This is a genomic window from Streptococcus periodonticum (assembly GCF_003963555.1).
Classification (GTDB): domain Bacteria; phylum Bacillota; class Bacilli; order Lactobacillales; family Streptococcaceae; genus Streptococcus; species Streptococcus anginosus.
Genome location: NZ_CP034543.1, coordinates 127501 through 1050246, shown reverse-complemented (window position 1 = coordinate 1050246; position 922746 = coordinate 127501). Strand labels below are relative to the sequence as shown.

Here is a 922746-nt window from a genome sequence, read left to right as displayed (position 1 = left end):
TTTTTAAGAAAAATAGCAGCCTTGCAATTGATTGGAAATTTATCCATCAGGCTTGGGAGAACCCCTATCGTGAAATGCAATATGTGGTGCTGGATTATTTGCAATTGAAACAAAAAGCTTTGACACCAAGCGATTTGTCAAAGATAAAGAAATTAGCGCAGACAAAACCTTGGTGGGACACAATTGACTTTTTGTGTCGCTCGGTAGGCTATATTAGTTTGCATTATCCTGAGACAAAGAAATTTGTGTTGGAGTGGAGCAGGGATGAAGATTTTTGGCTGCGGCGCCTTGCCATTGAACACCAATTGCTTCAAAAAGAAGAAACGGATGTCCAGCTGCTGGAGCAAATCTTGGTTAATAATCTTGACCAGACCGAGTTTTTCATCAATAAGGCTATTGGCTGGGCTCTGCGAGATTACTCCAAGACCAATCCCGACTGGGTGCTGGAGTTTATTGAAAAATACAAAGACAGGCTGAGCAAACTCAGCATTAAAGAAGGAAGCAAGTACTTGTTAGAACGATAGACGATTGGGTTTTCTCGTTTATCTTTTCCCTCCGCATCCATTAACAATTGAAATCATTTTTGAGTCAAAAGATAAAACATATCAGACAAATATCAATCAATAAACAAAAAAACTGAACCAATCCTTGAACTGCACCCCAAAAGTTAGACAAGAAAACTCTAACTTTTGGGATGTTATTTTTATGAAATTAAGTTATGAAGACAAGGTTCAAATCTATTACTTGCGAAAAAGCGGCGCAACTCTCAAGTCATTATCAAAACAGTTTAACCTCAATCAGTCAGGGATCGAATATCTGATTCGACTAATTGATAGGCATGGAGTAGACATTGTCAAGAGAGGTAAGAAGACTTATTATTCTCCTGAACTAAAGCAAAAAATCCTTCATCAAGTTCTTCTTGAAGGGCGTTCTCAATTGTCAGTCTCTCTCGATTTTGCCCTTCCTAACAGGGGGACTCTCCCAAATTGGCTGGCACAATATAAGAAAAACGGCTATACTATTGTTGAGAAACAAAGAGGGAGACCACCAAAGATGGGACGTAAGAAAAAGAAAACTTGGGAAGAAATGACGGAACTAGAGCGACTTCAAGAAGAGAACGAGCGTCTTAGAACGGAGAATGCCTATCTAAAAAAGTTGAGGGAGTTACGCTTAAGGGACGAAGCCTTACAGCGCGAAAAGCAGAGACAATTAGAGAGATGGTCAAGGAAGGATTCCGATTAAGTTTCCTACTAGCTACCGCTAAACTCTCTCGTGCAACTTACTATTACCAGCTAAAACAGCTAGATAAACCAGACAAGGATCAAGAGTTAAAAGCTGAAATTCAATTGATTTATGATGAGCACAAGGGAAACTATGGTTATCGTCGAATTCATCTTGAACTGAAAAATCGTGGTTTTCATATCAATCACAAGAAAGTTCAGCGATTGATGCAAGTGATGGGGCTACAAGCTCGAATTCGCCGTCAACGGAAATATTCTTCTTACAAGGGGGAGATTGGTAAGAAAGCAGAGAATCTCATTCAGCGTCAGTTTGAAGGCTCTAGGCCTTACGAAAAGTGCTATACAGATGTAACCGAATTTGCCTTACCAAACGTCAATGGAAAGCTCTACCTGTCTCCTATTTTAGATGGGTATAATAGTGAAATCATTGCCTTTACCTTGTCACGTTCACCTGACTTGAACCAGGTCAGAACAATGTTAGCCAAGGCTTTTCCTGCTGGAACCTACAAGGGAACCATTCTCCACAGTGACCAAGGCTGGCAGTATCAGCACCAGTCTTATCATCAATTCTTAGAAGCGAAAGGAATTGTCCCATCTATGTCTCGCAAGGGCAATAGTCCAGACAATGGGATGATGGAGTCCTTCTTTGGCATCCTCAAATCGGAGATGTTCTACGGTTATGAGAAGAGTTATCAATCGCTTGATGAGCTGGAGAAAGCTATTGCAACTTATATTGTTTATTACAACAATAAACGGATTAAAACAAAACTAAAAGGACTTAGTCCTGTGCAGTACAGAACTAAATCCTTTCACTAATATTTTTTGTCTAACTTTTTGGGGGCAGTACATCCTCTAGGATAACTCTCCTAAGGGGAATTGATTCAGTTTTTTTATTTTTCATCAAGAAGATTGGTGGTATAGTCAAAGAAGTTGAGAACGTCCTCATTTAAAATCGTTGATTTTAGGCTGGCAAGATAGACGTAAAATATGATCTTATCCCCCTTAGACAGAGGAATTTTAACCAATTTTTCCTCATCATTTGGAAAAGCAAAATCAGCCAAGAGACTGATGCCGATATTTTTTCTCAACATTTGCTTCAGCAAATCAACATCATCCGTCTGAAAAAAGATTTCAGCTTTATTATGATGCTTTTGGTTTAACTCACGAAAAGCTTTCAGGTGAATGAAGTGCTGGTCCAAGACGATAAAAGATTCATCAATCAATTCTGAAAAAGAGAGAATTTCTTTATCAGCTAACGGATGGGATTTAGACATGACGACAAATACTTCACTTGAAAACAACCTCTGCAAGTTTAAGCCATTGTGTGAGAGAGGGCCAAGCGTTGCAACAAAGCTGACATCTAAATCTCCATTTTCCAAAAGGCGAAGCAGTTCGACAGAGCCTCCGCGAATAGGGCGGATTTTTTGGAAAAGGGCAGCCTTGTCATCATTTTCAGGAATAAATGACAGTAAATAATTCATAATCATCGGCGGAAAGCCAACAGTCGAATAATGCGCTAAGGAACGATTGATTTCTTTATGGGCAGAAGAAAGCTCTGGCAGGATCCGCTTGAGATGGCTTAGGAGAATCTCTCCTTGCTCGGTCAAAGAAAAAGTACGATGAGAAGGATCTGCTGCAATGAGCTTACAATTAAATTCCTCCTCTAAGCGCTTGACAGCGTAAGAAACAGACGGCTGACTAATATCAAATTTATTGGCAACAGCAGTATAAGACTGGAGCTGCGTGAGAGAATAAAAATACTCAAAATCTTTTATGTTCATGCTTCAAGTGTAACACAAAGAGGTGAAATAAGGGCAAAAGAAAATTGATATAAGTAAATTTTATCCGTACTGTCGCTTTTGACTATACGCAAAGCAAAAGATTAAAATGAAATACTGAAGCGACTACCGGTCAAGGTTATCAAGAATGTCTTCAAAAATGCCAACGAATACTTCTTGTTTTTCCTTTGGTAGTTGTTTTATTTTCATATTTAAGCGTTTAAGGGAGAAAGGATGGTTTGAATCTCTCTTTCCTTCCAAACTTCTAAAGTCAAAAAATTCTTCCGGTGTCATATCTAAAGCTAAGATGACTTTTTCCAGAGTTTGAATGCTGAGATTGCTGCTTAGGTTTTCTAGTTGATTGATATATTTCAAGCCTAAACCAGCTTTTTCAGATAATTCTTCTTGACTTAAATCCTTTGCTTTTCTATGAAAGCGGACCTTATTAGCAATAAAACGCTGTAAAAAAGTTGTTTTGTTCATATACCTATCATACAAGTTTCACATCATCTTTTTAACCTTATGTATAAAACTTTGTATGATTTATGGCACAATTTGTGCTATAATAAATATAAAAGGAGGCGAATTTTTTATAGTTGGCTATGTTGATTTTAAAAATCAATTGTCATTATAGTCATTTAGTTTATCTTTTATTACTGTGTTAACTCGCTTTGTCTAACTTCAGTTATGCCTGCAGCTCGTTGCCTTGTACTAAAAGCAAACTAAACGACTATATTCTTAAAATGCAAGGAGAAAGCTCATGAAAGCACATGACATTTTAAATAACCCTTTTTTGAATAAAGGAACGGCCTTTACAAATGAAGAACGTCAAGAATTGGGATTGGTAGGACTTTTGCCTCCGTATGTCCAAACTTTGGAAGAGCAGGCTGCTCAAACCTATCACCACTATCAGCAAAAGCCAAGCAACCTTGAAAAGCGTTTGTTTTTAATGGAAATTTTTAATACCAATCGGACTTTATTTTACTATCTGTTCAGCCAACATATTAAAGAGTTCAATCCTATCGTGTACGATCCGACAATTGCAGATACGATTGAAGGATACAGCGATCTTTTTGTAGACCCTCAATATGCTGGTTATCTTGATATTAACCACCCTGAAAATATTGAAGCAACTTTGAAAAATGCAGCAGGAGACCGTGAGATTCGCTTGATTGTGGTGACGGATGCAGAAGGAATCCTAGGAATTGGTGACTGGGGAACCAACGGAGTAGATATCTCAGTCGGCAAGCTTATGGTCTATACTGCAGCAGCAGGAATTGATCCAAAATCTGTTTTACCTCTGGTTATTGACGCAGGAACCAATCGCAAGGAATTATTAGACAATCCAAATTATCTTGGAAATCGGCATGAAAGAGTTCGCGGAGAGCGTTATTATGATTTTGTTGATCAATTTGTCCAAACAGCTGAACGTCTTTTCCCTAAGCTCTATCTGCACTGGGAAGATTTTGGCCGCTTAAATGCTGCAACGATTTTAAACGAATACAAGGATAGAATCCCAACATTTAATGATGATATTCAGGGAACAGGGATTGTGACCTTAGGCGGAATTTTTGCTTCACTTGACATCACCGGAGAAAAACTAACGGATCAAGTCTATCTCTGCTATGGCGGGGGCACAGCAGGTGCAGGAATTGCAGCACGTGTCTATAGAGAAATGGTTGTAGATGGTTTATCTGAAGAGGAAGCCTATAAACGCTTTTTCATGGTGGATAAGCAAGGTCTCCTCTTTGATGATATGGATGACTTAACTCCTGAGCAAAAACCGTTTGCGAAGAAGCGCTCTGATTACCCAAATGCAGATAAGCTGACTGATTTGCTTGAAGTTGTGAAAACCGTCAAACCGACGATTTTAGTTGGAACTTCTACACAGCCAAATACCTTCACAAAGGAAATCGTAGAAGCGATGTGTGAAAACACGGCCTGTCCGATTATTTTCCCACTTAGCAATCCTACAAAGCTAGCAGAAGCAACTGCGGAAGATTTGATTAAATGGTCAGACGGGAAAGCATTTGTCGCAACAGGAATCCCAGCAGATGATGTAGAGTATAAAGGTGTTACTTATCAAATCGGCCAAGCAAACAATGCCCTTATTTATCCTGGCTTGGGACTTGGGGTCATGGGAGCTGAGGCTAAACTATTGACAGATGAAATGATTGGCGCTGCGGCTCACTCCTTGAGCGGTATTGTGGACATTACCCAGCCCGGAGCTCCCGTTCTTCCACCTTTCAAATATGTGACAGAAGTGTCTATCAAGGTAGCAGAAGCTGTTGCTAAAAAAGCCCAAAAGCAAGGTCTTGCTCAAGCAGACGAAAAAGACATGGCTAAAGCAGTACGTGATTTGAAATGGTATCCAAAATACTAGATAGAAGGTTTTTATGAATATCTTTTTAACCTCTATTCAAAGTATCATCCCGATTATTGCAATCATTGTACTTGGCTATATCTTGCAAGTAAGGGGCTGGTTCGGAGAAGACTTCGGTCCCAATCTGTCCCGCCTCATCATGAATGTAGCGTTGCCGGTTTCAATCTTTGTCTCTGTCTTGAAGTACCTGACTTTGAGCAAGTTGATTTCATTATCAAGTTCTCTTGTCTGGGTTTTGGTAGCTTTTGTCATTGGATACATTTTTGCTTTTGTTGCCGTTAAGGTTTTTAAAGTGCGGCCAGGTCGTCGGGCAACCATGATTAATACCTTTGTCAATGCCAATACAATCTTTATAGGGCTTCCTTTGAATGTTGCTCTCTTTGGAGACGAGGCACTTCCATATTTCTTGGTTTACTATATTGCGAATACCATTTCGACATGGACAATCGGGGTCTATCTCATGACAACCGATAGCAAGTCTGGCGAGAAGAAAGCAGGAAAATTTGACTGGAAGAAACTCCTGCCTGCTCCTTTGATTGGTTTTCTCGTTGCCTTAGTCTTTCTTATTTTAGGTTGGGAGGTGCCTAGTTTTGCCAGCAGCACCCTTATCTATATCGGGAACTTAGTAACTCCTCTGTCTCTTATTTACATTGGTATCATTTTAGCTAAAGCAGGTTTGAGCACTATTCGGTTCGATAAGGACTCTGTTGTGACCTTGGTCGGTAAATTTATTTTAGCGCCATTAACAATGGTTGTTCTTTTGAATTTAGTAGCAAGCGGATTGCCTGCAATGGAATACAAAACCTTCGTCGTTCAATCTGCTGCACCAGCCCTTGCAGTTCTTCCAATCCTTGCAAGCCAAGGAGACGGCGATGTGGAATTTACCACAAATGTTGTGACACTAAGCACGGTCTTATTTGTAGTCGTTGTTCCAGTTGTTGTGACACTACTTGGATAAACTATTCTTAAAAATAATAGCAAAATGCCCTGATTGCTTCTGTCAGGGCGTTTATTGATGTTAGATATTTTTTTGCTCTAAGTGATGTATATGATTGTATCTAGTATAATGAATGATAATAATCGTCAAAATAGTAGTGACTGTCCAGATAGCATATTGATGAATGAAACGTGTGAGAAATCCGGTAAAAATAGCACCGCCGATGAAACTAGCGACAATCATAGAGTAATTAGCCGCTTGCCTTCTAATAATATGTCTGCGGTCTTTAAAACGAATATACTCATACCAAGCAGTGACCATTCTCCGATAGTTTCCTGAAGTCATCATAATCATGTAGGGATAAGACTCGATTTTTGAGCCTGTATAAGTTAGCATGACCATGCCTGTAGAGGTTGCAAGCAATATCACCCAGATAAAATAATGAGAATGAAAAAAAGGAAAGAGGAAAGTCGTGAGAGTCAATGGTAAGACTCCCCAAGTACGCCAATGTGAGCTTTGCGCCCGTTCCTTAAGTAGAATACCAAGGATAAAGCCACAGGTAAAGAAGACAAGCGAAAGGATACGGTAAGCGGTCTTTACGGTTGGTCCATCCCAATCGGCTACGATTAAAATAATATTCCCTGTCTGAGTGGCGATTAGTGTACTAAATTGTATATGCGAAAAAACGTCTAGGCAACCACCCACAGCTCCTAGCAAGATAGCCATTGTTCGTCTATCTTGAGGCATGGGGACAGGCTGTTTCGTAGTATCCATAACTTTATCCTCCTAAAGACTATTTTACTCTTTTAAGGCACCAATTTCAAATATGGATAAGCTAGAAAATCTCTCATAAAAAATAGTTTGACTTTTAGGATTCTCTATAGTAGAATGCTAGATATGCGATGAGTCGATAGGTGGCGCAAACCACATATTGAGCATGGGAGGTCATATACGCAGGAGCGGACCTTGATGAGTTGTGTGAACCTGCTCATCACACGTAAGTGCCCTCAATCCCTACTTTTTAGTGGGGATTTTTTTCTTATAAGTCTTTTCAATTCTTTAGAAAAGTAGTATAATACCAGCAATACACAAATTTTTTGAAAATTCAGAGAGGTATGTTATGGGATACACAGTTGCTGTGGTAGGTGCTACAGGTGCCGTTGGAGCTCAAATGATTAAAATGCTGGAAGAATCAACTCTTCCGATTGAGAAAGTACGCTACTTGGCTTCAGCTCGTTCAGCGGGGAAAGTTTTGAAATTTAAGGACCAAGACATCACAATTGAAGAAACAACGGAAACTGCCTTTGAAGGTGTAGATATCGCTCTCTTTTCAGCAGGTGGCTCAACATCTGCCAAATATGCACCTTATGCTGTAAAAGCAGGTGCAGTTGTAGTGGATAACACCTCTTATTTTCGACAAAATCCTGATGTTCCTTTGGTTGTACCAGAGGTCAATGCACATGCACTTGATGCTCATAACGGAATTATTGCCTGCCCAAACTGTTCAACTATCCAGATGATGGTGGCGCTGGAGCCTGTTCGTCAGAAATGGGGCTTAGAGCGCATCATCGTATCGACCTATCAGGCCGTGTCTGGAGCTGGTATGGGAGCTATTCTTGAAACTCAGCGTGAACTGCGTGGGGTCTTAAATGACGGTGTCAATCCGCGTGATGTTAAGGCTGAGATTTTGCCTTCCGGCGGTGACAAGAAACACTATCCGATTGCTTTTAATGCTCTTCCTCAAATTGATGTCTTTACGGACAATGACTACACCTACGAAGAGATGAAGATGACCAATGAAACCAAGAAGATCATGGAAGATGACACGATTGCGGTTTCTGCTACTTGTGTTCGTATCCCTGTTCTTTCAGCGCACTCAGAGTCTGTCTACATCGAGACAAAAGAAGTAGCGCCTATCGCAGAGGTCAAAGTAGCTATTGCCAATTTTCCTGGAGCAGTATTAGAGGATGATGTTGCTCATCAAATCTACCCTCAAGCTGTCAATGCTGTCGGCAAAAAAGAAACATTTGTTGGTCGTATCCGCAAAGATTTGGATGCTGAAAAAGGGATTCATATGTGGGTGGTTTCAGACAACCTGCTCAAAGGTGCGGCTTGGAATTCTGTTCAAATTGCTGAGACCTTGCATGAACGTGGCTTGGTGCATCCAACAGCAGAGGTCATTTTCGAATTGAAGTAAAATGTGAGATAATATTTGTATAGTTGTATTTTGCAAGCTAGGAGGACGAGATTTATGTCTATAGAAGATTTAAAAAAAGCAAGAATTATAACAGCACTTGTAACACCGTTTAAAGAGGACGGTAGCATTAACTTTGAAGCTCTTCCTAAGCTAATTGAACACCTTCTAGCGCATCATACAGAAGGACTGATTATCGCAGGAACGACAGGTGAAAGCCCAACTCTGACGCATGAAGAGGAGCTAGAATTATTTGCAGCGGTTCAAAAGATTGTAAAAGGGCGAGTTCCGTTGATAGCCGGAATTGGTACGAACGATACTCGAGATTCTGTTGAATTCGCGCGTGAAGTTGACAAATTTGGTGGTTTTGCTGCCGGACTTGCAGTGACACCTTATTACAACAAACCGACTCAAGAAGGTCTATATCAGCATTATAAAGCGATTGCGGAAGCTTCAAATCTGCCAGTCATCGTTTATAATGTTCCTAGCCGAACGGTTGCTGGTTTGACAGTAGAAACTTCCTTGCGCTTAGCACAATTGCCAAATATTATTGCAATCAAGGATTGTACAGGCATAGATGCTCTTACTCATTTGGTTGAAAACGCTCCACAGGACTTTCTAATTTATACTGGGGAAGACGGACAAGCTTTTCATGCAAAAGCAATCGGAGCACAGGGGGTTATATCTGTTGCGGCTCATACCAATGGAGATGACTTTTATAAAATGTTCGCAGCCTTAGACGAAGGTAAGTTGAAAAAAGCTGCTCAGATTCAACGTCAGCTGTTACCAAAAATAGAAGCTCTCTTTTCTGTGACAAGCCCAGCACCACTTAAAGCTGTGCTAAATTCTCAAGGGTTTGAAGTCGGACCACTCCGCCTCCCATTGGTTGCTTGTACAGAGCAAGAAAAAGCCGTTATTCTTTCATTTTTTGAAGATTGAAGGAAGCATTTTAGGTTTGTAAAATGTTGGGAACATTTACGATGAACTAGTGAATTTTTTATTACGTAGGACTTTAGCATTTAAATCTGCAAGAAGAAATGTTTGAAAAGACAAAACTAAGCTGAATGGAAAGACTGATATTACTAGATTGTCATATTTTCTGTTATGATAAGATAAGAGTGGGATATTTAGTATAATAGAAATGGATAAATTGAAAGTTGATGAGAAGTTGGAGCATATGAAGAAAAGAAAATTGAGAATCAGTTCCATTGAAATTATGGCGATTTTAGGATTATTAATTTGGCTACTCACAATATTTTTAAGAAAATATTATTCAATTAATTCAGTTGTTCCTATATTTTATGTCACACCCTAGTTTTGGAGGAGCATGGATTGGAACAGCTATGCTAAAACAACCTTTTAGTCCAACATTCAGTGTAAATAAAGTCTCAACTATTGAATTTTCTAAAAAGACACTTATGTATATATGTATACTGGTTGTACTGATGTCTTTTATTAATGAGTTATTACCATTGGGTAATACTAGTGTAGTATTTGACGTATACGATGCGCTTGCTACTGTACTAGCGGAAATCATAGCTTTTAACATACCTGTCATTCTAAAAGAAAAGACTTTAATAGATTACCGTTGATTTTGGGAAGATTAAAAAACCAGTGTCGAACTGAACAAGGAATAAAAACACATTAGACGGTAGAATGAAACATTCTATCGTCTTTTCGTATTAGTTCTTACCATTTTCTCTTTTTCCGACAATTTAATAAATCTACGAATCAAAAGGGATAGCTTTTCACTCCAATTATAAAAAATGATCAAAAAGTCTTGTAATTTTTTTCTTATGTTACGATTGTTAATAGTTAGAAAAAATTGTAAAATTAGTGCAGTAAAAGCTTAGCCTTTGATGTTTTTAGACAATAGTTTCATTTTTTAATAGCTTTTTGATTTACAATAAAACATGTGAAATTTCTTTCTTCTGCGCAAACCTATAAATTCCGTACAAATTTGATGGGGGATAAATTTTCCTATCGTTTATACTATAGGCAAGGAGGTAGGAAGATGAATTTATACTTTGGTGATATTCCGATTTGTTATTCTCATTCGACGGCTATGGCCTTACAGGCTGCGGGCTATGATTTTCGCTCGGACTACCTAGAAGCGATCATGGTCATGGGTAATGGAGCTACCCTTGTGAAAAAAGACGACAGACATCCTTTGGTTTTCTTTGATAATGGCATGCCAGATGAGTCCATTAGTCATTGTTTACAAATTCTTGGATTTGACTATGAGGAGTTTTTCTGTGATTCTTCAGAGCCAGTCAATGTGATAGAACTAAAAGAAAAACTCAAGACATATCTAGACCATGGATCTGTTATTGTAGGTCCTTTGGATATGGGATATCTGACTTATAATCTCAATCATAGCCATCTACGAGGTGTGGATCATTTTGTTTCAGTTTATGACATGGATGAGCATTGGATTTATTTCCATGATCCGGCAGGCTATCCTTGTGTGAAAATGGATTTTCGTGATTTTTGTAAAGCGTGGAAAGCAGAAGCGATTGACTATAAAAGAGGAGCTTATTCCATGTGGGGAAATTTGCAAAGAAATAAGCTTCCAACAAGTCAGGAGATTTATCACAGTGTCTCTATTATCATGAAACAACGATATGAAAATGGTGAGGTTGGTATAATTGAGGACTATGCTAAAACTATTCGAGCAAACGGCTTAAATGCGGAACAAAAACAACTCCATCAATTTTTTTCATTTCGTTTGGCAGCCGTTAGAAGTCTTTACTTGAGTCAATTTTTGAAAGATTATGATCCTGTAAAAGCAGACTTGAAGGAAAAAATTGCTATGCTTTTTAGCCAAGCCTATCTGGACAGCAGGCAGGAAGCCTATAATTCTTTAGCAGATACCCTGATGGAGATTGCCCAATTGGATGTACAGTTTAGGGATTTGTGCCTTCAATGTATCAAGGGATAAAACTCTGAAAGATTATTGTACTAAAGGTAAAGAAGTTAGAGATTTTGGTATCTTTACATAGGATAGAAAAATGAATAGAGGTAAAATATGCAGATAATTCAATTTTTTAATGAAACAATTAACTACATTGAAAGTGTGCTGGATAGCGAAATAGATGAAGATAAAATTACCCATTTATCCACTTATTCTTATCCTATGTTTAGCAGACTCTTTTCTATATTAACAGATACAACATTGTCAGAGTATATTAGAAGTCGAAGGTTGACAGAAGCGGCTGTTTTACTGAGAGATACCAATATTAAAGTTATTGATATAGCGATGAAGTATGGATATGAATCATCTGATTCATTTGGGACTGCATTCAAAAAATTTCATGGATTTACACCTTCAGAGGTAAGAAATGGAAAACCATTCAAAATAGTTTCACGAGTGCAGCTAGCACTAAGTGTAAGAGGAGGAAGAAGTATGAACATCACAATTCAAAAGAAAAATTCATTTACAGTTGCAGGTAGGAATGAACAAAATATCAATTCATCATTATGTCCGAGTGTTTGGAATAAACTATATGGAGAATATCGTCATGATGAATTAGCAAGATTGGGAGAAGGTCAAAGTGTCGGTGTTTGTTACAATGTAGAACAACCAAGTACTATTAATTACATAGCAGGGTATATCGTTACAGATGTAGATAAAGCAAAAAGTATGGGCTTAGATGTTTTGAAAGTTGAAGAAGCAGAATATGCCATTGTAGAGTTAACAGGAAGTGTTCCGGAATGTATTCATAATGGTTGGAAATATGCAATGGAAGTATTTTTTCCAGAACATGGTTATGTTCATTCAGGAAAACCTGACTTTGAATATTATTATGAAGGGGATATGGATAGCAAAGACTACAAAATGGAACTTTGGATTCCAATTGTAAAAGCATAATAAATATAAGATAGTTAGAGCAGATCTTTATGGTCTGCTTTTTTATCTTTCCAATAATTTAATAAATCTGCTAACTAAAAAGAATAGATTTTCGTTCTAATTATAAAAATTATTAAAAACTCTTGCAATCTTTTTTTTCTTATGTTACAATAATCATTGGTTTGAAAAAACTGCCTAAGACAGTAGGGGAGCTCGACTCATAAAGATCCTACCGAGGACAAAACGGATCATGTAAAAGAAACGTATTGTACTTTCGTGTCTAGGTTTGGGCGCGTTTTTCTTTTGGAAAAATTTCCCAAGCAAAATAATTACGGAGGTGAAACACTAAATGAGTGAAGCAAGTATTGCTAAAAAAGCGGAACTAGTTGATGTAGTTGCTGAAAAAATGAAAGCAGCTGCAAGTATCGTTGTTGTGGATGCTCGTGGTCTTACAGTTGAACAAGACACAGTTCTTCGTCGTAATCTTCGTGGAAGCGAAGTTGAGTATAAAGTTATTAAAAACTCAATTTTACGTCGTGCATCTGAAAAAGCTGGACTTGAAGGTCTTGCTGATGCATTTGTTGGACCATCTGCTGTTGCATTTTCAAATGAAGATGTTGTAGCACCAGCAAAAATCATCAATGATTTTACTAAAGAAGCTGATGCACTTGAAATTAAAGGTGGAGCTATTGAAGGTGCTGTTGCATCTAAAGAAGAAATCGTTGCTCTTGCAACTCTTCCAAATCGCGAAGGACTTCTATCTATGCTACTATCTGTGCTTCAAGCACCAGTTCGCAATGTTGCTCTTGCAGTCAAAGCGGTTGCAGACAACAAAGAAGAAGCAGCTTAATTTTAAGTTGCGCGTAGCCTATGCTACAAACTAATAATAAATAACGAAAACATATTTGGAGGAAATAACAATGGCATTGAACATTGAAAATATTATTGCTGAAATTAAAGAAGCTTCAATCCTTGAATTGAACGACCTTGTAAAAGCTATCGAAGAAGAATTTGGTGTAACTGCAGCTGCTCCTGTAGCTGTAGCTGCTGCTGGTGCTGGTGAAGCTGCCGCTGCAAAAGATTCATTTGACGTTGAATTGACTGCAGCAGGCGACAAGAAAGTCGGCGTTATCAAAGCTGTTCGTGAAATCACAGGTCTTGGTCTTAAAGAAGCTAAAGAACTTGTTGACGGAGCACCAACTGTTGTTAAAGAAGGTGTTGCAACTGCAGAAGCAGAAGAAATCAAAACTAAATTGGAAGAAGCTGGAGCTTCAGTTACTCTTAAATAATCGTTCATTGATTGTTTAAGGGGGAAAGCCGAGTTTAAAAGCCTTTAGTTAATAGTAAAGGCGATAGAATAGGAAATGTTTCTTTAGAAACTTCCCCACAAACACCCCCACAATTTTTTGTGGGGGTGTTTTCTAAATTTTATTAAGGATTTAAACTTATGATTGATGTATTATTTTATAATACTGTTAATAATTATATTGGTAAGAAAGTTAATATAAAAAAAACAATTCCTCTTTCAAAAAAGGATTTTATAAGATATCTTATAAATACTGGTGGTTTTAGGAATAAAGGTGTATCCTTTAGTGGACAAAGATTTTATTTTCATTTAGTTAATATGGCTTTAACAGAGAGTAATCAGAAGTTTTATATAACAGGTGATTATTCTAATTCGGAAACATCTATTAAATCAGCTATCTCCTATTTTATTGGCATACTATCAGCATATGCAATTGCAGAAAAAGAATATAAAATTCCTTATTTATATCATCTAAAGGATCCTGCTATCTCCAGGGTAGTAAACACCACTAAATATTTTCCTGATTTCTTTGGTTTAGGATATGGTAGTATAAATAATGCTTATTTAATTGAAGCTAAAGGTAGTGTGAAGAATAGTATAGATAAGCGTACTATTACCAAAGCAAAAAAACAGGTTAACTCAATTGGTCAATTGACATTTAAGGAGTCTTCCGGTAATTACCATTATATAACTCGCTTTGAGAGACATATAACAGGTTCATATTTCCAAGATGATGAATTAAAATTTTGTGATGTTGATCCTGAATATGATGGGGAATTAGAATACTCTTTAGACGCTAATGTTGCAATTTTACGCTATTATAAAAATATTATCGAATTATTGTCGTCTAATAATAAAAAAATAGAAATCAAAAATTTAAATGGAATAGAATATACTTTAGTAGAATTTGAAGGTTATCAGATTGGAATTAATAAAGAAATATTCTATCTGTTAGAAGAATACTCAAATTATAATTATGAATTACCAGATGATTGTGACCTTTATAATTCAATATCCAAAATTTCAATGAACAGTTATGAGGAAACTTTTTTACTAAATAAAGAAGATTCAATTTCCCTTGGAAGAGATGGTATAATTGTTATCTAGTTAGTATTTTAGAGTGGTAGGAGGGTTATGACAGATTTTCTGATTCTTCCTCTTATCCTCATGGTGGTGGGCATGATTGCCTTGATTCTCTGGAAGCTCTTAATCCTAGACAGTGGTGTGTTTTTTATAGGACTGGCTTGTGCTATTCTTTTTACAGAGGTTTATGGATTCTATCTTCTCTTTACAGAACCTGAACTTTATACAGCAGACCTGACACAAAATGGATTTCTGAGTTTTACTTGAATTATTATTTTAATAGATGTATAATGCATTTAAAGAAAAACAAAGAACTTCCTAAGAGATCGGAAACTATAACCAATCAATGCAATATTTGCAGTTAATAGATTAGAAATGATAATATGGAGAGGAGTGCTAGCCTCTCTATTTTTCCAGGAGGACATTATGAATAAAATTTTTCACTATCTGGATAAGAAAACGAAATTTTATACTGTCATCGGGGCACTGGCAAATGGAGGATTGGCTCTTGCTCAACCTTTAGTAGTATCTCGAGCTTTGTCCTTAAACCAAGGAGAACTAACCTATTTTAAGATAGTGCAATTTGCTCTTTTTGGTTTTACAGTCTACTTTGTCTTGTATAGCTTGATGCTCTTTTGCAATCACACGCATAACGTATTTCGACGTGAGATTCAGATGAATATGAGAGCAGATTTATTTGGTAAGTTAATGACAAATAAGGATTATAGTGAAGATGAAAAAATCACCATGCTCACACAGGATATGGAGTATTTGGGGGATAATTATTTAGAAAAGTACATTAACATAATTTGCTGGGGATTTGTTGCTTTACTAACAGCAATTTATATTATTACGCAAAATCTGTTACTGGGGAGTATTTTTGTCTTCTTTACTATCTTACGCCCTATTCCTCAATATTTAATGAACAAAAGGCTCAAACATACTGGTGACGATATGGCTCAAGGCAGAGTGGAGGTTCATAATCAGGTATCTGACAGCATCCGAGGGGCGCAGACTCTGCTCATGAATCAAGCGATTCTGGAAAATAGACAAAAATTATGGAATGTGAATTGGAAATATCAACGAGCCATCCAAAACTTTTGCTTCACCCATAATATCGTCTTCTTTTGTAATGGCTTTATGGTATTTCTGAGTCAGGTTTTACCGCTTGTGTTAGGTTTCTTCTTTGCCATGAATGGTCATAGGGTATCTGTCGCTAGTCTTGTCGCCATGTATATCGCAGCTGGTCAGTTGGTGAGTCCTATCCAGACAATCATGTATGATACAGTAGATATCCAAGGGGCAAAAACGACTGCGGACAAGATTTATGGAGTATTAGACAGTAAAGATGATAAACAACTGGCGAAAGATGATATGCAAGAACTTCGTGCCCTGCACATCCAAAATTTAAGTAAATCTTATGGTAGCAGACAGCTTTTTACCCATCTGAATTTGGACATCCAAACTGGTCAGAAAGTTTTAATCAAGGGACCGAGTGGCTGTGGGAAATCGACCTTGTTTCGGATAACTATTGGTGAGGAGCAGGCTGATGAAGGTCAGATTACTGGTGTGACAACAACTAATAACTATACATCTCATTTTGTATCTAGTGTTGGTATTATTAGCCAGCATCCATTCCTTTTTAATGACACAGTTCGATATAATTTGACTTTGGGACAAGTCTTTTCTGATGAAGATTTGTGGTTTGTTTTAAAACAAGTCAAGCTCGACAATGAATTAACAGAAGGGTTGGACTTTATTGTCAGTAACAATGGTGACAATATTTCGGGTGGTCAGAGGGTTCGGATAGAACTGGCAAGATTTCTTCTGCGTAAAAAGGATGTTTTAATAGTAGATGAGGTAACTGCTGCCTTGGACGAGGAAAACAGCCAGATGGTGCGTGAGCTACTGTTTTCTCTACCTGTTATGATGCTAGAAATTGCTCACCATATTGAGGATGAAAGTAGATATAATCAAATTTTAGACTTAGGAAAATATTGAGCTATTTTTGATAGCTCTTTTTTGTGATAGAAGCTCCAAGCTATATATAATACGCTTGAGCTAATTTATAGAAAGTATAGAAAAACTCCCCTTATAGTTTTAGTGAATTTTTGTTTTTTCATTGTCCACTATAAGGGGAGTATATCACATCATGGCGTGGGTGGGTCTTTGTTTTCTTGAGAATTCCCTTTATTCATGATAAAATAAATAGGATAATGCTAGTATTTGGAGAGAAAATGAACTATTATAATGTTGGAAAAATTGTGAATACGCAAGGTTTGCAGGGTGAAATGCGTGTTATGTCTGTGACGGATTTTGCAGAGGAGCGTTTCAAAAAAGGAAGTGTTTTAGCTCTTTTTGACAAGAAGGATAATTTTGTCATGAATGTGGAAATTGCCAGTCATCGCAAGATGAAAAATTTTGATATTGTCAAATTCAAAGGAATGTATCATATCAATGACATTGAAAAATATCGTGATTTTACCTTGAAAGTGGCTGAGGAAGACTTATCGGATTTAGATGAGGGCGAATTTTACTATCATGAAATCATCGGCATGAATGTTTATGAACAGGATGTTTTGATTGGAGCTATTAAAGAAATTTTGCAACCGGGTGCCAACGATGTTTGGGTGGTAAAGCGTAAAGGCAAGCGTGATTTACTGTTACCTTATATTCCGCCTGTTGTGTTGAATATTGATCTTGAAAATAGTCGAGTAGATGTGGAAATTCCGGAAGGACTGGATGATGAAGATTGATATTTTAACATTATTTCCGGAGATGTTTGCCCCGCTGGAGCATTCAATAGTTGGCAAGGCGCGTGAAAAAGGATTGTTAGAGATTCACTATCATAACTTTCGGGAAAATGCAGAGAAATCACGACATGTTGATGATGAGCCTTATGGAGGCGGTCAAGGAATGTTGCTCAGAGCGCAACCAATTTTTGATGCTTATGATGCGATTGAGAAAAAACAGCCACGGGTTATTTTGTTAGATCCCGCTGGTCGAACGTTTGATCAAGCCTATGCGGAAGAGCTTTCCCAAGAAGAAGAATTGATTTTTATTTGTGGACATTATGAAGGTTATGATGAGCGGATTAAAAGTTTGGTGACAGACGAAATCTCGCTTGGAGACTATGTTTTGACCGGTGGAGAATTGGCTGCCATGACGATGATCGATGCGACGGTACGGCTGATTCCTGAAGTTCTTGGTAAGGAAGCCAGTCATACTGATGATAGTTTTTCATCAGGGCTTTTAGAATATCCTCAATATACTCGCCCGTATGATTTTCGTGGAATGGTTGTGCCAGATATTTTGATGAGTGGTCATCATGAAAATATCCGAAAATGGCGTCTGTATGAGAGTTTGAAAAAGACTTACGAGCGTCGTCCAGATTTGCTAGAAAAATATGAGTTCACAGCAGAAGAAGCTGAAATGCTGGAAGAGATTCGTAAAGAAAAAAGCGATTGGTAAGAGTAAAAGTTTTCTAATGCTATTTAGAAAGCTTTTTTATTATTGTTAAAAAAACAGATAAAAAATTCTTGACAGCTAATTTCTATCATGGTATCATATTAACCAGTTAATAAACTGGTTAAACACTAGTTAAGGAGTGATATATGAAATTAAGGAAATATTTATTTTCTATTTTTGTGGCAGGACTGGTTTTGATTTTGACGGCGTGCGGTGCAGGTAGCAAAAAGCAGAGCAAGGGAATGAAAATTGTAACAAGTTTTTATCCGATTTATGCTATGGTCAAAGAAGTATCAGGCGATTTAAATGATGTTCGGATGATTCAATCAAGTAGCGGTATTCATTCCTTTGAACCATCAGCCAACGATGTAGCAGCTATCTATGATGCAGATGTCTTTGTTTATCATTCTCATACGTTAGAATCTTGGGCTGGAAGTTTAGATCCGAGTTTGAAAAAATCTAAAGTGAAGGTGCTTGAAGCTTCAGAAGGGATGAAGCTGGAGCGTGTGCCGGGATTAGAAGATGTAGCTGCTGGTGAGGGAGTGGATGAAAAGACTCTTTACGATCCACATACGTGGTTAGACCCAGAAAAAGTGGCAGAAGAAGCGCAAATCATCGCTGATAAACTTTCGAAGATTGATAGTAAAAATAAAGAAACCTATCAAAAAAACGCGAAAGAGCTGGCAGGTAAGGCAAAAGAATTGACTAAAAAATATCAACCGATTTTCAAAGCTGCAAGGCAAAAAACATTTGTGACGCAGCATACTGCCTTTTCTTATTTGGCGAAGCGATTTGGATTGAAGCAGTTGGGGATTGCCGGGATTTCTCCAGAGCAGGAACCAAGTCCGCGCCAATTGACAGAAATTGAAGAATTTGTCAAAACTTATAAAGTTAAAACCATTTTTGTGGAAAGTAATGCTTCATCAAAAGTTGCGAAAACTTTGGTCAAGTCTACAGGCGTTAAACTAAAACAATTAAACCCTTTGGAAGCTGATCCGCAAAATAATCATACTTATCTTGAAAATCTAGAAGCCAATCTAGCGACATTGGCAAAAGAATTGAAAAAATGAGGAGAAAAATGAAGAAAAAATATATTGTTGGATCTATTGCAGTTCTTGCATTGAGCATTTGTGCGTATGAGCTAGGACGTTATCAAAGTGTTTCTAGCAAAGCAGACAATCGTGTAGCTTATGTTGATAGCAAGTCGAAAGCGAAAGCCAAAAAGGCTGAGAATTTGACTCCTGATGAAGTGAGTGCGAAAGAAGGAATCAACGCAGAACAAATTGTTGTGAAGATTACGGATCAAGGTTATGTGACTTCCCATGGAGATCATTATCATTATTACAATGGGAAAGTTCCTTACGATGCGATTATCAGTGAAGAACTGATCATGCGCGATCCAAACTACACTTTGCAGCAGTCTGATATTGTCAACGAAGTAAAAGACGGCTACATTATCAAGGTGAATGGCAAGTATTATCTTTATCTGAAAGATCCGAATCATACAAGCAATGTTCGGACAAAAGAAGAAATCGCTCGTCAAAGGGCAGAATATAGCGGCAAAGGGCATAAAGGATCGAAAAGTAGTACTGTAACAACAGCTGTCAAAGAGGCTCGTGCGCAAGGTCGTTATACGACAGACGATGGCTATGTCTTCAATCCAACTGATGTCATTGAGGATACAGGTGATGCTTTTATCGTTCCGCATGGCAATCATTTCCACTACATTCCAAAGAGCGATTTGTCTCCTAGCGAGTTAGCAGCTGCTCAAAACTATTGGGACAATAAAACAGGCAAAAGTCGTCCACAATATCCGTCCAATTCAGGTCAAATTCCTCAGTCAAACGGAGGAATGAATCATCCATCGTTGGACTATCGCCCTGCTAATCCGGGAACGTCTAATCATACAGGAAATCAGCAAACTCAGCCTTCTCAACCAGCTCCAAAACAAACTGAACCGAATCGCGGAAATAAAGCTGAAATCATTAAATTGCTGCGGCAATTGTATGCGACTTCTTTGAGTCAACGGCATGTAGAATCAGACGGTCTGGTATTTGACCCAGCACAGATTACAAAGCGGACTTCTAATGGAGTGGCTGTTCCGCACGGCAATCATTATCATTTTATTTATTACAATGAAATGTCTAATCTGGAACGAAAGATTGCGCAGATGATTACACCGGGTGAGGATTATTCTGAAGCTAAGCAGTCGGATCAAGCGCAACAAGATTATCAAGCAACACCAGATAAAAATCAGCAAGATACTGGCAAAACTTCTGATAAAAACGAGAAGAAAGAAGAACCTGCTGAAACAGAAGTTAGTGATGAGCAAATCAAAACTTTCCTTGCTAAAGCAGAAGCTTTGTTAGAGAAGGTTTCAGATGCACATCAAAAAGCAAACTTTGAAGAACAAATAAATGGTCTCAACTCAAATCTGTTATTAGGTATAGAGGAGAAAGAGAGCCTGCTTGCGAAAGCAAAAGCCTTGTTAGCCGAAATGGTGAAGGCAACTGGTTCAGATAATGATTCTGCTAGTCAAAACACAGAATTTGCAAAGAAAGCGAAAGTTGTGTTGATGTCTATCCGAAAAGCATTGGAAACAAAAGGAAATGCAAGCGATAAACTGGCTCAAGTGAATGATTTGCTCCAAAAAGTGGCAGACAAGAATGCGGATAAATTGGCTTTGCTAGACCAAGTCTTGAAACTCTCCGCCGAAGTGCACCATGATCGTGCAGGCAAAGCAAATTCGCAAATTGCTTATACGGCTGATGAAGTAGCATTAGCTAAAGCTGCAGGTCGTTATGCAACATCGGACGGTTATATCTTTGATCCACATGATGTGATTAAAGATGAAGGAGATGGCTATACTGCTCCACACATGACACACAGCCATTATATTCCTAAGAAAGATTTGTCAGAATCTGAGCGTAAGGCGACAGAAGAATATCTGAAAACCAAAGCGCCGAATGAAAAGAAAGAAGACAAGCCTAAAACTGATCCAAAGCAACCTCAAAAAGAAAGTGCGCAATCAATCTATGAACGCGTGACACCAGCTAAAAAAGTGCCGGTTGAGGCAATGCCATATCATACAGCTTATGTTGTGGATTACAAGAATGGGCAATTGATTATTCCGCACCATGATCACTATCACAATATTTCTCTCTCTTGGTTTGACGAAGGTCTTTACAACGCGCCAGAGGGTTATAGCATGGAAGATTTCCTTGCTACGGTGAAATATTATGTGCAAAATCCAAACGATCGTCCTCACTCTGATGATGGTTTTGGTAATGACAGCGACCATGGCAAGCAAAACCAATTAGATGATGGCAAGAATTATGCACCAAATGAAGAGCCAGAGGATAAGAAAGACGACTCTGCAAGTAAAGAGGTAGATGATGAAAAGGAAAATTCAGAAGGGACTGAAAAACCAACAGTTAATGCTGAAGAAGAAGCTGAAAAGGCACGCGCAGCAAGCTATGGATTGTCTCTGCAAGATTTCCGAGCAAAAATGATTAAAATTGCTTTTAAATATGGTTTGAGCTTAGAAAAGTTTACCTATCATCCTGCAAACAAGACGGTCAGCTATACTGATTCGATAGGAACTGTCAAGTCTATCAATGTACTCACAGGAGAATTGGTTTCTTAACAACGCACCCCTCAAGAGTTGGAAATTTATTTTCCAGCTCTTTTGTTATTCTATGTTTATAGAGGGAGATTTTATCTTGTCCGCCTGACGGACAAGATAAATTAAAAGAGATTCACACCGTCCGCCGGGCGGATAAAACAAACCAAAATGATTTCACTTCGTCCGCCGGGCGGATAAGATAAACTAAAAGAGATTCACACCGTCCGCCGAGCGGACAAGACAAACCAAAAGGAATTCATTCTGTCCGTCGAGCGGATAGAACAAACCAAAACTAATTTATCCTGTCCGAGGGTCGGATTACTTCAACAAAAAGAGATTTGCTCCGTCTGAGGGTCAGATTACTTCAACCAAAAGAGATTCACTCCATCCGAGGGTCGGATTGTCTCAATTAAAACTAATTCACTTCGCCCGACCCTCGGACGCCCCTTTATAAACTGACAAATCTACCATTTTTGAGGAATGACTTGCCCACTTGCGAAAAAACAGTCACGAGGCTGTTTTTTTGATATAATAGAAAGTATGAATCAATCAGAAAAAATTTCAAATTATCAATTACTTTTAGCGCAGCTTGAAGCATTACTTGAGGGCGAAAGCAATGCGTTGGCGAATCTCTCTAACAGCTCTGCTCTGCTAAACCAAGCCTTGCCTCATTCTGTCTTTACTGGCTTTTATCTTTATGACGGAAACGAGTTGGTGTTAGGTCCTTTTCAAGGGGGCGTTTCCTGCGTGCACATTGCTTTAGGAAAAGGGGTCTGCGGTGAAGCAGCAGCCAAACGGCAGACGATGATTGTAGAAGATGTGACCCAACATGGCAATTACATTTCCTGTGATAGCAGAGCTCGCAGCGAGATTGTAGTACCAATGGTCAAAAACGACCGCTTAGTAGGAGTGCTGGATTTGGATTCTCATCTGGTAGCAGATTATGATGAGATTGACCGAGAATATCTGGAAAATTTTGTGGCTCTCTTGCTAGAGAAAACAAGTTGGAATTTTGAAATGTTTGGAGACAGAGCCTAATGTATCAAGCTTTATATCGAAAATATAGAAGCCAAACCTTTGGTCAGCTAGTCGGGCAGGAGGTTGTGGCGACAACCTTGCGGCAGGCAGTTGAACAAGATAAGATCAGTCATGCCTATCTCTTTTCAGGTCCCAGAGGGACAGGAAAGACCAGCGTAGCCAAGATTTTTGCTAAGGCAATGAATTGCCCCAACCAAAAGGATGGAGAGCCTTGCAATGACTGTTATATTTGCCAAGCCATTACCGAAGGAAGCCTAGAAGATGTCATTGAGATTGACGCGGCTTCTAATAATGGTGTGGATGAAATCCGAGATATTCGTGACAAATCTACTTATGCTCCCAGTCTAGCGAAGCACAAGGTTTATATTATTGATGAGGTTCACATGCTCTCAACAGGCGCTTTTAATGCGCTTCTTAAGACTTTGGAAGAGCCGACAGAGAATGTTGTCTTTATTTTAGCAACGACAGAGCTGCATAAAATACCAGCAACCATTCTCTCGCGCGTTCAACGCTTTGAGTTCAAGTCGATTAAAACCAAAGATATTGTAGAGCACATTGAGTGGATTTTGCAGCAAGAAGATATTGACTTTGAAAATGAAGCGGTGCAGATTATCGCAAGACGAGCAGAAGGCGGTATGCGAGACGCTCTATCTATCTTAGATCAAGCTCTCAGCCTAACCCAAGACAATCAGCTGACAACGGCTATTTCTGAAGAAATCACGGGTTCTATCAGTCTAGGGGCGCTAGACGCTTATGTAGCAGCTGTATTAGCACATGATACGTCAGTGGCATTAAGAAATCTTGATGTCATATTCGACAGCGGCAAAAATATGGCTCGCTTTGTCACAGACCTGCTGCAATATTTCAGAGATTTGCTCATCGTTAAAATGGGTGGAGAAAATACGCATACGAGCGAAATCTTTTTGGAGAATCTTAATACACCACAAGAAAAGTTGTTTGAGTTGATTGAGATTGCAACGAAGAGCCTTGCGGAAATCAAGAACAGCTTGCAACCCAAGATTTATACAGAAATGATGACCATTCGACTGGCAGAAGGGCAAGATAAAGCAGAATTACCCTCCAATATAGCAGGCGAGATAGAAACGCTCAAAGAAGAAATCAACCAGCTTAAGAATCAATTGGCAAGTTTGCAGTCAAGTTCTGCACCTAGTAAGCCAGTACAGACAACACACCCAGCCAAAACAAGCAAGGGGTATCGAGTAGACCGCCATAAAGTGAATGCCATTCTGCAAGAAGCAGTTGAAAATCCTAGTCTAGCTCGCAGTAATTTAACCAAGTTGCAGAATGCTTGGGGAGAAATTATTGAAAGCTTAGCCGGCGCAGACAAGGCACTTTTAGTCGGCTCACAACCCGTCGCGGCTAACGAAAACCACGCTATTCTTGCATTTGAGTCAAGCTTTAATGCAGAACAGACCATGAAACGGGAAAATCTCAACACCATGTTTGGGAATTTATTAAGCAATGCTGCTGGATTTTCACCAGACATCTTGGCGGTTTCTATGACAGATTGGACAGAGATTCGGGCTGAATTTTCGGCTAAAGCGCGTGGAGAAAATGCACCACAAGCTGAAGAAAAAGAGAATACGGTCATTCCAGAAGGATTTGATTTCTTAGCGGAAAAAATTACCGTTCAAGAGGACTGAATTTAGATTTTTCTGCTGTTTCGTGCTATAATAGAATCATGACAAGACAACAATTTCTTACAACAGCTTTTTTCACAGCAATTGAAACGTATTTTTTTAACGAAGCAATGATGTCAGGACACTATTTATTTGCCGTTTTCTGGGCGCTTCTAGTGATTCGCAATTTACAGGTGAGCTATGTCATGGGTAAAATAGTGGACGAAATTGACAAACATATCAAACGTAAAAAATAACAAGAAAGGTTGGGGCGAAAATCCTCAACCTTTTCTTTTCAATTTGAAAAAATATTCTGCTTGCTGTAAAATAAAAGTGCAAAGATAAAAACACAGTTTCGGTTGGTAGTCCGAACATATTCGTGACAGGCTAGATTTGTTTTTCTAATGACAATTGAAGTAGGTCACGACTATCAGTAACCCTCCTCCTTGGTTGTCCCTTCTTTGTAATGTATTTAAGGAGGATGCTGTATGGAACATGTTTCATTAGAATTGACCATATACTTTGAAAATGGCTTTTATTATGGCCTATTTGAGCAAGAAAATGCTCAAGGTTTGTCCGTTTGTCGGGTGACATTTGGAGTTGAGCCCCAAATGAACGAGGTTTTGGAATTTGTTAATCAGAAGTTTTCACAACTACAATTTAGCCCGGCTGTTGCACTAAAGAAAAAAAGACATTGTGCAAATCCCAAACGCTTGCAGCGATTAGCAAAAAAAGAAATGAAGCGTGAAAAACGCTCAACGAAATCACAAGATGCACTAAAACTGCAACAAGAGTTAGATAAACAAGCTAAACGTTCCAGATTGAAAGCTCAAAAAGAATATATGCAAAATAGAAAATTCCAATTAAAACAGCAAAAACGCAAAGAAAAGCACAAAGGTCATTGATTTTGTGCCGAAAAAAGAAGGAGACAAGTTGATGTTTATTCAATTTATCTCCTTCTTTTATTTACCAACTTGTTAAAGAAACTTCACCGCTATTTAGCCACATTTCTTGTCCAGTATCTAATTGAACCAATAGCTGACCGCTATCTGATATTTCCTTGGCAATTCCTTTGTAGTCTTTGTCATTTTGGCAAAAAGTGACCGTCCGACCTAAGACAAGGGAGTGTTGTTTGTAAAGATAGATCAGCTCGTCCGGATCACATTCATAAAAATCTTTCCAAATTTCAGCAATGAGTTCATTGCGTGTGATAGGTTGCTTTTCGTGGAAGAGAGAGGCAGCTTTATTTTTTAACTCTTTCGGAAAATTAGAGATTGCGAAATTGATACCCACTCCAATAATCACATCAGTGACTAAGCCGGTTTCGACAGAAGTAATAGCTTCGGTTAAAATGCCGGCTATTTTCTTGCCCTTGTAGTAAATGTCATTGACCCATTTAATGTCCATTTCCATTAAAGTGAGGTCTTTAATAGCCTTATAAATGGCTCCAGCAGTCAGGATAGTATAGGCGGGAATTTGTTGAAAAGGGAGATTGGGTTTCAGATGAAGGGACATATAAATCCCGCCTTGATCTGGAGCAAAATAATTTCTGCCAAAGCGTCCACGACCAGCTGATTGATAGGAAGCAAGATAGAGCGTATTGGCAGGCTTACCAGCTTCAATACCAGCTTTGGCATCTAACTGAGTGGATTGGCAGTTTGGATTGAAGGAAACGTGGATGGGAGCAGCTTCTTCTATTTTCTCAGCAATCAATAAATCACCTGAAAGGAGCTTATAGCCTTTATTTTTAACGGATTCAATGTGAACGCCTTCTTTTTCCAAATGTTGAATAGCTTTCCAGATAGAAGTGCGTGAAATTCCTAACTCCTGTGCTAATTTTTCACCGCTGATATAGTCAGATTCTCGACTTAAAATGTCGAATAAAATTTCGTATGTTTTCATTTCTATAAGCTGCTCTTTCTAAGGGTCAGTTTGGTGGCAAGTGTTACCATACGTGGAATGGTCGAGCCAGGATGTTGAAATTCCTCGTGCAGCAGTTGCAAGCCTTGTCGCCCCATTTCTTCTGTAAAGACAGTAACCGTGCTGAGTGGTGGATAGACGTACTTGGCGATAGATGTATCATTAAAAGCAATCAAACTAACACGAACTGGTACAGAGATGTCCGCTTCTTGAAGCGCTCGAAGGGCGCCAACAGCTAAGGCATCACTTGCCATGAAAAATGCAGTTGGAAGTTGTTCACCTAAATTTTCAATCAATTCTTTCATCATGGAATAACCTGATTCAGATGAAAAGTTTCCTATTTTGACGTATTTTTCCTGATAAAGTTGTTTTTCAGTTAGAAAATTTTTAAAGGTTACCAAGCGTGGATCAGATAGGATAGTGGTTTTGTCAGAAGTCTGTTCTTGCCCCACTAGCAGTCCAATTTGTCGGTGTCCATTTTCTAAAAAGTGGCTCAGAACAGCTGTAACAGAATTTTCAAAGTCTGTCGTGACGCAGCTATGACCATAGGAAAGCGTATTGCTATCAATAAAAACAAGCTGCTCTGTGTGGAGTTCCAGCTCCCTTATCTTTTGAGGGCTGAATTTTCCAATCGCAACGATACCGTCAACTTGAACGAGCTGTTCTAATTCTTCATTATTGAAAAAACGCATAATATCATAGCCCAATTCTTGGGCCTTTTTCTCTACCCCAAGACGAATGGCATAGTAGTAGAGGTCGTCTAGTTCCTCCTCTTCTGTGTACCATTCTACAATCGCAATTCTGCGGTTTTGGGAATTTCGCTTGCTTCCTCTTTTTGTTTTTTTATATTCTAATTTCTCTGCAATATCAAATATCTTTTGGCGTGTCTCATCACTCACAGACATGGATTGGTCATGATTTAAAACGCGTGATACAGTTGCCGGAGAGACACCAGCACTTTTTGCAATATCTTTAATCGTTGCCATGATTGTTTCCTAATTTCTTTAAAGAATATGTCTATTATATCTTAAAAATTAGTAAAATACAAAAATATTTAGTAAATTTTCTAAAGTTTAGTATGAAAGATTGACGAGTATTATTTTTTACAACTTGATTGATAAAATTTTGGTAAAATTTTACTAAAATACTTGAAGTTTTACTAATGATGTTTTATAATAAAGATAATAAAACGGTTACAATACCAAATAAAAAGGAGACTTTTTATGTCAACGACTCTTTCTATTCAACAATTACGTTCAGATTTTGCAACAGTTTTTGGAACAGAAGCAGATCATACATTCTTTTCACCGGGACGCATTAACCTGATTGGTGAGCATACAGACTACAATGGTGGTCACGTTTTTCCTGCGGCTATTTCGCTCGGAACTTACGGAGCGGCGCGCAAGCGTGACGATAATTTACTTCGTTTTTACTCAGCAAATTTTGAAGACAAAGGGATTATTGAGGTGCCGCTAGAAGATCTTCGTTTTGAAAAAGAGCATAATTGGACGAATTATCCAAAAGGGGTGCTTCATTTCTTGCAAAAAGCAGGACATGTCATTGATAAAGGGATGGATGTCTATGTTTTTGGAAATATCCCAAATGGTTCAGGTCTCTCTTCATCGGCTTCTTTAGAGCTACTAACAGGAATAATTGCAGAGAGACTATTTGATTTAAAATTAGAGCGTTTAGATTTAGTAAAAATTGGTAAACAAACAGAGAATGAATTTATCGGTGTTAATTCTGGTATCATGGATCAGTTTGCCATTGGTATGGGAGCGGATCAACGGGCAATTTACTTAGACACGAACACGCTCGAATACGACTTGGTACCGCTTGATCTCAAAGACAATGTGGTTGTCATCATGAATACAAACAAGCGTCGTGAACTAGCAGACTCCAAATACAATGAACGCCGTGCAGAGTGTGAAAAGGCAGTAGAGGAATTAAAGCAAAAACTCTCTATTGCAACCTTGGGTGAATTAAATGAGTGGGATTTTGATGAATACAGCTACTTAATTCAAGATGAAAATCGACTCAAACGTGCTCGTCACGCTGTATTGGAAAATCAACGGACACTTCAAGCTCAAGCTGCTTTGCAAGCTGGCAATCTGGAAAAATTCGGTCGCTTAATGAATGCATCTCATGTCTCACTTGAACATGATTATGAAGTCACAGGATTAGAATTGGATACATTGGTTCATAGTGCATGGGAACAAGAAGGAGTGCTGGGTGCTCGTATGACAGGAGCAGGATTTGGCGGTTGTGCCATTGCTTTGGTTCGCAAAGACGCGGTGGAAGCTTTTCAAAAAAATGTTGGTCAAAAATATGAAGAAGTCGTAGGTTATGCACCGAGCTTCTATATTGCTGAAATCGCTGGTGGCAGCCGTGTGTTGGATTAAGCGAGCGTTTTACATAATAGTAATAAGGGCTGACGAGGATTTCAGCCCTTTCTATAAAAGAAAGGAAAATCAATGGCACGAAATTTACTGAATGCCTTTGTAACAGAGGTCATAGCAAATAGCTCTTTTACAGAAATTGACCGAATTTATTTGACAAATTGCGTCATGAGTCTGGTTGGAGAAGAAGCTGCAAAGCAAGAGACAGCAGTAACCAGCTTAATTGATCTCAAAGATGATTTACTAGAAGTTGCTTTAGCAGTTGGAAAAATCGGCTCAACTCTTGCAGAACAGGATATTCTTGGGGCAGAGTTGATGAATTTAGTCACGCCAGCACCTAGTCAACTCAATCAGCAATTTTGGCAAACTTATGAACAAGATCCTGAACGAGCTATTGCTGATTTTTATGAGCTTAGCAAACGTAATGATTATATTAAATTGAAAGCCATTGCTAAGAATATTGCCTATCAAACACCGACTGAATATGGTGATTTGGAGATTACGATCAACCTTTCTAAACCAGAAAAAGATCCCAAGGAAATTGCAGCAGCTAAGAAAGCCAAGACGAGCCACTATCCAGCTTGCCAGCTTTGTTTTGAAAATGAAGGGTATCAAGGGCGACTAGATCATCCAGCGCGAGCGAATCATCGAATTATCCGCTTTGATTTAGCCGGACGAGAATGGGGCTTTCAGTATTCTCCCTATGCTTATTTTAATGAGCATTGTATCTTTTTAGATAGCAAACATACTCCTATGGCTATCAGCCGTGGTACATTTGCGCGTCTTTTGGATATTGTAGAGACTTTTCCGGGTTATTTTGCGGGCTCCAATGCTGACCTTCCTATCGTAGGAGGCTCCATTCTCACTCATGACCATTATCAAGGTGGACGACATACTTTTCCTATGGAAAAGGCAGAGCTGGACAACACTTTCACCTTTGCAGGTTTTGAAAATGTAGAAGCTGGTATTGTCAACTGGCCCATGTCGGTTTTAAGGTTGCAATCAACTGATAAATCCGTATTGATAGATTTGGCGGATAAGATTTTACAGAAATGGCGCAGTTACTCCGATCCGACTGTTCAGATTTTAGCTGAGTCAAATGGTGAACTACATCATACGGTTACTCCAATAGCACGTCAAAAAAATGGTAAGTTTGAGTTAGATTTGGTTCTTCGGGACAATCAAACGTCAAAAGAATATCCAGATGGTATTTATCATCCGCATAAAGATGTTCAACACATCAAGAAAGAAAATATCGGCTTGATTGAGGTCATGGGCTTGGCAATTCTCCCACCTCGTTTGAAAAATGAGATAAAAGAAGTTGAAGAATTTCTTTTGGGACAAAGAAAAGAAGTGGCTCCTTATCATCAAGCGTGGGCTGAGCAGTTAAAAACTAGCCATTCAGATATAACAGCAGAATCAGTCCAGACAATCGTGCGTGCTTCGGTTGGTCAGATTTTCAAACGTGTCTTGGAAGATGCAGGTGTTTACAAGTACACAAAAGAAGGTCAAATCGCCTTTATGCGTTTCGTTGAATCAGTTGGTCTTAAGAAATAGCGCCCTTTTTATGATATAATATAAAAAATAGGAAGGAATGGTTATGGCAATTTTAGTATTAGGAGGAGCTGGTTATATCGGCTCCCACATGGTTGATCGATTGGTTGAAGCAGGACAGGAAGAAGTCGTCGTTGTAGATAGTTTGGTCACAGGGCACCGAGCTGCGGTTCACCCAGCTGCTGTTTTTTATAAAGGGGATTTGGCAGATAAGGATTTCATGAGAAGTGTCTTTTCAAAACATCCTGATATTGATGCAGTGATTCATTTTGCAGCTTTCTCGCTGGTAGCAGAGTCTATGACAGATCCGCTTAAATATTTTGATAACAATACGGCTGGTATGATTGCGCTTCTGGAAGTCATGAATGAAGTTGGTGTTAAGAAAATTGTCTTTTCATCAACTGCTGCAACATATGGTATCCCTGAAGAAATCCCTATTTTGGAAACGACACCGCAAAAACCAATCAATCCTTATGGTGAAAGCAAACTGATGATGGAAACGATTATGAAGTGGGCAGATCAGGCTTATGGTATCAAGTTTGTGGCTTTGCTTTACTTTAATGTAGCTGGTGCCAAACCAGACGGTTCTATTGGTGAGGACCACGGACCGGAAACACATCTTTTACCAATTGTTCTTCAAGTTGCTCAAGGAAAACGAGAAAAGATTGCTATTTTCGGAGATGATTACAATACACCAGACGGTACAAATGTTCGAGATTATGTACATCCGTTCGATTTAGCAGATGCTCATAGTTTGGCAGTTGATTACCTCCGAAAGGGCAATGAGTCTTCAGCTTTTAATCTAGGCTCGTCGAATGGGTTTTCTAATCTGGCAATCGTTGAAGCAGCACGAAAGGTGACGGGACACCCCATTCCACTTGAAATCGCAGGTCGTCGTCCAGGGGATCCGGATACACTTGTTGCATCGTCTGACAAGGCACGTCAGGTCTTGGGTTGGCAACCGAAATTTGACAATATTGAGATGATTATCGAGACAGCTTGGAAATGGCATTCGACACATCCAAACGGTTACGCTGATTGACATTGAAATCCAGCGGGAATCCTGTTGGATTTTTACTTTGTGGGGATTTTCAGTTGTAATCTTTTTATTTCAGCTATCATTTGAAAAACTATCTTCTTCATGTTACAATTAAAAGAGTAAATTAAATACATAGAGGTAATATCGTGGCTTTTGGTGATAATGGACAACGGAAAAAAACAGGATTTGAAAAATTGACTTTGATTGTAGTTGTTATCATGTTATTGGTAACGGTTGGAGCAATCTTTGCAAGTGCACTTGGTGCTTTGAGCAATTTCTAATCCTCAAACGCTTGAAAGAGCGTTTTTTTAGAGTGAAAAACGAGAGAAGAGAAAAATATGAGTATGTTTTTGGATACAGCTAAGATAAAAGTCAAGGCTGGCAATGGCGGTGATGGCATGGTAGCTTTCCGCCGTGAAAAGTATGTCCCAAATGGTGGACCTTGGGGCGGTGACGGTGGTCGTGGCGGCAATGTTGTTTTTGTCGTAGATGAAGGGCTTCGCACTTTGATGGATTTTCGTTACAATCGTCATTTTAAGGCTCAGTCTGGTGAAAAGGGAATGACCAAGGGAATGCACGGTCGTGGAGCAGAAGATTTGATTGTTCACGTACCGCAAGGGACAACGGTTCGTGATGCTGAAACTGGAAAAGTCCTAACAGATTTGATTGAAAATGGGCAAAAGTTCGTCGTAGCTCACGGCGGTCGTGGCGGTCGTGGCAATATTCGCTTTGCGACGCCTAAAAATCCAGCACCAGAAATTTCTGAAAATGGTGAACCAGGTCAAGAACGTGAACTCCAGTTGGAATTGAAAATTTTAGCAGATGTCGGTTTAGTCGGATTTCCGTCTGTTGGGAAATCAACTCTTTTGAGTGTGATTACTTCTGCTAAGCCGAAAATTGGCGCTTATCATTTCACAACTATTGTACCTAATCTTGGAATGGTTCGGACGCAGTCCGGTGAATCCTTTGCTGTGGCAGACCTGCCTGGCTTGATTGAAGGAGCCAGCCAAGGTGTAGGACTTGGAACACAATTTCTTCGCCATATTGAGCGAACTCGTGTCATCTTGCATGTCATTGATATGTCAGCTAGCGAAGGACGTGATCCTTACGAAGATTATCTTGCTATCAATAAGGAATTGGAATCCTACAATCTTCGCTTAATGGAACGTCCACAGATTATTGTTGCTAATAAAATGGACATGCCTAAAAGTGCAGAGAATCTAAAAGTCTTTAAAGAAAAATTAGTAGCAAATTATGATGAATTTGATGAACTGCCACAGATTTTTCCAATTTCAAGTTTGACGAAACAAGGCTTGTCAACGCTTTTGGATGCAACTGCAGAATTGCTTGATAAAACACCTGAATTTCTGCTTTATGATGAGTCTGAAATGGAAGAGGAAGCCTATTATGGCTTTGATGAAGATGCTCCAGCCTTTGAAATTTCACGCGATGATGACGCTGCCTGGGTTTTATCTGGTGATAAGTTGGAAAAACTCTTTACCATGACAAACTTTGACCGTGAGGAAGCTGTCATGAAATTTGCACGGCAACTACGTGGTATGGGGGTAGACGAAGCATTGCGGGCGCGTGGTGCTAAGGATGGTGACTTAGTTCGCATCGGCAAGTTTGAATTTGAATTTGTAGACTAAAAAGGAGTGATATCATGGGTGATAAACCAATATCCTTTCGCGATGAAAATGGCAATTTCGTTTCTGCAGCTGACGTTTGGAATGAAAAAAAGCTTGAAAAACTTTTTAACAAACTCAATCCGAACCGAAAGCTTCGCTTGGAACGTGAAAAATTAGCACAAAAGAAAAAAGAATAGGACTTGCTCATTTTTGAGCTAAGTCCTATTCTTTAATTTGTCGCAATTTCATTTAATAAGTCTTGGGCAGTTGTGGTTGGATTGACACGGACACGGTTGAGGGTTAGAAGTCCGTCATTAAGAGAAGCTAGTCCATTGTTGGTTGTTAACCCCATTTTATAGCCGAGGCTTTCAGCAATCTGTGTCGTTGTTTCACTATAACGTCCAGAAGGATAAGCAACCGTCGTTGTATTTTGGGAGAGGTTGCTATCTAGATATTGCTTAGAAACTTGCAATTCTGTCGTTTGTGTTTCAGCATTTGCAAGGGATAAATCTGGATGATTAACGGTATGATCTTCAAAAGACATTCCCTTTTGCTTCATTTCCTTGATTTGCTCAAGCGTCAGCATATCCTCGCGTCCATTTTCGACAAAACCAGTAATGACATTATTGGTTGCCCGCATTTGGTATTTTTGAAGAAGTGGGAAAGCATTGGTGTAAAAATCTCTCAAACTATCATCAAAGGTCAACCAAACGACTTTTTTATTTTTCGGAAGGACATTTTCAGTCAAAACTTTATAGGCTTCCTTTGGCGTGAGAGTATAATAGCCAGCGTCTTTTAGAGCTTTCAAATGACTTTCAAACGTTTCAGGCGAGACAATCAAACCAGCATTTGCTGCTTCAGAAGGATCCATATTGTGAATCGCATGGTACATCAAAATAGGGAATTTAACAGGCTGATCTTGCTTTATCCATTTCACTTTGCTTACTTTTTCACTAGATCCAGATGTTTCTTTAGTAGTTGCTTGAGAAGTAGAAGATTTGCTCACTTGTGAAGTGGCAGTTCTTGTATGGTTATTAGCCAGATTTGTTCCAGAGCGTTTCCACATAAATGTTCCTGCAATCACTAGAACAACCAATAAGATGAAGCTTATAATAGCACGCCGTTGTCTCCTCTTACGAATACGATTTCGTACAGAACGATTACCAGAATGTTTTCCCATTATGTGGAACTCCTTTTACTTTTAAATCACTATGTATATTTTACCATATTTCTGACTAACCGTTCACAATTTTTTTAAAATAGATTTCTATTATTTTTATAAAAATCCTGAAGTCTGCTTACTAGAAAAAAACAAGTTTATTTGCTATAATAAAAAGCATAAAATCTCAAGGAGTAGTCATGTCTATTAAAATTGCTTTACTTGGTTTTGGGACAGTTGCTAGTGGTGTTCCATTTTTATTGAAAGAAAATAGTGAAAAGATTGTGCAAGCAGCTCATTCAGAAATTGAAATTGCGAAAGTATTGGTAAAAGATGATGCTGAAAAAGAACGCTTGTTAGCTGCAGGAAATCATTTTAATTTTGTCACGACGATTGATGAAATTGTAAATGATAAAGAAGTAACGATTGTTGTTGAGTTGATGGGGCGTATTGAACCAGCAAAAACTTTCATCACTCAAGCGCTAGAGTCAGGTAAGCATGTTGTCACTGCAAATAAAGACTTGCTGGCAGTTCATGGCGCTGAGTTGCTTGAGATTGCTGCAAAACATAAGGTGGCTCTTTACTATGAAGCGGCAGTAGCGGGAGGAATTCCGATTTTACGCACGCTTGTTAATTCCCTAGCTTCTGATAAAATTACACGTATTCTCGGTGTGGTCAACGGGACATCCAACTTCATGATGACCAAAATGGTAGAAGAGGGCTGGTCTTATGAGGCGGCACTTGCTGAAGCACAACGACTTGGATTTGCAGAAAGTGACCCAACCAATGATGTGGACGGAATTGATGCTGCATATAAAATGGTTATTTTAAGTCAATTTGCCTTTGGAATGACGGTTAAATTTGAAGATGTCGCCCACCAAGGCATTCGCAATATTACACCAGAAGATGTAGCAGTTGCGCAGCAATTAGGCTATGTTGTCAAATTAGTTGGTTCCATTGAAGAAACGGAATCAGGTCTCGCTGCAGAAGTCACACCGACCTTTTTACCAAAAACTCATCCTCTTGCTAGTGTGAATGGCGTGATGAATGCAATCTTTGTAGACTCTATCGGTATTGGTGAGTCGATGTATTACGGTCCAGGTGCGGGACAAAAACCCACTGCAACAAGTGTTGTCGCAGATATTATTCGGATTGTTCGACGGATTAACGAAGGAACTGTTGGAAAAGCCTTTAATGAGTTTCAGCGTGAATTAGTTCTGGCTAAACCAGAAGATCGTAAGAGCCCGTATTACTTTTCGATATTAGCACCTGATGCGAAAGGACAAGTTTTACGCTTAGCAGAAATTTTTAATGCTGAAAATGTCTCCTTTAAGCAAATTCTGCAACAAGGAACAGACGGAAATACTGCACGTGTTGTGATTATTACCCATGCTGTCAACAAAACGCAGCTAGAAAATGTCACTCGAAAATTGCAGGCAACTTCTGATTTTAAATTATTGAACACCTTCAAAGTATTAGGAGAATAAAATGAAAATTATTGTACCTGCAACGAGCGCGAATATTGGTCCGGGATTTGACTCGGTTGGTGTAGCTGTCAGTAAATATCTAACCATTGAAGTTTTGGGAGAAAGCGACCGTTGGCTGATTGAGCATGATTTGGAGCGGCGTATTCCTTCAAATGAACGCAATTTATTGATTAAAGTGGCGCGCAGAATTGCTCCAGCTATTCAACCTCATCATTTAAAAATGACAAGTGATATTCCTTTAGCGCGTGGTCTGGGTTCTTCTAGTTCCGTTATTGTTGCAGGAATTGAACTTGCAAATCAATTGGCAAATTTGCAGTTGTCAAATGCTGAAAAATTGAATCTTGCGACGAAAATTGAAGGACATCCAGATAATGTAGCACCTGCTATTTATGGTAATTTGACGATTTCTAGTTATTTAAACGAGAAAGTTTCAACTGTAGTGACGGAATTTCCAGAAGTAAGCTTTATTGCCTATGTTCCAAATTATGAATTGCGTACTAAAGACAGCCGTGGCGTTCTTCCAAAAGGTTTATCTTATCGTGAAGCTGTCACTGCAAGTTCCGTCGCGAATGTGGCTATTGCCGCTTTAATGAAGGGCGATATGGTAACAGCGGGGCGTGCTATTGAGTCCGACCGTTTTCATGAGCATTTTCGCCAAGGTTTGATTAAGGAATTTCCAAAAATCAAGATGCTGGCAAAGAAAAACGGTGCGTATGCGACTTATCTATCAGGAGCAGGACCTACTGTGATGGTTCTAGCACCAAAAGACCAGTCGAAAATGATAAAAGAGAAAATAGAAGAGCAACAATTTAAAGGACAAGTTTTTGAGCTTCAGGTTGATTGCCGAGGCGTTCGAGTAGAAAAATGAGAAGAGTGAAGAGGGTGGAACAGAACTAAATGAAATAAAAATTTAGTTCGTAATCTTACCCTCACAAGGTTGCTCAATAGTCTGAGCACCTATTGAGGTGGCAGATAAGGAAAACGAAGTTTTCGCTAAAAGTGTCATTCCAAGCTTGAAAAAGTGAACCGCTTGGAAAGCTCTATCTGCCACCTCAAGGCAGTACTTTGAGCAATCAGTCGCTGCATCGTTGATTTATTACATAGTATGCTTTTAGGTTGGGAATTTTTGTCCTAACCTCTTTTAATATTCTTACAAAAAATTCCCTCTTGTCTATTTATTCAAATGTATGCTATAATAAATAAAGAATATATAAAGGAGTTCGGCTATGAATAAACTTGATTTGCAGGCACTTGCGGATGAGTTAGGGTTGCAATTTGATGAGACTTCATCTGTTATTTTTGGTCAAAAAGATGGTTATACTTTCTATATTGAACAAACGAATCAAAAAAATCAATACTGTATTTGTTGTTCGGTAAAAAATGGTGAAGCATTACCGTCTTTGGAAGAATTTAAAGAATTGACGAAATCTTCTAAGGCTTTGAAAACTTATCAGGTTAATTTATATAAAGCAACTTTTTATATTAAAACTGGTATGACTAAAGGAAAAACACGTGAACATATTCGTCAGGGATTACAAGATATTATCGCGTTCTTGAAAGAAAGAAATCTGACGAATGTTTGCGAGCAGACCGGAAAAGCAGGGCAAGTAGATCTTTATCAAGTCGGAGGAAATCTTTTACTGCTTTCACCAGAAGCATTTCAAGAATTAAGCTCAAACTTGTCAATTGAAAACCAAGTTTATAACCACCAAAAGGAAAGTATCTTAGCAGGAACGGTAGGAGCCTTTCTAGGGAGCTTGATAGGGGGAATTGTTACCTTGGTGATTGCTCAACTTGGTTATGTAGCTGTTGTCTCAGGAATTGTCATGGGAGTTTGTACAGTAAAAGGGTACGAATTGTTAGGTAAAAAGTTGTCTAAAGTTGGTATCGCGATTAGTGTTGTTTTTATGCTTATCATGATGTTGGTTGCGCACCAATTTGACTATGCAATTCAGCTTGCAAAAGCAGAAAGAGCAGATGTTTTTACCGCTTTTACTTATCTGACAAATTATATCTTAAATGGCAATGAAGTACATATTTCTTATTGGACAAATCTTGGTTTGCTATTATTATTCACAGGTGCCGGTGCTGTGGGAACGATTATTAGCGTTTTGTCTGCACAGTCACAAAAATACATTACAAGAAAATTAGGGTAAAAGAATTCAAAGGTTTAGATTTTTATCTGAGCCTTTTTAGGTCTGATTAAAAAACATTGAATAATAAATATTCAAACATGTAGCATTTAATTTTAAAGAAGCTAATTGAATTGTCATCTCAACTATGCTACAATCAAGCTATGATGTTCAATAAATTAACCAGAAAAAGTCGTATAGATCAATACTTAATAAAAAAAATGATTGCCTTTCGGCAAATGAGTTTCATTAAAATTACACAAGAAACATTGGTATCGCTCTTTCCTTTTTTCTTGCTAACAACGACAACAATGGTTTTGTCAGAGTCGGTTTTTTCAGTAAATGGTTATATTAACAACCTATTCAGCGTTCGCTCTTGGTTTCCTCATTTTTCAACTATTAGCTTAGTTACGACAAATTTCACCTATCTGATAGGGGGATTGGCAGGACCATTAGCGACTTATTTTAGTGCAAAATACACAGCTGGTTATTATGGTCGTAGTACGGGGACAGCTGGGATTACAGCCTTTATTTTTAGCTTATTAGTTAATTCGCGCGAATTATTTTCGGTGGTTTTAAATGACGGCGCTTTGACGAAAATCAATCTTCCTGTCAATATCAATCTAATTGTTGCGATATTGATTGGTTATGTGGTGGGACAAATTTTTCGATTTTCAAGTCCGAATGATGACCACATTGTAGATGAGCATTTTATTTATTACCCTAAAACGTTGCGCCCTATCTTTTGCTCGTTTGCTCTGGCTGTCTTGGTTAGTTTTCTCATTAATCTGGGCAATCGACACAATGTTTTTTCAACAATTGCAAATTTTTTGTCAGGCTTAATTGTCAATAGAAACAATATCTTTGTCATTGAAATGAATACTGCCTTACGGACTTTTAGTGCTTGGATTGGAAATAGTAATTCATTTAATGACCTGCCGTTTGTCAATGACTCCTCTGCCTTGGATAATCTCAATTATGCTTTGAAACATCATACTACAACAGGGGTACCTTATCTCTTTTCAACGACCAATCTGTATGATGCTTATGGAACGTTTTCAGGTCTGGGCGGAGTTTTAGCTCTTCTCGTAGCTATTCTCTGGAAATCTCGAAGTGACAAAGACCGAGATGTGAGTTTGAAAAGTATTTTTCCTTCACTTTTCAACCATGGTGTAGCCTTTATGGTTGGGATTCCTATATTTTTCAATTTTCTATTTTTAATCCCTTTTATCCTCGTACCAATGCTGAATGTCTTTGTAGCTAGTATTTTTCTATATTTTAGAATAATGCCTCCGGCTGTTTATCCAGTTCCTAGCGGAGCGCCAAGTGTACTCTATGCTTTTATTGGGACAGGCGGAAGTTTGCGAGCATTAGCAGTAGGAATTTTCATTTTTATTATCGATGTTCTTATTTATATCCCCTTTGTGAGATTTAATGACCGGATTCATGAGGAACTCAGACAAATGGATCAGAAAGGAGGCGAACATGACTAAAAAGATAAAAATAGTGCTGCTGACTGTTCTAATTTTTTTGATAGGACTAGCAGTTCCCTCTTATAGTTGGACGAGAAAAAACATTGATCAAATTGCTAAATTTTATAATGCTCGGATGTCGCCAATCATTATGATACCAGGTAGTTCTGCTACGGAAAACCGCTTTGATGGCTTGGTTCAAAAGCTCAATCAAAGACGTCGCGGCGTGAAGCATAGCTTGCTCAAAGTTAAGGTCTGGAATGACGGACGAATTACATATAGCGGATCTATCGCAGCGAATGATAATGAGCCAATTATTGTGATTGGTTTTGAAAATAATAAAGATGGCTATAGTAACATCAAAAAACAAGCCAAAATGGTTGACACTGCCTTTGAAAATCTCCAAGGAAAATACAATTTCAATAATTTTAAGGGCTTGGGTCACTCAAACGGTGGTTTAATTTACACAGCTTTTATTGAAAATTACCTCGGCAGCTATGATGTGGAATTGAAGAAGTTGATGACAATCGGGACGCCTTATAACTTTACTGAAACCAATATCAACAATAAAACTGAGATGTTAGCTGATTTCATTAAAAATCGTGAAAATATTCCGACCACTTTAGCTATGTATTCTGTTGCAGGAACCATTACTTATGATTCAGACGAATTGGTACCAGATACGAGCGTGAGTGCAGGGAAATATATTTATCAAGGACAAGCGGCGCACTATACTGAAACCACAGTCACAGGTGCGGATGCCCAGCACTCGGACTTGCCAACCAATGATGAGGTTGTCTTCTTAGTTCAAGAGCGCCTTGTAGATAGACAAAACCAGCGAAATCAAAGAAATTGAGAAGGAGTAGGACAGACGCCTAGGGCTGCTGACACAATCATGGTCATCTATCCTAATCTCCTCTTTTTGTTGTTATAAATTATGAATCGGACGATAATTGCTATTCATTTTTTGCATACCACTCTGCAATTTTGCTATTGTACTTTTTCTGAAAAGAGCGTTATACTTATGATAAAAATTGCGAAAAGAGGAAATCACATGCAAAATATAATCTTAAACAACGGTGTCGAAATTCCAATTTTAGGTTTTGAAGTGTACTAAATTGCTCCCAAAGATACCAAGAGTGCTGTGCTAAATGCTATCAAGGCAGGTTATCGTCATTTTGATACTGCTCAAGCCTATGCCAATGAAAAGGAAGTAGGCGAGGCGATTCGAGAGTCTGGGATTGACCGCAAAGAGTTTTTCATCACTAGTAAAGTCTGGCTATCCAACTATGGCTGCGACAAGGCTTATGCCTCGGTTTTAGAATCTCTTGACAGAATTGAGTTAGATTATCTGGATCTTATGTTGCTCCACCAACCTTTTGGTGACTATTATGGTGCCTACCGTGCTTTGGAAAAACTTTACAAAGAAGGAAAACTTCGAGCGATTGGTGTGTCTAATTTTTATCCAGATCGTCTCAGCGACATTGTAGCTTTCAATGAGATTACACCACAAGTCAATCAAGTGGAAACTCACCCACTGAATCAACAGATATTCGCACAAGAAAATATGATAAAAAATAAGGTGCAAATTGAATCTTGGGCTACTTTTGCAGAAGGTCGTGGTGACATTTTCAACAATCCAATTCTCAAAAGTATTGCTGATAAACATGGTAAATCCACTGCACAAGTCATGGTTCGCTGGCAAGTTCAACGGGGAATTGTTTGCTTGACTAAGTCTTCACGTTTTGAGCGAATGAAGGAAAATATTGATGTTTTTGACTTTGAACTCAGTGCAGAAGATATGGCAAAGATTGCAAGTATGGATACCCAAACCAGCCTTTTCTTTAATCATCAAGAAGCCAGCACAGTAGATCTCTTTTTAGGATTTCTGGGGAGAAAATGAAAACAGGATTTTCGTTTGATTTCAGAAAATAACTATGTTGGTTTTCATTCAGATAACATTTTAATAACAATTGGGTATAATTGCTTGATTTTCGCTTGAGGAAGATTATTATATATGTAAGTAATCTGATGTAAAGAATGCTTTATTATAATTTTTGAAAGGTTATCTAATGTTAACTCCAAAATTTAGTCTATTTGTTCTTGCTAGCTATTTTATCTTACCAATTATTGCATTGTTATTTCCAAACAAATATGTTAAATTAATCATATTTGATATTTCTATTAGAAAATATTTTGGTGATAGGTCTGTATATAAAGGGCAAGTATTTTAACTGATAGCCTTATCTTACAATACAATAGTAACAATAGTACCAAGAAAAAAGCCTAACTTTTTATTTTGATTGAGTTGGGCTTTTTCATCTTATTCAGTTTTAATATTAGAACGATATTGAGTTGATTAATAATCTTATTTTATAGTGAATATATCTTGTTTTTTTCATGAGCATGGACTATTTAGTTTTCACCAACTCCTGTAAAATAGCTTTGTTCTTCTTCAAAACGGAAATGTAGAAAGTCTTGGTAGCTTCTTTGTCCGAGATAGGAATCTGGATACGTTGGCTATTCACAGTGGATTCTTCAGTGTTTTGTTGAGTAATATTGGTAGAAAAAGTTGGTAATGCAGAAGCATTTACTAAATCAACAAAGGCTGCCCGATCTTTTTGAACAATAAACTTTGTTTGCGTCAGTTGATTGACTAATGGCTGCCAAATGCCTAGATCCGAGCGCAGCAGCATAGTCAAATTAGCCAATTCTGCAAGCTTTATCTCTTTTCGTGTGGCATACGGGTGAGTCAAGGGAACGGATAAGTAAAGTTGCTCCATGAAAAGCCCCATAGAAAGAATATGCTCTTTTTTGATAGGATAGTCTGTTACAATGAAGTGAACGTTTTCGTCATCCAGAGATTTTTCCAATTCGTCATTCGTCTTTTGCTCAATTTGAATGTGTTGCTCCAAGCCTTTTTCTTTTATACGACTTTCCAGTTCAAAGATGGCTCCCGGCGCATTAACACCACCAAAAATAATACTTTCTTTTAATGCAAAATGTTGTACATCATCGAGAAATTTTTGTTTCAGGAATTTTTTGGCTAGTTTAACAGTTTGATGACCAGTTTCCGTGAAACTTAATTTATTTTTTCTTCGCTCAAAAAGAATAACCCCCAATTCATCTTCCAGCATTTGCATATTTCGAGTTAAGGATGGCTGAGAGATGAGTAGGACTTTGGCTGCTTTAGACAAGGTTCCCTCCTATGAGAAAACAATGAGTTGCTCCAAGTGTTATAAATTCAGCACGATGTCTCCTTTTTGATCAATGAGTTGGACAGCTTTGACTATAGGTAAAAAGAATACTAGTATCATCTATCGTTATTGTACAATTTTTCATTTATCTTGTAAAATGAGAGCAGAGAGCAGCACAAGTCGTTCAAACCCATTCAAGTTCTATGCAAACCTTTTCAATTCGTAAAAAATCTGATATAATAAGAATGAAAAAAATTATTAGAGGAGAGTAGTATGTCTAAAAAAATTATTGGGATTGATTTAGGTGGTACATCTGTGAAGTTTGCGATTCTGACCCAAGAGGGAGAAGTTCAAGAAAAATGGTCTATTAAGACAAACATTTTAGATGAAGGTAGTCATATTGTTGATGATATGATTGAATCTATCAATCATCGCTTGCGACTATTGGGACTTGGGGCAGAAGATTTCATCGGAATCGGCATGGGCTCACCTGGTGTTGTGGATCGTGAAAAAGGAACGGTTGTCGGAGCTTACAATCTCAACTGGAAAACTCTGCAACCTGTAAAGGAAAAAATTGAGAAAGCGACTGGCATTCCTTTCTTTATTGATAATGACGCAAATGTAGCTGCTCTTGGTGAACGTTGGAAAGGTGCTGGTGAAAACCAACCAGATGTTGTCTTTATGACACTTGGAACAGGTGTCGGTGGTGGTATTGTTGCGGAAGGAAAATTACTGCATGGGGTAGCTGGAGCAGCCGGAGAATTGGGGCATATCACAGTTGATTTTGATCAGCCGATTCTCTGTACTTGTGGTAAAAAAGGTTGCTTAGAAACCGTAGCTTCTGCAACAGGTATTGTTAATTTAACGCGTCGCTACGCTGATGAATATGCTGGTGATGCAGAGCTGAAAAAACTGATTGATAATGGCGAAGACGTTAATGCAAAAATTGTCTTTGATTTGGCTAAAGCTGGTGATGAATTAGCTCTCATTGTTTATCGCAATTTTGCACGTTATCTTGGTATTGCTTGTGCCAACATTGGATCTATCTTAAATCCGTCAACGATTGTCATCGGTGGTGGCGTCTCTGCAGCAGGTGAATTTTTACTAGACGGTGTTCGTAAGGTCTATGAAGAAAATTCTTTCCCTCAAGTGCGTACATCCACAAAACTTGCACTTGCAACGCTTGGAAATGATGCAGGTGTCATAGGAGCAGCTTCATTGGTTCTTCAATAATTCTACTAAAATGGAAAAAATAATCCAAATAAGGCATTTACAATTATTATAAAATTTGTTATGATATTAGATAGTGCGTAATGGAAGCACTAAAAAACGACTAATCCGCTGTGGTCTTGAACTGCAAGATTAGTAAGATAGGAGAAGAAAAATGAATCCATTAATCCAAAGTTTGACTGAAGGTCAACTTCGTACTGATATTCCTGCATTCCGTCCAGGTGATACTGTTCGTGTTCATGCGAAAGTTGTCGAAGGAAACCGCGAACGTATCCAAATTTTCGAGGGTGTGGTTATCGCTCGTAAGGGTGCAGGTATTTCAGAAAACTATACTGTTCGTAAAATCTCTAACGGTGTAGGTGTTGAACGTATCTTCCCACTTCACACACCACGTGTTGAAAAGATTGAAGTAGTGCGTTACGGTAAAGTACGTCGTGCGAAATTGTATTACCTTCGTGCATTGCAAGGTAAAGCAGCGCGTATCAAAGAAATTCGCCGTTAATGTGGAATTAACTCTGTCACTTGGCAGAGTTTTTCTCTAGTCCCCTTAGTTCAATGGATATAACAACTCCCTCCTAAGGAGTAGTTGCTGGTTCGATTCCGGCAGGGGACATAATGTGCCCTCAAAAGTCCTTATTGTTGAAGGGCTTTTGTGTTTTTTGAGTTCAATATTTGCTTGTTATTCTCAATAAAATATAAAAGTAAAGTTTGTTTTGGAAACATCTGACTGAAAGGATAAGAATATGAAGGCTTATTTTATTGGAGGACTAGGCTGCAATTGCTATTATCCCCAGGACTTTTTTAATGCACTGTCTTTTCCAGTTACTTATCTAGATATTTATGATTCTAGGTTGGAAGAGCAACTGATTTCATTACAGGCGTTGAAAGATTGGTTTATGGCACAAGTTGATATGGATGACGATATTCTGTTAATAGCCCATTCTTTGGGAGCAGATTTAGCAGTTTATCTAACAAGTGTCTATGATAAAATTACGCATCTCGTCTTATTAGATGGTGGATACATTAATATGGATAAAATTTGCCCTTTGAATGTAGAAATTGAAGATTCTCTGAATTATTTTCAAACGAATGTTTATGAGAGCCTAAAGAAAGCTGTTATAACTGAAAAACAAAGCTCTGCTGTATGGTCAGAAAATTTGGAGGGGGCGGTAAAAGAAAGTTTTGTTTTTGATAAAGTTCAAAAACATTGGTATTTAAGCTTATCTGAAAAGTTAATGACTCATTTATTGACAATAAGACGGCAAGCTTTTAGAAATTTGTCCTTTTTGAAAAATAAAAATGTAATTTTGTTCATTCCAGAAATAAACAAGGAAACACCAATTTGGAAAAAGAGGGCTATACAGACCATCCCGAACTTTCTAAACCTCATAGAAATGACTAGCTGTAGTCATTCATTGTATATGGAAAAACCGAAAGAAATAGCAGCATTGCTTGAAGATAAAATGGAAATTAGGTCACTCTTTTGAGAAAAGAAACTTTTTCTAGGACAAATTTTATGAGATAATCTTCTAAACTAAATTGGAACAATCTGATTTAGTTTTTTTATATTTTGTGTGTCATTTTACTATCTTCTGTCTTTATTTTTAGTTTTTTTTAAGAAAAAATTCAGTCACTTTTAAGAAAAAGTAGATATGATAGTTCCATTCAAAAGAAAGGACGTGATGAGATGAGAAAGTCAAAGTTAAATTTGTTTGTCTGATAAATCTTGGCATCAAGGGAGGTATTGTGGCAATACTCTTTGGAATGCAATCTCTGATCGCTTAAAAATAGAAAGAAGGAATTTGACAAAAATGAAACAAGAGAACACAAGTAAGAAAGAGAAGATGATCATGGTTGAAAAAAGTACCAAATGGTGGATGACTGTTGTAGCAAGCGGGTCACTTGCTGTTGGTCTTCTCGGTGGGCTAGGTATTGGTTCTTTGGCGACAAATGCATTCAATAAGCAGGCAAAAGTACAGACAAGTACGACAACTCAGGCACAGAATAACCAGCAACAGGGAAACCAAAATCAAGGTGGTCCGGGAATGCCCCCAGGTGGACAAAATGGAAATAATCAAGGCGGTCCAAACGGAATGCCACCCCAACAAAATGACGATCAAAGTGACAATAGTAACAGCCAAAATGGCTCAGGAAACAGTAATAACTCAAAGAAAAAAGCTCCATCAAATGCTGACGGTTCAACCAAATCAGATAAGAATAGTAGCACGACAGAAAATAATGATTCAAATACAACAAATTCTTAATATTTCAGAGGAAGTCATGATATAATAGAATCAGAATAATAGAAAGTCAGTAGATTGATTTTTGGCAAGACAATGCTAGTTCACGATGAAGGGAGCGGGCAGAACTGAACATTCAAAATGTTTTTTAGTTCGTGGCCTTATCCCCTTAAGCCTCAAAGTACTGTTTTGAGCAATCAGCTACTGCATCGTTAGTTTAGTGCATAACGAATTTTGAAACTGGAGACTTTTGTCCCAAACTCGTATTTTAGAAGGAAAAGCATATGATTAAGATTCTATTAGTGGAAGACGACCTCGGTCTATCTAATTCAGTATTTGATTTTTTGGATGATTTTGCAGATGTCATGCAAGTTTTTGACGGTGAGGAAGGATTGTACGAGGCTGAGAGTGGCGTGTACGACCTTATCTTGCTTGATTTGATGTTGCCAGAAAAAGACGGTTTCCAAGTATTGAAAGAATTGCGTGAAAAAGGCGTTACCACACCTGTTTTGATTATGACAGCCAAAGAAAGTTTGAATGATAAAGGACATGGTTTTGAGTTGGGTGCTGATGATTATTTGACCAAGCCATTTTATCTGGAAGAATTAAAAATGCGGATTCAAGCTCTCTTGAAGCGTTCTGGCAAGTTCAATGAAAACACCCTTTCTTATGGCGATGTCACTGTTAATTTATCAACAAACACTACACTTGTAGACGGAAATGAAGTAGAATTGCTCGGAAAAGAATTTGACTTGCTGGTGTATTTCTTGCAAAATCAAAATGTTATTTTGCCTAAGACACAGATTTTCGATCGCTTGTGGGGATTTGATAGTGATACAACGATTTCAGTTGTAGAAGTTTATGTCTCAAAAATCCGGAAAAAATTGAAAGGGACGACCTTTGCGAACAATCTTCAAACGCTTCGTAGTGTCGGATATATTTTAAAAGATGCTGAATAAACTAAAAAAAACATGGTATGCGGATGATTTTTCTTATTTCATTCGCAATTTTGGTATTTTTACTCTCATTTTCTCAGCCATGACTTTGATTATCATTCAGGTGATGCGCTCAAGCCTTTATACAACGGTCGATAATAACTTGAAAAGTCTCAGTCAGGATTCCGCTTCTGTCATCAATTTGGCGCTCGCTCGGAGAGTGGGGCTGGAACAGAAGTCAGACAACGGAGAGCCTAAAGCCGATACGGGTGACAAAGAACTTACTGATAAACCAAATGTCAGTGCCAATACGGAAGTTATCTTATTTGATAAGAATTACAAGCCTATTATTACCAGCAATAATTTTCTGGGACTTAATAAACTTTCCTTTAATAGCAAACAATTGGATCGCATTCGGCAAGTCCAGGTTAAAAGCAATTATGGTCGACAAGAAACCTATCGGATGATTTTATTTGAAGTGAAAATCCCAAATTTGGAAACCAATGTCAAATATGCAGCGGTCTTTATCAATATCAGTCAGTTGGAACAAACTAGTCAAAATCATGAGCAGCTGATTGTAGTTGTGATGATTAGTTTCTGGGGAATTTCCTTGATTGCCAGTGTCTATCTTGCACGGGTCAGCGTTAAACCTCTTTTAGAAAGCATTCAAAAGCAAAAGAGTTTTGTCGAAAATGCCAGTCATGAGTTGCGCACGCCTCTAGCCGTTTTGCAAAATCGTTTGGAGACTTTGTTTAGAAAACCAGAAGCTACCATTATGGAATCAAGCGAAAGCATTGCTTCTAGTTTGGATGAAGTCCGGAACATGAAAATGTTGACGACAAATCTGCTCAATCTAGCACGGCGTGACGATGGGATTAAACCAGAAATTGGTGATGTTGAGCCAAATTTCTTTAATACGACCTTTACCAACTATGAAATGGTTGCCGCAGAAAATGGGAAAACTTTCCGATTTGACAATAGGATTCACCGTGTGATTAAAACAGACAAGACCTTGCTGAAGCAATTGATGACTATCTTGTTTGATAATGCCCTGAAATATACAGACGAAGACGGTGTGATTGAATTGACAATCTCTGCAAATGATCGAAATTTGTTTTTGAAGGTTTCGGATAATGGTCCAGGGATTAGTACAGCAGATAAGAAAAAGATTTTTGATCGTTTTTATCGTGTTGATAAAGCACGGACTCGACAGACAGGTGGTTTTGGTTTAGGCTTGTCGCTTGCAAAGCAAATCACAGAAGCCCTTAAAGGGACCATTACGGTGAAAGATAATAAGCCGAAAGGAACCATTTTTGAGGTGAAGATTGCCATTAGAACGGACAATAGAAAGAAAAAATAAGTCAGGAATAACCTGTATTCATAGGGAAGGTTGTTTCGGAAGATGAGAAAAAACACGAACAAAGTCAGGATTAGTTGTTGGCTATCTTGATCTGTTCGTGTTTTTATCTTGTTTAAAAGCAGAGTTGAATGGTTGAGGCTGGGATGTCATTATTTTCGTCAGCCTAGCGGAAGAACTGTCTAAGTTTTAGTTTATGCTGTCAGCTGAGCGGACGGATTGCCTGGGTTTTATTTAGTTTGTGCTGTCAGCTGAGCGGACGGATTGCCTGAGTTTCAGTTTATTCCGTCAGCTGGGCGGACGAGCTGCCTGAGTTTTAGTTTGTGCTGTCAGCCGAGCGGACAAGGACCCTCAACTTTCTGTTTGCTTCGTCGCCCCGATCAACAAAGAGAATGAGTTTAAGTCTCTAGCAAGAGTAGGAAGTGATTTGTGGTTTAGATCTCACTGTGTTCTTTATTTTATTGCGCAGACCAGACACTAACCGATTTTTCTGCAACTGGGAAATCTGCCCAGCCGTCTTTTTTGATTGTCACGCTTTCTGAGCAATTTCCCAAGTAATCTTTGAATTTCTTACCAGCCCAATTTTTACCGACATACATGCGTTTTGAACTGGCTTGATCGTTTGTTAAGATGACAGCAATCGGCTGTCCGTTGTCTTTGCCTGAACGGGTCCAAGCAATGCAATGCTCGTCGTCAAAATAATCCGTCTGTTCACCATAGGCTAAGTTGAGCCGAATGTCTAACAGTTTATCTAGGACTTCTTGGAAACTTTGTTGAGCGAATTCGCCGTTGATGCCATAGTAATCTCCGTAGAACACACAAGGAAGCCCAGCTTCACGCAACAAAATGAGAGCGTAAGCAGCTGGTTTAAACCATTCTTCAACAGTTGATTCCAGCGCTTGTCCACGTTGTGTGTCATGATTATCGACAAAAGTAACAGCCGATTTAGGGTGGTTTTTGACAAGCGTTTGTTCAAAAATATTTCTCAAATCATAGTCCGCCCCAGCGCGGCTAGCATCAAATAAGTTGTGGTGCAGTTTGACATCTACTAGATCAAAACGATAGTCAATACTTCCTAAATAATCGTTATTTGCAGTTTCATCACCATTCCAAAACTCTCCAAAGACATAGAAATCTTCTCCATACTTTGCCATAATATCGCGGATAAAATTTCCCATAAAGAAAGAGTCAATATGCTTAATAGCGTCCAACCTAAAGCCATGAATGCCGGTTATTTCGATAAACCAATCTGCCCAATCATAAAGGTTTTGAATGACTTCTGGGTGCTTAAAATCAAGGTCAGCGTACATGAGATAGTCGAAATTTCCATTTTCATTGTCCACTAAATCATCGTCAGCCCAACCTTTGTTGTCCCCTTGAATGAGGTAAATCCCTGATTTATTTCGCTTAGCATCATAATCCGTCCCTGTAAAGTGGTACCAATGCCATTCAAAATCATTGTATTTTTTATGGCGGCCGGGGAATGTGAACTTGGTCCAGCCTTTTATTTCAAAAGGCTCAGAGAGGGCGACTGTACGATCATTTGGGTCAACTTCAATAACAGTAAATCTCTCTTTGTAATCCGCTGCCGCCTTGTGATTTAAAACGACATCTGCAATGGGTTCAATTCCATTTTCTTTGAGTGCCTTGATTGCGTTCAAATAGTCTTCCTTAAAGCCATACTTTGTCCGAACCGTTCCTTTTTGGTCAAATTCGCCCAAGTCAAATAAATCATAAATGCCGTAGCCGACATCGTTGGAACTAGTGGCTTTAAAAGCAGGTGGCATCCAAACCTTGCGAATGCCTTTAGAAGCTAGATGTGGAGCGTCTGTTGCCAAGCGATTCCAATGTTGTCCGTCATTTGGTAGATACCATTCAAAATATTGCATCAATGTTTGATTTTTCATACGAGATACCTCTTTCTTGTCTTGATGGCTACTATTTTAGCAAAATAATCTCCACAGCGCAAACGTTTGCGTAAATTTTATAGAGTCAAAGGATGAAAAATAGATTGAAACGATGATTGTTGAGGTATATAATAAGGCTAGCAAGCTATTTTTATAAAAAGTTGAAGGAGCCATTGATGAAAAATAGGATTCAAGATATTTTTGACAAGAGCATGGCGATTGAGAGTTTCACGCATACGAGTTCAGAAAGAAATATTGAAAATTTTCTCAATCACTATATTGGCGGTTTGCCGTATTTTCAGGAGCATTCAGATTATTTTGGCACCTATCAGATTCCGGATGATATTTACCAGCGTAGTGTTAATTGGGCTTTGGTAAAAGGTCATTGTGCAGATACAGTGATTTTGTTTCATCATCATGATACGGTGGATATTGAGGATTTTGGAAATTTAAAGGAATTTGCTTTTGATAATGTTGCTTTGAAAAAGGCTTTAGCAAGTGCTTCACTGGGTAAAGATGTGTTAGACGATATAGCTGCTAACGAATGGCAGTTTGGCCGTGGGTCATGTGATATGAAAGCTGCATTGGCTTTGCAATTGGGAGTGGTAGCAGAATATGCGAGCAAGGCAGAAGGAGAAGTGAATCTTCTTTATTTATCAGTTGGAGATGAGGAATCTTATTCTCAGGGAATGCGAGCTGCGGTAGGTTTGCTTGCTGATCTGAAAAAGAAATTTCATCTGAATTATATCTTGGCGATTGATTCAGAACCATTTGAAAGTCCTTCAGCTCAAGAAAAAGTATTGCATGTTGGAACAGTTGGAAAGATGATGCCTGTCGTGGTTACGCAGGGTATTCTTTCCCACATGAAAGAGCCTCTCAAAGGTATCAATGCCGTCTCGCTTCTAGCAAAAGTAGTGGAAAAAATTGATCTCAATCCCCTTTTGTCGGATTCGATTTATGGAGAGCAGGCTCCTTTGCCTTCGTGGTCTTACATGCGTGATTTGAAGGAAAATTATGATGTGTCAACCGTTCTCAGAGCAGCAGGCTATTTTAGTGTTCTTTATTTAGATAAAAGTCCAAAAGAGCTGATGACGACGATTCAACAACTCTGCCAAGAAGCCATTGATGAGTTTTATGAGCGTTATCAGGCTTTGCAGGTAACTTATAAAGAGGATAAAAAAGTCACAAAACCTCATGTATTGACTTATGAAGAATTAATCCAGTTATGTCAAAAGAAGGCTGGATTTGAAGAATTTATGCACAAGGCAAACCAATCTGCTCATGAAGCATTTCAAGCGGGTTCAAGCTATCAAGAAATAACCATTGCAACTGTTCAAAAGATGTTAGATTTCTATGATAAAAAGGAAGCAGTTGTTGTGCTGGCTATTGCGCCGCCTTATTATCCTTCTATGAATTGTCGACATCTGAAAAATAGCGTGGTTGATATAGAAAAACTCATTGCACTTTATAGTGGATACTTATCTGACACAGAGACTGGTCGTCTCGCAGTAGAAGAGTTCTTTATGGGAATCTGTGACATTAGTTACTGTGCTTTAGAAAAATCTGTTGAAGAGTATCAAAAAATTATCGAGAGTATGGCTGTTCCTGAACATTTATATTCGATTGATTTTGAGAAAATTCAGGACATCAATGTTCTTGGCATCAATCTAGGACCCTGGGGAAAAGATTTACATCAGTTAACAGAACGCGTCTATGAAAAGGATATGTTGGAGACGATTCCTCAATTTCTGTTATATTTGTTAGAACATATTGACAACATTAAAAAATAAAAAACAAGAGCTATATTCATAACTGAGCTGAATATAGCTTTTGATGTTTATGAAAATTGCGCTAAAAAGTTATCTAGTTCTTTTTGGTTATGAAGAACTATAAATTTGTAGGGATACATTTTTTGAAGTTTCTCATATCGTTTCCGAATGTTAGCAGTTCGTCCGTCATGTAAGATCCAGCGGATAAATTCCCAGTCAAACTTTTCAGGACAGCCCTGTGCCATACTGTCTCTGACCTTACCTCTGTTCTTGGAATAACGCTTTGCAGCCCGTAAAAGACAATTCCAACGCGAGAAATTTAAAAAAATAATTTGGTCTGCATGCTCTATTCTCTCTTCATAGCAGCAGGAGCTGTAGTTTCCGTCTATTACCCAGCTTTCTTTGGCTTCTAAAAAAAACTTAACTTGCTCTTGCATCCAGCTGCGGTCACTCATTTCCCAATTGGGTAGAAATTGTAGCGTGTCCAAATGAAGCAGTGAGATGTCATAATGTTTTGCTAAATATTTAGCAAGTGTAGACTTTCCAGAGCCGGAGTAGCCGATAATTGCGATTTTCATATAGAGCCTTTCTTACCGATGCAACAAAAAAAGCTCCTTTGAGCTCTTTTTACGTTATGCAGATTATTTTGCAAGTTTGCTAGCAAGGCGTGCTTTATCGCGGCTCGCTTTGTTTTTGTGAATCAAACCTTTAGTTTCTGCTTTATCAATAGCTGAGCTTGCAGCACGGAAAAGTTCTTCAGAAGGATTTGCTTCAAATGCTTTAATTGCAGAACGCATAGCTGATTTTTGAGCTGAGTTTTTTTCGTTTTGTTTAACGTTTAATTCAGCGCGTTTGATAGCTGATTTAATATTTGCCAATGTTTTCACCTCCAATGATATACTAACTATCTAATTATATATGAAAAGTTGAGATTTGACAAGCCTTTTTATTTTTTTAAGTAAATTTCATCAATTTCATGATTTTCTGTTTTATGAAGAATAATTTCAGCTCGGTTGCGTGTGGGTTCGATATAATCCTGTAAATTGACAAGATTAATAGATTTCCAGACATTTTGAGCAAATTCCATAACTTTGTTTTCTGGCTGAGAAGTGAAAGGATGATAATAGTTATTTGGATCTTCTTTTGCTAAAGTGAGCAATTTTTTAAAGCGGTCCAGATACCAAGTTTCGATATTTTCAACTTCCGCATCCACGTAAATCGAAAAATCAAAGAAATCCGTCATATAAAGGCGTTCATTTTGTGGATTTTGGAAAACGTTGATACCTTCAACAATGACAAAATCTGCAGCTGTAACAGACTGCTTTTCGTCTGGAACAATATCATAAATTTCATGTGAATAAACAGGGATTTGGTAGTTTTGTCCATTTTTGATATTGTCAAGAAAATCAAGCAGCAGCTCCATATTATAACTTTCTGGGAAACCTTTGCGCTTGAGAAGACTTTTCTCCTGCAAGTGAGCATTTGGATAAAGAAATCCGTCCGTCGTCACCAATTCAACCGTAGCATTTGAAAATGTTCTAGATAAAAGGATTTGCAAGAGCCGACTGGTAGTAGATTTTCCAACAGCAACGCTGCCAGAGACACCGATAATAAACGGTTGGCGTTTGATAGCTTTCTGTAAAAAAATACCTTTTGAAAATGCTAAATCTTCTTTTGAGCGCTTATAAATTTGGATGAGATTGGTCAAGGGAAGATAAACATCTGTCACATCTTGAAGGCTAATCTTATCATTGAAACTTTTGATGGAATTTAGCTCTTTTTGCGTTAAAGGTGGAGTTGTTTTGCGATGTAAGTTTTGCCAAGTTTTTCGACTAATTTTTTCAAAATGGATAAATTCGTTCGTCATATTTACTCCTATAGTTGAGAAATAGTATAACATAATTTTAAACAAATTGTAAACGGTTTACAAATAAAAGGTCTTTATGTTAAAATAGTTTTATGGCTAAAATGTATTTCGCAGAAAATCCAGATGCAGAACATGATATTCACAAATTGAAGGTTCAGCTTCTGGGTCAAAAGATGACTTTCTTGACTGATGCAGGAGTCTTTAGTAAGAAAATGATTGATTATGGCAGCCAAGCTCTTTTAAAGTGTCTTGATTTTCATAAGCAAGAAAGCGTATTAGATGTTGGTTGTGGCTACGGAACGTTGGGACTGACTTTGGTCAAAGCTAAAGAAGTCGAAGCAACGCTTGTTGATATAAATCAGCGCGCTCTTGATTTGGCGCGTCAAAATGCTGAGCGCAATCAAGTCCTAGCTACGATTTTTCAATCTAATCTTTATCAAAATGTAGAAGGGAGATTTCATCATATTATCAGTAATCCACCGATTCGAGCAGGGAAACAGGTCGTTCATGAGGTGATTACAGGAAGTTATACGCACTTACTAGACGGGGGCGACTTGACGATTGTGATTCAAAAAAAACAAGGGGCACCAAGTGCCAAAGCCAAGATGGAAGAAGTTTTTGGAAACTGCGAAATTCTAAAAAAAGATAAGGGATATTATATCCTTAGAAGTAGGAAGGAAATATGAGAGCAGTTGATGTTATTCAGAAAAAGCGAGATGGCTTAGAATTAACTAGTGATGAAATCAAGTGGTTAATTGAAGGTTATGTTGCCGGAACTGTGCCAGATTATCAAATGTCAGCTTTTGCAATGGCAGTATATTTTAAAGGCATGACCACTCGTGAAATATCTGATTTAACCGTGACCATGGTAGAGACAGGTCAGCAAATTGATTTGTCAGCTATATCTGGAGTTAAGGTTGATAAGCATTCAACCGGAGGCGTAGGAGACAAAGTGACACTGGTGTTAGTACCATTGGTGGCTAGTTTTGGCGTGCCTGTTGCTAAAATGAGTGGTCGTGGACTCGGTCATACAGGAGGAACACTTGATAAACTAGAATCCATTAAAGGATTTCAAATTGAGCGCAGCCAAGAAGAATTTATTAAGCAAGTACAGGATATTGGACTATCCGTCATTGGTCAGTCTGATCAGTTGGTGAAGGCAGACAAGTTGTTGTACGCTTTGCGTGATGTGACGGCGACAGTTGATACCATTCCTTTAATTGCAAGTTCTGTTATGAGTAAGAAAATCGCAGCTGGTGCAGATAGTATTTTGCTAGATGTGACAGTTGGTGAAGGCGCATTTATGAAGAACTTGGATGATGCGCGTGCTCTAGCTCGCACTATGGTTGATTTAGGAAAGGCAGTTGGGCGTAGAACAACAGCTGTTATCACCGATATGAGCCAACCTTTAGGAACCAGCATTGGTAATCGTTTGGAAATCCTTGAAGCTTTGGATATCCTGCAAGGAAAAGGACGAGAAGATGTAACAGAATTTATTTGTGAATTAGGCCAAATCATGCTTGGCTTAGCAAATGTTGAAAAAACTGTAAAAGAAGTGCGGGAACATCTATTTGATGGATCGGCACTGCAAAAATTTGAAGCCATGGTTGTTGCACAAGGTGGCGATTTAGAAGATTTGTACCGCCCTTCATCAGCAAAATACGTTGTAGAAGTGACTGCAGATGAAGCGGGTTATATTTCTGAATTGCCAGCTATGGAATTTGGTTTATTTGCCATGCGGCTAGGTGCAGGCCGAGCGGTGAAAACGGATACCTTAGACTTTGAAACAGGAATTGTTTTTGAAAAGAAAGTCGGAGAATCAATCAAAATTGGTGAAATTGTCGCAAAAGTTTATGCAAATGAAAAAATTTCACAAGAACTAGTTACAGAATTCAAAAAAAATGTTAAAATAAGTGATGAGCCGAAAAAAGTTCAAGAGATTATTGAAGTAATCGCTTAACTTACAGGAGAACCGAAAATGAAGTTAAATAAATACATCGATCATACGCTTTTGAAACCAGATGCTCAACAAGAGCAAATTGAAAAACTGATTGAAGAAGCAAGAGAATATGATTTTGCAAGTGTCTGTGTCAATCCAACTTGGGTCAGCTTTGCAGCAGAAGGATTACGAGATACAGATATTAAAGTTTGTACCGTTATTGGATTCCCACTGGGAGCAAATACGCCTGCTGTGAAAGCATTTGAAGCAAGAGATGCTATCAAGAATGGTGCAGACGAAGTGGATATGGTGATCAACATTGGTGCTTTGAAATCACAAAATCTTGTTTTGGTAGAAGAAGATATTGCAGCAGTAGTAGAAGCAAGTGGTGATACACTTGTAAAAGTAATTATTGAAGCGTGCTTATTGACAGATGAAGAAAAAGTTGTAGCGTGTCAATTGGCTAAAGCAGCTGGTGCAGACTTTGTGAAAACCTCAACTGGATTTTCAACTGGAGGCGCTACTGTTCATGATGTGGCGTTGATGAGAAAAACAGTTGGTCCAGATATGGGAGTCAAAGCTTCAGGTGGAGCCCGTTCGTATGAAGATGTAGTTGCGTTTATTGAAGCTGGCGCAACGCGTATCGGAGCTTCTTCTGGTGTAGCCATTATGAAAGGAGAAAAAGCTAGTGGCGACTACTGAGTTGATTGATCTAGCGATTGAGACAAGTAAAAAAGCTTACGTTCCTTATTCTCATTTTCCAATTGGAGCCGTACTAGTAGCTAAAAATGGTCAGATTTTTACAGGCGTAAACATTGAAAATGCTAGTTTTGGTTTGACAAATTGTGGAGAACGTACAGCTATTTTTAAAGCTATTTCAGAAGGCGTTACGGAGTTTGAGGAACTAATCGTTTATGGTGAAACCCAAAAACCCGTTTCTCCGTGTGGAGCTTGTCGTCAAGTAATGGCAGAATTTTTTTCTCAGGATTTAAAGGTGACACTTGTTGCCAAAGATAAATCGACGGTCGTGATGACGGTCAAGGAATTACTTCCGTATTCTTTTACTAACTTGGATTAGTTGGTAAAAACGGTCAGTTGACCAAAGTTAATTTTGCAACCTTGTTGCACATCTTATTTAGGAGGTTCAGAGATGAACAAGAAACAATGGCTAGGCCTTGGTCTAGTAGCTGTCGCAGCAATTGGACTTGCTGCATGTGGTAATCGTGCATCTAAATCAGATAATAAAGATGCAAAGACGGATTTGAAAGCTGCAATTGTTACAGATACAGGTGGTGTAGATGATAAATCATTTAACCAATCTGCTTGGGAAGGTTTGCAAGCTTGGGGTAAAGAAAATGGATTGACAAAAGACCATGGCTTTACTTACTTCCAATCTACAAACGAATCTGAATACGCTACAAACCTTGAGCAAGCTGCTTCTAGCAATTACAAATTAGTATTTGGTATTGGATTTGCTCTTCGTAATGCAGTAGAATCTGCTGCAAAGGATCACTCTGATATTAACTATGTTATTATTGATGATGAAATTAAAGGTCAAAAGAATGTAGCTTCTGCACTCTTTGCAGATAACGAAGCTGCTTACCTTGCTGGTGTGGCTGCAGCCAAAACAACTAAAACAAAAATGATTGGTTTTGTTGGTGGTATCAAAGGTGCTGTATTAACTCGTTTTGAAAAAGGTTTTGAAGCAGGTGTGAAATCTGTTGATCCTTCTATTAAGATTGATGTGAAATACGCTGAAAGCTTTGGAGATGCTTCTAAAGGGAAGACAATCGCAGCAGCTCAATATGCAGCTGGTGCAGACGTTGTTTATCAAGTAGCCGGTGGTACTGGTGCTGGTGTATTCAACGAAGCAAAATCTATCAACGAAACTAGAAATGAATCTGACAAAGTTTGGGTTATCGGTGTTGACCGCGACCAAAACGATGAAGGTAAATACAAATCTAAAGACGGCAAAGAATCTAACTTTGTTTTAGCATCTAGCTTGAAAAAAGTTGGTGGTACTGTAAAAGATATTGCTAACAAAACAGCAAAAGATAAATTCCCAGGAGGAAAAACTACAACTTACGGTCTGAAAGACGGTGGAGTAGATTTGACAACTAAGAACTTATCAGATGATGCTAAAAAAGCTGTTGAAGATGCAAAAGCAAAAATCCTTGACGGAAGTATTAAAGTTCCTACAGAATAAAGAATAACCTGACACTCAAGAAGCGACCTTCGTGGGTCGCTTTTTTGAGATTGAGACAGCTTTTGTCTCAGTAAAGCTGGCTAATCTTTTAGTGAGTTTTACTGAAATAAAATAATTTCTGAAAGGAATCAATCATATGGCACATGAGAATGTCATTGAAATGCATGAAATAACCAAGATTTTCGGTGAATTTGTCGCAAATGATAAAATCAACTTAAATCTAAGACGCGGTGAAATTCATGCACTTTTAGGAGAAAACGGAGCGGGCAAGTCCACTCTGATGAATATGTTAGCTGGCTTGCTTGAGCCAACAAGTGGTGAGATTACTGTGAATGGAAAATCAGTGACAATTGATTCTCCATCGAAATCAGCATCTTTAGGAATCGGAATGGTTCACCAGCATTTCATGTTGGTAGAGGCTTTCACGGTTGCTGAAAATATCATTTTGGGTAGTGAAACGACCAAAAATGGTGTTTTAGATATTCGAAAGGCAATCAAAGACATCAAGGAACTATCCGAAAAATATGGTTTAGTTGTGGATCCGACTGCAAAAGTTGAAGATATTTCAGTTGGTGCGCAACAACGTGTTGAAATCTTGAAAACATTGTATCGTGGCGCAGATATCTTGATTTTTGACGAACCAACAGCAGTATTAACTCCTTCAGAAATTGAAGAACTAGAACATATCATGAAAAATCTAGTCAAAGAAGGAAAATCCATTATTTTGATTACACATAAATTGGATGAAATCCGTGCTGTTTCTGATCGTGTAACTGTCATCCGTCGCGGTAAGAGTATTCAAACCGTTGAAATTGGTGGCGCAACGAATAAAGATCTTGCTGAAATGATGGTGGGACGTTCAGTATCCTTTACAACGGAAAAAGAAGCTTCAAATCCAAAAGAAGTTGTTCTATCTATTAAGGATTTGGTTGTGAATGAGAATCGTGGTGTGCCTGCTGTTAAAAATTTATCTTTGGATGTACGAGCTGGTGAAATTGTTGGGATTGCCGGGATTGATGGCAATGGACAAAGCGAGCTAGTTCAAGCAATCACAGGTCTTCGGAAGGTGAAATCAGGTAGCATTACCATTAAGGGGAAAGAAGTCGTTGGCTTATCTCCGCGGAAAATTACCGAAATGCAAGTTAGTCATGTGCCGGAAGACCGTCATCGTGATGGCTTGGTTTTAGATATGATGTTGTCTGAGAATATGGCTCTGCAAACTTATTACAAGGAGCCATTAAGCAAAAATGGAATTTTGAATTACAATAATATCACTTCTTATGCACGAAAGTTAATGGATGAATTTGATGTTCGGGCTGCAAGTGAAAGTGTTCCAGCAGCTGCTCTTTCAGGAGGAAATCAACAAAAAGCCATTATTGCTCGTGAAATAGACCGCAATCCTGACCTTCTAATCGTTAGTCAGCCAACTCGTGGATTAGACGTTGGAGCGATTGAATACATTCATAAACGTTTGATTGAAGAACGTGACAAGGGTAAAGCAGTGCTTGTGGTCAGCTTTGAATTAGATGAAATCCTGAATGTTTCAGACCGTATTGCTGTTATTCATGATGGTAAGATTCAAGGTATTGTAACTCCAGCAGAAACTAATAAACAAGAGTTGGGTATCTTGATGGCTGGTGGTGAAATTAAGAAGGGAGATTCAAATGACTAAGAAAACACAGCAAATTGCGGTGCCTTTGATTTCCGTTGTTCTTGGAATTTTACTTGGTGCCATTATCATGTGGATTTTTGGCTATGATGCTATCTGGGGTTATGAAGAGCTGTTCAAAGCTGCTTTTGGTACTATCCGTAGTATTGGTGAAATTTTCCGTGCAATGGGTCCACTTATTTTAATTGCTCTTGGGTTTGCAGTAGCAAGTCGGGCTGGATTCTTTAATGTCGGTTTGCCAGGGCAAGCTTTAGCTGGTTGGATTTTGAGTGGCTGGTTTGCACTTTCGTTTCCTAATCTTCCTCGTCCAATTATGATTCTTGCTACAGTTGTCATTGCAGCAGTAGCTGGTGGGATTATCGGTGCTATTCCTGGTATTCTTCGTGCTTATTTGGGAACAAGTGAAGTTATCGTTACGATTATGATGAACTACATCGTTCTCTATGTTGGAAATGCAATGATTCATAGTTTCCCAAAAAGTGTTATGCAAAGTATTGACTCAAGTGTTAAGGTTGGAGCTAATGCAACCTATCAAACAGAATGGCTGCGGGCATTGACCAATAATTCACGGATGAATATCGGAATCTTCTTTGCGGTCATTGCAGTTGTCCTTATCTGGTTTATGCTGAAAAAAACAACGCTTGGATTTGAAATCCGTTCTGTCGGGCTAAATCCAAATGCGAGTGAATATGCAGGGATGTCTGCTAAACGGACGATTATTCTTTCAATGATTATCTCAGGTGCCCTTGCCGGTGTCGGAGGTGTTGTTGAAGGACTTGGAACTTTCCAAAATGTCTATGTACAAGGAAGTTCCCTAGCTGTCGGCTTTAATGGTATGGCCGTTAGCTTGCTGGCAAATAATTCACCAATTGGTATTCTCTTTGCAGCATTCTTATTTGCCGTGCTTCAAGTCGGAGCTCCAGGTATGAACACCGCAACGATTCCAGCGGAACTGGTAAATATTGTAACAGCATCAATTATTTTCTTTGTAAGTATTCATTACATCATTGAACACTTTATCAAACCAAGAAAACAAGCGAAAGTAAAGGGAGGAAAATAAGATGAATTTTGTAACAATGTTAAGTCTGTTAGTTTCCTCTATGCTGATTTATGCAGCACCTTTAATCTTTACTAGTATCGGTGGTGCCTTCTCAGAGCATGCTGGGATTGTTAATGTCGGACTTGAAGGTATTATGGTTATGGGCGCATTCTCAGGAGTTGTCTTTAACCTTACTTTTGTGAATACCTTTGGAAGTTTAACACCTTGGTTAGCACTTTTAGTCGGTGGTATTGTGGGACTAATTTTCTCACTCATTCATGCTGTAGCAACTATCAATTTCCGTGCGGACCATGTTGTTAGTGGTACAGTGCTCAATTTGATGGCACCTGCATTAGCGATTTTCTTGGTAAAAGCTTTCTATAATAAAGGGCAAACAGATAATATTCAAGTATCATTTGGTAAATTTAATTTTCCACTATTATCAGATATTCCTGTCATTGGAGATATCTTCTTTAAACACACCAGTCTAATGGGGTATATTGCAGTTGCATTTGCTTTCCTAGCATGGTTCATTATGTTTAAGACGAAATTTGGGCTTCGTTTGCGCTCCGTAGGTGAACACCCACAAGCGGCAGACACCCTCGGTATCAATGTTTATCTCATGCGTTATTACGGTGTGATGATTTCAGGTTTTCTTGGCGGTGTTGGTGGAGCGATTTATGCACAATCTATTTCCGTAAATTTCGCTGCGACAACCATTATCGGGCCAGGATTCATTTCACTGGCTGCTATGATTTTTGGTAAATGGAATCCAATTGGCGCTATGCTTTCTAGTCTATTCTTTGGACTATCTCAAAGTTTAGCCGTTATCGGAAGTCAATTACCATTCCTATCACATGTACCAGCTGTGTACCTACAAATTGCACCTTATGTATTGACTATTGTTGTGTTGGCAGCATTCTTCGGAAAAGCTGTTGCACCAAAAGCAGACGGTGTCAATTATATTAAATCAAAATAAACTATTGCAAAAAGCCAAGTTACTTTTCAAAGTAGCCTGGCTTTTTTGATAAAAAAACAATCATTCTGCTAAGAAGAGTGACTTAGAGAATGATTGTTTTTAAAATGTTTTACATAAAATAGACAATAGCAAGATATTGAAGTGCAGAAGCAGCTAGGATAAAGAGGTGCCAAATCATGTGGAAATATGGTTTTTTCTTAGCATAAAATCCTGCACCAACAGTATAACAGAGTCCTCCAGCTAACATCAATCCCCAGAAAATAGGTCCCGTTTGACCAATGATTTGCGGAATGATCAGAATCACTAACCAGCCCATAATAAGATAAAGTGCCAAGCTAAATTTTTCATTAACTTTTTTAGCAAATATTTTATACAAAATACCAAAAATGGTCGTTCCCCATTGAATTGTGATAATAAGATAACCCAACCAATTGTTCATAAGGGATAGTACGACTGGCGTATAACTTCCCGCAATAGCAATGTAAATCATTGAATGGTCAATGATTCGTAGGATATACTTATGCGTAGAACCATAGCTCATTGAATGGTAAATCGTTGAAGAAAGAAACATCAGAAATAAACTGATGACAAAAATTGAAACTCCGACAGCGGCAAGCATAGCATGTTCTTCATAGCTATAAATGGCTGAGATAGGAAGCAGTACTAACATAACCACAGCCCCGACAGCGTGAGTGACAGCATTGGCTATTTCTTCCCCGAAGCTAAGTTGTTTGCTGAGTTTAAGCGTTTGATTCATTTGTTTTACCTCCTTCTAAGGCTAGAGCTAATTTTTTTGTTTGATGAAATAATTTCACCGTTTGGCAAGCTGCTTCAATAGCAGGTGCGACTGTGTCAGCTTTTTCTTCTTGCATGCAATTAACGAATTCATTATAAAGAGTGGCCGAATCTTTTCCGTCTACCAGAAGTTGAATCGTCTTGATAATATCTGGTATTGGAAAGACAGGTTTTAACGTCGTCAGTACAATCAGACGAGCAATCTGTACACGATTGTATTTTTTCTTAATTGGCTTTGGAATGTGGGCGTGTTTCACATAATTATTGACCATAGCAGCCGTTAAAGGCTTATCCGTGCTATGAAATGCTTGTTCGTTGACACCATTCACATAGAGGAGAACCTGGTCAAGATAAAGATCTAACTCTGGTAGTTCTTCCCAAGTTGGGAATTTTGTGATTTCCAAAATATCCACCTCTTCCTTATCTAGTCTTGATAACTAGATTATATGATAATGATTGTCTGTTGTCAAGAGAAAAATCATTTGTTCTGCAAAATAACTTTTGATACAATAAGATTATGAAAATTTTAATTCCAACTGCAAAGGAAATGAATCTTAGCCTTAAACCTCATGGCAAGTGTTTCCTTTCAGAGCAAACAAAAATAATTGTAGCTAGTCTGTCACAGTATTCTATTGAAGAATTAGCCGATTTCTATCATATTAGTCTGGAACGTGCAGAAGAAGAGTATATTCATCTTCAACAATTAAAAAATGGGCAAGCCTTGACTTACCCAGCTTTGCATTTATTTGATGGTCTTATGTATCGAAATATCAAAAGAAGTCACTTAACGGAGCAAGAGTTGAGGTATGTAGACAAGCATTTGTTCATCACTTCTAGTCTATATGGTGTTATACCAGTTATGGCGTTGATTTCACCTCATCGCTTGGATTTTTTAGTAAAATGTACTATTTCTGGCAAAAGCTTGAAAAATTATTGGCGCAATGATTATGACGCAGCTATTTCAGATGAGGAAATGATTTTATCTCTGCTATCAAGTGAGTTTGAGACAGTGTTTTCCAAATCTGTGCGTGATAAGATGCTTCGGTTTAAATTTTTAGAAGATAGAGAAGGAAGTTTGAAAGTTCACTCAACTATTTCTAAGAAGGCGCGGGGGCAATTTTTAACTGCTTTAATTGAAAATCAAATAACAACGAAAGAGGAAATCAAACAATTGCAATTTGCAGGCTTTGCTTTCCGAGAGGATTTGTCTACGATAAATACCTATGTCTTTGTTAAGGAGTAAAATAAAAATGGAATGATGTAAAAGTGTCATTCCATTTTTTGCTTATTTTAATAGATAGCTGCCAATAATGCTTCAGCTTGAGCTGCGAGTTCAGCTTGTTTTTCTTCGGAAACTGTCAGTTGACCTGTTCCCCAGGCTTCCGGGTTAACAGTAACACCAGTAAATGGTTCAACAACTTTCATACGAATAAATGGAAGAAGGCTGCGATAATGTTTGAAAACTTCATCTGGAGAAGTTCCATTGGCTACAGAGGAAACTGTTACAAGTTTTTCATTAAGAGCAGAAGGTCCTGATGGATCTGAAAGGTCAAGAGCACGTGATAGCCAATCTAAGAGATTTTTAACAACTCCTGGAATTGCCCAGTTATAGGTTGGTGAGAAGAGCCAGATAGCATCAGCAGCGAGAATTTCTTCACGAGCTTTGGCAACAGCCGCAGGAGCTGGGCTTTCAATATCTTGATTGAAAAATGGAACATCTTTGAAATCAAGATAAGAAACTTCAGCTTTGTCAGCAAGAATGTTTTCAGCTTGAGAAGCTAACTGATGGTTGAATGAGCCTTGGCGAAGGGACCCGACGATAAATAGCACTTTTTTAGACATATAAGTCACTCTCCTTTTCTTTTGTACCTGTTTATATTACAACAAATATCACTAATTAGCAAGAAATTAGCTCAAACTTTTGAATTTTTTTAAAATCCGAATCAAATCTTCTTTATCTTGCTCTGTTAAAATGCTAAATACTTGTTGAATATTTTGAATATGATCTGGAAGTACCGCTTCAATTTTACTACGTCCTTCTGGAGTCAATCCGACTAAAAAAGAACGTCGATCAGATGGGTCACAGGTACGAAAAATCCAACCGTCTCGTATCATATTTTTAATGACAACGGTCATATTTCCAGATGTAGCAAGCATTTTATCAATTAAGTCTTGAATGCGTAAGTTCCCTTTGCTATAAAGGGTTTCTAAAACTGAAAATTGAGTTGGAGTCAGATTGTGTTGTTTTGCCGCCTGATTTTCAAAAGGTCGAATCGTGCGAATAGCTTTATTTAAAATAATCATGGTTTTTAAATCTAAATGATTTTCTTGAAAAAGTTTTGTTAGTTTGTCCATAACTGTATTTTATCAATAAGTAGTAATAAAATCAAATTTTAGAAAAAGATAGAAAAAAATCCTTATTTATAGTATAATGGACGAGTGAAAAATAGAAGAAAAAATGATAGAAATTTTATTATTTGGCAATATATTATTGGAAGTGTGATAGTTTTGGTCGTTCTCACTTTTTCTTTTCTTTACATTTTAAATCTATCTATGGATCCTTACCAATCGGCTAAGGTAACGGCTAGTAAAATTGCTCGTCAATATGCGGATTTGGATAAAGTGGATCGCTTTGCTATTTATAACGGTGAAAAAAGTTATTATAGTCTTTTGGGGAAAAATCGTAAAAAGACGCAGCTTGCTGTTTTAATAGAAGCAGATAGTGATAAAATCTATACTTATGAGTTGTCCAAAGGGATTAGTCAAGAAAAAGCAAAACAAATCGCTAAAGAGAGTGGTGCCAAACAAATTGATAAAGTGACATTTGGCTATGTAAAAGAGCAACCAATCTGGGAAGTCAAGTCTGGAACAATTTATTATAATGTTGGATTTGAAACAGGAACATTGCTCAGCAAGGAGGGGCTATGATATTATCAAATCGTGTTTTAAATATGGAAGAAAGTGTAACCTTAGCAGCAGCAGCGCGCGCAAAAGCTTTAAAAGCACAAGGACGGGACATTCTATCTCTGACTTTGGGAGAGCCAGATTTTCCAACTCCGAAGAATATTCAAGATGCTGCTATCTCTGCAATAAAAGACGGTAGAGCTAGCTTTTATACTGTTACCAGTGGTCTGGCTGAATTAAAGGAAGCAATTGTAGCATATTTTGCAAAATACTATGGTTATACGATTAAACCAAATCAAGTGACCATTGCGACGGGGGCAAAGTTTTCCCTTTATACCTTTTTTATGAGTGTCATCAATCCAGGTGATGAAGCGATTATTCCGGCACCATGTTGGGTTAGTTATGGCGACCAGATTAAGATGGCAGAAGGGATACCAGTTTTTGTTCAAGCGACGGAAGCAAATCATTTCAAAGTGACCGTTGAGCAATTAGAGGCTGCTCGGACAGAGAAAACGAAAGTTTTGGTGCTCAATTCTCCTTCCAATCCAACGGGAATGATTTATACTGCTGAGGAGTTATTAGCGATAGGTAATTGGGCTGTAGAGCATGACATTCTCATTTTGGCAGATGATATTTATGGCCGCTTGGTTTACAATGGAAATGAATTTACACCGATTTCGAGCTTATCTGAAGCGATCCGCAAGCAAACAATTGTTATCAATGGTGTATCTAAGTCGTATTCGATGACTGGTTGGCGGCTGGGTTATGCTGTTGGAGAGCCTGAAATCATTGCAGCGATGAGTAAAGTGGCTGGACAAACGACTTCTAATCCAACCACTGCTTCTCAATATGCGGCGATTGAAGCTCTAAAGGGTCCTCAAGATACTGTTGAAACCATGCGTCAGGCTTTTGAAGAACGTCTCAATACCATTTATCCTTTGCTTGCAGAGGTTCCTGGCTTTGAAGTGGTGAAACCGCAAGGAGCGTTTTACCTCTTTCCAAATGTTAAAAAAGCAATGGAAATGAAGGGCTATTCAGATGTGACAGAGTTTACAACAGCAATCCTAGAAGAAGTAGGTGTCGCTCTTGTAACGGGTGCTGGCTTCGGTGCGCCAGAGAATGTTCGCCTGAGTTATGCGACGGATATGGATACCTTGAAAGAGGCCGTTCATCGTATCAAGGCGTTTATGGAGGATTAAAAAATGATCGATCATTTTAGCCTTAAGGTAAAGAATTTAGAAGTTTCTAAAGCTTTCTATCAAGCCACTTTAACTCCTTTAAATTATCACCTTCAATTTGATACGGGGCAGGTCGTTAGTTTCACAGAACCGCGAGATGTGGATCCAGGTGGTGATTTTTGGCTAAATGTTGGTCAACAAGAGCCGATGCATTTTGCCTTTAGTGCTCAAACTTGTCAAGAAGTAGATGCTTTCTATCAAGCAGCTTTGGCTGCTGGAGGAAAGGATAATGGTGCACCTGGCGAACGTAAAAATTACCATGTGGGATACTATGCGGCCTTTGTGATAGACCCAGACGGGAACAACATTGAGGCTGTTTATCATAAAAAATAAAATAGAAAAGAGAAAAAACGTGTCAACAAAATATACTTCAATTATGGATGTTAAAAATCATGTCGGAGAAGAAGTGACGATTGGTGCTTGGGTTGCCAATAAATCAGGAAAAGGAAAGATTGCTTTTTTGCAATTACGCGATGGAACAGCCTTTTTTCAAGCTGTGGCTTTCAAGCCAAATTTCCTTGAAAAATTTGGTGAAGAAGAGGGTTTGAATAAATTTAATATCATCAAACACTTGAACCAAGAAACAGCTGTTTTAGTAAAAGGAATCGTCAAAGAAGATGAACGCTCAAAATTTGGATATGAATTAGACGTGACGGATATTGAAATCGTTGGAGAGTCCAATGATTATCCTATCACACCAAAAGAGCACGGAACAGACTTTTTGATGGATCATCGTCATTTATGGTTGCGTTCACGCAAGCAAATGGCAATTATGCAGATTCGCAACGCGATTATCTATGCTTCCTATGAATTTTTTGACCGCAATGGCTTTATCAAATTTGATAGTCCGATTTTATCGGGAAATGCAGCAGAAGATTCCACAGAGCTTTTTGAAACAGATTATTTTGGAACTCCTGCCTTTCTAAGTCAATCTGGGCAACTTTACTTAGAAGCAGGTGCCATGGCACTTGGTCGTGTATTTGACTTTGGCCCTGTTTTCCGTGCCGAAAAATCCAAAACACGCCGCCATTTGACAGAATTCTGGATGATGGATGCAGAATATCCATTTGTTACACATGAAGAATCGCTTGATCTTCAAGAGGCTTATGTGAAGGCTCTGATTCAAGGGGTTTTGGATCGTGCACCACATGCACTTGAAATGTTGGAACGCGATACAGATTTGCTTAAAAAATATGCAACTGAACCATTCAAACGCATTTCTTACGATGAAGTAATTGACCTTTTGCAAGAACATGAAAATGATGAAGATGCAGAGTATGAACACATCGAACGTGGAGATGATTTTGGGTCACCACATGAAACTTGGATTTCAAACTATTTTGGTGTGCCAACTTTCGTTGTGAACTACCCTGCTAGCTTTAAGGCTTTCTATATGAAACCTGTTCCTGGTAACGAAGAACGTGTGCTTTGTGCAGACCTTTTAGCACCAGAGGGCTATGGAGAAATCATAGGTGGTTCTGCTCGTGAAGAAAGCTATGAAAAATTATTAGCGAAGATTGAAAAAAATGGTCTGAACCCTGATGACTATGCTTTCTATCTAGATCTTCGTAAATATGGTTCAGTTCCTCATGCTGGATTTGGACTTGGTTTGGAACGTATGGTGACATTTGTTGCAGGAACGAAACACATCCGTGAAGCCATTCCATTCCCACGTATGCTTCACAGAATTGAACCTTAGGAAATGTGAGAGTGGGATAGAAATCAATCATTCGAAGAATTTGATTTTTCAGCAAGTTCTAGTTTCTAGTTGCTGACCTAAAACAGTCCACTGGACTGTTTTACTTCCACCTCCGCACAAGTTGGTTAGGATAGCCGTTATCACCGGTATAACAAGGGAGAAGGATATCCAACCAACCACTGCGTTTTGCAAGCCAAACTATAAAATGCATGAGGTTGGGAGCTTATGTCCCAACCTCTTTAAAATTGAAATATTATGAAAAATGAATAAGTTAGAAAACTGAACGGGAAGTTCGGTTTCTTCTTAGTAAAGGAAAAAGTATGTTTAGGAGAAGTTACAAAAGAAATATTCCTCTTATGACAGGAGTGGAATTCTTAGGATTTCTAGGTATTACGAGTTTTTGGATTTTATTCCTCAGTCAAAATGGTATGTCTTTACTGCAAATTGGGCTGTTAGAGAGTATTTTTCATGCAACAGGCATTGTTTTTGAAATTCCGTCAGGCATGTTGGCAGATCGATTTTCTTATAAGACCAATCTGTACGTAAGCCGCTTGACTAGCATTTTATCATCTATTTTAATGTTGACAGGGCAAGGGAATTTTTGGATATATGCAATGGCAATGATAATCAATGCTTTGTCTTATAACTTTGATTCAGGAACGAGCTCTGCACTGCTATATGACTCTGCTGTAGAAGCTGGTTTAAAAGACCGTTATTTGAAAATATCAAGTTTGATGTCAGGTGTTTCTGAGGCAGCAATCTCTTTAGGAACGGTACTAGCGGGGTTATTTGTACATGGATATTTGTATATTACCTATTATATCATGATTGCAGTTTCTATTATTGTTTTAATTCTGATTTGGTTGATAAAAGAACCGACAATGAAAAAGAAAAATGACGAAGTGGTCACGATGAAGAAAATAATCCTGACGGTAAAAGAAGAAATGAAAAGTAATCCCAGTCTTTTTACATGGATGATGATTTTTCAATTCGTTGGAACAATAATGTGCATGTTTTACTTTTACTATCAAAAACAATTGCCAGACTTGGCAGGATGGCAGATTTCAACAGTTATGTTGATTGGTAGCGTCTTAAATATTTTGGCAGTTTCTCTTGCCAGTAAGATTGGAAAAACATGGCATTCTTTTCGGATTTTTCCAGTAGTTGTCAGTTTAACAGGAGCAGTTTATGCACTGTCATTTTTGGGAACGCCATTTATGTATATCCTTGTTTATTTGGCGACAAATGCTTTGTATGCCATGTATCAACCAATATTTTACAATGATTTGCAACAGTATTTACCAAGTTCAGCCAGAGCGACCATGTTAAGTGTTGCTTCAATGATGTTCAGTTTAAGCATGATTATCATTTTTCCGATTGTTGGTTGGCTGATTGACAGTTTTGGCTTTGATCAGACTTTTATTGGATTAGGGCTAGTTCTTATCTTGCTAACGCCACTTTTAGTGATTGTTTTTCAAATGATTCGTAAACAATTGAAATCAATCAAAAATTAGCTCATTATTTATTATCTGCAATAGTGATTTGTATCTAATTCTTAATGAATGCAACCAGTTGTTGCTGCTTATGATAAAAACAGTAAATATAAGGAAAATTATATACTTATTTTTTACACAACTACAAAATATAATTATCAAATTTAGGAAACTCTTGTTTAAAAATACTATATATTGTAGTTAGTATAAACTGCTATATAATTCCTTAGTGTTATAGAGATGATAGGAGGAAAACTTATGCGCGATAATCATCTTCATACTTACTTTTCTTATGATTCAGATGCTGATTTCAGAGATTATTTGGAACATTACGATGGTGAAATCGTGACGACTGAACATCTGGATTTATCTAATCCCTATCCGTATGATGCAGGCTCTCCTCACGATGATATTCCTGATTATGAGTCTTATTCTAGAAAAATAGCTGCTCTCAATCGGAAATATGGAAATCGAATCAAAAAAGGAATTGAGATTGGCTATTACAGACCACGAAAGAAAGATATTTTAGCTTTCTTAGAAAATAAAAATTATGATTTAAAACTGTTGTCTGTTCACCATAATGGGAAGTTCGATTACTTAGAAGAACCTGCTTTACAATCTGATAAAATGAAGGTGATTCCAACTTATTTTAAAGAAATGGAAGAAGCTATTGAAAGTATTCCAGCTGATGTTTTGGCTCATTTTGACTATGGTTTTCGCAAATTTAATGTGACGGTTGAAGAACTGAAAAACTTTGAACCCCAACTTCGTACCCTCTTTCAGAAAATGATAGAGTACAACTTGGCTTTTGAACTAAATTGCAAGTCTATGTATCTCTATAATCACGAAGATATTTATATCTATGCTCTATCTTTGGTGAAAGAATTGGGCGGGACAAAGTATTCTGTTGGCTCTGATGCCCATACGTTAGAACATTTTCGCTTGAATTTCGACCAAATCCAGCAAATCCTAACAGAATTTGACATAGACGAAGGAATGTTGCTATAAAAAAGGGGTTAGAACAAAAAGTTCTTAACCTCCCATTATATTTGTTTTAGATTACAAGGTGTAGTAGTTGTCGGACATGGAAACATCATAATAAATATTCATATTCTCTGATAATTAAACCATTTTCAAACTCAAAAATATCACAGGATAGTTGACCAAAATCGTTTTTGAGAATAGTAACAATCCGATTTTCATTAGTTGAAAAAGTATGCAAGCAGGAAAATTGAACGTTGCTCTGATGATAGGCTTGCTGAATCTTCAGAAGATAGTCATCTATTCCATAAATGACTGAAACTTCTTGCCCGTGCAATTCCCAGATAATTTCAGAATGTAAAAAATTTTGGTAAGTTTTCCAATCTCTTTGATTTTCTGCTTGAAAGAACAAGGTTAGTTTTTCTAAATTTGTCATTAGCGACCTCCTTAATGAAACAACCTTTTCCAAAAAGAAAGTTTCTTTTCTGCTTGTTGGGATAAATCTGATTGGAAAAGTTCAGAAAATTGGATAAGGATTTCTTTTTCGGTAATCTCTACTGGATGATCACTATGAATGACCAAGCCAAATGGAGAATTTTTGCAGTTACTAGACACGATTGTTGCTTTGCAGCCAAGATCTTTTGCTATTTTTAAGTAAAAAATTTGATACTGACTGGTGACCTCGGGGGATATTTTCACAGTTACAGGTTGATAGTCCAAGATAATCTTTTGCAACATTTCTTTAAAGTGGTCGTGGATGGGAGCGCTGTTAGCTTCATCAATACTACATTCTGCAATGACCCGCTCTTCAAATGTTTCTAAAAATTTTCTTTGCTCATCGGGATTTAATTTTAATCCCCCTTGAGATTTTTCCATTATTGTTTTATTTATATCTGTCATAAAGTTAGTATAGCATACTTTTTTTGAAATTTATCCAAGAAACATTCGGGAATATAAAACGCTTACATAGAAAATTATCGTAAATTTCATAGAAAGGCACGATTTTTCCTTGAAAAAAACTGATTTTTAAGGTATGATAGGAATGTAAATAAAATAACTCAAAGGAGAGTAAAAAATGTCAATTATTACTGATGTTTACGCTCGCGAAGTCCTAGACTCACGCGGTAACCCAACACTTGAAGTAGAAGTTTATACTGAATCAGGTGCTTTCGGACGTGGTATGGTTCCATCTGGAGCTTCTACTGGTGAACACGAAGCAGTTGAACTTCGTGATGGTGACAAATCTCGTTACGGTGGTCTTGGTACACAAAAAGCTGTTGACAACGTAAACAATATCATTGCTGAAGCAGTTATTGGTTATGACGTTCGCGATCAACAAGCTATTGACCGTGCAATGATTGCACTTGACGGTACTCCAAATAAAGGTAAATTGGGTGCAAACGCAATCCTTGGTGTATCTATTGCTGTAGCACGTGCTGCTGCTGATTACCTTGAAATTCCACTTTACAGCTACCTTGGTGGATTCAATACTAAAGTTCTTCCAACTCCAATGATGAACATCGTTAACGGTGGTTCTCACTCAGATGCTCCAATCGCTTTCCAAGAATTTATGATTGTTCCTGCTGGTGCACCTACATTCAAAGAAGCTCTTCGTTGGGGTGCTGAAATTTTCCACGCTCTTAAGAAAATCCTTAAATCTCGTGGTCTTGAAACAGCTGTTGGTGACGAAGGCGGATTTGCTCCTCGTTTTGACGGAACTGAAGATGGTGTAGAAACTATCCTTGCTGCTATCGAAGCTGCTGGTTATGTTCCTGGTAAAGATGTATTCCTTGGATTTGACTGTGCATCATCAGAATTCTACGACAAAGAACGCAAAGTTTATGATTACACTAAATTCGAAGGTGAAGGAGCTGCAGTTCGTACAGCTGACGAACAAATCGAATACCTTGAACAATTGGTTGATAAATACCCAATCATCACTATCGAAGATGGTATGGATGAAAATGACTGGGAAGGTTGGAAGAAACTTACTGAACGCCTTGGTAAGAAAGTACAACTTGTTGGTGATGACTTCTTCGTAACAAACACTTCTTATCTTGAAAGAGGTATTAACGAAGGATGTGCTAACTCAATCCTTATTAAAGTTAACCAAATCGGTACTCTTACTGAAACATTTGATGCTATCGAAATGGCAAAAGAAGCTGGTTACACTGCTGTTGTATCACACCGTTCAGGTGAAACTGAAGATTCAACAATTGCTGACATCGCAGTTGCAACTAACGCTGGACAAATTAAGACTGGTTCATTGTCACGTACTGACCGTATTGCTAAATACAACCAATTACTTCGCATCGAAGATCAACTTGGTGAAGTAGCTGAATACCGTGGTTTGAAATCTTTCTATAACTTGTCAAAATAATTCAGTTATAATATGAATCGGCTAGTTCTGCTAGTCGATTTTTTCTTTAATAATATTGGTAACTTTTAGGAGGGCGATATGGACAAGATTGAAGAACTGGCTCAGATCATTCAAAGTAGCCAAAATATTGTATTCTTCGGTGGTGCAGGTGTTTCAACTGAATCTGGTATTCCGGATTTTCGCAGCTCAAATGGTATTTACAATATTGAGTTAAACCAGCATTTTTCAGCAGAGCAACTAGTTTCACATACGATGTTTGAACGTTATCCGGAACAGTTTTTTGACTTTTACAAGAAATATCTTATTTATCCTAACGCTAAGCCAAATGTAGCCCATGAATATTTAGCTTATCTAGAAAAGCTAGGGAAATTAAAAGCAATTGTTACCCAGAATATTGATAGTTTACACGAGATGGCAGGAAGCAGGAACGTATTAAAAATTCATGGTAGTGTGGACCGAAATTTTTGTACCAATTGTCATCGTTTTTATGACTTAGAGGATTTTTTGAAATTGCCAGGAATCATTCCTTATTGCGAGACTTGTGGTTGTGTAGTTAAGCCAGATGTGACTCTTTATGAGGAACCGTTAAATATGGAAGTTTTTTCTCAAGCTATTCAGGTTATCAGTCAAGCTGACCTACTCATCATTGGCGGAACATCGCTAGTTGTTTATCCAGCTGCTAATTTGGTTCATTATTTTCAAGGACGGCACTTAGTTGTTATCAATAAAAACAATGTACTACAAGATAGTCAAGCTGACTTAGTCATCAAGGGCAAGATTGGAGAAGTGCTGGGTAAGGCATGGAAAGTAATGGGGTAGTCATTTTCAAATCAAATGATGGTTTCAATCATGTGCTTAGCTGTATTTTTTAGAGATAGTAGATTAAAAAATGTCCTCCATGACGGAAATTTTGGAAAATGTCCTTTATAATGGAAATTTTTTTAAATTTCCATTATAATAGACAAAAAGAGGTGAGAAGATGATGTACGTTGCTCTTATTGGAGACATTATTGAATCAAAAAAAATACAAGATCGAGCGCAGGCGCAACAGAAATTGTTGAAATTAATGAAAGAGTTGAATCAGCAATATCAGAAATATTTAGTTTCTCCCTTTACAGTCACAGCTGGCGATGAATTTCAAGCTTTGTTTTTACCAAATTCGGATATGTTTCAAATCATGGATCAGCTTTCTATGGCATTTGCTCCTTATGAAATTCGATTTGGGATTGGTGCTGGAGACATGATTACAGAAATTAACAAAGAACAAAGCATTGGTTCTGACGGTCCGGCGTATTGGCTGGCTAGAGAAGCGATTAACTATGTTCATGACAAGAATGACTATGGCATCAATCACATTTCGGTTTCTTTGGCAGACGAAGAAGTCGGTCAGACAATCAATGCTATTTTAGCTGCATGCTCTTTTATTCAGTCCAAGTGGACAGATATCCAATATGATGTCCTCAAACAATTACTAGCTGAAAATATATATGATGAAACATTTTCGCATAAAGAAATGGCAAAACTACTTGGTATCACTCCGAGCGCCTTCAACAAACGTATCAAGGCGAGTGGGTTAAAAATTTATCTCAGAAATAAACGAGTTGCGATGAACTTGATGTTAAATGCGATAGAGAAGGAGGCGAAACATGTCTAATTTGTGGGGATTTTCAGACTATTTTGTACAACATCCAATCTTGTTGTTAACCTTATTAGCGCATGTTTTAGCTGATTTTCAATGGCAAAGTCAAAAAATGGCAGATTTAAAATGTTTAAAATTGCCTTATTTATTGCTGCATTTAGCCATTGTTTTTCTTCCGTTGCTGATTTTGAGTATCTTTTTCCCGAAAGATATTATTTACTTTGTCGCTGTTTGGCTTAGTCATGTAGTTATTGATTTCTTGAAATACAGGCTCAACACGTTTATAGAAATAAAGAAACTCACAAAGCAAGTTTTCATCATTGACCAAGTCCTTCATTTGATTTGTATTTTTCTATTTTATGCTTTATTAGCTAATAAAATCAACCCACAATGGCTGAAAAATGGAGCGTCAGTTACTCAAACCCTTCTTTTCTTGGCAATCGTTGGCAAGCCTGTTAATATTTTATTTAAGCTTTTCTTCAATAGGTATCAGTCAAAGGGAGATAACCAAGACACTATAGCAGGTGCAGGGGCGATGATTGGGATTTTAGAGCGTTTTATTATGGCTTTGTCTCTTATATTTGGGCAGTTCGCTTCCGTTGGCTTAGTCTTTACTGCTAAGTCAATCGCACGGTATAACAAAATTTCTGAAAGTCAGTCCTTTGCAGAATACTATCTCATTGGCTCACTTTTTAGCATGATTAGTGTGTTAATTGTTTTTGGTTTGCTTTATTTGTAATATAAAAACTGTAGTTTAGTGATTGACTACAGTTTCGTTATATTATTGAATTTCATAGCCCATGAGGAGACCATTTTCTTCAGCATAAAAGCTACAAAGTCCAGAAGTCGGGATGACTTCAATAACAGCTTGTGGGAATCTTTCACGAACCATTTCGGAAAATTGCTGGCAAAACTTGGGATTATTTCGATGAGCAATAATGATTTGTCCACCGGCATAGCCTGCTTTGATGAGTTCATCAAAAGCTGCTATTAGTGATTTTTTAGCACCACGCGCCTTTTGAAGCAACTCTAGTTTACCGTCTTGACTGGCTTCGCCGACCATACGGATATTCAATAATCCTACAACAGCTCCAAGTAATTTGCTCAGTCGTCCATTTTTAACTAGGTTGTCAACTTTGGCAAGAACGAAAAGCAATTTTGTCTTGGTTTGATAGGTTGTAATTTCTGTTACGATTTCTTCATAACTTAGACCTTGACCGATAAGAAGATTAAGCTTTTTGATAATCAAATCATTTTCACCGCCAGCAGAAAGAGTATCAATAACATGAATATTCACGTTAGGATGTTCTTCGAGATAGAGTTTTTTAGCCACTTGTGCGCTATTATGGCTTCCTGATAAGGTTCCTGTAATAGTGACCACAAAAATATTTGAAGCTCCATCAAAAGCTTTCATATAGTCATCTGGACTAGGGCAAGCAGACTTTGAAGCCGAAGAAGTGGCATACATTTTTTCCATCATTTCATCAATATTGAGCTGATTATTATCTATAAAGATTTCATCGCCTACTTGAATAGTCAAAGGAACACTTTCAAATAAGGTGTCAACAGCAAGGTTTTCGATAGTTCTATAATCACAGCCTGAATCAGCTACAATTTTCCAAGTCATTCAATTTCTCCTTTAGTGGGATGATCCCTTAATTAGACATTGACAAAAGGTTTGCCTTTTTTTACAATTATATCATGAAAACACCGCTTTAGAAAGCCTTTACAGTCGGTTGTTACATGTAGAAAGAAAATGTTATGTCGGAACGTAAAATATCGAAAAAATCTTTAGAAAATCTAAAAATATCAAATCAGGAATCTAACCGAATTACAAAAGAATCATTGGAAATTTCTTTGTTGCAATTGTTGGAAAAGAAGGAGTTGGCAAAAATTACCATTTCTGAATTAGTAGAGAGAGCTGGTGTCTCGCGCGCAGCTTTTTATCGAAATTATGATTCAAAAGAAGAAATTTTACAAGAGATTTTCCAACGAACAGTACAAAAGATTACCGATAAATTGGAACAATTCAATATGAGAACCGAGCTTTATCAAGTGTGGCTGTTCTTGTTTAAAGAAGTCAAAAAAGAAGCACGAATCCTTAGCTTAGCAGTGGATTATAATTTAGAAAAACTGTTGACAAGTGCTGTGTTTGATTTCTTGGAAAAACAAAATAGTTCCAGAAAAGAAGCTTCAACTTACATGAATTCATTTTGGAGTTCAGCGGTGGTTTCTGTTTTAATCAAATGGACAAAAGACGGCATGAAAGTTCCAGCAGAAAAGATTGCATCGCTCGGACTTCCGCTTTTTCCACATCGAAAAAATGATAAACTGAGTGATAAGTAAGAAAAGAAGGTGACAATATGGCGACAAAAAGATTGGCTTGGGACGAATATTTTGCAGCACAAGCGCTCTTGATTGCAAATCGCTCAACCTGCAAACGAGCAAGCGTTGGTGCAGTTATTGTAAAGGATAATAAAGTTATTTCAACAGGATATAATGGATCTGTTTCAGGAACGGAGCACTGCATCGATCATGAATGCCTGATAGTTGACGGGCATTGTGTGAGGACTTTGCATGCAGAAGTAAATGCAATTTTGCAAGGTGCAGAGCGTGGAATCCCAAAAGGATTTACTGTTTATGTCACTCATTTCCCTTGTCTCAATTGTACGAAACAGCTTTTACAAGTTGGTTGCAAGCGAGTGGTTTATATCAATCAATACCGTATGGATGATTATGCGCGGTATTTATATAGCGAAAAGAAAGTTGAGCTAGTACATCTGCCAATCGAAAAAGTGAAAGAGGCGATCTCGGAGACTGATTTGATATAACTTTTAGAGTGGGACATTTTGTTTTCTATGAATAAAAGGAAAGAAAATATGACACAAGAACAACTTCAAAAAGCCTGGCAAGCATTGTTTGATGGGCAATATCAGCTTGCCAAGCAATTCGTTTATCAAATAGACCAAGATAGTTATAGTACACTGAATTTAAAAGCTTATATTGCTTTAGAAGAAAAGGATTTTCAGTTGGCTCGTCAGTTTTTAAAAGACTACTATGCTCAGGCTATGTCTCAAAAGAATCTAGAAGAACAGCATATAGGCTTACATCAATTAGCGATGGTCGAACGAGAAGAAGAGCATTTTCAAAAGGCTTATGACTTGATAATGGCAGAAGCTGCAATTATTACAGAGCATTTCCCCGATGATGTCCTAAAGGCATCGGTCAATTTGTACGAACAGGGGTATTTACAATTCAAACTTGGAAATATTCACCTTGCAGAAGAACTTTTGCAAGAAACACTAAATTTAGCGTTGCAGACAGATGACTTTGTCAATCATGCTTGTGCTTATCGGGGCTTGGCTGAGGTAATGTTAGCTAAGGGAGATATAAAAATGGCTAAATTTGATGCTCAAAAAGCACTGGCGTGTTTTGAAAAAGCAGGTGATACCGTTGGAGCAGCAGGGCTGAAGGACATAATGGCACAGATAAACTCACAAGGTAGAAGTTTGTAAATAATGTTTGTGAAATAAGATATTCTAATGTAAAAGTTAGAGTATTTTTCTTTTTAGAATAATTTTAGCGAACGATAAGATAAAGATTGCTCAATAAGGTTTTATTTTAACAGAAAATCTTGTATAATAGAATCAATAAAGAATAAAAGAGGATTGATTATGAAAAAGAAAAAATTCATTATCCCCATTTTGTCAACATTGCTAATTGCTCCAGCAATTTTAGCACATCAGGTTTCTGCTGATGCTGTAGATCCAGCTGCTTCAACAGCACCTGTAGAGCAAGTAGAAGTTCCTAAAGAAAATCAGTCAGTTGCCCCTACGACTGCTCAAGGAGCTTCAGCGGTTTCGCCTGCTACTGAAGCTTCCACGGAGAAAGTAACAGAAAAGAGCGAGAACAAACAAGTTGAAAATTCTGTAACCCCAGCAGATTCTGAAACTCCAGCCGCTCAAGCGGTTGCTGCACCTACAACTCAATCTGAAAAAGATACGGTTATTCTTCATACAAATGATGTACACGGTCGTATTGTAGAAGAAAAAGGTGTCATTGGCGATGCTAAATTAGCAGCAGTCATTGAGCAAGAACGTGCAAAGACCAATCAAACAACACTTGTTGTGGATGCAGGCGATGCTTTTCAAGGGCTTCCGATTTCCAATAGCTCAAAAGGAGAAGAGCGCGCGAATATTTTAAATAAGATTGGCTATGACGCAATGGCGGTCGGAAATCATGAATTTGACTTTGGTTTGGATGAGGTGAAAAAATACAAAGAAATTTTGAAATTCCCTCTTCTTAGTGCCAACACTTATGTCAATGGAGCACGTCTTTTCCAAGCTTCTACGATTGTTGATAAAGACAAGAATGTTGTGGGAGATGAATTTGTGGTTATTGGGGTGACAACGCCAGAAACTGCAACAAAAACACACCCACGCAATGTTCAAGGGGTTACGTTTACAGATCCAATTTCAGAAGTCAATAAAGTCATTGAAGAAGTGGAATCTCGTGCGAAAGCGGAAGGTAAAACTTACAAACATTATGTCGTTTTGGCGCATTTGGGTGTAGATACGACGACACCAGTTGAATGGCGTGGTTCTACCTTGGCAGAAGCATTATCAAAAAATCCTTTGCTAAAAGGAAAACGTGTGACGGTGATTGACGGGCATTCACATACTGTAGAATCAGTAACCTATGGCGACAATGTTACTTATAATCAAACAGGTAGTTACTTGCATAATATCGGAAAAGTAACGTATAAATCTGGTCAAATCCTAGGAAATCCTCAACAAATCTCAGCTGATTCAGTAAAAGGCGTTACTCCAGATCCAGCTATTCAGCAATTAGTAAACAAAATCAAAGAGAAATATGACCAAGAAAACGCAAAAGTGGTCGTTGCTAATAGCCCAGTTGAGTTAAATGGCAATCGAGAAAATGTCCGTGTGCGGGAAACCAATCTTGGAAATGTCGTAGCAGATGCGCTCTATGAGTACGGGCAAACAGGATTCAGTCATAAGACAGACCTTGCTGTAACTAACGGCGGCGGACTTCGTGAAACAATTGCGAAAGGAAAACCAATCACCAAAGGAGATATCATTGCTGTTCTACCATTTGGTAATACCATTACTCAAATAAAAGTAACTGGGCAAAACATCGCAGACATGTTTGCTAAGTCTTTAGGCTCTATTTTACAAGAAAAAGACGTCAAACCAGTCCTAGATGAAAATGGGCAACCGCTACTTGAACCAAGCGGCGGTTTCCTACAAGTTTCTGGAGCAAAAGTTTATTATGACACCACCTTGCCAGCCGATAAGCGTATTCTTGGCATTGAAATCAAAAATCCTGAAACAGGAAAATACGAAAAATTAAATCTCGCAAAAACTTACTATCTTACAACCAACGATTTCTTGGCTGCAGGTGGTGATGGTTATAGTATGTTGGGTGGGGCTCGCGAAGAAGGTCCTTCAATGGATGTGGCTTTTGCGGACTATTTAGCAAAAACAGACTTGACAGCTTATGCAGTTGTCAATCCTAACTCACGGACTATTTCAATTTCGGCTGCACAATACAAGAAACTTCAGGATCAAGCTGCTAACCAAGTGAAGCCAAATGAAACTGGAGAAAAAGAACTTGTGCCAGCAGTTCAAACAAATACAGCTCAAAGAACGGCAACGATTCCAGTCAATGTACATAAACAATTTATGCCTTCAAGTCAAAAGAGCTTGCCAGAAACAGGTACAACAGATACTACCTTTATCAGTTTATTTGGCTTTGTTGTTGGACTTTTAGGATTATCCAGATTTAAAAAAGCTCACAAAGAATAGAATAAAAGGAAGCTAAGATTTTTTATCCTAGCTTCTTTTATTTCTGTTTAGGTTGTTGTTTTGTGATATTCAATCCGAAGGGAATGAGGTTTTCTTGTTTCATCCGAATTCGCTGGATATTATCTTTGTGTCGAACGATAATGATAAGCGCTAGTGCGAGCACAATCACGGTAAAGAGTACATCATAACGTGGCAAAAGATAGCCAAATAGTGGGAAAATTAAGACTCCCAGAATAGCAGAGGCAGCAGCTGTCACACTCGAAAAGGAAATCATACTAGTCAAATACAAGCAGCTGAAAAAGATGACAGCTAAATAAGTGAAGAAAGTCGGTGAAAAGCCAAGAATGACACCTGCGCTGGTTGCCACGGCTTTACCGCCTTTAAATTCAGCAAAAATGGGGAAGGTATGCCCAAGAACGGCTAAAAGTCCAAAAACGAGAGGAGAAATACCGTTGATATGAAGGAAAAATGGCAGTAAAGTCGCAAATGTTCCTTTAAAAAAGTCGAAAATAAAGGTGATCATGCCTGCTTTTTTTCCAAGGACACGAAAGGTATTGGTCGTTCCTGTATTTCCGCTACCATATTCGCGGAGATTTTTCTTGTAAAATACTTGTCCAATCCAAAGCCCGGCAGGGATTGAACCAATCAAATAAGCTGCTATCAATGTAAAAACTATCTTTATCATGTTTTTATTATACCATGAATTTTGATTTTGATAGTTGAACGACCAGAAATATTTTATAAAATTTGTCTAGGCTGAAAAAATAGTGGTGAGAAGCAGAAAGAATACACTATTTTCTAAAAATCTTTGCAAAATTTGCTAAAAACTTGTAAGATAGAAAGGATGAATGATTCAGGAGGTTCCTTGTGGCAAAAAAGGAAATCAATATTAACAATTACAATGATGATGCCATTCAAGTATTAGAAGGATTGGACGCGGTTCGTAAACGTCCTGGTATGTATATCGGCTCAACAGATGCAACTGGGCTTCACCATTTGGTCTGGGAAATTGTGGACAATGCAGTTGACGAGGCTCTGTCTGGCTTTGGTGATAAGATTGACGTGACGATTAACAAAGACGGGAGTTTGACTGTGGCAGACCACGGTCGGGGAATGCCGGTTGGTATGCACGCTATGGGAATCCCGACAGTAGAAGTTATCTTTACGGTGCTCCACGCCGGAGGTAAATTCGGTCAGGGTGGTTACAAGACCTCTGGGGGGCTGCACGGTGTGGGTTCTTCTGTGGTCAATGCGCTGTCTAGCTGGCTGGAAGTTGAAATCACACGTGACGGAACGGTTTATCGGCAACGATTTGAGCAAGGTGGAAAACCTGTTACCAGTCTGGAAAAGATTGGCAAGGCTCCCAAGTCAAAAACGGGCACAAAAGTGACCTTTATGCCAGATGACACGATCTTCTCAACGATTGATTTTAAATATAATACAATCGCAGAGCGGCTTAATGAATCGGCCTTTTTGCTCAAAAACGTTCACCTTTCTCTGACAGATGAGCGAACGGGCGAGTCTGTTGATTTTCATTATGAAAATGGGGTGCAAGATTTTGTCAGTTATCTGAATGAAGATAAGGAAACATTGACACCAGTTCTTTATTTCGAAGGAGAAGAGGGCGGTTTTCAGGTAGAGGTGGCTCTCCAGTACAATGATGGTTATTCTGATAATATCCTTTCTTTTGTCAATAACGTCCGCACCAAGGACGGCGGAACGCACGAGACGGGGCTCAAGTCAGCCATTACCAAGGTCATGAATGACTATGCGAGAAAGACCGGTTTGCTGAAAGAAAAGGATAAAAATCTGGAAGGTTCTGACTATCGTGAGGGTCTAGCAGCTGTCCTTTCGATCTTAGTGCCGGAAGAGCATTTGCAGTTTGAGGGACAGACTAAGGACAAGCTGGGCAGTCCGCTTGCTCGTCCTGCGGTGGATTCGATTGTGTCAGACAAGTTGACTTTCTTCCTCTTGGAAAATGGAGAATTGGCATCTAATCTCATCCGCAAGGCGATTAAGGCGAGAGATGCGCGCGAGGCAGCCCGCAAGGCGAGAGATGAAAGCAGAAATGGCAAGAAAAGCAAGAAAGATAAGGGATTACTTTCTGGCAAATTGACCCCAGCTCAGTCTAAAAATCCAGCAAAGAATGAGCTCTATCTGGTCGAAGGAGATTCTGCAGGCGGATCTGCCAAGCAGGGCCGTGACCGCAAGTTTCAGGCAATTCTGCCTCTGCGCGGCAAGGTCATCAATACCGCAAAAGCTAAAATGGCAGATATTCTCAAAAACGAAGAAATTAACACCATGATTTACACTATTGGTGCGGGTGTTGGATCAGAATTTACGCTCGAGGATGCAAACTATGACAAGATTATCATCATGACTGATGCAGATACGGACGGCGCCCATATCCAGACGCTCTTGCTGACCTTCTTTTACCGCTACATGCGCCCACTCGTAGAAGCGGGGCATGTCTATATCGCCCTGCCTCCTCTTTATAAAATGTCCAAAGGCAAAGGAAAGAATGAGGTTGTCGAGTATGCTTGGACAGATGGCGAGCTAGAAGACCTGCGCAAGAAATTTGGCAAAGGTGCCATGCTGCAGCGCTACAAAGGTCTGGGAGAAATGAACGCCGACCAGCTCTGGGAAACCACCATGAATCCTGAAAATCGCACCCTTATCCGTGTCACTATCGAAGACCTTGCCCGTGCCGAACGCCGCGTCAATGTCCTCATGGGAGACAAAGTCCCACCCCGCCGTAAATGGATTGAAGATAATGTCAAGTTTACGCTGGAGGAGAGTGGAGAGATGGTGCTTTAGGAGGAGAATTATTATGTGGGAACTTTTAGGAAAAATAATTGAATATTTATATAACTTTTTTATCAAAATAAAATTCAATGGTTCAAAGTTGCTATATTCTGATAGTTTATATCAGATGATGTATAGCGAGGAATTATCTTCTGGATATGGGCGAGCAGAACTTAATATTGACTTTTCAAATCCTGCATCAATTCCAAAACAGATTAATATTGGTGAATTAAAATATAGAGTATCTGGATACCAAGAGATTGAGTTTGAACATATGGTATTAGATTATATTTTGGTAGATAAGAGCAACAGGCCGATTGCTGGAATAAATTTCACACCTATTACTTTTTTTCTGTATGCTATCAATAATGGCAACTGCATAAGTAGTAAGTGTTGTGAGATACGTTTTCTAGGAGATAGTGATTTACTAGATGAACAGAATATACAATTTGAGTTACAACCTGGAGAAGTAAGAAATATTTACAAATTTGAACTTAATTCTGAGTCACTTGTTAAACTTTTCAGACAAAACAAATATTCAAGATTATATATAGTACTGTCATTCGAAAACAACTCAAAAAAAGTAAGTATTCAATTTATAAATGGACGATTTGATTTCTATATTGGTTCTAGAGGAGCTGTATCTCCTATGAATGGTAATATCATTGATTTAATTGTTGATAAAAATTTCACTGCTCATAACGACAAATCAATTGATTTTGAACCACATTCATCTAAAACAATAACTTTTAAAATGTTTCCTTTAGTCTCATCGGAATTTACTTTAGAATTATCATATAAAAAAAAGAAATTGTGTGAGAAGCAAATAAAAGTTTTTGTTCCACAATATTGTATTTCGTCGCTAAAATGTAAGATTTTAGAATGTGATTTTGCTGCTATATTTATGTCTAAAAATGGTCTAACTAATTATTTACTGACTGATTATGTTGATAATAAAGATGAATTATGCCAATATAAATCTGAACTGTTTTTGACTCACCAAATTGACGAATAAATAAATCCTTCTCACCAGATTTTCGGACAAGCTCGTTAGAGCAAAAGTAAAGTCGTTCAACTTTCGGACAAGCGACTTTTTAGCAAATCCCGATTGTTCTTTTTTCGGACAAGAGTTTTTAGAACAAAAGACGGACGTTCTAATTTCGGACGAACGGTTTTTGAGTAAAAAGCCTTTTCCGAAACTGAATAATGTAAAAATGACATGAAATAGATTAGAATTTAAAAGAATTAGGAGAAAATAATGAAATTGACATACGGAATCACTACATTGGACACGAAAACTCTGGATAAAAGTGAATTTTCCCAGCTCATGACCGAGTCGAAAGAGGCGATTGCTGCTTTTAACAAGGCGCACAAGGTTGAAAGTATTTATACGAGTAAGCTGGAAGAGATGAGCCAGCATTTGGCTAAGTTTCAGGAGGGGCTTCATCAGACGAAAGCTAGTCGCTTGGTGACCAGTTTAGACCAAGCCGACCGCGAGCGGGACGATGCTTTGGGGACGCTGACTGCTTTGGTGCGGGCATTTTCACGGGTCAAGGAGACTGCGACCAAAGAAGCCTACGACACCTTGACGGGCTTGCTGAAAAATTATGCAGGGATTGCGGCTGCCAACTATGAAAAAGAGACAGAGGGTATCAATCACCTGCTCCAAGAGTTGAAGAAATCAACCTATCAAACGGCGCTGGAAAAACTGCACTTGGAAGCTCATGTGGAAAGCTTGGTAACTGCGCAAAAGCGGTTTGAAGAAGCCTATAAGGAGCGCTTGACTGAATTAAAAGGCAAAGTGCCTAGCCAAAGCAAGCAACTTCGCATTCAGCTACAAGAAATTTACGATTTCTTGCTGGATTTCACCGCTATCATGACCTATGCCTACCCAGAAAGAAGCCACTATGCGGATCTTCGCGACCACCTCAATACCATTCGCAGCCGCTACAAAAAACGCAAAGCGGTTAAGAAAGTGAAAGAAGCGATCTAGCAAAAAGGTAGGTACTGCCATGAGAACTGAAAGTGAAATGTTGGATTTGATTTTACGAACTGCAAAAGTCATACAAGCGGATGCAGTCGCTCTGTCTGGCTCGCGGACAAATCCGAATGCTCCCAAGGACGAGTTTCAAGACTATGATGTGGTCTACGTTGTAGATGATTTGGCTGCTCTGGTAACTGACCTTGCTTGGTTAGAAGCGTTTGGCAAGCGCATCATCGAGCAACATAATATACTTGACCATCGCCGTCTTTATCTCATGCTCTTTGAAGATGGCAATCGGATAGATCTGACCCTTTGCCCCAAGGAACACATCAAAGAATGGGTGGATAGCGAAGCAGATTTCACAGTGCTGGATGACCCCCAGGGACTCTTTCAGCCCTATACACCTAGTTCCAAACGTTATTGGACAAAACCAGCGAGTGCAGATGATTTTGCAAAATCGTGCAATGAATTCTGGTGGGTTTCAGCCTATGTTGTCAAGGGGATTCAGCGTCAGCAATTTGTGTATGCGGTGGATCATCTCTATGGTATCTGTCAGAAAGAATTGTTGAAATTATTGGCTTGGCAAGTGGCAGCAGACAGAGGAGTCATTGATGTCGGCAAAAACTACAAGTATCTGTTTCAGTATTTGCCCGCTGAGAAGGAAGAAGAATTTGCCACTTTGCTTGATTTTTCTGATAAAGAAAGCCTCATCCAGTCTTTACTGTCTACGCAGCAATTTTTTCACAAAGAAGCTCAGGTTTTCTCTCTCAAGACTGGTTTTCCTTATGATAAAGTAACTGCAGAAAAAATGATTCAGTACACTAAAGAAAAACTGAATCTAAGAAAGTGATAATCCACTTTGCTCATTCATAAGAGATGCCTCTTACATCAGGAAGCATTAAAAAAGAAAATTACAGAAAGGATAGTTTGGTTGTATAGCAACTGAACACGGGACTAAGACTTAGAAAAAAAGATAAATCGATTGGAGTTCATCGAACCTTGCATCGATTTCCTATTTTTCTACAGAAATTTTCGGCAAGCCGAAACGTCCCTTTGTATCTTATGAGTAACATTCAAAACATGTCCTTAGAGGACATCATGGGAGAGCGTTTTGGGCGCTACTCCAAATACATCATTCAAGAGCGGGCCTTGCCCGACATTCGTGACGGACTGAAGCCCGTGCAGCGTCGGATTCTTTATTCGATGAACAAGGACGGCAATACCTTTGACAAGGGTTACCGCAAGTCTGCCAAGTCTGTTGGAAATATCATGGGGAATTTTCACCCGCATGGTGACAGCTCCATTTACGACGCTATGGTCCGTATGTCTCAGGACTGGAAGAACCGTGAGATTTTAGTGGAGATGCACGGAAATAACGGTTCTATGGACGGCGATCCGCCAGCCGCTATGCGGTACACAGAGGCTCGTTTGTCTGAGATTGCGGGCTACTTGCTCCAAGATATCGAAAAGGACACCGTGCCCTTTGCTTGGAACTTTGACGATACGGAGAAAGAACCGACCGTATTGCCTGCTGCCTTTCCCAATCTTTTGGTGAATGGGGCGACGGGGATTTCTGCTGGGTATGCGACGGACATTCCGCCTCACAATCTGGCAGAAGTCATCGATGCGGTGGTGTATATGATTGACCACCCCAAAGCCAAGGTTGACAAACTCATGGAGTTTCTGCCGGGGCCTGACTTCCCAACGGGGGCCATTGTGCAAGGGCGAGATGAGATTAAGAAAGCCTATGAAACTGGGAAAGGTCGCGTTGTCGTGCGTTCTCGGACGGAGATTGAAAAGCTCAAAGGTGGTAAAGAGCAGATCGTTGTCACCGAGATTCCTTACGAGATTAACAAGGCTGTTTTGGTCAAGAAAATTGATGACGTTCGGGTCAATAATAAGGTAGCTGGCATTGCAGAAGTGCGGGATGAGTCTGACCGTGACGGGCTTCGTATTGCCATTGAGCTGAAAAAGGATGCCAATACCGAGCTGATTTTGAATTATCTCTTTAAATATACGGATTTGCAGGTCAATTACAATTTTAACATGGTGGCGATTGATCATTTTACACCGCGTTTGGTAGGGATCGTGCCGATTCTGACTAGTTACATCGCCCACCGAAAAGAGATTATTCTGGCGCGTAGTCGATTTGACAAGGCCAAAGCAGAGAAGCGCCTGCATATCGTGGAAGGCTTGATTCGAGTGATTTCTATCTTGGATGAAGTGATTGCGCTCATTCGTGCATCGGAAAATAAAGCTGACGCCAAGGAAAATCTCAAAGTCAGTTATGATTTCACCGAAGAGCAGGCAGAGGCCATTGTCACTCTCCAACTTTATCGTTTGACCAATACAGACGTGGTAATTCTGGAGGAAGAGCAGGCGGAATTACGCGAAAAAATTGCCATGCTTTCTGCCATTATCGGCGATGAGCGGACCATGTACAATTTGATGAAGCGTGAACTGCGTGAGGTCAAAAAGAAATTTGGCAATCCTCGTCTTAGTGAATTGCAAGATACGGCGAATGCCATTGAGATTGATACGGCTAGTCTGATTGTGGAAGAAGAAACCTTTGTCAGCGTCACTCGTGGCGGCTACATCAAACGCACCAGTCCACGTTCTTTCAATTCATCAACGGTTGACGAGGTCGGCAAGCGCGAGGACGACCGTCTGATTTTTGTCAGCTCGGCGAAAACCACTCAGCACCTTTTGATTTTTACCAATCTTGGAAATGTCATCTATCGACCGGTCCACGAGCTGGCAGACATTCGCTGGAAAGAAATCGGGGAACACCTCAGCCAGACTATTACCAATTTTGAGACCAACGAAGAAGTCATCTACACTGAGTTAGTAGATAATTTTGACGAAGGCACTTATTTTGCGGTAACAAAACTAGGGCAAATCAAGCGTGTAGAGCGAAAACAATTCAGTCCTTGGCGCACCTATAAGTCCAAGTCTGTTAAATTTGCTAAATTAAAAAATGAAGACGACCAAATTATCACACTTTCTCCAATCAAGCTAGACGATGTTATGCTAGTGACCCAGAACGGCTATGCCTTGCGGTTCAATATCGAAGAAGTACCAGTTGTGGGCGCTAAGGCAGCAGGTGTCAAAGCTATCAATCTCAAAAAAGATGATGTCTTAGCAGCAGCTTTTATTGCCAATACTGATTCATTTTATATCTTGACCCAGCGCGGAGCGCTCAAGCGAATGGCAGTTGCAGATATTCCTGTGACGAGCCGAGCAAATCGTGGTTTGCAAGTGTTGCGCGAGCTGAAGTCCAAGCCACATCGTATTTTCCAAGCAGGTCCTGTCTTTGGAGAGCAACCTGCAGAACTAGACCTCTTTAGTTCAGATTATCCAACAGCAGAAGAAGAGCAGATTCTTTCTATTGTTTCTAACAAAGGAACGACTTACCAAGTGAATCTTGCTGACCTCGGTCTGTCTGAAAGAACCAGCAACGGTAGCTTTATCTCTGATACTATTTCTGATGAAGAAGTGTTCTCTGCGAATATTAAATAATTGAAAATCAGTCCAAGCGGCTGATTTTTTATTGTCTTTATAAACTGAAATTAAAAAATTTTCAGAATTTTGCAAAAAACTATTGAAAATATCTAAAAATAGTGTAAAATAAAAATCATAAAATTAAAAAGGAGAATGTTATGTCAGTAAATCTTGATTGGGAAAATCTTGGCTTTTCCTATATGAAATTGCCTTATCGCTATCTTGCCTATTATAAAAATGGTCAATGGGAAAAAGGAGAATTGACCGAAGATGCTACTTTGCATATGTCCGAATCTTCTCCTTGTCTTCATTATGGGCAACAAGCTTTTGAGGGAATGAAAGCCTATCGCACGAAAGACGGAAGTGTACAACTATTTCGTCCAGATCAAAACGCGAAACGTCTGCAACGCACCTCAGACCGTCTCTTGATGCCGCAAGTTCCGACTGATATGTTTGTAGATGCTGTGAAGCAAGTGGTTCGTGCAAATGAAGAATACGTTCCGCCGTACGGAACGGGAGGAACCCTTTATATTCGTCCGCTATTGTTAGGTGTTGGTGACATCATCGGTGTTAAACCAGCAGATGAATACATTTTCACCGTGTTTGCCATGCCTGTTGGAAATTACTTTAAAGGGGGCTTGATTCCAACAAACTTTATCGTTTCTGACAAGTATGACCGTGCTGCTCCTTATGGAACAGGTGCTGCTAAAGTCGGCGGTAACTACGCAGCAAGCTTGCTTCCAGGACAAATGGCGCATGAAAGGAAATTCTCTGATGTCATTTATCTAGACCCAGCTACTCACACGAAGATTGAAGAAGTGGGATCTGCAAACTTCTTTGGAATTACCAAAGACAACGAATTTGTAACGCCGTACAGCCCATCTATCCTTCCTTCTATCACAAAATATTCTCTTCTATACCTAGCAGAACATCGTTTGGGCTTGAAAGCTATCGAAGGAGATGTGCCAATTGATGATTTGGATCGTTTTGCTGAAGCAGGGGCTTGCGGTACAGCAGCGGTCATCTCTCCAATTGGTGGTATTCAGCACGGTGACGATTTCCATGTCTTTTATAGTGAAACAGAAGTTGGACCTGTCACTCGAAAACTCTATAATGAATTAACCGGCATCCAATTTGGCGATGTTGAAGCACCAGAAGGTTGGATTGTAAAAGTTTAAAAATTTTTGAAGCTATCTCTCGATTGAGGTAGCTTTTATTTTCACGTAGCACTTGCTAGTTTTCCTATTTTTTTGTAAAATAGAGACTTGAAAGAGGTATATGATGAGTAAAAAAGATAAAAAGATTGAAATCCAATTGGCAGATAGCAAAGTTAAAATAGGAACTGACCAGTACGAAGGTTATGTTTTATCTATTGGTAAAAAAGTCATTGGTCAAATTGCTGAGTTAGACGGGCAATTTGCTATCATAAAAAATGAAAATGTTGATAGTTTTTATAAAAAACTTGAAAATGCCGTGGAAAAATTGATTGAAACCTATAATTTGGGGAAATAAATGCTTGTGTTTTCTTTTCATCAATGGTATAATAAATACTGTTGATTATACAGGAGAGGTAGCGAAGAGGCTAAACGCGGCGGACTGTAAATCCGCTCCTTCGGGTTCGGGGGTTCGAATCCCTCCCTCTCCATGAGCGTACTTAGTTTTTAATGGTATGATCACGTTCTTTTTGGGGTATAGCCAAGCGGTAAGGCAAGGGACTTTGACTCCCTCATGCGTTGGTTCGAATCCAGCTACCCCAGTTCTTAGGTAATATATCAGATAAATGGTAAAATATCTTAGGGTATTTTATTTCTTTATAGGGTGAGAAACGTTAAAGATAGTTCAATGTCATTGCGGTGCTTAGGAAAAATATTATAAGTATGTCAAGCGAGAAATGCTTGATTGTTGGAGGATTTTTTTAGATGAATGAATTTGAAGATTTGCTAAATAGTGTTAGCCAAGTTGAGCCAGGCGATGTCGTTACTGCTGAAGTATTGACTGTTGATGCGAACCAAGCTAATGTTGCAATCGCTGGAACTGGTGTAGAAGGTGTGTTGACCCTTCGTGAATTGACAAATGATCGTGAAGCTGACATTAACGATCTTGTAAAACCAGGTGAAACACTTGAATTGCTTGTTCTTCGTCAAGTAGTTGGTAAAGATACTGATACAGTTACTTACCTTGTATCTAAAAAACGTTTAGAAGCTCGCAAGGCATGGGACAAGTTGGTTGGACGTGAAGAAGAAGTTGTTACTGTAAAAGGTACTCGTGCTGTTAAAGGCGGTCTTTCAGTAGAATTTGAAGGACTTCGTGGATTTATCCCTGCTTCAATGCTAGATACTCGTTTCGTTCGTAACACTGAACGTTTTGTTGGCCAAGAATTTGAAGCAAAAATTAAAGAAGTGGATCCAAAAGAAAATCGTTTCATTCTTTCACGCCGTGAAGTAGTAGAAGAAAAAGCTGCAGCAGCACGTGCTGAAGTATTTAGCAAATTAGCTGTTGGTGACATCGTGACTGGTAAAGTTGCACGTATCACAAGCTTTGGTGCTTTTATTGACCTTGGTGGTGTTGACGGACTTGTTCACTTAACTGAATTGTCACACGAACGCAACGTTTCACCAAAATCTGTTGTATCAGTTGGCGATGAAATTGAAGTAAAAGTTCTTGATTTGAACGAAGAAGAAGGACGCGTATCACTTTCTCTTAAAGCTACAACACCTGGACCATGGGACGGTGTTGAACAAAAATTAGCTGCTGGTGATGTGATTGAAGGTACAGTTAAACGTTTGACAGATTTCGGTGCTTTTGTTGAAGTATTGCCAGGTATTGACGGACTTGTCCATATTTCACAAATTTCACACAAGCGTGTTGAAAATCCAAAAGATGTGCTTAAAGTTGGTCAAGAAGTAACCGTAAAAGTTCTTGATGTAAATGCTGATGCAGAACGCGTATCACTTTCTATCAAAGCTCTTGAAGAACGTCCGGCTCAAGAAGACAGCCAAAAAGAAAAACGTCAATCACGTCCTCGTCGTCAAAAACGCCAAGAAAAACGTGACTTTGAACTTCCAGAAACTCAAACTGGATTCTCAATGGCTGACTTGTTTGGTGACATTGAATTATAAGCAAAATAAAGGGATTGGAATTATGTTTTCAGTCCTTTTTTACTTGTTATTTTTTCATTTTTTGTGTATACTATAATAGTTGCCACCCTTAGTGTAATGGATATCACGTAAGATTCCGGTTCTTGAGATGGGGGTTCGATTCCCTCAGGGTGGATAATTGTTATCTGCTTATAAATCTTGTTATATGCAAGATTTTTTTATTTTTACAAGGGAGATTACCAATGCCTGTGAAATTGATTGTTCATGCTCTAATTGAAAAAGATGGAAAATATCTGCTCATCAAACGAAGTAAAATAAAACGTGGTTTGCCAAATATGTACCCAGAATATTGGGACATTCCAGGAGGTAGCGTGGAAGAAGACGAATTACCACGAGAAGGAGCTGTGCGTGAAACAATGGAAGAAGTTAATCAAAAGATACAATTAAGTTCGATTCTTCATGAGGATAGCTGTTATGATGATACAAAGGGCATCGTTTTTACGCGTCTAGTGTACAAGGCAAAATTGCTGGAATATAGAGAGATTAAACTTGATTTGGAAGAGCATACAGCGTTTCGCTGGATTCGGGCGCTGCCAGATATGAAGGATGAAAAGATTGTTCCTTATTTAAAAGATATATTGAAATAAATTGATAAATATGTTTGATAAAGTAAGATTATATAAAATAAATGGATACGATAAAGCTGATTTGCACGGCATTATGACTTTATCGTATCCATTTTAGATATGAAAAAACTCCTTGATAAAACAAGGAGTAAGAAAGGAAATTCTTTAGTTTTTAGCTGCTGAAGCAAATTCTTCTTTGGAGAAGGCATCATTGATGATGTCTTTTAATTGTTTAGCAGAAGCTTGCATTTTTTGTTTTTCAGCGTCATTCAACGGGATATTTACTGGACGTACGATACCATGTGCGCCAACAATAGCTGGTTGTCCAATGTAACAATCTGTAACGCCAGGATATTGACCTTCTTGGAATACTGAAAGTGGAAGAACTGAATTTTCGTCATCAAGGATAGCTTTTGTGATACGAGCTAAGGCAACTGCGATACCATAGAAAGTTGCACCTTTTTTATTGATGATTGAGTATGCAGCATCACGGACACCTTCAAACAAGTCAACTAATTCAGCAGCATTGAAGTTTTCTACGTCTTGAAGATAATTTTCAAGGTTGACACCTGCAACGTTGGCGTGTGACCAAACAGCGAATTCTGAATCACCATGTTCTCCCATGATGTAAGCATGGACAGAACGAGCATCTACATCTAATTTTTCAGCAAGTGCTTGACGGAAACGTGCTGAATCAAGAGAAGTACCTGAACCAATGACACGTTCTTTAGGGAATCCAGAGAATTTCCAAGTTGAGTAAGTCAAGATATCAACTGGGTTAGCAGCCACAAGGAAAATACCGTTAAATCCTGACTCAACAATTTTGGTAACAACATCTTTATTGATGCGGAGGTTTTTTTCAACTAATTGAAGACGAGTTTCACCTGGTTTTTGTGGTGCACCAGCAGTCAAAACGACAAGATCTGCATCGTGCGCATCAGCATATTCTGCTGAATAGATTTTCTTAGGTGAAGTGAAAGCAAGAGCATGGCTAAGGTCTTCAGCATCCCCTTCCGTCTTTTCTTTGAAAATATCAACAATACCAAGTTCTTGAGCGATACCTTGGTTGACAAGAGCAAATGCGTAAGAAGAACCTACAGCACCGTCACCAACAAGGATGACTTTTTTATGTTGTTTAGTAAGAGTCATTTTGCTAAACATCTCCTTTATTTTATTGGGGAACGTTTTCCCTTTACACATCTATTCTATCACTTTTGTAACATTTTGTCACGAATATAATACATATCATCTTATGTAAACGTTTTTACAATAGAAGGTGTTTACTGAAAAAAATCCCAATTTATGTTATAATGATATGGTCATATAAATTGAAGAGAGGCATTTTTTAATGCAGGATAATAATTTAGTAAATGTGAATTTAACGAGCGAAATGAAGACGAGTTTCATCGATTATGCCATGAGTGTCATTGTTGCTCGTGCTCTTCCGGATGTTCGAGACGGTTTAAAGCCTGTTCATCGTAGAATATTGTATGGGATGAATGAGCTGGGGGTGACTCCTGACAAACCACATAAGAAATCTGCTCGTATCACGGGTGATGTTATGGGTAAATATCACCCGCACGGAGATTCCTCTATCTATGAAGCTATGGTGCGGATGGCGCAATGGTGGTCTTACCGCCACATGTTAGTAGATGGTCACGGAAACTTTGGTTCTATGGACGGAGACGGTCCTGCGGCACAACGGTATACAGAAGCTCGGATGAGCAAAATATCGCTTGAAATGTTACGCGATATCAACAAAAATACAGTTGATTTTGCAGATAACTATGATAGCAGTGAGCGTGAGCCATTAGTTTTACCGTCACGTTTTCCTAATTTGCTGGTCAATGGGGCGACAGGTATTGCTGTGGGAATGGCAACAAACATTCCTCCTCACAATCTTGGTGAGACCATTGATGCTGTAAAATTAGTCATGGATAATCCAGATGTGACCACACATGACCTTATGGAAGTGTTGCCTGGTCCAGACTTCCCGACAGGCGCTTTGGTTATGGGGAAATCAGGCATTCATCGCGCTTATGAAACTGGGAAAGGTTCCATTGTTCTACGTGCTCGGACGGAAATCGAAGAAACAAAATCTGGTCGTGAACGAATTGTGGTTACTGAATTTCCGTATATGGTCAATAAAACCAAAGTTCACGAACATATTGTGCGGTTAGTCCAAGAAAAACGTATTGACGGAATTACAGCGGTTCGTGACGAATCTAACCGTGAAGGGGTTCGTTTTATCATTGAAGTGAAGCGGGATGCAAGTGCGCATGTTATCTTGAACAATTTATTCAAATTAACGCAAATGCAGACGAATTTTAGCTTCAATATGCTGGCGATTCAAAATGGAGTGCCAAAGATTCTGTCTTTACGCGAGATTTTGCTTGCTTATATTGAACACCAAAAAGAAGTGGTGACACGCCGGACAGTTTTTGATAAGGAAAAGGCGGAAGCTCGTGCACATATTTTAGCTGGTTTGCTGATTGCACTAGATCACATTGATGAAGTGATTCGCATCATCCGAAACAGCGAGACAGATGCAGAAGCGCAAGCAGAATTGATGGCACGCTATAAATTGTCCGAACGTCAAAGTCAGGCGATTCTGGATATGCGTTTGCGTCGTTTAACGGGATTGGAACGGGATAAGATTCAATCTGAATATGACGACTTGATGAAATTGATAGCTGATTTAGCAGATATTTTGGCAAAACCGGAACGAGTTGTTGCGATTATCAAGGAAGAATTAGAAGAGATTAAACGTAAGTTTTCTGATGAACGTCGTACTGAACTAATGATTGGTGAAGTACTGTCTCTGGAAGATGAGGATCTCATTGAGGAAGCAGATGTTTTGATTACACTTTCCAATAAAGGTTACATCAAACGGTTGAACCAAGATGAATTCACTGCGCAAAGACGTGGTGGTCGTGGTATTCAAGGAACAGGTGTAAAAGATGACGATTTTGTCCGTGAACTAGTTTCTACCAGCACACATGATCATTTGCTCTTCTTTACCAATAAAGGTCGCGTTTATCGTTTGAAAGGCTATGAAATTCCTGAATACGGTCGTACGGCGAAAGGTTTGCCGATTGTTAATTTATTGAAATTGGACGAAGGCGAAACAATCCAAACGATTATCAATGTTCAAGCCGAGCATGATGATAATTCCTACCTTTTCTTTACAACGCGCTATGGTGTTGTGAAACGGACAAGCGTAACAGAGTTCGCTAATATTCGTCAAAACGGTCTGAAAGCTCTGAATTTAAAAGATGAGGATGAACTCATCAATGTCTTTTTGACAAATGGTCAAGCAGATATCATCATTGGAACAAAAATGGGTTATGCTGTACGTTTTAACGAAAACCAAGTCCGAAACATGGGACGGGCTGCGACCGGCGTGCGCGGAGTGAATTTGCGTGCGGGTGACCATGTTGTAGGAGCAAGTGTCATTTCAGACGATCAAGAAGTGTTAGTCATTACTGAAAAAGGCTATGGTAAGCGTACTTTAGCTAGTGAATACGCTACGAAAAGTCGTGGTGGAAAAGGAATGAAAACAGCTAATATTACTGAAAAAAATGGTCCATTAGCAGGTTTGATGGCTGTGAATGGTGATGAAGATTTGATGATTATCACAAATACAGGGGTCATTATTCGGACAAATGTTGCCAATATTTCTCAAACAGGGCGCGCAACTTTGGGTGTTAAAGTGATGCGGCTAGATAAGGGAGCACAGATTGTTACTTTTACAAGCGTTGTAGCAGAGAATGAAAAAGAAGTGGATGAAGAATAAACTAAATAAAAGGAAATGTTATGTCATCAACAAGAAAAAAACATAATAAAAGAAAAAATATTCTGATTAACATTATTGCGACATTGTTAATCATTGTTGCACTTGCACTTATTTTCAACTCTTCTATTCGGAATATGATCATGGTTTGGCATACCAATCGATATCAAGTGAGCAATGTTTCAAAAGATAAAATCACTCAAAATAAAAAAGCCAAAACTAGCTTTAATTTCGATAAAGTTAAATCGCTGTCTACCGAAGATGTGATTAACGCGCAATGGAAAGCACAGCAATTACCAGTTATTGGTGGAATTGCTATTCCTGAACTTTCGATGAATTTGCCGATTTTCAAGGGCTTAGACAATGTGGGTCTTTATTATGGCGCAGGTACGATGAAAGAAACGCAGCAAATGGGGAAAGGGAATTACGCATTGGCTAGCCACCATGTATTTGGGATTACAGGTGCAAGCAATATGCTCTTTTCTCCTTTAGATCGTGCTAAAACCGGAATGAAAATTTATCTGACAGATAAGGAAAAAATTTACACTTACTCCATTACTTCAGTTGAGAATGTAGCACCTGATAGAGTAGATGTGATTAATGACCGCGAAGGTGTCAATGAAGTGACTTTGGTGACTTGTGAAGATGCTGCAGCTACGTCACGAACGATTGTTAAAGGAACGCTAGAAGGAGAGACTTCTTATAAAGACGCACCAAAAGAAATTTTGAATGCATTTAGTAAAACGTATAATCAAATGCAGCTATAATAAAAACGAGGTGGGGACGATAATATCCCAGCCTCGTTTTTATGATGGAAATAAATAGTCACGCGATACTTGAGCAAGCTTTGCAAGAGTGAGAGAACGGGCTAAAAATTTTTAGTTTTCAGTCCTATCCCACTTTTATTTTTTGCTGAATGAAATTAAAATGGTTTATGACAATATTTTTGTCAAAGTGCAGAAGTCGTGATTAAATCGCAAATAAATCATTAAGATTTTCAGCCAAAGTTGGATGAGTAAAGATTTGTTTTGTGAAATAAGTATAAGGAATCTTATTGTCCATAGCTACAGTTAGAATGTTAATGATTTCTTGAGCACCTTGCGAGAAGATAGTAGCACCTAGAATTTCTTTGGTTTCTGTATTAACAACAGCTTTAAACGCTCCTCTAAGATCCGCATTGACATGTCCACGTGGCATGGCTGCAACTGGAATTTCTTTGGTTGCATAAGGCAGGCCTTGTTCTTTAGCTTGAGCTTCTGTCAAACCAATTTGTGCCAGTGGAGGAGTGATGAACATAGTAGTCGGTACATGTTTGCGATTTTCAAGTGTGTAGGAGCCATCACCAGCTAAGTAATTGAAAACGACACGAAAATCATCTAGCGAAACATAAGTAAATTGTAGTCCACCATTGACATCGCCAACAGCAAAAACGCCAGGAACAGTTGTTTGGCAATGCTTATCTACTTGGATAGCACCGCGGTCTGTAACTTGGATATCTGTATTTTCAAGTTTTAATGGTTCGATATTTGGTTTACGACCGATAGCATAAAGCAAAGCGTCAAAGCGAAATGTTTCGTTTTTAGCAATGACAAGCACCTCTTCACCATCATTTTTCACTTCTTGAGTGTAAATATTTTGAAGAATTTCAATACCGTCTTCCGTCATATATTGTTTAGCCAAAGTGGCAATTGAGGGCTCTACACGTGGCAAAAAAGTATCAGCAGCGTCAAGGACAGTAACCTTACTTCCTAGCTTATTGAAAAGTCCTGCAAATTCAAGACCGATATTTCCACCACCAAGGATACCAAGACGTTTAGGTAATGTAGCAAGATTTTGAATGCCTGTTGAGTCATAAACATTTTTTGTTGTAGTAAGTCCTGGAATTGGTAAAACATTTGAGATAGCGCCCGTATTGATGACAATATTTTCAGCTGTTAGCTCTTGCTTTTCGTCGCCTGCTACAATTTCAATTACCTTATTGGATAGAAAATGAGCTTCTGCATCAATAATATCCACTCCAGCACTACTAATGGTTGCGTAATTTTTCCCATTAAGTCTGCTAGTAACCGCATTTTTCTCAGCCATTACTTCTTCAAATGATAGTTCTTTTTCTGCGGCGACTAATAAAGTTTTGGTTGGAATACAAGCAATATTGATACAAGTTCCACCGTACATAGCTTTGCTACGTTCAATTAAGGCAACCTTTTTGCCTTGGGTTGCTATTTTTGCTGCCAATGTTTTACCAGCTTTACCAAAACCAATAACAATTAAATCGTATGTTAACATGATTTTTCCTCCGTTTTTATAAGCATTGTAACATATTCATTTTGCAAATGCTTGCATTTTGCTCTGGAGGATTGGTAAAGGATTGGGGAAAAGGATTTCTTTGAAATTAGAGAAAATATTTTTAGAAATTCAATCATTTTACAAATAAATTTTTAGATTTTGCAAAAATTTTATTTGTAAAATCTTGTCTTTATCCTTTGAAAAGTCAGTAAAATCAATATGTATAATAGAAACTTATGGGACGATTAATTTTTCTTAAGTAGACACAAGATCATATCTGATATAAAATGTAAGCGTCAACAAATACTGAGCCCTGAAATGAAAGCGCTCTTATAACATTATTATAAAGGAGTCCATACTATGGCAACTAAAGAAGAAATTTTACGTGAATTATATCCTGAAGATCTTTTTCACTATGCAGACGGTTTGACACTAGGAGAAGCAGAAGTCTTACAAGAAACTCGTCGTTTGATTGAAAAACATCTTCGTCCTGTGATCAATGAACATTGGGAAAAACCTGATTTTCCATTTGAACAATTTTACGCAGTTGCCAAAGGCGCTCAAATTATGAACAATCCTAAATTGTTTGAGGGACGTGAAGGCAGCTACAAACCATCAGAACTTTATATCGCATTCCTTTACTTGGAATTGGCTCGCTTTGATACATCAATGGCTACATTCTATACTGTGCATGGTGGACTTTGCTATAACACAATTTTACTCGGTGGTGATGAACGCCAACAAAAGGAATTTCTTCCTAAATTAGCAGCATTTGATTGGCAAGGATGTTTTGCTTTGACAGAACCACTTTCTGGTTCAGACATTGCAGGTGGGCTTGCAACAACTGCTGAACGTGTAGGAGACAAGTGGATTATTAACGGTGAAAAACGTTGGATTGGTGGTTCAGATACAGCTGATGTTATTCCAGTATTTGCTCGTGACGTTGCAGATGGCAAAATTAAATGCTTTATCGTTCGCAAAGGAGCTCCTGGTTACGATGTAGAAGTTATTCAACATAAAATTGCACTTCGTTGTGTTCGAAATGGTCATATCACAATGACAAATGTTGAAGTTCCAGACTCAGACCGTTTGGTAAACATCAATGGTTTTGAAGATGTAGCTCGTATTCTTACATTTACTCGCGCAGATGTTGCTCATATTGCCATGGGTATAACTTGCGGTTCGTTTGTTGCAGCATTGAAATATACTACAAACCGTCAACAATTTAAACGTCCAGTTGCTAAATTCCAAATCATTCAAGAAAAATTGGCTAGAATGCAAGCGAACGCTGTGGCAGCTATTGCTTACTCAGTTCGTCTTGCTGAAATGCAAGAAGCTGGCAATGAATTAATGTTAAATTCTGCCCTTGCTAAAATGCATAATTCACTCGTTATGCGCGAAACTGTTGCCCTTGCTCGTGAAGTAGGCGGAGGGGATGGAATTACTCTTGAAACCGATGTTGCACGTTTCTTTGCAGACGCTGAGGCTGTTTACACTTATGAAGGTTCTCATGAAGTCAACGCTTTGATTGTTGGTCGTGAAATTACTGGCTTAGGTGCATTTGTATAATGACAAAGCAGGAACGGTTGAAGAGTATTCATCATTCAATCGTTCCTATTCTTTCATTTTAAACTTTATAATGTTAATATTAGATAGGAGAGAAAATTGAATATTTCAAAAGTGATGATCATTGGATCAGGTCAGATGGGAAGCGGTATTGCACAAGTCTTTGCCCAATCAGGCTTTACGGTGTATTTGAATGATATTAAAGACGAATTTGTTGAAAGAGGGATTGGAAATATCACCAAGCAATTAACACGTTCTGTAGAGAAAAGGCGTCTGTCAGAAGCTGATAAAAATAGTATTTTGAGTAAGTTGATTCCCTCAACCTCATACGAAGATGCAAAAAATGTTCAGTTAGTTATTGAAGCAGCTACTGAAAACCGAGACATTAAGTTGAGTATTTTTAAACAATTAGATGAATTAACAACACCAGAAACAATTTTAGCGTCAAATACATCATCTTTGTCCATTACAGATATTGCAGCTGCAACTGTACATCAAGAACGAGTTATTGGTATGCATTTCTTTAATCCTGCTCCCGTTATGAAATTGGTCGAAGTGATCAAAGCACTTCAAACATCAGAAGAAGTAGTCAAAACTGTTCGTGAATTGACTGAAAAAATCGGTAAAACAGCAGTTGATGTTAGAGATTCTTATGGTTTTGTTGTAAATCGAGTGTTGATTCCGATGATTAATGAAGCGATTTTCATTCTTGGAGAAGGAGTAGCATCGGCTGAAGAAATTGATGAAGCGATGAAGCTAGGAGCTAATCATCCTATTGGACCATTAGCATTAGCTGATCTGATTGGTTTGGATATTTGCTTAGCTATTATGGGAGTGCTGAATAATGGATTTGGTGATCCGAAATATCGTCCTGCTCCATTGTTGAAAAAAATGGTTGAAGCTAATAAACTTGGACGTAAGACCAAGGAAGGTTTCTTTAAATACTAAGATGAGGAGCAAGAAATGAAAGAAGCAGTTATTGTATCAGCAGTTCGTACACCATTAGGTTCTTTTGGTGGAAGTTTGAAAAATATTTCAGCTGTTGATTTGGGAAGTTTGGTTATCAAAAGCGCGCTGGAACGAGCAAATTTGAAGGCTGAACAAGTTGATGAAGTGATTATGGGAAATGTTTTAGGGGCAGGACTTGGTCAGAATGTGGCACGTCAAATGAGTGTCAATGCAGGTATCCCTGTATCTTCTCCAGCATTCACAGTCAATAAAGTATGTGGTTCAGGGCTTAAAACTGTTCAGTTGGCTGCACAAGCTATCCTTTGTGGAGATGCTGATATCATCGTAGCGGGTGGTGCTGAAAATATGAGCCAAGCACCATATGTGCTGCAAAATCAACGTTGGGGCTCTCGTATGGGAGACTCTAAAGTTGTTGATACTATGTTGCGCGACGGTCTGACTGACGCCTTTAATGATTTCCACATGGGAATCACAGCTGAAAATGTTGCTGCACAGTATGATATTTCTCGTGAAGTTCAAGATGCTTTTGCTGTGCAATCTCAACAACGTGCTGTGGCAGCTATTGAAGCTGGACGTTTCAAAGAAGAAATTGTTCCAGTGGTTATTCCACAAAGAAAAGGTGAGCCAATTATTTTTGATACGGATGAATTTCCAAGAAAAGATGCCTCGTTAGAAGGTTTGGCTAAATTGCGTTCTGTCTTTAAAGAAGGTGGAACTGTCACGGCTGGTAATGCTTCTGGTATCAATGACGGAGCAGCAGCAGTTGTTGTCATGAGTTCAGAAAAAGCAAAAGAATTAGGCATCCCCGTTTTAGCAACTATTAAATCATATGCTAGTGCGGGCTTAGATCCAAAAATCATGGGTTGCGGACCAATTTATGCTTCTCGTAAGGCACTTGAAAAAGGTGGTTTTACAGTTGAAGACCTTGATTTGATTGAATCCAATGAAGCCTTTGCAGCTCAAGCGTGTGCTGTCGGAAAAGAGCTGAATTTTGACCCAGAAAAAGTAAACGTCAATGGCGGAGCCATTGCACTTGGTCATCCAATTGGAGCATCAGGCTGCCGTATTCTGGTTACTTTGTTGCATGAAATGGAAAAACGCGATGCTAAACGTGGTCTTGCAACTCTTTGTATCGGAGGAGGAATGGGCACAGCAGTCATTGTAGAACGTTAAAAATAATTACCTACTAAATTTAATTTACCATTTGATTTTTTTACTCTGTCAAACAAATTCTATCTAAGACGTTTATCTTAAATGATTCTTAGTAGAATTTGTTTTTTTATTTTGAAAATCAAAAAGTCTTAGTATTTTTTATAACTCTATAAGTTAAACTTATAGAGTTATAAATTAAGATTAAGTAGACGAGAGTAGAAAAATGAGATATCATAGCATTGTAAGCTCTTACATTTTGGGTTCAAGTATTTGTTGACACTGTACTTAATATTTCAAATTTTATAAGTAGGAGCATTAAAATGAGTAAAACTGTTTTACTAGAAGTAAAAAACAGCATCGGCTACATTACGATTAATCGTCCTGAAGCATTAAATGCTTTGAGTTCTCAAGTATTAACTGATCTGAATGATGTTCTTGATCAAGTTGAACAAAGTGAAGAAATCCGTGTTGTGATTGTAACAGGGGCAGGAGAAAAGGCATTTGTAGCTGGAGCTGATATTAAAGAAATGGACGTGATGTCGCCAATTCAAGCTTTTGAATATATGACATTTGCAAACAATACTTTTACTCGACTTTCTGACTTACGTCAACCAACAATTGCAGTGCTCAATGGGTATGCACTTGGCGGAGGAATGGAATTAGCACTTTCGACAGATATCCGTATTGGATTTGAAAAGACAGTTGTTGGCTTTCCAGAAGTTGGCTTGGGCATTATTCCGGGATTCGCTGGTACTCAACGTATGTCTCGTTTGATTGGAACAAGCCGTACGAAAGAATTGATTTTCACTGCTCGTACAGTGAAAGGTCAAGAAGCCTACGAACTGGGAATTCTTAACAAGTTGGTTTCAGCTGAAGAACTGTTAACTTCAGCTGAAGAATTGGCTGCTGCAATTATGAAAAATGCACCGTTAGCAGTAGAGAAAGCTAAACATGTTATTCAGGTTGGTTCTGAACTTCCACTTAAAAATGCTATCAGGCTCGAAACTGAAGCAGAAGCATTATTATTCTCTACAGAGGACAAAGTAGAAGGGATGCGTGCTTTTGTAGAAAAGCGCAAGCCTGTTTTCAATCGTAAGTAAATAAGTGGAGATATTGGTATGCAAATTGTAACATTATCAGAAGCAATTTCTAACATTAAATCTGAAGATATTGTAGGTATCTCAGGTTTTCTTGGAGTGGGTGAGCCGTTTGAACTCATTGAAGAATTGGTTCGACAAAATCAACAGAACTTAACAATAGTATCTGTTGTTACCTCACAACCGGGTAAAGAGATTGGCGTTGGTCGCTTGTGTGAAAATCACCAAGTTAAAAAATATATCGCAGCTCATGTGGGAACTTCCGCTGCCGTACAACATGAATATTTTAGTGGCGATATGGAAGTTGAATTCACACCAATGGGAACCGTGGTTGAACGACTTCATGCTGCGGGTGCTGGTTTGGGAGCTGTTTTGACTCCGACTGGCGTTGGGACTATTTTGGAAAAAGATTATGAAAAAGTAGCTCGCAACGGCAGAGAATATCTTGTTTATGACCCTTTGAAAATTGATGTTGCTTTGATTAAGGCTACCAAGTCAGATAAATATGGCAATTTATACATTGATGGGACAACTAAAAATATTTCATTGCAGCTGGCTCTTGCAGCAGATACAGTGATTGTTGAAGCTAATGAAATTGTTGAAGTTGGGGAAATTGATCCTAACGATGTATATATTCCCGGAATTCTTGTAGACTATGTTGTTAAAAGCTTGACTTCTAAAGAACATCATAAAATGATGGGCGACCTCTGGATAGAGACTAAAAAATTGGCAGGGGTAAATTAATATGAAATCAAAAGAAATTATTGCAAGACGTGTAGCTCTTGAATTTAAAGATGGAGATGTCATCAACCTTGGTTTTGGGATTCCGAACGCTTCTGCTGATTACATTCCTGAAGGCGTGAATGTTATCCTTCAAGCAGAAAATGGTGCTCTTCGTTTTGGTGAGACACCAACAAAAGAAAACTACAATGCGAATCTGGCCAACTCTGGTGGAGCCCCCATTACTCTTTTACCGGGAGCATCTTTATTTGACCTTCAAACGTCGTTTGCCATTATTCGTGGAGGCCACGTTGATGCTACGGTTTTAGGAGCGTTAGAAGTTAGTCAAGATGGCAGTATTGCGAATTGGATTATCCCAGACAAGTTTGCTCCAGGGATGGGAGGCGCTATGGACCTTCTGGTTGGTGCTAAAAGGGTTATCGCGGCCATTCAACATACTACCGTTGACGGCAAATCAAAACTGCTGAAAGAATGCACACTGCCCTTATCAGCTAAAGAAGTTTTGGATTTGGTCATTACAGAATTAGCAGTATTTGGTTTTCAAGATGGGAAATTCCTTTTGAAAGAATTAGCTCCCGGTGTCTCTTTGGAAGAAGTTCTTGAAAAGACAGAGGGCGAAGTAATCGTATCAGATGACTTAAAAACAATGTCTATCTAGTTAAATTATCAAGCAAATATAGCTACTGTTTGCCATAAAGTGTGTTACTATATGCTTATAACGAACTTTATTGATGATAAGTTTTTAATCAACCTATTAGCAACTGATCATCTATATTAAAAAGATCAGTTGCTATTTTATTCCTGACAAATTATATTACAAATATTGAAAGATAGGAGACGATGAACATGGATATTATTCAAATGACTTACTTTATCAATATCGTCGAATGCGGATGTAATCTTTCGATTGCTGCTAAAAAAATTCATATTAGTCAATCTGCTTTGAGTCAATTTGTCACAAATTTTGAAGCGACTGAAGGACTGCAGCTTTTTAATCGTAGAAATGGAAGATTAGAAAGTCTGACAGAAGCTGGTGGGAAAATTTATCGTTTTGCTACGGAAATTGTCAATCGTCATGAAGAAATGCAATCCATGATTCATATGGAAGCGCAAAAACAAAAAGGAACTATTAATTTAGGCATTCCTTCTCTGATTTTGCGTGTTTATTTTGCTAGTGCTCTTCCTAAATTTTTCAAGGATAATCCGCACATTAATATTCAAGTCGTAGAGGGAGGCAGTAAGGATTTACGCCAAAAATTTCTTGAAGGTGATTTAAATTTTGTTTTATTGATTGAGCCGACTAATTTAGATGCTAAAAAGTACGAGCAATATATTATACAAGCCGATGAATATGCAGCTTATATGGATAAAAATCATCCTTTAGCAGATAAAGAATTTCTTGAATGGAAAGACATCGCTGCTTATGATTTAGCAACATTTAATAAATCATTTACTACTTATGAATTAGTAGCTGAAAAATTAAAAAATAAAAAGATAGAGACAAATTTTACATATTTATCATCAGCATGGGATTTTTTAACAGAGTCTACGTATAAGAATGATATGATTGCTATTTTACCTCGTCCAGTAGAATATTTTGTGGATAAAAATAAGTTTAAAGCTGTTCGTTTTAAAGATCCGATTCCATTTAATATCTGGTTCTGTAGGTCGTATAAAGCAAATTATAATGAAGTTGAAGCATACGTTTATGAAGAACTTTTGAAAGGTTACTATCAGCCTATTTCGAGCCTTGATACCTAACAAAGGAGCAAATCGATGTCAAAAATTAGCACTATAGCAGCTATGATTGATTCATATACGAATACAGCAATCAAAAACTATGTAAAATCACATGATGAATCAACTTATTTTCCAAAGGAAATATGGGATGAGTTGACGAACGAAATGGATATATTTTTGCCCATTTTATCTGAAGAGAATCACACTTTAAGTTCTGATTTCATCACATTTATCCGAAAAATTGCTAATGAATTTGCTGCTCTTTCAGCTATTTTATTAACACAAGGTTGCTATGGAATTTATTCTATTTTGAATTTTGGGACAGCAGAGCAAAAGGAATTATATCTTGAAAAGTTACTAAAAGGTCAGTACATGGCTGGATTAGGATTTTGCGAGTATAAGCATCTAAAGGGGCTAGAAGATCTTGAAACGTATGCAACAAAGACTGAGCAGGGATGGTGTCTCTCAGGGAAAAAGGCGATGATTTCCAATAGTAGCGTTGCAGATATACTACTGGTTTTGGCAAAAGTAAAAGAACAAGGTAAGGTGGAGAAGTACGGACTCTTTATTGTTGATCCAAAAGATTCGGATGTGCTAATTGGTGAACAGATTGAAAAACCGGGCTTGATAGGTCTTCCTTTGAGTTCAGTCACGCTGAAAAATGTCTTGCTTCCGGAAAACGCCTTATTGGGAGACGAATTAGCTGGGGATGTCCAATTTGCGAACATCATTAAAAATATGCAACTTGGCTTAAGTGCTATTGCATTAGGTGTTGCTGAGGGGGCTTTCAATAAAGGTATTGAATTTGCAAAGGTGAAGAGAGGATTTGGAAAGCGTTTGATTGATGTGGAAATTCATCAAAATAAATTTGCTGATTTATACAATAAATTATGCTCTGCAGAAGCTTATTTTGATTCTTATCCTAGTCAAATTGAAGAAGATGCAAAATTTGTTTCTCGAATAAAACTGTACACGACGAAAGTTGCCATTGAGATATCCGATGAAATCCTTCGACTAATTGGTCCTTTACAAAAATTCGACAAGGTTAATATCAAACGTTATTTAAAGGATGCAGAAACTATTGAAAACTATGGAAGATCTGGAAATTCTATCAGAAGAGAAATTGCCGAAAGGTGGCTAAAGGAGTAAGAAATGGCAGAACTCGCTCTACAAGAGTATCAATTTGGAGACATGAAATTAACTTGGTTACGTGGAGTTGACAAAATGACAGATGCAGGCACTTTATTTGGTCCTGTACCAAAAGTTGTTTGGTCACGCTATTATCCAACAACTGAAGAAAATATGATGGTTGAATTAACCGATCCAATATTGATTCAATACAAAAATAAAAATTATTTAATTGATGCAAGTTTTAACACTGCGAAACTATCTGATAAACAAAGACGAAATTTAGGGATTTTATCTGAAAGCAGAATTGAAGAGAGCTTGGAACTTTTAGGTTTGACTCCTGAAGATATTTCTTATGTGTTGATGACTCACATGCATCACGATCACTCTGGTGGATTGACAAAATTAAATGAAAATCATCAGTTGGTTTCAACTTTTCCCAATGCTAAGATTTTTGTAAATGATATTGAATGGTACGAGATGATGAACCCAAATAATCGGACTAAAGGGACTTATCTCAGAGAAAATTGGGAACCTATTCAACATCAAGTGGAGACATTTACGGAATACTTAAATGTCATACCGGAAATTCAAATGGTTCATACTGGTGGTCATAGCAATGGTCATAGTATCATTTTGTTGAAACAAGGAAATGAAACCATGATTCATATGGCGGACTTGCTTTTAACTCACGCGCATCGCAAGCCTGTATGGGTCGCTGCTGTAGATGATTACCCCATGCGTTCCATTATTGCAAAAGAAAAATGGCTCAAGGAAGCATTTGAAAATCATTATAAATTTTTCTTTTACCATGATCAATTTTTTGCTGTTGTAGAATTTGACCATGAAGGGAAAGAAATTGTTGACTATGTGAAACGGATTCGCGAACCAAGACTTCCGTTTACCGATAAACAGGATAGAAAGCCTGCTTTGTATCATTAAAATTCAAAAATTCGAAAATTGCCTTTTGTTTTTGAAAGGTGATTTTTTGTTGCATGATTTATCAATGCGGATTATTTAAAATTCTGATATAATGAAAATGTTAGAATACTGTAAGAAAGAGGTTTTCATGGCAACAATTCAATGGTTTCCAGGACACATGTCAAAAGCTAGGAGACAAGTACAAGAAAATATCAAATTTGTGGATTTTGTGACAATTTTAGTAGATGCGCGTTTGCCATTATCTAGTCAAAATCCTATGCTAACTAAAATCGTGGGAGAGAAACCCAAGCTTCTTATTTTAAATAAGGGGGATTTAGCTGATTCTGATCTGACGAAAGAGTGGCGAAGATATTTTGAAAGTCAAGGTATCAAGACCTTGGCAATCAATTCTAAAGAACAATCAACTGTTAAAAAAGTCACAGAAGCAGCTAAGTCATTGATGAAAGAAAAAATTGCTCGGCAAAAAGAACGTGGGATCCAAATTGAAACATTGCGAACCATGATTATCGGGATTCCTAATGCCGGAAAATCCACACTGATGAACCGTTTAGCTGGGAAAAAAATCGCTGTGACTGGAAATAAACCAGGTGTTACCAAAGGGCAGCAGTGGCTCAAATCTAATAGGGACTTGGAAATTTTAGATACTCCAGGGATTCTCTGGCCTAAGTTTGAAGATGAAAAAGTTGCTTTGAAACTCGCTTTAACAGGAGCGATTAAAGACGATTTGCTTCCAATGGATGAGGTTACTATTTTTGGAATCAATTATTTCAAAGAACATTATCCAAAGGAACTTCAAGAACGATTCAAGCAAATGGACTTGGAAGAAGAAGCACCGGAAATCATTATGGATATGACACAAAAATTGGGCTTTCGAGATGATTATGATCGTTTTTATCGTCTTTTTATCAAAGACATTCGTGACGGTAAATTGGGACGTTATACTTTGGATACTTTAGGTGAGATACATGGCAACAATTAAAGAGATTCAAGAAATCTTATCTGAAATAACAGACATAGAGAGTCCTGTTTTTGAGCAATTTCGAGATGATAGTCGGGCTGGTGTCCACAAGCTCATTGTGAAACGTAAAAAACAAATTCAAGCTGAATTGAACGAATACCGTCGTTTGGAGCAAATGTTACGATATGAAAAGGAGCTTTATGCTACTGGTTGCCAATATATCGCTGGGATTGATGAGGTTGGGCGTGGCCCCTTAGCAGGTCCTGTTGTGGCAGCGGCAGTTATTTTACCTAAAAACTGTAAAATCAAAGGTCTCAACGATAGCAAGAAAGTTCCCAAGAAAAAGCACAAAGAAATCTATCAAGAAGTGCTCAAACAAGCAATTTCAGTTGGTATTGGTATCAAGGATAATCAAGTTATTGATGAAGTGAATATCTATGAAGCGACGAAATTAGCTATGCTAGAGGCGGTGGGAAATCTTGAAGTTGCTCCGCAACATCTCTTGATTGATGCTATGCAGTTAGATGTTCAAGTTCCGCAAACGTCTATTATCAAAGGAGACGCCAATTCGCTGTCTATTGCGGCCGCTTCAATCGTAGCCAAGGTGACTAGAGATCGCATGATGACAAATTATGAGCTAACTTATCCAGGTTATGACTTTGCACACAATGTTGGTTATGGAACCCAGCATCATTTAGAAGGATTGAAACGAAAGGGAATCACTCCTATTCATCGGACAACCTTTGAACCAATTAAATCCATGCTTGAAGAAGTCGAGGACAAGAGATGATTATTACTAAAATTTTAAATAATAATGTGGTCATTTCTGAAGAAAACCACCAAGAAGTAGTGTTGATGGGACGTGGACTGGCTTTTGGATGTAAAGCAGGAGAGGATATTCGGGATAATCTGATTGAGAAAAAATATGTTTTGTCAGAAAACAAGCGTGAATTATTGTTAGAATTACCTGCTGACATCATAGAAATGGCTGATAAAATTATCACTTACGCACATGCAAAAATAAATAAAAAATTGCAAGATGGTGCTTTTTTAGCGATGGCTGACCACCTGTATGGTGTGGTTTTACGTATCCAAGATCATTTCTTTATGAAAAATTTCCTCATGTGGGACATTAAGCGATTTTTTCCTGACGAATTTGAAGTTGGCAAGTATGCCAATCAATTGTTGGGTGACTATTTAGGGCAAGATTTACCTTTGGACGAAGCAGGTTTTATGGCTTTGACCATTGTCAATGCTGAATTAGATAATGGCAATGTAGCCGCTCAAGATTTGACGCAACTAATGGAAGAAATCATGACAATCGTCAAATACAGCTTAAAGATCTCATTAGATGACGAGGATATTTATGTTTAACGCTTTATTACGCATCTGAAATTTTTTTGCGAACGTGTTTTAACGGACACCGGACATCAGGAGTTAGATGACAACGATATGTTTGATTTACTGAAAATTAAGTATCCATCAGCTTATGAAACAGCAACAAAGATTACCCAATATCTCAAGCAGACGCGAAATTATCAGACGTCTGATGATGAACAAATATATCTAACCATTCACTTATCAAGAATGAAAAGGAACGTCAATGAAAACTGAATATGAAAAAATGATTGCAGGAGAATTATACAATCCGCAGGATTCCGAATTACGAAAATTGGTAACACGTTCTCGTCAATTTCAATACGCATTTAATGCAGAACAGGACGGTAAAAAAAGAAGTAAACTCGTAAAAGAATGGTTCGGCTCAACTGGTGAGAACATTTCGATGAAACCAAACTTTGTCTGCGATTATGGTATCAACATTCATTTAGGAGAAAATTTCTATTCTAATTGGAATTTGACCATGCTTGATGTTTGTCCGATTATTATTGGAAAAAATGCATTGTTTGGACCAAATTGTCAACTTCTGACTTTTAGATGCACAAGAGCGCATATCAGGCGTAGAGTACGGTGCACCAATTACCATTGGCAATAATTTCTGGGCGGGTGGCGGTGTAACGATTTTGCCTGGAGTAACATTGGGAGACAATGTCGTCGTTGGAGCAGGCTCGGTTGTTACCAAATCTTATGGTGATAATGTTGTTTTGGCTGGAAACCCGGCTCGAATTATTAAAGAATTAGATAAAATGTGAAAAGCGAGAAATTCTCGTTTTTTTAATTCCTTTTACGAATAATATAAGTGAAGTGTAATTAAAAAGTAAAAGGAATGATAAAATGGATAATTTTGATATTTATAAATTAAAAGAAGCTGGCTTGACCAATCAGCAGGTCATCAATGTTCTCTCGTATGCTGAGATACAAGAAAAAGAATTATCGGTAAAAGATATGGCAGTTGTTTCGGAATGCCGTAATCCTGCTCTTTTCATTGAAAAATATCTGCAGCTAGATGATGATTTATTACGTCAAGAATTTGAAAAGTTCTCATCCTTTTCTATCTTGGATGATGTGTATCCTTGGGATTTGAGCGAAATTTACAATCCGCCCGTTCTTCTTTTTTATAAAGGTAATTTGGATTTGCTAAAATTACCTAAAGTAGCTGTTGTAGGAAGTCGGAATAGTAGCCGAGTAGGCAGTCAATCCGTTCAAAAGATTATTAAAGAGCTAAGCAATGAATTGGTTATCGTGAGTGGTTTAGCACGCGGAATTGATACCTCGGCTCACATGGCAGCATTGCAAAATGGTGGTCGAACAATTGCAGTTATCGGAACGGGTCTAGACGTTTTTTATCCAAGGGCGAATAAAAAACTCCAATCGTATTTGGGAGAACATCATCTAGTACTTAGTGAATATAGTTCTGAAGCAGAGCCATTAAAATTTCATTTTCCAGAGCGTAATCGGATTATAGCAGGATTGTGCAGAGGGGTTATTGTTGCTGAAGCCAAAATGCGCTCAGGAAGTTTAATTACTTGTGAGCGCGCAATGGAAGAAGGACGAGATGTGTTTGCTATTCCAGGGTCAATTTTAGACGGCAGAAGTGATGGCTGTCATCATTTGATTCAAGAGGGTGCAAAGTGTGTCACATCAGGCGCTGACGTACTTTCTGAATTCCAATTTTAAAACAAGTTCTCCTATAAGAGAATGTTACTAGTTGACATCTTAAAAAAAATAGTTTAAACTCTATGAGGTTTATTACTTTTAGAAGGTGTTTACATTGGTAACAAAAACAAAGAAAAAAACAGCAATGAAAAAAAATCTGGTGATTGTAGAGTCGCCAGCTAAAGCAAAAACAATTGAAAAATATTTAGGGCGGAACTACAAAGTTTTAGCCAGCGTTGGACATATTCGCGATTTGAAAAAGTCTACCATGTCCATCGATTTTGAAAACAACTATGAGCCAGAATATATCAATATTCGCGGGAAAGGTCCTCTTATCAATGATTTGAAAAAAGAAGCTAAAAAAGCGAAACAAGTCTATCTTGCAAGTGACCCGGACCGTGAAGGAGAAGCTATTTCTTGGCATTTGGCTCATATCTTAAATCTGGACGAGACAGATAAAAATCGTGTTGTTTTCAACGAAATCACGAAAGATGCAGTAAAAAATGCTTTTAAAGAACCGCGCCAGATTGACATGGATTTGGTAGATGCTCAACAAGCGCGTCGTGTCCTTGACCGTATTGTGGGGTACTCTATCTCTCCAATTCTCTGGAAAAAGGTCAAAAAAGGATTGTCAGCTGGACGTGTGCAATCTGTTGCCTTGAAACTCATCATTGACCGTGAAAATGAAATCAATGCTTTTAAGCCGGAAGAGTATTGGACGATTGACGGAACTTTCAAAAAAGGAACTCGTCAATTTCAAGCCAGCTTTTATGGCATGAATGGCAAGAAGATGAAGCTTGCTACCAACGATGATGTAAAAAATGTTCTTTCTCATATTGAAGGCGATGAATTTACTGTCGAAAGCGTTGAGAAAAAGGAACGCAAGCGCAATGCTCCGCTGCCTTATACCACATCATCTATGCAGCAGGACGCTGCCAATAAAATTAATTTCCGAACTCGTAAGACCATGATGGTTGCTCAGCAACTTTATGAAGGAATTAATATCGGATCTGGTGTGCAAGGTTTGATTACCTATATGCGTACAGACTCCACTCGTATTAGTCCGGTAGCTCAAAACGAAGCTGCAACCTTTATTACAGACCGTTTTGGTGAGAAATATTCTAAACACGGGAGTAGAGTCCGAAATGCTTCTGGCGCACAAGACGCCCATGAAGCGATTCGTCCGTCAAGTGTGTTCAACACACCTGAAAATATCGCGAAATATCTAGATAAAGATCAATTGAAGCTATACACGCTGATTTGGAATCGTTTTGTGGCTAGTCAAATGACTGCAGCAGTATTTGACACTATGAGTGTGAAGTTGGAGCGAAACGGTGTTCAATTTGCTGCAAATGGTAGTCAAGTTAAATTCGACGGTTATCTAGCTATTTACAATGATTCTGATAAGAATAAAATGTTGCCTGATATGGAAAAGGGTGATACAGTGAAACGGGTCAACACCAATCCTGAACAGCATTTCACACAACCACCTGCTCGTTATTCTGAAGCGACCTTGATTAAGACATTGGAAGAAAATGGTGTCGGTCGTCCGTCAACTTATGCACCAACAATCGAAACTATTCAAAAGCGCTACTATGTCAAATTAGTTTCTAAGCGCTTTGAGCCAACTGAATTGGGAGAAATCGTGAATTCTCTGATTGTTGAATTTTTCCCCGATATTGTCAACGTGAAATTTACCGCTGATATGGAAGCTAAGCTAGATGATGTAGAAGTAGGAAAAGAGCAATGGCAAAAGGTCATTGATGAATTTTATAAGCCATTTGAAAAAGAAGTTGCAAAAGCAGAAACTGAAATGGAAAAAATTCAAATCAAAGATGAACCTGCTGGATTTGACTGTGAAGTCTGTGGAAGTCCTATGGTTATCAAATTGGGCCGTTATGGTAAATTCTATGCATGTAGCAATTTTCCTGACTGTCGTCATACTCAAGCGATTGTCAAAGAAATCGGTGTAGAGTGTCCTAAGTGTCACAAAGGGCAAATCATTGAGCGCAAAACCAAACGCAATCGCCTTTTCTATGGCTGCAATCGCTACCCAGATTGTGACTTTACTTCTTGGGATAAACCGATTGGTCGCTCTTGTCCGAAATGCGGTCAGTATCTTGTAGAAAAGAAAGTTCGTGGTGGAGGCAAGCAAGTTGTCTGCAGCAATGGGGATTACGAAGAAGAAAAAGTAAAATAAGTTAAAGATGTTTACGTAATTTATTTTATGTAAACTTTCTTTATATATAGCAAAGGAAACTGTATGAAAGAGAAATTTGATGAATTTTTAAAGATTGCAAAGGAATTGAACGGAATTGGAATCACTCCTTTGCTTATGGGTTCACTAGGGCTTGAACAGGTAACTGGTCGAGATTGGCAAGCGCGAGATATTGATATCCATGTTTCAGGAGATCCTAGGGGATGGGACGCACCTGATGAGGTACGAATTTATGATTTTAAAAAGATTGAAACGATTATGAACCGGCTTGGCTACCAATTAGTAGATTTGCACGAGCACGAATTTCAAAAAGGAAATCTATCGGTTGAATTTGGTAGCATGAATACTTTGGAAAACTTTGCTGGGATTCCTTTAGATGAATTGGTAAAACATGAAACAGCAGGGGTAATTTATTTTCTTCCTGATGCTGAACAATATCTTAAGATTTACACAGCATCTTCGCAAGATTCCTATCGAAATGACCAAAATAATGATAAGGATTTTGTTAAAATTGCTTATCTGGAAAAAATGTTAAAGAAATAGATACATGACCAATCATTATATTCTTTACACCAATGTTTGAGGATGGATACTAATAAGTTAGTGTATTTGCATTCTAGAAAGTCTCACTCGTCAGTAGGGGCTTTTTCTGTTATAATGGTTAAGAATAATTAGAAAGATTTGTGGGAGTCTCCTCCCAAAGAGGTATTTGTTTCATGTCTCAATCTTACATCAATGTCATAGGAGCTGGTCTTGCAGGTAGCGAAGCAGCTTATCAAATTGCTAAACGCGGTATTCCTGTTAAGCTGTATGAAATGCGAGGAGTGAAATCTACTCCGCAACATAAGACTAGTGATTTTGCAGAGCTAGTCTGTTCTAACTCTCTACGGGGGGATTCGCTAACGAATGCGGTTGGTTTGTTAAAAGAAGAAATGCGCCGTTTGGATTCAATCATTATGCGAGCAGCAGAAGCTACGCGTGTACCGGCCGGAGGAGCGTTAGCAGTTGACCGTGACGGTTTTTCACAAATGGTGACTGATGAGGTGACAAACCATCCTTTAATCGAAGTTATTCGTGAGGAAATCACCAAAATTCCTGATGATACGATTACTGTTATTGCGACGGGGCCTTTGACAAGTGATACACTTGCTGAAAAGATTCACGCGCTAAATGGTGGAGCTGGATTTTACTTTTATGATGCAGCAGCACCGATTGTAGATGTCAATACAATTGACATGGAGAAAGTTTACCTCAAATCTCGCTATGACAAGGGAGAGGCTGCTTATCTCAATGCTCCTATGACTAAGAATGAGTTTATGGCTTTTCATGACGCTTTGGTAAATGCCGAGGAAGCAACGTTAAATAGCTTTGAAAAAGAAAAATACTTTGAAGGCTGTATGCCGATTGAGGTGATGGCAAAAAGAGGAATAAAAACCATGCTCTACGGTCCTATGAAGCCAGTTGGTTTGGAATACCCGGATGACTATAAAGGACCCCGTGACGGTGAATTTAAGACACCCTATGCAGTTGTGCAGCTTCGTCAGGACAATGCAGCTGGAAGCCTTTATAATATTGTTGGTTTCCAAACACACCTAAAATGGGGTGAACAGAAGCGCGTTTTTCGGATGATTCCGGGATTAGAAAATGCAGAATTTGTTCGCTATGGAGTTATGCACCGCAATTCTTACATGGATTCACCAAATCTCCTGACACAGACGTTCCAGTCTAAAAAACAAGAGAATATCTTTTTTGCAGGTCAGATGACCGGTGTAGAAGGGTATGTGGAATCCGCTGCATCTGGGCTGGTAGCCGGTATCAATGCAACTAGACTTTTCAATGGAGAAGAAGCTCTGGTCTTTCCAGAAACAACTGCTATTGGAAGCTTACCTCATTATATCACGCATGCTGATAGCAAACATTTCCAGCCAATGAATGTCAATTTTGGAATTATCAAGGAGTTGGACGGTTCACGCATTCGAGACAAAAAAGAACGCTATGAAAAAATAGCAAAACGAGCGCTACAAGCTATCAAAAATTATCAAAATCTCTAGTTTTCTTTTGGAAAAGATAGAAATAATGATGATTTGTTATAAAAGTATTAAAAAAGTTAGGAATTCCCTAACTTTTTTGCATATTTTATGATATAATAGATAAAAATTTTGAAAATAGAAAGTTTTCTGACAATGAATCAATCCTATTTTTACCTTGAAGTAAGGGAACATGCATTAGAAGTGCCTTATAGCAAACAAAAGCGCCGTGTTCGAGTGCTACTTCCTAGAAATTATGAGCAAGATACTCAGAAATCCTATCCTGTAGTTTATTTTCATGACGGTCAAAATGTCCTTTATAGTAAAGAGTCTTTTAGTGGACATTCTTGGAAAATCATTCCAACGATTAAGAGAAATCCCGACATTGAAAAAATGATTGTGGTGGCGATTGACAATGATGGTTTTAATCGAATGAATGAGTATTCTGCATGGAAATATCAAGAATCAACTATTCCAGGTATGCAATTTGGCGGCAAGGGAACAGAGTATGCGGAGTTTGTCATGGAAGTTGTTAAACCCTTTGTTGACGAGTATTATCGTACCAAGTCAGACCGAGCGCACACGGCTATGGTTGGTTCTTCTTTAGGCGGAAACATTACGCAGTTTATGGGAATTGAATACCAAGAGCAAATTGGATGCTTGGGTATTTTCTCATCTGCAAACTGGCTGCATCAGGAAGCGTTCAATCGTTATATAGAACGCCATAACTTATTAGCAGATCAGCGTATTTATATTTATGTTGGAACAGAAGAAGCAGATGACACCGATAAAACCTTAATGGCTGGCAATATCAAACAAGCTTATATTGATTCGTCATTAACTTACTTCCGTCAGTTAATAGCGGGCGGTTTGGATTTGGAAAATCTGTTGTTTCATATCCAAGCTGGGGCAGAACACAATGAAGTAGCCTGGGCTGAGCATTTACCTGATTGTCTTCGCTTCTTTAGCGAAAAATGGTAAATAAATTAATTAAGAATATGAGGAGAGAATTTATATGCATGTTGAATTTTTAAGCCATTGGAGTGGTCATTTAAATCGTGAAATGTATGTGAATCGTTACGGGCACGCTGGAATGCCTGTAGTCGTTTTTGCTTCATCAGGAGGCAGTCACAATGAATATGCAGATTTTGGTATGATTGAGGCTTGTTCATGGTTTATCGAAACAGGAAAAATTCAATTCTTCACTTTGAGTAGTGTAGATAGTGAAAGCTGGCTGGCTGATTGGAAAGCTCCTCACGACCGCGCGGAAATGCACCGAGCTTATGAGCGCTATGTCATTGAGGAAGCCATTCCTTTTATCAAGCATAAAACAGGTTGGTTTGATCCAATGATGACGACAGGTTGTTCTATGGGAGCCTATCACGCTGTTAATTTCTTTCTCCAGCACCCCGATGTCTTTAACAAGGTCATCGCCCTCAGCGGAGTTTACGATGCCCGCTTCTTTGTCGGTGATTGTTTAGATGATGAAGCAATTTATCAAAATTCACCAGCAGATTACATTTGGAATCAAAACGATGGTTGGTTTATTGACCGCTATCGCAATGCTGATATCATTGTCTGTACAGGACTTGGTGCATGGGAACAGGACGGACTACCTTCTTTCTACACCTTAAAAGAAGCCTTTGAACATAAGAACATTCCAGCATGGTTTGCTGAATGGGGATATGATGTTTCGCATGACTGGATTTGGTGGCGCAAGCAAATGCCTTATTTTCTCAATCAATTAAACCTATGATTAGAAAGGAAACACTATTATGAACTATATCGTTATTTCACCTTATTATCCGCAAAATTTTCAACAATTTACTGTTGAACTTGCAAATAAAGGAATTACTGTTTTGGGCATCGGGCAAGAACCTTATGATCAACTAGATCAACCGTTGAAAAATGCTTTAACAGAATATTTTCGTGTGGAAAATTTAGAAAATCTTGATGAAGTGAAACGTGCTGTAGCCTTCCTTTTTTACAAGCACGGACCAATTGACCGCATTGAGTCACACAATGAATATTGGTTGGACCAAGACGCAAAATTGCGTGAACAATTTAATGTTGTAGGACCAAAGCCAAAAGACTTGAAAAAGACAAAATTTAAGTCTGAAATGAAGAAACTCTTTAAAAAGGCTGGAGTTCCTGTCGTTCCTGGTCAAATTGTAAAAACCTTGCAGGCAGTTGACATGGCTGTCAGTAAAATTGGACTTCCGATGATTGCGAAGCCAGACAATGGAGTTGGCGCAGCAGGAACTTATAAACTTGAAACTACTGAAGATGTTGAACAATTTAAACAAGAGTGGGATAAGCAAACCGTTTATTTCTTTGAAAAATTCGTTGACTCTGGACAAATTTGTACGTTTGACGGATTACTGGATTCAAAGGGAAATATTGTGTTTTCAACAACTTTCGACTATGCTTATACTCCTTTAGACTTAGTTTTGAATCATTATGAAAACTCATACTATATTATAAAAGACATGGATCCCAAGTTACGTCAATATGGGGAAGCTATCATTAAAGCGTTTGGCATGAAAGAACGCTTCTTTCATATTGAATTTTTCCGTGACGGAGATGATTATATTGCCATAGAATACAATAATCGTCCAGCAGGTGCTTTTACGATTGATTTGTATAACTTTGCTCACTCCATTGACCTTTATCGTGGATATGCAGATATTGTGAATGGCGAACCTTTCCCACAACCTCAAGTCGAAGCACAATATGGCTTGGTTACTTCACGCCGTTCAACCTCAAATTATGTGTATTCAGAAGAAGAATTGCGTGCAAAGTACGGCGATAAATTAAAAGCAGTCAAAATCATGCCAAAGGCATTTGCAGACTTACAAGGAGATGTTCATTATATTTTGACAACACCAAGTCGTTCGGAAATCGATCAAATGATAGAGGATTTTGGAAAAAAGTAGAAAAATCTATTTGTGAAATTTTCATTTAGTCAATTCAAATCAGCTTGCCAGTAAGGTTAGCTGATTTTTCTTTGTGAAATTGTTCAAGCATAAATTTTGACAGTATTTTTTAGTTTGGATAGAATGAAATTATAGAATTACACTCATAGAAAGGCTCGACTATGTCAACTTTAGATAAAAATCTTTTGCTAGAGATGTTTCGTAAGATGGAAGAGATCCGTCGGATGGACTTAAAAATTGCCCAACTCGTAAAAAAGGGGAAAGTTCCAGGAATGACTCACTTTTCTGTTGGAGAAGAAGCAGCTAGCGTTGGAGCTATGCTGGCCCTCAATCCTGATGATTTGATTACTTCTAACCACCGTGGTCATGGTCAGGCGATTGCCAAAGGAATTGATCTGAACGGCATGATGGCAGAAATCATGGGCAAATATAACGGAACCTGCAAAGGAAAAGGTGGCTCCATGCACATTGCTGATTTGGATGCCGGAAACTTAGGAGCAAATGGTATCGTTGGCGGAGGCATGGGAATTGCAGTCGGTGCCGCCCTCACTCAGCAAATGCACCAAACAGATAAAATCGTGGTTTGCTTCTTTGGTGACGGAGCAACGAACGAAGGTGTCTTCCACGAAGCAGTCAACATGGCTTCTATCTGGAATCTACCAGTAATTTTCTATTGTATCAATAACGGCTATGGTATTTCTGCAGACATTAAGAAAATGACCAATGTAGAACACATCCACGAGCGCAGCGCAGCTTATGGTATTCCAGGTATGTTCATTGAAGATGGCAATAATGTTTTGGATGTCTATGAAGGTTTCCAAAAAGCTGTAGAGCATGTTCGCAGTGGTAAAGGACCTGTCTTAATCGAGAGTGTGACCTATCGTTGGTTGGGACATTCATCTTCTGACCCAGGTAAATACCGTACTCGTGAAGAAGTAGAAGAATGGAAGAAAAAAGATCCAATCGAAAATCTTCGTAAATATTTACTCGCAAATCAGATTGCAAGCAATGAAGAATTAGAAGCTATCCAAGCGGAGGTTAAAGAAGCAATAGAAGCATCTGTAAAATTCGCAGAGGAAAGTCCATTCCCACCGCTTGAGTCAGCTTTTGAAGATATTTACGCGGACTAAGAGAGGAGATAAAATGGAAACAAAAACAATGTCCTTCCGTGATACCATTATCCTTGCTATGTCTGAGGAAATGCGTCACGATGAAAATGTGTTGTTAATGGGAGAAGATGTCGGTATTTTCGGAGGAGATTTCGGAACATCTGTCGGAATGTTAGAAGAATTCGGTCCAGAACGAGTACGTGATTGTCCAATTTCTGAAGCAGCTATTTCAGGAGCTGCAGCAGGATCGGCCATGACTGGACTACGCCCAATTGTAGATATGACTTTTATGGATTTTTCTGTCATTGCCATGGATGCAATTGTCAACCAAGCCGCTAAGACTCGCTATATGTTTGGTGGTAAAGGTCAGGTTCCGATGACAATTCGCTGCGCAGCTGGAAATGGTGTCGGCTCAGCTGCTCAACACTCGCAATCTTTGGAATCTTGGTTTACCCACATTCCAGGTTTAAAGGTCGTGGCACCTGGCACTCCTGCGGATATGAAAGGGTTGCTAAAATCTTCTATCCGCGACAACAATCCTGTTATTATTCTTGAGTACAAGTCAGAATTCAACCAAAAAGGCGAAGTTCCGCTTGATCCTGATTATACAATCCCTCTCGGTGTTGGTGACATCAAAAAAGAGGGAACGGACGTGACAGTTGTGACCTATGGAAAAATGCTCCGTAGGGTTATGCAAGCAGCTGAAGAATTGGTAGAAGAAGGCATTTCAGTAGAAGTGGTTGATCCTCGTACCTTGGTGCCTCTGGACAAGGATATCATTATCAACTCAGTCAAAAAAACAGGAAAAGTCGTTCTAGTCAATGATGCCCACAAAACTAGTGGTTATATCGGTGAAATTTCTGCTATCATTTCCGAATCAGAAGCATTTGACTATTTGGATGCACCAATTCGCCGTTGTGCTGGCGAAGATGTTCCTATGCCCTATGCTCAGAATCTTGAAAATGCTATGATTCCGACAGTTGAAAGTATCAAAGAGGCTATCCGTAAGACTTATCATAAAGAGTAAACTGGAAATAAACGGCAAATTTATGTTTACATAACTTTAATTATGTAAAGCAATTTAAAGTTTATCCCCGATTTTTGCTAATATTAACAGTAGAAACTTTGTGAAAACAAAGAAATAGGGCAAATATTGCCTCAACCAATGAATTATTTAAGGATGAGAGAGAACATGGATGACAAAAAATTAAGAGCGACCCCTGCTGCTAGAAAATTAGCAGATGACTTGGGTATCAATCTCTATGACGTATCTGGTACTGGTGCAAAGGGACGCGTTCACAAAGAAGATATTGAAAGTTATCGAGAATCCAATATTATGAAAATTACGCCCCTTGCAAAACGTATTGCAGAAGAAAATAACATCGCTTGGCAGGAAATCCAAGGGACAGGCGTGCACGGCAAGATTATGAAAAAGGATATTCTGGCTTTGCTGCCTGAAAATGTTGAGTCAGACAGCATCAAGTCTCCGGCTCAAATTGAGAAAGCGGAAGAAATACCTGACAACACCACTCCTTATGGAGAAATTAAGCGCCTTCCAATGACGCCAATGCGGAAGGTCATTGCTAAACGAATGGTGGATTCTTATCTGACAGCACCAACTTTCACTCTCAATTATGATGTAGATATGACAGAGTTGCTGGCGCTGCGCAAGAGGGTTTTAGAGACAATTATGGAAGCGACAGGAAAGAAAATCACGGTCACAGACTTGCTTTCTATGGCAGTTGTTAAAATCTTAATGAAGCACCCTTATCTTAATTCGTCTCTGACAGAGGACGGGCAAACCATTATCATGCACAATTATGTCAATCTGGCTATGGCTGTTGGGATGGACAATGGGCTTATGACACCAGTGGTTTACAATGCCGAAAAAATGAGTCTGTCTGAGTTAGTCGTTGCCTTTAAGGATGTGATTGAACGGACTTTAAATGGAAAATTAGCACCAAGCGAATTGCAAAACTCAACTTTTACGATTAGTAATCTAGGAATGTTTGGTGTTCAATCGTTCGGCCCAATTATCAATCAACCCAATTCAGCGATTTTGGGCGTTAGCTCAACCGTTGAAAAACCAGTCGTAGTGAACGGAGAGATTGTTATTCGACCAATCATGAGTCTTGGATTAACTATTGACCACCGAGTTGTGGACGGTATGGCAGGTGCTAAATTCATGAAAGACCTAAAAGCACTGATTGAAGACCCAATTTCAATGTTGGTGTAAAAAAAGTTTAAATGAGAGGAAAATAAAAACATGGCCTTAGAAGTAATTATGCCAAAAGCCGGCGTTGATATGACAGAAGGACAGATTGTTCAATGGAATAAAAAAGTTGGCGAATTTGTAAAAGAAGGAGAAATCCTTCTAGAAATCATGACAGATAAAGTCAGCATGGAGTTAGAAGCAGAAGAAGACGGCTACTTGATTGCTATCTTGAAAGGAGACGGTGAGATTGTTCCTGTAACGGAAGTTATCGGTTATCTGGGCGAAGAAGGAGAAAATATTCCGACTACTGTGGCTGTTTCAGATGCTAGTTCAACACCAACTGCAACCACAACTTCTAACGACGATAATAAGAGTGATGACGCTTATGATATTGTGGTTATTGGTGGCGGACCAGCTGGCTATGTGGCAGCGATTAAAGCAGCTCAATTAGGAGGCAAGATTGCCCTTGTTGAAAAATCTGAACTAGGTGGAACCTGCCTCAACCGTGGCTGTATCCCGACTAAGACCTATCTTCACAATGCAGAAATTATTGAAAGCCTAGCCCATGCAGCAAACCGCGGTATTATCATTGAAAATCCAAACTTTACTGTCAATATGGATAAAGTTCTGGAAACTAAAAATAAGGTTGTCAACACACTTGTCGGAGGTGTTGCAGGTCTGCTTCGCAGCTATGATGTTGATGTTTACAAAGGAATTGGTACCATTACCAAAGATAAGAATGTCTTAGTGAACGGTTCTGAACTTCTTGAAACCAAGAAAATTATCTTAGCTGGTGGATCAAAAGTCAGCAAGATTAACGTTCCAGGTATGGAATTACCACTTGTCATGACTAGCGATGATATCCTGGATATGAAGGAAGTTCCAGAAAGTTTAATAATCATTGGTGGTGGCGTTGTTGGTATTGAGCTAGGACAGGCTTTCATGACCTTTGGTAGCAAGGTGACGGTTGTCGAAATGATGAATCGGATTGTTCCAGCTATGGATGCAGAAGTCTCTAAAAACCTTCGGCTCATCCTTGAGCGCAAGGGCATGACCATTTTGACAGAGACCAAGTTGGAAGAAATTGTCGAAGAAAATGGCAAGCTCCGCATCAAAGTTGCAGGAAAAGAAGATATCATAGCTGATAAAGCTTTGCTTTCTATTGGACGCGTACCTGATTTGGAGGGAATTGGCGAGGTTGACTTTGAACTAGACCGTGGTCGCATCAAGGTCAATGAATATATGGAAACTTCTTTTTCAGGAATTTACGCACCAGGAGACATTAACGGTACCAAGATGTTGGCGCATGCAGCCTTTCGTATGGGAGAAATAGCTGCAGAGAATGCTCTCAAAGGCAATCACGTAGTTGCTAAATTAAATCTAACTCCAGCAGCCATCTACACTTTGCCAGAAGTTGCGGCAGTCGGTCTGACAGAAGAACAAGCTCGCGAAAAATACGATGTAGCTATCGGCAAATTCAACTTCGCAGCAAACGGACGAGCAATTGCATCTGATGCTGCTCAAGGATTTGTCAAAGTGATTGCTGATAAGAAATACGGAGAAGTTCTCGGTGTTCACATTATCGGCCCTGCAGCAGCTGAGTTAATCAATGAAGCTTCTACTATCATCGAAATGGAAATCACGGTGGAAGAAATGCTCAAAACCATTCACGGTCATCCGACATTCTCAGAAGTTATGTACGAAGCATTTGCAGACGTACTCGGCATGGCTATTCATGCTCCAAAGAAAAGATAAGAGGCACGATTGAGATGAAATACATTATTAACAACAGTAATGATACAGCTTTTAATATCGCTCTTGAGGAGTATGCCTTCAAGCATCTTCTTGACGAAGATATGATTTTCTTGCTTTGGATCAATAAACCCTCTATCATTGTCGGACGTCATCAGAATACTATTGAAGAAATCAATCGTGACTATGTCCGAGAGCATGGCATTGAGGTTGTTCGTCGTATCAGTGGAGGTGGAGCCGTCTATCACGACTATAACAATCTCAACTACACCATCATTTCCAAAGAATCTGAGAACAAAGCCTTTGATTTTAAGAACTTCTCTATTCCGGTCATCAAGACCTTGGAAGTATTAGGTGTAAAAGCCGAATTTACAGGGCGCAACGATTTGGAAATTGACAGTAAAAAGTTCTGTGGCAATGCTCAGGCCTACATCAATGGCCGAATCATGCATCACGGTTGCTTGCTGTTTGACGTAGAATTATCCGTCTTAGCGAATGCCTTAAAAGTTTCCAAGGACAAGTTCGAGTCCAAAGGTGTTAAGTCTGTTCGAGCTCGTGTAACCAATATCGTTGATGAATTGCCTGAAAAAATTACTGTCGAGCAATTTCGCGACCTCCTGCTAGACTATATGAAGAAAGAACATCCAGAAATGACAGAATATGCCTTTTCTAATGATGAACTAGCTGAAATCAACCATATCAAGGAAACTAAATTTGCTACTTGGGATTGGAACTATGGCAAATCGCCAGCATACAATGTTCGTCGTGGTACCAAGTTTACTAGTGGTAAAGTCGAAATCTTTGCCAATGTTGTTCAGTCAAAAATCGAAAACATCAAAATTTACGGAGATTTCTTTGGAATCGAAGATGTAGCAGCAGTAGAAGAAGTCCTCAAGGGTGTTAAATATGAAAGAGAAGATGTTTTAAATGCTCTTGAAAACCTGGATATTTCTCGCTATTTCGCTGGAATTAGCCAAGAAGAAATTGCAGAAGCAGTGGTTGGCTAAATCACAAGACTATAACAAAATAAAAACATTCTTACATTTATTTAACTAAGGATGTTTTTTCTATAGTTTGAAGAAGTTGGTTATCAGAATGTTCAGATGCTTCTGGGATACACCACAGCCAATAATCGCTTGGAGAATATCCGCTTTGGAGCAAGTTCCTTATTATCGAACCCTACAGAAATTATTGGATAGATTTTTTATAAAGAGGACGAAACATCATAGCAAATGCGAGGTTTTCCTTCATTATTATATTGACAAGCAACTAGAAAAGTACTAGACTAAAGTTAGAAATACATCATAAAATGTCACAAAAATCTGTCAAACTTCTTCGTTTTAGAAAGGATGGTTACTATGGCTAAATTAGATGGAAAAGTTGCTTTGATTACTGGAGCTGCTGTCGGTCTGGGTCAGGGCATTGCCTCAGTCTATGCTAAATATGGCGCCAAGCTCTGCCTTTTCGATCGAGACCCTCAAGTAGAAGCAACTGCTCAAGAACTTCGTGACAGCTACCAAATAGATACTATCAGCTATATCGGTGATGTCAGTCGTCTAGAAGATTTGGAAGCGGCTGTCTCTCAGACTATCCAAGCCTTTGGGCATCTTGATATTGCCTGCTGTAATGCTGGTATCTGCAAGCTGGCGCCCTTTGAAGAAATGACAGACCAGATACGGGATCAACATATTAATGTCAATATCAAGGGCGTTTGGAACACTTGTCAGGCAACCATCAAGCCCATGTTGAAACAGAGAGCAGGCGCTATCGTCATCGCATCATCTGTGACAGGCGATTTGGTTGCTGATGCTGGAGAAGCAGCTTACGCGATGACCAAGGCAGCTCTGGTCGGCTTAACCAAGGCCTTGGCAGTAGAATATGCCGATCGCAATATCCGGGTTAACTGCAGCCAGCTAGGCTATGCTCGGACACCGATGGTCGAAAAAATGGCCCTGGAATCCAACCCAGAACATCCAGAAGTTCCTATTCAAGATATTGCAGCCGCTGTCCCAATGAAAAGATTAGCTAAACCGCAAGAAGTAGGGGAACTCTTTGCCTTTTTAGGTAGTGACGAATCCTCCTATCTTACAGGATCTCAAATTGTCATTGACGGCGGTAGTACCCTACCAGAAACTATAAGCATGGGCACAAACTAGTAGCATTTAGCTCAATTCAAATAAAAAGTTTGCATACCTTAAATTATGCAAACTTTTTATTTTATAAATTATCCAATGCATTTTTTTGTTCGTCATTAACAATATGGGTGTAGAGGTCTGTAACTTGAGTACTGGCATGTCCTAGCTGATGACTGACCAAAACTTGAGATTTAGTAGCATCATAAAGTCGAGTAGCCAGCGTATGGCGGAGTTTGTGAGGTGTCACTCGAACTTTGAAATCTTGCGAGTATTTTCCAACCATTTTTTCAACACTGGAGGCATCGATACGGTTGGGAATGCCGCGGTATTCTGTCAAAAAGAGGGCGGTGTCTGATTTTTCGGCTTTATAACGTTTAGAGCGAACCTCCAGGTACCTTTCCAAATAAGCTTTGGCAAAAGCTGCAACATTGACAGAATCTCTTTTCCCGCCCTTACGAGTAACTTCAATGACCATCATTTTGAGATTTAGGTCTTTCAAATCAAGATTTAGTGCCTCGGATAGACGAACACCAGATGCAAGAAGCAGTGCTATGATGGCTAAATCTCGCTCTTTATTTTTTTCAAAAGAGGAGAGAGCCCGATTTGATAAATTTTTAGGGTATTCTTCATCAATATAATTCAAAAATTGTTCAGTTTCTTCGCCCAAAAAGAGTTTTTGTTTGATGTTTTCAGCGCGCGCAGCTAAAGTTTCTCTCTTTTTCTTAGTAGACACTTTTTTCATGACATTACGATAGAAATAAGGCTCCCCATTCTCATTTTCCACCTCTTCAGTTAAATATTTATAAAGGCTAGAGAGAGCAGAAAGAGTGCGATTAATGGTGGTTTGCGATACTCCGTTCTGTGTAGTATTAGCATTCAGCAATGGACGCTCCCGTAAGTAAAGAATAAACGCTTCCATATCTTTTTTAGTCATATTTTCCAATACTGACAGAGGAATTTCTGCAATCTGCGGCCCATCAGCAATTCCAGAGTCTAAAATCCAATGAAAAAAGCGATCATATTCTTTGAGATATTCATATAAGGTTGTAAAACTGTATGGAACAGTCAATTTAGACTGATAGTATTCCAAAACGTACCAAGGCATGATGGCCTTTAGTTTTTCAATTCTTTCTAACAATATTTCGCGTTTCATTAAGATATTCTCCATCATTTTCTATAAATAGAAGTATAGCACACTCCTGTATTTTTTTCAAGAAAATTATAGTTTTTCGGAAAGACGTATGTAAGAGTCTATTGAAAGATTCGTTTCTTTACTTTGTAATAGATAATACACAATACAAAATAAGATCGGTGTTGGAATCACTGAATTTTATACAACTGATCTTATTATATTATCAATATCGTTATATCGTTATCGTTTTGAATATCTTGGTTTTGTTTTTTTATATGTTCTAGTTCAGTAAGTATTTTGCCATATTTCATAAAAACAATTCGGTTGGCGTAAGCCGCTACCTTGCTATCATGAGTGACTAAAACAATAGTCACACCTTTTTTGTTGATTTCTTTAAAACTTTCCATCACTTTCTGGCTGATTTTTGAGTTTAAAGCACCTGTAGGTTCATCAGCAAATAAAAGTTCTGGTTGATTTATCATAGCACGACGCACGACAGATACCTGCGCGTTGTAATTGTCCTCCTGAAATTTCTCGAATACACGTTTATCATCAAATGTCAATAGTTTTTCAAAAAAAATAAAACAGCCCACCAAATTGAACTGCTTTATTCCAATCATCATTTACTACAAAATATGTTTATTTTCGTTTTTTCTTAGCCTTTTTCATTTTATTTGCCATACGTTTCATGGCTTGTTTGGTTGCAAATTCGCCGATTTTTCCTTTAAGTCCGCCACCAAACATCTGGCTCATATCAGGATTACCAGCTCCCCCTAAAGCGGACATGTCCATATTTTGAAGGGCTGACATATCCATACCGTTCATATTTGGTATATTTTTCGGTAAATTGTTAGGATTGAGCCCCATTTGCTTCATCACCTTATTCATATCGCCAGACATGACACCTTGCATGACGGATTTTGCTTGGTTAAAGTCCTTAATAAACTTATTCACTTCGACAAAGCTATTACCAGAACCTGCAGCAATCCGACGGCGACGACTTGGATTAAGAAGGTCGGGATTTTCCCGTTCGACAGGTGTCATAGATGATACAATGGCACGTTTGCGGGCGATTTCGTTTTCATCTACCTTAAAATTCTTCATCGCAGGGTTGTTAGCCATGCCAGGAATCATCTTTAACAAATCTTCCATTGGCCCCATATTTTGTACTTGATCTAGCTGATCAATGAAATCGTTGAAATCAAAGGTATTTTCTCTCATTTTTTCAGCCATCTCAAGTGTTTTTTGCTCATCATACTCCTGAGAAGCTTTTTCAATCAAGGTCAGCATATCTCCCATGCCCAAAATGCGGCTAGACATCCGATCTGGGTGGAAAGTTTCAATATCGGTAATCTTTTCTCCAGTACCAGTGAACTTAATTGGCTTGCCAGTGATTTGCCGGACAGATAAGGCTGCACCGCCACGTGTATCGCCATCAATCTTAGTCAGAATAACCCCAGTTACTTCCAACTGAGCATTGAATTCGCGAGCTACATTCGCGGCTTCTTGACCAATCATTGCATCTACGACCAGGAGGATTTCATTTGGTTGAGCCAGTGCTTTAACATCGCACAGCTCATTCATGAGTTTTTCGTCAATTTGCAAACGACCTGCCGTATCAATCAAGACATAGTCATTGTGATTAGCCTTGGCTTGCTCCAGACCTTGATGAACAATCTCTACTGCTGGTACTTCTGTGCCTAGTGAAAAGACTGGTACATCGATTTGCTGACCAAGAGTTCTAAGCTGGTCAATGGCCGCCGGACGATAAATATCAGCAGCTATCATCAAAGGACGAGCGCCTTCTTCCTTCTTGAGTTTATTGGCCAACTTTCCGGCAAACGTAGTCTTACCAGCACCTTGAAGACCGACCATCATGATAATAGTCGGGATTTTTGGAGATTTGATAATTTCTGCCGTATCAGAGCCTAATACAGCGGTCAATTCTTCATCAACGATCTTGATGATTTGTTGAGCAGGATTTAGTGTATCAATGACTTCGTGTCCGACAGCGCGCTCACGAACTTTCTTGATAAAGTCTTTAACAACTGGCAAAGCCACATCGGCTTCCAAGAGTGCCAAGCGAATCTCTTTGGTCGCTTCTTGAACATCACTCTCTGAAATTTTTCCTTTTCTGCGTAGATTTTTAAAAACATTCTGTAAACGTTCAGTTAAACTTTCAAATGCCATAAAATATATTTCTCCTAGTTAATTTCTATGTTATTGGTTATTGAATTTTGCGTTTTTTTGAGTCAACAATTCACTATTCTCGATTGTCAATACTAGATAAAATTGCGATTTGCTCTTGTAAATAGGCATCATTAGCATATTTTTCCGTTATTTGATCGAAAATCTGACTTCTGACGATATAGTCTGAATACATGTGGAGCTTCTTTTCATAGTCTTCGAGAATCTTTTCTGTTCGTTTGATATTGTCATAAACAGCCTGACGACTAACTTGAAATTCCTCAGCAATCTCAGCCAAACTGTAATCATCCGCATAGTAAAGCTCGATATAATTCATTTGTTTATCTGTTAAAAGCGCTGCATAAAACTCAAAAAGAGCATTCATTCGGTTGGTTTTTTCAATTTCCATAAAGATTATTATATCAAAAAATACAGATAAACTCTACTAGTGAAGAGCTTTACTCACTAAAAAACACTCTTAAATCACTAAGGGTGTTTACGTATATTAAATTATGTAGTTTAAATCAGTTATTTTCCAGATAAAATTCAAATCGTTCGCCGACATACTGACTTTTAACATATTCAAAAGCGGTGCAGTCGTCAAAATAAGAAATCTGTGTCAAAGCAAGAATGGCATGTCCTTTAGGAATTTCTAGATGATGTGCAATCTTTTCTTTGGCAAGACGAGCATAAATGGTCTGTTGAGATTTTCCGATTTTATAGCCATGTTCTTGTAAGGTTTGAAAAAAATGTTTCGTAATTTCTTCTTTATTAAAATTTTTGATGAATTTCTCTGGAATGGAAGCGACTTCGTAAACTACGGGGATATTATCCGCATACCGCACCCGCTCCATTCGGACAACGTTTTCCGTCTTCTCAATTCCTAATTTTTCGACCTCTTCTTTACTTGGCAGTGTTCGACGGTAAGAAATCAATTGACTTGAAGGTGTCTTGCCTTGGGATTTGATGATTTCTGTAAAGCTGGTTGTGCCGCGCATCTTTTCCTGAACTCGCGTACTGGCTACAAATGTACCGCTACCCATACGGCGCTCTAGCACTCCTTCTTCGACTAAAAGAGTGATTGCCTGACGAAGTGTCATGCGGCTAACCTCAAATTGTTCAGCTAAATCGCGCTCACTTGGCAGACGTTGCCCGATTTTCCAGATTTCCTCGTCAATTTCTTTTTTTATTTGATCGTGAATTTTAATATAAGCTGGAAGCATAGTAACCCCTTTCAAGAATGGTTTCCTCTCTTCATTGTATTATCAATTGAAATAAAAGTCAATCGCTACTTAATGTTATTGGAAAAAGTCTTTATTTTGTGTTAGAATAAACAAAGAAAAGTCTTTTAAGAAAGGGAAGAAATGACAACTACAACTGAATTGCAAGATGTCGAAAGAATTATTGTACTGGATTATGGGAGCCAATACAATCAGCTTATTTCACGCAGAATCCGCGAGATTGGTGTTTTTTCTGAGCTGAAAAGCAATAAAATCACAGCTGCTGAGGTTCGTGAGATAAATCCAGTCGGAATCATTTTGTCAGGTGGACCAAAGTCTGTATATGAAGCAGGAGCATTTGACATTGATCCTGAAATTTTAGAATTGGGTATTCCAATTTTGGGAATTTGCTATGGAATGCAGCTTTTGACTCACAAATTAGGTGGGAAAGTTGTACCTGCTGAAAATGCCGGAAACCGTGAGTACGGTCAATCCGAGCTCACTCATACTGTCTCTAAACTGTTTGCAGGAACTCCTGAAAAACAAATCGTTCTTATGAGCCACGGAGATGCTGTCACCGAAATTCCTCAAGGATTTGTACGTACTGGTACTTCTGCCGACTGTCCATTTGCAGCTATTGAGCAACCTGAAAAGCAGATTTATGGCATTCAATTTCACCCTGAAGTACGCCACTCTGTTTATGGGTATGACATTCTACGCAACTTTGCTTTGAATATTTGTGGCGCCAAAGGCGACTGGTCAATGGATAACTTTATTGAAATGCAAATCAAGCAAATTCGAGAAACGGTTGGCGATAAACGTGTTCTTCTCGGGCTTTCAGGCGGTGTTGATTCATCAGTTGTTGGTGTTCTCCTTCAAAAAGCTATTGGAGACCAGCTTATCTGTATCTTTGTAGATCATGGATTGCTCCGAAAGGGCGAAGCAGATCAAGTTATGGATTCCCTTGGTGGGAAATTCGGTCTGAATATTATCAAAGCAGACGCTGCCAAACGTTTCCTTGATAAATTAGCTGGTGTTTCTGATCCAGAGCAAAAACGTAAAATCATCGGCAATGAATTTGTCTACGTCTTTGATGATGAAGCAAGTAAGCTGAAAGATGTAAAATTCCTCGCACAAGGAACACTTTACACAGATGTCATTGAGTCTGGTACAGATACTGCCCAAACAATCAAATCACACCATAATGTTGGTGGTCTGCCAGAAGACATGCAGTTTGAGCTGATTGAGCCTCTCAATACACTTTATAAAGACGAAGTTCGTTCGCTTGGTACAGAACTTGGTATGCCAGATGAAATTGTTTGGCGTCAGCCATTCCCGGGTCCAGGACTTGCCATTCGTATTATGGGCGAGATTACCGAAGAAAAACTCACAACTGTACGTGAATCCGACGCCATTCTCCGTGAAGAAATTGTGAAAGCTGGACTCGATCGTGATATCTGGCAATACTTCACTGTAAATACTGGTGTTCGTTCAGTAGGTGTTATGGGTGATGGTCGAACTTATGATTATACCATTGCCATTCGTGCTATTACTTCTATCGATGGAATGACAGCAGATTTTGCTAAAATTCCTTGGGAAGTATTGCAAAAAATCTCTGTTCGTATCGTCAATGAAGTAGATCACGTCAACCGTATTGTCTACGATATCACCAGCAAACCACCAGCAACGGTTGAATGGGAGTAAGTCAACCTCTATTCCAATCTTTTTTCAATTGATTTTATAAGAATTTAACGTTAAGTTATTCTACTTATCGCAACTTTTAGTTAACTTATTCCCTGCCTCTATCCCTGCTTTTAACCCCCAACGCTAACCTTTATGCGTTGGGGGTTATTTGTTTATTTTTTCTTTATGCTTTGGTTTCCTTTAAACTTCACCTTACTTTCTATACTATGCTTAATAATAATGTCGTCCTCTATAGCCTGTGCTACGCTTTCGTCATTCCTAGACCATAGGTGGGCGTAATGTTTTAGCGTTATCTCAGGACTTGAGTGTCCCAATCTTCTCGAAATCACTAGGACATCAATGTTATGCTCATTAATGAGATAGCTTGCATGACTATGCCTTAGCCCCTTTGCCTGTATTGGGTGGACACCGCTAATATCGGCATGGCGTTTGATAATTCTATTGATTGTCGAACGGTAGAGGGGTGTTTTAGAATAACTGAGGATAAAAGGAGCTATGTGTTGTTTTTCCTGTCTTTGCTTCCATTTCGTCAACAGTTGAACCGTTGTATCATCTAAAGAGATAATACGTTGACTACTTACGGTCTTCGTATAGTTCTTTACTTCATATTCTGCTCTTCCTCTTCTCTCCAAAGTCCCATGTATCCGTAACTTTTTATTCTCTAAGTCTACATCTGTCCACTTTAGCGCTAACCCCTCAGACACTCTAATTCCAGTCATATAGTATAACCAAACTGCAATAAAGGACATGTGTTCATAAAGGTCATCAATATAGAAGCTTGTCAGTACCTTTTCAAACTCTTCTTTAGTCCAATAAGCTACAGTTGCTCGTCCTTTAGAAATTGCATCCGTTTGTTTGGATACATTCACTTCTAGGTACTGTATTTTGACTGCATAGTCTAAAGTTTTTCTAAACGCTCCATAAATCATGGAAGCATAGTTTTGAGAATATTGGTCATGGGTCAAGAGATAGACTCTAAATTTCTCACAGTTTGTTAGCGTGATGTCCCGTAGCCTAATTTTTCCAAACCTCTGAACTAACAATTTTAATGCAGGTTGTTTAGAAATCCATGTCCCTTTTTCAACACTTTTCTCATACATTGGCAAATAGTGTTCTTTCATAAACCGTTCATAGGTTATATCATAATCGCTGTAACTTTTCACTTTATGATATTCTAATTTAATTTTGGTAACTTCCTCGTAAGCTTCTTTAGCTGTACGAAACGGATTTCCTTTTGTCGATTTAGAAGATTTTTTCTGAATTCGTTTCCCTGTAATTCTATCTACTCCCAGTTCTACACTATAGTAATAGAACCCAGTCTTATCATTTTTAAATACACAAGGATACTTTGTTTTACTCATCTGACTTCCCCCTCAAATTGTACTCCTATTACTTTTTCTACAGCATACGCAGGTACAACACCACAACGTTTATTGAGGTAAAATTCATACCCATTTTCCACAAGCCAAGCTTTAGCTTGTTTAATAATGCCTTTGGCTGTATGTTGTTTATAACCCAGTTTCATTAATACTGTGTAATCTATCATTTGCATTTTAATACTCCCTTAATATCCCAAATTCCAAGGCAGTTCTTTTCCATCCTGCTGGTAATTCTATGCAGTACATAGGAAATCGGTTACTTTCAATGATGAGATATTTTGTCAATCGTCGTTTATCGGTAACTAATTTATCTTGACTTTTCAATAACTGAACTGCTTTTTCTATGTTAGATATAGAAAAATCTTTTTTCAGTACTTTTTCCATCTCATCTCTAAAGAAGAAAGCTCGGTACGTCCCTTTGTTCTGCTTAATAACTCCTACCTTATTTCCCACTCTACTATAACTGTCCTTAATATGGAACAAGTTAGGATGTGACAAGGTATAGGTCACTAATTTATCATACAAATCATTTGGGATTTCTCCTCGTTTATCTAGTGCTACTTTTTCCGTCTCCACTAAAAAGTCACGTACTTTTTCTACAGTGATGTCTATGTTCAGCAATTCTTTAATTAAAATTGCTGAAGTATAGATTATCGCATAGGAAGCACCGATACGAGTTTTAAATTCAGTATCTGGAAGTTTTTCCAATAATTCAGTATATGCTGAACTATAAACTTCACTTATGTAATGAGCTCCTTTCTCATGTTTAAAAAGTTTTGTCATGAATGTATAGCTAGCCACTCCATAACACTGTGAGCATTTTAATTTAATTGCATCAGCAACTTCTCCGTTTTTAGTCCATCCTCTATCTGATGTTAATTCTAAGTACCTCATATGTAAACCTTGGTTTGAGTTAAGATAGTTTGCCATAGGGATTTCTGAGGTAGTAGCGATGACTGTATTAAACCTAAACTGCTGATGTAAAGTAGAGGCTGAATTTAATCTTAGACGGCTTTGACCTTGTCCTATCTGGTACAGTAATTCTGATAGGTCAGAGCTTTTTGAAGCTGATAATTCATCTATTGTTGTTACAACTCCTTTATTTTCATTTAATATAGCTAATAAAGCATTTTGAGTAGCACTAAAAGAATACATAGTTTCTGTCGGTTTAGCATAGATACTATTTATTAAGTGTAGAGCTGTTGTCTTACCGCTCGTAGACTGACCATAAAAATTGATGATTAGACTACCAATGTCTGGTTTGTCTGTAACTGAAAGATATCCTAGAATGATTGAACTGAACCCCACGCATAGAGCAATCTCCATATTGGTTTCTAATACATTATCTATGACCATTTGTTTCCAGTCCTTAAATGTTCCCTGTGATGATATTTTAAATAATGAGTCATCGGCTAATAGACTTACTTCGCTATCCCCATAATTTTTATTCAACCTAAACGTTAGTTGGTCTAAGTTATTTTTCTTCCATCCCACATAGGAATGGGTATTTTGGATAGGAGCAAGATTTATCTGATAATCCAAATACTCCAGTACTTTTTGAGGTGCTGACCCTAAAATAATTCCATAATTAGTCAAATCAGATAGTTTGTAAGGCGATAGAATACTAGCTGATATTTTCTGAGTACCTTTCCTATCTTGAATGAGATACTGTAACTCATATTGAAATTGGTTTGTATCAACATTAAGAAAGCTTTGAGATATAAAGAAAGGTGTAGATGAAAGAGTTTCAATCTTTTTATCACTGAATTTCTTAATCCCTGATTTACTAATCTCATAGTCCCCGTAAGTATATTTTTCTCCTGCAAGTAAACCATCTAAAGTTGGAACTTCTTTACTTGAAGGTTTTACTCCTAATAGGAATTCTTTAGGATACGGGTATTTAGTCATGAAATCATTAATTGTTTTACTGGAACAACTTTCATGAAGACACTTAAACCGACATCTTCCATATTTAGTAATAGTAAAACTTGCTCCATTTTTGTTATTAGAGTGATTTTTTAATGGACAACATTTGAATGGGTACAGTTCATTACCATATTCGTCTTTTTTAGGTGTAGAGAACTCAAAATTATAATGCTCTAACCACTCCTTTCCTCTTGCTACTATGTAGGGAATTTCTTCATAGACTTCTGGATTGTTAACTACTACTTCTTTCTCCTCAAGAGAGTCTCTTAATAGTTTAAGTAATAAATTTAAGTCCTCATTATTTAAACCATCTGGTATCTCGCTAGGTATTTTTAGTAATTTACTTTGGCGATATGGCCTTTCAGAAATATTCTCCCCTTTACAATTGACAGTTCCATACAGACGTGTAATACGACTAGGATTATATACTGTAGTATCAATTTTAGATTCTTTGTTTGAGAATTTCTTAGAAAGCAAGTTCAAAAACGCCTTTACCGTAACTTTTGCACTGTTTGCTGGTATAAAGTTTAATGGAACTAATAAGTGCATACCATTTCCTGAATCTGCAACAATGATATTCTTTTGTGCGAAGCCATTAGTCTCAAACCATTCTAAAATATTATTAGTCATCGTAATAGCTGATTGCTTTTCTGATTCTGTAGCGCAGGTGCCACTTGGTCGTTCTGGGTCTACATCAATCAACATAAAACGATAGGAGGAAATATTGCTATCTTTGATTGCTATGCTTCCTGTTTCACAGTCATCATTAATCTCATTGAATGTTGTATAGTAAGCAGTCTTTATATCATTTGACACAACTGTAGGCACATCAATATCATCAATTTGACACACTTGATTCTCAGCTTTTCTCCCACCTAATAAGCGTAAATTAACTCTACGAATACCATAAGCGCTTAGTACATCTATAGTTTTTTGAACTTCTGATATAACCATATCTTTCGATATTTCATTTTGACGCACTTGGCGCACGTAATTGGTAGCAATCTTATTATCTATCATGTTAAGATACCTCTTATAAATTTATTTCTTTTTTTCAAAAGATACATAGATTATAAGACATATTTATCATAAAAAAAGCCCTCTTCCAAGGGTGGGGAAGAGGGTTGACAATATCTGATTTTTATGCTAAGGAAAGAATGGTATTAGTTTACAAGAAATATCTTTATTTGCAAATAAGACTGCGATATCCTGATCTATATATCGATAGGCTCGCTCTAAAGGTTGAATCCATTGATATTCCTCGAGGTCTTTTCTTAAATGTGTTTTTTGAATAGCTTCTTCTAATGAAAGTGATTTGCTTGAGATTTGACTACTTAGGTAGGATTTCTCCTCAATTTCCTGTCGTAGCTTTGGTGAAATGTTAAATACAAATAAACTTAAAATGAGTTCCTCGGTCTGTGCCCTTTCCTCTCGTGTCATATTCTTTAGATTTTCAAATACTTCATTTTCCCTTAGGCGGATTTTATCGTCATCTTCAATAAGAAATTCTTTTATATTAACTGATTTTTTAAAAGATTCAGATACTATAAGTTCTTTCTCTTGAATTACTTTTTGGTAAAAATTACTTTTTTCTATATATTTTGCTTGAAGTGATTCAAAGTATTCGGAAGAATCCTCATGTAATCCCAGTTCATCAAGTCCGAAAATAAGCATTGATAATAAAAAATCATCTTTTAACAAGCTATCCAAGTTTTGAATGACTAGTTGTTCCTTTTCATAAGCAAAGGTGCGATTAAACATTAGGTAAAAATCATTTAATAGTCCATTTAAATTATAGAATGAAATGAGCATAAATAAAAGATAGGCTACTGGTTTAGAAACTTCTATATTGTCAATGCGATTTTTCTTATATTTTATATAATCATCTATTTTCGTTAAATCTTCTAATGAATCGGGATAGTTAGCAAAATCGTCTTTTCTTTCAATAATATCATCAAATAGATTTGGATAATCCTCTTGAAACTTTTTAGAATTTTTCAAGATAATCATACATGCTAATAATCTTTTATAAAAATACTGATGTAATTTAGTATCAAAACACCCTACTGTTACTTTCCTTACTAATATATTTTCTGCATCCTTTATTTTTTGTAGATTGTTAATACGAACATAAAATATATTTTCTTTTATACAACTTATTGCTATCATAATATTACTTCTTTCTATTCATAGTATACCACTTTTTCCTTACTTGACTAGCCAATGGATGAAAACATAATTCTTCCTGGTCATCTGTTAAGTATGTTATTTTATCATCTAATTGATTATTTAAAAGCAAGTGATATAATTCATTAAGACGGTGTGCCACTTGTTTATTTTTTAGAGGCAATGAACCATAAGCAAATATTATTTTACATGATTTTTTCGCGCATTCCAATATGTGGTCATCATTGTCAACATTGGTTGCTTTCAAATAGTTTTTCCTATCAATCTTATATTTAGAAAACAAATTAACACTATAGAAACCACCGTACCCTAATTTATAGACATTGTTTGTAATCAACATCATAGTCATATCATCCTCTACTAAATTACTAGAACTGGGGTACAGAGTTAGAACTGTTACCATAGGTTTATTACTCCATTGTTTGGAGAGCACATAGCGATGGTGTCGATTACTAGATTCTATAATCTCTATTTTGATGCTAACATTTGACTGTTTTTTGACCATTGAATTCCTCCACTTTTTAGCTTAATTTTAAGAATTTGAGATATTGATAGGTTATCGATATAACGCTATCTCTGCTAATCTTCATCTACCTCAATTACATAATATATTAATACAGTAGATTTTACTATATCTTGCCATGGCACAAAATTTTTATGTCTATTATGACAACATATCACTTACAGAGCAACTTATTATAAAAAGACACAGCACCTTTTCAAAAAAGAGTACCGTGTCTTTTTATTGTTAGAATTATGTTCTACTATTTCTGATTAATAAAATCGAAGAATATACTCCAATCTTTCGGTAATTGCTCTCCATATTTCTCTTTTCTATAGTATAGATAGTTCGCCTTGCGTCCAATTAAGAAACAAAAAATTAGAGCAACCAGAACTCCAACAAGGGGAAAGAAATAAATGACAGAAACTATTAACGCTAGTTGCCACATACCTTTTGTAAGTAACCAAATTGGTGTGAACAAAAATGCCAACCAATTAAACTTTCCTTGATATTCTTCATTACTTCTTTCTATAGCAGAAAATTCATTTTGATAGTATTCGGAGTATGATCCATATGAGAAACTTCCCATAGTAGAGCCAAATGATTCTCTACCTCTTGCTCTACTATTAATCTTCATACCGCTAACTCTTACACCACATGAAGTACAAATTTCTTGCTCAGCTTTGGTTGGAGCTCCACAATTTTGACAATAATTATGACCATTTAATGGATTAATACCACAAGTCATACATATCTCAGCTTTCTCATTAACTTTACTTCCACAACTTTTGCAGAAAGCTTTAGAGCTTTCTGCACTGTTGTAACCATTTGATGCATTCCTTTGTTCAAGATTGACTCCGCATGCTACACAAACAACTTGTTCTGGATTTGTATTTACTCCACAGTTATGACAGTGAGCATTTCCGCTCTGTGGATTTACTCCACAGTTTAAACAAAATTCAGCATTTTGATTTACTTCTTTTCCGCATGTTTTACAAAACATATATAACATCCTCCATTTACTTACTACTACTTTTTTCTTGTACTACTCTATTAATATGCCTAACAGAATACCCGTATTTTTTTGCAATATCTCTTGAATTATTTCCATTAAATTCGGAATAAACTATTCTTTGTAATCCCTCCTTTGATAACAATCTCATGGGAAAATTAATATAAGCTCCTTTATAATGAGTGTATAACAGAATAGTATTTTCTTTTCCTATCAATGAAGCCAACTCCATATAAATTTTATTCCAATCACTAGGGTGTGTTTGTTCTAATGCCATTTTTAAATAATCCCCCCTACAATAAATTTAACTACCCTTTCTAAGACAAATCAACTGCTAAATGACCTAGACAAAATCAACAAAAAGACCATTGATTGCAATTAAGAACTACTCTTTATCTAATTCTTTTCTGAATAATATACACTGTCTGTCTTGATATACCATTTTCCTTAGCTATTTGGGTAACAGGAATTTGTTCATCAAGCATTCGTTTAACGTTTTGGTATATTAATCTATCTGTAGCATTTTTAGCATGTTCATGATATTGGATAGGGCGGCCTTTATAAACACCACGCTGTTTAGCTAACTGGATGCCTTGGCGTTGTCTTTCTAAGATTTTTTCACGTTCGTTTTGCGCTATGTAGCCTAATAAGGATAGGAACATATCAAACATAGCTGTATCTAGTGTATTGTTTCCTGTATTGAAATTTAAAAAAGGCGCATCAACTATAGTTAATTTAATGCACCTTTGTTGTAATTGTCTGACAATCTCTTTTATGTCTTGATAGTCTCTACCTAATCTATCAAGAGAAGCTACTATAATTTCATCACCTTCTCTTGCAAATTCCAATAAATTTTTTAATTCTTTACGGTTCATATCTTTACCGCTAACTTTTTCACTGAATAACTTTTCAACGCACTCTTGTTTCATCATTTCAATCTGTCTAGCTAAGTTTTGGTCTTTAGTTGATGCCCTAATATATCCTATTTTCATTGCTTATCCCCTTTTTTGTCATGTATTTTTTATAACTCAGATAAATAACTTATATCGCTTGTCATTGTCAATTATAGATACACCTATTTTAGACAGATTACTTTTTTCTCTTTAACTCATTCGAAACAGATTTAGCTACTAAAGCTATTACTTCTAAAACTAAGATTAAACCAAACATCTTACTTACCTTTCTTTAAGAAATTTATATTCTAACAACTGGCGTTCCTTTGCCACTCCCAGTAAACTTCCTATTTGAGGAGAATCTAGTAAACTTATGAAGTAAATATATACTGCATCATACATGTAGATATCTACTTTGACTATGTTTCCTTCAAAGACTTTTTGATACTCACTAGGAAGTAGTTTTTCATCTAATTCTATATAGTCAAAAACATTGCTCTCGTAACTGATATTGTCAAATTCAATGTTCTCTTCAACATGCTTAGATAGATAATCTATCGCTATTAATTTTTGATTCATGAAGCACTTGTCCTCTTTTAAAATTCCCTGCTAAATTCCCTGCTAGAATCTGTATTACTTATTAGTAAATCAACACACGGAACGTCTTTATAATTATCGAATGGGAATAATATATAAGAGTAACTTTGGCTAAGAATCCTTGATTTAACAGCATTTTACCTATTATAAAAAGTGTTAAAATGAGATAAATACATTTGGATTGTCTCCAAAGTGTCTCCAAAAAAAGAGGTCCTAAATAAAAATTAGGACTTCTTTTTTGTAAATTGGCTATTTTTTAGAATTCAACTTGTGATTATCAATTTCTTTTTTTACTTCTGATACTGCTGTCTGTGTAACCTTAGTAGCTACTTTAGCTGTTGTTTTTCCAAAAGCTATACTTTTTTTCGCTACTTTTTTTAAATCTTCCTGATTGATACGAAATCCTTCCTCTTTGAATAGCATCACTCCAGCAAAGAAACTTGCAGCAGCACAAAGATAATACAGAATCCCTCCAAAACCAAGGCTTCCTGAATGTCCTAACAGCTCACCAGTGATAGATAGCTGAATGAAAATCGCATAGACATTTAGTAGGAGGATAAGGCCAAATTGAATTTTGCTAAACACAATGGACTTACTCGTCACTAAGGATAGGAGGAAAGTTGCAACAAATGCTCCATACCAAAGAACAAATAATAGCAGTGTTGATGGGGCACCTAAGTAATTTGCTACTGCTGAACTCATCGGTGTCAGCGAGTATCCTCCTCCTGAAACAACAGGTAACAAAAAAGTAATTAATCCTAACAAACTTGCTCCAGTTACAATTTTTTGATATTTCATAGTATGTTTCCTTTCTTAACATCACTTAATCTTTAATCAGTATCAACTGTACTTTTTATAAACTCCATATTTTTTCCTTCTCTTATTATCTATTCTTCTACTAAATTTTTCGTACCTAATATATCCAAATATGGATATGACTTTTCAGGCATATCTCGTGTGATTAATGGACTCTTTCCAAAAGCAGCATACTTTGAATCATAGATATCACCAATGTTAAACGATGAGGTATCAATTTTTAAAGTACGACTTTCTCTATCTACTTCTAATGATTTTGAATCCAAGAAGTCCGCTGTATATTTTACAAAAGTAGGTAATTCAATCTCTTCATTGACAATTGTATTTCCAGTATCATCAGTCGCAACTTTTGCCGAAAGTTTTTGTTCAGTAACACGTTTGCGATAAGCTTTATAGCCCGAATCTCCCTGTAAACTTGACAAACTACTTTTAATATTTTCAAGGGCTGGAACATAAAGATGATTTTCACTATCACTTGGCCATTTTATAAGTGCTGTATCCACTATATCTGAAAATGATTGAAAATAAGAATCGTATGCTTCTCTATCAATTTTTTTAGCCTTTTCAGTGATTTCTTTATTTGATAAATTTTTGATATCTGATAACGTTAATAGTTCATCAGACCAACGTGGACCATTTTCAACACCACTTTTTGATGTATAAGTAACTAAATGATAGTATGTTGCTTTACCATTTTTTATAACATATAAACCAGTTATATTCGCATCTTTAGATATTTTATACGTATCAAACCAAATACGCTCAGTATCTTCATTAGCTAATTTCATAAACCCAATTGGTTTGACTTCTTCTGCACTCTGTACATTCGCTTTTGCGTTTTGTGTCTGTGAATTGGTAGACTGATTGGCTGAACAAGCAGTCAGAGCTGCACTTGCAAATAATACTCCACAAGCGAGAATGAATAAACTTCTTTTTTTCATTGTTATACTCCTAAAAGTTATTATTGGAAATAATTCTTTCCAAATCTTATTTTAACATATTGTGGATATATACACAATATGAAATAATACACATTCTATTTATAATAGTAATGAAAGGAGTTGATTACTATTATAAGTTTTGAACCATTATGGCAAACAATGAAAGACAAAGATATTTCACAGTATCGACTCCTAAAATCAGGTATAGATAATAAAACACTTGATAGCCTTAAAAAGAATAAGAATATTACGCTTTTAACACTTGAAAAACTCTGTAATATTTTAGATTGTAAACCCAACGACATTATAGAATTTATCCCAGATACATAAAACAACGATTCCTACTAATAAAAGTAAGAATCGTTTTAAATTTGTCAAATTTCACTCTTTGTCCTTATAAAATTCTAGATTTTCTTTTTGTATCCTATAAGCAAAATACTTTTGATTAGATTCAATAATCTTTTGTTGAACCTCTACAGGTACGGATGATTGTTCATCAATCTCTAACTGGATAATGTCATCATTATTTAAATCATTTTTTATCAAATATTTACAACAGTCTTCAATCGCTTTGATATCTATATGAACACTCAACTTTTCTTGAATAATCTTTAAAATGACATCAATTTTTGTATCAATAGTGCTTAATCGTATGTCAGTTGCAAAATTATTGCTATCGTCGCCTGATTTATAGATTTCTAATATTTCATCTTGTAAATCTCCGAATCTGCTATAACCATTCTCATCTTTGGTATACAATTTTTCCAAATCTGCGTTATATTGCTTGATAACTTCACTTTCCGAAACATACTGCTCCTTAATTTTCGACTCAATCTTTTCTATTACCTCTTTAACTTTTGATGGCCTTGAACGATAAAGAACATCTTTAAGTTCTCCGATCATATAATCTTTCATGCAATGTAGAATAAAATAATTTTGCTCATTTAAAGTTAATGCATCCCAATTTCTATTACCAAATTCTTTTTTATAAATACGATTCGCTTGCGTTCTAATTCGATTTTTCATATCAGTTGCTAAACTTTCGTAGTTAATTTGATATGACTTGTATAAAGCTATAAGCATAGGGTTAGTTAATTTTTTCATATTATTTTCTCCCAAGTGTTCGTTTTAAATAAAATTGTTCGTTTAATTTTTGCTTTATTTTATACTATTATTCAAATAATTTCAAGGTTTTATTAAGGATTTAATTTTTCTTTTTATGTTCGTTTTGATTCGATATAATGTATTCATAAAAAAGAAAGGAGCTTAGCGAGATGACTGAGAATGAAAATTTTATAAGTGATTGGTTGAAACAGTATTTGCTGAAGAAAAATGCAAATTTTACTGACAAGCGATATGAAACCAGAACCAAAAGACTTATGAATGAATTACTTGAAAAACCACCTGATATATATTTAAGGCAACAAGTATTGATTTCAAATATCCCTTTTCATAAGCAAACTCCAGGGTCGAATATGGCTCTACTGTATCAAGTGCTTATTGATTTTATTGATTACTTACTTAAATAGAGGAGAACATACTATGGCAAAAATTACATATCAATCATTTTCAAAAAATTTACAAGAAGTTACTTTACAAAAAACTGAAAAGACTCTTAAGACCAGTGAAAAGACTGGTGCGGAATACACAGTTGAATACATTCCTACATTGCAGGTGCTAGCAATTACAGCACCTGAAGAACACAATGGAAAGTACCGCTATTCAATTATTGATACTAACAATGATTTGGAATATACAGTTACAGCGCCTACTAAAGTTGATGCTAAGTTTGGTACACCATTAGTTTTCAAAAATGTTCGTGGCGGATTCATGGATAAGACAGTTTGGTTTGCTGCTGAATCGGTATCTGTAGTAACTCGTAGCAACAATGGTTAAGCGCAAATATAGAAGGGTCAAACCAACTCCAAATTGTAAACCTCAGGGCTATCAACTTTCTCTGATAGCCCTAGTGGTTACTACTATTCTAACTGCTTTGATTATCTTCATAAGCCAAACGGTAACTATATTAACAAAATACTTTTTTACACATCTATTATACATGATTATAATAGATTTAATCAACTTACTACTGCTACTATACTTTTGGTATCAACGTGAAGAGGTATCAACTATTTCAATACCAAGCATGTCTAGCGATGCCGATAGATTATCCAAAAGATTGAAGCGACTATTTAATTCTAAGCAAATCATTGATGTTCTCAAGCTATCAAACAATACTCGATATGGCAACGAAATGCCTGAAATCCATGTTTGGATTGATGATAATTTATCAGAAGGATATATTGCCATTGAAAACATTGCCAACTGGGAGCGTGCCGACCGTGAAAAGTTTGAACAAAGAGTATCAGGGATACTTGCTGGAAAGCATCAACGTTTTGCCATTGTAAACTCAGAACTAACAGCTGGTGATAGCTATATCCTTTTCTATTTCGAGGATACGCTGACTTCCCAAAGGTTGCATGTAAAAGACAATACAGAATCCTTAAAAGAGTTTATCAGTGATAATAAACATGCCATTCGCCTGTCTAAAGACCTCATTTGGTATTCTGATATAACCCCTATGATGAGTATAATTGCTCGTACTAGAGCAGGAAAATCAGTTTTAGCTGGTCGGTACATGGCTAACTTAATGTTGCTACAGGATTGGATGGTAGAATACAATTCTGCCAAATATGACCGGTATGTAAAAGAGTTTAACGGACAATCTGACCCTACTAAGATTGTAGAACGTGCTGAATATTGGTGCTCCGTGATGGATGAACGATTAGCTGAAATCAATGAAGCAGGTAAGGAAAAATATCTCGAAATGGATAACATGCCAGATATTGGTCTATTCTTTGATGAGTTGGGGAATCTTAACGCTTCTCTTGAATCATTAGATAAGGTTGATAAAAAGCTCAAAATCACTTCACGGTGGACTACTGCTATTAACCGTTTATCAGCCACTGGTGGAGCTGCTGGTATTCATATCATTGCTATATCACAGTTTGCGACAAAAGAAGGTTTTTTGCCTTCGTTAGCTCGTGTCAATTGTTCAGATGCTGTAATCATGCTTGGGGGTGCAGCAGATTCAGCAGATGAACGTAAGTATCTTATGAGTGGATTTGCCGACATGCCTAAACGTAGCTATGGAAAAGGTCAGGGAATCGCTCGTATTATTGGCTCTGGTAAAAAGTGGGAAGTTCCACACTTTTATGAAACACCTTGGTTTGATGAGAGTTAAAATTATTTGATTTAACTGACTAGCGACATCTGTCAGTTGAATCAAATGATTCATGACGAAACCGACGAGTCACAGGGGCGGTCATCTTGAAAAGAGGAGACAAAACTAATTCTAACTATGTCTAACGCCTGCAGAGCGCTGGGCTTGTCAAGCCGCTCTGCCATATAAAAAGGATTGATAGGACAAGGCTTTGAAGTAAATTATCAAATTTCAAATCCTTGATTTATCAAGAGAAAAATTAATAGAATAATTAAAAAGGAGAAATTCTTATTATGGCTAAAAAAGAAGCTAATCTTACAGCAATTATGCTTGTTCAACAACTTGAAGAAGAATACTGGTTATCTGATGACTACAAATCAGTAATTCAAAAAGCAAAGGATGGCAACTGTCGCCCATTATTAGAAATGATTATTCAAAAATTAGAAGAACATGATATCATTGCCAAAGAAGCATATATAATCAAACACGATAAAGACAAAGTAACTATTTGGAATCCTGACAAGATGAAAAATGAAATTAACGATAAAGAAGAACACGTACATGCTCTTCTAAAATTTGAAAAAGGGGCATCATTAAAGAAAATCGCTCTTGCTATTGGTGTTGAACCACAGTATCTTGAAAGATTAAAATCTGGTCGATATGGTTATGATAATTGTTTGGCATATATGGTACATGCCAAGGATTTTCCTGAAAAATATCAGTATTCTCCAGATGAAGTTATTACTGTTCTTGGCGAAAGCTATAAAAGTATATATCAACGGAAAATTGAAACGTGGGTCAGAGGTAGAGCAACCAAAAAAGCTAAAGAGACTGACCTCGGTGTAGATTGGTTAATAGAAAAAATTCTAGCGGGAGAAATCAGTAAAAGTAATATTCTTCTTACAGATGAGTATTACGCTATCTATGGTCAGCATAAGAGGAGAATTAATGAAGCATTAGATACAGTCGGAGAACGCAAAAGTTATCAGGCTATTATAGATTTAGAAACAGGAAACTATAAAAAATCTGCTCTATTTATTATGGCGGATAGTGGAGTTGGAAAAACTAAATTTAGTATGGAATTGATTCATCATTTGCAAAATATTGCTAAAGAAAACTATGACTATAATCTATCCTATTGTCTCACCGCTTCAAGGAACGCATTCGATGAATACAATGGACAAGAGCTATTATTGCTCGATGACGTAAGAGGAGAAACTTTAACCGTTTCTGACTGGTTAAAACTACTAGACCCTTACATGATTAGTCCTATATCAGCAAGGTATCACAATAAAATGGGTTCTGCTAAGCTAATTATTATCACAAGTACATTGCTACCAAGTGTTTTTTTCTCTCAAGCTGTAGGTAATAAAAATGAGGACAATGGGCAATTTATTAGGCGATTTGATTATCAAGTCTATATTCCAGAATCGGATAAATTTCTACTCTCAGTTCCAGAAAAGAATGAACAAGTTGAAGGACAAAACGCTTTCCCAGTTTTTCATTCGTATTCATTTTCTACTGCTACCGAGGTATTAGATAAAGATACAGCAATGGAACATATTATCAATACAATTTTTGATAATATGAACCTAAAAAATAAAAAGGTTATCAATGCCAGCGACCAAACTAACAACGATAACCCAAACACTCAACAAAAATAGTCAACAACTACTTCTGTTGTTGCTATTGTCTCATATTTAAGAAAAAATAACAAGAGGATAGCAAGATGAACATTAAAACAATTGATTATATATATTTAGTTGAACTAGGTTTCCCAAAAGCTACCGCTCAACAAATTATTAGACAAACCAAGAATAATTTGGTAAAACAAGGTTATACACTTTATAGCAATAGACGACTGGGTACAGTTCCAGTTAGTGCTGTTGAAAAAGTTCTTGGCTTTAGGTTACTAGAGTAGAAAGAGGTAACTTATGGCAAAGACAAATTTTCAAGATGTTTATATTGACGAGAAAGGACAATACTACTATGAGGTTAGTTTAGGAACTGATAATATTACAGGTAAACGTATTAAGAAAAAAGCACGAAAAGATGCTAACAAGAAGAAATTTTCATCTGCTAAGGAAGCATACACAGAAGCTATTAGAGTGAAAAATGACTACCTACAATCACACGGCTATTCAAATTATGATATGACTTACGAGCAGTTCATGAATACGACCTATTTACCATATTATCAATCAGAAGTTAGTGAGCATACATATTCTACGCGCCAACCTACATTAAATTTAGTTATAAAGCGATTTGGGAAAAAGAAACTCAAAGATATTTCTATTAGGGATGTACAGAGTTTCAGAACATGGCTCCTCTCAAAAAATGGTGGGAATTACTCTCAATCATACGCTAGTTTAACTTTTGGAATATTTCGTAAAACTTTAGAGTTTGCTGTGAGTATGCAATTTCTTGATACGAATGTTTCAATGAAAGTTAAAGCAATCCCAAAAGGTAAAACACATTCTCAATATTGGACAAAACAAGATTTTGAAGAAGTTATCAGTCATATCTATATTGATGATTTCTATGAACATCTATGCTTCGTTTTATTATGGCTCTATTTTTGTACAGGATTGCGTGTAAACGAAGGTACTGCTTTGTGGTGGAATAACATTGACTTTGATAAAAAACAGCTTACGGTTAATCATATGTTGATTATGAAGAACAAATCAAACTGGCTTCGACAAAATCACACCAAGACAGATTCTGGCTTGCGAACCATCTCATTAGATGATGATACGATTGCTGTACTCAAAAATTGGAAAGAACGCCAAGCAAGTTTGGGAAAAATAAATTTCGTTCTTAGTTATGATGGAAATCCCATGCTGAAATCAACCATATCAAGAATAATCAAGCGATATGCAAAATTAGCAAATGTTCCAGAAATACAAGCTAAAGAATTAAGACATTCTCACGCTTCTTATCTTATCAATGAATTAAACGCTTCTGTTCTTATAGTCTCTAAACGTTTAGGGCATTCTTCCCCTGAAATTACATTGAAACACTACGCTCACTTATGGTCAGGTGTTGATAAAGAACTAGCTGACGAAATGACTGGCTTAATTTCAATTAAGCACGCAAACAAAACAATGATACAATTTAATGGCAACCAAGCATTATCTAAAAGGTCGCCAAAATTGTCGCCAAAATAAATCAAAATAGCTAAAAATACTGAAAAATCAACGATAATTAGAATTTATTTTATCGTTGAATGGGAATAGAAACAGAAAAGCTAAACTTCTTATTTCTTAAAGTTTAGCTTTTTTAATTTGTTAGTTTATTTTCCCCACAAAAATTGAATCAGTATTTTATCTACTTCTTGGTTTTCATGTAATTGGCTATGTTGTGCTAGTTTGCCGGTAATTTTCTTTTCTTGATAAGATTTGGCATTATCAGCAACCAAATATTTCAAGCTGCGAGATGAAGCATTTAAAACAGAACCGTCTGAGCCATTTTTGTAATCTCCATAGATATTTAGCACATCAATTTGATTTTGTGGGAATACTTCACGTAATGGTAATAATCTTTGGAAAGTTTGCGTAATTTGATTAGGCTGACCAGTTGTTTTGTCAACTTTCACATCAGATGATAAGCCCATAGCTTCTAAACCGGCAACGAAATTTGCGATATTCACTTGTTTTTGCAGCTGTGGCAAGTTCTCATCTTGAGCATGTTCTAAAAGATAATACAAAATCGACATATTCCCTAAAGAATGACCTACCATATTCATTTTTGTAAAGCCATACTTTTCCTGTAGCTTGCTGACGACAGCTTTTGCATATCGTCCAACATCAATGGGATTGCGATTGTCTTCGTAATTCACTTCTACGATTGGATTGATAGCACCTTTGGGAATGTCTCCCCTTAACGTAACTGCACCATTTCTATCAACATTTGCTCGAATAACTGTTTTTGTTACCCCTGCTTTTTTTGCTGCATTCGTCATATGCCGCTCCGCATTGGCACTACTTCCATAACCATGAAAGAAAAGGGTTGGCGTAGTGGATTGTACATAATTCTTTTTGTCTAATTTACCGTCCGCTTTAACGTTGTAAAATAAAAAAGCAGAAATAGCAATCAGAACTGTTAAAACTCCTGTAGTTAGGACCGCTTTTTTCGTCATTTTTATCGCTTCTTTCTGTGAGATATATTTTTAAGTATAACATGTAACGATATAAATGACAATTGAATTGTTTGAAATGACGTTTTGGATTTAAGGCGATTTGTTGAATAGTAAAAAAGGAAAGTCCCAAAAACTCCCCTTTAGTAAACTATTAAACGTTATCATCAAACAACAAGTGAACTTTTAAAATCAATTCATTGTTTTCGCTTGTTTTGTAGTATCTACACGTTTAGCTACCCAAGCTGTCAAAATTGGTGTTAAAATCGCTGTTACAATAACGGATGCTGTTATTTGGGTGGTAGCTGTAGCTTCAACAGCTTTAAAGGAAGCATCTACAGCCGATAAAGCTGCTGGAGTAGCTATGGCACTAGCTGCTGTACTTGAAATAGCTGCACCAGCAATTCCTGATCCACCTGTAGCTTTATCTGCAAAAATAGCAAAGAAGCCTCCAACTAAGGTTGTAATGATTCCGAGTATAATACCTGGTAAACCACCTTGAATAATTTGCATAAAGCTCATGTTGGCTCCTAAACAGAATCCAACAATGATAATAATTGCTGTCACACCATTTGATAGAACTTTTTTCATATATGGAAAAGCATTTCCTAATGCAATCCCTAAAACAAGTGGTAAAATAGTTCCTACTAAACTCCAAATAGAAATGTTAGCAAGACCAGCACTACTGAGAGCTGCCATTGTCACCATTGGTCCAACACTTAAGGTAGTAATACCAACAGCACCTGCATCAATTTCATTTCCGTAAACTTCTACAATTCCAGCATACATAGCGTTATTAGCGACAGACATAGCTCCAATAATCGCCAAAGCACTTAAACCTAAAAAATTATCATTGAAGACTTTTGCTACCAACAGACCTAAAACAACTGAAACGACAATCTTAGATGTGATAATAGCCGCTCCACGCCCAACAGCTTTTGGAGTGTTCTTTAACGAGATTGTTCCTCCTATAAAGAATAGAAAAGCTCCAACGAGCGGACCAGCTCCCTGAACTATAGCGGTTGTAAAACCTCCAATTTTCAACACTTGAGGGAAAAATGTATTTATCACACAGCCGATAAACATGGGAACAATAATTGTATCACCAGGAATCTTAATTTTCTTATTAAAAATTTTCATAATCATATTTCCTCTATATATTCAAGCCTTGTTAAATAAAAACAAGGCTTGAATGCCATACATCTTTTCGATAAAAAATTAGCCATCCAGCGTGATACCGCCATCACAATCACCGATTTCTCCAGACACGAAGCTGGCTAAGTCACTAGCAAAGAAAAGAATCATTTGAGCAATTTCAACAGGTTCTGCACGACGTCCAAGTGGAATCATGTTGATGACACGCTGACTCTTTTCAGGGTCTTCTGACAATACAGTAGTCATATCCGTTCGTGTAAAAGAAGGACAAACCGCATTACATGCAATACCATATTTGCCTCCTTCTTTTGCTACTGCTTTTGTAAGACCGTTCAAACCAGCTTTAGAAGACGCATAAGCAGCTGTTCCAAGCAAACCACCGCCTAATTTTGCAGCTACTGAGGAAACATTAACAATTCTTCCCCCCTTTTGTTCAATAAAATGTGGGAAAATAGTACTAATAGTTGAAAAACAACCAGAGAGGTTAATACGAATGGTGCGTTCCCATTCATCGTAAGTTAATTGTTCAAATGGTTTCGCACTAATAACACCAGCACAATTGACTAAGATATCAATTTTACCAGCTGTTGCGATTATTTTGTTCATTGCTTCTACAATAGATTCATGATTTCCTAAATCCATATAAGTAAAGCTCGTGTGTTCTGCTCCAAATTCGGCAATCACTCGTTCAGCTGCTCCTTGATTGATGTCGGCAATAATGACATTACCACCACCTTCAACAATACCGCGAACAACTTCTTTGCCAATTCCGTTTGCACCACCGGTAACAATTGCTGTTTTACCTGAAAAATTCATATTTTCAAATCCTTCCGTTTTGATTATTATAGAATTCTACGTGATTATTATAGCACTCTCGTTTTAAAAATAAAAGTAGAAATATGAAATATTTTAAATATTTAGAAAAAACAATCTTTTTGCTGTTTTCTATTACTAATCTAAAAAGGTTAGAAAACAAAGCTCTCTAACCTTTTGATTTATTAAAACCAATTCATCACTTTCATGATATACATATTCATCCGAACTTGTCGGGAGTAATAATAATTCCCACCATTAATATAGAGTTTAGAACCATATAGGAGGGCGATGGGGTGGTAATAAGAATAGGTTTTGCCGGTCACATTTCCTAAACTTGGTGCGACAACATTTTTGGAGTATTTTTTTGCCAAATCAAGGGTATTTTCACCACCGTGTTTTGCAATATAATCGATGTAAGCTCGACCAAAGTTATAGGCTTGTACAGCGGTCCAAACATCTACTTTCTTTTCTTGAGCTACATTTAGATTTGCAGATAAAGTCTGAACACCTTGACGAATGCTTTCTTTATTATCTAAAATAGAGTTTTTCTGACCCGTCGCACTTTCACTAGATTGCATGACATCAGAAACTTTTCCTTTTGTTTCTGTGTAAATCATAGCAAGGACTAGTTCCTCATTGGCCGCAGTATCTTGCTCGTCTAGCACTTCTCTTACTAAGCTACGGTAGTTCATCACTTGCTTGACATCATGATGAACTTGAACAAGCTTGTAACCAACAAAGATTAAAAGAATGAGAAGGATCAATTTTCTAAGAATTTTAAACATTATTTACTTTGGATATCTTCTATGTTTTTGATGAGAATGGAATAGGTTCCATTCTCGTTTTGTATGAATTCTACGGATTCCGCATCTTGATAGATGTTATTGGGGACAATAAGCTCAATTCCATTTGAAAGGGAGAGTTTTTGGTTTTCAAATTTTTTCTTCTGACGACTACTATCAATTTCATCAAATTTAACAGTTTCTGGAATTGTTTCCTTAACCTGATCAATAAAAGTCAAACGAGCTGTCAGATTGTTATCGAACAAGTCATCTGCTAATTTTTCTGGAGACAATTCATCATTTTCTTTTAAATTTTTGAAAATAGACGATTTAATCTTGGATTGAAATTGAAAATCATCTTGATGAAAGCTCTCTGCAACTTTTTGAGCCGTTTTTTCTAAGGCTTTAATAGATTTCTTGGGAGAAATTTCAGGATGGACTTGTAATAAATTATCAGAAAAATAATTGAGAAAAGCACCATTATATTTAATCCGTTTTTCAATCAAATGGTATTTACGCGATTGAAGATTGATGACCAAGGCTTCATCAGCGCCTGTACCAAATCCCGGCAAGTTGTTCTGGGTAATCTTGATAGGATTGTCTACTTCTCCACCTAAATGGGTGAGGGTTTCCCGCAGAGCGATACGCAAAAAAGCAAAATGCTCTACTCCTTCCTTGTCAAATTGAACAAAAATCAAATCGTTGGTTTTCTGATTTTCGCTCACCGAAAACTCCTCTTTCCAGAGGTTGGCAATACTGATAGAGGTTTCTAAAAGGTCTTTTGTTATATGTGATAAAAAGACATTATCTTCGGTAAAAATGCCCGTTTTGGCCTCATCTGAATAGACACGTTCAATCTTCTTGCGAAGATATTCTTCAATTTTTGGAGTAATATTAAGATATTTATCTGCTAAAAGAAGGTCGGTGTCTGATGGACTAAATTGATGAATAATAGCTTTTTTTACGTAAATGTCCATTTCAGTCCTCATATAGTGGAAAGGCATCGGTCAATTCTTTAACTTCTGCACGGACTTGCTCTAAAACAGCTTCGTTGTTTGCATTCTCTAAAGTTTTGATGATCAATTCTGCTACTTTAGTACTTTCAGCTACCCCAAAGCCACGAGCTGCAATAGCTGCAGTTCCGATACGAATGCCACTTGTTTTAAATGGAGATAAGGTTTCATAAGGGATAGAGTTTTTGTTGAGAGTGATATGGACATCATCCAAAAGGTTTTGAGCGATTTTTCCATTTTCAACGACTTTGGTCACATCCACAAGGAAAAGGTGATTCTCCGTACCGCCTGAAATAACACGGAAATTACCATGTTGTTGGAATACTTGAACCATTGCCTTAGCGTTATCCAAAATTTGCTGAGCATAAACTTTGAAATCTGGATCCAATACTTCTTTGAAAGCAGCTGCTTTAGCTGCCACGACATGCTCTAGCGGTCCTCCTTGAATTCCTGGGAAGATTGCGGAATTAATCTTTTTCGCCAACTCTTCATCATTGGTCAAAATTAAGCCGCCACGAGGTCCTCGAAGGGTTTTATGAGTGGTAGTTGTCGTAATATGTGCATACGGTACTGGACTTGGATGCAAACCAGCAGCAACTAAACCGGCAATATGAGCCATGTCTACCATGAATTTGGCTCCGACAGTATCTGCAATTTCACGGAATTTAGCAAAATCAATAATATGTGAATAGGCAGAAGCACCTGCAACAATCAATTTAGGTTTGACTTCTTTAGCCTGCGCCAAAATAGCATCAAAATCTAAAAGTTCCGTTTCAGGATCGACATTATAAGGCACAAAGTTATAGGTTTTCCCAGAGAAGCTAACAGCTGCGCCATGTGTCAAATGTCCGCCTGCTGCAAGATCCATTCCCATTACTGTATCACCTGGCTCAATTAAGGCCATATAAGCCGCACAATTCGCCTGACTGCCTGAGTGGGGTTGAACATTGGCAAATTTTGCTCCAAAAATTTCTTTAGCACGTTCAATTGCTAATGTCTCAATCACATCCACAACGTCCGTACCACCATAATAGCGACGACCTGGATAACCTTCGGCATATTTATTGGTTAAAATAGAACCTTGTGCTGCCATAACAGCTTTTGAAACAACGTTTTCTGAAGCAATCAATTCAATATTGTTTTGCTGACGTTTTTCTTCTGCAGCAATGGCTTCCCAAAGCTCAGCGTCATATTCTTTATAGTCTTTATGGTCAAAAATCATAAGAGTCTCCCTTCTCTTAAAGCGGGGCTAAAACCTATTTAGTCAAGGTTTAGAAGTGAATTTCTGGAATTTTAGCGAGAATTTCTTCGCAAGTGACAGCACCTTGGCGTAGAATATATGCTGTTTCACCAGATAAATCCAAAATAGTTGAATCCTGTCCTGTTAGAAAAGCATCATCTTCTATACCAAGAACTTCGTGATTGAAATCGGTCATAATTTGCTGGAAATGTACTCCGCTACTCTTTCCAGATAAATTTGCGGACGGACCAATGAGAGGTCCAAATTTTCTAATCAAGTCCAATGTTTTAGGATGACTAGGGACACGAAAACCAATTGTTTTCATACCTGAATTTACCCAAATCGGAACTTGTTCATTAGCTTGTAAAATAATGGTCAAAGGACCGGGTAAAAAGGCTTGATAGAGCTTTTTTAAATACTGAGGCTGATGTTTGGAAAATTGATAAATTTCTTCTAAGCTTGAAACATTTAAATTCAAGGCCTTTTCGCGAGGTCTACCTTTTAAGTCATAGACATGACTGACGGACTGCTCATCCATTGCCTTACAAAATAAACCATATACAGTCTCAGTTGGCAGCACGACTGCTCCTCCGCTGCTCAGTACTTCCTCGATTTTATCCATTATCTACCACTACCATTCTATCTTTTCCGAATTGATCTTGCAAGACGCGAATTCTCATTTTTGGAAATGCAGACTCAAATAATTTTTTTACATGTTCCCCTTGCTTGTAGCCAATTTCGAGATAGATTTTACCTTTTTCTGTCAAATGTTTTTGGGCGTTCTCAGCAATTTTTCGATAAACAGCATACCCGTCTTCTTCAGCAAAAAGAGCAAGATGAGGTTCTGAAGCAAGGACATTTAGTCCTACTTCTTCTCTGTCCGTCTCTGAAATATAGGGCGGATTGGATACAATAATATCATACTTTCCTGTAATCGCCTGAAAGCAATCAGACTGAACAAAATCAATCGCTACATCAATTGCTTCCGCATTTTCTTGCGCCAAATCCAGAGCATCTTGGGAAATGTCGGAAGCCGTGACCTGCCAATTCGCACGCTCAGCAGCCAAAGATAGAGCAATTGCTCCACTTCCAGTGCCAATATCCAAAACTTTCAGACTGCTATTTTGATTTTCAGACAAGATAAGGTTGACCAATTCTTCGGTTTCTGGTCGGGGAATTAGCACTCGTTCATCTACTTTGAACGAATGTCCATGAAATGCTGCGTTCCCAATAATGTATTGGGCAGGTTTATGAACCAATAATTGAGATTGAATCTTTTTCAGTAATTCTATATCATCTGCTGTTGCTTCTGCTTGCATTTTCAGCACAAATTGGGTGAAGGATAAGTTTCTCAAAGACCGAAAGGTAAAGGAGAGGCTTTCAGCTTCTTCGCCAACTGCTTCAAGCTGTTTTTCCATTTCAGCAAGAATTTGAGCTAATTTCATTATTTATTCAATTCTTCTAGTTTTTGTGTTTGGTCATACAATACCAAGGCGTCTACGATTTCATCTAATTTCCCAGCTAAAATCGTATCTAGCTTTTGCAGCGTTAAACCGATACGGTGATCTGTCACACGATTTTGTGGAAAATTATAGGTACGAATCCGCTCCGATCGGTCTCCAGTACCAATAGTTGATTTCCGCTCGGCATCTTGCTCGTCTTGCGCAATTTGCGCAAAATGATCCGCTACACGCGCACGGATGATCTTCATAGCTTTATCACGATTCTTTTGTTGGGTTCGTTCTTCCTGCATTTCAACCTTGATATTTGTCGGCAAGTGAACAATCCGAACGGCTGTTGCAACTTTGTTGACATTCTGACCTCCAGCACCAGAAGCATGATAAATATCAATCCGAAGATCTTTTGGATCAATATCATATTCCACTTCTTCGATTTCAGGCATGACTAAAACTGTTGCTGTCGAAGTGTGAACTCGTCCTTGACTTTCTGTTACTGGGACACGTTGTACACGGTGAGCACCTGATTCGTATTTTAGTTTGGAATAAACGGATTGACCAGAAACCATCGCTACTACTTCTTTGAAGCCACCGACTCCATTCATGGAGGCTTCCATAACCTCAAATTTCCATCCTTGCGATTCGGCGTATTTTTGATACATTGTCAGAAGATCACCGGCAAAGAGCGAGGCTTCATCACCTCCTGCTGCACCACGAATTTCTAAGATGATGTTTTTATCATCGTTTGGATCTTTTGGTAAAAGAAGAATTTTCAATTTTTCCTCGTATTCTTCTTTTTCAGCTTTTGCATCTTTGAGCTCTTGCTTTGCCATTTCTTCCAAATCAGCATCGCCAGAAGCGTCTTTGATCATTTCTTCGGCATCTGTGATGTTTTGGAGCACCCTTTTATAGTCACGATAAGTTGCTACCGTATCGCGTGTACTCGCTTCTTCTTTGGACAATTCCATAAAACGCTTGGTGTCACTAACAACATCTGGGTCACTCAGAAGTTCCCCCAACTCTTCATAGCGATCTTCAACGGCTTGTAGTTGTTCATAAATATTCATCGTTTGCTACACCTCTCCTTAACTCTTCATTTCGTCAATTTCTGGCTTAAAATAATGCTTCCGACAGACAGGAATATATGTTTCATTCCCACCGATTTGAATTTGCTCACCTTCATAGACCGGCTTACCATTCGTTGTTCTTAATACCATGGTTGCTTTTTTGGAGCAAAATTGACAAATTGTTTTAATCTCATCAATTTTATCTGCTAGAAGCAAGAGATATTTCGAGCCTTCAAATAACTCATTGCGAAAATCATTTTTCAAACCAAAAGCCATAACTGGTACGTTTAATTCGTCAACTACCCTCGCTAAGTCATAGACATGACGACGAGATAGAAACTGCGCTTCATCAATCAATACACAATAAGGCTTTTCGGGCATTTCCTGAATAAAGTGGAAAATATCAGTATCTTCTGCTATTGCAATTGCTTTTCGCTTCATTCCAATACGACTAGAAACAACGCCAAAACCGTCACGTGTATCAAGTGCGCTCGTCATAATGACAACACCTTTGCCTTGTTCTTCATAGTTGTGTGCTACTTTTAAAATTTCGATTGTTTTGCCCGAATTCATCGTGCCATATTTATAATACAACTGAGCCATTTTCTTTAATTCGTTCCAAATTCTCCAATTTTTAATACTTCTTATTTTACCACATTCTGACACGCTTTAAAACCTAATTTGTGATAAAATAAAAATATCAAAAATAAAAAGGAGAAATGAAATGCCATTTGTCAGAATTGATTTATTTGAAGGACGCACGTTAGAACAAAAGAAAGCTCTTGCAAAAGAAGTTACTGCCGCTGTCGTGAAAAATACTGGCGCGCCACAATCTGCTGTTCATGTCATCATCAACGATATGCCAGAAGGGACTTATTTCCCACAAGGTGAAATGCGTACAAAATAACAAAAAAAGAATCTTGGATAAAAATCTGAGATTCTTTTTTGATTCAGAATGATAAATCATGTATAAATCTAATTTCTTTTTTGAATATGATTGAGACGAAGTTGGTATAAAATGCCACTAACAACCAGACTAGAAATTAAACCAATCCAATAAGCAAAGGGACCTAAATTTGTCATGTAATCCAATAGTAAGCCAACTGGTAACGACACACCCCAATAGCCAATTAAGCCTAAATAAAATGGAACTTTTGTATCTTTATAGCCACGTAAAATCCCTTGAAGTGGTGCTGCGAAAGTATCTGCTAATTGAAAAAATAAACTGTAAGTTAAGAAAATGGACGTCAAACGTATAAATTCCTTGTTGGTTCCATACAATGAAGCGACTTGATAACGGAAAAGATATAAAAATGTCAGCGTGAAAACAGCGAACCCAAGTGCAGTTAATCTTCCCAAAACACAATATTTTCTGACATAGTCTAGACGCTTTGCGCCAATTTCGTAAGAAACGATAATCGCCATAGCATTAGAAATGCTCATAGGAAAAGCATACATAAGATTGGAAAAACTAATAGCAGATTGGTGGCTGGCAATGATTAACGAAGAAAACTTAGCCATAAGCAAACCTACGACTGAAAATATCACAACTTCTGCAAAGACAGTTCCGCCAATAGGAAAACCGAGACGAATCCCTTCCAGCAACTCTTTTTTGTCTAAAGGACGAATTTTCCATAATTGATATTTTTTTATTCTAGGATGTCTTTTGGCAACTACCACCGAAAGGACTAACAGCACCCAGTAAGCCAACGAAGTCCCTAGCCCCGCTCCTGCTCCACCCATTTCTGGGAAGCCAAATGCTCCATAAATTAAAATGTAGTTAAAACTGGCATTCAACGGTAGCAAGAGCAACATAAGATACATGGATAATCTTGTCAATCCTAATGCGTCTAATAAAGAGCGTACAACACTAAATAAAAGCAAAGGGATAATACCAAATGCCAAATACCAGAGGTAGTGTATAGAGACTTCTGCTACTAATGGTTCTAATCCAATATTGGACAAAACAAGCGGTGCACCTAGAAAAACGAGCCCAAACAAGAGAAGAGACAAGCCGAGAGATAAATAAATAAACTGATAAAAATCAGAAGCGATTTTTTCTTCCTGTTTTTGTCCTAGATGATGTCCAATAATCGGAACCAAGGCTGAGACAATACCAGTCAAAAAAGTAAAAAACGGACTCCATAAGCTAGTCGCCATTGAAACTCCCGCCAAATGCAACGTATGGTATTGCCCTGTCATGGTTGTATCCACAAACGAGGCTGAAAAATTGGCCAGTTGATAAATCAAAATTGGCAAAAAAATCGAGATAAATAAGGTCATTCTTTCTTTTAAATTGCGCGCTTGGTACATACAATCTCCTCAAACAATGCTTTCTCTCTTAACTATACTATAAGCGCTCAAAATAGTCAAAAAAGCTAGGAGAAAATCCTCCCAGCCTCTTGTCGAGTTTTATTTTTTCTCACGATTTAAAATAAGGTTCAATACAATCGCAATGACGCTCGCCATAACAATTCCATTTGAGAAAAACATTTGCAAGCCGGTTGGCAAACTGTTAAAAAGATTGCTTCCATTTAGACCGACTCCTGCGGAAATAGATACAGCGGCAATCAAGAAATGGTGTTCATTGTGTTCAAAATCAACTCGCGCTAGCATTTGCATTCCCTGAACAGAAACAAAACCAAACATGACAAGCATAGCACCACCGAGTACAGGACTTGGAATGATTTGTGCCAAAGCTCCGAATTTCGGTACCAATCCTAACAAGACTAAGAATCCTGCTGCATAATAGATTGGGAGCCGTATTTTAATTCCAGAAAGTTTGACCAAACCAACATTTTGTGAAAATCCTGTATAAGGGAAAGTGTTAAAAATACCGCCAAGAAGCACTGCAAGTCCTTCTGCACGATAACCATTTCGCAGACGAATGCTGTCTAACTTTTCGTTTGTAATATCTGAAAGTGCAAAATAAACACCTGTTGATTCTACCAAAGAAACTGTTGCGATAATACACATCATGACGATGGATGAAAGTTCAAACTTAGGTATTCCAAAATAAAACGGTGTCGGAACATGTACAAGAGGAGCTTGAGTTACTGGCGCAAAATCTACTAAGCCCATAAAGCTGGCAATAATCGTTCCAATAATTAAGCCAATCAGAATGGAAATGGATTTTAGAAAGCCTTTCGCAAAGATATTTACTAACAGTATAATTAAAATCGTGACAGCAGCCAACAGCAAACTTTGTGCAGTTGGTTTTTCACTATTATTTCCCATATTGCCAATCGCAACAGGAATAAGTGTCAAACCAATAGTTGTAATCACTGAGCCCGTCACAATTGGTGGAAAGAAATTAGCAATTTTAGAAAAAATGCCTGCAATCAAAAGAACGTAGACACCGGAAACGATGAGCGCTCCAAACATAGCTCCGCCTCCATGTTTTTGACCAATCATAATCAGAGGTGCAACCGATTGAAAAGCAACTCCAAGTACGACTGGCAAGCCAATGCCAAAATATTTATTGAGTTGCAATTGCAAAAACGTTGCCACACCACACATAAAAATATCTGTGGAGATGAGATAGGTCAACTGTTGGCTCGAATAACCTAGCGCACCAGCAATCATAATGGGTACAAGGATTGACCCTGAGTACATTGCCAATAAGTGCTGCAAACCTAAGACAGCCGCCTGTGAGTGTTTTTCTTCTTTCAGTTCCATTATGCATCAGCCTCCATAAATACAACTTTTCCATTTTCAAATTTTTGAATACGAGCCAAAGAAACGACTTTTCGCTTATCTTCTTCTAGCAACTTTCTTCCTTCTTGGAATGATTTTTCAATCACAATGCCAATCGCTTCCACATGGGCACCTGATTGTTCAATGATATCAACTAGCCCCTTAGCTGCTTGTCCATTTGCTAAGAAATCATCGACAATAAGCACTTTATCATAATGATTTAAAAATTTCCCTGCAATTGAGACCGTATTTGTCACTTGTTTGGTAAAAGAATAGACCTCGGTCGTTAAAATTCCTTCCGTCATAGTAATGTTTTTTGACTTTTTCGCAAAAATCATTGGAACGCCCAATGCTTCTGCTGTATAAATAGCAGGTGCGATGCCAGATGCTTCAATTGTTACAACTTTTGTAATACCAGCTGAGCGAAAATAGGTTGCAAACACTTTACCAATTTCTTTCATCAAGTTGAAATCAACTTGGTGAGTCAGAAATGAATCCACTTTTAAAATATTTTCTCCTAAAACATTTCCATCTTTTAGGATACGTTCTTCTAATAATTTCATAAAATCTCCTTTTAGAAAAAACAAAAGGCTTGCCAAAAGCAAGCCTAAAACAATTGGTTAACCAACTGAATACAAAATTCCTTGCTAAAAACATAGCAGGAAAGTTAAAGACTTACTTATTGTTAGACATTAGGTGCCTTGTAGAAACATTACGCCAAATTCGTAATATAAATAAGTAATTATTTTATTGTTAATGCGCATCACCGTTCCAAATGGAATTTTTCACAATGACATAATCTACGTGCTTAAGACCAGCTAAGTCTCTTCCGCCAGCATAGGAAATGGCACTTTGCAAATCTTGCTCCATTTCAACCAAAGTGTCAGCTAAATGTCCTTTAACTGGTAAAAGAATTTTCTTTCCTTCCACATTCTTATACGTGCCCTTTTGGTACTCTGAAGCCGAACCATAATACTCTTTGAATTGTTCACCGTCTACTTCGACCGTTTGACCTGGGCTTTCGATATGACCTGCGAATAGGGAACCAATCATCACCATGGTAGCACCAAAGCGAATAGATTTGGCAATGTCGCCATGCGTACGAATACCACCGTCCGCAATAATTGGTTTGCGAGCAGCTTTTGCACACCAACGAAGAGCCGCTAATTGCCAGCCACCTGTACCAAAACCAGTTTTTACTTTTGTGATACAAACTTTCCCTGGCCCAATACCAACTTTGGTTGCATCTGCTCCAGCATTTTCCAGCTCACGAACAGCTTCTGGTGTCCCGACATTTCCTGCAATCACGAAAGTATCAGGGAGTTCTTTTTTGATGTGCTGAATCATATCAATCACACTATCTGAATGCCCATGCGCAATATCAATCGTGATGTATTCTGGAGCATCTTCTTTCAACTGGCTAACAAAATCATATTCATAATTTTTCACACCAACTGAAATAGACGCAATCAGTCCTTGCTCATGCATGCGCTTGATGAAAGGAATGCGGCCAGCTTCGTCAAAACGGTGCATGATGTAGAAATAGCCACTTTTCGCCAATTTTTCTGCTACATCTTCATCCAGAATTGTTTGCATATTAGCTGGAACAACAGGAAGTTTGAAGGCGTGTTTCCCAAAAGTAACGGTCGTATCTGCTTCTGAGCGACTTTTGATGATACATTTATTCGGAATCAATTGGATATCTTCATAGTCAAAAATAGGAAATTCGTTCAGCATGTCATTCTCCTTTAATTTTATGCTAAAAATGACCTACCTATGCTTTCGCATCGCTACGCCTTTCCTGACGTTTCCTTTAGTATTATAACACAAAGTACAGAAATTACAATATAATGACTTATAATGTTTTTTATCGTTCGGAAATTGCGAGTTGTTCTTTCAGATTCTAAAAAAAGAGGTCTCCCTCTTTTACAAGAGTAAATCTTTAATGCGTCCAATATCTGATTTTTTCAATACCACATAAATCATATCTCCTAGATACAGGCGCGTGCTGCCATTCACTGTTTGGTTCTTTCCGTTGTGGTGTTGCATGGTAATTAGAATATCTCTTGGTAATTCCAACTCATGAACTTGCTTACCCGCTATTTTTTCAGAGACTGGAATTTCGATAAGGGTTGTTTCGCCCTCATCTACCACGTTATCTGGTAACATTCGCTCTAGCATAGCTTCATACACGGGTGCTCCGCCCAATAAATCCATTACAACGTATGCCACTAAAGTCACTAAACCAAGAGGCATGAGGTTTCGTATATCACCAACCATCTCAGTCACCAAGATAATTGCTGTCAATGGAGCTTTAGAAATTGCACCAAAGTAGCCGCTCATACCTAAAATAATAAAAATAGGAAATTGCTCTTGTGTTGCAAAGCCTAATTGCACACAAACGACACCAACAATTGCTCCCAAAAGAGAGCCGAGAGCTAAAATGGGGAGAAAAATACCACCAGGAAGCCCGCTACCATAGCTGATCATACTCCAGATAAAGCGAATAACGAAAAACATCACTAATGTTAATAACAGATAGTGTTGACTGGTTAAAGAGAGAACCAGTTGATTGCCACCACCTAAAAGTTGTGGAAGGAAATATCCTACTGGCAAAATGAAAATAAAAGCTATAATAGGATAATATTGCGGAGAAAGGTGCAAAACTTCTCCAATCATATCATAAATGCGAGGCATAGCTAGAACAACTTTTTCATATAAAAATCCTGAAAAACCAAGAAAAATTCCTAACAACAAATAAAGCCAGTATTGCCCTAGTCCCATCAGAGGAATATTATCTGGCATATTTAATACAGGGGTCATTCCAAAAATCATAAGTGAAACAAAATTCGCCGTTAAACTTGCCGCCAAAGACGAGACCCAAAAGAAACGCGAAAAATGATGATAGACTTCCTCAATAACAAACAGTAAACCCGCAATCGGAGCATTAAAAGCCGCTGCCAGCCCTGCTGCTGCTCCGCTAGCAATCAGAGAACGCTCTTCCACAGGGCTTAAATGAAGATATTGGGCAATTCCCTTTCCACCCATTGCTCCAAGTTGAATACTGGGTCCCTCACGTCCTAGCATCAAGCCGCTTGCAATGGCTAAAACACCAAGAATGTACTTTTTCCAGAGGACACTCCACCATGACAAGCTCATCAGTCCTTTCAGCTCTGCTTCCACTTGCGGAATTCCAGAACCTTTAATATTCTTTTCTGAAAGCGTTAATTTTGCACTAATCCAAATGACACAAGCATAAAATAACAGAATAAAAGCAACCCAAATCATACTATCATGCACTTGCTGATAGAAATATTGAACAATATGAAATCCCTTTTCAATCAAAAAACGAAAAGAACCAACAATTGCACCCACGATAATCCCAACTAAAATTCCTCTTGAAACTTGCAGAATGATTGAACTAGATGTAAATGCGAATTCTTTCTTAGTATTTGATACTCCTTTTTCTGTCTGAACAGACATCGTTGCCTCCCCAATATATTCTCTTTCTATTTTAGCATAATTTTTCATTTTTTTTGCTTGCGGAAATTGTTTTAGAGAATGAAATCCAGATAAAAAAGTAAACCAGTCTCATACGAAACTGGTTTGTTAACTCAATAGCCTATCTTTATTTTTCAGCCGTCAATGCTGCCATTGTAATGTAGTTATAAGGTTTATTAAAGTGTGGCAGGAAGAAAATATCTGTCAAAGCTAATTTATCAATGGTCACTTTTTCTTGGATTGCAAGTGAGAAGAGATGAATGCCCATTGAAATATCTTCGTGTGAAGCCAGTTGTGCTCCAAGGATGACACGTGTATCTTTATCAAATACGATACGAATAGCTACTTCATGATTATCGTGTTTGATAAATTCTGGCTTTTGAAGGTCGTTGAAGCCTGTTTCAACTGCGTTATAACCCGCAGCTTTTGCTTTTTCCAATGTCAAACCAGTTGAAACCATTTTAAGGTCGTAGATGTTGATACCGTTTGAGCCTTGCACACCAATGCCTTCTAATTCATGACCAGTTGCGTTGTAAGCTCCGACGATACCTGAACGAACAGCGTTTGAAGCAAGTGCAATGTAGCTCATTTTACCAAGAGAATTGTCATAAATCGTTGCACAGTCACCAACTGCATAAACTCCTGGAATGCTTGTTTCTTGTTTTTTATCAACAAGGAATGCACCATTACGGAAAAGTTCAATCTTGCCAGCGCCGAGAGCTGTGTTTGGTCGGAAGCCAACAGCCATAATGACCATATCTACGTCAAATGTTTCTTTATCTGTTACAATGCGTTCAACTTTGCCTTCACCTTCAACTGCTTGCACAGTTTGACCATAGGCAAGTGTAATGCCATGATCTGCCAAGTTTTTACTCATCAAGTCAGACAATTCACGATCGTAGTAACCAGCAAGACAAGTGTCTGCCACATCAATCAAGGTTACTTCTTTTCCGAGACGTTCAAAGGCTTCTGCCAGTTCAACACCAATGTAGCCGGCTCCAACAACAGCGACCCGATTGATGCCTTCGTTGTTTTTCAGCTTTTCAATCACTTCAGCAGAGTTTTGATACAATTTTACAAACTGAACGTTTTCTAGGGTCGCTTTAAATTCACGATTCCCTTCTACAAGTTCAACACCTTTGATTGGCGGGATAATTGGTTGTGAACCAGTCGCAAAAATCAATTTGTCATAAGATTCAAGATGTTCCTGACCATTTACAAGTGCGATCACTTCTTTTTTGTCATAATCAACTGACAAAACAGGACTTTCCATATAAACTTTTGCACCTTTTGCTTCAAGTTTTTCTTTATCTGAATAGAACAATCCTTCTGGGCCGTCAATTTGCTTACCAATCCAAAGTGCCATTCCACATCCTAAAAATGAAATATTTGAATTTTGGTCAAACACCACAACTTCGTTTTCATTTCCGAAGTTGTCTAACATCGTATTGATACAAGCTGTACCAGCATGGTTGGCACCGATAACAATGATTTTACTCATAGAGCAATTCCTACCTTAATTTTTAATTTACTAAAACATTATAACATTACGTGTTAGCGTTTACAATATATTTGCTCATAAAACTGAAAAATATTACATTTTCTATCAATTTAAAAGAACTTTTCATGAATGATTTCATTTCTAATCTCAATGCATTCAAATTTTAAGTTTCTAGTTAAGACCATTCTATATGAAAATGATATGAAATTGTCGGAAAATTTTCTACAAAAAAGTTTGTGAAAACGTTATCTATCTGTTATAATAGATGTGTGTATTTAATCTATAGAAGGGAGGTAATGTGATGGATTTCATCTCTCGTTCCATTCAGCTAATGGGCACGACGATTACAATTTCGATTCTTCATCATCAGGCAGACTTGTTACTTGACGAGGTCGTTCAGCTCCTTTTTCTTTATGAAAAACGCTTTAGTGCAAATGATGATACTTCGGAGTTGATGAAAATTAACCATCAAGCTGGAAAGCAATGGATTCAGGTGCATCCTGATTTGTTTGAGCTAATTGAGCTAGGAAAACAGCATAGTTTAGCTCAAAATAGTCACTTAAATATTACTATCGGACCACTTGTACAAACATGGCGAATTGGTTTTTCAGACGCTAAAGTGCCTCAGCCGGAAGAAATCAAATATTGCCTTTCTTTAATAGAACCTACTTTTATTAAACTCGATTCTGCTTCTTCTAGTGTTTTTTTGGCAAAAGAAGGAATGAAAATTGACCTTGGAGCACTTGCAAAAGGCTATATTGCTGATAAAGTGATGGAGTTCTTAAAAAATAAAGGCGTGACTTCTGCTCTCATCAATCTAGGCGGGAATGTATTAACCCTAGGAATCAACCAAGTTTCTAAGCGTCCTTGGCGGATTGGAATCCAGCATCCCAAATTAACCCGCGGGAATAATCTGGCTCTTCTTCCTATCGTAAATCAATCCGTTGTGACTTCGGGAATTTATGAGCGAACCTTTGAAAAACAAGGGCAAACCTATCACCATATTCTTGATGGTAAGACAGGTTATCCTGTGGAGACAGATGTCGCTAGTTTAACGATTGTGTCTAATCGCTCTGTAGACGGTGAAATTTGGACAACCCGATTATTTGGCGAAAGCCCATCGTCCATTCTAGAACAAGTCGAAAAAGAAGAACAGATTGAAGCGTTAGGGATTACAAAAGAAGATCAATTATTCTATTCTTCTGGTTTAAAACCAGAATTGCTATTTTAATATCGGAAAGGAAATAATTATGTTAAAACTCATCGGTTTAGTTGGCACAAATTCAAAACGTTCCACCAATCGCCAACTATTACAATATATGCAAAAACATTTTGCGGATAAAGCAGAAATTGAACTAGTGGAAATCAAAGATATTCCCATTTTCAATAAACCCGCAGACAAAAATCTTCCAGCTATTGTAACGGAAATTGCTGAAAAGATCGAAGCGGCTGACGGGGTCATTATCGGAACGCCTGAATACGACCACTCTATCCCAGCTTCGCTCATGAGTGCTCTGGCTTGGTTGTCTTACGGCATTTACCCATTGCTCAATAAACCCGTGATGATTACAGGTGCTTCCTTTGGAACCTTGGGTTCGTCTCGTGCACAGTTACAGCTTCGCCAGATTTTGGATGCCCCTGAGTTGAAATCTTCCGTCATGCCTGGCTCTGAATTTTTGCTGTCGCACTCTCTGCAAGCATTTGATAAAGATGGCAATCTCATTGACCTTGAAACCATTCAGAAATTGGACGCACTCTTTGATGATTTCCGCCTTTTTGTGAAAATTACCGAGAAGCTATCTAGTGCGCAGGAATTATTGCACAAAGAAGCTGAAAACTTCGACTGGGAAAACTTGTAAGCAAAGGAGAATGACGTAATGAAATTTGTAGGAATTGTAGGCTCAAATGCAGAGCAATCGTATAATCGTAAATTACTGGAATTTATCAGAAGACATTTTAAACTAAAATTTGAATTGGAAGTCTTGGAAATTGATGAAGTTCCGATGTTTAATCAAGACGAAAAATGGGACGAATCTTTCCAGCTTCGCCTCCTATACAACAAAATTACCCGTGCAGACGGAGTCATTATCGCAACACCTGAGCACAACCATACCATTACCGCTGCTCTGAAAAGCGTGCTTGAGTGGCTGTCATTTGAAGTTCATCCATTTGAAAACAAGCCTGTCATGATTGTGGGCGCTTCTTACTACGATCAAGGAACTTCACGCGCACAGGTCCATTTACGCAAAATTCTTGACGCACCAGGTGTCAATGCTTATACTCTTCCCGGAAATGAATTTCTGCTTGGAAAAGCCAAAGAAGCCTTTGACGATGAGGGAAATATTACCAACGAAGGAACCGTCAAATTCCTTGAAACCTGCTTGGATAATTTTATGAAATATGTAGAGGTCGTTTCAAAATTGAAAAAACCAAAACCAATTGAACCAGAAGATTTAGATGTTACCAAACCTATCGCAACAACGATTCAAGGCATTGACCCAGATGATCCTGAATGGGTTGAAAAGGCTGCTGTTATGGTAGGTGCCGTCTCAGGAGATACCTATGTAAAACTAGACCACGGTATTTTAACGGTGGATCAGATCAATATGTTCTTGAAATCCATGCCTTTTGAACTGACTTACGCCGATGACAACAACCAATTCCTCTACTACAACGATGCACATCAAGACCCTGATACCATGCTGGCAAAACGTGTACCATCTCAGTCAGGAAACCGCCTATCAACGGTTCACAATTCACTTCCGGCTGGCAGAATGAAAAATGTAGAGTGGGTAGTCGGAACCTTGCGTAACGGCAATCAAGAATATGTCCGCACCCTGATTCCAAATCCACATTCACCAGTTTTAAATACACACAACTATCAGGCTATGTACTATCCAGACGGCTCTTACGCTGGTATCAATGAAATTGTCTTTAATTTCAGACCATGGCTGGAATGGTACTTGGAAACAACTGGTCAGCAGCTAGTTGGCGGAAGCGGTCCATTCGCTCCTACAGGAGGACAGGCTAAAGCTGATGCTACTTCCGGTGCTTCGGATACAGGTAGTCACAGCGAGAGTACGGGTGAGGCAGATGCTACTTCTGCTGCTTCCAGTCATTGATCTAAAGAAATCAAAGAAAAGGTTGAGCAATTTTGTCTCATCCTTTTTTCTGTGTAAAAGATCATTCCATAAGATTCACTTGCACAGATTTCGTGAACTTGTTATAATAATGAATATACGCAAACGTTTTCTGCCACAAGGAGATAATGATGATTGAAGCAAATCAATTATATAAGACATATAGTATTGTCGAGAAAGAATTAGGCCTTAAAGGTTCTATCAAAGCCTTTTTTCACCCCAAGAAAAAACAAATTCACGCTGTACAGAATATTTCATTAACGGTTCAAAAAGGTGAAATTATTGGTTATATTGGTTCGAATGGAAGCGGAAAATCCACGACTATAAAAATGCTGACTGGTGTTCTTTATCCAGATCGAGGCAGTGTTAAAATTAATGGACTTACCCCACAGAAACATCGCACAGCAGTCAATAAGCAAATTGGCGTTTTGTTCGGACAAAAATCACATTTACGTTGGGATATTCCTGTGCTGGAATCTTTTATTTTGCATGCGAAAATCTATGACGTTCCTGATAAAGTTTTTGAGGAACGCTTGGAGCAATTAATTGACCTGTTGCAGCTAGGAGATTTTATTCACCAGCCTGTTCGTAATCTTTCGCTCGGGCAACGAGTTCGCTGCGAATTTGCTGCTATATTCATTCATCAACCTGCCGTTGTTTTCTTGGATGAACCTACAATCGGTCTTGATGCCAGTGTAAAAGAAACCATCCGCTCTTTCATTCGCTTTATGAATAAAGAGTATCAGACAACTTTCCTCATTACGTCTCATGATATGCAGGATATTGAGTCGCTCTGCGAACGAATTTTCATTATTGATAAGGGCAAAAAGGTTTATGATGGAAGTCTGACGAAATTAAGAGAAAAGTTTTCAACAGTTAAAACCATTTCTTTCAAAACGCAAACGCCAATAGAAGAGCTATTCCAAATCAATGGGTTTCGTTTTGAGAAAATTGACTCTTATCATTTCAATATTCATTATCAAACAGATATTTATACTAATGCCCAAGTTATTAATCAGATTTTTGATCATTATTCAATCGAAGACCTAGCTATCAAAGAATTGACAATTGAAAATATCGTCAAACAAATTTATGAGGAGGGGCTTGATGAGTAAATATATTCATATCACACGATTAGCTCTTATTACGCAACTTCAATATAAATCTTTCTTTGTCGCGACCCTGATTCGTACTTTCATACAAGTGCTAGTCTCTATTTTCGTTTGGAAAACCATTTTTTTCACCCAATCTCAAGTCAATGGTTATACTTTAGAAACGTTCACAACCTATATTATCTTTGCAAATCTACTGGGAAATCTAAATAGTTTCAGCATTGGACGGGATTTGTCTATAATGATTGTTGATGGGAATATTACTGGCGAGCTACTCTATCCTTATTCCCTCATTACTTCTCTCTTTTTCCAAGACTTTGCTGTCAAAATCGTTGAAATTGTCAAATTCATTCCAATTTTATTAGTTATCCCTTTGCTTCAAGGACAGCTTTATCTTCCAAATTGGCAGACAGGATTGCTTTTCCTATTTTCTAGTTTATTAGGAATGTTTATCATCCTCCTGTTAGATTTAGGATTTAGCTTAACAGCCTTCTTCACGGCAAATACTTGGGGAATTTTGATTCTCAGAAACGGGCTTTTTTCACTCGCTTCAGGAGCGCTTTTGCCACTAAGTTTTTATCCAGAAAATATTGCAAACATTTTGAAACTATTACCTTATAGCTTTGCTGTTAATTTTCCAGTCAATATCCTTTTGAAAAGACAGGTTAATTTTGAGCTCTTCTGGATTCAATTGGCTTGGATTCCGATACTTTCAGCTTTCATTGCTTTTCTTTGGTATCAAGCTAAACGTCGTTTAGTCATTTTAGGAGGTTGAAGATGAAATACATCAATATTTATTTTTATAATCTCAAAGCTTACTTGATTGCTAGCATGTCTTACCGAATGGACTTCTTCATCGGACTTGTTTCTTCCTTGATTGAACAGATTGTTTATTTAATTTTTTTAAATGTATTATTTGCAAATATCAAGGAAATTGCCGGATTCAACTATGGACAAATGCTATTTATTTATGGAATGGCAACTATCGGACGTTCAGTTCACCTGATTTTCTTTGACAATCTTTGGATGTTTGGAAGCCGCTATATTCGCAAAGGTGAGTTTGAACGCCTGCTTATCATGCCCATCAATCCTCTTTTTCAGCTAATTTGTGAACGCGTGCAGCTACAAGGATTTGGCACAACACTAATGGGAGCTATTGCAACTTATCAAGCCTATCATTTACTCGGACTGCATTGGAACATTTTTCATCTACTTCTCTTTGTCTTTATCTGTATTTGTATTGGTTTACTCTATGCCGCTATTCAATTAGGACCTACTGCTCTTGCTTTTTGGATTGTCGAATCTTTCCCTATCACAATGGGGATTTTCTCCCTCAATCAAATGGCACAATACCCTATCAAAATTTACCCAACCTTTATCCAATTGATACTAATTTTTGTATTTCCTTATGCTTTTACTTCTTTTTTTCCAGCTCTTTATTTTTTAAATCTAAGCTGGATTGGTTTGCTACTTCCTTTAGTCCTACTTGTTATTTTTACTATCAACTACGCTCTATTCAAATACGGCATGAAAAAATTCTCCAGTGTTGGGAATTAAATATTAAAAAACCAACTGAAATCTTTCATCAGTTGGTTTTATTTGCCCTTGGAAAATAGAGACGAATCTCCGTATAAGTATTTTCTTCAGATTTAATTTCCATGTGATAGGATTTACCAAATTGTAATTGCAAACGCTGATTAACATTCTTCAAACCGACACCACCCAAGCGAACGAGTGTAGCATTTGTAGTTTCGCTGGCGACAAAGCCACGACCATTGTCATAAATTGAAACGATGAGCTGCGTGTCATTTTCAGAGACGCTAACTCGAATCCTCCCTTGACGATTCATTTCTTTGATACCATGGTAAATGGCGTTCTCAACCAAAGGCTGCAAAATCAACTTTGGAATTTTGTAGCCATCATATTGCTTCAACTCTTTAATCTCATATTGCAATTTCTCACCATAGCGCTGTTTTTGAATAAAGAGATACTGACGCACGTGGTCAATTTCATCTTTAAGAGAAATTTGTTCATGACCTTGATTAAGTGCCAAACGGAAATACTTAGCCAGTGATTTTGTGACTTCTACTACACGCTTGCTGTCATTAAATTCTGCCATCCATACAATTGTATCCAACGTATTGTAAAGAAAATGCGGGTTGATTTGGCTGGAAAGCGCCTGCAATTCATATCTTCTGACATTTTGTTCCTCTTCTTTGACTGCAATCATCAATTGATCAATCCGGTCTAACATAATATTAAATTGTCTTGCCAAATCAACTAATTCAGGAGAGCCGGTTTCATTAGCCCTCAAATCTGAATGCCCACTTCCAACCTTTAAAATGGTTGCTTGCAAATCTCGCAAAGGCTTAATCCAAAGCCGAAGCACAAACCAGATCCCTATTAGACAAACCCCCAAAGCAAACAGACCTGTTCCAATAAAAGACCACAAAATCTGCGTTTGAACTGCATGCAATTGTTCCATTGAAGAAACCCCAATCAATGTCCAACCACTATTTGGAATTTGATATCGAGATACATAAGCTTGTTTTGATTTGACATATCCATTTTTTACAGAAAGATAAGGCGCCATCGCTTTCATTTCAGCGTGAGAAGAATAAACTGCTTTTTTAGGATGATAGACAAAGTCATGATTGGCATCGACGATAAAGGTAAATCCTTCTTTTCCTAACTGTAGTTGATCTAAATAAGCTTCCAACGTCTTGTATCCAATATCTAAGCGAACAACCCCTAGATTTTTACCATCTTTATCTACAACTTCCTGCATGATTGAAATCACCCATTTTTCACCAGTTGTATGACTGACGGTTCTTCGTGCTGGTGTCAAAATCGGCATAGCACCTTTATGGATAGCATCCTGATACCATTTTTCTTTCATCATATCAGCGGATGTCTTCATGGTTAATTCAGGATCTGTTGATATGAGATTCCCGTCTTTTGTTACCAAAATAGCAGATACCAAATCCGAATCTGTTTTTAAAATCGTTGCGAATAATTGCCGAAGTTGTTCAGCGTTTTCTTGGCTTGGTGTTTGTGCGTATGTCTTTATTTTCTCATTTTCAGCCAAACTACTTGTTGTCTGTTTAACTTTTTGTAAATAAGAAGTGATAAACTGACCACTTTGCTGAATGGTCTTGCGTGTATTTTGCTCAGTTGTCTGGCGAATAGCAACCGAACTAGTCTGATAATAAATCCCACCGACAATTCCCAAAAGAGCTAATATCATAATAAAAACATAAATCACTAACTGAATCAGGAGAGAATATCGTTTCATTGCCCTTCTCCTCGTTTAAATTGCCGCGGTGTTACTCCAACGACTTGCTTGAAGCGTTGAGAAAAATAGTTCATATCTTCAAAGCCTACCTGCTCTGCAATTTCATAAACCTTCAAGTCAGTTGTCAAAAGCAGTAATTTTGCTTTCTTCATCCGTTCTTGAATTAAGTAATCCTGAAATGGCAAGCCCAGCTCTTTTTTGATGAGAACACTCAAATAAGACGAACTAAACCCGAGTTGAAAAGCGAGTGATTTAAGAGATAATTCTGTATCGGTTAAACGATCATGAATTGCTTGTTCTAAATCAGAAAATTCTGCTTGCCCAACCAGTTCATGAACTTGCTGCTGCTTTCGCTCCTTGTCCAATTTCTCTTTGACTTTAAACAACATCGTTTCCACATCTTCCCGCGAAAACGGCTTTAGTAAATAATCATCAGCACCTAATTTTACTGCTGATAAAGCGTAGTCGAAGTCGTCATAACCCGTTAAAAAGATAATATGAACAGAAGGATATTGTTCTTTGACTAATTGAGCTAGTTTAATCCCGTTTATATGTGGCATATTGATGTCTGTCAAGACAATATCGGGCTGTGCAAGCTGTATCTTTTCCCAAGCATCCAAGCCGTTTTCAGCCTCGCCCATGACTTCCATATCAAATGTTTCAAAATCTACTAAAGACGAAATACCTTGCCGAACAAGGTATTCATCTTCTACAATCATAATTGAATACACTAGCGCACCCCTATTATTTATTAAACTCATTATAGCAAATTTCTGTGAAAATTGCTGTTACACATAGTTTAATAAATAACCGTAGCCTTTACTTTCCATTTGGTCTTTCGGAATGAAATGAATGGCTAAACTGTTGATACAGTAGCGAAGTCCACCCTTATCTTTTGGTCCGTCCGTAAAGACATGACCAAGATGTGAATTTCCAATACGGCTTCTAACTTCCGTCCGTGTCATATTAAAACTATGATCTTCCTTATAAGTTGCGACATCTGGGCTGATTGGACGGGTGAAGCTAGGCCAGCCACAACCAGACTCAAATTTATCTTTGGAAGAGAAAAGTGGCTCACCTGTTACAACATCTACATAAATACCTGCATCAAACTTATCCCAATAGCGATTAGAAAAAGCACGCTCAGTATCATTTTTTTGTGTTACAGCATATTCTTCATCAGATAATTTCTTTTTAATCTCTGCATCACTAGGTTTTTTATATTTGGAAGCATCAATGACTGGATAAGAAGCTTGCTTAACATTGATATGGCAATAGCCATTTGGATTTTTCTTTAAATAATCTTGGTGGTACTCTTCAGCCTTAATAAAATGTTTTAATGGTTGTTTTTCGACCGCCAATGGCTCTTTAAATTTTTCTTTCTGCTCGTCAAAGACTTTGTTAATCGTTTCTACATCAGCCTGATCTTTATAATACACGCCTGTACGATATTGCACTCCACGATCATTGCCTTGCTTATTTTTGCTGGTTGGATCGATAATTCTAAAGTAATGTAGCAAGACTTCTCTTAAAGAGATTTTATTGGCATCATAGGTTACATGAACCGTTTCTGCATGTTTTGTCTGCGAGATTAGTTCGTATTTCGTGGTTTCGCTAGTGCCATTAGCATAACCAGAGACTGCGTCAACCACTCCATCTACACGCGAAAAATATTCTTCTACACCCCAGAAACAACCTCCTGCCAAATAGATATGCTTTAAATTTGCATTTTTCAGGTCCGCTTTCTTTTGCTTGACCGGTTCAGCCTGGCTAACAGCTGCTTCTTTAATCTGATTAATAGCAGATTGATTTTTAAGGGTTGGCATCATGCGACTTCCTAGCACAAATAAACCTAAAACCAGCAGGACTGCTCCACCAAATAATAACCATTTCATTTTATGATCCATCATCCTCCCCTCCTATTTAATGCTTTTAAGAGTTGATTCAATTTCTGCTTTTTTAATAAGTCCAGGACGAGTTTTTACCAATTTTCCATCGCTTCCAATAAATGCAGCTGTCGGATAGGAACGAACACCATATTGTTCCAATAGTTTACCACTAGGATCTAGTAAAACAGGTAAATGTTTATAATTTAATTTCTCATACCAGTTTTTAAAATCTGCTTCAGATTTTTCACCAACATGCCCCGGTGAAACAACCGTCAAAACTACATAGTCTTTCCCAGCATTTTTAGCTAACTCATCAGTATCCTTTAATGTAGATAAGCAGATAGAACACCAAGATGCCCAAAATTTGAGATAAACTTTCTTTCCTTTGAAATCTGACAATTTATAAGTTTTCCCGTCAACTCCTTTTAGTTCAAAATCAGGAGCTGCTTCGCCTTGATTCAACTTTGTAGCTGTCGTTTTATTTGTAAATTGTCCGTGTCCAGACTTAGTTCCACTAGCTGATTTTTGATTTCCACAGGCACCCAACAGAGCAACACAAACAAGACCTGTGATGACTAACATTGTTTTTTTCATGAGATTCCTCCTTTTATCCACCAAATATTGAAGCTAGAACATTAAGATTTCCCAGCATAAGTAAAATTCCCATCAAGATGATAAGTAACCCGCCAATTTTCTTTAGTAGTCCCATATAAGGTTTTATTTTCCCAAAATGGCGTAAAACAATAGAAGAGGCAAGCGCCAAAATGAGAAATGGGATAGCAAGACCAAGGGTATAAACTAACATGAGGAAGCCACCTTGTACTGCTCCATTACCACCAGAAGCTGCAATTGCGAGAACAGAACTCAAAACAGGACCTACACAAGGTGTCCAACCAAAGCTAAAGGTCACACCTAGCAAGAAAGCATTGTAAAAATCATTTCTATTTTTATCTTTTTTTAATTGAACACTTTTCTGTCGTTGTAGTAGCTTAAAATTGATCAGTTCCATTTGATGAACACCGAGCAAAATAACAATTGCTCCTAATACATAGCGGAACCACTCTGTATAGAGAACTTTTCCCAAAAAGCCAGCGCCATATCCAAGAATTAAAAAGACTACGGATAATCCTGCAATGAAAAATAGTGTTTTTATAATTCCGTACCAAGCAATCTTCTTTCCAAAAATAGTGATTGTTCTTGGTTCATCTGTATCCAATAAAATACCAACATATACAGGAAGCAATGGCAATATACAAGGCGAGAAAAATGATAAAATTCCCGCTAAAAATACAGAAATCAAAAACACAATAGATATCATTATCTTTTCCTCCTCATTTTCTTTCTAAGAAAAGTATACACTGGTTCACTATCTAAAAATAGAGGATACGATTTGTAAAAACTTGAATTTGATATGGTCATAAAAAAACTACCACTTCCGTGATAGTTTTTTTATCATTCCATTTCAAATGTGTCACTCTTTTGTTTATTTGGCAAAAACAAAGACAACACAATCCCAACAATCGTCGGTACCAGCCAAGGAATTGAAGCTTGCGCAAATGGCAAAGCATTGATTAAATTGCTCACACTAGTCAATTTAAATTGCGAGCCAATGATATTCGCAAAGGCAATAATTGTTACAACTGCGACCGTTAGCTGCATTCCAATCTTAGATAAGGCAACAAACTTATTGACAATCACAATCATTACAATCGCAATGGTAATCGGGTACAAAATTTGCAAGACAGGAACTGAATACTGAATGATCGCTCCCAAACCAAGATTTGCAATTGCAAATCCAATCAAGGTAAAGGCTGTTGCATAAGTTTTGTAGCTGATTTTAGGAAAGGTTTTATTGAAAAATTCTGATGTTGAAACAATCAAACCAACCGTAGTCGTGAAACAAGTCACTGTTACCATGGCTGCAAGGAAAATCTGTGCTGTCGGACCAAAAATAGCTTGTGTAGCTTGAGATAAGACATAAACTCCTTTATTGGCATTAGACGCCATTACATCAGCCGGAATTGGGAAATGATTTCCAAGAAATCCTAATCCAATATAAAGTGCACTAAATCCCAATGCAACAACAATTCCAACAATCCAAATCGTTGATATATATTCCTTTTTGTTGGCAAAGCCGAGTTGGTTCAATGTTTGCACAGCGATAACGCTAAAAGCAACAGAGGCAAGTGCATCAAGCGTATTATACCCTTCAAGAAAGCCAGTTCCAAAAGCTGCTTTTGCGTATTCCGCACTAGCAGCTTGCGGTGCAGCCGCTCCGTATTTTATTGCCCCTAAAATGACTAGAATGACAATCAAAATGGCAAACACAGGAGTCAAAATCCGACCAATCCGATTCAAAATTTTGGAAGGATTTAATGAAATCAAGTAGGCAGCCACAAAATACAAGATTGTAAAAATAATAAGTCCTAATCCTGTCATATTACTCGAAAGCAATGGTGCAATCCCAACTTCATAAGAAGTCGTTGCCGTCCGAGGAATGGCAAAAAATGGACCAATCGCTAGATACAGAACTACCAAGTAACTGGTCGCAAACCAAGGAGAAACCTTTTTAGAAATTTCGTAAACATAGCCTTTGGGATTTAAAGTACCGATAATCAATGTTAAAATAGCAATTCCAACTCCTGAAAGCACAAATCCTGCAATCGCTGACCAGAAGTGTTCGCCAGACAAAGCTCCTAAAGTTGGCGGAAAAATTAAATTTCCTGCGCCGAAAAATATTCCAAACAAGAGTAATCCTGTCAGTGCTCCTTTTTTAACCATCTTCTCTCCCTTTTCTAAAATTCAGTATGTTCAACTATTATAACAGATTCTTACAATACTTCAAGTGATATAAAGTTAAAATATTGCACAAATTCTGAATGTTTGAGCAAAACAAAAGCAGCATAATCAAGTCATGCTGCCATATTCTTATTTAATCCCTAGGGCGATGCGTGCGTAGCGACTCATTTTATCCACAGTCCATGCTGGATACCACACCAGTCTCACTTCTACTTTGCTCACTTCAGGTACATCTGACATCGCATCATGAATCTGATCAGTTAATAAGTCAGCCAGCGGGCATCCCATTGTTGTTAAGGTCATATCAATCTGCGTCTCACCATTTTCACCATTGAACCGAATTTCATAAATCAAACCAAGATTTACAATATCAATTCCTAATTCAGGGTCAATAACTTGTTCCAAACTTTCCAAGATACGATTTTTAATATCATCAATTTGTTCGTTTGTGTATGCCATGGTGCCTCCTTTTATTTACTAGTCCTCAATAAAATCGCGAAGTGGCTTGCTGCGACTTGGATGACGCAATTTGCGTAGGGCTTTGGCCTCAATTTGTCGAATCCGTTCACGAGTTACGTTAAAGACTTTTCCAACATCTTCCAGCGTACGCATTTTCCCATCATCTAGACCGAAACGCAAACGTAGTACATTTTCTTCACGATCTGTTAATGTGTCAAGAACCTCGTCTAATTGCTCGCGCAGGACGATACGTGTTGTATAATCAACTGGATTTTCAATCACTTCATCCTCAATGAAATCGCCAAGATGACTATCATCTTCTTCTCCAATTGGGGTTTCAAGAGAGACCGGCTCTTGGGCAATCTTCAAAATCTCACGAACTTTATCTGGTGTCATATCCATGCGCTCAGCAATTTGTTCTGGCGTTGGATCTTGTCCCAATTCTTGCAAAAGATTTCGTTGCTCCCGCACTAATTTATTGATTGTCTCAACCATGTGAACCGGAATCCGAATCGTACGCGCTTGGTCAGCAATCGCACGAGTAATCGCTTGACGAATCCACCAAGTGGCATAGGTCGAAAATTTGAAACCTTTGGTATAGTCAAACTTGTCAACGGCTTTCATCAATCCCATATTGCCTTCTTGAATCAAGTCAAGAAACTGCATGCCGCGTCCAACATAGCGCTTAGCAATAGAGACAACCAACCGCAAATTAGCTTCTGCCAAACGTTGTTTCGCTTCTAAGTCGCCTTGCTCCACAAGAACAGCTAATTCTTGCTCTTCTTCATTGGTCAATAACGGAACAACACCAATTTCCTTTAAATACATACGGACAGGGTCGTTCACTTTAGCAGAATTGCTACCAAGCAACTCCTCATCTGTTAATTCAGCTTCTTCTTCCTCTGTATTTAAAACCCGTTCACTTGGGTTGCCCTCTTTATCCGTAATAGCAATCCCTGCGTCCTGAATCCGTTGAAGAAGATCTTCAATGCCATCAGCTTCCAAAGTAAATGGAATGACTAGCCGATCATTGATTTCATCATCGGTTGCTGTACCAGTTTTTTTATGGTTGCGAATAAATTCTGCAACTTGAACATCAAAAGTTGTTACTTCTTTTTGTTTTGTAGCCATTCCTACTCCATTCTCCTTTTTTGAGCAATAAATCGCTCTAGCTCTTCTAATGCCGTATCTGCATCCCCACTATGAGATGCTTCACGGACTTTTTTACCAATCAATTGATTTTCTTTGCGAAGCAATTCCTTATCTCGCGTTTGCTCCACTTCAATCAGTTCCTGCTCAGAAACTTCCTCTGGTAGATTTTCTTCTAAGACCCGATACCAAGCTTGCTGTACCGAATCATTTTGCTCAGACAAATCTTGTGGCGTTACCTCGCCATTTGTTTTTAAAATATCGTACAAAGTCTGCAATTCTACTGTTGCGAAATGAAAATCTTTCCTCAAACGATAATCATTTAAAATCACAGGATTATCAATCATCCGCTGCAGAAGATGACTCTCTGCCTTAATTAGCCGCGATACTTGCTGTGTTATCGGAATGTCAAGTCTTGACACTTGTTGATGCGATTGCTGTTGTTGCTCTCTTCTATTTACTAAACGATGATTATTAACAGCTTGCTCCACCTGCTGGTAGTCAAAATCAGGTAACAATTCAGCTAACATATAAATATAGGAATTTTGTGCAGTGATTGATTGAACCTGTGCAATCAGCTGAGACATTTGTTCAACAAATTCAATTTGAGCTTGCAAGTTTTCGATATTATCTGGCTTCAGATAGTTCAAAAGAAACTCTATATCACTAATTCGTGTTTTAGTCAGTAAATTTTGTAAATCATCAGCAGAATTTTTTTTGATAAATTCATCCGGATCCATATTATCAGGAATCCTGACAATTTCAACTGATAAATTATGCAATTCATTCAGAGCTTTTGCTGTCGCTGCTTGTCCTGCTTTGTCACCATCGTACGTTAAAATAATTTTCTTTGCGAATTTACGAAGATGCTCCACATGCTCATGCGTCAAAGCAGTCCCCATAGAGGCCACAGCATTTTCAATTCCAGCACGATAAGCGGCTATAACATCCATAAAGCCTTCCATTAAGTAAATTTCGTGACTTTTCTTGATAGTCGCTTTGGCCTTGTCCAGATGATACAACTCATAGCTTTTATTGAAAATCGGTGTACTGCGACTATTTTTATACTTCGCGACTTTCTGCTCTATATCGCTTGCTTGCCAAATACGACCTGAAAAAGCAATGACTTGTCCTTTATCATTTGCCAATGGAAACATAATCCGATTTTGAAAAGCATCATAAACCAGATTATTATCAGCTAAGTTAAATAAGCCTGAATTCAGAATGGCTGGTTCGTCAAATTTCCCACTAACACTTCTATATAGATAGTTGCTTTCATTAGGTGCTAAACCAATTTGAAAATGCTTGATAACCTCATCTGTTAAGCCACGTTCATAAAGATAAGAACGTGCTTCTTCTCCTATCTTTGTTGTCATCAATACTGCATGGTAAAACCTTGCAGCTTCCGCATGAATGTCATAAAGTGCTTGATGAGGATGTGTATGTGTTGACTGCTCTTTTCTACTATGCTCTATTTCTAATGGAATCCCTGCACGATCTGCAACAATTTGTACAGCGTCCATAAAAGAAACACCACGATAATCCTCAATAAATTTAAAGACATCACCTGACTTTCCACAGCCAAAACAGTGATAAAATTGCTTTTCTTCTACCACGTTAAATGACGGAGTTTTTTCCCCATGAAAAGGACAAAGCCCCAGATAATTCCTTCCGGCCTTTGTTAGAGCAACGACTTCTCCTATGATTTCGACGATATTGACGCTATTTTTAATATCAGAAATGATTTCTTTATCAATCAATAGACAACACCCCCAATTTATCATAGAATAACAACTTACATTTTATAATAAATTTATCAAAAAGTAAAATATTCACTATATTTTTTAGACATTTTATTGACTTTCCCCTTTTTTTAGATATAATATAGTTTAGTATTTTGAAAGGAAAAAGAAAATGTTAAAGGACCTTAAAGAGTTTTTGCTTCGCGGCAATGTAATTGATTTGGCAGTCGGTGTTATTATTGCCAATGCTTTTGGAGCTATTGTGACTTCGCTTATTGGAGATGTTATTACTCCACTCTTTCTCAATCCAGCTTTAAAAGCTGCTGGTGTAGAACAAATTGCTGGTTTAAAATGGAATGGGATTGCATACGGTAGTTTCTTAAGCGCTGTTATCAATTTCCTCGTCATCGGAACAGTTCTCTTCTTCATCGTCAAGTCTGTTGAAAAAGCGCAAAGTCTTACAAAAAAAGAAGAAGACACTGCTGAAGAAGCTGCAGGACCAACTGAATTAGAAGTTCTTCAAGAAATCAAAGCATTGCTCGAAAGCAAATAATTATGAAAAAAATTCACTGATGAAAATCAGTGTTTTTGTTTACTCTCACGGTTTCTTGATATTCTGTTTGCCTTAACCTGCCCCTCTAGCTGCTACTTCTATTAAACTTGCGGTGGAGTTTTGAGATGACAGATAACGTCCATACGGTAAAACTGCTAAAGCTATTGATTTTTATTGAGTACGAGTTCGATTTTATCTAAATAGAAACAAAAAACAGACCGAAGTCTGTCATTTTGCTCAATTAGAATTTTTTACGTTTACGAGCTGCTTCTGATTTACGTTTCCGTTTTACAGAAGGTTTTTCATAGAATTCACGTTTACGTGTTTCTTGAAGAGTACCAGCTTTAGTAACCGCACGTTTGAAACGACGAAGAGCATCGTCAAGGGATTCATTTTTACGTACTACTGTTTTTGACATTTTTTTCACTCCCTTCAAGCTTAAAATCTTTTAAATTTTATCATATTAAAATACACTTGTCAAGTCCCAGAAATTAAGGGAATGTGGTAAACTTTTCTAGAACAAGCATTATTGTTAACTTAAAAGAAAGTTGATTTTTAGCAAATTTTTCAAAAAAATCTGCCAACTACTTCATTCTGTGATCTAAGCTGTAAATTTATTATCGAATTTGTTCAAAATGTAAATGGACTGCAATATGATCGCCATAACCATTGCGATCCAAATCTCGTTGCAAGCGGTAGGAGATATAATGCTCGGCAATGGTGATATAACCAGCACCTAACAGGCGATTTTCTACCATAGATTGGATCATACTGATAGTAGCTCGTTCAACACCAGCTTCCTCTAGATCTAACACTACTTTTTTAGTTACAAGCGCTAAATTTTGACGTAGATCATCTGTCAAGACATAAACCGTTTGTGCTGCTTTCAAAATAGCTTGATAAATTTTATCTGGATTAAAATCAGTAACTTCTCCATTACGTTTGATGACTTGCATAGAAAACTCCTTTAGTTTTATTCGTTTCATTAAGAGAATACAGTTTATTATACTATTTTTGTGCTGATTCTCAAAATGATAGATACTGTGGGAGAGTTGGTAGACAAAAGCTACGGTTTTCAATGCTTGCTTTTGATTGTATTGATTAAAAAAAAAGACAAACACTCAAAAACAGAGTTGTTTGTCTTTGGGAAGAAAGATTAGATTTTTTCTAAAATCTTCAATTATTTAATCTTCGTTATTTCTTTTACGACGGCGAGCACTAGCTAGAGTTCCCAAACCAAGTAGCAGGCCTAATGTAGCAACCTGATCTGCTTTAGTACCTGTAGCAGGCAGAACTTTTTGACCAGTATTTTGTTGTCTAACTAACAATGGTTTTGGTTGGTAAGTTCTGGATAAGTGTAAGTTTGGTACTTTTCCACCTGTTTCTTTTTGAGCCTTCGGAGGAAGTTGACTTCTCAATTGCTCATAGTTTTCTTGTAACTTGGTATAAATTGAACGAGAAATCTCTAGTTTTGCTTCTTCATCTTTTAACGTTTTAACCTTAGAGGCATAGTCAGCTTGTGCAGCTTGAAGAGCCTTTTGAGCTGCTTCCAGTGCTTGTGGTGCATTTTGTAATTTTTCCAAGTTATCTTGTGCTTCTTTTAGCTTGGTTTGACTAGTTTGCAAAGCGTCTTTTGCCTTGGCAACATTTAATTCTGCTGTAATTAAGACTTTCTTGAGTTCTGCTAATTTATTTTTAGCAGTTTCTAGTAATCCTTGTTCTTTTGCTAACGCTGCTTGTTTTGGTGCCAACTTGGATGCAATAGTTGCAGTTGCGCGCTTCAAAGCAGCTTCTTTTGTTACAACATTTTGCTTCGCTTTTGTCAAGGCCGCTTCAGCTGTAATCACTCCAGCATTCGCAGTAGCAAGAGCAGCTGAACGATTCGCAGTCAACTTTTGAAGGTCTGCTAATTTTGCTTTTTGAATATTTAAAGTAGACACATAACCCGTTCTTTGAGCTCGCAACACGCCTAATTGACTCTTCGCTGCTGTTGCTTGTGCATTTGCAGCTCTTGCAGCACCAGCAAAATTACGGATTGCTTGCTCATACGCGTCTGCGCTAAGAAGAGTACCGTTGTTAACACGTGCATTAAAATTAGGTTCTCTATGAAATCCAACTTCAGACGTTCCATATACATTACTGTATTGATTTGGAACTTTATCATATGCAGCTGAAATGGTATTAAAGTTTTTATCCATCATTTGAAGATAGTGACCAACTCTATAGAAGAAAGCAAGTTGACCACGATTACGTAAGGTGGTATAAATTTGATTGGAATCAATGTCTCGCTCATTGGTTGTTAAGCCATACTTAGCTGCCTCAGCCATATAGATAGATTTTTCCTTATACCAAAAATCAACGGCTCCTTTCGGAGTAAAACTAATCGCTACATTTTCATTTCTCAAATATTTGCCCATATGCCAATCTGCTCTTTCAAAATAAAGAGTTTGGACTTGGCTGGCTGGATTCTTGTAAGGATCAATCAATAATTCTTTTAATCCAGCTTGTCTACGATAAGCATTGATAGCTCTAACCAATTCAATCGCTTTTAAGTTATTTGCTAAAGTTGCTGGACTTGTTGCGTCAGAACCAACTGTAATACCGTCTTCACGTTTAGCTCTTTCATAAGTTGCTAGAGCTTCAGTAGCTGCATTACGAATCGCTTCGTTGGCTCCATTTGTTTTAGCGTGTTGTAAAAATTCACCATAGGTTGCCTTGTTTAAATCAACATTTCTTCTATTGGTAGCTGACTGTTCAGCACGGGCTACTTCAGCGGCTTTTTGATCAATAGCCGCTTGATTTTCTGCAACTTTTTGCTCACTTTGCTTGACTTGCTCAGTCGCTGAATCGATTTCTTTAGGAAGATTAGCGATTTCTTCTTTCACTTTAGCAAGATCTTTTTGCTTTTCTGCCAAATTCTTTTCAGCTTGTTTTTCTTCTTCCTTTGCGCGGTTAAGATCTTGTTCTTCATTGGCAACTGGAGCTTTAGCTGTGTCTAATTCGCGTTGTGCAACGTCAACAAGTGATTGTTGCCCTGCAACAACATTTTCTTGATTTTTAACAGCTTCTTTTGCCTTTGTTTCAGACTGTTCTGCTGCTTGAACTTTATTTTCCTCTGTTGTAACCGTCTTCTCTGATGTCGCCACTTCTTCTTTTGCGGTTTCAATAACTTCTGGAGTTGCTTCTTTCTTTTCTGCCTCAGCATTTGCAACAGCTTTTTCGCTATCTGCCACCGCGTCCTTTGAAGTATTTACATCTCCTTTGACTTGCTCTACAACTTTTTGCTGAGTATCTGTTTGAACCTTTGCAGCATCGGCTTGCAGCTTTGCTGATTGAACATCTGTTTCTGTAACTGGTTTGGTGATTTTTTCAGATGTCTTTGGCTCAGTAGATTGTGTTTTTACTTCTTCGGCATTTACTTGATGTGATAAACTGCCTGAAATAATAGTGGTTGCAGCTAAACCGGTCGCAACTACTGATTTTTTAATTTTTCTCTCCATTAGACGGCCTCCTAATATACTTGCTACCTTTCATTATAAACCATTTCAGCCTAAATTACAATTCCGCTAATGTATTACTCAGATAACTATTTCATTAAATTTCTTTTACATTAATTATTGGTAGGGAGAAATCTATGGGGGAATCCTACACAATCCAAACTATCATTTCCTGATTGTAAAAGATTTCAAAATACGCTACAATAGAGAAAAATTCTTCTGTATGGGGACAGTTAAGATGATAAAACCTAAGTATCAATGTATTGTAGATCAGATTAGCCAAGATATTAAAAGTGGGAAATTGTCCAAGGGACAAAAGATTCCTTCTGTCCGTCAGCTGGCAGAATACTATCGCTGTAGCAAGGATACAGCTCAAAAGGCGCTAATGGAATTGAAATATCAAAAGTATATCTATGCGGTTCCTAAAAGTGGCTACTATGTGTTGGAAAATAGTCTGGAGGATCAGCAGGACATGGAGCTAACCGTCAGAGATGACCACTACCAAATTTATGAAGACTTTCGACTTTGTCTCAATGAAACGCTGATTGGACGTGAGAATTATCTTTTTAACTACTACTCGCAACAAGAGGGGCTAGAGGATTTGCGACAATCTGTCCAGCAGCTGCTTCTAGATTCAGCTATCTACACCTCTGCTGACAGGCTTGTTCTGACGTCTGGTACCCAGCAGGCTCTTTATATTCTTTCGCAAATTGCCTTTCCAAATGAAAAATATGAAATTCTAGTTGAACAGCCTACCTATCATCGGATAAATGATTTGCTAACTGCCCAAAAACTTCCTTATCAAACAATTGAGCGAACTCCAGAAGGAATTGATTTAGGAGAATTGGAGAGGATTTTTCAATCTGGTCGTATCAAATTCTTCTATACTATCCCACGCTTTCATTATCCCTTGGGGCATTCTTACAGTCGAAAGGAGAAGGAAGAAATCATTCGTCTTGCTCGGCTTTATGATGTTTATATCATAGAAGATGATTATTTGGCTGACTTTGACAGCAAACGCGAACTAACCTTTCATTACTTGGACGACAGCCAGCATGTCATCTATATCAAATCTTTTTCTACTAGCCTCTTCCCTGCCCTTCGGATAACAGCTCTGCTATTTCCTCCAGCTATTCAGCCCACTTTTATAGCCTACAAAAAAGCAGTAGACTACGACAGCAATCTCATCATGCAGAAAGCTCTATCCCTTTATATTGACAATCTCATGTTTGAAAAAAATCGTCTTTCTCTGCTCAATCAACAAGAAAAAGAATTGACGAGAGCTAGAAAACTTTTAAGCCAAAATCAGCTCAAACTTTCCTACTTTATCAATAGAGATGGTATCTTACTAGATCTACGTGGACTTAAATCTGTCAGCTCCCTCAAACATAGCAATCTGCCATTGGATTTTTTTGAAGCAAGTTATATACAGGATTGTCCTTATCAATACGCAAAAATTAAATACGAGGATCTAGAAAAAGTCTTACAACATTTAAATGAATATTTATAAGGGAGTGTGACAGAACTAAAAATCGAAAATTTTTAGTTCGTAGTCCAATCACCTACTGCGTTATTTGTTTATTACTAAATCTGATAGAAGCTGGGACACTTTTTGCCCAGCCTCCTTCTTTAACATATCACTCTTCTTTCATCATTCCAGCCTGCAATTGATACATTTTATAATAAGTCCCCTTAAGCGCTAGAAGCTCTTCGTGTGTGCCAGATTCAATGATACGTCCCTGCTCCATGACATAAATGCAGTTAGCGTCCTGAATGGTAGACAGACGGTGAGCAATGGCAATCGTTGTTCGTCCTTGGCGCATTTTTTTCAGCGAAGTTTGGATAAGTTCTTCGGTATCTGAGTCAATATTAGCAGTTGCTTCGTCCAAAATCAAGATTTTGGGCTTGCTAGCAATTGTTCTCGCAAAAGCCAATAGTTGTCTTTGTCCGCTTGAAAAAGTCGCACCTCGCTCGGTTACTGGACTGTCATAACCTGCAGGAAGCTGAGTGATAAAGTCGTGAGCATCCACAAACTTAGCAGCTTCTACAATATCTTCTCGACTCATATTTTCCTGATACATTTGGATATTAGAAGCAATGGTACCGTGATAGAGGAAAGGATCTTGAAGAACTAAACCAATATTGCGGCGTAATTCAGCTTGACTGTAATCCTTAATGTTTTGATTATCAATTAAAATTTCTCCTCTTTCAAATTCATAAAAACGCAGAAAGAGATTGATGATCGAAGACTTGCCTGAGCCAGTCGCACCGACAAAGGCGATTGTTTCCCCCTGCTTGACTGAAAATGAAATATCTTTCAGAACATCACGCTTGCCGTCGTATGAAAAGGAAACATGACGAAATTCAATATTCCCAGCTGTAATTTCCAATGGAAGATTAGCTTGATTGGGCTCATAGTCTCTGCGGTCTATGATTGCAAAAACACGGTCTGCAGCCACCATAGATGTCTGTAAAACAGAGTAATTCTGCATCAAATCAATCAGAGGATTAAAAAGTTGATTGACATATTGGATAAAAGCATACATGACTCCTGCTGTCACTCCTGCTGTCACTCCTGCAACCTGCCAAGTAAAGCCAAAGTAAGCTAAAATAACTGCATAAGCTAAAATTTTTAGCAAAGACATAGCTGGACGCAGAAAAAGACTATTGATATTGAGGTAGCGAACTGTATACTCCAAATGCTCGCCGTTAATTGTTTCAAATTCATTTATTAGACGTTTTTCCTGACTAAATGCCTGAATAATTCGCATTCCCTCAATACTTTCAGAAAGTTTAACATTCAAATCACTCAGTTTGCTTCGGACGAGTTTGAGGAGACGATTAGATAAGCGTTGATAAAGTAAAATGGAACCCAGCATGACTGGTAAAAAGAGTACAATAAGTCCTGTCAAGCGCCAATTCAAGGTAAACATCGTCACCACTGTTACAACAAGAATAAAAATGGAACTTAAAAAACTTGAAAATATGCTACTAAACATATCTGCTACCGCTTGTGTATCATTCGTTAAACGGGAAACAATCGCTCCAGCAGCCGTTTGATCAAAATAAGCCATACGTAGTCGCTCAATATTTTCAAAACTCTCCTGACGCAGATCGCGAACAATGCTATATGCCACACGGGCAAAAGAATACTGTCCTAAGAAAGTAAATAGTACCCTCAAAAGAAAGAGAGCATAATAAAGAATCAAAATATAAAAACCAGCCATAATCTGACGACGACTGATAAAATGGTCAATAAAATACCGGGCCAAAAGTGGCAAAGCTGTCGTCACCAAAGTTGTCGCAAAGATAAAAGCAAGTGCCAAAATGCTCACCCATTTATAACGCCACATATAAGTCAGAAGGCGATGAAAAGTTGTTTGTTTTTTCATGATTACTCCTCCTTCAGACTTTCTGCCAGTTGCTGGTTGTGATAAGTATGCGCATACCAACCGTTTTGAGCCAGCAATTCTTGGTGAGTGCCACGCTCTTTAATGCGTCCATTCTCCATCACCAAAATCAAATCTGCATGAACAACTGCTGATAATCGGTGAGCAGTAATAATCGTCGTCTTGCCGTCTCGTTCTTCCTTGAGATTTTCCAAAATCAAATGCTCTGTTTTAGCATCAACAGCAGACAAAGAATCATCCAATATTAAAATATCTGGTTTCAGAACGAGCGCTCGACTCATCGCTAATCGTTGCTTTTGACCTCCTGAAAGCGATACCCCTCGTTCACCGACAATCGTTTGAAAGCCTTCTGGCATGGCAATAATATCCTCATAAAGACCACAAAGTTTACTAGCTTGAATCACTTCGTCATCTGACAAGTCTGGATTTGCAAAACGAATATTGTCCGCAATCGACATTGCAAAAAGAATCTGTTCTTGCGGCACGTAACCAATCAAACTCCGCAAATCATTTAAGCTATAATCTCGAATATCATGATCATTCAGATAAATAGCACCTTCTTGAATATCCCGTTCTCGCATGAGCAGGCGTAATAGTGTTGTTTTGCCAGAACCTGTTTGTCCAACAATTCCTAGCGTCTGCCCTTTTTCTAATGCAAAATGAATATTGGATAAAGTGGCTGCTTTCTCATAAGAAAAATGCTGAATATCATAGACCAAACGACCATTTTGTATAGGGAAAACGGGATTTTTGGTCTCTTTGACATCAGATTTTTCTGCCAATAGTCGCTCAATCCGTTCATAAGAAACCATTCCTCTTTGGCTGATGTTGAAGAGATAGCCCATCGCCTGCAAAGGCCATACCAGCATATCTAGATAAGTAATAAATGTCACTAACTCTCCAACTGTAAATTGTCCTCTAGAGATGAACATTCCCCCAAAAATCAAGGTTAATGCATAAGATAAGCCGATGAAAATCAGAACCATAGGGTCGAAGAGGGAATTATATTTAGCAGCTAAAATATTCTTCTCATAGACATCCTGATTTGTCTTAGCAAAAGAGTGACTTTCTGCTTTTTGATAGCCAAAAGATTTCGTTACTTTAATCCCTGAAATGCTTTCCTGTACCTTGTTATTCAAGTCAGAAAAGGCCTCCTGAGCCGCTTTAAAGCTCTCATGATTTTTTCGTCCAATTAAACTGGTTCCCCAGGAAAGAAATGGCAATGGCAGAATAGCAATCAAAGTCAAGCGCCAGTCTAAAACAAAAAACATGGTCAGCAGAGTTACCAGTGCTGTGATAGAGGCATCTACCGCCGACATGACACCCCCACCTGCCACACTTACAACTGCATTAATGTCATTCGTTGCATGCGCCATCAAATCTCCTGTTCGATATTTTTGGTAAAAAGATGGTGCCATTTGGGTAAAGTGCTCAAAGAGTTGAGAACGTAAAAGTCGTCCCAAATGATTTGCTGTGCCAAAGATATATAGCCGCCAAAGATAACGCAGACCATACATAATAAAGGCCGAAGCAACCAAAAGTGAAAGATTTAAAAGTAATTGCTCTGATGTTAGATTTCGACTAGCAATACGGTCAATGACCACACCAATTACTCTAGGAGGAATTAAATTAAAAACACTAACCAAAGACAAGGCTAGAATTCCGATAATATAACGTTTTTTCTCCAGTTTGAAAAACCAGCCCAATTTTCTGATAAGATTCATATTTTCTCCTCTGCTATTACTAATTACCATTATACATTATTTTGTTGCATTATCTGTAAAAATAAAACGCAGCTAGCGCAACCTAACTGTGTTCCTCATTTCTTTTGGGTCAATTCAAAACTCTTATCTAAAAGGGAAAAAAGTTCTGTATCCGTCAAAGTATCATCCAAGGGCAGGCTCAGCCAATATTTTTTATTCATGTGAAATGCTGGGTAAATTCCTGCTTTCTTAAGCAAATTAGCTACTTGATTGTTTTTGACATTCAGCACTTCTATTTGACCAGTTTTGCCATTTTCAAACTTCGACCAGTCTATCGTCATAAAAATGCCATACCATTTTTTAGTATCCTGATGTCGAAAAACACCAGCATGAAGATTGCTATGTTTTGAAGAATTCCCCCAGAGATATTCCAGTCTTCCGTCATAGATTCTTGCTACGTACTCCTGCAAGCGGCTACTCTGTTCATAAAGAAAGCCAACTTCCTCAAAACAATTAGCTCGAATCGTCAAAAAAATCTCCTGACAGGCTTCACGGACTTGACCGACAAATTCACCCGTCATAGTCTCCATTTTGACTTGTACGTATTCATCACCAGTCTCTTGGTCAAACACTTGATAGTCCAGCTTCTCACCCTGCAGTTTTAGCTGTAACAGAAAATCACCATTCATTATTTCCTGAGAATAAACAAACTCTTCTCCTCTTTTTTCAAAACCAAATACCTGTAATTTTTCTGGATTTGCTTGATATTTCTCAAATAAGTCTAACATGATCTTCACTTTCTAAAATACAATTTTGGTACCATGAAGTTGATTGACGCCGAGCTTTGCAACAATTTCATCACGATTATCAACCGTAATACCGCCTCCTGGTAAAATATCAATCCGACCAGCTGCATGATTTATCAATTCATATAACCAAGAAAAATGCTCTTGAATAGGCCCTTCTGCCAGTCCACCGTGAGTTAGAATCCGTTTCACGCTATGTTCCATTAGCCAGTCCATTTCACTAAATTGATGTTCTCTTGGAATGGCGTCAAAAGCCATGTGAAAGACGACTTCCAGCTCTTGCGAGGCTTTTAATAATTTTTCCATTTTTGGATAATCAATTTTATTAGCACTTGTCAAAACACCAAAAACAAGTCCGTGTGTCCCAGCGCTGCGCGCCATTTGAATGTCTTCTAGCATGATTTCCATTTCCAAGTCATTGTATACAAAGTCTCCCCCGCGTGGACGAATCATCGTCATAACGGTCACATTGTAAGGTTTTGCTAGCTCAACAGCCGCTTTTATGACACCGTAACTAGGCGTTGTTCCGCCAACTGCTAGATTATCGCAAAGTTCAATTCGTCGAGCACCAGCCTGCATGGCTTTTTCCAAATTAGTCACATTTTCTGCACAAAATTCATAAATCATTTTTGACCTCTTCTATGTGAAAGTGTTTTCTTGATTATTATAACATAATCACTATTTATTCTTCAAAATCTTTCGCGACTCGCTGGCACCAATCCAACCATTTTTTCCTATAATCCGACTCAGGCAAGATACGATTTTCTAAATCTTTTATCGTAAAAATTCCCATTTTTTCACAAGTTTGAAGGCAATAGTAATAGAAATCCCAATTCAAATCGTCCTCTTCTGCATAAACTGGAATCTATTCAAAACCAGCTTGATAAGCTATAAATGCTCTGCTATGTCCATCAGTGAAAAAGATTTTATCTTTCCATCGCTTAATTGGTAAAGGCTTTAAAGCATTTATGTCCTTTGTATCAAACCATGCCTGTACCTGCTCTAATTTCTTCTCAGAAAGATAAAATTGACTTGGTTGAATAGCTGACAAAGGAAGCGTCAAATCCAAAGCATAGCGATGCCCATTTTCAGTCTTTTCCAAAGGATAAAACCCTACTGACTCAAACATCTTCTTAGAAGCTTCATTGTCATCATAGATTTCTTGAACATACAAGCGCTTATAACCCAACTTGCGTCCGCGTTCAACCAATGCCTGAACAACTGTCCTCCCGATTCCCTGACCACGATAAGCTGAATTGCCAATAACAATCGGCATGTCCTCTTGCCAAAAACTCACATCACCAATCGGCTGCCAACCTGCATTTGTCAAAACTTCAATAAAATACACTTCTCCACGCTGAGTAAGATAATCATACATTTTCTTGATTCGTTGAAGCGTGTAAAGCTCTCGACTACCATCTATCAAATGAATCACCTCAGGGTCTTGATACCAAGAAAAGGCGAGATGAGCTTGTCCATCATACTTTCGCAAACGTAAGGAAGAATCAATGGAAATATACTCTGGTTGTTTCTTTACATCTATCATAATATTCTCCTCTTACTGACATTCTAACAGAAATGACACAGATTGTTTAGGAATTCTGTCCTATTCTATCAAAATTTTCTCTTGACATTATCTGAAAAAACAGTATACTATACTTGTGTATATACAGTAAAAAGGAGAAAATTATGAAACCTAAAACAAAAAATCAATTTATAACTCTTACAGCTCTCTTGACTGCACTAGCTATTGTTATTCCGATGGTTATGCCTGCAAAAATTATTATTCCACCTGCATCCTACACTTTGGCAAGCCATGTTCCCATCTTTTTAGCCATGTTTATCTCGCCGTTAATGGCTTTGATCGTTATTCTAGGATCTACTTTTGGTTTTTTAGTAGCTGGTTATCCCATTGTTATCGTTCTTCGCGCCCTGTCGCACATATTCTTCGGCTTGGTAGGCGCTCTTTATCTAAAAAAATATCCTAAAGCTTTAGATAAACCAATCCAGACTTGGATTCTTAATATTGTCCTTGCCTTTATTCATGCAATTGCTGAAGTCCTTGCTTGCCTCATCTTTTACGCCTCAACTTCTTTTCCAGCAAATATGTTTTATCTGCTTTTCATCCTCGTAGGAGTTGGAACTATTATTCATAGTATCGTTGATTTTATCATTGCACAATTTATCTATAAAGCTCTACAAAAAATCCGCTAAATCTTGAATATTTAACAGATTTATTCTACAATGAATTTATGATAAAACAAAGAAGAACAGATTTATTACAGCTTTTAAAAACTGCGGAAACTCCCTTAAATGGACAAATTTTAGCAGAGAAATTCCATGTTACTCGACAAATCATTGTACAAGACATTGCCGTTTTACGAGCAGATGGCGCCCCTATTATTAGTACAAATCGAGGCTATATTTACAAAACGAATGATACTGCTAAATATTATCACCAGCTTTTTAAAGTTAAGCATACGATTGAAGATATTGAAGTGGAATTACTGGCAATTGTAGATAACGGTGGACGAGTTCAAAATATTATGGTAGAGCATCCCGTTTATGGGGAAATTCAAACCTATCTGAAATTAACTTGTCGCAGAGATGTTCAGCATTTCATTCAACAAATTCACGAGACCAATTTCCGCGGTTTATCTGAATTGACAGACGGTGTCCATTATCATCTAGTAGAAGCTGATTCGCAACAAGATTTAGACTATGTCGAAAAAGCATTAGAAGAATTGGGATTTTTAATATAAAATTCAAACATGCTTTCTATATAGATTTTAAAAAAATAGAGCCTGAATGGCTCCATTTTTATTTCTCATCAATAACAATTCTGACTTTTTTATCTTCGGTTGGGACAGAATAAACAATCGTTCTTATCGCAGAGATCGTGCGACCTTTACGACCGATTACACGTCCAACATCACTAGGGTCAAGATCTAAATGATATTCCAAAAATTCTGGTGTATCTTCAATCTTGATAGTTAAAGCATCTGGTTGTGAAATCAAAGGTTTCACTATCGCAATAATAAGATTTTCAATCGTATCCATAGTCAACCTGCACTTCTATTATTTAGAGTATTTAGAATCGTGGAATTTCTTCATCACACCAGCTTTTGAAAGAATGTTACGAACAGTATCAGAAGGTTGAGCACCTTTTGACAACCAGTCAAGAATACGATCTTCTTTTAAAGTTACTTGGTTTTCAGCAACAAGTGGATTGTATGTTCCAACTGTTTCGATAAAACGTCCGTCACGAGGTGAACGTGAGTCTGCTACGTTGATACGGTAGAAAGGTTTTTTCTTAGAACCCATACGAGTTAAACGGATTTTAACTGCCATTTTAAAAATTTCTCTTTTCTTTTTTTATTTTTAGGGATAGCAGAGCTATTCCCAACATACTCTATTTTATCACAAGAAAGAAAAGGTGTCAAGAAAAAATCTTGACACCTTTTGATATTACCATTCTACGACTTCAAAGACTGTAGCTGTCAGATCCTCAACAAAAGAATCGCTAACTTGACGACTATTTCCAGCTACAAGTTTCAAATTTCCAATATCTTCAATATTGTATCTATCACCACTTGCATTAAAAATTACGAGGTAATAATTATCATCTTTCACTTCAAAAATGACAATTCCACTTCCGGAATGCGCTGAATGTACAAAGGCATGCTGGTAAATGTCATCATAATGCTGGTAAGAAAATTCTTTTGTTGTCGTTTTTAAACGAATCATCTGTTTGATATAGTTGATACTTTCTTGATGATGAGCTAATAAATCCCAGTCTACTTGATTGACAACGTCGGGAGCGTTATAACTGTTCATAGCGCGCTTATGATCTGCCTGAATGGTATTTCCATTTGCTCCAGTTGCCACTAGTTTGCTACGTGAAAATTCCTGTCCCAACTCCATAAAACTCATGCCTTGCAAGAGGAGATTCATCGCAGTTGCTAATTCAATCCGCTTAGTACGAGTCAATTCATCATCATCTGGGTGCAGTTCAGCTAACAAATCGTGCAAATTGTAATTATCATGCGCTTCTACATAATTAACAACTTGTTTTGGCTCCAGATAGGTTCCTAGTTCACTACTTCCTAGAATTGCCTTGGCAACAATTGATTCTGTCGCTTGACCACTTACAAAGCCAGCTTTCAAACCACCATAAACCTCTGCGCCTTTGATAGCATCACGTTCAGTATCGTTGAAAAATCCGATATTAGGTAATTCAAAGGCATTATCTTTTTTGGCTTTGTCAAGCGGAAGCAATCCTGTCCCCATATCCCAACCTTCACCGTATGTGAGAATTCTCGGGTCAATTTTATCTAACGCTTCCCGAATTTGACGCATCGTTTCAATATCATGAATGCCCATTAAATCAAAACGAAAACCATCAATATTATACTCTTTTACCCAATAAAGGATAGAATCAATCATATATTTACGAAACATTTCATGCTCGCTGGCTGTCTCGCTCCCCACACCTGTTCCATTTTGGAAAGATCCGTCTGGATTCATTCGATAGTAATAATCAGGCACTGCTTGTTGAAACGGTGAATCATGAGTCGAATAAATATGGTTGTATACAACATCTATCACTACGGAAATGCCCGCATCATGATAGGCTTGAATCATCGTTTTTAAATCCCGCATTCCTTGAGATGGATTTGCTGGATCTGTTGAAAAACTCGTTTCAGGAGCATTGTAATTTTGAGGGTCATAGCCCCAATTATACATTACATTTCCGTCTTGATCATACTCTTTATGTCGATCAGAGATGGGCTGCAATTGTACAACATTGATACCTAAAGATTGGATATAATCAAATCCCGTCGCCTGGCCAGATCGATTTTTGGTTCCTTTTTGACAAGCCCCTAAAAAGGTTCCTCGGTGTTTTTTAGACACGCCAGAACTGCTAGACTTCGTCAAATCTCGTACATGCATCTCATAAATAACAGCTTGACAAGGATTCTTTAGACGCCAAATTGCCTGTTGCCCTTGTTTCACTTGGAAATGTTTTGGATTTCGCTCCGCAGGCGATAAAATGACAGAACGCTTTCCATCTTCCGTTACGGCTTCCGCATACGGATCGCGTGTTACTGTTTTGTGATGTTCAAACTCTAGCTGGTACTGATAGGCTTTATTTGCCAAGTCATCTGAAATCACTCGAGACCAAATTCCGATTGTATTTTTAGCATGATCTTTGGAAAAATCTTCTCCTCTTTGTAAGTCGTAGACCTTCCAGATTTTCGCTTTGTTAGTGCTATTCTTGTAGACTACTAGCTGAACTTTTTTTGCAGTCGGTGCCCAGAGTTTAAATTCAGCTTTTTTACCATCATACCGACAACCTAGCCAACCTTGATACCCCCAATGCTGATCAAAATGTTTGCTGTCTAATGCCATATCAAAAGCATGAGGATCTTGCTTTGCATAATATGGACTAGTCATAGCAGCCTGCCTAGAATAATAAACTTGACTGTCTCCTTCTATAATCCAAACCTCAGTCACTAAATGAGATGGTAACAACTGAATGGAATAGTCAACCGACTGGTGAGACCAATCGGTTGTTTTTACAATGACATGGACATTACTCAAAGCTTGTTCGCTTTTATAGGACAAGGTTCCTTGAATCCCGAAATCATCATACTGGGAAAAAGTACTCTCTTCTCCCCATTTATTCATTTGCCATTTCCACATATTATAGGCTGCATAATTTCCTAATTGATTATGGTAATGGATTAAGACACGATAGTCTAACATCATATTCTCCTGATTATTCTTTATTCTCCAATGACAAAGCACTATCGCTAATCTCATCAATATTTGCAAAAAATTCTAAATGGTTATGAAGAACTTCCAATTCAACAGGAGTATCTCCACCATATTCGCCATCCAAATTTAACATGAATGGGGCTTTTTTGTCTAAAACTTCTAACTTTAACTTACTTGTTTTTAAATATTCTACATTCACATCTGTCACATGTTGACCACCATTGATTGCTTGAATCATCAACGCCAACATATCAAACAACCGAGCAGTTTTCACCAAAATCAAGGTAAAATTACCATCATCTAGCACTGTATCTGGCGCTAATTTTTCAAAACCGCCGATTGAATTTGTCAAGGCAACAAAAATCAAAGAGACCTTACCTTCAAACACACCGTGGTCATGTTCAATGTGTACCTTGCGTAATTTAGATTTTGGCAGCATTTCTGCTCCTTTTGCGACATAGGCAAGGTAGCCTAGACGTGACTTGACTTCACTTGGAACACTATAGGTCAATTCTGTCAAAGTTCCCGCTGCAGCAATGTTAATAAAATATTTTTTCCCATAAGCCTGACCAATATCCATTTTTATGGTTTGATTTTTTTCAATAATCCGCGCAGCTGCCACTGGATCCCCCATTGGAATCTTGAGGGCGCGTGCATAATCATTGGTCGTACCAGTTGGAATAAACGCCAACTTTGGACGATTTTCCAACGGTGCCACTCCGTTGACCACTTCATTGATCGTTCCATCTCCACCAGCCGCAACAATTAAATCAAATCCTGCTTTAGCCGCTCTCTCAGCTTCATTTTGAGCTGATAAAGGAGCTGGGGTTGTCTGATAAGCACTTGTTTCATAGCCCACATCTTCTAAAACGTCTAAAACTTCTGCGATATTTTTTTTAATAATTTCCTGACCAGAGGTCGGATTATAAATCAATCGTGCTCTTTTTCTAGCTGTTTCCATACAAACCTCTATAAACTCTCAAGCCAAGCTTCATCACGAATGGTTATGCCCAACTCTTGAGCTTTTGTTAATTTACTTCCTGCATCTGCTCCGGCAACGACTAGACTTGTTTTCTTAGATACCGAGCTCGTCACCTTTGCACCTAAACTTTCTAATTTCGCTTTTGCTTCTGAACGATTCAGTCGTTCCAATTTTCCTGTTAAAACAACGGTCAATCCAGAAAGCGCTGCATCTGCTGCCACTTTTTCGCCAAGGTAAGTGAAATTTAACCCCGCTTCTTTTAATTCCGATAATAAAATATGAGTTCCTTCTTGTGCGAAATAGCTGGAAAGACTCTCAGCAATCACCATTCCTAGACTATCCAGCGCAGCAATTTCTTCTTTTTCTGCTTTTGCTAATTGCTCCAAATCATGAAAATGCTCTAGCAAAATCTGACTGGCTTTACTTCCAACATGGCGAATGCCCAAACCAAATAATAATTTCTCGGCAGAATTTTCCTTGGAAGCCTGAATAGCAGTATACAACTTATTAGCTGATTTTTCCTTAAAATTTTCCAATTGCAGCAAATCTTCGACAGTCAAGCGATAAATGCCAGCCACATCATTTACCAACTGCTGATCAAATAACTTTTCTACAACAGCAGGACCAAGACCTGTGATATTCATGGCATCGCGACTAGCAAAATGAATCAAGCCTTCTTTGATTTGTGCAGGACAACGTGGATTGATACAGCGCAAAGCAACCTCATCTTCAAAGTGAATCAACTCGCTGTTGCAACTTGGACAATTCTTTGGAATCTCCAATTTCTCTTTTGATTGGCGCTTGCTTTCAACCACTCGCAAAACAGCCGGAATAATGTCGCCCGCCTTATAAACGATAACTGTATCGTCTTTGCGAATATCTTTTTCAGCAATGTAATCTACATTGTGCAAAGTGGCTCGGCTGACCGTTGTCCCTGCTAATTGCACAGGCGTCAAGTTGGCGGTCGGCGTAACAACTCCAGTCCGCCCAACCGTCCAGTCAACTGATAAAAGCTGCGCTTCTTTTTCCTCGGCTGGAAATTTGTAAGCAATCGCCCATTTAGGTGCTTTTACGGTAAAACCAAGCTCTTCTTGTACCGCCAAATCATTTACCTTGATTACAACACCGTCAATATCATACGGTAACTGGTCGCGTTCTTGAGCGATTTGTCCAATAAACTGCCACACTTCATCCATCGAATGTGCCAAAATATGCCGCTCATTCACACTGAATCCATTTTTAGATAACTGATTTAAAACAGCTTCTTGGCTCGTCGCACTTGTCGGACTGGCTTCTTGATAGAGAAAGGTTGCAAGATTTCGCTTGGCAACAATCGCCGTATCCAACTGACGCAATGTTCCTGCCGCTGCATTTCTCGGATTAGCAAATTCTGGTTCTCCGTTTTCCTGGCGTAGCTGATTCACCGCGTCAAAAGAGCTGCGTGGCATGTAACATTCCCCACGAACAGTCATATCAACTTCGCTTGGCAACTTTAAAGGAATATCTTTCACTCTTTTCAGATTTTCTGTGATATTTTCCCCAACAGAACCGTCTCCGCGAGTCGCTCCTGCAACTAAAATCCCCTTTTCATACATGAGAGAAACAGAGAGGCCGTCAATTTTTAGTTCACATAGATAGCTAACATCTGGAAAATCTTTCCGAATCCGTGCATCAAATACATCTAACTCTTCACGTGAAAAAGCATCCTGCAAACTATAGAGCGGATACTGGTGTTGGTATTTTTCAAAACCTTCTAAAACCTTACCTCCCACACGATGAGTTGGGCTATCAGGCTGAACGAACTCTGGATACTGCTTTTCTAAATCTAATAATTCATGATACAACTTATCATATTCACTATCTGATACGCTTGGATTATCAGTCGTATAATATTCATGAGCATACTGATTGAGCAACTTCACCAGTTCTAACATTCTGTCTTTCATAGTTCTATTTTATCATAATTCATGCGTTTCTACAGCATTCTTACCTATATTCTTTACAAAAAATTAGACAAAAATGTAAAATAGCAGAAAAATAATCATCATCACATCAAATATGATAAATTTCCAAAATTTAATTGATTAAAATACATAAAAGAAGTAAAATATACTATAAATAAAAAAGCTAGGAGAATTGTTAGTATGAATATTACAATTGCAGGTGTCGGTGCCATGGGTAGCCGCTTTGCTCTGATGTTGCATCGAGCAGGGCATAAAGTGACTTTAGTAGATGGTTGGAAAGAACATGTCACAGCTATCCAAAAGGATGGCTTACAAGCTAACTTAAACGGCGAAGAAGTTGTTGCCAAGTTGCCCATCTATTTGCAAAGCGAAGTAGATCCAACCTTATCTAATGACTTAATTATTCTGTTTACAAAAGCCATGCAGCTAGAAGCGATGTTAGCAGATATTCAACCTTTGATACATGATAATACAGCTGTTCTCTGTCTATTAAATGGGATTGGTCACGAAGAAGTCATTGAAAAATATGTCCCAAGAAATCAAATTATGATTGGAAATACCATGTGGACTGCTGGTATGGAAGAACCTGGACGTGCAAAATTATTTGGAAATGGCTCAATCGCTTTGAAGAATTTAGTCGCAGATCCAAAAGCCGAACAAGCAGCTTATAAAGTCATTGAAACCTTGAATTCTGCCGGATTAAATGCGCAATACACAGAAAATATCTTATATGCCATTTATAAAAAAGCTTGTGTCAACGGAACGATGAATAGTTTGTGTACCCTTTTGCTTGCTAATATGGCAGACTTTGGAGACACTACTCCTGCACATAATATTGTTGTGAAAATTGTTAGCGAGTTTGCAGAAGTTGCAAAACACGAAAATGTAGACTTGAATGTCACAGAAACCGTGGACTACATTGAAAAGAATTGTTATAATCGCGATACAATTGGCTTGCATTATCCGTCAATGTATCAAGATTTGAACGAGCACAATCGTTTGACAGAAATTGATTATATCAACGGAGCTATTGCACGAAAGGGACAACAATATGGTGTAGACACGCCATACTGTGCCCTTATAACTGAACTCGTCCATTGTAAAGAACAATTATTAGGTGCAAAATAAACTTAGCTAGAAAATTCATTGTTTTTACAAAAATCATAAAACGATATGGTCTTATATTTTTTAATTTCTAGATAAACAAAAATATGCCGAAGAATTTTTGGGCATATTTTTTATTGAATCTAATATTAACGAAAATTATTTTCCTAAATCAATCCGCTTATTTAGCTTGTCCATTAAAATTCCACCAATGATGAGTGAAGCAAACTCTCCTACTGCTGTCGTAAACCAAGTCAAAAAGAACGGTGCTTTAGCGACAAGATACAATTCAGCTGCAATGGTAACCATAGAAAGTGGAAAGAAAATCGCAAAATAAAAGAAAGCTTTATTGATCAGTCCATTAAACAAGTATTCATGCATGTATTTTCTAAAGAAATACACACCTAAGCTCAAAAAGACCAAAGTTGAGCCACCACCGACAAAGACATCGATGATTCCAAAACTAAATAAATTTGCAATCATACACCCCAACGTGACTCCGATGATGTACTTTGGTTTATAAAAAGCCATAAAGTTCATCATTTCAGAAATCCGAAATTGGTAGGCACCGTAGCTAATAGCATTCAGAGGCGGTGTCATTGTTAGTGCGACATAAATCGCAGCAACAAGAGCAATCTGAGCCATATCACGAACAGTAATTTTTTCCATGTTTTCTCCTTTAGCGGCTAAACCGCGTGTAATATGCTTGACGAAAGGGAACTAAGCGCCAAGGGCTGTATTGACAAAACGAATACAGCTTTTCAAGTATAGCACATTTTTTGCAAATATGATAGACTAAATCTATGAAAAAATATGTTAAACACTTTTTTGACAACGAAATTTTATCTTATTTGTTTTTCGGTGTTGCTACAACTGTTGTCGCCGTCCTTACTCGTATGCTTTGTTACGCTTTGACGAGCAATGAATTACTTGCTACAGCTTTAGGAAATATCGCTGGTATTCTTTTTGCTTTTGCGACAAATGACACGATTGTTTTTAAGCAACAAAGAAAGGGCTGGGGCGCTCGTTTTGTCAAATTTGCTCTTGCGCGACTTTCCACTTTTCTGCTGGACATGGGACTCACATTCATTTTTGTCACAACATTTCCTAACATTATTGGTCAATTTGTCCACAATGACATCAAAGCAGTTAATACCATTGAAACTTTATTTGCTCAAATCGTTATTATTGTGCTCAATTATGTTTTTAGTAAAGTCTTTGTATTTAAAAATAAATCAACTAATTAAAAAGACAAACCTACCTCAAATGGTGGTTTGCCCGCAATCTGAAAGAGCTTTAATGCTCTTTTTTCTTAAATGTCTACACTTGGATTGTCAATTGTTAGATGAGTGATTTCTCCTTTGACTCCAAAATAATCTTCAACTAAACTTTGCAATTCCTGCATAGCTGCTTGCGCGCGTTTAGCTTGGTCTTCATTGATTGCTTCAATGACTAATACTGCATCCGTTGTGTCTTCAGTCAGCATTGTCCGTTGCGCTTCCCTCCAGTTAAAACAACGACAAACAGCTCCTTCATCATCATAATAAATAATTTCCTCTGGAAGAGCTGGTGCGTCTGTCTCTGCACCAAGTGGAAAGAAGGGTTCGCCTCCTTGCGCTTTTCCAAGATGCAAGCCTCCTTGAATCTTAGCTATATCTTCACCACCACAAGGAACAGCATAGGAAAGTGACACACTGTTATAAATATCCACCAATGGATTGATTGGATTGAACTCACGACCTTGACTTACCCTTTTTAAAAGAGCTTCAATAGAAGAACGCGCACCTTTTTTAGTTTTAAACTTACTGAAAGCACCGCGCCATTCTTGAATCACGTCATTTTGCGTAAAGGTTTCATCTACGATAAAATCTTCTGCTCGCTTGCTTCCCTTGTCCAACAAAGATTTAAAATAAGGGTCTTTGCTTTCGTCAACGCTATTATCCAAGCCTTTAACAACCATAATGCTAATTTGTGCTTGAGGGAATAATTCCCAAAATTCATTTTCAACTGTGACTTTCATTTTACACATCTCCATAATTTCTTTTTTGTCCTTTTTTAACCAATTCCCAATCATCAGTAATATTCTGTCGCACCTTTGCTAACATGTCTTCTAACAATTGAGAATCTTCTTTTGAAAATCCTGTCAAAGCCTGCTGCTCAGAATAAGTGTGCTCTGCTAAGATAAACGGATAAAGTTTTTTTCCTGTGTCTGTCGCAAAAAGCTCTTTATTTTTTAAATTTCCAGCTGCACTTCTTCTTTCAATCAAACCTTTACTCTCTAATTTTTTGACGGAGCGAGCAACAGTTGAACGATCAACTTTCAGCAAATCAGAAAGCTCTTCTTGAATAATACCGGGACTTTCTACGATACGAACCAAATAAAGGTACTGCCCTTTGGCCAAATCAACATGGCGAAATTCAATATTCGCCATTGAATCCAACGCTCGAGCGATGATACCAATCTCTCGCAAAATCGTCATATTGCCTCCTTAAGCAATATTATACCACATTTTATTGCAAATGCAACAAAAAACACCACAAAAAAAGAAATTTTATTTGAACTTCTCTTTATTTTTTATAAGTCTCGTTGTCAGTTGTTTATGTCTCGTTTCAAATTCTTTTTCGTGACAACCTTGGTAACTTGCATTTAAGATTGCCCCAATAATCATAATTTGGGCAATGAGGGTAAACCAAATCATGACGACGACAACAAAAATGGAACTAAAAAATCGGACATCCATTAAGTGATTTACATAAGTGTCCAAATAAACGGAAAATAAATTTAACAATACTCCAATCGTAAAAACTACAAAAATCGTTCCCGGCAGAACATAGCGAATTTTCCTGATTTTTACATTGGGTAAAAAGTAATAAAGCATCAGTAAAGAAAGAAACAGCAAGGTGTAAATAGTCGGCTGGGTCATTCTTTGCAAACTGGCATATAGTTGATCATCAAACTCCCAAAAGCTATGAAGCAAGCGAAGCGACATTCTCCCAAACATTGTCAGTAAAAGAGACAAGGCAAAGAGGAATTGCAATCCCAAGCTAATGACTAAACTAAATAATCTATGTGATATCAGACCTCTATCTTTTGCAACACCATAAGCTTTATTAAATGCTTTTTGCAAAAATGACATTGATTGTGAAAATGCCCATAAAGCCGAAAGGATAGAAAAACTCAACAAGCCAGAAGAAGGCTGAGTTAGCAAATTTCGGGTAACCTTTGCAACGACTTCATACAGCGATTCAGGCAGAACATCTTCCATTGCTTCCAAAAATTCTGCTATCGGAATTTGAAAATAAGGCAATATATTCACAACAATCAATAGCAACGGAAAAATCGAAATCAGCAAATAATAAGCCACTGCAATGCTTGTCAAATCAATCTCGGATGCTTGATAAAATTTAAAAAAGGATTGTAAAAACGGATTCTGTCCAATCTTAGAAACAAACTTTTTCATCTCGTCTCCTACTAGAATACAGAGCAAAAAGCCCCTTTCCATTCTTATTTTTAATAAGTTCCTTCTTCTCCTTGGCTGGTTAAGATAACAGGACCATCTTTGGTAATCACAAATTGATGTTCGTATTGACAAGAAAGTCCACCGTCCAGCGTTTTGTGAGCCCAACCCGTTTCAAAATCTGTGTCAATCTCCCAAGTACCTGTTGAAATCATTGGCTCAATTGTCAAAACCATGCCTTCACGAAGACGCAATCCGCGTCCAGCGCATCCGTAATGAGGCACCATTGGCTCTTCGTGCATGGTTGGTCCAACACCGTGTCCTACCAAGTCACGAACGACACCATAGCCATGACTTTCCGCATACTCTTGAATCGCTGCACCAATGTCACCAATTCGATTGCCAACTTGAGCAGCTTCAATTCCACGATAAAGGCATTCTTTTGTCACGTCCATCAGTTGGTGCACTTCTTCACTCACTTGACCAACTGCATAAGCCCAGCAAGAATCCGCAACACCTCCACGGAAATTTTCTGTATAGTGTTTCATCTGCTCTACATTGTTGAAATCGAGTTTAGAAACATCCAATTCTGCTTTATCAACCAAGCCAACAACCATATCTACTTTAATTAAGTCACCCTCAACCAATTTTTGATGACGTGGAAAAGCATGTGCCACTTCATCATTCAATGAGCAGCAAGTGGCATAAGGGTAGTCCATGATGCTCCCTTCTACGCCAATTTGAAGAGGAAGCGCATTATCTTCTTTGCAGCGTCTGCGGACATATTCTTCAATTTCCCACATGTCAATACCTGGCTTAATCAAATCCCTTAAACCTATATGAATACTGGCGAGAAATGCGCCGCTTTTTTCCATTAAATCAATTTCACGTTGTGATTTTAAAGTTATCATTCTTTCTCCTTAATATCTGAGGTATTAGTTTATCTTTACTGTAATGGTCGCTTTTGCAACCAATTGAAGTTTTAAATAAATATCGTAATCCAAAATAGCAGAGTGCCTTGTTTGTCGAACAATTCTTGGTCGAAGTGTCAAACTTTCATCAATCTGAACAGCTTGCAAGAAATAAATCATCATCTGCTCAATAATAATATTTTTCTTGCCAGATGTCATGAATTGATGCGTTGCTGTCGTTAAAATCTCTGTTAGAATCCCGTTAGACAAAACACCGTTACTTTCTAACATAAAAGGTTCCACAACAAAAGAAAATTCATTGTTGATATGACGAAGTTTTTGAGAGACTTGGTCACTAAAAGTCGGTAGGCTGGAGATTTGTTCCCGACTCATTTTTTCCATGACATCACGACGCGTAATGACTCCAAGAAGAGTTTGATTGCTCCGAATAACTGGTACCATTTCAAAATCTTCTGTAATCATACGCTGGCTAACATTGGCAATACTGGTGTTTAAAGTGACGGCATAGATATTTTTCGTCATGACTTTGTCCAAAATAGTGTGAGGAGACTTGTCACCAGTATCACGCATAGTCACCACGCCAACGACCATATTATGCTGATTAACAACAGGAAAACGACTGCTACGGTTTTTTCGAACCAAATCCATAAAATCACGAACGGTATCTGTATCTTTTAAGAAACCATACTCATGACTACCACGATAAACCTGTTCCACGGTTAAAATATCTGTTTTGATCTGCATGTTGGACAGAGCACGATTGATAATCGTTGCAACTGTAAAGGTATCATGTTGGGATCTTAGAACAGGAATGCTTAGGCGGTTCGCTAATTTTAAAACATCAGAACTCACTTCTAAGCCACCTGTCACTAAAACAGCATTTTCATGCTTCAAAGCCAATAACTGAATACGGGTGCGGTCTCCAATAATCAAGAGGCCTCCTTCCGTTAAGTAACGTAAGAGATTCTTCTCGGTCATTGCCCCGATTGTGAATTTACTGAATTCCTTTTCAAGTCCGTCTTGACCAGCTAATACTTCTGATTTCGTAATTTCAGCAATTTCTTTAAATGTTAAGTGCTCCAGCTCTACTTTGGGAGATTTTACGCGAATCGTTCCGCTACGAGGACGTGTTTCTACCAATCCACGATTTTCAGCTTCTTTAATTGCACGATAAGCAGTCCCCTCGCTTACTCCTAAATAATTGGAAATACTGCGTACACTAACACGCTTTCCTACTGGTAATTCTTCCAAATAAGCGATAATTTCTTGATGTTTACTCATGAAAGTCTCCTTTTTCATAGCAAAACTCTAAATAATCCCGCATTTTACGTGTATAACGGTCGCTCCCCTTGAACTGCCGCCTACAAGAAAATCCTGTCTTCTCGGCAACTCTTTGGCTGGCTTTGTTTTCCAGATGAGTTATAATATAAAGTCGCTTCAAATCAAACTGTGTAAATGCCAAATAAACAATATTTTTGACGCACTCAGTCATCAGACCATGTCCCCAATAATCCTGCCGAAGAAAATAACCAAGCTCTGCTTCGCCCTTGATTTCGTCTATCTTTTCAAATTTGACAGAACCAATCATCTGCCCAGAATCTTTATCGCAAATCGCCCAAATTCCAAGAGGATGTTTCATAAAATAATTAGCCAATACATGTTGGCTTTCTTGTAAATTAGCCTGCACAGGAAAAATGAAGCGTAGATTTTCAGGATTGGAGGCAATTTTATAAAAATCTTCACTATCCATAAAGGAAAATGGACGTAATACTAAATGTTCTGTTTCTATAAAGGCGAATTCCGCCAATTTTGTCCACAAATTCATATCTTACCTCTAAAGATAAGACCCAGTTGGTACGCCAACCGGGCTATTTCACCTCATCATGTCAACGCTGTTTCGAATCTATTCTTCGACAAGCTGAATGTCTGCTCCTAAACTCGTCAACTTTTCAATAATATTTGAATAACCTCGTAAAATAAATTCTACATTTGTAATTTCGGTTTTTCCATGAGCTAGCAAGCCTGCAATTACAAGTGCTGCTCCTGCCCGCAAATCAGTCGCTTTGACCGCTGCACCTTGCAATTGATTAGAGCCTTCATAAGCAATATGATTGGCACTCGTTGAAATCTTTCCTGCCATTTTTGCTAACTCAGGGACATGATTTACTCGCTTTTCATAAATCGTATCAATAATTAAGCCACGTCCTTTAGCAGTTAACAAAAGTGGCGTAATAGGCTGTTGCAAGTCTGTAGCAAAGCCTGGATAAGGAGCCGTCTTAATATTAATTGCTTTCAAATCATGTTGCTTTTCGACATACACACTATCTTCAGAAACGGTCATGCGAACTCCCATTTCTTCTAATTTCGCAATAAAGCCTTCTAAGTGTTCATAAAGGACATTGTTGATTTGCACACCTTCACCAATTGCAGCAGCCATTGAGATATAAGTTCCTGCTTCAATTCGATCTGGAATGACTTGATGACGAGTACCATGAAGTTTGTCAACACCTTCAATGACAATAATATCCGTACCCGCTCCTCGAATGTGTGCTCCCATATTATTCAAAAGTGTCGCTACATCAATGATTTCAGGCTCACGAGCTGCATTTTCAATAACGGTGCGCCCTTTTGCTTTTACTGCCGCAAGCATGGTGTTAATGGTCGCCCCAACACTTACCGTATCCATGTATATACTAGCTCCGTGGAGATGTTTACCACCTGTCGAAAGGTTCATGAAATTCCCCTCGTAAGACATAGTAGCCCCCATGGCTTCAAATGCTTTCAAATGCAAGTCAATAGGTCGCGGACCCAAATCACAGCCACCAGGTAAACCAACTGTTGCTTCGCCATAGCGGCCCAGCAAGCTACCATAAAAGTAATAAGAAGCACGCAAGCTATTGATTTTACCATAAGGCATTGGCACATTTTTTATACCACGAGGATCAATTCTTAGCGTATCATCTTGGCGCTCAACAGTAGCTCCCATAGCTTCCATAATGTCAATCAAACTCACAACATCGGAAATATCTGGCACACAGTCCAATGTCACGATTTCATCAGATAAAATTGTCGCCGGAATTAAAGCGACTACGCTATTTTTAGCACCACTAATAGTCACCTCTCCTTTTAAGGGGCGACCACCATTAATTACAATTTTTTTCATTTTCAGCTCTTTCAAAGAATTTCTAATCAAATATACTGCACTTTATTATAACACAGTTTCTGGGAAAATCCTATCCTTTTAAAGAAATCTCTTTTGACTTGTCATTCTTGTTATATAACGATTACAGAGCAATTTTATTTTTGTAACATTAAAAAAGGAGTGAGATCGAACTAAAATTTGAAAATTTTTAGTTCGTAATCTCATCCCCGAAAGGTTGCTCAACAATTTCCTAGACTGTTGAGAGGTAAAAGTTTTTTATCAAAAGTACTCTTTTCTGAGCTTGAAAAACGAATAGTCTTGAGACTTGCTTAGCACAAGCTCTGTTCGCTATATCCAAGTCCTGCTTTGAGTAATCAGCCAACTGCGCTACTGGTTTATTTTGAAACTAAAGATTTTTAGTCTAAGCGACCTACTTGTTATTTCACAGCTGCTTTCAAAGCATCTACTTTATCAAGTTTTTCCCACGGCAGGTCAATATCCGTACGTCCCATGTGCCCATAGGCAGCAGTCTGACGGTAAATTGGTCGTTTCAAATCAAGCATTTGAATAATACCAGCTGGACGAAGGTCAAAGATTTGTCGAACTGCTTCTTGAATCTTACTTTCTGAAACTACACCTGTACCAAAAGTATCAATGCGGACTGATACTGGATGTGCGACTCCGATAGCATAGGCTAGCTGAACTTCTACTTTCTTAGCTAATCCTGCTGCAACAATATTCTTGGCAATATAACGCGCTGCATAAGAAGCGGAACGATCGACTTTTGTGGCATCTTTTCCAGAGAAAGCCCCACCTCCGTGGCGTGCATAACCACCGTATGTATCAACGATAATCTTACGTCCAGTTAAACCAGAATCTCCTTGAGGTCCACCAATAACAAAGCGACCAGTTGGATTGATGAAAAACTTACTTTTTTCATCCAAATACTCTGCTGGAACTACTTCTTTAATGACCTTTTCAATCACATCTTGATGAATCTGCTCATTGCTTACTTCTGGGTCATGTTGAGTGGAAATAACAACAGTATCCACGCGCACTGGTTGGTCATTTTCATCGTATTCAACCGTTACTTGAGATTTTGCATCCGGACGAAGATAGGAAATTTCTCCAGACTTGCGAAGCTCTGCTAAACGACGGACTAATTTGTGACTGAGAGAAATGGGCAACGGCATTAGTTCAGGTGTTTCATCTACAGCAAAACCAAACATCAGCCCCTGATCACCGGCACCAATCAAATCAAGTGGATCTTGTTCAGTATTTCCACGAATTTCAAGGGCTTCATTCACCCCTTGAGCGATATCTGGTGATTGCTCAACAAGCGACGGATGCACCCCCACTGTTTCTGCTGAAAAACCATATTCAGCTTTTGTATAACCAATCTCTGCAATTGTATCGCGAACTATGCGGTTAATATCCACATAAGCATTGGTAGAGATTTCCCCAAAAACATGGACAGAGCCTGTGTAGACAGCTGTCTCAGCAGCCACATGAGCTTCTGGATCCTGCTCCAAGATAGCATCTAAAATAGCATCTGAAATTTGGTCTGCAATCTTATCTGGATGTCCTTCAGATACAGATTCAGACGTGAAAAGTTTACGTTCTGACATATTCATGTCCCCCTTTTAATGAAATATTCCCTCCTAAAAATTCTATTATTGCTAGGAAGTTACTTGAAAATCTGTAAACAGACTTACGTTAAAAAGTTACAAAGCACTAGTCTCTATGGTTAATATTTAACCTTTGACTACCTTTTCGGGACTATTTTAACTTCTCTATTGTATCATTTTTTATCCTAATAAACAGAAAATTTTCTAAAAATTATAAGAAATTTAAAATACAATAAGGTTGAAAAACACTTCCAACCTTATGCTTGTTATGATGATTTGCTTCCATAGACAATTTGCCCATCACAGATCGTATAGTGAACAACACCTTTTAATTTTTCACCGATAAATGGTGAATTAGCTGCTTTTGAGACAAAATCTTCTGTTATCATGCGTTCAGCATCTGCATCGAAAATGGTGAGATCTGCTGGTCCATTCTCAGCAAGGTAGCCCGCTTCAAAATCATAGAGTTGCGCTGGGTTAATTGTCATTTTTTCCAGCAACTGCATGAGTGTCAAATGACCTGCTTCCACCAAATAAGTCAAACCAAGCGAAAGTGACGTTTCTAGACCTGTCATACCAGACGGTGCTTTGGTGATGTCTTTTACATTCTTTTCATCAGAGTGATGAGGTGCATGGTCTGTCGCAATGACTGAAATAACTCCAGACTTAAGCCCTTCAATGACAGCTAAACGATCTGATTCCAAACGAAGTGGCGGGTTCATCTTGGCATTGCTACCTTTTAACAACAATAGCTCTTCTGTCTTAGAAAAATGCTGGGGCGCTGCTTCTGCTGTTACGTGAGTGCCCAATCGCTGAGCGAATTCCACGACTTTCACACTTTCTGCTTTTGATAAATGCTGGATATGAATATGAGTATTGGTTGCATGAGCAATCATCACGTCACGCGCAATCATACTATATTCAGCAACACCTGTGGCACCGCAAAATCCAAAATGTTCTTTGGCAATCTGCTCATTAAACCCAAGGATACCATTGAGTTCTGGGTCTTCTTCGTGAAGGCAGATAAATGTACCATTTTGGTCAGCTTCTTCCAAAGCTTCGCGTACTATTTTTGTACTTTTTAATGGAATTCCGTCATCTGAAAAACCAATAGCTCCCGCTTCCAAAAGCGCTTTGAAATCTGTCAAATGCTGTCCATCAAAATTCTTTGTAATGGTCGCGATAGACTTAATATGAATGTTTTCACGATTGGCAGATTCTAATACTTCTTTCAACGTCTCTACTGTTGAAATCGTTGGAGTGGTATTTGCCATCATGACAACCGTTGTAAATCCGCCCGCTGCCGCAGCTAAAGCACCCGTATGAATGTCTTCTTTATGCGTCTGACCAGGTTCACGAAAATGAACATGAATATCAATCAGCCCTGGCGCCACCACCAATCCAGTCGCATCAATCGCCTGAGCGTTTTCTGCCTTCAAATCCTGACCAATTTTAAGAATTTTTTTATCCTTAACCAAAACATCGCAAATCTGATCTAAACCAGACTTAGGGTCCATGACACGACCATTTTTAATTAACAACATGTACTTTTCTCCTTATTCTCCATAAAAATCAACATGACTCTCCACCAACTTCTCTCCTTTGTAAGAAAATTTAGCCGAGAAGAATGGTTTATCTTCTAAAATCCAAGATAGAAACGTATGATCTCCCTCCCAAGTTGGTTTGGACAAAACTTGTTCATAAGGCACCCATTCCAAAGTCCCCTCATCGCAGTCAATCAAGTCTCCCTCAAACTCCGTCACTTTAAATACATAGGTATACCAATCATGGTTAGGTGTAAAATCTGGAAACGTGATAATACCTTTTAATACTGGCTTATTGACCCGCAAACCTGTTTCTTCAAAGATTTCTCTTACAGCGCACTCCTGCGGCGTTTCACCTTTCTCTAATTTACCCCCAACACCAATCCACTTACCAGCATGAACATCATTAGGCTTTTTATTTCGATGTAGCAATAAAAATTCTTTGCCGTTGTCAATATAGCAAATCGTTGCTAACTTAACCATTTTTCTCCTTTCGAAAATACCACTATATAAAACTACTTATAATAACCAATTTATCGGCTCTATCCCTTGAGATGTTAGAAAGGCATTTGTTTTAGAAAAAGGTTTGCTGCCAAAAAATCCACGATGAGCGGATAAGGGACTCGGATGAGGAGATTCTAAAATGAGATGTCTAGGATTAGTTATCAAGGCTTTTTTCTTGCGTGCATAAGAGCCCCAGAGTATAAAGACAACAGGTGTATCTTTTTCATTGACAACCTTAATCACAGCATCCGTAAACGGTTCCCAGATTTGACCGGCATGTCCATTTGCTTGCCCAGCAGGAACAGTCAAACTGGCATTCAGCAGCAAGACTCCTTGCCGTGCCCATGGTGTCAAATCATGAGATTCTTTGATGCCAATGTCATCTGCTAACTCTTTCAAAATATTTTGAAGAGAAGGCGGCGCTGGAATATCATCTGGTACTGAAAAGCTCAGCCCCTGCGCTTGACGCGGACCATGATAAGGGTCTTGTCCCAAAATCACTACTTTTACATCTGCTAAATCCGTCGTTTGTATCGCATTAAATACTTTTTCACGCGGCGGATAGATTGTGCCTGATGAATAAACCTGATTTAAAAAATAATTAATTTTACCAAAATAACCATCAGGTAATTGTTGCTTAATCAAACTATGCCAAGCTGAGTGTTCCATTGTTTCTCCTGTTCTATATCGTTATTTTTCTTCCTCTGGATAAGTCATGCCCCACTCTTTTCGCAAATCCGTCATGATTTTCATGACATCACGACTATAATCCAAATACATCTCATTTTTGTCACCAGCTACTGCTTCTTCCATATCAAGAATTTCATACATTAAAGCATCACTCGTCTTTCCAACTTCAATGATTTCTTGATGCCCGTCCCCCGTATAGGTAATAACCGCCTTTTGTCCTCGAGGATATTCATATATTTCAATATAGCCTTTATCATAAGCAATTGTTCCACGCTTGGGCTGTTTAGCATGGAGGCTCAAGGTCAAAGTCGCCATTTCTCCTTCGGCATTCGTTAGAAGAATCCCTGCTTGCTCATCGACACCCGTTGGTGCAAATTTCACTTGCGAAAGGACTTGGTTAGGGCTAGATGTCATAAACCACCGAACAAATGACAAGGCATACACGCCAATATCTAACAGTGCACCGCCAGCAAGCTGACGATTAAAGAAACGATTTGTCATATCATATTCTTTGTAGCTACCAAAGTTCATTTGAATCATTTTTAAATCACCTAATTGACCACTGGAGATGATGTTGTTCAATTTTCGATAGATTGGCATGTGGTAAATCGTCATCGCTTCTGCCAAAACGACATGTTCTTGTTCGGCTAATAAAACTGCTTCTTCCAATTCTTCTGAATTGAGCGTAATGGACTTCTCACATAAAACGTGTTTCCCGTTTTTTAATGCTTTTCGTAAAAAATCAATATGCGTATTATGTGGTGTGGAAATATAGATAATGTCCACATTTTCGTCCTTAAATACATCATCAATCTGATCATAAACTTTTTCAATACCATATTTCTGTGCAAAATCCACACCTTTTGCATACGTTCGATTGGCAACAGAATAGAGTTTTCCACCCAATTTCTCCAAGGCCTGTGCCAATTCATTAGCAATCACACCTGTACCTAAAGTTGCCCAATTATAGCGTACCTTATTTTCCATGGTCATTCTCCTAGCTACATAATTATCTTTATCATACCAAATTTTCCTTCATTTAGCTGACTTTTTGTGTAGAGACATCCCTTTTGACAAAATCCTATGAAATCAAACTATGCTTTTCTATCTAAACAATCGAATAAAATCAAGGATTACAATTATTCAGAATATTCCTTTATGTTATAATAAATTGAGAAGGGAGCAATTTTATGTGGTCTTGGTTTATTGTATTTTTACTTTTGGTTATTGCTTTATTTTACTTTTCAAATATCATAATAAAAACTATTATCGGATTTGGATTATTTATTTTTGCGATTGCTATCATTTGCTTTTTCATTGATTATCACAACGATCCAAATAAAGACTAAAAATTGGCTTAAATAGGTCATTTCTCTAATGGGATAAAAGAGATATAAGATTGGCTTATTCATGAATAAATTCCTAAAAATGATATTAAAAAAATCGTCATTTCTAAAAAACACCCCAATGCATTATTGGAGCATTTCTAGTTTAGTTATCTTCAGAGATAGCTGAGTCCAACTCTTTCTCATCTGATTGAACAACTTGTTCTGGAGTTTCAATGGTAATCGCAGATTCTTGTTGAGATTGAGTTGGTGTTGTTTCAGGTTCAACTGCTTATTCTTGTGGTTAAGTAAATTGTTATGCTTGAACAGGTTGTTGCTGAGATTGTGCTTGTTGTGTCGTAAATTGTCCTTGGTGAACCGTAGATGTTTTCACTTCTTTAGTTGGCATACAAAGTAGGACAATTAGAGCGATAGAACATAGTAACATAGCAACGGCAGCTAAAATATTTAAAATTGGAACCCACATCAAAAGTATAGGACCTGCATATAAAAAGATAAATGCCCAATGATAGCCAGCATCCCGCAAACGACGCACATAATCGCCAAATTTGGGACTAAAGTTGCTATCCCAAAAACACTCAATAAAATAATGATAAAAAATTCGGAACCTAAACTACTTATAAAAATACTTGGATCAAATTCTCCTTCATAATCATAATAAGTCGCTTGCTGTACAACATTGAAGATTGCAACCAAAATTGACCCAAAAGCCATAATACCAAATGGAAGTGTAATCAAAACATTGCACAAAACAGACCACCAATAGTCAGATCTAGTTGATTTTCCTTCAAAATCAGCATAGTGAGTCCAAAACTTTTTATAAGCTGTAAATATCATAAATCTCCTAACATTTTAATTTCTAATAGGAATATCATACTTTCCCTAATAAATCAACGGAAATTAATTTTTAGAGAACAATTACTTGACCGTTTCTAATCGCCAGTTTGTCCACCCTGAAAATTTAACTGCCCCTTGTTCATCTGTCCGATAGAGTTTAGCAGGCAATTGTGCAAATCGCTCTATTGTATCTTGACTAGGTTGCTTAGATTGATTATTTTTCCCGACAGAAATGAGCGCAACCGTTGGTTCTATTTGTTGCAAAAACTTTGAACTTGATGAACTTTTAGCTCCATGTTGCCCGACTTTCAAGACATCTGTTTTCAACTTTGGATAATGTTGCATCAACTTTGCTTCCTCTTCTTCTTTCAAATCGCTTGCAAATAAAAATCTTGTACGGAAAAACTGACCATATAAAACAATCGAATGGTCGTTCTTGCTAGCACCCGAAAGAACTTGCAAATGATGATCAAAAATAGGAAGTTTGTCACCTTGTTTTACGACATGAATGAATGTATTTGTCTCCCTTAATTTCTTTAGGAAATCTGCATTGCTTAGACTACTTCTGGAAATATAAATTTTCTTTATTGCAAACTTTTTAGCAACTTCTAATACATCTCCTGCATAATCTGGATTAGGATTTGTTAAGACTAAAGTATCAATCGTATCTACGCCACGACTTTTTAGATAAGGAATCAAAATTTTTTCTGCATTTGAGCTAATTGCTCGTTTTTGCCAAACTTCTTTTGTTCTAATTTCCTCACGTCCGCCAACATCAATCAATACATTTTTTCCTTTCCAGTCTCTCAGAAAAATACTATCTGCTTGCCCGACATCCACCATTGTGATCTCGTTTTGCAAAGGAAATTTAGTTACAAAAAAGAGTAATGAAAGAAACAGACTAAGAAATATTACCCATTTTTTATTTTTTCTAACATCATACAAAATAGCCAATACAAGCAGCATAATAATCAGCAAAAGCGGGCTGGGCTGCCCAAAAACGATTGGTTTACCAAAGGCACTTGCTATCCAACGAATACTATTTTCTAACCCTTCAAATAGAAAATTGACTTGAGTCAGCTTTATCAAAGGCGAAAAAAGAAAAATAAACATCAAGCCTGGTAGCATCATTGCATCAAAAATCAGTGAAAAAACAAATATCAACAAAATAGACCAAGGTTGAAATTCACCAAAGTAAAAGATTAGAATTGGTAAAACACCAAGTGAAATAACGCTACTCTCTACAACAACTTTTCGCCAAGAAGCCAGACCTTCAAAATCTATCACACTAATGACAAAAGCATAAGCACAGGAGAGAACTCCTCCTGCCGACAAAAGAAAGGACGGCATAATCAAGGACAATATCATCATCGTTAAAGCAAAATTATCTAACTTAGTGATACCATGTTGCGATAATAATTTCTGAATTAAGCTCCGTACAACGGATACTGAAAATCCAGTCATTCCCGCATAAAAGAAAGAAAATGGATATTGGCATTTACGAACCATTTCTTGTGTGAACCCCAGCCTTAACAGTAACTTGCGAAATCCCTCCATAAAAAAGCCAACTTGCATGCCAGACAGCGCAAATAAATGAATAATTCCCAAGCTAGAATAAAGATTGCTCATTTCGTCAAAGGCTGTATCCAAGGCGCCAAATAAGAGCCCCGTCATGTAATTACTCATCGGATTTGGAAAATGGTTCTTGATAAATACCAGTGCCTTTCTTCGCCAGCTAGAGAGCCACTCCAAAGGGTGCAAGCTGATTCTATCTTGGCTCGATAAAATGGTATCTACTTTTAAAATTCGATAAATCCCTTGCGTTTTTAAATAAGATTGGTAATCAAAACCATCAAAATTACGCTTCTTCTCAGGGATTTCAAATTCTCCCTCAACTGTCAATGTAACCAAACTAGAGAGATTTTGAAAAGCCAATTGTTCTTCCTTTGATTTCAATTTGTAGTAAACTTGATAAGTCTGCCCATTTGTTTTACCACGGAAAGAAAGCGAATCTCCATTTACCTTAATCGTGTCAGGTAGAACTGCCACTTGTCTTATAGGAGAAGGTTCTACTTTCGTCTTCTGCTCTGCTATCTCCCTACGAACAAAGAAAAAACCAGCAAAACAAGAGAGGATCATGAAGGTCATGAAACATTCTTTCGGTGAATAAAATCGAAAAAGACGAATCCCTAGAAAGATAAAACCAAGCCATGCTAACCAGCTACTTTGATAGATTGCAAAATATAACCAGACAAGCAAAAAAGCTATGTAAATTGGCTTAATCGGAAATCTTTTAATCCACTGTGACATATTCTTTCAATTTTTCTAGTGTTTTGGCACCAACTCCTGATACATTTTTCAGGTCATCAACTGAATTAAATTTCCCGTTTGCCTCACGATAATCTAAAATATCTTGCGCACGTTTTTGACCAATACCAGAAACAGTTTGCAATTCCGATAAATTGGCAGTATTTAAGTTGACCTTATTTCCTTTTTGCGATGCGACTTCACTAGTTCCTAACGTTGAAGATTGTCCTGTTCCACTTGCAACACTTGCCGCATTCTCACCCACAGTTGCCACATAAACAACAGCTTCATCCGTTAGTTTTTGCGCCAAATTGATAGATTTGCTGTCAGCGTCTGTCGTTAAACCACCTGCTTTTTGAATCGCATCATTGATACGGCTAGTCTTTTTCAGTTGATAAATACCTGGATTTTTGACTGCACCCTTGACATCTACAGTTAAAAATTCTGATTCTGCACTTGAACTCGTTTGAGGCTCTGCTTTTTCTTTCTGTGAGTTTTTCTTCGTTCCAGTTGAAATTTCTTCTAATTCTGCCTCCGAACTCGTAACCGTTTCCTGTGCGAGCTCTGCTACATTTGATCGTCTACTAGATTGACCATTTATCATAAAAAATCCTGCTATTATCAAACCAATCAAACTTAAACCAATCAAAATTTTATACTCTTTCATCTTTTCAATGATTGTCTCTAACATCTTTCCTCCTAAGTTGAATGAAAATTTGCTTTATCTATTTATTCGTAAAACAAATAAAAAGCTGAAAAAATTTCTCAGCTTTTGCCATGTTAGAAAAGGGTTTTTGATAAAGATTGACCAATCAACTACCTCGAACTACTAAAAAATCGGAAACAACTTCCGATTTTTACATCTTGTATATTATCTCACATTATAAGCCTTCATCGTCCGAGCAATGTCTCTATTTTGCTCACGAAGTTTAATGGATTCACGCTTGTCATAGTCGTGTTTCCCTTTAGCCAATCCTAAAAGTAACTTGGCATAACCGTCCTTAAGATAAACTTTGAGGGGAACCAAAGTCATTCCAGTTCCTTTGGTTTCCTGCTCTAATTTCTGGATTTGCTTTTTATGCAATAGCAATTTTCTCCTACGTTCAGGATCTTGATTCCAGATATTGCCCTCCTCATAGGGAGCGATGTGAACATTACTGAGCCAGACCTCTCCGTTTTTGACTTGAGCAAAGCCGTCTTTCAGGTTAATTCGTGCAGCCCGCACACTTTTGATTTCAGTTCCGGTCAGAACCATGCCCGTTTCAATCGTATCAACAATCGTATAGTCGTGTCGTGCTTTTTTATTTTGCGCTACGACCTTTCCTTCTCCCTTTGCCATTCTTGCTTCCTTTCTTTACCACTTCTTTATAAAAGGGGTTCTTGCCCTTGTTTTTCTTTAATTTCTTATCCCTAGGAACTTTTCCTTTCGGAGATTTGTCTCTTCGTTCTCTGTTATCTTGATGCGACTGTTGACGCCTATCACGATTGGATTGCTTTCTCTTTTCAATCACGTCATATTCACTAGGTAGGTATTCAAAGTCAATCTCTCCCGTAGCCTTATCAGCCCGAACTAGCTTAATGTGAATCTGTTGACCGACACGGAAAACAACACCTGACTTTTCACCCTGTAAAGTTAGATTGCGTTCATTGTAGTGGAAAAATTCTGGCAGCTTGGTTACATGAATCAAACCTTCAACTGTGTTTGGAAGTTCAACAAAAAGACCGAATTTAACAACGCTTGACACAATACCATCAAATTCTTCTCCCACAAATTCTTCCATAAACTCAGCCTTTTTCATAGCTTCTACTTCTCGCTCTGCTTCAATAGCTCGCCGTTCCCTGCTGGAAGACTGACTGGCAATGTCTGGAATGACTTGCTCAAAATGCTCTGCTATTTTCTTAGAACGCCCGTAATCGCGCACCATACGGTGAACCAAAAGGTCTGGATAACGGCGAATCGGACTAGTAAAGTGAGTATAAAACTCGGCTGCCAAACCATAATGACCGTGGTTGTGCTCTGAGTAACGAGCCTGCTGCATGGAGCGCAAAAGCATCATAGACAGCACTTCCTCATAAGGCTGACCGTGGACTGCTTTCATAATATCCTGAAGGGCAGATTGGCTCATAGAATTAGCAGTTCCGTAAACCCGAACGCCAAAAGTAGAAGCATAGTCAATAAACTTTTGTACTTTTTCAGCCTTAGGTTCTTCGTGAATCCGATAAATAAAGGGCAGGTTTAACGTAGCAAAATGCTCCGCCACTGTTTCATTGGCGACTAGCATAAAGGACTCAATCATACGCTCCGCAAGTCCACGCTGGCGCAAAACAATATCTACTGGACGCCCGGTCTTATTGACCAAAATTTTAGCTTCTTTCGTATCAAAATTAAGAGCTCCACGTTTGTATCGCATCCGCTCAAGAATTGTATGAAGTTCCACCATTGCTTCAACACTCGGTAAAATCGCTTTAAAAGCTGCTCGTTTTTCCTCATCTCCTGCAATCATGTCATTCACATCGCTATAGGTCATACGAAAAGTAGTTTTAATGATTGTTTGAGTAATAGTATGCTTGATAACTTGACCTTTTTGATTAATCTCCATGATAGCCGATTGCGTCAGTCGATCTACATTAGGATTGAGCGAGCAAATGCCATTTGACAAACGCTCAGGTAGCATCGGTATTACACGGTCAGTCACATAAACCGATGTCGCTCGGTTGAGGGCTTCCTTGTCCAATTCAGAACCTTCTTGAACATAGTAAGAAACATCTGCAATATGAACTCCCAGTTCAAAATGTCCATTTGATAGCTTCTTGATATGAACTGCATCATCCAAATCTTTCGCATCCGCCCCGTCAATGGTAAAGGTAATTTCATTACGCAGATCTAAACGTCCTTCAAAATCTTTTTCAGACAGCGCCTCTGGAATCGTTGATGCTTCCTTCAAAACTCTTTCTGGAAACTCAGACACAATATCCATGGACTCCAAAACTTCCAGAACATCAATTCCTGGATCATCCTTATGACCGACCACATCTAAAACATTAGCTACAAAAAAGTCATGCTTTTTAGTTGGATATTTATCAATCTCTACTTTTAAAATCTCTGTTCCATCCAAAATCAAAGCAGGCTTCTTAATATAAATAGGTTGACTGATTTTCTGATTTTTTGACCGAATATAGCCAGCATACTTAGGCTTCTCTTCGTCTAAGATAAGCTGACCCACTGCTGTTTTCAAGCTGTGTTCCAAAACATCAATAACCTTGGCTTCAGCAGATGTTCCCTTGCTGCGATCTGCAACCTTAGTGATTGCAACTTCTACCGTATCACCATCAATCGCATAGTTGACATCATTGCGACCAATAAAAAGATCATCCTCTTCTTCATTTAAGGTAACAAAACCAAAGCCATTTTTATGGGCGTGAAAGATTCCTTTCAAGGTAAGCATTTGCTTTTCTTTGCGAAGCTGGATTTTCCCTGCATCGCTAAAGGCCAGCTGACGTTTTCGCTCCATTTCAGAAATCGTTTTGACTAGGTTTCTAAAGTCTTTCGCCTTTTCTTTCCCTAATCCCTGCGCCAGTTCATCCATACTAGCTTCTTTTTTTTCTCTTAAATAGCTTAAAATTTCTTCTTTCATTCTTTCCTTTTTTCTTATGTTTTCTAAACTTTAAGTCGCCTTTACTCATCTACTACAGAAAAAATAGGCAAAGACAAAGTCAGAGCCCATTTTATTTACTAGATAAGATTGTCAGCATTAATGCAATCAACAACCAAAAGAAAACCATCACTCCCGTCAAACGCTGCATAACTGCTTCAAATCCTCTGGCTTTTGGTCGTTCAAACAAATCACCCGCACTTGCGTCAAATACATTACTTGATTGATTTTTGGTTGGTTGCATAAAAATTGCAATTAAAATAAATACTGATAAAATCAATAAAATGGTTAATAATAAATTATACATATCAAACTCCTTAAAATCTCATCTATTCTACCATAAAATTTATTTTGATTCAAGATGTAGGGTCACTTTTCTTTCTTTGGGACAGTATTTTAATACCTCAACCTTTTCTGGATGTGTTTTCATATTTTTACTCGTTAAATAATTCTGACTGCCGCAAGAAGAACACTTTAAATTAATTTTTACTCGCACTGATTTCCTTTGCTCCTAAATATTTTCTAAAACTAAACAATAAAAAGAAGAAGTTCAATAAAGCTAAACCTGCTGTGCTATAGAAAACCCAATGATAGCCAAAATGAACAGAAATAGCTGACCCCATTAACGGTCCAATAACGCCACCAATATAAAAGAAGGTTTGATTGTAACTGAAAATCCGTGAAATACCTTCTTGGGGAGTAATTTTATTGAGCAGAGAGCTAACTCCAGGCAAAAGCGCACCCGTCCCCAGACCAAACAGAAAACGATAAATTCCCAATTCAAGTGGCGTACCAGCCCTCGCACAGAAAATATAAATTACAAAACTATACAAAAGAGCCAGCAGAAGCAAACGGTGATTTCCCATTTTATCTCCTAATTTTCCCAGCCAACTAGATGAAAATATGCTTGAAATGCCCATTGCTGAAACGATTGCACCAGATACCAATAACAAATTTTCTTTTTGTCCTAAAGAGCGGATATAAAGTGTCAAAATAGGGGAAATGGACTGTCCAATCATCTGAATCACCATGCTAGTAATGAACAAACCAAAAAGGATTGATTTTTGAGGAATTCGCTGAAATAGTTGCTTGGTCGAAACTTCTTTTCCTTTAGAGACAGGATGAAAATCTTCTTTTATCCCAAAAATGGTCCACAAAGTAACAACAAACAAGAAAAATCCAACCAAAAGGAAAACATTTCTCATTCCCAAACTTTGAGCTACCATTCCTCCTAAGAGTGGTCCCATCAGAGTCCCCGCTACGACACCTGTTGACAATGTTCCCAAGGCATATCCAGAATGTTTTTTGGGTGCTTGGCTGGCAATCAAAGCCGTGCTATTCGGTACATAACCAGAAAACACTCCATTTAACAGTCTCAATACAATGAGCCAAAATACATTCGGTACAAAAGCCAAGCCTCCCATCGTAAAGGTCATTGCAAAAGCTGCCCGAATCATCATTGGTTTGCGACCGTACCTATCAGCTAAACTTCCCCAGACAGGCGACAAAAGTGCGGCTGTCAAAGCTGTACTCGAAACCGCCAAGCCTGAATAAAATTCAACCATAGAGCCTCTGGCGCCTAATTCTTCCACGTACAAAGACATAAAGGGAACAACTAGTGACAGGCTAGCACCTATAAAAAAGTTCCCCAGCCAAGCAATCCATAAATTCCGTTTCCAATTCACTTGATTCTTAATAAAATCATCTTCTTTCCAACTTGTTTATAACACAGAATAATAAACATCACTCTGCCTTTTTAATTCTTCTGAAGATCCTAGTTGTGCATTTTTAATAATGATTTTCCCAGCCAGTCTTTAAAAATTTTTTATAATCAATGTTCAATTGACACAATTCTTATCCTTTGTCATTAACCAATAATCAATCTATTAGACTACTTTGAGCATCATCTGAATGATAGCCTATCTAATATAGGCTTGTCTATACTAAAAATGCATTCTTAAAGCAATCTTTCCTTGGGGGTGTTCGTTCATCACATATTGGATAGCTTGTGAAACCTGAGTAATGGGATAGACCTTATCAATGAAAGGTTTGATTTCTTTCTTCATCACTAACATCTGCATTTCATTATAATAAGCTGCTCTTGGTTTTAGAAAGTAACTAAAATAGCGAACCCTTTTTGAAAAGAAAGATTGCAAGAATGAAGCAGGCAGATAGCTCGCTCCTACACCTACTAGAATACCATCTTTCTTCAAATGTGCCTTTAGTATCTTCAAATCAACATGTCCATTAACGGCTAAAATGAGATCATCCTTTCCTGCTGCTTTCTCAAAGTCATCATGTTGATAATCAATGACTCTATCACATCCCAAATCAGTTGCCATCTTCAAATTGCGCTGGCTGCATACACCGGTTATAGATGCTCCTAAAGCTTTGGCGTAACACACTAAAAGGTGCCCTACACCGCCCGAAGCACCATAAATTAAGACACTCTGACCAGACTGCAATTGCCCTGTACATAAAGCGCCTATGGCTGTCTTAGAGGCACTAGCTAAAACAGCTGCTTCTTCATATGAGAGGTAGCTTGGTTTAAGTACAGTCTGCTTTTTTTCCAGTAAAGCATGTTCAGCCCAAGCTCCGAAAGCCATGAAACCTAATGTTTGACCAAAGACCTCATCTCCTTTTTTAAAGTTTTGAACTTGTTCTCCAACTGCTTCGACCTGCCCTGAAACTTCACCTCCCAAAATTTTTCCTTTACCTCCAAAAAGAAGGGTTGCTCGAGCAAACAAAGACAGTTTTTTCCCTTTAAAGCGCTCATAGTCAACATTATTTAGAGAAGAATAGTTTACTTTCACTAGAATCTGGTGTTCCTTAGGAATTGGGCGTTTTATCTCTTTTACTTCAAAAGCATTCCCCAAATCGCCTCCTCTATAAACCATTGCTTTCATCATTTCTTAATCTCCTAAGCTTCTTATCAATCTGTTCTATCAGCTCTTCTAAATTGCCATCATTCTTGATTACAAAATCTGCATAAGGAACTTTATCCTCCAGCTTCATCTGACTGGCAAGGCGTTGCTGCGCTTCTTCTTGTGAATAGCCATTTCGTGCCTTCAGCCGCTTGATTTGTGTCTCTGGATTCACGTAAACCAGCCAAACCTCATCAAACCAGTCTGCATAATCCTGCTCAAATAAGAGCGGAATATCCATAAAGAAAGTCTCCTCAGTCTTAGCCAGTTGGTCGCGTCGATTGGCTAACTCTTGCCGAATGATATCATTTTGTAGCTGGGAAGATTTCGCTAAATTTTCTTGGCTAGAAAAAATGAGCTGAGATAGTTTAGGACGCTCAAGCTCACCTGCTTCGTTCAAGATAGCAGACCCTAGCCAGCTGATCAATGCTTGATAGAGTTTACCGCCTTTCGCCTGCAATTCATGAACCACCTGATCCGCATCAATGACCTGATAGCCCTTTTGCCTGAGATAATTTGTGACTGTCGATTTGCCAGAAGCAATACCGCCTGTAATTCCGATTATTTTTGCCATGTCCTACCTCATTTTTTGACAATATGGACAAAGGTGAGTTACACGACCAGCTAGTTTGATTTTTTCAATTTCGTGACCGCATCTAGTACAAGGTTGGCCTGTTTTTCCATAGACTTGCAGGAAATCCTGCATGGTTCCGTCTTCTCCCAAAGCATTGCGGTAGGTGCGAATGGTTGAACCGCCTTTTTTGATAGCAAACTGCAAGACTGCAATAATCTGCTTGCGTAATTCCTCTGCTTCTCCAGCAGTCAGACTTTGAGCTGCTCTTGCCGGATGAATCTGCGCTCGCCATAATACCTCATCCACATAGATATTACCAAGACCTGCGACTAAGGTTTGACCCAGCAGGTAAGGTTTAATCAATTTCTTAGATTTTTTCAGAGCGGCTTCAAATGGCAGTAAATGAAAATCTGATTCAGTCGGTTCTGGTCCTAGCTTTCGCTCAGTAAAATAGGATGTTATTTGTTCTTTTCTCAACAACTCCATCGTGCCAAATTTCCGAACATCCTGATAAACGAGGCTGCTGCCATCTGTAAAATGAAAAATTACATGAGAATGCTTCGTCAACTGGACCTCTTCAGGATAGAAAAGATACTTTCCTTCCATACGCAAATGCGAAATCAGCACCCAATTCGTCAAATAAAAAATCAGATACTTGCCCCGACGCCCAACAGCATCAATGCTTTGCCCCGGTAATTCTAAGACAAAAGAATCTGCCCCCGTTCCAATCATCTTGGCATAACGGACATCTACCTTTTCAATCTTTTTTCCTTTAACCAGCCGCTCTAAACCACGGCGTACCGTTTCTACTTCTGGTAGTTCGGGCATGTAATCTTTATCCTTTCTTATCCAAATGTAATATGTAATGAACAGTTCGACTTATTTCTTCAAATCTCGCACTCTTGTGAAAAGCTTGACTGACTGCATTGTCCATATCACAATCTGAAGCTAGCTGGTACACTCCTTTTTCTTTCGCCCACGACTGTGCAAACTCTAGAAGTTGATGAGCGATGCCATTTCTTTGAAAAGCAGGTGCTACCGCTATGCCTTCAATATATGCGATAGGAAGTTGCTCTGCTCCTTCCACATACTCCGAACGCATAGATAAGCTGATCCAAGCAACGGCTTCTCCCTCTAAGTAGTATAAAAATTCATTAGGAAATTTGCCTTCAAAAAATGCTGCTAGTAATTTCTTTTTCTCTATCTTCCAAGCTAAATGAGCAAAGTAAGCCCAGTCAGCTAGATGAGATTTTTCAACCGCTCGAATTTCCCCTACCATTCCCTTTTTCAATCTTCTCTTCCTAGCAGGCGGCGAGCATAGATTGCCTGACCTGAATGCATAGCAGCATCGTCAATGATCGATACTAAACGATTCCCACGTTTAATAGCTGGAGTCCAATTCTCATCAACAACATCGTCCAAACTGTCTTCATTCACCTCTGATAAATAAGCAATTGTTGCCGCAACCGCTTCAGACAGATAGTCTTTGAGCAACTCAATATCTGTCACCACAACTTTATGCGCTTCTTGAGGAGTATGGTGCCAATCTTCCGTATCATCTGGCAAATCCAAGGCAAACTTTTTCTTCCAACCTTTAGAGAACCAGACTGGTTCGGTCTTAGCTAAATCAGCAATCTGAAAATCCAGCTCCCGCGCCGTATGCCAAGTCAACCAAGTCACAGACTTAATGGACGGAACTGTATCCGCAACCGGAAAATCATTCGCTTCTTCCACAGATAAATTAGTCAGCACCGACAAAAAACGCTCCTCGGCTCGTTCCACATTTTCCACTAAAAGATTTACAAATTCCATTGCCCTACCTCCTTAAAAAATAAATTAATCACGGATTATATGTCAATCTCAACTCAATGTCCCATCGCAAAGTTGTCATCAAAATACTCAGCTAACATCAGGCGATGCTTACTACTCACAGATTCTAAGTTCTCAATTTCTTCCTTAGAAAAGAAACGCAGGCGTAGAGTTTCTTCATTGTGAAAATCTGCAATATTCACTGGTGAAACAGCCGCCAGCTCATAGATGAAGACAACCGTCTGCACCGCATCACCATTCGGATAAACTTCCTCGAAATTACTGTAAACATTGAGAAAACGAGTAGCTTCTACTTCAATGCCAGTTTCTTCAAAAAATTCACGCTTAGCAGTATCAAGAGTGGATTCGCCAAGCTCCATTGCACCGCCTGGAATAGCCCATGTTTTCTTATCCCCGCGTAGTTGCAACAGCACGCGTCCCTCGTCATCTGCTAAAATACCGCCAGCAAAGGTCAGAATAACCTTGTCATGCCCAACCTTTGAGCGAATGTAGGAAATGTAGTCCATATTTAGAAACCTTTTAATTTATCTGGAAATGCTTCGTCTTGAAAAAAGTAGCGGAGTAATTGTATATGCGTGTCAATATCACTAAACAGCCACGCATGCCCTTTATTTGGATAATAGGCACGATCACTCAGTCTGTTTTTTCTTACCAATTCTTTATGAGATTCATGAATTGACTTCGATTCTTTACCGCCCGAAACAAAGAAAACAGGATTGTCGAAATTTGCAGTAATCCTCAGCAGATTTGCCTGTAACATTGCTCGGCGAAAAGACTTAGCAGAAGCCCTTTGCAAATCCATTATGAACTAACGATAGCTCTCTTCAGGTACACCATCTTTCTGCATCATTTTTGCCATAAGGTTGCCCATTAGCTTAGTGTTTTTTAATAACGACATGATGTAAACACCGGCAATGACTTTGCGGTAGCCTTTTATAGGGTGGTGACAGGCACCGTCAACAATCGCTCTATCAAATAAATCAGCATGTTTTTCCAACAATTTAAGAACGAGACTGCCTCCCAACGATAGTCCAACAAGGTGCGGCTTGCCGTGAGCCCTGTTTTTGATGATATCAGCAATCATTTCTGTAACATCATTAAAATTTGTCCGCCCAATGTCGCGGCTAGAACCATGTCCAGGCAAATCAACAGCTATACAGTGAAAATCATTTTTTAACTCAGCGATATGATGTGCCCACATCTAACTGCTAGAACCAGACGCATGCAAAAGGACAATACTTTTATCATTTTGGTGACCTTTTTCTGCAACAAATAACGACCTCATCTTCCTCAGCCTCTAATACTCCTTTTTGTTATATCCAAAATCTGCCAAGTCTAGCCTTTTGTCCCGCCAGTTTTTCTTGACTTTAACCCAAGTTTCAAGAAAGACTTTATCACCCAGCATGAGTTCAATGTCGCGGCGTGCCAAAGAGCCGATTTTCTTAAGCATAGAGCCGCCTTTGCCGATGATAATGCCCTTTTGACTGTCTCTTTCCACCATAATGGTAGCACGGATATGCACTTTATCAGTCTCCTCATCCCGCTTCATACTGTCAATGACTACCGCTACTGAATGCGGAATTTCTTCACGTGTCAGCAATAAAACCTTTTCCCGAATCATCTCAGAAACCAAAAAACGCTCAGGGTGGTCGGTAATCTGGTCAGCTGGGAAATATTGGAAACCTTCCTCTAAGTTTTCACTTAAAATATCAACTAGATGCGAAACATTATTGCCTTGAAGAGCAGAAATTGGCACAACTTCCTTAAAGTCCATCTGCTTGCGGTAATCATCAATCTGACTCAGCAGCTGATCCGGGTGTACTTTATCAATTTTATTGATGACCAAAATAACAGGAACTTTAGCCACTTTTAAACGCTCCATAATCATATCATCACCCTTACCGCATTTTTCATCGGCAGAAACCATAAAAAGAACTGTATCCACTTCACGCAAGGTACTGTAAGCGGATTCCACCATAAAGTCGCCCAAGGCAGTCTTAGGCTTATGAATCCCCGGCGTATCAATAAAAACAATCTGCTCCTGATCTGTCGTGTAAATTCCCATAATCTTGTTACGAGTCGTCTGAGCCTTATCACTCATGATAGCAATCTTTTGCCCCATAACATGATTTAAAAAAGTAGACTTTCCAACATTTGGACGTCCTAAAATAGCAACAAATCCTGATTTAAAGGTCATTTTTTACCTCGTTTATTCCTTATTAGTCTAATATAAGAAAATCGGAAAGGATTCTCCGATTTTCATGTTAAAAAAGTAAATTCCAAATTTTCGGAACGAAAATAATCAATCCTGTTATAACCGCAAAACCGGAAACAACCAAAACAGCTCCTGCTGCCATATCCTTGGCGTTTTTAGCTCGCATGGAGAAGTGATAATCACTAGCTAAGTCTACCACATTTTCAATAGCAGAGTTCATAATCTCAAAAGAAATGACTAGAAAAATACTCAAAAAGAGAAAGAGCCACTCTATCGCAGATACCCGAAAAAGCAATCCTGCAAGCACGACCGCAACTGCTGAAACGGCATGATTACGCATATTACGTTCTTCTTTGATTGCCGTAAAAATCCCTGTCAGAGCAAATTCTAAACTCGAAATGACATCCCGATTCTTCCATTTGCGCTTGTTTTTTTTATTGTCTTGTAAGTCCATAAGCAGTCAAAATTTCTTCCTGTAAACCAAACATTTCCGCCTCTTCTTCTGGCGTATAGTGATCGTATCCATTGATATGCAAAAAACCATGCACTGCAAGAAACCCCATCTCTCGCTCAAAACTGTGACCATATTCTTCTGCTTGTTCACGCGCCTTATCTATGGAAATAAAGAGCTCTCCGATATAGGCATCAAAATCCTCTAACATTTCCGCCAGCTCAGGATTTTCTAGTAAATCCTCCTCGTCAATGGCAATGTCCAGCTCAGGCTTGTACTCCAAGCTGATAACATCTGTCGGACGATCTGTATTTCGATATTCCAAATTCAGCTCATGGCTGCGCTCGTTGGTAACAAATGTCACCGCCATTTCTTTTTCTTCTTTGCCAATCTTTTTAGCAGCAAATTCCAGTATATCATGCGTTTGCTTGATGATTTCTTCTGAAACTTGCCCTGTCTCGTCGACCATTTCTATATACATATTACACCCACTTTATTAGTATCACTTCATTATACCATATTTCAGATAGGGATGGCTGATTTATAAATCATTTACTATTTCGTTCTGCTCTTTATTTCATATTTTTTCTTTCAAAACTTATACTTGTTGCTGGAGACGGCTCATTTGAGCATAGATTCCATTTTGTTTTACCAATGTATCATGTTGCCCTCTCTCCACAATCTTTCCTTCAGAAATAACCAAAATTTGGTCTGCATCTTGAATGGTGGATAAACGGTGAGCAATGATAAAAGTCGTTCTCCCCTCCTTGACCACCGCCATTGCTTTTTGAATCAGCTCTTCGGTTTCTGTATCAATATGGGAAGTTGCTTCGTCCAATATTAAAATTTTGGGATTAGCGTAGAGAGTTCGTGCAAATGAAATCAGTTGCCGTTCACCGCTCGAAAATGCTGTCCCTTTATCCTTTACAGGTTCATCAATTCCTTTTTTACAACGAGCCAGCAAGTCCCCTGCACCAACCTTTTCTAAAGCTTCCAGGACTTTTTCACGATTGATGCCTGAATGGCTCATCGCTACATTGCTTGCTAGTGTTCCTGTGAATAGATAAGGATCTTGCAAAACAATCCCCATGTGACTACGAAGACTTTCACGAGAATATTGTTGAATATCTTGTTGATCAATATATATTTTCCCTTTTTGGGGATCGTAGAAACGATAAAGTAGGTTCATGATAGAAGATTTTCCAGAGCCGGTATGTCCCACCAAAGCAATCGTCTCTCCTTGCTTTGCCTTAAAGCTAATATCGTGCAGGATAGTTTTTCCTTTCTCATATGCAAAGCTCACATGTTCAAACACAACCTCACCTTTATTGACTATTAACTGCGTTTTCTCATCCGCTTCCTGAGGTTGATCTAGCAATTCTAAAACTCGTTTTCCTGTTTCCAATGATCGTTGTACATTCGGGAAAAGTCGAACCAGAAAACCCATCATCTCAAATAAATCAATAATATAATCGAGATAGACAAACAGTACACCTGCGGTAATAACGCTATGACCGCCTAGAAATTGCTGACCAACTATTGTCAAAATAACAGCAAGCACTGCATTTTTCAAAAATTCCGTTAACGGCCAAGACGAAAGAGCGCTTACCCATACAATTTGTTTATCAGCTTGGCTCATTTTTCGGGCAGTAGCATCAAATTCTGAAAGAACTATTTTTTCCTGATGATATAGCTGTATCAGACTAGCTCCATGCATCAATTCATTCACTTGATTATTGATGTCACTACGTGCATCGTAGAAATCTTTCATCGGCTTGTCCGTTAGTTTTTTATAAAATACTTGTATCCCATAAAAAGTAGGAAGCAACAGCAACAGCACTGAGGCAGCAAGCGGATTAAGATAAAACAACAGAACGTAGGTAAAAACAATCCGAAGAACTTGAATCAAAACACTAACCAAACTGGCATAAAATTGTCTTCGTAAGGTTTCCGTGTCATTTACAATTCTGGTCGCAATCTTCCCTGCCGGCTTATCATCAAAGTAAGAAATCGGCAAATTTTGCATAACCTGATAAGCTTCATTTCTCAGATGTTCGGCGACTTTGTTGCCACAATGCGCTAAAAGTCGGTCGCCTAAGTAAGTCAAGGCACTCCCCAAAACTACAGCAATTACGTATAATCCAGCTAATTGCAAAAGCTGAACCTGACGATCTTTTCCGTTTCCAATCTGTGTAAGCGGTCCGTCTATCATATTTCTCAAAAAGAGGGGGGACAGTTGACTAGTCACCGTTGCTAAGACAGCAATTCCAACCGCAAGAAAAAATGCAATTCGAACAACTTTTAGTTCTTTTAATAAACGACTAATGATACTCATTCGCTCCCTCCTTTCTGATGTTGCTGCCGCTGATATTGTTCGGCGTACCAACCTCCTTTATTAAGCAACTGGTTCGGAGTCCCTTCTTCTATAATTTGTCCGTCTTCTAAGACAAGAACCCAGTCTGCCTGCTGGATAGCTGACAAACGGTGCGTCACAATGATTGTTGTCTGATTCGCTCGTACCTTCTGGATATTTTGGATAATTCGGCGTTCTGTCTGAGCGTCAACTGCCGACAAAGAATCATCCAAAACGAGGACTTCTGGCTGGCTAATAAAAGCGCGTGCCAAAGAAATTCTTTGTTTTTGACCGCCAGATATTGACACTCCCCTCTCACCAATAAGCGTTTCCACTCCGTCTGGCATTCGTTTTAAATCTTCTGAAAATACCGCTGTTTCAATAGCTTTCTCAATATCACTTAATGTCGCATTTTTCTTGCCAAAGGCAATATTGTCTTTGACAGATTTTGAAAACAAAATATGCTCCTGAGGGACATAGCCAATCATTGCTTCAATCGATGGACGTGAATAGTGACTGACAGATTTTCCATTTATCTGAAATGTACCTCGTCCAACAGGATATTGCTGAAGAAGCTGACGAACTAAGGTTGTTTTACCAGATCCTGTTTTTCCAACAATACCATACGTCTTTCCTGCTTCAATTTGCCAAGCTATGTTACGCAAGCTAGGTCTTTTTGTTTGTGGATAAGTGAAATGATAATTCTGAAAATGAATAGAGATAAGATGTTTTAACTCCTCTTTGCCACTCATTTTCATATCATCTGTCGTTTCAATCAATTCTGTGACCTTTTTAAAAGACGTTTTCCCTGTTTGATAGACCAAGATAAAGTCCGACAACATCCAAAAAGGTTCAATAAGGCTAATCATATACAATTGAAGAGCGATCACTTGCCCAATTGTTAACTGTCCCATTTTTATAAAAATAGCCCCAATAAGAAGAACAATAATCGTTGATAAAGCGATAAAGACAGAGGAGAGAGGCGCGTAAAGATATTGAATGCTGGCAATTTGATCACCAACCTTAGATAAAGCTTTTGTGCGCAATTGGAACTGTTCTTTCTGAGTTGTCTTCTTGCTATAAGCACGCGCAACTCGGACTCCCTCTATTGTTTCCAGCACCTCATCATTCAAAGATGCCACTGCTTCACGATTATTTTCGACTAGTTTATCTTGTTTTTTACCAAGAAAATAAATCCAGATCATCAATGTCATAAGCGGAATCATAGCCAGTAAGCTAATTTCCCATGAGATAAAAAACATGGTCGGAATGACAAAGGCAATCATGCCTCCAGCATATAAGATAATGACAATCCCATAACCAACCATCTCCATCATTCCCTCAACATCCGTTGAAAAACGCGTTAGAATATCACCAGAACGAAACTTTTCGTAGAAAGGCGTTCTCATAGCTACCAATTGCTCAAAAGCCCTTCTTTGCATGAGAAACTTATAGTCAATGGACGACTGAAATATCTTTAAATGCCAATAGTAAGCCGACAGATAGTTGCAAATTGTCACCAAAGCTAACAAACCAACATCTCTAATTAAATTCTGCTGTGTTAAAGTATGATGCGACAGATGATCTACCAAACGCTGAATCACCTGTGTTGGAATCAACATGGTAAAATCATACAATAGTAAAACCAGAGCAATGGATAAATATAACCATTTGTGTTCTTTTATATATCCAAATAAACTTTTAATCATCCTAATCCTTCCCGAAACGCACAAAAAAGCCCAAGACAGAATAAACCTGTCCTGAGCTTACTTGTTTTATTTATTTTTTCATCAAAAATAAACTACAATGGTTTGCTAGAAAGGAGTTCTGTCATACGATATATCTGAGTGTTATTTTGTTTTACATCATTCATGATACATTCTCCTTTCTACTTTTAATTAGTTAATACTTTAACATTAAAAGAAATGCTTGTCAAGAATATTTACAAAAAATCCTCCCAAAACTGAGAGGATTTCTACCTAAAAATCAAAATTAACATTTCTCTGCAATAGCAGTTTCGGCCGCGATACGTCCAAAAGTGAAAATATCAGTAAGAGAATTTCCGCCTAAACGGTTTCCGTCATGCAATCCGCCAGCTACTTCTCCAGCTGCATAGAGACCTTGGATAACTTGTCCTTGTTTATTGATAACATGTGTTTCCGTATCAATCTTAAGCCCACCCATAGTATGATGAACGGCTGGTTTTCGAGGAGTGGCATAAAACGGTGCTTTTTCAACCTTGAGGTCGAAAGCTCCCTTTTCAAATTCAGGATCATAGCCCGCATCAACATAAGAATTGTAATCCTTAATAGTTTGAACAAAGACTGCTGGATCCACACCAATTTGCTCTGCCAATTCTTCCAAACTATCTGATTGGTAAATCATTCCATGTGCTACCTGTGCATCAATCTTTTCTTGACTAGCTATTTCTTTGATATTTTCGTCTGCAATCAGATAGAAAAGACCGCCATTGTAAATCGCTGCTTGGGCCAATTTATCTCGACTACCGTACTCATCTACAAAATGTTTTCCTTAAGTATTGACCATGATGAAGTTAGCCGGAGGCGCCTGTAATCGGGTCAGATACCAGCATTATTTGATAGAAGTCCAAACCGACTAGGTCTGTACCAACGCTTTGACCTAAGCGAATACCATCACCTATAATAGCTGGTGAATTTGATGTCTTAATATCGTCACCAATGCAAAAAAGCCCATTAAAATTGGGCTTTTTCCTGTTCTTCATGCTAATTGCCGGGATCGAACCGGCGACCTCATCCTTACCATGGATGCGCTCTGCCAACTGAGCTAAATCAGCAGTCCCTATCTACTATATCATGCAGAGAGGTACTTGTCAATAGATTTGAAAAATGTTTTCATTAAAAGAGAAAAATTTTGCTAGAAGGTTCCAGAAAAGAACCTAGTCACCATTAAAATTTCCTATAAATCTCACATTCACATCAGTATTTTTCAAAATAATCTTTCTTTGTCAAACGATAATAAGCTCTCTGAGAAATTCGACCTTCTTTATGTAAATCCAAGGCAGCATACGGATCTATGTGAGAAAAGTTCATACCAGCCTTTTCCATAACTCGTCCTGAAGCTGGATTTTTCACATCATGGAGAGCCACCAACATATTCATATTCAAACTTTCAAAAGCCAGCTGGATTATTTCTTTCAAAGCTTCCGTTGCCAAGCCCTGATTCCAGTAATTCTTATGAATCACATAGCCGATAGCCGCCTTTTTGAGGACCGGATCTAGCTTGTGCAGGTCAATGCTACCAATCAGTTTGCCACTCTTCTTCAGTTCAATTCCCCAATTCCCAAGTGGTCTCCCCATAAATAAACGAGCAATAATATTTTTAGTTTCTTCCAAATCTTTATTAGGTAAAAAAGTGTAGCGAGTATTTTCTTCATCAGAGGAATATTCAAACATATCCTCAGCGTCATCTAAGGTCACAGGCCGCAAAAGCAGGCGCTCTGTTTCCAAAGTTCGGTTTTCAGCTAGCTTTAGATAAATACTTTCCATTTTGCACGAACCTCCTATTTTGCCTCATAGCATAACACAAATACTCACTGAAATCAATGTTCTTTGATTTCGCCTTGATTTTTAAAACGTTTTCATATACAATAAAAACATCTCAAAAAAAGGAGTAAATCTATGTTAATCGGTATTCCAAAAGAAATTAAAAACAATGAGAATCGTGTTGCTTTAACACCAGCTGGCGTTTACAGTCTCGTCCAAAAAGGTCATCAGGTTTTGGTTGAAACCAAAGCTGGTCTTGGTTCTGGATTTACAGACGCCGACTACAAAGCACAGGGAGCGACAATTGTTACAACTGCAGCCAAAGTTTGGGCAGCTGATCTAGTTGTCAAAGTCAAAGAGCCCTTAGCTACTGAATACGGTTTCTTACGTGATGACCTCTTGCTTTTCACGTATCTACACATGGCTGCTGCGCCTAAATTGGCCGATGCGATGATTGTGGGCAAGACAACAGGGATTGCTTACGAAACCGTTCGTGACCAAGAAGGAAAACTTCCTCTGCTCGTTCCTATGAGTGAGGTTGCAGGGAGAATGGCTGTGCAGATTGGGGCTCACTTTCTAACCAAACAAGAAGGCGGTTCCGGCGTGCTACTAGGCGGCGTTCCTGGTGTTCCTAAAGGAAAAGTCACTATCATCGGAGGTGGAGTTGTTGGGACACACGCAGCTCGCATCGCTTTAGGACTGGGAGCGCATGTTACTATTCTTGATATCAGCGCTAAACGACTGTCAGAACTAGAAGACCTTTTTGGTCACCAAATCCAGACCCTTATGTCTAATTCTTTCAATATTGCTGAAAGCGTCAAAGATGCTGATGTAGTGATTGGAGCCGTGCTAATCCCTGGTGCCAAAGCACCTAAACTCGTTACGGATGATATGGTCAGCCAAATGCGTCCAGGTTCTGTCATCGTTGACGTAGCAGTTGACCAAGGTGGGGTCGTTGAGACTGCTGACCGTGTAACTACTCATGATGAGCCTGTTTATGAAAAACACGGAGTGCTTCACTATGCCGTTGCCAACATCCCAGGTGCTGTTGCCCGTACATCAACTCTTGCCCTGACAAATGTAACACTTCCTTACATTGAAGCTTTGGCTGACAAAGGTTTTGAACAAGCTATAGCAGATGATTTGGGGCTACAACAAGGAGTGACTACTTATAAAGGATATATTACTAACCGACCAGTTGCAGAAGGGCTCAATCGCGACTACACTGATATCGCTGATTTAGTATAAATTTTGAAAAGAAAAGGGTGACTTCGCAAGTCCTACCCACTATGCTTTGTGTCATCAGCTACTACATCGTTGGTTTATTGTACTGTATACTTTGCAACTGGAGACTTTCGTTCCAGACTCAATTGTGCATAAGAAACTCTAAATTGAATAAAGTCAACAGAGTTTCTCCCAACCACTGCGTCTTGTAATGACAACTATATAAACCAAAGGAAGCTGAGCTCTTTCGTCCCAGCTTCTTTTTATATATAAAGTCTTGCCCGTGCAAAGACAGGGCCTTAGCAGGCTTCTTTTTTGCTTCGTTCACCTTTGCTTTTTCTTTTTAGGTTTGGGTGTTGGCAGTTGATCATACATAGCTAAAATCAGGTCTTCTAGAAACATCTTATTATCAAGGTCTTCCACTAAAATCATTTCTTTGGCACCTTCGTATGGAAACTCAAAAGAAGGTTGGTCAATCTTATCTAAGACTGCTTGCACGGGTTTAACTAAAAAGCGATCGTCATAAATGCCACCAATAATCTTGCCACGGAAGTAAAGAATATACTCCCCCATCATGGAACGGTAAGTCACATCATCTAATCCTGATAATTGCTCCAAAACAAATTCCAAATAGTTCTTACTTGATGCCATTTCTAATCTCCTAAGCTCTGTTCAACGATAACAACCGTATAGAGTTCTTGCTTAACCTTGCATCCAATTGGTTTAAAGCCCTGCTTTTCCCAAAAATGCCGAGATTGAGGATTTCCCTTAACATAAGCCAAACGTGCTTTTCGAAAGTTCTTAGTAAAATAAGCTAGTGCTTCTGTCACAATCTGACTGCCAATCCCTTTCCTCTGATAGGCTTGATCAACCATAAACAAACCAATAAAAACAGTCTCCTCATCAGGATATGCATAGACAAAATCCATAACAGCCACAAGCTTAGAATTATTCCAAAAGCCAACATAAAACTTATCAGCCTTAGCTTTCCCCTCAGGTAGACGAAGCATATCCTCTTTTACACTTGCCAAATTCGGCTCTGGTGGACAATGCTGAAAATACAGAGGATTGCTTTCATATAAAGATAAAATACTTGGGATATCCTTTTCGATTAGTATCCTACATCTGTAATGCTTAGATAGTTGGTCAATCATTTTTTAATTCTTACTTTCTGTGTCCTGTGATCATGACATAGGAAGATGCATTGATAGTCATCAGTCACGTAGCAGATTCTTTTGCAAGCGTACTTCCTCAAAATCAGTCGTGTGCAACTTGTCCAGATTAGTCAAGAGATATTCCTTCATCATCTTCCAACTCCTTGACTGGCTCGCTGACGATTTTGGAATTGGTCAAACTTGATTTTTCTTCTTTAGAAAAATGATGATGCGCCATTTCAGTAGAATGTTCATAAGCTTGGATAATCTCTGCAACCACAGGATGACGCACAACGTCCTTGGCTGATAAGTAAACGAAATCAATTTGCTTGATATTTTTCAATTTCTCTGTCGCATCAATGAGACCTGATTTATTATTCTTTGGCAAGTCAATCTGGCTAATATCCCCATTGACAATCATCTTGGAATTAAAACCAAGTCGTGTTAGAAACATCTTCATCTGCATAATGGTTGTATTTTGCGCTTCATCTAAGATGACAAAGGCGTCATCCAATGTTCGTCCACGCATATAAGCCAAAGGAGCTATCTCAATGATTTCTCGCTCCATAAGACGCGTTGTTTGATCCTTACCTAAAATCTGATACAATGCATCATAAACTGGTCGCAGATAAGGATCCACCTTTTCCTTTAAATCCCCTGGTAGAAATCCTAGGCTCTCGCCCGCTTCTACTGCCGGACGAGTCAAAATAATTCGCTTGACCTGACCGCGTTTGAGTGCTGTCACTGCCAAGGTCACCGCTAAGAAGGTTTTTCCTGTCCCTGCCGGTCCAATCCCAAAGACAACATCATGATTCTTAATGCTATCAACATAGATTTTTTGCCCTAAGGTCTTGACACGAATGGGCTTGCCATAAGAATCTTTGATAATTTCTTCCTCATACAGAGCCACAAACTTATCAATTTCACCATTTTTGACCATTGTAATAGCCGTCACTACATCTGGTGTCCCAATCGTCATCCCGCGATTCACCAAAACTAGCAGAGCTTGAAGCACCTGGCGAGTCTCCTCACAAGCTGCTTCGCTACCGATAATCTGGACAACCTCCGTCCTTGCATGAATGGTTACCTGTAACTCCTGTTCCATTAAACGCAAGTGACGTTCATTGGAACCAAAAAGATGAAAAGCATCATCCGGATGCTGTAAGGTAATTTCTACTGAATGTTCTTGCAAATAAAGAACCTCTTTCTTCACATTATTTACTATTATTATAGCAAAGTAACTCGGAAAATTCTATCATTTCTCCGAACTAATGAGCCTGATATTCTTCCCAAATCGCATCAAAATCGCTAAGATTAAAGGAAAAGTCAGCATGTTCTTCCAAATAACGGCTAACTTCATCAAAATCAGCCGTGTGCTTAGGGAAATTTGTTTCATGAAACACCAAGTCTGCTAAAATCGCCTTCGGTGCTTTGCTTTTGGGATTGCGCTCCGTCATCAACCAAGTGTAAAACGATTTTCTCATTTTATCTTTTCTCCTTTCTTACTTTTTAACCAATCCGGTAAATATTTAGTCAATCCTAATGCAGACAATATGATGATTTGCGGTAAAAATTGTATTAAATACCGCGTCTTTCCACCTTCAAAAATGAGCAAAAACAACAAACCACCAAAGACTGCAAGACTGAGCATATTGAGTTTATCATCTGCACGATATTTCCACAAGGCAAAAACAAGACCCAGACTCATCACAATCCAAATAACCTGCTTCACAATCTCATAATACCGATACTCATTCTTATCGACACTCAGAAAATAAGTTCTGATAAACTGCGCCACAGTATTCTTTTTTGTATAAGGATAGAGAGGGGAAATATAGGGCGTTTTTTCATATTCCACATCTCGATACAACCAACCCAGAGTCCCTTCTGAAACAGTTAATGAATGCTTATAGTAAAGATGACTGAGAAATCCTAAAAATGAATAATCTTTTAAACGTCGCCTGATTTCTTTTTTGACATTTTCTTGCTTGAACATTCCATTATTGTACCGATCTCGCTCATCAACATCAATATATTGAAGCAAGCCCTCTTTCACGTCTTCTTGATCGTGTCCAATAAAAGTCAACCCTAAGTCGATAAAGAGCAATGGACTTTTAGCCAAGCCTTTCCCTTGTATCAATGTCACTTCTGTTTGCGTCGCTTTCAGATAGTTTCCGCCGAGAGAAATCATGCCAAACGATAAGAGAAAGGTGAAAAAAATTAGAATAAATTTCTTCCATTCCTTTTTGAAAAACAGCAACATAAAACCTGCCATAATGACAATCAACGCAGTTGGTCGAATCAGAACTGCAAGCCCACTTATCAAACCTAATCCGATTGTCTTTATGAAGAGTCCTCTCTTATCCTGCCATTGAAGTCCAAATAAATCAAAAAGTAAGAATATTTGTAAAGCAATGAGCGGAAGAGGCCATATATCCGTGTACATCGAATAAAAATAAGGTGAAAATCCAACTAGCAAGACATACAAACTAAATGTCATATCAGCAGCAGGCTTGCTCACATGTTTTTTCATTCCCTTGTACAAAATGAGAGCCGTTATATCGGCATAAAATATATTTAACCCTTGCAAAATCCATAAAGCTGAACTTCCAAAGATATTATTAAAAAAGCGCTCATACAAAAAGAGAAACAGATTATTCGGATTGCGTGTCAAATAGCTAGAAATAGAAGATTCTTTTAAGTATTTGAAAGCACCGTTGAAAACAACTGCTGCATCTCGCCGAATCAGCAACTGAGCAGACAAAAGCATTGCTAACTGAAATACAATCACCGCTATCATAATAGCAACTTTGTGCTTCATCAGGTAGTGGTAGCATTTTTTAACATTTTCTAAATAACGATAAGCCAGAAACGCTAGTATCGCCACTCCAATCAAAGCCAGACTAGAAATTGTCCCTAGATGAATAATCGCAGTAAAAAACCAATGCAAGCCCACAATTAACATGATTTTTTGCAAGATTCCAAAGAAAAAAAGAGTACGTTTTTAGCATAGGGATATTATAACAAAATCTACAGTGTTTCGCTATTTAAAAAAACAACAATCGTCAGATTGCTGCTTAACGTCTAATTACTTGCTACGTCCGTTTTCTTCATTGTCTAAAAGATAATCTTCTAAGACAGTAAAAATTTCTGTAACAACCAAACCAGACTCTGAAAATTCTAATCCTTCTTCTGGCAAGGTTTTACGCCAATAATCACCAAAAATAGTCTGCCAATCTCTTAAACTGCGATTGCCTTCTCCTTCTAAAAAAGCTTCTTCTGCTGTCACTTGATGAAAGGGACGGACAAGAACTTCTTTAGTCACCATGACCAAGGCTCGACTAGGATTCTCCATTCTATCTAGCATGATGGAGACTTCTCCAACTTTAGGTAACGATTCCTTGTCTTTTTCATACTCTTCAAACCAAGAACTTGTCGCTTGCTTGACTCCTCTCAATGTTAAATCATATAAGTTTGGAAACTCATCTGGATGTGCCCAAACTTCTGCCCGAGGATACTTCCTACTTAGTTCTATTAGATTCATCTTTCTTATCCCTGCCAATTTTCTTGATCATGCTTAAATTTCTCAAGTAGAGCCAAACCTTCTGCTGAAACATAACCTTCTTGTTCTGCCAGATTGATCAATTCAGTGTAGTTAGATAAGGTTACTAATTTCACACCTGCATCTGAAAAATTCTTTTCTGCTCTAGGTAATTCATAAGTGAAAATAGCCACCACTCCAATGACATCTGCACCTTCTCGCTTTGCTGCAGCAACGGCATCCAAAACAGAACCACCAGTTGAAATCAAATCCTCAACCACGACCATTTTTTGACCTGATTTTACCCGACCTTCAATCTGATTTCCAGCCCCATGATCTTTTGGTTTACTACGAATATAGGCAAAGGGCAAATTCATCTTGTCTGCAATAATAGCACCATGAGGAATACCCGCTGTCGCTGTTCCAGCAATCACTTCTACTTCTGGAAATTCAGCCTTGATTTTCTCTACAAAGCCATTTTCAATCAACGTCCGCGTTTCTGGATAGGCTAAGGTCACACGATTGTCTGTATAAATTGGAGACTTAATACCGCTCGCCCAAGTGAAAGGCTCTTCCGGTTTCAAGTAAACAGCCTCAATGTTCAGTAAGTCACGGGCAATATCTTTTGCTAAAGTCATGATTTCTCCTTTACAATAATTCAATAGTGGAAGCAAAATATTGTTCCAAAAAATATGTCTTTTCTTTAATATCTTCTATGGTAATATTCTCATTTGTAGAGGTCAGTACCCACTTATCCTCCACATCATTTTGTCGGTGAATAACAGCAATCAATTCTCCTTCAAAAGATTCCAAAGGTTCTCGTATTTTTTCCGAAATGATATAAACATCTTGTTCTTCGCCGTCTCCAGCAAATAAATCCGGAATATAACCATAGTTGATAGGATAACGATTTCCAAAACTATCTTGATAACCGATGGGTCTATCAATGATTGCTCGATAAATTTTTCTAACCATTCACCCATTCCGCCTTTATAGCTCGGTAAGCAGCTACTGGATCAGTTGCTCGTGTGATTGGACGCCCAACCACAATGTAATCACTACCAATTTGATGAGCTTCTTGCGGCGTCATAACCCGTTTTTGATCCCCGATTTCAGAACCAGCTGGTCGAATACCTGGAGTGACGCACAGAAAATCTTCTGATGTTGCGGCTTTAATCAGCTTAACCTCCTGAGCCGAACAAACAACTCCGTCCAGTCCAGCTTCCTTAGCTTTGCAGGCATAGTTGACAACAGATTCTGAAACAGTTGTTTGGATATTTTGGCAATCCCTCATATCTTCCTCACTGGTAGAAGTCAGCTGGGTCACTGCTACGAGCTTTGCTTGATCACCTAAAACCTTCTTGGCTTCTCGCATCATTTCCACGCCACCTGCCGCATGAACCGTCACCATATCAATCCCAAAGGTTCTCAAAACTGACATGGCAGAGCGTACTGTATTTGGAATGTCGTGCAATTTCAAATCTAGGAAAATGCTATGTCCCAAACCTTTCAGATAATGCACAATTTCCGGCCCAATGGCATAGAAAAATTCCATACCGATTTTGACATATAACTTTTCGTCTTCTGGAAAATGCTCTAAAAACTCCTTGACATCATCAAATGACGGAAAATCAAGGGCAATAATAGGACGTTCTTCACGCATGGATTCTTCTCCTTTTTTATAGGCTTTTCGCCATTTTTAACCTTTTGACAGAATCTCTAGCTCTGTCACCTTTCAATACTGACTATACTACATCAAACGATGAAGTTGCTTAGTAGCACTAGCTAATCATCAATAGCTCTAAATTTGCCTTATTACGAGCTATAGAAAAACCTTGCCCGAGGCAAGGTTACACGAAAATTGGCAGCAACTGCCATTTTAACCGTATCTTCCTTAGTAGCCTCTCTGGACTTCTTTAAAGGTTTTATTTCAATTATTTTATAATTTACTTTATCTCTTGTCAAGTAAAACATCAATTAAGCAAGAAAATTTTCTCTAACTTCTGCTCGCAGACTTTCCAAACTTTCAATGCCATACTTATCCATAACTTTAGGTAGGTTCTCAATGATATTAGGACAAGCATAAGGGTCAGTGAAATTTGCCGTGCCAACACCAATAGCTGATGCTCCCGCAATAAACATTTCAATGGCTGCTTCTGCTGAATCTACTCCACCCATACCAATGATTGGCAAACTGCTAGATTGGGCTACCTGACGAATTAACTTCAAGGCGACTGGAAAAACAGCTGGTCCTGACATCCCACCCGTTCCATTTGCAATAATGGGTTTTCTGCTTTTTAAGTCAAACCGCATGCCAACCAAAGTGTTAATCATAGTAAAGCCTGTTGCTCCTGCAGCTTCAACTGCCATAGCTATCTGCGTAATATCTGCTACACTAGGTGTCAATTTCACATAGACCGGCACTTCCGATACATCTACTGCTGCCTTCGCAGCCTCGTACGCCAAATCCGGCACCTGCCCAATCAATAATCCTCCATTGCCATGATCCACATTAGGGCAAGAAATATTGAGTTCGATTGCTTTAACGTTTGGTGCTTGAGAAATTTTTCCCGCAACAAAAGCATATTCTTCATTAGAAAATCCAGCAACATTAGCAATAATCGGCAGATTAGGATAATGTTGAGCCAGCCAAGGAAGCTTTTCTGCTAACACCACATCTACACCAGGATTTTGCAAACCAATAGCATTGAGCATACCAGCTGGTGTTTCCGCCACGCGCGGTGTCGGATTGCCAAAACGAGGCTTCTGCGTGCTTGCTTTAATCATGATCGAGCCAAGCACATCCAGATCATAATATTTGGCATATTCCTGACCAAAACCAAAACAGCCCGAAGCTGGAATAATTGGATTTTTCAGTTCCAATCCCGGAAGAGAAACTGCTAAACGATTTTTCGACATGTTCACCTCCTACACCAAGACTGTGCCAGTCTCAAAAACTGGACCGTCTTCACAGACACGCTTATTAACTGATTGATCCTCACCAGCCACATGAAGTACGCAAGCATAGCAAGCCCCCATTCCACAAGCCATTCGTGACTCCATAGAAATGTAAGCTCGCGGATGACTACGAAATGTTTCATCAACATATTTGAGCATACCAGGGGCACCGCAAGCATAAACCGCTGTAAAACTTTCTGGCAACTCATTCACAACAGAGGAAACATAGCCTTTGCGACCATAAGAACCGTCATCTGTTGTTACGATGACACGACCGTATTTTTTCATCTCTTCTTCCAAAATAACGGCGGCTTTTGTTGCAAATCCAAGAACTGAAGTGACCTTGACCCCTTTGCTATGTAATTCTTTTGCTACCTGCAGCAAGGGCGGAACACCAATACCGCCTCCTATGATTAAGGCTGTATCTTCAATGTCCAAACCAGATAAATCAAACCCATTTCCTTGAGGACCCATGACATCCAACTGAAAACCCTTCTGCAATTTAGAAAAAATTTCTGTGCCTGCCCCTTCTATCCTGTAAATAATCCGACAAATTTTTCTCTCTTTATCAATCTCTGAAATTGAAATAGGTCGCCGTAGAAGCTTTGTATCATCTGGGACTCGAATATGTAGAAACTGCCCAGCCTTCATCTGGCTAACCATTTCCCCTTGTAAATCCATAGCAAAAATTCGCGGAGCAATTTCCTCTTGATGCACAATGTTCATCTTCTCCAACATGATTTTTCCAAATCTTTTCTTACACGAACTACTTACCATTTCTACCTCATTTCTTTACCAAAAAAGACCTCGCATACACACGCAAGGTCTCACGAAAATAGAGAGCAGACTTGTTCCCACTCTTCCTTCACCTGAAACCTTGGAAGCCTCGCTGGACTTTCTTAAAGGTTAAATTTAACATATTTTACAACTTAACAAGTGTTTTGTCAATGCTAATGTGATAAAATAGGCTTATGAGAATTCAGCAATTACATTATATTATCAAAATCGTCGAAACGGGCAGTATGAACGAAGCTGCCAAACAATTATTCATCACCCAGCCAAGTCTGTCTAATGCTGTGCGTGATTTGGAAAATGAAATGGGTATTGAGATTTTCATCCGCAATCCCAAAGGCATTACCTTGACTAAGGACGGCATGGAATTTCTTTCCTATGCTCGTCAGGTAGCAGAGCAAACCCAGCTGCTGGAAGAACGTTATAAAAATCCCGTTGCTAACCGAGAACTTTTCAGCGTTTCCTCACAACACTACGCCTTTGTGGTCAATGCTTTCGTATCTCTGCTCAAAAAGAGTGACATGGAAAAGTACGAGCTCTTCCTGCGGGAAACCCGAACTTGGGAAATCATTGATGACGTCAAAAATTTCCGTAGTGAAATTGGTGTTCTGTTTCTCAACAGCTACAACCGCGATGTCCTCTCCAAAATGCTAGATGACAATCACTTGATTGCCACTCATCTCTTTACCGCACAGCCCCATATCTTTGTCAGCAAGAGCAATCCTCTAGCAAAGAAAAAACTGGTGCAACTAGCTGATCTAGAAGATTTTCCTTATCTGAGCTATGACCAAGGAACTCACAACTCTTTCTACTTTTCAGAAGAAATCCTATCCCAAGAACACCATAAAAAATCGATCGTCGTCAGCGACCGAGCAACCCTTTTCAATCTTTTGATTGGTCTTGACGGTTACACTATCGCAACTGGTATTCTCAACAGCAACCTCAACGGTGACAATATTGTTTCCATTCCGCTAGATATTGATGACCCTATTGAGCTGGTTTATATCAAACACGAAAAAGCTAGCTTATCTAAAATGGGTGATAAATTCATTGAGTACCTGTTAGAAGAAGTTCAATTTGATAAGTAAACCATAATCATCTGTTCCACTCTTATATGTGATAAACAATGAAATTTTTATGCTATATTTTCTCCTGTCGCTTTACAATAGGCTTGAACACCTTTATTGTATCGCGTTGGGAGTTTTTCTATCATTTTCATTTCTCTGTGTAGCGATAAACTGTTATCCTATCATTTAAAATGAAATAAAATCACGCAATTAAAAACAGCACAAACTTTCTTACCATAGGTTTGTGCTGTTTTCTTTAATACATAGCTCTGTCGCCGTCTGTTCCTGGCTTTGAAATACCTAGACTTGCGTAGTTATGTAAAGACGGTTCTTTTATGGTACGAACAATCAAATCTGCAATACTTGCTCTTGAAATGATTGTTCCCTTATAAGGCTCCCCTTTTTCTGTTAATTCATAGTCAATGTCAGGGTTGTTTGTCATATAAGCGGCGCGTAAAATCGTATAATTAACAGTAGACTCTTCAATGATTTTCGCTGCGCGACGAGTATCGTCCATAATATCCGAACAAATACTTTCTTCCACCCAACGACCAAACTCTCCTGGCACCTCATGATACAAACCAAGGCCTGTTACATAAATCAAACGAGAAACTTGATTTTCTTCCATTGCTTTAACAATATTTGCTGCCATAGGCTCAAACTGTCCACCAAGATTGGCGTAAACAATATCTTGACCTCTCATAGCTTTTGTCAAGGCTGCAAAATCATTGACATCCCCTTCAAGAACATCCACTCGTTCACCTGCAAGTGACTGTAAACGAGCACTTTTTCGCAAATAAAGCGTCAAATGTACATCTGTTTCCTGTAATAATCTTGGAATCACCAAACGAGCAATTTGCCCATTGGCTCCTAAAATAAGAACTTTTTTCATGCTAATAGTAACTTTCTAATCTTTTAATTGATTATATTCTTCGTCTGAAACGGCTTCACACCATTTATTTGACAAATCTTCCCCATGAACACCAAGCGCTATATGACTGAACCAAGAATCTTTTTTCGCACCATGCCAATGTTTTACATTAGCTGGAATAACAACCACAGAGCCTTCAGATAAACTAACGGCTTCTTTTCCTTCTTCTTGGTACCAACCTTCACCAGCCGTACAAATCAAAATTTGTCCACCACCCTTGCTAGCATGGTGAATATGCCAATTATTTCGACAGCCAGGCTCAAAAGTAACATTATGAAGGGCGATTACACCATCTTTTGTTGCACCGAGGGCATTTAGATACGATTGACCGATAAAGTATTGAGCATAAGCATCATTTGATGCACCAAGTCCGAAATGATTTGCCTTATCAAAGGCTTCTTTTGTTTGATATTTCATTTTTCTACTTCCTTTGTGATAAATTTACTGTTGTGCATTTGCAACTTCGTTGATACAGCTAAGTGCATTGAGAGTACGCGGATAACCGATATAAGGGATACAGGCAGAGATGACTGCAATTAACAACGTTTTATCATTTCCCAAGCAAAGATTGGCTGCAATATGTCCCTTCAACTGCGGTTCACAGCCCCCTTGAGAATAAAGATAACAGAATGTCAATAATTCACGCTCAGCATAATCAAGGCTAGAGCGAGTATAGTAATCACCGAAACAATTATCGACTAACCATTTGTTGATATGGCGTACATCCGGCTCTCCCTTTGTCGCAAAACCCTTCATCTGGTCGCCAAAAATTGCAATCTGAGCTTCTTCACCAGCTTCTAAGCGAGTTTGATTTTTCGTATTTTTTTGACTAGCCAAAGGAAGAGAAGTTCCTTGATTGGTAAAAATCGTATTCGTAGGTGCGAAAAAGGCATAAACCCGACTAAGACCTAGATAAGCAACCGCTTGATACAGCAATTCTTTGACTTCCACGGCTTTCACCCCATTGTCCAAAGCAACGGGAAGAATCTCTTTATAGGCTTCAAGCCCTTGACTGCCAACTAAAACAGCTAAAGTGGCTAAGTAATATCTTCTTTCATCTAATGAGAAGGGGAGGTCTTTCGGCACTTCCTGAAAAGCGAATTGCTTAAAAAGTGCAACAAATTCTGGATCCGTTTCAGATAAGCCTAGCAAATCCGGAAAAGAGACTTTATTATCAATATCCATGATATTTCCTCACTTTCTTCTTTACATTTCTTATTGTACGGCTTTGCTTTTGACAAATCAATTTGAATTACAAGAAAAATCAGATAAGAAAAACTTATCTGAAATAACGTTTAGCAATTTCTAAAAAATCTTCTGTGTAAGGATGAGCGTGCTCCAAACGATAAAAAAGAAAATAGTCTCGCTCTATCGGTTGCTGATTCTGCAAAAGAGGAAATTCGCAATAAAGGTTTGAAGTTGCCTTAGTAGTCATTTTTTCAAAAGGAAAATAAGCAGTAGAAACCATGAGTTGCAATGTTGCTTCTTCTGGAGAATAAGCAAAATTAAATTCTGACTGAAAACCAAGATTGTCACGATAATAATCAGATTCTATCTTTTCCTGTCCTTTCACAGCTAATAACAAAGCCGAATAAGCCTGCAAGTCTTTCATCTGAACAGATTTTGATTGGGATAAGGGATGAGCATGTCCAACTCTGATATAAAGAGGGAAAGAAGTTAAGCAAATATTCGCATAATTGCCAGAAAATGCTTTTCGTTGGTCGCTAATGGTCATATCCAACTTTTGCTGGCGCAGTGCCGTGCCAATCTCTTCATGACTTCCTACCATGATCTCCAACTGAACACTTGGAAAACGCTCTTTGAATTCAGCTAAAATCTGGGGCAGTACGCTTTCTGTCATTCCCCACAATAGACCTATCCGCATGGAAACTGGCTGTGTTCCTGTCAAAACTTGTGTATCAGCTACCAAGCCATTATAATCTTCTAGCAACCGTTGACTTTTTTTGATAAAAAATTTCTCAGCTCTCGTTAAATGAAATCCGCGATTTTTGCGTTCAAAAAGGATCACACCAAGCTCCTCTTCCAGCGACTTCATCTGTTGGGACATGACCGATTGCGAAATAAAATTTTCTTCTGCTGCTTCTGTAAAACTCCCTGTACGAACAATATCCTGAAAATACGACAGCTGTTTAAAATTCATCCCATTTCCTCCTATACTTGCCTGATTTCATTATATCATGAAATGTAAAAAGCCTGTCATTCAAATGAACAGACTTTCATTAAAACTTGGTATATTACGCTTCTTTTACGACTAATTCTTCTCCTAATTGTGAGTAACGTTCTGCTTTTAAGTTCTTAATCGTCCACAAGGCAGCAAAGCTAATCAAATAAAGGCTTGCTAGGAAAATCATGACCATTGAGACACTTGAAACATCTAAAATTTTCCCAATAATCACAGATGAAAAGCCTCCAATTGCTCGTCCGACATTTAAGATGACATTATTAGCTGTGGAGCGAATGTGAGCTGGATACAATCTCGTAATCATCGCGCCATAGCCCGCAAACATTCCATTTACAAAGAAACCGACAATCGCACCGCCGATAATCATGGCTGGCATTGAATTGGCAAATTGGAAGAGGTAAACACACATAGAAGAAGCTAAAAGAAAGATTGAATAAACAAATCTTGGTCCCCATTTATCAAGGATTTGACCGAAAGTGAGCATTCCCAGACACATTCCCAAAATCGTTGAGACCATCCAAAGTGAGGAATCTTTTACAGAAATATGCAGGCTTGTTTGAATAATGGTCGGAAGCCAGTTCATCATCCCAAAATACCCAGCAATTTGTACCGTTGTCATGACCATCAGTGCTACCGTCTGAGCTGTTAGAGCTGGTGTTTTAAACAATTCGCTCATTTTAACTGACTGGCGTTCTTTTGCCGTTGCTTTCGCATTGCCATTATCTCGGATATGGTCATCATCAATCGCTAATATCATCCACAAAACCAAAGCAATAGGCGCAAGTCCGAAGAGGAAAAGACCTTTCCACCCAAGTGCCGGTGCCAACCAACCTGCTAAAAGCGCTGAAGTAATGGAACCGATTTGACCTGCGATTCCGTTCAGAGAGGAAATGCGTCCCATTTTTCCAATAGGAACAATTCCTGCCATAATCGCAATGGCAACTCCATACTCTCCGCCAACGCCTATCCCAGCAATGAAACGCATGAGGTAGAGATAATAAATATTTTGTGTAAAGTAAATCAGCCCTGTCGCCAATGAAAAAATAACAATCGTCCATTTAAAGACTTTGAACTTGTGATAACGGTCAGCCAGTATGCCAAAGAGCAAACCTCCAACCAACATTCCTAGATTGGTAATTGTTGCAATCCAGCCTCCTTGCGCTCCAGTAACACCTAATTCTGAAATAATAGATGACATCGAAAAAGCTAAGAACATGACGTTTAAGTCGTCCGTTCCTGATGCAACAATCGCAGCAACCAGTGCTCGCTTATTATTTTTGTCTAAAGACATGCACATTCTCCTTAATTGTAGCTCACAGACTACATTTATTAATTGAATACAGCCTATAAATCAAAAAGCTCAGGAAATCCCGAGCCAAAAGTTTACAGTAAAATAGCAGATTAGCGCACTAATCCATTTTAATGATTACTTTTATGCCTCACGGGACATGATTAAAGTTGTATTAATTGTATTAAGTATAAGATAGATAAATAGATTTGTCAAGAGATTTTAAAAAAAGAACTTAATATCATGACAAAAAGAATACCGCTCTAAATTGCTTCTGTCATAAAGCTACGACTTTCTAAGACCTTTAGCATTGCATTAGCTGTATCAAGTGCTGTAAATAGCGGCACTCCATGCTCAATGGCTGATTGACGGATAGCCTGACCGTGTTCATCTGCTGTTCGTTTTGTTCCGACTGTATTGATAATCGCCTGAACCTTACCTTTGCGAATAAAGGCTGGAATATCATTATGATCATCTGTACCAATTTTTTCAACCAATTGCGTCAAAACACCATTTTCTTCAAAGAATTTCGCTGTGCCTTGTGTTGCTAGAATGCTATATCCGATCGCTGCAAAACGCTTCGCTAATGTGAGGGCTTCTTCCTTATTTTCATCTGCAATCGTAAAGACAACATTGCCAAAGTTTGGAAGATGTAGATAAGAAGCTTCAAAAGCCTTGTATAAAGCTTTTTCAAGAGTTGCATCTGTTCCCATAACCTCACCTGTCGATTTCATTTCAGGACCAAGAAGGCTATCTACCTTGGCTAACTTGGTAAAGGAAAAAACTGGCGCTTTTACATGTACTTGTTTGCTTTCTGGATAAAGACCGTCTTCATACCCTAGCTCCGCCAAAGTTTGACCTAAAATCAGTTGAGTTGCCACCTGTGCCATAGGAATATTTGTCACTTTCGACAAGAATGGCACCGTCCGGCTAGCACGAGGATTGACCTCAATGACATAAACCTTCTCATCTTTGATGACAAACTGAATGTTCATCATACCGATACAGTGAAGTCCGATAGCCAATTTCTTAGTATAATCGGCGATAGTCTGCTGCACTTGAGCAGATAAGGTTTGCGGAGGATAAACAGCCATAGAATCACCTGAGTGAACTCCAGCCCGTTCAATATGCTCCATAATCCCTGGAATCAAGACCTGACGACCGTCTGAAATAGCATCTACCTCACATTCCTTACCGACAATGTAAGAGTCCACCAACACCGGATGATCAGGGCTAGCCTTGACAGCAGTTCGCATATAAGAACGAAGATCTGCTTCATTCTCGACAATCTCCATAGCCCGACCACCCAGAACGTAGGACGGACGAACCAAAACAGGAAAACCAATCTTACGAGCAGCTGCTACCGCTTCTTCTTCATTCGTCGCTGTCTGACCTGGTGGCTGCGGAATATTCAAATCCTTAAGAGCCTGTTCAAATAAATCACGATCTTCTGCACGGTCAAGATCAGCCACTTGAGTACCTAAAATTTTCACACCAGCTTTTGACAATGGTTCAGCTAGATTGATAGCGGTTTGTCCACCAAATTGAACGATAACTCCCTTAGGTTTTTCCAGTTCAATGACATTCATGACATCTTCAAAAGTCAAGGGTTCAAAGTAAAGCTTATCAGAAACCGAAAAATCTGTTGAGACCGTTTCAGGATTACTATTCATAATGATTGCTTCATAGCCAGTTGCTTGAATAGCCTTGACCGAGTGCACGGTCGCATAGTCAAATTCTACTCCTTGACCAATCCGAATAGGTCCAGAGCCTAGCACCAGAACAGATTCTTTGTCTGACTTGATTGATTCATTTTCCAAAGCATAAGTGGAATAAAAATATGGTGTGCTTGATTCAAACTCAGCTGCACAGGTGTCAACCATTTTATAGACTGGAAGAATCCGCTCTTCTTTACGAAATTGACGTATTTCTTCTGCTGTCATTTTCCAAAGCCGAGCTAATTTAGTATCTGCAAAGCCGTTTTGCTTAGCCTGTCTAAGCAGATTTGCATCTCCAATATGAGTCATTAACTCCTGCTCTAATTCATGGATGTGAAGCAATTTATCCAGAAAGAACAAATCAATCTTGGTTAGTTTTGCAATTTCTTCGATATCATAGCCACGGCGGATTGCTTCAGATATATAGAAAAGACGATCATCCTGAGCTTTGACGACCTTTTCCAGTAAATCATCATCTGCCACTAGATTTAGTTCTGGCATTTCATTATGATCAACACCAATTTCCAGAGAACGACAGGCTTTGAGCAAACCTTCTTCGATATTACGTCCAATAGCCATGACTTCTCCTGTTGCTTTCATTTGTGTTCCCAGATGACGTTCTCCATGTTCAAATTTATCAAAAGGAAAACGTGGAATTTTAGCCACCACATAATCCAGAGCCGGTTCAAACATGGCATAAGTTGTGCCTGTGACCGGATTGATAACTTCATCTAGCGTCAAGCCAATGGCGATTTTTGCAGCCAATTTAGCAATAGGGTAGCCTGTAGCTTTAGAAGCTAAGGCAGACGAACGAGACACGCGCGGATTGACTTCAATGACATAGTAATTAAAGCTATGTGGATCCAATGCCAACTGCACATTACAGCCGCCTTCAATTTTTAGAGCGCGAATAATTTTCAAGCTAGCATCCCGCAACATTTGATTTTCATAATCCGAAATAGTTTGCGTTGGTGCAAAGACAATGGAATCGCCTGTGTGTACACCGACTGGATCAAAGTTTTCCATATTGCAGACCACCAAAGCATTGTCAGCTGCATCGCGCATAACTTCGTACTCAATTTCTTTGAAACCAGCAATAGAGCGCTCAATCAAACACTGAGTCACCGGAGATAATTTCAGCCCATTCTCTGCAATCTCTCGCAATTCCTCCTCATTGGCACACATTCCGCCACCTGTCCCTCCTAAGGTAAAGGCTGGGCGAACAATGACTGGGTAGCCTATTTTCGCTGCAAAGTCCACTGCTTCTTCAACTGTATTTACAATTTCAGATTCCGGAATAGGCTGTTTCAGCTCTTCCATGAGCTGCTTGAACAAATCACGATCCTCAGCCTGGTCAATAGCCGACAGCTTGGTTCCCAAAAGTTCGACACCCAGTTCATCCAAGATGCCTTCTTTAGATAATTCCATTGCCATATTGAGACCTGTTTGCCCACCCAAAGTCGGTAGAAGTGCATCTGGTCGCTCTTTCCGTAAAATTCTGGTGACAAATTCCAGCGTGATTGGCTCAATATAAACCTTATCAGCAATTTCCTTGTCTGTCATAATGGTTGCAGGATTGGAATTAACTAAAACGACCGTGTAGCCCTCTTCTTTCAAAGACAAGCAAGCCTGCGTTCCTGCATAATCAAACTCAGCAGCCTGTCCAATGACAATGGGACCAGAGCCAATCACCATAATTTTCTGAATATCTGTACGTTTTGGCATGTTTTTCTCCTATTTCCTAATCCATTGATTACAATGAACTATGCTGTTGTTTAAAAGCATCAATCATTTCCATAAACTCATCAAAGAGATAACTGGCATCATGCGGCCCTGGTGCAGCATCAGGGTGAAACTGCACTGAAAAAGCAGGGAAAAACCGATGTCGCACACCTTCAATAGACTTGTCGTTGATTTCCTCATGTGTAATCAACAACTCGCTCGGAAAATTTTCCCGACTAACAGCATAACCATGATTTTGGCTGGTAAAATCAATCCGCCCTGTCGCAATCTCTCTGACAGCATGATTGAAACCACGGTGACCGAATTTCATTTTATAGGTCTGCGCTCCATTTGCCTTACTAAAAAGTTGATGTCCCATGCAGATACCAAAAAGAGGAATTTTACCTTGAATCCCTCGAATCATGTCTAGCACTTGCGGTACATCATCTGGATTACCTGGACCGTTGGATAACATGACACCGTCAGGGTGAAGGTGGAGAATATCTGCTGCACTTGTGTCATAAGGCACAACCGTCACATTACAATTGCGTGCCGCCAATTCACGAAGAATCGAATGTTTCAATCCAAAATCAACTAACACAATACTAGGACCTGAACCCGGTGCTGGATATGGCGTTTTCGTTGAGACTTGTTTGATATTGTCAGTCGGTAAAACGGTCGCCTTCAACTGATCTTGCAGATGCACCATTTGGTCGCCTACATTGGCTATCGTTGCTTTCATCGTTCCATGCTGCCGAATGATTTTCGTCAATGCCCGTGTATCAATACCAGCAATTCCTGGAATTTTCTTGACCTTTAGAAATTCATCTAGCGTCATCTGATTGCGCCAATTGCTCGCTCGGCGTGCCCACTCATAAACGACCACTCCCTTGCAAGTGGGAGTGATCGATTCATAGTCGTCGCGGTTGATTCCATAATTTCCGATTAACGGATAAGTGAAAGTCAAGATTTGCCCATTGTAAGACTGATCCGTAATGGATTCTTGGTAGCCAGTCATACCTGTATTAAAGACGATTTCTCCAGTCACATCTATATCAGCCCCGAATGCCTCTCCTTCAAATACTGTACCATCTTCCAGAATTAACAAGCGTTTTTCCATTTTCCCCTCCGTTTGTTCTTACAGCAATACCTTAGCGTCTATTGCTCTTTTCGTCCATTTAAAACAGACTCAATAATTGCCATACGGACAAATACACCATTGGTCATTTGCTCTACAATTCGCGATTTTGGAGCTTCTACCAGATGATCTGCAATTTCAACATCACGATTGACTGGAGCTGGATGCATGATGATGGCTGTATCTTTCAGTCTGTCATATCGTTCCTGAGTTAAGCCGTGCAATCTATGATAATTTTCTTTTGAAAAGAGTGAATCGTCATCATGACGTTCGTGCTGCACGCGTAGAAGCATTAAGACATCCACTTGGTCAACGACTTCATCAAGTGTGACAAATTGCCCATAATCTGCAAATTCTTCACTTCTCCATACTTCTGGACCTGCAAAATAAAGTTCTGCACCCAGACGCTTCAAGATTTGCATATTTGACTTCGCCACTCGTGAATGATCTAAGTCGCCTGCAATCGCAATCTTCAAGCCGTCAAAATGCCCAAACTCTTGATAAATGGTCATCAAATCTAGCAAACTTTGACTCGGATGTTGTCCAGAGCCATCACCACCATTCACAATTGAAGTTGTAATCGTTGGACTTTCGACTAATTCCTTGTAATAGTCCACTTCTGGATGACGAATGACACAGACATCCACTCCGAGCGCTGACATGGTTAAAATCGTATCATATAAGGTCTCTCCTTTGTTGATAGAGCTGGTCTTTGAATCAAAATCCAACAGGTCACAACCTAGCTTTAATTCCGCTACTTCAAAGGCTTTATGTGTTCGCGTAGAGGGCTCAAAGAAGAGATTAGCGATAATATGCTGTTCATCATAATGAGCTTTTGCTCCATTTTTAAATTCAATGCCACGTTTGATTAAACTTAAGACTTCCTCATTGGTAAGAGTTTCCATAGAGACAACGTTTTTAAGAGCGATTTGATTAGATGACATGGTGTATTTCTCCTTTTATTAGATACAGCGTTTCTTTCAATAAAATTAAGAATTCAAACTAATTTTTAGGTTCAGGCAAGATAAGATAGAGTACAATACCAAGAACGGTTGACAAGGCAACCCCTGAAATTTGCAGACCTGAAAGTTGAAGCGTTAATCCTCCAATCCCAGCGACTAAGATCACACTAGCAATCAACAGATTTTTCTTATTGTCAAAGTCCGTTTGCTTTTCAATTAAAATTTTCAAACCACTAGAAGCGATGACTCCAAAGAGCGCAATAGAAATACCGCCTAGAACTGGAGTTGGAATGGATTGTAAGAGTGCCGATACTTTTCCGACAAAACTCATCACAATCGCAAGTACTGCTGCACCTGCAATAACATAAACGCTATAGATTTTATTGAGAGCCATCACACCGATATTTTCACCGTAACTCGTTACTGGTGGCGCACCGAAAATCCCAGCGATAACTTGTGCAAGACCATCTCCGGCAAGAGTTTTATCCAATCCTGGGTCTTTAAAGAAATCTTTTCCGGTCAAGCTATTCAATACCATAACATGACCAAAGTGCTCTGTCATAGTTACAAATGCAATTGGAGCCATTGTTAAAATTGCACTTGGATAAAATTTTACATTATAGTCTAAGAAAGGAAGGTGCATAGGTGGGACATGGAACCATGAAGCTTGAGAGACTTTTGCAAAGGAAATAATTTCTTCTCCTGTTACCACTCCAAGAATGAGCGCGAAGACATATCCGACAATCAAGCCTAACAGCACTGGAATAATTCCAACAATCTTTTTACCATAGATATTAAAGAGGATGACTGCAAAGAGAGTGACAATTCCAATGATGAAATAAGTTAAATTGTATTTACCGTCTTTTAGCATGACATCATTTACAGCTGTGCTTGCTAGGCTTAGTCCGATGACCATAATGATTGGTCCTACCACAACTGGCGGCAAAATCTTATCAATCCAAGCATTCCCAGCGAACTTCACAATAAGAGCTACAATGAAGTAAACCAAACCACCTGTAATGGCACCTTGAGCGACTGCTGCGATACCGTCTGTTTTCATCAACATTTGCATAGCTGCAATATAAGCGAAACTAGACCCCATATAAGCTGGCACTTTGTACTTGGTAACTGTTAAATGCGCTAAGGTTCCTAGACCGCTTGAAAACAAGGCAACTGCTGGGTCAATTCCAACCAGAATTGGAACAAGAACCGTTGCCCCAAACATGGCAAACAAATGCTGAAAGGATAATCCTACAAGCAAACCAGGTTTTGGCATATCGTGTACATCATATTTCACATCTTGACTCATTTTCTTATAACTCCTCCGCAATCAAGACACGGTCTTGACCATCCTGTTCTACCATTTCCACAATAATCTCTTCTGTTCGGCTTGTCGGAATATTTTTTCCAACATAATCTGCTCGAATCGGCAACTCACGATGCCCACGATCTACTAAAACAGCCAAGCTCACGCGTGATGGACGTCCCAAGCTAACTAGGTTATCAATAGCAGCACGAATGGTGCGTCCTGTATAGAGCACATCATCCACCAAGATAACTTCACGGTCTGTAATATCAACTGGAACATGTGTCGTATCTTCTTCCACTTTAAAGTCATCGCGGAATGGCTTGGTATCCAACTCACCGATAGGCACATCAATCTTTTCGATCTGTGCCAATCGTTCTTGAATCCGCTGTGCAATGTATACACCCCGTGTTTTGATACCAATTAAGACAATCTTGTCTAGTTCTTTGTTGCGCTCAATGATTTCATAAGTGATCCGTGTAATGGCACGTTTCATTGTCAAACCATCGACAACTTCTTTTGTTTTCATGGAAAACCTCCTGCATAAAAAAGATAAAAGAAAAAGTCTCCTTCACAAGGAGACTTCAGAAAATCTAGGTAAGCACAGAGAAACTACTAACAGCCTCACTGTGCTACACCATCTTATACTTTGACTCCTTGTCTGCCTCACAGGACAGATTTAAAGGATTATTTAATTTTTATAACTATATCACATTTTTTGAAAATATTCAAGAGAAAACTGTAAAGTTTTCACGGAAATTCTCAAATTGATTCCACCTATAATATATAAGTCACATTTCTTTGCATTTTCTACAACTCATTTGCGATTTTATTGATTTTCCTCAAGCGATGATTGACACCACTTTTCGTCAAAGGCTTACTAAGACTTTCTGCCAACTGCTGGATAGAATAATCCGGATGATTGACACGCAGATAAGCTACCTCTTGCAAATCAACTGGCAAACTTTCTAAACCAACTGTATCAATAATCTTGCCAATATTGTGAATGGTCCTCATACTAGCCGTCACCGTTCGAGCAATATTCGCCGTTTCTGCATTGTTTGTCCGATTCAGATCATTTCTAGCCTCCCGCAAAAGTTTGACCGATTCAAACTCAGTCATTGCTTTCATAGCCCCAATCACAATCAAAAAGTCCATAATGTCCTCAGCTCGTTGCAAATAGGTCACCGAGCCTTTTTTGCGCTCAATTGTCTTGGCATCCAGTAAAAACTTTCGCATCAAAGCCGCTAAATCTTCCGCATGGTCAGAATAGACCGACAAGATTTCCAGTTGATATTTCCCAGAATCTGGATCACGCATACTGCCCGTGGATAAAAATGCTCCTCGTAAATACGATCGGCTCGCCTCATCGTCTGATAAAATAGCTTGGTCAATGCCTGCTTCAATTCCAAAAAAGGAGTCTGCCAAATGTAAATCAGCTAAAATTTGTTCCACACCTTCATCTAAAAAAACAGTATAAACACGGTTTTTCCGAAGATTCGCTTTTTGATGATGACGAATATCCGATTTGACTTGATAAAAAGCTGCCAACAATTCATAAATGTGACGAGCGATTTTTGCATTTCCTGTCGTAACAGATAATGTTAAGCCTTGACTAGAAATTCCTAAACTGCCTGACATCTTAATGATAGCAGATAATTCCGTTTTATCTTTTTTGACTAGACCAAGCAATTCTTCTTTCACTTTAATGGTAAAACTCATTTGCGCACCTGTATAATCTGCATAAGTTCATCAACGACTGATTCACCATCATGAAAAGCTCCGCCATTTTCCAAGCGAAGAAAATTAGACGAAATGACACGAGGTACTTGCTCTTTCAAACCTTTAAAATCATGCTCAACCTGCACCAAATACTCATCAAATTTATTAGAATTCATATACTCTTGAGGAACTTCCTCAATATTCACCAAAACAGTATCAATAAATCGTTTTCCTAAATGTCGGTGCAAAACAGCCACGTGGTCACTATCTGTGAAATGCTCCGTTTCACCACGCTGGGTCATAATATTGCAGACATAGGCAATCTCCGCCTTGGTTTCTAAAAGAGCCTGTCCAATTTCTTCAATCATCATATTGGGTAAGATAGAGGTAAACAATGACCCTGGTCCCAAAACGACCATATCACTTTCTAAAATCGTCTCTACCACTTTTCGACTAGCAGTTGGTTTTTGGTCATTATAGGTATTGGTCACATAAACCCGCTCAATCATACCTTGGTGTTCTGCAAGATGACTTTCTCCAGCGACCTCACTTCCGTCTGCAAAAACAGCATGAAGCGTTAAAGGTGTATCACAAGACGGATAAATTTTGCCAGTCGTGTGGAAAAACTTAGTCAGTAGCTGCATAGCATTGTAAGTCGACCCTTGCATTTCTGAAATACCTGCAATAATCAAGTTCCCAAGTGGATGTCCAGCTAAAGCACCATCTTCTTCCGCAAAGCGATATTGAAAAACTTTTTCATAAAAGCGCGGCATGTCCGATAAAGCTACCAAAACATTTCGCAAATCACCAGGTGGTGTTAATTGTTGAATGTTTTTTCGCAATTCCCCCGAACTTCCTCCGTCATCAGCGACCGTCACAATAGCAGCAATGTCTACATCTTTCTTACGTAAACTGTCCAAAATGACCGAAATTCCGGTTCCACCACCAATAACAGCAATCTTCGGTCTCCTCATGAACGATTCACCGTTTCCTTTCTGCGGTCTTTGTCTCGATGTGATGAATGAACGGTCCATTCGCTTGCCAAATCATCTGCTAGACGTTGTGCAAAAGCCACACTTCTGTGTTGACCGCCTGTACAACCAACCGCAATTGTTAAAACAGATTTCCCCTCTTTTTTATAGCCGGGTAAAATCGGTTTGATAAGAGCCACTAAGTGCTGATAAAATTCTTCTGACTCCGTATGATTCATCACATAATCATAAACTGGTTTATCAAGTCCTGTTTGATTGCGAAGTTCTGGTTGGTAATATGGATTTGGTAAAAAACGTACATCAAAAACAAGGTCGGCATCTAGCGGAATACCATATTTAAAGCCAAAACTCACCACTTCAATGCGAAACGATTGGAGTTTCGTTGGATCTGAAAAATGTTCAGAAATGGTTTTACGCAACCCGCGCGGTGTTAATTCGGTCGTGTCTACTACATTTTGACTCATATTTTTCAGCGGTGCAAGTAATTCCCGCTCCAACTTAATCCCGTCTAAAATACGACCGTCTGCTGCTAAGGGGTGGCTACGCCGCGTTTCCTTGTAACGTGCAACTAATTCTGTATCTGCCGCATCTAAAAACAAAATCTTAAAATCAAGTCCAGCGTTACTTTCAATCTCATCCAGAACTTTCTGAATCTCAGAAAAGAAGGAACGACTACGCATATCTACAACCATAGCAATCTTGTCGTTGTCTTGCGTTGTTTCGATTAACTGCAAAAATTTAGGAACCAGCGTGGGGGGCATATTATCAATCGTAAAATAGCCCAAATCTTCAAAAGACTGGATGGCCACGGTCTTTCCCGCTCCACTCATTCCCGTCACGATAACCAAATGAATTTGTTTGTCTGACATATCTCCTCCTTGATAAAACAATCAATTTCCAGCATATTAAAACATTTCCAATTCCTTTTTATTATAACACACCCAGTACAATTCGGATAGTAAAAAAGAGAGAACAAAAGCAATCGCTATCTGTACTCTCTCGAATTTATACTACTATGTTTTAATGATTACCAAACCAAAGCGCAATTTCCCGTTTGGCAGACTCTTCAGAATCTGAACCATGAACAACATTTCGAATCGTTTCACCAGCTTCAGCTGCTTGTGCAAAATCTCCGCGAATAGTTCCCGGTAGAGCTTCTTCCGGACGAGTAGCGCCCATCATGTGACGCCAACCTGAAATCACTTGGCTTCCCGATAAAACACCGATAATCACAGGTCCGCTTGTCATATAATCACGGATTGAAGGATAAAAATCTTTCGTTAATAGGGCTTCATAATGCTGATCAATTAACTCATTTGAAACATTGGTTCTCATTTCCAAACGTTCGATTTTGTAACCACGTTGTTCTACGCGCTTCAGTACTTCTCCAACCAAGCCACGTTTTACGCCGTCTGGTTTTATAATAAAAAATGTTTGTTCCATGATTGACACGCTCCTCTTTTATTACCTTTATTTTATCATAAATGAAAGAAAGTTGAAAGTCCTTTCAAAAATCTTCTTTCACAAATGACTTATCAAGGTCAAAGATGTTAAAAACATGAAGATTGTAAAAATCCAGAACCAAACAGAACGAAAAGCTTGCCTATAGGCCCCTGGAAATGAACGATTTTCTTGTACATACATTTTTATGTCTGCTTTGTTTTTAATCAGGAAAATTACTGCGACACTTGCACCGACTAGCAGGATAAATAAGTGTAAGAGACCACCTATATCGTCCGGCAAAAACGAATACAAATAAGTTAAACCATCTCCGATGACCAAGTTATTAAAAACGTGGAAAACCATTGCCCAGAGAATTGAATACTCCAAGGTCACATAAGAGAAGATAATTCCAACAAAAGCTGCAAAAAAGAACTGCGGGATATTTCCATGAAATAAACCAAATATGAGGGAAGACATCAAAATCGCAAAGACTTTTCCATATTTTTCAAATGTTCGTAAGCCTGCCCCGCGAAAAATCAATTCTTCTGAAACAGGACCGAAAAAACCTGCATACAAAAACATCGTTACACTATCTGAGCCCGCGGAAGCTGATTCAATGGCTTTAAATAAGCTAAATCCAAAGATATTCAATACTGCCTCAAATATTTGATTAAAGAGTACAAAACCTAATTGACCCAGAAGTAAGAATGATAAAACTATTCCAAACGTTTTGGGAGTCATGACCCTTTTCTGCGTTCGTAAATCAGACTTAAATAATTTTCCGTCCCGATACAACCAAAAGATAAATACTCCTGCACAAACAGCAATTAGATAATAGCTACCATCGCGTGACATAAAACTTTCCGTTGCTTTTTGGATTCTCTCAAGATTTCCGGGATAACGAATCGCTTGAAACAAGGTTACAATCGTCTGATAGATTAAGCTAACCATTGTCATGACGAAGACATAAATCAGACACAAAGCAGAAAATAAACTAACATCTTTTCGCACTTGCTGATTGGCTGACATCATTTTTCCTCCTTCTTCAAATAGATTTTTCGACTCCACAAGTATAACCCCACAGCAAAGCCTTCATAAAGAACAAAAAACAAAAGAAAGGCGTGGAGGAAAAATTCTTCTGGTAATATCCAAATGACAGGATCTTTAGCAGGGTCAAATAACCAAGTATTATCCCCAACAAATAAAATATGATGAAAGAGAGTAAAAAACGCATCAAAGCCAATCCCCAGCGCCACACCAGCAATTACAATAGGCAGCCAAATAATAGCTAAAATCGCTTTGGAAAAGACAGATAGGTATCTTTTTTTTATAATGTTTTTTACAAACAAACAAACCGCTGGTAAGGTTGCTAGAAAAGCGACTTGCGCCAGATGAAAAAGATATTTCACGACTTGAAAATGGTGCAGACCTGCTGCTGATGAGCGAAAATCAGGCATGAAGAGCTTTTGCTGAAATGGATTGGTTAAGTAATTCATCAAAACATTGAAATTATGCTGAATGGTTGCAGATTTGAGGTAAACTTGATTTTCTAAATGCAACCAAGAAATTTCCAAAGGATAAAACAGCCAAGTCAGATAAATGGTCAACAAAATGGCTGTTGCTAAAAAGCAGAGCATACTCAGCCAAAAGGTCAGTTTAGTGCGCATCAAAATCCCACTCCGCTAGGCTAGAAAGTACATAATCTGGTTGGATTGGCAAGCCTGGCACTTCTTCTGGTTTCGTAAAGCCAGTTGTCACCAGAAGCGTAGGGATACCATTGTCAATCCCAGCCCGAATGTCCGTCAGGTAATTATCCCCAACCATTATCACCTCTTGCCGCGGTAGTCCTAGATGCTCAACCGCCTTTTCCATGATAATTGCATTTGGCTTCCCGATATAAACAGGTTTCACACGAGTTGCTACTTCAATGAGAGTAATAATCGATCCTGCTCCAGGCATGAGACCGCGCTCCGTTGGAATATTAAGATCTGGATTGGTTCCTACGAAATGAGCCCCCTTTTGAATAGCTAACGTAGCAATTGACAATTTTTCATAGTCCACTTCCCAATCCAATCCCACGACTACATAATCTGGATTATCCGTATCTTCAACATAACCAGCTTCTGCAATGGCTTGCTTAAGTCCTACATCACCGATAACGTAGACTTTCTTGCCTAAATTTTTATCATTTAAGTAGTCAACTGTTGCTAAGGTTGCTGTATAAATCGTTTCAATCGGCGTTTCAACATTAAATTGTTCAGCCAACATAGCTTGAACAGTCTCAGGAGTACGTGTCGTATTATTTGTCACAAATAAATATGGAAGGTTGCGACGCTGTAATTCATGGACAAAAGCTTCTCCCGCTGGGATTCGGTCTTTTCCTTTATAAATCGTTCCGTCTAAATCAATTAAATATCCTTTGTAGGTCATACTTCTCTTTCTATTGTTTCTCTTATGAGATTTCTTGCCAAGTTACCATAGCTTGTGCATTGGTATCACCATCGCTGGAAATCTGATGATTGCTCTCTAATCCATTCAAATCATAGCTAGAGGTAATCTGCCCACCAGGTCGCACTTCCTTGACATACTTGAGGTGAACTTTTTTGGGAACGTGTTTCATGAGAAAATCAGCACCCATAACTTCAAAAATCCAGTCCAGATACTTGCTGTTGTTGACATGACCATTCATGTCTAAATCATAAAACCGAACATGATAATCTTTACTGGTCGAATCTTTCAGTTCTGGATATTTTGGTCCACGAATCAACTTTTTAGAAAATTCTGCCTCGTAAGGCGCAACAATCTTTGGCTCTACAGCGTGCACTTTTCGACTGTCTCTATCCATAAGGACAAAGGTAGCCATCATTTCAATCACAGCAACATCATTTTCATCAAAAACGGTAAAACGACGATAACAAAAGAGACGATTATAGGAAAGTGCTTCTGTTTCAATCGTCATTTCTTCACCAAATTTAGGCAGCCGTACCACATCGATATCATAGTCAGTAATAATCCAGACCAGATTGTATTTCTCCAGCATATCCTTGTCGCTAATCCCCAAATCAATGGATTGCAAACCTGATACTTGTAAGGACAGCAAAATAACATCAGGCAGCTTGATATGACCGTTCATATCTGCCATGTCAAACGGAATTTTCATTTTCATTTGATAAGTTAAACCCATAATTTACTCCAATATAAATTTCTCTGCGACCGTATCACCTAAAAAAAGACCCTTTTTAGTCATACGGACGATTTCTTTATCAGGAACTAAGAGTCCTTGCTCAGTCAATTCTGTTACTATATGACCATACTGCTGCTCAAAAGAAATACCAAACTTTTCCTCAAAACGCTTTTTAGAAACACCTGACTTTTTGCGCAAGCCCAGAAACATTTCTTCTTCCATCATCTCTTGCTTACTCAGATGTTCCTCACTCACACGAGCATTGCCCTTTTCAACTGCCTCTAAGTAATGACGAATCGGACCATGATTTTTGTAGCGAACCCCATTGACATAGCCGGAAGCTCCAGCCCCAATACCAAAGTATTCTGCATTGTCCCAGTACATGAGATTGTGTTGACTCTCAAAGCCTGGCTTAGAAAAGTTGGAAATCTCATAGTGTTCAAAACCAGCCTTTTCCAACTCCTCAATGATATACTCAAACATCTCCGCTTCCAAGTCTTCTTTAGGCAAAGGCAGCTTTCCTCGCCTCATCCGATTCATAAAAACCGTGTGATTTTCTAGAATTAAGCTGTAAAGACTCATATGAGGGATGTCCAATGCAATAGCCTTGGCTACGTTTTCCCGCACGTTGTCCATGGTCTGCTTGGGCAGTGCATAAATCAAATCAATAGAGATATTGTCAAAACCAGCCAATTTGAGATTAGTGATATTTTCATAAATATCTTTCTCTAAATGGCTACGCCCAATTTGCTTGAGCATACGATTATCAAAAGTTTGCACACCTAGAGATACTCGATTAACAGCCGAATCTTTTAAAACAGCAATCTTATCTGGATCCAAATCACCGGGATTGGCTTCAATAGTCAGTTCTTCTAACAATGACAAATCCAGCTTTTTCGTCAGCTCTGCTAACAAAAACTCCAGCTGCTTCGCTGAAAGAGCTGTCGGTGTCCCACCGCCGATATAAAGTGTCTGTAAATGCTTTATATTATAAGAAGTATATTCTTGAAGCAAGTGCTCTAAGTAGGCGTCAACTGGCTGATTTTTGATAAAAACCTTAGAAAAGTCACAATAATAACAAATTTGAGTACAAAATGGAATGTGTACATAGGCAGAAGTTGGTTTGGTATACATAGCATTTATTATAGCATAATTTTAGTATATAGATGTTTCAAAGTTCACAACAAAAAGCATAGATCTCTTATCGATATATTCTTGCTCTACAACGAAAATACCATAAGTGTTAAAAACGTTCAACTTAATTCGCTACTTCAACTTGAACTTTTTCCAAATAATAAATTTGTTAGCAAAAAGGAGACCAAAATCTATCAATTATTCATTTTTGAATTGTACCTACCAACTCCACTATCTTCTGGAAAGTCTTGCCGTTTCGGATGGTTAGTTGCTTGTAAAAATTGGATTTGAGCAGTTTTTTATGATAGTTGGACTTGAGATAGTCCGCTTGGTCAGCATTGCTATAAAAGAAAGCCATCTGCCCAAAATGCAGCTGTTCCTTATCATTTGCCCAACTGCCTGCCAGCTCTTGAACACTCTCCCTGTCTGTCTCCGGCAGATAAAAGAGAACATCTCGCCGAAAGGCTGTTTCATCCTGCCACCAAGCAGGAAGATTGCTGTTTCTTTTTGAAGCATGTCAGAGCTGACAAGGACAAAAGGCAGAGGAAAATCGTAAGACCGACTGAAATAAGCCGACAAGATCTCCCGAATCCTCTCCTCCTGCTCCTCGCTATCAAAGAAAAGATTGCCACTGTTAGTGTAGGAAACTGGATTTTCAAAACCCAACCCAGGCAAATCCTTCTTCAAATCAGCCATGACGACCTTGTTTTTCCCGCCGACACTGATGCCGCGAAGCAAAAGTGCATAACGCATATGGTACTCCTTACAAATATATCTATTATTTCCAAACTAACTCTTAGAATTTCTCGAGTAGATCATTCGTTTTTCTCTCACGGCTTTTCCTAGGTTAATGACCTTTTCCTGACCGTCAAAAACAAAACCCATTTTTTCATAAAAGGCGATGGCACGTTTGTTATCTTCTAAAACCCATAATATAATCTCTTGATAACCATCCAAGGCAGCAAAAGCAGCCTGCATCAACTGTTGTCCTACACCCTTGCCATAATAATCTTTTAAGACATACAAGGCGAAAATTTCACCCGCTATCGTAGCTGAATCTTGAAAATCTCCGTAGCTGACAAAGCCGACCACTTTAGCATCATCCAAAGCGATCAAGGTATTTTCAGGATACTTTTGACTATAAAACTGGCACTTATCCAAAGTCATCTGCTCTTGAAATTCCGCAGGCAAAATCTCATCATAAGCTTCACGCCATGTCTGCCAATGAACTCGGGATTTCCCTTCTATCTCCTCAGCTGTTTCCATTGGTTTGATAGTGATGACCATTTGTTTCCTCCTTGATATCCTTCAATCCATCGCCTTTATTTCCAGAATCATATCGCGAATCTGTGCAGCCAGTTCGAAGTCGAGAAGTCCTGCAGCTTCTTGCATTTGTCCCTCTAGTTTCTTAATCATATCTTTACGTTCCTGTTTGTTAAGACTTTCAATTTCAACGACTTCTTCTTTATCTGGCAGGACAGATTTGGTTACACTGATCAGGTCACGAATTTCTTTCTGGATTGTTTGCGGTACAATACCATGTTCTTCATTATAAGCCATCTGAATTTGACGGCGGCGAGCGGTCTCGTCCATAGCCTTCTGCATGGAGTCAGTCACCGTGTCAGCATACATGATGACATGACCCTCACTGTTGCGGGCAGCCCGACCAATGGTTTGGATCAAACCACGCTCATTTCGTAAGAAACCTTCTTTGTCTGCATCAAGGATAGCAACCAGACTGACCTCTGGTACATCAATTCCCTCGCGCAGCAGATTGATCCCGACCAGGACATCAAAGACACCCAGGCGCAAGTCACGGATAATCTCAGTCCGCTCCAATGTCTTGATATCCGAGTGCATGTACTTGACTTTAACTCCCATTTCTTTAAAGTAATCTGTCAAATCTTCTGCCATCTTTTTAGTCAACGTTGTGATAAACGTTCGCTCATTCTTTTCAACACGCGCATTGATTTCACCTAAAAGATCATCTATTTGTCCCATAGTCGGACGCACTTCGACTGCTGGATCCAGAAGTCCAGTTGGTCGAATAATCTGCTCAATTACTGTATCCGTTTGTTCTCGCTCATAGTCACCCGGTGTCGCAGATACATAGACAATCTGATGAACATGACTTTCAAACTCCTCCCGACGCAGCGGACGATTGTCCAAGGCAGACGGCAGGCGGAAACCATAATTGACCAGCATTTCCTTCCGCGAGCGGTCACCATTGTACATCCCTTTAATCTGCCCCATCGTCATATGACTTTCATCAATCATGATGAGAAAATCATCTGGGAAGAAATCAAGCAAGGTATAAGGTGGCTCACCTTCGCTGCGCCCATCCATGTGACGAGAATAGTTCTCAACACCGTTGGTATAGCCCATCTCACGGAGCATCTCAATATCATACTCCGTACGCTGTTTCAATCGTTGGGCTTCCAAGAGCTTTCCTTCCTTTTCAAAGATAGCCAGCTGTTGCTCCAGCTCGGCCTGAATCTTGGCAATGGCAATCTCCATATTTTCGTCATTTGTCATAAAGTGAGTAGCTGGGAAAATTGCTAAATGATCCACTTCACCCAAAACTTGTCCTGTCAACGCTTCCACTTCTCGAATACGGTCAATTTCATCACCAAAAAATTCTACTCGAAAGGCATGCTCATCACGAGAAGCCGGAAAAATTTCTACTACATCACCACGCACCCGGAATTTCCCCCGCTGAAAATCAATATCATTGCGCTCAAATTGAATATCAACCAAATCATTGAGAAGTTTATCCCGTGAAATCTCTAAACCCGGGCGCAGACTGACAACACTATCAGAATATTCCTTAGGCGAACCCAAACCATAAATGCAGCTGACTGACGCCACAACAATCACATCGTTGCGCTCCAAGAGAGCCGAGGTTGCTGAGTGACGAAGTTTGTCAATCTCATCATTGACCGAGCTGTCCTTCTCAATATAGGTATCACTGGAAGGCACATAGGCTTCTGGTTGGTAATAGTCATAGTAAGACACAAAATACTCTACCGCATTGTCAGGAAAAAACTCCTTAAATTCACCATAGAGCTGACCAGCCAGAGTTTTATTATGAGCGATAACTAGGGTCGGTTTATTGACCTTTTGGATGACCTGACTCATAGTGTAGGTCTTCCCAGTTCCTGTCGCTCCCATGAGAATCTGAGCTTTCTCACCACCCTCTATATTATCCACTAATTGCTCAATCGCCTGTGGTTGATCTCCTGAAGGCTCATACTTGGAAACTAATTTAAATTTATTGTCCGTAATTCTATTTATCATTATTCTTTTCCTCTATACAATCTTCTCTTATTTTATCACAATTCTTAAAATATCACTGACTTAGGATATAAAGAATCTCACCTAGTAAAACTAAGTGAGATTTGATTTTCTAAATTGCAATGCTGTAGGCAATTTTTCTTCTTTTTTAAGAGACCAATACAGATAGGCAATACTGAGAATTAACACCAGACTGGTAAAAATAGAACCTTCTGCTCCAAAAGCCCCACCCGAAAGCCAATCAACACTAGATTTCGTATTGTAGGCAAAGACAGAAGCTTCTGCTCCCTGACCACTGACCTGAATACCATAGATATTCCCCTGAACAAAATTCCAAGCCCCATGGATACCAGCCAGACCCCACATATTGTCCGTTTTTAGCATGTAAAAACAAGCAAAAATACCATCAAGAATAATGTTGACAATTGAAAGAAGCGTTACACCGGGATTTAATAAATGGAGAGCACCAAATAGACCAGCAGAAATTAAGATACCGACCAAAATATTTGACTTGGCAGTAACCGTAGGAAATAGCCAACCACGCGTCACCAATTCTTCTGTTCCGCCTTGTAAAATCCAAAACGGAATCAAGGCGATGATAAAGAGCAAGGGTTCCAAACTAAGATGGTTGAGTTCTAACCTACCTAGACCTGTCAGCAAAAGCAAGACAACTATGAGAGAAAACTGTGCCGCTCCAATCAAAAATCCTTGTCCTAATTCTTTAAACCAATTTTCCTTAAAAAAACCAAGACTTGAAAGAGGTCTTTTTTCAACGCATTTCACCCAAAGAAAGAGAGCTAAAGAAATAAAGGAAAAGAGGAAGAGTTGGATGAAAATCATATAATGTGATATCAGTTCTTGTATCATTACAAAGCCCGCCCCAGAATGAACAAGGCCAAGCACAAGACCCAGTAGTATCGAAATTGGAACCAATGCAAGCCCACCGACAATTTCACCTCCATAAACAAAAACAATCGAGAGGATAACGGCCAACCAAATAGGCGGAATGTAACGGGACTGTTTCACATTATCAAGCATACGAGATTTAAACATAAAATTCCCTTTCTATTTTTTATTATTATATCATATTTATTTTACGCAAATCAAAAAAGAAATTTTCGTTCATGTTATAAAATCTAACATAAAAATGCGAAATATTTGCCTTTCGAAGATATTTCTGGTATAATTTAAAAATATTCTTTAAAGGAGAGACTCATGAAGAAAAAAATTATAACTTTTTTGTTAGCTTTACTACCACTCTTTGCAGTAACAGCCATTCATGCCGATACAATCAAAGTGGTATCTGATACAGCTTACGCACCTTTTGAATTTAAAGATTCCGATCAAACTTATAAAGGTATTGATGTAGATATCATCAATAAAGTTGCTGAACTAAAAGGTTGGGACATCAATATGACTTTCCCTGGCTTCGATGCAGCGGTCAATGCTGTTCAATCTGGTCAGGCAGATGCTATCATGGCTGGAATGACAAAAACCAAAGACCGTGAAAAAGTCTTCACCATGTCTGATACTTATTATGATACAAAAGTTGTCATCGCAACGACTAAAGCCAATACAATCAGTAGTTATTCACAATTAAAAGGAAAAACTGTTGGGGTTAAAAACGGAACTGCCTCTCAACGTTTTCTGGAAAAAATCAAAGACAAATATAAATTTACTATCAAAACTTTTGATACAACCGATTTGACTTACAACAGCTTGAATTCTGGTTCAATTGACGCCATGATGGACGATCAACCGGTTATCGAATATGCTATCAAGCAGGGGCAAAACTTAAAAATCTCTATGAAAGGAGAAGCTGTTGGTAGTTTTGCTTTTGGTGTCAAAAAGGGAAGCAAATATGAATATCTAGTAACGGAATTCAATGAAGCGCTTGCTCAAATGAAAAAAGATGGTTCTCTTGACAAAATCATCACAAAATGGACAAGTTCTACAACCACGAAAACAACTAGTTCTACTCCAGAAACCACTACTCCTGCTGGTCAAAAAGCTACTCCCGTAAAATCAACATATACCATTGCGAGTGACTCTTCCTTTGCACCATTCGTTTTTCAGGATAGTAATAACAAATATACTGGGATTGACATGGATTTGATAAAAGCCATTGCCAAAGACCAAGGTTTCACGATTGAAATTACAAATCCCGGATTTGACGCTGCTTTAAATGCTGTACAATCTGGACAAGCTGATGGAATGATTGCAGGAATGTCCGTGACAGACGCTCGTAAAGAGACCTTTGATTTCTCAGAACCATATTATACTGCAAACGCTATCCTTGCTGTCAAAGAATCCAGCATAATTGCTTCTTATAAAGACTTGAAAGGCAAAACAGTCGGCGTTAAAAATGGTACTGCTTCGCAAACCTTTTTAACAGAAAATCAAAGCAAGTATGGCTATAAAATCAAGACATTTGCTGACGCTTCTTCTATGTATGACAGTTTAAACTCTGGCTCTTTGGACGCCGTTATGGACGACGAACCCGTTGTAAAATACTCCATTAGCCAAGGTCAAAAACTAAAAACTCCAATCAAGGGAACCCCTATCGGAGATACTGCTTTTGCAGTGAAAAAAGGTAGTAATCCTGAATTGATCCAAATGTTTAACAATGGTTTGGCAAATATTAAAAAGAACGGTCAATATCAAAAAATTCTTGATAAATATTTGAAAAAAACCAGCTCTGCTTCTAGCTCTTCAGACAGTACAGTTGATGAAACAACCATTTGGGGGCTTCTCCAAAACAACTATAAACAATTGTTAAGCGGACTTGGTATCACCATTGCTCTTGCGCTTCTGTCATTTGCTATTGCTATGGTAATTGGAGTTATCTTTGGAATGTTTAGCGTGAGTCCCGTCAAAGCCCTCCGCGTCATCTCAGAAATCTTCGTGGATGTCATTCGTGGAATCCCACTTATGATTCTCGCAGCCTTTATCTTCTGGGGCATCCCAAACCTTATTGAATCAATGACAGGTCATCAAAGTCCGATTAACGATTTTGTGGCTGGTACAATTGCTCTTTCTCTCAATGCTGGCGCTTATATTGCAGAAATCGTCCGTGGTGGGATTCAAGCTGTTCCAGTTGGACAAATGGAAGCCAGCCGAAGTCTTGGTATTTCTTACTCAAAAACCATGAGAAAGATTATTTTGCCGCAAGCAACAAAAATCATGTTACCAAACTTCGTCAATCAGTTTGTTATCGCTTTGAAAGATACTACAATCGTCTCTGCTATCGGTCTCGTCGAACTTTTCCAAACGGGTAAAATCATCATTGCTCGTAACTATCAAAGCTTCAAAATGTATGCTATCCTAGCAGTCTTTTACTTGATTATCATCACTCTTTTAACGAGACTTGCAAAACGCTTAGAAAAGAGGATTAAATAATGGCTAAATTAAAAATTGATGTCAATGATTTACATAAATACTACGGGGAAAATGAAGTCCTAAAAGGAATCACAACCAAATTCTATGAAGGGGATGTCGTTTGTATCATCGGACCTTCAGGTTCGGGAAAATCAACCTTTCTTCGCAGTCTCAACCTGCTGGAAGAAGTTACAAGTGGATCTATTACCGTGGACGGCTTCGACTTAACCGACAAAAAAACAGATGTCGACTTGGTTCGTGAAAATATTGGTATGGTTTTCCAGCACTTCAATCTTTTCCCTCACATGACAGTTTTGGAAAATATCACCTTTGCTCCTGTCGAGCACAAGCGAATGACACAAGCCGAAGCAGAAAAACTTGGTATGGAGCTATTAGAAAAAGTCGGGCTCTCTGATAAAGCTGATGCCATGCCAGACAGTCTCTCAGGTGGACAAAAACAACGTGTGGCGATTGCACGTGGACTTGCTATGAATCCTGATATTATGCTCTTTGACGAACCTACTTCCGCTCTTGACCCCGAAATGGTCGGAGACGTTCTCAATGTTATGAAAGAATTGGCCAAGCAAGGCATGACCATGATTATCGTGACTCATGAAATGGGATTTGCTCGTCAAGTAGCCAACCGTGTCATCTTTACGGCTGACGGAGAATTCTTAGAAGACGGCAAACCCGACCAAATCTTTGACAATCCACAGCACCCACGCCTCAAAGACTTCCTAGATAAAGTCTTGAATGTGTAATACTACTTTATGTTGGTGACAAACTTTTGCCTCGGCACTCTTTTGACATTTTACATCTTTTTTGCTACACTAAAATCAGTAAAATTCGGAGGTAAGGAGTCTATGTACAAGAAATCTATTGCTTAAAGGAAACTTTATCTAGTAGATTTTTTGTTATGCTCTTGCTCATTTTCAAAGAAGACAGTTTTACTTCTCAAGGCTAAATATATCCATCGCAAACTACTTGCTTTGCAATATTTGTTAGCAACTCAAAAGCAAAAACAGCTCTACTAGGTAAATAGGGCTGTTTTTCTTAGCTCTAAAATGACAATGAACATCATAAGGAGACATATATGCTACAAATTCGACATTTAACCATTACCCATTTAAAAGACTTCAAAAACATGGTCAATGATTTATCACTTACAGTCAATACAAGTGATAAAATTGCCATTATCGGAGAAGAAGGAAATGGAAAATCTACTCTTCTTAAGCTACTCATGAACGACACACTTGTTTCAGACTATGTTAGTTATAGGGGAGAAATTCAGAAAAACTATCATCGTTACGCTTATTTGCCGCAAACTTTGCCTGAAAATGAAAGAAGGCTCTCCCTCAACGACTATTTCTTTGGTGATTTGGACGTAGACTTAGATTACAGCAAACTTTACCGCTTTGCTCAAGAATTACATTTTGATAGCGAACGTTTTACTAGTCAGCAAACATTAGCGACTCTATCTGGCGGTGAAACATTAAAAGTACAGCTTTTAAAAATCCTCTCTACAAATTGGGACATTCTCTTTTTAGATGAACCTTCCAATGATTTAGATATAGACACTCTGATTTGGCTGGAAAATTTTCTTCAAAATACACCTCAAACAGTTATGTTTGTTTCACATGATGAAAGTCTTTTAGGTCATACAGCAACAAAAATCGTACATTTGGAATTGGTTAAGAAAAAGCAAGAAGCTCGGACGACTGTACAGAATCTTGATTATGAAAATTACAGCCAGCAACGACAAGCTGCATTTGAAAAGCAAACTAAAGATGCAAAAAAAGAACGAGAAGAATATCAAAAAACAATGGAAAAACATCGCCGCGTCAAACAAAGTGTGGAGCACGTGCTGCGCAATACTCACGATAGCACGGCTGGGAGATTAGTGGCTAAAAAAATGAAAAATGTCCTCTCGCAAGGCAAACGATTTGAAAGAGAAGCGGCTGAAATGACAGAATTGCCAACACAGGCAGATGCTATCAATCTACAATTTTCTACTATCACTCCCCTGCCATCTGCAAAAAGAATAATCATTCTCGAACAGATGTGTTTGAAGACAGAGGAACGTACCTTAGCCCAAAATATAAATTTTGAACTCTTAGGGCAGGAAAAGATTGGGATTATTGGTGAAAATGGTGCCGGAAAATCTACTTTTATCAAAGAACTGCGAAATCTATTGCAAAAGAAAAAAGGCATTACGCTAGGGTATATGCCTCAAATCTATCCTGATAGTTTAAACGAAGTCGATTCTCCAATAGATTTTCTAACATCTACAGGAGAGGCTATTGAGCGAGAAAAAATCCTCACCCACCTAGCCAGTCTGCAATTCACGCGTAATGAAGTGCAACATTCTATTTCCCAGCTATCTGGTGGACAAAAAGCTAAATTACTGCTTCTAAAAATGGTATTAGATCAGGCAAATGTCTTGTTGCTAGACGAGCCGACACGCAACTTTTCCCCCACTTCTCAGCCACAAGTACGAAAGCTTTTTACAGACTATAGCGGTGCTATCATTACCGTTTCACACGACCGCACCTTTCTCAAAGAAGTTTGTCAGAAAATCTACCGCTTGACTGAAACAGGACTAGAGCCAGTCAGAAATGAACAGCCATAAATTTGTTCTCCTAGTTAATCTTAAACCGCCAAGCTCCCTTGAGCTATTTGCATTTGGTAATAAACGCCTTTTGCTTGCATCAGCTCTTGATGACTGCCATATTCCACAATATCTCCGTCAACCAGCACTAAAATGATATCTGCATTCTGAATGGTAGACAAGCGATGAGCAATGATAAAACTGGTTCGCCCTACCATGAGCTTATTAAAAGCCTCTTGAATGAGTACTTCAGTCCGCGTATCAATAGAGGAGGTTGCTTCATCCAAAATCAGGATTTTAGGAACCGCTAGAAAAACACGCGCAATGGTCAATAGCTGGCGTTGTCCTTGTGACAAAGAATCTCCTGCATCTGCTAGATAAGTATCATAGCCATGCGGCAATTGCTGGATAAAGAAATGAGCATTAGCAGCTTTAGCTGCTGCAATTACTTCTTCTCGGCTAGCCTCTGGTCGCCCAAAAGCAATATTTTCATGAATCGTCGCTGTCTTCAGCCATGTTTCTTGTAAAACCATACCAAACTGTTGGCGAAATGAGACTCTGGTGTAATCTGTAATATCTCTGTCGTCTAACTTAATCTTACCCGCATCTACATTATAAAAACGCATGAGGAGATTGATTAAAGTCGATTTTCCAGCACCAGTTGGTCCAACAATAGCAACTTTGCTTCCTGCTGGAACGGTCATGTTTAAATCGTGAATCAAAGGTTTATCTTTTTCATAACCAAAACGGACATGTTCAAAACGAATCGCTCCCCGTACTGCCTCACTCGTAAGTTCTTCTTTCCCCGTTTCCACAACTTCTTTTTCATCTAAAATCATGTACAAGCGCTCTGCACAGGCAAGGGCGCTTTGCAATTCAGCCATAACAGACGAAATATCGTTGAAGGGCTTAGTGTATTGGTTGACATAATTTAAGAATGTCACCAATTGTCCAACTGTGAAACTAGAGCCGTTAATAATACGAACCGCACCAAATCCAACAACAATGGCATAGATAAGAGCATTAACGAAGCGAGTCGCTGGATTGACAGTAGAGGAATAAAAGATAGCATCCTGAGAATAGTCCGCATAGCTCTCATTGCCCTTTGTAAAATCCGTAATGAATTGCTCTTGAGCATTAAAACTTTGAATCAAACTTTCTTGAGAGAGACTTTCTTCAATGAGCTGTGTCTGAAGCCCTCGAGCTGTGGTTTGTTTTTGAAACAACTTGTAACTTTTACGGGCAATAAAACGCGCAATCAGCATAGATAAGGGAGTTAAAAGCAAGACTAACACCATCATGAAAAAGTCAATCTTTGCCATTGTCACAATCGTTACAAGAATAGTCAACACGCCTACAAAAAACTGATTGAAGACCATAAGCAAACCATTATTTAGCTGCTCCACATCCGTCGTCAAGCGACTCACTAAATCACCGCTCCCTTGACGATCAAGATAAGCCAAGGGAAGTCGATGAATTTTTTGAATAACTGCGTCCCGAAGTTTCTGACTATAACTATAAATCAACTGATTATAGACTAAAGGATTGAGCCATTGAATCGCTGTATTGGCAACAATCACCATACCCATTTTCGAGAGAATTGGAAGCAAATGCTGACTTGCATCGGGAAGTAGAACACTATCCACTGCATTCCCAATCAAAATCGGCAAATAAATGGTCAAAGCAACCTGAACAATCGTTCCAATTGTAGCTAGTAGGAAAAACCAGCGCTGCTGCAATAAATCAATTGCAAGGCGTTTCAGACCACTTTTAGGATACCTCATTTTCATGCTTTTCCTCCTTGCTATGTTGTGAGAGATGAATTTCTCGATAAATAGCGCTCGTTTGAAGCAAATCTTCATGTGCGCCAAGAGCTACCTGATGGCCTTTATCCAAGACAAGTATCTGATCAGCTGCACGCAAGCTATTGGTTCGCTGTGAAATTAAAATCAAACTCGTGTTCTTTAACTGCTCTTTAATCGCTTGCAATAGTTTAGCCTCTGTTAAATAATCAAGTGCCGAAGTAGAATCATCCAGCACCAGAAAAGGTGCTTTTTGTAAAATAGCGCGCGCAATCGTCAACCGTTGTCGTTGACCACCGGAAAAATTCCGACCAAAAGCTTCTACTACTGCATCTAGCTGACCTTCTTTTTCCTGTACAAAGTCACTAGCTTGCGCAATATCAAGAGCCCACCAAAGTTGTTCATCCGTCACCTCGTCTTCCAGTCCCAGCGACAAATTTGAGCGAATCGTTCCACAGAACAATTCTGCTTTTTGCGGTACCAAGCTCATCCAAGTGCGCCATTCTTTCAGATTTCGAGGACTTCGATTATTTTTAAAAATAGCCAACTGACCAGTATCAATCGTATACAAATGCGCTAAGAGCTGCACCAAGGTTGATTTTCCTGAGCCTGTTCCGCCAATCACTCCCAAAGTCTGACCAGATAGTACGTCAAACGAAATATTTTCCAAGGCTGGACTAGCAGCTTGTGGATAGGTAAAAGTAACATTTTGAGCAGAAATAGATCGAGCACCAACAGAATGCCGTATTGGCAGTTCTGATAACACATCTTCCTCTTCCTGTTCAAAAACCTCTTGGATTCGTCCAGCGCTGATGTAACTTTGATTCAAAGAGGTGACGAGCATAGCTAATTTCAACAATTCTATTAAAATTTGCAAAAGGTAATTGACTAAAGCAACTAATTTCCCTTGCGTCAGCAAATCCTGTCCAATCGCTAGATTCCCATGCCAAATAACCATGACCAATGTGCTATTTACCACTAAAAAAGTCAACGGGCTAATCAAGCTCGACCAAACTCCTGTTTTTATCTGCCAGGTCTTATAAATTTCATTGGTATCTCTAAACTCATGAATTTCTTTATTTGTTTGCCCAAAGGCACGGATAACGCGCATACCTTGCAGTTGTTGGCGTGTCATATTGACAATTTTATCTGTAATCTGGCGAATTTTAGCGTACAGCGGATTTACCAAGCGTGACATGATATAGATAATACCCGTTAGGATGACAACCATGAGTAAGAACCACAGTGTAATACTTGGACTAATCAAAAATGCCATAACAATCGAGCCAAAAACAATAATCGGCGCGCGCAAAAAAAGACGAAGAAATTGGTTGATACCGGTCTGAATTTGATAAGTATCACTTGTTAAACGAGTGACCAGACTAGATGTCGTCAAGTTATCTCGACTAGCTTTTGGCAAACGCATTATTTTTTGATATAAATCTTTAGTTAATTGACGTGTAAATCCTACCGCTGCTTTTGAGGAATAATATTGAGCAATAATCGCCACAACAACACCAAACGATGCTAGGACAACTAGTAAAAAGACCATGGTATAAAGATGCGCACTATCTTTTTTAGGGATTGTTTGGTCTACAATTGTTGCAACCAAAATTGGCACCAATAGTTCAAAACTAGCTTCTAATAATTTAAAAAGTGGCCCCAACAAGGATTCTTTGATATAACCCTTAAAATATTTCAATAAATCTTTCATGAAATCTCTTTTCTTATACAAAACTAGTTCTATTTTATCATAATCTAGCCTTCTCTGTAATTTGTTAGCGGATACAATTATTTTTATAGGAGAATTTTTGTTAAATGAATTCCAGATAAAAAGGAGAAGAACGATGTCGTTCTCTCCTACTAAATTTCTTTCAAATAAAATATTATTGATGACGATTTGCCCAAGCAACATCCAAATCTAACACTTCTTGTGTTGTGTATTGTTGACGATAAGGATTGTAGACTTTGTTAGTTGTTGCAACATTGGTTGCTTGCACATTTGGTACATCGTATTGTGTCAAATTATATTGTTGAATCAAATTATTCAACTTAACATTATAGCTTGTATCCGTTGCATAGACACCTGTTAAAGCAGCAGTCGCATTCATATAGCTGGTCGTATTACTCTTCCAAGCATAAGTGTAGCGGCTATGTTTTAAAATCGCCACATAGTCTTGTAAAGATTCAACATAACTTGGATAGGATCTAAATTCTGCATTGACATTATAAGTATTTCCTTGCCCATCATCTTCTAGTGTAGCCATTGTTGCTGATTGCCCAGCATACTGTCCTTTGATGCCAAATAAATTATGATGAGGAGCGGCTGATAAAGCAGAACGTCCAGAATGGCTTTCCAGAATGGCTTGTGCAATCATAACTGAAGCATACAAATCATTCTCTTGTCCTAATTGACGAGCCGTTTCACCAATTTGTGAAATGAACATTTCTGTTTGAGTTAACGGACGTTGATAAGCCTCATCATTGGCACTAGCTGGGTGAACTTGCTTGGACAAAACTGCACTAACCAATAAAGCGGCGACCGCCAAAGCTAGAACTGTTAAAATTCTTTTTTTCAATTTTTTCTTTCTCATAGCTTATTCTCCAGTATAATATATTTTGATTATAACATAAAATTCCCAGCCCTTAGTTACAATTTGGTGACAGATTCATTATAAAAAACCGAGAAAATGATTCTCAGTCTTTCTTCAACTCTAAATTTTTTCCAAAATCGCATCCCAAGCTGCATCTAAACCATCTTTATTGACAGATGAAAAAACAATAAAATCATCATTTTTATCAAAATCTAACTTTTTCTTAATGATTGATTCATGCTTGTTCCATTTACCGCGTGGAATTTTGTCAGCTTTCGTGGCTACGACAATGACTGGTATTTCATAATATTTGAGAAATTCGTACATTTGTACATCGTCTGCACTTGGCTCATGCCGAAAATCCACTAGACTGACAACTGCTCTGAGATTTTCCCTGCTCGTCAGATATTCCTCGATCATCTTGCCCCACTTCGCTCGTTCTGTCTTAGAAACTTTAGCATAGCCATATCCTGGGACATCCACAAAACGAAGTTTGTCATCAATATTGAAGAAATTCAGCAATTGCGTTTTTCCTGGCTTGCCAGAAGTTCGAGCTAGATTTTTTCGATTTAACAATGTATTGATAAAGGAAGATTTACCAACATTTGATCGTCCAGCAAGGGCAATTTCAGGAATCTCGTCTTGCGGATAATGAGATTTATTTGCTGCACTTAGCAAAATTTCTGCATTGTGTGTGTTAATTTCCATTGCACACCTCTTTATGCTGTTTCTAAAATCGGCTTATCCGTTCCGTCAACTGCTTCCTTGGTAATCCGTACCAGCTTCACATTTTCTTGACTTGGAACTTCAAACATGACATCTATCATAGTTTCCTCGATGATTGAACGTAATCCACGCGCACCTGTCTTACGTTCAATGGCTTTGTTGGCAATCTCTTGGAGAGCATCATCATCAAACTCCAATTTGACATCATCATAAGAAAGAAGAGTCTGATATTGCTTCACTAAAGCATTCTTTGGTTCGCGAAGGATTCGCACCAAATCATCAACTGTTAAAGGCTCAAGCGCTGCAAACACAGGCAAACGACCAATCAATTCAGGAATCAAGCCAAATTTTTGAATATCTTCAGAGATGATTTCTTGCATATAAGAACCAGTTTCATCAATGGCCTTGTTGTTTTGACCAAAACCGATAATTTTTTCGCCTAGACGTTGTTTGACAATTTCTTCAATACCGTCAAATGCACCACCAACGATAAAGAGAATATTTTTCGTATCTACTTGAATCATCTCTTGTTGAGGGTGCTTGCGGCCGCCTTGCGGAGGTACGCTGGCTACAGTTCCTTCAATAATTTTGAGGAGCGCTTGCTGAACACCTTCACCAGACACATCACGAGTAATAGAGACATTTTCGCTTTTCTTCGCAATTTTATCAATCTCATCTACATAGATGATACCACGTTCAGCACGCTCAATATTGAAATCTGCTGCTTGCAAGAGTTTCAAGAGAATATTTTCAACATCTTCTCCGACATACCCAGCTTCTGTCAAAGCTGTCGCATCTGCAATCGCAAAAGGAACATTCAGACTTTTTGCCAAAGTTTGAGCGAGAAAGGTCTTGCCAGAACCAGTTGGTCCAATCATGAGGATATTGGATTTCTGCAATTCGACATCTTCCTCATCTTCACGATTATCATGAAAATTGATGCGTTTATAGTGATTGTAAACAGCAACGGCCAATGCTCGCTTAGCACGGTCTTGTCCAATCACATAATGATTCAAAATATTGAGTAGTTCTTGCGGTTTTGGTACTTCTGACAAGTCTGCCAGCACTTCTTCTGCTAATTCTTCTCTAATAATTTCTTGTGCTAATTCCACACATTCATTACAAATAAAGGCATTATTTCCTGCGATAATTTTTTGAACTTCTTCTTGGCTTTTACCACAAAAAGAACAATAAACCATCATTTCGTTCGTACGATTTGTAGGCATTTTTCACTCCAATTCTATTCGTTGTTTATTCTTTTTCTTATTTAAATAAGGTCATATAAAAAGCATGAATACTATTCACTAAATTTGTAAAAGCATTCAGCCAAAAGAGCACTGACAATCCATACCGTTTTTTACGAAAAGCTTGCGTTGCCGCCATAACACAAACGGCACACAAAAGAGCCGTAAAAAATCCGAAAATACTACGTTCCATTACGACTCCCTTCTCTGAAAGGTTGTGACAGTAAAGTCATACTCATTCTTTTCATCTTTGGCATGAAACTGATGAGACAGCTCCTGAAATTTCGTCATATCAAACTCTTTTGGGAAATAAGTATCACCTTGTAAACGAGCATGAATACGGGTAATAACTAATTCATCCATTAAAGGCTCAAATGCAGAAAAAATCTGACCACCACCAATAATATAAAGAGTTTTTTTCTGAGTCTCATACCATTTCATAACAGAATCAACATCATGAAACACCAGAACTCGCTCATTCTCTGCTTGATATGATTTGTCTCTCGTCAAAATAATTGTCGTGCGATTGGGCAATACTCTGCGGTTCATCCCATCAAATGTCACTCGCCCCATTAAAATAGCCTGTCCAGTTGTCATTTCTTTAAAATGCTTGAGATCAGCTGGTAAATGCCAGGGCAATGTGTTGTCTCGCCCAATCAAGCCATTCTCATCTTGCGCCCAAATAGCTACAATTTTCTTTGTCATTTCCTCATCCTTTGAATTGATATTTCTATTTTATCAAATTTCACAAAAAAAGGCTGACTTTAACTATCAAATCAAAGCGCCAATTTATATTGCACAAGAAATCCGTTCTTTTATGATGTCTTGTGAAAATAGTTAGATACAGCCCTTTATTTTTTAGATTTTGAAAATCTGAAAATCATTTCATTCTCAAATGGCTAAATCAAATTTCAACTGTGGCTTAACAGAGATATAATCAACTAATTCAAAATTTTCTGCTTTAATGTCAAAAAAGTTGGTTCCGTCTGGGACATTCAATACTAATCGTGGCAGGCAATCCGTCGGTTCACGTCGAAGTAATTCTTCAGCTTGTTCAAATTGATTATCATAAATATGCAAGTTGTTGACAAAATAAAAGAATTTGCCAACTTTCCAGCCAAAATGCTTGGCAATCATCATTTGCAATGCAACATACTGCATGGCATTGATGTGATGAGCTACCAGCATATCATTTGAGCGTTGTGTCAGAGTTACATCCAGATAAATGTCACCGTCTACACGGCGTACGTCAAACATGGTCTGAAAAGCACAAGGCAATAGACCTTCTGTTTCCTCAAATGCTTCGTAATCCCAAAGCGAGATAATATTTCGTCGATTCCAAGGATTGATTTCTAGCTGTTTCAAGATTTTATTGATAATATCATGTTTCTTAACAACAGCGCCATAGCGTAAGCCAATCGTGCGAGTATCTCCCACTTCCCAATCATTCCAATAATGAACATTGTACTTTTCTTCTAAAATATCTAAGCTATTGGATTGGTCTTGGTAAATCCAGAGCACCTCTTTGATAGCTGATTTGATAGCAATCGGCCGAAGCGTTGTAATAGGAAATTCTCCCTTGCTCAAGTCGTATTCAGCAAAAGAACCTGTAATATACTTAGAGTTAGCCACTTTCCCGTTTTTATAACGAGGGCGTGCATTTTCAGAAAAAACACCTTCATATAAAATTTTTCGAATATTTTCTTTAAAAATAGTATCTGCTTTTGTCATGATTTCCCTTTTCTAATATTGCTTTTTCTAGTATAACACAAAATAAAAATCTCCTACAAGTCAAAACCTCGCAGGAGAACATGCTTTAATATCTAATTTTTTGAGCTCCATAAATCGAATGCTGACGATGTAGAGAAAACGCCACCGCACACACTATGAAAAAATAGGGGAAATTAGTAAAGCCAAATACTTCACAGCCAATTAAAATCGGACCTAAGAAAGTAGAGGTCGCACTTCCAAAAACAGCAGCATAACCTAGTGCAGCAACCAAACCAACTGGAAGTCCAAATAAACCCGCTAGCAACACACCTAAGCTTGCACCAATTGCAAAAAGCGGTGTCACTTCTCCGCCTTGAAAGCCAGCAGCTAATGTCAAAACTGTCAGAAGTAATTTGAAGAGCCAATCATATACATAGACGGGCTGACCAGCAAAACTGGCTGCAATCAAATTTGTTCCAAGCCCTGAGTATCGTCCTTTATCCAACAGTAAAAAAACAATGCTCAAGACAACTCCCATCACCACAATCCGTTTGTAGGGATTTGGAAAAATAATTGCTGCTTTCTTTTTGCTCCATGAGAGAGCATAAGCAAATAAATTGCCGCAAAGTCCAAATAGAACTCCAAGAAACACTAATTTGATAAGAAGCGTCGGTGACAATACCAGATGCACAGAAATTGGCTGTACAAACTTTTCAAGCCCTAACGCATGCGATGTCCAAGAAGCAACAAAGGAAGCAATCATCGCAGGATACAGAGCTGTCAGTTGCATGGTTCCTACAACCAAGACTTCCATTGCAAACAAAATTGCCGCCAGCGGTGTTTGAAACAGACCAGCAAAACCAGCAGCCATTCCTGTGACTAAAAAGATTTTTGAAGTGTTGGGGATAGAAAATTTCTTGCCAAACCAATGAGAAACCGTTGCCCCTAACTGTACCGCTACTCCTTCTCGACCAGCTGAGCCACCAAAAAGGTGCGTCATCCAAGTTGTAAATATAACCAAAGGAATCAAGCGCTTTGGGATATGTTCCTCTACACCATGTCCTACATCAAAAATCAAGGTCATCCCTTTGCTACTGCTTCCACCATACTTTTGATAAAGAAATACAATCCCTAATCCCGCAACAGCTAAAAAAGGAATCAAATAGAGTGGATACATAGAACGAATATCGCTTAAAAAGATAAGGGTTCGCCCAAATATCGCATCAATAATCCCAACTACTAGACCTATAAAAATGGATAACACTGTAATAGCCACTGCTCGCTTTCCAATATCAAGCCATTCTATATCACGCGCATTTTTCATTTAAACTCCTTTATTATTTGACGTGTTGGTCTTGATAAGCACGCGAATGTTTCAAAATATCAGAAAAAGTCTGAACAATGCTTTCTTCGTACTGTTTTTCATGTACACTATTTGCAACTTTCTCTAGAATTACTTGTTCACGCCGGGTATCTAATACAGCTTTTCCAGTCTGACGTTTATAGAGAGCAACTTGACTCACCAAAGCCATTCTTTTTTCTAATAAAGCAATCAAATCTGCATCTATTTGATCAATTTCTTTTCTAATTTCTACTAAATCCATGATGTCCTCCTAATCGCTTTCTATCTTAACAAAATTTTTCACAATATGCTAGTAATCGTCAGGTTTTGAATCTCAAGTCCTAATTTTCTCAATTTTAGCAGAAAAATAACACTCAAATTGAGACAAGTTCAAATAAAGCCTATTCTTTCAGCTCTAAGCAGCTTCTAATCTTCTACTTTGTTTCTACTCGCCCTAAAATCCGGCTTGACAATCCCTTTCCTTCTGTGGTAATTTTGAAAAATAAGAGGGAACGATGTTAGATTACTATTTGGAAGAAGCTATTTTAAACAAGGCAGAAGTGTTACAAATTTTGCTGGAATTTCAAACTTTAGAGATTGAGCAGATAACACAAATTACCAGTTTTAGTGAGAAAAACATTTATCAATGCTTGGCAGAGCTGAAGGAAGAATTTCAAGATTTGTTCTGTTTGCGAGTCATGAAACGCACGGTTCATTTGGATATTTATACAAAGCTCAATCCGCTAGTCTGTTTTCATCGGATTTATCAAGGTTCTACTTTTCTTCGTCTTTTGTGCTATTTCTTGCGGGAAGAAAAAGAAAGTTTTGCCTGTTTTCTCCAAAAAGAATACCTCTCACGTTTCAATATAACCACAGAGGTCTGTGCGACCCGCTTTATCGGATTTTAAAGGTGCTTGTGAGAGAATGGATGCAAGAGATGGGCTTAACAGGCGAGATTTACAAGTACCACATTTATCATGTGAGCATTCAGCTGCGAGAGCTGATTTATTCCCGCATGGCTCCTATTCCGCTTTACATTTTTGCGAGTAGCAATGCGGATTTGACAACTTTAAAGAATGCTTCTCCATGAATATTCCACCTACTATTGCACGAATATCTGGTGTTGACTTTTTGAATATCTCCTTGGATTTGCAGACGCACGAGGAAACAAGCATTATCGTAGCCGACCAATACCTTTCGACTTATCTCGAAACCTTATTTCCAGAGGCAGAACACATTCTCATCAACTTTTCTATGAACTTTTATGACATTCATTACCAGCATATCTATGAAGCTATTTATAAGCTGATAGAGCAGCGGTATCGGGAGTATGTCAAGGGCTTGGAGAAGTTGATGTAGAACAAATCAAAATCGTTAAAATCCGGAAAATGGTTATCTGTACAGTGCCTGAAAGTCAAAAAATACTTTTCTTCAGTTAAAAGCAATAAAGCCTGAAAAAGTTCCTTTAGGTAACAATTTTCAGGCTATTTTTTATCTAAAAATCTAAATTGAACAGCCTTCTCAGGAAATTCAAAATAAAATTTCATTATTGTTTTGAGACAGATTCCTGCTCATTAGACGAAGTTGTCTTTTCAGCCGTTGATTTTGATTCATTTTTAGCCTCTTTCAAGTCTGACGGAGTCTGTTCTTTCTCAGAATTGTTTACCTTATTGGCTTCTTCATCTGATCCTTTCCTCGAATCCGGCTGCGCTTTTTCTTCTTTTTTAGTTTCAGAACCCTTGTCTGTTGAGTCAGCAGTTTGTTCCTCTACTGGAGACGATTTAGCTTCATTGGTATCTACTTTCTTTGCAGTACCTTCTTTTTTAGAAGCCTCTTTTTCTTCTTTCTTTTCCTCGCTCAATGGATTGTTTTCGATGCTTCCTCCCTTAACGGCTGGGAAATGCTAAGCCAATGCTTTTGGAATTCGATTTTCATTTAACTCCAGTTCTGACTTTGGAATAAAATTATGACTAAGATCAATATAGGTAATGGTATTGTTAGGGGTACTAATCGCCACGCTTGTGATCTTATTCTTAGATACATCTAAATTTTCAAGTGTTTTAAATTGATTCACACCTTCCAAATTCTTCAAGGCATTGCCACTTAAACTCAATTCCTTCAAAGATGATTGAGTTCCAGAGATATTTAAGCTCTGAATTTGATTTTGAGCTGCTGTAAAGCTGGTCAGATTCTTTGCTGCTTCAATCCCTGCCAACGAAGTCAGGCGATTACCACTCATTGTAATACTTGTCAAAGCAGGATTGTTTTTCAAGAAATTCAAATTTTGAATATTTGACTCATTCACTGTCAATTCTGCAAGCGCTGAGGTTTTCAAACTATTGAGATCTAAGTTAGGATTATTTGACAAGAATAGACGTGTTAGGTGCGCTTTTTGAGCCAATGCTGATACATCTTGGAGTTGATTGTGCTCCAGATTAACCGCTTGTAAATTTGAAAGATTTGATAGAGCTGAAATATATGAAATTTCATTATAGTCCAAATTCAAGGATTCTAAATTCTTCAACTGAGCCAGCGGACGAATGTCACGAATATTATTACCAGCCGCCGCTACCGTTTTCAGATTTGGATAGTTCTTTAAGAAAGATAAATCTGAAACGCCATTTTGTGAAATATCCAAACCCTCCAGAGTTGGAAACTCTTTCAAAAAGTCATAATTCGTAATCTCTGTCTTAGTCATCCAAAGCTGTTTCAAATGCTTAAACTGTAACACCGGACGGATATCTTTAATTTTGGTAAAACCAATTCCTAGCACTTCAATATTTGGCATCAAGTTAAGACCTTTACGCTCCAGCGGATCTTTTCTTTGCCCAATATTTAGGTATTTCACCGTTGCCAACCAGGCTTTCATCTTTTCCAAGTCTGTTTCATTTGACGGAAATTCTGTATTCGCAGTTGCATGTAAAATATCTTCGATAATCTCATCATCAAATCCTAAGGCTTTCAATGTTGCCATGCCTACCTTATCATGAGCATGCGGATCACCGTGTGGATCGAATGGTTTGGTCGTATCAATGTCGCTAATTAAAGTTGAATGTTTGTGATCGCCGTGTGGATAAACAAAAGCCTTCCCTTTTTCAGTGTCAATCACTTGGATCAAACTTTCATCAATTTCCAACTGCTGTGCCAGATAGGTCTTTTTCTTAGCGATTTCTTTATTTTCTTTTGAAGAATCTTGTGCTGGCGTGGACGGTGTTTGATCTTTTCGACCATAGTAAGCGTCCTCAACAGCCTTTTATACTCTGCTGGGATTAAATATTCCCATTTGGACTGAATGAGTTGTTCATAAGGGATAACGTGCGTATGACCGTTATGGTTCACTAATAAGCTATAGGATTTCTTTTCTTTAATCCCTGTTCCATCAAATAAAAATCCATCACTTGTCGGATAATCTATACCAGCAAACTGACGTTTGTTTGAACCCGGATGCTGTGGATTTGCAGGTGGGTTTGTGTAATTTGGCTGCGCATGCGGAAGAGATTGCTCACCTGAAGCATTGCCAAACGATACCGTTTGAGGCTGATAGGCTTGACTGCCATTACCTCTTAATGAATGTTTCCAGATATAGTGATAGTGATCACCGTGTCGAACAACATAGCCATTTTCATCTTCTGAAACAATATCTTTTGGATTAAACACATAGCCATCATCAACGTCACTCGCTTGACCGAGATTCTGCGCAACGGCGGTTGACGGAGCTTGACCTTTTTTCAGAATCAAGTAAGCCCATTTGCTGTTTTTTAAATCGGAATAAAAAATAAAGTGTGTGTGACCATCATGGTCTAAAATCAAGCCGTCATTTGTTCTAGCCTTAATCTGTGATTCACTTGTGAATAGAAAACCGTCATCTGTCGGCTTATCTACACCTGGTACTTGACCTTTTTTAGCGTTAGAATGTTTCTTTTTCACTCCTTGTTTAGCCGTCACCTTATCCCTGCTTTTTGACGACGAGTTAGAATGGCAAGCAGTCAGTAAAAGATTGCAAGATAAAGCAATTCCTGCCAATGCCCAAAGCTTCTTATATTTCATATAGCTCTCCCTTTTGTTTAACCAGTTAATATTTAACTAGTTAAACAAAACACAGAAAACACATCTTGACAAGAAAAAATAAGTCAAATAGAGAGTTTTTAGCAAAATACAGAAAAAAACAGACAACATCTGTTTTTTGTAAACTTTAAGAGGGCTGTTTTCGTTTCTGACGTCTTGAAAAAGACATCACTCCATAAAAACTATAACCGGCAAGCAAATAGCCGATAAAGATTTTGAGTGACCATTGCAACACATACGGCCAACCGTACTTTGGAATATTTAAGAAAAAATAAGCAAAAGGACTATCTTTTGCGCCTGGAATAGGCCATTTGATGACTAAACCATTAAACAAGGCAAAAGCCAAATAAATCAAAGGCACACTTGTCCAAACAATCGGGTCAAACCAACGATATTGTGAGCGTTTATCAAACAACAAGGTATCCGCTAAAAACCATAGTGGTACAATGTAATGACAGAGGAAATTTTCCAGTCGATAAAAATCAGTCGCGAGCGGTGCCAACATAAAATGATAAATGGCGCATGTAATCATGATACACATGGTCACTCCGCCTTTTAGCCGAAACAGCGACTGTGTTTGCCAACGATGTTCAGAACGCGCCATTAGATAAAGCAAATAGGCCGTAAAAGCTGTGACAATCATGTTAGATAAAACCGTGTAGTACATCAGCATTCCTAAGCCACCATGCTTTGTGATTTCAAGGTAAACTCCTGTAAATCCTAACATAAACAATACCATGCGGCTATAAAAAATCACATTTCGCTTCATCATCAACCTCAGATTTTCTTGACAAACTCTGATTTGAGCTTCATCGCACCAAAACCATCAATCTTGCAGTCAATATTGTGGTCTCCTTCTACAATCCGAATATTTTTCACACGCGTCCCTTGTTTCAAATCCTTTGGAGCACCTTTGACCTTTAAATCTTTGATGAGAGTGACGGTATCTCCGTCCGCAAGCTGATTCCCATTTGCATCAATTGCTCTGATACGCTCTTCTTCAACGACTTCTGTCGGATTCCATTCGTAGGCACATTCAGGGCAAACTAACAGCAAACCGTCTTCGTAAACATATTCTGAGTTGCATTGTGGACAATTTGGTAATTGATTCATACTTCTCCTTCACTAACCTCTATATATCACACCTAGAATTTATCATGTTTTTCTATTTTACTATAAAATAAAAAATTTGACAAATGAGATAAAATGACTAATTTTTAAAAGACTTTTTGGCTCAATACTTAATGAAAATTACAAGATTTAACGACCTTCACTTCTATCTGCTAGTACCTTGAGCAATCAACTACCATGTTGTTGATTTATTGCGCCATACACTTTGAAGTTGGAGATTTTTACAAAGTATAAAGAATCATTTGATTTTCTCTTATAGATTTTTTTGATGTTATAAAATGCTTCAAGCATTGGAAACCATCTATGTCATTTGCCAAGTTCCTGAGTGCGTTTATAAGATGCAGCAACGGCTTTGATAATATTTCCTCTGAAAGCATCTGCTTCAAGACTTGCCACTCCTGCAATCGTTGAGCCTGCTGGGCTGCAAACCTGCTCTTTGAGAACAGCAGGGTGTTGACCACTTTCTTTGGCTAATGCTGCTGCTCCTAAAAGGGTCTGATTTGCTAATTGCAGAGCTAAGTCTCGTGGTAAGCCAGCTTGCACCCCTGCATCAGCTAATGCTTCTAAAAAAAGATACACAAAAGCAGGACTACATCCAGCCACAGCAGTTGCCGCATCTAACTGCTGCTCCTTTAAATGAACCAGCAAACCGGCAGGATCCAATAGTTCACACAACAAGTCTTCATCCTGCTCTGTTGCTTTATCTGATACAGCATAGCTGATAACACCAGCACCAACTGCAACAGGCATATTGGGCATTATCCGGATCAACCGATGTTGTGTAGGAACAAGAGCTTCTAACTGCTGCAAGGTCAAGCCAGCAGCCATAGAAATGAGTAAAACAGAGCTGCGCTTTTCTAAAATAGCATGGTATTCTTGCAACAAATCCGCAAATTGAGTGGGTTTCACACCCAAGAAAATCACATTTGCTTGCTCAAAGACGACTTCATTCGTGACAGGTTCGCCACCCACTTCATTCGCAATCTGCTTTGCTTTTTCTGGGCTTCGATTTGCGAGCAGGATTTGATGTTTTTTTTGCCTAGCCACTACACGTGCTAAACTGCCACCCATATTTCCTAAGCCAATAAATCCAATTTTCATGTTTTTACTCCCTAATCTGTCCTGAACCTTGCACAACATATTTATAACTCGTTAATTCTTTTAAGCCCATCGGACCGCGTGCGTGTAATTTCTGAGTAGAAATCCCCATTTCACAGCCCAAACCAAATTCTCCACCGTCTGTGAAACGTGTGGAAGTATTGACATAGACTGCTGCACTATCAACCTGCTCTGTAAAAGTCGCTGCGCTGGTGGCATTGTTGGTAATAATGGCATCTGAATGATGTGTGCTGTGTTGCTCAATATGTGTGATAGCTTCTTCCAAAGAATCCACTACCTTTACAGCCATGATGTAATCTGAAAATTCGCTATCAAAGTCGATAGGCTCTGCTATTTCCCCTGAGATGAAAGAGCGAGCTGTTTCATCCAATCGAAGTTGAACAGGTACTACCCCACGCGCTTTACGAACAGTTACTAAGCGTTCTTCTAATGTTGGGAGAAACTGAGAAGCAATTTTTTTATGAACTAGACAAACTTCCATTGCATTACAGACCGAAGGACGACTGGTTTTGGCATTGTTGATAATCTCTAGTGCCATTTCTTGGTCAGCGTCCTTATCAACATAGATATGAACAATCCCCGTACCAGTCTCAATCACAGGAACCGTCGCATTTTCAACGACCGCTTGAATCAGCCCCGCACCCCCACGAGGAATTAGCAAGTCCAAATAGCCTTTTGCTTTCATCAAGATTTGAGCACTTTCACGACTGGTATCTGACACCAACTGCAAGCAATCATCTGAAATCGCGGTCTGACGAAGTGCCGCCTTTAGCGCGGAAACAATGGCAGCTGCTGTTTTATGCGCTTCTTTTCCGCTGCGAAGAACAACTGCATTTCCACTCTTAATGGCTAAAGCAGCTGCATCAGATGTCACATTTGGACGACTTTCATAGATAATTCCAATCACCCCAAGAGCTACCCGCTTCTTAATGATTTCTAGTCCATTTTCCAAATGAGAGACTTCTAAGATGTCTCCAACGGGATCTGGCAACGCAACCACTTGACGAATGCCAGTTGCCATGTCTTTGATGCGATTGACATCTAAATACAGACGATCCAACATGACATCTGAAATATGACCTTTTGCCGCTGTCATGTCTTCCGCATTGGCTGTCAAAATTGCGTCCGTAGCTGCTTCTAAATAATCAGCCATCAAAGACAGAGCTTTATTTTTCTCAGTCGTTGAAGCTGTGTTAATTGATTTTTTTGCTTGCTTGATTTTCTCTAGTAAGCCTTGTGTACTATTCATATCCTACTTCCTCTTAAAATTCTGACAATAATAATTCCAATTCAGGCGTTAGTGAAATCCAATGGTCTCGGTGAATTACCACTCCCTTTGGTTTATTGGCTTTCAGCATATCTTGCAAAGCTGATTGCCCAAAACGAACACGTCCTTTTCCTAAAATGCGCTCTGTGTCCTTTTCATAGACGGTCACAATATCATCATAAGAAAAGTGTCCTGACATTTTTGAAATTCCTGAAACAAGTAAGCTCTTGCCTTGCTCACTCAATGCTGTGCTTGCTCCTCTATCCACCCAGATAGAACCTTGACTGGTAGCGTAAAAAGCCAACCATTGTTTTTGCGTTTTCATATTTTTGGCTGAAGCAGTAAAAAATGTGCCATTTCCCTGATTTTCTGCGGCTTCGATGAGGGGTTGCTCTTTCAAAGAAGAGCAAATGTAAACAGGAACCCCTGCCATAGTGGCAATCGTTGCCGCTTTTAGCTTGGTCAGCATACCACCTGTTCCATTAGAAGAGCCTGCTCCACCTGCCATTTCAAGCAAATCTGTCGTAATCTCCTCTACCAAATCAAGGCGCTTGGCATCAGGATGATTGACTGGATTTGCCGTATAAAGTCCGTCAACATCCGTTAATAAAACTAACAAATCTGCTTGCACCATAGACGCAACCTGAGCACTCAACGTATCATTGTCACCGACTTTCAACTCAGCAATGGAAACCGTATCATTTTCATTGATAATCGGAATGGCTCCTCGGTTGAGCAAGACAGAAATCGCCTGATGTGCATTTTTATAGCGCCGTTTATCCGCAAAATCATCTTGTGTTAATAAAATCTGAGCCGAGACAATCTTTTTCAATAGCAGATTCGTCGTGTATTCTTCTAACAGCAAGCCCTGACCTACCGCTGCGGATGCTTGCTTGTCTGCAATTTTTGTCGGGCGTTTCTTAAAGCCCAAAGATGAGAAACCTGCTGCTATTGCTCCTGATGAGACTAAAATCACCTCGTGCCCTGCTTCATGTAGCATGGCTAACTGCTGGGTAATCACTCTCACTTTCGCTCTCGATAAACTTCCATCCTCATTTGTTAAAGAACTGGTACCGACTTTACATACAATTCGTTTATATTTCATAACCTTCTCCAAAGCTGATATATTGCATTATTATACCAAAATTTCGAGCAAAATAAAAAAGAAATGAAGCAGAAAGAGATATTCTCTCACTCCATTCCTTTTCTCAATTTCTCTAGTGTTTCTTGGAAAATAGCTGGCGCTTCTGCTGTAAATTCCATGACTTCTCCCGTCTTAGGATGAGTAAATCCAAGCGTTCTGGCATGTAAAAATTGACCGTGCCCTTTTAGCGTTTTCCGTGGTCCATATACTTCATCACCTGCCACTGGATGACCAATATAAGCCATGTGCACACGGATTTGATGCGTACGCCCTGTTTCCAGCTGCAATTCTACCAGCGTATAATTGCCAAAACGTTCTAAAACATGGAAACGTGTAACAGCTGGCTTTCCTTTTACCGTTACAGCTTGTTTTTTTCTATCTTTTTCACTGCGTCCAATCGGTGCTTCAATAACGCCTCTGTCATTCGGCAGATTACCATGCACAATAGCCCAATACTTCCGCAGGGATTTTTTATCTTTCAACTCCTCAGCGAGCTTGATATGCGCATCATCGTTTTTGGCAATCATCAACAATCCGGATGTATCCTTATCAATCCGATGAACAATTCCAGGGCGCAAAACACCATTGATACCGGACAAATCCTTGATGTGGTACATCAGCGCATTGACCAGCGTTCCGCTCGTATGCCCTGCACTGGGATGCACCACCATACCTTGAGCCTTGTTCACCACTGCAACATCTTCATCCTGATAAACAATATCTAGTGGCAGATTTTCTGCAACATATTCTAGTGCTTCTGGTTCGGGCAATTCATAAGTAATCACGTCGCCTGCCTTGACAGCATACTTGGCTTTCTTCACTTGTCCGTTGACTAAGATTTGTCCATTTTTGATTTGTTCATTGGCAAGGCTGCGGGATAATGGTGTCAAATCAGCAACCGCCTTGTCCAACCGTACACCGCCAATCTCTACTTTAACTTGCATTGTCCTCTTCCTTTAACATCATCACTATCAGCACAAGCACGCCAATCGTCAGATAACTATCCGCAACATTAAAAATTGCAAAATTGATAAAATCAAGCTGAAACATATCCACGACAAAACCTTGGCGCATGCGGTCAATAAAATTTCCAATTCCCCCTGCAATAATCAAGCACAAAGCAGACAGCAGCCAGACAGAACCTTTGATGTGCTTGCTCAAATACCAAATAGCAGCTCCAATCACCACTAAAGTAATTACCGCAAACAACCATTGCTGGTTCTCCAGAATTGAAAATGCCGCTCCTGTATTTCGCAAATAAGTCAAACTCACAATCTTTGGAATGAAGGGCTTTACTTCACCTAATTGAATGTTTTTAACAATTTCAAACTTGACCCATTGATCCAGCGCAATCAAAGCCACAATCATAATCGGCACGGTCACTTTTCGTTTCATTTTTTACCTCTTTTTGCAAAATATTCTTCCATCACAGCAACAAAAGCAGCGCCGACTGGAGACAATTCTACATCTTCGCGTTTGACATATACCATGCGGTTTTCCAAATTGTCTTTTAACCGAATCACCGTAATGCCGTTTACACTATTGCTATCCAAAAATCCAGAACCTGTCGCATAAGCATCTGTCCGCTCTAAAATACCATTTAAAGTGGCACGGTCCGTCACATTAAACATCTGCGAACTAGCACTAGTGTCCACGAAATTCTCTGAATAATAGAGATATTCGTCCTTTTCCTGTGTAAAACGAACTGTCGGCAAATCTGCCAAATCGTCCATAACCAGCTCATCTTTTTCAGCTAAAGGGTGGTCTGCTCGCAGATAAATGTGTGTCTGAAAAGGAATCAAATCTACCACTTCCAGCCCCAATTTATCCATCCGCTGCATCATTCCCTTGGTATTTTGATTGTTCAGATAGATAATGCCAATCTCGCTGTGTCCTTGTGCTACTTCGTTTAAAATCTGCACCGTTGTGGATTCAAAAATTCGGAAATTCTTATCTTTTGGATAGCGTTTGGCAAATTCCGTTATCAGAGGCGGCAAGAAATCATAGTGCTGGCTGGCAATGGAAAATTCTGCTTTTTCTTCCTCTGGATTGGCGTATTGATTTTGAAAGACATCAAATCCTTTAACCAATTCTTGAGCTTTTTCGTAAAATTCCATCCCTCGACGTGTCAGAAATGTACCGCTACTCGTTCTGCGAAATACTTTAAAACCCAGTTCTTTTTCTAATTCTCGAACCGCAATGGATAAACTAGGCTGGCTGACATACATTTTCTCAGCGGCTTCACGAAAGGTGCCACTATTGGCAATGGCTACAACATAGCGCAGTTGTTGAATATTCATCCTTTTACCCTCTTTCAAGTGTTTTATCATTATACCATAAATCAAGGCATAACTGAACCTTCATACACCCATGAAATCCAGTCGTCGCTTCTTTCATATCTTCCTAATAAAGCAGATAAAACAAGTTGTTTTTGGCTGCTACAAGTGACATTCAAGTTCTTTCACTCATGTAGTGGCCTATCTCATCAGCTGTCAATTTTCGCACTTCTGTATTTGGGTACTCTTTGTATTCATGAACGGTAAAAACAGGTGCCAGCAATGGGCATGTTTTATCCTTATTCTTTTTTAAAAATACTTGTAAATCTTCTTTTGCCGCAAAAATTTTATAAGACAGCCTTCCCTTGCTATTTTCTATTTCATAAATACCGCATGGCTTTTTCATCGTATAATCAGCGGTTCGCAAGTATAGCTTTGCGATTTCTAATGACTTAAAGGGAAAATGCCACCTTTGCAATCCTCTCTTTGGGTCTTTTTCAATGCAGATACACCGCCCACATGTTCCGCAAATATACTGCCTATGGTGTTGCAAACAATCCAAAGGATTCAGTAAAGGCGTTCTTCTACTTTTCCTAGAATAACATTCTTGACACATGTTTCCCTCCTGTTACTGACCGACATAGATGGATTCTATCATGGTGAACATCCAAGTTTGACACAAACCGTTCACATCATCCCCCCTCATTATATCATAAAGAAAGAGCGAGAACTTTGACAAAGAGGTCTATTCAAGATATAATGTAAAAAAATAAACTGAGGACAAGGACATGGCAAATTCAAAGCTTATTACGCGGCTGAAACGCTCCGAAGGACAACTGCGCGGCATTCAAAAAATGATAGAGGAAGAGCGCGACTGTGCGGACATTATCACCCAATTAACCGCTGTTCGCTCTAGTGTCGAGCGGGTCATTGAGTTGATGATTACTGAAAATCTCACTGAATGTCTCAATCACCCTTTGGACGACCCCCAAGCACAAAAAGAGCGACTGGAAAAAGCCGTCCAATACCTTATCAAACGAAAATAACCTCAGCGGGTGATGAAAACTGCTGAGGTTTGTTTATTTACGGTACACAATATAAGGGATGATTCTAACTATCACTTTTTTAGAAAAATAGAACTGCACAATGGGCAAAAGTAGTTCTTAAAGGAGTGTGTCCGCCCGGCGGACGAAGTGAACCTGTTTCTAGGCAAGTCGTCAGCCCGGCGGACAGAGCAAACTTGTTTCTAGGCAAGCTGTCAGCCCGGCGGACGGAGTGAACTTATTTCTAGGCAAGTCGTCAGCCCAGCGTACAGAGCAAACTTGTTTCTAGGCAAGCTGTCAGCCCGGCGGACGGAGTGAATTACTTTTAGGACAGATTATCGACCCGGTCGACGAGGTGAACTGCTTTTAGGACAGACTAGCGACCCGGTCGACGGAGTGGACTGCTTTTGGGACAGACTAGCGACCCAGTCGACGGAGTGAACTGCTTTTGGGACAGACTAGCGACCCAGTCGACGGAGTGAACTACTTTTGGGACAGACTAGCGACCCAGTCGACGGAGTGAACTACTTTTAGGACAAGCGGTCGAACCCGGTCAACGAGGTGAACTGCTTTTAGGACAGACTAGTGACCCGATCGACGGAATGGACTGCTTTTGGGGGCAGGTTGCCAACCATTGAAAGAAAAGTCCTCCTCAATATGGTATAATAAGAGTAATAAAACAAATCAAAGGAGGCAAGTAAAATGGACTTATACGCAAAAGTAGAAGAAACCTTAAACAAGTTAAACATTCCATTTGAAATCGTGGAACACGAACCGGCACTTACGACTGAGCAGGCAGACAGCTTTATCGAAGGCATTGAAGGCATCCGCACCAAAACGATGTTTCTCACTAACAAGAAGAAAACCGCCTACTACTTGCTCATCATGGACGACAAAAAGCGCTTGGACATGGACTTATTTAAAGAACTGGTAAAAGCCAATAAAATCCGCATGGCATCATCTGATAGTCTATTTGAAAAAATGATGTTGCCAGCAGGTGTTGTTTCTCCATTTGGATTGTTAAACAATGCCGATAAAGACATTCAAGTTTATTTTGACAAAGAAATCATGTCGGAAAAACGAATGAGTTTTCACCCCAATACCAATGAGAAAACACTCTTTTTAAACACAACAGACCTACTCAAATTCCTAGAAGCCATTGGCTACGAAGCTCATATTGTTGAATTGTAATACGAATAAACCCGATTAAGACAGCACTTAATCGGATTTTCTTTTATTTTACTCCACCTCTCCGGGCCAGATATTCATGCCCCCAGCCACATTGGTCACATGCAAACCTTGCGCACTTAAAAACTGACACGCAGCCGCAGAACGTGCGCCAGATTGGCAGATGACATAGTATTTCTCCTGCTGGCTGAGTTGTTTGTAGCTCGTCTCAAAAGTGCTTAATGGCAGATTTTTTGCCGTCGGCACGTGTCCCATTTGAAACTCATAATCTTCTCGCACATCAAGAATGGATAAGGTTTCTGTCTGATATTTTTTATAAAATTCAGGCATACTGATGCTAGTTTCCATATTCTACTCCCTCTGGTTTCACCATTTTATACAAGGCAAAAGCGCCGTCTAGGTTCTTAACAGAAAATCCTGCTTGTTTGAGAATGCGCTCGGCAATATAGCTACGAAGTCCACTATGACAGCTCACGATATAATCTTGCGACTTGTCTAACTCTCCTAAACGCTCACGCAATTCATTTAAAGGAATGTGAACCGTATCCACTTTCAAACGACCTTGTTGAAGCTCACTGGCCGTCCGCACATCTAGGAACTTCTTACCAGCAGCTAGTTCATCTTCCAATTCATACCACTGGATATTGTCGCTCAAACCTTCTACTAAGTTTAAGGCTGCATATCCCAGCATATTGACCGGATCTTTAGCAGAGCCAAACGGTGGCGCATAGGTAAATTCCAACTCTGGCAAGTCAAAAATGGTTAGATTACCTTTGATAGCCGTTGCCAAAATATCAATCCGCTTATCAACGCCTTTTTTCCCAACACCTTGTGCACCATAAATTTTGCCACTTGTTGGCTCAAAGAGGAGTTTCAAGGTCACATCAGTCGCACCCGGATAGTAGCCAGCATGATCCTTACCACTGACATGAATAACTTGATAAGGCAGGCCATTCATACGAAGAATGCGCTCGCTCAACCCTGTCGAAGCTGCCGTCATGTCAAATGCCCGAACGATAGCTGTACCAATGCTACCTTTATTCTTGCGAGCTACCCCAGCAATCACGTCCGCCACTTGGCGACCTTGACGATTGGCAGGCGAAGCCAATGAAATCAGCGCGTCTTCTCCTGTAATCTCTTGCTTAACCACAATCGCATCACCGACTGCATAAATATCAGGTTGACTGGTTTCGTAACGCTCATTGACTAAGATACCGCCACGCAGTCCCAGTTCAATACCTGCCGCCTGTGCCAAAGCATTCTCCGGTTGCACCCCGACAGATAAAATGGTCACATCAGAAACAATTTTTTGCCCATTCTCCAGTACAATGACCTTTCCCTTGTCCTCAAACCGCGTAGCAGACTGAGAAGTAATTACTTGAATACCGTTTTTCAACAATTCAGCTTGAACAAAAGCAGCCATTTCTTCATCAAGCGGTGGCAAAACATGCGGTGCTTTTTCAACAATCGTCACCTTCAAACCGCGCCTCCGAAGATTTTCTGCCATTTCAAGACCAATGAATCCGGCCCCAATCACCACAGCTTCTTTTGGTTGTTTTTCTAAAGCTAACATAATCTTATCTAGATCAGGAACATTGCGTAAAGTATAGGTATTTTCAGCTGTTTCCAAACCTTCAATTGGAGGCACAAAAGGCTTTGCCCCCGGAGATAAAATCAACTTATCATAACTCTCTGTAAATTCCTTTCCATCATGCCGAACCGTCACTATATGTTGATCTGGTGAGATAGCCGTCACTTCATGGAAAGGTCGCACATCTAAACGAAAGCGTGCCTTTAAACTCTCAGGCGTTTGCACTAACAAGTCTTCCCGCTCAGCAATTTCTCCAGAAACATAGTAAGGCAGACCACAGTTCGCAAAGGAAACGAATGGCCCCTTTTCAAAAATAATAATCTCAGCGTCTTCTTTTAGCCGTCTTAAACGCGTCGCTGCAGACATTCCACCTGCAACTCCACCAACAATGATAATTTTCATTCAACTTCCTCCTTTATCACTTTTAAACAACTTTTCCGGTCCAAGCACTCATACCGCCTTGAACATTGACAACATCGTAGCCTTTTTTCTTTAGCTTTTTGGCTGCCATTTTGCTCCGCACACCGGAATGGCAAATGACATACAGTGTTTCATTTGTTGCTGGCGTGTATCTTGCGATTTCATTGAGTGGGACATTCTTTGCGCCTTTGATATGACCACGCCGATATTCAGACGGTGTTCGTACATCTAGCAGTTGAATCTTCTCTTTTAATTTTTGTTCCAATTCACTTGTAGAAATACTATCTATTTTCGTAAATAAGTGAAACATAAGCACCTCCGTTTATACCCTTATGGGGTATATTAAACCATGAAGCATAATTTTTGTCAAGAATGTTGTTTCTAGATTAAAAATATGAGTTACTTCAGCCTGTTCATAAAAAAGTAAGCCTCACAGATCAACCAAATGAGGTCAATCTGTGAAGCTCATCTTTCTTTTAAACGATTTCCCATCAGCCACTGCATCACTCTGACTTAAAATGACTGGTTACTGCTAGACTTTAAAGAATTCGTTTTAATCCTCTTTTTTACGATGACCAGCTAAACCTAAAGCCGATAGAAGTAAACCAACACCAGTCAGCGTTGCAAGCGTTGGACCAACTTGAGAATCACCTGTGCTTGGCAAGATTTCTGTTTTCGTTGGAGTTGCTTTTGTAGGAGTCGTTGGTACAACTGTCGGAGTCGTTGGCTTGTCCGGCGTTGACGGAACTACTGGAGGAGTTGGTTTATCTGGAGTTACTGGGATCGCAGTATAATAAACATCCTTAACCATATCCTCTTGAGTGACTGTTTCTGCCGAAACAGTTGCCACATCTACTGTGTAGCCTGGAATGACTGGAGATGGAACAGCGTCATAGGTTGCCTTGTCAGCTACCCAATCCGTAGTCTTCACAACATCTCCCGTTACCTTATCTTTCGTCACCGTCCGTGTCCAAGTTACTGTTTGCACATTATCGGCTGGCGTCTGGCTACCTGCTCCATGATAACGAACCGTCAAACTCACTTTCTTGCTTTCTTGACTTTCTGCTGTGCCATGTTTCAAGTGAACCGTCACGTTTTGATCATGACTGCTATCAAGGTCGAACTTAGCTGGTAATTCGTCTTTAGAAACCAATTCATAGCCTTTATCTGTGTACCCTTTGACAACTTGACCATACTTCGTTTTAGCAGCTGCTGGAAGAGCTGAATCTGACTCTCCCGTCGTCAACTCTACTTGGTTTTCCAGAGTGGTGCCTGTCGTATCATCAATAACTGTATAAGTTACTTTTTGAGTTTGAATACCATAATGAACATCTTTAACAATATCTTCTTGCGTGACTTTTTCTTGCGGAACTGTTGCCACATCTACTGTATATCCTGGAATTACTGGCGATGGAATAGCATTATAATTTGCTTTATCTGCTGTCCAATCCGTTGCCTTCACAACATCGCCCGTCACCTTGTCTTTTGTCACCGTCCGTGTCCAAGTTGCTGTTTGCACATTATCGGCTGGCGTCTGGCTACCTGCTCCATGATAGCGAACCGTCAAGCTCACTTTCTTGCTTTCTTGACTTTCTGCTGTGCCATGTTTCAAGTGAACTTCAAATTTTTGATAAGTTTCATTATAAATTACACCCGTACTTGGATAATTATCTGAAACAAGCTCATAGCCTTGACTTGTATAATGAGAGATCGTGTCCGCTGTTCTGTAAGAATCCGTTGTATTATAATCACCAGTTAATTCTTTCGTTTCAAGAGTTGCACCCGTTGTATCATCAATATAGCGAACTTGGGCCCTTTCTTGATTAGCTTTATAAACAACTGTTTCAACGATATCCTCACTATCACCTGTGATACCATCAACAGCTGCAACAATTGGTTTATCAGCTGTATAACCTGTAATCATTGGGGAAGTGACCGCTGCGAAAGTTCCTGTAACGGGTGACCAAGAGCCTTTAGTGGAACGTTTTGTCACTTCATCTGTTTTCACTTCTCTAGTAAAACTCAATGAAGTACTACGACTTGGGCTTGCTTGGCTACCATTCTTATAAACATAATGAATGGTTTCTTTAACGGTTTTAATCTCACTAGATGTTGTTACCTTGTGTTTTAAGTGAACCGTCACGTTTTGATCATGACTGCTATCAAGGTCGAACTTAGCTGGAAGTGGGTCTTTTGAAACCAATTCATAGCCTTGGGCCAGATAAGCTGATACAACCGTATCGTATTTCCTTTGCGCTGCTGCTGGAAGAGCTGCATCCGACTCACCAGTCGTTAATTCCACTTGGTGTTCTAGAGTCGTACCTGTCGTATCATCAACAACCGTGTAAGTCACTCGTTGCGTTTGGATAGTGTAATGCACATCCTTGACAATATCCTCTTGAGTGACTGTTTCTGATGGAACAGTCGCAACATCTACCCTATAACCTGGAATCACTGGGGATGGCACAGCGTCATAATTAGCTTTGTCACTGATCCAAGCTGTAGCCGAAACTTCAGTACCTGTGATCTTATCTTTCGTTACTGTGCGTGTCCACGTTGCTGTTTGTACATTATTAGCTGGCGTTTGACTACCCGCTCCATGATAACGAACTGTCAAGCTCACTTTCTTGGTTTCTTTGCTATCTGTTGTACCATGTTTCAGACGAATGACAACGTTTTGATCTTTCGTGCTATCCTTGTCAAACTTGGCTGGTAAATCATCTTTAGAGATTAACTCATAGCCTTTATCTGTATATCCTTTGACAATTTGATCATACTTCGTTTTAGCAGTTGTTGGAAGGGCAGAATCCGAATCACCAGTTGTTAATTCTACTTGGTTTTCCAAAGTTTTTTGTGTCGTTTCATCAATGACTGTATAAGTGACTTTTTGCTTATCAGCTGTATATGTGACTTTTACAACAACATCTTTACTATCACCTATGATACCATCAACAGCTTCAACAACTGGTTTGTCAGCTGTGTAACCTGCAATTATTGGAGAAGTGACTGCCACAAAAGTACTTGTACTTGGAGACCATGCACCTTTTGTAACAGCTTTTGTTACTTCATCAGTCCTCACTTCTCTAGCAAAGTCTAGTGTAGCTTTATGACTTTCTGCTGCTTGGCTACCATCCTTATAAACATAATGAATTGTTTCAGTAACAGTTGTATTTTCCGTAGATGCTGTCACTTTATGTTTCAAGTGAACAACGACATTTTGGTCTACGCTACTATCTGTGTCAAACTGAGTAGGAAGATTGTCCTTAGATACCAATTCATAACCTTTAGCAAGATAATCATCAACGGCTTTATCATACTTCGTCTGCGCATCATCAGGAAGATTTGCACCAGAATCACCTGTTGTCAACTCTACCTTGTTCTTTAAAGTAGTGTGGGTTGTATCATCAATAATAGTGTAAGTGACTTTTTGCTTGTCGGCCTTGTATTTAACCGTAACCTTGATATCCGCCTGATCAGCAGTTACGGTTTCTGCGTCAACTTTAGCCTTATCTGGCGTGTAGCCATCAACAGTTGGAGAGACTACCTCTGGGAAGGTGCCAGTAGATGGTCCCCATGCCCCTGTTGTAACATCCTTCGTCACTTCATCTGTTTTCACTTCTCTAGTGAAAGTCAAGGTCGTTTTCTTCTCTGGAGCTGCTGGTGTATTGTCATCCTCGTAGAGGTAGTTGATGGTTTGGGTAACGGTTTTGGTTTCTGTAGAAGTTGACACTCTATGTTTCAAGCGAATCACCACGTTTTGGTCCACACTGCTGTCGGTGTCAAACTGAGCTGGCAATTCATCCTTGGCAACCACTTCGTAACCTTGTGCTAAATAACCTGCGACTACGGTGTCGTATTTCGTTTTCGCAGCAGCTGGAAGAGCAGTACCAGACTCGCCTGTTGTCAATTCAACCTGATTTTCCAGAGTCTGACCTGTTGTCTCATCTACGACTGTGTAAGTAACCTTTTGGTTTTGAGCAGTATAATGCACATCCTTAACAATATTCTCTTGAGTAACTGCTTCAGACGGCACTGTCTCGACATCCACGCTATAACCAGGAATCACTGGTGATGGCACAGCATCATAGTTTACTTTGTCGCTTGTCCAAGGTGTTGTTGAAACCTCTGTACCTGTGATTTTATCTTTTGTTACTGTACGAGTCCAAGTCGCTGTTTGCACCTTATCTTCTGGTGTTTGTTCCCCAGCACCGTGGTAACGAACAGTCAAATTTACATTCTTGCTTTCTTGGATATCAGTGGTACCATGCTTCAAGTGAACAACTACATTTTGATCGTGGCTACTGTCAAGGTCAAACTTAGCTGGAAGCTGGTCTTTCGAAACCAATTCATAACCTTGAGCTAGATAAGCATTCACCATTAAATCATATTTTTCTCGGGCACTGTCTGGAAGAGGAGTATCAGAGCCTCCGCTGGTAAGTACTTCCTTATCTTTCAGCGTTTTTTGAGCAGTGTCGTCAATGATGGTATAGGTTACTTTTTGCTTATCTGCTTTATAGGTAACCGTTTCTTCAATATCTGCGCTATCTCCCGTAATCTGTTCAACGGCTGCTACAGTTGCCTTATCTGGTGTATAACCATCAACCTTTGGAGAAACTACCTCTGGGAAGGTTCTGGTAGACGGAGCCCAAGGACCCTTATAGACAATCTTATTAGTCACCAGATCCTTTTTGATAAGCCGGTTAAAGTCCAGAATCTGAACCTTCGTATCCGCTGCCTCTGTGTTATCTTCGTAAACATAATTGATGGTCTCAAAGACAGTCCTAGTGTCTTCAACTAAATCCATCTTATGACGTAGATGAACTTCAAAGGTTTGAAGAGTTTCATTATAGGTTACACCAGTTGCTGGATAACCATCTGAAACGAGTTCATAATTTCGATCAGTATACGTCTTAATGGTTTCAGCTGTTCGATAAGGATCAGTCTGACCATAAAGTCCATTCAAATCCTTAGTTTCAAGCGTTTCGCCTGTTGTGTCATCAATGTAAGTGACCTTTGCACTAGCTGGATTAGCTTTGTAAACAACTGTCTTTTCGATATTGGCACTGTTAGCCGTAATATTGTCAACTGCTGGAACCTCCGCTAAGTCTGGAGTGTAACCTTTGATTGCTGGTGATGTTACGGCTGCAAAACTTGTTCCATTTTCTGCTGTCCAATCACCAGTTGTAACATTTGTAACAAGGTCTGTTGTTGCTGTTCTGGTGAAATCTAATGTAGCAACATAGGTTGGTTTTGCTTCTGTACCATTTTCATAGACATATCTGATAGTCTCTTTGACAGTTCTCTTTTGAGTTTCAGTTTTTGTCTTATGTTTTAAATGAACCTCAAATGTTTGAAGTTTATCATTATATTTCACACCTGTTGGTGGATACTCATCTTTAACCAGTTCATAATTTTGATCTGTATACTTTTTAATAGTTTCGGTTGTTCTGTATGAATCAGTAGTATTGTAATCACCAGTCAATTCTTTTGTTTCAAGAACTTTATTTCCATCAGTATCATCAATATACGTTACTTTTGCATTAGATTTATTTACAGCGTATACATAGTAAAAATCTTGATCGTTATTTTCAAAAGCTATGGACTGACTAGTAGTAAGCTGTTTTCCTGATATTGAAGTAATAGGATTCTGTGTCGTTACAAGAGTATATCCTGCAATCGTTTTCGGAGTAGCCTTATAATCTGGTGATTTAGGAACACTCCCCCCTGCTGGGAAACCAAATTGATAATCTTGTGTTTCTATTTCTTTACCTGTAGTATCTACATAGTGTATTGTAATCTTTTTTTGACCTTCTGCACGCGCATTTGATGGAGTTGTTGTGGCAGAAATCGTTTCTTCTTTAAGCTTAGTTACATTACCATTGTCATCAACGTTATAACTATAACTTCTTGACTCATTCGTTATAGTATTCTTAATTGAGGAATCTGCAAAAGTAATTCGTGTTGAATGTCCAGTTCCTTGAATGACACTAGCATCCTTTAAAATAGCACTAACTTTTTTATTGACTTCTTCTGTTCTGTTGATTTCCTGATACTTATCTCCCATTTGAGCATAATCATCAGTTGGCCAAATTTCATGATAGGTAGTAGCACCATTTCCTGTCATTTTTCCTAAATTAATAGCAACTGTGTAGGTCCCATCTCCATTATCAATAACAACCGAAGAGTTTTTACCCGCTTGTTTTAATGCCTTAACAATCTCTTCATCAGTTGAATTTGCTGGCAGTTCAATTAATTTGTTATCTGGATCTGAATTGATGCTAATAGAAGTTGAAGTATCTCCTTTAACAAGATACTTCCCATCTTCGCTAATAGCTAAGGTAGAAGTATATCTTTTCGGATCAGGTTTGATACTAATAATTTTCGATCCATTACCTGGTTTTATACGGTAAATAGAAATGATATCTCCTTGAGGAATCCCTGTTTGTCCAGGATTTTTGCCATCGCTAGATAATAGATTATTATAATAGTTAGCATCACCAGTTGAAGTACCTAATTTTATTGAATCAGCTTTATCACTACTAGCGCTATTATAAACTGCAAAAGGAGCCTGTGCTTTTTCAAACGTCCTAGGCTGAGGTTTAAACGTAAATGTATTCCCATTTATTTCTAAAACAATATTTTCATAACTTGATTTTGCTGTAAATTTTCCAATAGTTGCTGCTTTCTGAGTAATTTCAACAATTTTTTGTCCTTCAAATTGATTATTTAAAGTAATCACATAAGCAAGATTATTTGGATCAGAATGTTCAAATTTAATTGTTCCAACACCGTTTATTGGTTCCTCTGTTCCTGAACCAAGATTAGAGTAGTACGCTCCATAAGCATTGTTTACCAATTTAACTGGAATGCGAATCTTTGTACCAGCCTTTAGAGTCCCATCTTGAGTCAGAGTAAATTTCATATGAATTTGCTCAAATGCTATTTCTTGATTGGATAAAGTTTTTTCATCCCCAGAATTCATAGTTGTTCCATCTTTTGTTGTAACAGTCACTTTGAAATCTGAAATCTGAGAAAGAGCTTCTGTCACACTTCTGCGACTGCGTGCTGCTCTTGTTTGAGGTGCTGTATTCGTTTCTTCCGTCTTCGGAGTTGTTTCTGATTGAGACGGAGTTGGAGATGGTTTAGAAGATTCTTCTTCCGTTGATGAGCTATTGCTGCTTGATGGAGATGAATCTTCTGATGACGTACTTTCTGTACTTGAGCTTTGAAGTCCTGAAACAGATTGAGCCGCATCCATTATTTCATTTTCTGATACTGAAGAACTACTGACTGAAGAAGCATCTTCTGATATTGGAGTTGGAACAACAGCTTTTTCAGTTTCCGTTTTCTCTGATGAATCTGAAACACTAGTAACTTGACTGTTCATACTACTCTGCTCATCAGCTTGAACCGTCTGACTTCCTCCCACAATTCCATACATTGCTAAAGTGGCTATCGCAACGGAAACAAGACCCACGCTTTTCTTCCGTAAAGAAAATTTATCACGTTTTCCATTATAAAGTTTAAAACTTTTCACTTAGTATATTCCTTTCATGATAAAATATCTATATAATTTTTATCTGATGGGTAAAGTTGAGAATAAAAACCTATTACCCATTCCTAAAAAATTGAATAAAGCTACTTTATATATTATACTTTGATAATTGGAATAATTCAACTAATATGATACTAAAATACATGAAAAACACATGTAAAATGTACTTAAAATAAAGATAGCTGCAAAGTTGTTCACAGCTATCTTATAATGAGATGAAGATTGTTCGTTTTATCTACATTTCTTTTGTTGTTTTCAAATTATCATTTCCAAAAGAAAGACCCGTACCATGAGGTAGGGACTTTCAATTCTTATTTCGCAATTGGGTAAACAGAAACTTGTTTTTTATCGCGACCTTTGCGTTCAAAGCGTACAACGCCTTCAACTTTTGCAAACAAAGTGTCATCTCCACCGCGTCCAACGTTGACACCTGGATAGATGTGAGTACCGCGTTGACGGTAAAGAATAGATCCACCAGTTACAGTTTGTCCGTCAGCTGCTTTAGCTCCAAGACGTTTTGCTTGTGAATCACGTCCGTTAGATGTAGAACCTCCACCTTTTTTATGAGCGAAAAGTTGCAGGTTCGCAAGATTCATTTTCAACATAATGTTTTTCCTCCGTGTTAGTTTTCTGTGATAACTCTTGTCTGGACGAACTCAGCTGAGTCCTCCGATAAGTTTGCCATACCCAAGAAGAATGATTCAAAGAAAAGCTGAGTCATTTCTCTTTGGTGAGATGGAATATCTGTAGGAATCTCTACCCGTAAGAATCCACCTTCTTCTTCGTTTAATTCTAAGATTGGTTCATAGCCTGCGAATTTTTCAATCGAATTGATGAAATTTATGGCAAGCGTAGAAACCGACGCACACACGACATCAAAGCCGTATTCGCCACTTTCGGCGTGTCCAGTAATTTCTGCACTCCTCAGCTCACCATCCTCGGCTCGTTCAAAGACTGCTTGTATCATGTGCTCTCCTTAAAAATTAAGCGTTGATTGCATTGATGACAACCTTAGTATATGGTTGTCGGTGACCTTGTTTACGATGGCTACCTTTTTTAGGTTTGTACTTGTAAGTAACAACTTTCTTTTGTTTTCCTTGCTTTTCAACAGTTCCAACAACAGTAGCTCCAGAAACAAGCGGAGTTCCGACAACAGTGTTTTCACCACCAACAAGAACAACTTCATCAAATGTTACATCTTGACCAGCTTCAACGTCTAATTTTTCAACGTAGATTGCTTGACCAACTTCAACTTTAACTTGTTTGCCGCCAGTTTTAATGATTGCGTATGTGCTCATTATGCACCTCCTATGAATTTTACGGGTTTCCCCTAATTTTGTGAAGACTCGCCTAGCATCGTGGGACGAACCACTTATGACGATGTTCGAGCGGTTGCACAGGCTGTGCATAGTCAACTCTCTAAGTATAGCATTTCTAGAATTATTTGACAAGTATTTTTTATCAAAAGACTAATTGAGTAGCTTTTAGTAATTTCCCAGAATAACTTCCAATCTCAAAATCCGTTCTTATTACAACAATCCCTCAATCATTTCATCCACTTCGTCTGTTTCTGCTTCTGGTGTGATTTCAGTAATGATGATACCAGCAACAGCACGTTCCACTAATTCTTCCACATTCATACGTGCTTCGTATTGCTCTGCATTTTTTATCTTTGGATTGGTTTTCGGACGATCTGGGGCAAAAATGGTACAGCAATCTTCAAAGGGCTGAATTGAGATATTAAAGGTATCAATCTTTTCAGCAATATCAATGATTTCCAGCTTATCCATGGTCACAACTGGGCGAATAATTGGAGTGTTAGTGACAGCATTGATCGCTTGCATACTCTCTAGCGTTTGGCTAGCAACTTGACCAAGACTTTCTCCGTTGATGATAACGAGCCCACCGCGTTCTTCACGAATGCGATCTGTAATGCGCATCATAAAGCGTCGAGTTAGGGTCATCAGATAAGCTTCTGGTGCTTTAGCTTTAATTTCTTCTTGGATTTCCGTGAATGGCACTTCAATAAATTGAATACTGCCACCAAATTTGGTTAATTTGCGCGTCAAATCTTGCGCCTTTTTGAGAGCACCGGGACTTGTATAAGGAGGGCTAGCAAAGTGCACCGCTTCAATATCCACTCCACGTTTTAGAGCTAAATAGCCTGCAACGGGTGAATCAATCCCGCCTGACAACATCAGCATGCCTTTTCCAGATGTTCCGACAGGAAGACCGCCTGCTCCACGAATCGTTTCATAGGACAGATAGGCTGCTTCTTCGCGGATTTCTACTTGCAGTGTAATATCTGGCGTTTTCATCTTGACTTGAATATGTGGAATCGCATCAAAGACTGCATTTCCCAAGGTCTGGTTCAATTCACGACTATCCAATTCAAAATTGTGGTCACTGCGTTTGCTGGCAATCTTGAAAGTCATCCCCTCTTTATAAATTTCTTTCATAATTGTCTGCACCGCTTCAACCAAAGCAGGAACTGATTTTTCAATCTTATAAGACGGAGAGAAATTTTGAATCCCAAAAATTTGTTTAAGCGATTCTGCAACAGGTTGATAGTCCGTTCCGTGAAGATAGACATGTGCACGATCTCGGTCTGCTTTCACATGCACATCTGGGTAAACAGAGAGGACTGCTTGCATATTGCGTTTCAATTTGTTAATAAAACGCATGCGATTTTTTCCTTTGGTTGAAAGCTCGCCGTAACGAACCATAATTTCTGAATATTGCATTGTTTACCTTACTTTTCTAGTTTTTTCATAAATGAGTTTAAACGTTGTCAGGAATTGCTCAATCTGACTCATGTCATTATCGGCATCCAGACTAATTCGCACAGCCGTTTGAGCTAGGGATTTTTCAACACCCATAGCTATTAATGTTCCAGCTGGTTTGCCAGCTTTAGAGGAACAAGCACTCGTAGTAGATATATAAATGTCATACTCTTCAAAAACATGAACCACTACTTCACCTCGTACGCCTTTAATTCCAAAAGTCAGGATATGGGGCGCAAACTCATCTATTCCTGAAAAAATCGTCACATCAGGGTATTTCGCTAGCTCTTCTAGGATAATCTCTTTCATTTTTGCGGTTCGTGTGGTGAAAGTTTCCAAATTTTCCATAGATATGCGCAAGGCTTTTGCGGTTGCTGCAATACCCGCCAAATTTTCAGTCGTAGAACGCTTGTCTGATTCTTGACCGCCACCATTCAATAGCGGACTGATTTTCTTACCAGACTTGATATAGACAAAACCAACACCCCGTAAACCATGAAATTTATGACTGGAAAATGTTGCAAAGTCTACGCGATCAGTTAAATAATTTTCCGTTGGAATCTTGGCCATGGCTTGAACCGCATCCACATGAAAAGAAATAGTTGGCTTGTCCGCTAAAAGTTCTGAAATAGCTGCAATTGGTTGAACAGAGCCGATTTCATTGTTGACCGCCATAACTGAAATTAAAGTCGTATCCGATCGGATAAGGGTAGCTAATTTTTCAACATCTACAAAACCTTTTTTATCAACAGACGCAAAATCCACTTCAAAACCTTGCTGCGTCAGCCAGAGAGCGGATTCTTTCACTGCTGGATGCTCAATAGCAGACACAATGATATGCTTGCCATAACGCGCTTTTTCAAAAGCCACACCCTTGATAACCCAATTATCGCCTTCCGTCCCTCCAGACGTAAAGAAAATCTCTTGAGAGGATTTACCGAGAAGCTCCGCAATTTGCCTGCGAGATGCATCTAACAAGCGGGTCGCCTGATTGCCCAAACTGTGGAGACTAGAAGGATTTCCCCAAATTTTAGAAGCAACTTCTGTATAGGTAGCCAAAGCCTCTGGGTAAGGCTTGGTTGTTGCTGAATTGTCAAAATAAATCATCTTAAACCTCTCCATTTCAATACTCCTATTGTAACACGAAAAAGAAATGGGGACAACAGCAAAACTTGAAATGAAAAGGCCCTCCAAGTTTTGGCTTGGAGAGCCGTAAAGGTTAATCATAAAATTCATGCAAGAGAGCAGATAGTTCCTGTTGTTGTTCGATGAGGCTTTGCCCGATTGTCGTTGATTTTATCAAAGTTCGCTCACGGACATGCTCAATCACTTTCTTCAAGGATGAGAGATCCACAGCCTTCTCAATCATTTTTTGCACATTTTGAAAAGGTTGGTGTGTGACAATTTGAAAACCATATGAATTATTGAGCAAGGAATAACCAGCAATACCCGTTTTCTTTTGGTAGGCTTCACACAACCCACCGTCAATGACAAATAACATGCCTTCTCCTCGGATTGGAGATTCGCCTTTCAATGTTTTTACAGGTGTATGCCCATTTACAATCCTAGAATCTTCAGAAAAGAGCCCGAATTCTTCCAAAATCAACTTGCAAATCTTAGCAGAATTCCGATAGGAGAAATAGGGATTTTCCTTTTCAACGTGCGTTTCCTTATCCTCGATAAAATAACGTTCTAGGGTGGTCATCTTGTCCTTGCCAAACAAGGGAGATAGTTTTCCATTCCAACAGTACCAGATAAGATCCGTTGAGAAATCGTTCTGAATCTCTGGATTTTTAGAACTTTCTCGAATGTGGTATTCAAAAAAGTCGAGCAATTCTTTACCAGCATAGCGAATTTCATTGATCTGCAAAGGTTGAAAATCTCCAGACTCTTCCAAAGGAATGCAACCATGAAAAAGGAGATGACTGTTATAAATTTTATACATGGAGCCCTTGTTCATCAAAAAAGAAATGTGGTTCTTGAGCTGAATAGAATGCTGGAATGAATCCAGCAAAGTAGCAACCACTTCTTCTTCCTCATCTGTCAGCTGATCTGGCTGTTGAGGATTGATTGTTTGGAAGCAAGTATTAGCTAAAAAATGCTTCTTTTCTTCAACTAGAATACTCTCTTCCCAGTAATCAATCTTATCAAGAGTAAGATGTTGAGCCATATCAAACTCCGGTCGCCTTTTAATCAGTTGATTTTCCAATTTAAACTGAATGATTGCTAGTGCTTGGTGAACCTTTTCCAGCTGGAGGATTTCTTTAGGAGAATAGCTATCGCTTCTTTTTCCTAATTTTGGTTTGAACTTTGCATTTTCCGAATAAGTCTTTTCAGCAAAGAGGACGAGTGGTCTTAGATTAAAACCATAAGCTCGCTCAATATCGTAAAGATACCCGTACCTAGCAGCTATTCGTAAGAGAATGAGTAGACATTCTTTTGAGCCGAAGAAAGCCCCCATCCAGATAATGTCGTGGTTGCCCCACTGAATATCAACAGAATGATAAGCCATGATTTCATTCATTACTTTATCTGCGGCTGCCCCACGGTCAAAAATATCACCAACTATGTGAAGATGATCAATGATTAACTGCCGAATTACTTTTGCTAATGCCGAAATAAACTGACTTGCCTCGCCTAGATCAATCAAATAGTTCTGAATCGTTTCAAAATAAATATTACTATCCGGCAGATTGCGATCTGTATAGAGCAATTCTTCAATCACATAAGCATATTGTGGCGGCAAGGCTTTCCTTACTTTAGAGCGTGTGTATTTGGCTGCTACAAAAGCTAGCAAAGTCAACAAGTTTTGAATAATTTCTCCATACCATCTTTTATCTTTCAAAGGATAAAGAAAACCATCGCTCAAAACTTCCTGAGGGTAAGCAATCAGCAAGGTCAGCTTGTCTTTTTCCGCTTTTGATAAATCCTCTCCAAAGCAGTCATTGATTTTTTCATTCAGATTCCCCGCACAGGTTCTTAAGATGTAGTCAAAAGCCTCAAACTCACCGTGAATATCGCTAAGATACAATTCTGTCCCTTTTGGCAAATTTAAAATAGCTTCCAGATTGATTAACTCTGTAATGACCTTTTGCTTGGAATCAAACTCTTTTAATAAAATTCGTTTGTATTGCTCCATTCGTTCACCTCGTTTAAATACAGCACCTTAGGGCTTTAATTCTTATTTTGAAGCTAGAGATTTTAAATGTTCTTCAATGATGCAAGCCGTTTCTTCAATAGATTTATCTGTCATATTGATAACATGTGCTTGATATTTTTGAAATACTTTTTTAGAATAATCCAATTCTTCATAAATTTTTTCTACATCTGTATAGCTTGTAGCTTGTGTCAAACCGAGCGCATCCAAACGGTTACTTCTTACTTTGACCAATTTATCCGGTTCACAAACCAGCCCAATCATTCTTCTTCTATCTACTTTATCCAAGATTTGCGGTAGCGGAACCTCTGGAATCAAGGGAAGATTGGACACTTTGTAACCTTTATTAGCTAAATAGATACTGAGCGGAGTCTTGGAAGTCCTAGAAACTCCTAGAATCACAAGGTCTGACTCCAAAAATCCTTGCGGATTCTTGCCGTCGTCATATTTAACAGCAAATTCAATAGCTGAAATTTTATTGAAATATTCCGTGTCCAAACGGTGCAGGACTCCCGGAACTTCAATCGGTTGCGTGCCTGTTTTTTCTTTGATGATTTCAAAAAATGGATTCATCAAATCCAGATAAGACAAATGATTGACTCTGCTAAATTCCCTCGCAGTTGCTGCCAAATGACTGTCTACTAAGGTACTAATCACAACTGCGTCATCTTTGATAGCGTCCTGCAAAATATCCAACAATTCAGACTCCTTATTTATAAAAGGAAAACGATAGCTATTATTAAAAATCAAATCTGGGTATTGAGCCATAACGGCTGACAGTAATTTTTGGGATGTTCCTCCCAAAGAATCAGAAATAGCGTAAATGGTAATCTCTTGTTTCATGAAAACTCCTTTTTTATCTATTCACTTCTGCATTTCTAGCTTCTTGGATAATAAAGTCCAACAAGGCTGACTTCGTAATTGTTCCGATAATATGACCTTCATTTTGCTCCTCCACAACAGGCAAGGAATCAATGGCAAAATCCTGCAAAAGTGCCGCAGCTTCAAGGATATTCAAATCTTTATGGCAGGTTTTTATATGCGGCATTCTGGTCATGCAAACGGCTACCGGTGTCACATCAATATTGGCATTGAGCGCCGCTCTTAACAAATCCTTTCGCGACAAAATGCCCAGCAATTGCTTTTTTTCATCTATCACATAGAGAACATCTGCATCATACATAAATAAAGTAATAATGGCATCTTGAATAAACGAATCGTGCGCCACCAATACTGGTGATGTCATGACATCTTCAACTTTCTTCTGAAAAGTATCAAAGAAAAAGAGCATTTCCAAATCCGAACCAGCATAAGTGTAGCCAACTTTCGGACTTGCTTTTAAAATCCCTACTAAGGTTAGAAAGGATAAATCTGAGCGCAAAGTTGCCCTAGACACATCTAGCAGTTCTGAGATTTTTTCACCGCTGACTGGTTGATCTTTCTTTACAATCTCAACGATCTCTTTTTGTCGTTTCGTTAATTTCAACTGTTACTCCTTTTCCAATATCAATTTCAAATCATCATTATGTGTCATATTATAACAAATATAACTCGTTTGTCAACGATTTATGATTGGTTTTTTCAGTTGACAAACATATATGATGTATATTACAATGTATTTGTCTTTTATTATGACACATATTTAATAAATTGGAGGCAAAAATGGATAAATGGATTTATTCTTTTGAAGAAGGACGCGCTGAAGACAAGGCGCTACTAGGTGGTAAGGGTGCCAATTTGGCAGAAATGACCCATTTGGGGCTACCTGTACCTGAGGGATTTACGATTACAACTCAAAGTTGTCTACGTTATTTAGAAACTCCTTCCTTTTTCGAATCTATTTTAAAAGAGGAAGTTTTGAAAGCGGTTACTAAACTAGAAACCAAAACAAATAAATTTTTCATGGGGAATGAACCCTCACTACTACTGGTTTCTGTCCGTAGCGGAGCTAAAATTTCTATGCCTGGTATGATGGACACGATTCTCAATCTTGGACTAAATGACTTGCGTGTTCAGACTTTAGCAGATGCGACAAATGCCAATTTCGCTTACAATTGTTATCGGCGTTTATTGCAGATGTTTGCTGATGTCGTTTACGGCATCCCCAAAGAAGAATTCGACCAATGTTTAGAAAAAACCGAAAAACAATTGAATAAGAAGGTCAATGACTTTTCAAAAGAAGAACACCAATCACTTATTCAACAATATAAAGAAGTCTATCAGGAACACTATCAAAATTTCCCACAAAGCCCTAAAGAGCAACTTTACGCTGCTATCAAAGCGGTATTCAAATCATGGAACAACCCACGCGCTAAAGTTTACCGCGAATTGAACCAAATTCCCCACGACTTAGGAACGGCTGTCAATGTTCAGAGTATGGTGTTTGGCAATAGCGATCAAAAAAGTGGCACAGGCGTTGTTTTCACCAGAAATCCTGCTACTGGTGAACCTCATCTGTTTGGGGAATTTCTCCTCAATGCCCAAGGAGAAGATGTCGTAGCTGGTATTCGGACTCCAGAACCGATTGACTCTCTTAAACGAATCTTACCACAGGCCTATGAAGATTTTTGCAACTACGCCAAGATTCTTGAAAAACACTACAAAGATATGCAGGATATTGAATTTACCATTGAAAAAGAAAAGCTTTATATTCTGCAAACGCGAAACGGAAAACGGACGGCTAAAGCAAGCTTAAAAATTGCTTTGGATTTAGTGAACGAAAAAATGATTTCAAAGCAAGAAGCTCTCCTACGAGTCAGTCCTTCTACCATTGACCAACTGATTCACCCTGTTTTTGAAGAAAAAGCTTTAACATCAGCTCATCACTTAACTCAGGGACTTCCTGCTAGTCCAGGTGCCGCAACAGGAGAAATTGTCTTTACTGCCGAGCGCGCCAAAGAATTTCATGCACTTGGAAAGAAAGTGATTTTGGTTCGCCAAGAAACTTCTCCCGAAGACATTGAAGGAATGGTAGTTAGTCAAGCAATCGTGACCAGTCACGGTGGCATGACTTCTCATGCAGCTGTTGTAGCTCGTGGCATGGGCACTTGTTGTGTCGCAGGATGCGGAGAATTATCTATCAATGAAGACGGAAAAACACTTGTATGCGGTAAGGTAACCTTAAAAGAGGGAGACATCCTTTCTGTAGATGGCACTTCCGGCAAACTCTACATTGGAAGCATTCCAACCACTATGATTGATAATAATGACGAATTACAGATGTTCCTTTCTTGGGCAGATGAAATGGCTCAACTGAGCGTTCGTGCAAATGCAGAAACGATTCAAGACTTAAAAACAGCTATTCAATTTGGTGCCAAGGGAATTGGTCTGGCTCGTACAGAGCACATGTTCTTTGGTGAGGAACGGATTTTAGAAATGCGCAGATTGATTTTATCAACGAATGAAATCGAAACTAAGTCTGCTTTAATGACACTTTTAGCTTTCCAAGAAGAAGATTTCTATCAGATGTATCAAACCATTCAAGATAAACCGATGATTGTCCGTTTACTAGATCCTCCTATGCACGAATTTTTGCCAAAAACACAACAGGAAATTGAGCAATTATCCGGGAAATTGCAAGTACCTCTTGATACACTAACGCGGAAAATCACTTCTCTACAAGAAACGAACCCAATGCTAGGACATCGTGGTTGCCGCTTGGGAATTACACAGCCTGAAATTTATAAAATGCAGGTAGAAGCCATTTTTAATAGTGCTATAAGACTAGCAAAAGAAGGCATGATCATTAAACCAGAAATCATGATTCCTTTAATCGCAGAAAAGGCGGAGTTGGTTTCAATCAAAACATCTCTTTGTCAGCATATTGATAACATTTTCAAGAAACATCACATGCAGCCATTCCCTTATGAAATCGGTACAATGATTGAACTGCCACGCGCTTGTTTCATCGCAGATCAATTAGCCGAGGAAGCAGACTTCTTTAGTTTTGGTACCAATGACTTGACACAAATGACCTATGGTTTTTCTCGTGATGATATTGGAAAATTTATCCAGCATTACAAAGAGGAAGAAATCATGTCATTCGATCCATTCCAAACCATTGACCGAGCTGGAGTGGGCGAGCTCATGAAAATAGCTATTTCTAAAGCTCGTCAAGTGAAGCCAGAACTTCCAATTGGCATTTGCGGTGAAGTCGGAGGAGATCCTGCTTCTATTCCTTTCTTCCAAGAGATTGGCATTACTTATGTTTCTTGCTCACCTTATCGCGTTCCTGCTGCACGATTAGCTGTTGCGCAAGCACATCTTTCCTAGTTCCTTCCTTATAAGTGAATCAGCTCTTTCTATCTGCTAACAGGACAGACAAGGATGGAGCTGATTTTTTGTAAAAGGTAATTTTTTCAATCAATTTTCAATCGCTTTATATGAAATTTTCAACATTTTGAATTTTTTTAAGACAATTTTAAATAAAGAGGGTATAATGAAGATGAGAAAGGAGATTATCAACTCACAATGGAAAATTATTCTCGGAAAAACAAAACGGCAAATGCAAAAGAAGAAAAAACGCCTACTCGTCATCATATCAAAAAAGGACTTTCTGCTTTTCAGAAGACCCTTGCTACGATTGGGAGTATTCTTGGGATTATCACTGCAACAATTACAATCTTGACTTTCATGAACAATAATAAATCTGATACCAAGACAAAAAGTAGCCAGACGACACAAACAACTATTATCAAAGAAATTCAGAAAGAAACAACAACAGACGGGGCTAAATCTAGCGACACAACAGCTGCAAGTCAAGGCGAGACAGAAACGAGTAGCGCTAGTTCTGACACCACGCAGTCTAGTAATACATCAAGCGATACTAGCTCTAGTCAGACAAGCAGCACAACGACTGACAACGACACAAATACAACTACTTCAAGCTCTAGCAATTAAAAAAGCGGAAGCGAGACAACCAATCAGACAATGTCTGGGAGTTGCTCAACTTCCGTTATTTTTTATATTTAATTTTATACTCTCAATGAAAATCAAAAAGTCTGAATAAGATTCACTGCGTGAATCCTGTCCTACGACTCCAACTGGCTTCCAGAAGGTTTTTGATGGAAACCTCGGTTTCTTTATCCGCAGCCTTTAACAGTCCGGTGGCTAACAAGGCTCGAAACAATTTTCACGGAGCATTATTTCCGATACATTTTCACTTGAAGATACAAGTCATTATAAATTCCTAGCCACTTAGCACCGAGTTGTTGATAAACTTCTAAGTGCTTCAGAGTTTCCTCATCTGGGTAAAAGGCTTTGTCTTCTTGGATTTCTTTTGGCAGCATCGCCTTAGCAGGCATGTTAGGCGTTGAGTAGCCAACATACAAAGCATTTTTATAGGCATTTTCAGGTCTTAACATAAAGTTAATAAATTGATAAGCAGCTTTTTTATTTTTGACGGTTTTTGGAATAACGATATTGTCAAACCAAAGATTGCTGGCTTCTGTTGGGACAACATAGCGAAGCTTGTCATTCTTTTCCAACATTTGCCGTGCTTCACCTGAAAAACTAACGCCAATCGCCGCATTGTTTTGAATCATATAGCCTTTCATTTCGTCTGCTACAATTGCTTTGATATTCGGTGTCAACGTATAAAGCTTATCAACTGCTTCTTGTAATTGCTTAGTATTTTTAGAATTGAGGCTATAACCTAAAGCATTTAACCCAACACCCATTACCTCGCGCGCTCCATCAATCATCATGATAGAGTTTTTATATTCAGGTCGCCACAAATCACTCCAATGCTTAGGAGCTGTTTTGACTAATTCTGTGTTGTAGACAATCCCAAGCGTTCCCCAAAAGTAAGGAATAGAGTATTGATTTTTAGGATCAAATGATTGATTTAAAAATCGTTTTCCAATATTTTCTAGCCCTTTAATCTGAGAATGATCCAATTTTTCAAGCAAGTGTTCCGATATCATTTTAGAAATCATGTATTCACTAGGAATGGCAATATCGTAAGTTGTCCCGCCTTGCTTAATCTTGGTGTACATGGATTCGTTGGAATCAAAAGTTTCATATTGGACTTGGACGCCCGTTTCCTTGGTGAACTTCGTCAGCAACTCTGGATCAATATAGTCTCCCCAATTGTAGATGACCAATTTGTCACCAGAGCCACTTTTTGTCCGACTTTCAATGTGATAACTCACTCCCCAGAGAACAAGGATAATGGCAACAATGCCCATTAAAAATGAATAGAGCTTTTTCATACCGCATCCTCCTTCTCACGAGAAATAAAATAATAGCCAATCACTAAAAGAATACTAAACAGAAATACCAAAGCAGAAAGAGCATTGATTTCTAGCGAAATTCCTTGCCGAGCCCGCGAGTAAATTTCAACAGATAAGGTTGAGAAGCCATTTCCTGTCACAAAGAAAGTCACTGCAAAATCATCCAAGGAATAGGTAAAAGCCATAAAATACCCTGCAATAATGGCTGGTGTCAAATAGGGCAACATGATTTCTTTTAACATCTGAACTTGGCTTGCCCCTAAATCATAGGCTGCCTTAATCATGTCATCATTCATCTCTTTTAGCCGTGGCAATATCATCAAGACGACGATAGGAATTGAAAAGGCAATATGACTCGCCAGAACAGATAGAAAACCTAATTGAAATTTGATAGTTGTAAAAAGAATTAAGAAACTAGCCCCAATCATGACATCTGGCGCTACCATAAGGATATTATTAACCGATAAAAAGGCATCTTGGTATTTCTTTTTGGCTTGATAAATATAAATGGCACCAAACGTTCCGATTGCTGTTGCAATCAAAGAAGATAGAAAAGCTAGAAAAAAAGTTTGTGCCAAAATGAGCATCAGGCGAGTATCACTGAACATATTTTGAAAATGCATCAGACTAAAGCCTGTAAACTTGCTCATATCATCGCCAGCATTAAACGCATAGCCAATCAAATAAAAAATCGGCAAATAAAGAATTAAGAAGACGACTGTTAAATAAATACTAGCAGTTTTTTTCATCGTTCTCCCCTTTCTTTCGTTGCCCACATGATAACGAGCATGGCTACAATCAAGACAACACCAATGGTTGAGCCCATTCCCCAATTTTGTGTAGTCAGAAAATGCTGCTCAATGGCTGTACCTAGCGTAATAACGCGATTGCCACCGATCAAACGCGTCAGCATAAAAAGACTGAGACTGGGAATAAAGACAGACTGCACACCACTTCTCACGCCATTCATAGATAAAGGAAAAACGACACGACGGAAGGTTTCCCAACGATTGGCACCAAGGTCATAGCTGGCATTGATCAGATTTTGATCCATATCCTCTAAAACATTAAAAATCGGCAATATCATAAAGGGCAGCTCAATATAGCTAGCTACAAAAATAAAAGAGAAATCTGTAAACAGGATTTGCTGAGCACCTATCCCAATAAAACTTAAAAATTGATTGACAGAGCCATTTTGTCCGAAAATCCCAATAAAAGCATAAGCTTTGAGAAGCAGATTGACCCAGGTCGGCAAGATGATGAGCATCAACCAAAGCTGTCTGTGCTTTAGTTGCGTCAATAAAAATGCAGTTGGGTAACTGATTACTAAAGTGACAACTGTGATAATCCCCGCATATAAAACAGAGTTCAAACTCATTTTGAGATAAGTCAGATTTTGCGAAGCGAAGTAAGTCTTGTAGTTTTCAAGGGTGAAATGACCTTCGATATTGAAAAACGACTGCCAAACAATCATGGCAACAGGCGCCAATACAAATAATAAAATCCAAAGAATATAAGGAGCAACAAAAAGATTAGAGGTTGTTTTCTTCATCGCGCTCCTCCTCAATGGCATTGATTAAGCCAGCTTCTTGCTCTTCCATTTCCACATATTCTTCAATTCGAGCATCGAACTCTTCCTCTGTTTCATTAAGCCGCATGATATGAATGTCTTCTGGTTCAAAGTCCAGCCCAATCTCTTCTCCGACAATGGCCTTGCGAGTCGAATGAATCATCCACTCATTGCCCAATTCATCATAAGCGATAATCTCATAATGCACGCCACGGAAAAGCTGCGTATCAACCTTAACTTGCAGTTTTCCTTCTTCCGGAAGTGTAATCCGCAAATCTTCTGGACGAATGACGACTTCCACCTGCTCATTAGGACGCATTCCTCCGTCAACGGCTTCAAATCGTTTGCCATTAAATTCAACCAGATAGTCTTCAATCATCTTTCCTGGAAGAATATTGGATTCGCCGATAAAGGTCGCTACAAAGTGATTGATAGGTTCATCATATATATCAACAGGTGTCCCTGACTGCACAATCTCCCCGTCATTCATCACAAAAATCCAGTCGCTCATGGCCAGTGCTTCTTCTTGGTCATGGGTGACAAAGACAAAAGTAATCCCTAGACGCTGCTGCAATTCACGTAATTCATACTGCATGTCTGTTCGCAACTTCAAATCCAGTGCAGATAAAGGCTCATCCAGCAAAACAACCCGCGGTTCATTGACAATAGCACGCGCAATAGCCACTCGTTGGCGTTGTCCACCGGACAATTTACGAATAGAGCGTTTCTCAAAGCCATCCAAACGCACCATTTTCAGGACTTCTGCAACTCGTCGCTCTATTTCCTGTTTTTCAACTTTACGCAAACGCAACGGAAATGCCACATTTTCAAAAACAGTCATGTGCGGAAAAAGGGCATAGGACTGAAACACCGTATGCACATCACGTTTGTTGGTCGGAATATCGTTGATTCGGACGCCGTCAAGAAAAACATCACCGCTGGACGCATCCAACAAGCCAGCGATGATATTTAGAATGGTTGATTTTCCTGATCCAGAAGCACCTAAAAGTGTGTAAAACTTCCCTTCTTCTAATTCAAAATTGATGTCTTTTAAGACGACTATATTATTATCCTCAAAAACTTTTGATACGTTTTTAAATTCAATGATTGGTTTGTTCAATTGCCATAAATTCCTTCTTTTTCATAGATTGACAGATTAAAGTCTTGTCCTGACTGATTTTTTTAGAGAATAATATGAATGTTGCCGCTAGAGACACTCATTTCTCGCCAATAATGCGGACTTCTCTTTCCAAAGTCACACCAGAATGAACTTTCACTGTCTCAATCACATGTGCAATCAAATTTTCATAATCTGCTGCAGTTCCATTATCAACATTGACCATAAAACCTGCATGTTTTGTCGAAACTTCTACCCCACCAATGCGGTACCCTTTTAAATTTGCTTCACTAATCAATTGCCCTGCGAAATGCCCCACCGGACGTTTAAAAACAGAGCCACAAGAAGGATACTCTAAAGGCTGCTTCAATTGACGAAGGTGGGTCAAACGTTCCATTTCTTGACGAATCACACGGTGCATTCCTGGTGCTAAGGCAAACTTGGCAGAAATCACCACATCACCTGTCTGTTGAACATATGAACGGCGATAACCAAATTTCATATCTTGTGCACTGATATTTTTGATTTCTCCATCACGTGTCAGCACCTTACAAGAAAGTAAAATATGGGCAATTTCGCCACCATAGGCTCCGGCATTCATAAAGACAGCACCGCCAATACTCCCCGGAATCCCACAGGCAAACTCAAAACCTGTCAGACTGTGATAAAGCGCAACATGGGTCGTCTCAATCAGATTAGCACCTGCTTCTGCTTCAATGGTGTAGCCATCCACTGCAACACCATTTAATTTATCAAACATAATCACAAAACCACGAATACCACCATCACGAACGATGATATTGCTAGCATTTCCTAGTACCATCCAAGGAATCTGCTCCCGATTAGCAAATTTTACCACTCGTGCCAATTCATAACGATTTCGCGGAAAAACCAGATAATCGGCAGCTCCACCTACTTTTGTATAAGTGTATTGTTTCAAAGGTTCATCAAAACGGATATCAATTCCGTTCAATTCTGATTTTAACATTTCTAAAGTTGACATTTTTTCTCTCTCTTAAACAAAATTCAATCTATTATACCAAATTTAGCAAATATTTACGATAGAATAAAGAAAAATATTTCCCTTACGAAGCCGAAAAATGCTTGTACGTCCTTATTCGTGATTTTTATGAGCTATGAAAAAAGAGCGGGGAAGCTGTCATTGCATAGAAACCAACTTCTTCTCACTCTTTTCAATTTAAGTTTGAATATCACATTCTCTCAGTTCTTAAAGGTTTCTTTAAACTTTCTATTTACGTAAATTCCATGTCTTTTCAATATAAGGAGGAAGCTTTATTAGGGTTTCTCGATTGCCTTCAAGTGCAATAAGATAAACTTTCTCGTCCTTTTTGAAAATCCAACTAACCAGATACTGCCCTGATTTCATGATGATATTTACTTGATAGGCTTCGTTACCTGCAACTGCTCCTTTTGAGCCCCAAACTCTATTTACATTTTTATTGTTTTGCCAATTATAATAAATACGATTGGCAATTGTCTGAGCTGTAAACTCTTCTCTTTCTTGAATCTTAGCTTTTTCTTTCGTGTAAGCATTCATAGTTACAATATTGTAGCCAGAACCATCCGTATATTGAATACTGTCGCCACCATCAACATCCCTAAATTTCAACCAATTTTTTGGAATGTCAATATAGCCATAATCATCTGAGCCTACACGTTGCATTTCTTCCGTCTTCACATCTTTTTTCATAACATTTGATGAACTTGAGCTACTGCTTTCTTTTGCAGATACTTTACTTGACGAAGATGACTGTTGTGATGATTTTGGTTTATTCCCTCCGCTTGAACTACATGCCTCTAGTGTAAAGATAAGGAGTACTGCTAAAAATAAAATCAGCCAGCTCTTTTTCTTCTTCATAACCAATTCCTTCTATATTTTTATTTCAGCATATTTATTTGAAGTTCACAACTATTTTACGGCACAAGAAAAGCGAGCATTCCACTCTCTTTATAGCTTTGGTACAATATCACTCATCATCCATGCTGAGGACGCTGAGGAACGCTTCTTGTGGCACTTCAACAGATCCGATGGCTTTCATCCGCTTCTTACCAGCCTTTTGTTTTTCCAAGAGCTTACGTTTACGGGAAACATCTCCACCATAACATTTTGCCAAGACATTCTTGCGCAAAGCTTTGATATCTGTCCGTGCCACAATTTTCTGACCAATTGCTGCCTGAATCGGCACTTCAAATTGCTGACGCGGAATAATTTTCTTTAATTTTTCAACAATCAATTTTCCGCGTTCATAGGCAAATTCCTTGTGAACAATGAAGCTAAGAGCATCTACTTTGTCACCATTAAGGAGAATATCCATTTTAACGAGACTCGACTTGCGGTATTCTGAGATTTCATAGTCAAAGCTAGCATAACCACGAGTTGAGGATTTTAGTTTGTCAAAGAAATCAAAGACAATTTCTGCCAACGGGATTTGGTAGATGACATTGACTCGATTTTCATCGATATAGTTCATAGTCACAAAGTCACCGCGTTTACGCTGAGCCAATTCCATCACCGCTCCGACAAATTCCTGCGGCACCATAATCTGTGCTTTGACATAAGGCTCTTCAATGGAATCAATCTTGGTCGGTTCTGGAAATTCGCTCGGATTGGAAACATCAAGGGATTCGCCGTCTGTCATATTAACCTTGTAGATAACCGACGGTGCCGTCATAATCAAGTCAATATTAAACTCTCTCTCCAAACGTTCCTGAATCACATCCATGTGGAGCAAACCGAGGAAACCACAACGGAAGCCAAAACCTAAAGCTTGAGAAGTTTCGGGTTCAAATTGAAGACTAGCATCATTAAGCTGAAGTTTTTCCAAAGCTTCCCGCAAATCATTATATTTATTGGACTCAATCGGATAAAGTCCAGCAAAAACCATCGGGTTCATCTGCTTGTAGCCATGAAGTGGTTCATCTGCTGGATTGTCCGCTAAGGTCACCGTATCTCCGACCCGAGTATCCTGCACCGTCTTGATAGAGGCTGCGATATAGCCAACATCCCCTGTTGCAAGAAAATCTCGTCCAACAGCTTTTGGAGTAAAAATACCCACTTCAGTTACATCAAAAGTCTTGCCATTGCTCATCAGCTGAATGGTATCACCTGGCTTCACAACTCCGTCCATCACGCGCACTTGCAGAATAACTCCACGATAAGCATCATAAACCGAGTCAAAAATAAGGGCTTTGAGTGGTGCAGTCACATCTCCTGTCGGCGCAGGAACTTTCTCCACGATTTGCTCTAGGATCTCTTCAATCCCGATACCAGCTTTAGCCGAAGCCAACACAGCTTCACTTGCGTCCAAACCAATGACATCTTCAATCTCAGTCCGAACTCGCTCTGGGTCAGCAGCAGGCAGATCAATTTTATTGATAACAGGTAGGATTTCTAGATCATTATCCAAAGCCAGATAGACATTGGCTAAAGTTTGTGCCTCAATACCTTGAGCAGCATCAACCACCAAAACAGCCCCTTCACAGGCTGCCAATGATCGCGATACTTCATAAGTAAAGTCCACATGCCCTGGTGTATCAATCAAATGAAAAATATAAGTTTCACCGTTCTTAGCTCTATAATTGAGTTCAATCGCATTGAGCTTAATAGTAATACCCCGCTCCCTTTCCAAATCCATACTATCTAAAAGTTGAGCTTGCATTTCTCGGCTGGATACAGTATCCGTTGCTTCCAAAATTCTATCTGCCAAAGTCGACTTACCGTGGTCAATATGCGCAATAATAGAGAAATTTCGAATCTTCTCCTGCCGTTTTTTTAATTCATCTAAGTTCATTTTTCTCATCCTTTTCGGGTATTCTATTTATTATAACATAAGGCAGGTGACTTTTACCAGTCTTGAAAAAGCATTCCATATCCCGTTTCATTTGTGCTATAATAAAAGCAAATACATTTACAGAAATGAGGGGGCTATGATTAAATTAATCGCATTAGATATGGATGGTACACTTTTAAATAGTCAAAAAGAAATTCCAAAGGCACATATTCAAGCAATTCATCAAGCTGTCGAACATGGAGTAAAGCTGGTTCTTTGTACAGGCCGCCCTCTAGTCGGAGTGAAACCTTACTATGAACAATTAGGACTGAGCGGAGAAAACGAATATGTCATCATTAACAACGGTTGCTCTACTCATCAAACGAAAGATTGGAATCTTGTTGCTTGGAAAGAACTGAGTGTGAAAGACATTCTTTATCTAGATAAAATTGCCAAGCAAACTCCTGCCCAATTGACTCTTTTTGATGAAGAACGTTATTTAGTGGTAGACGAAAAGCCAAGTGAGTTAGTCACTTATGACGCTAGCCTTGTTTTTACAACCCCCACAGAAATTAGCCTCAAAGAAGCTATTAGCGGCAAGAATATCATGTTCCAAGCTATGTTTCTAGCCCAGCCTGATGAATTAGATACCTTTGAAAAACAATTTGCAAGCCAGATTTGCCAGCATTTCAGCGGCGTTCGTTCCCAACCAGTCATTTATGAAGCTATGCCCAAAGGCACTACTAAAGCAACAGCTCTTAAGCAATTAGCTCAACATTTAGAGATTAAACCTCAAGAAATTATGGCTCTTGGTGATGCTAACAACGACATTGAAATGCTAGAGTTTGCAGGTCTTGGTGTGGCTATGGGAAATTCCAGTGATTATGTAAAAAAACTCGCTGATTACGTTACAGATAGCAATGATGAGAACGGTGTCGCTACAGCTATTGAAAAACTCATTTTAAATAACTAATAGGATGAATCATGAGCTTCTTTTCAAGTTCATGATTTTTATTGAGAATATTGTCATTCTTTCACTATTTGTAAATAGCCTTCTCTCTCAAAATATGATACACTAATTACATCTATGCAAAAAGGAGAACTTATGAACTACCCTACTCTTTTAGAACGTTTTTTGACTTATGTAAAAGTAAATACGCGTTCAGATGAACATTCTACGACAACACCAAGCACACAAAGCCAAGTAGATTTCGCCAATAACATCCTCATTCCTGAGATGAAACGCATTGGTTTGGAAAATGTATATTATTTACCAAATGGCTACGCTATCGGTACTCTTCCTGCAAATGACCCAAGTTTCACACGCAAGATTGGTCTCATTTCCCACATGGACACCGCAGATTTCAACGCAGAAGGTGTCAATCCACAAATTATTGAAAATTATGATGGTGAAGTGATTCCGCTTGGGCAGTCTGGTTTTAATCTTGACCCTGCTGATTTTGCTAGTTTGAAAAAATATAAGGGACAAACCTTGATTACAACTGATGGAACAACCCTTCTCGGCTCTGATGATAAATCAGGTATCGCTGAAATCATGACAGCGATTGAGTATCTAACAGCTCATCCTGACATCAAACACTGCGAAATTCGAGTTGGCTTTGGTCCAGATGAAGAAATAGGTGTCGGAGCTGACAAGTTTGATGCAGCAGATTTCGATGTGGATTTTGCTTATACGATTGACGGTGGACCGCTCGGAGAACTTCAATTTGAAACCTTTAGCGCAGCCGCAGCTGACATTACTTTCCAAGGACGCAATGTCCACCCAGGCACTGCCAAAGGACAAATGATTAACGCTCTGCAATTAGCCATTGACTTTCATAATCAATTGCCAAAAGGTGCTCGCCCAGAGCTGACAGACGGCTACGAGGGCTTCTACCACCTTATGAATGTAGAAGGAACTGTTGAAGAAGCAAAAGCAAGTTATATCATTCGTGACTTCGACACAGCAACTTTTGAGCAACGCAAAGAACTGATGCGCTCTATTGCCGATAAAATGAATGCAACGCTTGGAGGCGAACGTGTTCAGTTAGAGCTTAAAGATCAATACTACAATATGCGTCAAGTCATTGAAAAAGACATGACACCTATCAATATTGCAAAGGCTGTTATGGAAAAATTGGACATCAAACCGATTATCGAACCTATTCGTGGCGGAACAGACGGCTCAAAGATTTCCTTTATGGGCATTCCGACACCAAATATCTTTGCCGGCGGTGAAAATATGCATGGACGCTTTGAATATGTCAGTCTGCAAACAATGGAACGCGCTGTTGATACCATTATTGGTATCGTTTCTTACAAAGACTAACATTCCATAACTCTATCAAAAACTGCAACTCTCATCAAAGCTGAGTTGCAGTTTTAATTTATCTTCTGCGAATGTATTGCACCATTCTAAAAGTTAAAAATGCTAGTAAAATAATAGCTACGAGCCAGATTGTTTTCAACAAATAAAATTGTATCAAATAAGTGGAAACAATCGCTCCTGTCACAAAACTTCCTAATAAAGCAACGAAGAAAATGCCTTCTGCTAAGCAAGTTTTTTCTTTTGTCCGCACATAAGTACCAAAAACTACCATTGTTTTTTTGATATTGCCTGTCATAAAAGAATTATTGTAGACAATGCCGTCCACTTCACCAAAAGCTGTTGCCACCAACCCCATACAAAAACCAATCGGCGGAACAATGAAAAGATTGGACACGGTTGCTGGTAGAAATCCTGTAAGCCCACAAACCAAAATCAGTGGAAGAATGCTGGATAAGCGCCATAAAGAATTTTCAAAGTTATTTTTAAAAATGGTTAACACAAAAATGCCTAGCATAAAAGCCAGCATCGTTGCCAACTTCACTTCTATTTCTCCTGTCTCATGATGAATCAATTCAACTGACAAGAAAACAACGTTTCCTGTTTGGCCCGCAACCAATGTCCCGCCTCTTTCAATAAATGTATAAGCATCAATAAATCCCGCACAAAAAGTCAGCAGACAGGCAAAAAATTTCGAGCGTGAATGAAATTCTCCTTTTCTTTTTACATTATTTATCATCATCACCTAAAAAGTCTAGCACTCCCTCACTAGACTTCCTTTCTATTGCTCTCTTGCTTCCTGCAAGATTTTTTCAATTTTCGTTGTAATCAAATCAATCGCTACTGTATTAGAAGCTCCTTCTGGAATAATCACATCCGCATAGCGCTTCGTAGGCTCAATAAATTGATGATACATAGGTTTTACCACACCTAGATATTGCTCAATGACACTGTCTAAACTACGTCCACGCTCATCCATATCTCGCTTAATCCGACGAATGATTCGAACATCATCATCTGTATCAACAAAAATCTTAATGTCCATTAAATCACGTAAGCGTTTGTCCTCTAAAACCAGAATTCCTTCTACAATAAAGACATCCTGTGGGTCTTGACGATAGGTTTTATCACTGCGTGTATGAGCTGTATAGTCATACGTCGGAATATCTACCGGACGTCCTGCCAATAATTCCTTGATTTGCGCAATCATCAAATCTGTATCAAAAGCAAAAGGATGGTCATAGTTGGTCTTAATCCGCTCTTCAAACGTCAAATGTGACTGATCCTTATAATAAGAATCATGCTCAATCATAGAAATCTTTTCATTTGGAAAATTTGACAGAATGGCTCTTGAAACACTCGTCTTACCACCACCAGATCCACCAGTCACGCCAATAATAATCGGTCTATTTTGCATTATTCACTCCATTTTTTATCATCTTATCTATTTTACAACAAATCATGATATAATGAAAGAGGTAAATCAAAATAAATGACAAGATAAAAAATAAGGAGAAAACGATGTTAAAACTCGGAACGATTGGAACTGGAGACATTGTTCACCAATTTGTCAAGGCTGCTCATTCGACAAAAGACTATCAACTGACTGCGGTATATTCACGGACGATACATGCTGCTCAAACATTTGCCAGTCATTATGAAAATGTAGATTGCTACACAGATATGGCTGATTTTTTAACTAGTGATGTAGACATTATTTATATTGCAAGCCCCAACTCTCTGCATTTCCCACAAGCAAAAGCTGCCGTTTTAGCAGGCAAACATGTGATTGTGGAAAAGCCTGCTGTCTCACGCCCAGAAGAATGGGCTGAATTGGTAGCATTAGCTCAAGAACAACATGTGTACATTTTTGAAGCGGCTCGAAACTATCATGAGCAATCATTTGACGTCATTTCAGAGTTTCTCAAAAACAAAACCATTCTTGGAGCGCATTTCACCTATGCGAAGTATTCTTCCAAAATGCCAGACTTGCTAGCTGGAAAAGAACCAAATGTCTTTTCGGCGAAATTTTCAGGCGGTGCTCTAATGGACTTAGGCATTTATCCTGTCTATGCAGCCATACGACTTTTTGGAGCACCAGAAAATGCCTGTTACACCGCTCAGCAATTACCAAATACTGTCGATCTAAATGGAGTAGGAAGCTTAATCTATCCAGAATTTCAAGTGACTATCCAAACCGGAAAAAATATCAATAGCTTTTTCCCTGCTGAAATTTACACAACAGACGGTACACTAACCTTGAATTCAATCGAATTCATCACTTCTGCTGTTTTCCAAAATCTAAACAAGGAGAAAACAACTCTTGAAATTGCGTGCTCTTCTCACACCATGGCTGAAGAAGCCAAACAATTCGCTAAAGCATTAAGTGGTGAAATAAAACAAGAAACCTACCAAAACTGGCTAGACGCTGCTGCTGCCGTGCATAAAACTCTGTTTAGCATGCGACAAGATGCTGGTATTAGATTTGAGGCTGATGATGATAACAACTAAATTTCCCAAAAGTTGGCAAGACCAACTCACTAAACTTGGCTTTGAGCATTTAACTCCCATTCAAGAACAACTCTTTTCTCCCATTACGGAAGGAGAGAATGTCCTTGGGATAAGCCCTACCGGAACTGGAAAAACACTTGCCTATCTTTTCCCAACTCTTCTAAAACTAAAACCTAAGAAATCCCATCAATTACTTATCTTGGCTCCCAATACTGAGCTAGCTGGACAGATTTTTGACGTCACCAAAACATGGGCTGAACTACTTGGCTTAACAGCTCAGCTCTTTCTATCTGGCTCCAGCCAAAAACGACAAATTGAACGGTTAAAAAAAGGCCCTGAAATTCTCATCGGGACGCCAGGACGCATTTTTGAACTCATCAAACTAAAAAAAATCAAAATGATGAATGTCGATACAATCATTCTGGATGAATTTGATCAACTACTTAGCGATTCGCAATATCATTTTGTGCAGCAGATCCTTCACTATGTACCACGTGAACATCAATTGATTTACATGAGTGCGACTGCTAAGTTTGACCAAGACAAGCTTGCTGAAAATACTCTCCAAATCAAACTGGAAGATCAACATCTTGACAATATTCGACATTTTTATATGCAAGTTAAACAGCGCGACAAAGTTGAATATTTGCGAAAGCTCGCTCATGTCTCAGAATTTCGCGCCCTTGTCTTTTTCAATGCCCTCTCAGACTTAGGAAATGCTGAGGAAAAACTACAATATCGTCACATTCAAGCTGTGTCTCTGGCAAGTGATGTCAATGTCAAATTCCGCAAAGTCATCTTGGAGCAATTTAAAAACGACGAACTCACACTCTTACTTGCTACTGACTTGGTAGCTAGAGGAATTGACATTGATTCTCTCGAATGTGTCATCAACTATGACCTGCCTCGCGATTTTGAAACCTATACCCACCGCGCCGGACGGACTGGTCGTATGGGCAAAGAGGGCTATGTCATTACATTCATCAGCCACCCAGAAGAATTAAAAACACTAAAAAAATATGCCCACGTTCAAGAAATTATCTTAAAAAATCGTGAACTCTATGTGAAATAAAAAGAGTATAGAAAAAGGATAGGAAGCAATCATTTCTATCCTTTTTTTCTATCTAATTTGCACCGTAATACAGCCGATGTCCTTCCAATTGATGATTCAGAAGTTCACTAACTGTAACCAAAGTGTACCCATTCTTTTGCAAATATTCAATTACACTCGGCAAAGCATTAATGGTGGTTTGATGAATATCATGCATTAAAATGATTGATCCTGGATAAGTCTGCTTTTTCACTTGCTCCATGATAGACCCAGTATTGCGATTTTTCCAATCCAAGCTATCCACATTCCACATAATGAAAGACATATCAACAGCATTTCGGAGTGTATTGTTGATAGCTCCATAGGGCGGACGCATCATTTTTGGACTCTCTCCGATAACAGCCCGAAGTGCTGCTTGTGTATCCTCAATCTGTTTTTTTGCTTGCTCAAGAGCAAGAGTTGGTAATTGTGGATGACTCCAACTATGATTGCCAATCTCATGCCCCTCATCATGAACACGTTTGACAAGTTGCTCATTTCCAGCTATATTTTTCCCCAACATGAAAAAAGTTCCTTTGACATGGTATTTGGCTAAAATATCCAAAGCCTGCGGTGTCGTTGCTGCATTGGGACCATCGTCAAACGTCAAAGCTACTAATTTTTGCTGTTTTTTAGCTTGATAGGACTGATATGCGGCCAAATCCTCTCCCTTTAAATAATGCTCATCAATTACCTCATATAAGGCTGGTAAGGCGATTTCCACCTTTGAAACTCGCTCATTGTTTTTATAAAATAGATTGAGTTTTCCTTTTTCATAACTGAATGTCCATTGGGAGATATCTCTTGTTTGAAATGCTTGTAGAATCTTCTGTCCTTCTGTTTTATGAAGAGCGGTGATTTTCTGCTGCATTTCTTCTAGCAATAACTTTTTGGCTTGCTCAACATTTTTAAAAAGTCGATTTAAGCTAAACAATTTATTGTCAGACGACATGTAAAGCGAGTCCAAAACCTCTTCTCTAGCCTTTCCAACTTTCGTAGTTAACACTGGATAAGAGATTCGCTTGATTTCAACTTGCTTTACTCCAGAAAAATTTGTCTCTGTAAAATGACTCACATAAAAAATAAGGTTATCGTATTGCGATACTTGACTTTGTTTATCTGAAAATTTCTGAATATCGGCATTGATTTTCTCTTTAATAACACCAATATCTTGCTTGCTCTCTGTTAATGGATAGTAAGACGTAATGAGCTGACTTCCTACACGTCCTGTCTGCTTTCGTACTGAACCATAATGATATTTTGTATCTGCCCTTTTCAGAACTTGTGAAATTTGTCGATTTAATTTTCTTTCTTGTAGCAATTTTCTAATCCGAAAACTCCCAAAAATAATAATCATTAAAAAAGCGACATTTAGGACAATGAGAAGTATTTTTTTCACTACACTACCTTTCTACCTCGTCTCTTTCGTTTAAAAAAGACTTTACCTACTAAAAAAGGCTAAAATAATTTCAAGCCTTTCATTTTCAATTATTTACAAACTTATAAAGTTTTTTCTTGAATCACTTCAACTTTATAACCATCCGGATCCTTAATAAAGTAATAATTCGGCTTTGTTCCAGGAAGTCCATTTGGCTGTGTAACCTCATATCCTTTAGCAGTGTGTTCAGCGTGAAGCTGCAACAAATCAGGCGTACTCAAAGCCACATGAGCAAATCCATCGCCAATCACATAAGGTCCGTGTCCATAATTATAAGTTAATTCCAACTCATAATCATCACCGTCAAGCCCCAAATAAACAATTGTAAATTGATGTTCTGGGAAGTCCTTGCGCCGTAATTCTTTAAATTCAAATGCATCTGCATAAAATGCAATAGATTTTTCTAGATCTTCCACTCGCAAGCACGTATGCAACATTTTAGAAGCCATAGCATCCTCCTTTGCTTTTTTCCATTATATCCTAAATCACGAATTTTCTCCAGTTTTAGCTAAAAAAATAAGGAATGAGATAGCATTTAGTTCCATCCCACTCCTGTAAAGTTGCTGAGTTTGAAAAACGAACAGTCTTGAGACTTGTTTCGCAAATTCTATCTTGCAACTTCAAAGCTATACTTTGAACAATCAACCACTGCATCGTTATTTTATGACACAGTATGATTTAAGGCTGAAAACATTCTCCCAGCCTATTTTCATTATTTACCTAATTTTGCTTTAGCTGCATCTGCAAGAGCTGTGAAAGCTGCTGCATCGTTGACAGCCAAGTCAGCCAGCATTTTACGGTTTACTTCAATTTCAGCCAATTTCAAACCGTGCATCAATTGTGAGTAGGACAAACCATTCATACGAGCCGCCGCATTGATACGTGTAATCCACAATTTGCGGAAATCACGTTTCTTTTGACGACGGTCACGGTATGCATAGTAGTAAGAGTTCATTACTTGTTCTTTTGCAGTACGGAACAAGATATGTTTTGCACCATAGTAACCTTTAGCTAATTTTAAAATACGTTTACGACGTTTGCGTGATACAACGCCACCTTTAACACGTGCCATTTATATTTCCTCCAATATTTCCTAGAATAATCTGCTACAATATCTCTTATTTAAGACCTGTCAGCATTGCTTTGATACGTTTGAAATCTCCTGCAGATACCATTGCTGCTTTACGAAGATGACGACGTTGTTTTTTAGTTTTTCCGTGGAAACGGTGAGAAGTGTAAGCACGGAAACGTTTCAAGCCACCAGAACCTGTACGTTTGAAACGTTTAGCTGATGCGCGGTGTGTTTTTTGTTTTGGCATGATATTTTTCTCCTTTTTCTAACTTCTGACAGATTACTTTTTGTCAGGGATTGGTGCTAATTGCATGAACATTTGACGTCCATCCATTTTAGCTCTTTGTTCAATAATCGCAATGTCTTGCGTTGCTTGAGCAAAGTCGGCTAATACTTTAGCTCCGATTTCTTTGTGAGTAATCATCCGCCCTTTAAAGCGAATAGAAACCTTCACTTTATTTCCTTTTTCAAGGAACTTGCGTGCGTTGCGAAGTTTTGTATCAAAATCACCTTTGTCAATCGTTGGACTGAGACGAACTTCTTTCACGGTAACAACACTTTGCTTTTTGCGTTGTTCTTTTTGTTTTTTCTGATACTCAAATTTGAACTTTCCGTAGTCCATAATTTTCGCAACAGGCGGTTTAGCTTGTGGTTGAATCAGAACAAGGTCCACATTTGCATCGTCAGCAATTGCTTGTGCTTCGCTAAGTGGTTTAATGCCTAATTGCTCACCATCAAGACCGATCAAACGAACTTCACGCACACGAATTTCATCATTGATGAATAAGTCTTGTTTTGCTATGGTTTTCACCTCTTTTTTATTTTTAGAGAAAAACAAGAGCGGACTTGCTAACGCAAGCCCGCACTACATGATAGTATTTCATCTCTGAAACTTAATCCGTAGAGCCAGACAACGTTAGTCGCAAGGCGAGAAGCTCTCACTTCTGCTTTTCTCAACTTTTATATAATATCAAGTTTCAGATTATTTGTCAAGGATTTTTTTAGCTTTTTCTTCGATAAAAGCAACAACTTCAGCAATTCCGATACCCGTTGTATCAAAATGAATGGCATCAACTGCTGGTTTTAAAGGAGAAACCGCTCGATGACTGTCTTTATAGTCCCGATCTGCAATTTCTTTTTTCAGAGTTTCTAAGTTCGTCGGAATACCTTTTTCAAGATTTTCTTTATAACGGCGTTGAGCTCTTTCCTCAACTGAGGCTACAAGAAAAATTTTTAACTCTGCATGAGGCAAAACAACTGTTCCAATGTCACGCCCATCCATAACAATACCACCTTGAGTAGCAATTTCTCGTTGTAAATCAACCAACTTTTCTCGTACTTCTGGAATTGCAGACACCCAAGAAACATTGTTAGTTACTTCATTTTCTCGAATCGGATGCGTCACATCTACATCTCCGACAAAAACAAGCTGCTCCCCATTTTTATCACGCCCAAAACTAACTGGATAAGTGTCTAATAATGCGACAATTTCAGACCACTTTTCTGCAGATAAATCATTTTGTAAAGCTAAGTACGTCGCCGCACGATACATAGCGCCTGTATCCAAGTAAGTGTAGTCGAAATCTTTCGCAATAATCTTAGCAACCGTTGACTTTCCGCTTGAAGCCGGACCATCAATGGCAATTTGAATTTGTTTCATTCTACACTCCTATCGAATTTTCACCACATCACCTGGATTGGCATACCAAGCGCCTGTTGTCATATGAGAAGGATTCAAACGCTCCAATTCAGCAATCGAAATCCCTGCACGCGCAGCAATGGCCGCCTCACCTTCTCCAGCTTGAACAGTAAGCGTTCCTTCAGATGATTGCGTTTGACTGCTATCACTTGTTGCCTTAGAAGACTCTGGAACGCTAGAACTTTCACTTGGTTTGCTGGTAGCCTTAGTATTATAAAAGCCCTGTGTTGCTGCTTTTTTGCTGCTTCCGCCAGTTGATAAATAAATCATCATACCTACAATTGTAATCACCATGATGAAAAAAATAACCGCTAAAATTGTCAACACACGATTGGCCACTACATCGCTCGTTTTTTTACTTCTCGTCAATTCTTTTTCTCCCTTGTCGTAAATATCTTCTTCCCATGGTTCCTTTGCCATGACTTCCTCCTTGTATTTTTTCAAAATTCCGATTACAATATGAGTATGAAAGTTACACTCATTCCTGAACGATGCATTGCCTGCGGGCTTTGCCAAACTTATTCTGAACTATTTGATTATCATGACAATGGCATTGTTAAATTTCATCAAGAAGATGAACTTCTGGAAAAAAAAATTCCTGAAACACCTGATGTTATTGAAGCTATCAAAAACTGTCCTACAAAAGCTCTTAAGAAAGAGTAGTTTTTTTAGGATGAGCATAATAGGTTTCAAAATAGTCTACGTGGGTGAAGTTGTCCATTAGTTCAACTTCACCTTTAAAATGATCATTCAAAGCCAAAGCATTTACAAAATACTTCTTAGGCCACTTACGCATACAAAACGTACGGCCTTTTTCTTTGCCATCAAATAAAAGAGTAATAGAAGTTTTTGTCACTTCTACTTTACGAATTGTTGAAATTTCAATCTTCGAAGGTGTAAATGGATTTGCCGTAGTAATTCTTAAAATCCCGTTGTCATATATCGTAAAATATCTATGTACACCAATCCCCAATAATACCATGAACAAAAAGAAAGAGAAAAGAACTAAAAACGGAACTTCTGAACTCTCAAATAAAAATGCAAAACCTATAAAAATCGGAATGACCGATAAAGACCAATAAATGATTAGAAGAGAAAGATCTGGTTGCCAATGATAGCGCAACTGACCAAATATCTTTATCATGTCTACACCCCCTCTTATATAGTTTATCATAAAAAAAAGAAAAATGGGAGTGAGATTGGACAACAAAAGAAAAAATTAAGGAAGTGAAAGAATACTAGCTCTAATCCCTTATTAAATTAGTCGAAAATGGCAGATGTGATAGAGATAATCGCCTCAACGAAAATGCAAATAGGTCAAATTCCACTTTCTCAAGATTCAGCCGATAGAGTTAAATCTTATATTTTCATTTTTAATAGATTTCCAATATTTTGAGCTGTTCGGATGAGATTTTCTTCTGCCTTGGCTAGAATAATAGCTAGAGGTTCGACTTGAGAAATGATTGGGAAAGCAGCTTGAATGTTTTCTACTGGAAAAGCAGGTAAGTCATCACTTAGGCTCCCACAAATAGCGATAACGGGGACATTCCTTGGTGTTCTTCTTGCCACTCCAATCGGGGCTTTGCCTGCCAAACTTTGTTGATCCATTCGTCCTTCACCCACGATGACTAAATCAGCCCTTTTGACACGATTATCAAAATCAAGCAAGTTAAGACAAGTATCAATTCCTGAAACAATTTTTCCATGCGCAAATGTCACCAGACCAGCCGCCATACCTCCTCCGGCACCTGCACCAGCTAGCGAAAAAATTGTTGGATTAGCCTGTTTATAAAAAGTCACCATTGCCTGATCCACTTGAGAAAATAGCAGAGCGGGCAAACCTTTTTGCCCTCCAAAGACGTACGTGGCGCCATTTTCACCACAGAGAGGATTTGTGACATCTGTCAAAATCTGAATGTCCAGATTTTCCAAAATTGCAGGAACATTATCAGCTGAAATGCGAGCCACACGACCTAAAGACGCACCTTTTGCTTGAAGCAAATGATTGTCTTTATCAAAAAATTCATAACCCAGCCCAGCTGCCATTCCAATTCCACCATCATTGGTAGCAGAGCCCCCTACGCCAATATAAATTTGCCGCACACCTTCCTTGGCTAGATACAAAATTAACTCTCCCAGTCCTCTGGTATCAAGGGTCAGAGGATTTCTTTTTTCTGGCGAAATAGAGGCTAAACCAACCAAATCAGCCATTTCAAAGAGCGCGATATCACCTTTTCGAGCATATTTCATCGAAACAGGTTCTCCGAAAGGTCCAGTTACGATGTGAGTATAAGTGTCTAACTGCAAGGCTGCAATCAAAGCTGCCATTGTTCCCTCACCACCATCTCCAATGGGTAGCAAGTCAAATGTTGCTTCAGGGAGTGCCTTGGAAAATCCTGCTTTTATAGCCCCTGCAACACTTTGGGCTGATAAACTTTCTTTAAAAGAATCTGGTACAATTAAAACATGCATGGCTTAGTCCTCACTTTCTACCCCCTCTAAAAGTTTTACAACCTGATACAAGTCCGTTTGATTGATTTGATACGGCGCTTGTTCTCTCACAAGAGGCTTGGCGTTAAAAGCAATCCCGATTCCTGCCGTCAATATCATCGGGAGGTCATTGGCACCGTCTCCTACAGCAATAGTTTGAGCCAGAGTCAAGTTATTTTCCTCCGCCCATTGTCTTAGTATTGCTTTTTTGACTTCTTTTGTGACAATTGTTCCTAAAACTTTGCCGGTTAGCTTACCATCTTTCACTTCTAAACGATTAGCTTTTACATAATCTACGTTCAATTTCGTGGCTAATTCGTCTACCATTTCATGAAATCCGCCTGATACAATGCCAACCTTGTATCCACGCTGATGCATTTCCTCTATCAACTCTTGAGCACCTTTGCTAAAATGAATTTTCTTAGAAACTCGTTTAAAAATTGTTTCAGGAAGTCCTTTGAGCAAAGTCACACGTTCTATCAGAGCCGTTTCAAAATCATATTCCCCTTGCATAGCCCGTTCTGTAATGGCTGCGACTTGCTCACCAACTCCTGCTGCAGCACCTAGCAAATCGATTCCTTCTTCTCTAATCAAGGTACTGTCTACATCCAGTACCAATAATCCTCTTGTTTTCACATCATCACCTCATATATTGCTTGTATTATATAAAAAATTGATTGACAAAACAAGTTGCAATATAAAGACAAAGAAAAGCCCTGTTTGTTATACAAACAAGAGCTTCTTTGCTTTATTCAATACCGATTTCAGCACGCACAATATCTGCAATTGTATCGACATAGTAATCTACTTTCTCATGGCTTGGTGCTTCTGCCATGACCCGTAAAAGTGGCTCTGTTCCGCTTGGACGAACAAGAATGCGACCATTGCCAGCCATTTCCGCTTCCATTTTTTCAATGACCGCTTTAATAGCAGGTACTTCCATGGCCTTGTCCTTCATGCTGTTTTCAACACGGATATTGACCAATTTTTGTGGATAAATCGTTACTTCCGATGCTAATTCAGACAAAGGCTTACCTGTTTCTTTCATCACTTTTGTCAATTGAACAGCTGTCAGCTGACCGTCACCCGTCGTATTATAATCCATGATAATCACGTGACCGGATTGCTCACCGCCCAGATTGTAACCAGATTTGCGCATTTCTTCTACAACATAGCGGTCACCAACAGCTGTAATCACCTTGTTAATGCCTTCACGATCCAAAGCTTTATGGAAACCAAGATTTGACATAACAGTTGTTACAATTGTATTTTGAGCAAGCAAACCTTTTTCAGAGAGGTATTTCCCAATGATATACATGATTTTATCGCCATCGACAATCTCACCGTTCTCATCAACTGCAATCAAGCGATCGCTATCGCCGTCAAATGCCAGACCAAGTGCCGAACCTGATTCACGGACTGTTTCTTGCAATTTTTCAGGATGTGTAGAGCCAACATTCAAGTTGATATTTAGCCCATCTGGATTTTCCCCGATGACCGTCAATCTAGCTCCCAAATCCGCAAATACCTGACGAGCACTCGTTGAAGCAGCACCATTTGCTGTATCAAGGGCAACTTTCATTCCCTCTAAATCAAGACCAGTGGACACGAGATATTGTTGATATTTGCGCAACCCTTCTGGATAATCCACAAGAGTTCCTAAACCTTCCGCACTTGGACGCGGTAAATCGTCTTCTTTGGCATCAAGAAGAGCTTCAATTTCCAATTCACGCTCATCGTCCAATTTATAGCCATCGCCACCAAAGAATTTAATACCGTTGTCAAGTGCAGGATTGTGGCTAGCTGAAATCATAACACCCGCACTTGCTTTCTCAGATTTCACCAGATAAGCTACACCTGGTGTCGCAATAACCCCAAGCTTATAAACACGAATCCCAACAGACAGAAGTCCAGCTACTAAAGCACTTTCCAGCATTTCTCCTGAAATACGCGTGTCACGTCCTACAAAGACACGGGGTACATCTTTCTCATGCTGGCTTAATACATAACCACCAAAACGCCCTAATTTAAAAGCTAACTCTGGTGTTAACTCCACATTTGCTTCTCCACGAACTCCGTCCGTTCCGAAATATTTTCCCATTTTTATAAAATCCTTTCAATACTTTTATTTGGATGAGCTCGTCGAACTCGAAGACGAACTTGATGATTTAACAGTAATTTTTATGGTTGTCTCATAAGGAGTAATCACACTTGGCAAAACTGTGCCATTTGCATCAACTGCCTGTAGTGGGGCATTTCCTGAATAGTTAGCTGATATTTTTTCACTAGTTGGCACTACCGCTTCTACATGATCGACCTTAGCCAGCGTATCTTCGTCACTTGTAACAGTTACCTTATTGTCACCAACCGTCACGCGATCAACCATCAACCCATCTGCTAACTGGGCTGAACTGATAGTTGTTTTCACTTCAACTGTCTTGCTTGCTTTCTTGCCAACTTTCACTGTAATCTTAGCTGGTGTGACAGTCGCAGTCAACCCACTTGGTAAATTTTTAATCGCCAAAGGTACTTCTCTCGTTCCTTCTGTAGCTTTTGTCAAATCTGCCACAACCTTGAATTTTCGTGTACTTTCTTGCATTTCACTAGCAAGAGTCACACGATTAGAACCAGTTAATACCACTGACACTTCAGATGAAAACCCACTAATAAAATACTTTTCACTATCGTATTTAATGTCAATTGGTACACTAGGCAAGGTGTTGGTATAGGTTTCAGAAGTTGTTTGTCTAGCATTTGAATTATTTTGGTAATTTGTCGTGGTGGCGTAAATAAATAAAACACCCGCAAAAAAGATGGAAGAAATGATGTACCAAATCTGTTTACGATTTTTCATGTTTCCAACCTCCTAGCACACGATTTCTAAATGGTGATTTTGGTTGTTCATCTGAGATCAGCACTTTCCGCAATTCTGCTTCAAATTCCTCTAATGTCAAATTATGCTTGAAAACTCCATTATGTGTAATAGAGATACCTCCAGTTTCCTCCGATACTACAAAAGTAAGGGCATCGGACACTTCTGACAGACCGATTGCCGCGCGGTGACGTGTTCCAAATTCCTTAGAAATCCCTGTGTTTTCTGTGAGCGGAAGATAAGCGCAAGAAACAGCTATTTTATTGTCTCTTACAATGACAGCACCGTCATGCAGCGGTGTATTGGGAATGAAGATATTGATTAACAACTCACCAGATACATCAGCGTCCAACGGAATCCCTGTTGCAATGTATTCTTGCAAGGTTCTGCTACCTTGGATAGCAACGAGAGCCCCAATTTTCCGCGGACTCATATAATCCACTGCTTTGACAAATGCCTGCACCATTCTTTCTTCTGAGCTAATGGGTGCTGTAGAAAACAAATCGGTAGCACGCCCCAGCCTCTCCAGACCTGTACGAATCTCAGGTGTAAAAATCACAACTGCCGCAATAACCCCATAGGTGATAACTTGATTAATCAACCAAGAAACCGTTGTTAAACCAATGGCATTGGCAAGAATCTGAGCCAGCACAAAGATTAAAACCCCTCGAACGAGAATCATAATTTTAGTACCAGCGATTGCTTTTGTAAAATAAAATAAAATCCAAGCAACCAGTGCAATATCTATAATATTGGTAACAATACTCCAAGGGCTAGAAAATAAACTAGACCAATATTGGAGATTGGACAATTGCTGAAAATTCATTTTCAGTGTCCTCTCTTTCTCAACCTAAAAACGTTCTTGACTATTATATCACTTTTCAAGATATTTTTCTGTAACCTTCTTTACTTTTTTATGATAAAATATTTCTTATGAAGATAAATACTATGTTGGGCACTCTTGCAGGGAAATCCTCCCATTTTGTTTTAAGCAAACTGGGACGTGGTTCAACTCTGCCTGGAAAACTTGCCCTGAAATTTGACAATGATATTTTAAATACACTAGCACGTGATTACGAAGTAGTGGTGATTACAGGGACAAACGGGAAAACCTTGACTACTGCTCTGACAGTTGGAATCCTCAAAGAGGCTTTTGACGAAGTAGTGACCAATCCCAGCGGAGCCAATATGATTAGCGGCATTACAACCACTTTCCTAACCGCAAAAAAAGGAAAATCTGGCAAGAATATCGCTGTACTGGAAATTGATGAAGCTAGTCTTTCACGCATTTGCGACTACATTAAACCGAGCCTTTTTGTCTTTACCAATATTTTCCGAGACCAAATGGATCGTTACGGGGAGATTTACACGACCTACCAAATGATTTTGGATGCTGCTCAAAAGGTTCCTACGGCAACCGTCTTGCTAAATGGAGACAGTCCGCTGTTTAACTCTGTTACTCTCAAAAATCCGGTTCAATATTATGGTTTTGATACAGAAAAAGGAGAGCCAAAACTAGCTCACTACAATACGGAGGGTATTCTCTGTCCTAAATGTCAGCACATTCTAAAATACAAGCTCAATACTTATGCCAATCTAGGCAATTATATTTGTGAGCACTGTGGCTTTAGGCGCCCTGAATTAGACTACAAACTGACCCAATTGACCAGTCTTCGTCACAACAGTTCGGATTTTGTCATTGACGGTCAAAGCTATCACATCAATATCGGTGGTCTCTACAATATCTACAACGCTTTAGCTGCCGTTTCCGTTGCTCAATTCTTTGGAGTTGAGCCAACTACTATCAAGACTGGTTTTGACAAGAGCAGAGCTGTTTTCGGACGTCAGGAAACTTTCAAGATTGGCGACAAGGAGTGTACGCTAGTTCTCATTAAAAATCCTGTTGGAGCCACGCAAGCTCTAGAAATGATTAAACTAGCTCCTTATCCATTTAGCTTGTCAGTTCTGCTCAATGCTAATTATGCGGACGGTATCGATACGAGCTGGATCTGGGATGCAGATTTTGAGCAGGTTTTAAACATGGATATCCCGCATATGATTGCTGGCGGGGTTCGTCATTCTGAGATTGCCCGACGCTTGCGGGTGACTGGCTATAATGCTGAACAAATCAGTGAAGTAGCTGATTTAAGCCGGGTCTTTGAAAAAATTAAAAACCAAGAAACCAAGCATGCCTATATCCTAGCTACTTACACCGCCATGCTAGAGTTTCGCGAATTGCTGGCTTCTCATCAAGTCGTCAGAAAGGAGATGAACTAATGGTTTATACATCACTAACTTCTCCTGAAAATCGGGATTATACTTATGATTTGAAGATTGCTCATCTCTATGGCAATCTCATGAATACCTACGGTGACAATGGCAATATTCTCATGCTCAAATATGTAGCTGAAAAGTTAGGCGCTCGCGTTCAAGTTGATATTGTCTCACTTGAAGATGAGTTTGATAAAGATTACTATGATTTGGCGTTTTTCGGCGGAGGGCAAGACTACGAGCAGACCATTGTGGCACGAGATCTGCCTGCAAAAAAAGATAGTTTGGAAGAATTTATCAATCATGACGGCGTGGTGCTAGCTATTTGTGGTGGCTTTCAGCTTCTAGGTCAATATTACATTGAAGCTTCTGGTCGGCGGATTGAGGGACTTGGAATTATGGGACATTACACTCTCAATCAAAAAAATAATCGCTATATCGGCGACATCAAGATTCATAATGATGAATTTGACGAAACCTACTATGGTTTTGAAAATCACCAAGGACGGACATTCCTATCTGAAGATGAAAAACCGCTCGGCAGAATTATTTATGGGAATGGAAACAACAAGGAAGACCAAAGCGAAGGCGTGCACTACAAGAATGTCTTTGGCTCTTACTTCCACGGTCCTATCCTATCCCGCAATGCCAATCTAGCTTACCGCCTAGTGACAACCGCCCTGAAGAATAAATACGGTCAAGAGATTCCACTCGCCAACTACGAGGACATTCTAGCGCAAGAAGTCCCCGAAGAATACGGCGACGTCAAGAGCAAGGCAGAGTTTGAATAGATAATAGGAGAATCACTATGAAAGAAAAATTGCACTATATTTTGCTTTTAATTACCATTCTATTGGTTGCCAGTATTTCCTTGGCCAATATGCAGAGTGTCAATGTTAGCTTTATCCTATTTAGCTTCAAACTTCCCTTAATCATATTGATTTTGGTCTCAGTGCTCCTAGGCTCTGTCACGACCTTTCTCATCAGCATGCTGAAAAACTTCTCGCTGAAAAAAGAGCTTAAGAAAACCAAAGAAGCACTTAAAAATTCCCATACAGAAAACTAGGCTGGAATCACTCCAGCCTAGTTTTTTTGTATTCTCTTTTGACAGATATAGGAAAGAAAAGCCAGTCCCATCACACCCAGACCAATCAAAAGAAAGGAAAGGGTGTGGACACTTGGCAGAAGGGTCATCAGGAAAGTCGCAGGTGGCATGAAAAGAATTGCCAGCGTGTAAATAGTCGAGAAAACACGGCCTAGATACTGCTGCTCCACCTTGGTCTGAACCTGGCTGAAGAAATGAATATTGAAAACAGTCATAAAGAGCTCGCAGATTAGATTACCAGAATAGGAGAAATATGGATGAACCGGTAGCAAGGCAGAGACGCCCATGACTGCTACTCCGACACCTGTCAATAACAGGGCTACAAGAAGATTTCCCATACTAGCCTTAACCTTGCTAGCTAGAATAGCTCCAACGATTGAGCCTACAGCTCCCAAACTCAGAATGCTTGCATAAGAGCCGGTCTTTCCGTAGAGCTGATTAGTAAAAGGCAATAGATAATTAAAGGCTGCAAAGAAAAAGTTGACTGCGGAAGCTACCAAGAGCAAAAAGAAAATTTCTTTTTGCTGACGGATATAAACTAAACCTTCCTTGATATCTCTCAGGATATTTCCAAGATTGATGGGAGACTTCTGCTTGCTTGGCTCATGATTAGGCAGAAAGTAAACCAAGGCAAAAGCCAGAAAGAAGCTAAGGGCATCCAGCTGAAGAGTGATGCGCAGATTTGCATACTGCATCACGATAAAAGACAAAACTGGAGCTGAGACACTGATAACCTGCAAGGCCAGCTCCAGATGAGAATTGTAGGCCACAATGTCTTCCTTGTCCACAATTTCAGTGATGTAGGACTTATTAGCTGGCCGAGAAAAGGCAAAGGCTATAGCCTGAACCACATTGGCAAAAATCAGCGCTCCAATCATCAGCTGATTATTAGAGATAAAAGAAATCAGCAGACAAAGCCCGGCACAAATTAAGTCCGTTGTCATCAGTACCTTACGTCTGGAAAAGCGATCCGTAATAGCCCCACCCAAAGGATTGAATAAGATGGAAGTGACTAGCTCTGATATCTGATAAATGCCCAAGACCGTCTGTCCCAGAGCTCCCAAAGAAGCAAGCCAGATGCTGTTTCCATAGTCATAAAGCATGTTTCCGATTTTATTGATAGCAGCCCGTGTAATCAGCTGCACTGCATGACGATTCATAAAAATACCTCCTTCCATTTCTGAAACTATTGTATCAGGAATAGAGGGAGGTCCTTTATTTTTCCCATATTTGGGAAATCATACTTTTACAAACTTATGGAAATGCTCTTGATAATAGGCGACTTGCTCAGGTAGTCCCAGCACTTCAAAGATATGCATGGCTTCCTGCATTTGCTTGATTCCCTGCTTCTTCTGTCCCTTCTGATAAGCCGAAAAACCCTTGAGATAGAGGAAGACATTGCGTTCATAGAGTTTGATGCCCTTGCCAATAATCTTCTCTACGTAAGCCTCAAAATAACTAGCCTTATCAAAAGAACAACTTTCCAAACAATGCTGGTAACAATTGAGCGCTATAATCAAGACTAATTTCTTATGGCGACCAATTTCTTTGTAATAGTCCTCCCGCTCCATGACTTCCTTGCCCAGACGGTAGACGTAGTCCACATCATAGAAGCTATAGAGATTTCCAAAGAGGATGAACTCGTACATGGTCCAGTCTTCCACTTGGAAGAGATAGTCGGCCACCTTATCCAAATCCTCTTGTCGCATGTAAAACTGACTGTCCCGCTGGCAAATCAAGCCCTGCATCAAAATCCAATTCAGCTCATAGTAGAGAGGAACACTACTAGCTTGGGCTTTTTTCAACTGCTCCGCTTGCAAGTCTTGAAATCCCTTGATGTCATTTGAGTAGTAAAGAGGGATAATCTGACCCATCATGGCCACATGCTCATGCTGCTGGAAATTCCGAGCCTTGTCCATAAAATTTTCAAGGGTCACATGAATATTATCCAATAGATCTAAAAATTTCGAGAGGGTCATGTCCGACTCACCCAGCTCAAAACGAGACAGCTGAGAGGTCGAGCAGACCTGGCCCGCCGCTTCCTTCAAAGAATACTGTCCATTTAAACGAAAATCGCGAAAAACTTTGCCTAAATTTTCCATTTGTTTACCACTTCAATTCCTTTAATTGCTGTTCTGCTCCCTAGTCGCTTCTTTCAAAACTACCTTCCAGCCCCTTTGTTCGGATTCTACTTTCGGAAGAGTCTCATTTCGTCAAAATCTTATCGGCTGAAAATCGGAAAAGGCAAATTCCACAAAAAGAACTCGTCAGAAAATAAAAAGTTCGGGTCTTGCTCTCAGGGAAAAAATCTTTCATGAAGAATCTTCCTTTTTGCCACAAAATCAGAAATTCCACATGTAAAAATTCGGGTTTTGCCCTTTTGGGACTGATTTCACATGTGAAATTAAGTATTTCGAGCTCTGGGAAACTCATTTCCAAAGGAAACCAGGCATTCTTGCACAGGTTCTTTTTCCTTCTCACACCTTATCCGCCAGTTCTTCCCATTCTAGCAGGACTTCTTCTTGGGCGGCTGTCAGCTGGTCGATTTGCTGCTGGCTCTCCATGAGTTCGCCGGCGTCATTAGTGGCCTGCATGGCTTCCTGAAGCTGACTGATCTGGCTGTCCAAGTCTTCGATTTGCGCTTCCAATTGCTCTAAGCGGCGGGCCAGCCGGCGCTGTTCTTTCTGGTTTTCCTTTTGAAGCTGATAGTCATTGGCAGGGGCAGTTTTGTCAGGACTAGCCTGCTCTGTCTCCTCCTGCAAAGCTTCCAGCTCTGCTTTTTTCTCCAGATAATAGTCATAATCGCCCAGATAAAGAGTGGAGCCAGTATCAGAAAGCTCGATAATCTGCGTGGCAACTCGGTTGATAAAGTAGCGGTCATGACTGACAAAGAGCAGAGTGCCGTCAAAATCAATCAAGGCATTCTCCAACACCTCTTTACTATCAATATCTAGGTGGTTGGTTGGCTCATCCAGCACCAGAAAATTCTTGTTTTCCATAGACAGCTTAGCCAGTAAAAGCCGTGCTCGTTCCCCACCTGACAGCATGCTGACAGACTTTTTGACATCATCGCCTGAAAAGAGAAAGGCACCCAGACGATTGCGAATTTCCACTTCTGGCGTTAGTTTAAAATCATTCCAAAGCTCGTCTAAGACTGAATTGCTCGGTGTCAATCGGCTTTGAGTCTGGTCATAGTAGCCCAGCTCCACATTTGCCCCCAGATGCTCCTGACCACGGATAAAAGGAATTTGTCCCACAATGGACTTGATAAGAGTTGTTTTGCCAATACCATTTGGTCCAACAATAGCTACTGCGTTAAATTTGCGAATATCCAGATTGATAGGCTCGGATAACACTTGGTTATCATAACCGATAGCCGCATCTTCTACAGTCAGAACGACATTTCCAGAAGGCTTAGCCGAGCGAAAGGTCATATTAGCAGAACGACTGCCTCTGTCTGGCTTGTCAAGACGCTCCATTTTTTCTAGCTGTTTGCGTCTGGATTGAGCGCGCTTGGTTGTAGATGCCCGAACTAGATTGCGATTAACAAAATCCTCCAAAGCAGCAATTTCCTTCTGCTGCTTTTCATAATTCTTGGCCTCTGTCAAGAGTTTCTGCTCCTTTTGCTGAACAAAACTAGAGTAATTTCCCACATAGCGATCCAGCGAATGCTGGGTCAAGTCCAGCGTCACAGTAGCTACCTTGTCTAGAAAATAACGGTCGTGACTGACGATGATGAGAGCCCCGCTATAGTTGCTCAAGTAGTTCTCTAGCCAAGCAATCGTCTCTATATCTAAGTGGTTAGTCGGCTCATCCAGTACCAATAAATCCGGCTTTTCCAGTAGCATTTTCGCAAGAGCCAGCCGAGTATTCTGCCCGCCCGAAAGCTCCTCTATCTTCATCTGCCACATGGACTCATCAAACTTGAAACCATTAAGAATCGCACGAATATCTGCCTCATAGGTAAAGCCGCCTGCCTGACGTAAATCCTCTGACAAGCGGTCATAATCTGTCATCAGTTTTTCCAGATCCGTCCCAGTCAAATCCCCCATAGACAGCTCCATCTGTCGCAATCGTTGCTCCTGCTGACGTAAATCATCAAAAACATGCAGCATTTCATCGTAAATGGTATTCTCCGACTCAAAGCGGCTGTCCTGAGCCAGATAGGACAGGGAAAGATCTCGTTTTTTATTGATTTGACCAGAAGTAGGCTCTTCCTCACCCACTAAAATCTTGAGCAGGGTTGACTTTCCAGCTCCATTTTTACCGACTAGGGCAATCCGGTCACCCTCATCCACCTGCAGGTTGATATTATCAAAAAGAACCTCTCCTGCAAAAGAGCGTTCAATCTTATTTGCTTGTAAAATAATCATAAACCTATTATAGCAGATTCCTATCCTAACTGCTATCTTAGAAAACAAAAATGCGGTTCATTTTGACCGCATTTTCATTTAAAACTACTTAAAATTTCTTGATTTTGCATCACAAGGTAAACACCTAATAGAATAATCAAAGCAAAAAGCCCTAATTTGATGATTCCTTTTACAAAACGAATCACCCAAAGGATCATCATCGAACCAATCAACCACATCACGGCTGAATGATTGAAAAAGCCTTGAACAGCTTGACTGCTTTGACCAAAGAAATTCTGAATGGGTGTCGGAACATGTTCTTGCCATGCAGCTGTCACACCGATACGATCGGCAATATCAGAACCACTTTGCCAAAGCCAGGCAAAAATGCTGGAATTAAAGACAAACAAGAAAACCTGCTCTGGGAAACGTCTGATGATTTTAAACATATTTCTTATCATTTTATGCTTGATACAACTCCTTTACTGCTTGAACATCTACTGCTTGAATATCATAAAACGAGCCAGCAGATTGCATAACAGATTTTTCTTCATTGTGTTCCAATCCAATCGCATGTCCCAGTTCATGCTCTGCTGTGTTTACGATTCGCTCATAAGAGTAGCTATATTGACTGTTTAATAGATAATAACGATTTAGTCGAACAGTTACATTTGTAAAACGCTTGGTCAGCAAATTGGTTTTGGATTCTGCCTCACCTGCGGCACTAACAGTACTACTATTCATCTCTGTAGCCACAATATTGGCTTGATTTTTATCATTTACAATCTGAAAAGTAAAAGCCCCTGTCTGATTCCAAGTACGAATGGCTTCCTGATAAGCTGAGCGAAATGTCTCGTCTTGTGTATCAATATAAATCGTAGCACTCGCTGTGTCCCAGCGTGCACCAGAAGTTTGGTGAACATGATTGTCCGATAACTGTTTGGTCAGGTCTTTTACATTTTGTCCAAGGCCTAGTTGACTGTCTTGACCACTTACATATCGGTAAATTTGACTGACATCTTGCTGAAGTGTTGTCGAAAAATTGCTTTTAGAAGGACTAATGACATACAATATTCCCACAAAAATGAGTACTGTCAATGCAAGGCTATAAACTAAACGTCATATCAAGCGCAACAGCGCCGAAAATATTCGAAATATAAACCTCATACTTCCCTCCTAATCTCAAATGTAAAGAGTAAGTATAATGAGATTCGCTTAAAAATTTCTTAACATAGAGAACTGTAAAAGAAAGAATAAAATATTGACAAAAAAATGTAAATTTCTGTCAAAAAGGGCATCTCTCAAGCAACTTTAGGATAAGCGCTCTTCTACTTCAAAATCAATCGGCAGCCATTTCAGAAATTCCTCTAATTGTTTTTCCCAGTAATACCACTCGTGCTTTCCCAGATTATGATGATAGGTGATATCTAAGCTACATTCGCGCAATTGTTTAACAGCTACTTCATTTGCTTGATAGAGAAAATCTTGCTCCCCACACCAAGCGTAAAATTTAGTCTTTTTATCTGACTTCTTTGCCATTGTCGTCAAAAAATGTCGCTTAACATCAGCTGCTTTCAAATCGCCAAACACACCTTGCCAATAGTTAAGCGTTCCGCCTGGAAGTTCCTCTATATCCACATCATCCAAACCGAGCCCAATAGCACCTGAAAATGACCCTGCATAAGAGAATCGATCTGTCGTCAAGGCTATTTTATAAGCTCCATAACCTCCCATCGACAGGCCTGCAATAAATGTTTTCTCCCGTTTCCGACTCATATTGGGGAAGAATCGCTGCATAACCTCAGGCAATTCTTTTGCTATGGCATCATAATAATTCAACCCATAAGCAGTGTTGGTGTACCAAGCAAGATCTGTTGATGGCATAATGACAATTAAATTTGTATAGCGCAGTAAACGCTCAATATTCGTCCGTTTGCGCCACGAATTTTCATTGCCGCCCATGCCGTGCAAAAGGTAAAGAACGGGAATATCCGTATCTGCTACCTGACCGGGAGCTACTGCATCCGCATCAGGATATATGACATTGACACGACGCTCCATTTCTAGTACTGCTGAATGATATTCTATTTCAAAAAATGCCATTTTTTCTCCTTTTCATATAAATGTAAGAAAGGGGTTGGAACAAACGTCCTGACCCCACTATTTTTGTTACTATAGGTTAAATGTACTTACTTATTTATTTTCTTAACGCACTTCCATTACAACAGGTAAAATTGCTGGACGACGTTTGGTTTGCTCAAAGAGATATTTCGCAAGATTATCACGCACAGCTCCCTTCAGTTCACCCCAGTCAAAATTATCTTTTGCAAGATAATCTTCCACTGTTTTATTGATTAAGTCAGAACTTTCACGCAAAATATCACGGCTTTTCTTGACATAAACAAATCCACGCGTATGAACCTTAGCTTTGGAAATAATCTTCTTGTCACGACGGTTCACCGTAATGGCGACGATAAAGATACCGTCTTCAGACAGAACTTTACGGTCACGAAGAACGATATTCCCTACATCACCAATCGCATTTCCGTCAATCATGACATCGCCAGCAGGGACTGCACCAGCAAGTAAGAAATCTCCTTTTTCATATTCCATAATGCTACCGCGTTTTGGAATAAAAATGTTTTCTGGCAACATACCAATTGCCATTGCAGCTTTAGCATGCGCTGCTAATTCACGATATTCTCCTTGAATTGGGAACAAGAATTTCGGCTGCAAGAGGTTTAACATCAATTGCAAATCGCGCTCATTTCCATGACCAGACACCCGCAAATCTTGCGTAATCAATTTAACAACACCACCTGCTTGGTAAATCATGTTTTCTACACGTGCCACCAAGGCTTCTTTTGCGATAGACGGTGTTGTAACAATATAAACCAAATCGCCTTCTTTGATTTCTACATAACGGTGACGTCCGATAGACATCTTGCGCAAGCCATTGATTGGCTCACCCATACGCCCAGTTTCCAAAATAATCAACTCATGATCTTCAAACTTGGACATTTCTTTTGGCTTGATTAGCAAACGTTCGTCCACGAGTGATAATTTCTTCAAGCGAATAGCAGTACGAACGATATTTTCAATGTCAAACCCCGTCAGCACAACACGACGACCTGTCCTAGCAGCAGCTTCAAAAACCTGTTGAATACGAGAAAGATTGCTTGCAACCGCCGCAACAATCACGCGCCCTTCCCAATCACCAATCGTATTGCTAATTTCTTTTGCAACTTCGCTCTCACTTGCCACTTGAATCGTACTATCCGCATTTGCAGAATCACTAAGAAGAGCTAGAACGCCTTCACGACCAATTTCCGCCAAGCGAGCAAAATCTGTTGCATAAGACTGACTAGCCGTTTGGTCGAACTTGAAATCACCTGTGTAAACAATATTGCCTTCAGACGTTTTCAAAACAATCCCTAAACTCTCTGGAATAGAGTGCGTTGTTTTAAAGAAAGATACAACCGTACCACCAAAATCAATCTCTGTGTCTTCATCAATCACATGAAAATCATTGAACTTTTTGACCGTATCATTTCCTTTGACAAATAACTTAGCCAACTCAATCGTCAATTCTGAGCCAAATACAGGGACTTTCGTTTCAGCCAATAAATAAGGCAAGGCACCAATTGCATCCGCATGCCCGTGTGTCAAAAAGACCCCTGCAATACGGTCCTTATTTTCAAACAAATAGTCCATATTGGGAATGACAAAATCCACACCAAGCTGTTCATTTTCTGGATATTTTAATCCGACATCCAGGACGAAAATAGATTCATCCACTTCAGCGATGTAAAGATTTTTCCCATTCTCACGTACGCCACCTAAAGCAATCAATTTAATATTGCTCATTGATTCTCCTTTTCAAATTTTTTTACTAACGGTCCTTGGAATCCCAAGTCGAATTACAGTTTTGCAAATCTTTTGCATATCCAATTTATTATACTACTTTTCATGATTTTTTTCAAAGAACAGAGCATACAAAAAACTCCTAGTTACTGTATACCTACAGAAAGCTAGGAGCCGTCTCTATTTGCTAATAAGTGATAGATAGACTTTCAGAAAGTAATTATCTGAAAAGAGATTCTTATGATGATTCCATCGTTATTTTATTAAAGAATGATTTTCTTGTCCACAATATATCAAAAACAAGTTTTTTCATCTAAAACAATAGTGGTTTTATACCAAAGCGTGAAAATCATTAAAAAGCTTCTACCGACTGCATCAAATAACATTCTTATTTATTCTTACTTTGCGTTCTTTATACGCGATGCAATTCTACAAACCACTACATGACATCTTCAGAAATATTTATCAAATACCTCCAATTAAGAAAAACAATTAGCAAATAGAAACTAATACATCATAAACGATTTAAAATATGAACGTTCCGATACCCATTGGAATCAGCCCTTTCTTATCTTTCTTTAATTATATTGTACACCTTCTTTTTTAAAAAAGCAAGCGTTTACATTTATTTTTTTAAAATATTTTGTACAAATGAAAAGAGGTAGAATTAACCATTCAAACCTCTTCTCAATGTGGATTTTTATGCCCGTACTGTGACACTTGTGCCGTCTTCTTTATAAAGATTTATCAAACCTTCTTTACGACTACGTACCATATCACCTGGATAAACTGGATGTGGCAAGGAAATCGTCAACAGTTCCATCGGATTAGGAGCCCGATCAATTTTATTTCCATTTGAATCGTGTAAATCTGTAATGACTGCATCAAAATGACGGAAACCAGGACCATAAAATTCAACTGGGTCGCCCTCATTGATGACATTTCGTTGCCGAATAGTCGCTGTTTGCGTATCAGGGTCATAAGCCACCACTTCTGCCACAAATTTATATTGCGGAATTTTGCGGCGTGCTCCAAAAAGCTGCTCATTTTCAGTCGGTGTATGATAATAAAATCCTGTCGCCAACTCACGTTGCGCAACTTTCCACATTTCATCTACTAAATCTTGCTTGATTGCTTCAAACTTTTCAGGACTTTCAAGATAAGCATCTACTGCCGCCTTGTAACAATTTGAAACAGTAGATACATAGTGAATAGACTTCATGCGTCCTTCAATTTTCAAGCTGTCTACTCCATTTTCAATCATATCTGGAATATGGTCAATCATGGACATATCCACAGCCGACATAGAAAATTCTTCTGGAATTTCGCCTTTTAAGCTCTTGCGCTCTTGTCCAAAGGGCATATCGTAAAGGTCATATTTCCAGCGGCAAGATTGAGAGCAGCCCCCACGATTGGCATCCCGCATGCTCATATGATTAGATAAAGTACAGCGCCCTGAGTAAGAAATGCACATAGCACCATGAACAAAAGCTTCAATCTCCACATCGGTGTGTTTGCGGATTTCTGCTAGTTCTTCCATAGAAACCTCACGCGCCAAAACGACACGTGTCAACCCCAAATCTTTCCAAAATTCCAGGGTTTCATAGTTTGTTGCGCTAGCTTGTGTTGACAAGTGTACTTCCAAACCTGGCGCTTCTGTACAAGCAATGGCAATCAAAGCTGGGTCAGATACGATAACGGCAGAAATGCCAATATCCCGCAAAGTGCGGAACCATTCCCCAGCTCCTTCTTCATTGCCTTCGTGGGTTACCATGTTCGCAGCCACATAGACTTTTGCGCCATGTTCACGAGCAAATTGAACACCCTCTTCCATTTCTTCAAACGTAAAATTTCCAGCACGACTGCGCAAACCATAAGCTTGTCCGCCAATGTAGACAGCATCCGCTCCATAGCGAATGGCGACTTTTAATTTTTCCAACGTTCCAGCAGGCGCCAGAACTTCTGGTCTTTTCAAAGTTTTTGTCATATTCTCGCTCTTTTCCATATTCTAATACTTAGCCTTTTTATTTTATAGCAAAAAGGGCTTGAAAGCAAACTAAAGGTAGCAGATTGTGAATGTTAAACAAGCAGTCACAACTCGCGACCACCTGTATTCCTTATTTCACCTGGTCTGGATCATATTCATAAAATCCAGTATCCAAGAAACGATTTTTGGGATGCAATTGATGAATCTGCTCATCCAAAAGGAAAGCCTGATCATGTGTAAATTGATTGGTCTCAATCAGCTCACGCGCTTGCACAAAGAGTTTGGCAATTTCAACAAAATTGTGTCCTGGCGTGTAAATGCCTTCTAATTTCCAATGTGTAAAGCCATGTTCTACCAACTCTCCAAGTTTCGTCATCATATCCAAATCATTATTTGCAAAAATATGCGTCCCATGATTGTCCTCAAAAATAGAATAATGGCTATCTGGGTCACTCGGCTCTGCAAGGAATAAATCACGCTCACGACTCTTTTCGTCATCAATATGAGTGAAATTATAATAATTTTGCAAAAGTGGACGCTTAGAGTGATGAATGACGCTAGCACCATAAACCAAAATCTCAACAGGAATTTCTAAAATATTTTGCATTTTAAATAGTTCAGCAGATGGGATTTCACGCGCTAGAACTGCCTCAGAAGCGCCAGCTTTTTGCCCCCAGAAGTTCACTTGACGACCGCTAGCAACCATAGTCGAAGCATCATAAATCGTCTTAAACGGATAACCGTCGCGTTTTAACACATAAAAAACACCGGCATCTCCCACAGTAATATAATCCGCCTGAATATCCACTAAAAAATCAAGAAATGGCTTGATTTTATTCATCATTTCCTGATGCATCAAAGCATTGACAGCAACTGTCAACTTTTTGTCTGCCTCATGTACAAGGGCTGCAATCTGCCGCAATTCATCATAAGAAAAAGTATGGGGTAACCGAAGACCATACTCCTTTTCACCAACATAAATGCGATCTACGCCTGCTTCTAAAAGCTCTTTTACTTGTTCAACGCTCTCAGCTGTCGCTGTAATGATAATCTTTTTCATAGCAAAATTATAACATATTTTTGATTTCTCTTCTATTTTTTAATTTGAAAAGCATTTTTAGCCTTTTTGTAACCGTTATGTAATATTTATCTAATTAAAATCATGATAAAATAAGAGAGTACTGTAAGGAGAGAGAACATGACCGCAAGAAAATATCAGTCCTATCAAGAGGACTACACCTATCCAGAACTAGAGCAAGAACAATATCCCCTTTATCAAGATTACATTCCTGAAGCAAAAACGAATCCAAACCTGAAAGAATTACTATTTTTCGTGAATATTGCTACATTTTGTATCTTGACAGCTTTATTTAGCTTTTTATTCCTGTCTATTAAAGTAAACACTTTCTTAGCTTTTACTTTAGCAATTGGTGTTAGTTTAGTCTGCATTAAAATGCAGCAAGCATTTATTCGTCGGAAAAGAAATAAATAGTTTTGGGATTGAAGTGCCTGCTTTTTCAAAGGCACTGTTTTTATTGTGATTCGTTGTGATGTAAAATCGATGTTAAAAAGTTAAAAAAATTGAGGTGCTAGTCCTCAATTTTTTTGTCTTCATTTTCCGATTCTTGGTTTTCTTCTGTCAAATCAATGACAATATCCTCGGAAGTAGGCTCATTTTCTGCTGATTCAGGAGCAGATTTTTTAAATTCTTCTGGTGAAATCCCTTCTGACTCCATTTTTTCTTTCCATTCTTGAAATTTCTCTTGTGAGAAGTCAACTACTTGTTTCGTTGCTTCTTTCACAGAGTCAAGAATTGTTTCACCTGTAATTTCTCCGCTCTCAACCTTTTCTTTGGCTTGGTTGACTGCTTCTGCAGCTTGATTAGAGAAATGATTGGCTTTTTGTACTACTTGATCTTTAAAATCATCTGGATTTTCTTTGACCTCATTCATGAAATCAGAAACCTTAGCTGTCACTTCTTTTCCTTTTTTACTTGTGAGAAATACCGCTGCAGCCGCACCAGAGATTGTTCCTAAAAGGATAGATGAAAATTTACCCATAATAAACCTTCTTTCTTATTTTTTAAATAGTTTAGTAACCATACGTAAAGCCGATAAAGTTGCACCAGCTTTGACACTATTTTTTCCTGCTGCAGCAGCTTTTTTGCTCAAATGACGAGCAGAATCATTCAAATCCGAAACGGACTCAGATAAATCTGCAACTGCAGTGAAAAGCGGGTCAATGGTTGTCATTTTTCCATTAATATCATCTGCTAAAACATTCACTTTCGTTAACAATTCATTGGTTTGATAAAGTGTCACATTGACATCTGTCGTCAACACCTGAATTGTTTTTTCTGTTTCATCAACGACATTTGAGATTTTCCTAACCAAAAAAATCGTATAAACAATCAAAGCAATCAAAGCGAGGGCAACTAGACTATAAGCAATTTCAAGCATTTTTCTTCTCCTAACTTTTTAATAATAAGGGGTATCTTTTTTTCTGCGTTGGTAAATGACGAGAATGATTCCTGCAACCACTAGAACAGCAGACAACCATTGTGACACACGCAAGCCCGCAAACATGAGACTATCTGTTCGCATACCTTCAATCACCATGCGACCTATTCCATACCAAATAAGATAAAATCCAGTCATTTCCCCACGTTTGAGGAAATTTTTCTTTCTTCTCGCAACCATCACTAAAGCAAATCCTAACAAATTCCAAACCGACTCATAAAGAAAAGTTGGTTGTCGGTAATGACCATCAATGTACATTTGGTTGCGCATAAAACTTGGTAAGTAATTTAGACTTTTAACAACCGCTCCGTAAGCCTCTTGATTGAAGAAATTTCCCCAGCGCCCAAGACTTTGGGCAATCATCACTCCTGGAACGGCAATATCTAAAAAGTCTAGCGTATTGATAAGCTTTCTCTGTGAGAAAAAATATAAGACAATCGCTCCGGTAATTAAACCGCCATAGATAGCAATTCCTCCGTGCCAAATGGCAAAAATCTCAGCAGGATTTTTAGCATAATAGCCCCAATCAAAAATGACATAATAAATGCGAGCTCCAACGATTGCTAAGGGAAACGCAATGAGGATAAAATCAAGAATGTCATCTGGAATGATTTTCTTTCGCGGCGCTTCACGCATAGCCAGATAAACAGCTAAAACTAAACCTGTTACAATACAAATCGCATACCAGCGAATACTTAGAGGTCCTATTTTAAATGCAATTGGATTAATCATGAGACACCTCATTCTCACTAATGAGATTGGTCAAGCGTTCCTCAAAAGTCTTCGTGGCATCAAAGCCCATCTCTTTAGCACGGTAATTCATCGCTGCTGCTTCAATCACCACCGAAATGTTGCGACCCGTTTTCACAGGAATACGAATCCTTGGAATGGACACACCTGATACTTCAAACTCTTCACCATTATTTCCCAAACGGTCAAATGTTTTATTGACATCATAATTTTCCAGATAAACAGCCAATTGAACCTGTGATGAATCCTTGACAGCACTAGCTCCATAAAGGCTCATGACATCAATAATCCCAACACCGCGTATTTCAAGTAAATGGCGCAAAATTTCCGCTGGCTCGCCCCAGAGAGTCATTTCATCTTTTGCGTAGATATCTACGCGGTCATCCGCAACTAAACGATGTCCCCGTTTCACCAGTTCTAAACCAGTTTCGCTTTTTCCGATTCCACTATCTCCTTGAATCAAGACACCCATTCCGTAAATATCCATTAAAACCCCATGAATACTGGTTCGCTCAGCCAAACGCGAATCCAAATAACTTGAAATCTCACCGGATAAACGACTCGTTGGGGTGTGACTGCTGAGAACAACAATTTCATTTTCCTTTGCAGCCTTTAACATCTCATCAGGAATTTTCAAATCACGCGCCACAATCATAACAGTGTCTCGTTCAAACATTTTCCGTAAAACCTGATAGCGATTATGGGACGTCATCTTCATCAAGTAAGACCATTCTTTCATGCCCATTAGCTGGATACGCTCTGGGGTGTAATAGTCAAAATAACCTGTCATTTCAAGTCCTGGGCGGGAAATATCAGAGGTCGTAATTTCTCTTTCCAACATTTCCTCGTCGCCATAAACCACATTTAACCTGACTTTTTTTAATAGATCTTTGATCTTTACAGTCATATTCTTCCCCTTTGATAGTTTCTTTTTCTATTATAGCAAATTTTGAGATTAAAGGAGAGTTTCATCCTTGATTTTGCAAAGAAAATGGATGCAACCATATATAATATATAGCATTTACTACTTCTCTGACTGGAGCATTTTTTCTACAATTTGTTTTTGATTTTGAAATAAAGGATAACGATTCATAAAATAACGGAGTTCACTAGGTTTCAGCCAGATGTGGCTATCCGTTTCACCTTCTTGATATTTCACGTCTTTCTCTGTGACGATTGCCTCATAAAAATCAAAATGGCAGTGATCTTTAGGTGAAGTCGTCTGCTCAATCAGTTGTATTTTTCTAGGAATCAGCCCAGTTTCTTCCTGCAATTCACGATAGGCTGCGGTCATGCTATCTTCACCAGCCAACACACTCCCTCCTGCACCAAACTCATAATAATTAGGATGAATTTCTTTTTTTGGACTGCGGTGCATCAGGAGAAATTCTCCATCTATATGGCGAACGAAGACATTGACACAAAGGTGATACTGCCCTTCCGCAATTGGTTGACCTCTCTTTAGAAAATCTCCTTGTCGCTCTCTTTGCTCATTATAAGCATCCCAATATTCCATTTCTCCTCCTCCCAAAATAAAGGAGTCCATTGTCCGAACTCCTTTCTAGCATATATAACCAAACGCTTGCTCCAACACACTCACCAAAACCAGCCGTCATCTTCTTTGATTGCTTCTGCTTCTTTGCGCTTACGAGGTCCTGTTCCATACATTTCTTCTTCTACGTCTTCCTTGTAAGGCATCACAGATGATAAAATGATGTAGATGATAATCCCTAAGCCCAAATTAGAAATGGTAAATAAAACGAATAAAAAGCGAACAAGCCCTACATCTAAACCAAATTTGTCCGACAAACCAGCCAAGACTCCTGATACAGCGCTATTTCGGCGTAATTTATAAAATTTTGTTTTCATAATCATTTAGCCTCTTTCATTGATACTAAATCTAGTGTAGCACATTTCAGTCATCATGCCATCCGTCCCTAGGCGGATTTCTGATTGTTTCGCGAAAATAGTCATTAAGACTGCAACTGTCTGATAAAAATGAGTTTCCCTTGACAACGTCCGCAGCAATACCGCTCAGTATTGATTCGTCTTTTTCTATGATATTGTGCACGACAATGCAAGCATTGATAAACAAGCATTTTTGAAGTTGATTGGCTTGATAAAGTTGGTGCGTAGCGCAAACCGTTCACAGTTTTTAATAATTGCTTAAAATCTCGATCCTTATGTCGATAGCCTTTCTTTTCAAAATAAAGATGATAGTGACAAAGTTCATGACGAACAATTTTTCGGAAGGTTTCTAAGCCAAACTGTTCATAGATTTTAGGGTTAAAATCGAGATGACCGTCTTTTGGAAAAAAGCGTCCGCCCGTTGAGCGGAGACGCTTGTTCCAATCAGCTTCATGATGAAATTCCTTGCCAAAATCTTCCAAAGAGACTTGTCTGACATAGTTAGTTAGATTCACGCGGTGCCACCAAGGAAAGATTGACCTTTTCTCTTTCTATATCCAGCTTATCCACCCACACGGTTACCAAATCACCAACAGAAACTACTTGGCTTGGATGTTTGACATAGCTGTTGCTGAGCTTAGAAATGTGAATCAAGCCATCTTCGTGAATGCCAATATCGACAAAAGCACCAAAATCAACAACATTGCGGACAACGCCTTCTAACTTTTGCCCAATTTGTAAGTCCTTTATATCAAGGACATCTTGACGCAGAACTGGTGCATCAAATGAATCACGCATATCACGTCCTGGCTTGAGCAAGTCTGCAATGATATCCTTGAGGGTAACTTCTCCCAAGTTCAAATCTGCAGCAACTTTTTTGACATCTAAAGACTGCAATTTTTCTTGAGCGGCTTGATCTAAGTCCGTAATTGCAAGCGTTTGGAACAATTTCTCAACAGCTGGATAACTCTCTGGGTGAACACCTGTATTATCCAAAACATTATCACTTTCGGGAATCCGTAAGAACCCTGCCGCCTGTTCAAATGCTTTAGCACCTAGACGAGGAACTTTTTTAATCTCCTCACGCGAGCGAATCACGCCTTCTTCTTCACGATATTTGACAATATTTTCAGAAATCGTTTTGTTTAACCCTGCCACATGCGATAGAAGAGATGGGCTTGCGGTATTGATATTAACGCCGACTTGGTTAACAACGGTATCTACGACAAAATCCAAGCTTTCAGATAATTTCTTCTGGCTCACATCATGTTGGTATTGACCGACACCGATTGATTTTGGGTCAATTTTAACTAGCTCTGCAAGAGGGTCTTGCAGTCGACGTGCGATAGAGATAGCCGAACGTTTCTCAATGGTCAAATCAGGGAACTCATGCCGCGCCAATTCGCTAGCAGAATAAACAGACGCACCGCTTTCATTGACAATAACATAGCTGACGTTTGGATGAGTTTTCAATACTTCAGCGACAAATGCTTCACTTTCACGACTAGCTGTTCCATTCCCAATAGCAATGATTTCAACACCAAATTGGTCAATCAAGTCTGACAAATCTTGCTTAGAAGCCTCAATTTGCGCTGCTTTTGCCGGTGGAACAGGATAGATAACCTGAGTTGTCAGCATTTTTCCAGTTGCATCTACGACTGCTAATTTTGCTCCTGTCCGAAAAGCTGGGTCAAATCCTAGTACCACGCGTCCTTTGAGTGGCGCAATCAAGAGCAGATTTCGCAGATTATCTGAAAAAAGCTGAATCGCTCCGTCTTCTGCAGTTTCGGTCAATTCTGCCCTAATCCGACGTTCCATAGCTGGAATGATTTTCTTTTTCACAGCTTGCTGGATTGCTTCATGAATGTAGTCATTTTTGACCTTAAAGCGCACTTCAAAGAAGCGGATAATCTTATCTACATTGTTCTCAAAACTAACTTTGAGAACACCTAGCTTTTCACCACGATTCAGTGCTAAGGTGCGATACCCCTGCATATCCGCGATTTTTTCGGAAAAGTCATAATAGATTTGAAACACTTGCTTTTCGTCCAAATCTTGATCTTTTAAAGTTGAAACAATGCTTGAATTTGTCAGCATTTCATGATAAGTCCAAGCACGCAGCTGTACATCCTCCGAAATGGCTTCCACTAAAATATCTACAGCTCCAGCTAGAGCCGCTTCTGCCGTCGGAAATGTTTCGTTAGTTAAGGCAGTTGCTTCCTCTTGAAGAGTGGCAGCATTTTGTAATATGAGTCGTGCCAAAGGAAAAAGTCCTGCTTCACGTGCAATCGTAGCTTTTGTCCGACGCTTTTCTTTGTAAGGAAGATAGAGTTCCTCCACATCAGCCAACTTTTCAGCTGCTTCAATAGCCGCACGCAATTTGTCCGTCAGCTTTCCTTGTTCCTCAATCTTTGCCAGCACCGTTGCCTTACGCTCTCTGAGGTTCGTCAGACTTTTATCCAAATCAAGAATAGCCTTAATCTCTACCTCATCCAAATTACCTGTCATTTCTTTCCGATAACGAGCGATAAACGGAATCGTATTGCCCTCTGCTGTCAGTTCCAATACTTTTTCAATTTGCTTCTGACTAATCTTTAAACTTTGCGATAGTTCGATAATATTTGTTTCCATAAAGAACATTATACCACATTCATCTCCTTCTTTCACAAGCTAATTCCTATTCTGCTGACTTTATTTCACCATAATTTTCAAAATGATAGTATAATAGTTAAAAAGGAAAAGGAGGCTGTTATGGCTATTAAATTTACACGTTCAGATGATTTGGACAAAATGTTTGAAGAATTTGCAACGTTACCTAAAATCGAAAAGGTAGAATTTCCTGATGAAAAAGAAAAAAAGACCAAAAAAGAGCAAAAGGCTAAAAAGTCATGAATTTTTTTCATCAACTTCCACCTAGTGTACTGCAAGCTGGTGCGATTTTCCTCTCCATTATTATTGAAGCGCTACCTTTTGTGCTAATTGGGAGTATTATTTCAGGTTTTATAGAGGTTTATATTACACCAGACAAAGTTTATCGCTATCTGCCTAAAAATAAATGGTGTCGAATTTTCTTTGGTACTTTTATTGGCTTCATTTTCCCTTCTTGCGAATGTGGAATTGTCCCTATTATCAATCGCTTTTTGGAAAAGAAAGTACCGAGTTACACAGCTGTACCTTTTATGGTGACAGCGCCGGTTATCAATCCCATTGTTCTTTTTGCGACCTATTCTGCCTTTGGGAATTCCTTTAAAATGGCTTTGCTCAGAGCTCTTGGCTCTATTGTTGTAGCAATTGTTCTAGGAATTTTCTTTGGCTTTCTCAACACAGCAACTATTCAAAAAGAGAATCGAGTCATTCAGCATGAACACGACTTCTCCCATTTAAGTCAGCCAAAGAAAGTATTTCAAGTGTTTGTGCAGTCTATTGACGAATTTTTTGATACAGGTCGTTACTTAGTCTTTGGTTGTCTCTTTGCCAGTATTGTCCAAGTCTATGTGCCTACACGCATCCTGACTTCCATTAGTGCAACACCGCTTATGGCTATTTTGCTATTGATGCTGCTTGCATTTCTTCTCTCACTTTGCAGTGAAGCAGATGCCTTTATCGGCAGTTCGCTCATTTCTAGCTTTGGTTTAGCGCCAGTTCTGGCTTTTCTCGTCATTGGACCAATGCTAGATGTGAAAAATATCCTCATGATGAAAAATTACCTCAAAGGACGATTCATCTGGCAATTCATTGGAATTGTTAGTTTAGTTGTTGTCATTTACTCTTGGCTTGTGGGGGTGGTGCTATGATTCGTTTTCTAATTTTAGCTGGTTACTTTGAAATCACCATGTATTTGCAACTTTCTGGCAAGCTCAATCAATACATTAACATGCATTTTTCTTATTTGGCATATATTTCCATGATACTTTCTTTTGTGCTAGCTATTGTGCAGCTCATCGTCTGGATGAAAAAAATGAAAGTACACAGCCATTTGACGAGCCGCTCAGCAAAATTTGCTAGCATTGCTTTTCTTGTTGTACCACTTATCGTTGCTCTCTTCTTTCCAACGGTCAATTTGGACTCTACAACCGTTTCTGCTAAGGGCTACCATTTTCCTCTAGCTGATGGTAGTTCAAAGAGCATTCAGGCTGATGAAGGTACTACCAATCAATACCTGAAGCCTGATACCAGTACCTATTTTACTAAAAGTGCTTACGAGAAGGAAATGCGGGCAGCTGCAAAAAAATATCTGAAAAAAGATGTCATCTCCGTTACGACGGAAAATTATATGGAAGTCATGGAAGTCCTCTATGATTATCCAGATGAATTTGCAGGGAAACGGTTAGAATTTACTGGCTTTGTCTACAACGACCCAAGTGATAAAAACAGCCAGTTTCTTTTCCGTTTCGGTATTATCCACTGTATCGCAGATTCAGGGGTTTATGGACTTCTGACAACTGGTAATACAGAGCATTTTGACAATAATACTTGGATAAGAGCGAGTGGAAAAATCACTATTCGCTACCATAAGCAACTAGGACAAAGCTTGCCAACGCTTGAAGTGGATAGTTTCAAGAAAGTTGAAAAACCTAGCAATCCTTATGTTTACCGCGTATTTTAAACCACATTAAATAAGCAAAAGAAGACCTGAGAAGTATTTCTCTAGGTCTCCTATTATGCTCTTTTATAAGTAATTATGATAAAATAAGAGAAATTTATATTTTTAGGAGGTATTATGTCACATCAAAACCAACCCGTTTCAAGGAAAACCTTGCTCTCTATTCTCGCTACAGCACTCATTGCTTTTGCTGGAATTCTATCTGAAACCAGTATGAATGTCACCTTTCCGCACCTTATGAAAGTTTTTCATACAGACCTTGGCACATTGCAATGGATTACAACAGGTTATCTGCTAGCTGTCGCTATCACGATTACACTTGGAGCCACTCTAGCACACAATTGGTCTGAGCGTAAAATTCTATTCACCAGTCTAGCTATGTTTACGCTGGGTAATGGCGTTGCGATGATTGCCCCCAATTTTGCCCTACTTATGTTAGGACGCATTTTGCAAGGAGCAGCCACAGGAATTGCTACCCCTCTCATGTTTAACCTTATCGTGGAACGAATCCCACGCAGCCAAATCGGTTTTTACATGGGACTGTCTGGACTCGTTATAAGCCTAGCTCCTGCGATTGGTCCCACTTATGGCGGCTTTATGATTAGTTTGTTTGATTGGCATATGATTTACACATTCATCATGCCAATTCCGATTATCTCCTTCATATTAGGATTTTTATTTTTAGAAAATACCCCCAATAAACAAAAACGTCCTTTTGAGTGGATTTCTTTCTTGCTTCTTACACTTTCACTGACTTTTTCTATCATGATGATTTCTAGCTTAGAAGAAGGTAGCTTTAATTGGACTTTTGTCATCATCTTTTTATTATCACTTGTCCTTTTCGTTTGGCGAAGTTTAACGGTAGAGCATCCTTTTTTAGATATTCGTATTTTGAAAAATCCAGTTATTTTACTAGGAATTATTCCTTTCTTTCTCTACCAATTTTCAAATTTATCAGCCAATTTTCTGATTCCTAATTTCTTAGTTTTAGTAAAACACGAGGCTACTTCTGCCGCTGGTTTTGCACTGCTACCTGGAACAATGTTAGGAGCTTTTTCGGCACCTTTCTTGGGAAAATTATATGATACCAAGGGACCTAAACTTTCTCTATATGGTGGGAACCTCCTCTTTTTCTTAGCTGTTTCTATTTTTGCATTTTTTACAAAAACCTTAACATTACCGCTCATCATCCTTTTTTATATTTTCTTCACGATTGGGCGCAATATGGCGTTCAACAACACGATGGCTTTGTCTGTTTCACAAATTAGTCGTGAAAAGTCACCAGACGCCACTGCTCTCTTTCAAATGGCTCAAACATTTGCCGGTGCTTTGGGAACAGCTATCGCTGCTATAATCGTTAATCAATCTCCTAATACAACGACCGGTGTGCATCTTGTCTTTCTACTCCTTTTCTTCCTTGTTATCCTTATTTTTTATCTCTTTTACTCTTTATTTCGAGCTATCAAAACTCGGAAATTTTAATCAATTTATGATAAAATAAATAAAATATTAGAAAACAGGTGTTCAAAATGTCTTCAAAAGTGATTATTACAATTTTTGGTGCCAGTGGAGATTTGGCAAAAAGAAAACTCTATCCTTCTCTTTTTAGATTGTATAAATCTGGCAATCTGTCTAAGCATTTTGCCGTTATCGGTACAGCTCGCCGACCTTGGAGCAAGGAATATTTTGAATCTGTCGTGGTCGAGTCTATCACAGATCTCGCTGATAGCCCTGAGCAAGCGCAAGAATTTGCTAGCCATTTCTATTACCAAAGTCACGATGTCCAAGATACCGAGCATTATATTGAATTGAGAAAACTACAAAATCATCTCAATGAGCACTATCAAGCAGAACACAATAAACTTTTCTTCCTATCTATGGCTCCTCAGTTTTTTGGGACGATTGCTAAACACCTCAAATCAGAACAAATTGTGGACGGGAAGGGATTTGAACGCTTAATTGTAGAAAAACCTTTTGGCACAGACCTAGCTTCTGCTAGCAAACTGAACAATGATTTGTTGGCAACATTTGACGAAGAGCAGATTTTCCGGATTGACCATTATCTCGGCAAAGAAATGATTCAAAGTATTTTTGCTATTCGCTTTGCCAATCTTCTTTTTGAAAATGTCTGGAATTGCGATTATATTGACAATGTGCAGATTACCTTTGCTGAAAAGTTAGGTGTGGAGGAACGAGGCGGTTATTACGACCATTCAGGTGCACTGCGCGATATGGTGCAAAATCACACACTTCAACTCCTGTCTTTGCTTGCTATGGACAAACCCAAAACTTTTACCAAAGATGATATTCGTGCTGAAAAAATTAAGGTTTTCAAGCACTTGCATAAACCTACTGATAATGATCTGAAAAAACTCTTCATTCGTGGTCAATATACTTCTGGTAAAGTAGACGGGAAAAAGTATATTTCCTATCGCAGCGAACCAAATGTTGACCCAGAATCTACCACAGAAACCTTTGCTTCTGGTGCATTCTTTGTAGATAGTGACCGATTTCGCGGGGTGCCATTTTTCTTCCGTACTGGAAAACGTCTCACTGCCAAGGGAACCCATGTCAACATTGTCTTCAAGCAAATGGAATCCATTTTCGGCTCCTCGCTTCAACCAAATGTGCTGACGATTTACATTCAACCAACTGAAGGATTTTCTCTTAGTATGAATGGCAAAGAAGTGGGCGAGCAATTTAACTTAGCTCCATTGACACTTGATTATCGTACAGATGCAACAGCTTCTGGTGCGTCACCAGAACCTTATGAGAAGCTCATCTACGATGTGCTAAACAATGACTCAACCAATTTTAGCCACTGGGACGAAGTTCGCTCTAGTTGGGAATTGATTGACCGTATTGAAGCTTTATGGGCAAATAACGAAGTTCCCCTTCATTATTACAAATCAGGTACTATGGGACCCGAAGCCAGCTTTGAATTACTCAATCAATTTGAAGCTGATTGGAATTGGCGTCCAGACGAAGCCTATCGCAAAGAAGGACGATTGGGGTAAAGTAAATATATACAAAAGACTTGCAAAATGAATGAATTGCAAGTCTTTTTTCTTATACCAAGCCCTCTAAGAGCCCTTTCATAAAGTTTTCAGAGTTAAATACTCCAATATCGTCAATTTTTTCTCCGAATCCAATCAGTTTAACTGGAATATCCAGCTCTTGACGGATTGCAAGAACAACACCACCACGCGCTGTTCCATCAATTTTCGTCAAGACAATTCCTGTTACTGGCGTAATTTTTGAAAATTCCTTAGCTTGAACAAGGGCGTTTTGACCAGTTGATGCATCCAGTGCCAAGAAAGTTTCATGTGGTGCAGCAGGATCTACCCGTTTGATAATTCGTCCAATTTTTTCCAACTCTGCCATTAGGTTATCTTTGTTTTGCAAGCGTCCGGCCGTATCAATCATGAGAATATCCACATTTTCAGCCTTTGCACGCTCCATACCGTCATAAACAACGCTAGCTGGATCACTCTTTTCTGGACCTGTCACAACCGGAACATCTACTCGACGTCCCCATTCCACCAACTGAGCAACAGCTCCTGCACGGAAAGTATCAGCTGCAACTAACATGACTTTCTTGCCAGCCAGCTTATATTTATAAGCCAATTTCCCAATCGAAGTGGTTTTCCCAACTCCGTTTACACCCACAAAAAGCATGACTGTCAAACCGTCTTGTAAATTGATTTTTTCGTTAAACTGGCCATCTTTCTCATAGATGTCTACTAACTTTTCAATGATGACCCGACGAAGAGCCTCTGGCTTTTTGGCATTTTCAAGGCGAGCTTCTTGGCGTAAGGCTTCTGTTAGATTAGAAGCGACTTGCACTCCCACGTCACTCGTAATCAAGAGTTCTTCTAACTCTTCAAAAAACTCCTCATCTACCGAGCGAAAATTAGCAAAGAAAGCATTAAGCCGCGCTCCAAAACCTGTCCGTGTCTTCTTAAGACTACGGTCATACTTTTCCTGAACCGTTTCTTCTTGAATAAATGAACTTGCTTCAATTGGTTCGCTAATAGTCTTCTCTACCGTAGTTGACTCTGCTGAGCTTGACCATGCGTTCGCTTCGTTCAGCTGCCTCATATTTTCTTGTTCTGCCTGCTGTCTTCTAGCTTCTGCTAGACGTTCCTGTAAATCTGTGGCAGCTGGATGAGTCGTATGTTGCGAAAAAGCTGCTGTCTCGTCAGGTTGTGAAGTTACCGTTTCATTCTGCAATGTATGATTTTCTGGAGCTTGCGAGTCATTTTCAACTGACTCTACATCTGCCACTATATCAGTCGTCCTCGGCTCCATTTCTTCTACTTTTTCTTGAATGGTTTCAAGACGTGCTTCATCCTCAACAAGGCGTTCTTTCAGCTCTGTTTGGAATGTTTGTTCATCTAGATTCTCAGATTGTATATTCTCTACAGGAGCTGTTTCTACTTTTTCTAGATTCTTTCCTTGGTCATCCTCTGATACTGTTTCTACAGCTTCTTCAGGAATATTTTCAACTGTTTTTTCTTCTTTTTGGCGACCAAAAAGGCGATCAAATAACCCCATTCAATTCCTCCTTTATTTTAGTGCATATTTTTCTATAGCCCAAGCAACAGCATCTTCGTCATTCGTCATCGGCGTCACTACATTGGCGACTTCTTTGACTGCTGCTACTGCATTTTGCATAGCTACACCAAGTCCTGCCCATTTTATCATAGACAGGTCATTTGCTTCATCTCCGCAAGTCATGACTTGACTTTGTTCAATTCCTAAATAAGCAATCAATTTTTCTAAGCCATTTGCTTTATGGACATTCTTCGGAGACCATTCTAACAGCATATCGCGCGACTTAAAAATTTCATATTTGTCAAATAAATCGGACGAAAGTTGAGCGATGCCACGATCAAGCGGATCTGGTGCATAAGCTGTTACACATTTATTATAAGTCTGTTGGCTAGATAAGTCTGCAAATGAAACCGACTCAAATGTTAAAGCAGGATTGCAAGTTTGGTAAAGCGATTCATGGTCTGACTGGATTTGGTAGACAGTTCCTTCGCAAATCGCATCTAGTGGCAAGCCTAACTTTTCTGTTTCCTCAAAAATACGAGCCACATCGTCATAGGCAAAAACTGTTTTATCAAGAATTTCACCTGTATTGCGTTGCACCAAACCACCATTAAAAGTAACGGTGTATTCGTCCTCTTGATTGGCTACGCCCAGTTCGTTTAAGAAAAGCTCCATTGCTTTTAGAGGGCGACCGGTCGTCAAAACAATCTTGATTCCCTGCTCTTGAGCCATCTTAAGAGCTGCCAAATTTCGCTCTGAAATGTTTTTCTCAGAAGTCAGTAAAGTTCCGTCTAAATCCAAGGCAATCAATTTTATATCTGCCATTATAAGCCCTCCATATAAGTCATGACTGAATGCGCTGCATGGTGTCCGATGACCTCTTTGGCTACTTCCAAAATCTCTGGACGAGCATTTTCAGGGGCAATGGGATAACCAGAAACTTGCATCATGTGTAGGTCATTCAGATTATCTCCAAATGTCATGACCTGATCCATCTCAAGATTTAGCTTTTTCGCTAATTCAACAATAGCAACTCCTTTATCCACATAGTCTAGAACAATATCAATTGACTTATAGCCTGTTGTCATGGCTTTGACACCAGGAACGTGTTGATTAACCCAAGCTTCACCAGCAGCAACTGTTTCTTCAGAAAAGTTGGTGGTAAATTTGAAAATTTCATCTGTAATATCCTCCAAGCGAGCAACTTTTTGGATATTTTCATTATAATGAGTGCTGAAAGCTAAATAAGCTGGATCAACTGTCTCCAAGACATAACAACCTTTTTTCCCTGTCAGAAGCAATTCATTGATATTGATATATGGAGATGTTTTTAATTTCTCAAAAGCTGATAGATAAAAATCCTTAGACATTGTTGCTTCATAAAGATCTTTTCCACGAAATTCTACCAAACTACCATTCTCAGCAATGAAGATAATCTCATCTTGCACGTCCTCAAATAGCTTTTCTAATGACAGCAAACCACGTCCACTGGCTACTGCAAAATAGATACTTTTTTCTTTAAAACGAAGCAATAAGTTCTTAAGTCGAACCATGTCAAACTGACCTTTGTCATCTAAAAAGGTGCCATCCATATCTGTTGCAACTAATTTTATATTCATTTTACATACTTTCTAAATCTTTTAATTTAACGGAAACAATCTTTGACACACCAGATTCTTGCATGGTCACTCCATAGATAGAATCCGCTGCAGACATTGTTCCCTTACGATGGGTCACCACAATAAACTGGCTGTCCTTATCAAAACGATTGAGATAGTCTCCGAAACGTTTGACATTGGCTTCGTCAAGTGCAGCTTCCACCTCATCCAAAATGACAAATGGAATCGTTTTGACACGGATAATGGAGAAGAGTAATGCCAAAGCTGACAGAGCTTTTTCTCCTCCGCTCATCAGATTGAGCGACTGAATTTTCTTACCAGGTGGTTGTACTGAGATTTCTACCCCAGCGGTCAGAAGATCACCTTCGGTCAAAATCAAATCAGCTGAACCACCGCCAAACATCTGTCTGAAAGTCACCTTGAAACTCTCACGAATTGCTTCAAAAGTTGTTTTGAAGCGTTCTTTTACTTCATCATTCATTTCTTCAATGGTATCCAAAAGCAGATTTTTCGCAGAGAGTACGTCATCTCTCTGAGTATTGAGGAAATGGAGGCGTTGACTGACTTCTTCAAATTGCTCTACCGCATCAAGATTGACTGGGCCCAGTGCCCGAATAGCTTTTTCTAAGTCCTTGACCTTGGTTTCAGAAACAGCTAGATTTTCTAGTGGGTGAGCCTGTTTGCTAGCTTCATCAAAAGACATTTGATAATCATCTGTCAAATTCGTCAGAAGACGACGAAGGACGTCTGCAACCTTATCTTTTTCAGCTTCTGTTTTGGCTTGTTTGCGAATTAAATCTTCATTTTGGTGGCGCACTTGTTCCAAATGACTCGTATTGTCTTCGGTTTGACCTTCCAAATCGTCCAACTCAAACTGATGACGAATGCTTGATTGACTCAAAGCTGTCTTTTCCTGCTCTGCCTGTGTTAATTGCTCTTCTAAAACAGCAATATCCACTTTTGAAGCGGTCTCTTCCTTTTGCTCCATTAAAAATTGCAAAGTTGAAATCTCTTTGTCCAATTCAGATTTTTCATTGGACAAACGCGTGAGATCCGTCTGAACGTAACGCTGATGCCCCGTCAGCTCGGTACGAGCCAAACGAAGCTCAGATAAGCGGGCTGTTAGCTTGTCTAAACGTGCTTGAACAGCATCTTTATCCGACTTAATCTGCTCAATCTCGGCTTCTGTTTCGGATTTCTCTTGCTCAATTTCTGCAAGGCGATTGACTAACTTTTCTTTTTGCTCCGCCATATCAGGAAGAACTTCACGAGATAGCTCTCTTTCTTGTAGCGCTAAGAGCTCGGATAAGTTTTCAACCTGTTTATGCGTTTGCTCATAAGCCATTTGAGCCTTTTGCTCTGCTAATCGTGCTTCCTCACCATTTGCTTTTATTTCTTCTAACAGATTGTTGGCTTGGCTTAGCTGTGTGTGCAAATCCTCCACTTGCCTTTCTTGTTCGGCTAATGTAACATTCTTCTCAGAAAGTTCCTTTTGTAAAGCGTCCAGCTCCGGCTTGATGAAAATCGTATTGTTATTTCGATTAGCGCCACCTGCATAAGAACCGCCTGTCCGCAATTCTGTTCCATCCAGCGTGACAATTCGTACTTGATACCGAACTTTGCGAGCAGCTGCTCGCGCATTTTCTACCGTATCAAAAATGGCTGTTGTACCTAGCAAATTTTGGAAAATATGCTCTAAACTCTTATCATAGCGCACCAAAGACGAAGCTAGACCAAGAAAACCAGTGCTTTTTTCAATGCTTGCTCGATGATGATCTGGTAAATGCCGCTCTTTAATCGTTGTCAGTGGCAAAAAAGTTGCCCGTCCTGTTCGATTGCGTTTCAGAAATTCAATTGCTCGTGTCGCAGCTTGTTCGTCTTCTACGATAATATGCTGGCTACTTGCTCCAAGTGCAATTTCAAGTGCTGTCTGGTAATGCGAATCAAAGCTCAATTTTTCACTAACAGCACCGATAATACCGCCCAGGCGCTCTGCTTCTTGAAGAACGCTTTTCACCCCAGCATAGAAATGACTGTGATTTTTCAGAATAGCTTCTAAACTACCAACACGCGCCTTCTTATTTTTTACATCATCCATTAAATCAAACATTGCCGTTTGGTTCTGCTGATAATTCGTTTTTACAGTTTGAACTTGCTTTAGCTGTGCCTGATAATCTGCCAGTAACTGCTGAACCGACTGCCGAGCTGTTTCTAAATCTTCCAGTTGACTTTGCTCGTTGATTTGAAGATTCTTTAAATTTTCTTTCAACTTAGCAAATTCTGCTTGCTTGCTTTCAGATAATTGTAATTCGTTGGCTAAGCGACTTTCTAAAGCAGTTAAATCATTGGATAAGTCCGCTTCTTCCTGCATCAATTGGACAAATTCAGTACGTAATTTTTCAATCATCTGGTCAGGATCATCCGAAAATGCCTCAATTTCAGCTTCTAATTTATGAATCGCTTGTTGATTTTGTTCCAATTTTACAGCAAAATCAGTCAACTGCTCATCTTTTCCCTGCCATTCTGTTTGAACCGCCTCTAATTTTTCTGTCAATCCTTGCAGGCGTTCTTCATTTTCCTTCCGACTGTTGGCAGCTTGACTAGATTCTAATTTGGAAACTTCGATTTGGCGTTCTAAGTCACTGATGAGACGTGTTAATTCAAGCAAACTCGCTTGGTCATCTGCCATTTGTTTCTGCAAATCATGGCGTTTTTCTTTCAGAAGAGCGTTTTCTTGCTCTAGCTGGTCACGTTTGCTGTAATAAGCAGACAAAGCTTGCTGAATCCCCGTCAGCTGTTCTTCAGTATCATTCAGCTGTGTCTTATTTTCCTTTATTTGAGCAATCAATACATCCAAATAAAGAGCACGGCGTTCTTCATCCAATTTCAAAAACTGCTTAGCTGTCGTAGCCTGCTTTTCAAGAGGCTTCACTTGACTATCGAGCTCATAAATAATGTCTTCCAGCCGATCTAGATTATCTTGTGTTTGGCTGAGCTTGCTTTCAGTCTCCTTGCGCCGCGTCTTGTATTTCAGTACGCCAGCCGCTTCTTCAAAAATGGCACGGCGCTCCTCTGGCTTGCTATTGAAAATTTCTTCCACCTTTCCTTGGGAAATAATGGAAAAACTATCTCGTCCGAGCCCTGTATCCATAAACAAATCATGAATATCTCGTAAACGTACCTTTTTACCGTCTATTTTATACTCGCTATCCCCACTGCGATAAATATGACGCTCCACACGAATCTCATCTGCAGCTTGCTGGATGAAACGGTCTTTATTGTCCAAAACGACAACAACAGAAGCATAATTCAGTGGTTTGCGAGTTTCAGTCCCCGCAAAAATGACATCTGGCATTTTCCCGCCACGAAGACTTTTAACACTGGACTCTCCCAGTGCCCAACGCAGGCTTTCAGTAATGTTACTCTTTCCTGAGCCATTTGGTCCAACGACTGCTGTCACTCCCTGATCAAATATTACCTTGGTCTTATCTGCAAAAGATTTGAAACCTTGAATTTCAATTTCTTTTAAATACATGAATGACTTTCCTTTTCAAATGCATTTTTAGCAGCTTCCTGCTCTGCTAATTTTTTCGAGCGTCCTTGCCCTTGTCCAACCGTTCTGCCATCAACAGATACCGCTACAGCAAATTCTTTGGCATGAGCTGGACCGGACTCAGAGATGACTTGATAGACAATCTCGACATCACCATTGACTTGGAGCAGTTCTTGTAGCTTGGTCTTGTAATCAATCACCTGCTCAAAGTCTCCAACTTCTACCTTTGGAATCATGACTTGATACAAGAAGTTTTTGACTGCTTCCACTCCCTTATCTAGCAACAAAGCTCCTAAAAAGGCTTCAAATAAATCTCCAAGAATGGTATCCCGATTACGCCCACCTGATTTTTCTTCGCCACGACCCAATTTAATAAATTGATCAAACTGACAATCTCGACTAAAACCAGCCAAACTTTCTTCACGTACAATCGTTGAGCGAAGTTTTGACAAGTCCCCTTCTGGTTTTTTCGGATATTTTTTATACAGATATTCCGAAATCAATAATTGCAGAACAGCGTCTCCTAAAAATTCCAAGCGCTCATTGTGTGAAATGTTTAAGAGGCGATGCTCATTGGCATAGCTAGTGTGTGTAAAAGCTGTTTCCAACAACTTCTCATCTTGGAAGATGATTCCAAACTGCTGACTCAAAACCTTATGTAAATCTTTCATTTTTTCTCCTTTCAAGAAGAACTTTTTCTTTTAAGACTCAATGAACATCCAAAATTTAACAATCACCTCCAATTGTCTCCCAGACAATTGGAACTAGAAAGCAAGCTGCGTGTGAGGCAAAAACTCTACTTGAACTTTTGAAGTTGCAGGTGTAATCAACGAAGTCAGCAACAAAGAGTACAGCAAGGTTGGCAAAAGTTTCGCTTTCCTTCTTTGCCACCTCCCACAGTCACCCGAACTGTGAAATCCGACGAAGTTTGAAGAGATCTTCACAGAGTATAAAATGAAAACAAATTCTCTATTATTATATCAAAAAAATCCTTGATACTCCAACGATACCAAGAATTTGATAGGAAAAGTTCACCAGAGATGAAATGAATTTTCATTCTTTATCTGGAATGACTTTGAATAAATAATACGTCATAAAAAGGGTTAAGGCAGCCAAAGCAAACTTCACCTAGATAAGAGGGGCAAAGAAGATAGAAATTCCCATTAGAATATAAATGGAAATAAAAATTTGTCTTTTACGCTCCCGAGCAATGGCACCTGTTTCGCGAAAGTCCGCCACATAGATTTGATACAACTTAGTATGGTATAGCCATTTTTCAAATCGTTTGGAAGAGCGTGAAAAGCATGCAATCCCCAACAGCAAAAAGGGGGTTGTCGGCAATAGCGGTAAAGCAACTCCCAAAAGGACTAATCCTACTGAAATAAAACCAATCATTAAGTAAAAAATTCGCATTCTTTTTCCTAAATATTTGTTAAAGGTGTCGCCGTATCTGGAGATGTATCACAAATATGAAAATCATGCTCAACCGCCAAATCAGCCTGTGCCAATTGATTGACCATTGTGATATGAGCCAATTCTTTGGTATTGTTTTCTTTGCTAAGATGACCTAGATAGATTTTCTTAGTGCGATAACCCAACGTACGAATCATAGTTTCTGCCCCGTCATCATTCGACAAATGTCCTTGGTCAGATAAAATCCGTTGCTTCAGACTCCAAGGATAAGCTCCGCTACGAAGGATTTCAATATCATGGTTAGACTCAATCAAATACCCGTCCGCATTTTCAATAATCCCTGCCATACGATCGCTAACATAGCCAGTATCCGTCAGTAGAACAAAACTCTTATCATCCTTCATCAATCGGTAAAATTGCGGCGCAACCGCATCATGACTGACCCCAAAACTTTCAATGTCAATATCACCAAATGTCTTGGTTTTTCCCATTTCAAAAATGTGCTTCTGACTGACATCAATCTTCCCAAGCGCTACTTCCATAGCATTCCATGTTTCTTGATTGGCATAAATGTCTAAATGATATTTCCGTGCCAAAACGCCCACACCATGGATATGATCCTTATGCTCATGCGTTACCAAAATGGCATCCAAATCCTCTGGTTTACGATCAATTTCACTCAATAAGCTAGTAATTTTCTTCCCAGACAAGCCCGCATCAATCAACAACCTCTTCTTTGGAGTTTCTAAATAAAAACAGTTACCGGTAGAACCCGACGCTAAAATACTATACTTAAATCCTTTCTCGCTCATGCTATCCTTCTAATTCATCTTCTTCCCAATCATCATCTTTGACAGCTTCTTTGTCATATGGCAGAACGATTGTAAACGTCGAGCCTTTGCCATACTCGCTCTTTGCCCAGATAAATCCGTTATGCTGCTTGATAATCTCTTTGGCAATGGCTAAGCCCAGTCCGGATCCACCTTGTGCGCGACTTCTTGCTTTGTCTACACGATAAAATCTATCAAAAATTTTCGGCAAATCTTTTTTAGGAATTCCTAAGCCTTCATCTGAAATCGACAAAATCATTTGGGTATCCGTCGTTTTCATACTGACCGTAATCTTGCCACCGTCAGGAGAATATTTAATGGCATTGTTGATAATATTATCAATCACCTGTGTCATCTTATCTGTATCAATTTCGACCCAAATAGAGTTAATCGGATAATCTCGAATAATTTCGTACTTTTTATCATCATTCTGGCTTCTGATTTTATCAAAACGGTTCAAAATAAAGGTGATAAAAGCTGTAAAATTCGTCAATTCAATATCCAAATGACTGGTTGCATTGTCAATACGTGACAAACTCAGCAAGTCCGAAACCATGCGCATCATCCGATTGGTCTCGTCTAATGAAACCTTGATGAAATCCGGTGCGACTGGTTCTGATAAGGCACCTTCATCTAGTGCTTCCAGATAAGACTTGACACTGGTCAAGGGAGTACGTAATTCGTGACTGACATTCGAAACAAACAGTCTCCGCTCACGCTCTTCTTTTTCCTGCTCCGTTGTATCGTGTAGCACTGCAACCAGCCCTGAAATAAAGCCTGATTCTCGCCGAATCAAGGCAAATCGGACACGTAAACTTAAAAACTCTCCATTTTCATCCTGCGAATCAATGGTCAACTCTGGAACTTTCGTAATCAAGTCTCGTAAGTCATATTCGTCTTCGATATCCAACAGTTTTAAGATATTCATCTTTCGTGCTTCAGACTCTTTGACCCCCAACTGCTTGGTCGCCATATCATTAATCATGATAATCTGCCCACGACGATTGGTCGCAAGAACACCGTCCGTCATATAGGATAAAATACTCGACAGGCGCTTAGTTTCTTGCTCTAAATTTTCATGCGTTAGACGGATTACCTCAGATAAATCATTGATACTATTGGTAATATCCGTAATTTCTGGACCACCTTGTACATCTAAAATTTCTGAGTAATTGCCTGCAATTAAATCTTTTACTTTTTGATTCAATTGGCGAATACGAACGTTGTCACGCCTGTTTTCCAAGGAAAGCAAGGTAATCACCAAGATGAACCCTAAAATAAGTAAAACAAATACAAAGTCTTTTGATACAACAAATTGTCTAATATTATTAATCATTGTTTCTCATGTAATATCCAACGCCGCGCCGCGTTAAAATGTACTCTGGTCGGCTAGGAATATCCTCTATCTTTTCTCTCAAACGACGAATTGTCACATCAACAGTCCGCACATCTCCAAAATAATCATAACCCCACACCGTTTCTAGCAGATGTTCACGCGTCATCACTTGTCCGATATGCGTTGCCAAATGGTGGAGCAATTCAAACTCACGGTGTGTTAAATCCAATTCTTCGCCATGCTTTTTCACGACAAAAGCATCGGTCAAAATCTGCAAATCTCCAATCACAATTTCTGTCGGAGCAGCTTCTGCTTCTTGATTTTCAATTGTCAAATCTGTCCGCCGCAAAATGGCTTTGACACGCGCCTGCAACTCACGATTAGAGAAAGGCTTTGTCATATAGTCATCCGCACCGATTTCAAGACCAATAACTTTGTCAAATTCGCTGTCTTTGGCAGAAAGAACGATGATTGGCACATTACTCGTTTTCCGAATCGTTCGCGCCACCTCTAAGCCGTCCATTTCAGGCAACATCAAGTCCAAAATCAAAATATCTGGACGTTCTGCTTCAAACATCTCTAACGCTTCGCGACCGTCAAAGGCTGTCACTACTTCATAACCTTCTTTTACCATGTTAAACTTTATAATATCTGAGATTGGCTTCTCATCATCTACAACTAATATTTTTTTCATTTTATTCACCTTTTTCTATCTTTTTATTATACCAAATTTTTCTTAAAATTTACCAATTCAACTCATAACACATCATTTCTTTACTTTACAAATTTAAAACAAATATGTTCAAAATATGACACATTTGCTCTGCAAAGACAGTTTTTCATATCAAAAAATAGTCCGGACAAAAGCCTTAGACCATTCATTGAATTTTTAGGAAAAACTATGAAACGCAATACACTTGTCTTAACTTTTCACTGCTACTGTAGTAATTTCCTAAAGAAGCAAATGCTCTGAACTGCTCAATGTTTATTTACTTGTCTTTCTCCAGCGAAATATCCCATAACCTAACAGCGTCCCCAACAATAAACAGATAAAATAGGCTACATGATACAGTAAAATCCATTCACCAAAGATCATAATCGTCACAAAGAACATAAGCGTTGCTAAAAGCAAAAAACGGCAAGAAAAACCATATAGTCCAGCATAGACAGCTCCCACAAGGAATGTTGCTAGCGGTGAATATATCAAAATATTATTCACCACCAATCCCTTTCGTAACAATTCGTCCATCGGTATCATTTGAACAATTCCATAAAATAACAAATAGAAAAAGAGTAGTACGGCTAAAAAAGGAATATCGCGTTTCATTTTCCCACCTCGCTAGTTTTGGAATTTTATTTCAGGTATTTCTGTATATTTTTGATTTGTCGTTTAGATGCTTTAAACATTCGCGCTGATCCATTTACAGGAAGGGCAATCGCTTTTTTGGGAAGATAAATGACAGATTTCGCTAATCGCTTACTAACAGACTCCTCCGGATATAAATCATTGTTGAAATCTTTTGAAATGGTTAAATCCAAATAAAATTCATAGACACGACGGCCGAAGTTTTCAGCAGAGATTTCGTATAATTTTGTAGCAAGACTCTTTTCATCCAAGTCTGGTGTTGCAATAACAGCTTCCAAAATGGCTCCCGCCAAATCACGTTCTTCATAATAAAGCGTTCCAAACATTTTATCATTGATAACATTATCCAGATAAGGATTTCCGTGCGCAATAATCGGAGTGCCACTAGCTAGGCTTTCTAAATACGTCAAGCCCTGCGTCTCACTCGTTGAAGCGGAAATAAAGAAATCCGCTGCTTTATAATACAAGGCTGTCTCACTGGGTGCAATCATTCCTGTGAAAATCACTGCATCCGTAATATTCAACCGTTTGGCTTGCGCTTTTAAGTCAGATAAATACGGTCCATTTCCTGCCACTACTAATTTCACATCTGGATTTTCTTCCAAAACAGCCGGCAGAGCAGCTAAAACTGCCTGAATATTTTTTTCATACGAAACACGTGATAAACTAAGCAACATAGTTTCTTGATTTGAAATGCCTAATTTTTCCCGTAAATCAGCAATATTCTCACTAGTAATTTCTGGACGTTCAAATTTGGCCAACTCAATTCCAGTCGGAATAACACGTTTTTCTACTTTTACTTTGTATTTCATGAGCAAGTCATAAACAATCTCGCTCGGACAAATCACACCGTCTAAATCACTCATAAAACCGCGAACAATGTATTTGACCATGCTAGGACGAATGACCATGCCTTTAGCAATATAACGTACATAATCCTCATACTGTGTATGATAGGTATGAACAACTGGAATCCGCAGTTCTTTCGCAATCCAAACACCCAACAGACCCAAAGAAAATTCAGTCTGGGTGTGGATAATATCCAATTGATATTGGCGAGCAATCTCTAAAGCCGTTGAAAAACCGCGATAAGCAATTCGCCGATCTTTAAAGGCAAAAAACGGCACGCTGGGAATTCGAATAATCTGCCAATCCTCATAACGATTGACATCCTTATCTGTCGTTGTAAAAATAAAAACAGTATGTCCAAGCTTTTCTAATTCTGTTTTTAAAGTACGAATACTCGTTGCCACTCCAGAAACTTGAGGAAAATAGGTATCCGTAAAAAGACCAATTCGCATGCTACATCTCCAATACTTCTTGATAAGCATCCACAAGTTTATAAGCCACATCATCAATTGAACGACTCTGCGCCACCTTATAGCCAGCTTCTCGCTTATCTACTTTACCATCCAAAATCTTTTGGATAGAGTCTACAAATTCATCTACATTATGCCCCAATTCAGCCGATTGCTCATCAATCCAGCCCTCATATACAGGAATATCCCGTAAAACGACATGTTGATGACTAGCCAACGCCTCTAGCACTACAATCCCTTCTGTCTCCTCATAACTTGGGAAAAAGAAAAGACTGCTACCACTCATAGCTCCTTCAAAAACGGCACCTTTAAAATAACCCGGGAATTCAACATTTTTAGGATGATTAAAAAGCACAAGATTTCTGATTTTCCGTGGAATGATCCATTTGTTAATACTGCCCAACCAAATAAAGCGGACATCTGGCATTCTGCGTGCTACTTCTACAAAGTCTTCTATTCCCTTGCGTCTAAAATAAAGTCCCGCACCGACAACAACCTTGTCTCCTTCTTGGATATGAAAATGTTTTCTAAACACTTCTTCTTTATGTAGATCTTTTTGATATTTATGAAGGTCAATCCCATTAGAAACAGCCACAATTGGTGTTGTCACACCATAGCCCTGAATCAACTTTTTGGAGTATTCAGACGGTGTAATGATAAAATCCGCCATTTGGTACATGTGAGCTAGATATTTCCCAAAAGCAGAAGCAAAAAGATTTGACCCAATAAACGAATTGCGAAAATCTTCCTTCGTTGAATGCCCATGCATAATCACTTTTTTTCCTTGCTTTTTTGCTTTGTGCAAAAGTCGCAAACTCCTAGGTCCATAGGTATTGATATGCACTACATCATAATCTCCTGAAGGATCTGTCGTGTATGGAATCCCAGCCAAGTCCAGTGCTTTCATCTGATGCTGCAAAGCTCGTCCAATACCTGACTTTTCCAAAACTGCCTTGCCTTCTAAATAAAGTAATACTTTCATGTCTTCTATTATACCCAAAAGATAGAAAAAATAAAACCACAAAGATATAAAGCCTCTTGAAAACAAAAATGTCTGGGACAATAACATCTCAGACATAAACTACTCTTATAATAAACGAGTAGCAAAACGATTGGACAACGAACTTAAAATTGAAAATTTCAAGTTCTGTCTAACTCTACTTACTTTCTTGTTGAACGGCGCTCAATAAGACCATGAGCTAATACCACTTCGCGTTCTTCTAGCTCTTCCTTGTGCATAATCTTAGTCAACATGCGCATACTAATCGCACCGAGGTCATACAAAGGCTGACCAATAGTTGTCAAATTTGGACGAGTAAAGCGTGCTACCTGCGAATCATCGCTAGTGATGATTTCAAAATCTTCTGGTATATTTACATCCTTATCAGATAAACCATTCAACAGCCCAGCCGCCAGCTCATCACCAGTCACAAAAGCTGCTGTAGCTTTAGAAGCAATGACCCGTTCTGCTAATTGATAACCATCATCATAGCTGTATTTTGACTCAAAAACCAATCCTTCACTATAAGTAAGTTTAGCTTTCTTCAAAGCTTCTTTGTAACCAGCTAAACGAATCTTACCATTGATATCATCCACCAAAGGTCCGCTTACAAAAGCAATTTTTTGATTATTTTTCGTAAGACGTTCAACTGCATCCATGGTCGCTTGCTTATAGTCAATATTCACACTTGGTAATTGATGATCCACATCAACTGTGCCTGCAAGCACAACTGGCGTCCGCGAACGAGAAAACTCGGAGCGAATCTTTTCTGTTAAATGATAGCCCATAAAAATGATACCATCTACTTGTTTTGAGAACAGCGTATTAACAACAGAAACTTCTTTGTCATCATCTTCATCACTATTGGCTAAGACAATATTATATTTGTACATCTCTGCGATATCATCAATTCCTTTTGCAAGCGTTGCAAAATAACTGCTTGTGATATTTGGAATGACAACTCCAACAGTCGTCGTCTTTTTGCTAGCAAGACCACGCGCCACTGCATTTGGACGGTAATCCAAGCGGTCAATCACTTCCAAAACTTTTTTTCTTGTATTTTCCTTTACATTTTTATTTCCATTTACCACACGGCTAACGGTTGCCATTGAAACTCCCGCTTCACGCGCGACATCATAAATGGTTACTGTATCGTCTGTGTTCATGCTTCTTCCTTTCTATATTGAAAATATCGTTTTCACATTCCTACCAAACTCATTTTATCACTTATTGGAAACACTTTCAAGCATTTTGATAACTTTTTGAAAAATCTTGTTCTTTAGGTAAATTTCTAGCAATTTTATCAATGATTTTACAAGAAAAATCTACCCAATCTGTGAAATTTTTGAAGCGACAAAAAAGTTCTTACTGTCCTCTTGATTTTTACTTATTTTTTTGCAAAAATAGAGGAGTAGAAAGAAGGTAATAGAATGACCAAAATAAATCAAATTATTTCTTATCTAGAAACAGAGAAAACAGATGTTGCCGTGGTTTCTGATCCTGTCACGATTAATTATTTAACAGGATTTTATAGCGACCCTCATGAACGCCAGATGTTTCTTTTTATTTTCACAAATCATGAACCACTACTCTTTGTCCCAGCTCTTGAAGTAGATCGCGCTAGTGCGATTGTTGATTTTAAGGTTGTGGGCTATGTTGATTCTGAAAATCCTTGGGAAAAAATCAAAGCAGCCTTGCCAGCGGACAGCGCCCACAAAGTTGCTGTTGAGTTTGATAACTTGATTTTGACCAAATACAATGGATTGCGTACTATTTTTGAACAAGCTGAATTTACAAACTTAACACCTTGTATCAATCGTATGCGTCTCATCAAATCATCCGATGAAATTAAGAAAATGTTTGTTGCTGGAGAATATGCAGATAAGGCTGTTAAGATTGGTTTTGAGACTATTTCTCTCGATAAAACAGAAACAGATATTATTGCTCAAATTGACTTTGGTATCAAACAACTCGGCTATGAGATGAGCTTTGAGACTATGGTTTTGACAGGTGATAATGCTGCTAATCCGCACGGCATTCCGGGTGCAAACAAAGTCGAAAACAATGCCCTGCTTCTATTTGACCTTGGCTGTATGGTCAATGGTTATGCCAGCGATATGACACGGACAGTTGCTGTTGGAAAACCAGATCAGTTTAAAAAAGACATTTACAATCTAACGCTTGAAGCTCAACGGGCAGCTCTTGACTTCATCAAACCCGGAGTAACAGCTCATGAAGTAGACCGCGCAGCACGCGAAGTCATCGAAAAAGCCGGTTATGGTGAATATTTCAATCATCGTCTGGGACATGGTATCGGTATGAGCGTACATGAATTTCCATCTATCATGGAAGGAAACGATATGGTTATCGAAGAAGGTATGTGCTTCTCTGTTGAGCCTGGAATTTATATTCCAGGAAAAGTTGGTGTTCGTATCGAAGACTGCGGTCATGTCACAAAAAATGGCTTTGAAGTCTTTACAAGTACAAGCAAAGATTTACTCTATTTTGATTAAAATACTGAAAAAGATGCTAAAATAGTTGATTTAAGGACTGAAGCCTGTATTGGTTTTGGTTCTTTTTATTTTGAACTCTAACTTTGTTGTAATCATCGAATTAACTAATTAACTCGTTTAGTAATTAAATCTGTTTTCAAATCTATAAAGCATCTTAACTTTTAACATACCAAAGAAAATTTTATTGTTCTTGATGCCAATTTCTTTTCATGTCATAAAAAGATGAAGAATTCTTTTCGACAAAAAATAATGACAAAATCAATTTTACATATTGTTATATTCTATTCATAACTCATTTCATAAGAAAAAACTCCATAGTTGAATTTTTAGCCAACTATAGAGATTTGTAGAGCTACTTATTATAGCTTTTTACTCACTATGTACTTTAAAAAAATCTTTTGACAAATAGCCCTTACCCGCCACCATATCATATTGAACAAGTTTCAGGTCTTCTGCAATGTGCCGCCCCTCCTCATCCAAATCTTTTTTATCAACACTTGCTTTGTGTAAAACTTCTGTTAATAAAGCATAATAAGGTGACACTTTTGAATTGGTTTGTTCTAATAATAGAGCTGTGAAGTCACTTGAATTTACAATCGGATAGTCCAATTTAGGCGTCTCATAATTACTCCACACAAAATAGTCAGTCAAATATTGGCTATCTGGATTATTTTTGAAAGCCGACTGTGGATAAAGCCCTGGTAAATGATCTCCATAAAAAACAACTGTAATTTTTTTATTTATTTTTGAAAGTTGATTAAGAAAATCCTTTGTGGCTACATCTGTGTGATATAACATCCTCACATAGTTGGATAAAGTTTGGTTATCTGCATCTGAAAAAACAGTATAGTCGGCAGAGATATTCACGGGATTCGGCTCTGTCCAAGGCATATGATTTTGCATCGTCATAACCGAAAAGAATTGATTTTGATTTTCCTTCAAATTATTTAAAATCTGGTTATATGTTGTTTTATCACTATAATTCCCACCAATCTGATCACCTTTTAGTCCCTTAGTCCCATAATGAATAAATTTATTAAACCCTAAGTCATTGTAAATAATATTTCTGGAATAATTGCTTGGTGAAGCTAAGTGAATAACGGTACGGTTCTTACGGCTATAAAAATCACTAATTGATGGAAACTTGTTCATTCCCGGCACTACTTCTGTGTAGATGACTGAAATAGAAGGAGAAAGATTATAGAAAGGAAGCCCCGTTAATGTCTGAAATTCCATATTGGCAGTACCACCACCATATCCATCTGATTTCATTAAACCACTTGTTGATTTGTTTTTGATTTCTTGAATATTTGGAATTGGATTTTCTGACATAGTAACTCCTTCTACACGGGCAGGATCAGAAAAGCTTTCACTCAAAAGATAAATAACCGTTTGATTTTCAATTTTTTCCGTTCTGGATTGATTGTAGTTAGCCGCGATACGTTTATATTTATTTTCCAAATTCTTAATGGTTTCCTTGGAATATTTTTTCGGTTGAGTCATAGTCGTATCTGACATCTGTGAAAACCACACAAAAGATACAGAGCGCATCTGTGAATTGACAGTGTTTCCAAACCAAGTTAAATCATGATAATTATTTAAAATGGACATTACTGGAATATTATCAGCAATTTTCCCATCCTTTTTAGAAGAGAACACTTGTAAAATACCAAAGAAAAAGACAGTTGGTAATACAAGCAAAATCATTCGATATTTTATATTTGGAACTGTTTTGTTTGGTAAAATCTTTTTTCTCAAAGACCAATAAAGAGAGGCTATTAGTAAAAAAATTAACAAAATATAAATAATATAATTTCCACCAATAAAATCAAGCAATGTTTTTGGATTTCGCAACCAAACGATATCACTTGGCAAAATGGGTTCTTGACGATATTGAAATTTTAAAGCACTAGCAATGGAACTTCCTATTCCCACTACTAAAATTAGTATAGTTGGTAAGAGGAAACTATTAAAAACTGCATATAGCCAAATGAAAGTTATAAAAAAGATACTAATTTGAAAGAGACTAGCCCCTGCAAATAAACGTAAATCTAAAACTGATATATCTGCTCGAATACTATTTTGGATTGTGTAGTTGAATACTACAGCAAATATTGCACTAAATAAAGTAGCAACCGAAAAACTATTTTTATTCTCACTAAGATCTTTCATTCCTTGGACTACTAAAAGACTTAATACAGAGCCAAACACAAATATTAAAAATACTAGACTAGTGAGAGAAAATACGAACAGTTCATTGATTTGGAGCTTTTTTTCATAAAATCTACTCAAAAATTCTGTTTTTGTTAATACACTTAAAAATTTATTATCAGAAAACACAAGGGATAATAACAATTGTGATAAAAGAAGATTCTCCATTCCACTTGAATCACTTTTATCAATGTGTAATCCTTTAAATAAAGATAGTTTATCCAACTTTGGAATTGTTTTATAAAGAACAACCATGATAGATATCACTAATAAAACTGGTAAAAAATACAGTTGTAAAAAATGATTTTGAAAAATTTTTTCAAATTTAAATGAAGGATTATTGACATTTCTAGTCACCTCAAGTAAATAAGAAAAAATAGTGTATAAACCATATATAATAACATACCATGTTGTAAGCTTTTTATATGATAAGTTAGAAATTAGGAAACTGATACCAAATAAGAAAAAGGTAGATAATAGAATCTCAATCCATAAAAAAGGATAAGTAGTTAAATCAACATGACTATTCAATGCCATACTAAGATTAACAATGGACACATCAAGCATTAAAAAGCTAATTAGAATAAAACTAATTTGCTCATAATTTTTTCGTAAAAATTTCATCATACTTCCTTACCAAAGAATCTTGCAAGTCGTTTTGTAAAACTTTTTTTGTGTATTAACTGTTCTTGCTGTTTCATTAACTGATAATCCAGTCTTTGCAAGTCTAAAAGAGATGGAAAAGACTGTGATAAAGGGATAATTTGAAAATCATAACTCTTGTCCCAAGCTACATAAACAAGTAAATTTTCTAAAATAGTTGATTGCTCTTGAAGAGAATAGCTACTGAAGGTTTTGAAACTAGTTTTAAATAGGGATTCTACAGCCTCATACTTAAACCACATCCACCCACCGTAAACTCTTGTCAGAGTTACTGCATCAGTAAACTTAAAAGATTTTCGACAGGACAATAATTTCCATAGTTTTTCCATATCCTCTTTAAGAGGTTTCTGATAAAATAAACCATTTCTAACCACACTCGGAAGATCAGGTATAACAAGCCCTAAATTAGAACAATGTTCCAAAGCATTGATACTATAGTTCATATTCTCAGTTATCATGTTAACTAAATCATCCCGCATCCATTGGTCTAAACCAGCTACTTCAGGAATCAAAGTATGAGTAGACAAATGTCCAATATATTTGTATGTTTTTAATCTTTCCGCTTGAGCAAACATAGCTAATAATGGATGTTGCTCTTGAGTCAACCGTATCTGATTCTTAATAGAAGAGTCTTTTAAATAAGAATTCAAATACTCAAATATTTTTATATCAGACGTTGTCATCAAATACTCAAATTGAGGAAATTGAACAACTATTTTATTCATCCACTGTTCAAATATTGATAAATTTGTAACATGAATATGCAATACAACATCTTTATGTGCCGAAGTAACTTCATTGTGCTGAGCAAGAATTTTTCCTTGTAAAAGATAGGGCGCATCTGGGGAAAAATATTCAAACATATGCATTTTAATCAAAGAGATGGGATAAGACGACTCTCTTTTAATTATCTCCAAAAGAGAACTAGCTAAAAAGGGATTGCCATCAATAGCTTTTACTTTTAAAAAAGGAACTTTTTTTTCAAGAATAGTTTGTGGCTTATAATAGGAAAAATCAGGATGCAACAACTCTTCTACTTCTTCTTTACAAGTATCATAAAAAGCTTGATAGTTAAAACCTTTCTTTTGAAAATAAGCTGTAAACTGCGTTTCATATTGATTTATAACACTTTGAACATCTGTAAAATCTTTTATTTGCGACCAAAATTTTTGGAAAACTTCTGATTTTAACATGGATTGTTTAAACGATACAAAATAACTTTGTAAATGCTCTTTAAAATATTTTGTTTTACGGAAATTGGTCATTCCCCAAAAATCAACTGCTTTATTTTTTTCAGCATCTTCATAGATTTTTCGCAAATCCCATAATGGTCCAAAACAAGTATCATTCATAATAGTTAGTGAATCATAGTCTTTTATTTTGTCAAAACCAATGTATTGCATTCCATCACGCCAAGCTGCAAAGTCAAAACCTATATTGTTCCGTTCAATCACTATCTCAATATCCAATTCTTTTTGCAGTTTCGTTTTATCATCTTTTTTTAATGGGCTATTTGAAATAAAGATAATTGTAGAAAATAAAGGTTTTAATTGTGTTAATTGATAAAATATATGGTCACTCACTTGATTTAATTTATTAAAATGAGTATAAAGTAGCATTCGTTCCATAGAATCACCCTGCTCTATTGTGAAATTTTCCAAGTTCCATTTCGCTGAATCAAACCTGTTGCAGAATCTTTAGCCGATACATCATCATCCGCTATGTCTTTACGGTTAACCAAAATAATGGGAGTATTCTTGGAATCCGCAAAAGCAACGATTTGATCATGCTGATCCCGAACAGAAACTTGCAATTTAAGCTTGATATCATTAACTTCAGCAAGAGAACATGTATACAAAAATTTCTTTTCACCCATCCCTTCTGTCATATCATCAAAAGAATTATCGTTGTAAATCCAAATATTTCGATCAATATCAGTCAAGGAAAAAGCGATATAAGTTGGAATAGCCTGATTAACTTGATAAGAAATTTCAAATTTGATTTCTTGATGAGGCGTAATCTGTGCAGGACTCAAAAGATTGACTTTTAACTCAGAAACCGCTTCATGTTCTGCAGTAAAATCATCGTTCAAAGCTTTTTTTTGGCTCGCATTATCTAGGCTATATTGATTAGCAACATCATCAGGCGCGCCAACTACTTTGATGAGACCATCTTCTATTAAAACAGCTTTATTGCAATATTTTTTTACTGCATTCATATCATGTGTTACTAGAATTGTTGTTTTTCCAGACTTTTTGCGTTCCATAAAGTAATCGTTACACTTACGTTGAAAAGCTTCATCCCCAACAGCTAACACTTCGTCAAGGATGAGAATATCTCCCTGAGCTTTGATAGCAACTGAAAATGCTAAACGAACTTGCATACCGCTGGAATAATTTTTTAGCTTTTGATTCATAAATTCACTTAATTCTGCAAATTCAACAATTTCTTCATACATAGCATCTACTTCTTCAGTAGAAAATCCAAGCATAGCACCATTCATATAGACATTTTCCCTACCAGTCAGTTCAGGATTGAAGCCTACTCCCAGCTCAATGAAAGAAACTAGTTTTCCATCAATAGTGACAGTTCCTTTCTCAGGAACATAAATCTCTGAAATGATTTTAAGAAGTGTTGACTTACCAGAACCGTTTCGGCCAACAATTCCAAAGAAATCACCCTTTTCAACCTCAAAGGAGATGTCTTTTAATACATGTTGTTCTTTGTAACCTTTAATTCCTTTAAATCGATTGACCAAGCTAGTTCTTAAACTTTGAGTCGCCTCGGTTGGTAAACGAAAAAATTTACTTACATGATCAATTTTTACTGCAATATCATTCGACATTATAAAATCTCCGCAAATCTCTTAGCATTCTTATTAAAAATATACAGTCCAAATCCAAAAATCAAAACGGGTAATAGATAAGGAAAAGATGCAAGCAAGCGATTGTTAATCAAATCCCAGCCTCTCATGCTTCCTGAAAAAACAATATAGTGACGCAAATCTTGAATAATTTGTGCCAAAGGATTAAGCATCATCACTTTAGCGATGGTTATTTGTCCGCGCTGAAGAATAAATGTTAAAGAATAAATAATAGGTGTAGCATACATACCAGCTTGTAAGACAACTTCCCAAATTGGTCCAATGTCACGATACTTAACAAATAAAGCCGACAAAAGCAATGCAACTCCTGTAGCTAGTAAAATCAATTCAATAAATAAAGGAATAATAACCAGCCACCCCACATTAATAGAGACGCCATTAATCAAAGCAAATACAAAAACAACTAAAAGATTAATGGCATAGTTAATAGCTGCACCTGCAATGGCTGAAAAAACAATAATCGACTTTGAAAAATTCAACTTTCTCAGTAAATCTCCACGCGAAACAATGGACATCATTCCCATATTAGTCGCTTCTGTAAAGAAACTCCACGTTACCATTCCCAGCAACAAACCTACCGCATAATGAGGCGTTCCATCATCAAATTTTAAAAAGCGTACAAATACTAGATACATAATAGTAAATAACATAAAGGGCTTTAAAATGGACCATAAATGCCCAATCAAGCTTCCTTGATACCGTAATTTAAAATCTGTTTTAATCATCTCGCGTAAGAGAATCATATTTTTTCGACTAAATAAGTCCATCATTACTCCTTATAAGCAAATTTTGTAAGAATGAGTGTTGTAAAAACAAAAGTGTGGAAGGCGCGATTCTTTCGATAGCCATATTTTTGAAGACGATGCAAGCGCTCCATAAACGGGACTTCCATAATTGTCACAAAATTTTCTATCAGTTCTTTATTTTGAGCAGTCAGAGGCAAGGCCAATAAATTCCTTGCTTGTTCTTGGCTATCTTGAATCAATTTCCAATATTTTGCGAAGAGAATATGCGGGCGAATCCAATTCTGCATTCTTTTTCTGAGGGTTCTTGCACCTAAAACATTATTGGAATGTTGCCGATACAATTCACTTGGTTGGTCTATATAGACTAAATGACCAAAAGTTGCTGCCAACAAAGCCAAATACCAGTCATGCATGAGAAGGTCATGAACTTCTTGACCTGTCCATAAGTCAGCCAGAGCTTGGTTAATCATCGAAACACCGCCTGTAACAGTATTTTCTGTTAATTCTTGGAGCAGTTCCGTGTTTGCATGGTCAGACTGTGTACGAATCATACTTTCATGTACGACATTTAACTCTTGATCTACAACTTTTAAATCCGTGTAAACCAGCAAAGGCTGACTGGTATCGTGTTTAATCGCTTCTTCTAACTGCATTTCTACTTTCTCAGGCAGCCAGACATCATCTTGATCGCTAAAAAAGTAAACATCTGACTCTTGATATTTCAAAAGATAAAAGAAACTTTTGATAACACCAAGATTTTCAACGCTATCAGAACTCACAAAATAAATGCGATTATCTTTTTGACAAAAATCTTGAATAATCTCACGCGTCCTGTCTTTAGAACCATCATCTCGGATTAACAGCTGCCAGTCTGTATAGGTCTGCTGCCGAATACTTTCAATTTGTTCTGCTAAAAACCGTTCACCATTGTAGGTGGACATGAGAATAGTCACTTTCATGATAAAAATAATTCCTCGTATTCACCCACAATTTTTTCCCAAGTGTAGTGTTCTTTCATGTTTTCTTTCGCAGCTTGACCTAGATCTGAAAAGTCGGACTGTTTATCTACCTGATGAATGAAATCAACTAGGCTGTTTTCTTTCTTATCCCAGTAAAGAGCTGTTTCTTTTGCCACTTGTCGGTTAAAGTCCACACCCAAGACCAAATTCAAATCTGTCTGAGCTAAGGCTTCTAAGAGACCAGGATTGGTGCCGCCGACCTCATGACCATGAATATAAGCAAATGCTTGATTGCGAATATACTTCAATAAATCTTGATCATAAACAGTACCGACAAACTTAATCCGCTCATCTCGGTCAAAATTTGTTTTTTGTCGTAGTTCTTCAAAATAAGCATTGCCTTGATGATTGCAGACAATCAGCAAGTCTCGTTGCGTCTGTGACTTCATAAACTCGCGAATGATGATTTCATAGTTATTTTCTGGAACAAAACGCCCAACAATCAAATAATAACCTTTTTCCTTACTTGCCCACGTGCCAAAAAAGTGTCGGACTTTTTCATCCTGAGCAGTTAAAGATGACAAACGCAAATCGGTCCCATAGGCAATAAAAGTGGTTTTAGCCCACGGATAAGCTTTCTGGATATAACTTTCAATTCCTTGATTGTCCGAAATCACCAAATCGGCATGTTTAGTCATCACTTTCTCAGAATATTTGAGGTACTTTTGAACGGGCTTAGACCACTTGGCACGTTTCCACTCAAGTCCATCAGGATTGATATAAAAGATACCACCAACATGGTGAATTTTTCGAGCAAAAGGTGCGATAAAAGCGCCGATTGTATTTCCTAGAATATAGAAAATCGGTTGAGCAATTTTTTGATTGTTCACTAACTTCAAAGCATAGTTAATTGCCATCATATCATAAGCAATAACGCGAGCTGGACCAAGTTTTGGTGCTTTAATCGTAAAACAATCTACGCCTTTGTAATCCAAATGATGATAGGCTTCATCATCTGATAAACAAGCCACATGGTATTGGATTTGAGAAGATACACGGTTCTCCACTAATTTTTCAACAAAGGTTTCAAACCCACCATATTTAGCAGGAAGCCCACGACTTCCGATGATGAATACATGTTTCATGATTTCCCTCAATTCAAGATTTTGCAATCTAACCTATTATATCACTTTATAAACGGTTTGTATAATCTAACAAATAAAAAGACAAACAAACCAGAAAACAGCGTGAGCTAGAATGCTGATTTATCAGTCTTTTTGGTGTGATATATGCCTAATACCAAACAAAATAGATTTATTAACGAATCACCCAACTTTTTATCATTGAGTGTAATTTTCTTTTTATTTTTTTAACAAAAGAGCCTGAATGATGGATAGGAGTATCTGTATCAAGTAAAAACTTCACATGATACAGAGAATTACTATTGGTATCTACAACTGTTTCTATCTTATCTAATACCTCATGATAAACTCCTTGAACAGTATAAAGTTCTCTAATTCGTTTCAAATTAGATAGGGCTTGTGTTTTTAATTGATCAAATGATTCTAAAGCTTGCTTAATCTGTTCAGTTAAAGCAACCACATCTCCTGAAGGATAAAGTCGTCCTTCTTCAAAAATTTCATAAGCAGACAAATGACCCAGATTATCTGAAAGAATGGTTGGAACGCCGTTCATAATAGCCTCAATATAAACTAAACCGAAAGTCTCCATAGCTGACGGGAATATGGCAAGATCTGCTTCTCCAACTTCTGCCCAAGGTTCATCTCGATGACCTAAAAATCGAATGTTTTCAATGCCTTTTTCTACTATATAGGCTTCACATTTTTTCTTATAATCTTCATCCCAAGCACCAATGAAAACCAATTCTGGACGCGGCTGAGGCAACTTAGCATAAGCTTTGATTAATTCTAACTGATTTTTTCTCTCTGTCAATCGACCAACCGATATAATACGTCGCTTCTCTCCGGCTTCTCTTACCTTTTCTACAGGAGTGATTTGCGTAAAAGGAGCAAAGGACAAAATACTTCTTTTCGGAAGTAATTCTTGTAGTTGCTTTTGCAAGGCTCCTCTTACTGCAAAAATTTCTTGTGAATAATCGTCTATAAAGTTTAGTTTTTCTTTATAATAGCCAAATTCCCCAGTTGGAAATTCATGGATTAGCCAAAAATGTGGGGTGTTTTCACAAGCAGCGGCTATTGCTCCCTGAAACATATTAACTGTATTTGTAATAACCAGTTCAATCTGTTTATTTACAATGACTTTCCTAAGTGCAACGATATTTTCTTGGTATGATTTCACTCTTTCTTCATGCGTGCCAGGCAAACCACCTGGCGCATCTTCCCACCACCACTTGACGGACGGCAAGGCAAGAGTTTCGATCCCCTTTTTAGCAAGTTTTGCAATATAATCCTGCTGAATTGTCACATGATAATCTGGAATAGCATTGATGACTGTATTACCAGTTCGAACTAAGTATTCCATCAAATGAACAATAGATATCTCTGCACCATTATCAAGTGTCCCAGTTGGGGAAATGAATAATATATTTTTTTTCATAATCTATCCTAATAAATTCCAATAGAATGGCACCATTAAGTACAAGGAAACCAAGAAGTTAACAATCAAGGTACCGACCATCATTATATTTACTCTTTCTTCCTTTATCTCAACTACACCAAGATTTGCGATTGTAGGCAATAACAAAATGAGAAAAGGTGTAAAATAACGTCCTTGAGCTCCTACCGATATTGATGCATTTTTCCCAAGAACAAGTGGAGTCCATTGTAGATACATAATTGAAATAACCACAATAACCTGTACTAGAAAAAGATATCTAGAGATGACTGTATATCCCTTGCTCATAAAATCTTTTTGGGATTGCAAGAAAATAATCACAAGAACAGCAATATCAATAAAAATCAACCAAAGTGGCAGTTGGATAGTGAAATTACCCAAAAATCCAAACATACCAATTGTCAAAATAGTATTTAAATCACCATTTAAACGTTGTTTAAATAAAGTATTAAGCAGAACCTGACTGTAATGAACTAATCCACCTTGACTACGAAAAGCAAGATGTAGGACTAAGAAAAAGACAAGAAAACCAAATGTATAAAAAGCATAGCGGTAACGACCAATAAAAGCTTTTGTTGCTGCAAAACTCTTATTTAAAGCTGATAAGAAACCTTCAAATTCAAAATCAATAAAAGGCAAGAGACCTAGTAAAAGCAGATTATTTGGTTTAGTGATGCAGAGTCCAATTGAGATGATAAAAAACTCAAGCAGGTTCCTATCCGTGAACTTTTTTCGATAAGCAATATTGGTGAAAAAGCCAATTGCTAACATAATCTCCAAATAATTTATGACATCATAAGACAGAGAAGCTGCCTGCTGAACCATAATGGGTAAAAGAGATAAGAAAAGTAGAGCTTTCTTGCCATATTTAAAATACTTAATAAGGAAGTAAACACCTATAATGTAAGCTAAGGCATTAAAAAGGCGTCCCATCATAATAATCACACCGACAGATGGATAAAGGAAGCGGCCAAGAGTCACACCAATTAACTGAGGCAAAAAGGAAAGCGATTTAAAATTCAGACCAAAAGTGAATTCTTCTTTCGATAAATCAATTTTCTTAGTAAACAATTGTTTGTATTCTCTAGGTGAGACATCTGGTGTAGAATCAAGTCTATCCATCCATTTGTAGGTCCTACTCGTTGGTCTATGAAAAATTTCCCATGTCATACGAGCATGATTGCTTTCATCAGGTACACGATTGATTGGCTGTACAAACATAAACGTTAGAATAAAAATACTTGCTAACACTAAGAAAATTGTTTCAACTTTTATTGTTTTAGTTCTTTTCAAAATAGGTCACCATTTCATCTTTATTATCTAAACTGCAATTTTTTAAAACAAAGTGATAGGCATTTTCTGCCAGTTTCTGCCGTAGTTCAGCTGAAAGAATCAAGTTCTCTAACTTTTCTTTCCATTCATTATCTTTAGCCAAAAGACCAGTCTGACCATCTGTCACCATGTCTGCAAAAGCACCGATATGACTTGCAACTGTCGGAACTTTTACCAGTGCTGCTTCCATCCATTTAATTTCTGATTTTGCACGATTGAATATAGAATCAACCAAAGGAGCCAAATTAATATCCACTTGACTAATCAACTGTGGCAAAGTCTTCCAATCAACATAATCATGAACGATAATCCGCTGCTCATAAGGTTTCATATCTGTCGGAATATCTAAGTGTCCAACGATATGAAGCTCAACAAATGGATATTTTTCAAGCAACTCCTTAACGGCTGATTTTATTAATTCAAAGTTCTCATTATGGCTAATAGATCCTGAAAAATAACCAATCTTAACTTTTTTACTCTGCTGGTTATAATCCTTGATAAAGTGTGAACTGACTTCCATTAATTCACTAGAAGCTAAATTACGATTTAATAAAACTGAATTTTGATAATGCAGTAATTCTTCTTTCAACTGATTAGTTGAAGTAATAGCTCCATCACAAGAAGCTAACATCTTTCCATAGTTTCTGACCCCAGCATCATAGTTGCCTTTATCCTTTTCAGACAAGCCTTGTGTATAGCTCAGCTGATCCGTATAAATTGTATCAAATACTAAGTCGTCAATATCAAAATATACTGGTTTGTTTTCGCTCTTAGCCAAATCGCATAGAAGTTGCAATTGGATAGACCAAGGAGCGCGATAAATAATGATATGACTAGCGTACTGAGCCTGAGAGAGTTTAAATTCGGATGCATTTGCTACCTTAACAGCAAAACCATTTTCCCTAAGCTGCTCAGCCTTGTTCAAGACACGATAACGCGTGCATTGCGGAATAATATTCTCCACTCCGTCAATGATTAAGATATATTGATCACGTGGTATAGCTTTGAATTTTTGAACAATGTTTTCAAGAATACTGATAGGATAATCCGTCTTCTCTTGAATATAGTCTAACAAATCCGGTATTTCAGATTCTCTTTCCAAACCCTGCCATAGAAATTGCTGGTCATCGTAGTTGCGCAAAGCAGTGTATTTAATTAGTGGACAGCCTGCTTCTAACATTCTCAAGGGATGAATATACATAGCAGAATCTCTATTTTCATGAACCAGTGCATCATAACGATAGCCTAAGTCTGCAAAATACTTTGTAAAAATCGTTTCATGCTTACCAATGGCTTCATCACGTGAGTCTGTATCTGTCAGCTGTTCCCAATAGTCATAGAATGCATTTGAATGTAACAACAACGGCTCAATAACAAGAAAATACGACTGCAAATGTTCAGGAATATATCCGTACTTATTAAATCCTGTAATATCTTCTTGAGTTTCTCCGTAAGAAATCCCCCAGAAATCAAGCTCTTTTTTAGTCATAACTTGAAATACTTCTGTAAAATCCCTCGTTGGACCAATATTGGTATCATTCACTAACATTAACCGAGAACATTGCTGCAATTTGGCTTTCCCAAGAGCCAAAATACCTTCACGAAAGGCAGCAGTATCATAACCTACATTATCCCTCACTAACACTTGACCATATTGTTCCAATGTTTTTACATCTTCTGCAGCCAAGTCGCCATTTACTACAATCAAGGCCTCATCAGCTAAAACCGCCAATTTCTTTAAAAAGAGTATTTTATATTGTTGCAGACGTTCTTCAGACTCAAAAACAACGTAAACCAATACATTTTTCCCACTTACATGCGCAATTTGTTTACGTTGAGAATTACGCAAAAGTTGATAGTAATAGGTTTTCGGTGATTTAATCTTTCTTTTTATACGAATAATCTGATGCTTAATCTGACTGAGAATTCCTTTTATTTTTCTAGGATCCCGAATAATTTGCCCCATATATTTTAGCGGAGTGATAATTGCATTTCCTAAACGGTAGGAAACAGAACGACGAATATAGAATTGCTCCTTTATTGCAGCATCTCTTTGTTTTTTGACATCTCGCAACTGAACCTTAAACTGTTGGGTTTCTGACTTCGCCGAATCCAAGTCAGCTTTTAACTCATGAACATAATCTGTCACACCCTCCATATGTTGAATCAAATTATCTAGCCGCTTTTCTAAAGAAAATATATTTTCACCTAAAGCTTGGTAAATTTCATGAGGAAGTTTATCTACATATTTTTTTAAAATTTGTAAATATATCTCATAATGATAGCGAATGGAGTTCCTTTTAGAAATAGAATTTTCTTCAAATACACGGTAATTCAATTTTAAGTTTGGTTCGTAAACAGCTTTCGCATGCTTATTAATAATGAGATTGAGGAAAAAGTCATAATCTTCTAACTTTTGGTGATTTAAATTAACATCGTACTCAGTCTCCGTCGCTGCTGTACGACGAATAAGGGAACAATTATCAATGTAATTAGACGCCAAAAAGCTAACTAACTCGAAATCTCTCGCTTGCAAATAGTAACTATTTTTTTCTGGGTCAAAGAGATTTGTATAAGCAATATCTGCTTGTTTCTCTTGCAAAGTCTTGTACAACTTTTCAATATAATCTTGATCCAGATAATTGTCGCTATCCACAAACAAGAAAAAATCACCCTTGATTTGTTGCAACGCCTTATTTCTCGTATAGACTACTCCCATGTTCTCATGTCTTTCAAACTGCGTTGGAAAAGGAGAATCTACTAGAGTTTCTTGGATAATATGAGCTGACTTATCTGTAGAGCCGTCATCTAATATAAGTAACTCTATATTTTTATAGGTCTGCGCAAAGATACTGCGCAAACACTGCTCTATATAGTTTTCATGGTTGTAACATGTTACAACAACAGATATTAAATCTTTCATATACTTTCCTTGTAAATCACCTATGGTTAGTTTGAGTTAGAATCTTGGCTCTTCATATATGCTTTATTTATCGCATTTGCAATCCACTTAGGCCAAAAAAGCTGATACATGAATAAGTCTTCCTTCGTCCTAGTGTTATCTGAAATGGTCTTCGTTGTTTCAGAATCTTCATGAATCCGGTGGCACATAAGCTTCTCAGATATATAAACAAATCGTCCTTTGTATTCACTAATCTTATACCAAGCATACCAATCCAGACTTACACGCATTTCTTCATCAAATCGAAAACCATGCAAGTTTTCCAAATTATAAGTCACAGCTGGACAAGAGATAGGATTTCCGAAAGCCAGCACTCTATTTCTCCAAAAATGGCTAGTTGGTATTATACGCAACGTTTTAAGCATGAGCGTCTTGATTTTGAGATTTTTATTAGCTGGAATTTTAAGACCATTTTTTTCTTCAAAATAATCTGTATAGGCAATGAGAACATCTTTTGAGTGCTCCATTTTTTGTAAGATAGCTTCCAAATAAGTTGGCTCATAATAGTCATCTTGATGAGCAATGGTCGCAAACTGCGTATCAACAAAAGAGAGGGCATTATTCCAATCTTTCCCAATCCCTCCTCCTTCTTTAGTATAAAAAGGAAGGTCATATTTTTGGCAAAGTAGCTTGATAGACTCAAGAGGGGTTGAACTATAACAGATAATCTTTGATTTTACTGTTTGAGCTTTCAGAGATAAAATACAGGCTTCCAAAAACTCACTTTCACCATAAGCGCAAATGACCCAAGTATGATTATTTTTCATCTTTTTCGCTCTCTAATTCAAAAATTTTTTGATTCGTGATGGACAACTCTTGCACTAGTTGTTTAATCTGCTCCTTCTGCTTAGAAATAGCAATAGTATGGAGAAATACAATGATTAGCAAGAAAAAAATTGCCAGAGAAAGTAGAAAATTTGAAGTCAATTCAAATCCTAAAAGTTGAGCAAAATAAACTGGAATAAAATCAAAAATTGAAATGATAATCAATACAAAGCCAATTACAATCCACATAAAAGCTTGTTCAAATAAGATTTTATTCTGATTTATATTTCTAAATACAAAATATAAAAACAAAACAGAGGCAATAAGCATGGCAATAGATAAAACTGACATTATTCACTCTCTTTCATAAAAGCAGCAATCAAGATAGAAGAACAAACTTCAATCATATATCGAATGGATTTGACAGGTGTAATGGAAGAAACACCGCCAGAACGCTCAAACATATTAGCAGGCATTTCAATCACTTTATATTTTCGTTTCAAAATATGGACAATTGATTCTGGCTCAGGATATTTGGCAGGATAACGAGTAGCAAATTGTCGGATAATCTCTTTATTAGCCAAGCGGTAGCCAGAAGTGGTATCTAATATACGTTTTCCAGTCGTTAGTTTGATAAAAGCGGATATAATTGTAATACCGAAGCGACGCATAAAAGTGGTCTGAAATTCGGAAGCTTTATCTCCAATAAAGCGCGAACCAACAACTAGGTCTGCCTGATCTTGGCGGATAGGCTCCAGTAGCGAAGCTAGTGAAGCAATATCATGCTGACCATCACCATCAAACTGAACTGCGACATCATAATTATTTTCAAACGCATATTTGTAGCCTGTTTGAACAGCTCCACCAATCCCCAGATTCATGACTAAATGAACTGCGTTCAGATGATTGCTCTCTAAGATTTTTTTAGTGGCATCTGTTGAACCGTCATTGATGACTACATAATTTAATTCAAAATCAACTTTTTTTCGATATTCTATAATGCTTAAAACAGTATTTAAAATACTTTCCTCTTCATTATAAGCAGGAATAATCATTAAAACTTTCATTAATTGTTCGATTCTTTCTATATCAAGACATTACACTATTTTTGCTTTTTCTGTAGCTGTTTTTTTCTATACTTCATGAAACTTGGAATCAAGGAATTAATAATCTTGTATCTTAGCATTGGAAATGGTCTCATGATGGTATTAAATATTCTAAAACAAATAAAATACAGTTGCCATCCTTCTTCCATTGGTGTATCTTTCCAAGGAGTCGTTGATAAATAATGAAGATATTCTCCTCTCCATTTATGAGTGTTACCTTTCCGCCAAGGTCTTTCTTCGCCAAGATAATGAATAATGGAAGGAGATTTTTTTATAGACTCAAATTCTGATTTAGAAATAAATTCGGTAGGGAAACTTAATTTTTTAAGTATATAATATGGATACGTATCATAAATGTTAAAATAATTAAAGTTCAAAGACAATGTTTTTATTTCCAATTTTAAAGACCCATTTAGAGCATCTTGATCTGGAGCAAACAAGTTACCATCATGTTGACGATAAAACTCGATCACTTGCTTACCAATTTGCTTCTCTCGCCATTTGTTTAAATCTATAAGTAAGACTCCTGAATTATGGTATGGGTATTCTCCTAGTTTAAGAAATTTCTTTCTTGTTTTGTCAACTGTCGGCTCAGGGCACATTCCCAAAACTTTATCTTCCAAATCCGTACTATAAAATTTTGAAATATCTTTCAAAACAATCGTATCGCCATCTAAATATAATACTCTGTTGACATCATTAGGTAAAAGTTTATCTAAAAATAATCTTGCAAGTACAATTGGTGACCAACCATTCGTATCAAATTCAAAATCAAGTAAGTCCTCTATATTACCTAACTCTATAAAATAAACATTTCGTTTGTATTTATTTGTAAACGCTGATAATTCTTGTTGATTTTTTTCACTAATTTTTTCACCAATAAGATAAATATTGATACTATCAGCAGATTTATTATTTTCAAAAATAGAACACATACAAGTTGCAACTTGTGGTACAAAGGCATCATTTAAGGTAAATAAGATATTCATAAAATCCTACATCTTTCTTTTTTCGTGATTTTTAGTCATTTTATATATAGTCAAACTCGTTACAAAAAATATCATCATAGAGATTAAAAATGAGTTTGTTGCGCCTATGAGATTCTGATTGCGAACAAAGGGAAATGTAATAACTTTTGAAACAATAAAAGTCAACATATAGGCTATCATCAAATAATGCTGTTTTCTAAAAATAGTCATAATAATATCTACTACTAAGGCTAAAACATTTAAAATTCCACCTATTAACAATAAGGTAAAAGGAACTTTATATATTTGTAATTGAATACCATAAACAGCACCCAATATCTCTGTTCCTATCAGATAACCCAAAACAACAATCACAAGTCCCAAAACAACCATAACCAAAAACAGAAGACGCACTTGTTTGAAGAAAAAACTATACTTTTTTTCACCCCAATAGATAGAGAGCTGGGTGGTCAACGGTCTCAGAATGAAGAACAAAAGAGACAAGACGAAGACCGGCATAAAGAGAACATTGAAATCTCTCTGCATACCAGTTGGAAGAATCCCATTTGTTAGCAATCGGTCAATGGCAATTTTAGGCTCATTGTAAATATAAGCTAGCAAAAATCCATTAAAAAACAGAGGAAAACTATTTTTCAAAATAGAGACAACCTTGCTTCTATCCTTAAAAAGGAAGGGTATCATTGGCACATCATGAAAATAGTATCTGTAGTAACCAAAATCTAAAGGAAGAGTTAAAGCGAGGTTGATAAAACAAATCATCAAACTAGCAAGCAATAGAGACTTTGTAAACAGTAAAACAAGAGCAAAAACCAGCATACAAAGCCAGCTTCGATAAAACTGAATTTTCCCTGCTAAGTCAGAACGATTCTTTTGCTGGAAAAATCCCTGAAAAACATCCGAATAGGCATCGAGAGCTCGATACAGGACTAGCAAAAAGATAATGCTGGACTTGTAGATATCGTAACTCTGCCAAATCACATAAAAGAGGGAGGTGACAAGCATTAAGAATACTGTAAAAATCCTGGTGTTGTGATAAGAGGCAAAGCTATACTTCTCCTTTATGTCTGTAGATTGCAGATTTCGAACCTGAAAGTATCCCAAGACAAAAAACTGCTGCCCCAGAGCATAAGCAATGCTAAAAACATCAGAATCCCCTGAACTGAGAAATCTGGAGGCCAAAAGAAGGAGAACAACCGAAATTAATGAGGAAGAAACCGTTCCCAACATATTCCATATATAATTACTTTTGACCGACGGCATTGACATTTCTGATTTCTGGGACATTCTTCCTTCTCCAAGTGTATTCTATTTATTATTATACTATACTTTCATTAAAAGTGAAAATTCTTCCTAAAGAAATCTCAATTAAAAAGGGACGACAACGTCCCTCATTCATAAAATTATTATTTCTTTCCTTGCCTATAAAATTCTTGCAAAGCATCTTGCCAAGTTGGAATGACAAAGCCAGTTGCTTTGGCTTTAGCTAAACTCATTGTCGAATTCAATGGACGTTTCGCTTTCGCTGGAAACTTACTAGAGTCTACTGGCAAAACTTCGGCATCTGTATTCTTTAAGATTTCTACTGCAAAATCATACCAAGTCGTATCCTCTGTAGCATCATTTGACAGATGGTAATAACCAAATTCTTTTTGATTTTCTGCTAAGTAAGTCATGAATTCGGCTAACGTACGTGTCCAAGTTGGACGACCATGCTGATCATTAACAACTGTTAGGGTTTTATGTGTTTTGGCTAAATTCTGCATGGTAAAAACGAAGTTCTTTCCATAATTTCCAAAGACCCAAGCGGTGCGAATAATATAGAAACGACTAGAATATTTCTCAACAAGTTCTTCTCCCATACGCTTCGTGCGACCGTATTCTGTCTGAGGGTCTGGTTGATCATCTACCTCCCACTCCTGACCAACTGGCTTATCTCCAGCAAAAACATAGTCAGTAGATATATAAACAAGTGTTGCACCATGCTTTTCTGCTGCTTTAGTAACATTCTCAGTTCCTGTAACATTGATTGCATAGTCCAATTCTTTTCCTTCATCTTCCGCCGCATCAACTGCTGTATAGGCAGCACAGTGATAGACTAGACTTGGCTTCACTTCGGAAAAGACCTTCTCAACCATTTCGGCATTGGTAATATCCATTTCTGCCACGTCAACTGCCACATACTCTGCGTTGCGTTCATCTAAAAGATAACGAAGTTCTGTCCCAAGTTGTCCATTAGCACCTGTAATTAAAATCATTTGACATTCCTTTCTGAATAATAAACATTCAATAAACTTAATTATACCAAAAAAAGCAGAAAAAATCTGCTTTAAAATATAGATACTTCTCTTTTTATATGTAGAGGCCAGCTACATTTTCTTGCCATTTGTACACTGAATATACACATCATATAATAGCTTACAGGTGATGATAAATAAACTAAACATAAGAGGCAAAAATGTTCTTGTATTCGAGGCATATAGAGTCGGTGATAATGATATAAGCATACGACCTGCAAAACCTATCACAAATAGATAGATGAGCCAAATTCTTTCTTTCATTTCTGGAATAACCAACCACATTGAATAAAGAATCATCAATAACAAAAGTCCATAAAAACCAATCGCACTTAAATAGGTGATGTTAAAAGAAAAGGTTCCAGATTCTCTAGCTGCTTTACTGATGCCCGATAAAGTTCCAAATAAATTATTAAATTCAAATTTTTGTGAAAAAATATTAAACAAGACAAAGCCACTCAAAGAGATTGCTATGATATTTTTCCTTTGAATCGCATAAATAAGCAATACTACTAAAAATAAAATAACAAATGGAAAAGATACAGATAACATCTTATCACCTGTTTCGAGAAAACCCAAGCCTACTTTTTGAAAAATATTTAAATTTGAAAAATTAGGAAACCAAGTAGCAACTTCCTTACCAAACCTAACTCCATTTCCAGGCGACAATTTTGCAGATAAAATTCCTAAAATAGAGAGCAAGAAATAAGCCCCATTGCTTATTTTGTCTTTTTTAGAAGTAATTAGTTCAAAACCAAGCCACAAAAAAGCGTATACTGCTAGCTGTTCTTGCATTACTGCAAAAGCAAAAAATATAAAACAAGGTATTTTTATCCAATTTTTGGGGGAATCTTTTTGCAAAAGTGAAAAAATCAGAAATGAAGCAGGAAATATGTAATTCACGTAAGTCGGGATGGAACCTGCACTTAAAAATTCAGTTGCTGGAAAGAAAATAAAAATAAGCAAAGCGGGAAGCCAAGGTAATTGAGGAGCTAATCTTATAGACGCTATCAACAACAGAATGGTTGCTCCAAAAGCCGCAAAAATAATGAATTTTCCATGAACAGAAAAAAAGAGTGTCGCAGATTCAATCAATAATCTGCTACTCCAAGTGAAATATCGATCCAACCCAAACAGTAGATAATTAAATTTAAACTCCTTAGCATACTTCAAAAAAGCAATTTGATCGCCTACAGGAGCAATCTTGTTATTAATATAAAACTGAATTACATATATAAATGAAGATAAAAATAAAATCAAACTAGTCTTTTTTTCTTTCACAGCGTCTCCTCTTTTAATAAAGTAATAATAGTGAAAAATAGTAATATTTGTTTTTTCTTTAAACACATAAACCTATTGCGTTCTTTCCATGCGACACATGCTAAAAATATTAATATTAGCTGTCCTAAAATTATTATTTCATAATAACAAACAATTTATTATTTTGAAGATAAATATTATAAATTTTTGTTTCTTCAAGCTGTGTATATTCCCCATTTGTAAAATCTATAGTTGAAATATCAACAAGCTTAAAATCAACATTTAGGTTAGTTATACTATTAAATCTCATAGTCATATCCCAAGAAACATTAGTATTCGGCATAATCAAACTATTCAAAATTGGATAAACAGACGAACTGTTGTTAAAAATAGGTGAATTAGAAAGGAATCTATTCACATAAATTACATTTGTATAAGAGTTCACATACTTATTCAACGATGACCCTAGCATAATACTTTGTAATTTGAACATCTCATTCTGCTGCTTTAAACTACTTGTGTAAACAAAAGAAAATGACAAGAAATAAAATACTAATAATCCTGATATGAATGATTTTAAACCTAGCAAAAATTTGCTTTCCTTAAAAAACTCAAGACCAACAACCAAAATAATAGCAAGGAAAATTCCCATACCGTACTCATATCTTGGTCTCAACAAATAATAAGGAACAGGAAAAATTAAGTACGTTCCATAACTAAAGATACTTCCTAATATTAACCAAATAATTATATAAGTTAAAGTTGAAAATAATCTTGTTTTAGCGAAACGGATTATACTGATAATTAATAGAACAATAGCTAATGCAGCTAAAATAATCCAAATGGTAGAACTCTGCAAAAAAATATTTTCCAGATATCCCTTAGCATTCATAATGAATACCTTAAAAATCTCCAAGAGGCTTGGAATTTTAGCTTGATCAGCAAAAATAGGAGGCTTAATTAGAATTTGAAAACGATATAAGACAATTCCGATTGAATAAGAAACTATAGAAATAAATACTTTAAAAAGTTCTTCTCTGAACCGTCTTCCCTGTATTAACTCTAAAAACAACATTGTCAAGGTTAGTATGATATAAATACCGGAAGAAGCTTGATAAGAGTTGCACATTAAAAATATACCAATAATAGATGAAGTAGCAAATAATTTCTTATTATCCCAAAAAACAAAAGGAGTGACTGAGAACAAAATGCTTAGAGACATAAATGGATTGTCAAATCTAAAACTTAGTGGTTCTAGAAACCAAGGATTAATTCCTATAATTGTAGAAACAAAGGCAGTAGTAAGGCTCATTTTGTTTTTCGGGAACAGAACAAATACTAAAATCAGACTAGCAAGAGCCAAGATAAAAGCAGATATGACATGAGTGGTTAGACCTGAATCTGTTAACCGCCATCCTCCACTTATAAAATGGGCAAAGTACTCACTTACATATCTTGAATAGTGTTCAGAAAAGCCAGAATATCCTTGCAATTGCCTTCCTATATCATCAATATAGGGAAACTCTGCTAAACCAATATTCATATTAACAACTAAATAAATGATAAAAATAAAAATAGCAGAAATTTTATTTAACTGAATATAATTTTTAAAATCAGACAAATATCTCCTAAAAATCATTCACTCTTCTCCTTAATCACATAAACTGGTCGCTTCTTTGTTTCCATAAAAATTTTGCCAACATATTTTCCTAAAATACCAATAGTCAATAATTGGAATCCTCCTAAAAAGAGAATAATAGACACCATCGAAGGCCAACCAGACGTTGGGTCTCCAAAAATTAGTGTTCGTACAATCACAATTAACATCAAAACAAATGCTACTATACAAGCCAAAATACCTGCTAAAAAAGCAATAGTCAAAGGGGCATCTGAAAAGTTGATAATCCCTTCTAAAGAATAATTCAATAATTGCCAGAAACTCCAACTGGTTTTTCCTGCAACTCGTTCTACATTCTTATAATCCAAATATTCCGTTCTAAATCCAACCCATGCAAATATTCCCTTGGAAAAACGATTGTACTCAGAAACTTCTAAAATGGCATCTACCATTTGTCGGCGCATGAGACGGAAATCCCGCGCACCGTCCACCATTTCAACTTGACTAATTTTATTGATCAATTTATAAAACATCTTAGCAAAAAAGCTACGAATTGGAGGTTCTCCATCACGCGTTGTCCGTCGTGTCCCCACACAATCCAAATCTGGATTCTTCTCCAGCATGGATTTCATTGTAAGTAAAAGTTCCGGAGGATCTTGCAAATCCGCATCCATGACAGTCACTAAATCACCAGTTGCATGTTTGAGACCCGCATACAGAGCTGCTTCTTTTCCAAAATTTCTCGAAAAAGAAAGATAGTGAACATTTTTATCTGCTTGATTTAAGTCGCGTAGAACTTGTAAAGTTCTATCTTTTGAACCATCATTGACAAAGATGTATTCAAAATTATCATCTATTTGTGATTTAATTTTTTCCATTTCCGCATAAAATAGTGGAATCGTCTCTTCTTCATAATAACAAGGAATAATTACTGATATTGTCATTCTTCTCCCTTTCTTAATATTTACCTTATTAGAATAGCTCTAACTCACAATAACTCATTATACTATATCCACGCGGCATTTTCTACTATTTCCATAAAAGAATCAAGAAATTTACTATAAAGACAAACCAAAATCACTCATCATACAAACGAGTGATTTTGTGCTAATGTCAAGAAAAGCTCCGCATAATTTCCTAAAAAGAGTTTATCTGCACTATAAATAATCTGAGATTGGACTGATGAGAAACCGCTTTGAGACAGTTTTCCTTCCAAATCAGCAAGATGAAAACCATGATGATTTGTATCTGTTTTGACAAAATCAGCAATAAAAAGTTGTCCGTCATCAGCAAGATGATTTCTAAACACATTCAAAGTCTCTTCAATATTTGACATATGATGAAGAACACGACTAACCACGATGATGTCAAATAATTGATTTAATGGGTTTGTCAACAAATCCTGCTGCAACAAATAAACATTATCAATGGCTTGCTTTTCCACTTTTAGGCGAGCTTGATCAAGCATTTTATCTGAAATATCAACAAGCGTGACTGACTTGGATTGAGCTGCCAATGGCAGGCTCACCAATCCGGTACCACCGCCAAAATCCAAAATGCGCTTGTCAGAAAAATCTACTATTTGTTTTTCCACTTCTTTGCAAATGAGATCAGCAATAAATATATTTTTTGGAGAATCGAATGATTCTGCCTTATGATTAAAATGATGTTCCATATTTTTAGTTTAACAGAAAGTAAATCATTCTTCCAGAAAAATGCTTAACTGGTTTTCTAATTTCTTAGTAAACTTATTTTGAAATTACTATCAGTTTATCATTCATACAAGGTTTCTCAGAATAAATGGCTGGAGCTTTTACAAGCCTCAAGAGCGATCAACTACTGTGCGTCAGATTTATCTCTATTAAAAAGCGAGGCTAAGAAACTACCATCCCAGCCTCGTCTACTATTTGACATATTTTTTATTTAGTCATCAAATCCATTTGGGTGTTTGCTTTGCCAATGCCAAGCATCTTGACACATACGCGTAATATCAAATTGTGCTTCCCAACCAAGCTCTTCTTTTGCTTTTGTAGAGTCGGCATAGCAAGTTGCAATGTCACCAGGGCGGCGGTCAACAATCTTGTAAGGAATTGGTTTGCCGACTGCTTTTTCCATATTTTGGATAATTTCTAAAACAGAGTATCCTTTACCGGTACCAAGGTTATAGATATTTAGACCAGCAGTTCCTTCAATTTTTTGCAGAGCAGCCACATGTCCTTTTGCCAAATCCACCACGTGAATATAGTCACGAACGCCGGTACCATCAACTGTTGGATAGTCATTGCCAAATACTTGCACTTCTTTTAATTTTCCAACAGCAACCTGCGTCACATATGGCAAGAGATTATTTGGAATGCCATTTGGATTTTCACCCAAATCACCACTTTCATGAGCACCAATTGGATTAAAATACCGAAGCAAGACAACATTCCAGTTTGCATCAGCTTTGTAAATATCCGTCAGCATTTCTTCAATCATCAGTTTTATACGTCCGTAAGGATTGGTGACTGACAGAGGAAAATCTTCTAAAATTGGAACGGTATGAGGATCGCCATAGACAGTTGCAGAAGAGCTGAAAATGATATTTTTGCAATTGACTTCTTCCATGACGCGTAGCAATGTCAACGTTCCTGTAATGTTGTTTTCGTAATAAGTCAGCGGAATTTGTGTTGATTCACCGACTGCTTTCAACGCAGCAAAATGAATCACACCTGTTGGTTGTTCTGCTTTAAAAATTTCCAGCAAGGCTTTCTTATCACGAATATCCACTTGGTAAAATGGAACTTTCTGACCAACAATTCGTTCTACAACTTCTACACTTTTTTGCTGCTGTTCACTAAATTATCAACAATAACAACTTCGTGTCCAGCATTGACTAACTCAATAACGGTATGCGTTCCGATAAATCCGGCTCCACCTGTTACTAAAATTTTATGTTTCATGATTCTCCTTTTAAGACAAAACTTCAATAGTTACTTTTTATTTTAATACTTTTTGAGTCTTGGCATAGTTGGCTTCGACAGCTTCCTTTTCAGCTTTCCACCAATCTTGGTGATCCGTGTACCACTTGATTGTTTCTTTCAATCCAGCCTCAAAGTTGGTAAATTCTGGTTTCCAGCCTAGTTCATTACGCAACTTGCTAGCGTCAATAGCATAGCGCAGGTCGTGACCCGCACGGTCTGTTACATGGTCGTAAGCGTCAGCTGGTTGTCCCATTTCTTTGAGAATGAGCTCTAGCACTTCTTTGTTATTCTTCTCACCGTCTGCACCAATTAGGTAGGTTTCACCGATTTTCCCTTTTGTGAGAATGGTCCAAACCCCTGATGAATGGTCATTGGTATGAATCCAGTCACGAACATTCTTTCCTTCCCCATAAAGTTTTGGACGAATGCCTGAAAGGATATTGGTAATCTGACGCGGAATGAATTTTTCGATGTGTTGATATGGTCCGTAGTTGTTTGAACAGTTAGAGATGGTGGCTTTAACACCGAAAGAGCGCACCCAAGCCTTGACAATCAAATCAGAAGCTGCTTTAGTTGAAGAATAAGGTGAGCTTGGATTGTATTTGGTTTCTGGGGTGAATTTTTCACCCAGTCCTTCACCGTGACCTGGAAGATCTTCACGAAGAGGAAGGTCTCCGTAAACTTCGTCAGTCGACACATGGTGGAAACGAATGTCGTATTTACGAGCTGCTTCAAGAAGCGTATAAGTTCCAACAAAGTTCGTATCGATAAATGGACGAGGATCATTTAGCGAATTGTCATTATGGCTTTCTGCCGCATAGTGAACAATTGCATCCGCATTCTTAGCTACTTGATCAACAATTGCTGCATCTGCAATATCTCCAACGACTAACTCCACGCGATCACCTAGAATTTCTTCAATGTTAGCTCGGTTACCAGCATAAGTTAGCTTATCCAGAACCGTGATATGCACATCTGGAAAGTTATTGTACACATAATGGACAAAGTTAGAACCGATGAATCCTGCTCCACCTGTCACTACAATATTTTTATATTCAGTCATGAAAAGATTTTCTCCTATTTTTCTGAGGGTATTATAACATATCTTTGGTCAAAGGCTTAACATCCTTAAGCATTGGATGATTCTTATCTGCTTCAGAAACTTCTGCTTGGTCAAGATTTTCCCATTCAATCTCAAGAGCGGGGTCAGCATAGTTGACAAAGGCATACTTAGGTTTCAATTCTAATGCCCAGTAATCATTGACCAAATAGCTATAAGAAACTGTATCTGACAATACTTGGAAGCCATTTGCTACACCGCGAGGAACGAAAATTCCCTTGCTGGCATCAATGACCGTTTGGTAGGTATTTCCGAACGTTTCTCCTTCACGCAAATCAACCCAAGAACCGAGAACTTTTCCGCCATCTGCGACAGAAATGTACTTATCCCAAGGTTCTGCATGAAGTCCACGGAGCACATTTTTGCGAGAAAAGCTTACATTGTTTTGAAGCTTACCTTCTGCAAAAAAGCTTTCTGGAAAACCAAGGGGTACCATTTTTTCTTTTTGAAAGTTTTCCTTGAACCAGCCACGATTGTCTCCATGAACTGGAATATCAAATTCCAGCATGCCAGGAATGGCTTCAATCTTACGGGCTGCTAATTTTTTTTCAAAAAATTGTTCAGACATGTCTTATTCTTCTCCAATCAAGCGCAATAAGTAATGACCGTATTCGTTCTTTTTAAGTGATTGTGCCAAATCATGAACTTGTTCTTTGGTAATATAACCCATACGGTAGGCAATTTCCTCTAAGTTTGCTACTTGCACATTTTGCATACGTTGGACGGTTTCGATGTATTGAGCAGCTTCTAACAAGCTTTCGTGTGTACCAGTATCCAACCAAGCAAAACCACGTCCCATAAGCTCAACAGACAAATCGCCGCGGTCTAAGTAAGCCTTATTGACATCAGTGATTTCCAGCTCTCCACGTGGACTAGGCTTGATATTTTTAGCAATTTCTACTACGTCATTGTCATAGAAATAAAGTCCTGTAACTGCATAGTTAGAACGGGGCTGTTCTGGTTTTTCTTCGATAGAGATTGCATTCATATTTTCATCAAATTCAACCACACCGAAACGCTCTGGGTCTTTTACTTGATAACCAAAGACAGTCGCTCCGTTTTCCTTAGAAGCAGCTTTTTGCAGCATTTTACTAAGGCCTGGACCATGATAAATATTATCACCTAAAATCAAAGCCACATGGTCATCTCCGATAAAGTCAGCACCGATGATAAAGGCTTGGGCCAAACCATCTGGACTTGGTTGCTCAGCGTAAGAAAGTTTGATACCAAACTCCGAGCCATCACCCAACAAATCCTCAAAGCGAGGGAGATCTGTCGGTGTTGAGATAATCAAGATATCCTTGATACCAGCCAGCATGAGGGTTGATAGCGGATAATAAATCATGGGTTTATCATAAACCGGCATGAGTTGTTTAGATGCAGCTCTAGTCAAAGGATATAAACGTGTACCAGAACCACCTGCAAGGATAATACCTTTCATAATGAGTTTCCTCTCTTAAATGTATTCTCCTTATTTTACCATTTTTTAAAGCGGATGTCATCCTTCAAGAAAGAGAGCGCTTTCATTTAAAGTCTCTCATACTTAATGAAAATCCAAAACGAAACAAAAAATCAGTCAAAGTAGAACTGCTGTTATCTAAATAGGCTGATAAAATATACGATTGGTCTCAAAAAAGTATCTGCTATCCTAAAGCCACATCCAATACCATCATCAACACAAAGCCCACCATGAGACCTAAAGTCGCAACATCTGTATTGCCATTAGTTTGAGAGTCTGGTATCAGCTCCTCCACGACGACGAAAATCATGGCTCCCGCCGCAAAAGACAGGGCATAGGGTAGAATAGCCGTCATTGCCATAACCGCATAAGCACCAAAGATAGCTCCGATAGGCTCAACAATAGCCGACATTGAACCCCAGTAAAAAGCTTTAAGACGCGATTCCCCCTCTGTCCGTATAGGAATGGACAAGGCTGCCCCTTCCGGCACATTTTGGAGACCAATTCCCAGAGCCAGACCTACAGCTCCGATAAAAACTTCCAGACTGGAATTGCTGGATAAGGCTCCGAAGGCCACTCCTACTGCCAAGCCTTCTGGAAAATTGTGTATGGTAATAGCCAGAAAAAGCAGGGCCGTTTTGGACAGTTTATTCTGGCTGTGCTCCGGCAGACTTTCTGCCTCAGATACATCCTTCTTGCTAAGGTGTAAATGGGGTACTACCGCATCAATAAAGCGCAAGAAGAAACCACCCAACAGAAAACCAAGGGCGGCTGGCATCCAAGACCACACTCCATAGTTACCTTTTGCATACTCAATTGAAGGCTGCAAGAGCGACCAAAATGAAGCTGCAATCATGACACCAGCTGCAAATCCCATCATAATATCCAGCAGCTTACGACTGACTGTTTTAAAGAAAAAGACAACCGCAGAGCCTACAATGGTACAGCCCCATGTAAAGAGTCCCGCCAAAAAAGCCTGTAGCACCACAGGCTGCTCCTGCAACCAGTTCATAACAACTTCATCTCCTCATTATCTTTCATCATACAATATCGTCTTGGTTTCTTTGATGCAATGGTTCTCTTCATTCCAATAGTGAATCCGCTCAAAGGAGCCTTTTCGCCAGTACAAAGGAAGCCTATCTCTGATGTCGTCCTGCATGTCGAGCTGGTCCAGTTCATCAATTGACCACCATTTGGGCTGACCTTCCCGTGATTCCGTTAGTAGTTCCCCGTCAAATTCCTCGCAGAGAAAATCATAATAGACATAACGCTCTGCTTTTGTTGGATTGGTAAAACCCGAAATACCTTTAAGTTGTAGATTCAAAGCCGTCAGCCCCGTTTCTTCTTTCAACTCACGAGCTGCTGCTTCAAAAAAAGATTCTGGAAACTCAACTTTCCCACCTGGCTGAATCCAGCCTTTAAAATCATCATACTGTCGATTGAGCAAGAGAACTTGATTCCCTTTTTTCACACACACATTGACCCAATTTAAAATTTTTTCTGTCATCTATTTCTCTTTTTTAATATATCTTTCAATAGGATAATCAGCTGAATTTAAACTCCCACTTTTTTCCTGAACCATCTGAGCCAAATGATATCCGATGAGCGGACCTGTCGTCAAACCAGAAGAGCCTAAACCACTGGCTGCAAATACCTGCGGAAGATTTGGCACCTGACCAAAGAAAGGAGAAAAATCACTAGTATAGGCTCGAATTCCGACCCGTTCGCTCACCACTTTTGCCTGAGACAAGCTAGGAAAATAGTAGAGGGCCTCCTGCTCCATTTCATCCAACATAGCCTGATTTACTTTGAGGTCATAGCCCATTTCATTTTCGTGTGTAGCTCCCATACTGATTTTGCCATTTTGAAAAGGAATAATATCTAGCTCTCCTTCTGGCATAACAACTGGATAATCATCTGTCACCAGAGCAGTCTGATAATCTCGCAGCTGACCTTTTTGTGGACGAACATCCACCTGATAACCTAATGGTTTCAGAAGCTCAGGCAACCAAGCTCCTATTGCCAATATAACTTGGTCAAAACAAGAACGATTAACCCAGAAAGCCCCATCTCGAATGTCCAAACTTACTTTCTTTTGAATTACTTCTGCACCGCTAGCCGCAAGCAAAGCCTGAGTCAATAATGAGCCTTCCACGCGTGCTCCTCCAGAAGCATAGAGTAGCCGGTCAAAACCTTTAAGATCTGGAAAGTACTCTGCTGCTTCCGCCCGTGAAAGCAGCCGCAAGTCTCCAATGAGCGGTGACTCTTTTCGCCGTTGGTCTGCCAAGTCATAGAGTGCCTCCAAGCTCTCCTCTTTTTTCTTCAGCAAAAAGACGCCGGTCTGTTGGTAAAACTCCGTTGCAAAACCGTCCTTCTGTAAATCAACTATCAAATCCAGATAAAAATCTGCTCCCAGTCGCGCCATGCGATACCATTCTTTATTGCGCCGCTTAGAAAACCACGGACTAATAATACCAGCCGCTGCCTTGGTTGCCTGACCTTGACCATAGTCAAAAACTGTCACCTGATAAGCAGGATTTTTCGATAGATAATAGGCAGCAGTTGATCCGACAATCCCTGCTCCAATAATCGCTACTTTTTTCATACAATTTCCTACTTAGATATGTTTAAAAGGATTTGTAGAAACCTGACTGGCTAAAAATTCAACTTCCCAACTCTCTTCTACTTTCCAATCTTGAAACTTTTCAACCAATTTTTCTACAAAGAGCACTTCTATATGGTGACCCGGATCCAAAGCTAGAAGTCCCTCGCTCAGCATATCTTGTGCTGTATGGTAGTAAATATCACCTGTAATATAAAACTGAGCGCCCTTTGCTAAAGCCTCCTTATAAAAGGACTGACCACTGCCACCACAGATCGCTACTTTCTCAATCATTCGATTCAGATCCACATCCGAATAAGTCACCAAACGCAAACTATCCAGACCAAAAGTTTCCTTAACCTTGCCTGCAAAGTCTCCAAAAGTCTGAGGCGCAATCTTGCCAATACGACCAATGCCGTGTCCAGGAGCCGTTTCGCTAAGATAATCCGTGTCAGTGATTTCTAGTAGATCACAAAACCAGTCATTAAGACCGTCATCCACAATATCAATATTGGTATGGCTAACATAAACTGCAATATCGTGTTTAATCAAATCGATGTAAATCTGATTCTGAGATCGGTCTGCCACTAAATCTTTAATAGGACGAAAGATTGGTGCGTGCTTGACCAAAATCAAATCTACATCTTTTTCAATCGCCTCCGCAACCGTCTGTTCGCGGATATCCAAAGTCACCAGCACTCGTTTGACTTCTTTATTCAAAGTTCCAATTTGCAGTCCGCAGACATCTCCCGTCATGGACAGCTCCTTAGGACAGTATGCTTCATAATGGTTAATAAAATCACTTGCCAGCATGCAGTACCTCCTTGATTTGCTTGATTTTTTTGGACATAGCAGAGCGTTCCGTTAGATTTTTCTCTGGGATTTTAGCCAGAGCTTTTTCCAGTTTGTCTACTTCCCGCTGCCATCTATCTTGAAAAACAGCTGATTGCTCCCTCATTAGATAAGATCCGAAGCGTTCTTGTTCAGCATTCAACACTTGATGCCCCTGTTCAGCTATCATTATCTCGTAAAATTTCCCATTTTCTTCCACAATAGCTTCTTCTATAATTTGAAAATTATGACTACACAACCACCTGCGAAGTTCATCTTCCCGATTGTTAGGCTGAAGAATCAGGCGCTTAACAGATGCCAATTTTGCACTGCCATTGTCTAAAATATCTGCTATCAATCCTCCTCCCATTCCTGCAATAACGATAACATCAATCTGATCTTCTGCATCAAAAGCTGCCAAACCATTTGCCAAACGAACAGAAATTTTATCGGACATCTGGTTATCGGCTACATTCGTCACCGCAGACTGATAAGGTCCCTCAACAACTTCACCAGCAATGGCTGAGGAAATTCTCCCCTGCTGAATTAGATAAATCGGTAAATAAGCGTGGTCACTTCCTACATCCAAGATTTTGGCATCCTGTGGTACAAAACCAGCCACTTTTCTCAAACGTTTTGAGATATTCTTTACTTGCATGATAACTCATTTCTAAAATAATCGTTTCACTTAGTATATCATTTTTGAGGAACTAAAAAAAGAGTCTATTCCAAGAGAATAAACTCCGATTTCTTAATCTCGCCACAAATCCATAGCCTTCAAAAAATCATCCGAGACAGTGATATTTTGTGGATTTGTCGCCTCACGCTCTTCTCGCTTCGCTTCTACCTGTGCTACTGTTGTAATGCCTTCACGGCGCCAATTCCGTAAAATAGCTTGGATGTATTTCCAGTTTGCCTTTCCATTAAAAACAGCTTCACGAAGAGCAGCAGTAACAAGTTCAGGACTGGTCTTGTCATCTTGAATCGTTTTTGTCAAATCCTCGATTTCAAACGGTGTCAAGAGACGACCTAATTCTTGCTGGAAAGTCTCGACCAAGTCTTTTAAAACATTTTGAGAAACAGCTTGCGCAACGCTTGAGTGATTCTCTACAATTTCATCCAATCGTTCAAGCGCTGGCAGCGCATCAAAAACTGCCTCAATTTCACCATTGAGTGCAATTGTTTTGTACTGCAACAATCCTTTTTCTGTCAAATTTGACATAGAGCGATTGACCTCTGCAACGGATTTCCCGATACTTTCTGCAATCTGAACAGGAGAAATCTCTTCTAGCGATGTTGTATTTTGCAAATAGAAAAATTGCCAGACCAAAAAGTCATCACTATTATCAAATATCTCATGAAAATGAAAAAGAAGCTCAGTTGGCAATACTAAATTGCCCGTCTTATACGCTGATAAATAAGTCATAACACCTCTTATAAATAAGCAAACAAGGACGCGTCATTTGCTGCATTTGCCCAGTCAAATGGCGTTTCTTGATAAACAGCATAATTAATCCAATTGTTGAAAAACAGCGCCGCAGCCAGATTCCATCGCAAACACGGAGTTGAAGTAACGTCATCATTTTTGAAATAATTTTCTGGAATATGCGGATTCAGCCCTTCGTCTACATCACGCAAATATTCTTTTGCCAAGGTCTCGCGGTCATATTCCAAATGACCAAAGCTATACACTTCGCGAAGATCACGACTTGCCGCAACGGAGGTACCGACTTCTTCTCCACAAGCTAAAATTTCCAAATTACTCTTATTTAAAATATCCTCTTTGCGAACTTCTGTATAACGCGAATGAGGAGCTGCATATTCATCATCAAAGCCGCGGAACAGCAAATTTGGTTTTTCTGGTGTGGATTGACTATAAATACCGGACAACTTGCGCTTCATCTGGTGTTTAGCAATGCCATAACGAGCATAAAGAGCTGCTTGCGCTCCCCAACAAATATGCAACGTTGAGTAAACATGCGATTTGGACCAGTCAATAACTTGTCGAAATTCTTCCCAATAATCTACTGCTTCAAAAGGCAAATGCTCGACTGGCGCTCCAGTGACAATCAAACCGTCAAAATAACGACCTTTGATCTCGTCAAAAGTCTTATAAAACGCCTCCATATAGTTCGCATGCATCGTTTTGAAGGTATGAGAAGTCATGTAAAGAAATTCAATCCGAAGTTGCAATGGCGTATTTGCTAAATGACGCAACAACTGTGTTTCCGTCACTGTTTTTTGCGGCATTAAATTCAAAATCAAGATATTCAGAGGACGAATATCTTGGTGTTCTGCACGCTCATCATCCATGACAAAGATATTCTCAGATCTTAAAATGTCAACAGCTGGTAATTTCTTATCAATTTTAATAGGCATGAAAATATCTCCTTTTGCTTTCTGCTTTTATTATACTGAAAGGAGATATAGTTTTCAATTATACTTTTTCTACAACAAGATATAGCTTTTAGTTATACCTTAATAATGCATGAGAACTTTGTAATCGTAGTTACCAATAGCTTCGCGTCCCTTCAATTCATCCAATTCAATAAGGAAAGCGCAACCTGCAACGATACCACCTAAACGTTCAACCATTTCAATTGTTGCTTTAACCGTTCCTCCCGTTGCAAGAAGGTCATCAACAATCAGTACACGCTGTCCAGGCTTGATAGAGTCTGCGTGCATTGTTAAGGTATCTACACCATACTCTTTTTCATAACTAGCTGAGATAACCTCACGAGGCAATTTCCCAGGCTTACGTACTGGAGCAAAACCAACCCCAAGCTCATAAGCTACCGGACATCCAACAATAAATCCACGCGCTTCTGGACCGACAATCATATCAATTTTCTTGTCCGTAGCATATTGGACAATTTCACGAATAGCATAGCTATAGGCATTTCCATCTGCCATCAATGGGCTAATGTCACGAAATAAAATCCCTTCTTGCGGGTAATTTTCAATGGTTGCAATATAATCTTTTAAATCCATAACTGTCTTTCTATCAAAAAGTTTTTACTCTCTATTATATCATGTTTTTTAGGAAATGGGGCAGAAAACATACTTGCTTTCAAAAAATAGTCACAGCACAGTCATTCTCGTCTTTTGCTATTTTAAAATAATACTTGCAACAATTGGACTGACAATCACATACATAATCCCTGTCACGCCAATAGCTAGACCAGCCATAGCTCCTGCGACTTGTCCATATTTAAAAGCTGTCCCTGTCCCAACAGCATGTCCCGTTCCTCCAAAAGCTAAGCCTACTGCAACAGGATCTTTGATTTTTAAGATTTTTAAAACAGTCGGACCGATCACACTTGTCAAGATTCCCGTTGCAACTACAACTACCAACGTCACTGTCGTCAGCCCTTGCATTTTATCTGTAATTCCAACCGCCATAGCTGTTGTTACTGATTTGGGAAAGAGTGAAATTGCTAAGAAAAAATCCATTCCAAAAGCCTTTGCGACCAAAGCTGTAAAACTGGTATTCACTACCACTGCTACAAAAGTACCAATCAAAATGCTTCTGGCATGGTGTTTCATGAGATGAAATGTTTTATACAAAGGAATTCCCAGTGCAACCGTTGACGGCACAATGAGATTATTCAAATACGCCCCGCCTACGTAGTAATTCTTGTAAGAAATTCCTGTCAATTTTAAAAATACAATGACAAATATGGTGGCTAGAAGTAAAGGGGTTGTCAAAGGATGCGGAAATCTGCGAAAAATCAACATTCCTACCAGATAAGCAAAGATTGATAAAGCCAAACCAAATAAAGGATTGCCCCACAAATTAGACATTTCTTGTTTCTCCTTCTCCGTAATCTCCTTCAAAGCGATTTTTGATAAAATGAACAACCACGGCAATGACAACCACATTGATCACAATCGCCCCAACAATAATCAAAACAATCGGCAACAAATAAGGCGCAATGACATGAAATTTATCCATAATTCCAACCGCTGGCGGCAAAAATAAAATGGTCATATTGGCTAATAAAAAATTTCCCACCATACTCACATGCCGCAATCTGAAAATTTTAAATTGCAAAGCCAAAAAAAGAAGAATGAGGCCAATAATGCTTCCTGGAATAGGCAAATGAAAAAGATAGGAAATCCCTTCTCCTATCAAAGAAATCGAAAAAATAATCATCAATTGTACGTATAATTTCACAAGAAACCTCCAAACTTTCTAGTAACAGTCTACTACTTTTCAGAAAAATTTCAATATTTTTCAAAAAAATAAATGAGTGAATCCGTTCTCTTCACTCATTTTATCTTCTAGTAAGAAAAAACGCTACTAACGAGCGTTTTGTAGTAAAACGGAAGACATGGGATTCGAACCCACGCACGCTTTCACACGCCTACTGCGTTTCCAACACAGCCTCTTAAGCCTCTTGAGTAATCTTCCATATTTAACAATGGAGCCGGTGGGAATTGAACCCACGTCCAAACACCTGCCAACACATTTGTCTACAACCATAGGTTATGTATTGGATTTAACTTCGCTTTGACACATAACTCAAGCCCAAGCCAAGCGAGTCTATCAGTCTCTTATCAAGCCCCTAGACAAGGCTTAATCGTATCTCGCTATTATTAAGACCGGTCATCGAACACGAGCGATCCGAATCTGGTCACGCTGGCTGTTTTTTAGGCAGCTAAAGCGTAAGAATTATTATTTTTTGCAGTTATATTTAACTGGCGCTTTACATCCGCTCGATGAGTCGCAAAATGTGCCTCATAATGCCTGTCGAATCCGTAACGACCCCAAGACATAAAAGTATTATACCATATTTTTTAATAATATTTCAATTTTTAAGTCTATTCTTTTTGAATCTATTATTTTTTACAGGAACTTTTATGCTATACTAAAAAGGAATCTGTTTGAAAGGATTGTTATCACATTATGGTATTGCATCTTATTTGGCTTCTTCCTGCTCTTCTTTTTCTTGCCTTGTTTTATATGGAGCCAAGGCGACTCTTCAATGCGTATTTGCTTAGTATCGTTTTAATTTTATTTGCCGCTATCGTTTCTGGTTTATTTGTGATTCATATGGAACAACTTGTCAATAGAAATCTGGCAATGCTTTCTTTGCTCATCTTAGCACTTTTCATTCCTTTGAGTGTTATAATTTCAACCATTTATCTCATTTTTAATGGCAGACAGATGATGACCTTTGAAGGTAGGCGTTTAGCAAACCTTCTCTCCCTCTTTTATGGACTCGCTATTGCTCTTTCCCTAGCGCTTACTTTTTTCTTTCCTCATTTTATCTTTCTTCATAAAATCCTATCTCTTACAAATGGACTTCTAATTTATGGTAGCTATCTTTATGTGACCTATATCCTTTACGGTTTTGTTTATAATACTTTTCCCGTCATAAAACATTTAGACTACATCATCATCTTAGGGTCTGGTTTGATAGGAGACAAGGTTCCGCCTCTTCTCGCTCAACGACTTGAAAAGGGGAAGATGATGTATGAAAAATTTCATAACCATCCCAAAATTGTCGTTTCTGGAGGACAAGGTGTCGATGAACCAATAACTGAAGCAGAAGCAATGGCGCAATATTTAAGGCAAGTAGGTATTCCACAAAAAGATATTATAATTGAACAGCAGTCAACCAATACCTTAGAAAATTTGCAGTTTAGCAAAACTATTTTAGACGAAAAAAGTAAGGAAAATTACTATTGCTTGGTCGTCACCAACTCTTTCCACTCTTTGCGAGCAGGTATTTACATGCGAAAGCTCGGCATAAAGGGGCGAAGTATCGGCTCTAGAACAGCACTTTATTTTCTCCCGTCGGCTTGGATACGTGAAACACTTGGACTAATCATGCTTTATTGGAAATGGCATGCCGTTTTTCTTGGATTGTATTTCATTGTTTGGCTTACTAACCTCTTTCGATAAGGCGTAATTTTACTTAACGGAATGAACAATTCGTAGAAAACGATTGAAGCTGTCGACTGGGGCGACAAAGTAAACTGAAACTCATTCGCCTCGTCCGCTCGGCTGACAATATAAACCAAAACTCATTCGCCTCGTCCGCCGGGCTGACAGTATAAATCAAAACTAATCCACCCCATCCGCCCGGCTGACAATATAAATCAAAACTAATCCACCCCATCCGCCCGGCTGACAATATAAATCAAAACTAATCCACCCCATCCGCCCGGCTGACAATATAAATCAAAACTAGTTCATTTCGTCCGCTGGGCGGACGGAAGAAATGTCATGCAGTTTTGAAGATTTAGCAAAAAATAGTTGTGAGACAGAGCAATTGCATTTTAGCTTTATGTCACCAAAGATAAAAAAACACGAACTCGTCCAGATTAGCTAGCAACTAGTCAAAGACAGAGTTCGTGTTTTTATTGTTTAATTGGAGTTTTCTTTTGCTCCTTTATTCGTTAGGCTTCTTTCTTAGCAAACTGACTTGTATATAAGTCGTAATAGAAACCTTTATCCGCTAAAAGCGATTCGTGAGTTCCTTGCTCAATGATTTGCCCGTCTTTGAGAACCAAAATCTTGTCCGCCTCTTGAATCGTCGATAAGCGGTGAGCAATGACAAAGCTTGTTCGTCCTTGCATGAGGTTCTTCATCGCTTTTTGAATCAAGAGCTCTAGGCGTGTATCAACGGACGAGGTTGCTTCATCCAAAATCAAGATTTTTGGATCGGCTAATAATGCTCGCGCAATGGTCAGCAATTGTTTTTGTCCTAGCGAAATATTGCTGGATTCCTGATTCATTTCCATATTATAACCACCTGGAAGCGTCCGAATGAAATGATCGACATTAGCCGCTTTGGCAGCTTCCACAATCTCTTCATCTGTCGCATTCAGATTTCCAAAACGCAAGTTTTCTTTGACTGTTCCTTCATAAAGCCAAGCATCTTGCAAGACCATTCCAAATTGTTTGTGGTATTCTTGTCGTGATAAGTTACGAATATCGTGACCATCGACAGAAATCGAACCAGCAGTTACATCGTAAAAACGCATGAGCAGATTGATGAGGGTGGTCTTTCCGGCACCCGTTGGACCGACAATCGCTACCATTTCGCCCGGCTTAACTTCTAAGTTAAAGTCTCGAATGAGCGGTTTGTTTTCCACGTATTGAAAGTCAACATGCTTGAAGCTAACCTGACCTGTCAAATCATGCTCCAGCCACTCTTTCACATCTGTTACTTCGTCTGGTTCATCCAAAACTTGGAAGACACGATCCAGCGAAGACTTAGCACTCTGCAATTGCCCAGCCAGTTGCGTTAAGTTTTGGATTGGTTGGTTCACTTGCCACACATATTGTACAAATGCTTGCATGTTCCCAATCGTTAATTGTCCAGAAATGACTTGCAGACCGCCAACAACCGCTACAATCAAATAGGTCAAATCTGAAACGGCGTTCAAAATTGGCATCATCAAACCCGAAATAAAGCTAGCTTTGAAGCCAACTTCTTGGAGATTTTGCGTGATTTCGCGAAAATCTTCTGAAGATGTTTCTTCACGGCCATAGAGTTTCAGCACATTAAAACCGCTCAGATTTTCCTGCACAAATCCGTTCATAGCACCCAGCGCATCTGCTTGCTTTTTAAAATACGGCTGCGATTTCTTTAAGATAAAATTCGCCCCAAAGTAGGTCAAAGGAATGCTAGCAATCACTATCAAAGCCAGTTGAAAATTAAGATACAAGACCATTCCGATAACTAAGGTAATGGTCAAAACCGCATTTACAACTTGTAAGAATGATTGTTGAAGCGCATTTGAAACAGTCTCTACATCACTGGTAAAGCGCCCTAGCAAATCTCCAAATTGATGCTTATCAAAGTAAGAAACTGGAATTTGATTAATTTTAGAACTCAACTCATTGCGCATATCGCGTACCGTATTTTGCACCGCATTGGTCATAAAATAATTAGAATAGTAAGCCCCAATTTCATAGAACAAACCACGCAAAAGGTAAAGTGCCATTACCCAAAAGACATATGTTGTGTTTATACTGGCGCCTTCGACTCCTTTTGCTATGTCCAGCACATTTCGTGTCAATTCTGTAATAGCAAGACCAAGTACAAAAGGCTCTAGCACGCTCATCACAATACTCACCACCTTCAAAAAGATAGCAAGGATTACTGAGAGTTTATAAACTTTTAAATAACTCCACAAGCGCATAAAACTATGTTGTTTCATCTTTCCCTCCTATTCTTCTGTTAGTGATTGACTATTAAGCTGAGAATTAGCAATTTCGCGATAGATATCGTTTTGTTGCAACAATTCTTCATGTGTTCCGCGCCCGACAATTTCTCCCTTATCCAGAACAATAATCTGATCTGCATCCATAATGGTTCCCACACGTTGTGCTACAATCAATACAGTAGCATTTTGCGTAACTTCTTTGAGTCGACTTCGAAGAATGGCATCGGTCTTATAGTCCAACGCAGAAAATGAATCATCAAAAATATAAATATCTGGTTCTTTCACGACCGCCCGCGCAATGGAGAGACGTTGCTTTTGACCACCAGAGAGATTGCTCCCTCCTTCTGCCAAATGCGTTTCAAAACGCTCTTCCTTGCTTTCGATAAAGTCTCTCGCTTGTGCTACATCTGCTGCTTGCACCAATTCCTCACGACTAGCATGTTCTTTCCCATACCGCAGATTTTCTGCGATTGTTCCCGTAAACAGCAAAGCCTTTTGTGGAATGAAACCTATCTTCTGCCGCAACGCTTTTAGGTTATAAGAACGCACGTCCACTCCGTCTACTAAAATCTTTCCAAGTGTCACGTCATAGAAACGCGGAATCAATTGCACCAATGAAGACTTTCCTGAGCCGGTCGAGCCGATAAAAGCAATCGTTTCACCAGGTTTCGCTTTGAATGAAATATCATGTAGCACTGGGCTTTCAGTCTCACCAGGATAAGCAAAAGTAACATTGTCAAACTCTAAATAACCGTGACTGTCTGTCTCCGTAACACCGTCTTCGTTTGGATTGATCGAAATCGGCATTTCCATTACTTCTTTCAAGCGTTCACTTGAAACAGCTGTACGAGGATACATCGTAAACAAACTAGATAGCAACAAGAAAGACAGCAAAGCATGGAAACTGTATTCGATAAAAGCAACCAAATCCCCAACTTGCAAGTCTCCTGTACCAAGTGGTTTTAAAGCAAACCAGACAATGGCAACAATCATGGCAATGATGATTTGAACAAAGAGCGGTTCTGTCAAACCAGTTAATTTAAATAAGCGATTGGAATTATCCGCATAAATTTCATTTTGTGAAGCAAAGCGCTCTTCTTGAAATTCTTCTCGTGCAAAAGCCCGAATGACGCGCAGACCCGTTAAATTTTCACGCGCGTATTGATTGATTTTGTCTAACGTTTTTTGTTGCTTTTCTGATAGAGGACGTGTTTTTGTCGCCACATACCAAACGACAATGCCAAGAAAAGGAACGGAAATTGCGACAATCCAAGCTAAGGAAGGACTAGTGAAAAAAATCATCATCACACTAGACATCATCATCATAGGCGTAATGACACCCAATTTTAAGGATTGCTCTGCAAATTGCATCAAAACAAAAGCATCACTGGTAATCCGTGTCACTAAGGATGAAACACCAATCTGCTCGTATTCATGATGGGAATACTCTTGCAATTTATCATACACATCATTGCGCATGTCCCGTACCATGCTCGTCGTTAATTTCCCAGCAGCATAGGCAAGGACAATCCGTCCAAAGACTCCTAGCAAAATGACAATGAGCATCACAATCGCCCAATAATACAAACGATTGCTGTCTCCTCGATTAATCCCTTCGTCAATCATTCGTGCCAAAACAGTCGGCAAACCGAGATTCACCACGACAAAGAAGACAGCACCAAAGAAATCCAGCATCAACCATTTAGGATATTTTTTCAAATAAGACCAAATATACTTCATGTTTCTCCTTTCTCCTCATAAAATAAATCCACAATAAAAAAGCACCAACGTAATTTTTAGACAAAATGGGAGTGGGACAGAACTTATCTTGAAAAATTTAAGTTCGTAGTCCCACCCCCGCAAGGGTGATTAGGTGCTCTTTCGAGCTTGAAAAGCGAATAAAGATTCCAATCACCTACTGCGTCATTCGCTTATCACTAAATTAGATAGAGGCTGAGATACTTTTTGTCCGACCTCATGTAAAAATAGTATAACAAAAAGATGATATAAATGCAACGTTAGCAATAATCTAGTTGGTAACGGTCACTTCTCCTGTCTGATAATTTAATCGAATTCCTGTCTGTACGTTGGGGACAAAGACATTTATTTCCAGATTGTCGTCATTAGATTTGCCTTCAATATGCGAACCAACCGGCACCAAATCCTGTTCATTGGCATAAATCAAAGTCACCCGATACCGAACTCGTTTATTTTTGTCTAGTGCCTTACGTATCTTTGTTTCATAAAAATTTTGACCCGTAGAATAACTAGTATTGGCTTGATTAGCCCAAGCTGTTTGCACAGCGATGTTTTTCGGGTTGCTGGTCGAAGCATCAAAGCCTTTCAAGTTGCCAATCAAAGCATAACCCAACAAATGCCCACGGTCAACCGCATGATTGTATTCACCTGATAAATGCTTCACCTGATGCCAACCAGCAGGTGTCCAAGTCGTGGATCCATTTCCTGTTTCCTCACGATTCTTATACTGACGAGTGGCTTTGGATAAAAGAGCATTGGCTACAGTCGGAACAGTCTGACCTCGAACAAACTTGGTCTTATTATCCGCGTAAGGAACGCTTGCAACTTTGGCATCCAATGTTGTTTTATTTTCGTTGATTATAAAGGCTCCCGATCCATTCCATTCGATCTTTCCTTTGAGCTGTCGTTTAACAGATTCTGTCAAAATACTCTGTGCTAATTCTTGACTGGGTGCTGCATGATTCATCCGAATACTTCGATTAATAGCAGAGCTATCAGAATGACTCGTACTAGTGCGATGATTGCTAAAAGAATAACCTCCCAGCGCAAGAACGAGTGCAAGAAATACGCCTACTACACTTTGCGCTACTTTCTGGTTGGACTTCTTTCTCGCCATTTCTCCCCCCTTTTTAAATAAATAGGAAGCGGGACTCAAAGCCAACTTCTACGAAATCACGACCTCTGTCTCACTCCCTTTTTCCTATCAATATTATTGTCTATTGTCCTGTGAATTTGCTGATGATTTCCTGCCACTTATCTGGCGATAAAATAGCCCATGGATTTTTTCCACCGTAGCCAACAACTAAGCCAAGTGAAAACAAAATCAAACCAAGCAACAAGACTGCTAGAACAATTCCAACTTGTTTTCCAACGTATTTCAAATCATTATTCATCGTCTTCTTCCTTCACTCGCTTAATAGAAGCACCTAAGTTAGACAACTTTTTATGGAACTGGTAATAGCCTCTGTCCAAGTGAGTTAGTTGTCCTACTTTTGTTTCACCTTCTGCAACTAAGCCTGTTAAAATCAACGCGGCACTCGCACGCAAGTCTGTTGACATCACCTCTGCCCCTTGCAAGGCTTGACCACCGACGATACGAGCTGTGTCCCGCATAATTTCTGAATATAAACCCATCCGACGCATTTCTTCCAGATGTTGGAAACGATTCTCAAAAACAGTTTCAATCATGGTAGACTCACCCTTGGCAACCGTCATCAAAGCTGTAAATTGTGCCTGCATATCTGTTGGGAAACCTGGATGCGGAAGAGTCTTCACATTGACCGCTTTTAGCTTGGATAAATCTGAACGAATCCGAATCCCTTCGTCTTCTTCGGTAACAGACACACCCATTTCCATCAATTTCGCGATAAGCGGACGATTATGCTCCCAGATAGCATCTCGCACAAGAACATTGCCACCTGTCATAGCAGCTGCTACCATAAAAGTTCCGGCTTCGATACGGTCTTGGACCACGCTGTGACTTGTCCCAGATAATTCCTTAACCCCAGTAATAGTTAATGTTTCCGTACCTGCACCACGGACTTTAGCACCCATTTTGTTTAACAAAACAGCTAAATCCACAATTTCAGGCTCCCGAGCTGCATTTTCAATAACAGTCACACCGTCTGCTAACGTTGCTGCCATCATAATATTTTGCGTCGCACCCACACTTGGAAAATCCATGTAAATATGAGCTCCATGCAATCGGTTAGCTTTGGCCTCAATAAATCCAGCCGTCTGCTTAATTTCTGCTCCCATTGCCTCTAACCCTTTCAAATGAAGGTCAATAGGACGGCTTCCAATCGTACAGCCACCTGGCATGGAAACTTTTGCGTGACCATTACGCGCCAAAATAGGTCCTAATACAACAATTGAAGCACGCATTTTACTGACATATTTATAAGGTGCTTCTTCACTCAATGGCTGTGTAGCATCCACCGTAATCTTGTTTTCTTCTTGCTCAAAGGTCACTTTTGTATTCAACCCACGGACTACATTGTTCATTGTAAATACATCGGATAGCACAGGGACATTGGTTAGAGTTGTTTTCCCTGTCGTCGCTAGAATAGTTGCTGCAAGCAAAGGCAAAACAGCATTTTTGGCACCTTCAATTTTAACCGAACCAACTAATGGATTTGAACCACCTTGTATAATAATTTTATCCATATTTTCTCCAAAACACTTATTTTATTACTTTTCTCATCTTATAAATTGCTACTAAACACATCACGTCCCAATGCATAGAGACTGAGGAAGAAAGAGCTGAGCAAAAAGCCTAATGCAATACTAAGCAATAAAATCAAAAAACGAATTCTAAAAGCATTGTCAGCATTCACTTTCAATAGTTTTTCCCAATTCACAACAGTAGAAAGCAAGTGAAATGAAAGAAAAATAAAGATCATATGGCTACTAAGCGTAAAAATTAACTGAATCATATCCCCATTATACCAAAAAAATAGATGAGAGCAAACTATCGGACACGAATCATCTACCAATAACAAAAAAGCCATTATAAAAAAGGCCAATTGGCCTTTACATATTATAATCTTGTTCCAACGTTAATTCGGTTAATGGCACGTTGAAGGGCAATTCTGGCACGACGTTCTTGGTCAATTAAATGCTTTTCCTGTGCTTCTTCAATGGCACGCTCGGCACGCAATTTTGCTCTTTCAGCACGACTGATGTCAATATCACGAGCGCGTTCAGCAGAGTCTGCAACGATGGTGATTACATTATCAGCCACTTCGACAATTCCACCATTCACAGCAATCCAATTGACATGATCTTCATCATCAATCCGCTTCACTTTGACCTCATCGACAGCCAAAACAGCAATCATATTTTCATGATGCGGTAAAATCCCCATTTCTCCATCAAGAGTTTTAACGGAAACAAACGTTGCATGGTGGTCAAAAACTAGACCATCAGGTGTCACGATTTGTACTGTCATTTGAGCCATAGGTCACCTCTTAAAATCCCATTTTTTCAGCTTTAGCAACGACATCTTCGATAGAACCAACACCACGGAAGGCATCTTCAGGAAGATGATCATATTTTCCTTCAAGGATTTCCTTAAAGCCACGAACTGTATCAGCAACTGGTACATAAGAACCTGGTTGCCCAGTAAATTGTTCAGCAACATTAAAGTTTTGTGACAAGAAGAATTGAATTCGACGCGCACGCGCAACCAAAGTCTTTTCTTCGTCTGACAATTCATCCATACCAAGGATTGCAATAATATCTTGCAATTCATGGTAACGTTGAAGGACGCGTTTCACTTCTGCTGCTACAGCATAGTGCTCTTCTCCGACAATTTCAGGAGCAAGGGCACGGGAGCTAGAAGCAAGTGGGTCAACTGCTGGGTAAATCCCTAATTGCACCAATTTCCGCTCCAAGTTGGTTGTAGAATCCAAGTGAGCAAACGCTGTAGCTGGCGCAGGGTCAGTGTAGTCGTCGGCTGGCACATAGATAGCTTGGATAGAGGTTACAGAACCTTTCTTGGTTGACGTAATCCGTTCTTGCAATTGTCCCATTTCTGTCGCAAGTGTTGGTTGGTAACCAACTGCTGAAGGCATGCGTCCAAGAAGGGCAGATACTTCAGAACCTGCTTGCGTGAAACGGAAGATATTGTCAATGAATAACAACACATCTTGACCTTCGACATCACGGAAATATTCGGCAATGGTCAAACCAGTCAAAGCCACACGCATACGTGCTCCAGGTGGTTCATTCATTTGACCGAAGACCATGGCTGTTTTTTCAATAACGCCAGATTCTTTCATTTCCCAGTAAAGGTCGTTCCCTTCACGTGTTCGTTCTCCAACACCAGTAAAGACAGAAATTCCACCGTGTTCTTGGGCAATGTTGTGAATCAATTCTTGAATCAAGACTGTCTTTCCAACTCCGGCACCACCGAAAAGCCCGACTTTCCCACCTTTTAGATAAGGTGCAAGGAGGTCAATAACCTTGATTCCTGTTTCTAAGATTTCTGATGAAGTAGACAACTCATCAAAAGTTGGAGCTTTTTTGTGGATTGGTTGACGTTCTGCATCTTCACCAAAAGGAGCTTCCAAGTCAATGGTATCTCCTAAAACGTTAAAGACGCGACCGAGTGTTTCTTTCCCAACGGGGACAGAAATTGGACGACCAGTATCTAGGACTTCCATGCCACGAGTCAACCCGTCAGTTGATTCCATAGCAATGGTCCGAACCACTCCGTCACCAAGCTCAAGAGCTACTTCAAGGACGATTTTCGATTTATTTTCGTCATTTTTATAGACTACAAGTGCATTATTTATCTCAGGTAATTTATCACCAGCTGCAAACGCAACGTCAACGACTGGTCCGATAACCTGAGCAATTTTGCCTGAGCTCATTCTTTTCTCCTCTTTATATTTATTTTCTGTGACACTATTCTAGTGCACTTGCACCCGCCACAATTTCAGTAATTTCTTGCGTGATAGCTGCTTGTCTAGCACGATTATACTGAATGGTCAAATCATTGATAACTTTTTTCGCGTTATCTGTTGCTGTCTGCATCGCGGTCATTCCAGCTGCATTTTCTGCTGTTTTCGCATCAATAATTGCCCCGTAGATCATACTTTCAGCAAACTGAGGCAACAATTGATCCAAAATGACATCGCGACTAGATTCCAATTCCAAATTCAAAACGTAGTCTTCGTCTGCTTCATTTGGATCCAAATCCACGATTGGAAGCATTTGTTCAACACGCATTTGGCTGGTCAAACTATTGACGTGGTGATTATAACAAACATATAATTCATCAAACAATTCGTTTTGGTACATTTCAACCGTTTTGCCAATGATTTTACGAACCTCATCAAAGCTCGGTTGATCTGCTAAACCACGTAATTCATAAATAGGCTGAAGCCCGCGTGCCCGAAAGAAGTCCGAGCCCATACCACCGATTGAAATGATGACGAAATCATCTTTATCATGGTATTCTGCAAAAAGTTCCATCATGGATTTGAGAATGGTCGCATTGTAACCGCCAACTAAGCCGCGATCCGATGTAATAACGATATAAGCTGTTTTTTTCACCGGACGACTAATCAACATAGGGTGATATTTGGAATTTTGCACTTCATGACCATGAAGCAAATCTGTCAACAACTTTCTGACTTTAGAAGCATAGATTTGGAAATTCTTGGCCGCTTCTTCTGACTTTCCTAGCTTAGCAGCAGATACCATTTGCATAGCATTTGTGATTTGACTGGTGTTTTTTGTGGATGCAATTTTATTTTTTATATCATTTAATGAAACTGCCATCTGACACCTCTATTCTTACTTGAAGCTAGACTGATTGATAAATTCAGTAATTGCAGCATCTAAGACTGCTTCCTCTGGAAGGTCTTTTGTTGTACGAATGATTTCATAGAGGTCTTCATGATGAGCATCAAAGTAATCAAACAGTTCTGCTTGAAAATGAAGAATATCATCAACCGGTACACTATCCAAGAAACCATGTGTCAAGGCGTACAAAATAACGACTTGTTTTTCAACTGGTAATGGTTCATGAACCGGTTGTTTCAAGACTTCTACCGTCCGACGACCACGATTCAATTTAGCTTGTGTCGCAGCATCCAAATCACTACCAAACTTGGTAAATGCTTCCAGTTCACGATAAGAAGCAAGGTCAATACGCAAGGTTCCGGCAACCTTCTTCATCGCTTTTATCTGTGCAGAACCACCTACACGTGATACAGATGAACCGGCATCAATAGCAGGTCGAACACCTGCATTAAAGAGACTGTCGCTTAAGAAGATTTGACCGTCTGTAATTGAAATTACATTGGTTGCGATATAAGCGGAGATGTCTCCTGCTTGCGTTTCGATAAACGGCAGTGCTGTAATAGAACCACCACCTAATTCATCCGAAACTTTGGCAGAACGTTCCAAAAGACGGCTATGAAGATAGAATACGTCTCCTGGGAAAGCTTCACGACCTGGTGGACGACGAAGCAAGAGTGACAGTTCACGATAAGCAACCGCTTGTTTTGATAAATCATCATAGACAATCAAAACGTGTTTGCCACTATACATAAATTCCTCTGCCATTGCTACACCTGCATAAGGTGCTAAAAACAGCAATGGTGAAGGTTGAGAAGCTGACGCTGTGACAACGATTGTGTAATCCAACGCTCCATACTGACGAAGCGTTTCTACTTGCGTACGAACCGTGGATTCTTTCTGACCAATGGCAACATAGATACAAATCATATCTTGTCCCTTTTGGTTCAAAATCGCATCAATCGCAATACTTGTTTTACCCGTTTGACGGTCTCCGATAATCAATTCCCGTTGCCCACGACCGATTGGCACCAAAGCATCAATCGCTTTCAGACCTGTTTGAAGCGGTTCTGATACAGATTTCCGCTGCATAACCCCTGGAGCAGGTGTTTCAACTGGACGCGTCTTATCTGTCTTGATCTCGCCAAGCCCATCAACCGGACGACCGAGCGGATCCACAACCCGACCAATCAAAGCATCTCCGACAGGCACTTCCATGATTTTACCAGTTCGACGAATGGTATCCCCTTCGCGAATATCTGTGAAATCACCTAAAATGATAATCCCTACATCTGTTGATTCTAAGTTTTGTGCCATACCGTATGAGCCATTTTCAAAAATCAACAGCTCACCACTCATTGCATTGTCAAGACCATGAGCACGGGCGATTCCATCACCAATATATGTGACGACCCCTGTTTCTGTGACGTCAAAATTTGGCTGGAAATTTTCAATTTGTTGCTTAATTAAAGCGCTGATTTCTTGTGCGTTAATCGCCAAAATTCACACCACTTTCTATTTCAAATTTTCTTTTACTGTTTGTAATTGACGTTTAATACTTGCATCAATTGTCTTATTATTAGCTGTGATGATAAAGCCACCAATGAGGCTTGCATCCAGTTCTTCTTTTAAAGAACGAACCTGCAATCCAAATTTTCGCTCAATAATCGGAATAATTTTAGATTTTTGCTCCTCCGATAAACCTTGAACTGATTTGATTGTCACTTCAAATTCATTACTAATTTTTTCAAGCTGGTGAAGACTTTCTACTAAAATATCATAAAAAAGATCTTCACGATGATTATGAATAATAACTTCAATGAAATTGTCAATCAAGGATGAATCAGATCCTTGAAAATAGCGAAGGCTTCTTTCTTTTTCTGTATCATCAACACCAATATGTGATAAAAAGGCAGATAAATTTGTATTGTCAAAAATGTCTTTGATTTGCTGAAGCTTTTCAAAAACATCTTTTTGCTGACCTTTTTCAATCACGAGTTGGACAAAAGGTGTGGTATATTTTTCAATTACCGCATATCTTTTTTTGTCCATTAAGCATCTCCTAGCTTGTCAATATAGCGGTCAATGAGCTCTTTGTGAGCTTCTTGATCCAATTTTTGACCTAAAATTTTGCTAGCAAGATTTACAGTCAAATCGGCTACATCACCTTTGATACTGTTCATGGCTTCTGCTTTGGTTTGAGCGATTTCTTGATTAGCCTTTTCTTTTAAACGTCCAGCTTCATCAGCTGCATCTGCCAAGATTCCTGCTTTGTTTTTCTCAGCAGTTTCTTTGGCATTTTCAATAATTGTTGTCGCTTCTTGACGACTACCCGCTAATTCTGTTTCTCTCTTTTGAGCTAAATCTTCTGCTTTTTGACGAGCAGACTCTGCGCCATCAATATCATCTGAAATCTTTTTGGCACGTTGCTCAAAAGTCCTTGTAATATTATCCCAGGCAAATTTCTTAATTAAAACGATTAACAGAAGAAATGAGCCTGCAACAAGGATAAAATCCCCAATAAGACTACCTAAAGTAATATTCATCTCTTTTCTCCCTTCTATTCCTCACCGTTAATTTTCTTACCCAGATACATAGATGTTAACATGGTAAACACGTATGCTTGAATACATGAAATAAAGACTGAAAAAGCAGTCCAAATGAGATTCAAGACAAATGCTATTGGATACCAAGCAGCAGCTTGTTGTGACAAAGTTAATAACAAGCCAGACAGAACTTCCCCTGCATAGATATTACCATAGATCCGCAAAGCCAAAGAAGCAAAATTGGTGAATTCTTCCAAAATATTCATTGGAGTCATTCCAACAGGTGTCGCAAAAGCTTTGAGATACGCTTTCACCCCACGTCGGCGAATCCCTTCAATGTGACAAATCAAGGTAATCAAGAATGAAAATCCTAGGTCAAATGCAAGATTAGCTGTTGGAGATGTCCACAAGTTATATCCCTTGGTTGTCTGCACTTTTGCCATCAAGCCAAGGTTATTAGCTACTGCAACGAAAAGGAATAAGGAAAAGATAAATAGAGAGTAATTCTTCATATACTTATCGCCAATATTGCCCTTTGTAAAGCCAATGACAAAATCATAGAGGTATTCTAAGACGTTTTGCTTACCAGAAGGCTTTAGAGTCATTTTCCGACTAGCCCAATAGACGAAAGCAAATACGATAAGTACGGTTAGAAGAGACATAGCAAGTAGAGTCAAATCAAAGGTCACAGGACCTAAAGTGATGGTTGGATTTACACTTTCTTCCAACGAACTCCACCCCCTTTTCTAAAGAATAACTTTCTTTTCTTATTTAATGATGAATGACATCGCAAGTGTTACGAAGAAAGTACCTTCGATAAAGGCAATCCCCATGATCATAAGCGTTCTCAACTGACCAATGATTTCTGGTTGACGTGATGCTGATTTAAATAGATTTGCCATTAAAAAACCTTCAGCGAGTGAAACACCCATACAGGCAAGACATAATCCAAAAAATGTTAAATTCATGATGAATTCTCCTTATGTTTAAAATTTACTTACTTAGTTTAGTCCTAAAAATTCTTTTTGTCAAATGTTTTTGTCTTTTGGAAACGTTTTATACGGATTTCTTTCAATTTCCAAAAAAGTAGGCTATCCTGCAACAATTATGGTTTTAAAATAGTAGTAAAACGAACTTGATCCCACTATCAGTTTGTTGATGTAGAAATAGCTATTTCCAATTATCGAATTTTGTTTCCCTATATATGTATATTATAGGCAATCTTTATCGATTAAATATAGACAAAAACTACAATTCACTTTTTCAACAAAGAAGCTGGATAAGTCCCAGCCCCTAGCTTATTACTTTTTCAGGTTCCAAATTTCTTTGGCGTATTGTTCAATCGTATCATCTGATGTGAATTTATCAGATGTTGCGATATTAACAAGGCTCATGCGCGCCCATTTTTCTTTGTCACGATAGAGTTGGTCAATCTTTTCTTGAGCCGCTACGTACGAAGTAAAATCTTCCAGAAGGAAGTATTCGTCATTGTGCGTAATCAAAGCTTCATAAATCTCAGAACCTTCATTCCGGACATTTGGAATGGTTCCGTCCACAAAACTATCCACCACACGGCGAACCACAGGATTGCTTTCATAAACACCACGTGAGTAGTAATCATGACGAGCATAATGGTCATAGACTTCATCTTTGTCCATACCGAAAATTACAATATTGTCATCTCCGACTTCATCTTTGATTTCAATATTGGCTCCGTCAAGGGTTGCCAGAGTAATGGCGCCTGTCATCATGAATTTCATATTAGATGTGCCGGAAGCCTCCTTGGAAGCGAGCGAGATTTGCTCTGACACATCTGCAGCAGGAATGATGAGTTCAGCCAAGCTGACCCGATAATTTTCAAGGAAAACAACCTTTAGCTTGCCTTGTAGACTCTCATCATTATTGACAAGATTAGCCACTTCGTTGATCAATTTGATAACAGATTTGGCAAAATGATAACCTGGCGCTGCTTTCGCACCAAAAATGAAGACACGTGGCACCATATCTTTATCAGGATTGTCTTTTAAATCCCAATATAATTTAAGGATATGGAGTAAATTGAGCAATTGACGCTTATAAGCGTGAAGCCGCTTCACTTGTACATCAAAGATAGCTTCCGTTGATACTTCTACTCCCGTAGATTCTTTGATGAAAGCTGCTAAGCGCGCCTTTGCTTCTTGCTTGACATTATAAAATTCACTCAAAACTTGTGGGTCATCTTTGTAGTCTAAGAGCTTACGAAGTTCATGAATGTTTGTCCGCCAGCCGTTACCAATCAAGCGATCAATCTCATTTGACAATGGTTCATCTGCAATTTGCAACCAGCGACGTTGAATGATACCATTTGTTTTATTATTGAATTTTTCAGGATAAATGGCATAAAAGTCACGCAACGTATCTTCTTTGAGAAGTTCTGTGTGAAGTTTTGCCACCCCATTGACCGAATGACCTCCAATAATCGCGAGATGCGCCATGTGAACTTGGTTATCTTTGACAATCCGAGTGTTCTCAATCACTTGCGGGTCAATGCCACGCGCAGCCATTTCAGAAACATAGCGATTGTCAATTTCAAGAATGATCTGGTAAACACGAGGAAGAACATTTTTAAAGAGTTCCGCATCCCATTTTTCTAAGGCTTCTGAAAGAATGGTGTGATTGGTATAACTCATCGTCTTTACTGTTGCATTCCAAGCGTCTGCCCATTCAAGACCGCAGTCATCAAGTAAAAGCCGCATAAACTCTGCTGGTGCAACCGCTGGGTGGGTATCATTGATATGAACCGATACCTTTTCATGAATTTGCTCTAAAGGCAGCCCTTGCTTCCGATAAGATTTGATAATCGTCTGCAAGCCGGCACTGGTCATGAAATATTCTTGAATCAAGCGTAGCTCTTTTCCTTCATAGCTTGAATCATCTGGATACAAAATAGCTGTGATATCTTGTACTTTGCGGCGTGCTTCAATTGTTGGATATTCTAGCTCATATTCTTCAGGAATTTCGATATCCCAAAGACGAAGATTGTTAACAACGTCATTTCCAAAACCAATTTGTGGTACATCGTAAGGTACTGCACGGAGAGTTTGCGAATTTTCATAAACGGGAAGCATTCGCCCTTCTTTGTTGGCTTGCAGATAGACATTTCCAAAGATTTTAACATCTACAACATCATGATCTTTCCGCGTTTCCCAGACGTTTCCTAGACTACCAAACCAATCATCCGGCAATTCGACTTGATATCCATTTACAATTTTTTGTTTGAAAAGTCCGTAGCGATAGCGGATTCCATTGCCAAATCCCGGATAGCCTGTGGTTGCAAGTGAATCCATAAAAGCTGCTGCAAGACGACCAAGACCGCCATTTCCTAACGCCATATCGTGCTCAGCCTGTTTGACAGCCGTAAAATCAACACCTAATTCGTCAAAGCCTTCTTTGACAACATCGAGGATTCCAAGATTTAGTAAATTGGTTTCCAGCATTCGCCCAGGCAGAAATTCAATCGAAAAGTAATAAGCAATTTTTTGCTTGTCTTCTACTAGTTTGTTTCGTCGTTCCAACCACATAGGAGTGATGTATTTGCGAATCGTACGTGCTAAGGTTTGAAACAGCTCTGTCGGAGTGGCATCTTCTACCTTAATTAACTGTTCTTCATGTAAAATATCTTTAAAATCTTGAAGAAACTGTTCTTTTGTTAGTTCCATTTCTGAATAGCAAACTCCCTTCTATGAATAAAGAGATTGGTACAAATGGCTATAGGCCTGACTAGCGGTGTCCCATGAGAAATCACGCTCCATAGCTTGCTTTTGAAGCGACTGCCATGCTTCTTTATCGTTATGATAGAGACTGACAGCCATATCAAACGTCCATTTCAGCCAGTAGCCTGAGAAATTATTAAAGCTAAATCCAGTTCCTGTTCCTTCGTAGGCATTATACGGTTGAACGGTGTCACGCAAGCCACCAACTTCATGTACGAGAGGTAAGGTTCCATAACGCATGGCCATCATTTGGGACAATCCACATGGCTCAAAGCGACTTGGCATTAAGAACATATCACAAGCTGCATAAATTTCTTGCGCTAATTTCACATCAAAAGTGATGTTGGCAGATAATTTTTCTGGATAAGCTTGATCAAACCAAGCAAAGGATTGCTCAAAAGACGGGTCTCCTGTACCTAAAAGAACGATTTGTACATCATCTTGCAATAAATTGTGCAACTGATCCACAACCAAATCAAAGCCTTTTTGCCAAGTTAAACGAGATACAATTCCTACCAAAGGCACATCGTCTCGCACAAGCAAACCAACTTTTTCCTGCAAAGCACGCTTATTTGCCAACTTACCAGATAAGTCATCCTTATTAAAATGGTACTCCAGCAAATTGTCCGTTTCTGGATTATAAATATCTGTATCGATTCCATTGACAATACCTGATACTTTACCAGATTCCATTCGTAAAATTTGATCCAAACCACAGCCAAATTCTGGGGTCATGATTTCATGCGCATAGCTTGGTGATACGGTTGTCACCCGATCTGCATACAAAATCCCTGCTTTCATCCAATTCAAGCAGTTATTCCAACGCAAGGTACCGTCTGCATAACGCTCATAGCCTACTCCAAACAAATCCCAGAGCATGCCATCAGAAAATTGCCCTTGAAATTCTAAATTGTGAATGGTTAACACAGTCCGAATACCATGATAAGCTTGAATCCAATGGTATTTTTCTTTCACCAAAAATGGAATCATCGCTGTATGATAATCATGCACATGGAGAACATCTGGAATAAAATCTACTCTTTCCATCAACTCAACAGCTGCCATTTGGAAATAGGCAAAGCGTTCGCCGTCATCAAAATCGCCATAAACATGTCCGCGGAAGAAATAGTATTGATTGTCTATAAAGTAGAAGGTAACACCGTTTAAAACTGTACGTTTCACGCCTACATATTGACCACGCCAACCGACCTTCACTTCAAAATGGAACAAGTCTTCCATTTGGTCGCCAAACTTTTTATCCACCATATCATAGTATGGAAGAATGACACCCACTTCATGACCAGCTTTCACAAGAGATTTAGGGAGAGCGCCAATGACGTCTCCCAATCCTCCTGTTTTAGAAAAAGGTGCACCTTCTGCTGCTACAAATAAAATTTTCATTGAATTCTATCCTCTGTCACTTTTTCGCCTTTTTTAAGAACAACTGGGTTATCAACTGTTCCTCGAACGGTCACATTCTCAGCAATCTCAACACCCTTATCTAAGATTGCATAGTCTACAACAGCATTTTCGCCAATAAGGACACGTGGGAAAAGAATACTGTTTTTTACACGACTTCCTTTTTTAATACGAGTATTACGAGAAATGACAGAACCACTCACTTCTCCTTCAATAATACTGCCAGAAGCAAATTGAGCATTTGAAACCTTAGAACCGACTGCATAATAAGTTGGCTCTTCGTTTTTTACTTTCGTATAAATCTTTTGATTTGGAGAGAAAAGGGAATAGAATTTTTGTGAATCAAGCATATCAATATTGGCATTGAAGTACGAAGTGACAGAATGAATATTTGCTAAATAACCCGTATATTCATAAGCAAACGCTTTTTCCTGAGCAGCTAAATCACGTAAAACATAACGTAATTTTTGAGGAAATTCTTTTTGTGCTTCTATTTCTAACTTTTCAATCAGCCAAGGTGTATCCACAACAAAGATATCCGTTGACATGTTGTACAAATCCTGATCTTTTTTATCATCAAAAAGATGGTGATTTTTCACATGATCTGTTTCATCAATTTCCAAAACAGCATTGACTTCGGAAATTCCTTTTTTTGGTAATTTTTTATAGACAACTGTGATCGGTTGAGCAGTTGTACCATGTAAGTGGAAGACTTGGTTCAAGTCGATGTTCACCAAAACATCACAGTTCAATGCTACCGTTTGATCGCTGCCTGAACGTTTTAAGTAGGTCAATAATTGCTCGTAGTATTCTTTACCAACAGTAGAACTTTCTACGCGCGTATTATAAATACCAAGATAGTAGTGACTCAAAAGAGTAGACAGCCCCCATTCACGTCCAGAACGGATATGGTCAAAGACAGAACTAATATTATCTCGTTGGAAAATGCCAAAGACGCTCCGAATCCCTGCATTGGCCAGGCTAGACAACGGAAAGTCAATTAAACGATATTTCCCACCAAACGGCAAACTGGCAACTGGACGATGATTTGTCAAAGTAGACATATCATGAAATCCAACTGTATTTCCTAAAATTGCTGAATATTTATCAATCTTCATCTGATGGTACCCCCACTTTCTCATTGTATCCGATAACTTGTACTTCGTCTGTCCCATCAATTTCTACACCATCAGAAATGATAGCTCCTTCACCGATAATAGCACGTTTGATTTTTGCACCTTGACCAATGATAGCACCACTCATAATCACAGAATCTTCTACAACTGCATCTTTACGCACTTGAGCTTCCGTAGAAAGAATCGAATGTTTAACTGTTCCGTCTACCAAACAGCCGTCCACAACCAAAGAATCTTCTACATGAGCATTTTCTCCAAGGAAGTTTGGTGGGGAAATCAAGTTACGTGAATAAATTTTCCATTGACGATCCCGGCTGTCTAAAGCATTGTTTGGGTCAATATACTCCATATTGGCTTCCCAAAGTGACTCAATCGTTCCAACATCTTTCCAATATCCCTTAAATTCATAAGCATAGACACTTTCGCCGGATTCAAGATAATTTGGAATAACATTCTTACCGAAGTCAGACATATCTACATTGCTCTTTTCAGCAGCTACCAGCATATTACGCAGGCGTTTCCAGTCAAAGATATAAATCCCCATAGAAGCCTTAGTAGACTTAGGTTCAGCTGGTTTTTCTTCAAACTCGACAATGCGGTTATTGGCATCTGTATTCATAATACCAAAACGACTCGCTTCTTTTAAAGGAACATCCAGAACAGCTACCGTCAGACTGGCGTTGTTGTCCTTGTGAGATTGAAGCATATCATCGTAGTCCATTTTGTAAATGTGGTCACCAGACAAAATCAAGACATACTCAGGATTGATAGTATCAATATAATCAATGTTTTGATAAATCGCATGACTAGTTCCTTCAAACCAACGATTGCCCTCACTTGCTGAATATGGCTGGAGAATAGAAACTCCTGTGTTAATACCATCCAGTCCCCAACTAGAACCATTTCCAATATGACTATTCAAAGCTAATGGTTGGTATTGAGTAATGACACCAACATTATGAATTCCTGAATTGGCACAATTGGACAAAGCAAAGTCAATGATACGGTAGCGTCCACCAAATTGTACTGCTGGTTTGGCAATACTTTGAGTGAGTTTTCCAAGGCGTGTTCCTTGCCCACCGGCAAGAATCAAAGCTAGCATTTCATTCTTCATCTGTTACTCCTTTTTGGACTTCTTACTTCCATTTGCTGATTTCACACGACGTTTAATTTTCCAAATACTTGCCCCTAATGCTGGCAAAGTAAAGGTCAACGTCTGAGGATAATCCTTCCACAAGCCTTCTTGAGACTGAACTGTTTGATTGTACTCTTTCCATACACCTCCCCATTCTTCTAATTCGGTATTCCAAATTTCTTCATATATGGCTGCTACCGGAACACCAATGGTAAAGTCTTTGCGTTCTACCGGAGCCATATTAAAGACGCAAACTAACATATCTCCCTTATCATTTTTCCGAATAAAGGAAAGTACACTTTGATCTGTATTATCCGCATCAATAATCTCTAAACCGTCCCAACTCAAGTCATTTTCCCACAAAACACGATTTTCTTTATAAAGCTGATTGAGCTGAGAAGTGAAATGCTGCATCTTGGCATTCATATCATCAGCCAAATCACGCCATTCCAAAGATTCTTCACATTTCCACTCTAAGAATTGTCCCCATTCACTACCCATGAAAAGTAATTTTTTACCTGGGTGACACATTTGGTAAGTATAGAGATTTCGCAGACCAGCAAATTGATTATAGCGATCTCCCCACATCTTATGCATGAGACTCTTCTTACCATGTACCACTTCGTCATGAGAGAATGGCAGTAAGAAATTTTCAGAGAAAGCATACATAAAACTAAAGGTTACTAGATTAAAATCATACTTGCGGTAAATTGGGTCTTCTTCGTAGAAGCGCAGAATGTCATTCATCCAGCCCATGTTCCACTTGTAGTCAAATCCAAGACCACCCATTTCTGCCATACCTGTAATTTTTGTATCACTCGTGCTTTCCTCTGCAATCATCATGACATCTGGATGAGCCAGTTTGATAACCGTGTTCAAGCGTTGAAGGAAGTAATAGCCTTCGTAGTTGCGATTGCCCCCGTCAATATTTGGTTGCCATGGACCACTATCATAATCTAGGTAGAGCATGTTGCTAACAGCATCCACACGGATTCCGTCTAAGTGATAAAAGTCAATCCAAAACTTGATACTAGAAATCAAGAAAGACTGCACTTCATTCTTTCCTAAGTCAAAGTTAAGAGCGCCCCAGCCGTAATTATGGGCACGGTCATGATCCTGATATTCAAACGTAGGTGTACCGTCATAATAAGCCAAGGCATCATCATTGATAGTAAAATGACCCGGCACCCAGTCAACGATAACTCCGATATTATTGACATGACATTCTTCAACAAAATCACGAAACTCTTCAGGCGTTCCATACGTGTGCTCAAGTGCAAAATATCCCATTAGCTGATAACCCCAGCTCAATCCAAGTGGATGCGCCATTAGTGGCATGAATTCCACATGAGTATAATTCATTTTAACCAAATAAGGAATCAGTTCATCTTTTAATTGAGCAAATGAATACGGGCTACCATCCTCATTTTTCTTCCAGGAACCTGCATGAGCTTCGTAAATATTCACTGGACGTGAGAAAAATCCCCAACGTTTTCTGCGAGCTAACCATAGACCATCTTTCCATTTCTTTTCTGGAATCGTCCGAATTACTGCACCTGTACCAGGACGTTTTTCAAAATAAACTGCCAGCGGATCAATTTTCAAAATTTCTTGCCCGCTACTTCGTTTGATGTTGTATTTGTAAATGTCTCCTTCCTTAGGTAAATCCGTAAACACTTCCCATACGCCACCTTCATTACGTGCCATAGGGATTTGATTTTCATACCAGTCGGTAAAGTCTCCAATCAGATGCACACTCTGAGCATTCGGTGCCCATACACGAAATGTATAGCCACTTTGCCCATCTACTTCATCTTGATGAGCCCCCAAATAGTGCTGCAAATGGAAATTTTCACCTGTGGTAAAAGTTCTCAATGCTTCTTGTCTATCCATTTTTTCACCTCGTTTTGTAAGCGTTTTCTATGATTCTATTTTACTATTTTTCCTATTGCTTTTCAAGTAAATTTCCATTATTATTACAAAAAATTCTCAAAACCGAACATTTCTTCAAATAATGCCCACTATTAGCAAAAATAACTAGATTTTGTTAAAATTTTAAACTTTTCATTCCATTCCTACTAAATAGTCGATAAAAGAGTAAACTTTTTTAAATGAAAATTTTCATAAAGGTCTAGACAGCTTTACAAAAAAGGCCACACAAAGTCGCCTTTTGATTTAGTTTATAAGATTGAATTGCAACAACAGGATATAATTTCAAATATCATTCCTCCATCGTCTGGTTACATACTAGTTTACCGTATTTTTCTGAAATTTTCAATAACTTTTTCTAAAAAATCAGCTGATTTGTGAACTTTTTTATTTTTTTACAACTCAAATATTCGGAAATAGAGGATTCTATTTTTGTAAAAAAGAATTGGGAGCATTCATCAGCCCAATTCTCTAAAAATCCTATCTAGTCTACTTTTACTACTTGAAGTTGAACTCCACCTAGCAGCACTAGATATTTTTCTATTTTTTCAATACCATACGAACGACAAAGAGCTTCAGCATAAAGTGATAATTGCGCTTGGTAGCGCTCCACTAATTCACTTGGATTTGTATATTGATCTGTCTTATAATCAAAGAGAACGATACGATCAGCCAGTAGGAGATAACCGTCCAAAATTCCACGGACTACAAAATCCTGTCCGCTCGCTTGATCTTGCTTTAACATAGCAAAAGGAGCTTCACGATAAACTTTGTCAGCCTGCTTTAAGAGTAGTTGACCAAGCTCTGTCTCAAAGAAACTAGCTATCTTTTGCAAATCAATCTTCTTTTTGACAGTTTCTTCTGCCTGAACCTGAGCCAATATTTCCTTTAAAATAGCTATTGTAGGCAGTTGATTTAAAGGAATACGCTGCATCAGTTCATGGACAGCACTACCGATTTGCGCTCCTGTAACAGGGGCTTTTTTAGCAAAGTCAGGTAGTTCAAAAGAAGTTTTTCCAATAAAATCTGGAGTTTTTTTCTCCATAATCTCAACACCGTCTGTATCCATGACCGGTTCATAAAATTTCTTGATTTGGCTCGGTGTCCGAACACTTGGCAAATGGATGGCTGCTCGATACTGAGTATTTCGCCTGTCCACATTTTCCAAAATATCCAAAGCCCTGCGAATATCCTCAGACTGGCGATTGTGCGCTAAGTTCTCCTCGACAATCCGTTCCTTCAGCTTTAACTGACCTATTTTCTCACTTGTTAAATCGCTATCCGTCACAAATTGTGTTGAAAAAGCTAAATCGTCTTTCTCAAAGACTGTCTGTAAAGCCCAAATCCAGTCTTGAAAACTTGTCATAGTTTGCCTAATGGAGGCTGCTAAACGACCATTTTCAGGAGCAGGGAAGGTCTTTTTCTCCAGGCTTTCTTGACGACCTTTGCCAACCAGATACAGCTTTCTTTCTGCCCGCGTCATAGCAACATAGAGCAGACGCATTTGCTCAGAAATACTTGCCAAATGAATCTCACGCTCATTTTGCACATAAGGAAGAGTATCAATAGACAAGCGAACATGATTAGGCGCTAACTCATCAGCAGCGTCTACCACTACGTCCGCGACATACTTGATGCCGACGCCATTTTGACGACTGATAATCAAAGCAGAACTACTATCCTTACGATTGAAGACTTTATCCATATTAAGCAAAAAGACATATTTAAATTCCAAACCTTTGCTCTTATGAACTGTCATCAAGCGGACTGCATGCTTCGGAGCCGCAACGACGACACTCGCCAAATCATTTTGAGTTTCTAAGATCTTATCAATCATCCCAATAAAACGCGACAAGCCCTTAAAACTCATCTTTTCGTAGTCATTTGCTCGCAAAGTAAGAGCGTAGAGATTCGCTTGACGCCCTGCTCCATTTGGTAGGGCTCCTACATAGTCATAATAAAAGCGGTCTTGATAAATTTTCCAAAGCAAATCATAGAGCGAATTTATTTTTGCAAACTCTCGCCAATCCAGCAGTATTTCTTGAAACTGCTGGATTTTCTTTAAAAGAGGAGGTGTGATGAGTTCGGGATGTTGACCGTTCCCACTCAGAGAATTTTTCAATTTCTCATAGAGATTTTCCTGATGAGTAACATAAGTAGCTTCTGTCACCTTTTTTTGCAAGGCCAAACGAGCCAATTCATCCTCAGTAAAGGTGAACATTGGTGACTTTAGAAGTGCCACCAAAGCATAATCATTGAGCGGATTGTTAATCGTACGCAGGGTATCCAACATCACCATAACTTCTACAGATTGCAAATAATTATCCTCGCCACCGTCTGAAACGACTGGGATACCGTATTTGGCAAACTCAGATAAAATCACATCGTTGCGCGTCCGCGAAGCCGTTAGCAATGTCATATCTTCAAATGGGACATTTTCCTCATTGTGCAGACGGATAATTTCCTTAATGACCAGCGCTACTTCTCCTGCAGAAACAGAAGAAACATCCTTGTCATTCTCCTCATTATCCGTCTCAAGCGTTCCGTCATAAATGAGAAATTCCGTCTGATATTGTGGATTTGGTGCTTTTTTAGCAGGATTTCCAGCTACCAGATAATGCGTTTCATTATAATCAATTTCTCCCACTTCCTCATCCATGAGACGTTTGAAAACATCATTCGTGGCTTCCAAGACTTCCACATGACTGCGGAAATTTTCCTTCAAAACAATCAATTTCCCTTGCTGGCTATCGTCTTGATAGGTTTTAAATTTCTCATTAAAAATCTGCGGATCAGCCTGACGAAAACGATAAATAGACTGCTTAATATCCCCCACCATAAAGCGATTACCCCCATTTGATAACAGTTCTATCATCCGCTCTTGCGTGTGGTTGGTATCTTGATACTCATCCACCATGACTTCATGGTATTTTGTCCGATAAAAGTGGCGCACATCAGGAAATTCTTCTAAAATCTGAATGGCAAAATGACTGATATCTGCAAATTCAAACGCATTTTCTTCTTTTTTCCGTTGTAGATAGCTTGTCACAAACGATTTCATAAATTGCTGCAAGACAAGCAAGATTTCCTTGGCTTCCTCATGATAGGTCACTTGAAATTCAAAGCGATAAAATTGATCTGCCAAATCTCGTAAAACTTGAATTTTTTCTTTGCGTTTTTCGTTATAGGCGTTAATAATTTCTTTTAATTCTTCTTTTCGTCCGCTGTTCGTCAAGGCTTTTCCATTGCTGGCACGCGATATTTCTACAATGTTATTGAGCGTTGTGAGATAGGCTTCCTCAGAGGAATGCCCTTGTAAACTTGCCAGACAATCAAGCACACGCTGCACATTTTCAAGGTATTTTGCTTTGGGAAATTCCTTGGCTTCATTCGCCAAATGATACTGGAAAAATTCTTCTAGGTCAAAAAGGGCTTCTTTTGTTTGTGCTAAAAGTTGCGCTTTTTCTTCTTGGAAATCCGCATGAGCGTAAGCTTTCAAGAAATCTTGTTCTAAGTATTCGATTGGGCTACTGGTGGATTGCAAAAAAGCATAAATCTTATAAACCTGCTCTCGAAAACCAAGCAAATCTTTCCTCTGACCTGTAAAATTTTTGACTAATTTTTTAAACAAAGTTGCCTGATCAGATTGATAGAAGTCTTCAAAAACTTGCTCAAAAACTTCGTTTTGTAGCAATAACTGCTCACTCGCATTTTGCAAAATGCGAAAATTTGGCGCCAATTCTAGGAGATAACCATATTTATTGAGGACCTTTTGGGTAAAAGAGTCCATGGTTCCAATGTCGGCATTCGGAATATCGGCTAATTGCTGCGCCAAGTGCTGTTTGAGCTCCTCATCATCTGTTGCCTTCAAGACCTTGGATAACTCTTTCTCCAAGCGCTCTTTTAATTCACTGGCTGCTTTAACGGTAAAAGTCGAAATGAAGAGCTGGTCAATGCGAACTCCCCGCAGAATTTGGTCAATAATCCGCTGCACCATAACAAAGGTTTTTCCTGAGCCTGCAGAAGCAGATACAAGGATATTTTGACCGGAGGAGTAAATGGCTTCGATTTGCTCTGGTGTACGTTTTTGAGCTTTGTCAGACTGTGCTTCTTGATCCTGCAAAGCACGAATCTCTGCTTGACTCAAAAATGGAATTTGCTTCATTTTTCTAACTCCTCCTTCATCTTTTCTATCCATGCTTGACGTTTTTTTTCACCTGTCGGGTGGCTATCTAACTTAACCAAACGGCGAGCGCTAGAGAGGTGAAGGTTCGCTTCAAATCCCGTAATGGACTTGTACTGCTCCACAAAAGGTGCAATACTTTTGCCATTCTCCGTATAAGGATTGATGTAAAAATGCCCTGCCAAGATCTGCTCAGCAGCACGGCGATACAAGAGTGCATTATAAGCCAACAATGTCTCCAATTCCTCTTGACTCAACAGATTCACTTTCTTTTTATCATACAAACCATTCAGCTGACGAGCCTGCTCAGACAAGAACAGACCTTTGTATTCTAGGTTCTTCATTGCTTCTTTGACAGCGTCGCCTTGCGACTTCGTCTTGGCTAAAGGCACAAGTGGATTGGTCATCTGCAGATACATAGCACCAAAAGCATGCGCTTCTTCATTCATCCACGACTCTTGTTTCAAAGCTGCTAGATAGGTAGGTAATTGAGAATTTAAGCCATTGAAAAATTTTTGAAAATCAAAATTCGTATCGCTTGATTTATAGTCAACAACGCCTAGACTGCCATCTATCTTCAAACGGTCAATCCGGTCAACTTTCCCTCGAATTTGAAGGTTGCGTCCGTCTGACAAGGTTAGAACATTTGTTTCTTCCTGTCCGAAAACAGCTTCTTCTTGAATGGTTTCTACCAATTTATTTCTCTCTAAAACCTGTCCTGTCGCACGCGCTGTGTCCAGCAAAACTTCGTGAGCAAACAAGGCTTCTGCATTTTCTGTATAAAGAGTTTTAAATTCTGCCTCCTGACTGGTTTCTTGAATGGCTTTTTCTAGGCGATTATCAAATGGCTCACTAGACTGCTCTTGCATGACTTTTTCAAACACACGATGCAGAAAATTTCCATGGCTGCGCGCATCTGGGTGAATCGTCATTTCTTCCTGCAAAGCCAAGACATACTTCAAAAAATAAGCATATTGATTGCGGTAGAATTCTGTCAAAGCTGAAGCCGACAGTAGAAATGCCTGATGAGGCGGATAAAGAGCTTGCAAAGTCTGTTCTGACAAAGTTTCTGTTGTAAGGCTTGACGTTACATTAGGAATCGAGATGCCTTCGCTTTCCAATTTTTTGCGCAGAACCCGCACAGCTACTGACCAAAAAGTCTGCTCTTTCTCCGTCAAAGAACGCTCCCGATCAATATCCCCTTGATTCAACTCAATAACCCTTGCCAGCAGAGCTCGATAAGTTCCAATATCATCACTCGTTGCCTGCGAACGCTTCACTTCAATCGGCAGCCCAATTGGTTGTTCATGCAATTCTAACAAATATGGAGAAATGTTGTTCTCTATTTCATTGACAATCTGAGGAGTAGAAAGCACCAATCTATCCATCGCAGCATTCAGAAGTGACAAAGCGACAAAACGATTTTTCTGGAGATTTTCCTGAGCAGCAATCAGCAATTCCGAGCGCTCATCAGTCGCTTCATTTAATCGTAATCGTTCTTCATCTGACAAGAGACTCTTGTTTTGCACAATTTTTGGAAAATAGTCTTGGGTCAAACCAACAGCATAGACAAAAGGACTTGACAAGGGCTCAATCAAATCATAAGATTGAACGGTCACAACGTCCACCGTTGCTGGAATAGTCCGATAATTGGATAACAGCATTCCTGACTGCACCAGAGTCAGAAAATCATCTAGCTTGACCTTGCTGGCTGAAAAGACACTGGCAAATTGTTCCAAAACATGACAAAAAGCTTTCCAAACTTCTTCTTGCCGTTCTTGATCTTGCGGATTCGTAAAATCTACTAAACCAGCAAAATTCTGAGAAAAAGAAATTGTTGTTAAAAATTGATGAAATTTTTGAAGCAAACCTGTCGCTGTTTGACTGCGAGATTTGAAAAATTCCAAAAGCGGAGTGACTATTTTTTTTCTTAATTGATTGATGTGAATCAGGTCAAATTTTTGATGCTGATTGTGAGTGAAATCCTTGGCAAATTTGCTGGCTCCTTTTACATCTGCAAAGCGAATATATTGCTCAAATAAGTCTAGTTCTTCTTGCTTTAAATGGCCATAAAGACCTGTTTTTACAAGATTGAGCAAATCTTCTGTCCGAAAATTATATCGTTTTAAACGCACTAACGCTTCAATAAACTGCACCAAAGGGTGATGTGCCATGGACTCGCTTCGCCCCAAATAAAAAGGAATCTGATACTGATCAAAAATCGTCTTTAACTGCAAACGATAGGCTTCCACATCTCCCAAAAGTAAGCGAATATCTTTGTAGCGAGCACCATCATGAACTCGCTGGCGAATGCTTTTCGCCACATATTCCAGTTCTTCTTTTTGATTGACAGTCGACCAAATCTGTACATGCGAGCGGTCTTGCTCCGTCAATTCCAACTCAACATCTGAGAAATCATAACGGCTTTCTAGCAGTTTTGAAATGTTCCCAAAAGCATCATCTGGCTGCGTTGCAGGTCTATATTCAGGTTTCACTTCATACTCATTTGCCAAATGGCGCAAGAAATCCACGCTAGCCTGATAGAGATTGCCCTCTCGAAAAGTCGCACGGTATGCCTTCTCACTGGCATAAACACCAATGATGATTTCCGCACCTTTGCTATGCAAAAGCTCGATCAAATAAGCTTCTTCAGCTGAAAAACGTGTAAAACCGTCAATGACCAAAGCCAATCCTTGCAATTCTTTATCTACATCACCTGCTGTAATATGATTGGCAAAGACCATAATATTTGACTCAGAAATAAATTCACTCTGATTTAGCTGATGCGTCACTAGCTGTAAAATCTTGATCAAATCTGCTTTTTTCTCATCCTCATCTAGATAGTCCAAATCCGAAAAGGTCATCTGAGCAGCTTGCAATTCATGATAAAGCTCAACCAATTGTTGAATAAATTGCGCATCCGTACGAATGCCACCGTACACCCGCAAATCGTGCTCATCCATTTCTGATAAGACCTTGTAAAACAGCATTCCCAAACCAATATCGTCTAATGGTCTGCCTTGCTGCACATTATTGAGGACAAAATAACGCGCCATCTGCGCAAAACGTGTCACTGTAATAGCAAACGAAGCGTGGTTTTCTAAAAGACTCAAAACAGCCCTCTCTTTTTCAAATGAAAGAGAGTTAGGTGCAATATAAAATATGCGCTTGCCTGTTTGTGCCAAGCGCTCTGCTTCTTTCACCAAAATCTTCGTTAAGGGATTGCGAATATCAGTATAAAGTAATTTCATGAGCATCCTTTTTGTCAAAATATAGTCCTATTATATCATTTTTAAAGTTTTTCAACAGCGATTGACTACATACCTTTTCAAGAAAAAAATCCCCACAAGAATACTTGTGGAGAACGATTTTTAATGATAAGCTAAAGCTTTTTTGAAGCTCTTCCAAATGCCAATATCATCTGTTTGTAAAATTAAGCTGGAGTAAATCCGACCGATATAAACTGTCATTCCTAAGGTAAAGACAGAGGCAATGACAAACGAAATCCAGGCTTCTAGACTAGTTGCATAACCGTTAATGGCACGGAAAGGCATAAAGAAAGTCGAAATAAACGGAATATAAGAACCAACTTTAAGCAAAATTGTGTCACCAGCATTTCCAAGAGCCGTCACTCCCAAAAATCCCAAAATAATCAGCATCACAACAGGCTGAACAGCTTTCCCAACGTCTTCAATTCTCGTCACCATTGATCCTAAAAAGGCAGATAAGACCACAAACATAAAGACACTCAGGGTGATGAAAGCAATAGTATTAAAGGAAATTGCTTCTCCCAAATGCTTCATCAGATTTGGATTGGCATCTAAGAATTCTTTTACAAAAGAAATCTGGTCTGAAAAAGCAAGTAACAGCACAGCGCCGATTACATAAATGCTGACATGGGTCAAGATAACTGCAAAAATTCCTGCCATTCGACCATAGAAATATTCAGAAGCCTTGATACTGGAGAAAATAACCTCCATAATCTTCGTCCCTTTTTCGCTTGCAATTTCTTGAGCAGTTGAGCTTGTGTAAACAATGAGAATCATATAAAGTACAAGACCAATTGCTGTTGCGACAATCGTTTGAGTGGCCTTCTTCGCTTCTTTCTTCTCATCAATTTCTTCTTTGAAATCAATAGCTCTTGAAAGTAGCTTCACTTGATTAGCTGATAAATTAGCTTGGCTAATATTTGCAACCTGTTGCAACTGCATCAGTTTCTGTGTAATTTCAATTTTTGTAGCACTACTCATGCTCGTATCTGCAAAATAAGTTGCCTTGATTTGCCCGTCTGCTTCTGATACTAGCAAATATCCGCCAACATCGCCATCTTTTACAGCTTTCTTAGCTGCTGCTTTATTTTTATAATCGAAATCCAGATTCTTAGTATCTTTCAGAGCTTCCTTCACTTGAGCATTGTCTGATACAACTGCGACACGGTTAGAACTACTACTTGACATGGAGGAAAGATAACCAACTCCCATACTCAGACCGATAAAAATGAAAGGCGAAATAACCATGAAGACAAAACTCCATGACTTGACATGACGAAGATAGGTTTCTTTGATAACAATTAAAGTCTGTTTCATACTTCCACCCCTGATTCTAACTTAAAGATTTCATCAATTGTTGGAGCTTGTTGGTCAAAAGTTTCAATATATTGTCCTTTAGTCAACAAGTCAAACAATTCCTTACCAGCTGCTTCGTCATCTAATATCAATCGCCATGTGCCTTGGTTGGTCAGATTGGCTTTACTTACGTGAGGAAGTGCTTCTAATTCCGTTTGAGACAGCGAGCTAGACACAAAGAGACGTGTTTTGCCGTATTGATTACGAACTTCCTGCACGCTGCCATCCAAAATGACTTTCCCATCACGAATCATAACAACATCATCACACAATTCTTCCACATTGGTCATCACATGGTCAGAGAAAATAATCGTTGCTCCACGCTCTTTTTCCTCAATAATGACCTGTTTCAAAATCTCGGTATTCACAGGATCCAAACCACTAAATGGCTCGTCTAGGATAATCAAGTTTGGTTCATGCAAGAGTGTGATAATCAGCTGAACCTTTTGTTGATTCCCTTTAGACAAGCTCTTGATTTTATCAGTCACTTTTCCTTTGACTTGCAGGCGCTCCATCCACTGAGGTAATTTTTCTTTCACAACTGCATTTGGTACTCCCTTTAAATTTGCCAAATACCGCACTTGCTCATAAACAGTCATCTTAGGCATCAGACTCCGCTCTTCTGGCAAATAACCAATTTTCCGATAGGTCTCCTGAGAAATCGGTTGCTTATCAAATGTAATGTTTCCGCTGTATTCTAAAAAATGCAGAATACTGTGGAAAATCGTTGTTTTCCCAGCACCGTTCTTTCCAATCAAACCGAGGATTTGTCCTGATTCAGCTTTGAAATCAACACCAAATAGCACTTGTTTTTGCCCAAAACTTTTTTCTAAATTTTGAATTTCAAGCATCCTAAACCTCCTAAAATTCTAATCTCTATATTTAATAGCATAACATTTTGAAAGCGTATTTTCAAGTTTTTGTGTAAAATTTCCTTATTTTCTACAGTAAAAAGAGAGCCCTCAACAGTTGGCCACAGTTCAACTATCTCTCACTCTCTTGCCTTGATTCTATTTGTAATTTTCTAAGCCTTAAAGGCATCTACCAGTACTTGAAATTCTTCATTGGAGAGCGTAATCCCTTTCCCCATTTTTGTATGGTCAGGACTCCAACTACGAATATCGTATTTGGCTGGCGCACCATTGAAGCTCACACGATTCAGCTCTTTCGTCCAGCCTTTATCATTTTCTGATAACACCAATAACTTTTCTTCTATCTCAAATTTGAATTCTGACATTTTTGTCTCCTTTTTCTTCTTTCTTGATTTATTCGTAAAAAATTTACTTTTTTAGCGAGTTTGTTATATAATATATTGTAACAAGTTATGGAGAATTTAGCTATGAAAAAATTTCTCGAAATGATTTTAGAGCGAGCAAGTGAATTTATCAATTACAAAAAGGATACACAAGAGATAGAGGAAGACAACGCCAATATTTTGCAGACGATTGAAACAGCTTTGCAAAAAAAATCAGGTGTGCATGTCATTTTTTCAGATAAAAGTTTTACGGGTGATATTGTCAAATATGACAAAGAGCGTCAGCAATTGATTGTTAAAAACTTCCAGAAAAGTATGTCAACGATTATTCGTATTTCAGATATTAAGCGGATTCGTCTGGTTCCAAATACTATCAGAGAAGCGCAAAAAAGAAATTCCAACCTCAGCTAGGAGATTGGAATTTTTTTATTCAAATAAGCTGTAATAATCCGCAATCGTCATTTTCGCTTTCTCTTCTTGATGTAAATCTTGGATAATTTGTCCGTCTTTCATGACAATCAAGCGATTTCCGTATTTAAGAGCATCCTCCATATGGTGAGTAATCATAAGAGCAGTCAGTTGGTCACGATTCACAAATTCATCTGTCAGACTCATCAATGCCACACTTGTTTTAGGGTCAAGCGCTGCTGTATGTTCATCCAAAAGCAACAGCTCAGGGCGTTTGAGAGTCGCCATTAAAAGACTCAAAGCCTGTCTTTGCCCACCCGAGAGAAATTCAATCGGCGTATCTAAGTGTTTTTCTAAACCATTGCCGATTTTGTCTATCGTCTCCTGAAATTCTTTGCGATAATGGCTCAGACGGCGTGGCACTAGACGGCGTTTTTCACCACGAAATTTAGCAATCAATAGGTTTTCTGCCACCGTCATGCGCGGAGCTGTTCCCATCTTTGGGTCTTGAAAGACGCGTGACAGATACTTAGCCCGTTTTTCTGGTGAATAACTGGTCACATTTTCACCTAGAATATAAATGCTGCCACTCGTCAATGGTAATGTTCCTGCAATGACATTGAAAAGCGTGGATTTCCCTGCCCCATTTCCGCCTAAAATCGTAATGAAGTCATGCTCAAAAATATCCAGTGAAACATCATTTAAAATAACTTTTTCTTCCTCAATACCTGTGTTGACAATTTTTGTCGCGTTTTTTAATTCTACAATTGCTGTCATTTGCTTAACTTGACTCCTTTAAAGAATTTATTTTTGAAAGTCGGAATCATGAGACAAATTGCCAAGATAACCGCACTGTAAAGACGAAGATAGCTGGTATTAAAGCCAAGCGCAATCACGCCCCAAATCAGGAATTGATAGAAAATAGAGCCGACAACAATCGTCAATAGGCGTTCTGCCAATGTCAGGCTGGTAAAAAGCACCTCTCCGATAATGAGACTGGCAAGCCCTACAACAATGACACCAATCCCGCGCGAGACATCCGCATAACCTTCCTGCTGGGCAATAAGGGCACCAGCTAGGGCAATGACACCATTAGACAGCACCAGACCCATTAACTCCATTCGTCCTGTGTGAATGCCAAAACTCCTTGCCATATCAGGATTATCACCCGTGGCAATATAAGCTTGACCCAATTTTGTATCTAAGAAAAAGAGCAATGCTGCAATTACCAAGCTAACAAAAATCAATCCTGTCAGAAGATTGTTTAATTCGCCAGAAAACGGTAGAAAGTCCTGAATTTGCTTCGTTCCAAGAAGTCCAAGATTAGCCCGCCCCATTAACATAAGCATAATAGAATGGCAGGAAGTCATGACCAAAATCCCCGAAAGGAGAGTAGGAATTTTCCCCTTAGTATAGAGAAGCCCTGTTACCATGCCTGCCAGACAGCCAGCTAGAATGGCAGCAGCAGTTGCTAGAAAAGGATTGATTCCCTTACTAATCAGCGTAACTGCTACTGCTCCGCCCAATGGAAAAGAGCCCTCTGTTGTCATATCAGGGAAGTTTAAAATGCGGAAAGTCATAAAAATCCCCAAGCCTAAAATAGCCCAAACAAGTCCTTGTGAGACAATTGAAATAATCATACTGTTGTCCTAACCTTTAAAATATACTAGCTTTACTCAATGACTTGTCCTGCCTTTTTCAGAACATCATCTGGAATCGTTACTCCTAGCTGAGTAGCCACTTTTTTATTCACAACTGATTTGCCAGTAGCAAAAATTTCAACAGCTGTGTCTGCTGGTTTAGCGCCCTTCAAAATTTTCGCTGTCATTTTTCCAGTTGCCACTCCAAGATCTTTTTGATCGACAACAACCGAGCCCAGACCGCCTTCTTCTACCATAGCTGTCGCACTTGGATAGATAGGTTTTTTAGCCGTTTGATTGCTGGAAACGACTGTTGAAAAAGCCGAAGCAATGGTGTTGTCAATTGGAATCCAAATAGCATCTACCTTTCCTGTCATCACATTCATGGTTGAAGCAATCTCATTGGTAGAAGGTACAGAATAAGGAAGCACTTTATAGCCTGCTTTTTCAGCCAAAGCTGTAAATTCTTCTACCTGCGTTTTTGAATTGTCTTCACTGCTTGAATAAAGGACGCCGATTGTTTTCACATTCGGTGTTAATTGTTTGATGAGCTCCAATTGCTGTTGAGCTGGGTTGTGGTCAGACACACCTGTAATGTTGCCTCCCGGCTTTTTCAAATCCTTTACTAAATTCGCCCCAACTGGATCGGTCACTGCTCCCATGACGATTGGCTTGTCTTTCGTTGCACTAGCCAAACCTTGAGCAGCAGGCGTTGCGATTCCAATCAGCACGTCATTGCCATTGGCAACTAATTGCTTGCTCATCGTTGCCACTTTACTTTGGTCACCTTCTGCATTCATAAAGTCAATTTTGATCTTCTTGCCTTTATAACCTTCTTGCGCCAATCCTTCTTGAATCCCTTTATAAATCAAATCAAGTGACGGATGACTGACATATTGCAGCACACCAACTTTTACTGTTTTGGTTGTATTGTTTGTCTTCGGTGCTTTCTCGCCATTTACACTAGAATAAATAATGCCTCCGACAACTAATACCACTAAAAGAGCAATCATTCCCATTAACCGTTTGTTTTTCATATCTGTTCTCCATTTCATATTTTTCTATTTTTTATTCGAGTAAAAGCCAGAGTCGCCATCGTTTAAACATATTTTTCCTCCATTTTAAGGGAAATGAAACAATAAAAGAAAAACCCACACACAGTTCATCCTGTGTGAGGGCGTAAATCGCGGTGCCACCTCAATTATGGGAAAAATAATAGACTTCTCCCACATCTCTATCTTGTCTAACAACAAGTTGCACTGTAAGGTGTGCTCACCGAATTTTTATCGTTTCAAATTCAACTTCTATCCATTAGCCCAATTTCACAAAACGCTGCTACTTGTTTTCACCAACCACAAGCTCTCTGCCAACAACTATTTTATTACTTTTCTAATTTGATATTATTTTAGATGTTTCTGAAACAAATGTCAAGTATTTTGTCAAACTTTTCTGACAATAATTTTCCAACCTTTTCTTGCTATTTTTTGTTATAATTTTCTTTAGTATCATTCAAGGAGAAAAACCATGTCCTTTGACGGATTTTTTTTACATCACATGACAGATGAATTGCGGCAACAGTTACTGTACGGTCGTATTCAAAAAATCAATCAACCGTTTAATCAGGAATTAGTGCTGCAAATCCGCAGCAAGCGGCAAAATCACAAATTACTCTTATCCGCTCACCCTGTTTTTGGTCGCATTCAACTAACCCATACCGCCTTTGAAAATCCAGCAGTGCCTACCACATTTATCATGGTTATGCGGAAATACCTGCAAGGTGCTACGATTGAAAGCATTGAACAGATTGACAATGACCGAATTTTGGAAATCTCTGTCTCCAACAAAAATGAAATTGGAGATAGCGTGGCAGCAACTCTTATCATCGAAATCATGGGAAAGCACAGCAATATCATCCTAATGGATAAGGCAAGCGGCAATATTATTGAAGCTATTAAACATGTCGGCTTTTCTCAAAATAGTTACCGTACGATTCTGCCGGGCTCAACCTATGTCGCTCCACCTCAGACAGGCAACCGCAATCCGTTTACCATTTCTGATGAAAAGCTATTTGAAATTCTGCATACAGAGGATTTGTCGGCCCGTTCTTTACAAAACTTATTTCAAGGCTTGGGGCGCGATACAGCGACCGAGCTCAGTCAGTGCTTAACGAGCGACAAACTAAAAACCTTCCGTGCTTTCTTTGCCAGTCCCACGCAAGCTCATCTGACAACTAAATCCTTTGCGCCCATTCTTTTTGCGGATAGTCAGAAAGAATTTCCGAGCTTATCGCAGCTGCTAGACGACTTCTATCAAGACAAGGCGGAACGCGATCGTGTTAATCAGCAAGCCAGTGAACTGATTCATCGAGTGGAGAATGAATTAGAAAAAAACCGCAAGAAATTAAAAAAACAAGAGCAGGAATTAGTCGCGACTGAAAATGCTGAAGAATTTCGCCAAAAAGGAGAGCTCCTCACTACTTTTTTGCACCAAGTTCCCAACAATCAAGACCAAGTAGAACTGGACAATTACTACACAAGCGAGAAAATTACTATTGTGCTGGATAAAGCTTTGACCCCTAACCAAAATGCTCAGCGCTATTTTAAGAAATATCAAAAACTGAAAGAAGCAGTCAAGCATTTAACGGGACTGATTGAAGAAACTAAAGAAACCATTCAATATTTGGAGAGCGTAGAAACAGCTTTGTCGCAAGCTAATCTCACAGAAATTACAGAAATTCGAGAAGAGTTAATTCAGACCGGTTTTATTCGCCGACGCCAGCGTGAGAAAATTCAAAAACGAAAGAAACCAGAAAAATACTTGGCAACTGACGGTAAGACGATTATTTTGGTTGGTCGAAACAACTTGCAAAATGACGAGTTGACTTTTAAAATGGCTAAAAAAGAGGAACTTTGGTTTCATGCCAAGGATATTCCCGGCAGTCACGTGGTCATCACAGGCAATCTGCAACCAAGTGATGAGGTCAAGACAGATGCTGCGGAATTGGCAGCATACTTTTCTAAGGCGAGATTGTCCAATCTCGTTCAGGTGGATATGATTGAAGTCAAAAAGCTCAATAAGCCAACCGGTGGCAAGCCCGGTTTTGTGACCTATACTGGACAAAAGACCTTGCGGGTCACTCCCGATGAAGCCAAAATCAAATCTATGAAAATGTAAAGGTGTCCGCTAATTGGCACCTTTTTCTGACGACTCTTCGTACGGCCGACCCTCAGACGAAGTGAACCACTTTTCTGGCAAGCTGTCCGACCCTCGGACGAAGCAAACCAGTTTTCAGGCAGGCTGTCCGACCCTCGGATGAAGTGAATCAGTTCTCAGGCAAACTATCTGACCCTCGGACGGAGTGAAGCAGTTCTTAGGCAAACTATCTGACCCTCGGACGGAGTGAAGCACTTTTCTGACAATCTATCCGACCCTCAGACGGAGTGAACCAGTTCTTAGATAGGTCGTCGACGTGGGCGGCAGTTTAAACTAATTCCCATTCTCTCCGTCGACCGGGGCGACAGACTAAAACAAGTCTTATTCTCTCCGTCGACCGAGACGACAGATTAAACCAGTTCTCATTCTCTCCGTCGACCGAGGCGACAGCTTAAACCAATTCCTATCACTCCGTCGACCAGGACGACAGATTAAACCAAGTCTCGTTCACTTCTTCGACCGGGGCGACAGTTTAAACTAATTCCCATTCTCTCCATCGACCGAGGCGACAGGCTAACCCAAGTCTCATTCTCTCCGTCGACCAGAGAGACAGACCTAAACAAGGTTGGAAACTGAATTCCAACCTTTGTATTCTATTCCAAACTATTTAAAGCGTATGTAAGTCTCTTAAACCTACCCCGCCGCCTTTTATTCCGATTCCTCAATATCTTCCTTTAGCTCTGCCACATTCAATTTGGCAGAGAGAAACTCTTGGTCTTGAACAGGAAAACGCTGCTCCAATGCTGCAATCGTTCCGATTTCAACCTCTCCATTTTTCATGACAAAATCCATGACATGTCCGCCGAATTGGTGGTCATCAGATAGAAAATGAAGATGAAAACCAGCTACGCTGACACCGTGAAACAGCTCTGGCGTCCAAAAGCCAACGATTGTTCCCGAAATGTGTTCTACCTGGTACTCAGGCTGATGAGCTGCGATTTCTGCGAACTTCTTTCCCGGAGAGGTTTTTGGAGCCATGCGCACGTGCATGCTGCTAAATTCACCATGAATCTTGATTGAGTGAAAAAGATTTTCCCCGACATAGCTAGCTTCTATGTGCTTCTTCAACGCTTCATCAGTCAGCTCAATGTCCTGACGAAAACGCACTTCTGCTCGGTGGAAAGCCACTGCAGCATAAGGAACCGTCATATCCATTGAAACTTCCATCACTTCAGGACTTTCTCCTATCCCCTTGGCTTGATAGGCCTTGCCGTCAAGCACAATCAGCTCTCCGTCAATAGAGTCTAAAGTACCAATCCCTAAATCGCCATGTTGAAGCAATTCTTCAATCGTCATCGTCCCTTTGTAAAGCCCTGCCATTAAAGCTCCCAAAGTATTGTAGTGAAATAATGTTACAAGCTCTGCCATTTCTCCTCCCAGACAATGTTTACTATCTTTCCTTGAAAAAGCGGGTCTCACATCCAGCCTTTTACTTTCTAATACTGAACTACACATCAACCGTACAAGAAAATGAGAAATTGAACTCTCTTGAAATAGTCTTGAGCCCTTCCCAGTTTCAATTTAATAAAACTCATCTGGCAGAATAGTTTCTCCCAGCATGCTGCTGTCCTTGTAATCAACTGGCACATCAATGATGACCGGTCCACTTTCCTTTAGGGCTTTTTGCAGCAGCTGTGTCAATTCTGCTGGAGAAGTTGCTCGGAATCCTTTCGCCCCAAAACTCTCTGCATATTTGACAAAATCAACAGGTCCGAAGTCCACTCCAGATGAGCGACCATATTTCATTTCTTCTTGGAATTCCACCATATTATAATGACCATCGTTCCAAATGAGATGAACAATTGGCAAGTGCAGGCGAACCGCTGTCTCTAGCTCCTGAGCCGAAAAGAGGAAGCCACCGTCTCCAGACACAGAAATAATCTTGGTGTTAGGACGAACCAAGGCTGCTGAAATTGCCCAAGGCAATGCTACACCTAGCGTTTGCATCCCATTTGAAAAAAGCAGATGCCTTGGTTCATAGCTCTTGAAATAACGTGCCATCCAAATATAATGCGTACCCACATCGACAGTAACTGTCATATCGTCTGTCGTATTTTCCTGCAAGACTTCGACAATATCCAGCGGGTGTAGGCGACCTTTTTCAGTTTGGCTGCGGTCAAATTTCACATCACCGTCCATTTTATCTCGCAGCACTTGCAGATATTCCCGCGAGCCTTCTGGTAATTGATAGCCGTTAATCGCTGGCAGCAATAAATCCAAAGTATTTGCAATATCTCCAATCAGCTCCCGCTCCGGTTGGAAGTAAGTATCAATCTCTGCTGGCTCTACGTCAATCACAATGACGCGGGCAGAAATTTCAGCATTCCAGTTGCGTGCTTCATACTCAATCGGATCATAACCGATGGCGATGACTAGGTCAGATTTTTTCAGAAGCATGTCACCCGGCTGATTGCGAAACAGTCCGACACGCCCAAAGAACGTAGCTTCTTCCAATTCACGAGACACAATCCCAGCCCCTTGGAATGTTTCCACAACAGGCAACTGTACTTGCTCCAATAACTGACGAATAGAAGCCGTCACTTTGGCACTTGAAGCGCCATTTCCCAAGAGAAGAACCGGTAACACAGCATTTTTAATCGCTTGCGCTAGATAGTTAATGTCTGCCACAGAACTAGAACCCAGCTGCGGATCCGTCAGCGGTTTAATTGCTTTCACTTGCACCTGACTATCCACCACATCCTGTGGAATGGAAATGAAACTTGCCCCCGGCATTCCTGACTTGGCATGACGATACGCATTGGCAATGATTTCTGACAGAGTATTGCCGTCTTGCACTTCGACTGAATACTTAGTAATCGGCTTAAATAGTGCAGCATTGTCCATAGACTGGTGAGCGCGTTTGAGAAGGTCAGAGCGTTTGACCTGACCAGCCAAAGCCAGCACTGGGTCGCCCTCTGCGGTCGCCGTAACCAAGCCCGTTGCTAAGTTTGAAGCACCTGGTCCACTCGTTGCAATCACGACACCCGGCTCTCCTGTAATCCGCCCAATTCCTTGCGCCATAAAAGCAGCATTTTGTTCATGACGAGCAACGATAAGTTGTGGGCCTTTGTCCTCTAAGGTATCAAACACACGGTCAATCTTTGCACCGGGAATTCCAAATACATAATCCACCTTGTGATTGATTAAACTATCCACAATCAAATCCGCACCAAATTTTTCAGTCATTTTCTTCGTCCTTCCTGAATATCACGCTCATCATTATATCATAATTCCCATGCGTCTTATAGGATTGTGCTTGTTACTCTTTTTACAAACTATTGTACAATTCCTGCATCTCCACATCATCTGGAACCAAGTGAAGATAATGCTCTGCTTGGTGTTTTGCTTCTTCAAAATCTCCCATTTCACGAAGTAGATAAATATATTGCTCTAAAAATTCTGGATTTTCCTTTAAATCCGAGAGCAACAGTCGATATCGCTCCAAAGCTGCTGTTGTCTGTTCCAAAGCCTGATAGGCACGCGCAATATTCCACTTAGTCAGTACATTGTCTATATCTTGCTCCTCAAATTTCAAAACTTCATCAAAACGCTCTTGCTCTAAGTAAAGATTAGACAAACGCAATGCAATTTCTTCCAAGTCTTCCGCATTATCTTTTGCTTTCAAAAGGTAATCTTCTGCCTTTCGCTCATCGTGCAACTCATAAGAAAGCTGCGAAGCTAGCAACAAAAGACGTGTATCAAATGGATTTTTCGACAAGCCCTGCTGCGTAAGGCGTAATGCTTCTTCTGTCTGATGTTCTGCATGAAGCGACAAAGCATAACCATACTCATAACCTTCAAATTCCGGCGAAATCGTATCAATTTGCTTAAAGTATAGATTAGCTTTTTGATATTCTTTCTGGTCATACAAAATAGTCGCTAATTCAAAGGCTACAGCATCATCGTATTCAATCTCTAAAGATTTTTCCAAAAACTCAATCGCCACTTCAAATTTTCCCAAACTTGCATAGGAAACACCAATCCGCTGATAAGTAGAAACACCCGTCTGCTCATAAATCATGCGATTGTCTAAGCTAGCGTATTCCTTAATGGCTTGATTGAAATTTCCCAATTCAAAATCTATTTCAGCCATGCCAAAAGTCACTAACGGTTCATCAGATAATTGCTTTGCCTCGGCTAATTTTTCCCTTGCAACATCTGGCAAGCCTTCCATTTGATAGAGATCAGCTTTGACTAAGAGTGCTGTCACATACCAGTCACTATCAGAAGTAATTTCTTCCAGATAAGCAAACGCTTCTTCCGCTTGCCCGTCTTCACTAGCAATCTGCGCCAAACTGATGTAAGCTTCTGGATAATGAGGAGCTAATGTTTCATAAATTCGCTTCGCTTGAGGGAAAAAGCCGATACTTTCTAAGTAGTCGGCTAATTCAAGTAATTCTTCCTCTGTATCATTTGTTAGAGCTCTTTCAAAATATTTATTGGCATGCGCCAAATCCTGCTTTTGCAAAGAAGCGACCATTTTCTCACTGTTGTTCAATTTCTTCTCCTGTTTCATCTACCAATTCTTCTTCATACAAGCCGCTGACTTTCTTATACCATTTAAAAATAGCAGCAATCACAACTTTTGCAGACGCATAAACGGGAATTCCCAGTAAAACGCCCCAGATACCAAACATAGATCCCGCTGTCAAAAGGACAAAAAGAACATTGATTGGATGAATGTTCAATTGGCTACCGAGAATTAATGGCGACACAAACCGCCCTTCAATCGTTTGCTCTACAATAAAGACCACAATGACTTTCAAGAGCATAATTGGTCCAGCAATTAAACCCAGAACAAGAGCCGGCAGCATAGCTAGAAAACTTCCCAAATAAGGAATCAAATTTAAAATCCCTGCCGTCACCCCAAGTGTCACTGCATAGCGAAGCCCGATTACTTTAAAGAAAATGATGAACATTATCGCTACGATAATAGCTACAGTTACTTGCCCACGAACGTAATTGGCAAGCTGCGTATTGACATCTGTCAAAATTTGTCCGACTGGTTCACGAAACTTAGTTGGCATGAATTTTGTCAAATAAGATTTTAAGTTTTTTCCATCTCGCAAAAGATAAAAAAGGATAAAAGGCATGATGATAATGGCTACAATCACTTGCGAAGCCGTACTAATCAATGTGCTTACCCAATTCACTGCTTTCGATGAAAAATTACTTGCCCAAGTCGTCACTTGAACTGAAAAATTATTCACAATCTCTTCTAATTGAGGCTTGACATCATCAGAAATTCGATTTTCCAAAAAATCCTGAATTATTTTATTCGACTTTTGCAAATTAGCTGGTAAATTCTTTGCAAAGCTAACTATCTGATGCTGCAAACTTGGAATTGCCACAGCCAATCCCCAAATCAAGAGCAAAGCAATTAAGATAAAGACAATCGTAATCGCGACCAAACGATTGATCTTATGTTTCTCCATAAAATCTACAATTGGATTTAAGAGATAATACAAAAGCCCTGCTAAAATCACCGGCAGCATGATAACTCCGATAAATTCTAGAACAGGAATAAAAATAAAACTAATTTTGCTTAATACAAAAATATTCAACCCCAACAATAAGGTCACCAAAAAAACAGTGATTGCCTTATTGTCTAAAAACCACCGAAAAAACCATGATAGGCTGAAATCCTTCTTTTTGTGTTCCATACAGACATCCTTTTATTTATTTATCTCATTGTAGCATTTTTCACTAAAAAATTCTTGAAGAAAGGGTAGTCCTTTATGAATTTCCTTCTTGCGCCCGAGTCAAACACAAAAAGCGGTCATCCATTCAATTCATGAACGGATTCCCACTTTTAGCTTTCTTTATCTGAGAAAAAAATTGTAAATCGCATTCGTTTGTCATCAACAGCTTCAAAGCGATAGCGCAAATGATGATTTTCCAAAATCTGTTGCACGATAAAGAGTCCCAGACCTGTTCCACCATCTTTGCGGTTACGACTGTAATCCGGACGATAAAATGGCTGAAATATTTGCTGGATTTGCTGTTCATCCAACACATGTTCCGCATCATTTTCAATGATTAACTGATTGTCTTTAATCATTAAAAGAATCTCTCCGCCAGCTACTGTATAATGGAAAGCATTATCTAGTAAATTTTTAATAGCTTTCAGCAAATAAGTCTTGTTGCCATGCACTTGAAGCTCTTCTAACTGTACAGTAAATTGGTAGCCTTTCACATCAGCTAACATTTTATAGCTGCTCAAGTTTTCCTCCAAGAGCTGATTAAGTGAAAATTCTTCCTCTTCCGCTTCTATTCGCATTTCAATTTTCGAAATTGCCAAGATAGACTGTACAAGTTTTGATTGCTCTTCCAAAATTTCACGACATTTATGTAGGTATTTATCTTTATCTTTGAAGTCACCAACACCATAAATCATACCATCCACAATTCCCATCATGCTGGTAATCGGCGTTTTCAGCTCATGAGAAGTCATCCGTAGAAATTCTGCTTTCTCCCGCTCGCTTTCAGCCACTTTTTCATTTTCCAATCGCAAAGCTTCAATACTCATCAACAGATTTTGATAAAGAGTGTTAATATCTTGAGCAAGATTAGAAATTTCATCATGACCTTTGACGGGACAAATTACATCTGGAGAAAGAGTTGCCATCTTACGCGTACTTTCTGAAATTTCTTTAATGCGTTTGGTTGCAAATCGACTATAAAGAAAAGCCACTATACCCCCTAACGTTAACGAAAAGAATAAGATATAAGGATAAAGACTTAACAACACGTAAGTAGCATCCGATATTGGTTGGAGCGAATATTCCCCACGTAAGGTCAATGTGGTCCCTTCTGCCGTTCTTATCTTCTTGCTCATACTTTTAGTTTGATTATTCAAACTCATGTCAGAAGGTAAAATTGTTAATTGGAATTCTCCCTTTTCATTAGCTAAATCAATATGTGGATAAATAAGTTTTCCTTTCGCATCTAATATACTAAACCAGACGCGTGTATTCTTTCGATTGTAGTCACTTAAAAGCTTTCCTATATCATCTGACGGTTTTCCTTGAACTTGCTGAGCAATCTGAAAGAACTCACTTTTAGCTTCTCGATGCTTGACTTGCTCATAATAAACAGGCATCACAAAATAGAGTGTTGTTAAAACCGTTGTCACGACAATAAAAATTATTGTTCCTGTCAAAAGAAAATGCTTTTTAGCAATTCTCACTCTTCTTCTCCTCCAAGTTGATAGCCCATACCAGTAATGGTTTTAAGAGGAATTCCTGGAATTTTTTTGCGAATATTCTTCACATGATTGTCCAATACACGACTATCCAGTTCGCTATAACCCCAAATTGTATTCATCAATTGATCCCGAGTCACCAAATGATTTTTTCTTTTAGCTAAAGCTTGGATAATTTCATATTCTTTTTTAGTAGGAGACATTTTCTCTTCTTGCCAATAAACTGTACAATCGTCAATTGAAACACGTAAGTCTCCAACGACAATCTCTGATTCTGTCACAGTACTCCGGAAAATATTTTCAATGCGTTTCATCAAAATAAGTGGCGAAAATGGTTTGGTAACATAATCACTGATAAGGTGATTAAAGCTGACCAGCTGAGTATATTCATCATCTAGTGCAGTTAACATCATAACTGGTACCTGCGACGTCTTCCGGATTTCCTTCAACACATCCAGACCACTCATAGAGGGCAACATAACGTCCAAAATGATGAGGTCAAACGATTTTTCCTCAAATTCACGTAGGGCTTCTGCCCCGTCAAAAACTGGTGTCACCTCATAATGATTTTCTTTCAAAAATTCACAAATCACTTGATTAATCGTAGTGTCATCTTCTACTACTAAAATCTTATGCATTTCTTACTCCTTAAAATATAGATATAAAATTAAATGACTGCTAATCAATGTAAAGATTACTTTTATTATACAACAAAATAGTGAACTTACAAAGATTGAACCGTGATGTAGGATAAAAACTTTCTTCCAAAAAACTAAACATTTTTCAGAAGTCAAACAGACAACCCTGATTGTTAGCGCCACCACCCGCAAATCTATTTTTATTGTATCAAAGTTATCTGTTCCCATCCTATCTCGAATCTATTTTTTATCTATTTTTTCATCATAAAATTGACAGCGGCTTTCATTTGTGAAAACCATTTCATTTCTTTTTGTGTTATAATAAAAGTATCAAATATTTCGAGGTGAATGATGACACAAACAGTTTATTTTGGAACTTATACACGTCGTAGCTCAGAAGGAATTTACAAAGCTGATTTTGATACTAGCACAGGAGAACTGGCAAATTTAACACTTATTGCAAAAGAGCCAAATCCTACTTATTTAGCTTTTGACAAGCAACAGCACCTATATTCTGTCGGAACTGAACACGGTGAGGGAGGCATTGCAGCCTTTAATAAAGCGGGACAGTTACTCAATCACGTTGTGGCCGAAGGTGCTCCTCTATGCTATGTGAGTGTAGATGAAGCAAGAAACCTTGTCTACGGGGCAAACTACCATAAAGGACAAGTATTAGTTTATAGACGACAAGAAAATGGTAGCCTTAAATTAGTTGATTCTGATGTTCATATCGGCTACGGCCCTCATGAAAACCAAGCTGCTGCTCATGTGCATTTTGCAGATTTAACACCCGATAAGTATCTGGTTACGTGTGATTTAGGAACTGATGAAGTTGTGACATATGAAATTAGTGATTATGGACGCCTAAATCGATTAGAAACTTATCATGCGACACCTGGCGCTGGTCCACGTCATATTGTGTTCCACCCTCACTACAAAATTGCTTATCTTATTTGTGAATTAAACTCTACTATTGAAGTTTTAATTTACGATGGTGACGGTCAGTTTGAACGCCTGCAAACCATCTCCACTTTACCAGAAGACTTTTCAGAATTTAATGGAACAGCTGCTATTCGCTTATCTGCTGACGGTCGCTTCCTTTACGGGTCCAACCGCGGGCATAATTCAATCGCTGTTTACAAAGTAGCAGGAGACGGAACACTTGAACTTGTAGAATTCGTACCAACTAATGGAAAAAATCCACGTGATTTTAATATTACACCAGATCAACAGTATATCATCGCAGCTCATCAAGACTCAGACAATGCGACGGTCTTCAAACGTGATTCAGAAACAGGAAAATTAACAGAATTATCACATGACTTCTTTGTTCCAGAAGGTGTTTGTGTTGCTTTTACTCATTAATCGGCTCTTCTTAAGAGACTAATCCCAATCGCCTATGGTTGGGATTTTTTGTTGTCTTATATGTCATCTTCCCAGATTCTATTCGTTTGCAAGTAATTGTATTAGAGAGCATGACTGTCTGCTTTAGTCTCCAATTTTACACCGAACATCATGATACTGACGAAAAGAACATAATAAAAAGAGGCAAGGGAATGAACCCTTGTCTCTTTATTGTTTTAGTTTAAAAGCGGATATTTTCTCGTGTTTTTTCATACGATGTAACAAAACGATTGGTTACACCGGGTTCTACTACATCCAATGCTTGCGAGATCTCCTCAAACGATGCTTGATAATCAAAGTCATTTTCAAAAATCTCTAGTGCACGGTTGAAAGCAGTTTGAACTCCCTCATCAAATGAACGGTAGCGATTTGAATATTGTAACAATTGCTCTGTCAAAGTAGCATTTTCAACAATCCGATAAGTCTCATTTTCCAGTTCATTCATATCATTTGTCAAAATCTCTAGCATACGGTTTACTGATTCGATATTGACACGATATTGTTCCAATTCTGCTACTAAAGCTTCTGTGTTATCACTTGCAGTAAAGAAAGTGGTCAGGAAGCTCCGTGGAATACCCGGCAAATTGCGTTTTTCCATATAACGCTTAATCGTGTGCAATTTGTTTATATAAATAGTAACTTTTTGTCGAGCATTGGCATCATCTTTTTCAATTTTAGCCAATTTTTCACTCAACACTAACTGCTCATCTTCAATTTCTTTCACACGTTTTTGAATGGTTTCAAGGTTTTCTTGAAGAACAGAATAAGCCTGTTTTCTTTCTGAAGAATCTTCAATTGCTTCTAAAACAACATCATCCAAGCTAGAAAGTTCACTTTGAAGTCGGCGAACATGATTTGTATCGCTTTCTGTCAAGAGATACAATTTTGAAAGGCGAGCAATCTCTGTCAAAAGATTTTGATTGTTTTCTTTTGTATGACCTAAATAACCTGGTAAACTATTGACTAATTTGACAACTACTTTATGTGACTTGATTTCACGGTTAAACATGTCATATAAAGCATCCATTTCTTCTTGGATTTGCGTATTTTCATATTGTGCATTGTCTAATTCCAAACTAGCAATGTTTTCACTGTTACGTTTCAAACTAGTATGCAGCTGTTGGAAGCGAGATTCAATATCAGTTTCAATAAAGTGATAACCGGATTCCAGTAATTTGCGATGACCAGACTCCAAATCTTCCAACTGTTCTGGTAACTTTTGATCTAATTCTGATACAAGATCTGGGATTTTTTCAACAATATGTGTCAAAGCAAGGATGTGATCCTCTGTTTTATCCAAAATTTCCGCTGCTTCAACAGGGTCTCCTGATGAATTCAAGGTCACAAATTGAGAGAATTCAGATTGAATTTTTTCTAATTGCTTTTCAATCTCAGGAAGCGCTGATCCATAACTTTCTGTATCATTTGCCACAGACACTTGCAACTTTTCAAATAAATCCAAAGCATGCAAGACACGACCGCTATTTTTAGACTCTTGCTTTTCTAATTCAGCAAGTGCATTGCGAATAGCAGTAATATCTTCTTCAATCAAGTCAATTTGGCTCTCAATTTTATCAATACCATGCTTTGCTTTTAGAAACCGAAACGAATTATTGTAACTTTCCGTTTCAAAAAGGTTATTTTCAATGTCTGCAAAAGAATTTAAAGAAAGGTCAACCCATTTTTGATTCCATTCACGAAAAGCCACTTGACTTTGTCCAATCAAATGCATGTTTTTAACCGCTTCGACTTCATCATTTACAGGAAGATTATAAAGTTCTTCTTTGCGTTCTTCTAACTTAGCAAGCAAAGCATCATTTCTTTTTCTTAATAAGACAGCAGTTATGTAAGCAACAATCAAGAGAACTGCTATCACTATGATTAGTATGATTAGTCCGTTAGACATGTAAAACTCCTTCAAAATATTACTTGAAAATAATCATGATTATTATATCATAATTTTCTTGGTAAATGTGAATTTTTTCAGATTTTTTTAAACGTCCAATGTACTGTATACGGCGTTCTCTTCGATAAATTCACGACGAGGTTCTACACGGTCCCCCATTAGCATATCAAAAATCTTGTCCGCTTCTGCTGCATCATCGACTGAGACACGCGCCATTAAGCGATGTTTTGGGTTCATCGTTGTTTCCCAAAGTTGGTGGTCGTCCATTTCTCCCAAGCCTTTGTAACGTTGAATACTTGGTTTAGAACGCCCTTCAGAATAACGCTCCAATGCCAACTGTAGCTCTTCTTCTTGATTGGCTCCGGGCTGGATGTATTCTTTCACTTCACTGCCGACTTTCACACCATAAATAGGTGGTTGAGCAATATAGACATACCCCGCTTCTAAAACAGGCTTCATATAACGATAAATCAATGTCAAAAGAAGGGTTCGGATATGCGCACCATCAACATCGGCATCGGTCATAATGACTAATTTTTGATAGCGAGCTTTGCTCACATCAAAATCCGCTCCAAAGCCTGTTCCCATTGCGGTAAAGAGACTACGAATTTCTTCATTGGCTAAAATTTTATCCATGCTGGCTTTTTCAACATTTAAAATCTTACCACGAATTGGCAAAATAGCCTGAAACTCCCGATTTCGACCAGACTTGGCTGAACCACCTGCCGAATCTCCTTCCACGATAAACAATTCTGTTTCATGCGGATCATTAGAAGAGCAATCTGCCAATTTACCAGGTAGATTTGAAATTTCAAGACCTGATTTCTTGCGGGTCACTTCACGTGCACGTTTAGCTGCAATCCGAGCCTTGGACGCCAAAATTCCCTTTTCAACGATTTTCTTAGCAACCGCAGGATTTTCCAAAAGGAAATCTGAGAAAGCTTCGCTAAAGAGACGATTAGTAATTTTAACAACTTCACTATTTCCAAGCTTCGTCTTTGTTTGTCCTTCAAACTGTGGGTTAGGATGTTTTACAGAGATAACAGCTGTTAATCCTTCACGGACATCTTCACCAGTCAGGTTGTCTTCATTTTCTTTCAAAAGTTTATTTTTCTTGGCATAGTCATTAATGACACGTGTGAGCGCTGTACGAAAACCTTGTTCATGCGTCCCGCCTTCATGAGTGTGGATATTATTTGCAAAACTCATGACAGTTTCGTGATAGCCTGTTGTATACTGCATAGCTACTTCAACAGTAATATCATCCATTTCTCCGTCTGTATAAATCGGATTTTCAAAGATAACATCTTTATTTTCATTGATATACTGGACGTAGCTGGCAATCCCACCTTCATAATGGTAATCTTTTGTTTGCTCCAAACCTTCCCGTTTATCGGTAATAGAAATTCGCAGACCACGATTCAAGAATGCTAGTTCTTGCACCCGTTTGTTTAATTTTTCAAAATCAAATTCAACCGTTTCTGTGAAGATTTCTGGGTCTGGTGTGAAATGAACAGTTGTTCCTGTGCGATCAGTCTCGCCGATAATCTCCAGATCCGCTACGACGTGCCCGCGACGGTATTCTTGAAAATGAATCTGACCGTTCTTGTAAACCCGAACATCAAGTTGAGTAGAAAGAGCATTAACCACAGAAGATCCAACACCATGCAATCCTCCAGATACCTTGTACCCGCCACCGCCGAATTTTCCTCCAGCATGAAGAATGGTAAAGACAGTTTCTACCGCAGGACGACCTGTTTTTTCTTGAATATCTACAGGGATTCCACGACCGTCATCAACAACGGTAATCGAATTGTCTTTCTCAATAAACACTTGAATATGTGTTGCAAAACCAGCTAATGCCTCATCAATTGAGTTATCTACAATTTCCCAAACAAGATGATGCAGTCCTTCTTTTGAAGTTGAGCCAATATACATCCCTGGACGCATTCGGACAGCTTCCAAACCTTCTAAAACCTGAATTTGACTGGCATCATAATCCTGTGCTTGCAGTTCTTTATTTTCTTCTGACATACGATTCCTTTTCTATATTTTTATAAATTTCTTGAGATTTTCCATATCATCAAAGAGATAAGTTGCAAAGCCAGCTGATTGACCCGCTTCTGTGTCAATTGAGCGATCTCCGATGACTAACCCATTCTCAATCTGATACTTATCTTTTAAATACAGCATTGACTCAGGATTTGGCTTTCTCTTAAAACCACGATTAGAAGTCACCACTTCTGTAAAGTAGCCTGAAATCCCTGTTTTATCAAGAATCTCTAAAACCTGATCATTCCGATGAGAAATCAGAAAATTACGCCCTCCTTGTACAACGATATTTCTGAGCAAGTCTACAGCACCTTCAAACAATACTGGATGAGCTAACTCTCTCGCTTCATTTTCTTTATAAGTTTGTAAAAAATGAGGGATGTTGGGCGCAAATTGAGCAATTGCATAAGGAGTTGAAATCTTTAGCGCCTTGTAAACATCATCATGGGCAGCTTGAATTCCAAAACTAGCTAACGTTTCTACAAATGCAGCCGTTGACGTCTCGTAATTATTGAGGAGAGTTCCCCCTAAATCCCAAATATAATCTTGATAATCCATACCTTTTATTATAACATATTTTTGTAAAAAATGGCTGTTAAAACAGATAGGAAAGCCTATTTTAGACATGAATTTTCATAAAAAAACTTACTTGGATCATTCCAAATAAGTTTTAGTATCATAGAACATCAATCACTATAGACATCATTGTAAAGCATCGCCGTTGCAAGCTGCTCACTGTCTCCACCTAACTGATGAACCAGCTCATAAGCAAAAGTTAGAGCAGTTGCGGGACCTCGGCTGGTAATCACTTTCCCATCAACAACGACAGTTTGTTTGATGTAAGTTCCAGTTTCAATATCTGACTCGATACCATCATAACAGGTAAATTGTTTGTTCTTTAAAATTCCTGCCCGATTAAGTGCGATTGGTGCTGCGCAAATGGCAGCTATCCATTTGCCTTCTTCTTGCATCTTTTGTAGAGCTGACATCAAACGATCATCATCTCGCAAATTTGTCGCACCAGGCATTCCTCCCGGCAGTACCACCAATTCATAATCATCTAACTTTCCAGCCCAAACTTTATCTGCTTGAACTGCGATACCGTGAGAACCTGTTACCGCTTTTTCAAAGCCAATCATGTCACATAGGATTCCTGCACGGCGAAGAACATCCACAACCGTCAATGCTTCAATTTCTTCAAAGCCATTGGCTAACATAACAGCTACTTTTATCATTTTTCTTCTCCTTTATTTTAATCGTTTTAAAACCACTTTTTTACGTCTTTGAGGATAGCGTATCTTTTTTTCATCTGTGAGATTATTTTGATAGCTTATCGAAAGCAAGAGTCCAACCCCGATTAAATTACTGATGATAGAGGAACCCCCTTGCGAAATAAATGGAAGTGGAATCCCTGTCAAAGGCAAAATTCCCGTCACTGCTCCGATATTTTCAAAAATATGAAAGAGCAACATCATGATGAAACCAGTTGAAATATATGTATAAAATTGATTATTTGATTTCAGCGTAATTTTTAGCATACGATAGATCAAGAGCAAATACAAGGCAATCACAATCGTTGCGCCGACAAAGCCAAAATCTTCTGCAATAACCGTAAAAATCATATCGCTTTCACGCACAGGAACCAATAGATTGGATACATTAAACCCTTGTCCCCAGAGACCACCACTACCAATTGCTATTTGACCTTGTGCCTGTTGATAAGTAGTGGTTTGAGCGTAGTCAAACGGATTCAGCCAAGCCAAAATACGGTTGATCTGATAGGTTGGCATCCCAATTTGGTGCAAAAAAGCTCGCCCGTCTTTTGAAATGAAGATAAGTAAGAAGCCACCGCCTACAACCAGAATGGTCAAAACAACTGGTACAATGATTTTCCAAGACACACCTGATAAGAGGACAATTCCTGAAAAGATTGCGATAAAGACTAATGCAGTCCCTAGGTCGCTCTGCAATGCCAATAAAATCAGAACGGGTAAGGTATAAAGGGCTAACTCAAAAATCAGGAAGAAGTCCAATTTAACCGTTCGCTCTCTATCTTTATAACGCTGTAAAAAATTAACAACAACTCGTGACAACATCAGAATATAAGAAATTTTCATAAATTCAGATGGTTGAAACAAGGTCACATGTCCTATAGTCACCCAGTTTTTTGCTCCTGTTGAAGCGACTAATTCTGAACTATAAAAAATAAGTGGTAGCACCATCAATGCCAATCCGAACACATATAAGTATGGCGTGATTTGCCAAAGAAATTTTGTATTAAATAGCATGATAACCAGACTGATAACTGTCCCTAGAGCAATCCAGGCAATCTGCTGCCCTACAATTGGCCAAACATTTTTTGGATAATCATGACTAACAGCGATATAAATGGCTACAACACCAATAAAAAGCAAACAAAATACCGGTAATATTAAACTATAGTCCACTCGTGAATCAATCGAGCGTTTTTGATAAGGCATATCTCCTCCAACATACGTAATAAATGTCAGTCACTTTTAAAGCACTTTTACGAGAAAAAGTATTGAATAATTAAGCTAGATACAGCAACTGCAAACCAAGCAAATGCTCCTGTCAACAACGGCGCTGCGCCTGCTTTTCTAAATTGCCCAAAGGATACTCTTGCACCAATTCCAGCAAGAGCCATTGCCATGAGCCACTGTGACAAGAACTTCGTTGCAGGAACGAGCGAACTTGGAAAAATCCCAACACTAGTAACAATAGACGCCACAACAAACCACAAAATAAACCAAGGGAAAATTTTCTTTAAATTGACTTTTTGATGACTGCTTTGTGAGCGTACATATCGGACTCCTGCAAAGATGAGACAAGCTGGTACAATCATTAAAGCACGACTTAGTTTTACAATCGTTGCCAAATCTCCAGCAGACTGGCTGTAGGTATAGCCTGCCGCTACAACAGACGACGTATCATTGATAGCTGTTCCTGCCCAAGTTCCAAATGTCGCATCATTCATGTGCATCAAATGTCCCAAAAATGGGAAAATAAAAACTGCTAAAATGTTAAAGAAAAAAATTGTTGAAATAGATAAAGCGATGTCTTCATCTTTTGCTTCTAAAATCGGCGAAGCTGCTGCAATGGCAGAACCACCACAAATAGCCGTTCCAAATCCAATTAAAGTGGTTAGAACTTTGCCCATTCCCAACAGACGTCCTACCACATAAGCTGAAATAAAAGCAATCAGTATAGTTAAAATGCTAATTTTTAAAGAGGAGATGCCTGTAGCAGAAACCCGACCAATGGACATACTAAACCCCAGTAAAATAATGGAATACTGTAGTAATTTCTTACCCGAATAGGCCAATCCAGCATGATACGTCTTCTTTATCTGAAAAAGATTATTAGCTAAAATTCCCAAAAGAATGGCAAAAACACTAGAACCTATCAAGGGGAAGAAATTTCCCAAGACAGTAGCTACTGCTGCTAGTACAAAAGCAAAGCCAATCCCTGAAAGATATTTTTGATACATATCGAACCTTCTTTCTTTGTGTTTCTATTATAACAAAATTTAAAACTAGCAGCGGAGGAAATTCGTACTTTTATCAAAAAAACTCAGTTTACATTTTAACTGAGTCTTCTACTCTGCTGACGTTAAGGAGATTTCTTCCTCAAAAATTGCTCGATTTCTTTTGGAATTTTTTTCATACTTGTGACGGATATTGGAGCAATTTTTTCCAAGGCTGTCTGAATTTGGCGTCCGTAACGTTTGGTTAACATGCGATTGTCTAAAATGACGACTGCTGACTGCTGCTCTTGATGTCGAATTGTACGTCCCAAAGCCTGTTTTAGGCGTAAAATCGCAACAGGTAAACTATAATCATAAAAAGGATTCTTGCCTTCTTGCCGCAATTTGCGATTGAGTTTCTGCGTAAAGAAATCACTCGGATTGTCAAATGGAATCCGTGTAATAACTTCAATCATTTGCTCCTGACTGGAGAAATCCGTTCCCTCCCAAAAACTACCAGCCCCTAGTAAAATACTCGTTTCCCCTCTGTCAAAACGACGTTTAATATTAGCCGCTTCACCATTCTTGTACTGGGCTAAGTGAGGCAGGCGTAAGCGTTCTGAAACAGCTAATAATAACGCTTTCGATGTAAATAAAACGAGAAGTGGAACTTCCTGAGTAGCTAATTTATGAACCCATTTGACAATCAATTCTGCATAAGTGTCCACATCCAAGTCTACAACATTTGGAAAATTCTTATCCAGCCATATTTTCTGCTGATGTTTCTGCTTTTGTGGTAACTGATAAAATGGTGCATGTTCAAAACCAAGTAAATGCGCTAAATGCACTTTTTTACTGATTTCAAGCGTGGCTGAAACGAACAAGACTTGCACTTCTTCAGGTAGCAAGGCTCTAAAATCTAGCACTTCTAGGCAAGCAGCTTCCAACATCGTTACTCGATAGTCATCAAATTGCTCTTCTTTTAACCAGAACTGGTCATATTTTGTGGCAAAAATAGTGCGTAAGTCAGAAAGAGAGCTTTGATCTAACTCTGATAAATCTTGTCGGAGTTTGGAACAGGTTTCTTTCGTTAGCTCATTTTTCTTGTAACGTTGGAATTGTTCCATCGCATGAGTCAATTCAAATTGAATGTCCTCTATTAACCGATGTTGCAAAATGGTATCTGTTGTTTCAAGTTCTGATTGAATCTGCTGCAAGCATTTTGTCATATTGAGCAATTTTCGAGAGAGATTTTCCAAAGCTAAAAACAACTTCTGAGCTTCATCTACAATCAAAAGTCGATTCTCCACTATAGATTTATCATCTTCTAGCCGCGTCAAAAAATAAGCATGATTGGTCACTAATACACGACTGCGTTTGGACTTTTCTTGACCTTTTTGCCAAAAATCTGCACCATAAAAGAGGGATTTTTTGCTCAATTTTCCATCATGAAGCACCTGTTGAAAGTAGGTCTGATAGCGATGTCGTTGACCAATTTCATCCAAATCACCAGATTCTGTTTCTGTGAGCCAAACTAAAAGCAACATCTTGCAACGATTGACCAAACGATTGTCATCTATTTGCTGCAAACTGTCATAAAAGAAGTCAAGCTTCAAATAATTGGCAGGACTTTTTAAGCTATGAACAGAAAGATGAAAGATTTCTTCTAACTTTTGTCCTTCATTTGCTACAATCTGATCCTGCAACACTTTCGTAGGAACCGTTACCAAAATTTGCTTGCTCGTTTGAACCAAAGCCGGAAGCAAGTAACCATAGGTCTTGCCTAAACCTGTCTGAGCTTGTAAAAAACTTGGCTGCTGACTTTTTAAAGCTCGTTCTACATCATGCGCAAACTCATCTTGTTCTTTTCGCTCCTCTAAATCCAGTAAATTGATGTTGTGTTGGAAATTTTTGGATAGTTTTCTCGCTTTTTTAATTTTTTTACTTTTTCTAAGAAAAATCCCCTGCCACTTCATCAAATCGTGGCAAGTTATGTCCGACATTTGGTTAAAAGCATCTTCTATTGCTAAGCGTGATTCGTAAATCAAACTATCCGAAAATTTCAACAAATATTCCACTAATTCTTTCGGAAGTTTTCGGATTTTTTCTTGTATTTTTAAAAATAATGTAGCCGTTGCTGAGGCATCTGCAAGCGCTGTATGCGCATGTTTCAAAGGAATGTCTAACTGTTCACATAATATTCCTAGATTGTATTTTTCAAACGTTGGGAAAAAGACTTGCGCAAGCTCTACTGTATCTACCCTCGGAGTCACTAATTCAAATCCTTCCCAAAAGAGGGCTTCTGCTAATAAATTAGCATCAAATTTCACATTATGAGCCACAAAAATGGCATCCTCAATCAACTCATAAATCTCACGAGCTACTTGAGAAAAGTCTGGCGCCCTTCTCAATCGCTTGTCTGTCAATCCTGTTAATTGGCAAATATGAGAATCCAGCTTCTCATGAGGATTCACATCGGTTTCATAAGTTTTAACAATCTGACCATTTTCAATCAGCACAATCCCGACTTGAATAATCTTTGCGTTGCTGCTGGCACTCGTTGCCTCTAAATCCACCACAGCATATTTTCTTTTTTCTTGTGTCATATTAGAAAAATTATACCATAAATCCAACTATTTCGTATCACGTTTTACGCCTTATTTTCCCTTGATAAATAGCTTGATATTTCTTTTATGTCATTTTTCATATTTTTTGCTAAACTATGAAGTGAAAGGAGTTCTCATGATAACGATTCATAAAACTTTAAACGCTCAAGCATACGAAAATACTTATTATTTAGAAAATGAGCATCACCTCATCGTAGTTGATCCAGGTAGTGACTGGGATAAAATTGCAGCAAAAATCCAAGAAATCAATAAGCCAATTACAGCTATTTTGCTGACCCATACTCATTACGATCATATTATGAGTGTTGATTTAGTTCGTCAATATTTTGGACATCCACCTGTCTATGTCGCTGAAAGTGAAGCAACTTGGCTTTACACTCCGGAGTATAATCTATCTGGACTAGCTCGCCACCAAGATATTGATAACATCATTCTCCAGCCTGCCGATGTCTTTTTTGACTATCATAGTCCTTACAGTCTAGATGATTTTTATTTTTACGTCGTACCAACACCAGGACATTCAATCGGTGGTGTTTCAATCATCTTTCCTAACGAGCACTTTGTTTTAACTGGCGATGCTTTATTTTGCGAATCAATTGGTCGAACGGATCTCTATACTGGAAATATAGAACAACTCATTTCTAGCATCAAAAACGAGTTGCTGACCTTGCCTGATTATGATGTTTACCCTGGTCATGGTCCTCAAACCACCATTGTCCATGAAAAAATGTTTAATCCATTTTTGCATTAAAAAAGCCCTAAATGAACTGCATCTCAAAAGTTAGATTTTTCTGTCTAACTTTCGGATCAAGGTTCAATAGGGTTTTTATTATCACTTCTTTTTTAAATTTTCAAGAATCGTCTCATTGAGAGAACCGAGCCAAATGCTCCGATGATAATTCCTACTACAAAAAGGAAGGAAATCATCAATGGAATAAAGGTTTTTGGTACAATCATTGAAAGATTTTGACTAGCAAGAGATGGATTAAATGACTTGTAGGCCATTTCGTAAATAAAATAGACCAAACCAGCTGGAACAACTGCTCCAAGCAAGCCAATCCAAGCTCCTTCTAACAAGAACGGACCTCGAATGTAACTGTTTTTTGCTCCCACCAGACGCATAATTTGAATTTCACGACTACGTGAAATAATCGTAATCCGAATAGTATTTGAAATCAAGAAAACAGCAATAAAGACTAAGAGGAGCGCTCCTACAATTCCCCATGTACGAATAAAATTAGCTAACGCAAAAATACGTTTTGTATTGGCTCCACCGTATTCTACTTCAGAAACCCCTTCTACTTTCTTCGCATTGTTTGCGACAGAGGTAACGTATTTAGGGTCAGTTGTATCAACAATATAAGCGTCATGTAGGGGATTGGCATCTCCTTCAAAGAGTTTCCAATCTTTACCCATGACTTCTGTTAGTTTTTTTAATTGTTCTTGCTTGCTAGAAAATGTTACTGATTTCACATTTGACATTTTGTTGAGGGCATCATATACCTTATGATAGTCCTCATTTTTGACTGTTTGACCTTCTTTTGTAATAGTCTCTTCATTGTCCGCTGTATCTGGTCGCATATAGACCATAACCCGCACATTATTTTCAATATCTGTTGCTAGCTTCGCCGTGTTTAAAATGACTGACACAAAGATTGCGACTAACCCTAGTGTAATCATCACGGAGCTGACTGCAGCAACTGTCATCCAACCATTTCGCTTCAAACTTTTGAGCGATTCAAGCAGGTGACTTAAAAATCTACTATTCATCGTATCCGTATTCTCCTTTTGCTTCATCACGCACCACACGACCATTTTCGATGGCAATAACGCGGTGACGCAAAGTATTTACAATTTGGCTATTATGAGTGGCCATTAAAACAGTTGTTCCTTGAAGGTTAATTCGCTCCAGTAGATTCATGATTTCCCACGAATTATCTGGGTCCAAATTTCCTGTCGGCTCATCGGCAATCAAAACTTTAGGATTGTTCACAATCGCACGAGCAATGGCAATTCGCTGCTGCTCCCCTCCTGAGAGTTCATTTGGAAATGAACGGACTTTGTGTTTTAAACCAACCAAATCCAACACTTCCATAACGCGCTTTTTGATATTCCGACGGCGTTCTCCAATAACTTCCATAGCGTAGGCGATATTTTCATACACCGTCTTTTTGGGTAGCAATTTATAATCTTGGAAAACGACGCCAACATTCCGACGCAACATTGGAATATCACGTTTTTTAATTTTAGCAAGATTAAAGCCAGCAACTTGCAGACTTCCCTTATCAACTTTCACTTCACGATACAATAATCGAATAAAAGTTGATTTCCCTGCTCCAGAAGGACCTACAATATAGGTGAATTCTCCTGGCTCTACTTCAATGGACACACCACGCAGGGCTGTTGTCCCGTTGTCATATTTTTTGACAACATCTCTCATTTCAATAATTGACATTTATTGTTAAGAGTTCCTTTCGTAAGATAGTTGAGGGAGTGGAATAAACAACCATGATTGCATTGCAATTATAATGTCTGCGCCACTCTCGTAAATTTAATGTTTAGTTTAACCGCCATTTCAAGTAGGCATCGATGAAGCCATCTAAATCGCCATCCATGACTTTATCAACTTGGGCTACTTCATAACCAGTTCGATGATCCTTCACCATGGTATAGGGCGTAAAGACATAAGAGCGGATTTGACTTCCCCAAGAAATTTCTTTTTTGTCTCCCTTTAAGGAATCCACTTCAGCTGCTTTTTTTTCTTGCTCCATTTGGTAGAGTTTCGCTTGAAGCAATTTCATTGCCCGATCACGGTTTCCATATTGTGTGCGGTCAACAGTGGATTGTGTCACAATTCCCGTTGGTATGTGGGTTAAACGAACACCGGTTGAAACTTTGTTGACATTTTGCCCGCCAGCACCACCGGAACGGAAAGTGTCCATCTTGATGTCTTCGTCTCGCACCTCAATTTCAATCGTGTCATCCAACTCCGGCATGACTTCCACTGAAGTAAAAGAAGTGTGACGACGCTTAGCTGAGTCAAATGGCGAAATGCGCACCAAGCGATGAACTCCCATTTCAGACTTCAACAAACCATAGGCATGAGGACCCTCAAAAGACAAGGTAACAGACTTAATTCCCGCTTCATCTCCCGCTTGATAGTCCAATACTTCAACCTTGAAACCATGAGCATTGCCAAAGCGTGTATACATCCGCAGCAACATATCCCCCCAGTCTTGAGCTTCTGTTCCACCAGAGCCTGGATGAATTTCAAGGATAGCATTGTTATTATCATAAGGTTCCGACAAGAGGAGTGTCATTTCATAGCTGGTCATTTTTGTTTCCAACTCTGCTAATTTTTCTTCCAACTCTTCCTGTACAGAATCATCCTCCGGTAGAAAATCAAGCAAAATCTCTGATTCGTCAAATAAATCAGTCATTTGCTGGAAGTTATCATAGGTTTGCTTAAGTTCGTTTAATTCTTGAGATGTTTTTTGTGCTGCAATATTATCATCCCAAAAATCAGGTTCTGTCATCTTATTTTCTAAGATTGCAATTTCTTCTTCCAGACCTTCTAAGTCAAAGAGACCCCCTGAAAGAAGCTAATTTTTCACGATTTGCGTCAATTTTTTGACGAATTTCTGAAATATCCATACTTACCTCTTTTCACATATCGTTTTATTATATCACAAGTCAGTATTTTTTTCTAATTTCTGACAGAGTCCAATAATAGTTATTGTATAAAATTTCTAATTCTGAATCAAGAAATTTCGTTCTTTGTTACATGATTGTTAGATAGATTGCCATCTGGCTAAAAATATTAAGAGGTTAGATACGTCAAAATGATATTCATGATAGTCCCTTCTTTACAACCTTTCGCTCGAGAATTTCTAAAACGCCTGATTCTTGATTGCTTGGTGCTTGATACTTTGCTGTTTTCTTGACCTTTTCAGAAGCATTTGCCATCGCATAGCTGTGACCCACATAAGCTAGCATTTCTAGGTCATTTCCACCGTCCCCAAAAGCCATCATCTCCTGTGGTGCAATACCAAAATGCTGACTAAGTAATTCAAGAGCAGAGCCTTTATGAACACCTCTTTGGATGATATCAATCGAACCATGTCCACTTGAAACTGCCTGAACGAGTTGACCAGTAACTTGATTTAGCTTTTCAAGGAGTTGATCTGTTTTTTCTTCTGGCACCAATAAAGCTAACTTGACAAAATCATCTTCTGGTAAATCCTGAAAATTAGAGATTTCTTTCAAAGCATGGTAATAAATTGCAATTTCTTCTTTGTACTGTTTGGGTGCTGACTTGAGCAAATAAGCAGAATGAAGTCCGCAAAGAGTTGTTGCATTTTCTAAGTTTTCTGACACAAGCACATCTAAAACTTTTTCAATCTCTGTTCTAGCGATTTTTTCTTCTCGTAATAGCTTCTCTCCCTCAAAAATTAGTGCTCCATTTTCTGAAACAATAATTAACTCATCCTGATATTTTGGAAAAAATGAAGCCAGTTGGGCATATTGATTGCCTGAAATGACGACCACTTTTATATCTTTTTCTTGCAATGCTCGATAAATTTTCTCAAAGCGCTCCACATCATAGGTATTGTCTGAGTGCAGAAATGTACCGTCCATGTCAAATGCTACTAATTTTATCATTCGTAGACCTCCTCTTGCTTCTATTTTACACCAAAAGACTTAAACTTTCCTATGATTTTTGACGAAAAATTTATTTCTTTCATTTTACCTCAAATATGCTACACTAGGAGCATGACAAATTTAGCATTTACGAGTGATCTTCATTTGGTTTCAAACCAATTTACTGATTAAGAAATCACTATTTTAATGGAACTATTAGCAGCAAGAAAGGTTGATCATATTCATTTCGCAGGGGATCTGTCTAATGATTTTGAGCACATTAGTTTGCCTTTTTACAAAAGCTCAAAAAGTCCTTCTCCGCTTCTTACAATTTAGGCAATCATGACATGCTAGGAATGACTGAAGATGAGATTCAACAGCACGATTTCAACATACAATCATTTGGGCAGACTCAGTTTATTAGCCTAGCAGGTTGGTATGACTATGGATTTGTTCCTGAAAAAACATTTGAAGAACACAAACGGATCAAGCAATTTTTCTGGTTTGATAGGCGATTGAACCGCGATACAGATGATCCTGCACTTACGCAGCATAGCTTGGAACAACTTGAAAAAATTTTAGCTTCTCTGAATGATCCTATTATCCTAGCTATGCATTTTGTTCCTCACAAAGATTTTCTTTACAATCACCCTTATTTTCAGCGCTTTAATGCTTTTCTGGGTAGTCAATCCTTTCATAATCTCTTTGTCAAATATGGTGTGAAAGATGTTGTCTTTGGTCATCTTCACCACCGCCACTCCGCTCGAATGATTGACGGTGTCTGCTATCATACAAGACCTCTTGGTTACATCCGCGAATGGCAGTTGACTCAGCAATTTTTTGAAGATTATCCTCAATACAAAATCCCTCAAATGTACCGTCTCCACAAACGCTATAATGCAGTAAAAGACTTATCTCTTTTCCAATCATATAAGAAAAAGCACCTCCGAAAAGAACTAGAAGATGCCCTTATCATTTTTGATATTTAGTACGAAAACAACTGAATAGCTTCTCTTAGCTCGTCTGAGAGAGCTTTTTCTTTGTCTAACTGAAGATAAACTTCTAACAAGCACGAACGAGCATTAGAAAATTGTAAGAAGTCTGTTGAGTTTTCTAGTGGAAAGTCAAGTGAAGTTAACCAAGCTGCAACTCTGGTTTGTGAGAGTCTATCATTTAAAACAGCCTGATAGATGACTCGTGCCAAACGCCAGTCCTCATCACTGATAAAGCGCCAATTCACTCTTTTAAAAATCTTTTCTAATACTTGTAGAACTTCATTTACTCGTGTTATAGGAAAATCTGGGTGACAAATAATCTCAACTAAAAGATCTGCACCATGAGCAAAGGCATGCACCCAACCATATTCTTCAGAATAGCCAGTCCTATCATTTTCATACAGCAAATAAGACATTCCTTGTTCAAATAGAGCCATTCTTTGCTGACTAGAAAGTCTTTTAAAATAAAGTGAATTTTTCTTAGCATCCGCATGTAGCAAATTAGCGAATAATAAAGCCGTAAAAGATCGAGTCAGAGTCTCTTGACCAACCTCTTCTTTTTTATACAAGAGTCCCTGTCGTTTTAGAGCCTCAATCACTACAAAATCAAACTGATCCTTTGTAAATAGTTGTTCTTGTATGGCTCTAGCTAGAGAAACAAAAATTAACTCATCTCGTATTTTATAATCAGGATGACCGATATAATCTAACATCCAAAGAATTTCTTCTCTTTCATAATGCACTTGATTATCAAGTAACCTCTGCTGTAACCTATCTTTTATTCTTACCATTTTATTCCTCGGCTAAGATGAAAAACTCACCATCCTGTTTAAGAAACTGTCCACAAATACTATTATTAATATCATCAGGCGCTAAATACTTTTTTGACCATTGACATATCGTTTCAAAAATTGGTATCACAGACTCTGCTTTTTCTATCAACTGATAAGTAACGCGCATAGGGATTTCATTATATTGTCGTCTTTCTACCATATTATTTTGCATCAATTCTTTCAAAGTTCTAGAGAGAACAGTATCTGTAATATCTAGCATTTCTGCTTTTAGCTCATTATAGCGCAATGAGCCTTTGATAAAAAGAATACAAATAATGCGCGAATTCCATTTTCCTCCAAAAATATCTAACCCATATTCTAATGGACAGCGGAGTTCTCTTTCAATTTTTCGTTGATACATATCTGCCTCCTCACAAAATAGTTAGTTACTCACTAATTTGGTAACGTATTGCATTTAAAATAGCACTATTTTATAATAAATTCAAATAAAAGGAAAGGAAAGGAGACTTAATACTATGTCTCAGGTTAAAGCATATTTACAAATCACTCTAGATATTCCGGATGAAAGTCGTCCTGCCGTAGCGAAAGTTTATAATGACTATCGCAAGCCATTTCTAGATACTATCGAAGGGGCTGTGAGCAAGAACTTACTTATTCGCACAGAAGATGTGCAAGTTTTACATGGTTTTGACTCTGTTGAGCACGCTCAAAATTATCTACAAAGTGATATGTTCAAAAATGATGTTTTTGTTGGACTTCAACCACTTTGGAAACAAGATCCAGATGTTCGTATTTATGGCTTGTAATAAGGACTTAAAATTGTCGTATTCACGGCAATTTTTTATTATAGTTTGACAATTAAAAAAGCCACCCAAAGATGACTTTTCTGTCTTAAATGGCATTTTTATCCATTCCTAATTTACGTTGAACAAATTTAACAATTTCCACGATGATAATCATGGAGAAACTTCCAATGAGAACGGCTGCCCATTGTGAGAGGTCTAATTTTGTTACATGGAAAATTCCTTCTAGTGGCTCAACCAAAATGGTAGAAGCCAATAAAATGAATGAAACAAGAATAGACCAGTTGAAAGTTTTAGATTTGAATGGCCCAACTGTTAGAAGTGATTGATAAACAGATTTTACATTAAAGGCATGGAAAAGCTGGATTAGTCCAAGCGTTGCAAAGGACATGGTCAACGCATCCGCATGAATAGCTCTCATGTCACCAACATGAACTGGATTCATCAAAGCATAAGCATAAACACCGAGTACCAAAGCACCTTGCAAAAGCCCTTGATAAATAATCGAACTCATGACACCACCTGAGAAAAAGCTAGACTTACGACCACGCGGTTTATGCGTCATCACACCCGGCTCAGCTGACTCAACCCCTAGTGCAATAGCTGGGAAAGTATCTGTCACAAGGTTAATCCAGAGAAGATGAACCGGCTGCAGCACATCCCAGCCAAAAAGAGTTGCAAGGAAAATCGTCAACACTTCTGCTGTATTGGCTGAAAGCAAATATTGAATGGTCTTTTGAATGTTAGAGAAGACTTTCCGTCCTTCCTCAACAGCCACGATAATCGTTGCAAAATTATCATCAGCCAGAATCATGTCAGAAGCACCTTTCGAAACTTCTGTCCCTGTAATCCCCATTCCGATACCGATGTCGGCTGTCTTCAAGGCTGGTGCATCATTGACACCGTCACCTGTCATAGCAACAACCTTGCCTTGATGTTGCCATGCTTTGACAATTCGCACCTTATGCTCAGGAGATACACGCGCATAGACAGAATATTGACCAACAACTTTTTCAAACTCTTCGTCTGACAATTCGTTAAGCTCAGCACCAGTCATGACATGGTCTTTACTATCATCATTGATAATTCCAAGGCGTTTAGCAATAGCCTCCGCTGTGTCTTGGTGATCCCCCGTAATCATAATCGGACGGATACCCGCTTCTTTAGCCACTCGAACAGCTTCAGCAGCTTCTGGTCGTTCAGGGTCAATCATCCCAATCATACCTGTGAATATTAAATCATTTTCAAGATTTTCAGATGTTAAGTTTTCTGGAATTTCATCAATAATTTTATAGGCACCAGCTAAAACACGCAAGGCCTGATGAGCCATACCTGAATTATTTTCCTTAATTAACTGAGTCGTTGCTTCATCAATCGGCGCAATATCGCCTGCCTTGTCACGAGCCACACAACGTTTTAAAAGTTGATCTGGCGCACCTTTTACAGCCACCAAAAATTTACCATCTGGCAAAGGATGAATGGTTGACATGAGCTTACGTTCAGAATCGAATGGCAATTCTGCGACACGAGGATATTTCTCTAAGAAAGCTTTGACATCATACCCTTTATCAAGTGCATACTGAACAAAAGCTGTTTCCGTTGGATCTCCAATGAGTTTTCCATCTTGATCGATTTTAGTATCATTAGCAAGGACAACCGAGCGTAACAATGGCAAGTCAAGTCCGAGGTCAATATCTTGTTTTGCTTCATGCAAACTGCCGTCATAAAAGACTTTTTCAACCGTCATCTTGTTCATGGTCAAGGTACCCGTCTTATCAGAAGCAATAATTTCAGTAGAGCCAAGCGTTTCAACTGCAGGAAGCTTTCTAACAATAGAATTTCTCTTCGCCAAAACTTGTGTGCCAAGTGCCAAGACAATGGTCACAATAGCAGGAAGTCCTTCTGGAATTGCTGCCACAGCAAGTGCGACTGATGTCATCAATTCGCCCAGCGGGTCTTTTCCTTGAACGAATACACCAACCACAAAAGTGATAGCTGCAATAATTAAAATCGCATAGGTGAGCACTTTTGACAGACCATTTAGATTTTGCTTGAGTGGAGTATCTGTTTCATCAGCGTTTTGGAGCATACCAGCAATATGACCGACTTCTGTAAACATACCTGTATTGACAACGACACCCATTCCACGTCCATACGTAACGTTTGAATTTTGGAATGCCATATTGATACGGTCGCCAATACCTGCATCAGCAGCTACATCAACAGTCAGATGTTTTTCAACTGGAACGGATTCGCCAGTCAGAGCCGCTTCTTCAATTTTTAAAGAATTTGCTTCTAAAAGACGCATGTCAGCAGGTACCACATCACCTGCTTCCAGCATAACGATGTCTCCAGGGACCAATTCTTTTGAGTCTACTTCTGTCACATGCCCGTCACGCAGCGCACGCGCAGCTGGGCTAGACATAGATTTGAGTGCTTCAATTGCTTCTTCTGCCTTACCTTCTTGGTAAACTCCAAAAATGGCATTAATAATGACCACAGCTAGGATAATAATCGCATCTGCAATATCTTCACCACCTGAAGTCACAACCGAAAGAATAGCCGCAATCAGCAAAATAAGAATCATCAAATCCTTAAATTGCTCAACGAATTTCATCAGAAGGGATTTTTTCTCTCCCTCATCCAGTTCATTGCGTCCGTATTCGTCTAAACGCTTAGCGGCTTCATTGCTTGATAAACCTTGCTCAGAAGTTTCTAAATTTTTTAAAACTTCCTCCGAACCTTGCGTATAAAACGCTTGGCGTTTTTGTTCTTTTGACAAAATATTTCCTCCTTTGATCCCTTTTTGACAAACAAAAAGAGACCTGTTTATTGCAACAAGTCTCGCTGTTTCATACAAGGCCGGAAATTGCTTTCGTATTGACGACCTTGTAACGGATATCCCGCTAGCTACTCCCTTGAGTGTTTTTATTATATCAAATTCTTCAATTTTTTCAAGCAAAAAAAGTTCAATTTCTATCTATTTTACCCAACAAAGAATAAGACGCAATAAATAAAATAATCGCTATGACAAGTGTCCCTGTTAGGTCAAAGAACATATTAAGCTTTGTCTTGTTATAAAAAACCAAATAAATCTGCTGAGAATAAAAATAGCCGCTATTACTAAACTAAAAAGGATTCTTCCCATCACTTTTTACCTCCACGAAATTTCCATTTGATAATCCGCAAAAGTTCGACCGCCATCAGGTGTTCTCAATTGATAATGCAGTTCAAGTGTCTGCTTTTTCAAATCAACCTGGTAATGACTTGTTTTTGTGATAAATTGCTGTATGCCGACCGGTGTGGGAATTCCAATCAAGGCTTCTCCTCCTTTGATAAACCGCATCAAAGATTTATGAGTAGAGAAGCGTGTCATGACTAGTTCTTCATCATGAAACTTCAGCACAACCTTCTCTCCTTCTTCATTTTTAAACAATAAATAATGATAAACGCCCTTTTGAGTCCAATCTACATCGTAACTTTGGTCAATTTGTTCCACTTGCTCATCCATTTGAATTCGATTTTGGATTCTAATTTTCACTCTTCAAATTTCCTCGTCTTCCTATTTCTTTTTTCATTTTAGCAGAAAATCAAAAATATTTCTCCCATTTTTTCTTATACTTTTATTTTACCATAGCTCTGAATGGGAGAATTTTTGAATTAAAACAGCAAGTTTGAATCGCTATTTTCAGAGGTTATAGATTACTTTGTTATTTGGACTGCTAGACGAGATGTGGTATAATAGAGCCATGATTGAAAAAGTATTTCGTGATCCCGTCCACAATTACATTCATGTGGATCACCAAGTCATCTATGATTTAATAAACACCAAAGAATTTCAACGACTGCGCCGCATTAAACAGTTAGGAACTTCCGGCTATACTTTTCACGGAGGCGAGCACAGCCGTTTTTCGCATTGCCTCGGAGCATATGAAATTTCAAGACGAATTACAAAAATCTTTGACGAAAAATATCCAGAGGTTTGGGATTGTCATGAAAGCTTACTTCTCATGGCAACAGCCCTCTTGCACGATGTCGGTCACGGCGCTTATTCACATACTTTCGAGCGTCTCTTTGATACCGACCACGAGGAAATTACACGCCAGATTATCACAAACCCTGAAACAGAGATTAACAAAGTTCTGGTTCAAGTTTCGCCTGATTTTCCGGAAAAAGTAGCCAGCGTTATCAACCACACCTATCCAAACAAACAGGTGGTGCAACTTATTTCCAGTCAGATTGATGTCGATCGCATGGATTATCTCTTGCGAGACTCCTACTATACAGGCGCTTCTTATGGACAATTTGATTTAACACGGATTTTGCGCGTTATTTGTCCTGTTGAAAATGGCATTGCTTTTAAGCGCAACGGCATGCATGCCGTGGAAGACTATGTCGTCAGTCGGTACCAGATGTATATGCAGGTTTATTTTCATCCTGCTAGTCGGGCAATGGAAGTGCTCTTGCAAAACTTGCTCAAGCGAGCTAAATTTCTCTACGAAAAGCAGAAAGACTATTTTGCACTCTCTTCTCCCAACCTCATTCCTTTCTTTGAAAAGCGAGTGACCTTGAAAGATTATTTAGCACTGGATGACGGCGTGATGAATACTTATTTTCAGGTCTGGATGACAAGCCCTGATACGATTTTGTCTGACTTGGCACAGCGTTTCATCAACCGCAAAGTCTTTAAATCCATTATTTTTTCAAAGGAAAATGAAAAAAATCTGAATGTTATGCGGGATTTGGTTGCAGAAGTCGGTTTTGATCCTGACTACTATACCGCTATTCACCGCAATTTTGATCTACCTTATGATTTTTATCGTCCAGATGTCGAAAAACCACGCACTCAGATTGAAATTATCCAAAAGGATGGCAGTCTCGCGGAGTTGTCCACTTTATCCCCTATCGTCGAAACATTAGCAGGCACAAGGCACGGCGACAACCGTTTCTATTTCCCAAAAGAAATGCTGAAAGAAGCTGGACTTTTTAGTGAAAATAGTAAAACTTTCTTGTCGTATATCAAAAACGACCAATTTATATATGGAGAAGCACACGAACATGAGTATTAAACTAGTTGCCGTTGATATTGACGGAACCTTATTAAACACCAAAAGAGAAGTCACACCAGAAGTTTTTTCTGCTGTACAAGATGCCAAAGCTGCTGGAGTAAAGATTGTCATTGCAACTGGACGCCCCATTCCAGGAGTGAGAAATTTGCTTGAAGAGTTACACCTAAACGAGCCAGGTAATTATGTCATTACCTTCAATGGCGGGCTGGTTCAAGATACAGTTACAGGGGAAGAATATATCAAAGAAACTCTAACCTACGATGATTATTTGGATATTGAATGTCTCAGTCGCAAATTAGGGGTTCACATGCACGCTATCACCAAGGACGGTATTTATACTGCTAACCGTAACATTGGAAAATATACCGTTTACGAGGCCGGACTGGTCAATATGCCAGTCTATTACCGCACCCCAGAAGAAATGGTAGATAAAGAAATCGTCAAAATCATGTATATTGATGAACCAGAAATTTTGGATCAAGCAATCGCCAAACTTCCAAAAGAATTGTACGACAAGTATACACTCGTAAAATCTGCACCTTTTTACTTAGAAATTGTCAAAAAATCCGTCAATAAAGGGGCTGCAGTCGTGCATCTAGCGGAAAAATTAGGATTGACAAAAGAGGAAACCATGGCAATTGGTGATGAAGAAAATGACCGTGCGATGCTAGAAGTTGTGGGAAATCCTGTTGTAATGGAAAATGGGACTGACGAGTTGAAGAAAATTGCCAAATATATCACCAAATCAAACGATGAATCCGGCGTTGCATACGCTATTAGAGAGTGGGTTTTAAACTAATGTACACTTATAAAATAGGAATATCTGCTCAAGAACACGATGATTTTGTTAAGAAAAGTTCTCAAACCAACTTGCTTCAAAGTGCTTCTTGGGCAAAGGTCAAAGATAATTGGGACAATGAACGAATTGGCTTTTACAAAAATAACCAATTAGTGGCTTCTGCTAGTATTCTCATCAAGCCTTTGCCGCTCGGTATGACTATGCTTTATATTCCTCGCGGTCCTATTATGGATTATCAGAATCAAGAATTACTGCAATTTGTCCTGACTTCCTTGAAACAATTTGCTAAAACTAAAAAAGCTCTTTTTATCAAGTTTGATCCGAGTCTTTTCCTCGTGCAGGCTCAAATTGGAGAAAACAGAAAAGAACAGCAAGAAACACTTGACGTGATTCAAAATCTCCAGAAAGCGGGAGCTATTTGGGTGGGGCGAACAGAATCACTTGATGAAACGATTCAGCCACGTTTTCAAGCAAATATTTATAAGGATAATTTCAGCGAAGAACTTTTATCAAAAAGTACACGCCAAGCCATTCGCACTGCACGAAACAAAGGCATTCAAGTCCAGTTTGGTGGCAAAGAACTTTTGGATGATTTCTCTGCTTTGATGAAAAAAACCGAGAATCGAAAGAGTATTCACTTGCGGGGGAAGGACTATTATCAAAAACTCCTTGATACTTACCCAGAGCATTCCTATATCACACTTGCAAGCATTGACCTAAATGAGCGTCTAGAAAGTCTTCAAGCTCAAAAAGCCAAAGCTGAAAAAGAAGCCAGCAAATTCACTGAAAAAACTAAACCTGGTAAAATTGAAAACAATAAGCAAGAACAAAAACGACTGCAAGAAGAAATGGATTTCTTGTCAGAAAAAATAGCACAGGGAGCAACTATTGTTCCTCTCTCTGGAACTTTGGTTCTCGAATATGGTGCCACTTCTGAAAATATCTATGCTGGAATGGATGAAGAATACCGCCGCTACCAGCCAGCTCTCCTCACTTGGTATGAAACAGCAAAGCACGCCTTTGACCGTGGGGCGAACTGGCAAAACATGGGGGGAGTTGAAAACGATCTAGACGGCGGACTTTATCACTTTAAGTCCAAGTTCAATCCAACCATTGAAGAGTTTGTCGGTGAGTTTAACTTGCCAACCAATCCACTCTATCATCTCTCTAACCTTGCCTATACTTTGAGAAAGAAATTCCGCAGCAAACACTAAGAAAGGAATCGTATGACATTCAAACGACTTAGTCAGGAAGAATTTGTAAACCATAGCGCGTCTTGCACTCAACGTTCTTTTATGCAAACAGTAGAAATGGAAATGCTCTTAGCGAAACGCGGTTTTACTTGCCAATATGTCGGTCACACAGATGAACACGGTGAATTAACCGTTTCAGCCGTGCTCTACAGTATGCCCATGACAGGCGGACTGCACATGGAAATCAATTGCGGTCCTGTTTCAACAAATCCTCACGACCTACAAGCTTTTTACCGTGAGCTCAAGACCTACGCCAAAGAAAATGGTGCTTTAGAGCTAATTGTCAAACCTTATGAAACTTATCAAACATTTGACAGCAATGGTCAGCCGACCTCGCCCGAAAAAACAGAATTGATAAAAGAGTTGACAGACTTAGGTTATGAATTTGATGGCTTGCAGACAGGTTATCCAGGCGGCGAACCTGATTGGCACTATGTCAAAGACCTGACTGAACTAACTGAAAAAGATCTGCTCAAATCCTTCAGCAAAAATGGTAAATCGACTGTAAAAAAAGCCAATACTTTCGGCATTCAATTAAAAAAATTGAAGCGAGATGAATTAAATATTTTCAAGGAAATCACTTCTGCCACTTCCGAGCGCCGTGAATATAGTGACAAACCTTTGGATTATTACCAAGATTTCTACGATGCTTTTGGCAATCAAGCAGACTTTATGATTGCAACGCTTAATTTTCAAGATTATCTGCAACATCTGCAAAATGATCAAAAAAAACTCAGACAAAAAATTCAAAAATTAGAAGCGGATTTAGAAAAAAATCCTCAGTCGGAGAAAAAGCACAATCAACTGCGTGAATTATCTAGCCAATTTGAAAGCTTTGAAACACGTAAGGCCGAAGCACAAGAATTGATAGATAAATATGGAATGGAAGACCAAGTGCTTGCTGGCAGCCTCTTCCTCTATACACCACAAGAAGCAACCTACCTCTTTAGTGGTTCCTATCCTGAATTTAACAAATTTTATGCCCCAGCGCTTCTCCAAGAATATGTCATGAAAGAAGCTATCAAGCGACATATTCCCTTTTACAATTTTCTTGGTATTACAGGAATTTTCGACGGGTCTGACGGCGTTCTCCGTTTCAAACAAAACTTCAATGGTTACATTGTTCGTAAAATGGGCACTTTCCGCTATTATCCACAGCCATTAAAATTTAAAATTCTCAGTTTGATTAAAAAACTGCTACGGCGCGCTTAAAACTCTCAAACAGCTTTTTGAGAGTTTTTAAATATTCGTATTTTAGATAGGACTTATCAAATATGCTGAAACGATTTATTTCAAAAAAACTACTAGCGATTTACTCTCTGTTTATCGTGCCGACATGGATTGATTCAGTTTTAAACCCAACGCTCGTTCGGATGATTATTGATAATTTTCAAACGAAAAATTTAAAAATTCTCTGGCAAATCTTGATGTTGGGAATTCTTGGAAATATGCTGATTGTCTTAGGTTTAGCAGGTAAATGCTATTTCTATACAAAAATCATTGCAGACTTCAATACGAATATAAAAGAAAAGATGTTTGCTACTTTTTTGTACTTGAATTTACAATCTAAGTGCAAAAAACGAAGATATTCTTTCTGACTTGGAAAATGATGTAAAGCAAATTGATAGTTTTTACCATTCCTCGTTGAATTTCCCTAGCAATAAAATTATTGTGGACAACATCGTTTAAAAATTTTAAAATTTGCCCTGTTGTAAAATGAAGTGTAATAAAAAGGCCAGTATAAATATCCTGACCTTTTTTAACTTCCACTATTATCCATCTAAAAACTTCCGCCACTGCCCCCGTGACTTCTGTCTGATGAAGATGTATGTGTGCTACTACCCCCAGAATCACTGGAGCTGCTAGGCTCCGGTTTTGCTTTCTTATCTACATTTGAGTAGAGGAAGAATTCTTGAGCATTGGTAATCTGGAGACTATTTTTCTTGATGTAATCAGTGGCCCCGGTTTGATGATAGACAGATTTGAGCTGACCTTTCATTCCTGTTACGATGAGAAAGGCGAGACCAAAGCCAATAGCCAATGCTCCAGGAATCCAGTACCAACTTAAAGGCTCCTTAGGGAGATTTTTTACATCATAAGGCTGCCCTTTTCGTGCTTGAGTGAGGAATTCATCACACTGCTCAGCGTAGGTTGTAAAAGCAGCATTGTAGTCACCATCTTTTAAATCAGGCAAGAACTGCTTTGATAGGTAGTCTAAGCCAGCATCGGTAAAAGCAGTGATTCCGTAGCCTGTCGTTGAAATATGCCACTTCCGTTCTGCCATACTGATTAAGAAAAGCACCCCATCATGATTTTTTCCTTGACCGTAGCCATTGTAGTCGAAGTAGTCATCTGCGAAGTCTTGAGCACTTTTTCCTTCCAGACTCTTAACGGTCACGACAACGACATCGCATTTTTGGCGTTTGCTAACATCTTTGAGCTTTGCTAACAAGGCTTTTTCTTGATCCGGCTTCAGCAAGTCCGCTTTATCTACCAGTAATGGATTGGCCGATGCATTGAGCAATTTGGTTACTTTATTGAGATAATACCGAACACCACTATAAATATTTTTCCCACTCTCAAAAGCTTTCCAAAGTATGTCGTCACTCTTTGCTCCTAGCTTTTCTTTAGCGTTTCCGGCATAATATAGGATCCATTCATTTTTTTCTTTATCAACAGCAAGGAGAATACCTTCAGCTGTGCCTGCAGATTCTTGATAAACCTTTTCAGCATAAGACAAAATACCATCTTCACCTACTGATTTTGCTGCTAAAAAGTAAACTTTAAAATGATATTGTTCTTCAATAGCTTTAGCCGCTTTGTTAATCTCTGTTATTTCCTTGCTTGAAAAGGCTGAGACTTCATCACGAATATAGCTGGTTTCTTCTGCACAGACAGTCCCAATCATGAGAAAGGAGAGAAAAAGAGTTATCAGTAATGTTATGAATTTCTTCAACATAATCTCATCCTCCCTTCTTACAGTAAGTGAATCAGCCATACAGCCGCATAACTAACTATACTTGCCGCCACGCCCAGTCCGATTAGCCAACGTCTATAAGCTTGCTTGTCTAAGGGCAAATCTCCGACGAATTTACCAGTCTGACCATTCATCGCAAAGACAAACTTTTTGCCCTTCCAAGTCGTATTTAAGAGCCAAACTGGATAGAGAACATACTTAGTTGAACCATTTATCAAGCGAATATTCGAAGATTCTGGGGTAACGGTAGAAAACCCCGTAACTGTATCTTCAAAGGCTTCCTCCGTGCTTTGCTTGACACGGCTGTTAGCATGAGTAATGCTCTCCTCGGCTCCGACATCATATTTATCTGCTAGGTATCCTGCTAGGTAAGCTGTCTGAAAATCAACAGCTTCTGAAAAATCAAAGGGTTCAATGGATTCCATTAATTGATCATCCAATTTACTTGAACCGTCTACTGGGATATGTTCAAACGCTAACTGACCGGAACGAATAACTGAAAAATAGCTTGTTTCGGTATAGTCATACTCACTATCACTCCATGTTCTAATCCTGCTTGCTTTATAATGAACATCCGCATCTGCTTCTGTGTCAAAAAGCCAGAACGGAACATAAACCCCCTTTACTTCATCAATATGATTTTGGTCTTTAAAAACTTTTGGCAAGAGACGTTTCCCCATGAGATGCTTGTTCAGATTCGCCTTTGCTGCCTTTTTATCTAATTTGAATGGAATCACATAATCTGGCTTTAAATCACCAGCAAAGCGTCCCATCATAACAACAGGATTATCGCAGAATGGACACGAAGTGGCTGCTGTTGACTCGTCAGCAACAATTTCACCACCACAAGATTTACAGACATAAACTGATAGCTGATCAATCTCGCCCGTATCCCATTCACCACCAGCCTGCGTACTCCAGGTCATATTTTCATCAGTCTGGGTTTTTAATTGTTCATCCAATTCCTTCAAACTTGACATATCCAATTCGGAATCACAATAAGGGCACTTCATTTTCTGGATTGAACTATTAAATTCAAGAGCACCACCACAATTTGGACATTTATATTCTTGTAAATCAGCCATGATGACCTCCTTTCTACTGTCATCGAGCTATGAAATAGTTAGAAAAGCTTTTAAACAAGGTCATTTTCATCAAATACATTGCCACATTCAGGGCAGAATTTAGGTGGATTATAAGCATCTTCTGGTTGCCAGCCACAATTGCTGCAACGGTATTGACGTTGGGGTTCTGGCTTTGGTTTTCCACAATTTGAGCAGAATTTACCTTTATTTACAGCGCCGCAAGTACAAGTCCAGCTGTCACTCACAGGTTTTGGTGAACCGCATTCTGGACAGAATTTACCTGAAGCTTCATGTCCATTTGGACAAGTCCATTTATCCGTAGTAGTTTGGGTTTGAGAGGCTGCACTCGCTGTTGGCGTTTGCTGACTAGCGGCCTGCTCTTGTCCCATCGCAAAAAGATTTTGGGCATTCATACCTCCTGCGCCCGCTGCCATTCCTACTCCCATAAAGCCAGTCATCGCACCACCTGGATTTTCAGCCGCTGCTTTCATAGCATCTGCCTGTGCACCGACTAAGGTAGCCGCTGCCATGGTTGGATCCTTCATAATAGCCACACGTTGAGCCTGCTTAATCATTTCAGCATCTTCGTCTGGAAGAGTTACTGAACCAAGAGCTACACTAATGACTTTCAAGCCACGCAGTTCTCCCCATTTGCTAGAAAGTGCTTCATTCATGGCATTTTCGAGTTCTGTATTATGGCTAACAATTTGATTTGGTCGCAATTCTAAATCAGACAATGTAGCGAATGCTGGTTGAAGAGCACTGATAAATTCTGTTTTCAGTTGTGATTCTAATTCTTCACGCAAATATTCTTTTTCAACATTGCCACAGACATTGGTATAGAAAAGAAGTGGGTCTGCAATCTTATAAGAATAAACACCAGAACAACGGACAGAAACATCCACATCTAAGCCGATTTTTGAATCCACCACACGAAACGGAATCGGATTTGGAGTGCCAAACTTATTATCAATCAGCTCTTTTGTATTGAAATAATAAACACGCTGATCTTTGCCTGTATCACCACCATAAGTGAACCGTTTTCCGATTTGTTTGAAGGTCTCCTTAATGGAATCACCTAAATTACCTGTAAAAATGCTCGGCTCGCTAGAGGTGTCGTAAGTGAATTGACCGGGCTCAGCACAAACTTCGACAATTTTTCCCTGCTCAACAATCATCATACACTGACCGTCTGCAACAGCAATTCCAGAACCATTCGAAATAATGTTGTCACTGCCCTTAGTGTTGGAAGAACGTCCAGATATTTGTTTTTGCCCTTTGACCACCATAACGGACTTGTCCATGGCATCACAGTAAAAGAATTCCTTCCATTGGTCGGCTAAGACGCCTCCTACGGCGCCAATTCCTGCTTTAATAAGGCCCATAAGAATCTCCTTTCTCTCTTTAAAAAGCATGTTTCCGCTACCTTAAACTGTACTACTGAACGACATCATCTCCTTTGTCATAAATTTGTAAATTTTTACAAAAAATCATACGCTAACTGGCAATATTTGTCTTTTTATCGCAACATAATTAGCTGTATGAAAGCGCTTTATCTCCAAAACTATTTTACCATATTTTTATAAAATTGTAACTATCAAAAATATGAAAGCTATTTTTGGATTTATAAAACGCCAGAACTTAATCGTACAAATAAAAAAACGAATAATTCCGATGTTCTGACTAACAGAATATCGAAACTGTTCGTTTTTTGTATGATTTTTATGCAACTCTCTTAGATTTCATTTTTTGAAATCCTGGTAGAGACAAGCACAGATCTATCTCGCTTAAAGTAATATGACATTACAATTTTTCTGGCACGGCTTTTAGTAACTCTTGAATAGCTGCTTGGTTGCTTCCGCCAGCCATAGCCATATCTGGTTTACCGCCACCACGACCATCTACAATTGGTGCTAATTCTTTAATTAAGTTACCAGCATGAATCTCCTTTGTCTTGCTAGCTACAAGGACATTGACTTTCTCACCAATAGCCGCCACAAGGACAAGGACATCTGAATAGTCTTTTTGTTTCCAAGTATCGGCAAACGTACGAAGGGCTCCAGCATCGGACACAGAAACTTGACTGGCGATAAAACTATGTCCATTAACTTCTTGAACATTTTTGAACACTTCACCCGAAGCCGCTGCAGCTGCTTTTTCTTTCAGCTCAGCATTTTCTTTTTGCAATTGACGAAGTTGTTCTTGCAAGGCTTCAACTTTACGAGAAACTTCTTTCATTTGTGGAACTTTCAATGTCGTTGCAATAGCTTTCAAAGCATCTTCTTCCTCACGGTAAGCTTCAAATGCTTCTTTGCTGGTTACCGCAAGAATGCGACGAGTTCCTGAGCCAATTCCCTCTTCTTTGATAATCTTGAAAAGACCAATTTCAGAAGTATTTTTCATGTGAGTACCGCCACACAACTCAATAGAATAATCTCCAATTGTCACCACACGAACTTCTTTGCCGTATTTTTCACCAAAGAGAGCCATTGCTCCCATTTCTTTAGCTGTGTCAATGTCTGTTTCAATCGTTTTGATGTCAATCGCTTCCCAGATTTTTTCATTGACTTCTTGCTCAATACGACGTAGTTCTTCTGCTGTAACTGCTTGGAAATGAGTAAAGTCAAAGCGAAGAAATTCTACTTCATTGAGAGAGCCTGCTTGCGTTGCGTGTTTACCTAAAACATTGTGAAGAGCCGCATGAAGCAAGTGTGTTGCTGTGTGATTCTTCATAACACGGTGACGACGATTGTGGTCAATTTCAAGCTTGTACTCTTGGTTTAATGCGAGTGGTGCTACCACTTCTACCGTATGGAGCGGTTGTCCGTTTGGCGCTTTTTGAACATCTACGACTTGTGCAACGAGATTGCCTGCAAGGTCCAAGATTTGTCCGTGGTCTGCTACTTGTCCGCCCATTTCAGCATAAAATGGCGTTTCTGCAAAAACGAGGTAAGCCTTACCAGAAGTCACTTCTTCTACTTCTTTATCATCTGCCACAATCGCAACCAACTTCGCAGATAAAGCCTCTTTTTCATAGTTAAAGTGGCTTTCAGCTGTAATGTTTTGCAAGGTTTCATTTTGCATGCCCATAGATCCACCTTTAACAACACTAGCCCGTGCGCGTTCTTGCTGCTCTTTCATAGCAGCTTCAAAGCCTTTGCGGTCTACTGTCATACCAGCTTCTTCGGCAATTTCTTCGGTCAATTCTACTGGGAAACCATAGGTATCATACAGTTTAAAGACATCCGTTCCTGAAATAACAGACTGTCCTTTTTCCTTTAACTCTTCTACAATGCTTTGTGCAAAGTGTTGACCGGAATGAAGCGTGCGAGCAAAGGACTCTTCTTCACTTTTGATGATTTTTTCGATAAAATCTTGCTTTTCAAGCACTTCTGGATAATAGCTTTCCATAATTTTTCCGACAGTTGGAACAAGTTTATAAAGGAAAGGCTCATTGATTCCTAATTTTTGACCATGCATAGAAGCACGACGGAGCAAGCGACGCAAAACATAACCACGTCCTTCATTTCCTGGAAGCGCACCATCGCCAATAGCAAATGACAGAGAGCGGATATGGTCTGCAATGACCTTGAAACTCATATTGTCACCGTCTGGATTGTAATTCTTACCGGATAACTTCTCTACTTCACGAATAATCGGCATAAAGAGGTCTGTTTCAAAATTAGTTTTTGCCCCTTGAATAACAGCTACAAGACGCTCTAGACCTGCACCCGTATCAATATTTTTGTGAGGCAGCTCCTTGTATTCACTTCTTGGAACAGCTGGATCAGCATTGAATTGGGACAAAACAATATTCCAAATTTCAATATAACGATCATTTTCAATATCTTCTGCAAGCAAACGAATTCCTTGATGTTCAGGGTCAAATGCTTCCCCACGGTCAAAGAAGATTTCTGTATCTGGTCCAGAAGGTCCTGCACCAATTTCCCAGAAATTGTCTTCAATTGGAATCAAATGACTTGGATCGACACCAACTGAAATCCAACGATTATAAGAATCATGATCATCTGGATAGTAAGTCATGTAGAGCTTGTCTTTTGGAAAATCAAACCACTCAGGACTAGTCAGGAGCTCAAAAGCCCATTCAATCGCTTCATCACGGAAATAATCACCAATAGAAAAATTCCCCAGCATTTCAAACATAGTATGATGACGTGCTGTTTTTCCGACATTTTCAATGTCATTCGTCCGAATCGCTTTCTGCGCATTGGTAATCCGTGGATTTTCTGGAATAATGGTCCCGTCGAAATATTTCTTTAATGTTGCTACGCCAGAGTTAATCCAGAGTAGGGTCGGGTCATTGACTGGTACTAGACTAACAGACGGTTCGACAGCATGACCTTTTGAGGCCCAAAAATCTAGCCACATTTGGCGTACTTGAGCACTTGATAATTGTTTCATTTTCTTCTCCTTAAAACATTTCTCTAACTGATTTTTCTATTGCCCATGTGAGTTTTAAGAACTACTTTCAAGAGCTTCTACATAGTCAATAGCCACACACAATGAAATCACTAAATCCGCATAGGCATCTTCATAAACTACAACTTGATAAGTGGACATCAGGTGCAAGAGTTCTTTTGAAATCTCTGCAATCACTTGTCCCTGCGCATCCAGCAGACGAAATTCCAAATCCCAGATATTCCCCTCGATGCGCAGACCTAAGTTGTCAAATTCATATTTATCTCGTAAAAAAGTGAATTTTTTACGGATATAAAAACTCGAACCATTGCGCAATTGAATTTCAAATTGAGGTAAGACTGTTAGCACAGTCTTTTGAATTTGGCTGACCACTTCACCCTTGTCATCATAAATCGTAAAAGTTTTGGGAATTTTTAAAAAGCTCCCCTCCACTTGATAATCAATGTTCCCACGATCATCTTTGATGTCAAATTTCTCACCACCAAAGCGAAATTTTTGTTTTACAAGATAGGTCTTCATAACGGTTCCTCGCAAAAAGACAAGTCCACTAGACGAAGGGCGAAAAACCGCGGTACCACCTTCATTCAATGAACTTGTCATTCTCATTATGTATGCAATTTTTTCTTTGAGTAGCATGATTTTCGTTCTTACATGGCTTGCAGCACCGCCAATTCTCTAGGCTAAGAGGTCAAAAATCAATTCTCAATAGTCCTATTATACTCACTTATGAGCTTTTCGTCAACTTATTTTGATGAAGATGACGAGCTAGATGTTGATTTGCTATCTGACTTGACATATTGTGAGAACAGATTTTGGAAAGCTTGATCTTTCACCTTAATATTGGCTGCTTGTAATTCTTTGGCAACAATTTTTTGAATAAAGGTGCGATCATTTTGTTTTTGTGTCAAGATAACATTTTTCAGTTGTTTCTTGTAGTCTTTCCAGTTTGCTGATTTTTCAGATTTACTATTTAGTTTCACAATATAATAACTTGAAGAATAAGTTGATGATTTAACGGTGATAACATCAGAAATACCGTTTGCTTCAAGAGCAAAAGCAGCCTTTTTAACAGCATCTGGAACATCTGTTGAAGCTGAGTCAAACTTCACTTCGCCACCCTTATCTTTTGTCTTCTTATCTGTAGAATTTTCTTTGGCAATTTGTCCGAAATCAGCACCTTCGGCTTTTGCTTTTGCCAATACTTCTTTTGCTTTGTCTTGGTTATCTACTTTGATGATTTGAGCAGTCACTTCTGGTGTATAAGATTCGTATGCTTTTTTATAATTTGCATCTGTCAATTCTTTTTCAGCTGCTTTTTTGACAGCATATTCGACCAATTTATTGGTTCTGATTTGTTCACGATAAGTATCTTCCGTCAATCCTGCTCTTGCCAATACTTGTTGAAAAGCAGTTCCATAAGTGCTCTTACTCTTATTGAACGTTTCAGTGACTTCTTTTTCTGTAACATGCTTACCATAACTCTTTTCAAAAACTTCTTGAATGGTCATATTGAGAAGTACTTGTTGAGCAGCTGCATTATTTTTTACTTTATTATAAAAATCACTGACAGTAATTGTATTTCCCTTCATCGTGATAATGTCTTTACCACCAGCTTGTGAGCATGCTGCTAATGTTACAACTGACAAAAGCGTAATAGCTCCTGCTAGAATTTTTTTCTTCATTATGAAAACTCCTTTATTTAATTCACTTTCTTATTGTACCATAAAATAGATTTAATATCTTAAATTTTCCTAAAAACTATGAAAATTTAGGAAAATATTAAATCTCTCATTTTTTTCTAATCATCAGAATGCCGTCACCAAGAGGCAACAAAGTTGCAGTCAATTCAGGCTGATTCAGTGTTTTATCAAATAATTGATGCAGCCCTCGATAAATCGTTCGTTGACCTCGGCGAACTTCCTTAATGTCTTTCGCTATATCACCACCCTGGAAAACATCGTCTATGATGATAATCCCTCCTGAAGCAAGACGCTTCAGAACTTCCGGCAGAAAGACAACGTATTTGGACTTAGCAGAGTCCATAAAGACAAAGTCATAGCAATCTTTCAAACTAGGAAGAATATCCATTGCATCACCTTCCAGCAATGTAATTTGCCTGCGCTTATCAAACTTAGCAAAGTTCGCTTTAGAAAGAGCAATCATTTCTAGATTGCGATCAATCGTTGTAATTTGAGCCTGCGGTGCATGTTCTGCCATTAAAAGAGCTGAAAAGCCAATGGCTGTCCCAATTTCCAAAATCTTTTCAGGCTGTAAAGTTTCTAACAGAAAACGAAAATAGGCAACTGTTTCGTGAGGAATAATGGGAATATTTTCTGCATGAGCAAAAGTTTCGAGCTCTTTTAAGGAGCCCGAAACTTGCTTTTGCCGTGTCCGCATAAAATCAACAATTTCTTCTTTGACAACGGGACGACGCATGTTGTGATTAGCATTTTTACTATAGGACTTGACCATTTTATGCCAGTCCTAACTTTTCTACGAGTGCTTCAAATTCATCCAGACGACGTTCAAAGACTGCAAAGGCAGCATTGAGATAGTCTTCTTTTTCCATATCTACACCAGCTTTTTTAATGACATTTAGCGGATAATCAGAATTTCCTGCTTTCAAGTAGTTGAGATACTTCTCTTTATCTTCTTGCGTTCCGTTAACAATCTTATCTGCTAAGGCAGAAGCAGCTGAGAAACCGGTTGAGTATTGGAAAACATAGTAATCATAGTAGAAATGTGGAATCCGTGCCCATTCATATTGAATTTGTGGGTTGTCCTCTTTCGTCAAGCCATAATATTTTTCATTCAAATCTGCGTACAAATCATTCAAAAATTCACTCGTTAAGACTTTACCTTCTTGGTCAGCTTTGTGAATGGCATGTTCAAACTCGGCAAATTGAGTTTGACGGAAAACAGTCCCACGGAAGCCATCTAAGAAATGATTCAGAATCGCAAAGCGGGTTTGATCGTCATCTACTTCTTCCAATAATTTCTCCGTCAAGATATTTTCGTTGGTCGTAGAAGCAATCTCAGCTAAGAAAATAGAATAATCTCCGTAAACGTACGGCTGATTTTCACGAGTATAGCTAGAATGCATACTGTGACCTGTTTCATGAACCAGCGTGAAAAGATTGTCCAACGTATCTTGCCAGTTGAGCAACATAAAAGCATTGGTATCGTAAGAACCACCAGAATAAGCCCCAGAGCGCTTGCCTTGGTTTTCATAAACATCAATCCAACGATCTGAAAAGGCTTCTTTTACTCGACCTAGATAATCTTCTCCAAGGATAGCTAAGACTTCTTCTGCTTTCATCAAGGCTTCCTCATAAGTAAATTTGTAATCTGCTTCTGACAATGGTGTATAGAGGTCGTACATTTTCAAATCAGAAAGGCCTAAAATCTTTGCACGTAGGGCAATGTAGCGATGTAAGAGTGGCAAATGTTTGTTTACCGCAGACACTAAGCTATCATAAACACTTTCTGGAATAAAGTTAGCAGACAAAGCAGCTTCACGCGCAGAAGAAAAATTACGAACTTTGGCATTGTAATTATGAACTTTAACATTCGTTTGGAGTGTCTTAGCATAAGTATGTTGGTATTGCTCATAGACGCTATAAAGCGCTTCATAAGCTTCCTTGCGGACTGTACGATTTTTCGACTCCACTAAACTAATGTAATTTCCGTGCGTCAATTGCACTTCATTTCCTTCTTCGTCGTGCACGGTTGGAAAGACAATATCAGCATTGTCCAAGATTCCAAAAGTATCGCCTGCAGCACTAAAAATTTCACCAGCTCCTGCCAACAATTCTTCTTCACGTTGAGAAAGGATGTGAGGTTTCTTTTGCAGCAACTTATCAAAGAAGTGCTGATAGATTTGCAATTCAGGCTTTTCAGCTAAGAACGTCTGATATTGCTCGTCTGTGATTTCCATAAATTCTGGCTCATAAAAAGCAAGGGCCTGTCCGAACTCACTATAAATGGCCATTCCTTTGGCTTGGTATTCTTGGTATTTTGCCACGCGTGTATCTTGGTCATTTTTCATGTGAGCATAGGAATAGAGTTTTTCGATACGACGCATCAAGTCCAATTGGATTTCTGTTGTTTTTAAGAGGCTGTCAGCTGAGTCCAAAAGATGACCGGCTAAGCTGCTGGCTTCTTTTAATTCTTTTGAAACTTGAGTTAACGCTGCCTCAAAAGCTTCATCTGTTGGGAAAATCGTTGTTAGGTCCCAAGTGTATTTTTCTTCAATTTCATTTCTTTGTTTTGCCATAAAATTTCCTCCGTCCTTCCTATTCTATCATAAATATTGCCAAAAATCTTTGCATAAAAAGCTGGAGGATAGAGAATTTGGAGATTTTTATTCTTTTCCTTTTCATAATAAGCTGAAAATTGCTGGTAATAAGGTGTGAGGTCTTGAAAAATCTGGCAGAAAGAGCTGGCACGAACAGGCTGAACCTGCGGATAAAAGTCACTAGCCGTTTTGGTCAATAAATTATCACCCGTTTGATACAATTCTGCCTGCCATTTCATCCATTTGGGCTGCTGATAGTAGAGCTGCTGGCGCACATAACGGCAAATATTTTTATCTTCTTTTGCCAGAAAACTCGTCATCTCCTGCTTGCAGAATGGCTGACGAAAGATGTCTAAAAGGTTTCCTTTACCAAAAGCAAAACTTTTCTCCTTATACTGAACCTTGCCATGCAAATCTTCATGAATCAAGTATTTAAGCCTCAAAAGCTGTTTTTGTTCGTCCAATTCCCACAGATGAAAGCCCATATTTTGACTAAAATAGAGAAAATCCTTTTGTAAATTGGTCAAGGTATTTTTCAGCCAAAGTTTCTTTCCCAAGAGCCAAAGAACGCGATAGCCATGCTGACGATAATTGTCCGTGCGCTCTTTTAAACGCTTTTGACTAAGCGAGCTACACTGAACTTCAAGTGCAATTTGTTTCTCAACTAACAGATCTGCGATTTGCTGCAATTCTGGTAAATAAGCTTCTACTTGAATCGCATGATTGGATTTTCTAGCCCAAGTAAACAAATCAGCTTTCAAATTTAAGTGTTCTGCGCTTTCATTTTCCGTATAAAAATGACATTCTTTTAAAGAAATATGAGCAAAATGCGGTCGCATCACCTTGCCATTCTTAAATCGCACCGCTTCCTTACAAGCCGGGCAGAGAAACCTATCCAACGGATTTACCGTATCTTCCACAGCATTTAGCATTTTTCCGTTTTCCTGACAAGCCATTAACATAGATTATTTTCCCCTTTTACTTAAATTATTCGTAAAAAAAGAGTAAAACAGAACTAAAATTTGAAATTTTTTAATTCTGTCTCACCCGTAAAGTTACTTAATAGTCTCTCAGGCTGTCAAAGTGGAGAATGACGCAAATGATGTTTTCGTCAAAAGTGCTCTTTTGAGCTTAAAAAGCAAACAACGTTAAGACTCGCCTCATGAGCCTTATACGGAAACTAATTCGTCATTGCTTTATTATACAATATGCTATGAAACTGAAGGTTTTCGTCCCAGCTTTTTTATTCTTCTCTTGTCTTAGCCGAATAAGTTTTGATTCTTTCGCTCTGGAATTTTTAAAAACGCCACAAGAATAATAACAGCAATCATCACACCAGCTAAGAAAAAGCTCATCATTTCATAGCCAGACTGGTCTATCAAATCGCCTGCAATATTTTGGATAAGAATGGTTCCCAAATTTCGGGCTGTTTGAACAAGAGCAATGGCTGTCACCAGATATTTCTCATCTACTACGTTAGCAACAATCTTCAAAGTCACCATAATCAGCAACATGCCTGTGGCGTGCTTAGACATCAAAGTCAAGAGAATCTTGGAGGTAAGCCCCAAATCCAACCCATAAATTACATACTGTAAAAGCAAAATTCCCAAAGGAATGTAGAGCAATTTTTTAATTGGAATCTTATCCATAAAAAGATAAGAAAAGAAAATCAACGGCGACTCACAAATCACAGAAATAGCTACCACAGTTGTTGCCATATTGACACTTAAACCGCTGTGCTCTAACATAGAAGGAATATAAGTATGCCCTGTATTTCCCACTCCAGAATAGAGCGCTACAATAACGAGGTAAAACAAATATGTTTTATTTTTTAAAATCTGTCCAATATAGGAATCATTTTTCGTTTGTTTAGTCTTTTTGCGAGGTTGATCGTGTTTCGGATCAATCCCTAGCACTCCAAGAATGCTCACACACATCATGCCGATAAACACGATGAAAATCGCTTGAGGAGAGATGAATTTATAAATCAATCCTGCCAATTGCGAACCCATTGCATAACCAAAAGTCCCCCAGATACGGATTTTCCCATAAGTATAAGGACTTTGAGCCGCCAGCACATCCATAACAGGATTGACACCATTTACCAACATTAAAACAGCACTATACCAAATTGTCAACAGCAAGAGATTATTGGCTTGCATGAAACAAATTGCTCCCACAATAATCAGAAGGAAACTATAAATGGTTACTTTTTTAATGCCAATCGCGTCATTCAAAACACCCATAATAGGCTGCACAATCATTGAAGAAAAGAACGAGGCAGAAACAACCAGCGAAACCTGACTAGCTGAATAGCCTTTATCCAACATATAAACTGAAATTAAAGTCGAAAAAAGCGAATACGATAAAAAATAAAAATCATACATCAAAAAATAAGCAAAATAGCTATTTTGAAATTTCCTAAACATGATTTTTCCTTCTCCCTAAAAAGGTGACAAAGCCCGATTGGATCAACCAATCGAGCTTTCTATTCTACAAATGAGTAATTAACGTTTCTGACGACGAGATAATTGTGTATCGTTAGTCGTACGCTGTTTTCTTCTTTGCTTACGTTTCGTTGCTTCAAAAACGACAATGAGCAAAAGAATAAGCAACGGAACTGCGACCAGAATGTGATAATCTAAAAAGAGTTGCTTCAAACTTTTTCCGTTAGACTTTGCTATAGTACTTTGTACTGTTGATGTTGCTCTTTTCTTTACGTCTGTGACACTTTCTCCATCTGCAATGAGCGAAGAAAGTTGCTTCAGACCATTATCATTTTTCAATACTCCATTTTCCACAACTGGTTTTGCTGACGCCCCTTTTTTCACAGTTGCATAGAAATCTTTTGACAGGTTATATCTTTTTCCATTGATTGTTTGTTCTCCAGCCTTGAAAATTTTTTTGTACTCATAATCAGCATAAGCTTTCTCAATCAAGGCATTGCCAAATGGATGGCGGTAATATTCTCCGTCTTGGTCAGACCAATTTCCAACTCCCATGATAACACTAATCAAGCGTTGTTCTCCACGCTTAATCGTTGCGATGTAATTAAAAGCTCCTCGTGGACTTGATCCTGTCTTTAAGCCATCAACCCCCTTTATAGCATATCTTGCACCAGGAAGTGAGTAATTATAGGTTTCAAAGGTTTCTTCATACGGCGTTCCCTTTTTTACCGTTACGACTGGTTTATTGGTGTAATTTAAAATATTTGGATAATTCTTGACGAAATGGTACCCTAAAATGGCTAAATCGCGCGCCGTTGTCTGATTGGCTGCATTGTTATCATACCGTTGTGGAGTATACAAGCCTTTGAAAGAAACAGCTGCAGCTCCGCTAGCATTGAACCATTTTGTATTGGTCATACCTAATTCTTTTGCCTTGGCATTCATCATGTCCAAAAATGTATCTGGATCATTGTTAGATAAATAATTGGCTAACATAACAGTTGTCGCATTTGAAGATGGAACAGCTGTCATCGTAATCAATTCAGAGACAGTATAATCTACTCCCGCCACAATTTTATTATTGGAAATTTCGTAAATTTTGGCAATTGCTTCATCACGTGGTGTTGCTTTGATAACTGTATTTTCGCTCAACTTTCCTTGCTGAATTGCTTCAAAAACTAAATACAAGGTCATCAATTTGCTCATACTGGCAGGATCACGAACTTCATCAATATTGTCTTGCCAAAGGATATTTCCCGTATTAGCATCTACTATCAAGGATGATTTCGGACGATTGATTGGATTGACCTTCTCGTTTGGATACATTTTTTGCGCCATATCAACTAACTCGTCCGCATGAATAGTGGTTGTTCCCACACACAACACAAAAAAACAAAAAATAGCTAACAACTTTTTCACTAGAATCCTCCTGAGTTCTCACTTATCTTCTAGTATAGCATATTTTTCCTGTAAGATAAGGAAATTTTTTTAAATAATAAAAAACCTACCTAAAAATTAGATAGGAAATAGATTCTTATTTTTTTAAAATGCTTAAGGCTTCTTTATCTGCGATAACAACCACATCTTCATGTTTTTGAAGAGCACTTCCAGGCAATTCTTCTGTAATCGGTCCTTCTACTGTTCCTGCAATCGCTTTAGCTTTTGAAGCACCATAAGCAAATAAAATAATGGATTTTGCATCGAGAATATTCCGAATCCCCATTGAGTAAGCTTGCGTCGGTACATCTTCTATTTTATCAAAGAAACGAGCATTGGCTTCAATAGTTGATTGCTCCAAATCCACTACATGAACAGTACTATCAAAGCTCGTTCCCGGCTCATTAAAACCAATATGTCCATTTGTACCAATTCCCAAAATTTGCAAATCAACAGGATGTTCTGTCAAGATTTGGTTGTAACGTTTCACTTCTGCTTCCGCGTCTTCAGCAACACCATTTGGTAAAAAGCTTTTTTTAAAAGGCTTTTGATTAAATAAATGTTCTTGCATAAAATAACGATAAGACTGAGGATTTTCCCCACTTAATCCTATGTACTCGTCTAGATTCACACTGATTAAGTCTGACAAATCAAGATCACTTTCAACAATTTGCTCGTAAAAACTCAAAGGACTGCTACCTGTTGCCAAACCTATCGTTTTTGCTCCTTCAGCTAATTTTTCTTTTAACAATTCAAAGGCTACTCTGCCACCGGCTGCTTGATTTTCTACTTGAATAATTCTCATCGTTGAGCTCCTTTTCTTTACTTAATCATATTATATGGTATAGACCAATTTTTGTCAAGAGAATTTGTTTCTTTTTAAAAAATCCACGCTTGTTTGCAAGAAAAATCGTGTTATAATAGAAGAATGTTAGTCTATTTATTCTGTTTATTTTTGTTAGGAATTGCTTTTGTCATAACTGCATTCCTTCTCAAAACCAAGCGAATGTGGCATTATACCTTACTGATTTTAGGTATTTTACTCATGTTCCTACCACTTGTCGCTTCTTGTTATTCATTATGGATTTTATTTACAGCTTAAGGAGAATGTATGAATACTGCTGATTTTGACTTTCATTTACCAGAAGAGTTAATTGCACAAACCCCTTTAGAAAAACGAGATGCTTCACGCCTCTTGGTCGTAAATCACGAAACTGGTCAACTGGAAGATACTCACTTCGATGAGATTATTGATCAATTACATCCTGGAGATGCTTTGGTCATGAATGATACGCGCGTCTTACCTGCACGCCTTCACGGTGAAAAACCTGAAACAGGCGGGCATGTTGAATTGCTACTCTTAAAAAACATCGCAGGTGATGATTGGGAAGTACTGGCTAAGCCCGCCAAACGGTTAAAAGTCGGAGCGGCTATTTCTTTTGGCGACGGACGCTTGACAGCAACTGTCTTAGAAGAATTAGAACACGGTGGACGAATTGTACGTTTCCATTACCAAGGCATTTTCTTAGAAGTGCTTGAAAGTCTGGGCGAAATGCCCTTGCCGCCTTATATTCATGAAAAATTAAAAGACCGTGAACGCTATCAGACTGTTTATGCTAAAGAAAATGGCTCAGCGGCTGCTCCTACTGCCGGGCTTCATTTTACCAAAGAGCTGCTGGCTCAGATTGAAGCTAAAGGCGTAAAATTAGTCTATCTGACGCTTCATGTTGGTCTAGGAACCTTCCGTCCTGTCTCTGTAGACAATGTAGACGAACACGAGATGCATTCAGAATTCTATACATTGTCTGAAGAAGCAGCTAACACGCTTCGACAAGTCAAAGCTAGTGGACATCATGTCGTTGCAGTTGGAACAACTTCTATCCGTACACTGGAAACAATTGGTTCAAAGTTTAACGGGGAAATCAAAGCTGACTCCGGCTGGACCAATATCTTTATCAAACCAGGTTATGATTGGAAAGTGGTGGACGCCTTTTCTACCAATTTCCACTTACCTAAGTCCACTCTCGTCATGCTCGTTTCAGCCTTTGCAGGTCGAGAATTAGTACTCTCTGCTTATCAGCATGCCATTGATGAAAAATACCGCTTTTTCAGCTTTGGAGATGCTATGTTTATAAAATAATAGGTGAAATATGAATAAAATTGAAAGCCGTCATCGACTCATTCGCTCACTTGTCCTAGAGAAAAAAATTCACACACAACAAGAATTACAAGATTTATTGAAAGCGAATGGCGTTACAGTGACGCAATCCACACTTTCTCGAGACATTAAAGCTTTGAACTTAGTAAAAGTACACGAAGCAGATATTTCTTATTACATTATCAATAGCATGGCACCTTCACGCTGGGAAAAACGCCTGCGTCTCTATATGGAAGATGCCTTGATTATGTTGCGTCCTGTTCAACATCAAGTTGTCATGAAAACTCTTCCTGGATTGGCACAATCATTCGGTTCTATCTTAGATGCTCTAGAATTTTCCGAAATTGTCGCAACGGTCTGCGGTGATGATGTCTGCTTGATTATCTGCGAGGACAATCAAAAAGCGCAAGATTGTTTTAACAAATTAAAACAATTTGCACCCCCGTTCTTCTTTAGTAAAGATTAAAAAGCTAAGGCTGGAATTTTGTGGTTCTATAATTTCTGTAGTGGGTGAACTCTGCTTCAGAGATTATAGAGTTATTCTTTTAGCTTTCGGAGCTTTGACAACTTTAAGAAACGCATTCTCATCACCTTAAACATCAAAAAAGAGAAGACCAAGCTAGTCTTCTCTAGGTGTCAGGTTAGGTCAATCCACTACAGTTGACATTGTGCCCTGCTTTTTAATCTTCTTTTTTCTTATTAAATCGTCTGAAAGCGATAAATCCAGGAATAATCACAACTAATGCTATGATTAGCATGAAACCAAGTTGATTGGAATCCGTCTTCTTCGATTCTGATTTTGCTGTTCCAGCATCTTTTTTATTTTTTTCATATTTTGCCAACAGGTTTGCTTTATTATAACCAGTGTAAACCAGATCAGCATCTTTGCCTTTTTTCTCTTTAATTTTTTCTTCCATTTTCTTTTCAACGGATTTGATTTCTTTAAAGATTTTTTCAGAGCGCTCAAGGGCTTCTTTTGTCACTTCAGGTCCAGCAGCTTTAGCTTGTTCAGCTGTATACGCCTCATATTTTGCATCCCTTTCAGCTTGGTCTTTAACCCACTGATCTTCCATTGTTTTCCATTTTTCTTGGATGCTAGTGCCAAAGATTTCCGGATACTTCATCACCATTTGGTCAATATGCCAAACAGACCAATACCAAGATTTACCATCATATTTATCTGTTCGTGGCTTAAAGGCTTCATAGGTATCTTCAACATTACCATAGAATGGCACATACGGTGTATTACGGCTTTGGGCAAGACCTAACCAAACAATACCCCCAAATTCACTTGGAAGCTTAGATTTAATTTGATAAATATGGGCATCAATAACATTTTCGTTACCTAGGGCATATTTGTAAATGTTTTCATCTTTTTTCTTGCTAACTTCTACCAAATCATCTGCCTTAAATTGAGGTAGGTGTTCAAAACGATTCCGTTGTTCCCCAATAACATCCTGAACAGTGTATTTTTTACTTGGATTACTTGGAGTACGAAGTAAATCATAGGTTTCATCTTTATAAGTAACTGGAGAATCTGGATCCATCCATTTGATACCAGCAAAAGTCCGAGAACGGTTACGTTCTGCATATTCATCAGGTCCATAAGATTTAGCAATATGGAATTTACCGTCTTTATCCGTCTTATAATGATCTGCTTTTTTCGCTACTTCCTCCACTCCTTTAGAGGCAATGACGTTTTCCGTATCATTAAAATCAACATTGCCAAGATAGTAAGTATTTGCGAAAACAGCATATTTGTCTTCTGGGAATTTAATAGCAACATATTGATGACCAGATAGTATCTCCATATACCACAGCTCTTTTTGGTCAGCAACCATGATGATATTGCCTTCAGCAGAGCCTTTTTCTTCGATGGCCTTAGCGACAATTTCAATTCCTTCCCGAGCTGTTTTAGCACGAGGTAAAACTAAATCAATCATCGATGCTTCAGGCAGTCCATCTTTCACAAGCGGGTCAGCCTTCAAGACCTTGTCATTTGGTGTCGCAGAAACGGTTCCTGTCATTGATACACCAACTTCATTAAAACCATGAGCTCCAAAATTACCGTTACTACCATCTCCACGCGCTGCATCATAGGTTGCTGTATATTTCATCTCATTGGCCAAATGTGGATAAGTAAATCCATTTGACTCATCTTCGATCTTATCGCCTTCTTTATAAGTTGCAGCTGGCACAACAACATAGTTCTGATTATGTTTACCTCCATCTGGCGGATAAGGATAATCTTCCGTACGACCATAGAGAGTAGAACCATCTGCGGTTAGTCCCTTACCTACAATGAAACCGGAGCAGGCCTGTGCTACCTGAATAGGTAATAAGGACAGCAACATAACACCGAACATCAGTTTTAGTAAAATTTTCTTCATAGTCTATCTCCTTTTTGACTATAAACAGAACTAAGAATATCTTAGCACAAGCAAATTGAACCGTAATACCAACATTTCGCCTTAAGTATATCCTTTCAACACAGAAATTGCAAGCGATTACACAACGTTTACAAAAAATCTTTTTTATGTAGAATATGTATGCTGAAAGACCAAAAGCATAAGAAATATCTATAGATTATATGAAAAAAATAAAGTTCTATAATTTCTGTAGGGGTCACTCTACTTCAGAAATTATGGAGCTTTTTTAAACACAAAAAATGTCCTATATGACCTATCATGAAAGCAACTAAACTGACAATAAAAAGCATCTTAGGTATAGTCCCTGCCTAAGTAGCCATTTCCTTGCGCTTTCATCATTCTGAATTGTTTCTAAATTATCCAGCAGGACAGTCGGAAATCTTAATCATAAACGGTGTTATCGCCTCGCTTTTCGAATGTATAGATCCTCAACAAATTACTCTGCTATTCTGATGAATTCAGACAGCTCTATAAGCTTTATTCAGCTCCTGCTCTTTCATTTCCAGAAGAAACAAGCCAAGCATTTCTTCGAGCTCATTGAAGAGATTCTTTCAGACAGTTTTGAAAAATAGAATCAAGATTATCAACGCTCTTACCTTGTCCTACTCCAATTTCCAACAACCTCATCAAGGTTATGCAGCTAAACGCATTTAGTTTCAAGAATTTTGAAGGCTTCCCCTCTTCTCATCGCTTTCAACATCAAAAAAGAGAGAACGAAGACGTCCTCTCTTTTTGCTAGCAGAATCACGCCCACTACAATGACATTGAACCACTTTCGTCCAGTCTTAGCTTTTCGCTATCAAAACCACATTGACGCAATGATTGATTGCTAGTTAGGTGGAAAATAAACTCTTGTGCAATTTACAAGTTCTTCTCATTCCCACTTTCTTCTAACTATTTTCCAGCTAAGCGATAAATCGTTTCAGCATAGATGTCCATGGCTTTATACAAATCCTCAATCACAGTTCGTTCATTCGCTTGATGTTCTGTTTGCAAAGCACCAGGGAAAAGTGCGCCAAAGGCCACGCAATTTGGCATGGTGCGAGCAAATGTAGCACCACCAGAGGACACAGCAGGACTATTATCATTTGTTTTTTCTTTATAGACAGCCATTAACGTGCTGACCAATTCACTATCAAGCGGCACATATAATGGTGCAAGATAGTCAAATTCTTCATAACGCAATTGATATTCTTCAGCAAGTTGGCTTAATTCCTGTACTAATTTATCTTTGTCTGCAAGAACTGGAATCCGCATGTCAATCCGAATTTCAGACTTGTCCTGATCTAAGCTTAATCCAGAAACATTGAATGACAACGTTCCTGAAGGCTCATCTGAAATTTCACCAAACAAGCGGCTGCCTGTAGCATCTTCCCTAACTGCTTCAGTGATAAATTGAATGGCAGAGTGTTGAATAAGCGGATTTAGTCCTGTTGCCAAACGTACAATAGCATTCACTCCCTCAGCTGCATCTTTTGAATGCTTAGGGACACCAATGACTGTTACTGTATCTGCAGTTCGTTCGTATTCAAAAGCCTGTTTTTTCAATTCAACTTCTAATGAATCTGCTAAATTTCCCGTATAGCTTGCTTTTGCAGGTACAACATTAAAGGCTTCTCCTGCTTCAATAGCAAGTTCTTGCGAGCCTGAACCATGTAACTTAATCTGCAGTAAACCTTTTTCAGCATAAGTCAGCGGGAAAGAAGAATCCGGTGCAAAACCAAGCGTCGCTGTTTCCTCCAGCTCATTGTAACGAGCCATACAGCGCCACAGAGTTTCTTCGTCTGTACCATAGATGAAACGAATCCGCTTGTTAAATGTCACACCTGCATCCATCAATGCTTTAACAGCATAAAGTGCAGCTAGGGACGGACCTTTATCATCTTGCACCCCACGTCCATGTATCCAACCATCTTTTATAGTTGCTTCAAATGGAGGAGTTTCCCAATCGGACAAATCTCCCGCTGGAACAACGTCTAAATGGCAGAGAACGGCCAGGAGTTCTTCTCCCTGACCGATTTCTGCATATCCATAATAGCCTTTAGGATCAATGTAAGTTTTAAAACCTAAACTCCTAGTGATCTCTAGCATTTTTTCTAAGACGTTTTGAATAGATTGTCCGAAAGGTGTTCCATTTTCCCCTTCATTAAGAACTGACGGGTAGGAAACGATCGTTTTCAGCGATTCTAAATAATCAGACTTAATTTTTTCGGTTAAAAATTGTTTCATAGAGAACACCTCATTAATTTCTTATTATAAGAAAGTTCCTAAAATAAGAAGTAGAATACTTACTACAAAGATTCCTGCAACCAATTTTGCAACGAATTTCCACCAAGTACCCAAATCAATACGTCCAAGAGCAAGTGCCCCCATAACGATACCAGATGTTGGAGTAACAAGGTTCAAAAGACCAGAAGCAGATTGGTAAGCAGTGATAATCAAGCTTGCTGGAACGTTGACGAATTTTCCAAGAGGTGCCATAATACCCATTGTTGCACTGGCAAGACCAGATGTTGATGGGATAAGGAATGACATTGGCAGATAGAAAATGTAAGTCAATACGATAAATACTTGAGATGATAGACCTTTCAGTCCTACTTCACCCCAGTGAAGGATTGTAGCTGTAATCATACCGTCGTTCATGATAACTTGAATACCACGAGCAACAGCTACGATAAGCGCAACACTTAGAAGATCAGCCGCACCATTGATAAAGACAGTGATAAAGCGGCTTTCTTTCATGCGGTAAACAAAACCAATGATGATACCCATTACCATAAAGAGCATTGCCCCTTCTGGGAAGTACCAGGTACCCAAAGCAGATGTTGAACTACCAACAATCTTACCAATGAACGGAAGTCCAATCAACCATTTATTGAAACTTTCAAAAATAGTTACCTTCAAGTCTGTCCATGGAATGAAACTCATAATCATGAGAACAAAGGTCAAGACAAAGAGTACCAACACTTGTTTTTGTTTCTTGCTAAGAGTGGATTCTACATTAGCAACTGCATCTACATTAAAGTGCTTCAAATCTTCTTCACGATGACTGTAAACCAAAGATTTTGTAGGATCTTTTTGAATCTTATCCGCATAACGATAAACGAAATACGTACCAAGTGCTGTCATTACAACAAAGAAGATTAAACGAAGAACGATACCGTCACCAGTACCCACACCTGCTGTCGCAGAAGCTATACCTGTAGCAAATGGGTTTAGAGTAGAAGCCAAACATCCAATTTGAGAACCAAGAAGGATAATGGCTACCGCGGTCAAACTATCAAATCCTACTGCCATCATAACTGGCACAAGAAGTGGATAGAAAGCCATGGTTTCTTCACCCATACCATAAGTGGATCCGCCAAGAGCAAACAGAGGCATCAAGACTAAAATCAACATCTTTTCGCGGCCTTTGTACTTCTTCACGATAGAAGCAATCCCTACATCAAGGGCACCTGTTTCATTGACAACACCAAGGAAACCACCAACCATCAGAATAAAGAAGGCAACATCAATTGCTGCTGATGTTGGTTCTTTCCCAAGCATAGCACGAATCGGAGCCATTAAGACATCCCAAATCCCTTGTGGATTTTGAGCAACAGTCTTATAGGTTCCTGTAATTAGATTACCAGACTTATCAGCATCATATTGACCAGCTGGAATAATCCAGGTCAATACTGCCATAATGGCAATGATAATCATCAAAACGGTATAAGATGACGGCATCTTAAACCCTTTTTTTGCTTTTTCACTCATTTGTTTTCCTCCTAAATGTAACAAATTGTAAAAATTTAACCGAATCCCATTTTCAGAAAGCGCTTCCTTTGACTATATTTTAACATATTCAAATGAAAAATACTAGTCATTTTCAAAAAAATTATCATTTTACAACAGTAAAATAGACTTAAAGAAAGCAAATCTAAAAATAGGAAACACCGACATTGTTTTAAAAAGTTTTATTACAGTCTTAAACTTATAAATGATAACACTCTGTTATCCTTTTTCAATAATCGTTCCGCTTTCAGACTCAATTAAAGCACCTAAGTTTTCAAGAGAAGTAATGACAGCTTCGCCTTCTGGTCGATCATTTACAAAGGCAATAGCTGCTTGCACTTTAGGTAACATACTTCCTGGTGCAAACTGTTCTTGCTTGATGTATTCTTCAAGCTGAGCTACATTGACACGCTCTAACTTGGCTTGATCTGGTTTATTGTAGTTGACATAGACATAATCTACACCGGTCAAAACGATGAAGAGATCTGCTTCGACCAATTCCGCCAGACATTGTGAAGCAAAGTCTTTGTCAATTACTGCTTCTACGCCTGCAAGATGACCATTGTCTTCCTTGATGACGGGAATACCGCCACCACCAGCAGCCACAACGACGTGTCCTGCATTGATGAGTGTACGAATGGTTTCAATTTCTTTGATTCCAACTGGTTTTGGTGACGCAACTACTTTTCTCCAGCCACGTCCAGCATCCTCTTTGAAAGTAGCTCCGCTCTTTTCAGCTTCTGCTTTTGCTTCTTCTTCTGTGTAGAATGGTCCGATTGGTTTGCTCAAATTTGTGAAAGCTGGGTCGTTTTTGTCAACCACGACTTGTGTCACAACAGAAGCAACTTCTTTTTCAATCCCTTCTTCACGTAAAGCATTTTGAAGAGCATTTTGTAACCAGTAGCCGATACTTCCTTCAGTCATCGCAACGAGCGAATCAAGCGGGAATGCTGGATTTTTTTCAGAATCTGCTGCTAAATGTTGCAATAAAAGATTTCCAACTTGCGGTCCATTTCCATGAGTGATAATCAAGTCATCACCATTTTTAATCAATTTTACAAGATGACTTGCTGTTTCTGCTAATGCTTCTTGTTGTGCCTTAGCTGATGGATCAGATGAAAGGATGGCATTTCCTCCCAAAGCCACAACGATTTTCCGATTTGCCATAAATAATTAGCCTCCTTAGAGTTTTCTCATTATAGTGTTTCAATTTCATTTTAGTAGTCCAAGATAGAATCCAGCTGCAACAAACGTAGGAATGAGGTTAGAATAGCATTGTCTCAGACTACATTTCTCTGAGAGTGACTGCATCAGTAATTATGGTTGTTTGTTCTATCGCCTTTTTCCTCTATTAACATCATACTAAAATGAACACGAGCACTATCAAAAATGAGGACTGGACTAAAGCTATTAGTCGCAGCCCTCATAGCTGTTGGTAAACGGTTTTGGTTTTAAATTATACTTTTGGAATATAAAGGTTACCAAGAGTTGCTGCCATAACTGCTTTAATAGTATGCATACGGTTTTCAGCTTGGTCAAATTGGCGAGCGTATTTGCTGCGGAATACTTCGTCAGTTACTTCCATTTCTTCAACGCCGAATTTTTCAGCAACATCTTTACCATAAACAGTATTTGTATCATGGAAAGCTGGTAAGCAGTGCAAGAAGATCAAATCTTCATTGTCAGCTTTCTTAATCAAATCCATATTTACTTGATAAGGTTTCAACAGTGCAACACGCTCTGCAAATTTGTCTTCTTCACCCATAGATACCCAAACGTCTGTGTAAAGGACATCCGCACCTTTAACAGCTTCATCTGCATTGTCAGTGATTAAGACATGTGCGCCACTTCCTTTTGCATATCCTTCTGCCAATTTCACAATCTCTTCAGCAGGGAAGAGTTCTTTTGGAGAGAAGATGTGCACATTCACACCGAGGATAGCACCTGTTACAAGAAGGCTGTTTGCAACGTTGTTACGTCCATCACCACAATAGACAAGAGTCAAGCCTTCCAAACGACCAAAGTTTTCTTGAACTGTCAAATAGTCAGCTAACATTTGAGTTGGATGCCATTCGTCTGTCAAACCATTCCATACAGGAACACCTGAGAATTCTGCTAATTCTTCTACCATGCGTTGGCTGAATCCGCGGAATTCAATCCCGTCAAACATACGTCCCAATACTTTAGCAGTATCTTCAGTAGATTCTTTCTTACCAAGCTGAATGTCATTAGCTCCTAAATATTCTGGATGAGCGCCAAGATCAATCGCTGCTGTTGTGAAAGCTGCACGAGTACGAGTTGAAGTTTTTTCAAACAAGAGAGCAATATTTTTACCTGCTAGGTAGTGATGTTCAATATTGCGTTTCTTCAAATCTTTCAAGTGAGCTGCTAAACCAATAAGGTATTCTAATTCTGCACGTGTAAAATCTTTTTCTGCCAAGAAGCTGCGTCCTTGGAACACTGAGTTTGTCATTCTATTATTTCCTCTTTCTAATCTTAAAGTTCTTCACGTTCAAATGGCATTGACATACAACGAGGTCCACCACGACCGCGAACCAATTCACTTCCGCGAATCTTAATCAAACGAAGTCCATATTCTTCAAGAATCTTATTTGTAACAACGTTACGGTCATATACCACTACCACGCCTGGTGCGATTGTAAGGGTGTTTGAACCGTCGTTCCATTGTTCACGAGCAGCTGCAACAGCATTTCCGCCACCACAACGGATCAAATGAACTTTATCAATACCAAGATTCTTAGCAAGCAATTCTGCTAAATCACCTTTTTCTTCTGCAATATGAAGTTTTTCATTTTCATAAGTAACAGAGTAAACGCGAAGGTCGCCTTCAATTTCTGGGTGAATCGTGAACTTGTCATAGTCAACCATTGTGAAGACTGTATCTAAGTGCATGAATTTACGATTATTGGCAAATTCAAATGCAATCACTTTCTTGAAACCAACATTCTTCTTGAAGATATTAACCAAAAGTTTTTCAATAGATGCTGCGTCTGTCCGTTGTGAAATACCTACTGCAAGGACATCCTTAGAAAGAACGAGTTCATCTCCACCTTCGATACGAGTTGTTTCTTCACGGTTATAAACCAAGTCAACATTGCCACCATATACTGGATGGTATTTGAAAATGTATTTACCATAAAGTGTTTCACGATTACGTGTATCTGAGTACATATGGTTCAATGACACCGCATTACCAATTGTAGCAAATGGGTCACGTGTGAAGTACAAGTTCGGCATTGGGTCAATCGCAAATGGATAGTCTGATTCTACTAAGTCGGTCAACCCTTTAGCTTCTTCAGGAATTTCTGGCAATTCTGCTTTTTGGAAACCTGCCATTGTCTTTTCAACCAATTCAAGGTTGTCTTCTATACCATGAAGAATGTCGCGAATAGCAACTTTTGTTTGTGCCCCGCGAATATTTGCTTCGTCAAGATATTCTTCAATAAATTCGTTACGAATTTCTGGAGAAGTCAATGATTCAGCAGCCAACTTTTCAAGGTAAAGAACTTCAATACCTTCTTTACGAAGAGCGTCTGCAAAAGCATCATGTTCTTTTTGAGCGTCTTCCAAGAATGGAATATCGTCAAAAAGTAGACGTTCCAAGTGGTCCGGCATCAAGTTTTCCAACTCTTTACCAGGACGATGTAGCATAACTTTTTTCAGTTTTCCTATTTCTGAGAAAACATGAATAGGATGTGTAGACATCTTATGTCCTCCTCTTTTTCTTTGTGACTTAAGTTTCCTTAAGTTCTATTTACATGTTATATTGTAATATCTTTTGTTTGCGCTTTCACAATCAATTGTACATTCAGAATGCCAAATCCTTTGCTTTTTTTAAAATAAATTCAGATATTTTCCCAAAATAAAACGCTTTCTATAAATATTTTATGCATTTTATTGGTTTTATGAATAATTATTTTTTAGAAATTAATCAAATTCTTAAGCTCATATTTGTCTAAATGAAAAAGAGGGCAAGAAATTGCGTTTTCTACTACAATTTCGCCCTCTTTTGCATTACATATCTTCAAAATATTTTAAAAAGTATTCTTTATTCAAAAAGATAAGTTTCTTACGATGATATTGAATAATGTTTTCTTCTGTTAATTTTTTCAACACTTGATTAACTGTTTCACGAGTAGTTGCACCTAGTTTAGCTAGTTCTTTCATACTAAGTGCAAAAGGAATATCATCTCTATCTTGGCAAAAATCAATACATAAAATTGAAATCGCTTGAATAACTCGCTCTGTCGCACTAGCCAAAACAGAGTTTCGCAACCGCAATTCATGGAAACGCAAAATATTTGACAACTTATGTGTAATGAATAACGTTTGCTTTATAGTTTGCTTAGAATAATATTCATACAAGTCAACAGGAATTGAAAAATATTCCAAATCTGTCACAGAAATCCCAGAATAATGATAATCTTTATCTTCAAACATGCCACCATAAGGGAACATGGTATTTTCTTTCACATAGTCAATGTAATTAAATGAATCTGTCTGGTCGTACTGTTCAATGCGAACATAGCCTTTATAAATCAAAAAAAGTCGCTCTCGTTTGTCGCCAGAAAAGAAAATAATCTGTCCTTTTGGTACTTTACGAAATTGAATCTCAACCGCTATTTTATCAAAATGTTCAACTGGTAAATTTTCAAAAGCAGGATGTTCCCTAATGTAACGATAATGCTCTTTGTTAATCATGATATCCTTGTGGTCCTTTTTTTACATTCTTTTCTTATTATAACACAAAAGAGCTTCAATCTTAAAGAGAGCCCTTACATTTTTCTGAAATTTGTTCTTTTTACAACGTATCCTTTGCCTCATAAATATATGTATCTTAATTCATATTCACTCGATGCCATTCATTGATGACATAGGCCAATTGCCCAACTTGCGTAATACCAACACCGCTGATTTCATCACTCTCTGAAGTCGTTCCTCCCAGTCCTGCTGTATAAAGGGCAATCAAATAAGGCTTTTCCTCACACACAACTGCGTCTACATTTAATGCCTCTGCAACATAACCTGGCTTTTGGTAGATTGGAATGTCTCTTACATATCGTTTATAGTATTCATTTGGAAAAGACTCACCAATATAATACAAAATATCTTTATATTTTTCCTGATGTTTCCAAAGATAGTCCAACACTTGAATGTAATAATCCGTCGTTGTTTGATTCTGTTGGTTGATTGTCTTAATCTCGCCCTTTCCTTTTCCATAGCGCTGATACATCGTATAGGCTTTATCCAAGCCACCTAAGCGTTCCGCTAAAGCATAAGCAGGTGTATTTTCAGAATAGAGAAGAGAGTATTCCTGCATCTCAGGAATGTTCATTGTCCCATTAAATGCCGCTACGTAATTATTGTGTTCACCGATATATTCATAGCGAGTATGTGTAATATCAAACCGCTCGGTTAGTGATAAATTTCCCTTTTCTACCTCATCAACGACCAACATATTTAATGGCAATTTGTAAGTTGAGCCTGCTGTCATCGGCTGCGTCTCATTCATAGCATAGGTTTGCCCACTCGTTAAATCCTTATAAGAAAATGCAACTTGTGAATGATCAATTCCCATCTCATCTAGATACGCCTGTACGACTTGAACCAAATTTAGATTGGCATAATCATAATACAGACCATAAGTTCCCATTACAGGCAAATCAGCTTCCATGTCCTTCTGCTTTTCTTCCATACTCTTTATTGGAACACGAGTGGCTGGTTTTGACTCTTTTGACGGACTTTTTTTCTTTTCTTGACTGGCAGTATAACTTGCAGCTACCTTTGTATGATGTGGCTTTCTAGCTTGTCCAAAGTACACAGCACTTAACACCAACACACCACACATCATAAAGCAACCAAGCAAACAAAGAATTATTGTCTTTTTACTCACGCACTTCTCCTAACTTATATACCTCATTATATAGGAAGAATGAAAAAATGACAAGATATGATAAACAGAATCATCAATTATTTTCAACTTCCTTTATTGTATATATACAGTATAAAGTAACAATTCTAGTTAATTTAAAATAAGCCTGAATGGTAGCTTTCACATCTTGAATGGTATTTTTTAACCATTTAAGACATCAGAACGACCATTTAAGATTAAAATGCTCTTTTTCTTGCGCTTTTTGAGAAAATAACATTACAAAACGAAAGGAAAACATTATAGTGAATTTTAAAAAATCGTTTGTTCCACAAATAGATGCTAGAGATTGTGGTGTTGCTGCTCTGGCTTCCATTGCTAAATACTATGGTTCAAATTATTCTTTAGCACACTTGAGAGAGCTCGCAAAGACAGACAAAGAAGGGACAACTGCACTTGGAATTGTCAAAGCAGCAAAAGAAATGGACTTTGAAACCCGACCAATCCAAGCAGACATGACATTGTTTGATACAGAAGAGCTTCCCTATCCTTTCATCGTACATGTCAACAAAAACGGTAAGCTCCAGCATTATTATGTCGTTTATAAAAACGAAAAAAAGCACTTGCTTATCAGTGATCCTGATCCAACTGTCAAAATAACTAAGATTAGCAAAGAACAATTTACTAAAGAATGGACAGGTGTTGCTATCTTTCTCGCACCAAAACCTAACTATAAACCTCATAAGGATAAGAAAAATGGACTTGCTAGCTTTTTACCACTCATCTTTAAACAGCGTTCTTTGATTTTTTATATTGTCTTAGCTAGTTTGCTCGTGACCTTCATCAACATTGTTGGCTCCTATTATCTGCAAAGTGTTTTGGACGAATACATCCCAAATCAGATGAAATCAACTCTTGGGATTATTTCGATTGGACTTATCATTGCCTACATCTTACAGCAAATGATGAGTTTTTCAAGAGACTACCTGCTAACAGTGCTCAGTCAACGATTAACAATTGATGTGATTTTGTCTTATATTCGGCATATTTTTGAATTGCCAATGTCCTTTTTTGCGACGAGACGCACTGGAGAGATTATTTCTCGTTTTACAGATGCCAACTCCATTATTGATGCTCTAGCTTCAACTATCCTGTCTCTCTTTCTTGATTTGTCCATTGTGATGATTGTCGGTAGTGTTCTTTTACTGCAAAATGCCCATCTCTTTTTACTCACTTTACTTGCAATTCCTATCTACGCTCTCATTATTTTTGCTTTTATGAACCCTTTTGAAAAAATGAACAACGATGTTATGCAAAGCAATGCTATGGTGAATTCTGCTATTATCGAAGATATCAATGGAATTGAAACCATTAAATCTTTAACTAGCGAAGAAAGTCGTTACCAAAAAATTGATAGCGAGTTTGTTGATTATCTGGATAAAACTTTCAAATTAAGTAAATATTCCATTATGCAGGCAGCGCTCAAACAAGGAGCACAATTTATTTTGAATGTGATTATTCTCTGGGTCGGAGCCTCTTTGGCTATGTCTCAAAAAATTTCGATTGGACAACTGATTACTTTCAATGCACTCCTTTCGTATTTTACAAACCCGCTTGAAAGTATCATCAATCTTCAAACCAAACTGCAATCAGCTAAAGTTGCCAATCATCGACTGAATGAAGTTTATCTGGTAGAATCTGAATTCAAAACCAAACAAGTCCTTACGGAGAAAAATTTCTTAGCTGGTGATATTACTTTTCATAACGTCTCCTATAAATATGGCTTTGGACGAGATACTTTATCAGATATTAGTTTAACTATCAAGAAGGGAGATAAAATCAGTCTTGTCGGTATTAGCGGTTCGGGAAAAACAACACTTGCTAAGATGATTGTTTATTTTTATGAGCCTTATCAAGGACAAATTCGCCTCAATGGAAATGACCTCAAGACAATTGATAAGAAAGTTCTTCGGCAATATATCAACTACTTACCTCAGCAAGCTTACATCTTTAGTGGTTCCATTCTAGACAACCTCACATTAGGAGCCGATCAAACAGTTTCCCAATCAGATATTCTTCGTGCCTGTGAAATTGCAGAAATTCGTTCAGATATCGAACAAATGCCCATGGGATACCAGACAGAATTGTCTGACGGAGCTGGATTATCTGGTGGGCAAAAACAGCGAATCGCACTTGCACGCGCTCTGCTGACGAAATCTCCCATTCTCATTTTAGATGAAGCAACGAGTGGATTAGATGTTCTAACAGAGAAAAAAGTCATTGATAATCTCATGAAATTCCCCGACAAAACCATTATTTTTGTTGCTCATCGTCTCAGCATTTCAAAGCGTACAAATCAGATTATCGTCCTTGACCAAGGAAAAGTGATTGAAACTGGTTCTCATACTGAATTGATAGAAAGAAAAGGTTTTTATTATCATCTATTTAATAAATAAGGAGTAAATTATGAATCCCAATCTGTTTAAAAGTGCAGAATTTTATCATCGAAGATACCACAACTTTGCGACCATTCTCATTCTGCCTTTGGTATTCTTCGTTCTATTTCTTGTCCTCTTTTCCTTTATCGGTCAAAAAGAAGTGACTGTCAAATCCATTGGCGAAATCACACCGATGAAAGTCATTGCCATGATTCAGTCAACCAGTGACAATACGGTTCTGACCAATCATTTAGCTGAAAATAAGACCGTCACCGAAGGAGAGTTGTTGGTTCAATATACAAAAAATATGGAAGCTTCCCAACAAACAGCCATTGAAACGCAGCTTGCCAGCTATCAACGGCAAAAAGCAGAATTAGAAACATTAAAAAACAGTTTACAGCAGGGAACAAATCTTTTTACAGATAAAGATGAGTTTGGCTATGCCAACACATTTAACAATTTTATCAAACAATCAGAAGATTTAACTATCGGCATTTCAAAAAATAATTCCGAAGTTAGTAAACAAGCTTCTTTAACCAACCATACGATTGCTGCTATTGATGAGCAAATGAACGAATTAACAAAACAAATGAATGACTATCATGAACTATATCATGCCATTTCTAGCAACGTTTCAAATTTGCCAAAAAGCAATCCTCATCAAGCAACCTTTAACCTATATAAAAATGAATATAACGTCAAACCCAATCCGTCAACTACAAATCAATACCTATCTCAGATTAATACGAATATATCCAACCTCAAATCTTCCCTAGCCAATCTAAAGATTCAAAAAGCTAGTGCCGGAACTGCAACGACCTATGACAATAGTCTTTCGACTAAAATTGAGGTACTTCGCACACAATTTATCCAGACCACAGAGCAAGAATTAAGAACCCTTACAACTCAGATAATCGATTTGCAAAATCAATTGAACCAAGCAACTGCTCAACTTCAAAATAATCAACTAACTGCTCCCAAAGCAGGAATTCTTCATATCAGCAGTGCGCTCAAAGGGAAGTCTTTACTCCCCAAAGGAACGGAAATTGCTCAGATCTATCCAGATATCACGAAAACAAAAGAAGTTCTTATCACCTATTACGTGCCTTCAGCCTATATGACCAATTTAAAAAAGGGACAAACTTCCCGACTTACCTTAGAAAAAATTGGAAATCAGACAATCACTATTATCGGTAGAATTAACAGCATTGACACTTCTGCTACAGAAACAAAACAGGGAAACCTGTTTAAAATTACTGCAAAAGCCTCCGTATCTAAAAGAGATAGCCAAATCTTGAAATACGGTTTGCAAGGACAAGTAACGAGTGTCATTGCGAAAAAATCATTCTTTCATTACTACAAAGATAAACTGTTAAACAACGTTGAATGACTGTTTAAGGATTTTACTCATCAGAAGATTGTCTTATATGATAAGATATTTTACAAGGAGGAAAAATTATTATTGTCGGAGAAAATATTGATTATGAACTGCTGTTTAGAAATCACTATCTTGTTTTCGGTGTCATTGATCGAACCAATGATCATTCTCTGAAATTCCTCAAACAACAAATCTGGTTTTATTTGGAAGGAATTTATAGGTAATTTTACTATAACAGAAAAAAACGAACCTAATCAGATTCGTTTTTTCTATCTCATTGCACACCTTATTTTGCTGCTGCGTACAATTCATTAACCTTATTCCAGTTGATGACTGAGAAGAAGGCTTTGATGTAATCTGGACGAACATTGCGGTACTTCACATAATAAGCATGTTCCCAAACATCAATTCCTAAAATTGGTGTTTTCCCTTCAGAGATTGGTGTGTCTTGATTAGCAGTTGAAGTCACTTCTAATTTACCATCATTATTGACCACCAGCCAAGCCCAACCTGAACCGAAGCGACTTGTCGCAGCTGTTGTAAATGCTGCTTTGAAATCCTCAAATGAACCAAATGTTGCTTCAAGGTCTGCTGCTAATGCTGCTGACGGCTCTGTCTTTTCTGGCGTCATCAATTCCCAGAAAAGAGCATGGTTGAGATGACCACCACCGTTATTGATAACAGCTTGACGAATATCCGCTGGAATGGTTTCTACATCTGACAAAAGTTGCTCCAAATCCTCACCGATTTCAGGGTGTTTTGCCAGAGCCGCATTTACATTATTGACATAAGTATTGTGGTGTTTGTCATGATGCAAGTGCATCGTTTCTTCATCAATATACGGTTCCAAAGCATCGTAAGAATAAGGTAAATCAGGTAAAATAATTGCCATTGGTTTGTTCCCCTTTTTCATTTTATATGAAAATGATAACGTAGACCTACAGAATTTTCAACTTATTTGCTTATAAGTTGTGGGTAGCAATCTTTAACAAAGCCAAGTCAAATAAGTAACTTTTCTCATAAACTCCAGACTTGATTTGGTAATCTGTTTCAATCAAGCAAGCAAGTACTTTTTTTAGAAAATCAAGCTGTAAAGATCGCACATCACGCAAAGCATATTTGATTTGAAAAGGATTCACCTTTCGTCCTAAATAACTGGACAAGTCTGCTACAATCTGACTTTCATTACGTCCATTTTCAAAGAGGATTTTCACTTGTGCAAATATACGAAACTGGCCCAACATAATCGCAATCAGCTTGATTTCATCTTCACCTTGCAATGTCAAGTCTCGCACCAAGCTTCTTGCCGCATCTACCTTTTGATGCAAAATCATCTGGGTAAGATCAAAAATATTATCCTGTAAAGTTTTTGGAATTGCTTCAGCAATGTCATCGCTTGTAATGATGCCATCTTTTTTATAATCCTTTAAAAAAGCTAAGTTTTTACTAATTTCACTAAAATCAAAGCCGGATTTGACAAACAATTCCTCGAAAACTGGTGAACTAAATTCTAATCCTTGTTCCTGAGCCAACTTACTAAAGTATGCCCGCAGCTCCTGCTCTTTTGGCTCACTTGCTTCAAAAATTTTACCATCTCGCTTGAGCAATTTTACAATTCGCCGTTTACTGTCTAACTTCCCTTCTGCAAAAATGACTAATTTTGTCGTATCTGCAGGATTTTCCAAATATTGCTCAAAAGATTTTAGCTCATCATCCGTCAAATAGCATTTTTTAGCTGTTGTCACATCCAAAAAATGATCCAAAATGACGATCTTCTCTTCAGAAAAGAAGGGCAAACTCACTAGATCAATCTCCACATCTGGATAAACGGCTTCTTTCATATCAAAGTAAGTCATATTTAAATCTGCAGCATCGTATTGAATTTGACGTAAAAATTGTGATTTCATCAATTCAAATTGCCCTGTATCATCACCAGTCAAAATTGTCAGATTAGGTAAATTTGTCAGATTTACTGTTTTAATCTCTTCAATTGCTAACACAACGGCCTCCTTTTATGAGGTTTATTTGATTCATATTTTTTATTTTACCAAAAATCTCGAAAGCAAAGCAAATTGGTATCTCAAATCAACTCCGTCCCAGTCGCGTTCTGTTTAATCTTACCAGCTTTCATGAGGCCACCCAGGGCTTTTTTAAACTGTCCCTTGGAAATGCCGAAAGTCGCCTTAATATCCTCTGGAGCTGACTTATCATTCAAGGTCATGAAGCCACCGTTAGTCTCCAGATAAGTTAGGATCATCTGAGCATCATTTTCCAGCATTTCAAAAGAGCGTGGTTTGAGCGAAAGGTTCAAAGTCCTATCCACCTCACGAAAACCAACGACACGCACATCCAATACCTGGCCCAGACGCGGCTCAGCATAGCGCTCGCTGGGATGGATAAAGCCCAGCATGTTATTTTCAGGCAAATAGACAAAGGTTCCAGATAACTTCAAACGATAAACAATAGCCGGCCAATTTTGATTTTGCATGTTATTATAGGCTGGACGAGCTAATTCCTGGAAATCTTCTTGGTAGGCCAAAAGCCCCCAAATGCGGTCTTTTTTGTCTACATCCAAACGAATATAGAGGCGGTCGCCTTTTTTAGGCCAAAGTTCTTTTATTTCTGGCAAAATGTCGAGAGACACTACAATTTGCTTATCTGGAAGTCCTGTATCAACAAAAACACCTAAGTCCTTACGAACATCCGTCACTGCTCCCCAGCCAAAAGTCGTCTGGGTCGCTGTTACATCAAGAGTCGTCAAGCGAAGTTTCTGCTTCATGTCGCTGTAAGCAAAGCCCTTGACCGATTCGCCCAGCTGATGCTCCCCCTCTTTTTTAGCTAAAGCATACGTCTGCCCGTCTTTTTGGACAAAGTAAAAACGATCATTTTCATCGGTTACAAGACCTGTTATAAATGTTGCAAGATTTGTATTCATTTTTTATCTTTCTATCGTTCGAAGCGGATATGAAACTTTCTTCCTACTTCAAAAGAAGAAGCTGGAACAAAAGTGTTCAGCTTCCTTTGTTTATATAGTTATCATTCTAAGACGCAGTGATTTGGAGAAACTATGTTGACTTTAGTCAATTAGAGTTTCCCATGCACAATTATTTGGCACTTTAGTGCCTAATCAATCACTGCTGAGTGGGCTCTAACTCGTTAATCAATCAACTTTTACAGCCCTACTCAACTTTGCGGAAGTGGGACGAAATCAAGTTTCTAGGAAACGACTGATTTCGTCCCCCCCCTCCTTGCTTTCTATTTTTTACTACATACAGAGAAAAGCTTACACTTCAATCAATTCTTTTTCCTTGCTGGCAGTCATATCATCAATATGCTTAACAGCCTCATCTGTAACTTTTTGAATATCTTTTTCAAGTGTTTTCAATTCATCTTCAGTAATTTCTTTTGCTTTTTCTTGCTTTTTAGCTTCATCCATAGCGTCACGGCGGATATTACGAATAGCAATTTTAGCATTTTCGCCGACCTTCTTCACTTCCTTAGCAAGGTCACGGCGAGTTTCTTCTGTCAAAGCAGGAATGACCAAACGAATAACCGTACCATCACTTGCAGGGGTGATGCCAAGATCAGAAGCGTTGAGTGCGCGCTCAATATCTTTGATAGAAGATTTGTCAAATGGCGTCACCAAAAGAACACGCGCTTCAGGAATCGTGATAGACGCGATTTGATTGAGCGGAGTTTCCACTCCGTAGTACTCAACTGAAATCCTATCCAAAAGGCTTGCGTTCGCACGACCAGCACGAATGCTGCCAAATTCACGCGCCAAACTTTGGTGTGACTGTGTCATTCTTTCTTTCGCTTTTTCTACAATTGCATTTGCCATAAATCATTCCTCTTCTTTTTCTACATTATTTGAAACGGTTGTTCCGATTTGCTCACCAAAGACAACGCGTTTGATATTACCAGGTTCGTTCATATTAAAGACAACAAGGTCAATGTCATTATCCATTGAAAGAGTTGAAGCCGTTGAATCCATGATACGAAGACCTTTGTTAATCACGTCACGGTGGGTTAATTCATCAAATTTCACCGCAGTCTTATCTTTCTTCGGATCAGCGTTATAAACGCCGTCTACACCATTTTTTGCCATAAGAATCGCATCAGCTTCAATCTCAGCCGCACGAAGGGCAGCTGTTGTATCTGTTGAGAAGTAGGGAGAACCAACTCCAGCACCGAAAATAACGATACGTCCTTTTTCCAAGTGTCGCAGAGCGCGTCCACGAATATAAGGTTCTGCTACTTGCTGCATCGCAATCGCTGTTTGTACTCGCGTATCCACACCCACTTGTTGAAGTGAATCTGCCATGACCAAGGCATTCATGACTGTTCCTAACATTCCTGTGTAATCAGCCTGCACACGATCCATTCCTGCTTCTGCCGCAGGCTCTCCACGCCAGAGATTCCCACCGCCGATAACAAGGGCAATTTCAATACCCAAATCATGTACTTCCTTGATTTCCTCTGCCATTTTTTGAACGGTTGAAATGTTAATTCCAATCCCTTTCTCACCAGCAAGAGCTTCACCTGATAATTTGATTAAAATACGTTTATATTTCGGGGCTACCATTTTTATTCTCCTTACTTTATCTGTACTATTTTACCATATTTTGAGATTTTTATATAGTCAAATTCTTTAAAAAATAAAAATTTCGATAAAAGGGAGAAGATAGTTTGCTATGCTATTTGAGCAACCAGCTATGGTGTCGTTCATTCATTATGCAACGAATATTGAAATCAGAAACTTTTGTCTCAGCTTCTTTGCCGTTTGTTTCATATGTAAAAATCAGAACCTAAGCTAAAAAATCTAATAAAACCTGAGTGAAATCACTCGTTGAAAGCGCAGGAACACCTTCTATCTGACTAGCAAAATCATCTGTCATCTTTTGAAGTGCTAACGCTTTTTCAATCGCTTTTATAATAACTTGCGCAGCTTCGGACCACCCAATGTAATCAAACATCATGCAGGCAGACAACAAAAGTGAACAAGGATTTGCTTTATTTTGATCTGCAATGTCAGGAGCCGTTCCATGCGTTGCTTCAAAAATAGCATGACCTGTTTCATAATTGATATTAGCTCCAGGAGCAATACCAATGCCGCCGACTTGAGCAGCCAGAGCATCACTAACATAATCCCCATTCAAATTTGTCAAAGCTACTACTTGAAATTTTTCAGGATTTAATAGAATTTGTTGTAAAAAATTATCTGCAATCACATCTGTCACAATCAATTGCCCAGCTGCTAATTCCTTTGCAAACTCCTTCTCGGTAAGCTCATAGCCCCATTTTCTGAAACCACCTTCTGTAAATTTTTGGATATTCCCTTTATGAACCAGAGTTACGTTTTTTACATTGGCAGATAGAGCATAATGAATCGCTGCACGAATCAACCGTTCACTTCCTTGGCGTGAAATTGGTTTAATGCCAATAGCACTCGTCTTCGGAAAACGAATTTTATCAATTCCCATTTCCTTTTGTAAAAATTGTATCACTTGTTGAGCCTCATCAGACTCACCTTCCCATTCAATTCCTGCATAAATATCTTCGGTATTTTCACGAAAAATTGTCATATTCGTCTTTTCAGGATGTCGTAGTGGGCTAGGAACGCCCGCAAAATACCGTACGGGACGTACACAAGCGTAGAGATCTAGTTCTTGACGCAAGGCAACATTTAAAGACCGAATGCCACCACCAACAGGAGTTGTAAGAGGACCTTTAATCGCAACTAAATGATGCTGGATTGTCGTTAAAGTCTCTTCTGGCAACCATTTTCCTGTCAAACGAAAGGCTTTTTCTCCCGCCAATATCTCTTTCCAAAAAATCTTTCTACTGCTTCCATAAGCTATCTCCACCGCTTTATCCAAGATAAGCTGTGCATTTTTCCAAATGTCATGCCCAATTCCATCACCTTCGATATAAGGGATAATGGGATTATCTGGAACTAGCAACTTCTTATTCACAAGACGAATTCTTTCTGCCATTTTATCTCCTCCCAATAGGAATATAATGTAAATTTTGAGCGCCAACATAATGAGAGCGAGGTCTAATCAACTTATTATTTTTGCGTTGCTCTTGAATGTGAGCAATCCAGCCAGACACCCGACTCATTGCAAAAATCAATGTATAAATACTACTGTCAATACCTAAAACATGATAAACCGTTGCTGAGTAAAAATCTACATTCGGTATCAAATGCTTGGTGTGCTTCATATAACGTTCTATTTCTTCTGAAATCTGGTACCAAATTTCTTTTTCTGTTCCCTTTGTCAATTCCTCTGCCATTTCTCGCAAATATTTTTCACGAGGATCCTGTGTTTTATAAACACGATGACCAAAGCCCATGATTTTTTCATGTGAGGCTAATTTTCGATCCAAATATGCATTCGTATCTCCCTCTGCTTTAATTTCCTTTAACATGTCAAAGACGCATTCATTGGCACCTCCATGAAGTGACCCTTTTAAAGCGCCGATTGCCGCCGTCACACAAGAATAAATATCGGTTAAAGTGGAAGCACAGACCCGCGCTGCAAAAGTGGAAGCATTTAACTCGTGATCTGCATGAAGAACCAAAGCACGATTGAAAGCTCGAATTTCTAATTCTGATGGTTCCTGCCCATTTAACATATATAAAAAGTTCGCTGCAAATCCTAAATCTTTTCTCGGTTCAATCGGAGTTTGCCCCGATCTCAACCTTGTAAATGTTGCAATAATCGTTGGAATCTTAGCCATCAATTGAATACTTTGTTCATAAGTTGCTTCTAGAGACGTCTCTTCAGCATGGATATTATAGACTCCTAAAAGACTAACTGTAGAACGTAATACACTCATTGGATGCAGATGCTTGCGCGACTGGATGAGAATACATTGTTCCACCGCATCACTAATGGCATAGTTGGCACGTAAATCGTTCACAAAATGTTTCAATTCAATCTGAGTTGGTAAATGCAAATTCCAAAGTAGGTAAATAACTTCTTCAAAACTTGCATTATTCTCCATCAATTCGGAAATATTATAGCCTGCATAAGAAAGAGTATCATCTATAATCTGACTGATACGAGTCTCACAGGCAATCGTATCTTTTAAACCATTGCTTTGTGTCATTGTTTTACCTCTTGCAATTTCTTTCTAACCACCATTGGTAAAATTCCCCCATTTTCATAATAACGAATATCCGCGTCTGCATCAAAACGAAGACGTGCTTTAAATCGTGCAATTCGATCGCCTTCTTTTGCAATAACCGTTATGACTTGTCCTACCTGTGGCTCTTTCGGCAATTGAATATCAAACGTTTCTTTTCCAGTTAATCCAAGATGTTGAGCATTTTCGCCGTCCAAATATTGAAGAGGAAGAATGCCCATCATGACTAAATTGGAACGATGAATTCTTTCAAAACTTTCAGCTAAAACCACTTTAACACCCAAAAGATTTGCTCCTTTAGCTGCCCAATCACGACTAGAACCCATACCATAATCGCGACCTGCCAAAATAATCGTATCCACTTTTTCTTTCTTATAACACATAGCAGCTTCATAAATCGGTATCAATTCACCCTTATATTTTGTATAACCACCAAGTTTTCCAGCTGCTAGTTCATTTTTTATCCGAATATTGGCAAAGGTGCCTCTCATCATTACTTCATGATTCCCACGACGACTACCATAAGAATTAAAGTCTTGATAGCTTACACCATGTTCCTCTAGATATGATGCTGCTGGACTATTTCTAGCAATATTTCCTGCTGGAGAAATATGATCTGTCGTAATCGTATCTCCAAATTTTGCTAAAACAGCTAGATTTTTCAACGGTTGAATGTTTGTATCATCTTCCAAGCCATCAAAGTAAGGAGGATTTTGTATATAAGTAGAGGCTTGATTCCAGTGATAGATTTTCGACTTTGTTGTTGGAATTTGATTCCATTTTTCACTATCAGTAAAAACATGCTCATACTCTTTTTTAAACAAACTACTGGTAACGTATTTTTGTACATAGTCTGCTACCAAATCATGATTTGGCATAAGATCCATGAAGTAAACAGGTAGTCCATTCCTATCATATCCAAGCGGTTCACTTGTTAAATCAATATTTGTATTCCCAGCTAAAGCATAAGCGACCACCAGTGGCGGACTAGCTAAAAAATTTGCTTTAACCAAAGGATTGATTCGTCCTTCAAAATTCCGATTACCTGATAGGACAGCACTAGCAAGTAAATCCGTATCCGTAATTGCTTTTGCCACTTCTGGTAACAAATTTCCAGAATTGCCAATGCAAGTGGTGCAGCCATATCCAACAACATTAAAACCTAATTTGTCCAGATAGACTTGGAGACCACTCTCCTTCAAATAGGCCGTAACAACCTTACTGCCTGGTGCAAGTGATGTTTTGACTGTCTTTGAAACACGCAATCCTTTTTCCACAGCATGTTTAGCTACTAAGCCTGCCGCCATTAAGACATATGGGTTGGAGGTATTGGTACAACTAGTAATTGCTGCAATAGCGACATGACCCGTTTTAATCTCTTCTTCATAATCATCAAACAATACCGTCGCTGTCTTCCTCAATTCCTCTCTTGGCAAACCAAAACCTCGAACACCAGCTTCTCGGATAAGACTCGCTTGAAATTCTTGCTTAGCATTTGTCAATTCAATTAAATCCTGTGGCCGTTTGGGACCAGAAATACTTGGAACAATGGTGGACAAATCAATCTCAACAATTTTTGAATAAATTGGCTCCACTTTTTCATCATAAAATAGATGATTCTTTTGAGCATAGAGCCTCGTTAACGCAATATGTTCTTCTTTCCGATTTGTTAATCGCATATAACGAAGGGTCTCTTCATCAATAGGAAAGTAACCGCAGGTTGCTCCATATTCTGGCGCCATATTTGCAACTGTTGCGCGGTCTGCCAAACTAAGTGTTGCTAGTCCTTCCCCAAAGTATTCTACAAATTTTCCAACTACATTTTCTTGTCGTAATCGTTGCGTTACTTTTAAAGCTAAGTCTGTTGCCGTTGCAATCTTAGGCAATTTCCCAACTAAGCGTACACCAATCACTTCTGGAACTGGAAAATAAGAAGCTTCTCCCAACATAGCAGCTTCTGCTTCAATCCCTCCAACTCCCCAGCCAAGAACCCCTATTCCATTGATCATTGTTGTATGACTGTCTGTTCCAAACATTGAATCTGGATAAAGCATGCCGTCTTTTTCAATAACAACATCACTAAGGAATTCAATATTAACTTGGTGAATAATCCCAGTTGCTGGTGGAACTGCACGATAATTATCAAAAGATTGCTCAGCCCATTTCAAAAATTCATACCGCTCATTATTACGTGAAAATTCTTTTGTTATATTTTCTTCCAAAGCAGTCTCACAGCCATAACAATCAACTTGCACACTATGGTCAATGACTAAATCCACAGGAATTTCAGGATTGATAAGTTCTGGATCTCCCCCATTTGTTACAACTGCATCGCGCATACTTGCCAAGTCAACAACAACTGGTACTCCCGTAAAATCCTGTAAAATAACACGACTTGGTTTAAAGGGCACTTCACCTTTTGGTTTAACAGCTTGATAGTGCATCAGATTCTCTATGTGATGTTTTCTTACAACATTACCATCTTCTTTTCGCAAAAGACTTTCTAATAATATGCGAATAGAATAAGGAAGATTGTCTAAGTTTCCACCCATATCTAATGCCGCTTTTTCGAGATCAATATAGCTATATTCTCGCTTATCTTGATATAATATAGATTTATATGTTAGCATGAGAAACCTCCCACTAGGAATAATTATTTTATATTATACAATTTTACAAAAATTCATGCAATAGTTTTTTGAAAAATATGTTATAAAATATAACATAAAAGATTTTTGTTTTAAATATGTATCTCCCTGCAAATTTTATTCCAAATATAAAAAGCGATGAATTCATCAATCCAACGCTTTTGATTTTAGCAAAAGAAAAACTCCATCCGAAGATAGAGTTTTAGATTCTAAATTAAAGTGAGTTAACATCAACCTTAATACCCACACCTTGAGTAGTGGTGATAGTAAGATTTGTCATGTAAGTTCCTTTTACTGTAGCTGGTTTAGCTTTTGCAATCACATCGTGGAATGCTTTGAAGTTTTCAACCAACTTATCAGCGTCAAATGAAACTTTACCAATGATAGCTTGTACGTTACCTGCACGATCTGCACGGTAAGTAATTTTACCGCCTTTAGATTCTTCAACTGCTTTTGCAACATCCATTGTTACAGTACCAGTTTTAGGGTTTGGCATCAAGTTACGTGGTCCAAGGATACGTCCAAGACGTCCAACAAGTGCCATCATATCAGGTGTAGCAATTACGACATCAAAGTCAAGCCAGCCACCGTTGATTTTTGCAACGAGGTCATCTTCACCAACGAAGTCTGCACCAGCAGCTTTTGCTTCTTCTGCTTTTGCACCACGTGCAAAAACAAGCACACGTTGAGTTTTACCAGTTCCGTTTGGAAGAACCATTGCACCACGGATTTGTTGATCCGCTTTTTTCACATCAATGTTCAAGTTATAAGCAACTTCTACAGTTGCGTCAAATTTTGCAAAGTTTGTTTCTTTTGCAAGTGCTACAGCTTCTTCTACACTGTATGCTTTTGTGCTGTCGATTTTTTCAAGAGCAGCACGAAGTTGTTTGCTTTTTTTAGCCATTTTCTATTCTCCTTGTAAGTGGTTCAATCGATTTTCATCTCCCACGTCCTTCTCGAAATGATGAAGTCTTGCGGGTTTGGGTGTTATTGATTAGTCAACAACAGTGAATCCCATAGAACGAGCAGTACCTTCGATCATACGCATTGCAGACTCAAGGTTTGCAGCGTTCAAATCTGGCATCTTAGTTTCAGCAATTTCTTGTACTTGTGCACGAGTAACTGTTGCAACTTTTGTTTTGTTTGGTGTACCTGATCCTTTTTCAACACCTGCAGCTTTTTTCAAAAGAACAGCAGCTGGTGGTGTCTTTGTTACGAAAGTAAATGATTTGTCTTCATATACTGAGATAACAACTGGGATAATCATACCAGCTTGATCAGCTGTACGAGCGTTGAACTCTTTCGTGAATCCCATGATGTTGATACCGGCTTGACCAAGCGCAGGACCAACTGGTGGAGCTGGAGTAGCTTTACCAGCAGGGATTTGCAATTTTACAAGTTTTTCGACTTTTTTAGCCATTTTTAAATCCTCCTTTGTGGTTTTGGCGGTAATGTAAGATTTTTACCTCCCACAAGTATGCTTCTTGCATACCTTTCTATTATACACTAAAACGACTAAATTGCAAGAAAAAATACTAAAAAAATTCTCTATTTTTCTCGATTTTTGTGGTAAAATATGTGTATGACATTATTAAAAATCGCATCTATTTTATTTATCTTTTTAACTATTATTTTAACCATTATTATTACTAAATTATTTCGCTTGAAACGATTTGGCTTGAATTTTGCAGATTTGGCTTTTCCACTTTTTGTGTTGGAATTCTATGTCATCTCTGATAGAGCTTTCTACCACAGTCTCTTACCAGAATTAGCATTAGCCCTTTCTGCCTTAGCAATTGCCATTACTATCTACTTTCTTCGAGTTAAACGCAGTTTTTACTATCCTAAGTTCTTTAAATTTTTCTGGCGAGCTGGTTTTATTTTGACCTTCTTTCTCTACCTCGCCATGGTGATTGGCTTATTTTTAACAAAATAATAAAAAATATCGGACAGACTCATCTGCTTCCGATATTTTTATATTTAATATTTTGTTGAGAACTTATCAAATAGAGCAAATAACTTATTTGTTATGAATTGGAACAGTCTCATGAGTGATTCTAACATTAAGGAGAGAATGACTGTGAGGATAATGGTAATCGGTGAGATTTTGGATAACAAAAAGATAGAGTGAAATAACAAGCCCGAAATCACCAAGCCGATGATGTTAAAGAGTACGACAATGGTTTTCATTCGATTGAGCGGCTGAATAAGCTTGATGATGATAATGAAACCAACTACTGCTAATAAGATAACAGACGATGTCGCCACTTCTTGCGTAGATAATCGAAAAATCCCACCACAAGCCATGACAATCAAAACGGCCAATAAATCAACAAAAGCTGCTGGTATCGCATTCTGTAAAACCGTTCTGATGAAACGCCCTCGAATGCGCTGCTTGTTGGGCTCCAAAGCTAACATAAATCCAGGTATACCAATAGTGAACGCACTAATCAAGGAAACTTGTGATGCTTGCAAAGGATAGGTAAAAGCAAACAAACTGGACAAAATAGCTAGTGAAATGGAAAAGATATTTTTTACAAGAAATAAACTAGCGGAACGTTGAATGTTATTGACAACCCTACGTCCTTCTGTCACAATATGCGGCATATGCGAAAAGTCAGAATCCAGCAAAACAACTTGTGCAATCTGTTTGGTAGCATCGTTGCCAGATTCCATAGCAATGCTGCAATCTGCAGTCTTCATTGCTAAAATATCATTTACACCGTCACCTGTCATTGCAACTTTATGTTGATTAGTTTGAAGTGCTTGGACTAATTTTTGTTTCTGCTGAGGGGTCACTCGACCAAAGACCGTATATTTTTCAACTGCTTGAGTGATTTTTTCATCAGTATCCAAGTTTTGCGCGTCTACATAATTTTCAGCATGAGGAATCTCTGCTTTGGTAGCCACTGCAGCAACTGTGACAGGATTATCTCCTGAAATAACTTTGACTTCCACACCTTGAACATCAAAATATGAAAAGGTCTCGGCTGCATTTTCTCGAATTGGATTTTCTAATAAGATGAAGAGTAGGGGTTCTACTGTTTGAGTCAAATCACCTGTAAATGGCTGATCTTTTGATTCAGCAAAAACAAGAACGCGTGAGCCGCTTTCTGCATATTGTTGAAAATAGCTGCGATATTCTTCCAACTTTTCTTTTAATACAAACTCTGGAGCACCTAAAATAAAATTGCCTTCTTTGAAAGAAATAGCACCAAACTTGGTCTTTGAACTAAACGGAAGTGTCTTCACTACGGTCCAAGCCTTTTCTACTACTTCTGAAGCAAAAAAGTCTCGAATTGCTACAATCGTTTCATTTTCATCTGGACTTGCTGCCAAATATTGTTTAAGAGCTTCCTGCGAGGCATTCTTGTCTTGCTGAGCAGAGAGCACTTGTGCAACTTTCATCGTATTTTCCGTAATGGTTCCTGTTTTATCTACACACAAAACATCTACACGAGAAAGAGACTCAATTCCCTTCATGCTGTTTAATAAAACCTGCTGTCTTGCTAGACTAGCTGCTCCCAAAGCCAGCGCTAGAGTCATCAAAAGATAAAGCCCTTCTGGAATCATCCCAATAATAGCTCCTACCGTAGAGACAATACTAACCTGAAAACTTTCATGATTGGTCACATAGCTTTGGAAAAATAAGATGAGTCCCAAAGGAATAATCAAAAATCCAATCACTTTAACCAGATTATTGACCGAACGTACCATTTCAGATTCTTCTTTTCTAGATACTTCTTTTGCTTTCAACGTCAGTTGATTGATATAGGATTCATCACCTACTTTTTCCAAGCGAGCATAGGCTTTACCAGATACGACAAAACTGCCTGACATAACTGTATCACTTATTTGCTTTGCTATTTCATCCGCTTCTCCTGTCAACTGTGATTCATTGACTTTCAATTCACCTGATACAATCTTAGCATCTGCATAGATTTGGTCCCCTGCCGAGAAAAGAACGATATCATCTTGTACTAAATCTTTTGTCTCTAGTTGGATTTCTTTACCGTCTCGCACTGCAATCGCTGTATAGTGATGAAGTAACTGCATGTTGCTCAATATTTTGCGCGCTCTAAGCTCTTGAACAATTCCAATCAAAGAATTGATAATAACAATAGGTAAAAAAAGTAAATTATTCCATGATTGTACAATAACTAGCAACATAGCAAGGACAAAAAATATAAAATTAAAATAAGTAAACACATTCGACTGAATGATTTGCCAAGTTGTTTTTTCCGTGCTAACTGTTACTTTATTGACTAAGCCTTTTTGAATTCGTTCTTCAACCTCTTGTTGGCTAAGCCCTGTGTATATCTGTTCTGACATATAGCCTCCATTCACAAATCATATTAGTATTCTATCAAAAAAGTTATCCTTAGGTCATAGAAAAGTCATAAAACTGGAAAACATGAGATTTTTCATACCTTTTCTACAAAACTTTAAAATAGAACAGCTACAAAAAATCCCAACAGAAATTTGTTGGGAAAGGATGTTACATTTTTTAAACCACACCTATTTAGTTTTAGTTATTCAATAAAACTTTTCTTGGCTTGGTGCCTTCTGCTGGACCGATGACACCCGCAGCTTCTAGCTCTTCCATGAGCCGAGTCGCACGATTAAACCCAACAGACAATCGACGTTGGAGCATTGAAGCACTCGCTTTTTGCGTCTCGATGACTAAAGCCTTGGCTTCTTCAAAGAGTGGATCTCCTTGTTCACTCTCACTACCTGAATCCATGTCATTCTCAGATACTTCGCCTGGGTCAAAATTATCATCATAATCTGCTTCGGCTTGATTCTTAACAAAAGTGACAATGCGCTCTACATCTTCATCGGAAATAAATGATCCTTGCAGACGGACAGGATGATTTTCATCAATCGGCTTAAAGAGCATATCCCCACGTCCCAAGAGTTTCTCGGCACCATTTTCATCTAGAATCGTTCGGCTATCAGTTCCGCTAGAGACAGCAAAAGCAATCCGCGAAGGAACATTTGCCTTGATGAGCCCAGAGATAACATCAACAGACGGTCGCTGAGTGGCCAAAATCATATGAATACCAGCTGCTCGAGCTTTTTGTCCCAAGCGAATAATGGCATCTTCCACTTCTTTGCTGGCTACCATCATAAGGTCTGCCAACTCATCCACAATGACCACAATCAAGGGAAGAGGAATTTGTTTATATTCTGGTTGACTGGCATTGTACTCGGCTGCTTTGGCATTGTAACCTGCAATATTGCGAGCACCGACCTTAGAAAATAGCTCATAGCGATTTTCCATTTCATCTACCACTTTTTGCAAAGCTCGGCTCGCCTTGCGCGGATTAGTCACAACAGGGATCAGCAAGTGAGGAATATCATTATAGACAGACAATTCAACCATTTTTGGATCAACCATCATGAACTTGACTTCATCTGGTCGTGCTTTCATGAGAATACTAGCAATAATGCCGTTGACTGCAACGGATTTTCCAGAACCAGTCGAGCCTGCCACCAGCAAATGAGGCATCTTTGCCAAATCAAATGTCCGAACAGAGCCATTGACAGCTTTTCCTAAAGGAATTTCAAGTAATTTCTTGTCGTCTGTCTTAGACTGCTCCCAGAGCTCACGGAAAGTAACCGTTGCAATCTCGGAATTTGGAACTTCAATTCCGACTAGAGATTTTCCCGGAATAGGTGCCTCAATTCGCACATCTTTGGCAGCCAAAGCCAGAGCTAAATCGTCAGCCAGATTGGAAATGCGATTGACCCGCACTCCGACAGCTGGCTTGACCTCGTACTTAGTCACAGACGGTCCGATTTCAGCACGTGCAACGCTAGCACGAATGCCAAAACTAGCAAATGTTTCTTCCAAAATCTTGATATTTTCGCGGACAATTTTCTTTTCTTTGGATTGATTTTTAGGCTTGTCTGGCGCAAACAAATTGATTGTTGGAAGTTTGTAATCTAAACTTTCTTTGGGTGTGAAATTAACCTCAACATCTTCATCTGTGTTATCTTGCTGCTCTTCTTTGTGTTGTTTCTCAGACAAACTCTCATCATAATCATAAATTTCTGGCTCTGCTTCTTCAAACTGAATCGGCGTATGAGCTAAGACCTCATCATCTAAAATTTCTCCCGTTTCAGAATCAATTTGTGGCTCGTCTTGCTCTACCTGAATAGCATTCATCGCTGCTTGCGCAGCTTTTTCTTCTTTTTCGATAAAACGTTGCTGACGCTTTGCTTCTCGCTTCTCACTCCAAGCATGATAGGTTTCACTTAATTTTTCAAAAATATCATAAATCGAATATGGACTGATGAGTAGCGCCCCTAGCAATATTAAGAGGAGTCCGATAAAGTAGGTGCCAATATTTGAAAATAAAAAGGCTATAGGAGTATAGAGTGTCGCTCCTAATAAACCGCCACCAGCAAAAGCACTGACTTTAACAGCTGTCAAATCCGTTAAAATCCGTGACAAGGTTGTACTTAGAACCTGTCCTTTTAAATTTAAAACATTTACAAAATAAGCTTGAAACATAAGCAGCAAGCCAATAAAAATACTGAAAAAGCCTGATTTATACCCTTCATGCTTATTGACCCACTTAAAAAAGAAAAGATAAATGAGACTGGCTATAATAGCCATATAGGCTAAACTTCCTACTAACAATCGAATAAGGTTATATAGAGTGATTCCAACGGCACCCCATTTTAATGCTGCAAAAAGAAGCAAAAAAGCGATACCGAAAGTTGCAAGCATCCTCCGAATGGCTTTTTGCCGCTCCATTTCTGCTTTTGTAGGTCGTCTCGTTGTCCGACCTTTTTTACTATTTTTCTTACTTGCCATAAATTTTATTATACCACAAATTGAACACTAATCCAATGCAAGAAAAAAGCAGAAGCTCCATACTTCCACTTTTGAAACAACATTGTTTACTTCCAAATCACATCATCGTCTCCGTCATCTTCTGGCAAGACAAACCACAAAATCAAGTAAGGGATCAGACCGATTCCATACACAAAAAATGCTACTCCCCAAATTAGTCGTACAATGGTAGGATCAATGTCAAAATAATTTGCTATACCTGCACAGACACCCGCAATTTTCTTATTTCGCACATCTCTTGTCAATCGTTTAGCCATTCTCTGTCCCTCCTTTATAAATCTATTATAACATAAATTTTTTACCATTAAATAAATATCATAAAGAATTTCCATGAACCAATTGTCAAACGTTCATCGTCAGCAAGATTAAAAAAGTTGCTGTTGCAGTTGACCTAAAATAAAGCGAGAAATTGGTCCAACAATCAGAAAATTCAAGGGAAAAGCTACAATAAAATTGGTCAACCAAGCTCCAAGGTAATTGGTTACTGAAAGCGGCACGCCGTTAAAAAGCATATCATAAAGAGACATCAATGAAACCATAATCAGAACCATACCACCTGAAACAACGAGGATCTTCTGCCAAGGTTTATGGCGTTCTGTTAAAAATTTAAAAGCAACTCCCTTCACAACTGGTCCTGCCACAAGAAGGTCTAAGAGAAAAGCGGTAATCAATCTAGGAACATATCCCATTGCTAGATGAGCCCATGAAGATATCCTACAACGGACAGGTTCCAAATGCTCATTCCAAATACTATCATGCTACACATAAGGGCTGTAAAAAATAATAATTCCTTAAAATTCTTCGGCATAAAAACTCCATTTCTTTGTTGATAAACGCTATTTTAGCACAAAAAATTTTTTCTCGTAAGCGAATTTACAAAACTTTTCATAAGAAAATGTTTTCATACTCAAAACGATTGAGCTATCTTTACATCAAAAAGATAGCCCGATAGTGCCTTTCAGTTAGCAGAGACAACCTCTCAAAAGATTTGAAAAAGGCTTTTACTTATAGTAAAATGTGAATAGTTCAACATTCAGAAAGGAAATCTATGAAAAAATTACTTATTTTAGGACTGGCTGCTAGTTTATTTTTGACAGGTTGTACCAATTTACAAAGAGCTATCAGAGGAAATGACTATGTAGACTCAAGTCTTGCTTCCGAATCCAGCTCAAAAGCAGCTGAAAAACAAAAAGAAGAGCAAAAAGCTGCTTTGACCGATAAAAATGCTCATTTCCCACAGTTGTCTGACAAGGTCGCTGACGATGAAGCGGAAGTGAAAATAACCACAACTGAAGGTATTATCTCCTTGAAGCTCTTTCCAAAATATGCTCCACTTGCAGTTGAAAATTTCTTAACGCACACTAAAGAAGGTTATTATAACGGCGTAACTTTCCACCGTGTCATTAAGGATTTCATGATTCAAACAGGAGATCCTAAAGGAGACGGGACTGGTGGTGAGTCCATTTGGAAAGGCAAAAACTCTAAGATCGACTCTGGAAGTGGCTTTAAAACAGAGATTTCGTCTTATCTCTACAATATCCGTGGTGCATTAGCCATGGCTCGTTCTTCCAATCCAAATTCCAACGGTAGTCAATTTTTCATCAACCAAAACACCAAGGACAGTTCTAATCAACTCTCTAACACAACTTATCCTGAAAAAATTATTGAAGCCTATAAAAAAGGCGGAAATCCAAGTTTAGACGGGAATTATACTGTCTTTGGGCAAGTCGTTTCTGGCATGGATGTCGTGGATAAAATCGCTGCGATTGAGACAGGCGAAAACGACAAACCCAAAAAAGAAATCAAAATCGAGAAAATTGAAGTCATTAAGGACTATACATTTAAGAAATAATCACAAAACGGAGTCTGGAACAAAATATCCCAGACTCGTTTACTTTCTAGAATAAAACTCAATACGTAGTAGTTGAGAGGTCTCCTATGCGCTGATACTATCAGCTTTTGCAGCCCTACTCAACCTTGCGGGGGTGGGACGACAAAATCGATTTCTTACGAAATCCTGATTTTTTGTCCTACACCTCGTTTTCTTTATTCTTACGTTAATTGATTAAAATCCCAAATATGATCTACCCATCCTTCGTAGAAGTCGGGCTCATGGCAGACCATGAGAATACTGCCTTTGTACGCTTGGAGAGCGCGTTTGAGTTCATCTTTTGCATCCACATCAAGGTGATTCGTGGGCTCATCTAGCACTAAGACATTATTTTCTCGGTTCATAAGGAGACAAAGCCGAACCTTAGCCTGCTCGCCTCCTGAGAGAACCTGAATCTGGCTTTCAATATGCTTTGAGGTCAGACCGCAGCGAGCCAGAGCAACACGAACTTCCGCTTGATTGAGTGACGGGAAAGCATCCCAAACAGCTTCCAGAGGAGTCTGGCGATTGCCGCTAGCTGTCTCCTGCTCGAAATAACCCAATTCCAGATAGTCTCCACGCTCAACTTCCCCAGCGATTGGTGGTATAATCCCCAAGAGACTCTTCAAAAGAGTTGTTTTCCCAATCCCATTTGCCCCGATGATGGCCACTTTCTGATTGCGCTCAAAGGTCAGATTAAGAGGCTGGGTCAGTGGACAGTCATACCCAATCTGCAAGTCCTTGGCTTGGAAAATAAAGCGCCCTGGTGTACGAGCCATTTTGAAGTCAAAGGAGGGCTTAGGCTTCTCGCCTTGCAGTTCAATCAGTTCCATTTTGTCTAATTTTTTCTGGCGGGACATGGCCATATTACGGGTCGCCACACGGGCTTTATTGCGAGCTACAAAGTCCTTGAGATCCGCAATTTCCTTCTGCTGACGCTCATAAGCTGCTTCCAACTGAGATTTTTTCATCTCGTAGACTTCTAAGAATTGATAATAATCACCAGAATAGCGGGTCAAGTTTTGATTTTCTACATGGTAGACGATATTGATTACATCGTTTAAGAAAGGAATATCATGGGAAATGAGCACGAAAGCATTTTCATAATTTTGCAGATAGCGCTTGAGCCAATCAATATGCTCTGCGTCCAAATAGTTGGTAGGCTCATCTAAGAGCAAGATGTCTGGTTTTTGAAGGAGAAGTTTTGCTAAGAGCACCTTGGTTCGTTGACCTCCAGAAAGAGCGGTGACATCCGTTTCCATACCGTAATCCATAACCCCTAAAGCACGAGCTACCTCATCAATCTTAGCATCTAAAGTATAAAAGTCTCGACTTTCCAATCGCTCCTGCAATTCACCCACTTCTTCCATAAGGACATCAACATCCGCTCCATCTTCTGCCATAGCCAGATATATCTCATTGATCCGAGCTTCAGTCTTGAAAAGTTCATCAAAAGCAGTCCGCAACACATCACGCACGGATTGACCTTCTTTCAATACAGCATGCTGATCTAAATAGCCAGCTGTCACATACTTAGACCACTCAACCTTGCCTTCATCTGGCAACAATTGACCAGTTACAATGCTCATAAAGGTGGACTTCCCTTCACCGTTGGCTCCAACTAAGCCGATATGCTCGCCCTTCAGCAGACGAAAGGATACATCCTCAAAAATAGCCCGGTCACCAAAACCGTGGCTCAAATTTTTCACTTCTAAAATACTCATCTTTTCTCCTCTATCATTGATTACAGTTTCTTGATTATACCATCAAAAGGGATTTTTTGGCAAGGTAGAACAAATGAAAAGCGAGACTGCTTCATTCTCGCTTGCTTTCATCTAATTCAAATGATGGGTGTGTTTGGTAATCCACTGGGTTAGCTTGATATTAAGCCAAAAACCATAAATGCCAAAAGTAATGATCGTCAAGAGCCACCACTTCACCCAATTTCCAAAAAGCTGCATCGCAGTACCATCAAAATAGAGACGGTGTCCGTCAATGACTGTGTGCTTAATCTTCCAATTATACAGGATACACATGCCCCAAGGAGCACAGATACCCAACGTCAAGACAGTAATCAAAATGGCTAAGATGACATGACCAATGTAAGAAAAGAGGCCGCCGTCGAAATAAGATTCTTTATACACTATATTCTCCTTGTCTAAACTAATTCTTTCAGAAATTGAATCAGAGTGTCTGCTGAGCGCTTGCCAGCTTCATGAATAAATTCGTCAAAGCTGATATTGGCGTCATGAGAAGCTGTATCACTCATGGCACGAATGACCATAAAAGGCAGACCGATAGAATGGGTCGCTTGAGCAATGGCTGCGCCCTCCATCTCAACCGCTAGAACATCTGGAAAATGCTGCTTAATGGCTTGAATCTTGTCTTGTCCCGCAATAAAACTGTCTCCTGTTGCAATTAAGCCAACGCGACTCGTCTGATGTGTTTTTTCTAAAATCTTTTTCATTTCAGAAACCAAATAACGGCTCGCTTCAAAATAAAGTGGCTGGCGCGCCATTTGTCCGTATTCATAGCCAAAAGCTGTTACATCTACATCATGGTATACTAGCCGATCAGCAACCACAACATCACCGATTTGCAAGCCTTCAGCTACCGCACCAGCAGAACCTGTATTGATGACAGCCGTCACTTTAAACTCATTGACCAAAACAGCCACACTCATAGCAGACATAACCTTACCGATTCCGCTTTCCACCAGCACAACTTCATGACGACCGATACTTCCCGTATGATAAATATGCCCCAAACGTAAGTGTTTTTCGGCATTTTCCAAGTTTTCCACTAAGATTTTTAGTTCCTCAGGCATGGCCGCAATAATTCCGATTTTCATTATTTCCTCTCATTCTATCACAAAAAAAGCGAAAGTCGAGCTTATCGCTTTTTATAGCCAAATAATAGCAGCAATCAAAGCAATCAAAAGCAGGACAATCCAAAATAGAATTTTGTTTAATTTTGCTTGAAATACTCCACGTTTTGCATTTTCAATGCGTCGGCTTTTGGTTACCGTTGGTTCCACATCAATTTGCAGCGTATCTTGATTGAAGCCACTATTTTGAGAGGAATAACCAAACTGGCTTCTAGTCGTTTTTAAAATTTTGGTTTCTTCCTCATCATGCAAAGGTGGACCTGAAATATCTTCACCACGATTTGCCCGTTCAATCATTTCATCTGTTAATAAAGGTCTTCCCATGAGCGTCCCCCTATCTTCGATTCATTTTCATTTCCCAATATTGAAGTGCAATAATGGTTTTTGCATCACAAATATCACCACTAGCAAGGAGAGCTTTCGCTTCTTCCAAGGTCACTTCATGGAGTTCTAAGGTCTCGTCCTCATCTTGTGGACGAGGATTTTCAACTTTTGTCAAATGGCTAGCGCTATAAAGTTTGATTCGCTCATTGCAAAAGCCAATCGCTGAATAGAAATCATAGAGCAGTTCCAATTCACCTGTATAGCCGGTCTCTTCTTCCAATTCACGCAAAGCAGCAGCTTTAGGATCCGCATTTTCACCGACTTCTAACTTGCCTGCCGGAATTTCATAAGAGGTTGCTTCAATAGCTTTGCGGTACTGCCTGACCAAAATCATTTTGTCTTCTGAGGTTAACGCAATAACTGCTACAGCACCATTATGGAAAATCAAATCACGATAAGCTGTACCTTTCCCAGCCGGTAGCTGAACTTTATCCTTGACAAGGTTAAAAATAGGACCTTGATAAATTTCTGTTCGTTTTAGCGTTTTTTCTTCAAAATCCATAGCCGTTCCTACTTATTATCTGGATGATGTGGCAAGCGTTTTGCGTATTCATCTTTGTTAATCTGACGTCCACGTCCGATGGCAATAGCGTCTGCTGGTACATCCTTAGTAATGGTTGAGCCTGCACCTACAAGAGAATTGTCCCCAAGTTCTACCGGCGCAATAATGGTCGAATTAGAACCTACAAAGACATTGTTCCCAATGACGGTCTTAAACTTGTGCTGTCCGTCATAATTAACTGTAATTGTTCCAGCGCCAAAATTGACATTCGCCCCCACTTCAGAATTACCAATGTAAGTCAGATGCCCAGCTTTGGTATTTTCACCGATAGAAGAACCTTTCACTTCAACGAAATTACCAACATGTACATTTTTAGCAAGGCTTGAACCTGGGCGAACATGAGCGTAAGGTCCCACCGTTACACCGTCTGCAACCGTAGACTCTTCAATCATCGAATTGGTAATAACCGTTTGTTCACCGATAACAGAGTCAACAATATACGTACCATTTGTCAGAATACTGCCTGCGCCAATTTTCGTTTGCCCTCTCAAGCTAACATTAGCTTCAATTTGTACTTCTGGGTCAATCTGTACATCTGCATCAATATAAGTCGCTTCTGGATTTACAAAGCTAACCCCATTCACCATGTGAGCTTGGTTGATTCGACGACGCATAATTCCTTCGGCAGTCGCAAGAGCTACACGATCATTCACACCAAGACTTTCATCAAAATCTTTCAGAGTATAAGCGCCGACTTTTTCGCCATTCTCACGGAAAATGCCGATTACATCTGTGATGTAATATTCTCCTTGCGCATTGTTGGTATTGATATTTTTCAAGGCTTCAAAAAGACGAGCGTTATCAAAAACATACGTTCCTGTATTGATTTCCTTGATTTGCTTTTCAAAATCCGAAGCATCCTTTTGCTCCACAATTTTGATCACTTCTTCATGCTGATTACGGACAATCCGCCCATAACCAAATGGATTTTCCGCTTCTGCTGTCAAAATCGTTGCAACATTTTTGTGGTTGACATGAAAGTTAATCAAATTTTTCAGGCTTTCTCCTGTGATTAAAGGAGTGTCTCCTGCAATGACTAATGTTTGCCCTGCCAAACCTTCCAGCACAGGCTCTGCCATCATCACAGCATGACCAGTTCCTAATTGTTCCGTTTGACGAACAAACTCTGTCTGCCCCGCCAATACCTGCTCCACCAGCTCTGCCTTGTGTCCGACCACTGTCACAGTCTTTTCTGGTGCAATGGCAGCAACACTTCTAAATACGTGTTCTAACATCGAAATTCCAGCAACTTTGTGAAGCACTTTTGGTAAATCTGATTTCATGCGAGTGCCTTTTCCAGCTGCTAAAATAATTGCATAGTTTGTCATAATAGTTCCTTTTATCAAAATAAATTTATTTTATTATAGCATTTTTTATATCATTTGTTAAGATTCTCTCTGTAATGCTTTAATCCGCATCTTTTATATCGGATAAACCTTGCAAAACTCCTCCAAGACCACGCCCGTCTCCTCTGAGAAAGCTAAGCCGGCTTCAGCCATCCATTCCGTGAAGAGTTCCTCATGCACCTGCCGCCAGTAAGCCAAAGATTTATCTCCCTCTCCTTCTTTAAAAGCGTGCTCTGCAGACACTTGATTGAAAGGGACAACCGTTACCTTGGTCACTTTAATGATGCAGACAGCTTGACCTTGACCGTCTAAAATCACATCAAAGGTTCCTGCTTGAGGAATCGGCTCACCATCTATCTGATACAAATCGTAGGCAGAAGCTGTCGCAGTCTTCTCTCCTTTCAAAACTAAATCCGCCAGCTGATCTGGCTCTACACCAAATGCCCAGGCGTCAATGTCATCACCGATTGCGGGGTTGATTGTTTTGTATTCATTCCATAATTGTTCTGGTGTCATGGTTTCTCCTATCTGTTACTGATTTCAACTCATAAGCTGGATAAGCTCCTAAACATTGATAGCCTAGCTTCTCAGCTATTTTCTTTGAGGCTTCATTGTGGGCGTCCCAGAGCGGAAAAACGCCGCATTGCAGGGATGCCAAAATCATCTTCGCCCCAAGAACAGTAGCTAAACCTTGCTGTTGATAAGTCGGTTTTGTTGCAATCTCAATTTCAATGGCTTTTTGGTAGACAAGTGCTGTCGAGACCCCAGCGACGATTTCCTGACCCTTCCGGATCACAAAGCCAAAAGCTCCACCTTCTTGAAAGTCTTTAAAAGTTGCAAAATTCCCCTGCAAATCCTGAGGCCATTCTTCCTGAGCTAGTTCTTGATAGGTTCTTTGATTAATTGCCTCCATACAGAACTGCTCCGATAACTGCTCCACGATGTTTTTCAAAACCTTGTCATCAAAATCTGCCTCATCTTTAAAAGCATAACGGGTAAAAGGAGATAAGGCTGGACAAGAGGACAAGCAGCCTTGCCAAGAAGCCTCTTCAGATATGAGAATGCGGTAGTCTGGCTTACAAAAGTCCCTATAATCCGCCAGTAATGCCATATCTGCCTGCCCAGCCAAAAAGAGAAAATCTCCTTGTTCATACAAAACGGCAGTCTCGTCTTCATTTGTATAAAACTGCCCCAGCCCAGCTTTCAAACCATATCTCACCATGTTCTTTTGCCAATGTTGGAAACATTCCTGCAGTCTTGGCTCAATGCTCACTGCTTTCATTCTACTTGCCTCTTCACTTCAAACTCCAGCCACCGTCAATCTTGACAATCTCGCCCTGCATGGACTGAGCTTTTCCTGAGGCGAGAAAGAGGGTCAGCTCGGCAACTTCTTCTGGTTCTATCCAACGCTTGATGGGAGTTTCGTCTGCTACCCATTGGGCTAAGCCTCCCGGCTCAAAGTCTGCTGCTGTCATACTTGTTTTAACTGCGCCCGGTGCAATCCCAAAAACCTGTACTCCCTGCTCCGCATAATCCAGTGCCAACTGTTTGGTAAATCCTGCCAGAGCATGCTTGGAAGAAGTGTAAGCATGACCACCACCGCCAGCTAAGCTAGATGCAATTGAGCACATATTGATGATGATGCCTGATTGTTTCTTCAGCATCTGCGTCAGATAATAACGAGTTAGCTCTACTGGTGTTACATAGTTAATCTCGAAAATTTCTTGGATCTCCTGAGCAGTCTGCTCCAGTAAGGGCTTGTAGTCATCCAGCACTCCAGCTGTATTACAGAGGACATCTACCTGCGAACACCAAGCAAAAACTGGTTGAAGTCCTAACGTCAAATCTTGTTGAAGGAAATGAAAATCCCATGTCAAACTTGGTTTTTCAGAGCGGTCTACACCATATACGCGCCAGCCATTTTCCAAAAAAAGCTGCGCCTGAGCCAGACCAATCCCTGAGCTAACACCTGTCACCAAAACCGTCCTAGTCATGGACTTCCACCCAGTCATCTGCTAATACGTCACAAGGCGTCGGACTCCACATGGAAAAGCCTTCTCCCTCGCCTGATACATTGATGAGAAAATAAGGCGTCACTTCAAGCGCCACTCCGTTCTGCTCAATACTGTCAAAAAGCTGGACATAATTCTCAGCACCGCCCCAGCCTATGCGGACATATTTCTTTTTGGCTTTCAAACCCGGTAAAATTTCTTCAAATGTCATGATATACCTCTTTCTGCTTTTCATATTACTAGTATAGCAAAATATATTGCCAATCGCTGGCTTTTCCTTGCTTTTTACTCTTTCTTCTGTTAGACTAGCAAGAGTAAATGAATTTTGAGTGAGTATTTTTGTTTTTCATCTTTACTTTTTCTATTTTTTACGCAACATTTTAGAGAAAGGAAGTAAGATGTATGGCACAAGGTACAGTAAAATGGTTCAATGCTGAAAAAGGCTTCGGCTTTATTTCACAAGAAAACGGACCAGACGTATTTGCTCACTTTTCAGCGATTCAATCCGACGGATTCAAATCACTGAATGAAGGCGAAAAAGTAACTTTTGACATTGAAGAAGGTCAACGTGGTCTTCAAGCAGTCAATATTACAAAATTAGCATAAGACAAGAAAAGGCTGGAAATCCCAGTCTTTTTATTGTTTTAAAATGACGTTATAATGTCAAGCTCAATTTTTACCATAAACAGTCAAAATTGCAAAGATAATTAAATGTGTAGGGGCATCTACTTAGTGCCTCCGCTTTTTCATTTCACTTTTTACCTATTTTCGCTTTCAGCAAACGGATGAACTCTTTATTACTTCCCTTATTTATAATGGCATTCATCACTATCTTTCTTTGCAACAACTTGTTGAGAATATCTTTTGGGATTTGTTCTAATAATTCTTCCCAACTGCGTTTCGTTAAACAGTCCAAATTCTTTAGGGCACTTGCTTCCGCTCTTTTTCTTTCTGCTTCATGTTCAGGATAGCCAATGCCAAACTCACCATCAAATAGTTTATCTAATGTATATTGCAGGTTCAATTCGCCTTGCCAACCAAAATTTAAGCCGAGTGGCAGAGAAGCAACATTCCCTCCACTGATGCGTCCAAAGAGGAGCGCATCTTGTGGGGTCTCTATATAGCCACACAAAAGACCTGGTAAACTATTACAGGCAAGCGTCATCCCTTGACCTGAAGAACAACCTGTTACGACAAAATCGACTGCTCCACTTTCTATTAAGAAACTGATCAAGATCGCTATTTCAACATAAGAATACTGCTCGTCCTCATCCTCAAAAATTCCAAAATTTAGCACTTCGTCAGACGATTGGACTGCTTTTTTTACAGATTCAAATAGCAGCAAATTCATATTTCTTCGAGTGGTTCCTTGGATAACCGCAACTCTCATTTCAACTCCTTTTCCATTTTGACAAAAAGGTAACTATCGCCATTGCTTTCCTGAGGCTGCCGTCCGATTACGTTGAAACCACAATTGAGATAAAGCCTTTGAGCTCTTTGATTAAAATCTGCTACTGATAGAGTCAGGATTTTCACTGAAATGTTTTCCTCGATAAACCGTAAAATCGTTTGTAAAAAATCTTTGCCTTGACCTTTGCCACAATACTCTGGCTTCATACCTAAACCCAGTTCCTGCTTGTCTTTGTCAATTGGAAAAAGGCAAAAAAAGCCATATAATTCATCATTTTTGAGAACCTGATAATAGTGATCACCACGCGCTTCAGGAGATAAAATTTCTTCATAATCCTCAGAATCTGCTTGCATATCATAAAAAGCATAGATTCCTTCGTAATGCCAATGATTCGCAATTTCTTCTGCATTGCTTTGACTTAATGGTTCAATCTTCATAGATATCATTTCTCAAAATTCCCAATAAAAACGTTTCTGATCAGCTTTTTCCTCACAGCCCAGTTTTCAATAAAATTCATGGGCTGCAGTTCGAGAAATGCCAGAGTTTATGCGAATACCTGCATAGCCTGTAGCTGACCCCTCTTCACGCACGGCCTGCATCAGCGCTTTGCCATATCCCTGACCTTGAAAATCTGGAGCAACAGCCAAAGCCAACAGATTGAGCAAAGATGAAAAGTAAAGGCAGTCATAACGACAAGCGTGGGCATAACCGACAAGTTGACCTGCTGCATTTTCTGCCACCAAGATAAAATGATCTGACCTATCCAACAGCTCTGATAGTTTCTGACGAGTTTCTATCAAGCCAAAATCATAGCCGAGAGCAGTTGCATTGATTTCCTGAATAGCTGCTGCGTCTGAAAGTTCTGCAGGTCGTATCATATTCGCACCTCTTTTTCTTTCTATTATAGCAAAAAACAGCCTAAGTGGCTGTCTGGATTAAAGCTCATCAATTGATTTCCGAATGTTGGTAGCCATAGATAAAATAAATAATTGTTCCGACTAGTAAGGCAAGCCCGAATGCCAGCCATGTGTCAAAGCCATATTGGGTCATGAAAGACAGACAGATAATAATGGATAAGATTGGCGTCAGAGGCACCAGAGGAGTTTTAAATTCCCCTGCTTGAGGAAGTCCTTTATCCTTGCGCAACTTCAAAATAGCCACTGCTAACAAAATCAGATAAGCCAAGGTGCAGATATTTAGAAAGGATGCGATACTGGCTAGCGGAAAAATACCAGCACAAATAGCCGCTACAATTCCTACCAAAATCGTAGCATTTTTCGGTACCCGACTAGTGGCAGTTAATTTTCTGAAAGACTTTGGCAACAAACCGTCACGCGCAATGCTGTAAATCATACGCGACAGAGCATAAGTCATGGAAATGCAAACGGTAATCAAAGTTAAAATCGCTACCACTGACACATAATTAGCCGCCCAGCTAAGCCCAGCACTGCGAAGCGCAAAAGCGACAGCATCTGCTACATCTAGCTTGCTATAGTGAACAATCCCTGTCAAAACTAGTGTCACCAATATATAAAGTACCGTTACAATGGACAAAGATAGTACAATCCCTCGTGGAACATTCTTTTGTGGCTCCTTAATCTCGTCCACCGCCATAGAAATAGACTCGAAACCTAGAAAAGCAAAGAACATCAGAGAAGCACCAGCCATAATTCCAACATTGCCACCATATAATTTTCCAAAGCCAAATGGGGCAAAATGAGACCAATTTTCAGGTTTAATAAAGAAAATCCCTACAAAGATAAAAAGGGCAAGCGCCGAAAACTTCAAGACAACCAAAGCGGAATTAAATCGCAGAGCTGCTTTGGAATTTAATAAAACTACACCCGTCACAAATACTAAAACAAGAATCGGCAGTAAGTCTACATAGGTTCCCGCTTGCGGATTAAAGGTTCCATTGAGCGCTCCTGGCATACTCAAACCAAATCCATTCAGCAAGCCTTTCAAATAGGAAGCCCAACCAGAGGCAACACTAGATACAGCCGTCATAAATTCCATAATGGTCAGCCAACCTGCTATCCAAGCTGGAAATTCTCCAAGAACAGCATAGAGATAGCTATAAGCACCTCCATTTGCAGGAATTCTTGACGCAAATTCTGCATAAAAGAAAGCAGAAATACTCACGCAAAGAGCAGAAATAATAATCGAAACCACCAAAGCTGGACCAGCTAGAGTTGCAGCCGCCGTTCCGGTAATCGTGAAAATCCCCGTTCCCACCATAGCGCCAATCCCTAACAAAATCAAATCAAGCAATCGTAAATGACGACGCATGCCAGTCCGATCTCTACTGACATCTTTTTTACGAAAAATATTCATCCTAAACTCCAATTTATTAGATTGAATTATTCTACCATAAAAGCAATCAAAAAGGAATCAAACGTCCCTCTTTTTTGTTAAATAAATTGAAAAAGGAGCAAGAATAGCCCTACTCCTTTTCACTATTATCCGTACCTATCGCTAACTCAAATCGACACAATTCTACGATAACTGCGTGATGTGATGAGAAAGACAAGTACATAGACGATAAAGAAAACAGCACAAACGCCAAGCGTAACTTCCAACATCAATGCAGCATTTAAGACCCCCAGAACTTTCAACATAAGGCTCAGCATATGATAAGCAAAAGCTAGGTGAACAAAGGCAAAGATGAGCGGCAAGAAAAACACAGTCAAAATTTGTTTGCGAATGGTGCGCTTGGTCTGCTTTTCATCTAATCCTACCTTTTGTAAAATTACAAAGCGGTCTCGGTCTTCATACCCTTCTGAAATCTGTTTGTAGTAGATTACCAAAACCGTTCCCAGCATAAAGACAATTGAAAGGAAAATACCAATAAAGAAAACGCCACCTAACATACTCATAATTTCCTGCACACCTTGGATTCTTGTATAACCATACACACCGGCATTATCGGGGAGCGTCGTATTGAACTGTTTCAGCTTCTTCTGGTAAGCTGTATCCAAATCGCCCTTTTTCTTATTAGAAGCCCTGATATTCAAGCCGCCATATAATTCTGTATTAATCGTGTAATGTTGCTTTTGGGAATTCACCAATTTTTGTGGGTCATTAACCACCATAAAAAGTGACTGAGGGATAATGATATTATACTGATCTGTAATGTTTCCAAGAACAAAGTCCTCTTTTAAAAGTTCTTTAACTATCAATTCTTGCCCGTTCAGCTTAAGAGGCTGAGTTTGCTTGATAGAGATTCCTTTTGCAAAGATTACTGTCTCATTATCTTTTAAATTCAATGTTTTGCCCGTCATTTTCCGATAATCATCAGCTGAAAACAGCAGAATATAGGCCTGTGGAGAAACTCGTGTTTCACCTTTTGGATAAATATCAAGCTGATTGCCCTTTTGATTTTTAATTCCCATCGAATAATATTGATAAGCATTTTTCTTAGTGACTGTTAAATGATTCTCTTTTGCAAATTCTGTCAATGCCTGATTCAATTGAGCAGCTGAAACTGCATTCCCCTTTATCGTATAATCTTGGGGATACATCACGCTTTTAAGATAACCAGCACCTGCATAAATATTGACACCTCCAGCCAGGGTGACCAAAACCATCGTTGAAAGAATCGCAATCGTTGCCAATCCCACTGCATTTTTCTTCATCCGAAAAATCAAATTGGACACAGAAATCATATTATTAGGTTGATAATAATACCGTTTATTTTTCTGAAGCAACCGTAAAAATACCGTAACTCCTGCATTGAACAGCAGATAAGTCCCTAAAATAACAAAGAGAACAGCTATAAAAAATATACCAATTGCTGTCAATGGATTTTTGACACTCAGAGCTAGGTAATAAGCATAGCCTAAAGAAATCGATCCAATAATCGTTTGAATCAGAAGAAATCGTCCTTTTCTTTCACCGCTATTCTTTTCCTTGGCCAATTGCAAAGCATTAAAACGTAGAATCCTCAAACCGTTGACAAGCACCAAGCCCGCAAAAATAACGCCATAGATGACAACAACTGAAATAAGAACTAACCATTGAAACGTGGATACTAGAACAACTTTTAACCCCATCAATTTCAGTAAAAAGGCATAAATCAGTTTATCAAATACAATACCAAATCCAAGACCAATCGTGACAGTCGTCGCTCCTAAAATCAATAACTCAATGAACACCATGGTAAAGAGATGACGTTTATTAAGTCCTAGCATTCCATACAGCCCCAGTTCTTTCGAGCGATTTTTCATGACGAAGCTATTAGCATAAAAAATGATAATCGCTGCAGCAATCGTCACAATAATCACTCCAAGAGCCAAGACAAATGAAATAGAACTTGCCCCCTGCATTTTTTGTAAATGGGGATTAAACGTTAAAGAATTAAAAATATATGAAATAGCGACGACTAAACAAGTTGCCAACGCAAATGGATAGTATAATCTACGATTTTTCACTAGGTTAGAAACCGCTAATTTTCCCGCTAATCTAAGCACCTTGATTCACCTCGCTTGCCATGACCGTTAAGGTATCTGAAATTTCTTGGAACATCTGCCGCTCTGTTTTATCGCCTCGGAAGATTTGATTGTACAAAATTCCGTCCTTGATGAACAGTACGCGCTTAGCACGGCTTGCCGCCGAAGTCGAGTGCGTTACCATAAGAATCGTCTGTCCGCGGTCATTGATGTCATCAAATACATCTAAAAGCGCCGCAGAAGACTTAGAATCGAGCGCCCCTGTTGGCTCGTCTGCCAGCAGAATTTCTGGATTGGTGATAATAGCACGCGCTACTGCCACCCGCTGCTTTTGACCACCGGAAATTTCATAGGGGAATTTTTCCTGCAATTGGTTAATCCCCAGTTCATTACAAGTAGTAACCAACTTTTGCATCATTTCTGTAATCGGACGGCGCGACAAAACGAGCGGCAAGAGGATATTGTCCTTGACCGAGAGCGTGTCTAACAGGTTGAAATCTTGAAAAACGAAACCTAATTTTTCCCGACGGAAGCTCGAAGCTTGACTGTTTTTAATCATCGCTGTATCCGTGCCATTGAGAAAGACGCGTCCTTCGGTTGGCTTGTCTAGCATGGCAAGAATGTTGAGCAGAGTGGATTTCCCAGACCCCGACTCACCCATGATAGCGACATAATCACCTTTGTCCACCGTAAAATGAATGTCTTTCAGTGCTTCTACTTGGTTGCCTTGAAAGCGAGTTTTGTAAATTTTCTTCACATGTTGTACATCTAATAGTGTCATCATTTTCTCCTTTTTTAAAATCTAAAATATAACTGTTGCGCTGATTGACTCACTTCATAGCCAAATTGCGCTTTTTCAATATCTTTTACGTTTGGCTGAAGCAATTGACTGTCTTGTTTCAATAAAATTTTACCATATTTCATCTTGTTCTCCTTTTTTGATACTACTTTGCAGCGAATTGCTCGCCGCAAGACTATAATTTACTCATTTTTGAACGAGGTAAGCAATGCAAGTAATCAACCATAAGTGAGCTGGATAAAAGATATAAAAGAAATACTTGCTCCACTTGGTCACAGGACCGCGCTCGCCATTATAGAGTGAAATAAAAGGCAGTACTGTGATAAAAAGCCAATCGGAATTATAAAACATCATTAACAGTGTGTCGCTCCATGTCGGGTAAATCTGAATACTCATACAAAATAGTACAACTGCTAAAATACCATACAGCAGATTTCGTAAGTTTTTCTTTTCCCTGCAAGTATAGGTAATCAACATAAATGGAATAATGACCATGCCACCCTCTGTCACAAAACCAGCCAACAAGCAGACAACAATGCCTAAGATAAAGCGAATGGGCTGGCGTTTAATATCAACTGGATTGCTCGTTTGGTTTATGCCAAAAAAGATATTGAGGACAAGTACACCGCAAGCCAAAGTTAAGAAAATATTATTATATATCTGAACTCCTTTAGACTGAAACAGCAGATTGAGAATCGTATTTCCAGCAAACATAATGGCTGCCCAGAAAAAGAGACGTACATTATAAAGCAAGCGGCTCCGTGTATATCGAAAACCTTCCACTGCTGCAAAAGCAAACCAAACTGCTACACAGCGTGTTAAAGCATGAAAAATGCTCGCCCATTCACCTGACAGTAAACCTGGTATTTTTTCAAGATGATCAAAGACCATTAAAACAGCCATTAAGAGCTTGAGCTGAAAAGCGTTCAATCCTTTTGTTTTCATAACTGCCTCCTCTATGAAATATCATTCATTTTCTAATCTTATGATACAAAAAAAGAAAGGCTGCTACCATAACATAACCTTTCATTTTTAGAGGCGAACCTTACAATTTTGTAAGATTGCATTTATTCAAACAATAATTTCTTTTCTTTAAAAGTAATCATAACGGTTGTGCCTTCTCCGACCACCGACTGCAAATGCAATTCATGCCCCAGTTCATCCGCAATTTTCTTAGATAAATAGAGCCCCAATCCTGATGACTGATGCGTTAGGCGCCCGTTGTAGCCAGAAAAGCCTCGCTCAAACACGCGCAGAAGATCGGCATCTTGAATCCCCAAACCAGTATCCTTCATATACAAGGTATCTTCCTTAAAGAAAATCTCAATGCCTCCTTGCTTCGTATATTTAAGACTATTAGAAAGCACTTGCTCTAAAATAACAAGAAACCACTTTTTATCTGTGATAATGGTGTGATTCAAATCATGCAAATTTAGACTCAATCCTTGCTGAATAAAGAAAATGGCATACTTTTTGACAACATCTTTGACCAAGTCTTCTATATTTTCTTTTTTCACGACTAAATCATCATGAAAACTTTCCAACCGCAGATATTGCAGGACTAAGTTGGTATAAGAGTCGATCTTAAACAACTCCTGCTCCAATTGATTTTTGAGCATCTGCTCTTGTAAATCCTCCACTAAGAGCTTGCTAGCAGCAATCGGCGTCTTGATCTGGTGCACCCAAAGTGTGTAATAATCCAGTAAATCACTCTGCTTTTCTTGATGCTGTAATTGCAGTTCTTTTTTGTCCTTTTCTAAAGTTTCGATTTTGGAGAAGAGCAATGCTTCTAAAGGAGTTTGTGCCTGACCTTCCCCATAAAAGACAAGATGACGAAAATTTTGGTACTGCTTTACGATATCCAACAGGAAACCCGCCAGACTAATCAGCAATAAAATCAATAAGACATACTGTAAGACTGCTCGTTCATCTTTAAAAAGATAACAAAAGGAAAATAATAGTGTATAAAAAATAAGTAATAGTAAAAATAAAAACTGGCGCGAGCGAAAATAATAGCTAAGAAACAAACGCTTATTCTGATAATCCATTGGTCAATCCGTAGCCTATACCTTTCTTTGTTTCAATGAAATTCTTGAGCCCTGCTTCTTCTAATTTCTTACGCAGTCGCGCAACATTCACAGATAAGGTATTGTCATCAATAAAGAAATCACTATTCCAGAGCTCTTTCATCAGATCATCGCGGGCGACAATGCTGCCTGAATGCTCAAACAACACGCGCAAAATCTGAAATTCATTTTTTGTCAGTGTAATCACTTTTCCCTCATACATCATATCCATAGATTTTAGATTGAGAATCACGCCATGGTATTCCAGCAGACTTTGATCCGTACCAAACTCGTAAGACCGTCGTAGCAGCCCTTGTACTTTAGCGAGAAGAACATTGTTATCAAACGGTTTCGTGACAAAATCATCTCCGCCCATATTGATTGCCATAACGATATCCATTGCTTGGTCTCTTGATGACAAAAACATAATGGGCACTTTAGAAATCTTGCGAATTTCTTGGCACCAGTGGTATCCATTAAAGAGAGGCAAGCCGATGTCCATTAGCACTAGATGCGGCTCTTCCTTGACAAAAATCGTCAAGACTTGCATGAAATCCTCTACTGCAACCACTTCAAATCCCCATTGCTCCAGCATTTTTTTGACTTGTTGGCGAATAACAGCATCGTCTTCTACTAATAATATCTTGTGCATGCTATCCCTCTTTTCTATTTTCTATTTTCTATTTTCTTTTTCTATTATAACAAAGACTTGGGAAAATATGCTATACTAACAGTAGATTTACGAAAGAGAATGACTATGGGAAATATTTTTAACTACTTAGAAGATGTACAATACGATAGTATCTACGACCAGCCCTTTACAGCGCTGGATATGCTACTCTTGACTGAAATGACCTATCTGAACTTTGATGACATTGTTACAGATAGTTTGACCTTACAACAAGCCCATCGCTTAGTTGATATACCACAATACATGACCCAAGAAATTTCCATGATGAATACCAAACACCGCTTGGCACTTTTGGAACAAGCCGCTAAGGTGAAGCGCTATAAGAACATCAAACTCTTGGGTTATGTAAATGATATTGATCTTGATGTGCAAAAACAATTTGCTGCTATGACTTATAAAATCAGCTTAAACACCTATGTTATCACTTTTCGCGGAACAGATGATTCCATTATCGGTTGGAAAGAAGATTTTCACATGACTTATATGGAGCATGTCCCTGCGCAACAAACTGCTGTACGCTACGTTCAAAAGGTCATGCAGGCATTTCCAAAAGCGACCTTTATCTTGACAGGACATTCCAAAGGTGGCAATCTAGCGACTTACGCTGGCAGCCAAGTGAAGCCTGCTTTACAAGCAAGAATTTCTCAAATCTATAGTTTTGACGCTCCAGGCTTGAATCATACAGTGATTGAAACAGACGGCTATCAGGAAATGGCTCCAAAAATCAAACGTTACATTCCGCAAGGCTCTATTGTCGGGATGATGCTAGAAACACCTAAGCAAGCGCACATTGTAAAGAGTGTGGCTATTGGTGGTATTGCCCAGCACGATACCTTCTCTTGGCAAATCGAAAATGAGCACTTTGTCTTACTTGACACGCTCAACCCAGACAGCATTCAGACAGACAAAACTCTCAAAGAATGGGTGGAGACGGTTCCCGATGATGAACTTAAAGATTTCTTTGATGTCTTTTTCGGCCTCATTTTAGACGCTCAAATTACGTCCATTGATGAATTTTTCCAACCCAACAGTATCAAGAAATTGCTGACTATCGTCCAAAATGCCCAAGCCCTTACCGAGCAAGAAAAAGAAATGCTGAACCGCTTAACACGACTTCTCATTTCTATCCGTTACCAAGCTTGGATTGACGATTTCAAAACACCTAATCCAATGGCCTTTATGACCGATGTACGAGAAAGCTGGATTAGTCTGGCGGAGAGGTTTTCGTTTTTAAATAAAGATGAATAGTACATCATCATATTTTATACTAGAAAAGGGAGTTCTGTCTCACTCCTTTTTTAACGACTTCTCAAATAGTTCGTCCGACCCTCGGACGAACAGTTCCCATTCACTCCGTGGATCGAGGTGACAAGCTTATAACCCTTAAAAAGCGAGGCTGAGACATTATTGTCCCAGCCTCCTTTTTAATTCTAATCTTCCTGTGGGCTCACCCAATCAAGCTACCATTTGGTACATTTTGATCTACTGTGAGCAGAGTTAGTTGATTACCATATTCTGCTGAGAGGATCATGCCTTGGCTGATACGTCCCATCATCTTGCGTGGTTTGAGGTTCGCTACGATTTGGACTTTCTTGCCAACCAATTCTTGCTCGTTTGGATAGTATTTAGCAATCCCAGACAGAATTTGACGATCTTCGCCATCTCCCGCATCCAAGCGGAATTGAAGCAATTTATCAGAACCTTCAACTTTAGAAACTTCTTTAACCTCTGCGACACGGATTTCCACCTTATCAAAATCATCAAACTTAATCGCTTCACGGTTGAGTTTGAGCTCTACTTCTTCTGGCTTCCATTCTTTTTGAGTGGCTGGTTTGTTACCTTCCATTTGTTCTTTGATATAAGCGATTTCTTCTTCCATATCCAGACGAGGAAAGATTGGCGTTCCTTTAGCGACAACGGTCACATTTGATGGGAAGTCTGCTAAGTTCAAGTTTTCAAGGCTTGCTACTTCTGGTAAACCAAGTTGAGTCAAGACTGCACGACTGGTTTCCATCATGAAAGGCTCAATCAAGTGCGCCACAACACGTAAACTAGCTACCAAATGTGCCATAACCGCTGCTAAATCATCACGTTTAACTTCATCCTTCGCCAATATCCACGGAGCTGTCTCATCAATGTATTTATTGGTACGAGAAATAATATTCCAAACCGCTTCAAGGGCGCGTGGATAATCCACAGCATTCATTTGTTTGTGGTATTGTGCCAAACTATCAGCAACTACTGCTGCCAAATCAGCATCGAAGTCCGTCACATTTTCCACATAAACTGGAACTTCACCTTCAAAATACTTGTTAATCATAGCAACCGTGCGGTTGAGGAGGTTCCCAAGGTCATTGGCCAATTCATAGTTGATTCGACCTACATAGTCCTCTGGAGTAAAAGTTCCGTCTGAACCAACCGGAAGGCTACGCATGAGGTAGTAACGAAGTGGGTCCAGTCCATAGCGCTCTATCAACATTTCAGGATAGATAACGTTCCCTTTAGACTTAGACATCTTGCCGTCTTTCATGACAAACCAACCATGACCAATCAAACGTTCTGGCAATTTGATATCGAGCATCATGAGAAGGATTGGCCAGTAGATTGAGTGGAAACGAAGGATGTCTTTTCCAACCATGTGGAAGACTGTTCCGTTCCAGAATTTGTCAAAGTTAGCGTGTTCGTCTTGATCGTAGCCAAGAGCTGTCACATAGTTGAGCAGTGCATCAAACCAAACATAGACAACGTGTTTTGGATTTGATGGGACTGGTACACCCCAGGTAAAGGTAGTACGAGAAACCGCCAGATCTTCCAAACCTGGCTCGATGAAGTTACGTAACATTTCGTTGAGGCGACCATCAGGAGTGATGAAGTCAGGGTGCGATTTGAAAAATTCGACCAAACGATCTTGGTATTTGCTGAGGCGAAGGAAGTATGATTCTTCAGAAACCCATTCGACTTCATGACCTGATGGAGCGATACCGCCAGTTACGTTTCCAGCTTCATCACGGAATACTTCTGCAAGCTGGCTTTCTGTAAAGAATTCCTCATCCGAAACAGAATACCAACCAGAATACTCACCTAGATAAATGTCATCTTGCGCCAGAAGACGTTCAAAAACATCTGCTACTACTTTTTCATGATAATTATCGGTTGTGCGGATAAACTTATCATAAGAAATATCCAGCAGTTGCCAAAGTTCTTTTACTTCTTTCGCCATCCCGTCCACATATTTCTGAGGAGTAACACCCGCTTCTTCTGCTTTCTGTTGAATCTTTTGACCGTGCTCATCAAGCCCTGTCAAATAAAAAACATCATAACCCATAAGACGCTTGTAACGAGCAAGGACATCGCAGGCAATGGTCGTGTAAGCAGAGCCAATGTGGAGCTTGCCGCTTGGATAATAGATTGGTGTTGTAATATAAAAATTCTTTTCAGTCATAGTTTTTCCTTTCAAGGCAAATGAAACCTTTTTTAGTAACACTTTATTATAACATATTACACAGCTTTTTAAATGAAAAATAGAGTTAACTTACGTTGTACTCATAATCATTAGTATATTATTCTTGCTTAAATCTTATTCTTAGTATAAAATAATAGTATTGAATGAGGCTTGTTTTATATGAACTTAGTATGTTATAAATGAGTTTTCGTTCTCTACACTACGTTTTATGAGGAGTTATGGAAACGAATGAAAATGATAGGTTGGGTGGCGACATTCATGTCTGTTATGATGTATGTATCTTATATCCCACAAATTATGGACAATTTAGCTGAACATAAGGGAAACTTTATCCAACCTTTGGTAGCTGCAATCAACTGTAGCCTTTGGGTTTATTATGGTTTGTTTAAAAAAGAACGCGATTTACCACTTGCTACTGCAAATGCTCCAGGTATTGTATTTGGATTTATTACTGTGCTAACAGCAATGTTCTAATCCTGATTTAATTGTCTTACTGTCCTATCTGACAGTAAGGATTTTTGTTGACAGTTCTTACAAGAATAGAATTACAAACAAAAACTCTGATTTCCTCAAAAACAAAAGCTCTATCTGGATGGACTAGTCAGATAGGGCTTTATTTTTTATATTTGTGCCGTTTTAGAAAAAGATTTTTTAATATTCCTTTACTATTTTTAATACTATCTGTTTTTAAACTATAATGTCAACAGCAGCTTCATTTTTCATCTTTTTATCTCAAATAAGCTTCGCAGCATCTTTATCCTGATTTCATTTTTCTGCGGAACTCCTAGCAAGCTCTTCTTCTCTCTTTTGCTTTTATCTATTCAAAAAGGAAAATAGTCTTAATACGTCACAACGCTCAAGTTACCACTTTCATATTCTGCGATGAAGATATTAGAAATATCAGTATAGCCTTCCTTAGCAAGCCTCTCGATTAACCATTCTTCTGTTTTGTCAATAGAATCTAAAATATCAATCTGGACAACACCGTCTGTGATAATGGGGTATTTCGGATTTTCCTCACCTGCCTGTACGACAATAAGCTGACCGTTTTGTTCCATGACTGCTCGTTTAACTTGCTTTAGTTGAAAAATTCCTTGGCTACGCAACTTCAGAGCCACATCAGCCGCTGAAAGGCCAACGGAGCGGCAGGCTTCAGGGCTCAACTTCCCGTGCTGAATCAGGGTAGTCGGTTTACCATCAATCAAATGCTTGACTGTCCGAATATTGTTATTGAGCCATTTTAGAGTCAAGACCAAAATCGTCCACATAATGAGGATGATCGCATACTGGAGAATGTTAATAGAACTATTGTAAATCACCCCACCAATAATACCACCTAGAACATAATTTTGAATCTGGTCGATTGCGGAATTAGGTGCCAGATTTCCTTTTCCTGTCACATTGATAACAAACACGAGTGAAAACAGTCCCAACGCTAGTTTAATCAGGATTTCAAGAAAATTCAATGTCATTTTTTAACCTCCACTAATTTGATATCCGTTGTCTTATGCAATTTAATTTTTTCCAGTAAATACTTATCTGGCTCACTGCCACTCATAGCTCGATAAAAATCTTTTCCAACTTTTAAAATTGCTCCATCCGTCGCAGCTGAAGTGTTGACATAAACCTCTGACTTATCTACTCCCAAATCTTTTGAAATAACTTCAATAAAATGAAGAGAGGTTTGGAACTGGTTATTAGAGGCTTGATTGGTCTGAAAAGTACTAATCCCAATCAGAACGATAGCAATCAAAGACAAAATGGAGATAATCGCCAATTCACGAAATTTCGAATCGCGCTTATTTCGATAGGCCTTAAAAGCAAAAAAACCTGTCACAAGTAACAACAAAATAGAAAGTCCAATCGTCACCCAGTTTTGCTGGCTGATTTGACTCAAAACATAATCATAAGAATAAAATTTCATTTTTTCTCCCTCTATTTTCTCGGCCTATTATAGAAAATTTTTCAATATTTCTAGAAATCGTATTTTAACAAGATAATAGGAGCGAGACAAAAATCAGCAACTCAAAGAGTTCAATTTTGTCGTCCCACTCCCACAACGATAATTAGACTAAAAAAGTTTCAAGCTAAACAGCAAATGAATCAGTGTATCCTTTTAGATAACCAGTAAGAATAAATCATTGGCACTACAATCATAATGATTAGAGTAAAAACAAGCACGAACGTAACTGCAATCTGAACGAAACCATTAAAGAAAATGATAATACCACCAATTACCCAAATTTTACCCGCCAGACGATGTGTCTTTATCCAATTATCATCATTATCCAAAGTCCATGGTAAACGTATACCAACCGTATAATTGCGACGAGTCTTTGGCATGTAATTCCCAATAGCAATAAATAGAACTCCTAAAAACATGCCATTCATCAGAGCATGATTAACTGCATAACCCAAGGCTTGCGCGTAAATAGCTGTCATGACTAAACAAGATGTCAAAGGAATAATCCAATAAACCAGATGCCACATTTTCAAGCTAATATTCTTAGATTTAGGATCCTTGCTAGTCACAAATAAACAAAACCAATGTAGAAGCAGCAGAAAACTAGGAATACCAAAAACAGTAAACCCTCGACTACTGAATCCATTTACTTGATTCGAAAAATCAAAATGCGTTGCGACTGTTTGGGGCAACTGTTGCCAGAAAAGGCAGCCTATCAACATAGGCACCAAAATACTAGCACTCGTTAGTATCAATAGTTTTTTATCAATCTTCATTAGTCTTATCTCCTTTCAATTCAGCTAACCAAACTACAATGTCTTCCAAGACTGAAGTATTGAGTTCATAATAGATATAATTTTTCTGGCGCGTCTCCAAAATCAAATCTGCTTTTTTTAAAATATTAAGATGGTGCGAAATGGTAGCTCCCCTCAGCTCAAAATGTTCCGCTATTTCCCCAGCGGACAGACTGCCCATTTTTAGCAAATCTAAAATCGCTCTTCTCACAGGATGAGATAAGGCCTTAAAGGTATTAGCGGAACTCATGAATTTCCCTCTTTTCTTTTTGTAAAATGGCTAGCGCTAAACACAAGAAAGGTAAAACTGCCAGAAGTCCTGTGGGTGTCGGACCTAGAATACGCAAGGCTAATGCTTTTTCTGTTGGCAATTGAAATAAAAGACCCACGCCAACAATGGCATTAACAGCACCGTGCAAAAGTGCTGGAGCCCAGATAGAATTCGTCTTTTCCATCACCCAACTTAATAAAACGCCTAAACTAAAACAAAAAACAAACATTGCAAGCACTCCCAGCCAAGGATATGCAAAATAAGTTAGTCCATAATTATATCCCTGCAAATTAATCGGCAGATGCCAAATACTCCAGACAAGTCCAACTAATAAGTGCGCTTGAACTATTGAAAAGCGCTTGCGTAGTGCTGGATAAAGATAACCACGCCACCCAATTTCCTCACCAATAGCAAACAGACTATTAAGAAAAGGCGCATACGTCAAAGCTGAAAATAGTTGTGCAAAAATAACGATCTGTATGGGAAGATTTATTTGAGGACTACCTGTTCTTCCCAGCATTTCTCGCAACGTCTCAAAACCAAGACTAAACTGTTTGCTAAAGACGATGTAATACAGTCCTGCTCCTAAAAAACTCAATACCGCAGGCAACCAAAGCGCTAATAAATAATAGCGCCAACATCCTTTGAGATTTGTTGAAAATTGAGCCTGTAATTTCATGTTTGCTGATCTCATTTTCTTTAAGATAAAAAAAGCAAAAGCTGGCATCCACATGGCAAGAATAGTTCCAGCCTGAGCGATAGGCTCGCCAAGCTTGACATCAGCTAACCATAGCCCAATCCAAATCAACCAAGCTAAGCTATAAGATAAAAAAATAAAAGTAAGCATATCCGTTTTCTTCGACATTTAAGTTACACTTTCTATTTAGATAATCTTCTAAATAGAATTATACTCTTTCTTTTAAAAAACACAAGACCTATTTAGACTTTTTTCTAAATAGTTTTAAAAAAGAAAGAGGACAGGACAAAATCAATAACTTAAAGAGTTGGATTTTGTCATTCCGCTCCGCAGCAGCAATGATTATCTCCAGTAGTCCGAGGAGCTGTTGAAGGCTACAAATACAGCTAACGAGAGCAGCGTCAATAAACTTGATTAAAACTTTGTTATTGCTTTCTACGAAAGATCTATTTATCACCTGCCCTATTTTTTGAGTAAACCACACTAAACTGCGTTTTACAAACAATATTATTATAAAAACATTTTCCCAAATCTCTTTTACAAAATCAAAGATACTATCAAAACAAGAAGAACAGTAAGAATAGAAAGTGTCACAGCCAGACTTACCCAAAAACCAACTGTGTTCCTTGGATTGATCCCAATTCCCACACCGATTTCTTTAGGTATCCAAAATGGTTCAGTAGAAGATTGCTTTCCCTTCAAACGAAGTAACCTAATCAGGTACCAAATAAAGAATATGAATAAAACAATATGTAACAATAGTCCTCCCATTATATCTCCTTTCACCAGTATTATACACTTTACTCTCCTTTTTACAACCTCAAACTCGCCGAGTCAGTCATTTTTTGATACAATAGAAAAAAATGAATCTAGAAAAGGTATCTATATGAAACTCATTTCTTGGAATATTGACTCTCTCAACGCGGCTTTGACCAGCGATTCTGCACGCGCGCAATTGTCACAAGCTGTTTTACAGACTTTAGTAGGATTAGACGCTGATATTATCGCCATTCAGGAAACTAAATTATCTGCTAACGGACCAACTAAAAAACATCTAAAAGTTTTGGATGAATTATTCCCACATTATGAAACTACATGGCGCTCTTCTATAGAACCTGCACGTAAAGGTTATGCCGGAACTATGTTTTTATACAAAGAGAATCTATCTCCAAAAATAACCTTCCCAGAAATCGGTGCACCTTCTACTATGGATGCCGAAGGGCGTATTATTACCCTTGAGTTTGAAAAATTCTTTGTCACACAAGTCTACACTCCCAATGCAGGTGATGGTTTAAAACGTTTAGAAGAACGACAAATCTGGGACAAAAAATATGCTGACTATCTAACAGCTTTAGACATAGAAAAACCTGTCCTTGCGACAGGGGACTACAATGTAGCCCACAATGAGATTGACCTCGCTCATCCTTCTAGCAACCGTCGCTCACCTGGATTTACAGATGAAGAACGATCCGGATTTACCAATCTGTTAAATCGTGGTTTTACGGATACTTTCCGTTACATTCACGGCGATATTCCAAATGTTTATAGCTGGTGGGCACAACGCAGCAAGACCAGCAAAATCAATAACAGTGGCTGGAGAATTGATTACTGGCTGACTAGCAATCGAATTGCAGATAAAGTAACCAAGTCAGAAATGATTGACTCAGGTACAAGGCAAGACCACACACCAATTGTATTGGAAATTGAGTTATAAAAAAAGAGGTTTCTCCTCTTTTTTTCAATCAAAATGATACAGTTGTGGATACTGGTCACATTCAGGATTTCTTGGGTGGCAAATTTCACGACCAAAGCAAATCATAGCTTGGTGAGCTGGAAGCCATTCATTTTTGGGCAGAACTTCCATCACACGTTGTTCGACTTCTAAAGGACTAGCGGACTTTTTAACAATATCATGGTGTTTGCAAATCCGCTCCACATGGGTATCCACCGCAAAAGCTGGAATACCAAAGCCAACACTCATGACCACATTGGCTGTTTTGCGTCCCACACCCGCAAGACTTTCCAATTCTTTTCGTGTATGTGGGACTTGACCGCCAAAGTCATCTAGCAACTGCTGAGCACATTTTTTCAAAAACTTAGCCTTATTGCGATAAAGCCCCAGACGAGCAATATAGCTGGCAATCTCGCTTTCTGAAGCCGCAGCCATTTCCCGTGGAGTTGGATAGGCTTTAAAAAGGGCTGGTGTGACTATGTTGACTGCTGCATCGGTCGTTTGAGCTGACAGCATGACTGCGACTAACAATTCAAAATGATTGGTAAAATTCAAGCTAGGTTTTGCATCTGGAAATAGGGCAATGATTTCCTCAATTACCTTTCGCGCACGTTTTTTTGATAAAACCATTTTTTCTCTTTTCGTTTTTTACTAATATTCAATGAAAATCAAACAGTCTCACAGACTGTTTAGCAACCTTGCAAGGTGAGACTATACAAAATATCTGACGGAATATGTTGTATCGGATGATTAAATCAAAAGAGCGACGATTAACATTTTCAAATTTTAGTTCTATCTCACTCCCAAGCTAACAAGGTTTGAAGAGATTTTCTCAAGATATAAAAACATTATAACACGGATACCAATTATACCAAAATAGAGAGCTTAAAAAGAAGTGAGACGACAAAATGGATTTCTTTAAAATCGCAATTGTTGCCTCACTTCTTTTTTATTTACAAATCTAATATTGCATATTCTGTGCGGTAGCCTATTTGCAGGATTTTTCCGTCTTTTTCTAAGATTGGTCGTTTGATGAGCATACCATCGGTTGCTAAAAGCTCTGCGGCTTCTTCGGCGGACAATCCTGATAGTTTATCTTTCAAACCTAGCTCACGATATTTGAGCCCGCTAGTGTTGAAGAAAGATTTGATGTTTAAATCAGAATTTTCCATCCAAGTTAAAATTTCCTCTTTACTCGGTGTTTCCTTGACAATATCCACCGCTTCAAAGTCCAAACCCAACTGGCTTAATTCAGCCTTGGCTTTGCGACAGGTCGAACATTTTGGATATTCAATAAATCGTAACATATCATTTTCTCCATTTGTATCATTTATCTAAAGCTTTCTCGCTAAGCTCTACGCCTTCATGCTTCAGCAACCACATTTTCTTGTCTAATCCCCCAGCATAACCGGTTAATTGCCCTTGACTTCCCAGCACTCGATGACAGGGAACGATGATAGAAAAGGGATTTCTGCCCACAGCGCCACCAACAGCCTGCGCCGAGTGAATATCTAACTCCTTTGTTATTTGACCATACGTGACCGTTCTCCCATAAGGAATAGTTTGCAGATAAGTCCAGACCCGTTGTTGAAAATCCGTCCCAACAGGAGCCAAAACAAGACTCGAAAAGTCTGGATACTTTCCGCTAAAATAATCATCTAGCAAAAGACGAGTTCTTTTCAGAATATCATTTTCTACTGGCATCGTGGCTTTCTCTAAACCACGCTCAAAATATTTCTGCTTGAAAAACCAAGCTCCAACAAGCCCTGTCTCATCAGCAACCAAAGACATTTCTCCTAAAGGGGAAATATAAATTTGTTTATAAAAAGTCATTTTTACTCACTGACTTTCTCATGATAGCAAGCATATAATTCACTCTTATTCCAACCATATTTTTTCGCCACATCCTTGATGGCTTGATTTTTCTTTGTTCCTGCCGCTACTAGCTGTTCAATCTCTGCTAACAAATCCGCTTCTGACAAATCAAGCGCTTCTTCACTCGCACCTTCTACGATTAACAAGCATTCTCCTTTGAGTGGATTTTCCGAAATAGACTCTAGCACTTCGGAAATCAATCCACGCTGGTATTCCTCATAAATCTTAGTCAATTCCCGTACTAGAACAACGGAGCGATCTCCATAGATGCTGAACATATTTTCTAAAGTAGCCTTAACCCGATGAGGAGATTCGTAAAAGATCTGCGTCTCTGGGTAGGCTTTTTTATTAGAAAAAAACTCTTTTTGCTGACCAGCCTTGCGTGGCAAAAATCCATAAAAAATATGAGGTTGCGGAGCAAGACCACTAGCTATCAAAGCTGAAATGCCTGCGCTGGGACCAGGCACAGTCACTACTGCGATTTCCTCATCAATAGCAGCCTTGACTAAATCATGCCCTGGGTCCGAAATGCTAGGCAAGCCGGCATCCGAAACCTGAGCAATATTCTGCCCGCTTTTCAGCAAACGAATCAAATCAGGGATTTTTTCTTTGGCATTATGCTCGTGAAAGCTAATCTGCTTCGTAGTAATACCAAAATGCTTGAGCAACAAACCAGTATTTCTGGTATCTTCTGCTGCAATGAAATCGACTTCTTTCAGAGTATTCACCATACGGATGCTCATATCGTCCATATTCCCAATCGGAGTAGCCACCAGATAGAGCTTCCCATAAGGAGACTGACCTTTAAAACTTTTTTGAACCTGCATGCTTACTCCCTAAAAAGTAATTCATCACAAAACATACATTCTGCATCATTTTCACGGCGTTGCCCATAAAAATCTGTGCACACATGAAAACCATCTTCATAGAGTTTGCGCAAATTATCCCGGTTTCTTTTTGTTTTTGGTGTTGCTGCGTGCTCTACCTGTCCTAATCGCTCTCTTAATTTATCATTTTCCAAGCGCAGCGCTACATTTTCTTCCACCACGCTTTTCAGATTTTTCTTAATCGCTTCTACTTCTGCTAAAGTAACAAGCAGATTTTGAGAAAATTCATCAAGAGCATCAAATAATTCTTTTTTATTCATCCTCACTACCATTTTCCTGTACCAACGTAGCCATCATTCTCTTTCTTGTAACACCATATATTCTAGTGCATTTTGAAAATTAACATTGGCTTGCCACATTTTTCTTGCTGTAAATATACCTTCTAAATAGAAGCGTCCCCACGTTGTTTGCATTTCTTTTGCAAAGAGAAGCTCTAAGAGCTTCAAAGCCTGTTCTTGCTTTTCCTTATCAACTGCCAGACTAGCCAACTTCGCAACCTGCAAATAAGCAGTTTCTTTCCGGTTTAAGCAAAGCGATGCAAAACGATCACATTCTGCTGCCAAGTCAAAAAAAGCTGGACTAGCTGCCAAACGCATGGCTTCTTCTTCTGTTTGACTATAAGCAGTTAACAATTCTGCTTGTGTCTTTATCAGCCCAGTCTGCTCCAATTTTTCAAGCAAATAGGCTTGATTTTTTGGAAAATGAAATAGCTGCGCTCGGCTTTTAATCGTGGGCAAAATAAGATTTTCATCCGCTGTCAACAAGAAAATATACACTTCACTTTGTGGCTCTTCAATGACCTTCAACAGCGAATTAGCTGCATTGACATGCATCTTGTCCGCATCACAAATGATAAACACTTGCTTGCTGCTTTCAAACCCTGACTGAGAAAAATTGCGTACTAATTCTCGAACACGCTCCGTCTTGATAATCTGATTGACAGGACGGACGACTGTCACATCTGAAAAATCCTCTTCCTCAATCAACCGACAATTTCGACATTCTCCACAGGGTAAGACACCATTTTTATTGGTACAAAATAAACTCTGTGCTAAACATTGAGCCATTTCAAAACTGCCGAAAGCCCCTGTAAACAGATAAGCATGATTCAGCCGATGTTGCTGTAAAATGTGCTCAAAACGTTCAAACAAAACTGGCTGCAACTGAGCTAATTCTTCTATTTTCATCTTAAACTCTCAACTCGTTCTGCCAATACTGCTAAAGTATCTGCAACGACCTTTTTTAATGGCTGACTGGCATCAATCTTTCTCACACGATTCGGTTCTTTTTTAAGAATAGACAAATACCCCTCACGCACGCGCCGATGCCATTCTACACTTTCACGATCCAAGCGGTCTGCACCACGCTCTTTGCTCTTAGCAATACGAGCCAAGCCTTCCTCTGCTTCAATATCAAAATAAAGGGTCAAATCTGGCTTCAAACCATCGGTCGCAAAATCATTCAGCCAATCAATATCAGCCACCTTCAGACCTCGACCAAAACCTTGATACGCTACCGAACTATCAATAAAGCGATCCACCAGCACCATTTCACCACGATCTAAAGCAGGTAAAATACGTTCCACCAAATGTTGCCTGCGACTGGCAATATAGAGGAGCAATTCCGTTTTTTCATCAATTTCCGTATGTTTCGGATCTAAAACAACATCGCGAATCTTCTCCGCTACTGCCACTCCACCAGGCTCACGCGTTGTGACAAACGCCTGCCCTTTTGCTTCTAAAATGGGAATCAAGGCTTCTAAAACACTTGTTTTTCCTGCACCGTCTGGTCCCTCTAAAGAGATGAACATTCCTTTTGACATACTAACTCATTTCTTCCTTTTTCTCCTTTCTATTTTAACAAAAAACTCCAGAAAAATCATTGCCAGAAAAAGTTTAAAAAATTTTTTTCAAAATGATACATAAGTTTTCAAGATTTGATACAATAGAATGTACAGAAATTATTAGGAGGTTATTATGTCTAAGTTTAAAAACTATCTGACGATTATTCTAGGAGCTGGAATTTTTGCTTTCGCCATCAATTATCTGATTATTCCAAATCATTTGTATGAAGGGGGCGCGACTGGAGTGACCCTCATTACATACTATCTATTTAAAATTCCCGTTTCACTGATGAATCTCATCATCAACATTCCTCTTTTCATTATTGCTTGGAGAATTTTTGGCTCGCGACTTTTGTACTCTAGTATTTTAGGTACTTTTGCCGTTTCTGCTTGGCTGGCGGTCTTTGAAAAAATCCCTTTCGTGATTAACCTTGAAGGCGACCTCGTGATTGTGACGCTTCTAACAGGGATTATTGCTGGCGTTGGACTAGGAATTGTTTTCAATGCCGGTGGTACGACTGGCGGTACCGATATTATTGCTCGAATCGCTAATAAGTATACGAATATCTCCATGGGGAAATTGATGTTTACTGTAGACTTCTGCGTCCTTATTTTCGTTATACTTGTTTTTAAAGATGTTCGCCTAGTGACTTATACCTTGATTTTTGTCTTTATTGCTTCACGGGTGATTGACTTGATTGGTGAAGGCGGTTATGCCGGCAAGGGCTTCATGGTTATTACTAGCCGTCCAGAAGAATTGGCAAAGAAAATTGATAAAGATCTCGGTCGTGGAATTACTTTCATCAATGGGCAAGGCTACTACAGCGAGAATGATTTGAAACTCATTTACTGCATCGTTGGACGAAACGAAATGCAATCCATGAAAAAAGTTATTCATAGCGTCGATCCACATGCCTTTATTACCATTACAGATGCCCATGAAATCCTTGGTGAAGGCTTTACCTTAGATGTCAATAAGCAACCGATTCAGAAATAATCTTGCTCCCATTATAAAAAAACGCATGAACACAGTTAAATGAACTGCTCTCATGCGTTTTTTGTTGTCTTATAATGCTTTTGCTGAAGTACGGGTAATGTCTTCTACCTGAATGCCTTTGTCTTCAAATTTCGCTTTTAAAGCCGGCAAATCCACATTGCCATCAATTTGAACTTCAATGATAACCTTGCCATCTTTGCGTGGAATATTAACAGCATTAGAGATATTGAGATTTTCTTCGACAATCAAATGCACAATCTTCTCCAACACACCAACTTCATCTTCTGTAATGAAACGCACGCGAATGCCTTCTTCACCATAGCCAGCAATTTCAAGAAAGGCTCTGAAAACATCACGATCTGTAATGACACCATAAACTTGTTGGTTATCCACAACTGGTAAAATTCCAATCTTGTTTTTTAACATTAAATAAGTTGCATCTTCCAAGCTAGCGAATTGCGACACTGTCACCACATCGCGAATCATGACATCTTTAATTTTGGTCTTGTTTAGCAAATAATTCATCTCATAAATAGACAAACTTGTTGCTTTTGAAGGACTTGCTTCGGCGATCGTTCCTTCAGTCACCAAACCAACCAATTGGTCATTTTCAATAACAGGAAGCCGGTGCAATCCCTGCTCACGCATAATATCCGCCGCATGCGCTACTGTCGTGTCTGGGCTAATATACACCACTTTTCGCGTCATAAAATCTTTAACTGCCATGGAAATCTCCTTTATCTCTGATTTTTCAGTTCTATTATACTGTATTTTCTAGTTTATTTCAAACGCTTTCAAGATACTTGCTTATGTTTTCAAGAATAATATTAGTGAATAAAAAAGAAGTAGAAAACCACTTCTTTCTCCTTTTTTCACCCACCAAGATAAGCTTTGCGGACTTCATCGGAAGCGAGCAATTCTTTTCCCGTGCCAGACAAGACGATGTTTCCTGTTTCTAAAACATAGCCACGGTCGGCAATTGAGAGGGCTTTGTTAGCATTTTGCTCAATCAATAGAACCGTTGTGCCTTGCTTTTGAATATCTTGAATAATATCAAAAATTTCTTGAATGAAGAGAGGAGCCAGTCCCATTGAAGGCTCATCTAAAAGCAGAAGTTTGGGAGTAGACATAAGTGCTCGTCCCATAGCAAGCATCTGCTGCTCGCCTCCAGAAAGAGTTGCAGCATCTTGATTTTTACGTTCTTCTAAACGCGGAAAGCGTGAGAAAACTTTTTTTAGATTCGCTTGATTTTCATCGCGATTTGTTTTTAGAAAAGCACCCATTTCTAGGTTTTCCAAAACAGTCAGGCCTGGGAAAACATGGCGTCCTTCGGGTACCTGAGAAAGCCCTGTTGCTACAATTTTCTGAGCAGGGACTTTTTGAATTTCATTTCCTAGAAACTCAATTTTTCCTGAACTTGGGCGAACCAACCCTGAAATTGTCCGAAGAATTGTGGTTTTTCCAGCACCATTAGCACCGATAAGGGAAACAACTTCGCCCTCATTGACCTCAAAGCTGACATCTCGGACAGCCTGAATCATGCCATAATGGACAGAAAGATTTTCAACTTTTAGCATAGACATTAGGCTTCACCTCCCAGATAGGCTTCGATAACACGCTTATCATTTTTAATCTCGTCAGGAGTTCCGTGCGCAATCAGACGACCATACTCCAATACATAAATTCGTTCCGTCACTTCCATAACTAGGCTCATGTCATGCTCAATCAGCATGATTGTGATTTGGAATTCATTTTTTATTCGACGAATTAACTCTGTCAATTCTGCTGTTTCCTGCGGATTCATTCCCGCAGCAGGCTCATCAAGAAAGAGAATTTTAGGTTCTGTTGCTAGAGCACGCACGATTTCCAAACGACGTTGTTGTCCATAAGCTAAATTCTTAGCAAGCGTTTCTGCTTCACCGTCTAGGTTAAAGATTTTTAGTAATTTCAATGCTTTCTCACGCAATTCTGCTTCATTTTTATAGAAAGCTGGCAAACGAAAGAAGCTAGCAAAAACATGTGCTTTGTGGTGATTTCCAAAAGCAATCAAGACATTCTCCAAGACTGTCAAATCTTTAAACAAGCGAATATTTTGGAATGTCCTACTGAGTCCTAAGGAAGCAATCTTATAAGGAGCTTTGCCATTGAGCAAATGACCGTCCAAGGTTACGCTTCCTTCACTTGGCTCATAAACACCGGTCAGTAAGTTAAATAAAGTTGTTTTTCCTGCACCATTTGGACCAATGAGACCGACTAATTCTCCCTCATTCAGCTCCAAGGTCACATCGCCAACAGCAGTCAGCCCGCCGAAATTTTTTGTTAGATTTTTTACATCAAGAAGCGCCATTAGTTGACCTCCTTATCTTTTTTAAAGAAGCGTGAGAGGCTTAATTCCCATGTACCAAGAAGTCCACCTGGTCGGAAAATCATCACTAAAATCAAAGCAAGAGAGTAGATAATCATACGAATACTTGCCACATTTTGTAGCACCATGTTTAAGATACCTAAGAGAATTGCTGCAACAATAGTACCTGTCATAGAACCAAGACCACCAAAGACCACGATAATCAAGACATTGATGCTATTGATAAAAGTATAATCTTTCGGCACAACAGAGCCGATAAATCCTGCTTGGAGTGAGCCTGCGATACTAGCTGTCATCGCTCCAAAAACAAAAGCAATCACTTTAATTTTAGTAGTGTTGACTCCTACAGACTCTGCTGCAATTTCATCTTCACGAACTGACAATGTTGCTCGACCGATTGGGCTGCGCAAGAAATTGATGGTTAAAATAGTTGTGATAACTACAAAGAAATACACCATTTGCCAATTAGTAAAGGCAGGAATACCCAAGATACCCGCAGCTCCATTGGTCAAATCGCCTCCGTTGATGATTAAAATTCGAATGATTTCAGAAACCCCAAGCGTTGCAATTGCGAGGTAATCACCTTTCAAGCGAAGAGTAGGAATCCCAACAATCAAAGCCACTGCTCCTGCAATCAACGCTCCTAATACCATAGCTGCAAAAAAGGCCGGATAAGTAGCTGATTTCGAGCCAATAATCGCAGCTGCATAGGCACCAATTGCCATAAAACCAGCATGTCCCAGAGAAAATTGACCTGAGAAACCGACAATCAAATTCAAACCTACTGCTAAAATAATGTTAATGCCGATTTGCTGTAAGATTTGCAAGTAAAAATCATTCAAAACTCCAGCGCTGACAAGGAGAGTCAGCAAACCGTAACCAGCAAGAAGGAGCACAAACCATAAAATATTTACTTTTACATTCTTTTTCATAGTCTATACCTTCTCTTTCACATTCTTACCAAGAATACCTGCAGGACGAACAAGCAAGATTAAGATTAAAATGCCATACACAATCGCATCACGGAAGTCTGACATGCCAAAAGCTGTCGCAAAGGTTTCTAACAAACCAATGACAAAACCTCCCAATGCTGCTCCTGGGATAATGCCAATCCCACCAAGTACTGCAGCGACAAACGATTTCAACCCTGGTGTCATTCCCATCAAAGGCTCAAGGGAATTATAATAAAGCGCGATGAGTACACCTGCTGCTCCTGCCAAAGCAGAACCTAAAGCAAAAGTGAAACTAATTGTACGATTGACATTGATTCCCATTAGTTGCGCCGCATCGCTATCGACCGAAACTGCCCGCATCGCTTTTCCCATTTTGGTCTTTTGAACAATGACTTGCAATAACACCATCAAGATTAAGGAAATGACCAAAATCATCAATTGGATATTGGTCAGACTAATCGGGCCAAAATTATAACGAACCGTTTCAATCACTTGTGGGAACGAACGAGTATTGGCCCCCACAAAATAGACCATCACATATTCCAAGAAAAATGAAACACCAATCGCAGTAATCAAAGCTGCAATCCGAGTCGAATTTCTCAGTGGACGATAAGCCAAAAACTCGACCAACACACCTAAAGCTGCTGTCCCAACCATCGCCAAAATCAAGGCAAGGAAAAAATTAAGATGAAGAGAGTTAATCAGGAAATAGCCCATAAAAGCGCCCATCATATAAATGTCTCCATGAGCGAAGTTGATGAGTTTGATAATTCCATAAACCATGGTATAGCCGAGAGCGAGCAAAGCATAGACACTCCCCAGAATCAGACCATTAACAAGTTGTTGGAGCATGGCCACCACACTTTCTAATTATAGTATAGAAGAAAGAACTATGTGATTTTTCACATTTTCTTATCTATCGTGAAAAAAGAGCGAGTCAAGTCATCATTTCAAAAAAATTGATTTTTCTCACTCATCTATTCTAAGTTTGAGCAAATGAGACCTTTAAACCTTTTTAAGTCTCATTTCACGGTTGATTACTTTTCAACAGCTTAAAACATATCTAACAATCAATCACTAGGTATTACAAACCATAATGAAAAATATTCTTAAGACTAAGACTTTTGTCCCGCCTCTTTTCTTTTAGCCCGTATAAAGAGAAGTAACTATCTACGATGCTTACCATAAATAGTTACTCTTTTATACACTATAAAATATATTTTAAGCAATTTCTTGAGAAGGATTATGGCTTAACCGTTTCAGCTGCTGTGACCTTCCCATTGTTCATGGTCATCATAAAGGCTGTTTTAACAGTGTTATGATTCTTGTCAAAGCTGGTGTCACCTGTTACACCTTCAAAATTCTTTGTCTTAGCAAGATTGTCTTTGATGTCAACAGATGTTTTAGCACCCTTAGCAGCATTTGCAACAAGATAAACAGAGTCGTATGCTAGCGCTGCAAATGTTGAAGGTTCTTCATTCTTGTATTTAGCTTTGTAAGCTTCAAGGAATTTCTTTGCTTTATCTGAGACATCAACTGTTGAAGAGAAGCCTGAGATATAGTAGATATTTGAAGCTTTAGCTGGTGTTGCTTGTTGGACAAATTCTTCGCCATTAAAGCCGTCACCACCAACGATTGGCTTATCAATGCCCATACCACGCGCTTGGTTTACAATTTTACCAGCTTCTGTATAATATCCAGGTACGATAATGGCATCAAAATCTTTGCCTTTCATTTTGGTAAGAGCTGCTTGGAAGTCGGTATCACCAGCGACAAACTTTTCATCTGCAACAATCTCACCTTTGTAGGCATTACGGAAAGCTTTTGCAACACCTTTCGCATAGTCACTTGAGTTATCTGTATAAAGCACAACTTTTTTCGCTTTTAACGTTTCTGTAACGTACTTAGAAATGATTTTCCCTTGGAAACTGTCTTGGAAAGTTCCGATGAATAAGTATTCTTGATTTTTCGTCAAACCGTCTTGTGTCGCACTAGGAGAAATCAAAGGGACACCTGCTTTTGTCGCATTGGGAACTGCCGCTGCTGTTGCACCAGAAGTTGCAGGTCCTACGACTGCATTTACTTTTGATTGGGTTACCAAGTTAGTCGTAACAGAAGCAGCTTCTGCTGTTTCAGATTTATTATCCTTGTCAACAACTTCAAGTTTCTTGCCATCAATACCACCGGCTTTGTTGATTTCATCAACAGCAAGTTGAGCACCTTTTTGTTCAGCTGTCCCGTATGCTGCGGTTGCACCAGTTTCTTCAAAGTTAAATCCAATTTTAATGGTCTTATCAGCAACTTTTGTACCAGTTGCATTGGAACCACCTGACTTTACTTCCCCACAAGCGGCAAGAAGGGCAACGCTTGTAAGGGCAACAAATGATAGAGCAAACTTTTTCTTCATATTCTTATCTCCTCGTTCCGAAATGATATGTTTAGAATATATCGAATTATCTGACAATTGTCAAGTGGTAAATGAGATTTTTTTATATGTTTACGTTTTCTTTATCTCTAAACAAGCTTCCAACAAAGTCTGTGTCCAATTCTTGAATATGGCAAACCCGTACTTGTTTGACATATTTTTCCTTAGATAACCTTTGCATCGTCTCTTCTACCTGCTCTGTCGGAATATACAACTGGAGGTAACGATGTTTTTTAGAATGGTAGACAATATCGCCAATAGTTTCTATTTTTTTCACATCTCGATTATAATACAAATACACAATCAAACCTATTCGTTCTTCTTTTTTAAACATGAATTTTCTTTCTAATTTATTTTTATCATTTATAAGTATATCAAAAAAATGCCCATCAGAGGACATTTTTCGTACAGTAATAAACAATGATTAGTTTAAATTATTATTTGCCATGATTTCATCAATGAAGCCATAATCCAAGGTTTCTTGAGCACTCATCCAATAATCGCGTTCTGCGTCTTTATGTACTTGCTTGATGGTTTTCCCTGAATTATCCGCAAGGATCTTCTCCAAGTTATTCCGTGTTTTCAGCAAATGCTCAGCCGCAATCGCCATATCGGTTTGTTGCGTACCGCTACCAGTTCCGCCCATTGGTTGGTGAATCAAGTATTCTGCATTCGGCAACATGAAGCGTTTGCCTTTAGCACCGCTTGAAGCAATAATGGTTCCCATGGATGCAGCCATTCCCATGACAATTGTTTGAACATCTGATTTGATGAAGTTCATTGTATCGACAATCGCTAGACCAGCCGATACAGAACCACCTGGCGTATTGATGTAAAGATAAATATCTTTAGTATTATCTTGTGCATCAAGGAAAAGCAATTGCGCAATAATAGAATTAGCCATATTGTCCTCAACAGGACCTGTCAGCATAATAATGCGATCTTTTAATAAGCGTGAGTAAATATCGTAGGAACGTTCCCCACGACTTGTTTGTTCAATAACTACAGGAATCATTGTATTCTCCTTTTCATCTGATATTTAATCTGACTAACAATTTTTAGTGAGATTTTTCAAATATGAGACTATTATAGTCTTTTGGTCAAAAAAGGTCAAACATAAAACTCATTATTTTGTACCGAAAAGACGATCTCCTGCATCTCCCAATCCTGGAACGATATAGCCGTTTTCATTCAAGTGATCATCAAGGGCCGCTGTAAAGATTTCTACGTCTGGGTGAGCTTCTTGTAAAGCTTTCACACCTTCTGGCGCTGAAACAAGGCAGACAAATTTAATATTGTTCGCACCGCGTTTTTTCAATGAATCAATGGCTAAAATAGCTGAACCACCTGTCGCTAACATTGGATCTACCACAAAGATTTGACGTTGGCTAATGTCTTCTGGTAACTTCACGAGGTACTCAACTGGTTTTAGGGTTTCTTCGTCGCGATACATACCAATATGTCCAACTTTAGCAGCTGGCACAAGGCTCAAAAGACCGTCCACCATACCGATACCTGCACGTAAGATTGGAACAATGGCTAATTTTTTACCAGCCAATTGTTTTTGAACCGTCTTTGTAATCGGCGTTTCAATTTCCACATCTTCTAATGGTAAGTCACGTAAAACTTCATAGCCCATCAGCATAGCAATTTCATTTACTAACTCACGAAAAGCCTTAGTAGAGGTATCCGTACGACGTAAGATAGACAATTTATGCTGAATGAGCGGATGTGCGATCACTTGAAATTTTTCCATGATTGGTTTTCCTTCTTTCAATTTATTCTTCTTATTATATCAAAAAAACATAAAAAAGGCTCGTGACAAACAAGCCTTTTCAAAGATTGTCAATTGCTTACAACCATTCATGGTATTTCTTAATATAAAGATGCTTCACAAACGTAATACTTGCCATATATAAAATCATGACAAGGATTAAGAATAAGAAATAAGTACCGTTTAATGGAGCCACTTTTAAAAGTGCTGCAAAAGGACCGTAGGGCAATAAGGTTACAAAGAACACGGCTGCTAGCGTTGTCATAACTACAGACAAAGCCGGTCTGCTTTGAATAAATGGCAGTTTAGGTGAGCGTAGCATGTAGATAACCATGGTTTGCGTCCACATGGACTCAATAAACCAGCCTGTTTGGAAAATAGTAATGAACTCGCTAGACATACCATGATGGTAAACAGAACCTGTCATCATCGGTGCGATGATAAAGAACAAAATCAAAAAGGTCAAACAGTCAAAAATAGAACTAATCGGACCAATCCAAGCCATGAAGCGCGTAATGGATTTGGCACTCCAAATGCGAGGTTTTTGCAAAAATTCACGGTCGACATTGTCAAATGGCAAAGCGATACAAGAAATATCATACACCAAGTTTAGCACAATCAGATGAATCGGTGCCATAGGCAAAAATGGTAGGAAAATACTTGAAATCAACAAGGAAAAGATATTCCCGAAGTTGGAACTGACTGTCATCTTGATATATTTGGTCATATTAGCATAGACTTTGCGACCTTCCACCAAGCCTTTTTCAAGCACCAACAAGTCCTTATCTAACAGGATAACATCAGCTGTTTCTTTAGCAATATCGACAGCTGTATCAACTGAAATCCCTACATCAGCTACTTTCATAGAAGGTGCATCATTGATGCCGTCTCCCATATAGCCAACCTTATGCCCATTTGCTTTCAGCTGCAAAATGATACGCGCTTTTTGGTCGGGAGATAATTTTGCAAAAACAGTTGTGGTTTCAACCACCTTGCTCAATTCGTCATCCGACATCGTTTCAATCACAGAGCCAAGTAGGATATGTTCTGCATCTAAGCCAACTTTTTCACAGACTGCTTCTGTGACTTTTTCATTGTCCCCTGTCAAAATTTTGGTGGCAACACCATATTCTGTTAAAGCCTTGATAGCAGGCGCTGCAGAAGGTTTTGGCGGGTCAAGGAAAGCAAGATAACCCGTCAAAATCATATCAGACTCATCTTCTACTGTGTATTCATAGTCAGCATCTAAGTCTGAGCGATAACTAACCCCCAGCACGCGCAGACCTTGCTCATTTAACTGTGCTACTTCTGCTAAAATTTCTTGACGAATTTCCTCTGTCAAAGGAAGGATTTCCCCTTTGTCTTCGACATAATTTGAAATGGCTAACATTTCTTCCAAAGCACCTTTTGTTACCATGCTAACGACATTTTCATCATCTCGAACCAGCACACTCATGCGGCGGCGTTCAAAATCAAAAGGCAATTCATCAATTTTCTTAAAAGTTTGGTCCAAGTTCCGAACGATTTCATGCTTTTCAGCTTCTTTTTCTGTCCGATTGATAATAGCACGATCCATTAGGTTTTTTAGCCCTGTTTGGTAATACGAATTAAGATACGCCCTGCGAAGAACGGCTAAATCAAGCTCTCCATGAATATCCAGCGGATATTCCAAGACAATCTCATCTTGCGTCAATGTACCTGTTTTATCCGTGCAAAGGATATCAATCGCTCCCAAATCTTGAATGGCATTGAGTTTCTTGATGACAACTTGTTCTTTTGCCATAAGAATAGAACCCTTAGCCAAGCTTGCAGTGATGACCATAGGCAGCATTTCTGGTGTCAAACCAACACCGACACTAAGTGCAAATACACCAGCCTCCAGCCAATCTCCGTCTGTCAGACCATTGATAAGAAAGACAACGGGTACAAGTACCAACATGAGACGAATGAGCAACCATGAAATGCTGTTCATTTCTCGCTCAAAAGAGGTTGGTTCGTCATAAGTATTGAGCGTTTGCTCAATAGCCCCCATCTTGGTATCATCTCCAACGACCAGAACAAGGGCAATGGCACGACCAGAAATCACATTGGTTCCCATAAAACCAAGTGCTTCAGATTCAAGCAAGCTATCTGCCTCTTTTGTCTCGCATTTATCCAGCGCCATTTTTTCAACAGCATCACTTTCGCCTGTCAAACCTGACTGTTGCACAAAGAAGTCGCGCGAATCTAAGATTAGCACATCTGCTGGTAGCATATCTCCTGCACTCAAGCGGATAATGTCTCCTACTACTAATTCTGTAATCGGAATTTCTTGCTCTTTTCCCTCACGGACGACTGTCACTGTATTGACAATCATACGTGAAAGATTGCTGGCAGCTTTGTCACTCCGCAATTCTTGCACAAAGCGAATACTACCAGACAACAAGACAAGGACAACGATGATGATAAATGTCGTCGGGTCTTCTTGCCCTGGCTTTGCCAGCCAAACATTGGTCACCAAGGATACCAATGCAATGAGTAAGAGAATGACGGTAAAGGGATTGATAATGGACTCATAAATCTTTTTAAAAATGGAATCTTCTTGCCCTTTTGTCAATTCATTTTCGCCGTATATATCACGGTTTTCTTCTACTTGCTCTTCTGTCAGCCCTGCTCTGGAAGTGTTGAAAAAAGTCATCGTATCCACTACAGACATGCGAAGAGCATCTGTTAATCTTTCTTTTGCTGTTTTCACTGATTTCTCCTCTATCTAAGACGCATCCAAGCAACAAAATAACTGCACACAGCTTTTTGCTCAGATATCGTTCATTTGCTAGAGTCGATTCCAAAGGGAGCATGAGGAATGCTCAGATATGGCAATCGACTGATTTTCTGTTGACTCGGGTGATCATCATTTGCCATATTCCTCACTCCTTTCCCCTGCAATTTCCTTTTAAAAAATCAGCTAAAAAACAATAAAATCCTACCATGAAAAACATGGCAGGACTGTATGTCTTGTGTTACCGTTCAAGCTTTAACTCCGTAGGGCGGTGAAATGACATTAGTCGAAACCTTAGCGATCTCAACTGCTAACCAACGCGTAGTGTCTCCACTACTTTGCGGTAGTCATCCGTATCCCTATGGTAGCCTCACCTACCGATTTTTCATACTAACTATACTCCACTTAAGAATGATTGTCAACCCCAAATGGCTGTTTCTGAAAATTTCTTTTCATTCTTATTGTGGCAAACAACGTACAATTCTCTTGCAAATCTCTTCTACTAAAGACTTAGGCGCTGCAATATTCAGCCTTGCATGCAACTCCCCCTCTTTTCCATAATCACTTCCTCGATTGAGAATGACTTTGGCTTGGTCATGCAACAAAGCAAAAAGTTCATCATCTGTCAAACCATAGGCACTGAAATCAAGCCATATCAGATAGGTCCCTTGTGGTTTCATTACTTTTAAACGCGGAGCTTCTTTGGCAAAATAATCCACCGCAAATTGAATATTTTCTTCTAAAACAGCTTTTAATGCCACCAACCAAGGTTTGCCATAGCGATAGGCCGTTTCTGTCGCAATATAACCTAAACTTGACACTTCATGGTGGTTATTGGCAAGCTGCTGACGTTTAAACCGTGCACGCAATGCAGGATTTTCAATAACAGCATAGGAATTTTTAGTGCCTGCAATATTAAAGGTCTTGGTAGCACTGGATAGTATAATGGCAAATTCTTTAAAATCAGGTGAAATGGTATTAAAGGAAACATGCTCATGACCAAACAAGGTCAAATCTTGATGAATCTCATCTGATACCAAGATAACCTGGTGTTTTTGACAAAGATGACCGATTCTTTCCAAAACCTCTCTTTCCCAAACACGTCCTCCGGGATTGTGCGGACTGCAAAGAAGATACAATTTCACATTATTTTCGACAATCTCTTTTTCCAATTGCTCAAAGTCAATTTGAAACAAATCGTTTTCTTCTTTGAGAGAATTAGATACCAATTTTCGATTGTTTAAGCGAACGCTACGAGAAAAAGGTGGATAGACAGGAGAATTGATTAAAACAGCGTCTCCCTCTTTGGTAAAGGCTTGAATCGCAAGAGAAATAGCTGGCACAACACCTTCTACAAAAACGATATCTTCCTTATCAAACGAATACCGATGTTCGCTCTTTTCCCAATCCAACACCGCTTGGAGCAGCTCATCACTCGCATAAGTATAGCCATAAACCAACTGCTCTGCATAGTCATGAATCGCATTTTTTACTTCCGGCATGACCTCAAAGTCCATATCTGCAATCCACGCCGGCAGTAATTGAGGGTCTGTCTCTGTCTCTTTCCACTTATAAGTGTGGTGAGATAAGCGATTCGGTGCTGTTTGAAAATTGTATTTGCTCATATTATACCTCCAAAGCAAATTTTAAATCTGTGATCAAGTCTTGGCTGTCTTCGATTCCAATGGACAACCGGAAAAAATCGTCTATTAAACCATAGCATCTTGATATCTTCGCTAGAATATCCTAGCATTAAATATCCTTTCAAAAAAGCTGCTCTATAATTTTTATTGAAGGATTCATCATTTATAAACTTTTATTGCAAGAATAGCTATTTTTATTATAGCTTAATTTTTATAATTTTTCTACAATATTAAAAAGCCTTTCGGCCTTTTAATGAATATGAAATTTTTGACGTAAGGTTTGAGCTTTCTCACCAATAAAGCGGTCTAACAAACGGACTCGCAAAGCCATTGCTCCATAAATAGCCATGCCCAAGCCACCAATGATAACCAAATAAAGCATACTCGAAATGCGTCCACTTGGATGAAAGACAAAGCCAAGTACGACTTCCACAATGGCAATCAAAAGAGCCATAACTGCCGTTAAAATTCCAATCAACAAACTCCGTTTGAAGAGAATGGTTTGATTGAGCCCAGTTACTTGACGAATGTGTTGGTACATCAGAATGATTGGAACGATGAGTCCAATTGTCGTTGCCAGAAGCGGTCCATAGGCTCTAAACAGATAAATAAATGGAATTTGCAAAATGAGCTTAACAAGAACTCCATAACCAAAATAGATAATCGCTTTACGATTTTGGAACAGTGCTTGAATCATTGGCGATAAGACAGTATAGACGCCAAGAATAATCGTCTGTAACATAGCAAAAATGAAGAGCCCCAGAGCTAAACTATCTGGTCGTCCGTAGAAAATCGTATACAAAGGACGGGCTACTAAGACAGAGCCAATCGTTGCTGGTAAAAGAAACAGCAGTAACATACTCAAATTATCTTGAACCAAGCGCGCAGCCGCCTTTAAATCACCTTTGACATAGTTTTCTGTCAGCAAAGGAATCCCCACACCGCCGATCGAAGTTGCTACTGCAATCAAAATCATGGTAATCTTATTTGGATTGGCAGAGAAATAACTGAACATAACCACCAGCTGAGAATTGCTATAATTGGTGAACCATTTCATCGTATTGATAAATGTCATCTGGTCAATGATTTGGAAAAGCTGAATAGCAGAACCCGTGATGATAAAAGGAATGGCTTCACGAATCGTATCCACCAGCAAAGCACGGCTGTTGATTTCAGCACTATTAGCCGGTTTGTGTAAGATAGATGTCAAGAGATTGGTTTTCCAAAGAAAATAAACCAAAACCGCCATACTGGCAAACATACCGACAAAGGCTGCAAAAGTAGATTGGGTCACTGCAGCAACATAATCTTTAGAACCCAATTTCATAATGAAAAATGTTGCAAGCAGCATCCAAATCACACGAATGACCTGCTCGGCAATCTGGCTCATGGCATACGGTTTCAAATTGTTAAAACCTTGGAAAAATCCACGAATAACACTCATGGCTGGAAATACTAGCACAGCCCACGACAGACTCTGCATAACTGGAATCAGTTCTTTTCCGACACCTGATACACGCGCAAAGAACGGTGATAAGAGATACATGATTACTGCAAAAACGACTCCCAGCAAGAGCATGAATTTCAAAAATTCACGAATGAGAGTAAAACTATGATCTTTTTGATCAATCGTATTGTACTTGGCGACTTGCTTGGCGACTGCGACAGGTACACCTGCCGTGGAAATCAGAAGAAACCAAGCATAAATATTGTAGCCCATGGTAAACAAGCCATTGGCCTCTGCTCCATGTTTCCCCATCCAGATATACCAAGGAATGATATAAATTGCCCCTAAAAAACGGCTGATAAAGTTACTAGCTGTTAGCCAAGCTGTCCCTAGAAGCATTTGCTTTTGTTGATTTGTTGTTTGTTGGTCCATACATAACCTCTGAAAATAGTCTCATCTTATTATAAACTTTTCCTTTCCGCTTGTAAAACCTCGCCATTAAGTTTACAATAGAAATATGATAACAATTGAAAACGCATTAAACATTTTAAAAAAGGATCACAATTTCCGCGAGATCATTGACCAAGGACATTTCCTTTATAGAGCTACTGATTTCACATTTGATAATATCAGCTACGACAGCCGTGAAGTGGATGCTTCCACTCTTTTCTTTGTCAAAGGCGACAATTTTAAAAAAGAATTTTTGGAAAAAGCTGTTGAATCAGGCTTACAGTTCTATGTCAGTGAGACGGATTTTGAAGTAACTATTCCGGTGATTCTAGTCAACGACGTAAAGCAAGCCATGAGCCTTCTTGCCATGGAATTTTATGGAAATCCACAAGATAAACTCAAATTGCTCGCATTTACAGGAACTAAAGGAAAGACAACGTCTGCTTATTTTGCCTATCATATCCTCCAACAAAGTCATAAACCAGCTCTCTTGTCTACTATGAACACGACGCTCGACGGAGAACATTTTTTCAAATCTACTTTGACAACACCGGAAAGCTTGGATTTGTTCAAAATGATGGCAACAGCGGTTGAAAATGGCCGAACTCATCTGATTATGGAAGTTTCCAGTCAGGCTTATTTAAAAAAGCGAGTTTACGGTTTAACCTTTGACGTTGGTGTTTTCCTTAATATCAGCCCTGATCACATCGGACCAATTGAACACCCGACATTTGAAGACTATTTTTATCATAAACGGCTTCTCATGGAAAATAGCCGAGCTGTGGTGGTCAATAGCGAAATGGACCATTTTGAAGTTTTGGCTGAGCAAGTTGCTTCCATGGAGCATGATTTCTACGGACAGCATTCAGACAATCAAATTCATCATTCGCAAGCCTTTTCTTTTGAAACAAGCGGAATCCTCACAGAAAAATTTGACATTCAGCTAATCGGACGTTTTAACCAAGAAAATGCACTTGCTGCTAGCCTTGCCTGTCTACGCTTAGGTGCCACTATTTCTGATATAAAAAAAGGCATTGCTGCTACGCGTGTCCCTGGACGTATGGAAGTGCTGACCCAACAAAATGGTGCCAAAGTGTTTGTGGATTACGCACACAATGGTGTCAGTCTCGCCAATCTCCTATCGGTTGTGCAAGAGCATCAAAAAGGTAGGATTGTTTTGGTGCTCGGTGCAACTGGAAATAAGGGCGAAAGTCGCCGCAAAGATTTTGGTCTACTAATCAATCAACATCCAGAATTAATGGTGATTTTAACCGCAGATGATCCAAATTACGAGGATCCAATTGCCATTGCCAAAGAAATTGCTTCTTACATATCCTTTGATGTTGATATGATTGCTGACCGCGAAGAAGCTATTAAAAAAGCCCTTGGCTTAACTAGTAAAAAAGGCGATGCTGTCATTCTAGCAGGCAAAGGCGCTGATTGCTACCAAATTATAAATGGTAAAAAAGCTAACTATCCAGGTGATTATGCGATTGCAGAAAAATATTTATAGAAACTAATAAAGGTCGAGACAAACGTTTTCGACCTTTAATTATTGAAGAAAAATTACAAATTTATACTAACAAATAGAAATGCACAATTCTTTAGAAATCAAAATCTTGCTTTATGATTTTATTTTCTCCAACTAATCAAAACATACATTAGACTTGATCCATACATATCCGCAAGAGCATGTACGAGGAAGAAAGGCAAGAGATTTTTAACCTTGTATTTGTAAAGGAAATAATAGAGAAGTCCAAAACCAACACCAATCGTCAGCGCCCAGAGCATCCCCTGATAGGTATGGAAAGAGACACGAATAATTGTCGAATAAAGAAGAACCCACCACTTATATTTGTCTTTTACTGAGGTCAATAGCCCCAAGAAGAAAAATTCTTCGTAAAAGCCGTTGAGCAAAGCATAGAGAATCAGCATCGGTGTCAAATCGGTAAATTTACGGAAAATTTCTAGCAGATCAAAGTATTTCCATAATTGCGGATTAAAATAATTATATTCTCCGCTAAGGGTTGTCACCGTGTCTGCCACAATCCCCATCACCGCAAAGATAAAGGGAACCCAAAAGAGTACCGACCACGATAGACGAATCGGCAACTGCTTAAAATCAAAACGGCGAAGTACTAAGTAGGCTATCGTCAAAGCTAACATAAGGAGCTGCCATTCTAGGTTGCTAACATAAGCTGCCCCGTCATTTGCTGTTTTACTAGTTGCATCTGCTACTGCTGCTGTAGTGGACGGAGACAAGCTGGCAAGATAGAGTTCTGTCGAGCGATAGATAAAGCGCCCAAATAGCAAAGCTGTCACGATGACAATATCAAACCATTTCAGATACTTCAACGGCTGAGAGGGCCGAATTTTTGCTAAAAGATTCACTATATATTCCTTTCATGAAACGAAATGATTTAGTGATTACCAAATCTTGCTAAATTTAACTCTTATACCTATAAATTTATCAAAAAAATCTTAAAATTTTATTATTCTATAATTTATCTAATGCTTCCTTTACACGAAAGGTCAATGTTTCCTTATCAAAATCCAATTTTAATTCATATTTCCCTGCTTCGTTAGGCGCAATATAACCTAAAATCACTAGAGCATCTACAAAAATATCACGCCGTTTCTGCATCAGCTCAGTTTTTCGACCATATTTTAAGAGGAAGGTCGTCATATATTTTAAAGCATACTCAGGATTTACATCTCCTACCAAATCATAGAGTTTTTGTTGCTGATTGATCAATGGATATTGTTGTTTCAGCCTGTAAAAATAATTGGAAAGCGTCAACTGCTCTCTGAGAAAATCCGTTTTTTCTACTAAAATAGCTTGGTTTGTTTGATTGGTTAAATGCGTCTCAAAACGCATATTCAGCAATTCTTGATAAAGAGGACTGTCATCTCGCACAAAGACTTCCTGATCCAAAGACAAAGCCGTCACATTTTCCAACAGAGGAACGCTTTGATGATAGCGTTTATTTTTCCGAAGCACATAGCCTGCCTTGATATAATCCTCTATAGAGCGATCAATATTGGGAAAATTTGCAAACTCACGCTTTATCTCTCGCAAAGTAACATCGTCATGTTGATCTAAGTAATTTATCAATTCATGAAAAAAGGGCTGACGTGTCAAACGACTGGGATTGATTACTTTAATCATCTAATCTTCCTTTGTAAACTAATTTTTCGGATTGAGCCAATTGGCTAGGATTGGTTCCCGGCTGATGAAGAGGAACAGCTAGCCCCAATTCCTTGTAATACTGCTGCCAAAAAGGAGCAACTTCCTCATCTTCATCACCGAACTGCATAGCAATAGTTTCAAAAATGGGGAGGATTTCCGCAATATATTCAGAACAGTAAAAACCTGTCGTATTTGGATAAAAGCTATTATTATAAGGCTTGTAAAGATGCTGCTCCGCTCTTTCCCAGACAGCTTTCGCATCTATGTCAGGAAAAGCATAAACGGCATAGCATTCATCAACCTGTAAAAACTCTTCTATCGGCTGCTTTATGACCCCTTGCTCACTTGTCGCATGGTACATCCAGCCGTCAAAAAAGATTGCCACATGGTTATACCGCCCAGTTGATTGCTGAATAGCTTCTGCCATATCAGATTGACTAGACACAAAAAGCAAATCCCCGTTTTGTAAATCTTGAGTTTTCATAGAACTATTGTATCAAAAAAGGAGCCGAAACTCCCTTTTTGTTCTATTCTTAAGCATTAAAACTTTCTGTTAATTGCGGAACGACTTGTTTCTTACGAGAAACAGCTCCAGCAAGGAAAGCGTGGTTGTTTTCAAGAACAAAGTTGAAAGCTGCTTCTACCTTGTCCATATTGCGACCGATTGCCAGGATTTCCGAGTTTGAATTAACAATGTCAGTAATCATTAAAACAAAGTCAGAATAACCATTGGCTGCGTTTGTTTTTTCAATAGCTGCTTCCAGTTCTGCTTGGCGTTCTAAAACTTCTGCAATATCAACTGTGTTGACCTGTGCCACACGAACTTGATTTCCGTTTAATTCAAATGTTTTAGCATCAATATCAATCAATTCTTCGGCAGATTTGCTTGCTAAGTTCGTTCCAGCTTTAAGCATAGCCAAACCGTATTTTTCCAAATCAACTCCTGCAAGCTCTGCCAACTCAGGTGCAATCACTTTATCACTCGGATGAGTGGTTGGTGATTTCAGAAGAAGCGTGTCTGAAATCAAACCTGAGAGCATCAAGCCTGCAAGTTCTTTTGGTACAGCTACACCAGATTCTTTAAACATACGATAAACGATAGAAGAAGCTGAACCAACAGGCTCCAAACGCATATAAAGTGGGCTGGCTGTTTCAAAATTCGCTACACGGTGATGATCCACAACGCCATACACTTCTACTTCTGCAATGTCAGAAATAGATTGTTGAAATTCATTATGGTCTGTTAAAATGACTTGCTCAACTCCTTCTGCTTTGGCAGATGTCACCACACGCGGTGCTTTTACACCAAAAGTATCCAAGACAAACGCTGTTTCTTCATTTGGAGTCCCAAGAGCCACTGCTTCTGTATCCAAGCCATAAGCTTCACGCGCAAGATAAGCAAAGGCCACAGCTGAGCCAATCGCATCTGAATCTGGATTTTGATGACCGAAAACTAAAATTTTAGACATGATCGTACCTCGTAAACTTTTTATATACTTTATTTTAGCACAATTTTAAGATTTTCACAAAGAGAGGAATAGAAAAGCACTTAATCGTCAGTTTTTCTATCTAACTTTTTGAGTGCTGATCAAAATCTCACTTCCTGCTTTTATTAACTATTATGTACGCGGTTCATATACTCGGTATAAGATTCGGTTTTCATGAGTTCTTTGGCATTTTTTACTCGGTCAGCAGTTGGTGGTTTAATACCTTCTAATGGATAAGGAATTCCTAATTCACGCCATTTAAATTCTCCCATTGTATGATAAGGTAACACTTCAAATTTATCAACTGTTTTTAACGTTTTGACAAACTCACCTAATTCTTTTAAGTCGTCATCACGGTCTGTCAACGTTGGAACCAAAACATGGCGAATCCACATTGGAACACCTTTATCAGACAGATATTTTGCACATTCCAAAATATTTTTATTGGTATGCCCTGTTACGAATTTATGCTGGGCATCATTGATTTCCTTAATATCCAGCAACACTAAATCTGTCACTTCAAGCAGGCGATCAAAAACTTTGAGATACTCTGGTGTATTGCGGAACGGCATCGCACAAGTATCTAAAGTGCAATGAATTCCCAATTCTTTAGCTTTGGTAAAAAGTGCAGTCACAAAATTAATCTGCAAAAGAGCTTCACCACCACTTACTGTAATCCCACCTTTTTTACCCCAAAAGCCACGATAACGAAGCGCTTCTTGCAAAACGTCTTCAACCGTTCGCTCTCTTGAATTATTGGTTTCCATTGCCCATGTATCTGGATTGTGGCAATATTGGCAACGCATTTTACAACCCTGCAAAAAGACAATGAAACGGATACCAGGCCCATCAACAGCTCCAAAACTTTCAGTCGAATGGACCATACCTGTTACTTTTCCATAATCAATGACTTCTTTTTCCATCGTCTTATCCTCTTGAAAACGTTTTATAATACTATTATAACACTTCTTTTCTAGATAGAGGGACAATTTGTCTATTTTTTAGAAAATAATCTGTTTTTCAGTTTCATTTTCAATGTTTTTCAAAAAACGAGAGAAGTCTAAAACTCTCTCGTTTATCATCTATTCCTTTTAATCCGCCACTTTCTTTCGCCAAAGGAGGGTTGCACTTAGGATGACAATCCCTACAACAGCTACTTCAGCACCTGTTGTTCCTGTAGATGGTAAAATTCTCTTTTTAGTTGGTTTATCATCTCTATTTGGTGGAGTTGTGCTGTCATCAGAAGATTTTGGCTCAGTTGGTTGAGTCGGCGTCGTGTCATCTTTCTTCTGACTAAAGTCAAGCTGTGCAATGACGGGATCATGGTCTGATGCCCGACCGTGTTCTTCCATGAAAGAAGCATTAATGTGAACTGGTGAGAACACTGTTTTATCAGCAATATTTTTTGAAACAAAGATATTGTCTAAACTTTGATTGCTACCACGGTAAAAATAAGAATAGCGGTCTGCTGCGTCGTGATTCAGCATCATATTGACTAATTCATTACCAGCCACTGCTTTGGCAGTTTCTGAAAATTCAAAGTCATTAAAGTCACCAGTTAAGACAAACTTCAAATTTGGATTTTGTCTCAAACCTTCTTTGACAAAAGCGTTCAACAGCTTCCCTTGCTCAATCCGCTGTGCTAATGTATTTTGCACTGCTGGTTGTTTAGAACCATATACTGCATCATCACCGAGTTTGGATTTTAAATGATTGGCAATCATGACAATATGCTCGCCCTTAAATTCAAACTCTGCTGCTAAAGATTTTCGAACTTTCGTAAAGGCTGGATTGGTTGGATCGATCCTTGCAGGATTTTTCACCAAATGACCGTCTTTGAAAGCAGCCGCTTCTGTGCTACTTCCTGCTTCACGTTCTACTATCTTCACTCGTTGAGGATTGTACAAGAAAGCCACACGAATATTGGATCCGGGCTTTCCTCCGTCTGCACCATCAACAGGAGCTACTTCGACATACTTATACTCTTTGCCACCTAATTGTTTAATTTTAGCAGCCAGTTTTTCACCGCTTTGCACACCGCTGACAGTACCATCATTAACGCTTCCATTATTGTCTTGAACTTCTATAAGGGTAATAATATCTGGACTGTGAATTTCGTTGATAAAAGATTTAGCAATTTTCTCCACTTTTGCGTCAGGTGTTTCCCCCGCTGCATTGTTCGCCGAGAAGTTTTCAATATTGTAAGAAGCAATCGTCAATTTATCTTCACTTGGGTAAATTTTAGAAACCTCTCTTTGCAAACCACCGTCTTGCAAAGCTGGCAATTGGGTTGGCTCCAACTTAAAGACTTTACTGCGATAACTCACGACTCCAACAACATCTTCATTAAAGTAATCTTTGGCTTTGGCAACAAACTTATTTCCCACATAAACTGGAATGGTTGCCGTATTTTGCACATTCGGACGTAAATTGACGCCACCGATATTATTTAACGGTAATTCTTGATAGCCAGCAGGCAACAGGTAGATATCCCCGCGATATTGTGGTCCAAGCACATGAGGTTTTTTAACTGTTGTCAACATGCCTTCAAGACTTTCCCAATAGTCCAAGGCATCATGCTCTGGATCATAGACAGTCGGAGTATTGTCTACGATATCTTTTGGCATACGCTCTGAAATATTGACAGGAGCTGGCAATGCTGCTGTTCCGTCTTTTGTTACCTTTGAAGCTATCAATTGCGTGACAGTCAAACTATCAGCTGGTTTTTTAAATTGTTGCCCCGGACGGACGCTGAGCGACTCCATGTAGCCTTCTTTAACTTCACCTTCAATCGTCAATCGGTCTCCAACAGCTACTTTTTCCTTTGAAACTACATAGATAGCGTCTGAAGTCTTTGTGTTCCCGTCAGCTTTGATGTCTTGTGCATAAAAGCCATATCGATCCGTTTTAGTGACAACTACACTTGACACGCGCACCTTTTTCCCATTATAAGGCGATTCATGTGCTTCGCCTTGAATTTGACCAATATTAGCTACCTCGGTAAATTCCGAAACAGCGGCTCTTGCTTCACTGCTTGAAGCTTCTGTCTTAGGTGTTTCTTCGCTTGTGCTACTTGGCTCATTCGTACTACTCGTACTGCTTGCTGAACTTTCAGAAGTTGTTTCTGATGATTGCGACTGTGTTGTCGAAGCAACAGAACTAGACTCTGAAGTCATTGTTACAGAAGTTTCTGAACTTGAAGAGCTCGCCTCATTTGCTTGAACAACAGGACTTAGAACGCTACTAGCTAACAAAATAGCTGTCGCAAACAATACAGGCAATTGTTTTGAAGTTTTTTTCATATATTCTCCTTTACATCATAATTTAGAAATCAAATTTCCTTGAGATGTATTTCTACCGTAATTATTATAAATAAAACAGAAGGATAATGCAAACGCTTTCTCTTCAATTTTAAAAAAATCGGCTGAACAATTCAGTCGATTTTAGGATTTATTGCTACATTTAGTGTTTATTTACAATAATTGCCAAACTTTCATAAGGTCTTAAGGTTACAACTGCTGCTGTTTGAGCTTCTTCATAATTAGAAAGGAGCACTTCGCCATTTTGATACTCTGGTAAAATATCTATCGTAATCGGATCTGGATAGAAGTTATTGAGTACCAGAAGTTTTTCGGCCCCCAATTGACGCTCGAAAGCATAAACTTGCTGACTGTCTTCATAAACTGGTCGATAGCTGCCTTCGGCAATGATAGGAAGCTCCTTGCGAAGAGCAATCAGTTTTTGATAGAAAGTGAAAATCGGGCCCTGCATCTCATTTTCAACATTGATTTCAGGATAAGATTTCCCAGCTTTGAGCCAAGGGATGCCTGTCGTAAAGCCAGCATTCGCTGAATCATCCCACTGCATAGGAGTGCGAGAATTATCACGAGATTTGGCCTGAATAATTGCAAAAGCTTCTTCTGGTGTTTTGCCTTGCTCCAGCAGCATCTGATAGGCATTGATAGACTCTACATCCACATAATCTGCCATAGAGTCATAGTCCGGATCCACCATGCCAATTTCTTCTCCCATATAGATATACGGCGTGCCGCGAGACAGATGAATACTGGCCGAAAGCATGGTTGCTCCTTCATTACGGAAATGCTGAACATCAACAAAACGATTTAAGGCACGTGGCTGGTCATGGTTGTTCCAAAATAGAGCACTCCAGCCGTCATGGTCACTCATTTCCTTGCCCCATGTATGGAAAAGACGCTTGAGCTCCTCAAAATCAAATTTTTTCAAGCTCCATTTTTGACCATTTTCATAATCCACCTTCAAATGATGGAAATTGAAGGCCATAGACAATTCATGACGTGCCGGATCTGTATAGAGAATGCAGTTTTCAATAGTAGTCGCACTCATCTCCCCGACCGTTATAAATGAGGCAGCCTGTCCGAAAGTCGCTTCATTCAGCATGTGCAGGTAGTCGTGTACAATGGGCTTGTCCGTATAGGCAGGCTTACCATCATTTTCCGGACAGTTTTCCAACACCTCATCTTTTCCAATCAGATTGATGACATCAAAGCGAAAACCTTTGATACCCTTGTCCCGCCAAAAATTGACAACTTTGAAAAGTTCTTCACGGACATGAGGATTGCGCCAGTTGAGATCAGCTTGCGTCACATCAAAGAGATGCAGGTAGTACTTGCCCGTTGTTCCAAAAGGCGCCCAGGCGCTGCCACCAAACTTAGACAGCCAGTCTGTTGGCTCATCGCGCAGAAAGAAAAAATCTTGGTAGTACGGATCACCAGCTAAAGCTTTTTGAAACCATTCATGCTCAGTTGAGCAGTGATTTAAGACCATGTCCAGCATGAAATCAATGCCGTGCTCTCTTCCAACTTGTACCATCTCTTCAAAGTCAGACATCGTTCCAAAAAGAGGGTTGACAGCTGTGTAATCTGAAATATCATAACCATTATCACGCTGCGGGCTGGGATAGAAAGGATTGAGCCAGACCATATCCACTCCTAATTCTTTGAGGTAAGGAATTTTCTCAATAATACCTTGAAAATCTCCTATCCCATTGCCGGCCGTGTCTTTAAATGATTTTGGATAAATTTGATAGACGACTTTTGTCTTATCTAATGCCATTTGTCTTCCTTTTCTATTTTTAAAAGAAAGAGGCGGGGCTTGCGCTCCTCCCCTTTATCGTTACTTTTATTCTTTGCTACGAGCCTTTGTGCCTCTCGTTAAGAGATTGCTGCTTGGATTTCCAGCAGTGAGGCAAATGGATTACTGAGATAAATTTGTCTATTCGTTAGATAAAATCCTGCTCATCATAGCTCGTATCAAACATTTTATCCGATTCGAGTAGCTGTCATCAGCTTATCTCCACGTCTAACAGTTCGCGGTAATGTTCCCTGTTCATCAGCCTGAAATTGCTCTTGATTTGTGATAATCACAGGTGTTTCAGTCACTAAGCCAGCTTCCTGAATAGCTGCTATATCAAAACTAACCAGTTTCTGACCTACGCTCACTCTGTCTCCTTGAGCCACATGAGCTTCAAAACCTTTTCCGTCGAGATTAACAGTGTCCATACCGATATGCATGAGCAATTCGACACCTTCATCTGACACGATTCCAACAGCATGATTGGTTGGGAAAAGCACTGATACCGTCCCGTTCACAGGGGCCACCAGTTCTCCCTCACTTGGAAGAATGACAACTCCTTGTCCCATCACGCCTTGAGCAAAGACAGGGTCAGTTGCTTGGCTTAATTCTTTGACTTCTCCAGCAAGTGGGCTAGCAATTTCTGCAAAATCTACTTTTGGAGCGGCTTCTTTTGCTTCGTCAATGGCTTCAATTTGCGGTGATTTGACACTTTCATCTTCTGTCTTTGTAAACATGCCTGTCTTGCGGAAGAAGAAAGTCAAAATCATCGGTACTGCAATAGCTACTAACATAATAAGGAAGAATGGAAGCATGTATTTAGCTTGGATAGATAAGATACCTGGAATTCCACCGATTCCGATAACATTGGCTGTTACGTTAAAGGTTACGGATAAGAGACCTGCGATAGAAGAACCAATCATCCCTGCCACAAATGGGTAGACGTACTTCACGTTGACCCCGAAAAGGGCTGGTTCTGTAACACCTAGATAAGCAGAAATCGTTGCTGGCAGAGAAATCTGTGCTTCACGTTCATTATGACGGTTCATCAGATAGTAAGCAAATACAGCTGAACCTTGAGCGATATTGGACAAGGCAATCATTGGCCATAGCGCCGTACCGCCTGTATCTGCAACCAGCTGTGTATCAATGGCATTGGTCATGTGGTGCAGACCAGTGATAACAAACGGAGCATAGAGGGCACCAAATATCGCACCAAAGAGCCATTTAACAGGGCCAGTCAGACCAGCAAGCACCGCTGTTGACAGCCATTGTCCAAGTGTCCAACCAATTGGACCAAGGACTGTATGCGCTAGAATCAAAGCTGGAATCAAGGATAAGAATGGCACAAAAATCATGGACACAACTTCTGGAATGCGTTTGCGCCAGAAGATTTCAAGATAAGATAGCGACAATCCTGCAAGCAGAGCTGGAATAACTTGTGCTTGGTATCCAATTTTTCTAACTGTGAAGAAACCAAAATCCCATACCCAGTTTTTAGCAATTTCTGAAGCTGGCGTACCAGCTACTGCATAAGCGTTAAGTAACTGAGGAGACACCAGACAGATTCCCAAAACGATACCGAGGATTTGGCTGGTTCCCATTTTACGAGAAACAGACCAGACAATACCAACTGGCAAGAAGTGGAAAATCGCTTCACCCGGCAGCCACAAGAATGAGTTTACTCCGCTCCAGAACTGTGATACATCCACAATCGTATTGTAAATCGGAGTACCGTCTTTAGCAAACTGAGCAACACCGTCAACCATTTTTTGACCGAGTGCCTGAATCTGTACACCTTCCAGAATATTGCGGAAACCGAGAATCAGCCCCCCAACGATAATGGCTGGAATAATTGGAGTGAAAATTTCCGCCAGCATTGTCATGACACGTTGTACTGGATTCTGATTGCTTTTGGCAGCGGCTTTAGCTGCTTCTTTTGATACTCCTTCAATCCCTGAAACAGCTGTAAAATCATTGTAGAAAATCGGCACATCATTTCCGATAATGACTTGAAACTGCCCTGCATTTGTAAAAGTTCCCTTTACAGCTGGAATGGCTTCAATTGCTTTTACGTCTGCCTTCTTTTCATCTGCCAATACAAAGCGCATCCGAGTTGCACAATGGCTGACAGCTGAGACATTTTCCTTGCCGCCGATAGCCTCTAATAGGGTCTTGGCGTCTTTTTCAAATTTTCCCATTTTCTGTTTGGCTAGGCTTAACCTAACACTCTCCTTCTTTTTTCATCATTGTACAATTGATTGATACATTTATTGTAAACGATACCAAAGATGTCTGCAAGATGTTTGTAGTAAAAAAGGCTCTTTTTTGGTAAAATTTATTTAGTTGTATGCTAAAAAGAAAACAAGTGAGGATATCATGAAAAAATATGAACAAATTTTTAAACTCTTAGAACAAGATATTCTAAACGAGAAATATCAGATGAATGATTATCTTCCTAGCGAACACGAACTTGTCCAGGCCTACAAGGTCAGCCGTGACACGATTCGTAAATCGCTTGATTTGCTTCAAAAAGCTGGTCTCATTCAAAAAATGAGAGGTCAAGGCTCTAAAGTCATCCAACAAGAACAGATTGACTTTCCCGTTTCCAACCTAACTAGTTACCAAGAACTTGTCCGGCAACATGGAATGAATTCTAAAACCAATGTCATACAGTTAGAAAAAATTACAGTTGATAAAAAATTATCCAGTCTTACTGGTTTTCCTGAATACCGTCTGATGTGGCGGATTATTCGCCAAAGGGTCGTTGACGGGATTGCCTCCGTCTTGGATATTGATTACCTTGATAAGAGTTTTGTCCCTTCTATTAGCCGTGAAATTGCAGAGCATTCAATTTATGCTTATTTAGAAGATGAACTGGGACTGCACATTTCTTACGCCCAAAAAGAAATCACAATTGATCCAGCCACCAATCGCGATAAAATATTGATGAACATTGGAAATGACCACCATGTCGTCTCTGTCAAATCCAAAGTTTATCTTGCAGACGGACAGCAATTTCAGTTTACAGATAGTCGTCATAAACTCGAAAAATTCCGTTTCGTTGACTTTTCCAAACGGCAAAAATGATCATGACCCTTCACAAAATTCACTCTTCAATATTAAAAATAAAGGAAGAATGTCGTTGTCATCAATCTGCTTCCTTTATTTTTAATGTCATTCACATATTTATAAAAAGTAAAGTAAACTTATCAATTTTTGAAAAACGAAAGAAGCTGAGACTATTTCTCAACTTCTTCCTCTTCTTCTACTATTTCAGAAACTTCTACTTTGAGCTTTGTCACACGTCCATTTTTTACCTTATCATTGGTTAAAATGAGCTTTTTGCCCTGACTTTCCACTTCATAACTCAAACGCTCTTTCACGTCGGGTATCGAACCTACGCCCGTCAAATAATAACCCGCAATGGTATCAACGTCATCACTTTCCAGTTCAACTTCAAAATACTCGTTAAAGTCATTCAAACTCATGGTTCCAAGGACGAAATAAATATGGTCAGAAACCTGATACACCTCTACTTCAGCCTTATCTGTTTCATCATCTATCTCACCGACAATTTCTTCCAGTAGGTCTTCCAACGTTACCAGACCAGACATACCACCATATTCATCTAACAATATCGCCATTTGATTTTGCGTATTCCGCAACTCTGTCAGCAAATCATCCACGAAAATCGTTTCTGGCACAAAGAGCGGTTCCTGCAAAATTTTTCGTAGTACAATATTATCAAAACCATTAGTAAACGCCTCATTTAACAGACGTTTGGTGTGAATAAGTCCAATAACATTATCCTTGTCATCATCATAGACTGGGATTCGTGAGAAATTCTGCCTCAAAATACTTTCGATAATTTCCTTGGTATCATCATTGATGTCCACCATAAACGCATCGGTACGCGGCACCATTACCTCACGCGCCACCATCTCATCTAGTGAAAAAATCCCCTGCAGCATTTCAATTTCATCTGCATCCAATGTTTCTTCACTATTGGTCAGCATATACTCAATCTCATCACGTGTCATTTTCTCATCTGCATCATCAAAAGTCATGGGAGTGATTCGACTGAGCAGATTGGTAGAGGCTGATAAAAGCCAAACAAAGGGACTGACAATTTTTCCCAAAAAGATGATAACTGGCGCTGTACGAACCGCTAGGGAATCTTTGAGGTTCAGAGCGATTCTCTTTGGATACAATTCACCAAAAACAATCGAAATATAAGTCAAAATAGCAACAGATAAGAAGCTTGCAATAGCTCTTGCGGTCTCAGAATTTCCCATCCAAGAAGCAATTTCCCGACCGAGTGTATTAGCCAAACTAGCTCCTGACAAAATTGTAATCAAAGTAATTCCAACTTGAATGGTGGATAAAAAGTGATTAGGTTTTTCCAAGACTTTTAACAAACGAATGTATTTTGCATCGCCTTCTTCAGCTTTTTGCTCTACACGAGCGCGATTTAAAGATACCATCGCCATCTCTGCTGCTGAAAAAAAGGCATTTAAAAGTGTTAAGACTAGTAATAGTAAAGCTTGCAGTAACAAGGTCTGACTGCTAGGGTCTTCCATGAATGTTCTCTCCTCATATATAAGTAATCTTAATTATAGCATACTTTTTGACTTCTTGCACAGGGAGTGTTAAAAAGAAAGTTTGAAGGAAGATTGCAAAGAAGAAAATCGATTGTTTAGGCTTCTAAATTTTGCAGAACTGTTTCCAAGCGTGAAATTGCATCAACAGGAAGTGCCGTTTTAGGGTATTTTTGATTAAAGGCAAGCAAGAAGTTCAGCCGTACTTGCATTCTTTCTCTAAGTAATTGTTTGTAGCGAGCATCAAAATTCGGAATCGGATACCCTTCACATTCCATGTATTCGAATCCTTCCAACGGTCCAAATGGTTTAAAATCTGCTTCTTCATCAACAATTTTTTCAATAATACTCAGACTGACCTCTTTTGAAATTCCCCTGCCCATATAAAATCCAGTATTGATGATATAGCAGTCAACACCAGATTCAAAGAGACTACGGAATTTCCGATAATCTTCCACCAAGGGATACACTCTAAATGGATTGGCATAAGGTTCAATCACCAAATCATCATGCTTGCCAATCACATTTTCAGCATTGGAACGCTTGGTCATCAAAGTACAGCCCATCGTAGAAGCCATCAGCGGATCGTTGATTTTGACTAACGGTGGGAGAGAATCATCTTTCATAATCCAGAAAATGGCTTGAATCGGCTCATCAATTCGATCGACCCGATTTGGTGTTGCAAAGCGAGACTTGACTGTCCGACCATTTCCATTTCGAATGTCCTCTGTCACTAATTTTTTTAATCCATTGTCATCCAGTGTCACACCACAATTCTGAACTGTTACAAAAAAGTCCTGCTCCCTATGCCCAATGGGATAGTCATTTGTTTTATCAAAATAGGACGGTTCCAAAGCAATGGAAGACCCATCTTTGACAGAAATAATAAAGGCATCATCATGCAAAACCTTAATATCATATTTTCCATTATGTTTTGCATGTGTCAGCGTGGATTTTCCTGAGCCAGATAACCCAAAGAAGGAGGCTACATAGTCTTTCTTTTCAGCCCCTTCTTGTTTAAAGATTTTCAAACCACCGTGACAAGCTACATATCCATTTCTAGCAGCAGTTGCCCAAGCTAAAGTTAAAGTCGCTTTTTTCAACTCACCAAAGTAATTTAAGCCCAAAATAATGACACAATTGTGCTGAGTATCAAAATAAACCAACCCTTCAGGATAATCTGGATGCTTCCATTTGGGGTCAAAAAAGACAAATATATCATTTTCATCATATTTTTTAGAAACTCTCAAACGATTTTTAAACTCTTCATCCAAAATTTGGAAATTTAAAAGCCAAGAATAGAGATTGTTGATTTCATCTTCAGGAACCATAAGATGAGCACAAACCATGAAGGCTTCATCAAGTCCTACAACTGCATCTGCCTTATAAAATTTTCGATGATGAGCCTGATAAATTGCACTGCGTACTATCGAAAGCAACTTCTCATCTTCCTCACTGTCCCTACCAAAAATCCGTCGAGCTTTAGCCGTTCGACCAACGACTGCTCCAGAATTCGTTAATAAAACGCGAGCATAAGAAGGCAAGCCCAATTCCTTTGTATGAATCACAGGCATATCTAGGACAACTGTTCCAGCAGCTGTAGAAGCTAATTGATAGGCTTCTTCCACTGTTTTTATTGCAACAACCTGATTTTCATAAAAAGCTGTTTCAATTATCGCCTTCAAGGGAGAAAAATAAGAAGAATCTTTTCTTATTTCCTGCGGAGAATATTTACGACGTGTTACCATAAGTGTACCTCCTCTATCTTATTAGTTCTATTTTAGCATAAAAATACACTTATGGTTTTAATAAAACGTATTAGAAAAAAAGGAGTGGAATTCCAAACTAAATTTTTGTTGCATTTAGTTTGCTTCCACTTCCCTATATTCATCATTCTAAAACATTAAGACATAGTCCTTCTGAATGTCTATTCATCTTTCAGACTTTGAAATTATTCAGCGTCCTGCTCTTATTTATTAATAATTCCGTACTCCTCATTTTTCTTTTGCTCCTGTGCAGCTCGATGATTATCATATAAATTCGCTAGGAATTTTGCAATTTCTTTCAAAATAGAATAAATCGGAATCGCTACAATCATCCCAACAATCCCATAAATATTACTTGACAAAAGCAAGAGAACCATAATGGTAATTGGATGCACCTTCATCACGCCACCTACAATCCGTGGATAGAGAATATTTCCGTCAATTTGCTGCACAATTAACATATATATAACTGCAATCACCATTTTTTTCGGATCAGCAATCAGATAAGTGATAACCATCGGAATCAACCCAATGCTTGGACCCACATAAGGAATAAGATTAGCAATCATAGAAAAAATAGCAAATATCAAAGCATATTTCAGACCAATAACACTATAGCCAATGAAAGCCAACGTTCCAATAATAAACGCATCAATCGAAATCCCACTAATATACCGAGCAATCGTTGCATTAAGATTGGTCAATAATTTCGTGATGTTGAGCTTATCCCGCTTCAAAACAGTTCTTTCCAACATGGGCAGTAATTTATCCCCGTCAATTAAGAAATAGACCAAAAAGATCGGCGTCATGATGAGAATCAAAAATGTATTCACTACTGCTGAAACGACACTCCCCAGACTATTGGTGACACTATTTAAAATATTTTGCAAAATATCCACATAAGACAAATTTAACTGCTTAATAATAGACTGGATATTCAGATTTTTAAAGAGAGAGTGCTGCGATAGCTGGTTAATCCAATTTTGCAATTCTCCATAAACATTTTGACTAGAAGAAATCAAACTTGTCAACTGCGTAATCAAAATAGGTAGCAGATAAATAATGCCCAGAGCAATAATCCCAAACAAGAGAACCAAGGTAATCAAAATTCCAAAAATCCGCTTAATTTTCAGCTCTTTCTCCAAAAATTTCACTAAAGGATTCGTCACATAGTACAAAAACCCCGCAATTAGAAAAGGAATTAAAACCGTATTTAAAACGCTCACAAAAGGGGAAATCAAGCCGTCCATTTGCCGCCAGATAAAAAAGATAATGGTTAGTAGTAAGACTTCTGTTGTCCAAAAAAATAACTTACTTTTATGAAACATACTGTTCCTCCTATCAGCTATTCTATCATATTTTCCACTAAAATAGAGTGCTTTTCTTAAAATGGCTTAAATTATTTTAAGAACAGTTCCTTTCGTTTCCCACTATCAAAACTTATTTTTCCATTTATTTTAATTTGTAAACCATTTTCACATGTACTCGTGATTCTAAAATGAAGGGTTCACTAACAGCTTCAAATCCAAATTTCTCATACAAGCCCACCACCTGCTCTTGCGCCTCTATGTGAATCTCTTTTTCAGGCCATTTTTCAGCACAAGTCTCCATAATAGCTTGGACCAACTTACGACCAAGCCCTTAACCGCGAGTAGAAGCCGCTGTTACGACACGTCCAAAATGAATAGTAGTACCCGTTTCAAATACTCTCGCATAAGCGTCTACCTCGCCGGCTTCATTTTCATGAAAAATATGGATCGCTTCTAAATCGTGCTCGTCCAAATCATTATAAACACTATTTTGCTCTACGACAAATGTTTCCAAGCGTAATTTCAAGCATTTATAAAATTCTAAGGTGGTTAATTCCTCAAATGTCTTTTTATACCACATACTTGTTTTCCCTTCTTCTTTATTATATAATAATTGTAAATGCAACTATAAAAGGAGCCTTTTATGGACTATCGTCATCTCTTTCGTCAAATGGGCATAATTTCTCGCCAAGCCATGATGAATATGAATCATGAAGCCAGCCAATACAACCTAGATAATAATCTTTTTCTTATCCTTATCCGCATTGTTGAGCATGAAGGACTGAATCAATCTCAACTTTCTCATATGGTAAAAATTGATAAAACAACACTTAGTCGCTCCCTTAGAAAACTAGAGGAAAAAGGATTTATCACAAAGAAAGTCAACTCTCAAAATAAGAAATTTAAAGAGCTTTTCCCTACGACGAAGGCTTTGCAAATCTACGACCGATTGATTGGATTTGAAACAATCTATATTCAGTCTGTTATGAAAAATCTGACATCTTCCGAGCTCTTTCAACTAGAAGCCATTCTCAATAAAATAGAAAATTCTCAATGAAATCAGTATAACATACATTAGTTGCATTTGCAACTTTGGAATTAAAAAATGACGAGGCTGGGACAAAAGTCCTTAACCTCGTCAGATTTTTATGAGTTTCTTGCAAGCCGCAGTGGTTGAGTGGGTGGGACGACAAAATCAAATTTCTCCGAAATTACCGATTTTTGTCCCACTCCCTTTTGATTATTTTGTTTCAAATCCTTCTGCAACTGCTTGTGCAAAATGTTCTTCAACGATTTCTGCACAGTGGTCACAAACAATTGCATGATAGCTGCGTTCTTTGACTGTTTCATCTACCCGACGGCAACGCTCACAAACTTGTCCCTCTGCATGCTCAACTGTAAAGGCTACATCCTCGAAAGCAATAGCATTTTCAGGAGCTTCCCCGTCTGCGATTGTTAATTTAGAAACAATGAGAAGTTGCGCAACATCGCTATTAACCGCTTCAAGTAGCGTTCTCACGACTTCATTTGGATAAACAGTCAAGTGAGCTTCCAAGGATTTTCCAATCACTTTTTCGTTACGTGCTTCTTCCAAAGCTTTTTGCGCTTGACTGCGGAAGTTCATAAAGGCTGTCCACGTATCCAAGATTTCTTCCTCATTAGGAAAAGTCAACGCATCTGGCAGTTCCGCTAATTGAACAAATTCTTCTGGCTCATGTTCTAAGTAAGACCAGATTTCCTCTGCTGTATGTGGAAGAATAGGGGTCAATAATTTTGTAATGTTTACTAGAATATCATAAAAGACGGTTTGCATTTGACGACGTTCTAATGATTTAGCTGCTTCAATGTAAACAACATCTTTTGCAAAATCAAGATAGAAAGCTGATAAATCAACTGTCACAAAGTTTACAATCGCTTTGTAAATATCTAAAAATTCAAAGTCCGCATAAGCCTCACGAATCGTCTTGACAAGTTGATTAAATCGAACGGTCATATACTTATCAACAGAGCGAAGGTCATCATAAGCAACAGTATCTTCTTTCGGATTGAAGTCAGATGTATTGGCAATCAAGAAACGGAGGGTATTCCGAATCTTACGGTAAGTTTCAGAAACTTGGCTCAAAATATCCATAGAGATACGAACGTCGTTACTGGAGTCTACACTCGTTACCCAAAGCCGCAAGATTTCCGCACCAAATTGTTTTTCAACATCACTTGGAGCAATCGTGTTGCCAAGAGACTTCGACATTTTCTCGCCTTTACCGTCCAAAGCAAACCCTTGTGAAAGAATTTGTTTATAAGGAGCTACACCATGGTTGGCAACCGATGTGATAAGCGATGAGTTGAACCAACCACGATACTGGTCTGACCCTTCAAGATAAAGGTCAGCAGGATAAGTCAATTCAGGACGATTGACCACCACACCATTCCAAGAAGAACCAGAATCAAACCACACGTCCATGATGTCCGTTTCTTTAGTGAATGTACCATTTGGTGACCCTGGATGAGTAAATCCTTCTGGCAGCAAATCTTTCGCTTCTCGTTGCCACCAAATGATAGAGCCATGTTCCGCAAAGAGCTCAGCCACATGCTCAATTGTTTTCTCAGTCATAATCGCTGTGCCGTCCTCTGCATAGAAGATTGGGAGTGGCACTCCCCAAGCCCGCTGACGTGAAATGACCCAATCTCCACGGTCACGAATCATATTGTAAAGACGAACCTTGCCCCATTCCGAATGGAACTTCACTTTTTCAATTTCGTCCAAAATTTCTTGACGGAATTTTGAAACTGAAGCAAACCATTGCGGTACTGCACGCCAAATAATTGGCTTTTTCGTCCGCCAGTCAAATGGGTAGGAGTGAGAAATTTCTTCTTGCGCAAGGAGAAGTTGACCTAACTTTTCAATTACTGTAGGAACTACCTTGTCATAAAATTGCCCTGCAAAATCTGAACCAGCATTTTCCATCATGATACCACGTTCATTAACTGTAACGGCTACTTCTAAGCCATTTGCAATCCCAACATTGTAGTCGTCCTCACCAAAACCAGGAGCTGTATGGACAATCCCTGTACCTGAATCTAGTGTAACGTGGTCACCAAGAATCACCAATTCATCCACTTCCTCATCCCACGGGTGCTCTGTCACGATATGGTTCAGTTCAGCACCGCGATGAGTTGCCAAGACCTCCACATCTTCCCAGCCAAATTTTTCAGACAAGCTATTGAGCAAGTCAGCAGCAACGACAAATTTACGGCTTTCCCCAGCTGGTTTTACCACAACATAATCAAAGTCAGCACCTACTGTCAAACCGCGAGAAGCCGTAATAGTAAATGGTGTTGTCGTCCAAACTACAATATAAGTATCTGTATCTAGCACATTTTTGCCGTCTTTTACCTTATTTGCATAGTAAAGAGAGGTTGAAACCAAATCATGATACTCAATTTCTGCCTCTGCAAGAGCTGATTCAGATGACCATGACCAATAAACAGGCTTCGCACCGCGGTAGATATACCCCTTTTTCGCCATTTCTCCAAATACGCGAATTTGAGCAGCTTCATAATCCGGAGTCAACGTCACATACGGATGCTCCCAATCACCAGAAACACCTAAGCGTTTGAAATCTTTCCGTTGCTTGTCTACTTGGCTGAGTGCGTAATCTCGACAAAGTTTTAAATACTCTGCCAAATCCATTTCTTTTCGCTTCACACCTTGCTTTGCCAGAACTTGCTCAATCGGAAGACCATGAGTATCCCAGCCTGGAATGTAAGGCGCATAATAGCCAGACATAGATTTTGAACGCACAATAATATCTTTTGAAATCTTATTCATGGCATGACCAACGTGAATATTTCCATTAGCATAAGGAGGGCCATCGTGAAGTGTAAAGTGTGGTTTACCTTCATTCAATTCTTGACGACGTTGATACAACTTTGCATCTTCCCACTCTTTTTGCCAAAGAGGTTCTTTATTCGGCAAACCAGCACGCATTGGAAAAGCTGTTTTTCCAAGATTAAGAGTTTCTTTTAATTTCATAAGTTCTCCTTTTTCATATTAGTAACAAATTAAAATAAAAAAACCACAAATTCATCCAAAGGACGAAAATTCGTGGTACCACCTTCATTTAGACAAGAATAAGATTCCTATCCCTCTTACTCGTAACGTGAGTTAAGCGTTAAATCTTACTGTTTTCAGATTTAAGTTTGCAAAATGATAATCCTAACAAAAGGAATTACAGGTCTCTCACCGTCACCTGCTCGCTGCGAATATTTTGTTAGCATCTTGTTTTTACATTCTCTTATAAAATATCTACAGATTCTGTTGAAGTAGCTTCTGAGTTATCTGTTGAAGTCTCAGCATTTGTCAGATTTAATCCTAAGACAGACTCATCTAATGTTTCAAACGCTTGTGTTTCGGCTAATTCACGATTTGCTTCTTCAATGCGTCTTTGTAATTCTTCCATTTCCTCTGGAGAGAACTGACGCGTCACATCCACTTCATCTTCTTCTGGAGTCGTTACGACTTCACCCAAAGCAGACTGAACAACTTCTTTAAAGGCTTCATCACTAGTCTGCAAGTAAGTAGCTGTTGGGCGAAGAATATCTTCCCATTCTGAAGAATTCACAATGCTTAATTGACTTTCAATGGTTGATTTTAAACGTTGGTGGAAAACACGCGTTTTATTTTTCAACTCTTCTGTTTCAACAGCCACTTTCTTAGCATTATCAGTCGCTTGACGAAGAATTTCATTAGCCTTGTATTTTGCCTCATCCAACAAATGTTGGGCTTCTTGCTCAGCCTTATGAACAATGTTTTCAGAACGGTCATTTGCCGCTTGTTTTACACGTTCTGCCGTATCTTGTGCAATCAATACAGATTGGCTAAGGGAATCCTTCATCTCGTCAAAATAGGTCAAACGTTCTTCCAGATTTTTAATTTTTGACTCTTGCTCATGATTGACACGAACTAAATCTTCGTAATCTTGGACAATGATATCAAGAAATTCATCTACTTCATCAACATCATATCCTCTAAATTTGTGAGCAAAAGCTTTATCTTTAATTTCTAACGATGTAATAGCCATATTTTCTCCTTACTTACTAGACAATAATTCAACAGTTAACTTATACTTCCCATTTTTTGAAAAGCCATTTTCTCTTAAAACTTTTACTCTCCCATATCCTCGTACACTAATTAAGTCATTCAATAACAAATGATGACTGGGATTATCCAGCATGGAATAGTTTACCTTAACTTGCTTTGTTGCTATCAGCCGAGCGGCAATGCTTCGTGACAAATGAAATGAGGCAGCTACCACTTTATCCAAACGCATACTAGAGACAAGCACATCTCTTAGCTTTGAATCAGTTTGAGCGATAATTTGTTGTGAAAAATCCACTTGCTTCAATTTTACAGGTGTCTTTGCTATCCTTGAGATATGATCGATGAAAAATTGAGTGAATTTCTTATCTACCATAATTTGTGCTCTACCTGAAGCTACAAGAATATCACCAAACACTTTACGTTCAATCCCTAATTGATTCAATAACGTTCCCATTATTTGCGAATGGGTTAAGTGGTGAAATTTATTCGCATAGCTGATTTCTAACAGATCCATTTCAAAATCATTTAATTGCAACTCATAGTAGAGAGGAGCAATAATGACTTTAGCAAATTCACTCGTATAATAATCCGAACTTGAAAATATTTGCAATTGTAAGCGATTCCCAAGATTTCGCAAAACTTCAACTTGATGTGGATTTACAAATGAAGTCACTTCAAAAGAATAAGAATCTTCAACTCGCTGCATCTGTTCTAAACTTTTATCAACAAATTCACGTTCTTCTTCTGCAAAATGTTGATATAAATGTTTGCTATTCTTCATGAATTTAAGCTAAAAGCAAAAGGGCATTCAAAATGATGCCAGAAACAAAATTCAGAAGAAAGATAACAACAAGAACCGTCCAATCAATCCCAGCAAATTGTAGGTTGAAACGTTGAAATGGTTTTAAAACAGGCTCTACTATCCGCAGAATCAATTGACCAAGTGATGTTTGATAGGCACCCGGAAACCAAGATAAGAGAGCATACACCACTAAAATAAATGAATACACTCTTACCAAATTATAAAGTATATTTACAATCCAAACCATGTTTTTATCTACGTTTCATATCAAAATCAAATTCGCCACTTTGCAAATCATCAGGCAATTTTAAATCCTCAACATTTACAATAACATTGATTGGTGTTAAAAGGTACATTGTACTTGCAACTTTTTTTATATTTCCTGCAAGCACATAACGAGCACCATCCAAATAGTCCAAACAACGACGAGCTTGCACTTCTGTCATATATTGAAAATCAATCAAAATACTTTCATTAACAATTAACAAATCAACAATTTCAGTTGTTTCTTCATATTTTCTTGGGTAACGAACATTGATGGTCACTTTGTCATCTGAAATCGTGCGATGTTGTGCCAATTCTTGCTGGCGCGCATGAAGACGAGTGATGTTTTCATTTGCTCCTGACCTTGTAGAAGATTGTACAGAACTACTCGCTGTGTGTACTGTTCTTTCTTTAGTAGGTGTTACAGATTGACTACTCGCACGTAGTGGTAGCTCAGGCGTTTGAACGCCAGCATCTTCACCATCTTCCGTAAAGTAATCAATGAATTTATCAAATCTATCTTTAAGAGACATAATACTTTCCTATTTAAAAAATGCGGTACCAATTCTGACAAAAGTCGAACCATTTGCAATAGCTATTGCATAATCACGGCTCATTCCCATACTTAAATCAGTAAAAGGCATATTAGGTAACTGTTTACGTTGTAATCTTTGCTGTAATTGATAGGCTTGTTGGAAAATGACATTTAATTCCGCTTCATCTGCTTCAATCGGTGCCATTGTCATCAAACCTACAATCTGGATGTTTTCAAGTTTTTCTAGCTCAGGTAAAATAGTATCAATTTCCTCTATAGCAAAACCATGTTTACTGGCTTCTTTGGAAATATTTACTTGTAAAAAGCATTTAATGATATGTTCAGCTCTTTTATTGATTTCTTGAGCTAATTTTACGGAATCTAAGGCATGGAAATAATCAACATAATTGATGACGTCTTTCACTTTCCGCCTTTGAAGTGTACCAATTAAGTGCCAAGTTACACGTTCATCTTTCAGAGCCTGATATTTCTCTAGAAATTTATCAACTCGATTTTCACCGATATGATGAATTCCTGCTTTAACTAGCTCTTTAGCAGTAGAGCTGTCAACATATTTGGTGACAGCTATTACTTCTACTGAATTTTTTGAGCGATTAGCTTTTTGAGTAGCTTGCGCTACATTTTCCAAAACTTGATATGTATTCTTTTCTAAATCCATTTTAACGGTTTTTAAAGAAAGGTGGTGTTTCTAATTCATCGTCATCAGAACTAGTGTCTTCATAACGCTCTACAGCTGGTGCAGCACTCGCATCTGTTGAGCGAACAATATTTTCACGACGCAAATCCCAATCACCAAATGCTGAAGCCTGTGGCGCTTCTGTCCGTTGACGACTTGGCTTTGGAACTTCAAGATTTTCAGTCAAATCAAAGTTACGGTCATAACCTTGGCTTCCTCTAGAATTACGATTTTCACGAGTTCCAGCTGCATAAGAATTTTGTTGAGCAACTGGACGAACACCACTTACTCGATCAATTTTTTCTTGACGAACACCCGTTGCAACAACTGTCACACGAATTTCATCTTTCATGCTGTCGTCAATAGAAGTACCTAACCAAATATTAACACCATGACCTGCTGCTTGATTGACGATTTCTGATGCTTCTTCTGCTTCAATCAAGGTCATATCAAGACCACCTGTAACGTTGATAATGACATCTTCAGCTCCATCAATCGTTGTTTCAAGAAGCGGTGAATAGATAGCCTTACGTGCAGCTTCAATAACACGTTCTTCGCCACTACCAATACCGATTCCCATAAGAGCATCACCTTTATTTGCCATAACGGTTTTTACATCAGCAAAGTCAAGGTTAATAAGTCCTGGGCTTGTAATCAAGTCCGTAATTCCTTGTACACCTTGACGAAGGACATTGTCTGCTTCGCTCAATGCTTCAAGAAGAGGAGTTTTCTTATCAACAATTTCAAGTAAATTATTGTTTGAAATGATAAGAAGTGTGTCTACATGCTCACGAAGTTCATTAATTCCTTCAATCGCAAAGTTACCACGCTTACTTCCTTCAAAGCCAAACGGACGAGTAACAACTGCAACAGTTAAGGCACCAAGACCTTTTGCAATACGAGCAATAACTGGTGCAGCACCTGTACCAGAGCCACCACCCATACCAGCAGTAATAAAGACCATATCAGCTCCCGTAAGAGCTTCTGTCAACACTTCTTCGCTTTCTTCAGCCGCTTTACGACCGATTTCAGGCTGTCCTCCAGCACCTAGGCCGCGAGTCAACTTTGGTCCAAGCTGAATAACTGTTTCTGCTTTTGAGCCACTCAGAGCTTGCACATCTGTATTGGCAGCGATAAATTCAACGCCTGATACTCCTTCATCAATCATGCGGTTAATGGCATTACCACCACCACCACCGATACCAATAACTTTAATTACTGCTCCCTGTGCCGCAGCTGTATCAAATGAAAATGTCATAATGTATTACCTTCTCCTTTAATCAAACATATTGCCAAGTAGATTTCGAACACGATCTGTCAATTTTTCTTTTGGTTGTTGAGATTGTGTCGGAAGTGGTTCGGGACGTTCAACTTCTTCTGCTGGTTCAGCAATCGGAGTCACAGTTGTTTGTTGCGGCTGAGTAAAGCGCTGCAACGGATTGAACGACTGAGTTTGTTGAGTCGGACGAGAAAATTCAACCGGTTGATGACGCAGAAGTTCATCACCGTGAACGGCAGCTTGTGCTAAAACATCCACTTCAGACAGATTTCCAGCATATTCTGATAAGCTAATGACATGAGCAAAAGCTGGATTACGAATACCGATTTGATTTGGTACATATAGTTTAACAGGAACACCGAAAACTTCTTGCGCCAATTCCACCACACCTGGTAAAATTGCACCACCACCAATAATAACAAGTCCACCTGGAAGTTCTAATAAGTGTCTTCTTTCTAAATCTTGCTTGATTTGTTCAAAGATATGCTTAACACGTGCTGAAATAATTTCTGCTAAATAGCGCTCTGTTACTTCAACTGGCTCCACTTCTCCAATCACTTCCACTTGGAATGACTCATTGCTAGCAGCCGGTACATAAGCCTCTCCGTAATTAAACTTCAAACTTTCGGCAAGTTTTTTAGAAGTTTTTAAAACTTTTGAGATGTCTTTTGTGACGTATTCGCCACCTTCTTGATAGATATTAGTGAATTGCAATTCTTGGTTGCGGACAGAAGCAACTGTTGTCTGTCCTCCACCCATATCAATAACAGTTGCACCAAATTCACGTTCGCCTTCATTTAGAACAGATTTGGTCATAGCAAGCGGAGAGATGATAATATTTTCAACTTGAACTCCTGCACGCTCAACTGTTTTTCGTAAATTGTGAAGAATGGTACGTGGTCCTGTGTAGAGAAGTCCACGCATTTCTAAACGAATGCCCATCATTCCACGAGGATCACGAATTCCTTGGAAGCCATCTACGATGAATTCCTCTGGAATAAAGGTAATAACTTCACGATCTGGAGTCATACTTTTTGTCAAAGCAGATCTCACAACGTTTTCAACATCTGTATCTGTAATTTCTTTTGTTTCACTTGTCACAGGAATCATACCTTGTGTTGCTTCAATCTGCAACAGGTTAGCAGGCAAACCAACATTCACCAACTTAATGGAAATTCCTGCTTTTTCTTCTGCTTGTGAAATTGCTGATTTTATAGCACTTGCTGCTGCTTCGATATCTACAATGATACCATCTTTTACGCCAGCACTTTTTGCATTACTAACTCCGATTACGTTTAATTCATTGTTTACATGTTCTGCTACCAAGACCTTAATGGAGCTTGTTCCGATATCTAATCCTGTAAAAAAGCCATCTCTAGCCATTAGACCATTCCTCTCTATCTACCAAGTTTCTCACTTATCAATTTAACTATCAAAAAAGTATAGTTATTCAAAGCATATTATAACATAAAAAAATAAAAATTGGGTAGATTTTCTGCATTATTTTAGCTATTTCTATAACTAAATATTCCCGCTTCCATATCCACAACGCTTGTTTCCGTCAATTGTGGTTTAATTTTTTCATAATAAGGTAGTTTTTTAGCTACTTCTGACAAAGGAACTAAGATTTTATTTCCATCTGTCATAGTGATTGTCAGCAAATCCTCAGTCGCTTTACTCGGTGTATGCTGAACCGTTTGAATTTCTGATTTGATTGTATTAGAAATACCTGATAATTGTTGCACAAATTTCTTAAGCATTGCTTTATCTGAAAAATCAAGTGTTATATAACTTTTTGGCAACTGTGATTTTTTAACTGGAGTAGCAATTTCTTCTCCACTAGATAATACTGGGAAATACTGCTCCCCAGAATAATCATAAGCAACAACCGTGTATTCTGTTACTTTTATTTTAAATGTAATTGGAAATTGGTAACTTATCTCTGCTTTTTTCACCCATAGACTTGACAATTTAATATTTCTAGCATGTGCCTTTTGACTTAAATATGTCGTCAAGGTGTAATCCTCTTTTTGAATACTAGAAGCATCCAGCACCTCTGTTTTTGAAAGCTGTTTATTGCCCGTCACCTCTATATTCTTTAATTTTGAATAGGGGCTTATAAAATAAACAGCTAAAATTAACAAAATAGAACTTAGAATCAATACTGGCAAAGCACGGTAGATATGGCGAGAAGCGATTTTTTCTCTTGTCTCTTTTGCTTCCTGCTTAGCTTGTTTGCGTTCTGCTTTCTTCTTTTTTCTCAAGTCTGTTTTATCAAGAGGCTCATCTTGTTCTTCCTCAGAAGTTTCTGTCTCGGTAGGCTTTTCTGCCTCCTCTGACTCGTTCTCTTGAGTATCCGCTGTCACTTCTTCTGTATTTTCATCATTCTTTTCGACATTCTCTTTTTCAGAACTTGGCAAATGCTGCTTTTTTTGCTCTGCTAGTTCTTTCTCTTTTTCAGCTTCTTCTTGAGCCTTTTTTTCAAGGTATTCCTTGTTTCTTTTTTGCCACTCAGAAAGTTTTTCTGTTTCTTGCTCTTTCTGATCCTCTTGCTTCTTTTTTGTCATTTTCTTCCTTTGTCCATGTCATTTTTTAAAAGGTTATAAAATTCATCTAACGATTTTATTTCGTGGGACTGTTTCATGTTTTCTTCATAAAATGCTTTCTGTTCAAGCAACTCTGCAATCATTTTTTGAAGATTTTCTAAATTCAGTTGAGGCTCATCTAATTTTTTAGCATAGCCTTTTTTTACAAAATAATCCGCATTTTCAATCTGATCGCCGCGACTTGCTTCGCGTCCCAAAGGAACAATTACATGGAGTTTTGCCATAGCCAACAATTCAAAAATAGTATTAGAACCGCCACGTGTGATAACGATATCCGCCAAGTCCATCAACGATTGATAAAGGTCAGTCACATAAGCAACCCGGTAGAGATGACTTGATAATTCGTCTAAACTAGCATCGCCTGATAAATTGATAATATTATAATGCTGAGTTAGCTCTACTTTATTTGCCGTTACAAAATCATTAAAAACCTTTGCTCCCGCTGATCCACCAACAAACAGAAGTGTCGGAAGGTTTTCATCAAAATGCTGCCGAATCGCTTGAATCTGCTCATTTGGAGTAGTTGTTTTTTCTCCTACTTTTGTCACAGCTCCCACATGCTCAATTTTTGTCAACGCATGGGCTTGTTCAAAAGTAGAATACATTTTTATCGCACATTTGTAAGCAATTTTATTTGCTAGACCAATAGAGAGGTCTGATTCATGTACATAAACTGGAATCCCAGCTAAGCGAGCTGCAATGACAGGAGGAACTGATACAAAACCACCTTTAGAAAAGAGAGCTTGCGGACGAACCTTTAACATAATTCCTAAAGATTGCAAAATGCCCCAAGCCACTTTGAATACATCTAACATATTTTGCCAAGAAAAGTAACGTCGTAATTTCCCCGTCGCTATAGAATGAAAAGCGATGTCCAACCCCGACTTCTGGATTTCTTGGTATTCAATCCCATGCTTATCACCAATATAGTGGACTTGCCATCCTGCTTCTAGGAATTTTGGAATGAGCAAAAGGTTTAGAGTCACATGACCAACCGTCCCTCCACCTGTAAATACAATCTTTTTCATCTTAACCCTTTAATTCTTCAAATGTTGCAATAAATTCATCGCCACGGACTTCAAAATTCGGATACATATCCCAGCTAGCATTAGCCGGGCTGAGAAGAACAATGTCACCTGCTTGTGCTTCAGCAAAAGCTTTTTGCGTTGCATCTTTCACATCAGCAGCATCCATATAGCTAACACCTGCTTTATCTGCTGCTCTCTTGACACGTGCTGCAGATTCTCCAAGAATAACCATTTTCTTCAATCCTTGAATATCTGGCACCAATTCGTCAAATTCATTGCCACGGTCCAGTCCACCAGCAATCAAGATAACCTTGCTATTGTCAAAACCAGACAAAGCCTTTTGCGCTGCAAGAATATTTGTGGATTTGCTATCGTTATAAAATTTAACATGGTTGATTTCACCGACATATTGGAGACGATGTTTAACACCGCCAAAACCTGCCAAAGTTTCTTTGATGACTTGTTTTTCAATGCCACGCAGTTTCGCAACTGCAATAGTTGCGAGGGCATTTTCAACATTATGACTTCCCGGAACGCCAAGCTCATCTGCTGCCATAACAGGCTCTCCACGGAAGGTCAACATGTTTCCCTCTAAGTAAGCGCCGTCTACCTTTTCTGTCGTTGAAAATGGTACAACGGTCGCTTGCGTCTTTGCAGCCAGCTCTTTCGCTAATGTTTGGTTGAAATTCAATACGAGGAAGTCAGATTTGCTCATATTTTTTTGAATGTTCCATTTAGCCGCCACATAATTTTCAAAAGAGCCATGATAATCAATGTGAGTTGGCATCAAGTTGGTAATCACTGCAATCTCTGGGTGAAAGGTTTCAATACCCATGAGTTGGAAAGAAGACAACTCCATAACTAGAGTATCATTTTGGGTTGCAGTTGTTGCAACTTGACTGGCTGGAAAACCAATATTTCCAGAAAGTAGACCACTTTGACCACCTGCAGTCAAGACTTCCGCAATCATCGTCGTTGTTGTTGTTTTTCCATTAGAACCCGTAATCCCAATAATTGGAGCATCTGAAATCAAATAAGCCAACTCAACTTCAGTGATGACTGGGATTTCCTTTTCCAATGCTTTCTTGACCATAGGGTTGTCGTAACGAATACCAGGATTTTTGACCATTAGTTCAAATTCTTCATCCAAGAGTTCCAAAGGATGACCACCTGTTACTACTTTGATGCCTTCTTCAAGAAGAGACTGAGCAGCAGGATTTTCCTCAAATGGCTTTCCGTCATTCACTGTGACAATCGCTCCCAACTTATCTAGTAAACGAGCAGCGGATTCACCAGACTTGGCCAAGCCTAAAACTAAAACTTTCTTATTTGCAAAATTTATAATGTGCTTCATAACATGCCTCTTTTTAATTCTTCTGTATCTATTTTACCTTTTTTTCAGAAAATAAAAAAGCCTTTACGGCTTTTTATTCTTGTCTGTTACGAAGTTTTGAGCGAAACGATACTTTTCTATCTTTTTGTGACAATTTTGAAATATCACGTAGAGAAAAATATGCTACGCCAATCATTGCAATTCCTACGAAAAATTTAGACGGTAATTGAAAAATCTGAAATACTGCCAATCCTAATAAAATGATAAAAGCGACTAGAGCAATCACTAAAACTACTACATTTAAAGTCCCTTTAATGCTTTGCGGAGTAGCAAAAATGTAAAATAATAGAATGAGAATTCCAAAGATCAAATAAAACATTTCTGCTCCTTTCTAGCCTATCCACTTCTTTCATATATTAACAGCAAAGCAAATCATTCTTTCATTATTCAGCTGATTTTTTCTTTTTAGCAGCTTTGGCACGTTGATTTTTATCAAGAATTTGTTTCCGCAAACGGATAGATTCTGGTGTCACTTCCATGTATTCGTCATCATTCAAAAATTCGAGTGATTCTTCCAATGTCAAAATACGAGGTGTTTTTATAACTGCTGTTTGATCTTTCGTTGCAGAACGTACATTAGTCATTTGTTTTGCTTTTGTAATATTGACCGTCAAGTCATTTTCGCGTGAATTTTCACCAATAATCATTCCTTCATAGACTTCTGTACCTGGATTGACAAAAATAGTTCCACGTTCTTCAATAGACATGATAGAGTAAGTCGTTGCTTTTCCTGTATCAATTGACACGAGAGCTCCACGACGGCGTCCACCAATCTCACCTGGAATCAATGGTAGATATTGGTCAAAGGTATGGTTCATAATCCCGTAACCACGCGTCATAGAAAGGAATTCAGTTGAGTATCCAATCAAGCCACGCGCAGGCACAAGGAAAATCAAACGTGTTTGTCCGTTTCCGGTAGCCACCATGTCTAACATTTCACCCTTGCGCTCAGAAAGACTTTGGATAACCGAACCTTGGTATTCTTCTGGGGTGTCAATTTGCACACGCTCAAATGGCTCACATTGCACACCGTCCACTTCTTTGACGATAACTTCTGGGCGCGATACTTGTAACTCATAGCCTTCACGACGCATGGTTTCAATTAAGATTGATAAGTGCAATTCTCCACGACCTGACACAATCCATTTATCTGGTGAGTCAGTCGGATCCACACGAAGCGAAACGTCCGTTTGCAATTCTGCTTGCAGGCGTTCCTCAACCTTACGAGATGTCACCCATTTTCCTTCACGACCAGCAAATGGTGAATTGTTCACCAAGAAAGTCATTTGCAGCGTTGGTTCGTCAATGTGAAGAATTGGCAATGGTTCTACTGCATCTGTCGGAGTAATCGTTTCACCAACAAAGATATCTTCCATACCAGACACGGCAATCAAATCACCTGCTTTGGCTTCGTCAATTTCACGGCGTTCTAATCCAAAGAAACCAAATAGCTTGGTGACACGGAAGTTTTTCGTTGTGCCGTCTAGTTTAGAAAGCGTCACTTGGTCTCCAACTTTCACCGTTCCGCGGAAAACACGACCAATCCCAATACGACCTACAAAGTCATTGTAGTCCAAAAGAGAAACTTGGAATTGAAGCGGCTCGTCTGAATTATCCACTGGTGCTGGAATATGATCAACAATGGTATCAAAAAGCGGTGCCATGGTATGCTCTTGGTCAGCAGGGTCGTCTGACATAGAAGACGTTCCGTTGATAGCAGAAGCATACACGACAGGGAAATCCAGTTGGTCATCATCTGCACCCAGCTCGATGAAAAGTTCCAAGACTTCATCCACCACTTCTGCAGGGCGTGCAGACGGTTTGTCAATTTTATTAACGACAACAATCGGCACCAAATCTTGCTCGAGTGCTTTTTTCAACACAAAACGAGTTTGTGGCATAGTTCCTTCATAAGCATCAACAACCAGAACAACCCCGTCCACCATTTTCATGATCCGCTCAACTTCTCCACCGAAGTCCGCGTGTCCTGGAGTGTCCATGATATTGATACGAACACCGTTGTAAGCAACAGCTGTATTCTTAGCAAGAATGGTAATTCCGCGTTCTTTTTCAAGATCGTTGGAGTCCATTGCGCGTTCTTGCAACTCTTTTCGATCGTCCAAAGTATGTGATTGCTTCAATAATTCGTCCACCAGCGTTGTTTTCCCGTGGTCAACGTGAGCGATAATAGCGATATTGCGAATATCTTCTCTTAATTTTGTCATTTTATCCTCTAAATCTTAAGTTTTATTTCTAACTGAACAATTATACCACAGATTACAGTAAAAAACACAGTTAAACTGGGTGTAAATGTTTTCATTAGAAAATCAATGTCCGACAAATTTATTTACATTCTTTATTGCAAAATTATGATATGATAAGAAAAAAACAAAGGAAACTGTATGCGTTTAGATGTTCTACTAGCTCAAGCTCACATTAGTCGTAAAAAGATGAAGCAAGCTCTCCTAAAAAAGAAAATCTTGGTAGATGACTGTCCTGCTCGAAAACTTAGTCAAAATGTTGATACAGGCTTGCAGACGATTATGATAGAGGAACAACCTGTTCTGGGCAAGCCTCATCAGTATTTTATGATGAATAAACCCCTTGGTGTCGTGACAGCTAACTCCGATGCCAAATCCCAAACGGTTCTAGATCTCATTAGACCTGAAGATTTCAATGATAAGTTATATTCTGTCGGGCGACTCGATCGAGATACCTGCGGATTGCTGTTAATCACTGACAATGGTCCGCTCGGTTTTCAATTGCTTCATCCTCAATATCATGTCACAAAAACATACAAGGTTGAAGTTAATGGTCCCCTAGACGACCAAGCAGTGCAATCCTTTCAAAAGGGCATCGTTTTTCTTGACGGAACAAGTTGTAAACCAGCTACTCTTACAATTCATTCTTCTAGCTCAAACAAAAGCAGTGCTACTGTCACTATTTCTGAAGGAAAATTTCACCAAATCAAAAAGATGTTTTTAACTGTTGGTGTCAAAGTTACTTCTCTTAAACGAACGCATTTCGGAGATTTTGAATTAAACCCAAACTTAGCCACAGGAGAATACCGAGTATTGAACCAAGCAGAACTCGAAATAGTGAGGCACTATCTAGAAAAAAGCTATTAAAAGTGAGCAACCCGCTTGGATTACTCACTTTTGATTTTTCCTTTCCATCCATCTAGTCCTGTAGAGAGGATGTAAATATTTTGATAACCTTGTTTTTTTAATAGAATAGCTGCATTCATCACACGTTGTCCACGACTATTTTCATATAGTAAAACAGTCTTGTCCTTACGAATCGCTCCTAAGCTTGTTTTTAATTGCTGTGACGGAATATTTCGTGCCCCTAAAATATGTTTACGACGAAAATCGGCTGGATCTCGTAAATCAATTAACTGACCTTGACGAATCATATCACTAAATTCTGCATTGTCTACTACCTTAGCCGCACGACGAACACGAATATAGTTAAAGCCCATCCAGCCTAACGTTCCAACAATAATTGCCAATAAAATCCAGTTTAACATGTTTTCTCCTCATTCTTCTTCAAATATTGTAACTCCAACTGATGTTCCTTTCGCAAGACCCGCTCAGCTTCTAGATAGTCCATTCTTTCTATCAAGCCCGCATCATAAATCCTCTCTAACTCAATTTTCATCATTTCAATATCATACAAGCGCTTACCCATATAGATAATAATGCCAAAACTTTTGAGGTATTGCTGCACATCATAAAGTGTTTTCATGAGGCTTATTTTACCAGAATTTTAGGAATATTTCAAGGTTGAAAAGAACTCATTTTGTAAGTAAAACATTCTTCAAGTGCTCAAAAACAACAAAAAAGCCGCCGATTGGGCGACTCTTATAGGGAGATTATTATGAAAAAGAAAAGTTTAGGATTTTTATCAAATAAAGTTAGGAGGTCTTCATCTGATGATGTTAGTATAACGCCACCTCCTTAAACTTATCTTAAATTCTAAAAGATTTTAAAAATTTATTTTCTACTCTCAAAAATTTACTTACAAACCCGGAGTTTGACCGATTTCTGCTGTTAACATCCAGATATTCTTTTCAAGTTCTGCTTTTGCACCGACAAAAATATCGTTGGTCACATCATCTCCTTCTTCATCCGTTACATCCAGAGCTTCTTGGTAGAGACCTACCAAGTAACGGAAGATTTCGATGACACGTTCCAAACTTTCTGCAACATTCTTACTGAATTTTCCTTCTTTTTCTTCAATATTGCTGTGTTGGATAAATTCACTCAAAGTTGAATACGGCGTTCCACCTAAAGTAATCAAACGTTCACTTACTTCATCCAAAGTCGTATCCAAGGTTTCCATGTACTCATCCATCTTAGGATGCCAAACCATAAAACCAGCTCCACGCATGTACCAATGTACTTGGTGAAGAGCAATGTGAGCGGTGTATAAATCCGCTACCACTTGGTTTAAAACTGCTTTTGTTTTGGGAAGAGACTTACTGAAAGACTCAACACTTGAGAAAGTTGCAACATCTTTTGCTGCTTCATTTTTTAGATTAACCATTATCCTACCTCGCTTTTATTTAGAATGATTCTAATCTTTTTGATTATAGTTTAATTATAATGTTTCTAAATAAGAAAGTCAAATGATTGAACTCAGAAATTTCTTTTATTAGAAAAGTTGCAATTTTTTAGAATTATTTGCGAATAAAAAAGTATGATTCATTTTTATTTTTTCTTGGTTGGAAGCATTGTGGCTTCTTTTTTAGGGCTGGTTGTTGATCGCTTTCCTGAACAGTCCATTATCGTTCCTTCCAGTCATTGTAATGCTTGTGGGCAGAAATTAGCACCTCGTGATTTAGTCCCTGTCCTTTCACAGCTTATCAATCGACTGCGCTGTCGGTTTTGTCAGTCAAAAATTCCCATTCGCTACTTGATATTAGAGTTGGTAGGTAGTTTACTCTTTCTCGCAACTTCCTTAAGCTACTTAACTATCAGCCAACTTGTCTTGCTCATAATGGGAATTACACTAGCTCTTTATGATCAAAGAGAACAGGAATATCCTATCCTCATTTGGTTGTTCTTTCATCTTCTTCTCCTATTTTTGGTAGGTTTTAATCTTCTAATGACTATTTTTTTAGCTCTTGGAATTTTGGCTCATTTCGTTGATTTGCGTATCGGTGCAGGAGATTTTCTTTTTCTAGCTTCTTGTTCAACTATTTTCAAGTTGACAGAGATTCTTTGGCTGATTCAAATTGCCAGCTTAGTAGGCTTATGTCTCTTTTGCTTAAAAAAGAGAAAAGACAGGATAGCTTTCGTTCCCTGTCTTTTGATTGGAGTGATTGTTCTACTTATGTATGAGTTGTTACTTCAATAAAATTAGAATGACATCCTATCATGAGGCTAGGATGGATGTATCCAGATTCTCGAAATAAGAGAGCGATGATTACAATTTTCAAATTTTAGTTTTTAGACATAATCTTCCCAGATTTCATAATTTTTGGGGAATAATGTACCAGCAATCATGATCGTCTATTTCACTCTTGATTTTTCATGTTTCTTTTTTCTAAATAGTCAGCAATAGCGGCTACATCTTTATCGCCGCGCCCAGATACATTGACGATAATAATCTTGTCCTTACTCAATCGAGGCGCGCGTTTAACTGCTTCTGCAATATCGTGGGAACTTTCAATGGCAGGAAGGATCCCTTCTTTTCGCGTCAACAATAACAGTGCATCTACCGCTTCATCATCTGTTGCAGCCACATACTCAACTCGACCTGAATCTTTAAAAAAGGCATGTTCAGGACCAACTCCCGGATAGTCCAATCCAGCGGAAATAGAATAAACAGGAGCTACCTGACCATCTTCTGAAAATACAGCATACGTTTTCATGCCATCGACAACTCCAATGGAGCCTTTAGCCATTGTAGCCGCATGCTTGTCTGTATCCAAGCCATGACCAGCTGCTTCAACACCAACTAAATTGACTTCTTTATCTGCCACGTATTCAGAAAATGCTCCAATTGCATTAGAACCTCCGCCGACACAGGCAATAATATAATCTGGTAGGCGACCTTCCTTATCTAGAATTTGACGGCGGGATTCCTGACTAATGACCTTTTGAAACTCATGCACAATCGTTGGATAAGGATGAGGACCAACAGCTGAACCTAGGACATAAAAAGCATCTAAATCTGTCATCCAAGCAGCAAAAGCAGCATCTACCGCATCCTTTAATGTTTTAGTCCCTGTTTCGACCGCATGGACAGTTGCTCCCATCATTTCCATTCGGAAAACATTCAATCGCTGGCGTTCCACATCTTCTGCTCCCATATACACATCGCATTTCATGCCAAACTTAGCAGCCGCTGCAGCTGTTGCTACTCCATGTTGACCAGCTCCAGTCTCTGCGATAACTCTGGTCTTATCTATCCGTTTTGCTAGGAGGATTTGCCCTAAAACATTGTTTAATTTATGAGAACCTAGATGATTCAAGTCTTCTCGTTTGAGATAGATTTTTGCACCTCCTAAATAGTCCGTCAAACTTTCTGCAAAATAAAGCGGTGTCTCTCGACCTGCATAATCTGCTAAATAACGATGATATTCTGCTAGGAATTCTTGATCTTTCTTATACTTTTCAAATGTCCCCTCTAGCTCGTCTAATAAAACTTGAATCGGTTTCGGTACAAAGCTACCACCAAATTGACCAAAATATCCTTTATTTCTACCATGATGCCTCCTCACAATCTTTAGTATTCTTGAATTTAAACAACAAAATGCCCCCACACAAAAACTGTGTGAGGGCGTATGAGCGCGGTGCCACCTCAATTATGGGAAAAGTATACCTTATCCGCATATCTCTATCTTGTCTATCAACAAGCTGTACTGTAAGGTGTGCACACCGAATTTTTATTGTTTCAAATTCATATCATTTACATCAGCCCATTTCATAGATATCTACTACTTGTTTACACCTAGCACAAGCTCTCTGGAAGTATCAATTTACTACTTTTCTGATGTTTGAGCATTATTATAGAGTTTTTCTACCATTCTGTCAATAAAATAGTGAAAAAGCATCCTAAATCCGAACAATAACCCTTATTTTTACTTAGAAGTCAGAAACTTATCTTTCCAATGGCTGACACAAGTTTTATACAATAGAAAAGCCAGATATCCGCCTAATGTATTTGTCCATAAATCATCTATTTCAAAAACACGATTGGCATCAATTAAAATATCTAACAAAATCTGCGTACATTCGATAAAAAGACTTATTGCAAAACTGGCAAATAGCACACGCTTAGTGCTCCTCAACTTAGGAAAAAGCCAGAGAAGTTGAAAAATCAGTGGGCTAAGCAGAAAAACATTCATCCCATTTTGCACGAAAACCTTAATCAATTGAAGTAGAGAAGTAATTTGCCCAAGATTGACAAAAGAATTGAAAGGAATGAGAAGGACTACGACACGACCAAACTGCTGAATCCCCGGCGTCTCCATTCCCTTTTCTGGCACTTGAGGGAGAAAACACATTAGACATAATAATAAAATGTAGAAAATGCTTCCCCAAGTAAGAAAAGTACATCCCTTAACGGTTAATTCACCATCTGTTTTCAATAGATTGTTCAATTTAAGCATGCTTGGTAAGAGCTTTCTCCTTGTCCTGCTTCATGGTGTTTGAGCGCAATTGACCGCAAGCTGCATCAATATCCGTTCCATGCTCTTGACGAACAACACAGTTAATACCATTCTTTTTTAGAGTATCGTAGAAAGCCATTACACGTTCTTTGGGACTGCGACTGTATTGATCATGTTCGCTAACCGGATTGTAAGGAATCAAATTGACATACGATAGCTTTTTGATGTTTTTGAGCAATTCAGCTAATTCCAATGCCTGCTCTACTCCGTCATTGACTTCATTTAACATAATATATTCAAAGGTCACTCGGCGGTTGGTCGTTTCAATATAATATTCAATTGCCGCAAATAACTTCTCAATTGGAAAGGCACGATTGATTTTCATAATGCTGGAGCGCAATTCATTATTGGGTGCATGAAGAGAAACAGCTAAATTAACCTGCACTCCTTCGTTTGCAAAATCACGAATTTTATGTGCTAGACCGGAAGTGGAAACCGTAATGTGACGAGCTCCGATAGCCAGCCCCTTGTCATCATTGACAGTTCGCACAAACTTGAGAACATTGTCATAGTTATCAAAAGGCTCGCCAATCCCCATAACAACAATATGGCTGACGCGCTCACCTTGTCCACGCTCATCAAAATATTTTTGCACCAGCATAATCTGAGACATAATTTCCCCATTATTCAAGTCACGCTGCTTTTTAATCAGCCCGCTGGCACAAAAAGTACAGCCAATATTGCAGCCAACCTGAGTAGTTACACAGACCGACAGACCATAGTGCTGACGCATGAGAACTGTTTCAATCAACATACCGTCTGGCAATTCAAAGAGATATTTGACTGTTCCATCAGCCGATTCCTGCACAATTCGTTGCTTCAGTGGATTGACAACAAATTCATCTTCTAATTTTGCTAATAACCCCTTTGAAATGTTTGTCATTTCTGCAAAAGACTGAACCCGTTTGCGATAAAGCCACTCCCAAATCTGGCTGGCTCGAAATTTCTTTTCTCCTTGACTTTCTACCCAATCTATCAAATCCTGACGGGTCAAGCTATAAATCGATGGTTTCATTTTTTCTCCTTCATTTCGTTACAAAACCCCATTCCATACACTATTTTTGACGAATGACAAAGTGGCGCTGGCTGCTTGTTTGTTGTTGCTTCGTTGAACTTTGCTTTCTTGCTCTTTGCTTTTGATTTTGTCTCTTACTGCGCTGGCGATTTTCTCGCTTGGGTTGCTCTTCTTTATAGGAGCGAGCTTGTTTAGAACGACGTGGCTTGTTCTCACTTTCTTTCTTGTGATGTGATTTTTTATCAAACGATGCACGACGCGGCTGTAAATTTTCCAAAACAAAATAAGCACAGCCATAATTGCAGTATTCTAACAAGTAATCTTCTAAGCGACTGATTTTTTCTTCACTTTCATTTGCCTTGTCATCTTTATAAAATCCACGCAAACGCAATTGCTCGTTGCCCCAATCGCCAACAATATAATCAAATTTTGTTAAAATATCTGAAAAACGCTGATTAAAAGCTGTGACATCAAAACCTTCTTTGTAGTTGTCCACCAAATCAAATTCGATTGTCTCAGTCAACACTTTTGTTCCTATTTGCCGAAAATCTGGTCCAGGAAATTTATTGTAATTATATAATTCAGGTGCAATTTCTTTTCGCATAGTCATCCTTTATCATTTATTCTTGTATTAAACCTATTTTACCATAAAAAGAAGTGTTTTTGATAGTTGAAATAGGGAAAGAAGAAAAGAGCAAAGTCAAATTTCTATCATTAACTTGCTCTTTTATTGAATTATTTTTACAACTTCTTTGTGCTCTTGAGGTAATCAATGGCGTCTTGCAAAGTTTTCACGGGTACAATTTTCATATTAGTCTTAATTTTTTTAGCAGCTTCCAAAGCTGTTTCATAGTTGGTTTTCGCTTTAGGATTAGCTTTTTTAGCTTCCTTGGTAACTGGATTATTTGGCGCAAAGAAAATTTCTGCGCCATTTTTAGCTGCTGAAACAACTTTTTTGTCAATCCCACCAATGTCGCCAACTTTTCCTTCGCGGTCAATCGAACCTGTCCCAGCAATATTTCTGCCGTCTCTCAATGTTGGATCTGCAATTTGCGTATAAATTGCCAAACTAAACATCAAGCCCGCACTTGGTCCACCAATACCGGCAGTTGAAAATTCAATTGGTGTGTTGCTTGTGACTTCTGTTCGGTCAATCAAACTAATGCCAATCCCGTTTTTCCCATTTTCAAGTTTAATAATTTTACCTGTAGCAGACTTCTTCTGACCGTCTTCTACATAGTTCACCTTGACCTTGCTGCCAATCTTTTGCGCGCCGACATAGTCTATCAATTCTTTTGAACTATTGAAAGTCTTATCATTCACACCTGTCACGGTATCTGCAATATTTAAAATACCTTTAAAAGTAGAATTCTTTGTGACTTGCAAGACGTAAACCCCTAGATATTTCAGAGTAATGTCTTTGCCAGCTTTTTTCAACCCTTGGTATTTAGCTAGGTTTTGCGACGTTTCCATATAAAACTGATTGATCCGCATGTATTCTTTATCAGAAGTTCCACCAGTCAAATCCTTCGCCGAATAAATATCCGTAAAGGGTGTCAGCCAAGCATAAACCAAATGAGCGAAGGTCGCATGCTGAATTCCAACCGTTACAAAATTATAAGAACCTTTTTCCTTATCTTCTTTGTTGTCCACGCGCAATACCTGACGGACATCCGCTGCACCACCTGGCACCTCAATATAATAAGGCAAGGGAACTACAAAAGATAAGAAAAGCAAAATCAACCCTACTACTGCAATTATCGGCCATTTTTTAAATTTATTTCTTGATTTTTCCATATTGTTTCTTTAACTCCTTTATGACACTTTCGGGCACATACTTTGAAATATCCTGCTCAAAGGAAATCAATTCACGAATTCTTGATGAGCTGAGATGCTGATAAGCTGGTTTGCTTATCAAAAAAATGGTTTCTATCTCAGGTGCTAATTCATGATTGAAAAAGTTGAGATTCCCCTCATAATCCAAATCCTGACTATTACGTAATCCCCGTACAAAAGTTGTCACTCCTAGCTTTCTAGCTACTTCCACTGCCAATTCATCATGAGAAGTAACAATTTTTACATTCTCCAAATGAACTAGAGCAGCTGCTATCATTTTTTCTTTCGCTTCAATACTAAAAAAACTCGTTTTCTCAAGATTATAAAAAATACCAACATAAAGGCAATCAAAGAGCTTACTAGCTCGCTTAATCAAGTCAATATGCCCCTTTGTAATCGGGTCAAAAGAGCCCGCAAATAATCCAATTTTATCTGACATAAACCGTCACCTTTGAAATTCCATATATTTTTTGCTTCCAGATACCTAGCCCTGCGATTTCTTCTGGTAAATCCACCGACTTGTCTGTCTCACAAACAACCAGTACATCATCGCTCAGAAGCTCTCGTTCAACCAATTTTTCAATATCTGCAGCAATCCGCTCTTTTGCATAGGGTGGATCTAACAAAACCAAGTCAAACTGTCCTGTGACCAATTCAAGTGCTCGATTGGACTCCATTTTCAGAAGTTCAAATCGTTCTTTTTCCTTAGTCATACTGATATTTTGGCTGATAATCGCTTGCGCCCTGCGGTCTTTTTCAACCAAAACAGCCGAAACCATGCCTCGCGAAATAGCTTCAATCGCTAAACTGCCGCTTCCAGCATACAAGTCCAGAACCTGTCCTCCATCAAAATAAGGACCAATCATATTAAAGATAGCTCCCTTAACCTTGTCTGTCGTCGGTCTGGTTGTTTTGCCTTCCAATGTTTTAAGAGGACGCCCCCCATATTTCCCTGCAACAACTCTCATAAAGAATATTATAACAAAATCTCTAAAGAATGTATCAGTTTTTCTTCTGTGATAGCTGTAAGTCAATTGTTTTTTCTGTCTAACTTTTGAAATGCAGTTCAAACATGATGATTTTTAATACAGTTTTTTGCAATTATCTCGAGCTGATTGCAGACCACATAAAAAATCCCCTGATATGAATCAGAGGATTGATTGATTATCTCACTTCAAGCAAGCCAACGTCACCGTCTTCACGACGATACAAAACATTGGTTGTGTTGTCTTCTACATCAGTATAGATGAAGAAGTCATGTCCCAATAAATCCATTTGAAGAAGAGCTTCTTCTAAGTCCATTGGTTTTAAGTCAATTTGTTTGGAGCGAACGACTTTTGCAGGTGCAGCTTCAGCTTCTTCAACAACAGCATCTGTAAACAACTGACTGGTTGATTTTTTATTACGGTTTTTACGTTCAATTTTTGTTTTATTTTTACGAATTTGACGTTCAATTTTGTCTGTCACCAAATCAATAGAACCATACATATCTTGAGAAACATCTTCTGCACGAAGAGTGATAGAACCAAGTGGAATAGTTACTTCAACTTTGGCTGTTTTTTCACGATAGACTTTCAAGTTTACACGTGCATCCAATTCTTGGTCAGCTTGGAAATACTTTTCGATTTTTTCAAGTTTAGAAACTACATAGTCACGAAGAGCTTCTGTTACTTCTAGGTTTTCACCACGGATACTATATTTAATCATATAAGTACCTTCTTTCTAAGCGTTTTGTTTTTCTTTATTTTATTATAACGCTTTCATTATTTTTTTGCAAATTTTTTGTTACCTTGCCAATGAAAATGTCACAATTTCTTTCACTCCTGCTTCCACTAAAATTTCCTTGGCTAATTGTAGGGTTGAGCCTGTTGTATAAATGTCATCTATCAAAAGAACTTTTGTCGGAACTTGAACATTGTCTTTCACTTTAAAGCACTGCTGGCTTTGCAAGCGCTCCTCTCTCGTCTTGCTTGATTGAGCAATTGTATCATGCTTTTCTAAAACTTCCTTAAATGGCAGCTTTGTACCCTCAAGAAGGGCTGTCACTTGATTAAACCCTCTTGTCTGATACTTTTTGGCACTTACAGGAATGGGAACAAGCGTATAATCGCTGTATCCTTTTAATTCCTTTTGCAAAACTTCTGTAAATACAGAATAAAGAGTATAATCTCCTTGAAATTTATATTGGCTGAAAAAGTCTTTCATGGCTTCGTTATATACAAAACAACTTTTATGACAAACTTCTTTTCCTTTTTCTATCCATACTTGACAATCCATGCAGACTTCGCATGTCCCTTCACGATAGCACTTCGGGCAATGCTGCGCTGAAATGAGCTGAAATTTTTCAAAACAGTCATCACAAGTCCTTGCTTTTGGCTTCTTCAAGGTCAATAAATCACAGAATTTCAGCTTTTCTTCTAGTGGATTTTCACATAAAACACATGAATTCATAAACCGGCCTCCTGATTCATCTCCTGAATTTCTTTAATCGCTTTTTCTATCGCCATAGTCGCACCGTCATGAAAAAAGATTAACTCGCCTGTCGGTCGCTCCATACTGCGACCAACGCGTCCAGCAATTTGTACCAGAGCGCTACGACTAAACAGACGGTGGTTGGCTTCCACTACGAAAACATCTACACAAGGAAAAGTCACTCCACGCTCCAAAATCGTCGTCGTTACTAAGATCGTGATCTCTTTTTGACGAAATTTCTCTACAATTTCTAGCCGATTTTCAGTCGTCGAGGCTACAAAGCCAACTTTTTCATTAGGAAAAGTGCTTTGAAGAATCTCTGCCAGCTCCTGCCCTCTTTTGATCTCGGAAGCAAAAATAAGAAATGGAAATTCTGTTTTTCTTTGCTTTTGAATAAATTGCCTTAACTTGGGAACTAGCTTCTTTTGATTCAAGTATTTTTGAAAATTTTCCAGCCAAACTTTTCGAGGAACAATCAAAGGATTGCCATGAAAACGTCTGGGTAGACTCAAACGAGTTAATTCTCCTTTAGCTACTTTTTTATCCAGCTCATCTGTGGAAGTTGCTGTTAAGAAAATCTTCGTCCCCTCTACTTTGACTGCCTGATGAACTGCATGATAAAGCATCGGATTGTCCACATAAGGAAAGGCATCTACCTCATCAACAATAAGAAGATCAAATGCTCGGTAAAATTTGAGAAGCTGATGTGTGGTGGCAATCACGAGAGGACTGCGGGAATATGCTTCTGATTCGCCGTGCAAGAGTGAAATGTTACAGTCAAAATCTTCTTTCAGTCTGCGATAAAGTTCTAAGCAGACATCAATTCTGGGGCTAGCCAAGCAGACTGCTCCGCCCTGATTGATGACTTGTGCCACCACTTGATAGATCATTTCCGTCTTTCCGGCTCCCGTGACTGCGTGAACCAAGCTATCTTTGCGTTTGGTAACCGCCTCTACAAGTCCTTGAGAAACCTTGGCTTGAAATGCTGTCAACTTTCCTTGCCATTTCAAAACATTCGCTTTGGGAAATTCTTCCTGTGGAAAATAGTATAGTTCTTCATCACTCCTAACTCTTCCTAAGATCAAGCAAGACCTACAATAATAAGCACCGATTGGCAGTTGGTGTTTTTCTTTGTCAATGGCTTGTCCACAGCGATTACAGCTTAACTTTCCTTTCTCTTCTACCATTCCAGCTAAGCTTTGTGCTTGCAATTGCAATTCTGGTGACAGTTGATTTTGGGTAAAAATGCGACCTAAACAATCTTGTAATTCCGTCATATCTATTTATTCGGAAAAACTTTGGCAAAATAAAAGTTTTTTTGTAAAATGAAGATATGGAATTTAGAACAATCAAAGAGGACGGTCAAGTCCAAGAAGAAATCAAAAAATCGCGCTTTATCTGTCACATTAAGCGTGTGACAACAGAGGAAGAAGCACGAAATTTTATTCAGGCTGTCAAAAAAGAACACTACAAAGCTACTCACAACTGCTCTGCCTTTATTTTAGGAGAGCAGAGCGAAATCAAGCGAAGTAGCGATGATGGCGAACCCAGTGGAACTGCTGGCGTGCCTATGTTAGGCGTCTTAGAAAATCATCAACTAACCAACGTCTGTGCTGTCGTGACGCGCTATTTTGGGGGCATCAAGTTAGGAGCGGGTGGACTCATTCGGGCTTATGCTGGCAACGTTGCTTTAGCTATCAAAGAAATCGGAATCGTCCATATAAAAGAACAACTTGGACTGAGGATCGCTCTCTCTTACAGTCAATATCAAGAATTACCCAATTTTCTTAAAGCTAACCATTTACAAGAACAAGATACATCCTTTACAGAACAAGTCCAAACAACCATTTTCGTTGATAAAAACGATAAGGACAGCATGATAGAAGGGTTAATTGAGTTGTTTAATGGAAAAGTCGATATTACTGATCGAGGATTGCGGAAAGTCGAAGTTCCGGTACCTTCATCCTAACGATTAACATAAGCTATCGCATTGATAGTTTTTTTATATTTTACAAAGACTTCTTTTCGTTTTATACTGTTTCTATCACTATTATTGAGGTATCATTTATGGCACAAATTTATCATAACATTACAGAACTCATTGGAAATACTCCTATCGTGAAATTAAACAGTCTTGTTCCAGAAGGTGCTGCTGATGTCTATGTCAAACTAGAGGCTTTCAATCCGGGGTCATCCGTCAAAGATCGCATTGCTCTTAGCATGATTGAGACCGCTGAGCAAGAGGGCTTGATTCAGCCGGGTGCAACCATTGTCGAAGCAACCAGCGGAAATACCGGAATCGGTTTGTCTTGGGTCGGTGCTGCTAAAGGTTATAAGGTCGTTATTGTCATGCCAGAAACCATGAGTGTGGAGCGTCGCAAAATTATCCAAGCTTATGGCGCCGAATTGGTGCTCACTCCCGGAAGTGAGGGAATGAAAGGTGCGATTGCCAAAGCTGAAGAAATCGCCAAAGAACGCAACGGATGGCTGCCGCTACAATTCAACAATCCAGCTAATCCTGAAGTACACGAAAGAACAACAGGAGCAGAAATTATCTCTGCTTTCGGTGAAAAAGGATTGGACGCCTTTGTCGGTGGAGTTGGCACAGGTGGTACAATTTCTGGCGTTTCTCACGCTCTCAAAAAGGTCAATCCAGATATACAAGTTTACGCAGTTGAAGCCGATGAGTCCGCTATCCTGTCTGGTGAAAAGCCTGGACCACACAAGATTCAAGGAATTTCAGCTGGTTTTATCCCAGAGACACTAGACACTCAAGCTTATGACGGTATTGTCCGTGTTACCTCTGATCAAGCGCTCAACCTTGGACGCCGTGTCGGTGGACAAGAAGGCTTTCTTGTAGGAATTTCTTCTGCCGCAGCTATCTACGCCGCACTTGAAGTAGCAAAAAAATTAGGCACAGGCAAAAAAGTCCTAGCTCTTGCACCCGATAATGGCGAGCGCTACCTCTCAACCGCTCTCTATAATTTTGAGGCTTAGAAATCGAGGTATATACACAATACGAACTTTAAATTTGGCTTTGCTAACAGTTTAAAAAGAACAACTCAATGATGGTACTGCACCCCAATAATGGGACAGAAGAACCCCCCTTTTTAGGCGACCAGATTTCTGCAATCCACAGGAGACTGGTCGTTTCATCTCTGTTGAATTCTAGTTTCATTATAAAATATGATGTAGATTTGACAATATCTGTTCTACTATCTTTGGTTAAGTTTCTCCAGTTATGGAGATAGAAGGTTTCAGACTTTAGGACAGAATGAAACCATTCGATACAGGCATTATCCGCTGGTGTTCCCTTGCGGGACATAGAGCGGGTGATGCCTTTTTCTGTGCAAGCCTGGTAATAAGCTTTTGAGGTATAGACAGAGCCTTGATCGCTGTGTAAGAGCGCTCCTTGAGGCAATTCTAGTTGATGGATCGTGTCTAACAAAAGTCCGTATCTTGGCAATCTGAGATGGTATAAGCCACAATTTCACGATTATAGAGATCCATGATAGAGGACAGGTAGAGTTTACAGTTTCCAAAGTAGAGGTAGGTCATGTCTGTGACAAGGTTATCCCTCTTCTTGAGCAATCGGGTGATGGTACGATAGCCGTAGATAAACTGATTTCCCATACAGATTCGCTCTATTTTTTCTACAACCTCGTCCCTTTGCTTAGTTTTCTCACCTTCTACTTTCCAACGGTAGAAAGTGGATCGGTTGATACCAAAACAGTCCAGAATGACGGATACTGGGCAGACGTTTTTGTATTCTTCCACCAGCTTGATAAGACTTACTTTGTCGATGACCTTACCAAGCTCCGATACTTTTTTAGCAATTCCACCTGTAGGCGTAGTTGTTCCACTTCAGATAGCTGTTCCATTCCTTTACCGTAGGTATATTGTTTCCCCACAGGTTGGTGGAAACGGTGCAGTTCATCATTCTGATACCATCGCCACCAGGTTTTGACCTGACTAACATTTTTGATGCCCAGAGTCTCCATGATGACCTTATTGGACTTACCTACCTTCTTCATTTCAATGCAGGCCAACTTGGTTTCTACCGAATACGCTTTTTTGACCATAACAAAACCCTCCTGTTTCTAGTTTACTAGATTTCAACAGGAGGGCTTTTCTTGTGTCTCATTTTATGGGGCTAGTGCCATTGAGCTGTTCTTTTTTGATGGGGGGATATTGGAAGATGTTGGTAACTTTATTATTTCAGGTACTCCACCTAAAATGTATACACTAAGTAAGAACCTTTCTGACCTCAGATGTTGATGTAAGTGGGGCCGCTATTTATCCAATCTCAAGTTTTGGTACACTCTCTCACTAAGTAAATCGTTCTTTCCACTAAGTAAGAGAATTTCAAAAAATACTGTTAAGATTTCAGGACACTTCTGCAAAATTTCAGTATTGTCAAAGACTAAGACAGTTAAAAAATGTAGCATACCTTTTGAAAGGGAGCAAAGGCTTATAAGCATATTCTGTCGCACCCGCGAAGGGTGCGACTTGCACTCGTGCTTGTAGGTCTTCGACTTGTTGTTATTTCAATCCACGCACCCGCGAAGGGTGCGACATTTATACACACCAGATGGAAGCTTTGGCAGAAAATTTCAATCCACGCACCCGCGAAGGGTGCGACGGCATATATCAAGCAAAAATGCTTGGTAGTGATATTTCAATCCACGCACCCGCGAAGGGTGCGACGGAAAATGGTTTTAGAACTTTTCGGGGAAAACTTTATTTCAATCCACGCACCCGCGAAGGGTGCGACTGCAGGGAGTCAAAAAAGGACACAACAAATCTGGATTTCAATCCACGCACCCGCGAAGGGTGCGACGGATGACGCTAGCGGTGATGTAAACGCCAACACAATTTCAATCCACGCACCCGCGAAGGGTGCGACCGATCGCTGATTTGGTAGCAGAAGAAGCAGAAAAATTTCAATCCACGCACCCGCGAAGGGTGCGACCCAACTGCGACTGGAAGAATCATATTCTCACTCATATTTCAATCCACGCACCCGCGAAGGGTGCGACCTTAATATTTTTACTAGTACCTAGGATAATAGGATTTCAATCCACGCACCCGCGAAGGGTGCGACCTTTTTTATTTTATAGTACGGCCTTTTAAAAATGATTTCAATCCACGCACCCGCGAAGGGTGCGACTACATACCCCGCAGCTGCCCAATAATGCTGTTAATTTCAATCCACGCACCCGCGAAGGGTGCGACCGGTAGAATTTAAAAAAGAAGTGTTAGATGCCATTATTTCAATCCACGCACCCGCGAAGGGTGCGACGATAATTTCTCCAGACTTTACCTTACCCAAGTCAATTTCAATCCACGCACCCGCGAAGGGTGCGACCAATTCCCAAACTTGCAAATAGTACTCTGCACCTTATTTCAATCCACGCACCCGCGAAGGGTGCGACGATTTTATATCTCGTCCTATAACAATTTCATTCGACATTTCAATCCACGCACCCGCGAAGGGTGCGACCTTATCATCAATGGAATAATTGAAGCTAATGATATTTCAATCCACGCACCCGCGAAGGGTGCGACCTTCTCGCTTACATTGTTCATGTTTCATTCATCCAATTTCAATCCACGCACCCGCGAAGGGTGCGACGTTATACAACGACAAGCTGAAAGATTGGCACAGATTGATTTCAATCCACGCACCCGCGAAGGGTGCGACGGAAGTATGCAAGAGATAACATTATCAAACAATTTATTTCAATCCACGCACCCGCGAAGGGTGCGACAAAAAAATGAGGGAACACAATGAAAATAAAACAATTTCAATCCACGCACCCGCGAAGGGTGCGACGTTTGTTAGTTTGCGATTTTGGATTGGCTCGCCTTTATTTCAATCCACGCACCCGCGAAGGGTGCGACATTAAGCCTATCACAAGTTTTATCAAATAATTAAATTTCAATCCACGCACCCGCGAAGGGTGCGACGATGAGAGTGTTCATGGAGTTCGTTGACGACGAAATTTCAATCCACGCACCCGCGAAGGGTGCGACGAGCAACAAGACAAGATTATCTCACTTAGTCAGGAATTTCAATCCACGCACCCGCGAAGGGTGCGACATGTATATTGACCCGCCATACATGCTTAGTACAAATTTCAATCCACGCACCCGCGAAGGGTGCGACGGAGACAGAGAGTGAGGGCTAAAGAGCTTTTAAACATTTCAATCCACGCACCCGCGAAGGGTGCGACATATTAACCAGACTAATATTAACCAGACTGAGGTTATTTCAATCCACGCACCCGCGAAGGGTGCGACACGCTCTACAAACGGACGCCAACGTTCAACGCCAATTTCAATCCACGCACCCGCGAAGGGTGCGACCTAGCCTAAACGTTGCTTAGCCAAGATGGGATTCAATTTCAATCCACGCACCCGCGAAGGGTGCGACGTTTTCTTTCGACACATAAAAGACCGCCGTCACTTATTTCAATCCACGCACCCGCGAAGGGTGCGACATACATACCCCGTAACTGCCCAATAATACTATTAATTTCAATCCACGCACCCGCGAAGGGTGCGACATCCTTAAAAGACAAATGTGTGAATCTCATGCTAATTTCAATCCACGCACCCGCGAAGGGTGCGACTTCATCTTTGTAAAGTTCATCATCAAATATAAAATTTCAATCCACGCACCCGCGAAGGGTGCGACTTTTTAAGACCTGTAACCTTGTTTGGTTCTAAGTTTATTTCAATCCACGCACCCGCGAAGGGTGCGACCGTGTAGCCGTCCGTTATACAATTTTGGGATTGTATTTCAATCCACGCACCCGCGAAGGGTGCGACGGGAGTAACATTTTAGTGTTTCTACCCGGAACGATATTTCAATCCACGCACCCGCGAAGGGTGCGACACCAAATTTGCTTTGTTAATTTCCCAGACAAGGCAATTTCAATCCACGCACCCGCGAAGGGTGCGACTAATTTTCAGCAACATTCTGTCTATAACCACCAATTTCAATCCACGCACCCGCGAAGGGTGCGACACTTTGAACTTTACCGTCTTCTGTTGTTACACGAATTTCAATCCACGCACCCGCGAAGGGTGCGACCATTTGATAGTGTAACAATCTTTTAGAATTCCCTATTTCAATCCACGCACCCGCGAAGGGTGCGACTTTGTTAGGTTCGTCTCCAAAAATCAATTCTTTAGATTTCAATCCACGCACCCGCGAAGGGTGCGACAAAGAGTTTATGCAGAATGTAAATGCAGTTGCGATTTCAATCCACGCACCCGCGAAGGGTGCGACTGACGAAGTGGGTGGTTTTTATGAGTATGACAAGATTTCAATCCACGCACCCGCGAAGGGTGCGACTGACGGAAAAATACCTATCAGATATTTGTAAGGAGAATTTCAATCCACGCACCCGCGAAGGGTGCGACTTTCGGGTGAGTATCAAACCCGTTTCACTCGTTCGATTTCAATCCACGCACCCGCGAAGGGTGCGACGTGTGAGGGCGTATGAGCGCGGTGCCACCTCAATTATTTCAATCCACGCACCCGCGAAGGGTGCGACGGCAACGCTATTAAATACATGCTGCGCTTCCAAAAATTTCAATCCACGCACCCGCGAAGGGTGCGACAACATCAGCAGCGACAAATTAGCGAGCTAAAGACAATTTCAATCCACGCACCCGCGAAGGGTGCGACTACGGATTTTTCAAGTGGAGCTTTTACCGCAGAAATTTCAATCCACGCACCCGCGAAGGGTGCGACTTGCCCACATTGCCACGCTAGTTTTGTAGATTAGGTATTTCAATCCACGCACCCGCGAAGGGTGCGACGGCAGAAAAATATAGCAGGATGTCGAAGGAAGAACTTATTTCAATCCACGCACCCGCGAAGGGTGCGACGAAATCGGCGAGCTTATCATCCGCCAATTGTTTATTTCAATCCACGCACCCGCGAAGGGTGCGACTCTTTTCCAGCGCCTTGGATAAGTGTTTTAAATCATTTCAATCCACGCACCCGCGAAGGGTGCGACAATTTCTCCTTCTACAATTGTGCGCCCTTTTTCAGATTTCAATCCACGCACCCGCGAAGGGTGCGACAAAGAAAGCCAAAAAGAATCTTGACTGGCTGATAATTTCAATCCACGCACCCGCGAAGGGTGCGACGACCTTTATGAAATCTTATACGAAGAATTTGATATTTCAATCCACGCACCCGCGAAGGGTGCGACCAGTACTTTGTATATCGCAAGTTCTTCATTCGATATTTCAATCCACGCACCCGCGAAGGGTGCGACACAAGCAATCGTTGCGGATAACGAAACCGAAAATATTTCAATCCACGCACCCGCGAAGGGTGCGACCGAAGTCTTCACGAAGCAACCTGCAGATAAGATAATTTCAATCCACGCACCCGCGAAGGGTGCGACGACGAAATAAGTACTGGCAATATGAGCAATCTAATTTCAATCCACGCACCCGCGAAGGGTGCGACAGCAAGCAATGAATCTATCATGACCGCAGCGATATTTCAATCCACGCACCCGCGAAGGGTGCGACTTTTTCCAAGTAGTTTTATTATTGACTTTTTGAATTTCAATCCACGCACCCGCGAAGGGTGCGACAATTTTGGTAATATGTCTGCGTACACTTGTTTCAGATTTCAATCCACGCACCCGCGAAGGGTGCGACTATTTTTCCAAGTAGTTTTATTATTGACTTTTTGAATTTCAATCCACGCACCCGCGAAGGGTGCGACCCTTTTGGAACAAGTAATTCGAAGTCATTATTTCTATTTCAATCCACGCACCCGCGAAGGGTGCGACACTTGTTCCAAAAGGACGTATGCGATTCTTTGATATTTCAATCCACGCACCCGCGAAGGGTGCGACCTATCGTTCAAAGCTTTGGTCTTCGTTAAGGTTATTTCAATCCACGCACCCGCGAAGGGTGCGACGACGAGACGAGCGTTCATTGGAAATAATCAAATTATTTCAATCCACGCACCCGCGAAGGGTGCGACATTCCTAGCGATGCCAACTGTTTCAACCCAGTTCAAATTTCAATCCACGCACCCGCGAAGGGTGCGACCGAAGTCTTCACGAAGCAACCTGCAGATAAGATAATTTCAATCCACGCACCCGCGAAGGGTGCGACGAAATAAAAAACATAGGAGGAAAACAAGAATGATTATTTCAATCCACGCACCCGCGAAGGGTGCGACATTTCTCCTTCTACAATTGTGCGCCCTTTTTCAGATTTCAATCCACGCACCCGCGAAGGGTGCGACAAAATTAGTTCCGATAAAAAATCCAAACCACTTATTTCAATCCACGCACCCGCGAAGGGTGCGACACTACAGTTGAAAGGATCAATAAATGAACAAACAAATTTCAATCCACGCACCCGCGAAGGGTGCGACAGACAAAATCCGCTTTTGACAAGCAAGTAAAAGATATTTCAATCCACGCACCCGCGAAGGGTGCGACGATCTAAAACTTCAACGCTTGATTGCAAATAAAATTATTTCAATCCACGCACCCGCGAAGGGTGCGACATTCCTAGCGATGCCAACTGTTTCAACCCAGTTCAAATTTCAATCCACGCACCCGCGAAGGGTGCGACAGCGCATAGTTACACTGTTTGTAGCTAAAATCAAGAATCTATTGAGCTAGTTTCCCCAATAAAACGAGATTTTTGCCACTATAATTCTAAGTTGATGCGCGAATGTCACAGGTTTTGATGTGTAACCTAGGTTCGCACACAAATTTTTATAAAAGCAATACCCCTACATCAGGGTCATAACTATCATCTCGACCAATCGTTTCAACACGATTTTGCCAATTTTTGCCAAGTAAGTAAAATCTAACACTATCTGATTCTTGGTCAATGATAGTTAATAGTTCATTTTTTATCTCTACAAATTCGGCTGGAGTCAATGAGCATTCAAAAACTGAGTTTTGTACACGTTGACCATAATCAACACAAAGTTTTGCCACATGTCGTAAACGTCTCCTACCTGCTGCTGCTTCCGTATTAACATCATAAGTTACTAAAACCATCATAAGCCTACTCCTAGATTAAAAATGGTGGATACGATTCTAATTCTCCACGGATTGCTTTGGCTAATAACTGCGCCTGTACATAAGGTACCAACATTAATTTAACTTTTTCTTTTGTGAAAGGATGTTCAACTTCTGTATGTTTACGCTTCTGCCAAGCTTCAATAAAAATAGCACGCCCTTTTTCGGTTAAAATAACACTTCCATTTTCCTTCATATCAAAGTGTCTTTTATTTAATTGTCCTTTATTTATTAAAGAAAAAACAAAACGATCAACAATATAAGAACGAAATTCCTCTACTAAATCAAGGGCTAAACTAGCACGCCCTGGTCTGTCTGTATGATAAAAACCAACATAGCTATCCAATCCAACAGCCTCTAAAGCAGATTGACACTCGTAGGTTAATAAACTATAGCCAAACGACATAAGAGCATTAACACAATCTTGGGGCGGTCGTCGTGTACGTCCCTTAAACTGGAATGTAACTTTGTCAGCTAAAACTAGTTCATTGAATGCTCGGAAATATTGATTAGCTGCTTGTCCCTCAATTCCTAGTAAAGTTTCTTTATCCGGTACCGATTGAATCATTTCTAAAGCCCATGTTAATTCTGTATTGATCTCTTCAAATAGCTGACTATCAATTCTATCTCGATGATCACGTTTGAAACGAAGCAAATATTTTCTAGAATTGGACACCTTTGCTAAGATAAAGCGCTTGGCATATTCCGTTGAAAGATCATTATCTGCTAAACGATAATGCTCACGCCTGAGCAAAACATTTCCATTGGTTGGCCCTACAAAGCGACCACAAAAACGTCCTTGAGGAGTATGAAAAGAAAGATTGATTTGATTTTGTGCACACAATTCAATCAAAGATGGTGAGACACCCAAGTATGAGAAACACACAATACCATCAATAATGCGATAAGGAAAGCGACTAACAACCTTTCCTTCTTGCTTGACAACAATATTATCTCGCTCACGCGTTAAATAAAAATTATCTTGGGTAAGATACAAAGTATTCAATAATTTTTTCATAAGCTATCCTCACTCATCAAAGACTGTTTAATGTAATTATTGACGTTACGAGTTTTTTTGCTTAAGCGTGGCATACAGATATCAGCCAAAGAGCATAGTGGGCAATTTTTAAAATACTCTGCCTTATCTATGATTTTATTGTCATAATAATAATGCATTTGCGCAGCTAAATCAAAAACTTCCTGACGCAATTCTTTAGTAATTTCAATGACCTTTTTTTGATTTACACTATGGTAATAGAGACAGCCTGTCTCAATGTGACATTCCAAGGTTTCTTCAAGACAAATAGTTTGTGCTACCAACTGAACAATGTCACGGATATCCCTTTTAGGTTTTCCACGTTTATACTCAACAATACAAGGCAGCCACTTTCCTTGTTTACCTTTCAAATTGACACCATTTTCATCTTTATAAAATTCTACAACATCAAGAATACCATAAAGACCAATCGCTTTTGATGAAACATGCATAGCTCGTGAAGTGATAATATCCTTACGTTTTTCTTTAATGTAAGGATTATCTGCCTTTTGGTGCAAAATTTGACCATGTGCTGTCGCCTCATTATCCGCCCATTGCTGTTCAATATGAATCAGTCCCCACTGTCTTTTACAAAATTGAAAATGCTGAATGCCAGATAACATCAAATAATCATCTTCTGCATAAGCCATATTACAGCCCTTCTATAATTTCAACCTGTAAACCTTTTGCTTCATATTCTGCCAGTTTTTCTTGATTAAGATGAATAGTGTAGTCTTGGTAGCTGTCCTTATCTTGCTTCTCTTTGTCAAATTCTAACAAATCAAAGATACGCGCACTGGATACATTTCCCAGCTTGCTACTATGTATAAACCAAAAGACTTCGCGAACACGCATTGACCCCTCAGGACGAGCCGATGACGCATCATTCTCAAAAAGGCTAACAAGCGCTTCTCTAATCACCTCAGCATCTTCATCAGAAAATCCGGTTTTCTCAGCGAAATTAGGGTTAATAGACCCCTTGATGACATAGACACCGTATTCGACAAAGTGCTTAGTTCCCATCGTATCGGATGAACGCCCACTCGCTTTTTTAGGCTCTACACCGTTTGTGCTTCGAGTAATCTGTAAACTAGAAATGATAATCGGATCCAAAGATTTAGCCATGCTGACAGAAACCGGTCCACGAATAGCAAAAGAACGATCTTTTAGATAAGTGAAAACTTGACCGAACGAACGGACATCCATCCATAATTGATTGGCCTTTTCATTAATTTCTTCATCCGATTCTTTTCCCGTAAATTGAGTCTTGAACCGCTTCTCGAGTGAATTAAGCCCATCCTCAATGCGATCATTTGCTTGTACAAAGATGGTGTGGCCAAAATCCTGCATCCGATTGCGGATTTTGCGCTTGATGGCCACATCGCTGATTAAGCCTTGATTGGCTGCATTTGTTCTTGGCATATTTCCTGACAAGGGATCTCCATTTGCATTAGCTTCCCTCACTTCAACCGTGACCATAAAATCAATCTTGTGTTCCAACATCTGCTATTCCTCGCTTTCATTTTTCTCTTGTTTTGTATAAAAGAATTGCTTTTCAGCATAGTAACCAAAAATAAATTGATAATCCAAGGGATCGTTGATATCCTTCTTTATCATTAGAGGATTGAGTAACTGAACAATCTCTGCTCTCTCTTTATCCAATTTATTAAAAATTCCATGAGCATTTAACTTTACAGCTTCTTCATAAGGTTTAATTTTATTTGTCAAATTCATCATTAACTTGGCAGGCTGGCTGGTATAGGCGTTCCAGTACCTCTCGGCATTTGTAATTCTTTCCTGATTATTACCATCTATTCGATATCGCTGAGTTTCAATTAGCTCAAATATAGCTAATAATCTTCCAAAAAGGTAGGAACGATTGGTATTTTCGTGGTCTAACATTGGTTTAAACTCCCTTCCATATTGTTTGTGTAAAATTGCTAAACTTACTTGCTGCACTTGAGACCAGTGTTTAGGGTACTTTTGTCGCTGCTTAATATTTGCTTCTAATTTCTTAACGATCGTACTGGGCATGGGATTTCCATCAATCAAAGCTGTTACTAATTGCTGATATTGGTCACTTCGGAAACTATCATTATCTAATTCTAAATAACGTTCCCTATCCACACCATAGGCAGCATTGATAATCTCAATAAAGGTTGGGGTTTTTAATTTGTAATGACGCTCTTTATTTCTTGCTTCCCAAGAATAATTTCCTTGCCACGCTTCCAAATTTTTCAATAACTGAGAAACTTGAAGCTGGCGGAAGTATTTTAAAGCAATACGGCCATTACTGGTTTTATTCAATATGGCAATGTAATATGTAGCATCATTACCAAATAATTTTTGCCCTTTGATAAACGAAGAACCTATTTGCTTATTTTCTTCATTCGGTTTAATTAAAAACATATTTTCTTCTTCGTTTTCATCATCTTCAAATAAATCATCAAACATCGGCTTAACAATATCCAATTGACTCTCGTTTGCTAAATCATCGCTAAACCAATTGATCAAATATTGTGATGAACCTAACCAAGCACTGCTATTTTTATTTTCTAATAGGTATTTTATCATCAGATGAATTTTTTCAGAGGTTTCATAGCCAACACTAAAAACGTCTTCTCGTTCCTTGAAGCGCCCTTTATAGGCTTCTCCTTTATTACTAACCGAAATGATTTTAGCATTTCCCATTAGTCCTCTGTGTTTATTTGTAATCTGTTCCGTGCGTCCACTAATATTACAAGTGCCTAAATTTTTCCAATTAGCTTCTATAAATGAGATAAACGATTGGTGCAAATCTTTGTAAGTAGTTACCGATTCATTCTTAAATCCATGAAATTGTACAATTGAAAACTCTAAGAAATAAGCTGATAAATCAACAGTCTTGTTTTTTCCATCAGAGTCAGAATAGGTGATTTTCAATCCCTCCCTTTGGTAATGCTCGCCATATAAAGACTGAAGAATGCTACTTAGAAAATCTGTTTGGAGAATAAACTGCTGAATTTTCATCAAAAAATCCTTGACTTTACTTTCTTGACAATAATCAACCCAGTTATTCAATTGTTCATGAAAAGTATCGTACTGTGTTTGATTTACTTCCGAAACATAATAAGAAAACTTATCTACAAGAGGGTGAGGTGCTGGATTACTGCCAGAGCGAGCGACAGAGTCTGCTGTCACAGGAAATAGAATCGTTTGGTCTACTCCCATAAACTCTGCCTTATAAAAGCTACCGTCTGCATCCAATTTAACCGAAATAATATTTTTACCATTGGACTTCAAGCTGGTATGATAAATTGGCAGCAAAACAGGTTCATTTTCACCTTTTTGTTGGTCAACTAAACCAATTTCCTCTGCTTTTTCATAGGCTTTTAAAAGAGAAGTAAAAAAATCCATTAGCTTTCCCCTTTCTCCATAGCTTCATATTTTTCGTATTCTGCGTATTCTTTGTCCACCGACTTAATCTGACTGGGCACTTTAAAGGCATAACTAGATAAAGTATTGACAATCTCACACTCGGACTGAGCTTTAAACTTAATCACCCCATTTTCCATCACTGTCTTAGTAAAATAAGATTTCAAGAGTGTCTGATTATCTGTTGGATAGGCAAATGAATGGAACATGATGCCTAAATCAATGGTAACATTATCATAATAAGAAGGCATATTCTCATATTCTTCTTGCTTGATTTCATCAACTAAACCAAAACATTCCCTAGTACCGAGAAAGAGATCACGTCGTCCACCCTTTCGAATAGACCGCTCCATAATAGCCTCATGCTTGTTAGGCAGCCTATCTTGCATTAAATCTTTACGATTCTCATTCCAAATGAAATGGAATTTAACAAGGTATTCAACATTGCTCAAATAAGACACGTAACTCAGATCAGCACTATAATCATGTAACAAAGCACGAACACCATGCAGCTCTGTCTGGATTTGATTGATAACCTTCACTTCAGTGACAACATTTATAAACGTCGGCTTGTGGTAAATACCATCAACAATTCCCTGCAAAGCTTGCCGTGTAGGAACCGAATATGACGATCTTTCACTGCCGCCTTTAGTTGCCGGATTCGTAAAAAGAGCCCTATCTCCGCGAATCCTTGCATAGAAATTTCTCGATCTGTACAAGGTCAAAACCTCCTTCTTGTTATTATATAATCCTATCTTAACACTTGAATTTCTAAAAGTCAAATATTTTTATTCTATATTTAGTGTTTTAAAAAATGTTGATTATATTAAATAGTTTTGATATAATCTAACCATCATAGTAGTATCTATGCGGATTGAAATTATATTTAGTGTTTTTGTAAGATGAATTGCAGGTCAACAAAGTCCTCTACTGACTTTCGTTGGCCTGTTTTCATTTAAATTTATAGCAAAAAACTTCCTAATTCCAAAGTAATGCCTTTATTATCATCATAATAACCGTCAGACAGTATAAGAATTTGACCATGAAGATAAGATTTTGTCGCTTCAAGTATCGGATCATGCTCGCGAACATTTACGGTATATGGTTGCAATTCTTTTAAAAGAGATCTTATTGTTTGATAATCTTCTACCGACGGGTAGTCGGATTCACATAATTCTTCTAATACATATAATTTTTCAAACGCATCTCCATAAGGAACCAACACCCCTATACTATCATTGTTTATCAGATTCATTTTGGAACCTGCTTTCTTAAATGCTTGTTTTAACTTTCCTTTAAAGCCTGTTTTTCTTTGATATAAATTGATACTTAAATAATCATAGACTGACTCCCCATGCGCCAAAGGGTAATCCATTGAATTTTTGTTGTTTGCATAATAGTATTCAAAGAAATCTCGGTTTAAAGTCGAAACGTCAATAGGCGATGAAATTTTATGTAGAATATATTCTGTTGACTCTTTCTTAGCTTTTATTTCTTTAAGCCGTGAAGTATTTTCTTCTTCATTTGTCAGATTAACTAAGGTAACTTGACCTTTATCACGTTTACCTTCACGGTTGCAACGCCCACTAGCTTGCACAATTGAGTCAATCCCTGCATAGGAACGAATGACACGATTAAAGTCAACGTCAACTCCTGCTTCTATCAGTTGCGTACTAATACAAATAATAGGCACACCATCCGCTAATTGTTTTTTAATTTCTGAAATAATATCCAACCTGTGCTGCGCACACATATTTGTCGATAGCTGATAGATTGGTCTATCAGTCAGTTCTTCAAGTAGAGTATAAAATTTATCAACTGTCTTTTTGGTATTGAAAATTGCAAGAATGGATTCATCATTTCCCAAGACAAAATCTACTAAATCTGAAAGTTTCGACTTTTGGTTATTCTCATCAAATTTTCTAAGTTCTGTTCTTGAAAAGACTTCTCTTTCTTCAACGGTTAAATCAACAATATCCGTAGTTTCTCCATTTTTCCCACCATAGGATAGTCTATGAGTAATTTCGCTAGAATCGTAAGCCGGTTGCGTAGCTGTACATAGAATAACTGTCGTATTCATGACTTTATTTAAAAAATTCATCGTTAGATTGAATAAAGTCGTCACTTCAATGGGCAAAGACTGCACTTCATCTAAAATTAAGACACTGTCAATAAGACTTGAAAAACGTCTAATGTTAGACGATTTTGTTTTAAATAAGGTTTGAAAAAATTGTACCATTGATGTCAAAACAACTTGACTATCCCAACTATCAATCAGATACTCAGACATCAATGTTTCTTTTTCATCGTTGTCATCAGTCTGTCGGATAACATTTGAATGGTGCTCCAATATACCTACATCACCAGTTATTTTCCTAATTTCAGCAGCATTCTGCTCTAGGACAGATAAAAACGGTGTAATGTAGAAAAATCTTGATTTATTTTGATCCACTAATTGATGAAAAGCATATCTCATACTAAGATTCGTCTTACCAGCACCAGTAGGTAAATCTAGGCGATATATACCCGCCGAATCATTTTCTCCCCTACCTTTAACGCGTTCACTAATTTGTGTACGAATGACATTAAGTTTACTCGTTGGATGACTAAAACTACGATATTTTTGCTCAATAGATTTTAGATAGAATTTATTTAATTTTATTTTTTCTTCTTGTTTTATAGGATTGACAAGTAGCTCATAAGCATTGATTGTGTCAAGAATATCAGCATTCTTTAGCAAGGATAAATATAGTCGCACGAGGCATGATTGATAATAAGCTTCTTCACTATCATCCCGACAATCTAATTTTGATATAGCTTGTTGGTAATTTTCAAAGGATTTATCAATGAGTATTTCTAAATTCTGATAACCATACTGTTCTAACTTTGTTTCCAAAAGGTGGGCAAAATTCTTCACATCGCTATCAAAATGATAATCTAACATCTCTCTAGCAATTCGATTTCTTAGTTTGTTATATTGAAATTGCTCCGAATCCTTATCAAAAATATCAAACATTCCATGATGAGCAGAAATAACATAAGCAGTAATATCATTGAATTGTATGCGTGCCGCCTTATCAACTCCTTTTGTAGACAGCTGCATTTGAATTTTATTATATAAATACTTTGCCCCTGCATAAGAATGATCAACGTGTAAGCTTGGTTTTTCTTTTAACTTTTTTTGAAAAAGTTGATCTGCCTTCCCTAGATCATGATAGAGACCTAACAAGAAAAGTACATCGCCTTGCCCAATAATTGAAGCATCCTCCTTTGCCTTGCTAGCTACATTAAAGGAATGTTCTTCCAATGACTGTTTTTTATCTGTTTCACGTTCATAATGTGCTAAAATCACCCTAGCACCCTCCTTTCAATAATTACTTTCTAGAATAATTTTAATAATATTATAACATATTTTTATGCTCTTGAAAACGGATACATTTTTTAGGCTGTCATATATTATTAAGAATACACCACCCCTTTCAAATATTATAACCATATAAAAACACAGTTTTTACACCGTGTTTTCTTGTATCTATCTAGTCTGGCTAAACCAACTTCTTCATCTCTTCGATACGTTCTTGTGTCGCATCATACTTAGCTTGGTAGTCGGCTTGTTTGTCGCGTTCTTTTTGGACGACTTCTGGTTTGGCGTTAGCGACGAATTTTTCGTTGCCAAGTTTGCGTGCAACTATATCCAATTCTTTTTGCCATTTAGCCAGTTCTTTGTCAAGGCGGGCTAGTTCTTCTTCAACATTGAGCAAGTCAGCGAGAGGCAGATAGATTTCTGCTCCTGTGATGATGCTGGACATGACTAGTTCTGGCACAGCAAGGTCCTCCGCGATTTCCAAATGTTCTGGATTGGTGAAGCGCTTGATGTAGTTGACATTAGCATTGAAAAATGCTTCTAATTCGCTGTCGCTTGTTTTCACAAGGATTGTGATTGGTTTGCTTGGGGCAACATTCACTTCACTACGTGCGTTACGGACAGCACGAATCAGGTCTTTGAGACTTTCAACACCTTTGTGCGCAGCTTCATTTTCAAATGCGGGGTTAACTGTTGGGTATTCAGCTGTTACGATTGAACCTTCAGAAATTTGTTCAAAGATTTCTTCCGTCACAAACGGCATGATTGGGTGAAGCAAACGAAGGATCTTATCAAGTGTGTAAAGCAGAACTGAGCGAGTAATCACTTTTTCATCTTCGTTGTCGCTGTAAAGCACTTCTTTTGTCAATTCAACGTACCAGTCAGCAAATTCATCCCAGATGAAGTTGTAAAGGATATGACCAGCCACACCAAATTCAAATTTATCAAAGTTTTCAGTAACTTTGGCAATTGTTTCATTCAAGTTGTGAAGAATCCAGCGGTCAGTAACATTCCCGGCTGTACCAGCCACAACTTTTGCAACATTTTCACTCGCTTGGTCAAGTGTCAACTCTTCATTGTTCATCAAAATATAACGAGAAATGTTCCAGATTTTGTTAATGAAGTTCCAAGCGGCATCCATTTTTTCGTAAGAAAAACGCACGTCTTGACCTGGTGCAGAACCGTTTGATAAGAACCAACGAAGCGCGTCAGCACCATATTTTTCAATAACATCCATCGGGTCAATACCGTTACCAAGTGATTTAGACATTTTACGTCCTTGTTCGTCACGGATAAGACCGTGGATAAGTACGTTTTCAAATGGACGACGTCCTGTGAATTCCAATGATTGGAAAATCATGCGTGATACCCAAAAGAAGATGATATCGTAACCAGTTACCAGTGTAGATGTTGGGAAGTAACGTTTGAAGTCTTCTGAGTCTGTGTCAGGCCAGCCCATAGTTGAGAATGGCCAAAGGGCAGAGCTAAACCAAGTGTCAAGAACATCTTCATCTTGAGTCCATCCGTCACCTTCTGGAGCTTCTTCACCAACGTACATGTCACCTTCAGCATTGTACCAAGCAGGAATTTGGTGCCCCCACCAGAGCTGACGAGAGATAACCCAGTCGTGAACATTTTCCATCCATTGAAGGAAAGTATCGTTGAAACGTGGCGGGTAGAATTTCACTTCATCATCAGTATCTTGGTTGGCAATCGCATTTTTAGCCAATTGATCCATTTTAACGAACCATTGTGTTGACAAACGTGGTTCAACCATAACCCCTGTACGTTCTGAGTGACCAACGCTGTGAACCATTTTTTCGATGTTAACAAGCGCACCGATTTCTTCCAATTTTTTAACAACGGCTTTGCGAGCTTCAAAACGATCCATGCCAGCAAATTCACCAGCAAGTTCGTTCATTGTACCGTCATCATTCATGACATTAACTTGAGGTAGATTATGACGCTGACCAACAAGGAAGTCATTAGGGTCGTGGGCTGGAGTGATTTTAACCACACCAGTACCAAATTCTGGGTCAGCGTGTTCATCAGCCACGATTGGAATAGCTTTGTTAACGATTGGCAAGATAACATTTTGTCCAATCAGATCTTTGTAGCGAGGATCTTCTGGATTGACAGCGACAGCCGTATCTCCAAACATGGTTTCGGGTCGGGTTGTTGCTACTTCAAGGGCGCATGAGCCGTCTTCTAACATGTAGTTCATATGGTAGAAAGCACCTTCCACGTCCTTATGGATAACTTCAATATCAGAAAGGGCTGTACGAGCTTTTGGATCCCAGTTGATGATAAATTCACCACGATAAATCCAGCCTTTTTTGTAAAGTTCTACGAAAACTTTACGAACCGCTTTTGACAAACCTTCATCAAGGGTGAAACGTTCACGTGAGTAGTCAACAGAGATACCCATTTTACCCCATTGTTGTTTGATTGTTGATGCGTATTCATCTTTCCATTCCCAGACTTTATCAAGAAATTTTTCACGACCAAGGTCGTAGCGTGAGATACCGTCTTCAGCAAGACGTGCCTCAACTTTTGCTTGTGTTGCAATCCCCGCATGGTCCATACCAGGAAGCCATAAAGTATCAAAACCTTGCATACGTTTTTGACGGATAATAATATCTTGCAAAGTCGTATCCCAAGCGTGACCAAGGTGAAGTTTACCAGTGACGTTTGGTGGTGGAATTACGATAGAATAAGGCTTGGCCTTTTGATCTCCTGAAGGCTTGAAAACACCCTCATTAAGCCATTTTTGATAACGACCAGACTCAACCTCAGCTGGATTGTATTTTGGTGAAAGTTCTTTTGACATGTGTTTTTCTCCTTTTCATCTTATGTTTTAATTAAAAGTTGATGATCTATGTGTAGTTCTGGCATTGATATAACTCTGTCATCTTTAAAATATTTATATGGAGTAGTGTTGACCGTTACTATGCCGATTTCTACATTATCAAATTTACCAAACTCAACTTCAAATAATTCTTTATGCGCCTTGATTTCGTTTTTTAGCTTTCGTAATTTTGAAAATTCTTTATAAATAGAAGTATTTATAATGCTTTTACACTGCCTCATATTTCTTGCTAAACCATAGTTTTTTAAGTCATAAATATATAATGTAGAATCGTGTATAAAGAATAAATCAATTTCCTCTATTAACTTCTTAGACCTTATTAATTGTTTTATTTCTATCTTTTTTGACTGATTTAAATAGTAATTGATCTTAGCATTTTTATCAATTTTCGAAGCGATATCCTTAAGTTCAGGCAATAAACGCTCATCAAAATTTTCTTTAATCAACTTTGCCCACTCTTTTCCATTTTTTTTATTTAATATGTCTGTTCTTAATATTCTGTAGGAAAAATACTTCGCAGATTCAAAAAATGAAAATGTTGGTATTACATCAAAATTTGAAAAACTTATCAAAGGAGAACGAAACATTCTCATATTTGGTTCTCCAATTAGATTATCAACTTTTCGTCTATAAAATTCTTTATTGTTAAGCGTTAGATTTTCAATAATCAGTGACGCAGATTCTTCTGATATTTTCTGATTTAATGCTAAATCTTTAACAAGTAAATTCTTTTCACAGATGCTTAAATAATTGTTACTCAACTTAGCAGCTCTCTCATCATCTGTTACATTTAAGTAGTTTTCTAAGATTGATGGAGAGATCTTTTTTACTTTCTCAAGATACCTCATTACAATATCAATCTTTTTATCCCCAACTACTACTATTTCATTTCTTGTATTAGTAATATACTTCGTGAATTGCTCAAAGACTCGCCTTGGAAATACAATACCTTCTTCCCTTGTAAAAGTGATATCATCCCGTTCCTGCTCATTTATAAATGGCAAGGCGTCTATATAATTATCTAATTGGATTATTGAGAAACATAAACCAAACAAATCAAACATATCTTGAAAATTTATAAATTCAATTTTCATGCTTTTTTCATCTTTTAACGACTCACCTATTAAGAGTTCATTAATGATGATTTCTAAACAAGTTTTTAATTCTCCCAAATATACTCTTGGATCAAAAAAAATAAACGATTTTAGTTGATTAAACTGAATAATCAACGAATCAATACAATCATTCTCTGACTCTATTAAATTTGTATCTAAATATATTGTAATTTTACTTAATACACTTGCCAATAAGCTCATTTGTAAAATTAAGTAATTTTTATTGTATAATGAAAGCTTATTTCTTATTTTTTTATTTATCTCAGTTCTAACACAACCAACTAATTGTTTGATTCCCTTGTTTCCAAGAGTAAAAGTATTTGGAATATCTAACTCCAGAAAATGAAGTTCATCGAGGGTCTGACCGATATTCTGTTTCCCTTTGGTTTGCAGAGAGGGGCGTTGAAATTTCTCAAATTGATTAGGTAGTTCCAGTTCTGTATTTTCTAAAACAGTTCCAGAAAATACTGTCACTAAAAATTTAAAGATTTCGCTATCTTCATTGAAAACTTCTACTGTTTGTAAAATATATTGTAAAGTACCGTTATCTAGTTCAAACATTTGATTGTTACTCCCACTCACTTTTCAGCAATCCATAACGCAATAAATCACAGCGTTTGCCTTGTGCGTCTTTGCGGTCACGAATGCGAGATTCGAGGGTGAAGCCAAGTTTTTCAGCAGTACGCTGGCTTGCTTTGTTGTATCCATAACATTCAATTTCGATTTTGTGGAGATTGAGTAGGGTAAATCCAACTTCCAACAGAGCACGCGCAGCTTCTGGCACGATCCCTTGCCCCCAATAATCTGGGTGAAGCAAATAGCCCATTTCAAGAACATCATCAGCATGGCGATGATTAAAATCAATCGAGCCAATGACTTCATCTGTTCCTTTCAAGCAGATACCATAACCAGACGGTATTTTTTGCTCAATCCAGCGCTTTGGCATAATGTTTTCGAGATAATTTTCCTCTTCTTCCACGCTTTCTGCAGGTGGAAAACCAGCTGGCCAAGTCACCTCTGGCAAACTCGCATAAGCAAAAATCTCTTTAGCATCTGAGACTAGACGTTGGCGCAAATACAGCCGCTCTGTCTCAATATCAGGAAGTTTATTATCTTCAATTTGACCTAAAATATTTATCATAATTTCTCTCCCCATTCCGCTTATAAAAATTCGTCCCTGCCATACATGACAGGGACGAATCACTCCGCGGTACCACCCAATTTCGGGCAGACGCCCGCAACTCTGGTCTTCTTGTTCATCTTTTATTACGTTGTTAGCTCGCTTAGATGTACGCCAGTACAGCCCGCAACTCGCTGCTTAGTCCTAAAAGTAAACAAAAAGACACCATTATTTCATTTTTAGCCTTAGCAACCAGTTTTGACATTTGTGCGGATTTCTCAGCAGTGCCGCTTTCTGTGACAAATGGGATTCAAAACACCTCTAATGCATTTAGTTTAACATGTTTTCTAGAGAAAATCAATAATTTCTCTGCCCAAAAAGTCCGTCTGGTAGGTCATGAAATCCCTTGCCCTCTTGATAGTTGGCAAATTTCCCCAATAAAAACTGATAAGCATCCAGACGACTCTCATAACGAATCGCGGCTTCTTTAGCGCGTTCATCTTGGTCTTCTTCATAGACTTTTTGACTCTCTTGAAGAGCCATTTCGTTGATTGCCACCTGAGTTTTGACCCAAGCTTCAAAATCCTTTAAAAATTCCTGTTCGTACGTCATCATATTCCTTCTAATCTACTCCTCGGTAGAAATCTTCTTCAATATCACGGAAAGGCTGAATATCTTGGACATATTCCAGCACACCTTGAAATTCTCCTGCTTCATCTCTCACTGCCGCATACGTCACATGAACAAATTTATCCCGCGACTCAGACTTGAACCACATAACAAACTTGTCTCGCTTACCTTCACGCAATTCCTTAAAAATAAAGCGAACTTTCTCTAAAAACTTAGGCGGGTGGCACAGCTCGACATTGCGCCCCACTTGACTCGGCGTCCGTTTGAAAATCATCTCATCAGCTGGCACACTGTCATTGTAGTACTGGAAAATATCCTTCTTATTAACAAAGGTAATCTCCATTGGCAGATGATTCAAGATTAGATTTGCCTCTTCCACTGACAAATAGCCCTGTCCAAAAGACTGTTGGATCTGTCGATCAAAATTGTTTTCTGCCTTTTTCTTTTTTGGTTTAAAAGAAATGGTGACCTGCCCATCAGGTGTCTCAATGACTTGCTGAATAGTACCGTCTGACACCAACTCGTCACGGGCTGCCGCTTCGCTTCCAGTCTTCTCAGCAGTCTCTTTTTCTGCCTCCGTGAATGATTGACGAGCTGGTACCCACTTTTCAGCCGGCTTGATAATCGCATAGCCATAGGCATCACTTTCTTCTGCAATTTTCAACCAATCGTCCTGTGTGAAAGATTCCAGCAAAATCATAAGCAAGATGGACTCTTCCTTGAAAATCATTGCTTCAAACTCAGCTGCAAAATTTTCAAATGTTGCTCGAACTTGCTCGATACCTAGATTGGACAAATCTTCAGCAGCAGTCTTTGCTTCTTGAAAAAGCTCTCGAATCTGGTCGTCCACACCCCACATAACCTTGGGTGGTGAATCGTGACCATATCTCTCCATAATCGGAAACATCAGCTCTTCCTTGCGCTGATAATGAATGTCAAATTGACCGACCAAGCCCAGCTGGCGCATCAACCCCTTTTCCAACTCTGTCTTCATTTCTGCATCATCTGTTTGAGCATAGGTATCAAGGAGGCGCCGGATCCGCAACAGAGCCGCTCTCAGAGCCAGATTTTCCTGCTTAAAAATTTGAACTGGATGTCCTGGATGATCTGTGTCAGCCACTTCTACATTTTTCACTGCTCCCTTAAAAAGATTCGCATGAACATTGCAAAGCGACATAACATCCTCAAAGGTTACACCCGTATCCGAGTTCATCAGTTCGTGCTCCATAAGACTGATCTCAATAGCCGAAACGCCTGTAAAATGCTTGTTAAACTGCTCTTGAACCTCTTCTGCTGTTGCGCCATGGTGCAAATCCAGCAAAATGGATTTCAAAATCTCAATTCGTTCATCTGCCATTAGTCTAGCCCCACCACTTCATAGCCATTTGCTTCCAATGTCATGACAATTTTATCCATAGGGGTTCCCTCTAACTTAGAACCTTGTTTTAACGACACCTTGCGACCAACCGTATTGCGCATGATTGGATTGGCAAGCGGTTTAAAACCCAGTTCCACCAAAATTTCTAACACTTCTGGGTGCTTGTCCACTACTTCTGCTACAGGAATGGATACATCAATGATATTGTCCATATTTCACCTCATGAACATTTTTCTATTATTATAACACAAAAAGCAGTTGCTTTCTAAGCAAAATCAAAGCGTTCTTTATCTTTGCCTCATTCCATTTTTCTGAATCAAGCATCTATAACTATTTTTAATATAGTATAAGTATTTGTTATAATAAAATGATTTTGTATTTTTCACAAGTAAAATAATTGATAACCCCTCTTTTCAAAGCAAAATATTTCACAAATAAAAGAAAGATTATTAAATCACGGATTTGAAAACGTTTTTATAATCGTGATATAATAATTTCAAAAACAGAACTAAGGAGATAGTATGTCTATTACAACTTTACTAAACATCAAATATCCAATTTTTCAAGGTGCTATGGCGCAAATTTCTCACTATCAGTTGGCTGCTGCTGTTTCAGAAGCGGGTGGCTTGGGGATTATTGCTTCAGGTGGTATGACTGGCGACCAATTGCGCGAAGAAATTCGTGAATTGCGTAAACTCACAGACAAACCATTCGCTGTTAATGTGATGCTGATGCTGAAAAATGTCGAAGAGCTTGTGAATGTTATCATCGAAGAAAAAGTTCCTGTTGTGACAACTGGTGCTGGCACCCCTAAATTTATTCTGCCTGCTCTCAAAGAAGCAGGTATCAAGGTTATTCCGGTCATTGCCAGCGTGAAACATGCTAAAAAAATGCAGGAATTAGGTGTTGACGCTGTTATCGCTGAAGGAGCTGAAGCGGGTGGTCATATCGGTAGCACCAATACCATGGCTTTGCTGCCACAAATCGCTGATGCGGTTGATATTCCCGTAATTGGTGCAGGAGGTATTGCAGACGGTCGTGGACTTGCCGCTGCTTTCGTTTTAGGTGCACAAGGAGCTCAACTCGGTACTGTGTTTCTCGCATCCAAAGAATGTCCAATCGCTGAAAGTTATAAAGAAGCCGTTCTCAAGGCAAATGATACAGATACAGCTGTCACAGGCAGGAGGGCGGGTGCCCCCGTTCGTTGTATCCGAAACGAAATGACAGACCATTATATAGAGCTTGAAAATAAAGGTACCAGCCGTGAGGAATTGGAAGAGATTACTATCGGAGCTCTCTCAAAAGCTGTATATGACGGAGATACCAAAAACGGCTCCATGATGTGCGGTCAAATTGCTGGTATGATAAAAGAAATCCGACCATGCAAAGAAATCATTGAAACAATCGTCTCAGATGCACAAAAAGTATTGGAAAATATAGAGATTTCCTTGTAAAATAGAAAAAACTTGTAGAAAATAATCTCTACAAGTTTTTCTATTGCTGAAGCAGTTAAAATATTTGCGTTTCATTTTAGTTGCTCAACTTCTGTCGCCTATTTGTCATCTGCCTCAAACTAGACTCACTCATGAACAAGTCATTCTATTCCATTTACCAAATACTATAAAATATCAATAGCATTGCTACAGAATACCTTCTTTGCAATTTTTACATCCTGATTCTTTGAACTTTCGTTGTTAGAAAGTGCCTCGTATATTATTCTAACATACAGTAAAAGTGTTTCATATCATTTCCCGTCATTTTCAGTACGTTCTTGTCCCCACCAGTAAGGCATGAGTTCTCCCAAAGTAATCGTTTCTCGTTTTTCAAAATCCAACATAAACTCCAGATGACGATTTTCAGGATTCAACTCCATTAGAAATTCTCTACACGCCCCACAAGGCATACCAGAACCTCCGCCATAAGGCGGTTTATCACGAAAAGCCAATACTCGTTTCATTTTTGTCTGTCCAGAATACTGATACATATTAAAAGCTGCTGCCCTTTCAGCGCAGAGATGAAAAACACCAGATTTATTGATATCAACTTCGTTGATTTTATCTGCAACCTCCAACAGCCCTCAAGCTGTTGGAGCAAAGCAAAAGCCGGTATAAATCTTTCCATCCTCTGCTTCAATAGCTGCTACAACATGATTAGCGTACACAAAGGGTGATACCTCATGCGGATTATAGAGCTCCTTAGCTTCTTCATACATTTTTTCCCAAATATCCATTCTAATCCTCTTTCCTTACCAACTTCACTACAGCCTCGGTCCTGGCTGTGTGGGGAAACATATCCACAGATTGAATATAATGAACATCGTAGACCTTGCTCAATTGCACCAAATCTCTAGCTAGAGTAGAGACATTACAGGAGACATAAACCATTTTCTTTGGTGCATAACGAACAATCGTTTCAAGCAGCTTATCATCTAAGCCAGTCCGTGGCGGATCCACAATCAAGGCATCTGCTCGGTAACCTTCCTTGTACCAACGAGGAATAATGCTTTCAGCAGTCCCAGCCTCATAATAAGCATTGTCAAAGCCCATCTTCTTGGCATTTCGCTTAGCATCCTCAATAGCTTCTGGTATAATATCCATGCCACGAAGAGACTTTACTTTTTTAGCAAAAGCAAAGCCAATCGTTCCCACACCACAATAAGCATCAATCAGGCAATCCTTTGAATCGACATCCAGAGCCTTAACTGCTTCACTGTAAAGCACCTCTGTTTGCTCTGGATTGAGCTGGTAAAAAGCCCTAGGCGATAAGGAAAACTCGTAATCCAAAACACCTTCCTGAATGGTTTCTTTCCCCCAGATAATCTCCGTCCTATCTCCATAGATTTCACTTGATTTTGTCGTATGGTAATTGACCGCCACTATTTCCAACTCTGGAAATTCTGCTGACAAATCACGAATGACTGGAGAAAAGTCCAACTTCTTTCCCGTAACAAAAATCATCTGCACCTGTCCCGTTTTCCGAGCCCTGCGAATCATAACCGTCCGAACGCCGGCATTTTTTCGCTCATCATAAATAGGAAAATTGTACTTCCCCAAAAGGAGGGCCACTTTATTGATAATTCTCTGCGTTACCTTATCCTGAACCAGACAGTTTTTCAAAGAAATCAGATAATGAGAATTCTGCGCATAAAGACCCGCTTTTACATCTCCCTTAAATTTCCGTGTTTGAAACTGCAACTTCGCTCGATAATATTGAGGTTCTTGCATACCAATCGTTGGACGAATCTCGTAGTTTTCATAACCTTGAGGTGCAAATTTTTTCAAAGCCTGCCGCAGCAGATCTGTCTTAAATTCTAACTGTTTGTCATAATGCAAGTGCATAATCTGGCAGCCCCCGCATTTTTCATAAATCTCACAAGGAGGCTCTACTCGATACTTAGAGCGTTTGTTAATCGTCAACAGTTTTGCTTCGACAAAATTACGCTTAACCGTCGTGATTTGACAAAAAATATCCTCACCTTTTAAAGCACCTGGTACAAAGACCAATGTCTTTTTATAAAATCCAATCCCTTCCCCATTAATTCCCATTTTCTTAATTTTTAAAGGGATTCTTTGCTTTACTTTCAAACTCATAAGCCTATTATACCATGCCAACACGATAATGTTGAGAATATGGTACAATAATCAGTATGAAAAAAGAAAAAGTAACTCTCACAATTTCTCAATTCCCAGAAGAATTACGAATATATACAGAGAAAGCCACTTTGTATGACAGTTCTTCCCACTCAGGCGCAACCGTGCTTTATCTAGACACAGGCTACTATCTTAAAATAGACCAAAAAAGAAAGCTAGCACGAGAGGCACAATGTGCTAAATGGTTTGACAAACAAGGGCTCGGTGTTCCTGTCTTGACATACATCAGCCAAGACAGGGACTACTTGCTCACTAAAGAAGCATCCGGCATATCAGGATTGGAAGTGCTAGACCAACCAGAAGTCCTCTGCCAAACCATGGCAACAGCGCTAAGACAGCTCCATAACCTCCAACCAGTCCACTTTCCCACAAACTCACTTCTAAAGAACTATATTCAGCTAGCGGAAGAGAATTATCAAAAAGGGCTTTTCTATGAAAAAGCTCTCCTGCCACAATTTCAGATTCGCAGTAGAAAAGAAGCCTATCAGCTTATCCAAGAACAGGGACATCTTCTTACAAGAGATGCATTTATTCACGGTGACGCTTGTTTGCCCAACTTTATCTTAAAAGACGCTAAGACGTTCTCCTGTTTCATTGATGTTGGGCTATCTGGCTTTAGTGATCGCCACATTGACCTTTACTGGGCTATCTGGTCACTGAATTATAATCTAGGCAATCCAAAATATGGCGACCTATTTTTGGACTACTATGGTCGAGAAAATATCAACTCCGAGAAATTACGACTTATCGCAGCTTTTGAAGCATTTGGCTAATAGTCACACTTACTATCCCATTCATTAGCTCCAAATTTCACACAAGTTATCGAAAGAATGATTATGAAAATCACTAAAATTGAAAAGAAAAAGCGTCTCTATCTTTTAGAATTGGACGAAATTGACAAACTTTACATCACTGAAGATACTATCGTTCACTTTATGTTATCAAAAGGCATGAATATCAGTGAGCAAGAATTAAAAGAAATTCAGGACTACGCACAGTTTTCTTACGGAAAAAATCTAGCTCTATATTATCTTTCTTTCAAGCAAAGAACTGTCAAAGAAGTGCGGGATTATTTGACAAAATACGAGATTTCCTTAGATACCATCGAGAAAGTACTAACGATTCTCATAAAAGATAACTGGATAGATGACAGACAATATGCTTATTCCTTTATTCATTCCAATCTTCTATCTGGTGATAAAGGTGCTTTTGTCCTCAAGCAAAAATTGGCTCAAAAAGGTATCACAGCTCCTATTATTGATGAAGAATTATGCAAATTTGATTTTACAGAAGTAAGTCAAAAAGTTGCTGCAAAACTACTCCGCAACTATCAAAGCAAACTACCAAGTAAGGCCCTGCAAGATAAAATTCTTCAATCTATGATGAACAAAGGCTTTTCCTATACCGAAGCTAAGGCAGCTTATCAAACCTTAGACATCAAAGAAGATGAGGAAACTCAGCAGAAATTACTGTACAAAGAATTAGATAAGCAATACCGCAAATATTCTAAAAAATATGACGAATATGAGTTAAAACAACGCCTCACCCAAGCACTCGCTCGCAAAGGTTATGATTTTTCTGATATTGCTAGCGCTCTCAGAGAATATCTATAAAAAATGTAAGGTTTATTTATGTTTTTTCATGAAAATATGTTACAATAAGAGCGATAACCTGATTAATTGTAGAAAGTTGGTAGAAGATGAAGCTTCCAAAAGAAGGCGACTTTATTACAATTCAAAGTTATAAGCATAATGGAAGTCTGCACCGCACCTGGCGCGACACCATGGTACTAAAAACAACAGAAAATGCCATTATTGGTGTCAATGACCATACCTTGGTCACAGAAAGTGACGGGCGGCGTTGGGTGACACGTGAGCCAGCTATTGTCTATTTTCATAAAAAATATTGGTTTAACATTATCGCTATGATCCGCGAAAATGGGATTTCCTACTATTGCAATCTAGCCAGCCCCTATTATCTTGATGCAGAAGCATTAAAATACATAGATTATGATTTAGATGTCAAAGTCTTCACCAATGGTGAAAAGCGATTGCTGGATGTAGATGAATACGAGCGCCACAAGCGGCAAATGAACTATTCCAATGATTTAGATTACATTCTCAAGGAGAATGTGAAAATCTTAGTAGACTGGATTAATAATGAGCGTGGACCTTTTTCACAAGCCTATGTCAATATTTGGTACAAACGTTATGTAGAGCTAAAGAATCGCTAAAGTTGCCAAGGGACCTCTGGTCCTTTTTGATTTTCAAAGAACAATTTCTTGCAATTCAAGCTTATTTTATGTATCATATAGAAAATCCTTTGATGAATGAGCACAGAAAGGAAGAAACAATGGCTTTTACAAATACACGTGGACGTTATGCCAGCTTTGGCGTTGTAACAAGTTTGCCAGATGACATTATTGATTCTTTCTGGTACATCATTGATAATTTTTTAAAAGGTGTGTTTGAATTAGATGAACTTCTTCGATTTGAACTCATCAACCATCAAGGAAAATTAACATTTCGATTTTCCGAAGCAAGTCTGTCAACTACTGTCTCTTTTGATTTTAATGACGCTTTCGATCCATTTTTTCCACGAGAAATCTTTGTGACTGACAATAATGGTAAAGAAACTATTATGCTGCCAGATGAGTATACCTTGATGTAATGGTATATTAAGTAGAGCATATGTGATGATACAACCACTCCTTAATGTACGAAAACACATAAAAGCCCTCATAGAACCATTCTATTGAGGGCTTTATATTGAGTATTTAAAGTCTGCTTTGATGCTTATTCATCAGTTTCTTCTTTTGATTGATTCAGAAAATCCATTGCTTCCTTGGTCCAAGTCGGCAAACTTTTGGCGAGCGGTGCAAAACCAATCTTGTAACGGTCATTTGAAAAGCGATGGCGTTTAGGCAAATGATGCTTCTCTTCTTCCAGAGTTCTCATTGACAAACTAGCCTTGCCCGAAAATTCATCATAGTCCATCACTTGCACCAAGACCTGATCGTCAACATGCAGAATTTCATGGATATTTTCGATATATCCTGTCCGAATTTCTGAGATATGAATCAATCCCATGTCACCCGTTTCTAGTTCCACAAAAGCACCATAAGGCTGAATACCGGTAATTCGGCCTTTTAGTTTTTCACCAATTTTCATCTCAATCCTCAACTTTAATGGTTTCAATCACAACATCTTCCAGTGGTTTATCCATTGCACCAGTTTCAACTGCCGCAATCTTATCTAACACTTGATAAGAAGCTTCGTCTAGCAATTGACCAAACACAGTATGCCTGCGATCCAAATGCGGCGTTCCACCTTTGCTTGCATAGATTTCAGCAATCGGTGCTGGCCAACCACCTCGTTCCAATTCCTTTTGTGCATAAGGAATCTTGCTATTTTGCACGATGAAAAATTGACTGCCATTTGTATTTGGACCAGCATTAGCCATTGAAAGTGCTCCACGGATATTATACAATTCTGGTGAAAATTCATCTTCAAACTTTTCACCATAAATGGATTCGCCACCCATGCCCGTACCAGTTGGATCTCCACCTTGAATCATGAAATCCTTGATAATGCGGTGGAAAATCACGCCATCATAGTAGCCATCCTTTGATAAAGCGATAAAATTCGCTACTGTCTTCGGCGCTTGCTCTGGAAATAGTTGAATTTTCAAATCTCCGTGGTTGGTTTTAATAGTCGCTTTCGGACCTTCTGTTTTTTCAATCGTCACTTGCGGAAAATGCAATTCTTTTTCTACCATTCCTAACTCCTCTAAGGCATAAAAAATGCCGTCTTCTTCTACTGTTTTTGTCACAAAGTCAGCCTTTGCTTTGATCTTTTCATGGGAAATCCCCATAGCAACGCTGATACCTGCATAATCAAACAATTCTAAATCATTGAGTTCATCGCCAAAAGCCATGACATTCTCCGGTTTCAATCCTAGATACTCAACAACTTTCGCAACCCCAGATGCTTTTGAACCATTTGTCAGAACCACATCTGATGAATGCGGATGCCAGCGAACCAAGCGCAGATGTTCTCCCAAGTCTTTTGGTAATTGCAAACTATCTCCGATATCTTCAAATGTCCACATCTGATAAACATTGTAGTCTTGATAAAAATCCGGTTGAACAGGTAAATCAGGATACACAATATCAATCGCTTCATTGATGAGAGGCGTCCGTGTCGAAAGGGCTGCCTGATGACTGCCGACGAGTCCAAAGTCAATCCCAATTTCCTTCGTCCAAGCGATATAAGTTTCTACCACATTTCGAGCAATCGGAGTTTGCGCAATAACCTTTCCTGCCTTATCTTCAATATAGGACCCATTCAAGGTGACAAAAAAATCAGGCTGCAACGCTTTCAACTCCGGCACTACACCAAAAATCCCTCTCCCTGAAGCAATTCCTGTCAAAATTCCTTTTTCTTTCAGCTGTTTAAACACCGTTTTGATAGAGTCCGGAATATAGCCAGTCTCTTTCACTCGCAACGTATCATCAATATCGAAAAAGACGATTTTGATTTTCTTGGATTTATATTTTAATTTTGCGTCCATAATCTCCCTCTAGGAATTATTCTGCTTTCTATTATACCACTAAATGTCATCTTGTGGGACAAGGTGATGTTGGAAAGCATAAACAACAGCTTGTGTACGATCGCTCACTTCTAGCTTTGATAAGATATTGGACACATGTGTTTTCACTGTCTTTAAAGAAATAAATAATTCATCTGCTATGCGTTGATTTTCATAACCTTTTGCCAGTAGTCCTAAAATATCTCGCTCACGCGCAGTCAAATCTTCGTGCAATTCAATATGATTTCGATGATATTCCACTTTTTGGCTGACCTCTGTTTCAATGGCAAGTTCACCCTTAGCTACTTTTCGGACAGCTCGTAAAATATCATCAGCACTAGATGTTTTCAGCATATATCCTTTAGCACCTGCGTCTAAAACCGGATAAATTTTTTCATTATCCAAATAAGAAGTCAAAATGAGAATTTTAGCTTCAGGCCATTCTTTCAAAATAGCAAGTGTCGCTTCAATCCCACTCATTTCAGGCATAACAATGTCCATCATAATCACATCCGGGCGCAACTCCAAAGCTTTTTCAACTCCTTCGCGACCATTTGAAGCTTCTGCCACTACATCCACATCGTCTTGTAAATCCAAATAACCTTTCAAGCCAAGTCGTACCATTTCATGGTCATCTACTAATAAAATCTGCATCCTAAACTCCTTTCAATAAAGGTACACGAATGTCAATCGCTACTCCTTGTTTAGGAGCCGTTAAAATCTGCATTGTTCCTGCCATATCATTTACTCTTTCTTCCATATTTTTCAAACCATAGCTCAATTCATCAGATGAGGTACGCTCAAAGCCAATTCCATCATCTGTCATCTTTAACTGCAATTCGTACGGTGTTTGGTATAGATAAACATCTAAATGATTTGCATTGGCATGGCGAAGCGTGTTACTGATAATTTCCTGAGCAATTCTAAAAATATGCTCCTCAATCTGTTTCGGTAATTTTTGCACATCATGGTGAAAACTTACCTCAATATCGCTTTTATCTGATAGCTCTTTCAAAATGAGGTTCAGCCCTTCAACCAAGCTTTTCCCTTCCAACTCTGTCGGCCTCAAATGTAAAAGCAAGATACGCAAATCACGCTGAGCTGTATTTAAAATTCCTGATACGCCAATCAATTGTTTTGATAATGCATCTTTATCTAAATTCTCCACTTGACCTGTCACACCTGACAAAATCATATTGGCAGCAAAAAGCTCTTGACTGACCGTATCATGTAGGTCACGCGCAATTCGCTTGCGCTCTTTCTCAATAATCGTCTCTTCATTTTGTAAGGCACGGTTCTCTGACTTTTGTAGATTTTCTGTTAAATGATTTACTTTCTCTGATACCTGCCGAAAGGAAGCGTCAATTTCCGGTTGCTGTACTTCTTGTAATTTTCGACCTTCCAAAATATTTTTCAAATTCGACTGAATGGTCGACAATGTTACCGTTTGAATCACTTTGATTCCTAAAATCATCAGCATCGTTAGAGATACAGTGAGCACAATCACAAAGAAACTGAATTTTTCCAGTCGCTCTACATTACTAAAAACCAATTGCCAGTCAAAATCAAATAGAGCAAAAATATAATGAATAATAATCCCTAAAATGAGTAAGGAATAAAAACTAATCAAGAGATAGTAGACTTTTTTCATTTACGAACCACCTCAATATTCCCTACAAATGTTGATAGGATAATTTTGACACTTTTATGTGCTCGTTTAAAGTCTGGCGTCGTTAGACTGAAACTTTCATTTCGCAATTCATAGATAGGTTGGTCTAAAAACTGCAATTCACCGTATAGATTATTCACTTTCAAGCTGACTGCCACATCAACTGGCACAATAATTTTTGTATTCCCGAAAAATTTTCGCAAAACAATCACATTATCATGGTTTGTAACAATCACTTGCTCCAAATGAATCGTATCTTTACCCATAAGACGGAAAAGATTGATGTCATCAAATCGACAGGTATCTGATGAGCCAAAATGATGAAGATTTCCCAACCATTGATTTTTTTCACGTTTTTGTTCTACTGCATCATCAAAGATGAGATTCGTCACTCCATTTTCCTTATAAATGTAAGGATAAGCCACAATCATGCCATAAATGACCGCAAAGAGCAAGGCAGCAATAACATAAGGATTGAGCATAATAATGAAAAAGAGCAGTATGGTAGAGGTTACTAGCAGAAAATTTCCTCTTTGTTTTCCAAAATAATAATAGAGCAATAACAAGAAGAGCACCAAAAAAAGAATAACACGTGAAAAATGACCAGACAAAATGGTCACTAATGCAAATGTTAATAGAATAGATTCAACAAAGATAAAAAATTGGATCTTTCTCATAGCCTCGATACCTTTCTTACTCTATTGTATCAAAAACTTACAAAAATTCCTCCGGCTAAGGTATGAAAAGAAGGGAGTGAACTGGAAGAAAATATTTTAAAGTTCTAGTTTGTAGTCCTAGAAGCTAATATTTTTAATTACAATATACTGGATAAACTTGATTGAGCAGAAGCAATGCTTATCAATGATGTAAAACGAGTGCAAAAAAAGAGTGAGGGAAAATCGGTTTAACAAAACTACGATTTTATCCTCTCTCTTTTTTAATTACTTGCACTAGCACTTGTGTCTGGTGTTTTTGAGCTGCTTCCATCATTACCACTAGTTGACGAACTGCTAGAGGATGGGCTAGTTTTATTTGAGCTGCTATCAGATTGTGAACTACTTTCAGATGTTGAAGAATCTTCGTTTTTTGGCTCATATACATATAAGACAATGCGATCACTCTTCAAATTCAAAGACTGACCAGCTTCTGGGGTTTGTCTGATAATCGTATTTGCCTGTGTACCCGCTGGAGCTGTTGTAACCGTACGTTTTTCAATATTCGCACCTTGAATACCAATCACTTCCGTCAAATTATTATAAGCAAATTCATAGGTTGAGCCGATATAGCTTGGCATCGTGACACTTGAAACGGACTTCGCTACTTTTAACGTAATACGTGTCTTTGAAGTCAAATCATAAGTGCTGCCTGCTGCTGGTGTTTGATCAACAACTGTTCCTGCCGCATACTCATTACTTTCCACTTCTTCTGTTTTAATTAAGCCTTTTGAAACCTTGTATTTTTGTACCAGATTGTTGATAGCATCTGCTCTTTTCTGACCTTTATAATCTTCCATAATAAAAGTTTTAGTTCCTTTTGAGACAATCAGATCCACCGTACTGCCCTCACGACGTTGCGTTCCCGCTTCTGGATTGGTGCGAATAACTGAATCTTTTTTAACAGAATCACTGTATTCGTCTTTTTCCTTGCCAACTTTCAAACCTGCAGTTTCAATAGCGGAACGAGCTTGGGCAATAGTTTTTCCAGTAACATCTGGGATTTTTACATTTGACGGACTCAAATAGACTAAAGCCACCAGAGCTACGATGACTAAAACCACCGCTGATAACAAAACTTTATAGCGCGTTCTTAAACGGCGCTTCTTTTTTGCTTTTGGCTTAGGCGTAGGCTTACTACTGACAGCTTCTTTTATAGGCGTAGGAGTAGTTGGTTTGCTTGCAGAAGTTAACGTATTTTGCGATACCTTAGGAAGCGTCTTGGTGTCTGCTTTAGCAGTGTCATCAAAAACTAGTTTTTTCTCATTTCGACGGTCAGCAGATAAGCAGCTTGATAAATCCACATACATTTCTGCAACTGACTGATAACGATCCGTCAATTTTTTGGCCGTTGCCTTGATGACTACATTTTCCAATGCCTGTGGAACATTTGGATTTTCAGCAATAATAGACGGTAGAGGCTTTTGGAAATGTTGTAGGGCAATCGTAACAGCACTATCTCCATCATAAGGGATATGTCCTGTCAGCATTTCATAGAAAATAATCCCCATGGCATAAATATCGCTCTGAACGGTCGCTTTTGAGCCACGCGCCTGTTCTGGTGACAAATAATGTACAGACCCCAACATAGAGTTGGTTTGCGTTAAACTCGTTTCTGCAAAAGCTACTGCAATCCCAAAGTCTGTTACTTTTGCATCGCCATCTGGAGTTAAAAGGACATTTTGAGGTTTCAAATCACGGTGAACAATCCCATGCGTGTGTGCCAAACGCATCGCCAAAAGGATTTGTCCCATGATTCGAACCGCTTCTTCATTAGACAAAGGAGCATGCTCTTTGATATAGCGTTTTAAGTCAAGTCCAGCCACATACTCCATTGCTAGATACTGCTGACCTTCTTCTTCTCCAATGTCGGTAATCCGGACAATATGAGGATGATCCAAGTCTGCCATGGCGCGTGCTTCTCTTTGAAAACGTGCTACAGCAATTGGATCCGTCTGGTAATTGGTTCTTAGAACCTTAACTGCGACTTCTTCCCCGTCTAAAATCAAGTCTTTCGCCAAGTAGACATCTGCCATGCCACCTCGACCAATTTGTTTGATGATTTTATATCGTCCGGCAAATATCTTGCCGACTTGAATCATTCTGCGTCCTCCTTATGATAATGAACCAGGGCAACTGTAATATTGTCCAGACCGCCTGCATTATTTGCAAAGCGAATCAAGGTTTCCGCTTTTTCTGAAAGAGCAATATCGCTTGTCATAATATCATAAATTTCACTTTCTGAAATCATATTGGACAAACCATCGCTATTCAAAATAATGTAATCATCATCTTCTAAGCTAATCATGCCAACATCAGGCTGCACTTCGCCTCTTTGACCGATTGATTGCGTGATGATGTTGCGTTGTGGGTGACGTTCTGCTTCCTCAGGTGTAATTTGTCCTGCTTTGAGCAATTCATTCACCAAAGAATGGTCGCTTGTCAATTGCTTGTAACTGTCCCCACGCACCAAACCAATACGAGAATCCCCTACATGGGCATAAATTGCTTGATTGCCAATAATCGCTAAAGCTTCAAGCGTCGTTCCCATACCTTTATATTCTTCATCTTGACCAAATTGGTGAACTTTTTGATTTTCTGTTTCGAGATGCTCTGCGAACCACTCACGGACACCGTTAATAGAATCAATCTGAGTGTCCACCCAAGCAGCACCGAGATCTGTTACTGCCATTTCACTAGCAATATTACCGGCACGGTGACCTCCCATACCATCTGCTAAAAGAACCATTGTCATACCGGCACGATTAACAAATTGATTGGCATAATCTTGATTATTTGTACGCTTCTGACCAACATCTGTTAATAATGAAATTTCCATACTGTCAGTTTCCTCCTGTTAGGATATTCGTTTGAATTGACTGATGAAAAATCCGTCACTTCCATACAATTCTGGCGTAATTAAAATACAGCCATCTTTTAGAATATCCTGTCTATTATGTTCTAGTTTTACCTGTTTAAAATTTGGATGAGCTGCCAAAAACTGCTCAACAACTTGAAAATTTTCTTGCGAAACAATCGTACAGGTACTGTAAGTTATTATACCACCTTTTCGCAAGCTTTGACAAACACTATCCAGTATCTCAAGCTGAATTTTTTGCAACGAGGCAAAATCTGCATTTTCTTTATTGTATTTAATATCTGGTTTCCGTCGGATTAGACCAATTCCTGAACACGGCGCATCTACTAAAATTTTATCAAAGGCGTCTGCTCCAAAAGTTTCAAAAACCTTTCTCGCATCTAGCTTTTTCGTAATCACTTTATCTGCCACACCTAAGCGCTGTGCATTTTCTTTTATCAGAGCCAACTTATGCTCATAGAGATCTAATGCCGTGACCTGTCCTGTCGTTAAGTAAGAAGCAATGTGCATGGTTTTACCACCGGGTGCACTGCATGCGTCTAACACTTTTTCATCGCCGCGCAATTCAAGAGTTGGCGCGACCAATTGGCTAGATTCGTCTTGAATAGTAATAGCACCTTCCTCAAACAAGGCATGCCCTGCAAAATGACCGTGGCTTTTCACCAACGCACTCGGAGCTAATAGCGAATCTTCTGCCTGCAACAGTTGTTTTAATTCTTCTTTACGGCTTAAATCCACCACTCGAACGCTGGCTTTATTTCGAAGAAATAAACTCTCAAAAATGGCTAGAGCTCGTTTTTCACCGTACTCTTCAATCAGCACTTTAACCAGCCAAACTGGCAAAGAATATTGAATAGAATAGCGTTTATTTTTACGTTTAATACTGCCTATATCTGCCACACCGTCCCGCAATAGTCTTCGCAGCACTGCATTGACGAACTTTTCGCTTCCTTTTTTTCGCGCCTTTGCCAGCTCCACCGCTTCATTGACAATTGCATGCATCGGAATTTTATCAAGATACTGTATTTGATACAAACTCATCAACAAAAGAATATAAAGCCAGGAATCCAACTTATCTCGATTTTCAATAACATGAGACAAATACCATTCTAAAGTGATTTTACGTGCAACGGTACCATATACGATTTCTGTTACAAGTCCTTTGTCTGCAGAACTTAAAGGCACTCCTAGCAAAGTCTGGTTGAGAGCAATATTAGAATAAGCTCCTTCTGAAAAAACTGCTTCTAAAACTGCAAGAGCCGTTTGCCGCGCTGTTTTTATTTTATTGACCAAAGAAATCACCTACTAATAATTGCCGTCCCAGACCATTCAGAAAATCAATGATAGTCATTTTGGGCTTTCCAGCTGGCTGTACTGTTTTCAGAGAAAGTGCGCCCTCACCAGCTGCTACAATCAATTCCTTTTTCCTGATAGCAAGAATTTCTCCCGGTTGACCAGCCCCTTCTACTGGAGTAGCTTCGTAAATTTTAAAACGTTCTCCATTTAAAAGCGTATGCGCTACTGGCCAAGGATTCATTCCTCGAATTTGGTTAAAAATTTGGTGATTTGTCTTGGTCCAATCAATTCTCTCCTCTTCTGGTAAAATATTTGGTGAAAAGGTAGCTTGATTTTTGTCTTGCGGAACTGGTTTTAAATCTCCAGCTAGATAACTAGGCAAGCTCTCAAGTAGCAAATCGCGTCCGACCAACGCTAACTTTTCAAACATCGTCCCAACATTGTCTGTTTCCTCAATAGGAATCGCTCGACGCGCAATCATATCACCCGCATCCATCTCTTTGACCATTTCCATAATAGTCACACCGGCTTCTTTGTCACCATTGATAATGGCATAGTGAATGGGAGCTCCTCCGCGATATTTTGGTAACAACGAAGCATGCACATTGACGGCAAAATTGACAGAATCTAGCAATTTGCTTGGTAAAAATTGACCGAAAGCTGCTGTGACGATACCATCAGCGTTTAAATTCATCAAACTATCTAATTCAGCACTTTTAGACAATTTCTCTGGCTGATAGATTGGTAAGCCATAGTCTAAAGCCAGTTCTTTAACAGGCGTCATGCGGATTTCTTTTTTACGTCCTACTGCGCGATCTGGCTGTGTAACTACTGCCAAAATCTCGTACTGTTTGCTTTCCAGCAATCCTTTAAGCACCGTTGCAGAAAAATCTGGCGTTCCCATAAAAATAATGTTTGTCATGGTTTCCTCATATTCTTTTTTACTATTATATCAGAAGAAAGCCTGCTTTTCTTTAAAAAAGCTAAAATAAGGCTACATAAAACTTTGTGGCTCGTGGTCTATACTTAAACGTAAGTCCTTATTGTCCTTTTCTTGCGTCCAATCCAAAATCTGATTTAAAACCTCTTGCAAATGCTCCTCAAAACGGTATTTAATCATCAATTGATAATGATAGAGGTTGTGAGTGCGGGCAATCGGCTTAGGAGTTGGTCCTAATATCTGAACTTTGTCTGACAAACCAGAACGTATCATATTTAAAACTTCGTATGACTTTTTGACGACCTCTGCTTCTATTTTATGAGACAAGGTAAGTCCCACCGTAAAATAATAAGGTGGATAGGCCAACTGCTTTCTAATACTCATTTCATAAGCATAAAAGCCCTCATAATCCTGATTTTTCGCAAAAGTAATCGCATAATGCTTCGGATTGTAACTTTGAATAATCACATGACCTTCCTTTTCAGCTCGTCCTGCACGCCCAGCAACCTGAGTTAAGAGTTGAAAGGTGCGCTCAGATGAACGAAAATCTGGCAAATTCAAAGCCGTATCCGCATTGAGCACTCCCACGAGAGTAACATTTGGAAAATCCAGACCCTTTGCAATCATCTGGGTTCCCAGCAAAATATCTGCACGCCCTTCACCAAATTCTTTTAAGATTTGTTCGTGACTGCCCTTTTTCCGAGTAGTATCAACATCCATTCTCAAAATACGAGCCTGCGGAAAGGCTTCTGCTAATTCATCATAAGCTTTTTGTGTCCCAGTTCCATAGTATCGAATGCTCCGACTGGAGCAATTCGGGCAACTGTGGGGAATCCCTTTTGAGAAACCACAATAGTGACAATTCATACTTTTGGTATCCATGTGCAAGGTCAAGGAAATATCACAATTTGGACAGGTGTCAACCGTTCCGCATTCACGACACATGACAAAACTAGAATAGCCCCGTCGGTTCAACATCAAGACAACCTGCTCTTTTCTATCTAGCTTGTCTTGAATGGCTTCTAACAAAACAGGCGTGAAATTACTAGCTTCATTTTGCCCAATATAATCACGAAAATCCACAATTTCCACTTCAGGAATCTGAGCTTGCGGCTTGGCTCGCTTGGTCAATTGCAAAAAGTGATACACGCCTTTACCAGCCCGCGCTCTGCTTTCTAAGCTCGGCGTTGCCGACCCCAGCACTAGGACAGCTTGATTGTACTTTGCACGCAACAAAGCCACATCTCGTGCATGATAGCGTGGATTGGAGTCTTGCTTGTAACTCGCTTCATGCTCTTCATCAATGATAATTGCACCAATATTTTTTAACGGAGCAAAAATAGCAGAACGAGCACCAACAACCACTTGTGCCTCTCCTCGCTCAACTTTGCGCCATTCATCATACCTTTCCCCATTTGAAAGACCTGAGTGAAGAATGGCAACTTTCTTTCCAAAACGAGCAATAAAACGATTGGTAACTTGTGGTGTCAAGGAAATTTCAGGCACTAACATAATGGCTGTCTTGCCACAGCTGAGCGCCTCCTGAATGACCTGCAAATAGACCTCCGTCTTACCGCTACCTGTCACTCCTTCTAGCAGAAACGGCTTGCCACCATACCCGATTTGTTGCGTGATAGCTTGAACCGCAGCTTCCTGCTCTTCATTTAATACCAAGGCAGAAGTCGCTGAAATATTTTCAAAATAAGCCTCAGAACGACTCACCTCTTTTTCAACGATTTGCAAAGCTGCTTGCTCTATAAAATAGTGAATAATTTCCCGTGAAAATGTTTCCTTCAAATCTGCTAAACGGTTCATTCCAGTCTGAACTTGCAAAATGTCTCGCAAGGCTTGCTTTTTTTTCGCCCGATTAGAAATGACCAATTGACCTAAAATCTCGTGATTAACCTGATACCATTTTTCTGTTTTGACATGTTTTTGATCTATCGCTTGGTATTCTACCTGAATCGCTCCTTGCCGTGCCAAACGCATCACCTTAGCCTGCAATTCTTTATCAAGCGATGAGAAATGCTGCCAATCTGCATTGCCAAAAATGAGCAGTCGATCTTCTTCATTCAAAGAGGGTTGAGCATGAAGAATTTTATCATAGCTGGAGTTCAGAAACCCCGGCAACATAGCTTTTAAAATTGAAATTTTGTAAGAAAAGACAAATTTTCTCAATTCTTCTGCCAGCCACAGCTGCTCCTCATTTAAAACTGGTGTAAAGTCCAAAACCTCTGCAATCTCTTTCAATTCTGTTGTCGTTTCTTCTGCTAGCTCTACGACAATCCCTTGAATCAAGCGATTGGCTTTCCCAAAAGGCACATGCACACGCATGCCAATTTCTAACATAGTCGAAAATTCTTTCGGCACTGCATAACTATAAGGTTTATCTGTCTGCATTAAAGGGACATCCACAATGACTTTTGCAATCTGCACTTTCTCACCACCTCTCATTTATCAGTAAAAGAAAAAATAAGATTGAGCTGACCCAACCTTAAATTTTTTCACCCTCTTCTTTTTCCTTCGCAATTTGTTCTTTGATTTTACGCTCTTCTTCTTCTCTGCGCAAGCGTTCTTCCTCAGCACGCCGACGAACTGCTTCTCGCTTGCCTTCAGGATCTGGGTGAATCCCAACATTGCCAGATTCGATTTCTTCCAAAGCACGAAGTGTTGATTTGACAGACTTAAATTCTTGGGTCGGAGCTGCTCCTTCTTCCAATTCATGAGCACGTTTTGCTTCAAGAATCACCAAGGAGTATTTTGAGGGCACCTTATCAAGCAAGGTGTCAATTGAAGGTTTTAACATCATAATTCTTTACCTAATTTCTAAATTCTTATCTAACTGAAAGTTGTTCTGATAGCATATCTTGATAGTGACCGATAACACGCTCTACTCGAAAATGTTCAGCTTCAATCACACGTTTGACGCGCTCTGCTGCTAAGGGAACTTCATCATTGACAATCGCATAGTCATATTCGCGCATGAGAGCAATCTCTTCTCTTGCCTTAGCAATGCGTCTAGCAATTACCTCAGCACTATCTGTTCCGCGCCCCACCAAACGATCTTGTAATTCTGCCAAATCAGGTGGCGTCAAAAAGATAAAGACAGCATCCGGCACTTTTTTCTTCACTTGAAGTGCCCCTTGAACTTCAATCTCAAGGAAAACATCAATCCCTTTATCCAAAGTTTCATTCACATAGGTCAAAGGAGTTCCATAGTAGTTGCCAACATACTCTGCATACTCTAACATCTGACCTTGCCGAATCAACTCCTCAAACTCTTCACGCGTACGGAAAAAATAATCCACTCCGTCCACTTCACCAGGACGCTGAGCACGAGTTGTCATGGATACAGAGTATTGAAACTGATTATCCGAGCTTTCAAAAATCTCACGTCGAACCGTTCCCTTCCCCACACCTGAGGGACCAGAAAAAACGATTAACAAGCCACGATCCGCCATCATATCTCCTTCATTGTCTTTCTATCTAGTGTAACAAAAAAGCAGTATTTTTTCAACTGCTTTTTCGCATAGATATGTGCATGTTTTTGAAAATCAATATAGGCATCATTTGCTTAACATGAGCTGCACATCATAGATGAGTAGCTCATGTTAAGCAAGGTCTATTTGGCATAATCTACAGCACGCATTTCCCGAATGACCGTTACTTTGATATTTCCTGGATATTCGAGGTTGTTTTCAATCTTTTCACGCACATCATGAGCCAAGATAGTAATCTTATCGTCTTTGATTTGACCAGGATTGACCATAATCCGAATCTCACGACCTGCTTGTAAAGCAAAACTATTTTTCACGCCCTCAAAGCTATTGGCAATTTCTTCCAAATCTTGCAGGCGCTTGATATAGCTTTCAAGGGATTCGCTACGAGCACCTGGACGAGCCGCACTAAGCGCATCGGCTGCTGCAACAATAACTGCAATCACACTTTCAGGTTCTACATCACCATGATGACTGGCAATTGTATTGACCACAATTGGATGTTCCTTATACTTACGAGCCAATTCTGTTCCAATTTCCACATGGCTACCTTCCACTTCACGGTCAATAGCCTTTCCAATATCGTGAAGGAAGCCTGCACGGCGAGCTAAGTTAGCATTTTCACCGAGTTCACTTGCAATGACACCAGACAACTTAGCAACTTCAACAGAATGACGCAATACATTTTGCCCATATGACGTACGGAATTGCAAGCGTCCCATAATCTTCATCAAATCCGGATGTAAGTTTGGTGCACCGATTTCATAAGCCGCTGCTTCACCATATTCACGAATCTTATGGTCAATTTCCAGACGATTTTTCTCTACTAATTCTTCAATGCGAGCTGGGTGGATACGACCGTCTTTCAGCAGGGCTTCCATTGTCATGCGTGCAATTTCACGTCGAATAGGATCAAAACCAGATAAAGTCACCACTTCTGGTGTGTCATCAATAATGACATCAATACCCGTTAAACTTTCAAAGGTTCGAATATTCCGACCTTCACGTCCAATAATGCGACCTTTCATCGTATCATCCGGCAGATGAACTGTTGAATTGGTTTGCTCCGCAACATAGTCACCTGCAATCCGTTGCATGGCTTGGACTAAAATATCCTTTGCCATTTTATCAGAACGTTCTTTGACTTCTTGCTCTGCTTCACGAATACGCGTCGCAATTTCCTTTGATAACTTATCCTCAGTCTGAGTGAGAATGATATCTCTGGCTTCAGTTTGTGAAAGTGAAGCAACACGCTCTAATTCTGCTTCTTTGTGCTGCTCCAACTCTGTCAGTTTGTTTTCACGCGCCTCAAGGTTTTTGTTTCTATCAGAAATACTTTGTTCTTTCTGCTCGAGTATTTTTTCTTTGTTGGTCAAATTGTCATCTTTACGATCAAGACTTGTCGCACGTTCTGTCAAACGACTTTCCAATTGCTTCAATTCTTGACGATCAGATTTAAATTCTGCCTCAACTTCTTCTCGATATTTTCTGGCTTCTTCTTTTGCCTCTAACAGTGCTTCTTTTTTAAGGGATTTACTTTCGCGCTTCACTTCTTTTAATAACAAATCCGCTTCGCGCTCAGCTTGTCCACGTAAATTAGTTGCTTCTTGTTCAGCATTTAAAAGAGTAAGTTCCGCAGCTTCTTTCGCAGATTTCATGCGAACTGTGATACTTACATATCCAATGACTAAACCAATGATGACGGCAAAAACACCTGCAAAAATCATTTCCATGTTTTTACCTCAAATTATTGATATTGAATTGTAAAATTCTTAATTATTTTATCATAAAAATCGATTTTTCACAAACTAAATTCTTATAAATACGTGACTGTTTTCACATTCTTTTTCGCGAATCCTTTTTCCTGTCTGGCTTTGGTAAGCAGAATTTTTTTCTTTGCTAGAGCAAAATATGGTATAATTTATTAAAAGTAAAAGGAGTTCTATTTATGGTCAAAGAAGTCATTGTTGAAAGTTTTGAGTTAGATCACACGATTGTCAGAGCCCCCTACGTACGCTTGATTGGCGAAGAGGTGGGGCCTAAAGGGGACATCATTTCCAACTTTGATGTTCGTCTGGTACAGCCTAATGAAGATGCCATTCCGACCGCTGGGCTTCATACGATTGAACATCTGCTAGCTAAGCTCATTCGTACTCGCATTGATGGTATGATTGATTGTTCGCCTTTTGGCTGCCGTACCGGCTTTCACATGATTATGTGGGGTCAGCATAGCTCAACTGAAATTGCTAAAGTCATTAAAGCTTCTCTAGAGGAAATTGCTGAAGCAACCACTTGGGAAGATGTCCCTGGTACAACTATTGAATCTTGTGGCAATTACAAAGATCACAGCCTCTTTTCTGCCAAAGAATGGTGCAAATTAATTTTAGCTCAAGGAATCTCTGACGATCCTTTTGAGCGGCATCTTGTATAAAATAAAAAAACGGACAGGAAATGCAAATTCTCCTGCTCGTTTTCTTTTTTATTGACGAATCAAATAATCAAATGCTCCCAAAGCTGCCGTCGCTCCTGAACCCATTGAAATAATGATTTGTTTATAAGCACTATCTGTACAATCACCTGCTGCAAAAATTCCTGGCACATTTGTTGCACCATGTTTGTCAACAATGATTTCACCACGCTCATTTAAAGCAACTGAACTATTCTTAAGCCAATCTGTATTTGGCAAAAGACCAATTTGAACAAAGACACCGCTGAGTTCAATTTTATGTTCTTCATTATTTGCACGATCGAGATAAGTAATGGCTTCAACTTGATCGGAACCATGAATTTCTTTTGTAGCTACATTGGTTAGAACTGTCACGTTTTTAAGTTGCTGTACCCTGTCTTGCAATACTTGATCGGCTTTCAAAGTTGGTAGAAATTCTAACACATAAACATGCTCTGCCAGACCAGCTAAGTCAATGGCTGCTTCAATTCCAGAATTTCCTCCACCGATAACAGCCACTTTTTTACCTGTAAAAATAGGACCGTCACAATGTGGACAATTAGTTACACCTTTGGTTCGGAATTCTTCTTCACCAGGAACATTGACATTTCGCCAACGAGCACCAACAGAAAGAACTGCCGTTTTCGCTTTCAGAACAGCTCCATTTTCAAGTTCCACTTCAATCAAATCCTTTTTCTCGATGTTTTTAACACGTTGGTTCTTCATGATATCAATTGGATATTTTTTTGCATGTTCTTCTACTTGCGCCATCAGCTTAGGTCCTTCTGTATAAGGAGTACCAATCATATTTTCAATACCAACAGTCTCCATAACTTGTCCACCGAAAGTTTCAACGACCATACCTGTACGAATTCCCTTACGAGCAGCATAAATAGCTGCGCTGCTTCCTGCAGGTCCGCCCCCAACAACCAACACATCAAATGGTTCTTTTTTGTCAAATTCTTCACTTGAAGCAGGTCCAGAAATCTTGTCGAGCAGTTGCTCAATGGTCATACGACCATTTGCAAATTCTTCACCATTTAGAAAAACCGTTGGGACAGCCATGATCTTTTTGTCTTCAACTTCTTGTCTAAACATGCCCCCTTCAACCATTGTGTGGCTGATAGTTGGATTCAGCACAGCCATTGTATTCAGTGCTTGAACAACGTCTGGACAATTATGACAGGTTAAGCTGACATAAGTTTCAAAATGAAGCGGCTGCTTAATAGCTTGAATTCGTTTTATAACAGCATCTTCTACTTTTGGTGCGCGACCAGAGACTTGCAGCAAAGCCAGCACAAAAGATGTAAATTCATGCCCTAAGGGAAGTCCTGCAAACTGCACACGCCCTGCTTGCCCCACTTGTGTAACGGTAAAACTTGGCTTGCGGTTAGTCTCTATATTTTCCAGTGATAAACGTGGAGACATTGCTACAATTTCCTCTAGAAAAGCCCGCACCTGCTCAGAACGCTCATCTTGACCTAAAGAAGCTTGAAATACAACATCAGATTCTAAAAGTTCCAAGTATTGCTTCAGTTGTGCTTTAATTGTTTCATCTAAAGCCATATAAGCCTCCTTAAATTTTACCAACTAAATCAAGACTTGGAGTCAGTGTTTCAATTCCTTCTTTCCATTTAGCTGGGCAAACTTCACCTGGATGACTCCGAACATATTGTGCAGCATGGATTTTGTCAATCAAGACAGAAGCATCGCGCCCAACACCGTCTGCATTGATTTCAAGTGCCTGTACAACACCATCTGGGTCAATGATAAAAGTACCGCGTTGAGACAATCCACTTTCATCTAACACATCAAAACCAAGCGAAATAGCATGAGATGGATCGCCAATCATGATGTATTCAAGTTTTCCAATGGCATCTGAATGATCATGCCAAGCTTTATGTGTAAAATGCGTATCTGTTGAAACAGAATAAACTTCCACACCTAGTTCTTTAAGAGCTGCATACTGATCTTGCAAATCCTCCAACTCAGTCGGACAAACAAATGAAAAATCAGCAGGATAGAAGCAAACGACGCTCCAATGACCTTTTAAATCTTCACTAGAAACTGTGATAAATTTCCCGTTTCCAGCGTGATAAGCATCTGCTGTAAACTCGACAATTTCCTTACCAATAAGTGACATAAGATTACCTCCAAAATTAGTTTTATAATAAAATAAAAATCTTATAAGCCCATTATAGCCTATAAGATTTTCAGTGTCTAATATCTTGCTTGAAAACGTTTCCTAATAATCCAAAGCATCTGCGTAACCCGCGCCATTTCCTACAAAATAACCCGTTTTACAGTTAATACTAAAGAGGTAGGTTCCGTCTGTTCTAAATAAATTGTAATAACCATTTCCGTTGATAATATTCACACGTTCAAGAATATAATTATCTCCTGTGAAATAGCCACGTTCCCGTGAGGTTGCCAAGATTTTTTCTAACACACCAGGATTGAAATTCCAAGCTGGATTATTACTGTCGTTAATTTTAGTTTGGTCGTACGGCACTCGGCTCAACTGACGCTGTAAATTCGTGCCTGACGCTGGTGCTGCTGGAGCAGTTGCTTGCGCTGGTACAGAAGCTGGTTGTTCTGCTACAGGTGCTTGAGCGGAGCTTTGTGACGGTGCAGCAGCAGCCTCAGATTGAGGAGCAGAGGTTTGTTGATTCTTTCCTAAGCTAATCGCAGATTTCAACACCTTATCCAAGTCCGTATTTCCAGTTGTGACATCTGTAAATTTAGCATCAGCCTTAACCTTTGCTTTAGTATCCAAAACACCATCTGTAATAGCTGCTGAAGTGAATTGTGCATTCACATTTTGAACAGCTTCAACTTGTTTGACCAAACTATCATATTTTGCTTTGGCAACATTGTATTCGTTGGTGTTTTTTAATTTTTCTAGTGCTACTTTCAATTTATCTAAATTGCCAAAACTACTATTTTTCAAAGCTAATTTATTGGCATCTGTAAAGAATGAATCATAAAGATTATTAAAAGCCTTCAAATCCTTATTTTCAGAGCTAGAAGTAGTAGAAGATTTACTGGTTTGGCTCGTTGAATTTGTAGCTGGCTTTGCTTGCTTTCTATTCAACGACAGATAAACAGTCCCACCGATTAGAGCCAGTAAAGCAACACTCGCTGCAGAATAGAGGACTTTCTTATTTTTATAAAATGGAACTTTCTCCGTTTCCATTTCTTCATCTAACGCTGTAAAAGTCGGATAGCTTTCCGTTGACTCAGTTGAACTCACAGGAATATCATCCATTTCAGGCTGAATTGGTTCCATTATTTTTGTCTCAGCCTCTAACTCCTCTGGAGTTTGTGTACTGTTTTCTTCCGAAGTTTCTTGCGGTTCTGCTTCGCTGGCTGCAAGTGCAGCTACTGTTTCATCAAAGGCAGACTCCTCAGACGCTACCTCTGCAGATTCTAGGGGGGCTTCCTCTTGAACCTCATCGTGCATCTCCTGGATAAATTCTGCCAAGTCTAACTGGCTCAGTTGTTCTTGATCTTCTGCTTCAGACATTTCTTCTGCAGATTGAGCCGAAAATTTCCCAGCTTCAATTTCTTGACGGTGCTGTTTAATGTATTTATCCAGCACATTATCCTCTTCCGTCACTCCTGCTTCAAGTTCTTCGCTTTTTCGAGCAGCCTGACCAATTGTCATTTCTTTAGCTGTTTCAAAATCAAGAATTGATTCTTTTTCTTCTTGTTCTGGCAAATGTTTTTCGTCTTTACTCACGGCAAATCCTTTCTAATCTATTTGGCGTTTGACTCTCTGACCAAAATATTGGTACAAATCAACTTTTAAAGTCCCGTTATAGAGTTTTCGTTTTTTATCGGCTTGACTGCCAAATTTTGCTTCAAACGCTTCATCACTCGTCAAGATAAACTTGCTCCACGTTTTTAGTGGTGCAAAAGTCTGCCCCATTTCTTGATAAAGCTTGGTTACAGAATCATCATCCAGCAATCTCTCTCCATAAGGGGGATTGGAAACAATGACACCATTTATCTTGTCGGTATGCAAATCCTGCAAGCGCATTTGCTTGAAAAGAATCTGCTCAGAAACACCTGCTTCTTCGGCATTTCGTTTGGCAATCTCCACCATCCGTGCATCAATATCAGTTCCTAAAATATCAAGCTGAATGTCTTGCTTAATCTGTCCTAAAGCTCTAGCACGAACACGCCCAACCAAGTCTGAGTCAACCCAATTCCATTCTTCAAACGCAAAATGACGATGAAGCCCCGGCGCCATATTCATGCCAATCATAGCTGCTTCAATACAGAAAGTTCCTGAACCACAGGTCGGATCAACCAAGGGCTTATCTGGATACCAATTGGATAAGAGCAGAATCGCAGCCGCCATATTTTCTTTAATCGGTGCGCCACCTTTTTCAGCCCGATAGCCACGTTTAAAGAGACTAGAGCCTGTCGTATCGATTAAAACAGTTGCCACGTCTTTCAAAATAGAAACTTCAATCTTGAACTCAGCTCCATTTTCCATTAGGGGAACACCCTCTGGTCGAGCATAGTGCTTTTGCAACTTTTTGACTACTGCTTTTTTAGAAATAGCTTGCACACTTGGTTCATTGTGAAGTTTTGATTTGACACATTTTGCCTTGGCAATTGGAAATTTTGCTCCAAGCGGTAAATAGTTTTCCCAATCCAAAGCAAAAACACTCTGGAATAATTCCTCAAAGGTCTTAGCCGGAAAACTGCCAACAACAATCTTAATGCGGTCTGCTGCACGCAACCAGAGATTAGTTTCAATAATGGTTTCAACAGTTCCGTCAAAACGCACGCGCCCATTTTCCACTTGACATTCTAAGCCAAGATTTCTGATTTCACGACCAACCACAGCCTCTAAACCAGCCGCAGCAGTCGCAATCAACTTAAATTTTGTTTTCATTCGTCCTCTCAAAATAAAAGCTAGCATAATACGCTAGCTAAACCTATATGCAACTTTCTATAAGCCATGTTTTGTTCCAGAAATAACTAGGTATCATTTCCTTCGATAATCATCTGTCTACTGTTTCCAGTCAGAATGCTGCGTTCGTTTCCACGCATTCCGTGCCCCGACCAAAGTTTGGGTTGCTAGCTTGAGGGGTTTACCGCGTTCCACTTCTTGTGTTTCCACAAAAACTACGTCACTGTGGCACTTTCAGACCTATTTTGACTTATCAAAGACTTAGCCATTTCAGTCGCCGTAACGGATATTTCCGTCCCTAGGCTTATTGTTTCACCTAGCACAAACACTACGGGCATCACAGCCCGTGCTAGCATGGACTTTCCTCATGAAAAGACGACTCTTCACGCGATTATCCAAAAATTGCACATTACTTATTAAATTTCGTTATTTAAGATTTGCTTGCCGAATACTTCTTTTTCCAAACGATTTAAGCGTTTTAAAATATCAAAATTTGTCAGCGTAGCAGATGCCACTTGAGGGGTTTCCATGATAGATTGCGTCAAAGGTGAAGTTGCCGCCTCATTTGACTTTTTAGCGAGTTCTGCTTTCAAACGGGCATTTTCTTCACGCAGTTCCTTTACCAAAGCAGCATACGTTTCGTAATCTTTAATGACATCATCTAAAAATTCGTCCACTTCAACCTTGCTATATCCACGGACGCCAACTTTAAAATCTTGATCAAAAATATCTTTCGGTGTGTAAATAATACTAGCCATTTCTCTCTCCATTCTCGTTCATTACTTTAATTATATAAAAAATGAACCGCAAAAATCAAGGTTAAACATCTAATTTTCGGAAAAATTTTCTGCGACCTCATTCAAGTCATCAAATGTTAATTGTTTGATAAAATATTGTTCTTGTTTCTTCATCATTTGGTAAAGATGTTTTAAATTTGTTTCATTTTCTTCATCGTAAAAAATATAAGCCCCGTCTGTATTACTGAGCAAAAAGTGATTGTAATCACGAAATTGGATGGGATTTTCATAATGAGGATAGGCGTATTTAACAAAATCCACCTGTTTAAAACGACTTAATTTTTCCTGATTGGCTTCATTCCAGTTTCCACCTTGATTCTCAAAAGTAAAAATCGTCGCAATTTGAAAATCGTAATCTTGCTGCAATTCTTTTGCAACCTCTAGTGCCCAAACTTCAAAACCTAAGTTCCCAGTAAAAATCAGCCACTCCGCACCTTCTTCCAATAAACGCGTCAAATCTCGCTGAATGGCTTTTTTAATAATCTTGATTCGAGGGTCTTTGTCATTAAAAATTCCCAAATCAAAATTCCGATAACCCACTATTAGTACGCTAACCACTTAAATTATCCCTTTATTTCCTTTTTTATGTTATAATAGAGTGATGTTATTGTACCAATAAGGAGATATATGGTCAACTATCCACATAAAGTTCCCTCTCGAAATTCATTAAGACTTCCCAAAAAGAAGTCCGTTGACTTTGCGAATCGGGGAATGTCGTTTGAAAAAATGATCAATGAAACGAATGATTATTATCTTAGTCACGATTTAGCGGTCATTCACAAGAAACCAACCCCTATTCAGATTGTAAAAGTGGATTATCCCAGACGTAGTCGGGCAAAAATTGTTGAAGCCTACTTTCGACAAGCCTCTACAACAGACTATTCTGGTGTCTATCAAGGACATTATATAGATTTTGAAGCAAAAGAAACACATCAAAAGGCTTCCATGCCGATGAAAAATTTTCATGCTCATCAAATCAAGCACATGGAACAAGTCGTCAAACAAGGAGGAATTTGTTTCGTTTTATTGCACTTTTCAGCCTTAAAATTGACATATCTACTTCCTGCTCCTTATTTAATTAACTTCTTCAAGGTTGACAAGGGGAAAAAGTCCATGCCACTTGACTACATTCAAAAGCATGGATATTCTATCTCACAGAATGGTCTTCCTAGCATTCCCTATCTTGAAATCATTCAACAAAATTTACTAGGTGGTAAAATAAATGAATAAGCAATCTTTACTGACAGCTGCAAAATATGTAGCTATCGGTCTCATTACATTATTTATGCTTGGAGTTGTAGCTGGTGGAGGAATTTTTCTCTATCAAGTTCACAAGGCACCTGCCTTGTCAGAAAAGAAACTAGTCGCCACAACTTCCAGTAAAATCTATGATAGTGAAAACAATCTTGTTGCTGACTTAGGTTCTGAAAAAAGGGTCAATGCGGCAACAAGTGATATTCCAACTGACTTAGTACGAGCTATCGTTGCAATTGAAGACCACCGTTTCTTCAATCATCGCGGCGTGGACTCTGTTCGTATTTTGGGTGCTTTCTTGAATAATCTGCGCAGAGGAAATCGACAAGGAGGGTCAACGTTGACGCAACAGTTGATTAAACTGACCTACTTCTCCACTTCAAGTGCCGACCAAACACTATCACGGAAAATTCAAGAAGCCTGGTTAGCTATTCAATTGGATCGCAAAGCCACTAAGCAAGAAATTATTACATACTATGTAAATAAGGTCTATATGTCAAATGGTAACTACGGTATGCAAACAGCTGCTCAAAGTTATTACGGCAAAGATTTGAAAGACTTGAGCTTAGCTCAAACTGCTTTATTGGCGGGGATGCCTCAGGCACCAAACCAATACGACCCTTATACAAAACCAGAAGCAGCCAAAAATCGTCGCAATCTTGTATTGTCAGAAATGTATAAACTCAAATACATCTCTGCTGAGCAATATGAAAAAGCAGTCAATACACCCGTCACAGATGGTCTGCAAAGCTTAAAAAATTCAGCTTCTTATCCTGCTTACATGGATAACTACTTAAAGCAAGTTATTGAGCAAGTCCAAGAAGAAACGGGTTATAACTTGCTGACGACGGGAATGGAAGTGTATACAAACGTAAACAGAGCGGCTCAAGAACGCCTTTGGAACATTTATAATAGCAATGAATATGTTGCTTATCCAGATGATGAATTACAAGTAGCTTCTACCATTATAGATGCTACAACTGGTAAGGTGATTGCTCAACTAGGCGCCCGAAATCAAGCTTCAAATGTTTCTTTTGGTACTAACCAAGCGGTTGAAACCAATCGCGACTGGGGCTCAACCATGAAACCGATCACGGATTACGCTCCAGCCATTGAAAATGGCATTTACACTTCTACGGCTGCTTACATTAGTGATGCTCCTTATAATTATCCTGGAACAACTACTCCAGTCTACAACTGGGATATGCGCTATTTTGGAAACATCACCATTCAGTATGCACTTCAAGAGTCTCGGAACGTTCCAGCTGTCAAGACGTTAGAAGCCGTCGGACTCAGCAAGTCTAAGAAATTCCTAAGCGGACTGGGCATTAATTATCCAGATATGGTATATGCAAATGCCATTTCAAGTAACACGACAAAATCCGATCGAAAATATGGTGCCAGCAGTGAAAAAATGGCTGCTGCCTATGCTGCTTTTGCAAATGGTGGAACTTATTACAAACCACAATATGTCAGCCGTGTTGTCTTTAGCGATGGAACCTCAAAAGATTTCTCTAATCAAGGTACAACCGCAATGAAAGAAACAACAGCTTACATGATGACAAATATGCTGAAAACAGTTCTTACATCTGGTACTGGGACCAATGCAGCTATATCAGGTGTCTACCAAGCCGGTAAGACAGGGACTTCCAATTATTCTGATGATGAATTGGCGAAACTAACAAAACCTTATGGTGGTTCAAGTGTTGTGACTCCTGATGAACTCTTTGTTGGTTATACGCAGAAATATTCAATGGCGGTATGGACAGGTTACACTAATCGTCTTACTCCCGTTCTGGACGATGGTGTGAAAGTCGCAACAGATGTTTACCGTGCGATGATGTCTTACTTGTCTGAAAGCGGGACAGAAGACTGGGAAATGCCTAGCGGCCTTTATCGTAGCGGAAATTATGTCTTTTTAGCCAATTCCACTAATAGATACCAAGGAAATTATTATAATTCTACTTCCAGTTCGAGCCTTGAAGAATCATCATCTTCTTCAAGCAGCCAAGAAAGTTCTACCCAAGAGTCATCAAGCAGCTCTGCTTCATCAAGTACAGAACCGAGTGCTTCTACGTCTGCAAGTTCTCCTAATAGCGGTGGAAATTCAGAAACTCCTCCTTCACGAAATCGATAATGAACAAGTTCCTGAAAGCTAAGCCGTTTAAAAGTTAACACCTTCAAATCAGAGTTTTGTAAAAATTAAAAAACACGAACAATCAAGACCAGTAAATAACTGGCTATAAGATTGTTCGTGTTTTTAATATTTCAATTCTTGATGAAATCACCATGAAGCAGTCTTATACCTTATGAAAATCTCTTCAAACTTCGTCAGTTTCGTCTGCGAGCTCAAAAGCTCCTCTTTTGATCTGCTTATGACTCATCTCTTAGTTTGCAATTTGATTTTCATTAAGTCTCAAAGTTTTATCCCACTTCTTTTTAATTCTTATTATTTGCTAGCCAAAGCTCCCATTGGATCCCATGGGGCAAGTACTTTTGGTTCTGCCTCATAAGCGGCTAGTTCTTCTGCTGTTAAGAATTCCTTACGGACAACGATTTGATAAGTGTACTCGTCCATCCAGTCGTCGCTGGCAACAAAATAACCTTTGTCTCCGACTTTGTCACCCCAAGAATTTTCTACTTTCCATTTTGTTGATTTTCCATTTTCATCCAAATCAACACCTGTCAAGACCATAGCATGGGTCATGAGACTTTCGCTGTAATCCAAACGTCCTGCCTTATCTTGTGTCAATTCAATATCCATACTTGAAGTAAAATCATACATATCATTCACCATCACACCAGCCTTGCGGTTGCTAGATTGACCGACATCAGAACCAAACCAAACAGTTTCTCCAGCCTGCATTTGAGCAATAGCCAGCTCTTTCAAACGCTCCATATTAACATTCAAATAACGGACATCACGTGCTCCTACGACATTTCCTAACATCTCAACTGTATAAGATTTACCGTATGGTTTGTCAGCTGTAGGAGCATTGATGATTGAAACGTAATCATCTAATTGAAGATCTACATATTTTTTGTAAAATGCTTGTGGTGTCAGTCCACTTTCGCTGTGGAAATTGTTGTCTTTATCACGATAAGCAAAATCAAAAGTACGAGGTGGAAGTCCAAGTGACATTGCTAAGAAATTAAAGATTTCTTGCAAGAGCTCTTCTTTTTTAGCTTGAATAGCTATCGCATCTGCTCCACTAGTAACCAAATCACGCAAAATTTGTGCATCTTGACGGAGTAATTTATTAAGATATTGGTTGAGCTCACGGCTATTGCTAGATGAAATGGATTCTGGGTAAACTGATTTTGGAACAACTCCATATTTTTCAAAAAGTGCCACAACCATATCCCATTGTCCGCCGTCTTGTTGAGGCGTATCTAAGAGGAATTTCACTTTGCGACTGGTTAAGTCTTGGTCAGCTGTTGCTAAGACTTGCTCTAAAAACCAGTTGGATTTTTCATATTTATCCCAAAAGAATGTGTGCGCTTGAGACAATTCAAATTCTTCTAATTGAAAGCCTGCAATCATTTTATGACGGAATGTATTGAGCGCTGCAAACATCCAGCAACGTCCAGACGCTTTTTGATTGCTGACTTTATCTTTGGTTAAATCAATGGAAAACACAGGATTGTTTTCAATTGCACTGCTGCGCTTTTCAAGCGATGTTAATAAACCATTGTGGCTAACTGCATTTTCAATTGCAGCATACTTGGCAGTTGCTTCATAATTTGCATATAATTTATCTGTAAATTGTTGATCTATAGAATTCATAGATACCTCCTTCTAATTCTAAACACCATTATAGCTTATTTTCAAAATTCTTCAAACAAAAAGTTAGGCGCACCTAACTTTTTGTTATACAGCTGATTTTAGTAACCGACGTATTTTAAAAAACATAAGTCAGAACAATTCCCCTGCTTATTTCCAAAAATCATCGAAGATTGTAATCGGCAAATGACGCTTGTGCTCCCCTTTGTGCCACCAAGATTCAATCCTTGCTTTCGCTTGGTCAGAAATGGTCTTACCTTCCAAATAGTCATCAATTTCGTTATAAGTGATACCGAGAGCGACTTCATCTGCAATGCCTGGCTTTTCTTCTTCCAGATCCGCAGTCGGTACTTTCTCATAGAGGGCAGGATCAGCGTCCAAGGCAACCAACAGTTGCTTACCTTGCCGTTTATTGAGACGATAAAGTGGCAGAATGTCTGCACCACCATCACCAAATTTTGTAAAGAAAGCTGTTACATTTTCTGCGGCGTGATCCGTTCCAACCACTGCTCCTTTATAAGAGCCTGCTAAAGCGTATTGCGCAATCATGCGACTGCGAGCTTTAATATTGCCTTTATTGAAGTCTGAGACCGTTGCTCCTGTAGCCTCAACCGCCTTTGTCATAGCATCTGCACTTTTTTTGATGTTGATCACAAGACTGACATCCGGCTGGATAAAAGCAAGAGCTCGCTGTGCATCGTCTTCATCAGCCTGCACCCCATATGGCAAACGCACTGCGATAAATTGATAGCTAGCATCGCCAGTCTCCGCACGCATTTCCTCTATTGCCAGTTGCGCCAAACGTCCTGCCAAAGTTGAATCTTGTCCGCCCGAGATTCCCAAAACATAGGTTTTCAAAAAGGAATGTTTTTTAAGATAATCCTTTAAAAAATCAATGGATTTACGGATTTCTTCCTCTGGGTCAATGACAGGTTTCACGCCTAACTGCTGGATAATCGTTTCTTGTAAGGTCATTTTGTTTCTCCCATTTGATTCGCTTTTTTGCGCATTTGATCAATCAAATCAACCTTATCTTGCCATACATCACGCGCCAAATCCACAGGATAATCTTGCGGATTAAGGACACGTTTGTATTCGTCCCACAACTTGTCAAATTCCTTGCGAGCATATTGTTGGATTTCTGTTAAGGTTGGCAATTCATAGACAAGTTGGCCTTGTTTAAAGATATCAACCAAAAGAGGCACTGCATCAAAATTTGTCACTGTTTTATTGATGTAGGTGTAAGTTGGGTGGAACATTTCTAATTCGGCAATAGCATTCACATCTACGCCATCATAAGTGATATAGTCTCCTTCTGACTTGCCTTTTGCACGGCTAGTAATCCGCCAAACTTGTTTTTTACCTGGTGTTGATACTTTTTCCACATTATTAGAGAGCTTAATTGTATTACGCAAATTGCCATGTTCATCTTCAATAGCCACAATCTTATAAACGGCTCCCAGTGCTGGTTGGTCATAAGCCGTGATGAGCTTAGTTCCAACGCCCCACACATCAATCTTTGCCTTTTGCATTTTTAAGTTGAGGATTGTATTTTCATCCAAGTCGTTAGAAGCGTAGATTTTGGCATTTGGAAAACCAGCTTCATCCAACTGCTGGCGGACTTTTTTAGAAATATAAGCCAAATCCCCTGAGTCAATCCGGACTCCAAGGAAATTGATTTTATCCCCCATTTCACGCGCTACTTGAATCGCTGCAGGAACACCGAGGCGGAATGTATCATAGGTATCCACCAAGAAAACACAGTCATGGTGCGTTTCAGCATACGCCTTAAAAGCTTCATAGTCATTTCTATAGACTTGGACGAGAGCATGAGCATGCGTTCCTAAGACTGGAATATCAAAGAGCTTTCCAGCACGAACATTACTGGTTCCATTTGCTCCACCAATCACTGCCGCACGAGTTCCCCAGATAGCCGCATCCATTTCCTGTGCTCGGCGTGTACCAAATTCCATTAAAGGCTCATTTTCGATGACTGAGCGAATCCGAGCTGCTTTTGTCGCTACCAAGGTTTGATAGTTGACAATGTTTAATAAGGCAGTTTCCACTAATTGACATTGAGCAAGAGGACCTTCTACTTGAACAATGGGTTCATTCGCAAAGACCAAGTCTCCCTCTTGTGCAGAACGCACTGTTAATTCCAATTTCAAATTTGCTAAATAGTCTAAAAATTCTTCATCATAGTCAAGAGACCGAAGATAGGCAATATCACTATCTGAAAATGTCAAATGGTTTAAATAATGAACCATCCGCTCCAAGCCAGCAAAAACCGCATAGCCACTATGAAAGGGCTCTTTCCGAAAATAAACTTCAAAAACAGCTCGTTTATTATGAATATTTCTTCTAAAATAAACTTGCATCATGTTGATTTGATACAAATCCGTATGCAAGGTTAAACTATCATCTGGATACATAACGACTCCTTGTAAGATGTATTTTTACTTATTATACCACAAATCAAAAGAGCAAGAGGAAATCTTGTTCAACTTTAGGTGTTTAAATAACTATTCTCAAGTTTTCTGTTGTATTGCGCTGTTTAAATTTTCAGTTTTAAAACATCTTAAAAACCAAGGTGCGTTTGGAACAACTTTAAAAAAGTAGCAAATTTATCCTTGGTTTTATTATATTATTATTTATCTTTAAATTTCAATTGGCTATAAATACCAAATACAAGTATCCAAATAGCTGAACCGATTGCTCCTACAACGGTTGATTTTTGTAAAAAGAGGGTTATAAATACAAAGGCAAAGAAGAGCAAAGTAAGAGGATTGAGAAACTTATAGGCTGGCATTAGATAGCCATCTGCCATAAATTCTTTTGATTTTCTGTATTTCAGGTGAGCAATCATAGTGAGTGCATAGATAGCAATATAAACTCCTGATGAAGAAGCAGTAATCAAAGCAAAGGAGTCTGATACTCCTGGTAACACCTGAATAAAAGCAGCTAATGCAATCACTACCGCTGAGGTCAAAATAGCGTTTTGCGGAACATTTTGTCTGGATAATTTCCCAGCACCGATTCCATTCAAAAAGCGATTAGGTGAATCATGTGCAATTTGATACAAATGACGCCCAGTCGAATACAAGGTAGAGTTCAAAGCTGAAGCAGCTGAAGTCAATACGACAAAGTTAATCAAAGCTGCAGCCCATTTAAGGCCTGCCAACTTGAAAACAATCACAAAGGGAGAATCTGTGGTTGCTAAATCCCGCCAAGGGATAATCGCCATAATTGCAAGCAAAGAGCCACCGTAGAAAAGAACGATCCGCAAGGGGATTTCTTTAATAGCCTTTGGCAATACCTGCCGAGGATTTGCCGTTTCAGACGTTGTGATTCCAATAAATTCAATAGCTTGATAAGCAAAGAAGACCATTTGAAAGCCCATGACAAAACTCATAAAACCATTAGGAAATAATTGGAAATTTTGACTGATATTGCTGATGCTGGCTACACCATTGGGCGTTTTAAAGCCTGTCAACACCATAAAAATCGCTGTCACAATCAAAGCAATAATCGCTACAATCTTGACCATGGCAAACCAAAATTCAACTTCACCAAAAACTCGGACTGCAATCAGATTGACCATACTCAAAACAGCAAGGAAGACGATTTGAATCAGCCATGCCGGCCAAGTCGGAAACCAAAATTGGACATATTGTGCAACTGCCGTGATTTCTGCCATACCGATAAAAATGAGGGAAATCCAATAGGACCAACCAGAAAAATAACCCCAGCCATTCCCAAGATACTTGGTAATGAAGTTGATAAATGTGTGCTGGTCTGGATCATAATACAACATCTCTCCAATCGCCCGCATCATCAAATACATAAAGATGCCTGTGAGCATGTAAATGAGAATAATTGACGGCCCTGTCAGACTAATCGAACGTCCTGCTCCTAAAAAGAGACCCGTTCCAATTGTCCCAGCAATAGCAATGATTTGGACATGACGATTTTTTAAGCCACGTTCCATTTTATTCTTATTATTTTCAGAATTCTTTTCACTCATACGAAGCCTCCTTTTCACATGAACTTTTCTATTGTACCACAATTCTGACAATTTCACTAGTCATTTATGAGGGCACGAGAATTGAACAAATCAAAAGAAATCCTTTCATTTCCAATCCTCCAATGCATTACTGGGTTTTTATTAAGCAAAAAGAAGCTGGGACAAGTGCTCAACTTCTTTTGTTTATATCGTGTGTTTTGGAGAAACTCTATTACCCTTAGGCAATTTAGAGTACAATTGAGGCTGATACGAAAGTCTAAAGGCATTCGCTTTACAAGTTCGAAAGAGTACCTTTGTCCAACACTTCGTTTTTTATCCACCACCTAAACTGCCGAGCAGCCTTGCGTGGCTGAGACTACGAACCAAAAATTTTCAAGATGATTTTGGTCTTTCGCTCTAAAAATTCTCTGTGATATACTTGTAGACTTCTTGCCCTGCAACCGCTCCGTCACCGACAGCTGTCGTTACTTGGCGAAGATCTTTTTCGCGAACATCTCCAATAGCATAGATGCCAGAAATAGCCGTTTTCATATGATTATCGGTTACAATCCAGCCTGCTTCATTGGTAATGCCCAAATCTTTGGCAAACTCACTAACTGGATCTAAACCAACATAGATAAAGACACCGCCAAATTCATGTTCAGATATTTCACCCGTTTTGACATTCTCTACCATAACGCTGCTAACGCGCTTGTCACCTTTGATTTCCTTCACAACTGAATCCCAGATAAAATGAATTTTTTCATTGGCAAATGCACGTTCTTGCAGTAACTTTTGAGCTCGCAATTCATCGCGCCGATGAATAATGGTCACCGTTTTTGCAAAACGAGTCAAAAATACAGCCTCTTCCACTGCAGAGTCGCCTCCGCCGACCACAAGTAAATCTTCATCTCGAAAAAAGGCTCCGTCACAGACTGCACAGTAAGACACCCCTCGGCTGTTTAATTCTTCTTCGCCCGGAACTCCTAAATGGCGGTGAAAGGCACCAGTCGCAATAATAAGTGTCTTCGTTTCCAAAACCTCATCTTCTGTAAAGACTTTTTTTATTGCTCCTTGGTGTTCGATTTTTTCAACAGAGCCAAATAAATGCTCCACTCCCAAATTTTCGAGCGGTTCAAACATTTTTTCGGCTAGTTCTGGACCACTGATATTAGCATATCCAGGATAATTTTCAATATCTGAGGTATTGTTCATTTGTCCGCCTGGAATGCCACGTTCCAAAAGAGCCACTTTAAGATTACTTCTAGCAGCATAAAGCGCAGCTGTCATGCCTGCTGGTCCAGCTCCAATAATAATTGTGTCGTACATAAATTTACTTCCTTTATTGTAATCACTGTTATTCTAACGTTATTAAGCTCTTTTTTCAAACATTATGCTCTGAAGATAAGCAGAATCCCCATCATTGCAAAGGATAAAATCGGAATCGTCATCACTGCAATCAATAGCATATCATACAGATGAGCTTGTCGATCTTTGATTGTTTTATCAACACGGCGAACAGCACGCAGCCCAATCCATAATCCGAGAAAACTCCCTACCAATAGCGCCGTAATCAGTAAACTCTCTAGATAGAGTAAAAAAACTTGAGACAGCATAGCCACTCCTCTATTAACTAACTTTTATTAAAGGCATTCAAAACAAATGCCGCAAACTTGAAAATAAACCCAGCTAGCAAGGCCAACTGGGCTTCTTTTTCTATTATATCAAATATATGTCCGTTTGTAACTGGCAAAAAATTCTTTTGTGCGTTCTTCTTTAGGGTGGTTCATTATTTCATCTGGAGTTCCCATTTCAATAATGTGCCCCTTATCTAAAAAGAGCACCTTGTCTGCCACTTGAGACACAAAAGACATGTCATGACTAACTAAAATCATGGTCTGACTAGCCTTGGCTGCATCTGCAATAGATTTTTCAACTTCCCCTACTAGTTCAGGATCAAGCGCTGATGTTGGCTCGTCTAAAAGCAGAATATCTGGCTTCATCGCAAGCGCACGCGCCAAAGCGACACGTTGTTTTTGTCCACCTGACAGATGACGAGGATAGTGATTTTCACGATCTGACAGACCAACTTTTGCTAGTTCTTCTTTGGCAAGATTCGTCGCTTCTTGGTCTGATAATTTTTTTACAACCAATAAACCTTCTTTGACATTGTCCAAAGCCGTCCGACGCTCAAAGAGATTAAACTGCTGAAATACCATTGCCAACTTTCGCCGCAAGGTTAGGACTTCTTCCTTGCTAATCTTAGAAAAATCAACAGTAAAATCATCAATGGCAATCGTGCCGCTGTCTGGCTGTTCCAGATAATTCAAACTGCGTAAGAAAGTGGATTTCCCCGCACCAGATGAACCAATTAAAGCAACCACTTCTCCTTTTTGAATCTCTAAACTAAGATTGTTTAAAACCATTTGTCCAGAAAAGGATTTGCTGAAATTTGAAATACGAATCATTATCGAACATCTCCTTTCGCCTGTATTTGTGGATTGAGATTATCAGGCGCTTCAATCGCCATTTTCTTTTCGATAAACCGCCCAAATGCTTCAATCACAATATTCACGCCCCAATAGACAAGAGCTACCGAGATAAAGCGCTCGAAGTAGCGATAATCTGCACCACCCAAAATCTGCGCTTGAGCAAAAATCTCAACAACTCCTGCACTGAAAGCCAAGGAAGTTCCTTTGGTCAAGCCAATCAAAGAGTTAATCAAGGTCGGTGTGGCAACCACTGCGGCATTGGGAATAATAACACGGCGGTAAACCTGTCTGTTTGTCATTCCCAAACTACGAGCCGCTTCAATCTCTCCAGAATCCACTGATAAAATCGCTGCTCGAATAGTTTCACTGGCGTAAGCTGCTTCATTAAATGCAAAAGCTACAATCGCAAATAGATAGGCTGGAATAGCATTGATATTCAGACCCGTACCGAATCGCAAGTTGATGGCCTTCAGAAGCAAAGGAATCCCATAATAAGTCAGCATGAGCTGAACAAGCACTGGTGTCCCTCGCAAAAAACTAACGAAAAAAGCCTGCAGAGGATATAAAATTTTCACACGGTTGATTTTGACAATAGCAAAAATGAGAGCCAAAATCAAGCCAAAAAAAGCTCCTCCTAAGGTCAGTAGTAGTGTTGTTGGTAATTTTTCGATAATTCTTGGTAGTCCGTCAAACACAGAGCGCCAGCTAAAAAGCTGTCCGTCTGGAATCTTTTGAACCAATTCTTGATACCAATTAGAGGTTAAAATCGCTGTTGTAACAATCATAGTAACTTCCCTTTCTCGATAATGTCTAATTCTATCACAATTTTTTTATTTCACCAATTATTTACTACGATAAAAATAGACTAGCAAGACTAGTCTATCACATTCGTTCTCTAAAGAATAATTGTTTTTATTTATGAGAGTGATAAAGAAATTTTAAGACTAAAAACTTTGACGTTTCGCTTTTCTTTCTGCACGACCGCGTGCGCGATTTTCAGCTCTTTTTGTCTTACGGCGTTTTTCATTGACAGCCCACTGGATTTTTTTCTTATAGCCCGGTTTGATTTTCTTCTTTTTCTTTTTAACCAGACCAATCATTTCCGTGTCCAATTTTTCCTGCGTTTTTTCACGATTGACACGACGATCGCGGTCATAGGTATCTTGAAATTCTCCGTTTTTGATCATCTTAGGAATGAAGTGAATGCCCAATTTTTCCAGCTCACGAATATCTGAATCATCGCTCGGTTGATAAAGTGTAATGGCTGTTCCCGGTAGACCATTTCTGCCAGTTCGTCCCACTCGGTGAACGAAGAAGGACAAATCTTGCGGAATCGCATCATTGATGACATGACTAACGCCTTCAATATCAATTCCCCGCGCAGCTAAATCTGTCGCAACAATGTATTCAAAATCTAGGTTCTTCACCTGATTCATAATCCGTTTTCGCTCTCGCGGTGCAATATCCCCATGAATCTTTGCCACCTTGAGACCTTGCGCTGTCAAATAGCTATGCAATTCATCCGCTCGTGTTTTAGTATTGACAAAAATCATAGCTAGATAAGGCTGTAGGAGCTGTGTGATTTCATAAATCTGCGCATTCTTATCACGTCCTTTTGTCGAAATCAGCCAATTTTCAATGGTATCTGAAATAACTGTTTTGGTTTTGATTTGCTCAATGACCGGGTTAGATAGATATTTTTTTAAAAATGGCTGCAATTTTTGCGGAATGGTTGCAGAAAAGACTAGAAATTGCAAATCCTTCGGCAAACTAGACGCAATCTTATCCACCGTCACTAAAAATCCCATATCAAGCGTCATATCTGCTTCATCAACGACAAAAGTATGCGCCTTATGAATGGCTAAGTCACCTGATTCGACCAAATCATAAATACGTCCCGGCGTACCAATGACAATGTGCGGCTGACTGGAACTCAATTTCCCAATCTGACGATTTTTATCAGTTCCACCGACATAGTTAGCAACTCGAATTTCCTTATCAGAAAAAGTAGCAATTTGGCGTGCAGCCTGATAAATCTGCCTAGTCAACTCACGACTAGGAGTGGTAATGACGACCTGAACACTATCTGCATCTTCATTCAGCGTTTGAAAAATCGGCAACAAGAAAGTGTGAGTTTTCCCTGAACCTGTTTTGGACTCTCCCACCAAATCTCGACCAGCAAGCACAACCGGAATGAGTTTTTCCTGAACTTCTGTCGCCTCAACAAAGTTCAAATCCTTGAGTGCCTCTTGGATATAATCTTTAAACTTAAATTCTGTAAATTTCATGTTTTCCTCTATTCGTCTCTTATCCTATCTATTATACCAGAACTTGCTTTAAAAATAAAAATGAATCATGTTTTTCTCTTCTTATTTCCTCCCTTTTCTATGAAGCTCTCCTTATTTTATGGTACAATAATAATAAGTTTACAAAAAAGGGATGACCATGAAAAAATTTATTATTACTCTTGTAACGACTCTCTTGATCTTCCTAGCTCCTACGGTTTTAGCAGACAACTTTGAAGTAGGTGCTAAGCATGCTATTGCAGTTGACGTTGCAACCGGAAAAATTTTGTATGAAAAAGATGCTAATCAGCCAGTTGAAATTGCTTCTATTACTAAACTACTAACAGCCTATTTAGTCTATGAAGCGATTCATCAGGGAAAATTCACTTTACAAACTTCCGTAGATATTTCTGACTACCCTTATCAACTAACCGTTAATCCGAACGCCAGTAACGTTCCTTTGGAAGCTAGAAAATATACTGTCGAAGAATTGTTAGAAACTTCTTTAATAGCAAGTGCTAATAGTCCAGCGATTGCCTTGGCTGAAAAAGTCGCTGGCAGTGAGAAAAAATTTGTGGATTTGATGAAAGCTAAATTGCAACAATGGGGAATCAAAGGTACTACTATCATCAATGCTTCTGGGCTGAATAATTCTGTTTTAGGAGAGGAACATATTTATCCTGGTTCAGGAAAAGAAGACGAAAATAAAATGAGCGCCCACGATGTTGCAATTATTGCTCGGCGTTTAATCCTTGATTACCCAGAAGTTCTAGAAATCACCCAAAAAGCTACGTCTAACTTTGCAGGCATGACGCTTACATCGTCCAACCACATGCTCAAAAATATGCCCGCCTTTCGAGCCGGAGTAGATGGCCTCAAGACTGGAACTTCTGATAAAGGAGGCTCTTCCTTTGTCGGAACAATCCAGCAAAGAGGGATGCGTTTGATTACGGTTCTCCTCAATGTTGATCATGCAGATGAGGATGAGAATGCCCGCTTTACGGCTACCTCTAGATTTATGACCTATATTTATCAACAATTCACAGTCCAAACTCTTGTGAAAAAAGGTGAAGCCTACAATAAAAGCTCTGCCCGCGTCATTAACGGGCAAAAAGATGAAGTCACTGCTGTTGCTAGTGAAAAACTCACCATTGTGCGGAGATACAATCATAAAAAACCGACTGTTCATTTTACAACTGATAAAAACGGTTATCCCACTCCTTTAAAAAAGGGTGTCGTTGTTGGGAAATTGACCTATACTGATAATGATTTGATTGGAAAAGGCTATCTTGACAAGAAACCACCAACTATTTCCATGCTTTCAGCAGAGAAAATTGGTCGTCCTTTCTTCCTCAAATCATGGTGGAATGAATTCGTCCAATATGTCAATGAAAAATTATAAACAAGCGAAATAAAAATCAGTATTCGTAGATGCTTGATTTCATCGTTCATCTCCGCATAGCTCGAAAGACTTGAAAAACCTTTTGAGGTTGGAAATAAGCAAATGTAACTTAATGACAAATGGGCTGTAAAAGTTGATATAGAACATATTATAGCTCATTCAATAGTAATTGGGAATGTGACAAAACTCAAAATCAAAAATTTTTAGTTTGTAGTCTCATTCCCACAAGGTTGCTCAACAGCCTGAGAGACTGTCGAGGTGGCAGATAAAGAAAACAAAGTTTTCGTCAAAAGTACTCTTCCAAGCTTGAAAAGCGAATCGCCTTGAGACTTGCTTTTCAAGCTCTATCCGTAACCTCAACGCAGTGCTTTGAGCAATTAGCTACTGCGTCTGTAATGCTAACGATATCAACAAAGAAAGCTGAGCACTTTTGTCTCAGCTTATTTATTTTAGCTTCATTTACTCAACTTTTCAGAATTTCCAGCTTCCTCAATCGCCTTTTTAAGAGCGTTCCAACCTAAGGTTGAGCATTTGATGCGTTGAGGGAACTTAGCAACACCAGCTAAAAAAGCTGCGTCTCCTAGTTCCTTTTGCTGCTCATCGTCCTTACCTTGCACCATTTGAGAAAAAATTTCTGCCAAAGCTAGCGCTTCTTCCTTTGTCTTCCCTAGGACTACATCCGTCATCATACTGGCTGAAGCTGTAGAAATACTGCAACCAGAATTCACAAACGCAATATCTTCAATCATGCCCTGCTCATCAAATTGAACCGACAGGCTGATGACATCACCGCACGTAGGATTGTTGAGATTCACTTGCTCCACTCCATCCAAACGACCTTGATGATGAGGGTGAGCTGAATGGTCCGTCACAACTGCTTTATAAAGACTATTTAATTTAGAAAGTGCCATCGAAAAACTCCTTTGTTTTCTGTAAAGCTTCAACGAGCTTATCGCAATCGGCTTTGGTATTATACAGATAAAAGCTAGCCCGAACAGTTGCTGCCACTCCTAGGTAACTCAACAAAGGTTGAGCACAGTGATGTCCAGCCCGTACAGCCACGCCTTCATAGTCCAGAGCTGTTGCTACATCATGAGGGTGAAGCCCAGCTAGATTAAAAGAAATAACACCCGACCGCTGAGTCAAGTCCTCCGAACCATAAATGGTAAGCCCCTCAACAGCTTGTAATTTTGGAAATACGTAAGCTATCAATTCCTGCTCATACTGATGAACTGTTTCCATTCCAATCTTGTCCAGATAGTCAATGGCGACAGCTAGACCTATAGCACCAGCTATATTGGGTGTGCCTGCTTCAAACTTCCAAGGTAGTTCTTTCCATGTCGCTTCTTGTTCATAGACAAAATCAATCATTTCCCCACCAAATTCGACAGGCGACATTCGCTCAAGTAGCTCTTCTTTGCCATAGAGAACACCGATACCAGTCGGACCTAGCATCTTGTGACCTGAAAATGAAAAGAAATCAACGTCCAAATCTTGTACATCAATCTTCATGTGAGGAACTGATTGAGCTCCGTCCACCACTAAAAGAGCATTTGCCTGGTGCACCAACTCTGCTATTTCTTTTATGGGATTCACCACACCTAGTACATTAGAAACATGCGCCAAAGCAACAAATCGCGTCTTTTCAGTCAATTTCGACCGAAAGTCAGCGAGATCTAACATACCGTCTTTCAGATAAGCATAAATCAATCTAGCACCTGTTTTCTTACAGGCTTCCTGCCAAGGAATGATATTGGAATGGTGCTCCATAACGGAAATCAGCACTTCGTCGCCTGGCTGCAAGACACTTTCGGCATAACGCGCCACCCAATTAAGCCCAGTCGTCGTTCCTCTCGTAAAGAGAACTTCTTTCGTTGAAGCGGCATGGATAAAGGAGCACACTCGTTCCCGCGCAGCTTCATAAGCTGCCGTTGCCCGTTCTGCTAGTGTGTGAACACCACGATGAACATTGGCATTGTCTTTCTCGTAATAAGCTGCAATCGCCTCTAATACCTGCGTAGGCTTTTGGGTTGTAGCCGCATTGTCCAAATAAACCAGGGGCTCATCATTGACGATTTGATCCAAAATTGGAAAATCCCTCTGAAGGATTTCTACATCAAGTTTAGACATTTCTTTTCCTATCTTTTATTTCTTAGCCAAAATTTCATCAATAGTTTCAATCATCTCAGCACGGACTTCTTTGACTGGAATTTCAACGATAACAGAACCTAAGAAACCACGCACGACTAACCGTTCTGCCGTTGCCTGATCTAGCCCTCGACTCATAAGATAGTACATATCTTCTGGATCTACCTGACCGATAGAAGCCGCATGCCCTGCTGTGACATCATTTTCATCAATCAAAAGAATAGGATTGGCATCTGAACGTGCTTGGTCAGATAGCATCAGTACTCGACTTTCCTGTTGCGCATCTGCCCCCTTAGCTCCCTTAATAATGTGTCCAATACCATTGAAGGTCAAAGTTCCCTTTTCCAAAATAACTCCATGTTGGAGGATATTGCCGATTGAATTGCAACCGTAGTTGGTGACGCGACTGTCAATCCCTTGTATCTGTCTACCACGAGAGAGAGCCACCACTTTCATATCCGCATGACTGCCACGACCAAACAAATCACTGTCAAAATCAGCAATCACCTTGCCTTCATTCATGACCCCGATTGCCCAGTCAATCATTGAATCATCGTCCAACTTGCCCCGACGACTGATATAAGCTGTCACATTTTCCCCCAGACGGTCAATAGCTGAGAACTTAATCTGAGCACCAGCCTGTGCAATCACTTCCACCGTGATATTTGCTGTTGCAGAAAGACTGCCAGAACCATAGGTCTCCAGACGCTCTAAATAGGTAAACTTGGAGTGTTTCCCTGCAATAATTAGAATGTGCTTATTAAATGGTACATCACTTTTACTGTCTTGGTAAAAAATACCTTCAATGGGTTGACTGATTTCAACATTATCTGGAATATAGAGCACCGCTCCACTATTGAAATAAGCTGTATGGTAGGCTGCCAGCTTATCTTCATCATATTTAACTGAAGACATAAAATACTTTTCCATGATTTCTGGAATTTCCTCAAGAGCAGTGTAAAAGTCTGTAAAGATAACTCCTTGCTCCGTTAGTTCAGCCGGCAATTGCTCTAAAACAGTCTGTGTTCCAACCTGAACCAATGTCAAATGGTCATTCAGTGCTGTAAAATCAGGCACATTTGCAAGAACCTCACTTTCTGACAGCGTGCCGTCTCCCAAATTCCAGCGGTGAAATTTCACCCGCTCAATAACAGGCAGTTCCAACTTATCTATTTTATCAAAGGCAGCTTGACGGAGATTTGCCAACCACTCAGGCTCCGCATGCATTTGTGAAAAATGTTTAATGGTTTCTTTTGTCATTTCATTCTCCTATCTTTTCTAAGTAAAAAGAAAGGTTGACTAGACTTCTTCTTGGTAATCAAAACCAAGTTCTTCAGCCAATTTGGCATAACCCTCCTGCTCCAAACGAACAGCTAATTCCGGACCACCAGAAGCAACTACACGCCCATCCATCATGATATGGACCACATCAGGCGTAATATAATTCAACAGACGTTGATAGTGCGTAATAATCATAGCACCAAAATGTTCACCACGCATAGCATTGACGCCCTTAGACACTACTTTCAGTGCATCAATATCTAGTCCAGAGTCAATTTCATCCAGTAGCGCAAAAGTTGGCTCTAGCATCAACAATTGCAAGATTTCATTGCGTTTCTTTTCACCGCCAGAAAAACCTTCATTCAGATAACGTTCTGCCATTTCCTCTTTCATATTGAGTAATTCCATTTTTTCATCCAATTTCATGATAAAATCACGGACAGAGATTTTTTCATCATCTTCTTTACCTGCATTCATGGCTGCACGCAAAAATTCTGCATTGGTAATACCTGGAATTTCACTTGGGTACTGCATAGCAAGAAAAAGTCCCATACGAGCTCGTTCATCCACATCCAGTTCTAAAATATTGACACCATCAAAGAGAACTTCTCCCTCGGTTACCTCGTAATTCGGATTTCCCATAATCGCTGCTGATAAGGTGGATTTCCCCGTACCGTTTGGTCCCATAATGGCGGCAATTTCTCCTGTTTTAAGAGTCAGATTGACTCCTTTTAAGATTTTCTTTCCTTCAATTTCTACATGGAGGTCTTTGATTTCTAACACAGACATGGCAAACTTTCCTTTCTTCATATCCATAATCTACCTTACCAGTATAGCAAAAAAAAGCCAAAAAGGCTTTGATTTTGTTTAAGTGCGAGTCTACTTCTTTTTTCTATTTCTGAACTTTGTTCTGATTTCTTCCCGATAAGCAGAATTTCCGATAAAACGAAGGATATTGAGTAGCGGTGTTCGATTTGGACCCAGAACACCAATTAGTTCTACCAAAAGTTCCACTCCAAAAAGTAGTCCAATAATTAACAGTGTCCCACCAATACGGCTCGAAACATTTAGCAAAAGAGAAATCATGGCAAAAATCATAGAAATGCCATAAATAACCAAGACTGTCCCACGGTGTGTTAAGCCCAAGGATAACAGCCGATGATGAAGATGTCGCTTGTCTGGTGTATAAAATTTTTGTCCAGATAAAGTTCTACGCACAATCGCTAAAAATGTGTCTGTAATCGGCACACCCAGAATAATCATCGGAGTAATCACAGCGACAGCTGTCGCATTTTTCAAGCCTTGCAATGACAAAACCGCAATCATAAAACCGATAAACAGCGCTCCTGTATCTCCCAGATAAATAATAGCGGGGTGGTAATTGTAAGGGAAAAATCCTGCGATAGACATGACCAAGACAAAAATAGTTAAGGTTAGAAAGACATTGTGATCTGGCAAGAAAAAGTAGGAAACAATCCCCATTGTCACCAGCGAAATAATGGATACACCACTCACTAATCCGTCCAACCCGTCAATCAAATTAACGGCATTGGTAATCGAAATAATCCAGATAACCGTCAAAATAAAAGACAACCAAGGAGCAAAGTGCAGCAGCGGCCCACCAAAAGGGATTTTAAAATGATTCAAACGGAAATCCGTCAATAGCCAAATCAAACTGGCAGCCAACACAATTCCTGACATCTTTGCTAAAGGCTTCAACTCTTTCACATCATCAATCAATCCTGTCAGAGCAATGATTCCGCCTCCTAAGACAACCGGCCAAATATAATCAAAATAACCCTTTCCATGAAAGGTCGCTTGTACAATCATCGGCATAAAAACAAGTGTAGCAACCGAAAAAGCAATGACAATAGCTAAACCGCCGCTGCTTGGCATCGGCTTTTTGTTGATTCTTCGTGCATTTGGATAATCAACCGCACCTATCTTAAATGCCAATAGACGCACCAAAGGCGTGAGAATCACACCGATGAAAAAGGTTCCAAGCAACACCAAAATGAATTTTAAAGGGAAGGGAATCATAAGCATTTAACCTTTTTAAGACTGGCAACCGCCTCGTTGACAAGCAATAAGTAACCGTGCTCTTGCAAAACAGCTCTTGTCACATCCGTATCTTCTGCATGTTCACGCATCAAAGCCAGGAGCCAAGCTGGATAACGCTTTGGACGCCCTTCAATATCAACCAAGATTGTCAAATAATAGTGGTCGTCCATTTTGTACAACTCCGAAGTATTGACAGCATAATCTACTGTCTTAGAAAAAACAATTGCTTCTTTCAGGCTGGAAAATTTCAAAATGTAATAAATATATTTCTGCGTTAGTTCGTCACTATTTTCCTCTGACTCCATATCAGAAGTGCTTGTGTTATCGTCTGCTTCCGCCGTTTCCAAAGAACGAACAGCCTCCATATCGTCTTTACTTTTCTCAAAAATATTTTTTTCTAATGTCTTTAAAAATTCATCTGGAGACATTTGAGACAGCTCTTCTACATCTGGTAAATCTGCCAAATCATCGAAGTTCAAATTCTTATCAATCTTAGACTTGGTGACAAAGACATCCAATCGGTCGGGCTTTGGTGTCACACGAAAACTGAGCATGCCACTATCTAAAAAGCTCTCTGGCATTTCCAACTCATCTAAAATCGCATAGAAAAACTCTTCTGTTTTTTCTTGTGGGACTAGAAAATCTGCCATTTCCATCCCACGTTCCTCTAAATCCTCTAATTTTATTGTGATTTTAATCGTTGTATCACTAATTTGCTTCATTTCCATAGCATTACCTCATACTTCTAGTCTTTTCATTATACTAAAATTTCGGGTTTTTTACAAAAAATAGATAGCCTTTGTCTTCTTTTATCAATAAAAAACTCAACAATCTCTGCTGAGTTTTTGTATGCTTAGAAAATGGCTTTAAAAATGCCGTAAATAATAAGCAGGACACCAAGTCCAATACGGTATTTCCCAAAGATTGTGAAGTCGTGCTTTTTCACATAGTCTGTCAAGAAGCGAATGACATAGAGACTAACCCCAAATGCAACGCCCATTGCCACAAGCAACAAGAAGAACTGACCAAATCCAAGTGTATTTCCTTTGATGATAAACTTCAAAATCTTCCAAGCACTTGCACCAAACATAACAGGAATCCCTAAGAAAAAGGTGAACTCTGTCACCACGGAACGGCTAGTACCATTTAAAAGCCCTCCTACAATCGTTGCTCCAGAGCGACTGGTACCAGGAAAGAGTGACAATACTTGAAATAACCCAATGTAGAGAGCAGTTTTATAAGGCAATCGATCTAAGCTGGTAATTGTCGGTTCTACGTTGTTATTACGTTTTTCCAGTAAAATAAAAGCAACACCATAGATAATCAACATACAAGCAACAGAAATGAAGTTATAAAAATGAGCATCAAACCAACTATCTAAAGGCAAACCAATAATAGCAGCAGGTGCAGCCGCAACCACTACTTTTGCCCATAATTGCCATGTTTTCTGCACTTCACGCGCTGTCTTTCCCGGTTTAAACGGATTTAATTTATCAAAATAAATCACGACAACTGCTAAAATTGCTCCTAATTGGATAACGACATTGAACATTTCCATAAAGGCAGCATTCTGATTTTTATACTTGATAAACTCCTGTATCAAAATCAAGTGACCTGTGCTAGAAATAGGCAACCACTCTGTAATTCCTTCCACAATCCCAAAGATGATGGATTTTAAAATTTCAATGATAAACATGTTCTTCTCCTAAGGTTGATTTGTTTCATTATAGCATAATTTCAAGTGAGAGAATAGAGGCACTTTTTAAAAAGCACCGCCTCCACCTCCACCGCCTCCACCAGTGAAGCCGCCTCCGCTGCTACCACCTGATGAAACAGTGAAGCTACTAGCTGAATTGGCTTCTGAGCCATAACTAACAAAAGCGTGGGAGCTAGTATGGAAGGTATACGACATATCCTGATAAACAAAAGCATTCATAGACGGATTGTCAATTGTGATTTTACGTAGCTTCATAGCCTTGGTCACCTTATCAGCACAATTAAACATAGTAGCATAAACCAATAATCGGTTCCATAAAATGACCCCGTCAACTTCTGTGTCCTTTAAATGAGCAATATCACGTAGCATATTGGCAAAACTCTTCCAGTAATAATAGTTTTCTGCCCCTTCTTCATTTAAAACTCCATCACGTTTCACCATTTTGCATTTTCTCCAGAGGTAATACAAAAATCCGCCGGCAATGAGAAAACTAACTATGAATTGGAAGAAAATCAGTCTGTACCACAAGAATATCCAGGCCAAAATACCAAGAGAAACAACCATAATAAGTGCCATCAAGGAGATTGAAAGATATAAATACAAGAGTTCCTTTTTAGCAACTGGACGGTAATTATTTGGCAATTGCTCCCGCTCAATAATCTCATGCACATTTTCTGTAATATTCTTCAAATAACATTTTAAGAGATTTTTTACCCTGTTTCCCGCTTTACGGACAGCTTGCTCACCTCTGTTATACACTTTCTTATCAATTTTAAAATCTGAAAAGAACTCTTTTACAAGAAGCTGCTTGTTGTTGCCCATAGCCATTTTTAAAAATTCTTTTTCAAAACCGAATAAACCTTTATCCGTCACTCTTTGCAGCCTTGGTTGCTTCGTATCATCTGTAAAAATAAGATTGCCTCGATCAATCAAATCTAATAAAGTGGCTTGTACAAGATTTTCAAATTTCAAAGACGTTGCTTGCTTCTCCGTTGGATCCAGCTCTGTCAAGTCTACCGAATAAACATTGGAAGCGATGACCATTGGTGGTAAATCTTGCGGTATTTCATACAAACGAGCATGCTTAGGAAACGTTACACGGGATTTTATAGTGAATTGAAAGAAGCCATAAAAAGCTAGACTAATCAGACCAACTAACACAAAAACAAGTGGTAAATCCCAGCCCATCAATCTCTGATATCTTTTTGTTTTCTGAGCAGCTTCTCTTTCGACTTGCCAAAATCCTTGCAATCGATTCTGATTTGTGATAGCCAAGCTATTTTCAGGAACCGTCATTAATGACCGATCCCAATAAGCATGAAATTCTAGTTTTTTTCCTTTACGAATATTGCCCGCATGAATAAGGTAAGTGTTCCCAGAATGCGTCACCTGAGCTGGTTTCATAAAATAACCTGTATGAGCATACAATTCGGTCTGCTGAGAACTTTTTGGAACTGAAATCCGAAACTCCACATCGTTTAACTTCTTATCCCAGTTACTAATCGGAATCCAGTGCAACTCCACGATGTCAGTGTGGACAAACAGCATATTTTTCAGTTTCCACGTAACCGCAATAGTCACACGATCCCCTTTATTACCAGCATTATAAATTTTATATTTATAACCACCCGCAATGTATTCCTGAACAGCAGTAATATCCGTTTTTGGTTGTCCATTTCTTAAAGCTAGAATCGTCGGCTTTCCTTCCACATCAAAGCCCAGAGGAACTTTACCAGATGTCCCCAAAGTAATGATTTGTCCTCTGTAGCCGCTTGAGAAATGGTAAGTGACTGTTTCAACAAATGTCGCTGTATTATCAGAATGAATCTGTAAATTGCCTTTATAGGATTCAATATCATAACTCACCGCCAAGACTCGTTGACTGAAGAACAAACATGAGAAAAAAATTATGATACTCCAAAAAAACTTTTTCATCTAGCAATCTCCTTATACTGATTGCTTTTATTATACCATTTTTTTAAGTAAGGGTTTCCCCAATATTGAAAAGCATGTCATTTTTCGGTACAATGAAAGGAAGCTATTTTTAGATGAGGAGAAAATATGAAGAAATTATTCTTATCTCTATTTGCACTTCTGCTGCTTAGTTTCGGATTTGCAAATAGAGCTCAAGCCGATGAATACTTGCGAATCGGAATGGAAGCGGCTTATGCACCGTTCAACTGGACGCAAGATGACGATAAAAATGGTGCCGTCAAAATCGAAGGCACCAATCAATATGCTAACGGTTACGATGTCCAAATCGCCAAACAAGTCGCAAAAGCATTGGGCAAAAAACCGTTAGTGGTCAAAACCTCTTGGAATGGATTGATTCCTGCATTGACATCAGGTAAATTAGATATGATTGTCGCTGGAATGAGTCCAACTGCTGAGCGGAAAAAGGAAATCGCATTTTCCAATAGTTATTATACCAGTGAGCCTGTGGTACTAGTCAACAAAGACGGAGCCTATGCCAATGCAAAAACGTTGAAGGACTTCAAAGGAGCAAAAATCACTTCTCAACAAGGTGTCTACCTCTACAATTTGATTTCCCAACTGACAGGCGCTAAGCAAGAAACTGCAATGGGCGACTTCGCTCAAATGCGCCAAGCACTTGAGTCAGGAGTGATAGACGGCTACATTTCTGAACGTCCCGAAGCCCTCACAGCAGAATCCGCTAATTCAAAATTTAAAATGATTCAGTTCAAAAAAGGTTTTGAAGTTAATGAAGAGGATGCTACGATTGCAATCGGAATGCGCAAAAACGACAATCGTCTAGAACAAGTCAATGCTGCTATCGCTAAAATCAGTGCCAAAGACCAAGTCGCTTTAATGGACAAGATGATTCAAAACCAACCTGTTGAAACTGACACCAGCAAAGATAAAACTACTTTCTTTGGCCAAGTGACAAAGATTCTGAAAGACAACTGGCCCCAATTTCTGCGCGGAGCTGGCTTAACCCTTCTCATTTCCATTACTGGTACAATTGCAGGGCTCATCATTGGTCTCTTAATCGGTGTTTACCGCACCGCTCCTACAGCCAAAAATAAAGCTCTCGCTCTTTTACAAACTTTATTCGGTTGGTTCCTGAATGTCTACATCGAAATTTTCCGTGGAACACCTATGATTGTTCAATCTATGGTTATTTACTACGGAACAGCACAGGCATTTGGAGTTTCCATTGATCGTACAATCGCAGCCATCTTTATCGTTTCCATTAACACGGGTGCTTATATGAGTGAAATTGTCCGCGGAGGAATCTTTGCTGTTGATAAGGGGCAATTTGAAGCCGCAACTGCTCTGGGAATGACACATAACCAAACCATGCGCAAAGTTGTCCTTCCTCAAGTCGTGCGCAATATTCTACCTGCTACAGGTAATGAATTTGTCATCAATATCAAAGATACTTCCGTACTGAATGTTATCTCCGTTGTTGAACTTTATTTCTCAGGAAATACTATTGCCACCCAAACTTACCAATATTTCCAAACCTTTACGATTATTGCCGTGATCTACTTTGTCCTAACATTTACGGTAACACGCATTCTCCGCTATGTAGAACGGCGTTTTGACACAGATGATTACACAACGGGCGCTAATCAAATGCAAACGAAAGGAGTAAAGGCATGAGCGATACCATTTTAGAAATCAATCATCTTAAAAAATCCTACGGACAAAATGAAGTCTTAAAAGACATTTCTCTCACTGTCCACTCCGGCGAAGTCATTTCTATCATCGGAAGCTCTGGTAGTGGAAAATCTACTTTCTTACGCTCTATCAATCTCCTTGAAGAGCCAAGTGGAGGAGAAATCCTTTATCGTGGTGAAAATGTACTAGAAGAAAACTATAACCTCACTCATTACCGTGAAAAACTCGGTATGGTGTTCCAAAGCTTTAACCTTTTTGAAAACCTTAATGTTCTTGAAAATACCATTGTCGCACAAACAACTGTTCTCAAGCGAGAACGAGCAGAGGCCGAAAAAATCGCCAAAGAAAATCTTGAAAAAGTTGGCATGGGGCAACCTTACTGGCAAGCCAAACCAAAACAACTCTCTGGAGGACAAAAGCAACGGGTTGCTATTGCACGCGCCTTATCCATGAACCCAGATGCCATTTTATTTGACGAGCCAACCTCAGCGCTTGACCCTGAAATGGTCGGCGAAGTGCTGAGAATAATGAAAGACCTTGCTCAAGAGGGCTTAACCATGATTGTTGTCACGCACGAGATGGAGTTTGCGCGTGATGTCTCCAATCGTGTCATTTTCATGGACAAAGGCATCATTGCTGAAGAAGGCAAGCCTGAAGACATTTTTACTCACCCTAAGAAAGAACGCACAAAAGAATTTTTACAACGTTACTTACGATAATCCACAACCGACGGGAGTGGGACAAAAATCGGTAATTTCGAAGAAATTTGATTTTGTCGTCCCACCCCCGCACAGTTGAGTAGGGCTGTAAAGGTTGATTTATCAACCGCATAGAACCCACTCAACCACTGCAACTTGCAAGAAACTCATAAAAATCTGACGAGGTTAAGGACTTTTGTCCCAGTCTCGTCTTTATTTTCTCTTCAAAATCTTTAAGAAGTCAATTGAAAAACTAATTTTTATTCAAACAAAACAGAATGTTTGAATACACATTCATTAGAACATTTTCTTGTTAAAAATAAAACTCTAATTTTTAAGAATATTTTTTAAAATAGATTGTATTGTAGAAAGCGGTTTATCATTTTTCTGTAAAAATATTCATTTTTAAAAATTAGATAGATAAGGAATAAATAAACTTTCCACTTTATAATTATTTGTTATTTCCATATAAAATCATACTATTTTACAATTGCAAACAAAAAAAGCAGGCTGATAGCCTGCTAAAAATACAACGATTAGTTTTCAAACTTTTCGTGGTTTTTATCGTAAAAATCAATCAATCCAAGAGCGGTTTCAAATGAAATATTTTTCACTTTAGCACGGCCTTGAGCAAGGGCAATGATAGACATTTCACGAGCGTTCGTTTCTTTACTGATGCGATAACCCGTGATTTTTTTATCACGAACCCAGCTAACAACTGATTCTACTTTTTCAAAGTTAGATTTAGCCATTTCCTTCTCCTATTTTATTATTTCTAACTAAATATTGTAAAGGTTTTTGTTTGTTTTGTCAATGGAAAAGGCTGTCTATTTTGATGAATAAAACAATTCAGAATATTCTTTATTTTGCTTTAAGAGCTGATAAAATTTGCGTTCGGATACTTTCTACTCCGTCAGGATTGGCTGGTAAGAAAATTGTATTATTTCCCTTATTATCTGCAAAATTATTCAATGTATCAAGATATTGGTTGGTTAAAAGAATTGACATGATTTGTTCTTCTTTCAATTCAACATTTGCACCTTTTAACTCTTTGATAGAGTCTGCCAAGCCATCCACAATCGCTTTACGCTGTTCTGCAATCCCAACACCATGAAGACGATCTTTTTCTGCTTCTGCTTCTGCAGCAGTGACAATTTTAATTTTATCGGCTTCAGCTAATTCTTGCGCAGCAACACGTTTCCGTTGGGCAGCGTTGATTTCATTCATTGATTGCTTGACTTCTGCATCTGGCTCAACTTTAGTAATCAAGGTTTTTACGATGATATAACCGTAAGTAGACATTTCTTCTGCCACTTGCTTTTGGACTTCAAGCGCAATTTCATCTTTCTTTTCAAACAATTCATCCAAGGTCAATTTAGGAACAGATGAACGCAATGCATCTTCAATATAAGACTTGATTTGAGCTTCTGGGCGAATCAATTTATAGTAAGCATCTGTTACGTTATTTTCATTGACACGGTATTGTGTCGCAACGTTCATCATGACAAATACATTGTCTTGTGTCTTAGTTTCAACCACAATCTCACTTTGCAAGAGGCGCAATTGTACACGCGCTGCGATATGGTCAATACCAAACGGCAAACGCAAATGAATCCCGCTATTACTGAGTTTTTGATATTTCCCAAAACGTTCTATAATCGCGACAGACTGTTGACGAACAACATATAAGGAACTAAAAAGAATGAGAATAAGTACGACAACAACAATTGGTACTACTAAAAATAACATGATATGAAACTCCTATCTTCTTTTTCCAAGATTATAGCACACTTATAAAAGTTTATCAAACAGAAACGATAGTTGCAACACTCCATAAGTTTGCTTAAGTTTTTTTAAATCTTTTTACTAAATCCAGCCATTTTCTTGCGCAATTCGAACTGCTTCTAATCGATTTTCCGCTGCTAATTTCGTTAGAATGCTTGACATGTAATTGCGGATAGTGCCATTTGATAGATAAAGCTTTTGAGCAATTTCTTTACTAGACAGACCTCTTGCTGCTGCTTGCAAAACCAAAATTTCCTGATTGGACAAGGGATTTTTACTCGTCATCATGGCTTCCATTAGTTCAGGAGAATATTCTTTTTGCCCTTTTAATACTGTATGAATTGTTTTCATGAGGTCAGCAATACTGCGTTCCTTTAAAACATAGGCATCTACATCTGCTTTGACCGCTCGCTCAAAGTAACCAGGACGTTTAAATGTGGTGACAATAACGACTTTGACGGTTGACTGCTGCACCTTGACCCATTCCAACACATCCAGCCCTGTTTGCTTAGGCATTTCCACATCTAAAATAGCTACATCTATCTTTTGAGATTGCAGCAAGGCCATTGCCTCCTGCCCATTAGAAGCCTGATGAACTGTTTCCACATCTGATTGCATTTCTAGCAATTGGCACAAAGCATCCCGTAGCATGCTTTGATCTTCGGCTACTAATAATTTCATTTGTATCCCTCCATTAGTAAGTTTACTCGAATCATAGTTGGCTGTTTATAACTTAAAACCTCTACTTGTCCAGACAATGCTTCCACACGCTCCCGAATGGAATGCAACTCTTTTCCTGTGACAATTTTGAAACCTTTCCCATTATCCTCAACATCTGTAATTAACCGATTTTTTTCAGAATACAAATGAATTTGGCAACTGCTTGCCTGAGCATGCTTGATGATATTCGTTGCTAATTCTAGTAAAACCATACTTAAACTTGATTGAATATTTGGTGCGATACTAGCAATATTGAGTTGATGCTGTACTTGTACCTGAATCCCACTCATTTCCAGCATAGCCTGAATAGTCACTAACTCCTCATCCAAGGTTCGTGTTTTTAGATTATCAATAATCCGTCGCACATCTGCCATAGACTGCTTGCTAATTTCATGCACTTCCTGCAATTCTTTACCAGCTTTCTCATAGGATTTCATTTGAAGAAACTGTTGTGCTAATTCTGTCTTGACACTGAGCATAGCAAATGTATGCCCTAGACTATCATGTAGGTCTCGTCCAATACGATTGCGCTCATTTTCAGCTAGGAACAGATTGAGTTGAGCATTCTGCTTTCTTTTTTCCTCCTGAAGCAATTCAGCCACCTGCATGCGATACAATCCGAAGGTCAATAAATCAGCAAATAAAAAGGTCGCAATCAAAAATATCAGATAGGATAAATCACTCGGATTTTTCAGAAAAATAGAAAACAGAATGATTGGCTGTAAGGTAAAAAAGGTCCAAAAGCGCCAAGATTTAAATGGAATTTCATTAAAGTGATAGATTAGTAGATTTGATAGATAAAAGATGTACCAAACAAAACTTGGATTTAGCCAAATAGAACTATAAAAAATGTAGGCAATCATTATCCACCAAGACAGCCACTGATGAAACGGATGATTATCGAGTAGAAGATTGTAATAAGCTCCGATAAAAAATACTGTCCACAACAAGAGCAAAAGCGAGTAGTCCCCACCGATGACACCCGCTATTGGAAAGACAATAAAAACTAAAGCAATATGAAACATATAGTGAATATTTTTTAGTTTTTTCCACATAAATTTATTTTACCTCAATCCGTTTTTTAAGTTGAAGAACCACCAGACTGACACCAACTGTGTAAACCAGAACAATCAGTGCTGCAATGGCATTAAACTCACGATGTTCCAAATAAGAAGATACAACCTGCATGAGTTGATAACTAGGCATCAATTTACCGATAGAGCGAAGCCAGGCTGGGAACATGCTCAAAGGAAACCAAAGACCACCTAGGACTGCCAAAGCCATATAGGCAATATTCCCCACAACAGACATAAGCTGAGCGCTGGGAAGCAAACTCACTAATACTCCCATGGCGATGAAAACCAAACTTCCGAACAGGATAATTAGGGCGATGATTAACCAATCCATTGTAGGAAGACTGACTCCACGAACAAAATGCCCAACAGAAAAAACAACGACTATGGAAAGAAGGAAAGTCAGTAAGGCACTGAAAAGTTTGGATATATAATATTCTACCATAGAAACAGGTGAGTGCTGAATCATTTTTTGCCAATTATTGGTTTTATCAGATTGCAAGGAGCTGGGAATACTAAAGAAAGCACTAGACATGATACTGAAAACCGTCATTGAAAAGAGATATAGTCGAAGTACACTGGTTGGTGTGTCGCTTGACATCACGCCTGAAAAAATCAGATAAAAGACACTAGGCAAACCAATAGACAAGAGGTAATAAGCGGCCTGCCGCTTCATTAAAATCAATTCAACCTTCATTAAACTGGTCATATTTTTCATGATACATCTCCTTTTACTCTTGCGTTGTCTCAAAAATACTATCTAATAGTGTCCGGTTGCGTACTTCTACTTCCTCAATCGTACAGCCATTATCTACCAAGACTTGCCACACTTGACCAGCCTTTCTAGTTGCAAAGGACAGAGCATTTTGCTTGATTTCAACTTCGGTCACTTCAGATAACCCTTCCAAAATAGTTTGGTAAGAAAGCGGAATAGTAAAGTGTTTTTCTTGTTCTTCGCTGCGCATGGCATAAGGCGTCGTATCACGAATCAATTCGCCCTTATGCAAAACCAAAATACGATCTGCTGTATGCTCCACTTCCTCAATATAGTGAGAAGAATAAATAATAGTCACACCCTTTTTCTTCAATTCATCCACAATTTCCCAAAAATGCTGGCGAGTTGACGTATCCATAGCAGAAGTTGGTTCATCTAAAAAAAGTATCTTCGGACGACCAATAAGAGCTAAAATAAAGGAAAATAAGCGTTTTTGACCACCTGATAATTTAGAAGCCAACTGTTCTTTTTGCTTATCCGTAAATTTTAAAAGAGCATCAATTTCCTGATTGGTTAGACTGTTTGGGTAAATATTTTGAAAAAAGTTCAATAGTTCTTTCACTTTCAGATCTTCCACTACTGTATTTTCTTGTGGCAAAATAGCAACCATCTGCTGTAATTGCTCATCTGTTGGCTTTAATCCTCGAACACTAGCCTGTCCACTCGTAAGAAATTTATCCCCTAGCAAACAATCCATGAGAGTCGTTTTCCCAGCTCCATTCGGACCAATCAACGCCACACATTCTCCATCGTTAATCGTAAAAGAAATATCCTTCAAAATATCTTTTCCATGAATCTTTTTAGATAAATGGTTCACCTCAATCAGCTTCATCTTTTTCTCCTCATTATTTCTTTGGTGGAAATACAACCCATGCAGAACTCCTAGCAATTGGCTCAGGAAAGTTTCTGGTCAACGATTGAATTACCACAGAGTTACTTGCAGCAAGAAGAATAAAACAGGTTGTAGACTTGGTTTCTAACTCTACATTTCCTCTTGTTACTTTCATTATAGCTCAACTCTTTTATCGCCACTAGATGATTTTGTCATCGCTCAACATGACAAATGTCATAAAAAAGACGACTCTCTGAACTGCACCCCAAAAGTTAGACAAGAAAACTCTAACTTTTGGGATGTTATTTTTATGAAATTAAGTTATGAAGACAAGGTTCAAATCTATTACTTGCGAAAAAGCGGCGCAACTCTCAAGTCATTATCAAAACAGTTTAACCTCAATCAGTCAGGGATCGAATATCTGATTCGACTAATTGATAGGCATGGAGTAGACATTGTCAAGAGAGGTAAGAAGACTTATTATTCTCCTGAACTAAAGCAAAAAATCCTTCATCAAGTTCTTCTTGAAGGGCGTTCTCAATTGTCAGTCTCTCTCGATTTTGCCCTTCCTAACAGGGGGACTCTCCCAAATTGGCTGGCACAATATAAGAAAAACGGCTATACTATTGTTGAGAAACAAAGAGGGAGACCACCAAAGATGGGACGTAAGAAAAAGAAAACTTGGGAAGAAATGACGGAACTAGAGCGACTTCAAGAAGAGAACGAGCGTCTTAGAACGGAGAATGCCTATCTAAAAAAGTTGAGGGAGTTACGCTTAAGGGACGAAGCCTTACAGCGCGAAAAGCAGAGACAATTAGAGAGATGGTCAAGGAAGGATTCCGATTAAGTTTCCTACTAGCTACCGCTAAACTCTCTCGTGCAACTTACTATTACCAGCTAAAACAGCTAGATAAACCAGACAAGGATCAAGAGTTAAAAGCTGAAATTCAATTGATTTATGATGAGCACAAGGGAAACTATGGTTATCGTCGAATTCATCTTGAACTGAAAAATCGTGGTTTTCATATCAATCACAAGAAAGTTCAGCGATTGATGCAAGTGATGGGGCTACAAGCTCGAATTCGCCGTCAACGGAAATATTCTTCTTACAAGGGGGAGATTGGTAAGAAAGCAGAGAATCTCATTCAGCGTCAGTTTGAAGGCTCTAGGCCTTACGAAAAGTGCTATACAGATGTAACCGAATTTGCCTTACCAAACGTCAATGGAAAGCTCTACCTGTCTCCTATTTTAGATGGGTATAATAGTGAAATCATTGCCTTTACCTTGTCACGTTCACCTGACTTGAACCAGGTCAGAACAATGTTAGCCAAGGCTTTTCCTGCTGGAACCTACAAGGGAACCATTCTCCACAGTGACCAAGGCTGGCAGTATCAGCACCAGTCTTATCATCAATTCTTAGAAGCGAAAGGAATTGTCCCATCTATGTCTCGCAAGGGCAATAGTCCAGACAATGGGATGATGGAGTCCTTCTTTGGCATCCTCAAATCGGAGATGTTCTACGGTTATGAGAAGAGTTATCAATCGCTTGATGAGCTGGAGAAAGCTATTGCAACTTATATTGTTTATTACAACAATAAACGGATTAAAACAAAACTAAAAGGACTTAGTCCTGTGCAGTACAGAACTAAATCCTTTCACTAATATTTTTTGTCTAACTTTTTGGGGGCAGTACACTCTCAAGTCGTCCTTTTCATCAGTTATTCTATTTATTCAACACTAAAGAGATATGGATAAACTGGCTGTCCGCCATTGTGAATTTCTACTTCTACATCTTCAAATTTTTCAGTAATATCTTGTGCTAATTCATTGGCCAAGTCTTCACTTCCATCTTCACCAATGTAAATCGTCACAATTTCACTATCTGCATCTAACATGTTACTGAACGTTTCATTCAATGTTGTCAGCATATCCGGATTGGAAACAACAATTTTTCCGTCTACCATACCTAAATTATCATTTTCATGAATTTCAAGACCGTCAATCGTTGTATCACGGACAGCTGTCGTCACACTACCACTGACAACATCTGCAAGTGCAGCAGTCATCCGATCATGATTTTCCTCAATGGATTTGCTTGGGTCAAAAGCTAACAAGCTAGTCAAACCTTGCGGAATTGTTCTTGTTTCAATCACTGCAGCAGATTGTTCAATCACTTCAGCCGCTGATTGCGCCGCCATGAAGATATTCTTGTTGTTTGGCAGGATAATGATATGACGAGCATTCACATGTTCAACTGCCTTGATGAAATCTTCTGTTGAAGGATTCATCGTTTGCCCGCCAGAGATGATGTAGTCCACACCTTGCGCTTTAAAGATGTCTGACAATCCTTCTCCTGCAACGACAGCAATGATTGCATATTCTTTTTCTTCTGTTGGCTGGCTATTTTCACGCTCTTCTTTTTCAACCTGCGCTTCGTGTTGATTGCGCATATTATCTACTTTGACCTTGACAAGACTTCCGTATTTCAAGCCTTCTTGCATGACCAAACCTGGGTCTTCCGTGTGAACATGAACTTTTACGATTTCATCATCATTTACGACAAGAAGTGAGTCGCCCAGTTCATTCAAGTAGTTGCGAAATTCATCATAGTCAAATTCTTTAACATACGTTGGACCTTTTTTCAAGGCTACCATGATTTCCGTACAATAACCATATTTGATGTCTTCTGTTGCCACATGACTAGCTACTGACTTATGGTGTTCTGCATTGATCATTTCTGTCATAGTTGCAGGCGTTGCTTGAAATTCTTCAGACGCAATATATTCGCCTGTCAATGCTGACAAAAAGCCTTCATAAATGAAAACAAGACCTTGACCACCAGAGTCCACAACACCAACTTCTTTTAAGACCGGAAGCATGTCAGGTGTTTTAGCAAGAGCCACCTTAGCACTATCAAGAGCTGCTTTCATGACTTCAACAGCATCATTAGTCTCTTCTGCTTTTTTCTTGGCACCAATTGCAGCTCCGCGAGAAACAGTCAGAATCGTTCCTTCAACCGGTTTCATCACAGCTTTGTAGGCTACTTCTACTCCAGATTGAAAAGCAAGGGCTAAATCTTGTCCTGTTAATTCTTCCTTCTCTTTCACACTTTGAGAGAAGCCGCGGAAAAGCTGAGACGTGATAACACCCGAATTCCCACGCGCACCCATTAAGAGACCTTTTGCAAAAATTCCAGCCACTTCACCAACAGTAGAAGCAGATTTGTCCGCAACTTCCTTTGCACCATTTTCAATGGTCATTCCCATATTGGTACCTGTGTCACCGTCTGGCACAGGAAAAACATTTAAAGAATTGACATATTCAGCCTGTTTATTCAAACGAGTAGATGCAGACTGCACCATTTCTTGAAATAAACTAGTAGTAATATTTGACACGATTATTCTCCTACAACTTTAATATTTTGGATATAGACATTTACTGTTTCAGCAGTAATTCCAAGCTGATTTTCAAGACTGAATTTCACACGCTCTTGAATATTTTTAGACACTTCGCTAATCTTGGTACCATAGCTCAAAACTGTATAAACATCAACAGCAATGCTACCTTCTTCCGTTGTTTTTACTACAACGCCTTTCGCATAATTTTCTTTGCCTAATAAAGCTTGGAAATTATCTTTAATGGCATTTTTACTGGCCATTCCAACAACACCAAAAATTTCAGTTGCTGCCCCACCAACAATTGTCGCAATGACATCATCTGTCAGTTCGATTTGACCATCTTTTGTATTGATTTTTACAGTCATAGTTTCTACCTCAAAAGTATTTTATAGTTTATTTTACCATATTTTACGCGGACTGTAAAAGAGAGAGTACATAATTAGAAAGGATTCAGTCAATGTTGGGGATTTTCCTTGACCTAAAAAATCTATTTTCTTGTACAAAAAGAAAAGGGACCCCAGAGGTCCGATTCTTCATAAATTAAACGCGTTCAACTTTGCCTGATTTAAGGGCACGTGCTGAAGCCCAAACTTTCTTAGGTTTACCATCAACTAAGATTGTCACCTTTTGAAGATTTGGTTTCACAGTACGTTTTGTTTGGTTCATTGCGTGAGAGCGGTTATTTCCTGATACAGTTTTACGACCTGTAAAGTAACATACTTTTGCCATTTATACTTGTCCTCCTGATTAGTTTCACGGGCTTTATACCACATACCGTAAAATTTTATCACAATTTTTAAGATTTTGCAAGACTATTTTCTCTATATTTCAAAATTTAGCCAAGGCAGCCCAATCCATCAGTCTTAAATATAGATAATTCCCAAACGACCGAAAGATACATCTCCCTTTACATAGAGGGTCTTGTCTTTCTCATTGATGTTACGGGGATTGGTAACTGTGCCGAAAGCATTATCTACATCCAACTCTACACGCCAATTACTAGGCACATATAACGTTGCATTCCCAAAAGATACATCAACATCAAAAGTAGCGGAATCACCTTTAATCGTGGCATTGTCAAAATAAACTGTGGCATTACCAAAGGTACAATCTAGCGTTTCATAGGTAAAATCTTCCGAATTGATGTAGCGCGTACCACTTCCAAAATTAATATCCCCATTTATAATGCGATGATCATTTGAACCACGATAAACACCCCAAATCCGTTTTGGTTTGAAAATTAAGCCAATACCAATAGAAGCCAGAATCCCTGCTAAGAAAATCGTTCCAGATGAGATTGGCAAAAAGTGATAGCTACTATTTGCAACGATTAAGGAAATAATGGCTAAAATAACCCCACCAGATAAATTTCCTCTCCAAAAATTTTCAATCGCAAAGTAAGCAAAGCCCAGTACAACGAGCATCGGCCAAAAATTAAAATCCATAACTGGAATGCCAAAATTTCCTTGTAGCAGCACCCATCCCGCCAATACCAAAAGCCCCACTCCAAACAATGTTTTTCTCATAATATTTACCTCATTTCACTTAATTTTTCTTTTAAGAATTGAAAATAATGCCGAGACACATGCACTTGCTTATGGGTATCATAAAAGCGAATACTGCTGGTCCCTGAAAAAGACTTCTCTAATGAATAAATTGCTTTAATGTTCGTAATCGTTGACTTAGAAATACGGCAGAAATACCGCGGCAAGCATTCTTCCAGCTCATACAATTTCAGTTTGACTTCATAAGCATTATTTCGAGCATGCGCAAAAATCTTATTTCCCTCTGTCTCAAAAAAGAGAATATCTGCTAAATCAACATAATATTCGCTCGTATCTTTGTAAAAAAGAATAGACGGCTTAGCAACTTCTTCCAGAGAACGCTGAATGCGCTCTATCTGTTCATCAAAGCGAGGTGCCTTAATGATAATTTCTGCTTCTTCCAGATTAGAATCTAGCTCAACTCGAATTTTCATAAACGCTCCCCTCGTTTTTCTTTATTTTATTATAACAATTGGTTCGTGAAATTCAAGCGGTTTTCAGTAAGTGGTTCATTTCGAGACGCAAGTGGTCGTGAAATCTGAATAACTTCCTTGCTTTTTCATAAGTTGACCAGATTCTAGCACCTTTTTACGCAACAACACTTTATAAATAACAAAAAAAGCCTTCAATTCAATGAAGACCTTCAATGATGCCGATTATAGGGCTTGAACCTACGACCTACGCGTTACGAGTGCGTTGCTCTACCAACTGAGCTAAATCGGCGAAATAAACGTATAAATCTATTCTAGCATGCAAATTTGATTTGTCAAGAGGAAAAGAAAAAATAATAAATCCCACACTACATTCAATCAAATAACTCAAAGAAAAACAAAAATCCCGCACAAGGCGAGATTTTCTTGTCTATTTAGTAAGCGATTAAGCTTTACCTTCTGAACCAAATACGTCAATACGTTCTTCAACAGCTTCTGTAATTGCTTCGAAACCTGGTTTCAAGAATTTACGTGGGTCAAAGAGTTTCTTCTTATCGTATTCTGCTTCGTTTGCTTCGTATTCAGCAACGAATTTACGAGTAGCTTTTGCAAAGGCAATTTGACATTCAGTGTTTACATTTACCTTAGCAACACCCAATTTGATAGCTGCTTGGATTTGGTCGTCAGGAATACCTGATCCACCGTGAAGTACGATTGGGAATCCAGGAACAGCTTCTGTCAATTTTTGCAAGTGGTCAAGGTGAAGACCTTTCCAGTTAGCTGGGTATGGTCCATGAATGTTCCCAATACCTGCTGCAAGGAAGTCAATTCCAGTTTCAACCATTGCTTTTGCATCTTCGATTGGAGCCAATTCACCATCACCGATGATACCATCTTCTTCACCACCGATTGTACCAACTTCAGCTTCTACTGACACGCCATTTGCATGCGCAAATTCAACCACTTTGCGAGCTTTTTCAAGATTTTCTTCAACTGGAAGATGAGAACCATCAAACATAACTGAAGTGTAACCAACTTTGATACATTCAAGTGCATCTTCATAATGACCATGGTCAAGGTGAATAGCAACTGGTACAGTAATTCCCATTGATTCTACAAGGTTTTCGATGAGAAGTTTACATACTTTGTAACCGCCCATATATTTAGCAGCACCCATAGAAGTTTGGATAAGAACTGGAGCTTTTTTAGCTTCTGCTGCACGCAAGATAGCTTGAGTCCACTCAAGGTTGTTTGTATTAAATCCACCAACTGCATAACCATTGTCACGAGCTGCTTGGACAAATTTTTCTGCTGAAACGATTGCCATTAGTATTAGGCCTCCTATTTATTTTTATGGGTTTTCCCATTTACATTGTTTATTTTATCACTTTTTAGGAAAAAATACCAGCATTTCCTAATCTTTTAAGCGCTTTCTCTTATAAAACTGTTTTTCTTTCCTCACATTTCAAAAATAATGAAACAAAAAACCGGCCGAAGCCAGCTTACCTGATGCGGAGAGAGGGACTTGAACCCTCACGACCTAAAGCGGTCACAGGATCCTTAGTCCTGCGCGTCTGCCAATTCCGCCATCCCCGCGATTGAGTACCTTATTAGTATAACAGGATAGAAACTCCTTGTCAAGAAAATTTTTTGAAAAAATGTATCTGTCAGCACTTAAAATCACTCCCTAATGTCAACTCTTGTTTGAGACTTCTTCGATATAGGTTCTTTAGATAGGAACAACAAAAAGAAACTCCTACGAAGCTTATCGTTCATAGAAGTTTCTTACATTTGTTTTATTTCACATGATTTTCGTAGTCATCTTGTGCTTTTTTATTAGAGATTTCTTTTTCTTTTAGCCATTTCTTTTTAGCACTTTCGTATTCTTTTGTTGTTACAATTTTGTCTTGCAATTTGACATATTTAAAGTAACTGCTTGAAGCACCTTTGATTCCAACTAATGAGTAAGAACGGCTAAATGGAACTGTTTTCGTCACGGACGGTGTTCCTCCAAGAGAGAGGTTTGGCATTGTCAAGCCACTATCGATTAACCATGCTTGTGCCTCGGCATATTTTTCATAGCGTGTAGCTTCATTGGTTTCAGCATTTGCTTCTGCTAGCATCTCTGTATATGTGTCCAGTCCAACTGTCTTAATCTTATCATTTTCTTGACCTGGTTCCAGACCAAAGTTTTGTAAACTACCACCATTTTTTATATTCAAAGTATCTAGATAAGTAGATGGGTCTTGATAGTCACCAGACCAACCACCATTATACAAATCATAGTCCTTTTGAGCAGCTGTATTAGCAAAATAACTGATATTATTTAATTCATCTGAACTCATTTGTTGAATATCAATGACAACATTTTCTGTGCCTAAGACAGACTCAACAGATTGTTTCATGGAACTTTCCCATTGAACACCAATTTTACTTGTCTGATCAGCTGGTACATCTAAGTGGATAGGAAACTGAACACCCTTTGCTTGCAGTTCTGCTTTAGCTTGAGCAAACTTTGCTTTAGCTTTTTCTGGGTTGTAATAAGCATCTTGTGCATCAGCCAAATTCATGTTTGACCATTCTGAGCCATAGTTTACCAGCTTAGAAGACACAACATCACCAAACGTTTTATCACCGATAGAAACAAATGTTGGTGGCACGAGTGTGTTCCGCAATACCTTTGTCGCTCCGTCTTTCCCATTACTTTGTGCACCATAAGAAGTACGATTATAGGCAAAGTTGATAGCTTGGCGGAAAGCTTTATTTAGCACCGCTTCTTGGGTCGCAGTCTTTTGAGCATCTGTTTTCTTCGATGTATGGTTATAGGACTGACGATTTAAGTTAAAGTTATAATAGTAGCTGGTCGCATCTTGCAAGCTATAGATGATATTGTTAGCATATTGTTTCTTAACAGAAGCAAAACTAGAGCTATTTGGATAAAGACGAGCTGCACTATAGGCACCATCTGTGAAGTTACGGATAAGGGCTTCTTGGTCAGAGCCGTCATAATATGTCAATTTAATGTTATCCAAATGAACATTCTTTTTATCATAGTAATGAGGATTTTTAGCAAATTCCATAGAAGACTTGGCTGTCAGAGACTTCAATAGATAAGGACCATTGTATAGAATGCTGGTTGGTTTTACAGAACCAAAATTTTTTCCTTGTGATTTCAAGAAATCTGCATTAACTGGGAAGAGGATATTATTGGTCGTTTTTGAATTCCAATAAGTCTCTGCACGGCTGAGTGTATACTGTACTGTATAGTCATCTAGAGCTTTTACTCCAACCGTTGAAAAATCTTTCGTTTCACCCTTGATGTAAGCATCTAAACCTTTGACAGAATCTTGAACGAGGTAAAGAGCTTCTGATTTATTATCTGCGGCGTATTTCAAGCCAGTTACAAAGTCTTGCGCTTTTACACTTGCGTACTCTTCACCTTCTGATGTGTACCATTTAGCATCTTTACGTAATTTATACGTATATGTCAAGCCATCTTTGGAGACTGTCCATGACTTAGCAAGCGCCGGAACTAAATTTCCGTACTGGTCATTTTCCAATAATCCATCAACTAAGTTAGTCACAACATCTGAAGTTGTCGCACGGTTCGCCATCAGATAATTTAGCGTGTCTGGATCTTGTGTATACACGTATGAATAAGTTGATGTGCTAGAAGCTGACTTGCCACAACCTGATAATAGGATTCCAGCGCTTAGCACAACTCCTGTTGCAATAATCCATTTTGATGATTTCATAGATAAACCTCCTCTAATGTCACATCTTGTTACATTGAATATTATACCGAAATAGTTTCAAAAAGTAAAGAGCTGTTTTTGACAGAAAATATTATTTATTCAAAATACTAGTTATTCGCTACATAATATGATTAAAATAAGCCGCAAAATACATAAAGAAGCAAAAATAATAAATTTATCTTTTGACTCAAATTGAATAAACATTCTTTTAAAGTTAAAAAAATAAGCCATTCTACTTTATGAAGATAGCAACTACTCTCCCCCTTCAACTAAATATTGAACCTATTATACACTTTTTTCGTATAAGTACAAGAAAAATCATGATTTTTTAATATATTTTTCGGATTTTCTGCTATTTAAAAACAAAAAAGAGACATCCAGAGATAAAATTTGCATTTTTTAGTTTCTAATCTCATCTCTCAGAGGGGTGGTTATTCAGCAATCTAGAAGACTAGTGAGGTAGGGACGAAGTTTTCATCACAAAAAAGCGAGGCAGAAATAATATTGTCCCCACCTCGTTTCTCTTATAAATATAAAATTGCAAGTGTTAGTAAGCTAGCTACAAGACCAATTCCCCAGAAAAAGAAATCGACCTTCCATTCACTCCAAGCTTTACCATGCCCTGATAGACCTCCCAGTTCAAAATGGTGATGAACTGGTGTCATCCGAAAAATACGTTTGCCGCCGGTCAATTTGAAATAAGAAACCTGCATCATAACCGAAGTTGTTTCAAAGACATAGACAATTCCAATGATGAGCAGCGTCCATTCTTGATGAAGCGCCATCGAAATGGCTGCTAACATACCACCAAGTGCTAAGCTCCCTACATCACCCATAAAAATTTTAGCTGGTTTATGATTGAAAATGAAGAAGGCAAGCAGACCGCCAATCATACTCAAAATGACAATTAAAATATCAAAACGATGCTGAACCACCGCAATAACTGCATAAGCTGTCAAACTGATTGTAACAGAAATGCTGGCTAATCCATCAATACCATCTGTTAAATTGACTGCATTGGAAAAACCAACCAACCAAAAGAGGGCAAAAGCGATATAAAGATAACCTAAATGAAGTGGGAAACCAAAAACATTAAGCAAATCGCCTCCACCGTGGGTGTCAAAGAAGAAGTAAAAAACAATACCACCAATAATTTGAAGAGCTAATTTTTGCTTAGGATTTAAGCCTTCATTTATTTTGCGAAAAACTTTTAAAAAGTCGTCTAAGAAACCAACAATGCCGTACAAAACAAGAATAAACAATATCATCAAGGCAGCGCTTGAGAGTTCTCTTGATATAAGCGCAATCACAAAACTAGACAAAACGGAAGCTAGCAAGAAAACAGTCCCACCCATGGTTGGAGTTCCCGCTTTTGCTTGGTGCTGCTTCACATCCTCGTGCATTTGTTGCCCAGAAATATGGGCTTTATGATAAAAACGAATAAAAGCAGGTATTCCAACCAGAGTTAGAATAAAGGTCACAACACCTGCAACGATAGCTTGTAACATGCTAATCTCCTAATGTAATTGTTATTTCTTTTATTTTCTTGAGTGATGCGTTGGTTTTAACACTTTGGGCAACGACTTTAGAGCCTTTGCCCTTAACATGCACTTTTATGCCCAACCATTCACCGAATGTTTCAACATTTTTCTTGGTCCAACCGTACATATCCGGCATTTCAGTAAAGTCATCTGTTAAGACAAGGATTTGCTGATTGGATTTCAGTGCTTCACCTGTTTTTACAGACACTTTCTTAATATTTTTACTAGTACCTAGGATAATAGGTTGTACAAGATTGCGTCGTAACTCATCCGCTAAATCACCAGAGCTGGTATTTTTAGTAGAGGGCATTTTATAAGTTATTTCTTTTGAAACTGACTTTAAAACAGGTGATTGCGTCGTCAAGTTCAACGTATCCTTCATCGCTGCAGCTTCTTCTAGCACCGGATTGACAACTTCTTTCCAGAAGATTGGTTGGAAAGATTCTGAGGGCTGTTTCAGAGTTACATACATGATAAAATCAGGATTTTCTGCTGGTGTCATTGCCACAACAGAATAGATGTAATCATTTGCCCCTGTCAGATAACCACTGCCATTTTCTCCGGCAATTTGTGCTGTACCGGATTTAACTGCCACATTTTGATTAGGCACTTTGATAATCGGACCTTCTGCCTTGCTATATAAGGTTCCGTAAATAGGATCTGTACCGACAGTCACCATATGGTCTCTCGTTGACTTAGCAGCATCTTTAGAAACAGGGTGCCCGACAATTTCTGTAGAAGCCTTACGCGCACTCCCACTTTTGGAATCATAAATTGCACTGATGAATTTTGGTTCAACCATTACACCGTCATTAGCGATGGAAGAAAAAGCACGTAACATTTGTATCTGAGTAACTGAAATCCCTTGACCAAAAGCACTCATTGCATACGTAACGATATTATCTGCCGGAAGACCACCGTAATCTTCATAATTCATTCCAAAGCGTGTAGGTAGTCCAAATTTAAACTTGCTAAGATAGTCTAGCCATTTTTCGTCACCCATTTTTTTCTCAAGAGAAGCCATTCCCACATTACTAGAAAGAGCAAAGCCTTGAGCATAGGTTAATGTCTGTCCTTCAGAAAGTCCCATGTTGACATTCCAGTCTCGAATCGTTACATCCGCAATTTGTAAGCCACTATTATTATACGTTTCATTTTCTGGGAAAGTGTTATTGTCTATAGCTGCAGCTAGTGTCATAACCTTCATCGTTGAGCCAGGTTCATACTGATTTTGATAGAGAGCACTAGACCAAGCGAAGTCTTTTGTCAGATCTTGCTTCGTATCGGCATCAAAGCTTGGACGCTGCGTCGTTGCTAGAATTTCTCCAGTTTTTGCACTGACTAATGTGGCACTGGCATAAGTTCCCTTAGCTTTTTCCACAAAAGCATTCATCCGTGTTTCAAGGAAAGATTGTAGGTCTGAAGATAAGGTTGTATAAACATCTTTTCCATCTTGTGTTTGCCTTGAAACCTTGTCAGATCCCGGTACTATATTTCCGTTTTTATCTTTTTCATAGGTGATAACCCCATTTGTTCCGGCTAATGTCTTGTTTAAAGCGGCTTCTAAACCTGTCGTCCCAACAAGCATTTTGCTACCGTCTTTATTTTCCTGAAGTTGCGCTAATCCTATAAATACTGAAGCAAAATTCCCATTTTTATAGCTTCTATTTGGACTAGTTGTGAAATCAACTCCCTTTACTTTCGCTTTTTTCAATTCCTCACGAATGGTATTCATATTGCTATAACTGATACCATTTCCTTGAGCACCAAACGAAACTTGTTGTAATTTTTTTCGAGATAGTTGTTTTTTGACGTAGTCCTTGTCCATACCAAGATACTTGTTAAATACATCAGCTACCTTATCGTATTGAGATTCTTCTACATAGAGAATTTCTCCTGTTGCTGACTTATAGCTTTTATCAATAACAGCATAAACATTATAAGAAGTTGCATCTTCAGCTATTGGCAAACCATTACGGTCATAAATAGTTCCACGTTTAGCTGGGACGATCTTTGTGATTTGATGCACTTGACTTGCCTGTTCAGCTAAATTCACACCAAACTTCTTTCCCGTTCCAATGATAATTGCAAAATTGATTAGGAAAACAAAAAAGACAAAAACCGTCAAAACGCTTAGATTTTTCCCTACTCGTCTACGGTTGTAACCAGGATTCCTACGATTTTTCAAAGCATGGTTTAAAATTCGTCTTCTGAGTCCATTCATACTCTACTCCGCCGTTCTGATATTTTCATTATTCTGAGTCATTTCTTGCGAACTCGCTAATTTTGACAAACGTTCACTACGAATCAATTCGTTTACTTCTTGTTTAGCATCATCTAGTTCTGTGCGCTTTGCTTCAATTTTTGAATTGACAGTCGTTAAATCACGTTGCACCTGCAATAATTTTGTTTGCATAAAGACAACACTGGTTGCTAAGATAACCGCTGTCAAGACTATAGCGCCATAAAATGCCTTTTCAACACGAGAAAATTTTTGGATACGCGCCTGAAGTATCTGACTAGTCGTTCTTGGTCTATTATTTGCCATCTCAATCCTCACTTATGTACTTTTTGCGCTACACGCAGCTTGGCTGAATGCGCGCGATTATTGTTATCTAGTTCTTCTTTACTTGGTAAAATAGGTTTTCGAGTAACCAATTTCATTTTAGGTTGTAAATCCTCTGGAATAAATGGTAAGCCTTTCGGCACATCCACTGTTGATGCCTCTTTAAAAAGTTGCTTGGTCAAGCGGTCTTCTAACGAATGAAAAGTAATCACAGAAATCCGCCCATCAACCGCTAACAAATCCATCGCCTGTTGAATGGACTCGTCTGCCGCTCCCAACTCATCATTGACCTCAATACGAATGGCTTGAAAAATCTGTTTAGCTGGGTGACCTTTTTTCTTTAATTCCTTGGCAGGCTTAGCAGATTTAATAATCTCTGCCAACTCCGTAGTGGTTTCAATCGGTTTCTTTTCACGCATTTGCTCAATTTTACGAGCAATTTGTTTTGAAAATTTATCTTCTCCATACTTAAAAAAAATCCGCACCAAATCATGATAGCTATATTGATTAACTACTTCATAAGCTGTTAGCTTTGCCTCACGATTCATTCGCATATCAAGCGGGGCATCTTGTTTATAGGAAAAGCCACGCTCACGCTCATCAAGTTGCGGACTCGAAACTCCTAAATCATAACAAATACCATCAATTTCTTCAACACCTAGCTCATTCAAACGAGCCTTTAAATGACGAAAATTGTCATTGATAAAAGTCACCATTCCTCGCGCCACATAGGGTGCTAAGCGTTTTTGAGCATGCTCAATAGCAGTCTGATCTTGATCAAAAGCATATAGATGACCGTTTTTTCCTAATTTACTCAATAAATATTCACTATGTCCTGCTCCACCTAATGTTGCATCAACATAGACTCCATTTGGTTTTATATCAAGTTGATCAATGGTTTCGTGCAGAAGAACTGTTACATGATGAAATTCATTTGTCATATCTTTACTATTATACCACAAAGATTTAAAAAAAGAATTTTAGAATCATGTAAAGTTTTTTGTCAATTATATTTGACATATTTCACAAGTATATTTATAATAAAAGGACAAAAGTCACTTATATTTGACACTAGGATAAGGAGAAATGCATGAATCGCGTGAAAGATTTCCGAAAAAATCTAGGACTCTCGCAACGAGGCCTTGCCAAACAAATTGGCGTTTCGCGGCAGACAATTAACATGATTGAAAACAACAAATATAACCCAACACTAGAACTTTGCATTAACCTAGCACTAGCTTTAAAGACAGACCTAAACACACTTTTTTGGAATAAGTAAAAAATAGAAAGGCTACATTCAAATGAAACTTCAACAATACAAAAAAATTATCTTACCTCTTCTAGCAATTCTCCTTATCATTTCCTTCTACTTTTTCTTCACCTTGACAGATCCGATCTTGTTCTGGATAGATGTGGCAGTGATTGCTGGTTGCATATTTTTCGGTCGAAAACTTTTAAAGAAGGACTAGACTTCTTGTGCCTTCTTTCTCGTCTTTTAAGCTGCTTTGTGGTAAAATAAAGTCATTATTCTATGAGGGAAGATACGAATGTCACATTTTTTATCAAGATTATCTCCTGCTAGGCGCATTTTATTGAGCTTTGCCCTTGTAATTGTGGTGGGCTCTCTTCTTTTAAATCTGCCTTTTATGCAGACAGCGACTTCTAAAGCTAATTATTTTGACCACCTCTTTACATCAGTTTCAATGGTTTGTGTGACGGGGCTTTTTACGCAGTCTGTTGCAGATACTTACAATATTTGGGGACAGATTATCTGCATGCTTCTTATTCAAATCGGTGGTTTGGGGCTGATTAGCTTCATCGGGCTGATTTACGTCCGCTCCAATCAGAAACTCAGTTTTTCCAATCGTACTACTTTACAAGAAAGTCTTAGTCGAGATGAGACAAATTCTATTCGCGACTTTCTTCGCTCCATTTTTCTCATTACTTTCAGCATTGAAGCTCTTGGAGCATTTATCCTCAGTTTTCGCTTTGTCCCCCTTTTAGGATGGGGAAAAGGACTTCTAACCTCCATTTTCCTTGCTATCTCTGCATTTTGTAATGCTGGATTTGACAACTTAGGAAGCACTAGCTTGCTAGCTTATAAAACAGATGCCTTGGTCAATTTGACCATTGCTGCCTTGATTATCATGGGAGGCTTGGGTTTTTCAGTTTGGTTTGACTTAAAAACAAATATTCAGACAAAAGGACACAAGCGGAAATTACGCTTTCACACAAAATTGGTTCTTGCTTTAACAGCTTTCATCTTAATCAGTGGAACCTGCTTGACATTTCTGACAGAATATCAAAATACAGCTACTATTGGTCGACTTCCCTTTGAAAAGAAACTTTTAGTCAGCTTCTTTCAAACCGTCACCATGCGGACGGCCGGCTTTGCAACAATTGACTATACACAAGCTCGCCCAGTGACACTTCTCCTTTACATCATTCAAATGTTTCTAGGGGGTGCTCCCGGAGGAACAGCAGGGGGACTGAAAATCACTACTTTTTTGGTCGTATTAGCCTTTGCCCGAACGGAAATCCTTGGCTTGCCTCATACTAATTTTGGACACCATACGTTTTCTCCCTCTACCATTCAAAAAGCCTTTAGTGTCTTGATTGTCTTTACAACAACCTTTATCATTGGCTTGACTTTTTTGACTATGGTCGCTGATAACGGATATCGTTTTATTTACTTAATGTTTGAAGCCATGTCCGCTCTTGGAACGGTAGGCGTAACGGCAAATCTAACGCCTACTTTAAATCATGCCGCCTTAACGGTGATTATGTTTTTGATGTTTATCGGACGTATCGGACCATTGACCTTAATTGTAAGTCTTTCCAATCAAAAACCGAAGAAAAAAGACACAATTAAATTTGCCAATGCAAATATTATTATTGGATAGGAAGGAATCTTATGGATAAACGAACAATCGGCATACTGGGACTAGGAGTTTTTGGTCGCAGTATCATTAACACGCTCCGTAAATACAACTGCGATATTATCGCTGTTGACGATCATGAAGATGTCATCAACCATTTTGAACCCATTTTAGCACGAGGCGTGGTCGGCGATATTACAGACCATGATTTGCTGCAAGCTGCAGGAATTGATACCTGTGATACGGTAGTGGTCGCTACTGGTGACAATCTAGAATCGAGTGTCCTTGCCGTCATGCACTGCAAATCATTAGGCGTTGAAAAAGTAATTGCCAAGGTGAAAAGTAAAACAACCCGTGAAGTGCTGCTAAAGGTCGGAGCAGATCGCTGTATCTCCCCTGAGCGTGAAACAGGAATTTCACTTGCAAAAAATATCCTGCATCAAGCTACGACTGACGTCATTGAACTAGATAAAAATGTATCTATTATCGAATTTTATCCACCTCAGTCTTGGATTGGTAAGAATTTAGCCCAATTAAAACTTCGTCAAAACTACAACCTCAATATCATTGGTTTTCGAGAAATGCCCGACGGTGTTCTCAACATTGATACATCACCTGACTATACCTTTAAAAAGGACGAATTGTTAATGGCAGTTATTGACAGTCAAACATTTGACCATTTTGAAGATATTACAAAATAGCCCAGCAAAAATCGCTGAGAAACATTCTCAGCGATTTTTGTTGTCTTTATTACGAATTTGGGTCATCCAAACTTCGACCGTGCAAACCTTTTTCACGTTGGACTTGGCGAAGTTTTTCTGGCGTGATGTCATTTCCCTCTTCATCCACAATTTTAATCCCTTCAATGTGGTGGCGAACGCTACGACGATAGCCTTCAATGTATTCTTCACGCAATTTAGCTTGCTCTACTTTTTCTTCTGGCGTTAGGCCAACTGTTTTTTTCTTTTTGGCAAGTTCATTGATGCGTTCAATTTTCTTTGGTTCCATTTTTCCCTCCTTGGATTATTTTGTATTGATTTGATTAAATTGTGCCACTTTTTTGGCTTTTGTTGTTAAGGCAACTAAGAGTGCCAAACGATTTGCTCGGATTGCTTCATCTTCAGCCATAACCATAGTATTGTTAAAGAAATCATCAATCACTGGACTTAAAGCGAAGAGTTGCTCAATATTATCTGCTAAGTCATCAGATAACGTTAAGTTTTCTACTGCTGCATGAAGAGCTTTTTCTTCGGCATTTTCAAAGAGGCTCTCGTCCACAACACTAGCCGTTTCTGCTTTTTCTGCCAAGTTAAAGACACGTGCTAAACTTTCGACCGACGATTTGAAAGAATCTTCTTGTGCTTTTTCTGCTAGAAGTGTAGCTACTTCGACCAGATCACGTACAACAAAGGTTGAACTATTTAAAACAGAAGACACGATATCTTTTGGAACATCGCTGTCCATCATTTTTTCAATACGTGCACGGAAGAAATCAAGCACTTGTTCTTTATTGCTATATGTGAGACTGTCAAATTGCAGCGCATAAATCTCTTCTACCAATTCATCTAAAGCAATGTGCCAACCAAATTTATCAAGAATACGCACGACACCTTGCGTTGCTCTACGAAGAGCATAAGGGTCATTTGAACCGCTTGGAATAAGCCCGACTGAGAAGAAAGAAAGAATCGTGTCCATCTTGTCTGCAATGGCTAAAATGGCACCAACTTTCGTGTCTGGCAATTCACCGTCACTGGCAGTTGGCAAATAATGCTCCCGAATGGCTTTAGCTACTGCTGTGTTTTCTCCTGCAAGCAGGGCATATTTTTCCCCCATGATACCTTGCAGCTCATCAAACTCACCAACCATACCAGTCAACAAATCAAACTTGTAAATAGCTGCAGCTCGCGCTACGTCTTTCATTTCTTGCTTAGATAACTGAGCTTTTTCTGCTAAAAGGGCTGCAATTTTTGCTGTTCGCTCCATGTGCTCTGCTAGAGAGCCGATTTTTTCATGGAAGGTCACATTTTTCAACTTTTCAACCAAATCAGAAATAACCAATCGTTGGTCTTCGCGCCAGAAAAATTCTGCATCTTCCAAACGAGCTACCAACACTTTCTGATTCCCTTTGACCACATTTTCGAGATGTTCTGCATTTCCGTTACGTACCGATACAAAATATGGAAGTAGCTTGCCATTTTCGTTACGAACAACAAAGTAGCGTTGATTGACTTTCATGGAAGTCACAAGGACTTCCTCAGGTACATCTAGGTAACGCTCGTCAAAACGTCCGATAAAAGCGGTTGGGTATTCAATCAAATTCAGCACTTCATCCAGCAAATCTTCGTCAATCTCCACATGAACATTGTGCATTTTCTCGATTTCTTTGATTTGATCCAAAATCATGTTTTCGCGTTCCATTGGGCTGGCAATGACAAAAACTTTGCGCAAGTCCTCTTCATAAGAATCTGCTGACTGAATCTTCACTTCATGACCGAGAAAACGATGACCCCGACTTGTCCGTCCGCTTTCAATATCGAACAAATTCATCAAAAAGGACTCATCGTCCAACAACACAGTTAGGGTATGAACGGGACGGATATATTCAAATGTATTGCTCCCCCAGTGCATATTGACCGGAAAGCTTAGTGAAGTCAGCACATCAACAACTCCGTCAATCAATTCTTCAACAGGTTTTCCGATTTCTTGCTTGGTCACATAGACATATTCTTCGCCTTTGACTTCACGGAATGTGATATCTTCAACAGTCAAGCCTTTTCCACGAACAAAACCTTGCGCGGCTTTAGTGAAATTTCCATCTGCATCCAAAGCAATCTTCTTGCTTGGTCCTTTAAAATCTTCTGTTAAATCTGTTTGCTTTTCACTTAGATTGGACACGCGCACAGCCAAGCGACGAGGAGTTGAAAACATTTCAATCTTATCAAAAGTTAAACGATTGTCTGTTAAAAAGGCTGCCATTTTATCACGTAATTGCTTCATGCTTGGTGTTACGACATAGGCCGGCATTTCTTCCAGCCCTAACTCAACCAATAAATTCTTTGTCATTTTTATTCCTCCTCAGCCAATAATTTCTCACGTGTTGCTTCATCTAATAATGGATAGCCTAGTCGTCTGCGCTCTGCCACAAAAGTTTTAGCAACAATACGTGCCAAATTGCGAATCCGAGCAATGTAACCTGCCCGCTCCGTCACCGAAACAGCTCCGCGAGCATCCAATAGATTAAAGGTGTGCGAACATTTTAAAACATAATCGTAAGCAGGGTGAACGAGATTATACTCTAAACAACGCTTAGCCTCAGCTTCAAAATGATCAAAATTAGCCAACAGCAAAGCTTGATCACTCACTTCAAAACTGTATTTTGAATGTTCAAATTCTGGTTGGCGGAAGATTTCTCCGTATTTTACGCCATCAGCCCATTCAATATCATAAACAGAATCCACCTCTTGGATATAAGATGCCAGACGCTCCAAACCATAGGTAACCTCAGATGTCACTGGGTTGGTAGGCAAACCACCGACCTGTTGGAAATAAGTAAACTGCGTGATTTCCATACCGTCAAGCCATACTTCCCAGCCTAGGCCTGCAGAACCTGTTGAAGGATTTTCCCAATTATCCTCGACAAAACGAATATCATGTTCCAACGGATCAATTCCCAATAACTCCAAAGACTGCAAATACAGTTCTTGAATATTGCTTGGACTTGGTTTCATCACCACTTGAAACTGGTGGTGCTGGTAAAGACGATTTGGATTTTCCCCATAACGACCGTCTGCTGGGCGACGTGAAGGCTCTACATAAGCCGCATTCCATGGCTCAGGTCCAATGGCACGAAGAAAAGTATATGGGCTCATGGTTCCAGCACCTTTTTCATTATCATAGGCCTGCATGAGCATACAGCCCTGTTCATTCCAAAAATGCTGCAACGTTAAAATAATTTCCTGAAAGGTTAATTTTTTAGACATTTATAACTCCTTATCCCTTATCATCAAAAAAGTGGAACTGCATCGATACGACACCTACACAAATTGCATAGGGGCGTCAAAACGCGGTTCCACCCTAGTTTATTACTTCATTGTTAATATAGCCTTAAGATAACATCAAGGACTAAAATTTACCGAAAGCTCCATCTTCATTTAGCTCTTATCTGGCTTCCACCATCCCAGACTCGCTAGCAAGTAATTGCATGAGACTTCTTTCATACAAAACATTATAGCAAGAAATAGGAAATTTGTAAAAGGAAAATATTTTATTTTACATTGGGTATCAAAAAAAGTCAACAAAAGTGTCTAATTTTTCTTTCTTGCACTCTTCACTAAAGTTTTCAAATCTATTTTTTACCTTGTTCATTCATTTCTTGCTTTCTCACAATTTCAAATTGAATTTTTGAATTTCCCGTTGTTTGTTTTAATATCTTTTCAGCCATTTTTTCTGGGGTTACTAATCTAAATGTACTATCCCTAATATATTTAGTTAAGTAGGTTTTAAATTCATCACATTTTTCAATTAATCTCGTTTTCTCCGAGAATTCATCGGCAATTTTTGTATATTCATCAAAGTTATTTACCTTAGAAATTTTTTCAAAAAAATTACTAAATAGGACAACTTCCTCATTAACTGCTGTTTTTAACTGAGAAAGTTTGACATCATCTTGAATGACGATACTTAATAACAAATCATCTCTTAAATCTATATAGTGATAATATTTATTAATTAAGTGTTTATAATAATATTTAACGAACTCAGTTTTGAAATCCAATTTCTCTGCAACATTTTCGACAAACCATATCCCCTCATCACGAAACATTGTCTCAGCCTTTTTCAACTCATTCAAAATTTGATAAGATCTTTCAGCTCGTTCAATCGTAAATTGTAAGAAGATGCGTTCTCGTTCGTTTTCCTCTTGTTTATCAAAATATTCTCGTTGTAGCTTATGTTCTTCTTGTAATTGCTTTGTTTGTTGTTTATTCTGGATATGTGCGACATACACAGCTATCCCACCACCAACCAATGCTCCAAGCGTTGAACTGATAAACTGTGAATTTAAAAAATTACCCAAGTTTTGACAAATATCTACCTTATCCATAATAATTTCTATCACCTATACTCCAAATTTCATTTAATTATCAATTGATATACCCTTTTCATCTAATAGTTTATTAAATTTTGAAGAATATTCATCGTTTAAAATATTCAATATATCCTGAGATTTATGTTGTATATCAGGACAAATAAAGCCTTAAATTATTTTCATCCGAATCTTTTTTAGAAAATAATACATACAAAATAGTAAAATTGTACCAATAAATCCTCTAATAGTCAATAAATTCATCTCTTCTCCCTAACTTTTCAATTATCTTCTAGCATTCTTTCGTTTAGCACACATAAAGAAAAGACGTTTTTCGTACCATCACAATATCAAAACCATTCCCAAAATCCAAATAGTATCAACCACAATAATTCTCCTTTATCTATATTTTATTAATTCCTCAACAACTTCATTAATTTTATCTATCTCTTCATCAACTATTTTCATGAAATTGTCAAAATTAATATCTACATAATACTCAATAAAATCCCTAAAATAATTGTCCGGAGTTGAAAACTGGGAATAAGGAATTTCTTTAATAGAATAATGAAAAATATTATTTCTAAATTGACTATCTCTAAGAAAATATTACCTTTTACGTAAATAGTAGTTTGTATTTTTTCTGCTAAACCAGAATTAATACTTTTGGAATATTTACTTAGAATTTTTGATAAAGAATTGACGCTAACTAGATAAGATTGGATTTTTGAACGATAGAATATATTACCTTTATTTTAGAATACTTTCGGGAATAAGCTATTTAGAAAATTGTTCTGACATAGAATATTGAATAACTGTAATTGAACTTCAAGTGGCAGATTCCCTAGTAAAATATCTTGCCTTCTGTTATCCATTAAAAACTTATCAATATGTCTTAATTTACAACTTGAAATATCCAGTTTCATTGCTGGATCTAAATTAAAATCTTTTTCAAAATTTGAAGTGACCGAATTGATAAAAGCAGACAGATCACGAGAATAATCAATAAAAATTGGTTCTATTTCTTGTTCCCACTTTTCTATAGTTGTAAATTTATTTAACCTCAAAATATATACTCATTTGACTAATGTTTCCATAAGGAATATCATCAATAGTAAAACTCCCAAATCGTGCTGCACAAAGCAATAAACAAAAAATTTTTGATAAAAATTATAGTTCGACTCTAATAGGCGCTTTCTTTCAACCGCACTATTACTTAACTTATTACAAGCTTTTGCAAATTTATTATCAGAATAGAGCTTCACGCCAATTCTAATTTTTTTCATCATGGTTACAAGGTTTACATCTCTGATGTTTGGTAATTCTAAAATGATTCCTTGTTCTTGAAACTTCTCAATCCAGCCTAAACAAATTGATGATAAAAACGGGAAAAGTGGTATGAATATCTCAGAATTATCAAAATCGTCGGTAAAATTAGTTATTATATATAAAATTTGCTTTGCTTCCATCGTTTCTTGTAATAGAAAGTATAAATGATATATTTCCCAATAATTTTTCTTCGTTCATAATAATTCGCTTCCCATTTTTCACTCACCTGCAGTTTCATCAAGTTTGTGTAGGTTTCTTTTGATAGAATTATACCACGAAACCACCAAAAATCCCCTAGAAATCATTCTAAGGGATTGACTTTACCCTGCCATCTCTGCCACTTGTTCCGTTTTTGCTTTCTTGCTTGGACTGGATAGGCGACGCTTGCTGTCGCGGATGGTGTTGAGGTCTTTGAGGAGTTTAGCAAAGTGGAGTTTTTCGGGATAGGCTTCTGCGGAGGCTGCGGTATAGCGCATAAAGAGGTCATAGATACGGGAGAGCTCGGTACGCAACTGCTTGGTTTTGCCGACTTCTTTGCTGGACTTGGCTGCACGCGCCAGAGTTTCTGCCCGGTCATAGTCTTCCTGAGCTGTTGCCACGGCGGTAAGCATCGGCAGAAGACCCAAGGTAGTCACTGCTGCATCATAAGGTTCCTCCTTGAGGGTTTTGAGGAGACTCTTGATTTCAGCAGTTGCGACATCGTTGGTATGCTTGGTGATGTCCTTATACTTCGCAAGGACTGGCGTTAGGGTTTCGTGGGCAGCTTTGAGATTGGGCTCCTTGATTTTGGCAAAGCCCCTATGCAAGGTAAACAGTCCGACTAGGGCACTGTCCCGCTCCTTATCCACTTCTGCTAGACTCAAGGTTTGTTTATTTTCTACGCTGGCCAACTGGGCTTGGAATTGCTCCAGCTTACTGTCAAAGACTTCAAGATGATCATCATACATAGCCTCATCCTTGTAGGACTTGGCAAAGCTAGTAAGAACCTGATGAGAGTCCGTCATCAAGCTCTCAAACTCACGGTTAGTAAAGTTGCTGTAAGGCAGGGGGCGAATGGTGTAGGTTTTTGTCATAATAATCCTTTCCAAAAACATGATAAAACAAGTATAGCATGTGGTGATAAATCTTTGACAAGGCTACTCTGAAATGTTATTTTTAAAACCCGAAAGAGCATTTTCCTCTTTTTCAAAGAAAAAAGACAGCAAAAATCCCCATCTGATTGCTAGTAAACCTTCCGACGGGGACTATTTGTCTATAAAAAGCGAATCATCCGATCATTCAAGACTTAGAATACCTAGAAACTTTAGTGATTAGTGTCATCCTAGACATAGAATGCCAATCAATTTTAGTAAATCCTGTCATTCGAGGGATAGATTATTTGGAAATTTTCATAAATAGGACTATCTGAAAGCTAGATTCCCTCTAAATTTTAGTAAGGAAGACGATTCGACTCCTAGATTGGAGTAGGACGTTGATAAATGATATTGACTGAAGCCTTGACTGCTTCTTTTCTTCCTTATCTTCCCACTCCCAGTAGCTCAATAACCTCCTCAATCAGCCCTTTGATTTCTTTATCGCACAGAAGAGAAAGTTTTGATTACAGTTTCAGTCAATCATCATCTAAAAATCCATCTTATCTGGATCTGGAGCGCCGCCTTCAAGACCTTGAATGTTTTTCAACACTTCTAGGTCTGCTGGACTGAGGGTAATGTCAAAGCAGTCCAGATTGCTCTTGATTCGCTCAGGCGTAACCGACTTGGGCAGGGGCAGGAAGCCCTCTTGCAGGCTCCAAGCCAGAGCGATTTGGGCGACAGATTTGCCGTATTTATCGGCCACAGCCTTGACTTCTTCATTGCGGAAAAGTTCCCCTTGACCGAAGGGACCCCAAGCCTCTAGGAGAATATCATGCTTACGACAATAGTCCACTGTTTCAGCCTGATAGACACCAGGCGCCAGACGAATTTGATTGACCGCAGGCAAAATACGCGCTGTCTCAAGCAGAGGCTCTAGGTGGTGAGGCAGGAAATTGCTGACACCGATAGCTCGGATTTTCCCCTCCCGATAGAGGTCTTCCATAGCCCGCCAAACCTCTGCGTTGCGCTGTTTCCAAGCGTCCTGCTCCCGCAAAGGTTTTGGATTGGGCCAGTGGATAAGATAGAGGTCCAGATAGTCCAGCTCCAAACGCTCTAAGGAGCGGGCAAAAGCTCCTTGAGTCTCCTCATAAGTATGATTACCATTCCAGAGCTTGGTCGTAATAAAGAGCTCTTCTCGCGGTATACCACTGCCTTTGATTGCACTACCCACACTTCCCTCATTCTTATAAACAGCCGCAGTATCAATGTGTCGGTAGCCTGCTTCAAGTGCTGTTAGCACCGCCTGATAGGCCTCTTCACCATCTTGAGCCTTCCAAGTTCCAAAGCCCAAAACCGGAATCTCTACACCATTGTTTAATTGATAACGTTCCATCTCCGTCTCCTTTATTAAGCAAGCAGGCAGCCCAGTCAACTACCCCTTCCAACAAAAAATCTATTTCTTAGCTTTCTTTTTCAAGGATTTGGGTTTAAAGACATTCTCCTTGGTTGGTGCCATTCCCCTGCCGAGAAAACTATAAGTAATAAAAGTTATGCCAACTACAATCATGAGTATACGACTCAGATAACCTCATTATATCACGCCCCTTATTGCAATTCAAATCCTTAAAAACCTTTTCTTAACTACATGTATTTTAAAAAGTAAAATGAAAAGAGTCGGTTTCCCAACTCTTTCAAGATAAAAAGATTCTATTTAGCTTCGTATCTCTTTTCGCCATCCAAGTAGGTCGCAACCAGTTCCAAATCCTTGTCCAACACAATGAAGTCTGCATCATGTCCTTCCTTGATTTGACCACAAACATCCTCAATATGAACAGATTTAGCCGGATTGAGGGTTGCCATCATAACTGCTTCGTGTGGATTAGCAATACCCCATTTGACAACGTTCTTTAACCCGTCTTTCAATTTCAAGATAGATCCTGCGAGGTTACCTGTTGATTTGAGTCGAGCAGTTCCGTTGGCGACCACTACTGGAAATTCGCCCAACATATAATCTCCATCTTCCAAGCCGCCTGCAGTCATACAGTCTGTAATGAGCGCTACATTTTCGTGTCCTTTTTGCTTCATCAAAATATCACAGGCTTTCGGATCTACATGGTGTCCATCGCAAATCAATTCCGCATAAGTATGAGGCAGCTCGTACATAGCTCCGACCATGCCAAGTTCTCGGTGGGTCAATCCACGCATTCCATTATAAGCATGAACCCAGACACTAGCACCCGCGTCCACAGCAACTTTTGCTTCTTCAAAAGTTGCATTTGAGTGTCCCAACGCAACCGTTACACCCTCATCTGTAATGGTACGGACAAAGTCTTCAACACCTTCTCGTTCTGGCGCCAGAGCGATTTTATTGAGCAAACCATTTGAAGCTTTTTGCCAAGCGCGAAATTCATCCATTCTAGGATCTTTCATATAGGTTGGATTTTGAGCCCCTTTATATTTTTCTGTAAAATACGGACCTTCAAAATAAAGCCCACGAATCTTAGCACCTGTCGCTTCTTGATAATGAGCACCAATATTTTCGGTCACATCTAGCAACAATTCAAAAGTTGAGGTCAAAGTTGTCGGTAAAAAACTGGTAACACCTGTTGACAACAGTCCTTCACTCATGGTGTGTAACGTTCCTTCGATATTATTGTCCATCACATCTACACCACCAAAGCCATGAATATGAGTATCTACCAAGCCTGGTGCAATAGAATAACCTGTGTAATCTATCACTTCCGCATCTGCTGGGATTTTTGTTACCCATTTTCCAAATTTGCCATTAACTAATTCCAGATAGCCACCTTGACGAATACCATGAGGATAGAAAAATTGATCTGCTTGAATGTATTTAGGCATAATAAAACCTCCTTCATTCGATGAGAGTTTATGTTAAGCTACTATTATTTTTAGCAACTGTAATTGATATTTTGAGTCACTCTCACATTTATTCATTATGTCCCTTTTATTATACCGCTTTCTTCTTTTTTTGTAAATGGTATAGACCTATTTACTGAGTTTTAGGTGATCCTGTAGGGATTAAATTTAACTCTTACACTACTGTTTATACTATTCAGCTACAGTATAATGAATTTGTGATACACGTCATTTTAACTAACAAGCTAAATAGTTAACCAGCCTCATATTGGAAAAATCTGGCTTTGATACTGTTTATTCTAAAAAAGATAATAATGTGGACACTACAATTTAAATTTTTGTTTGCTAGATAGTTTTTAATATTTAATTCATACCATTTCTATAATCGTCTTAATTCTTTTCCCATTGTTTGCAGATGATAATTGATATCTAATTCTGCAAGCCCTATCTATTTGTATAATTGATGTCATTTTACCTAGTGCGAAATAGATGGATCCTACCAAATAGGTTGATTTAGCTATTAAACTCCATCAAGTTAATACATTACTTTCTAATTATTTACACTTCTATGTTCTATCTTTTATTTGAATAATTGTCTGTATTGTGTTATAATAAATATGGAAAAAGTATTTTGTGTTGATTTTTGTCGCAAGGAGCTGATTCCCAATTTAAAAGAGACAAATCGGCTTTAAACGACTTTAGTCTGCGCCTAGCACACTTATCTTTGGAGGTGTATCATGAAAAAGAAAGTCTTTACAGTCGCTGTCTCCTTACTTACCATTCTGCTTTTAGTTGCTTGCGGTAATAATAAGAAATCAACAGACACATCATCTTCTGAAATACCCAAGACCAGTTCTAGTCAAAAAGCAGAACAAAGCTCAAAAACCATTGAATTTTCTACCACAGCTATTGACACAGTTATTTACGAAGGTAAAGGTGTCACACTTACCTATAAAGGGCTAGAAAAAGATGATTATGAATATACCCTTAAGTTAGCATATAAAAATACTTCCAATAAAGAATATGAAGTGCAAACTCGTAATGGTAAAGTCAATAATATTTCCAATAATGATGACCACAAAATTATCATTTGCTCTGATACCTTAAAAGCTTCTGCTACTTCTGAAGGTAGTATTAAATTACCAATAAATGCTTTAGAAGCAGCTAGTATTACCAAACCAAAAGTTTTAGAATGCAATTTAGAAGTCATTTATGATATTACAGAAACTGTTGCCAAAATACCAATTAAGGTAACTTTTGAATAATGCAGTAGGGCTAATTTATAGGTTTTCTTACATTATTTATGTATACCATTCAGCACACAGTGGTTAAACTAACTTTTGATATATTGTTCTAATAACAAACTAAACAACTAGCCAGTCCTCGCTTAATGAGGACTGGTTTTTATATGACTAGTTTCAGAGCAGATTTCGTTACCACTAGTTATGACAAGCCCTCATCACAGTGATGTTTTCATCAAAAACATAAGTTTATCTTACAAAACATACCAAAAACTTTTCTAAACCAATATCCACAATCCACTGATAACTAGCAATAAGAGGTTCGAATAGTTTAACAAATGCAACTTTACAAGAAAGATTTAATCAAAAGTAAAAAGTATATTTCGAAATTTATATTTTTCTCCTTGATGAACTGGTTTAGAGTTTGTAAGTTTTGATAAAGATAAACTGTGACATCTTTCAAGTTCTACTCTACCTCTATTTGCTCTATCACATTGGATTGATAACAGAGTCAAGCCAGTATTACAGCACAGATGTTCCACTTTTTCTTGTGTACCCAACTTGATCTCACAGAGTCATTATTAATAAACTTTCTACTTGATCATACAAGATAAGTAGGGTACAAAAAAATAAACCGCACCAGCAGTTTATTTCTCATGATTATATTTGTTCCGCTTGGACCTTTTCCGCTAAGTTCATGGCGTGATCCGCTACTCTCGTATAGTGAGAGATGATATCAATAAAGTTCACCCCAGCTTGCGTAGAGCATTCACCTCTGTTCAGACGATGAATGTGCGTTTTCCGTAGCTTTCGTTCCATTTTATCAATCGCTTCATGCTTAGCCACCAAACTATTGGCCAATTCAATATCATTATCTTCTACAGACTTCAATGATTCTTTTATGAAGCTGAGCGTCATATTGTAAATCAAATCCAACTCTTGCAAAGCTGCTGGAGAAAATTCTACTTTTTTACGGCGAATATAGTCTGTCAAGTTAATCAATGCCTCGCCATGGTCTCCAATTCTTTCCAAATCGCGTGAAGAGTCCAAAATATTGGTCAAGACTTCACTTTCTTTTTGACTCAGAGGCTCACTGGATAAATCGATCAGATAGCGCGTCAAATCTTCATCAATCTTATTGATAGCTTCTTCTGTTTTATGCCCTTTATCTGCTGATTTTTCAGTGTTATTTACAATATAATCATAAGCTAGCTCAAATGAGCGCATTGCATAACTTCCTAAATGCAGCAATTCTTTTTTTGCATTTCCTAAAGCAAGCGATGGAGCTTGTTTAATCAAAATCACATCCAAATAAAGCGGCTCGTATTTCACGACTTCATCTTCACCTGGGATCAACTTCGTTACCAAAGTAGCCAGCAAGCCAATGAATGGAAACTGAATAATGGTATTGGTGACATTAAAAGTTCCGTGAGCAAAGGCAATGGTCATTTCTGGACTTAAATGGAGAGCTGTTTGAAACCACTGAATCAAGCTTGTAAATGGACCTAAAACGATCAAGCATAAAACGGTACCAACCACGTTAAACATTACATGAGCACCTGCCACACGTTTTGCTGCAATATTGGCACCTAAGGACGCAATAATCGCTGTAATCGTTGTCCCGATATTATCCCCAAAAAGAACTGGCAAAGCTCCTTTTAGCTCAATCAAGCCACTTGCATACAGATTCTGCAAAATCCCAATGGTAGCAGACGAAGCTTGAATGAGCAATGTAATCCCTGTTCCTACAAACACACCAAGGACTGGATTTCCACTTAACTTTATCATATATTCACGAAAAGCATCTAAATTTTTCAATGGCTCCATAGCGCCACTCATCAGATTTAAAGCAAAGAAAATCCCACCGACCCCAAATAAGACACGACCAATATTATTGATAGAGCGCTTTTTGGTAAAGAAGAGACAGACTGCTCCTAAAAAGAGAATGGGTAAGGCATAATCACCTAGCTTAAAACCAATAATAAAGGAGGTCACTGTCGTTCCGATATTGGCTCCCATGACAATACCAATCGCTTGCTTCAAAGTCAATAGTCCAGCGCTTACCAGTCCAACCGTAATAACTGTCACACCCGAACTTGATTGAATCAGAGCTGTTAGACCAATCCCAACTAGAACGCCAAAAAATGGATTGCTTGTATATTTATCAATAAAATAACGAAGCCGATCACCTGCAGCCTGCTGCAAGCCATCTCCCATCATTCGAATACTATATAGAAAAAGTCCTAAACCGCCTAAGAAGCTAAATATAATTTGCTGCCAATTGATGGACATCTTGTTCCCTCCGAAAATGTGTAGCGGATCATCTCCTTTTCTATTTTAATGGATAATGGAAAAAGTAACAAGCCTTTTTTAGCATTTTTATCAAAAAAAGAAAGAAAAATAGAATTTCCTTTCTTTTTTAAATATATTGATATAGCTAAAATCACGTTTTATTTTTGTTCTAAATCGCGGAGCATTTGGTCAATTTTATTCCCATATTCAATGGATTCATCTTTGATAAATGTCAAATCAGGAATTTTATACATCTTCAAATTGTGACCCAATTCACGTTTGATGGTTCCTTTGGCTTTTTCTAAACCAATTTGAGCTTTTTCTTGCTCCGAAGCAAGGTTACTCATCAGTGTGTAGTACACTTTTGCCATTGACAAGTCGCCTAACATTTGCACATCTGTAATGGTAATTCCTTGAACACGCGGATCACGAACTTTTTTTTGCAAGATTTCATTGACTTCACGTTTGATTTCCATGCCCACACGATCCACACGAAATTGATTTGCCATGATATCTCCTTTCACTTACTTTAGAAAAAGGTTGAGGCAGACTTCAATAAATCATAGTCTGTCTCTCTTCCATTCATATCTTATTTTGTGATTTCTTCCATGATGTAGGCTTCAATCATGTCGTCTACCTTGATGTCATTGTAGTTCTCAACCATAAGACCACCTTCTTGCCCATTGCCAACTTCTTTCACATCATCCTTATAATGTTTGAGGCTAGCAAGCGCACCATCAAAGATGACAACACCATCACGAATCACACGAACCTTAGAATCACGCGTTACTTTACCGCTAACCACCATAAAGCCACCAATGGTACCGACTTTAGAAACCTTGAAGGTTTCACGGATAACAGCTTCACCGATAATTTTTTCTTCGTATTCTGGGTCCAACATCCCTTTCATAGCATCTTCTACTTCTTCGATGACTTTATAAATAATGCTGTGAAGACGAATTTCGACATCATCAGCTTCTGCTTGTTGACGAGCTTGTGGAGTCGGACGAACGTTGAAACCAATGATAAAGGCATTTGAAGCTTCTGCAAGAGTCACGTCCGACTCGTTAATCGCACCAACTGCTGAGTGAACAATTGTTACTTTAACACCTTCCACTTCAATCTTCTGAAGGGAAGCTGTCAAGGCTTCGGCAGAACCTTGCACGTCTGCTTTGATAATGACATTGACAGACTTGACTTCACCAGCTTTAAGGGTATCAAAGAGATTTTCCAAACTAACACGATGCGTTGCTTGACGTTGTTTCATGAGAGCACGTTTTGCACGTTCTTCACCAGCTGCACGCGCTGCTTTTTCATCTTCATATACGGCAAAATGGTCACCAGCCATTGGTGTTTCATTTAAACCTGTGATAGATACTGGTGTCGATGGCCCCGCAACTTTCACTCGGCGTCCACGGTCATTGGTCATGGCACGTACACGTCCAAAGGTATTTCCGACAACGATTGGATCCTGCACATTCAAAGTACCTTGTTGAACGAGCAGAGTTGCCACTGCACCTTTTCCTTTATCCAAGCGCGCTTCGATAACCGTACCAATTGCGCGAACCTTTGGATCAGCTTTTAGCTCTTGAATTTCAGCTACAAGGAGAACGGTTTCGAGCAGTTCATCAATATTTTGGTTGAACTTAGCTGAGATTTCGACAAATTCAGAATCACCGCCCCAAGCAGTTGACATAACGCCATATTCAGCTAATTCACCGATAACCCGTTCAGGATTAGCACCTGGCTTATCAATCTTGTTAATCGCTACAATAATTGGTACATTTGCTGCTTTTGAGTGGTTAATCGCTTCAATCGTTTGAGGCATGACTCCATCATCTGCTGCTACGACAAGAATCGTAATATCTGTGACAGAAGCACCACGTGCCCGCATAGAAGTAAAAGCCGCATGCCCTGGTGTATCAAGGAAGGTAATTTTCTTACCATTTTCTTCAATCTGGTAAGCACCAATATGTTGTGTAATCCCACCTGCTTCACCTGTAGCAACACGAGAATTACGCAAGGTATCCAAAAGTGTTGTTTTCCCATGGTCAACGTGTCCCATGATGGTCACAACTGGCGGACGCTCTACCAAGGCATCTGGATCAAGATAATCATCATCCACAAAGAAACGATCAATATCTGCATTGTCCACTTCAACTTTAGCATGAGCTTCAATACCATAATCCACCATGAGGAGTTCAATGGTATCACTATCTAACGATTGGTTTTGGGTCGCCATGACTCCCATCATAAAGAGTTTCTTGACAATTTCGGCTGGTTCACGTTTAATCCGTTTTGCAATTTCTGCAACGGTCATACCTTCTGTGTATTCAAATTCTTTAGGCAATTCATGGAACTTGCGTTCTGTAACTGGTTTTGGAGTTGGAGTGTTATTCCGATTGTTCTTGCCTTTTTTATTTTTCTTGTTATGATTCCAATTACTATTCTTTTGATTTCTCACTTGATTTTGACTGCTTCGATTCTTTTGTTGTTTTCTTGGACCATCTTCTTCACGATCAAAGTCATCGCGCTTCTTGTCTGGCCGGGCTTGTTTTTTACGACGAGTGTCAACTGCGGGAGTTTGACTCGCTTCAGGAGCAACTTGGGGCTGTGGAGCTGGCTTTGTTGCTTCCACGATAGGCGCTGCTGCTTTGAATAATTCTTCTACAGGTTCTTTCCGTTTATTCTGCTCGCGTTGAGCTGCTTTCGCAGCCTGAGCTTGTTTGAAACGTTCTTCACTACCACGAGCGTATTCAGCATTTTGTTCAGCTTTCAGAGCTGCTGCACGTGCTTTAAAATCAATGCGTGGCCCTTGATCCGTTTGAGGGCGATTTTGATTTGCAACATGTGAACGATTTTGCCCTTGGCGACGATTGTCTTGGTTTCGATGATTGCGGTTGTCGCGTTGTTCGTTGCGATTTCCTCGGTCATTGCGATTTTGATTGCTTCGATCATTACGCTGATTACGTTCATCTCGATTTCGTTTATCGCCATTTTGTTGTTTTTGCGGACGATTGTCTCGCTGTTTATTTCGTCGTTCTGCCTGTTCTTTCGCTCTTGCCTCTCGTTCAGCCTTAAAATTACGACTTTTTGGTTTTGCAGACGCCGACTTCGCTTCCACTTCCGACTTTTGCGTCGGAGCTACTGCCTTCGGCTCTGCTTTCTTCTCAGCCTCGGTCGTTTCTTTCACTGCCGTTGGAGCTGACGGTTGCTCTTTAGGCAACGATTGAGTCGGCTTTTGAGTCGTTTCTTTTTTAGGAGCTGCTGCTTGAGAAAAGCTAGCTGTGATACGTGTTGCTATTTCACTTTCCACGCTGCTGGCATGACTTTTTACCTCAATACCAAGCTCTTTTGCACGCGCCACAATTTCCTTGCTTTCTTTTCCCAGTTCTTTCGCGATTTCGTACAATCTTACTTTAGACAAATCTTGTCCTCCTCTTCTATTCCATAAGAGACCTCATTTTCTTTGTAAATCCAGCATCAGTGATGGCAAGCACTTTTCTTGCCTTGCCTACTGCAGTGCTTAATTCCAGTGTTGAAAACACGGTTGATACTTCTACTTTATAGTAATGACTTTTATCAGTAATTTTCTTGGTCAAATTTGGAGCAGCATCATTGGATAAAAAGACTAACTTTGCTTTCTTATCTTGTATTGCCTTAACAACCAATTCTTCACCCGATATGATGCGACCTGCTCGTTGTGCTAAGCCAAGTAAATTTGCTAGTTTTTGCTTATTCAAGACCTAACTCTCTTCTTTTGACCTTGTGATCCACGTAAGCAATCAGTTCATCGTAAAAATCGTCTTCCACTTCCATATTGAAACTGCGATTAAAGACTCGTTTTTGCTTAGCTTGAAGCGCTTCTTCATTATCAAGTTTGATATAAGCTCCACGTCCGTTCGCCTTACCTGTCGGATCAATGAAAATTTGACCTTCTTTATTTTTGACAATGCGGAGTAAATCACGCTTGTCAATGATTTCGTTAGAAACTACTGATTTTCGTAAAGGGATTTTTCTTGTTTTTGCCATTCTTTCCCTCCTTTAGTCTGCTGCTTCAACTTCACTTTCCACAAATTCTGTTTCTACAGGACTTTCAACTGCTGTAAATTCTTCTACTTCTTCAGCAAATCCGCCGAGTTCACCAGCTTCTTCCATAGCTTCAAATTCACTTGCAGATTTGATGTCAATTCTGTAACCTGTCAAATGAGCTGCCAAGCGTACGTTTTGTCCGCGACGACCGATTGCAAGAGACAATTTGTTATCTGGCACAACGACAAGAGCATGCTTGCTATCTTGACTGTCAAAGATAACTTGATCCACTTCTGCCGGAGCAATCGCATTGTAGATGAATTCAGCAGGATCTGCTACCCACTCAATCACATCGATGTTTTCTTCAATAGGAATCATACGGTCTGATTTTGCATCATACTTAGCTGGATGAAACTTGCTGGTGATTTTCTTGATGTTTGCGCCACCACGTCCAACGATTGTACCAATTGCATCTACATTTGGGTTGTGACTGCGTACCGCAACCTTGGTTCGATCACCCGCTTCACGAGAAACGCTCATGATTTCAACCGTTCCGTCATAAACTTCAGGAATTTCTTGCTCCATCAAGCGTTTAATCATCTCTGGATGACTACGGCTAACAAAAACATTCACACCGCGAGGATTGTCCTCAACCTTATAAACAAAAACTTCAATGCGATCATGTGAAGCAAAGACTTCTCCAGGAATTTGGTCTTGTTTAGACAACTGCGCTTCAATGCTACCAAGATTGACATAGATGAAACGATTGTCAAAACGTTCGACTGTTCCTGACATGATTTCATTCTCATGTTCTTTGTACTTATTGTAAGTAATTGCCCGCGTTTGTTTGCGCATTTTTTCCATAATTGTTTGCTTAGCAGATTGAGCTGCTACCCGACCAAATTCAGCCGGTGCTTCTTCAAATTTGATTTTATCACCAAGTTCATAAGCCGAGCTAATGGCAAGAGCATCTTTTAAGCTGATTTCCAAACGGCTATCAAAAACTTCGTCCACCACTTCACGAACGGTATAAACACGAAAATCTCCTGTTTTTTCATTAAATTCAATAGCTGCGCTATCTGCTTGACCATAACGGCGACGATAAGCGGAGCGCAAGGATTCTGTCACTGCTTCGATAATGTCTTCTTTTTTAATCCCTTTATCTTCTTCCAAAATGCGGAAGGCCTCTAGCATTTCTTTACTCATGTCTTTTTCGCTTTTGTAAAAACAAAAGCAATCCTTTCTTTTTTCTTACTAAAATTTTACTGCTAATCTTGCTTTGGATACTAGCTTGTAAGGAATTTGAACAACTTTCTTACGCGTCTTATCCATATATTCCATTGTTAAACTATCTTCCTCAAAAGAAAGCAATGTTCCTTCAAAGGTTTTACTTTTATTAACTGCTTGATACAGACTAACATGGATATATTGCCCAACTGCATCTGCTAATTGTTCTTTCGTTTTCAGCGGACGTTCCAACCCTGGGCTAGTTACTTCAAGAAAATACTGCTCAGGAAAGGGATCCGGCTTAATCATATCTAAAAGTGGACTGATGATGTCCGTCAATTCTGCCGTATCATTTACAGTAATTCCTCCCGGCTTATCTACAAAAATACTAAGAACATGGTCGCTCCCCATCATACCGTACTCAATATCCACTAATTCATACGGTTCTTGAACGACTGGTTCAACAACTTCTTTTACTAATTTGACAATCGTTGTGATAAGACTACACCTCCTCACAGATAAGAGGCGAAGATATTTCCTCGCCTCTCTTTCATATTCGTTATCTACATTATAGCATAAGAAAAAGGAAAATACAAGAAAATTTATTCTTGTATTTTATTTGATGCTATTATACTTATCAATCGTAAGAAAATTGATTGATTTCAGCATTGTGGTTGACAGATAATTCTAAAAAGAATTGACTATAAAGTCAAATAGAATAACCTACAATCAAAATCACTCCTCATAAAGGTTTTTTATTTCGAAATTAAATAGCAAATAATTGACCTACAAGATAAGTTACTGTCATAGTCAAAAGTCCAATGACTAAGTTTCGAATCATGGCATTTTTTATCGGTGCTTTTCCTAACTTGGCACTGGTGTATCCCGTTCCCAATAGCGATAAAGCAACGATGACTACTGTCGCCGGAATTCTATAACTAGCAGAAAAGAAGACAATGCTCAGCATGGGAAAGATAGCTCCTGTTACAAAAGCGATAAAGCTGGAGATTGCTGCATGCCAAGGATTAGTAAATTCTTCCACTTCAATACCATACTTTTCCGCTACCAAAGCTTTGAGAGGATCCTTTAAAAAAGCTCGATTCGTTAAAAGCTGGGCAGAAGTCTCACACTCGCCATTCTGGATATAAGCTGCATAGAGCGACTGCCTAGCAATATCTGGATTTTTCATTAAAAGATCTCGCTCTCTGACAACTGCGGCCTCCTCCGTATCCTTTTGAGTGGAGACAGATACATATTCACCACCTGCCATGGAAAAAGCTCCCGCAAAGACTGCTGCTAACCCAGAAAGAAAGATAATCCAAATACTTTCTGTCGCACTTGCTACCCCTATTACCACACCCGCGATAGAAATAATACCATCATTGGCCCCCAATACTCCAGCTCGCAAAATATTAAGCCGACCGCTAAAATTCTTATCAATCTCTTGTTCTCTCATCATCGTCAACCTTCTCTTTTTTCTTTATTTAGAATTATTATAAATAAAAACTTAATCAAGCACAAGAGAAAAGAACAAAATGAGAAAAGTTCTACTATTTAATAAAATTTCTTGAACATCTACTTGGACAGCAACGTTTTACTTTTTAGCAAGCTCAAAACAAGACCATTCTACCAAATCACACACACACATATATATATACATATGTATGTATAATAAGAGATCATCCGATTGATACCAAAATCTTCTACAATGTCCTGAATCGTAAATTTTGTTAATAGCTTTTATAACAAAATGTTTAAATGAAGCTTCTAAAGTTCATTTTGTCGCTTGAGACATTCTTTTGCTCCTCTTGTTTTTTAGCAATCTTTTCTCCTGAAAATCAGAAAAGGGAGTGGGACAGGAGGCTGGGACAAAAGTCCGACCTCAAATATAAAAAGCGAACAAAACTAGTTTTCTGGTAATCAGAATTCTACTTTGTTCGCTTTTCGCATTTAATTATAGATTTGAGGGGCTTAATAATTAAGATTTTTAAAAATTGAAATCTTTTTGTTCCAAACTCTCGTAGTCCCACCCCCGCAAGGGTGCTTAAACAGTTATCAAGCTGTTTAAGGTTGCAGATGAAGAAAACGAAGTTTTCGCCAAAAGTGTTCTTCCGAGCTTGAACAGCGAATGAAGAGCCCAATCACCTACTGCGTTATTCGTTTATTACTAAATCTGATAGAAGCTGGGATACTTTTTGCCCAGCCTCTTTCAATTATCTATTTCACCTTAAAACTCTGCCTCAACCCGATAGATGACTTGACCTTTGTTGGCAAATTTTTGCTCATATTCCGTCATCACATTATTCTCAAAGTCGCTCGCGTGCAAATCCAACCAAACGCCATTTAGTTTCATGCCGTATTGAGAAAAACTCACCAAGCTATATTCAAAGAGACCACGATTATCTGTTTTGAAATGAATCTCACCATGTTCTGGTAAAATTTGCTTAAAGGTATCGAGAAAAGATTTGTAGGTCAAGCGCCGTTTTTCATGGCGTTTCTTGGGCCAAGGATCAGAAAAATTCAGATACAAACGATCAATCTCTCCATTTTCAAAGTAGTTGGTCAGGTCAGAACCATCTACCCAAAGGAGCTTGATATTAGGAACATCAGCTACTAAAACCTTATCCAAGGCGTAACTCAAAACAGATTTTTGAATATCAATTCCGATATAGTTAATTTCTGGATGAGCTTTTGCCATTTCTGAAACAAACGTACCTTTCCCACTTCCCACTTCAATATGAATAGGGTGCTTATTCCCAAAAATCTCATGCCACTTGCCCTTTGCTTCAGCAGGATTTAAAATCACATATTGCGGGTTTGCTTCTAGTAATTCCGTTGCGCCTTTGCGATTTCTAACTCTCATGACACCTTTCTTCCGTATTTTGAGCGGAAGTTGCGCAAGGCATAAATCTCCCGATTCACATTTTCCAAGTCTGCATTTTCATAATACTTCGCAATCTGACATAGGTAAGCATACTGACCATACCAGTATAATTTCTTCAATACCGTTTCATTATAGCGATAGCCATAGTAGGTCAACCATTCTTTCCAACGCGCTTCTGGAATATAATGACTTAACATATGGGCCACATCAAACATTCGATCTGTCAAACGCACAGAATCCCAATCTACCAAATACACCAAACCGCTGTCCGTTTCAATCCAATTACTATGCCGAACATCTCCATGTACAATCGTTGCATAATCCTCACGAAATTGCGGCAGATTGCTACGCATATCTCTTAAAACAGACCGTAAATATTGATTATTGCTAAGTGCGATTGGAGCATGTTCCAACCAGGATTCCACTAAATCTGCTGGCGTTTCCAAAGCATAACCCAGCCGACGCAGTTGTGTCATCAAGGGACGTGAGCGATGCAAACGCGTCAAAATATTTACAATTTGCTTTTTGTCCATTTCAGCTGGTGTCAAGATCTTTCCTGACAGCCACTCTTGCGCACTCATAACGTTGCCGTCTGCCATGCGACGACTCCACAATAATTGCGGTGCGATTTGTTCTCTAGCTAAACCTACTAAGATTGGGGTTGTATTCATCTTGACGAAAACGCGCGCCCCATCTGGATAGGTGCCCATGTAGGCTTTCCCACTTTTACCTGCAATTGGTGTCAGAGTTAGCTCATTATCAACCAAGTCCATTGTTCCCCTCCGTAAAAAGTTTCCTATCTATTTTACTAATTTTACTTCCTTTAGTCAACCAAACTTCTTAATTTGAATGGTAAATAAATGACATAGAGTAGCAATGTGATTCCTATCATAAAAAGCAAAGCTACTCTATCTTGGAAAAACAGCAAAGCCATCATTGTTTCCACAAAAAGCACGCTGTAGCCAATAAGAGCAATCACTTGTTTCACTCCTTTTAACTTTGAGTTGATTTCTAAAGGGAATAAGAACGTCAAATATTGGTAATCAAAGGCATGGTACAAGGCTGTCAACTGAAATAGCAGGAGATAATTTAACAATGCCACAAATATGGCAGCAATCCACGATTGACTGATAAAACCAATTCCCAAAAGAGACAGAAACAGCAACCGTATAGTCAAGGCAAGAAAATCACCATTTCGTAAATAAGAACGCAAATATATATTTTGCCAAGTAGTTGACTGTCTTTTTGGTAGAATATTTGTCAAACCATCAAGATACGCACGGCGTTTCACACTATTAGAAATTCCTTTGACATTGGTAAAGAGAGCAAAGAAACGTAGGATTGTCTGCTTACGTCTTTCTTCATAAGCAATGAGATAGCTCCAATTCACCCCTGCACCCTGGTAAAATTTTTGACTTTTCTGCAAAAATACGAACCATTTTGCTATCAACATAAGAAAAACAAGAATAAACCAGCCCCAAAGCGGCATGCCTAAGGCAAGAAAAAGCGGTACTAATAGTAACAACACAACGGTTTGAAGCAAGGCCCATAATCGATAAGATAAACGCGTTTGTTCTTGTAGGTAGCTTTTTAATTCCTCCTCTTTGACTAACAAAAATAAACTATCTGGTTTTTCCATATAAGTCGCAATTCGTCCCAAAGGCAATAATAAGAACAAAAGAACCACTAAAGCAAGAATGATTGGCAGGTGATTTTTAGGAAAATTTCGTAACAGTTGACTGTATTGAACAGCTAAAAAGCCAATAAAGACCAATAAAAAGAGGACAAAATGGTCATTAAAAACATAGCGTGAATACTTCAAACATTGATTGCGAAATACTTGCCTGCGCTTTTGAAACAGATTTCTCATAGGCTCGCCTCTTCTGTCAAAGCTAGATAAATGTCATTGAGACTAGCTTCTGGCATGGCAAATTCTGCTTGTAATTCTGCTAAATTGCCTTTAGCTCGGATTTCTCCCTTATGCAATATCACGAATGAATCACACATCTTTTCTGCCGAATCCAGCACATGCGTACTCATAAGAATTGACTTGCCTTTTGCCTTTTCATCCTCCAAAAGCTCTATCAAGTCAGCAATGGCAACTGGATCAAGTCCTAAAAATGGTTCATCAACGATAAAAAGGCTGGGGTCAACCACAAATGCACAGATAATCATGACTTTTTGCTTCATTCCTTTAGAAAAATGCACCGGAAACCAATCTAATTTTTCTTTCAAGCGAAACATCGTCAATAATTTCTCCACGCGCGCAAAAGCCACCTTTTGCTCCACATCATAAGCCATAGCAACCGTTTCAATATGCTCGCGCAGCGTTAATTCCTCATACAAACTAGGTGTTTCCGGAATAAAACCAATTTTCTTACGATAAGCCGTAGGACTGTCTTGCAGTTTGGCACCGTCAATTAAAATTTCACCTTTATAAGGAGTTAAAAGTCCGATAATTTCATTGATTGTAGTGGATTTACCCGCACCATTCAAACCAATCAACCCCACCAGTTCCCCATTTCCTACTGTGAAACTGATGTTTTTTAAAACAGGGATATTCACATAGCCCCCTGTAAGCCCTTTTATTTCTAACATATTTTCTCCAAATTCTGGTATAATGTTCTTATATTATAACAAAATCTAGCAAAGTAGAGGTAAATTTGATGGCAGATTGCATTTTTTGTAAGATTATTGCAGGAGAAATTCCAGCTTCTAAAGTATATGAAGACGATGAAATTCTAGCATTTTTAGACATCTCACAAGTAACGCCCGGACATACCTTGGTTGTCCCTAAAAAACATTTCCGCAACATGCTTGAAATGGACGGTGAAGCTGCCAGTCAACTCTTTGTACGCATTCCAGATATTGCTCGTAAAGTGATGAAGGCGACTGGTGCAAAGGGGATGAATATCATCAATAACAACGAAGAAATTGCCGGTCAATCTGTCTTCCATACACATGTCCATTTAGCACCACGCTATACAGAAAATGATGATTTAAAACTGACTTTCGTGGCGCACGAACCAAACTTCCCTGCTCTTGCAGAATTAGCCGAAAAAATTTCAAAAGCATAAGGAGAAACCATGAAACTTAGTAATCTATTATTATTCACCGGTGCAGCTGCAGCCAGCTTTTTCCTTGTTAAAAATAGAGAAAAACTCATGAACGAGGCTGTTGAAAGTTATGAGCTAATGGACAGGGTTCAAGACAATCTACAAAATATTCAACGAAATCTCCAAGTCGTTCAAGAGCAAAAAGACAATCTCCAAACAATTTCACAGGATTTGACTTACCAATTCAAACTTTTTGAGCAAGACGCTACTGCTCGACTTCAACAAATTCAAGATATCTGGAAGGCTCACATCAACTAAGAAATAAAAAAGAATTTAGACACACGCTAAATTCTTTTTTATTATGTCATTGTCCGTATTGACCGTAATACTGTCCATTTTGGTCTGTTCCATAAGGATTGCTGGAATACGCAGAAGAATCAGCAACACCAGTTGTTGCGCCATTTCCTGACTGACTGGAACTAGGAGCGGCACTGCCATACAATTCTTCATATAAAACTGCATTGGTTTCCAATTCAGTCACTTCGTCCAAGCCAAGCGATTTTCTCAGAACATTTTGCATTTCCAACATATGCTCCGAAGTTACGATTTGGTAAGATCCACCGTCTGGTAAAGTGGCCCCCTCACCTTTCAATTGTTTACTTTCAATATTTTTAAAAGCATCTTGGTAACCTAATAATTGCGGAATGCTACCCGAAGACAACTCAACATTGGTCTGCATATTGTTGCTAACAGCTTTTAAAATTGCTTGATAGTGGCTGACACTGTTTAAGCTCAGCACTTTTTGGATCACTTTTTGAATGACTTCTCGTTGACGCTTTTGACGACCATAATCTCCTTCTGGATCTTGATAACGCATGCGAGAATAAACAAGTGCTTGATCACCATTGATGTGCTGTTTACCCGGCTCAACAACTGCTTTGTATTCTGGTTCATTTTCTTCAATCGAAATAGGGAAACCAAGTGTGTTATTGACCGTGATACCGCCAACAGCATCAACCAATTGTACCAGACCTTTCATATTGATAAGCACATAGCGGTCAATGTGAATATTCATCATCTTTTGCACTGTGGAAATAGCTAGCTCAGCTCCACCATTTGCATAAGCCGCATTAAGCTTTGCTTGCATGGTTTCATCGCCATTTTTTATATTGGTGAGAATATCCCGCTCCAAACTCATCATCGTGGTCTTTTTTGTTTTAGGATTGACCGTCATGAGAATCATGGAGTCACTATTTCCAGCCCACCGATCTGAGCGTGAACCACTACCCGTATCCACCCCCATTAAGAGCAAGGTAAGCGGTTTGGTAGCTGCAATAACATCTGTATCTTTCCCAAAGCTCTTGTAAGTCTTAGACAATACATCCGTTGATTGGTTATAAATCGTAAATCCATAAACGCCTAGTCCTGCAACTGTTACAAGACACAAGCTTAAAAACATTAAGATAATTTTTTTTAACATATTATTCTAATCTATCAGTTTTCCCATTAGGTAAACATCAAGAAATTTCCCTTCTGCAAGATAGGCTCCTCTTTTTTGAATGCCCTCAATCTCAAACCCAAACGCTTGATACAAATGAACAGCACGTTCATTTCTGACTTGTACGGTCAATTCTAATCGTCGAATCACTCCAGAATTCTCTGCCCAGTCTATCGCTTCTTCTAGAAGAAATTTCCCTAAGCCTTGACTCCAAAATACTCTTTTAACCACGATAAAGACCTGCCCGATATGACGAATTCGCTCATGAAAATCAGCTGTAATGCTCACAAGCCCAGCAATTTCATTTTCTAATAGTGCAATTAGATAAATCTGGTTATCTGACGCGGCTTGATGTTGAATGAATGCTCTCATCTGCTCTTCTGTCATCAAAATCCCTGCGTCATCTAATGTCATGTAATCTGACTCTTGCCCAACCTGATTAAGAAAATCAATTAAAGATTTGGCATCTTGAGGTTCTGCTTCTCTTATAACTAGCTCTAACTCAGCCATTGACAAATTCCTCAAGCAGTTTCTCAGCTCGATGTCCTTTTGCGTCAAAGACCAATTCTCGACCATCACTTTTTCTTAAAATTGTCAATTTGAGATAGTCACTTGGCAAACTATCTCCCAACAATTCGCCCCATTCAATAACCGTCACTCCATCTCCAAAGAGAAAATCGTCTAAATCAATAGAATCTGGATCTTCCCCAATGCGATAAACGTCCAAATGATAAAGCGGCAGGCGTCCGTCATATTCTCGTACAATAGTGTAGGTCGGACTTTTAATCATTTGTTTGATACCCAGTCCACGCGCTAAACCTTTGGTGAAGGTTGTTTTCCCAGCACCCAAGTCACCCGTTAAAATCAAAACATCTTGTTTTCGGAGTAAAGCGCCTAATTTCTCGCCCCACGCCATCAACTCATCTTCATTATGGCTAAACATTCTTTTATTATACCAGAAGTTTTCATTTTCTGCTGAAATTTAACAAAAGAAAAGAGGCTGGGGCAAAAGTCCTTAACCTCGTCAGATTTTTATGAGTTTCTTGCAAGTCGCAGTGGTTGAGTGGGTTCTATTCGGTTGATAAATAAACCTTTACATCCCTACTCAACTGTGCGGGGGTGGGACGACAAAATCAAATTTCTTCGAAATTACCGATTTTTGTCCCACTCCCGATTTTTCAATCATTAAGCCAAAGCTAGACTGATAAAGTTTAGGATAAACAAAGCATCCAATACCCAGATAATAGGGTGGACTTCCTTGGCTTCACCTTTGATGATTTTCACAAAAGCATACATGATAAATCCTGCGGCAATACCATGAGTAATACTATAAGTAAAGCCCATGAAAACGGATGTAAAGAATGCTGGTACTGCTTCTGATAAATCGTCCCATTCAATATCTTTCATGCTAGAGAGCATCATAATTCCCACAATGATAAGAATAGGTGCTACCGCTACTGTTGGTACAATAGCAAGAAGTGGACTAAAGAAACTTGACACAGCAAACAAAGCTGCAACGACAAGCGCTGTCAAGCCAGTACGACCGCCCGCTTCAATTCCAGCTGCACTTTCTACATAAGTCGTAACATTTGAAGTCCCTGCAATCGCGCCAATAGTTGTCCCAACCATGTCTGAGAATAATGCCTTATCCATTTTAGTTTGAAGGCCAGACGAATCTTTAGCAGCTTCTTCATCTGCAATGTTAAAGATGCCCGCTTTGCGCCCTGTACTGATCAACGTTCCGATGTTATCAAAAATATCTGTTAATGAAAAGGCCAAAATAGCAAGAAGCACTTCTGGAATGCGAGAAGGTTTTGCAAATAAAGCTAACAAACCGTTTTTGCCTAAAGCTGCACCAAAAATCTTTCCTAAATCCTGAACAGCAGCACCGATATTATTGGAAGCAAAATTGATTTTTGAAAGGTCTACAACTCCCACCAAAATGGCTACGATCGTGGTTGCTGCAATGGAGAGAACAATCCCTCCGCGAATGCGTTTGAGAACAAAGAAAATGGTGATGAAAATTCCAAACAAAGCTACAAGAACAGCTGGGTTGTTAAAATCTACCAAGCCCGGTGTTGCCATTCCATTGGCTGTAATAGCCGCTTGTGCCTTATCAGCACCTTTTCCTGTAACGCTATAAGTTCCCGGATCGATTGAAAATTTCAAAAGTCCTGCTTTTTTCACTCCGATATAAGCTAGGAAAATCCCAATCCCACCAGAAATAGCGTATTTCAAACTCTCTGGAATTGCATGAATAATGATTGTGCGAACCTTGGTCAACGTGACAATAATACTGATAATCCCACAAAGGAAAACCATGGCAAGTGCTTCTTGCCAAGTATACCCCAGTGCAAACACAACGGTATAAGTAAAGAAAGCATTCAGTCCCATACCAGGTGCCTGAGCGTAAGGAATGTTGGCATATAAAGCCATCATCAGCGTCCCTGCAACAGTCCCAATGATGGTCGCCAAGAAAACACCTTGTGCTGGCATGCCTGTTTGACTGAGCATTTCAGGATTGACAAAGAGAATATAACTCATTGCAAAGAAAGTGGTTAAACCAGCAAGAACTTCTGTACGAACAGTCGTACCGTTCTCTTTTAGTTTAAAAAACTTGTCCATTTTTCAAATCTCCTTAAATTTTACGAACGATAATAGATATAATATCACAAAACATTCACGATTTCAACAGAAGTTTTAAAAACAAACAAATTAATTCAATGTTTTATACAGAAAATCTTTATTTAGAGTGATTTTTACTCAAAAAGACCAAGGACATGATTTGAATAAAGGTAAACCCTAAAATGAATAACAGGCGCTCCCTCTGCAAAGCAGCTGCCAACCGCTCAAAGACTAACGTAGGATGGCTGACTAAATCCCAAGAATTGAGCCGATCATAGCGACCAATGTAAATTGCGAGACTCGATAAAAATGAGACGGCTCCAATAACCAAATATTCCAGCCACCATCTGAGCTTCAAATAGCCAGAAATCAAATTCCAGCTCTCTATTCCGCACAGAACCCCGAAGAAAATACTTGGAACAAAGGCCATAAAAAGATGCAGACTTTCTCGGTTCCACAAGGTGTCACTCACCCAGTGCATGTGTACCAAGTCCGTAATCATATAGAACGTATTGGGATAAAACACCAGCCAAAGAATTGCTATAGGCAAGAAAAACCATTTTTTCTTAAATTGAATGGCTAGAAAAGCCGCATCATAGGCAACCAAAGCTAGAAACATATTCCAAATCAAATCTGGACCTTTTGTCAAAATTCCTTCAGCATAAATGATAGCAGAAATAATCGCAAAGAAAATATGAATGATAATTGTTTTACGCATACTCGATTTCCTCCTTCGTTATATAAGAAAACATTATATCACAAATTCTGCACTTTCATCTTAAAATCTGCTATAATAGAAAACAGCACAAATGAAAGAGTAGACTATGACAAAAAAAGTAATTGCAGTAGATTTAGACGGAACCTTGCTCAATTCTGACAGCAAACTATCTGAATTTACAAAAGAAACAATTAAAAAAATTTCTAAAAAAGGACATCATGTTGTCATCACAACCGGACGCCCTTATCGAATGGCACGGGAATTTTATAAAGAATTGGAACTACACACTCCAATGATCAACTTTAATGGCTCTTTGACCCATATTCCGGAGAAAAAATGGCAACAGGAAAGATGTATCACTTTAGATAAAGAATATCTATTAGACATTGTCAAAAGGAAGGAAGAGATTGAAGCAGACTTCATTGCTGGAGAATATCGAAAGAAATTTTATATCACAGCCCCCAATGAAACGATTGCCGACCCGAAATTATTTGGTGTGGAGTCTTTTCAACCTGAAAATCAATTTAATCCAGAATTAGTGACTAAAAATCCCAACTGTATCCTCTTGCAAACGCATGCCAATGATAAATACGCTTTAGCGGATGAGTTGAATCAATTTTATCAACAACAATTATCTATCAACACTTGGGGCGGTCCGCTCAATATTCTTGAATGCACTCCAAAAGGCGTCAACAAAGCTTTTGCTTTGAAATATTTATTAGAGGTTCTGAACGTGGAGCGAAAAGATTTGATTGCTTTTGGTGACGAGCACAATGATACAGAGATGTTAGCTTTTGCCGGTACTGGCTATGCCATGAAAAACGCTAGCCAAACACTTCTTCCTTACGCAGATGAGCAACTACCGCTGACCAATGATCAAGACGGAGTCGCTCATCAATTATTGAAACTATTTTTATAATGAGACTTAGAGTTGGACAGATTTTCTGCCTGACTCTTTAATATTTACACGTAATCTTCCCAGATTTCATTTTTCTACGACTGATTGTGCACTAGCAATCATGGGGCGGTCTCATCAGCTGTTGATTTTCAATTATTTCCTATCAGTTTATTTATGCTATAAATTGAATATTATAAATTTTGTTTTTTAAATTTAAAATGTTTCTAGATTTTTTATTGATTTTCCTCTTTCTTATTTAATAATTCATGTAGATAGAATTATTTTTTCAAAATTTTCATTATTTTTCCAATCGTTTTTCAAGGTTAATATATTGTTTAAATGGCTAGTTTTGTCCGTTTACAATCTGTCAAAAATATGAAAGATTTTGATTTTTTTAGCTCAAACTATTGCATTTTTCATGAAAACGTTTTATACTTAAGTAGTCTTAAATTTTTCTTAAACTTAAGTCAAACATTTTATAAGGAGGAAAGACAATAATGAGTATCGGAATCATTATTGCAAGCCATGGTGAATTTGCTGCGGGTATTCATCAATCAGGTTCTATGATTTTTGGTGAGCAAGAAAAAGTTCAAGTTGTAACTTTTATGCCAAACGAAGGTCCTGATGATTTGTATGCTAAGTTCAATGACGCTGTGGCTGCTTTTGACGCGAACGATGAAGTTCTAGTTTTGGCTGACCTTTGGAGTGGCTCTCCATTTAACCAAGCTAGCCGCGTAATGGGTGAAAATCCTGACCGTAAGTTCGCGATCATTACAGGTTTGAATCTGCCAATGTTGATTCAAGCTTATACAGAACGAATGATGGATGCCAATGCTGGCGTTGACGCTGTTGCCGCAAACATCATCAAAGAAGCCAAGGACGGAGTGAAAGCTCTTCCTGAAGAACTAAATCCTGTAGCTGAGGTAGCAAGTGCACCGGCTGCACCAACTGCTCAAGCTGCCATTCCAGAAGGAACCGTTATCGGCGATGGCAAGTTGAAAATCAATCTTGCTCGTATCGATACACGTCTTCTTCACGGTCAAGTTGCAACTGCTTGGACACCAGATTCTAAAGCAGACCGTATCATCGTTGCTTCTGACTCCGTATCAGCTGATAAACTTCGTAAAGAGTTGATCAAACAAGCTGCTCCTGGTAATGTCAAAGCAAATGTTGTCCCAATTGACAAATTGATTGCGGTAGCAAAAGACCCTCGTTTTGGTAACACACATGCACTAATTCTTTTTGAAACTCCTCAAGATGCACTCCGTGCTGTTGAAGGCGGTGTCGATATCAAAACACTCAATGTTGGCTCAATGGCTCACTCAACTGGTAAAACAATGGTCAATAACGTTTTGTCAATGGACAAAGACGATGTTGCAACCTTTGAAAAATTGCGTGACCTCGGAGTGGAATTTGACGTACGTAAAGTACCAAATGACTCCAAAAAAGATTTGTTTGACTTAATTAAAAAAGCCAACGTTCAATAATGGAAAGGATTTAGAATATGTCAATTATTTCTATGATTTTAGTGGTCTTCGTTGCCTTTCTTGCTGGACTCGAAGGAATCTTGGACCAATTTCAATTCCACCAACCACTTGTTGCTTGTACCTTGATTGGTCTTGTAACAGGACACTTGGAAGCAGGTGTCATCCTTGGTGGTACACTTCAAATGATTGCTCTTGGTTGGGCAAACATTGGTGCTGCCGTTGCTCCTGATGCTGCACTTGCTTCTGTAGCATCTGCAATCATCATGGTACAAGGTGGCGACTTCACTGATAAAGGTATCAGTTTCGCTTATACAACTGCTATCCCTCTTGCAGTTGCAGGTCTCTTCCTTACAATGATTGTTCGTACAATTTCAGTAGGTCTTGTTCACGGTGCTGATGCTGCTGCTAAAGAAGGTAACATCGGCGCTGTAGAACGTACTCACTTAGTTGCACTTCTTCTTCAAGGTCTTCGTATTGCTATTCCTGCTGCTCTTCTTCTTGCAGTTCCAACATCAGTTGTTCAAGGTGTCTTGAATGCTATGCCTGCTTGGTTGTCAGGTGGTATGGCTGTCGGTGGTGGTATGGTCGTTGCCGTTGGTTACGCTATGGTTATCAACATGATGGCAACTCGCGAAGTATGGCCATTCTTTGCTATCGGTTTTGCACTTGCAGCTTTATCAAACCTTACTCTTATTGCTATGGGTACTATTGGTGTCGCAATTGCCTTGATTTACATCAACCTTTCTAAAAAAGGCGGAAATGGTGGTGGCGGTTCTGCTACATCAAATGACCCAATTGGTGATATTTTAGAAGACTACTAAGAAAGGAGCTACTAATACCATGACAGAAAAAATTCAATTATCAAAATCAGATCGTCAAAAAGTTTGGTGGCGTTCAACTTTCTTGCAAGGTTCTTGGAACTATGAACGGATGCAAAACTTAGGTTGGGCGTACGCACTTATCCCAGCTATCAAAAAACTTTACACTTCTAAAGAAGACCGTGCTGCGGCTCTTGAACGTCACTTGGAATTCTTTAATACTCACCCATACGTAGCTGCTCCTATCATTGGTGTGACACTTGCCCTTGAAGAAGAAAAGGCTAACGGTGCTGAAATTGACAACACTGCTATCCAGGGGGTTAAAATCGGTATGATGGGACCTCTTGCTGGTATCGGTGACCCAGTCTTCTGGTTTACCGTTCGTCCTATCCTCGGTGCTCTTGGTGCCTCACTTGCTATGGCAGGTAACGTGATGGGGCCAATCCTCTTCTTCGTACTTTGGAATCTTATCCGTATGGCCTTCTTATGGTACACTCAAGAACTTGGCTACAAAGCTGGTTCTGAAATTACAAAAGACATGTCAGGTGGTATTCTTCAAGACATCACCAAAGGAGCTTCAATCCTCGGTATGTTCATCATCGCCGTTCTTGTTGAACGTTGGGTAAACATTGCCTTTACGGTAGGACTTCCTTCTAAGACTTTGTCTAAAGGTGCTTACATTGAATTCCCTAAAGGAAATGTTACTGGTCAACAATTACATGATATCCTTGGTCAAGTAAATAGTGGTCTTGGACTTGATAAAATACAAGCTCAAACACTTCAAGGACAGTTAGATGCTTTAATTCCTGGCTTGATGGGCCTTCTTCTTACATTTCTATGCATGTGGTTACTTAAGAAAAAAGTTTCTCCAATCACAATTATCATCGGTCTCTTCATCGTTGGTATTGTGGCACGCTTCTTCGGAATTATGTAAACAACAAAAAGAAGGTTTCGGCCTTCTTTTTTATTGACAATAAATGTGCTATAATAGGTAGGATAATAGATAAAACGAGGATTGAACATGGCACAGTCACAAAATACAAAAATTGAATTTCAAACAACGGGGACTTCTTATCTGGGAATTGGAGGGAAAGTTGGTAAATTCTTAGTGGGAGATAAAGCGCTCGAGTTTTATGCCGATGCCAATGTCGAAGACTACATTCAAATTCCTTGGGATACTATTCATCAAATCGGTGCCAATGTGTCTGGCAAACGAATTAGTCGTCATTTTGAAGTCTTTACCAATAAAGGAAAATTCCTTTTCGCTTCAAAAGATGCTGGAACTATTTTGAAATACGCTCGAAATCATATCGGCAATGAAAAGGTCGTTAAATTACCGACACTGATTCAAACAATTGGTCAATTTTTTAAAAATCTATTTGCAAAAAAATAAGAATTCTTGTATAATCATAGGAAACGGATAAGTAAATCTAGTATCTCTTTCAGAAAGTCTGCGGCAGCTGTGAGCAGATAGGGAGCTAGCTTGAAATTCTACCGTGATACTAATTTCATAAACAATCAAGTGCACTTATGTGAAGTTGGATGGAACCGTGGCTCTGCCACTCCAACACTTTCCATAAGTGTATTTTTATTTAAGGAGGTTCTGATGTTAGATATTAAACGCATTCGCACAGATTTTGATATCATCGCAAAAAAACTAGCTACTCGTGGCGTTGACGCTGCAACACTTGATAAAATGAAAGAGTTTGATAGCAAACGCCGTGAACTCTTGGTCAAGGTTGAAAATTTAAAAGCAGAGCGTAACACGGTTTCAGCAGAAATTGCCCAAGCGAAACGTAATAAAGACAATGCTGATGATAAAATTGCTGCCATGCAAAAATTATCTGCTGAAATTAAAGCATTAGACGCAGAGTTAGCAGAAATTGACGCTACATTAACCGAGTTTACAACGACTTTGCCAAATATTCCTCACGATAGTGTGCCGGTAGGTGCTGACGAAGACGATAATGTAGAAGTTCGCCGTTGGGGGACGCCACGTGTGTTTGACTTTGATGTAAAAGCTCACTGGGATCTTGGTGAAAATCTTGATATTCTCGACTGGGAACGCGGGGCAAAAGTAACCGGTGCTCGCTTCCTCTTTTACAAAGGATTAGGAGCTCGTCTAGAACGCGCTATTTATAATTTCATGTTAGACGAGCATCAAAGAGAGGGCTACACAGAAGTCATCCCTCCTTACATGGTTAATCACGATTCTATGTTTGGGACTGGTCAATATCCAAAATTCAAAGAAGATACGTTTGAATTGAGCGATACAAATTACGTTCTCATTCCAACTGCTGAAGTTCCTTTGACAAACTACTACCGAGGGGAAATTTTAGACGGAAAAGACTTGCCAATCTACTTCACAGCCATGAGTCCGTCTTTTCGTTCTGAAGCTGGTTCTGCCGGTCGTGACACCCGTGGTTTGATTCGTTTGCATCAATTCCACAAAGTAGAAATGGTCAAATTTGCCAAGCCAGAGCATTCTTATGAAGAATTAGAAAAAATGACCGCTAATGCGGAAAATATCCTGCAAAAGTTGAATCTTCCTTACCGTGTCGTTGCACTTTCTACAGGGGATATGGGCTTCTCTGCAGCGAAGACCTACGACTTGGAAGTCTGGATTCCAGCACAGAATACCTACCGTGAAATTTCTAGCTGTTCCAATACCGAAGATTTCCAAGCTCGTCGTGCCCAAATCCGTTACCGTGACGAAGCAGATGGCAAGGTCAAACTCCTACACACGTTGAATGGATCCGGTCTTGCAGTTGGTCGTACCGTTGCAGCTGTTCTTGAAAATTATCAAAATGAAGACGGCTCTGTCACTATTCCAGAAATTCTTCGTCCATACATGGGCGGTGTGAAAGTGATTGCTCCAAAATAACATAAAAACTCTGAGATTTTCAAATCATCTCAGAGTTTTCTTATCTCTTCATTTGATTGTTTCGCTTTTTAATCATTGCACTTCGAACCACACTTATCACAGTTGGGAGTAAGGTGACAATGACAATTCCCAAAATAATAGCTGAAAAATGAGTTTTCACAAAGGGAATATTCCCAAAAAGATATCCTGCCCCTGTCGCAATCAAAGACCAAGACAAAGCAGCGATAAAAGCTCGTTTCAGAAAAGAATGAACAGGGAATTGACTAATGCCTGCTACAAAAGGCACAAAGGTACGAATAATGGGAATATAGCGTCCTAAAATAATAGAAGTAGAGCCATGTTTTTCAAAATACACTTCTGCTTCTTTGATATTTTCTTCTTTTATCAATTTACTGAAAAATTTATAATGTACAAAACGATAACCCAAGGTTCTGCCAATGAAGAAATTACAGGTATCACCGACAAAAGCTCCCACAAAAAATAGAAGCATAAAAAGTAGAACATTAAAATGCATTGCTGGATTAGCTGATAGAGCGCCTGCAGCAAAAAGTAAGCTGTCTCCCGGCAAGAATGGAAATACTACCGCAGCTGTCTCAATAAAAATCACCAAAAACAAAATCAAATACGTCCAGCCACCTACAGCATGAGCAATATTATAAATGTGTGCATCAATATGCAAGATAAAATCAATAATAAACATCTCTTCTCCTTTTGTCCATTCTCTATTATAGCAGAAAATATTACAGAAAAGCGGATTTTAAAAATAAAAAAACAGAAGTGAACGGTACAAGCTAATCCACTTCTGATTTTTATTAGTATTTTCGAAATCGTTGGTAACGTGCTTCTAAAAGTTGTTCAAGTGGTAGTTGAGACAAATTTGCTAATTCAGCGACTATTTCTTGTTTCACAGCATACAATAAATCTTGATTGCTGAGTCCTGCTTCTGGAATCACCTTGTCCACTACTCCCATATCAAGAAGCTCATGAGAAGTGATTTTCATGAGTTCTGCAGCTTCCATAGCACGACTGCCGTCTTTCCACAAGATAGAAGCAAAACCTTCGGGACTAAGCACCGCGTAAATTGAATTTTCTAGCATCCAGACCTTGTCTGCAACAGCTAAAGCTAGTGCTCCTCCAGAGCCACCCTCACCGATAATAATAGCAATAATCGGCACCTTTAAATCACTCATTTCGAGCAAATTACGCGCAATAGCTTCTCCTTGACCGCGCTCTTCAGCACCGACTCCTGGATAAGCACCGGCTGTGTTGATAAACGTAACGACAGGACGACCAAATTTCTCTGCCTGCTTCATCAAGCGAAGTGCCTTTCGATAACCTTCTGGATGAGGTTGCCCAAAATTCCGTTGCAAATTATCCTGTAGATTGCGTCCTTTTTGAATCCCAACAACGGTGATGGGCTGACCATCTAAAGTTCCGATTCCACCGATAACCGCTCCGTCATCTCGAAAAGAACGATCGCCATGTAATTCAATAAAATTCTCGCAAATTCCTTGTGCAAAATCCAAAGCTGTCAACCGCGCCTGATCTCGTGCTTCTTTAATAATTCGAGTAATATTCGTCATTGTTTACCTCCATGGAAAGCCAAGAGCATTGCAATGGTGGAGCGCAATTCCAAGCGCTTGACAATGGCATCAACAAAACCATGCTCAAGCAAAAATTCCGCCTTTTGAAAGTCATCTGGCAATTTTTCACGAACAGTTGTTTCAATTACTCGGCGGCCTGCAAAGCCAACAAGCGCTTGCGTTTCAGCCAAAATGATGTCTCCTTCCATGGCAAAAGAAGCCGTCACTCCACCCGTTGTCGGGTCTGTTAAGATCGTCAAATAAAACAAGCCAGCATTAGAATGGCGTTTCACAGCAGCGGAAACCTTTGCCATTTGCATCAAACTCATAATGCCTTCTTGCATGCGAGCGCCACCAGAAGCTGTGAACAAGGTGACTGGCAACTGATGTTCTGTAGCATATTCAAAAAGACGAGTAATTTTTTCACCAACAACCGTTCCCATAGAAGCCATGATAAAATTGGAATCCATGATCCCCAGTGCAGTTTTTTGACCACCGATTGTCGCAATTCCTGTTAGTATCGCTTCATCCAAACCTGTTTTTTCACGGACAGTTCTTAATTTTTCACGATATTTAGGAAACTTCAAGGGGTCTGATGTTTCAATTCCTGTAAATAATTCCTCAAAACTATTGGCATCTACCGTTAAATTGAGGCGTTCAAAAGCTGAAATACGAAACGTATAGCCACATTGCGGGCAAATCCGTTCACTTCCTAAATCTTTTTGGTAAATGATATGCTTACATCCTGGACATTTTGAAAACAGTTCATCCGGAAACTCTGGTTTCACTTGAGGTTTCTCACGACTGGAACGGTTTGGATTGATCCGAATATACTTATCCTTTTTGGAAAACAAAGCCATGACTTATATCCTTTACTCCTCTACTTTTTCTTTTGATAAGCTGGTAAAAATTTCTCCATAAGAAAAGCTGTATCATAATCGCCAGCAATGACATGTGGGTCTGAAATCAAATCTAACTGAAAACCGCTATTTGTCACAACGCCGTCGATTTCTAATTCATAGAGCGCACGCTGCATTTTCATTAATGCATCAAAGCGATTTTCACCATGAACAATAATCTTGGCAATCATGCTGTCATAATACGGCGGAATCGTGTAGCCAGGATAAACTGCAGAATCCACACGCAACCCCACTCCCCCACTCGGTAGATAGAGATTGGAAATCTTTCCCGGACTTGGTGCAAAGTTAAATGCAGGATTTTCTGCATTGATTCGGCATTCAATCGCGTGACCTGTTATATGAATATCTTCTTGGTTAAAAGGCAGCTCTTGCCCCGCAGCAATTTTGATTTGCTCCTTAACAATGTCCACCCCCGTTACAAATTCCGTTATCGGATGCTCCACTTGGACACGAGTATTCATTTCCATGAAATAAAATTCTCTTTTGCCTTCATCAAATAAGAATTCAATCGTTCCAGCGTTTTCATATCCGACAGATTTTGCAGCTCGAACAGCTGCTTCCCCAATCTTCTGACGAAGCGTTTTGCCAATCGCAACCGACGGACTTTCTTCCAGCACTTTTTGATTATTTCTTTGAAGTGAACAATCGCGCTCGCCTAAGTGGACAACATGACCATGTTGGTCAGCCAAAATTTGGACTTCAATATGCCGAGCCGGATAAATAACCCGCTCCATATACATGGCGCCATTTCCGAAAGCCGCCTTGGCTTCACTAGAAGCCGATTCAAAAGCAGCTACTAAATCTTCTGCTTTTTCAACCTTCCGAATGCCTTTGCCACCACCGCCAGCAGAAGCTTTCAACATGACTGGATAGCCGATTTTTTCTGCAACTGCAAGTGCTTCGTCTGACGTATGAACTTCGCCATCAGAACCTGGGATTACAGGCACATTAGCCTTAATCATCTGAGCACGCGCATTGATTTTATCACCCATTAAATCCATTACCGCTCCAGAAGGACCGATAAATTTAATACCAACTTCCTCGCACATGGTCGCAAATTTAGAATTCTCACTCAAAAAACCAAAGCCTGGATGAATCGCCTCTGCTCCAGTCAAAACTGCAGCAGAAAGAACCGCATTCATATTGAGATAGGATTCCGTTGACTTTGCTGGACCTATACAAACCGCTTCATCCGCCAGTAAAGTATGGAGAGCTTCTTTGTCAGCAGTAGAATAGACTGCTACTGTCGCAATCCCTAACTCTCTAGCTGCCCGAATAATTCTGACCGCAATTTCCCCACGGTTGGCAATTAAAATCTTACGAAACATGGTGAAATCTCCTTTTTTATTGTCCGAGGGCAAAAGTTAAAGTACCACTCGCTGCCAACTTCCCGTCAACTTCTGCTTTCGCTTCCACAACCGCAATGGTGCCACGACGCTTCACAAACTTCGCTGTCATGATGAGCTGATCACCAGGAACAACTTGTTTTTTAAATTTCACCTTGTCCATTCCGGCATAAAAGACCAATTTCCCCTTATTTTCCTCCTTGGACAATTCCAAAACACCGGCTGTTTGAGCTAAAGCCTCCATAATAAGAACTCCCGGCATGACAGGATATTCAGGGAAATGTCCGTTGAAAAAAGGCTCATTGATTGTGACATTTTTAAGCGCTACAATCTCATCTTCTTTTACTTCCAACACACGATCAACCAACAGCATAGGGTAACGATGTGGAAGAGCTTCTTTTATCGCATTGATATCAATCATTTAATCCGCACCAAACCTTTCCCAAATTCGACCATTTCTTCATTTTGGACAAGGATTTCTGTCACAATACCGTCTTTAGGTGATGGTACTTCGTTCATCACTTTCATGGCCTCAATAATCATCAAGGTTTGCCCTTTCTTCACTTGGTCGCCAACAGAAACAAAAGAAGGTTTATCAGGACCTGAAGCAAGATAAGCAACTCCAACCAATGGACTTTCTACTACATCGCCTTCAGCTATGGGTATTTCTGGACTAATGGTTTCCTCCACAATTGGAGGAACAGTTGGCTGGGTAACTTCGACTTGTGAAACAAGATTGGTGTTCACTGTTGAATCCTCTGCAGAAGGAGCAATTGATTCAACTGTTCTTTCATTTTTACTGAACGTTAATTCATCACTTTGATTTTTATAAGAAAATTCACGCAGACTTGATTGGTCAAATTGAGCCATCAAATCTTTGATTTCATTGATATTCATTTAAGCCTCCCAGCGCTTGAATGCAAGTACAGCATTGTGCCCACCAAAGCCAAAGGTATTTGAAATCGCATACGGAATATCATGTTCTTGCCCTTGACCATAGATGACATTCGCCTCGATATCATCTGAAAGTTCTTGCGTTCCTGCAGTCATCGGTACAAAGTTATGACGCATTGCCTCAATCGTTGCAATAGCTTCTACTGCACCAGCTGCACCAAGAAGGTGACCTGTGAAAGATTTCGTAGAAGAAACTGGTACTTCTTTTCCAAGAACACTAACAATCGCTTGACTTTCACCTTTTTCATTGGCTTGTGTGGAAGTCCCGTGAGCATTCACATAGGCAATGTCTGAAGGTTGTAATCCTGCTTCTTCAATGGCTAGTTTCATAGCTTTAGCAGCCCCTGTACCAGCTGGTGATGGTGTTGTCATGTGATAAGCGTCACAAGTATTTCCATATCCCACAATTTCTGCTAAAATCGTTGCCCCACGTTTTTCAGCATGTTCTAGGCTTTCAATTACCAAAACACCTGCACCTTCTCCCATTACAAATCCATTTCGATCTTTATCAAATGGAATAGATGAACGTTTTGGATCTTCATTTGTGGACAGAGCTGTAAGAGCTGCAAAACCGCCGATGCCAATTTCGTTGATAGAGCATTCAGAACCACCTGCTAAAATAACATCTTGAAAACCAAATTTGATTTCACGGAATGCCTCTCCAATAGCATCATTAGAAGACGCACAAGCAGTTGTAATAGATTTACATACCCCATTAGCTCCCACACGAATAGCGATATTTCCAGCTCCCATATTTGAAAGTGCTTTAGGAATGAAGAGCGGTTGGATACGATTGGCTCCTCTTTCATGCATTCGGATAATTTGATCTTGCAATTCTTTTAAGCCACCAATCCCACTAGATACAATGACACCAAATCGATCATGGTCAACTGTCTCGGTATCTAGATGAGCATTTTCTAACGCTTCTAAAGCTGCATGAATGGCATAAATAGAATACATATCCATACGATTTTTGTCTTTTTTAACAAAATGTTTTTCTAGCGGGAAATCTTTAATTTCTGCTGCATTATGTACACCAATCACACTAGGATCAAAATTCGTAATTGGACCAATACCAATCTTCCCTTCTTTTAGACTATCCCAAAACTCTTCGGGTGTGTTTCCAATAGGTGAAGTTACTCCATATCCTGTTACAACAACTCGATTTAGTTTCATTTCAAACTCCTTTATTAAGAAAATATATCACATGCTTAAAACTCGTACGTTTTAGTCATCTTCTACCTCATGGTTAACCCGCCATCAATGGCAATGACTTGCCCAGTTAAATACTCTTGACGAGCTAGAAAGGCTGCCACTTCTGCCACTTCGTTGGTATTCCCAAAGCGTTTCATTGGAATTTGTGCTAACGTAGCTTCTTTCACTTTATCAGACAAAACATCGGTCATATCTGACTCAATCATACCTGGCGCAATAGCATTCACTCGTACATTGCGAGCTGCTACTTCACGCGCTACAGACTTAGTAAATCCAATCAGTCCAGCCTTAGAAGCCGCATAGTTTGCTTGACCGACATTGCCAATCAAACCAACCACACTTGATACATTGATAACAGCACCTTGACGAGCTTTCGACATTGGCTTCAAAACCGCTTTAGTCATATTAAAAGCACCAACAAGATTCACTTTCAAGACCTGTTCAAAATCTTCCTCTGTCAATTTTAGCATGAGTTTATCTTTTGTAATCCCTGCATTATTGACTAGAATATCCACGCTTCCAAGTTTTTCGATAGCTTCTTCTACCATCCGCTTAGCATCCGTGCTATCTGACACATCACCAGAGATAGAAGCCACTTGTACACCATAATCTGAAAATTCAGAGACGAGCACCTCATCAATCTCACGGCGACCGTTTAAAACAATGTTGGAACCTAGACTTGCAAACTTATGTGCCATTGCAAGACCAATTCCACGTGTTGAACCAGTTATAAAAACATTTTTACCTTTCAGTTCCATACCTATTCCTTATTTTCTAGAAGAGTAGATAAACTTCTAACATCTTCAACGTGAGCAACCTTTGCTGATTTATCAATTTTTTTAACAAAACCAGAAAGAACCTTACCTGGACCAATTTCAATAAAATTAGTTACACCAGCTTTTTGCATCGTTGCAATACTATCATAAAAACGAACTGGTTCCATAACTTGACGAGTTAAGAGTTCCTTAATTTGTCCTTGTTCCATGACAGTTGCTTTGGTATTGCCTACCAAAGGAAGTTTGAAATCAGCAAATTCAACTGTTTCTAAAACTTTTACCAGTTTATCACTTGCAGGTTTTAGCAAAGCTGTATGAAATGGACCAGAGACATTCAAAGGGATGAGACGCTTAACACCAGCTTCTTTTAACAATTCCACAGCTTTGTCAACCGCTTCTGCTTCGCCACCAATGACAATCTGACTAGGCGTATTGTAGTTTGCTGGTGATACAATTCCCAGCTGGCTTGCCTTTTGACAAGCTACTTCAATTGTAGCTAAATCAGCATTTAAAACCGCAACCATTTTACCAGAGCCAGCAGGAACTGCTTCTTCCATAAAAGCACCACGTTTCGCAACCAAAGCAACCGCTGTTTTAAAATCCAAAGCACCTGCTGCTACCATGGCAGAGTATTCCCCAAGAGAAAGGCCTGCTACCATATCAGCTTGCATTTCTTTTTCTTGCAATAATCGGTAAATAGCAACCGAAGTGGTTAAAATTGCTGGCTGAGTATGGCGTGTCTGGTTGAGCTTTTCTTCCTCATTATCTATCAGATATCGTAGATCATAGCCCAATACTTGACTTGCTTCATCATAGGTTGCCCTCACTACATCAAACTGATCGTAAAGGTCACGAGCCATTCCCAGATACTGAGCACCCTGACCTGCAAATAGAAAGGCTGTTTTAGTCATTTCTAGTTACTCCTGCCCAACGGCTAGCTTCTTTTTGGATTACCTCTGCTGCACCGTAGTAAATATCTTTTAAAATTTCTTCAACTGTTTCTTCCTTGCTGACAAGCCCCGCAATTTGTCCTGACATGACAGAACCATGTTCAACATCACCGCGAACAACTGCATTTGCAAGAGCGCCAGCTCCTAAATTCTCAAAAACAGTTAAATCAGGATTTTCTTGCTTAAAAGCATCCTTTTCTGCTTGGTCAAATTCTCTAGTTAGTTTATTTTTCAAAGCTCGTACCGCATGACCAAAATGTTGAGCAGAAATAGTGGTATCAATATCCCGAGCTTTCAAAATCATATTTTTATAATTTTGGTGCGCATTTGACTCTTTTGCAACGACGAAACGTGTTCCCACTTGAACAGCCTCTGCACCAAGCATAAAGCCTGCAGCTGCACCGCGACCATCTGCGATTCCACCCGCTGCAATCACAGGAATATCAACTGCTTCAACTACCTGACGAACCAAAGTCATGGTGGTTAATTTTCCAATATGCCCACCTGCTTCCATTCCTTCAGCAATGACTGCATCTGCACCAATTTTTTCCATTCGCTTAGCCAATGCTACACTTGGAACTACTGGAATGACTGTAATACCTGCGTCGTGGAAACGAGCCATATATTTACTTGGATTTCCTGCACCAGTTGTCACAACCTTGACACCTTCTTCAATCACTAAGTCAACAATATCTTCCACAAACGGTGACAACAGCATGATATTCACGCCAAAAGGTTTGTCTGTCAATGACTTAATTTTATCAATATTAGCTTTGACAACTTCTTTCGGTGCATTACCACCACCGATAATGCCAAGACCTCCCGCTTTAGAAACTGCACCAGCCAAGTCACCATCAGCAACCCAGGCCATCCCACCCTGGAAAATAGGATATTTAATATTTAACAATTCTGTAACACGTGTTTGCATAATACCTTCCTTTATATTGCTTAAGTAATGGCTCAATCCTTTCAGTTCAAGCACTTGTATACTTTGAAAATCAAACTATTACCTAAACAAGAGGGAGTGAAACATGCCATCCAACTATAGATTTTATTGTTCCACCCCAGCAAAATCAACTGTCTCTTGCTCTTTTCTCAAAAGAAAATCGGTTATACAGTCAACTTTACTGCCTACCTCAATACCTTTTTCAAAAGAGGGCGAGAATCTTATCTCAGCCCCGTTTCATCTTTTTATTTTGTTTTTTCTTCAACGTAGGCAACTAAGTCACCAACTGTGTTCAATCCTTCTTCGGTTTCGATTTGAATATCGAATGCATCTTCAATTTCTGAGATAACTTGGAACAAATCCAATGAATCTGCGTCAAGATCATCAAAAGTTGACTCAAGAGTAACTTCTGAAGGTTCTTTACCAAGTTCTTCCACAATAATTTCTTGTACTTTTTCAAATACTGCCATGATAGACTCCTTTAAAAATAAATATTTATATTCATGTGTTTACCACATAATAACTAAATTGTAACAATAAGTGTGCCCCATGTCAAACCTCCACCGAATCCTGACAGCAAAACTGTTTGACTGCCATCAAGGTGAATGAGTCCTTTTTCAGCACACTCAGATAAAAGAATTGGAATGCTCGCTGCACTCGTATTCCCATATTCCATCATATTTGCAGGAAGTTTTTCCCTTGTTACACCAATCTTTTTCGCCATTTTATCTAAAATACGAATATTGGCCTGATGTAATAGTAAATAGTCAATATCCTCCACTTGAATATCACTGGATTCAATCGTATTTTTTATAGATTTTGCCACATCTCGAACAGCAAAATCAAAAATTTTTCGACCATCCATTGTCAAATATGGTGCCGCCTCTTCCTTTTCAGAATAAGGTGAAGATAAACCAACTTTACCACAAGTCAAGCTTTCCCCACGCGAACCGTCTGTATATTGACTTTCAGCTAAAAAATGCTGCTGCTCTGAGCTCTCTAGCAAAACACCACCAGCACCATCACCGAAAAGAACCGCAGTTGAACGATCAGACCAGTCAAGGACTTTTGATAAGGTTTCACTTCCTATAACAAAACCCTTCTGGTAACGACCTGAAGAAATCAACTTTTCAGCTGTTGATAAAGCAAAGATAAATCCACTACAAGCCGCTGTTAAATCAAAGGCAAAAGCATGATTTGCACCAATATTTGCCTGAACTCGTGCAGCCGTTGAAGGCATCATAGAGTCTGGGGTGATAGTTGCCACAATGATAAAGTCTAGCTCATCTGCATGGATATTCGCCTTTTTCAACAATTGTTCTGCCACCTTGGTAGCCAAAACACTCGTTGATTCTATTTGTGATAAATGACGACGCTCTATTCCTGTTCGACTTGAAATCCATTCATCGCTCGTATCCATTATTTTTGCCAAATCATCATTTGTAACTACCTGACTTGGAGCATAATGAGCAACTTGACTAATTTTAGCATAGTTCATTATTTCAAATCCTCTAAAAAATGATACAGATTAGTCAGACCTTTTCCCATGACCTTCATCTCTTCAGCATCCATTCCTTCAATGATTCTTTCAACCATTCTCTTGTGAAATCTTCTGTGCAAGCGATAAATCAGGCGACCATTTTTTGTCAAATTCAGATGAACGACACGACGATCAACTTCTGAACGTGTCCGTTCAATATAGCCTTTTCTTTCAAGGTTATTTAAACTAGTTGTTACGGTTCCTAATGTCACCATCAATTCCTTTGCTACGCGACTAGGAGTCGCATTGGGATTTTTTCCAACAACATCAATCGTGTGCATTTCTTTGATAGAGATATCTTTGAAGCGACTGCCTCTCAAACTAGATTCTTCAATAACCAATACATTATTGAAAATAGATGTTAAATAATCATTGACTAATTGGTAATTCAAAAATCTATCCTCCTCTAACAAAAAACTTTCAACATCAAAACATTTGACTAAAAAAGTATATCAAATATCAAATTAAATTGCAACTACTTTTTTACTTCCCAGAAAATTTTGGTCGACGCTTCTCAGCATAAGCTCGCACCCCTTCTTTGAAATCTTCTGTGAAAGCCAATGTCTTCTGCAACTGTAGTTCGAGTTTTGCATACTCATCCCAACCAGTAAACAAACTCTTCCATACCAATTCTTTAATAGCACGATAAGAATTAAGTGAATGACGTTTCAACTTCTTAATCACTTGATTCGTTGTAGTTTCTAACTTTTCAACTTCACAAACTTTATACAAAAGACCATAATTTAAAGCTTTTTCTGCGTTTAACGGTTCACCTGTCATTGCTAATTGAGTTGCTCTCGTCACACCAATCGCTCTAGCAAGTAAATATAGACCACCCGCATCAGGAGCAAGACCTACTCCCACAAAAGCTTGAATAAAACGAGAACGATCCGTTGCAATACAGAAATCCGCGGCGACTACCATATTAGCTGCTGCACCAGCGACTGGCCCATCTACACTCATAACGACCGGCTTAGATAATTGTTTCATTGAGTAAGAAATTTCATTGACCAATTCAGCAATTTTGACCAAAGACTGAATATCATCTGCCTCCACCGCTCGTTGCATTTCTGCCAAATCACCGCCAACAGAAAATACTTTCCCATTTGCATTGATGAGCAAAATTTGGATTTCTTCATCTTCAGAAGCCATTTTTATCGCTCTTAAAATTTCTTCACACATGGGAACATTAAACCCATTGGAAACCTCTGGGCGATTCAAAGTCAATGTTGCAACACCGTCATTAACGTTATATAAAATATTTTCAAATTGCATTTAATTGCCTCCGACAATTATTTTCTTTGTCAATTAAATTATTTGAATATCAAATAATATGGTTACATTCTAACATAAAATATTTGCTTTAGCAAGTAAGCACAAGTAAATTTGAAAAGATTTCAGAATTTTGCTATAATTTAAACAATCAGCCTATAGGAGAATTTATGAAAGTTGTTAAATTTGGAGGAAGTTCACTTGCCTCTGCTGGTCAATTAGAAAAAGTATTACAGATTATAAAAGCTGATCCTGAACGTCGATTCGTGATTGTCTCTGCGCCTGGGAAGAGAAGCACTCAGGATACAAAGGTAACAGATGCCCTCATTAAATATTATAGAGACTATGTTGCTGGTAATGACGTAACAAAGCACCAACAATGGATTATTCAGCGTTATCGAGATATGGCGTTAGAACTGCAGCTCAAACCAAATATTCTAGAAAGAATTTCAAAAAGTTTCCAAAAGCTCGCAAGCCTTCCTATCGAAAATAATAAGTTCTTGTACGATACTTTTCTTGCTGCAGGTGAAAATAATAATGCGAAACTTACTGCAGCCTATTTCTCCCAAAATGGGATAAATGCACGTTATGTTCATCCCAGAGAAGCAGGACTTATTGTGTCCAGTGAACCAGGAAATGCGCGACTTCTCCCCTCCAGTTATGATAAAATCGAAGAATTAAATGAAGCTGATGAAGTATTGATTATACCAGGATTCTTTGGAGTAACAAAAAACGACCAGATTTGCACCTTTTCACGTGGTGGGTCTGATATTACTGGCTCTATTATTGCTGCAGGTGTAAAAGCTGATCTTTATGAAAATTTTACAGATGTTGATGGTATTTTTGCAGCACACCCTGGCATTATCCACATGCCACACTCCATTCCAGAATTAACTTATCGCGAAATGCGCGAATTAGCTTATGCAGGTTTTACTGTATTACATGACGAAGCACTCATTCCAGCTTACCGTGGGAAAATTCCACTCGTTATTAAAAATACAAATAACCCTACTCATCCTGGTACAAAAATTGTTTTAAAGCACAGCAACAGGGACTTCCCTGTAGTAGGTATTGCTGCAGATGCCCATTTCACCAGTATTAACATGTCTAAATACCTCATGAACCGTGAAATCGGTTTTGGTAGAAAAGTTCTGCAAATATTGGAAGATCTAAATATCCGCTGGGAGCACATGCCTACCGGTATCGATGACTTATCTATTATTCTTCGGGATCGTGAGTTAACCCCCATTAAAGAGGAAGAAATTCTTCGTCAATTAAGACAAAAATTAGAAGTTGACCACGCAGAAATCGAACATGATCTCTCAATCATTATGATTGTCGGTGAAAAAATGAAAAGTCACATCGGTTTGACTGCTACCGCAACTAAAGCACTGTCAGATAATCACATTAATATCCAAATGATTTCCCAAGGATCTAGTGAAGTTTCTATCATGATTGTTATCAATTCCGAACAAGAAAAAGCAGCTATAAAAGCACTGTACAAAGCTTTTTTTGAATAAAAATTGAGAGTCTAGGTAAAAATTCATAAAAATAGTCAAAAAGCTTAAAATCAAGTTAATTAAAAGGTTGATTTTAAGCTTTTTTCGCTATAAGCGATTATTACACTTTGACCATGAATTGAGTTTTTGCTCAGCCACTTGCATTATATTAACCCCAAAATCTTGATGTAGTAGCTGATGATAAAAGCAACAGAATAGGGTAGGTAGGAGTACGAACTAAAAATTTTCAAATTTTGATTGATTGCTATGCGTAATCTCCCCAGAGTGTATTATTTATAGGTGAACTCGTCAGGCATCTCACCTGGAAATCTATTACAAAATATAATCATCCATGAGCAGTCTAAAAACCAAACAATCTTAATTTGATTAAGATAATACAATCCTCTCGATAAATGAAACAGTGTAACTCATTCTCTAAAAATGAAAATTTTAAAAAAATACATTCTCATTGCTTTGAACATAAAAAAAAGAGAATGAACTTCGTCCTCTGCTTTTCATCAACCAAGAGCCTGAATTAGTGTTATAAATAATAATTTTAACCCGAGATTCTGCATTCTATTTTAAAAATAGCAAAAAAGAAACCCGATTATATCAGGGTTTCTAATCATGTATCAACTCCGGCAGTAGGACTCGAACCTACGACATCATGATTAACAGTCATGCGCTACTACCAACTGAGCTATGCCGGATAAATGCTAAGCGACTACCATATCTCACAGGGGGCAACCCCCAACTACTTCCGGCGTTCTAGGGCTTAACTTCTGTGTTCGGCATGGGTACAGGTGTATCTCCTAGGCTATCGTCACTTAACTGCTGAGTATCTAACACACTCAAAATTGAATAACGTCTCAAATACTACAGGCTAAACCTTGCGCTGCTTCTCAATGAATTTATTTCTCGGATAAGTCCTCGAGCTATTAGTATTAGTCCGCTCCATTGCTCACACAACTTCCACTCCTAACCTATCTACCTGATCTTCTCTCAGGGCTCTTACTAACATAACGTTATGGGAAATCTCATCTTGAGGTGGGTTTCACACTTAGATGCTTTCAGCGTTTATCCCTTCCCTACATAGCTACCCAGCGATGCTCTTGGCAGAACAACTGGTACACCAGCGGTAAGTCCACTCTGGTCCTCTCGTACTAGGAGCAGATCCTCTCAAATTTCCTTCGCCCGCGACGGATAGGGACCGAACTGTCTCACGACGTTCTGAACCCAGCTCGCGTGCCGCTTTAATGGGCGAACAGCCCAACCCTTGGGACCGACTACAGCCCCAGGATGCGACGAGCCGACATCGAGGTGCCAAACCTCCCCGTCGATGTGAACTCTTGGGGGAGATAAGCCTGTTATCCCCAGGGTAGCTTTTATCCGTTGAGCGATGGCCCTTCCATACGGAACCACCGGATCACTAAGCCCGACTTTCGTCCCTGCTCGAGTTGTAGCTCTCGCAGTCAAGCTCCCTTATACCTTTACACTCTGCGATTGATTTCCAACCAATCTGAGGGAACCTTTGGGCGCCTCCGTTACCTTTTAGGAGGCGACCGCCCCAGTCAAACTGCCCGTCAGACACTGTCTCCGATAGGGATCACCTATCCGGGTTAGAGTGGCCATAACACAAGGGTAGTATCCCAACATCGCCTCCATCGAAACTGGCGTCCCGATCTCTTTGGCTCCTACCTATCCTGTACATGTGGCACAGACACTCAATATCAAACTGCAGTAAAGCTCCATGGGGTCTTTCCGTCCTGTCGCGGGTAACCTGCATCTTCACAGGTACTAAAATTTCACCGAGTCTCTCGTTGAGACAGTGCCCAAATCATTACGCCTTTCGTGCGGGTCGGAACTTACCCGACAAGGAATTTCGCTACCTTAGGACCGTTATAGTTACGGCCGCCGTTTACTGGGGCTTCAATTCATACCTTCGACTTACGTCTAAGCACTCCTCTTAACCTTCCAGCACCGGGCAGGCGTCACCCCCTATACATCATCTTACGATTTAGCAGAGAGCTGTGTTTTTGATAAACAGTTGCTTGGGCCTATTCACTGCGGCTGACTTTAAGCCAGCACCCCTTCTCCCGAAGTTACGGGGTCATTTTGCCGAGTTCCTTAACGAGAGTTCTCTCGATCACCTGAGGCTACTCGCCTCGACTACCTGTGTCGGTTTGCGGTACGGGTAGAGTATAAATTAACGCTAGAAGCTTTTCTTGGCAGTGTGACGTCACTCACTTCGCTACTAAACTTCGCTCCCCATCACAGCTCAATGTTACAGATAGAAGCATTTGACTCCTATCACACCTCACTGCTTAGACGTGCTCTTCCATTCGCACGCTTGAGTTAGCCTACTGCGTCCCTCCTTCACTCTATACTCTAGTACAGGAATCTCTACCTGTTGGCCATCGGATACACCTTTCGGTCTCTCCTTAGGTCCCGACTAACCCAGGGCGGACGAGCCTTCCCCTGGAAACCTTAGTCTTACGGTGGACAGGATTCTCACCTGTCTTGCGCTACTCATACCGGCATTCTCACTTCTATGCGTTCCAGCGCTCCTCACGGTACACCTTCACCACACATAGAACGCTCTCCTACCATCCCCTAAAGGATCCACAGCTTCGGTAAATTGTTTTAGCCCCGGTACATTTTCGGCGCAGGGTCACTCGACTAGTGAGCTATTACGCACTCTTTGAATGAATAGCTGCTTCTAAGCTAACATCCTAGTTGTCTGTGCAACCCCACATCCTTTTCCACTTAACAATTATTTTGGGACCTTAGCTGGTGGTCTGGGCTGTTTCCCTTTCGACTACGGATCTTAGCACTCGCAGTCTGACTGCCGACCATAATTCATTGGCATTCGGAGTTTATCTGAGATTGGTAATCCGGGATGGACCCCTCACCCAAACAGTGCTCTACCTCCAAGAATCTTTCTGTCGACGCTAGCCCTAAAGCTATTTCGGAGAGAACCAGCTATCTCCAAGTTCGTTTGGAATTTCTCCGCTACCCACAAGTCATCCAAGCACTTTTCAACGTGCCCTGGTGCGGTCCTCCAGTGAGTTTTACCTCACCTTCAACCTGCTCATGGGTAGGTCACATGGTTTCGGGTCTACATCATGATACTATGCGCCCTCTTCAGACTCGGTTTCCCTACGGCTCCGTCTCTTCAACTTAACCTCGCATCATAACGTAACTCGCCGGTTCATTCTACAAAAGGCACGCTCTCACCCATTAACGGGCTCGAACTTGTTGTAGGCACACGGTTTCAGGTTCTCTTTCACTCCCCTCCCGGGGTGCTTTTCACCTTTCCCTCACGGTACTGGTTCACTATCGGTCACTAGGGAGTATTTAGGGTTGGGAGATGGTCCTCCCAGCTTCCGACGGGATTCCTCGTGTCCCGCCGTACTCAGGATCCTGCTAGGTATAAAGATTATTTAAAATACGAGGCTCTTACTCTCTCTGGCAACCCTTCCCAAGGTCTTCTTCTATAATCTTTAAGTCCACATCGCAGTCCTACAACCCCGAGAAGTAAACTTCTCGGTTTGCCCTCTTACCCTTTCGCTCGCCGCTACTCAGGCAATCGCTTTTGCTTTCTCTTCCTGCAGCTACTTAGATGTTTCAGTTCACTGCGTCTTCCTCCTCATATCCTTAACAGATACGGGTAACAGGTATCTACCTGTTGGGTTCCCCCATTCGGACATCCCTGGATCTACGCTTACTTACAGCTCCCCAAGGCATTTCGTCGTTTGTCACGTCCTTCTTCGGCTCCTAGTGCCAAGGCATCCACCGTGCGCCCTTACTAACTTAACCTTATTTTTGACCTCTCAGTCATATACTCATTAATATTCACAGCGTTTTCGGTTTATTTTCTTGTTACTATTTGATATCGTTATTCAATTTTCAATGTGCTAAATTTAGGATATTAAGAGACGGTTCGCTTGCGAAAACTTCTGTAGAAAAATAAGAAACTAACGCTGTGTTCCATGAACACAAGGAAGTTTATCTTTTTTCCTAAGAAGTTAGTCTCGTATTCAACTTCACTTCTTTATTAAGTTCAGTAGGATTCTATCCTAATGGAGCCTAGCGGGATCGAACCGCTGACCTCCTGCGTGCAAAGCAGGCGCTCTCCCAGCTGAGCTAAGGCCCCACAAGACCTCTCAAAACTAAACAAGACAAACTCAATGGCTTCCGTTTTTTCCTTAGAAAGGAGGTGATCCAGCCGCACCTTCCGATACGGCTACCTTGTTACGACTTCACCCCAATCATCTATCCCACCTTAGGCGGCTGGCTCCTTACGGTTACCTCACCGACTTCGGGTGTTACAAACTCTCGTGGTGTGACGGGCGGTGTGTACAAGGCCCGGGAACGTATTCACCGCGGCGTGCTGATCCGCGATTACTAGCGATTCCGACTTCATGTAGGCGAGTTGCAGCCTACAATCCGAACTGAGACTGGCTTTCAGAGATTAGCTTGCCGTCACCGGCTTGCGACTCGTTGTACCAGCCATTGTAGCACGTGTGTAGCCCAGGTCATAAGGGGCATGATGATTTGACGTCATCCCCACCTTCCTCCGGTTTATTACCGGCAGTCTCGCTAGAGTGCCCAACTGAATGATGGCAACTAACAATAAGGGTTGCGCTCGTTGCGGGACTTAACCCAACATCTCACGACACGAGCTGACGACAACCATGCACCACCTGTCACCGGTGTGCCGAAGCAAAATCCTATCTCTAGGACGGGCACCGGGATGTCAAGACCTGGTAAGGTTCTTCGCGTTGCTTCGAATTAAACCACATGCTCCACCGCTTGTGCGGGCCCCCGTCAATTCCTTTGAGTTTCAACCTTGCGGTCGTACTCCCCAGGCGGAGTGCTTAATGCGTTAGCTGCGGCACTGAGTCCCGGAAAGGACCCAACACCTAGCACTCATCGTTTACGGCGTGGACTACCAGGGTATCTAATCCTGTTCGCTCCCCACGCTTTCGAGCCTCAGCGTCAGTTACAGACCAGAGAGCCGCTTTCGCCACCGGTGTTCCTCCATATATCTACGCATTTCACCGCTACACATGGAATTCCACTCTCCCCTTCTGCACTCAAGTTAAACAGTTTCCAAAGCCTACAATGGTTGAGCCACTGCCTTTCACTTCAGACTTTTCCAACCGCCTGCGCTCGCTTTACGCCCAATAAATCCGGACAACGCTCGGGACCTACGTATTACCGCGGCTGCTGGCACGTAGTTAGCCGTCCCTTTCTGGTTAAGTACCGTCACAGCATGAACTTTCCATTCTCACACTCGTTCTTCCTTAACAACAGAGCTTTACGATCCGAAAACCTTCTTCACTCACGCGGCGTTGCTCGGTCAGGGTTCCCCCCATTGCCGAAGATTCCCTACTGCTGCCTCCCGTAGGAGTCTGGGCCGTGTCTCAGTCCCAGTGTGGCCGATCACCCTCTCAGGTCGGCTATGTATCGTTGCCTAGGTGAGCCGTTACCTCACCTACTAGCTAATACAACGCAGGTCCATCTACTAGCGATGCAATTGCATCTTTTAATATCTTACTATGCAGTAAGATATCTTATGCGGTATTAGCTATCGTTTCCAATAGTTATCCCCCGCTAAAAGGTAGGTTACCTACGCGTTACTCACCCGTTCGCGACTCACAAAGTACGGTGTAGTAAACTACGGTGTACCTCGTGCGTTCCACTTGCATGTATTAGGCACGCCGCCAGCGTTCGTCCTGAGCCAGGATCAAACTCTCATTAAAAGTTTGAGTTCTCACTCATTTCTGTCACTGACAGATTTATTGTTTCTTCTTAATGTTTGACGGACTGTCTTCTTAAACAGTCGCCTGCACATTGGTTCGTCTTGTTCAGTTTTCAAAGGTCTTTGTCGCCCCTCAAGCGACAACTATCTTAGTATATCATCTCCTTCTCTTCTTGTCAATACCTTTTTTCAGCTTTTTTTATTTTTCTTGTTTTTAAGTTTATGCTTTTTTAGTTTAAAGCAGCAAAAAAGGATTCCAAATGTTATCAGAATCCTCATTTTTCTTTTATTTCGCAACAATATTCACCAATTTAGGTAGCTCCAATAACTTGAAACGTTATTGAAGGTTGCAGATAAGGCTAACAGAACCTATTACTTGACAACAATATTAACAAGTTTGTTAGGGACTACAATCAGCTTAACCACTTGTTTTTCAGCGATTTCAGACTGGATTTTTTCATTGGTAAGGGCAAGCTTTTCAAGCTCTTCACGGCTTGAGTCTTTTGCGACCACAAGTTTTGCACGAACCTTGCCCTTGATTTGCACGACAATTTCAACCTCATCTTCAACGAGTTTTGCTTCATCCCATGTTGGCCAAGGAACGTATGAAATTGATTCACCTGATTGTGTCAATGTTTGCCACAATTCTTCAGAAAGGTGTGGTGCAAATGGTGCTAACAATTGTACAAAGCCTTTAGCATAGCCAACAAAGAGTTTGTCTTCTTTATTGGCAGCGTTGACAAATACCATCAATTGAGCAATGGCTGTGTTAAACTTGAGTTCCTCAAGCTGCTCGGTCACTGCCTTGACTGTCTGGTTGTAGACTTTATCAAGTGCGCCACTGTTTTCTACAACAATTTCTTTTGTTGTCAACAAGCGATAGACACGGTCAAGAAATTTGCGTGAGCCTTCAAGGCCTTCTTCAGACCAAGCGATAGAAGCATCAAGCGGTCCCATGAACATCTCGTACACGCGCAGCGTATCCGCTCCGTAACGTTCAACCACATCATCAGGATTCACAACATTTTTAAGTGATTTAGACATTTTCGCCGGAGCTTGCTCCAGTTCTTCTCCAGTTTCGATATGGAAGAATGAACCGTCACGTTTTTCAACCTTGTCACTGGCAATCAGTGCTCCGCGGCTATCACGATAGCTGGTCCCCAAAATCATCCCTTGGTTAAAGAGCTTTTGGAATGGTTCTTTGGTTGGAACGGCACCTAAATCATAAAGGAATTTGTGCCAGAAACGAGCATAAAGAAGGTGAAGCACTGCATGTTCTGCACCACCAATGTAAATGTCAACCGGCAGCCAAGCCTTGAGTAATTCTTCATCAGCTAATTTTTCATCGTTGTGTGGGTCGATATAGCGAAGATAATACCAGCTAGAGCCTGCCCATTGTGGCATTGTGTTTGTTTCACGGCGACCTTTCATCCCATCTTCACGCGTCACTTCCAGCCAATCGGTCAAGTTAGCAAGTGGGCTTTCACCTGTACCTGAAGGTTTGATGTCTTTGGTTACTGGCAATACAAGCGGCAATTGCTCTTCTGGAACAGCTGTTGTTGTGCCGTCTTCCCAGTGGATGATTGGGATTGGTTCACCCCAATAACGCTGACGGCTGAAGAGCCAGTCACGCAGACGGTAAGTTACTTTTTTGTTTCCGACACCTTCTGCTTCCAGCCAGTCAACCATTTTATCGATAGCTTGTGCCTTATCAAGGCCGTCTAAGAAGCCAGAATTGATGTGAAGGCCGTCTTCTGTGTATGCTTCTTCCTCAACATTTCCACCTTCAAGAACGGGGATGATTTCCAAATGAAATTGCTTAGCAAATTCCCAGTCACGTGTATCGTGGGCAGGAACCGCCATAATCGCACCAGTCCCGTAGCTGACCAGAACGTAGTCGGCAATCCAGATTGGAATTTCTTTACCATTTACTGGGTTAATGGCATAGCTACCAGTCCAGACACCTGTTTTTTCTTTAGCAAGGTCTGTACGAGCAAGGTCAGATTTAAGGCTTGCTTGGTGTTTATAATCCGCAACAGCCTGCGCTTGATCTTGCGTTGTAATCACCTCAACAAGCGGATGTTCAGGAGCCAAAACAGCATAGGTTGCACCAAATAATGTATCTGGACGAGTAGTAAATACTGTGAAATCTTTATCAGTATCTTTGATTTTAAAGGTCACATTGGCACCAGTTGATTTACCAATCCAGTTACGCTGCATATCTTTGATAGATTCAGGCCAATCAAGGTCTTCTAAATCTTCCAGCAAACGTTCAGCGTAAGCTGTGATTTTCAGCATCCATTGGCGCATGGGTTTGCGGACAACTGGGTAACCACCACGTTCAGATGTTCCGTCAGGAAGTACTTCTTCGTTAGCGATGGCTGTACCTAGTTCTTCAACCCAGTTAACTGGCACTTCAGCTTCGTATGCCAACCCTTTTTCATATAATTTTGTGAAAATCCACTGAGTCCATTTGTAGTAGTTAGGATCCGTTGTGTTCACTTCACGGTCCCAGTCATAAGAGAAGCCCAGTGCATTGATTTGGCGTTTGAAGTTGGCAATATTTTCTGCCGTAAACTCAGCTGGGTCATTACCTGTATCCATTGCGTATTGCTCGGCAGGCAGCCCAAAGGCATCCCAACCCATTGGGTGAAGAACGTTGTAGCCTTGCGCACGTTTGAAACGACTAAGAATATCAGTCGCCGTGTAGCCTTCTGGGTGTCCTACGTGAAGACCAGCACCAGACGGGTAAGGGAACATATCCAACGCATAAAAATTTGGTTTGTCAGCGTCTGTTCCTGTTTTAAACGTATGATTTTCCGCCCAATAATTTTGCCATTTTTTTTCAATTGATTTGTGATTATAAAAAGTCATTGATTCACTCCAATTTTGTGATGTTATTATTATACCATTTTTAGGCGATTTTAAAAGGCATAATTAAGGAAAGTCTGTTTCTATATTCTCAAACACAAAAAACCAGCTGGTCATTCGGCACTGCACCCCAATAATGGGACAGAAGAAAACCCCTTTTTGGGCGACCAGATTTCTGTAATCCACAGGAGATCGGTCGTTTCATCTCTGTTGAATTCTAGTTTCATTATAAAATATGATGTAGATTTGACAATATCTGTTCTACTATCTTTGGTTAAGTTTCTCCAGTTATGGAGATAGAAGGTTTCAGACTTTAGGACAGAATGAAACCATTCGATACAGACATTATCCGCTGGTGTTCCCCTATGGGACATAGAGCGGGTGATGCCTTTTTCTGTGCAAGCCTGGTAATAAGCTTTTGAGGTGTAGACAGAGCCCTGATCGCTGTGCAAGAGCGCTCCTTGAGACACATTCAGTTGGTTCAAAGTATCCAACGCAAAGTCCGTATCCTGACAATCTGAGATGGTATAAGCCACAATTTCACGATTATAGAGATCCATGATAGAGGACAGGTAGAGTTTACAGTTTCCAAAGTAGAGGTAGGTCATGTCTGTGACCAGCTTCTCCAGTGGCTTTTCTGCTTTAAAATCACGATCTAGCTTATTCTCTGTTACATAGTAGGGCTTACCTAGACTCGGCCCCTTCTTAGGACGTACACGGCAGAGCTAACCATTCTCCTTCATAATACGATAAACCTTTTTAGGATTGATGACAAGGTTATCCCTCTTCTTGAGCAATCGAGTGATGGTACGGTAGCCGTAGATAAACTGATTTCCCATACAGATTCGCTCTATTTTTTCTACAACCTCGTCCCTTTGCTTAGTTTTTTTACCTTCTACTTTCCAACGGTAGAAAGTGGATCGTTTGATACCAAAACAGTCCAGAATGACGGATACTGGGCAGACGTTTTTGTATTCTTCCACCAGCTTGATAAGACTTACTTTGTCGATGACCTTACCAAGCTCCGATACTTTTTTAGTAGTTCTACCTGTAGTCGTAACTGTTCCACTTCAGATAGCTGTCCCATTCCTTTACCGTAGGTATATTGTTTCCCCACAGGTTGATGGAAACGGTGCAGTTCATCATTTCGATACCATCGCCACCAGGTCTTGACCTGACTAACATTTTTGATGCCCAGAGTCTCCATGATGACCTTATTTGACTTACCTGCCTTCTTCATTTCAATGCAGGCTAACTTAGTTTCTACCGAATACGCTTTTTTAACCACAACAAAACCCTCCTGTTTCTAGTTTACTAGATTTCAACAGGAGGGTTTTTCTTGTGTCTCATTTTATGGGGCTAGTGCCTTCCAACTGGTTTTAAGTAAAGTGAACCATTACCAAATAATCACGCGGTCTTCTGGTTTGCGCCACATGCCATCGCCTTCTTTAACATCAAAAGTCGTAAAGAAATCATCAAAGTTTGGCAATTGAACATTTGCCCGAAGTTTTCCAGGAGCATGCACGTCCACGCTGGCTAGCATCTGCATGAACTCTGGCCGAGCTTTCATGCGCCAGATACGGGCAAAGTTAGTAAAGAATTCTTCTGCAGAGAAGTCTGCTTCTTTCTTAGCGGCTTCCAGTGCTGCCGCAATACCACCAAGGTCTGCAATATTTTCTGAAACAGTTAGTTTCCCATTGACTTTAGCACCGTAAGAATCCTGTCCGTCAAATTGCTCAATCACCTTTTGAGTACGTGCTTGAAAGGCCTCGTAATCTTCTGACTTCCACCAATTGTTCAAACTTCCGTGTTCGTCAAATGAAGCTCCATTTGAGTCAAAGGCATGAGAAATTTCATGAGCAATCACCGCACCGATTCCACCATAGTTAGCTGATGAAGATTGATGTAAATCATAAAATGGCGCTTGGAGAATAGCTGCTGGGAACACAATTTGATTTTGCTGTGGGTCATAATACGCGTTGACCATATGGGCTGGCATGTGCCATTCACTGCGATCCACTTCCTTGTTCCACTTGCTCCATGTATGCGCAATAGAAATTTTTGCTAAATTTTGAGCATTCTCCACCAAACTCAAATTCTCATCAATCACTTTTTTCGCATAGGTTTCTGGCAATTTCTCTGGATAGCCGATATGCGGTGTGATGACATTGAGTTTGACAATCGCTTTGTCACGTGTTTCCTTAGCGAGCCAATCCGCCGTTTCCAGACGCGACTTATAAACATCAATCATAGCAGCAACTTTGTGCTCTACATCTGCTTTTGCTTCAGGTGAGAATTTTTCTCCCGCATACCACAAACCAAGTGCTTGGTTATACGGACCTTGCGCTAGCTGGTAAGCTGCCTTTTCTTTTGGACGTGGTTCTGGGACACCTGAGATAGCGCGTGCATAGGTACCTGAAAGGACACGAATTTCTTCAGTGAGCAAAGAAGTCCATGCTCCAGTAGAGAATAACTTCAGTGCCGCATGCAAATGCTCCCAATTCTTTTCTGAATAACATTCTGCTGCAAAGTCTTTCCAGAAACGCTCTTGAGGAACAATCACTTTGTCTGGGACTTGTCCCAAAATCTCTGTAAAAATCGCGTCAAGCGGCAATTCTGGAGCTAGCTTCGTAAAATCTGCCCAATCGTAAGGATGATACAATTTCACATATTCTGAACTTTCTTCATTTGACAGGACATACTTGGCTAATTTAGCATCCAATTCCAGATATTTATCCAAAATATCTTTTGTTTCCTCTGCCGAAAAGCCAAATTTAGTCAACAATTCTTCCTGCATTTTCCGCCAGATTGCCAGCAATTCCTTGCCTTTTTCATTTCCTTCTTCATAGTAGGTTGTATCTGGCAAAATGATTCCAGGCGCATCGGCCCAGAGAACATTCATTTGCGCATTCATAAAGTCTGGAGCAACATCAAAAGTAAAGAAATTTGGCTTTCCAGCCATTTCATATTCAGCAATCTTATCTGCAAATTCCTTAAAAGAGCCAAGCGCTTTATATTCTTCCACAAGCGGCATCGCTGGAGCAACTCCTGCTTGTTCCCGTCCGTCAAAATCTGCCACCAAACGATGGTATTTCACAAAATTTTGCAAGATTGGATCATCCGGTACATCTTGACCTGCTAACCATTTATCAGTTGTAGCTAGCATCAATTTTTCAATATCTTGATCCAGATCCATAAATCCACCTGTCATAGGCTTGTCATCAGGAATAACTGCTGTTTTTTCCCATTCACCATTAACATAGTCAAAAAAATCATCTTGTAAACGTGTCATCTTGTTCTCGCTTTCATTGTTTTATCTTAATCCTATCAAAAAAGTTCTGAATAATCAAACTTTTATCAAAAGGGAGTTTTCTGGCAAACCTTGCTTCTGATTTTTCTTAAAAATTCTAAAAATTAACTTGACTTAATTTTTATTTTAATGTATATTAACAGTAGGGGTGTATAAAAATGATACGTATCGAAAATTTAAGTGTCTCTTATCAGGAAACGCTTGCTCTCAATCAGATTTCTTTGGAAATCCAAGGCCCAACTATCATGGGAATTATCGGTCCAAACGGAGCTGGCAAATCCACCCTTTTAAAAGGGATGTTGGGCATCATTGACCACGCTGGACAAACTTATCTTGATGATAAAGAATTCTCAAAAGTACTTAGCCATGTAGCTTATGTGGAACAAAAAGTTCACATTGATTACAACTTTCCTATCAAAGTAAAAGAATGTGTGTCGCTTGGACTGTATCCAAAAGTAAAATTGTTTCACAGACTAAAAAGCACAGACTGGGACAAGGTGACAAATGCACTGCGCATTGTCGGCTTAGAGGATTATGCTGAACGCCAAATCAGCCAATTATCAGGAGGGCAATTTCAACGAGTCTTGATTGCGCGCTGTCTGGTACAAGAAGCAGACTGTATCTTTCTAGATGAACCATTTGTCGGGATTGATTCGATCAGCGAAGAAATTATCATGACAACGCTACGCAATCTAAAAGAACAAGGGAAAACGATTCTCATCGTCCACCATGACTTAGGAAAAGTCCCGCATTATTTTGATCAAGTTTTAATTTTGAATAAAGAACTCATTGCCATTGGGGAAACTTCATCAACTTTCACAGAAGAAAACTTGAAAAAAGCCTACGGCTCTCAGCTTTTTGTGAATGGAGGTCTTTAATATGTTTTCAGAATTTCTTGATGGACTACAAAATTTCCATTTTCTACAAAATGCACTGATTACAGCCATTGTCATCGGGATTGTTGCTGGAGCAGTTGGTTGCTTCATCATTCTAAGAGGCATGTCTTTGATGGGCGATGCCATTTCACATGCGGTCTTACCGGGAGTTGCGCTCTCCTTTATCTTAGGAATCAACTTCTTTATCGGAGCCATTGTTTTTGGACTTTTAGCCTCGGTTATTATTACTTATATTAGAGGAAATTCAATTATTAAAAGTGATACTGCCATTGGAATAACTTTTAGCTCCTTTTTAGCTCTTGGAGTCATCTTGATCGGGGTTGCGAATAGTTCAACTGACCTTTTCCATATTCTTTTTGGGAATATCTTGGCCGTACAAGACATCGACATGTGGATTACAATCGGTGTCGGAATCGCTGTCCTGATTGTCATTGGAATGTTCTTCAAAGAACTATTGATTACTTCTTTCGATCCACTTCTGGCAAAAGCGATGGGGATGCCAGTCAATTTTTATCATTATCTCTTGATGATTCTCTTGACGTTGGTTGCAGTTACAGCTATGCAAAGTGTGGGAACGATTTTGATTGTTGCTATGCTGATTACACCTGCTGCTACTGCTTATCTTTACGCTAACAGTCTTAAAACAATGATTATCTTGTCTTCTAGCTTGGGGGCAATTGCATCTGTCTTAGGACTCTTCATTGGCTATACCTTTAATGTTGCGGCCGGCTCAAGTATTGTACTGACATCTGCCATTATCTTTGCCATTAGTTTCTTTATCGCTCCAAAACAACGATTTAACAAACTTAAAAACAAACCCAAGCTAAAATAAAATTAGTATTTCATTTATTAAAGGAGAACCTTATATGAAAAAATTAGGTTTTATCGCCGTTCTGTTTTTAGCCATCGTCGGGCTTGCTGCCTGCGCTGGTCAAAAAGGAACTTCTACCAACAAATCTTCAAAATTGAATGTTGTTGCTACCAACTCGATCATCGCTGATATTACCAAAAATATCGCTGGTGATAAAATCAATCTGCACAGTATCGTTCCTGTCGGAAAAGATCCACATGAATACGAACCATTACCAGAAGATGTGAAAAAAACATCAAAAGCTGATTTGATTTTCTACAATGGTATCAATTTGGAAACAGGCGGAAATGCTTGGTTTACAAAATTAGTTAAAAACGCGAAAAAGAAAGAAAACAAAGATTACTATGCTGTAAGTGACGGTGTTGAGGTCATTTATCTTGAAGGTCAAAGCGAAAAAGGAAAAGAAGACCCACACGCTTGGCTCAATCTTGAAAACGGAGTTATCTATGCAAAAAATATTGCAAAACGTTTGATTGAAAAAGACCCTAAAAACAAAGAAACTTACGAAAAGAATCTGAAAGCCTATACTGCGAAACTTGAAGCATTGGACAAGGAAGCAAAAGCAAAATTCAACAACATTCCTGCTGAAAAGAAAATGATTGTTACCAGCGAAGGTTGCTTCAAATACTTCTCTAAAGCCTACGGCGTACCATCTGCTTACATCTGGGAAATCAACACAGAAGAAGAAGGAACTCCAGACCAAATCAAAACATTGGTTGAAAAACTTCGTAAAACAAAAGTGCCATCACTCTTTGTTGAAAGTAGTGTTGATGACCGTCCAATGAAGACTGTTTCAAAAGATACGAAGATTCCAATTTATGCTAAAATTTTCACCGACTCAGTTGCTGAAAAAGGCGAAAAAGGCGATAGCTATTACGATATGATGAAATGGAACTTAGATAAGATTTCAGAAGGTCTTAGCAAATAAGAACTGTAAAAGGAGCCGGACTTGATTGCCAGTTCCTTTTTACTTGAAATTCTTCTTGAATAATAAGCCTTTCATTCTCTGAAACAAGCGGTTATCGGCTGTATTCTTAAGTTATTTTTGATATACTAGTAAGATAAGGAGTAAAAGGACAACATGACCCCAAACAAAGAAGATTACCTCAAATGTATTTATGAGATTGGTACGCATACTCAAAAAATTACAAATAAAGAAATTGCCGCCCAAATGCAGGTATCTCCCCCAGCTGTTACAGAAATGATTAAAAAGATGAAAGCCGAAAAATTGATTGTAAAAGATAAAACAAGTGGTTATTTACTGACAGATCTTGGTTTACATCTTGTTTCTGAGCTATATCGCAAGCACCGACTCATCGAGGCTTTTCTCGTACATGATTTGGGATATACGACTGATCAAATCCATGAAGAAGCGGAAGTCTTAGAACACACCGTTTCAGAATTATTTGTCGAGCGCTTAGAAAAAATGCTGAATTTCCCAGAAACCTGTCCCCACGGCGGAACCATTCCTGCAAAAGGTGAATTATTGGTCGAAAAATACCAATTGACTTTAAATCAAGTCGAAAATGCTGGAACCTATCGTTTAGCACGAGTTCACGATGAATTTGAACTATTAAAATATTTGGAAAAACACGATTTACATCTGGGAGATACGCTGATACTGGAGCAATACGATCCTTACGCTCAACTGTATGCGCTCAAGGTCAATGAAAAAGAGCTGCAAGTCAACTCTGTTATCGCTCAACAGCTTTATGTGGAAAAAATATAAAAGGAAGTCAAAGCTGATAACATCAACACATTAGAGACTGCTCAATGCGTATTGAGTTCTATCCTAGAAAGCAAACAAGTCTGGAACAGTTTTGTCCAGACTCGTTTTTATTTATCATTTTCTCAACGATTCTTCGTATCTAACACAATCGTCACCGGTCCGTCATTGACTAACTCAACCTGCATATCAGCTGCGAAAACACCTGTTTTGACAGGTATATCTTGACTTAGCAATTCGTTAAAATCATCATATAACTGACTAGCCAAATCTGGTTGAGCAGCGCCTGTAAAAGCTGGGCGATTGCCTTTTTTTGTATCTGCGTAAAGGGTAAATTGAGAAATAGAAAGAATTTCTCCATTTACGTCTTTGACGGACAAGTTCATCTTGTCTTCATCATCTGAAAAAATCCGCATATTGGCAATTTTTCTCGCTGCATATGCCACATCTTCTTGAGCATCATCTGGAGCAACACCGACTAGCAACAGCAGCCCTTGCTGAATTTGATTATAAAGTTCGCTATCAATCGATACCGAAGCTCGCTTCACACGCTGAATCACTATTTTCATTGTTGAACTTCCTAATTTTTGTTGCGTTCTTGTGAATAAATTCACAAGAACGCAATTCTAGCAAAACATTTCCGCTCTGCTGTTCTCACCTAGCCATTTGTCCGTTTGACAGAATAAACTTCAGGCACGCTCTTAATCTTATCTACAACTGTTGTGAGCATAGATAGATTAGCAATTCCAAAAGAAACATGGATGTTGGCAAATTTCATATCCTTCGTTGGCTGTGCATTGACAGTGGAGATATTTTTGGTTGTATTGGACAAAACTTGCAGCACATCGTTCAACAGACCTGCTCGATTCAAACCATAAATATCAATATGCGCTGTGTATTCCTTAGTAGAGGTATTTTCTTCCCATTCGACATCAATCAAGCGCTGTTCATAATTTTCCTGCGCCCGCAGATTCATACAGTCCTTACGGTGAATCGCCACCCCACGACCTTTGGTAATATACCCGACAATCTCGTCACCAGGAACTGGATTGCAACATTTGGCAATCCGTATCAAAAGCCCTGACGCACCTTGGATAATGACGCCACCCTCATGCTTGACTTTCAGCGTTTCTTTATTCTCACGCTTCACTTCTCCGCCCTTGACAAGCTCTTCTGCTTCAGCTCTCGCTTTAGCACGCTCTTCCTCACGGCGTTCTTTTTCTGTCAAACGGTTAAAAATAGAAATCGCACCAATCTCACCAAAACCAATCGCCGCAAAAAGAGCTTCTTCTGTTTTGTAGCTCGTTTTTTGCAGGACTTCTTCCATGTGCTTTTTGTCCATGTATTTATTAGCTACATAGCCATGTTCTTGAAATTGTGCCTGTAAAAGTTCGCGCCCTTTAGAAATGGATAATTCCTTGTCTTGGTTTTTGAAAAATTGACGAATCTTATTGCGGGCCTTGCTTGTTTTTACAACATTAATCCAGTCACGACTTGGACCAAATGAATTGGTACTGGTAATAATCTCAACTTGATCTCCAGTTTTTAGCTTCGTAGTTAACGGCACCATGCGACCATTGACCTTGGCACCAACCGCCTTTTCACCAACTTTAGTATGGATTTCATAAGCAAAATCAATCGGTCCAGAGTCTTTTGGCAACGAGCGGACAGCTCCGTCCGGTGTAAAGACATATATTTCCTCAGCAAGGTAATTTTCTTTGACAGAATCCACAAAATCCTGTGCATCATTAGACAGGTCTTGGAGTTCCATCATCTCCTTGATCCAGTTCATCCCAATCGCAGATTCTTTGCTATCAACTTGACCCTTAATGCCTTTTTTATAAGCCCAGTGAGCGGCAACTCCGTATTCAGCCACTTCGTGCATCTCTTTCGTCCGAATTTGAAACTCAATCGGACCTTTGGGTCCATAAACGGTAGTGTGGATAGACTGATAACCGTTCGCTTTGCGATTGGCGATATAGTCTTTGAAACGCCCAGGCATGGGGCGCCAAAGTTCATGAATGTAACCCAGCATAGCGTACACATCACTTTGCGTATCTAAAATGCAGCGAATGGCAATCAGGTCATAAATTTCATCAAAGCGCTTTTTCTTGTCTTGCATTTTGCGATAAATGGAATAAATATGTTTTGGACGACCGTAAATTTCCCCATGAAGATTACGCTCAGACGCATAGGTTTCAATCTTATGAACCACTTCGTCCACTAACTCCTCACGTTCCCGACGTTTTTCTTTCATCAGGTGGGAAATCTTATAAAACTCTGTCGGATTCAAATATCGAAAAGCTAAATCTTCCAATTCCCATTTGACGCTCGAAATCCCCAAGCGATGAGCCAACGGAGCATAAATTTCCATGGTTTCACGTGAGATGCGTTCCTGCTTGTCTTTGCGCAGATGCTTGAGCGTTCGCATATTGTGCAAACGGTCTGCCAGCTTGACCAAAATGACACGAATATCCTTAGACATCGCCATTAGCATTTTTCGGTGGTTTTCAGCCAACTGCTCCTCGTGAGACATGTACTTGACTTTACCAAGTTTGGTCACACCATCGACAATCACGCGCACATCATGTCCAAATTCGCCTTCCAAATCGTCCAAAGTTGCAGCTGTGTCTTCTACAACATCATGTAAAAAACCGCAAGCGACACTGACCGCATCCAACTTTAGCTTAGCTAAAATCCCTGCCACTTGAATCGGATGGATGATATATGGCTCACCTGATTGGCGAAATTGCCCCCGATGCCGATCTACTGCATAAACCAAAGCTTTTTGAACCAAGGCAACATCTTCTGATGATAAATACTTTCTAGTAAGAGCGACCACTTGATCGCCCGTCAAATTCACTTCTTTTGGCATTTTCTCTCTCCAGTTCTTCCTACCATTTTATCATTTTTAGACCGATATGAAAACAAGGAAATACAGAAGAAAGCAATAGAATCATAAGAAATACCTAAAAGCTGCAGATTCAATACCATTTCCCCAATACTAGGAAAAAGAACATGGCACCATTTCAGGTAAAAAGCCCGCCTTTAAATAGGCGGGTTGTGATGGAAGAAGTGATGTTTTTCAGTATGCAACATATCTCCGATAAATTCAACATAAGCATAAATGAGATAGCAAGCTGATACAACGCCTAGCATAGCAATCAACAACTCAAATAAGGTAGATAAAGACATGATTGAACCTCCTCTCCTTATCAAGCAAAAGCATTTTTCGTCATCTAGCTAGCAAATTTGTTCCTGTACTTCCATCCTTTCTAGCTAAGCTAGATATTTCACTTATATTATACCAAAGTCAGGAGTTAAGGACAATAGAAATTAGCTTTCCCAATGATTTTTCCCTATTGCAGTAGCTCTGTCAGTACACTGACTGCACTGAGTGCGTAAAGCGGAGCTGTCTCTGTCCGCAAGATACGTGGACCCAGCCCTGCAAGTATAGCTCCCATCTCTTCCAATGTGGCAATTTCTGCTGGAGACAGGCCACCTTCTGGACCAAAAATAAATAAAATCCGACTTCCTTTTTTGAGTTCTGTCACAGCCTTGACCAAAGCAGCAGACTCTCCCTCTTTGGCAGATTCCTCATAAGCTACAATGACGCAGTCAAACTGACTCAAACAATCTAAAAAATCAATTTTCTTCTCAAAAAGTCGGACTTCTGGTACCCGATTGCGTTTGCTCTGCTTTGCTGCTCCCAAAACGATTTTTTCAAGTTTTTCTGTCTTTTTAGCTAATTTCTTGCCGTCCCACTTGGCAACAGACCAGTCTGCCGGAAAAGCCCAGATAGCAGCTGCACCCAGTTCTGTCGTTTTCTGAGCCACCCATTCCAGCTTGTCTCCCTTGGGAAAGCCAGAAGCAACCGTCACATGAAGCGGCAGCTCCGCGTTGTCTGGCAATTCTTCTACCAGATTCAACACATGGCGCTCCCTATCCGAAACTCTTGCTAGACGTTTAATGCCATCTTCAAAAACCAGCACCACTTCATCATCTTCTACCAAACGCATCACAGAAAACATATGCTTAAGGGTATCTTTATCTTTGATAATGACAGGCTTTTCAACCTGTCCCTTCACAAAATACTGCTGCATCTAGCCTCCTATCACTCCTGAAATCTCCTTGGTTTTCTTAAAGACACAGGCATTCCACTCGCCCTGAATCATGTGGGTCTCAAGGAAAAATCCAGCAGCTTCTGCTGACTCCCGTACCAGATTCCATTTCTCAGAGATAATCCCGCTCATAATCAGGTAGCCCTCATCCTTAAGCAAACGGTAAGCATCATCCGTCAGATTTACCAGAATATCTGCCAGAATATTGGCTACAATGACATCAGCCTCGATAGCAACGTCCTTGAGAAGGTCGCCAGCTGCCACGTGAATATTTTCAGTCCCAGCATTCAGCGCAATATTTTCCTGAGCAACACGGACAGCCACATCGTCTAGGTCATAGGCGAAAATCTCCTTGGCACCCAAGAGAGAGCTGGCAATGGAGAGAACCCCACTGCCTGTACCCACATCCAGCACCGTTTCTCCGCCCCGCAGGACCTGCTCCAGAGCAAAGAGGCTCATCTTGGTCGTCGGGTGAGTGCCCGTACCAAAGGCCATGCCAGGATCCAGCTTGATAATCTTCTCACCAGTGGTCACCTCGTAGTCCGTCCAGGACGGCACGATGGTCAAGTCATGGGTGATTCGAGCCGGTTCAAAATATTTTTTCCAATTGTCCGCCCAATCTTCCTCTGCCAGTTCCTGACGAGTCAGCTCAATATCTCCCGTCTCCAAGCCGAAGCCGTCTAGCTCAGCCAGTCGCTCATTGGCCTGAGCTGCAATATCCTCTATATCCACCGAATCCGGATAATAGCCGGTAATCCTGACCCGCTCGCTCTGCTCAACTTCTGGAAAAAGCTCACCGTACTGGTCAACCTGCCCCAGATAATCTGCGCTGTCATCAATAGCCACGCCTTGACTACCTAGGTCAATTAGAATATTACTGACCGCTTCTTCCGCCTCACGGCTGACCGTAATGGTTAGTTCTTGCCAAGTGTTCATGTGTCATTCCTTTCTTTTAATACTCTTCGTCATATAAACCATATCCATGCCCTCTTGCTCTGGTTCAGTATGCATTTGATGATAGCCGCATTTTTCATAAAATTTGACCATAGGTTCATCTTGGAAAACTGTACACAAATCCCACTGAGTAATCGTCGGAAATTTTTTCTCTAGCAGGCGAATTCCTTCGTAGCCATAGCCTTTTCGCTGATACTGAGGTAAAATCGCAGCTGTACCAAGCCAACCTTTTGTTCGCTCATCGTTGGTTTGCAAGCGAAGAAAACCAACAATTTTCTCATCATCTTTGACAAAATAGTAAAAACTATTAAGACGTTCCACCAACTTCCACTTAATCCGCTCCCTATCTTCCAGATAAGGATCATACTGGTCATGATATTTTTCGTAGACAGCTTTAAAACTAGCACGTTGAATACTGATAATGGTTTCTAAATCTGTAGCTTCTGCTTGTTCTATATGAATCATATCTGCACCTCCAAATAATCTCCCAATCTACTTTTTAACTGCGGGATGACGCTTTCATCCGCTAATAATTCTTCTATATTTACTAATTTGTAGCCCTGTCCTTCGTCACCAAAGACAATCTGATCTATCAGTTCTTGACAGATAGAAGCCACCATGAAAACAGAAACTTTCTCAGGATGAACAAATCCCTGATAACATTTGACCCAAACAATGGAATCCTCCATCAGTTCAATGCCCAGCTCCTCAAAGACTTCTCTTCTAATGCACTCAAAAGGTGTCTCGTCCTTTTCTCTCCCACCGCCGGGAAAATCCCACATATTGGGATAAGGAATAGTGGGAATATCGTCTCTTAAAATGGTTAAAATTGTATCGCCATGCAGCAAAGCAATTTTACAGCCTGAGAAATCAAACGTTTGATGCAAAACAGTCATATCGCTTATTCTTCCCTACCTCCGTAAAATCAGTGTTCTTCTTAGACACGCTTGTATTTCAGTACCTCGGATATGGATAAAATTCCGTCTCCGTCAGCTCTGCTCTGGCTTTTTCAAAAACTTTATTATTCCAGACAATTTCAAATTCCTCTGCCGCTGGATCTGCCAGAAAGTCCATGAGAGCATCTAATCCCTCTTCGGCCGTCTTCTTCAAGAAGTCCACAAAGTAGGTCAGGAATTCACGAGACAGGCCTTTCTTTGGCTCGTAAGGGACAACTGTTAGATAATCCTCTGTTTCAAAGTGAGACTTAGTAGGATTATAAAAGAGAACGCTTTCTTCAAAGAAAATATCTTCTGTGCTGCTTTCTCCATCCACATCTAACAGTTCGATGCCATTTGCATTTTGTACTTCTAAGAGAAAGGACACTTCTACGGCATGATTCTTCTTATCCCAATTGATTTCATAGTCAAATGGAAAACATTTCTCCATTTCTTCATCTAATATATCCAAAAATCCATATTTAGCCATAGCCAGCCTCTCTCCAATCCTTTAAAATGTGTTAAAATAGATACAACTATAGTAACATAAATCAGAACAGTTGAAAAGAATACCAGTAAGGAGGAAAACGTATGCCAGACAATTTAGCGATTCGCATGCGGCCAACCAGCATTGACCAAATCATCGGCCAGCAGCATCTGGTCGGACCTGGAAAAATCATCCGTCGCATGGTTGAAGCCAATCGCCTGTCTTCTATGATTCTCTACGGACCGCCCGGCATCGGTAAGACTTCAATTGCTTCGGCTATTGCCGGAACTACCAAATTTGCTTTTCGGACCTTTAATGCTACTGTTGATAGTAAGAAGCATCTGCAAGAGATTGCGGAAGAAGCCAAATTCTCTGGTGGTTTGGTGCTGCTGTTAGACGAGATTCATCGCTTGGACAAGACCAAACAGGACTTCCTCCTGCCTCTCTTGGAAAACGGTCTGATCATCATGATTGGCGCCACAACAGAAAATCCCTTTTTCTCCGTCACTCCCGCTATTCGCAGCCGGGTACAGATTTTCGAGTTGGAACCTCTGACAAATGATGATATTAAACAAGCCATTCAAACAGCCCTGACGGACACCGAACGAGGTTTTGATTTTCCTGTTCAATTAGATGATGACGCACTGGACTTCATTGCCACTTCCACGAATGGAGATCTGCGCTCAGCCTTTAATTCTCTAGATTTAGCAGTCCTCTCTACCTCAGCGGATCATGCAGGCGTTCGCCATATCACTCTGGATATTATGGAAAACAGCCTACAAAAGAGCTACATCACTATGGACAAGGCCGGGGATGGTCACTATGACGTCCTGTCCGCCTTACAGAAGTCTATTCGGGGATCTGATGTCAATGCCAGTCTCCATTATGCAGCTCGCTTGATTGAAGCTGGAGACCTTCCCAGCCTCGCACGACGCCTGACGGTCATTGCTTATGAAGACATTGGTTTGGCAAATCCCGATGCTCAGATTCATACAGTGACCGCACTTGAAGCTGCTCAAAAAATTGGGTTCCCAGAAGCTCGCATCCTCATTGCCAACATTGTCATTGACCTAGCACTTTCTCCTAAGTCCAACTCTGCCATAGTAGCTATAGATAAAGCTCTTTCTGATTTGCGACAAAATGGAAACTTACCTATCCCCCGCCATCTACGAGACGGTCACTACGCTGGTAGCAAGGAGCTGGGAAATGCGCAAGATTACAAATATCCACATAACTATCCTGGTAATTGGGTGCAGCAAGACTACCTTCCTGAAAAAATTAAATATGCCGATTATTTCATTCCAAATGAAAATGGAAAGTATGAACGAGCCCTTGGCATGACTAAAAATAAGATTGAACAACTCAAAAACCACTAAAAAATCGTGGTATCGTTTGCAAAAAATCAATTTTTTCTCTTGAATTTTTCAAAAATTGTGGTATCATAATTATAGAAACGCTGTGGTGTACGACTTCACACTTAAGTGTTGACCGACTATTTTTTGTATTATTAGGGAAACAAAAGACTTCTAACAGCTTGCAGGCCGTTTCACGCGGAAGCAGCTTCAGTTAGAGCGAGTTGCCCACCTGCTTAATTGCGCGGGTTCAATACAAATCGTGAAGGTCCGGCACCAATACAGCTTTTTCTGTTGCCTCCTTAGCTCAGTTGGTAGAGCAGTGGACTCTTAATCCATGGGTCACAGGTTCGAGCCCTGTAGGGGGCATCTAATATTTACATACAAAAGCCTATCATATAGGCTTTTTTACTTACTCTCAACTATTTTTGCCCCATCATTTGCCCCACTTTTAAATCTATCTTTTCTTTTTGAATCAAATTACATCTTAACAAATAGTGTAAAGCCAGTTACTTTTGCTTTGATGCCATACAATATTTTCATGTAGAGAAGACAAATTTTATCTTCTCTTTTTATTTTCAAAATGATAAAAACTGATTTTCTTTTCATGAATCAGACTGAAATTTCCAAATTGTCCATTTATTTTATTGACATTTCCTATAAAAAATGTAGAATACTTCTATTATCAAACTATACTATATAGGGGGAGTATTGAAATGAAATTTTCTAATCGTTTATTGCTATTCCTTGCAGGAGTTGTTTTTGTCCTTTTAGCACTTTTTCTATTTACAAACCCAGCAGCTAATCTTGTTGCTTACAGCTGGTGGATTGCATTTGGTTTATTGGTTGCTTCTATAGCAGCTATTTTAAGCTATTTCTCTGTACCAAAAGAGCTTCGCTCACCTGTTTATCTTTTCCAAGGATTATCAACCTGCTCTTAGCTCTTTACCTCGTTGCCTATGGATTGTGACCTTACCTGTCATCATTCCAACCATTTTAGGAATTTAGTTAATTGTAGAAGCCATTATAGCTTTCTTTAAAGGTAATTGTCTAGGACTGATTTTCTCTGCTATTGGCAATCACATCATGTGGGTGGCGCTACTTGTATTTCTGCTTAGATTAGTCATTTTGTTCAATCCAATAGCTACAAGCGTCTTTGTCATTTATGCCGTTGCTTTTGCATTTTTAATTGCTGGTTTTACCTATATCGTTGATGCCTTTCGTAAATAATCTAGCTGCCATTTTGGGCATATTAAAATAGCTGGGAAGTTACATTCTCAGCTTTTTCATATCTTATTTGTCACTTTTTCGCATTCCATTCAGCATAGAATTGATCTAAGTATTCTTCCAAAAAGTGATGTCTACTTTCTGCCATTTTTTGAGCAGCAGCGGTATTCATCATGTCTTTTAATTTGAGTAATTTCTCATAGAAATGCATGATAGCTGAACTCTTCCCAGTACGATATTCTTCCAATGTCATGTTTTCTCTCGGCTGCAAATCTGGATCGTGAATCGGTCTCCCTATATGACCTGAATAAGCCATAGCTCGCGCTATTCCAATCGCTCCAATCGCATCCAAACGGTCAGCGTCTTGAACAATTTTCCCCTCCAAAGTGCTGATATTCTTCTGTTGATAATCACCTTTAAATGACATTGTTGAAACAATCTCTAACACATGAGCTATTTCCACCTCTGAAGCCTGATGATTCTGTAGCCATCGCTCAACCTTTTGCAAGCCCACTTCTTCACTCTCATTTAACTTCCCGTCAGCTATATCATGTAGCAAGGCAGCTAGCTCGCAAATAAAAACATCTGCTTGTTCTTGTGTAGCAATTTCTACAGCATTGTTCGTGACACGCACAATATGCCACCAGTCATGCCCGCTCATCTCGTCTTTCAGTTCAGCATAAACAAAATCTCTCGCTTCTTGAAGAATTTTCGCTTGTCTATCCGTTATCATCTGTCACCCTTTTTATTTATATACACAAAAATCTCGAAGCGATTTTGAGATTTTTTGATTGGACTCACTTTTCAAGCCCAATCGTTTTCATTTTTTGTTGAATTTGTTGATACACGTGATTCCAGTCATTTGGATTTGCAATATCTAAATCATCCGTTGCAATTCTCATTTTAGGACTATAATTGTAATCTTCATACCAATTTTGATAATGCTTGTAAAGCAGCTGATAGTAGTCAGCGAGCCCATTTTCTTCATTTGGTTGCTCATAATCGCGACCACGTTTTTTGATATTGTTCATAATATGATCGAAACTTCCGTCTAAATAAATCAACAAATCTGGCGCCTTCTTAGGCAAACCTTGGATTTCTTCCATCATATTGTCCAAAAGTTCCAAGTAGATATTGTACTCTTGCTCACTAATGCTGCCTTTGAGGGTATTGATGTAAGTAAACAGAGCATCTTCATAAATAGAACGATCTAGAATGTTATTGTCATCATGATAGGCCGCTTTAATCATTTTAAAGCGTTTGTTTAGAAAGTAAATCTGCAAAGCAAAACCATATTTATCAGGGTCTTCATAATACTTATCCAAAATAGGGTTTTCTTCTACAGGTTCAAAAAAAGGCTGCGTTCCTAATTCCTCGGCTAGTCGATAAGTGTAAGTCGTCTTGCCTACCCCAATCATGCCCGCTAAAATAATCACTATCTTCCTGCACCTCCCAAATCTATCCAATATCAGGTTATCGGTCTCAACCGAACCACCACATATTGTACCAAAGAAAATGTTAGCACAATATATTGATGACGTCAAGATATAAAACTTCTAAATGTACAAACAAAAATAACCTTGTATAAAGAAGCGCAATCAACTCCAATACAAGCGTTATTTTAGGATTCTCCATTCGTGACAGTAAATTTAATATGCGAATAATCTTTTTCTAAATCTTTTCCTTTCAAAAAAGCCGTCGCATCTTTTTTAATCTGAACGAGGTCAATTCTTTGCGCTTGTGCTGCAAATACACAACCACAATAACATTGGCGGTAAATGTCGTACTCCTCGCACATTTCGACCGAGCGCTTATAGCCTTGATTTTTCTTGAAATCACTAGGAAGATACTGCGTTGCGTAAACTTTCTGCACTTCAATTCCAACGCTATTGATCGTCTGCGAATTTTTATGAGGGCTGATTGTCAAGGCACTTCCAAAATAGTCAAATCCCAAATCAACCGCCACTTGCGCTGTCTTATCCAAGCGATAATCATAGCAGACTTTGCAACGATCGCCACCTTCTGGCTCTTCTTCCAAACCGTGTACTGTCCGGAAAAATTCCTGAGGCTCATAGGGAGCTTCTAAATATTGAACATGATTACCAGTATTTTCATTAAAATCGTGAACAAATTTTTGTGCAACATAGGCGCGGCGTTGGTATTCTGCTTTGGGGTGAACATTTGAATTGGCAAAATAAACCGTCACGTCCGCATACTGGGTCAAATACTCCAGTGTATAAGTTGAGCAAGGTGCACAGCAGGTGTGCATTAAAATCGTAGGACGCTTCTGGTCTGCTTCCCAAACTTTGACCATTTTTTGCATCACGCGGTCATAATTGATCTTTTGATTGGGATTCATCTTGCTCAAAACGTCTTCAACATCAATCATCGTTCTCTCCTTAGAATGTAAGACTATTTTACCACAGAAAGAGAGTGGAGACAAATGGACAAAAGAGAATGGCTTTGTCAAGTGGTACTAATTTATTAAGTAACAGCAATAAATTCCTAATATTCATCGAACATTTTTGGAGCTTCTATTTTTACTTTGTATCCTTTTTGTCTTCTATATGAACTCAAGCTAAAAAAGAGGTTGAGACAAAAGTTCCCAACCTCATGCATTTTATAGTTTGGCTTGTAAGACGCAGTGGTTGGTTGGATAACCTTATCCCTTGTTATACCGGTGATAGCGGCTATCCTAACCAACTGTGCAGAGGTGAAAGTCAAAACAGTCCTGTGGACTGTTTTAGGTCAGCAACTAGAAATTGGGACTTGCTGAAAAATCAAATTCTTCGAATGATTGATTTCTGTCCCACTCTCAAAATTGAACATGGTTAAGAGCTGCATTTCAAAAAGCATTTAACTAGCCACATATTCAGACATTCTCACATCTCTTTATTGTCCGTGCTAAGCCTGTCACTTAAGATAATTATGGAGCAAGTAGGACACTCTGACCCTGAAACTACTCTAGCTATTTATAATCACGTCACAAAAAACGCAAGAAAGAATGCTATAGACGCTCTAAACAAGTTATAATCTTTTGCCCCTTTTTTGCCCCTCCTTGCCTTTAATCGTGTTTCAGACAATAGTAAAACCCTTGATATTACAAGGGTTTTAGTTATATATTACATCATCCCGCCCATCATACTTGGATCCATTGCTGGAGTTGGACTGGCTGGTTCTGGTTGGTTAGCAACAACTGCTTCAGTTGTTAAGATGAGGCTCGCTACTGAAGCTGCATTTTGAAGGGCAGAACGAGTAACCTTGACTGGGTCAATAATCCCAGCATCAATCATATTCACCCATTCACCTGTAGCAGCATTAAAACCAGTTCCTGCTTCCGAATTTTTCAAGCGGTCAATGACGATAGAACCTTCAAATCCTGCATTCAAAGCAATTTGGCGAACAGGTTCTTCTAACGCACGAAGAACGATGTTGCGACCAGTTGCTTCATCACCTGATAAGTCTAAGGCTTCAACAGCACTTAAAACATTCACAAAGGCTGTTCCACCACCTGAAACAATTCCTTCTTCGACAGCTGCGCGAGTTGCATTGAGGGCATCTTCGATGCGGAGTTTCATTTCTTTGAGTTCTGTTTCTGTTGCAGCACCAACTTTGATGACAGCTACACCGCCTGACAATTTCGCTAAGCGTTCTTGGAGCTTTTCACGGTCAAAGTCAGATGTAGAACTTTCGATTTGGGATTTGATAACAGCCACACGGTTGGCAATAGCTTCGGCATCGCCAGAACCTTCAACGATAACGGTGCTATCTTTATCCACAGTTACTTTTGAGGCTTGTCCGAGCGCTTCAATCGTTGCGTCTTTCAATTCCAGACCAAGATCTTCTGTAATCACTGTACCGCCAGTCAAGATAGCAATATCTTCTAGCATTGCTTTACGACGGTCCCCAAATCCTGGCGCCTTCACAGCGACGACATTGAAAGTACCGCGGATTTTATTCAACACAAGAGTTGGAAGAGCTTCACCATCCACATCATCTGCGATAATCAAAAGCGGACGGCTTGTTTTCAAAATATTTTCCAACAAAGGAAGAATTTCTTGAATATTAGAAATCTTCTTATCTGTAATCAAAATATATGGATTATCTAAGTCAGCAACCATTTTTTCATTGTCTGTCACCATGTATTGGGAAAGGTAACCGCGGTCAAATTGCATTCCTTCAACCACATCTAGCTCCGTTTCCATACCTTTTGATTCTTCAATAGTAATAACACCGTCATTGCCAACTTTTTCCATAGCTTCAGAGATGTATTCACCGACTTTTTCACTACGTGATGAAACAGCCGCAACTTGCGCAATAGCTTCTTTGTTAGAAACTGGAACAGAGTTTGCTTTTAAGGCTTCAACAGCTGTTGCAACAGCTGTTTCAATACCACGACGAATGCCGATTGGGTTTGCACCAGCCGTTACATTTTTAATCCCTTCGCGGACAATGGCTTGGGTCAGTACAGTCGCAGTGGTTGTTCCATCACCAGCAATATCATTGGTTTTTGAAGCAACTTCTGACACCAATTTAGCTCCCATATTTTCAAAATGATCTTCGAGTTCGATTTCTTTTGCAATGGTTACACCATCATTTGTGATGAGTGGTGAACCAAATGATTTTTCAAGAACAACATTGCGGCCTTTAGGACCTAAGGTTACTTTAACGGTATCTGCTAAAATATCGACGCCGCGCACCATGGCGCTTCTTGCATCTGCTGAAAATTTAATATCTTTTGCCATTTTTACAATTCCTCTTTCTATAAATTTTTATTTATTCAACAATCGCTAAAATATTTGCTTCATTGACAACGAGGTACTTTTCTTCGCCATCTTTGACTTCAATTCCCGCATGGCTTTCAACGAGAACGGTATCACCAGCTTTTACGCTTGGCGCAACGAGTTCACCGTTGAGTGTACGAATTCCATCCCCCGCAGCTACAACTTTTGCTGTCTTTGTTGCGTCTTGTCCTGCACCTGCAATGACAAAACCACCAACTTTTTGTTCTTTTTCTTCTACTTTTAAGACCACACGGTCGCCTAATGGTTTAAGCATTTGTTTACCTCCAATATCTTGTTTTAGCACTCTACAAGTGCGAGTGCTAATATTTACATTTTCTATTGTATCACTTGGTCAGAAATAGTCAAGAAAAAAACTCTGTCAAACGACAAAGTTTTTAGGGGGAAAGCAAATAAATTTTTATCGAACCAATCTTAATTTTTCTTCAAAATCATCAATGACTCTTTGAAGATTCAGTCGTCCTTTGTAAATACCATAACCAAAGACAAGCATGGCTAATATTCCCAACACTGCTAGGATTATTCCAAGAACAAAGGCAATGAGATTGGTTTGACGGAAGAAATAGATCAGAACAAGACCGATACTAGCAATAGTAAAGAAGAGACTAAACCAACGTCCGAGATTTTCAATCATGTGTTTTTGATATTGAATTTCCGTTTCATATCCTTGAATCAATTCTTGTTCTGTCATAATTTTCTCCTATTTTTAGTATTTCAATCCTGGGTTGAAGAATCCAACCAATACACCAAGGAAGGCTACTACAACGAGAAGTAACATTACTTTAATTGGTGAAAGATTTTTCTTCGCCATCAACCACCAGCAAAAGACGATAAACAAAGCTGTCAATAGACCTGGATAGACACCGTCTAATTGATCTTGTAGTACCAAGAAAGCTTTTCCTGAAGAGTCTTTCAATTTGAAAGCTGTCTTAACAGGTACCCATGTCGCTGCAACAGCACCGATAACCATACCACCAATGATAGAAACAGACTTACGGATAGCTTGTCCTTGAGGTCCGACAAGAAATTCAACTGCTTTGTCACCAAGTTCATAGCCTTTAAAGTAGGCGAATTTCATACCAAAGTAGGCGAGCAAGTTCCAAACCACGATATAGAAAATCGCACCAAGTGGTGAGCCACCATTTGACAAACCGAGAGCAATACCTAGTATAATCGGAATCAAGGTACCAACAATCAGTGAATCACCAATTCCTGCAACAGGTCCCATCAGCCCCGCACGAAGACCGTTAATCGTTTCGTCGTCTACTCCATCAGCACCATTAGCACGCGCCTCTTCTAGACCAGCTGTAATCCCTACAATCAAAGCACCTAATTGAGGTTCTGTGTTGAAGAATGCTGTGTAAGTGTGCATTGCTTTTGCTTGATCTTCTTTTTTAGAATATAATTCTTCCACGATTGGCAGCATTGAAGCTAGGTAACCAAAGGTTTGCATGTGTTCTTGTGAGAAGCAAGTTAAGTTCCCATAATACCAATGATGGAAAGATTTTCCTAATGTTTTTTTCGTTAATTTAACCATTTTAAATATCCTCCTCATCGTCGTCATCATCAAAACTTGCACTTGAAGCTGCTTGTGCTCTTACATTTTTAGCCATTTGAATTTCATAGAATAATACTGCGAAAATCAATGAAATTACTGCACAAGATACAAGGTTAAGTCCTAGTGAAGCTGCTAAAGTAAATCCAACAAAGAATGGAATGAAATCGACAGCTTTTTCAACAATTTGTTTCAAGAGGATTGCAATTCCGACACATGGAAGGAGAGAACCGACTGTAAAGAGGGTTTTCATTGGAATACCGTCCAATGGAAGTGCCGTTTTCAAGGCCGTAACTGCATCTGCACCCAATTTACACATAATGAGGGTTGGCAAGAATGAGAATACCAAGTGTGAAATCCAAGGGAAGCCCCAGTCTACCATGTACAGGCGTTTAAATTCACCTTTTTCAACAGCTTTCCAACCAATATGTTGCCAAAGCAAGTTCATAGTAGCGGTACCATAGAAAAGAACTGTACCGACTGTACCAACGAGTGTTCCCATTGATTTAGCCAAGTTAGCAGCGTCTGCAGAGTCAAGTGATAGTCCTTGCGATTGAATGGCAACCATTGCCAGAGGAATCCCAATATAAGAAACCGCACGCACGTCAGCTGAAACCGTACCACCAGGTGTTACCAAAGCGATATAAACGAGCTGCATAGCAACCCCACAGATAATACCTAATTTCACATCTCCTAAAATCAGTCCTGAAACTAAACCACCTACAAGCGGGCGCCCAAGAGTATAGTTACCAATGGAAGTACCACCTAGACCAGGCATAGATGATAGACAGGCAAATAACCCTAGTAAAGCGGCTTGAAACCACGAAATTGTCATAATAAAGCCTCCTTAATGCTTATTATATTTTGTTAAAAACCAAATTTAGATTTGAAATCGTCCCAGTAGCCAATAGACACATCTGGCAAGAGTTGGAATTTCACTTTATAGCCAGCTTTTTGAATCGCTTCAAGTGCTTCCGCTTCCTCTTGTGTGATGGATTGGTTGTTTCCTAATTTAATAGCTCCTGGACGGTCATTGGCTGGACCAACGATGATTTCTTTGATATCACTAGGCACAAAACCTTGATCAACTAGTATTTCTTTCATATCAATTGGATTTTTAGTAATCAAGAAATAGCGACTATCGGAATCCAATACCTTTTGTGATTTTTCTTTCCATGCTTCTTTTGTCCAAACAAATGTTTTTTTATCAGAAGCTGCTTTGTAGGCTTGTTTCAAAACTGTATTTCCTGCTGCAGCATTATTGACAGCAACTAAGCCGTCACAAGGATATTCTTTTGCCCAACGAGTTACTGTTTGACCGTGAATCATACGGTCATCAATACGTACAAATGAAATTGTCATGATAAATCTCCTTTTTAATCTTTTTTAAATATCGTCTTCATCCTCTTCGTCACTAGCAACTACATCAAATTCTTGCAGCGCTGCGGATGCTTCTGAGAGAATGGCTTGTGCCAATTCTTTTCCTTCCAACATATCTTTCATCACTAAGCCTGTGAGTGCCATTGTCAAATTGAGACCACCAAGTACGACTGCAGTGTTTAACTTGCCAAGTTCTGATAAAACATTGCAAGCTGTCGTCAAAGGGCTTCCTCCGACAATGTCTGCCAACACCAAAACCGTATCTTCTGTTCCCAGATTTGCTAACGCTTGACGAAAGTCAAGAGCGAAATCTTCAACAGACTTGCCTTCTTTTAGACCTACTGCAATGACTTGGTCGGTCTTATCCCCAGCGAACATCCTCAAAGAGCTTTGCACACCTTCTGCTAGTCCACCATGACTGACTAGTACTAGATATTTCATGTTCTTTCCTCCTTCATTTCTGTCTTTATTTTACTAAATCTGGAACCGGTTTCACATTGTCAAATGTCACTTTGTAAAGATGACATTTGTTAGTTAAAATATGACAAATGTCATATAGTTTTTCAAAAAGAAAAATAGCCAGCTTTGAGCTCAAAAATCTCTCATCTGACTATTTTGATATTTATTCTTCGTTAAACTTCTATTTGCCTGTTTCTTCCATTTCCCTTTGAATACTTGGTAAGATACTGTCTATTTCATTGTTTTTGAGAGCATTTCCTAGTAAATAATCCAGTCGTTCCAAAGAATGATAATCTAAGTCTCTGCTAATATCTAACACCGAATGCTTCATCATATGATCCAGTCGTTGCGATGTCAGCGAATCCAGTCCAAAGTCATCTGCCTGTAAAATCTTTTTCGTCTGACTGCTTTTAACTACGGAAGTCAAGACAGAGGTCCCTTGTGATTTTGCAAATAGCTCTTGCTGATTTTTATGATTTTGACACAGCAATTTCATAAACTCCCAAGCTAATTTGTCCTGTTTTGTCTTTGAAGACATAGCAAAAAGAGATGTTTTCACTTGGGTCGCAGGAATGCCCGCTTTAGCGGCCGGCATAGGAATGCAGGTCCAAGAAAATCTAGAATATTTTGCCACATGGTAGGGATAGGGTTTGTAGGTTCGATATTGAGCCAAACTCATTGGATAAAAGGCGACCTTACCTTCATCAAAATCATTTGACGTTACCTTGTACCGTTGATTTAATGAATCCAATTTACTGATAAAGGAGAGTGCCTGATGCATTTCGACACTATCAACATTAACACCATTTTGATTTCTTAAATGCCCGTTATACGCCACCAAGGCTTGCTTCCAAGTATAATCCGTAATGCCATACTGGTCAATCAGACTGTCACCATCTGTATCCTTTGTTACTTTTTGACAAATCGCATATAAATCCTCTAAAGTCCAATTAGAGTCAGGAATTGAAATGCCTTCTTTTTCCAGCAGATCTTTATTAACACACATCATAACAGGATTGCTTTCAATCGGTAAAGCATAGCTATGCCCCTGATACTGTCCAGCTTGGTAGGCAACTGGATAGTAAGCCACGGCTTCTTCCTTACTAATCAAAGAATCCAAAGATTTGAATGCTCCAGAAGATGCCAACATTGAAAAATCATTTTCAGGCACCATAAATACATCTGCCTGCTCACCTTTTAGAATCTTTTCTGCTAGCCAATTGTCATAGTCTTTTTTAGGAATACCGCTCTCATAGACGACTTTGACGTTTGGATATGACTTTTCAAATTGGCGAATAATATTGTCTAACACTCTATTCTCACGACTATTCGGAACGTCCCAGCTACTGCCTGCATACACTCCAATTCGCAAAATCTTTTTTTGATTGGAAGTCCATAAAACAAAGCTAAGGGTCACTAAAAGGAGAGCCGAGATGAACATCGTCAAATACCTCATCCGCCACTTCATTTGTCATTGTCCTTACTAAAATCACGTTGGGTAACACCTGTCTGCACAGCCCAAATAGCTAATTGCGTGCGATCTCGCAAATTTAATTTCGTCAGAATACCTGACAAGTAATTCCGCACTGTCCCTTCAGACAAGAACAACTTCGCTGCAATTTCCTTGTTTGAAACTCCAAAACCAATTTGTTGGATAATCTTCCACTCAGTCTGACTCATATCTTCTACATTTTCTTCCGCAACAGAAATGGCAAAATTCGACTGCGCCATTTGTGAAAAGATTTTAAACACTTTGCTAGCAATGTTGGGGTTAATCATAGCACCGCCTTTGTGAACCGTTTGAATGGCTTGATGCAGTTCGTCAGTAGAAACTCCTTTTAAAATGTAACCAGAAGCTCCGTATTTCAATGCTGAAAAAATGAAATCATCGTCATCAAAAGTTGTTAAAATGATAATTTTGATATCTGGATAGTGCTCCTTGACCGCTTTTGTACAGAGAACGCCATCCATAACAGGCATTCGAATGTCCATCAAAATCACATCTGGATGTATATGGTGAAGTTTTTCGAGCACTTCCTTGCCGTCACCGACTGTTCCCACCACTTCAATATCTGAATGAGCCGATAAAATAATTTGTAAAGACTCACGAATCAAGGCCTGATCATCTGCAATTAAAACTTTAATCATTCTTTCCTCCTATTTTCGGAATTTTAATATAGGTATAAAAGCCATTACGATTTTCAAAATGGACACTACCACCAATAATCGCTAGGCGTTCCTGCATTTGCTTTAGACCATAACCATAGTGAAGCTCGTCAAAACCAACTCCATCATCTTGTATAGTCATGATATAATTCTCTTCTTCTAATAACTCAATCCAAACCGTTTTGGCATGCCCATGCCGTACCGAATTGGTAATGGACTCTTGAATCACCCGAAAGACAATATCTTCTTTTGCAACATCCAAATCAATTGTGGTCCATTCATAGCGAAAATGAATTTCCAAATTAGAAATGGCTTCATATTCTCGAATAATTTTGAACAACGCTTCCTTTAAGCTATTATTTTCTAAAGCACCAGGTCGCATTTTATTGAGTGAACCTCGCACATCACGGATACCATCTCGTACAACCACAGAAACATTTTCTAACTGTTCCTTAGCACGATTTTTGTCAATATCCACCAATACTTTAACTGCATCAATCCCCGCAGAAATCCCTGTCAAAGCATGCCCTAGCGTATCATGAATTTCTCTAGCGATTCGTTTTCTTTCACGGTCTTCCGCAATTTTTTCAGATAAGGCTAAATAACTATTCAACTCGCGATTGGCTTGTGCCGCCATCCGCAGTTCTTCTTCAATATGGTGCTTTTCGGTCATTGCAGATAAAATATAAAAGAGCAAAGAAATCATAAACACAACCAGATTTAGTGAAAAGAGAAAATTCTTTCCAAAAAGGAGGACCATGCGAATAGATTCTGGACAAAAGCGAATATAAGTATCTAACGAAGGCAATTTAACAAAAAGCGACATCAAATCATAGTTGGATAAGAGCAACATAGTAAAGCTCAAAATGATAAAGGAAAACCAATATTTCCGATCTTTTGAAGTGTTAAACTCCTTGGAACCGTAAAAAATATCCGCAAAAACCAAGAGAATCAGACCATTATAAGAAGAATGCAAGACAGCAAAGATAACTAACATCAGCAAAATCTCAATAATAGTTACTTTATCATAAACAGATAGCTGATTTGGATGCTTCTCACGGTAATAAAAAACCAATAATAAGCAAGCATAAAAGGCAATCGACATCCAAAAACTAAAGCTCGGCGAGCCTGGGATAGCATCCAAACGCCCCAATAGTGAATGAGCATAACCTCTTGCGACCACGTAATTTGTTGCAAAAAGATAAATAGAGGCATTATAAACAATGGCAATGAAATTGATGACCATTAAAGCAATCTTGCTATAAAAAATACTTTTATTTCGTCTCATTATTGCCACCCTGTAATTGTATATTGCCCAATGTTATCTTTATTCACCAAATGAACAGGAATCAGGTACTCCTTTTTGTAAGATTGATGCTTCATCATGCGCTCAATCACTTCTGTCACCTTTCTGCCCATTTGAATCGGAGACTGGGCAACCGTTCCTTGAATATCATTGGTGTTGGCAAGGAAATTCTTAATATCAGGCGAGCCATCTACGCCATAAATTGCAATCTTGTCTGTCACACCTTGATCTTTTATGGCTGCGAGAGCTCCGATTGCAGCACGATCATTTAAAGACATGACCACATTAAATTGCATTCCTTCGTTCAATGCTTTTTTTACTTGAGGCATACTTTCTTCCGTCTGCCCCAATGTTTCCCGCTTAGAAACCACCTGATAAGCAGGATGCCCTTTAATCGTATCTAAAAATCCTTGAATCCGATCCATCGCAGACACAGCGTTATGATGTTCCAATAGTAAAATCTTCGCACTTGACAATCGTTTCATCATATCGTTTGCTATCAACACACCGGCTTGATAATTGTTTGACACAATAGTAGTATCAACTTTTGCATCTTTGCTAACAGGTGCATCCACAACAATAATCTTGATTCCCGCTTTTCTGGCTTTATTTAAAGAAGTCAGAATCTTTGGACTGTCACTCTTAACTGGGTTTATAACAATCACATTTACTCTTTCTTGAACAAAATAATCAATCTGCTGACTTTGCTTGTCTTCGTCTAATTCTGGGTCCCGCACATAAAGTCGACTTCCTTGTTGATTGGTTTTTTTCTCAATTTCAGCATTTAAGGTTTTATAAAAATCATTGTTCATCGTCATATAGGTCGCTCCTATCTTGACTTGCTTGCTATCTGATGAATCCCCTTTTACATAGAGGAAAACTAAGCTAGCCAAGACGAAGACAAACAGAAAAAATAATAGATATTTACGATAATAGCGATATTGCTTTTTTCCTTTACCTGCTCCCATTTTTCTCCTTATCAACAGCAATCTTAAACAGAAAACTTTGTTTTATCTAGGTTTATTATATTATATTTATACAAAAAAGCAAAACCTCGCCAAAAAAAAGAAGTGTGAAAACTTGAAAAATCCCCCTAACTTCCTTGTTTTTAAACTCAAGTTGAAATCAAATACAACACCTTCTCAGACTGTTGACTTCTATCTTGCGCATGTTATTCGTACTTTGTTAAAAGTATAAAATGTTGATTATTTTTCACCAACTAAAAATAGCTAAACTGAATTTTATCCAGCCTAGCTTATCTTTATTAAAATGGCAATTCCTCTTCTTCCAGAAGCAAATCTGCCAAGTCTGCACCTGCATTATTTTCACGAAGAGCTCGCTGTGCACGACTTTCTAATAGCTGGAAGCCATTGCAAAGTACTTCTGTGACATAGTGGGTAACATTGTCCTTCTCATAGCGGCGAGTGCGAAGTTCACCGTCTAGCGAAATCAGGCTGCCTTTACTTGCATAACTTGCCAAAGTTTCGGCTAACTTACCCCAGACAACGACATTTACAAAGTCCGCTTCTCGTTCACCATTTTGTCCTTTGTAGCGACGATTGACAGCAAGTGTTGCACGCGCCACAGATTTATCATTAGCTGTTTTGTTTAACTCTGGTGTATTCACCAAGCGACCAATTAAAATTACTTTATTATACATTTTCTTTTCCTCCTAACTATTTATTCGTAAGAGAAAAGAAAAAATCGTGAAAATTCACGATTAAAACTTAATTTCTATTTTACCCTTGCCAATGCTTAGTTGGATCAAATGCTGTTCCTACCACTTCTGAACTTGCTAATTCAATAATCCCACGTTTTTGCGGAGCATTGGGCAATTGTAATTCACGAGGGCTGCACATCATACCAAAACTCTTTTCTCCACGCAACTCACCAGGGAAAATCAAGTTTCCTTTTGGCATCATAGCACCCGGAAGCGCCACAATCGTCTTGAGACCTACTTTAGCATTAGGCGCACCTGCTATGATTTGAACCACTTTATCTGCTGCTACTTTTACTTGACAAATATTAAGGTGATCACTATCTGGATGAGCTACCATTTTCACAATTTCACCTACTACAAATTTTGGGGAAAGATCATTGACTAATTCTGGTTCAAAACCTGCTTGGCTTAATTCTTGATTCAGAATTGAAATTTCTTCATCTGTCAGAAAAACTTGCCCACGTTCGGTAATATTAAAAAGATTAGAAACCTGAAAAATATTCCAAGCAACTGTTTCTCCATTGTCCAAACGATAAATACGCGCTACGTTTCCCTTGCGTTCAGCAGCTAACTTAACTCCTTGACCGTCTGCAACAATCACCATCAGCACGTCTCCAACGTGCTCTTTATTATATGTAAAAATCATTATTTCTCCTATATGTTCAGTTTAACTGGGCTAAAAATTCATTGATTTGCGTCTTCGTTTTTCGCTCGCGATTAACAAAACGACCAATTTCTTGTCCATTTTCTAGGACTACTAGGCTAGGAATCCCATACACATCCCACTTTTTGGCAACTTCCATATAATCGTCACGATTGACCTCAACAAAGGTAAAATCAGGATTTTCTGCTTCAATCTCAGGCAAAAAAGGTTTAATAAAACGACAATCTCCACACCACTCGGCTGTGAAAAAGAACACAATCTTTCCTTCGCGTTTCACAAATGATGCCAATTCTTCTATATTTGCTGGAATAATCATTGTTCTTCCTCATAGGTCAATTCGCCATTTTCATATACAAATGTGATGTGCCGATCATCTTCATACACCACACCACCAACCAATCGATGCTCATCTGACTTGTATAACTGCACATATAGTGTGGCAATATCGCCTAGCTCAGACAAACTTTTCCGAATTTCCGCAACTAATTGCTCACGCCGCTCAGCTTCTTTTCGCTCGTCCAACGTTTTTTTAGTAGCATAAGCTGCAAGCCCTACTCCCGCAAGTGCAGCCGTTGTTAATAGAATCTTTTTAGCTTTCATGACAATATTTTAACACAAAAGATAAATTGGGACAAATCGAAACACTACTGTTTTTTATATTTGAATGCTACCCAACTATGATAGAAAATGCTAAAATAAGAACAGAAAGAAGGTTAATGATGTCAGAATTATTTTCAAAAATCAAAGAAGTAACAGAAATTGCTGCCGTTTCAGGGCATGAAGCGCCTGTTCGCAATTATTTGCGTAAAAAAATCACTCCTCATGTAGACGAAGTCATAACCGACGGCTTAGGTGGTATTTTCGGAGTAAAACATTCAGAAGCTATTAATGCACCACGTGTCTTGGTAGCTGCCCACATGGATGAAGTTGGCTTCATGGTGAGTGAAATCAAACCCGACGGAACATTTCGTGTAGTGCAAATCGGCGGTTGGAATCCACTCGTCGTTAGCAGCCAACGATTTAAATTGTTTACTAGTACAGGAGATGAAATTCCTGTGATTTCAGGCTCCGTTCCGCCACATTTGACACGTGGAACAGGTGGACCAAGTCTACCAAGGATTGAAGATATTGTTTTTGACGGTGGATTTGCTGATAAAGCAGAAGCTGAAAGCTACGGCATTCGTCCAGGCGATACGATTGTACCAGACAGCTCTGCTATTCTCACAGCTAATGGGAAAAACGTTATCTCAAAAGCTTGGGACAATCGTTACGGTGTCCTCATGGTGAGTGAACTGGTTCAAGCTCTGGCTGGACAAAAGCTTAACAACGAACTTTATGTTGGAGCCAATGTCCAAGAAGAAGTCGGATTGCGTGGAGCCCATGTTTCAACGACTAAGTTTGACCCAGAAGTTTTCTTGGCAGTAGACTGTTCGCCTGCTGGCGACATTTACGGAGATCAAGGAGCTATCGGAGAAGGGACTCTAATTCGTTTCTTTGACCCAGGTCACCTCATGTTGCCAAATATGAAAGATTTCCTTCTAACAACAGCAGAAGAAGCAGGCATCAAGTATCAATACTACTGTGGCAAAGGCGGAACCGATGCAGGCGCTGCTCATCTCAAAAACGGTGGTGTGCCTTCTACAACTATTGGTGTTTGTGCACGTTACATTCATTCTCATCAAACACTCTACGCAATGGACGACTTTCTACAAGCTCAAGCTTTCTTACAAGCTCTTGTTAAGAAATTGGATCGTTCAACTGTTGATTTGATAAAAAACTATTAAAAAATGCATATTTGAAAAGGCTGTAGACAGTGATGTCTCAGCCTTTTTCTGCTCTCGTTTTTTCACTTATTGTTTAATCCCATTAACTTACGTAATTCGGGGATTCGTTGCAACTGTGGGACAATGAGCATTGTCACAAATACTCGTAAAGGAATTTCAAAAACAGACCATGCCCGAGTAGCGTATAGTGCAACAAAGGGTACTCCATATTGTAAATGGAGAGCTAAGGGCGTTAAGGTAAAGGTCCCTACTCCCATAACAGCGACAGTTGCTAGTGTCACCCAAAGCCAGTCTTTCTTCCGTTCAAATCGTAATTCTTTGCCATAAAAGAAATAACCATAGAGAATACCTTGCAAGGCTTCAATCAATGTAAACCAGATAATGAATGGTTGCCCCTGACTCAAAAAGAAAAAGGAAAGCATATCATATACGGCAGAAACCAGACCAGATAAAATCGGACCAGCGACACTTCCCATAAGGGTATAACCAATGAAAGCTGGGCTCAGCTTCAACAAACGAGGGATGACAAAGATTGAAAACTTCTCTAAGACAAAGCAGAGAGCTACAATCATAGCAAGGGCAACCAAAAGTTGCACCGACAACTTAGGCGAGTTTTTTCTCATATTCGCTCCTTTTCTTTCGGGAGCCGTCAAAATGACAGCGGATGCAATGGTCTACCGCACAAATGTTTCGTTGTATGGCAACATCCCATCCATACACACTTAACGCAGACCACTTACTCTGTGCAAATGAATTGCTCTTTCATTCTATCACATTTTAACTATTTAGAAAACCTCCTTTTACCTAATCGCTTATTAGATATTTTCTCACATTTGCAAGGAAATAGAGAGAGCCTGTGATGAGCAGCAGCTCTTTCTCTCCATGCTTGACTTTTTTGTATTGCTCCAAATAAGGTAACCACTCTACATATGCTAACTTTTCTCGCTTTGCCAAGCCTTGCATTTCTTCTGTTGAAAAACTCCGTGAATCCTCAAATGTAGTGAGAAATAACTGAGATTTGGAAACAGTTTTTAACAAAGCAACCATTTCATCCAATGCCTTGGTCTGAATACAAGAAAATAAAATGTGCTTTTGATAATCTGGGAAATAGCTTTCTAGGGAAGCTATCAGAGCTTTCATTGCATGAGGATTGTGCGCACCATCTAGCAAAATCAACGGTGCATTTGTAATTTTCTCCAAGCGAGCAGGCCAATACGTTTGTTTCAATGCTCGTCGCACCTCATTTTCACTCAACAATGGTAAACCTTTCAAGTAGCAATATTGATCGCATAATTCAAGTGCAAGTCCTGCATTTTCAACTTGATGAATGCCCAAAAGAACAGTTTGATAGTCTTCTTTCTGCCGAAAGGCATTGGAAAAGAGGAAGTCTTCTCCCTCTTCTAAGCCTTGCACAGACTCCACTTGATAATCTTTCCCATAGCAGACATGAGAAGCCTGATGTTGCTGAGCAATAGTGTGAATAACTGCCAGTGTTTCTGAAGAAATCTTCCCTGTCACCACTGGTACCCTCTCTTTGATAATACCTGCCTTCTGCTCTGCAATGTCTGCTAGTGTGGCACCTAAAATAGCCGTGTGATCTAGTCCGATTGTCGTAATAGCTGTCAAATCCGGTCGACACACATTAGTACTGTCCAATAAACCACCCAGACCTACTTCCATTATGACCACATCTACCTCTTGCTGGCAGAAATAATCATAAGCCAACGCCGTGATAATCTCAAACTCTGTTATTGCCTGCAATACCGTATCATCTACCTGCTTTTTTAATAACTCTTGATAAGATTGCAACAAAGAATAAAAGTCTTCGTCTGAAATAGGTAAACCATTGATTGCAATTTGCTCATTATAGTTAAGAAGATAAGGCGATGTAAACGTTCCAATACACAACTTCTTTACTTGCAATAGCTGACGTAAATGCGCAATCGTTGATCCTTTTCCATTGGTACCTGCAATGTGAATGACCGAGATTTGTAAATGCGGATTACCTCGCAATGCTAATAGTCGTCTCACTCGTTCTAAGCCTAAATGCGGCTCTTTTGTTTGGTGTTGGTGCAACCATTCTAACTGTTCTTCCTTTTGTATCATTGTCCTTCTCATCCAATCTATAATGCTCTCATTTTATCATAGAAGTGAGATTTCTACAAAAGGAATTTACCAAAAAATGAGCAAGAAAAGAAGAGAAAAGCTATTGCGCACCAAATGACTGAAAATGGAGAACTCCAAACGAGGAAGTGGCTTGGGAATAAAGAGCGAAAACAGAAATCCTAAGCCCGTATAAACGATAAAACAACTGATATCAGCTGGATTTCGTAAAAGGATAAAAAACAAACTCCCTATCACAAAACTCATTCTTGCTTGATCTTTTGAAACAAAAAGATGAATAATAATGAACTGCACCCCAAAAGTTAGACAAGAAAACTCTAACTTTTGGGATGTTATTTTTATGAAATTAAGTTATGAAGACAAGGTTCAAATCTATTACTTGCGAAAAAGCGGCGCAACTCTCAAGTCATTATCAAAACAGTTTAACCTCAATCAGTCAGGGATCGAATATCTGATTCGACTAATTGATAGGCATGGAGTAGACATTGTCAAGAGAGGTAAGAAGACTTATTATTCTCCTGAACTAAAGCAAAAAATCCTTCATCAAGTTCTTCTTGAAGGGCGTTCTCAATTGTCAGTCTCTCTCGATTTTGCCCTTCCTAACAGGGGGACTCTCCCAAATTGGCTGGCACAATATAAGAAAAACGGCTATACTATTGTTGAGAAACAAAGAGGGAGACCACCAAAGATGGGACGTAAGAAAAAGAAAACTTGGGAAGAAATGACGGAACTAGAGCGACTTCAAGAAGAGAACGAGCGTCTTAGAACGGAGAATGCCTATCTAAAAAAGTTGAGGGAGTTACGCTTAAGGGACGAAGCCTTACAGCGCGAAAAGCAGAGACAATTAGAGAGATGGTCAAGGAAGGATTCCGATTAAGTTTCCTACTAGCTACCGCTAAACTCTCTCGTGCAACTTACTATTACCAGCTAAAACAGCTAGATAAACCAGACAAGGATCAAGAGTTAAAAGCTGAAATTCAATTGATTTATGATGAGCACAAGGGAAACTATGGTTATCGTCGAATTCATCTTGAACTGAAAAATCGTGGTTTTCATATCAATCACAAGAAAGTTCAGCGATTGATGCAAGTGATGGGGCTACAAGCTCGAATTCGCCGTCAACGGAAATATTCTTCTTACAAGGGGGAGATTGGTAAGAAAGCAGAGAATCTCATTCAGCGTCAGTTTGAAGGCTCTAGGCCTTACGAAAAGTGCTATACAGATGTAACCGAATTTGCCTTACCAAACGTCAATGGAAAGCTCTACCTGTCTCCTATTTTAGATGGGTATAATAGTGAAATCATTGCCTTTACCTTGTCACGTTCACCTGACTTGAACCAGGTCAGAACAATGTTAGCCAAGGCTTTTCCTGCTGGAACCTACAAGGGAACCATTCTCCACAGTGACCAAGGCTGGCAGTATCAGCACCAGTCTTATCATCAATTCTTAGAAGCGAAAGGAATTGTCCCATCTATGTCTCGCAAGGGCAATAGTCCAGACAATGGGATGATGGAGTCCTTCTTTGGCATCCTCAAATCGGAGATGTTCTACGGTTATGAGAAGAGTTATCAATCGCTTGATGAGCTGGAGAAAGCTATTGCAACTTATATTGTTTATTACAACAATAAACGGATTAAAACAAAACTAAAAGGACTTAGTCCTGTGCAGTACAGAACTAAATCCTTTCACTAATATTTTTTGTCTAACTTTTTGGGGGCAGTACATAAATGACCGTACTTCAGGCACCAGAGCTATCACATCAACACCCAGCAAAAAAAGAGAGGAGTGGATGAACAGGCTCATAAATAATTGTTGACTTTCTGAAACAGCAGCCGTCCCTTCTAAAATCATCAGATAAACTCCTATCGCATTGATAAATACCATCATGAGATAGGATAATCGCAGGAGAAGCCAGTAACGAGCCGTTAAGATTTCTGATTTAAAATCTGTTAACTCTCTGGAAAAATAGCGAAAATAAAGCAAGCCACAAGAAAATAGAATGAACAAAAATACAAAACTTGACTGCTGAAAGGTCAATGATTTGGACAATGGCGTCGTCAGCAATACCAAAGCAATCTGTGTCAGAACGATTAGCAAACTCATTTGAAGAATATTTTTTATCTTTCTCATTTCAACTCCTTTTTCTACCTTTTTAGTATAAAATATTTCAAAGGTTTCCTCAGAAGATGCCCTAAAAATTTATTTTTTATCTTCAAATAGTAAAAAATGAAAGCAAAGTAAAACACATTTCCCTCAACAGTCCTTCTTTGTCCCACGCCAACAAGTCGACGCAAAGTATCAACTCAAAAAAACAGGCAAAATCTCTTTCGGATTGTCTCCAATTAAGATTTTTCCTGTTTTTTGAATGATAATTTAGCTCTTGTTTTAGATCTATTTATTTATCTTTCTTCTTTCTTCGTTAAAATTGCAAGTGTTTCAAGAAGATTGTCAACATGCACTTCAATGGTATCACCTGTCGCTTTAATTTTGACTTCAACGATGCGGTCAGCAGCTTTTTTCCCGATCGTCACACGGATTGGTAGGCCAATCAAGTCACTATCGCTGAATTTCACACCAGCACGTTCATTACGATCATCTGTCAAGACCTCGTAGCCAGCTTTGAGCAGCTCCGCTTCTAGTTGTTCTGTCAATGCAAGAGCTTCCTCGTCTTTGACATTTACAGGGATTAGATGCACATCAAACGGTGCCAATTCTTTTGGAAAATTGATTCCCCAAGCATAGCGATAGTCTCCCTTTGGTGTCTTATTGACAAAGAGACGAGCGTGTTGCTCCATAACAGCTGATAAGAGGCGACTGACACCAATACCATAGCAGCCCATTACGACAGGAACTGCACGACCATTTTCATCTAAAACAGTCGCATTCATGCTTTCTGAATAACGAGTTCCTAATTTAAAGATATGTCCAATTTCAATGCCGCGTGCAAATTTCAAAACGCCTTGTCCGTCTGGTGAAACTTCTCCTTCACGCACCTCGCGAATATCTACATATTCTGCTGTGAAGTCTCGCCCTGGATTGACACCTGTCAAATGATAACCGTCTTCATTCGCACCAACAACTGCATTGCGAACGTCCTCCACCTTGCGGTCTGCGATGATTTGAACATCTTCTGGAAGATGAACGGGTCCAAGAGAACCAAAGTTTGCTCCAAACAACTCACGAACCTCGTCTTCACTTGCCGGTTCAAAGAAATCAGCACCCAAATAATTTTTCAACTTCACTTCATTCAGTTGATCATTTCCGACAAGCAGAGCCACGATAGGCTTTTCGTCAGCAATATAAACCAAGGTTTTGATTGTTTGACTTTCATCCATATGAAGAAAGGCAGCAACTTCATCAATCGACTTGCAATCCGGAGTCTCTACACGAGTTAATTCGTCTTCGGCCACAACACGATTGCTTGGTTTGTATTCATTTGTTGCCATTTCAAGGTTTGCAGCATATCCTGACTCACTCGAATAAACAACAGTATCCTCACCAGACACCAACCAGCTCGTCAATTCTTCTTTTATCGCTTTTTGTACGTCTGTCGGAATTTCATCAAAGCTAGTGACTGACTTGTCTAGGACAACCCAGCGCGTAAGGTCGGTACGGTCAGGTGTAATGGCCATAAATTCTTGGCTATCCTTTCCACCCATAGCACCACCGTCACCGATAATCCCTTTGAAATCAACCTCACTTCGTGTAAAAATATTCTCGTAGGCCATCTTATACTCATCGTAAGTCACATCTAGGCTATCATAATTAGCATGGAAGCTATAACCGTCTTTCATGATAAACTCACGTGTCCGCAACAAGCCATTGCGAGGACGCTTTTCATCACGGTATTTAGCCTGAATCTGATAAAGATTGAGCGGTAATTGCTTATAAGATTTTACAGAATCCCGTACAATTGCGGTGAATGTTTCTTCATGAGTGGGCCCCAAGATAAAATCTGAACCTTCGCGATTTTTTAACTTATAGAGATCTTCACCGTAGGTATCATAACGACCTGATTCACGCCAAAGGTCGGCACTAAGGAGGGCTGGAGCTAACATTTCGACCGCACCGATTTTTTCAAATTCTTCTCGCATGATTTTTTTTACTTTTTCAATCACGCGATTAGCCAATGGTAAGTAAGAGTAAACACCTGCTGAAATTTGGCGGACATAGCCCGCACGCAGCATAAGTGCATGACTGATGACTTGTGCATCACTAGGCATTTCACGTAGTGTTGGGATTAACATTTTACTTTGTTTCATAAATTCTTCCTTTTATTTATTATTTAGAATTCACCTTTTAAAAGAAGGTTCTCATAATATCATTCCAAGTCACCGCAATCAGCAACACCACCATAATGGCGACACCTGCTAAAGTGACATAGGTTTCTGTTTCCTGTTTTAATGGCTTGCGCCGAATGGCTTCAAGAAGATTGAGCACAATCTTTCCACCGTCAAGCGCTGGGATAGGAATGAGATTAAAAATACCAATATTTAGAGATAGCATAGCTAATAAAGCGATAACACTTTCAAGACCGCCTTTAGCAGCGTCACTACTGGCTTTGTAAATCGCCACAGGACCGCCTAGTTTATTGATGTCTGGGTGGAAAATTAAATTTTTTAAAGCGTCAAAGATGCGGAAACTAGCGTTCCAAGCCATGCTAAACCCACCCGCGATCATAGACGGAAAATCTGATTTCAAGCCCGGCATCACTCCTAATAGATATCTTCCTTGCTCTTTTTTAGGCTTAACTGTCAGCTCTCGAACTTTATTTCCGCTTTTAACCGTCACATTTAGTTCTGATTGCCCTTTACTGTTTTTCGTCTCAGACTGAACAGCTTGGGTCAAATCCGACCAATTCTTAATTTCGGCTTGACCAACTTTTAAAATCTGGTCGTTATTTTTTACACCAGCTTGTGCCAAGGCACCGTCCTGTAAGACACGAATGTGATTTGTATTGGGATTGGCAACGCCACCCTGCATGAAAATCAACAACAGAAAAGCTACAATCCCCAAAATGAAATTGTTCATCGGTCCTGCAAAGTTGGTAATGAGGCGCCCGCCTAAACTAGCATTTTGATACTGCACATCAAGCGGAGCAATCCGAACCTCTGTGCCGTCTTCTTCTACGATTGTTGCATCATGGTCAACCGCATAGGTCTTTTGTTCATCTAGTACCAAACCAGTGATTTCAAGCTTGTTTTCTAAATCAAAGCCCGTCACATTCATCGGCAGAGCAGTTTGATCAATTTTCTTGCCCGAAAGGTTGATTCGGACGACCTTGCCTGCCTCATTTAAAGTCAAACTAGCAGGTGTTCCGGTTTTAATCTCGGTCGAATCTTCACCCCAACCAGCCATACGAACATAGCCACCTAGCGGTAACATCCGAATAGTATAGGCCGTGCCGTCTTTTCCGATATGAGCAAAAATTTTCGGGCCCATTCCAATAGCAAACTCCCGCACCAAAATGCCTGATTTTTTCGCAAAATAGAAATGTCCAAACTCATGAACAACTACAATAATTCCAAAAACAATGATAAAGGTGATAATTCCTATAATACCAGATTGCATTACACCAACCTTTCTACTTTCTGACATGATCATCTTACTGAATTGTACCCAGCAAATCAAGATTACTTCACTCGGCTTAAGATTTCCTTATAAAGCTCATTCACAAAGAGGCTGGAAGGAACGTTTCCCAGACTCTTACAATAATTATTTTTACAACAAAACGCAGTAATGAGAAACTCTGTTGACTTTAGTCAATTTAGAGTTTCTATGCACAATTGATTAGATACTTTAGTGCCAATCAATCACTGTTGAGTGGCAGTTCTAATCCCTTGCTACGCAAGGCATGACGACCAAACCCTAGTCAACTGCACAAAGTAAAATGACAAAATCAATTTCTTGCGAAATATTGATTTTTTATGTCATCTTCTCAGATTTCATTTTTCTGTGAGTGATTACAAAACAATCACATTAGTCTGTCCACTTCATTTCACCATTCTCATTAGAACAATCCAAAGAAATGCATCAAGGGAAAGACAAACAGCATGCTGTCAAAACGATCTAATACACCACCATGTCCGGGTATAAATTTACCAGAATCTTTGACTCCAAAATGGCGCTTAATTGCACTTTCTACCAAGTCCCCAAACTGACCTGCAATACTAAAGAATACTGTGAAAAGAAGCATGACAAACATATGATGAGGTGCGGCAACGTTTCTATCAAACAACATAAAAATAAATGTTAGAAGGACTGCTGAAGCAATGCCTCCTAGGCTGCCCTCAACAGTTTTATTTGGTGAAACTCGCGGAGCTAAGCGACGTACGCCATATCTCCGTCCGACCAAGTAAGCTCCGCTATCCGTTGCCCAGACGATAAACAAGGCTAAGAGCACTTTGTCAAAACCAGCCACCCGTGCATCTAGCAAAGCATTGAAGCCAATTCCCACGTAAAAACTCGCAGCGATTGGATAAGCCGCATCTTCAAAACTGTAATTTTTCCCTAGAACAGTTGAGCCTAATAGAAGAAAAACAACTAAACTATAGGCCACAACATTTCCATCTACCGGCAAAAATTTCAAATAGTTTTCGAGTGGAATCGTCAGCACAAAACCTGCTAACATGGCTAAGACACCTTCTAGTGTGGTACTTCTCAGCCCTTTCATTTGCAGCAATTCATGAACACCCAACATGGCTAGAAGCCCCATTCCAATTTGCAGAAGAGCGCCTCCTATCATCAAAACTGGAATGAAGATAGCAAGTGCCACTCCGCCAAAAATAACACGTCTTTGTAAATCCTTATCCATAAATTCTCCTACACGCCGCCAAATCGACGATTTCGTTTACTATATTCTTCAATAGCTGCTTTCAAAGCTTTCTCATCAAAATCCGGCCATAAAATGTCTGTAAAATACAGCTCACTATATGCACTTTGCCAAGGTAAGAAATTACTCAAACGCAATTCTCCGCTCGTTCGAATGACCAAATCCGGATCGCGCAATAATCGAGGTAGATTGCTGGTTTGTAGATAATTGGCAATTATCTCTTCATCAATCTCGCCTGGACTGAACTTGGCATCTAACACATCTTGAGCAATCATTTTAACCGCCTGAACAATCTCAGCACGACCACCATAATTCAAGGCAAAATTCAGAATCAAGCCTGTGTTGAGCCGCGTTAATTCTTCTGCTTTGCAAAGCGCATCATACGTTGCCTTAGGTAGCCGCTCCGTATCCCCAATCATTTGAATTTTTACGTTATTTCTATGCAACTCAGGCACATAACGGTCGTAAAATTCAACCGGCAAGTTCATGATAAAGCTGACTTCTTTTTCAGGACGCGACCAATTTTCTGTGGAGAAAGCGTAAACCGTCAATACTTGGACACCCAACTCTTTAGCTGCAATGGTAACGTTTTGCAAAGCTTCCATTCCAGACTTGTGTCCGAAAACGCGCGGCTGCATTCTCTTTTTAGCCCAACGACCATTCCCGTCCATAATAATACCGATATGTCTCGGTATTTGTAATGGAACTTCAATTTTTTCTTTTTTCTTAAAACTAAACATCTGCTTGTTTTCCTAATAAAGTTTTACATTTCATTATATCATAAATCCTCTAAAAATGGGATTTATGCTAAATTTCAGATAAAAAAGAAGCCGAAACATAGAAATTTTTGGCTCCAACTTCTTTTTCACATTATTTTACGATAAAAATTAAATACTTTATCTTTTTTAAATTCCTATTCTGCTAGGGGAATATTTGTTACTTAGTTAGCTTTGGCATCAAAATAGCTAATTGACAACGTCAAAGCAGTAAAAGAATTATTCTTATAAGTTGTAAAAGAAACCTTCAAACAAAAATAAAAAGAACTGGAGAAACTCCAATCCCTTTTTCTAGCTTAAAACACTACTATTCTTCTTCAATAGCTGTATCTTCTGACATATCAACACTTCCGTCTGCACCAGCAACTGCTGTGATTCCCTCTGTGAGAGGTAATACAGTCTTGATAGCTGTTAATTCAAATGTCAAGTAAACACCGTCTACATCAAGAACAACTGTTTTCTTTTCAGTATCAACTTCATCAACCGTACCATACAAGCCACCAATTGTGATAACTTCATATCCTTTTTGTAGTTTGTTCAAGCTTTCCATCCGTTTGTCTGCTTGTTTCTTTTGAGAACGTTGCATGAAGAACATCAAGCCCATCATCACAACCAACATAATTAAAATTGAAAAACCGTTACCCATTTTAGTCTCCTTTAGATTTCATATATTATCTACTATAGCAGATTCCTAGAGAATTTACAAGGAAGGGCTGAAATTTCTAAAAGGATTCCTCCTTAAGCCTGATTAGCAGCGAATTCTTTTGACAGTATGCTCTGCTTTTTCCAAAAAACGTAAAAAGTCCGCATAAGCTATATTGAGCGTTGTTGTATTGATAAAAGGATGAAAACCCACGGTCAAGTTCGGATCAACCTCCTCGTCCACAATCAGCTGGACTTTCTTTTCCTTATCAAAAAGCAGCCCAAAAGGCGTGACCGCACCTGGCTCTACCTGCAAAAGTTCCTCCAGCTCCGTGTCATTAGCAAAAGATAATCGTTTTTCATCTAAGACTTCTGCCAAATGCTTGATATCTGCCGTTTTTTCGTCCCGCAAAATGACCAAATAAAATTGACGCCCCTTTTTATTTTTCAAAAAGAGATTTTTGACCTGTTGCCCCGGTAGGACAATTCCCTTTTCAGCAGCCTCAATAACGGAAGAAATTGGTTCATGATCCAGACGATCATAAGAAATTTTCAATTCATCCAACAGCTGATAAATCATACTTTCCTTTGTCATCTTCACACCTCCGAGCTAAAATTTCCTATTTTCATTATAGCATTTCTAATTAGAAAAACCGAAGCAAGCCTCGGTTCTTTTTGAAAGTTACTATTTCAAATTTTTCACAACTTCTACGACATGAGCAACGGTGAAGCCATATTCTTCCATTACCTTAGCAGCTGGGGCAGAAGCACCGAATTTGTCAATACCGATAACAGCTCCGTCAAGTCCGACATATTTGTACCAAGACTGGGTTGCAGCCATTTCGATAGCAACACGGCGACGAACTGCATTTGGTAAAATTTCTTCTTTGTAAGCAGCATCTTGTGCATCAAAGATGTCTGTTGACGGTACGCTGACAACGCGAATCTTTTCTCCTTGCGCTTCCAATTCTTTTGCAGCTGCAACAGCTAAGTTGACTTCAGAACCAGATGCAAGAAGGATTGTATCAAAACCATCTGTTGTCTCATACACAACATAGGCGCCTTTCGCTACCTTGTCAAAGTCAGTTCCAGCTTCAACAGTCAAGTTTTGACGCGTGAGAACCAAAGCTGTTGGAGTTGATTGACTCTTGAGTGCCAAGTACCAAGCAGCCTGTGTTTCACGCGCATCTGCTGGACGCAAAACATTGAGGTTTGGAATGGCACGAAGTCCTGCTAAATGCTCAATCGGCTCATGAGTTGGACCGTCTTCACCAACTGCGATTGAGTCATGTGTAAAGACATAGGTCACAGGCAAACCTTGCAGAGCTGACAAGCGAACAGCCGCTTTAACATAGTCTGAGAAGACAAAGAACGTACCGCCATAAACACGAAGTCCTCCGTGAAGTGCCATACCATTCAAAATAGTCCCCATAGCAAATTCACGCACACCGAATTGAATATTACGGTTAAGGCGGTGGACATCGTCTTGCAAGCCGTCTTCTTTGATGTAAGTCATATTAGAATGCGCAAGGTCAGCAGAGCCGCCAAGGAAAGTTGGGAGAACTTTTGCAGCAGCATTTAAAGCATCTTGGCTAGAATTACGAGTGGCTTGTGAGAAACCTGTTTCTACTACTGGGAAATCTTCTGGCTGAATCTCAACTGGGTCTTGTCCCGCAATAATGGCAGCAACTTCATCAGCTAAATCTGGATAAGCTTGTTTGTATTCTTCAACGAGTTTTACCCAAGCATCATAAGCAGCTTTGCCGCGTTCTGCAACATTAACCCGATAATCTTCGTACACCTCTTCTGGAATTTCAAATGGTGCGTAATCCCAAGCAAGAGCTTTGCGAGTAGCGGCTGCTTCTTCTACACCAAGAGGAGCTCCATGAACAGCATTGGTTCCCTGTTTATTTGGCGAGCCATAGCCAATGACCGTTTTGACTTCAATCAAGGAAGGTTTGCCAGAAATTTTTGCAGCTTCAATCGCTGCATTGATTGCTTCTAAGTCTGTTCCGTCTTTAACCAAAGCTGTGTGCCAACCGTAAGCATTGTAACGGTCACGAACACTTTCTGTAAAGGAATCTTTCGTTTCTCCGTCCAAATTGATGTCGTTTGAATCATAGAGAACGATGAGCTTATCTAGCTTTTGCAGTCCAGCATAAGAAGCCGCTTCAGCAGACACGCCTTCCATCAAGTCTCCATCACCACAGATGACATAGGTATAGTGGTCAAAGATCGTATAGCCTTCACGGTTATACTTAGCAGCTAGGAAACGTTCTGCTTGCGCAAAACCAGTTGCCATAGAAATTCCTTGACCAAGTGGGCCAGTGGTCGCATCTACACCAGCCGTGTGTCCAAATTCTGGATGTCCAGGCGTCTTAGAACCCCATTGACGGAAGTTCTTGATTTCGTCCATTGTGACATCTTGAAAGCCAGACAAGTGAAGAAGTGCATAGAGCAACATAGACCCATGACCTGCTGACAAGATAAAACGGTCACGATTGACCCAATTTGGTACTTCTGGATTCACACGCATTTGCTTGGTAAACAAGTCATAAGCCATCGGAGCTGCGCCCATGACAACACCTGGGTGACCAGATTTTGATTTTTCAATAGCATCAATTCCCAAAAAACGAATGGCATTGACAGATAAATTTGACATTGAATTCTCCTTTTATAATACTACCCTTTCAGTAGCAATTATTCTACACTATCATTATATGAAAATTATCCGCATATCGCAATGTATACGGATAATTCCCACTTAATTTTTTATAGTAAAGCCTTAAATTGAATATTTGAATCGTGCTCGAAGCAATCATCAAAACCACGTGGATGGTGGTATTCAATTCTGTCTTTGTCTTGCGGATAAGTGTATTTACCGCCGACTTCCCAAATGAATGGATGGAATTGGTATTGCAAGCGCTCTTTGCGCATTTTCCAGAGGGCAAGAATCTCATCTGTTGAAGCCATGAAATTAGACCAGATGTCGTAGTGAACTGGAATAATGACTTTGGCACGCAGATTTTCAGCCATACGAAGCAAATCAATCGAAGTCATCTTGTCTTGAATACCGATTGGGTTGTCACCGTAGTTGTTAATCGCTACATCAATATTGAAATCTTTTCCATGTTTGGCAAAATAGTTTGAGAAGTGAGAATCTGCGCCATGATAAATCGTACCGCCCGGTGTTTCAAAGACGTAGTTAACTGCCTTACGCGCCATTTCTTCGTCAGTTACAGCAAGCCCTTTCAGCTCACCGTCTCGAGCATCCGCACCGTCAACTGGAAGTGTCACTAAGCAGGTTCGGTCAAAGGATTCCACAGCTGTTCTACAATCATAGGAAACTGCCCACTTCTCTGGAGAATTATGCTTTTGTAGCTGAATCATCTGTTGCTTCCTCAATGACTAATTCATCATCTTTAAGATCTGCCAAAAGATGTTTCACATCCAGATGATCCAGATGATAATCTGTTACTTTGTCACGGATTTGTTGTTCAATCACACGGCGAAGCGGACGAACACCCATGACTTCATCGTAACCTTCTTCTGCTAGATAAGCTTTTGCGGCATCCGTTACCGTCAGAGTGATGCCTTTTTTAGCAAGCGTTTGATTGACTTCATCCAGCATCAATTCAACAATTTCAGCCAAATCTTCTTTACTAAGATGAGAGAATTCAATGACTGCATTGAAACGGTTCAAGAATTCTGGACGGAAGTATGGTTTCAACCGATCCATAATTTTCATATCCTTTTCTTCGTCGCCTGTAAAGCTTTCATAACCAAATCCTGCGTTAGAAGTAGCAATAATAACTGTATTCTTAAAGTTGACAGTGTTTCCTTGTCCATCTGTCAAACGACCATCATCTAAAACTTGCAGTAACAGCGTGATGACTTGTGGGTCTGCTTTTTCGATTTCGTCCAGCAAAATGATCGAGTATGGATTGCGACGAACACGTTCTGTCAACGTATTGCTGTTGTCATCATATCCCACATAACCAGCTGTTGTACCAATCAACTTCGACACGGCTGTACGGTCAGAGTATTCAGACATATCCAAACGGATAATCGCATCTTTTGTACCAAACATATCAAGCGCTAATTGCTTAGCCAGCTCTGTTTTTCCGACCCCAGTTGGTCCGACAAAAAGGAAGCTACCAATTGGACGGTTTCCTTCATCAAAGCCTGCACGATTCCGACGAATAGCACGCGCCACCGCTTCAACTGCTTCATTTTGTCCAATGACTTTTGTTTTCAAGCGCGCATTCATCTCTTTCAAGCGCTCAATATCGCTGCTGCCCATTTGGGAAACAGGAATACCCGTCATGCGTTCTACAGACTCTGCCACATCATTGACAGTTGCTGTCACTTTCATGTCTTCTGTATGATTTTCAATTTTCTTTTCCAGCTCTTCAATGCGCATCTTAGCATTCAAAGCCGTTTCAAAATCTTCTTTTTCAACTGCAGCTCCTTGTTTGGCCTTTTGCTCTGCGATTTCACGTTCCACGGCGTGTACGTCTGTAACAGGGTGTTGAGCTGCCAAGTGAGCTGCTGTCACATCCACTAGGTCAATCGCTTTATCTGGTAAACTGCGTTGCGGAATGTATTGAATCGAATAATCCACAGCTGCTTTTAACACTTCATCTGGCAAGATGACATTGTGGTGTTTTTCGTACAAATCACGAATCCCTTGCAAAATCTTATAAGTATCTTCTGCAGACGGAGCATTTACTTTTACTTCATTGAAACGACGAGCCAAAGCCGCATTTTTCAAAATGGTATTGCGGTATTCATCTTGCGTCGTCGCACCAATCACCGTTAAATCTCCACGAGATAAAGCTGGTTTCAAAATATCTGCTAGACCTTTTGATCCACTATCACCGCCTGTGCTTCCAGCACCGAGAATTTGATGAATTTCATCAAAGAAGAGAATGATATTGCCGGCCTCTTTCACTTCAGATACTAAATTTTGAATATTTTCTTCAAAGCTACCGCGATATTGCGTACCTGCTTCTAAGCCAGAAATATCTACAGAAATAATTTCCTTATTTTTAATAGCAGCAGGGACATCGCCGTTGACAATCGCTTGTGCCAAACCTTCGACAACTGCGGTCTTACCAACCCCAGCATCTCCGACTAGCACTGGATTATTCTTCGTCCGACGAGACAGAACTTCTGCTGTTTCTTGAATTTCCTTATTGCGTCCAATAACGGGATCCAGCATATTCTGGCGCGCTTCTTCTGTCAAATTGCGACCCAATTTTGCTAAAATGCCATCTTGCTTTGGAGCACCTGCTTGTCCTTGCATTTGCGGGTTTTGACCCTCTACTGCTTGTTTCGGCAGTTTTCCCGTTGCTCGGTATTGTGCAAATTCTTCTGGTGTTACTTCACGTCCATTGATGAGATAACGTCGATTTTCACTATTAAAACCGCCCATTCTTCCCATCAATTGGTTGAAAAGATCATCCATGTTATCAAAGTTGTTGTAGTTGTTGTTCATATCTGTACCTCACTTGTTATTTTACATAATTTTTGCAACTGCTTAAAATATAAGACAAAGTGAGCAACTCTATCTTTTGGATTTATATTTATAAAAGGCAGTCAATAGTTTACATAATTTTAAACCTCTTCCAAAATAGAGATGAAATCCTTTTAACTGAACACAGCTAGGAATTTCATCTTGTTTGGACGAGTGTAACGGATTTTATTCCTTTCCGTTTACAAATGTAATTATATACTATAAAAATAAAAAAGTCAATAGATTTTTAGAAAAAATTTACATAATTTTTGCGTTTTTCTTTTTTAAAATTGATTTAATATTAGTCTTTCTAGTTTAAATCTTTATATTTTACATAATTTTTAAAAATCAAACTTCCCCTTTATCTCAATGGAACTAAAAAATCACCAAGCCAACACTTGATGATTCTTCATAGGTATTATTCAACTGTTACAGATTTAGCCAAGTTCCGTGGCTTATCCACATCAAGTCCACGATGTAGAGTTGCAAAGTAAGCAATCAACTGCGTAGGCACGACCATAGAAATTGGTGATAAATATGGATGAACAGACATTAAAACAATATCGTCTCCTTCTTTTGCTACATTTTCTTCTACAACGGTCAAGACATTTGCACCACGCGCCACCACTTCTGATACATTCCCACGAGTATGACTGGCCAATTGCTCATCGGACGAAATTAAGGCGATTACTGGCGTACCGTCTTCAATCAAGGAAATCGTTCCATGTTTTAACTCTCCCGCAGCAAATCCTTCACACTGGATATAGGAAATTTCTTTTAATTTCAAGCTGGCTTCCATGGCAACATAATAGTCTTGCCCTCGACCAATATAGAAAGCATTGCGTGTTGTAGCGAGCAGATCACGCACTTTTTCGTCAATACTGTCTTTTTCAGATAGCGTAGCCTCAATGGCTTGCGCCACAATGGATAATTCATGCACTAAATCAAACTGCTTTGCTTTTTCATTGCCATTGGCATCGCCAACTGCTTTCGCAAGGAATGCTAGAGTCGCAATTTGTGCTGTGTAGGCTTTTGTAGAAGCAACTGCAATCTCTGGCCCTGCATGAAGTAACATCGTGTGAGTCGCTTCACGAGACAAAGTTGAACCCGGTACATTGGTCACCGTCAAACTTGGAATTCCCATAGCATTGGCTTTGACCAAAACCTGACGGCTGTCGGCTGTTTCGCCAGATTGGCTGATCAAGATAAACATTGGTTTCTTGCTAAGCAATGGCCATCTGTAGCCCCATTCAGAAGAAATCCCCAATTCAACCGGTGTGTCTGTCAATTCTTCTAGCATGCGCTTGGTCGCAAAACCAGCATGGTAAGATGTCCCAGCCGCAAGAATATACAAACGGTCCGCTTCTTGAACAGCTTTGATAATGGCTGGATCTACTGAAACTTGATCATTTTCATCGGTGTAAGCTTGAATGAGTTTGCGCATCACAGTTGGCTGCTCATCAATTTCCTTCAACATGTAGTAAGGATAAGTGCCTTTACCAATGTCTGACAAATCAAGCTCTGCTGTGTAGCTTTCACGTTCAATAGGATTACCATCATAATCTTGCACGTGAACACTATCTTTTGTCACAATAACCAATTCTTTGTCGTGAATTTCCATAAATTCACTTGTTTCACGGATCATTGCCATAGCATCCGAGCAGACCATATTGTAGCCTTCTCCTAAGCCAACCAAAAGAGGGGATTTATTTTTGGCAACATAAACTGTATCTGCATCTTCAGCATCCATCAAAGCAAAGGCATAAGAGCCTTCAATAATATGAAGAGCTTTTTTGAATGCTTCAAGAACTGATAAATTCTCTTCCTCAACGAATTTTCCAATCAAGTGAACCGCAATTTCTGTATCCGTTTGACCTTTCAAATCATGTCCAGCAAGATAAGTGTTCTTGATGTCTAGGTAATTTTCAATCACACCATTATGCACCAAAACAAAGCGTCCCGTTTGAGAAGTATGCGGATGCGCATTGCTTTCGCTTGGTTTTCCATGCGTTGCCCAACGTGTATGGCCAATACCAGCAGTTCCAGCCACGTCAATCCCGATTTTTGCACGAAGATCAGCTATGCGACCAACTGATTTCACCAAACTAGATGTTTTCCCATTGGTCACAAAAATCCCAGCCGAATCATAACCCCGGTATTCTAATTTTTCTAGACCTTGCATTAAAATATCTGTTGCATTTCGATTTCCAACAACTCCAACGATTCCACACATACTATTATTTATAGCAAACAACTTTCAGAAGTCTGCTATCTCCTCCTTCGTTTTATAAATTGGTATAGTCTAATCCTAGCTATCCAAAACAAGCGAAATCAGTATATAATTTTATTGTGAATTTGTCAACAAGAAAATTGGTATAGTTCAAAAAGAAAGTATAGAGGAAATCAAAAGACTTTTAAACAGCTCATTCTCCTACCTGTACGGTTGATTCAGACATTTTTATTCACATTTTATGTTCCAGGAGCATTAGGTAATCACTTCAACAATCTTTTTTCAAACTAAAAATGAAAGAGAGTGAGACAGACAGCCATGATTGCTGCGCACTCATGGCTGTCTGTCTCAGCTTCTCTTCTTAAATATTATGACTTGTAAATTCCAAGTTTTATTTTTGGTTTTTGAATCGCTCAACATCACGTGCAATAACTAATTCTTCATCTGTAGGAATGACAAGCACTTTCACCTTAGCAGCATCACTTGAGATGATCCCTTCAGCTCCACGTACATTTTTTTCCGGTAAAATATCGCAACCAAACCAAGATAGACCTGAAATAACAGCTTCGCGCACCTCATCAGAATTTTCTCCGATGCCAGCTGTGAAAATAATCGCATCCGCACCATTTAAAACAGCAAAATATTGACCGATATGTTTTTGAATGCGATCAACAAAAATGTCAAAAGCCAGTTTACAATTATGATTGCCTTCATGCATTCCTGCAATAATGTCGCGCATATCACTTGATGTTTCAGATACTCCTAGAAGCCCAGACTGTTTGTTTAAAATATAATTGATGTCTTCTGGTGTATTAAAATCTTCTGTATGCTCTATCAAATAAGGAATGATAGCCGGGTCAATATCCCCTGTGCGAGTTCCCATCATCACGCCACCTAGCGGAGTAAAGCCCATTGAAGTGTCTACAGAAATTCCTTTATCAACCGCTGTAATAGAAGCGCCATTCCCAATATGACAAGTAATTAGCTTCAACTCTTCAAGTGGCTTACCAAGCGTTTTGGCGGCTTCCTTGGCAACATACTGATGACTTGTACCATGAGCGCCATATTTGCGAACCTTGTTCTCCGTATAGTACTTAGTCGGTAATGGATAACGATAGGCTTTTTCTGGCATTGTTGTATGGAAAGATGTATCAAACACAACGACACTTATAATGTCTGGCAACAATTCTTTAAAGGCACGAATTCCTGCTGCATTTGCTTTGTTATGAAGTGGTGCAAGAAGCGCTAATTCTTCTACTTTTTGAATCACTTCTTCGCTATCAACAAGTGCAGATTCTTTAAAGTATTCACCACCTGCAACAACACGATGACCGACACCTGTGATTTCTTCATAGGATTTGATAATACCAAAGCGCATCAAGTCATCTAACAAAATTTTTACAGCTTGCGTATGATCATCAATATCTAAAATTTGCTTTTCTGCACGACCATCAAATTTTACTGTTGAAATGGAGCCCTTGAGACCAATCCGTTCAATCAGCCCTTTGGCAATAACCTTTTCAGCTGGCATTTCGTATAATTGCCATTTTAGACTTGAACTTCCAGCATTGATTGAAATTGTTTTTGACATAAACTACCTCTTTTAAGCGTTTTCATTTATTATATCAAAAACTTGTTTAAATTTCACTTTCTTGGCTCCAATTTTGAAACTTTTCGCTAAATGTCAATAAATCCGCTTGATTCTGCAAATCAGATAAAGCATAAACAAATGGTTTGACAGCTTGTTCATCTTGCTTTTTCAGTACAAAAATTGTTTTAGCGTATGCTGCATTTCCAAAAAGAGACTCTGGTAACGCAATCATTGCAACTATTTGTGCATGCTTTTGTAGCCATTTCTTCAATAAATCACTTTGCGAACTAGTCAATAAATCATTTGGTGCAAGGAAAATAGCATAACCGCCTGATTTGAGATACTTGAGCGATTGTTCCATTAACAAATGATGAGCATAGGTATGATCCTGTGTACTAGCCACTTCATAGCGCGCCGCAATGCTATCATCAGGATAAAAGCCAACTGGTAAATCACTGATAATCACATCGCTTTCTTTCAATACTTGCGGACGCACTGCATCACCTTGCACAAAACTAACTTTTGCATCCATCACATCTGCGATACTGGCTGATATATCAATTAGCAGATCGTCCAATTCCAGTCCTAGATAATCCATATTTTTTTGTGTATTATTGAGAATCGTCTCTGCTAAATTCCCCATTCCGCTACCAATTTCCAAAATATCAATGTGTTCTTTTTTACTCAATTGGTCAATGAGAAAAGTTAAGATAAACCCGATAGAATCTGGAGTAAATTGATGATTGGCTTGCAAAGGCTCTGTTTGAGCTGCTTTCATCAGCAAAAATTGGTAGGCTCGGCGCCATTCCTCTTTACTTAATTTCAACGCTTTCAGTTTTTCATTGTTCTGCCGAACACTATCTAGTTCAATATCCCCGTCCAGATAGCTGCCATTTTGCTCTATCAAAGCATCATAAAAGCTCGTTAAAAGATCATTTTGGATTTCTTGGACATTTTCTAACAAGAGCATATAGGTCTGTTCAATTTTTTCAAAATTCATAGCATCCTCCGCTCCCTATCATACCAAAATTCAGCTCTTTTTGCGAGCGAATCCTCAGTTACTTACATACAGTTCTATTCTCGCTTATTTGTCTAGTTTGTCATTGTTTTGGCTGGTCTTCTCAAGCGGAAAAGAAAATTGATAACGGCGACCAGTCTTCATTGTTACGGTCAGGATGAGTTCTTTCTCACTCTTTTGGTCTTGGACATGCCCTTTATCAAATTCTCTTTGCTTAGAATTTTTATTTGCTAGAAGAGCCATTGTATAAGCCTGTGTTCCTTCTTTGTTCAAAGCAAAATTCCTGTGATTAGCAGTTTGCCGATGAAGGTAAAATTGCAAAAGCAAGCTAAAGACAGCTGTTATAAAAAGGGCATAGAGCATAATACCTGCTTTAACTCTTTGTTTCCACACAATAGACGAACTCCCTTTCCAATCCTCGCTTAAACGTCATTCTGATATGAATCAGCTCATTTTTCTGTGAGATTTCTGCTTTTTCCACATCATAAACCATCGGCTGGTAACCTTTCCCATTCGCATTAGTTTTTCTGAAATCCTGTCCACTTGACTTTCCAAATGCAATCACCTTGCCGTCCTGTTTCATATATAAACGATTATTCTCCACCTTTTCAAATGAAGAACGAGCCAACTCTGCTTCTAGTTGATCTGCAAACAAAAGCCATTCTCGTTGTTCACTGTGTTGACGAGCTTGGACTTCAGAAGCTAGAAGGCGCGTCATAGATTGAAACAGCAACACACTTCCACTAATGACAAAGAGGGCAACCAGAGCCTCTAAAAGGGTAAAAGCTTTCACTTTATTTGCCTTGAACATCAAGAATTAGTTCCCTTCCATGATAAATCTGAATACCTTGTTGACTTGTTTCAACACGCACTTTAATACCATTCATTGTCAGATGACTTTGCTTTGTTTGCAAAGCCATTTTAGCTACCCTTAAAACTTCTTCTTCTCTAAGCAAGTCATTTTCTGCTTTTCGAGACTGGTGAATTTGTCCCAACAACAGGGTCACAATTGTCGCAAAAACAGCCAAAGCCAGCAGCGCCTCTAATAAAATCGTTCCTCTAACGCGTTGTTTTCTTAAATTTCCCATTTCCTAGATATAATTGATACGTAACTGTCTGCTTTTTCGTCTGAAAGACAATCTTTCCGAGCGATGAATTGCCACCAGCCTTATCAAAATGAAGTGTCAACTCATCTGGAGCTTGAATCGAATGAGGAACCGCTAGCTGAGTATAACCATTGGAAATCCTCTCGCGAGAAAAACTCATGTCCAGCTGACTTTGAGCCGAGCTACTCAACTTCTGACTTTCCCGATAAAAATGCTCAAACTCCAGAAAGAAAATCTGCTCTTCCACCTGTTCAAAAGAAGAACGAACAGAGCCCGACACCGCAAGCAATAAGAAACTCGTTATAAATAATGTCAGCAAACTTTCCAAAAGCGTAAATCCCTTAATCTGCAACAGAACGAGCTTCTTTTGTATGTTTCGCATAGTAAGCCTTATAAGATGCTGCCTGCTTGTCTGTAATCGTGCCATCGTTGACTAATTTTGAGAGTGTCGCTTTTTCATTGGTGTGATTGACCTCAAATAGCTCCGCCTGGCTTTCCACAACTTTTACCACCGCTGCATTTCCTTTTTCCGTCACCGCTTCTTTTTGCTTAGTCAAATTCGGCACGAACAAAAGCATCAAAACACTGATGATAAGAAGCACGACTAACATTTCTACCAAAGTAAAACCTTTAACCTTCAAACTTTTTAATTTTTTCATAATTGAACCTCCATATTTTGATAAATTGGCAGCAACATGGCTGCATATAACAATACAATCATCAAGGCCACAAAGACAAACGCTAGTGGCTGAATAACATTCATCGCTTGATGAACACGTTTAAAAAATGTCTCCCATGTTTTTTGGGCATAAACTTCTAATTCACATCCCAATTTGGATTTCACTTCACCGTATTCAATTATCAAGCCTAATTCCTTTTTAAAAAATGGATAATATTTCACTACTTGTGAAAATTCCTGGCCATTTTGCAGCGCAACTTCTAAATCTTTTCCAATTTCTTGAAACATAGCAGAGCGTTGCCCTTGCATCATCTGAAAAATCTGACTGAGTTCTAAACCTTGACCAATCATATTTCCCCATTCTCTCGCATAATAAGCTGTCAAATAGGTTTGAATAAAAGTGCCAAAAAAAGGAAGTCGAGCCAACAAACGAAATGCTGCTATTTTGGAGCTTTTCTGAAACCAATAAAAACCTATCACGAACAAAACAAAGACTACCCCTAATGAACCCAGAAAAAGTTGCGGCAAATTACTGATAATCTGCGTTGCTACATTTTGACGATCGAGTTGCGGGAGTAAATAATTACGTAATCCCAGCATAATGAATATCAAAAAAACAAACAAAATAAAGGGATAAGTCGCCACTTCAACCAACTTTTTCTTAATTTTTGAGACATTTTCCAAGTATTCCTCAATCTTACTCAGACTGAGTGAGAGATTTCCGTGTAATTCTGCCAGCGAAAGTTGTGTTACCACATTATCTGAAAAACCTAAACTAGCCATAATGTCCGAAAAAGGCTTTCCTGTTGACAAACCCTCTTTCATCCTGTCCACATAGACTTCTTCTAACAAGGCACTTCGCTTCAAAAAGTCGATAATTTCTGCCAAATGAAAGCCACTAGAAAAAAGATTATTCAGCAACTCTACGACCTTTTTCTGCCTAACTGTGGATAATTTTTTCCGCTTCTGCCTGCTCAAGATTGATATGTCCTGCTGCATGAAGCTGATCAATCTGCCTATTCCAATCGATTGGCTCGTGTTCTTGATACTTCTCACTGACAAAATCCACTATTCCTCCTTTCGCAATTAAGCGTTGGTAACAAATCCCTTGTAAGACAACTTTCAGCTCGGCTTCTGTCACTCCCAACTCCAGCAACCGTTCATAGACACCTCGTACGCTTTTAGCATGAATAGTTGAAAAAACAGTCACTCCCGTTAAGCTAGCTCGAACAACTGCCCTTGCTGTCTCTGCATCACGAATCTCTCCGATAATCAATAAATCTGGTCGATGCCGAAGAGAAAGTTTAATCAAACTTTCATAAGTTAAACCAATCGCTTCGTTCAGCTGCAGCTGTAACATCCCTGCTTGTTTGATTTCAACCGGATCTTCAATTGACATGATTTGCTGATCGGCAAAACGCTCTTGAGCCAACTGGTGCATAAGAGTAGTTTTACCACTTCCTACCGGTCCCGAAAAAAGATAAAGCCCTCGTTGTTTGAAGCGTTCTTTTAACTCTGGGATTTGAGCAAACCAAAACTTCAACTCTGCCTCTTCATCATGCAATAAACGAATCACCAGACTTTCGTATCCACGATAATCCCCTACTGTTGATAGTCGTAATGACGTTTTCTTATCACCATATTGATAATCACAAGATCCTAACTGGCTTCTACGTTTTTCGCCGACATTCATCCCAGCAGTAAACTTGAAATGACTGATTACAGCAGCTAGCTCTTCAAATTCATAATTGCATATAAAACGGCGTTCATCTCCAATTCGCATATACAACTCGTAAACATTTTCCTTCGGAACAAAATAAATGTCCTGTGCTCGTTCTTCCTTAGCCTGACAAATAATAGCCTGTGCAATGTTTTGAACCATATCTCCTCCTCACTTTATATTATTCGCAGAAGAAAATAAAAAAATGATGAAAAATCACCATTTTGTAAATTATTTAAACGTTAGAGAGCAAGCACGGTGTTCCTCTTCACTATTTTGTTTATTATAGCCCGGTCTCCATTTCTCTTTAGGAATGACACCATCATTTTCCAACAAAGCGAGAGAATGATACTGCTGAACAGAGTCGCCACATTCCTCGCACCAGCGCAAATCTCCTGTATCCCAAAAAATAGACATCAAATCACTTCGACTTTTATAGAAAGGAAAAGTAGCTGCTAACTTCAGCCATTGGCGTTTATAATATTTTAAAGCAGCATAATAGTTATCAAAATGCTGTACTGATACGATATTAGCTTCCCAGCCATCGAAAAACCACCACGGTTCATCTTTGCCATACATTTCAATAACACGATACACCTGCTTCACCTCCCTTTGTTCTGTTTATTATACCGAAAATGTCATAATTTTCAATAAATATGCTCCATTATACAAGTTTTTTCGCCATTTGCTCAAAACTGTAGAAAAAAGTGTCATTATTCTGATTAGTCGTTTTTCATTCATCAGATAAGAAAACGAGACTTTTTCTAAGCCTCATTTCCAATTTATTAATACAAATCAAGGTAGTTATCTACTTCCCATTGGGAAACGAAAGTGGCATAGCTTGCCCATTCGATGCGTTTTGCTTCTACAAAACTTGTATAGATATGACTACCCAAGGCAGCTTTTACAACTTCATCTTCTGTTAGTGCTTTTACCGCATTGTGGAGAGTAGATGGAAGATCCGTAATCCCTGCTTCTTTACGCTCTTCTGCTGTCATAACATAGATATTTTCTTCAATTGGAGCAGGTGCTTCAATTTTATTTTCAATCCCATGAAGTCCAACTTCAAGAAGAACCGCCATAGCGATATAAGGGTTAGCCATTGGGTCAACAGAGCGCAATTCCAAACGGGTTCCCATACCGCGTGAAGCTGGCACACGAACAAGCGGAGAACGATTCCGTCCTGCCCAAGCAATATACACAGGAGCTTCATAACCCGGAACCAAACGTTTATAAGAGTTAACAGTCGGGTTCATGATAGCTGTATAATTGTAAGCATGCTTAATCAGACCACCAAGGAAATAATAGGCAGTTTTTGATAATTGCATGCCATTTGGATCTTCTGGATCAAAGAAAGCATTCTGACCGTCTTGATTAAAGAGCGACATGTTACAGTGCATACCTGAACCAGCAATACCAAATTTTGGTTTTGCCATAAAAGTAGCGTACAAACCATGCTTGCGGGCAATTGTCTTAACAACCAGCTTAAACAACTGAATCTTATCACAGGCACGGAGAACTTCATCGTATTTAAAGTCAATTTCGTGCTGACCGATAGCTACCTCATGGTGACTGGCTTCTACTTCAAATCCCATTGTTGTAAGGACATTGACGATTTCACGGCGTGTATTGTCAGCCAGGTCAGTCGGAGCAAGGTCAAAATAGCCACCCTTATCATTTACCTCAAGAGTTGGATCACCATTCTCATCAAGTTTAAATAAGAAAAATTCTGGCTCAGGACCTAAATTAAAGGATTTGAATCCTAATTCTTCCATGTGACGTAAAGCGCGTTTCAAATTTCCACGCGGATCCCCTTTAAAAGGCGTTCCTTCCGTCGTATAGACATCGCAAATCAGTCCTGCGACACTTCCGTTTTCGTCTCCCCAAGGGAAAACCGTCCATGTATCCAAGTCAGGATAAAGGTACATATCTGACTCATTGATACGCACAAAACCTTCAATGGAAGATCCGTCAAACATTACTTTATTTGACAAAACTTTATTCAGCTGTTCATCGGTCGCTGGAATTTCAACGTTTTTCATTGTTCCCAAAACGTCTGAAAACATCAAACGGATAAAGGTAACATTTTTTTCTTTCACTTCGCGACGAATGTCAGCTACTGTAATTGGCATGAGTATCTCCTTATGAAATTTAAAAAAATTGATATTGGTCAATGCATACGACCAAATGGTGGAAGGGAAGAAGCAAAGCGACCTTGTTGTAAAATGTCTTTATGAAGGGCTCGACGAACGTCTTTCTCACTCACCGGCTTCTTGTATTTCGCTTCGCGCTCGGCATATTTTCGCTTAATCGCAGCAATATTGTAACCTTCTGAAATGTAATCTTTAATCTCCAACAAGCGATCCATATCATTTAATGAATACATGCGGCGATTTCCTTCATTTCGATCAGGCTTGATCAATTCTTGATCTTCATAATAACGAATCTGACGTGCTGTCAAATCCGTCAATTTCATAACGCTACCAATGGGAAAAACAGCCATATTGCGACGAAATTCTTTTTCCTTCATTGCAAATTCCTTTCTCATGCTCTATTATAATCTGAAAAAATTTCTATGTCAAGAACCCATGTTATATTTTCTAACATTATTCTTCGTTTTTTAATTTCAATACTTTCCGCAAGCGATCCACATCAGAATTGACCAGCATGGCAACGAAAACCCCCATGAAAGTCTCAAAGACACGTGCAAATACATACAAAACTGTCTCTCCTGTTGGAATAGATAAAGTAATAATCAGCATGGCAGAGACACCACCAATCACTCCCGCTTTGTTGTTCATAGCAACATTTGTCATAATCGTTAACATCGTACAAATAGGAACGACCAGTAAGGTCACCCAAAACTGCTCATGAAACAGGTTATTGATGAGAAAGAAGAGCAAGGCATACAAACCACCAATGCTATTTCCTAAAATACGAGAGGTTCCAAAATGGACGCTCTTATCAAAATCTTCACGCAAACTGAAAACAGCTGTCAGAGAACCGATCTGCAATCCTTTCCAACCAAAAAGCCCAAAGATAAGAAGAACAATAAAAACCGCGACCCCCGTTTTAAAGGTTCGCATTCCTAATTTAAATTTCGACTTATCAAACTTATACTTTTTAAAATAACCCATTCACGCATTTCCTTTTACCTTTATTCTAACATATTTTAGAGAAAAGATAATAATGATTACAAGAAATGAAAACAATTTCTTTTCATTCTAAAAAGTTGAAGCTTGTGCCACAAATCCTAACTGCAACCTTAAAGTACTGCTGTGAGCAATCAGCTACTGCAGTCATCATTTATGATTACATAAATTTAAGACTGGAAATTTTTTGTTCCAGTCTCCTTTAGAATTATTGTTCCATAAGTGCTGCAAGAGCTGGCAGTACTTTATCTTTACCTCCACTGATTTTCTTAGCTCACTTCGTTTCGCAGAAAATCTAGCGTGTGCACTAGAAAAGAGCTGACATCCAGCCCTTTTCATCTACTTATAGCGCAATAGCTGAATGGCAGTTCACTTCGCTAAGCTCGTGACCAACCTATTCAGCCTTGCAGGGTTCAACTCTTCCAGTGGATGAGTTGAAGTTGTTCCCTAAAAATCAGAAATGACAATCAACGAAATCATAGATTTCTGACTGACCGCCTTATTTTTCTGTAAGAGCAGCCAATCCTGGCAATACTTTACCTTCAAGAAGCTCCATGCTTGCGCCTCCGCCTGTAGAAATCCATGAGAATTTGTCTGCACGACCAAGGTTGATAGCTGCCGCTGCTGAGTCACCACCACCGATAATAGATTTCACGCCTGGTTGTTTCACGATAGCATCCATGACACCGATTGTACCAGCTTGGAAGTCAGGATTTTCAAAGACACCCATTGGACCATTCCAAACAACTGTTTTCGCACCAGTTAATTCTTGGTCAAATTTAGCGATTGATTTAGGACCGATATCCAAACCAAGGAAGCCAGGATCTACTGCTTCACCGTCAGTATCTTTCACTTCAGTGTAGTCCGCAAAAGCATTTGCTTCTTTCGAGTCAACTGGCAAAATCAATTTACCGTTTGCTTTTTCAAGCAGAGCTTTTGCAACCTCCAACTTATCTTCTTCTACAAGTGAGTTACCGATTTCGATACCTTGTGCTTTGTAGAAAGTATACGTCATACCACCACCGATAAGCACTTTATCAGCTTTTTCAAGAAGATTTTCGATAACACCAATCTTGTCTGATACTTTAGAACCACCAAGGATTGCTACGAATGGACGAACTGGATTTTCAACAGCTTCTTTGATATAAGCAATTTCGTTTTCAAGAAGGAAACCTGCAACTGCTTTCTCAACGTTTGCTGAGATACCTACGTTAGATGCGTGAGCACGGTGAGCTGTACCAAATGCATCATTTACAAAGATACCGTCTCCAAGGCTTGCCCAATATTTACCAAGTTCTGGATCGTTTTTAGATTCTTTCTTCCCATCAACATCTTCAAAACGAGTGTTTTCAACAAGAAGAACTTCACCGTCTTTAAGGGCATTGATAGCTGCTTCAAGCTCTGCTCCACGAGTTACTCCTGGAAGGAAAGCAACATCTTGACCTAATTTTTTAGCTAAATCAGCCGCAACTGGTGCAAGAGATTTTCCTTCTTTATCAGCTTCTTCTTTCACACGTCCAAGGTGAGAGAAAAGAATAGCACGTCCACCATGTTCAAGGATATACTTGATTGTTGGAAGAGCAGCTGAGATACGGTTGTCGTTTGTGATAACTCCGTCTTTAAGCGGCACATTGAAATCAACGCGAACAAGGACTTTTTTGCCTTTCAATTCAACGTCTTTAACAGTAAGTTTTGCCATGTTACAAAAACTCCTTTTTCTATTTTATACGAAACTATTATATCATATTTTCTAAAAGTTTTCTTGATATAAAGAAAGTTTTCACAAAATAATTTGACTAAAATATGAAATCTAAATACGAAAGAGCCGAGAAGGCTCGACTCTTTATTATTCTACTGGAGTAGTTTCTTCCACAGGTTCTGTTACGGTTGTATCTTCGATAATTTCGACTTCATTGACAGCTTGCGGTTCAAGGTTACGGTAACGAGCCATACCTGTACCAGCTGGGATGATTTTACCAATGATAACATTTTCCTTAAGACCAAGCAAGTGGTCTTTCTTACCACGGATAGCCGCGTCTGTGAGGACACGAGTGGTTTCTTGGAAGGAAGCAGCTGACAAGAAACTATTTGTTTCAAGAGATGCTTTAGTAATTCCCATGAGGACTGGGCGAGCAGTCGCAGGAACTCCTCCAGAGATAACCACATCACGGTTAGCATCGGTAAAGTCTGTGATATCCATGAGTGTACCCATGAGAAGGTCTGTATCTCCTGGATCCATGACACGCACTTTGCGAATCATCTGGCGAACCATTACCTCAATGTGTTTGTCACCGATTTCTACCCCTTGGCTACGGTAAACCTTTTGTACTTCAGCAAGCAAGTAAGTTTCAACAGACAAGACATCACGAACAGCCAGCAAGTGCTTAGGCTGAATAGACCCTTCTGTCAAAGCAGCACCACGAGAGATTTTATCTCCTACAGCCACTTTCATGCGAGCTGTAAATGGTACAACGTATTCTCCTTCACCAGTTGCACCCTTAACAAAGACTTTCTTAGTCCGAGTAGAAGCATCTTCTTCAATTGCAGTCACTTCGCCTTTAACTTCAGTAATAACTGCTTCCCCTTTCGGATTGCGGGCTTCAAAGATTTCTTGGACACGAGGAAGACCTTGTGTGATATCGGTATTAGAGGCAACACCACCCGTGTGGAAAGTACGCATTGTAAGCTGTGTACCAGGTTCACCGATAGATTGGGCAGCAATCGTTCCGACTGCCTCACCGACTTCAACCGCATCACCCGTTGCCAAGTTGATACCGTAACAACGACGGCAAACTCCATGACGTGTATTACATGTAAAGACAGAGCGAATAGTGACTTCTTCGACACCAGCGCTAACAATCTCATGCGCCATATCTTCTGTAATCAATACGTCTGGACCAACGATGACTTCGCCTGTTTCAGGATGTTTAACAGATTTCTTCGTATAACGACCAATCAAGCGTTCTTCTAATGGCTCAATCATTTCTTTACCATCAGTAATTGAGCGGATAACAAGACCACGATCGGTTCCACAGTCGTCTTCACGGATAATCACATCTTGCGCCACATCAACCAAACGGCGAGTCAGATAACCTGAGTCAGCTGTTTTAAGGGCTGTATCAGTCATCCCTTTACGAGCACCGTGAGTAGAGAAGAACATTTCCAAAACAGACAAACCTTCACGGAAGTTAGATAGAATAGGCAATTCCATGATGCGGCCATTAGGAGCGGCCATCAAACCACGCATACCAGCAAGTTGTGAGAAGTTAGAAATGTTACCACGGGCTCCAGAGTCCATCATCATAACGATTGGGTTCTTAGAATCTTGGTTGGCAACCAAACGTTTTTCCAATTTTTCACGAGCTGCACGCCATTCAGCAGTAACTGCATTGTAGCGTTCATCGTCTGTAATCATACCACGGCGGAATTGTTTGGTGATTTGTTCCACACGTTTGTGAGACTCTTCGATAATTTCTGCCTTATCTTCAACGACCGGAATATCAGCAATCCCTACTGTCAAGCCTGCTAACGTTGAATGATGATAGCCAAGATCTTTCAGACGGTCAAGGAAAGCAGATGTTTCAGTTGTACGGAAACGTTTGAAGATTTCAGCAATGATATTTCCAAGATTTTTCTTCTTGAATGGTACATTTAATTCTAGCTTACTGATAGCTTCTTTGACATCTTGACCAGGTTCTAAGAAATACTTAGCTGGCACACCTTCTGCCATGTTTGAAGCATTTGGTTCTTGCAAATATGGCAATTCATCTGGCATGATATCATTAAAAAGAATCTTACCCACTGTTGTCAAGAGGATCTTGTGTTTTTGATTTTCTGTCCATGGTTTGTTTAAACTATCTGTTGCAATCCCAACACGCGTATGTAAGTGAACATAGCCATTACGGAGAGCCATTACAGCTTCATCACGGTCTTTAAAGACCATTCCTTCTCCTTCACGACCAGCTTCTTCCATAGTCAGGTAGTAGTTCCCCAAGACCATATCCTGTGAAGGGGTTACTACTGGCTTCCCGTCTTTTGGATTGAGGATGTGTTCGGCTGCCAGCATGAGAATCCGTGCTTCTGCTTGAGCTTCTTCTGACAAGGGCACATGGATAGCCATTTGGTCTCCGTCAAAGTCGGCATTATAAGCCTCACACACAAGTGGGTGCAAACGAAGAGCCTTCCCGTCAATCAAGACTGGCTCAAATGCTTGAATTCCTAATCTGTGAAGCGTCGGTGCGCGGTTAAGGAGCACTGGGTGTTCTTTAATCACATCTTCTAAAATATCCCAGATGCGTTCATCATTCCGTTCTACCAAGCGCTTAGCAGCTTTGACATTTTGCACAATATCACGCGCGACAATTTCACGCATGACAAATGGTTTGAAGAGTTCAATAGCCATTTCACGTGGCACACCACATTGGTACATCTTGAGTGTCGGACCTACCGCAATAACCGAACGTCCCGAGAAGTCAACCCGTTTTCCGAGCAAGTTTTGACGAAAACGTCCTTGTTTCCCTTTGAGCATGTGGCTCAATGATTTGAGCGGACGGCTTCCTGGTCCAGTAATAGGACGACCACGACGACCATTGTCAATCAAAGCATCAACCGCTTCTTGCAACATCCGCTTTTCATTTTGCACGATGATTCCAGGAGCATTTAGTTCCAAAAGACGTGCCAAACGATTATTCCGATTGATAACACGACGGTAAAGGTCGTTCAGGTCAGAAGAGGCAAAACGTCCACCGTCCAACTGAAGCATTGGACGTAAGTCTGGCGGAATAACTGGCAAGATGTTTAAGACCATCCATTCTGGCTTGTTACCAGATTTTTGGAAGGCATCTAAAACATCCAAACGACGAATAGCCTTGACACGTTTTTGACCAGTTGCCGTTTTTAATTCATCTTTGAGCTCTGCAATTTCTTTTTCCAAATCTACTTGTTTCAAGAGATCTTGAATTGCTTCAGCACCCATTTTTGCAACAAAGGAACCTTGACCATATTCCCGTAAGCGTTCACGATATTCCCGCTCCGTCATAATGGATTTGTGCTCAAGTGGTGTATCTTTAGGATCAATCACCACATAAGCTGCAAAATAGATGACTTCTTCAAGAGCACGAGGGCTCATGTCCAAGGTCAAGCCCATGCGACTTGGAATTCCTTTAAAATACCAAATATGAGAGACTGGGGCTTTCAACTCAATATGTCCCATGCGTTCACGACGAACTTTGGTACGAGTTACTTCAACACCACAACGATCACAAATGATTCCTTTATAGCGAATCCGTTTATATTTTCCACATGCACATTCCCAGTCTTTCGTAGGACCAAAGATGACTTCATCAAAAAGTCCTTCGCGTTCTGGTTTTAGTGTGCGGTAGTTAATTGTTTCAGGTTTCTTCACTTCTCCATAAGACCAAGAGCGGACTTTACTAGGAGAAGCTAGGGTGATTTGCATACTTTGAAAACGATTTACATCAACCACTATTTCTTACCTTTCTTTATTATCTATTGAATCAGTTCTTATTCTTTCCCTTCAGCATCAAAAGCGGCTTTTGCTTCTTGTGCTGCTTTTTCACGTGCTTTTTCAAGATCGTCTACATGAATCACATCATCATCCATGCCTTCATCCAAGTCACGAAGTTCGACTTCATTGTCGTCTTCATCAAGGACACGCATGTCAAGACCAAGTGATTGCAATTCTTTTACAAGGACACGGAAGGATTCTGGAACACCTGGTTTTGGAATTGGCTTACCTTTGGTAATGGCTTCATAAGCTCTCAAACGACCATTGATGTCATCTGACTTGTAAGTCAAGATTTCTTGAAGGACGTTAGAAGCACCGTAGGCTTCAAGAGCCCAAACTTCCATTTCTCCAAAACGTTGTCCACCAAACTGCGCTTTACCACCAAGAGGTTGTTGCGTAACGGTTGAATAAGGACCAACGGAACGGGCATGGAGCTTATCATCAACCATGTGGTGGAGTTTGATCATGTACATGACACCAACGGACACACGGTTATCAAACGGTTCGCCAGTACGTCCATCATAAAGGATTGTCTTAGCATCGCTATCCATACCTGCTTCACGAACGGTTTCCCAAAGATCATCTGAGCTAGCCCCGTCAAAGACTGGCGTTGCAATGTGGATACCAAGGTTACGAGCAGCCATACCGAGGTGCAGTTCCATAACTTGTCCGATATTCATACGTGACGGCACCCCAAGAGGATTCAACATGATATCAACTGGTGTTCCGTCTGGAAGATACGGCATATCCTCAACTGGAACAATGCGGGAAACAACCCCTTTGTTTCCGTGGCGTCCAGCCATCTTATCCCCAACACGGATTTTCCGTTTTTGAGCGATGTAAACACGTACCAACATGTTGACACCGGATTGTAATTCATCACCGTTTGCACGAGTAAAGATTTTCACATCACGGACAACACCTGCACCACCATGTGGTACACGAAGGGAGGTATCACGTACTTCACGAGATTTATCACCGAAGATTGCATGAAGCAGGCGTTCTTCAGCAGATAAGTCTTTTTCACCTTTCGGTGTTACTTTACCGACAAGAATGTCGCCTTCTTTTACCTCAGCACCAATGCGGATAATTCCCATTTCGTCAAGGTCTCTCAAAGCATCTTCACCGACGTTTGGAATTTCACGCGTAATTTCTTCAGGTCCAAGCTTTGTATCACGTGTTTCTGATTCAAATTCTTCCAAGTGAACAGATGTGTAAACATCGTCTTTCACTAAACGTTCACTCATAATAACGGCATCTTCAAAGTTGTAACCTTCCCATGTCATATAAGCAACGATTGGATTTTGTCCAAGTGCCATTTCACCTTTTTCCATCGAAGGTCCGTCTGCGATAAAGTCACCTTTTTCAACTGTATCGCCAACTTTTACCAGCGTACGTTGGTTGTAAGAAGTACCAGAGTTTGAACGGCGGAATTTCGTAATATGATAGACATCAAGGGAACCGTCTTCACGACGAACTTCAACTTTGGCTGCATCAGAATAGACAACTTTACCGTCGTGTTGTGCAATAATCGCCGCACCAGAGTCGTGAGCTGCTTGGTATTCCATACCAGTACCAACATATGGTGCATGCGGATCAATCAACGGTACCGCCTGACGTTGCATGTTGGCACCCATGAGAGCACGGTTTGAGTCGTCATTTTCAAGGAACGGAATACATGCTGTCGCAACCGCAACTACCTGCTTAGGTGATACATCCATGAAATCCACTTGATCTGAAGGAAATTCTTGGTTGTTCCCTTGGTGACGTCCCATGACAATCGCTTCTGCAAAACGACCATCTTCTGTTAATTTAGAATTTGCTTGCGCTACGATAAATTCATCTTCTTCGTCCGCTGTCAGCCAAACGATTTCATTGGTGACCAGACCTGTTTCACGATCCACTTTACGATACGGCGTTTGGATAAAGCCATATTTATTCAAGTGCCCATAAGAAGACAAGTTATTGATCAAACCAATGTTTGGTCCTTCAGGTGTTTCAATTGGACACATACGTCCATAGTGGGTGTAGTGCACGTCACGCACTTCATATCCAGCACGGTCACGAGTCAAACCACCAGGTCCCAAGGCTGACAAACGGCGTTTGTGAGACAATTCAGACAGTGGGTTGTGTTGGTCCATGAACTGAGACAATTGAGATGAACCAAAGAATTCTTTAATCGCTGCTGTGACTGGGCGGATATTGATGATTTGTTGCGGTGTCAACACTTCATTATCTTGCACACTCATGCGCTCGCGAACATTACGCTCCATACGAGACAATCCAAGACGTACTTGGTTAGCAAGCAATTCACCAACGGCACGAATCCGACGATTTCCCAAGTGGTCAATATCATCCACACGACCAAGTCCTTCAGCGAGGTTCAAGAAGTAATTCATCTCAGCCAAAATATCTGCTGGCGTAATCGTATGAACTCGATCTCCTGGGTTGGCATTACCAATAATAGTCACCACGCGATCTGGATCAGTTGGCGCCACCACTTTGAATTTTTGAAGAACGACTGGATCCGTTAATACAGCTGCATCATTTGGAATATAAGTAATTTTATTCAAATCACCGTCCAAGTATTCTGCAATGCTATCAATGACACTACGTGTCATAACAGTTCCAGCTTCAACCAAGATTTCACCTGTTTCTGGATCTACCAAAGGCTCCGCAATCGTTTGATTTAACAAACGTGTTTTAATGTTTAATTTTTTATTGATTTTATAACGACCAACTGCCGCCAAGTCGTAACGATGTGGATCAAAGAAACGAGCGACCAATAGACTACGTGAGCTATCAGCTGTTTTAGGCTCACCTGGACGAAGACGTTCATAGATTTCTTTAAGCGCTTCATCGGTACGTGAATCCATTGGATTTTTATGAATATCCTTTTCAATCGTGTTGCGAACGAGATCGCTGTCGCCGAAAATGTCAAAGATTTCATCATCGCCAGAAAAACCAAGCGCACGAACAAGTGTCGTAAACGGAATCTTACGGGTACGGTCAATCCGAGTATAAGCAATATCTTTTGAGTCTGTTTCCAGCTCTAACCAAGCTCCACGGTTAGGAATGACAGTTGAACCATAACCAACTTTACCATTTTTGTCTACTTTATCGTTGAAGTAAACACCTGGAGAACGAACGAGCTGAGATACGATAATCCGCTCACCACCATTGATAATGAAAGTTCCCATTTCTGTCATGATTGGGAAATCGCCAAAGAACACTTCTTGGGTTTTGATTTCACCAGTTTCTTTATTAATCAAACGGAAAGTCACAAAAATAGGTGCAGAATAGCTGGCATCATGGATACGTGCTTCTTCTAAAGTGTATTTAGATTCTTTAATTTCATAACCAACAAACTCTAGCTCCATTGTATCTGTAAAGTTTGAGATAGGAAGTACATCTTCAAATACTTCTTTCAAACCATGGTCAAGAAAATCTTTGAATGAATCTGTCTGGATTTCAATCAAATTTGGTAAATCAAGAACTTCCTTGATTCTTGAAAAACTACGACGAGTACGGTGTTTCCCGTATTGAACTTCATGTCCTGCCAAGTTTTTTACTCCTTCTTCTTTCTACATTCTCTATTACATGATAGAGTAGCAATTTTCATTTGTCCTTTGTAAGTAATTTTCAGAATCTTTAAGTTTTGATAACAAACCACAAAAATCCTAAAAATAGGCACAAAAAGAGCAGCTAAATCTGACTCTAAAAGTATGATTTAACTGCTGTAAGCTTTATATGGACAATATTTCAAATAAAGCAGACGACAAATTATTAGTAATATTATACCTTATTTAACTCTGCTTTTCAAGTTTTTTACTTATGAAAGTGTTTTTATTTACCTTTATTTAGCGTCCGCCTAAAAGTGCTGCCCAAGCTTTTTGATAATCACTATCTGTACCACCGATTCCAAATTTATAGGTGGTCATCGGAGCACCGTTTTTTGCCCAGTAACTAGTAACTGTCTGTCCGGTCAGGTTCATACTGCGACCATTGACTGTTACTGTGCCAGCTCGTTCACCCGTTGCTTTAAGAACATTGGACTTAATAACACTAGAATCTAGGTTGAACTTATCACCAACTCCCCAGAGACTTGGGTCGGCTTGATAAATTGCATTTACTAGTTGAGCCATATACTGCGCATTATTATTGTAACCCGTCAAAGCTGCCATTGAAGCATTATTGTCATGACCAATCCAACCACCTAACGTTAATTTAGGAGTGGATACCATGAGCCACATGTCACCATTACTGTTAGTCGTACCCGTTTTACCAATCCAATCAGCACTAGCTAAACCGCTATTAATCTGCGTTAAACGAGATTTGAAGGTCGTCGTAGCACCCGAACTCAATACCCCACGCATAAGACTTTGCATAATCGTCGCCGTTGCCTTAGAGTAAACCTGAACAGGTTTTGCTTTGTGTTCATAGACAACTTTCCCGTTTTTTGTCGTAATCTTTTCAATCATATAGCGCTCTTGGTATGCCCCATTATTGGCTAAAGTTTGGAAACCATTGGTGTGTTGGGCGACAGATACTTCAATACCTCCTCCCATTGGCAGACTTTCAATATCATAATTTTCAATTTGATAGCCCATTTTCTCCATGTACCCTTGGACATTAACTCCTTTGTCACGAAGCAATTTATAGGTCCAATAAGCTGGAATGTTCCAAGAAGTATTCAAAGCTTCCTGCAAGTCCATCATGGCTGTACCACGGCTATCTACGTGCATAATCGGCTCACCGCTAGAGAAATTTGCAGGGTAGTTAGACAGCATGCTGGCACTTCCCATAAGCCCTTGGTCTATGGCAATACCATAGGCTAAAATCGGCTTAATGGTTGAGCCTGGTGAGCGCTCTGTATCAAATGCATGGTTGTTCTGGTTAGAAGCATAATCACGTCCTCCCACAAACCCCAAAATAGCTCCTGTGCGATTATCCATGAGGACATTTCCAGCTTCGACTGCACCTGTTCCATCATCTAAGACACTACCAAAATTAGCTACTGCATTTTGCATTGCATTATGCACATTCTTATTAATAGTTGTGGTGACAGTGTAGCCGCCTTCACTCAACTCTTTCGCAGCTAGTTCTCTGTAAGCTTTCACTGTTGCATCATTTTTCAACTCTTGCTGTGAAACATTGTCACGTTTGATTAAGTAATCATACATTGCTTTTTGAGCTTCTTTCATAGCAACGTAATATAGATAGTCATGTGTTCTTGCTGAAGTCGTATCACTTGGTAAAAAGTCTCGTTTTAAATCATAATCTTTATACAATTGGTACTCGTTTTTACTAATCGCACCTGTTCGGTACATATTGTAAATAACATTTTTCGCACGATTGAGACCAAAAGTCATATCTTTAGCACTTTTCAGGCTACCATCAGCTGCATAAGGAGAGTAAACAATCGGACTTTGTGGTAAACCGGCAATAAAAGCTGCTTGAGGAATTGTCAATTTGCTGGCAGGAACTCCAAAAATTCCTTGTGCAGCTTCTTCCACACCAGCAATATTTTGCCCTTTGTTATTTCTCCCAAACGGTGCCACATTCAAATAAGTCGTTAAAATATCGTCTTTGCTCATGTAGCGTTCTAAAGCCAGCGCATCAATGATTTCTGATGCTTTACGACTAAAGGTTGGAGCATCGCCAACAACTTGTTGCTTGATTAACTGTTGAGTTAAGGTAGAACCTCCACTTGAGGAACCAATCCCTGCAACAGAGCCTAGCGTCGCCCGCAAAACAGCTTTTGTGACAACCCCATTGTGCTTCCGAAAATTCTCATCTTCTGTCGCAATGACTGCTTTTTTCACATTGTCAGAAATATCTTTACTCTTAATTGGCACTCGCAACAAATCACTATCAATGGCTGAAATGGAGCTGCCATCAGCATATTTTAATTCAGAAATGGTTGAAATATCTTGAATTTTTTTGATGAGCTCTTCTTTTTTAGGAGTTTCAACCTTGTCAAAGATTCGTGCACCATATCCTAATGCAATGCCTCCACCAAACAAGCAACCTAAAAAAACAAATACAAAAAAGACATTTGATAATAATTTCAGAGTACGAAGGACAGTCTCGCCAACACTCCAAAGTGTCCAGCTTTCTTTTTCATTTTTGCTAGGACGATCTGTTTGAAAAAAATTCTCAAACAATCGTTTGATCTTTTCAAAAACTTGTTTACTCATTCTTTCTCCTTGAACGTTCTCTGCCTATTATAGCAAATTTATGAAACTTCTGACAACAGGAAAGGCAATCCTTGGCTAGAATCATTGTTTTTTAAAAATTATTTTTGCAATTTTACTACATTCTAATGGCTGTTTGTGATACAATGTTACAATAACTAGAAATTTTATAAAGGAGAGACAGACATGCACATTTTTGATGAGCTAAAAGAACGTGGTTTGGTTTTTCAAACAACTGACGAAGAAGCGTTGCGCAAAGCCTTAGCGGAAGGAAATGTTAGTTTTTATTCTGGATATGATCCAACAGCTGACAGCCTGCACCTCGGTCATCTTGTACCAATCCTTGTCATGAAACATTTACAGTTGGCAGGTCACAAACCCTACGCTCTCGTCGGCGGTGCAACTGGCTTAATTGGCGATCCATCATTTAAAGATACAGAGCGGAGTTTACAAACAAAAGACACAGTTGAGGGCTGGGTACGAAGCATTCAAGCGCAAGTATCTCGTTTTCTTGATTTTGAAAATGGTGATAACAAGGCTGAAATGGTCAACAACTACGACTGGTTCTCTGATATTAGCTTTATTGACTTTCTGCGCGATGTCGGAAAATATTTCACCGTCAACTACATGATGAGTAAAGAATCCGTAAAAAAACGAATTGAAACAGGGATTTCTTATACCGAGTTTGCTTACCAAATCATGCAAGGCTATGACTTTTTTGAGCTAAATCGCCAATACGGTGTCACTTTACAAATCGGTGGTTCTGACCAATGGGGCAATATGACTGCTGGTACTGAATTGCTTCGTCGGAAGGCAGACAAAACAGCTCACGTTATTACAGTGCCCCTTATCACAGACGCAACCGGTAAGAAATTTGGTAAGTCAGAAGGCAACGCTGTATGGCTCAATGCTGATAAAACCAGTCCTTACGAAATGTACCAATTCTGGATGAATGTCATGGACGCTGATGCCGTTCGTTTCCTTAAAATTTTCACTCTTCTTCCGCTTGATGAAATCGAAGAAATCGGAAAACAATTTGAAGCAGCTCCACATGAACGTTTGGCACAAAAAATCTTAGCGCGAGAAGTCGTTACACTCGTGCACGGTGAAAAAGCCTACAAAGAAGCACTCAATATCACCGAGCAGCTTTTTGCCGGAAATATCAAAAATCTTTCTGTCAAAGAGCTGAAACAAGGACTTCGCGGCGTACCAAATTATCAAGTGAAAGCAGATGATAATCTCAATATCGTAGAACTTTTGGTAACGGCTGGCGTTGTCAACTCTAAACGCCAAGCGCGTGAAGATGTCCAAAACGGCGCTATTTATATCAATGGTGAACGCATTCAAGACCTTGACTACAGATTAACGGACGCTGATAAATTAGAAAACGAACTAACTGTTATTCGTCGTGGTAAGAAAAAATATTTTGTTTTGACTTACTAAAATAGGAAAGAGAGCAATCAACTACTACATCGTTGGTTTATTGCGCTATATACTTTGAAGCTGGAGACTTTTCGCTCCAGCTTCTTTTCATTCTCACTAGCAAAAAGCATATTGTCATAGTGCTTGTTTTAGCTCCAACCGCTTTAAAAGTGTGGTTCATTTTAAAATTCCCTTTCTTTATCTACTTGTCAAAGCATTTCTCACATGTTACACTAGACATAGAAATTGATGAAAGAGAAAACGCATGAAACCCAAACTTAAACGCTTTGAAACAGCTAAGCTTTTTTCTTGCCCTTTTTGTCAGCAAGCCTTGTTTTTAGCAGAAAATAGTCTCAAATGCAAAAATAAGCATTCCTTCGACTTGGCAAAGTTTGGCTATGTCAACTTGGCTCCACAGGTGAAGCAATCAAAAGACTACGATAAATCCAACTTTCAAAATCGACAATTGATTCTCGAAGCAGGATTTTACCAGCCAATTTTGAAGAAATTACTAGAAATTTTATCATCTTTACCACAACATGGTAATCTGCTGGACATTGGTTGCGGAGAAGGCTATTATGCTCGAAATTTGCAAGCACAATTACCAGATAAACATATCTATGCATTCGATTTGTCAAAAGAGTCTATTCAACTAGCAGCCAAAAGTGACCACAGCCTGACGGTAAATTGGTTTGTTGGAGATCTGGCGCACATCCCTATTCAAGATGCTAGCATGGATATGATTTTAGACATCTTCTCTCCTGCCAATTACCAAGAATTTCAGCGCGTCTTGCAGAAAAACGGCTTGCTCATTAAGGTTATTCCTAGCAGCCAACACTTGCAAGAAATTCGTAGTATCGTTGCCGAGCAATTAACAAACACAAATTATTTCAATCACAAAATCATTGAGCATTTTGAAGAAGCCTTTACCATTACAAATTCTTATGACGTTGCAGCTACTTTCAACTTGAGAGAAAACGAAAAAGCGGCACTTCTTCATATGACACCGCTTCTTTTTAATATTGACATTGATAAAATAGATTGGTCACCATTAACTGACATCACGATTGCTGCAAAGATTTTAGTTGGTCAACAAATATAAAGCAAAAAGAGGTTAGATAGATTGCTGCGAGATACAGCAGTCTATCTAACCTCTTTTTATATGCTTCGATTAAAAGCTAACCAAATCATTCCCAAAGCTAAAACAATATAAGCAATCAACGCCAATAACCGTTGCCCCACTTGATAAGCTCTTCTTTCCCCACGGACTGGAAAAATAACCGCACACAAAGCGCCTCCGACTGCACCACCTAAGTGTCCTGCCAGACTAATTCCCGGTGTCAAACTCAACACTAAGTTCATAACCAGAAGAACTAAGTACGATTGACCGAGTTGCTGAATGTAAGGATTTCGCACCGCATAGCGCAAAGTAATAATAGCACCAAAAATCCCAAACAAAGATGTAGAGGCACCTGCAGCCACAGCACTTGAAGTGAAAAAGAAGACAAAGACATTTCCTAAAATACCAGACATCAGATAAAGAAACAGAAAATTCCACGAGCCAAAAATATCCTCAGCTTGTCGTCCGATAAAATACAGCGTAATCATATTCATCACAAAATGCTCCAAGCCGATATGAACAAAAATCGCCGATACCAAGCGCCAAATCTGACTTGGAAAATATTGGATTGTTCGACCATTCATTGCCCCAAATTCATAAATCGTTTGGGTACTAGCATAATTAAAGCCACGCAACAGAAACATTGCTAGGAAAACTCCTGTCGTGATAAGCAACAATAAGCTCGTTACTGGATAACGTTTATCATAAATTTTATTCACAAATCAATACCTCCTGAACGGGAATATCACAATCATCTGGTTGAAAATCAACTAACTGGTAAGGATAAATTGTACTTACTGTCATCCCTTTAAAATCAGCCAAATAGCGGTCATAATAGCCACCTCCATAGCCAATACGATAGCCTTTTTTGTTAAAAGCAACACCCGGAACATGTATCAAATCAATATGAGATTTTTCCACCGTTCGTTCACTTCTTGGTTCCCAGATACCAAAAACAGTCAATTCCAAGTCATTTGGATTATAATCTACAAAAGTCATGCGCCCTTGGGGATAAGTCTTAGGGACCAAAACCCGCTTGCCATCTGCTTGAGCCTGCCTGATGAAAATCCTTGTATCAAACTCGTGTGGCAAAGATAAATAAGTAGCAACTGTTCTAGCTTGTTGATAAGCAGAAGATTCCAGCAAGTACTGAGTGAGCAAAGCATCTCTCTGCTGTTTTACTATCAATTCCTGCTCTTTCATTTTCCTGACTATAGTTTTGCGCAAATCTGCCTTCATTTATCTTCTCCTCGATCAGAAATATTATCAACATTCCCAGTCCATCATTCATTAACTTTTGCACTTAAAAACTTCCCAAATTTTTCAATAGCAAAAGGCAAGGCTGCTTCATCTGGCGCCATTTTAGGATGATGAAGTGCATAAGGACTATCAATCCCCAGCCAGAACATCACACCCTTGACTTTACTGAGCAGATAACCAAAGTCCTCACCGGTCATTGCGGGTGAAATATCAATCATATGCACATCACTCTCTTTTTGGAAAAAGTTCATACATTGAGCAGCTAATTCAGGATGATTTTCCACAGGAAGATAACCACCTTGTTTCAGCTCCAAATCAAGCTCTACACCAAAAGACTGGGCTACTCCTTCAGCGATTTCCCGCAGGCGTTTTTGAGTGAGCAAATTCATCTCCTGCGTCAATGTTCGAATGGTTCCGTGCAGAAAGGCAGTTTCAGCAATCACATTATTCGTTGTTCCAGCATGGAATTCACCAAAGGTGACGACAGCTCCTTCAATCGGATCTACATTGCGACTCACAATGGTCTGAACCTGAGTGATAAAATAGCTAGCTGCTACCAAAGCGTCATTAGCATTATGTGGAAATGCAGCATGACCACCCTTGCCCTTAAAAATTAATTTAACTTCACAAGTCCCTGCAAAAAGTGTACTAGTATTCGTAGCAATATCTCCTACCTTGAGGTCAGGTCGCACATGAAGCCCATAAAATTCATCTGGCAACCAATCGCCAAAGGCTCCATCTTCATACATCAGCATACCCCCAGCTTCATTTTCCTCAGCTGGCTGGAAAAGAAAAAGTAGATTATTCTTAGGCTGCTCAGTAGTTAATTTCTCCAACAAACCCAGAGCGATTGTCATGTGCATATCATGCCCACAGGCATGCATACGTCCCTCATGTTGACTAGCAAAGGCAAACCCTGTCTCCTCAACAATCGGCAAACCGTCAATATCTGTCCGCCAGCCAATTGTCTTAGTAGGTGTACTCCCTTTGATAAAGACTAAAATTCCCGTACGCCAAGTCCGAATCTCAACGAAATCCAAGCCAGCAGTCAACTCATCAATCACTCGCATCAGATAGGCATGAGTCTTATACTCTTCCAGTCCAATCTCCGGAATTTGATGCAAGTCTCGGCGAATTTTTTGATAATCAATCATACATTTCCCTCTTTAAAGCGTCCGAAGAACGTCTTCCAATGCTGTTTTCTGCTGGGTTTGTTCATCAATTTTCTTAATCACACGCGCTGGCACACCAGCTACAACAACATTTTCTGGCACATCCTTCGTCACAATAGCCCCTGCAGCGACGACAGAACCATTGCCAATCTGCACTCCTTCAATAACGACAGCATTGGCCCCTATCAAGACATTGTCCCCCACTCGGACAGGATCTGCGCTGGCAGGCTCAATGACACCGGCAAGAACAGTCCCAGCACCCACGTGGCTGTTTTTTCCAACAATAGCTCGACCACCCAAAACGGCTCCCATATCAATCATCGTTCCAGCACCAATTTCAGCTCCGATATTGATAACAGCTCCCATCATAATCACAGCATTATCACCGATTTCCACCTGGTCGCGGATAATAGCGCCTGGCTCAATCCGAGCATTGACCTCACGCTTGTCTAACAGCGGCACGGCAGAGTTTCGGGCATCCTGCTCCACCACATAGGTTTTATTCTCTTCTAGATTAACCAAAAGAGGTTTAATTTCTTCCCAGTCACCAAATAGAACATTGCTCAATTTGACAACAGAATTCGGCACTTCGCCCGCTAGTTTTCCTTCAAAAGTCACTTTTACATTTGTCTTTTTCTTAGCATCCGCTATAAACTGAATAATTTCCTGTGCGGTCATTTTAGTAGCTGGCATAAGCATTCCTCACTTTGATCTAGTATTAAGGGTTATTATAACATAAAATCAAGCATTTCATAATATGAAAGCAAAAGAGAGTGGGACAGAAATCAGTAGTTTCGTAGAAACTTGATTTCTGTCCCATCTCCGCACGATTGAGTAGGGCTGTAAAAGTTGATTTATCAACGTATTAGAGTCCACTCAACCACTGCGTCTTATAATTCTAACTATATAAAACAAAGGAAGCTGGGCACTTTGGTCTCAGCTTCTTTCGTTAAATTTATTGGATGTTCTTCAACATATTTTCGATGTGCTCAATGGATTTTTCACGTCCAAGCAGGTAGATGGTGTCTGGTAATTCTGGACCGTGCATCTCGCCTGAAACAGCAATACGAATTGGCATAAAGAGGTTCTTTCCCTTGATACCCGTTTCTTTTTGTACTGCCTTGATTTGCGGGAAGATATTTTCTGACTTGAAGTCTTCATCACTCATAGCTTCCAATTTTTCTTTAAAGGCTTTCAAAACCGTTGGTACCGTTTCGCCTGCCATAAACTCTTTTTCTTCTGCCGTTAGCTCTGGAAAATCTTCAAAGAAAAGGTCTGTGAGCGGTACAATTTCATCTACAGATTTCATTTGTGGCTTATAGAGTTCAACCAACTTTTCAGCTTTGTTAGTCAAACGACCAGCCGCTTCCAAGTAAGGTTTCGCCATCTCAAAAATGGTTTCAAAATCCGCATTTTTAATGTATTCATTGCTCATCCAGTCTAATTTCTTTTGGTCAAAAGCAGCCGGAGACTTGCTGAGACGATGTTCATCAAAGAGTTGGATCAATTCTTCACGAGAGAAGATTTCATTTTCATCGCCAGGATTCCAGCCAAGGAGGGCAATAAAGTTGAAGACGGCTTCAGGCAGGTAGCCTTTCTTACGGTAATCTTCGATAAATTGAAGCGTGTTTGTATCACGTTTGGACAATTTCTTACCCGTTTCGGAGTTAATAATCAAGGTCATGTGACCAAATTGTGGCGCTTCCCAACCGAGCGCTTCGTACACCATGAGCTGCTTAGGGGTATTGGCAATGTGGTCATCCCCACGAATAACATGGGAAATTTTCATTAGGTGATCATCTACCACCACCGCAAAATTATAGGTCGGATAGCCATCTTTTTTCTGGATAACCCAATCACCACCAATGTTACCACCTTCAAATTCAATCTCACCTTTGACAAGATCGTTCCACTTGTAAATACCAGATTCATTGACCACAAGACGGACTGTTGGAACAATGCCTGCTGCTTCACGCTCTGCGATATAAGCTGCTTTTTCATCTTCAGACATTCCCAGATATTCATTGATGTAACGAGGTGTTTCTCCAGCAGCTTCCTGACGCTCACGCTCTGCTGCCAGCTCTTCCTCCGTCACATATGATTTGTAAGCCAAGCCTTTTTCAAGTAACTCATTGATATAGCTTTGGTAAATGTCCAAGCGTTCAGACTGGCGATATTTTTCATGCGTTTCTGGGCTCTCATCCCAATCAATTCCTAACCAACGCAGATTTTCCAACTGCGAACGTTCCCCGTCTTCCACATGACGTTTACGGTCAGTATCTTCAATCCGAATGATAAAAGTTCCGCCGTAGTGACGAGCGTAAAGATAATTAAAGAGCGCAGTCCGCGCATTCCCAATGTGTAACAGTCCCGTTGGACTTGGTGCATAACGCACACGAATTTGATTCGCCAATTGTATGTCTCCTAATTTTTATCTTATATTTTCAACAGGAAAAACCTGTTTTTATTTCAAACGTTACTATTATACCACATAGTTGTCGAAAAGAAATAACAGAAACGATGAAACTTTATTATTCTTCCAATCATTTACAGAATTTCCTTAGCAATGTAGAAGCCACCGTCTGTCTCACCTATCAATTCACTGCTCAGTTACACTGACTTACCCAAACACCTTCTTCAACACTTCACCAATCGTTGTTACATCAATAACTTCAATAGTTTCGGGAATGTTCAATCCGTTCAGAGAGTTTTTAGGAGCGTAAACTTTGGTGAAGCCCAGCTTAGCAGCTTCATTGATACGCTGCTCAATGCGATTGACACGGCGGATTTCGCCCGTCAGACCGATTTCACCAATAAAACATTCTTGTGGATTCGTTGGCAAATCTTTATAACTCGAAGCAATTGCAACGGCAACAGCTAAGTCAATAGCTGGCTCATCTAATTTGACACCGCCTGCTGACTTGAGGTAGGCATCTTGATTTTGCAATAATAACCCTGCTCGCTTTTCCAAAACAGCCATAATCAGACTAGCACGATTGAAATCCAATCCTGTCGTTGTCCGCTTGGCATTGCCAAACATGGTCGGTGTCACCAAAGCCTGTACTTCCGCAAGGATTGGACGCGTCCCCTCCATAGTCACCACGATAGAAGAGCCTGTTGCCCCATCTAAACGCTCCTCTAAGAAAACCTGACTAGGATTGAGCACTTCAACCAGCCCACCTGACTGCATCTCAAAAATGCCGATTTCATTCGTAGAGCCGAAGCGATTTTTGACCGCCCGCAAAATACGAAAAGTATGCTGTCGCTCACCTTCAAAATAAAGTACCGTATCCACCATGTGTTCCAAGGTTCTAGGTCCAGCCAGCGTTCCTTCCTTGGTCATATGGCCCACGATAAAGGTGGCAATATTGTTGGTTTTTGCCAACTGCATCAGCTCCGCTGTCACTTCTCGGACTTGTGAAACCGACCCTTGCACGCTGGAAATTTCTGGCGAAATAATCGTCTGAATAGAGTCTATAATCAAGAAATCTGGCTTAATTTTTTCAATCTCAGCACGAATCTGATGCATATTGGTCTCGGCATAAAGATAAAACTCACTGTCAATATCGCCTAATCGCTCCGCACGCAACTTAATCTGCTCAGCAGACTCTTCCCCACTGACATACAATACCGTTCCCTTGTGAGAGAGTTGGGTCGAAACCTGCAATAAAAGGGTAGATTTCCCAATACCGGGATCTCCTCCGATTAGAACTAAACTTCCTGGCACCACGCCGCCACCCAAGACGCGGTTAAACTCATCCATATCTGTCTTGGTACGGTTGACATTGATAGAAGTCACCTCCGCTAACTTCATCGGGCGACTTTTTTCACCCGTCAGCGAAACACGCGCATTCTTAACCTCTGTAACTTCGACTTCTTCAACAAAGGACGACCAAGCACCACAATTCGGACAACGCCCCAGATACTTGGGCGAATGGTATTCACAATTTTGACAAACAAATGTCGTTTTTTTCTTGGCTATGATAGATTCCTCTTTCTTAATGCCCAGTACTTCCAAAACCACCTGTCCGTACACCGTCTGCTTCATCATTATCAGTAAGCAAAAATGGTGCAAAGACAGCTTGAACGATACGATCTTCTTCTTCTAAAACCACTTCTTGATCTGTAATGTTCTGCATTTGCGCAAAAATGTGCCCTTCATTTCCCGAATTGCCATAGTAATCCCCGTCAATAACGCCCACAGAGTTAATCAAAACTAATCCTTTTTTACGTGGATTAGAGGAACGATCATAAAGATAAAGCACCTCACCAGCCTGCATATAGGCCTTGACACCTGTCGGCACCAACTTAATCTCTTTTGGCGCAATCACTGTACGCTCTGCCACTTTTAAGTCATAACCAGCCGCATGAGCCGTCTCACGCTTTGGCAGTAAATTTTTATTTTTAAAGCTTGAAACAAGCTCAAAACCACGAATTCGCATATTTTTCTCTTTTCTACATTTGCTTCCCCTATTATACTAAATTCGTAAACAACACGCAAAATGCAGGTCATTCTTCAACCTGCACTTTTGAAGTTATTTCAGTTCATTCAAAAATCGAATGACTTGCTCGTTGGCATCCACCTCAGCTTTCACTCCAAAAGGAACAATTGCTCTTGGGGTAGCATGTCCAACATTTAAGTTATATAAAATAGGAATATCTGTATCAATGACATCAAGCAGGATTTGTTTATATTCTCCATAATAAGTTTCATCCATTGGTTTTCCGACAAGAATCCCATTTAAAACAGAAAAAATCCCTGTCGCCTTTAAGGCTTCTAGCATTTTTCGATATAAAATTGGTTCTGGTTTTTCCTCACTGGTTTCCAACAAAAGAATTTTTCCTTCCCACTCTGAAAGACTGGGAAATAGCTGATAGTGAGCACACAGTTCAATCGTATCCTCATGTCTTGTATTATCAAATATCTGATAAAGCGACTCCAAACAGCCTCCTAAAATTTCCCCTTCAAATGTTGCTTTTCCTTTCAGCAATTCAAATCCCTGATTTTCATGACGAGTCCGCTTCGTTCCTAAGGCTTTTTCACTAAAATCTGTCCTTTCATCATACCAGACATTACTCGATCTGATTTCTGAGATAGTTCCTGTTCCAATCAGTTCCTTAAAATATGAAAGCGTATAAGGCAGCATTTCTTCCTCTAACTCACAAACATCAGCAAGAAATGACTGACCATAAAAAGTCTTCACTCCCAACTTATGGAGCATGAGGTGATTCATAGTAGTGTCTGAAAAGCCTAAAAATACTTTCTGATTCACAACCTTTTTTAATTGGTTATCTTCAAAGCAATCGATACGTATCATCTCCACCAATAGCACATAAAATCATATCAATTGAAGGATCTTCAAAAGCTTGAATCAAATCTTGCGCTCTTGATTTAGGATGGTCTTTCAGATAATCCATTCCCTTTTGTGCATGCTCTAAAAACGTCACTTCAAGTCCCAAGTCTTTCAAGCGCTTCAATCCCAGCTCAAACTCATGTCTAACGAAACTTTCTCCTATAATCCCGCTTGATAAACTGACAATTCCTACTTTCTTTATCATCTAATCTCCTCCCTTACTGATAATTTGAATCATTATATCACAAAATACAATCAACTAAAATGCTAAATGACCAATATTCACAAAACAAAACATACTAAGATTAGTAGTGAGGAAATCTCCGACGGGAGATGGTACTCACTTCTTTTTCTTTATGTTAAAGTAGAGGTGTCTTGTTAAGTCGAGGGTCTTTTTGACGCTAGACGTCGTACACAAAACTGGCAAGACACCTGTTTTAGGAAGAATGTTATCAAAGTATGTGGGACGTTCAACGTCGAGTATTGAAAATAACATCACTAAAACAAGGAATCATTCAAGACAAAGAGGTAATTTCATGAGAGTTGTTTTCGGAATTGATGTGAGCAAGGCAAGCTCAGAGGTAGCGATTTTAGTGAATGGGGAGAAAGTTCATGGCTACACCATGTCCAACGATACCATTGGATTTGCACGTCTCTTGAGCGATTTAAAAACCGTTCAACACCCTGAAATCATCTTTGAGGCGACTGGGGTCTATTCACGGCGCCTTTAGGCATTTCTTGAGGAAAATGGCTATGCTTATACACGGCTCAATCCTCTGGAAGCCAAGAAACAACTAGACAACTTGCGTGTCCGTAAAACAGATAAAATCGATGCAGAGAAGTTAGCACAGTCACAATTTATCTTGAACCGTAAACCGACCTATATTCAAGAGGAGGTTTATCAAGACTTGCGAGATTTGAGTCGCTTCTATCAAAATCTGACAGAGGATACCGTTCGTACTAAGAACCGCTTCACAAAGTACTGCAAGTGACCTTCCCAGAAATAGAGTCTATTTTATCAGCGCCAACAGGTGAACAATACTGGTAGCTGGTGAGGGCATTCCCAAGTAAAGCTTTCGTCTTAGACTTGTCTGAGGAGGACTTAGCTGAAATCATTCACCAATCCACTTCAAAGCGGATTTCTGATAAACGAGTGGAGTATCTCGTTGATAAACTGATTGGGTTAGCCAAACAGTCTTATTGTGCTACCAAGAAAACCTCTCCAATGATCGAAGAGGTTCGTTACTATGCTCAGGAACTGGTTAGACTTTCTGACCGTAGACAAGCTGTGCTGGATGAGATGGTGAAATCGACCCAGCCCCTACCAGAGTACAAGATTCTCCTCTCCATCCCTGGTATCGCTGAAACAACAGCCACCTCTATCATAGGCGAATTAGGAGATATTCGCCGTTTTCAGTCTGCCAATCAAATCAACGCCTTTATTGGAATTGATCTCAGACACTACGAATCTGGAAACTTTCTGGCTTAAGAACACATCACCAAACGGGGCAATCCTCATGCCAGAAAAATTCTCTTCAAGACCATTCACAACATTGCTTCGGTCAGTCATACCAAGCCCTATCATATTGCGGACTTTTATGAGAAACGAAAAAGACAATCGCAGACGACTTCAACTAAGCCTCATACGATTGCCTCAATGCATCGCCTCATAAAGACAATGTATTACCTCATTACGCATAACAAACTTTACGATTACACTTTAACCCAAAATCATTAAAGCCGTCTATGCATTATCATTGTAACACCTTACAAAAAATTTCGCTAGGTATGATGTTGATTTTGTGTACTCTTTTTTAGCCAAAAATCACTCAACACAAGACCACTGCTTGATGAAAACAACATTTTTGAAAATTAAAACTTCAAAAAAACTTGATATACTTGACGAATGGTAGAAAAATAACTCCATAATCTCTGCAGTGGTGTTACCCACTACAGAAATTATAGAACCAAAAAAGTTTGGAACTCCCCATCCCAAACTTTTTTACATCCCAAATCCTGTTACTGTCACTCCTAAAAGACGCACACCTTTTGTCTGCTCGTCCAAGCTATCATAAATCTCATGTGCAATGCGCTCAATCTGCTCCGCATCTTGCGTTCTTGTCGCTAAGCTATGCCTTTTTGTCAATGTTGAAAAATCCGCATAGCGAATCTTCAGAACAATCGTCCTACCAGATTTTCCATGCTTTTTTAAACTACGAGCTACCTTTTGTGATAAAAGGGTCAGCTCCTTTTTTATGTCGTCTTCGTTATGGAGCAATTTCCCATAAGTTCTTTCCTTGCCGATAGACTTACGAATACGGTTGACTTTTACTGGTGAATTGCTGATTCCTCTTGCTTTGCGATAAAGGTCAAATCCAAATCGACCAAACAAGTCAATCAAGGTCATCTCAGGAATTTCTAATAAATCTGCTCCTGTATAAACGTCCATATCATGCAGCTTTTCCACCGTCTTTTTTCCAACACCGTAAAACTTTGCCACATCCATTTGAGAGAGAAAGGCTTCTGCTTCTTCTGGCAAAATAACCGTCAAACCGTGAGGTTTTTCATAGTCACTAGCTATTTTTGCCAAAAATTTATTGTAGGACACACCAGCAGAACTGGTCAAATGAAGCTCTGTCCATATCTCACGCTGGATTAGCTTGGCTATCTTGACAGCAGATTTCATACCCAGCTTATTTTTGGTTACGTCCAGATAGGCTTCATCAATACTGATTGGCTCAATCACATCTGTATATCGTTTAAAAATGGCTCGAATTTGCTGACTGACTGCCTGATATTTCTCATAATTTCCCGAAATGAAAATCGCCTGTGGACAACGCTCATAAGCTTCTTTGGAGCTCATGGCTGAGTGAACACCAAAAGCTCGTGCCTCATAGCTACAGGTAGAAACGACTCCCCGCCCACCTGTTTGTCTGGGGTCATTCCCAATGATGACAGGTTTACCCTTTAACTTAGGATTATCTCTGATTTCCACCGAAGCAAAAAAGGCATCCATATCAATGTGAATGATTTTCCGAGATGTATCATTGATTAAGGGAAAAATTAACATCAATACAGCTCCTTTCTTGACTCTTTTCTTTCCTCCATTATACAATTTTTATCATTTTTTCCAAAATATTTGAAAATATGCTGATTTTTTCAAAAATATAATACAATTTACGCTGATTTTTTAATCTGTATTATAAAAGAAAGTACTTTTATGACCAGATTCCATTTGTGGAAACGATTACTATATGATATACTTATTTTATAAATGTAACAGATTTGTGTTACTAGAAAGATACAAGAGGAAAAAAACATGGTTGTTAAAACTGTTGTCGAAGCACAGGATATTTTTGACAAAGCCTGGGAAGGCTTCAAAGGGGAAGATTGGCGCGAAAAAGCTAGCGTATCTCGTTTTGTACAGGCAAACTACACTCCTTATGACGGAGATGAAAGTTTCTTAGCTGGTCCAACTGAACGCTCTCTTCACATTAAAAAAATTATCGAAGATACAAAAGCACATTATGAAGAAACACGTTTCCCAATGGATACACGTGCTACTTCAATCGCTGATATTCCAGCTGGATATATTGACAAAGATAATGAATTGATTTATGGTATCCAAAACGATGAGCTGTTCAAACTCAACTTCATGCCAAAAGGTGGTATCCGTATGGCGGAAACCGCTTTGAAGGAACATGGCTATGAACCAGATCCTAAGATGCATGAAATCTTCACAAAATACGTAACAACTGTAAATGACGGTATTTTCCGTGCCTACACAACAAATATCCGTCGTGCACGTCACGCACACACTGTAACAGGTTTGCCAGATGCTTATTCACGTGGACGTATCATTGGTGTTTACGCACGTCTTGCTCTTTACGGTGCAGATTACTTGATGGCAGAAAAAGTCGAAGATTGGAATGCTTTGACAGACATTGATGAAGAAACTATTCGTCTTCGCGAAGAAGTCAACCTTCAATACCAATCATTGAAAGAAGTTGTCCGCCTGGGTGACCTTTACGGACTTGATGTTCGTAGACCTGCAATGAATGTAAAAGAAGCTATCCAATGGGTGAATATCGCTTTCATGGCTGTCTGCCGTGTCGTAAATGGTGCTGCTACTTCTCTTGGACGTGTGCCAATCGTTCTTGACATTTATGCAGAACGCGACCTTGCTCGTGGTACTTTCACAGAATCAGAGATCCAAGAATTTGTTGATGACTTCGTCTTGAAACTTCGTACTGTAAAATTTGCTCGTACAAAAGCATACGATCAACTCTACTCAGGTGACCCAACCTTCATCACAACGTCTATGGCAGGTATGGGAAATGATGGTCGTCACCGTGTGACAAAAATGGACTACCGTTTCTTGAATACACTTGACAATATCGGTAACTCACCAGAGCCAAACTTGACAGTTCTCTGGACTGACAAACTTCCTTACTCATTCCGTCATTACTGCATGCACATGAGTCACAAACACTCTTCTATCCAATACGAAGGTGTAACAACAATGGCGAAAGATGGCTATGGTGAAATGAGCTGTATCTCTTGCTGTGTGTCACCACTTGACCCAGAAAATGAAGAACAACGCCATAACATCCAATACTTCGGTGCTCGTGTAAACGTATTAAAAGCTCTTCTTACAGGTCTTAACGGTGGTTACGATGATGTTCATAAAGATTACAAAGTATTTGATATTGACCCTATCCGCGACGAAGTACTTGAATTTGAATCTGTTAAGGCAAACTTTGAAAAATCACTTGATTGGTTGACAGACACTTATGTAGATGCTTTGAACATCATTCACTACATGACAGACAAGTACAACTACGAAGCTGTTCAAATGGCCTTCTTACCAACCCATCAACGTGCTAATATGGGATTTGGTATCTGTGGATTTGCCAATACAGTTGATACATTGTCAGCTATTAAGTATGCGACAGTCAAACCAATCCGTGACGAAAATGGTTATATCTACGACTACGAAACTACTGGCGAATATCCACGTTGGGGTGAAGACGATCCTCGCTCAAACGAATTGGCCGAATGGCTGATTGAAGCCTACACAACTCGTCTTCGTAGCCACAGACTTTACAAGAACGCTGAAGCAACTGTATCACTCTTGACGATCACTTCCAACGTTGCTTACTCTAAACAAACTGGTAACTCACCGGTCCACAAAGGGGTATACCTCAACGAAGATGGTTCAGTGAACTTATCTAAATTAGAATTCTTCTCACCAGGTGCGAACCCATCTAACAAAGCTCGTGGTGGTTGGTTGCAAAACCTCAACTCACTAGCCAGCCTTGACTTTGGCTATGCAGCAGATGGTATCTCTCTCACTACACAAGTTTCACCTCGTGCTCTTGGTAAGACTCGTGAAGAACAAGTGGATAACTTGGTCACAATTCTTGACGGTTACTTTGAAAATGGAGGACAACACGTCAACTTGAACGTTATGGATCTTAAAGATGTCTATGATAAGATTATGAATGGTGAAGATGTTATCGTTCGTATCTCAGGTTACTGTGTCAATACCAAATACCTTACTAAAGAACAAAAAACTGAATTGACTCAACGTGTCTTCCACGAAGTGCTTTCAATGGATGATGCCCTTAGCTAATTCAATTCTATTCTCAAAAACCAGTTGGAAATTCCAGCTGGTTTTCTTCTTTTTTATGCTATAATAGAGGTATTGTTAGTTAAAAGAAAAGGGTGTAAAAATGGTGGAGAAAAGAGATGTAGAAAGGGAAGACAAATTTAATCTAACTGTTGATGTCCTGATGTTAGCAGGTACGCTTCTGCTTCAAAGTGGTTCTGAAATTTATCGGGTTGAAGATACCATGATTCGGATTGCTCATTCTCAAGGAATTATGGATTGTAATGCACTCGCAATGCCAGTTGCCATTTTCTTTTCAATTGAAAACACCAATATTTCGCGTATGAAACGCATTACTCATTCAAATTACAATATCGAAAAAGTATGCGATGTCAATCAAGTATCGCGTGAACTGGTTAGTGGGGACATCAGTCTTGAAGATGCTTTTGAGAAATTAACTCAGCTAAAAAAGAAAAAGACACCTTACACAAACAGGCAACTGACATTTGCTGCTACTATTAGTGCCCCTTTTTTCTCTATAATGTTTGGTGGCAATCTCTATGATGCGCTCGGCGCTGCTCTTGCGACCTTCTTTGGCTTTGCCTTTTCTCTTTCGGTCAATAAATACGTGCGCATTCCTTTTGTCACAGCTTTTGCCGGAGCTTTTATTTTTGGTCTGCTGGCACAGATCTGGGCGCGCTATTCTGGCTTTCCTTCCAGTGCGGACTTAATCATCGCTGGTGCTGTCATGCCTTTTGTTCCCGGTATTGCTCTGACCAATGCCGTACGTGATTTGATGACCAATCATCTCAATTCTGGTATGAGCAAAATTTTTGAAACACTGTTAATTACTCTGGCACTCGGAGCTGGCACTTCCGTAGCTCTCGTCTTAATGAAATAAAAGGTGAATCCATTGACTGTCTTACTACAAGCTGCAGCAAGTTTTCTTGCAATTGTAATGTTCTTAATCGTTTTAAATGTTCAAAAAAGAATGCTCATTCCAGGAGGAATCCTTGGAATGTTCATCTGGCTTTTGTATTATGTATTAAAAGGTCCAACAAATGTGATTATTGCTACGTTTATCGCAGCTATTATCGGATCTTGCATTAGTCAAGTTTTGAGCATTCTTTATAAAACCCCTGCTGTCGTCTTTATCTTAGCCATTTTAGCTCCATTGGTTCCGGGCTATCTTTCTTATCGTACAACGGCCTTTTTTGTCACTGGAGATTATAGTCATGCTATGGTTAATGCTACCTTGGTGGTGATTTTAGCCTTGGTCATTTCAATTGGAATGGCAAGTGGTACGGTGGTGCTCAGACTCTACCATTACCTGCAAAAGCATCGCTCCTCATAATTCGACATAACTCCTGAAAATGTCCCAAGTCTTTCTTTTCGCAAGAAGGCTTTTTTCTCAGTTTCTACCTTAATTATGATAAAATGGAATAGAATAAGTTTGGTATCAAACCGAAAAATATATAGAGGTAATGATGAACATTGGAATTGATAAAATTGGCTTTGCAACAGCCAATTATGTATTAAAATTAGAAAATTTAGCAGCCGCACGCAACATTGACCCGGAAAAACTAAGCAAGGGACTTTTACTAAAAGAAATCAGTGTCGCCCCAGTCACAGAAGATATTGTAACCATGGGAGCTAGTGCAGCAGCATCTATTTTAACTGAAGAAGATAAACAGGCTATTGACATGGTGATTGTGGCCAGTGAATCTGGAATTGACCAAAGCAAGGCTTCTGCTGTTTTTATTCATGGTTTGCTTGGAATTCAGCCATTTGCGCGTAGTTTTGAAATGAAAGAAGCATGCTATAGTGCTACTGCCGCACTGGATTATGCAAAACTACACGTTGAAAAACATCCAGACTCAAAGGTCTTGGTCATTGCAAGCGATATTGCCAAATACGGTATTGAGACACCAGGGGAGCCAACACAAGGAGCTGGAGCAGTGGCTATGCTCATCACAAGTAATCCACGGATTCTCAGTTTTAATGAAGACAATGTTGCTCAAACACGAGATATTATGGACTTTTGGCGGCCAAATTATTCGACAACGCCGTTTGTCAATGGCATGTATTCTACGCAACAGTATTTAGACAGTCTAAAAACAACTTGGGCGGAGTACCAAAAGCGCAATCAAGTGTCCTTAAAAGATTTTGCAGCAGTTTGCTTCCATTTGCCTTATCCTAAATTAGCTTTAAAGGGTATGAAAAAGATTATGGATAAGAGTTTGCCAATTGAGCAGCAAGAGCAACTACAAGCGAATTTTGAGCAATCCATTCTTTACAGCCAAAAGGTAGGGAATATCTACACGGGATCCCTCTTTTTAGGTCTCCTTTCCCTACTTGAAAATAGTACGACACTTAAAGCAGGCGATCGGATTGCGCTCTTTAGCTATGGAAGCGGAGCTGTATCAGAAATCTTTAGTGGTCAACTCGTAGCAGGTTTTAACCAACAACTCAAAGCCAATCGTATGGAAATACTCAATAAGCGCACGCCTTTAAGCATTCCAGATTATGAGAAGGTATTTTTTGAAGAAGCAAAACTAGATGAAAATGGCTCTGCTAACTTCACAGGCTATGAAAATCAAGACTTTGCCTTAGCAGAAATCGTAGAACACCAACGTACATATATCAAGGTGGAAAAATAATATGAAGATAAGTTGGACGGGTTTTTCCAAAAAATCATTGCAAGAACGTTTGCAAATTTTAAAAGACTATCACTTACTAAACGAGGATAATCAAACAAACCTTGAACATAATCACATGCTCCCTCTCTCAACAGCCGACCAAATGAGCGAAAATGTTCTGGCGACATTTGCTCTGCCCTACTCTTTCGTTCCTGATGTTGTGGTAGACGAGGAAGTTTATCAGGTACCTTTCGTAACAGAAGAGCCCTCTGTCGTTGCGGCTGCTAGCTTTGCAGCAAAAATTATTAAACGCTCTGGGGGCTTCAAAACGACTATTCACAGGCGTCAAATGATTGGACAAGTTGCTCTCTATCAAGTAGCAAATATCGAAGTAGCTATAAAAAATATCCAAAACCACAAGCAAAAATTGCTAGAGCTGGCCAATCAAGCACACCCATCAATTGTCAACCGCGGAGGTGGTGCGCGTGATTTACGTGTAGAATGGCTAAATGGAGAAGCTGAATTTTTAGTCGTTTATCTAACAGTTGACACCCAAGAAGCTATGGGCGCCAATATCCTCAATACCATGCTAGAAGCGTTGAAAACAGCATTAGAAGAGTTGACTGGCGGTGAAAGCTTGATGGCAATTCTATCAAATTATGCAACAGAAGCCTTGGTCACTGCCACCTGTGAAATTGATATTCGTTTTCTCAGTCGAAATAAATCAGAAGCCTTTGGCATTGCTAAGAAAATAGTGCTGGCAAGCCAATTTGCCAAACAAGATCCTTACCGTGCCAGTACCCACAACAAAGGCATTTTCAATGGAATTGATGCTGTCGTATTAGCGACAGGAAATGACTGGCGGGCGATTGAAGCAGGCGCGCATACCTATGCTAGTAGAAATGGTTCCTATCAAGGATTGACTACTTGGTCAATCAAGGAAGCCACTCAAAAGCTCTGCGGAGAGATTACTCTCCCGCTCCCTATTGCTACAAAAGGGGGTTCCATTGGGCTCAACCCTACGGTGGAAGTTAGCTTCGATTTGCTAAAACAACCAACCGCAAAAGAGTTAGCCAGTATTATTGCGTCTATCGGCTTAGCGCAAAATTTTGCGGCTTTGAAAGCGTTGGTTAGCACCGGTATTCAACACGGACACATGAAGCTACAAGCCAAATCTCTAGCTCTTTTAGCGGGAGCTAAGGATACAGAAATCGCTCCTCTGGTTTCTCAGCTCATTTCTGAGAAACATTTTAGTCTCAAAAGAGCACAAGAAATTTTAGAAAACATTCGTCAAAAATCATAGAAAAAAAGAATCCGATAAGTGAAAAAACTCATCGGATTTCTTTATTTAGTTGACCTTGTGCTTCTCGCAAACGTCTATACAAAAGATAAGGCACTTGTCTTAGCTCTCTCAAATTTTGGCAACCAAGTGCACACATAATCAAGCGCAAATCTTCTTTCCAACTGTTTACAATCGTGATGACTTCATCCACCGAATGCGTTTCAATCAATTCTAACATGGTGCGTGAAAGTCCTACAGCCTTAGCTCCTAACACAAAAGCCTTCACCATATCAAGCGGCTGCCGTACGCCACCACTCACCAAAATATCCATTTTATCCATCATCGGCTGAGCATTTAGTAAGGCTTGGAGTGTCGATTGCCCCCAATCATTGAGATAGTCTCGATTGCCACCGCGCCTGTTTTCAATATAGGCGAAGCTCGTTCCGCCACGACCAGAAAGATCAACCGTTCGAATACCGAGGTCATAAGCAGTTTCGATCGTTGCCAAATCCATACCAAAGCCAACCTCTTTCAACATTACCGGGACTGTGCTTTGCTCAGCATAATCTTTTAAATGTGCTCGCCAAGTTTTAAAAGAGCGTTCTCCTTCTGGCATGAGCAATTCTTGCATGAGATTGACATGCACTTGCAAAAAAAGAGGATGAAGGTCTGTGATTGCCTGCTGCCCTGAGGAATACGGCTTATCCAGTCCAATATTCGTTGCAAGGAGCAGGTTTGGCTTATCTTGCTTGACAGTATATGAGTCATCTGTTGGATTATTCAAGGCAGCACTGTAAGAGCCTGTGACAAAAAGAATACCGCAAGCTTCTGCAACTTGTGCCAAGCGCTGATTGATGCCCTTCCCTTTCTCACTTCCACCTGTCATAGCATTGATGTAAAACGGAAATTCCCAATCTCTGCCTGCAAACTGCGTCGTCAAATCAATCTCGTCCAAATCATACTTAGGAAGCGAGCAATGAATAAGCTCCATGTCATCAAAACTATTATAAGGCGAATCGTACTCAAGCGCATATCTTATGTGTTCGTCTTTGCGATTTTTATTCATCCATTCCCCACCTTTCCTTATATAAAAGGTCAATTCCTGCCCCCTGCCAACGTTCCACTAAGATTTGACTATCTGTCTCGCTAAATGACAATGCTATGCCGCAGTCACCACCGCCAGCACCGCTACTCTTTGCCACACAGTCCAATCCTTGACTGGCTCTTTTTAAAGCTCTCAGTTTTTCATTGTAAATAGCGGGGCTAAGTTCCGCCAATAGGTGGCTAACCTTTTCTAGGCTTTCTTTCATAATTTCTTTCTCACCAGCAAGCAGCGCCTTCTCCAGTCGAAGAACTTCTTCTTGTGTTTGTGTTAGAAAACTGGATGAAATTGCTGATTTGACCTGATTGATAAGATCTCTAGAAATAGCTGGTTCTTTTGTCCAGCCTACAAAAAAATCAAATGGATGATGTGGTTGGATTCTCCGAATGACAGTTCCCCAATCCTGAGCTAATATACTTTCTAAGGGCGACTCATTGATCTGCTCCGCTATTCTTTTGCGGTCAAAAGATTGGTAATAAATCAAATCTTCATAAGCGATACAAGCCACATCTCCCATTGAGCCATTGTCCCCACGTTTAAGAAGGACATAGGCTGCCAGCTTAAAGGTTTCCTCAGCAGATAACGCCAGACCATACAAGGCTGTTATTGCTCGTATGGTTAAAACTACGACACTCCCACTAGAGCCAAGACCAAATTTTTTTCCATCTTGCTCCATTTTTCCAGTAATGGTTAAGAAAAAGGGACGTAGTGAAATGGATCGACTTTGTAAAAACTCATTCATAACAGCAACCGTATCCTGAATGAGACTGTACTCATCATCAGGTGTCAAATCCACAGTATGGTCAAACATATCTGAAAACAACTGATAACGTTCAGAAAAATGAATTTTTCCCGTCATATAAATCGGAATATTTTTCAGAATCGCGCCTTGCCCCTCTGTCAATACAGAGTATTCCCCTGCCAAATACAATTTCCCGCATGTTCTTACTGTTTTAGTCATCTGGCAATTCCTTCGTTTTAGAGACAATGAGGCAGTATTTTTCTGCAAATATCGGCACCAAATGCTCCAAATCTTCTTCCAAACACAGCACTTTTACATTTGGTCCTGCATCCATGGTGAAATAACAACGCTCTCCTTGACTGCGTAATTGTTTGATGAAGTCCATTGCCTCATAGCTTTTTTCGGTCAGGTAAGAAAACGCTGGCGTTGCTGTCTGAGTGGTAGCATGCATGGCAAGCGCATTTTTTTCTGTTAATTCTCCCACCTTAGCAAAATCATTGTTAGACAAATAAGTCAACATGGCTTTATAATCTTCTTCGGACTGTCTCACCCAATCACTAAATGTCGTGGAGGTTTCTGCACAGCGTTTCATTCCCTCACGACTTGAAATCGGCTTTTTCTGATCATACAAAACCAGCATTATCATCGCTAATTTCAAATCTGTCTTTACTGGATAAATCTCTCCGCTATCCTTGTCCCAAGCTGCAATCGGTCCATAAAAACTCCGTGAGGAAGACCCCGAAGCTAATTTTGCTTTTTGTGCTTGCTCTTTTGTGGACAAGTGCAATTCAAAAAAGTCATTACAAGCCTTAACAAGCGCAGACAAACCGCTTGAACTAGATGAAAGCCCCGCTGCTGTCGGCATATTATTTTTTGTATCAATGCGTACAAATCCAGCTCCGTGAGGGCGAAAACGATCTACAATATTGCCCATTTTTTTATGTTCAGTTTGATCTTGCAGAACACCATTGATGTAAAATTCATCTGACTGGGCACTCGCTGGTAAGCTAGACAGAGTTGTTTCTGTGTACATATTTTCCAAGGTCAAAGAAATACTGCTCGTTGCAGGAATTATCTTGACAGTATCTTTCTTACCCCAATATTTGATAATGGCAATATTGGCATAAGACCGCACCTTTACAGGCTTTCGATCCATGTGTTTACCGCTCCTTTCTCCCTCAATAAATCAGCTAAACTGATAGCCTTTTCTTTGCTTGCCACTAGAGCGATAATGCAGCCGCCTAGACCACCACCACTCATTTTCGCACCAAGTGCTCCATTTTCTTGCGCTGTGGCAACAAGCCAATCGGCTTCAGGGCAACTCACGCCTAGATTTTTTAAGCTGAGGTGAGCTTTTGACATGGCAATCCCGATTCTCTCTAAATCTTTTACTTTTAAAGCTTCTTCAACTTCATTGGTTAATTTTCCAAGCTGATGAAGATGTGGCAAAGCGGTCATTCCGAGTTGCTCAACTTCTTGGATAGCTTCCCGTGTATGCCCATAAATCCCTGTGTCTGCAATCACAAGATAGGCTCCAAGATTCGTCTCAAACTCTGAAAAACCAACATTTTTGATGAATTTAATAGCACGATCGCTTAAGCATGTCTTAGCATCTAAACCACTCGGATTCATGTGGGCAATCATCTCCGCTCGATTGGCTAAAATTTCCAGAGTTTCCCTATCCAACCCCTGCTCATAGTAATCAAAAACAGCTCGAATCGCAGCAATACTCACTGCCGCAGAAGAACCCATTCCGCGCTTTTCAGGCACCATTGACTCAATCTCACAGCGAATATAAGCCTCTTGCACCCCTAGAAATTCCAAAGAAGCAAAAACCGCCATAGAAAGAGTATCTTCTTCATACAAAATCCACGCATGATCTGACGGCAAAATGCGACAAGTCACTTCAATATTAGTTAAAGGTAGAGCCAAAGCAGGGTAGCCATAGACAACGGCATGCTCCCCTATCAAAATAATCTTACTATGTGCCCGACCGACACCTACTTTTTTTGTCATATTCTCTCTCTACATCACAATACTTCATCTATTATTTTAATATAATTCATAGAAAAAAGCGATTGTTAGTAGTCAATTCCTTTTATATTCCAAACTAATTTATTTCAACTTTTAAAACAGCGAAAAAGAGCAGGAAATCCAGCTCTTATCCTAACTGTCTTCATTTTACAGATTTTGTTTAATCAAATCCATAAGCTCATTGCGGTCTAAAATCCATTGTGCACGTTCGTCTTTCTCATACGTTCGGTTGGAAAGGAAGATGACCGCTTTCTGCTGTAAACGATTAAACATAATAAACGTTCCAGTATAGCCTGTGTGCTGCAACCACTCTTTGTCTAAATCCCAAGCAAGACTGCGTGTTTTTCCAATCTCCTTTGAGAAATTTTTTGTCAAAGTTGCTGCAAAGTTATCCTGTAAATAATGCTCCAAAAAGAGCTCTAAATCCCGAACTGTCGAAAACAAGCCTGCACTACCAGCATGTCTGCCCAACACATGCGCTTTGGGGTCATGTACAACTCCCGCCTTTACACCGCGAACCGTTGGCACCGCTTGCGCAACAGGTCCAAACGCTGTTTCTTTCATACCCCAAGGCTGAAAAATTTTCCGCTCAAAAATGTCACTCAAAGAAGAATGAAAAATTTCTTCTACCATAAAACCCAGCAACAAAAAATTTACATCAGTATAACGAAAATGCTTGTTATCAAGCACTTTCAAATGATTTAGCGCCTCTTTCAATTCGACCGCATTGAGTGCATCTCGATTGGGGATAAAGGGATCTAGCCCTGATGTGTGAGTAGCCAGCTGACCTACCGTGACAGAATTGTCATGAAAAGCGGGATAATATTGTGTTAGCGGTGCATCTAAATCTAGTTTTTTCTCATGGAATAGAAAAGCCAAAATCGTTCCGACACCCACAACCTTGCTGACACTCGCTAAGTCATAGACCAGTCCTGCTTGAGTCTTCTCACCTCGCTCAGGATTACTCTCACCAAGATAATATTCTTGCCATTTTCCATGAGTATACAAAGCTAAGCTGGCTCCAGGATAGATTTGTTGTGCTATCTGTTCTTCGACTTTTGAGAGTATCTTGCTTGAACTCATACCGCTTCAATCCAAACTTCAATCTGACTATCATCTTTGGTCAGGAAAAATCTGCCCGATTTAGGTATAAAAATTTCTCTTCCTTGAAATAATGCTTGCAAATCCGCCACATCAAACTGCTCAACTGTAAATTTAATCATTGCTAAATCCCAAGTTTGAGTACTCTCCGTCAGCAAATCTGGTCCGCTTGCTGGTGAGAATGTTAGAATAGACTGATTTCCTAGCCATTCCTGATAAAAAGTGACTGCTTTTTCCTTATCTGGAGCATTGATATGAATCTGCTCTATAGTAAATTGACTGAGCCCAACAAAATCCTCTAGCGGCGTAAATGCTGGTGCAATCATCACTCTCTGCAAGGTTGTCCAATCTTCCTCGCTATGCAGTAAAAACGTATCTCCTTCCGGCGAAGTTGCTTCAAAAGCATAGCCATTATCACCTTGGTAAAGATAATCAACTTTGCTGCCACGCGCTAAAAGTGCTTCAATTTCTCGTGAATCGGCTACTTTAATAACAATTTTCGCTAATTTCTTAGTCCCAACAACTTTGCGAGTGCGCATACTGGGCGACTCCTCTAGCTGCAATTTTTCAACTTTTGTCTGATCTCCAAGGCTGACAAAAGCTCCTTCCTCTAGCAAATTTTTCATTCCTAAAGTTTGACAATAAAATGCAAGATTGTTTTTTCGATTATTGATTTTTAATACTGGTATCGTATTTACAATTTTATTTGTTGAACACATAAATTCCTCCAAGCCTTTCTATTTTAAATAATTTTTGTGTATTTTACAAATATTTATGTAAAAATAGAAAAAATTGTGCTATTACTGATAAATATTTTGTACCACTACCAGCTCATTTGCCGACTCAAATTCATATTGAAGGTAAGACTGATAAGTTCCCGGCGCAATAATCCCACGCATATCTAAAATGGCTGTTCCAGCCTGTCCGATAATGCTATCGGCTAGCAGACAACAATTGGTAGACAAGATAAAATAAGTCTTAAAACGACTTGTTTTAAACTTATATAAACGAGCATTCAACTCATGCTTCAATTTATAAGCATACGTGCGCTTACCATCTTTCAAATTCGCCGGTGGATCCCACACTTCCAACAACTCATCAATCTCAGCCAACCGTTTCTCCACAGCTAGCTTTTGCTCATCTGTCAAAGATAACCCATAACCAAACAAGGTTTTTTTGCTTTCTTCTTTGCACAAATCAATATAAGCGTCTTTATCCACTTTAAACAAGACACCGTCTCCAATCGTGCCGAATAAACGCTCTGAAAAAACATCATAACTACCATAGGAAACAACTTTTCCTTTATAGCAAATATCAACGTGACCAATCATCCCAAAAAGATTTTGATCTGATGTATGAATCAGCACTTCTAAGTCAACTAGCTTTTGTTCATCTCGAATACGGCTGTAAACCTTTTGGTGTTCTCGTTTTTCACCCTGCAAAAAACGATTAAAACGATTCAGTTGCTCTGCTGGGAAAAAGGCAGCGATAATAACAGGCAGGTTGATTCGAATACGGCGCCGAAGCTGCTTTTGTTCCACATCGGTGTTGAACATAAGACCGTCTCGAACGTTAGAAAAGCCTAGTAATATCAGATAAATACCAACAATCAAAAATTGCATCCTACCATCCGTGCTAGGAGAAAAGACAGTTGTCAGTCCAATCCCACCATAAAGCAAGGTATCAAAAAGATAACGGAAACCGCCTTTTAGCTTATTTTGACGGTAAAGAAGATAAGTAATGCCATAGACTGCCGCCGTACACAACTGATAGCAGCCCAATATAATAATGACAATATTGACTGGCAGATTGCTGGCACGGTTAAGAAAGCCAACAACCAGCCCCACCAAAACATGGAGGAGGGCAGAACCAAGACTGATACGATTTTTCTTCACTAAGAAACGGAAAAAAAGATTGATAACTCCGACAAATAAAAAGTAAATGACCAATAAATCTAGGGCAAATTTTGTAAAATCAACACCGTTTTCAATAATAATAACGCCAAAAATAATCGCCAAAATACCAAACAATAGAGTCCGTCTCCCACTTAATCTATCTAATTCCATTTCATCTCTCCCAAATAAAAGGTAGGAATGAGACAAAAATTGCTACTTTGCAAAAAATCCGTTTTGCTGTCTCACTCCCATTACTGTTGTTATCCTTACTCTTTAGTATAGCATTTTATCTTGGTAAGCGTCTAGTCACTTATCTATTTTTTCGCTCAATCTTATCTCTTCGTTATCAAAAAACGGCTCGTAACGAACCGTTTCTTTTTTGTTAACAACTTATCCATAAATTATCTTGTAAAGTGCTACTGCAGCAATACCGGCAAGAATTGGAGATACGACTGGCACCCAAGCATACCACCATTTTGAATCTCCTTTGTGCTCACCAAGAACTGATTTTGGAAGAAGGAAATGAAGAATACGTGGGCCTAAGTCACGTGCAGGGTTCAAACCTGGACCTGTAGGACCACCAAGTGACGTTACCAATGCCATGACAAGGAAACCAAGTGCTAAGTGGGCAACAGCAAGTCCGGCATTGATGTGAGAACCAATTGCAACTTTTCCTTGGATTTGAGTAGCATCCACTCCACGAGTAGCAGCATATTTAACAACTTCTGCACCAAAATAGTTTTTGGTCATGGCCATTGCTGCAAAGAACAAGATAAATGAACCAATAAATTCATTGACAAAACCATTTATCATAGAAGCAGCATGTGATTTCTTGCTTCCGTCATCCGTATTTACAATAGTTGAAAATGATCCCAAAATCGCATTAGGATTTGTTGTTTGCAAATAGTAAGGGCGGTGACTTGCTACTACTAATGCTTGTCCAAATATCGCTCCCAATAATTGTGCAATAATGTAAGGCGCAACTTGTGCCCAAGGGAAGTATCCGCTAATCGCAAGTCCTAGTGTGAATGCAGGATTGATATGATTCCCTGATACATTTCCAAACATAAGAGCAGGAATCATAACCCCCATACCATAACCAACTGCAATCACCAACCAGCCACTTTGATGACCCTTTGTTCCCTTTAATTCAACGTTGGCAACAGCACCGTTCCCCAAAATAATGAGAATTGCCGTTCCAAGAAATTCTGTGATATATTTCACAGTCCATGTGACATCCATTTTTATTCTCCTCTTTAATTAAAAAAATTTTAGACAAATCCTATTTTATCAGTTACAATGGATAATGTAAAGGTTATTTTTTGACAAAGTGTAAAAAAGGAGTAAAAATATGCGCTATAATCAGTATAGTTATACACCAGAAACAAACAAAAAAATGCTGGCTGAAATGGAAAGCATTGGATTTTCTTTCCACCCAGAGTATTCTGATAAAGAAAATTTAGAGACTTTTGTACGTAGAACTTTTTTTAATTATAAAAATACAGACTATGCCTTAAAATCTTTGGTTGCCAATTCAAAAACAGACTTACTCAGCTTTTTTACGTCCAATCAGGAATTGACAGCAGAGATTTTTTATACCATTATTTTTCAATTGCTGGGATTTGTGCCCTTTGTTGACTTTGACGATGTAGAAACATTCCGCAAGGACGTGAACTTTCCCATTACCTATGGAAATTCGCTCGAAAATCTCTATCAATTGCTCAATACGCGCACCAAAAACGGCAATCTCTTGATTGATAAGTTGGTAAGCGAAGGCTTGATCCCTGAAGACAATACCCACCACTATTTCAATGGTAAAAGTCTTGCGACCTTTACTAGCCATAATGCTATCCGCGAAGTGGTCTATGTGGAATCGCGCGTGGATACCGACGAAGATGGGCTGCCTGATTTGATTAAGGTCAGCATCATTCGTCCTCATTTTGACGGACAAATTCCTGCTGTCATGACTGCTAGCCCTTATCACCAAGGAACCAACGACAAAGCCAGCGACAAAGCGCTCTATAACATGAATGTGGATTTGGCTAAAAAAGAAGCTGGAAAAATCACTGTTCGTGACCCAGAAATTCACTTGATTGAAACGCAAAAGGAAGCTGTATTAGCGGAGCAAGCAGAAGAAACACTCGGTCATATCGGAACTTATACACTCAATGACTACCTTCTTACTCGTGGTTTTGCTAATTTATATGTATCAGGTGTGGGAACAAAGGACTCTGACGGTCTCATGACGAGCGGAGATTATTATCAAATCGAGGCTTATAAAAATGTTATTGATTGGTTAAATGGTCGCTGTCGTGCTTTCACAGACCATACCAGACAACGAGAAATCAAAGCCACTTGGTCCAATGGAAAGGTTGCTACAACAGGAATTTCTTACCTCGGAACTCTGTCAAATGGGCTAGCTACAACTGGCGTAGATGGTCTTGAGGTCATTATTGCTGAAGCTGGAATTTCTTCTTGGTACAATTACTATCGTGAAAATGGCTTAGTGACGAGCCCCGGTGGCTATCCCGGTGAAGATTTTGACTCTTTGACAGAATTAACTTACTCACGCAATCTTCTAGCGGGCGAACGTCTTCGTCACAATGCCGAGTATCAAAAGAACCTCAAAACATTAAAAGCAAACTTGGAGCGCGAAACGGGTGATTATAATCAATTTTGGCATGACCGCAACTATCTGATTCACGCACACAAAGTCAAAGCCGAAGTCGTCTTCACTCATGGCTCCCAAGACTGGAATGTCAAGCCGCTCAATGTTTACAACATGTTCCACGCCCTGCCACAAAACATCAAAAAGCATTTGTTTTTCCACAATGGCGCTCACGTTTACATGAACAATTGGCAATCCATTGACTTTCGTGAATCTATGAATGCACTTCTCAGCAAGAAACTGCTGGGCTACAATTCCCACTTTGAATTGCCAACTGTAATCTGGCAAGACAATAGTCAAGCACAAAGCTGGTTGTCACTAAAGAATTTCGGCAATCAAGAGCACTACACTCATTTCAATCTAGGTAGTACTACTCAAGATATTCAAAATGCTTACTCTGAGACGGACTACAAGCGTTTCAGCAAGACCTATCAAACCTTCAAAAATGAACTCTTTGACGGAAAAGTCAATCAAGTAACTGTTGACTTCACCTTAAAAAAAGACCTTTTCCTTAACGGTCCCGCTAAGCTCAATCTGCGCCTAAAATCCAGTACCGATAAAGGCTTGATTTCTGCACAGCTATTAGATCTTGGGCAAGCTAAACGCCTCACCCCAATTCCTGGCGTCCTTGCACCAAAAGTCATGGACAACGGGCGTTACTACATGCTAGATCATTTAATGGAATTGCCTTTCAAAGAGACACCTCACCGCGTCATCACCAAAGGATTTCTCAATCTGCAAAACCGCACCGATTTGCTAACAGTCGAAGAAGTCACACCAGATCAATGGATGGAAATTTCTTTTGAACTCCAACCAACTATCTACAAAATGGTAGCAGGCGATACACTCCGCCTTGTCCTCTACACAACCGACTTTGAGCACACCGTCCGCGATAATACCGACTATCATTTGACCATTGACCTAGCAAACTCTAGCTTAGATGTGCCAGATATGATAAAATAAGATAATAACTATCGAATTTTAAGGAGAACCCAAACAATGATGAACATGCAAGACTTGTTCCACGATTTTCTAAGTCTGATAATCGTCAGAAATGTTGATTTAAGTCCTTTCTTAATTTACTAAATCAAACTAAAATCACTTAAATCAATACTAATAAGACAAAAAATAGACAACGGCAGTATCTTCTTGATAATTCAAAAACCGCTTTACTTGTAATGAAGTAAAACGGTTTTTATTTTGTTAAATTATTTGCCAATTATAACTGATATGTCTTGGAGGGCAATCTTTTATTGCTATTGGATAAAAACAGTTCTAATGAATTTCCTTGCTTCGTCATAAACATCTGTACTAATATCTGCATAATTCGTAAATACTTTTTCAACCCAAGTATTCCCGTGACCGCTTACCTCTGGCACGAATCTCTCTATTTCTCCGCACTCTAGAATAAAAATATTATAGTCTATTAAGAATTCTTTTATTTCATTGAATAGAGCCATACAATCTCCCTGCGGAATGATATTTTTTCCACCAGATTTTAAAAGTTTCAAACTACTAATATCTCTTAATATTGTTTTTATCCGCTCTTGAGTTTTGACTTGAGAATTCATTTCTCTTTCAAAATTCTCTAAAAATTGTTTATGTTGCTTTTCTATCCTTTTATAACACTGAGACTCAATTGAATTTAACAGTTGCTTCAAGCTATCTGTATTACTTATTAAATCAATATCAGCAATAATCTTATACTCAATATTTAATTCTTTTAACAAGGGTACTATTTTTTTAAACTGTTCTTTTCCTCCAACTGCACAAAATAAAGTGTTTTGATAAATTGCTAAAAATTCATGATCTAATACTGCGGAGTAAAATTTACAATCACTTTCATTCTCACATAATACAACCTGATTATAAAATAACCCGTTAAGAATATTTGTATACTTTAGATTTCTATCATTGGAAATCTTTTTAATACTATCGTTGTCAATTGAATTAAATGTATTATTGTTATCATACCTATCTATTTTTATTATTTTAACCCTTGAAGAATCCTCTTCTAGAACACCTCTAATGAAATCAATATTATGTGTCGAAATAAATAATTGTTTACCTTCAGACAACCTAACTATATTTTTTCCCAGCACCCTTGCTTGAGGCGGATGTAAAAAGGTTTCAGGTTCATCAATTAAGAATAATGAATGTTCATTCACAATAAGAGATGCTAAAACTGCAACTGCATTTCTTATCCCATCTCCTTGATTATGTAAATCTTCAAATTGTTTCAATTTATTTAAGTTATCACGTCTATTAGATGTAATAGCATTGCAAATATCATTAGTTTCACCAATTTTATATTTTTTTGTCATATTTCCATCTAGGTAGTCTTCATATACCTCAACAGATTTTTGAAAACCTGAATGTAAAGCTTCGTTTAATTTTCCAATTGACTCCGAATCAATATCAAGTTTTCTCATAATATTTAAATTTTGATTATCAACTCCTAAATTAAAATTTATTGGTCTAGTGAGACCTAAGCGATTCTCACAGTAGATAAAAATGAAAACAATGCTTTATAATAAATTTTTTCATCCCAAATGTTAGTGAAAGATTGTTCATCGAAAATATGAGAACTGTTCTCGTCTATCCATACACAGTAGTCTCCATAACTCGTTTTAGCAATATTCCTTTCAAAATAATCTCTAAGTTGTTCTTCAGAAAAACCCGTTGTTTCATACTTAACTTCCTTGACTAACAGTTTTGATTCGGATTTATCATTCAAATCTTCTCTCAAATCTTTTAATGTACGGCTTTTACCCACATTATTGGGACCAACTAATAATACTATATCGTCTTTATTAAATTTCCATTTATTTCCATCATTAAATGTAATTTCTTTAATAACAACAGATGAATTATCGTTATTTTTCTTCATAATAAATCCTTCCTTTGAAAAATTAACTATAAACTATATATTCACCAAAGATCTAAATTTTAAAAAAGTAAAAGATAAAAATAATAAATTTCTCAAACCTCTCAATGATCTCTGTCCACTCGAATTGTATCTTCTTGATTTTCTAAATTATTATTCATAAGTGTATTTTAAACCTTTCTCTGCTTCTGCTCTATTCCCTCACATTTTTAAAATAAATTTCTTAACTTGAATCAAAAAACTTGAAAAAGTCATATCTTTGTTTTTAGCTAATTTCATCATCTCATCAGTTCAATGATACTAGAAAACAAATTATTTTACAATCAATTACAATTTTGCTATCATCCGAAAACATGTTATAATAAAAGAGCAATTATAATTAAGGAGAACCAAAACAATGATGAATATGCAATCAATGATGAAACAAGCACAAAAATTACAAAAACAAATGGAAAAAGGGCAAGCTGAGCTTGCGGCGACAAAATTTGTTGGCAAATCCGCTCAAGACCTCGTGGTCGCAACTCTTACAGGTGACAAAAAAGTCGTCAAAATCGACTTCCAAGAAGCTGTTGTCGACCCAGAAGACTTAGAAACTTTATCTGACATGACAACCCAAGCTATCAACGCTGCCCTCGTAGAAATTGATGCCGCAACTAAGAAAAAATTAGGTGCCTTTGCAGGCAAAATGCCGTTTTAAAACAAATCTCAAAAAACTCACCCCCTCCTAGTCAATTCCACTAAGAGGGGGCTATTTTATGTAAAATTAAAGAAATCAAAGGCTTTATTGAGGAGTAAGTCTGTATATTTTGGAGTGTCTTTCAGCTCTTTAATGGAACTTTGCACCAGTTGAACATCGTCCGTTATGATACCGTCAACATTCAAGCGGAAAGATTTTGCAATGCTGTTTACATCGTTGACCGTCCAATCATAGAGCAATTTATCTGCTTGCCACAACTTAGAAACAAAGTTTTCATCTAGTGTGGAGTATTCCATAGTATAACCACTAGCTTTGGTTCGTGGGAAGATTGTATTATAAGGCAGGATAAAAAAGCTTTTAATGCTAGCATCGTATTTCACAACTTTTTCAATCACGCGATAGTCCAATGAGTGCATTTGATGACCGTACTTTTTAATCGTTGGGCCATATTTTTTCAAAAAGCGCTCCATCATATCCGAAGAATCTTTTTTGCTGGTTTTGATTTCAATGAGCAATCGCTGCCCCAATTCGTTGGCACGTTTGAGATACGCATCAAAACTGGAAATTTTTGTCCGATAGCCATTTTCTGAAACCTCTAAAGCAGTTAGTTCTGCCAAGGTCAAATCCTGCGGACTTGCATTGACACCTGCCAAATTTAAAAGATTAGCATCGTGCATCATGACAAATTGACCATCTTTTGTCTCTTGTACATCCATTTCTATGTAATCTGGCTTCAGCAAAGCGGTCTTTTCCAATGACTGAATCGTATTTTGTACACCATTTTCCTGTGATACTCCTCGGTGAGAAATCGTAACAGGAATCGTTTCCAATGGAAAAATGAGATACATATAACCTTCTACAGCAAAGAATATAGAAGCAATGGAAATCACAAGCCAGCGCAAAACGCGATCGAACTTTCGCCGCGGACAATCCGCCAAGCCTTGCTCAGTTAGAAAAGAAACAAATTTAATCAAGAAATAGCTCAACATCAGATAGTGAGCATTTTTCAGCAACACATAATTCATCACACCAGCAATCGTTGCCACTTGATTGGAATGACCGTCTGCAACATGCTGTAAAAGAAAGAGAGGCAGAGCCATTCCAAAAAAGAAGAGAAAAGTCTTTGTCACAATCCAAAACAAGTGCCAAGAATAAAAGAAAGTTCGTTTCTTGGTTTTTTCTAAGCTGAACCGCACCGCTTCTCTGACGGAAACATTCTCAATCAGAATCTTGGGCAAAGCAAACATCAAACGGACAGCAACCAATAACATCAGCCATACAAGTAGAGTCAGGACGACAGCACCCCAAAAATACGTCTCTTTCAAATAAGTTAAGATAAAATTTGGAACTAAAATTTTGTTTAGATAGTAAATTTTGAGGATTTTTCGGAGAAAAGGAAAGAGCAGAGCGATGTAGAGCAAGACAAACAAGATTTTACTAGGACGTGCCTGCTTTAAGGTGAGCAAACTGTCTGCTATGGTTTTCTTGGTAAACTTCAAGAGGGTTCGCTTGTCTTGAGTCAATAGATTGTGCGCTCCTAAAAAAAGAAGTATGATTTGAATATAAGCGACCAACAGATTGGCTAAAAACAAGAGGATAAAAGCCAGAGTAACTAGAGGATGACTAGACAACACTCCAACTACATTGTTATACGATAGAAATTGATAACCCGTCTGACGAAGCAAAGTACCTGCCGCCCACGAATTAAAAGGCAACCAAGCATATTCTGTCAGCATAAAAATAATAAAAAACAAAAATAGAATTTTATCAAGATTTTGATAGAGTTTTTGAAAACCTAAACGCTGTTGTTTCATCATTCTCCTTTAACTTATTTTTCATCAACTGAAGCATAGAGAGGATTTGCTAGACGGATTAAGTCAGCATAATCTTGTTTTAATGCTTCAAAAACTATTCTGACCTCTGTCGGAATCTCCACCCACTAGAATACTCCCATCAAACAGCACCATGACATCAGCCTGTTTTAGGCTATATTTATCTTCTAAAGCTTTCTGTGTTAATTCTGGCAAATCTCGCTTCCCACAAAAAGAAGCAAGAATATTGATATCTTTTGCGACTTTTTCTTTCATCATATTTTTCATTCTATAAAAAAATCTCAGTTTCTTCAACCGAGATTCTCTCTATCGTCCAAACAATCTTGCAAAAAAACCTTTCTGCTCTTGTGCTTGCACTTTTTCTTTAGCTTCGTCCAATTCTAATAGCAAAGTTTCACGCTCACTCATGGCCTTAGCAGTCAATTGCTGCTGCTGGTCTAATTGCTTGTCTTTTTCAGCAATCTGCACATCTTTCACGCGCAATTGCTCATCTTTTTTAGCTAATTGAGCATCTTTTGCTTTTAACTGGTCATACAAACGCACAATTTCTGCATTTTTCTCATCTACCAAAATTTCCATGAGCTCACGTTGCTTGACATCTTCGCTGACCGGTTCATCTTCAAAAATCGTCTTTTTGTAAATTTCTTCCAGCTTTATCAAACCGCTGCGCGTCACAACGGTGACCCCTTTTTCATTCTTGTCGGTATCTTCGGGCGCAAGAGTTTTGACCCGATTGTTCATCGCCTGACGGCTAATCCCTAAAATCTCGGCTAGCTCGCTGACTGTCTTTTCAATTGCCATAATTTCCTCTGAAACTTTTTCTAGATATATACCTAAATCTTATCATATCAAGGCTTAACTGTCAAATTTGCTCCGGATTTCAAGGAATTTCATCACATTTATGATACAATAAATTTGACATATTCATTTAAAGAAAGAAGTACAATGAACCATTTTGATACAATCGTGATAGGCGGAGGACCTGCTGGTATGATGGCTGCTATTTCCAGCTCCTTTCATGGACAAAAAACTCTCCTCTTAGAAAAAAATAAACGCTTGGGTAAGAAGCTCGCCGGAACAGGTGGCGGACGCTGCAATGTGACGAATAATGGCACTTTAGAAGATTTATTAGCTGGCATACCAGGCAACGGTCGCTTCCTCTACAGCGTCTTTTCCCAGTTTGACAATCATGATATTATGAATTTTTTCACTGAGAATGGTGTTGCACTCAAAGTAGAGGATCACGGACGCGTTTTCCCAACAACAGACAAATCTTTTACAATTATTGAAGCATTAGAACGAAAAATGAAGGAGCTAGGCGTCACCATCATGATCCAGACGGAAGTAGTTTCTGTAAAGAAAAATGCGGATTGCTTTATCATCAAGTCAAGTGAGCGCATTTGGAGCTGCGTTCGATTGATTGTCACAACAGGTGGAAAATCCTATCCTTCAACTGGCTCTACTGGCTTTGGCTATGAGATTGCGCGCCATTTCAACCATACAATAACAGAGTTAGAAGCTGCAGAAAGCCCACTTTTGACAGATTTTCCACACAAGGCTTTACAGGGGATTCCATTAGCCAACGTCACCCTTCGTTATAATAAACACATCATTACCCATGACTTGCTTTTTACCCACTTCGGCTTGTCAGGTCCTGCCGCATTGCGGCTCTCCAGTTTCCTCAAAGGCGGTGAAACCATTTATTTAGATGTCTTACCACAGTTTTCTGCGGAAGATTTGGCAGCATTTTTAGAAAATAACCGAGAAAAATCGCTCAAAAATAGTCTCAAACAATTACTTCCTGAACGTCTGGCAGACTTTTTCGCGCAGCCATTCCCTAAAAAAGGCAAACAATTGACTGGAAAAGAAAAAGAAGAGCTCATTCAACAACTCAAAGCTCTACCGATTCCTATTACCGGCAAAATGTCTCTAGCTAAATCTTTTGTGACCAAAGGCGGTGTCAGTCTTAAGGAAATCAATCCCAAGACTTTAGAAAGCAAACTAGTTCCTGGGCTTTATTTTGCTGGCGAAGTGCTGGACATCAATGCTCATACTGGTGGATTTAATATTACAGTCGCTCTCTGTACTGGCTGGGTCGCTGGAAGTGTGGAATACTAAAAATAGAGCAGATGCTACCATGCAGAATACTAGCATTTGCCCTATTTTTTATTTTACTTGTGAACGTATGCTTGGATAACATCTGCTGCATATTGGGCTGTTCCAACTCCAAATTGGTCAATATTTTTCTTAAATTCTGGATTTGCCACATAGCCTTTTCCGATAAAAGCGAAAACTTCCAGCGAGCAATCAAAGGCATAGGTTCGGATAGCCTGTAAAAGATTGGCTGCCTGCACTTGATTTTCTACTGCATCCACCTTCAAACCTTGTTGCAGATTTTTTGCTAAATTTCGGAATACTTGATTAAAGGCTTCTGTTGCATGCTCCTCCTGACCTGCTTGCCTACTTGCCGCCTCATCCATAACGGCTTGTCCATATTTTTCTACAGCTTGATGATAATAATTTGCATGCTCATCGTAGGTAAATCCAACAAATTTTTCTTGTGTCGTCATTTTTCTTTCTCCTTTTTGAGCTTGAATTGTCTTTTGTAAGGTGGAAATCAAGGTATCCAAACGCTCCCTTTCCTGCTGCAAAAACTGCAGTTGCTTGTTCAAGTGAGGCAATAGTTCCTGCTCTTCCTGACTTAGCAGCTCTGCTATTTTCTTTAAAGAAAATCCAAGATATTTGTAAAATAAAATAATTTGCAGACGCTCTAAATCTGCTTCACTATAAAGGCGATACCCGTTTTCAGACTTTTGCGGCACAAGCAAGCCTATCTTATCATAGTGATGCAGGGTTTTGACAGAAACACCTGAAAGCTGCGCAGCTTCTTTGATTTGATACATCATTTCCTCCTTACAAATCTCATTATAAACCCTCCACTTAGGTCAAAGTCAACACTTTTTTGAAAATATTTTATCCAAAAATAGAGTTATCACAAAGTACGACCTGGCTTTATACAAAAAATCGCTAACGTTGCTTGCAAAACAAATCTAAACACCATGCGCTTTTCAAGTACGAAAGAGCACTTTTGACGAAAACTTTGTTTTCTTTATCCACCACCTCAACAGTCTAAAGGACTCTGTTGAGCACCCTTGCGGGGAGTGAGACTACCAGCTCCCATTATGCCTGGGAAACTCTAAGTGGATTAAAGGCAACAGAGATTTTCCAAACTACCACACTTTGTAATGATAACTACATAAACAAAAGCAGCTAAAAGCTCTTTTGTTCCAGCTGCTTCTATTAGATCTTCTTTCACTTGTTACAACTGCATCTCAAAACGGAAGAAAACATAGAAATAATAAGGATTTTCGCTTGTAGAATATATGAATTTTATTGTATTATTTGTGAAATTTTGGTAATATATATAATAATAATACAGAAGTACTTGTATGAGGAAAGTTAGTGTCTGGCTATCCTTAAAAATAAACAAAGAATAGAAAGGATTAAAATGTCAAAAAAGAAAAAAGACACACCGTTAGTCTTTCTAGTCTTGCTGAAGTGGTTAGCTGAACTGATTTATTTCGTAGGAATTGTGTTCGTTGCCGGTACAGCTCTCCTACTCTTAACATATAATATTCTCAATATACCGCTAGACTATATCCACATTGCAGCTTTAATTGCTTCTTTCATCTACATATTGGCTGGATTTTTAGTGGCAAATAGTTCCGAAGACATCGTAATCGCCAGCAATTATTTTAAAATCCTATCCGCGCTTGGTTACTTAGCAGTCATTAGCTACTTTGACAATCAACTATTTGATTATTTAAAAAATCCAGTCGTTGATATCTGCTTAGCCATACCATTTTTGATTGCCATTATTTATAAAAAATTTTATAGAAAAATGATTTACCGTGCTGTCTTTAAAAAACATCACTCTGTCTCTTTTTACAGTGAGTATTCAAGTATTGAAGAGATAAAAGACTCGATGTTAGAAGCTGTCCGTGAAGCAGTCAAGGACGGTCACAAAGAAAATGTAGAAGTTGTCGGAAAAAATTTTAGGCAAGATGCAAAAGGAAATATCATCGGTATTTTCAAAATTTCACTAGCTCGTAAATTATTTAAAATCACTCAGCCAAAACTAATGCTGATTACCTTAAACTTTAATATCAATAATAATGAATAGGAGTCTACAATCATGTCAGAAATAGATAAACCCGTTTTAACACTAGAGCAAGATCGCTTCTTAAAAAACAAATCATTTGATACTTATAAAAAGAAACTTGAAGTGCTATCAAGAGCTTATAGCGCTAATGCCATGAAAACGATCAATGGCTTCTCATTAGATTCAGAAGAACAATACAAAGCACTGTTTGAAGCTGTATTTTCAGGTGTTTGGGACGTTGATACCGGCATGCGTTATGTCAATGTCACAGAAATTATTGGCGTCTCTAGTTTCTTAGCTGGACAAAAAGACGAAAACGGTTATTATGTACGCAATGCTGATGGGGAAATTGTCTGGGATGTTGTAGATATTGATGAAGCTGAACTCTTCACAGACGAGCAAATCGCAACTATTGTTCCAAAAGAATATCGTGGGAAATCATTTGTTCTTCGTGAGTTAGATGCACGCAAAGAATGGGGAGAAAAGCAACCTTCAGAAGACATTTCTGAAGAGGTACAGCCCGTTGTTGAAGAGGCAGTCGTTGATGTAAAGACAGAACCAGAACCTGAGCCCGCACCAATTGTCCAACCAGCACCTACCGCTGAAACGAAGGTTAAACAACAAAAACCTATCGTAAAACCAGACCCAGTAGTAAAGCCACGTCCCATGACAAAATCTGAAAGACAACAACAAAAAAAAGATTACACAAAAGAATCCATTAAAATTATCAATGCAACCATTGACAGCCTTGGATAGTAACAATTTTCAATAATATTAAAGAGGTTGGGACAAAGAGATTTCAATTTTTAAAAATCTTAATTATTAAGCCCTTCAAATCTATAATTAAATGCGAAAAGCGAACAAAGCAGAATTCTGATTACCAGAAAACTAGTTTTATTCGCTTTTTATATTTGAGGTCGGACTTTTGTCCCAGCCTCTTTTGTCCTCTTTTCAATCTGAAAAGGATTGACTTAAATTTTAAAATAGAAGCAGAACGAAGCGCTTTTGACTTATTTATCATATATCCAAATACACAATCAACAACGACATTATATTATAACAAAGAGGTTGAGACTCGGTCTCAACCTCTTTTTGTCACTATTGCCTAGCAAGAGTTAGGATAATCATCGTTAGGGACTTATTCTTCCTCTTTACGTTTCTTGAAGCCAAGCATTGACAATGCTGTAGCAGCAAACGCTAATCCTACCAATGCTGCACCATCATTTGTAGATTCACCTGTTGAAGGCAAGGTTACTTGTGGAGTTACAGGTTGTTTTGGAGTAGTTGGCACTACTGGAGTAGGTGTTGGTGTAGGAGGTGTTTGCGGTTTTTCAGGTGTCTTAGGAGTTTCTGGCGGTGTTTGTGGTTTGTCAGGAGTCTTAGGCTTGTCTGGCGTTACCACTGTTACCGTATTAGAATTTCTTTCAACACCATTGATGATTTCAGTAAAGGTATTCTTCACAGTACCATAGTCAAGTTGTTTCACTTGCATGTAACCTGTAGCTTGGAATTCACTATTATCTGAAATACTGTTCAAGAAGGCGCTAGAGAATGAGTACACAACCGTTCTTGTCTTGTGATCAACAGTTTGGTTGACAAACTTCGTCAAATCTGTACCCTTAGCAATCTTTTGACCATTCTTAAGAAGAATATCTGTCTTCGCAAACCATTTGTGAACACCATTGTATTCTACTAATGAAGAGTATTTATCTCTTACTTCCATCTTTTCAATAGCTTGTCCACGATTTGCTGGTAAATAAGAAGTTTCTAATTCAAAGTTGTAGACTTGTCCAACCTTAACAGTCTTATTATTCAATGAATTCTGGTCTTTTTGACCATCTTCAACAGTCGCTACAACATCTTTCTTCGGATTGATCTTCGGAATGTTATTCGTTACTAGATTTGTTTCATGGATACCAGTAAAGTCAATTTGATAAGCTCGGTTATCATACTTGCTAGCTTCCTTGATTTCCTTCTTAACAGTTGTTGGGAAGACAAGTTTCAGATTGATACCCTTCAAAACATAGTTGTTTGTGTAAGCTACTGGATCATCTGCTGTGGTTACGGCAAACTCACCATCAATCTTCAAGCCCTTAGCCTTGATGTAATCTTGAACCTTTTGTGGAGCTTCTGCAACAGACTTGTAAATCTTCGTTGTGAAGCCACTTTGAACTTTACCGTCTTCTGTTGTTACACGAACACCAGCCAAGTTAGGAGTGACATACTTACCAGAGTATTTTTCAACAACCATCAAGCCTGCTTGCTTATCTTTATCCGTTAAGCCTGTCATACCCTTGTATTGGTCATTGTCAATATCAATCGTATAAACTTCAGTTGAACCTGCCAACATAGTCTTACCATTGACATCTTCACCCTTAGCATTAGTTCCCTTCTTCTTAGGCTCTGCTTTCACTTCCTTGTAGACATAAGTAACTTCGGTTACACCTTTGGTAACTTTACCTTTTTCATTACCTTTTGTCTTTTCAGGAACGAGGTTGTACACTTTATCACCAGACTTGATTGCTGTCGTCTTGTGGTCTGTTGTATCGTAGTTTTCACCAACTTTAGCATGAGAAGTGTCCGTTACATCTTCTTTGATCTTCTTGCCAGATTCGTCTTCATAGTGAACCACAACATCACCATAATCTTGAGGTGAGTCTACTGTTACCGTATTAGAATCACGTTCAACATTGTTAATAATTTCAGTAAAGGTGTTCTTCACTGTACCATTGCCTAATTGTTTCACTTGCATGTAACCTGTAGCTTGGAATTCACTATTATCTGAAATCTTGCTCAAGAAATCTTTAGAGAATGAATACAGAACTGTTCTTGCCTTATGGTCAATTGTTTGGTTGACGTATTGTGTCAAATCTGTACCTTTGGCAAGTTTTTGACCATTCTTAAGAAGAATATCTGTCTTCGCATACCATTTGTGAACACCATTGTATTCTACTAATGAAGAGTATTTATCTCTTACTTCCATCTTTTCAATAGCTTGTCCACGATTTGCTGGTAAATAAGAAGTTTCTAATTCAAAGTTGTAGACTTGTCCAACCTTAACAGTCTTATTATTCAATGAATTCTGGTCTTTTTGACCATCTTCAACAGTCGCTACAACATCTTTCTTCGGATTGATCTTCGGAATGTTATTCGTTACTAGATTTGTTTCATGGATACCAGTAAAGTCAATTTGATAAGCTCGGTTATCATACTTGCTAGCTTCCTTGATTTCCTTCTTAACAGTTGTTGGGAAGACAAGTTTCAGATTGATACCCTTCAAAACATAGTTGTTTGTGTAAGCTACTGGATCATCTGCTGTGGTTACGGCAAACTCACCATCAATCTTCAAGCCCTTAGCCTTGATGTAATCTTGAACCTTTTGTGGAGCTTCTGCAACAGACTTGTAAATCTTCGTTGTGAAGCCACTTTGAACTTTACCGTCTTCTGTTGTTACACGAACACCAGCCAAGTTAGGAGTGACATACTTACCAGAGTATTTTTCAACAACCATCAAGCCTGCTTGCTTATCTTTATCCGTTAAGCCTGTCATACCCTTGTATTGGTCATTGTCAATATCAATCGTATAAACTTCAGTTGAACCTGCCAACATAGTCTTACCATTGACATCTTCACCCTTAGCATTAGTTCCCTTCTTCTTAGGCTCTGCTTTCACTTCCTTGTAGACATAAGTAACTTCGGTTACACCTTTGGTAACTTTACCTTTTTCATTACCTTTTGTCTTTTCAGGAACGAGGTTGTACACTTTATCACCAGACTTGATTGCTGTCGTCTTGTGGTCTGTTGTATCGTAGTTTTCACCAACTTTAGCATGAGAAGTGTCCGTTACATCTTCTTTGATCTTCTTGCCAGATTCGTCTTCATAGTGAACCACAACATCACCGAATACTTGCTTGTAGATATAAGTAACATCTGTATTTCCTTCAACGACTCTACCTTGTTCGATACCTTGAGTCTTTTCAGGAACAATTTCATAAGTGCGACCATCTTTTGTAGTGATTGTCTTATGAGCGTGATCACGAGTATCATAAACAGTATTGATTGGAGCACCAGTTGTATCTTTTTCAGGTTCTTTGATAACTTTGCCATCTTCATCTTTATAATGAACGGTTACATCACCAACCACTTCATCATAAACATAGACAACACGAGTAGTGCCTTTGACAATCTTACCGCTTTCTTGACCTTGAGTTGCTTTTGGATCAATGCGATAAACCTTACCATCGACTGTAGTAATTCTAGTTGGTTTGTGATCTGTTGTATCGTAGTTCGTACCAACTTTGCTATCTGGTGTATCAACAACACGTGGTGCGATAGTATTGCCCTTCTTATCTTGGTAATCGACAACTACGTTACCATACTCTTCTGGTGCATCTGGAACAAGGTCATAGTAGTAGGTAATATTGGTATTGCCTTCGACAACTTTACCTTTTTCTGCACCTTGAGTAGCTTTTGGATCAAGACGATATTTCTTACCGTCAACTGTCGTGATTGTTTCTTTCCGTTGATCGGTTGTATCGTAGTCTGTTCCCACTTCTGAACGTGGTGTATCCGTTACTTTTGGTGAAATTGTAGCGCCACTTTTATTCTTGTATTCAACGGTAACATCACCATATTTCTTCTCTGGTGTTGGAACATCTGGTACAAGGTCATAGTAGTAGGTAATATTGGTATTGCCTTCGACAACTTTACCTGTTTCTGCACCTTGAGTGGCTTTCAAATCTAGTTTGTACTTCTTACCGTCAACTGTTGTGATTGTTTCTTTCCGTTGATCGGTTGTATCGTAGTCTGTTCCCACTTCTGAACGTGGCGTATCCGTCACCTTAGGTGAAATTGTCATACCGTCTTTATTTTTGTATTCAACGGTAACATCACCATATTTCTTTTCTGGTGTTGGAGTAGTTTGATATTTCAGAGTATTATAATGATAAGTTGCAGTACGAGTAGCTGGTTTTTCTGGGGCAGTAGGAGGCGTCGGTGCAACTGGTTCCGTTGGCGCAACTGGTTCTGTTGGTGCAACTGGTTCTGTTGGTGCTTTTGGTGCTTTTGGTTCTGTTGGTGCTTTTGGTTCTGTTGGTGCAACTGGTTTTTGTGGGACACCTATAGCTTTAATATCTGAGTTGAATGCAAACCAAACATTACCACTCTTATAAGAAACCATATTAAAGCTAATTTCTGGCTGAGTTACTTCCCCAACAATAGCCCCATACCATTTCTTATCACTTTCAGCAGTATCCCATTCTAAAGTATCCCAACGAGAACCTAATGATTTTTCTGCATTTGAAGAATTGGCATAAGCTGAATTGTTAGCTTGAATTTTAATGGAAGAGTTTGTAATCGGAATTAGCTTCCCGTTAAAGTAACGAACACTTTCGATTGCATCTTTATAAACAGCTCCGCTACCATTTCCACGATTTAGAGATGAGAAACTAACTAAGCTTCCTGTAGGGTCAATTAACTTACCATCTTCCCCATAAAATTTTACTTTTACATTAATATTGGTAGCGGTAAAGAAGTCATTATACCAAGCTGTCACAGTTGGATCATCTGAGGCAAACATGGTCATTTTAGTTCCATCACCAAAATCTGTAGACTTCAAGGTATAAGTATAGACAACTTTTGAAATCTTTTTACCATTAAAGCTAGAGTTTTCTAAACCAGTATAGGTAACATCTACTGGTTTGTTTTTTTCTAAAACAAGTCTTGCATAGCCATTATTTGAATTAATTTGATTAAAGTAAGAGTAAGCTGTTGATTTTGTCTTATCTGGACTTTTTGGATCAATTCCCCATGATTTAACTAGCTTATCTAATTCTGCTTTAGTGTACTGATGTACTGATGAATCTATCGAACGGAGAGCATTTGGCTCACTCTTAAAAATTAAAGATTGTGATTTAGGTTCTGAAAGATAACCATCTTGATGTTTTCTAGCTTCAGCCTCAATTAAAGCTTTTGTATATGCTTCCAAATCGCGTTTATACTGTTCGCTAGCTTCTTTATATTTAGCTAAATCAGTTTCATATTGAGCTTTAGCTGCATCATAAGTAGCTTTATCAATATCATACTTAGCTTTAGCTTTATCATACGCCACTTTATCTAAGTCATATTGAGCTTTAGCTGCATCATACTGAGCTTTAAGAACTTGATATTGTCCCAAATCATGATCGTACTTAGATTTCGCCGTATCATACTGAGCTTTATACACCTGATATTGAGCTAAATCACGATCATATTTCGCTTTAGCAATATCATACTTAGATTTTGCGGTATTGTATTCATTTGCTTCAGTTTTCGCAACTTCCGTTACTTTCTTTATGTCTTCAGCTTGCTTTTTATAATCTTCTTTAATTTCGGCTACTTTTTGATTCTTTTCTGCTTCTGTTGTGACCGTACCATGATCAACATCTGCTTCCTTAGTAACCTCAACTCCTGCTTTTTTAGCATCATTGACAGCTTTATCAAGCTCAGAAGAATCCACATTTACATCTGTTGTACTTGCTTGTGCTGGAGACTTAGGTGCCACTGGTGTTTCAGCCGTTGTAGTAGCAGTTGGCTTCATTGCACTTTCAGTTGTTGTAGTAGCAGTTGGCTTCGTTGCACTTTCAGTTGTTGTAGTCGCTGGCGCTGTTGTAGTGTCAGCTGTTGAAGTAGCTCCTGCTGGTGCTGTTGTTTCAGCTTTTGCAGTGGTTGCTGCTGTAGAGCTGCTAGCTGCTTCAGTTGAAGCTGCTTTTGATTGCACAGCAAGACTCGTATCAGAAGCTTCTGCTACTGGAGTGGACGTTGTTGGTTTCGTTGCCGTCACTTCATCAGCCGCTACACCTTGGTGAGCGCTAAGAATTGCAATGGTTCCAAGCGTCAAGATACCAATGGTGCCATAAACTTTGTTTTTCCGGATCGAACCATGACCCTTCGTTTTGCTATTATGAAACATAAAATTCCTCTTTTCTTTTTAATAATTACCCAATTAACCAATTATCTTTCTCAAAAGGCTTGACTTTTTTGAAGCCTAATAGAGCCAAGATAAATAAACCAATCGTTGCAAGAATCGTGGTTGCTTCCCCCGTATCCGGCAACAATGTAAACTTACCATTACTTGATTTGACAGTGACTGTTCCGTCAGGATTTGCTCTAGCACCTACTTGCGCAGCTGGTACAGATGTTTTAGAACCGTCTGCGTTTTTGATAGTGACTTCTCCTTGATCATTACCAATAATCTCAAAGCCCTTATCCGTCAAAAGCGGATCAGCTGGTGAGATGATTGATTTGATTGGATTGTCAATCGTGTCACCTTTTTTAGTAGTCACAGATGAAGCATTATCAAGACTGAATGTTTCATCCTTTTTCAAGTCCATATCTGAAATTGTTGTCTCGTCCGTACCCTTTTCAGTCAAAATTGACGGATTGACCGTATCTTTTGCATCTATTGCTTCATCAGTTGGTATTGTATCTGTCGGTGCGATCGTATCTGCTATAGAAGTATCTGGGCTAACCGATGAATCTGATGAGGGGGGAGCCGGAACACTTGGCACTTGAGCTTTATCCTGCGAAGGCACTACTTTACTAGAAGAATCCGATGTACTTGGTATATCCTTATCTGGTGGAGCGGGATCTGCCTTCGGTGGTACCACCTTATTAGAGTCTGGCGTTTCTGTAACCAGATCATAGTAATAAGTAATATTGGTATTTCCTTCAAGGACTTTTCCTTTTTCATAACCTTGAGTAGCTTGCGGATCAAGACGGTATTTCTTGCCCTCTGAACTAATAATCGTCTCTCTTCGGTAATCTGTCGTATCATAATCCGTTCCCACCTCAGAAGTCGGCGTGTCTAACTCTTTTGGTGCAATCAAAGCGCCATCTTTACTCTTGTACTCAACAGTGACATCACCATATTTCTTTTCTGGCTCCGATTGATTTGGCTTTGAAGAGTCAGAGTCTGATATTCCAGACTTATCCTTATCTGGTGTAGCCGGTGGTACAGGGTCTATCTTCGGCGGTTCTACCTTACTTGAGGAATCCGACGGTTCCGACTTGTCCTTTTCTGGAGCAGTCGGTGTTGTTGGCGTTGTCTTTGGTGCCTCTACCTTGTCTGGCACGCTTGGCTTATCCTTATCCGAAACAGCTGACGTGGACTTGTCAGGAGTTACAGGAGCAGCCAGCGTCACAGCCGTAGAGGTATTTGCATTTCCCTGCTTAGACTCTGGCGTTTCAGTAGAAGCCTTTTTATTGCTGTCAACAGTCGGTGTGACAATCGTTGTGGAGATAGAGCGCTCAACATCCCTAGCCAACACAGGATTTGCACCTAAGGCTGATAACAATACAGCCGTTGACGCTAAAAAGAACCTGCTTTTTTTCATTCTAAATATCCTCTCAATATTTTAACATATTGGATATGTTAAGGCCTAGTTTAAAAAAACTATTCACTTTTATGATAGTGATATTTTCCTCAAATGTCAAGTCGATTACAGCATTTTCACAGATTTATTTAATCTCATTACAGAAGTATTTTACATTTGTTTACGCCTTGTAAAGAAACATAGATAAGTTATAGATAAACAATAGATAATTGATAAAAGAGTAATCTAAAGCGCCAACAACTTTTAAATCTCAATTGGTCTAGACAAGCGCATCAATCAGTTATGATGCATATATACAAAAGCCCTTTCACATCAAAATCCAACTATTTTTCACTTCAATAATAATGTATAAAATGAAAATAATATCTCTGGAATCAATATTTATGCAACGGCAGTGAACTGTATTTTTTATTTTCAACTTTTTAAAACAAGAGGGTTAAAACTAGCTGCCAACACTTGTACAATTTCCTGTCAAGTGTTATAATAAGAATAGTCTTAAAGCGAGGTGATATAAAATGGAAGCTGTCGTCTATTCAAATTTTAGAAACAATTTAAAGAATTACATGAAAAAAGTCAACGATGAATATGAACCTCTAATGGTTGTCAATAAAAATCCTGATGAAAATATTGTAGTCTTATCTAAGAAAAACTGGGATAGTATCCAAGAAACCATTCGTCTAATGAATAACGAGTACCTTTCAGACAAGGTTCTATCAGGAATGGAACAAGTCAAGCAAAAGAAAGTCATTCAACGCCCATTATTAGAGGTGGAAGATGTTTAACTTTACAGAACAAGCTTGGAAAGATTATGTTTCTTGGCAACAAGAAGATAAAAAGATACTCAAACGGATCAATCGTTTAATGGAGGATATCAAACGAAATCCTTTTGAAGGGATTGGAAAGCCTGAACCCTTAAAATACCGTTATTCCGGTGCTTGGTCTCGTAGAATTACAGATGAACACCGATTAGTCTATATGGTGGAAGAAAATGAGATTTATTTCTTATCCTTTCGAGACCACTATAAATAAAAGCAGTCATTATCCATTGGCTGCTATTTTTATTGTTAAAAGGAGGGAAAGTAAATTGTGACAAATGTTGAATTAAAACGTATCAGGCTTGAGTTAGGGTTTACCCAACGTAAAATGGCAACGATGATTGGTTATAGTTACTACAACTACCGAAACATTGAACAAGGTCAACAAAAGATGACCAAGGAATTTGAACAAACACTCTTTCACTTTCTGAATCGTAAATCAGAAACCAAATTGGAAAGCACGGTGGATTGGTTAAAAATTCGCTTCAAAACGCTTGATTTTAAAGCTGTTATCACCTCTGTTCTAAAATTAAAACCAACGGATTTTTTTCACGAAGAAAAAAGCCTATACAGCTATTCAGATATGGTAACCTATGGTTCAGTTCGGGTGCTTTACTCCCATTCTGAAAAGAAGGCAGAAGCTGGAACACTGATTGACTTGACGGGAGGTGGTTGTCGTGAACTTGAATTGTTATTAAAACAACAAGGTCGGGATTGGTTTTCTTTTCTTCATGATGTTTTTCTCTTTGCGGAACAAGAACGAAAAGATAGACCTTTGGAAGACTTTTTAGCCTTCCCACGCTTTGATATTGCCCTTGATGAATTATACAAAAAGTCAGGGAATCTTGACTTATTTGATATTAAAAATCGGATTTTTGACAATAAAATCATCATGCGCAAACTCCGCACCTTTACTGCTATTGAGGGCTTGAAAAAAGTTGAAAATCGCTTTGTCAATCAAGGGTTGACCTTAAACTTTGGAAGCCGTCAATCCAGTCTCATGATTCGCTTTTATCAAAAAGATTATGAACAAGCCCTCTTAAAAGATGTTTCTGTCGACTATATCCATGAAGCCTATAATTACAAAAACCGCTATGAGATTGAACTACATGATACCAAGGCGTTTGATATTTTGAAAGAATGGTATACGCTGGAAACAGACTTGACCAAAATAGGCGCTCGGATTTTAAATAACTATTTTGAAGTGAAAGATTGGAACGGGAACTATGATAGTGAATGGGATAACCTGCTTGGCACACAAGCGGGTTTTAAATTTGTCACACGTCCTCGCCAAATTAACTATGCAAGGACAAAACATTGGGTCACAAAACAAGTTTCTAGTGCTTTGAAATTATTGAAAATCGTTGATATGGTCTATCAGACAGATGAGCTGTCAGAAATCATTTCTGAAGCTTATCTAAGTAACAATCATACAAAACTAGCAGAAGAAATTTGTGAACGAAATGGAGTTGATTTTGATGTCATTGTCGGACAGATATAAACCTATAAATGTCCCCGATAAATTCAATCGTCCTCTTCAAACAAAGACCTTCTCAGTCGGTTATGAAGAACTCTACCTATCGTTTTACGATTTTGAATTGGTTAAAGATTTGATTGATTATTGGGGTCTCTTATATTATCAACCTAAGAAAGATTCTGAATTGAAATATGCGGAACAATTTAGAAAGCAATCCTTTAAAGATGAAAATCACCGACAAAATGCGATTAAAAAGGCAACTAGACAAGAAGCTAGACAGCCTTTTTTTGAGGAATTAAAAACAAAACTATTAAACAAGATGAGTCAAAACGCTCGCTGGGTGGCAGAGATGCTCCTACAGACGGGTTATGCTCAATTGGTACTATAAAACTGAAAGGAAAAAAGGAAATGGAATATAAAGTTGAATTAAATAGTCTGGACAATTTCAGGGCTTGGTCAGGTGCACGCAATACACTAGCCACTGTCCGTGAACGGGGGGATATGGACAGACTAACCTCACTTGGTGAAGATATTTTTTCAGGAAGTATCCCCACAGAAACAGAAATCAATGATTGGCTTTGGTTTGATTCTGATGATATTTATCGATTTCTTGGCTATCATGATTTGGTAGAAGATGACGTATGAAGCTTGTAAAGAAAATTTACGAGGGAATTTCCTGCTTTCCTGATAAAAACGAATTCTGGAATCTGTACATTGTCCTGATGAAGGAAAAAGAGTTTTTCTTAGACGCTTTTGCACGGGACACCCTTGACCTTGATTATCCCGCCCACTACCAACACGCTTATTTTACACTGGATGGTCAAGTGTTAGATTTCAATCAACACATGACGACACAACTTGTCACTCTTTTTAGACAGGTTATCTTAGAAAATCAAACAACATTTATGGAGGAACTGATAATGGCAACACAAAACACACTCGAAAAGAAAGTCAGAGCGGTCTCATTGGAGCTAGGAGAACTGATGAAAGCCCATGATGATAAAGAAGCTTGGAAAAAAGCAGGGGAATTGCACGGGCTTCTTAAAAAAGAAGAGGTGAAACAACTCCCTGAAGCACTGGTTGAAAGTCTCCATGCTGAATTGCGAGGTTACTATTATGTCAATAGTGAACTCAATAAACTTCATAAACAGCTTTACGCCAAAGGAAATAAATTGATTGAACTAGCCAATCAGTAAGGAGCACTTATGAATACAGTAAAACTTATCTATCATCACTTGAAAACTTATTTGGGAAATTTCACCAAACGTCCTAAAAAGAAAGGAAAACCCACATTAACCCTTGCCAACAAAAAAACAGTCAATCTTGCTGTTCTGTCAGGATTGGCTTTTATTTTGCTTGTGGGGCTACTAGGAGGTATTCGTGCCATGACAATGTCTAGTAAAGTCACCAATCTTGAAAAACTGATAACTTCTAAGCAAGCTACTTCTTCTACTTCTTCTGCTCCTCAAACAATAGATAATCGCCTGCAATATTATCTGAATGATTTTGTAGAGTGTTATTTCACCATTCCTGCGGATTCAGACGGTCAAACCAAACAAGCTAAGCAATTAAAGAGCTTCTACGGTTCAGAGCCTGATATTCAAGCACAAGGTCAAGTCAAAAATCCTAGCCAATTGAGCTGGTCACGTTTGCTAACCGTTACAGATAATGTGGCAACGTATGAGGTGCATTACAAACAAATGGTAAAAAATGGGGATAAGACAGAAGAAAAAGAATTGGTGACGGGGTTTAATATTCCTTATGCTAAAACAAAAACAGGCTACTATGTTACGGGCTTACCTTGGTTTTCAAGTTTATCGACCAATCAGGCAGATAAGAAAAGTACCGATACAGAAGTCAAACTCAATCAGTCAGATAGGATTTCAGAGAAAGCAAAGAAGAAACTAGGTAAGTTTCTCAATGTTTTCTTCACTAACTATACTACTGACCAAGACAACTTGGACTTAGTGGCTCACAATATAACGGTTGTAAAAAATGCTACTTTTAAAACCTTAGATTTTAGTTACTACAAAGCAACCGATAAAGCAGTTATGGCCTATGTTCAAGTAACGTTTGAAGTTGCAGGCTCGACACATGCTGAAAACTTCACCTTGACCTTATCAGAAAAAGGGAAGTCCTATTATGTGGAGAAAGTCAGCCATACCATTCCTGCTAATTACGCAAATACAAAAGAATAAAAGGAGAGTTTAATCAATGAGTTCATCTAATTTACAAACATGCTTACAAGGAGACGGTTTCTGGTTCATTACCTTTGGAGCGATTATCCTTATCATTTTAGCTTGGAGAAACAGCTCTTGGGGGCGTCTGTTTTCAACCCTTATTTTCTATACTGTTATTGCATCTTTAACAGGAGGTGGAAAACAGTTGCTCCATGTCCTTGGCTGGTTCCTCCGTCTCTTTGGAATTGAAACGGGGTTGTGATATGGAAGAAGAACGATTGTATGATTACGCTAGAGGGATAAACGCTCCCTACTGGATTCAAGAAGTTAAAACACAAAAAGGAAAACGCATTTGGTATTTTGCAACACCCATGCAACTTTCCTTTTTTGTGGTCTTTGCCCTCATCTTGATTTTAATGTTAACAGTATTTAGCTCACTTCTTCTTCCCTTGAACAAATTAACGCATTCCATTTCGTTTTATCTTTATTGGTATATCCCTTATAAACTCGCCAAATTTTATACAGAATATGAACCACAAGGAAAGAAAATGCACGTTTTCTTATGGGATTATATCTGCTATCTTATAGATTTTCGCCTCAATCATAAAGCGATTTATCATGAAGATAGAATTAAAATGATGGATGAAGAAGAAATAGTCTTTGAAAAAACAGATTTATAAAGGAGGTCTAATGGTTCTAAAACTAGTCTATCCGATTCTTAAAACACAGGATAATATAGCTTTAACAACAGATAAAACGGTGATGAGTTTTTATCGTATTCCCAATACTCCCATCACCATTACCGATAAAGCCAAGAAACAAAAACACAAGCTGACTACTGCTCAACTAATAAAAAAACTAGTTAAAAACAAGTCCTTTGAAGTCTCCTTGATTCCAAAGGACTATTTGCTAGAAGAAAAGATGAAAGACTTTTCTCATGCCTTGTCTTCCGATAGCCAAGCATTGGGGGAAGAACTGTTGCAGTATTCGACAGATAAACTGACACAAGAAATGGAAATTCCCTATCAGTTTGACTGGTTGATTGGCGTCAATCTTTTAAAAGATGACCAAAACACCACCGTTCAGGATATGGCGGTTGAGCGCTTCTCTGAAGTCTCTGAAATGATTGCCAATAGCGTGGGCTTTCAATATGAGATTCCTGAAGATTGGGCGCAAGACTATCTGGTGAGTGAAGCGACCGTCTATCAACCCCTTTCTGCTCTTCGGGCACAACGCTTAACCAATGAAGAGCTCTTTTACTATCAACGCATGCAATACTTGCGCTATATCCCTCATCTAAAGCAAGAAGTCACCGCCAATCGGGCGCTCTTTAATGTGACAGATACGGTCTTACGACCCATGGCAGGGGGCTTTATGAAGTTAGACAGCCCCTATGGCTCTTCTTTTCTCACCATTCTTCCGATTGCTAAAACACCCATTATTTTTAATGGCTTTCATCTGGGGGAATTTACCCAACGCTTTAACTTCCCTGTAGAACTACGGATAAAGGCAGAATTTATCGAAAAGAACTCTTTAAAAGGGCGAATGGCACGTTCTAATATTCGTTACCGCAACATTATGAATGAAGCCGAAAGTACTGATACCGTCCAACAAGATGAAATTATTCTGGGGGCAATGTCTTTAAAAGACCTCATGAAAAAGGTAGGCGGAAAAGAAGAAGTCATTGAATACGGCGCTTACCTCATTGTTTCTGCTTCTAGCTTGTCCCAACTACGACGTCGCCGTCAGGTGGTCTTAAGTTACTTTGAGGATATGCACGTAGAAGTCAGTGAAGCAAGCCATGATACGCCTTATCTCTTTCAGTCCCTTCTCTATGGTCAACCACTTGAAAACAAGACCAGAACGTGGACACACTATGTCACTCCAAGAGGCTTTGCGGAGTTAATGCCCTTTACCAATACAGCTTCAGGAAATCATATTGGCTGGCATATCGGACGGGTGGATAATTGGACAGGACGCTGGGAAAGTATTGAAAAGGCACAAGAAGCGTCTAAAAATATGGTGCTCTTTAATGCGACCGTTGGAAATAAAGAAGGGATTGCAGGAAAACTCACCAAAAATCCACATATCCTGATTACTGGCGCAACGGGTGAAGGAAAATCCTTTTTGGCAGAACTTATCTTTCTTCTAACCTCTCTTCAAGATGTGAAATGCTTGTATGTTGACCCCAAACGCTCTATCCGGAAACACTTTGAAGCAATTGCTCATCACCCAGACTTTGAAAAGCGATTCCCGCTTCTGGCTGAACATATCAAACAGATAAACTTTGTCACTTTGGATAGTAAGGTGAAATCCAATCATGGGGCTCTTGACCCCATTGTCATGCTCGATAAAGATGACGCTGTTTCGGTTTCAAAGAATATGCTCAATTATCTAATCTTCTCCAACAAGCGAATTAAGGTCACAATGAAGCAAATGACCGCTATTTCTAGAGCGATTAACAAAGTGGTGGCTCAAAGACAAGCGGGAGAAACCGTTGGGTTAAAACACGTTCTCAAAGAGCTCACCAATAATCCAGATAGCACTATCTTTGAAGTAGGAGATTATTTGACGTCCATTGTCGAAAATTCCATTTTAGAATTGGCTTTTTCAGACGGTAATGTAGAAGGATTGTCTTACGATAAACGGGTGACCGTTTTAGAAGTAGCGGACTTATCCTTACCAGATAAAGACACTCAACAAGATGTCACCCCAGAAGATAAAGAAATCAATTCTACAGCGCTGATGTTTGCTTTGGGAGCTTTCTGTACACGTTTTGGAGAACTCAATCGTTATGAAGATACCATTGAATTCTTTGATGAAGCGTGGGTACTGATGAAGTCGGCAGAAGGACGAGCCGTTATCCAATCCATGCGCCGTGTTGGACGTTTCTTTAACAATGTCCTCTGCCTGATTACGCAATCTGTCCATGACGCTGAAGGAGATGATGATACCACAGGCTTTGGAACACTCTTTGCCTTTAGAGAAGATAATGAACTTTCCGATATTTTAGAACATGTTGGACTAACGGCTAATGAAGAAAATCTGGAATGGATAAAGAATATGATTTCAGGGCAATGTCTCTATAAAGACGTTTACGGCAATCTCAATATGATTTCCATTTATAACATTTTTGACAGTATTGACCCACTTCTAAAACCAATGAAAGCTACGGTTTCTTCCAATCTTGAAAATAAATACGCATCTTAAGGAGGTGAGCTTGTGCAAGAAGCATTTGAAAAATTAAAAGGCATGGATATTTTTTCTTTAAAATCCTACATGATGAAAACTGGCTTTGGAGATTTCAGCGGTGTTTGGGTGATGTTCAACGAAATCTTTGTCAACTTCCCCTTTTTCCTCCTTAACCTTATTGTTGGTTTCTTCTCCTTGATGATTCGGATTTTAGAAAATGTCCGTCTTTACGACACTTACAAGCAATATGTCTTTAATGGGGCTCAATCCATTTGGCGAGGCTTTACAGGAGCTCCTTCTGGTGTGGCTCAATCATCATTAGTCTTTCTGATTCTCCTTTGCCTAGCTTTTTATCTCTTTTATCAGTTCCTCATGTCTAAAGGCAATTTCTCTCAAAGATTGCTTCATGTCCTTTTAGTTCTCTTTTTAGGCTTTGGTTGGTTCGGGACAGTTGCTGGAACTTCTGGTGGATTGTATCTGCTCAATACAGTAGATAATGTCGCTAGTACTACGATTCATCACATTTCCAATGTATCCGTCTCCTACGGAAAAAATCAGTCTTTAAAAATAGGGTCTTCCGTAGCTGATTCTTATATCGCAGAAATTTCTTATAAAGCCTATCTCTTTGTCAATACGGGGCAAGAAAATGGGAAATACAAAGACCGTCAAACAGGAAAAGAAAAACCGTTTGAGGATTCAAAAGTTCTAGGAAGCTTGGATAAATCAGGCAAGTTTAAAGCAGTTTCTACCGCTGATAGGAATAAATATTTAGAAATAGGAAATGGAGCAGGTGATGATAATGAACATAACCGTTGGTTATCAGCCATTCCTGATTATATCCCTGTTAAGTTCTTCTATATCCTTTTTAAAATGGTTGAAGCGATTGTCATTGCCATTCCTATTGTCTTAATTCAGTTGCTCAATGTCCTTGCACAAGCCTTTGTCCTTATCATGATTCTTCTTTTTCCTATTGCCCTTTTGGTTTCCTTTATTCCCAAAATGCAAGATATTCTTTTTGGAGTTTTTAAGGTCATGTTTGGTGGTCTTTCTTTCCCAGCCATTACAAGCCTTTTAACCTTAGCTTTGCTTTACCTTGAAAAAATCATTGAAGGTTTAGTAAATAGTGGCTTTGATAAGGTCATTGGAGATTTTTCTTCCTTGTCTACTTTTAGCGCTCTTTTTAAACTAATCGTCTCTGTTTGTGCTAAAGGCGTGATTTATTGGTTGCTTTGGAAATACAAAGGAGAATTGATTGAATTGTTACTCGGTTCACGAGCTAAGATTACGTTTGATGAGGTAAATACCAAAGTCAAAGAAACCGTGACAAATGGACAGGAAACTGTGAAGCAGCTGCCGGCAAAAGCCACTAACGCCTTTGAAATGGTTCAAACATCCGGAAACTTTTTCCTTGCAGGAGCAGGATTTGGGGCTGGACTCTTCATGAATGCTGGTAAACAAATGAAAACTCTTTTTTCAAATCCCCATCCGACTTCAGAAAAAACGGAAAGTTCAACGCCTTCAGAAAATGACGAGGAGGAAACACCCGCTACTTCTTCCTTTGAAGAAACAGGCGCTCCCGACGAGGTAACAACACCGTTTCAAGAGCCAGATATGCCAAGGGAGACTTTTGAATCTGCTATTCAGGAAGAAGACACAAGCGTTCAACCTTTTGATACAGAACCTTCTCCGCTAATGGATACAAAGCAAAGCAGAGAACAGAAGGAGTTTGAAGAACGCCGTCAAAATCGCCTCTCTTGGAGACAAAAACATCACATCAATAAACTTGAAAAGGAATTAGAACCGTACAAAGATGATGAAGCACTATACCAAGCGCAAGGTTCAAATGCCTTTATCAAGAACTATCGTAAAACCTTGCCGAAAGACGATAAATTGAAAGCCAATATTAACCGTAAACATCAGATAATAGAGGAATTAGCACGATTGAGAGGAGGAAAGGAATGATGAATACACGCATTTATTCTAAAAGAGGTTTTGAACAGGCGGTGAACAATGCGGTTGCCCTTGCCTATGAAAGGAGAAAGCCTTCTATTGACTTTCTCCTTTTATTTTCAGTAAAAGAGACTGAGAAAGAGCAACTGTTGGCAACTATCAAAGAAAATCCTCTTATTTTGACGGCTCAATGGCGATTTGAAACGGTAATGATGACTGTCTATGTGAAAACTTAGGAGGGAAGATGAAGAAAAAACTAGTAATTGTTAGTGTTCTAAGTGCTCTGGTTTTACCCTTATTCTTAGTCGTCATTATCATGGGAGCTTTTGCGGGTAGTGCGTCTTCTAACGGACAAGCCAAGGGATTACAAACGAAACTAACCGCTAAAGAAGTAGCTCAAAAAGCCAATATTTCAGAAGAACGGGCAAGTGATGTCATTAAAATTCTGAATTATGAACTCTCACAAGAGCAATTTACTATCGCAGGAGCTTCTGGAAGTTTAGCGGTTGCAGAGCGCGAAAGTGGCTTTGACCCTAAAGCCGTCAATACAGGTGGTGGCGTAGCTGGTTATTTCCAATGGTCGGGTTGGTCTTCTACTATCAATGGCAATCGCTGGTCAAAAGCAAAGCAAAAGAAATTAGATTCTGATATTGAACTAGACCTCTTATCTACAGAGCTAAACGGCTCTTATAGCAAAGTCAAAACAGAAATGCAAAAAGCGACTGACCCTGAAAAGGCAGCCCTTTATTGGTCAGAACATTATGAAGGGGTCGCTTTATCAGACGGTCAAACAAAAGCTAGTGACCTGAAAAAGAATGCGAGAAAATGGTATAACCTCTTCAAAGATACTTTAACAGGTAATACAGCCAATACCAAAACACGAGACGGTGGAGGCGTAACTTCTGATGGAGTGCCTGTTGGATATAGCCTTACAAAGGCAATCAACACTTCTGACTATACTTCTGCGACTTATCCTTGGGGACAATGTACATGGTTTGTCTATAACCGAGCCAAAGAGGTGGGCGTTCATTTTGACCCTTATATGGGCAATGGTGGGGATTGGAAGCAGAAAGCAGGCTACCAAACCACACATACACCAACTGAACATAGCGCTCTTAGCTTCTCTCCTGGACAAGCTGGCGCAGACCCAACTTACGGGCATATTGCATTTGTAGAGCAGGTCAAACCAGACGGGTCTATTCTCATTTCAGAAGCAAACGCCAAAGGACTTGGAGTTATTTCTTATCGCACATTTGATAAAGCAACAGCTAGCCAATTTACTTATGTGATTGGGAAGTAAAAAATAGAAAAGGAAAAAGGAAAAAGAAAAATGGAAAAACAACTTATCACAAAAAATGACCTTATTAAGCAAGGTTTAAAAGAGGGGACAGCAAGAAAAGTGATTCATGAAGCTAAAATGTTACTTGTAAATCAAGGCTTTAAATTTTACAGCAATAAACGTTTAGGAGCTGTTCCTATTAGTACTGTGGAAGAAATTTTGCATGTAAAGTTTTAAGAAGGAGATTTTATGTATATTCCTCAATTCAATCCGCGAGTTA

The 922746-nt window shown here is 39.0% G+C and carries 839 protein-coding genes, 11 tRNA genes, 3 rRNA genes, 2 other RNA genes, 29 pseudogenes, 1 CRISPR repeat array, 4 riboswitches and 5 other annotated features (2 of these 894 cut by a window edge); of the genes and pseudogenes, 246 read left to right on the top strand and 638 right to left on the bottom strand.

What is annotated here, in order from left to right:
- Window positions 1–524, top strand: the 3' portion of a protein-coding gene (locus tag EHW89_RS05130) for a DNA alkylation repair protein (protein WP_126467069.1). The gene continues 139 nt to the left of window position 1, outside the view; 524 of the gene's 663 nt are visible here — the last part of the coding sequence; its start codon lies beyond the left edge, outside the window; the stop codon is at window positions 522–524.
- 181 nt (window positions 525–705) lie between these two features.
- A protein-coding gene (locus tag EHW89_RS05125) for an IS3 family transposase (RefSeq protein WP_126466448.1) occupies window positions 706–2057 on the top strand; the annotation gives its coding sequence in 2 pieces (ribosomal slippage) (window positions 706–1168 and window positions 1168–2057; 1353 coding nt in all).
- 74 nt (window positions 2058–2131) lie between these two features.
- On the opposite strand, the gene EHW89_RS05120 is transcribed toward EHW89_RS05125, so the two are convergent.
- Both EHW89_RS05120 and EHW89_RS05115 read right to left on the bottom strand, forming a co-directional pair.
- Entirely contained in the window at window positions 2132–3022 is an 891-nt protein-coding gene (locus EHW89_RS05120) for a LysR family transcriptional regulator (protein ID WP_126467067.1), read from the bottom strand.
- 123 nt (window positions 3023–3145) lie between these two features.
- Window positions 3146–3502, bottom strand: a complete 357-nt coding sequence (locus tag EHW89_RS05115; RefSeq protein ID WP_126467065.1) for a helix-turn-helix domain-containing protein — start codon at window positions 3500–3502, stop codon at window positions 3146–3148.
- Between the two features lie 277 nt (window positions 3503–3779).
- On the opposite strand from EHW89_RS05115, the gene EHW89_RS05110 reads away from it, so the two are divergent.
- Together EHW89_RS05110 and EHW89_RS05105 are read left to right on the top strand one after the other, a co-directional pair.
- Window positions 3780–5402, top strand: a complete 1623-nt coding sequence (locus EHW89_RS05110; RefSeq protein WP_126467063.1) for a malolactic enzyme — start codon at window positions 3780–3782, stop codon at window positions 5400–5402.
- 13 nt (window positions 5403–5415) lie between these two features.
- Window positions 5416–6360: an AEC family transporter gene (locus tag EHW89_RS05105; RefSeq protein WP_049508453.1), complete on the top strand. Its 945-nt coding sequence runs from the start codon at window positions 5416–5418 to the stop codon at window positions 6358–6360.
- A gap of 60 nt (window positions 6361–6420) precedes the next feature.
- Here EHW89_RS05105 and EHW89_RS05100 read toward each other — a convergent pair whose 3' ends face one another.
- Complete coding sequence (locus tag EHW89_RS05100) at window positions 6421–7113, bottom strand: YoaK family protein (RefSeq protein ID WP_018543517.1); 693 nt, start codon at window positions 7111–7113, stop codon at window positions 6421–6423.
- Between the two features lie 346 nt (window positions 7114–7459).
- On the opposite strand from EHW89_RS05100, the gene EHW89_RS05095 reads away from it, so the two are divergent.
- The 17 genes from EHW89_RS05095 to EHW89_RS05010 all read left to right on the top strand — a co-directional run bounded on the left by EHW89_RS05095 (window position 7460) and on the right by EHW89_RS05010 (window position 25448).
- Window positions 7460–8536 (top strand): aspartate-semialdehyde dehydrogenase, encoded by a 1077-nt coding sequence (locus tag EHW89_RS05095; protein ID WP_126467061.1) that lies wholly within the window; start codon window positions 7460–7462, stop codon window positions 8534–8536.
- 54 nt (window positions 8537–8590) lie between these two features.
- Window positions 8591–9472: a 4-hydroxy-tetrahydrodipicolinate synthase gene (dapA, locus tag EHW89_RS05090; protein ID WP_126467059.1), complete on the top strand. Its 882-nt coding sequence runs from the start codon at window positions 8591–8593 to the stop codon at window positions 9470–9472.
- Between the two features lie 1075 nt (window positions 9473–10547).
- Window positions 10548–11474 (top strand): hypothetical protein, encoded by a 927-nt coding sequence (locus tag EHW89_RS05080; protein WP_022526131.1) that lies wholly within the window; start codon window positions 10548–10550, stop codon window positions 11472–11474.
- Between the two features lie 87 nt (window positions 11475–11561).
- Window positions 11562–12404, top strand: a complete 843-nt coding sequence (locus EHW89_RS05075; RefSeq protein WP_003029379.1) for an AraC family transcriptional regulator — start codon at window positions 11562–11564, stop codon at window positions 12402–12404.
- A 155-nt stretch (window positions 12405–12559) separates the two neighbouring features.
- Window positions 12560–12694, top strand: a sequence feature (ribosomal protein L10 leader region).
- A gap of 38 nt (window positions 12695–12732) precedes the next feature.
- Window positions 12733–13233 (top strand): 50S ribosomal protein L10, encoded by a 501-nt coding sequence (gene rplJ, locus EHW89_RS05070; RefSeq protein ID WP_003024222.1) that lies wholly within the window; start codon window positions 12733–12735, stop codon window positions 13231–13233.
- A 70-nt stretch (window positions 13234–13303) separates the two neighbouring features.
- Window positions 13304–13672 (top strand): 50S ribosomal protein L7/L12, encoded by a 369-nt coding sequence (gene rplL / locus EHW89_RS05065; RefSeq protein ID WP_003024225.1) that lies wholly within the window; start codon window positions 13304–13306, stop codon window positions 13670–13672.
- Window positions 13673–13830: 158 nt separating this feature from the next.
- Window positions 13831–14796: a hypothetical protein gene (locus tag EHW89_RS05060; protein ID WP_226997557.1), complete on the top strand. Its 966-nt coding sequence runs from the start codon at window positions 13831–13833 to the stop codon at window positions 14794–14796.
- A 27-nt stretch (window positions 14797–14823) separates the two neighbouring features.
- Entirely contained in the window at window positions 14824–15039 is a 216-nt protein-coding gene (locus tag EHW89_RS05055; RefSeq protein ID WP_003024228.1) for a DUF5966 family protein, read from the top strand.
- 159 nt (window positions 15040–15198) lie between these two features.
- A complete protein-coding gene (locus tag EHW89_RS05050; protein WP_126467056.1) occupies window positions 15199–16773 on the top strand; it encodes an ATP-binding cassette domain-containing protein in 1575 nt (524 codons plus the stop codon).
- 236 nt (window positions 16774–17009) lie between these two features.
- Window positions 17010–17528, top strand: a complete 519-nt coding sequence (gene rimM / locus EHW89_RS05045; RefSeq protein WP_003024233.1) for a ribosome maturation factor RimM — start codon at window positions 17010–17012, stop codon at window positions 17526–17528.
- Window positions 17518–18243 carry a tRNA (guanosine(37)-N1)-methyltransferase TrmD gene (gene trmD, locus EHW89_RS05040; RefSeq protein ID WP_037567355.1) on the top strand — a complete coding sequence of 242 codons (726 nt, stop codon included), beginning with the start codon at window positions 17518–17520 and terminating at the stop codon, window positions 18241–18243. Before rimM ends, trmD begins: the two co-directional genes overlap by 11 nt.
- A 143-nt stretch (window positions 18244–18386) precedes the next feature.
- A complete protein-coding gene (locus tag EHW89_RS05035) occupies window positions 18387–19310 on the top strand; it encodes a metal ABC transporter solute-binding protein, Zn/Mn family (protein WP_126467054.1) in 924 nt (307 codons plus the stop codon).
- Window positions 19311–19318: 8 nt separating this feature from the next.
- Window positions 19319–21886, top strand: coding sequence for a pneumococcal-type histidine triad protein (locus EHW89_RS05030; RefSeq protein ID WP_126467052.1), 2568 nt, complete (start codon window positions 19319–19321; stop codon window positions 21884–21886).
- 519 nt (window positions 21887–22405) lie between these two features.
- Entirely contained in the window at window positions 22406–22903 is a 498-nt protein-coding gene (locus EHW89_RS05025; protein ID WP_126467050.1) for a GAF domain-containing protein, read from the top strand.
- Window positions 22903–24567, top strand: coding sequence for a DNA polymerase III subunit gamma/tau (gene dnaX, locus EHW89_RS05020; RefSeq protein WP_126467048.1), 1665 nt, complete (start codon window positions 22903–22905; stop codon window positions 24565–24567). Before EHW89_RS05025 ends, dnaX begins: the two co-directional genes overlap by 1 nt.
- A 38-nt stretch (window positions 24568–24605) precedes the next feature.
- Window positions 24606–24800 carry a DUF3272 family protein gene (locus EHW89_RS05015; RefSeq protein WP_003024260.1) on the top strand — a complete coding sequence of 65 codons (195 nt, stop codon included), beginning with the start codon at window positions 24606–24608 and terminating at the stop codon, window positions 24798–24800.
- A gap of 231 nt (window positions 24801–25031) precedes the next feature.
- Complete coding sequence (locus tag EHW89_RS05010) at window positions 25032–25448, top strand: YjdF family protein (protein ID WP_003036787.1); 417 nt, start codon at window positions 25032–25034, stop codon at window positions 25446–25448.
- A 61-nt stretch (window positions 25449–25509) separates the two neighbouring features.
- On the opposite strand, the gene birA is transcribed toward EHW89_RS05010, so the two are convergent.
- Together birA and EHW89_RS05000 are read right to left on the bottom strand one after the other, a co-directional pair.
- Window positions 25510–26445: a bifunctional biotin--[acetyl-CoA-carboxylase] ligase/biotin operon repressor BirA gene (gene birA / locus EHW89_RS05005; protein WP_126467046.1), complete on the bottom strand. Its 936-nt coding sequence runs from the start codon at window positions 26443–26445 to the stop codon at window positions 25510–25512.
- A gap of 2 nt (window positions 26446–26447) precedes the next feature.
- A complete protein-coding gene (locus EHW89_RS05000) occupies window positions 26448–27449 on the bottom strand; it encodes a LacI family DNA-binding transcriptional regulator (protein WP_126467044.1) in 1002 nt (333 codons plus the stop codon).
- Between the two features lie 237 nt (window positions 27450–27686).
- On the opposite strand from EHW89_RS05000, the gene EHW89_RS04995 reads away from it, so the two are divergent.
- The 6 genes from EHW89_RS04995 to EHW89_RS09410 all read left to right on the top strand — a co-directional run bounded on the left by EHW89_RS04995 (window position 27687) and on the right by EHW89_RS09410 (window position 33280).
- Window positions 27687–28865 (top strand): galactokinase, encoded by a 1179-nt coding sequence (locus tag EHW89_RS04995; protein WP_126467042.1) that lies wholly within the window; start codon window positions 27687–27689, stop codon window positions 28863–28865.
- A 72-nt stretch (window positions 28866–28937) separates the two neighbouring features.
- Window positions 28938–30419, top strand: coding sequence for a UDP-glucose--hexose-1-phosphate uridylyltransferase (galT, locus tag EHW89_RS04990; protein ID WP_126467040.1), 1482 nt, complete (start codon window positions 28938–28940; stop codon window positions 30417–30419).
- A gap of 43 nt (window positions 30420–30462) precedes the next feature.
- On the top strand, window positions 30463–31458 hold the full coding sequence (gene galE / locus EHW89_RS04985; protein ID WP_126467038.1) for a UDP-glucose 4-epimerase GalE: 996 nt from the start codon (window positions 30463–30465) through the stop codon (window positions 31456–31458).
- A 143-nt stretch (window positions 31459–31601) separates the two neighbouring features.
- Window positions 31602–31736 carry a DUF4044 domain-containing protein gene (locus EHW89_RS04980; RefSeq protein ID WP_003024272.1) on the top strand — a complete coding sequence of 45 codons (135 nt, stop codon included), beginning with the start codon at window positions 31602–31604 and terminating at the stop codon, window positions 31734–31736.
- A 57-nt stretch (window positions 31737–31793) separates the two neighbouring features.
- Window positions 31794–33104: a GTPase ObgE gene (obgE, locus tag EHW89_RS04975; RefSeq protein ID WP_049508471.1), complete on the top strand. Its 1311-nt coding sequence runs from the start codon at window positions 31794–31796 to the stop codon at window positions 33102–33104.
- A gap of 14 nt (window positions 33105–33118) precedes the next feature.
- The gene (locus EHW89_RS09410) at window positions 33119–33280 is read left to right on the top strand and encodes a hypothetical protein (RefSeq protein ID WP_003024275.1); all 162 of its coding nucleotides are present in this window, start codon (window positions 33119–33121) and stop codon (window positions 33278–33280) included.
- A gap of 32 nt (window positions 33281–33312) precedes the next feature.
- Here EHW89_RS09410 and EHW89_RS04965 read toward each other — a convergent pair whose 3' ends face one another.
- Window positions 33313–34263 carry a polysaccharide deacetylase family protein gene (locus EHW89_RS04965; protein ID WP_126467036.1) on the bottom strand — a complete coding sequence of 317 codons (951 nt, stop codon included), beginning with the start codon at window positions 34261–34263 and terminating at the stop codon, window positions 33313–33315.
- A gap of 179 nt (window positions 34264–34442) precedes the next feature.
- Between EHW89_RS04965 and EHW89_RS04960 the strand changes: the two genes are divergently transcribed.
- From EHW89_RS04960 to EHW89_RS04935, 6 genes are all read left to right on the top strand, one after another.
- The gene (locus EHW89_RS04960) at window positions 34443–35729 is read left to right on the top strand and encodes a homoserine dehydrogenase (protein ID WP_126467034.1); all 1287 of its coding nucleotides are present in this window, start codon (window positions 34443–34445) and stop codon (window positions 35727–35729) included.
- A gap of 1 nt (window position 35730) precedes the next feature.
- Window positions 35731–36597, top strand: coding sequence for a homoserine kinase (thrB, locus tag EHW89_RS04955; protein WP_126467032.1), 867 nt, complete (start codon window positions 35731–35733; stop codon window positions 36595–36597).
- A 358-nt stretch (window positions 36598–36955) separates the two neighbouring features.
- Complete coding sequence (locus EHW89_RS04950) at window positions 36956–37885, top strand: hypothetical protein (RefSeq protein WP_126467030.1); 930 nt, start codon at window positions 36956–36958, stop codon at window positions 37883–37885.
- A 140-nt stretch (window positions 37886–38025) separates the two neighbouring features.
- A complete protein-coding gene (locus EHW89_RS04945) occupies window positions 38026–39354 on the top strand; it encodes a PTS sugar transporter subunit IIC (protein ID WP_126468067.1) in 1329 nt (442 codons plus the stop codon).
- The gene (locus tag EHW89_RS04940) at window positions 39347–40189 is read left to right on the top strand and encodes an alpha/beta hydrolase (RefSeq protein ID WP_126467028.1); all 843 of its coding nucleotides are present in this window, start codon (window positions 39347–39349) and stop codon (window positions 40187–40189) included. The genes EHW89_RS04945 and EHW89_RS04940 overlap by 8 nt, the downstream gene beginning before the upstream one ends.
- A gap of 261 nt (window positions 40190–40450) precedes the next feature.
- On the top strand, window positions 40451–41236 hold the full coding sequence (locus tag EHW89_RS04935; RefSeq protein ID WP_226997591.1) for an aldo/keto reductase: 786 nt from the start codon (window positions 40451–40453) through the stop codon (window positions 41234–41236).
- 508 nt (window positions 41237–41744) lie between these two features.
- On the opposite strand, the gene EHW89_RS04930 is transcribed toward EHW89_RS04935, so the two are convergent.
- The gene (locus EHW89_RS04930; protein WP_126467024.1) at window positions 41745–42530 is read right to left on the bottom strand and encodes a LysR family transcriptional regulator; all 786 of its coding nucleotides are present in this window, start codon (window positions 42528–42530) and stop codon (window positions 41745–41747) included.
- Between the two features lie 273 nt (window positions 42531–42803).
- On the opposite strand from EHW89_RS04930, the gene EHW89_RS04925 reads away from it, so the two are divergent.
- From EHW89_RS04925 to EHW89_RS04895, 7 genes are all read left to right on the top strand, one after another.
- Window positions 42804–43763: an ROK family glucokinase gene (locus EHW89_RS04925; RefSeq protein WP_021001748.1), complete on the top strand. Its 960-nt coding sequence runs from the start codon at window positions 42804–42806 to the stop codon at window positions 43761–43763.
- Between the two features lie 151 nt (window positions 43764–43914).
- Window positions 43915–44262, top strand: coding sequence for a 50S ribosomal protein L19 (rplS, locus tag EHW89_RS04920; protein WP_003024326.1), 348 nt, complete (start codon window positions 43915–43917; stop codon window positions 44260–44262).
- A 39-nt stretch (window positions 44263–44301) separates the two neighbouring features.
- Window positions 44302–44373, top strand: a tRNA-Arg gene (locus tag EHW89_RS04915).
- A gap of 130 nt (window positions 44374–44503) precedes the next feature.
- Window positions 44504–45247: an alpha/beta fold hydrolase gene (locus EHW89_RS04910; protein WP_126467022.1), complete on the top strand. Its 744-nt coding sequence runs from the start codon at window positions 44504–44506 to the stop codon at window positions 45245–45247.
- Window positions 45248–45571: 324 nt separating this feature from the next.
- Window positions 45572–46024: a hypothetical protein gene (locus EHW89_RS04905; protein WP_126467020.1), complete on the top strand. Its 453-nt coding sequence runs from the start codon at window positions 45572–45574 to the stop codon at window positions 46022–46024.
- 260 nt (window positions 46025–46284) lie between these two features.
- On the top strand, window positions 46285–46959 hold the full coding sequence (locus EHW89_RS04900) for a response regulator transcription factor (RefSeq protein ID WP_003024352.1): 675 nt from the start codon (window positions 46285–46287) through the stop codon (window positions 46957–46959).
- Window positions 46949–48295: a sensor histidine kinase gene (locus EHW89_RS04895; protein ID WP_126467018.1), complete on the top strand. Its 1347-nt coding sequence runs from the start codon at window positions 46949–46951 to the stop codon at window positions 48293–48295. The genes EHW89_RS04900 and EHW89_RS04895 overlap by 11 nt, the downstream gene beginning before the upstream one ends.
- Window positions 48296–48750: 455 nt before the next feature.
- Here the strand turns inward: EHW89_RS04895 and EHW89_RS04890 are convergent, their stop codons facing one another.
- Complete coding sequence (locus EHW89_RS04890) at window positions 48751–50199, bottom strand: alpha-amylase (protein WP_126467016.1); 1449 nt, start codon at window positions 50197–50199, stop codon at window positions 48751–48753.
- A gap of 176 nt (window positions 50200–50375) precedes the next feature.
- On the opposite strand from EHW89_RS04890, the gene EHW89_RS04885 reads away from it, so the two are divergent.
- Window positions 50376–51989: a M20/M25/M40 family metallo-hydrolase gene (locus tag EHW89_RS04885; RefSeq protein ID WP_126467014.1), complete on the top strand. Its 1614-nt coding sequence runs from the start codon at window positions 50376–50378 to the stop codon at window positions 51987–51989.
- Window positions 51990–52036: 47 nt separating this feature from the next.
- Here EHW89_RS04885 and EHW89_RS04880 read toward each other — a convergent pair whose 3' ends face one another.
- The 3 genes from EHW89_RS04880 to coaA form a co-directional block, all read right to left on the bottom strand.
- A complete protein-coding gene (locus EHW89_RS04880; protein ID WP_126467012.1) occupies window positions 52037–52546 on the bottom strand; it encodes a DNA topology modulation protein in 510 nt (169 codons plus the stop codon).
- Between the two features lie 63 nt (window positions 52547–52609).
- Complete coding sequence (gene rpsT, locus EHW89_RS04875; RefSeq protein ID WP_020999623.1) at window positions 52610–52861, bottom strand: 30S ribosomal protein S20; 252 nt, start codon at window positions 52859–52861, stop codon at window positions 52610–52612.
- Between the two features lie 53 nt (window positions 52862–52914).
- Window positions 52915–53835 (bottom strand): type I pantothenate kinase, encoded by a 921-nt coding sequence (coaA, locus tag EHW89_RS04870; RefSeq protein WP_106384360.1) that lies wholly within the window; start codon window positions 53833–53835, stop codon window positions 52915–52917.
- 92 nt (window positions 53836–53927) lie between these two features.
- On the opposite strand from coaA, the gene EHW89_RS04865 reads away from it, so the two are divergent.
- From EHW89_RS04865 to EHW89_RS04830, 8 genes are all read left to right on the top strand, one after another.
- Complete coding sequence (locus tag EHW89_RS04865; RefSeq protein ID WP_117644432.1) at window positions 53928–54521, top strand: class I SAM-dependent methyltransferase; 594 nt, start codon at window positions 53928–53930, stop codon at window positions 54519–54521.
- Window positions 54518–55795 carry a pyrimidine-nucleoside phosphorylase gene (locus EHW89_RS04860; protein ID WP_126467009.1) on the top strand — a complete coding sequence of 426 codons (1278 nt, stop codon included), beginning with the start codon at window positions 54518–54520 and terminating at the stop codon, window positions 55793–55795. Before EHW89_RS04865 ends, EHW89_RS04860 begins: the two co-directional genes overlap by 4 nt.
- 18 nt (window positions 55796–55813) lie before the next feature.
- Window positions 55814–56476, top strand: a complete 663-nt coding sequence (deoC, locus tag EHW89_RS04855) for a deoxyribose-phosphate aldolase (protein ID WP_126467007.1) — start codon at window positions 55814–55816, stop codon at window positions 56474–56476.
- On the top strand, window positions 56463–56852 hold the full coding sequence (locus EHW89_RS04850; RefSeq protein ID WP_126467005.1) for a cytidine deaminase: 390 nt from the start codon (window positions 56463–56465) through the stop codon (window positions 56850–56852). The genes deoC and EHW89_RS04850 overlap by 14 nt, the downstream gene beginning before the upstream one ends.
- Before the next feature lie 72 nt (window positions 56853–56924).
- Complete coding sequence (locus tag EHW89_RS04845) at window positions 56925–57980, top strand: BMP family lipoprotein (protein ID WP_003024369.1); 1056 nt, start codon at window positions 56925–56927, stop codon at window positions 57978–57980.
- 136 nt (window positions 57981–58116) lie between these two features.
- A complete protein-coding gene (locus EHW89_RS04840) occupies window positions 58117–59652 on the top strand; it encodes an ABC transporter ATP-binding protein (protein ID WP_126467002.1) in 1536 nt (511 codons plus the stop codon).
- Entirely contained in the window at window positions 59645–60709 is a 1065-nt protein-coding gene (locus tag EHW89_RS04835; protein WP_003036657.1) for an ABC transporter permease, read from the top strand. Before EHW89_RS04840 ends, EHW89_RS04835 begins: the two co-directional genes overlap by 8 nt.
- Window position 60710: 1 nt before the next feature.
- Entirely contained in the window at window positions 60711–61667 is a 957-nt protein-coding gene (locus EHW89_RS04830; protein WP_003024372.1) for an ABC transporter permease, read from the top strand.
- A gap of 109 nt (window positions 61668–61776) precedes the next feature.
- Here the strand turns inward: EHW89_RS04830 and trhA are convergent, their stop codons facing one another.
- Together trhA and EHW89_RS04820 are read right to left on the bottom strand one after the other, a co-directional pair.
- Window positions 61777–62424, bottom strand: coding sequence for a PAQR family membrane homeostasis protein TrhA (trhA, locus tag EHW89_RS04825; RefSeq protein WP_126467000.1), 648 nt, complete (start codon window positions 62422–62424; stop codon window positions 61777–61779).
- Window positions 62408–62866, bottom strand: a complete 459-nt coding sequence (locus EHW89_RS04820) for a DUF1836 domain-containing protein (RefSeq protein WP_021001731.1) — start codon at window positions 62864–62866, stop codon at window positions 62408–62410. Before EHW89_RS04820 ends, trhA begins: the two co-directional genes overlap by 17 nt.
- A 113-nt stretch (window positions 62867–62979) precedes the next feature.
- Between EHW89_RS04820 and yaaA the strand changes: the two genes are divergently transcribed.
- Entirely contained in the window at window positions 62980–63705 is a 726-nt protein-coding gene (gene yaaA / locus EHW89_RS04815) for a peroxide stress protein YaaA (RefSeq protein WP_126466998.1), read from the top strand.
- Between the two features lie 47 nt (window positions 63706–63752).
- On the opposite strand, the gene EHW89_RS04810 is transcribed toward yaaA, so the two are convergent.
- Window positions 63753–64304, bottom strand: coding sequence for an NADPH-dependent FMN reductase (locus EHW89_RS04810; RefSeq protein WP_126466996.1), 552 nt, complete (start codon window positions 64302–64304; stop codon window positions 63753–63755).
- A 66-nt stretch (window positions 64305–64370) separates the two neighbouring features.
- Window positions 64371–64817: a MarR family winged helix-turn-helix transcriptional regulator gene (locus EHW89_RS04805; RefSeq protein ID WP_021001728.1), complete on the bottom strand. Its 447-nt coding sequence runs from the start codon at window positions 64815–64817 to the stop codon at window positions 64371–64373.
- 84 nt (window positions 64818–64901) lie between these two features.
- Between EHW89_RS04805 and EHW89_RS04800 the strand changes: the two genes are divergently transcribed.
- The 6 genes from EHW89_RS04800 to EHW89_RS04775 all read left to right on the top strand — a co-directional run bounded on the left by EHW89_RS04800 (window position 64902) and on the right by EHW89_RS04775 (window position 70804).
- Complete coding sequence (locus EHW89_RS04800; RefSeq protein WP_037593712.1) at window positions 64902–65390, top strand: cell wall elongation regulator TseB-like domain-containing protein; 489 nt, start codon at window positions 64902–64904, stop codon at window positions 65388–65390.
- Complete coding sequence (locus tag EHW89_RS04795) at window positions 65387–66565, top strand: pyridoxal phosphate-dependent aminotransferase (protein ID WP_126466994.1); 1179 nt, start codon at window positions 65387–65389, stop codon at window positions 66563–66565. Before EHW89_RS04800 ends, EHW89_RS04795 begins: the two co-directional genes overlap by 4 nt.
- Before the next feature lie 3 nt (window positions 66566–66568).
- Window positions 66569–66937, top strand: coding sequence for a VOC family protein (locus tag EHW89_RS04790; RefSeq protein ID WP_126466992.1), 369 nt, complete (start codon window positions 66569–66571; stop codon window positions 66935–66937).
- Window positions 66938–66956: 19 nt separating this feature from the next.
- Window positions 66957–68303 (top strand): asparagine--tRNA ligase, encoded by a 1347-nt coding sequence (gene asnS / locus EHW89_RS04785; RefSeq protein WP_126466990.1) that lies wholly within the window; start codon window positions 66957–66959, stop codon window positions 68301–68303.
- Between the two features lie 320 nt (window positions 68304–68623).
- Window positions 68624–69817: an MFS transporter gene (locus EHW89_RS04780; protein WP_126466988.1), complete on the top strand. Its 1194-nt coding sequence runs from the start codon at window positions 68624–68626 to the stop codon at window positions 69815–69817.
- Window positions 69818–70054: 237 nt separating this feature from the next.
- The gene (locus EHW89_RS04775; protein ID WP_049507155.1) at window positions 70055–70804 is read left to right on the top strand and encodes a PHP domain-containing protein; all 750 of its coding nucleotides are present in this window, start codon (window positions 70055–70057) and stop codon (window positions 70802–70804) included.
- Between the two features lie 85 nt (window positions 70805–70889).
- Here the strand turns inward: EHW89_RS04775 and EHW89_RS04770 are convergent, their stop codons facing one another.
- Window positions 70890–71213 carry a nuclear transport factor 2 family protein gene (locus tag EHW89_RS04770; protein ID WP_106384373.1) on the bottom strand — a complete coding sequence of 108 codons (324 nt, stop codon included), beginning with the start codon at window positions 71211–71213 and terminating at the stop codon, window positions 70890–70892.
- A gap of 11 nt (window positions 71214–71224) precedes the next feature.
- Window positions 71225–71677: a DUF1694 domain-containing protein gene (locus EHW89_RS04765; RefSeq protein ID WP_106384374.1), complete on the bottom strand. Its 453-nt coding sequence runs from the start codon at window positions 71675–71677 to the stop codon at window positions 71225–71227.
- A gap of 175 nt (window positions 71678–71852) precedes the next feature.
- Between EHW89_RS04765 and eno the strand changes: the two genes are divergently transcribed.
- From eno to EHW89_RS04745, 4 genes are all read left to right on the top strand, one after another.
- Window positions 71853–73157: a surface-displayed alpha-enolase gene (gene eno, locus EHW89_RS04760; protein ID WP_003029634.1), complete on the top strand. Its 1305-nt coding sequence runs from the start codon at window positions 71853–71855 to the stop codon at window positions 73155–73157.
- Between the two features lie 78 nt (window positions 73158–73235).
- A complete protein-coding gene (locus EHW89_RS04755; RefSeq protein ID WP_117644442.1) occupies window positions 73236–73976 on the top strand; it encodes an NAD-dependent protein deacylase in 741 nt (246 codons plus the stop codon).
- Window positions 73977–74136: 160 nt separating this feature from the next.
- Window positions 74137–74811: a SatD family protein gene (locus EHW89_RS04750; RefSeq protein WP_126466986.1), complete on the top strand. Its 675-nt coding sequence runs from the start codon at window positions 74137–74139 to the stop codon at window positions 74809–74811.
- Window positions 74804–75535, top strand: coding sequence for a DUF3307 domain-containing protein (locus tag EHW89_RS04745; RefSeq protein WP_003030333.1), 732 nt, complete (start codon window positions 74804–74806; stop codon window positions 75533–75535). Before EHW89_RS04750 ends, EHW89_RS04745 begins: the two co-directional genes overlap by 8 nt.
- 42 nt (window positions 75536–75577) lie before the next feature.
- On the opposite strand, the gene EHW89_RS04740 is transcribed toward EHW89_RS04745, so the two are convergent.
- The gene (locus tag EHW89_RS04740; protein ID WP_126466984.1) at window positions 75578–76423 is read right to left on the bottom strand and encodes a DegV family protein; all 846 of its coding nucleotides are present in this window, start codon (window positions 76421–76423) and stop codon (window positions 75578–75580) included.
- Between the two features lie 134 nt (window positions 76424–76557).
- On the opposite strand from EHW89_RS04740, the gene EHW89_RS04735 reads away from it, so the two are divergent.
- The 4 genes from EHW89_RS04735 to nt5e all read left to right on the top strand — a co-directional run bounded on the left by EHW89_RS04735 (window position 76558) and on the right by nt5e (window position 80624).
- Window positions 76558–77142, top strand: coding sequence for a TetR/AcrR family transcriptional regulator (locus EHW89_RS04735; protein WP_003024406.1), 585 nt, complete (start codon window positions 76558–76560; stop codon window positions 77140–77142).
- A gap of 17 nt (window positions 77143–77159) precedes the next feature.
- Window positions 77160–77627, top strand: coding sequence for a deoxycytidylate deaminase (locus tag EHW89_RS04730; protein ID WP_003024408.1), 468 nt, complete (start codon window positions 77160–77162; stop codon window positions 77625–77627).
- Window positions 77628–77675: 48 nt separating this feature from the next.
- Entirely contained in the window at window positions 77676–78311 is a 636-nt protein-coding gene (locus EHW89_RS04725) for a hypothetical protein (protein WP_126466982.1), read from the top strand.
- A gap of 159 nt (window positions 78312–78470) precedes the next feature.
- Window positions 78471–80624, top strand: coding sequence for a cell surface ecto-5'-nucleotidase Nt5e (gene nt5e, locus EHW89_RS04720; protein WP_126466980.1), 2154 nt, complete (start codon window positions 78471–78473; stop codon window positions 80622–80624).
- 37 nt (window positions 80625–80661) lie between these two features.
- Here nt5e and plsY read toward each other — a convergent pair whose 3' ends face one another.
- The gene (gene plsY, locus EHW89_RS04715) at window positions 80662–81309 is read right to left on the bottom strand and encodes a glycerol-3-phosphate 1-O-acyltransferase PlsY (protein WP_126466979.1); all 648 of its coding nucleotides are present in this window, start codon (window positions 81307–81309) and stop codon (window positions 80662–80664) included.
- A 182-nt stretch (window positions 81310–81491) separates the two neighbouring features.
- Here plsY and parE point away from each other — a divergent pair, with 182 nt between their 5' ends.
- From parE to EHW89_RS04655, 12 genes are all read left to right on the top strand, one after another.
- Window positions 81492–83441: a DNA topoisomerase IV subunit B gene (parE, locus tag EHW89_RS04710; RefSeq protein ID WP_126466977.1), complete on the top strand. Its 1950-nt coding sequence runs from the start codon at window positions 81492–81494 to the stop codon at window positions 83439–83441.
- Between the two features lie 13 nt (window positions 83442–83454).
- Window positions 83455–84444, top strand: coding sequence for a hypothetical protein (locus EHW89_RS04705; protein ID WP_126466975.1), 990 nt, complete (start codon window positions 83455–83457; stop codon window positions 84442–84444).
- A 243-nt stretch (window positions 84445–84687) separates the two neighbouring features.
- Window positions 84688–85422, top strand: a complete 735-nt coding sequence (locus EHW89_RS04700) for a DUF6261 family protein (protein WP_126466973.1) — start codon at window positions 84688–84690, stop codon at window positions 85420–85422.
- A 19-nt stretch (window positions 85423–85441) separates the two neighbouring features.
- The gene (locus EHW89_RS04695; protein ID WP_126466971.1) at window positions 85442–86263 is read left to right on the top strand and encodes an aminoglycoside 6-adenylyltransferase; all 822 of its coding nucleotides are present in this window, start codon (window positions 85442–85444) and stop codon (window positions 86261–86263) included.
- Window positions 86264–86475: 212 nt separating this feature from the next.
- Window positions 86476–88932: a DNA topoisomerase IV subunit A gene (gene parC, locus EHW89_RS04690; protein ID WP_126466969.1), complete on the top strand. Its 2457-nt coding sequence runs from the start codon at window positions 86476–86478 to the stop codon at window positions 88930–88932.
- A 122-nt stretch (window positions 88933–89054) separates the two neighbouring features.
- A complete protein-coding gene (locus tag EHW89_RS04685; protein ID WP_224784207.1) occupies window positions 89055–90092 on the top strand; it encodes a branched-chain amino acid aminotransferase in 1038 nt (345 codons plus the stop codon).
- A 103-nt stretch (window positions 90093–90195) separates the two neighbouring features.
- Complete coding sequence (locus tag EHW89_RS04680) at window positions 90196–90426, top strand: DUF2969 domain-containing protein (RefSeq protein ID WP_022525869.1); 231 nt, start codon at window positions 90196–90198, stop codon at window positions 90424–90426.
- Window positions 90427–90478: 52 nt separating this feature from the next.
- Window positions 90479–90559: transfer RNA gene (locus tag EHW89_RS04675), tRNA-Tyr, on the top strand.
- A gap of 40 nt (window positions 90560–90599) precedes the next feature.
- Window positions 90600–90671 (top strand) — tRNA-Gln (locus EHW89_RS04670).
- A 162-nt stretch (window positions 90672–90833) separates the two neighbouring features.
- Window positions 90834–92033, top strand: coding sequence for a 30S ribosomal protein S1 (gene rpsA / locus EHW89_RS04665; protein ID WP_003024424.1), 1200 nt, complete (start codon window positions 90834–90836; stop codon window positions 92031–92033).
- Window positions 92034–92115: 82 nt separating this feature from the next.
- A tRNA-Arg gene (locus tag EHW89_RS04660) sits at window positions 92116–92187 on the top strand.
- 67 nt (window positions 92188–92254) lie between these two features.
- On the top strand, window positions 92255–92659 hold the full coding sequence (locus EHW89_RS04655; RefSeq protein ID WP_126466967.1) for an NUDIX hydrolase: 405 nt from the start codon (window positions 92255–92257) through the stop codon (window positions 92657–92659).
- A gap of 144 nt (window positions 92660–92803) precedes the next feature.
- On the opposite strand, the gene EHW89_RS04650 is transcribed toward EHW89_RS04655, so the two are convergent.
- The gene (locus EHW89_RS04650) at window positions 92804–93787 is read right to left on the bottom strand and encodes an L-lactate dehydrogenase (protein ID WP_003030242.1); all 984 of its coding nucleotides are present in this window, start codon (window positions 93785–93787) and stop codon (window positions 92804–92806) included.
- Window positions 93788–93986: 199 nt separating this feature from the next.
- Between EHW89_RS04650 and gyrA the strand changes: the two genes are divergently transcribed.
- Both gyrA and EHW89_RS04640 read left to right on the top strand, forming a co-directional pair.
- Window positions 93987–96434 carry a DNA gyrase subunit A gene (gene gyrA / locus EHW89_RS04645; RefSeq protein WP_162614539.1) on the top strand — a complete coding sequence of 816 codons (2448 nt, stop codon included), beginning with the start codon at window positions 93987–93989 and terminating at the stop codon, window positions 96432–96434.
- A 20-nt stretch (window positions 96435–96454) separates the two neighbouring features.
- On the top strand, window positions 96455–97198 hold the full coding sequence (locus tag EHW89_RS04640; protein ID WP_049508490.1) for a class A sortase: 744 nt from the start codon (window positions 96455–96457) through the stop codon (window positions 97196–97198).
- Window positions 97199–97400: 202 nt separating this feature from the next.
- On the opposite strand, the gene EHW89_RS04635 is transcribed toward EHW89_RS04640, so the two are convergent.
- On the bottom strand, window positions 97401–98717 hold the full coding sequence (locus EHW89_RS04635) for an FAD-containing oxidoreductase (protein WP_126466963.1): 1317 nt from the start codon (window positions 98715–98717) through the stop codon (window positions 97401–97403).
- Between the two features lie 360 nt (window positions 98718–99077).
- Here EHW89_RS04635 and fadE point away from each other — a divergent pair, with 360 nt between their 5' ends.
- From fadE to ucpA, 26 genes and pseudogenes are all read left to right on the top strand, one after another.
- Entirely contained in the window at window positions 99078–100286 is a 1209-nt protein-coding gene (gene fadE / locus EHW89_RS04630) for an acyl-CoA dehydrogenase FadE (protein ID WP_003029666.1), read from the top strand.
- A gap of 96 nt (window positions 100287–100382) precedes the next feature.
- On the top strand, window positions 100383–101231 hold the full coding sequence (locus tag EHW89_RS04625; RefSeq protein ID WP_126466961.1) for a 3-hydroxybutyryl-CoA dehydrogenase: 849 nt from the start codon (window positions 100383–100385) through the stop codon (window positions 101229–101231).
- A gap of 15 nt (window positions 101232–101246) precedes the next feature.
- Window positions 101247–102425 (top strand): acetyl-CoA C-acetyltransferase, encoded by a 1179-nt coding sequence (locus EHW89_RS04620; RefSeq protein WP_106384752.1) that lies wholly within the window; start codon window positions 101247–101249, stop codon window positions 102423–102425.
- 299 nt (window positions 102426–102724) lie between these two features.
- Complete coding sequence (locus tag EHW89_RS04615) at window positions 102725–103504, top strand: enoyl-CoA hydratase/isomerase family protein (protein ID WP_126466959.1); 780 nt, start codon at window positions 102725–102727, stop codon at window positions 103502–103504.
- A gap of 18 nt (window positions 103505–103522) precedes the next feature.
- A complete protein-coding gene (locus EHW89_RS04610; RefSeq protein WP_003024444.1) occupies window positions 103523–104245 on the top strand; it encodes a CoA transferase subunit A in 723 nt (240 codons plus the stop codon).
- A 1-nt stretch (window position 104246) separates the two neighbouring features.
- The gene (locus tag EHW89_RS04605) at window positions 104247–104900 is read left to right on the top strand and encodes a 3-oxoacid CoA-transferase subunit B (RefSeq protein WP_003029671.1); all 654 of its coding nucleotides are present in this window, start codon (window positions 104247–104249) and stop codon (window positions 104898–104900) included.
- Between the two features lie 188 nt (window positions 104901–105088).
- Window positions 105089–106003, top strand: coding sequence for a LysR family transcriptional regulator (locus tag EHW89_RS04600; protein WP_022525128.1), 915 nt, complete (start codon window positions 105089–105091; stop codon window positions 106001–106003).
- A gap of 15 nt (window positions 106004–106018) precedes the next feature.
- Window positions 106019–107131, top strand: a complete 1113-nt coding sequence (locus EHW89_RS04595; protein WP_126466957.1) for an acyl-CoA dehydrogenase family protein — start codon at window positions 106019–106021, stop codon at window positions 107129–107131.
- Window positions 107132–107134: 3 nt separating this feature from the next.
- Window positions 107135–108052 carry an MBL fold metallo-hydrolase gene (locus EHW89_RS04590; protein WP_126466955.1) on the top strand — a complete coding sequence of 306 codons (918 nt, stop codon included), beginning with the start codon at window positions 107135–107137 and terminating at the stop codon, window positions 108050–108052.
- A 127-nt stretch (window positions 108053–108179) separates the two neighbouring features.
- Entirely contained in the window at window positions 108180–109031 is an 852-nt protein-coding gene (gene ylqF, locus EHW89_RS04585; RefSeq protein ID WP_126466952.1) for a ribosome biogenesis GTPase YlqF, read from the top strand.
- A complete protein-coding gene (locus EHW89_RS04580) occupies window positions 109018–109800 on the top strand; it encodes a ribonuclease HII (protein ID WP_126466949.1) in 783 nt (260 codons plus the stop codon). Before ylqF ends, EHW89_RS04580 begins: the two co-directional genes overlap by 14 nt.
- Window positions 109797–110624: pseudogene (locus EHW89_RS04575) on the top strand (PRD domain-containing protein). Before EHW89_RS04580 ends, EHW89_RS04575 begins: the two are co-directional and overlap by 4 nt.
- A pseudogene (locus tag EHW89_RS04570) lies at window positions 110614–111160 on the top strand (sugar O-acetyltransferase). Before EHW89_RS04575 ends, EHW89_RS04570 begins: the two co-directional pseudogenes overlap by 11 nt.
- Before the next feature lie 82 nt (window positions 111161–111242).
- Window positions 111243–112085, top strand: coding sequence for a DNA-processing protein DprA (dprA, locus tag EHW89_RS04565; RefSeq protein ID WP_003030240.1), 843 nt, complete (start codon window positions 111243–111245; stop codon window positions 112083–112085).
- An 85-nt stretch (window positions 112086–112170) separates the two neighbouring features.
- On the top strand, window positions 112171–114264 hold the full coding sequence (gene topA / locus EHW89_RS04560; protein ID WP_126466947.1) for a type I DNA topoisomerase: 2094 nt from the start codon (window positions 112171–112173) through the stop codon (window positions 114262–114264).
- A 63-nt stretch (window positions 114265–114327) separates the two neighbouring features.
- Window positions 114328–114825: a phosphoribosylanthranilate isomerase gene (locus EHW89_RS04555; protein ID WP_126466944.1), complete on the top strand. Its 498-nt coding sequence runs from the start codon at window positions 114328–114330 to the stop codon at window positions 114823–114825.
- 173 nt (window positions 114826–114998) lie between these two features.
- Window positions 114999–116333 (top strand): methylenetetrahydrofolate--tRNA-(uracil(54)-C(5))-methyltransferase (FADH(2)-oxidizing) TrmFO, encoded by a 1335-nt coding sequence (gene trmFO, locus EHW89_RS04550; protein WP_126466942.1) that lies wholly within the window; start codon window positions 114999–115001, stop codon window positions 116331–116333.
- A 132-nt stretch (window positions 116334–116465) separates the two neighbouring features.
- Window positions 116466–117290 (top strand): alpha/beta hydrolase, encoded by an 825-nt coding sequence (locus tag EHW89_RS04545; RefSeq protein ID WP_126466939.1) that lies wholly within the window; start codon window positions 116466–116468, stop codon window positions 117288–117290.
- A 34-nt stretch (window positions 117291–117324) separates the two neighbouring features.
- On the top strand, window positions 117325–118065 hold the full coding sequence (locus tag EHW89_RS04540) for an esterase family protein (protein ID WP_126466935.1): 741 nt from the start codon (window positions 117325–117327) through the stop codon (window positions 118063–118065).
- Between the two features lie 19 nt (window positions 118066–118084).
- On the top strand, window positions 118085–119245 hold the full coding sequence (locus EHW89_RS04535; protein WP_106079310.1) for an ATP-grasp domain-containing protein: 1161 nt from the start codon (window positions 118085–118087) through the stop codon (window positions 119243–119245).
- 161 nt (window positions 119246–119406) lie between these two features.
- Entirely contained in the window at window positions 119407–120375 is a 969-nt protein-coding gene (locus EHW89_RS04530) for a thiamine pyrophosphate-dependent dehydrogenase E1 component subunit alpha (RefSeq protein WP_126466932.1), read from the top strand.
- A 13-nt stretch (window positions 120376–120388) separates the two neighbouring features.
- Window positions 120389–121381: an alpha-ketoacid dehydrogenase subunit beta gene (locus tag EHW89_RS04525; RefSeq protein ID WP_003030236.1), complete on the top strand. Its 993-nt coding sequence runs from the start codon at window positions 120389–120391 to the stop codon at window positions 121379–121381.
- Between the two features lie 165 nt (window positions 121382–121546).
- The gene (locus EHW89_RS04520) at window positions 121547–122590 is read left to right on the top strand and encodes a dihydrolipoamide acetyltransferase (protein ID WP_126466930.1); all 1044 of its coding nucleotides are present in this window, start codon (window positions 121547–121549) and stop codon (window positions 122588–122590) included.
- 30 nt (window positions 122591–122620) lie between these two features.
- Entirely contained in the window at window positions 122621–124324 is a 1704-nt protein-coding gene (lpdA, locus tag EHW89_RS04515) for a dihydrolipoyl dehydrogenase (RefSeq protein ID WP_126466927.1), read from the top strand.
- A 14-nt stretch (window positions 124325–124338) separates the two neighbouring features.
- Complete coding sequence (locus tag EHW89_RS04510) at window positions 124339–125328, top strand: lipoate--protein ligase (RefSeq protein WP_126466923.1); 990 nt, start codon at window positions 124339–124341, stop codon at window positions 125326–125328.
- A gap of 351 nt (window positions 125329–125679) precedes the next feature.
- Window positions 125680–126477 (top strand): SDR family oxidoreductase UcpA, encoded by a 798-nt coding sequence (ucpA, locus tag EHW89_RS04505; RefSeq protein WP_126466919.1) that lies wholly within the window; start codon window positions 125680–125682, stop codon window positions 126475–126477.
- A 61-nt stretch (window positions 126478–126538) separates the two neighbouring features.
- Here the strand turns inward: ucpA and xerS are convergent, their stop codons facing one another.
- The 5 genes from xerS to EHW89_RS04480 all read right to left on the bottom strand — a co-directional run bounded on the left by xerS (window position 126539) and on the right by EHW89_RS04480 (window position 130998).
- Window positions 126539–127609 (bottom strand): tyrosine recombinase XerS, encoded by a 1071-nt coding sequence (xerS, locus tag EHW89_RS04500; protein WP_126466916.1) that lies wholly within the window; start codon window positions 127607–127609, stop codon window positions 126539–126541.
- Between the two features lie 194 nt (window positions 127610–127803).
- Entirely contained in the window at window positions 127804–128211 is a 408-nt protein-coding gene (locus EHW89_RS09405; RefSeq protein WP_226997587.1) for a P-loop NTPase family protein, read from the bottom strand.
- A 16-nt stretch (window positions 128212–128227) separates the two neighbouring features.
- The gene (gene ffh / locus EHW89_RS04490) at window positions 128228–129778 is read right to left on the bottom strand and encodes a signal recognition particle protein (RefSeq protein WP_106384771.1); all 1551 of its coding nucleotides are present in this window, start codon (window positions 129776–129778) and stop codon (window positions 128228–128230) included.
- 73 nt (window positions 129779–129851) lie between these two features.
- The gene (locus tag EHW89_RS04485) at window positions 129852–130184 is read right to left on the bottom strand and encodes a putative DNA-binding protein (protein WP_003034487.1); all 333 of its coding nucleotides are present in this window, start codon (window positions 130182–130184) and stop codon (window positions 129852–129854) included.
- Between the two features lie 115 nt (window positions 130185–130299).
- The gene (locus tag EHW89_RS04480; protein ID WP_021001683.1) at window positions 130300–130998 is read right to left on the bottom strand and encodes a GntR family transcriptional regulator; all 699 of its coding nucleotides are present in this window, start codon (window positions 130996–130998) and stop codon (window positions 130300–130302) included.
- 141 nt (window positions 130999–131139) lie between these two features.
- Between EHW89_RS04480 and guaA the strand changes: the two genes are divergently transcribed.
- The gene (guaA, locus tag EHW89_RS04475) at window positions 131140–132699 is read left to right on the top strand and encodes a glutamine-hydrolyzing GMP synthase (RefSeq protein ID WP_126466914.1); all 1560 of its coding nucleotides are present in this window, start codon (window positions 131140–131142) and stop codon (window positions 132697–132699) included.
- A gap of 152 nt (window positions 132700–132851) precedes the next feature.
- Here the strand turns inward: guaA and EHW89_RS04470 are convergent, their stop codons facing one another.
- The 11 genes from EHW89_RS04470 to EHW89_RS04420 all read right to left on the bottom strand — a co-directional run bounded on the left by EHW89_RS04470 (window position 132852) and on the right by EHW89_RS04420 (window position 142952).
- Window positions 132852–134060, bottom strand: coding sequence for a tyrosine-type recombinase/integrase (locus EHW89_RS04470; protein WP_126466912.1), 1209 nt, complete (start codon window positions 134058–134060; stop codon window positions 132852–132854).
- Window positions 134057–134251 (bottom strand): DUF3173 family protein, encoded by a 195-nt coding sequence (locus EHW89_RS04465; protein WP_014621517.1) that lies wholly within the window; start codon window positions 134249–134251, stop codon window positions 134057–134059. Before EHW89_RS04465 ends, EHW89_RS04470 begins: the two co-directional genes overlap by 4 nt.
- Window position 134252: 1 nt before the next feature.
- On the bottom strand, window positions 134253–137024 hold the full coding sequence (locus EHW89_RS04460; protein WP_126466910.1) for a DUF927 domain-containing protein: 2772 nt from the start codon (window positions 137022–137024) through the stop codon (window positions 134253–134255).
- Window positions 137025–137150: 126 nt separating this feature from the next.
- Window positions 137151–138173, bottom strand: coding sequence for a hypothetical protein (locus EHW89_RS04455; RefSeq protein ID WP_126466907.1), 1023 nt, complete (start codon window positions 138171–138173; stop codon window positions 137151–137153).
- A gap of 4 nt (window positions 138174–138177) precedes the next feature.
- Window positions 138178–138696 (bottom strand): DUF1643 domain-containing protein, encoded by a 519-nt coding sequence (locus EHW89_RS04450; RefSeq protein WP_106380260.1) that lies wholly within the window; start codon window positions 138694–138696, stop codon window positions 138178–138180.
- A 259-nt stretch (window positions 138697–138955) separates the two neighbouring features.
- Window positions 138956–139696, bottom strand: a complete 741-nt coding sequence (locus tag EHW89_RS04445) for a DUF2628 domain-containing protein (protein WP_126466905.1) — start codon at window positions 139694–139696, stop codon at window positions 138956–138958.
- A 16-nt stretch (window positions 139697–139712) separates the two neighbouring features.
- Window positions 139713–139982, bottom strand: a complete 270-nt coding sequence (locus EHW89_RS04440; RefSeq protein WP_018543484.1) for a Mor transcription activator family protein — start codon at window positions 139980–139982, stop codon at window positions 139713–139715.
- Window positions 139983–140097: 115 nt separating this feature from the next.
- Window positions 140098–140697, bottom strand: coding sequence for a recombinase family protein (locus EHW89_RS04435; RefSeq protein WP_003033123.1), 600 nt, complete (start codon window positions 140695–140697; stop codon window positions 140098–140100).
- 183 nt (window positions 140698–140880) lie between these two features.
- On the bottom strand, window positions 140881–141177 hold the full coding sequence (locus EHW89_RS04430; RefSeq protein WP_003034423.1) for a hypothetical protein: 297 nt from the start codon (window positions 141175–141177) through the stop codon (window positions 140881–140883).
- 267 nt (window positions 141178–141444) lie between these two features.
- The gene (locus EHW89_RS04425; protein ID WP_020997787.1) at window positions 141445–141993 is read right to left on the bottom strand and encodes a hypothetical protein; all 549 of its coding nucleotides are present in this window, start codon (window positions 141991–141993) and stop codon (window positions 141445–141447) included.
- An 89-nt stretch (window positions 141994–142082) separates the two neighbouring features.
- Complete coding sequence (locus EHW89_RS04420) at window positions 142083–142952, bottom strand: hypothetical protein (protein WP_126466903.1); 870 nt, start codon at window positions 142950–142952, stop codon at window positions 142083–142085.
- Window positions 142953–143111: 159 nt separating this feature from the next.
- On the opposite strand from EHW89_RS04420, the gene EHW89_RS04415 reads away from it, so the two are divergent.
- The gene (locus EHW89_RS04415) at window positions 143112–143282 is read left to right on the top strand and encodes a helix-turn-helix domain-containing protein (protein WP_006267696.1); all 171 of its coding nucleotides are present in this window, start codon (window positions 143112–143114) and stop codon (window positions 143280–143282) included.
- A gap of 51 nt (window positions 143283–143333) precedes the next feature.
- Here EHW89_RS04415 and EHW89_RS04410 read toward each other — a convergent pair whose 3' ends face one another.
- Window positions 143334–144056 (bottom strand): protein kinase family protein, encoded by a 723-nt coding sequence (locus EHW89_RS04410; protein WP_020997785.1) that lies wholly within the window; start codon window positions 144054–144056, stop codon window positions 143334–143336.
- A gap of 170 nt (window positions 144057–144226) precedes the next feature.
- On the opposite strand from EHW89_RS04410, the gene EHW89_RS04405 reads away from it, so the two are divergent.
- The 6 genes from EHW89_RS04405 (at window position 144227) to EHW89_RS04380 (ending at window position 149342) form a co-directional block, all read left to right on the top strand.
- A complete protein-coding gene (locus EHW89_RS04405; RefSeq protein ID WP_006267790.1) occupies window positions 144227–144481 on the top strand; it encodes a hypothetical protein in 255 nt (84 codons plus the stop codon).
- A 13-nt stretch (window positions 144482–144494) separates the two neighbouring features.
- Window positions 144495–144848, top strand: a complete 354-nt coding sequence (locus tag EHW89_RS04400) for a hypothetical protein (RefSeq protein ID WP_006267943.1) — start codon at window positions 144495–144497, stop codon at window positions 144846–144848.
- Window positions 144849–145098: 250 nt separating this feature from the next.
- The gene (locus EHW89_RS04395; RefSeq protein ID WP_405194483.1) at window positions 145099–146196 is read left to right on the top strand and encodes a cell division protein FtsK; all 1098 of its coding nucleotides are present in this window, start codon (window positions 145099–145101) and stop codon (window positions 146194–146196) included.
- 272 nt (window positions 146197–146468) lie between these two features.
- Window positions 146469–147839, top strand: coding sequence for a Rep family protein (locus EHW89_RS04390; protein ID WP_126466899.1), 1371 nt, complete (start codon window positions 146469–146471; stop codon window positions 147837–147839).
- Window positions 147840–147904: 65 nt separating this feature from the next.
- Complete coding sequence (locus EHW89_RS04385; RefSeq protein ID WP_126466897.1) at window positions 147905–148096, top strand: DUF3173 family protein; 192 nt, start codon at window positions 147905–147907, stop codon at window positions 148094–148096.
- Between the two features lie 13 nt (window positions 148097–148109).
- Complete coding sequence (locus EHW89_RS04380) at window positions 148110–149342, top strand: tyrosine-type recombinase/integrase (RefSeq protein WP_126466895.1); 1233 nt, start codon at window positions 148110–148112, stop codon at window positions 149340–149342.
- 125 nt (window positions 149343–149467) lie between these two features.
- Here EHW89_RS04380 and EHW89_RS04375 read toward each other — a convergent pair whose 3' ends face one another.
- The 10 genes from EHW89_RS04375 to EHW89_RS04330 all read right to left on the bottom strand — a co-directional run bounded on the left by EHW89_RS04375 (window position 149468) and on the right by EHW89_RS04330 (window position 158443).
- A complete protein-coding gene (locus tag EHW89_RS04375) occupies window positions 149468–150313 on the bottom strand; it encodes an alpha/beta hydrolase (protein ID WP_126466893.1) in 846 nt (281 codons plus the stop codon).
- A 189-nt stretch (window positions 150314–150502) separates the two neighbouring features.
- Entirely contained in the window at window positions 150503–151450 is a 948-nt protein-coding gene (locus EHW89_RS04370) for a 2-keto-3-deoxygluconate permease (protein ID WP_080554330.1), read from the bottom strand.
- A gap of 78 nt (window positions 151451–151528) precedes the next feature.
- Window positions 151529–152281 carry an SDR family NAD(P)-dependent oxidoreductase gene (locus tag EHW89_RS04365; protein ID WP_003029712.1) on the bottom strand — a complete coding sequence of 251 codons (753 nt, stop codon included), beginning with the start codon at window positions 152279–152281 and terminating at the stop codon, window positions 151529–151531.
- 182 nt (window positions 152282–152463) lie between these two features.
- Complete coding sequence (locus EHW89_RS04360; protein WP_126466891.1) at window positions 152464–153066, bottom strand: lysozyme family protein; 603 nt, start codon at window positions 153064–153066, stop codon at window positions 152464–152466.
- Window positions 153066–154040 carry a nucleoid-associated protein gene (locus EHW89_RS04355; RefSeq protein ID WP_126466888.1) on the bottom strand — a complete coding sequence of 325 codons (975 nt, stop codon included), beginning with the start codon at window positions 154038–154040 and terminating at the stop codon, window positions 153066–153068. The genes EHW89_RS04360 and EHW89_RS04355 overlap by 1 nt, the downstream gene beginning before the upstream one ends.
- 1 nt (window position 154041) lies before the next feature.
- Window positions 154042–155298: a serine hydroxymethyltransferase gene (glyA, locus tag EHW89_RS04350; RefSeq protein WP_126466886.1), complete on the bottom strand. Its 1257-nt coding sequence runs from the start codon at window positions 155296–155298 to the stop codon at window positions 154042–154044.
- Between the two features lie 49 nt (window positions 155299–155347).
- Window positions 155348–155938, bottom strand: coding sequence for an L-threonylcarbamoyladenylate synthase (locus tag EHW89_RS04345; protein WP_126466884.1), 591 nt, complete (start codon window positions 155936–155938; stop codon window positions 155348–155350).
- Entirely contained in the window at window positions 155931–156761 is an 831-nt protein-coding gene (prmC, locus tag EHW89_RS04340) for a peptide chain release factor N(5)-glutamine methyltransferase (RefSeq protein WP_126466882.1), read from the bottom strand. Before prmC ends, EHW89_RS04345 begins: the two co-directional genes overlap by 8 nt.
- The gene (prfA, locus tag EHW89_RS04335) at window positions 156761–157840 is read right to left on the bottom strand and encodes a peptide chain release factor 1 (RefSeq protein ID WP_126466880.1); all 1080 of its coding nucleotides are present in this window, start codon (window positions 157838–157840) and stop codon (window positions 156761–156763) included. Before prfA ends, prmC begins: the two co-directional genes overlap by 1 nt.
- Window positions 157841–157858: 18 nt before the next feature.
- Complete coding sequence (locus EHW89_RS04330; RefSeq protein ID WP_003024566.1) at window positions 157859–158443, bottom strand: thymidine kinase; 585 nt, start codon at window positions 158441–158443, stop codon at window positions 157859–157861.
- 103 nt (window positions 158444–158546) lie between these two features.
- Here EHW89_RS04330 and EHW89_RS04325 point away from each other — a divergent pair, with 103 nt between their 5' ends.
- Window positions 158547–158747: a 4-oxalocrotonate tautomerase gene (locus EHW89_RS04325; protein WP_261974381.1), complete on the top strand. Its 201-nt coding sequence runs from the start codon at window positions 158547–158549 to the stop codon at window positions 158745–158747.
- A gap of 68 nt (window positions 158748–158815) precedes the next feature.
- Here EHW89_RS04325 and EHW89_RS04320 read toward each other — a convergent pair whose 3' ends face one another.
- The 6 genes from EHW89_RS04320 to nox form a co-directional block, all read right to left on the bottom strand.
- Window positions 158816–160153, bottom strand: coding sequence for an MATE family efflux transporter (locus EHW89_RS04320; RefSeq protein ID WP_126466878.1), 1338 nt, complete (start codon window positions 160151–160153; stop codon window positions 158816–158818).
- A gap of 99 nt (window positions 160154–160252) precedes the next feature.
- On the bottom strand, window positions 160253–161518 hold the full coding sequence (locus tag EHW89_RS04315) for a nucleobase:cation symporter-2 family protein (protein WP_126466876.1): 1266 nt from the start codon (window positions 161516–161518) through the stop codon (window positions 160253–160255).
- Entirely contained in the window at window positions 161518–162099 is a 582-nt protein-coding gene (locus EHW89_RS04310; protein WP_126466874.1) for a xanthine phosphoribosyltransferase, read from the bottom strand. The genes EHW89_RS04315 and EHW89_RS04310 overlap by 1 nt, the downstream gene beginning before the upstream one ends.
- 99 nt (window positions 162100–162198) lie before the next feature.
- A riboswitch (purine riboswitch) is annotated at window positions 162199–162294 on the bottom strand.
- Window positions 162290–163273 carry a GMP reductase gene (guaC, locus tag EHW89_RS04305; protein WP_126466872.1) on the bottom strand — a complete coding sequence of 328 codons (984 nt, stop codon included), beginning with the start codon at window positions 163271–163273 and terminating at the stop codon, window positions 162290–162292. Its footprint overlaps the riboswitch before it by 5 nt.
- Before the next feature lie 189 nt (window positions 163274–163462).
- A complete protein-coding gene (locus EHW89_RS04300; RefSeq protein ID WP_126466870.1) occupies window positions 163463–165019 on the bottom strand; it encodes a ClC family H(+)/Cl(-) exchange transporter in 1557 nt (518 codons plus the stop codon).
- A 145-nt stretch (window positions 165020–165164) separates the two neighbouring features.
- Complete coding sequence (nox, locus tag EHW89_RS04295) at window positions 165165–166538, bottom strand: H2O-forming NADH oxidase (RefSeq protein WP_126466868.1); 1374 nt, start codon at window positions 166536–166538, stop codon at window positions 165165–165167.
- A 301-nt stretch (window positions 166539–166839) separates the two neighbouring features.
- Here nox and EHW89_RS04290 point away from each other — a divergent pair, with 301 nt between their 5' ends.
- The 6 genes from EHW89_RS04290 to EHW89_RS04265 all read left to right on the top strand — a co-directional run bounded on the left by EHW89_RS04290 (window position 166840) and on the right by EHW89_RS04265 (window position 172347).
- Window positions 166840–167769, top strand: a complete 930-nt coding sequence (locus EHW89_RS04290) for an FAD:protein FMN transferase (RefSeq protein ID WP_106100426.1) — start codon at window positions 166840–166842, stop codon at window positions 167767–167769.
- Window positions 167770–167788: 19 nt separating this feature from the next.
- Window positions 167789–168397, top strand: a complete 609-nt coding sequence (locus EHW89_RS04285; protein ID WP_126466866.1) for an NADPH-dependent FMN reductase — start codon at window positions 167789–167791, stop codon at window positions 168395–168397.
- A gap of 18 nt (window positions 168398–168415) precedes the next feature.
- Window positions 168416–169660: an NAD(P)H-dependent oxidoreductase gene (locus EHW89_RS04280; protein WP_126466864.1), complete on the top strand. Its 1245-nt coding sequence runs from the start codon at window positions 168416–168418 to the stop codon at window positions 169658–169660.
- A gap of 149 nt (window positions 169661–169809) precedes the next feature.
- On the top strand, window positions 169810–170793 hold the full coding sequence (locus tag EHW89_RS04275) for an ABC transporter ATP-binding protein (protein ID WP_126468065.1): 984 nt from the start codon (window positions 169810–169812) through the stop codon (window positions 170791–170793).
- Window positions 170786–171565: an ABC transporter permease gene (locus tag EHW89_RS04270; protein ID WP_037597050.1), complete on the top strand. Its 780-nt coding sequence runs from the start codon at window positions 170786–170788 to the stop codon at window positions 171563–171565. The genes EHW89_RS04275 and EHW89_RS04270 overlap by 8 nt, the downstream gene beginning before the upstream one ends.
- A 2-nt stretch (window positions 171566–171567) precedes the next feature.
- Window positions 171568–172347, top strand: a complete 780-nt coding sequence (locus tag EHW89_RS04265; RefSeq protein WP_003024614.1) for an ABC transporter permease — start codon at window positions 171568–171570, stop codon at window positions 172345–172347.
- A 28-nt stretch (window positions 172348–172375) separates the two neighbouring features.
- Here the strand turns inward: EHW89_RS04265 and EHW89_RS04260 are convergent, their stop codons facing one another.
- From EHW89_RS04260 to dnaG, 9 genes are all read right to left on the bottom strand, one after another.
- A complete protein-coding gene (locus EHW89_RS04260) occupies window positions 172376–174085 on the bottom strand; it encodes a cache domain-containing sensor histidine kinase (RefSeq protein ID WP_126466862.1) in 1710 nt (569 codons plus the stop codon).
- On the bottom strand, window positions 174082–174816 hold the full coding sequence (locus EHW89_RS04255) for a response regulator transcription factor (RefSeq protein WP_126466860.1): 735 nt from the start codon (window positions 174814–174816) through the stop codon (window positions 174082–174084). The genes EHW89_RS04260 and EHW89_RS04255 overlap by 4 nt, the downstream gene beginning before the upstream one ends.
- A gap of 57 nt (window positions 174817–174873) precedes the next feature.
- Complete coding sequence (msrB, locus tag EHW89_RS04250) at window positions 174874–175992, bottom strand: peptide-methionine (R)-S-oxide reductase MsrB (RefSeq protein WP_126468063.1); 1119 nt, start codon at window positions 175990–175992, stop codon at window positions 174874–174876.
- Window positions 175993–176004: 12 nt separating this feature from the next.
- Window positions 176005–176568 carry a redoxin domain-containing protein gene (locus EHW89_RS04245; RefSeq protein WP_003024623.1) on the bottom strand — a complete coding sequence of 188 codons (564 nt, stop codon included), beginning with the start codon at window positions 176566–176568 and terminating at the stop codon, window positions 176005–176007.
- 13 nt (window positions 176569–176581) lie between these two features.
- The gene (ccdA2, locus tag EHW89_RS04240) at window positions 176582–177292 is read right to left on the bottom strand and encodes a thiol-disulfide oxidoreductase-associated membrane protein CcdA2 (protein ID WP_003024626.1); all 711 of its coding nucleotides are present in this window, start codon (window positions 177290–177292) and stop codon (window positions 176582–176584) included.
- A 134-nt stretch (window positions 177293–177426) separates the two neighbouring features.
- On the bottom strand, window positions 177427–178755 hold the full coding sequence (brnQ, locus tag EHW89_RS04235) for a branched-chain amino acid transport system II carrier protein (protein ID WP_126466858.1): 1329 nt from the start codon (window positions 178753–178755) through the stop codon (window positions 177427–177429).
- A 147-nt stretch (window positions 178756–178902) separates the two neighbouring features.
- Complete coding sequence (locus EHW89_RS04230) at window positions 178903–179232, bottom strand: metal-sulfur cluster assembly factor (RefSeq protein WP_003024629.1); 330 nt, start codon at window positions 179230–179232, stop codon at window positions 178903–178905.
- Between the two features lie 18 nt (window positions 179233–179250).
- Window positions 179251–180363 carry an RNA polymerase sigma factor RpoD gene (gene rpoD / locus EHW89_RS04225; protein ID WP_003024631.1) on the bottom strand — a complete coding sequence of 371 codons (1113 nt, stop codon included), beginning with the start codon at window positions 180361–180363 and terminating at the stop codon, window positions 179251–179253.
- 2 nt (window positions 180364–180365) lie between these two features.
- Complete coding sequence (gene dnaG / locus EHW89_RS04220; RefSeq protein WP_319592684.1) at window positions 180366–182141, bottom strand: DNA primase; 1776 nt, start codon at window positions 182139–182141, stop codon at window positions 180366–180368.
- A gap of 154 nt (window positions 182142–182295) precedes the next feature.
- On the opposite strand from dnaG, the gene mscL reads away from it, so the two are divergent.
- Window positions 182296–182676, top strand: a complete 381-nt coding sequence (gene mscL / locus EHW89_RS04215; protein ID WP_022525808.1) for a large conductance mechanosensitive channel protein MscL — start codon at window positions 182296–182298, stop codon at window positions 182674–182676.
- Between the two features lie 241 nt (window positions 182677–182917).
- On the opposite strand, the gene rpsU is transcribed toward mscL, so the two are convergent.
- From rpsU to EHW89_RS04200, 3 genes are all read right to left on the bottom strand, one after another.
- Entirely contained in the window at window positions 182918–183094 is a 177-nt protein-coding gene (gene rpsU / locus EHW89_RS04210) for a 30S ribosomal protein S21 (RefSeq protein ID WP_000048054.1), read from the bottom strand.
- A gap of 199 nt (window positions 183095–183293) precedes the next feature.
- Window positions 183294–183632, bottom strand: a complete 339-nt coding sequence (locus EHW89_RS04205) for an ATP cone domain-containing protein (protein WP_003024641.1) — start codon at window positions 183630–183632, stop codon at window positions 183294–183296.
- A 228-nt stretch (window positions 183633–183860) separates the two neighbouring features.
- Window positions 183861–186176 carry a CAP domain-containing protein gene (locus EHW89_RS04200; RefSeq protein WP_126466854.1) on the bottom strand — a complete coding sequence of 772 codons (2316 nt, stop codon included), beginning with the start codon at window positions 186174–186176 and terminating at the stop codon, window positions 183861–183863.
- A gap of 220 nt (window positions 186177–186396) precedes the next feature.
- Between EHW89_RS04200 and EHW89_RS04195 the strand changes: the two genes are divergently transcribed.
- Window positions 186397–187683 carry an aminotransferase-like domain-containing protein gene (locus EHW89_RS04195; RefSeq protein WP_126466852.1) on the top strand — a complete coding sequence of 429 codons (1287 nt, stop codon included), beginning with the start codon at window positions 186397–186399 and terminating at the stop codon, window positions 187681–187683.
- Between the two features lie 127 nt (window positions 187684–187810).
- Here EHW89_RS04195 and EHW89_RS04190 read toward each other — a convergent pair whose 3' ends face one another.
- From EHW89_RS04190 to EHW89_RS04170, 5 genes and pseudogenes are all read right to left on the bottom strand, one after another.
- The gene (locus EHW89_RS04190) at window positions 187811–189565 is read right to left on the bottom strand and encodes an ABC transporter ATP-binding protein (RefSeq protein WP_126466850.1); all 1755 of its coding nucleotides are present in this window, start codon (window positions 189563–189565) and stop codon (window positions 187811–187813) included.
- 2 nt (window positions 189566–189567) lie between these two features.
- Window positions 189568–191307 carry an ABC transporter ATP-binding protein gene (locus EHW89_RS04185; protein ID WP_126466849.1) on the bottom strand — a complete coding sequence of 580 codons (1740 nt, stop codon included), beginning with the start codon at window positions 191305–191307 and terminating at the stop codon, window positions 189568–189570.
- Window positions 191308–191402: 95 nt separating this feature from the next.
- Window positions 191403–192074, bottom strand: coding sequence for an MmcQ/YjbR family DNA-binding protein (locus EHW89_RS04180; protein WP_126466847.1), 672 nt, complete (start codon window positions 192072–192074; stop codon window positions 191403–191405).
- Window positions 192075–192086: 12 nt separating this feature from the next.
- A complete protein-coding gene (locus tag EHW89_RS04175) occupies window positions 192087–192719 on the bottom strand; it encodes a copper homeostasis protein CutC (protein WP_126466845.1) in 633 nt (210 codons plus the stop codon).
- A gap of 55 nt (window positions 192720–192774) precedes the next feature.
- Window positions 192775–193638, bottom strand: a pseudogene (locus tag EHW89_RS04170) (GNAT family N-acetyltransferase).
- A 143-nt stretch (window positions 193639–193781) separates the two neighbouring features.
- Between EHW89_RS04170 and EHW89_RS04165 the strand changes: the two are divergent.
- Both EHW89_RS04165 and EHW89_RS04160 read left to right on the top strand, forming a co-directional pair.
- Window positions 193782–194306, top strand: coding sequence for an ECF transporter S component (locus tag EHW89_RS04165; protein ID WP_003033204.1), 525 nt, complete (start codon window positions 193782–193784; stop codon window positions 194304–194306).
- A gap of 38 nt (window positions 194307–194344) precedes the next feature.
- A complete protein-coding gene (locus EHW89_RS04160; protein ID WP_003033213.1) occupies window positions 194345–194854 on the top strand; it encodes a transcription repressor NadR in 510 nt (169 codons plus the stop codon).
- A gap of 58 nt (window positions 194855–194912) precedes the next feature.
- Here the strand turns inward: EHW89_RS04160 and kphA are convergent, their stop codons facing one another.
- The 5 genes from kphA to ligA all read right to left on the bottom strand — a co-directional run bounded on the left by kphA (window position 194913) and on the right by ligA (window position 200801).
- Window positions 194913–195152 (bottom strand): RNA-binding protein KphA, encoded by a 240-nt coding sequence (kphA, locus tag EHW89_RS04155; RefSeq protein WP_003001620.1) that lies wholly within the window; start codon window positions 195150–195152, stop codon window positions 194913–194915.
- Window positions 195153–195170: 18 nt separating this feature from the next.
- Window positions 195171–195443 (bottom strand): 30S ribosomal protein S16, encoded by a 273-nt coding sequence (gene rpsP, locus EHW89_RS04150; protein WP_003024685.1) that lies wholly within the window; start codon window positions 195441–195443, stop codon window positions 195171–195173.
- A gap of 117 nt (window positions 195444–195560) precedes the next feature.
- The gene (gene pulA / locus EHW89_RS04145; protein ID WP_126468061.1) at window positions 195561–197861 is read right to left on the bottom strand and encodes a type I pullulanase; all 2301 of its coding nucleotides are present in this window, start codon (window positions 197859–197861) and stop codon (window positions 195561–195563) included.
- Window positions 197862–197874: 13 nt separating this feature from the next.
- The gene (locus EHW89_RS04140; RefSeq protein WP_003029816.1) at window positions 197875–198834 is read right to left on the bottom strand and encodes a diacylglycerol kinase family lipid kinase; all 960 of its coding nucleotides are present in this window, start codon (window positions 198832–198834) and stop codon (window positions 197875–197877) included.
- An 8-nt stretch (window positions 198835–198842) separates the two neighbouring features.
- On the bottom strand, window positions 198843–200801 hold the full coding sequence (gene ligA / locus EHW89_RS04135; protein WP_126466843.1) for an NAD-dependent DNA ligase LigA: 1959 nt from the start codon (window positions 200799–200801) through the stop codon (window positions 198843–198845).
- A 198-nt stretch (window positions 200802–200999) separates the two neighbouring features.
- On the opposite strand from ligA, the gene EHW89_RS04130 reads away from it, so the two are divergent.
- Window positions 201000–201947, top strand: coding sequence for a 2-dehydropantoate 2-reductase (locus EHW89_RS04130; RefSeq protein WP_021001645.1), 948 nt, complete (start codon window positions 201000–201002; stop codon window positions 201945–201947).
- Window positions 201948–202082: 135 nt separating this feature from the next.
- On the opposite strand, the gene EHW89_RS04125 is transcribed toward EHW89_RS04130, so the two are convergent.
- On the bottom strand, window positions 202083–202592 hold the full coding sequence (locus EHW89_RS04125; protein ID WP_126466841.1) for a QueT transporter family protein: 510 nt from the start codon (window positions 202590–202592) through the stop codon (window positions 202083–202085).
- Window positions 202590–202698: riboswitch (PreQ1 riboswitch) on the bottom strand. (Overlaps the previous gene by 3 nt.)
- A 28-nt stretch (window positions 202699–202726) precedes the next feature.
- Between EHW89_RS04125 and EHW89_RS04120 the strand changes: the two genes are divergently transcribed.
- On the top strand, window positions 202727–203170 hold the full coding sequence (locus EHW89_RS04120) for a GtrA family protein (protein WP_022526909.1): 444 nt from the start codon (window positions 202727–202729) through the stop codon (window positions 203168–203170).
- A gap of 65 nt (window positions 203171–203235) precedes the next feature.
- Here the strand turns inward: EHW89_RS04120 and EHW89_RS04115 are convergent, their stop codons facing one another.
- The 36 genes and pseudogenes from EHW89_RS04115 to EHW89_RS03935 all read right to left on the bottom strand — a co-directional run bounded on the left by EHW89_RS04115 (window position 203236) and on the right by EHW89_RS03935 (window position 235838).
- Complete coding sequence (locus EHW89_RS04115) at window positions 203236–203943, bottom strand: B3/B4 domain-containing protein (protein ID WP_126466838.1); 708 nt, start codon at window positions 203941–203943, stop codon at window positions 203236–203238.
- Window position 203944: 1 nt separating this feature from the next.
- A complete protein-coding gene (locus EHW89_RS04110; protein WP_126466836.1) occupies window positions 203945–204403 on the bottom strand; it encodes a MarR family winged helix-turn-helix transcriptional regulator in 459 nt (152 codons plus the stop codon).
- Between the two features lie 72 nt (window positions 204404–204475).
- Entirely contained in the window at window positions 204476–205384 is a 909-nt protein-coding gene (locus EHW89_RS04105) for a YihY/virulence factor BrkB family protein (protein ID WP_003024700.1), read from the bottom strand.
- 50 nt (window positions 205385–205434) lie between these two features.
- A complete protein-coding gene (locus EHW89_RS04100) occupies window positions 205435–206292 on the bottom strand; it encodes a methionyl aminopeptidase (RefSeq protein ID WP_126466835.1) in 858 nt (285 codons plus the stop codon).
- Window positions 206293–206316: 24 nt separating this feature from the next.
- Window positions 206317–207594: a CBS-HotDog domain-containing transcription factor SpxR gene (gene spxR / locus EHW89_RS04095; protein WP_162614537.1), complete on the bottom strand. Its 1278-nt coding sequence runs from the start codon at window positions 207592–207594 to the stop codon at window positions 206317–206319.
- Window positions 207587–208138: a GNAT family N-acetyltransferase gene (locus EHW89_RS04090; protein ID WP_126466831.1), complete on the bottom strand. Its 552-nt coding sequence runs from the start codon at window positions 208136–208138 to the stop codon at window positions 207587–207589. Before EHW89_RS04090 ends, spxR begins: the two co-directional genes overlap by 8 nt.
- Before the next feature lie 78 nt (window positions 208139–208216).
- The gene (locus tag EHW89_RS04085; RefSeq protein ID WP_126466829.1) at window positions 208217–209476 is read right to left on the bottom strand and encodes a UDP-N-acetylglucosamine 1-carboxyvinyltransferase; all 1260 of its coding nucleotides are present in this window, start codon (window positions 209474–209476) and stop codon (window positions 208217–208219) included.
- Between the two features lie 416 nt (window positions 209477–209892).
- On the bottom strand, window positions 209893–211083 hold the full coding sequence (metK, locus tag EHW89_RS04080) for a methionine adenosyltransferase (RefSeq protein ID WP_126466827.1): 1191 nt from the start codon (window positions 211081–211083) through the stop codon (window positions 209893–209895).
- Window positions 211084–211349: 266 nt separating this feature from the next.
- On the bottom strand, window positions 211350–212627 hold the full coding sequence (locus EHW89_RS04075; protein WP_126466825.1) for a dihydroorotase: 1278 nt from the start codon (window positions 212625–212627) through the stop codon (window positions 211350–211352).
- 12 nt (window positions 212628–212639) lie between these two features.
- Complete coding sequence (locus tag EHW89_RS04070; RefSeq protein WP_003031692.1) at window positions 212640–213110, bottom strand: NUDIX hydrolase; 471 nt, start codon at window positions 213108–213110, stop codon at window positions 212640–212642.
- Between the two features lie 36 nt (window positions 213111–213146).
- Window positions 213147–213800, bottom strand: coding sequence for a uracil-DNA glycosylase (locus EHW89_RS04065; protein WP_126466823.1), 654 nt, complete (start codon window positions 213798–213800; stop codon window positions 213147–213149).
- 21 nt (window positions 213801–213821) lie between these two features.
- Window positions 213822–214808, bottom strand: coding sequence for a Gfo/Idh/MocA family protein (locus EHW89_RS04060; RefSeq protein WP_126466821.1), 987 nt, complete (start codon window positions 214806–214808; stop codon window positions 213822–213824).
- A gap of 654 nt (window positions 214809–215462) precedes the next feature.
- Window positions 215463–215633 (bottom strand): hypothetical protein, encoded by a 171-nt coding sequence (locus EHW89_RS09505; RefSeq protein WP_226997586.1) that lies wholly within the window; start codon window positions 215631–215633, stop codon window positions 215463–215465.
- On the bottom strand, window positions 215633–216004 hold the full coding sequence (locus EHW89_RS04055) for a DUF805 domain-containing protein (protein WP_223350767.1): 372 nt from the start codon (window positions 216002–216004) through the stop codon (window positions 215633–215635). Before EHW89_RS04055 ends, EHW89_RS09505 begins: the two co-directional genes overlap by 1 nt.
- A gap of 81 nt (window positions 216005–216085) precedes the next feature.
- Window positions 216086–218314, bottom strand: a complete 2229-nt coding sequence (locus EHW89_RS04050; RefSeq protein WP_126466819.1) for a DNA internalization-related competence protein ComEC/Rec2 — start codon at window positions 218312–218314, stop codon at window positions 216086–216088.
- Window positions 218298–219002 carry a helix-hairpin-helix domain-containing protein gene (locus EHW89_RS04045; RefSeq protein WP_126466817.1) on the bottom strand — a complete coding sequence of 235 codons (705 nt, stop codon included), beginning with the start codon at window positions 219000–219002 and terminating at the stop codon, window positions 218298–218300. Before EHW89_RS04045 ends, EHW89_RS04050 begins: the two co-directional genes overlap by 17 nt.
- A 180-nt stretch (window positions 219003–219182) precedes the next feature.
- Complete coding sequence (smpB, locus tag EHW89_RS04040) at window positions 219183–219650, bottom strand: SsrA-binding protein SmpB (RefSeq protein ID WP_022526922.1); 468 nt, start codon at window positions 219648–219650, stop codon at window positions 219183–219185.
- Window positions 219613–221946: a ribonuclease R gene (rnr, locus tag EHW89_RS04035; RefSeq protein WP_126466815.1), complete on the bottom strand. Its 2334-nt coding sequence runs from the start codon at window positions 221944–221946 to the stop codon at window positions 219613–219615. Before rnr ends, smpB begins: the two co-directional genes overlap by 38 nt.
- Window positions 221947–222037: 91 nt before the next feature.
- Window positions 222038–222271 carry a preprotein translocase subunit SecG gene (gene secG, locus EHW89_RS04030; protein WP_003024744.1) on the bottom strand — a complete coding sequence of 78 codons (234 nt, stop codon included), beginning with the start codon at window positions 222269–222271 and terminating at the stop codon, window positions 222038–222040.
- A gap of 39 nt (window positions 222272–222310) precedes the next feature.
- The gene (rpmG, locus tag EHW89_RS04025) at window positions 222311–222460 is read right to left on the bottom strand and encodes a 50S ribosomal protein L33 (RefSeq protein WP_003024746.1); all 150 of its coding nucleotides are present in this window, start codon (window positions 222458–222460) and stop codon (window positions 222311–222313) included.
- Entirely contained in the window at window positions 222444–223649 is a 1206-nt protein-coding gene (locus EHW89_RS04020) for a multidrug efflux MFS transporter (protein WP_180757762.1), read from the bottom strand. The genes rpmG and EHW89_RS04020 overlap by 17 nt, the downstream gene beginning before the upstream one ends.
- A 258-nt stretch (window positions 223650–223907) precedes the next feature.
- The gene (locus EHW89_RS04015; RefSeq protein ID WP_126466813.1) at window positions 223908–224873 is read right to left on the bottom strand and encodes an NAD(P)-dependent alcohol dehydrogenase; all 966 of its coding nucleotides are present in this window, start codon (window positions 224871–224873) and stop codon (window positions 223908–223910) included.
- Window positions 224851–225462: a dephospho-CoA kinase gene (coaE, locus tag EHW89_RS04010; RefSeq protein ID WP_126466811.1), complete on the bottom strand. Its 612-nt coding sequence runs from the start codon at window positions 225460–225462 to the stop codon at window positions 224851–224853. The genes EHW89_RS04015 and coaE overlap by 23 nt, the downstream gene beginning before the upstream one ends.
- Window positions 225463–225465: 3 nt before the next feature.
- A complete protein-coding gene (mutM, locus tag EHW89_RS04005; protein WP_126466809.1) occupies window positions 225466–226290 on the bottom strand; it encodes a DNA-formamidopyrimidine glycosylase in 825 nt (274 codons plus the stop codon).
- A gap of 7 nt (window positions 226291–226297) precedes the next feature.
- Window positions 226298–226741, bottom strand: a complete 444-nt coding sequence (locus EHW89_RS04000; RefSeq protein ID WP_126468059.1) for a GNAT family N-acetyltransferase — start codon at window positions 226739–226741, stop codon at window positions 226298–226300.
- Window positions 226742–226749: 8 nt separating this feature from the next.
- Window positions 226750–227274, bottom strand: a complete 525-nt coding sequence (locus EHW89_RS03995; RefSeq protein WP_126466807.1) for a mycothiol transferase — start codon at window positions 227272–227274, stop codon at window positions 226750–226752.
- 53 nt (window positions 227275–227327) lie between these two features.
- Window positions 227328–227798, bottom strand: a complete 471-nt coding sequence (locus tag EHW89_RS03990) for an NUDIX hydrolase (protein WP_106384026.1) — start codon at window positions 227796–227798, stop codon at window positions 227328–227330.
- Window positions 227799–227800: 2 nt separating this feature from the next.
- Window positions 227801–228493, bottom strand: a pseudogene (locus EHW89_RS09500) (alpha/beta fold hydrolase).
- Window positions 228494–228589: 96 nt separating this feature from the next.
- Window positions 228590–229489, bottom strand: coding sequence for a GTPase Era (gene era, locus EHW89_RS03975; RefSeq protein WP_126466802.1), 900 nt, complete (start codon window positions 229487–229489; stop codon window positions 228590–228592).
- Between the two features lie 67 nt (window positions 229490–229556).
- Window positions 229557–229961, bottom strand: coding sequence for a diacylglycerol kinase (dagK, locus tag EHW89_RS03970; protein WP_126466800.1), 405 nt, complete (start codon window positions 229959–229961; stop codon window positions 229557–229559).
- Window positions 229942–230439: an rRNA maturation RNase YbeY gene (gene ybeY / locus EHW89_RS03965; protein ID WP_003024775.1), complete on the bottom strand. Its 498-nt coding sequence runs from the start codon at window positions 230437–230439 to the stop codon at window positions 229942–229944. The genes dagK and ybeY overlap by 20 nt, the downstream gene beginning before the upstream one ends.
- Before the next feature lie 117 nt (window positions 230440–230556).
- Window positions 230557–232293 carry an ABC transporter ATP-binding protein gene (locus EHW89_RS03960; protein WP_126466798.1) on the bottom strand — a complete coding sequence of 579 codons (1737 nt, stop codon included), beginning with the start codon at window positions 232291–232293 and terminating at the stop codon, window positions 230557–230559.
- Window positions 232290–234020 (bottom strand): ABC transporter ATP-binding protein, encoded by a 1731-nt coding sequence (locus EHW89_RS03955; RefSeq protein ID WP_126466796.1) that lies wholly within the window; start codon window positions 234018–234020, stop codon window positions 232290–232292. The genes EHW89_RS03960 and EHW89_RS03955 overlap by 4 nt, the downstream gene beginning before the upstream one ends.
- Before the next feature lie 283 nt (window positions 234021–234303).
- Window positions 234304–235012 (bottom strand): annotated as a pseudogene (locus tag EHW89_RS03950) (FAD-dependent oxidoreductase); the annotation flags it as partial.
- Window positions 235013–235053: 41 nt separating this feature from the next.
- Window positions 235054–235126, bottom strand: a tRNA-Thr gene (locus EHW89_RS03940).
- Window positions 235127–235268: 142 nt separating this feature from the next.
- Window positions 235269–235838: a GNAT family N-acetyltransferase gene (locus tag EHW89_RS03935; RefSeq protein ID WP_126466790.1), complete on the bottom strand. Its 570-nt coding sequence runs from the start codon at window positions 235836–235838 to the stop codon at window positions 235269–235271.
- A 132-nt stretch (window positions 235839–235970) separates the two neighbouring features.
- On the opposite strand from EHW89_RS03935, the gene ald reads away from it, so the two are divergent.
- Entirely contained in the window at window positions 235971–237083 is a 1113-nt protein-coding gene (ald, locus tag EHW89_RS03930) for an alanine dehydrogenase (protein ID WP_126466788.1), read from the top strand.
- 300 nt (window positions 237084–237383) lie between these two features.
- On the opposite strand, the gene EHW89_RS03925 is transcribed toward ald, so the two are convergent.
- The 11 genes from EHW89_RS03925 to EHW89_RS03875 all read right to left on the bottom strand — a co-directional run bounded on the left by EHW89_RS03925 (window position 237384) and on the right by EHW89_RS03875 (window position 245489).
- Window positions 237384–237710, bottom strand: a complete 327-nt coding sequence (locus EHW89_RS03925; protein WP_126466786.1) for a TfoX/Sxy family protein — start codon at window positions 237708–237710, stop codon at window positions 237384–237386.
- 2 nt (window positions 237711–237712) lie between these two features.
- Window positions 237713–238213, bottom strand: coding sequence for a GNAT family N-acetyltransferase (locus EHW89_RS03920; protein ID WP_126466784.1), 501 nt, complete (start codon window positions 238211–238213; stop codon window positions 237713–237715).
- 127 nt (window positions 238214–238340) lie between these two features.
- A complete protein-coding gene (locus EHW89_RS03915; RefSeq protein WP_126466782.1) occupies window positions 238341–239405 on the bottom strand; it encodes a PhoH family protein in 1065 nt (354 codons plus the stop codon).
- Between the two features lie 76 nt (window positions 239406–239481).
- Complete coding sequence (locus EHW89_RS03910) at window positions 239482–239697, bottom strand: YozE family protein (RefSeq protein WP_049492862.1); 216 nt, start codon at window positions 239695–239697, stop codon at window positions 239482–239484.
- Complete coding sequence (locus EHW89_RS03905; protein WP_126466780.1) at window positions 239694–241178, bottom strand: glycosyltransferase family protein; 1485 nt, start codon at window positions 241176–241178, stop codon at window positions 239694–239696. Before EHW89_RS03905 ends, EHW89_RS03910 begins: the two co-directional genes overlap by 4 nt.
- A 123-nt stretch (window positions 241179–241301) precedes the next feature.
- A complete protein-coding gene (locus tag EHW89_RS03900; RefSeq protein ID WP_003035663.1) occupies window positions 241302–241757 on the bottom strand; it encodes an ASCH domain-containing protein in 456 nt (151 codons plus the stop codon).
- A gap of 5 nt (window positions 241758–241762) precedes the next feature.
- A complete protein-coding gene (pyrE, locus tag EHW89_RS03895; protein WP_049506915.1) occupies window positions 241763–242392 on the bottom strand; it encodes an orotate phosphoribosyltransferase in 630 nt (209 codons plus the stop codon).
- 10 nt (window positions 242393–242402) lie between these two features.
- The gene (locus EHW89_RS03890; protein WP_126466778.1) at window positions 242403–242729 is read right to left on the bottom strand and encodes an inorganic diphosphatase; all 327 of its coding nucleotides are present in this window, start codon (window positions 242727–242729) and stop codon (window positions 242403–242405) included.
- Entirely contained in the window at window positions 242722–243417 is a 696-nt protein-coding gene (gene pyrF / locus EHW89_RS03885; RefSeq protein WP_003035645.1) for an orotidine-5'-phosphate decarboxylase, read from the bottom strand. Before pyrF ends, EHW89_RS03890 begins: the two co-directional genes overlap by 8 nt.
- Before the next feature lie 314 nt (window positions 243418–243731).
- Window positions 243732–244673, bottom strand: coding sequence for a dihydroorotate dehydrogenase (locus EHW89_RS03880; protein ID WP_022526947.1), 942 nt, complete (start codon window positions 244671–244673; stop codon window positions 243732–243734).
- 9 nt (window positions 244674–244682) lie between these two features.
- Entirely contained in the window at window positions 244683–245489 is an 807-nt protein-coding gene (locus EHW89_RS03875; protein ID WP_126466776.1) for a dihydroorotate dehydrogenase electron transfer subunit, read from the bottom strand.
- Window positions 245490–245683: 194 nt separating this feature from the next.
- Between EHW89_RS03875 and EHW89_RS03870 the strand changes: the two genes are divergently transcribed.
- Entirely contained in the window at window positions 245684–246592 is a 909-nt protein-coding gene (locus EHW89_RS03870; protein ID WP_126466774.1) for a LysR family transcriptional regulator, read from the top strand.
- Window positions 246593–246827: 235 nt separating this feature from the next.
- On the opposite strand, the gene EHW89_RS03865 is transcribed toward EHW89_RS03870, so the two are convergent.
- The 23 genes and pseudogenes from EHW89_RS03865 to EHW89_RS03755 all read right to left on the bottom strand — a co-directional run bounded on the left by EHW89_RS03865 (window position 246828) and on the right by EHW89_RS03755 (window position 270661).
- Window positions 246828–247463 carry an SDR family oxidoreductase gene (locus EHW89_RS03865; protein WP_126466772.1) on the bottom strand — a complete coding sequence of 212 codons (636 nt, stop codon included), beginning with the start codon at window positions 247461–247463 and terminating at the stop codon, window positions 246828–246830.
- 15 nt (window positions 247464–247478) lie between these two features.
- Complete coding sequence (locus EHW89_RS03860; protein WP_126466770.1) at window positions 247479–247919, bottom strand: cupin domain-containing protein; 441 nt, start codon at window positions 247917–247919, stop codon at window positions 247479–247481.
- Between the two features lie 24 nt (window positions 247920–247943).
- Window positions 247944–248687, bottom strand: a complete 744-nt coding sequence (locus tag EHW89_RS03855; RefSeq protein ID WP_126466768.1) for a carboxymuconolactone decarboxylase family protein — start codon at window positions 248685–248687, stop codon at window positions 247944–247946.
- A gap of 94 nt (window positions 248688–248781) precedes the next feature.
- A complete protein-coding gene (locus tag EHW89_RS03850) occupies window positions 248782–249663 on the bottom strand; it encodes a LysR family transcriptional regulator (protein WP_126466766.1) in 882 nt (293 codons plus the stop codon).
- 94 nt (window positions 249664–249757) lie between these two features.
- A complete protein-coding gene (locus EHW89_RS03845; RefSeq protein WP_126466764.1) occupies window positions 249758–250996 on the bottom strand; it encodes an MFS transporter in 1239 nt (412 codons plus the stop codon).
- Window positions 250997–251256: 260 nt separating this feature from the next.
- Window positions 251257–254436 carry a carbamoyl-phosphate synthase large subunit gene (gene carB / locus EHW89_RS03840; RefSeq protein WP_126466762.1) on the bottom strand — a complete coding sequence of 1060 codons (3180 nt, stop codon included), beginning with the start codon at window positions 254434–254436 and terminating at the stop codon, window positions 251257–251259.
- A gap of 28 nt (window positions 254437–254464) precedes the next feature.
- On the bottom strand, window positions 254465–255553 hold the full coding sequence (locus EHW89_RS03835; protein WP_049533895.1) for a carbamoyl phosphate synthase small subunit: 1089 nt from the start codon (window positions 255551–255553) through the stop codon (window positions 254465–254467).
- Window positions 255554–255591: 38 nt separating this feature from the next.
- Complete coding sequence (locus EHW89_RS03830; RefSeq protein WP_003028000.1) at window positions 255592–256515, bottom strand: aspartate carbamoyltransferase catalytic subunit; 924 nt, start codon at window positions 256513–256515, stop codon at window positions 255592–255594.
- Window positions 256516–256573: 58 nt separating this feature from the next.
- Window positions 256574–257842: a uracil-xanthine permease family protein gene (locus EHW89_RS03825; protein WP_049533894.1), complete on the bottom strand. Its 1269-nt coding sequence runs from the start codon at window positions 257840–257842 to the stop codon at window positions 256574–256576.
- A 4-nt stretch (window positions 257843–257846) separates the two neighbouring features.
- Window positions 257847–258368: a bifunctional pyr operon transcriptional regulator/uracil phosphoribosyltransferase PyrR gene (gene pyrR, locus EHW89_RS03820; protein ID WP_021001608.1), complete on the bottom strand. Its 522-nt coding sequence runs from the start codon at window positions 258366–258368 to the stop codon at window positions 257847–257849.
- A gap of 281 nt (window positions 258369–258649) precedes the next feature.
- Entirely contained in the window at window positions 258650–259561 is a 912-nt protein-coding gene (whiA, locus tag EHW89_RS03815; protein ID WP_126466760.1) for a DNA-binding protein WhiA, read from the bottom strand.
- Window positions 259558–260535, bottom strand: a complete 978-nt coding sequence (locus EHW89_RS03810) for a YvcK family protein (protein WP_126466758.1) — start codon at window positions 260533–260535, stop codon at window positions 259558–259560. The genes whiA and EHW89_RS03810 overlap by 4 nt, the downstream gene beginning before the upstream one ends.
- Window positions 260532–261422, bottom strand: coding sequence for an RNase adapter RapZ (gene rapZ, locus EHW89_RS03805; protein WP_003024854.1), 891 nt, complete (start codon window positions 261420–261422; stop codon window positions 260532–260534). The genes EHW89_RS03810 and rapZ overlap by 4 nt, the downstream gene beginning before the upstream one ends.
- A gap of 151 nt (window positions 261423–261573) precedes the next feature.
- On the bottom strand, window positions 261574–261996 hold the full coding sequence (gene ndk / locus EHW89_RS03800) for a nucleoside-diphosphate kinase (protein WP_003024857.1): 423 nt from the start codon (window positions 261994–261996) through the stop codon (window positions 261574–261576).
- Between the two features lie 78 nt (window positions 261997–262074).
- Complete coding sequence (locus tag EHW89_RS03795; protein ID WP_052032256.1) at window positions 262075–263025, bottom strand: CPBP family intramembrane glutamic endopeptidase; 951 nt, start codon at window positions 263023–263025, stop codon at window positions 262075–262077.
- The gene (locus tag EHW89_RS03790) at window positions 263025–263663 is read right to left on the bottom strand and encodes a TIGR01906 family membrane protein (protein ID WP_126466756.1); all 639 of its coding nucleotides are present in this window, start codon (window positions 263661–263663) and stop codon (window positions 263025–263027) included. The genes EHW89_RS03795 and EHW89_RS03790 overlap by 1 nt, the downstream gene beginning before the upstream one ends.
- The gene (locus tag EHW89_RS03785) at window positions 263653–264426 is read right to left on the bottom strand and encodes a TIGR01457 family HAD-type hydrolase (RefSeq protein ID WP_126406938.1); all 774 of its coding nucleotides are present in this window, start codon (window positions 264424–264426) and stop codon (window positions 263653–263655) included. Before EHW89_RS03785 ends, EHW89_RS03790 begins: the two co-directional genes overlap by 11 nt.
- A 22-nt stretch (window positions 264427–264448) precedes the next feature.
- Window positions 264449–265180: an acyl-[acyl-carrier-protein] thioesterase gene (locus EHW89_RS03780; protein WP_003027992.1), complete on the bottom strand. Its 732-nt coding sequence runs from the start codon at window positions 265178–265180 to the stop codon at window positions 264449–264451.
- Between the two features lie 3 nt (window positions 265181–265183).
- Window positions 265184–266314: a radical SAM family heme chaperone HemW gene (gene hemW / locus EHW89_RS03775; protein WP_126466754.1), complete on the bottom strand. Its 1131-nt coding sequence runs from the start codon at window positions 266312–266314 to the stop codon at window positions 265184–265186.
- A gap of 202 nt (window positions 266315–266516) precedes the next feature.
- Window positions 266517–267067, bottom strand: a pseudogene (locus tag EHW89_RS03770) (DUF1697 domain-containing protein).
- A gap of 36 nt (window positions 267068–267103) precedes the next feature.
- Window positions 267104–267601 (bottom strand): GNAT family N-acetyltransferase, encoded by a 498-nt coding sequence (locus EHW89_RS03765; RefSeq protein ID WP_126466753.1) that lies wholly within the window; start codon window positions 267599–267601, stop codon window positions 267104–267106.
- Between the two features lie 21 nt (window positions 267602–267622).
- Window positions 267623–269611 (bottom strand): excinuclease ABC subunit UvrB, encoded by a 1989-nt coding sequence (gene uvrB, locus EHW89_RS03760; protein WP_126466751.1) that lies wholly within the window; start codon window positions 269609–269611, stop codon window positions 267623–267625.
- A 90-nt stretch (window positions 269612–269701) separates the two neighbouring features.
- Window positions 269702–270661, bottom strand: a complete 960-nt coding sequence (locus EHW89_RS03755) for a CPBP family intramembrane glutamic endopeptidase (RefSeq protein ID WP_126466749.1) — start codon at window positions 270659–270661, stop codon at window positions 269702–269704.
- 162 nt (window positions 270662–270823) lie between these two features.
- Here EHW89_RS03755 and EHW89_RS03750 point away from each other — a divergent pair, with 162 nt between their 5' ends.
- The 3 genes from EHW89_RS03750 to EHW89_RS03740 all read left to right on the top strand — a co-directional run bounded on the left by EHW89_RS03750 (window position 270824) and on the right by EHW89_RS03740 (window position 275615).
- Window positions 270824–273007 carry an ABC transporter substrate-binding protein/permease gene (locus tag EHW89_RS03750; RefSeq protein WP_126466747.1) on the top strand — a complete coding sequence of 728 codons (2184 nt, stop codon included), beginning with the start codon at window positions 270824–270826 and terminating at the stop codon, window positions 273005–273007.
- On the top strand, window positions 273007–273747 hold the full coding sequence (locus EHW89_RS03745) for an amino acid ABC transporter ATP-binding protein (protein WP_022525918.1): 741 nt from the start codon (window positions 273007–273009) through the stop codon (window positions 273745–273747). The genes EHW89_RS03750 and EHW89_RS03745 overlap by 1 nt, the downstream gene beginning before the upstream one ends.
- A gap of 332 nt (window positions 273748–274079) precedes the next feature.
- On the top strand, window positions 274080–275615 hold the full coding sequence (locus EHW89_RS03740; protein ID WP_126466745.1) for an ATP-binding cassette domain-containing protein: 1536 nt from the start codon (window positions 274080–274082) through the stop codon (window positions 275613–275615).
- A gap of 20 nt (window positions 275616–275635) precedes the next feature.
- Here EHW89_RS03740 and EHW89_RS03735 read toward each other — a convergent pair whose 3' ends face one another.
- From EHW89_RS03735 to EHW89_RS03690, 10 genes are all read right to left on the bottom strand, one after another.
- Entirely contained in the window at window positions 275636–277384 is a 1749-nt protein-coding gene (locus EHW89_RS03735) for an ABC transporter ATP-binding protein (RefSeq protein WP_126466743.1), read from the bottom strand.
- Window positions 277365–279110 (bottom strand): ABC transporter ATP-binding protein, encoded by a 1746-nt coding sequence (locus EHW89_RS03730; protein ID WP_126466742.1) that lies wholly within the window; start codon window positions 279108–279110, stop codon window positions 277365–277367. The genes EHW89_RS03735 and EHW89_RS03730 overlap by 20 nt, the downstream gene beginning before the upstream one ends.
- 172 nt (window positions 279111–279282) lie before the next feature.
- Window positions 279283–279990 (bottom strand): glucosaminidase domain-containing protein, encoded by a 708-nt coding sequence (locus tag EHW89_RS03725; RefSeq protein ID WP_126466740.1) that lies wholly within the window; start codon window positions 279988–279990, stop codon window positions 279283–279285.
- Between the two features lie 120 nt (window positions 279991–280110).
- On the bottom strand, window positions 280111–280698 hold the full coding sequence (yihA, locus tag EHW89_RS03720) for a ribosome biogenesis GTP-binding protein YihA/YsxC (protein ID WP_022525923.1): 588 nt from the start codon (window positions 280696–280698) through the stop codon (window positions 280111–280113).
- 11 nt (window positions 280699–280709) lie between these two features.
- Window positions 280710–281942 (bottom strand): ATP-dependent Clp protease ATP-binding subunit ClpX, encoded by a 1233-nt coding sequence (gene clpX / locus EHW89_RS03715; protein WP_106083669.1) that lies wholly within the window; start codon window positions 281940–281942, stop codon window positions 280710–280712.
- Between the two features lie 37 nt (window positions 281943–281979).
- Window positions 281980–282153: a hypothetical protein gene (locus EHW89_RS09400; RefSeq protein WP_003035049.1), complete on the bottom strand. Its 174-nt coding sequence runs from the start codon at window positions 282151–282153 to the stop codon at window positions 281980–281982.
- A complete protein-coding gene (locus EHW89_RS03705; RefSeq protein WP_126466738.1) occupies window positions 282153–282665 on the bottom strand; it encodes a dihydrofolate reductase in 513 nt (170 codons plus the stop codon). Before EHW89_RS03705 ends, EHW89_RS09400 begins: the two co-directional genes overlap by 1 nt.
- Before the next feature lie 186 nt (window positions 282666–282851).
- A complete protein-coding gene (locus tag EHW89_RS03700) occupies window positions 282852–283691 on the bottom strand; it encodes a thymidylate synthase (RefSeq protein ID WP_126466736.1) in 840 nt (279 codons plus the stop codon).
- Between the two features lie 85 nt (window positions 283692–283776).
- A complete protein-coding gene (locus tag EHW89_RS03695; protein ID WP_049506970.1) occupies window positions 283777–284994 on the bottom strand; it encodes a voltage-gated chloride channel family protein in 1218 nt (405 codons plus the stop codon).
- 13 nt (window positions 284995–285007) lie between these two features.
- Window positions 285008–285274 (bottom strand): chorismate mutase, encoded by a 267-nt coding sequence (locus tag EHW89_RS03690; protein ID WP_049506971.1) that lies wholly within the window; start codon window positions 285272–285274, stop codon window positions 285008–285010.
- A gap of 253 nt (window positions 285275–285527) precedes the next feature.
- Between EHW89_RS03690 and EHW89_RS09495 the strand changes: the two genes are divergently transcribed.
- Genes EHW89_RS09495 through EHW89_RS09485 form a run of 3 tightly spaced genes read left to right on the top strand, consistent with a single transcriptional unit; the run spans window position 285528 to window position 286371 of the window.
- A complete protein-coding gene (locus EHW89_RS09495; protein ID WP_226997584.1) occupies window positions 285528–285920 on the top strand; it encodes a hypothetical protein in 393 nt (130 codons plus the stop codon).
- A 20-nt stretch (window positions 285921–285940) separates the two neighbouring features.
- Window positions 285941–286102 (top strand): hypothetical protein, encoded by a 162-nt coding sequence (locus EHW89_RS09490; protein WP_226997583.1) that lies wholly within the window; start codon window positions 285941–285943, stop codon window positions 286100–286102.
- On the top strand, window positions 286099–286371 hold the full coding sequence (locus EHW89_RS09485) for a hypothetical protein (RefSeq protein ID WP_226997582.1): 273 nt from the start codon (window positions 286099–286101) through the stop codon (window positions 286369–286371). Before EHW89_RS09490 ends, EHW89_RS09485 begins: the two co-directional genes overlap by 4 nt.
- Before the next feature lie 187 nt (window positions 286372–286558).
- On the opposite strand, the gene EHW89_RS09620 is transcribed toward EHW89_RS09485, so the two are convergent.
- The 11 genes and pseudogenes from EHW89_RS09620 to EHW89_RS03635 form a co-directional block, all read right to left on the bottom strand.
- Window positions 286559–286873: a hypothetical protein gene (locus EHW89_RS09620; protein WP_319592683.1), complete on the bottom strand. Its 315-nt coding sequence runs from the start codon at window positions 286871–286873 to the stop codon at window positions 286559–286561.
- Between the two features lie 519 nt (window positions 286874–287392).
- Window positions 287393–289059: pseudogene (locus tag EHW89_RS09660) on the bottom strand (pneumococcal-type histidine triad protein); the annotation flags it as partial.
- Between the two features lie 145 nt (window positions 289060–289204).
- Window positions 289205–289846 carry a Pr6Pr family membrane protein gene (locus EHW89_RS03675; RefSeq protein WP_126468057.1) on the bottom strand — a complete coding sequence of 214 codons (642 nt, stop codon included), beginning with the start codon at window positions 289844–289846 and terminating at the stop codon, window positions 289205–289207.
- 8 nt (window positions 289847–289854) lie between these two features.
- Entirely contained in the window at window positions 289855–290190 is a 336-nt protein-coding gene (locus tag EHW89_RS03670) for a zinc ribbon domain-containing protein YjdM (protein ID WP_003032271.1), read from the bottom strand.
- A 324-nt stretch (window positions 290191–290514) separates the two neighbouring features.
- Complete coding sequence (proC, locus tag EHW89_RS03665) at window positions 290515–291309, bottom strand: pyrroline-5-carboxylate reductase (protein WP_126466734.1); 795 nt, start codon at window positions 291307–291309, stop codon at window positions 290515–290517.
- 4 nt (window positions 291310–291313) lie between these two features.
- On the bottom strand, window positions 291314–292576 hold the full coding sequence (locus EHW89_RS03660) for a glutamate-5-semialdehyde dehydrogenase (protein ID WP_126466732.1): 1263 nt from the start codon (window positions 292574–292576) through the stop codon (window positions 291314–291316).
- 13 nt (window positions 292577–292589) lie between these two features.
- Window positions 292590–293699: a glutamate 5-kinase gene (gene proB, locus EHW89_RS03655; protein WP_003024947.1), complete on the bottom strand. Its 1110-nt coding sequence runs from the start codon at window positions 293697–293699 to the stop codon at window positions 292590–292592.
- An 86-nt stretch (window positions 293700–293785) separates the two neighbouring features.
- Window positions 293786–294682 carry an RluA family pseudouridine synthase gene (locus EHW89_RS03650; RefSeq protein ID WP_126466730.1) on the bottom strand — a complete coding sequence of 299 codons (897 nt, stop codon included), beginning with the start codon at window positions 294680–294682 and terminating at the stop codon, window positions 293786–293788.
- Window positions 294672–295133: a signal peptidase II gene (gene lspA, locus EHW89_RS03645; protein ID WP_126466729.1), complete on the bottom strand. Its 462-nt coding sequence runs from the start codon at window positions 295131–295133 to the stop codon at window positions 294672–294674. Before lspA ends, EHW89_RS03650 begins: the two co-directional genes overlap by 11 nt.
- Window positions 295130–296038 (bottom strand): LysR family transcriptional regulator, encoded by a 909-nt coding sequence (locus EHW89_RS03640; RefSeq protein ID WP_126466727.1) that lies wholly within the window; start codon window positions 296036–296038, stop codon window positions 295130–295132. The genes lspA and EHW89_RS03640 overlap by 4 nt, the downstream gene beginning before the upstream one ends.
- Before the next feature lie 151 nt (window positions 296039–296189).
- Window positions 296190–296630, bottom strand: a complete 441-nt coding sequence (locus EHW89_RS03635) for a hypothetical protein (RefSeq protein WP_126466725.1) — start codon at window positions 296628–296630, stop codon at window positions 296190–296192.
- A gap of 172 nt (window positions 296631–296802) precedes the next feature.
- Here EHW89_RS03635 and EHW89_RS03630 point away from each other — a divergent pair, with 172 nt between their 5' ends.
- Both EHW89_RS03630 and EHW89_RS03625 read left to right on the top strand, forming a co-directional pair.
- Window positions 296803–297060 carry a metal-sensitive transcriptional regulator gene (locus EHW89_RS03630; RefSeq protein WP_126466723.1) on the top strand — a complete coding sequence of 86 codons (258 nt, stop codon included), beginning with the start codon at window positions 296803–296805 and terminating at the stop codon, window positions 297058–297060.
- 699 nt (window positions 297061–297759) lie between these two features.
- Window positions 297760–298248: a prolyl-tRNA synthetase associated domain-containing protein gene (locus EHW89_RS03625; RefSeq protein ID WP_126466721.1), complete on the top strand. Its 489-nt coding sequence runs from the start codon at window positions 297760–297762 to the stop codon at window positions 298246–298248.
- A 48-nt stretch (window positions 298249–298296) separates the two neighbouring features.
- Here the strand turns inward: EHW89_RS03625 and EHW89_RS03620 are convergent, their stop codons facing one another.
- The 12 genes from EHW89_RS03620 to EHW89_RS03565 all read right to left on the bottom strand — a co-directional run bounded on the left by EHW89_RS03620 (window position 298297) and on the right by EHW89_RS03565 (window position 315237).
- On the bottom strand, window positions 298297–298593 hold the full coding sequence (locus EHW89_RS03620) for a rhodanese-like domain-containing protein (RefSeq protein ID WP_049533391.1): 297 nt from the start codon (window positions 298591–298593) through the stop codon (window positions 298297–298299).
- Window positions 298583–300238 carry an FAD-dependent oxidoreductase gene (locus tag EHW89_RS03615; protein ID WP_126466719.1) on the bottom strand — a complete coding sequence of 552 codons (1656 nt, stop codon included), beginning with the start codon at window positions 300236–300238 and terminating at the stop codon, window positions 298583–298585. Before EHW89_RS03615 ends, EHW89_RS03620 begins: the two co-directional genes overlap by 11 nt.
- 22 nt (window positions 300239–300260) lie before the next feature.
- On the bottom strand, window positions 300261–300566 hold the full coding sequence (locus tag EHW89_RS03610) for a rhodanese-like domain-containing protein (protein WP_003024970.1): 306 nt from the start codon (window positions 300564–300566) through the stop codon (window positions 300261–300263).
- Between the two features lie 243 nt (window positions 300567–300809).
- Window positions 300810–307793 carry a mucin-binding protein gene (locus EHW89_RS03605; RefSeq protein WP_126466717.1) on the bottom strand — a complete coding sequence of 2328 codons (6984 nt, stop codon included), beginning with the start codon at window positions 307791–307793 and terminating at the stop codon, window positions 300810–300812.
- Window positions 307794–308122: 329 nt separating this feature from the next.
- On the bottom strand, window positions 308123–308416 hold the full coding sequence (rpmA, locus tag EHW89_RS03600) for a 50S ribosomal protein L27 (protein ID WP_003032879.1): 294 nt from the start codon (window positions 308414–308416) through the stop codon (window positions 308123–308125).
- Window positions 308417–308433: 17 nt separating this feature from the next.
- Entirely contained in the window at window positions 308434–308778 is a 345-nt protein-coding gene (locus tag EHW89_RS03595) for a ribosomal-processing cysteine protease Prp (RefSeq protein WP_003032850.1), read from the bottom strand.
- Window positions 308779–308794: 16 nt separating this feature from the next.
- Entirely contained in the window at window positions 308795–309109 is a 315-nt protein-coding gene (gene rplU, locus EHW89_RS03590) for a 50S ribosomal protein L21 (RefSeq protein ID WP_003035040.1), read from the bottom strand.
- Window positions 309110–309143: 34 nt separating this feature from the next.
- Window positions 309144–309215, bottom strand: a sequence feature (ribosomal protein L21 leader region).
- Window positions 309216–309340: 125 nt separating this feature from the next.
- Complete coding sequence (gene thiI, locus EHW89_RS03585; protein WP_126466715.1) at window positions 309341–310555, bottom strand: tRNA uracil 4-sulfurtransferase ThiI; 1215 nt, start codon at window positions 310553–310555, stop codon at window positions 309341–309343.
- A 3-nt stretch (window positions 310556–310558) separates the two neighbouring features.
- Window positions 310559–311701 (bottom strand): cysteine desulfurase family protein, encoded by a 1143-nt coding sequence (locus EHW89_RS03580; RefSeq protein WP_126468055.1) that lies wholly within the window; start codon window positions 311699–311701, stop codon window positions 310559–310561.
- Between the two features lie 112 nt (window positions 311702–311813).
- Window positions 311814–313733: a fructose-1,6-bisphosphatase gene (locus tag EHW89_RS03575; protein ID WP_126466713.1), complete on the bottom strand. Its 1920-nt coding sequence runs from the start codon at window positions 313731–313733 to the stop codon at window positions 311814–311816.
- Window positions 313734–313775: 42 nt separating this feature from the next.
- Window positions 313776–314594, bottom strand: coding sequence for a pyruvate, water dikinase regulatory protein (locus EHW89_RS03570; RefSeq protein ID WP_003032860.1), 819 nt, complete (start codon window positions 314592–314594; stop codon window positions 313776–313778).
- Window positions 314595–314607: 13 nt separating this feature from the next.
- Complete coding sequence (locus EHW89_RS03565; RefSeq protein ID WP_003034927.1) at window positions 314608–315237, bottom strand: CBS domain-containing protein; 630 nt, start codon at window positions 315235–315237, stop codon at window positions 314608–314610.
- Between the two features lie 176 nt (window positions 315238–315413).
- On the opposite strand from EHW89_RS03565, the gene ppdK reads away from it, so the two are divergent.
- A complete protein-coding gene (gene ppdK, locus EHW89_RS03560) occupies window positions 315414–318023 on the top strand; it encodes a pyruvate, phosphate dikinase (RefSeq protein ID WP_126466711.1) in 2610 nt (869 codons plus the stop codon).
- Between the two features lie 198 nt (window positions 318024–318221).
- Window positions 318222–318650: a DUF6556 family protein gene (locus EHW89_RS03555; RefSeq protein WP_003032874.1), complete on the top strand. Its 429-nt coding sequence runs from the start codon at window positions 318222–318224 to the stop codon at window positions 318648–318650.
- A 242-nt stretch (window positions 318651–318892) separates the two neighbouring features.
- On the opposite strand, the gene EHW89_RS03550 is transcribed toward EHW89_RS03555, so the two are convergent.
- The 7 genes from EHW89_RS03550 to lepA all read right to left on the bottom strand — a co-directional run bounded on the left by EHW89_RS03550 (window position 318893) and on the right by lepA (window position 326483).
- Window positions 318893–319963 carry an ABC transporter substrate-binding protein gene (locus tag EHW89_RS03550; RefSeq protein WP_126466709.1) on the bottom strand — a complete coding sequence of 357 codons (1071 nt, stop codon included), beginning with the start codon at window positions 319961–319963 and terminating at the stop codon, window positions 318893–318895.
- A complete protein-coding gene (locus EHW89_RS03545; RefSeq protein ID WP_126466707.1) occupies window positions 319960–320733 on the bottom strand; it encodes an ABC transporter permease in 774 nt (257 codons plus the stop codon). The genes EHW89_RS03550 and EHW89_RS03545 overlap by 4 nt, the downstream gene beginning before the upstream one ends.
- On the bottom strand, window positions 320730–321536 hold the full coding sequence (locus EHW89_RS03540) for an ABC transporter permease (protein ID WP_003027522.1): 807 nt from the start codon (window positions 321534–321536) through the stop codon (window positions 320730–320732). The genes EHW89_RS03545 and EHW89_RS03540 overlap by 4 nt, the downstream gene beginning before the upstream one ends.
- A complete protein-coding gene (locus EHW89_RS03535) occupies window positions 321517–322674 on the bottom strand; it encodes an ABC transporter ATP-binding protein (RefSeq protein WP_126466705.1) in 1158 nt (385 codons plus the stop codon). Before EHW89_RS03535 ends, EHW89_RS03540 begins: the two co-directional genes overlap by 20 nt.
- Before the next feature lie 97 nt (window positions 322675–322771).
- A complete protein-coding gene (gene murB / locus EHW89_RS03530; RefSeq protein ID WP_126466703.1) occupies window positions 322772–323674 on the bottom strand; it encodes a UDP-N-acetylmuramate dehydrogenase in 903 nt (300 codons plus the stop codon).
- 246 nt (window positions 323675–323920) lie between these two features.
- Entirely contained in the window at window positions 323921–324550 is a 630-nt protein-coding gene (locus EHW89_RS03525; RefSeq protein ID WP_126466702.1) for a hypothetical protein, read from the bottom strand.
- A 109-nt stretch (window positions 324551–324659) separates the two neighbouring features.
- On the bottom strand, window positions 324660–326483 hold the full coding sequence (lepA, locus tag EHW89_RS03520) for a translation elongation factor 4 (protein ID WP_126466700.1): 1824 nt from the start codon (window positions 326481–326483) through the stop codon (window positions 324660–324662).
- Window positions 326484–326619: 136 nt separating this feature from the next.
- Here lepA and EHW89_RS03515 point away from each other — a divergent pair, with 136 nt between their 5' ends.
- Both EHW89_RS03515 and pepT read left to right on the top strand, forming a co-directional pair.
- Window positions 326620–327435: a Cof-type HAD-IIB family hydrolase gene (locus EHW89_RS03515; protein WP_126466698.1), complete on the top strand. Its 816-nt coding sequence runs from the start codon at window positions 326620–326622 to the stop codon at window positions 327433–327435.
- A gap of 132 nt (window positions 327436–327567) precedes the next feature.
- Window positions 327568–328791 carry a peptidase T gene (gene pepT, locus EHW89_RS03510; RefSeq protein ID WP_126466697.1) on the top strand — a complete coding sequence of 408 codons (1224 nt, stop codon included), beginning with the start codon at window positions 327568–327570 and terminating at the stop codon, window positions 328789–328791.
- A gap of 58 nt (window positions 328792–328849) precedes the next feature.
- Here pepT and EHW89_RS03505 read toward each other — a convergent pair whose 3' ends face one another.
- Entirely contained in the window at window positions 328850–329527 is a 678-nt protein-coding gene (locus EHW89_RS03505; RefSeq protein ID WP_126468053.1) for a YoaK family protein, read from the bottom strand.
- 42 nt (window positions 329528–329569) lie between these two features.
- Window positions 329570–330205 carry a uridine kinase gene (gene udk / locus EHW89_RS03500; RefSeq protein WP_049513421.1) on the bottom strand — a complete coding sequence of 212 codons (636 nt, stop codon included), beginning with the start codon at window positions 330203–330205 and terminating at the stop codon, window positions 329570–329572.
- A 104-nt stretch (window positions 330206–330309) separates the two neighbouring features.
- On the opposite strand from udk, the gene EHW89_RS03495 reads away from it, so the two are divergent.
- The gene (locus EHW89_RS03495; protein ID WP_126466696.1) at window positions 330310–331299 is read left to right on the top strand and encodes a Gfo/Idh/MocA family protein; all 990 of its coding nucleotides are present in this window, start codon (window positions 330310–330312) and stop codon (window positions 331297–331299) included.
- Window positions 331283–332371, top strand: a complete 1089-nt coding sequence (locus EHW89_RS03490; RefSeq protein ID WP_193552984.1) for a DEAD/DEAH box helicase — start codon at window positions 331283–331285, stop codon at window positions 332369–332371. The genes EHW89_RS03495 and EHW89_RS03490 overlap by 17 nt, the downstream gene beginning before the upstream one ends.
- Window positions 332372–332423: 52 nt before the next feature.
- On the opposite strand, the gene EHW89_RS03485 is transcribed toward EHW89_RS03490, so the two are convergent.
- From EHW89_RS03485 to EHW89_RS03455, 7 genes are all read right to left on the bottom strand, one after another.
- Complete coding sequence (locus EHW89_RS03485; protein WP_126466694.1) at window positions 332424–333788, bottom strand: polysaccharide deacetylase family protein; 1365 nt, start codon at window positions 333786–333788, stop codon at window positions 332424–332426.
- A gap of 101 nt (window positions 333789–333889) precedes the next feature.
- A complete protein-coding gene (gene gloA, locus EHW89_RS03480; protein ID WP_126466693.1) occupies window positions 333890–334276 on the bottom strand; it encodes a lactoylglutathione lyase in 387 nt (128 codons plus the stop codon).
- A gap of 263 nt (window positions 334277–334539) precedes the next feature.
- Window positions 334540–334899, bottom strand: coding sequence for a 50S ribosomal protein L20 (rplT, locus tag EHW89_RS03475; protein ID WP_000124834.1), 360 nt, complete (start codon window positions 334897–334899; stop codon window positions 334540–334542).
- Between the two features lie 46 nt (window positions 334900–334945).
- Window positions 334946–335146 (bottom strand): 50S ribosomal protein L35, encoded by a 201-nt coding sequence (gene rpmI, locus EHW89_RS03470; RefSeq protein WP_003034914.1) that lies wholly within the window; start codon window positions 335144–335146, stop codon window positions 334946–334948.
- Between the two features lie 33 nt (window positions 335147–335179).
- Window positions 335180–335710, bottom strand: a complete 531-nt coding sequence (gene infC, locus EHW89_RS03465; protein WP_003025051.1) for a translation initiation factor IF-3 — start codon at window positions 335708–335710, stop codon at window positions 335180–335182.
- Window positions 335711–335725: 15 nt separating this feature from the next.
- Window positions 335726–335855, bottom strand: a sequence feature (ribosomal protein L20 leader region).
- 26 nt (window positions 335856–335881) lie between these two features.
- On the bottom strand, window positions 335882–336559 hold the full coding sequence (cmk, locus tag EHW89_RS03460; protein WP_126466692.1) for a (d)CMP kinase: 678 nt from the start codon (window positions 336557–336559) through the stop codon (window positions 335882–335884).
- 9 nt (window positions 336560–336568) lie between these two features.
- Window positions 336569–337018: an SAG1386/EF1546 family surface-associated protein gene (locus tag EHW89_RS03455; protein WP_003032880.1), complete on the bottom strand. Its 450-nt coding sequence runs from the start codon at window positions 337016–337018 to the stop codon at window positions 336569–336571.
- 45 nt (window positions 337019–337063) lie between these two features.
- Between EHW89_RS03455 and EHW89_RS03450 the strand changes: the two genes are divergently transcribed.
- Entirely contained in the window at window positions 337064–337261 is a 198-nt protein-coding gene (locus EHW89_RS03450; RefSeq protein ID WP_126466691.1) for a ferredoxin, read from the top strand.
- Here EHW89_RS03450 and EHW89_RS03445 read toward each other — a convergent pair.
- From EHW89_RS03445 to cdaA, 6 genes are all read right to left on the bottom strand, one after another.
- A complete protein-coding gene (locus tag EHW89_RS03445; RefSeq protein WP_057489621.1) occupies window positions 337248–337742 on the bottom strand; it encodes an EbsA family protein in 495 nt (164 codons plus the stop codon). The two genes, EHW89_RS03450 and EHW89_RS03445, sit on opposite strands and share 14 nt — an antisense overlap.
- A gap of 215 nt (window positions 337743–337957) precedes the next feature.
- Window positions 337958–339070 (bottom strand): glycerate kinase, encoded by a 1113-nt coding sequence (locus EHW89_RS03440; RefSeq protein WP_126466690.1) that lies wholly within the window; start codon window positions 339068–339070, stop codon window positions 337958–337960.
- A gap of 3 nt (window positions 339071–339073) precedes the next feature.
- Window positions 339074–339724: a phosphoserine phosphatase SerB gene (gene serB / locus EHW89_RS03435; protein ID WP_126466689.1), complete on the bottom strand. Its 651-nt coding sequence runs from the start codon at window positions 339722–339724 to the stop codon at window positions 339074–339076.
- A 112-nt stretch (window positions 339725–339836) separates the two neighbouring features.
- Window positions 339837–341189: a phosphoglucosamine mutase gene (gene glmM / locus EHW89_RS03430; protein WP_126466688.1), complete on the bottom strand. Its 1353-nt coding sequence runs from the start codon at window positions 341187–341189 to the stop codon at window positions 339837–339839.
- 24 nt (window positions 341190–341213) lie between these two features.
- Entirely contained in the window at window positions 341214–341942 is a 729-nt protein-coding gene (locus EHW89_RS03425) for a CdaR family protein (protein WP_003032661.1), read from the bottom strand.
- On the bottom strand, window positions 341929–342786 hold the full coding sequence (cdaA, locus tag EHW89_RS03420) for a diadenylate cyclase CdaA (RefSeq protein WP_003032693.1): 858 nt from the start codon (window positions 342784–342786) through the stop codon (window positions 341929–341931). The genes EHW89_RS03425 and cdaA overlap by 14 nt, the downstream gene beginning before the upstream one ends.
- A gap of 107 nt (window positions 342787–342893) precedes the next feature.
- Here cdaA and murT point away from each other — a divergent pair, with 107 nt between their 5' ends.
- Genes murT through EHW89_RS03405 form a run of 3 tightly spaced genes read left to right on the top strand, consistent with a single transcriptional unit; the run spans window position 342894 to window position 345297 of the window.
- Window positions 342894–344237, top strand: coding sequence for a lipid II isoglutaminyl synthase subunit MurT (gene murT, locus EHW89_RS03415; protein ID WP_126466687.1), 1344 nt, complete (start codon window positions 342894–342896; stop codon window positions 344235–344237).
- Window positions 344237–345022, top strand: coding sequence for a lipid II isoglutaminyl synthase subunit GatD (gene gatD / locus EHW89_RS03410; RefSeq protein WP_003025079.1), 786 nt, complete (start codon window positions 344237–344239; stop codon window positions 345020–345022). The genes murT and gatD overlap by 1 nt, the downstream gene beginning before the upstream one ends.
- Window positions 345023–345039: 17 nt before the next feature.
- Complete coding sequence (locus EHW89_RS03405) at window positions 345040–345297, top strand: LapA family protein (RefSeq protein ID WP_006267878.1); 258 nt, start codon at window positions 345040–345042, stop codon at window positions 345295–345297.
- A 17-nt stretch (window positions 345298–345314) separates the two neighbouring features.
- Here the strand turns inward: EHW89_RS03405 and EHW89_RS03400 are convergent, their stop codons facing one another.
- The 9 genes and pseudogenes from EHW89_RS03400 to EHW89_RS03360 all read right to left on the bottom strand — a co-directional run bounded on the left by EHW89_RS03400 (window position 345315) and on the right by EHW89_RS03360 (window position 356599).
- Window positions 345315–346496: an MFS transporter gene (locus tag EHW89_RS03400; RefSeq protein ID WP_126466686.1), complete on the bottom strand. Its 1182-nt coding sequence runs from the start codon at window positions 346494–346496 to the stop codon at window positions 345315–345317.
- Window positions 346497–346574: 78 nt separating this feature from the next.
- On the bottom strand, window positions 346575–347438 hold the full coding sequence (locus EHW89_RS03395; protein ID WP_126466685.1) for an Rgg family transcriptional regulator: 864 nt from the start codon (window positions 347436–347438) through the stop codon (window positions 346575–346577).
- A gap of 375 nt (window positions 347439–347813) precedes the next feature.
- Window positions 347814–349709 (bottom strand): ABC-F family ATP-binding cassette domain-containing protein, encoded by a 1896-nt coding sequence (locus tag EHW89_RS03390; RefSeq protein ID WP_126466684.1) that lies wholly within the window; start codon window positions 349707–349709, stop codon window positions 347814–347816.
- Between the two features lie 74 nt (window positions 349710–349783).
- Complete coding sequence (locus EHW89_RS03385; RefSeq protein ID WP_126466683.1) at window positions 349784–350149, bottom strand: hypothetical protein; 366 nt, start codon at window positions 350147–350149, stop codon at window positions 349784–349786.
- A 1-nt stretch (window position 350150) separates the two neighbouring features.
- A pseudogene (locus EHW89_RS03380) lies at window positions 350151–350855 on the bottom strand (matrixin family metalloprotease).
- 144 nt (window positions 350856–350999) lie between these two features.
- Window positions 351000–351791: an alpha/beta hydrolase gene (locus tag EHW89_RS03375; RefSeq protein ID WP_126466682.1), complete on the bottom strand. Its 792-nt coding sequence runs from the start codon at window positions 351789–351791 to the stop codon at window positions 351000–351002.
- Window positions 351792–351893: 102 nt separating this feature from the next.
- A complete protein-coding gene (locus tag EHW89_RS03370; protein ID WP_117644590.1) occupies window positions 351894–353555 on the bottom strand; it encodes a ribonuclease J in 1662 nt (553 codons plus the stop codon).
- 697 nt (window positions 353556–354252) lie between these two features.
- Window positions 354253–355539: a peptidase U32 family protein gene (locus tag EHW89_RS03365; RefSeq protein ID WP_126466681.1), complete on the bottom strand. Its 1287-nt coding sequence runs from the start codon at window positions 355537–355539 to the stop codon at window positions 354253–354255.
- A gap of 130 nt (window positions 355540–355669) precedes the next feature.
- A complete protein-coding gene (locus EHW89_RS03360) occupies window positions 355670–356599 on the bottom strand; it encodes a peptidase U32 family protein (protein ID WP_126466680.1) in 930 nt (309 codons plus the stop codon).
- A gap of 138 nt (window positions 356600–356737) precedes the next feature.
- Here EHW89_RS03360 and EHW89_RS03355 point away from each other — a divergent pair, with 138 nt between their 5' ends.
- Window positions 356738–357031 (top strand): DUF3270 domain-containing protein, encoded by a 294-nt coding sequence (locus EHW89_RS03355; RefSeq protein ID WP_003034955.1) that lies wholly within the window; start codon window positions 356738–356740, stop codon window positions 357029–357031.
- Window positions 357032–357128: 97 nt separating this feature from the next.
- On the opposite strand, the gene EHW89_RS03350 is transcribed toward EHW89_RS03355, so the two are convergent.
- From EHW89_RS03350 to EHW89_RS03315, 8 genes are all read right to left on the bottom strand, one after another.
- Window positions 357129–357599: a YtxH domain-containing protein gene (locus EHW89_RS03350; RefSeq protein WP_049508158.1), complete on the bottom strand. Its 471-nt coding sequence runs from the start codon at window positions 357597–357599 to the stop codon at window positions 357129–357131.
- A 15-nt stretch (window positions 357600–357614) separates the two neighbouring features.
- Window positions 357615–357998, bottom strand: coding sequence for a DUF948 domain-containing protein (locus EHW89_RS03345; RefSeq protein ID WP_003027608.1), 384 nt, complete (start codon window positions 357996–357998; stop codon window positions 357615–357617).
- 18 nt (window positions 357999–358016) lie between these two features.
- A complete protein-coding gene (gene lgt, locus EHW89_RS03340) occupies window positions 358017–358790 on the bottom strand; it encodes a prolipoprotein diacylglyceryl transferase (protein ID WP_003025115.1) in 774 nt (257 codons plus the stop codon).
- Window positions 358783–359715 carry an HPr(Ser) kinase/phosphatase gene (gene hprK, locus EHW89_RS03335; protein WP_126466679.1) on the bottom strand — a complete coding sequence of 311 codons (933 nt, stop codon included), beginning with the start codon at window positions 359713–359715 and terminating at the stop codon, window positions 358783–358785. The genes lgt and hprK overlap by 8 nt, the downstream gene beginning before the upstream one ends.
- Before the next feature lie 117 nt (window positions 359716–359832).
- A complete protein-coding gene (locus EHW89_RS03330) occupies window positions 359833–360354 on the bottom strand; it encodes an NUDIX hydrolase (protein ID WP_003034911.1) in 522 nt (173 codons plus the stop codon).
- 50 nt (window positions 360355–360404) lie between these two features.
- Window positions 360405–360677: a PspC domain-containing protein gene (locus EHW89_RS03325; protein WP_025271868.1), complete on the bottom strand. Its 273-nt coding sequence runs from the start codon at window positions 360675–360677 to the stop codon at window positions 360405–360407.
- Between the two features lie 104 nt (window positions 360678–360781).
- Window positions 360782–361231: a SprT family protein gene (locus EHW89_RS03320; RefSeq protein WP_126466678.1), complete on the bottom strand. Its 450-nt coding sequence runs from the start codon at window positions 361229–361231 to the stop codon at window positions 360782–360784.
- Window positions 361218–363347: a Tex family protein gene (locus tag EHW89_RS03315; RefSeq protein WP_037593751.1), complete on the bottom strand. Its 2130-nt coding sequence runs from the start codon at window positions 363345–363347 to the stop codon at window positions 361218–361220. The genes EHW89_RS03320 and EHW89_RS03315 overlap by 14 nt, the downstream gene beginning before the upstream one ends.
- Window positions 363348–363467: 120 nt before the next feature.
- Between EHW89_RS03315 and EHW89_RS09395 the strand changes: the two genes are divergently transcribed.
- From EHW89_RS09395 to zwf, 5 genes are all read left to right on the top strand, one after another.
- A complete protein-coding gene (locus EHW89_RS09395; protein ID WP_003027644.1) occupies window positions 363468–363608 on the top strand; it encodes an SPJ_0845 family protein in 141 nt (46 codons plus the stop codon).
- Entirely contained in the window at window positions 363605–364510 is a 906-nt protein-coding gene (locus EHW89_RS03305; protein ID WP_022526260.1) for a permease, read from the top strand. The genes EHW89_RS09395 and EHW89_RS03305 overlap by 4 nt, the downstream gene beginning before the upstream one ends.
- Window positions 364507–365322, top strand: a complete 816-nt coding sequence (locus EHW89_RS03300; protein WP_003032772.1) for a TIGR03943 family putative permease subunit — start codon at window positions 364507–364509, stop codon at window positions 365320–365322. The genes EHW89_RS03305 and EHW89_RS03300 overlap by 4 nt, the downstream gene beginning before the upstream one ends.
- Before the next feature lie 114 nt (window positions 365323–365436).
- Window positions 365437–366801, top strand: coding sequence for an MFS transporter (locus EHW89_RS03295; protein ID WP_126466677.1), 1365 nt, complete (start codon window positions 365437–365439; stop codon window positions 366799–366801).
- A 47-nt stretch (window positions 366802–366848) separates the two neighbouring features.
- Window positions 366849–368336: a glucose-6-phosphate dehydrogenase gene (gene zwf / locus EHW89_RS03290; RefSeq protein WP_126466676.1), complete on the top strand. Its 1488-nt coding sequence runs from the start codon at window positions 366849–366851 to the stop codon at window positions 368334–368336.
- Between the two features lie 52 nt (window positions 368337–368388).
- Here the strand turns inward: zwf and ftsY are convergent, their stop codons facing one another.
- From ftsY to ccpA, 13 genes and pseudogenes are all read right to left on the bottom strand, one after another.
- Entirely contained in the window at window positions 368389–369876 is a 1488-nt protein-coding gene (ftsY, locus tag EHW89_RS03285; RefSeq protein ID WP_126466675.1) for a signal recognition particle-docking protein FtsY, read from the bottom strand.
- A 12-nt stretch (window positions 369877–369888) separates the two neighbouring features.
- On the bottom strand, window positions 369889–370701 hold the full coding sequence (locus tag EHW89_RS03280) for a Cof-type HAD-IIB family hydrolase (RefSeq protein ID WP_126466674.1): 813 nt from the start codon (window positions 370699–370701) through the stop codon (window positions 369889–369891).
- Window positions 370701–371495, bottom strand: coding sequence for a Cof-type HAD-IIB family hydrolase (locus tag EHW89_RS03275; protein ID WP_003025135.1), 795 nt, complete (start codon window positions 371493–371495; stop codon window positions 370701–370703). The genes EHW89_RS03280 and EHW89_RS03275 overlap by 1 nt, the downstream gene beginning before the upstream one ends.
- 1 nt (window position 371496) lies before the next feature.
- A complete protein-coding gene (gene smc / locus EHW89_RS03270; RefSeq protein ID WP_126466673.1) occupies window positions 371497–375030 on the bottom strand; it encodes a chromosome segregation protein SMC in 3534 nt (1177 codons plus the stop codon).
- Entirely contained in the window at window positions 375021–375719 is a 699-nt protein-coding gene (rnc, locus tag EHW89_RS03265) for a ribonuclease III (RefSeq protein WP_126466672.1), read from the bottom strand. Before rnc ends, smc begins: the two co-directional genes overlap by 10 nt.
- A gap of 382 nt (window positions 375720–376101) precedes the next feature.
- A pseudogene (locus EHW89_RS03260) lies at window positions 376102–376461 on the bottom strand (YbaN family protein).
- A gap of 8 nt (window positions 376462–376469) precedes the next feature.
- Window positions 376470–377273, bottom strand: coding sequence for an MBL fold metallo-hydrolase (locus EHW89_RS03255; protein ID WP_003025145.1), 804 nt, complete (start codon window positions 377271–377273; stop codon window positions 376470–376472).
- A 1-nt stretch (window position 377274) separates the two neighbouring features.
- Entirely contained in the window at window positions 377275–378627 is a 1353-nt protein-coding gene (vicK, locus tag EHW89_RS03250; protein ID WP_126466671.1) for a cell wall metabolism sensor histidine kinase VicK, read from the bottom strand.
- Window positions 378620–379321 carry a response regulator YycF gene (gene yycF, locus EHW89_RS03245; protein ID WP_003025150.1) on the bottom strand — a complete coding sequence of 234 codons (702 nt, stop codon included), beginning with the start codon at window positions 379319–379321 and terminating at the stop codon, window positions 378620–378622. Before yycF ends, vicK begins: the two co-directional genes overlap by 8 nt.
- A gap of 291 nt (window positions 379322–379612) precedes the next feature.
- On the bottom strand, window positions 379613–379954 hold the full coding sequence (locus tag EHW89_RS03240) for a hypothetical protein (protein WP_126466670.1): 342 nt from the start codon (window positions 379952–379954) through the stop codon (window positions 379613–379615).
- A 26-nt stretch (window positions 379955–379980) separates the two neighbouring features.
- Window positions 379981–381294: a glycosyltransferase family 4 protein gene (locus tag EHW89_RS03235; RefSeq protein WP_126466669.1), complete on the bottom strand. Its 1314-nt coding sequence runs from the start codon at window positions 381292–381294 to the stop codon at window positions 379981–379983.
- Window position 381295: 1 nt separating this feature from the next.
- The gene (locus tag EHW89_RS03230; RefSeq protein WP_126466668.1) at window positions 381296–382294 is read right to left on the bottom strand and encodes a glycosyltransferase family 4 protein; all 999 of its coding nucleotides are present in this window, start codon (window positions 382292–382294) and stop codon (window positions 381296–381298) included.
- Window positions 382295–382473: 179 nt separating this feature from the next.
- Window positions 382474–383478, bottom strand: a complete 1005-nt coding sequence (gene ccpA / locus EHW89_RS03225) for a catabolite control protein A (RefSeq protein WP_126466667.1) — start codon at window positions 383476–383478, stop codon at window positions 382474–382476.
- 264 nt (window positions 383479–383742) lie between these two features.
- On the opposite strand from ccpA, the gene EHW89_RS03220 reads away from it, so the two are divergent.
- Window positions 383743–384825 (top strand): M24 family metallopeptidase, encoded by a 1083-nt coding sequence (locus EHW89_RS03220; protein ID WP_126466666.1) that lies wholly within the window; start codon window positions 383743–383745, stop codon window positions 384823–384825.
- A 369-nt stretch (window positions 384826–385194) separates the two neighbouring features.
- Here EHW89_RS03220 and EHW89_RS03215 read toward each other — a convergent pair whose 3' ends face one another.
- The 35 genes and pseudogenes from EHW89_RS03215 to ssrA all read right to left on the bottom strand — a co-directional run bounded on the left by EHW89_RS03215 (window position 385195) and on the right by ssrA (window position 420956).
- Window positions 385195–387660 carry an LTA synthase family protein gene (locus EHW89_RS03215; RefSeq protein ID WP_126468051.1) on the bottom strand — a complete coding sequence of 822 codons (2466 nt, stop codon included), beginning with the start codon at window positions 387658–387660 and terminating at the stop codon, window positions 385195–385197.
- Complete coding sequence (locus tag EHW89_RS03210) at window positions 387660–389327, bottom strand: rhamnan synthesis F family protein (protein ID WP_126466665.1); 1668 nt, start codon at window positions 389325–389327, stop codon at window positions 387660–387662. The genes EHW89_RS03215 and EHW89_RS03210 overlap by 1 nt, the downstream gene beginning before the upstream one ends.
- A 14-nt stretch (window positions 389328–389341) precedes the next feature.
- Complete coding sequence (locus EHW89_RS03205) at window positions 389342–390544, bottom strand: ABC transporter ATP-binding protein (protein ID WP_126466664.1); 1203 nt, start codon at window positions 390542–390544, stop codon at window positions 389342–389344.
- Complete coding sequence (locus EHW89_RS03200; protein ID WP_070815124.1) at window positions 390544–391350, bottom strand: ABC transporter permease; 807 nt, start codon at window positions 391348–391350, stop codon at window positions 390544–390546. Before EHW89_RS03200 ends, EHW89_RS03205 begins: the two co-directional genes overlap by 1 nt.
- A 2-nt stretch (window positions 391351–391352) precedes the next feature.
- Window positions 391353–392288, bottom strand: coding sequence for a glycosyltransferase family 2 protein (locus tag EHW89_RS03195; RefSeq protein WP_126466663.1), 936 nt, complete (start codon window positions 392286–392288; stop codon window positions 391353–391355).
- Window positions 392285–393433, bottom strand: a complete 1149-nt coding sequence (gene cps2T, locus EHW89_RS03190) for a beta 1-4 rhamnosyltransferase Cps2T (RefSeq protein WP_126466662.1) — start codon at window positions 393431–393433, stop codon at window positions 392285–392287. Before cps2T ends, EHW89_RS03195 begins: the two co-directional genes overlap by 4 nt.
- 172 nt (window positions 393434–393605) lie before the next feature.
- Entirely contained in the window at window positions 393606–394865 is a 1260-nt protein-coding gene (locus tag EHW89_RS03185) for a glycosyltransferase family 4 protein (protein ID WP_126466661.1), read from the bottom strand.
- 3 nt (window positions 394866–394868) lie between these two features.
- Window positions 394869–396176 carry a DUF2142 domain-containing protein gene (locus EHW89_RS03180; RefSeq protein WP_126466660.1) on the bottom strand — a complete coding sequence of 436 codons (1308 nt, stop codon included), beginning with the start codon at window positions 396174–396176 and terminating at the stop codon, window positions 394869–394871.
- Window positions 396163–399138: a rhamnan synthesis F family protein gene (locus EHW89_RS03175; protein ID WP_126466659.1), complete on the bottom strand. Its 2976-nt coding sequence runs from the start codon at window positions 399136–399138 to the stop codon at window positions 396163–396165. The genes EHW89_RS03180 and EHW89_RS03175 overlap by 14 nt, the downstream gene beginning before the upstream one ends.
- Before the next feature lie 26 nt (window positions 399139–399164).
- Window positions 399165–399944, bottom strand: coding sequence for a glycosyltransferase family 2 protein (locus EHW89_RS03170; RefSeq protein ID WP_070815130.1), 780 nt, complete (start codon window positions 399942–399944; stop codon window positions 399165–399167).
- Window positions 399934–400293 carry a DUF2304 domain-containing protein gene (locus tag EHW89_RS03165; protein ID WP_070815131.1) on the bottom strand — a complete coding sequence of 120 codons (360 nt, stop codon included), beginning with the start codon at window positions 400291–400293 and terminating at the stop codon, window positions 399934–399936. The genes EHW89_RS03170 and EHW89_RS03165 overlap by 11 nt, the downstream gene beginning before the upstream one ends.
- On the bottom strand, window positions 400293–401009 hold the full coding sequence (locus EHW89_RS03160; RefSeq protein ID WP_162614535.1) for a glycosyltransferase family 2 protein: 717 nt from the start codon (window positions 401007–401009) through the stop codon (window positions 400293–400295). Before EHW89_RS03160 ends, EHW89_RS03165 begins: the two co-directional genes overlap by 1 nt.
- Window positions 401010–401044: 35 nt before the next feature.
- Window positions 401045–402037: a glycosyltransferase family 8 protein gene (locus EHW89_RS03155; protein WP_117281174.1), complete on the bottom strand. Its 993-nt coding sequence runs from the start codon at window positions 402035–402037 to the stop codon at window positions 401045–401047.
- Window positions 402038–402043: 6 nt separating this feature from the next.
- Window positions 402044–403321, bottom strand: coding sequence for a lipopolysaccharide biosynthesis protein (locus EHW89_RS03150; RefSeq protein ID WP_226997581.1), 1278 nt, complete (start codon window positions 403319–403321; stop codon window positions 402044–402046).
- 119 nt (window positions 403322–403440) lie between these two features.
- Entirely contained in the window at window positions 403441–404292 is an 852-nt protein-coding gene (gene rfbD / locus EHW89_RS03145; RefSeq protein WP_126466658.1) for a dTDP-4-dehydrorhamnose reductase, read from the bottom strand.
- 111 nt (window positions 404293–404403) lie between these two features.
- Window positions 404404–405612 carry a beta-carotene 15,15'-monooxygenase gene (locus EHW89_RS03140; protein ID WP_126466657.1) on the bottom strand — a complete coding sequence of 403 codons (1209 nt, stop codon included), beginning with the start codon at window positions 405610–405612 and terminating at the stop codon, window positions 404404–404406.
- Window positions 405613–405745: 133 nt separating this feature from the next.
- Window positions 405746–407230 (bottom strand): glucosyltransferase domain-containing protein, encoded by a 1485-nt coding sequence (locus tag EHW89_RS03135; RefSeq protein ID WP_070815136.1) that lies wholly within the window; start codon window positions 407228–407230, stop codon window positions 405746–405748.
- Window positions 407227–408153 carry a glycosyltransferase family 2 protein gene (locus EHW89_RS03130; RefSeq protein ID WP_126466656.1) on the bottom strand — a complete coding sequence of 309 codons (927 nt, stop codon included), beginning with the start codon at window positions 408151–408153 and terminating at the stop codon, window positions 407227–407229. The genes EHW89_RS03135 and EHW89_RS03130 overlap by 4 nt, the downstream gene beginning before the upstream one ends.
- Window positions 408154–408293: 140 nt before the next feature.
- Complete coding sequence (locus EHW89_RS03125) at window positions 408294–408884, bottom strand: class I SAM-dependent methyltransferase (protein WP_126466655.1); 591 nt, start codon at window positions 408882–408884, stop codon at window positions 408294–408296.
- Between the two features lie 248 nt (window positions 408885–409132).
- Window positions 409133–410151, bottom strand: a pseudogene (gene galE / locus EHW89_RS03120) (UDP-glucose 4-epimerase GalE).
- 37 nt (window positions 410152–410188) lie between these two features.
- Entirely contained in the window at window positions 410189–411235 is a 1047-nt protein-coding gene (gene rfbB, locus EHW89_RS03115; protein ID WP_059220589.1) for a dTDP-glucose 4,6-dehydratase, read from the bottom strand.
- 31 nt (window positions 411236–411266) lie between these two features.
- Entirely contained in the window at window positions 411267–411860 is a 594-nt protein-coding gene (locus EHW89_RS03110; protein WP_049508097.1) for a dTDP-4-dehydrorhamnose 3,5-epimerase family protein, read from the bottom strand.
- Between the two features lie 3 nt (window positions 411861–411863).
- Window positions 411864–412733: a glucose-1-phosphate thymidylyltransferase RfbA gene (rfbA, locus tag EHW89_RS03105; RefSeq protein WP_003027717.1), complete on the bottom strand. Its 870-nt coding sequence runs from the start codon at window positions 412731–412733 to the stop codon at window positions 411864–411866.
- 202 nt (window positions 412734–412935) lie between these two features.
- Window positions 412936–413763 carry a ZIP family metal transporter gene (locus EHW89_RS03100; protein ID WP_126466654.1) on the bottom strand — a complete coding sequence of 276 codons (828 nt, stop codon included), beginning with the start codon at window positions 413761–413763 and terminating at the stop codon, window positions 412936–412938.
- An 18-nt stretch (window positions 413764–413781) separates the two neighbouring features.
- The gene (locus EHW89_RS03095; RefSeq protein WP_126466653.1) at window positions 413782–414258 is read right to left on the bottom strand and encodes an 8-oxo-dGTP diphosphatase; all 477 of its coding nucleotides are present in this window, start codon (window positions 414256–414258) and stop codon (window positions 413782–413784) included.
- Window positions 414259–415356 carry an NAD(P)/FAD-dependent oxidoreductase gene (locus tag EHW89_RS03090; RefSeq protein WP_126466652.1) on the bottom strand — a complete coding sequence of 366 codons (1098 nt, stop codon included), beginning with the start codon at window positions 415354–415356 and terminating at the stop codon, window positions 414259–414261.
- 12 nt (window positions 415357–415368) lie between these two features.
- The gene (locus EHW89_RS03085) at window positions 415369–416166 is read right to left on the bottom strand and encodes a Nif3-like dinuclear metal center hexameric protein (RefSeq protein ID WP_126466651.1); all 798 of its coding nucleotides are present in this window, start codon (window positions 416164–416166) and stop codon (window positions 415369–415371) included.
- Window positions 416153–416842, bottom strand: coding sequence for a tRNA (adenine(22)-N(1))-methyltransferase (locus EHW89_RS03080; RefSeq protein ID WP_022526678.1), 690 nt, complete (start codon window positions 416840–416842; stop codon window positions 416153–416155). The genes EHW89_RS03085 and EHW89_RS03080 overlap by 14 nt, the downstream gene beginning before the upstream one ends.
- A 93-nt stretch (window positions 416843–416935) precedes the next feature.
- The gene (locus EHW89_RS03075; RefSeq protein ID WP_003030497.1) at window positions 416936–417610 is read right to left on the bottom strand and encodes a DnaD domain-containing protein; all 675 of its coding nucleotides are present in this window, start codon (window positions 417608–417610) and stop codon (window positions 416936–416938) included.
- 8 nt (window positions 417611–417618) lie between these two features.
- Window positions 417619–418563: a homoserine O-acetyltransferase MetA gene (gene metA / locus EHW89_RS03070; protein ID WP_126466650.1), complete on the bottom strand. Its 945-nt coding sequence runs from the start codon at window positions 418561–418563 to the stop codon at window positions 417619–417621.
- A 99-nt stretch (window positions 418564–418662) separates the two neighbouring features.
- A complete protein-coding gene (locus tag EHW89_RS03065; protein WP_003025236.1) occupies window positions 418663–419175 on the bottom strand; it encodes an adenine phosphoribosyltransferase in 513 nt (170 codons plus the stop codon).
- 117 nt (window positions 419176–419292) lie between these two features.
- Window positions 419293–419988, bottom strand: a complete 696-nt coding sequence (locus tag EHW89_RS03060) for an LrgB family protein (protein ID WP_126466649.1) — start codon at window positions 419986–419988, stop codon at window positions 419293–419295.
- On the bottom strand, window positions 419981–420361 hold the full coding sequence (locus EHW89_RS03055) for a CidA/LrgA family protein (RefSeq protein WP_003037448.1): 381 nt from the start codon (window positions 420359–420361) through the stop codon (window positions 419981–419983). Before EHW89_RS03055 ends, EHW89_RS03060 begins: the two co-directional genes overlap by 8 nt.
- Window positions 420362–420510: 149 nt before the next feature.
- A tRNA-Ser gene (locus EHW89_RS03050) sits at window positions 420511–420598 on the bottom strand.
- Between the two features lie 8 nt (window positions 420599–420606).
- Window positions 420607–420956: a transfer-messenger RNA gene (ssrA, locus tag EHW89_RS03045) on the bottom strand.
- Between the two features lie 137 nt (window positions 420957–421093).
- On the opposite strand from ssrA, the gene EHW89_RS03040 reads away from it, so the two are divergent.
- On the top strand, window positions 421094–422095 hold the full coding sequence (locus EHW89_RS03040; protein ID WP_126466648.1) for a YdcF family protein: 1002 nt from the start codon (window positions 421094–421096) through the stop codon (window positions 422093–422095).
- A 497-nt stretch (window positions 422096–422592) separates the two neighbouring features.
- Here EHW89_RS03040 and EHW89_RS03035 read toward each other — a convergent pair whose 3' ends face one another.
- From EHW89_RS03035 to EHW89_RS02920, 24 genes are all read right to left on the bottom strand, one after another.
- Window positions 422593–424362, bottom strand: coding sequence for an ABC transporter ATP-binding protein (locus EHW89_RS03035; RefSeq protein ID WP_126466647.1), 1770 nt, complete (start codon window positions 424360–424362; stop codon window positions 422593–422595).
- A gap of 9 nt (window positions 424363–424371) precedes the next feature.
- Window positions 424372–426108, bottom strand: coding sequence for an ABC transporter ATP-binding protein (locus EHW89_RS03030; protein WP_126466646.1), 1737 nt, complete (start codon window positions 426106–426108; stop codon window positions 424372–424374).
- A gap of 289 nt (window positions 426109–426397) precedes the next feature.
- The gene (locus EHW89_RS03025; RefSeq protein ID WP_126466645.1) at window positions 426398–427243 is read right to left on the bottom strand and encodes a DNA/RNA non-specific endonuclease; all 846 of its coding nucleotides are present in this window, start codon (window positions 427241–427243) and stop codon (window positions 426398–426400) included.
- A gap of 100 nt (window positions 427244–427343) precedes the next feature.
- Window positions 427344–427520, bottom strand: coding sequence for a DNA-directed RNA polymerase subunit beta (locus EHW89_RS03020; RefSeq protein ID WP_003030460.1), 177 nt, complete (start codon window positions 427518–427520; stop codon window positions 427344–427346).
- Entirely contained in the window at window positions 427513–428793 is a 1281-nt protein-coding gene (gene murA / locus EHW89_RS03015) for a UDP-N-acetylglucosamine 1-carboxyvinyltransferase (RefSeq protein WP_126466644.1), read from the bottom strand. Before murA ends, EHW89_RS03020 begins: the two co-directional genes overlap by 8 nt.
- A 38-nt stretch (window positions 428794–428831) precedes the next feature.
- Window positions 428832–429062, bottom strand: coding sequence for a DUF1146 family protein (locus EHW89_RS03010; protein WP_022526685.1), 231 nt, complete (start codon window positions 429060–429062; stop codon window positions 428832–428834).
- A 104-nt stretch (window positions 429063–429166) separates the two neighbouring features.
- Window positions 429167–429586, bottom strand: coding sequence for a F0F1 ATP synthase subunit epsilon (locus tag EHW89_RS03005; protein WP_003025266.1), 420 nt, complete (start codon window positions 429584–429586; stop codon window positions 429167–429169).
- A gap of 10 nt (window positions 429587–429596) precedes the next feature.
- Complete coding sequence (gene atpD, locus EHW89_RS03000) at window positions 429597–431003, bottom strand: F0F1 ATP synthase subunit beta (RefSeq protein WP_003030503.1); 1407 nt, start codon at window positions 431001–431003, stop codon at window positions 429597–429599.
- Window positions 431004–431037: 34 nt separating this feature from the next.
- A complete protein-coding gene (locus EHW89_RS02995; RefSeq protein ID WP_003030484.1) occupies window positions 431038–431916 on the bottom strand; it encodes a F0F1 ATP synthase subunit gamma in 879 nt (292 codons plus the stop codon).
- Between the two features lie 15 nt (window positions 431917–431931).
- Window positions 431932–433437, bottom strand: coding sequence for a F0F1 ATP synthase subunit alpha (atpA, locus tag EHW89_RS02990; RefSeq protein ID WP_003030489.1), 1506 nt, complete (start codon window positions 433435–433437; stop codon window positions 431932–431934).
- Between the two features lie 15 nt (window positions 433438–433452).
- Window positions 433453–433989 (bottom strand): F0F1 ATP synthase subunit delta, encoded by a 537-nt coding sequence (locus EHW89_RS02985; RefSeq protein ID WP_106384168.1) that lies wholly within the window; start codon window positions 433987–433989, stop codon window positions 433453–433455.
- Entirely contained in the window at window positions 433989–434483 is a 495-nt protein-coding gene (gene atpF / locus EHW89_RS02980; protein WP_022526687.1) for a F0F1 ATP synthase subunit B, read from the bottom strand. Before atpF ends, EHW89_RS02985 begins: the two co-directional genes overlap by 1 nt.
- 14 nt (window positions 434484–434497) lie before the next feature.
- Window positions 434498–435211, bottom strand: a complete 714-nt coding sequence (gene atpB, locus EHW89_RS02975) for a F0F1 ATP synthase subunit A (RefSeq protein WP_126466643.1) — start codon at window positions 435209–435211, stop codon at window positions 434498–434500.
- Between the two features lie 39 nt (window positions 435212–435250).
- A complete protein-coding gene (locus tag EHW89_RS02970) occupies window positions 435251–435451 on the bottom strand; it encodes a F0F1 ATP synthase subunit C (RefSeq protein WP_003025282.1) in 201 nt (66 codons plus the stop codon).
- Between the two features lie 333 nt (window positions 435452–435784).
- On the bottom strand, window positions 435785–438181 hold the full coding sequence (locus EHW89_RS02965) for a glycogen/starch/alpha-glucan phosphorylase (protein ID WP_049516760.1): 2397 nt from the start codon (window positions 438179–438181) through the stop codon (window positions 435785–435787).
- A gap of 21 nt (window positions 438182–438202) precedes the next feature.
- On the bottom strand, window positions 438203–439636 hold the full coding sequence (gene glgA / locus EHW89_RS02960; RefSeq protein ID WP_126466642.1) for a glycogen synthase GlgA: 1434 nt from the start codon (window positions 439634–439636) through the stop codon (window positions 438203–438205).
- Window positions 439633–440772 carry a glucose-1-phosphate adenylyltransferase subunit GlgD gene (glgD, locus tag EHW89_RS02955; protein WP_003030501.1) on the bottom strand — a complete coding sequence of 380 codons (1140 nt, stop codon included), beginning with the start codon at window positions 440770–440772 and terminating at the stop codon, window positions 439633–439635. Before glgD ends, glgA begins: the two co-directional genes overlap by 4 nt.
- Entirely contained in the window at window positions 440762–441904 is a 1143-nt protein-coding gene (locus tag EHW89_RS02950; protein ID WP_003025294.1) for a glucose-1-phosphate adenylyltransferase, read from the bottom strand. The genes glgD and EHW89_RS02950 overlap by 11 nt, the downstream gene beginning before the upstream one ends.
- Before the next feature lie 3 nt (window positions 441905–441907).
- Entirely contained in the window at window positions 441908–443818 is a 1911-nt protein-coding gene (glgB, locus tag EHW89_RS02945; RefSeq protein WP_126466641.1) for a 1,4-alpha-glucan branching protein GlgB, read from the bottom strand.
- Window positions 443819–444338: 520 nt separating this feature from the next.
- Window positions 444339–448019, bottom strand: coding sequence for a helicase-exonuclease AddAB subunit AddA (addA, locus tag EHW89_RS02940; RefSeq protein ID WP_126466640.1), 3681 nt, complete (start codon window positions 448017–448019; stop codon window positions 444339–444341).
- Entirely contained in the window at window positions 448016–451288 is a 3273-nt protein-coding gene (gene rexB / locus EHW89_RS02935) for an ATP-dependent nuclease subunit B (protein ID WP_126466639.1), read from the bottom strand. Before rexB ends, addA begins: the two co-directional genes overlap by 4 nt.
- A 120-nt stretch (window positions 451289–451408) precedes the next feature.
- A complete protein-coding gene (locus EHW89_RS02930; protein WP_126466638.1) occupies window positions 451409–452623 on the bottom strand; it encodes an ABC transporter permease in 1215 nt (404 codons plus the stop codon).
- The gene (locus tag EHW89_RS02925; protein ID WP_126466637.1) at window positions 452620–453513 is read right to left on the bottom strand and encodes an ABC transporter ATP-binding protein; all 894 of its coding nucleotides are present in this window, start codon (window positions 453511–453513) and stop codon (window positions 452620–452622) included. The genes EHW89_RS02930 and EHW89_RS02925 overlap by 4 nt, the downstream gene beginning before the upstream one ends.
- Window positions 453514–453686: 173 nt before the next feature.
- The gene (locus tag EHW89_RS02920; protein ID WP_003025304.1) at window positions 453687–453899 is read right to left on the bottom strand and encodes a YdbC family protein; all 213 of its coding nucleotides are present in this window, start codon (window positions 453897–453899) and stop codon (window positions 453687–453689) included.
- An 87-nt stretch (window positions 453900–453986) separates the two neighbouring features.
- Between EHW89_RS02920 and EHW89_RS02915 the strand changes: the two genes are divergently transcribed.
- Window positions 453987–454328 (top strand): hypothetical protein, encoded by a 342-nt coding sequence (locus tag EHW89_RS02915; RefSeq protein WP_003028044.1) that lies wholly within the window; start codon window positions 453987–453989, stop codon window positions 454326–454328.
- A gap of 15 nt (window positions 454329–454343) precedes the next feature.
- Here the strand turns inward: EHW89_RS02915 and EHW89_RS02910 are convergent, their stop codons facing one another.
- The 3 genes from EHW89_RS02910 to trpX are packed head-to-tail and all read right to left on the bottom strand — an operon-like array spanning window position 454344 to window position 457002.
- Entirely contained in the window at window positions 454344–455102 is a 759-nt protein-coding gene (locus EHW89_RS02910; RefSeq protein ID WP_049494093.1) for an ABC transporter ATP-binding protein, read from the bottom strand.
- Window positions 455099–455965: an ABC transporter permease gene (locus EHW89_RS02905; RefSeq protein ID WP_126466636.1), complete on the bottom strand. Its 867-nt coding sequence runs from the start codon at window positions 455963–455965 to the stop codon at window positions 455099–455101. The genes EHW89_RS02910 and EHW89_RS02905 overlap by 4 nt, the downstream gene beginning before the upstream one ends.
- Before the next feature lie 32 nt (window positions 455966–455997).
- Entirely contained in the window at window positions 455998–457002 is a 1005-nt protein-coding gene (trpX, locus tag EHW89_RS02900; RefSeq protein ID WP_126466635.1) for a tryptophan ABC transporter substrate-binding protein, read from the bottom strand.
- A 133-nt stretch (window positions 457003–457135) separates the two neighbouring features.
- Window positions 457136–457372 (bottom strand) — a binding site (T-box leader).
- 117 nt (window positions 457373–457489) lie between these two features.
- Between trpX and fbp62 the strand changes: the two genes are divergently transcribed.
- Window positions 457490–459139 carry an Rqc2 family fibronectin-binding protein Fbp62 gene (gene fbp62, locus EHW89_RS02895; RefSeq protein ID WP_126466634.1) on the top strand — a complete coding sequence of 550 codons (1650 nt, stop codon included), beginning with the start codon at window positions 457490–457492 and terminating at the stop codon, window positions 459137–459139.
- A gap of 687 nt (window positions 459140–459826) precedes the next feature.
- Here the strand turns inward: fbp62 and budA are convergent.
- From budA to EHW89_RS02865, 6 genes are all read right to left on the bottom strand, one after another.
- A complete protein-coding gene (budA, locus tag EHW89_RS02890; protein ID WP_126466633.1) occupies window positions 459827–460546 on the bottom strand; it encodes an acetolactate decarboxylase in 720 nt (239 codons plus the stop codon).
- 153 nt (window positions 460547–460699) lie between these two features.
- Window positions 460700–462364 carry an acetolactate synthase AlsS gene (gene alsS / locus EHW89_RS02885; RefSeq protein WP_126466632.1) on the bottom strand — a complete coding sequence of 555 codons (1665 nt, stop codon included), beginning with the start codon at window positions 462362–462364 and terminating at the stop codon, window positions 460700–460702.
- Window positions 462365–462446: 82 nt separating this feature from the next.
- Window positions 462447–463676, bottom strand: coding sequence for a tetratricopeptide repeat protein (locus EHW89_RS02880; RefSeq protein ID WP_126468045.1), 1230 nt, complete (start codon window positions 463674–463676; stop codon window positions 462447–462449).
- A complete protein-coding gene (locus EHW89_RS02875) occupies window positions 463663–464841 on the bottom strand; it encodes an AI-2E family transporter (protein WP_003025319.1) in 1179 nt (392 codons plus the stop codon). Before EHW89_RS02875 ends, EHW89_RS02880 begins: the two co-directional genes overlap by 14 nt.
- Window positions 464842–464990: 149 nt before the next feature.
- The gene (locus tag EHW89_RS02870) at window positions 464991–466367 is read right to left on the bottom strand and encodes a HAMP domain-containing sensor histidine kinase (protein WP_117644645.1); all 1377 of its coding nucleotides are present in this window, start codon (window positions 466365–466367) and stop codon (window positions 464991–464993) included.
- Window positions 466364–467020, bottom strand: a complete 657-nt coding sequence (locus EHW89_RS02865; protein WP_003025323.1) for a response regulator transcription factor — start codon at window positions 467018–467020, stop codon at window positions 466364–466366. The genes EHW89_RS02870 and EHW89_RS02865 overlap by 4 nt, the downstream gene beginning before the upstream one ends.
- 351 nt (window positions 467021–467371) lie before the next feature.
- Here EHW89_RS02865 and EHW89_RS02855 point away from each other — a divergent pair, with 351 nt between their 5' ends.
- Window positions 467372–468385: a lactonase family protein gene (locus tag EHW89_RS02855; protein WP_126468043.1), complete on the top strand. Its 1014-nt coding sequence runs from the start codon at window positions 467372–467374 to the stop codon at window positions 468383–468385.
- 220 nt (window positions 468386–468605) lie between these two features.
- Here the strand turns inward: EHW89_RS02855 and ezrA are convergent, their stop codons facing one another.
- From ezrA to EHW89_RS02820, 7 genes are all read right to left on the bottom strand, one after another.
- A complete protein-coding gene (gene ezrA / locus EHW89_RS02850; RefSeq protein WP_126466631.1) occupies window positions 468606–470330 on the bottom strand; it encodes a septation ring formation regulator EzrA in 1725 nt (574 codons plus the stop codon).
- A gap of 87 nt (window positions 470331–470417) precedes the next feature.
- Entirely contained in the window at window positions 470418–472364 is a 1947-nt protein-coding gene (gene gyrB / locus EHW89_RS02845; protein ID WP_126466630.1) for a DNA topoisomerase (ATP-hydrolyzing) subunit B, read from the bottom strand.
- Window positions 472365–472376: 12 nt separating this feature from the next.
- Window positions 472377–472940: an HAD-IA family hydrolase gene (locus EHW89_RS02840; RefSeq protein WP_126466629.1), complete on the bottom strand. Its 564-nt coding sequence runs from the start codon at window positions 472938–472940 to the stop codon at window positions 472377–472379.
- A 128-nt stretch (window positions 472941–473068) separates the two neighbouring features.
- Window positions 473069–473617 (bottom strand): DJ-1 family glyoxalase III, encoded by a 549-nt coding sequence (locus EHW89_RS02835; protein WP_126466628.1) that lies wholly within the window; start codon window positions 473615–473617, stop codon window positions 473069–473071.
- A gap of 12 nt (window positions 473618–473629) precedes the next feature.
- Entirely contained in the window at window positions 473630–474862 is a 1233-nt protein-coding gene (locus EHW89_RS02830) for an FtsW/RodA/SpoVE family cell cycle protein (protein ID WP_126466627.1), read from the bottom strand.
- Between the two features lie 47 nt (window positions 474863–474909).
- Window positions 474910–475890 carry a YeiH family protein gene (locus EHW89_RS02825; RefSeq protein ID WP_126466626.1) on the bottom strand — a complete coding sequence of 327 codons (981 nt, stop codon included), beginning with the start codon at window positions 475888–475890 and terminating at the stop codon, window positions 474910–474912.
- Between the two features lie 122 nt (window positions 475891–476012).
- Complete coding sequence (locus EHW89_RS02820; RefSeq protein ID WP_126466625.1) at window positions 476013–478472, bottom strand: bifunctional DnaQ family exonuclease/ATP-dependent helicase; 2460 nt, start codon at window positions 478470–478472, stop codon at window positions 476013–476015.
- A gap of 136 nt (window positions 478473–478608) precedes the next feature.
- Here EHW89_RS02820 and EHW89_RS02815 point away from each other — a divergent pair, with 136 nt between their 5' ends.
- Complete coding sequence (locus tag EHW89_RS02815) at window positions 478609–479244, top strand: MBL fold metallo-hydrolase (protein ID WP_126466624.1); 636 nt, start codon at window positions 478609–478611, stop codon at window positions 479242–479244.
- Window positions 479245–479336: 92 nt separating this feature from the next.
- Here the strand turns inward: EHW89_RS02815 and ftsX are convergent, their stop codons facing one another.
- From ftsX to EHW89_RS02795, 4 genes are all read right to left on the bottom strand, one after another.
- Window positions 479337–480263, bottom strand: a complete 927-nt coding sequence (gene ftsX, locus EHW89_RS02810) for a permease-like cell division protein FtsX (RefSeq protein WP_003037328.1) — start codon at window positions 480261–480263, stop codon at window positions 479337–479339.
- On the bottom strand, window positions 480256–480948 hold the full coding sequence (ftsE, locus tag EHW89_RS02805) for a cell division ATP-binding protein FtsE (protein ID WP_003025346.1): 693 nt from the start codon (window positions 480946–480948) through the stop codon (window positions 480256–480258). Before ftsE ends, ftsX begins: the two co-directional genes overlap by 8 nt.
- Window positions 480949–481051: 103 nt before the next feature.
- Window positions 481052–482147, bottom strand: a protein-coding gene (gene prfB, locus EHW89_RS02800; protein WP_126466623.1) for a peptide chain release factor 2 whose coding sequence is annotated in 2 segments (ribosomal slippage) — window positions 481052–482074 and window positions 482076–482147 — 1095 coding nt in all. Because the reading frame shifts where the segments join, the coding sequence is not laid out codon by codon here.
- A 195-nt stretch (window positions 482148–482342) separates the two neighbouring features.
- A complete protein-coding gene (locus tag EHW89_RS02795) occupies window positions 482343–483155 on the bottom strand; it encodes a Cof-type HAD-IIB family hydrolase (RefSeq protein ID WP_126466622.1) in 813 nt (270 codons plus the stop codon).
- Window positions 483156–483341: 186 nt separating this feature from the next.
- Between EHW89_RS02795 and EHW89_RS02790 the strand changes: the two are divergent.
- Window positions 483342–484123: pseudogene (locus tag EHW89_RS02790) on the top strand (metallophosphoesterase).
- On the opposite strand, the gene EHW89_RS02785 reads toward EHW89_RS02790, so the two are convergent.
- Complete coding sequence (locus tag EHW89_RS02785; protein ID WP_126466621.1) at window positions 484120–484920, bottom strand: DUF2785 domain-containing protein; 801 nt, start codon at window positions 484918–484920, stop codon at window positions 484120–484122. The pseudogene EHW89_RS02790 and the gene EHW89_RS02785 overlap by 4 nt on opposite strands.
- A 1-nt stretch (window position 484921) precedes the next feature.
- Entirely contained in the window at window positions 484922–485323 is a 402-nt protein-coding gene (locus EHW89_RS02780; RefSeq protein WP_126466620.1) for a winged helix-turn-helix transcriptional regulator, read from the bottom strand.
- Window positions 485324–485438: 115 nt separating this feature from the next.
- On the opposite strand from EHW89_RS02780, the gene EHW89_RS02775 reads away from it, so the two are divergent.
- Complete coding sequence (locus EHW89_RS02775) at window positions 485439–485729, top strand: hypothetical protein (protein WP_126466619.1); 291 nt, start codon at window positions 485439–485441, stop codon at window positions 485727–485729.
- 85 nt (window positions 485730–485814) lie between these two features.
- Here EHW89_RS02775 and EHW89_RS02770 read toward each other — a convergent pair whose 3' ends face one another.
- Together EHW89_RS02770 and EHW89_RS02765 are read right to left on the bottom strand one after the other, a co-directional pair.
- Entirely contained in the window at window positions 485815–488508 is a 2694-nt protein-coding gene (locus tag EHW89_RS02770; RefSeq protein ID WP_126466618.1) for a cation-translocating P-type ATPase, read from the bottom strand.
- A gap of 372 nt (window positions 488509–488880) precedes the next feature.
- Window positions 488881–489267, bottom strand: coding sequence for a DUF1934 domain-containing protein (locus tag EHW89_RS02765; RefSeq protein WP_126466617.1), 387 nt, complete (start codon window positions 489265–489267; stop codon window positions 488881–488883).
- A 208-nt stretch (window positions 489268–489475) separates the two neighbouring features.
- Here EHW89_RS02765 and EHW89_RS02760 point away from each other — a divergent pair, with 208 nt between their 5' ends.
- The 5 genes from EHW89_RS02760 (at window position 489476) to EHW89_RS02740 (ending at window position 494445) form a co-directional block, all read left to right on the top strand.
- Window positions 489476–490795 carry an HD domain-containing protein gene (locus tag EHW89_RS02760; RefSeq protein ID WP_126468041.1) on the top strand — a complete coding sequence of 440 codons (1320 nt, stop codon included), beginning with the start codon at window positions 489476–489478 and terminating at the stop codon, window positions 490793–490795.
- Window positions 490785–491594, top strand: a complete 810-nt coding sequence (yidA, locus tag EHW89_RS02755; RefSeq protein WP_024051939.1) for a sugar-phosphatase — start codon at window positions 490785–490787, stop codon at window positions 491592–491594. Before EHW89_RS02760 ends, yidA begins: the two co-directional genes overlap by 11 nt.
- Window positions 491594–492808, top strand: coding sequence for an aminoacyltransferase (locus EHW89_RS02750; RefSeq protein WP_126466616.1), 1215 nt, complete (start codon window positions 491594–491596; stop codon window positions 492806–492808). Before yidA ends, EHW89_RS02750 begins: the two co-directional genes overlap by 1 nt.
- A gap of 12 nt (window positions 492809–492820) precedes the next feature.
- On the top strand, window positions 492821–494059 hold the full coding sequence (locus tag EHW89_RS02745) for an aminoacyltransferase (protein WP_126466615.1): 1239 nt from the start codon (window positions 492821–492823) through the stop codon (window positions 494057–494059).
- 62 nt (window positions 494060–494121) lie between these two features.
- Entirely contained in the window at window positions 494122–494445 is a 324-nt protein-coding gene (locus EHW89_RS02740) for an ABC transporter ATP-binding protein (protein WP_226997579.1), read from the top strand.
- Between the two features lie 182 nt (window positions 494446–494627).
- On the opposite strand, the gene EHW89_RS02735 is transcribed toward EHW89_RS02740, so the two are convergent.
- The 12 genes from EHW89_RS02735 to EHW89_RS02680 all read right to left on the bottom strand — a co-directional run bounded on the left by EHW89_RS02735 (window position 494628) and on the right by EHW89_RS02680 (window position 510335).
- Window positions 494628–495806, bottom strand: a complete 1179-nt coding sequence (locus tag EHW89_RS02735) for a TPM domain-containing protein (protein WP_126466614.1) — start codon at window positions 495804–495806, stop codon at window positions 494628–494630.
- 17 nt (window positions 495807–495823) lie between these two features.
- A complete protein-coding gene (locus tag EHW89_RS02730; protein ID WP_126466613.1) occupies window positions 495824–496909 on the bottom strand; it encodes a hypothetical protein in 1086 nt (361 codons plus the stop codon).
- A gap of 50 nt (window positions 496910–496959) precedes the next feature.
- A complete protein-coding gene (locus EHW89_RS02725; RefSeq protein ID WP_126466612.1) occupies window positions 496960–498294 on the bottom strand; it encodes an SPFH domain-containing protein in 1335 nt (444 codons plus the stop codon).
- A 418-nt stretch (window positions 498295–498712) separates the two neighbouring features.
- Window positions 498713–501331: an alanine--tRNA ligase gene (alaS, locus tag EHW89_RS02720; protein ID WP_126466611.1), complete on the bottom strand. Its 2619-nt coding sequence runs from the start codon at window positions 501329–501331 to the stop codon at window positions 498713–498715.
- Between the two features lie 54 nt (window positions 501332–501385).
- Window positions 501386–501955 (bottom strand): LURP-one-related/scramblase family protein, encoded by a 570-nt coding sequence (locus EHW89_RS02715; protein WP_080553209.1) that lies wholly within the window; start codon window positions 501953–501955, stop codon window positions 501386–501388.
- A gap of 137 nt (window positions 501956–502092) precedes the next feature.
- Entirely contained in the window at window positions 502093–503031 is a 939-nt protein-coding gene (gene prsA / locus EHW89_RS02710) for a peptidylprolyl isomerase PrsA (protein WP_106384640.1), read from the bottom strand.
- A gap of 106 nt (window positions 503032–503137) precedes the next feature.
- Window positions 503138–503821, bottom strand: a complete 684-nt coding sequence (locus EHW89_RS02705; RefSeq protein WP_126466610.1) for an O-methyltransferase — start codon at window positions 503819–503821, stop codon at window positions 503138–503140.
- 1 nt (window position 503822) lies between these two features.
- Window positions 503823–505625, bottom strand: coding sequence for an oligoendopeptidase F (gene pepF, locus EHW89_RS02700; RefSeq protein WP_126466609.1), 1803 nt, complete (start codon window positions 505623–505625; stop codon window positions 503823–503825).
- Window positions 505577–506608: a competence protein CoiA gene (locus tag EHW89_RS02695; protein ID WP_126466608.1), complete on the bottom strand. Its 1032-nt coding sequence runs from the start codon at window positions 506606–506608 to the stop codon at window positions 505577–505579. The genes pepF and EHW89_RS02695 overlap by 49 nt, the downstream gene beginning before the upstream one ends.
- 297 nt (window positions 506609–506905) lie before the next feature.
- Window positions 506906–508075 carry an MFS transporter gene (locus EHW89_RS02690; protein WP_126466607.1) on the bottom strand — a complete coding sequence of 390 codons (1170 nt, stop codon included), beginning with the start codon at window positions 508073–508075 and terminating at the stop codon, window positions 506906–506908.
- Between the two features lie 78 nt (window positions 508076–508153).
- Window positions 508154–509512: a DUF1958 domain-containing protein gene (locus EHW89_RS02685; RefSeq protein ID WP_126466606.1), complete on the bottom strand. Its 1359-nt coding sequence runs from the start codon at window positions 509510–509512 to the stop codon at window positions 508154–508156.
- Between the two features lie 115 nt (window positions 509513–509627).
- Window positions 509628–510335: a glucosamine-6-phosphate deaminase gene (locus EHW89_RS02680; protein WP_126466605.1), complete on the bottom strand. Its 708-nt coding sequence runs from the start codon at window positions 510333–510335 to the stop codon at window positions 509628–509630.
- A 306-nt stretch (window positions 510336–510641) separates the two neighbouring features.
- Between EHW89_RS02680 and queA the strand changes: the two genes are divergently transcribed.
- Both queA and EHW89_RS02670 read left to right on the top strand, forming a co-directional pair.
- Complete coding sequence (gene queA / locus EHW89_RS02675) at window positions 510642–511670, top strand: tRNA preQ1(34) S-adenosylmethionine ribosyltransferase-isomerase QueA (protein ID WP_126466604.1); 1029 nt, start codon at window positions 510642–510644, stop codon at window positions 511668–511670.
- Window positions 511671–511680: 10 nt separating this feature from the next.
- Window positions 511681–512154: an arginine repressor gene (locus EHW89_RS02670; protein WP_006270140.1), complete on the top strand. Its 474-nt coding sequence runs from the start codon at window positions 511681–511683 to the stop codon at window positions 512152–512154.
- Between the two features lie 214 nt (window positions 512155–512368).
- On the opposite strand, the gene EHW89_RS02665 is transcribed toward EHW89_RS02670, so the two are convergent.
- Window positions 512369–514078 (bottom strand): C69 family dipeptidase, encoded by a 1710-nt coding sequence (locus EHW89_RS02665; RefSeq protein WP_126466603.1) that lies wholly within the window; start codon window positions 514076–514078, stop codon window positions 512369–512371.
- Between the two features lie 394 nt (window positions 514079–514472).
- Between EHW89_RS02665 and EHW89_RS09480 the strand changes: the two are divergent.
- A pseudogene (locus EHW89_RS09480) lies at window positions 514473–514839 on the top strand (ISL3 family transposase); the annotation flags it as partial.
- Between the two features lie 172 nt (window positions 514840–515011).
- Here EHW89_RS09480 and EHW89_RS02660 read toward each other — a convergent pair.
- The 7 genes from EHW89_RS02660 to EHW89_RS02630 all read right to left on the bottom strand — a co-directional run bounded on the left by EHW89_RS02660 (window position 515012) and on the right by EHW89_RS02630 (window position 523805).
- Window positions 515012–516346 carry a dipeptidase gene (locus EHW89_RS02660; protein ID WP_126466602.1) on the bottom strand — a complete coding sequence of 445 codons (1335 nt, stop codon included), beginning with the start codon at window positions 516344–516346 and terminating at the stop codon, window positions 515012–515014.
- 24 nt (window positions 516347–516370) lie between these two features.
- Window positions 516371–517873, bottom strand: a complete 1503-nt coding sequence (locus EHW89_RS02655; RefSeq protein WP_003025406.1) for a YfcC family protein — start codon at window positions 517871–517873, stop codon at window positions 516371–516373.
- A 237-nt stretch (window positions 517874–518110) separates the two neighbouring features.
- The gene (arcC, locus tag EHW89_RS02650) at window positions 518111–519058 is read right to left on the bottom strand and encodes a carbamate kinase (RefSeq protein WP_003025409.1); all 948 of its coding nucleotides are present in this window, start codon (window positions 519056–519058) and stop codon (window positions 518111–518113) included.
- 289 nt (window positions 519059–519347) lie between these two features.
- Window positions 519348–520364 (bottom strand): ornithine carbamoyltransferase, encoded by a 1017-nt coding sequence (argF, locus tag EHW89_RS02645; protein ID WP_126466601.1) that lies wholly within the window; start codon window positions 520362–520364, stop codon window positions 519348–519350.
- Window positions 520365–520387: 23 nt separating this feature from the next.
- Window positions 520388–521617 carry an arginine deiminase gene (gene arcA / locus EHW89_RS02640; protein WP_126466600.1) on the bottom strand — a complete coding sequence of 410 codons (1230 nt, stop codon included), beginning with the start codon at window positions 521615–521617 and terminating at the stop codon, window positions 520388–520390.
- Window positions 521618–521926: 309 nt separating this feature from the next.
- Window positions 521927–522613: a Crp/Fnr family transcriptional regulator gene (locus EHW89_RS02635; RefSeq protein ID WP_126466599.1), complete on the bottom strand. Its 687-nt coding sequence runs from the start codon at window positions 522611–522613 to the stop codon at window positions 521927–521929.
- Window positions 522614–522749: 136 nt separating this feature from the next.
- Window positions 522750–523805, bottom strand: coding sequence for a serine hydrolase (locus tag EHW89_RS02630; protein ID WP_126466598.1), 1056 nt, complete (start codon window positions 523803–523805; stop codon window positions 522750–522752).
- A gap of 281 nt (window positions 523806–524086) precedes the next feature.
- Here EHW89_RS02630 and EHW89_RS02625 point away from each other — a divergent pair, with 281 nt between their 5' ends.
- Window positions 524087–526237 (top strand): peptide cleavage/export ABC transporter, encoded by a 2151-nt coding sequence (locus tag EHW89_RS02625; protein WP_126466597.1) that lies wholly within the window; start codon window positions 524087–524089, stop codon window positions 526235–526237.
- A 10-nt stretch (window positions 526238–526247) separates the two neighbouring features.
- Entirely contained in the window at window positions 526248–527609 is a 1362-nt protein-coding gene (locus tag EHW89_RS02620) for a bacteriocin secretion accessory protein (protein ID WP_126466596.1), read from the top strand.
- Window positions 527610–527883: 274 nt separating this feature from the next.
- Here EHW89_RS02620 and EHW89_RS02615 read toward each other — a convergent pair whose 3' ends face one another.
- The 10 genes from EHW89_RS02615 to rplK form a co-directional block, all read right to left on the bottom strand.
- Window positions 527884–528489: a superoxide dismutase gene (locus EHW89_RS02615; RefSeq protein WP_003025442.1), complete on the bottom strand. Its 606-nt coding sequence runs from the start codon at window positions 528487–528489 to the stop codon at window positions 527884–527886.
- Between the two features lie 70 nt (window positions 528490–528559).
- On the bottom strand, window positions 528560–529597 hold the full coding sequence (gene holA, locus EHW89_RS02610) for a DNA polymerase III subunit delta (protein WP_021001445.1): 1038 nt from the start codon (window positions 529595–529597) through the stop codon (window positions 528560–528562).
- Window positions 529598–529677: 80 nt separating this feature from the next.
- Window positions 529678–530532 (bottom strand): RNA-binding virulence regulatory protein CvfB, encoded by an 855-nt coding sequence (gene cvfB, locus EHW89_RS02605; protein ID WP_126466595.1) that lies wholly within the window; start codon window positions 530530–530532, stop codon window positions 529678–529680.
- Between the two features lie 348 nt (window positions 530533–530880).
- Window positions 530881–531438 carry a ribosome recycling factor gene (frr, locus tag EHW89_RS02600; protein ID WP_003034284.1) on the bottom strand — a complete coding sequence of 186 codons (558 nt, stop codon included), beginning with the start codon at window positions 531436–531438 and terminating at the stop codon, window positions 530881–530883.
- 3 nt (window positions 531439–531441) lie between these two features.
- Window positions 531442–532182: a UMP kinase gene (gene pyrH, locus EHW89_RS02595; RefSeq protein WP_003025453.1), complete on the bottom strand. Its 741-nt coding sequence runs from the start codon at window positions 532180–532182 to the stop codon at window positions 531442–531444.
- A 223-nt stretch (window positions 532183–532405) separates the two neighbouring features.
- Window positions 532406–533608: an NADP-dependent isocitrate dehydrogenase gene (gene icd, locus EHW89_RS02590; protein WP_193552988.1), complete on the bottom strand. Its 1203-nt coding sequence runs from the start codon at window positions 533606–533608 to the stop codon at window positions 532406–532408.
- Window positions 533595–534713, bottom strand: a complete 1119-nt coding sequence (locus tag EHW89_RS02585) for a citrate synthase (RefSeq protein ID WP_003025458.1) — start codon at window positions 534711–534713, stop codon at window positions 533595–533597. Before EHW89_RS02585 ends, icd begins: the two co-directional genes overlap by 14 nt.
- Window positions 534710–537379: an aconitate hydratase AcnA gene (gene acnA / locus EHW89_RS02580; protein WP_126466593.1), complete on the bottom strand. Its 2670-nt coding sequence runs from the start codon at window positions 537377–537379 to the stop codon at window positions 534710–534712. Before acnA ends, EHW89_RS02585 begins: the two co-directional genes overlap by 4 nt.
- A gap of 232 nt (window positions 537380–537611) precedes the next feature.
- Entirely contained in the window at window positions 537612–538301 is a 690-nt protein-coding gene (gene rplA / locus EHW89_RS02575) for a 50S ribosomal protein L1 (RefSeq protein ID WP_003028216.1), read from the bottom strand.
- A gap of 90 nt (window positions 538302–538391) precedes the next feature.
- A complete protein-coding gene (gene rplK, locus EHW89_RS02570) occupies window positions 538392–538817 on the bottom strand; it encodes a 50S ribosomal protein L11 (protein WP_003025466.1) in 426 nt (141 codons plus the stop codon).
- Between the two features lie 162 nt (window positions 538818–538979).
- Here rplK and EHW89_RS02565 point away from each other — a divergent pair, with 162 nt between their 5' ends.
- Complete coding sequence (locus tag EHW89_RS02565) at window positions 538980–539333, top strand: DUF3397 family protein (protein ID WP_003025469.1); 354 nt, start codon at window positions 538980–538982, stop codon at window positions 539331–539333.
- Between the two features lie 44 nt (window positions 539334–539377).
- Here EHW89_RS02565 and EHW89_RS02560 read toward each other — a convergent pair whose 3' ends face one another.
- The 4 genes from EHW89_RS02560 to EHW89_RS02545 all read right to left on the bottom strand — a co-directional run bounded on the left by EHW89_RS02560 (window position 539378) and on the right by EHW89_RS02545 (window position 544933).
- On the bottom strand, window positions 539378–541729 hold the full coding sequence (locus tag EHW89_RS02560; protein ID WP_126466592.1) for an HAD-IC family P-type ATPase: 2352 nt from the start codon (window positions 541727–541729) through the stop codon (window positions 539378–539380).
- Window positions 541730–541925: 196 nt separating this feature from the next.
- Window positions 541926–544223, bottom strand: coding sequence for a DNA translocase FtsK (locus tag EHW89_RS02555; protein WP_126466591.1), 2298 nt, complete (start codon window positions 544221–544223; stop codon window positions 541926–541928).
- An 86-nt stretch (window positions 544224–544309) separates the two neighbouring features.
- The gene (locus EHW89_RS02550; protein WP_003034293.1) at window positions 544310–544519 is read right to left on the bottom strand and encodes a PspC domain-containing protein; all 210 of its coding nucleotides are present in this window, start codon (window positions 544517–544519) and stop codon (window positions 544310–544312) included.
- A gap of 108 nt (window positions 544520–544627) precedes the next feature.
- Window positions 544628–544933: a hypothetical protein gene (locus EHW89_RS02545; protein ID WP_319592680.1), complete on the bottom strand. Its 306-nt coding sequence runs from the start codon at window positions 544931–544933 to the stop codon at window positions 544628–544630.
- A gap of 377 nt (window positions 544934–545310) precedes the next feature.
- Between EHW89_RS02545 and EHW89_RS02540 the strand changes: the two genes are divergently transcribed.
- A complete protein-coding gene (locus EHW89_RS02540) occupies window positions 545311–546114 on the top strand; it encodes a peptidylprolyl isomerase (RefSeq protein ID WP_126466590.1) in 804 nt (267 codons plus the stop codon).
- A gap of 200 nt (window positions 546115–546314) precedes the next feature.
- On the opposite strand, the gene EHW89_RS02535 is transcribed toward EHW89_RS02540, so the two are convergent.
- From EHW89_RS02535 to EHW89_RS02490, 10 genes are all read right to left on the bottom strand, one after another.
- Window positions 546315–547856 carry an ABC-F family ATP-binding cassette domain-containing protein gene (locus EHW89_RS02535; RefSeq protein WP_126466589.1) on the bottom strand — a complete coding sequence of 514 codons (1542 nt, stop codon included), beginning with the start codon at window positions 547854–547856 and terminating at the stop codon, window positions 546315–546317.
- 111 nt (window positions 547857–547967) lie between these two features.
- Window positions 547968–548276, bottom strand: coding sequence for a DUF898 family protein (locus EHW89_RS02530; RefSeq protein ID WP_021001434.1), 309 nt, complete (start codon window positions 548274–548276; stop codon window positions 547968–547970).
- 14 nt (window positions 548277–548290) lie between these two features.
- Window positions 548291–548983, bottom strand: coding sequence for a 5'-methylthioadenosine/adenosylhomocysteine nucleosidase (locus tag EHW89_RS02525; protein WP_126466588.1), 693 nt, complete (start codon window positions 548981–548983; stop codon window positions 548291–548293).
- Between the two features lie 51 nt (window positions 548984–549034).
- A complete protein-coding gene (gene macP, locus EHW89_RS02520) occupies window positions 549035–549343 on the bottom strand; it encodes a cell wall synthase accessory phosphoprotein MacP (protein ID WP_022526867.1) in 309 nt (102 codons plus the stop codon).
- 10 nt (window positions 549344–549353) lie between these two features.
- On the bottom strand, window positions 549354–549905 hold the full coding sequence (locus tag EHW89_RS02515; protein WP_106100221.1) for an NUDIX hydrolase: 552 nt from the start codon (window positions 549903–549905) through the stop codon (window positions 549354–549356).
- An 8-nt stretch (window positions 549906–549913) separates the two neighbouring features.
- Window positions 549914–551293: a bifunctional UDP-N-acetylglucosamine diphosphorylase/glucosamine-1-phosphate N-acetyltransferase GlmU gene (gene glmU, locus EHW89_RS02510; protein WP_126466587.1), complete on the bottom strand. Its 1380-nt coding sequence runs from the start codon at window positions 551291–551293 to the stop codon at window positions 549914–549916.
- A gap of 93 nt (window positions 551294–551386) precedes the next feature.
- Window positions 551387–551827 carry an ASCH domain-containing protein gene (locus EHW89_RS02505; RefSeq protein ID WP_126466586.1) on the bottom strand — a complete coding sequence of 147 codons (441 nt, stop codon included), beginning with the start codon at window positions 551825–551827 and terminating at the stop codon, window positions 551387–551389.
- Window positions 551802–552593 carry a GNAT family N-acetyltransferase gene (locus EHW89_RS02500; protein ID WP_126466585.1) on the bottom strand — a complete coding sequence of 264 codons (792 nt, stop codon included), beginning with the start codon at window positions 552591–552593 and terminating at the stop codon, window positions 551802–551804. Before EHW89_RS02500 ends, EHW89_RS02505 begins: the two co-directional genes overlap by 26 nt.
- A 13-nt stretch (window positions 552594–552606) precedes the next feature.
- Complete coding sequence (locus EHW89_RS02495; protein ID WP_126466584.1) at window positions 552607–553305, bottom strand: 3-oxoacyl-ACP reductase; 699 nt, start codon at window positions 553303–553305, stop codon at window positions 552607–552609.
- Entirely contained in the window at window positions 553298–553534 is a 237-nt protein-coding gene (locus tag EHW89_RS02490) for a DUF2829 domain-containing protein (protein WP_059220488.1), read from the bottom strand. Before EHW89_RS02490 ends, EHW89_RS02495 begins: the two co-directional genes overlap by 8 nt.
- 191 nt (window positions 553535–553725) lie before the next feature.
- Between EHW89_RS02490 and EHW89_RS02485 the strand changes: the two genes are divergently transcribed.
- Entirely contained in the window at window positions 553726–553929 is a 204-nt protein-coding gene (locus tag EHW89_RS02485; RefSeq protein WP_003032129.1) for a cold-shock protein, read from the top strand.
- Between the two features lie 145 nt (window positions 553930–554074).
- Here EHW89_RS02485 and EHW89_RS02480 read toward each other — a convergent pair whose 3' ends face one another.
- The 10 genes from EHW89_RS02480 to EHW89_RS02440 form a co-directional block, all read right to left on the bottom strand.
- Window positions 554075–554713, bottom strand: coding sequence for an RpiB/LacA/LacB family sugar-phosphate isomerase (locus EHW89_RS02480; RefSeq protein WP_126466583.1), 639 nt, complete (start codon window positions 554711–554713; stop codon window positions 554075–554077).
- Window positions 554710–555171 (bottom strand): GNAT family N-acetyltransferase, encoded by a 462-nt coding sequence (locus EHW89_RS02475; protein WP_126466582.1) that lies wholly within the window; start codon window positions 555169–555171, stop codon window positions 554710–554712. The genes EHW89_RS02480 and EHW89_RS02475 overlap by 4 nt, the downstream gene beginning before the upstream one ends.
- Window positions 555172–555237: 66 nt before the next feature.
- Window positions 555238–555612, bottom strand: a complete 375-nt coding sequence (locus EHW89_RS02470; RefSeq protein WP_126466581.1) for a GNAT family N-acetyltransferase — start codon at window positions 555610–555612, stop codon at window positions 555238–555240.
- Window positions 555613–555679: 67 nt separating this feature from the next.
- On the bottom strand, window positions 555680–557068 hold the full coding sequence (locus EHW89_RS02465) for an APC family permease (RefSeq protein ID WP_126466580.1): 1389 nt from the start codon (window positions 557066–557068) through the stop codon (window positions 555680–555682).
- A 146-nt stretch (window positions 557069–557214) separates the two neighbouring features.
- Window positions 557215–559203, bottom strand: a complete 1989-nt coding sequence (locus EHW89_RS02460; RefSeq protein WP_126466579.1) for an ABC transporter permease — start codon at window positions 559201–559203, stop codon at window positions 557215–557217.
- Window positions 559196–559963, bottom strand: coding sequence for an ABC transporter ATP-binding protein (locus EHW89_RS02455; RefSeq protein WP_126468039.1), 768 nt, complete (start codon window positions 559961–559963; stop codon window positions 559196–559198). Before EHW89_RS02455 ends, EHW89_RS02460 begins: the two co-directional genes overlap by 8 nt.
- Before the next feature lie 14 nt (window positions 559964–559977).
- Window positions 559978–560106, bottom strand: a complete 129-nt coding sequence (locus EHW89_RS09570) for a hypothetical protein (RefSeq protein ID WP_264371268.1) — start codon at window positions 560104–560106, stop codon at window positions 559978–559980.
- 61 nt (window positions 560107–560167) lie between these two features.
- A complete protein-coding gene (locus EHW89_RS02450) occupies window positions 560168–560926 on the bottom strand; it encodes a TraX family protein (RefSeq protein WP_126466578.1) in 759 nt (252 codons plus the stop codon).
- 122 nt (window positions 560927–561048) lie between these two features.
- Window positions 561049–562029: a sensor histidine kinase gene (locus tag EHW89_RS02445; protein WP_126466577.1), complete on the bottom strand. Its 981-nt coding sequence runs from the start codon at window positions 562027–562029 to the stop codon at window positions 561049–561051.
- Window positions 562013–562699 carry a response regulator transcription factor gene (locus EHW89_RS02440; RefSeq protein ID WP_106100205.1) on the bottom strand — a complete coding sequence of 229 codons (687 nt, stop codon included), beginning with the start codon at window positions 562697–562699 and terminating at the stop codon, window positions 562013–562015. Before EHW89_RS02440 ends, EHW89_RS02445 begins: the two co-directional genes overlap by 17 nt.
- A gap of 105 nt (window positions 562700–562804) precedes the next feature.
- On the opposite strand from EHW89_RS02440, the gene EHW89_RS02435 reads away from it, so the two are divergent.
- Entirely contained in the window at window positions 562805–563986 is a 1182-nt protein-coding gene (locus tag EHW89_RS02435) for a DUF2974 domain-containing protein (RefSeq protein WP_126466576.1), read from the top strand.
- A 199-nt stretch (window positions 563987–564185) separates the two neighbouring features.
- Here the strand turns inward: EHW89_RS02435 and metG are convergent, their stop codons facing one another.
- Window positions 564186–566180 (bottom strand): methionine--tRNA ligase, encoded by a 1995-nt coding sequence (gene metG, locus EHW89_RS02430; protein WP_126466575.1) that lies wholly within the window; start codon window positions 566178–566180, stop codon window positions 564186–564188.
- Window positions 566181–566429: 249 nt separating this feature from the next.
- Between metG and EHW89_RS02425 the strand changes: the two genes are divergently transcribed.
- Window positions 566430–566675, top strand: coding sequence for a SemiSWEET family transporter (locus EHW89_RS02425; RefSeq protein ID WP_126466574.1), 246 nt, complete (start codon window positions 566430–566432; stop codon window positions 566673–566675).
- A gap of 365 nt (window positions 566676–567040) precedes the next feature.
- Here EHW89_RS02425 and EHW89_RS02420 read toward each other — a convergent pair whose 3' ends face one another.
- From EHW89_RS02420 to EHW89_RS02395, 6 genes are all read right to left on the bottom strand, one after another.
- Complete coding sequence (locus EHW89_RS02420; RefSeq protein ID WP_003034245.1) at window positions 567041–567673, bottom strand: DUF421 domain-containing protein; 633 nt, start codon at window positions 567671–567673, stop codon at window positions 567041–567043.
- Window positions 567670–568125 (bottom strand): DUF3290 family protein, encoded by a 456-nt coding sequence (locus EHW89_RS02415; RefSeq protein WP_003031485.1) that lies wholly within the window; start codon window positions 568123–568125, stop codon window positions 567670–567672. Before EHW89_RS02415 ends, EHW89_RS02420 begins: the two co-directional genes overlap by 4 nt.
- 179 nt (window positions 568126–568304) lie before the next feature.
- Window positions 568305–568940, bottom strand: a complete 636-nt coding sequence (locus EHW89_RS02410) for an SdpI family protein (RefSeq protein ID WP_126466573.1) — start codon at window positions 568938–568940, stop codon at window positions 568305–568307.
- Complete coding sequence (locus EHW89_RS02405; protein ID WP_126466572.1) at window positions 568930–569208, bottom strand: autorepressor SdpR family transcription factor; 279 nt, start codon at window positions 569206–569208, stop codon at window positions 568930–568932. The genes EHW89_RS02410 and EHW89_RS02405 overlap by 11 nt, the downstream gene beginning before the upstream one ends.
- The gene (locus EHW89_RS02400) at window positions 569195–570094 is read right to left on the bottom strand and encodes a CPBP family intramembrane glutamic endopeptidase (RefSeq protein ID WP_126466571.1); all 900 of its coding nucleotides are present in this window, start codon (window positions 570092–570094) and stop codon (window positions 569195–569197) included. The genes EHW89_RS02405 and EHW89_RS02400 overlap by 14 nt, the downstream gene beginning before the upstream one ends.
- 369 nt (window positions 570095–570463) lie before the next feature.
- Window positions 570464–570697 (bottom strand): hypothetical protein, encoded by a 234-nt coding sequence (locus tag EHW89_RS02395; RefSeq protein ID WP_126466570.1) that lies wholly within the window; start codon window positions 570695–570697, stop codon window positions 570464–570466.
- A 115-nt stretch (window positions 570698–570812) separates the two neighbouring features.
- Here EHW89_RS02395 and EHW89_RS02390 point away from each other — a divergent pair, with 115 nt between their 5' ends.
- A complete protein-coding gene (locus EHW89_RS02390; RefSeq protein ID WP_024052028.1) occupies window positions 570813–571640 on the top strand; it encodes an exodeoxyribonuclease III in 828 nt (275 codons plus the stop codon).
- 24 nt (window positions 571641–571664) lie between these two features.
- On the opposite strand, the gene nth is transcribed toward EHW89_RS02390, so the two are convergent.
- The 7 genes from nth to tmk all read right to left on the bottom strand — a co-directional run bounded on the left by nth (window position 571665) and on the right by tmk (window position 576242).
- On the bottom strand, window positions 571665–572288 hold the full coding sequence (gene nth / locus EHW89_RS02385; protein ID WP_126466569.1) for an endonuclease III: 624 nt from the start codon (window positions 572286–572288) through the stop codon (window positions 571665–571667).
- A 323-nt stretch (window positions 572289–572611) separates the two neighbouring features.
- A complete protein-coding gene (locus EHW89_RS02380) occupies window positions 572612–572965 on the bottom strand; it encodes an arsenate reductase family protein (RefSeq protein ID WP_126466568.1) in 354 nt (117 codons plus the stop codon).
- 19 nt (window positions 572966–572984) lie between these two features.
- Window positions 572985–573491: a methylated-DNA--[protein]-cysteine S-methyltransferase gene (locus EHW89_RS02375; protein WP_126466567.1), complete on the bottom strand. Its 507-nt coding sequence runs from the start codon at window positions 573489–573491 to the stop codon at window positions 572985–572987.
- Between the two features lie 2 nt (window positions 573492–573493).
- A complete protein-coding gene (rsmI, locus tag EHW89_RS02370; protein ID WP_126466566.1) occupies window positions 573494–574360 on the bottom strand; it encodes a 16S rRNA (cytidine(1402)-2'-O)-methyltransferase in 867 nt (288 codons plus the stop codon).
- 2 nt (window positions 574361–574362) lie between these two features.
- Window positions 574363–574680 carry a DNA replication initiation control protein YabA gene (yabA, locus tag EHW89_RS02365; protein WP_049508256.1) on the bottom strand — a complete coding sequence of 106 codons (318 nt, stop codon included), beginning with the start codon at window positions 574678–574680 and terminating at the stop codon, window positions 574363–574365.
- A 33-nt stretch (window positions 574681–574713) separates the two neighbouring features.
- Window positions 574714–575607, bottom strand: a complete 894-nt coding sequence (locus EHW89_RS02360) for a DNA polymerase III subunit delta' (RefSeq protein ID WP_106384572.1) — start codon at window positions 575605–575607, stop codon at window positions 574714–574716.
- Window positions 575604–576242 carry a dTMP kinase gene (gene tmk, locus EHW89_RS02355; RefSeq protein WP_022526904.1) on the bottom strand — a complete coding sequence of 213 codons (639 nt, stop codon included), beginning with the start codon at window positions 576240–576242 and terminating at the stop codon, window positions 575604–575606. Before tmk ends, EHW89_RS02360 begins: the two co-directional genes overlap by 4 nt.
- A 154-nt stretch (window positions 576243–576396) precedes the next feature.
- On the opposite strand from tmk, the gene EHW89_RS02350 reads away from it, so the two are divergent.
- Window positions 576397–577260: a YitT family protein gene (locus EHW89_RS02350; RefSeq protein ID WP_126466565.1), complete on the top strand. Its 864-nt coding sequence runs from the start codon at window positions 576397–576399 to the stop codon at window positions 577258–577260.
- A 69-nt stretch (window positions 577261–577329) separates the two neighbouring features.
- Here the strand turns inward: EHW89_RS02350 and EHW89_RS02345 are convergent, their stop codons facing one another.
- The 13 genes and pseudogenes from EHW89_RS02345 to EHW89_RS02280 all read right to left on the bottom strand — a co-directional run bounded on the left by EHW89_RS02345 (window position 577330) and on the right by EHW89_RS02280 (window position 591057).
- Window positions 577330–577986 (bottom strand): CBS domain-containing protein, encoded by a 657-nt coding sequence (locus EHW89_RS02345; RefSeq protein WP_003025613.1) that lies wholly within the window; start codon window positions 577984–577986, stop codon window positions 577330–577332.
- Window positions 577987–578132: 146 nt separating this feature from the next.
- The gene (locus EHW89_RS02340; RefSeq protein WP_106387832.1) at window positions 578133–578843 is read right to left on the bottom strand and encodes an ABC transporter ATP-binding protein; all 711 of its coding nucleotides are present in this window, start codon (window positions 578841–578843) and stop codon (window positions 578133–578135) included.
- A complete protein-coding gene (locus EHW89_RS02335) occupies window positions 578843–579607 on the bottom strand; it encodes an ABC transporter ATP-binding protein (protein ID WP_126466564.1) in 765 nt (254 codons plus the stop codon). Before EHW89_RS02335 ends, EHW89_RS02340 begins: the two co-directional genes overlap by 1 nt.
- On the bottom strand, window positions 579607–580557 hold the full coding sequence (locus tag EHW89_RS02330) for a branched-chain amino acid ABC transporter permease (protein ID WP_049533465.1): 951 nt from the start codon (window positions 580555–580557) through the stop codon (window positions 579607–579609). Before EHW89_RS02330 ends, EHW89_RS02335 begins: the two co-directional genes overlap by 1 nt.
- Before the next feature lie 3 nt (window positions 580558–580560).
- A complete protein-coding gene (locus EHW89_RS02325; RefSeq protein ID WP_024052038.1) occupies window positions 580561–581430 on the bottom strand; it encodes a branched-chain amino acid ABC transporter permease in 870 nt (289 codons plus the stop codon).
- 391 nt (window positions 581431–581821) lie between these two features.
- On the bottom strand, window positions 581822–582985 hold the full coding sequence (locus tag EHW89_RS02320; RefSeq protein WP_126466563.1) for an ABC transporter substrate-binding protein: 1164 nt from the start codon (window positions 582983–582985) through the stop codon (window positions 581822–581824).
- An 82-nt stretch (window positions 582986–583067) separates the two neighbouring features.
- Window positions 583068–583337, bottom strand: coding sequence for a YlbG family protein (locus EHW89_RS02315; RefSeq protein ID WP_022526321.1), 270 nt, complete (start codon window positions 583335–583337; stop codon window positions 583068–583070).
- Window positions 583338–583427: 90 nt separating this feature from the next.
- Window positions 583428–584042 carry an ATP-dependent Clp protease proteolytic subunit gene (locus EHW89_RS02310; RefSeq protein WP_223349572.1) on the bottom strand — a complete coding sequence of 205 codons (615 nt, stop codon included), beginning with the start codon at window positions 584040–584042 and terminating at the stop codon, window positions 583428–583430.
- Window positions 584043–584129: 87 nt separating this feature from the next.
- Window positions 584130–584759, bottom strand: a complete 630-nt coding sequence (upp, locus tag EHW89_RS02305) for a uracil phosphoribosyltransferase (RefSeq protein WP_126466562.1) — start codon at window positions 584757–584759, stop codon at window positions 584130–584132.
- 97 nt (window positions 584760–584856) lie between these two features.
- A complete protein-coding gene (gene mgtA / locus EHW89_RS02295) occupies window positions 584857–587511 on the bottom strand; it encodes a magnesium-translocating P-type ATPase (RefSeq protein ID WP_126466561.1) in 2655 nt (884 codons plus the stop codon).
- Window positions 587512–587771: 260 nt separating this feature from the next.
- Window positions 587772–587924, bottom strand: a riboswitch (M-box (ykoK) riboswitch).
- 69 nt (window positions 587925–587993) lie between these two features.
- The gene (locus tag EHW89_RS02290) at window positions 587994–589160 is read right to left on the bottom strand and encodes a MalY/PatB family protein (RefSeq protein ID WP_126466560.1); all 1167 of its coding nucleotides are present in this window, start codon (window positions 589158–589160) and stop codon (window positions 587994–587996) included.
- Window position 589161: 1 nt separating this feature from the next.
- Window positions 589162–589257, bottom strand: a pseudogene (locus EHW89_RS02285) (PLP-dependent transferase); the annotation flags it as partial.
- A 171-nt stretch (window positions 589258–589428) separates the two neighbouring features.
- The gene (locus EHW89_RS02280) at window positions 589429–591057 is read right to left on the bottom strand and encodes a putative polysaccharide biosynthesis protein (RefSeq protein WP_126466559.1); all 1629 of its coding nucleotides are present in this window, start codon (window positions 591055–591057) and stop codon (window positions 589429–589431) included.
- A gap of 85 nt (window positions 591058–591142) precedes the next feature.
- Here EHW89_RS02280 and EHW89_RS02275 point away from each other — a divergent pair, with 85 nt between their 5' ends.
- Window positions 591143–592588, top strand: a complete 1446-nt coding sequence (locus EHW89_RS02275; RefSeq protein WP_126466558.1) for a UDP-N-acetylmuramoyl-L-alanyl-D-glutamate--L-lysine ligase — start codon at window positions 591143–591145, stop codon at window positions 592586–592588.
- A gap of 119 nt (window positions 592589–592707) precedes the next feature.
- On the opposite strand, the gene EHW89_RS02270 is transcribed toward EHW89_RS02275, so the two are convergent.
- The 8 genes from EHW89_RS02270 to treP form a co-directional block, all read right to left on the bottom strand.
- Window positions 592708–593466, bottom strand: a complete 759-nt coding sequence (locus tag EHW89_RS02270) for a CPBP family intramembrane glutamic endopeptidase (RefSeq protein ID WP_106082935.1) — start codon at window positions 593464–593466, stop codon at window positions 592708–592710.
- Between the two features lie 106 nt (window positions 593467–593572).
- On the bottom strand, window positions 593573–594244 hold the full coding sequence (locus EHW89_RS02265; RefSeq protein WP_126466557.1) for a DUF1803 domain-containing protein: 672 nt from the start codon (window positions 594242–594244) through the stop codon (window positions 593573–593575).
- Window positions 594237–594749, bottom strand: a complete 513-nt coding sequence (locus EHW89_RS02260) for a YiiX/YebB-like N1pC/P60 family cysteine hydrolase (protein WP_006267413.1) — start codon at window positions 594747–594749, stop codon at window positions 594237–594239. Before EHW89_RS02260 ends, EHW89_RS02265 begins: the two co-directional genes overlap by 8 nt.
- A gap of 49 nt (window positions 594750–594798) precedes the next feature.
- Window positions 594799–595734: a manganese-dependent inorganic pyrophosphatase gene (locus EHW89_RS02255; RefSeq protein WP_003025664.1), complete on the bottom strand. Its 936-nt coding sequence runs from the start codon at window positions 595732–595734 to the stop codon at window positions 594799–594801.
- A 143-nt stretch (window positions 595735–595877) separates the two neighbouring features.
- Window positions 595878–596675 carry a pyruvate formate-lyase-activating protein gene (gene pflA, locus EHW89_RS02250; protein WP_003043316.1) on the bottom strand — a complete coding sequence of 266 codons (798 nt, stop codon included), beginning with the start codon at window positions 596673–596675 and terminating at the stop codon, window positions 595878–595880.
- A gap of 168 nt (window positions 596676–596843) precedes the next feature.
- Window positions 596844–599054: an endonuclease/exonuclease/phosphatase family protein gene (locus EHW89_RS02245; RefSeq protein WP_126466556.1), complete on the bottom strand. Its 2211-nt coding sequence runs from the start codon at window positions 599052–599054 to the stop codon at window positions 596844–596846.
- A 160-nt stretch (window positions 599055–599214) separates the two neighbouring features.
- Complete coding sequence (treC, locus tag EHW89_RS02240) at window positions 599215–600846, bottom strand: alpha,alpha-phosphotrehalase (protein ID WP_126466555.1); 1632 nt, start codon at window positions 600844–600846, stop codon at window positions 599215–599217.
- Between the two features lie 206 nt (window positions 600847–601052).
- Entirely contained in the window at window positions 601053–603065 is a 2013-nt protein-coding gene (gene treP, locus EHW89_RS02235; protein ID WP_126466554.1) for a PTS system trehalose-specific EIIBC component, read from the bottom strand.
- A 178-nt stretch (window positions 603066–603243) separates the two neighbouring features.
- Between treP and treR the strand changes: the two genes are divergently transcribed.
- On the top strand, window positions 603244–603954 hold the full coding sequence (gene treR, locus EHW89_RS02230) for a trehalose operon repressor (RefSeq protein WP_126466553.1): 711 nt from the start codon (window positions 603244–603246) through the stop codon (window positions 603952–603954).
- A 152-nt stretch (window positions 603955–604106) separates the two neighbouring features.
- On the opposite strand, the gene EHW89_RS02225 is transcribed toward treR, so the two are convergent.
- The 4 genes and pseudogenes from EHW89_RS02225 to EHW89_RS02210 form a co-directional block, all read right to left on the bottom strand.
- On the bottom strand, window positions 604107–605447 hold the full coding sequence (locus EHW89_RS02225; protein ID WP_049507515.1) for a hemolysin family protein: 1341 nt from the start codon (window positions 605445–605447) through the stop codon (window positions 604107–604109).
- Window positions 605448–605563: 116 nt separating this feature from the next.
- Window positions 605564–607213, bottom strand: coding sequence for a phosphoenolpyruvate carboxykinase (ATP) (locus tag EHW89_RS02220; RefSeq protein WP_126466552.1), 1650 nt, complete (start codon window positions 607211–607213; stop codon window positions 605564–605566).
- A 221-nt stretch (window positions 607214–607434) separates the two neighbouring features.
- Window positions 607435–608559 (bottom strand): AI-2E family transporter, encoded by a 1125-nt coding sequence (locus tag EHW89_RS02215; RefSeq protein ID WP_106384591.1) that lies wholly within the window; start codon window positions 608557–608559, stop codon window positions 607435–607437.
- A 124-nt stretch (window positions 608560–608683) separates the two neighbouring features.
- Window positions 608684–609121: pseudogene (locus EHW89_RS02210) on the bottom strand (GNAT family N-acetyltransferase).
- 63 nt (window positions 609122–609184) lie between these two features.
- Between EHW89_RS02210 and EHW89_RS02205 the strand changes: the two are divergent.
- Complete coding sequence (locus tag EHW89_RS02205; protein ID WP_126466551.1) at window positions 609185–609598, top strand: MarR family winged helix-turn-helix transcriptional regulator; 414 nt, start codon at window positions 609185–609187, stop codon at window positions 609596–609598.
- A gap of 183 nt (window positions 609599–609781) precedes the next feature.
- Here EHW89_RS02205 and ileS read toward each other — a convergent pair whose 3' ends face one another.
- The 15 genes and pseudogenes from ileS to typA form a co-directional block, all read right to left on the bottom strand.
- Complete coding sequence (gene ileS, locus EHW89_RS02200) at window positions 609782–612574, bottom strand: isoleucine--tRNA ligase (RefSeq protein ID WP_126466550.1); 2793 nt, start codon at window positions 612572–612574, stop codon at window positions 609782–609784.
- Window positions 612575–612836: 262 nt separating this feature from the next.
- Window positions 612837–613622, bottom strand: a complete 786-nt coding sequence (locus EHW89_RS02195; RefSeq protein WP_003025689.1) for a DivIVA domain-containing protein — start codon at window positions 613620–613622, stop codon at window positions 612837–612839.
- 9 nt (window positions 613623–613631) lie between these two features.
- A complete protein-coding gene (locus tag EHW89_RS02190) occupies window positions 613632–614423 on the bottom strand; it encodes a YlmH family RNA-binding protein (RefSeq protein WP_126466549.1) in 792 nt (263 codons plus the stop codon).
- Window positions 614424–614427: 4 nt separating this feature from the next.
- Window positions 614428–614691: a YggT family protein gene (locus EHW89_RS02185; RefSeq protein WP_003025694.1), complete on the bottom strand. Its 264-nt coding sequence runs from the start codon at window positions 614689–614691 to the stop codon at window positions 614428–614430.
- A gap of 4 nt (window positions 614692–614695) precedes the next feature.
- Window positions 614696–615061 (bottom strand): annotated as a pseudogene (locus tag EHW89_RS02180) (cell division protein SepF); the annotation flags it as partial.
- Between the two features lie 96 nt (window positions 615062–615157).
- Window positions 615158–615241, bottom strand: a pseudogene (locus EHW89_RS09655) (cell division protein SepF); the annotation flags it as partial.
- 9 nt (window positions 615242–615250) lie between these two features.
- A complete protein-coding gene (locus EHW89_RS02175) occupies window positions 615251–615922 on the bottom strand; it encodes a YggS family pyridoxal phosphate-dependent enzyme (protein WP_022526343.1) in 672 nt (223 codons plus the stop codon).
- 1 nt (window position 615923) lies between these two features.
- Window positions 615924–617198, bottom strand: a complete 1275-nt coding sequence (ftsZ, locus tag EHW89_RS02170; protein ID WP_003025701.1) for a cell division protein FtsZ — start codon at window positions 617196–617198, stop codon at window positions 615924–615926.
- Window positions 617199–617216: 18 nt separating this feature from the next.
- Window positions 617217–617417: pseudogene (locus tag EHW89_RS09650) on the bottom strand (cell division protein FtsA C-terminal domain-containing protein); the annotation flags it as partial.
- Window positions 617396–618602 (bottom strand): annotated as a pseudogene (gene ftsA, locus EHW89_RS02165) (cell division protein FtsA); the annotation flags it as partial. The pseudogenes ftsA and EHW89_RS09650, both read right to left, overlap by 22 nt.
- A gap of 122 nt (window positions 618603–618724) precedes the next feature.
- Window positions 618725–619786: a cell division protein FtsQ/DivIB gene (locus tag EHW89_RS02160; protein ID WP_126466546.1), complete on the bottom strand. Its 1062-nt coding sequence runs from the start codon at window positions 619784–619786 to the stop codon at window positions 618725–618727.
- On the bottom strand, window positions 619783–620853 hold the full coding sequence (locus EHW89_RS02155) for a UDP-N-acetylglucosamine--N-acetylmuramyl-(pentapeptide) pyrophosphoryl-undecaprenol N-acetylglucosamine transferase (RefSeq protein ID WP_126466545.1): 1071 nt from the start codon (window positions 620851–620853) through the stop codon (window positions 619783–619785). Before EHW89_RS02155 ends, EHW89_RS02160 begins: the two co-directional genes overlap by 4 nt.
- 1 nt (window position 620854) lies before the next feature.
- Window positions 620855–622207 carry a UDP-N-acetylmuramoyl-L-alanine--D-glutamate ligase gene (gene murD / locus EHW89_RS02150; RefSeq protein WP_126466544.1) on the bottom strand — a complete coding sequence of 451 codons (1353 nt, stop codon included), beginning with the start codon at window positions 622205–622207 and terminating at the stop codon, window positions 620855–620857.
- A 73-nt stretch (window positions 622208–622280) separates the two neighbouring features.
- Window positions 622281–622565, bottom strand: coding sequence for a DUF3165 family protein (locus EHW89_RS02145; protein ID WP_126466543.1), 285 nt, complete (start codon window positions 622563–622565; stop codon window positions 622281–622283).
- Between the two features lie 64 nt (window positions 622566–622629).
- Complete coding sequence (gene typA / locus EHW89_RS02140) at window positions 622630–624471, bottom strand: translational GTPase TypA (protein WP_126466542.1); 1842 nt, start codon at window positions 624469–624471, stop codon at window positions 622630–622632.
- A 177-nt stretch (window positions 624472–624648) separates the two neighbouring features.
- Between typA and EHW89_RS02135 the strand changes: the two genes are divergently transcribed.
- Window positions 624649–625374 (top strand): 16S rRNA pseudouridine(516) synthase, encoded by a 726-nt coding sequence (locus EHW89_RS02135; protein WP_003032391.1) that lies wholly within the window; start codon window positions 624649–624651, stop codon window positions 625372–625374.
- Between the two features lie 20 nt (window positions 625375–625394).
- Here the strand turns inward: EHW89_RS02135 and EHW89_RS02130 are convergent, their stop codons facing one another.
- From EHW89_RS02130 to EHW89_RS02120, 3 genes are all read right to left on the bottom strand, one after another.
- Complete coding sequence (locus EHW89_RS02130; RefSeq protein WP_018543647.1) at window positions 625395–625775, bottom strand: rhodanese-like domain-containing protein; 381 nt, start codon at window positions 625773–625775, stop codon at window positions 625395–625397.
- Window positions 625769–625993 (bottom strand): YqgQ family protein, encoded by a 225-nt coding sequence (locus EHW89_RS02125; RefSeq protein WP_003025724.1) that lies wholly within the window; start codon window positions 625991–625993, stop codon window positions 625769–625771. Before EHW89_RS02125 ends, EHW89_RS02130 begins: the two co-directional genes overlap by 7 nt.
- Window positions 625994–626266: 273 nt before the next feature.
- Window positions 626267–626794 carry a Dps family protein gene (locus tag EHW89_RS02120; protein WP_003032411.1) on the bottom strand — a complete coding sequence of 176 codons (528 nt, stop codon included), beginning with the start codon at window positions 626792–626794 and terminating at the stop codon, window positions 626267–626269.
- A 153-nt stretch (window positions 626795–626947) separates the two neighbouring features.
- On the opposite strand from EHW89_RS02120, the gene EHW89_RS02115 reads away from it, so the two are divergent.
- Window positions 626948–627607: a prepilin peptidase gene (locus EHW89_RS02115; protein WP_126466541.1), complete on the top strand. Its 660-nt coding sequence runs from the start codon at window positions 626948–626950 to the stop codon at window positions 627605–627607.
- A gap of 160 nt (window positions 627608–627767) precedes the next feature.
- On the opposite strand, the gene trpB is transcribed toward EHW89_RS02115, so the two are convergent.
- The 10 genes from trpB to EHW89_RS02065 form a co-directional block, all read right to left on the bottom strand.
- Window positions 627768–628976 carry a tryptophan synthase subunit beta gene (gene trpB / locus EHW89_RS02110; RefSeq protein ID WP_126466540.1) on the bottom strand — a complete coding sequence of 403 codons (1209 nt, stop codon included), beginning with the start codon at window positions 628974–628976 and terminating at the stop codon, window positions 627768–627770.
- 52 nt (window positions 628977–629028) lie between these two features.
- Window positions 629029–629257: a binding site (T-box leader), on the bottom strand.
- A gap of 79 nt (window positions 629258–629336) precedes the next feature.
- The gene (locus EHW89_RS02105) at window positions 629337–629867 is read right to left on the bottom strand and encodes a VanZ family protein (protein ID WP_126466539.1); all 531 of its coding nucleotides are present in this window, start codon (window positions 629865–629867) and stop codon (window positions 629337–629339) included.
- A complete protein-coding gene (rlmN, locus tag EHW89_RS02100; RefSeq protein WP_024052079.1) occupies window positions 629860–630942 on the bottom strand; it encodes a 23S rRNA (adenine(2503)-C(2))-methyltransferase RlmN in 1083 nt (360 codons plus the stop codon). Before rlmN ends, EHW89_RS02105 begins: the two co-directional genes overlap by 8 nt.
- 40 nt (window positions 630943–630982) lie before the next feature.
- On the bottom strand, window positions 630983–631546 hold the full coding sequence (locus EHW89_RS02095; RefSeq protein WP_126466538.1) for a YutD family protein: 564 nt from the start codon (window positions 631544–631546) through the stop codon (window positions 630983–630985).
- Between the two features lie 137 nt (window positions 631547–631683).
- On the bottom strand, window positions 631684–632739 hold the full coding sequence (locus EHW89_RS02090; RefSeq protein WP_126466537.1) for a SepM family pheromone-processing serine protease: 1056 nt from the start codon (window positions 632737–632739) through the stop codon (window positions 631684–631686).
- Window positions 632720–633217 (bottom strand): pantetheine-phosphate adenylyltransferase, encoded by a 498-nt coding sequence (coaD, locus tag EHW89_RS02085; RefSeq protein WP_126466536.1) that lies wholly within the window; start codon window positions 633215–633217, stop codon window positions 632720–632722. Before coaD ends, EHW89_RS02090 begins: the two co-directional genes overlap by 20 nt.
- A complete protein-coding gene (gene rsmD / locus EHW89_RS02080) occupies window positions 633207–633755 on the bottom strand; it encodes a 16S rRNA (guanine(966)-N(2))-methyltransferase RsmD (RefSeq protein ID WP_193552987.1) in 549 nt (182 codons plus the stop codon). The genes coaD and rsmD overlap by 11 nt, the downstream gene beginning before the upstream one ends.
- A 187-nt stretch (window positions 633756–633942) precedes the next feature.
- Window positions 633943–634485 (bottom strand): ribosome hibernation-promoting factor, HPF/YfiA family, encoded by a 543-nt coding sequence (hpf, locus tag EHW89_RS02075; RefSeq protein ID WP_003025754.1) that lies wholly within the window; start codon window positions 634483–634485, stop codon window positions 633943–633945.
- A 78-nt stretch (window positions 634486–634563) separates the two neighbouring features.
- The gene (locus tag EHW89_RS02070; RefSeq protein WP_049507482.1) at window positions 634564–635229 is read right to left on the bottom strand and encodes a ComF family protein; all 666 of its coding nucleotides are present in this window, start codon (window positions 635227–635229) and stop codon (window positions 634564–634566) included.
- Entirely contained in the window at window positions 635226–636527 is a 1302-nt protein-coding gene (locus EHW89_RS02065) for a DEAD/DEAH box helicase (protein WP_126466534.1), read from the bottom strand. Before EHW89_RS02065 ends, EHW89_RS02070 begins: the two co-directional genes overlap by 4 nt.
- Before the next feature lie 56 nt (window positions 636528–636583).
- On the opposite strand from EHW89_RS02065, the gene EHW89_RS02060 reads away from it, so the two are divergent.
- Window positions 636584–637219, top strand: a complete 636-nt coding sequence (locus EHW89_RS02060) for a YigZ family protein (RefSeq protein ID WP_115233548.1) — start codon at window positions 636584–636586, stop codon at window positions 637217–637219.
- 98 nt (window positions 637220–637317) lie between these two features.
- Complete coding sequence (cysK, locus tag EHW89_RS02055) at window positions 637318–638247, top strand: cysteine synthase A (protein ID WP_126466533.1); 930 nt, start codon at window positions 637318–637320, stop codon at window positions 638245–638247.
- A 155-nt stretch (window positions 638248–638402) separates the two neighbouring features.
- On the opposite strand, the pseudogene EHW89_RS02050 reads toward cysK, so the two are convergent.
- The 14 genes and pseudogenes from EHW89_RS02050 to EHW89_RS01980 all read right to left on the bottom strand — a co-directional run bounded on the left by EHW89_RS02050 (window position 638403) and on the right by EHW89_RS01980 (window position 660470).
- Window positions 638403–639332: pseudogene (locus EHW89_RS02050) on the bottom strand (IS3 family transposase).
- A gap of 462 nt (window positions 639333–639794) precedes the next feature.
- Window positions 639795–644874: a CRISPR direct-repeat array (repeat unit 32 nt; unit sequence ATTTCAATCCACGCACCCGCGAAGGGTGCGAC).
- 146 nt (window positions 644875–645020) lie between these two features.
- A complete protein-coding gene (gene cas2, locus EHW89_RS02040) occupies window positions 645021–645314 on the bottom strand; it encodes a CRISPR-associated endonuclease Cas2 (protein ID WP_106383683.1) in 294 nt (97 codons plus the stop codon).
- Between the two features lie 10 nt (window positions 645315–645324).
- On the bottom strand, window positions 645325–646350 hold the full coding sequence (gene cas1c / locus EHW89_RS02035; RefSeq protein WP_106383684.1) for a type I-C CRISPR-associated endonuclease Cas1c: 1026 nt from the start codon (window positions 646348–646350) through the stop codon (window positions 645325–645327).
- Window positions 646347–647018, bottom strand: coding sequence for a CRISPR-associated protein Cas4 (cas4, locus tag EHW89_RS02030; protein ID WP_162614534.1), 672 nt, complete (start codon window positions 647016–647018; stop codon window positions 646347–646349). The genes cas1c and cas4 overlap by 4 nt, the downstream gene beginning before the upstream one ends.
- Before the next feature lies 1 nt (window position 647019).
- Window positions 647020–647871, bottom strand: a complete 852-nt coding sequence (gene cas7c / locus EHW89_RS02025; RefSeq protein WP_126466531.1) for a type I-C CRISPR-associated protein Cas7/Csd2 — start codon at window positions 647869–647871, stop codon at window positions 647020–647022.
- 3 nt (window positions 647872–647874) lie between these two features.
- A complete protein-coding gene (gene cas8c, locus EHW89_RS02020; protein ID WP_126466530.1) occupies window positions 647875–649764 on the bottom strand; it encodes a type I-C CRISPR-associated protein Cas8c/Csd1 in 1890 nt (629 codons plus the stop codon).
- The gene (cas5c, locus tag EHW89_RS02015; protein ID WP_162614533.1) at window positions 649764–650501 is read right to left on the bottom strand and encodes a type I-C CRISPR-associated protein Cas5c; all 738 of its coding nucleotides are present in this window, start codon (window positions 650499–650501) and stop codon (window positions 649764–649766) included. The genes cas8c and cas5c overlap by 1 nt, the downstream gene beginning before the upstream one ends.
- A 242-nt stretch (window positions 650502–650743) precedes the next feature.
- Window positions 650744–653134: a CRISPR-associated helicase/endonuclease Cas3 gene (locus tag EHW89_RS02010; protein ID WP_106383688.1), complete on the bottom strand. Its 2391-nt coding sequence runs from the start codon at window positions 653132–653134 to the stop codon at window positions 650744–650746.
- A 193-nt stretch (window positions 653135–653327) separates the two neighbouring features.
- The gene (locus EHW89_RS02005) at window positions 653328–655976 is read right to left on the bottom strand and encodes a valine--tRNA ligase (protein ID WP_126466528.1); all 2649 of its coding nucleotides are present in this window, start codon (window positions 655974–655976) and stop codon (window positions 653328–653330) included.
- A 20-nt stretch (window positions 655977–655996) separates the two neighbouring features.
- Window positions 655997–657691 carry a hypothetical protein gene (locus EHW89_RS02000; protein WP_126466527.1) on the bottom strand — a complete coding sequence of 565 codons (1695 nt, stop codon included), beginning with the start codon at window positions 657689–657691 and terminating at the stop codon, window positions 655997–655999.
- 7 nt (window positions 657692–657698) lie between these two features.
- A complete protein-coding gene (locus tag EHW89_RS01995; RefSeq protein WP_126466526.1) occupies window positions 657699–658271 on the bottom strand; it encodes a GNAT family N-acetyltransferase in 573 nt (190 codons plus the stop codon).
- A gap of 336 nt (window positions 658272–658607) precedes the next feature.
- Entirely contained in the window at window positions 658608–658862 is a 255-nt protein-coding gene (locus EHW89_RS01990; RefSeq protein WP_003036340.1) for a DUF1912 family protein, read from the bottom strand.
- A gap of 10 nt (window positions 658863–658872) precedes the next feature.
- Window positions 658873–660237, bottom strand: a complete 1365-nt coding sequence (locus EHW89_RS01985; protein WP_126466525.1) for a DUF438 domain-containing protein — start codon at window positions 660235–660237, stop codon at window positions 658873–658875.
- A complete protein-coding gene (locus tag EHW89_RS01980; protein ID WP_003025778.1) occupies window positions 660237–660470 on the bottom strand; it encodes a DUF1858 domain-containing protein in 234 nt (77 codons plus the stop codon). The genes EHW89_RS01985 and EHW89_RS01980 overlap by 1 nt, the downstream gene beginning before the upstream one ends.
- 309 nt (window positions 660471–660779) lie before the next feature.
- On the opposite strand from EHW89_RS01980, the gene EHW89_RS01975 reads away from it, so the two are divergent.
- A complete protein-coding gene (locus EHW89_RS01975; protein ID WP_126466524.1) occupies window positions 660780–661712 on the top strand; it encodes a nitronate monooxygenase in 933 nt (310 codons plus the stop codon).
- 290 nt (window positions 661713–662002) lie between these two features.
- On the opposite strand, the pseudogene EHW89_RS01970 reads toward EHW89_RS01975, so the two are convergent.
- Together EHW89_RS01970 and rlmD are read right to left on the bottom strand one after the other, a co-directional pair.
- Window positions 662003–662488: pseudogene (locus EHW89_RS01970) on the bottom strand (cytidine deaminase family protein).
- A gap of 1 nt (window position 662489) precedes the next feature.
- Complete coding sequence (gene rlmD / locus EHW89_RS01965; RefSeq protein WP_126466523.1) at window positions 662490–663848, bottom strand: 23S rRNA (uracil(1939)-C(5))-methyltransferase RlmD; 1359 nt, start codon at window positions 663846–663848, stop codon at window positions 662490–662492.
- A gap of 56 nt (window positions 663849–663904) precedes the next feature.
- Here rlmD and EHW89_RS01960 point away from each other — a divergent pair, with 56 nt between their 5' ends.
- The 4 genes from EHW89_RS01960 to EHW89_RS01945 all read left to right on the top strand — a co-directional run bounded on the left by EHW89_RS01960 (window position 663905) and on the right by EHW89_RS01945 (window position 666578).
- Window positions 663905–664681: an aminoglycoside 3'-phosphotransferase gene (locus EHW89_RS01960; protein WP_126466522.1), complete on the top strand. Its 777-nt coding sequence runs from the start codon at window positions 663905–663907 to the stop codon at window positions 664679–664681.
- A gap of 63 nt (window positions 664682–664744) precedes the next feature.
- Window positions 664745–665521 carry a recombination regulator RecX gene (recX, locus tag EHW89_RS01955; protein WP_006267569.1) on the top strand — a complete coding sequence of 259 codons (777 nt, stop codon included), beginning with the start codon at window positions 664745–664747 and terminating at the stop codon, window positions 665519–665521.
- Window positions 665522–665607: 86 nt separating this feature from the next.
- Window positions 665608–666141 carry a nucleoside tri-diphosphate phosphatase gene (gene ntdP, locus EHW89_RS01950; protein WP_003031472.1) on the top strand — a complete coding sequence of 178 codons (534 nt, stop codon included), beginning with the start codon at window positions 665608–665610 and terminating at the stop codon, window positions 666139–666141.
- Between the two features lie 119 nt (window positions 666142–666260).
- Window positions 666261–666578, top strand: a complete 318-nt coding sequence (locus EHW89_RS01945) for a DUF960 domain-containing protein (RefSeq protein WP_003031462.1) — start codon at window positions 666261–666263, stop codon at window positions 666576–666578.
- Window positions 666579–666703: 125 nt separating this feature from the next.
- On the opposite strand, the gene EHW89_RS01940 is transcribed toward EHW89_RS01945, so the two are convergent.
- From EHW89_RS01940 to EHW89_RS01880, 13 genes are all read right to left on the bottom strand, one after another.
- Window positions 666704–667078 carry a S1 RNA-binding domain-containing protein gene (locus EHW89_RS01940; protein ID WP_003025803.1) on the bottom strand — a complete coding sequence of 125 codons (375 nt, stop codon included), beginning with the start codon at window positions 667076–667078 and terminating at the stop codon, window positions 666704–666706.
- A gap of 1 nt (window position 667079) precedes the next feature.
- Window positions 667080–668480 (bottom strand): bifunctional Cof-type HAD-IIB family hydrolase/peptidylprolyl isomerase, encoded by a 1401-nt coding sequence (locus EHW89_RS01935; RefSeq protein WP_126466521.1) that lies wholly within the window; start codon window positions 668478–668480, stop codon window positions 667080–667082.
- 39 nt (window positions 668481–668519) lie between these two features.
- On the bottom strand, window positions 668520–669152 hold the full coding sequence (locus EHW89_RS01930; RefSeq protein ID WP_003043328.1) for a response regulator transcription factor: 633 nt from the start codon (window positions 669150–669152) through the stop codon (window positions 668520–668522).
- Window position 669153: 1 nt separating this feature from the next.
- The gene (locus EHW89_RS01925; protein ID WP_126466520.1) at window positions 669154–670149 is read right to left on the bottom strand and encodes a sensor histidine kinase; all 996 of its coding nucleotides are present in this window, start codon (window positions 670147–670149) and stop codon (window positions 669154–669156) included.
- A complete protein-coding gene (gene liaF / locus EHW89_RS01920) occupies window positions 670146–670844 on the bottom strand; it encodes a cell wall-active antibiotics response protein LiaF (RefSeq protein WP_126466519.1) in 699 nt (232 codons plus the stop codon). Before liaF ends, EHW89_RS01925 begins: the two co-directional genes overlap by 4 nt.
- Window positions 670845–671104: 260 nt before the next feature.
- On the bottom strand, window positions 671105–672982 hold the full coding sequence (gene pknB / locus EHW89_RS01915) for a Stk1 family PASTA domain-containing Ser/Thr kinase (RefSeq protein ID WP_126466518.1): 1878 nt from the start codon (window positions 672980–672982) through the stop codon (window positions 671105–671107).
- A complete protein-coding gene (locus tag EHW89_RS01910; RefSeq protein ID WP_003025814.1) occupies window positions 672979–673719 on the bottom strand; it encodes a Stp1/IreP family PP2C-type Ser/Thr phosphatase in 741 nt (246 codons plus the stop codon). The genes pknB and EHW89_RS01910 overlap by 4 nt, the downstream gene beginning before the upstream one ends.
- Window positions 673720–673737: 18 nt before the next feature.
- On the bottom strand, window positions 673738–675051 hold the full coding sequence (rsmB, locus tag EHW89_RS01905) for a 16S rRNA (cytosine(967)-C(5))-methyltransferase RsmB (RefSeq protein WP_126466517.1): 1314 nt from the start codon (window positions 675049–675051) through the stop codon (window positions 673738–673740).
- Window positions 675041–675976 carry a methionyl-tRNA formyltransferase gene (gene fmt, locus EHW89_RS01900; protein ID WP_126466516.1) on the bottom strand — a complete coding sequence of 312 codons (936 nt, stop codon included), beginning with the start codon at window positions 675974–675976 and terminating at the stop codon, window positions 675041–675043. The genes rsmB and fmt overlap by 11 nt, the downstream gene beginning before the upstream one ends.
- A 72-nt stretch (window positions 675977–676048) precedes the next feature.
- The gene (locus tag EHW89_RS01895) at window positions 676049–678430 is read right to left on the bottom strand and encodes a primosomal protein N' (protein WP_126466515.1); all 2382 of its coding nucleotides are present in this window, start codon (window positions 678428–678430) and stop codon (window positions 676049–676051) included.
- Window positions 678431–678488: 58 nt separating this feature from the next.
- Window positions 678489–678803, bottom strand: coding sequence for a DNA-directed RNA polymerase subunit omega (gene rpoZ, locus EHW89_RS01890; protein WP_003031464.1), 315 nt, complete (start codon window positions 678801–678803; stop codon window positions 678489–678491).
- 25 nt (window positions 678804–678828) lie between these two features.
- Window positions 678829–679455: a guanylate kinase gene (gene gmk, locus EHW89_RS01885; protein WP_126468035.1), complete on the bottom strand. Its 627-nt coding sequence runs from the start codon at window positions 679453–679455 to the stop codon at window positions 678829–678831.
- A 161-nt stretch (window positions 679456–679616) separates the two neighbouring features.
- On the bottom strand, window positions 679617–681224 hold the full coding sequence (locus EHW89_RS01880) for a ribonuclease Y (RefSeq protein ID WP_049507081.1): 1608 nt from the start codon (window positions 681222–681224) through the stop codon (window positions 679617–679619).
- Between the two features lie 215 nt (window positions 681225–681439).
- Here EHW89_RS01880 and EHW89_RS01875 point away from each other — a divergent pair, with 215 nt between their 5' ends.
- Complete coding sequence (locus EHW89_RS01875) at window positions 681440–681922, top strand: S-ribosylhomocysteine lyase (RefSeq protein WP_126466514.1); 483 nt, start codon at window positions 681440–681442, stop codon at window positions 681920–681922.
- Between the two features lie 48 nt (window positions 681923–681970).
- Here EHW89_RS01875 and ahpF read toward each other — a convergent pair whose 3' ends face one another.
- The 7 genes from ahpF to EHW89_RS01840 all read right to left on the bottom strand — a co-directional run bounded on the left by ahpF (window position 681971) and on the right by EHW89_RS01840 (window position 688219).
- A complete protein-coding gene (ahpF, locus tag EHW89_RS01870) occupies window positions 681971–683503 on the bottom strand; it encodes an alkyl hydroperoxide reductase subunit F (protein ID WP_126466513.1) in 1533 nt (510 codons plus the stop codon).
- Window positions 683504–683513: 10 nt separating this feature from the next.
- Window positions 683514–684080: an alkyl hydroperoxide reductase subunit C gene (ahpC, locus tag EHW89_RS01865; protein WP_126466512.1), complete on the bottom strand. Its 567-nt coding sequence runs from the start codon at window positions 684078–684080 to the stop codon at window positions 683514–683516.
- Between the two features lie 102 nt (window positions 684081–684182).
- Window positions 684183–685679 carry a cell division site-positioning protein MapZ family protein gene (locus EHW89_RS01860; RefSeq protein ID WP_126466511.1) on the bottom strand — a complete coding sequence of 499 codons (1497 nt, stop codon included), beginning with the start codon at window positions 685677–685679 and terminating at the stop codon, window positions 684183–684185.
- 12 nt (window positions 685680–685691) lie between these two features.
- Window positions 685692–686846, bottom strand: a complete 1155-nt coding sequence (locus EHW89_RS01855; RefSeq protein ID WP_049516861.1) for a THUMP domain-containing class I SAM-dependent RNA methyltransferase — start codon at window positions 686844–686846, stop codon at window positions 685692–685694.
- A 55-nt stretch (window positions 686847–686901) separates the two neighbouring features.
- Window positions 686902–687267, bottom strand: an RNA gene (rnpB, locus tag EHW89_RS01850) — RNase P RNA component class B.
- 13 nt (window positions 687268–687280) lie between these two features.
- Complete coding sequence (gpsB, locus tag EHW89_RS01845; protein WP_003036439.1) at window positions 687281–687622, bottom strand: cell division regulator GpsB; 342 nt, start codon at window positions 687620–687622, stop codon at window positions 687281–687283.
- A 69-nt stretch (window positions 687623–687691) separates the two neighbouring features.
- Window positions 687692–688219 (bottom strand): DUF1273 domain-containing protein, encoded by a 528-nt coding sequence (locus EHW89_RS01840; protein WP_070670907.1) that lies wholly within the window; start codon window positions 688217–688219, stop codon window positions 687692–687694.
- 69 nt (window positions 688220–688288) lie between these two features.
- On the opposite strand from EHW89_RS01840, the gene recU reads away from it, so the two are divergent.
- Both recU and pbp1a read left to right on the top strand, forming a co-directional pair.
- Entirely contained in the window at window positions 688289–688891 is a 603-nt protein-coding gene (recU, locus tag EHW89_RS01835) for a Holliday junction resolvase RecU (protein WP_003025849.1), read from the top strand.
- Window positions 688884–691052, top strand: coding sequence for a penicillin-binding protein PBP1A (gene pbp1a, locus EHW89_RS01830; protein WP_126466510.1), 2169 nt, complete (start codon window positions 688884–688886; stop codon window positions 691050–691052). Before recU ends, pbp1a begins: the two co-directional genes overlap by 8 nt.
- Before the next feature lie 312 nt (window positions 691053–691364).
- Here the strand turns inward: pbp1a and pepC are convergent, their stop codons facing one another.
- From pepC to EHW89_RS01785, 9 genes are all read right to left on the bottom strand, one after another.
- Window positions 691365–692702 (bottom strand): aminopeptidase C, encoded by a 1338-nt coding sequence (pepC, locus tag EHW89_RS01825; protein WP_049516866.1) that lies wholly within the window; start codon window positions 692700–692702, stop codon window positions 691365–691367.
- A 147-nt stretch (window positions 692703–692849) separates the two neighbouring features.
- A complete protein-coding gene (gene nadE, locus EHW89_RS01820; protein ID WP_126466509.1) occupies window positions 692850–693674 on the bottom strand; it encodes an ammonia-dependent NAD(+) synthetase in 825 nt (274 codons plus the stop codon).
- On the bottom strand, window positions 693671–695131 hold the full coding sequence (locus EHW89_RS01815; protein WP_126466508.1) for a nicotinate phosphoribosyltransferase: 1461 nt from the start codon (window positions 695129–695131) through the stop codon (window positions 693671–693673). The genes nadE and EHW89_RS01815 overlap by 4 nt, the downstream gene beginning before the upstream one ends.
- Window positions 695132–695346: 215 nt before the next feature.
- Entirely contained in the window at window positions 695347–696723 is a 1377-nt protein-coding gene (locus tag EHW89_RS01810) for an amino acid permease (protein ID WP_126466507.1), read from the bottom strand.
- Window positions 696724–697119: 396 nt separating this feature from the next.
- Entirely contained in the window at window positions 697120–698031 is a 912-nt protein-coding gene (trxB, locus tag EHW89_RS01805; protein ID WP_126466506.1) for a thioredoxin-disulfide reductase, read from the bottom strand.
- A gap of 62 nt (window positions 698032–698093) precedes the next feature.
- Window positions 698094–698318: a DUF4059 family protein gene (locus tag EHW89_RS01800; RefSeq protein ID WP_003025868.1), complete on the bottom strand. Its 225-nt coding sequence runs from the start codon at window positions 698316–698318 to the stop codon at window positions 698094–698096.
- A 108-nt stretch (window positions 698319–698426) separates the two neighbouring features.
- Window positions 698427–699170, bottom strand: a complete 744-nt coding sequence (locus EHW89_RS01795; protein WP_126466505.1) for an amino acid ABC transporter ATP-binding protein — start codon at window positions 699168–699170, stop codon at window positions 698427–698429.
- Window positions 699170–699979 carry an amino acid ABC transporter permease gene (locus EHW89_RS01790; RefSeq protein ID WP_126466504.1) on the bottom strand — a complete coding sequence of 270 codons (810 nt, stop codon included), beginning with the start codon at window positions 699977–699979 and terminating at the stop codon, window positions 699170–699172. Before EHW89_RS01790 ends, EHW89_RS01795 begins: the two co-directional genes overlap by 1 nt.
- 159 nt (window positions 699980–700138) lie before the next feature.
- On the bottom strand, window positions 700139–701482 hold the full coding sequence (locus tag EHW89_RS01785) for a DEAD/DEAH box helicase (RefSeq protein ID WP_126466503.1): 1344 nt from the start codon (window positions 701480–701482) through the stop codon (window positions 700139–700141).
- A gap of 157 nt (window positions 701483–701639) precedes the next feature.
- On the opposite strand from EHW89_RS01785, the gene pbp3 reads away from it, so the two are divergent.
- A complete protein-coding gene (gene pbp3, locus EHW89_RS01780; RefSeq protein WP_126466502.1) occupies window positions 701640–702881 on the top strand; it encodes a D-alanyl-D-alanine carboxypeptidase PBP3 in 1242 nt (413 codons plus the stop codon).
- 455 nt (window positions 702882–703336) lie between these two features.
- On the opposite strand, the gene sufU is transcribed toward pbp3, so the two are convergent.
- The 8 genes from sufU to EHW89_RS01740 all read right to left on the bottom strand — a co-directional run bounded on the left by sufU (window position 703337) and on the right by EHW89_RS01740 (window position 712023).
- Window positions 703337–703792, bottom strand: a complete 456-nt coding sequence (gene sufU, locus EHW89_RS01775; protein ID WP_003031067.1) for a Fe-S cluster assembly sulfur transfer protein SufU — start codon at window positions 703790–703792, stop codon at window positions 703337–703339.
- On the bottom strand, window positions 703779–705011 hold the full coding sequence (locus EHW89_RS01770) for a cysteine desulfurase (protein WP_126466501.1): 1233 nt from the start codon (window positions 705009–705011) through the stop codon (window positions 703779–703781). The genes sufU and EHW89_RS01770 overlap by 14 nt, the downstream gene beginning before the upstream one ends.
- A 15-nt stretch (window positions 705012–705026) precedes the next feature.
- Window positions 705027–706289, bottom strand: a complete 1263-nt coding sequence (sufD, locus tag EHW89_RS01765; protein WP_126466500.1) for a Fe-S cluster assembly protein SufD — start codon at window positions 706287–706289, stop codon at window positions 705027–705029.
- 39 nt (window positions 706290–706328) lie between these two features.
- Entirely contained in the window at window positions 706329–707099 is a 771-nt protein-coding gene (gene sufC / locus EHW89_RS01760) for a Fe-S cluster assembly ATPase SufC (protein WP_003025885.1), read from the bottom strand.
- 90 nt (window positions 707100–707189) lie between these two features.
- Window positions 707190–708356 carry a glycosyltransferase family 4 protein gene (locus EHW89_RS01755; RefSeq protein WP_003036405.1) on the bottom strand — a complete coding sequence of 389 codons (1167 nt, stop codon included), beginning with the start codon at window positions 708354–708356 and terminating at the stop codon, window positions 707190–707192.
- Entirely contained in the window at window positions 708347–709099 is a 753-nt protein-coding gene (mecA, locus tag EHW89_RS01750) for an adaptor protein MecA (protein WP_003031098.1), read from the bottom strand. The genes EHW89_RS01755 and mecA overlap by 10 nt, the downstream gene beginning before the upstream one ends.
- A 125-nt stretch (window positions 709100–709224) precedes the next feature.
- Window positions 709225–710067, bottom strand: coding sequence for an undecaprenyl-diphosphate phosphatase (locus tag EHW89_RS01745; protein ID WP_126466499.1), 843 nt, complete (start codon window positions 710065–710067; stop codon window positions 709225–709227).
- 66 nt (window positions 710068–710133) lie between these two features.
- Window positions 710134–712023, bottom strand: coding sequence for a DUF2207 domain-containing protein (locus EHW89_RS01740; RefSeq protein WP_126466498.1), 1890 nt, complete (start codon window positions 712021–712023; stop codon window positions 710134–710136).
- 126 nt (window positions 712024–712149) lie between these two features.
- Here EHW89_RS01740 and EHW89_RS01735 point away from each other — a divergent pair, with 126 nt between their 5' ends.
- Together EHW89_RS01735 and EHW89_RS01730 are read left to right on the top strand one after the other, a co-directional pair.
- A complete protein-coding gene (locus EHW89_RS01735) occupies window positions 712150–713715 on the top strand; it encodes an ABC transporter substrate-binding protein/permease (RefSeq protein ID WP_003025897.1) in 1566 nt (521 codons plus the stop codon).
- Window positions 713712–714452, top strand: coding sequence for an amino acid ABC transporter ATP-binding protein (locus tag EHW89_RS01730; protein ID WP_003031085.1), 741 nt, complete (start codon window positions 713712–713714; stop codon window positions 714450–714452). The genes EHW89_RS01735 and EHW89_RS01730 overlap by 4 nt, the downstream gene beginning before the upstream one ends.
- Window positions 714453–714967: 515 nt before the next feature.
- Here EHW89_RS01730 and EHW89_RS01725 read toward each other — a convergent pair.
- The 6 genes from EHW89_RS01725 to EHW89_RS01700 form a co-directional block, all read right to left on the bottom strand.
- The gene (locus EHW89_RS01725; protein WP_003025899.1) at window positions 714968–715183 is read right to left on the bottom strand and encodes a capsule biosynthesis transcriptional regulator; all 216 of its coding nucleotides are present in this window, start codon (window positions 715181–715183) and stop codon (window positions 714968–714970) included.
- A 109-nt stretch (window positions 715184–715292) separates the two neighbouring features.
- Window positions 715293–716180, bottom strand: coding sequence for an SPFH domain-containing protein (locus EHW89_RS01720; RefSeq protein ID WP_022526805.1), 888 nt, complete (start codon window positions 716178–716180; stop codon window positions 715293–715295).
- A 117-nt stretch (window positions 716181–716297) separates the two neighbouring features.
- Complete coding sequence (locus tag EHW89_RS01715; RefSeq protein ID WP_024052143.1) at window positions 716298–716897, bottom strand: response regulator transcription factor; 600 nt, start codon at window positions 716895–716897, stop codon at window positions 716298–716300.
- A complete protein-coding gene (locus tag EHW89_RS01710; protein ID WP_126466497.1) occupies window positions 716894–717991 on the bottom strand; it encodes a sensor histidine kinase in 1098 nt (365 codons plus the stop codon). Before EHW89_RS01710 ends, EHW89_RS01715 begins: the two co-directional genes overlap by 4 nt.
- A 4-nt stretch (window positions 717992–717995) precedes the next feature.
- Window positions 717996–718727: an ABC transporter permease gene (locus EHW89_RS01705; RefSeq protein ID WP_049506846.1), complete on the bottom strand. Its 732-nt coding sequence runs from the start codon at window positions 718725–718727 to the stop codon at window positions 717996–717998.
- 13 nt (window positions 718728–718740) lie between these two features.
- Window positions 718741–719616, bottom strand: coding sequence for an ABC transporter ATP-binding protein (locus EHW89_RS01700; RefSeq protein WP_003025904.1), 876 nt, complete (start codon window positions 719614–719616; stop codon window positions 718741–718743).
- 310 nt (window positions 719617–719926) lie between these two features.
- Between EHW89_RS01700 and EHW89_RS01695 the strand changes: the two genes are divergently transcribed.
- A protein-coding gene (locus EHW89_RS01695; RefSeq protein ID WP_126466448.1) for an IS3 family transposase occupies window positions 719927–721278 on the top strand; the annotation gives its coding sequence in 2 pieces (ribosomal slippage) (window positions 719927–720389 and window positions 720389–721278; 1353 coding nt in all).
- 65 nt (window positions 721279–721343) lie between these two features.
- Here the strand turns inward: EHW89_RS01695 and EHW89_RS01690 are convergent.
- From EHW89_RS01690 to rsmH, 13 genes are all read right to left on the bottom strand, one after another.
- Entirely contained in the window at window positions 721344–723011 is a 1668-nt protein-coding gene (locus EHW89_RS01690) for a DAK2 domain-containing protein (RefSeq protein ID WP_021001295.1), read from the bottom strand.
- A 2-nt stretch (window positions 723012–723013) separates the two neighbouring features.
- Window positions 723014–723379, bottom strand: coding sequence for an Asp23/Gls24 family envelope stress response protein (locus EHW89_RS01685; RefSeq protein ID WP_003025907.1), 366 nt, complete (start codon window positions 723377–723379; stop codon window positions 723014–723016).
- A gap of 175 nt (window positions 723380–723554) precedes the next feature.
- Window positions 723555–723743: a 50S ribosomal protein L28 gene (gene rpmB / locus EHW89_RS01680; protein ID WP_003025909.1), complete on the bottom strand. Its 189-nt coding sequence runs from the start codon at window positions 723741–723743 to the stop codon at window positions 723555–723557.
- 134 nt (window positions 723744–723877) lie between these two features.
- Window positions 723878–724540 (bottom strand): LiaF transmembrane domain-containing protein, encoded by a 663-nt coding sequence (locus tag EHW89_RS01675; protein WP_126466496.1) that lies wholly within the window; start codon window positions 724538–724540, stop codon window positions 723878–723880.
- Window positions 724541–724545: 5 nt separating this feature from the next.
- On the bottom strand, window positions 724546–724992 hold the full coding sequence (locus EHW89_RS01670) for a LytTR family DNA-binding domain-containing protein (protein WP_126466495.1): 447 nt from the start codon (window positions 724990–724992) through the stop codon (window positions 724546–724548).
- 216 nt (window positions 724993–725208) lie between these two features.
- A tRNA-Thr gene (locus EHW89_RS01665) sits at window positions 725209–725281 on the bottom strand.
- A gap of 153 nt (window positions 725282–725434) precedes the next feature.
- The gene (locus EHW89_RS01660; RefSeq protein WP_003025917.1) at window positions 725435–726316 is read right to left on the bottom strand and encodes a class II fructose-bisphosphate aldolase; all 882 of its coding nucleotides are present in this window, start codon (window positions 726314–726316) and stop codon (window positions 725435–725437) included.
- Window positions 726317–726499: 183 nt separating this feature from the next.
- A tRNA-Leu gene (locus EHW89_RS01655) sits at window positions 726500–726585 on the bottom strand.
- A gap of 200 nt (window positions 726586–726785) precedes the next feature.
- A complete protein-coding gene (locus tag EHW89_RS01650; protein ID WP_126466494.1) occupies window positions 726786–728744 on the bottom strand; it encodes a peptide ABC transporter substrate-binding protein in 1959 nt (652 codons plus the stop codon).
- Between the two features lie 524 nt (window positions 728745–729268).
- Window positions 729269–730252 carry a phospho-N-acetylmuramoyl-pentapeptide-transferase gene (gene mraY / locus EHW89_RS01645; RefSeq protein ID WP_101749743.1) on the bottom strand — a complete coding sequence of 328 codons (984 nt, stop codon included), beginning with the start codon at window positions 730250–730252 and terminating at the stop codon, window positions 729269–729271.
- A 1-nt stretch (window position 730253) separates the two neighbouring features.
- Window positions 730254–732509, bottom strand: coding sequence for a penicillin-binding protein PBP2X (pbp2x, locus tag EHW89_RS01640; protein ID WP_126466493.1), 2256 nt, complete (start codon window positions 732507–732509; stop codon window positions 730254–730256).
- Between the two features lie 3 nt (window positions 732510–732512).
- Entirely contained in the window at window positions 732513–732833 is a 321-nt protein-coding gene (gene ftsL / locus EHW89_RS01635) for a cell division protein FtsL (RefSeq protein WP_126466492.1), read from the bottom strand.
- 8 nt (window positions 732834–732841) lie between these two features.
- On the bottom strand, window positions 732842–733792 hold the full coding sequence (rsmH, locus tag EHW89_RS01630; protein WP_126466491.1) for a 16S rRNA (cytosine(1402)-N(4))-methyltransferase RsmH: 951 nt from the start codon (window positions 733790–733792) through the stop codon (window positions 732842–732844).
- Between the two features lie 149 nt (window positions 733793–733941).
- On the opposite strand from rsmH, the gene EHW89_RS01625 reads away from it, so the two are divergent.
- From EHW89_RS01625 to EHW89_RS01615, 3 genes are all read left to right on the top strand, one after another.
- Window positions 733942–734130, top strand: a complete 189-nt coding sequence (locus EHW89_RS01625) for a helix-turn-helix transcriptional regulator (protein ID WP_126466490.1) — start codon at window positions 733942–733944, stop codon at window positions 734128–734130.
- 268 nt (window positions 734131–734398) lie between these two features.
- Window positions 734399–735754, top strand: coding sequence for a TrkH family potassium uptake protein (locus tag EHW89_RS01620; protein ID WP_126466489.1), 1356 nt, complete (start codon window positions 734399–734401; stop codon window positions 735752–735754).
- Between the two features lie 11 nt (window positions 735755–735765).
- On the top strand, window positions 735766–736431 hold the full coding sequence (locus EHW89_RS01615; RefSeq protein WP_003025935.1) for a potassium channel family protein: 666 nt from the start codon (window positions 735766–735768) through the stop codon (window positions 736429–736431).
- Window positions 736432–736480: 49 nt separating this feature from the next.
- Here the strand turns inward: EHW89_RS01615 and EHW89_RS01610 are convergent, their stop codons facing one another.
- From EHW89_RS01610 to nagA, 9 genes are all read right to left on the bottom strand, one after another.
- Window positions 736481–736738, bottom strand: a complete 258-nt coding sequence (locus EHW89_RS01610; RefSeq protein WP_003025937.1) for a DUF896 family protein — start codon at window positions 736736–736738, stop codon at window positions 736481–736483.
- Window positions 736739–736753: 15 nt separating this feature from the next.
- On the bottom strand, window positions 736754–738793 hold the full coding sequence (gene glyS / locus EHW89_RS01605; RefSeq protein ID WP_126466488.1) for a glycine--tRNA ligase subunit beta: 2040 nt from the start codon (window positions 738791–738793) through the stop codon (window positions 736754–736756).
- Between the two features lie 2 nt (window positions 738794–738795).
- Window positions 738796–739710 carry a glycine--tRNA ligase subunit alpha gene (glyQ, locus tag EHW89_RS01600; protein WP_049493571.1) on the bottom strand — a complete coding sequence of 305 codons (915 nt, stop codon included), beginning with the start codon at window positions 739708–739710 and terminating at the stop codon, window positions 738796–738798.
- A 365-nt stretch (window positions 739711–740075) separates the two neighbouring features.
- A complete protein-coding gene (locus tag EHW89_RS01595; protein ID WP_003025943.1) occupies window positions 740076–740831 on the bottom strand; it encodes a hypothetical protein in 756 nt (251 codons plus the stop codon).
- A 737-nt stretch (window positions 740832–741568) separates the two neighbouring features.
- Window positions 741569–741880 carry a hypothetical protein gene (locus tag EHW89_RS09475; RefSeq protein WP_004224255.1) on the bottom strand — a complete coding sequence of 104 codons (312 nt, stop codon included), beginning with the start codon at window positions 741878–741880 and terminating at the stop codon, window positions 741569–741571.
- A 9-nt stretch (window positions 741881–741889) separates the two neighbouring features.
- Window positions 741890–742282 (bottom strand): hypothetical protein, encoded by a 393-nt coding sequence (locus EHW89_RS09470; protein WP_224785098.1) that lies wholly within the window; start codon window positions 742280–742282, stop codon window positions 741890–741892.
- A gap of 180 nt (window positions 742283–742462) precedes the next feature.
- Window positions 742463–743215, bottom strand: coding sequence for a DUF6261 family protein (locus EHW89_RS01585; protein ID WP_003025945.1), 753 nt, complete (start codon window positions 743213–743215; stop codon window positions 742463–742465).
- Between the two features lie 547 nt (window positions 743216–743762).
- Window positions 743763–744608 carry an aldo/keto reductase gene (locus EHW89_RS01580; RefSeq protein ID WP_126466487.1) on the bottom strand — a complete coding sequence of 282 codons (846 nt, stop codon included), beginning with the start codon at window positions 744606–744608 and terminating at the stop codon, window positions 743763–743765.
- 314 nt (window positions 744609–744922) lie between these two features.
- On the bottom strand, window positions 744923–746077 hold the full coding sequence (nagA, locus tag EHW89_RS01575; RefSeq protein WP_126466486.1) for an N-acetylglucosamine-6-phosphate deacetylase: 1155 nt from the start codon (window positions 746075–746077) through the stop codon (window positions 744923–744925).
- Between the two features lie 755 nt (window positions 746078–746832).
- Here nagA and EHW89_RS01570 point away from each other — a divergent pair.
- The gene (locus EHW89_RS01570; protein ID WP_004224278.1) at window positions 746833–747360 is read left to right on the top strand and encodes a hypothetical protein; all 528 of its coding nucleotides are present in this window, start codon (window positions 746833–746835) and stop codon (window positions 747358–747360) included.
- A 636-nt stretch (window positions 747361–747996) separates the two neighbouring features.
- Here the strand turns inward: EHW89_RS01570 and EHW89_RS01565 are convergent.
- The 12 genes from EHW89_RS01565 to EHW89_RS01510 form a co-directional block, all read right to left on the bottom strand.
- Window positions 747997–749628 (bottom strand): Na/Pi cotransporter family protein, encoded by a 1632-nt coding sequence (locus tag EHW89_RS01565; RefSeq protein ID WP_126466485.1) that lies wholly within the window; start codon window positions 749626–749628, stop codon window positions 747997–747999.
- A gap of 158 nt (window positions 749629–749786) precedes the next feature.
- Window positions 749787–750137 (bottom strand): 30S ribosome-binding factor RbfA, encoded by a 351-nt coding sequence (gene rbfA / locus EHW89_RS01560; RefSeq protein ID WP_049516895.1) that lies wholly within the window; start codon window positions 750135–750137, stop codon window positions 749787–749789.
- Between the two features lie 80 nt (window positions 750138–750217).
- On the bottom strand, window positions 750218–753055 hold the full coding sequence (gene infB / locus EHW89_RS01555; RefSeq protein ID WP_126466484.1) for a translation initiation factor IF-2: 2838 nt from the start codon (window positions 753053–753055) through the stop codon (window positions 750218–750220).
- Window positions 753056–753071: 16 nt separating this feature from the next.
- The gene (locus EHW89_RS01550; RefSeq protein WP_003033813.1) at window positions 753072–753371 is read right to left on the bottom strand and encodes a YlxQ-related RNA-binding protein; all 300 of its coding nucleotides are present in this window, start codon (window positions 753369–753371) and stop codon (window positions 753072–753074) included.
- On the bottom strand, window positions 753364–753660 hold the full coding sequence (gene rnpM, locus EHW89_RS01545; protein WP_003025961.1) for an RNase P modulator RnpM: 297 nt from the start codon (window positions 753658–753660) through the stop codon (window positions 753364–753366). Before rnpM ends, EHW89_RS01550 begins: the two co-directional genes overlap by 8 nt.
- 12 nt (window positions 753661–753672) lie before the next feature.
- Entirely contained in the window at window positions 753673–754866 is a 1194-nt protein-coding gene (nusA, locus tag EHW89_RS01540) for a transcription termination factor NusA (protein ID WP_101749749.1), read from the bottom strand.
- A 48-nt stretch (window positions 754867–754914) separates the two neighbouring features.
- Entirely contained in the window at window positions 754915–755403 is a 489-nt protein-coding gene (gene rimP, locus EHW89_RS01535) for a ribosome maturation factor RimP (RefSeq protein WP_126466483.1), read from the bottom strand.
- A 250-nt stretch (window positions 755404–755653) separates the two neighbouring features.
- Window positions 755654–756343 (bottom strand): VIT1/CCC1 transporter family protein, encoded by a 690-nt coding sequence (locus tag EHW89_RS01530; RefSeq protein ID WP_126468033.1) that lies wholly within the window; start codon window positions 756341–756343, stop codon window positions 755654–755656.
- Window positions 756344–757114: 771 nt separating this feature from the next.
- Complete coding sequence (gene trmB / locus EHW89_RS01525) at window positions 757115–757750, bottom strand: tRNA (guanosine(46)-N7)-methyltransferase TrmB (RefSeq protein ID WP_126466482.1); 636 nt, start codon at window positions 757748–757750, stop codon at window positions 757115–757117.
- Entirely contained in the window at window positions 757747–758544 is a 798-nt protein-coding gene (gene ccrZ, locus EHW89_RS01520) for a cell cycle regulator CcrZ (RefSeq protein WP_049508676.1), read from the bottom strand. Before ccrZ ends, trmB begins: the two co-directional genes overlap by 4 nt.
- A gap of 50 nt (window positions 758545–758594) precedes the next feature.
- A complete protein-coding gene (locus EHW89_RS01515) occupies window positions 758595–759641 on the bottom strand; it encodes an ABC transporter permease (RefSeq protein ID WP_126466481.1) in 1047 nt (348 codons plus the stop codon).
- Window positions 759638–760369: an ABC transporter ATP-binding protein gene (locus EHW89_RS01510; protein ID WP_126466480.1), complete on the bottom strand. Its 732-nt coding sequence runs from the start codon at window positions 760367–760369 to the stop codon at window positions 759638–759640. The genes EHW89_RS01515 and EHW89_RS01510 overlap by 4 nt, the downstream gene beginning before the upstream one ends.
- A 68-nt stretch (window positions 760370–760437) precedes the next feature.
- On the opposite strand from EHW89_RS01510, the gene EHW89_RS01505 reads away from it, so the two are divergent.
- Window positions 760438–760848: an HIT family protein gene (locus EHW89_RS01505; protein WP_049517075.1), complete on the top strand. Its 411-nt coding sequence runs from the start codon at window positions 760438–760440 to the stop codon at window positions 760846–760848.
- A 9-nt stretch (window positions 760849–760857) separates the two neighbouring features.
- Window positions 760858–761145, top strand: a complete 288-nt coding sequence (locus EHW89_RS01500) for a hypothetical protein (protein WP_126466479.1) — start codon at window positions 760858–760860, stop codon at window positions 761143–761145.
- A gap of 46 nt (window positions 761146–761191) precedes the next feature.
- On the opposite strand, the gene lytR is transcribed toward EHW89_RS01500, so the two are convergent.
- The 5 genes from lytR to EHW89_RS01475 all read right to left on the bottom strand — a co-directional run bounded on the left by lytR (window position 761192) and on the right by EHW89_RS01475 (window position 765668).
- Window positions 761192–762307 (bottom strand): glycopolymer--peptidoglycan transferase LytR, encoded by a 1116-nt coding sequence (gene lytR, locus EHW89_RS01495; RefSeq protein WP_126466478.1) that lies wholly within the window; start codon window positions 762305–762307, stop codon window positions 761192–761194.
- A 6-nt stretch (window positions 762308–762313) separates the two neighbouring features.
- On the bottom strand, window positions 762314–762835 hold the full coding sequence (locus EHW89_RS01490) for a GNAT family N-acetyltransferase (protein ID WP_126466477.1): 522 nt from the start codon (window positions 762833–762835) through the stop codon (window positions 762314–762316).
- Window positions 762828–763268, bottom strand: a complete 441-nt coding sequence (gene tsaE / locus EHW89_RS01485; RefSeq protein ID WP_003033807.1) for a tRNA (adenosine(37)-N6)-threonylcarbamoyltransferase complex ATPase subunit type 1 TsaE — start codon at window positions 763266–763268, stop codon at window positions 762828–762830. Before tsaE ends, EHW89_RS01490 begins: the two co-directional genes overlap by 8 nt.
- A gap of 242 nt (window positions 763269–763510) precedes the next feature.
- Window positions 763511–764950, bottom strand: a complete 1440-nt coding sequence (locus EHW89_RS01480) for an NCS2 family permease (protein WP_126466476.1) — start codon at window positions 764948–764950, stop codon at window positions 763511–763513.
- 118 nt (window positions 764951–765068) lie between these two features.
- Window positions 765069–765668 (bottom strand): DUF1361 domain-containing protein, encoded by a 600-nt coding sequence (locus tag EHW89_RS01475; RefSeq protein WP_049508691.1) that lies wholly within the window; start codon window positions 765666–765668, stop codon window positions 765069–765071.
- Between the two features lie 106 nt (window positions 765669–765774).
- On the opposite strand from EHW89_RS01475, the gene EHW89_RS01470 reads away from it, so the two are divergent.
- The 6 genes from EHW89_RS01470 (at window position 765775) to serS (ending at window position 771755) form a co-directional block, all read left to right on the top strand.
- Complete coding sequence (locus EHW89_RS01470) at window positions 765775–766587, top strand: Cof-type HAD-IIB family hydrolase (protein ID WP_003025986.1); 813 nt, start codon at window positions 765775–765777, stop codon at window positions 766585–766587.
- A 476-nt stretch (window positions 766588–767063) separates the two neighbouring features.
- Window positions 767064–768053, top strand: a complete 990-nt coding sequence (locus EHW89_RS01465; protein ID WP_004344531.1) for a PTS sugar transporter subunit IIB — start codon at window positions 767064–767066, stop codon at window positions 768051–768053.
- Window positions 768054–768070: 17 nt separating this feature from the next.
- Complete coding sequence (locus tag EHW89_RS01460) at window positions 768071–768874, top strand: PTS mannose/fructose/sorbose transporter subunit IIC (protein WP_003033793.1); 804 nt, start codon at window positions 768071–768073, stop codon at window positions 768872–768874.
- Window positions 768875–768893: 19 nt separating this feature from the next.
- Window positions 768894–769805 carry a PTS system mannose/fructose/sorbose family transporter subunit IID gene (locus EHW89_RS01455; protein WP_003033774.1) on the top strand — a complete coding sequence of 304 codons (912 nt, stop codon included), beginning with the start codon at window positions 768894–768896 and terminating at the stop codon, window positions 769803–769805.
- 87 nt (window positions 769806–769892) lie between these two features.
- On the top strand, window positions 769893–770264 hold the full coding sequence (locus tag EHW89_RS01450) for a DUF956 family protein (protein ID WP_126466475.1): 372 nt from the start codon (window positions 769893–769895) through the stop codon (window positions 770262–770264).
- 213 nt (window positions 770265–770477) lie between these two features.
- Window positions 770478–771755 carry a serine--tRNA ligase gene (gene serS, locus EHW89_RS01445; RefSeq protein WP_126466474.1) on the top strand — a complete coding sequence of 426 codons (1278 nt, stop codon included), beginning with the start codon at window positions 770478–770480 and terminating at the stop codon, window positions 771753–771755.
- Window positions 771756–771795: 40 nt separating this feature from the next.
- Here the strand turns inward: serS and EHW89_RS01440 are convergent, their stop codons facing one another.
- The 14 genes from EHW89_RS01440 to EHW89_RS01375 form a co-directional block, all read right to left on the bottom strand.
- Entirely contained in the window at window positions 771796–772455 is a 660-nt protein-coding gene (locus EHW89_RS01440) for a VTT domain-containing protein (RefSeq protein ID WP_126466473.1), read from the bottom strand.
- Between the two features lie 112 nt (window positions 772456–772567).
- The gene (locus EHW89_RS01435; RefSeq protein WP_049508699.1) at window positions 772568–773338 is read right to left on the bottom strand and encodes an acetyl-CoA carboxylase carboxyl transferase subunit alpha; all 771 of its coding nucleotides are present in this window, start codon (window positions 773336–773338) and stop codon (window positions 772568–772570) included.
- Window positions 773335–774198 carry an acetyl-CoA carboxylase, carboxyltransferase subunit beta gene (accD, locus tag EHW89_RS01430; protein WP_049517085.1) on the bottom strand — a complete coding sequence of 288 codons (864 nt, stop codon included), beginning with the start codon at window positions 774196–774198 and terminating at the stop codon, window positions 773335–773337. Before accD ends, EHW89_RS01435 begins: the two co-directional genes overlap by 4 nt.
- Window positions 774199–774218: 20 nt before the next feature.
- Window positions 774219–775586 carry an acetyl-CoA carboxylase biotin carboxylase subunit gene (locus EHW89_RS01425; RefSeq protein WP_004224972.1) on the bottom strand — a complete coding sequence of 456 codons (1368 nt, stop codon included), beginning with the start codon at window positions 775584–775586 and terminating at the stop codon, window positions 774219–774221.
- 16 nt (window positions 775587–775602) lie between these two features.
- A complete protein-coding gene (fabZ, locus tag EHW89_RS01420; protein WP_003043557.1) occupies window positions 775603–776025 on the bottom strand; it encodes a 3-hydroxyacyl-ACP dehydratase FabZ in 423 nt (140 codons plus the stop codon).
- Window positions 776022–776501: an acetyl-CoA carboxylase biotin carboxyl carrier protein gene (accB, locus tag EHW89_RS01415; protein WP_004224978.1), complete on the bottom strand. Its 480-nt coding sequence runs from the start codon at window positions 776499–776501 to the stop codon at window positions 776022–776024. The genes fabZ and accB overlap by 4 nt, the downstream gene beginning before the upstream one ends.
- Entirely contained in the window at window positions 776502–777734 is a 1233-nt protein-coding gene (fabF, locus tag EHW89_RS01410) for a beta-ketoacyl-ACP synthase II (protein ID WP_003033777.1), read from the bottom strand. It lies immediately after the preceding gene.
- A gap of 62 nt (window positions 777735–777796) precedes the next feature.
- Complete coding sequence (gene fabG, locus EHW89_RS01405) at window positions 777797–778531, bottom strand: 3-oxoacyl-[acyl-carrier-protein] reductase (protein WP_022527105.1); 735 nt, start codon at window positions 778529–778531, stop codon at window positions 777797–777799.
- A 2-nt stretch (window positions 778532–778533) separates the two neighbouring features.
- A complete protein-coding gene (gene fabD, locus EHW89_RS01400; RefSeq protein ID WP_126466472.1) occupies window positions 778534–779460 on the bottom strand; it encodes an ACP S-malonyltransferase in 927 nt (308 codons plus the stop codon).
- Complete coding sequence (gene fabK / locus EHW89_RS01395; protein ID WP_119005788.1) at window positions 779453–780427, bottom strand: enoyl-[acyl-carrier-protein] reductase FabK; 975 nt, start codon at window positions 780425–780427, stop codon at window positions 779453–779455. Before fabK ends, fabD begins: the two co-directional genes overlap by 8 nt.
- 263 nt (window positions 780428–780690) lie before the next feature.
- Window positions 780691–780915: an acyl carrier protein gene (locus tag EHW89_RS01390; RefSeq protein ID WP_003026017.1), complete on the bottom strand. Its 225-nt coding sequence runs from the start codon at window positions 780913–780915 to the stop codon at window positions 780691–780693.
- Between the two features lie 53 nt (window positions 780916–780968).
- Window positions 780969–781943 carry a beta-ketoacyl-ACP synthase III gene (locus tag EHW89_RS01385; protein ID WP_126466471.1) on the bottom strand — a complete coding sequence of 325 codons (975 nt, stop codon included), beginning with the start codon at window positions 781941–781943 and terminating at the stop codon, window positions 780969–780971.
- Complete coding sequence (gene fabT, locus EHW89_RS01380; protein WP_126466470.1) at window positions 781943–782377, bottom strand: fatty acid biosynthesis transcriptional regulator FabT; 435 nt, start codon at window positions 782375–782377, stop codon at window positions 781943–781945. Before fabT ends, EHW89_RS01385 begins: the two co-directional genes overlap by 1 nt.
- Window positions 782378–782468: 91 nt before the next feature.
- Window positions 782469–783260 carry an enoyl-CoA hydratase gene (locus tag EHW89_RS01375; protein ID WP_003033087.1) on the bottom strand — a complete coding sequence of 264 codons (792 nt, stop codon included), beginning with the start codon at window positions 783258–783260 and terminating at the stop codon, window positions 782469–782471.
- Window positions 783261–783427: 167 nt separating this feature from the next.
- Here EHW89_RS01375 and EHW89_RS01370 point away from each other — a divergent pair, with 167 nt between their 5' ends.
- The gene (locus EHW89_RS01370) at window positions 783428–784777 is read left to right on the top strand and encodes an aspartate kinase (RefSeq protein ID WP_126466469.1); all 1350 of its coding nucleotides are present in this window, start codon (window positions 783428–783430) and stop codon (window positions 784775–784777) included.
- A 615-nt stretch (window positions 784778–785392) separates the two neighbouring features.
- On the opposite strand, the gene EHW89_RS01365 is transcribed toward EHW89_RS01370, so the two are convergent.
- From EHW89_RS01365 to EHW89_RS01330, 8 genes and pseudogenes are all read right to left on the bottom strand, one after another.
- Window positions 785393–785466, bottom strand: a tRNA-Asn gene (locus tag EHW89_RS01365).
- 5 nt (window positions 785467–785471) lie between these two features.
- Window positions 785472–785587: ribosomal RNA gene (gene rrf, locus EHW89_RS01360) — 5S ribosomal RNA — on the bottom strand.
- A gap of 87 nt (window positions 785588–785674) precedes the next feature.
- Window positions 785675–788575 (bottom strand): 23S ribosomal RNA (locus EHW89_RS01355).
- Window positions 788576–788839: 264 nt separating this feature from the next.
- Window positions 788840–788912 (bottom strand) — tRNA-Ala (locus tag EHW89_RS01350).
- Between the two features lie 56 nt (window positions 788913–788968).
- A 16S ribosomal RNA gene (locus EHW89_RS01345) occupies window positions 788969–790524 on the bottom strand.
- The 16S, 23S and 5S rRNA genes sit together here with 2 tRNA genes alongside, the layout of an rRNA operon.
- Before the next feature lie 371 nt (window positions 790525–790895).
- Window positions 790896–793397, bottom strand: a complete 2502-nt coding sequence (leuS, locus tag EHW89_RS01340) for a leucine--tRNA ligase (protein ID WP_126466468.1) — start codon at window positions 793395–793397, stop codon at window positions 790896–790898.
- Between the two features lie 198 nt (window positions 793398–793595).
- Window positions 793596–794634, bottom strand: a pseudogene (locus EHW89_RS01335) (IS3 family transposase).
- A gap of 156 nt (window positions 794635–794790) precedes the next feature.
- Window positions 794791–796686: a M13 family metallopeptidase gene (locus EHW89_RS01330; RefSeq protein WP_126466467.1), complete on the bottom strand. Its 1896-nt coding sequence runs from the start codon at window positions 796684–796686 to the stop codon at window positions 794791–794793.
- A gap of 176 nt (window positions 796687–796862) precedes the next feature.
- Here EHW89_RS01330 and EHW89_RS01325 point away from each other — a divergent pair, with 176 nt between their 5' ends.
- From EHW89_RS01325 to EHW89_RS01310, 4 genes are all read left to right on the top strand, one after another.
- The gene (locus tag EHW89_RS01325) at window positions 796863–797582 is read left to right on the top strand and encodes a metal ABC transporter ATP-binding protein (RefSeq protein ID WP_126466466.1); all 720 of its coding nucleotides are present in this window, start codon (window positions 796863–796865) and stop codon (window positions 797580–797582) included.
- A 1-nt stretch (window position 797583) separates the two neighbouring features.
- The gene (locus tag EHW89_RS01320; protein ID WP_003026866.1) at window positions 797584–798432 is read left to right on the top strand and encodes a metal ABC transporter permease; all 849 of its coding nucleotides are present in this window, start codon (window positions 797584–797586) and stop codon (window positions 798430–798432) included.
- 34 nt (window positions 798433–798466) lie between these two features.
- The gene (locus EHW89_RS01315; RefSeq protein WP_126466465.1) at window positions 798467–799399 is read left to right on the top strand and encodes a metal ABC transporter substrate-binding protein; all 933 of its coding nucleotides are present in this window, start codon (window positions 798467–798469) and stop codon (window positions 799397–799399) included.
- Between the two features lie 153 nt (window positions 799400–799552).
- On the top strand, window positions 799553–800200 hold the full coding sequence (locus tag EHW89_RS01310; protein WP_117645186.1) for a metal-dependent transcriptional regulator: 648 nt from the start codon (window positions 799553–799555) through the stop codon (window positions 800198–800200).
- Between the two features lie 122 nt (window positions 800201–800322).
- Here the strand turns inward: EHW89_RS01310 and dtd are convergent, their stop codons facing one another.
- The 8 genes from dtd to EHW89_RS01275 all read right to left on the bottom strand — a co-directional run bounded on the left by dtd (window position 800323) and on the right by EHW89_RS01275 (window position 806697).
- A complete protein-coding gene (gene dtd, locus EHW89_RS01305; RefSeq protein WP_106101086.1) occupies window positions 800323–800766 on the bottom strand; it encodes a D-aminoacyl-tRNA deacylase in 444 nt (147 codons plus the stop codon).
- Window positions 800767–800855: 89 nt separating this feature from the next.
- Entirely contained in the window at window positions 800856–803072 is a 2217-nt protein-coding gene (locus tag EHW89_RS01300; RefSeq protein ID WP_126466464.1) for a RelA/SpoT family protein, read from the bottom strand.
- A 173-nt stretch (window positions 803073–803245) separates the two neighbouring features.
- On the bottom strand, window positions 803246–803392 hold the full coding sequence (locus EHW89_RS09390; RefSeq protein ID WP_003070706.1) for a hypothetical protein: 147 nt from the start codon (window positions 803390–803392) through the stop codon (window positions 803246–803248).
- A 164-nt stretch (window positions 803393–803556) separates the two neighbouring features.
- Window positions 803557–804300 (bottom strand): 16S rRNA (uracil(1498)-N(3))-methyltransferase, encoded by a 744-nt coding sequence (locus EHW89_RS01295; RefSeq protein ID WP_126466463.1) that lies wholly within the window; start codon window positions 804298–804300, stop codon window positions 803557–803559.
- Window positions 804301–805254: a 50S ribosomal protein L11 methyltransferase gene (gene prmA, locus EHW89_RS01290; RefSeq protein WP_126466462.1), complete on the bottom strand. Its 954-nt coding sequence runs from the start codon at window positions 805252–805254 to the stop codon at window positions 804301–804303.
- Window positions 805255–805257: 3 nt separating this feature from the next.
- Window positions 805258–805737: a GNAT family N-acetyltransferase gene (locus EHW89_RS01285; protein ID WP_022527003.1), complete on the bottom strand. Its 480-nt coding sequence runs from the start codon at window positions 805735–805737 to the stop codon at window positions 805258–805260.
- Window positions 805734–806177 (bottom strand): NUDIX hydrolase, encoded by a 444-nt coding sequence (locus EHW89_RS01280; RefSeq protein WP_126466461.1) that lies wholly within the window; start codon window positions 806175–806177, stop codon window positions 805734–805736. The genes EHW89_RS01285 and EHW89_RS01280 overlap by 4 nt, the downstream gene beginning before the upstream one ends.
- Window positions 806178–806226: 49 nt before the next feature.
- The gene (locus EHW89_RS01275) at window positions 806227–806697 is read right to left on the bottom strand and encodes a DUF3013 family protein (RefSeq protein WP_126466460.1); all 471 of its coding nucleotides are present in this window, start codon (window positions 806695–806697) and stop codon (window positions 806227–806229) included.
- 101 nt (window positions 806698–806798) lie between these two features.
- Here EHW89_RS01275 and EHW89_RS01270 point away from each other — a divergent pair, with 101 nt between their 5' ends.
- The 3 genes and pseudogenes from EHW89_RS01270 (at window position 806799) to EHW89_RS01260 (ending at window position 809276) form a co-directional block, all read left to right on the top strand.
- Window positions 806799–808070, top strand: coding sequence for a replication-associated recombination protein A (locus tag EHW89_RS01270; protein ID WP_126466459.1), 1272 nt, complete (start codon window positions 806799–806801; stop codon window positions 808068–808070).
- A gap of 272 nt (window positions 808071–808342) precedes the next feature.
- A tRNA-Lys gene (locus tag EHW89_RS01265) sits at window positions 808343–808415 on the top strand.
- A gap of 347 nt (window positions 808416–808762) precedes the next feature.
- A pseudogene (locus EHW89_RS01260) lies at window positions 808763–809276 on the top strand (DUF308 domain-containing protein).
- 70 nt (window positions 809277–809346) lie between these two features.
- Here the strand turns inward: EHW89_RS01260 and EHW89_RS01255 are convergent.
- The 3 genes from EHW89_RS01255 to EHW89_RS01245 all read right to left on the bottom strand — a co-directional run bounded on the left by EHW89_RS01255 (window position 809347) and on the right by EHW89_RS01245 (window position 811662).
- On the bottom strand, window positions 809347–810006 hold the full coding sequence (locus EHW89_RS01255; protein ID WP_126466458.1) for an HD domain-containing protein: 660 nt from the start codon (window positions 810004–810006) through the stop codon (window positions 809347–809349).
- 64 nt (window positions 810007–810070) lie between these two features.
- A complete protein-coding gene (locus EHW89_RS01250; protein ID WP_003026903.1) occupies window positions 810071–810709 on the bottom strand; it encodes a deoxynucleoside kinase in 639 nt (212 codons plus the stop codon).
- 185 nt (window positions 810710–810894) lie between these two features.
- Window positions 810895–811662: an epoxyqueuosine reductase QueH gene (locus tag EHW89_RS01245; protein WP_126466457.1), complete on the bottom strand. Its 768-nt coding sequence runs from the start codon at window positions 811660–811662 to the stop codon at window positions 810895–810897.
- 446 nt (window positions 811663–812108) lie between these two features.
- Here EHW89_RS01245 and EHW89_RS09385 point away from each other — a divergent pair.
- Window positions 812109–812306: pseudogene (locus tag EHW89_RS09385) on the top strand (tyrosine-type recombinase/integrase); the annotation flags it as partial.
- A gap of 89 nt (window positions 812307–812395) precedes the next feature.
- On the opposite strand, the gene groL reads toward EHW89_RS09385, so the two are convergent.
- The 15 genes from groL to EHW89_RS01165 form a co-directional block, all read right to left on the bottom strand.
- A complete protein-coding gene (gene groL, locus EHW89_RS01235) occupies window positions 812396–814018 on the bottom strand; it encodes a chaperonin GroEL (protein ID WP_003026907.1) in 1623 nt (540 codons plus the stop codon).
- 31 nt (window positions 814019–814049) lie between these two features.
- Window positions 814050–814331 (bottom strand): co-chaperone GroES, encoded by a 282-nt coding sequence (gene groES / locus EHW89_RS01230; protein WP_003030877.1) that lies wholly within the window; start codon window positions 814329–814331, stop codon window positions 814050–814052.
- 144 nt (window positions 814332–814475) lie between these two features.
- Window positions 814476–814766 carry a PTS fructose transporter subunit IA gene (locus tag EHW89_RS01225; RefSeq protein WP_106383925.1) on the bottom strand — a complete coding sequence of 97 codons (291 nt, stop codon included), beginning with the start codon at window positions 814764–814766 and terminating at the stop codon, window positions 814476–814478.
- A gap of 15 nt (window positions 814767–814781) precedes the next feature.
- The gene (locus EHW89_RS01220) at window positions 814782–815612 is read right to left on the bottom strand and encodes a PTS system mannose/fructose/sorbose family transporter subunit IID (protein ID WP_021001249.1); all 831 of its coding nucleotides are present in this window, start codon (window positions 815610–815612) and stop codon (window positions 814782–814784) included.
- Window position 815613: 1 nt separating this feature from the next.
- Entirely contained in the window at window positions 815614–816465 is an 852-nt protein-coding gene (locus EHW89_RS01215) for a PTS mannose/fructose/sorbose/N-acetylgalactosamine transporter subunit IIC (protein WP_126466456.1), read from the bottom strand.
- A 32-nt stretch (window positions 816466–816497) separates the two neighbouring features.
- Window positions 816498–816992, bottom strand: a complete 495-nt coding sequence (locus tag EHW89_RS01210) for a PTS system mannose/fructose/N-acetylgalactosamine-transporter subunit IIB (protein WP_049513158.1) — start codon at window positions 816990–816992, stop codon at window positions 816498–816500.
- A 24-nt stretch (window positions 816993–817016) separates the two neighbouring features.
- On the bottom strand, window positions 817017–817451 hold the full coding sequence (locus tag EHW89_RS01205; protein WP_049516995.1) for a PTS sugar transporter subunit IIA: 435 nt from the start codon (window positions 817449–817451) through the stop codon (window positions 817017–817019).
- A gap of 199 nt (window positions 817452–817650) precedes the next feature.
- Window positions 817651–818937, bottom strand: a complete 1287-nt coding sequence (locus EHW89_RS01200; RefSeq protein ID WP_126466455.1) for an ABC transporter substrate-binding protein — start codon at window positions 818935–818937, stop codon at window positions 817651–817653.
- Window positions 818934–819617: a response regulator transcription factor gene (locus tag EHW89_RS01195; protein ID WP_049507674.1), complete on the bottom strand. Its 684-nt coding sequence runs from the start codon at window positions 819615–819617 to the stop codon at window positions 818934–818936. The genes EHW89_RS01200 and EHW89_RS01195 overlap by 4 nt, the downstream gene beginning before the upstream one ends.
- Complete coding sequence (locus EHW89_RS01190) at window positions 819610–820923, bottom strand: sensor histidine kinase (RefSeq protein WP_126466454.1); 1314 nt, start codon at window positions 820921–820923, stop codon at window positions 819610–819612. The genes EHW89_RS01195 and EHW89_RS01190 overlap by 8 nt, the downstream gene beginning before the upstream one ends.
- Window positions 820923–821909, bottom strand: a complete 987-nt coding sequence (locus EHW89_RS01185; protein ID WP_126466453.1) for a sugar ABC transporter substrate-binding protein — start codon at window positions 821907–821909, stop codon at window positions 820923–820925. The genes EHW89_RS01190 and EHW89_RS01185 overlap by 1 nt, the downstream gene beginning before the upstream one ends.
- Window positions 821910–822205: 296 nt before the next feature.
- Window positions 822206–822601, bottom strand: a complete 396-nt coding sequence (locus EHW89_RS01180; RefSeq protein WP_022526842.1) for a single-stranded DNA-binding protein — start codon at window positions 822599–822601, stop codon at window positions 822206–822208.
- A gap of 79 nt (window positions 822602–822680) precedes the next feature.
- A complete protein-coding gene (ytpR, locus tag EHW89_RS01175; protein ID WP_106383917.1) occupies window positions 822681–823307 on the bottom strand; it encodes a YtpR family tRNA-binding protein in 627 nt (208 codons plus the stop codon).
- A 16-nt stretch (window positions 823308–823323) separates the two neighbouring features.
- Complete coding sequence (locus tag EHW89_RS01170; RefSeq protein WP_106383916.1) at window positions 823324–823641, bottom strand: thioredoxin family protein; 318 nt, start codon at window positions 823639–823641, stop codon at window positions 823324–823326.
- Window positions 823638–823925: a DUF4651 domain-containing protein gene (locus EHW89_RS01165; protein ID WP_126466452.1), complete on the bottom strand. Its 288-nt coding sequence runs from the start codon at window positions 823923–823925 to the stop codon at window positions 823638–823640. Before EHW89_RS01165 ends, EHW89_RS01170 begins: the two co-directional genes overlap by 4 nt.
- Window positions 823926–824044: 119 nt before the next feature.
- Here EHW89_RS01165 and pepA point away from each other — a divergent pair, with 119 nt between their 5' ends.
- Window positions 824045–825109, top strand: a complete 1065-nt coding sequence (gene pepA, locus EHW89_RS01160) for a glutamyl aminopeptidase (protein ID WP_126468031.1) — start codon at window positions 824045–824047, stop codon at window positions 825107–825109.
- 62 nt (window positions 825110–825171) lie between these two features.
- Here the strand turns inward: pepA and EHW89_RS01155 are convergent, their stop codons facing one another.
- The 3 genes and pseudogenes from EHW89_RS01155 to EHW89_RS09605 all read right to left on the bottom strand — a co-directional run.
- Window positions 825172–825732, bottom strand: a complete 561-nt coding sequence (locus tag EHW89_RS01155; protein WP_126466451.1) for a folate family ECF transporter S component — start codon at window positions 825730–825732, stop codon at window positions 825172–825174.
- A gap of 33 nt (window positions 825733–825765) precedes the next feature.
- Window positions 825766–825855, bottom strand: a riboswitch (THF riboswitch).
- A 58-nt stretch (window positions 825856–825913) separates the two neighbouring features.
- The gene (locus tag EHW89_RS01145; RefSeq protein WP_126466449.1) at window positions 825914–827215 is read right to left on the bottom strand and encodes a bifunctional folylpolyglutamate synthase/dihydrofolate synthase; all 1302 of its coding nucleotides are present in this window, start codon (window positions 827213–827215) and stop codon (window positions 825914–825916) included.
- Window positions 827216–827281: 66 nt separating this feature from the next.
- Window positions 827282–827515 (bottom strand): annotated as a pseudogene (locus EHW89_RS09605) (CPBP family intramembrane glutamate endopeptidase); the annotation flags it as partial.
- Between the two features lie 58 nt (window positions 827516–827573).
- Here EHW89_RS09605 and EHW89_RS01135 point away from each other — a divergent pair.
- Window positions 827574–828925, top strand: a protein-coding gene (locus tag EHW89_RS01135; RefSeq protein WP_126466448.1) for an IS3 family transposase whose coding sequence is annotated in 2 segments (ribosomal slippage) — window positions 827574–828036 and window positions 828036–828925 — 1353 coding nt in all. Because the reading frame shifts where the segments join, the coding sequence is not laid out codon by codon here.
- Window positions 828926–828955: 30 nt separating this feature from the next.
- On the opposite strand, the pseudogene EHW89_RS01130 reads toward EHW89_RS01135, so the two are convergent.
- The 28 genes and pseudogenes from EHW89_RS01130 to pbp1b form a co-directional block, all read right to left on the bottom strand.
- A pseudogene (locus EHW89_RS01130) lies at window positions 828956–829363 on the bottom strand (CPBP family intramembrane glutamate endopeptidase); the annotation flags it as partial.
- A 269-nt stretch (window positions 829364–829632) separates the two neighbouring features.
- The gene (locus tag EHW89_RS01125) at window positions 829633–831495 is read right to left on the bottom strand and encodes a proline--tRNA ligase (protein WP_126466447.1); all 1863 of its coding nucleotides are present in this window, start codon (window positions 831493–831495) and stop codon (window positions 829633–829635) included.
- 37 nt (window positions 831496–831532) lie between these two features.
- On the bottom strand, window positions 831533–832804 hold the full coding sequence (locus tag EHW89_RS01120; protein WP_022526850.1) for a M50 family metallopeptidase: 1272 nt from the start codon (window positions 832802–832804) through the stop codon (window positions 831533–831535).
- Between the two features lie 439 nt (window positions 832805–833243).
- Window positions 833244–834047, bottom strand: coding sequence for a phosphatidate cytidylyltransferase (locus EHW89_RS01115; RefSeq protein ID WP_049507653.1), 804 nt, complete (start codon window positions 834045–834047; stop codon window positions 833244–833246).
- Between the two features lie 8 nt (window positions 834048–834055).
- A complete protein-coding gene (locus EHW89_RS01110; RefSeq protein ID WP_106101049.1) occupies window positions 834056–834805 on the bottom strand; it encodes an isoprenyl transferase in 750 nt (249 codons plus the stop codon).
- A gap of 343 nt (window positions 834806–835148) precedes the next feature.
- A complete protein-coding gene (gene yajC, locus EHW89_RS01105) occupies window positions 835149–835487 on the bottom strand; it encodes a preprotein translocase subunit YajC (RefSeq protein WP_003026971.1) in 339 nt (112 codons plus the stop codon).
- 102 nt (window positions 835488–835589) lie between these two features.
- Window positions 835590–836078, bottom strand: a complete 489-nt coding sequence (locus EHW89_RS01100) for a prolyl-tRNA synthetase associated domain-containing protein (RefSeq protein WP_126466446.1) — start codon at window positions 836076–836078, stop codon at window positions 835590–835592.
- Between the two features lie 90 nt (window positions 836079–836168).
- Window positions 836169–838145 (bottom strand): transketolase, encoded by a 1977-nt coding sequence (gene tkt, locus EHW89_RS01095; RefSeq protein ID WP_126466445.1) that lies wholly within the window; start codon window positions 838143–838145, stop codon window positions 836169–836171.
- 110 nt (window positions 838146–838255) lie between these two features.
- Window positions 838256–838810 (bottom strand): annotated as a pseudogene (gene ulaG, locus EHW89_RS01090) (L-ascorbate 6-phosphate lactonase); the annotation flags it as partial.
- 40 nt (window positions 838811–838850) lie between these two features.
- On the bottom strand, window positions 838851–840983 hold the full coding sequence (locus EHW89_RS01085; protein ID WP_126466444.1) for an ATP-dependent Clp protease ATP-binding subunit: 2133 nt from the start codon (window positions 840981–840983) through the stop codon (window positions 838851–838853).
- A 436-nt stretch (window positions 840984–841419) separates the two neighbouring features.
- Complete coding sequence (gene glmS / locus EHW89_RS01080; RefSeq protein ID WP_126466443.1) at window positions 841420–843234, bottom strand: glutamine--fructose-6-phosphate transaminase (isomerizing); 1815 nt, start codon at window positions 843232–843234, stop codon at window positions 841420–841422.
- A 388-nt stretch (window positions 843235–843622) separates the two neighbouring features.
- Window positions 843623–844822, bottom strand: a complete 1200-nt coding sequence (locus EHW89_RS01075) for an acetate kinase (protein WP_126466442.1) — start codon at window positions 844820–844822, stop codon at window positions 843623–843625.
- Window positions 844823–844868: 46 nt separating this feature from the next.
- Window positions 844869–845822: a class I SAM-dependent methyltransferase gene (locus EHW89_RS01070; RefSeq protein ID WP_126466441.1), complete on the bottom strand. Its 954-nt coding sequence runs from the start codon at window positions 845820–845822 to the stop codon at window positions 844869–844871.
- Between the two features lie 84 nt (window positions 845823–845906).
- The gene (gene comGG, locus EHW89_RS01065; RefSeq protein ID WP_018543596.1) at window positions 845907–846233 is read right to left on the bottom strand and encodes a competence type IV pilus minor pilin ComGG; all 327 of its coding nucleotides are present in this window, start codon (window positions 846231–846233) and stop codon (window positions 845907–845909) included.
- Window positions 846214–846651: a competence type IV pilus minor pilin ComGF gene (gene comGF / locus EHW89_RS01060; protein WP_003032293.1), complete on the bottom strand. Its 438-nt coding sequence runs from the start codon at window positions 846649–846651 to the stop codon at window positions 846214–846216. Before comGF ends, comGG begins: the two co-directional genes overlap by 20 nt.
- Window positions 846635–846928, bottom strand: a complete 294-nt coding sequence (gene comGE / locus EHW89_RS01055) for a competence type IV pilus minor pilin ComGE (RefSeq protein ID WP_003032294.1) — start codon at window positions 846926–846928, stop codon at window positions 846635–846637. The genes comGF and comGE overlap by 17 nt, the downstream gene beginning before the upstream one ends.
- Window positions 846900–847328 (bottom strand): competence type IV pilus minor pilin ComGD, encoded by a 429-nt coding sequence (gene comGD / locus EHW89_RS01050; protein ID WP_003026995.1) that lies wholly within the window; start codon window positions 847326–847328, stop codon window positions 846900–846902. Before comGD ends, comGE begins: the two co-directional genes overlap by 29 nt.
- Entirely contained in the window at window positions 847288–847605 is a 318-nt protein-coding gene (gene comGC, locus EHW89_RS01045) for a competence type IV pilus major pilin ComGC (protein WP_126466440.1), read from the bottom strand. Before comGC ends, comGD begins: the two co-directional genes overlap by 41 nt.
- On the bottom strand, window positions 847602–848624 hold the full coding sequence (gene comGB, locus EHW89_RS01040; protein WP_193552982.1) for a competence type IV pilus assembly protein ComGB: 1023 nt from the start codon (window positions 848622–848624) through the stop codon (window positions 847602–847604). Before comGB ends, comGC begins: the two co-directional genes overlap by 4 nt.
- Window positions 848566–849507 (bottom strand): competence type IV pilus ATPase ComGA, encoded by a 942-nt coding sequence (gene comGA, locus EHW89_RS01035; protein WP_126466438.1) that lies wholly within the window; start codon window positions 849505–849507, stop codon window positions 848566–848568. Before comGA ends, comGB begins: the two co-directional genes overlap by 59 nt.
- Before the next feature lie 69 nt (window positions 849508–849576).
- Window positions 849577–849942 (bottom strand): DUF1033 family protein, encoded by a 366-nt coding sequence (locus EHW89_RS01030; RefSeq protein WP_126466437.1) that lies wholly within the window; start codon window positions 849940–849942, stop codon window positions 849577–849579.
- A gap of 188 nt (window positions 849943–850130) precedes the next feature.
- A complete protein-coding gene (gene glnA, locus EHW89_RS01025) occupies window positions 850131–851477 on the bottom strand; it encodes a type I glutamate--ammonia ligase (protein WP_126466436.1) in 1347 nt (448 codons plus the stop codon).
- Between the two features lie 38 nt (window positions 851478–851515).
- Window positions 851516–851875 (bottom strand): MerR family transcriptional regulator, encoded by a 360-nt coding sequence (locus EHW89_RS01020; RefSeq protein WP_003028467.1) that lies wholly within the window; start codon window positions 851873–851875, stop codon window positions 851516–851518.
- Window positions 851876–851951: 76 nt separating this feature from the next.
- Window positions 851952–852482 carry an FUSC family protein gene (locus EHW89_RS01015; RefSeq protein ID WP_126466435.1) on the bottom strand — a complete coding sequence of 177 codons (531 nt, stop codon included), beginning with the start codon at window positions 852480–852482 and terminating at the stop codon, window positions 851952–851954.
- 514 nt (window positions 852483–852996) lie between these two features.
- On the bottom strand, window positions 852997–854196 hold the full coding sequence (locus EHW89_RS01010) for a phosphoglycerate kinase (protein ID WP_021001230.1): 1200 nt from the start codon (window positions 854194–854196) through the stop codon (window positions 852997–852999).
- Window positions 854197–854343: 147 nt separating this feature from the next.
- The gene (gene rpoC / locus EHW89_RS01005; RefSeq protein ID WP_126466434.1) at window positions 854344–857982 is read right to left on the bottom strand and encodes a DNA-directed RNA polymerase subunit beta'; all 3639 of its coding nucleotides are present in this window, start codon (window positions 857980–857982) and stop codon (window positions 854344–854346) included.
- A gap of 38 nt (window positions 857983–858020) precedes the next feature.
- A complete protein-coding gene (gene rpoB, locus EHW89_RS01000; protein WP_106101063.1) occupies window positions 858021–861587 on the bottom strand; it encodes a DNA-directed RNA polymerase subunit beta in 3567 nt (1188 codons plus the stop codon).
- A gap of 297 nt (window positions 861588–861884) precedes the next feature.
- The gene (gene pbp1b / locus EHW89_RS00995) at window positions 861885–864224 is read right to left on the bottom strand and encodes a penicillin-binding protein PBP1B (RefSeq protein WP_126466433.1); all 2340 of its coding nucleotides are present in this window, start codon (window positions 864222–864224) and stop codon (window positions 861885–861887) included.
- Window positions 864225–864407: 183 nt separating this feature from the next.
- On the opposite strand from pbp1b, the gene tyrS reads away from it, so the two are divergent.
- On the top strand, window positions 864408–865664 hold the full coding sequence (gene tyrS, locus EHW89_RS00990; protein WP_049517023.1) for a tyrosine--tRNA ligase: 1257 nt from the start codon (window positions 864408–864410) through the stop codon (window positions 865662–865664).
- Between the two features lie 244 nt (window positions 865665–865908).
- Entirely contained in the window at window positions 865909–866745 is an 837-nt protein-coding gene (locus EHW89_RS00985; protein ID WP_126466432.1) for a putative RNA methyltransferase, read from the top strand.
- 56 nt (window positions 866746–866801) lie between these two features.
- Here the strand turns inward: EHW89_RS00985 and EHW89_RS00980 are convergent, their stop codons facing one another.
- The 8 genes and pseudogenes from EHW89_RS00980 to EHW89_RS00945 form a co-directional block, all read right to left on the bottom strand.
- Entirely contained in the window at window positions 866802–867482 is a 681-nt protein-coding gene (locus tag EHW89_RS00980; RefSeq protein WP_126466431.1) for a rhomboid family intramembrane serine protease, read from the bottom strand.
- Window positions 867475–868002, bottom strand: a complete 528-nt coding sequence (locus EHW89_RS00975; RefSeq protein ID WP_126466430.1) for a 5-formyltetrahydrofolate cyclo-ligase — start codon at window positions 868000–868002, stop codon at window positions 867475–867477. Before EHW89_RS00975 ends, EHW89_RS00980 begins: the two co-directional genes overlap by 8 nt.
- 44 nt (window positions 868003–868046) lie before the next feature.
- Window positions 868047–869177 (bottom strand): N-acetyldiaminopimelate deacetylase, encoded by a 1131-nt coding sequence (locus EHW89_RS00970; protein ID WP_126466429.1) that lies wholly within the window; start codon window positions 869175–869177, stop codon window positions 868047–868049.
- Window positions 869178–869189: 12 nt separating this feature from the next.
- The gene (dapD, locus tag EHW89_RS00965; protein WP_126466428.1) at window positions 869190–869888 is read right to left on the bottom strand and encodes a 2,3,4,5-tetrahydropyridine-2,6-dicarboxylate N-acetyltransferase; all 699 of its coding nucleotides are present in this window, start codon (window positions 869886–869888) and stop codon (window positions 869190–869192) included.
- Between the two features lie 262 nt (window positions 869889–870150).
- Window positions 870151–871608, bottom strand: coding sequence for a glutamate--tRNA ligase (gene gltX / locus EHW89_RS00960; protein WP_126466427.1), 1458 nt, complete (start codon window positions 871606–871608; stop codon window positions 870151–870153).
- Window positions 871609–871815: 207 nt separating this feature from the next.
- Window positions 871816–873213 (bottom strand): DNA repair protein RadA, encoded by a 1398-nt coding sequence (gene radA / locus EHW89_RS00955; protein WP_126468029.1) that lies wholly within the window; start codon window positions 873211–873213, stop codon window positions 871816–871818.
- Window positions 873194–873637 (bottom strand): dUTP diphosphatase, encoded by a 444-nt coding sequence (locus EHW89_RS00950; RefSeq protein WP_049507000.1) that lies wholly within the window; start codon window positions 873635–873637, stop codon window positions 873194–873196. Before EHW89_RS00950 ends, radA begins: the two co-directional genes overlap by 20 nt.
- A 93-nt stretch (window positions 873638–873730) precedes the next feature.
- Window positions 873731–874754 (bottom strand): annotated as a pseudogene (locus tag EHW89_RS00945) (S66 family peptidase).
- 331 nt (window positions 874755–875085) lie between these two features.
- Here EHW89_RS00945 and EHW89_RS00935 point away from each other — a divergent pair.
- Window positions 875086–876287, top strand: a pseudogene (locus EHW89_RS00935) (IS110 family transposase).
- A gap of 264 nt (window positions 876288–876551) precedes the next feature.
- Here the strand turns inward: EHW89_RS00935 and dinB are convergent.
- The gene (dinB, locus tag EHW89_RS00930; RefSeq protein WP_126468027.1) at window positions 876552–877619 is read right to left on the bottom strand and encodes a DNA polymerase IV; all 1068 of its coding nucleotides are present in this window, start codon (window positions 877617–877619) and stop codon (window positions 876552–876554) included.
- A 249-nt stretch (window positions 877620–877868) separates the two neighbouring features.
- Here dinB and pflB point away from each other — a divergent pair, with 249 nt between their 5' ends.
- The 5 genes from pflB (at window position 877869) to EHW89_RS00905 (ending at window position 884102) form a co-directional block, all read left to right on the top strand.
- Window positions 877869–880184 carry a formate C-acetyltransferase gene (gene pflB / locus EHW89_RS00925; protein WP_126466426.1) on the top strand — a complete coding sequence of 772 codons (2316 nt, stop codon included), beginning with the start codon at window positions 877869–877871 and terminating at the stop codon, window positions 880182–880184.
- A gap of 100 nt (window positions 880185–880284) precedes the next feature.
- A complete protein-coding gene (locus tag EHW89_RS00920; protein WP_070672797.1) occupies window positions 880285–881061 on the top strand; it encodes a threonine/serine exporter family protein in 777 nt (258 codons plus the stop codon).
- A 3-nt stretch (window positions 881062–881064) separates the two neighbouring features.
- A complete protein-coding gene (locus tag EHW89_RS00915; RefSeq protein ID WP_106101157.1) occupies window positions 881065–881514 on the top strand; it encodes a threonine/serine exporter family protein in 450 nt (149 codons plus the stop codon).
- Between the two features lie 133 nt (window positions 881515–881647).
- On the top strand, window positions 881648–882820 hold the full coding sequence (locus EHW89_RS00910; protein ID WP_126468025.1) for a hydroxymethylglutaryl-CoA synthase: 1173 nt from the start codon (window positions 881648–881650) through the stop codon (window positions 882818–882820).
- 1 nt (window position 882821) lies between these two features.
- On the top strand, window positions 882822–884102 hold the full coding sequence (locus tag EHW89_RS00905) for a hydroxymethylglutaryl-CoA reductase, degradative (RefSeq protein ID WP_126466425.1): 1281 nt from the start codon (window positions 882822–882824) through the stop codon (window positions 884100–884102).
- A gap of 28 nt (window positions 884103–884130) precedes the next feature.
- On the opposite strand, the gene fni is transcribed toward EHW89_RS00905, so the two are convergent.
- The 8 genes from fni to gla all read right to left on the bottom strand — a co-directional run bounded on the left by fni (window position 884131) and on the right by gla (window position 892197).
- Window positions 884131–885147: a type 2 isopentenyl-diphosphate Delta-isomerase gene (fni, locus tag EHW89_RS00900; RefSeq protein WP_126466424.1), complete on the bottom strand. Its 1017-nt coding sequence runs from the start codon at window positions 885145–885147 to the stop codon at window positions 884131–884133.
- Window positions 885140–886144: a phosphomevalonate kinase gene (locus tag EHW89_RS00895; protein WP_126466423.1), complete on the bottom strand. Its 1005-nt coding sequence runs from the start codon at window positions 886142–886144 to the stop codon at window positions 885140–885142. The genes fni and EHW89_RS00895 overlap by 8 nt, the downstream gene beginning before the upstream one ends.
- Window positions 886137–887081 (bottom strand): diphosphomevalonate decarboxylase, encoded by a 945-nt coding sequence (gene mvaD, locus EHW89_RS00890; RefSeq protein WP_126466422.1) that lies wholly within the window; start codon window positions 887079–887081, stop codon window positions 886137–886139. Before mvaD ends, EHW89_RS00895 begins: the two co-directional genes overlap by 8 nt.
- Complete coding sequence (gene mvk / locus EHW89_RS00885) at window positions 887063–887941, bottom strand: mevalonate kinase (protein ID WP_126466421.1); 879 nt, start codon at window positions 887939–887941, stop codon at window positions 887063–887065. Before mvk ends, mvaD begins: the two co-directional genes overlap by 19 nt.
- Window positions 887942–888106: 165 nt before the next feature.
- Window positions 888107–889042, bottom strand: coding sequence for a serine hydrolase domain-containing protein (locus EHW89_RS00880; protein WP_126466420.1), 936 nt, complete (start codon window positions 889040–889042; stop codon window positions 888107–888109).
- On the bottom strand, window positions 889039–889779 hold the full coding sequence (locus tag EHW89_RS00875) for a CppA N-terminal domain-containing protein (RefSeq protein ID WP_126466419.1): 741 nt from the start codon (window positions 889777–889779) through the stop codon (window positions 889039–889041). Before EHW89_RS00875 ends, EHW89_RS00880 begins: the two co-directional genes overlap by 4 nt.
- 81 nt (window positions 889780–889860) lie before the next feature.
- Window positions 889861–891126, bottom strand: coding sequence for a DUF308 domain-containing protein (locus tag EHW89_RS00870; protein WP_126466418.1), 1266 nt, complete (start codon window positions 891124–891126; stop codon window positions 889861–889863).
- 219 nt (window positions 891127–891345) lie between these two features.
- Window positions 891346–892197 carry an aquaglyceroporin Gla gene (gene gla, locus EHW89_RS00865; protein ID WP_106384737.1) on the bottom strand — a complete coding sequence of 284 codons (852 nt, stop codon included), beginning with the start codon at window positions 892195–892197 and terminating at the stop codon, window positions 891346–891348.
- A gap of 109 nt (window positions 892198–892306) precedes the next feature.
- On the opposite strand from gla, the gene EHW89_RS00860 reads away from it, so the two are divergent.
- Entirely contained in the window at window positions 892307–894586 is a 2280-nt protein-coding gene (locus EHW89_RS00860) for a Xaa-Pro dipeptidyl-peptidase (RefSeq protein ID WP_126466417.1), read from the top strand.
- A 293-nt stretch (window positions 894587–894879) separates the two neighbouring features.
- Here the strand turns inward: EHW89_RS00860 and EHW89_RS00855 are convergent, their stop codons facing one another.
- Both EHW89_RS00855 and EHW89_RS09465 read right to left on the bottom strand, forming a co-directional pair.
- Window positions 894880–896055, bottom strand: a complete 1176-nt coding sequence (locus tag EHW89_RS00855) for an AAA family ATPase (RefSeq protein ID WP_226997577.1) — start codon at window positions 896053–896055, stop codon at window positions 894880–894882.
- Window positions 896056–896111: 56 nt separating this feature from the next.
- The gene (locus EHW89_RS09465) at window positions 896112–896513 is read right to left on the bottom strand and encodes an ATP-binding cassette domain-containing protein (RefSeq protein WP_226997576.1); all 402 of its coding nucleotides are present in this window, start codon (window positions 896511–896513) and stop codon (window positions 896112–896114) included.
- Window positions 896514–896907: 394 nt separating this feature from the next.
- Here EHW89_RS09465 and EHW89_RS00850 point away from each other — a divergent pair, with 394 nt between their 5' ends.
- A complete protein-coding gene (locus EHW89_RS00850; protein WP_126466416.1) occupies window positions 896908–897207 on the top strand; it encodes a YbaB/EbfC family nucleoid-associated protein in 300 nt (99 codons plus the stop codon).
- Between the two features lie 56 nt (window positions 897208–897263).
- Here EHW89_RS00850 and EHW89_RS00845 read toward each other — a convergent pair whose 3' ends face one another.
- The 3 genes and pseudogenes from EHW89_RS00845 to EHW89_RS00835 form a co-directional block, all read right to left on the bottom strand.
- Window positions 897264–899021 carry a glycerophosphoryl diester phosphodiesterase membrane domain-containing protein gene (locus EHW89_RS00845; protein ID WP_126468023.1) on the bottom strand — a complete coding sequence of 586 codons (1758 nt, stop codon included), beginning with the start codon at window positions 899019–899021 and terminating at the stop codon, window positions 897264–897266.
- A 114-nt stretch (window positions 899022–899135) separates the two neighbouring features.
- Window positions 899136–899306, bottom strand: a pseudogene (locus EHW89_RS00840) (YdcF family protein); the annotation flags it as partial.
- A 39-nt stretch (window positions 899307–899345) separates the two neighbouring features.
- Window positions 899346–899840, bottom strand: a complete 495-nt coding sequence (locus EHW89_RS00835; RefSeq protein ID WP_003027119.1) for a DUF536 domain-containing protein — start codon at window positions 899838–899840, stop codon at window positions 899346–899348.
- Window positions 899841–899984: 144 nt separating this feature from the next.
- On the opposite strand from EHW89_RS00835, the gene EHW89_RS00830 reads away from it, so the two are divergent.
- Window positions 899985–901157, top strand: a complete 1173-nt coding sequence (locus EHW89_RS00830; protein WP_126466414.1) for a BaiN/RdsA family NAD(P)/FAD-dependent oxidoreductase — start codon at window positions 899985–899987, stop codon at window positions 901155–901157.
- A 53-nt stretch (window positions 901158–901210) separates the two neighbouring features.
- Here EHW89_RS00830 and EHW89_RS00825 read toward each other — a convergent pair whose 3' ends face one another.
- The gene (locus EHW89_RS00825; protein ID WP_117645256.1) at window positions 901211–901942 is read right to left on the bottom strand and encodes a MerR family transcriptional regulator; all 732 of its coding nucleotides are present in this window, start codon (window positions 901940–901942) and stop codon (window positions 901211–901213) included.
- A 605-nt stretch (window positions 901943–902547) separates the two neighbouring features.
- Between EHW89_RS00825 and EHW89_RS00820 the strand changes: the two genes are divergently transcribed.
- Together EHW89_RS00820 and EHW89_RS00815 are read left to right on the top strand one after the other, a co-directional pair.
- Window positions 902548–903222, top strand: coding sequence for a hypothetical protein (locus tag EHW89_RS00820; protein ID WP_003032109.1), 675 nt, complete (start codon window positions 902548–902550; stop codon window positions 903220–903222).
- A gap of 12 nt (window positions 903223–903234) precedes the next feature.
- Window positions 903235–903957: a hypothetical protein gene (locus tag EHW89_RS00815; RefSeq protein WP_059221270.1), complete on the top strand. Its 723-nt coding sequence runs from the start codon at window positions 903235–903237 to the stop codon at window positions 903955–903957.
- A gap of 382 nt (window positions 903958–904339) precedes the next feature.
- Here the strand turns inward: EHW89_RS00815 and EHW89_RS00810 are convergent, their stop codons facing one another.
- Both EHW89_RS00810 and EHW89_RS00805 read right to left on the bottom strand, forming a co-directional pair.
- Entirely contained in the window at window positions 904340–910150 is a 5811-nt protein-coding gene (locus tag EHW89_RS00810; protein ID WP_126466413.1) for an SspB-related isopeptide-forming adhesin, read from the bottom strand.
- A gap of 25 nt (window positions 910151–910175) precedes the next feature.
- Window positions 910176–911573: a MucBP domain-containing protein gene (locus EHW89_RS00805; protein ID WP_126466412.1), complete on the bottom strand. Its 1398-nt coding sequence runs from the start codon at window positions 911571–911573 to the stop codon at window positions 910176–910178.
- A 515-nt stretch (window positions 911574–912088) separates the two neighbouring features.
- On the opposite strand from EHW89_RS00805, the gene EHW89_RS00800 reads away from it, so the two are divergent.
- The 15 genes from EHW89_RS00800 to EHW89_RS00730 form a co-directional block, all read left to right on the top strand.
- Entirely contained in the window at window positions 912089–912355 is a 267-nt protein-coding gene (locus EHW89_RS00800) for a type II toxin-antitoxin system Phd/YefM family antitoxin (protein ID WP_126466411.1), read from the top strand.
- Window positions 912348–912602 (top strand): Txe/YoeB family addiction module toxin, encoded by a 255-nt coding sequence (locus EHW89_RS00795; protein WP_003034719.1) that lies wholly within the window; start codon window positions 912348–912350, stop codon window positions 912600–912602. Before EHW89_RS00800 ends, EHW89_RS00795 begins: the two co-directional genes overlap by 8 nt.
- 114 nt (window positions 912603–912716) lie before the next feature.
- The gene (locus EHW89_RS00790; protein ID WP_405194481.1) at window positions 912717–913889 is read left to right on the top strand and encodes a replication initiation factor domain-containing protein; all 1173 of its coding nucleotides are present in this window, start codon (window positions 912717–912719) and stop codon (window positions 913887–913889) included.
- The gene (locus EHW89_RS00785; RefSeq protein ID WP_126468021.1) at window positions 913867–914253 is read left to right on the top strand and encodes a hypothetical protein; all 387 of its coding nucleotides are present in this window, start codon (window positions 913867–913869) and stop codon (window positions 914251–914253) included. The genes EHW89_RS00790 and EHW89_RS00785 overlap by 23 nt, the downstream gene beginning before the upstream one ends.
- A 20-nt stretch (window positions 914254–914273) precedes the next feature.
- On the top strand, window positions 914274–914510 hold the full coding sequence (locus EHW89_RS00780) for a hypothetical protein (RefSeq protein ID WP_000456039.1): 237 nt from the start codon (window positions 914274–914276) through the stop codon (window positions 914508–914510).
- Entirely contained in the window at window positions 914507–915061 is a 555-nt protein-coding gene (locus EHW89_RS00775; RefSeq protein ID WP_049533170.1) for a hypothetical protein, read from the top strand. The genes EHW89_RS00780 and EHW89_RS00775 overlap by 4 nt, the downstream gene beginning before the upstream one ends.
- Before the next feature lie 9 nt (window positions 915062–915070).
- A complete protein-coding gene (locus EHW89_RS00770; protein WP_126466409.1) occupies window positions 915071–916063 on the top strand; it encodes a conjugal transfer protein in 993 nt (330 codons plus the stop codon).
- Between the two features lie 16 nt (window positions 916064–916079).
- Window positions 916080–916307: a hypothetical protein gene (locus EHW89_RS00765; RefSeq protein WP_126466408.1), complete on the top strand. Its 228-nt coding sequence runs from the start codon at window positions 916080–916082 to the stop codon at window positions 916305–916307.
- Window position 916308: 1 nt separating this feature from the next.
- Window positions 916309–916725 (top strand): conjugal transfer protein, encoded by a 417-nt coding sequence (locus tag EHW89_RS00760; RefSeq protein WP_126466407.1) that lies wholly within the window; start codon window positions 916309–916311, stop codon window positions 916723–916725.
- Window positions 916726–916735: 10 nt separating this feature from the next.
- Entirely contained in the window at window positions 916736–919255 is a 2520-nt protein-coding gene (locus EHW89_RS00755; RefSeq protein WP_126466406.1) for an ATP-binding protein, read from the top strand.
- A gap of 12 nt (window positions 919256–919267) precedes the next feature.
- Entirely contained in the window at window positions 919268–921199 is a 1932-nt protein-coding gene (locus tag EHW89_RS00750) for a conjugal transfer protein (protein WP_126466405.1), read from the top strand.
- Window positions 921196–921423 carry a hypothetical protein gene (locus EHW89_RS00745; protein WP_126466404.1) on the top strand — a complete coding sequence of 76 codons (228 nt, stop codon included), beginning with the start codon at window positions 921196–921198 and terminating at the stop codon, window positions 921421–921423. Before EHW89_RS00750 ends, EHW89_RS00745 begins: the two co-directional genes overlap by 4 nt.
- Before the next feature lie 8 nt (window positions 921424–921431).
- Window positions 921432–922487: a phage tail tip lysozyme gene (locus EHW89_RS00740; protein WP_126466403.1), complete on the top strand. Its 1056-nt coding sequence runs from the start codon at window positions 921432–921434 to the stop codon at window positions 922485–922487.
- 30 nt (window positions 922488–922517) lie between these two features.
- Window positions 922518–922703 (top strand): DUF3173 domain-containing protein, encoded by a 186-nt coding sequence (locus tag EHW89_RS00735; RefSeq protein ID WP_003034604.1) that lies wholly within the window; start codon window positions 922518–922520, stop codon window positions 922701–922703.
- A gap of 12 nt (window positions 922704–922715) precedes the next feature.
- On the top strand, window positions 922716–922746 hold the start of the coding sequence (locus EHW89_RS00730; RefSeq protein WP_126466402.1) for a tyrosine-type recombinase/integrase. The gene runs 1124 nt beyond the window's last position; 31 of the gene's 1155 nt are visible here — the first part of the coding sequence; the start codon lies at window positions 922716–922718; its stop codon lies beyond the right edge, outside the window.

Excerpts from the sequence above, each read along its gene's own strand:
- EHW89_RS05120 (WP_126467067.1), bottom strand. The coding sequence starts at position 3,022 with ATGAACATAAAAGATTTTGAGTATTTTTATTCTCTCACGCAGCTCCAG.
- EHW89_RS05115 (WP_126467065.1), bottom strand. The coding sequence starts at position 3,502 with ATGAACAAAACAACTTTTTTACAGCGTTTTATTGCTAATAAGGTCCGC.
- EHW89_RS05110 (WP_126467063.1), top strand. The coding sequence starts at position 3,780 with ATGAAAGCACATGACATTTTAAATAACCCTTTTTTGAATAAAGGAACG.
- EHW89_RS05105 (WP_049508453.1), top strand. The coding sequence starts at position 5,416 with ATGAATATCTTTTTAACCTCTATTCAAAGTATCATCCCGATTATTGCA.
- EHW89_RS05100 (WP_018543517.1), bottom strand. The coding sequence starts at position 7,113 with ATGGATACTACGAAACAGCCTGTCCCCATGCCTCAAGATAGACGAACA.
- EHW89_RS05095 (WP_126467061.1), top strand. The coding sequence starts at position 7,460 with ATGGGATACACAGTTGCTGTGGTAGGTGCTACAGGTGCCGTTGGAGCT.
- dapA (WP_126467059.1), top strand. The coding sequence starts at position 8,591 with ATGTCTATAGAAGATTTAAAAAAAGCAAGAATTATAACAGCACTTGTA.
- EHW89_RS05080 (WP_022526131.1), top strand. The coding sequence starts at position 10,548 with ATGAATTTATACTTTGGTGATATTCCGATTTGTTATTCTCATTCGACG.
- EHW89_RS05075 (WP_003029379.1), top strand. The coding sequence starts at position 11,562 with ATGCAGATAATTCAATTTTTTAATGAAACAATTAACTACATTGAAAGT.
- rplJ (WP_003024222.1), top strand. The coding sequence starts at position 12,733 with ATGAGTGAAGCAAGTATTGCTAAAAAAGCGGAACTAGTTGATGTAGTT.
- rplL (WP_003024225.1), top strand. The coding sequence starts at position 13,304 with ATGGCATTGAACATTGAAAATATTATTGCTGAAATTAAAGAAGCTTCA.
- EHW89_RS05060 (WP_226997557.1), top strand. The coding sequence starts at position 13,831 with ATGATTGATGTATTATTTTATAATACTGTTAATAATTATATTGGTAAG.
- EHW89_RS05055 (WP_003024228.1), top strand. The coding sequence starts at position 14,824 with ATGACAGATTTTCTGATTCTTCCTCTTATCCTCATGGTGGTGGGCATG.
- EHW89_RS05050 (WP_126467056.1), top strand. The coding sequence starts at position 15,199 with ATGAATAAAATTTTTCACTATCTGGATAAGAAAACGAAATTTTATACT.
- rimM (WP_003024233.1), top strand. The coding sequence starts at position 17,010 with ATGAACTATTATAATGTTGGAAAAATTGTGAATACGCAAGGTTTGCAG.
- trmD (WP_037567355.1), top strand. The coding sequence starts at position 17,518 with ATGAAGATTGATATTTTAACATTATTTCCGGAGATGTTTGCCCCGCTG.
- EHW89_RS05035 (WP_126467054.1), top strand. The coding sequence starts at position 18,387 with ATGAAATTAAGGAAATATTTATTTTCTATTTTTGTGGCAGGACTGGTT.
- EHW89_RS05030 (WP_126467052.1), top strand. The coding sequence starts at position 19,319 with ATGAAGAAAAAATATATTGTTGGATCTATTGCAGTTCTTGCATTGAGC.
- EHW89_RS05025 (WP_126467050.1), top strand. The coding sequence starts at position 22,406 with ATGAATCAATCAGAAAAAATTTCAAATTATCAATTACTTTTAGCGCAG.
- dnaX (WP_126467048.1), top strand. The coding sequence starts at position 22,903 with ATGTATCAAGCTTTATATCGAAAATATAGAAGCCAAACCTTTGGTCAG.
- EHW89_RS05015 (WP_003024260.1), top strand. The coding sequence starts at position 24,606 with ATGACAAGACAACAATTTCTTACAACAGCTTTTTTCACAGCAATTGAA.
- EHW89_RS05010 (WP_003036787.1), top strand. The coding sequence starts at position 25,032 with ATGGAACATGTTTCATTAGAATTGACCATATACTTTGAAAATGGCTTT.
- birA (WP_126467046.1), bottom strand. The coding sequence starts at position 26,445 with ATGAAAACATACGAAATTTTATTCGACATTTTAAGTCGAGAATCTGAC.
- EHW89_RS05000 (WP_126467044.1), bottom strand. The coding sequence starts at position 27,449 with ATGGCAACGATTAAAGATATTGCAAAAAGTGCTGGTGTCTCTCCGGCA.
- EHW89_RS04995 (WP_126467042.1), top strand. The coding sequence starts at position 27,687 with ATGTCAACGACTCTTTCTATTCAACAATTACGTTCAGATTTTGCAACA.
- galT (WP_126467040.1), top strand. The coding sequence starts at position 28,938 with ATGGCACGAAATTTACTGAATGCCTTTGTAACAGAGGTCATAGCAAAT.
- galE (WP_126467038.1), top strand. The coding sequence starts at position 30,463 with ATGGCAATTTTAGTATTAGGAGGAGCTGGTTATATCGGCTCCCACATG.
- obgE (WP_049508471.1), top strand. The coding sequence starts at position 31,794 with ATGAGTATGTTTTTGGATACAGCTAAGATAAAAGTCAAGGCTGGCAAT.
- EHW89_RS09410 (WP_003024275.1), top strand. The coding sequence starts at position 33,119 with ATGGGTGATAAACCAATATCCTTTCGCGATGAAAATGGCAATTTCGTT.
- EHW89_RS04965 (WP_126467036.1), bottom strand. The coding sequence starts at position 34,263 with ATGGGAAAACATTCTGGTAATCGTTCTGTACGAAATCGTATTCGTAAG.
- EHW89_RS04960 (WP_126467034.1), top strand. The coding sequence starts at position 34,443 with ATGTCTATTAAAATTGCTTTACTTGGTTTTGGGACAGTTGCTAGTGGT.
- thrB (WP_126467032.1), top strand. The coding sequence starts at position 35,731 with ATGAAAATTATTGTACCTGCAACGAGCGCGAATATTGGTCCGGGATTT.
- EHW89_RS04950 (WP_126467030.1), top strand. The coding sequence starts at position 36,956 with ATGAATAAACTTGATTTGCAGGCACTTGCGGATGAGTTAGGGTTGCAA.
- EHW89_RS04945 (WP_126468067.1), top strand. The coding sequence starts at position 38,026 with ATGATGTTCAATAAATTAACCAGAAAAAGTCGTATAGATCAATACTTA.
- EHW89_RS04940 (WP_126467028.1), top strand. The coding sequence starts at position 39,347 with ATGACTAAAAAGATAAAAATAGTGCTGCTGACTGTTCTAATTTTTTTG.
- EHW89_RS04925 (WP_021001748.1), top strand. The coding sequence starts at position 42,804 with ATGTCTAAAAAAATTATTGGGATTGATTTAGGTGGTACATCTGTGAAG.
- rplS (WP_003024326.1), top strand. The coding sequence starts at position 43,915 with ATGAATCCATTAATCCAAAGTTTGACTGAAGGTCAACTTCGTACTGAT.
- EHW89_RS04910 (WP_126467022.1), top strand. The coding sequence starts at position 44,504 with ATGAAGGCTTATTTTATTGGAGGACTAGGCTGCAATTGCTATTATCCC.
- EHW89_RS04905 (WP_126467020.1), top strand. The coding sequence starts at position 45,572 with ATGAAACAAGAGAACACAAGTAAGAAAGAGAAGATGATCATGGTTGAA.
- EHW89_RS04900 (WP_003024352.1), top strand. The coding sequence starts at position 46,285 with ATGATTAAGATTCTATTAGTGGAAGACGACCTCGGTCTATCTAATTCA.
- EHW89_RS04895 (WP_126467018.1), top strand. The coding sequence starts at position 46,949 with ATGCTGAATAAACTAAAAAAAACATGGTATGCGGATGATTTTTCTTAT.
- EHW89_RS04890 (WP_126467016.1), bottom strand. The coding sequence starts at position 50,199 with ATGAAAAATCAAACATTGATGCAATATTTTGAATGGTATCTACCAAAT.
- EHW89_RS04885 (WP_126467014.1), top strand. The coding sequence starts at position 50,376 with ATGAAAAATAGGATTCAAGATATTTTTGACAAGAGCATGGCGATTGAG.
- EHW89_RS04880 (WP_126467012.1), bottom strand. The coding sequence starts at position 52,546 with ATGAAAATCGCAATTATCGGCTACTCCGGCTCTGGAAAGTCTACACTT.
- coaA (WP_106384360.1), bottom strand. The coding sequence starts at position 53,835 with ATGACGAACGAATTTATCCATTTTGAAAAAATTAGTCGAAAAACTTGG.
- EHW89_RS04865 (WP_117644432.1), top strand. The coding sequence starts at position 53,928 with ATGGCTAAAATGTATTTCGCAGAAAATCCAGATGCAGAACATGATATT.
- EHW89_RS04860 (WP_126467009.1), top strand. The coding sequence starts at position 54,518 with ATGAGAGCAGTTGATGTTATTCAGAAAAAGCGAGATGGCTTAGAATTA.
- deoC (WP_126467007.1), top strand. The coding sequence starts at position 55,814 with ATGAAGTTAAATAAATACATCGATCATACGCTTTTGAAACCAGATGCT.
- EHW89_RS04845 (WP_003024369.1), top strand. The coding sequence starts at position 56,925 with ATGAACAAGAAACAATGGCTAGGCCTTGGTCTAGTAGCTGTCGCAGCA.
- EHW89_RS04840 (WP_126467002.1), top strand. The coding sequence starts at position 58,117 with ATGGCACATGAGAATGTCATTGAAATGCATGAAATAACCAAGATTTTC.
- EHW89_RS04835 (WP_003036657.1), top strand. The coding sequence starts at position 59,645 with ATGACTAAGAAAACACAGCAAATTGCGGTGCCTTTGATTTCCGTTGTT.
- EHW89_RS04830 (WP_003024372.1), top strand. The coding sequence starts at position 60,711 with ATGAATTTTGTAACAATGTTAAGTCTGTTAGTTTCCTCTATGCTGATT.
- trhA (WP_126467000.1), bottom strand. The coding sequence starts at position 62,424 with ATGAATCAAACGCTTAAACTCAGCAAACAACTTAGCTTCGGGGAAGAA.
- yaaA (WP_126466998.1), top strand. The coding sequence starts at position 62,980 with ATGAAAATTTTAATTCCAACTGCAAAGGAAATGAATCTTAGCCTTAAA.
- EHW89_RS04810 (WP_126466996.1), bottom strand. The coding sequence starts at position 64,304 with ATGTCTAAAAAAGTGCTATTTATCGTCGGGTCCCTTCGCCAAGGCTCA.
- EHW89_RS04805 (WP_021001728.1), bottom strand. The coding sequence starts at position 64,817 with ATGGACAAACTAACAAAACTTTTTCAAGAAAATCATTTAGATTTAAAA.
- EHW89_RS04795 (WP_126466994.1), top strand. The coding sequence starts at position 65,387 with ATGATATTATCAAATCGTGTTTTAAATATGGAAGAAAGTGTAACCTTA.
- EHW89_RS04790 (WP_126466992.1), top strand. The coding sequence starts at position 66,569 with ATGATCGATCATTTTAGCCTTAAGGTAAAGAATTTAGAAGTTTCTAAA.
- EHW89_RS04780 (WP_126466988.1), top strand. The coding sequence starts at position 68,624 with ATGTTTAGGAGAAGTTACAAAAGAAATATTCCTCTTATGACAGGAGTG.
- EHW89_RS04775 (WP_049507155.1), top strand. The coding sequence starts at position 70,055 with ATGCGCGATAATCATCTTCATACTTACTTTTCTTATGATTCAGATGCT.
- EHW89_RS04770 (WP_106384373.1), bottom strand. The coding sequence starts at position 71,213 with ATGACAAATTTAGAAAAACTAACCTTGTTCTTTCAAGCAGAAAATCAA.
- EHW89_RS04765 (WP_106384374.1), bottom strand. The coding sequence starts at position 71,677 with ATGACAGATATAAATAAAACAATAATGGAAAAATCTCAAGGGGGATTA.
- eno (WP_003029634.1), top strand. The coding sequence starts at position 71,853 with ATGTCAATTATTACTGATGTTTACGCTCGCGAAGTCCTAGACTCACGC.
- EHW89_RS04755 (WP_117644442.1), top strand. The coding sequence starts at position 73,236 with ATGGACAAGATTGAAGAACTGGCTCAGATCATTCAAAGTAGCCAAAAT.
- EHW89_RS04750 (WP_126466986.1), top strand. The coding sequence starts at position 74,137 with ATGATGTACGTTGCTCTTATTGGAGACATTATTGAATCAAAAAAAATA.
- EHW89_RS04745 (WP_003030333.1), top strand. The coding sequence starts at position 74,804 with ATGTCTAATTTGTGGGGATTTTCAGACTATTTTGTACAACATCCAATC.
- EHW89_RS04740 (WP_126466984.1), bottom strand. The coding sequence starts at position 76,423 with ATGACTTGGAAAATTGTAGCTGATTCAGGCTGTGATTATAGAACTATC.
- EHW89_RS04735 (WP_003024406.1), top strand. The coding sequence starts at position 76,558 with ATGTCGGAACGTAAAATATCGAAAAAATCTTTAGAAAATCTAAAAATA.
- EHW89_RS04730 (WP_003024408.1), top strand. The coding sequence starts at position 77,160 with ATGGCGACAAAAAGATTGGCTTGGGACGAATATTTTGCAGCACAAGCG.
- EHW89_RS04725 (WP_126466982.1), top strand. The coding sequence starts at position 77,676 with ATGACACAAGAACAACTTCAAAAAGCCTGGCAAGCATTGTTTGATGGG.
- nt5e (WP_126466980.1), top strand. The coding sequence starts at position 78,471 with ATGAAAAAGAAAAAATTCATTATCCCCATTTTGTCAACATTGCTAATT.
- plsY (WP_126466979.1), bottom strand. The coding sequence starts at position 81,309 with ATGATAAAGATAGTTTTTACATTGATAGCAGCTTATTTGATTGGTTCA.
- EHW89_RS04705 (WP_126466975.1), top strand. The coding sequence starts at position 83,455 with ATGTGGGAACTTTTAGGAAAAATAATTGAATATTTATATAACTTTTTT.
- EHW89_RS04700 (WP_126466973.1), top strand. The coding sequence starts at position 84,688 with ATGAAATTGACATACGGAATCACTACATTGGACACGAAAACTCTGGAT.
- EHW89_RS04695 (WP_126466971.1), top strand. The coding sequence starts at position 85,442 with ATGAGAACTGAAAGTGAAATGTTGGATTTGATTTTACGAACTGCAAAA.
- parC (WP_126466969.1), top strand. The coding sequence starts at position 86,476 with ATGAGTAACATTCAAAACATGTCCTTAGAGGACATCATGGGAGAGCGT.
- EHW89_RS04680 (WP_022525869.1), top strand. The coding sequence starts at position 90,196 with ATGAGTAAAAAAGATAAAAAGATTGAAATCCAATTGGCAGATAGCAAA.
- rpsA (WP_003024424.1), top strand. The coding sequence starts at position 90,834 with ATGAATGAATTTGAAGATTTGCTAAATAGTGTTAGCCAAGTTGAGCCA.
- EHW89_RS04655 (WP_126466967.1), top strand. The coding sequence starts at position 92,255 with ATGCCTGTGAAATTGATTGTTCATGCTCTAATTGAAAAAGATGGAAAA.
- EHW89_RS04650 (WP_003030242.1), bottom strand. The coding sequence starts at position 93,787 with ATGACTCTTACTAAACAACATAAAAAAGTCATCCTTGTTGGTGACGGT.
- gyrA (WP_162614539.1), top strand. The coding sequence starts at position 93,987 with ATGCAGGATAATAATTTAGTAAATGTGAATTTAACGAGCGAAATGAAG.
- EHW89_RS04640 (WP_049508490.1), top strand. The coding sequence starts at position 96,455 with ATGTCATCAACAAGAAAAAAACATAATAAAAGAAAAAATATTCTGATT.
- EHW89_RS04635 (WP_126466963.1), bottom strand. The coding sequence starts at position 98,717 with ATGTTAACATACGATTTAATTGTTATTGGTTTTGGTAAAGCTGGTAAA.
- fadE (WP_003029666.1), top strand. The coding sequence starts at position 99,078 with ATGGCAACTAAAGAAGAAATTTTACGTGAATTATATCCTGAAGATCTT.
- EHW89_RS04620 (WP_106384752.1), top strand. The coding sequence starts at position 101,247 with ATGAAAGAAGCAGTTATTGTATCAGCAGTTCGTACACCATTAGGTTCT.
- EHW89_RS04615 (WP_126466959.1), top strand. The coding sequence starts at position 102,725 with ATGAGTAAAACTGTTTTACTAGAAGTAAAAAACAGCATCGGCTACATT.
- EHW89_RS04610 (WP_003024444.1), top strand. The coding sequence starts at position 103,523 with ATGCAAATTGTAACATTATCAGAAGCAATTTCTAACATTAAATCTGAA.
- EHW89_RS04605 (WP_003029671.1), top strand. The coding sequence starts at position 104,247 with ATGAAATCAAAAGAAATTATTGCAAGACGTGTAGCTCTTGAATTTAAA.
- EHW89_RS04600 (WP_022525128.1), top strand. The coding sequence starts at position 105,089 with ATGGATATTATTCAAATGACTTACTTTATCAATATCGTCGAATGCGGA.
- EHW89_RS04595 (WP_126466957.1), top strand. The coding sequence starts at position 106,019 with ATGTCAAAAATTAGCACTATAGCAGCTATGATTGATTCATATACGAAT.
- EHW89_RS04590 (WP_126466955.1), top strand. The coding sequence starts at position 107,135 with ATGGCAGAACTCGCTCTACAAGAGTATCAATTTGGAGACATGAAATTA.
- ylqF (WP_126466952.1), top strand. The coding sequence starts at position 108,180 with ATGGCAACAATTCAATGGTTTCCAGGACACATGTCAAAAGCTAGGAGA.
- EHW89_RS04580 (WP_126466949.1), top strand. The coding sequence starts at position 109,018 with ATGGCAACAATTAAAGAGATTCAAGAAATCTTATCTGAAATAACAGAC.
- dprA (WP_003030240.1), top strand. The coding sequence starts at position 111,243 with ATGGATAATTTTGATATTTATAAATTAAAAGAAGCTGGCTTGACCAAT.
- EHW89_RS04555 (WP_126466944.1), top strand. The coding sequence starts at position 114,328 with ATGAAAGAGAAATTTGATGAATTTTTAAAGATTGCAAAGGAATTGAAC.
- trmFO (WP_126466942.1), top strand. The coding sequence starts at position 114,999 with ATGTCTCAATCTTACATCAATGTCATAGGAGCTGGTCTTGCAGGTAGC.
- EHW89_RS04545 (WP_126466939.1), top strand. The coding sequence starts at position 116,466 with ATGAATCAATCCTATTTTTACCTTGAAGTAAGGGAACATGCATTAGAA.
- EHW89_RS04540 (WP_126466935.1), top strand. The coding sequence starts at position 117,325 with ATGCATGTTGAATTTTTAAGCCATTGGAGTGGTCATTTAAATCGTGAA.
- EHW89_RS04535 (WP_106079310.1), top strand. The coding sequence starts at position 118,085 with ATGAACTATATCGTTATTTCACCTTATTATCCGCAAAATTTTCAACAA.
- EHW89_RS04530 (WP_126466932.1), top strand. The coding sequence starts at position 119,407 with ATGTCAACTTTAGATAAAAATCTTTTGCTAGAGATGTTTCGTAAGATG.
- EHW89_RS04525 (WP_003030236.1), top strand. The coding sequence starts at position 120,389 with ATGGAAACAAAAACAATGTCCTTCCGTGATACCATTATCCTTGCTATG.
- EHW89_RS04520 (WP_126466930.1), top strand. The coding sequence starts at position 121,547 with ATGGATGACAAAAAATTAAGAGCGACCCCTGCTGCTAGAAAATTAGCA.
- lpdA (WP_126466927.1), top strand. The coding sequence starts at position 122,621 with ATGGCCTTAGAAGTAATTATGCCAAAAGCCGGCGTTGATATGACAGAA.
- EHW89_RS04510 (WP_126466923.1), top strand. The coding sequence starts at position 124,339 with ATGAAATACATTATTAACAACAGTAATGATACAGCTTTTAATATCGCT.
- ucpA (WP_126466919.1), top strand. The coding sequence starts at position 125,680 with ATGGCTAAATTAGATGGAAAAGTTGCTTTGATTACTGGAGCTGCTGTC.
- xerS (WP_126466916.1), bottom strand. The coding sequence starts at position 127,609 with ATGAAACGCGAAATATTGTTAGAAAGAATTGAAAAACTAAAGGCCATC.
- EHW89_RS09405 (WP_226997587.1), bottom strand. The coding sequence starts at position 128,211 with ATGATGATTGGAATAAAGCAGTTCAATTTGGTGGGCTGTTTTATTTTT.
- ffh (WP_106384771.1), bottom strand. The coding sequence starts at position 129,778 with ATGGCATTTGAAAGTTTAACTGAACGTTTACAGAATGTTTTTAAAAAT.
- EHW89_RS04485 (WP_003034487.1), bottom strand. The coding sequence starts at position 130,184 with ATGGAAATTGAAAAAACCAACCGAATGAATGCTCTTTTTGAGTTTTAT.
- EHW89_RS04480 (WP_021001683.1), bottom strand. The coding sequence starts at position 130,998 with ATGCTTCCAGCTTATATTAAAATTCACGATCAAATAAAAAAAGAAATT.
- guaA (WP_126466914.1), top strand. The coding sequence starts at position 131,140 with ATGACAACTACAACTGAATTGCAAGATGTCGAAAGAATTATTGTACTG.
- EHW89_RS04470 (WP_126466912.1), bottom strand. The coding sequence starts at position 134,060 with ATGAGTAAAACAAAGTATCCTTGTGTATTTAAAAATGATAAGACTGGG.
- EHW89_RS04465 (WP_014621517.1), bottom strand. The coding sequence starts at position 134,251 with ATGCAAATGATAGATTACACAGTATTAATGAAACTGGGTTATAAACAA.
- EHW89_RS04460 (WP_126466910.1), bottom strand. The coding sequence starts at position 137,024 with ATGATAGATAATAAGATTGCTACCAATTACGTGCGCCAAGTGCGTCAA.
- EHW89_RS04455 (WP_126466907.1), bottom strand. The coding sequence starts at position 138,173 with ATGATAGCAATAAGTTGTATAAAAGAAAATATATTTTATGTTCGTATT.
- EHW89_RS04450 (WP_106380260.1), bottom strand. The coding sequence starts at position 138,696 with ATGGTCAAAAAACAGTCAAATGTTAGCATCAAAATAGAGATTATAGAA.
- EHW89_RS04445 (WP_126466905.1), bottom strand. The coding sequence starts at position 139,696 with ATGTTTTGTAAAACATGCGGAAAAGAAGTAAATCAAAATGCTGAATTT.
- EHW89_RS04440 (WP_018543484.1), bottom strand. The coding sequence starts at position 139,982 with ATGGCATTAGAACAAACACACCCTAGTGATTGGAATAAAATTTATATG.
- EHW89_RS04435 (WP_003033123.1), bottom strand. The coding sequence starts at position 140,697 with ATGAAAATAGGATATATTAGGGCATCAACTAAAGACCAAAACTTAGCT.
- EHW89_RS04430 (WP_003034423.1), bottom strand. The coding sequence starts at position 141,177 with ATGAATCAAAAATTAATAGCGATAGATTATCTATCTAAGCATGTTGAA.
- EHW89_RS04425 (WP_020997787.1), bottom strand. The coding sequence starts at position 141,993 with ATGAAATATCAAAAAATTGTAACTGGAGCAAGTTTGTTAGGATTAATT.
- EHW89_RS04420 (WP_126466903.1), bottom strand. The coding sequence starts at position 142,952 with ATGAAAAAAAGAAGTTTATTCATTCTCGCTTGTGGAGTATTATTTGCA.
- EHW89_RS04415 (WP_006267696.1), top strand. The coding sequence starts at position 143,112 with ATGAAAGACAAAGATATTTCACAGTATCGACTCCTAAAATCAGGTATA.
- EHW89_RS04410 (WP_020997785.1), bottom strand. The coding sequence starts at position 144,056 with ATGAAAAAATTAACTAACCCTATGCTTATAGCTTTATACAAGTCATAT.
- EHW89_RS04405 (WP_006267790.1), top strand. The coding sequence starts at position 144,227 with ATGACTGAGAATGAAAATTTTATAAGTGATTGGTTGAAACAGTATTTG.
- EHW89_RS04400 (WP_006267943.1), top strand. The coding sequence starts at position 144,495 with ATGGCAAAAATTACATATCAATCATTTTCAAAAAATTTACAAGAAGTT.
- EHW89_RS04395 (WP_405194483.1), top strand. The coding sequence starts at position 145,099 with ATGTCTAGCGATGCCGATAGATTATCCAAAAGATTGAAGCGACTATTT.
- EHW89_RS04390 (WP_126466899.1), top strand. The coding sequence starts at position 146,469 with ATGGCTAAAAAAGAAGCTAATCTTACAGCAATTATGCTTGTTCAACAA.
- EHW89_RS04385 (WP_126466897.1), top strand. The coding sequence starts at position 147,905 with ATGAACATTAAAACAATTGATTATATATATTTAGTTGAACTAGGTTTC.
- EHW89_RS04380 (WP_126466895.1), top strand. The coding sequence starts at position 148,110 with ATGGCAAAGACAAATTTTCAAGATGTTTATATTGACGAGAAAGGACAA.
- EHW89_RS04375 (WP_126466893.1), bottom strand. The coding sequence starts at position 150,313 with ATGACGAAAAAAGCGGTCCTAACTACAGGAGTTTTAACAGTTCTGATT.
- EHW89_RS04370 (WP_080554330.1), bottom strand. The coding sequence starts at position 151,450 with ATGAAAATTTTTAATAAGAAAATTAAGATTCCTGGTGATACAATTATT.
- EHW89_RS04365 (WP_003029712.1), bottom strand. The coding sequence starts at position 152,281 with ATGAATTTTTCAGGTAAAACAGCAATTGTTACCGGTGGTGCAAACGGA.
- EHW89_RS04360 (WP_126466891.1), bottom strand. The coding sequence starts at position 153,066 with ATGTTTAAAATTCTTAGAAAATTGATCCTTCTCATTCTTTTAATCTTT.
- EHW89_RS04355 (WP_126466888.1), bottom strand. The coding sequence starts at position 154,040 with ATGGACATTTACGTAAAAAAAGCTATTATTCATCAATTTAGTCCATCA.
- glyA (WP_126466886.1), bottom strand. The coding sequence starts at position 155,298 with ATGATTTTTGACCATAAAGACTATAAAGAATATGACGCTGAGCTTTGG.
- EHW89_RS04345 (WP_126466884.1), bottom strand. The coding sequence starts at position 155,938 with ATGGATAAAATCGAGGAAGTACTGAGCAGCGGAGGAGCAGTCGTGCTG.
- prmC (WP_126466882.1), bottom strand. The coding sequence starts at position 156,761 with ATGAAATTAGCTCAAATTCTTGCTGAAATGGAAAAACAGCTTGAAGCA.
- prfA (WP_126466880.1), bottom strand. The coding sequence starts at position 157,840 with ATGAATATTTATGAACAACTACAAGCCGTTGAAGATCGCTATGAAGAG.
- EHW89_RS04330 (WP_003024566.1), bottom strand. The coding sequence starts at position 158,443 with ATGGCTCAGTTGTATTATAAATATGGCACGATGAATTCGGGCAAAACA.
- EHW89_RS04320 (WP_126466878.1), bottom strand. The coding sequence starts at position 160,153 with ATGTACCAAGCGCGCAATTTAAAAGAAAGAATGACCTTATTTATCTCG.
- EHW89_RS04315 (WP_126466876.1), bottom strand. The coding sequence starts at position 161,518 with ATGGAACTGAAAGAAGAAAAACACTCACAGGCGGCTGTCTTAGGTTTG.
- EHW89_RS04310 (WP_126466874.1), bottom strand. The coding sequence starts at position 162,099 with ATGAAATTATTAGAAGAACGTATCCTAAAAGATGGAAATGTTTTAGGA.
- guaC (WP_126466872.1), bottom strand. The coding sequence starts at position 163,273 with ATGCTGAACGAATTTCCTATTTTTGACTATGAAGATATCCAATTGATT.
- EHW89_RS04300 (WP_126466870.1), bottom strand. The coding sequence starts at position 165,019 with ATGTCTGTTCAGACAGAAAAAGGAGTATCAAATACTAAGAAAGAATTC.
- nox (WP_126466868.1), bottom strand. The coding sequence starts at position 166,538 with ATGAGTAAAATCATTGTTATCGGTGCCAACCATGCTGGTACAGCTTGT.
- EHW89_RS04290 (WP_106100426.1), top strand. The coding sequence starts at position 166,840 with ATGGATTTCATCTCTCGTTCCATTCAGCTAATGGGCACGACGATTACA.
- EHW89_RS04285 (WP_126466866.1), top strand. The coding sequence starts at position 167,789 with ATGTTAAAACTCATCGGTTTAGTTGGCACAAATTCAAAACGTTCCACC.
- EHW89_RS04280 (WP_126466864.1), top strand. The coding sequence starts at position 168,416 with ATGAAATTTGTAGGAATTGTAGGCTCAAATGCAGAGCAATCGTATAAT.
- EHW89_RS04275 (WP_126468065.1), top strand. The coding sequence starts at position 169,810 with ATGATTGAAGCAAATCAATTATATAAGACATATAGTATTGTCGAGAAA.
- EHW89_RS04270 (WP_037597050.1), top strand. The coding sequence starts at position 170,786 with ATGAGTAAATATATTCATATCACACGATTAGCTCTTATTACGCAACTT.
- EHW89_RS04265 (WP_003024614.1), top strand. The coding sequence starts at position 171,568 with ATGAAATACATCAATATTTATTTTTATAATCTCAAAGCTTACTTGATT.
- EHW89_RS04260 (WP_126466862.1), bottom strand. The coding sequence starts at position 174,085 with ATGAAACGATATTCTCTCCTGATTCAGTTAGTGATTTATGTTTTTATT.
- msrB (WP_126468063.1), bottom strand. The coding sequence starts at position 175,992 with ATGGATCATAAAATGAAATGGTTATTATTTGGTGGAGCAGTCCTGCTG.
- EHW89_RS04245 (WP_003024623.1), bottom strand. The coding sequence starts at position 176,568 with ATGAAAAAAACAATGTTAGTCATCACAGGTCTTGTTTGTGTTGCTCTG.
- ccdA2 (WP_003024626.1), bottom strand. The coding sequence starts at position 177,292 with ATGATATCTATTGTGTTTTTGATTTCTGTATTTTTAGCGGGAATTTTA.
- brnQ (WP_126466858.1), bottom strand. The coding sequence starts at position 178,755 with ATGGTTAAAAAAGGAGCACTGACAGGATTACTCTTGTTTGGAATATTT.
- EHW89_RS04230 (WP_003024629.1), bottom strand. The coding sequence starts at position 179,232 with ATGGCATACACAAACGAACAAATTGATGATATTAAAAATCGTATCTTG.
- rpoD (WP_003024631.1), bottom strand. The coding sequence starts at position 180,363 with ATGGCTACAAAACAAAAAGAAGTAACAACTTTTGATGTTCAAGTTGCA.
- mscL (WP_022525808.1), top strand. The coding sequence starts at position 182,296 with ATGTTAAAGGACCTTAAAGAGTTTTTGCTTCGCGGCAATGTAATTGAT.
- rpsU (WP_000048054.1), bottom strand. The coding sequence starts at position 183,094 with ATGTCAAAAACAGTAGTACGTAAAAATGAATCCCTTGACGATGCTCTT.
- EHW89_RS04205 (WP_003024641.1), bottom strand. The coding sequence starts at position 183,632 with ATGCAAGTCATCAAACGTAATGGAGAAGTTACTGATTTTAATCCAGAT.
- EHW89_RS04200 (WP_126466854.1), bottom strand. The coding sequence starts at position 186,176 with ATGGAGAGAAAAATTAAAAAATCAGTAGTTGCGACCGGTTTAGCTGCA.
- EHW89_RS04195 (WP_126466852.1), top strand. The coding sequence starts at position 186,397 with ATGGGGACAGTTAAGATGATAAAACCTAAGTATCAATGTATTGTAGAT.
- EHW89_RS04190 (WP_126466850.1), bottom strand. The coding sequence starts at position 189,565 with ATGAAAAAACAAACAACTTTTCATCGCCTTCTGACTTATATGTGGCGT.
- EHW89_RS04185 (WP_126466849.1), bottom strand. The coding sequence starts at position 191,307 with ATGAATCTTATCAGAAAATTGGGCTGGTTTTTCAAACTGGAGAAAAAA.
- EHW89_RS04180 (WP_126466847.1), bottom strand. The coding sequence starts at position 192,074 with ATGTTAGACTTATTTGAGAAATATCAAGCAAATCCAGAAAAATTACAG.
- EHW89_RS04175 (WP_126466845.1), bottom strand. The coding sequence starts at position 192,719 with ATGATTTATGAATTTTGTGCAGAAAATGTGACTAATTTGGAAAAAGCC.
- EHW89_RS04165 (WP_003033204.1), top strand. The coding sequence starts at position 193,782 with ATGAAACCTAAAACAAAAAATCAATTTATAACTCTTACAGCTCTCTTG.
- EHW89_RS04160 (WP_003033213.1), top strand. The coding sequence starts at position 194,345 with ATGATAAAACAAAGAAGAACAGATTTATTACAGCTTTTAAAAACTGCG.
- kphA (WP_003001620.1), bottom strand. The coding sequence starts at position 195,152 with ATGGATACGATTGAAAATCTTATTATTGCGATAGTGAAACCTTTGATT.
- rpsP (WP_003024685.1), bottom strand. The coding sequence starts at position 195,443 with ATGGCAGTTAAAATCCGTTTAACTCGTATGGGTTCTAAGAAAAAACCT.
- pulA (WP_126468061.1), bottom strand. The coding sequence starts at position 197,861 with ATGTTAGACTATCGTGTCTTAATCCATTACCATAATCAATTAGGAAAT.
- EHW89_RS04140 (WP_003029816.1), bottom strand. The coding sequence starts at position 198,834 with ATGGAAACAGCTAGAAAAAGAGCACGATTGATTTATAATCCGACCTCT.
- ligA (WP_126466843.1), bottom strand. The coding sequence starts at position 200,801 with ATGAAAGACAGAATGTTAGAACTGGTGAAGTTGCTCAATCAGTATGCT.
- EHW89_RS04130 (WP_021001645.1), top strand. The coding sequence starts at position 201,000 with ATGAATATTACAATTGCAGGTGTCGGTGCCATGGGTAGCCGCTTTGCT.
- EHW89_RS04125 (WP_126466841.1), bottom strand. The coding sequence starts at position 202,592 with ATGGAAAAAATTACTGTTCGTGATATGGCTCAGATTGCTCTTGTTGCT.
- EHW89_RS04120 (WP_022526909.1), top strand. The coding sequence starts at position 202,727 with ATGAAAAAATATGTTAAACACTTTTTTGACAACGAAATTTTATCTTAT.
- EHW89_RS04115 (WP_126466838.1), bottom strand. The coding sequence starts at position 203,943 with ATGAAAGTCACAGTTGAAAATGAATTTTGGGAATTATTCCCTCAAGCA.
- EHW89_RS04110 (WP_126466836.1), bottom strand. The coding sequence starts at position 204,403 with ATGACGATTTTGCGAGAGATTGGTATCATCGCTCGAGCGTTGGATTCA.
- EHW89_RS04105 (WP_003024700.1), bottom strand. The coding sequence starts at position 205,384 with ATGAAAAAGTTTGTTTCTAAGATTGGACAGAATCCGTTTTTACAATCC.
- EHW89_RS04100 (WP_126466835.1), bottom strand. The coding sequence starts at position 206,292 with ATGATAACTTTAAAATCACAACGTGAAATTGATTTAATGGAAAAAAGC.
- spxR (WP_162614537.1), bottom strand. The coding sequence starts at position 207,594 with ATGAGTAAACATCAAGAAATTATCGCTTATTTGGAAGAATTACCAGTA.
- EHW89_RS04090 (WP_126466831.1), bottom strand. The coding sequence starts at position 208,138 with ATGAATTTGTGGACAAAATTGGCGGAATTCGCCTTTATAGAAACAGAA.
- EHW89_RS04085 (WP_126466829.1), bottom strand. The coding sequence starts at position 209,476 with ATGAAAAAAATTGTAATTAATGGTGGTCGCCCCTTAAAAGGAGAGGTG.
- metK (WP_126466827.1), bottom strand. The coding sequence starts at position 211,083 with ATGTCAGAACGTAAACTTTTCACGTCTGAATCTGTATCTGAAGGACAT.
- EHW89_RS04075 (WP_126466825.1), bottom strand. The coding sequence starts at position 212,627 with ATGTTGTTAATTAAAAATGGTCGTGTCATGGACCCTAAGTCTGGTTTA.
- EHW89_RS04070 (WP_003031692.1), bottom strand. The coding sequence starts at position 213,110 with ATGGTTAAGTTAGCAACGATTTGCTATATTGACAACGGCAAAGAATTT.
- EHW89_RS04065 (WP_126466823.1), bottom strand. The coding sequence starts at position 213,800 with ATGGAACACTCAGCTTGGCATAGTTTGATTAAGCAACAATTACCTGAT.
- EHW89_RS04060 (WP_126466821.1), bottom strand. The coding sequence starts at position 214,808 with ATGGAAAATAAGGTACGCTATAATTGGGCAACTTTAGGTACAGGTGTG.
- EHW89_RS09505 (WP_226997586.1), bottom strand. The coding sequence starts at position 215,633 with ATGTGGGTTCCAATTTTAAATATTTTAGCTGCCGTTGCTATGTTACTA.
- EHW89_RS04055 (WP_223350767.1), bottom strand. The coding sequence starts at position 216,004 with ATGATATTTACAGCTTATAAAAAGTTTTGGACTCACTATGCTGATTTT.
- EHW89_RS04050 (WP_126466819.1), bottom strand. The coding sequence starts at position 218,314 with ATGTCACAGTGGATTAAAAGATTTCCGATTAAGCCAATTTACATAGCT.
- EHW89_RS04045 (WP_126466817.1), bottom strand. The coding sequence starts at position 219,002 with ATGTTAGAGACAATCATTGAAAAGATGAAAGAGTATAAAATTTTGATT.
- smpB (WP_022526922.1), bottom strand. The coding sequence starts at position 219,650 with ATGGCAAAGGGAGAAGGAAAGGTCGTAGCGCAAAATAAAAAAGCACGA.
- rnr (WP_126466815.1), bottom strand. The coding sequence starts at position 221,946 with ATGAAAGAAGAAATTTTAAGCTATTTAAGAGAAAAAAAAGAAGCTAGT.
- secG (WP_003024744.1), bottom strand. The coding sequence starts at position 222,271 with ATGTATAATTTATTATTAACCATTTTATTGATTTTATCAGTATTTATT.
- EHW89_RS04015 (WP_126466813.1), bottom strand. The coding sequence starts at position 224,873 with ATGATGAAAGCAATGGTTTATAGAGGAGGCGATTTGGGGAATGCTTTT.
- coaE (WP_126466811.1), bottom strand. The coding sequence starts at position 225,462 with ATGGCAAAAATAATCGGAATTACAGGCGGTATTGCTTCTGGCAAATCG.
- mutM (WP_126466809.1), bottom strand. The coding sequence starts at position 226,290 with ATGCCCGAACTACCAGAAGTAGAAACGGTACGCCGTGGTTTAGAGCGG.
- EHW89_RS04000 (WP_126468059.1), bottom strand. The coding sequence starts at position 226,741 with ATGGTAGGGGAAATTCGAGCGGTTGAAAAATCTCATCTAGCTGACTGG.
- EHW89_RS03995 (WP_126466807.1), bottom strand. The coding sequence starts at position 227,274 with ATGGAATTTGTAAATCTTTTAGTGGAAAATGTGGAACGAGCCGAGGAG.
- EHW89_RS03990 (WP_106384026.1), bottom strand. The coding sequence starts at position 227,798 with ATGGACTACATTTCCTACATTCGCTCAAAGGTTGGGCATGACAAGGTT.
- era (WP_126466802.1), bottom strand. The coding sequence starts at position 229,489 with ATGACCTTTAAATCAGGATTTGTTGCTATTTTAGGACGTCCAAATGTT.
- dagK (WP_126466800.1), bottom strand. The coding sequence starts at position 229,961 with ATGGACTTACAAGACAATAAAAAAAACAAGCGCAAATGGAAGAATCGG.
- ybeY (WP_003024775.1), bottom strand. The coding sequence starts at position 230,439 with ATGTATATAGAAATGGTCGACGAGACAGGGCAAGTTTCAGAAGAAATC.
- EHW89_RS03960 (WP_126466798.1), bottom strand. The coding sequence starts at position 232,293 with ATGAGTATCATTAGTCGTTTATTAAAAGAACTAAAAGTTGTTCGAATT.
- EHW89_RS03955 (WP_126466796.1), bottom strand. The coding sequence starts at position 234,020 with ATGATTAAAAGTTTATTTGGATATATAAAAGAACACAAATGGTTATAT.
- EHW89_RS03935 (WP_126466790.1), bottom strand. The coding sequence starts at position 235,838 with ATGGAAAGTATTTATCTAAAGCTAGCTGAAAACCGAACTTTGGAAACA.
- ald (WP_126466788.1), top strand. The coding sequence starts at position 235,971 with ATGTTAATCGGTATTCCAAAAGAAATTAAAAACAATGAGAATCGTGTT.
- EHW89_RS03925 (WP_126466786.1), bottom strand. The coding sequence starts at position 237,710 with ATGGCATCAAGTAAGAACTATTTGGAATTTGTTTTGGAGCAATTATCA.
- EHW89_RS03920 (WP_126466784.1), bottom strand. The coding sequence starts at position 238,213 with ATGATTGACCAACTATCTAAGCATTACAGATGTAGGATACTAATCGAA.
- EHW89_RS03910 (WP_049492862.1), bottom strand. The coding sequence starts at position 239,697 with ATGAGAAAATCGTTTTACACTTGGTTGATGACGGAGCGCAATCCCAAA.
- EHW89_RS03905 (WP_126466780.1), bottom strand. The coding sequence starts at position 241,178 with ATGTTAATTGTGGGCTTGCATTGGTTTTTTACTGCGATTATTCATCTA.
- EHW89_RS03900 (WP_003035663.1), bottom strand. The coding sequence starts at position 241,757 with ATGAATCTAATAGAACTAAGTAGGAAGTATCCTCGGGCAGAAGTTTGG.
- pyrE (WP_049506915.1), bottom strand. The coding sequence starts at position 242,392 with ATGACTTTAGCAAAAGATATTGCCCGTGACTTACTGAACATTGAGGCT.
- EHW89_RS03890 (WP_126466778.1), bottom strand. The coding sequence starts at position 242,729 with ATGGTTAGAAAAATTTATCGAGCAATCATTGATAGACCCATCGGTTAT.
- pyrF (WP_003035645.1), bottom strand. The coding sequence starts at position 243,417 with ATGCGTGAAGAACGTCCTATTATTGCCCTTGATTTTCCGTCATTTGAT.
- EHW89_RS03880 (WP_022526947.1), bottom strand. The coding sequence starts at position 244,673 with ATGTCGAAAAATCGTTTAGCAGTTTCTCTTCCGGGATTGGAACTGAAA.
- EHW89_RS03875 (WP_126466776.1), bottom strand. The coding sequence starts at position 245,489 with ATGGTAAGTAGTTCGTGTAAGAAAAGATTTGGAAAAATCATGTTGGAG.
- EHW89_RS03870 (WP_126466774.1), top strand. The coding sequence starts at position 245,684 with ATGAGAATTCAGCAATTACATTATATTATCAAAATCGTCGAAACGGGC.
- EHW89_RS03865 (WP_126466772.1), bottom strand. The coding sequence starts at position 247,463 with ATGAAAAAAGTTCTTATTTTAGGAGCCAATGGGCAAATTGCTCGTTTG.
- EHW89_RS03860 (WP_126466770.1), bottom strand. The coding sequence starts at position 247,919 with ATGAAATATCAAACAAAAGAAGCCTTTGATAAGGCAAATCATTTCGGA.
- EHW89_RS03855 (WP_126466768.1), bottom strand. The coding sequence starts at position 248,687 with ATGGATATTGATAATAAAGTCTCTTTTCCGGATTTGCTAGGCTTATCT.
- EHW89_RS03850 (WP_126466766.1), bottom strand. The coding sequence starts at position 249,663 with ATGAATTTTAAACAGCTGTCGTATTTTCAGGATATTGTTCGTACAGGG.
- EHW89_RS03845 (WP_126466764.1), bottom strand. The coding sequence starts at position 250,996 with ATGTCTTTAGACAAAAATAATAAGCGAGCACTGGTTGCTGCGATTGTT.
- carB (WP_126466762.1), bottom strand. The coding sequence starts at position 254,436 with ATGCCAAAACGTACAGATATTCAGAAAATTATGGTGATTGGCTCTGGT.
- EHW89_RS03835 (WP_049533895.1), bottom strand. The coding sequence starts at position 255,553 with ATGGAAAAACGCTTGTTAATTCTGGAAGATGGTACAGTATTTGAAGGA.
- EHW89_RS03830 (WP_003028000.1), bottom strand. The coding sequence starts at position 256,515 with ATGTCATCTAATCAAATCGCTCTTAAAAACGTTGTCTCTATGGAAACT.
- EHW89_RS03825 (WP_049533894.1), bottom strand. The coding sequence starts at position 257,842 with ATGAGTCAAGATGTGAAATATGATGTACACGATATGCCAAAACCTGGT.
- pyrR (WP_021001608.1), bottom strand. The coding sequence starts at position 258,368 with ATGAAAACAAAAGAAGTTGTCGATGGTTTGACAATGAAACGTGCCATT.
- whiA (WP_126466760.1), bottom strand. The coding sequence starts at position 259,561 with ATGAGTTTTACCATTAAAGTGAAAGAAGAATTGCTTGGTCTAGTCAAA.
- EHW89_RS03810 (WP_126466758.1), bottom strand. The coding sequence starts at position 260,535 with ATGAGGAGACCGAAGATTGCTGTTATTGGTGGTGGAACCGGAATTTCG.
- rapZ (WP_003024854.1), bottom strand. The coding sequence starts at position 261,422 with ATGTCAGACAAACAAATTCATTTGGTTATCGTGACGGGAATGAGTGGA.
- ndk (WP_003024857.1), bottom strand. The coding sequence starts at position 261,996 with ATGGAACAAACATTTTTTATTATAAAACCAGACGGCGTAAAACGTGGC.
- EHW89_RS03795 (WP_052032256.1), bottom strand. The coding sequence starts at position 263,025 with ATGTCAGCCAATCAGCAAGTGCGAAAAGATGTTAGTTTATTTTCTGCT.
- EHW89_RS03790 (WP_126466756.1), bottom strand. The coding sequence starts at position 263,663 with ATGCGCACTAAACTGACCTTTTGGCTGAGTATGCTCTGCTTTTTAGCA.
- EHW89_RS03785 (WP_126406938.1), bottom strand. The coding sequence starts at position 264,426 with ATGACCTACAAAGGATATTTAATTGATTTAGACGGAACGATTTATAAA.
- EHW89_RS03780 (WP_003027992.1), bottom strand. The coding sequence starts at position 265,180 with ATGGGTTTAACTTATCAAATGAAAATGAAAATTCCGTTTGACATGGCA.
- hemW (WP_126466754.1), bottom strand. The coding sequence starts at position 266,314 with ATGTATACCAAACCAACTTCTGCCTATGTACACATTCCATTTTGTACT.
- EHW89_RS03765 (WP_126466753.1), bottom strand. The coding sequence starts at position 267,601 with ATGGTCATCACTATCAAACCAATGGAAACAGCTGAGGAGATAGAAGGG.
- uvrB (WP_126466751.1), bottom strand. The coding sequence starts at position 269,611 with ATGATAAATAGAATTACGGACAATAAATTTAAATTAGTTTCCAAGTAT.
- EHW89_RS03755 (WP_126466749.1), bottom strand. The coding sequence starts at position 270,661 with ATGTTTAAATCTCGTATGCTTGATAATGTGAAACAGTCCCGTTACATT.
- EHW89_RS03750 (WP_126466747.1), top strand. The coding sequence starts at position 270,824 with ATGAAGAAAAAAATTATAACTTTTTTGTTAGCTTTACTACCACTCTTT.
- EHW89_RS03745 (WP_022525918.1), top strand. The coding sequence starts at position 273,007 with ATGGCTAAATTAAAAATTGATGTCAATGATTTACATAAATACTACGGG.
- EHW89_RS03740 (WP_126466745.1), top strand. The coding sequence starts at position 274,080 with ATGCTACAAATTCGACATTTAACCATTACCCATTTAAAAGACTTCAAA.
- EHW89_RS03735 (WP_126466743.1), bottom strand. The coding sequence starts at position 277,384 with ATGAAAATGAGGTATCCTAAAAGTGGTCTGAAACGCCTTGCAATTGAT.
- EHW89_RS03730 (WP_126466742.1), bottom strand. The coding sequence starts at position 279,110 with ATGAAAGATTTATTGAAATATTTTAAGGGTTATATCAAAGAATCCTTG.
- EHW89_RS03725 (WP_126466740.1), bottom strand. The coding sequence starts at position 279,990 with ATGAGAAAGAAAAAATTGAAAAAAAGAATTTTAACAGTTCTAGCTTTG.
- yihA (WP_022525923.1), bottom strand. The coding sequence starts at position 280,698 with ATGGAAATTAACACACACAATGCAGAAATTTTGCTAAGTGCAGCAAAT.
- clpX (WP_106083669.1), bottom strand. The coding sequence starts at position 281,942 with ATGCCTACAAATCGTACGAACGAAATGATGGTTTATTGTTCTTTTTGT.
- EHW89_RS09400 (WP_003035049.1), bottom strand. The coding sequence starts at position 282,153 with ATGGAACGTAGTATTTTCGGATTTTTTACGGCTCTTTTGTGTGCCGTT.
- EHW89_RS03705 (WP_126466738.1), bottom strand. The coding sequence starts at position 282,665 with ATGACAAAGAAAATTGTAGCTATTTGGGCGCAAGATGAGAATGGCTTG.
- EHW89_RS03700 (WP_126466736.1), bottom strand. The coding sequence starts at position 283,691 with ATGACAAAAGCAGATACTATTTTTAAAGAAAATATTCGAAAAATTTTA.
- EHW89_RS03695 (WP_049506970.1), bottom strand. The coding sequence starts at position 284,994 with ATGAAAAATGCGCGTGATATAGAATGGCTTGATATTGGAAAGCGAGCA.
- EHW89_RS03690 (WP_049506971.1), bottom strand. The coding sequence starts at position 285,274 with ATGGATTTAGTAGAAATTAGAAAAGAAATTGATCAAATAGATGCAGAT.
- EHW89_RS09495 (WP_226997584.1), top strand. The coding sequence starts at position 285,528 with ATGTTAGATTACTATTTGGAAGAAGCTATTTTAAACAAGGCAGAAGTG.
- EHW89_RS09490 (WP_226997583.1), top strand. The coding sequence starts at position 285,941 with ATGCAAGAGATGGGCTTAACAGGCGAGATTTACAAGTACCACATTTAT.
- EHW89_RS09485 (WP_226997582.1), top strand. The coding sequence starts at position 286,099 with ATGAATATTCCACCTACTATTGCACGAATATCTGGTGTTGACTTTTTG.
- EHW89_RS03675 (WP_126468057.1), bottom strand. The coding sequence starts at position 289,846 with ATGAAGCGAAATGTGATTTTTTATAGCCGCATGGTATTGTTTATGTTA.
- EHW89_RS03670 (WP_003032271.1), bottom strand. The coding sequence starts at position 290,190 with ATGAATCAATTACCAAATTGTCCACAATGCAACTCAGAATATGTTTAC.
- proC (WP_126466734.1), bottom strand. The coding sequence starts at position 291,309 with ATGAAAATTGGATTTATTGGCTTAGGAAATATGGGTGGCAGTTTAGCA.
- EHW89_RS03660 (WP_126466732.1), bottom strand. The coding sequence starts at position 292,576 with ATGAATAGTACACAAGGCTTACTAGAGAAAATCAAGCAAGCAAAAAAA.
- proB (WP_003024947.1), bottom strand. The coding sequence starts at position 293,699 with ATGAAATATAAACGAATTGTATGTAAAGTCGGTACCAGTTCTTTAACA.
- EHW89_RS03650 (WP_126466730.1), bottom strand. The coding sequence starts at position 294,682 with ATGCAAGTTAAAGTAGAGATTGGCGGTGTACGGTTGGACAAGGCGGTT.
- lspA (WP_126466729.1), bottom strand. The coding sequence starts at position 295,133 with ATGAAACGAAAAGTGACCGTGCCGATTATGATTGTGGCTTTGATTGCG.
- EHW89_RS03640 (WP_126466727.1), bottom strand. The coding sequence starts at position 296,038 with ATGAATATTCAACAACTGCGCTATGTTGTAGCCATTGCCAATAGTGGC.
- EHW89_RS03635 (WP_126466725.1), bottom strand. The coding sequence starts at position 296,630 with ATGTGTCAAGAATGTTATTCTAGGAAAAGTAGAAGAACGCCTTTACTG.
- EHW89_RS03630 (WP_126466723.1), top strand. The coding sequence starts at position 296,803 with ATGGCAAATTCAAAGCTTATTACGCGGCTGAAACGCTCCGAAGGACAA.
- EHW89_RS03625 (WP_126466721.1), top strand. The coding sequence starts at position 297,760 with ATGGACTTATACGCAAAAGTAGAAGAAACCTTAAACAAGTTAAACATT.
- EHW89_RS03620 (WP_049533391.1), bottom strand. The coding sequence starts at position 298,593 with ATGGAAACTAGCATCAGTATGCCTGAATTTTATAAAAAATATCAGACA.
- EHW89_RS03615 (WP_126466719.1), bottom strand. The coding sequence starts at position 300,238 with ATGAAAATTATCATTGTTGGTGGAGTTGCAGGTGGAATGTCTGCAGCG.
- EHW89_RS03610 (WP_003024970.1), bottom strand. The coding sequence starts at position 300,566 with ATGTTTCACTTATTTACGAAAATAGATAGTATTTCTACAAGTGAATTG.
- rpmA (WP_003032879.1), bottom strand. The coding sequence starts at position 308,416 with ATGTTGAAAATGAATCTTGCGAACCTGCAACTTTTCGCTCATAAAAAA.
- EHW89_RS03595 (WP_003032850.1), bottom strand. The coding sequence starts at position 308,778 with ATGATACAAGCAGTCTTTGAACGAGCCGAGGATGGTGAGCTGAGGAGT.
- rplU (WP_003035040.1), bottom strand. The coding sequence starts at position 309,109 with ATGAGCACATACGCAATCATTAAAACTGGCGGCAAACAAGTTAAAGTT.
- thiI (WP_126466715.1), bottom strand. The coding sequence starts at position 310,555 with ATGCAATATTCAGAAATTATGGTTCGTTACGGCGAGCTTTCAACCAAA.
- EHW89_RS03580 (WP_126468055.1), bottom strand. The coding sequence starts at position 311,701 with ATGATTTATTTTGACAATTCAGCAACAACCAAGCCTTACCCAGAGGCT.
- EHW89_RS03575 (WP_126466713.1), bottom strand. The coding sequence starts at position 313,733 with ATGGAGCAATACAAACGAATTTTATTAAAAGAGTTTGATTCCAAGCAA.
- EHW89_RS03570 (WP_003032860.1), bottom strand. The coding sequence starts at position 314,594 with ATGAAACAAGAGATTACCATTTACGCTATTTCTGATTCTTTGGGAGGA.
- ppdK (WP_126466711.1), top strand. The coding sequence starts at position 315,414 with ATGGATAAATGGATTTATTCTTTTGAAGAAGGACGCGCTGAAGACAAG.
- EHW89_RS03555 (WP_003032874.1), top strand. The coding sequence starts at position 318,222 with ATGGAAAATTATTCTCGGAAAAACAAAACGGCAAATGCAAAAGAAGAA.
- EHW89_RS03550 (WP_126466709.1), bottom strand. The coding sequence starts at position 319,963 with ATGAAAAAGCTCTATTCATTTTTAATGGGCATTGTTGCCATTATCCTT.
- EHW89_RS03545 (WP_126466707.1), bottom strand. The coding sequence starts at position 320,733 with ATGAAAAAAACTGCTAGTATTTATTTAACAGTCGTCTTCTTAATTCTT.
- EHW89_RS03540 (WP_003027522.1), bottom strand. The coding sequence starts at position 321,536 with ATGAAGAAAACAACCTCTAATCTTTTTGTTGCTCCTTATATTCTTTGG.
- murB (WP_126466703.1), bottom strand. The coding sequence starts at position 323,674 with ATGTCAACTTTAGAAATGTTAAAATCAGAATTGAACGGAATTGATATC.
- EHW89_RS03525 (WP_126466702.1), bottom strand. The coding sequence starts at position 324,550 with ATGAAGAAGAAAAAGAGCTGGCTGATTTTATTTTTAGCAGTACTCCTT.
- lepA (WP_126466700.1), bottom strand. The coding sequence starts at position 326,483 with ATGAACTTAGATGAATTAAAAAAACGGCAGGAGAAGATTCGAAATTTC.
- EHW89_RS03515 (WP_126466698.1), top strand. The coding sequence starts at position 326,620 with ATGATTAAATTAATCGCATTAGATATGGATGGTACACTTTTAAATAGT.
- pepT (WP_126466697.1), top strand. The coding sequence starts at position 327,568 with ATGAACTACCCTACTCTTTTAGAACGTTTTTTGACTTATGTAAAAGTA.
- EHW89_RS03505 (WP_126468053.1), bottom strand. The coding sequence starts at position 329,527 with ATGATAAATAATGTAAAAAGAAAAGGAGAATTTCATTCACGCTCGAAA.
- udk (WP_049513421.1), bottom strand. The coding sequence starts at position 330,205 with ATGCAAAATAGACCGATTATTATTGGCGTGACTGGTGGATCTGGTGGT.
- EHW89_RS03495 (WP_126466696.1), top strand. The coding sequence starts at position 330,310 with ATGTTAAAACTCGGAACGATTGGAACTGGAGACATTGTTCACCAATTT.
- EHW89_RS03490 (WP_193552984.1), top strand. The coding sequence starts at position 331,283 with ATGATGATAACAACTAAATTTCCCAAAAGTTGGCAAGACCAACTCACT.
- gloA (WP_126466693.1), bottom strand. The coding sequence starts at position 334,276 with ATGGCTTCTAAAATGTTGCATACGTGCTTGCGAGTGGAAGATCTAGAA.
- rplT (WP_000124834.1), bottom strand. The coding sequence starts at position 334,899 with ATGGCACGTGTTAAAGGTGGCGTTGTATCACGCAAACGTCGTAAACGT.
- rpmI (WP_003034914.1), bottom strand. The coding sequence starts at position 335,146 with ATGCCAAAACAAAAAACACACCGCGCATCAGCTAAACGTTTCAAACGT.
- cmk (WP_126466692.1), bottom strand. The coding sequence starts at position 336,559 with ATGAAACAAATTCAAATTGCCATTGATGGTCCGGCTTCAAGCGGAAAG.
- EHW89_RS03455 (WP_003032880.1), bottom strand. The coding sequence starts at position 337,018 with ATGGCAAAGGAACCATGGGAAGAAGATATTTACGACAAGGGAGAAAAA.
- EHW89_RS03450 (WP_126466691.1), top strand. The coding sequence starts at position 337,064 with ATGAAAGTTACACTCATTCCTGAACGATGCATTGCCTGCGGGCTTTGC.
- EHW89_RS03445 (WP_057489621.1), bottom strand. The coding sequence starts at position 337,742 with ATGATAAAGATATTTGGTCAGTTGCGCTATCATTGGCAACCAGATCTT.
- EHW89_RS03440 (WP_126466690.1), bottom strand. The coding sequence starts at position 339,070 with ATGCATGTTTTAATTGTACCAGATTCTTTTAAAGAAAGTTTATCAGCC.
- glmM (WP_126466688.1), bottom strand. The coding sequence starts at position 341,189 with ATGGGAAAATATTTCGGAACGGACGGAGTTCGTGGAGAAGCAAATGTG.
- EHW89_RS03425 (WP_003032661.1), bottom strand. The coding sequence starts at position 341,942 with ATGAAAAATCGTAAACAGATTTGGTACATCATTTCTTCCATCTTTTTT.
- cdaA (WP_003032693.1), bottom strand. The coding sequence starts at position 342,786 with ATGAATTTTCAGCAATTGTCCAATCTCCAATATTGGTCTAGTTTATTT.
- murT (WP_126466687.1), top strand. The coding sequence starts at position 342,894 with ATGAAGATAAATACTATGTTGGGCACTCTTGCAGGGAAATCCTCCCAT.
- gatD (WP_003025079.1), top strand. The coding sequence starts at position 344,237 with ATGGTTTATACATCACTAACTTCTCCTGAAAATCGGGATTATACTTAT.
- EHW89_RS03405 (WP_006267878.1), top strand. The coding sequence starts at position 345,040 with ATGAAAGAAAAATTGCACTATATTTTGCTTTTAATTACCATTCTATTG.
- EHW89_RS03400 (WP_126466686.1), bottom strand. The coding sequence starts at position 346,496 with ATGAATCGTCATGCAGTGCAGCTGATTACACGGGCTGCTATCAATAAA.
- EHW89_RS03395 (WP_126466685.1), bottom strand. The coding sequence starts at position 347,438 with ATGGAAAATTTAGGCAAAGTTTTTCGCGATTTTCGTTTAAATGGACAG.
- EHW89_RS03390 (WP_126466684.1), bottom strand. The coding sequence starts at position 349,709 with ATGATTATTTTACAAGCAAATAAGATTGAACGCTCTTTTGCAGGAGAG.
- EHW89_RS03385 (WP_126466683.1), bottom strand. The coding sequence starts at position 350,149 with ATGATAAGAAATATGTTTAAAATCATCAGACGTTTCCCAGAGCAGGTT.
- EHW89_RS03375 (WP_126466682.1), bottom strand. The coding sequence starts at position 351,791 with ATGGCATTTTTTGAAATAGAATATCATTCAGCAGTACTAGAAATGGAG.
- EHW89_RS03370 (WP_117644590.1), bottom strand. The coding sequence starts at position 353,555 with ATGAGCAATATTAAATTGATTGCTTTAGGTGGCGTACGTGAGAATGGG.
- EHW89_RS03365 (WP_126466681.1), bottom strand. The coding sequence starts at position 355,539 with ATGACAAAAACTTTGAAAAGACCAGAAGTTCTGGCGCCTGCTGGAACG.
- EHW89_RS03360 (WP_126466680.1), bottom strand. The coding sequence starts at position 356,599 with ATGAAAAAGATTATCATTACAGCGACAGCTGAGAGCGTTGAACAAGTA.
- EHW89_RS03355 (WP_003034955.1), top strand. The coding sequence starts at position 356,738 with ATGACCGCAAGAAAATATCAGTCCTATCAAGAGGACTACACCTATCCA.
- EHW89_RS03350 (WP_049508158.1), bottom strand. The coding sequence starts at position 357,599 with ATGGGTAAATTTTCATCTATCCTTTTAGGAACAATCTCTGGTGCGGCT.
- EHW89_RS03345 (WP_003027608.1), bottom strand. The coding sequence starts at position 357,998 with ATGCTTGAAATTGCTTATAGTCTAGTTGCCCTCGCTTTGATTGCTTTG.
- lgt (WP_003025115.1), bottom strand. The coding sequence starts at position 358,790 with ATGATTAATCCAATTGCATTTAAAATAGGACCTCTAAGTATTCGCTGG.
- hprK (WP_126466679.1), bottom strand. The coding sequence starts at position 359,715 with ATGACTGTAAAGATCAAAGATCTATTAAAAAAAGTCAGGTTAAATGTG.
- EHW89_RS03330 (WP_003034911.1), bottom strand. The coding sequence starts at position 360,354 with ATGGACTCCTTTATTTTGGGAGGAGGAGAAATGGAATATTGGGATGCT.
- EHW89_RS03325 (WP_025271868.1), bottom strand. The coding sequence starts at position 360,677 with ATGAAAACAAAATTTTATAAATTACGCCGAAATAGCGCTGTATCAGGA.
- EHW89_RS03315 (WP_037593751.1), bottom strand. The coding sequence starts at position 363,347 with ATGGAAACAAATATTATCGAACTATCGCAAAGTTTAAAGATTAGTCAG.
- EHW89_RS09395 (WP_003027644.1), top strand. The coding sequence starts at position 363,468 with ATGGCTATTAAATTTACACGTTCAGATGATTTGGACAAAATGTTTGAA.
- EHW89_RS03305 (WP_022526260.1), top strand. The coding sequence starts at position 363,605 with ATGAATTTTTTTCATCAACTTCCACCTAGTGTACTGCAAGCTGGTGCG.
- EHW89_RS03300 (WP_003032772.1), top strand. The coding sequence starts at position 364,507 with ATGATTCGTTTTCTAATTTTAGCTGGTTACTTTGAAATCACCATGTAT.
- EHW89_RS03295 (WP_126466677.1), top strand. The coding sequence starts at position 365,437 with ATGTCACATCAAAACCAACCCGTTTCAAGGAAAACCTTGCTCTCTATT.
- zwf (WP_126466676.1), top strand. The coding sequence starts at position 366,849 with ATGTCTTCAAAAGTGATTATTACAATTTTTGGTGCCAGTGGAGATTTG.
- ftsY (WP_126466675.1), bottom strand. The coding sequence starts at position 369,876 with ATGGGGTTATTTGATCGCCTTTTTGGTCGCCAAAAAGAAGAAAAAACA.
- EHW89_RS03280 (WP_126466674.1), bottom strand. The coding sequence starts at position 370,701 with ATGGCAGATATAAAATTGATTGCCTTGGATTTAGACGGAACTTTACTG.
- EHW89_RS03275 (WP_003025135.1), bottom strand. The coding sequence starts at position 371,495 with ATGAATATAAAATTAGTTGCAACAGATATGGATGGCACCTTTTTAGAT.
- smc (WP_126466673.1), bottom strand. The coding sequence starts at position 375,030 with ATGTATTTAAAAGAAATTGAAATTCAAGGTTTCAAATCTTTTGCAGAT.
- rnc (WP_126466672.1), bottom strand. The coding sequence starts at position 375,719 with ATGAAAGATTTACATAAGGTTTTGAGTCAGCAGTTTGGAATCATCTTC.
- EHW89_RS03255 (WP_003025145.1), bottom strand. The coding sequence starts at position 377,273 with ATGAGCGAGAAAGGATTTAAGTATAGTATTTTAGCGTCGGGTTCTACC.
- vicK (WP_126466671.1), bottom strand. The coding sequence starts at position 378,627 with ATGATTAATAATATTAGACAATTTGTTGTATCAAAAGACTTTGTATTT.
- yycF (WP_003025150.1), bottom strand. The coding sequence starts at position 379,321 with ATGAAAAAAATATTAGTTGTAGATGATGAGAAGCCAATCTCAGATATT.
- EHW89_RS03240 (WP_126466670.1), bottom strand. The coding sequence starts at position 379,954 with ATGAAACGCGATATTCCTTTTTTAGCCGTACTACTCTTTTTCTATTTG.
- EHW89_RS03235 (WP_126466669.1), bottom strand. The coding sequence starts at position 381,294 with ATGCGAATTGGTCTTTTTACGGATACCTATTTTCCTCAAGTTTCTGGA.
- EHW89_RS03230 (WP_126466668.1), bottom strand. The coding sequence starts at position 382,294 with ATGAAAGTATTACTTTATTTAGAAGGCAAGGCAGTTTTGGAAAAGTCA.
- ccpA (WP_126466667.1), bottom strand. The coding sequence starts at position 383,478 with ATGAACACAGACGATACAGTAACCATTTATGATGTCGCGCGTGAAGCG.
- EHW89_RS03220 (WP_126466666.1), top strand. The coding sequence starts at position 383,743 with ATGACCAAAATAAATCAAATTATTTCTTATCTAGAAACAGAGAAAACA.
- EHW89_RS03215 (WP_126468051.1), bottom strand. The coding sequence starts at position 387,660 with ATGAAATTTTTACGAAAAAATTATGAGCAAATTAGTTTTATTCTAATT.
- EHW89_RS03210 (WP_126466665.1), bottom strand. The coding sequence starts at position 389,327 with ATGGAACGAATGCTACTTTATACTCATTTTAATAAATTAAATCAAGTG.
- EHW89_RS03205 (WP_126466664.1), bottom strand. The coding sequence starts at position 390,544 with ATGTCGAATGATATTGCAGTAAAAATTGATCATGTAAGTAAATTTTTT.
- EHW89_RS03200 (WP_070815124.1), bottom strand. The coding sequence starts at position 391,350 with ATGGACTTATTTAGTCGAAAAAATATGATTCTCTTACGCGAGATGATT.
- EHW89_RS03195 (WP_126466663.1), bottom strand. The coding sequence starts at position 392,288 with ATGAAAGTGACTATTCTCATGTCCACCTACAATGGTGAACGGTTTTTA.
- cps2T (WP_126466662.1), bottom strand. The coding sequence starts at position 393,433 with ATGAAACATGTATTCATCATCGGAAGTCGTGGGCTTCCTGCTAAATAT.
- EHW89_RS03185 (WP_126466661.1), bottom strand. The coding sequence starts at position 394,865 with ATGAAAAAAAATATATTATTCATTTCCCCAACTGGGACACTTGATAAT.
- EHW89_RS03175 (WP_126466659.1), bottom strand. The coding sequence starts at position 399,138 with ATGAAAGATTTAATATCTGTTGTTGTAACATGTTACAACCATGAAAAC.
- EHW89_RS03170 (WP_070815130.1), bottom strand. The coding sequence starts at position 399,944 with ATGAAAAATAATCATACTTGGGTCATTTGCGCTTATGGTGAAAGTGAG.
- EHW89_RS03165 (WP_070815131.1), bottom strand. The coding sequence starts at position 400,293 with ATGTCAGTTTTATCTATTGCCATGCTTATTGCCTCTGTTTTGTTTTTA.
- EHW89_RS03160 (WP_162614535.1), bottom strand. The coding sequence starts at position 401,009 with ATGAAAGTTTTAATGATTATTCCTGCTTATAATGAAGAGGAAAGTATT.
- EHW89_RS03155 (WP_117281174.1), bottom strand. The coding sequence starts at position 402,037 with ATGAATATCTTATTTACCTTAAATGATGCCTTTGTACCACAAGTTGCA.
- EHW89_RS03150 (WP_226997581.1), bottom strand. The coding sequence starts at position 403,321 with ATGTCCCAGAAATCAGAAATGTCAATGCCGTCGGTCAAAAGTAATTAT.
- rfbD (WP_126466658.1), bottom strand. The coding sequence starts at position 404,292 with ATGATTTTAATTACAGGTGCTAATGGACAACTTGGGACAGAACTTCGT.
- EHW89_RS03135 (WP_070815136.1), bottom strand. The coding sequence starts at position 407,230 with ATGATTTTTAGGAGATATTTGTCTGATTTTAAAAATTATATTCAGTTA.
- EHW89_RS03130 (WP_126466656.1), bottom strand. The coding sequence starts at position 408,153 with ATGACAATATCAGTAATTATTCCTTGTTATTATGAAGAAGAGACGATT.
- EHW89_RS03125 (WP_126466655.1), bottom strand. The coding sequence starts at position 408,884 with ATGGAACATCATTTTAATCATAAGGCAGAATCATTCGATTCTCCAAAA.
- rfbB (WP_059220589.1), bottom strand. The coding sequence starts at position 411,235 with ATGACTGAATATAAAAATATTGTAGTGACAGGTGGAGCAGGATTCATC.
- EHW89_RS03110 (WP_049508097.1), bottom strand. The coding sequence starts at position 411,860 with ATGTCTGAACAATTTTTTGAAAAAAAATTAGCAGCCCGTAAGATTGAA.
- rfbA (WP_003027717.1), bottom strand. The coding sequence starts at position 412,733 with ATGAAAGGTATTATCCTTGCAGGTGGTTCTGGTACACGTTTATATCCT.
- EHW89_RS03100 (WP_126466654.1), bottom strand. The coding sequence starts at position 413,763 with ATGAACTGGTTGCAGGAGCAGCCTGTGGTGCTACAGGCTTTTTTGGCG.
- EHW89_RS03095 (WP_126466653.1), bottom strand. The coding sequence starts at position 414,258 with ATGACAGAAAAAATTTTAAATTGGGTCAATGTGTGTGTGAAAAAAGGG.
- EHW89_RS03090 (WP_126466652.1), bottom strand. The coding sequence starts at position 415,356 with ATGAAAAAAGTAGCGATTATTGGAGCAGGGATTGTCGGATCAACTGCT.
- EHW89_RS03085 (WP_126466651.1), bottom strand. The coding sequence starts at position 416,166 with ATGCTGGCAAGTGATTTTATTAACCATTATGAAGCATACTGTCCTAAG.
- EHW89_RS03080 (WP_022526678.1), bottom strand. The coding sequence starts at position 416,842 with ATGCAAGTAAAGAATATCTCAAAACGTTTGAGAAAAGTGGCTGGTTTT.
- EHW89_RS03075 (WP_003030497.1), bottom strand. The coding sequence starts at position 417,610 with ATGACTTATTTATCAGCGTATAAGACGGGCAATTTAGTATTGCCAACT.
- metA (WP_126466650.1), bottom strand. The coding sequence starts at position 418,563 with ATGCCTATTAAAATTGATAAGAAATTACCAGCTGTTGACATTTTAAGA.
- EHW89_RS03065 (WP_003025236.1), bottom strand. The coding sequence starts at position 419,175 with ATGGATTTAAAAGATTATATTGCAACCATTGAAAATTACCCGCAAGAA.
- EHW89_RS03060 (WP_126466649.1), bottom strand. The coding sequence starts at position 419,988 with ATGTCTAATTTGTGGGGCAATCCTTTATTTGGTTTGGCTTTATCAATC.
- EHW89_RS03040 (WP_126466648.1), top strand. The coding sequence starts at position 421,094 with ATGGTATTGCATCTTATTTGGCTTCTTCCTGCTCTTCTTTTTCTTGCC.
- EHW89_RS03035 (WP_126466647.1), bottom strand. The coding sequence starts at position 424,362 with ATGAAACAACATAGTTTTATGCGCTTGTGGAGTTATTTAAAAGTTTAT.
- EHW89_RS03030 (WP_126466646.1), bottom strand. The coding sequence starts at position 426,108 with ATGAAGTATATTTGGTCTTATTTGAAAAAATATCCTAAATGGTTGATG.
- EHW89_RS03025 (WP_126466645.1), bottom strand. The coding sequence starts at position 427,243 with ATGGCGAGAAAGAAGTCCAACCAGAAAGTAGCGCAAAGTGTAGTAGGC.
- EHW89_RS03020 (WP_003030460.1), bottom strand. The coding sequence starts at position 427,520 with ATGAATAATGATTTGAAATACGTTGGAAAACAAGTTGGAATTGTTCTA.
- murA (WP_126466644.1), bottom strand. The coding sequence starts at position 428,793 with ATGGATAAAATTATTATACAAGGTGGTTCAAATCCATTAGTTGGTTCG.
- EHW89_RS03010 (WP_022526685.1), bottom strand. The coding sequence starts at position 429,062 with ATGATTCAGTTAATTTTTACGCTTAGTAGCCATATGATCTTTATTTTT.
- EHW89_RS03005 (WP_003025266.1), bottom strand. The coding sequence starts at position 429,586 with ATGGCTCAAATGACAGTACAAATCGTGACACCTGATGGTCTAGTTTTT.
- atpD (WP_003030503.1), bottom strand. The coding sequence starts at position 431,003 with ATGAGCTCAGGCAAAATTGCTCAGGTTATCGGACCAGTCGTTGACGTT.
- EHW89_RS02995 (WP_003030484.1), bottom strand. The coding sequence starts at position 431,916 with ATGGCAGTTTCATTAAATGATATAAAAAATAAAATTGCATCCACAAAA.
- EHW89_RS02985 (WP_106384168.1), bottom strand. The coding sequence starts at position 433,989 with ATGGACAAAAAAAGATATGCGGTAATTGAAAAATATACCACACCTTTT.
- atpF (WP_022526687.1), bottom strand. The coding sequence starts at position 434,483 with ATGAATATTACTTTAGGTAGTCTTATTGGGGATTTTATCCTTGTTGCA.
- EHW89_RS02970 (WP_003025282.1), bottom strand. The coding sequence starts at position 435,451 with ATGAATTTAACATTTTTTGGATTATGTCTTGCCTGTATGGGTGTTTCA.
- EHW89_RS02965 (WP_049516760.1), bottom strand. The coding sequence starts at position 438,181 with ATGGAACTAACAAAAGAACAGTTTCTTCAAGATTTTAAAGATATTTTA.
- glgA (WP_126466642.1), bottom strand. The coding sequence starts at position 439,636 with ATGAAAATTTTATTTGTAGCAGCAGAAGGTGCACCTTTTTCTAAAACA.
- glgD (WP_003030501.1), bottom strand. The coding sequence starts at position 440,772 with ATGAAGATTGATAAATATTCAGCAATTTTAGGAAATACAGTTGGATTT.
- EHW89_RS02950 (WP_003025294.1), bottom strand. The coding sequence starts at position 441,904 with ATGAAGAATGAAATGCTAGCTTTGATTCTTGCCGGTGGGCAAGGAACA.
- glgB (WP_126466641.1), bottom strand. The coding sequence starts at position 443,818 with ATGGATAGACAAGAAGCATTGAGAACTTTTACCACAGGTGAAAATTTC.
- addA (WP_126466640.1), bottom strand. The coding sequence starts at position 448,019 with ATGAAGCAAATTCCATTTTTGAGTCAAGCAGAGATTCGTGCTTTGCAG.
- rexB (WP_126466639.1), bottom strand. The coding sequence starts at position 451,288 with ATGAAATTACTTTATACTGATATTCGCAATCCCTTAACGAAGATTTTG.
- EHW89_RS02930 (WP_126466638.1), bottom strand. The coding sequence starts at position 452,623 with ATGAAACAGACTTTAATTGTTATCAAAGAAACCTATCTTCGTCATGTC.
- EHW89_RS02925 (WP_126466637.1), bottom strand. The coding sequence starts at position 453,513 with ATGCTTGAAATTCAAAATTTAGAAAAAAGTTTTGGGCAAAAACAAGTG.
- EHW89_RS02920 (WP_003025304.1), bottom strand. The coding sequence starts at position 453,899 with ATGTCAGAATTCAAATTTGAGATAGAAGAAAAGTTATTGGTGTTATCA.
- EHW89_RS02915 (WP_003028044.1), top strand. The coding sequence starts at position 453,987 with ATGGAGAATTTAGCTATGAAAAAATTTCTCGAAATGATTTTAGAGCGA.
- EHW89_RS02910 (WP_049494093.1), bottom strand. The coding sequence starts at position 455,102 with ATGACAGCAATTGTAGAATTAAAAAACGCGACAAAAATTGTCAACACA.
- EHW89_RS02905 (WP_126466636.1), bottom strand. The coding sequence starts at position 455,965 with ATGATTATTTCAATTGTCTCACAAGGACTTGTTTGGGCTATTTTAGGC.
- trpX (WP_126466635.1), bottom strand. The coding sequence starts at position 457,002 with ATGAAAAACAAACGGTTAATGGGAATGATTGCTCTTTTAGTGGTATTA.
- fbp62 (WP_126466634.1), top strand. The coding sequence starts at position 457,490 with ATGTCCTTTGACGGATTTTTTTTACATCACATGACAGATGAATTGCGG.
- budA (WP_126466633.1), bottom strand. The coding sequence starts at position 460,546 with ATGGCAGAGCTTGTAACATTATTTCACTACAATACTTTGGGAGCTTTA.
- alsS (WP_126466632.1), bottom strand. The coding sequence starts at position 462,364 with ATGACTGAAAAATTTGGTGCGGATTTGATTGTGGATAGTTTAATCAAT.
- EHW89_RS02875 (WP_003025319.1), bottom strand. The coding sequence starts at position 464,841 with ATGGAACACAAAAAGAAGGATTTCAGCCTATCATGGTTTTTTCGGTGG.
- EHW89_RS02865 (WP_003025323.1), bottom strand. The coding sequence starts at position 467,020 with ATGCATAAGATTTTAGTAGTAGAAGATGACACTACGATTAATCAAGTG.
- EHW89_RS02855 (WP_126468043.1), top strand. The coding sequence starts at position 467,372 with ATGACACAAACAGTTTATTTTGGAACTTATACACGTCGTAGCTCAGAA.
- ezrA (WP_126466631.1), bottom strand. The coding sequence starts at position 470,330 with ATGTCTAACGGACTAATCATACTAATCATAGTGATAGCAGTTCTCTTG.
- gyrB (WP_126466630.1), bottom strand. The coding sequence starts at position 472,364 with ATGTCAGAAGAAAATAAAGAACTGCAAGCACAGGATTATGATGCCAGT.
- EHW89_RS02840 (WP_126466629.1), bottom strand. The coding sequence starts at position 472,940 with ATGGATTATCAAGATTATATTTGGGATTTAGGGGGAACTCTCCTCAAT.
- EHW89_RS02835 (WP_126466628.1), bottom strand. The coding sequence starts at position 473,617 with ATGATAAAAGTAGCTGTTATGTTAGCCAATGGCTTTGAAGAAATTGAA.
- EHW89_RS02830 (WP_126466627.1), bottom strand. The coding sequence starts at position 474,862 with ATGCCTTATCAAAAACGCTCGATTGATTCACGAGTGGACTATAGTTTA.
- EHW89_RS02825 (WP_126466626.1), bottom strand. The coding sequence starts at position 475,890 with ATGTATCAAAAATATCTTTCAGGGATTGGCTTTGCTTTTGTACTAGCA.
- EHW89_RS02820 (WP_126466625.1), bottom strand. The coding sequence starts at position 478,472 with ATGACACAAGAAAAAAGAAAATATGCTGTGGTGGATTTAGAGGCAACG.
- EHW89_RS02815 (WP_126466624.1), top strand. The coding sequence starts at position 478,609 with ATGATAACGATTCATAAAACTTTAAACGCTCAAGCATACGAAAATACT.
- ftsX (WP_003037328.1), bottom strand. The coding sequence starts at position 480,263 with ATGAATAGTAGATTTTTAAGTCACCTGCTTGAATCGCTCAAAAGTTTG.
- ftsE (WP_003025346.1), bottom strand. The coding sequence starts at position 480,948 with ATGTCAATTATTGAAATGAGAGATGTTGTCAAAAAATATGACAACGGG.
- EHW89_RS02795 (WP_126466622.1), bottom strand. The coding sequence starts at position 483,155 with ATGATAAAATTAGTAGCATTTGACATGGACGGTACATTTCTGCACTCA.
- EHW89_RS02785 (WP_126466621.1), bottom strand. The coding sequence starts at position 484,920 with ATGGTAAGAATAAAAGATAGGTTACAGCAGAGGTTACTTGATAATCAA.
- EHW89_RS02780 (WP_126466620.1), bottom strand. The coding sequence starts at position 485,323 with ATGTATCAACGAAAAATTGAAAGAGAACTCCGCTGTCCATTAGAATAT.
- EHW89_RS02775 (WP_126466619.1), top strand. The coding sequence starts at position 485,439 with ATGTCTCAGGTTAAAGCATATTTACAAATCACTCTAGATATTCCGGAT.
- EHW89_RS02760 (WP_126468041.1), top strand. The coding sequence starts at position 489,476 with ATGATTGAAAAAGTATTTCGTGATCCCGTCCACAATTACATTCATGTG.
- yidA (WP_024051939.1), top strand. The coding sequence starts at position 490,785 with ATGAGTATTAAACTAGTTGCCGTTGATATTGACGGAACCTTATTAAAC.
- EHW89_RS02750 (WP_126466616.1), top strand. The coding sequence starts at position 491,594 with ATGTACACTTATAAAATAGGAATATCTGCTCAAGAACACGATGATTTT.
- EHW89_RS02745 (WP_126466615.1), top strand. The coding sequence starts at position 492,821 with ATGACATTCAAACGACTTAGTCAGGAAGAATTTGTAAACCATAGCGCG.
- EHW89_RS02740 (WP_226997579.1), top strand. The coding sequence starts at position 494,122 with ATGCTGAAACGATTTATTTCAAAAAAACTACTAGCGATTTACTCTCTG.
- EHW89_RS02735 (WP_126466614.1), bottom strand. The coding sequence starts at position 495,806 with ATGTTGAAGAAATTCATAACATTACTGATAACTCTTTTTCTCTCCTTT.
- EHW89_RS02730 (WP_126466613.1), bottom strand. The coding sequence starts at position 496,909 with ATGGCTGATTTACAAGAATATAAATGTCCAAATTGTGGTGGTGCTCTT.
- EHW89_RS02725 (WP_126466612.1), bottom strand. The coding sequence starts at position 498,294 with ATGGGCCTTATTAAAGCAGGAATTGGCGCCGTAGGAGGCGTCTTAGCC.
- alaS (WP_126466611.1), bottom strand. The coding sequence starts at position 501,331 with ATGAAACAATTATCAAGTGCTCAAGTACGCCAAATGTGGCTAGATTTT.
- EHW89_RS02715 (WP_080553209.1), bottom strand. The coding sequence starts at position 501,955 with ATGAGAATGACAAGTTCATTGAATGAAGGTGGTACCGCGGTTTTTCGC.
- prsA (WP_106384640.1), bottom strand. The coding sequence starts at position 503,031 with ATGAAGAAAAAAATTCTAGCAGGAGCTATTACGCTTTTGTCAGTTGTA.
- EHW89_RS02705 (WP_126466610.1), bottom strand. The coding sequence starts at position 503,821 with ATGGTCAAGTCCTATAGTAAAAATGCTAATCACAACATGCGTCGTCCC.
- pepF (WP_126466609.1), bottom strand. The coding sequence starts at position 505,625 with ATGGCAAAACAAAGAAATGAAATTGAAGAAAAATACACTTGGGACCTA.
- EHW89_RS02695 (WP_126466608.1), bottom strand. The coding sequence starts at position 506,608 with ATGTTAATGGCTTGTCAGGAAAACGGAAAAATGCTAAATGCTGTGGAA.
- EHW89_RS02690 (WP_126466607.1), bottom strand. The coding sequence starts at position 508,075 with ATGTTTAGGAAATTTCAAAATAGCTATTTTGCTTATTTTTTGATGTAT.
- EHW89_RS02680 (WP_126466605.1), bottom strand. The coding sequence starts at position 510,335 with ATGAGAATTATTCAAGTAGAAAATCAAGCAGCCGGTGGCAGAGTAGCC.
- queA (WP_126466604.1), top strand. The coding sequence starts at position 510,642 with ATGAATACTGCTGATTTTGACTTTCATTTACCAGAAGAGTTAATTGCA.
- EHW89_RS02670 (WP_006270140.1), top strand. The coding sequence starts at position 511,681 with ATGAATAAAATTGAAAGCCGTCATCGACTCATTCGCTCACTTGTCCTA.
- EHW89_RS02665 (WP_126466603.1), bottom strand. The coding sequence starts at position 514,078 with ATGAAGAAAATTTTACTAAAACTGATGTTCGGTGTTATGTTGCTGTCC.
- EHW89_RS02660 (WP_126466602.1), bottom strand. The coding sequence starts at position 516,346 with ATGAAACAATTTTTAACCGAAAAAATTAAGTCTGATTATTTAGAATCG.
- EHW89_RS02655 (WP_003025406.1), bottom strand. The coding sequence starts at position 517,873 with ATGAGTGAAAAAGCAAAAAAAGGGTTTAAGATGCCGTCATCTTATACC.
- arcC (WP_003025409.1), bottom strand. The coding sequence starts at position 519,058 with ATGGCAAATCGGAAAATCGTTGTGGCTTTGGGAGGAAATGCCATCCTT.
- argF (WP_126466601.1), bottom strand. The coding sequence starts at position 520,364 with ATGACAAACTCAGTGTTCCAAGGACGCAGCTTCTTGGCAGAAAAAGAT.
- arcA (WP_126466600.1), bottom strand. The coding sequence starts at position 521,617 with ATGTCTACACATCCTATTCATGTTTTCTCAGAAATAGGAAAACTGAAA.
- EHW89_RS02635 (WP_126466599.1), bottom strand. The coding sequence starts at position 522,613 with ATGATTAACAAAGAGCATTATCGTTACATTAGGGAACATCCTGCTTTT.
- EHW89_RS02620 (WP_126466596.1), top strand. The coding sequence starts at position 526,248 with ATGAATCCCAATCTGTTTAAAAGTGCAGAATTTTATCATCGAAGATAC.
- EHW89_RS02615 (WP_003025442.1), bottom strand. The coding sequence starts at position 528,489 with ATGGCAATTATTTTACCTGATTTACCTTATTCTTACGATGCTTTGGAA.
- cvfB (WP_126466595.1), bottom strand. The coding sequence starts at position 530,532 with ATGAATACAAATCTTGCAACATTTATAACAGGTCTTGTAACCGATGAA.
- frr (WP_003034284.1), bottom strand. The coding sequence starts at position 531,438 with ATGGCAAATGCAATTGTAGAAAAAGCGAAAGAAAGAATGACACAGTCA.
- pyrH (WP_003025453.1), bottom strand. The coding sequence starts at position 532,182 with ATGGTAGCCCCGAAATATAAACGTATTTTAATCAAATTATCAGGTGAA.
- EHW89_RS02585 (WP_003025458.1), bottom strand. The coding sequence starts at position 534,713 with ATGACACAAAGCAATGGTTTAAAAGATACGATTGCCTGTGAGACTCGT.
- acnA (WP_126466593.1), bottom strand. The coding sequence starts at position 537,379 with ATGCTAACATATAAATCTATATTATATCAAGATAAGCGAGAATATAGC.
- rplA (WP_003028216.1), bottom strand. The coding sequence starts at position 538,301 with ATGGCTAAAAAAAGCAAACAACTTCGTGCTGCTCTTGAAAAAATCGAC.
- rplK (WP_003025466.1), bottom strand. The coding sequence starts at position 538,817 with ATGGCTAAAAAAGTCGAAAAACTTGTAAAATTGCAAATCCCTGCTGGT.
- EHW89_RS02565 (WP_003025469.1), top strand. The coding sequence starts at position 538,980 with ATGACATTATTAAAAATCGCATCTATTTTATTTATCTTTTTAACTATT.
- EHW89_RS02560 (WP_126466592.1), bottom strand. The coding sequence starts at position 541,729 with ATGTCAGAACAGATATACACAGGGCTTAGCCAACAAGAGGTTGAAGAA.
- EHW89_RS02555 (WP_126466591.1), bottom strand. The coding sequence starts at position 544,223 with ATGGCAAGTAAGAAAAATAGTAAAAAAGGTCGGACAACGAGACGACCT.
- EHW89_RS02550 (WP_003034293.1), bottom strand. The coding sequence starts at position 544,519 with ATGGCTAAACGATTGACAAGAGATGTGCGAAATAAGAAAATTGCGGGT.
- EHW89_RS02540 (WP_126466590.1), top strand. The coding sequence starts at position 545,311 with ATGAAAAAATTACTTATTTTAGGACTGGCTGCTAGTTTATTTTTGACA.
- EHW89_RS02535 (WP_126466589.1), bottom strand. The coding sequence starts at position 547,856 with ATGAGTATTTTAGAAGTGAAAAATTTGAGCCACGGTTTTGGTGACCGG.
- EHW89_RS02525 (WP_126466588.1), bottom strand. The coding sequence starts at position 548,983 with ATGAAAATCGGAATTATTGCGGCCATGCCTGAGGAACTAAAAATCTTA.
- macP (WP_022526867.1), bottom strand. The coding sequence starts at position 549,343 with ATGGGAAGACCTTTATTAACAGATGAAATGATTGAACGGGCAAATCGT.
- EHW89_RS02515 (WP_106100221.1), bottom strand. The coding sequence starts at position 549,905 with ATGGATTTTGAAGAAAAAACGCTAAAACGAACAGAAATTTATCAAGGT.
- glmU (WP_126466587.1), bottom strand. The coding sequence starts at position 551,293 with ATGACAAACTATGCAATTATTTTAGCAGCTGGAAAAGGCACTCGCATG.
- EHW89_RS02505 (WP_126466586.1), bottom strand. The coding sequence starts at position 551,827 with ATGACACCAGAACAATTATGGAATGAATACAAAACAATCAACCCCGCA.
- EHW89_RS02500 (WP_126466585.1), bottom strand. The coding sequence starts at position 552,593 with ATGAAAGCAGTGAGCATTGAGCCAAGACTGCAGGAATGTTTCCAACAT.
- EHW89_RS02495 (WP_126466584.1), bottom strand. The coding sequence starts at position 553,305 with ATGACTAGGACGGTTTTGGTGACAGGTGTTAGCTCAGGGATTGGTCTG.
- EHW89_RS02490 (WP_059220488.1), bottom strand. The coding sequence starts at position 553,534 with ATGACATTTGAAGAAATTTTACCGGGTTTGAAAGCCAAAAAGAAATAT.
- EHW89_RS02485 (WP_003032129.1), top strand. The coding sequence starts at position 553,726 with ATGGCACAAGGTACAGTAAAATGGTTCAATGCTGAAAAAGGCTTCGGC.
- EHW89_RS02480 (WP_126466583.1), bottom strand. The coding sequence starts at position 554,713 with ATGAGAGTTGCGGTTATCCAAGGAACCACTCGAAGAAATATGAATTTG.
- EHW89_RS02475 (WP_126466582.1), bottom strand. The coding sequence starts at position 555,171 with ATGAAGATTGAACCATTAAGTCAAAGCAATGCAGAAGAAATTGCGAAT.
- EHW89_RS02470 (WP_126466581.1), bottom strand. The coding sequence starts at position 555,612 with ATGATACGACCTGCAGAACTTTCAGACGCAGCAGCTATTCAGGAAATC.
- EHW89_RS02465 (WP_126466580.1), bottom strand. The coding sequence starts at position 557,068 with ATGAATATTTTTCGTAAAAAAGATGTCAGTAGAGATCGGACTGGCATG.
- EHW89_RS02455 (WP_126468039.1), bottom strand. The coding sequence starts at position 559,963 with ATGACACTATTAGATGTACAACATGTGAAGAAAATTTACAAAACTCGC.
- EHW89_RS09570 (WP_264371268.1), bottom strand. The coding sequence starts at position 560,106 with ATGAAATATGGTAAAATTTTATTGAAACAAGACAGTCAATTGCTTCAG.
- EHW89_RS02450 (WP_126466578.1), bottom strand. The coding sequence starts at position 560,926 with ATGAAAACAAAAGGATTGAACGCTTTTCAGCTCAAGCTCTTAATGGCT.
- EHW89_RS02445 (WP_126466577.1), bottom strand. The coding sequence starts at position 562,029 with ATGGATTATCAGAATAAGCGTTTGTTTCTTAGCTATTATTTTCGCTCG.
- EHW89_RS02440 (WP_106100205.1), bottom strand. The coding sequence starts at position 562,699 with ATGCACAAGATATTATTAGTAGAAGACGATGCTGTTATTCGCCAACAA.
- EHW89_RS02435 (WP_126466576.1), top strand. The coding sequence starts at position 562,805 with ATGGGAAATATTTTTAACTACTTAGAAGATGTACAATACGATAGTATC.
- metG (WP_126466575.1), bottom strand. The coding sequence starts at position 566,180 with ATGACTGAAAAGAATTTTTATATTACAACACCAATCTATTATCCAAGC.
- EHW89_RS02425 (WP_126466574.1), top strand. The coding sequence starts at position 566,430 with ATGAAAATGATAGGTTGGGTGGCGACATTCATGTCTGTTATGATGTAT.
- EHW89_RS02420 (WP_003034245.1), bottom strand. The coding sequence starts at position 567,673 with ATGACATTGAATTTTCTTGAAATCCTGATTAAACTAGCGTTGGGACTG.
- EHW89_RS02415 (WP_003031485.1), bottom strand. The coding sequence starts at position 568,125 with ATGAAATTTTATTCTTATGATTATGTTTTGAGTCAAATCAGCCAGCAA.
- EHW89_RS02410 (WP_126466573.1), bottom strand. The coding sequence starts at position 568,940 with ATGAAGATTGATAAAAAACTATTGATACTAACGAGTGCTAGTATTTTG.
- EHW89_RS02405 (WP_126466572.1), bottom strand. The coding sequence starts at position 569,208 with ATGAGTTCCGCTAATACCTTTAAGGCCTTATCTCATCCTGTGAGAAGA.
- EHW89_RS02400 (WP_126466571.1), bottom strand. The coding sequence starts at position 570,094 with ATGTCGAAGAAAACGGATATGCTTACTTTTATTTTTTTATCTTATAGC.
- EHW89_RS02395 (WP_126466570.1), bottom strand. The coding sequence starts at position 570,697 with ATGGGAGGACTATTGTTACATATTGTTTTATTCATATTCTTTATTTGG.
- EHW89_RS02390 (WP_024052028.1), top strand. The coding sequence starts at position 570,813 with ATGAAACTCATTTCTTGGAATATTGACTCTCTCAACGCGGCTTTGACC.
- nth (WP_126466569.1), bottom strand. The coding sequence starts at position 572,288 with ATGGTTTTATCAAAAAAACGTGCGCGAAAGGTAATTGAGGAAATCATT.
- EHW89_RS02380 (WP_126466568.1), bottom strand. The coding sequence starts at position 572,965 with ATGTTACGATTTATTGAATATCCAAAATGTTCGACCTGTCGCAAAGCC.
- EHW89_RS02375 (WP_126466567.1), bottom strand. The coding sequence starts at position 573,491 with ATGACTTTTTATAAACAAATTTATATTTCCCCTTTAGGAGAAATGTCT.
- rsmI (WP_126466566.1), bottom strand. The coding sequence starts at position 574,360 with ATGCAGGTTCAAAAAAGTTTTAAAGGTCAGTCTCCTTATGGGAAGCTC.
- yabA (WP_049508256.1), bottom strand. The coding sequence starts at position 574,680 with ATGAATAAAAAAGAATTATTTGATGCTCTTGATGAATTTTCTCAAAAT.
- EHW89_RS02360 (WP_106384572.1), bottom strand. The coding sequence starts at position 575,607 with ATGAAAATAGAAGAATTAGCTCAGTTGCAGCCAGTTTTGTTTGAACGT.
- tmk (WP_022526904.1), bottom strand. The coding sequence starts at position 576,242 with ATGTCAAAAGGAATGTTCATCTCTTTAGAGGGACCAGACGGTGCAGGA.
- EHW89_RS02350 (WP_126466565.1), top strand. The coding sequence starts at position 576,397 with ATGTCTAAGTTTAAAAACTATCTGACGATTATTCTAGGAGCTGGAATT.
- EHW89_RS02345 (WP_003025613.1), bottom strand. The coding sequence starts at position 577,986 with ATGGCAGTTAAAGATTTTATGACGCGAAAAGTGGTGTATATTAGCCCA.
- EHW89_RS02340 (WP_106387832.1), bottom strand. The coding sequence starts at position 578,843 with ATGTCTATGCTAAAAGTTGAAAATCTTTCTGTCCATTATGGCATGATT.
- EHW89_RS02335 (WP_126466564.1), bottom strand. The coding sequence starts at position 579,607 with ATGGCGCTTCTTGATGTAAAAAATCTAACAAAAAATTTCGGCGGGCTG.
- EHW89_RS02330 (WP_049533465.1), bottom strand. The coding sequence starts at position 580,557 with ATGAAAAAGAATGTAAAAGTAAATATTTTATGGTTTGTGCTCCTTCTT.
- EHW89_RS02325 (WP_024052038.1), bottom strand. The coding sequence starts at position 581,430 with ATGCTCCAACAACTTGTTAATGGTCTGATTCTGGGGAGTGTCTATGCT.
- EHW89_RS02320 (WP_126466563.1), bottom strand. The coding sequence starts at position 582,985 with ATGAAGAAAAAGTTTGCTCTATCATTTGTTGCCCTTACAAGCGTTGCC.
- EHW89_RS02315 (WP_022526321.1), bottom strand. The coding sequence starts at position 583,337 with ATGTTTAAAAAAGAAGAACGAATAGGTTTGATTGTGTATTTGTATTAT.
- upp (WP_126466562.1), bottom strand. The coding sequence starts at position 584,759 with ATGGAAAAATTTCAAGTGATCGCACATCCGCTCATTCAGCATAAATTG.
- EHW89_RS02290 (WP_126466560.1), bottom strand. The coding sequence starts at position 589,160 with ATGAGCAAATACAATTTTCAAACAGCACCGAATCGCTTATCTCACCAC.
- EHW89_RS02280 (WP_126466559.1), bottom strand. The coding sequence starts at position 591,057 with ATGGACCAACAAACAACAAATCAACAAAAGCAAATGCTTCTAGGGACA.
- EHW89_RS02275 (WP_126466558.1), top strand. The coding sequence starts at position 591,143 with ATGATAACAATTGAAAACGCATTAAACATTTTAAAAAAGGATCACAAT.
- EHW89_RS02265 (WP_126466557.1), bottom strand. The coding sequence starts at position 594,244 with ATGATTAAAGTAATCAATCCCAGTCGTTTGACACGTCAGCCCTTTTTT.
- EHW89_RS02260 (WP_006267413.1), bottom strand. The coding sequence starts at position 594,749 with ATGAAAACTCAAGATTTACAAAACGGGGATTTGCTTTTTGTGTCTAGT.
- EHW89_RS02255 (WP_003025664.1), bottom strand. The coding sequence starts at position 595,734 with ATGTCTAAAATTTTAGTTTTCGGTCATCAAAATCCAGATTCAGATGCG.
- pflA (WP_003043316.1), bottom strand. The coding sequence starts at position 596,675 with ATGGAAAAAGAAGTCATTGATTATGGAAAAGTAACAGGTATGGTCCAT.
- EHW89_RS02245 (WP_126466556.1), bottom strand. The coding sequence starts at position 599,054 with ATGAAAAAAACTTCAAAACAATTGCCTGTATTGTTTGCGACAGCTATT.
- treC (WP_126466555.1), bottom strand. The coding sequence starts at position 600,846 with ATGGCATTAGATAAGACAAAAGTCGTCTATCAAATTTATCCAAAATCA.
- treP (WP_126466554.1), bottom strand. The coding sequence starts at position 603,065 with ATGGGAAAATTTGAAAAAGACGCCAAGACCCTATTAGAGGCTATCGGC.
- treR (WP_126466553.1), top strand. The coding sequence starts at position 603,244 with ATGAAAAAATATGAACAAATTTTTAAACTCTTAGAACAAGATATTCTA.
- EHW89_RS02225 (WP_049507515.1), bottom strand. The coding sequence starts at position 605,447 with ATGGAAGACCCTAGCAGTCAGACCTTGTTACTGCAAGCTTTACTATTA.
- EHW89_RS02220 (WP_126466552.1), bottom strand. The coding sequence starts at position 607,213 with ATGGTAACACGTCGTAAATATTCTCCGCAGGAAATAAGAAAAGATTCT.
- EHW89_RS02215 (WP_106384591.1), bottom strand. The coding sequence starts at position 608,559 with ATGTTTCATAAAAGTAAGTTATTTTTTTGGACAACAGAAGTCTTACTA.
- EHW89_RS02205 (WP_126466551.1), top strand. The coding sequence starts at position 609,185 with ATGGACTATCGTCATCTCTTTCGTCAAATGGGCATAATTTCTCGCCAA.
- ileS (WP_126466550.1), bottom strand. The coding sequence starts at position 612,574 with ATGAAATTAAAAGAAACTCTTAATCTTGGAAAAACAGCTTTTCCAATG.
- EHW89_RS02195 (WP_003025689.1), bottom strand. The coding sequence starts at position 613,622 with ATGGCTATTACATCGTTAGAAATTAAAGATAAAGCTTTTGCTCACAAA.
- EHW89_RS02190 (WP_126466549.1), bottom strand. The coding sequence starts at position 614,423 with ATGAAGAATAGCAAACATTTATATCAACATTTTGCAGAAGAAGAACGT.
- EHW89_RS02185 (WP_003025694.1), bottom strand. The coding sequence starts at position 614,691 with ATGGTTTGGATTGTAAATATACTTTATAATTTGGTAAGAGTGTATTCA.
- EHW89_RS02175 (WP_022526343.1), bottom strand. The coding sequence starts at position 615,922 with ATGGATTTAGAAAAGAATACATATCAAGTTTTGGAAAATGTAGCGCAA.
- ftsZ (WP_003025701.1), bottom strand. The coding sequence starts at position 617,198 with ATGACATTTTCATTTGATACAGCTGCGGCACAGGGAGCAGTAATTAAA.
- EHW89_RS02160 (WP_126466546.1), bottom strand. The coding sequence starts at position 619,786 with ATGACAAAAAAGAAGCAAGAGGATCAGAAAGAGCAAGAAACAGAAAAA.
- EHW89_RS02155 (WP_126466545.1), bottom strand. The coding sequence starts at position 620,853 with ATGAAAAAGATTGTATTTACAGGTGGAGGGACGGTTGGTCATGTGACT.
- murD (WP_126466544.1), bottom strand. The coding sequence starts at position 622,207 with ATGAAGCACATTATAAATTTTGCAAATAAGAAAGTTTTAGTTTTAGGC.
- EHW89_RS02145 (WP_126466543.1), bottom strand. The coding sequence starts at position 622,565 with ATGTTTTATTTGATCTTTGGAATTCTCATTCTATTATTTTACATTTTT.
- typA (WP_126466542.1), bottom strand. The coding sequence starts at position 624,471 with ATGACAAAATTAAGAGAAGATATTCGCAATATCGCTATTATCGCTCAC.
- EHW89_RS02135 (WP_003032391.1), top strand. The coding sequence starts at position 624,649 with ATGCGTTTAGATGTTCTACTAGCTCAAGCTCACATTAGTCGTAAAAAG.
- EHW89_RS02130 (WP_018543647.1), bottom strand. The coding sequence starts at position 625,775 with ATGTTAAACTGGATTTTATTGGCAATTATTGTTGGAACGTTAGGCTGG.
- EHW89_RS02125 (WP_003025724.1), bottom strand. The coding sequence starts at position 625,993 with ATGAAAACACTTTATGATGTGCAGCAATACCTCAAAAGTTTTGGCATT.
- EHW89_RS02120 (WP_003032411.1), bottom strand. The coding sequence starts at position 626,794 with ATGGTTAATCTAAAAAATGAAGCAGCAAAAGATGTTGCAACTTTCTCA.
- EHW89_RS02115 (WP_126466541.1), top strand. The coding sequence starts at position 626,948 with ATGATTCATTTTTATTTTTTCTTGGTTGGAAGCATTGTGGCTTCTTTT.
- EHW89_RS02105 (WP_126466539.1), bottom strand. The coding sequence starts at position 629,867 with ATGCTTAAATTGAACAATCTATTGAAAACAGATGGTGAATTAACCGTT.
- rlmN (WP_024052079.1), bottom strand. The coding sequence starts at position 630,942 with ATGAAACCATCGATTTATAGCTTGACCCGTCAGGATTTGATAGATTGG.
- EHW89_RS02095 (WP_126466538.1), bottom strand. The coding sequence starts at position 631,546 with ATGCGAAAAGAAATTGCACCTGAATTATATAATTACAATAAATTTCCT.
- EHW89_RS02090 (WP_126466537.1), bottom strand. The coding sequence starts at position 632,739 with ATGGAAAAATCAAGAAATAAATTTAAAAAATGGCCGATAATTGCAGTA.
- coaD (WP_126466536.1), bottom strand. The coding sequence starts at position 633,217 with ATGTCAGATAAAATTGGATTATTTGCGGGCTCTTTTGACCCGATTACA.
- hpf (WP_003025754.1), bottom strand. The coding sequence starts at position 634,485 with ATGATTAAATATAGTATCCGTGGTGAAAACCTAGAAGTAACAGAAGCT.
- EHW89_RS02070 (WP_049507482.1), bottom strand. The coding sequence starts at position 635,229 with ATGAATTCATGTGTTTTATGTGAAAATCCACTAGAAGAAAAGCTGAAA.
- EHW89_RS02065 (WP_126466534.1), bottom strand. The coding sequence starts at position 636,527 with ATGACGGAATTACAAGATTGTTTAGGTCGCATTTTTACCCAAAATCAA.
- EHW89_RS02060 (WP_115233548.1), top strand. The coding sequence starts at position 636,584 with ATGGAATTTAGAACAATCAAAGAGGACGGTCAAGTCCAAGAAGAAATC.
- cysK (WP_126466533.1), top strand. The coding sequence starts at position 637,318 with ATGGCACAAATTTATCATAACATTACAGAACTCATTGGAAATACTCCT.
- cas2 (WP_106383683.1), bottom strand. The coding sequence starts at position 645,314 with ATGATGGTTTTAGTAACTTATGATGTTAATACGGAAGCAGCAGCAGGT.
- cas1c (WP_106383684.1), bottom strand. The coding sequence starts at position 646,350 with ATGAAAAAATTATTGAATACTTTGTATCTTACCCAAGATAATTTTTAT.
- cas4 (WP_162614534.1), bottom strand. The coding sequence starts at position 647,018 with ATGGCTTATGCAGAAGATGATTATTTGATGTTATCTGGCATTCAGCAT.
- cas7c (WP_126466531.1), bottom strand. The coding sequence starts at position 647,871 with ATGTTGGAACACAAGATTGATTTTATGGTCACGGTTGAAGTGAGGGAA.
- cas8c (WP_126466530.1), bottom strand. The coding sequence starts at position 649,764 with ATGGATTTTTTTACTTCTCTTTTAAAAGCCTATGAAAAAGCAGAGGAA.
- EHW89_RS02005 (WP_126466528.1), bottom strand. The coding sequence starts at position 655,976 with ATGTCAAAAGAACTTTCACCAAAATACAATCCAGCTGAGGTTGAGTCT.
- EHW89_RS02000 (WP_126466527.1), bottom strand. The coding sequence starts at position 657,691 with ATGTTTGAACTAGATAACGGTACTTTACAATATATTTTACAAACAGTA.
- EHW89_RS01995 (WP_126466526.1), bottom strand. The coding sequence starts at position 658,271 with ATGATAAATATTTTAGGTCAAATTGAAGATAATAAACTTCCTGATATT.
- EHW89_RS01990 (WP_003036340.1), bottom strand. The coding sequence starts at position 658,862 with ATGACGTACGAACAGGAATTTTTAAAGGATTTTGAAGCTTGGGTCAAA.
- EHW89_RS01985 (WP_126466525.1), bottom strand. The coding sequence starts at position 660,237 with ATGGCAGATGAACGAATTGAGATTTTGAAATCCATTTTGCTGGATTTG.
- EHW89_RS01980 (WP_003025778.1), bottom strand. The coding sequence starts at position 660,470 with ATGGACAATATCATTGATGTATCCATTCCTGTAGCAGAAGTAGTGGAC.
- EHW89_RS01975 (WP_126466524.1), top strand. The coding sequence starts at position 660,780 with ATGTCTATTACAACTTTACTAAACATCAAATATCCAATTTTTCAAGGT.
- rlmD (WP_126466523.1), bottom strand. The coding sequence starts at position 663,848 with ATGAGTTTGAAAGTAAAGCAAAGAATCCCTTTAAAAATTAAGAAAATG.
- EHW89_RS01960 (WP_126466522.1), top strand. The coding sequence starts at position 663,905 with ATGAAAAAAGAAAAAGTAACTCTCACAATTTCTCAATTCCCAGAAGAA.
- recX (WP_006267569.1), top strand. The coding sequence starts at position 664,745 with ATGAAAATCACTAAAATTGAAAAGAAAAAGCGTCTCTATCTTTTAGAA.
- ntdP (WP_003031472.1), top strand. The coding sequence starts at position 665,608 with ATGAAGCTTCCAAAAGAAGGCGACTTTATTACAATTCAAAGTTATAAG.
- EHW89_RS01945 (WP_003031462.1), top strand. The coding sequence starts at position 666,261 with ATGGCTTTTACAAATACACGTGGACGTTATGCCAGCTTTGGCGTTGTA.
- EHW89_RS01940 (WP_003025803.1), bottom strand. The coding sequence starts at position 667,078 with ATGAAAATTGGTGAAAAACTAAAAGGCCGAATTACCGGTATTCAGCCT.
- EHW89_RS01935 (WP_126466521.1), bottom strand. The coding sequence starts at position 668,480 with ATGGACGCAAAATTAAAATATAAATCCAAGAAAATCAAAATCGTCTTT.
- EHW89_RS01930 (WP_003043328.1), bottom strand. The coding sequence starts at position 669,152 with ATGCAGATTTTATTAGTAGATGACCATGAAATGGTACGACTTGGCTTG.
- EHW89_RS01925 (WP_126466520.1), bottom strand. The coding sequence starts at position 670,149 with ATGAAAAAAGTCTACTATCTCTTGATTAGTTTTTATTCCTTACTCATT.
- liaF (WP_126466519.1), bottom strand. The coding sequence starts at position 670,844 with ATGAGAAAGATCCAATTTTTTATCTTTGTTGAATCTATTCTATTAACA.
- pknB (WP_126466518.1), bottom strand. The coding sequence starts at position 672,982 with ATGATTCAAGTCGGCAAGATATTTGCCGGACGATATAAAATCATCAAA.
- EHW89_RS01910 (WP_003025814.1), bottom strand. The coding sequence starts at position 673,719 with ATGGAAATTTCATTATTAACAGATGTTGGTCAGAAGCGTACAAATAAT.
- fmt (WP_126466516.1), bottom strand. The coding sequence starts at position 675,976 with ATGACAAACATTATTTTTATGGGAACGCCAGATTTTTCTGCAACGGTG.
- rpoZ (WP_003031464.1), bottom strand. The coding sequence starts at position 678,803 with ATGATGTTAAAACCTTCAATTGACACCTTGCTTGATAAGGTGCCCTCA.
- gmk (WP_126468035.1), bottom strand. The coding sequence starts at position 679,455 with ATGGCGGATCGTGGCTTGTTAATCGTTTTTTCTGGTCCCTCAGGTGTG.
- EHW89_RS01880 (WP_049507081.1), bottom strand. The coding sequence starts at position 681,224 with ATGGAAATGATTTTTGCAGGTGTTTTTGCCGTCATCATTGGTTTAGTC.
- EHW89_RS01875 (WP_126466514.1), top strand. The coding sequence starts at position 681,440 with ATGGTCAAAGAAGTCATTGTTGAAAGTTTTGAGTTAGATCACACGATT.
- ahpF (WP_126466513.1), bottom strand. The coding sequence starts at position 683,503 with ATGGCTTTAGATGAAACAATTAAAGCACAACTGAAGCAATACTTGGAA.
- ahpC (WP_126466512.1), bottom strand. The coding sequence starts at position 684,080 with ATGTCACTTATTGGTAAGGAAATTGTCGAGTTTACAGCAGATGCTTAT.
- EHW89_RS01855 (WP_049516861.1), bottom strand. The coding sequence starts at position 686,846 with ATGAAAACAAAATTTAAGTTGATTGCGACTGCTGCGGCTGGTTTAGAG.
- gpsB (WP_003036439.1), bottom strand. The coding sequence starts at position 687,622 with ATGGCTAGTATTATTTACACACCGAAAGATATTTTTGATCAAGATTTT.
- recU (WP_003025849.1), top strand. The coding sequence starts at position 688,289 with ATGGTCAACTATCCACATAAAGTTCCCTCTCGAAATTCATTAAGACTT.
- pbp1a (WP_126466510.1), top strand. The coding sequence starts at position 688,884 with ATGAATAAGCAATCTTTACTGACAGCTGCAAAATATGTAGCTATCGGT.
- pepC (WP_049516866.1), bottom strand. The coding sequence starts at position 692,702 with ATGAATTCTATAGATCAACAATTTACAGATAAATTATATGCAAATTAT.
- nadE (WP_126466509.1), bottom strand. The coding sequence starts at position 693,674 with ATGACCTTACAAGAAACGATTATCCAGCAGTTAGGCGTGAAACCTGTC.
- EHW89_RS01815 (WP_126466508.1), bottom strand. The coding sequence starts at position 695,131 with ATGTATCCAGATGATAGTTTAACCTTGCATACGGATTTGTATCAAATC.
- EHW89_RS01810 (WP_126466507.1), bottom strand. The coding sequence starts at position 696,723 with ATGAGTGAAAAGAATTCTGAAAATAATAAGAATAAAATGGAACGTGGC.
- trxB (WP_126466506.1), bottom strand. The coding sequence starts at position 698,031 with ATGTACGACACAATTATTATTGGAGCTGGACCAGCAGGCATGACAGCT.
- EHW89_RS01800 (WP_003025868.1), bottom strand. The coding sequence starts at position 698,318 with ATGCTGTCTCAAGTTTTTTTACTCTATCTAGAGAGTTTACTGATTACG.
- EHW89_RS01795 (WP_126466505.1), bottom strand. The coding sequence starts at position 699,170 with ATGATTCGTATTTCAAATTTCAGCAAATCCTTTTCTGGACAAATGGTT.
- EHW89_RS01790 (WP_126466504.1), bottom strand. The coding sequence starts at position 699,979 with ATGATTGTTACAACAGCGATTTTAACCTCTAATTGGTATCAAGAATTG.
- EHW89_RS01785 (WP_126466503.1), bottom strand. The coding sequence starts at position 701,482 with ATGAAATTTACAGAATTTAAGTTTAAAGATTATATCCAAGAGGCACTC.
- pbp3 (WP_126466502.1), top strand. The coding sequence starts at position 701,640 with ATGAAAAAATTTATTATTACTCTTGTAACGACTCTCTTGATCTTCCTA.
- sufU (WP_003031067.1), bottom strand. The coding sequence starts at position 703,792 with ATGGCACTTTCTAAATTAAATAGTCTTTATAAAGCAGTTGTGACGGAC.
- EHW89_RS01770 (WP_126466501.1), bottom strand. The coding sequence starts at position 705,011 with ATGTCTAAACTTGATGTAGAAATCCTTCAGAGGGATTTTCCAATTTTG.
- sufD (WP_126466500.1), bottom strand. The coding sequence starts at position 706,289 with ATGACAAAAGAAACCATTAAACATTTTTCACAAATGCATGCGGAGCCT.
- sufC (WP_003025885.1), bottom strand. The coding sequence starts at position 707,099 with ATGTCTGTGTTAGAAATCAAAGACCTCCATGTAGAAATTGAAGGAAAG.
- EHW89_RS01755 (WP_003036405.1), bottom strand. The coding sequence starts at position 708,356 with ATGCTTATGATTCCCTTCCCTTTAAAATTCATTTTGGTGTTGCTTGGA.
- mecA (WP_003031098.1), bottom strand. The coding sequence starts at position 709,099 with ATGGAAATGAAGCAAATTAGTGATACAACGATTAAAATCACAATAAAA.
- EHW89_RS01745 (WP_126466499.1), bottom strand. The coding sequence starts at position 710,067 with ATGTTTATCATTGAAATTTTAAAATCCATCATCTTTGGGATTGTGGAA.
- EHW89_RS01740 (WP_126466498.1), bottom strand. The coding sequence starts at position 712,023 with ATGAAAAAGTTTTTTTGGAGTATCATAATTTTTTTCTCATGTTTGTTC.
- EHW89_RS01735 (WP_003025897.1), top strand. The coding sequence starts at position 712,150 with ATGAAGAAATTATTCTTATCTCTATTTGCACTTCTGCTGCTTAGTTTC.
- EHW89_RS01730 (WP_003031085.1), top strand. The coding sequence starts at position 713,712 with ATGAGCGATACCATTTTAGAAATCAATCATCTTAAAAAATCCTACGGA.
- EHW89_RS01725 (WP_003025899.1), bottom strand. The coding sequence starts at position 715,183 with ATGGCTAAATCTAACTTTGAAAAAGTAGAATCAGTTGTTAGCTGGGTT.
- EHW89_RS01720 (WP_022526805.1), bottom strand. The coding sequence starts at position 716,180 with ATGTTATTTTTAGTAGTACCAATTGTTGTTGTCGTACTTATTCTCATT.
- EHW89_RS01715 (WP_024052143.1), bottom strand. The coding sequence starts at position 716,897 with ATGAAATTATTAGTAGCCGAAGATCAAAGCATGCTACGGGATGCTTTG.
- EHW89_RS01710 (WP_126466497.1), bottom strand. The coding sequence starts at position 717,991 with ATGTGGAAAAAACTAAAAAATATTCACTATATGTTTCATATTGCTTTA.
- EHW89_RS01705 (WP_049506846.1), bottom strand. The coding sequence starts at position 718,727 with ATGAAAAATATGACCAGTTTAATGAAGGTTGAATTGATTTTAATGAAG.
- EHW89_RS01700 (WP_003025904.1), bottom strand. The coding sequence starts at position 719,616 with ATGAAGCTGATTGAGGTGAACCATTTATCTAAAAAGATTCATGGAAAA.
- EHW89_RS01685 (WP_003025907.1), bottom strand. The coding sequence starts at position 723,379 with ATGACTGTAAAAATCAATACAAAAGATGGTCAAATCGAACTGACAGAT.
- rpmB (WP_003025909.1), bottom strand. The coding sequence starts at position 723,743 with ATGGCAAAAGTATGTTACTTTACAGGTCGTAAAACTGTATCAGGAAAT.
- EHW89_RS01675 (WP_126466496.1), bottom strand. The coding sequence starts at position 724,540 with ATGAGAAAAACATTGTTTGGAGTGGGGCTTTTGGTATTGGCGGGATGG.
- EHW89_RS01670 (WP_126466495.1), bottom strand. The coding sequence starts at position 724,992 with ATGAAAATTCGAGTTGAGCTAGATTCTAATCTGGAAGAAGCAGAAATT.
- EHW89_RS01660 (WP_003025917.1), bottom strand. The coding sequence starts at position 726,316 with ATGGCAATCGTTTCAGCAGAAAAATTTGTCCAAGCAGCTCGTGACAAT.
- EHW89_RS01650 (WP_126466494.1), bottom strand. The coding sequence starts at position 728,744 with ATGAAATCATCAAAATGGATTATTGCAACAGGAGTTGTGCTAAGCGCT.
- mraY (WP_101749743.1), bottom strand. The coding sequence starts at position 730,252 with ATGTTACAAGCTATCGTTGCAGGTGTTGTGACCTTTATTCTAACTCTG.
- pbp2x (WP_126466493.1), bottom strand. The coding sequence starts at position 732,509 with ATGAATGGACTCAGAAGACGAATTTTAAACCATGCTTTGAAAAATCGT.
- ftsL (WP_126466492.1), bottom strand. The coding sequence starts at position 732,833 with ATGGCAAATAATAGACCAAGAACGACTAGTCAGATACTTCAGGCGCGT.
- rsmH (WP_126466491.1), bottom strand. The coding sequence starts at position 733,792 with ATGACAAATGAATTTCATCATGTAACAGTTCTTCTGCACGAAACCATT.
- EHW89_RS01625 (WP_126466490.1), top strand. The coding sequence starts at position 733,942 with ATGAATCGCGTGAAAGATTTCCGAAAAAATCTAGGACTCTCGCAACGA.
- EHW89_RS01620 (WP_126466489.1), top strand. The coding sequence starts at position 734,399 with ATGTCACATTTTTTATCAAGATTATCTCCTGCTAGGCGCATTTTATTG.
- EHW89_RS01615 (WP_003025935.1), top strand. The coding sequence starts at position 735,766 with ATGGATAAACGAACAATCGGCATACTGGGACTAGGAGTTTTTGGTCGC.
- EHW89_RS01610 (WP_003025937.1), bottom strand. The coding sequence starts at position 736,738 with ATGGAACCAAAGAAAATTGAACGCATCAATGAACTTGCCAAAAAGAAA.
- glyS (WP_126466488.1), bottom strand. The coding sequence starts at position 738,793 with ATGACAAAGAATTTATTGGTTGAGTTAGGGCTGGAAGAAATGCCGGCC.
- glyQ (WP_049493571.1), bottom strand. The coding sequence starts at position 739,710 with ATGTCTAAAAAATTAACCTTTCAGGAAATTATTTTAACGTTGCAGCAT.
- EHW89_RS01595 (WP_003025943.1), bottom strand. The coding sequence starts at position 740,831 with ATGGATAAGGTAGATATTTGTCAAAACTTGGGTAATTTTTTAAATTCA.
- EHW89_RS09470 (WP_224785098.1), bottom strand. The coding sequence starts at position 742,282 with ATGGAAGCAAAGCAAATTTTATATATAATAACTAATTTTACCGACGAT.
- EHW89_RS01585 (WP_003025945.1), bottom strand. The coding sequence starts at position 743,215 with ATGACAAAAACCTACACCATTCGCCCCCTGCCTTACAGCAACTTTACT.
- EHW89_RS01580 (WP_126466487.1), bottom strand. The coding sequence starts at position 744,608 with ATGGAACGTTATCAATTAAACAATGGTGTAGAGATTCCGGTTTTGGGC.
- nagA (WP_126466486.1), bottom strand. The coding sequence starts at position 746,077 with ATGCCTAAATACATTCAAGCAGATCAATTTTTCTATCCTCATGGTATT.
- EHW89_RS01570 (WP_004224278.1), top strand. The coding sequence starts at position 746,833 with ATGAAAAAGAAAGTCTTTACAGTCGCTGTCTCCTTACTTACCATTCTG.
- EHW89_RS01565 (WP_126466485.1), bottom strand. The coding sequence starts at position 749,628 with ATGTCCATCAATTGGCAGCAAATTATATTTAGCTTCTTAGGCGGTTTA.
- rbfA (WP_049516895.1), bottom strand. The coding sequence starts at position 750,137 with ATGGCAAATCAATTTCGTGTGGATCGTGTGGGCATGGAAATCAAACGT.
- rnpM (WP_003025961.1), bottom strand. The coding sequence starts at position 753,660 with ATGGCAAAAACAAGAAAAATCCCTTTACGAAAATCAGTAGTTTCTAAC.
- nusA (WP_101749749.1), bottom strand. The coding sequence starts at position 754,866 with ATGAGTAAAGAAATGCTAGAGGCCTTCCGCATTTTGGAAGAAGATAAA.
- EHW89_RS01530 (WP_126468033.1), bottom strand. The coding sequence starts at position 756,343 with ATGAGAGAACAAGAGATTGATAAGAATTTTAGCGGTCGGCTTAATATT.
- trmB (WP_126466482.1), bottom strand. The coding sequence starts at position 757,750 with ATGAGAGTTAGAAATCGCAAAGGCGCAACGGAATTACTAGAAGCAAAC.
- ccrZ (WP_049508676.1), bottom strand. The coding sequence starts at position 758,544 with ATGGACTTGGTTGATAATGAGCTAACTCTGACACCAATTGCAGGTAAA.
- EHW89_RS01515 (WP_126466481.1), bottom strand. The coding sequence starts at position 759,641 with ATGAGAAATCTGTTTCAAAAGCGCAGGCAAGTATTTCGCAATCAATGT.
- EHW89_RS01510 (WP_126466480.1), bottom strand. The coding sequence starts at position 760,369 with ATGTTAGAAATAAAAGGGCTTACAGGGGGCTATGTGAATATCCCTGTT.
- EHW89_RS01505 (WP_049517075.1), top strand. The coding sequence starts at position 760,438 with ATGGCAGATTGCATTTTTTGTAAGATTATTGCAGGAGAAATTCCAGCT.
- EHW89_RS01500 (WP_126466479.1), top strand. The coding sequence starts at position 760,858 with ATGAAACTTAGTAATCTATTATTATTCACCGGTGCAGCTGCAGCCAGC.
- lytR (WP_126466478.1), bottom strand. The coding sequence starts at position 762,307 with ATGTTAAAAAAAATTATCTTAATGTTTTTAAGCTTGTGTCTTGTAACA.
- EHW89_RS01490 (WP_126466477.1), bottom strand. The coding sequence starts at position 762,835 with ATGGCTGAGTTAGAGCTAGTTATAAGAGAAGCAGAACCTCAAGATGCC.
- tsaE (WP_003033807.1), bottom strand. The coding sequence starts at position 763,268 with ATGTTTAGCCATAATGAAGATGAGTTGATGGCGTGGGGCGAGAAATTA.
- EHW89_RS01480 (WP_126466476.1), bottom strand. The coding sequence starts at position 764,950 with ATGGACAAGTTTTTTAAACTAAAAGAGAACGGTACGACTGTTCGTACA.
- EHW89_RS01475 (WP_049508691.1), bottom strand. The coding sequence starts at position 765,668 with ATGCGTAAAACAATTATCATTCATATTTTCTTTGCGATTATTTCTGCT.
- EHW89_RS01470 (WP_003025986.1), top strand. The coding sequence starts at position 765,775 with ATGACAAAAAAAGTAATTGCAGTAGATTTAGACGGAACCTTGCTCAAT.
- EHW89_RS01465 (WP_004344531.1), top strand. The coding sequence starts at position 767,064 with ATGAGTATCGGAATCATTATTGCAAGCCATGGTGAATTTGCTGCGGGT.
- EHW89_RS01460 (WP_003033793.1), top strand. The coding sequence starts at position 768,071 with ATGTCAATTATTTCTATGATTTTAGTGGTCTTCGTTGCCTTTCTTGCT.
- EHW89_RS01455 (WP_003033774.1), top strand. The coding sequence starts at position 768,894 with ATGACAGAAAAAATTCAATTATCAAAATCAGATCGTCAAAAAGTTTGG.
- EHW89_RS01450 (WP_126466475.1), top strand. The coding sequence starts at position 769,893 with ATGGCACAGTCACAAAATACAAAAATTGAATTTCAAACAACGGGGACT.
- serS (WP_126466474.1), top strand. The coding sequence starts at position 770,478 with ATGTTAGATATTAAACGCATTCGCACAGATTTTGATATCATCGCAAAA.
- EHW89_RS01440 (WP_126466473.1), bottom strand. The coding sequence starts at position 772,455 with ATGTTTATTATTGATTTTATCTTGCATATTGATGCACACATTTATAAT.
- EHW89_RS01435 (WP_049508699.1), bottom strand. The coding sequence starts at position 773,338 with ATGACGAATATTACTCGAATTATTAAAGAAGCACGAGATCAGGCGCGG.
- accD (WP_049517085.1), bottom strand. The coding sequence starts at position 774,198 with ATGGCTTTGTTTTCCAAAAAGGATAAGTATATTCGGATCAATCCAAAC.
- EHW89_RS01425 (WP_004224972.1), bottom strand. The coding sequence starts at position 775,586 with ATGTTTCGTAAGATTTTAATTGCCAACCGTGGGGAAATTGCGGTCAGA.
- fabZ (WP_003043557.1), bottom strand. The coding sequence starts at position 776,025 with ATGATTGATATCAATGCGATAAAAGAAGCTCTTCCACATCGTTACCCT.
- accB (WP_004224978.1), bottom strand. The coding sequence starts at position 776,501 with ATGAATATCAATGAAATCAAAGATTTGATGGCTCAATTTGACCAATCA.
- fabF (WP_003033777.1), bottom strand. The coding sequence starts at position 777,734 with ATGAAACTAAATCGAGTTGTTGTAACAGGATATGGAGTAACTTCACCT.
- fabG (WP_022527105.1), bottom strand. The coding sequence starts at position 778,531 with ATGGAACTGAAAGGTAAAAATGTTTTTATAACTGGTTCAACACGTGGA.
- fabD (WP_126466472.1), bottom strand. The coding sequence starts at position 779,460 with ATGACTAAAACAGCCTTTCTATTTGCAGGTCAGGGTGCTCAGTATCTG.
- fabK (WP_119005788.1), bottom strand. The coding sequence starts at position 780,427 with ATGCAAACACGTGTTACAGAATTGTTAAATATTAAATATCCTATTTTC.
- EHW89_RS01390 (WP_003026017.1), bottom strand. The coding sequence starts at position 780,915 with ATGGCAGTATTTGAAAAAGTACAAGAAATTATTGTGGAAGAACTTGGT.
- EHW89_RS01385 (WP_126466471.1), bottom strand. The coding sequence starts at position 781,943 with ATGAACTATGCTAAAATTAGTCAAGTTGCTCATTATGCTCCAAGTCAG.
- EHW89_RS01375 (WP_003033087.1), bottom strand. The coding sequence starts at position 783,260 with ATGCAATTTGAAAATATTTTATATAACGTTAATGACGGTGTTGCAACA.
- EHW89_RS01370 (WP_126466469.1), top strand. The coding sequence starts at position 783,428 with ATGAAAGTTGTTAAATTTGGAGGAAGTTCACTTGCCTCTGCTGGTCAA.
- leuS (WP_126466468.1), bottom strand. The coding sequence starts at position 793,397 with ATGACTTTTTATAATCACAAATCAATTGAAAAAAAATGGCAAAATTAT.
- EHW89_RS01330 (WP_126466467.1), bottom strand. The coding sequence starts at position 796,686 with ATGACACGTTTACAAGATGATTTTTTTGACTATGTTAATGGTGAATGG.
- EHW89_RS01325 (WP_126466466.1), top strand. The coding sequence starts at position 796,863 with ATGATACGTATCGAAAATTTAAGTGTCTCTTATCAGGAAACGCTTGCT.
- EHW89_RS01320 (WP_003026866.1), top strand. The coding sequence starts at position 797,584 with ATGTTTTCAGAATTTCTTGATGGACTACAAAATTTCCATTTTCTACAA.
- EHW89_RS01315 (WP_126466465.1), top strand. The coding sequence starts at position 798,467 with ATGAAAAAATTAGGTTTTATCGCCGTTCTGTTTTTAGCCATCGTCGGG.
- EHW89_RS01310 (WP_117645186.1), top strand. The coding sequence starts at position 799,553 with ATGACCCCAAACAAAGAAGATTACCTCAAATGTATTTATGAGATTGGT.
- dtd (WP_106101086.1), bottom strand. The coding sequence starts at position 800,766 with ATGAAAATAGTGATTCAGCGTGTGAAGCGAGCTTCGGTATCGATTGAT.
- EHW89_RS01300 (WP_126466464.1), bottom strand. The coding sequence starts at position 803,072 with ATGCCAAAAGAAGTGAATTTGACGGGCGATCAAGTGGTCGCTCTTACT.
- EHW89_RS09390 (WP_003070706.1), bottom strand. The coding sequence starts at position 803,392 with ATGTCTTTATCTACCTTATTTGAGTTGTTGATTGCTATGCTAGGCGTT.
- EHW89_RS01295 (WP_126466463.1), bottom strand. The coding sequence starts at position 804,300 with ATGCAGCAGTATTTTGTGAAGGGACAGGTTGAAAAGCCTGTCATTATC.
- prmA (WP_126466462.1), bottom strand. The coding sequence starts at position 805,254 with ATGAACACTTGGCAAGAACTAACCATTACGGTCAGCCGTGAGGCGGAA.
- EHW89_RS01285 (WP_022527003.1), bottom strand. The coding sequence starts at position 805,737 with ATGATTCATATAGAACAAGCAGAAGCTACAGATTTAGAAACCATTATC.
- EHW89_RS01275 (WP_126466460.1), bottom strand. The coding sequence starts at position 806,697 with ATGGCTAAATATGGATTTTTGGATATATTAGATGAAGAAATGGAGAAA.
- EHW89_RS01270 (WP_126466459.1), top strand. The coding sequence starts at position 806,799 with ATGCCAGACAATTTAGCGATTCGCATGCGGCCAACCAGCATTGACCAA.
- EHW89_RS01255 (WP_126466458.1), bottom strand. The coding sequence starts at position 810,006 with ATGATAACGGATAGACAAGCGAAAATTCTTCAAGAAGCGAGAGATTTT.
- EHW89_RS01245 (WP_126466457.1), bottom strand. The coding sequence starts at position 811,662 with ATGATTGATGTTGAAGACGTTTTGAGCAAGATGAATCCCAATCAAAAG.
- groL (WP_003026907.1), bottom strand. The coding sequence starts at position 814,018 with ATGGCAAAAGATATTAAATTTTCAGCAGATGCAAGAAGCGCCATGGTG.
- groES (WP_003030877.1), bottom strand. The coding sequence starts at position 814,331 with ATGCTTAAACCATTAGGCGACCGTGTGGTCTTAAAAGTAGAAGAAAAA.
- EHW89_RS01225 (WP_106383925.1), bottom strand. The coding sequence starts at position 814,766 with ATGACAGAACAAGAATTGATTCAAGGATATGAAACGGAAATTCAATAT.
- EHW89_RS01220 (WP_021001249.1), bottom strand. The coding sequence starts at position 815,612 with ATGGTTAAATTAACGAAAAAAACATTAGGAAAATCTTTCCATCATTGG.
- EHW89_RS01215 (WP_126466456.1), bottom strand. The coding sequence starts at position 816,465 with ATGACAATTTCGTGGTTTCAAGCCGCTTTACTAGGGTTATTTGCCTGT.
- EHW89_RS01210 (WP_049513158.1), bottom strand. The coding sequence starts at position 816,992 with ATGACAATTTCATTTGTACGTATTGATGACCGTATGATTCACGGTCAA.
- EHW89_RS01205 (WP_049516995.1), bottom strand. The coding sequence starts at position 817,451 with ATGAAATATCTAGTACTAGTCAGTCATGGTGGACTAGCAGAAGGTGTG.
- EHW89_RS01200 (WP_126466455.1), bottom strand. The coding sequence starts at position 818,937 with ATGAAGTGGCGGATGAGGTATTTGACGATGTTCATCTCGGCTCTCCTT.
- EHW89_RS01195 (WP_049507674.1), bottom strand. The coding sequence starts at position 819,617 with ATGATTAAAGTTTTAATTGCAGATGATCAGGCCTTGATTCGTGAGTCT.
- EHW89_RS01190 (WP_126466454.1), bottom strand. The coding sequence starts at position 820,923 with ATGAGACGAAATAAAAGTATTTTTTATAGCAAGATTGCTTTAATGGTC.
- EHW89_RS01185 (WP_126466453.1), bottom strand. The coding sequence starts at position 821,909 with ATGGGAGCAGGTAAAGGAAAAAAGCAATATCGCTATTATCGTAAATAT.
- EHW89_RS01180 (WP_022526842.1), bottom strand. The coding sequence starts at position 822,601 with ATGTATAATAAAGTAATTTTAATTGGTCGCTTGGTGAATACACCAGAG.
- ytpR (WP_106383917.1), bottom strand. The coding sequence starts at position 823,307 with ATGATTTTTACATATAATAAAGAGCACGTTGGAGACGTGCTGATGGTG.
- EHW89_RS01170 (WP_106383916.1), bottom strand. The coding sequence starts at position 823,641 with ATGATTATTCCAGCAAATATAGAAGAATTGGCATCATTTGTGAAACGC.
- EHW89_RS01165 (WP_126466452.1), bottom strand. The coding sequence starts at position 823,925 with ATGAAAGCTAAAAAGATTCTATTAACAACGGCTGCACTTGCGGGAGTA.
- pepA (WP_126468031.1), top strand. The coding sequence starts at position 824,045 with ATGTCAGAATTATTTTCAAAAATCAAAGAAGTAACAGAAATTGCTGCC.
- EHW89_RS01155 (WP_126466451.1), bottom strand. The coding sequence starts at position 825,732 with ATGAGAAAAAACTCGCCTAAGTTGTCGGTGCAACTTTTGGTTGCCCTT.
- EHW89_RS01145 (WP_126466449.1), bottom strand. The coding sequence starts at position 827,215 with ATGATACAAAAGGAAGAACAGTTAGAATGGTTGCACCAACACCAAACA.
- EHW89_RS01125 (WP_126466447.1), bottom strand. The coding sequence starts at position 831,495 with ATGAAACAAAGTAAAATGTTAATCCCAACACTACGTGAAATGCCTAGT.
- EHW89_RS01120 (WP_022526850.1), bottom strand. The coding sequence starts at position 832,804 with ATGCAATCTGGTATTATAGGAATTATCACCTTTATCATTGTTTTTGGA.
- EHW89_RS01115 (WP_049507653.1), bottom strand. The coding sequence starts at position 834,047 with ATGGATAAGGATTTACAAAGACGTGTTATTTTTGGCGGAGTGGCACTT.
- EHW89_RS01110 (WP_106101049.1), bottom strand. The coding sequence starts at position 834,805 with ATGTTTAGTTTTAAGAAAAAAGAAAAAATTGAAGTTCCATTACAAATA.
- yajC (WP_003026971.1), bottom strand. The coding sequence starts at position 835,487 with ATGGGTAACGGTTTTTCAATTTTAATTATGTTGGTTGTGATGATGGGC.
- EHW89_RS01100 (WP_126466446.1), bottom strand. The coding sequence starts at position 836,078 with ATGACAAAGGAAAGTATGATTTATCAGCTGTTGGATGAATTGAAAATT.
- tkt (WP_126466445.1), bottom strand. The coding sequence starts at position 838,145 with ATGTCAAATTTATCTGTCAATGCCATTCGTTTTTTGGGAATTGATGCT.
- EHW89_RS01085 (WP_126466444.1), bottom strand. The coding sequence starts at position 840,983 with ATGAACAACAACTACAACAACTTTGATAACATGGATGATCTTTTCAAC.
- glmS (WP_126466443.1), bottom strand. The coding sequence starts at position 843,234 with ATGTGTGGAATCGTTGGAGTTGTTGGAAATCGAAATGCAACAGATATT.
- EHW89_RS01075 (WP_126466442.1), bottom strand. The coding sequence starts at position 844,822 with ATGTCAAAAACAATTTCAATCAATGCTGGAAGTTCAAGTCTAAAATGG.
- EHW89_RS01070 (WP_126466441.1), bottom strand. The coding sequence starts at position 845,822 with ATGAATTTTGAAAAAATTGAACAGACCTATATGCTCTTGTTAGAAAAT.
- comGF (WP_003032293.1), bottom strand. The coding sequence starts at position 846,651 with ATGTTCAAGGCAAATAAAGTGAAAGCTTTTACCCTTTTAGAGGCTCTG.
- comGE (WP_003032294.1), bottom strand. The coding sequence starts at position 846,928 with ATGGGAAATTTAAGAAAACAACGCGTTAGAGGAACGATTTTATTAGAG.
- comGD (WP_003026995.1), bottom strand. The coding sequence starts at position 847,328 with ATGCGAAACATACAAAAGAAGCTCGTTCTGTTGCAGATTAAGGGATTT.
- comGC (WP_126466440.1), bottom strand. The coding sequence starts at position 847,605 with ATGAAAAAATTAAAAAGTTTGAAGGTTAAAGGTTTTACTTTGGTAGAA.
- comGB (WP_193552982.1), bottom strand. The coding sequence starts at position 848,624 with ATGCAGCAGGACATATCAATCTTGAGCAGGCAGAAGCGGAAAAAATTA.
- comGA (WP_126466438.1), bottom strand. The coding sequence starts at position 849,507 with ATGGTTCAAAACATTGCACAGGCTATTATTTGTCAGGCTAAGGAAGAA.
- glnA (WP_126466436.1), bottom strand. The coding sequence starts at position 851,477 with ATGCCAATTACAGTAGCTGACATTCGTCGCGAAGTGAAAGAAAAAAAT.
- EHW89_RS01020 (WP_003028467.1), bottom strand. The coding sequence starts at position 851,875 with ATGAAGGAAAAAGAATTTCGTCGCAATATGGCTGTTTTTCCCATTGGT.
- EHW89_RS01015 (WP_126466435.1), bottom strand. The coding sequence starts at position 852,482 with ATGGGTTATTTTAAAAAGTATAAGTTTGATAAGTCGAAATTTAAATTA.
- EHW89_RS01010 (WP_021001230.1), bottom strand. The coding sequence starts at position 854,196 with ATGGCAAAACTTACTGTTAAAGACGTTGAATTGAAAGGCAAAAAAGTC.
- pbp1b (WP_126466433.1), bottom strand. The coding sequence starts at position 864,224 with ATGAGTAAACAAGTTTTTGAAAAGATCAAACGATTGTTTGAGAATTTT.
- tyrS (WP_049517023.1), top strand. The coding sequence starts at position 864,408 with ATGCACATTTTTGATGAGCTAAAAGAACGTGGTTTGGTTTTTCAAACA.
- EHW89_RS00985 (WP_126466432.1), top strand. The coding sequence starts at position 865,909 with ATGAAACCCAAACTTAAACGCTTTGAAACAGCTAAGCTTTTTTCTTGC.
- EHW89_RS00975 (WP_126466430.1), bottom strand. The coding sequence starts at position 868,002 with ATGAAGGCAGATTTGCGCAAAACTATAGTCAGGAAAATGAAAGAGCAG.
- EHW89_RS00970 (WP_126466429.1), bottom strand. The coding sequence starts at position 869,177 with ATGATTGATTATCAAAAAATTCGCCGAGACTTGCATCAAATTCCGGAG.
- dapD (WP_126466428.1), bottom strand. The coding sequence starts at position 869,888 with ATGCCAGCTACTAAAATGACCGCACAGGAAATTATTCAGTTTATAGCG.
- EHW89_RS00950 (WP_049507000.1), bottom strand. The coding sequence starts at position 873,637 with ATGCGAATTCGTGGTTTTGAGCTTGTTTCAAGCTTTAAAAATAAAAAT.
- dinB (WP_126468027.1), bottom strand. The coding sequence starts at position 877,619 with ATGTTAATTTTTCCCTTAATCAATGATACATCTCGGAAAATCATTCAC.
- pflB (WP_126466426.1), top strand. The coding sequence starts at position 877,869 with ATGGTTGTTAAAACTGTTGTCGAAGCACAGGATATTTTTGACAAAGCC.
- EHW89_RS00920 (WP_070672797.1), top strand. The coding sequence starts at position 880,285 with ATGGTGGAGAAAAGAGATGTAGAAAGGGAAGACAAATTTAATCTAACT.
- EHW89_RS00910 (WP_126468025.1), top strand. The coding sequence starts at position 881,648 with ATGAACATTGGAATTGATAAAATTGGCTTTGCAACAGCCAATTATGTA.
- EHW89_RS00905 (WP_126466425.1), top strand. The coding sequence starts at position 882,822 with ATGAAGATAAGTTGGACGGGTTTTTCCAAAAAATCATTGCAAGAACGT.
- fni (WP_126466424.1), bottom strand. The coding sequence starts at position 885,147 with ATGAATAAAAATCGCAAAGACGAACACATAAGATATGCGCTTGAGTAC.
- EHW89_RS00895 (WP_126466423.1), bottom strand. The coding sequence starts at position 886,144 with ATGACTAAAACAGTAAGAACATGCGGGAAATTGTATTTGGCAGGGGAA.
- mvaD (WP_126466422.1), bottom strand. The coding sequence starts at position 887,081 with ATGGATCGAAAGCCTGTAAAGGTGCGGTCTTATGCCAATATTGCCATT.
- mvk (WP_126466421.1), bottom strand. The coding sequence starts at position 887,941 with ATGACAAAAAAAGTAGGTGTCGGTCGGGCACATAGTAAGATTATTTTG.
- EHW89_RS00880 (WP_126466420.1), bottom strand. The coding sequence starts at position 889,042 with ATGAGTTCAAGCAAGATACTCTCAAAAGTCGAAGAACAGATAGCACAA.
- EHW89_RS00875 (WP_126466419.1), bottom strand. The coding sequence starts at position 889,779 with ATGTGTTCAACAAATAAAATTGTAAATACGATACCAGTATTAAAAATC.
- EHW89_RS00870 (WP_126466418.1), bottom strand. The coding sequence starts at position 891,126 with ATGGAATTAGATAGATTAAGTGGGAGACGGACTCTATTGTTTGGTATT.
- gla (WP_106384737.1), bottom strand. The coding sequence starts at position 892,197 with ATGGATGTCACATGGACTGTGAAATATATCACAGAATTTCTTGGAACG.
- EHW89_RS00860 (WP_126466417.1), top strand. The coding sequence starts at position 892,307 with ATGCGCTATAATCAGTATAGTTATACACCAGAAACAAACAAAAAAATG.
- EHW89_RS00855 (WP_226997577.1), bottom strand. The coding sequence starts at position 896,055 with ATGAGAAAACTTGATATTGATTCGGAGTCAATTGGAAAATTAAACGAA.
- EHW89_RS09465 (WP_226997576.1), bottom strand. The coding sequence starts at position 896,513 with ATGAAGAAAAATAACGATAATTCATCTGTTGTTATTAAAGAAATTACA.
- EHW89_RS00850 (WP_126466416.1), top strand. The coding sequence starts at position 896,908 with ATGATGAATATGCAATCAATGATGAAACAAGCACAAAAATTACAAAAA.
- EHW89_RS00845 (WP_126468023.1), bottom strand. The coding sequence starts at position 899,021 with ATGAAACAACAGCGTTTAGGTTTTCAAAAACTCTATCAAAATCTTGAT.
- EHW89_RS00835 (WP_003027119.1), bottom strand. The coding sequence starts at position 899,840 with ATGGCAATTGAAAAGACAGTCAGCGAGCTAGCCGAGATTTTAGGGATT.
- EHW89_RS00830 (WP_126466414.1), top strand. The coding sequence starts at position 899,985 with ATGAACCATTTTGATACAATCGTGATAGGCGGAGGACCTGCTGGTATG.
- EHW89_RS00825 (WP_117645256.1), bottom strand. The coding sequence starts at position 901,942 with ATGTATCAAATCAAAGAAGCTGCGCAGCTTTCAGGTGTTTCTGTCAAA.
- EHW89_RS00820 (WP_003032109.1), top strand. The coding sequence starts at position 902,548 with ATGTCAAAAAAGAAAAAAGACACACCGTTAGTCTTTCTAGTCTTGCTG.
- EHW89_RS00815 (WP_059221270.1), top strand. The coding sequence starts at position 903,235 with ATGTCAGAAATAGATAAACCCGTTTTAACACTAGAGCAAGATCGCTTC.
- EHW89_RS00810 (WP_126466413.1), bottom strand. The coding sequence starts at position 910,150 with ATGTTTCATAATAGCAAAACGAAGGGTCATGGTTCGATCCGGAAAAAC.
- EHW89_RS00805 (WP_126466412.1), bottom strand. The coding sequence starts at position 911,573 with ATGAAAAAAAGCAGGTTCTTTTTAGCGTCAACGGCTGTATTGTTATCA.
- EHW89_RS00800 (WP_126466411.1), top strand. The coding sequence starts at position 912,089 with ATGGAAGCTGTCGTCTATTCAAATTTTAGAAACAATTTAAAGAATTAC.
- EHW89_RS00795 (WP_003034719.1), top strand. The coding sequence starts at position 912,348 with ATGTTTAACTTTACAGAACAAGCTTGGAAAGATTATGTTTCTTGGCAA.
- EHW89_RS00790 (WP_405194481.1), top strand. The coding sequence starts at position 912,717 with ATGGCAACGATGATTGGTTATAGTTACTACAACTACCGAAACATTGAA.
- EHW89_RS00785 (WP_126468021.1), top strand. The coding sequence starts at position 913,867 with ATGTCATTGTCGGACAGATATAAACCTATAAATGTCCCCGATAAATTC.
- EHW89_RS00780 (WP_000456039.1), top strand. The coding sequence starts at position 914,274 with ATGGAATATAAAGTTGAATTAAATAGTCTGGACAATTTCAGGGCTTGG.
- EHW89_RS00775 (WP_049533170.1), top strand. The coding sequence starts at position 914,507 with ATGAAGCTTGTAAAGAAAATTTACGAGGGAATTTCCTGCTTTCCTGAT.
- EHW89_RS00770 (WP_126466409.1), top strand. The coding sequence starts at position 915,071 with ATGAATACAGTAAAACTTATCTATCATCACTTGAAAACTTATTTGGGA.
- EHW89_RS00765 (WP_126466408.1), top strand. The coding sequence starts at position 916,080 with ATGAGTTCATCTAATTTACAAACATGCTTACAAGGAGACGGTTTCTGG.
- EHW89_RS00760 (WP_126466407.1), top strand. The coding sequence starts at position 916,309 with ATGGAAGAAGAACGATTGTATGATTACGCTAGAGGGATAAACGCTCCC.
- EHW89_RS00755 (WP_126466406.1), top strand. The coding sequence starts at position 916,736 with ATGGTTCTAAAACTAGTCTATCCGATTCTTAAAACACAGGATAATATA.
- EHW89_RS00745 (WP_126466404.1), top strand. The coding sequence starts at position 921,196 with ATGATGAATACACGCATTTATTCTAAAAGAGGTTTTGAACAGGCGGTG.
- EHW89_RS00740 (WP_126466403.1), top strand. The coding sequence starts at position 921,432 with ATGAAGAAAAAACTAGTAATTGTTAGTGTTCTAAGTGCTCTGGTTTTA.
- EHW89_RS00735 (WP_003034604.1), top strand. The coding sequence starts at position 922,518 with ATGGAAAAACAACTTATCACAAAAAATGACCTTATTAAGCAAGGTTTA.